The following is a 922746-nucleotide window of genomic DNA, read 5'->3' as shown; positions in this document are numbered from 1 at the left end:
CCTCGACAATGGTCTTAAGGTGCTGTTAATTCAAGATGAAAGCGTGCAAAAGTCAGCCGCTTCTCTGGCGGTAAACATTGGTCATTTTAACGATCCAAAGGGACGAGAGGGCTTGGCGCACTTCCTCGAACATATGTTATTTTTGGGTACGGATTCTTACCCTGTGGCTGGCGAATATCAAAATTTCATTAATCGTCATGGTGGCAGCAACAACGCATGGACAGGGACCGAACATACTAACTACTATTTCGATATTGAACATCAATGGTTCGATGAAGCATTAGACCGCTTTAGTCAATTTTTCATTTGCCCCTGTTTTAATCCCGATTTAGTGGAGCGAGAACGCCAGGCGGTAAATTCTGAATACCAGCTCAAACTCAAAGATGATGTACGTCGAATTTACCAAGTACACAAAGAAACGGTTAATCCAGCGCACCCCTTTAGTCAATTCTCGGTAGGTAACCTTGACACCTTAAGCGACAATGCCGAGTCTTCGATTCGCGATGATTTAATTAACTTTTATCAAAGCCACTATTCCGCCGATTTAATGACTCTTGCATTAATTAGCCCTCAAACTTTAGATACCCTGGAACTTTACGTAGAACAATTATTTAGTCCAATCCAACGCTTAAATGTCTCACCACTGAGCTTCCCCCCTTTATATTTGGCTGAACAACTCGGCATAGAAAGCCATATTCAAGCAGTCAAAGAAGTAAAAAAATTAAGCTTAAGTTTTGCTTTTAGCAATATGGATAAGTTCTATCGCACTAAACCGCTCACCTATATCGCCCATTTACTCGGCTATGAAGGACCTGGCAGCTTAGTGGCCTTATTACGTCACGCAGGCCTAATTAATTCGATGGCAGCAGGTGGGGGGATTAGCGGTCATAATTTTAAAGATTTTTCGATTAGCTATAGTCTGACCGATCAAGGTGTCGAATGTATTGATCAAATTATTGATGCCACTTTTAGTTATATAAAGCTCATCAACCAACAAGGTTTGCAAGCTTGGCGCTATCAAGAAAAACAACAAGTTTTTGAACGTGCTTTTTTATATCAAGAAAAATCGAGAGCAATCGACTTCGTCTCACATCTTGCAATTAATCTCCAGCACTACCCCGCAGAAGACGTGATATACGCAGACTATGCTATGGAGTCTTATGATCACGATTTAATCAAGCACTGCCTAAGTAAATTAGAACCACACAATATGCGGATCAATGTGGTATCCCCCAATCAACAATGTGACAAAGTAGCAAAATGGTACTTCACCCCTTATGCAGTCAAAAGCATCGAAGCTGAGCGTTTAGCGCGCTGGACTAGCCCAAAATTACTGAATGGTTTGCAACTCCCCAGCAGCAACCCTTTTCTCAGCTACAATAAGGCCCCACTCACCAAAGTTGATGGTCACGAAGCAAAACCACAACTGTTAATCGATCAAGCTGGTTTTCGTTTATGGTTCAGCAATGAACCCGAGTTTAAAGTGCCTAAGGGCCATCTCTATTTATCGGTTGACTCTAGTTATGCTGTCGCCTCGGTTCGAAATATTGTTTGTACTCGGCTGATGGTTGAGTTGATGCTCGATCATCTCAGCGAAATGACTTATCAAGCAGAGATAGCTGGAATGTCTTATCAGCTTTATGCTCATCAGGGGGGCTATACTTTACATTTATCCGGTTTCAGCGATAAACAAATTCTATTGCTTAAAATGATCTTAAATAATCGCAAGTTTGGTCACTTTGAACGCGCCCGTTTTGACATCATTAAACAGCAATTGCGTAAGCATTGGCAAAATCAAACTCAAATAAAACCAATCTCACAACTGTTCAGTCAGCTCACATCTTTACTACAACCAAACAATCCGCCACCCAGCGAATTATTAGCTGCACTCAACGACGTCGAGTTAGAACACTTGCCTGATTTTGTGAAAACGCTCTACCAAAACATTCATATCGAAATGCTTGCCTATGGAAATTGGCCGCAATCAGAAATCCTTGAGTTAGGCACATTTATCCTACAAGAGGTTTCTCCAAATACCATCCCCTCAAAAGAAACACCGCGAAAACTGATTAGTATTCAAGGTCAAGGTACACTGCTATATGAGGTTGATTGCCAACAAAGTGACTCTGCCTTAATGATTTATTACCAAAGTGATGATCTAAGCTCTGAAAATATCGCCCTATATACCCTCAGTAATCATATAATGACTTCTACCTTCTTCAACGAATTACGAACCAAACAGCAATTGGGCTACATCGTTGGCACCGGTAATCTTCCCCTAAATCGCCACCCTGGGATTATTTTTTATGTGCAATCCCCGCATGGCCGCCCACAAACCTTGCTTGATGCCATCAACGATTTTCTCGATAATTTCCCTGTACTGATGTTTGAACTAAGTGATGCCCAATGGCGTCATAGTAAACAGGGTTTAATTGCTCAAATACTAGAGCGGGAAAGTAACATGCGCACCCGCGCCCAGCGCTTTTGGGTCAGCATTGGTAATAAAGATCTCAGCTTTAATCAGCGCCAAGCAGCGGCCGCTTGTATTGAAAAACTAGAACGACGGGATCTAGTCCGCTTTATGATGAGCTTAAAGAGTAAAAAGCGTGACCGGGTGGTGGTTTATAGTCATGGTGGAGGAAATCAAAATCAGGATGCCCTGAATACCCATCGTTTAGAAACCGGTGATACAATTACCAGTCGGGTCAAATTTCAGCAAGCATCTAAGTTGTATAGTTATAACTAGGCGAAATCCAAACGCTGCAGAGCCCAAGCCTTCGCTTGGGCTCTGGACCGCTCTTTACGGATAATAGCGTAACTCTTGCTCTGCCATCTTCAGCAAAGACTCACAGGGCCTAAATCGTTCCCCATAGTTCGCTTCCATCGCTCTGAGCTGATCGACTAATCTTGTAATACCGATCTGGTCCATGGCGCGAAATGGCCCTCCTAAGAAAGGCGGAAATCCAATGCCAAATATGGCGCCTAAGTCACCGTCGCGAGCACTGCGGATCACTCCTTCGTCCAAACAGCGAGCCGCTTCATTTAACATCATATAAACACAACGCTCACTCACCTGTGAGGCTTCAATCGCCGGCTGTGGCGTCACCCCAAGCAGCTTATACACCGCGTGGTCGACCGGTTTCGCTTTGGATTTTTGATGCTTGCTGTATAAGTAAAAGCCACGGCCATTTTTCTTGCCTAAACGCTTATCTTCAATCAATTTTGCAAAAGCCTCAGGGGCTTTAAATCGAGCGCCAAATTCGGCTTCCAAGATCGGCGCAATCTTCGAGCCAACATCAATCCCAACTTCATCGAGCAAGCTCATCGGCCCCACAGGAAAACCATAATCAAGCATAGTCTTATCGATGTGTTCAACCGCTTGTCCCTCTAATAACAAGCGGGCCGCTTCATTGATATAAGGGGCCAAAATACGGTTCACATAAAAACCTGCCACATCTTTCACCACGATCGCCGTTTTCCCCTGCTGACGAGCAAACTGCAAGGTATCCACAATGGTTTGCTCGCTGGTGCCTTGATGCGGAATAATCTCGACCAAGGGCATTTTTTCTACCGGGCTGAAATAATGCAAACCAATCACCTGCGCTGGGCGAGCCGCATTTACCGCGATTTGAGCAATCGGTAAGGATGAAGTATTACTGGCAAAAATAGTCTTCGGCTGACAATGTTGCTCGATATCAGCAACCATCTGCTGCTTCAACGGCAAATCTTCAAATACCGCCTCAACAACCATTTGAGCATTGCTCATACCACTAAAATCAGTGGTTCCACTCAGCGCACTCATTTGTTTTTGCAATTGAGCATGACTAATGAAGCGACGTCGCCGCTTTTTATCGAGCAATCGATAGGCATAATTTAAAGCCCCCGCCACGCCTTTTTCACTGACATCTTTAATCCGAACCTGAGCCTTAGCTTTAGTGGCAGAGACAAAGGCAATTCCGGCTCCCATTAAGCCGCCGCCTAGCACCGCGACTCGCTCAACTGGATGGGGAGAAACCCCAGCAAACAGCTGCTCTTTCTTTAGCGCATTGGCGGCAAAAAATAAACGACGTAAAGCGGCCGATTCTGGGCTCATCACTAAACTTGCAAAACGTTCAGCTTCCTGTTGATAAGCCCGCTCAGCGCCTTGCTCAACACTCGATCGTACACAGGCGATAATCTGCGGCGGTGCCGGATAATTGCCCCGTGTTTTACTCAAGGTTTGTTTGCTCACTTGCGAGAATAACAATTGACGGCCCAAGGGATTACCTTCCAACAATCGTGATAACAAACTCAACTTAGCCTTCGGCCTCCGTTTTGGCTTGCCCACATACTTCTTGGCCGCTTCCAGCAAAATGCTCTGCGGCACAATTTCATCCACCAATCCACTTTTCAAGGCTTGTTTAGGGCGAAGCTGCTTACCGGTTAACATCATTTCCAAAGCCCGCTGTAAACCAATTAATTTAGGTAAACGCTGAGTACCACCACCACCAGGAAGCAAGCCTAGCTGTACTTCTGGTAGGCCAAGGTTAGTTTTTTCTGCGGTACTACAAACACGATAATCACAAGCAAGCGCCAGCTCTAAACCGCCTCCCAAACAAGGACCATGAATTGCCGCAATCACCGGAAAAGGTAAGCCAGCTAAACGTGCGAATACTTGATGGCCAGCCTGAGAGAGAGCCTGCGCGGCTTGCTCAGTCGCGCAGGCGTCAAGCATACTAATATCAGCGCCAGCAATGAAAGAATCCGGTTTTCCACTATAAATAACCAAAGCTCTTAACTGGCTTTGCCCTTCCAATTCAGCCAAGATGACATCTAACTGAGGGCCAAACTCAGCTTTAAGGGTATTCATGCTATCGCCTTGAACATCAATTTTTAACAGCCCAAGCTGCGCTTCGATGCTTAAACTAAAGTTTGCCGCTTCCATTATTCAACCTCCAATACCATTGCAAGCCCTAAACCACCCGCGGCGCAGGCAGTGGTTAAGCCTAACCCCCCCCCTCTGCGGCCCAATTCATTTAACATCTGGGTGATCATTCGAGCCCCTGTCGCTGCAAAGGGATGCCCATAGGCAATAGAGCTACCCAGTACATTAAATTTATCCATATCGATTTCACCTAAGGCTCTCTCACGGCCGATCGACTTGGCAAACTCATCGCTGGCAAACATTTTAATATTGGCCAGAGTTTGCGCCGCAAAAGCCTCATGCATTTCAATCAAGTCCAGATCTTGTAAGCTAATTCCTGCTCTATCTAAGGCGATAGGGGTTGCATAGGAGGGGCCCATCAACATGTCTTCATGGACGTCAATAGCAGAGAAGGCATAACTACGAATATATCCTAAAATAGGCAAACCCATTTGTTTGGCCTTATCTTCGCGCATCAACAGTACCGCCGCAGCGCCATCAGTCAGCGGACTGGCATTGGCCGCAGTAACGGAACCATGTTTACGGTCAAAGACCGGCTTTAACTGAGCCAATTTCTCCTCATTGGAATCACCACGCACATTATTATCCCGACTCAGAAAGCTACGATATGGCTCTGAATAGGCGGTCATCACCTCTCCATCAAGTTTGCCTTCTTGCCAAGCTTGATGGGCGAAACGATGGGAACGTACGGCTAATTGATCTTGAGCGGCACGTGCAATACCGTGTTTTTTGGCCATTTGTTCCGCCGTTTGCCCCATAGACATTCCAGTCGAGTACTCTGCGACGGCTGGCGGAACCGGCAACATGTCTTTAAAACGCAGCTTCTTTATAATACGCCAGCGCTGGGCAACGCTGCGAGCCTTCGACAAATCCAACAAACTTCTGGCCAGGGTTTTACTCACCCCTATGGGTAATACCGAGGAAGAATCAGCGCCCCCTGCAATGCCACAATCAATGGTTCCGGCCATAATCGATTCCGCCACATTAACCGCTGCCTGAAAGCTGGTGGCACAGGCGCGCGACACGCTATAAGCATCGGTTGAGACATCCAATTGAGTACCTAACACAATCTCACGAGCGATATTTGGTGCTTCGGGCATTTGCACCACCTGACCAAACACCAGCTGCTGGATCTGCTTCACATCCAGATCAACGCGTTTAATTAATTCATTCACCACCATTTTTCCTAGGTCAACTGCAGGAACACCATGGTAGGCTGTCGCTTGACGAGCAAAAGGGGTGCGCAAACCGGCGACTACGGCGATACGAGCGCCATTGGCCGTGCTTAAAGATTGTTGTTGGTGCATTCAAGTATCCTTCATCGATGAAGAGGTCAGACCTCACGACAGTATATTAACCTTTTATTTACAAATTTCAAACAAGCGCTTAAAACTGATATTAAATTACCAAATTTAAAGGAAATTTTTTGAGACCTAAGCAAGAGTGCTTTATTATCCGCAAGCGACAGACAATTTAGAGGATGCAATGAGCAATAACAATTTATCAGCCATTCGCGATTATCTTAATCAAAGCATTGTTGGCCAAACAGAGTTTATTGATCAACTACTTATCGCCCTACTCGCCGATGGTCACATACTGGTTGAAGGCCCTCCAGGACTGGCAAAGACCCGAGCTGTCAAAGCCTTATCGGAGTGTATTGAAGGTGACTTTCACCGGGTTCAATTTACTCCTGATTTATTACCCGCAGATTTAACTGGTACCGACATTTTTCATCCAGAAACCGCGAGCTTCAGTTTTCAAAAAGGGCCTATTTTCCATAATTTAGTGCTCGCCGATGAAATTAACCGCGCCCCTGCTAAGGTGCAATCGGCATTGTTAGAAGCCATGGCTGAACAACAAATCACCGTAGGCAGTAAAAGCTATGCGCTACCGAAGTTATTCATGGTGATGGCCACCCAAAACCCGATTGAGCAAGAAGGGACCTACCCGCTTCCCGAAGCGCAACTCGACCGTTTTATGTTTAAGTTATGCTTGAGCTATCCTGATGCAGAAACAGAATTGAAAATTTTGCAGCTCACCGAGCGTGAAGCCAAGCAGGTTCATCTGCGTCAACCAGAAGCACTCACCCAGCAAAAACTATTTGCCCTGCGTCGTGCTATTCTCGAAGTGCATATCGCCCCCTCCCTCACTCAATATATTGTTGACTTAGTGGTCGCAACTCGCCAACCAGAACGCTATACCGACGAATTTAGTCAATGGTTGGAATTTGGTGCCAGCCCGCGAGCCAGTATTGCCCTTGCCAGAGCAGCCAGAGCACGAGCTTGGTTACACGGAAGAGATTTTGTCAGCCCAGAAGATATCCAACAACTCGCCTACCCAGTGCTTAGACATCGCTTATTACTCAGCTATCAAGCACAGGCAAAAGGGATCCAAGCTGATACTGTCATTGCTCGTTTACTCGAATTGGTGGCCTTTGCTTAATGAATAAAATCAATCGTCAGTCACCGGTGACATTGGCAATTGAGCAGTTAATTGAGGCCCGCGCCCTGCATCTCAATCTGCCGCCATGGCGGCAGATTACCAGTCATCGCCATGGCAACCGCTTAAGCAAGGTTCGCGGACGAGGCATGGAGTTTGATGAAGTTCGGCATTATCAACCGGGCGATGATATTCGCTGTATCGACTGGCGAGTTACTGCACGAACGGGGAAGACTCATACCAAGCTGTTTAGGGAAGATCGAGAACATCCGGTGTTTATTTTCTTAGATCTATCGCATTCAATGTATTTTGGCAGCGGCAATAAATTAAAGTCAGTATTTGCCAGTGAACTGGCTGCCTGTTTGGGCTGGTATGCCCAAGGCCTAGGTGAGCGAGTAGCCATGATGTTGCATCTTGGGCAACACAGCCACAATGAAAAACCCGCCGCCAGTAAAAGCCACTGGTTGAATCAATTGCAAGTGATCTGCCAGCAACACAATCATCAATTTGAACAGCTCAATCACGCCCAATTAGCGCCGTCGGAACCGAATACGAGCCTAGACACCCTATGCCAGCTAGTTAAAACTGGTTATCAGGTGCATCTTATCAGCGACTTTTATCACTTTGACCAAGACGCCGCGCTGCAACTCCAACGTTTGTCTAACCACAATCAAGTATTTGCCTGGCAAATCAGCGATCCACTGGAGCAAGCCCTACCCAGCACATCTGGCGCTCAACAATTAAAAGTGAACCGAGGGCTTTCGAGTGCTTACCTGCAGCCGAATAACAAAGCCTTTCGGGAGCAATATCAACAGCGAGCGAGTCAACGCCAGCAACACATTCAAGCCATGTTACAGCAAGCTCGAATTCCTCATCAGCACTTTTCAACAGCCTTAGAGTGGCAAGACTATGCCTGAGCAAAACAATCCCCTCGCCGCACTCAAAGATATTATTTTGCCCAGCCAATTGGAAACCGGTTTACCCGCTGTTGGTTGGTGGTTGGTCGCAGGCTTAAGTCTGGTAGTTATTGCACTCCTATTATTCATTAGCTGGCGCTATTGGACACTCACCAGCACGCGCCGAACCGCGCTGCGTGAATTAAAAAGCTATCCCAGCATCGATTTGGTCCAGCTAAATATCCTAATGAAGCGGGTGGCCCTTAGTTATTTTCCACGACATCAGGTCGCCTCTCTCACAGGCCAGGCTTGGTTAGCTTTCTTAGATAGCAAACTCACCCGCGCCCCCGGTAAGTTTACCGCCTTAGAGGCTGAATGGCAGCGACAACTCTATACCGCAGAAACTATCGCTTTGGAACCTGCAACCCTGCACTTATGTGAGTACTGGTTAAAACACGTTGCTCCTCCGCTCAGTTGGGCAACTTTATTGACAGGTAAAATCTCACCCCCTTTGGGAATCACCAACCAAGCCAGTCGTAAAGAGGCGAGTAATGTTTGAATTCCTGTGGCCCTATGCCTTCCTATGTTTACCACTGTTATGGCTGATCGAGCGAAATCGACCAGCCCAGCAACAAGGTCAAGTGGAACAGTTGCTCAATACCAGCCTTCCATATGCCCAAACACAAGTAGTATTCCAGCCGCAAATCTCCCGCTTAAAGCGAGGCGTTAAATGGCTGGTATGGTGCTGCTTAGTGGTCGCCCTCGCCCGTCCGGTTTGGTTAGATGAACAAACGCAAGGGATTAACGAACAAGGTCGAGACCTACTATTGTCGGTAGACATGTCGGGAAGCATGCAAGTACAAGATATGCAATTACAGGGGCAAAGCGTAGACCGTTTAACGGTCGTAAAACACCTATTAAAAGAATTCATTGATCAGCGCCATGGTGACCGAATTGGCATGATTTTATTCGCAGACCACGCCTACCTCGCCTCCCCCTTAAGCTTCGATTTAGATTCCTTACTTACTCAAGTCGATGAGCTAGTTCATGGTTTAGTGGGTGATAGAACCGCCATCGGCGAGGGGATTGGTCAAGGCATCAAGCAACTCATGGATCATCCCGCGGAACAGCGGATATTAATTTTGCTAACCGATGGCCAAAATACTTCAGGCACCGTTGAGCCTATACAAGCGGCTGAAATTGCAGCAAAAAACAAAGTGGTGATTTATACCATTGGTATTGGTGCCGACGAACTCTACCAACAAACTTTGTTTGGAACACGTAAAGTCAATCCTTCGCATGACTTAGACGAAGCCACCCTGCAACAAATCGCCAAACTCACTGGCGGTAAATACTATCGCGCACGCAGCAGCGAAGATTTGGCGAAAATTTATCAAACCATTGGCGCACTCAATCCAATCTCTGAAGCTCAGCAATATTACCGGCCACAGTACGAGTTATATTATTGGCCGCTTGCCTTTGTGATCATCCTATTGTTGGCAATGCTGGCCCGTCCAATATTCAATCGCCGCTTTCACTTCAAGGAGCCAAATTAGTGTGGTCACTTAGCTTTTTACGCCCCGAGTGGTTACTGCTTAGTCCCATATTACTGGGATTGTTAATCAACAAACAACGTCGAGAATCATCGGCTTGGGGACAACTATTGAGCCCCGGTATGGCGAAATACTTACTCAGTAAACCCAGCCATACAAAACACTCACAATGGCATTTAGCGAGTCTATTGGGCTGCATTATTATCAGTCTCTCTGGACCCAGTATCGTGACAGATAATATCCCGCTCTATCGAGATGGCAGCGCCCGGGTATTAATTATGGATATGTCCTACTCGATGCGCGCCCGTGACGTAAAACCCGACCGGGTCGAACTAGCGAAGTTTAAAGCCCTCGATCTACTCAAACAATGGCGAGACGGCGAGACCGCTTTAATCGCCTACGCTGGCGATGCTTTTGTGCTGAGCCCCTTGAGTAGTGATAGCAATACCTTAGCCAACTTGGTGCCACATTTAAAACCAGAATTAATGCCAGTGCATGGCTCCATGCTGCCCCTTGCTTTAAGTAAAGCTGCCGAATTGATCCAGCAAGCGGGATATAACCAAGGTGATGTGGTGGTAATTGGCGATGGTCTAAGTGAACAGCAAATACAAAATAGTCTGAACATACTAAAAAAACAGCACTTGCGTTTTTCGATGTTGGCGGTAGGCACCGAACAAGGCGCCCCCATTCCCTTAGAAGACGGCAGCATGCTTAAGGATCAATACGGCAGCATTGTGATCCCAGAAATAAAGGCCGAAAACTTCCTCCCCTTATGCCAGCAAACTGGCGGTATTTGCCAATTTATCAGTGCCGATAATAGCGACATTGAAAATTTAGCATCCTTACGTCACCGAGAAGCGAACTCACAGCAAAGTGCTAACCAACAAACGCAAGGCCGCAAAGATATTGGCTATCTGCTATTGCCGTTAATCATGTTATTGCTGTTGCTCAACCTCCGGCGCGCAGACCTACTTTTGGTTTGTTTATTCATCACCTGCTTGGGCGTGCCCAAAACCAGTTTCGCCATCGATTTATGGCAAAATCAAGCTCAACAAGCACAACAGGCTTTCGAGCAAGGTGACTATCAGCAAGCCGCAGAACAATTTCGCGATCCACAATGGCAAGCTTCGGCACTCTACAAAGCCGGGAAATATCAGCAAGCCCAACAGCTATTTGCGCAAGACCATAGCGCCACAGGCTGGTTTAATCAAGGTAATGCGCTTGCCCAATTGGGTGATTATCAACAAGCCATTAACGCCTATCAGCAAGCCTTAAGTTTGCAGCCTAAATTCCCTGAAGCGGCCGAGAATAAGGCTTTAATCGAAAAATTAAAGCAACAGCAACAGCAACAGCAACAGCAACAGCAACAGCAACAGCAACAGCAACAGCAACAGCAACAGCAACAGCAACAGCAACAGCAAGATTCTGAGCAATCTAAACCGTCGCAACAGCAACAATCAGCACAACAGTCAGACCAGCAAGCTCAAGACTCAGAGCAGGCCCAGCAGCAGTCATCTGAACAAACGCCGCAACAGTCCTCGTCTTCCTCCGAGTCAGAATCGACCGAACAACAAACAGCCGCGCAACAAACAGAACAAGATCCACAACAGGCGGACCAAGACTCGCCCCAACAGTCAGCAGCAGAGCAACCAGCCAGTGAAGAACAACCAACAGAAACATCAACAGCGCAGCAGGCTCATCCGACAAATGCCCAAGACCAAGCAACGCTCGACCAAAAAGAGTTACAGCAATGGCTCAATACACTACCCAATGATCCCAGCTTGCTGCTACGAAACAAAATGTACCTCGAATATCAAAAACGTCGTCGCCAACCCAGCAACAATCAGGAGAATTGGTAAGTGAAAGCGCTCAGTTTACTATTCACTCTTTTACTTAGCTTTAGCAGTTATGCCACCACTAAAGTCACCGCCTCAGTCAGTCAAAACCCTGTGGCAGTAGGCCAAGCCTTTACTTTAGAGGTTGTTGCCGATGATACTCTGCCAGTTAACGAATTTGACCCGTCGGTCTTGCTAAGACAAAACTTTGTGGTAGGTAGCACCGCAACTGGCCGCCAACACACCAGTATTAACGGAAAGTCTTCCACCCAAACCCGCTGGACGACCACCCTGTTGGTGCGTGAAGAAGGTAGTTATTTGATCCCTTCCTTTACGATTGGCGGACAAGCGACCATTCCCATTAAATTAAAAGCTAAAGTTATCGACAAACTAGATCCCAGTAACGATCAAGTGCGCATGGAGGTCAGCATCGACCAGCACCAAGTCTACTTAGGACAACCGGTTCGCTATACCAGTAAAATTTGGGTCGCGAATAGTTTAGACCAAGCCAACATTATTGCCCCTAACATGCTAAACGCTAAAATAGACAAACTAGGGGATGACAAACAAGACTTAGAAATCGTCGATGGAAAACGCTATCGAACCTTGATCCGACAATGGCTGATCACCCCAGAAAAGGCAGGTCAATTTGACATCAAAGGGGCACATTTAAGCGGATTGGTTAATGATGGAAACTATCGTACCAGACCTATTGATATTGAAGCGCAAAACCTATCACTCAAGGTAAACCCACCGCCAGCTAACTTTCCTGGAACTTGGCTACCGTCCAGCGATTTGCTACTCAGCGAAGAAGTTCAGCCGCTACAAAGTGACTACCAACAAGGCCAGGCCTTTACTCGGATCATTAATCTCACCGTCGCTGGTATCACCGAAAAACAACTCCCAGAGATTGAACTCGATTATGGTGATAATTTTCGGGTATACCCCGAACCCTATCAAGATAGAACCATCGTTAAAGACGGCATCGTTTTTGCGCAGCGTACCCTGCACGTAGCGCTCATCCCCATCAATAGTGGCCAATTAACGCTACCCGCATGGAAGCTGCCGTGGTGGGACCTAAGTAAAGATAAGCTCGCCTATGCTGAAATTGAGAAACGAGAAATTAAAGTGAGTCCAGCACCAATGAGTAGCCAACTTAACTCGATGCCACCCGCAAGCACGACCAGCGCCATCACCACAGCACAGGGCGACGAGCGAGCGAGTAAGACGTCATTATGGACTTGGTTCTTTGCCTTGGCGTGGTTAAGCACCCTCGCTGCGCTCATTTTCATTTGGTGGCGTTATCAACCACAGAGTCATAAGCATAAGGTCTCTAAAGACCGACACACTCAAGCCAAAGAGCAGCCCTCAGACTCATGGTCAAGCTTTAGCTCATACTGCCAACAAAATCAAACACAACTAGCCGAACAGATGCTAAATCGCTGGGTAAGCCAACAACAGCTTACAAAACAGTTTTCGGATCTACAAGCAGAGCTGAGCGCGATCAACTGGGGCAAAGAGAATCAACCAGACTTAGATTTAAAGGACTACTATCAGCGTTGCTTAGCTATGAAAAACACGCTAGAAAATCAAGCAAAGCAAGCCCATCAATCACTTGCCTCGCTCAATCCATGAATCACAATTAGCGGTTTAAGCCTAATTGAAAAATTAGGCTTTCTGCCTGACAACAGAAGGTAAATGATGCATTAAGTTGAACACCACCTTCTATTTCTGTGAATTCACTCGTTATCTCACAAGGATCTGACTCTGCCTTACGCGCTTTTTCAATCAGCAGATTTAAACGACTTTCTGCCTGAGCTTTATCGGCGAATAATTCTTCTAACACAACACTACAGTCTTCACCATCAATCACTGCGCCAACATCGACACAACAGCAAGTTTTAGATTCTTCTAACTTAGTTTTCATCTATTTTCCTTTATTTTACGGTCAGCCTTAGTTATAACACTCCATCTACATGGAAACTGGAGCGACGATAACATGAGCCTCGGATGTTTTATTGTGAGTCATCATAACAGATTAGTAGGTAAGGTATTATCTAGGAATTTACATGCAAATTAATTTTTTTCGAAAGAAAAATCCTAGTGCCTCGGTCGTATCGGGTATGCAAACAAAACAAAAACGTTATGAAGCCCTCGTTCAGGCATACAATCGAGATGTATACCGTTACGCCTACTGGTTAGTTCGTGACAAACATATCGCTGAAGACATTGTGCAAGAGACTTTTCTCCGAGCATGGCGTTCGCTCGATAGTTTAAAGGATGAAAAGGCCGCTAAATCATGGTTGATCACTATATTGCGACGTGAAAATGCACGCCGATTTGAACGTAAGCAATTGAACTTAGTGGATATTGAAGACCATTCGGTCACTGATGCCCACTCACTTTCGAGTGAGCAACAAATTGAAAATGAGTGGTTAAGGCGACAAATTGATAAACTCGCACCGGAATATAAAGAGCCTTTGCTACTACAACTCATCGGCGGGTTTAATGGAGATGAAATCGCCGAGATGTTAGAGCTAAATAAGAACACCGTTATGACTCGCTTATTCCGTGCGCGTAATCAGTTAAAAGACGCCTTAGAAGATAACCAAAATCGAGGACAAAGTAATGGATGAGCTAGAATTCCGCCGCCAGCTGTATACCAATCCTCGTGAGCGTGATGAAGCGTTCATTCAGGAAGCCAATCAAACGGCTAAAAACAAAAAACTTTATGACGAAATGCAGCACTTCGAAAATAAACTGGAACAAGCTTTCAACGTGGAGGTTCCAGAAGGACTTGCTGAACGGCTCATTTTACGCCAGAGTTTTGACGATTCACAATCGCGTTACCGCCGTAAAACCCGCTTCCATATGGCAATGGCCGCCTCTGTCGCCTTTGTTCTGGGTTTAAGTTTTAGCTTGATAAACTGGCACACAACCGCTCCCGGAGACATTGGGCAAATAGCCCTGAACCATGTTTACGAAGAAATGCCCTTTATTAACGGGGTCGATGAGCAGCCATCCCTGCAAACCGTAAATGCCAAGCTTGAACGCTACGGAGCCAGTTTTAAACAACTGCCCGGTGAAGTGGTTTATGTGAATCATTGCTCCTATGGTGGCAGCCCAGCCTTTCATATGGTGATGAAAGGCAAGATGGGCTCGAACATTAATGTCTTTGTGGTTCCTCAATCCACAGAGTTAGCGATGGAAGAAAATTTTGCTGACAAAAAGATGCGCGGCACCGTCACCCGCTTACAAAACGCCAGCTTAGTCGTGGTTGGTGAGCGCAACGAACCAATAGAAAAATCGGTAGAAATTTTAACTCAAGACCTTAATCAATCGATTTAGTCATCAAGTTAAGCTGAGAACTCAGCTTAACTTACTATTTTATTAGAAGTATTTCTTTTATTGAGGCAAGCTCAAGCACTCCACATCGGCCAATATCATTATCAAACACTTGTTTAACTTTGTGCGTTAGCTCCAACTTTTAACATTCTCAATTAACATCAGCTTAACATTTTGTTCATTTTCTCTTAATCTGGTCAGAGGTCAGCTCACTAGAGGCCTGCTTATCTTTCGAGATTATTTGCAACTGTTTGTCAGCGCTTGATACAAAACAGAGCAAGTAGGGTCGAAGAATGCGACTTAAGCAAACAATCATTCACGGTGTTTGTTTGCTTTAAAAGTTCAGCTAAACCGTTTTTAGCCTGAAAAAATGGAGCAAAATAGATAAGCAAAGCTTAACCAAGACCCATAACGATAAACTTTTGCCGTATTAGAGAGGGAAACGATGAAGATAAGGATATTGCCACTCGCGCTTATCACCGCATCAAGTGCACTAACCGCAACACAGATACACGCGGCAGGTTTTCAGTTAGTTGAACACTCCGCAAGCGGTTTAGGCCGCGCTTTTGCCGGAGAAGCTGCAATCGCCGACAATGCTGCAGTTCTCGCTCGTAATCCAGCAGCCATGTCGATGTTTGACAGCATTGCCGTATCCGGAGCGCTCAGCTACATCTCGCCCGACGTTTATGTAAAAGGTAACAATGGCGTAGCTAGTCTTGATAATGCCTTAAGCAATCAAGATGTCGCTCCTAGTGCACTGGTCCCTGCTGGATATTTCATTCAACCCTTGAATGACAAGTGGGCTTGGGGAGTTGGCCTATTTACCAATTTTGGGCTTTCAACCGAATACCCCAGTGACTATGCTGCAGGTCAGATCGGTGGTAACACCGAACTGGTGACAATGAGCTTTAACCCAAATGTGTCTTATCGAATTAATTCCCAGCTTAGCATTGGCGCCGGCGTAAATGCTGTTTACGGTACCGCCAAGCTGATCCGTAACTTTGGCAGTAGTAGTAGTCCCTTTCCCGCGACGGGTACCGCAGCCTCAGTAGAGGGTGATGGTTGGGGGTATGGCTGGAACATTGGTGCAATGTGGGAAATTAATCAAGACCACCGTTTTGGAGTGAGTTATCGTTCTAAAGTCGACTTGGACTTTGACGGGGATTACTTTTCAGAGATCCCTGAAGGCTTAAGTAGTAACCCCTATGGTACTGGGGGACAAGTGATCCCGGGAGAGCTCACCCTGAACCTGCCCGACATTTTTGAATTCTCTGGATATCACCGATTAAATCAGGCCTTTGCAATTCATTACAGCTACTTATGGACCGGTTGGAGCACCTTTCAGGAGATCAGAGCAACCAACTCTGAAGGCACGACGATGTTGCAAAAAGACGAGAAGTTTAGTAACTCTTATCGACTTGCACTTGGTGGCACTTGGTACCTGAACCCACAATGGCAGTTACGCGCAGGAATGGCTTACGACCAAAGTCCTTCGCGCACTCATAAAACCATCAGCATCCCCGATAATGATCGCTACAATTACGGACTAGGATTTACCTATAGCTTAAGTGAGTACAGTAGCTTCGATACCGGGTTTACTTATATACAAGGTAAAGAAGGTGGCTTTAACGAAGAAGGTGTAGAATTTATCTCAAAAGGCGATGCTTACATCTTTGCGATGCAATATAACCATAGCTTCTAGACATTTAAATTTAGGTAGTCAGTTAAGTCTGGCTACCTTTTACTGAGGCTTGAGCAAGCCCGTTAATTCCCCTCGAAAAGTAACCGTTAACAGAGGAAACATGAGTCGTAGCTCAACATTATTTACCATAAGTGAACTTGCCAAAGAATTTGCCATTAGTACCCGCAGTATTCGTTATTATGAAGACCAAGGATTGCTTGAGCCACAGCGCCTTGGCAACAAACGTCTCTATAACAAACATGACAAATTAAGACTCAAACTCACTTTAAGAGGTAAACGTTTAGGATTTTCGCTAAGTGAAATCAGAGAATTATTTAATCTTTACGATGCCAAACTAAATAACAGTGATGAGGTATTGCAATTGATCGAAAAAATAAAATCGAGAAAACACAGCTTATTGCAGCAATTAGAAGATATTCAAGTTGTATTAATGGAACTTAAATCTGCTGAGCGCCGTTGCCACGACGCACTCTCTAAATGACCCACCAAAGATCAATAAGCCTTAATGCTCTCCCGCATTCCCTTGAATAAAATGCTTACGACATAAAGAGACATAACGCTCATTACCACCAATTTCGATCTGTTTACCTTCATGAACCACCTGTCCATTGAGATCTATTCTGGCGTTGAAATGCCCTTTGTTGCCGCACCAACAAATACTTTTCAGTTCCTCAAGTTTATCTGCCAAACATAACAGATGATAAGCCCCCTCAAACAACTCCCCTAAAAAGTCCGTTTTCAAACCATAAACCATGACTGGTATATTTAGCTCATCAACAACGTTTGCAAGTTGGTAGACTTGAGCGCGACTTAAAAACTGCCCTTCGTCAACTATCACCACATCTAAAGACTGTTGGCGCTGTTTAGTAAGTACTAATTCAAACAGATCTTGTTGTGTGCAAAAAGTTTCGGCACGCAGTGACAAGCCGACTCGAGCCTTGATGATCCCTTCACCATCTCTTGTATCCATTGCAGGAAGCAAAGCCAATGGGTTCATGCCTCGCTCCTGATAATTAAAATGAGCCTGAATTAATTGCGTCGATTTTCCCGAATTCATTGCCGCATATTTAAAATGTAATGAAGCCATCTACAACAAAGTCCCTAAAATTATTGTTCGATCTGCCTAGCCTTTAAGCTTTGACAGGTGTTTGCTGCAGATAATATAAACCCGCGGTGGAGATAGCAAATAAGCCTAGACCAATCGATAAGGCCGCCATCACATTTCCGGTGATTCCCATCACGATGTAACTAGCAATGCTGATCAATGCAACTAATAAAGCATAGGGAAGTTGAGTCGCCACATGGTCTAAATGATGACAGGCAGCACCTGTCGATGACAAAATAGTGGTATCCGAAATCGGCGAGCAATGATCACCAAAAACCGCCCCAGATAACACCGCCGACAACATCGGCAATATGAGACTCACATCACTGGCCACCGCCATGTCTGCAGCAATGGGCAGCATAATACCAAATGTCCCCCAGCTGGTACCCGTAGCAAAAGCCATCACACCAGCAAGAATAAACAGCAACACTGGTAACATGCTTGGATCTATCGAACCAGTGAGTCTCGAGGCCAAGTATTTACCCGTCTCAATATCACCAATCACACCACTAATTGACCAAGCAAACAACAGAATAGCAATCGCCGGGCTCATCGCTTTAATACCAAGCCAGAGAGCATTAATAATCTGCTGCAGGCTTAAACTCTGTTTGGCAGCAAAGCCCATACTTAGCAACAATGCGGCAGCACCTCCAATCACCAGCGATAAAGTAACATCTGTATTTTCCAATGCCAGTAACAGGCTAAAGGAGACTTGCGATTCAATAGTTGCAGCACCAGTTACAACAAAACAGCTAAAAGTGACCAACGTTAATATGATGATCGGTAATACCAAGCCTAAAGGTGAGCCATTACTCGCTTGAAAGTCATGGTTTATGCTGCCTGGTGGCGTGCCCTTGGCTGGGTCAAATAACTGCCCCGCCGCGGCCGCATCTTCATGTTGCTTCATGGGACCAATATTCAGATTAAAATAAGCGACAGTTAGGGCCATTAGCAAAGCAAATACTGCATAAAAATTTAAGGGAATCATGGTAGCAAAAGCCGCTAAGGGCGTAATATTGGTGATTCCATGACTGACTAACAAGCCTCCAACCAAAGCAATGATATAAGCGCCCCAACTCGATAAAGGCATCAATACACATACCGGCGCCGCAGTGGAATCCAATAAATAAGCAAGCTTGGCGCGCGAGACGCCCGCCTGATCGGTGAGCGGACGAGCGACACTGCCAACCGCCAAACTATGAAAGTAGTCATCCACAAATACCACAAAGCTTAATAAAGCAGTGGCGATGGTGGCATGGCGCTGAGTTTTAATTCTTCGTTTTGCCCATTCGGCAAAGGCTTGAGTGGAGCCAGCTGCACTCATTAAACTGGTCATCCCCCCCAGCAATAATAAAAACAGAATGATTTGCAAATTCCAGAAATTAGCTTCGCCCTCATCCCAAACCAAGCCTACAGCTAGTTGAGATAGATAAACAAAACTATCATTAATGGAGTAGTCACTGAGCAAATATGCACCACTTAAAATACCACAGCATAGGGCGGTAATAACGCGACGGGTTATTAGCGCCACTAATAAGGCAATAGTTGGCGGCAAAATTGACAATAAAGAATCTGAATAAGAAAGTGTTTGCATGGCTTCTCGGTCTATTATTTCTGAGAGCAAACCGAGCCCGCCGCACTTGATGCAGCTAAAAACCCTGTAGCTCTCCATAGTTTTTACTATGACAATGCAGCATCTATTAAATACTGCACCAGCAATCGGCGTTGATAGCACCTATTACTTCGGCACTGACCCCTTTTGTACAAAACCAATGGCATCACCCCATTTTGCACTACTTTTGGTCAGAGCACCTCTACATACTAGCGTTAGGAGCTGGATTTTACCCTTATATACAGAATTTTCAACCTAAACTTTAAAAGGAAAAAGCGACCTATTTAAATATTCATTTCATTATTTATAAAGACATAATTGACAAGCGCATAGATCTAATTAAAATTTAGATGTCGATTAAATAAAGCTAATTAATATAAGCGGGACAAACATGACCGATTTTATCAAAGTATTTTTAAATGCTAGAAGCCTGAAAGCGGCGACTAAAGAATTATCAATTGAACAGATAGAAGAAAGCTACAACAAGCTTAAATCTATTTTAGATGAACGTTACCAAGTTCGCGCTGAAGAAGAACAGCAACAACGAGAAAAACAAGAAAAATTAGAAAAATACAAAGCCTTACTAGAACAAGATGGCATCGATCCGAATGAATTATTATCGATGATTGAACAAGCTCCCGTTAAAGAAAGAAAAAAACGCGAGCCATTACCTGCAAAATATAAATTCGTAGACGAAAATGGCGAAGAGAAAACTTGGACCGGACAAGGCCGCACACCTTCACCGATTCAAAAAGCGATTAAAAATGAAGGCAAAACCAAAGCGGATTTCCTTATTTAAGTAATTGAAAAGCGAGCTTTAAAGCTCGCTTTTATTTATTATAGTTAAGCACTAAATCCTTGCGGATTTGCTTGCTGCCAGCGCCAAGAATCTTCAGCCATATTATCCAAGGTTAATTCTGCTTGCCAATCCAACTGTTGTTTGGCCAGACTCGGATCAGAGTAACACTTCGCAATATCTCCGGGACGACGAGCTGAAATTTGATAGTTGATCGTCACACCTGAGACTGCTTCAAAAGCTTTAATCATTTCCAGCACGCTATAGCCTTGTCCCGTGCCCAAATTATAGGTGACTAACCCAGGTTTAGTTGCTAACTTCGTAAGCGCCTTCAAGTGCCCCTTGGCCAAATCAACCACATGAATATAATCACGCACCCCAGTACCATCAACGGTATCATAATCATCACCAAAGACACTCAATTGTGCTAGGCGACCCACTGCAACCTGCGTAATATAAGGCACCAAATTATTAGGGATACCATTTGGATCCTCACCGATTAAACCCGATGGATGTGCACCAACTGGATTAAAATAGCGTAACAAAGCAATATTCCAACTATTGTCTGACGCATATAAATCCCCTAACATTTGCTCTACTATCAATTTAGAACGACCATAAGGATTTGTCGCACCAGTCGGAAAACTTTCTAAGATGGGAACCTCGTGTGGGTCGCCATATACCGTCGCAGAAGAACTAAATACTAAATTTTTAACCTGATACTTTGCCATCACTTCACATAAAGTTAAGGTTCCTGATACATTATTTTGATAATAATGCAAGGGTATCGTTGTCGATTCCCCCACTGCTTTTAAGCCTGCAAAATGAATAACCGCACTAATATCATGCTTACTAAAAACGGCATCTAATGCCGATTTATCCATAACATCAAGTTGATAGAAAATAGGTCTTTTTGTTGTTATTTGCTCCACTCGGTCGAGTGCGGCAAGATGTGAGTTACACAAATTATCGACCACAATAACCTCTTCACCTTGGGTCAATAACTCAACGACAGTATGACTGCCAATATATCCGGCACCACCAGTAACCAATATAGCCATAATAATCCTTAATTACGCTGAAATTTATTTAATTAGAAAGTAACAATAGACAGATTAATCTATTCCCAGATATTTATGGGTTTGTAATGACAAACGCCAGTTATTCTTAATACAAGTTTGAATGCATAATTGAGTGGCACGAGCTTGTTGGCTTATCGGTTGCAAACAAATCGTCAAATCTTTATCACCAGACACGCCAGACAACAATTCATGCAAATTCTCAATATCTTTTTCTCTGGCCACGGGATGCTTTATTTCATCAGCCCGCAACAAAGCTTGCTCAAGGATAGGCTTGCCTCCTTGCATCGCCACTTTGGGAGATACAGTGACCCAAGCCTTGCTACTAACTAAAATAGGGTAAGTGCCACTGGTTTCAACTTGCACCGTATAAGAACGTTGTAACAAGCGTTCACAAAGGTCTCTCAAATCATAAATACAGGGCTCACCACCAGTAAGCACCACATGCGTTGCCGAATACGTTTGTAATTGTGCCACTAAGTTCTCTACAGAAGCATTGGCCCAACGCGGCTTATCCCCAGACACACCGATAATCTCACCAAACTCGCACTGTTGTGAGGGTTCAAACCCCCAAGTATGCTTTGTATCGCACCACGAACAACCAACATCGCATCCTTGCAACCGAATAAATATAGCGGGAACGCCAGTGTAGTAACCTTCTCCTTGAATGGTTTCAAAAATTTCATTGATCGGTAAATAGCGTTGCGACATTTGTATCCTAATAGATAATAAGCGAGAATCTAACTCTGTATTAAAACACATTTTAAAGAGCAAACAATGAAAGAAAAAGCCGTTGTTATCTATTCTGGTGGAATGGATTCTTATACCGTGCTGCATAAAACTTTACAGCAAGGCTTACAAGCTTATGCCTTAAGCTTTAATTATGGACAACGCCATCTCAAAGAGCTCGACTTTGCCAAAAATGTTTGCTCAGACTTAGCAATTGACCATAAGATTGTCGATATTAGTAGTATCAATCAGTTACTTGCTGGCTCTTCGCTCACTTCAGACATCGATATACCGGAAGGCAATTATCAAGAAGAATCCATGAAATCGACAGTGGTCCCTAACCGCAACATGATTTTACTGTCGTTAGCAATAGCTTATGCCGTTTCAATCGGTGCGAAAAAAGTCTTTTACGGCGCGCATTCTGGAGACCATGCCATCTACCCTGACTGCCGTCCAGAATTCGTCAAAAAAATGAATGATGTTAGTCTTATCGCCAACTATCAGGCAGTTGAGGTAATAAGCCCCTACCTAGAACTATCCAAAGTAGAAATCCTAGCAGATGGCTTAGCGATGAAACTAGATTATAGCAAAACATGGACTTGCTATAATGGCAGAGAGCAAGCCTGCGGTAAGTGTGGCGCCTGTCAGGAAAGACTAGAAGCCTTTCACTTAAATCAAGTCACCGATCCGATAGACTATGAGATGGGATAATCCAATTGCGCGCTTTAACCCTGCAAACTATGGACTTTAATGTTTAAACTAATCCTAAAGCAACATTGGTTCTTATGGCTCATGTTAAGTGTTTCGTGGTTATTGTTACCCCATGCCGATACCGCCAGTTGGCAACGTAGCGCCATTTTAGGTGGTCACTATTGGCGCCTACTAAGTGGTAACTTTTGCCATAACAATTTTACCCATTGGCTGATGAATATTGCGGCCCTCATCCTCATTTATTTTTGTTACAATGATCGCCTCTCTAACCGGCAGTTTTTACAATTAAGTTTAATTATTTCTGGTTTAGGGGGCTATGCCCTACTTTATGGACCTTACAGCGAGTATGTTGGTTTGTCAGCTCTCATCCATGGCTTAATCGCCTATGCGGCCTGTATTGATATCATCAAGGGCAGAGCAAAAATTGGGATGGTTGTTGTGCTAGGCTTAGCGATGAAACTATTATTCGAACAAATCTATGGTGCTGACCCATGGATAAAACAAATGATAGGCATCGATATCGCTATTGATGCTCATCTCATCTATACCTTAATTGGCCTTAGCCTAGCACAACTATCATGGCTGCCTTTATGGCGAAACCGTTCAGTCCAATAGCTGCTGGTTAATTGACGACAACACTTGTGCCGGCGATTCTGCTTGAGTTATCGGTCGGCCAATTACTAAATAGTCGGAACCGACAGCCATCGCTTGCGAAGGTGTCATGATTCGTCGTTGATCGCCTGGAGCGCTCCCCTCTGGTCGAATACCAGGCGTAACCAGTGAAAAATCATTACCTAACATCGCCTTCAATGCAGCGGCTTCTTGCGCAGAACAGACCACCCCATCAAGACCACACTGCTTGGCTAAGGTCGCAAGGCGCTCAACTTGCTGCTGCGGATCTAAATCAATCCCTATCTCAGCTAAATCGGCTTGCTCCATACTGGTTAACACCGTAACCGCTATTAGCTTAGGTTTTTTGTCACCAAATGGCACTAATGCCGCTTTGGCTGCTTCCATCATTCTGCGGCCACCGCTAGCATGAACATTCACCATCCACACCCCGAGCTCAGCCGCTGCTGCAACAGCCTTAGCCACTGTATTGGGGATGTCATGAAATTTAAGGTCAAGAAACACCTCAAACCCTCGTTGATGAAGCTCTTTCACTAAATGCGGACCAAACAAGGTAAACATTTCTTTACCCACCTTGAGTCGACAAGAGCCGGGCTCTAATTGTTCAACAAAGGCCATACATTGCTTTAGATCGGCATAATCTAAGGCGACTAATACTTTCGGATCTTGCATTAACTCTATTCTCCATCTAACCCGACTATCGGTTTCACTGTGCCCCAGCTTTTACACGAGGGACAGTGCCAATAAATAGAATGCGACGAAAATCCACAACGTCGACATTGATAATGAGGTTTAATTTTTAACTGTTGGGTCACGAGGCTTCTTAGTACCTGTAAGCTCTGCTTGGCTTGGCCTTCTTCAGCAGAATCAAGATGAAGCCCCATTAAATGATGAAATCCTTTCATAGTAGGGTGGCGCTTTAATTCGTCAACCAAGAAATCTTGAGCTTGTTCAGCACCATTCATTTCTTGATATAACGCGGAAAGCTCAACGACCACACTAGCACTCCCTTTAATCGCAAGGCTATATTCCAAAAATTCTCGGTAATATTCAGGCTTTGCTAACTGCTCACTACATCGCTTATAAATGGCTAAAGCATCAGGAGCAAAATCAATATCTTGTTCTGGGATCTGATTAAGATATTTTAACGCAGTCTTATAATCCCCTTGGCTGGCTTGAATTTGCGCCAAATGGAGACTTGCACGAACACAATTTTTATCGCTAGATAAGGCTTTCTTAAGCAAGGCTAAACTCTTGGAGGTTTTGCCTGCCGTTTCATACTCTTGAGCTTGTTCACAATAAAAATGAGCGATTTGTTGCGCCACATCTGAAAGATCTTTAGGGCTAAGTTTCTTGGCAATATCGATGGCTTGCTGCCACTCTCGGGTTTGCTGGTAAATATTCAACAACTGCTTAAGTGCCAACTGCCGATAGTCAGGCTCGTCTTGCAATTCCAACAATAAGGCTTCTGCGCGGTCGAATAAACCTGCGGCAAGATAGTCTTTCGCAAGTTGTTGTAGGGCTAAGTTACGCTGTTCAATATCGATCCCTTCTCGGGCGATAAGATTCTGATGAATGCGAATAGCTCGGTCAACTTCTCCGCGTTGTCGAAAAAGGTTACCTAAGGCGAGGTGAGTATCGATGGTTTCGGCATCAACCTGAAGCAAGTCAATAAATAAATCGACCGCTTTGTCAGACTGATTGGCTAAGAGTAGATTTAAACCTTCAACATATTGTTTAGAAACATGATTGGCTTGTTGTTGTTGATTTTGTCGAACACTGCGCTGGCCCATATACCAGCCGTAGGCCGCAGCAACAGGTAATAGCAAAAACAACAAGCCAAGCATTAATTATCCTTGACCGTCTCGTTCTGCAACTTATTCAACTGTTTCTGCTGCTTAACTAAACGTCGCTTCAAGCTGACTTTTTCTATCCGAATACGGGTATAAAAAGCTAACAAGAACAACAAGCAACAAACGAAGCCACTAATAAAGAGGCCAGCCATTAACCATGATAGCCGTATACTTGATTCTGCAATAAGATAATTTACGCTCACGATCTGTTCGTTTTGAGCGCCAAGCGCTAAAGCAAGCACAAACAATACAACTAAAAGTAAGGTAGAAAATATCGCCTTCACACAACCTCCTAAGCCAAATAAAAGCTAGGGAAATTATGCAGTAATCACCTTAATTTAACCAGCCAAGATCGTCTATTTGTACAACAAACAATACTATAGACCTATATTTACTCGTTCTCTTAATTCTTTACCGGGTTTAAAGTGAGGCACGTGCTTTCCAGAGAGTTCGACTTTTTCACCCGTTTTAGGATTTCGCCCAACCCGTGGTGCTCTAAAATGCAGAGAAAAACTACCAAAACCACGGATCTCAATCCGATCGCCTTCCTGCAAAGAGCTAGTCATTTGCTCTAGAATTTCTTTAATCGCCGACTCAATTTCTTTACTGGTAAATTGAATATGTTTACTCGCGAGTATTTCAATCAAATCAGATTTAGTCATGGATTCTCCAAGCTATTGATAAAGGGAACTTATACCAGTGTAGATAAAGAACTTGGGGGGGACAAGTCCCCCCCAATATTCAATCAATTAAATCTATAAGATTTGTTGATTATTCGCCTTTAAGCGCTGATTTGAACGCGTCAGCCATTGCGTTACCAATCTGAGCATCTTCTTTCTTGTTCAGAGTAGCCATTGCTTCTTTCTCATCCGCTTCATCTTTAGCACGGATAGAAAGGCTGATTACGCGATTCTTACGGTCAACACCAACAAACTTGGCTTCAAGCTTGTCGCCAACAGAAAGAACCAGTGAAGCATCTTCAACACGGTCACGGCTTACATCACCAGCACGTAAGTAACCTTCAACACCACCAGCTAGTTCAACAGTTGCACCTTTCGCATCAACTTCAGTCACGGTACCGTTAACTAGAGCACCTTTCTTAAGATCTGCAAGGTAGTTGTTGAATGGGTCTTCAGCAAGCTGCTTAACACCTAGGCTAATACGCTCACGTTCTGCATCAACTTGTAGTACAACAGCTTCGATTTCGTCGCCTTTCTTAAAGTCGCGAACCGCTTCTTCACCTTGAGCATCCCAAGAGATGTCAGATAAGTGAACAAGGCCGTCAATACCGCCGTCAAGGCCGATGAAGATACCAAAGTCAGTGATAGACTTGATCTTACCTGAAACTTTGTCGTTTTTATCATGAGTGCTAGCGAATAGCTCCCATGGATTAACTTTACACTGTTTCAAACCAAGCGAGATACGACGACGTTCTTCGTCAATATCAAGTACCATAACTTCAACAAGGTCACCCACGTTAACAACTTTAGATGGGTGGATGTTTTTGTTAGTCCAATCCATTTCAGAAACGTGAACTAGACCTTCAACACCGTCTTCGATTTCAACGAAACAACCGTAGTCAGTTAAGTTAGTTACGCGACCTTCAAGACGAGCACCTTCTGGGTAACGGTTAGCAATTGCTACCCATGGATCTTCACCCAACTGTTTAAGACCTAGAGATACACGTGTGCGCTCACGGTCAAACTTAAGTACTTTAACGTTGATTTCATCACCAACATTAACAATTTCGCTTGGGTGCTTAACGCGTTTCCAAGCCATGTCAGTGATGTGTAGAAGACCGTCAACACCGCCAAGATCAACGAATGCACCGTAGTCAGTAAGGTTCTTAACGATACCTTTAACTTCTTGACCTTCTTGTAGGTTCTCAAGAAGTTGATCACGTTCAACACTGTTTTCAGTTTCGATAACAGCACGACGAGATACCACAACGTTGTTACGTTTCTGGTCAAGCTTGATAACTTTAAATTCAAGCTCTTTGCCTTCTAGGTGAGCGGTATCGCGAACTGGGCGAACGTCAACTAGTGAACCAGGCAAGAATGCACGGATGGTGTTAACTTCAACTGTAAAGCCGCCTTTAACTTTGCCATTGATGATACCAACAACCGTTGCTTGCTCTTCGTACGCACTCTCAAGTTGGATCCACGATTCATGACGTTTCGCTTTTTCGCGAGAAAGAACAGTTTCACCGAAACCATCTTCTACTGCGTCAAGGGCTACATCAACTTCCGCGCCGACTTCAATTTCTAATTCACCAGCAGCATTTTTAAACTGCTCGGCAGGAATTGCAGATTCTGACTTCAGGCCAGCGTCTACTAATACCATACCGTTTTCGATACCTACTACAGTACCTTTAACAATAGAACCAGAACGAAATTCCAAATTCTGTAGAGACTCTTCAAAGAGTTGAGCAAAAGATTCAGTCATTTTATAATTTACACATATAGAAACGGCCACTCAGCAATCCCGCTAAATGGGGTTAATAATAAACACCTATTTCATCCATGTTATAGGCGCACCAAGTCCCAGTGATTACTGGGTTAATTGTTTGTCGATAAAATCTATCGACATTGAAACGACGTCATCAATAGAAAGTGACGTAGAATCAATGACTAACGCATCTTGAGCAGGAACTAAAGGAGCAACCGAACGGTTTCTATCTCGTTGGTCTCGTTCTTCAATTTCGCTCAAAAGGTGGTCAAAACTAACATCAAAGCCTTTATCTTGCAACTGATTATAACGTCGTTGCGCGCGTTCTGCCGCACTAGCGTCCAAAAAAATCTTAGCGGGAGCATCAACAAATACCACTGTTCCCATATCGCGACCATCGGCAATCAAACCGGGTGCAGCTTTAAAGCCACGTTGACGCCGCAGCAACGCTTCCCTTACTCGCGGAAAAGCGGCCACTTTAGATGCTGCATTCCCCGCGGTTTCCTGGCGAATTTCCAAAGAGACATCTTCACCTTCTAAAATCACGATGGTTTGACCATCCTGCGCTTCAAAACGGACATCTAAATGTGCGGCTAATAAACTCAAGGCCTCTTCATTGTCTAATTCTACGTTATGATGAATGGCCGCAAGCGCCAATACCCGATAAATGGCACCGCTATCTAACAATTGCCATTGATAATGCTTCGCTAAACGTTGGCATAGAGTTCCCTTACCTGCCCCACTTGGACCATCGATAGTCACTACCGGAACGTTTTGAGTCATCAGTCCCCCTCAACATGAAACAACATGAGCCTAAAAGGCCCCAGCTAAAAATGCGCCTCATTGTACGTGAAATGGAAATATTTCGCTTCAGCTTTTTTGATAACAAGCACATTTTAATAAAAAGTTACGAGCCAGCCAGAATAAAAACCTTATACATCAATGATTTTGATTTAGATAACACGTAAAAACAAAAGAAACTATAAATTAAAAAGCTTATATAAAAATTCAATAAAGATGATTAATTTTCGATGAAAAATTTCCTTTGATCGCGACAGTTTTGTTACTTGTTTCACACCCCCCTTTCTGCCAATATTACCAGCACAGCCTCTGGCGGCAATGCGTGGCAGCAGGAGCAATTCGCAAGAGGTTCTGGTTTAACCAATCAATATCTTGTTAGTCAAAGTGGCAACATCACTATCAACAATGCCAATTGCTGTTGGTAACCCCGCAACCAGTCCACATATCTTTACACCTCAACGAGGGTCTGAGATGGCTTATCCTAGGGCGTTAATGACGATGAAAACTTTGACATACTATTTCAGGCGCTTGCCTCTGGCGATGAAGACGACTCGAAAGCCAGTACCTTCACCATCAACTTTTTCAATGATGAGAGCAATATCGGCCAAACGATGTTCACCACCGCTTCTTCAATATTGAGTTATTTATGGGTTTTATCAACGCCCCCTTCAACAAAATTCAAGTCAGAGAACAAGACGGCGCAACCCACAGCAACGAGTATTTCCAACTTTATACTCTCAGCATAGGCACAAGCTCAGTTCCTGAGCCACAAACAATCCTGCTTATGGCACTTGCTTTGATTTTCCTTGGCGGTTTTAGGCTTAAGCAAACAGCCTAGCGCATGCATGATGTTGGTGCTTAAGTCTTCAACCTACCAACACCGGTAGGCCGATGCACTTAAAGTTAAGCTGGCAACTCAATCCCCGAGTCTTTAATTCGAGCCAGTTTATAACGTAAGGTTCTTGGGCTAATTCCTAACTTTTCGGCCACATCTTTACGCTTTCCTTTGCAGGATTTTAGCGTCTCTAAAATAATCTGTTGCTCCTGCTGACGCAATTCATTACCTAAAGGCTCGCTATTGGCGGTTGATTCAGCCAGTACCGATTGTATTTGACTGGGTTCTAATTGGTTCTCGATCACCAAGCAGTCACTATCAATTATTTCGGCATTAGCCAAGATAAGCGCCCTTTGCATTACATTGTCCAGTTCTCGTACATTGCCCGGCCAGCTATGGTTTAATAACTTATGTTGGGCACTTAAACTCAGCTCACAGTGACGTTTACTATGACGAAACAGCAAATGCTGCGCCAGAGGTAATATGTCGCCGGGACGCTGATTCAGAGGCCGCCACGATAATGGAAACACGTTTAAACGATAATACAAGTCTTCTCTAAATCGTCCTTGACTAACAATCTCACGCATATCTCGGTTGCTGGTTGCGATAACACGTACATCAAGTTGGATCATCTTGCGGCTGCCTAAACGCTCTACTTCTTTCTCTTGCAACACCCGCAGTAACTTGGCTTGCAAAGCAAGATCCATCTCGCTGATTTCATCCAACAAAATAGTCCCGCCCTGCGCCTGCTCAAACTTGCCAGGACAGGCTTTAATCGCCCCGGTAAAAGCGCCTTTTTCATAACCAAATAACGTGGCTTCCAACATATTTTCCGGAATAGCCGCGCAGTTAATCGCGACAAAGGGCTGCTCGGCGCGTGCCGAGCTATCGTGAATATAACGTGACAGTACTTCTTTACCTGCACCACTAGGGCCACTAATCAAGACAGAGGCTTCTGATGCAGCCACCTTTTTGCTCAACTCTAATAAGGCTTCGGTAGATGGATCACCGTAGATAGGCTCCCGCTTTTCAACCTTAATTGATGGCGCGTAACGCCCAACCTGATTGAGTAAAACTTCAGGTGCAAAGGGCTTTGATAAGTAGTCGATCGCGCCATCACGCATCGCCGAAACCGCATCATCAATTTTTGCATAAGCAGTCATCAGCAATACTGGGAGTTGTGGCCATTTCTGTTTGATATTCTTTAATAAATTCAAACCATCCATACCGCCCATTTGCACATCACTAATCACCAGATCAATCGGTTCATTAGCGAGCGTGAGTAAGGCCGCCTCAGCACTATTCGCCTGTTCACATATATAACCCGCCAAAGACAGAGTATCCACCAAAGCTTCACGAAGTCCAGAATCATCTTCTACGATGAGAATTCTAGATTGACTCATATTATTGCCCTCCCACAGCAAGCTCATGATGATAAGGTTCAGCAAGTGGTAAGCTCACCAAAAAACGAGTCCCTAATGGAGTATCCTCTAAACAAATATCGCCTTGATGAGCCTTAACCACCGATTTCACAACGGCGAGGCCTAAACCTGTACCATTTTGCTTGGTCGTATAAAAGGGTTCAAAAATCTTATCCGCTTGGTCCATAGCTATCCCTCCGGCTTGATCTTCTACTGCAATCACCAACATATGCTCCCTCAATCCAGCCGAGACTCGGATCTCTTGACCTTCTTCACTAAGTTGCGCTGCATTTTCAATAAGATTCGCGAGCGCCGACACCAAAGCGTTCGCATTCACCAAAATATCGATCTCTTGCGGACAACAAACGATACTCAACTGTACTTTATATTGGCGAACACAAGCATCAGTTGCCGCCTGCAACTGCTCCAATAGTTGTTGAACGGACACCGTACTCACAACCATTTTTTGGCCGCTTTTAGCAAATAACAACATGTCATTGACCTGCGTTTCTAAATCATTTAAACGGGCCATCATTTTGATTTGAAAGCTTTCTCGAGACGCATCGGATAAGGTTTTATTAGAAAGATTTGAGCCATATAGCATTGCTGCGGAGAGTGGGGTTCGAATTTGATGGGCTAATGACGCAACCATATTGCCAAGTGCTGACATTCGCTGGAGCTTTGCAACATTCGCCTGCAATTGCCGAGTATGAGTCATATCAGTGAGAACAATGAGTTGGCCTTGCGTATCTTGTAATGGGGACAAGCTCAACTTAACTCGCCGCCCATCAACCAGAGATAACTCGTGACCATCATCGGCTTTCGGTGCAAATAATTTGGGAACGGCTTCTGCCCATCGCCGCTGCTCAATATCATCTCCCAGCAGTTGTTTAGCGACTGGATTAGCGCGAGAGACAAAACCTTTATTGTCTAGCAAGATCAAGCCAGAGGGCATTACATCAAAAATTTGAGCAAGATTATGCTCAGAAAGACTAGCTGGTTGCTGTTGTATAAGTACTGAAGGCATGACAATTGCTCCGCGTCATAAAACCGTTATCAGTACTTGTACAATCAAATATCATGCCACAAAAAAAGACTATTATTCAGTGCATTACATGGGAAATAACTCAACCGTCTTTATTTAAACCGTATTTTCGCATCTTTTCTACGAGGGTGGTTCGGCGCATCCCTAGTTGCTCGGCGGCGCGAGCCACAACCCCATCTTGCTGCTCAAGTGCTTGACGGATCAGGTCGACTTCCAATTCAGCCAATAACTCTTTCAAGTTGACACCTTCATCTGGTAATTGCTGCCCCCCTCCCCAGCCATCGTCCGCCAATTGGACCTCATCTTCGACCGGAAATAACAGTTCTGGGTTTGGCTCTGAAAATACCGAAGCATCTTCATCACTAAATATCGCGAGCAAGGCATCTCGTTCGGCTAACTCAGGACTATAATTGGGTTCGTAAACATCAGCCTCAATATGCCGATACTTAGGTGGTAAATCATTCACATCAACGATCTGATTTGGATGCAAAATCAACAAGCGTTCGACTAAATTCGATAGCTCACGAACATTACCCGGCCACTGATGTTGCATCAAGGACTCCACCGCTCGTTGCGTAAAACGCACTACGGCAGCATGTTCTTCCTCATGGCGATTGACTAATTCCTGCAATAATAGTGGAATATCATCTTGGCGTTCCCGTAACGAAGGCATTTCAATAGGAAAAACATTCAAACGATAATATAAGTCTTCTCGAAACTTCTCTTGCTCGATCATTCGTTCTAATTTACGGTGAGTAGCCGCCACGACTCTGACATTAGCGTGAATCTCTTTACTACCACCAACTCGCTCAAACTGGCGCTCCTGTAATACTCGCAGTAATTTAACCTGCATTGGCATTGGCATATCACCAATTTCATCGAGGAACAGCGTCCCCCCTTCGGCTAATTCAAAACGCCCCTTACGCATAGCAAAGGCGCCGGTAAATGCGCCTTTTTCATGCCCAAACAACTCACTTTCGAGCAGATCAGGAGGGATCGCCCCGCAATTAATTGGAACAAACGGACCACCACTACGCGGTGAATGGTCATGAATCGCCTTCGCAACCACCTCTTTACCGGTACCTGATTCACCAAGGATCAGTACATTGGCTTCTTTACTTGCTACCTGTTCAATTAGATGGCGGATCTCTTGAATAGCTATCCCTTTACCAATCAAGTTTTGCTTTAACCTTTCGCTTTTCGCTGGCGAGACTTTACCGGGTAAATGAGTCAGATAAGCATCGCAATGGTGTAATAGCTGAGTCAGCTGCTCATAACTGAAAGGACGGTCTAAATGGCCAATTAAGTTTGGTACTGTATCAATCGCGTCACCGTCACCAACACTAATAAAAGGGCACTGAGGAAACTGGCTGATAATATCAAATGCCTGAGGGGTCTCATTACTGATAACAATAACCGTTTCAATGCCGTTGAGTTGCTGCTCAATACTGCTACGCTCACAAATGCTAAACTGTTGACCAATAAAACCCAGCACCGTTTCAAGCTCTTTTGCTCGCGTCGGCTCTCCGTCCAACACTAAAACCATTTTGGATGCTTGCATCCCTAATCTCTGCATATAATCTCAGCTACCTTGCGACATCACATTTTCTATATCGATTGCAACTATTGTAAACAGGCGTCAAAAATTCGCAAGCCGCAAGCTGCAAAACCGACAAAAATATGACGCGCCTTTGATTTGCAAAGAAAAGCGCTCAAAAAAAGCGCTCAAAAAAAGCGCTCAAAAATATTCGCTAACATAAAAACCTAGCGATACACATCAAAAACACACTACCAAGTCAGTTTTATGTAGTAAAATGGAGCACTTATTGCTTATTGTTCAATTAAATGACCTTATCATTTTTCTAGAGCTTCTATTCGCTAGCGAACAAATGGAATCATTATGTTTGATAATAAATCTATCCTGATTACCGGTGGCACCGGTTCTTTTGGTAAAAAATACACAAAAACCATCTTAGAGCGATACAAACCAAAGCGTTTAATCATTTATTCGCGTGACGAGCTTAAACAGTACGAAATGCAACAGGTATTTAATGCTCCCTGCATGCGCTACTTTATCGGCGATGTTCGAGATAGAGAACGCTTAATCCAAGCAATGAATGATGTTGATTATGTGATTCATGCAGCCGCCCTCAAACAAGTTCCTGCCGCGGAATACAATCCTATGGAATGTATTAAGACCAATATTCATGGGGCCGAAAATGTAATAAAAGCGGCCATAGAAAACAACGTGGCCAAAGTAATTGCTTTATCTACAGATAAAGCGGCGGCTCCGATCAACCTCTATGGAGCCACAAAACTAGCCTCTGACAAGCTATTTGTAGCTGCTAATAACATGGTCGGTCAAGGTAACACGCGGTTTGCTGTTGTGAGATATGGCAACGTAGTCGGCTCTCGCGGTTCAGTTGTACCATTTTTCAAGCAATTAATCGCAAATGGAAGTGACCACTTACCCATTACACATCAAGATATGACTCGATTTTGGATTACCTTACAGCAAGGCGTGGACTTTGTTCTAAAAAACTTTAGCCGTATGTATGGCGGTGAAATTTTTATTCCCAAAATTCCTTCGGTGAAAATTGTCGACTTAGCCAAAACCTATGCTTCTGATTTGCCGATCAAGATTATCGGTATTCGACCCGGAGAAAAACTGCATGAGATTATGTGTCCCGGTGATGACTCTCATCTCACTTTGGAATTTGAAGACCATTTCGTAATTTGCCCCAGTATTAAATTTTATAATGATGACCACAACTATTCTCGAAATCTAATTGATGAGACAGGAACCCCTGTCCCGCAAGGCTTTGAATACCACTCACAAACTAATCCAAATTTTCTCGATTCAGAACAAATTTTAGCTTTCGATCAATTGGCAGAATCATGATTCCTTATGGTAAGCAGCAGATATCTCAGCAGGATATTGATGCCGTTGTAGATATATTGCGATCTGACTACCTAACCCAAGGACCTAAAGTTCCTGAATTTGAACAGGCCTTATGTGCTTATACCGGAGCAAAGTATGCACTAGCGGTTAACTCGGCAACCAGTGCTCTGCATCTGGCTTGCCGTGCCCTCGATATTAGTGTCGGTGACATAGTTTGGACCAGCCCAATTACCTTTGTCGCATCCGCCAATTGTGTTCTTTACTGCGGTGCTCAAGTAGATTTTGTTGACATTGACCCTAGGTCATTCAACATTTGCCCTAACAAGCTCAAAAATAAACTCGAGCAAGCGGCGCTAAATAATTGTTTGCCAAAAGCGCTTATTATCGTTCATATGTGTGGTCAACCTTGTGATATAAAGGCTATTCATCGTTTAAGTCTGCAATACAAATTCAAGATCATTGAAGATGCTTCACATGCCATTGGCGCTCGATATTTAAATCAGCCAATCGGTCGTTGTGAGTTTAGTGATATTACGGTGTTTAGTTTTCACCCTGTAAAAATAATCACCACCGGTGAAGGCGGTGCGACCTTAACAAACTCAGATACTTTAGCGCAAAAAATCGCGTTATTAAGAAGCCATGGGGTAACCCGTGACCCCAACAAAATGACCCAAGAACCCGACGGTCCCTGGTTTTATCAGCAATTGGACTTGGGCTTTAATTATCGAATGACTGAGCTACAAGGCGCTTTGGGCTTATCACAACTTCAACGTATTGATCAATGGGTCACACGGAGAAACGAACTAGCCAATCACTACGATAAACTGTTAATGCCACTCGCAGTCACAGCACCAAAACAACACCCTGATGGGATATCAGCCAGACACCTATACGTTATTCAACTACAGCAGCCAGAACAACGATTGTCTGTATATCTGGCGATGCAAGCCGCGAGGATTGGCGTGAACATACATTATATCCCAGTTCATACTCAACCCTATTATCAGGCACTAGGTCATCAATTGGGGGATTACCCAAATGCTGAAAAGTATTACCAAGCAGCCTTAAGTTTACCGCTTTTCCCAGCACTAACTAATCAACAACAAGATTTTATAGTCGCAACGCTAGCCAAGGCATTAACATGACAAATATTGCAATAATTCCAGCTCGCGGTGGAAGCAAACGGATCCCTAGGAAAAACATCAAGCTATTCCATGGTAAGCCAATAATTGCTTACAGTATAGAAGCAGCTCTAGCTAGTGGTTGCTTCGACAAAGTTATAATTTCGACAGATGATCACGAGATAGCAGAAGTGGCTCTAGAATACGGTGCAGAGGTACCATTCATCAGACCAGCAGACATTGCTAATGATTTTGCCACTACTGGCGATGTGCTCAAACATGCAATCTCTTGGTTTAATCAACCTATAGACTATGTTTGCTGCATTTATGCTACAGCCCCCTTCATTCAACCATCTAAAATACAACAGGCTTATCAGCTTATCAGTAGTAGTGAAAATGCCAACTATTGTTTCCCTGTTTGTGAATTTCCATTTCCAATACAGCGAGCAATAAAATTAACTCCAGACAATCGCGCAGAAATGTTTCAACCTGAAAATTTCAGCTGTCGTTCGCAAGATTTGGAGCCAGCATATCATGATGTAGGACAATTTTACTGGGGGCTTCCAGAAGCATTCCTTAGTGATATACCTATGTTTTCAAAATCTGCTATAACCTTCAAATTGCCTAGGAAATTCGTAGTAGACTTGGATACACCAGATGATTGGGAGCTAGCCAGCTTACTATACCAAGCCCAAATCAACACTTCGAAGCAATCTAAAAGCTAAACCAATGCCAAATTGCATAATTAGAGTTGACGCATCAATACAAATCGGCTCAGGGCACGTATATCGCTGTATAAGCCTAGCTAAAGCACTCCAAGAAACGGGGATAGAAGTAACATTTTTGTGTCGAGAGCTAATAGGTAACTTAAACTCGTTAATTACTCTGCAAGGGTTCGAACTGTTAGCTTTAACTTCAGTACAGCATCAGAGTTTAAATAACCACTGTAGTCACGCGAATTGGCTAGAATCAGGCTATACAGATGAAATAAAAGAATCCCAAAGTACCATCCAACAGTTTTTAATCGAAAAGAAAATAAAAACTCTTGATTGGCTAATCGTAGACCACTACGCTATAGAGCAGCAGTGGCACATATCATTGAGCCCATACTGTCACAAGTTAATTCAAATTGATGACTTAGCAGACCGAAAATTCAATTGCGACTTCCTTATAAACTCAAGTATATTTCCCGAACAACTAGCTTGTTACGATGGTTTAATTAACTCGAAATGTAAAACCTTATTGGGTCCACAATTTGCCTTCGTCAGAAAGTCATTTGCTGAGCAAAAAACGATGCTAAAGCCATTCAATGAGCGTATAAATAGAAAAACAATACTGATGTTTTTCGGTGGAGTAGATAGTAAAAACGAAACACTTAAAGCGCTAAAAGGAACAATAAAATTAATAAAAAGCAATAGGTTACATTGCACCGTCGTACTTGGAGTTAACAATCCGAATAAAAACAAGATAGAGCGCTACTGCCAAAGCCGAAGTGATATGCTGACGGCTAAAATTCAAGTAGATAACATGGAGCAGTTAATGTCTGAGGCTTTCTTATTTATTGGTGCTAACGGAAGTACCATCTGGGAATGTTGCACTCTAGGGCTGCCAGCAATTACCGCTAGTATAGCCAGCAACCAAGCTTTACTAGCCAAAACACTAGATAAAAAACACATAATACGCTGGCTCGGAGATTGTAATAATACTCAAGAAGCTAGCTACTCAAAAGCTCTAGAGCTAGCCATAAACGATAAGAAGGCTCTACATAAACAATCAAAGTTAATGTTGAATCTATTAGACGGACAAGGTCCTTACAACACTATTAGACACATTGAAGATATGAATCATGACTCCGACAATACTTATAACTAGCGCATCTAACAAAGTTCTGTTAGTAAAGTCATTAACACATTACGCAAATGTTTATGGCGTGAAGGTATTAACCAGCGATATTAGCGCCGATGCTGCAGCACTATACTTTTCACATAACCATATCTTACTTCCCAAACTAAACGACCCAGATTATCTATCGACACTAGTTGAACTTTGTCAAAAAGAATCTATTAACTATATACTCCCAACCAGAGATGGCGACTTAGAGTTTTTTGCTAAGCACTATGTTTTTTTAAAAGAAAAAAACATAGTGCTGTTAATGAGCCCACCAAAAACCATAGAAATATGCACAAATAAGCACTTGTTCCGGGAGTTTTGTGATCGTAACAATCTGCCGATTCCAGGAAAAATCACGGATATTCCACAATCGTTCCAGCCCTGCGTTGCTAAGCTAGCCAAAAGCTCCGCCTCTGCTGGCGTTTTCATAATTCAAAGCAAGCAGAACCTAGACACCCTACTATTACGCTACAGCACGTCAGAATTAACCTTTGAAGAACTTATTAGCGCCAAAGAATATTCCATTGATGCCTTTTACGACAATAAAGGTGACTTAGTCAGCGTTGTGACAAGAGAACGAATAAAAGTAATTAACGGAGAGTCCTCCATAAGCCAAGTAGTTGATGCCCCATTATTAAGCCAAATAGCAAAAAACCTCAGTAAACTTATACCCTTTTTCGGCCACATAACCATTCAAGCTTTTATGGACGCAAACAACGTATACATAATAGAAGTGAACCCTAGGTTTGGAGGAGCGTCGAATCTAAGCATTCAAGCTGGACTAGCATCAACTGAAAGACTTATGGCAAGCATAGTCGGGGACAACGAAACTTTGTATAGAGAAAACAAACTAAAAATTGGGCTGAAAATGCTACGCTATAGTGAAGACCTGTACCTAAATGCTTAATCTTAATCAAGTAGATGCCATCATTTTTGACCTCGATGACACCTTATATCTTGAGCAAGACTATGTGTTAAGTGGTTTCTATGCCATTGCTAAGGAGTTAGCAAGCTATGGTGTTTCAACAGATGAAAGCTACCAACACCTATGCAACTATTTTCACACTAAAGGCAGAGTAGGGTGTTTAGATAGCTTATTAGATACCTTGAAACACATTGAAGCAATGCCTAATATAGAAGAGTTGGTATTATTATATCGGTCTCACAAACCAACTATTCAATTATCAGAAATGGTCAAAGCAACACTGACTAAGATACAAGAGCAAGGTATAAAAACCGCTATAGTTACCGATGGGTTAGGTCAAATGCAAAAAAACAAAATCGCTGCGCTCGGGCTTAAAAGATACATTAATCATTTCATTTATTGCTGGGACTTAGATGCACCAAAGCCCTCTACTAAAGGCTTCGAGTTAGCATTAAGTAAGTTAAAATGCCCAGCAGAAAATTGCATATTAGTCGGAGACAATCCAGAACATGATATTAAACCAGCCAATAAGCTAGGGATTTACTCAATCCGTTTACTCCAAGGCCGTTTCAAAAACATCCCTGACAGCCAAAACTACCCAGCAAACCAGCACTGCCAATCAATGCACACTTTCTTCGAGACTTAATATGTACATAGTTATAAATGGAAAAAAAATTGGGCCAGATGAACCGCCTTATATCATCGCCGAAATGTCAGGCAATCATAATGGTGATATAAATAGGGCTATCTCTCTAATAAAAGCGGCAAAGGAGGCTGGAGCTGATGCCGTAAAATTACAAACTTACACTGCCGATACAATTACAATTGATCATGACGCTGAGGAATTTAAAATTCATGGAGGTCTCTGGGACGGCTATAAGCTTTATGAGTTATACCAAGAGGCACACACACCTTGGGAGTGGCATAAACAACTGTTTGAGGAAGCGAATAAATTAGGCATTACAATTTTTAGCTCACCTTTCGATCATTCCGCTGTTGATTTTCTTGAAGAGCTAAATACACCTGCCTATAAAATTGCGTCATTTGAACTTGTCGATTTACCTCTTATTGAGCGTGTAGCAAAGACTGGGAAGCCACTAATCATGTCGACGGGTAATGCTAGCCTATCTGAAATTGATGATGCACTTAACACCGCCAGACAGAACGGCTGTGATGAAATAGTATTATTGCATTGTATCAGTGGCTATCCCACTCCAGCAGAGGAATCAAACTTAGCAACTATTCCTGCTTTATCAAATATATTTAAGACACAAGTTGGCTTATCTGATCATAGCTTAGATATAGGCGTGTCCATTGCTGCCGTAGCCGTTGGAGCAACGGTAATTGAAAAACACTTTACCCTTTCAAGAAAAGATGGTGGGCCTGATTGTGGCTTTTCTTTAGAAGAAGATGAATTAAAAAGCTTAGTTAAAAACTGTAAGTTAGCTAAACAAGCTATAGGTTGCGTTAATTTTGAGCGCAATGGCTCCGAATCTAAGACAAAATGTCACAGACGTTCTTTGTACATAGTAAAAGACATAAAACAAGGAGAAACAATTACATCTGAACATGTTCGTTCAATACGGCCTTCGGCAGGTTTAAAACCCAAACATCTTAAAAAAGTAATAGGAAGCAAAGCTAAAAAAGATCTCTTTTTTGGCATGCCTTTAACTCATGAACATTACGAGTAACCAATGAATAATAAAATTAAAATAACAGGCCAATCATCAGACAGCGAACTAAATATACGCAAAGATTTTTTTGACTATTTTCATAAAAACCCATTACCTGATGCCGAGATACTAAATAATTTAGGCCTTTTCTTAAGTCGACAAAACCTATCCAGAATGCTCTTTATCAATGAAATGTACCAAAAGATGCTTCCAATACATGGTGTTATAATGGAGTTTGGGGTACGCTGGGGGCAAAATTTATCTTTACTTTCTTCTCTTAGAGGGATGTATGAACCTTTTAACTACTCCCGAAAACTCATTGGCTTTGATACATTTGATGGATTCCCTGAAGTTAGTCCTGAGGATGGAAATAATGATATCATCAGAAAAAACTCCTACAGCGTCTCACATGATTATGATAAATATTTAATGGGAATTCTTGATTATCACGAAAGCGAAAGTCCACTGTCTCACATCAAAAAATATGAACTAGTTAAAGGTGATGCAACAAACACTATACATAAGTATCTTGAAAACAATCCTGAAACGTTAATTTCATTCGCTTACTTTGATTTTGATATATATAAACCTACTGTTGAATGTTTGAAAGCAATCAAGCCCTATTTAGTTAAGGGAGCAATCATTGGATTTGATGAATTAAATTGCAAGACCTTTCCTGGAGAGACAATTGCTTTTCAAGAAGTTTTAGGGTCAAACAATTACAGCATAATTCGAAGCCCATACAACCCCCTTATGTCGTATATTATATTTAATTAGCCTTAGCAAGGAAATAATATGTACAAGTGGTCAACTAATATTGGCCACGATCTTAGAGTTTAACCAGAACAATCGTTCCGATTCATTGGGCGTCAGTCCGCCGTTATATTGATGTGGACGTTAATGAGTGTAGAAAACTCCATTTAAATTTGTGTCATTTTAGGGGACGTGGACAATTGCCTTTCACTGCCAGCAAGTAATCGGCTTCCTTGTTTGTTATCGTTTTCGCGATATCGGTTTGGCAACCCATGGCATCTATCGATATCAGCGCCCCCTTGAGCTCCAGTGCATTGAGTAGTTCGGGGATAGCGGTAATTTCATTGGATTTGGCATCGGTTTTTACTTGCACCATCACAACGCCATTAGCGGTGGCAAACGCACTGACCATGTGTATCGTAGACTTGCGGTCATCCCGTGTATAGGAGCTGCGGAGCACCTTGCCATCTACTGCGATTAGCTGCCCATTGGTTTACTCACTCACCGCTAGCATCCACTTGCTAAAGCTGTACTGGTCAACCCAAACTGGACACTTTTAGTTGAGAATTTTCAAACGCCACCGGTGATAAATCACCATTGGCCGAATGAAGCCGCTCTAAGTTGTAATACTTCATATAAGCAGCCACATCTTGCTTCATAAATTCTCGTGTTGGCTGATTAACTTTAAACAGCCAATCGTGTTTTAAACTTCCGAAGAATCGTTCAACAACAGCATTATCCCAACACGCTCCTACATCGCCCATACTGGCTCGAATATCAAAACCAACTAATAGCTTACGATATTGTTTACTGGTGTACTGTGAGCCTCTATCACTGTGAAAGACTAAGCCTTTAGGTGGTTGCCGTAAGTTGTAGGCTTTAATGAGTGCTTTGGAAATTAAGTCTGTAGTCATCCGTTTATCAATATGCCAGCCAACAATTCTGCGAGAGTATAAATCCATCACGACTGCTAAATACATCCAACCCTCGCCTGTTTTTAGGTAGGTTACATCACCAGCCCAAACCTGATTAGCAGCGCTTGGGTTAAAGTTCATATTTAGCAGGTTATCAGCGACTGCGTCAGAGTGTTTACGCTGCGTTGTCACTTTATAAGCTTGCCGTTGGGTCACTTTCAGCCGCAAGCGTTGCATCATTGTACGGACAGCATAGCGGCCTACTTGGTAGCCTTCCTTGCGCAATTTCTTCACCATCTCACGATTCCCTAGGCTACCTCGGCTTTTCTTGAATAACTGGCGAACACGGCGATAAAGCTTCAAAGTATCAAGGCCTATCACGTTCGCAGGGCGTTTAAGCCAATCGTAATAGCCTGATTTACTTACGTTCATGACTCGGCATAGCTGCGCAACAGGGAACTGATTTGAGTGTTTTTTTATGAAGCGACATTTTACTTCATTTCTTTCGCAAAGAAGGCGCTTGCCTTTTTTAGTATTTCTTTCTCCATGCGTAATTCTTTGTTTTCTTTGCGTAATCGCTTGAGTTCATCACGCTCAGACTCTTCTAGGGTGATGCCTTGCCGTTGGACTTCGTACCTTTCTTTCCACTTGTAAAGCAGGCTAGTGCCAACGGTAATTCCCCCGAAAATTAATCCCATGCAAAAGTAGAATTTTCTCGTATAGTAAATACAGGAGATTCAACATGAAAAAGTCACGTTACACGGACAGTCAGATCTTATCTATTCTCAAGCAGGCTGAGGCTGGTTCACCTGTTCCTGAGCTCTGTCGTGAGCATGGAATGAGCAACGCAACCTTTTACAAGTGGCGTTCGAAATACGGTGGTATGGACGCATCCCTTATGGCGCGGATGAAAGAACTCGAAGATGAAAATCGACGGCTTAAAAAGATGTATGCGGAAGAACGCCTTAAAGCAGAGGTGATCTCAGAAGCGATGGCAAAAAAGTGGTGAAGCCCTGTGAGCGTCGATTGATGGCTCAGCGTTCGGTGGCGAACTATCACATCAGCATTAAAAGTGCATGCTATTGGTTTGGGATCAGCGAGACCTGCTATCGCTATAAATCGAAGCTTCAACCTGAGAATGAGTTGATAGCTCAGGAGTTAGTAACGCTGTGCAACAGTGAAGACTGCTCTGACTGGGGCTTTGGCCTGTGTTTTCACCATTTGCGGAACGTTAAAGGGTATACATGGAACCATAAGCGGGTTTATCGGATCTACTGCGAATTGGCTCTAAACTTACGTATTAGGCCAAAACGACGCCTGAATCGCCATACGCCAGAGCCTCTTAAAGAGCCGATTAAAACAAACCAAGTTTGGTCCGTGGACTTTATGCATGATCAGCTATCTGATGGCCGGAAGTACCGTTTATTCAATGTGATAGATGATTACAAACGTGAAGGTCTGGCGTCAGAACCTGATTTTTCAATGCCCACAGTACGAGTCACTCGGATCTTAGAGCAGCTCATCGAACAACGAACCAAACCTGTTGCGATCCGCTGCGACAATGGTCCTGAGTTCATTAGCCATGCGTTTATTAAATGGGCCAACAACCACGACATTCGAATCGATTATATTCAGCCAGGGAACCCACAACAAAACGCCTATATAGAAAGGTTCAACCGTACTATGAGGTTTGGCTTAGTGAGTAAGTATTTGTTTGACACACTTGAAGAGGTTCAAGATCGGGCGACCCAATGGTTATGGTTCTACAATCATCAACGACCACACCTTGCAAATGGAGGGTTCCCACCACTAAAAACGGCAGCATGAATTCTACGAATAAATGCGGTTAATAATGGGAGGATTACCCAACCCCTAGAGATTTTGCAGCATCAGCAACACTGTAACCTTGCTCCAACACCATTAGTACCGCTTCATCTTTAAATTCTTGTGGATAACTCTTGTGTGATTTTTTCAAACTCATATAGACCTCTTAATTCATTAACATACTGTCTCAAAATTAAGTGTCCGATGGAATTAGACCAGAACAAGCACTGTTGGAACTGCGCGGGGTCGAGCCTTGAAATCAATCGGGCAATGGTATCGTGTACTGGTAGGCCTGAAGTAAACAGCCCCTTTTCACGTAACCAGTTGAAGTGGGCTTCGCCAAAGTCCTCTATATCCTCCCAGCCACTGGCTCCGCCAATAGTTGCGCATACGGTGAGGAACAGTACGTCGAACAACGGGTAACTTACTTTAGCGCTTTGACGAGGGTCTTTGATACAGCCGAAATGTTGGGTAAATACGTCGATAGTCATGGAGGGATTCCCGAAAAAGGGAGTATAAGATCACAGCTCGAACATCAGGTCAAATCGCTTACGCTTGCTTAAAAAACATTCGAGATCTCACCCTGCTGCACCTTGAACTTGGATTTTATCAACAAGGCCACGTTGAGCATTAAAATTCACCTCAACAGCAATTTCATATATTCGATTAAGCTTTCTTCATGTGTTTTACTTAATACGTGATAAACTTTACTTGGAAAAGCAAATGTCTTATCACCATCTTTAAAAAAAACTTGTGGTGGTTCACTATCAGTCTCTTCTACAAAAGTCCACTCTCCTTGCCTTTTTCTTTTATAAACCTCACCTAAATAAGCACCATAGATATACGATAAAGTGAACAAATCTTGATCTAATATATGTCCCTGTCCTATCTCTTGAATAATATCATCAACTAAACCAACACTATCAATAGAATAATCTAAATTAACAGAGAAATTATCAATTGAATATTTAAGTGCATCCTCTGCTGAAGATCTCATTAACTCTTGAACATCATTCATTACCATTACCGTCCATTCTAGCTTTCTGTTTCTTTAAAATTTCTAATGCAGGAAGAGAATCAAACCCCACACCAGGATAAGGCAGAGGCGTTCTATCAAACTCACCAAAATCGTTCATGACCTTATCTCTTGCGGCTGCTACATATTCTCGCCAGATATCCTTCCCTTCCTCGAACTTCTGCATACATAAAGCTTCATCATCAGAAAAATAAGCCAAATGTGTCAAATAGGTTAAACAAAAAGAACAACTTCCCCTTAGTAAGTAGTAAAATAAAGAGTGCACATCTAAAGAGGATTTCTTAACAAAATCAACCTGTTTATCTAGAAAGTCCAAAGCCTCTTCCCAACTTTCAACATCGGCGTCTATCAAACTCAAAAATTCATTACATTGACGCTCAAAATTATCAAACTTATAATGTTGGTCAAACTTATTTACGATTTTTTTTGTATCTGCATTATAAGCTTCAGCCTTAATATTCTGTATCATAGCTACCTTATCGATATTTTCGTTCAATAAAAGCACCTGATCTAACTGCAAAGCCGTAGTTCCTTCAATGAAGGCACCATTCGAAGTATTGTAAATCTCAGCGTCAGGAAACTCAGATATCGCCTTAGATAGTATCTCCGCTGAAAATTTAAATTCATGTTTCGTAAATACGTTATCAGCAAAATTTCCCCGAACCCTTATGCCAGTACCGTGTGCACTGTAATCATAAAGCTCCTTGCCTTTATCATTCGAATTAAAATAAGCAGAGTGCTTGCTATGATGGCACTTAGGGTCGACAAAACCAAGATCTACACCGAATAAATATACCTGTCTAAAGCCTAAAGCTAATACATATGATAGTGCACAATTAGACACTGTCGGATATGAATAAAGTAGACTAGAGAATTCTTTAACCTCATCCGAGATGGCAGAAAATGCACAAGCTCCAGCCTCGCCGGTTTTAAGACAAAACAACGGATCACCAAACATATCTACAACTTCAGGGTGCAGTCCATTAACACTAATTAGGTCAATACTCTTTAACCAATCGGGATCGGGGACTTGAGAAACCCAATGTAATGTCGCTCTAGTTTGTTCAACTTCAGCATGAAAATCAGGTTTAATACCTAAATTATAAAGTGCTTTTAAACTAGTACCAACAGACACGATAATGGCTTTATTTTTATATGACTTAATAACGTCTGCACTAGAATCTAAAGATGGACCATTACCAATGATAAACACCGGTGTAGCTTTCAGAATTTGGGACAAACCTTTTGGTTTGTATTTCAGCATATAAGGATGATTATGAGAAAAAGAGTCCTGTGTATGATTCAAATTATAAAATGCATGATCGAAAAACTCTCCAACGTTAAGCAATACTTTAAATTGTTCTCGAGTCAACAGCACATTTTCATGCATTTGATGATGATAGTAACTGACATAAAAAAAAGTATAAGAAAGAATATGTATTCCATACGATTGTAAACGTTGATGTATATCATCAAACATATGTGTACCATCGTCTCCAATATTCAGATAGAGCTTACTACCTCTCTCGTCAGCCTTTTCTAGTATAGAGTTCCAATCAATAGTGAATAATGAAGCTAGAAAAAATTCTACATTAGGTTCGTACAAGATAAAATTATCGATATCGTGTCTTTTAAACAGTAACTCCACCTGGTAGGCAAGACCACAGCCATACATAATAAAAGAAGGTAGCTTATAAGGCAGTTTAGTTTGAGTTTCTTTGTTATCAGGAACATCTCGAACTAAGGCCCTCAATGCCTTTGCCTTATCATAGTGTATAAAAGGGCTAGGTTTATGTAGTGGCTCTCGTGCATCCAAGGAGTCTATTCTTGGGTGTGCTGAATAGTGTTCAAAATATTGCGAACTGGCAACGTGTGGATCTTCTGAGCAAAACATCGATGCCCGCTCTAAATCAAATAAGTTAAACTGCTCCTTACCCGTACTCAGTAGCTGCCAACGAGACAGCTTATAATTAGACGAAAAATCGTAAATTTCAGGAAAATACTTCTTAAATGCGCATAAATTTTTATCAAAAATGGATGATAAACATTTCCGGTTATATGTTTCTACTACCTTAGCATTATCTTCATTGTGAATAAAATAATGCGCTAATGGTTGAGAAAATTCATAACTACTTTCTTTCTCTAATTCTTCAGAATATTTCAACAAAGACTCAGAAAATGGAGAACGCCCCGAAAGCGTGTCAAATTCAAAGCCATTAAACATCGAATAGTCATAATGGCGAAAAATATGAAACTTAGTGATTTCATGATGCTGCATCCACTCTTTAATCGCGAAGATAGAATCAGAACCTTTCCTACCTGAAATAATAGTAAAATTCACACCTGAATTTTTAACTTGAGCAAGCAGCTCACGCCATTGAGCACTCAGCAAAGAAACATGTAGCAAGTCCATTTCAGGCTCAACCAATAAGACTCTTTTCCATGCCGCAGTAGAAAGTAACGGTTTAATATGTAAACCTAAGCCACATCCTAAAATAACAAGGTTTTCACTACTCTTAGAAATTGGCTCATAATGCAATTTAGCGTGAGGTAATAGACTATTTAAGCTTATACCAGGAAAAGGCTCCACCTCATCCTGTAAGTGCTTTTTAGTCTGGTCAAATACCAGCGGGTTTTGACAGAAAACGTTAATTTGAAGGTCAACTTGTTTTTGCGGAATCGGGTTATAAAGCGCTCTCCCCTTGGAGATATTCAAAACGCTGACCCGTTTAAATTTTGTGATAAAAGGCGAAAACCTAAGTGAATGATGAGTAGCTAGCGCTTGAGCTAAACTTGGATCAAAGTACGCAAAGGCTTTTAGATTATTGTCCAGACGCCGCTGAATTAAAGGAGACAACTGGACTTCATTTTGTTTTTGCTCTTGTTCGTTGCTTGAAATCTGAAAATCAATATTCTTTAACATTTAGATACGCCAATAAGTAGTTATTTACCATATGCCTTATTAATTTTTTTCGAACGCTCTAAGGTACCTAACTGAGCTTGTAAGTGATTCTTCTCTGTACTTACCAAATCAAGCAATATCTTCATCTTGCCGACATACGCGAGAATAATCTTCTTATCATCGGCATTGAAATCATTGTTCAGGGTAAAATAGTCAGTAAATAATTTTTGATGCTCAGCCAAAAGCTCGTCAAGTATAATAATTTCAACATGCTCTGAGTTTAAACCCTGGTGAATTTTTTTGAGCAACGCTTCACCTTTATAGAGAACATGATTTAAAGAATCCAAAATTCACTCTACCTTAGCGCTGCTGGTAAGCTTGCTGTTTGGCTGAATCTGGGATCTGATCCCAAGCAGATTTTATCGGCAGGAAAATAGAAATGACTTCTGCTATTTTTTCGGCATCATTACTCATTGATGCTTCAGAGAGTAACTCTAGCATATAACTATATAAGTCATTTAAATTAGCAGATATTTCGCCACCTACTTCATGGTCAAGCGTATTGCGTAATGAAGTAATAATCGAAGTTGCTTTTGCTAAAGGCTTCGCTTTATTCACCACTTCGTTTCGTTCAATACAGCCCTTAGCAACGGATAGATTTTCTAATGCAGTTTGCATTAAAATTTGGGTTATTTTATGAGGATCGGCTGTGGCAATCTGATCTTTTATTCCAACTTGACGATACTGATTAATCCCATGCTTATACATACTTCACTTCCCATCATTGTTAGCCAAGCTGCGCAGCAATGTACGACATTTGGCTATTCAGCGTTCCCATTGTCTGGTCAAACGCTGTGTATTTTGCTCGAAGAGTTGACTCATATTCGGCCATTCGCTCTTTTAGCGCTAAGTCCGCATGGTCAAGGTCGCGTAATTGTGAACGGGTAGTGTCCTCTCGAGTCGCCAAAATACCTCCTGACTGCTCGAAACTATCAACAAAACCGTAAAATGTATCAACTACTCCCCCATCCCCTGCAAAAATTTCGCCAAGTTTATTCAAGTCACCATCAATCCACTTATTTAATTTAGACTCATCCAAAGTCAATTGGGCATCATTGCCCATTTCTATGCCCAAAGCATAAAAGGTGGTTACTCGATTGGCATCATTAGGATCAGAATAACCAGTAGTACTCATCCGGCCTAAACTGTATTTCATTGAGCGAAGCATGGCGTCACCACTCAATTCTTTACGCTCATTATCTTCACCTTCAAGCACTTCATCGGGCTTACTATATTTCTCGATTTCTTTAATAATTTTATTGTAAGCGTCAACAAAACGTTGGATACTGTCTACAGCAGCATTGTCATCAGGTTTGATTTCTAACTTGGTACTAGAAGTCGTCAAACTATTGGCAGTAAATGTCACTCCTGAAATAACATCACTAAAGGTATTGGTATCACTTACCACTTCAATACCATTGACTGACATCTTGGCATTTGAAGCACTTTGAGTCACATTTAAATCCGCTATAAAAGTATCAAGATCTGGATTGGCTGCACCTGTAGACGTAATGGTCAAATCATTGGGGTTTCCGTTGTTGGGATCGCCATCATCATCAGCGCCTGATACACTGGAGTCAAATAATAAGCGAGTACCACTCCCGGTGTTGACTAGATTAGCGGTAACGCCAAAATTACCACCGGCATTATTTACTGCATCACGTAAGTCTGATAAACGCATCCCAGCGGTAACCGCTACAGTGAAGCTTTCAGCCCCAGCCCCAAAGGTTAGCTCGCCATCAGCACTAGCAATAACAGCCGAGGAAGAAGCATATTCAGTTTGTCCGGTTAAGCGTGAGCCCTGCGCCAACGACAGAACTTCAACATCATAAGTACCATTTGCAGCACCTTCACCTAAAGCCACAGAATAGGCCCCGCTGTAATTTGAAGAACTACTTTCTTCATCTTCTGAAGAAGCTGCACTAGCCAATACGCCATCAACAAAGGCCGAACGGGGGAAAAAAGTATTTGGGTTACGAGCATCATCTAAAATATCTTTAAAGCTACTTAGAGCCGATTTTACCGCACCAACAGCAGACAAAGTCACATCTAAACTTTCACGCCGTTCAGCTAAGCGAGTTTCCTGTGGTACCCGCATCGCATCAATAGACACTTCAATTAAAGCTTCTAAGTCTAAGCCACTACCTATACCCGCTGCTGAAATTCCACTCATTTCGGTCACCTACATAATAAAAACTAAACTAACTTATCCACAAATAACCCGGTGGTCTCACCAATCGCATCCTGGAACTTTCGTAAGCGCTCAGACAACTGACGATATTCTTCACTAGGAATTTCTCTTATCAGTTCATCGGTAGAACGATTTAAAACTGACGTAAAAAATTGTCCGTCTCGCTCATCAACCACAAATTTTACATCGCGGTTATGAACTTCCAAAATTTGATTAATCGACTTAACTACATCTTCAACCGATGCTCTATCTTGGTCTTTTTCTACTCGTTCTTCTGCCTGCTGTTTAGCAACCTTATTTTCTTCTTGCAGCGATTTTCGTGCCAACTCAATTTTTTCGCTACGAGAAGTAGGCTCATTCGTTCCCTTGAGCTGTTCGCTTTGTTTCAGTTCAGGGCGTTCCGTCGCCGCTACAGTAGAAGCAGAAAACGCTGTAATACTATTTACATTGCCTTCCATATCTGACTCCTTAAATGAAGCAAGCCACACCTATTGAGTATAAGTGCGGCTGCGTGTTTCTACCTACTAAAATTTTAACTATACAAGAGTTAACGCAGCCTGTGGGCGTTGGTTTGCTTGAGCCAAAATAGAGGTGCTGGTTTGCTGTAAGATCTGCTGCTTGGTTAATTCAGCCGTTTCTTTTGCAAAATCAGTATCTTTAATCCGTGAACGTGCACCAGTCATATTCTCAGAAATATTCGATAAGTTACGGATAGTAGATTGGAAACGATTTTGCAGGGCACCCAAATCAGCACGCTCGGTATCAATGCTTTTTAATGCTGAATCAATTTTGGCCATTGCGCCAGAAGCCGCACCGGCAGTACCTACTGATAGGGCATTGATACTCAGCGCTGCAGTAGTAATAGTCGTGTCAATTTTAACAAGAATATTTTCGCCAGCATTAGCACCCACTAAAAAATTAGAACTATAAGCGCCATTAAGCAATTTAGTTCCACCAAAATTAGTAGTAGAACCTACACGACTAATTTCCGCTTTTAGCTGATTAACTTCCGCATTTAATGCGCTTCTATCACTAGCACTATTGACACCATCTTGAGACTGAACGGCTAGCACGCGCATGCGTTGTAGCATGTTAGTCACTTCGTCCATTGCGCCTTCAGCGGTTTGCGCTACAGAGATACCATCCTGTGCATTCATCACGGCACGATCCAAGCCTTGGATCTGTGAAGTCATGCGGTTTGAAATTTGTAGACCAGCTGCATCATCCTTGGCGCTATTGATACGAAAACCAGAGCTTAAACGCTGGTAAGCTGTATCAAGACCGTTGCCTGAATTATACAGTTGGCGTTGTGCGTTCAATGACGACACATTACTATTTACGACTAATGCCATAATTTGAGCCTCCTAAAATGTTAATTATCGGGCCTGAACTAATAACCTGATAATTTATAACCATCTAGTGATTGTTGAACCCTTGGTTTGAACCTAACCAAGACAACCTTTAAATGGACCAAAGTTTTAATAACTTCAATCTCTGTAGCGGCAGTAGCTAAAAAAGCTTTAGAAAATTTTAAGGAAAAGAGGAAAAAACTTGCCACTTGGGCGGCAAAGCCCGTCACTACAAGGCTTTAACAATGCAAAAAATAATTTAAGACTAGGCCTAGAAACTCTAGTTTTTAACGATTTCTAAGTAAAACAGCCGAGCACCCCGCCAACAATCGCTCAAAAAAAGAACTATAATTGGCACCATAAACACTAAGTCAAAAAAACACCGCAAAAGTTGGTGCATATATTGCTTAATTTAAAGAGCAGCCTGAACCGCTGCGAAAAAATGGCCAAGCGTGCTATCCACACACTTGACCATGTCGCTCGAAACGATAGGAGATGAGAGCGAAACTAGAGCGCATTTTTATAATAAAGGAATTGAGCCTCCTAAAATAATCATCGCGCTTACTGCAGTCTGAGGACGGTGGATTGAACCTCCACCGTCCTTTCTTTTTTATTATCCAAGGAGAGATAGCGCAGCCTGAGGACGTTGATTTGCTTGAGCCAAAATCGTAGTCGAGGTTTGTTGCAAGATCTGGTTCTTGGTCAGATTGGCTGTCTCAACCGCAAAATCAGTATCTTTAATCCGCGAACGCGCACCAGTCATATTCTCAGAAATATTAGACAGGTTACGAATAGTAGATTGAAAGCGATTTTGAATTGCACCTAAATCGGCCCGCTCGCTATCAATGCTTTTCAATGCTGAATCAATTTTGGCCATTGCGCCAGAAGCTGCGGCAGGATCGCCCACTGATATAGCGTTAATACTTAACGCGGCAGTAGTGATAGTTGTATCAATTTTGAGTAATATGTTTTCCCCCGCATTAGCCCCTACTAAGAAATTAGCACTGTAGTTTCCGTTAAGTAAGTTAATACCACCAAATTTTGTGGTTGTACCGACTCTTGATATTTCAGCTTTAAGTTGATTGACTTCCGCATTCAGAGCGCTACGGTCACTCGCGCTATTAACCCCGTCCTGAGACTGGATAGCAAGAACACGCATCCGTTGCAACATATTAGTAACTTCATCCATTGCACCCTCAGCGGTTTGCGCAACCGAAATACCATCTTGTGCGTTCATTACCGCACGGTCAAGACCTTGAATCTGTGTAGTCATACGATTTGATATCTGTAGACCTGCCGCATCATCTTTCGCACTATTAATGCGGAAACCAGATGACAAACGCTGGAATGCGGTATCTAAACCATTACCTGAGTTGTAAAGTTGTCGCTGTGCGTTTAAAGACGACACATTAGTATTAACATATAAAGCCATGGTATTTCTCCTATCTATATTTTAACCATTTATAGGTCTTATTAGTTGTCAGTTATTTTGTTTTTCTGACTTACCCTATATAACGGCAACCCTTCAATATTCTTTAGCGTTTATTTTTATCTTTTTATTTTTGAAAACAAAAAAACAAAAAACAAAAAAAAGGTTGCTTCAATATTGAAGCAACCTTTGTAACGGCCACAGCAGAGAAAACTTTACCTTATAATTAAAAAAGAATTGTGGGATAGTTAAACCGCCTAAATATTAACTCCCGCTTCAGCAGAGTTCACCAATCCAATAGTCATTCTTTATTATTGGTGATTTACGAAATCCTCGCAATAAATCTCATATCGGCAGAACTCCAATATTCTTTAGCTCATTTTTCTACATGAATTTGAAATAACTTTAAATCTATAAGTAATTAAATAGTGATAGCTGGCTAATTCGACTATATGAAGAGTAAGACGTATTCAGTGCTAGTTCGGCTTTCTGAAGGTCACTGACCGCCTCAGCGAAGTCCACTTCACTCAAGCTCGCACGTGAGGATTTGTTCACTATATCCATCGATTGAGCGGCCGATTTAACCGAATCCAGGGCATTACCACGCGCACCAATGGAGCCTAGTGTTAAACCCACCTTCTCCATGGCGTTATCAATACCAACTAAAAAATCATTTTGAGCTTCAGTGAAATCAATACTTTGCACAGTGGGATCTTCCAAGGCCCGTATGAAATCACCCACCATATTAAACACATTATTTTTGTTGGGTGCAGTAAGTTCAAAACTTTCAGTCGCACCTACCGCACCTGTTACTGTTATAGCTAAGCCATTAAAATTAATTTCCTGTCCATCCACATAATTTCCAGTAACTGGCGGTACTAACGAGGCCCCACCACTATCTAATATTTCATAAGTATCAGGAACACCAGCGCTAGTTTGCACCTGAAAACTATTATTAGCAGGTGTTATTGGATCATAGTTTTGATTATAAAAAGAATCAAACGCCTTTTGATCATTGACGACAGTTGAAATGTTCACGCTAGTATCATTAGTTTTATAGCGTTCAAAAACATCATCAAAAACGTCTTTCCCTGTATCATTGTTTTGAATATAAACAGAAGAAGAAACCTTTAATTCACTTTTACCTGAATCACCTTGATAAATATATTCACTTCCATCATAAATATAAGCTTTTTTATGAGTTTGAAAACCGGAAAACACATAACTACCATCAGCATTTTGGCTATTGGCAAAATCCAACAGTTGAGCTTGAATCTGCCGTAACTCCTGAGCTAAAGAGTCTCGCTCTGCTTGACCATTAATACCATCACCGCTTTGAACCCCCAATACTCTGGCTCGTTGCATAGCCGTAGTCATACCACCTAGTACTGACTCTTCAAAGTTCAATGCATTTTCAAGCAAGGTCCCATTCTTTAAATGCTGTTCAGTCAGAGTGATTTCGGTGCTCAAAAACATTGACTTACTCATATCTGAAGGGCCATCTGCAGAAGTCAGCAACTTTTTATTGGTGATTAAATGCTCATTCATTTTATCAACTTGTTGCTGAGAATTAAGCACGCCATTCAAAGAATTTTGATACAAGTTCATACTTGATACACGCATAATAAATTACCTCAATGAACTTAATAGTGTTTGAAAGGTTTCCTGGGCTGTACTGATGACACGTGCCGATGCAGCATAAGCTTGCTGAAAGCGGATCAAGTTAGATGCTTCTTCATCAAGGTTCACCCCCGAGATAGAGTTATGCCGCTGGGTACTCTGCTCCAACAAAGATGTAGCAGCTGACGCCGACACTCGAGCCTCACTGGTTTTACCACCAATAAAACTCACCAGGCTAGCATAGGCATCATTCATGGTCATTTTATTGTCACCAGTACTGGCTAAGCTTTTTCTAACCAAATCCATTTGCTGTAAATCAACTAAGCGTAAGGCATTATAATTGTCGTTGAAACCATCGGTGTTATAGTCAAAATTGAACACATCACCTTCTTGCACATCACCATCAATATTAATGTCATAACCCGGCGTTAAAGGCGGAACGGCATTAGCAAAAAGTTGCTGACCAGCGGTTGCCGCTGCGGCGGTTGCCAACAAAGTGCCGGCATCGTCATAAATTTCATAGTCACCCGCAGCATTCACCACCACTTGATGCGGCCCTGCAACATCGTAGCCCCCCGGAGCGATGAAAGCAGACGTTGTAGGGTCAGTATCATAAATCGAATTGATACTAATTGAAGCATTGCCGCGGTTCGCCAAATCACGCTCAACCCGCACAGGCGCGGCTAGCGCCAACTTCTCAGGTTGACTCATACTCACCGTCATTTGTGCGGCCACATCACGCGTCGGCTGAATTAAATGCTTATCACCTGCCGCAAAGGGCCCCGAAGAAAAATCCCACTCCATCCCGTCAAGCTCGAAGGCCGTTGGCGGAATAGACCCCGTAACCACTGCCCCCACCATACTATCACCATCATAACGTTGTACTTCAAAAGTGCTTGCCGAGAGAAAACTTATCCGATAATCGTAAGGCGTAACCTCGCTGCCTTTTCCTGAGATAAAAGAACCAGAGATTGAACCCGAGGCAGTATTTGTTGAAAATTCCTTTCCGGCAAAAGTGGGTAAGGTAAATATATCTGTTCCAATATCACCGTTTAGGTCCATACCCAATTTATTTTGGGCATTAAAAGCATCAGCCATCGAAATAGATAACTGACCAAGCTGGTTACGGCTCACATCCAACGTTGTTTTCCGGTACTCCATCAAGCCGCCAATCGTACTACCGATTTCTTCGCGGCCTATTATTCGACTCGAACCAGCAAGAGAAATAGTCATCTCTTTTTGGGTACTATCGGGGTCACCGTCAACCATGCTCAATGTGGTATAATCATCTTGCAACACCAAAGCCTGACCAGTGCGCATAAATACCAACGTTGAACCGTCATCTTGCACAATCGTATTAATATCAATCAATTCGGCTAAATCATTAATCGCTTGATCTCGTTTATCAGATAATACCGCTACATCACCATCTAACGGGTTTCCGCCAGATGCTACAATTTCTTTATTGATGTCGGCAATGTTCACAATCAAAGCATTCGATTCATTGGCTTTTTCGACCAAATCTTGACTAATATTTTTTTCTTGAAGCTGGTATTGCTCATTTAATGTTCGATAGCGTTCGGTGAGTGCGTCAAATTGAGCTAAGGCTAGTTCTCGGGTTGATAACGCAGTCGGATTATCGGTGGTCGCATGCAACTGAGTAAACATATCATCAAATTTCGAACTAAGAGATAAGGCATCATCACTCACAATGGCATCAATTTGACTCACCGAATCTAAATAGGCATTGCGGTTTGCCAAGGTTGAGGTATCGCGGAACATTTGTGCCTGAGCAAAACCATTGAGTACCCGAGAAGTATTTCCATCTCTCACGCCTCCCAAGGTATCGGCGGTAAAAAAAGTTCGCTGTAGGCTATAGCCTGGGGTATTCACATTGGCAATATTACTACCGGTGGTCATCAGCAAACGCTGATGGGCAGCAAGCCCAGACGAACCAATGGTGAGTAAGTCATTCATTGCCATGCTATCTACTCCCCTTCAACCAAGGTGTTACGATAATCATCAAAATGCTGACCATCCAAAATTTGACTAATTTTACTCGCATATTGAGGGTCGGTCGCATAACCGGCGGCTTGTAACTCACGCGCATACTGCTTAGCATCCATACCATTGGCTAAGGCTTGCTGATAACGAGGGCCATCGATAAAAGATAAATAATCTTTCACACTGGCTTCATAGGAATCATAAGCACGAAACGCAGCGCGCTCTTGTCTAGCTTGCCCATCCCTAAACTCCAAAGTGTTTACCATTGCCTTATCTCCCTGCCAGCGCCTATCTGCTTTAATTCCAAATAGGTTATAGCTACTTGTTCCATCATGATTGGTGATCACTTTTTTACCCCAGCCAGATTCTAAAGCCGCCTGTGCAACAATCGCCATTGGCTCCACCCCTTTATCCACAGCCAGTTTTTTAGCAAGCGGCAATAGGGTTTCAATAAATTCTTTCGGCGTGGCAAATGTTTGCCGTTCCGATGACTCCGAACCCGTTTGACTCGAGTCTATATCCAGATTAGCGTGAGTTTTCTCTAAAGTTTCACTACTTGCTGCCGTTACATGAGTCGATATAGCAATATCCTTGCCAAGTGCTGAAGGCTGCTCAAGCGAGCGAGTCGTTAAATCAATCTCCTGGCCCCCTCGTAATACCGAGGCAGGCGTAATATTTGCGGCCGAGGGGTTAAGTTGCGCAACGATAAGATCCGCTAAACCTAGAGCGCCAGAAGACGATAATTCCAAGGCCATTTGGCTATCATGCATGTCTCGGTAGGTTTGGGTATGTCGATTATTCAGTGGTGAATCGCTTTCAAACGCGGCATTACTTTTACGCATCTGTTTTAACAGCATCTGCATAAACAATGCTTCAAACTGGTTTGCAACCTGTTTTAAGGCCTTGTTCGGATCCTTCTGAGCTGCACTTCTGAGCTCATCCAAACTGGCCAAGTCATTGTAGTTTGCACTTTGTTTGACTGCGTCCATTGCCATGATTAAATCACCAATAACTCGCCTTGAATGGCACCAGCTTGCTTCAGCGCCTCCAGAATGGAGACCAAATCACCAGGCGCAACCCCCACCCGATTAACCGCTCGAACCAAATCATCTAATGATGCACCGGTGTCAAAGTTAAACATCCGAGAATCTTCTTGAGTCACCTCAATGTTACTCGCTGTCGTTTCTACCGTTTCGCCATCAGACAATGCATTTGGCTGCGAAATAACCGGGGTCTCAGATATTTTCACCGTCAGCCCACCATGAGTGATGGCAGCCGGTAATAAGCGCACATCTTTACCAATTACAATGGTACCAGTACGTGAATTGACAATAATTTTGGCTGACTCTGATGCGGGTTCAAAAGTAAGATTTTCTAAAGTTGATAAATAGGCGACTCGTTGCCCAGGATCTCGAGGCGCGAAAACCTGTACCGAAGATGCATCCATCGGTGTCGCCGTATTAGGCCCAACCAAACTATTAATGGTATCGGCAAGACGTTTCGCGCTAGTAAAATCAGAGCGTTTCAGATTAAAAGTGATGGTATCACCACTCATAAATGGCGAAGGCACTGCTCGTTCAACAATCGCACCATTGGGAATACGCCCAACCGTTGGAGTATTAGAGATCACCTTGGAGCCATCCGCACCTTCAGCGCCAAAACCACCAACAATAAGACTGCCTTGAGCCAAGGCATACACTTCACCATCGGCCCCCTTTAAAAAAGTCTGAATCAATGCGCCGCCACGTAAGCTCTTCGCTTCACCAATCGCAGATACCGTGATATCAATGGTCTGCCCCGGTTTCACAAAAGCGGGAAGCTCTGCATATACAGCAACTGGCGCGACATTTTTAATTTTTAAATTTGTGCCCGCAGGCAATACAATGCCAAAGTTGCGTAACATCGTCGCAAATGATTGCTTAGCAAATTCACTATTCTTTTCACCAGTGCCAGGTAAACCAACCACCAAGCCATAGCCCGTGAGTTGGTTGGCTCGCACACCTGCGACATCGGCGACATCTTTTAGTCGCGCAGCACTCACGGTGTTTGCCAACAAACACAAAGCGATACTGAACATCATAATGCTGCGTTTAAACATGGGACGACTCCTCGAGCTAACGACGCTTAAAACGGCCATACAGGACTATTAAAGAACTTAGACAACCAACCTTGTTCGGTCGTATTGGCAAAATCACCAGTACCACCATATTGAATTCTCGCATTGGCAATACGTAATGAAGGAATGGTATTGTCTGGTGACACATCATCGGAACGAATAATCCCGGTTAAGCGAATATATTCATTGCCATTATTAAGCATCAGCCACTTCTCACCACTAATGAGCATGTTGCCATTGGCCAATACTTTGACCACATTCACTGAGATATTACCCGCTAAACTGTTGCTCTGAGCGGCATCTGCTTCCCCAGTAAAGGCACTATTTTGAGTTAAGCCAAGCTCAATTGGGTTGCCACCAATGGTTGCCACCCCGCCCGGTACGGTAATTGGATTGAGATTGAAATTTTTATCTTTGGCTAAATCATTACTAGCCGACTTACTTGCTTGAGTTCGTTCTGCAAGGTTAACCACAATAATATCACCAACGCGATGGGCTTTTTTGTCTGCATATAGGTTATTTGCAACAGCTTCAGCGAATAACGAACCAGTCACGCGCGCTTCTATTGCAACTTCTTCTGGATAAACAGGTGCATAAGTCGGGTCATCGGGAACCACGGCATGATTGACGCTTGCACATCCCACCATCGTTATACTCATCAACGCTACGACTAATCTATACATCAGTCATCCCTCTCTCTGATCTGTGTTTACAATTGTTGAGTTGCAAAACTTAACATTTGATCGACGGTAGATATAACCTTTGAGTTCATCTCATAAACACGCTGTGCTTCAATCAAATTCACCAACTCTTCGGTAACATTAACATTGGATGTTTCTAAGGCTCCTTGGCGAATAGAACCAAGGCCATTTTCGGAAGCAATCCCATTTTGCGGTGCACCACTGGCACCAGTTTCTAAATATAAGTTCTGACCTTGAGGCTCTAAGCCCGAAGGATTCACAAAGTCACTCAGGGTAATTTGGCCAATTACCTGACTATCGGTTTGACCGGGCAAGCGAACACTCACTTCACCATCTTCACCCACCGTAAAACTTTGTGCATCGGCTGGTACTTGGATTTCGGGTTGCAGCGGATAACCAGATCCCGGAGTCACTATCGTGCCTTCGTCATTCAAACTAAATTGACCATTACGAGTGTAAGCAGTCGTGCCATCAGGCATTAATACTTCGAAAAAGCCACGACCGTCGATCATCATGTCAAAGGAATTGTCCGTGGTTTGCACATTACCTTGATCATGATTCTTTTGGGTGGCAATCACCTTTGCGCCAGCGCCAATCATTAGACCGGAAGGCATTTTGGTGTTTTGTGAAGAACGCCCGCCAGGCTGATTCACAGTTTGATAAAGTAAATCTTCAAACACCGCTCGGCTTTTTTTATAACCAATAGTACTGGCGTTAGCGAGGTTATTAGAAATAACCGATACATTGGTTTGCTGGGCATCTAAGCCAGTTTTACTGATCCATAATGCGGGATGCATAGTACACTCCTTATTGCTAGCTTAAGCGCAACAAACTGTTAGTCGCTTTTTCGTTTTCTTCAGCAGTTTTCATCATTTTTATTTGCATTTCGAATTGGCGTTGCATGCTAATCATATGAGTCATCTCTTGGACTGGATTTACATTACTGCCTTCTAATGCACCTTTAGTCAGTTCAACCGTAGCGTCTGGTTGGTATACAGCACCTGTGGTACTTCTAAATAAACCATCACCGCCTTTGCTTAAATCTCCAGCAAAAGGCTTACTCAATTTGATTCGGTTAACTTCTTCCAGGGCATCACCTGGCGCACCTTCAGGTCGTATTTCGATGGTGCCATCTTCGCTAATTTCAAGCTTTTCAACAGGTAAAGGGATAATAATCGGTGCATTTTGATTACCTAACACCGGCTGACCTTGCATGGTTTGTAGAACCCCTGCTGCCGAGATCGTAAAGTTGCCATTTCTAGACAATGCTTCTTGACCATCTTTATCTTGAACCGAAATCCAACCTTCTCCCTGAATCGCAACATCTAAATCACGACCCGTGGTTTTTAACATACCGTTGGCAAAATTTTGACTAGGGGTCTCAGTCATGGCAAATACTCGCGACGGTAAACCAGGGCCAAATGCCTGCATCGCTCGTGCGTTTTCTAGATCGGCTTTAAAGCCAGTCGTGTTCGCATTCGCTAGATTATTGCCTCGCACCGCGAGCGACTGCATATTTTGTTTTGCGCCGGTCATCGATATATAAAGTAATTGGTCCATCTTATTCCCTTCGTCAAATAGCTGACTCATGAGAAATAGAGCAATTATGGTGCCAAACAATAAAAACTTATAACAAAGCCAATAAAAAACCATATAAATCAAGTAAATAAAAAGGCAGCGAAGGCTGCCTTTTTATTATTATGTCATCCGATATGATTATCGAATTTGAATAATAGTTTGCTGTAGAGTTGAATTCACTTCCAGTGCTCGAGAGTTCGCTTGGAAGTTTCGTTGCGCACTAATTAAGTTAACTAACTGTTCAGTGAGGTTCACGTTGGCTTGTTCTAAGGAAGCCGAGTTAATTTTACCAAAAGTGCCAGAGTTACCTTCACCTGCAATCGCTTCACCACTTAATTGTGTTTGTTGCCAGGATGTATCACCGATTTGTGATAAGCCCTGATTGTTCGCAAACTTAGCCACTGAAACTTTAGCAATATTCGAAGTTTGACCATTACTATAAGACGCAACCACTAAACCGTCAGGCCCAATATCAATCCCAGTTAATTTACCAACTGTCGATCCATCCTGCGAAAGACTAGACACTTCGAAAGCTGCGTTATACTGAGTCGGTCCGTTCAAATTAAAGATAAGCGTTTGCGTAGAATCTACCGAACCCGTCGCCGCATCCCAAACCCCACCAGGGCCATTTGGTGGCGCAGTTCCTAAAGCGACCGTTTCAATAACCGCAGGCACTGTTGATGCTAAGGCCCCCGTACTATCAAATGTTAAAGTAGCCGAAGCCGGAATCGTCGCGTTGGTATTACCCGCGTTTGGCACATGAGCAGTGCCTCCACTCACGTCGGTCGGTTCACCATCAACATAGATCAACTTATGCCAAGTATTTGCCACAGAGGAATCTTTTACAAAGAAGGTTTCCGCAACATGAGACCCACCCTGAGAATCGTACACAGTCACCGAAGTTGCTGAGGTATAAGTATTACTATCAGAAGGATCGAAGTCACCAATATCATGAGTCGTGCCACTAGAGGGCAAGTTAAAGCTCATATTGACTTCACTGGTTTGGGTCGGTGTACCAACTTCAGCGCTGATCTGAATGGCGTTTGTCGCCGCCATACTCACTGCCGAAGGAGTACCACTGTTATTAACCGTATATCCCTGTAAATACTGGCCTTGCGAATTCACAATAAAGTTATCCGCATTTAATTTGAAGGCACCAGCACGCGTAAATTCGCGAGTCTGGGTAGTCAAATCAGCAGCCGTAACAAAAAAACCTTCTCCACTAATCGCTAAATCCAAAGCATTCTGGGTAAAGTTCAAACTTCCCTGGTGGAACTGCTGTGCAACATCCACCGTTTTGGTTCCGTTACCCACTGCAGTACGAGCATTTGAGAAAATCGATGTTGCATACACATCGGCAAACTCTGCCCGCGACTCTTTAAAACCAACGGTATTGACGTTCGCAATGTTATTCGCGGTTACGTCAAGATCCTTTTGCGAGGCATTGATGCCGCTCAACGCGATATTAAATGACATCTCTCAATCTCCTATCGTTTATATACTTTACTAGGCTTTGGCAACTTCAAGGACATCGCTCATCGCGATACCACCCAAACCTTCTAAATTGACGACTACGCCAGATGTACCACCAGCCAAACTTACACTACTTACATTCGCGAAAGTTGCGGTGGGTAAACTGATCTCTTTACCGCCCTGAACGCCATTTACTTTGACGTTATATTTTCCATCTGGCATTTGATTCCCGTTGGAATCAGTACCGTCCCAAGAGAAGTTCATATTGCCACTCCCCTCACCTAAATCGATAACTGTAACGACTTCTCCAGCTTCATTTTCAATCGTCACTTTAACATTGGTCGTTGCAGCGCCTGTCACCGCTACCCCTTCAAAACCACTGCCCGTATTGTGGGCATAGTCCAAGGGTACCAATACTTTTTGCCCCACTAGCGTTGAGGCTTGCAAAGCTGCAGACGAATTCATAATCGAGTTCATCGTGTCAAATTTGGTTCCCAGCTCGGCGATACCTTCAGAAGTCTGGAAGGAAGCCATTTGCGCGATCATTTCAGCGTTATCAACTGGCTTACTCGGATCTTGATATTGCAACTGGGTGGTCAATAGCGCGAAAAAGTCTTCCTGCCCTAATGACTGATTATTATTACTTTCCGGAACAATCGACTCAGGTTGCCAACGGTTACCTTGTAGTGGATCAATAGTAGACACGACCTACTCCTTAACTTTTACCCAGATTGAGAGTGCTATTTAGCATTTGCTTCGCAGCTTCAGTGACCTGCACATTCGCTTGATAGGAGCGCGAGGCACTCATCATATCGGCCATTTCTTCAATCACATTAACATTTGGTTTAAAGATATAACCATCTTCATTCGCCATGGGATGTTCTGGGTAATACTCTTTACGCAAAGGGGCATCCGACTCGACAATACCAGCAACTTTAACTTTTGCCGACTCGCCTTGAGCGTTACCCGCACGTTCTAACTCTGCAGCAAACACGGGCTTTCGAGCACGATAGGTTTGGTCAATACTAGAGCTGATGCTGTCAGCATTCGCCAAATTACTGGCGGTAGTATTCAATCTCACCGACTGGGCCTTCATCGCTGAAGCCGAGATATCAAACACGTTGAAGAAACTCATTATTGACCTCCTTTAATCGCATTACGTAAACCAGAAAATTTACTAGACAAAAAGCCGATACCAGCTTGGTATTCCAGACCATTTTGCATAAAATCTGCTTTTTCTTGCTGTATATCGACGGTGTTACCATCGCCCGTGTCGGGCTGGTTAGGGATGCGAAAACCTAATTCTGAAAATTGGCTGCTACCACCGCCCATATGACGATCATTGGTAAGTTGCATGCCACTGTGCTGTCCAGCCTTCGCGGCTGCAAAAGCCTTATTAAAGTCAATATCCTGTGCTTTATAATTAGGTGTATCGGCATTAGCGATATTACTCGCGAGAACCTCAGACCGCCGAGCTCTTACCCCAACCGTATACTGATGAACACCTAATGCTTTATCGAAAGTTATTGCCATACACACCTCTTCGCACAATTACAAATAGAAAAATGCAAAAGCTGTGCCAGTGTTTTTTTGACGTTGGGAATACAGAGTAAATAGGAAAGTAAAGCCTGAGTAAGGCGAAGCACTGAATACTTAAGGACCTTTAGCGGCAAAAAGCGGCAAGAGTTGCCTATTCTGCCGCTCTATCGTTGAAACTATTTCAGTTGATATACAATGCCGGGATTACATCGCAACATATTAAATCGATCGGTTAAACCAGTAATTGACTCGGAAGCGCCCAGCATCAAATAGCCATTAGGATTTAAAGCCTGAGCAAATTGATTCAAAATCTTAGATTTTACTTCAGCGTTAAAATAGATAAGCACATTTCGACAGAAAATAATGTCAAACTTACCCATTAATGAATAACTATCGAGTAAATTTAGGGGGCGAAAATTGACATTTTTTCTAACTTTGTCATTCACTCGAAAACGACCGTCACCGCTGGCTTCAAAAAATTGACGTTTACGTTCAGGCGATAAACCACGCGCTAAAGCTAAAGAATCGTATTCTCCACGCTTACAATGTTCCAGCATTGACGGCGAAATATCGGTCCCAACCACCTGAACACCCATCGATAAAGCACCAGGCTTTCTCGCTTGATACTCAAGAGCGGTCATCATGATTGAATAAGGTTCTTGTCCCGATGAACTAGCCGCCGACCAAATTTTAACTGGTCGAGTGAGTTTTTGGAATTCAGGAAGAAGCTTATCGCCCAATAACTGAAAAGGATAAGTATCGCGAAACCATAAGGTTTCGTTGGTTGTCATCGCATCGACCACCGAAGCACGGAGATCTCGCTCGCGTAAGCTCATCGCTTTTTGAACCAACTCGGTTAAACTTGCGATAGAGTACTGAGCCATTAGCGGAGACAGACGACTTTTCACTAAATACTGTTTGTTATCGCCTAATACAATTCCACATTGCTTCTCTAAAAAGCCACAGAACTGTTTATATACATCGTCAGTGATTGTTCTCACAAATGCGTCCACACTCTTCTATAACGATTGACGAACAGCCGCAGCCAACTCGTCAGGATTAAATTTAGCAACGAAGGCATTAGCACCAACTTTATTTACCATCGCCTGATTGAATACTCCACTGAGCGAAGTATGTAAGATTATATGTAAATTCTTTAAGTCTGGATGAGAGCGCACTTCAGCTGTCAGCGTGTAACCATCCATCTCTGGCATTTCGATATCAGAAATAACTAACGCTATTTGATCAGTAATCGGCCCATCTTTTGCCATATTCACCAATAATTCATAAGCTTCACGCCCATCTTGGCAAAGAAGTGCCTCAACCCCCAAAGATGTCACCGCTTTTTTCACCTGATTACGCGCCACCGATGAATCGTCAACCACTAATACTTTTTTATCATTTTTAACATTTTCGGTTGCTTCATCCACGATCGTCTGGCTAACCGTGGTGCTTACCGGAGAAATTTCGTCCAAGATTTTTTCGACATCCAAAATAGAAACTAACTCTTTTTCTACTTCGGTAACCGCGGTCAGATAGTTAAATTTACCAGCTCCTTTTGGTGGTGGCAGAATATCTTCCCAATTCATATTGACAATTCTTTCAACTGAGCCCACTAAAAAGCCTTGGACCGAACGGTTATACTCAGAAATAATAATAAAACACTTAGAAAGATCTTCGATAGGTCGGCCGCCAGTCGCTGAACTTAAGTCGATAACGGAAATGGTTTGACCTCGAATATGTGCCACACCGCGGATCACAGGATTAAGCTTAGGTAATGCCGTTAGCGGAGGACATTGTAATACCTCTTTGACTTTAAAAACATTAATACCGTAGCGCTGAGAACCATTTAACCTAAACAACAACAATTCTAGGCGATTTTGCCCAACCAACTGAGTCCGTTGGTTTACCGAATCTAAAATACCCGCCATACGTTTGTCACTCCTTAGACCTAGAAAAGGGCATTAACTTTGCTTACCCCTGTATACTAATACTTAATCTTACTTAATAGCCGTTTTTTTGACGCTGTTTAACCTAGTGCCAACTTGTTAAGCATAGACAAAAAAGCCAATTGTTACTTTGCTTTAATCGGTATCATATAAGAAATGCTAAAAAAATTTATCACCGCGTTACTATTAATTTTCTTTAGTCTTATAGCTCACACTAGCGAGTTACACCAGCAGCTGGAACAATCAGCTATCAATTTTGTCGACTCTCACATCACTCACCAGCCCGATCAAAAAATTGAGTTAACCGCTAATCAATTGGATGAACGCATCGCTATACCTAACTGCCCTAGTGGCTTTAGCTACAGCTTAGCAAACGGTGAGATAAGGCGTAACACTAGTGTTCTCGTCAGTTGCACAGACGAAACCAATTGGCGATTATACATCCCTGTCAGAAAACAAGTATTATTATTGGTTGTGATTGCCAACGGTCCTCTTCAACAAGGAGCCGTACTGACTAAACAACACTTAAGTCTATCTTATTTACCGGAAAATCGCTTACGCGGAAACTACTTTACCGAACTTAACTCGCTATTAGGTGCTAAGCTTAAACGGAGTTTAAGAAAAGACCAAATAATAAATGGGCGCGATATTTGCTTAATATGTAAAGGAGATGCTGTGATAATTTCTGCCGGTGCAGGCGGTTTAAGTGTTAGCACTCAGGGAACGGCTTTATCTAGTGGTAGTATCGGTGATACCATAAAAGTAAGAAACAATAAGTCACAACGCCTAGTCACTGGTCGGATAAAGGCCTTAGGTTTAGTTGAGATAAAACTTTAAATTTTTTCTCAAGTTTTGACATTGAAAGCCGATAGCTATATTGAATACGAAAATTGATTAACTGTGGGGCGCCATTATGGCTTTAAACATTAATAACTTAGGTGGAAGCCGTCCAAGTCAGCTTGACTCTAACCGAGTCACCGACAAAGGGACGAAAGAAAGCACTGAACAACGTTCAACTGCTAGCTCTGCTGCAGCCCAGGATTCAGTTATGCTTACCAACGAAGCACAACAACTCAACCGTATTCAGCAGAATTTGCTTAACGATTCTGACAGCAGAAGTTCTAAGTTAGAATCAATCAAGCAAGCTGTGACCGATGGTACTTATCAAATTGATGCCAATAAGGTAGCCCAAAAAATGGGTGACTTTGAAAGTGAGTTTAATAAAGCTTTTGGATAATTAGCCAATGATCGTAGCCCTACTGAATACTCAAGAGCAGCAACTTAATTTGCTGCTTTCTCTTTTGGAACAAGAAAAGCACGCCTTAGCTGGTGATGATACAATTGCCTTATACGCAATCGCGTCTCAAAAAGAACAAGCTTTAACTGCAATCACTCAAGCTGATCATGATTTAGAATCGTCGGAACAAACTCAACAATTAATTGACGTTCCTGAGTTAGCCGAGCAAGTTGAGCGGATCCAACAATTACTCAAGCAGTGCCAAGAGTTAAACACTATTAATGGCGAAATTATTCAAGCAAGCAACGAAAAAGTTCGCCAACTGAGCGCGGTAATTGACCAGCTACAAAACCAAAATGCCACAACTTACGATAAATTAGGCAAAAAACATAGCTCACAGCGTATGGGAAAAGGCTTTAAAGCCTAGCTGTAATTACTCGAACGACCATGTAATTAGACCCCTTACTCCCATAAGCGCCCCTAAATTAAACCGCTAGCTTAGCTTCATTGACTTCAAATCCCACAAATATACTCCGCCAATAGTAAAATGTACCAGAGGTTTTACGGCAAACAAATATCATCTGCCATTCCCTCTAATCCATAAGACCTAATTGTTCTACGATATATTATCTCTTCACCATGAGATCTCCATTCGCTGAATAAAATAGGAGATATCATCAAGTGTTACCGCCGATGTAAAAATGACCCACTAACGCCGACTGAAAATCGATCCACCTGAGGCACAATGTTCGTACGTTTAAATGATGAAGCGGCGGACTATGATTAATTAGCTTCACTACTTCAGATGCACTGCGAGCTTTGTCAGCGATAAACCAAAGTGTTCCGACAGCATCGATATAGTCCTTTATCCATTAATAGTTATGCCCCTTGATAACCATCAATGGTAAGCCACCATTGGTAGCAACTTAAGCGCTAGATTTTAATGCCGTTAAAAATAGGAGTATGACCATGATTATTCATTATTGATTATTCAAATCAAAAGCTGTCAGACGAACAGAACAGAGGGCAAATATATCGAAAGTCACCGCAAAAAGTATCACCCAGTAAAATGTAACATTCGCTCTATGAAGAGAGCTTCACTGACTGAATTTCATATTTCAGGCTTAGTTAAAACACTTTTTATATTGGACAAAAATCAATCGAGAAAGATAGGCAGACTTTAAAAACAAAAAACCGCACTGCAAGGTGCGGTTTTCCATGAATGTAATAGACGAGAAACGCTACCCCCGCTCCCCCATTGGAGCCATCGGTTTACTCGCAGCTTGTTTACGCGCTTCGATGATCATCACACCATCGCGCTTCACTGGAGTTGGCACTTTACTTTGGTAAACTTCATTGGGGATCCATTCTTGCGCCGATGCAACCACCACTTTAGATTGAGCACCAACAATTCTCGCGTTCACTAAGATCCCATCGTTAGACTTACTAAAAGTGCCCACTAACAGGTATTCTATTGGTAAACGTTTAGCTAACTCTTTCACATTTCGGCTGTAAACAAAATCACCTTCAGGCGTAATACGAATAAAGCCAGTGGTTTTATAGTCAATCACAGAAAAGCCACTTTGCTGCATCTCATACACAAAACTTTCGGCAATTTGCATACCAAACAGGTCGGTGGTACGTAGGTTATCAAGAGGCACAAATGAGGCAACCCCGATTGGTGTGTCTGCGTTTACAAATTGAGAGCTAGAAACCAAACGCTGTGACATCATATTGACATAATCGGTCAATGTTTTTTTAGCATCAGGGTCACTCTTCATAGTCTCTGGCGGATTTGCTAAGCGGCTCGGTGCACTGCTTAAAAACAGTTGGCCATCTTCATCCACCAGTCCCTCTAGATAACGCGCATTTTTAGCCGGACTTACGTTATTCGAAGGATCCACCACCATCACTTTCTGCATCGAAGAGCTATTGGAGCACCCCAACAACATCGAGGTGGTCATGGCAACCAGTATAATACCTTTCATGTCACGTCCTTAATCGTCCATTACGCTTAAGATATCGGCATGAAAGCGAAATTCTTTACTAAAATTGTATGGTTTTTTGACTCTCTAGGTGCCGAGTTGGAGCCATTGACATAGTAACCCGATATACCTCCCTAAAATCAAGTTGTAATTCGGTCACATACACATCATCAACAGCATAGGCATTAATCACCTTCGCACCTCGAATTACCCCAGCCACCGAAGCCGCTAAACGTTCATTGCCTAACACCAAATCACTCACAGTAGCGGTACTATCAATGTGTTGCCCATAAACTTGCTCGGATAATTCACGGTAAGCATCCAGCTTAGAGGCTTTCATCGCCCGTAATTGCTTGGTTGATTTATCGGTTCCCCTTTGTTGGCTAATTGGCGCATAACCAACCGCATTCACTACTGTAAAATCGCCAGGAGGCTGATAAGTCCATTCAACCTGCTTGACCTGAGTCGTCGGAGTACAAGATAGCAATAACAATAGTGCTAAGCTAAAAGACCATATTTTAAAGTACAGTTTGTTCATGGCGTTGTAAGCTCCCATTCATGCTTGTGACTCGAGGAGAGCTTGCTCCTGCGCTATTTGGAATAAATTGATAAGCGGCCGACACCACCTGTTGACTGGCTAAATTAACTAGCCGCAAATTCACATGCCGGCCAGAGGTTGTTCGTTGAAAACTACCAACCACCACATAGCTTATTTGCATTTGTTCGCGTAAAAGTTCTGCATCGCGCGATAAAGAAAATTCACCGTAGCCGGGGTCCATCTGTAAACGTCCGGTGAGTCTTGCCTCAACCGTATGGATCCCCTCTCGGGATAAAGCGGCAAACATTGCCTCTGCAATTTGCCGCCCAAATCCATCACTGGATTGCAAGTTGTCCAAATCAACCACTGAACTAATCGCGACCGTATCTGTAGCACTCAACTCTAAATCATCGGTTAACTGCTTAGAAAGATTATCGACATGTGCGTACAATACTGCATCTTGTTGTTCCCTTGGTTCAACATAAGGATAATTAGTAATATGGTGTAAGCTGGTATTGCATCCTTGTAACGCAAGCACCGCCAGTAGTAAAGTCGTATAACGCATAGTAATCTCCTCCGACTAAACACTATTAAGCAATAACCATTCCAGTCAAAAAAATAACGCTTTTTTTAGGTACAGTTATTGCTAGTTAGTGACGAGGAGGGCCTTATGAAACTATTAATTTTAATGATCGCAATGCTAGTTAGCATTCCCAGTCAAGCAGTGTGGTACGAGGCAAAAGGTCACGCGACCATCATCAGCCAAGATGTTGAGCAGGCACGCAGCAATGCCACCCAAGAAGCGGTCAAACAGCTACTTCTGTATTCCGGCGCCTCGGTAACCAGTATTAGTCAGGTGACCGAAGGCAGACTCACCCTTGATCAATTGGAAGTTGTCTCGAAAGGCTCGTTGCATAACTTAAAAGTATTAGATGAAGGCCGTCGGGGACAGCAGTACTTTGTGGTTTTACAGGCCGATGTTTTCCCGGCCACAGGCCAATGTAAAGCCAGTGGCTTTAGTAAAAACCTGTTGTTACTCCCTCCTTACTTAAAACAACAGAATCAAGTACGAGTAGGACAAATTCACGAAATATCACCCGCCGTGGAGCAACGGACCTATGATATTGCCCGCCAGTTAGGGAGTCAGTTTAATATTAAGCACCCTCCCAAATTACCATTAAACTACCATCAACCGGGAGTGCATGACTTTATTGCGATTAAAGATATTGCTCATCGTTATGGTGCCCAATACCTTTTAGGGATCGAGCTGGAAAATATTTCGCTAGATCAAGACTACGCTCCCAAACACTTTAACTTTAGTTACCCCCAACGCTATTTCATTATTAATGTGCGAGTCTATAACGCCATCGACCTAGAAGAGATTTACAACAAACGTTTTTCGGTGAATGCCCCTTGGGAATTTGACGCGCGTGAAATTGTCTCACCTCACTCGGCTAAATTTTGGCGCTCAGCCTATGGGCAAACGGTGAATGATACCCTGCAAACGGTGATTTCGGAGGTGGATGCATTACTCGCCTGCCAGCCTTTACAGGGGAGTATCGTGAAGGTTCTCGGACCGGACCGCTGGCAAATTAACCTAGGTCATGCCAATCAACTAAATCCGGGGATGTTATTAAGTCTGATCCATCAAAATTATCATTGGGGACAATGGGACATTCCCAGACAAGAACAACATATTGCCGATAGCATGGTACGCATTGAGCAGATTTACCAACAAAGTGCCATTGTGGTCGCCGTCGATCCAACCATGACTGCTAACATCCAACTTGGCGATTTGGTGAGTAAACAATAAAAGTTAGCTCTGTTTGTCTTTGATGATTGCCATACCAATCGCTTAAGATCCATTGAACAGAGGCTAAGCCACGAACGATGAAAAAATGACTTAACTAAATATTCGACCCGCTCCGAAGGAGCCAAAGATCCCGGTCCTTTTTCCTTGAAAGAAAGCTTGAGCGTACTTGGCTTATAAAACCAAGTGACATACTTGTAGTTCATCTTATGCTAATGCTCTGGGAAACGTAAAATCCCTAGCTTTTAACTTGGCGACGAAGTAATCAAACAGTTAGCCGAAGCTTTTCATACGTTTAAAGCTGGGTATAATGAACGCCGCAACACCAAGTACTGTAATATAGGGTTTGCAGAACCATCCCGTCCCCTTAGTTCAGTTGGATAGAACAAGGACCTCCTAAGTCTTAGACGTGAGTTCGAATCTCGCAGGGGACGCCATTTCGTTTTACTTTCCTCAAGATCTTCGGCGCAAACTAAAATTTTGCCAGACTCGTAGATGTATAACAACTTAGAAAATCAAAAACCTCGAACGACGTCGAGGTTTATGTTGAAAAACACCAAGTAAATGATAACAACGGCTCATCGCTAACCCTGCGCCAAATAGAGCAGTCAACGAATGAACAGCTATGACACGATAGTTCCCGCGCCCGTCATCGCTTTACACACGTAAATAGTTTCTTTTAAACCAGTTTGAACCTGATAATATTGCTCGACCGCTTGGCATACACCATCGACCAAAGACGGTGGCATAAGAGCAACAACGCAACCACCAAAGCCACCACCAGTCATTCTTACTCCGCCTTGCGCGCCAATTTGTTGCTTCACAATATCCACCAGCGCGTCCACCTCAGGCACGGTAATTTCAAAATCATCACGCATCGAGGCATGTGATTGCTCCATTAACACACTCAGCTTAGCCATATCATTGGCTTTTAGGGCCTCGGCTGCGGCCAAAGTACGGGCATTTTCAGTAATGACGTGTCTAGCTCGTTTGGCTACTATCGGCTCAAGCGTCGCTGCTTTCTCGTTAAATAAGGTTTCGCTCACATCCCGTAAAGCGCTTACCCCCAAACCGCGTGCCGCTGCTTCACACTGCTCGCGGCGAGTATTGTATTCACTGTCAACCAGGCCGCGTTTTTTATTGGAGTTAATAATCACCACCGCCATTTCTTCGGGCATGGCAACTGCGGTAGTCTCTAAAGAGCGGCAATCAATTAATAATGCATGATTGGCCTGCCCCTCTGCCGAAATCAGCTGATCCATAATGCCGCAATTACAACCGACGAAGTTATTCTCCGCAGCCTGACCAATTAAAGCGATTTCTTGCTGAGTAATAGCTAAATCAAATAGAGTCTTAAAGGTTTGTCCAATAACCACTTCTAAAGCAGCCGATGAACTTAAACCCGCGCCTTGTGGGACATTGCCACTCACGGCAATATCGGCACCACCCAATTGATAGCCTTTATTTAATAGACAGCTAATCACGCCTCTAACATAGTTCACCCACATACAGTTTTGGTCAAACTGCAAGGCCTGAGTAATATCAAACTCATTAATTTGATTATTATAATCTACCGATATCACTCGTACCATGCTATCACTACGCGGTGCTGCCGCGACGACGGCTTGATAATCAATGGCACAGGGCAATACAAAACCATCGTTATAATCGGTATGCTCACCAATTAGATTCACTCGCCCTGGCGCTTGAATAAAATAACTCGCAGAGGCCCCGGTCATTTCCATAAAAGCCGCGGAGACTTTGTCAATCAATCGTTGAGTGCGATTAGTCATGGTTAACCCCTTGTGGTTGATCTTGTTGTTTATAATGCACGTCACTTAGATCTCGTAAACGAGCGGCGGCTTGTTCCGCAGTCAAATCTCGTTGGCTTTCCGCCAACATTTCATAACCCACCATAAACTTGCGAACACTGGCAGAACGCAGCAAAGGTGGATAGAACAAAGCATGCAACTGCCAATGTTCTGTTGAGGTATCCCCGTCTTTAAAGAAAGGGGCGTAGTGCCAGCCCATCGAATATGGGAAGGAACACTGAAACAAATTGTCATAACGGCTGGTCAATTTTTTAATGGCAAGAGCCAAATCATCACGCTGTTCGTTCGACAACTCACTCATCCGGCGAATATGAGTTTTGGGTAACAACATGGTTTCAAATGGCCAAGCCGCCCAGTAAGGTACCAACGCTAACCAATGTTCAGTCTCAACCACGGTGCGGATCCCTTTGGCTTGCTCCTGAGTCACATAATCCAAGAGTAAATTGCGACCATGCTGCTGATAGTAGGCTCGCAAATGTTGATCTTTGCGCTCAATTTCATTGGGTAAAAAACTGTTCGCCCAAATTTGCCCATGCGGATGTGGTTGAGAACAACCCATAGTTTCGCCTTTATTTTCGAAGGCTTGTACCCATAAATAGTCCTTACCCAGCGCTTCAATCTGCTCATTCCATGTATCGATAACGCTACGGATCGCGCTCACTGGCAACTCAGGTAAGGTTTTACTGTGATCTGGCGAGAAACAAATCACTCGACTTAAACCCCGTGCTTGCTGACTCACAAACAAAGGGTTGTCTGATTTTGGAACATCAGGAGAATCGGTCATCAAAGCAGCGAAATCGTTACTAAAAACATAAGTGCCTTGGTAGTCTGGATTTTTGTCCCCAGAGATACGCGTATTAGTAGGGCACAAGAAGCACCCCGCATCATAACTGGCCAGTGCTTCCTTTGAGGGCGTTTCATCTTGACCGCTCCATGGGCGCTTAGCCCGATGCGGCGAAACTAAAATCCACTGGCCACTTAAGGGGTTATACCGACGATGCGGATGTTCAGTTGGGTCAAATACCTGATCTAACATAATTGTTCTCTACTCCGTTAAAGGCGTCGTTCTAGACGCACTCTAAATAAATGTTTATTGCTCATAACCATTAGGATTCTTCGATTGCCAGTGCCATGTGTCAGCACTCATCTGCTCAATACTTCGACTAGCTTTCCAGCCCAATAACTGTGCCGCCTTATCGGTCGCGGCCCAACATTCACTAATATCACCGCCGCGACGAGGGCAAATTTGATAGGGAATTGGATGTCCACAGGCTTCCTCAAAGGCTTTCACCATTTCCAAGACCGAACTTCCCTTTCCTGTGCCCAAATTGAAGATATGCAAGCCGGCCGTTTGAGCTACCGCCTTTAAGGTCGCGATATGCCCATCGGCTAAGTCCATCACATGAATGTAATCACGCACCCCGGTACCATCGGCGGTAAGGTAATCATCACCAAATATAGACAAACTTTCCCGGCGTCCTACCGCCACTTGCGCAATAAATGGCATTAAATTATTAGGGATCCCCTGAGGGTCTTCCCCGATTAAACCACTCGGATGAGCACCAACTGGATTAAAGTAACGTAGCAAGGCAATACTCAAATCAGGCGCGGCTTGCTGAATATCTCGCAAGCATTCTTCCACCATGTATTTACTTCGACCATAGGGATTTGTTACCGCGCCGGTCGTAAAACTTTCATCAATAGGCATGGTTTCTGGTTCACCATAAACCGTCGCAGAAGAGCTAAAAATCAAGCTTTTAACGCCAGACTGGCGCATCACATCCGCTAAAACTAACGAGCCATAAACATTGTTATCATAGTATTCAAACGGTTTTAGCACCGACTCTCCCACCGCCTTTAGTCCCGCAAAATGGATCACGGACTCAATTTGGTGTTCACTGAAAATTTGGTCTAATAAGCGACGATCGCGTACATCACCTTCGTAAAACATCGGTTTATGACCACTAAGACGGGCAATCCGTAGGAGTACTTCTGGCTTACTATTCGCTAGGTTGTCCAAGATGATCGGCGTAAAGCCAGCCTCTATCATCTGCACGCAAGTATGACTGCCAATGTAGCCCATACCGCCAGTCACCAAGATCTTTTTCATCACATACTCCATTTACAATGCGCTGCAGCTGAAGGTAGATCGACTCAACTTGAGTAGAATACATAACTCAGCTTACCAATTGCGTTATTGAAACACGAAAGGGTAAACGTTTCCACTCCATTCATTCAAGAGTTGAGATCTCGGTCATCCTTTCCTAAAAGTTGGAGATAATAATTAAAGATGGCGAAACATTTTTGCTACAACAAAGGGCATGTAATGATGAAGTTGTTACAAAGGGGCATTAAAGCGAGAACTATAGAGCTAGCTCATCAGGCATATTTAACACAACTAACTCTCTGCCACGCCCAATCCCAAAACAAAACAAACAAGCCCAGCAATGTTAACGTTTACCTTAAGTGCCTCATCTGTTGAAGAATCGTGAAACAAACTCACTCAACATATGCAGAGCATAGACTCAAAACAGTGATGGCATGTATTCACTAGTCACAAGACTGGGAGCAGGCTCTGTTTCGAAAAATTCGATTGAACAACTCTGTAAATTTAGCCCGTGAATGGATGGCGCTCGGAATAAGCCTCATCGCTCAAGCCCCCAAACTCAACTAAAATAGCGAAGCTTTTATGCTGCTATTTCACTAAATGAACTATTATTCCAAAATAACTTTAGCTTACACTTGTTCGCCGAACTAAATCTCACTAAAATGCAGCCACATTTTGGCAGTTAGCCTTCATCGATTTACAGGTAAGAACACATGCAACACATCGTTACCTTGCTCAGCCAGCAAGCGCAATTACAAGCGCAACAAGTCGCGCTCAAGATCTGGCGGGACCAAGCTTGGCAATGTTTTTCATGGAAAGATTTTTCTCAGCAATGGACTCAAATTGCCAAAGGTTTAATTCACTTAGGTCACCAGCAGGGTGAACGGGTGGCGATTATGTCGCCCAACATGCCAGAATGGACCATTGCGGATGTCGGTATTTTGGCGGCTGGCGGCTGCGTGGTACCCATCTACCCCACCAATACCCTAGAACAAAGCCAGTACATCTTAGCTGATGCCAATTGTAAGATCTTGTTTGTAGGGCAAGCCGAACAAGTTGAATCTGGCGTGGCGTTACTTGCCGCTGGACACATCGAAACCGTAATTTGTTTTGAAGACAGCGAATATACGGAACAGCCCAACATTCTTAGCTGGCAACAGCTACTAAGCCTAGCCAACAGCGCCGATGAACAACAGTTTAAGGCTCGCCAAAAAAACCTTCGAACAGATGATTTGGCAACGCTGATCTACACCTCTGGCACAACTGGCGATCCCAAAGGCGTGATGCTCGATCATGCAAATTTTTCCGCAGCCTTTGCCATGCATCAACAGCGGATCAAAGTTACCAGTAAAGATACCTCATTAAGTTTTTTACCGCTTAGTCATGTTTTTGAACGCGCCTGGACCTATTACGTTCTATCTCAAGGTGCAACCAACGTCTATTTGGAAGACCCTTCACAGGTACAACAAGCCTTACCAAGAACCCAACCCACACTGATGTGCAGCGTACCGCGTTTATACGAAAAAATTCACGCAGCTATTTTGCAAAAAGTCGCGACGGCATCCAAACCACGCCAAATCCTATTCTATTGGGCGATGTCGGTGGCACAAAGCCGCCTGCAGGCCAAGCAAAACCAAACTAAGCAGTCGCCTTGGTTAAGGCTTCGCTACCAAATCGCCGACCAATTAGTATTAAGCAAAATTCGCGGCTTCTTTGGACCCGCGCGGATCCTCCCCTGCTCGGGTGCGCGTTTGGCCGATGACATCAATCGGTTCTTTCAAAGCATAGAAGTTCCCATTGTTTATGGATATGGTATGACCGAATCCACCGCAACCATCGCCTGTTACACAGAAGGACATCAAAAGCTGGGCTCGATTGGCCAAGCACTCAAAGGCTTACAAGTTAAAATTTCCCAGCAAGGAGAAATTTTACTCAAAGGCCCCACCGTCATGCGCGGCTACTTTAATAAACCAGAAGCCACCGCCGAAACGATTGTTGGGGGTTGGTTGCATACTGGCGATGCGGGAACCATCGATGCGCAAGGTAATCTGGTATTGACCGAGCGAATCAAAGAATTGATGAAGACCTCGGGTGGTAAGTATATCGCACCGCAACGGGTAGAAGGCGCGCTGATCCGTGAACCCTTATTTGAACAAGTGGCAATTATTGCCGATGCACGACATTTTGTCTCGGCGCTAATCGTACCCGCGTTTGAAGCCTTGGAGTTACACGCCAAACAGCTCGGGATAAAATGGCAACATCGTAGCGAGTTATTAGAACATGCTGAAATCAAAGCCCTCATATCCAGCAAACTCAAGCAGGTACAAACCAACCTCGCTCGCTTTGAGCAAGTGAAACAATTTACCCTGTTACCTCGAGAATTCTGTATGAAGCAAGGTGAATTAACCCCTACCCTAAAACTACGCCGTGCCGTGATCGAGAATCGCTTTGCCGAACAAATTAATGCCATGTATGCAGAGCGGGCTCCAGCATAAATATACAAGCGATAAAAAAGACGCGAATGGCGTCTTTTTTATCAGTCGATTCATTTGTGAAGAATGAGATAAACTAGGCTTCCCATTGCTGACGCATTTTTTCAATGGTATCTAGACTCACGCCATGAATATTCGAATAATTTGCGGTGCAGCAAATAATCTTGAGCCTTGCGCCGTATTGTTTAGCCAACGCGCGATAAGGCGCCATTTCCCATTGCCGAACAAAGGTATTAGCCACTACCACATCCTTAGCTAAAGCTAAATAAGCCGCGGTTTGCTGCTGACACCACTGGTGGGCCTGTGCAATTTCTTCGCCCCGATAATGATAGTTTCCCAGCGCATCGACAAAGTACATATCGGCTTCGAGATGCACCGCTGCTAAGCTAGCAGCAAGGCTTGATTTTCCGCTACCGGGTAAGCCGCGGATCAATGTTAAAGTCTGCATATCAGAGAAACCTCAGGCTAGCTCGACCAACCTAGATAAAAACCGCCATGGTTCGCTCCCTTCATCTTAAACCATGCGCCCAAATAAACGAATTAGGTTCGATAAAGCACTTTAACCACGTGCCAGCCAAACTTGGTTTTCACCAAATGAGGCACCAATAGCTCGCCACTAAAACACACCTTATCAAACTGAGGCACCATTTGGCCGCGACGAAACTCACCTAAATCACCGCCCTTTTTCCCCGAAGGACAAGATGAATATTTCTTCGCTAAGCTCTGAAACTTTGCCCCTTTTTTTAGTTGCTGAATAATGTCTTCTGCTTGTTGTTTGTGCTTTACCAAAATATGTAAAGCAGCTGCGGTACTTGCCATCTATTTTCCTATCCACCACTTAGAATAATGAACGTCAACAAAGCGATAGTAATCACGTTGTTGACAGCTGTGAGCGAATACCAAACTTAAAGCTCTCAGCAAGATAAATTGGCTCACAATACCGAGATTGCAAACCAATTTAAGGCAAACAAAAGTTTAAAAGCAGTATTGGCGCTAAGGCTTATCCCAAGTTCAGTTATTACGATAAACTATCGACAAAGTTTAGCAGCTTGGCGATCAATAGTCCCGCGCTCCCCCTTACAACTCAAATCTGCCCCCAAGACCAACAAGCATTGCGTAAACAATCAACAAAATAACTAAAGAGTCAAGATAATCAGCAGCATACTCTTTTAGCGGCCGTCATCTAATGCTAAGCTAAGCCGATATTTACAGCCTTAGGCAATGGAAATGCGTTTAAGCAAATTATTAATTTCAGCCCTGTTTTCAAGCACCATGTTAGGGTGTACTCAAGACTATAAAAGTGGTCAAGAACTAGTCGATATCGCCATCAACGGCCTCCCTGAAGCGCAACTCACTGAACAACAACGTCTCGATTTGGGCTTCGCTGCCCTCTATATTAAATACGGCGAGCATCCTCGAACCTATATCGCCCTTGCCAAAGCCAATCAAGATGAAAGAGTTTGGGCGGCCACCGACGGGATAACCCTGGTAACTCGCAACGGACAAATCATTCGCAGTGACGGCCTCCCTTTTGCAAATAGCGGGGTACGCTACCAAGGGCAAAATCCATTCACTTTAGGATTAATCTCGGCAAGCAAACAAGCCACGTACTCAGCCACCCGAGATTTTATTTCTGAAGGTTTATTTAGCGTACCAAGTCGTTCCACGTTCACAGCACATGAAACCAGCACACAAATGATCGCGGGTAGCGAGCGAAGAGTACAACGGATCAGCGAACAATTAGCGGTGCCCAGCCTCAACTTTCACACCACGAATCAGTACTGGGTCGAACAAAGCAATCACAAACAAGTGGTTTGGCGCAGCGAACAACAGCTTGGCCCCGACCAACCAATCATATTTTTAGAAACGCTAATGCCTTATTACGATGATATTTAATTCGTCATTGCAGAGCTAACAAGGAAGAATTTTATGCGCTTATTGCGTAACCAAAGACAGGAGAGCAGCTCTCCAAATCTGGCTATTTCATCTCAACCAAAGGACTTACCGCTGAGCCGTCGGGTTTATAACAAAGCCTTTCAAGCCGCCAGCCAATTGCTTTATGTAGGCCTAGCCCTTGCCAGCCTTCATATAGTAACAAGCCACGCCGAAACTTTAAGCCAAGCGCCAACAAATGAGCAAACAGCCACATCGATGGTGGTTAGCGTTCAACAAGGCCAAGCAACTCAAGACTATACTCTCCCCGTTGACTCACGTTTAAGCCAAGTAATGATGCAAGTTGAACTCAGCGACAATGATTATTGGTATGCCATGGCTTGGCTACGTCCGACCAACCAAGCCATTTACCAAGATAAAAAAACGCAATTGTTGGCATTAATTGAGCAACAAATGGAGCAAGATAAATATGCCGAGCAATGGCGTCTAGTCAAACAACAAGTTTCGGTACTAACGCCCACGAGTCGTTATACGGTACCTGTGCACCCCGATCGCGTGTTTGCGGCACCAGAGCAAAACTACTTGCTTAAGGCGCATGACCAATTGGTCATTCCAACTCGGCCAAGCACTGTCCGCATGACTGGATTTATTCCAACACAACAACTGGCACACCAGCCCAAACAAGATATCACCAAGTACCTAAGTGCTTACCAGCCCTTCGATCTTGCAGACAATAGCTATGTTTGGCTGATTAAACCCGATAGCAGTATTCAACAACTGCCAATCGCTTATTGGAACAAACAGCAAAGCCAGCCAATTGCGCCAGGTAGCATCATTTATGTGCCAGCCAAATCTCAGCTGTTTTCAAAGCAATACCAACAAATCAACCAGCTCTACCTTGAGCTTTTACAGAACCAATACATAGGAAGCGCTCAAGGTGAATAAATTCAACCGTCCCAAAATAAACGCAATAGCAAGCAACAATACTATCTCCTTGGTCAGCATCGCCATCAGTTGTGCGCTCTGCAGCAATATTAGCTTGGCAGCCCCCAGCCAATCAGACTATGGTGGCGCAGGCCTGATGCAAATGCCGTCGGCAAGAATGAGTCCGGAGGGCGAGTTTGCGTTTAATATTAATTACGTTGACCCTTACATTCGGGGCGCCGTAGCAGTCACGCCAGTGCCTTGGTTCGAAGGGGTGATTCGCTACACCTCGGTAGAAAACCGTTTATATAGCCCCTACCCTGGTTATAGTGGCGATCAAAGTTATAAAGATAAGGGCTTCGATGCCAAGTTTAGGCTTTGGCAAGAATCCTATTATTTACCTGAAGTCGCCGTTGGATTTAGAGATCTCGGCGGTACAGGAAAGTTCTCAAGTGAATACTTGGTAGCTAATAAGCGTTGGGGTAAAGTTGATTTCACGCTCGGTATGGGATGGGGTTACCTAGCCAATGGCAGCAGCCTCAGCAATCCCTTCTGTAAGCTTAAAGAAGGGGCTTGTAATCGACCAGCCTGGACTGCTAATGATGATGACAGAGGAGGAAAAATAAGTTTTAATCACTTTTTCCGCGGTGAGCAAGTGGGCCTATTTGCTGGCCTAGAGTATCAAACGCCAATTCAAGGTTTAAGCCTCAAGCTCGAATATGACTCGAATGACTATCAAAATGAAGCTTTAGGTAACCAGTTTAGCCAAAGTTTACCGATCAATGTTGGCGCGGTATATTCTTGGGGAGACTATGTGAAGTTTAACCTCGGCTATGAGCGCGGCGATACTCTGATGGCAGGTTTTACACTACGTACCAATTATCAAACTGTCCCCAATCAAATTAAACTTGATGCACCACCAGAGCCGATTAAGGCCCAAACAGTGCCAAATAACACAATCACCGATTATGATGAACTGGTCGAGGCGCTTGCAGATAATGCGGGCCTACTAGCAAAACAAGTGGTCGTCACAGAAAAGCAAGCCGATATTACTGGGGAGCAAATAAAATATCGTGACCGTAGCGAAGCGGATCAGCGGATCGCCCGAGTACTCAGTAATCGACTGCCAGAGTCTGTCACTGAATTTAACATCATAGAAAATGCTCAAAATTTACCGCTTTATCAAACCACCATCCAGCGGGACAAATTTTTACAAGTGGCCAACAACCAACTCGATCCGCTACAAACATCAAAGTATGCCGAAACACAAGCGCTTGAAGATACGCATCAAGCGAACGACAAACGCTCTATCACCGAGGTCAAACATAAACCTTGGAATGTATCCTTATACCCCGGTTTAACCCAAAGCCTCGGTAGCCCCGAAACTTTCTACTTTTATGCCTTATCGCTACATTTAGCCGGTGAGTACCAACTGACTGATAAGCTTAAAGCTGACGGAGTCACCTCATGGACGGTTGCCGATAACTACGACAAATTCAATTACAAAGTTGATCAAAGCACTGGCGCAATCCCCCGCTCTCGCACCTATATTCGCGAATACCTCACCGACAGTGATGTAGGTTTATCTAACTTACAACTCACTTGGTTCGATAGTTATGGTAAAAACCTTTATGCCCAATATTATGGCGGTTACCTTGAATTTATGTATGGTGGAATTGGCGGTGAATGGCTGTATCGGCCCTATAATAGCGCTTTTGCCTTTGGGGTGGATATGAACCGAGTGAAACAGCGTGATTTTAACCGCGGTTTCGGCTTCAGAGATTACGAAGTAACCACAGGCCATGCGGCACTCTATTGGCAGACTCCCTGGTACAACATCCATACCGAGCTATCTGCGGGTCAATACCTCTCTGGAGATCGCGGTTTTACCGTTAATTTATCAAGAGAATTCGACAATGGCACCATCGCAGGTATATTTTTCACCAAAACAGATGTAAGCGCGAAAGACTATGGTGAAGGCAGCTTTAACAAAGGCTTTTACATTAAAATTCCTTTCGACATGATGCTTACTCGCTCCAGCACCAAGTATGCCGCCTTTAGCTGGGTCCCCTTAACGCGTGACGGTGGTCAAAAACTAATACGCAAATACAGCTTGTACGACCTCACCAAAGCCAAAGGAAGAAACAGCGTTGGGACTCACTTTGAATAACTGTGTACAAAGCCCGCAGCTACAAATAAGTAAGCGTTAATCACCTACTAAAAAAACGGCGCTAATTAGCGCCGTTTTTTTAGTTAAAACCAGTGTAGTTTGGCCGACTTAATGACGACTAAACTGATCGCCAGATTTACTATGCCGCTATAGTTTTACTATTTGAATTATTAGGTATATAACACTGCGTATACAACATAGTTTTATCGCAAGACAGAGCAGTTCACAGATTAAATCAGCTGCCATAGTTAACACTTTAACTGGCGTATACACCGTCATTCCACAGCTATTTCAGGAATAATAATGTGATCTAGTGACCGTTTTCGAACCGTCATCCACAAGCCCTTGCGTTGCAGCCAGAGCTGTTAACTAAGATTGGCTAGGGATATTCAGGTCACTGGTTGACCAACGATTTATCACCGGAGTCCGCGACTATCAAACCCAACAGCTCTGGCTCCTTAGTCAACTATATGAGGCTTTTTATTCTGAAATTAGCTGCGAAATGTCGGATACAACAATCACTTTTAACAAAAAACCCGCTTTCGCGGGCTTTCAGGACAAACCATTTGACTTAATGGAGCCAATAAGCGGCCTTGTTGGTCGATATTAGCATTTCAAGCGCCCCTTGCGAATATCTCAAATTAATACCTCGATGCTGAGGCTCCCCCACAATATACGGACTAGACCAAATAGCCAGTCCTTTAGCGCTCATCTTTTGAATATAATATTTTTCTTCAATATCATATTGATAGTTCTCAGGTACTTTTATTGCTGCAAACACATTTTGTTGCGAGCGAGAAGAAGGATCTATCGCAATATCTAACACGTTATCTAACAGCCTAACACGAGATACTTCAGTCAAGGTTTCATTGTTTATCTCATACACGATAAAAGTCGACGTTTGGTCATAAAACGTACCTTCATCAAAACACATCAGCTCCAGAGCATCATCATTATCATAATTAAACATTTCTACACGACGACAAGCCTGCTGTTGGCTACTTAAAAGCGTAATTACACCATTTTGTACTTTTAATAGCGATACATTCTCAGATAACCCCACAATCACATAGTTACCGTCATTTGAGCTATAACTAGTAATATCCTTGACGTATTGATCGAAACGATACGAACCCAGTATGGTTTGATTATCAATATCGATGACACGAATTGCAGAACCTTCGTCATAAATCAAATCATCTTTACCATCGCCATTAAGATCGCTGGCCTCAATAACTCCTATATCAGTGTCATAATCTCCAGCTAACTGCCAATGCACACTATTATCAAATAGCTGCAGCGCAGCAACACCTCCATAATAGGTTTCCGTAATTGGCACAAACATATCACCAAAGCCATCATGGTTAAAGTCGCTGGTAATGGCGTATTTACTCTTGTCCCAATTGGAAGATAGCTCGTCACTCACGGTTGTGTGACCTTGCTTATCCAGAGTAAATATTCGCCCTCCACCATAACCACTCTCAGAAGAAGGAACAAAGAAGACCGCCTTTTCGATATTATCAGTAATGGTTGACCACCCTGCAGTACTGTAGTTATCAAGCTGAACACGAGTACGGGGTTTAATAGTTGCAGCACCTTCAGTGAGGTCGGCGATTATAAAGAGGTCTTCTCCAGAGCTCCCTATATTTGCGGACCAGTGCATCTCTAACAGGCCATCGTTGTCAGAATCTCCCACGGCAAGAGACGCAATGCCATACCCTTGGCTTGACACCTGTGATAGAGCTAACAAACTAGCACCATCCCATTGAAGAACCTCTATATTTCCCCATTGGCATCCACCTAATATCACTTCATCAACACCATCTTTTGATACGTCAGCAGTGATTAAATCACAATAGCCATTACCCGAGTATTGATAGCGTTGTGATTTATCAATCGCAGAATAAATAGATAGATGATTGACCGTATCCCCGATAATTTCGGCGATTCCATCGCCATCAATATCACCAGCAGCAACCAAAGACCGGCCAAATCCATCACTATAAAACCATTGGTTTTCCCAGGTTTCGGTGTCATACACAAAACCGTTATTGGTGACTATTTCAAGCTGAGCATCACCATCAACATTGGCAAAAACAAACTGTTTTGCGCTTAACAAATCACGACTAAATAAAAGCGTATTAGGCTGTTCAATATTCACTACTTTAAGCACAACATGATCATAAGAATACTCGCTATTCGCTTCTAAATAGCCCAGTAACCAACCACTCTCTGTCTCAACAATACGGGCATGTTGCAAGTATTTATCACTATACAATAATAATGTTGCCATACTCGTTAAATCACTAATAAGGCTAATGCCATGGTCTGATACAACGATAATTTCTTGTTGGCCATCATTATCAATATCAGCAGATATCGCTTGTTTTATCTTGCCCGCTGCTGGCTGCTCAAAGGGATAAACCCACTTTTGCTGATAGCCCTCGTTAACGTATTCCATTAAATATACCGTTGAATTATGGCCAACGGTGAGAATTTCGTTACCTTCAAACTGATCAAAGTTCCCGATCCAAGTCGAATGGTCATGGTAAGGTACTTCTGTGCCAGTGCGTACAATGGGGAAATTATCGTTACTGTGCGCTTCTATAGTCACCAGCTCAACCTCATCAGAACCGGGCAAAGAGAAACTGAAAGTGTAATGTTGAACCGGAAAGAGTAGATTATCAGGAACTTGCCAATTTACTTCTCCTTGCTCATCCATTGTGGCCCCAGATGGGCCTGAAGCCATTACGACTGGGGCTTGCACTCCTTGCAAGTCAGGGTCAACCATATTTACAGAAAAACTAACCAACTCACCGCGAACAACGTTTTCTGGTAGATTAGAAATAGCCACCTGTACGGGAGAGTCGCTTAATTCAATGGTCAAGCGCGGCCCTTCAACACTATTGACGCCATCAAACACCACCATACTCACTTCCAACAGATCGCCATATATCGCTTGATAAGGAGCCAAAGTACTGCTGGTTTCAGCTAAACGTGTACCATTCACATACCAGTGATAGCTTATATTGAGCAGTTCATCGGAAGTATCGGGGTCTTCATAGTAGCCCTGCTCAACCGTAATTGGCGTTGTGGTGTAAATTTCATCTCCACCATACATATTCCAATAAGGTTCAGACACCAAAGGCGGAAGAGAAAGCTCAGAGAGGGCAACTAATTGCTTAGCACTCACATCACCAACGAGTAGCTCTTGCACGTTGCTAAAATAGGTACCCACGTCATAGAGCTTATCGCTGTTTATATCTTCAACGTAACGAATGTACTTATTATCAAACTGTAGTGCCGTGGCTTTGTCACCCACTAACAACAAGCTCCCCTCACCGAAATCAGATATGCTTCCAGAAAGCTCATCAGAGGAAAAGGCTACTTTTCCTTTGTCGGCGATAAACAGATCACCGCTGACCGACCAACTACCGCCACTGTCTTCGTTGTATGCAGAATGAAGCAATACTGGTGCATGGTCATTTGAGGAAAACAATAACCGTTGGCTTTGAGTTAATGAATCAGAATTCTCGACTTGTCGCGAGTAACCTGTTATCACGGTAAACAGTTCTGAACGCTGCCAGTTAAGGTTATCGTAATAAAGCACATAGTCGACTATATTTTCATTTAGCTGAACCATTCTAAAGGCTGCTTGCCCGTCTAACTGAGCCCCGGCGTCATCTATACAGGCATCGTAGTCAAGAGATATCGTGCCTTGGTAGTTCGAGTCCATATAACCTTTATAAGTTAGCGTTCCACCATTAGTACACTGCGCGATGGAATTAACCTCGCCTTTAGCTTCCACCACCTGCTCTATAAGCCGATAACTGAGTAAGCTGGGCAAGCTGGGCAAAGCATTTACCGAGTCTCCAAATAGGTTTGTGAACAGCTGTTGTGCGAGCGAAACATCCATTGGCGCATTAACCTGCGCCCCGGTATAACGCAAATCCACCAAGCTTTCTGCTGCTTGATTTAACTGCTTAACAGAGTAGGCCAATGGATTCTTAATCATATCGCTTGATGAAGTGTTAGCCGGTGGGGTGGTAGATTCCGAACCGCCCCCTCCACAGGCAACTATGTATACAGCGCTGCAGCTAAGCAGCAAAATTCGGCCAATGTGTTTCATAGTTCATCCGTGAATAAATAATAAAAAGATAGTAACAAAATACTAATGCTATTCCAGTGATCAATAACAAAATACAACGTAATGGCGACGCAGAAGTAAGAGTAAGAAAGGCTTAGACTAGTTAGTTTTATATGAGAGGGAGCCTAATTATCTTATTTTTTATTCAAAAATGGCTCGGCAGCTATTTGTAATAACCCAAAGAATTAAAAATACCGAGCCCTAATATTTTTTTAAGGTGGCACTAATCGCTACCAAACAAATCGCGGGTATAGACTTTATCGGCTACGTCTTTAATTTCATCCACCATCCGGTTGGCGATAATCACGTCGCAGCTTTGTTTAAACTGGTTTAGGTCACGTATAACCTTAGAGCGATAAAACTCATCTTGCGCCATTACTGGTTCATAAATCACCACTTCAATACCCTTCGCTTTAATTCGTTTCATAATGCCTTGAATACTCGAGGCCCGGAAATTATCAGAGCCCGACTTCATAATAAGGCGATACACCCCGACTCGTTGCGGATTACGCTTCACAATCGACTCAGCGATAAAATCTTTACGGGTAGTATTGGCATCCACGATTGCGCCAATAATATTATTAGGTACATTTTTATAGTTGGCCAATAGCTGTTTGGTATCTTTAGGCAAACAATAGCCCCCATAACCAAAAGAAGGATTGTTATAATGACTGCCAATACGTGGGTCTAGACCGACACCTTGTATAATATGACGACTACTCAGACCATGTGTTTCAGCATAGGTGTCTAACTCGTTAAAATAAGCCACGCGCAGTGCCAAATAAGTATTGGCAAATAGTTTAATCGCTTCTGCCTCAGTTGAGTCGGTCAATAATACGTCGATGTTTTCTTTTATTGCTCCTTCGACCAACAAGTTGGCAAAAGTTTCCGCGCGCTCCGAGACCTCGCCCACCACAATCCGAGAAGGATGCAAGTTGTCGTAAAGAGCCCGCCCTTCTCGTAAAAACTCAGGTGAGAAAATAATATTATCTACAGCAAATTTTTTGCGAACGGACTTGGTGTAACCAACTGGTACCGTTGATTTAATCACCATCACCGCTGAAGGGTTAATCTCAAGTACATCTTTAATCACCGCTTCAACCGACTGGGTATTAAAGTAATTAGTCTCGGGATCATAATCAGTCGGTGTAGAAATAATGACATAATCAGCGTCTTTATAGGCCTGTTGCTTATCTAACGAGGCGGTAAAATCCAACACTTTGTTAGCTAAAAAATCTTCAATTTCTGAATCAGCAATCGGTGATTGTCGACGATTAAGCATCTCAATTTTATCAGGAACAATATCAATCGCGACAACTTCGTTATATTGTGCCAATAACATTGAATTGGACAAACCCACATAACCAGTGCCTACTACTGCTATTTTCATGACAGAGCTTAATCCTATCGACAATGACAATAATTAATAAAATTTAACGTGACTCATATAGCTTGCAAGCCTAAACACCGTTGTTTAGAGCAATTAGCGTTCGTAATGAAGGATACTACTTTTTAAGGACACCTATCACTTCATTGTTTTCTGTCACCAATAGAGAAGTAATATTTCTTTTGGTCATAAACTCATATGCGTTTTGAATACTTGTATCTGGAGAGATACTCGCTGGATGTGTAGTTGCAATATCTTTAGCAATAAGATCAAAGACATCTTTCCCCTTAGCTTCCATTGCACGCCTTACGTCACCATCTGTCACAATAGCCCAATGATTATCAATTTTAGTTAACACTAATCCTAATTGGCCTTTTGAAATACCGTGAATAATTGTTTTAAAATCAGCACTAGCATCTACCCAAGGTAGACTATCAATCATCTCATCTTGTACTTTGGAGAGTAATCGTCGACCTAAACTACCCCCTGGGTGAAAACGTGCAAAATTCTCCGGCAAAAACTCCCTTTGCTCCATAAGAGCAACAGTGAGAGCATCTCCCATAACCAATGCTGCAGTGGTTGAACTTGTAGGAGCCAACTGATGAGGACACGCTTCTTTTGGTACAGCAACATCGAGGTGACAATGACAATTTTTAGCTAAAGTTGATGACTGCTTTCCCGTTATAGCAATAAGGTAATTCCCATTGTCACGTAAGAAGGGTAATAGCTTTAATACTTCATCTGTTTCGCCAGAGTTAGAAATTGCAATAAACACATCTTCTGGCTTTACCATCCCTAAATCACCGTGAAAGGCTTCCCCTGGATGCATAAAAAAACTTGGTGTTCCAGTGCTAGCGAAGGAAGCCGCTATTTTTTTCCCTATAATACCTGACTTCCCCATACCACAAATGATCGTGCGACCACTCGTTGTTAATATAGCATCAACAGCTTTATTGAATTCGTCTCCAAGGTTTGCAGCCATAAACTTTAAACCTTGAATTTCAACATCGATTACATTTTTCGCTGTAGAGATTACACTCATGTCTTAGATTCCATAATTTCTTTAATTAATTCATAGTCTTCGGGAGTGTCTACACCATGAGGTAACTCACCCAAGTAATGGCAAACGCCTATACTCATCCCATGAGACAACGCACGAAGTTGCTCCAACTTTTCATAGACTTCTAATGGAGCTTCTTTATATGAGCAAAATTTCTTAAGTGCGCTGACTGTATAGCCATAGATCCCAATATGTCGATAAGCCAATTCTAAACAAGTAATGTTATCTCGACTTAATGGAGCTGCAGCTCGTGTGAAGTAGAGCGCCTGATTCTGTTCACCTACAATAGCCTTTACAACATTTGAGTTATGAAAGCTATCTAGAGAATGTAAATGAGTAACCGCCGTGAACATAGAGAAACATGGGCGTTCTAAAGCAAACTTAACTAAATCTTTAATTAGTTTAACAGGTATTAAGGGTTCATCACCTTGAACATTAATGACCAAATCATCCGAATGCCACCTCTTAAGTGAAGCAACCTCGTTAATTCTATCGGTTCCACTTTCATGAGCACTTGATGTCATAACTACGGACAAATTCAACTCTTCGGCTTTTGCAAAAATACGAGAATCGTCAGTCGCAAGTACTACATCTTCTCGGGAGAATCCTGCCTCAATACACCTTTGATAAACATGCCATAATATGGGCTTACCATTAATTTCTAACAAAGGCTTTCCAGGTAACCTCGAAGAATTAAATCTAGCAGGTATCACGACTTTAACTAAGGTCATTGCTCAACACCTTTCAAAAAATCACGCTTAATGTTAATCAACAATGGTTGATATGCCTCTTTTAGTGACAACTCAAACTTGTTTACGACTAATAAATCCGCAAATTCACGCACCATTCCTTCCCCACCGTTAATGGGGATTACCCAATCAGCTTCATCTAAGGCTAATCGATGCGCGTCTTTTGGCGCCACGGATAAGCCAACATGCTCAAATACAGGTACATCCAGAATATCATCACCACAAAAAGCAATTTCATGAAGGCCTATGTGAAATTTTTCACATAGGGAAGCAAGCTGAGGAAGTTTATTTTTACAACCCGTAATAATCACATCGAAACCTAGTTGTTCACACCTTTTAGTTAATGCAGGACTAGCTTTTCCGGAAATAACACCTGTATAAAAACCGTGGCTTCGAAGAAATTCAACAGCTAAACCATCTTTTACATTAAATGACTTTACTATTTCCCCTTCACCAGTCATATATATAGTGCCATTGGTCATAACCCCATCCACATCAAATAAAACTAATTTGATATTTTTTGCTAATTGTAAGTTCATATTAGGAAAACTTTAATTCTATGTGAGGTCGGCGATTTACTACTTCATCAATTTCCAAAAGAGTCTCTAATAATTCTTCCATATGCTTTAACGGAAGCATATTGGGACCGTCACATAATGCATTATCCGGATCAGGGTGAGTCTCCATAAACAAACCATCAATACCTACAGCCACTGCCGCACGTGCGATAGCGGGCACATGATACCGATTACCACCGGTAGAACCATTTAAAGTACCAGGCATCTGTACACTATGAGTGGCATCCATGACGACCTTACATCCTGTTTCTTTCATAATAGTTAACCCAGGCATATAATTCACCAGTTGGCCAAACCCAAAACTAGTACCGCGGTCACAAAGCCAAATCTCCTCATTACCGACAGCGCGACACTTCTCAACTACAGGAGCCATATCAGCAGGATGCATCCACTGCCCTTTTTTTATATTTACAGGTTTCCCCATAGATGCGACACGTTGGATAAAACCAGTTTGCCGTGACAAAAAAGCCGGCGTTTGAAGTACATCGACCACTGCCGCAACCTCATCTAATGGCGTATCCTCATGAACATCAGTTAACACCTTTACACCTAACTGTTCTTTCGCCTTTTGCAGGATTTTTAAACCACCTTCAATACCTGGACCAGTAAAAGCATTAATTGATGAGCGATTAGCTTTAATAAAAGAAGATTTAGCTATATATTCTATACCTAGTTTTGTTGTTATCTCGTTTAGTTGAGCAAAGGTATCAATAACTAAACTTTCAGATTCGATCACACACGGACCCGCAATTATAAACATACATCTCCAAAATAAATTCAAGACAAATAAATACTCATCACATCCAAATTTCTTTTCTTATTTGAAAAGTTTTGCAACACATTATTTCTAGCATTATTAGAGAAACGCTTTAACTCATTTCTATCTAAATACAAACGCTTCATTGCTTCAAAAAGAATATCGTCATTGTTTGTTTCGAATAAAAGGCCATTAAAACCATCAGTGACTAAATCTCTATTTCCCGCAATATCAGAAACAACAGTAGGTAATCCGCAAGATTGAGCCTCTAGTATAGCCAACGGCATACCTTCCCACAAAGAAGGAAGAACAAATAGATCGTAACTATTCAGAAGGTTAAATACATCATCTTTCCATCCAACTATTTTAACATTTCTCGAGAGATTGTTATTTTCGATAAAAGAAAGCATTTCATGCCTAAGATCTCCATCTCCAACAAAGTCCAAAGTAATAGAACTATCGATTTCAACAACCTTCTTAAAAGCGCGCAACAAGCACATTGGGTTTTTTTGTTTCCATAGCCGACCAACCATAACAATACGGAATTCATTACTGGTTTTATCAGCTGGGGAGAATAAATCAACATCAACACCATTTGGAACTACTTTAACAGCTTTATTGTTATATCCCAATTTGTAAATCGCAATTTCTCGATCCGCATTATTTAAAACAATTAACTGATCTGTAAAAAATTTCGCTAACCATTCCATTATAAAAAAACATAATTTAGCAGAAAAGCTATTCGCTGCTGGAAATGAAAAACCATGAACTGTATGAATTATTTTCTTAGAGCCAGCCAATTTAGATGCAATGCGTCCGACGAAACCGGTCTTAGATGAATGAGTATGAACCACATCATATTTTTCACGTCGAACCAACTTATAAATATGATAGATGGAAACAATATCATTATAAGGCGATATCTCTCTTTTTAATGTTGGGATAACATGAGTAACAACGCCAATTTCATCGAGTTTCTTAGTCAAAGGGCCAAAAGAGCTACAAGCCATCTGATATTCAATATCATGAGAAAATTCTTGGAGAATCTCTTGAATTTCGTTCAAACTAACTCTTTGAACCCCACTCAATAGAGGAAGCAACTGTAAATGCAATATTTTCTTCATATAAATTCCATACGTATTTATCGAATCGACAATTTAAACTTTTTTATCCACTTTGAATGTCTAAATTTCAAGTAAATTCTTCTAATAAACCATTCGACATTTAGATTGAATTTTGAGTCCAACATATTTGCTAGACTAACGTTAATATGTTTAGTCAGCAATTCTTCATGTCTAGAAACGAAACTATTATTTTCAACAATATTAATGATATTTTCTGATATATTATGATCAGACAAATAGCCTTTTAAAAAATTTGATTGAATCAACATTCTTGTTTCATCAAATGATAAAAAACCAGATAACGAATCTTTAATTACATCTTTTGAAGAGAATAACCAACCTGTTTGAAAGAGCATTGGAGTATCTCTATAAACTAACAATGCGACAGACCTTTGTTGAAACATAGCTGTAATTGCAACACTACTTGGAGTAGTAATCACAGAAGAGTAATAACAAACTGTATTCTCAAATGACTTACTTATATCATTATGTAAAATAACATCAAATTTATCGCTAATCGCACGATACAAAGCAGTATCAAAAATACGTAATGAAAATTTTATTTCCTCACAAATCAATACATCAATCGCGTCAATAAGCAAATTTTTTAGCCTAATAAACTCGGAATTATTAAAGTAGGCAGTATTAGCTGTGGTGATCAACACCCGAGGTTCAGTGGGAATATTCATAATTTCTTTACTTGATAAAACTCTTCTAGGTAAATAATAACAAACCTTTGCCCGCCCATTCGAACTATTAAAATAATCTTTTTCACGACTTCCTATACATAGAAAAAAATCTTGAATGATAGGGTGGTACATCACACAATCGTACTTTTTTACCATTACATTTTCAATTGCATTCGCAAAATCAAACAAACCATCAGAACATAATATAGTTTTCTTCCCTAAGCGATTAAACTTCAGAGTTATAACTACATTATGTGGTAATGTATAAAAAGCGCAAACAAACGCCTCATATCGATTAAAAGAGACGAAGTCATTCTTATATAATCTAGCTCCATCAAATACAAAATCATAGTCAGCTACATTTTCAAGACCTAACTCACGATAATAAGACTCGTGCTCAGAAAACAAAATATATTTAGTCATCTATTTTAACAATTTCATCCAAAACCATTTTAATTTCATTTAAAAAATCTTTAACAGTCCGACTTGTCGACGCTTTCAAATCATTAGACTGATTAACGAAATTTAAAATTTCGTATCCATTTGAATCGACATTTTTATAATCTTTAAGCAACAACCCATTTTGAATATAACGGAAAACTTCTGTAACACCACATCTATCATAACCGATTGGTTTAACGCCAAAACTAGCAGCTTCCAAATAACTCAAACCATAAGACTCGTGGAGTTCTGACAACAAAATGTAAAAATCACAACCAGCAAAATAATATCCTAGCTTATGTCTTTCAATACGACCTAGTATTCTAATTTTGTCTCTGATGTTACTACCATGCACCAATCGAAATAACTCTTCGGCATAAGGACCATCTCCTATTATATCCCATTGAAAACTAAAACCTTGAGAATATAGGGAATTAAACACACTCAACATATGTGAGAACCCTTTGTCCTTATGAATTCTAGAGACGGTTACAAATTTAATGACATTATTTCTATCTGATTTACTACCGTCGAAAGACACATCTAAGACACCTGGATTTATAACCCTAGAACGTTCCATATTCACCGTGATTGCGTAATTTTTTGAATACATATTTCTTATATAACTTGATACCCAAATAACCTTAGCACAACCATTCAATGCTCTTCTGAAGAATTTACCAAATGTAATTATTGATGCGAAAGTATTCTTTTCATCTAGATACTTTTCTTCCCCATGAACCAGACAAATGACTTTTTGGAGCTGTTTATTATCTAAATATCGACCAGCATTATAAATAGATGCAGGATCGTTACATATAATAACATCTGCCATAGTTACGGATTTTTTAAACAAGCGAAAATAAGAAATAGGCCAAAAAACTGAAGGTAATTTAGTGCATTTAAGCTGACTGCTTTTATATATTTTAGAGCGAGGAGAAGTTAAGACTTCAACGTCCCAACTACTATCTAATTGAAAAAATCTATTTACTTCAAACGCTATAGTTCCAACACCACCTAAACAAGGTGGATACTCATGTGAAAAAATTAATAACCTGCGTCCCGAATCAATCATCTAATACCTAACATGAAATCAAATAAAATAAGTGAAATAATCAATAATTGGTGACATTAATATATTCCGTTCAGCCAATAACAGCCAGGGAACTGCAAAATCATTAATGTACACTCTATACAAGGATATTATTAATACAAACACACACGGAGTAAAAACATACAACCACTTTTTTATAGCCATATAGTTAAAACTAAATGGGATAACAATAAAAATGATAGGCAAACAATAATACAACGGAAAACCCAACCTAGTAGGAAGTATGGGTATATTAATAGTGGATAGAGTTAATAATGCGCTTGTAAAATAAATCGAAGCAACATTCTTTGCTACATAATCTAGCTTATTGCCCAAATAAAAATACAACAATAAAAATATCCAGATAACAAAGAGAAGAGCTAACTTATCGAACCCAGAATCCTCAAATATTCTCAAATAAAAAGTAATTTTTGGTTCTAAAAACGACGGAACTAAACTTCTATCAACCAAAAAATGGAAGAAGTCAACACTCAAAGTAAAGGATAATATTATGGAAATTAAAATCGGAAGAACAAAAAAAACATTCTGTTTAAATAGTCGATTGGCGCATAACAAGCCTAATATTGGAATTAACGCTGAAAAATGAGTAAAGAATGCCAATGTCCATATAAGATATCTATATCGAAGAAAAGAAATAGATAGTAAAATTAGGCTAAACGAAAGTAACTGTCTGGTCAAAAAAGGGGTTATCATTAGCAAATAATAAATTTGTGCCGTGATAAATACAAATAAGGCATTTTTAGGATTAACCCTAAATAGAGCAGTGAAAAGAATAAAGTTAGTCAAAACCAACACGAAATAATGTACAACTCTCTCATCACTCCCAATTATTTTGGTCAACAAATAAACTAACAAGTGAAATCCGAACTCCCCTCCTCTTACATCGAAATCAATGCCATTAGCAATTATATTCTGAATGATTAATCTATAATTATGAAAATCGCTAACATCTTGTATGCTATAAGAAATCAAAGAAAACAAAAGGCATAATAACAGACCAATAATGAAGGGAATAAAATAGCTTTTCATATCTGATGTCAACGCTATCACTAATCCGCCAAACCAACAGAATAAAATAAATAAAGATGGCATTGAAAATAAAAGCCAAAACATAACAGTAAGAATAGCAGCACCTATTCCATACGTAGGAGTAATAGTCAACAATATAAAAGCCTAAATATAATAATGAATCATTTGATAATGTTATTAAATCGTAAGAAGTCTATTATCATTTTTCTCTTACTCATATATAAGTATAGGTACTTACTTATAAAACCATACTTAAGTTTTATATTGAGAGTTTCGAAGTATCCTAAGCTTGTACCAGACACTCCTCCTCTTAAAAAATTAGCAATAACTCTATTTATAGATTTTGTTGAAATGCCTTTACTAATAGCTCTAATGAAAAAATCGTAATCGGATGCACTATTATACTTCAAACTATACCCACCAAGAGACTCATAAACAGTCTTCTTTATAAAAACTGACGGATGAGCTAAAGACTCTTTACTAATGTTTTCCGGATGATTGATATAAGTTTTAACTTCAACGTTATTTTGCCAAACACGCAACATTCCATAATATAAATCTTTATCTAAATAAAATTCATTATTTACTAACTCTAGGGCATTTAGCTCATACCAATCATCGCTATTTATAAAACCGACATAATGACCCTTCGCCAAATTTACACCTTTATTAAAAGCATCATAAATGCCATTATCTGATTCGGATACCCATTTTAATCTTCCACCAAATGCCCCTTCGTAGGACTTAATAATATCAATAGTTGAATCTGTTGAACCACCATCTATAATCAAGTACTCAAAATCAGTAAACGTCTGACTGAGAACTGATTGAATAGTTTTCTCTATTGTCTTTTCGCTATTGTAAGAGACAGTAACAACCGAAATCCTAGGGTTCATTTTATCCCCCCAAACATCTTATCAAATATCTTTTCAATGAGTAAATATTCAAACCCTCTAGTTTTTCGTAAGTATTTAAGTAACCAATTATTATTATTTGGAAGGTCAATATACTTAAAATACTCCTTGCCATATGCTTTCACCATTTCATCAACTAGCGGGTCCCAATAATAGCTTTGATTAATTACTGTTGACTTTAAATTAATTGCCAATTTTGAATAAGTAATGAACCAACTATCAGGAATGATATTTTTTTCAGAATCCCTTACTCGGTACATATGATTATATCGTCTAAAAATTGCAATGACCGATTTTTTAGGGTATTCACATCGCTCATAACACTGATACCAACGATGCTTACTCTGCATTCTTTTCCAGTCAGTATACATAAAATGCATCACAACAAAATCATGAATTTGTTGTTCTTTTGCATGTTTTGGAAAAGGAATGCGGATACTATGAATTTTACTACCAACATGTTCAGCACCATCATCCATATAAGCGAACGGCATCTTTGCTGTTTCGCCAGCCCAATACTTATCAAACGTATTAGTAATAAAGGGCCACTTAAATTTAAATACGGTGCCAGGCTCTGCATTAATCATTTCTTTCCAGTCAGCGCTTTCAAAAGCGTCTCCAGAAATAAATTCATCCGCATCTAATGCTACAAGTAATTTTTTACCCGGTATTTTTCTAGCTTCGGTAATCAATAACTTTTGACGTTCAGGTTCATTAAATTCTTTACTATTATTTTCAATATAAATAACTTTCTTATATTTTAATGCGATCTCTTTTGAACCATCGTCTGAATGCTGATCTGCAATTATGATATGATCAGCCCAAACACTAGCTGCAGCCAAGAATTTATCTAAGATCCATGCTTCATTTTTTATGGGCGTCATACATATAAGTTTAGCTTTGCTCATGTTCCCTAAATATCCTTCACTTTTATACATGGATTGCCAGCATATACACTATTTGGAACCAAAGTTTGACCCGCAGCAACACTACCAGCACCAACAACAACATTATTTGAAATAACGGTCCCTTTTAAAATAATTGAGTTAGCACCAATCAATACGTCATCACCAATCAACACTTTTTTCGATTTTGCGTCTTGAATTGATTTTTGCCTCCTCCTTGCGTTACCACAAATTGGGTGAAAGTCGGTATCATAAACGACTGAATTAACTCCCAACCCACTATGTTTACCTAATTCAATCGAGATAGCAGAAACCATTTTCGCTCCAGAAATACCTGAACCATTTTTCAATGTTATCGTTGCTCCATGAGCAATTGTTGCAATAATTGAGCGATTATTTACACCAGCGATATTCCCTTTTGTTTTGGATACCACCGTAACGTTATCTTCAATGATAATTGCCGAACCTTTTACCCTTGAAATAACCGGAAATCCGACCAAGCGACAATAACCATAGCTTGTTTCAACGCCATGACACCTCAAATAAAGATAATCAATAATTCGATGTCTTTCTCTATTGAGACAAAGTATCCACTGCTTCAAATATGATATCATGTCTTCTCCTGTTGGTTCCTGCTAAACAGAAAGTTATTCCTTTCACTGCGAATATATTGTAGAAGAACTAATAAAGTTAGCCCCCACACACACCCTCTGAATAAATAGCTATCTTTTATAAAAAAGAATAACATTGAAAAAGTGGACACGTAAGCAATGGAAAATATATAACACTTCATTTTCACAAGAGGGTATTTTAAAATAGAATTGTTAACATAATACATGCAAAAAAACATGGCGACATAAGTGACTAACGTGGTGATGGCGGCCCCCATTGAGCCATATCGAGGTATAAATATAAAATTCAAAACTATATTAAATATGGCACCAATAACTATTATGAACGAGTTTACAGCTGTCTTCTTTAAGAACATTTGCGTTTCTTGCTCATTTAGAATAAGCAACTGAAAATATGCAGCCACAACTATCCACGGTAAGATATTTGCGCTATTCCAAAAATCTTTAGCAGATAACAGCTGAACCAACTCTGGAGATATATATAGCATTAAAATAGTAACTAAACTAAATACACAAATAAACTGTTGATAAAGTTTAACAACAGGCTTTTTATCTTTAGCATCTAATTTTTCATAGACCCACGGATTAATAGCTTGCTTAACAGAAACGCCTAAAAGTAATAATAACATGCCGAGAGAATACGCAAAACTATACAAGCCAGTTTCTGAACTACCCATATATTCGTTAATCAGTATCCGGTCGAACTGACTATTTAAAATAAAGCTCAAACTCCCAAAAATAAACGGGATGGAATAAACTAGACCAAACTTCCAATAACTATAGTTAAAGAAAACCCGACCTTTGAAAATAAAGTAAGTAGTCAGCCCCACCCCTAAAATTAACTCAACAATAAACCCTCCTAAAATCCTCCCGTTTACTTTATTATCAGAAAAAACATATATAATTAACACTATTGAGAAAAGAACTGATAGCAATGCTCTCAAAAAATTAAGAATAGAAACCACTCGATAACGATACTGAAACTGGAATGCCCCTAAACCTATACTGATTAAAATAGACATCAACACTTGAACTACAAGCAAAAAAAACAATTCATCGGGAATTTTAGTGGCTATTAATATTTCCACTCTAAAAAAATAAAAAATTAATAGAGATAACAAAAAAAGTCCAAAAACCAACGAAACGATGCTAGATACATACTTCTCATAATTATCTTGATATTCAATTTTCGCACGAAATACACTTAGGTGTAATCCTAAGCCAATAAATGGTGTTAAAATGCCTATCCAAACCGTATATAATGAAACGACGCCGTAATCACCCGTTGTTAAAAGGTGGGTAAATATTGGAATGGACACAAAATTAAGGCTCAAGACCAATAACTTTGAAATTGTATACCACGATGTGGAACTTATTAGACTATAATTTTTCAAAATTGATCATCATAAATTAGCATAGTATTTCAGCCAGGAGTTTAATCTCTTTTTCAATATCATTCTGGTGGTTACCCACAAACAAGCCGTGGCCATCGAGATATTCCGCAGCGTCTAGACTACCAAAAACTTCATAGTTAAAATGTTTGAGAGCTTCTGTATTTTTCAAGAAGTTTCCTGTCACAATAGGTCGGCATTCAATACCATTTTCCATCAATAATTTAACAAGCTCAGCTCGATTGTATGGAGCATCTTGTTTGATAATCAATGAAAAGCCAAACCAGCTACTATGACCAGTCTCTCGTTGGATCCTCAGATGAGGGTGATTAATAAATAGCTTTTGGAACAATGTTGCATTTTTACGGCGAGTTTCAATAAAGCCAGGCAACTTTTTAAGTTGCTCAATACCTAACGCACCACTCATCTCTAAAGGGCGAGCATTATAACCGGGTAATATAAACTTAAATGACTCTTCAAACGCATCATCACTTTTTTTACCACTCACTTTATTGAATTTAGGTAAATTACGCGTCCAACCATGAGCCCTTATGCAAAGTAAAATATGATATAATTCTTCATCATTAGTAACAACACATCCACCTTCCATAGTTGCAATATGATGTGAAAAAAATGAGCTATATGTCCCCATTACGCCAAAAGTACCAGCTTGCTTACCATTAAGCGTTGCACCCATCGATTCGCAGTTATCTTCCAAGATAAAAATATTTCGTCCTGCGATAATTTTATTCATACGAACATAATCGTTAGGGTTACCTAGCAAGTTAACAGACAAAATAGCCCGAGTATCTTCTGTTATTGCGAGTTCTAACTTATCCAAATCTATATTCAATGTATCAAGGTCAACATCAACAAACTTAACTTTTAATCCATATTGTTGAAGTGGGAAATAAGTTGTAGACCATGAAACAGCCGGTACAATAATTTCGTCGCCACGTTTTAATTTTAATGATTTATTTTTGGTAAAAAATAGAGCTGCTATCATCAGTAAATTTGCAGTTGAACCAGAGCTAACCATTAACGCATATTTTGAACCAAAAAATTCAGCAAAATCTTGTTCATACTGAGCAACTTCTTTACCCATTGTAAACATATCAGAGTTAATAACTCGTTGAATAGCTGAATACTCATTTTCATCCCAGGTGCTACTTGCTAAAGCGTAATTAATCATTACAATACTCACTTAAATAAAATTCATAGGTTTTTTTGATGCCGATATCTAAGGTAGTTTTATAGCTCCAGCCAAACTCTTTGAGTTTCGAATTATCAATTAGTTTTTGGGTCATACCAACAGGCTTACTTAGGTCATGCGTAAACGTCCCCTTATAACCAACCACATCAGCTACAGCTTGGTAGTATTCATTGATAGTATAATCTTCACCCAAGCCTACATTCAAATTTTGTGGCATTGCGGAAAAGTTATCTAGAGCATAAAAAATAAAATCCGCTAAATCCGCTGCATACATAAATTCTCGTCGAGCCTCACCATCGCCCCATATATCAACCTGTGATAGTTGATTCTTTTTCGCTTCATCCAATTTACGAATAACAGCGGGAATCATATGTGAATGATTAGGTGAGAATTTATCAAACCGTCCATATAAGTTACACGGGATAATCGTTTTATATAAACGCTCAGGGTCCTCGTGAGAGATATATTCACAAAGGCGTGTACTTGTCACTTTAGCTAGAGCATAACCCTCGTTAGTAGGTTCAAGCTCTCCCTTAAGAATTAAATCTTCTGCCAGAGGGTTAATAGCATCTCTAGGGTACATACACGAACTTCCAAGATTTAAGAATTTTTTAATACCCGCATCTTTTACAGCAGTAAGAATATTAAGCCCCATTTGCATATTATCTACTAAATACTTAACAGGTTCAGCCATATTTGCTTGTATACCACCTACAACACCAGCTGCATGAATTACCATTTCGGGTTGATTTATCGCTATATACCGACGTACAGATGAAGCGTCTAACAAATTTAGTTCAACGCTCTTTGGTGCTAAAAACTCATGTGCATGGCCAGCGGCAACAGCAAGAATATTCTTGCCAACCATACCATTCGCTCCTGTTAACAAAATTTTCATTACTATTTACTCGACTGCAACTGATTTGTTATAACCATGAATTTTTAAAATTGCATGTTGCTTAGCTTTGCCTAAGTCGTGTTGAACCATTTCTGCACACATTTGTTCTACGGTAATTTGTGGGACCCACCCTAACTTGTCTTTAGCTTTGGAGGGATCGCCTAATAACGTTTCGACTTCTGCTGGTCGGAAGTAACGTGGATCAACGCGTACTATAACATCACCGACTTTTAACGCTGGGGCGTTATCACCGGTAATTAATTTAACCCTAGCGATTTCTTCTATACCCTCACCTGAGAATTCAAGTTCAATGCCAGCTTCTTTGGCCGCTAAGGAAACAAACTCACGTACACTAATTTGTTTACCTGTAGCGATAACAAAATCATCTGCGTTATCTTGTTGCAACATCATCCATTGCATACGCACATAGTCTTTTGCATGACCCCAGTCACGTAGCGCATCCATATTACCTAGGTACAAACATTTTTCTAAACCCTGAGCAATATTCGAGATGGCACGAGTAATCTTACGGGTCACAAATGTTTCACCACGGCGAGGCGATTCATGATTAAACAAAATGCCGTTACAGGCATACATACCGTAAGACTCGCGGTAGTTCACCACGATCCAGTAAGCATACATTTTGGCTACCGCATACGGTGAACGAGGATGAAAAGGCGTGGTTTCTTTTTGTGGGATTTCTTGAACTTCACCGTAAAGTTCTGAAGTCGAGGCTTGGTAAAATTTAGTTTTCTTTTCCAAGCCTAAAAAACGTATTGCTTCTAATAAACGCAATGTTCCCATGGCATCAACATCTGCAGTGTACTCTGGGCACTCAAACGAAACAGCAACATGTGACTGAGCACCTAAGTTATAGACTTCATCAGGCTGCACATCCTTGATAATACGCGTAAGGTTTGACGAATCAGTTAAATCACCATAATGCAAAAAGAACTTTTGATTCTGTTCATGATTATCTTGATAAATATGGTCAACACGCTCGGTATTCAGTGAGGATGCACGTCGCTTAATACCATGAACTTCATAGCCTTTTTCTAACAACAGCTCTGCTAAGTAAGAACCATCTTGACCGGTCACACCCGTAATTAAGGCAACTTTATTTTTAGACATTACTTAATTCCAACTCGACATTTTTAATCAATTAAACGTTAATAGTAGGTTTATAGAGACCTAATATTAGTTAAACTTCTTTGTACACACTCAATAGCTTGCTCAGCAGTAGCAGCCTCAGCATAACAGCGTAATTCTGGGGCATTGCCTGACGGGCGTAAATGCATAATAAGCTGATTGGTAAGCTCAATTCTCAAGCCGTCAGTAGTATCTACAGATACTACATCTAAGCCGACAAACCCCAACTGTTGTATTAATAACTGCGGATCTTTTACGCCATCTGCGACGATTTGTTGGCTTTTTGCTGTCGCAAAATTTTGGATCCGGTCACTATCGGTAAACCGCTGGGGTAATTCATCAACTAACACGCTGATATTGGTGTTCTGTGCTGCCACTAACAACATAATTGCCGGTAATACCGCGTCTCTTGTAGGTAAGGCTTTTAACATTCGTCCATTAACCTTGACATCACTACCTAACAAAAAACCACCGTTGGCTTCAAAGCCAGCGACGGATGTGTACAACTGACTCAATGGCTCGAATTCTGCGATAACATAGGGTGAACCAATTTTAGTCCGTTTCACACATTCGAATTTTTGACTCAACTCAATAGCAGTATTACAACTTACAGGGACAGCCAAAGCACTAACATTAAGCCCGTCCGCACAGAGTAAGCCCAAAATATCGCCGCGTAACCAATCACCATTCTCATCTGACACTAACGGTCTATCACCATCACCATCCGTAGAGAACACTAGATCAAGATTATACTGTTGCGCCCAGCCCTTTGCTTTACGCTTATCCTCTTGTGATACTGCCTCAGTATCAATAGGTACAAAACTGTCGCTACGTTCGATAGCCACCACCTCTGCACCTAAGGCTTCAAAAATTCGATAATATAAGTCTCTACCCGCACTCGAATGTTCGTAAACACCAATTCGCTTACCAGTTAGAAACGGTTCATGAAACAGCGAAGTATAACGTGTGATATATTCATCTGCAGCGCGGCTATTAACCTCCAGTTCTGGTAGGCACTCAAGCGGAGCAAAGGGTACAGCAGTGGCAATAATGGCCTGTTCGTCCGCTTTTGAGATCTCACCATCTGGGCGATAAAACTTAAGGCCATTTCTATCAAAAGGAATATGACTTCCTGTGACCATAATAGCTGGCATATTGTCTTCTTGCGCCACATACGCAAGCGCAGGTGTTGGCACCACCCCATAATAGACAAACTGGATACCTTGCTGCTTAAGGGCTACAACACAAGCCTGTGCCATGGCATAGCTGCTAGGGCGATTATCTATCGCTATGGCGACCATATCAAAGCTAAAATTAGCACGCATACTCTCGATAAACGCATGTGTAAATGCAGCACATACATTCGCTGTCAACTGCGTCACTAAGCCCCTTGCACCGCTAGTACCAAAGGCAACACCACTATCTTCAATTATTTTACTGCTGGTTAAATTGCTTACCGTTGACATGCTCGCTCCTTATACTCGGCCATACTTATCTTCGAAGCGAACAATGTCATCTTCTCCAAGATAACTACCAGTTTGCACTTCAATCATTTCTAAGGGGATCTTTCCTGGGTTTTCTAAGGCATGAACGGTACCCAAGGGAATATAAATAGATTGGTTTTCAGTCACCAATTGCGTTTCTTCGCCTCGCAGTACACTCGCAGTCCCCGATACCACAATCCAATGCTCTGCACGGTGATAGTGTTTTTGAATCGACAACTTGCCACCAGGCTTTACCGTAATACGTTTAACTTGATCGCGAGCACCAATACCAATAGAGTCATATTTTCCCCAAGGTCGGTAAACTTCACGATGGTTTTCAAATTCACTGCGTTTATCCAACTTTAGTCGTTCAACGATCGTTTTAACTTCTTGTACTCGGGATTTATCGGCTACTAGTAATGCGTCTTTAGTATCTATAACTACCATATCGTTTAGCCCAACGGTAGCTATAAGACGGTCACCGCCATGCACTAAGCAGTTGCTTGTATCATGAGTTATGATATCGCCAATGCAAACATTGCCATTGTCATCTTTTGCGTTCACTTCCCACAACGAAGACCACGACCCTATATCATTCCAACCTGCATCTAAAGGCATCACGACTGCATCTTTAGTCTGCTCCATCACCGCGTAATCAATAGATTCATCGGGGCACAAGGCAAATGCTTCGCTATCTAGGCGGGTAAAATCTTGGTCTTGCGAGGTATTATTCATAGCTTGAGTACAAGCTTGGGCAATATCGGGCCTAAACGCTGTAAGCACCTCCAAATAGCGACTAGCTTTAAATAAAAACATGCCACTGTTCCAATAGAACTCCCCACTACTCACATAATGAGTAGCCGTGTCTAAATCAGGTTTTTCAACGAATTTTTCGACCAAATATCCATTGCTATCCGCGATAGACTCCCCACGTTGAATGTAGCCATAACCCGTGTGCGCTTTATCGGCTACAATGCCAAAAGTGACCAACTTACCAGCTTCGGCTAAGGGAATAGCATTATTGATAGCCTCACGAAAAGCAACAGGGTCTTGAATAACGTGATCCGCGGCCAGTACCAATAGCAAGGGGTCATTATCACCTTCCACAGCCTTGGCAGCAATTGCAACTGCTGGCGCAGTATTTCGACCAACCGGTTCAAGAATTATTGATGCTGGCTGCTCCATCGCTCTTAATTGTTCTGCCACAATAAAGCGATGTTCTTCATTACAAATTATCAACGGCTTATTGGTCTCGACACCCGCCAGACGCACCAGCGTTTCTTGGAGCATCGAATGTTCACTGGTTAAGGTCAAAAACTGCTTTGGATATAGCGCACGACTTAATGGCCACAAGCGCGAACCAGTGCCGCCAGCCATAATCACTGGAGTAATCATAGAATAAACCTTATTCACTAAATTAATTCGTTTAAGTTCAACACAAACAACCGTGTCTACGCTAAATTCGTTACATAAAAAATTGATCGGCGCGTTTATCCGCTTGAAAATACCACTGGGTATGACGATGTACCAACTCATTGCTTAATAAGTCAGCTTCATCGAACCAATGATATTCGCAGTGCTGTTCGTCAGGTAAACCGGATAACGAGCCATGCACCACTATTTCGTAGGCGAGCACCACATAGTGAGTAGTAAAATCATCTGATGAAAAGTTATCATCATAAAAATGCTGGTAAACACCTTTAAAGCTTGAAGTCGCATTATCTAAGCCAAGCTCTTGCCTCATCAAGCGTGGGAATGCTGTATCCAAGGGCTCGTCTTTCAATACGCGACCGCCTGGCACAAACCAATAACCTTTGGCTGGGCGATTGTTGCGTTTACCTAATAGTATTTGACCGCTCGCATTACGCACAATAAGATCAATCGACACCAACGGTGTCGATTGAATAACGGTTTTAAATGTTTCTACTTCAAGCATTGCTGTACTATCTTATTAATCATATTTGATAAAGCAGACATAGCCTGCTTGCTTGCCACGGCACACTTTATTCGTTTTAAGGCAGGCTGTTTATTACCAGCCTTAGTAATGTTCTGATTTCTTCGAATTTAGGATTTTCGCCAGCAACAGCTGACCACCATATGCACTGTCTTTTTCTAAACGCTTTTGTGCTTATAACTTCTTGATAACTTGATTTGATTCACACGTCGCATTCGCCGAAATGCTTCTATTTTTCGAAATGCTTTTAGCAAACGCCAAATATAACGTAAAGCCGTCAAGTATCCCGCAAAAACCGCGAGAAACAACCCAAAAGAAAACCAGTCAGGTACGTTAAGATGATTGAGTAGCACGCCAAACATAGAAATAGTAAAACTTAAACTAGTAATACAAATAAGTGTTTGTTTGGAGTTAAAGCCTGCACGCATGAAAATGTGGTGAAGATGATCTCGGTCAGGCTTAAAAGGAGAGCAGCCTTTACGTTTACGACGGATCATCACTCCGGCCATATCCATCAGAGGAATCGCAATAACCCATAGTGAAGTCACTGGATTAAATGCCGCTGATTCACCTTGAGAGCCAATGGCAAGTAACCAAACCACACTCAGGCCTACAAACATTGAACCCGCGTCCCCCATGAAAATCTTTGTACGGTTGGGGTTATCGGCACGTGTGAGGTTAAAAATAAGATAAGGGATCAGCGATACCACCAAACACATTGCTATCCATGATTCAATCAAATAACCTTCTAATATAAACAGCAAAGACAACGACAACATACTGCTAAAAGTTACGCCCCCCACAAGACCATCGATACCATCCACCATGTTATAGGCATTAATCGCGCCCATAACCGCTAACAAAGTAAAGGGGATAGAAATCCATCCTAAATGAATATCACCAAAAGCAAGTAAGTTACCTAAATTTTCAATTCTATCTCCACTGGCAAACATCATGACACTAGCAGCCACGGCTTGACAAAACATCCGGAGGCGTACACTTAAATCGTATTTATCATCCAGCATTCCGACTAACAAGATCCCACCAGAAGCCAGTAAAAAATACTTGAAAGAAACATCATAGCCGTGAGCAATCACCATCAGTGACAATACAAAACCCACATATACCGCAATCCCACCAATCAGCGGAATGGCGCCTACGTGCAATTTTCGCTCATTTGGTTTATCCACGAGCTGGTGTTTCACCGCAATCGGTTTTAACAATTTAATCGCACTAAAAGTACCACCAAATGCTACAAATAAAGACAAAACGAAGATGCTCATCCCTGCCAACCTATGAAATTTAAGCTTAAAGCTATCAAGAGTATTTTACTCATTGTTTTCTGTACTTTGTTGTTCGCTTCGAGAAAAATGGCGAATAAGTACCAGCATCACACCAAGCATTCCACCCAACAAGGTCCCTAATACACAAATTAACGCTCGTTTAGGTTTTACTTTTTTTTCTGCAACAACAGGTGGATCAATCACTTTAAACACGAAGTCCTCATTGGCCTCGGCTAACATTAACGTTTTGGTCTGCTCTTCAATCAATTGATAGAAAACACTCTGCATCTGCGCAACCGACGTTTTTTCCAGCTGCTGTTTTAAATAATTAATATTTGCCATGGTTTCTAAACGAGCACGTTGTTTCATCACTTGGTTAATATCTTCAATCAACCAACTCACCCACTGTTGGGCAACCACTGGCGAAATATGCTCCGCTGCAAGAGTGATTAAACCGGTTTCTTTATCAGTAGAAACGCTCAGAATTTCCTTCAAAAAGAACTCATGGCTTTCTTGCATGGATGGTTCTGGCTGTTGCGGCGGTTTGGCCTCGCGCACCCAGGTCTTTGAGCCGGCGTCATACAATTCCGGATCTAAATCCAATTTCTCGCTAATTGGATCCCATGATAAGGCCGCCATCAACTGTGGTTTTATTTGGTATTTGTTAACAAATTCACTAAAGAACTGCCTGGATTTGAGTACTTCGATGGCCAGCGTTGTCTGATCGGTTCCGCCTCCACTGCCAAGGTTAATCCCCGCCAACGATGCCAAACCACCAAACTGCGAAGCCATACTATTGAGTTTGTTATTTTCTTGATTAGTCGCCGCCAACAAGGCGTTTGCACGGTAAATATTGGGTTGGCTAATTGCAAAAAAAACCGCTGCCACCGCAAAAAGTGTGGTACAGGCTAAAATTAGCCATTTACCACGCCAAATAACAGCAAATAACTCACGTAAGTCAATTTCATCCTCTTGCTGCTGAAACTGAGGCGGATAATCTTGAAACCGCTGCTGATGTTGCTGTGGCGTACTGCTGTTCATAGTTAAGTCAAATACCGATAAGTTAGATAAAGCAATAGCCTTAGCGCAAACCAAGGCCCGAAATAATGTACAGTTACTTAATAACGTTAACCGCAACACCTATTTGATACATAATTTGAGTTACCGCCGTCCACATACTTAGCGCATCACGGTAGTCGGTATCAATAGGGACTACAATTGTGTCACCCGGTTGTAAATCTTGAGAGTTGTTTTTAAACCAAAATCCTGATTCGGGTTTATAGACTGCTCCATTTGCTTTAACCACAAACACCCGATCTTCATCGGCTTGTTTTTTAGTCCCACCAGCAAAATTAATATAATCTTTATAGCTATACTTCTCGTCTAACAAATAAGATGTCGAGATTTGTACTTCACCCATAATCGTGACTGTATTGCGATATTGCGGCACATAAAGTAAATCTTGATCTTCCAACATAAAATCTTTGGAATCGTCATGTGCCAAAATAGCCGGTAAATCAACCACCATTCGCCCCAAAGCCTTGGTTGAACTCATCTCTTCAATTAGAGCCAACTGCTCGGAAGGCGATGCCGATGAAGAAAAACTGCCGGGTCCGGTTTGCCGTAAACTCTTCTTCGCCACCTCTTGGCGAATCGCCTCAGCATAGGAGTCAATCTGTTTTTGTTCTCGTAAACGCAACGCCTCACGCGTAAATACCGCACCGTCTTCGTGAGCGTAGTCGGTTAAGCCTCCCGCACGCTTAATCACTGCCCCCAAAGTCTCACCGCGTTTAATCACGTATGTTCCAGGAAAACGCACTTCCCCTTGTATATTCACGGTACGTTGTTTACGTAAATTAGGAACCGCCAATACATTGAGTCGGTCACGCGACTGCAACACCAAATTATCCGCCGGATTATTTTGCAAGGCATCATTAAGATTTAAACGCAATACGTTAACTTTCGCATGGCCATCCCGAACAACAGTGCGCGAAAGTTCGCTATGTTGCGCATAAGCACCATTATTTAATCCGCCAGCTGCCGTAATTAAGTCTTTAATGGTATTTTTATCCGTGATTGGATAAACGCCAGGAAATTTCACTTCACCAAATATTTCTACGAGATGGGCATCATCATGAATAGATGACTGAGCCTGCAGCAGCGTTAACACTGGTGCAAGTAACTTTTCTCGGGTGGATGAAAATGCTTTTTTAATTTGCTCCACGGGTATACGAGTTAACTGAGATGCACGCTCAAAGTCATAGCCGTCATCACCTTGGATGTTACCAACGGTTTTATTCTGCGCCTGTTCGGTCTCTTCTACCTTGGCATTAATTTCGGCAGCATCAACTGACAATACATCCTTTTCGTTAGTCGCGATGGAAAAAGCATCGTCAAACTTAGCGAGGTCATATTTAGTGAAGACTAATATTTCATCTTCGGCGTTTAATTCAATATTGCTTTGTGATTGTTTATTACTAATCGCCAGACCTAAATTGATTTGTAGAACTTGAATCGTTTGATCCGGTTTACGCCTCACAACCAAGGCATAATTGAGGTCACTACTTTGATACAAACTGCGATGAATGCTCGGAAACAGGTCTGACACTTTGATACCTGCTCGCCACTGAAAACGGCCTTCCCGAACCACGTTACCTTTCACTGAAACATAATTTTTTGTATGTTTAACGATAGCGTCTATAGTTAAAAAATCGCCATTATTCAGTCTTTTAGATAAATCTGTTTTGTTGTTTAAATCGAGGGTATTTAAATCAATTAAACCTTCTTTAGTAATCCGCTCAAAACTGACTGAATTTTTATAAGCTTTGGTTGTATATCCACCAGCCATAGAGACAAGGTCTTTTACCGTTTCATGGTCATTTAGCTCATAAATTGCAGGGCGGACAACTTCTCCATCTATGCTCGCAGTCGGTCCCAAAGGGGCAATGAAAATCACATCGCCAGAACGTAGCTGCAAGTCATCAGAAGTATCTCCATTAATCAGCAAATCATACACATCCAAACGATTCACTAACTTACCATCTCGAAGTAAACGAATATCTCTTAAACTGCCCTTACCATTAACCCCTCCACTGGCGTATAAGGCATGTGTCATCGTCGACAAAGAACTCACTAAATATTTACCCGGCTGATAGGCTTCGCCAAGCACAAAAACTTCGATGCTGCGCAGTTCACCCATGGTGATACTGCTGCGCACTCCAATTTTCTTCTCCGAAATCGTCTTAGTGAGTAACTCTTTTACTTCTGAAAAACTTAAGCCCGCGACATTAACCGGGCCCAATTCGGGAAAACTAATCGAGCCATAACGATTCACCCGAAATTCAAATTTACTGTTTTCTTTACCAAATAATTGAACAACTAAGGTATCACCAGGCCCTAGTCGATAATTATCGGTTACTGGCACATTGCTTAAGGGAGCAAAAGTTGCCGGTTGGGTCGCAAATACGTCTAAACCAAAGCGCTGTAGTTCTTCAACCTGCCCCGCACTATTCTTTTTTGCTATATTTTGCTCTTCGTCTTCCCGAGTATTGCGTTTTTCGGGAAGTTTTGGAGCAGCCAAAACTTCCTCCTGAGATGCATTTGACGAATTAAGTTGAGAAACATCCACGCCATATTGCTTCGCTAGTGCCGCCTGTTGCTCTGCGGGAAGCGCCTTAAGCATCTGCATCTGTTCTGGGCTTACATTTACAGCGAAAACATTCTGTGAACAAGCTACCAAGCAGATCGCGATAAGACTTTTTAGTCCAAATTTCATTCCGTTATATTCTCTTTCTCAAACTAGGTTGCGGAGTTTCAATCAAATTAAAACGTTAATAATAACTGGCTACATATTACTTCAACTACGTTGCTTACGTAAACTTACAAAGTGATTAATACGCTCATTTTCTAAGCAGATAAATTGATTTGTTGAAATATAGTACTTTAGATAGAACATCAAATTAAAAACGCTACCGCCCTTAGGTTTCGGCCCCCAATTCGCCATCCATGCTAGGTTATATTTTTGCAACATCAAATTAACAGGCGAGACAAATATCTCTATTGTTAACAACTAAGGACGCTTGCTGATTCAATAAACGAACCAAAATTACCGAGCGCTCTAAACCATCGGCTCGCTGATAAATTGCCTCAAGTGATTGAAAAGCACCTTGCTGAACAGCTACTTTCATCCCTGGCTGATATACCTGCTCAATCGTTGGCTGACTGTGGGCGTACTCACTACTTTTTATTTGAGCAATCATGCCATCAGCAACCACTTGATAGTTTCGGCCAACCTTAACAAAATCAATCACGCCTCGAGTTGAGCGTACAGCGTTAAAATTGCTTTCTTCATTCAGTTGCACAAACAAATAGTTAGGAAATAGCGCTTCTTGTTTGTGTCTAAGTTTTCCTTTATTAATTCGCTCTACACAGATATAAGGACAATAGGAAGCGTAAGCTTGATTAGCGAGGTGCAATTGTGCGCGAGCCTCTTGACCCGCTTTGCAATAAAGTAGGTACCAAGTAGCTTGTAGCTGATTCATATCGAAAGTTTAGAAACGGTACTGAAAGGCTAAGCTTAGCCCTGCGACCTTAGTTTTATCTTTATTCAAACTACTGAGGTACTCAATCGTCATCGCACGCGAAGAGTCAAACGCGTAATGCACGCCTAAGCCAAAACTGGTACCACTTTCGGTACTACTACCAACATTTTGCTGGTTTAGTTTAGCCGAGGAAGCACCCACCAGTGCATACATGGCCGTTTGCTCTGATACTGGCAGATTCGCTCTTACCAATATAGAAGCTAAACTATCGATTGATATACCATCAGAACGCCCAGTAGATAAACCATAACGACCTTCTAAGGCGATATAATCATTAAAAAATCGTCCAACTTGAGCTTGTAAAACAAACGGGTTACCGTCTGCATTCTCCGCCCCTGCTGAGGCAGTATATTCAGCCGAAGAATAACTCAATATCGCGCCGCCATAGTAGCTAGCATTTGCCATTGCGCTGCAAAAAAAGCTAACACTAACAACAACTAAACAAAGCGTTTTTTTAAAACACATCACAGAGAACGTTCCCTAAACTCAAATTGAAATCGCGGGAAGTATATCACACTGAATTGAGGGATAAAGTAAAGCAGACCGCCGATAAATATCAATAAAAGCTGAGCTAAAACCTAAAGAAAAAAAATATAGACAATTAAATCAAATAGTTATGGGGCCTCAGTGTTTTTAAAGGCAAACTTACTATTTACAAATTCATTAAATAAATTTAAGCCTCAAACTTATTTTTAGTGAATGTGTTAATAACAAACAAGTAATTCGCCTAATTATTCACCGCTTGAGCTAGCATAAAACTGTTCCGTCACGGTAAGTAAGGCCTCTATATTGTCAGCTGGTAAGCAATTAATACCCGCAGCGGCTTCTCTGCCACCACCTGTTTTAAATGTGCTACATATTTGACTTGCACCCTGTTTATTATTCTTGGGTGCTCGTAGGCTCACCATAAAATCACCGCTGCAGCTCAGACTCAGTACGATATGAGCCCGCTCAGGGTCACTGTTGGCCAAATCATTTCCTAACACACCACTTACCCGTCTCGCCCATGCTTGGTCAGGCAATTTAACGACTTTTAAGATATCGCTCTTATAATAAACTTCGGCGAGTTGTGCTTTTTGCATATCCTCAGCATAGGCAATTCTTAGACGATGATATGGCGAGCTTAGGTCAGCTATCGCATCAAAAGGAGAGTAATAAGCCAATAAAGCTTGATACAGCGCTGCTGGTGCAATATGCAAATCAGCAATAGAGTGCCCGTAACTATTATAATTAATCAGTACACCTAAGTCTTTTAATTGCGTTCTCTGTTGAAGACTTAAACCTTGGGCGACAGCCAAGCCCTCAGCCACCTCAAGTAAATTATCTCCATAGGCAGCAGTAATCGCCCACAAATGAAAACGACCATTGAGTTGCTTGTCGATTAATAATGCAGTACAGACATCAACGCTAGTATCTATTTGGGTGGTTAACAACTCATGCTCCGGAATATTTCCAGGGCGATGGTGGTCAACGTAATGTACTCTCGCACCGGCCTTAAGTGCACGATTAACCCCATCAATATTTTTTTCTAAAGATAAGTCAAGAACGGTGACCACATCCCCTTCTTCATATTGTGGTTTTACAGCTAACTGGTTATCTCGCTTCACCCCAGTGACTAACAAACTTTGCCGGGGTTCGGCTAAGCGCAATTGCAACAAAGCCAAAATACCATCGGCATCACCGTTAAAAATATCGATATATCGCACAACAACCTCTACTTGAGTCAGCACTTCGACACGCGAACAAAATATAGCTCATTAATTGCTTATTTGGAGTTCAAGCAAATTCAACGCCCTAGTCGATGATACCTGCTTTTAGCAAGGCTTGGATGACCACCGCGGCACATTCTTCAACCGTTTTACCCTCGGTTTTCACATGTACATCGGCTTGTTCCGGAGCCTCATAGGCAGAACTAATTCCGGTAAAGTTTTTTATCTCTCCTGCACGAGCCTTCTTATATAAACCTTTTGGATCACGCGTCTCACAGACTTCGATTGGTGTATCAATAAACACTTCAAAAAACTCACCTTCCGTTAGCTGCTTACGAACCATACTTCGGTCTGCTTTAAACGGCGAAATGAACGCAGTTGAAACCACCATCCCTGCATCGACAAAAAGCTTGGCAACTTCACCAATACGGCGAATATTTTCTACACGGTCTTTATCTGAAAACCCTAAGTCACCATTTAGTCCATGGCGAACATTATCACCATCGAGCACATAAGTATGAACACCTCGCTGATGTAATAAATAATCGACCTCATTTGCAACTGTAGATTTACCCGAGCCACTTAAACCGGTAAACCAAAGCACACAAGGCTTATGTCCCTTTTGAGTGATCCGTAAATCTCGGCTTACACTGTGATGATGCCAAACTACATTTTCACTTTTATTGTTCATAACAACCTCAAAAAATATTAAATAAAAATTCGAACTGTAAATAGCTCAAGTCAGCGATAGCTTGTAATTTGGATGACTTATTATCCACTAAAGTTCTTTGCACTCTTCTGCTAGTGTAAAGGAAACAATAATGGAACTAAGCCAATCACCACGACTGCGTATACAATCGCCACCGGTAAGCCCAGTTTTACAAAATCTTTTAAATTGTATCGCCCGGCGTTATATACCATGAGATTCGTTTGATAACCATAAGGGCTCACAAAGCTAGCGCTGGCGGCAAAGGCAACGGTCATAATAAAGGTCATTGGATTTGCACCAATTGCATTTGCTACACCATAGGCCACCGGAAACATCAAAGCAGCAGCTGCATTATTGGTGACTAATTCCGTAAACAACCAGGTTAATAAGTACATAATGATTAAGGTCACCATCACCCACTGAGGGCTTAAGATTTGACCAAAACTTTCGGTAAGTAAAGAGACCAGACCAACATTATATAAAGCTTGTGACAAAGTAAGCGCAGAAGCGACGATCAGCCAGATGTCTTTAGGAAAACGTCGAACTATCTCACTTGGGGTTAAGCAACGAAAAAACAATAAACCACCCAGCAGCAATACCATCGCCTTAAATAGGCTCAGTACACCAACTGCCGCGGAGATGACGGCGATAGCAAAGCCAGCAATCGCGATCAGCTCAGACCAACCATTAAGCCGTGTATCTGGTTCAACACCGCTAACTACAATAAAATTCTTAGTTAAGTTGCTCCGAGATTTAAAATCGTCTCCTACAGCAAGTACTAAAAAATCACCCGCTTGCAAGACTAACTCTCCAAGCTTTCCAGACACTTGTTCGCCGTCACGCTTGATTGCCACGACAGCTGCATCAAATAGCGCCCGAAACCCCATTCTTTTAAGGCTTTTACCCACTAAAATACTTTCAGGCCGAATCACGACTTCGGTTAAATTGGTCCCCAACAAACCATTTGAATCCGCGAAAGTTTGTAATCCCGAGAATTGATTTAATTGCATGACTTTGGTGACATCACCACTAAATATTAAACGATCATTTTGACTAAGCACTTCACTGGGAGAAACGGGGCTAATCAACTTCCCTTGACGGACGATTTCCACCAAAAATAATGATTCGAGGTGCCTTAAGCCGTTATCTTCGACACTTTTACCAATGAGACCCGAGTCCTGTTGGATCTTGGCATCGATAAAATAGCTTTGATAACTATCGACCTCACGCTGATGATCGGGTAAATAACGAGAGAAAAATGCCAAGGTAAGTCCGCAACAAACCACAGCCGCGAGGCCAATCAATGTAAAATCAAAAAATCCGAGTTCTTGGCCGGTGCTTTCAAGTAATAAGCTGTTCACGATTAAATTGGTAGAGGTACCGATGAGGGTCAAAGTTCCACCTAATATCGCCGCATAAGACAGAGGCAACAGCAACTTACTAGCGCTATGGTACGGGTTATTACGGATCGGCGCCAACAACGTAGCCACCACAGCAGTATTATTGAGCGCAGCCGACGACAGCACAGTGCTTGCAAAAAGACGCAACCAAGTTGCCCGCAACGAAGGCTTAATAATCGAGGCCGCTAATAAGCGTAATAAGCGGGTTTTTTCTAAGGCGATCGAACAAAGCATCAGCAATACCAGCGTCATCAATCCTTGATTTGCGATATTGGCCAATATTTGCTCAGAACTAACTAAGTTTAATATAAACAATATCAACATAACCCCGCCAAATATTTTAGCCGGATATTGCTGATACCGAATCAGAGCAGCAATAGTGCCAGTAAAAATAACTAGCACTAGAATTGCTTGTATCGACATTATTTTAACAATTCGCGAAGGTCTTTCGCATCCCAATGAGGGAAATGCTTACGAACCAGCGCATTAAGTTCGATTTCAAAAGCTGAAAACTCACTGTTTACCGTTTGTTCTTCAAGCTTGCCCTTGGCTTGGATCATCCCCGCGCCTACGGTCACATTGCTAATTCGGTCAATGATAATAAATGAACCAGTACCATGCGCGCGACTGTAAGCGTCAAATGCGACCTGCTGACTAAACTGCACTTGGCAAACACCGATCTCGTTTAAAGCTAAGCGCACTGCGGGTTTTTCTTCCAGTGTATTCACATCAATTTGGTGCTCAATTTGCGCAATTGAACCCGAGGTCGTTTTGCTTGCTAGTTTAAAATCATATTGCTTATTGGCAATTAAAGGATCGTCTGCCATCCAAACGATCATTGCTTCGGCACTGCTTGCAACCCATGGCTTGTTATTGCTATGAACCAGCATATTTCCACGGCTGGCATCAATTTCATCCTCTAAAGTGAGCGTTACCGCCATCGGCGCGTATGCTTCATCTAGCTCACCATCAAAGGTAACGATGCTCTTCACTTTGGAAACTTTCCCCGAAGGCAATGACGTAACTTCATCCCCCTTACGCACAACACCGGAACTAATGGTGCCGCAAAAGCCACGAAAATCTAAATTTGGCCGATTGACATATTGCACGGGAAAACGGAAATCGTCGAAATTTAAACCAGAGCTAATCGGCGCACTTTCTAGCATGCCCATTAAAGTTTCACCATGATACCAAGCACTTTGCTCGCTGCGCTCGACAACGTTGTCTCCATTGAGCGCCGAAATTGGCACAAACTTAATGTTCTCGATTTTTAGATTTTCAGCGAATTGTTGATACTCTGCTTTAATTTCTTCATATCGCTGTTCAGAAAAATCAACCAGATCCATTTTATTAATTGCAACAACAACCTGTTTAATACCTAAAGACGAAACGATAAAACTATGGCGCCGCGTTTGAACCTGCACGCCGTAGCGTGCGTCAATCATCACGATCGCCAATTCACAATTCGAGGCGCCAGTGGCCATATTGCGGGTATATTGTTCATGCCCTGGGGTATCGGCAATAATAAACTTACGTTTATCCGTTGAGAAATAACGATAGGCAACATCAATTGTAATGCCTTGCTCTCGCTCTGATTGCAAACCATCAACCAGTAGTGCTAAATCAAACTCTCCATCGGTGGTATTAAATCGTTTCGAGTCATTTTTAATACTGGCCAATTGATCTTCAAAAATCATTTTTGAATCATGTAACAAGCGCCCAATCAAGGTACTCTTACCGTCATCTACACTGCCGCAAGTTAATAAGCGTAGTAGTTGCTTTTGTTCATGTTGTTGTAAATATTCTTCAATATCTGAAGCAATTAAATCTGACTGGTGTGACATGGTTCCCTCACTTCGAGCTGTCAGCACGGGGCATCTTACAGCTCAAAAAAATATTTATATATTAACGGAATACTCTGATATTCGTCGTTCGATGCTCGCAAGCTACTGTTTGGTTTAGTTTTTCTATCACGCTTGGTTGGTCTCCAAGTGCTAAAAATAACCTTCCATCTTTTTCTTTTCCATTGAGCCCGCGCTGTCATGATCGATCACTCTGCCCTGACGCTCGGAAGTTTTAGTTAACAGCATCTCTTGAATCACATCTTGCAAGGTATCGGCCTCTGACTCTACTGCACCAGTTAAGGGGTAACAGCCTAGCGTTCTAAAACGCACCATCTTATGTTGAATATCACCCTCTTCGACAGGCATACGCTCATCATCAACCATAATCAGGGTACCGTCACGTTCCACTACCGGACGTTTAGCCGCTAAATAAAGCGGAACGATATCGATATTTTCGAGGTAGATATATTGCCAAATATCTAACTCTGTCCAGTTAGATAAAGGAAATACTCGAATACTCTCCCCTTTATTTACTTTTGAGTTATAGCTATTCCATAACTCGGGGCGTTGTGACTTAGGATCCCAACGGTGATTTTTATCGCGGAAAGAATAAACCCGCTCTTTTGCCCGAGATTTTTCTTCGTCGCGACGCGCACCACCAAAAGCGGCATCAAACTGATATTGATCTAAGGCTTTTTTAAGTCCCTGAGTTTTCATGATATCGGTATGAACCGCGCTGCCATGCACAAATGGGTTGATCCCCATTTCTAGCCCTTCGGGATTTTTGAAAACCAATAACTCAAAGCCATATTTTTTGGCCATTTGGTCTCTAAACTGGATCATTTCTTTGAATTTCCAGTTAGTATCGACATGTAATAAAGGAAAGGGAATTTTGCCTGGGAAGAAAGCTTTGCGCGCTAAATGAAGCATTACCGCAGAGTCTTTACCCACAGAATAAAGCATCACCGGCTTATCAAATTCAGCCGCGACTTCGCGAATGATATGGATGCTCTCAGCTTCTAATGCTTTTAGATGAGTTAAGTTATAATTTTCCATTTAGTCTTTAGCTCTTAGTTCGTTATATCGTTATAGAATATAAAACAGAATCAGACTAACTTATGTGACTAACAACTACTAGCAACGCTGCTATAACATTATGCTACTTTTAATAACTTCGAATTCTAAGCAATCGACAGGTTATTTTACATACTGTCGATTGCTTTTTAGTTTAGAGCAAATAAATACAATCGGTGGGGTTCTTTCTGGTTTATAGTGCCGCAATCGCTTAAAAATTAAGACTAAAACTGAGTATTGGTGACTGAAGCTAGAAATTCGTGATAGGAAGTGGCGATAAAGAAACCGAGTTAAGTGTGTTAGGTCTAACTCATTGATGAGCAACATATACGGTATTTACTCTCACCATAAAGCAAATACCATCACCGTAATAAATCAAATTTGTCTCTAACAGAAATTGCAAATGAGAGTTCCATTTCATTCAGAACTCTCGGTTCAATAAAGATAACTACAATGTCTTTAGCCAATCTTGAGCATTGAGATACCAATCAATGGTTAGATCGATTCCTTGTTCAAAAGAAACTTGAGGTACATAAGCTAATTCTTGTTGAGTTTTCTTAGCGTCGATAGCATAGCGCTGATCATGCCCTGCTCGGTCTTCAACAAAAGTAATTAAACTTTCTGCCTTGTTTGCGATGGCTGCCGTAGCCTGCGGATATTGAACAGCTAAATTTGGGTTTTGGCTAAATCGTTGATTTAACAATTGGCACACCAACTTCACGATCTCTATATTAGCCCATTCGTTGTGGCCCCCGATGTTATAGTTTTCGCCTACTCGCCCTTTGTTCAACACCAAATCGATACCTCTGGCATGATCTTCGACATACAACCAGTCACGGATCTGCTGGCCATCGCCATAAACAGGTAAAGGCTTATTGTTTAAGATATTGGTAATGATTAGCGGAATTAATTTCTCAGGGAAATGATAAGGGCCATAATTATTTGAGCAGTTTGAGGTGGTTACCTGTAAACCGTAAGTATGGTGATAAGCGCGTACCAAATGGTCGCTAGCTGCCTTACTGGCTGAATAAGGGGAATTTGGTGCGTATTGAGTCTCTTCAGTAAAAGCTGGATCGCTGGGCCCAAGAGTGCCATATACTTCATCAGTGCTGACATGGTGAAAACGATGTGGGATGGTCTCTAAACCTTGGCTTTTAGGCTCATCTATCCATACCTTTTTTGCGGCTTTAAGCAAACTATAACTGCCAATAATATTGGTTTCGATAAAGGCATCCGGCCCAGTAATTGAGCGATCGACGTGTGATTCAGCCGCAAAATGCACAATTGTATTTAATTGATGCTCTTTCAACAACGACTCAACCAATGCCGTATCGCAAATATCACCCTGTACAAAATTAAAATTCGGATCCGTTTCAACTGGTTTAAGGCTAGCGCGATTACCTGCATAGGTAAGTGCATCTAATACGACGATTTTGTCGCCAGGATGATTTACCAACCAATAATGCACAAAGTTAGCACCAATAAAACCAGCGCCACCCGTCACCAACATTTTTCTTGAATTCATAATATCCAACTGTAATCGTTTCTCTAAATCTATGATTAATACTTCTGATACTTAAACTAATTGATCCATCATGAGGCTTAATTGCTTACGCCAATGTATGGTCTCTATGCCTGAAGCCTGCTCGGCTGTGATTTTGTTGAGTACCGTAAATGAGGGGCGAACTGCAGGTAAAGGATAAGCACTGGCTGGGATCGCCTTAATGGGGATCGCCTGACTAAGCAAACCTTTTTCAAGCCCTAACTCCTGAATCGCGATCGCAAAATCATACCAAGACGCAAGCCCGGCATCAGTCCAATGAAAAGTAGAAACTTGCCCTTTAGCTGTACCCGCCAACTGATAAGCTCCAGCTGTGTTTTCATCTTTATTTAATTTCGCTACCATGGTCCATAACCACAAGGCAAGTCCCTTGGCCCAAGTTGGCGTGCAGACTTGATCGTAAATAATCCCTAGTTCTGACTTGCTTTCCATCAGCTTGAGCATGCCTTTCACAAAATTATTACCATGCACTGAGTACACCCATGCAGTGCGTACGATCAAGGCCTGATCCGCAAGCACCTCTGCCACCGCTAAATCACCCGCTAACTTAGATGCACCATATACATTAAGAGGTTTCGCCACCGCATCCACCGAGTAAGGCGTCGACTTATCACCCGAAAAAACAAAGTCGGTTGAAACATGTAGTAAATAAGCGTTTGTTTTCTTACAACTTTGGGCAATAAATCGAGGCCCCTGTTGGTTAACTGCGTAAGCAATATCTTGATGTGACTCGGCCAAGTCAACTGCGGTATAAGCCGCAGCATTGATCACAACATCAGGTTTAATTGTTGCGAATGCCAGTTCAACCGCAGACTGATCAGTAATGTCCAGCTCATCAATGCCAAGGCTAAATAACTCTACGCCTTCAGGCTTAGCTTGCTGTAATTCCCAAGCTAATTGGCCCCCCTTCCCGGTAACTAGTACTTTCATTGTTTACTCACAAAACGACATGTAAATTGATTTATAAACGAGGCGCATCGACAAATTGAATGGCCTGTTGGTCCTTCGCTGATAAAGATGGCGCTAAACCATTCACGAGGGGCCACTGTATACCAATATCTGGGTCATCCCAAGCCACTGACACTTCAGAGCTGGGATCATAATAATCAGTACATTTGTAAACAAACTCTGCTTCCGCACTCACCACGTAAAAACCGTGTGCAAATCCTTCGGGAACCCATAACTGGCGTTTATTCTCGGCGGATAATATCACGCCAATCCATTGACCAAGCGTAGCTGAATTAGCTCGCATATCAACGGCTACATCAAACACTTCACCGTTGACCACCCGCACTAACTTTCCTTGGGTATGTTCGGTTTGATAATGTAAACCCCGCAATATTCCTTGTTTAGATTTGGAGTGATTGTCTTGCACTAAAGCTTGCTGAGTACAAAATTCAGAAAAAAGCGTTTGACGAAAAGTTTCCATAAAAAAACCACGTTCATCACCAAATACACTTGGCTCTATAATTTTCACATCAGGGATTACTGTTTCAATAAATTTCATTTGACCATCTCTTGGCTACATGCTTAGTCGTTTGCTAGGTTCATCAAGTATTGCCCATAACCATTTTTTAACATCGGTTCGGCGAGCGCTTTTAATTGCTGAATATCAATAAAACCCTGCCGATAGGCTATTTCTTCAGGGCAGCAAACCTTTAATCCTTGGCGCTTTTCTAACACCGAAATGAACTGAGATGCTTCCAGTAAAGAGTCGTGTGTACCAGTATCTAACCAAGCACTGCCACGCCCCATTAATTCAACGCTCAACTCATTTCGTTGAAGATAGATATTATTTAAGTCGGTAATTTCTAGTTCGCCACGAGCAGAAGGCTGAATGGTCTTTGCCAACTCAACCACTTTCTCATCATAAAAATATAGGCCAGTGACCGCATAATTAGATTTAGGAGTGCTTGGTTTCTCTTCAATAGAAATCGCTTTCCCCGAATCATCGAACTCAACCACACCGTAACGCTCAGGATCGGTAACATGATAACCAAATACACTTGCACCAGTTTTATGCTGATTAGCTTTTCTCAAAGACTTAATTAAGTCATGCCCATAAAATATATTGTCACCCAGCACTAAACAAGCGGGAGCGCCATCGAGAAAATCTTCCGCTAAAATAAATGCTTGTGCCAAGCCATCCGGTGAAGGCTGCTCGACATATTCAAACCGCACGCCCCACTGACGACCACTACCCAGCAATTCTTTAAAGCGGGGTAACTCTTCCGGCGTTGAAATAATCAATATATCTCGTATCCCCGCAAGCAATAGTGTTGAGACCGGATAATAGATCATTGGTTTATCATAAACAGGCATTAATTGCTTACTAATCACTTTGGTAAGCGGGTGAAGTCGAGTTCCCGAGCCCCCCGCTAAGATAATACCTTTTCTGTTCATGCTACGCCTTTACCCTGATTCGTCTAAATGGCTGCAATACTACTGATTTTGACAGATTGAGTACAGCAACAAACAAAGAATAGCAGAAGCACATACTGAAATAGTGATGATAGCATGAAGGATGCCGGTTCGTTGTTATGACGTCTAATTAACCTCTTTCACAAGCAATGAATTCATTTATTTTGCCATGCCCTTAGAGACAGCATTTGCGCTGTAACCTTTCATTGGAAGCAAAATTATAGGCTAAATAAAAACTGAATCCTTGCCGAGAAGAGCAATACGACCGCATGGCGCGTTACAAAAGAGGAGATCAAGCAATTTGGGTTAGTTTCAATACTGGATGTTTCAAAAGACTATTTAACCGTCAAGCTCGGTCTAGATTGCGGTTCGAGCCCCCTTATAAGATCGTCCAAGGTAAATTAAGTCACCGGAAATAATTTTAAATTAATATGGTCTTCGGCTAGGTTTCTAAATCGTAGGCTAAACCCAATATCAGACAGCTTTGCCGCCCCTTCTTGATAATGCGCATCAACATTCAAGCCTAAAGCCAAACCTGGATGAGCAGCATCAAATGGCGAGGGGGCATCAAGTAGACCAGCATTAGCAAAGTGCACATTATCATGGGCGATAATGCCGTACAAGCAGCCCACAGAAGCTCTTAAATCGGCAGCTTTAATAATCTTATTTAAAGTACTTAATGCCATACTGGGTTGCAGAGCTGAGCGATCATTCACTAAGAAACGGTTCCACATATCTTGAAAGAAACCGTTAATAATGACTGCAGCAATAACCCCTTCGTCACCCAACAAACAAATATCTACCACTAAAAAACCAACATGATGTTGATCGATTTGCTTGATAAGCGGAAATAAAGTTTGTCCTTTTAGACGATAATGACAAAAGAAACCCACAATTTCTTGCGTGGTTTTGGGCAACATTTCTCTTAAAACCAAGCTTGCTTGCGCATCATTCGCCTTAAAATGTGCCTTATGCTCACTAAATTCAGCAAATTCCATTTGTGAATCTTGTTGCTCCAGCATCGATAAACTAGAAAGAATCGTATGCGTTAATTCTCTAAAGTCGATTAATGGTTTCACCAAAAAATCACTGGCACCGAGTTGTAATACTTTACGTAAATCGGCCATGCTACTTTTTCCAGAAATAACAATAATAATTCCCGGAAAACTATCAAGATGTTCCAACAACTCAAGCCCGTTCATCCTCGGCATTTGTAGATCCATCAATATCAGTTGATAAGACTGCTGAGCAATCGCTTGCAAGGCCTCATAACCATCTTCAACAGTGCATACTAAAGCACCCTGCTGAGTCAAGAAGGCAAGCAGTTGCTGACGAAACACAGGTTCGTCCTCTACAACTAATATAGAAATTCCATAAAGTGGATTCTCATCATGCTGAGGCATTAATCGACAACCTTTTCCTTATTTATTAATAAGTTAATAACGTGTTTTAAGGCTTAACAGCTTGACTATATAAGTAATAACTCGAGAACGCTAGCTTGCTTACAAAAAATAAAAACAACCAAAAACTAACTGAAACATAACCTTAAGCGAGGAGATTGAGGGTTTGCGATACAGCAGAACCGAGCTTTGCTTCAATAAGCATAGCTCAGTAAAATGAGAACTGTGACTCCATTAGGCATAATCATCGCGATTAATGTTATAGGTAAATTTATTTACCAGACTTTATTTTTATAGCAATAAAAGCTCTTATATCGCCCTAAATTGTGAGCAAAACGCTCACAATTCAGATCAAAATGAACCTAGACCAAGGGCCGAGCAAAGGCCATTCCAACAAAAATCCAATCGCGTTTAGTAACCTTCGATTTCATCTAAATAGCCTTCAAGGGCGGAATCGATATCCTGTTTCGACTGAGTCGGAGGCTTACCATTATAAAAACGATAAAGTCGGTATTGTAGATAAGCGTCTTTGATAAAGGTGTAACTATCAAGAGAGTTGTCTAGTAGCGGTTCTTGTTCAATCACTGAAGCCCGTTTATACAGTCCATCTAAACCCCATTTTACCGCCTGCTCCGCATAACTTAAGTTAGACAACGGAGAAGCAAAGGCATCAACCCAGTCCCCCACCTCTTTACGCACGGTCGTCGGTCCTAATACCGGTATCATGACAAATGGCCCTTCAGGGACGCCATAAAAGCCCATTACATCACCAAACTCTTCGATGTCTCGCTTGGCTCCTGAACGTCCCATCAGATCAAAAATTCCAAATATCCCAAAACTGGAATTAAACAAAAATCGAACTAAATTATTCGAGGCACGCTCAACTTTTCCTTGCAATAAATTGTTCGCAAAACTAGCGGGCTCTTCCAAATTTCGGATCACATTGTTTAAGACTTCACGCAAACCAAAGGGCACATAATCAGCATACACATGAGTGACCGGGCGATAGATGGGTTTATCTAGATAATTGTAGTTAAACTCCCACATGCTGCGATTAAACCCTTCAAAAGGATCAGAAAAACCGGTAACTGGCTCACCTTGTTCCGCTGCCGATAAAGCAGTTGAAAAAATCGCGGTAAACGTCAAAAACGCAAATACAACATGACGTAGCACTGAATGCTCCTTCCTTGGTAACGTTACAACTATAGAACTTAACAAACAAAATGCTCTTGTTTAACGCAATCCAATCATACAAAAATTAAAGCTGCCTTTCAGCAGCCATTTATTATGTCATTAAGTTCAATCGCTTAATAGCGCAAACTTTAAATACTGACAATACACCTACAAAACTACAAGGGAGTATTAATTAATAAAGAAATAGGTAAATCACTGCCTTGGGAAATCGTTGACGACTTCCCTTCCCAATCGCCAGTGGTTGTCTGTGCATTATTATCGTAAGACAATCTAGCGCTTATATAGAATTCAGCTTGTTGTGATAATTTCAAGCCTTCCATCATACTATCTTTATCTGAAAGTGTAACGGTTAATGGGAACTTAGGGTGGGCAATTCTCTTGGCGGCTAATGGCATTGGCGGCCCATTCACAGCCTTTGCGAACACAAATAAGAAACTCGATTCTGGTGCGACTAAACCATCTTGCAGGTTCACCGTCACGCTGTAGTTTGGCTCTGAGGTGGGAGTTTCTGTTGATAAAGATGATTGCTGTTGCTGTTGCGCTTGCGCCTGGCTCTGCTGAGCAATTTGCGCTTGGGCAAATTGAATATTTTTATTCAACATTTGAGCGCGTTCTGAACCAGAATCAACGAGGCTTAACATTTTTTGCCAACGCTCGATCGCCAATGAGTACTGTTGCTGCTCGACTGCTAAAAAAGAATATAATGACCACAATTCCAGTTGATTTGGCATTTTCTGTAAAGTCGCCACCAACAAACGCTCGGCGCGAGCCTTTGCCATCGCATCACCGCTATAAAACAATGACTGAAGATAAACGACTAACACATTGGGACTATCGGCATCTAGCGCGTAGGCTTTTTCAGCCGCATCGGTCATCACATCCAAACGATTCATTGCTTGGCCTACCTTCGCCAATAAAAACCAACCTCGGCTATCATTCGGATCTTGATAAAGCTTGGTTCGTAAACCCAAAGCAAAATCGGTAAGTTCCTGCTCACTAACCGGTCCACCTTGAGCTAACAACACCTTATTACTCAATTCTGGCATTTGCTGGATGATCGATTGCCAATGTTGAACTTGTTTCGCACTCCCCAAATAATAATAGAGTCCCACAGGAACTGTGGCAACGAAGACCAAACTGACTAACAATACCCAAGCTGAATAACGAGTTTCTGCTTTAAGCGAACTTTCAGGAATATCGTCTAACAGATTGTGTTGTAGCTCCGTCACCAGCTGTTCGCGATCATCCGCTAAGCCCTGCTGATTTTCTTGCTCGATTTCTAACAGCCGATCTTTATACAATGCTTTATTTAAATCGGTTTGGGTAAGTGATGCTTGCTGGCGGCGCAACCAGAGTGGTAAAACCACTGCGGCCAAGGCAAGTAAGGTTAAAGCCACTACAGCTAACCAAAAAACTATCATTCTGACTCTCGCTCCGTTTGTTTAATTAGCTCAGCTAATCGCTTTTGTTCTTGTTCATCTAAACCAACGACTGGGGCTGGTTTGCGCCTAGCCAAACGCCATATAGTGAAACAGCCAAAAATAATAATAAAAGCTGGTGCCAACCATAACAGCAGAACCGCGGGAGTCAACGGAGGATCATAACGCACAAAATTACCATAACGGGCCACCATATAATCCAAAACTTGTTGTTTAGAGCGACCCGCTTTGACCATCTGGTAGGTTTTCTCTCGCAGATCTTGCGCCAAGCCCGCATTTGAATCAGCAATATTGTTATTCTGACACTTTGGACAACGAAGCTCTTGAGTCAACTCTCTAAACAAGGTTTCTTGCTGTACAGAGTCAAACTCATGGACCTCAATCGCCGCCATCGCAAACTGCGGCAGTATTACCAATAATATAAGATAAAAGGCTTGCCTTAATCTCATCGTCATTACTCCAAGCGACTGTATATAGCGCCTAATTCCTGCTGCCAGTTACGAGCATTTACATCACCAACATGGCGATACCGAATGATACCTTGACTATCGATGAAATAAGTTTCGGGAGCCCCATATACGCCCAAATCTAAGGCAAGTAGTCCTTTTCCATCAAATAGATTAATTTGATAGGGGTTACCAAGCTGAGTTAACCAATCAATGGCTTTTTGTCGGTCATCTTTATAATTAAGACCTACGATTTTCACCCCTTGTTCGGATAAGCTATTCAGAAAAGCATGTTCAGCGCGACAAGTCGGACACCAAGTCGCCCACACATTGAGTAGCAACGGTTGTCCTTTAAAAATATCAGCACTATGCTGCTTATCTTGTTGATAAAGATCTTGTAGGGTAAAAACTGGCACTGGTTTCCCCACCAATACCGATTCCAATTTTGTTGCATCACTATATAAGCCACGATATAAAAATATGGCGACTAACAAAAAAAGTAACAAAGGCAGTAGAAAATAAAATAATCGCTTATTCATTTAAACACCTTCCACATAAGCTTTTGTTTCATGAGCAAGCGTATCTTTGTGGTGTGTTCGCTTCACCTTAAAACGATAACGTTTATCGCTTATGGCAAACAATCCACCGATCGCCATAATCAGCGCTCCAAACCATATCCAGCGAATAAATGGCTTATAGTATAAACGGACCGCCCAAGCGCCACCGGGTAACTGCTCGCCCATGGCTGCGTATAAATCACGCCATAAACCAGCGTCGATAGCTGCCTCGGTCATCATATTTCGCTGTACTCGATAAAAGCGTTTCTCGGCACGTAAGGTGGTACTCAAGTCAGCGCCTTTATAAACGTCAATAATTGCTACATGCCCCTGATAATTCGGCCCCTGTAAGGGTTCCACACGCTTGAAGTGAAAACGATAAGCGGCAAAAGTCACCGAGTCCCCTGCCTCTAAACGCAAATCTCGCTCAATACTGTAATGACTGGTCATCGAAATACCAATGATCGATACAGCTAAGCCTATATGTCCTAATACCATCGCCCAATGAGAGCGACTTAAGGTACTCAAGCCCTTAGAAAAACGATGACGATGGGTTGCCCGTAAATAGACTTCTAAAGCGGTACATGTGATGATCCAAATCGCCAGTACTAAGGCCATGTATGCCAGCGCATAGAACTGCGGTGCCATAATGAACATCAGTATGGCTGGCAATAACAGGCTCACCAGAGCAAGCCAAACTAAGGGCTTTTTTAATGACCGAGGATCTTGATGCTTCCAACGCAGCAATGGGCCAATCCCCAAAGCAACGGCAAAGGGAACGATCATCCAGCTAAACATTCGGTTAAAGAAAGCGGCACCAATCGAAATGCTTCCTAAGCCAATTTCCTTATGGATCAACGGCAATAAAGTGCCAAGTAACACGACAACCAAGCCAGCCACCAACAATACATTGTTGATCAGCAGAAAAGTTTCTCGCGAGAACAGACGATAAGATCCACGGCTCTTAACCTTTGAAGCACGCAGCGCGAACAGCAATAGCGAACCGCCCACAACCACCAGCAGAAAGGCTAAAATAAATAGTCCTCTGGCCGGATCGCTAGCAAAGGCATGTACCGACACCAATACACCGGAGCGAACCAGAAAGGTGCCCAGTAAACTTAAAGAAAAAGCTGAAATCGCTAATAGCACCGTCCACGCTTTAAACACCCCACGCTTTTCACTTGCCGCCAAAGAATGCAACAAAGCAGTTCCTACCAACCACGGCATAAAAGAAGCATTTTCAACTGGATCCCAGAACCACCAACCACCCCAACCTAACTCGTAATACGCCCACCAGCTACCGAGCGCAATACCGACAGTAAGAAATACCCAAGCAGCCATTGTCCAAGGACGAGACCAACGAGCCCAAGTTGAATCTAAACGTCCTGAGATTAAGGCCGCAATAGCGAAAGCAAAGGCCACCGAGAAGCCCACATACCCCATATACAATAGCGGGGGATGGAAGATTAATCCGACATCTTGCAACAATGGATTAAGATCGTGACCATCAACTGGGAAAAACGGCAGCGTGCGCTCGAAGGGATTTGAAGTAAGTAAAATAAATAAATAGAAACCGACCGATATCATCCCCATCACCGCGACCACTCGCGCCACAGCATCTAGCGGCAAGCTTCGACTAAATAATGCAACCGCTGCTCCCCAAGCAGATAAAATGAGCGCCCAAAGCAATAGGGAGCCTTCGTGAGCTCCCCAAACCGCAGATAAACGAAAATATAGAGGTAAATGGCTATTTGAGTTATTCGCGACATAAGCGACTGAAAAATCATTGACCGCGAAGGCATAACTCAAAATCGCAAACGACAATCCAACAAAAGCAAATTGGGCCAAAGCTAAAGGTCTTGCCGACTGCATCAGCAAAACACTATTTTTACTAGCCCCCCACAAAGGGTAAACACTTTGTAAAATGGCCAATGTGACCGCTAGGATCAACGCATAATGTCCAAGTTCTGGAATCATAATAGATATCTCTAGTGAGCAGAGCCCTGCAATTGGGCTTCAGTATATTCAGGTTTAAAATGTTCCATTCCAATCAAAGATTCGGCAACCTCGGGCGGCATGTATTCTTCATCATGTTTAGCCAATACTTCGAAGGCCGACACGGTGTTAGCGGCGGTCAATACGCCTTGCGCGACAATCCCCTGCCCCTCGCGAAATAGATCCGGCAAAATACCTTCGTAATTAACAATCGCAATCTCACCGCCGGCATCACTCAGTTTAAAGCTCACTTGTAAACTTGTTGCAGAACGCTCAACAGTGCCAGGCAATACCAAACCACCAATCCGCAATCGCTGACCCAGTTCCGGTTTAAGTGCCTGTGGACCTTTCCCCTTAACTAATTCTGTGGGGGTATAAAACAAGTCGATATTTTGCGCCAGTGCATAAAGCAACAAACCAATGGATGCCCCTAAACCCAACACAATAGAGATAACAATGGTTAAGCGTTTTTTACGTCTAGGATTCATAAGTGCTCGCTCATCTCTTTCGCTGCTTGTACCCGTTTTCGCCGCACCGAATAATGCGTCACCGATTTAATAATCGCTCTTCGTTTAATCAAACTATCGATGACCAACGCTCCCATGGCGAGAGCACTCACGCCATAGGCCAGCCATACGTAATACGCGTAACCACCCATCGCAAAAAAATCAGCGACTGAATCAAATTGCATCATATTAACCCTCCCGTTGATCTGGCTTGATAAGAAGTTGTTGTACCCAAGGGCGGCGGCGTTCTCGCCTTAACAGCTCGGTTCTAAAGCGAACCAAACTGACCGCAACCAAGAAAAACCCAAAAGCAAATATGTTCAGCAATAAGGGCCATAACATTTGAGAATCAATCGACGGTTTCGCGAACTTGGTAATCGTGGCCCCTTGATGTAGGGTATTCCACCATTCCACGGAATAGTGAATGATTGGCAAATTAATAACGCCCACTAGACTCAAGATCCCAGCGGCTCTGCCAGCCATAACTTTATCCGAAAATGCGTTGTATAGGGCGATGACACCTAAGTACAAAAACAACAAAATTAACTCAGAGGTTAAACGAGCGTCCCATACCCACCATGCCCCCCACATTGGTTTCCCCCAAGCAGCCCCAGTAAATAGAGCAACAAAGGTAAGGACAGCGCCAACAGGAGCGACTGCAGCCACATAAATATCAGCTTGTTTAATTTGCCACACCAAGCCGATAAAAGCGGCAATTGCCATCGACGAATAAGCCGCCATCGATAATATTGCCGAAGGAACATGAATATAAATAATTCTGAAACTATCGCCTTGCTGATAGTCGGCGGGCGCAAAGGCCAAGCCCCAAATTAAGCCCACCACAAAACTAATAAGGGCCAATACACTCAACCAAGGTACAAATTTTCCAGCAAGTTCATAGCTGGCTTGCGGTTTTGCATAAGGATGTAACCATTTCCACATTAGGGTAAGTACTCTCTGACAATAATTTATTATTATATTTAGTTAACGCTAACTCTTAATGCCGCGGCGGTAGCGAAGGGAGCCAAAGTGAGCGCCAATAAGCTAATCGCACCCATAATCGCTAAATGGCCCGTATAGGGCAAGTTTAATGATGCGGCTTCAATCGCAGAAGTCGCAAAAATCAATATAGGAATATACAAAGGTAAAACTAATAGGCTCAGCAATACACCACCTTTACGCAAGCCCACTGTTAAGGCTACGCCCACTGCACCAATTAAACTCAGTACAGGGGTTCCTAATAATAAGGTATAGAATGTAGCCTTAAAACTTTGCCATTCTAGGGATAACAAAACTGCAAGCAGCGGTGATAGCAGTAAAATTGGTAAGCCTGTAATCATCCAATGCGCCACTGTTTTTGCTAAAGCGATCAACGCTAAAGACGAGCCACTCAACAACATCTGTTCTAATGAGCCATCGGCATAATCATCTCGAAATAAGCGCTCTAAAGACAATAATGAGGAGAGTAAAGCCGCTACCCATAAAATTCCAGGCGCAATTTTCGCCAATAACTGCGGCTCTGGCCCAACGGCAATAGGAAACAAAGTTATCACAATCAAAATAAACCATAACGGATTGACAACTTCTGACTTTTGTCTAAATGCAGCTAACAACTCACGTTTAACAACACTCACAAAAACCCGCATTAAACAATTTCCTCATAAGCAGGCTCAATGTTTAACACGCGATAATGGGCACTATCGATATTTAAAGTTTGATGCGTCGTGAGCAATATCATTCCGCCGGCCTCTGCATGTTGCTTCAGTACGGCTTCTAAATAAGTAACACCTTGCTTATCGATTGCGGTAAAGGGCTCATCTAGGATCCATAATTGACGTTCCACAAGCCATAACCTAGCCAAGCCAACTCGGCGCTGCTGTCCAGCCGACAAGTGTGCTGTTGGTTCATCTTCCAAACCCGCTAAACCGACTCGAGCCAACAAGTCGTATAGCTGCCCCAATGACATGGACTGACCCGCCACCCCCAAATAAAACTGTAGGTTTTCTACGGCACTTAACTCTGCCTTTACCCCAACATGATGCCCCAGATACAGGCAGTGTTGATGAAAGCTATCAGAGATTTGATTAATGCTCTGCCCTTGCCAATGGATCTCTCCCTGCTCAGGACGAGACAAACCTGCAAGCAAACGTAATAAACTAGTTTTCCCCGCACCGTTGGGACCCGCTACCTGCAGGATATCGCCAGCGTTTAAGGTAAACGATAAATTGTCAAAAAGAACGCGCTCTTCTCTAACACAGCAAAGTCCAATAGCTTCCAGCATTCAAATGTGTCTTGATATAATAAGTGTCGGGATGGTATCACAGCTAGATCGTAAATCTAGGCAAGCAATTGAAATAACGAATATGTTAAGGAGATGTTCCATCAAAGTAAAGCCAAATCAAAATAGATATTCAGTCGGACCAGCAACGATGAAATAAACACCATTCCGCAAAATACAGAAGCAATCGAATATGGTCGGCCGTTCGTGTATAGGTCATGGCCGCCGACTAGAAGCTCGAGCGCATAAGGCTGTCATCAAGAACAACTGACAACTGACTCAGAAAATAGATGTAAAAGATAAGCAGATCGAGATAACAGTCCAAAATACAAAGAAAAACCAATCAAGCTAAAACAACTACAGCGGCCCCCCTACCGATTACAATAAGAACATATAAAATAGCAGATTCATGCAGCAACAACGCAGGACAATACAACAACCTTGCCCTGAACAATTAATTTAGCTGAATCAAATACCACTCAATTCAGTTCCGAAGACCTACCATTTAGTCTACTTTAAACGAGCATTGTAGCGACTCTGACTCAATCATGATAATAGGATTTTGTGGAACAAACAGCAAACGGGGCTTGGCAAGTGCAGTGGTTCAGAGAGAAGAGAAGGCAAGGCTAGCTTGCTTGCCCTTTCATTTTATTCCGTAGACTTAATAGAAGTTCAGCCTCGGCTTTAGGTAATTCACATTCGCGCATCACCTCTTCTAAATCAGCGCCTAACTCGACCAATTTGACGGCACGGGTGTACAACTTGCTGTCAGGATCTTGTGACTCAATTTGAGCGCTACGAATAAACGCTTGCTCGACTTGCTCAGCCTGACGTTCTAATTCTTGAACTAAAGAAGCATTGGCTACGTGTAACTCTTGCAGCTCTTTTTCAGCGGCTCGATGCTTACTTAACAAATTTTTAATAACCAGTTCCAAACTCGCCATTTTGGCTTCACTGTAATCTATATGTCGATTAGCCTTGTGTGTTAACCAGTAAACACCCACAAGGCCAAGCAACATAACCAATAACGCAACAAGATTAATCCAATCCATTTATATTGAGCTTACTTCATCCCACTCTTCATCAGAAAGCAGCTTATTGAGATCAACCAAAATTAATAACTGTCCATCCCGATTACTAACACCTTGAATGAACTTCGCGCTCTCTTCAGTACCCACGTTTGGTGCGGCATCTATTTCAGAAGAACGTAAGTAAACCACCTCAGCAACACTATCCACTAAAATCCCGATGACTTGTGATTCAGCTTCTATAATCACGATCCGTGAATTTTCGGTAATATCTGATGAAGGCAAACCAAACCGGGAACGCGTATCGATCACCGTGACCACATTACCACGCAAGTTGATAATGCCTAAAACATAGTTTGGCGCTCCTGGCACCGGCGCTATTTCTGTATAACGTAATACTTCTTGTACCTGCATCACGTTAATACCATAGGTCTCACTTTCCAACTGAAAAGTTACCCATTGTAGAACTTCATCCTCGGCAATATTTTCTGCGACGTTACGCTGCTCGCTCATCTGCATGTCCTTTTTATTCATGAGTCCAATTGGATCTCGCAACTCTTATCTATTCAAGTATATATCATAAGTTATAAAACTAAACGGCGGATTTACCTAGTCTTTCAATTAAACAGAGCTCGCTCTACCTCACAGTTCTAACATCCATCTATATTTACCCCCTGAGAAAGCATTCGTTGTAGCTCTTCAACATGCAATAAAGCACACATCCTTTGTTTGACCATTCCCGCTAACCAACGACGTTTACCGGGATCAACACGCCACTTTACATCATCTTTATTCAACCGCTCGGTACCAAATAGCTTCTCGCAGCTCAAACCCCAACTACTTTCACCAAGCATAACCAGGTATTTATAGTCAGGTTCAAAAGGCTGATTCGGCATCACCCACTTAGCGGTATCGACAACCGTTAACTTTTGTTCACGCTCGATCATAATGCCAGCGAACCAATCTGGCTTACCAAAGAGTGGGCTAACTTCACTAATACGATGAATTCCGCCCAACTCAGTCAAGGGCACTCCAAAAGTAACGCCTGCAACTTCAAAAAATAGAACCTGAAACTCATTATCGGTTTCGATATTGTGCCATTCTTCCGGTAAAGGCGCTTCAACAAGCTGCTCTTCTACTTGAATACTCGTTGCTGGCAAAGACTCATCAGCAGGCGCTATATGCTCGGGTTCAACTTTTGGTGCAGGCTGTTCTGGTAACTCTTTAATAGGGAGTAATACCGGCTTAGCCTCCGCAACAGCGGCAACTCGTTGCTCGGCTTCTGCGAACAAAGTCGCAAGCGGCTTCACTTGAGGTTCAGGGGCAAACGAAGACTGATTCAAGGTTTCACTAACAGGGCTGAGAGGCACACTTTCAGGTTCTTTCAATAAAGAATCAAAATAACTCCCTAAAGCCTGCTCCATCAAGGTATCGCTATTCATAATAGCCCCTGCTCATCGGTCATCTGCAGAAGATGAGCGAGTAAGGTTTGATAAGCAAATACCCCGCGGCAATTTTTTATATGATAGGAAGGTGGCGCATGCCGTAGGCTAGCATCTCTAAATTTGGTGTCGATGGGTATCACTGAATTCCAAATGTTGTTCGGATAAGTTTCTTGTAGTTCCTTTAAGGCCGCTAATGAAGCACGAGTTCGCTTGTCATACATCGTTGGAACAACTGTATAGCGTAAGCGGTTAGGACAAGAGCGTTGCATAATACTCAAGGTTTTAACCATGCGCTCCAAACCTTTAATGGCTAAAAACTCTGTTTGAACAGGCACTAATACTCGCTCACTCGCAGCTAAAGCATTAACCATCATCACCCCCAGAACTGGTGGGCAATCAACTAACACATAATCATACTTATGTTCAATACGCGCCAAAATGCGCTTTAAAATCAAGCCCATTCCCTCACGCTGCCCCAACACTTTATCCAAAGTAGCTAAAGCCATACTTGCAGGAATTAAATCTAAATTATCAAACGAAGTCGCTTGAATACTATGAGTCACCATCGCATCATCGAGTTGACTGTTTTGATAAAGTTCATAAAGAGTGCCCTGAACACTATCAACATCAAATCCCAAATAACTGGTGAGCGACGCATGGGGATCAGTGTCGAGTAATAGGACACGTTTTCCTTGTTGCGCTAGTAGACCAGCCAGAGATATCACCGTTGTAGTTTTACCGACACCGCCTTTTTGATTAGCAACCGTCCAAACTTTCACCTATTCTTCCTGCCTTGTCGTAAATCGCACCCCACCACCTTCCAATGGCACCGCTAACATTGTCTCACTATCTGGCTTAACAACTTTCTGCTCATCTCCCGCTGGCGCTTGTTCGACAACTGACGATTGGGCAATTGAAGAGTCCCAAATGTATTTAGAGAGTGCAATGACCACCCTTCGATTTTGTTTATCGCTTTGCAGTTTTCCGTTCACGGATAACGGGGCATATTGAGCGTAGGCTTCGATAGCCATTCGCTGCGGTTGAATCCCATCTGACTGCAATTCCCGAACAACTCTTGTGGCCCGAGCGGCTGACAACTCCCAATTGCTTGGATAGAGTTCACTATCAATACTTTGCTCGTCGGTATAACCACGCACTCGTATATAATTATCGACCATTTTAAGCTTTTCGGACAAACGTAAAACCAACTGTTCAGCAGGCTTAAGCAAGTAAGCACTACCACTAGCAAAAAAAAGTCGACTATCTAACTCAATGGTTAGCCAGTCTTCATCACTATTTATTACTATGTCGTCAGTTTTGAAAATATCTTTAAGTTCAATAGCCAATTGGCTTGCGAGTTCGGTTAGATTAGACTGAGCAACTGAGTTTGAAGTCGTTGGCGGCACGTTAGGCATGATAACTTGACCATCCAAAATCGAGTGACCATATTCCATCAGCAATTCCGTTGACGAGACCGTTTCATTCCGTTCAGCTTGCCCATCAGAAACTTCAAATAAGGCAATCGCCTGTTGTAAGCGTTGTTGCAATTCGGGGTAATCTTTTTCATTGGTAATCGCCATCGCGTAAAGTACTACAAACAACGCAAACATCAATGTCATATAATCAGCGTAGGAGACTAACCAACGCTCTGTGTTTGCATTTCGCTTAGCAGCTGCAGCATAGCGATGACGCATACTAGTCGATATCCACAACGAAGCTATGTAAGCGACGCTTTACTTCAATACTACTGGCACCTTCAGCGATTGAAACCAATCCAGCTAAAGTCATTTCCTGATAAATAGCGCGATCCCCCGCTTGCGAGCGAAGTTTATTGGCAAAAGGCAAGAAAATAAAATTGGCGAAACCAACACCATAAATGGTCGCGACAAATGCAACCGCAATTCCCTTTCCAAGTAACTCAGGACTGCTTAAAAAATCCATAGCCTGAATCAAACCAAGTACTGCACCAATAATACCCACCGTAGGGCAGTACCCCCCCATGGCTTCAAACACCCCCGCCTGACGTTCCAAACGACTTTGTTCTAAGTCGATGACATCTTCTAAGGATTGTTGTAATTGTTGAGCTTCGGCACCGTCTATCAGCATTTGTAAACCGCGTAAAGTAAACGAATCTGCATGTTTTTGCTGTTGTTCTAGGCCCAAATAACCATCTTTACGAACAATATGAGACCAATTCAATATCAATTGAATTTGGTTCTGTACATTATCTTGCGACTGAAACCAAACCTTCGGTATCACTTTCAGAGCTTGCACAAATTGTTTGCTCGGCGTTTGTAACATCACCGCGCCGATAGTCCCCCCCAATACAATTGTTAATGCATGTACATTGACTAAATCGTCTAACGACCCACCAGCAAAAACATGACCAAACCCAACAGCTGAGAACGCTAAAATAACGCCAAAGATGCTAAGTTTATCCATTACCAATTTCCATAACTATCGCTTCAGAAAAACGATCGAGAGGCATTTGATTGGAGGCGAGTCCAGCACTTGCGACGGCCTGTGGCATACCATAAACAACACAACTGGCTTCATCCTGAGCCCAGATCGTTGAGCCTTTATCTTTCAATAAACGGCAACCATCTCGCCCATCAGCCCCCATACCAGTCAAAATCATGGCTAAAACGTCGCCCTGATGACTTTTCGCCAAAGAAGCAAAAGTAATATCGACACAAGGTTTATAGTTGACTTTGTCATTGCCATCAATAATTCGTAAGCGACCATACTGACCGCGAGGCTCAACTAACATCTGTTTGCCACCGGGTGCGAGATAAGCACAACCCGGTCGCAATTCATCTCCATCCTCGGCCTGCTTCACATTAACCCGTGACAGTGTATTTAAGCGTTGAGCAAATGCAGCTGTAAATGTAGCTGGCATATGCTGAACTAATAAAATGGGCTTAGGAAACCCAGCCGGCAACTGCGTTAAAATTGTTTGCAAAGCCACCGGACCACCGGTAGAGGTCCCTATCGCGACTAATTTATAGCGTTTTCCTGAAGGTTTAAACACACCAGACGTACGAACCTTGCGCTCTACCGAAGGTTGGCTGCTTGCCGCGGTCGTCGGCCTTAGTGGCGTCCGGGCGCTTGGCGTCAAAGGTTTGTCGGCTCGGGGAGTCAGACTCGATGGCGCTCGACGCGCTATCACTCGGCGTCTGGCAATGGCCTTTACTCGTTGTTGTAACAAGCTGACGGCTTCTTCACGATCACGAGCAATGTCTTCAAATTTTTTGGGGATAAAATCAAGTGCACCAGCATCTAGAGCATCTAAGGTCGCTTTAGCACCATCGTGGGTTAACGATGAAAACATCAGCACTGGCGTGGGATGTTTGGCCATAATTTCTTTTACAGCCGTAATGCCATCCATAACTGGCATTTCAATATCCATGGTAATCACGTCAGGTTTTAAACTTGCAACCATTTCAATGGCCTCGCGGCCATTCTTAGCTGCACCTATCACCTCAAGGCTTGGGTCAGCGTTAATAATCTCGCTGACTCGACGTCTGAAAAAACTAGAATCATCAACAACTAATACTTTTATTGCCATACTCAATTCTTTTTAAGGGCTGTGCTCGGCGTTATAACTTACGAGCGTAGCGTTTTAGTAAACTAGGAATATCGAGTATGAGTGCGATACGACCATCACTGGTAATCGTCGCCCCGGCCATTCCAGGGGTACCTTGCAATAACTGGTCAAGCGCTTTTATCACAACTTCTTCCTGCCCAATGAGATTGTCAACGACAAATCCCACCTGTTGTTGGCCTATCTGTACGATAACCACATGTCCTTGAGAACTTCTCTGTCCAGATTGACTATTACGGATCAACCAATCTTGCAAATAAAATAGAGGTATAGCTTTATTACGGACAATAACGGTTTCCTGACCGTCAACAACATTGGTTTTGGTTAAATCCAGATGAAAGATTTCATTTACACTGGTGAGTGGTAAAGCAAAAGTCTGTTTACCTACATCAACCATCAAAGTGGGTAGAATAGCTAACGTTAATGGTACTTTGATTTGTAAAGTAGTACCGCCTCCGAGCTTAGAATCAATATCCACAGAACCGTTCAGCTGGGTGATACTGGTTTTGACCACGTCCATGCCAACACCACGCCCCGAAATATCAGAAATCTCAGTTTTTGTCGAAAAACCTGGTGCAAAAATCAAACTATAAGCATCTTTGTCTGGCATTCTTGCCGCCGCATCGGCATCTAAAACACCGCGCTCTATAGCGATAGATTTAAGCTTATCTGCATTCATTCCCGCGCCGTCATCTTCGATCATCAGCAAGATATGATCACCTTCTTGCGAGGCTGACAAACGAATGACACCAGTACGCGGTTTTCCTGCCGCTTCACGTTGGTCTGGCATTTCAATGCCGTGATCAACCGAGTTTCGCACTAAATGCACCAGTGGATCGGCTAACGCTTCCACTAGGTTTTTGTCTAAATCGGTATCTTCACCGACCAATTCCAAGTTAATATCTTTCTTCAAACTACGAGCTAAATCACGAACGACTCGAGGAAAACGACCGAACACCTTCTTAATAGGCTGCATTCGAGTTTTCATCACTGCACCCTGTAAATCAGCGGTCACAACGTCAAGGTTAGAGGTCGCCTTAGCCATATCCTCATCATTACTGGTTAAACCAAGACTAACCAAACGATTACGGACTAAAACTAATTCCCCAACCATATTCATGATTTCGTCGAGAGTTCGGGTATCGACGCGAACCGTCGTTTCCCCCTGAGGTGCTTGTTTGGGCGCTGCTTTTGCCGGCTCAGACTTGGCTGGAGCAGCAGCTTTCGGAGTAGCTGCAACTTTTGTTGGTGCAACTTTCTTCGGCTCGACCTTCGGGGTGACTTCGGGCTTAGCTGCCGCCTTAACCTCAGGCGCTTTACCGGCACCATGCAGCTGATCTAATAACTTTTCGAATTCATCATCGCCAATTTCGTCACTGTTCGTCACCGTTTCCACTGACGTAACAGCGGCAGGTTTAGCACTTGGTGCTTTAGAGCCATGCAGCTCGTCGAGTAGCTTTTCAAACTCATCATCAGAAATATCGCCACCACCCGCAGTTTCGCTAGGGGCTGCAGCACTTACCGGACTCGCTTGAGAAGCCGCTTTTGGGGCACCTGAGCCATGCAACTCATCGAGTAAGCTTTCAAATTCGTCATCAGAAATATCATCAATACCAGTGCCTGTAGCTGATTTACTCTCTGGAATTTGCTCGGGCTCGGGCTCAGGTTCCGGCTCAACCACCACCTGATCTTCTGAAGCAGGCCGAGATAATTGATGCAATCGCTCAATAAGCTCTGGCGAAGCTGGTGTTAAAGGTTCTCTTGCTTGCACCTTAGCAAACATATCATTCACGGAATCAAGTGCTTCAAGTATGACATCCATTAACTCTGATGACACCCCACGGCCACCGTTACGTAATGTGTCAAACACATTTTCCGCACCATGACAAACGTCAACGAGTTCAGTTAATGATAAGAAACCAGCACCACCTTTAACGGTATGAAAACCCCTAAATATAGCATTCAATAAGTTACTATCATCAGGACGTTTTTCTAGATCAACAAGCTGTTCAGAAAGCTGCTCTAGGATCTCTGCCGCTTCTACCAGAAAGTCTTGTAAGATGTCTTCATCTACATCAAACGACATGCGCTACTCCCTTAAAATCCTAAACTAGACAACAAGTCATCAACATCGTCTTGATCGTTAACAACGTCATCCCTTTGTTCTTTATTAATTATAGGGCCTTCTGCTTCAACACCCGATTTTTTATCATCTTGACCAGGAGCGACATCCACCATGTCAGTGCCAAACAAGGTGAGCATCTCAACTAAATTCTCTTCAACCTCCTGAACTAAAGTGATCACCTTTCGAATCATTTGCCCGGTAAGATCCTGAAAATCCTGTGCCATTAAAATTTCAGTAAGCATGTTACGTAGTTTATCGGCATCAGATGAAGAACTAGTCAGAAAAATATCGATTTGGTGACACAGCGCTTTAAATTGGCCTAACTCAATTTTCCGATCCATCAAATTTTGCCATACAGGCATAATATCATTGATATCATTGGTTAATTTATCAGCAATCGGCAAACCCGACTCGACTGCATCCATCGTTTTATTAGCAGCTTGGTCGGTCATTTCGATGACATAATTTAAACGTTCTTTGGCATCGGGGATTTCTTGGTTCGCGAGTTCATTGATCCGAATATCCAATTTGAAATCATTTAATGAATCGTGAAGTTGACGAGTGAGCTGGCCAACTTTATCAAACAGCAAGTTAGCTTTTGGAGCACATAGCTCACTGACTAGTTGGTTCGCCTCGGCGACCTTTCCCATTTCAAGTAGCATCACCAGTTGTTGCGCATCCGCTAATGAAATAATCGGAGTATCGGTGCTCACGCGTCTTCCTTTTATTGTAATCTTTCGAAAATCTTATCGAGCTTCTCTTTTAAAGTAGCTGCTGTAAAAGGTTTTACAATATAACCATTTACTCCGGCTTGTGCGGCTTCAATAATTTGTTCACGTTTCGCTTCCGCGGTGACCATCAATACAGGCAGGTGAGCTAAACTCTCATCGGCACGAATGTTTTTCAACAAATCGATACCTTCCATACCAGGCATATTCCAATCAGTCACTACAAACTCAAAATCGCCACCCTTAAGCATTGGTAGCGCGGTGTTACCGTCATCGGCCTCATGTGTATTGTTGAAACCTAAATCTCTCAACAAGTTCTTAATAATCCTTCTCATTGTTGAAAAATCATCAACAACCAGAATTTTCATATTTTTATCCAAGGTACGTCCCCCAGCTGGATGTTTTACTAGCCCACAAACGGGTCACAAATTTATGTAATACATTATTATGCCTTAATAAACACAATTTTAGTCCATCTTTTATAAGTTTTGTAAGGATGAATTTCTCTATTGTGTCCAATCTCGCATTCGAGTTTTCACTCTGGCAAGCGCTTGACTATGAATTTGACTCACTCTCGACTCACTAACGCTTAATACTTCACCAATTTCTTTAAGATTAAGCTCTTCATCGTAATAAAGCGATAATACTAAGGCTTCTCGTTCAGGTAGCCCTTTGATGCACTCCGCCAAAGATTGTTGAAATCGTTGATTTGCAAAACCTTCGAAAGGACGATTTTGCTCGCGACTTTCTTCGTTAGAAATGACATCCTCGTTTACCCCAAGGTCCTCAATGCCTAAGATTCGCCCGCAATTAACATCCGCTAACATCGTATGGTATTCGCGAAGAGAAACCCCGAGTTTTTCAGCAACTTCAGCGTCTTTAGCGTCACCATTTTTTTCTCTTTCAACAGCAGCTATAGCGTCACTAATCGCGCGACTATTTTTATGTACAGAACGCGGAACCCAATCACCACGGCGTATTTCATCAAGCATCGCGCCGCGAATTCGGATCCCTGCATAGGTTTCAAAGCTAGCACCTTTAGAGCCATCAAAATTACGAGCGGCTTCTATCAGCCCGATCATTCCAGATTGGATTAAATCATCCACAATAACACTGGCCGGTAGCCTAGCCATTAAGTGATGGGCAATCCGTTTAACCAAAATGGCGTGACGCTCCACTAACGCATTAGTGTCGTTAACGCTGGTATTGGCGTAGGCGGCAACTTTATTCACTAAGCTGCTCTCTATTCTTGCGTTGTCCAAATTCGAGAAGATTCTCGATGAAAAATTCTAAATGTCCTCCCGCTTGCTCAGGTATCGGCCAAGTAGCCGCTTTGCTGGCTAAAGAGCGAAATGCCAAAGACGCTGGTGACTTAGGATAGGCTTCAACCACAACACGTTGTTTGCGAACGGCCAATCGGACATTGTTATCATAGGGAATACAAGACACTAACTCGAGAGTGGCATCTAAAAACCGTTCCGTCACCCGAGTCAACTTGGTAAATAACTCCTGACCTTCTCTTAAACTACGAACCATATTGGCAACAACTTTAAATTTATACACCCCATGATTATTAGAGAGTAGTTTAATCAGGGCATAAGCATCGGTAATTGATGTTGGTTCGTCACACACGACGACTAAAATATCTTGCGACGCTTTTGCAAAACTCAACACCATATCAGAGATGCCCGCTGCGGTATCAACCAGCAAAACATCTATCGGTGTTTTCATACTACTAAAAGCACGAATTAAACCTGCATGTTCCGCAGGGCTTAATTCAACCATGGATTGAGTTCCTGAAGTTGCTGGCGCAATCAGAATCCCATTTGGTCCCTCAACTAATACTTCGTCAAGAGTGCACTCTCCCGATAGCACATGCGACAGATTTTTAGTCACGCGCAGCCCAAGTAGCACATCAACATTCGCCAAACCTAAGTCCGCATCAAGGACCATGACTCGCTTGCCTTGACCCGCCATTGCAATTCCCATGTTAAGCGTCACGTTGGTTTTACCAACCCCACCCTTTCCACCAGTCACTGCGATTACTTTCACATTATTTTTTTGTTGCATCATTCGTAAGCCGCTAGCTTGATCAAAATCATTATGTTTAGAATACATCCGAAACCTTCTGTTGTTCGGTTTCACTAAACCAAAAGTGTTGCTGAGAATGCTTATCTATCACCGACAAAGCTTGCTCAACTAATTCGCTAGGCACCGCCACTGCAATATCTTCTGGTACTTGCTGACCATGAGTAACGTAACTGATTGGTATAGCATGACGCAAGGTTACATTTAACACTTCACCTAACGCTAAACTTTCATCTAATTTAGTAAGTATGGTACCAGCCAAAGGAATTCGCTTAAATTGATTTACAGTTTCTTCAATTACCCGTCGCTGAGCATTGGCTGACATCACCAAATAATTACGGATATTAACTTGGCTATTTTTGACTAACTTGTCTAATTGTTCATGTAGACGGATATCTCTTTGGCTCATACCAGCGGTATCGATTAAGACTAACTTTTTATCTTTAAACTGGTATAAAAGCTGGGACAACTCAGCTTCATCATTCGCCACTCGAACTGCACAGCCCATAATTTTACCATAAGTTGCCAGTTGCTCATGAGCACCAATACGATAAGTATCTGTGGTAATCATCGCCACGCTATCAGGACCATGGCGCATAGCAAACTGCGCAGCTAATTTGGCGATAGTGGTTGTTTTACCGACCCCCGTCGGGCCCAATAAGGCAACCGCTCCACCTTTTAACAATATTTCATCTTGGCCGACAGGGAGCTGATTTGCCAGTAATTCCCGTAAATGCTGCCAGCCTTCTTGTACGCCTAGCTCTTCGGGGATATAACCAGCCACCTGATCGGCCATATCCTCATCAAAACCAACCAACTGTAACTGTTTGATTAACATCGCTCGAACAGGCTCTTGCCGCTCAACTTCCTGCCACATTAATCCCGACACTTGATGTTCCAACAACTTTCGCATCGCTGCCATTTCTTTCTTTAATTCACCCACTTCACTGTGATTCGCCTCTGCGCTTGGCGTTGCAATACGGCTTGCGGCAGGTTTGGCTGCTGAACCTTGCTGTATCCACCCTTGCTGCTGAGCCAAGGAGCGAGGAGCCTGAACGGTTCGAGGCCGTTGCGATTTATTTAAGCTGGATTGTTGCAAATTTTCTTGCTGACGCTTTTGATGGCGCTGCATAAAATTAGTCAAATTATCTTTGAGGCTCGCATTTTCGTCAAAATCATGACCAAGCTGTTGGTTTGTTGACGTTTTAGAACTGTGCTTAGGTTTGACGGACGATAAATTGACGCTATCATCGGCTAACTCTCGTGATGAGTTTTCTCCCTTAGCATTAGTCTTGGAAGGCTCCACCGCAGCAACAATCTCTATGCCTCCGGTCACCTTTTTGTTGGACATGATCACGGCATCACTACCAAGAGTCTCTTTCACCTCGGCTAACGCGGTCCGCATGTCTTTTGCAAAAAAGCGTTTCATTTTCACTGGTCACCTTCCTTTTGCTTACCCATTGGACCTATTGCCCAACTGAACTCACAATACGTATTTGTTTATCTTCCGGCACTTCTTGATACGACAGTACACGTAATGCAGGCATTGCTGTTTTAACGAACCTCGACATACTCGAACGCAATATACCGGATGTCAATAATATCGCTGGTTGGCCTGCTAATTCTTGATTTTGGCATGCTTCAGTTAAAGATACTTGCAGTTTTTCGGCCAAACCTGGTTCCATTCCTGCACCATCGTTACCACCTGCCTGCATAGATTGATGCAATATTTGCTCCAAGTCTGGTGACAAAGTAATGACCGGTAACTCTGCTTCACTACCAATTAGCTCTTGAACGATTAAACGTTTTAAAGAAATACGACAAGCTGCGGTCAGAATATCGGCATCCTGGCTCTTCGGTCCGTATTCCACCAAGGTCTGAACGATACTCCGTACATCCCTAATTGGCACCCCTTCACTCAGTAAATTTTGCAGCACTTTAACAACAGTAGATAAGTTCAGGGTATCTGGGATTAAACCTTCAACAAGCTTAGGTAAACTATTCCCTAACATGTCTAACAAATTTTGTACTTCTTCATGTCCCAATAAATTAGCTGCATTATTGGTTAACAATTGACTAAGGTGGGTGGCAACCACTGTCGCCGAATCAACAACCGTATAGCCAAGGGTTTGGGCGTGTTCACGCTGCTCGGTTGCAACCCAAGCCGCCTCTAAACCAAATGCAGGATCGGTGGTTGGCTGGCCTTCAATTTTACCAAATACTTGGCCCGGATTTATCGCCATTTCTCGATCATGGAATACTTCAGATTCACCATAAGTAACCCCCATCAAGGTAATTCGATATTGATTAGGGCCTAAATCCAGATTGTCACGAATATGCACCGCTGGCACCAAAAAACCTAAATCTTGAGATAACTTTTTACGTACACCTTTAATCCGAGCAAGCAATTCTCCGCCTTGAGTCTTATCAACTAGCGGGATTAATCGATAACCAACTTCCAGACCAATCACATCAACTGGTTGTACATCATCCCACCCCAACTCTTTGGGCTCATTACTATTACGAGGATGAGTGCTGGCTGGCTGTAAGGCTGTATCTGCAGCTTTTTTAACATCGGCTTTATGCCGTAACCACGCGGTCACCAAACACACCGCAGCACAACTTAAGAATGCCAAATGCGGCATTCCCGGAACAATCCCCATCACTAATAAAATAGAACCACAGATAATCATAACCCGTGGATCTTTAAACAGCTGCAAGCTAACTTGCTCGCCCATATCGGCTTCGGTATTTTGACGGGTCACGATCAGAGCAGCAGCGATAGATAGTAGTAACGATGGAATTTGCGCGACTAAACCATCACCGATGGTTAACAGAGTGTAAACTTCTGCCGCTTGCGAAAAACTCAGATCGTGTTGGGCCACACCAATAATGAAACCACCTAAAATATTAATAAAAAGAATCAGGATCCCAGCAATCGCATCGCCCTTTACAAATTTACTCGCGCCATCCATCGATCCATAAAAATCGGCTTCGCCAGTCACTTCACTACGACGAACACGTGCCTGCTCTTGGTCGATAATGCCAGCATTAAGATCCGCATCAATCGCCATTTGCTTACCCGGCATCGCATCCAAAGTAAAACGCGCGCTCACCTCGGCAATCCGACCCGCACCTTTGGTCACCACAACAAAGTTAATGATCATCAAGATAAGAAAGACCACCAAGCCGACAGCATAGTTTCCACCAATCACTACCGAACCAAAGGCTTCAATCACATTACCCGCAGCATTTCCGCCATTGTGTCCTTCCAAAAGGACCACTCGAGTAGATGCAACGTTTAGGGCTAAACGCAGTAAAGTGGCAACCAGCAGCACCGTAGGAAATACCGCAAAATCCAAGGGTCGCTTGGTATAGACTGCAACCAAAAGCACCACCAAGGCTAAGGAAATATTAAATGCAAACAAGATATCCAGTAGCCATGCCGCCATTGGCAGAACCACCATGCCAAGGGTAGCCAATACCACCATTGGCGTACCAAAACCTTTGATGAGACTGGCATCTATCTTTTTGAAGTCTTGAAGCTTCAAGCTAGTGAGACGATTAATTATTTCCATAAATGACGAAATACTGACTGTAGAGCAAGAGATAATCTAGAAAAGCAATAACTAAGCCAACAACAAAGGTACACCTAGAGAAATCATAGAATTGAGCTTAGTATCGTAATTCGTCGGGGATAGGTAAATCATCAGCCACAGGTTTAGGTCGTTGTCCTCGACCTTTACGGTACTGCTCCAACTGGAACACAAAGGCTAATACTTGAGCCACTGCGACATATAGCCCATCAGGAATATCCTGACCGAGCTTCGTGGTATGGTATAGAGAACGCGTTAAGGCTGGCGCTTCTAAAATAGGGACTTCGTAATGACGAGCGATCTCTCTGATTTTCATCGCCACCTCATCCACACCCTTAGCCACCACTTTCGGCGCACCACCCGCCTTGCTGTCATACTGAAGCGCCACCGAAAAATGAGTCGGGTTGGTGACAACCACATCCGCTTGCGGCACATCTGCCATCATACGACGAGCAGCCATTTCCATTTGCAAACGACGGATCCGCCCCTTAACTTCAGGGCTTCCTTCCATATTTTTGTGCTCGTCTTTCACTTCCTGCTTAGACATTTTGAGCTGGTTATTGTGATTCCATATCTGGTAAGGGACATCAATGATAACAATAATAATTAAACTACAAACCAGCGCTAACAACATCCATTGCAACATATCTAAAGCATTGACAATAGAGCCCGGAATTGACTGTAGGCTTAAAGACAAGATATCGGCAAATTTCCAGCGTAATACAATCCAAACAACACCAGCTATCACTATCACTTTGGCAACACTTTTAACAAACTCTACCAAAGCTTGTACGCCAACCATTCTTTTAAACCCTTGCAAGGGAGATAACTTATTCGCCTTGGGCATCGCAGCTTCCCAGCTAAACGATATACCACCTAATAAGGTATTTCCGAGCAGGGCTGCCAAAGCAATAAACCCCATGATCCACAACATCGGCTTAAACAACAGCCAAGCAATCGAGCCAATATTTTTAAACAATAGGTGAACATCGAATACTTGCTCACGACTCAGAGTAAAAGCAACTTCAAAGACTTTCACCATTGACTCGGCTAGCATGCCACCAAAAGCCATAATTGCGATTGCAGCCGTAATCAAAACTGCCGCAGTACCCAACTCCTTAGAGCGAGCAATTTGCCCCTTGTTACGAGCTTCATCAAGCTTTTTCGCCGTGGGTTCTTCGGTACGTTCTTGATCATCATCAGCCATCGTATCTTAGCCTTATTGGTCAACAACCAATACGAAGCATGGTACATGCCATGCTTCGGCCTACCTCCCACTGTCGTTGAAAATGAGCCAGGAAGCCACCAATGGTTAACCATAAAATAAATAAACCAAATAGCATGCTTACCGCAAAGCCAATACTAAAAATATTCAACTGCGGCGCAGCCCGAGTCATGATGCCAAAAGAGAAGTTGATCAACAACATTGCCACAACTGAAGAAATCGACAAGGCTAAAGCTGCAAGAAATAGTTGCGAATACCAGCCGGCCAGTTGCTGATAATCGATACTACTTAAACCATGCATACCGATCGGCAGCGTTTCGAAACTCATCGCAATTAAGCTAATTAACTGTAAATGACCGTCAATCGCCAAAAACAATAACGTTGCCAGCAATAGATAAAACTGTCCCACTACCGGAGTGCTCTGACCATTATTGGGGTCAACCATAGAAGCAAAACCCAAACTGGTTTGCATCGCAATAATTTGTCCGCCCACGACAAACGTTTGCATCAGTAATTGAGAAATAAAACCTATCGCGACCCCAATTAATATTTGCTGCAATACCACAATAAAAGATTGTAACGAGAATAACTCTATACCTTGCACATCGGGTAATACTGGTACCAAAGCAAAAGTAATCGCTAAAGCCAACAATATCCGGACTCGAGTTGGGACCGTCTTTCCGCCAAAACTGGCTAGCACCATCAACATCGCCGCAATACGCGTAAAGGCCCATAAATATTGTCCAATCCAAGCCATGATCAACTCGGCAGAAAATTCCATCAGCCAACAACCTGCGGGATCATATCAACCATGGTAAAAAATAATTCCATGAGCTTTTCTGTAAACCAATGACCCGCAAACATCAGCGATGCCAAAGTAACCAGTAAGCGAGGCAGAAAACTTAAGGTTTGTTCATTAATGGAGGTTGCCGCTTGAAAAATAGAGACCACTAAACCAACTAATAAGCTAGGGATAATCGCCGCTGAAACCAAAATAACCACCTGCCCAAGTGCCATCCGGAATACATCAACAAAGACTTCTGGTTGCATTACCTTACTCCTTGCTTATCTATCACACACCAAAGCTATTGGCGAGAGTGCCCATCACTAAGCTCCAACCGTCCACTAATACAAACAACATTAACTTAAAAGGCAAGGATACAATCATCGGCGATAACATCATCATTCCCATCGCCATCAAAATACTAGCGACAACCAAATCAATCACCAAAAAAGGAATAAATAACATAAAGCCAATTTGAAAAGCGGTTTTCAGTTCTGAAGTAATAAAGGCTGGTATAAGCACCGTCATCGGAACTTCTTCAGGAGAGCCGACTTCAATTTTTGAGATCCGGATAAAAGTATCTAAATCAGTCAAACGCGTTTGCGCCAACATAAACTCTTTCAGCGGCTGCTTGGCCTGCTCAAAAGCTTCGGTTGAACTTAGCTGCTCATTGAGATAGGGCTGTACCGCGTTCTCATTCACCTTATCAATCACGGGTGACATAATGAAAAAAGTCAAAAATAGCGCAATGCCAATGATGACTTGGTTCGACGGGCTTTGCTGCAACCCCATGGCTTGACGTAAGATAGACATCACCACGACGATACGGGTGAAAGAGGTCATCATAATCACCAAAGCTGGCAAAAATGACAATGCAGTCATTAAGGCTAAAACTTGTAGTGTGACTGAATACTCTTGCCCGCCATCGGGACTGGTCGTCATAGTAATCGCTGGCAGGATCCCATTCTGGGCGTAACTGGGTAAGCTAAAAACTAAACCAATACCCAAAAGCCATAACAGCCACTTACTTTTCATTTTTAAATAACATTCCTTGCAGCTGTTTTGCGAAGTTTCCGTTGGCAGAATTATTCTTGACCTCTAGAGGTTGTTCTAATTTATCCAACAGGTTAATTGATTGTGCAGTTACCCCTAACAGATATTGTTGCTGGCCAATCTCCACGACCATTACTCGCTCTCGTGTTCCCAGAGCCAAATTTGCGACAACCTTCGCTTGACCGCCAGCAAATTGACTCAAACGGGTTTTCTTTAAAACCCAAGCACAAACAAAAATAGTCACCAAGACCAAAGCAAAAGACATCAGCCAAGAGACCAATTCCACCTGACTGTTAGAGGTACTTGCCGTCGTCTGCTCTGCATATACAGGTAATACCATGCTACAAGCCAATAAATAAGCTAATTTGCGCAATTGCATCACTTGAGCTTTTTAATCCGTTCGGTTTGGCTAATCACATCGGTGAGACGGATACCAAACTTATCATTTACCACCACCACTTCGCCATGTGCGATTAAAGTACCATTCACTAATACATCGAGGGGTTCGCCTGCCACCCTATCCAGCTCAACCACCGAGCCTTGGTTAAGTTGTAACAAATTACGAATACTAATATTACTACGACCAACTTCCATGGAAATCGTGACCGGAATATCCATGATTGAATCGAGTTTACGTTGTTCTTCCTCTGAGATAGGCTTAGATTCATCGACAAACTCTTCTAACGGAGCTGGCTCTGCTTCGGCCATTGCTGCTGCCCACTCATCAGCCATATCATCTTGATCACTCATTGTTTTTCCTCATTTATCTCAATCATCGCTAGTAAGTCGACGGCTGCTACTGACGACCAATTCCAAATCACTCTTCACAGTGTCCGGACGTTTTAATTGAGTTTCAATTTTCAGTGCCATTTTCTCGTTGCTTTGGCCAATTTTGACTCGGTAACTTGGTAAGTCTTCTACAAATAACATTGCGGTTTCGGGCATCACGACCGGAATAACATCCCCCACTTTCAAATGCATCAACTGTCGTAAAGTGACATCGGTCTCTAATAACTTGGTGTGTAAACCAACCGGAACATCCATTATTTCGTCTCTAAGCGCCGAACTCCAGCGTTGATCGGTATCTTGTTTGTCACTTTGCACACCCGCGTCGAGTAGTTCACGAATCGGTTCCAACATCGAGTATGGCATGGCAATATGAAAATCTCCGCCACCGCCATCTAACTCAATATGAAATGAACTGACAACGATCACTTCGGTAGGGCTAACAATATTGGCCATCGCTGGATTCACTTCAGAATCCAGATAATCAAAGCCCACATCCATAACTGGCGCCCAAGCTTCAACATAATCTTCAAAAATTAACTTCAGCAGCATCTGGATGATGCGGCGCTCGGTGGGTGTAAATTCTCGACCTTCAATTTTGGCATGATAACGGCCATCACCGCCAAAAAAGTTTTCCACTAAAATAAACACCAAGCGAGCTTCCATGGTGATCAAGGCCGTCCCCTTCAATGGACGGAAACGAACCATATTCAAACTCGTAGGAACAAACAAGGTATGGACGTATTCACCAAACTTAATCATTTGTACGCCATTAATCGACACCTCTGCGGTGCGGCGCATCATGTTAAATAAACTAATCCGCATATGTCGAGCAAAGCGTTCATTCACCAACTCAAGCGTTGGCATCCGACCACGCACAATCCTATCTTGGGAAGAGAAGTCAAACTCAACCACACTGCCAGACATTTCTGGCTCAATAATGTCCTCTTCTATGTCATCGACACCATGTAACAGCGCATCAATTTCGTCTTGGCTTAATAAATCGCTCACGGTATTCCTTTATTGCATCACAAAACCGGTGAAGAGAATTTTCTCAACCACTACTTTACCAGTAATTTCTTTTAATGCTTTTTGTGTTTCAACGAGCGAATTCTCTCGCAAAGCATCTTTCCCTTGTTGCGTCGACAAATCGTCAACCGACGCGGAACTAAACACATTCAACAAGGTGCCTTCAATCAATGGGATATGTAGCTTCGCTAACTCTTCGTTGACCGTGCCTCTCACTAATAACTGCACCTTGATCTGTACCAAACGGTCCCGACTATCGCCGACAATATTAAATACAAATGGCCGAGGCATACCAACATATAAGGCACTATGGGTAACGCTCGACGTGGCTTCTTCTGAAGGCGTGGCTGCGGCTGGTGCTTCATCCCCACCGCCGCTCATTAACAGAAAGCCAACCACACCTCCGATCACCAATACGGCAACAATGGCAACAATGATGATTAGCTTCTTCTTACTCCCTGAGCCCTCTTCCTCTACTTTTAGTTCTGTTTCTTCAGCCATTTATGCTTCCATGAATTAATAACTAAAACTGATTTGATTATTACATAGTTAGGATGGACGACAACAGCCTTAGCAGCAAATAAACTATGCGTAGAAGTCGATTCCGTCACGACTTGATTGATTTATCTGCGAACTGTCTAGCTCTTGTTCAACACCGCCCTCAATACCGCGACGCAGACTCTCTGTCCCACCACCCGCTAAAGATTGACCTTGGCCTTGATTAGAAGAACTCCCTTGATGCTGCTGATTGACCGAACTTTGACCAAGCTCTATGCCTTGTTGTTGAAGCATTTCACGCAACCGAGGCATGGTTTGCTCTAAGGCTTCTCGTGCTTGCGGGTTTTGCACCTGAATATGTACCGATACTTGTTGCTCATGATTCATTTGCAAGCGCACATGCATACTACCTAGCTCTGCAGGATCTAAACGGATTTCAGCTTTATGCATGCCTTGGCTTAGCATATATTGCACGCGTTGATTTAATTCTGCAGGCGCTTGATATTGACTAGGATTTAAACGTTGATTCATCAGCCCATTTTTGTCATTGAGTTGATTCGCTTGTTGAGCTTGCTTCAGGCTTATCTCGCCATTTTGCTCAGTTCGATTAACGGACTCTGCTCCAGAGACACCATTAAAGTGATGATTCGTCTGCTGTGCTCTAGCCGATTCAGTTAAGCCAAGTTGAGCTGCCGTATGCTGTTGAGCCTGCCCTTGTTGTTGATGATCATCACTATGCTTACCTTCGCTCGTGGCACGCCCATCTGCAAACGCTGAACTTGCGAACTTATCAGCTTGGGCACCTGATTCAGCAGTCCCACTTTGAGTTTTATTCGCTGATTCTGCAACTTGACTAAAGCTCTGAACTTTTGCATCGACAACCCGATGTGGTGTTGGCTGCTGTTGCTCAGGCGTGATTTCTTTCGCTTGGCTAAGATTGGCGTTTAATTTAGTGTCGTTAGTCGTCCCACTCTGCTGCGCCGCAACCACTGTATTACCGCTAGACGTTGAGGTTTGATTCACAGAGCGGCGTTCGCCGCTTGTTGCGACAGCATTCAAATTCGACTCGACTTTTGAGGTCACAGTCGCAGCTTGCTGACCAGGATCGGCTTTCACCGTATCCGAACCTGCCGACTTATCAGCAATGCTGTTGGCTTGGGCTGATTGAGCTGATTGAGACTTGGCTAACTCGGCTTGTTCAAGCTTGCTATTCTGCGCCTTAGTTATATCGGTTTGTTCAAGCCTACCTGTCGCATGAGTTGACTGATTTTTTGCTAACTCAACTTGCTCGAGCTTACTATGACCACTGAGCGGCGTTGATTGGGCATTAACTGATTGTTTATCATCAGTTTTGTTCTCTGGCGGTGTACCACTGCTTGATGCTTCAGCCTTGCTCAAATCACTCGCTACTTTTTGCTGAGGACGTGATGCTTCAGCCTTGCTCAAATCACTCGCTACTTTTTGCTGAGGACGATCGCTGACCTGAGTAGTTACATCCTTAGCCGCGGCATCACCAACGACCGTGCTGACGGCTTGTTTGGGAACACTAGATCCCTCGGTGACATTTTGTTTTTCCAGCTGAGTTGGAGTTCCATTACTGAGTTTCGTGTTTGCAGTTTCAACACTTTCACTGTCAACTTGATCCGATGATTGCGACTTGCTCGAAGCCGTCACTTCTGCCAACGAGCTATCCTTAGTTAGCATCGCGATGAGATCGCTGTCGGGATCGGTCTCATCAGAGTCCGCAGCTGTTTTATCCTCAGTTACTTTTTCGTCGAGGTTCAACAATTCTTCACTGTCAGAGCTAGCCTTTGCATGAGCTTCAGCGGCGCTGTTCGAATCTTCAAGAGAAAGGTCCACGTCATCCGTTTCGATATCGAGCGGCAGATCCCTGCCGCTTGCCTTCACATCGGTATCCTCTTTCTCAGATAAAGTAGTTAAATCCGTAAGTTTAGCTGTCGACTGAGGCTGTTCAGATTCAGCCTCTCCTTCCACAGCACCAGTCTGATTTAAATCAACTACAACTTGTTTTGCGTCAGTCAACTGTTTCAGTAAATCTGAAGGGCTTTGCGACTCAAGCGATGACTGAGAGGCATTCTGCTCGGTTTGCGGTTTAACAAACTGCTCTTTAACTAAAGAACCAAGGGCATTTTCAGCCTTAGGTAAGTTATCCAACTCACTAACCATTTTTGCAAACTCGCCAGCTCCAGCAGAAGGGCTTAGCGAAGCGCTGCTTAAGGCCGAGAATTGATTAGCCCCGGCGGTATCTGTTAACAATAATTCCATATTGTTGCTTACCCTTAAAAATTATCTTTATTTACCATGCGAGCAAAGAAACACAGAGTCTCTATCGAGCAAAGCGGCAAAGCGATGGCACATATAAGTATTAGGCAAAAAATACGCCAATTATGCTTGACCACGTAAATGGGCATATAAAGCATATTCATCAAGCAACTTTTGCTCTTCGCGCATTTGCTGCTGTTGTTTCAATTTCAGCTGTTTATCAATCAGCAACTCCATCGCCTTTCTTTTAGCCTGCAGATCCAACCATTGCTTGCGTTTCAACAGCACATTTTTTTTAATTTGTTCAATGCTCTTACCTTGTTGAACACTCGCCTGTTCCAACTTTTGAATAAACAATTGATATTGATGGAAACTATCGGCGTGCAAACCATCAACTCCCTTCGCTAAAGCTTGCTCAAGATAAGAACGACGGTATTGCTGTAAGTGCGCCAGTTGAGTCTCAAATTCATTGAGTTGTTGTTGAGCTTGAGCCATTTCAGTCGCCGCATCTTGCTCTTGTTCCTGCAAACGCTCAACCATTAAATATAACGCTCGCCTCGCCATGGTACTCTCCTAGTCGGTTCTATTGGTAGCTAGTTGAGCGGACCTTGGGCGTTGATGTTAGCCATTTGCATGGTACGCTGCATCCGCGTCAGACTTTCGTCATAAGCTACAACTTCTTTCATTTCTTGTTGCAAGAACTGGTCCAAATGAGGCTTCATGGCAATGGCTAAATCAATTCGTTTATCGGCGCCTCGCTGATAGGCACCAATTGCGATAAGATCTTGATTTTGTTGGTAAGAAGAATTTAAGGACTTCAATTGGCGGGCCAATAATTGATGGTTATCACTGGTCACGGCTGGCATAACGCGACTAATCGATTTTTCTATATCGACCGCAGGATAGTGGCCAGCATCGGCGAGTTCACGCGACAAAACGATATGGCCATCTAAAATAGCACGGGCGGCATCAGCAATAGGATCTTGTAAGTCGTCCCCTTCGGTGAGTACCGTGAAAAATGCAGTAATCGACCCTTGGCCTTCCCCGCCATTACCTGCCCGCTCCACCAAACGTGGCAACTTGGCAAATACCGAAGGCGGATAGCCCTTGGTCGCTGGCGGCTCGCCAATGGCCAAAGCAATTTCGCGCTGCGCTTGAGCATAACGAGTCAATGAATCCATTAACAGTAAAACATTCAAACCCTGATCTCGAAAATACTCAGCAATAGTTAAGGTTGTATCACAGCCCTTCAATCGCATTAACGGCGAAGCATCGGCAGGGGCGGCGATGACAACCGCGCGTTGACGCCCTTCCTCTCCCAAGATTTCATCGATAAACTCTTTCACTTCTCGACCACGTTCACCAATCAAACCCACCACGACAACATCGGCCGTGGTGCCTCGAGTCATCATGCCCATCAAGACACTTTTACCGACCCCCGATCCGGCAAACAATCCCATTCGTTGACCCTGCCCCACGGTAAGCACCGCGTTTATTGAACGCACACCGACATCAAGTGGTTGCTTAATTGGCTTTCGTGCCATGGGATTTAAACGGACTGAACTTAAATTATCCACCTGCTTGCAATGAATTTCGCCTAAACCGTCGAGGGGTTTACCTACCCCGTCGATCACCCGACCTAATAGCTCCATACCAACCGGAATACCATGGTGTTCATGTAAAGGGATCACCCGAGCCCCTGGTAATACACCAGTTAACTGCTCACTAGGCATAAGAAATAGTTTATCGCCAGAAAAACCAACCACCTCGGCTTCTAAAAATCCATCTAAGGTCTCGACTGCACATAAAGATCCGAGCGGAGCACGGCAGCCAATGGCTTCAAGAGTCAGCCCTACCACACGAGTTAACTTACCCGCCACTGTAGGGTTATTGCGCACGTGGCTTGTTTGATAACGTTTAAGCCGTTGGATCAGAGTCATCATCTTGACCATTTTGACGAATAAATGAGCGTAAGCTCTGCTGAATCACTTCACTCATCTCTACAGTCACCGAAGATAAGTCATTTTCAATCAGGCAATCACCTTGAGTAAGGCTACCATCAGTCAATAGCTGCCAACCTTTCTTCTGTTGGGTTTCGGGAGGAAAGACCTGCTCAACAATAGCTAAATCTAGAGGGTGAAGGTGGATTTGAATACTCTGCTGTTGTAACGGTAAAGCGGCCACTGCTTGTTTCACTGTTTTAACAATAATCTCAGGGTTTGTCTGCAATTCCACTTGAACGATTTCTGCCGCTAACTTCATCGCAAGATCAACTATTTGTTGCTCAACCTCTGCATCTATTTGCGCCTTTGGCTGATGTAACTGCCCCACCAAACCAGCCCAATGGCCACTTAATTCATCGATCTGTTGTTGGCCTTCAGTTAAGCCTTGGCTTAAACCTTGTTGTTGTCCGGCCTCAAGCCCCTTTGCAAGCCCTTCTTCATGGCCACTAAGTAAACCGGCCTCATGGCCCGCCAATTTGCCTTCAGCAAAACCTTCATCGTAAGCCGATTGGCGAAGCGCTTCTAACTCTTCGATGGTCATCGGCTCGAACTGAATTTCAGGCTCTACTTCTGGTTCTGGCTGATCAACCCAAGACGGCTTAACACCATATGCGTTACTCGATTGCCCATGCTGGCGGTGCTCTGCGTCTGAAAAATTGGGCAAAGGCCAGACGATATCGTCAGGCTCAGGGCCGACGGAAGTATCTGCCAGAACATCATCAATCATCGCCTGTGATTCTTGGTCGGCAACTTCAACTGGTGAACCTTGAGTCTCAGCCAATAAAGCCGCAATCTCGTCATCATCCATAGATGATTGGCTGGCGTCTTGTTTTACTTCAGAGTCATGCTCGTCTGTTGATTCACTTTTATCTTGTTCTGTCATCGATTATAGGAACTCATCACCACCGCCACCACCAATCATAATTTCGCCAGCTTCGGATAAGCGGCGAGCAATACCAAGGATTTCTTTCTGCGCGGTTTCAACTTCACTGACTTTAATTGGGCCCATCGCTTCCAAATCATCTTTTAGCATTTCAGCGGCACGTTTCGACATGTTATTAAAGATTTTCTCTTTCAGCCCATCATCGGCACCTTTCAATGCTTTTTGTAGTAACTCACCAGGAACATCACGCAGCAAGGTTTGAATACCACGATCGTCGATATCGACCAAGTTCTCGAAAACAAACATCAGATCTTGTATTTGCTGCGCCATCTCTTCGTCGCTGTCGCGGATCGAATCCATGAGCATGCCTTCCATGTTGGTATCGAGGAAGTTCATAATATTGGCTGCCGCCTTCAAGCCGCCCATTTTGGCCGCTTGAGCTCCAGCTTGCCCTGCAAACTGTTTTTCCATGATTTCGTTTAATTCGGTTAAGGCAGCGGGTTGAACTTCTTCCAAGTTGGCAATCCGCATCATTAAATCAAGCCGTACTTTCTCGGCAAATTGCGACATAATCTCAGCCGACTGCTCAGCTTCAAGATAAGAGAGAACAATGGTTTGAATTTGTGGGTGTTCATTTTGAATGATATTCGCCACTTGACGCGCATCCATCCATTTCAGAGAGTCCAAGCCCTTAGCACCACTGCCCATAATAATTTGGTCAACCAGACTGGAGGCGCGATCTTCACCTAAGGCTGCCGTAAGCGCCTTACGTACAAAGTCTTGACTGCCAATTCCAATATTGGTGTATTTCTGAATGTCGTCGATAAATAAACGATGCACCGCAACCACTCGCTCATGGGAAAAATCCTCGAGCGATGCCATTGCCATCCCCAAACGTTGTACTTGTTTGGGTTCTAAATGGCGGAATATGGTCGCTGCGTCATCTTCATTTAAACTCAGCATCAGAATCGCGGCTCGCTCAATGCCGCTCATTCCTTCCAGAACGACTTCTGGATCCATATCATTTTCATTTTCATTTGGCATCGTTAATTACCCAGTCTTTGATTACCATCGCGGCTAAGTCAGGTTCATTCGCGACCAAGGCTCGCACCGCTTTTAACATGTCTTCATCTTTATGTAGGTCCGGTAGTTTAAGCTGTCCATCACGGATCCCAAAATCTGTTTCGGTATTGTCGGCCGAAATCAATTGTAAATCATCATCATTTTCATAAGCTGCAAGTGCCGCATCTAAATCAGTTTCAGCATGCTCACTCTCTTCACCGCTAGAAAGAATACGATTTAACATCGGACGAACCACGGCCACAATCAATACAATCAGAACTAATACACTGCCCGCAATCCGCATTGCGCGCCAAAACCATGCCTGCTCCCATAACGGCAAGTCAGCTTCGCTTAATATTTCAGGTCGAGTAAATGGTACGCTCACAACCTCGAGTGTATCACCACGGCTTAAATTGAAACCCACGCCACCTTGCAACAAACGGCGAATGCTAGCGAGCTGTTCTGCAGAACGTGGCTCACGTGTCGTTTCACCACTGTCAGAAACTTGACTATTATAGTCCAATGCCACCGAAACACTCACTCGCCTCACCACCCCCACTTGAGAACGGGTATGACTAATTGTTGTATCCAGTTCATAGTTACGCGTGGCCTCTTTGTGACTACTTCCAGACTGAGTTTGTGCATTTGCGCCACCTGCTTGTTCTGGGATCTGTGCAGCGACTGGAGGTTGATTGGTTAAGGCTCCAGGGATCCCTATCGCGCCAGCACCAACATTATTATTTTCAACCGTGAATTCACTACGAACTGCCGGTAAATCGGGGTTATAGCGCTTCTGCGTTTGCTCTACAGCAGTGAAGTCTAAGGTCACATCAACTTCAGCTGTATAATTACCTAAGCCTACAACGGGGATCAAAATAGCGTCAATCTTGTTTTTATATTCAGATTCTCGCTTACGCTCCATTTCAAATTCTTTACGAGTACGCGAAGATAACGGATCTTGACTGCCAGAATTTAACAAACGGCCATTATGATCGGTCACCGTCACTCGGCTTGGAATAAGACCCTGTACCGCTGAGGCGACAATATCAACAATCGAATCGATTTCTTCTTGCACCAGACCATTATTATTACGCAGGCTGAGAACCACGGTGGCAGAAGGTTTTTGCTCCTGACGGGCAAATACATTACTTTTGGGAATGGCCAATAGAACTTGAGCTTTATTCACCGACTTCATTTGTTCAATGGCTGTCGCCAACTGACGTTCGCGACTCAGTTTTAAACGCTCACCTTCTAAACGCTGACTGACACCAAAGCCCATATCATTGAGCAGAATTTGCTCTCCAGCTGGCGCAGCCTCACTCAACCCTGAGCGACGAAGTTTTAACTTAATATCTTGGTATTGTTCAGCATTGACTAATACCGAGTTACCTTCAATGGTATAAGGTATTTTTGCCTGATCGAGAAAATCAAGGGTCTCAACCAGTTCATTGGTGGTCATGGTCCCCAGTGGTCGCATCTCTGGTTCTTTCGCCCACATCAGCAAAAACACCGCCATTGCCAAACATATTGCGAGGGCCAAAATCATAATAATTTGGCGCAGAACATCACCGTTACTCAAAAATGATAGTGCAGAACTCTGTTGTTCCGTTGCTTCTAAATTATCACTATCGCTATCGGAGCCTAGTAGTGCTTGTTCTTGACTCATTGCGTTACTCCCTTCGCTCGCCACAATATACTCCTAGTCCCATTAAACGGGCATAGACATAATTTGTTTGTAAGCATCAACTAATTTATTTCTCACCTGCACCGTTGCGTCGAAAGCAATACTGGATTTTTGACTAGCAATCATCACATCACCAATACCAACGTTACGATCGCCTAAATCGAAACGGGTTCGTAAATCATTGGCATTCGACTGTAAGCCATTCACATTATTAATGGCGTCACTTAATAAACTGCCAAAGTCACTATTAACTTTTGAGAGGCCTAGCGGTGCGTTAGCTTGATTTATATCCTGAGCAATACCGCCAGTTTTCATTTCACCGGCCATTGATTGGAGTTCGCTAAATAGATTTGCTGACTCAACTCTCATGATTTCCCTCTCCCGCCAGATTAATGGCATTTATCGTTGTTACTCAAGGGAAAGCAAAAGGCGAGCCAAGATTAACTACCCACTAAACGAAGCGGCTCCTTCACGTGGGGTTTAGGTAAGTAATGTTGTACAAAATCAACCTCAGCTTGCGGTCTGGCAAAAAAGAAACCTTGGGCTTGCTCACAACCCATCACCGACGCAATATTGGCTTGATTCTGCGTTTCAATACCTTCGATTAATACTTGGAATTTCATGCTACGTGCAACCATAACCATCGCTTTAACAATATGTTGATCGGACAGGTTATCTTCCAAACCACTCACAAAGGCACGGTCAATTTTCAACAAGGTGACTGGTAGGTGTTTCAGATAGGCCATAGACGAGTAACCGGTCCCAAAATCGTCAATCGCAATTCCAAAACCCGCATCTCGCATTCGTTGAATGCTTGCCTTCGCTTCATCTGGTTGTTCCATCATGGCAGATTCAGTAATTTCAATACAGATCCGTTGCGGATTCACCTGCCATTGCTGGGCATAACTAATCGCGATTTTCTCCGCGTGACCTAAAGACACCGTTGCAGCGGAAAAGTTAACGGATAATTTGAAGTCTTTCGCCAATTGACTTGCGTAGCGCGCCATGAACCGCATCGCATTCTCAAACACCCATTTATCTAATTGCAGCACTAAGCCTGTTTCTTCAGCGACAGGCACAAATTCATCAGGAGAAATCGCCCCCCCATCGGTAAACCAGCGCAATAATACTTCAGCGCCGATCACTTGGTTCGAAAGCAAGCAATACTGAGGTTGATAAAATAACTCCAATTCATCATTGGCAATCGCTTTACGTAATTTAGATTCAAGGGTCAGTTTAACGAGGCTTGCCTGACTAAAGTCGGGATGATAACGGCAGATACTACTGCCATCTTTTACCGCATGATTTAAAGCGGTAAATGCATTTGCCAGTAAAGCATCGCTGTGGATCGCATCTCGACCAGGATGAAAACAGCTATAGCCAACATGACAGCGAGTTAACAACTGTAATTGCTCTAAACGCAACCAACCTCGACAGCTTTGAATGATCTGTTTGGCGATCGCAATGACTTCTTTATCACGATTCACCGTTGGTATCGCCACCACAAAATAATGATGATACCAATAACCGAGCTGAGCCTCCGGATAATGCCGACGCAAACTCTTCTGTACGCGCTTAGCATATGCTTCTCTAGTTACTTCTCCGAGATGTTGGCCAAAGTTCTCAAATACTTCGTTTTGCCGCGGAAAATCGAACATCAGCACCGACATAGGTAAAGCATCATCTAACCAATCGGCAATTAAGCGGGTCATATGTCTTCGATTTGGCAGGCCCGTTACCTCATCATGATTTTTCCAATAGTCTAATTGCTCACGTAACAGGGTGGCTTTGTATTTTAGGCGATGAAATTTTTGCTGGATGAATAGGAAACCAGCACCAATCACGATAAACAGTAGCAATAACCCGAGTCCCCACCAATAAGATACGGTGTTACTTGGCTGGGTCGTTGCGACAATCGATTGCCATCGGTGGTAACTCTGCTGGCTAAAATTTGGATCAAGGGAGTTCAGACCGCGGTTAAGCAAACTCACCAACATTGGCCAATCATCACGAACGGCGAATCGATGCTCTAGATCTTGGTCAAACTGAAAGGCTTGTTGCATATGCCATTGTGGCATTGCTCGAAGTTGTGCGGCGACCTCGTCATTTCCTGCGACGATCGCCACCACTTGTTGTTGTGCTAATGCCTGCATCGCATCGAACAAGCGAGTAAATGGCTGAAGACTTAGGTTGGGAAACTGTTTCGCGACAATTTCATGAGCACTACTGCCCATCACCACCGCCACCTTCTGGCCAGATAACTGTTCAACAGAACTAAAACGGGCATGATTTAAGTTTTGGTAGGCAACCAGAGTTTGCAGCTCGGTGGCTTGGGTATAATGAACAAAAGGACTTAGCCGATGATGACGAGGTGCGCTACTAAGCATATCTACCTGACCTTGCTGCAAAGCAAGCACTGCAGAGGAGATGCTAGAGTACACATGATAATCAAAAACTAAATGAGTTTGTGAAGCTAACTGGGCCAACATATCAACCGCATAACCCTGAGCTTGTCCCTGAGGGTCCGAAAATTCCAAAGGAAGTCGCTCAGCAACCACCGCAACTTTCACCTTTGGATGATCTTCGAGCCATTGATATTCACTGGAATTGACTATATAGGCATGAGCACCCAACGACCAACAACAAGCTACCACTAGCAACGTTAAAGATTTAACGAGGCACCACTGCAAACTATTTAGCTCCTAAAAATTCCCGCTGTCTCGGCATTCTATGCGCCAAGTACAAATATTCTCTATGCAGCTTACCAAAATAAATCAAATATTATTTGATTTATATGCAATAAAAACCAAGTAAAAACCCTATTAATGTTTGCTAACTCACAAATTCAATAAGCGAGCCAAAACTTCACACCACTATGACTAGGACTATCGTGAGGTTTCTTTTCACTATTTGCCGATTGGAGATCCTCGTTCCAACCACCATCAATGGTGATAGAAGTCGAAAGTAGAATCGATCATTACCGATAATCGTTTCAAGGTATTCTTTTATAAAAATGAAGCTGTTTTTTCATCAAGACCTAAACTTCATCTCATGCTGTTGGGCTTAACAAAGATTGAAACTCTTCGCTCCATAGCAGCGCTTGCAAGTTAAATTGTTCAATATCCAGATAATCGATCTCTAACTGCTGAGCCAAACTTTCGCTCAAGGCCCAATTGCCCTGTTCGTAGGATTTTATCGTGAGCAACATGATACCTAATACGGAAGACTGCCCACTACATAGTGCAGCCTTAATATCTTGATCCAATGGTAAAGCACCAAGAATTTCACTCAATGGCTTATCTAATATCGCATCTAATAAAGAAAATAAGCCACATAAAAAAGCACTGTCTCTATTGACCTGTGATAAACGGTTTGCAACCAACTCACAAAAACGAGCCCGATGTAATGACATTCTCATCAACTCTCTGGGCTTATGACTAACGGTCATTGCGTTAGCCAGTATCGCAACTAACTTACGTAATTGAGCATTTCCAACGTATACGACCGCTTGTTTGATCGATACGATGTTTCGCACAATTGGCTGGTGACTCGAATTCACATAACGCAATAACTTGTAAGCTAAACTAGTGTCTCGCTCGAAATAACCGACCACTTCATTCACATTAACCTCGTCTTTGCTGGTTGCATGAAATAGTCGAGAGATCACCTGATAACTGGCATCCAGTTCCTTAGATTGGCGCATTTCGGGCCGACAAAAATAAAAACCTTGGAAGAGGCTGAAACCTAAAGCTCTCGCCTGCTGATATTCTTGCTGAGTTTCGATCTTCTCCGCTAATAAATTGATACTTTTGTAGTTATTGATAACCGCAAAAAAAGACCCTAGTTGATTCAAGGGTGTTTTTCTTATATCTATCTTTATTAAACAGACCAGTTTAAAAAATGGTTCCCACTCAGGATGATAAATAAAATCATCTAAAGCTAAACGATAACCACTGCGAACCAAGTACTGACAACGCTTGTATAGCCTTTTACTGGGTTTTGCTGATTCCAGAATTTCAATCACAACCTGCTGTTTAGGCAGCAAACAGACAATATCTGAATAAAGGCTATCTTCTGAAAAGTTAATTAAGGCTGGTCTTCCTTGAGTGATTTCCTGTAAACCCTGATTTAACTGGGTACGAATAATCAACCTAGAAGTGGCTTCATGGGGGTCTATATTGGGAAATACATTCTCTGGCCCATCACGAAATAACAATTCATAGGCAGCCACTCGCTGACGACGATCCAAGATCGCCTGTCTAGCTGTATATACATTCATAGTATCCATTACCGTTTTTGCTGCATTTTAGTGTTGGCTTTTTGCCTATTTAATTATTAAACCCACCAAGGTGAGTCAAAATGCAGATATAAAAAAAGAGTCACAAAAAAGTGACCCCTTTAGACTAACTAAGTTGTAACAATTTAGCGACCTTTTTTACGAGCTAAGCTGTTGCAAACGTTCAAAATAGTCAGGGAAAGTTTTAGAAGTGCATTTCGGATCGTTAATCGTCACCGCGCTGTCACTCAGAGCCACCAGAGAGAAACACATCGCCATACGGTGGTCATCGTAGGTATCGATTGCTGCATGCTTGATTTTTGCCGGTGGCGTCACTTCAATAAAGTCTTCACCTTCGACAACCGTGGCACCCACTTTACGCAACTCAGTCGCCATTGCACTTAAGCGGTCTGTTTCTTTAACACGCCAGTTGTATACATTGCGAATACAAGTGGTACCGCGAGCAAATAACGCCGTCGTAGCGATCGTCATGGCAGCATCGGGAATATGATTCATATCCAGATCCACCGCCATTAGCTCACCCGGGCGCGCGATAATATAATCATCGCCCCATTCAATATCTGCGCCCATGGCCGACAATACATCGGCAAATAACACATCACCCTGCATCGATTTCTTGCCCACCCCTGTGACTTTTACCTGACCACCTTTAATCGCGCCGGCCGCTAAGAAATAGGAGGCAGAAGAGGCATCGCCTTCAACCAGAAACTCGCCGGCAGCACGATACACCTGCTGGCCTTTGACCACAAAACGCTGATAGTTATCATTTGCTACATCGACCCCAAAAGCGGCCATCATCTTCAAAGTGATATCAATATAAGGCTTGGACACCAAATCGCCAATAATGGTAATTTCAACGTCAGCTTGAGCATAGGGGGCGGCCATCAGGAATGCGGTTAGAAACTGGCTGGAAACCGAGCCATCGATGCTCACTTTGCCACCCTGCAAACCGGTACCATTGATCTTCAGCGGCGGGTAACCTTCACTCTTCAAGTAATCGATGTTGGCACCCACTTGGCGTAAAGCATCCACTAAGGCGCCAATCGGTCGCTCTTCCATGCGAGGCTCGCCAGTCAAGCTAAATTCCCCCTCACTGAGACATAAAGCGGCACACAGTGGGCGCATGGCTGTGCCGGCATTCCCAAGGAACAACTGCTCAGCCTGCTCCGTCTTAAAGGCACGTCCTAAACCCGTCACCGTGCAACGACGTCGATCGTCAGAAAGCTGATAAGACACTCCCAGGGTTTTCAGCGCGTTTAACATATGCCGAATATCATCGCTATCGAGTAAGTTGTTAAGAACCGTTTCACCTTCGGCGAGAGCAGCTAACAGCAATGCTCGGTTCGACACACTCTTGGAGCCTGGAAGGTTAATTTCACCGTCAACTTGTGAAATTGGCTGTAGGGTTAATTGTTCCATTTATCTATTATCTCTACTTCTTTAGTGCCAATAGACTGGCTTAATTGCTTGATAAAATTGCCAGTGTTTGGCTAGCCTTGCGGATGACGCTGTGCAAAATCGGCCATAAAGGCCACCAGCGCTTGCACCCCTTCAATGGGCATCGCGTTATAAATACTGGCGCGCATGCCACCCACAATGCGATGTCCTTTCAGAGTCATCAAACCTGCTTGTGCCGCTTCACTCAAAAACAGTGCATCCAACTCGGGATTATCCAGTTGAAAGGGAATATTCATCTTTGAACGATTCTCTGGCGCGACCGAGTTGTGGTAAAAGTCACTCGCATCAATAAATCGGTACAATAACTCGGCTTTAGCGGCATTTTTTTCAGCCATAGCGCTTAAGCCACCTTGCTGCTTCAACCACTTAAACACCAAGCCAGCCAAGTACCAGGAGTAAGTCGGTGGCGTATTAAACATCGAATCACTGGCCGCCAATACGCTGTAATTCATGATACCTGGGGTGAGTGAATGAGCTTTATCCAACAGATCTTCGCGCACGATGGCAATTGCCAAGCCCGAAGGCCCGATATTTTTTTGTGCGCCAGCATAGATCAGTCCATAGCGGCTAACATCGATAGGCTGAGACAAAATGGTAGAAGAAAAATCCCCCACTAAAATCATATCTCCCACATCTGGAGTCTCTTCGATGGCGATCCCTTCAATGGTTTCGTTGGGGCAGTAGTGAACATAGGCAGAATCTTTATCGTATTGCCATTGAGAGCTGTCTTGCACTGAAACCTGACCATGCTCATCCACAGCCAGTGCATCAAACACCTTGGCTGCCGCGTGTTTCTCACCTTCGACAACGGCACTTTTCGACCACTGTCCGGTGGTAATATAACTAATACTGGTTTTATCCCCAAGCAGGTTCAGAGGGGCAGCAGCAAATTGTCCACGCCCCCCTCCCTGGCAGAATAGAACTTTATAATTATCGGGAATCGCCAGTAAATCGCGGAGATCTTGTTCGGCCTCGGCAGCCATCGCGATATATTCTTTACCTCGATGACTCACTTCCATGACCGATACCCCTAAACCTTGCCAATCGCAAAACTCAGCTTGGGCTTGTTGCATCACAGCCTCTGGCAACATCGCCGGGCCTGCACAAAAATTGTAGATTTTTCTCATGCCTATCTCTTTGTTATGTTGTGTTCGACCACTGCAGTGGTTCATTTTATACCGCCTGTAATAGGCTATACCAATGGTTTGGCGGGTCTCTCAAACAAAAACGAGCGACCGAAGCCGCCCGTTTATGTTATAGCCGATGACTATTCGGCATCAGTCTCACTGGCCGCCGAATCATCTTCGGCAGCGGCTGAGTTATCGTTGTCGAGGGAAGCCTCAGCGTTTTGCTCCGCTACTTCACCATCGGCTAAGTCTTTAAACTCTGCCTCTTCGATTTCGTCAATCCGTTGTAGACCAACCACCTTTTCACCTTCGGTAGTACGAATTAACGTTACCCCCTGGGTATTGCGGCCAACCAACGAAACTTCATGGACCCGAGTACGAACCAAGGTACCACCGTCGGTAATCAGCATCATTTCTTGTAGTTCGGTCACCTGCACGGCCCCCACCACTAAGCCATTCCGCTCACTCACCTTAATCGATACCACACCTTTGGTCGCGCGGCTCTTCGCCGGATATTCATCTAAACGAGTTCGTTTACCATAGCCATTTTCGGTGGCGGTTAGAATGTCTCCGTCTCCATTTGGCACAATCAACGAGACTACTTTCTGACCGGCGTCAAGCGAAATCCCACGAACCCCGGCAGCGGTACGACCCATTGGACGTAAGGCCAACAGCTCTTCACCGGTTTCAAGATCGAGTTTCACCGCACCCGTCTCACTATCCCGTTGCTTCTCGTTAAAGCGCACCACTTTACCCGCATCAGAGAACAACATGATTTCGTTGTCACCATTGGTGATATCAACGCCAATCAGCTTATCGTCATCATGCAAGTTAATCGCGCGGATACCGCTGGATAATGGCCGCTTAAAGGCGGTTAACGGGGTTTTCTTAACAGTGCCATTCGCCGTTGCAAACAAGATGAATTTGTCTTCTTGATATTCACGAACGGGCAAAATCGCGGTAATTCGCTCATCATCACCCAATGGCAGTAAGTTGACAATCGGTTTACCACGCGCTTGACGACTCGCCAGCGGCAATTGATAAACTTTAATCCAGTACACTTTACCGACGGTTGAGAAACACAAGACCGTATCGTGGGTATTTGCCACCAGCAACTTCTCAATGAAGTCTTCGTCTTTCATCTTGGTGGCGGCTTTGCCTTTACCACCACGACGCTGTGACTCATATTCGCTCAAAGGTTGGTATTTAACGTAGCCTTCATGGGAAAGCGTCACCACCACGTCTTCTTCATTGATTAGATCTTCAATCGACAGATCGGAGCTATTCGCTGAAATTTCGGTGCGACGCTCATCACCAAATTGCTCGCGCACTTCAATCAACTCGTCGCGGATCACTTCCATCAAACGAGTCGGGGTATTCAAGATATGCAACAGTTCAGCAATCAGATCTAATAAGTCTTTGTATTCTGCAATGATCTTCTCATGCTCAAGACCGGTCAAACGATGCAAACGTAATTCGAGAATAGCTTGTGCCTGAGTCGGTGTGATGAAATATTTTCCGTCACGAATACCAAACTCGGGCTCTAGCCAATCAGGACGAGCCGCATCATCGCCTGCACGCTCGAGCATCGCCGCAACACCACCTAAATCCCAACCTTTAGCAAGTAAAGCCGTTTTTGCTTCGGCTGGAGTCGGAGAGGTTTTAATCAGCTCGATAATCTCATCGATATTGGCTAGCGCGATCGCTAGACCTTCGAGGATATGCGCACGATCACGGGCTTTACGTAATTCGAATACCGTACGGCGTGTCACCACCTCGCGGCGGTGACGAATGAAGCATTCGATCATCTCTTGAAGATTAAAAATCTTCGGTTGACCATTATCCAAGGCAACCATGTTCATGCCGAAGGACACTTGCATCTGGGTTTGTGAATATAAGTTGTTTAATACAACTTCGCCCACTGCATCGCGTTTCAATTCAACCACAATACGCATACCATCCTTATCGGATTCATCACGTAATGCAGATATACCTTCCAGTTTTTTATCTTTTACTAACTCGGCCATCTTCTCGATCAGTCGAGCCTTGTTCACCTGATAAGGGATCTCATGAACAATAATCGTTTCTTTGCCGGCCTTGTCGGTGACGACTTCCGCTTTCGCTCGGATCGACACTTTACCGCGACCAGTTCGATAGCCTTGAATAATGCCTGCGCGGCCATTAATAATACCCGCGGTAGGGAAATCCGGCGCAGGGATATATTCCATCAATTCGTCGATGGTGATCTCAGGATTTTCGATCATTGCCAAACAACCATTCACCACTTCGGTGAGGTTATGTGGTGGAATGTTGGTGGCCATGCCCACCGCAATGCCCGAAGCTCCGTTCACTAACAGGTTCGGGATCCGAGTCGGCAACACCGCAGGAATTTGCTCGGTACCATCGTAGTTGGGGACGTAATCAACGGTTTCTTTTTCTAAGTCAGCCAGTAAAGAGTGCGCCAACTTATCCATACGGATTTCGGTATAACGCATTGCTGCAGCTGAATCACCATCAACCGAACCAAAGTTACCTTGCCCGTCTACCAACATATAACGTAAGGAGAACGGCTGTGCCATCCGCACAATTGTATCGTAAACGGCACTATCACCATGGGGGTGATATTTACCAATAACATCACCGACCACACGGGCAGATTTTTTGTAAGGCTTATTCCAATCGTTACCTAGTACATTCATTGCGAACAACACCCGGCGATGCACAGGTTTTAAACCATCACGTACATCTGGTAAGGCGCGTCCAACAATCACGCTCATGGCATAATCAAGGTAGGAACTTTTCAGCTCATCCTCAATATTGACAGGCATGATCTCTTTTGCAAGATCGCTCATAGACGACAAAATCCTTCGTTTTTATTGCTTGTTACAATTACTCAGCGTAATCGAGAACTTTACCATAAAACCGACGCCTTAACAGGCCTGATGTCGCTCTTTTCTTTTAGAAAAATGAAAAACTACCGGAATTCAACAAAAGCTTGTGGCTAGGATGAACAAGTTCTTATAATACTTATAAATAATGACTTGGATAAAGAGACCAATGGAACAGCCAAATAACAGCCAAAATGTTGACCACCAAGAAATAGCACATTTTGCAGGCTTAGCCTCCCGTTGGTGGGATGAACAAGGGGATTTTAAAACCCTGCACCAGATCAATCCATTACGTCTCGACTATATTGAGCGGGGAGCCAAGGGACTATTTGGCAAGCAAGTCCTCGACATCGGTTGTGGTGGCGGAATATTAGCCGAGAGTATGGCCCTGCGAGGGGCTGATGTGACTGCGATCGATATGGGGCAAGAGCAAATTGAAGTCGCCAGATTGCACGCCTTAGAAACCGGGGCACAATTAACTTATCTGCAGACCACCGCCGAACAGCACGCCGAACAACAGCCTGCCCAATACGATGTGGTGACATGCATGGAAATGCTTGAGCATGTGCCCGATCCAAGCTCGGTAATTGCAGCATGCGCCAAATTGGTCAAACCCGGCGGTTACCTCTTTGTATCAACCATCAATCGTACCCCAAAAGCCTACCTGTTTATGATTCTGGCGGCAGAAAAACTGCTCAAGCTGGTTCCCAACGGAACCCATCAACATGATAAATTTATCCGTCCTTCAGAGTTGCTCAGCTGGGCTGATGAGCACGGCCTACAAAGTCAGGCCATTACCGGGGTACAATTTTACCCAGTGATTGAGCACTTTCGCTTAAGCCCTAATGTCGATGTGAATTACATGTTACAACTTGCCAAGCAGGATCAGGATGAACAATAAACTTGCGGTACTATTTGATTTAGATGGTACTTTATTAGACACCGCGCCTGATCTTGCAGCGGCCGCAAATCATGTACTAGCGCAGCACCAGCAACCACTCATTAGTTTAAGTGATGCTCGAACTTTAAGCTCCCATGGTGCCATGGGGCTACTGGGTTTTGGTTTTGGCGAAAGTTGGCATCAACAAGAGCAAACCAAACTGCGTCAACAATTACTCGACTTTTATCAGTCGAACATCTGCATCGACACTAATTTATTCCCTGGCATTCAGCAAACCTTAGCCTACTTAGACGCAACATCTACACCTTGGGGGATCGTGACAAACAAACCTGAAAGTTTAAGTCGGCAATTACTTGCTTACTTTACTGAGTTTGCGAGCTGTGCAACGCTAGTCGGAGGCGATACGGTTAGCCAGCGGAAACCGCATCCGGAACCCATGTTACATGCCTGCCAACAACTCAAAGTAGCAGCACAGCATTGTTTGTATGTTGGCGACGCTCTGCGTGACATCGAAGCTGGAAACAACACCCAGATGACGACTATTTTAGCCGAATGGGGCTATATTTCGGAAAATGACAATATCCACACTTGGCAAGCCGATTTACACTGTCAAAAAAGTGAGCAACTTGAACAGCTAATCGCCAAACATTTGGCTAAATTATAAACCGCTTCAAGTTTTCATAAAAATAAATAATTTTCTATTTTTATAGCAAAAAGAACTTGCATTAACGCCACGCTAACAAAGTCACATGGATAGCTAGTTAGTAAGCACTAACATATAGCGATTATCCGCATGTTATGCACAAGTTCTTCATTTTTCCAAGTCTTGCGAAATCGACAAAACCTCATTATCTTGTATCAAATAAATTTATAAACACTATATCTAGTAGTCAGGCAATATTTGCCATACTAGACAGCCAGTAGCACAAAATTAGGATATAGGCCCTCCATTCATGAATACAGATCTACTGATAACCAAACGTAGCGGTAAACAAGAAGCCATTAATTTGGATAAAATTCACCGAGTGATTACATGGGCCGCCGAGGGCCTTAAAAATGTATCCGTTTCACAGGTCGAACTAAAATCACATATTCAATTCTACGATGGTATGGCCACCAAAGATATCCATGAAACGATTATCAAGGCGGCTGCAGATCTAATTTCTCAAGAAACGCCCGATTACCAATTTTTAGCCGCTCGTTTAGCGGTTTTCCACTTACGAAAAAAAGCCTACGGTCAGTTTGAACCACCGAAGCTTTACGAACATGTGGTCAAACAATGTGAAGCTGGTCTTTATGACATGCATTTGCTGAAAGACTACACCGTGGAAGAATTTGCCCAAATGGATGAGTTTATCGATCACTGGCGCGATATGAACTTTTCCTATGCAGCAGTAAAACAGCTGGAAGGTAAATATCTAGTACAAAACCGCGTCACTGGCACGATCTACGAAAGTGCCCAATTTTTGTATATCCTAGTAGCAGCCTGTTTATTTGCCCATTATGACAAATCAGTTCGCTTGGATTACATTCGCCGTTTTTACGATGCGACCTCTTTATTTAAGATTTCCTTGCCAACACCGATCATGTCGGGAGTACGCACCCCAACCCGTCAATTCAGCTCCTGTGTATTGATTGAGTGTGGTGATAGCTTAGAGTCCATCAACGCCACCGCATCATCGATTGTAACTTACGTATCACAGCGTGCGGGCATTGGCATCAACGCTGGACGGATCCGCGCCTTGGGTAGTGAGATCCGTGGTGGAGAAGCCTTCCATACTGGATGTATCCCTTTCTATAAGTATTTTCAAACGGCGGTTAAATGCTGTTCACAAGGTGGTGTGCGTGGTGGCGCTGCAACTATCTTCTATCCATTCTGGCATCTCGAAGTCGAGTCACTATTAGTACTCAAGAACAACCGAGGCGTTGATGATAACCGGGTTCGTCATATGGACTACGGGGTGCAACTGAATCGGTTAATGTACCAACGTTTAGTGAAGGGTGAAAACATCACTTTATTTTCGCCCAGCGATGTACCGGGTTTATATGATGCATTTTTCGAAGATCAAGATACCTTCGAGCAGCTTTATCTAAAATACGAGCAAGACGCTAGTATCCGTAAACAGGCGATTAAAGCCGTTGATTTGTTCTCTTTATTGATGCAGGAACGTGCTTCTACCGGACGTATTTATATTCAAAACGTCGACCACTGTAATACCCATAGCCCATTTGATCCGGCTCAAGCACCAGTTCGTCAATCAAACCTTTGTTTAGAGATTGCACTGCCCACCAAACCGTTACAGCATGTGCATGATGAAAATGGTGAAATCGCCCTATGTACTCTATCGGCTTTCAATTTAGGTGCAATTGAAGATCTCAACGAATTGGAAGACTTGTCAGATCTTGCAGTTCGAGCCTTAGATAGCTTACTCGATTACCAAGACTACCCCATACTAGCAGCGAAAAAAGGGTCATTTGGCCGTCGCACCTTAGGGATTGGGGTCATTAACTATGCCTATTATTTGGCTAAGAATGGTTCCAAATACAGTGACGGTAGTGCCAACAATTTAACCCACCGCACCTTTGAGGCAATCCAGTACTGGCTGTTAAAAGCTTCGATGCGTCTTGCCAAGGAGCAAGGTGCCTGTCCGATGTTCAATGAGACCACCTATGCGCAAGGTATTCTACCCATCGATACCTATAAAAAATCGTTGGATCAATTAAGCAACGAGCCGCTGCATTACGATTGGGAAGAATTGCGCCAAGAAATCACCACTTACGGCTTACGTAACTCAACCTTATCGGCCTTGATGCCATCGGAAACCTCCAGCCAAATTTCCAACGCGACCAATGGCATTGAACCGCCACGCGGTTACGTCAGTGTAAAAGCCAGTAAAGACGGCATTCTAAAACAAGTGGTGCCTGACTTTGGAAACCTCAAAAATAGCTACGAGTTACTTTGGGATATTCCAAATAATGACGGTTATTTGCAATTAGTGGGTTTAATGCAAAAGTTTGTTGACCAAAGTATTTCGGCTAATACTAACTACGATCCATCACGCTTTGTGGGTAATCGAGTCCCCATGAAAATCTTGATTGCCGACCTGCTAACCGCCTATAAATATGGCGTAAAAACTCTGTATTATCATAATACTCGTGATGGAGCTAGCGACCAGCACGATAATATGAAACCCGAGCCAGAAGATGATGATTGCGCCGGCGGTGCATGTAAAATTTAAGCCAAGTTTACGCGCTTAGGCGCAAAAAATTGTTAGGAATAATGTAGATGAACTACTCAATTTTCACCCAAACAGCCAACGATTCCACCAAAGAACCCATGTTCTTTGGTCAGCCAGTAAACGTGGCTCGTTATGACCAACAACGTCATCCTATCTTTGAAAAATTAATTGAAAAGCAATTATCATTTTTCTGGCGTCCAGAAGAAGTGGATGTCAGCAGAGACCGCATCGATTATGCAAAATTGCCCGCACATGAGCAGCATATTTTCATTAGTAATTTAAAATACCAAACCTTGCTGGATAGTATTCAAGGACGATCTCCCAATGTCGCTCTATTGCCTTTGGTGAGCCTACCTGAACTCGAAACTTGGATAGAAACATGGGCTTTCAGTGAAACCATCCACTCGCGGTCGTATACCCATATTATTCGTAATGTGATGGGAAATCCCGGTGAAGTCTTTGATGACATCATGGAAAACGAAGAAATCATCAAGCGAGCCAATGACATTGCACTATATTACGACGATTTAATTCGAGCCTCTTCAATGTATCACCTCTATGGCGAAGGAGAGCATCTGCTCGATGGCAAGCCTTACACCGTCTCACTTCGTGAGTTGAAAAAGAAACTCTACCTTTGTTTAATGTCGGTTAATGTACTTGAAGCAATTCGCTTCTATGTAAGCTTTGCATGTTCTTTTGCCTTTGCTGAACGTGAACTCATGGAAGGCAATGCCAAAATCATTAAGCTCATTGCCCGTGACGAAGCTCTTCATCTCACAGGCACCCAGCACATGATTAATTTAATGCGCGAAGGGAAAGACGATCCTGAGATGGCCGAAATAGCGGCCGAATGTGAGGTAGACGCTTGGCGGATGTTTACCGATGCAGCTGAACAAGAAAAACAATGGGCCAAGTACCTATTTAAAGACGGTTCAATGATAGGTTTGAATGAAGAGATCCTCTGTCAATACGTTGAATATATAACCAATAACCGAATGCAAGCCGTGGGTTTACACCCTTGCTTTGAAGACCGCAGTAACCCGATCCCTTGGATAAATTCTTGGCTAGTTTCAGACAATGTACAGGTCGCACCACAAGAAGCTGAAATCAGTTCCTACCTCGTCGGACAAATTGACTCAACCATTGCAGTCGATGACTTTGAGGATTTTGAGCTGTAATGCCGCATCAAGAAGGCCGAGTGATCGCTGATGGTATTGAGGTGGTGGTTGATAGCCACCATCGCAGTATTCTAGAAGCCTTTGAGCAGGCAGGATTTAATCCTGAATATCATTGTCGAGAAGGTGTCTGCGGCGCTTGTAGAAACACCCTATTAAAGGGGGAAGTTGAATATTCCACGCCCCCTTTAGCCAATATTCCCCAAGGCCAAGTCCTCACCTGTTGTAGTAAACCCAAAGGAAGGATCGAATTAGCGACGCGACCTCCGGTCAAACAAAAAACCGCCTAAAATAACGAGCATAATATTTAAAGTTGGGGCATTCGCCCCAAGCAGTCAGCTAATTGTTAACGACGAAACGATGACTTTAAAATGAGAACCGAATCAATCGCCACGCGACGCGACGCGACGCGACGCGACGCGCAATGATTCATGCCGGCACTAGTTTTCTCAAACGCTGCTTTGCCTTAAATAATTAAACAACAAGTTTAAATAATCACCAAACGCACGCGGCCTTAGTCGGCCATAAGTTCACACTACAAGGTTGTAAAATTTGTCCTGTAAAGAACTTTAAATTGGCAATTCTGCTAGACAGCTTGTTGGCGTGCTAACACGACGTATGCGCCGAGTTTAAGCTAGCTAGAAAATTCACCGAGAAAAGAAGATCAAGCGCTGCCAAGTAAGACGCTATAATTCTAAATAGTCCTTTAGTTTTTTGAAAAACAACAGATAAACACACTATGGCTATTATTTTCTAGTTTACGAGGCAGTTATGATCATTCGACGGCAACCATTGATTGTTATGAGTAGCAGTATGTTAATACTCATGGTTGCATTAATTGCCTGGAAGGTATTTAACATCGAGCCATTAGGTGAAACCGCCATTTGTCGTGCCGCCATTGCAACTCACTATTTGCAGCGCCAACTGGGACAAGTTCAGGCATTACCCGATTATCCTCAACAATATGTTAGTGCCAACCAGATCGGTGATAAACCTAAGTCCGTGGATTGCCAAATTAGTGGTCGGCTGATTAGCTTAAGTGAACAACAGCACGCGATTGCCAACCTATATTTTGAGCAAAAGCGCGATCAACTGGCGATTATCGTCCCCCGGCATGCGGCCCCTAACCGAGTAAGAGTGTTTACTCGAGAACAATTCAACTTTCCCAAATTACGGCTGGCTAAACATGACTTAGCCACAGGGATCCATGAAATGTACGGCGAAGGTTTTGATATCAACCAAGTGATCCAACAAACCGTAGGCTTACTTAAAGCGAATCATATCTGCGGTCAACTAGAACGCCAGCAGCAATTGAAGCTGTCTCCTGTCCCTATTCGTGATAGTTATTTTAAACAAGCCCACAAGCTGACGCCTTACCTGATTAATTTAGTACAGCGTTCCCCCCTAAATGTGGAGCAAATACAAAAAACTAAACAACAAATCGTCGACTTAGAACAGGCATTTGCACAGAACACAAAATCCTTAGTCAATTGGCTACAACAAACTGAAAGCACAGCTCCCATAGACAAGCGTTTGTTAGAATATCATTTAAGCGATCTAAAACGGGCGAATCCGAGACTTTATCTACCCAATTCTTGTAATCAAGCCTATATTCAGTCTGCTGAGTTAACTCAGACCTTATAGAGCTAACATATTTGTTCACTGACATTTTTTTTAAGTCATATTTCGTTATACACTAAACAGATAAAGATAAAGTTGAAGAGGGAAACAGAACGATGGTAACTGATAGTGAAGGCTACGTTCAGCTAATTGGCTTCTTAAGTGACAATCTTGCGTTATTTGAACATACGCAGGCACAACAGAATCCGTTAACAATATGCGATTATGTCACTGAAAAGTTATCTGACAACGTGATGTTAGTGTGTCGCCAACACGAGCACCTCGATAGTGAACATCGCTTCACCGTTATTCGCGAAATGGACGCGGTGATGAATGACTTAGAACAAGTCTTATCTGGTGTTTGGATGAGCAGTCCAACCCAGCAGCAGCAACAGTTTATCGATGAATTTGTGGGCCTTATCAAGAATATGTTCGATAATCAATTGATTGCCATCGACCCCATCTAATAACTCAATAAAAGCCGTTTTAGACTATCGGTTTGATTCCCTCTAAATGGCTAAAGCAATGCTCGCGGGCAATGTCTAGAAAGGCTTCAATGTAGGCACTATCTTGATGACTTTGAGCTCGGGCTGCGTAAAGGTTTTGCCACAATGTTCCATCCCCTAAGGGGCGGGTCACGATATAACCTTTATTAACATATTCAGTTAATGCCCAATTGGGCAATACCGCAACTCCCCGGCCACTGGCAACCAACTGCATCATCATGATGGTCATATCAACTTTACGGATCGCCAAGGGCTCCACACCAGCGGGGTCCAAAAACAAATTAAAGAGGTCTAAACGATGACTATCCACAGGATAGGAAATTAGCACTTGCTTGGAAAAATCTTCCGGTTCGATGATCGGTTTATTCACCAAGGGATGATTAGGACTTAACGCTAATGTCGGTTGATAGGAGAACAATGGCCAATAACTAATCCCTTCCCACACTTGGGGATCAGAAGTAATCACTAAGTCCAACTGCCCCAACGCAAGTTCGGGTAAGGGTTCAAAACTAAATCCGCTGCTAAAGTCCAATTCCACATCTGGCCACAAGCCACGATAATGATCGATAGCGGGCATCAACCAATTAAAACAACTATGACACTCAATGGCGAGATGCAGCCGCCCAGCCTGACCGCCAACTAGACGGCTCAATTCACGCTCTGTATGCTGTACCTGTTCTATAACATTATCGGCCAAGTCTAATACTCTTAAACCCGCCATGGTAAAGCGTAATGGTTTGGTCTTTCGGACAAATAGTTTAGCGCCAATACGTGATTCAAGATCTTTGAGTTGATGAGATAAAGCGGACTGAGTTAAACATAAACGCTGAGCGGCAACCACCAAGGAGCCACTTTCTCGAAGCGCTTGTAAGGTTTTTAAATGCTTGAGTTCTAACATAGTCTCACAATGAAAAATCTACTATAAGTAGCAGTTTATCATCAACTCATCGCACAAAATCGCATCAGCCATAAAAAATTCTAAAAAAGTATAAATACTCATCGCAAAGGCTTGCAAGCAAGCTCAAAAAATAAGTTAATAAGCATATCCATCTAAGGCTGTAACTATCATGTATCAAATAGCGAAATCCCATAAACTCGACAATGTCTGTTATGACATACGAGGTCCTGTATTAAAGCAAGCCAAACGCCTTGAAGAAGAAGGTCACCGTGTACTGAAGTTAAATATTGGCAATACTGCAGAGTTTAATTTTGAAGCGCCTGAAGAAATTCTAGTCGATGTGATCCATAACCTGCCGACAGCTCAGGGTTACTGCGACTCCAAAGGTTTATTTTCGGCCCGTAAAGCAGTAATGCACCACTACCAGTTACAAGGACTACGTAGCACCACCCTCGAAGATATTTATCTCGGTAATGGCGTTAGTGAACTCATCGTGATGGCGATGCAGGCACTGCTAAATAACGGCGACGAAATGTTAGTCCCATCACCCGATTACCCGCTATGGACAGCTGCCGTAACCTTATCTGGCGGTAATCCAGTTCACTACGAATGTGATGAACAAGCAGGTTGGTTTCCCGATATAGACGATATCCGCAGTAAAATTACACCTCGTACCAAAGGCTTGGTGGTGATCAACCCAAATAACCCAACAGGAGCGGTATATAGCAAAGAAATTCTTCTCGAGCTGGTTGAATTGGCGCGTGAACATAATTTGATTCTATTTGCCGACGAGATCTATTCTAAAGTTATTTATGATGATGCCTTACACATCCCGATGTCGACATTATCTGACGACGTGCTCACCTTAACCTTTAACGGCTTATCCAAAGCTTATCGCGTATGTGGCTTCCGTTCTGGTTGGTTACTCGTTAGTGGTCCGAAACATCGCGCGACGGACTACATCGACGGTTTAGACATGCTGGCATCGATGCGCTTATGTGCCAATGTGCCCGTGCAACATGCAATTCAAACAGCACTCGGCGGCTATCAGAGTATCAATGAATTAATTGTTCCCGGGGGGCGTTTATATGAACAACGCAACCTTGCTTGGCAACTGCTGAACGATATCCCAGGAATTAGCTGCGTAAAACCCAAAGGCGCAATGTATCTATTTCCAAAACTTGATGTGGAAAAATTCAACATTAAGGACGACCAACAATTTGCCCTAGATTTATTGCAGCAGGAAAAGATATTAATTGTACAAGGTACTGGCTTTAACTGGTCCAAACCTGACCATTTTCGGATTGTTTTTTTACCTCGAGAAGAAGAGCTAAGGGAAGCAATAGGAAGAATTGCAAATTTTTTAGATGGCTATCGGCAAGTCGATTAAAGCTCTCGGCTGAAAATAGTAAGGCACCTTTGGTGCCTTTTTTTTGCTTAAAATTAAGCACATACTATTTTTACTAAAGGTAGTGTAAGGTAGTGAATGTGTAGTAGTGGGAGCCCACCAAATGAATGGACTGTTCGAACAAGATGGCACAGCAAGATTTGTTGAAGAACAAAATCAACGACGCAATGATCATCGCACTCCTTGGCAACGAGATCGAGCGAGGATCCTTCATTCTGCAGCGTTTCGTCGTTTACAAAACAAGACTCAGGTGCTCAGCATCGGCAGTAATGACTTTCACCGAACCCGCTTAACTCATTCGCTGGAAGTATCGCAGATTGGTACAGGCATTATCGGCCACATTCACTCCTTAAAGGACCTACCACATCACTTTTTACCCGAATTAAATCTCATTGAGAGTTTATGTCTCGCTCATGATATCGGCCACCCTCCCTTTGGCCATGGTGGAGAAGTCGCGCTGCACTATATGATGCGTCATCACGGGGGATTCGAAGGCAATGCCCAAACCTTTAGGATCTTAACTAAATTAGAGCCGTATACCGAGTCGAATGGCATGAACCTGACGCGACGAACTCTGTTAGGTATTATCAAATACCCATGTTTATTAAGTCACTTACAGCGCCAACCACTGCCTCAAGAAGCCAAAAGCTTCCGTCAGTTAAAGGTTGCAGATTGGACCCCTGCGAAAGGGATCTATGATGACGACCGTGAATTATATAACTGGGTCCTTGCCAGCTTTAGCTTAAACGATCGCCAACGTTTCGTACAAAGTCGCGAGGTGAGTAGCCAGCAACATCGTAAGAGCAGCTTTAAGTCTTTAGACTGCTCCATTATGGAACTAGCCGACGACATCGCCTATGGTGTGCACGACCTTGAAGATGCCATTGTCATGGGTATTGTCAGCCGCCACGATTGGCAAGAACAAGTCGCCTCGGCGATTGCCGATATCAAAGATTGCTGGTTAGCCGATGAAATTGGCGAGTTATCCGTAAAACTATTCAGCCAACATCACTATGATCAAAAAGATGCGATAGGCAGCTTAGTAAATGCCTTTATCACCTCTATCAGGCTTCGTCATCAACAACTGTTCGACGATCCATTATTGGACTTACAAGCCGCCATGGAGCCCCCCATGGCGCAAGCCTTAGACGTACTTAAGCGTTTCGTCTTACATTATGTCATTCAAACCCCTGAGATAGAAATGACCCGTTTCAAAGGCCAACAAGTCGTCATGGAGCTATTTCAAGCCTTTGCCAGCGACCCTGAGCGCTTGTTGCCACTAAATACCCGAACCCGTTGGCTACAAGCAGGCGAAAATGGAAGTAATCAAGCACGCGTGATTGCTGATTATATTGCGGGCATGACTGATGACTATGCCAATCGTCTCTATCACAAACTGTTTTAGCCATCATTCAGCAGAAATAAACGAGAACACTCGCGCAAATCGAGTGTTCATTGGCAGTTTTATCACGACTCACGGTAGGCAGACTTCATAGCCTACCGTTAAGCCCTGTTTCATAGGGAGCAAGTAAACAATGCTCAACCAAGCCCTTCGGCTTGCTCACCTATTCGCTGTTATTTCATGATGTATCTAGCGAACACCGCTTCCTACCATCGACCTCACTAAAGCCAATAACAAGCAGCCCCAAAAACCATCACCAAAGCTCGAACCAGCAACAAAGATCAGAAGTAAAACGAAGGGAATGAGCAGTAGATATTCATCAATTTAGCAAGATAATTCACGATATTTTCATCGCTTTTATAAGCAACACCACAAGTCTGTACCGCACCTTGAAAAAGCACAAAATTCGTTGATTTTTATCAACCCAAATTCACCGAGAACCTCTAGATTTAAAGAAGAGATGACAACCAGAGGTGCTCGTTATGATTAAAATTGCAGACATCATGACTACTACGCCACACACTTGCACTGAACAAACTACCTTAGAAGAAGCGATTAGTCTGTGTAAGGAATTCAAAATTCGCCACCTGCCCATCCTCGACAAGCAACAGCAACTGGTCGGTTTAGTCAGTGAACGAACCTTACTCGCCGCGCAAGAATCATCATTAACAAAAACCACTCCAGAACAAAGACGTGCCCATGAACAACAAATCATGCTAAAACATATCATGATTACCAAGTTACACACCGTATCCGCCGAAGCGAGTGTTGAGCAAGCCGCTAAACACATTGAAAGACATCGTATCGGCTGCCTCCCCGTCGTAGAAGGTAAACGGTTATTAGGCATAATTACTGATACAGATTTTGTTGGTGTAGCCATATCCTTGCTAGAAATGTTAGCGGAACAAGAACCGCAAAACACCGAAGATTAAGTATAATTACTACATAGTTCATTGTATTACTTTGGATTTTCACAAAAATGACTAAAAAAGAATAAAAATTAAGTAAAAAAATTACAATAAAAGTTGTTTTGTGATCTATATCACGGTATTCTTTATCACATAAATCGCGAGGTGCTTCCATCCTTTAGCGTCGTATTCAGTCGTTTCGAATAAGTCGATTTATGGGGCCGCTAATCGCCCCTGCTATTTAGCCTCCAGCAATAGCCCGTATTAGCCATTCCTTATGTTTTTTTCCAGCCTAGTGCTGGATTTTTTTTAGCTCGAGAAAGGCCTAAAGCTCTGTTAATCTGTCTTGTTTCAGCTTACGATATTTTGGCAACTCTGTAAGAAAGGCTAGCAATTGAGAAACATGAACTGACTTCACCAATCGCCGACCTCTCTCGCCACAAATCAAAAACTTCGGTCGCGAACCACCTTGACCGTAAACGCTATCTTCTTCAGCGATAAGGATTTCAGATGAATGAATTGACCCAACACGCCATTACGGTATTCCTCGGCTTCTTTGCCATTATGAATCCTATTGCAAATACCACAGTATTTATCGGATTAAGCGGTCAGTTAGCTGAAAGACAGCAAAAAGCCATCGCAATTAAAGCATTAATGGTCTCATTTTTTATCATCTTAGCCTTCGCATTATTAGGTAAAACCATTTTCCACATGTTTGGAATTACCCTCCCAGCACTCAGGATTACTGGTGGCATCTTAGTTTTTCTCATCGGCTACAATATGCTCCATGGAGAACATTCCGAAATGCATAAAACCTCAGAGGAAAGCGATACAGATATTGCAATATCGCCTTTAGCAGTACCTATTTTGGCTGGCCCAGGAACAATTGCCACCGCAATGAGTTTTTCAGCTTCAAATGCTTGGCAAGATATTGCGATAACCGTAAGCGCATTTGCTCTATTGTGCTTGATCACCTTCGTGTTCTTCATTTTTGGACAAAAGCTAGAAGCCTTGCTCGGAAAATCAGGGATCAATATTATTACTCGATTAATGGGTCTGATCTTAGCGGTTATTGGTTGCCAAATGCTCATTGAAGGGATCTATGGTGCTATCGATGCGTATCATTAATGAATAACACCACAGACATCAGTTTCACAAAATGAACTATCTCGCGCATTTCCACATTGCTCAACAAACGAAGAGTTCGATTCCTGGTGCATTTTTAGGTGACTTTGTCAAAGGTAAGGCCTGGAAAAATTATCCACTGTTTGAGCAACAAGGTATTTTACTGCATCGACATATCGACAGCTTCATTGACCAGATGGTGATCAAAACCGGTTTACAGCATTGTTTTCGACCCAAGCTACGCCGCTATGCTGGGATCGCTCTCGACGTATATTTCGACCATTTACTCAGTCAACATTGGCAAGATTTCTCGATACTAAACCGCAGCGATTTTATTCAGCACTGCTATCAGCAACTCGCTAACTTCCCCTTGCCAGCCCAGGCAAAGCTTACCGCGAAGCGGATGCAACAATACGATTGGTTACATCAATACCATCATCGGGCCAGCTTGGGCCGAACACTTGAAGCTATTAGCCAACGCCTACGCCGCCCGGCACCACTCGTGCTCATGGCCCATGATTTAGAACAACACGCCACTGATATTGACGCTGTCTGTTTGGATTTATATCGCCAAGTATTAGTTCAAGCTAACCACTATTTACAATCGACATAAATCAAACTCACATATACTCGGCGCCAAATGACTAACGCGAGTTAGTGATACTCAACTTGAACCTCACAGCGCTTCAATAAGAAAAGGCAGCCAAAAGGCTGCCAAATTAACGAACAACGTCAGTTAAACTGATCTTATTCTGTACAAATTTAGTCAATCGTTCGATTACTAACTAAATTGTTCTTCTTCGGTAGATCCTGTTAAGGCAGTCACCGAGGACTTACCGCCTTGAATGACGTTAGTCACTTGGTCAAAATAGCCTGTCCCTACTTCTTGCTGGTGGGCGACAAAGGTATAACCACGATCAGCAGCTTGAAATTCCTTTTCTTGCACCATATTAACGTAGTGTTTCATCCCCTCGCCCTGAGCGTAGTTATGAGCCAAATCGAACATGTTGTACCACATATTATGGATCCCAGCTAAGGTGATAAACTGGTATTTATATCCCATATCACTCAATTCCTGTTGGAATTTAGCGATCGTTTCGTCATCTAGATTTTTACGCCAATTAAACGAAGGCGAACAATTATAAGCAAGCAATTGCTCTGGGTATTTTTCATGAATAGCTTCGGCAAATTTACGTGCTTCTTCTAAACAAGGCGTTGCAGTTTCACACCAAATTAAGTCGGCATATTCTGCATAAGCTAAACCACGACTAATGGCCTGATCGATACCCGCTCTAACCTTGTAAAAACCTTCGCTGGTACGTTCACCCTCCAAAAACTCTGCATCGTAAGGGTCAACATCAGAAGTTAATAGATCGGCTGCATTTGCATCGGTACGAGCAATCACCAGAGTTGGAACATCGGCAACATCGGCCGCAAAACGGGCTGCGATCAACTTTTGTACCGCTTCTTGAGTGGGAACCAGCACCTTCCCTCCCATATGACCACACTTTTTCACCGAAGCGAGTTGGTCTTCAAAGTGCACACCTGCAGCGCCTGCTTTAATCATACTTTTCATCAGTTCAAAAGCATTCAAAACCCCACCAAATCCAGCTTCAGCGTCAGCCACAATGGGTAAAAAGTAATCTAAACCGCCATTTGCGGGAGAAAGTCCACTTGCCCATTGAATTTGGTCAGCTCGCTGGAAAGAATTATTGATCCGCTCTACCACTTTAGGCACCGAATCGACTGGATATAGCGACTGATCAGGATACATACTTGATGCAGAGTTATTATCAGCCGCTACCTGCCAACCCGACAAATAAATCGCCTCAATCCCTGCTTTAGCTTGCTGTACCGCTTGACCACCCGTGAGAGCCCCCAAGCAATTCACGTAACCTTTTTTAGCTTGGCCATTCACCAAAGACCATAATTTTTCAGCGCCACGACGAGCAATCGTATTCTCAGGGATGACCGAACCTCGCAACTTAACCACTTCTGCAGCGCTATAAGGACGCTTCACCCCTTTCCAACGAGGATTTTCGGCCCAATCTTTTTCTAATGCTTGAATTTGCTGTTCTCTTGTTAATGTCATGTTCAATCCCTCTTCGACTTTCATTCCTGAGTACAGCGAACTGTACTGCGTATTCACCTAGTTTGTTTTACACCGCTTATACTTGCGATTAGCCTCTCGGCAATCGGTCAATCGACCCAAATAATGCTGCGTCTTGATTTGTTATCGTTATCACCTAAACCCTTTATTTGACGACGAGGATGCATTATTAAGTATATTGTTACTATGTTCGCAATCTTTATATACGCATAACCGCATACCAAGTGAACATTCAACTTAATCAGCAATCATCAAGTTAGCCAAACACTTCAGTTAACAATAAAGCAACAAATCTCAAGTTATCGATAGGCTTTAAATCAAAGATAGTAATGTAATTATTACGTATCTGTAATTCAACTTACATCAAAAACCTATCACCGAATAGCCCCTTAAAACTAAAGTATAAAGCCACTGATAAATTAAACGACCGTTTTAATTAACCCTCAAGAGCCTGTTTTTTATATCACCAGATAAATTAAAAGCAAAGCATTATTTAAAGTTATCACTCTATAAAATGAATTTATCAGCGAGATAAAACTTACCACCAAGGTCTAATTATGAAACTTAATTACGTAATTTAATTATTTTTGTTTTTTAAGATACGAGATGAGATTGATTGATTTACGTTTACGTAAAGGTTAACGTTGCAAAAAGGTAAACAATGAAAACAAAATACATAATATAAGGTTTTAAAAAACATAATCTTAGATTGTTTTTTAAACGTTTAGCTTTTGCTGTGCGATTCAAATGTTTAAAACGGAGATTTTTCTATCGGTAGGAATACGTATAATAGCTTGTTATAAAACAAACCTTGCGGTCATAACAGCTCAGACCAGCAAGCTGTGAAAAATGTAATAATTGCTCAAAAATAATCAGCATCAACTGCAGTCGCAGCGTTATTGTTGAGAAATAGCAAATAAAAAAGCTGGCTTATTGCCAGCTTTTTAATAGAAAAACTCAGATTAAAGTAGTTTTTCGACTTCGTCTCCTGCCAAATGGCGAATATCTTTACCTCTCACAAAGTAAATGATGTACTCAGCGATATTTTGGCAACGATCTCCTACCCGTTCGATGGCGCGAGCAGCATTTAATGCATCGAGCACCTGTGGGATCGAGCGAGGATCTTCCATCATGTACGTCATCAATTCGCGGATGAGTCGTTCATATTCTTTATCCACTTTTTTATCTTCTTGATGGACTTGCCAAGCAATATCCACATCCATTCTAGCGAAACCATCTAACACGTCATGCAACATCTTCGCGGTGTGTTGCCCTAGGTGCTCTAAGCTAATCAATGAAGCCTTTAAAGGCTTATCCATATTCCGCTCAACCATACGACCGATGCTCGCCGCAGCATCACCTATTCGTTCTAAATCCGCGATAGTTTTAATAATGGCCATTACGACCCGCAAATCACTCGCGGCTGGTTGACGTTTAGCGATGATACGAGTGCACTCTTCGTCAATAGCAACTTCGTAAGAATTAACCTTACTATCGGTATTGATGACCTTTATCACTAACTCAGCGTTGGGGCGATTTAATAAACTTAAGGCATCTTTAAGCTGCTGCTCAACCAAACCTCCCATCGCCATAATTTGATTACGCACATGATCTAACTCAGCGTTAAACTGGCCAGAGATGTGTTTGTTCATATTCAACTTATCCATAATAATTCCTCAGTCACGGGGACTTAACCGTAACGGCCTGTAATGTAATCTTCGGTTTGTTTTTTCGCTGGCGTGGTAAATAAGGTATTAGTATCCGCATATTCCACCATGTCCCCCATATACATAAAGGCCGTTTGGTCGGAGACTCGGGCCGCCTGCTGCATGTTGTGAGTCACAATAACCACCGTATAACGACTCTTTAAATCATTAATCAATTCTTCAATGGTTAAAGTCGAGATAGGATCCAAGGCCGAAGTTGGTTCATCCAGTAACAACACTTCAGGCTCGATGGCAATCGCTCGCGCAATCACTAAACGTTGCTGCTGACCACCCGATAGACCAAAGGCATTATCGTGCAAACGGTCTTTCACCTCTTCCCAAATTGCCGCGCCACGCAATGAGCGTTCGACCGCTTCATCTAATACTCGACGATCCTTCATCCCTTGTAAACGTAAGCCATAAACGACATTCTCGTAGATAGACTTTGGAAATGGATTGGGGCGTTGAAAAACCATCCCTACATTGCGACGCAGCGAAGCAACATCGACACTCTTATCGTAAATGTTCTGGCCATGCAGCAATATTTCACCACTGATCTTACAAATATCGACTAAATCGTTCATCCGGTTAATACAACGTAATAAGGTTGATTTACCACAACCGGATGGACCAATGAAGGCGGTAACTTGTCCCTTAGGGATCTTCATCGATACATCAAACAAAGCCTGTTTATCCCCATAATAGAGGTCTAAATTTTTAACCTCTAATGCGGTTTGTTCAGCACTTAAGTTAGCCAAATCTAATTTTGTATCTCGACGAAGTTCTGTATTCAAAGAAATCATTTTTTTTCCTACAAATTTGCCGTTAGCTTATTGGTCTAACGTTTTAAACTTTTCACGTAAACGGTTACGGATTTGAATCGCAGCTAAGTTTAAGCCAATGATTACCGTGACCAATAAAAATGCGGTGGCATATACCAAAGGTCGTGCCGCCTCGACATTGGGGCTTTGGAAGCCAACATCATAAATATGGAAACCTAAGTGCATAAATTTACGTTCTAAATGAACAAAGGGGAAATTGCCGTCTACAGGTAAAGTTGGCGCAAGTTTCACCACCCCCACTAACATCAGTGGCGCAACCTCACCCGCAGCACGAGCAACCGCCAAAATCAGACCAGTCATAATTGCCGGGCTTGCCATGGGGATCACAATCCGCCATAAGGTTTCAGCTTTGGTTGCCCCTAAGGCCAGCGACCCTTGGCGTACTGCGCTAGGAATGCGCGATAAACCTTCTTCTGTAGAAACAATCACCACTGGCAAAGTTAAAATAGCTAAAGTTAAAGCTGACCAAATAACGCCCGGCGAACCAAAGGTTGGTGTCGGTAAGGATTCCGTATAAAACAAGGAATCAATACTGCCGCCTAACATATAAACAAAGAAACCTAAGCCAAATACCCCATAAACAATCGAGGGAACTCCCGCCAGGTTAATCACAGCAATCCGGATCAAGCGGGTGAAGCCATTATTTGCGGCATACTCGTGCAGGTAAATAGCCGCAACCACCCCTAACGGCGTCACAATCACTGCCATCAACATCACCATGAATACCGTACCAAAGATAGCCGGGAATACCCCGCCTTCGGTATTCGCTTCACGCGGTTCATCAACCACAAATTTACCAGCCTGATGCAGCCAATGTCCGAGCTTCTGAAAGCCGTTCATTTCATTCGGGAAAAACACATCTAGTACATTGTTCATCGGGATGGTGACCAATTCACCACGCATATCACGAATGATTAATTGGTCTCGTTTAGCCTCATCTCGATAAGCAAATAACTGCTTCTCTAAAACTTGATACTCTTCATGTAGCTGCTTAGTCTGCGCCTCAATATCCGCTAGATGTTCGGCAGTCAATGCATCATCCAATTCATATCGACGCTGTTTCAAACGTAAGCGCTCAAGTTGATAGTTCACCCCACCAATTTTGTGCCGCTGTAAAGCATCAGCTTGTTTAATGATCCCATTTGAGCGATCTAACAACTCGAATAATTGAGTATGTTGATTATCTTTTGCTGCCTCAATATGCACGCCATTTTTAATGATCCCTTCTACATAACCATAAAAGTTACCGTTAGTTCTACGCTCGACGACCGCGATGTTTTTAGGTGTGCGCTTGGACACGATTTCGTTTTCGCTTAACCAACGAAAATCTAAATTCACATATTCACGATTACCCGTTTTGATCAAAAAGCGCTCCACAAATGCACCATCCAAGCCTTCGGTATTCGCACCGGAAGCTTGTAAACGCTCAATTGGAACTAACTCGGTTTCATATAGCTCACCAATGACCGTTTGGTTTTTACCAAACTGGTGAACTTCCATTTCCATTACCGGACTCGGCCAAAAATAAACCAAACCTCGAGCCGCAATCAGTAACAACAAGCCGACAACTGCAACCAAACTAATGCTAACAGCCCCGGCGGTCATCCAAATCCACGGGTTACCTGATTTAAACCACTTATTCATCGGTTATTTCCCACTTCCCTATTACAGCGAGCTATATTTGTCGCGCAGACGTTGGCGCACAAATTCAGCAATGGTGTTAAATGCAAAGGTGAATACAAACAAGACAAAGGCCGCTAAGAACAACACCCGATAGTGTGAACTTCCCACTTCTGACTCAGGCATTTCTACCGCAATATTCGCCGCTAAGGTACGCATCCCCTGGAAAATACTCCAATCCATAACCGGAGTATTACCGGTGGCCATTAAGACAATCATTGTTTCACCGACCGCGCGACCTAGGCCCATCATCACAGCAGAAAAAATCCCCGGACTTGCGGTTAAAATAACCACTTTAACCAAGGTTTGCCAAGGTGTTGCACCGAGCGCTAATGAACCATTACTTAAGTGCTTCGGCACTGAAAAAATGGCGTCTTCGGCAATCGAGAAGATAGTGGGGATGACCGCAAATCCCATGGCAAGGCCCACCACCATAGAGTTACGCTGGTCAAAACTGATCCCCAATTCGTTGGTTAAGAATAAGCGAGCATCACCGTCAAACAACCATAGCTCCAACAACGGACTCACTTCAATGCAACCCCAGCCAATAAATATCACCACCGGGATCAACACCATCACGTCGTAGCCCTCTGGTAGCATTTGACGCAATTGTTTAGGCATTTTGCTCCAGGCAAAAGCGGTCACCAAAAATCCGATCGGCAGCAATATCATAATGGCAATCACCCCAGGCAAGTTATCCTCGATCAGCGGTGCTAACCAAAGACCGGCTAAAAAGCCTAAAATAACCGTGGGTAAGGCCTCCATAATTTCGACCGTCGGTTTAACCACCTTACGTAACGAAGAAGACATAAAGTAGGCGGTATAAATCGCGCCCGCCAAGGCAATTGGCGTTGCAAATAACATGGCATACAAAGCTGCCTTAATCGTACCAAATGAGATAGGTACCAGACTTAACTTAGGCTCAAAATCATCACTTGCGGAAGTTGACTGCCACACATACTGTGGCTCCGGATAACCTTCGTACCATACTTTATGCCATAGCGCCTGCCAGGTGACTTCAGGGTGTTCATTTTCGACATGATAGAAGGTTAGGCTTTGCTCATTTTCGGTCAGTAAACCACTCGCCCGAGGAGAAAATGCCAAGTTCAAGCTGGTGCCAAGTTTAGTATCCTCTCGAACCAAACGACCACCACCAGTGGTATGAAACAAAGAAATGGAGCCATCATCTGCGCCAACTGCAAAGCCTTTACGGAAATACTCAACCCCAATGTCATTAATGTTTGCGCCAGCATCAAACTCTCGGATCTGCGTGAGTTTACGCACACCATCTTTAGCAACATCAAACCACTGCGTAACAATTCCGTTATCATTGGCAACAATCAACGAGCTGGCCCCCGAAAGCAAGGCTAAGCGAGTTACATTCGCGCCTTTACTATTGATGAAATCCACTGAATTCAGACGGATATCATCGATATCGGAGATATTATAATTAGCTAGTTGATTGCCACTACGAATATACAAGCGGCGTAAATCAGGTGTTACCAACATTTGGTCAATATTTTGAGGCAAACTAGGAATATCGGCTCGAGAAGCGGTCCACTCCAGGGAATCACTGAACATGTTTTCCTCTGCGTCCAAAGCCACTAACAAACCTCGACCATCTTCGGTAATCGCAGCCACCATCGCCGACTCTTCTTGTCGCTCGAAAGCCAATTTAACGATAGCCTTACCCTGTTCATCAATTGACAAGGCCTGCTCACCCATGGGATAGCTTAGACTTGGCGTAATTAAACGCTTATCGTTAGGGTAGCTAACACTAAACTTAGGCGTCACGACCAATACTTCACCTTGAGCAGTACCGTAAGCGACTAAACCTTGATTCGGCACGGTACGGTCAGCTGAAGTAATATCAGCGTCAAGCTGATAACTAGGGTATTCGGTATTATTTTTAGTAAGATCAAAAAATTGCAAACTACCGTCCATATTAAAACGATAAGCAATTTCATTTTGTTCTTCGACACCAATGGCGACCGTAGCACTGCTATCATGCAATGGAATGGTCTTCAGTTTATCGAGACTGGCCCCATAAAAAATCGGTGCAACCACATACAATAAATAAAAGAAGATTAAAATTAATGCTAACAACACCACTATCCCGCCAGCACTTACACCGTAGCGGGTTAATCGGTCCTTAATCAGCCGTTGAGCACTGCTATTAAATGACACTGACTGCGTCATGTTTCCCTCACAATCTAATAGGTCTGGCGAAAGTATATGGCAGTTTTATGACAGTATTGTTACAGGATGCAAGAGTTAAAAAAAATATCAAATCAATGGGCGAATAGTGACCGCTCAGCTATCTTTAGCAAGAGATTATGACAATAATACGTGTTTATTGTTACCGAAAAATTATATTGTAGGTTTGGCTAATTTGTTCTCTATTTCAAGAGGATAAGACCTTCCCTAATCCATAAAAGCTATGCATACTTTAGGGCAATGCTTAGCATCTTAAACAAGGGAACCCATTTTCCCAGCGAAGCACTTTGTAGGAGTCAATTCATGAAACAACTGGTTGTCAGCGTCATTGGAAAAGACCGTCCGGGTATTGTCGATCAATTATCAACGCTAGTGGTCAAACACCATGGCAATTGGCTAGCCAGTCGCCTTACCGAACTGGCGGGGCAATTTACAGGAATTTTACATATTGAAGTCGATGATGCACATTTGTCCGCACTGTGTGATGACCTAAATAATCAGCATGGATTATTGGTCAATATCGCTGAAGGCGACCATAACGACCATGCCGAACAGACACAAATTAGCATCAATGTGACAGCCAATGATCGTGTTGGCATTGTTCAAGAAGTTACTCAAGCGCTAAATCAACTCGGCGTGAGTTTAAGTAAAATCACTACCAGTGTTAGCAGTGCGCCGAATTGGGGCGGATTGATTTTTACCGCGCAGTTACAAGTCCCCTGCGCAGATGAACAGCAACGTATCGCTATCCAACAATCTTTAGAATCGTTAGCTGATGATTTAATGGTTGATTTCTCCGACGAGCAATAAGTAACAAAGGTATAAAATGAGCGACAGTCTATATATAGAGAAAGAGTTAAGCTGGCTTTCGTTTAACCAACGAGTATTGCAAGAAGCACAAGATAATTCCGTTCCAATCATTGAACGAGTGCGATTTTTAGGGATTTTTTCAAACAATCAGGATGAATTTTTCAAGGTGCGGGTGGCCGCGCTAAAACGCCGTATTATCTTAAATGAACTAAAGCAAAAAGATGACGGTTCAATCCAGCTTCTTAACGACGTTCAAACTAAGTTGGCAGAACTTCAACAAGATTTTGATGATACTTACCGAGAAATCATTCTTACCTTGGCGCGACGAAATATTTTCTTGATCAACGAAGACCAACTCAGTGAAAACCATCAAAATTGGGTCAGAAAGTACTTTAAAGATAAGGTGTTACGCCACATTACGCCAATCGTATTGACCAAAAGGACCGATTTGGTTCGCTTCCTGAAAGATGAATATACCTATTTAGCCGTCGAAGTGAAAAATGCTAAGCAGGAAAACCATTTACTTATTGAAATTCCTACAGATAATTTACCACGCTTTGTGGTACTTCCTCCCGATGGAGGAAGAACCCGTAAAACAATGATTATTTTGGATAATATTATTCGTTTTTGTCTCGACGATTTATTACGTGGGTTTTACGAATACGATAGTGCCGCCGCCTACTCGATTAAGATGACCCGTGATGCCGAGTATGACTTAAATGATGAAGTGGACCAGAGTCTACTCGAAAAAATGTCGGAAGGGATCAAACAGCGCCTAACCGCAGAGCCGGTGCGCTTTGTCTATGATCGGGATATGCCGAGCAGCATGATTAAACGCTTAAGTAATATGCTACATATTTCTAAGCTAGACCACAGTGTCGGCGGCGGTCGTTACCACAATTTTAAAGACTTCATCGGCTTTCCTAACGTGGGGCGTAAGTACCTAGAAAACAAAAAGATGTCCGCGTTAAATTGTCGCGATTTCGACCAATTTGATACGGTATTCGACGCAATTACAGCGCGTGATATTTTACTCTATTACCCCTACCACAAGTTTCGTTACATTTCAGAATTTGTCCGCCAGGCATCTTTTGATCCTAAAGTGAGTAGTATCAAGATTAATATTTATCGAGTCGCCAAAAAGTCGCACTTGATGAACTCAATCATTGACGCAGCCAACAATGGTAAACGCGTCACCGTTGTCATTGAGCTACGGGCTCGTTTCGATGAGGGAGCAAACATTGAATGGGCTCAGCTACTGACCGATGCCGGGGTTAAGGTGGTTTTCGGAGTTCCTTCTCTGAAAGTACATTCCAAACTGTTGCTCATTACACGCAAAGAAGGCGACCAACGAGTCTATTATAGCCATATTGGTACCGGTAATTTTCATGAAAAAACTGCCAAAATATATACCGATTTCGCTCTTTTCACCAAAAACCAAGAGATTGGCCAAGAAATCGATAATGTTTTTCGGTTTATTCAACAGCCTTATCGACGTTTTAAGTTTCAGCATTTAATCGTATCGCCCAACGATACTCGGCGTCGGCTATTTAGCCTTATTGACTATGAGATCAACCAAGCCAATGCAGGAAACCCCGCCGCGATTACGATTAAGGTGAACAACCTCGTGGACAAAGGAATCATTACCCGGCTCTATGCGGCAAGTAAGGCTGGGGTTAAAATAAAGATGATTATTCGGGGCATGTGCTCTCTGGTTCCGGGATTAGAAGGCGTGAGTGAAAACATTCACATCATTAGTATCGTCGATCGTTTCCTAGAACATCCTCGGGTATTTAATTTCTACCATGGCGGGGAAAATCAAGTCTTCATTGCCTCCTTCGACTGGATGACTCGCAACATCGAAGAACGAGTCGAGGTCGGCGTCCCTATTTATGATGAAACACTCAAACAACGAGTCATCGACTTATTAGAACTACAATTTGCTGACACCACCAAAGCGCGCATCATCGACGCTCAACAGCTCAATAGTTATGTTCCCAGAGGAAATCGTCGTAAAATTCGTTCTCAATTATGGACTCTCGATTACTTCAAAGCGATTGAATCGAGGCCGCTTCGTCGGATAATTGATGAGGATAATGAGACCATCACTTAACTGGTTCAAAACCAACTTGCCTGCCTGAGTTATCGGCGGGCAAGTCATCACCAGCCTCTGTTCACCAACAACTGCCTCAATACCTGACAAAATGAACCAACACATGATGGCATGCCATACAAAAAACCTCATCAACTGCAGCGTTACCGCCTCGTCGCACCGCTGAATCAAACCGAGCAGAACCAATCAGTCCACATCGATAAGTAGTTCGGGGCAGCTAACAAACGCACCAAGCATTCAATTTGATGAATAAACGCTCGCTTTATCGCTCAAGCATGACCACTTGAATAAAGGCAACCACGGTAATCATTAATATCGATAAAACGGCTACCTCACTACAATCAATCAGCCACACCAGCAGACCCATCTGAAGCTTGAACATACATTTATCAGGCTTGTTTAACCGCGCAGAAGCTGAACTAGCACTACACGCCAAGTATGCACGGCTTGATAAGATTTTAAATCTCGCTCAACTAAAATTTCATAAGATCAAGCTGCATCAAGCAAAGCGTTTATCATTAGCTTTCATTTACCAACGAACCAACATTGATTTACGAGATATTCGCGCAATCATCAATCCCAGTAGAGCAATAACCAAAATACCAAATGAACTAGGCTCCATCACTTGTGTTGGATCTGCGGGGTCACGAGCCCATACATTCAGATGCGAAATAGCTTGTGTACTGTTACCTTGAGGATTCTCAAAATCATCGGTATCTAAAGACCCTGACAATTTGTAAGGCGTCTGGAAATTCAAACTTGAAGCCGGGTCATTAGCTAATTCTTGTTTAAAAATATCAATAAAATCGAAATCATAAATAATAAAGCCTTTTGCTACTTTGATCGAAAAAGCCAAGTGATCAAAGCTTGCCGCACCTAACAACTGGCTAACATCACCAATAATGCCAGGGTCGGTTTCGATAACCCAATTTACCGAGGTACACTCTCCACGACGACCAGCCACGCAGTTAAAAGTCATATTCAATAAGTCATCGATCGATAAAGACAAGCCTCCGGGGACGATGGGACCTGCTTGATCATAATTAACTTGCATATCAGCATTTACGCTCGCTAAGTGGATCCAGCCTGGGTCATCGGCAACACCTAAAGGCTGATTATCTAGATTTTGTAAATCCTCAGGCTCAATAAAGAACAAGTCGTTAGAGGCACCATAGCGAGTATTCAACAATCCATCATTTTTTTGACCAATATTTACTATAGGATCATTGGCATGACCATCATCATTACCAGCAAACACTAAGCATGAACTCGCCGAATGAGCACTTGAAAGCAGTTCTTCGCTTCCCCCTGATAACATCATGGAGCGAAGCACCACGTTATTGGTATTGCATGTTCCGGAAGGAACGTAGCTGGTCACCGGCGCAGCCGAACTCCAACTGGAATAACCAACAATAAGTATGACAAAAGCTAATTTTATTAATTTGATCAACATAATGCCCTCTATAATGAAATCAGTTACTCACTTATATAGTGCATCGCTAAATCAGTGAACAACATGATGCTTGCTTAGGGTTGTAAATGCATAAACCAAGCCAGTAACAATCAACCTCAAAAATCAACAGCTTGATAACACAAAGCGAAATGCAATAGCTTCGTCTGTAAAAATACCTGACACCATGTATCGCATTCATTACACTGATAAATTAACCTATAAATTAATCACTTATTAAATATGGTGTGATTACGGATAGTGAAAACATCATGTTAGACTGGATTCATCATTCCTTCATTTTTTATGACAATGAGCAGTAAAGTATACTATTTACAACAACTCAGCCTCAGCCAATTATCAGCTAAGCCGATGAACGAACATTTATCGGTACAAGAAATCATCGAACAGCAGGCACAAAAAAGTCGAGAATTTTATATTGCCGTGGGTCAAAACTGGCAATGGAACGACAAATTAGCTTGGTCTGAACAACAATGGCTTGATTACATCGAAAGTAATCAGCTACGCACCTTTGGGGCTTATATTAAGGGACTGTTAGCAGGTTATTTTGAACTACATAAACACTCAGACAACAGTGTTGAAATCGCATATTTTGGCTTAACTGCAGATTATTTAGGACAGGGGCTAGGCGGGGATTTACTCACCCGCTGTCTGCAAACTGCCTGGCAATGGCAGGCAAATAAAGTCTGGGTGCATACTTGTGATTTAGACCACCCCAGCGCTCTCGCAAATTATCAAGCGCGTGGGATGAGCCTATACCAGACGATACTAGAGCACTAAGTTAGAGCTTTAAGATCCTTAAGTCGAGAACTTGTTCATCAACCGGTGGGCACCAATAATAGCTGGTAGTGAGTGGGCGACTAAACTGAAATAAGCCATCCTCGATACCGTCTTCGCAGCCCAACATCCGTTTAAGTTGTGCTTCAAAAGGATAAAAGCTATTGGCAAAGCAAATAAAATTAAGCCCACACTGCTGACCCTGTATCCAAGGGAGACTGCGGCGTAACATAAATGCTTCTGGAGTAAAACTTTCTTGGGCTGTACGCCGAACATGAGCATAGCTTGGTGACTCAGGAAATTCGACATTATCATGCTTACGCCGGCCAATAATGTTGTCCTGATGCTCACTCGGTAGATGATGAAAGTGTTGTAGTTGATGTTGCCATTTTTGTACTGCAAGCATCGAGGAGCCTGCGATCCCCTTCTCTCCTGCTAAGGCAACAACATTCGGTGCCTGCTCTTGATCAGGGTTTTCGGTACCGTCTTCGTAACCGCTTAAGTCTCTTCCTCCATCATGGCGAAAGCCCTCCAACTGCTCATTAACCGCAAAAGTTGGTGTTAACACTGCCAGCCACTGGTTTACTCGTAACATCACTTGGCCTGGATCTTTGCCACTCACTCGCAGCCACAAATCATCTTGATTCGCAGGACTACTACGCCGTATTCCCTGAATACTAGCAACTGACTTCAAACCGGGAACATCTATATTTAGCAGTGCTAACAAAGGAGCACCTAGACCAACAAGGCTATCTTCCTTCGAATATACCTTGGCAATATTGCCCAGACAGGCTTTCAGCGACTGAGAGTCGACCAGGCTCAATCGCAAACAACTCGCATAACTAGGAATTGCTTCGAGAATTTGTGGTTGAATAGACAAAATGAATACTCTCATTAATAAAAAATTAGTGCATAGTATAAATAATTTATCAATGACGTTGTTTGATTCGGCTTAAAAATATGCAGTCTAGGAAGATAAAACAGAGGGAATATAAGCAGCTTAGGAGTAAAAATGGAAAATGCCCGATGCGTTTAAGCTATCAGGCATTTTAAAACATTTGACCCATGATTCAGTCTCGCTCAGTTGACTATCACTTCATCGCCTCAGGCGACAAGTTAAGTGCTAAGCCCACATGTTCAAATGTGAGGATTAACGGTGAATATTTTTTTCTTCCGTTGAGCTAAAACCATGGACTTTAGTGAAGTAGTAATTTGCGTATAAAGAACCAAAATAATCAAACATAATCTTTCTCCTAAATCTTAATAAAGTGTGACCCAAGTCACAGTTAAAATATAATGTGATACAGATCACATTGCAAGAAGTATTTTGAATTTTTGGAAATAAAAATGTTGGGGGGAAGCATCAGCGATTATTTTGGATTACGCATAAAAAATGCCTAAAAAACCAAAGTGATTTAGGCATTCGGGCTAGCTTGACTCATTCCATTTATCTCTGCTGTTGTTTAAATTGTCCAAGGTATCCGAAACAAACAATAGTTAACAATGCTGAACCAATAATCGGACGATAGTACATAGCGTTACCTACAAAATTGCTTAACGGTGAATGTCCTTGCGAGTTTCGCAATAGTAGTTAAAGTCATCAGCTTTCGTAAAGTAATACGATGAATAAAGTACACCAAAATAATCAAACATGGTCTTTCTCCTCAGGATTTAAAATACCTAGTGATTTAAGCGTATTTGTGACTCAAGTCACAATAACAATCTATAGTGATCTGGGTCACACATCAAGTGACAATTTAGTTAATCTGTATATTCGCCAAGATCCTCGGCTGAGAAGGATTTCAAGCTTAGCCATTCAGTATTTTAAACGCTTTGGAGCCAGTTCATCGCCGATCCAACTATCACTCATGGTCAAGCATCATGAGGAATAGCGACCATCTGAACTCAAGATACAGCTTGCGCCTTATGTTTCTTTCGAAGCTTAGGTTTTCTTGCTAACAAATGCTGTTATTTGCTCCTGACTTTGCTAGGAGTCTTAAATATGATGCGGCGGAGCTAAATACAAAGTTTGATGCTTACCCTGCAGCTAACGCTGATGGCTCCTCATGCAAGTTGATTGGTGCGGTGGTAAACCAAAGAGCAAGCGCTTAACAGAGCTATTGAACTGAGGGCTATCAGTCCTTGCCAAAATACATGAACGAGAACCAGTTACCCCGCTCAACTTAGTCATCAAAATGTTTGAAGGCCTAAACGTAAAAACCCCCGCCGAAGCGAGGGTCGCTTTAAGCTTTAATTATTAAAGCTTAATACCAACTTTTTCTAAATCAGATAACACAACTTTAGAAGGTAGTGGTACATAACCGTCTTTAGCAACAATCTGCTGTCCAGTTTTAGACAGAATCATTTTAAGGAACTCGCGCTCCATTGGGGCTAAAGGCTTGTTAGGGTGCTTGTTCACGTAAACGTATAAGAAACGAGACAATGGGTATTTACCAGTAGCTGCGTTGTCTAAGCTAGCGGCTATGTAATCAGTGCCTTTCTTAGCAAGTGCGACCGCTTTAACACCTGAAGTCTTGTAACCGATACCTGAATAACCAATGGCATTCAAAGATGAAGATACCGATTGAACCACAGAAGCAGAACCAGGTTGCTCGTTCACCGAGTTTTTGAAGTCACCTTTACATAAGGCTTTCTTCTTAAAGTAACCATAGGTACCCGACACTGAGTTACGACCAAATAATTGAATGTCTTTATCAGCCCACGAGCCATCTAGACCAACTTCGCCCCAGCGCTCAGCAGCACCATTTTCACCACATTTTAGGGTTGAAGAAAAAATAGCATCAACCTGCGCCAAACTTAAACCTTTAATCGGGTTATCTTTATGTACAAATACGGCGAGAGCATCGATTGCAACACGTACTTTAGTTGGCTTATAACCGTATTTCTTCTCAAACGCTTCAACTTCTTTGCTCTTCATTTGGCGACTCATCGGGCCAAACTGTGATGTACCTTCAGTCAGCGCAGGAGGAGCAGTAGAAGAACCCGCCGCTTGAATTTGTACATTTACATTTGGGTATTCACGCTTAAATTCTTCCGCCCATAGCGTCATCATGTTTGCTAAAGTATCAGAACCTACAGATGAAAGGTTACCAGAAATACCTGTCGTTTTATGGTATTCCGGAAGCGTGGCGTCCAGGCCAGCTGCAAGTACGCTAGTGGTTAACAACGAAGCAGAAATAGCTACTGCACTTACAAGTTTTTTCAATGTCATCTTTATCTCCATAAATGACGCGTTAAGTTATTTTCGTCATGTAGTATTGGTGAATTCGATGACGATTATATTTCGACTATGTGACATTTATATGTCAAAACAATTTTTTTATAAAATCCCCTGTTTAGCTATATTTAACGGGGTCTTAATCATCATTCCGGCGGACTGATATCGGCAAATATTCATCAATAATGGAGATCGATTAGGCAATTTAAACACTAACCAACGGTCGGCCTTGCCCACAATCAAATCAGCTCTCGCTAAATTAAAGAGGGAGCTCACCACACACACAGACGCTGTTATCATCGCTAATGAACAACAACACGCTACAATATTTTGGTCACCAAATAGCAGGAATGAGTTTTCCGTTTTTGATACCACGTTCATCAACTGCAGCGCTGCCTTTAAAATTGAACTTTTGATGAAACATCAGAAAAACCTTGTTCGCTAAGCCATTACTCGCGAAAAAACTATAGACGGTCGAGGTTCAAATACCGGATGCTTGCGTAACGACCGCGCCCGTCTCGCTTTTCTTTTACTTTGTTCTACCAACTTCAACTCAAAATGGCGCCGTTCAAGTACATTAATAGCATCATTTAATCTTTCACGGCTCTCACTGAAATGGTGTTTGAACAATTTTGGCTCCCAAGATTTAAACAGACCATCTATCTAAGGATCAGTTGACGATACGAATAACTTCGAATTTGGCTTAAGCAAGTCGCCAAACACAAGCCTGAGATGAAAAAATAATGGGGAAATTACAAATATCTTAGCACTCGTTATCGATGCAAGTTGCGACAGCATCAGTCGCTTTTGGGGCTTACTAAGGCCGAACATACCGCTCGGCCGAATCAATAACTAAGACTTTATAAAGAGTTTTCGCGGAATAATGAAACTAAAAGAGCTCCCCTGATTTAATCGGCTCTTGATGTTAAGTTCGCTATCATGATGTTGCAATGCATGCTTTACGATGGATAAACCAAGGCCTGCTCCGCCGGTATCTCTGGAGCGAGCTTTATCTACCCGATAAAATCGTTCGGTAAGACGCTGCAGGTGTTTTGGTGCAATACCAGGCCCTGAATCCTTCACTAAAAACAAAGCCCCCTGAGGCACCAAAGACAAGCTTACCTCTACCCGTCCCGGTTCAGTACAGTACTTAATGGCATTACCAAGTAAATTACCACAGGCGCTACGTAACTGTTCGCGTTCTCCTTTAATCTTAATATTAGCTTCAATATTAAAATTAAAATCCAGCTGTTTATCCTTAGCGAGACCACTGGCATCCATTTCTAAATTACGGACCATTTCGGAAAAGTTAATCGGTTCAAGACTATCCTCAACCGAGGCCGATTCGATTTTAGCTAAAGTCAGCAATTGATTGACCAGATTTTCCATCCGAGCGCTTTGGTCCAGCATCGTATTACGAGCTTTCCCCCATATCATAGGATCAACCTGCTCTTGATCGAGCATTTCCAAGTAACCCCGTAACACGGTGAGCGGAGTACGCAACTCATGGCTCACGTTAGAAACAAAACGCTTACGCATTTTTTCTAATTGACGCAGTTGACTAACATCCCGAACCACCAGCAATAACTGCTGCTGACTATAGGGCATCGCCCGAAACTCTAACCATACACCAGCCTGCACTGGGCTCACGATTTCTAAGGGTTGCTTAAAGCGACCTTTACGCAAGTAATTCACGAAACTCGGTGTTCTCACCAAATTCGTTAAATGCTGGCCTGCATCGGCAGGCCACTTTAGACCTAACATTCCTTGCGCTAATTGATTACACCACAAGATGGCGCCATCTTGATTGATCACGACAATCGCATCCGGCAAAGCTTCGGCACCGAGACGAAAATACTTCATCAACTGAGCAAGTTCCCGCTCGCGGCCTAAACGTCGCTTCAGCATATTATAAATGCCGTGAAAAACAGGCTCCCAGCTCCCTGAGCCATGAGGCGGGGACAGCTTGCGCTGATTGTACAACCAATCAAGCAACTTATGCTGCTGGCTATACATCCATATAATATGGATCACTGCCGATAACAAACACAGCTCTAAAATATACCCGGTGAGTATCCCCAAAACGAATAAAGGCGAGTACACCAACGCGACCCGCCACACTACTCGTTGCCAAGAAAAAGGCACAAACATTCGTATTATTTCACTCTAGTTGAAAAACGATACCCAGAACCTCGAACGGTTTGAATCAAACGATCATAGCCTTGTAGGCCTATAGCCTTACGTAAGCGACGAATATGCACATCAACCGTCCGATCTTCTACGTACACGTTAGTTCCCCACACATTATTTAGCAGTTGTTCTCTGCTATAAACACGCTCGGGGTGAGTCATAAAGAAGTGCAATAGCTTAAACTCTGTAGGCCCCATATCCAAGGGTTCATTTTCGACACTCACTCGATGTGAAACTGGATCTAAACGTAAACCTTGAACTTCAATGGTTTCTTCTAAAGATGTCGGTGAAATACGACGGATCACTGCCTTCACTCTCGCCATCAATTCTTTGGGAGAAAAAGGCTTGGTAAGATAGTCATCAGCGCCTGCTTCTAAACCTTGAACCTTATCTTCTTCTTCACCTTTCGCGGTTAACATAATCACGGGGATCTGACGCGTTAAGTCATGGCGACGCATATGTTTAATAATAGAAATCCCACTACCACCGGGTAACATCCAGTCCAGTAATACCAGCTCTGGATAAGGTTCAGTTAACTTTGCTATCGCTTGCTCATAGTCCGCAGCTTCAATAGGCTCATAACCGTGTTGCTCTAATACAAAACACAGCATTTCACGAATTGGAGCTTCATCTTCTACAACAAGTATCTTCCTTGGCATTACTTTTATCTCGATCTAAGAAACTGTGGCAATTATGCGACGTATTAATGACAGATTTATGACAGCAGTCAGTGTAAGTCAAACCACCCAACAAATATATATTCGCACCAATAAAGGGCTTCACCTAAATATTAGCAAAGCTTTGCACCAAAATAATGCAAAACAAATCTCAAGCTTCAGTGACTAAAGGGCATAATAAATCATGGTAAATTTATGATAATTAGAGGTTTTATCTATTGACTAAGGTAGCACTTAGCGACTGTGGCATTGCTCCTGCTTCTAATAAATAAATGTATCATTCATCGATATTGAGGCCATATGCCGTATTCAGCCAAACAACTATCTCCAGCAGAGTTGCAAATCAATGCAAGCAACCTGCTCGTGTTTACCGATTTAGATGGCACCTTACTCGACCACGATTCTTATAGCTTCGAACCCGCGCAGCCCAGCTTGAAACAACTCAAGCTACTGAACATTCCAGTGATTTTTAATACCAGTAAAACCTTAATGGAAGCCTTAGAACTTCAAAAGAAACTGGGAATTGAACAGCCCTTCGTGGTCGAAAATGGCTCTGCCATTTGTATCCCTTCGCACAGCCCTTTACAAATTGATGACTTAAGTCCCCTCAATGTAGGCAAGCAACAATGGAATATTAAAATATTTGGCCCTAGCTACCCCGACATTTGCCAATACTTAAGCGTACTTCGCCAACGTTGCCAATTTCGCTTTCAGGGCTTTAATGATATGAATGCAGAAGAGGTACAACTACACACTGGTCTCAATAAATACGAGGCGCAACTGGCCAAGCAACGCATGGCCTCTGAACCGGTATTATGGAATGACAGCCCAGAGCAACTTGAATTATTTATAAAAAAATTGGAAGCACACAATTTAGCGGTGATCAAAGGAGGACGCTTTTTACATATCAAGGCTCGCCTAGACAAAGCCGACGCGATGCGCTGGTTAAATCAACATTACCAACAGTACTACCAACATCGTTTCTTTAATCTCGCGCTCGGTGACAGCGAAAACGATCGCAGTATGTTAGAACAAGCCGACTTGGCTGTGATAATTCCACGCAAACACGCCCCCGCCCTTTATATAGACCATCCTAACTGCAGTTTAGCCCCACACCCAGGGCCCTATGGTTGGCACAAAATGATACAACAAGTTTTACATTCTTTTTTAACTGGAGCATAACCATGGCTGATTTTTATCAAAACGGTATTGTAACGACCTTACACAACTTAACTGACCGCCCACTAGAAGAGCTAGAACAAGAGTTGATGGCTTTTTCCAAGGTTCGGCCAATGAGTCTGGTACTCCCCTCTTTGTTTTCTGAATTAGAGCGACCAGCCCTCGCCACGATTGTGGCAGAGCTAGCGAAAGTACCCTACCTCAGCGAGATAATCATTGGCTTAGACTGCGCCACCGAAGAGCAATTTGCCTTTGCCAAGAACTACTTTGCTGAGCTGCCGCAACATGTACGTATCCTTTGGAACGACGGCCCGCGCCTGCGAGCCCTCGACTCGCAACTAGCCGAACTCAACTTAGCTCCAAAAGAGGCCGGAAAGGGACGGAATGTATGGTATTGCTTTGGCTACGCCCTAGCGTCGGGTAAGAGTAAAGCGATTGGTTTGCACGACTGTGACATTATTACCTACGATCGAAGCATGCTCGCACGACTCATGTATCCGGTTGCCAACCCGCTATTTAACTACGAATTCTGTAAAGGTTTTTATGCGCGTCATGCCGATGGAAAATTAAATGGTCGCGTTGCGCGTTTATTGGTCACGCCTTTATTGAAAGCGCTCAAAAAAATAGAAGGTTATGATGACTACTTAGAATATCTTGATAGCTTCCGTTACTCTCTGGCTGGAGAGTTCTCCATGCAATCAGATGTAATTAATGACATTCGTATTCCCTCCGACTGGGGTTTAGAAATTGGCGTATTATCGGAAGTCTTCCGTAATCATTCAACCAATCGCATTTGTCAGGTGGATATTGCCGATGTTTATGACCATAAGCACCAAGAACTCAGCATCGACAACCTAGATACGGGTCTTGCTAAGATGGCCACCGATATCAGTAAAGCGGTGATTAGAAAGCTCGCCACCCAAGGGCACACTTTTAGTCCTGGTAAGCTACGCACTTTAAAAGCGACTTATTATCGAATGGCCTTAGACTTTATCGAAAATTACCACAGCGATGCACTGATTAACGGTTTAACCCTTGACCGCCATGCTGAAGAAGACGCTGTAGAACTGTTTGCCAAGGCAATTATGGCAGCAGGAGAAACCTTCCTCGATAATCCCTCTGCGACACCATTCATCCCAAGTTGGAACCGTGTACAAAGCGCAGCGCCTGACTTTTTAGAACGCCTCTATGAAGCGGTTGAAGCAGACAACTGCTAAGCCGAATATCCAATTCTGAAATAAAAAACTCGGCATCAAGGCCGAGTTTTTTTATAAGGCGTAAACCAATATACTTAATCTGTCACTGGGCATAACCACAATACTTGATAAGGCTTCAGTTTATAGTCCACTAAGTTAAGCCGCTCTTCACTAAGTAAGTCTTCACATTCCCCTAAGTAGGCCTGTGGCAACTGAGCACAGTGATCAAGATGCTGCGGATATTTTGTGAGGTTAAAGACTGCTAATAGCGCTTCGTGTGACAAAGATACACCTCCATTTGGCGCTAAACCTCGTTGCAGCACAAATACAGCATCGCCACAATCATAAACGCGCTGAGCCGCTTGCGGGTTAAAGGCTGCGATCGACTTACGCAAAGCCAACAGATCGCGATAACGATGAAACACTTGAGCTTGCGCACTATGCCCTTGAGCTAATAAATCTTCAAACTCTTGACGCTGCCAACGATGACGATTAATCGAACGAGTGCGCCCAGTCTGCTCCACCAGTAAATGATCGTTAGCGGTCGCCGTTAAGCTATGAATATAAATCCCCGGGATCCCTTGTAAACTTAACAACACCATCTGACTACATAAAAACCGCTCAACCTGCCACTGATCGGAGCCCGTACGAGTTCCCTGCAAGGCATCAAATAAAGAAATATTTAGTTCATAGGGATTTTGAGTGCCATCACCATTAGATTTCATGCTGACAAAACCACCAAAGTTGTGCACCGACTCCGCCAAATCGGAAATTTCATGTTTCGGAATAATCTGTTCCACCGCCCGAACACCGATACCGTCATGAGAGGCGACAAAATTAAAATAACTACAGCCTTCTGGCAATGCCGCTAAATCACGAGCCCACGCCGTTAAATAGTGTCCGTTACCACGATTTAAAGCGTGTAACAGTAAAGGGGGTAAAGCAAATTGATAGACCAGATGAGCCTCATCTCCAGCACCAAAATAACTAATATTCTCTTGGTGAGGGACGTTAGTTTCGGTGATTAAGACTAAGTTTGGATCGAGTTGTTGCATCACCCAACGTAGCAACTTAACAATCGCGTGGGTCTGCGGGAGGTGAATGCAATTAGTACCGAGTTGTTTCCAAACAAAAGCCACCGCATCCAAACGGATAAACCGCCCACCTTTATTTAAGTAGTAAATAAAAATATCGATAAAAGCTAATAGCACCTTTGGATTTGAAAAATCTAAATCAATTTGATCATCACTAAAGGTGGCCCAAACATTCTTTAAGCCTTTTCTAGTATAAACATCAACAATTAAAGGATTAGTGCGCGGCCGAGTCACTTCACTATAATCCAGCGAGGGATCAGACTCGATAAAGTAATCTTTCCCTTCCCCCGAACCATTTACAAAATCATTAAACCAAAGGCTCTGTCTGGAACAGTGATTCATCACCAAATCAAACATCAACTCAAAGTCCTGATTGAGCGCCGCAACATCTTGCCAATCCCCCAGGCTATAGTTGACTTGATAATAATCAATCACCGAAAATCCATCGTCGGAGCTAAACGGAAAGAAAGGCAATATATGAACGGCGCTAATCAGTCCTTCTAAATAATCACCTAAAAACCGATGCAAACTTGACAAGGGTAATAGGCCTTCAGTCAACACACTGTCCCCATAACTGATCAAAATCAGATCTTGTTCCGACCATGATTGATAACGAGGAAAGGTGGATTTAGCCGCTTCTATCTTTAAGCCAATGTCATGGCCCAGCGACTCAGGTACAGAATCACCAAAAATTTGCTGTAATAGGTGTTCGAGTTTTTGCATAGACAGCCCTCAGTGATCAACATTGTACGTATTGGAATATAACTCTCCAAGTAACGTGCCAATCGTAAATAATCAATCCCGGTTAACTAAAACCGATGTAATACGTTGTTTCATATATAAAAAACAATCAATAAACAACCAACGACTATTAACATAAAAAATAATTATCTTTACTTAGTGCCCTTTGTCCCGTTTTAATGCATTATTTTGGTTCAGCCGATAAATATGCACTAAAGCAGTGCAATTGAATCTTTGGAAGCCTCTGGCCAAACCAAGTGAATTCATATAAAACAATTCTAAAACAAACGCTTAACGACCATGCGCAACGACACTGGCATCGCTCTTGCTGCGTTTACCTTAGATATTCAATAACACTAAGCTTAGGCTTGAAACGAGCCTCGTTGAAAGGATACAAGGAGTTGCTATGTCCATGATAAAGAAATGTCTATTTCCGGTAGCAGGCTATGGAACCCGCTTTTTACCGGCCACTAAATCAATGCCTAAAGAAATGCTTCCCATCGTTAACAAACCCCTGGTTCAATATGGCGTCGAAGAAGCCGTTGCTGCGGGTATGAGTGATATGGCATTTATCACAGGCCGAGGCAAGCGTGCCATCGCCGATCATTTCGACATCAGTTACGAGCTCGAAAATGAAATCGCCGGCACCAGTAAAGAAGCCTACCTCAAAGAAATTCGTCACCTAGTCGATAATGTTAATTGTACCTATACCCGCCAGAAAAAAATGATGGGCCTGGGACATGCCGTGTTATGTGGTGAGACTTTAATTGGTCAAGAACCCTTCGCCGTAGTGTTAGCCGATGATTTATGTTTTGGTGATGACGGTGGTGTTCTTGCGCAAATGGCAAAACTATATCAACAATTCCGCTGTTCGATTATCGCCGTTATGGAAGTACCAAAAGAAGAGGCCCATAAATATGGCGTGATCGAAGGCGAAGCCTTACGAGATGATTTATTTCGAGTGACGTCGATGGTCGAAAAACCACCATTGGGCGAGGAGCCATCCAATTTAGCGGTGATCGGTCGCTATATTCTCACCCCAGACATATTTCATTTATTACGCGATACCCCCGCCGGTAAAAATGGGGAAATTCAGTTAACCGACGCACTGTTAACTCAAGCCCAAAACGGCTGTGTCATGGCTTATAAATTTAAAGGCAAACGCTTTGATTGCGGCAGTGTCGAAGGTTTCGTTGACGCAACCAACTACTGCTTTGAAAATCTTTACGGCAAGTAAATTCGGCGAAATGCGATCAAGCGCCAGGACTTAAGCCCTGGCGCTCATTTTAGGGTAAGCTCCAAATCCCATATGTACCAAGGGATAGCCAGTATAACGCTCGGACCGGTAACGCAATACTTGAAAACGATGCCGTAAATAGAACTGATAAGCCGCTACGTTGTCGACAAACAAATGTAACTGAAGATGCGAACGAAGACGTTTTGCCAACGCCAGTAACTGAGAGCCAATTCCTTTGCCCTGCCAATGTGGGCTGACAAACAAAGCAATCAACTGATGCTGTACCAAAACTAAAAAACCACACACCTGCTGAGACACTTCGGCCACCCACACTTCCGATTCGTATTGATACAAACGTTGTAAGGCCTCTTGCCGCTCCCACCAATATCTACTCGGCAAAAAGTCATGCGCTCGTAAACTTGCCGCCAGCCAAATATCACTAATCTCATCGCTGTCGGAGGTTTTGGCTTGGCGTAAGCTTAAAGTCGAAGCAAACTTGGAAAATGTCATTTAGGCATTCATCAACTGAATAAGTGGATTTTGAGTATGGATAATCGTGCGCCATGCCGATGTGAGTCAGCTCCTATTTCATGTGCGAGATTTCGATTCAGATCACAAATCATTAACAAACTGTTCAAATCTGGATCCGCGACGACAACAAAATCAATCATTGCGTCTTGCAAGTCAAAGCTCAAACTAAAAAAACGAAAATGGCCACTGACAAGTGCGGTAGTTTTGTTAGAATAGCGCCCCTTATTTGACAAAGAGCCAATCCGTTATGTGGTTTAAAAATCTAATGTTGTTTCGAATCACCAAAGAACTGGAACTCGAACCAGAAAAGCTAGACGCTACCTTAGACGAGCTAAGCTTTAGCCCTTGCGGAAGCCAAGACCTAAGCAAGTTTGGTTGGGTAGCCCCCATGGGTAAATTCGGTCAAAGTTTGATTCATGTTGTCGGGAACGAATACTTGGTATGCGCCAAGAAAGAAGAGAAAATGCTCCCTGCTTCGGTGATCCGCGATACCTTACAAGATAAAATTGAACTTATTGAACAAGAGCAACAACGCCCGCTTAAAAAAGCCGAAAAAGATGCGTTGAAAGAAGAAATTATACTGAGCTTATTACCTCGAGCCTTTTCCAGAACCAATTTAACTTACGCTTGGATTAGTCCAGAAAACGACTTAATTGCGGTTGATGCGGGTAGCGTAAAGAAAGCCGAAGAAGTCGTCTCGCTGTTGCGAAAATCCTTAGGCAGCTTACCTGTGACACCAATTAAGTTAGCAAACCAAGCCGATGTCACCATGACCGACTGGTTAAACGAAAAGCTGGTTCCGGCTAATTTTGAATTGGGCGAAGAAGCCGAGTTACGTAGCGCCCTAGAAGGTGGTGGTATTATTCGCTGTAAAGAACAAGACTTATTCAGTGACGAAATTAAAGTGCATTTAGATGCCGATAAATTTGTAACTAAACTAGAACTAACTTGGGCTGAATCAATACGTTTTATCCTCAGTGAAGATATGAGTATCAAAGGTGTGAAGTTCACCGATACCATCACCGAACAAAATGAAGACATCGACAAAAGCGATGTAGCGGCACGCTTCGATGCCGACTTTGCCCTGACCAGCGGCGAACTCAGTAAAATGATCCCTGATCTCATTGCAGCCCTAGGCGGCGAATTAACCAGCTAAGTCCTCATTTAAACTTACCTATTTCACCAACCATTAACATACTTTCAAGTAGTTACTTAATGGTTGGTGATTTTTCATACAAAGCCATTGCAAGCCCCTTTAGCAAAGCGTAAAATGCGCGCCCTTATTGTGCTGCTCGCAGCCATTCTCAATGATTCGACTCAGACCCGGAGCTTTGATGTTCAAACCAGAATTACTGTCACCTGCTGGCACCCTAAAAAATATGCGTTACGCTTTTGCCTACGGCGCTGATGCTGTTTATGCAGGCCAACCTCGTTACTCATTACGCGTACGTAATAACGAATTTAATCATGAGAACCTTGAACTGGCGATTAACGAAGCACACCAGCAAGCTAAAAAGCTCTATGTGGTAAGTAACATCGCGCCGCATAACGCCAAACTAAAAACCTATTTACGTGACATTGAACCCGTCATCGCGATGCAACCCGATGCTCTCATTATGTCGGATCCTGGTATGATCATGATGGTGCGAGAAGCTTTTCCTGAACAAACCATCCATCTCTCGGTTCAGGCGAATGCGATCAACTGGGCAACGGTGAAGTTCTGGCAACAGCAAGGGGTTGAACGAGTAATTTTGTCCCGCGAGCTATCCTTAGACGAAATCGAAGAAATTCGGATGAAAGTTCCTGAGATGGAATTAGAAGTTTTTGTCCATGGTGCCCTCTGCATGGCTTACTCTGGCCGCTGCTTGTTATCAGGCTACATTAACAAACGCGACCCCAATCAAGGAACGTGCACCAACTCCTGCCGTTGGAAATATAACGCTCACGAAGCCAAAGAAAACGAAGTGGGTGACATTATCGCCGCTCAGCCGCAAATCGTAGAGCCAACCTTAGGCGCAGGCGCACCCAGCGACCAAGTCTTCTTACTCCAAGAGCAAGGGCGCCCCAACGAGTATATGCCCGCCTTTGAAGACGAGCATGGCACTTACATTATGAACTCGAAAGATTTACGGGCGATTCAACACGTCGAACGTTTAACAAAAATGGGGGTGCACTCACTTAAAATTGAAGGCCGAACCAAATCTTTCTACTACTGTGCTCGCACCGCTCAAGTCTATCGTCAGGCGATCAATGATGCGGTGGCTGGTAAGCCATTCGACCCAAATTTAATGGGCACCTTAGAAAACTTAGCCCATCGTGGTTACACCGAAGGCTTCTTGCGTCGTCATACTCACGACGAGTATCAAAATTACGACTACGGTTATTCAATCAGTGATAGCCAACAATTTGTTGGCGAAGTGGCCGGACGCAATCCGAATGGTTTGGCCGAAGTCACCGTAAAAAATAAATTCATCTTAGGTGATACGCTCGAGTTGATGACCCCTCAAGGGAACCTGAGTTTCAAACTGGAGCATCTTGAAAATAAAAAAGGTGAGCTCATCGATGATGCAAAAGGCAGCGGACATACCGTGTTTTTGCCAGTTCCCGAAAATGTAGACTTAGCGCATGCATTGTTGATGCGCAATCTACAATCAGGGCAAAATACCCGTAACCCTCATCAAACAGCAAGCGCCAAAGGTTAAGCATGGCGCTACAAATTAGCAAAAAATGCATCAACTGTGACATGTGTGAGCCAGAATGCCCGAATCAGGCCATCTCCTACGATGGCAGGATGACAGTCATTGATCCTGCGCGTTGTACCGAATGCAAAGGCCACTATGAACAGCCAACTTGCATCGCTGTTTGTCCTATCGACTGCATCAGCGTTAACCCAGCTTATGTCGAAAGCGAAGAGCAGTTGTACGATAAATTTGTCGCCTTACATGGCGACTTGCTGATTGCCAAATCGGCAAGCTAAGCCGACCCAACTAACCATAAATCACTTAAAGTCAGCATATCAAATTGCTGACTTTATTCTTTATAAAAGCATATTTCTCCCTTCAATATACTGCGACTAAGTCCACACAACTAAACAATAGAAAGTGATCCACAACACCTATTTAATGTTTTTATCAAAAACATTATTGCTATTTTTGTCATCTTATCTAAATGTAATAACTGCTCACAAAAGAAACAAATATTTACTTTTAATAAACCAGTATTTTGATAATAAATGGTTATTACTAAAATATTATCAAAAAAACGTAATCATTTAGAAAATACAGATCGGAGGCATCATCGAACCATCATAAATAAATAGATATAACAAAAATACCCTATACAAAAATTGAACGAATCAATTGACTAAAACTACATGATAAAGGACTAAATCAATGATTAGTAAAACCAACGTAGGCACTCTCAAGCCCTTGGGATACTTACTGTTATCGGTGCTAACACTCAACTCAAATGCACTGCTAGCCGCAGATAATCTAAGTATCGGAGCCGGATCCGATGGTAGTAGCAAGGCCAGTGGCACCAGCTATGGAAATGTTCGAGACGGTGATCTAAGCAGTTATTGGGCACCCAACGGCAGTAGTGGCAGAATTTCAATCAAATGGAGTAGCGAAGTTAGTGTTGCCTCTGTCGCCATTGTTGAAGCCACAAGCTATCAGGGAAATATCGGTTCATGGCAGCTCGTCAATAATGATGACGGCACGGTACTGGCCACTGGTTCTGGTGCTGGAACCATAAATTTCAACGCGATAAGCACCAAAAAGCTTAACTTCGAAATCCTCAGCGCTTCCGGTTTAGCCACCGTGGCTGAATTTGAAACCTATAGTAGTAGCGGTAACACAACACCGGAACAACCCTCTTTTGAATCATCATTATCAAGTTCGGTCAGCAACGACTCCGTATTACTCAATTGGAGTGTCAGCGGCATTGATCTTGCGAGTCAGCAAATTTATCGCGATACCGACGCCGATCCGTCTGGACGAGTGAGAATAGCCTCGGGAATAACCGCAAACACCTATACCGATAGCGGCCTAGCAAATGGGACTTACTACTACTGGATTAAATTCACCGACAGTGAAGGAAATAATTACAATACTGACGCCACTGCAGCGACCGTCAATGTATCGGATGACTCCGGCAATGTAGATCTTGATGCCGATTGTAATCAACTAGTCAACGACCCTTCAATCAACTGGTGGGAATCATCCTTACAAACAGAACAACAAATCGTCGAGTGTCTGGCTACATCGTTAGGTAAGCCTGTCGGCTTCGGTAGTCAAACCACCGGGGGCTACAACCCTGATGGCGGCAGTCACCTTGTTGTGATTACTAAAAACAGTAGTACTTCTGTTGAACAACAAATCCTCAACGCGATTAGTTCTCCTGCCTATAACTGGATAGTCTTCGATAAAGACGACTTCGCCACAGACACAACCGTTGCCATGTACCGCCTCGGTTGTAGCAATGGCGATGTACTCGATGCCTTAGATGGTGCCAGCGAAGCGGAATGTTTAAACCCACAACTTTGGTGTTCGAACCATGGTGTAGCAAGTGATGAGTGTGACGATACCTTCTTTAACGATAAGCTCAACGATAAGAGTCTAAATGCACTCAAAATTCCGATGATCGACTCCAATACCACCCTTGATGGACGCACCAGCAAAGTTACTTTTGAATTTAGTGGTTTCAAAATGGGTGCAGACAGCAGTGGTAGTAGCACCTATGTCACCGAAAATGTAATTGTCACCAACAACCGATTCATTGGTGTTGGCCACACCGAAGACCACAATCTTGATCCCGACATGCTGCGCTCTACCGGAGAGTCGCATAATATTTGGATCCACCAAAATACCTTCGAGCATACCGGTGACTCAGCCTTTGATGTGAAAGTGGGCGCTTACGATATTAGCGTATCCTTTAACAAATTGATCAATGTAAAACGTGCTGCCTTACATGGTTCTAGCGATAGCCGAACCGTGAACAACCAAATCACCACCACCATTCATAATAATTTGTTCATTACCACCGATGAGCATTTTGGTGACAGTGCCTACAATGGCCTGCGTCGAGTGCCACTAATGCGTCGAGGCCAATCACATATGTTTAACAACGTATTCTATGGCTATCGTAAAGACCTGCTGAGTGTACGCGTGGGTGGTCGAATTGCTTTTGAAGATAATATGTTCCTGAATAATATCAACAACAGCAAGGGTGATGACATGGATTACTGGCTTGAAACTTTATTACGTGACTATCGCGAAGGCGGCTTAGAGATCAGTGGAAGCTATGTTTGGTACGCCAATGCCAATTGCCAGCTTCAAGGCAATCCTGGCGATTTAAGTGCGTCTTATGGAACTACCCCAGATATGTTTTCCAGCTACGACAGCAGCAGTAAAAGCGTAATTAATAGTAATCGCTTCAGTGCTGGTGACGATTTGGCGCAATACAGTTTTGCCACAGCAGGTAAAGGCGGTTTAACACCCTATTTATCCCCTGCGGCTTTATCCACCCAACAAGTGATTGCGCAAGCCCCCTCTTCTTGCCAATAATGCTTCAATAAACTAAATACTGCCAGCTTCTAGCGAGGCTGGCTTTTTATCTTTCATACTAGTTCTTTCTCCGATAACCATCTGAAGCTATCGCGACAACCCATTCAAAGAGCTAACAGTTATCATTTCACCGAGACTTATAGCTTAATAAAGCGAGTCTCATCCACCCACGGCCACTAAAAATCGATCATATTTTGAATAAATTTATTGATGAAACAAATAATTAAAAATATAAAGTTGATAGCCGCTCCTCAAAAATTCAATTCTGCACCCCAAAGACTCAATCATTAAAATTTCGCGAGTAATTTAGTGACTTACCGCAAATATTGAATATTTTCATCATGGCTATATTTAAGGCTTTGTCGTTATAATGATTACACGCTAATTTTTTTGAACCGATGTTTCTTTTAAATTCGCTTGTTATTTTATTTTTGATAAATTTAACTATTTAGTTATACATAAATTTAGATCGAACATTATGTGGTTCTTTAAACCTCAGTAAAATATCAACCAAAAACAGTACGGTTATTCACAATAAGTAATCGTTCTCGCAGATAAAGTGTTTTGATAAATAAGGACTAGTATCATGATAAGCAAGGGTAAAACACTAACAATGAAGCCACTGGGCTACTTGTTATTGTTAGCTGTCACCTCCTGCGGGGGTTCCTCTGACGGTGGCACACCAAACAGCACGCCAAGTGCAACCGCCACTGGTAGCAGCCTCGCCAATGGCACCAGCTACGACAACGTTATTGACAATGACCTTAGCAGCTATTGGGCTCCAGCTGGCGCAACTGGTTCTGTTTCTATTACCTGGCCAGCGCAACAAAACATTAGCTCAGTCACCATCACTGAAGCCGCTAATTATCAAGGTCACATCGGCGCGTGGCAATTAATCAATCAAGATAGCTCAAACACTACGGTGGGTGTGAATGCCAAGGCAAGCAGTGATTCGGTGATCATGTCGGGTTCTGGTGCGGGCACCATCAACATCAGTACCATCAAGACCAATAGCCTCACCTTCGAAATTCTCAGCTCGACAGGAGTTGCAACGGTTGCAGATTTCAAAGTTTCCAGCAGTGGCTCGACGCCCTCCTCCGAACCAACTCTCACTTTCAGTGGTAAAACGGCTGGTCCCTCAGTCACTTTAAACTGGACGGCTCGAAGTATTGAGGTTACAAATCAGAAAGTTTACCGTGATACCGACGCCACCTTCGAGGGTAGCAGTGCGATTCAATCCAACATCGATAACGTCAGTTACAGCGATAAAAATCTCGCCGACGGCAGCTACTACTACTGGTTAGGTGTCACTGATAAGGCAGGGACTGAGCACCTCAGTACCGCGTATCACGCCACCATAGATTCAAGCACGATTAACGCTTGTCATGACTTGGTGACAAACGCTGATGTGAATTGGGACGAATCTTCATTAAGCGAACAAGAGAAGGTTGAGTGTTTATCCTCTAGCTTGGGTAAGCCGGTGGGTTACGGTAGCAAAGCCGTGGGCGGTTATGATGTAGGTGGTAATAGTAACTTGGTTGTCATCAAAAAGCCGACAGATGGCTCGCTGGTTGAAAAACAAATACTCAATGCAATTAGCAGCGATGCCTACAACTGGATTGTATTTGATAAGGATGATTTTAAAGCCGATACCAACATTGCGATGTACCGTTTAGCCTGTGAGGAGCCTGCAGTGCTCAGCGCTCTGGACAATGCGAGCAAAGCCGAATGTTTAGACGCTGAATTATGGTGTACCAATCACGATGTTTCCAGCAGCGACTGTGATAATACCTTCTTCAACATCAAACTAAACGTTGATAACAGCAATGTGAAGAGTGCGCTGGCAGTTCCAATGATCCACTCTAATACTACCATCGATGGACGTGGCGCGAACGCCAACTTTAAATACAGCGGTTTTGAAATTGGTAATGGCGACGATACCCCGTCCGAAAACGTAATCATTAGCAACGTGCATTTTGTTGGCGGTGGCCACACCGAGGACCATGAAGCCGATCCGGATATGATCCGTTCAACTGGTCAATCGCACGATATTTGGCTGCATCAAAACACCTTTGACCACACTGGCGATTCCGCCTTCGATGTGAAGCAAGGTGCTTATAACATCACCGTTTCATTTAACAAATTGAAAAACGTGAAACGCGCGGCTTTACATGGTTCAAGTGATAGCCGTCCGGTGAATGCCAATATTCGAACCACAATTCACAATAACTTATTTGTAACCGATGATGCTTCTTACGCTGCTTCGGAGTTTAACACCGGACGTCGAGTACCGCTGTTACGCTGGGGTCAGTCACACATGTTTAACAACGTGTTTTATGGTTATCGAAAAGATGTATTGAGTGTTCGTAAAGCAGGTAGCATCTTATTTGAAAATAATATGTTCTTAAACAACACCAATAACGCGAAAAAAGATGATATTGACTATTGGGTCAAAAGTATCATCGGCACAAAACTAGTCTACGACGATGGTTCTAGTCTTAAGGTCAGTGGCACCAAGGTTTACGAATCAAACGCAAATTGTCAGGCCCAGGGTTCTGGTAGCAGCCTCGATGGCTCATCCGTATTAATCGGTAACGTCCCTGATATGCTTGCCAAATATGATGCCGCGAGTCAAAGCACCATTAACGTAAACATGATGGCAACTAGCCAAGACCTGGCCGACTATGTTTATGCGACCGCTGGTAAAGGAGGTTTAAGCCCTTATGTTGCCAACGACGCTCTCAGCGCAGCTGAAATCATTAAATTAGCGCCAGATACTTGTCAATAAACGACCGCGTTTAAAGCGTCTGCTTGAATTAAAAACCAGCTTATCATGAAGCTGGTTTTTTATTTTTTCGTACTGCATTTTTATCGATGATATATCTCGAAGGCCACCACCCAGCGGGAGGCAGTTAACATTTGCTAAAAACTAAGCTTTTTGTAAATGGAATATTTGCTTTACAATGTTCGAATAATTATTAAACACCCAAACATAAACACAACACTTAGCAACAGGACGCCCCAGTGGAACAGAGTATTCCCAACACAACAACTTCCCCCGTGCAATCTTTACAAAAAATCATTCAGCTACTTGGACCCGGGATCTTAATGGCTACCGCCGCCATTGGCGGCAGCCATTTAGTTGCCTCCACCCAGGCGGGCGCCAAATTTGGCTGGCAGTTGGCCTTGTTAATCTTTCTGGTGAACGTATTTAAATACCCTTTCTTCCGAGCGAGTGTCAGTTATACCATCAGTACTCAGCAAACCCTGCAACAGGGTTATATGAGCATGGGCAAAGGCTACCTGCTGACAGCCTTTTTACTCAATTGTATCGCCGCCGTGGTGAACTCGGCAGCCTTACTCATGTTTGCCGCTAGTCTATTAGGTTATTTTGTGCCGGTAGCCTTACCCATGCCGGTGTTATGTGCCATCATTTTAACCGCAAGCTTAGTCATCTTAATTGCGGGTCACTTTTCGGCGCTGAACAACGTTGCCAAAATAATCATGGCGGCATTGGTGGTGGCAACGCTGAGTGCAACCGCCATGGCCTGGTATCAAGGGCCGGTCGCTCCGGCAGATTATCAGGCGCCCTCGCCTTGGAATATGGCCACCATTGGATTTTTAGTGGTCACTATGGGTTGGATGCCCGCCCCCATCGAAATTTCAGGCATTACCTCACTGTGGTTAAAGCAGCAGTGTCAAAATGAAAAAGTCACCGCCAAGTCAGCCTTATTTGACTTTAATCTCGGTTATATGACGACAATGTTATTGGCCTTAGTATTTTTAGCCTTAGGTGCATTAGTTCTCAATGGCAGCGGTGAAACCTTAGCTGCAGGAGGCATTGGTTTTTCTCACCAATTAGTGAGCTTGTATGCCAGTACCATTGGCGAGTGGTCACGCTACCTCATCGCAGTGATTGCTTTCTTGTGTATTTTTGGCTCGTCGATCACCGTATACGATGGTTATTCGCGAGCCCTCGCCGAAGGTTTTTCCTTATTGAAAGGCCAACCAGAGGCTTCCAATAGCCAATTTGTGCGCTGGTTGCTGGTGGTATCGGTGGTGAGCTTTGGGATTATATTATTTTTTAAATCGGCTTTATTAGCGATGTTAGGCTTTGCCATGACACTCGCCTTTATGACCACCCCCATGTTTGCTTGGCTCAACCACAAGTTAGTCAACACGGCGGCCATTAAAACGGAGCTGAAAGGTGGACTCGGATTACGGGTCGTCAGTTACCTTGGCCTGATTTATCTTTTCGGCTTCTTAGCCTTATTCATCATTTGGAAGTGGGTACTGTAGCGACGCGGAGCTGTCATATCCCAATTAAAATAAGGCGGCTTTAAAGCCGCCTTATTTACATGTTCATTATTTAGCGATCACCTCTTCGGCTATAGGCTGCTGTGAGCCTGCTTGTTGTGGACGTAAACTATAAATCAAAATTGCGCCAAATATTGCAGTTACCCCCATCACAATCTGAGGGGCCATCGGATTGCCAAATATAGGCTCCGCAAATTCACGAACCGGAGCGCCCAAAGCGCCCCCGAAGGCACCAAACATGTTCACAAAACCGATCCCTGCTGCTAAAGCACTACCGGAAAGTATCGCGCTTGGCATCGTCCAAAACATCGGCTGAACCGCAATAAAGCCGGAAGCTGCCAAAGACAAACAAAAGATAGAGGCAACCGGAGAAGCACTCAACACCGCAGAACCAATGACCCCAATCCCTGCAATTGTTAGTACCAAGGCGGCATAATGCGCTTCAGCAAATCGCTTCGCCGCATAACGAGGAATATAATAAGTTGCAAAACCTGCAACCACCCAAGGAATAGCTGCAACAAGGGTTGAAATAAAAGTAACATTAACGCTACTAATCAACTTAGCAACAGTTGAAGGCAAGTAAAATGCTAAACCATAAACCGACAGTTGGATCACCCCGTAAGCGATGGCGAGCGCCCACACCCGGGGAATTTTAATCGCATCAGAAATCCTCGATGCCACCGATTTTTGCTCTTCTTGACTCAGCTCGCGCATCAGGGCTTTTCTTTCACCATCATTTAAAAAGCGGGCGTGTTTAGGTTCACTATCTAAATAAAAGTAAACAAATACGCCGACTGCAGCAGCTAACAAACCTTCCACTAAGAACATCCAAAACCAACCAGGATGGCCTAACCAACCGTGTAAACCTTCGAGTAAGGCCCCAGAAAAAGGGGTACCCAGAGCCAAGGCAATACAGGGACCCACGTAAAACATACCAATAATGGTGCCGCGATTTTTTTGCGGGAACCATAAAGAGGTTAAGTAAATCATTCCTGGGAAGAATCCAGCCTCTGTAGCCCCTAGCAAGAAACGAGTGGTCACAAATTTAGTTTCGGTATCGGCAATCGCTAACGAACATGAAACCAAGCCCCATAGGATGGTGGTAAAGGCGATCCAACGTTTGGCACCGACTTTCTTCATTAACAAATTACATGGAGCCCCCAAGAAGGCGTAAGCTAAGAAGAAAATTGATGCCCCCGAGGCAAATGCGGCGCTACCAATTCCGGTATCAGCCATATACTGAACCTTCGCGACGCCGATGTTTGCTCGATCGAGAAAAGCTAAAATGTAGAGTAATAACATCAATGGAACGAGACGGACCATTGATTTATGGACAGCAGAATCTAACAATGATGAATTGTTCATAACAAGACCTTTTATTACTAGAGCGAACGCAGCGCGCCTGCTCTAGTCCTAATAATTAATGAGTATAAGGGCGAGTAAGACCGTCGCGATTTAGCTCAACACCAAATCCCGGCTTATCCAGTTGGTCTTTGTGAATGCGACCTCGCTCGGGAACCGGCTCATTAATCAAAATAGGGTCAAATTGTGGACGAGTATGATCCGCTTTGGGCGCGGTCATCAAAAACTCACTGAAAGGTGAGTTAGTAAAAGTAATCACCGCGTGATGAGAATAGACGGACGAGCCGTGCGGCACCACTAACTGGCCCCGAGATTTAGCCACTGCCGCAATTTCTACGAGCGTGGTTAATCCGCCACACCAGCCAACATCTGGTTGCATAATGTTGACCCCAGTTTCAGATAACTCTTGAAATGACTCAAGGGTGCCATGGTGCTCTCCAGTCGTGACCATCAACCCTGGTGGGGCTTTTGCTACTAGCTCACGATAAGCTTGATGTTGATTGGCGGGAAAACACTCTTCGATCCATTTCAAATTAACACCTGCTTGATGCATCGCCCAAGCGGTTTTAATTGCATAATTCGCATCCATACTCATCCAACAATCGGCCATTAACCAAAAGTCTTCGCCGCACAGTTCTCGCATGTCTTTAAACTGCTTCACGGTTTCACGGATCCCAGCATCACCTTCATGCGGACCAAAATGCGTGGGCATTTTGCCACCAATAAAGCCCATCTCTTTAGCGAGATCGGGTCGTGCCCCGGTGGCATAAAACTGCAATTCATCCCGCACAGCCCCACCAAGTAACTTAAATACCGGAAGCTGGGTGACTTTGCCAAATAGATCCCAAAGCGCCAAATCAACACAGCTAATGACATTCATGACCAGACCTGCGCCGCCGTTATAGTAAATTGACGCGCGGATCATCTGGTCGTGGATTAATTTTATGTCAGAGACACACTTGCCTTCGACAAAACGATTTAAGTGCTTCTCAACAATAAAACAACCGGGCTCACCAGCGGTCGAGACTGCAAATCCTGTGGTGCCATCGTCAGCTTCTACTTCAACGATCAGGGTACCAAGCACATTAATCCCAAAAGACTGTCGAGACTGTTCATATTCTTTATAGCGACTCATCGGGGTACAGATCTTGTCATCAATCCAATGCCCACCTTGTTGGTCATGATAGTCTGCACCACCATTGCCTTTTTTACCTGTCGCCCCGCCTATGTAATAGGCACGAATTTCTTTTATTTTAGGTAACGTCATTTTGTTATATACTCCCGATCGTTAATTGACCGTTAATTCGACTAGTGTGTTAATTAATATTGCCAAGCTCTGAACCTTGGCAGTCGTGTAGCTCGAGTCTGATTCGGTATGGGTTAATGGGGATTGACCCATATCGAATCCTCGAGCTTCCATTGCAATTCGATAGCCAAACGGAAAACGAATTGAGGACATCGCCATCATCGCTTCCATCGCTGCGAATTGAAGCTTTTTAGCCGCATCAAACTGACCGGCTTCAAATAAAGCGTTAATTTTCACCATCACTTCTGGCATCACCCCTGAAGTTGCGGTCATACAACCATCACCACCAAGCATCAACGAGCCATATAAGAACTCTTCGCGGCCAGTCATCACCCTAAATTCAGGATCAACCGCTTTACATAAGCTCAGCATTTTCATGAAATTAACTGAACAACCGCCAGAATCTTTAATTCCAACAACATTGGCTAAACGGGCTAGTTTTGCCGCCGTTTCGGCATTAATCGGATCCGCCATAAAAGGGATGTTATAAAGACAGATGGGGAGGTCTGTCGAGGCTGCAACTTTGCTTACAAAACTAATAATCGCGGCTTCATCGCAGGGATAAAAAGCCGGTGGCATTAACACCAATCCGGTGGCACCTTGTGACTTTGCAAAAGCCGCCAATTGAATACTCTCATCTGCGTTATTTGAAGGAATACCACTCCAAACAGGAACCCGCTCTTTCGCTTCGGCACAAACTGCTTCAATCACCGCACATTTTTGAGAAAAACTCATAATTCCGGCCTCTCCCACAGAAGAGATTGGGAAAATTCCGAGCAAACCTTGCTTAATTTGAAAATCGACAATTCGCCTGATTTCGGCCAAATTGGGGGACTGATCTTTCCATGGCGTTAATAAGGCACATAATACTTTTGGGGGTCTATTCATTAATTTACTTCTCCATTAAAACCTAGCTCTCTAGATATTGCGGTTGCTGTGTTTCGTACTTCTGAGGCGGCGTCTTCAAAGGTAAAATCATCACCAATGTGCATCACCGTACCCACCAAAGAAATCGCTGCGATAACGGCACCATGCTTATCGAAAATCGGTGCACTCACGCAGCGAATATTGGCGGCATCTTCTTCATCATCTTTCGCCCACCCAAGGCTTCGTATCCGCGTAAGCTCTTGCTCAAGCTCGGCCCGTGAACCAATGCTATTGGGGAGATGATCGACAAAACTGATTGATTTGATAATCTGTTGCTGCTTTGCTTTATCTAAATAGGCTAAAAGGCATTTGCCTAAAGACGAACGATAAATACAGAGTTGTTTGCCTTCCCAGGTTTTCACCTGGATGTGCGATAGGCTATCCACCCGAACTAAATAGATAGGTGTGTCATTGTCTAAAATCCCCAAATGACAAAGCATTTCAGTTTTGCTGGCAAGGGATTCCAAATGCTGATAGGCAACGTCTCTTAAATCTTGATGTGCAGAAACGGCCCCACCCCATTCGAGTAACTTCAAACCCAGCACATATTGGCCGGTTCTATCTTGATCGACAATCCGCTCACGCTTGAGTTGATTTAATAAGTTATACACCGAACTTTTCGGTAGGCCGAGGATGCGAATGATTTGATTGGCACTGAGATTTCCATGAGCGACCAATACGTCGATAATGCTGATTGTTCGACTCAAAGCCGGTATGTTAACTTCTTTTTCCAAAATGCTGGAGCCCTGTTTTGAATACTGGAAACAAGGTAGCACGAACTCATCGGTACTCAATCATTTGATGGAGAATTTATGAGCAAACTCACAGATATAGAGACTAGAAAATAACGAGAGAGTTTCCAAACAAGCGCAAACGGCTCAAAACAAAAAAGCCAGCTAGATATATTGCTGGCTTTGTTATAAAAACGGGCAGTTGCCCAACACTTCGCTGTTACGGTACTTTTCAACGCCTGAATAGGGAGCCAAACAAATTCACGGTGCTTGCCGCGTTCAATTCACAATCAGTCTTCCAACATTGAACAAAGGAGCCTGAAGATTCGGCGCAAGGTGTTTCGCTGCAATGGTGAGCTCCCAACGAACACCATGGCTCCGATTTACTCACCAAAGCTCAGCATACTCACCGCCGTTCAAAGCGGCAACTTTAAGCAAAAAAAAGCAACAACTAGCCTTCAATACTAGCAAAAAGCTTTAGATTTTTACCCGATAAGCGATAAGCAATCCATTCATCTTGTGGCTGAGCGCCAATACTATGATAAAAATCAATAGCGCTTTGATTCCAATCTAATACCGACCATTCAAAACGGCCACAATCTTTCGCCACCGCAAGCCGAGCTAAATACGCCATTAAAGCCTTACCCGCCCCTTGACCGCGTTGATCTTGAGACACATAAAGATCTTCCAAATAAAGGCCATATTGACCCAGCCAAGTAGAGTAGTTAAAGAAATACACCGCAAAACCAATCGCCACACCATCCTGTTCGCAGATGAGCGCATGGGCATGGATCTCTGAACCAAATAAACGTTGTTCTATTTGTGCAACACTATTCACTACCGCTTTCGGCTCCTTTTCATAATTTGCAAGTTGCTGAATAAAATTTAAAATTGTCGCAGCATCGACTTTTTCTGCGGGTCTAATATTTAAGGGCATTTGCTTATCCTGTTGACTCAAAGTAGGGAGAGTGTAAGCTCTATAGCTTCATGAATACAGTGCATTATATGCAGGCGACAAATGAAGAGTGTGCATGGATAAATTTCCTAATATTGATCTCAATCTACTGAAGCTATTTGCCAGTTTATATCAAACAGGTTCTGTAACCGTCACTGCCGAAACACTTAAGCTGAGTCAATCGGCCTGTAGTCATGCGCTCACTCGCCTACGAGAACGACTAGGCGATGAGCTGTTCGTTCGTATCGAAAACCGAATGCTACCCACAGCCTATGCCCAACGTTTGGCTGAACATGTGATGCCAGCACTCACCATGCTCAATCAGGGTTTTGAGTTATCTCAAGCCTTTTCGCCGACGCAAACCCACAACTTTAAAATCGCCACCACCGACTATAGCTCTTGGTGTATGCAAGCGTTTACCGCTCACTTAAGCCAAGGGTTTAAAGCAATTAATATTGAGTTTCTACAATTAGAACAACGCCTACCAGAAGCAGCGCTTAAATCGGGAGAGCTCGACTTGGCCTGTGGTTTCAGCCATCAGCCAGAGAGTAGCGAAAGTTTAATGCGCTTAACTTGGCTTGAAGACCACTATGTTAATGCTCGTTGTGCGCAGCGAGGAACCCCAGGCCCACTCAACTTACAACAATTTTTAGAACATAAACATATTCTAGTCACACCTTGGAACGAATCCCGCGGCATCGTAGATATTAGCTTGGCCAAAATAAGAAAAAAGAGACAGATTGCGATTAAAACTGCCAGTGTATTAGCGGCTCCCTATTTTGTGCAAAATACCGACTATTTACTCACCCTCCCCCATCGCTATGCTCAACAGATGCAACAACAACTTCGTTTAAGCATAAGTCCCTTGCCCTTTAAACTTCCTAACTACCAACTCAATTTATATTGGCATAAAACCCGCTATCAGGATCCGAAGCTCATCTGGTTTATCGAACAGTTTCAACAATTCATCGAACAAACAGATACACTGCCACACCAATAAAGGACAGTGCTGAGCTTCACCTAACTGACAAATCATGAACCAATCACCACCAGAGACTAGCTAAGCGCCGATAAAGCGCTGAAGCTGTCTCTGGTAAGCTTGATTTTGCTTCAACAAATCTTCATTTTGTTGCAACAAGTTAACCACCATGGCGACCGCCACCCAATCTATTTCTAAGTCTTGATGAAGCCGCACCGCTTTTTTGATCCAATGAAGACTCGTAGTATCGAATATCCAGCGCTCTATCCCTTCCCCCCTTAGTGGCTGAACAATGCCGTATTCCACCACATTAATCAGCACATCACGCTCTATTCCTGCAAGTTGGCAGAGTTCATTGAAGGATATATTGACGAAAGCTTCACTCATGCTCATTCCCTCCACGCTGCTCTGGGATTAAAGTGACTACTAGAGGCCAGCGCCTGCCATAACGCTTGTTGCTGTGGCGTCGCTTTATTTGGCATCACAATGCTGACCACCGCAAATAAGTCGCCAGTGACATTTTTACTTCTTAAGCCTTTACCCTTCACTCGCAATTTGCGCCCTGCTTGAGTATTCGCAGGGATCGATAAACTGATTTTCCCTTCAAGGGTGGGCAGTGTCACCTTGGTGCCTAAAGCGGCCTCCCATGGGGACAAGGGCAATGAGATATACAAATGATGTCCCTGCACATCAAACAGCGGATGCGGTACTAAACGAACATGCAAATAGAGATCGCCCGCAAAGCCACCACTGGAACTGGGGTGCCCTGGCCTGGCACTCGGATCCGTTCACCATCGCAACTTCCCATCGGCACTTTAATCTTCAATTGCTTGGTGACATGCTCAAGCCGCCCGTTACCAAACACCGGCAGCTGATACTCGATGGTTTTATGCGTTTGTTGAATGGTTTCTTCTAAAAATAGCGGCAGTTCAATCTCGATATCCTGACCGCGTTGCGGCGCAGTTGAAGCCCGCTGCCGAAATGTAGCCCGATGCTGACCAAAAATTGAATTAAAAAACTCAGAAAAATCACCTTCGAATTGCTCGCGATCAGGCTCTTCAGCGTAACTGGTACTTCGCCACCCCGGTGGTGGGCGAAAGCCGTGACTTGACTGCTGTCCATATTGGCGAAGTTGATCGTATTCAGCACGTCGTTTGGGATGTTTTAAAACTTTATACGCCTCAGCCAGTTCTTTAAACTTTGCTTCAGCTCGAGCATCAGAATTCATATCAGGATGGTATTTCAGCGCGAGCTTACGATAGGCCGCTTTGATCTCTTTGCTTCCCGCATCAGGCTTCACGCCAAGGATGTTGTAGTAATCTTTGAATTCCATACGCCTATCCTTCATTTCAAAGCCTCATTCAAGGCCTAGCAGGGTTTAGCGAGTTCCAGATCAACGCTTTTTCTCATGAGCGTAATAAGCACACCAAGAAGCAGGCAAAATCGAAGCCTCATGGATTCACTCTTCCTCGCTCTAAGTGTAGGAGTTTCGATCAAAAATGAGGTGTTAATCCAACCAAGAGATACACAATACGTCGATTGAGAATAAATTCTGGCAAAACAATTTTCAGTCATAAAATCAGGGCTCAACACCACAAAAAAATCGCTTTGCTTGAATCAGGATAGTTAGCTTCGAAAACGCAAAGGTTCACTGCTTTTAATCAATATTAGTCACGATTTAAGAGCCATCAGGCTATCTCAGACTAAGCCAAGAGGTCTCTTATGCCACGAGTTGATACTGGGTGAATACCAGATCCCCCACTATACTATGAGAACTTGATATGGTTTTTCGAAGCAAAATTTAAGTCTGAAGCAAACATGAATGGTCCACAAAATCTGGCTAAATTTTCATAGTCAAACCGTATCCAAATGTTTTCATACGAGCGTATCTTGAACAACTCAAGGCATAAGAGCTTATTTATGAAAGGCTGACATATAGATGAAACCAGTAAAATTTTTTGCCCTGTATCCAAATAAATCTACTGTAGATGCCCAGTCTCAAAAAATGAGCCACGATGAACAATCCCCAAAGACTAGCGAAATATTGAATAGGCTGAACAAACACTTTGCTCTGACATTGAAATCATTAACAAATATCTAAAAGCATATATATAAAGTGGGTTAATAAAATGCGTGACAAGCAAACCATTATGTTTTTAACAAAAATCTTTCAAAAAAAAATATATAAGCGGATATGTTATTTAGTCATTTCCATTTTAATACTGACAATATCTAATCAAAAAGTCGCTGCTGAAACTATTGTGCTAGCCGCAGCAGCTGACAGTATTCCCACTTCATACCTAGAAAATGGTAAACAAACGGGTATTTTAATTGATGTTATAAATGAAGCATTTTATCGCGCTGGGTATACCGTTGAAATTCAACTCATGCCTTGGGCCCGATGTTTAAAATCCGTCAAATCTGGTGATGTGGATGGTATATTCTCAGCATATTTAACCGATGAACGACAAGAGTTTATGAGCTATACCAGTGAAGTCCTGATCACTCAGGTACAAGCTTTTTTTGTTTCGAGTAATTCTACAGTTACCTATGACGGTGACCTCACAAAATTGGCTGATAAATCGATTGGCGTGATTAATCACACCAGCTATGGGCCAAAACTTGATGCTGCATTGGCTGAAGGACTATTCTCAAAAATAGATGTAGCTCAAAACTCTAAAAGTAATGTTCGAAAACTTTTAGCTGGCCGAGTAGATTTGATCCCTTCCTATCGGCATGTTGTTTTAAGCACCGCTAAATCGCTGGGAGAAATCAATAAAATAAGGCAATTATCCCCGAATCTGGAGGCGGTTCCAAGTTACCTCGCATTCACAAGAAAACGCGACTTCACCCAACTCATTGCAGATTACAACAAAGCTCTTGCATCGATGAAGGAAGACGGTACTTATGATATGATTTTCAACAAGTATCTTCAGTGATCCTTCGTTTAGCCGCGCCATCAACACGCGCGAAAAACCGAAAAACATACTCTCAACTAACCTTAAACAGGCTTACTTCGCTGATTTCGTGAATGACTGAACAACAATGAAATAACAATGTTCTTACCGAAGTTCTGAATCAACAACCACCAACAAAAGAGTTTCATTCAAATATGAATATCTCAAATTCATATTCCACCAACGCCTGTTTAACAATAACGTACACCGACTCAAGGTTGAAACCGCTAAATCGTACTTAGAAACTAACATGAGTGGACACTATAACTGAGGCTAATACTGTTACTAACAAGGCGACTTAGTATGTTTGACAGATACTTATTACATGATTATTGTCTCCCTGCAAAGCAATCAGACAAAAAGCCTTAGCCATCCTTATGGATGTTGATTACCAATCGCCTCCCACATCACGTTACATTCTTCTTTAGCAGCTGCGGTCAATAACTCAATTAAGGGGAATGCTCGATGCCCCAAACTCACTGGCGCTTCAATCAAATCGTCGGCTTCATCTTTGGCATCGCCAAGTTCCGGCGCTTTTTCCGCTAGATCTATCGCAGCTTTTAACTGAGCAAGTGCGGTTGCCACATCTGCAGCCAAAATTGCTCCGGGCACGTTGTCACTTTGGCCCATCATCTTCAACATTTGTAGGCCCACATCACCAAACATCGTAATATTTGCATAGGCTTTACAGCTAAATGTAATCAACATATTATAACTCTACTGTTTTAATTGTTATTAACAATACCACGTTTAGAACTCATCTTTCATCGCATGTGGCATCACACTGAATACAATAAACTACCTCGACCCACCATAGCATATTGCGATACCGCATAATTAATGAAATGTCACATCGCACCATTGAATCAACCAGCTAGCCTGCTCGTCGCAAGCTTCGCACCCACACGCTTTGGTTCAAGCGTTTTTGTCTACTTTAGTGCTACAGTCATGCTAATATTCAGTTCTTCCCAATAGAATAAGAAAGCAAAATAAATGAGTTCAGAGCATTTCAAGGGTCAATATGAAGTCGAACTAAAATTTAGATTGCCGTCAAAATCTGATTTTTTGCAAACCTTAGCTAAGATGCCTCATAAGGTAATGCTTCTAGATAACGTCGAATCGGATTGCTACTTCGATACATCCACTCAACAACTTCAAGCGCAAAATAAGAGTGTTTGTATCCGTGAGATGGAACCGTCGGGAATAAAATTATGGATAGTCAAAGGTCCAGAGTTTGATCGCTGCGAAGCGACGAATATCATCAATGCAAACTCAGCAAAAAGTATGTTGCAAACTATGGGCTATCAGGTCGCTTTACAAGCAAAAAAAATCCGTAGTATTTACTTCATCGGTCAGTACCATGTAACACTAGATTATCTCGAAGGAATTGGACACTTTGCTGAATTTGCGATTATGACCGATGAGCAGTCAATGCTAGCAAACTATAAAGTTGAACTCGAAAGCTTAGCCAGTCAATTTGGCTTAAGCACTCCAGACCTAGAGACAAAATCTTATCGTGAGTTATTCATCGAACAAGCGACACAATCCACTCACTGCTGATATGAGTTGTTTCTCCCCAACCGCCTAGATGTGACGCCATAAGAAAGCTAAGCCGAAAATTCATAAAACCAATCCATCGATGTAATCCAAATTTTTGAGAACTTAGCCAAGTGATATCCCTTCGTCTATACGCTTAAAGCCGCGTGAGATAACAAGGCTATGTATGATGCTATTCAACCAACCACTAAATCGGTTTAACTGCTACCCAATTTGCTAGCAAAACAGCAATCTTGTTTATACCAAGATAAGTAATGGTATGAGTTAATCCTGAAGTCGGCGGTGATTCAAGCCTAACAACAGACCTAGAAAAATACTGATCATTCCCCAATGAATATGCAAGTATTAAGCACTATACTCCGACGATTATAAGGCTCGAGGCCAAATTTTCGAGGCAACCATCAAGCAAGGTGCCAACTCCAGAATCAGTTATGTAGCTTGATTGATGAAACGTTTAATTAGCGATAAGTGATCTCTCCTTGAGCCGCGAAATCTGCCGCATTCAGCGGGCTATGCTGTTACATAAAGGCTTTTAGCACTTCAGCGTCCACGAAGCCAGTATCAACAAAACCCCGATGTTCGGTAATCTTAGGGTAACCATCGCCTCCTGCTGCATTGAAGTTTGGTACAGTAAAGCGGTAGATTTGAGCGCTGTCCAGCGACTGACCAGCAATCACCACATCGCTCACCTTGCCGTTACTCACGGTCATCTCAATCCCAGCAAACTGCGCATAGGCCCCGGTATCCACCGGCATGGTCGCCACAACCGATAAATACTCGAGCACTTCAGCACCGCTCATGTCCACATAGGTAATGGTATTGGAGAAGGGTTGTACCGTAAGAACATCTTTATAGCTCACATCACCGGGCTCAATCGAAGCACGCACTCCGCCAGAGTTCATCACCGCAAAGTCAGCATTCACCCGCTGCATATGCGCCGTTGCGATCATTCGACCGAGGTTGGTTTGAGCAAACCTCACCTTATTTCTATCCCCTTCCAGACGTCCCTTGAGCTGCGCAATATTCACCCCAAGTTGCGCCTGCCCCTGTTGCTGATAAGGACTCAACAAAGCTAAAGCTTGCGGATCGGCGGCAATTTCGTCGGCGACGAATACCCGCAGCTTTTTACCGTCAAGCAGTACTTTCTTCTTCAAATTTACTGGAATAAGGCGATAACTATCGAGGCTAAACTCACCATTTTTAAACGTATAATCGGCGCGTCCCAAATACTTCCCCCATTCGTGGGCTTGCACGATCCAGGTGCCATTTTGTTGGTCGGGTTGACACTCCGTGCCAGGCTTAAAATGAACATCGTAACGGTTTGGCTGCTCCATACACACTGGCTCTTGAGAGTGGCCACCAACGATTAAGTCTAACTCACCTGGTTTTAATGAACGCGCCAGACTCACATCACCCGGCGCATTAACTCCATGTTGCGCATTGGCGTAGTGCCCCATGTGGGTCACCGCAAATACTAAATCCGGTTGCTCTTGTTGATGCAGTTCTGCCAGTACCTTCTTCGCCTCGACTTTGGGATCCCGAAACTCGATATCAGCCACCGTATCGGGATGCACCAATTTATAGGTATCTTCCGTCGTAAAACCGATCACCGCCACTTTAACGCCCTGCAGGTCGAAAATTGTATAGGCCTGAAATTTACGCTGACCGGTGGATCGTTGATAAATATTGGCCGATAAGAAGGGAAATCCCGCCCACTCCTGCTGCTGCGCCAGCACCGCCAAGCTGTTATCAAACTCATGATTGCCTAAAGCCATCGCATCATAACCGAGTAACTTCATCCCCTTAAAGTCAGGCTCGGCATCCAGTAAATCTGACTCCGGAACACCAGTATTAATGTCCCCGCCAGACAACAGTAATACACTGCCCCCTGCAGCCGCGACCTCTTTACGGATCCCATCGATGAGGGTTTTACGCGCCGCCAATCCGTATTCGCCGTATTTATTCTGCCAAAAACGGCCATGATGATCGTTGGTATGTAACACGGTGATTTTATAGCTATGATCAGGCTGCCAACTATGACTGGGCTGGGTGCTGCAGCCCACTAACACACTCATGAGTAGCACAAAGGGTAATATTGCAAAACGATAACAGCGCTTCATCTTCATTCCTTGATGATCAGTTAATGAAGAATAATAATAGTTCAGTTACTTTCAACAAGAACAGAGTCTTACAGAGAAAATTCAAGTTATATTGGCAATTTGCTCAGATATCAGCCAAAGATGTTGTTCAACATTTAGCAGCGCAGACTTGGTCTAGATCAATGAAATGCAAACGATAATAATTTACATTTGCAATAAATACTTTGTGAAGCCAATCATGACTCAAGTAAATTCTCTGTCTTTGTCGTCCTTACCCGAAGCACTCACCGGCCAGGCAAGCCCTTCGCCTTTACAGTTTGCCTTCGCTAAAAAAACCACCGCCCATGCACAGCAAAATACCGGCGCACAGCTGTCAGGAGATACCGCATTCAACAAGCTCTTTGCACAACTCTCAGCTTCGCCAACCTCACAGCAAAAGCGTGCGATTTATATTCATATCCCCTTTTGTCGCGTGCGCTGTAGTTTCTGCAGCTTTTTTCAATATGCCAGTAGCCCGCAAATGATGGACCAATATTTCGCAGTTTTAGAACAGGAGCTCAAGGCCAAAGCAGCTTACCCTGGAGCAAGGCGCAGCCCTTCGACGCAGTCTACGTGGGCGGCGGCACCCCCACCGATTTAAACTCAGCCCAACTAAAGCAACTTGGTCAGCTGATCCAACATTACTTTCCTTTAAGCAGTGACTGCGAAATCACCTTAGAGGGTCGACTCAATCGATTTGACGATGACAAGTTTTCCGCCGCGCTCGCGGGCGGATTTAATCGCTTCTCTTTTGGAGTGCAAAGCTTTAACAGCCAGGTTCGTCGCAGCGCCAAACGACTCGACCAACGTGAGACCATTCTCCAACGGCTGCAACAATTAAGCGCTTCACAACAAGCGACTATTGCCATCGACTTGCTCTATGGTCTGCCCCATCAGACGACTGAAAACTGGCAGCAGGATCTACAAGATGTGCTGAGCAGCGGTGTCCATGGTGTCGATCTCTATCAACTGCTCACATTTGGCGGTACCGCATTACAACGAAATTCGGAGAAGGAGGGAGTTGCCCAACCTTTAAGCACCAGCGAAAAAGCACTGATGTACCGCCAAGGGCATCAGTTTTTCACCAAGCAGGGTTTAAAGCAGCTGAGTTATTGTCATTGGGCAAGCGATCCCCGAGAGCAAAGCCATTACAATCGCCTGGTCAAGCAGGGGGTCGATATTTTGCCCATTGGCGCCGGGGCTGGCGGAAAAATCAATGGCTTTAGCATGATGCAGTTTCGCGATATCGATACCTGGAAAAATGCAGTGCAAGAAAACAGCTGGGCTTTTCAAACCTTAACCCCACCGAGCCAAGATGCCACGCTACAAGCTGCCATTGTCAGTGGCTGTGACCAAGGAGAACTAAGCGCGGCTAAACTTCCTCAAGGCGCGCAGGTGTTTCGCCATTGTCAAACGCTGTTTGATGCTTGGCAAAAAAACGGCCTGGTCACACAGCACGGCCAACAGCTTAACTTAAGTTTAGCGGGACAGTTTTGGTCGGTAAATCTAGCAAATGCCCTGAAAAACTACCTGCGTCTTTATCCGCTCGCACAATAAGTGCCGAGCAGAAACGAAAAAAGCCATGCTTTAGCATGGCTTTTAAAAATGGCGGAGGAGGAGAGATTTGAACTCTCGAAGGGCTATTAACCCTTGCCGGTTTTCAAGACCGGTGCATTCGACCACTCTGCCACCCCTCCGCAGGGGTGTTGCTGCAATTAAAGTGTCATGTTCTGATTGATGACATGCCAAGTTAATATGGCGGAGGAGGAGAGATTTGAACTCTCGAAGGGCTATTAACCCTTGCCGGTTTTCAAGACCGGTGCATTCGACCACTCTGCCACCCCTCCGCAGCGGTGTGAATATTACGTTTATGATTTTAAAATGTAAAGGCTATTTCAGTTCAACCGCTCGCAATTCAGCCAATTGAGTCAAACTTTTTATGGATTGACGAATTCTTGTTCTACCCGGCATTCCCTAAGATGTTTGAACTAAGTTGTTTGAAATATCCGCCAGGCACTTAAGCACTATCACTGAGCTTACTGGCGGTTTTTCACGACTCCACCGAAGACAGTTTCAGTTTGGCGCTTTTGCCAAGGTAAAGCACGAATATAATTAGGCAGAACAAACTAAACAACTGCCAAACAAAACCCAAAGGATACAATAAAGCCGTGGCCAACGCGGCCATCAGCACTCGCTCCCAAATCTGTAGCTGTCGTTTATGCCAGCCCTGCATCACTAAAGTAAAGGCGTATAAGCCGGGCAAAGCAAAAGCAAACACGAGTATCGGCTCCCACCCCGCCCCCTGCACTAAAGGCGTATAGGCAAATAACAAGGGAATGATGTATAGACCCTTGGCGATTTTCCAGGAAGTAAAACCGGTCGCCATTGGTGGAGACTTGGCGATAGCGGCGGCAGTGAAGGTACATAAACAAACTGGCGGGGTTACGTTACTGTCTTGCGACAACCAGAAAATGATTAAATGAGCAGACAGCAACAACATCGCTATTTTGCCATCATCAAGCAACATTGGTTGCAGCAAGGCCATCATCTCATCAGGGATTTGACTGACTAAAGTTTGCGCCTCCACTAAGCTCAAACTGCCTTGCTCCGCACCCACCCCCAGCAGCATTAATACCGCATGCAGCTCGCTACTGATCTCTGTGGTGCTCAACACTCTCACCAACTCGGCGTTCGCCATTAATTGTAACAAGGCGGGTGCCGACAAGGTCGCCAGTACAATATATGAGGCAGTGACCGGTAAACCCATCCCCAAAACCAAAGAAGCGATAGCCACCAACAATAAGGCCAATAATAAGCTTCCGCCCGACCACTCGGTAATCATTAACGAGAAGGTATTACCAATCCCGGCGGTGGCGATCACATTCACAATCAGGCCTACAGAACAGAGCAATACCGCTGTCACCACCATATTTCGCGCCCCTAGAGCAAATGCATCGGCGATCGCTCGAAAACCCATCTTATTCGGGGTAAACCAGGAACTGATAATCACCGTGATAATCGCAATCACCGCCGCATAAGTCGGGGTATATCCCATCACCAGTAAACCAATCAATAAACTCACGGGCACAATAAAGGATAAACCTTCTCGCAACACCATCGGCAGTAAGGGCGCGCCTTTTTCCATGGTACGCGTTAAACCCATTTTGTAAGATTCCGTTCGCACGTAAAATACCAGTGAGGCAAAATACAATATCGCAGGAAAAATACTCACGATGACGATGGTGCTGTAGGGGATCTGAGTATAACTAGCCATCACAAAGGCACCAGCCCCCATAATCGGGGGAACAATTTGCCCTCCAGTTGACGCCGAAGCCTCAACGGCGGCAGCAAAACGTGCACTAAATCCAGCATTTTTCATCAGAGGAATCGTCACCACCCCAGTTGAGGCCGTATTGGCCACCGCGCTACCAGAAATAGTCCCGGTTAAACCTGAGGCGATAATCGCCACAATCCCAGGTCCGCCAACCAGTTTACTGGCGATGCTTTTTGACAAGTGGATCACAAAATCCCCTGCGCCCGAGCGTAATAAAAAGGCACCAAACAGGATAAACATAAACACAAAGCTCGCCGAAATTCGGGCAATGTTGCCAAAGATGGCATCGTCACCATAAATACTTCGAAACAACAGCGTCTCTAGACTTAAACCTTTGAATTGAAAAACGCCCGGCACATAATTGCCCCACCAGGCCAAATAGGAAATAGAGCTCACAATGAGCAATGGGATCACCCAACCTGTCGCCCGACGCGTCATATCAATCGCGCCGAGGATCACCACTATGCCGCAGATCCAATCGAGAGTGACTAAACGAACACCCCGTTGGTAAATCAAGTCTTCGGCAAACAGCAAATAAATCGCTGACAGCGTGATAGAAAATACCCATATACGATCCAACCAACTGGCCAAGTGATGCTTTGTCAGCGGCTTCAGCAAGCCACATAACAAGACAAAACCTGCAAAGTGGATAATATTTTGTTGCAAAACTGCAATATCTGCGAAAATATTGAAATAGACATGCACTAGACTAATCACGATCCCCAGCACATACACCAATGACAAGGAACGGGTTTCGTTGACTTCTTGACGGATACTATCGGGGACTGCATTCCATTGCATAGCAGAAGCTCCTTGAGTAACAATAATGCGCGGTGCATAAATAAAAGTGCATGCGAAGTGCACGTATGATGAGAATTGCTTCCATTAACAAGAGATGACCACGGGATCAATGCTCACGAGAGGCCTTCGCACTGAATATTTGAAGCCCTTTCTATCGGTGATTCGGCTTGGTCTTATGATATGAAGAGGCTTAACAAGCAAATTCACTGACTTGTTAAGCCAAAACAAGCGCTTATTTCGCCACCAAGTTATCGGGAATTTGAATCCCCTGTTCGCGATAGTAACGTGCCGCACCGGGATGAAGTGGAGCAGGCAAACCTGCCAGCGCTTTTTCTAACGACATGGCGAGGGTTGCTTTATGGATCGCCTGTAAAAAAGCCAAGTTTTCGTAAATCGTTTTGGTCAACAAATAAACAAATTCTTCATCCACGTCAGCATGTACCGCTAAAAAATTCGGTTGCGCAATGGTATTCCAGTCCTTTGCCTGATTCGGGTAGGTGCCAGCGGGTATCACATACCGAGTCCATAAACCTAGGCCCCCATTTGCCTGCTGCATTTGCTCATCGCTAATATCCAGCGGTACAAGATCTTTCGCCGCTGCGGCAAATAACTTAGTGATAGCCCCGGTAGGAGCCCCTGCCGGCGTGTTAATGCCGACTACTTGGCCATTTTGTAGCGCTTCCGCAGAGGGGCCATAACCTGCAGAAAAAAGTTTCATTTGGCTATCAATATCAACCCCAAGATGCCCCAGTAGAAAACGGTTCGAGCCAATAGTTCCGGAGTTTTTCTTACCCAAGGCGAGTGTCTTTCCAGTTAATGCTAGTAGGTCGCTAATATCCCCTGTTTTCGCGTATTGCTTTTGAATAACAAATTGCTCAACATTCTGCCATAACATAGTAATAGAGCGCAGATGAGTTTGCTTTCCTTGTTGTTCAAGAGGACCACTCCCATTAACCGCATAGGAACCATAGAGCCCCTGTAAGATGGCAAACTGAGCTTCTTTATCACGCAATAACTTAATGTTCTCCGCTGAACCAGCAGAATTAATCGCAGAAACACTCACTTTATGGGTCGGTTGAATCTTCACCTTAGTGAGGGTTGCCAATGCGACCCCCACCGGATAATAGGTTCCTCCGGTACTCGCAGTTGCCAACAAGTAGTTTTTAGCGGTGTCCGCTTGCGCTGTTACACCGAGCATTGTTGTCAGTAGTAATAAACTTTTTAGCCAATAAGCCATGATTTACTCTCCTTAGTAAAGGTTCTACGACCACGCGAACCCTTGATCCTGAATATCTAAACGATGAAAACTCAGCCCTAGCCTACAACTTGCTGATTTAAGCGTGCGTCATCAACGACTCAAAGCTCTCGACGCCTTAATCACGCCAACTATCAGCAGCTCTCGATGAATTTCTATGGCACCCGCCATCTTCAAGCGAGCGAATAATCATGCTAATGAACAAGTTACAAATTAACAAGTTATTAACACAAGCCTACGACTAAAGTCGAAACCAACCACAAGGCAACTACTTAAAATACTTTTGGTAGAGCTTTTGATAACTCGCAGAGCTGACGACTAACTGCAAGGCCCGTTGAAAGCGTCGTAATTCGGGCTCACTCACCGATGGATGAAAAGCATAACAGTATTCATTATCGAACAAATTATAGACTTGTTTGAAGCTTAGTTCATGTGGGTCGATGTGCTCCGAGACCAGGGCCAACAAATCAACTCGGCGTAGCGCTAATAATTTAAATGCTTGCTCAATCGTCTTAATCGCCACGATATTATGCTGTAGGCCAGCATCATTTAAATAAGCATGGATCGACTGACCGCTGAGTAATGCAACTTTATAATTCGCTAAATCCGCCAACGCCGTGATCTCAATTTTGCTGTCATTCAGTGCATATAAATTGGCCTGACCGATGTTAATTGGACAAGCCCATTTAAATTTTGACTCTCGCTGGGCAGTTTTAATAGTTGAAAATAACACCGTATAAGGCAGCTGCTGCAGTTTTGCGTATGCCCGTTTCCAAGGTAAAAACTGGATCTCTGGGAGCGGGCTACCCAATTGCTGAAATACCAAACTTAACAGTTCCACAGCAAAACCTTGCGGCTGTTGCTGTTCAACATAGTTGTAAGGGAAAAAGTCTTCACTCATGTAACTCAGCTCTTCCAATGTATGAGCTTGTAGCTGAATACTCGTGAATAGAGAACAAGCAATGAGTAACTTAATCCTGTATTTCATCCCAATCCCCAAATTTCTCATTTTCACGACTTGCCTAGTCAGCAAATTCAACCCGCAGCCAACATGGCAACGCTAGTCAGAAGACAAAACAACAAGTACACTGCAGCCTCAGCAATCTACCGAGCATTCACCTTTGAGTTTCATTCGACTATGCTTTTATGCCCTCCTTGGTGGCTATTGTTTTTCTATAATGGCTGCTACATGGCCAAACTCGACTCAGCACTTAGCAGGAAAACGCTCCATTAGTCAGGCTATAAAGGCCTACCATAACGATAGTCTAAAGCGTTTATTACCGCTATTTATCGCCGCTAAAGTCGATTACCCGCCGCAAAAAATCACCTTATTGGCGAGCAAACGTTCACGACGCTTAGAGCTATGGGCCGACAGTGGGGAGGGTTATCACTTTATTCATACTTATTGGATCCGACATGCGAGTGGCACGGCAGGGCCAAAGCTTCGAGAAGGGGACTTGCAAGTCCCCGAGGGGATCTATCAAATTGAGGCTCTAAACCCGAATAGTCAATTTCATCTTTCGATGAAACTAAACTACCCTAATAGTTTCGATCTTGCCAAAGCAAAGTTGGAACAACGCAAGCAACCCGGTTCAAACATTTTTATTCATGGCAAAGCGTCATCAATCGGCTGTTTAGCCATCGGCGATCAAAATATCGAAGATTTATTTATCTTGGTGGAACGTATTGGCCCCGGCAATAGTTCAGTGGTTATCGCCCCGCACGATCCAAGGCTATTGCCGCTGTTTCCAGTACCTGATCACTTACCCCCATGGACCACAGAACTTTATCAACAAATCCAACAACAATTTGAGAGATTTAAGCGATAGAAACCTGGCAGCGAATGATTTTTTATGTTCAGTTTTATTGAGATAAATGAATTTGAATCACCGCCAGCAGAAGCATACCAAGAGCAAACAGACCCGAATTGCCGTGTTTCCTAAGGAGAAATAAGCACAAGGATTCTGCTAGCTACTTTATAGTGACCATTTAAAAAGCACCAAATGGCTGGTTAAATCGCAAACCCTGTTACGCGCTATGATATTGCAGCACCATACCGGCACTTTTTTTCAAGCCTTCGCTAAGCCATGCGGGCAGGCTGTCAAAGTCTAAGTTGTCCAGTAAATTTTTAAGTTCTAAACCGAGCTCGGTATCACCTTCTATTTTTAAGCGGCGTTGAAAAAATAATGTATCTGGATCTTCTTGGCGTCCCATGAGCAATACAAATTCATTAAGCTGACCAGAAAAACTGACATCAATTTGAGGTGCATTCGCTTGAACCCGCAATTTTCCCTGTTGAAAAGTGACAAACCAGCTAGCATTTAGATCGGTCACTTCAAGCTTCAACCAACGTTGTAGCAAAAAATCAAGATCGCCTTCTTCAATTGCTTCCGCAAAAGCAAGGGCTAGCGCTTTCTCTAAAACCAAGCCTTGCACAGCAAAAGGACAGAACTTCACAGGAATGCTCAATATTTTGGGCATGTCTTTCACTAAAGATTGTTTCAAGCTATCCAGCACTTCATTTCCTCATATATAAACAATAGATCGAGCAGATAAGTGATTCAGTTTACTCAACTTTGCCAACATCAAACCTGCTCTGAGTCAATATCCTGAATAACTAAGACCAGTAAAATAACAAAAAATCTCTTGAGAGGGACCTATGGAATTACTTTGCCCTGCAGGCTCTTTACCTGCAGTTAAAGCGGCGGTGGATCACGGCGCCGACGCTATCTATATTGGCTTTAAAGACGCCACTAATGCTCGCCATTTTGCTGGTTTAAACTTTGAAGGAAAGAAGCTTGATAAAGCGGTCGACTACTTAAAGCAACATCGGCGTAAATTACATATTGCGATTAATACTTTTGCACATCCACAACAGCAACATCTTTGGTTCTCAGCCATTGACCGCGCCGTTGATATCGGCGCTGACGCCGTCATTCTAGCCGACATTTGTTTGCTCGAATATGCGAAGCAACAGCACCCAGACTTAGAAGTTCACCTCTCGGTGCAGGCCTCGGCAACCAATGCTTCGGCCATCGCTTTTTATCAACGTAACTTTGCGGTAAAACGTGTTGTGCTACCACGAGTATTATCCATCCATCAGGTCAAACAACTCTCGAGAGCTTGCCCAGATATGGAGCTGGAAGTATTTGCTTTTGGTAGCCTTTGTGTCATGGCAGAAGGTCGCTGTTATTTGTCCTCCTATTTAACCGGAGAATCGCCCAATACCGTTGGAGCCTGTTCACCCGCTTCTTATGTCCGTTGGCAAGAAACCGAACAGGGCTTAGAGTCTAGGCTAAACAACATTCTGATTGACCGCTATGCTCCGAATGAAACCGCCGGCTACCCCACCTTATGTAAGGGGCGTTTTGATGTAGACGGACAGCGTTATCATGCCTTAGAGGAACCCACCAGCCTCAATACCATTGAACTGATTCCGGAGTTATTCGCCGCCAATATAGCCGCTGTAAAAATAGAAGGGCGCCAACGTAGTCCCGCCTATGTCGCTCAAGTGACCCAAGTGTGGCGAGAAGCAATCGATAGCTTTAAAGCAAACCCAGAGAGTTTTTCCGCGAAAAGCCACTGGATGAGTCAATTAGCTAATTTATCTGAAGGCAGCCAAACCACGTTGGGTGCTTACCAAAAAGCTTGGCAATAAAGGATAGGTACCATATGAAATATGCACTAGGACCAATTCTATATTATTGGCCCAACCAACAAATTGAAGAGTTCTATCATCTAGCCAAGGCCAGCAGCGCCGACATTGTCTATCTCGGCGAAACCGTATGTAGCAAACGACGCAATATGAAGGTACAAGACTGGCTAGACTTAGCGAAACAACTCAGCTTCGCTGGCAAACAAGTTGTAATATCGACCATGGCTTTGTTAGAAGCACCTTCAGAGATTAAACAACTTCAAAAATTAGTCAGTAATGGCGATTTTTTAATCGAAGCAAATGACTTTAGTGCCATCGAAGAAGCACATAGAGCCAGTTTGCCTTTCGTCTGCGGTCCTGCGGTTAATATTTACAATGGCTATGCGCTGAAAGTATTGCTTGACCAAGGAATGCAACGCTGGGTAATGCCCGTTGAACTTTCTCGAGATTGGCTACAAAAACTTAGTAATGAATGTATTGAAATGGGGATCCGTGAACGCTTTGAGATAGAGGTCTTCGCTTACGGGCATTTACCACTGGCTTATTCAGCCCGTTGTTTTACCGCTCAGGCTGAGGGAAAAAGCAAAGACAACTGCGAAACCTGCTGCATTAATTACCCAAATGGACGCCGCGTCGATAGCCAAGAAGGCCAGCCACTATTTGTATTAAATGGTATTCAAACCATGTCGGGAGATTGTTACGACTTAATTAATGACCAACAAAGTATGCAGGGTTTGGTCGATATTGTGAGAATTAGTCCACTAGGTGAAGATAGTATCGAACACCTAGAAGCCTTTCGCCGCCGCAGCCAAACTACCGAACGATTTCCTACGCCGGATAGTGTCAATGGCTACTGGCATCAAATTGCTGGGATCCGCCACCAGCAAGACTAAAACAAGCTCAATGAGAGCCGGTTAGGGTTGGCTCTCATAGCGGTGCAACTCAAATAAAGCTAAACGATGTTCGACAAAATCATAAACGTTATTCGCTAAAGAGAGTTTGAAATAACTGCTGGCCAAGGTGTGATTCCCCGCCCGTTGTGCGAGCTTCGCCATATAGAAGTATGCTTCACAAAGCCGCTCCGCCAAAGCGCGATTATCCGTTTCGCCAGCCATCGTACTGGCCAAAAACTGCTGTTGATCGATTTGGCCAGCGTAGAGGCGAACAATCTGCCAACCCCAGTCATGTTCGCTAGAGTATTCAGCTAAAGCCGCTTGTAGCGTTGTTAATGCGTCTGTTTCACCCGCTTCTAATTGAATCAGATAACGCCATAATACGCGGTAAGGATCATTGGGAGCCTGAGCAGCATAGCGTTTAACATCAACCACTGCCAACTTTGGCTTATTTGCGTAATTCAGTGCTAAACCGCGATAAAAGTAAGCGAATGCATAATCTGGCTCAAGCTCCAAGGCCGAATCAAAGCTTTCAAAAGCACTGTCAAATTCTTCGGCTAAGGTAAAGTAAACCCCCAGAAAGTTATACGCTTCGACAAAGTCGGGCTTTAACTGAATGGCTCGATTAAAGTCGAAGCGGGCTAAGGCTCGTAGCCCAACACGATCAAATACAATGCCTCGTTCGTAATATAACTGCGCCATCTGTTGTTGATCATATTCACCAGAACTAAGCATTTGTCCCAAACGAGCCAGCGCAACTTCTGATTGATAATTCACCTGTAATGGCGTTGCAAGAACAACTGTATTCGGCGTCTGGCTTGAAGTGCTAGCACAAGCGCTTAGGTAACCCAAAGTCACGACCAAACAAGCGGTGCGCAAGGCTTTTTTTAACATATCACTTCCATTTTATCTGTTTAGCAAAGTCGCTAGACCTAGCGAATACGCCTAGCTTATTCAGTTTACCCTAACAAGAGAAAAAGCTCAGGGAAACTTAAAGTTACCATTAACGACAAATTTCTTATTTTGAGAGGGTATCTAAATTGTCGAAAGACTTCACCAAATCATCCAGCGCTTTAATTTGCTTAAGGAAAGGTTCTAGTTTCGATAAAGGCAAGGCACTTGGCCCATCACACAAAGCATGATCAGGATCAGGATGAGCCTCTAGAAACAGCCCCGCTAAACCCGTCGCCATGCCTGCCTTAGCCAAGTCTCCAACCTGTTCTCGACGCCCGCCCGAAGCCGAACCTAAAGGATCACGACACTGTAAGGCATGAGTCACATCCAAAATAACGGGTGCGCCTCGACTCACTTGCTTCATGATGCCAAACCCCAGCGTATCGACGACTAAATTGTCATAACCAAAGTTACTGCCCCGCTCACACAATATCACCTGATTATTGCCACATTCGGCAAATTTATCGACAATATTTCCCATCTGTGATGGGCTCAAAAATTGCGGTTTTTTAACGTTAATCACCGCCCCCGTGCGAGCCATCGCTTCCACTAAATCTGTTTGACGGGCCAAGAATGCCGGTAATTGAATCACGTCAGCGACCGCCGCCACAGGAGCCGCTTGCGCCACTTCGTGAACATCGGTGATCACTGGAATAGCAAACTGCTGTTTGATCTCTTCGAGTAAACGTAAACCTTGCTCCATTCCAGGGCCACGATAAGAATGAATAGAAGAGCGGTTCGCTTTATCAAATGAAGCTTTAAATACATAAGGAATACCAAGCTTGTCGGTTACTTCCACAAAATGCTCGGCGATGCGCATCGCCAATTCACGAGATTCTAGTACATTCATCCCAGCGAATAAGGTAAAGGGTGCATCGTTGGCGACTTTAATTTCGCCAATATTAATCGTTTGTTGCTGCATGCTATTCCTCTTAATGCAAAATTGCAGGCTGAGCGTCCATCGTGTTGATCTGCATCTTCAGTATCTTCGATAAGGGATCATCGGGACATTGCTCAATAAAATATTCAAAATCGTTAATTGCAACACTATTGCAATCCAATTGTTGGTAAATAAAACCGCGATCACGCATTTCGTGAGGATCACCAGGTTTTAAACGCAGCAAAACCTGAGAGGTCCGTAAGGCCATCTCAAATAGTTCTTCCCGTAAACAAGCCGCCTTCAGCTCAGCTAACCAGCGTAGCGTCATCTCTGCCGAAGAGAGTGGTTGCAGGTTTTCCTTGATTAAACTGGCCAAATTGCCCTTGTAACCACGGTGCATCACCGCTAACTGCGCCAAGCTTTTGGATTCTCCAGCAAAGGCATCAAAATATACCCCCTGCCCTTCAATGTTAAAGGCTAATATCGTTTGCGCAGGAAATACAATAGCCTGACATTCTAGCTCTAATTTACGAGCAAAATAATGAAATAACACGGACAAAGTCGTGCCATTTCCACTGCGCCGCTCTAGCACATCATGAATCAACAAATTGTTACTATGATAGTAACTTTGCCAATCACCACTAAAGCCTAAGTCTTGGTAGAACAGTTGCTTTAGTTGTTCAAAACGCGGAGCGGTGCCCTGCGCAACAGGGTTGACCTTAAGCCAATCTAACCACAGTCGATGCAAACTCTTGCGGACCTCCCCAAAAGATTGCCCAGCGATTTCTTCTTCAATACCTAAAATGCGAAAAATCACTCAATCCCTATCCTTTAGCTAATTGTTCAGTCACCCAACTGACGATGTTATGACCCGTCCAACTAAACGAGATAACAACCGCCACTGACTCTATCCATGCCACCATAGTCTTGCGCGGTAAATACTTGTACAAAACCTTCAGCAGTTAATCGTTGCTGAATGGCTTCTTTTTGATCGAAACCATGCTCTAACAGCAGCCACCCACCCGGCTTTAAATAAGCCTGAGCAGAACTAATGATATGCTGAATATCAGCCAAACCTCGAAGCTCAGCAGTAAGCGCAGAGCTTGGTTCAAAACGCACATCGCCTTGCTGTAAATGTGGATCTTGCGGATCAATATAGGGTGGATTACTCACAATTAAATTAAAGCGTTGCCCCTCAAACGGACCAAACCAAGAACCCTGCCTTATATCAACCCGTTCTAAATCTAAACCTTGAGCATTCTCACGCGCTAGTTCAACCGCATCTAAACGCACATCACAAGCATATACTTTGGCCAAGGGCAACTCACTGGCAATTGCTAAAGCGATCGCCCCCGTGCCTGTACCAAGGTCAACTATTTCTGTATCGGCTTGGTTAGTGACTTTCTTTAGGCTTAGTTCAACTAAAACTTCAGTGTCGGGACGTGGAATGAGCGTCGCCGCTGATACTTTTAAAGGTAAGGACCAAAATTCACGTAAACCAGTAATATAAGCCACTGGTTGTCCCCCTTGGCGCTTAAATACCCAATGTTGATAATCATCCCATTGAGCTTGCGTTAAGTGACGCTCAGGCCAAGTCATCAGGTATGCTGGTTCACATTGCAATACATATTGTAATAATACTCGAGCATCAATCTGCGGAGACTCACCACTAAATAGAGTCTGCTTCGCCCAATTTAAAGCCTCCGCGATGCTTGGTGGCTTAGGCGTCATTATCTGCCAAGGCCGCGAGTTGGTCTGCCTGAAATTCTTGTAAAATAGGGTCGAGTAAGGCTAATAAATCCCCTTCCATAATATCGTTTAAGCGATATAAAGTAAGGTTAATACGATGGTCACTCACGCGACCTTGTGGATAGTTATAGGTGCGGATCCGCTCGCTCCGATCGCCACTGGCAACCAACTCACGACGCATACTGGTTTCTTCTGCACGACGTTTATCATCTTCTGCAGCCTGTAAACGAGCCGACAATACTGACATCGCTTTGGCCCGGTTCTTATGCTGAGAACGCTCTTCCTGACATTCCACCACCACTCCACTGGGGATATGGGTAATACGAATCGCAGAGTCAGTCTTGTTCACGTGCTGCCCCCCCGCGCCAGAAGCTCGGAAGGTATCGATCCGTAAATCACCGGGATTAATTTCGATTTGTTCGGCTTCAGGGATCTCCGGCATCACTGCGACGGTACAAGCAGAGGTGTGGATCCGGCCTTGTGACTCAGTTTCAGGCACCCGTTGCACCCGGTGTCCGCCAGACTCGAATTTCATTAAACCATATACATCTTCACCGTCGATCTTTGCAATCAGCTCTTTATAACCGCCTTGCTCACTGTCGTTGCTTGATACAATCGACATCCGCCAGCCCTGATTTTCAGAAAACTTACTGTACATACGGAACAAATTGCCAGCAAAAATAGCCGCTTCATCACCACCCGCGCCAGCTCGGATCTCTAAAAATACGCTTCGTGAATCATTGGGATCCCGCGGCAACAATAATAACTGTAATTCGTCGGTTAAACGCGCCATCTCTTGCTTGGCATCGGCGATTTCTAACTCAGCCATTTCTCGCATTTCAGGATCGTCATCGTTCAACATTTCGTTGGCAGAATCAAAATTCTCTTGTGCCTGTTGGTAAGTGGTAAAACAGTTCACCACCTCTTCTAGCTGAGAGTATTCTTTGTTAAGGGCTCTAAAACGGTTCTGATCAGAAATAACTTCTAGCTCACCGAGCAATACTTGAACTTCTTGATACCGCTCTTGTAGGGTCTCAAGCTTAGATATAATGGACGCTTTCATGCTTTCTCTCTATAAATACAATACTTCGCCAACCATGATTAGCAACGAAGCATCGACAATAATCAGGTTATTTAGTTAGGCCTACGGCCTCTCGTATCACAGCCAATTCATCAAAGCGGCCATCACGTCCCGCCTTATTAATCGCCTCTGTTGGGGCGTGAATAAGCTTGTTAGTTAATTGGAAAGCTGTTTCACGGATCACTATTGCCGGATCTTTGCCATTGGCTAAAGACTCCAGTGCTTTTTCTACCGCAGCGTCGCGGACCCGCTCACTATGACTTCGATAATCACGAATGGTGGTTACCGATTCCAATGACCGTAACCAGCCCATAAATGTTTCGCTATGAGTCTCAACAATAAATTCAGCCTGTTCTGCTGCCTGAGCGCGTGATGCCATATTCTGCTCAACGATGCCTTCCAAATCATCAACACTATACAAATAGGCATCGCGTAACTCACCGACTTGCTCTTCAATATCTCGCGGGATCGCAATATCGACTAAAAACATCGGTTGATAACGACGTTTCTTCAAAGCACTCTCCACCATGCCTTTACCAATAATCGGTAAAGGACTCGCTGTAGAACTAATCACAATGTCAAAGTCAGCCAAGTGCAAAGGGATGTCATTTAAGGTTATCGCATCGGCTGAAAATCGCTCAGCTAACAATTTAGCGCGTGACACCGTTCGGTTTGCCACCATCAAATGCGTCACCCCTTTATCCACCAAGTGCTTTGCCACCAGTTCGATGGTTTCGCCCGCACCAACCAACAACACTTTAGATTCACTTAAATCATCAAAGATTTGCTTGGCTAAACTGACTGCAGCAAAGGCCACCGAGACTGCGTTCACGCCAATATCGGTATTGGTTCTAACCTCTTTCGCCACCGAAAATGCACGCTGAAAGCAGCGCTCTAATACACTGCCGACGGCACCGGCTTCACGTGATTCATTGTAGGCTTGTTTAATTTGCCCAAGAATTTGCGGTTCACCTAAAATCAGCGAATCTAAACCACTGGCAACTCGCATTAAATGAGCGACTGCCTGCTGATGCTGATGCTGATAGAAGCAAGAGATAATTTCTTGTTCGGGCAACTGTTTATAAGAAATTAACCAATTAATGACATCGGTACTATCAACTTCTCCTAAATGACAATAGAGTTCAGTACGATTGCAGGTTGATACGATCACCATTTCAACACCAAGCTCTGCAACTGCTTTACTCAAGGCTTGGTTGACTTGCTCTGGGCTAAACGCGACAAGTTCACGCAAACCAATGGGAGCAGATTTATGATTGATTCCTAAGACTAACAAGGTCATCGCTGTGGGGCTTTGTTGCGCCGTATCCTATGGGTAAAAAGAGAAATTGTACGGGAATAAGGGGCTAAATAAAAGAAACTCCATCGCAAAGCGCCGCCAGTTAGACTATTTTTATCGAGCTTTTACAACACATCTTTGCTTTTAGGTAATTTACAGTCACCTATGCAAACTTTTATACTGCAAAAAAAGACCGGAGCTATTGTGCGCCAATTTGCCTTATTTATCGTACTCGCGGTGTCACTCAGCGCCTGTACCATTCAGCCCCCAATTACAACTAAAAATAGTGAATGGGACCAACATCTCAGCCAACTCCAGCAACTTACAGCTTGGCAGCTCAGTGGCAAGATCGCCTTTATTGGCGAAACTTCGCGCCAAGCAGCAAATTTGTCTTGGCAACAGGATGGCGAGCAAAGCATTCTCAAACTCAATGGCCCTTTGGGAACCCAAGCCATCGAGTTACATTATCAGCCACACAAGGTGTGGGTAAAAACCAAAAACCAAGAGTATTTCGGTGACAATGCGCAGCAACTAATCATGCAACTAACCGGTTGGCAAGTCCCCATCGCCCAATTACCGAATTGGTTACTCGGGATCCCGACTCAAAATGATTATCAATTAAATCCGCAGCATCGTTTAGCCGCGTTCACCACTGCCGATAACTGGCAGGTGAATTACCTCAATTATGCTCAGTACGGACAGCTTGCTTTACCGCGCCAACTGGAAATTCGCTCAAAAAGCACTCTATTGAAACTCAATATTCATCAATGGCAAATTCATGACTAAACAAATAAACAGCGGCCCATGGCTCTCTCCCGCTAAACTCAATTTATTTTTATATGTAAATGGGCGTCTTCCTAACGGTTACCATGAACTGCAAACCCTGTTTCAATTCATTGACTATTGCGACCAACTGTATTTTGTCGCGAATCCACACGGCAGCATCTCGCTAACCAGCAAACTAGACTTCCCTGCCGATGACAATCTCGTCGTCAAAGCAGCCCGGCTACTTCAGCAACATTGTCAGATCACCCAAGGGGTCGACATCACTTTAGACAAGCATTTACCGATGGGTGGTGGCATTGGCGGTGGTTCCTCCAATGCTGCGACCACACTATTGGTATTAAATGAACTGTGGGGGTGTCAACTTGCTATTGAAGACTTAGCTCAACTCGGTTTGCAACTGGGCGCCGATGTGCCTATTTTTATTCATGGGCATAGTGCCTTCGCAGAAGGGGTTGGCGAAAAACTGCAAAACGTCGAAATTTCAGAGCCTTGGTATCTAGTGCTGCACCCTCAGGTGCATGTGGCGACAGAAAGTGTATTTGGCCATCCAGACTTACCCAGAAATACGCCCAAAAGAAGTTGGCAACAATTATCCAACGCAGATTGGCAAAATGATTGCCAAGAAATTGTGGCTAAAGTTTATCCGGAGGTTGCACAAGCTCTTCGCTGGTTGGTAGAATACGCGCCGTCGAAGATGACCGGAACGGGTAGTTGCGTTTTTGCCGCCTTCGACACGGAACATGAAGCCTTGTCAGTTTTGGCGAAATGTCCTAAGAATATTTCTGGCTTTGTGTGTAAGGCCTGTAATCAATCGCCGCTTCATCAGCAATTGAATCACAAAACAACACTCAACAACACAGTAGATACTTAAGGAACCGTCTTCTTAGGTATTAAACAACGTAACGCTCTTTTGACCCGATAAATCTGAGGTTTCCATCGTGCCAGACATGAAACTCTTCGCCGGTAACGCCACGCCCGAACTTGCCCAACGTATTGCTGATCGCCTATATACCACTCTTGGTGATATATCAGTAGGTCGATTCAGTGATGGCGAGATTAGTGTACAAATCAATGAAAATGTTCGTGGTGGAGACATCTTTGTTATCCAATCCACTTGTGCTCCAACCAACGACAACGTAATGGAGCTGATCGTGATGGTTGACGCTCTACGTCGCGCCTCTGCGGGTCGTATTACTGCGGTAATCCCCTACTTTGGTTACGCTCGTCAAGACCGTCGCCCACGCAGCGCACGGGTGCCAATTACAGCCAAAGTTGTGGCTGATTTTCTATCAAGTGTCGGCGTTGACCGAGTTCTAACCGTTGATCTTCACGCAGAACAAATTCAAGGCTTCTTCGACGTACCTGTCGACAATGCCTTTGGTAGCCCTGTGCTATTGCAAGACATGTTAGATAGAAACCTCGAGTCACCGGTTGTGGTATCACCCGATATCGGTGGCGTCGTCCGCGCCCGCGCCGTCGCGAAAATGCTTAATGACAGTGATTTAGCAATCATCGACAAACGTCGTCCGCGTGCAAATGTTGCTCAAGTCATGAACATTATTGGTGATGTCGATGGCCGTGATTGCATCATGGTTGATGATATGATCGATACTGGCGGTACGCTTTGCCAAGCAGCTGCAGCACTCAAAGCCAAAGGTGCTAAGCGGGTATTTGCCTATGCGACTCACCCAGTATTCTCGGGTAATGCCGCGAAAAACATTACCGATTCTGCACTCGATGAAGTCATTATTACTGACTCTATCCCATTAACAGATGAAATGCGTAATTTGGAAAAAGTACGTCAATTATCTTTAGCGCCAATGCTCGCAGAAGCGATTCGACGCGTCAGCAATGAAGAATCCATTTCTGCAATGTTCTGATCACAAGCGTATTAAAATATGATCTTGTAGTTGGCTCCATTAAATTAAATGTTTGACTTAATGGCCCCAATACGCAAAAAGCGAACCGCATGGTTCGTTTTTTTATTTGCGAGGTTTGTCTATATCGCTTTGGGAGAGAGACTTGTTATACCGATTGTGCTAAATATCTGATCTAATAGTTTATCGCTCATTCAAGTACTTATCCGCATACATACACATGATGAACTGAAACGACTCTTTAAAAAAACCTCAGATCCTAGATTAAAAATTTGCTTAATGGCTATCTACCACTTTAAGCGTGGCTACAACCGCACACAGATAGCGGAAGTGCTTGGGGTAGCCACAGGGCGGGAGCATACTTTGATGGATTTATAACCCAAAGAAGACTCGTGCCCGATAATCGTCGCTCCATCCCGCTTTCTTCAACTTCACTTTGTGGATAAGACTATGTAAGACTATGGACATCCATGATAAGAAACATGGAGACAGCAACACCAATTGTTAAAGTATTTCCACTGCTATTATTAATTGTCATGCCGATTAACGGCTAAATTTACCGTTTTAGTGAGTTCCCATTGTTCACTGAGCTACAAGACTATGGACATCCATGATAAGAAACATGGAGACAGCAACACCAATTGTTAAAGTAATTCCACTGCTATTATTAATTGTCATGCCGATTAACGGCTAAATTTACCGTTTTAGTGAGTTCCCATTGTTCACTGAGCTGATAACAAACTTCTCCCCGCAACTTACCCAACCAATACCACCTATAAGAGGCCAGCTCTCTAAACCAAGTATTACGGTATCCCGATCCGTCACTATCAGCGGTGTACACATTGGCTAGCTCGGATAGGAACTGATGATGATTACATGGTGCATTGTAATCGTTGAACTCGAAGGTGCGTTCATACAAGGTAATAGAGCAGCCTTTTATTGAGACAGAAGCGCGTAATGTCATCATTCGTCATTGCTCACGTACATCAGCCCAATCGACCAAGACCACAGGCATGGGATTAGCCCCGCAAATCTGCCGAGCATGCCATTGGTATATGGCTAAACATTCACGATTTAGAGGGTGATTACCGAGCAAGCGGTCCATACGTTTAATACAGTGTTTAAGTTCGGTTGTGCTATTGCGCCCGAGTTCAGTGAGAGACAATTTGTCGCAATCCAAGAGTGATGTAGGGGCAACCATCAGAGAGTTAAGGTGTTTTTTGTGAATATAAGGGCACAGCCCAATAAGCATTTAGTGTAGAATTTCAATTTCGCACATCCCGAAAGCCTCCGCGCAGGATTTGATAAAAAAGGTTTTTGGCGAAATCAATTTGCTTAAACAACGGGGGGCACGTCTACTTATATGAATTTCCAAGGGATTATCTAAATTGCGGTGTTAGGTGAATACAGAGAATTATCGAATGGAATTAAAGTGTCACTGTGGAAACGTTAGTTTAACATTAAGTTCGCTCCCTAAAGAAGTTGGCGAATGTAACTGTTCTATTTGTCGTCGTTATGCTGCGGCTTGGGCGTACTTTTCTCCAGAGCAAATTCAAATCAATATGAATGAGAAAACTGCTTTTTATTATTGGGGAGACAAAGAAGTAACAAGACTATGGACATCCATGATAAAAAACATGGAGACAGTAACACCAATTGTTAAAGTAATTCCACAAGACTATGGACATCCATGATACACACTGGCTAGCTCAGATAGGAACTGATGATGATTACATGGTGCATTGTAATCGTTGAACTCGAAGGTGCGTTCATACAAGGTAATAGAGCAGCCTTTTATTGAGACAGAAGCGCGTAATGTCATCATTCGTCATTGCTCACGTACATCAGCCCAATCGACCAAGACCACAGGCATGGGATTAGCCCCGCAAATCTGCCGAGCATGCCATTGGTATATGGCTAAACATTCACGATTTAGAGGGTGATTACCGAGCAAGCGGTCCATACGTTTAATACAGTGTTTAAGTTCGGTTGTGCTATTGCGCCCGAGTTCAGTGAGAGACAATTTGTCGCAATCCAAGAGTGATGTAGGGGCAACCATCAGAGAGTTAAGGTGTTTTTTGTGAATATAAGGGCACAGCCCAATAAGCATTTAGTGTAGAATTTCAATTTCGCACATCCCGAAAGCCTCCGCGCAGGATTTGATAAAAAAGGTTTTTGGCGAAATCAATTTGCTTAAACAACGGGGGGCACGTCTACTTATATGAATTTCCAAGGGATTATCTAAATTGCGGTGTTAGGTGAATACAGAGAATTATCGAATGGAATTAAAGTGTCACTGTGGAAACGTTAGTTTAACATTAAGTTCGCTCCCTAAAGAAGTTGGCGAATGTAACTGTTCTATTTGTCGTCGTTATGCTGCGGCTTGGGCGTACTTTTCTCCAGAGCAAATTCAAATCAATATGAATGAGAAAACTGCTTTTTATTGTTGGGGAGACAAAGAAGTAGAGTTTCATCGTTGCAACTCATGTGGCTGCCTGACGCATTACGTAACAACGCAGAAATGCTCCGAAAATATCTTGGCGGTCAATATGAGAATGGCTGAAAATGAAGTACTTTCAAATATTCCAGTTCGCAAGATCGATGGTGCATCATACTAACTCACCATACAAGGCGTTTAAAAAGAGCATGAAGAGCATAGACATCCATGATAAGAAACATGGAGACAGCAACACCAATTGTTAAAGTAATTCCACTGCTATTATTTAGTTCTCTGGCTATTGTCATGCCGATAAAAGAGCATAGACATCCATGATAAGAAACATGGAGACAGCAACACCAATTGTTAAAGTAATTCCACTGCTATTATTTAGTTCTCTGGCTATTGTCATGCCGATTAACGGCTAAATTCACAGTAGGTGACTCGGTTTGATGATTTCTGGGCCAATGCACGCCTCAGCAAGGTATCACCACCGATACAAGACTGATGATTGAGGGTGGTTCGAAAGTAAGCTCGCGCTTAAGCGCGATTTAGCAAACGTTTGCTGCAACTTAAACCGGCCGTTCGTTGATGTCCCATATGCTGATGGTATTCCCTGAGCAAGCGCTCTTGACCGACTGCCCCAGAAAAGTGTCGTTCAAACTCACCGCTTAAAGTCAGCCACTGCGCTTCATTTATCCCTAAGCGTTGGATGATGGAACTTTCTCCACTGTCGATGTAACCCCGTTTATCTTCTCTTACCATGCGTCCGGTCATATCGACTAACTCAAGGTAGTCTTTCAGCTCAAAGGGTAAGCCTTGGGGCATCGGCTCTCTTGGGTTACCCACAAAGGGAAACAGGTTTGTTGCCTGGGCTTGTTTTAGCTGAGCGGCTTTTGCTCGTCGCTGTACGCTGGTATGGGCCGAGTCCTCTGGTGTACTTGCCATCTTGGCTCTGATGGGGTTTAGGTCTACGTAAGCCATACACGCCATGAGTGCGGCTTCATCCAAAAGCGCTTGGGATTTAAAGCGTCCTTCCCAAAATCGACCGGTACATTGGTCTTCTTGATTGGCGGCTCGCGCAATGTGTTCGTTTAAATGGCGCATAAACCAGCTTAAATCATACAGGCGAGTCCGATACACTTCGGCGGTGGCGCGAATGGCTTGTAGTTGCACCTCACTCAACTGCGGACGTAATTCAAGGTTGAGATACATCTGAGTCAGTAAGGTGCCCTGATGCAAGCTATGCCAGCGTTCTAACACTTCATCCATTGACCAAGCTTCTGCTTGAGCCCTATCGATATGCAATACAACATGCGAGTGGTTACTCATGACAGCATAAGCACAAACATCAATCGCGAACACCGACGCTAATTTGAGCAGATAATCTTCGACCCACTGGCGGCGGTGCTCATAGCTTTTGCCGGTTTGTTGCTCTTCGCCACACAGAAACGCCCGCCGAACACAACGCGAAACACAATGATAGTAGGGTGTATCTGATAAGCTCACCTGCGAGCGTCTTGACCGAGGCATAATAATAACTCCCCAAATAAATAACTATTGATAGTTTAGACTGTAATAAATATTTCGTTAGTTTGGGTGTCTTGCTTTCTCTCTTGCTTTCTCTCGCTCAAGATAGTCGATGAGTTTTTTGATTTCGCATATTCATCCCAAAACACAACACTATGTGGCTATTCATGGTGATAAATCGTTAGTAAAATAACGTTTTGAAATTTAAGGATCCGTAAAAACACCATGATTATTATAAGAAATCACCAGAAAACAGATGCATCAGAAACGTGGAAACTGAAGTATCACACGATCCGAAATATAAACATCAATGATTATTCTCTAGAGCAGGTAACTGCCTAGGCTCCTGATAACTTAGACATGATTGTTTGGCAAAAGCGAGTGGATGATATGAATCCTTTTGTCGCAGAACTAAATGGGAAAATAGTCGGTTTCGCAGACTTGCAACAGGATGGATATATTGATCATTTTTTCTGTCATGCAGGATATCAAGGTATCGGCGTGGGTAGATTATTAATGGAGCGCTTATTTGCTAAAGGGCGCTCGGAAGGTATAAAGCGTTACTACTCACAGGTGAGTAAAACAGTCCGACCATTTTATGAACACTTTGGCTTCTGTGTCGTAAAAAAACAGAAAGTAGACATTAATGGACAGTTGTTAACTAACTTTGTAATGGAAAAAATTAACTAAAAGGTTACCGCATGCATTTTATCTGCATTGGCGTGCAAGTTATCGCAATTGATTTTTGAGTATGCTATGAACGTTGTCCTAAAGCTTTCATTGATAGCACCACTGAAAAGTAATGCTATTCTGCTTTTTGGGATACTAAAAAGCAGAAAGACAGATTTCATACAAGCAGCCAAACTCGTTTTGTACAAATACGTATTAGCTGAGTATCACTTTGAAACCTAAGGCGTAGAGCTAATCAAGTGTACAAAGCGTCATTTTGAGCTTATCAGTCACAATTTTAATTAAATACTAGTATCTAGATACTTTGAGTGTTCTTCAACCCTCTCACAAACTTAGTATAAAAATAAGGTGTTTTGAACGTCTTACACCGCCTAGAGTGGCCTCACAAACTTAATTCAATGGATACAGTAACAGATTAACCGTGCTTTTTTATTGGCTTTCAAAAAGCTCAATGGTAGAATGCCGCGCCTTTTGAATTGAAGTAATGACGTATGATGCATTCTTTCACTCATTCAATGAGGTACTGGTTAGGGTTTGGTCGCGAAACCTTAGCCTCATTTATTTATTTGGAGAAACACAATGTCTAATATCAAACTTGACGCTGAACTGCGTACTGACTTGGGGAAAGGTGCGAGCCGCCGCCTACGTCACGCAGATAAAGTTCCTGCTATCGTATACGGTGCAGGCCAAGAGCCTGTTTCAATTACGCTTGAGCAGCGCCATGTAATGAAAGCTCAAGAAGCGGAAGCTTTTTACTCAAGCATCATTACTGTAAACGTTGCTGGCACGGCCGTAGACGTGCTAGTAAAAGACATGCAGCGCCATGCTTACAAACCACGTATTCAACACATCGACTTCCAACGTGTTGATAATAGCCACTCCATTACTAAATCAGTACCACTGCACTTCTTAAACGAAGATTCAGCAGAAGCAGTGAAAAATGGCGGTAAAGTACACCACCTATCAACTGAGATCGAAGTAAGCTGTTTGGCTAAAGATCTACCTGAATACATTGAAGTAGACATCGCGAACCTAGAGTTAGGTGCTTCTATTCATGTTTCAGAAATCGCTCTTCCTGAAGGCGTCGTTTCTGTTGTTCTTGGTAAAGGTGAAAACCACGACCAAGCAGTAGTTTCTATCACAATGCCTAAAGGTATCTCTGAAGAAGACGCTGCTGATTCTGAAGAAGCAGCTACTGAAGAATAGTGATAAACGAAATTCGTTTACTCGTGGGCCTGGGTAATCCAGGCCCCGAATATGCCGCGACCCGCCATAACGCTGGTGCATGGTTAGTCTCTCAACTAGCCAACAATCATCACATCCAATTAAAACCAGACAGTAAACACTTCGGATTGACCGGCCGTATTCAGTTGGCAGACCAAGAACTGCGTTTATTGATCCCCACAACGTTTATGAATCTCAGCGGTAAAGCCGTTGCATCCTTAGCTAAATTTTATCGTATCGAGCTTGAGCAAATCATGGTTGCTCACGATGAGCTTGATTTACCCCCTGGTGTCGCCCGCTTTAAAAAAGGTGGCGGACATGGCGGACATAACGGTCTGCGCGATATCATCAGTAAATTTGGCAATAACAAGGATTTTTATCGTTTACGGATAGGAATTGGACACCCGGGTCATAAAGACCGCGTTTCAGGCTACGTTTTAGGAAAAGCTCCTAAAAGCGACCAACAACAGATTGATGATGCAATTGATGAAGCGGTGCGCAGTACCGATATTTTGCTTAAAGATGGTTTAAGCAAAGCAATGAATCGATTACATAGTTACAAAGCGGGCTAAGCCCCTAGACAATAGGTAATATTATGGGATTTAAATGTGGCATCGTTGGTTTACCAAATGTGGGTAAATCAACCCTTTTTAACGCTTTGACTCAAGCCGGCATTGAAGCTGCAAATTTTCCATTTTGTACTATTGAGCCAAACACCGGCGTCGTGCCAGTACCTGATGAACGCTTAGATGCCTTGGCTGAAATTGTAAACCCACAACGCATATTACCCACCACCATGGAATTTGTAGACATTGCAGGTTTGGTTGCGGGTGCATCTAAGGGAGAAGGTTTAGGTAACAAGTTTTTAGCAAACATCCGTGAAACGGATGCCATTGGGCATGTGGTTCGTTGCTTTGAAAATGACAATATCGTGCACGTATCAGGTAAAGTTGACCCCGCAGAAGACATCGACACAATTAACACCGAGCTAGCCTTGTCTGATTTAGATACCTGCGAAAAAGCTCAGATCCGGGTCGCTAAAAAAGCCAAAGGTGGCGACAAAGAGGCCAAATTTGAGTTAGAGGTATTGGTAAAAGTACAAGCCCACCTCGAAGCTGACTTAATGCTACGTAGCTTAGACTTAAGTAAAGAAGAAAAAGCAGCCATTGCTTACATGAACTTCTTAACCGCGAAACCAACCATGTACATTGCCAACGTGAACGATGATGGTTTCGAGAATAATCCTTACTTAGATAAAGTAAAAGAGATCGCCGCGAACGAAAATGCTGCCGTAGTGGCGGTTTGTGCCGAAATAGAAAGCGAAATCGCCGAACTAGACGCAGAAGAAAAAGCCGAGTTTATGGACGAAATGGGCTTGGAAGAGCCCGGACTCAACCGAGTGATTAGAGCAGGTTACGAGTTGCTCGACTTGCAGACCTATTTCACCGCAGGCGTGAAAGAAGTGCGAGCTTGGACCGTGCCTGTTGGCGCTACAGGGCCCCAGGCAGCAGGTAAGATTCATACCGACTTTGAAAAAGGTTATATTCGCGCGGAAGTGGTTGGTTATGACGACTACATCGAATACAAGGGTGAATCTGGCGCAAAGGTAGCTGGTAAATGGCGTCAAGAAGGGAAAACTTACGTGGTTAAAGATGGTGATGTGATTCACTTCTTATTTAACGTTTAAACCTTAGAACTTCACAAAAAGCCAACCTTAGGTTGGCTTTTTTATTGTTTAATGTACTCATTCACCTTACTTACCCATGGACATAGCACCTACTTTTTACCTCAATCAATGATATTTTCTAGGCTTAGCGACCTAAGGTTAATATTTAGCTCCATAGACAAGCCTTCGATGCCTTATACCAACCTCGCTCATTATTGGTTGATTGTTGCTGGCCTAAATCCGCGCTAACTGCGTGATGTATCTTGTAATTAGAGCCATGAGTTACGGCACTTCATGCCTCGTTATCGACAGATTTATGCAGCGCAATAAGTTGCTTATATAATGAATCAGATTAGTATTAAGCCGTAAGCTGTTTGCACTCATTACACACGCTTAAACCAATCACCCCATTCAGAACGCCGAGACCATTGATGAGTTCAAACATTCACTTCGCATTCATGCCAAGACACCATCACAAGTCATAAAAATTTGAAATAATACTGTGTTCAAAATTAGCGCATATACGGGCTAAAAGGACTAATTGGCCACAAAGCAAACAGTCAAGTTGTATAAACAAGCCTCATCGCGTACACAAACTGTTCAAACAGACTTTTTTGCAGTTTTTTGGAAAAAAAACGGTTGACGCTCCTAGGACAGATACGCATAATACGCGCCGTTAACAACGCAAAGCGTCGTTCACAAGGCTATGTAGCTCAGCTGGTTAGAGCACAGCACTCATAATGCTGGGGTCGCAGGTTCAAGTCCCGCCATAGCCACCATCGTTCTCACTACCAAGAGTCTGATGTAAAACAATTTGCGGGAGTGGCGGAATTGGTAGACGCGCTAGATTTAGGTTCTAGTATCGCAAGGTGTGAGAGTTCAAGTCTCTCCTTCCGCACCATCTTTCTTGAGAAAGATACAATTTGTAGGGATATCGCCAAGCGGTAAGGCAGCGGCTTTTGATGCCGCCATTCGTTGGTTCAAATCCAGCTATCCCTGCCACCTTTTAAAGCTTGAGTATTTATACTTGAGTTAAACAACAAGAACTAAGATTCTTGGTTGTTGGTCTACACTTTAGGGTGAAGATTATCGAAACATTGTTTCGAGTGTAAGTTTCTGCAGGGATATCGCCAAGCGGTAAGGCAGCGGCTTTTGATGCCGCCATTCGTTGGTTCAAATCCAGCTATCCCTGCCACTTTTATTGTCTTCAAGTTTATCACTTGAAAATGCAGTAACTGATTAGGGTAATTTACCCAGGTAAGACAGTAAGTACTATGTCGTAGACTAGCGTTTGCTTTCCCTGCCGATAAATTTGTAGTGTTGCCTAGCAATATTACAGATGGCTATGTAGCTCAGCTGGTTAGAGCACAGCACTCATAATGCTGGGGTCGCAGGTTCAAGTCCCGCCATAGCCACCATCATTCTCACTACCAAGAGTCTGATGTAAAACAATTTGCGGAAGTGGCGGAATTGGTAGACGCGCTAGATTTAGGTTCTAGTATCGCAAGGTGTGAGAGTTCAAGTCTCTCCTTCCGCACCATTCTTCTTTAGTGAAGAAGACAATTTAAAGAGTTTTGTAGGGATATCGCCAAGCGGTAAGGCAGCGGCTTTTGATGCCGCCATTCGTTGGTTCAAATCCAGCTATCCCTGCCACCTTAAAAGGCCTGCTTTCTAGCAGGCCTTTTTTCTTTGGTCAATTCACAGCGAATAAAAAAACCTGCATCGAGCAGGCTTTCACTTGTTTAACATTTCTATTGTCTGGTTATATATCACCCAGTGCATACTTCAAGGCCCAATCTTTGATGGGACCGCTCCCCTGCGCACCTTTGATCGCCAGTTGGCGTAACCGCTGAACGGGTGTTAGGGAATTCGAGAACAGCAAATAAAATAAATCCATCCCCGTTTGCATCATCAAGTTATCAGGACGACGCCGCACATTGAAACTGCGCAAGGCCTTGCTTTTATTCGCTAAACCATAATGCTCAATTTGCGCAAGCAAGCACTTCACATCACGGTAGCCAAGATTCACGCCCTGCCCAGCCAAGGGGTTAATGGTGTGTGCAGCATCACCAATCACCACCGCACTCTGTTTCAGATAACGATTCACATGCCGGCGAGTCAATGCAAAACTGCCACTATCTAAGATCTCAATCGATCCTGGAAGTCTCGGGAACTCTGCTTCAATGCGTTTTTTAAGTTGTAATTTGTTGAGTTGCTTTAATCCACGCACAGTATCTTTGGCATCATACCAAATGAGTGCAGCATGCTGATTGGCTAATGGTAGAAAAGCTCGAGGACCGCTAGGGAAAAATTGTTGCCATGTAGCCATTTGCTGCGGAGCATCAAGTTTAACGTTAATCGCAAAACAGTCGTGGCGATAGTCCCAAGCAGTGATGCCTAAGCCCAATTGTTGACGCATACTGGAGTTTGCACCATCAGCCACCGCCAGCAGTTTGGCTGTGATCTCAGAACCATCAACCGACAACACTACACCTTCACTAGTATTACTCACTAATTGGCTTTGCTTGGCTATTCGACAAACCACACCGGAGAGTTGATTTGCCTGCCAAAGTCCCAGTTGAATAATTCGATTTTCAACCATAAAACCTAACTCAGACAAATCAAGCTGGGCAGAATCAAAAATTAATTTATCTAGAGGATCTTCCCAGACTTGTAGCTGCTGATAGGGACATACACGCATCGCGCAAATGGCGGGCCAGGCTTGTAATTGCTTTAACAATTGTACACTGGCGTGACTAATCGCACTCACCCGCAAATCGAGTGCTTGGCTGGGTTGGTAAGCCTCCGGTACATAAGACTCAATCATTAATACGCGCAAACCTTGCAAGGCAAAACCTTGAGCACTGGCAGCACCGATCATGCCGCCACCCACAACCACTACATCAAATTTTTCCACTCGAACCACATTAGCCAAATCGTTTGCAGCAAGTTTAACCCGAAGCCTAGAGTTGAAGCTAATCTTGCCGACAATAATTCAATTCGATATCAATACTCAGCACTGCTAGACGTTTTTTACCTCTCCGGCTACGAAAGCATACAATTGACGCTGGTCAGAACCAATATAAACCAGTAAAATATGCGTCCTTTTTCAACGATGTAATAATGAGTAAAACGATGGGAAATAAGCTGCATATCAAAACTTGGGGCTGCCAAATGAACGAGTATGACTCCTCTAAAATGGCCGACCTACTAGATGCGACCCATGGTTTTCAGCTAACTGAAGAAGCCAATGAAGCCGATGTACTGTTATTGAATACTTGTTCTATTCGAGAGAAAGCTCAAGAGAAAGTATTCCACCAGCTTGGCCGTTGGAAAACTCTGAAACGAAAAAATCCTAATTTGGTGATTGGCGTAGGTGGTTGTGTGGCCTCACAAGAAGGTAAAGCTATCCGCGAACGCGCACCTTACGTAGACATTGTATTTGGCCCACAAACCCTACATCGCTTGCCTGAAATGATCAAACAAGTGAAAGGTGGCGAGAAATCGGTAGTAGACGTAAGCTTCCCTGAAATTGAAAAATTTGATCGTTTGCCTGAACCTCGTGCCGAAGGCGCTACTGCCTTTGTATCCATTATGGAAGGCTGTAGTAAGTATTGTACCTTCTGTGTAGTACCTTATACCCGTGGCGAAGAAGTCAGCCGCCCCTTAGATGATGTACTCTATGAAATCGCCTCACTGGCAGAACAGGGCGTTCGCGAAGTCAACTTGCTGGGACAAAATGTAAATGCTTTCCGTGGTCTCCAGCACGACGGCAGTATCTGTAGTTTCGCCGAATTACTACGTTACGTCGCCAGCATTAATGGCATTGACCGTATTCGTTTTACCACCAGTCATCCAATTGAGTTTACTGACGATATTATCGAAGTGTATGCTGATACACCTGAATTAGTCAGCTTCTTACACTTACCGGTACAAAGCGGCGCCGATCGGATCCTCAACTTGATGAAGCGTGGCCATACTGCAATCGAATATAAATCGATTATTCGCAAACTACGTAAGGCTCGCCCTGATATCGAAATCAGCTCCGACTTCATTGTTGGCTACCCAGGTGAATCTACCGAAGACTTTGCCAATACCATGAAACTAATCGAGCAGGTTAACTTCGACATGAGCTATAGCTTTGTCTATAGCGCCCGTCCAGGAACACCAGCGGCAGATCTACCAGACGATGTGAGCGAAGCCGAGAAGAAACAACGCCTGTATATCTTGCAAGAACGGATCAACCAGCAAGCCATGCAGGTGAGTCGTCGAATGCTGGATAGCGAACAGCGGATTTTAGTAGAAGGGCCCTCGAAGAAAAACCCAATGGAATTACGTGGACGTACCGAGAACAATCGGGTGGTCAACTTCGAAGGCGGTCACCAACTGGTTGGTCAATTTGTTGATGTAAAGATCGTCGACGTATTTGCTCATTCTTTACGTGGTGAATTACTCCGAACTGAGCAACAAATGCAGTTGCGAAATGACGTCGCTCCTGCCACTATTATCGACAAAACCGATGGGCAAGCAAACCACCTAGGCGTGGCAAGCTTTACCCCTTAGTTGCAGTCTATGCTAACCCCTTAAGGAGTAGCGGCAGGTTTCTTAAAACCTGCCCATAAAACAATTTGAGTAATAAAATCAATTCCATTGAAATTTATCTGGAGCCCGCTTCCAGCCCTCGTCTCGCTCAATTATGTGGCCCTCTCGATGACAACCTCAAACAGTTAGAAAAACGCTTAGGGGTTGAAATCAGCTATCGGAATAATCAATTTCAAATTACCGGTCGTCATGGCATCTGTCTAATTACGGCGAGTATTTTGCGCACTCTTTACGTAGAGACGGCACCTCTTAAAGGTGGAGATATACCGGAGTTAAGTCCTGAAAAAGTGCACCTCGCTATTCAAGAGAGCCAAGCCCTGGAGCAAGACGAAGAAGGGAGCCCTCACTACGGCAAGCAGTTAAACATTAAGACCAAACGGGGCGTCATCAAACCACGCACCCCAAATCAAGCCACTTATATTAGCAACATGCTTGGTCACGATGTCACTTTTGGTATTGGCCCTGCTGGTACGGGTAAAACTTACCTCGCGGTAGCATGTGCGGTTGATGCCTTAGAACGTCAGGAAGTGAGACGAATTTTGCTCACCCGCCCAGCCGTTGAGGCAGGTGAAAAATTGGGTTTCTTACCCGGCGATTTAAGCCAAAAGGTTGACCCATATTTACGTCCACTTTATGACGCACTATTTGAAATGCTTGGTTTTGAAAAGGTTGAACGACTCATCGAGCGCAATGTGATTGAAGTCGCACCACTAGCTTACATGCGTGGCCGAACCCTGAATGATGCCTACGTTATTTTAGACGAAAGTCAAAATACAACTGTAGAGCAGATGAAAATGTTTTTGACTCGAATTGGCTTTAACTCGCGCGCGGTGATCACCGGAGATATTACTCAAGTCGACTTACCTCGCCATCAAAAATCTGGCTTACGGCATGCCATCGAAGTACTGAGCGAAGTGGAAGCTTTAAGTTTTAACTTCTTCCAAGCCGCAGATGTGGTACGCCATCCAATTGTCGCCGCGATCGTCGAAGCCTACGAGCAACAAGATGAACGAGACCGTATTGCAACTGAAAAACAACAGCAACGCCGTGCCACTCAGCAGCTCAATCAAACGAGTGAGCAATAAAATGGCGATGGTTGATTTACAGATCGCCACAGGTGATAAACAAAACTTGCCTACCGTAAGCGCTTTTGAAGCTTGGCTAAATGCGACCCTAGTTGAACAAGCGCAAGATATCGAATTAACCATTCGCATCGTCGATGAAGCAGAAAGTCAGGCGCTCAATCACCAATACCGAAATAAGGATAAACCCACCAACGTATTATCCTTCCCCTTTCAGGCTCCTCCCGGAATACAATTGCCTTTATTGGGTGATTTAGTAATATGTCGACAAGTGGTTGAATACGAAGCCCAACAGCAGGGTAAAGCTGTTTTCGACCATTGGGCACACATGGTTGTACATGGTTGCCTTCATCTGCTAGGTTATGATCATATTGATGAGCAAGACGCAATAGAAATGGAAGCTTTAGAAGTTGCCGTGCTCACCAAACTGGGTATTAGCGACCCCTATTAAACAACTAGGTAAAAACAAGTATATGAGCGACGACAACCCTCACTCGAGCAACGGCTCAGCTAAAAAAGGTTGGCTAGACAAAATAGTTCAACTCATGCAAGGCGAGCCGAAGAGTAAAGAGGACTTGGTAGAAGTAATTCAAGACGCCAATCAACGCGAGCTGATCGACCAAAATACCCGCGAGATGATCGAAGGGGTGCTCGATGTATCGAGTCAACGAGTGAGAGACATTATGATCCCTCGCTCCCAGATGGTCACGTTAGACATCAGCCAAACCATCGCTGAAATTTTACCAACACTTACCGAAGCGCGACACTCGCGATTTCCGGTGATAAATGAAGACAAGGACCATATCGAAGGTATTTTGCTCGCCAAAGACCTACTCGGCTATGCGTTCAGTCAAGATGCTGCCAGCACACCACTGAGCCAAGTGATTCGCCCCGCGGTGGTGGTACCAGAAAGTAAACGCATCGATAAGTTATTAAAAGAATTCCGTAGCAAACGCTACCATATGGCCATTGTGGTGGATGAGTTTGGCGGCGTCTCTGGCCTTGTAACCATCGAGGACATTTTAGAAATCATCGTAGGCGATATTGAAGATGAATTCGCCAACGAAGAAAGTCTGCAAGATGACATTCGCCGAATTAATGACAAAACCTACTCAGTGAATGCCTTGACCGACATCGAAGATTTTAATCATTATTTTAAATCTAATTTTAGTGATGACGAAGTAGATACTATCGGCGGCTTGGTGACCCATGCCTTCGGCCATCTTCCTGGACGAGGTGAAAGTATTACCGTAGAAGGTTACCATTTCAAAATTCGCACCGCAGACCGCCGTCGCTTAGTCCAGCTACAGGTCAGCATTCCTGAAGAGAATGCCAATCAATTGAATATACAAGACTAATATGCCCTTATTGTTAAGCCCGCGGCTAAGTCTATTAGCCGCTTTAGTCAGTGGTTTAATCGCCCCTTTTGCCTTTGCTCCCTATGGTTATTGGCCACTCATGCCACTATCATTACTGGCTTTATTAGGACTACTCAAGCCCAGTCGTTCCGGTTTTAAGCTCGGTTTCTGTTATGGTTTAGGCTGGTTTGGTTACGGGGTTCACTGGGTCCATGTGAGCATGGCCGAATTTGGCGGAATGCCATTGATAGCCAGCCTCAGTTTAATGGCCTTATTAACCTGTTATTTAGCGCTTTATCCCGCCCTCGCTTGCTACTTAGCCAATCAATGGCGAGGAAAACGCCGTTGGGTATTTTACTTGGCTTGGTTTCCCGCTTGCTGGCTACTCAGCGAATGGTTAAGAAGTTGGGTTCTCACTGGTTTTCCTTGGTTACAACCTGGCTATAGCCAAATCGACTCTCCATTGGCGAGCATCGCCCCAATATTTGGCTTATACGGCGTCACTTGGTTAGTCTTGCTGTTGGCTGCTGCGAGTGCCCTGCTAATCACCATTCAAGGAAAAATGCGCTGGCTAGCCGCTGTTATAGTCGCGACTCCGCTACTTGTCGGCTGGTTATTTCAAGGCCACGCTTGGACCACCGCGCAGACACCAATTCAAGTCGCTTTAGTGCAAGGAGACGTACCATTAGACATCAAATGGTTACCCGAGAATCGTGCTGAGAGCTTGAGCATGTATCAACAACAAACCCTAAACATAGAACAAGCCGATGTGATTATTTGGCCAGAGTCGGCGATTGCAGCCATCGAATATCAAGTGATCGACTTTCTGCATGACTTAGATGGACAATTACTCCAGCGGCAACAAGCATTGATCACTGGCGTCATCGCTCATGACCTACAAAGCAATCGCTACTACAACGCGCTAATCACCCTAGGGCAGCAAACCGAGCAAGTTGCTGCCAGCGCCAGTTACTACTACGAAAACCCTAATCGTTATTATAAGAATCACTTATTACCGATCGGCGAGTTTGTTCCCTTCGAGGATTTGTTAAGACCTCTCGCGCCATATTTTAATTTGCCAATGTCTTCATTCGCCCGCGGTGAAGAAAACCAAAATAATTTACAGGTAAAAGGACATCACTGGCTTGCAGCCATTTGTTATGAGATCGCCTTTGGTGAGCTACTCAGGCCACAATTAACCGATACAACGGATGCCATTGTAACGGTGAGTAACGACGCTTGGTTTGGCCATTCCATTGGACCTCAGCAGCATTTAGAAATTGCTCGCATGCGCGCTCTCGAATTTGGCCGTCCAGTGCTACGGTCAACGAATACCGGGGTCACTGCAATTATTAATCGCTTTGGCAAGATCCAACAACGAGCGCCAGAATATCAACAGCTGACTCTCAGCGGTGCGGTCACGCCAGCTACTGGCGCGACGCCCTATCAACGCTTGGGTTTATGGCCAATCGCCTTGCTCATCCTATTCGGTTTTGCCACGGCTCTGCCCTACTGGCTAAAACGCCGCTCAGTCAAAGCTTAATCCTCCACATGGCTCATGGGGTGGCGATAGAAACGCTCCCCTTGGCATTTCGGACAAGCATCGATAATGGTGGGGTGCCATAGGGCGGTGTGCTCACCACATTGAGCACATTCAAGAACCCCCAAACCAATCAACTCTCCACGCTGGTAAATACCTTGATGTTGCAGATCACCAAGCAACTCATGCCATTCCACTTGGCTCGGGTCACTTAATTTGGCTAACCAATACCAAATACTCTGTTTAAGTATCTCCATCGACGGACTTTCCTCATAGGCGCGACGATAGTCATCCCGCCAGTCACTCAAGTCTCGTCGCACGTAGTTAGCAATCAGCTGCCATTCATCCTTACTTAAGTCACTCGCTGCATGCAAATACTCTTGAGTGGCATCAATGAGTTTAGATAACTCCTCACGACTCACTTCGCCACTTTGCTGAATACGCTGTTCTAAATCTTTAACAAAGGCCTGATAGGCTTTAATTCGTTTTGGCATACCCACCCACTCCTTAAGATTAGCTTCTTAGTTAAGCATAGCCTGTTTGCTTACCTATGAATGTGCGCTAAACACAGTTTATTCTGGAATACCAATCGACTGTAGACAGCATGCCATGGCGCTTTATCAAAAACTGACTTTCGTTTATCTTCGAGAAAATCCCTACTCATTTGTGATAAAAAACCAAGCACAACAAACCTCAACACAAAGATAAACAGGGCCTAGCTATTGTTGTCAGCAAGCGGACTCGGTATCCTATGCGGATCGAGTACGGTAGCATATGCTGCCATGTCCAAATTTTGGTTCATTCTGGAAGAATCCACAGATGCAAGAGCAATACAATCCACGTGAAATTGAAACCAAAGTGCAACAGCACTGGGAGCAAGCACAAACGTTTAAAGTCGTTGAACAGCCAGGAAAAGAAAAATTTTATTGTCTGTCGATGTTCCCCTACCCAAGTGGTCGTTTACACATGGGCCACGTGCGCAACTACACCATTGGTGATGTCGTATCACGCTACCAGCGCATGCAGGGTAAAAATGTGATGCAACCAATGGGTTGGGATGCTTTTGGTTTACCTGCCGAAAACGCTGCGATTAACAACAATACCGCACCAGCTAAATGGACTTACGAAAACATTGAGTACATGAAAACTCAGCTAAAACAGCTAGGCTTCGGTTACGACTGGGACCGCGAGCTGGCAACTTGTAAGCCAGATTACTATCGTTGGGAGCAGTGGTTTTTCACCAAGCTTTATGAGAAAGGTTTAGTTTACAAAAAAATGGCCACCGTGAATTGGGACCCGGTCGATCAAACCGTACTCGCCAATGAACAAGTGATCGACGGTCGCGGCTGGCGCTCTGGAGCTTTAGTTGAGCAAAAAGATATTCCGCAGTGGTTTATTAAGATCACCGCTTATGCGCAAGAGCTATTAGATGACTTAGACCAGCTAGATGACTGGCCAGAACAAGTTAAAACCATGCAACGAAACTGGATCGGCCGCTCCGAAGGCGTCGAAATGCAGTTTGGTTTAGAAAATAGCGACCAACAATTCTCAATTTACACGACCCGCCCTGACACCGTCATGGGGGTCACTTATGTGGGTATCGCAGCACAGCACCCACTCGCCCTAGAAGCTGCGAAAACCAACCCAGACTTAGCCGCTTTCATAGATGAATGTAAAAACAACAAAGTAGCCGAAGCCGATATGGCGACGATGGAGAAGAAAGGCATGGCCACCGGGCTAAATGCCGTTCATCCGCTAACTGGCAAGCTGGTGCCAATTTGGGTAGCTAACTTTGTATTAATGGGTTACGGCTCTGGAGCTGTCATGGCGGTTCCCGCCCACGACCAACGAGACTATGAATTTGCTCAAGCCTACGGCTTAGAAATTGTTGGTGTAATTAAACCAAGCGATGCGGCACTAGACCTATCAGAGCAAGCCTTTACCGAAAAAGGCGAGGTGTTCAACTCTGGTGAATTTGACGGCTTAGAATTTAAGGCCGCTTTTGATGCGGTAGCCGCCAAACTTGAATCGATTGGCAAAGGGAGCAAACAGGTTAACTTTCGCCTACGAGACTGGGGCGTTAGCCGACAACGCTATTGGGGTACCCCCATTCCAATGCTTAACCTTGCCAATGGTGATGTGGTTCCCGTCCCAGAAAACCAACTACCAGTTGTGCTACCAGAAGACGTAGTGATGAATGGCGTTACCTCGCCAATCAAAGCCGACCCGGAGTGGGCAAAAACTGAGTTTGAAGGGCAAGTAGCCTTCCATGAAACCGACACCTTCGATACCTTTATGGAATCCAGCTGGTATTACGCTCGTTACTGTAGCGCCAATAATCAGGATGTGATGCTCGACCCCGAGCAAGCCAACTACTGGCTACCAGTCGATCAATATATTGGCGGGATCGAACATGCCATCTTGCACTTATTATATGCTCGTTTCTTCCACAAATTATTACGCGATGCTGGTTTAGTCGAGTCAGACGAACCTTTCAAACGCTTATTAACTCAAGGAATGGTACTTGCCGATGCCTTCTACTATGAAGACGAAAAAGGCGGCAAAGTATGGGTTTCGCCTGTCGATGCAATTACCGAAAAAGACGAAAAAGGCCGAATTACTAGCGCCAAAACAGCCACTGGAAAAGTCTTGGTTTACGCTGGTATGAGCAAGATGTCGAAATCGAAAAATAACGGTATTGACCCGCAAGTGATGGTAGACAAATACGGGGCTGATACGGTTCGTTTGTTCATGATGTTTGCGGCTCCGGCAGAGCAAACACTTGAATGGCAAGATAGTGCTGTAGAAGGCTCGCTACGCTTTTTGCGTCGAATTTGGAAGTTCAGCTTTGAACATATTAACGCAGGCACAGCGGGCGCAGTCAATCTGGCAAGCCTCAGTACCCAGCAAAAAGATCTACGCCGTGAAGTACACAAAACCATTGCCAAAGTAAGTGATGACGTTGGCCGTCGTCAAACCTTTAATACAGCGATTGCTGCAATTATGGAATTGATGAACAAACTGACGAAAGCTGACCAGTCTGATGCAAATACTCGTGCGGTAACCCGCGAAGCAATCAACGCCGTGGTATTAATGCTATCGCCTATCACCCCTCATATTTGTGACCAACTTTGGACACTTTTGGGAAATCAGGGCGAGATTGATACTGCGGATTGGCCTATTGCCGACGAAGACGCCATGGTTGAAGATAGTAAACTCATCGTCATTCAAGTCAATGGCAAGCTACGAGCTAAACTCACCGTAGCCGCTGACGCGAATCAAGACACCGTTCAGGCCTTAGCCATGAGCGATGAAAATGTAAGCAAATTTGTTGATGGAAAAACTGTACGTAAAGTAATTTACGTTGCTGGTAAATTACTCAACATTGTTGCCAACTAAACCTTAGGCGGAGTCTGTTAGCAGATTCCGCCATTTTAAATACGAGCAAGTATGAATCTTAAAAACCTGCGCTATGGATTGCTAATCCTGAGTCTAAGTATACTCAGCGCTTGTGGCTTTGCCCCTCGTGGTAGCTATTTACTCGATGAAAAACTCACCCAAGTTTATTTGTCTTCTAGTGATGAATTTAGCCCCCTAATCCGTGAGCTAAAACGTCAGTTAGCACAAAACAATGTTCAGGTGATTAATTCCCCTCAAGAGGATATTCCCACTCTTCATATTGGTGGTGAAGAAATAAATAAGCGAACCTTGTCATTATTTGCCAATGGACAAGTCGCCGAATATGAGCTGAGTTACCGTGTTGCTGGCTACCTCCAGATTGCCGATGTTGGCAACTACCCACTAACGGTACAATTACACCGAGACTTCCAAGATAACCCCTTAGCCGCTTTAGCCAAGCAACGAGAGCGCGAGCTCCTATACACCGAGTTACGGGGAATGGCCGCCGACCAAATCATGCGTCAATTAGCGACGGTAAGCTGGTAGCATGCGGATCTTCGCCGATCGGCTTGTGCAGCAAGATATCGCGAGCACTCACTGTTTCTTGGTCGCGGGCGAAGAACCACTGATTAAAATCGAAGCCATCGACTATATTCGTCAGCAGCTACAGCAACACGGGCTAGCAGAAGAACGGATAAAATTCACCCAAGACACCGACTTTGAGTGGCCCAGCATTGTTGATGCTATGTCTGAATTATCACTGTTTAGTCAGTATCGGCTGATAGAGCTGCAACTCGATAAAGTTCCTGATAAATCCACACAAACTCAACTTGAGCAAGTGCTCAAATTGGTCAATCCAGAAACGCGATTATTACTCAGCCTGCCTAAACTCAGCAAAACCAGTGAAAAACAGGCTTGGTACCAACAGCTGGAAAAACACGGTTTAGTGGTGATGGTTTATACACCTGAAGGGAGCCAATTACAGGCTTGGATCCGGCAGCGCCTTCAACAACATCATTTAAACCCAAATCATGAGTTAATCGCCCTCTTGTTGCATTACTACGAGGGTAATTTACTGGCTCTGAATCAAGCAGTTGCTAATATCGCACTGCGTTGGGGACCACAACTCCCCAGCTTAAAAGAGATTGAATCAGGCTTATCACATGCCAATCACTTTTCAAGTTTTCAACTAGTAGATGCCTTACTTGCTGGGGAGTTTCAGCGCGGTTTACTGATCATCAAACAGCTCCGTCTAGAAGGCGAAGAACCCACCTTAATAAACTGGGCGCTGGATAAAGAATTTAAACTCTTAGAACGATTGCAACAACAGCCAAGCAACCACCATTCAAGTTTATTTAAACAACATGGGGTATGGAACAAGCGCCAAGGCTTAATCAGTCAGGCAGCTAAACGTTACAACGCGCAGCAAATCAATCGAGCTAGGCTACAAATTGCAGCCATCGACCAAGCGATTAAACAATTTGCTGGAGAGCAAGCTTGGCATCAATTAGAACGTTTAGTTTTCGAACTCGCGTCAGTACAACATGAGCCCGCTTAAATTATTTTTTGGCGGATCCTTTGATCCGATCCACCTTGGCCATTTACGCAGTGCCGAGCAACTACTCACGCAAACCAAGGCTTTAGATTTAACCCTACTCCCAAATGCCTTATCACCATTAAAAGCTCGCCAACATGCCTCTGCAGCCCAACGCAAGCAGCTGCTAGAGCTAGCCTTAATCAATCACCCGAAGTTACATATAGACTGGCGGGAAGTTGATCGAGGCGGCCATTCTTATACCAACGAAACCTTACAGCAATTGGCCACCGAATATCCCACTAACGCGATTGGTTTTGTCATGGGGCTAGACTCATTTAATCAACTCGATCGCTGGCATCATTGGCAAAATTTATGCGATCATGCTCATCTACTGGTCATCGCACGCCCCGGCTACCCCCTCAACATTTCTCAAGCGCTGGCCCAGTGGTTAGCCCCTAAGCACTGCCAGCAGCTACAACAACTCAATCAACAACGTGCAGGTAAGGTCTACTTTTGTGAATTAGAACCCATGGCAATTTCATCGACCCAAATTCGTCAGATGCTTTCTAAAGGGGCTAGCTTAGCGCAACTTGAAACGAAACTTTCTCCCGCCGTCGCTCATTATATTGTGCAACATAAGCTCTATGGCGCTTAACCTAGCTTGACCGAGCGTGGTATACTCACTTTTTAGTTCAAATTTGGGGTTGATTTGTTGCAAAACAAAAAACTAATCGATTTTGTGATCGATAAAATCGAAGATATGAAAGGTCGAGATATTCAAAGTCTAGACGTAAGCCAATTTTCCAGTGTGACCGATACTATGATCATCTGTAGTGGTAATTCTAAACGTCATGTGAAATCCATTGCTGATAATGTGATTGCCGAATCTAGACGCGCAGAATTTGAGGTTATCGGCTTAGAAGGTGTGGCAGAATCTGAATGGGTATTAGTTGATTTAGGCGATGTGGTATTACATATAATGCAAGACAGCGCTCGAGACTTTTATCAACTAGAAAAACTGTGGGCACCAAACCACGCAGAGTCTAAAGCTGGATGAAGATCCAACTAGTGGCGGTCGGCACCAAAATGCCCAGTTGGGTAGAAACCGCTTATCAAGAGTATGCTCGTCGCTTTCCTAAAGATATGCCGCTAGAGCTAGTCGAAGTCAATGCTGGAAAGCGCGGCAAAAATGCCGATATTAAACGCATCCTCGACAAAGAAGGGGAAGCCACCCTTGCGGTGATCCCCAAAGGCAACCGCGTGGTGACTCTGGAAGTAACGGGTAAGCCTTGGACGACCCCTCAGTTAGCACAGCAATTGGAACTCTGGAAAATGGATGGCAGAGATGTCAGCCTATTAATTGGTGGCCCCGAAGGCTTAGCGCCCAGTTGCATCGATATCGCTGAACAACGTTGGTCTCTATCGGCGCTGACGTTGCCTCATCCTATGGTAAGAGTGATCGTTGCTGAAACGCTCTATCGCGCTTGGAGCATTACCGCCAACCATCCTTACCATCGGGAATAGTTACTAAGATATGCCAAGACAACGCGTCGCAATGCGAGATCACTCGGCTGAATCACGATTATTTATTCGTCGTAGTTTGGTCTCGATTGTTGGTATTTTTCTGCTCATTTGTGTGCTTTTAGCAAACCTTTACTATCTGCAATTTGAACAGCATGAAACCTATACCACCCGCTCGGATGATAATCGAATTAAGGTTCTGCCGCTCGCCCCACCCCGAGGTTTAATTTATGACCGAAACGGGGTTCTACTGGCAGAAAATCGGCCCAACTTCAGCATAGAAATTATTCCTGAGAAGGTGAACGATCTCGAGACACTAATCCAGCAGCTCAGCCAGTTGCTAAACTTAAGCGAAACTGACGTTGAACGTTTTTACCAAACTAAACAACATACTCGTCGCTTTAAGCCGGTGGTACTAAAGTCACAGCTAAGCGAGCAACAAGTGGCGATGTTTAGTGCCCAACAACATAAATTTCCAGGCGCGAGTATCGAAGCGAGCCTAACTCGATATTATCCCTATGGCGATAGCCTGACTCATCTGCTCGGTTATGTAGCACGCATCAATGTCAAAGACTTACAGCGTTTAGAAAAAGAAAATAAACTTGCCGAATATGATGCAACTCGCACCATCGGTAAACAGGGCATTGAACGTTATTATGAAGAAATCTTACATGGAAACGTTGGCTATCAAGAAGTCGAAGTCAATAACCGGGGACGAATTATTCGCACCATGAAGATTGTCCCCCCGGTACCGGGCAAAGATCTCTACCTCAATGTCGATATTCGTCTTCAATTAAGAGCTCAAAGCCTGTTAGATGGACGCCGTGGCTCCATCATCTTACTTGATACAAAAACCAGTGGGGTACTGGCGATGATTTCTAGCCCAAGCTACGATCCCAATTTATTTGTCAACGGAATTAGCAGCAAGAACTACAACAAATTACTCAATTCAACTGACCGCCCCCTGATTAACCGCGCAACCAAAGGGGTTTACCCTCCTGCATCCACCGTCAAACCGGAGCTAGCGGTGATGGGATTGGAATTAGGCACGATTACTGAACAACAACGAATTTGGGATCCAGGTTGGTTTCAAATTCCGAATACCAAACGTCGCTTCCGCGACTGGAAGCGCTGGGGCCATGGTTGGGTCGATGTATACAAAGCTATCGAACAAAGTGTTGACACCTACTTCTACATGCTAGCCTACGAAACAGGCATCGACCAAATTCATAACTATATGAGTAAGTTTGGTTTTGGTGAATATACTGGCATCGATATCCACGAGGAAAGTCGAGGCAATATGCCGAGTCGGGAATGGAAGCGAGCCCGCTATCGCCAACCTTGGTGGCAAGGCGATACTATCTCGGTAGGGATTGGCCAAGGTTACTGGACCACAACCCCCTTACAACTCGTGCAAGCAACAAATATTTTAGTCAATCGCGGCAAGATCATCTCTCCGAGGATCTTAAAAAGTGTTGGAGACAGCCACTCGCATATTGGCCTTCCGCCACAAATTAAACCGCCAATCGACTTGAAAAACCAAAAGAATTGGCAAATAGCACTCGATGGTATGTATGGTGTAATTAACAAAAGTAACGGTACTGGGCGCCGAGCATTCAAAGGCACAGCCTATAAAGCGGCAGGGAAATCAGGAACCGCACAGGTGGTGAATATCGCCGAAGACCAAGAATATGATGCGGATAAGCTTAAAGAAAAACATCGCGACAATGCCATGTTTGTCGCCTTTGCACCTTTTGATGATCCCCAAGTTGTCACCGTTGTGGTCATCGAAAATGCCGGTGGCGGCAGTAGTAATGCCGCACCGCTCGCTCGTAGTATGTTTGATAGTTATTTTGAAACAAAAGGTAGTGTTCAATAATGGGGAACTTTAGCCAACAGCAAAACAACTCACTTTGGTGGCGGCTTCATTTAGATTGGCCACTATTACTCGGTTTACTCGCCCTCATAGGCTTAGGGCTATGTGTCCTATACAGTGCCAGTGGCCAAAGTGTTGCCATGCTGAATCGCCAATTAATTCGCCTCGCAGTAGCTGCGGTGGTGATGTTTGTGTTGGCACAAATACCCCCCGATGTTTATATGCGTTGGACCCCATTATTTTACTTCAGTGGCCTACTCATGCTACTGGCGGTATTGCTGGTTGGTGATGTTGGTAAAGGAGCGCAACGCTGGCTCGATTTAGGTGTGGTTCGCTTTCAACCTTCAGAAATCATGAAATTGGCAGTACCGTTGATGGTGGCACGCTACATTAGTCAACACTCTCTACCGCCGAGTTTAAAACACTTATTTATCGGAACTGCGCTCGCGGTAGCCCCCACCTTATTAATTGCTAAACAACCAGATTTGGGCACCTCGCTATTGGTGGCGACATCTGGCGTATTCGCTCTGTTTTTAGCAGGCATGAGTTGGCGTCTAGTCATCGCAGCCGCTGGTATAATTGCCGCCTTTATACCACTATTGTGGTTTTTCTTAATGCATGATTATCAACGCCAACGGGTATTAACCCTACTCAACCCCGAAAGTGACCCTTTAGGGGCGGGTTATCATATCATCCAATCCAAGATTGCCATCGGCTCTGGAGGTTTCTCTGGCAAAGGCTGGCTGCAAGGCACCCAATCCCAGTTAGATTTTTTACCCGAGCGACACACCGACTTTATTTTTGCCGTATACGCCGAAGAATTTGGCTTTATTGGCGTAATGTTATTACTTTGCCTATATTTTTACGTCATCGGCCGGGGACTATATATCGCAAGCCAAGCGCAAACCGCTTTTGGTCGCTTACTCGCGGGCAGTATTATTCTTACTTTCTTTGTTTACATATTTGTCAACATTGGTATGGTCAGCGGTTTACTACCTGTTGTTGGGGTTCCACTACCTTTAGTCAGCTATGGCGGTACTTCTATCGTGACTCTAATGGCTGGTTTTGGCATTCTAATGTCTGTTCATACCCATAAACGGCTTTATGCCCAATAAGGATTATTATGCGTTGGTGTTATTTGCTGCTTATTATTTGTCAATTGGGAATCAGTTCTGCCTTTGCAGCGAATCAACAGCAACGGCTAACCAGCTTAAGTCAGGAATTAAACATTCCCTTAAAAGATTTACAACAAGCCACTAAACAAGCCCAATTTCAGCAAGCGGTTATCGATGCTATCAGACGCCCTTGGGAAGCAAAACCTTGGTACCAATACCGTGATTTGTTCCTTACTAAAGAGCGTTTAGATGCTGGCCTAGCATTTTGGCAACAACATCAAAAAAGTTTAGCTAAAGCAGAGCAAGCGTTTCAAGTCCCCGCAGAAATCATCGTTGCGATCATTGGCGTGGAAACCTATTACGGTCGCCATAAAGGTACTTATTCAGTGCTCGATGCGCTGTATACGCTTGGCTTTCATTACCCCAAACGAGGCCAATTTTTCAGCAAAGAGTTTGGCTATTTTATCAAATTGGCGGAACAACAAGGCTGGGGCTTAGATGAGATTAAAGGCTCTTATGCTGGCGCCATGGGATTCGGACAATTCATTCCCTCAAGCTACTTGTATTATGGGGTCGACTTCGACCAAGACGGGCGTATCGACATGCTCAACAATCCCATCGATGCAATTGGCAGCGTCGCTAATTACTTTAGCCAACATCACTGGAAAATTAACCAACCCGTGGTCCATCCCGCGACAGCGAGTGCAGCCCAAGCCAAACCGTGGTTAAGTGAAGAATTAAAATTAATACATACTTGGCAACAACTCTCCCAAGCTGGCATTGCTAGTGACGACGACTTAAGCGCAGATAAAATGGTTAAGTTGCTACAATTAGAAGAAACTAATGGTTATAGCTATTGGCTCGCGGAACACAATTTTTATGTCATCACTCGTTATAACCGTAGTCCCCTCTATGCCATGGCGGTCTATCAATTTAGCCAACAACTCAAACAAGCAAAGGCGCAACTTGATGCGAATTAATCACACGATGATTAAGCTTTGCTTAAGCCTTGGTCTATTGAGCCTTCTTACGGCTTGTAGCTCATCTCCAAGCGACCAACGTTATGGGATCAGTCAAGATAAGGCCCCAGATAAGGCACCTGAGCTTGCCCACTTGGAAAACCCTGTGCCGCGGTTTGAGCCTTATAGCCGCCAAGGTAATCGAGACTATCGAGTACGTGGGAAAAACTATCAGGTTTGGCAGGATATTGAACAATATGAAGACACCGGTCTAGCATCTTGGTATGGTAAAAAATTTCATGGGCACCTCACCTCTAATGGTGAAATTTACGATATGTACAGTCTTTCCGCTGCCCACAAAAATCTTCCTCTACCAAGCTACGTGGAAGTCACCAACTTAAGCAACCAGCGCTCGGTAATTGTCCGGGTCAATGACCGTGGCCCCTTTTATGAACAGCGAATGATCGATCTCTCCTACGCAGCAGCCTACAAACTAGACATGCTCAAGGCGGGTACCGCCAAGGTAAAAATCAAGTTGCTTCGCTTCGATGATCAAAAAACCAGCCCCGAACCACAAAGCAGCCATCAAGCTCTGTATTTTATCCAACTATTGGCCAGTAAAAACAAACAACAAATCGAACAACATCAACGTCAACTCGACGGCCAAGGTGTAAGCACACAATTAATTTCTGAAAATGGTTGGCAAAAACTTAGAGCTGGACCTTACCAGGATGTCCTCAGCGCCGAGAAAAATTTAGCCCAAATTAAGCAAGGCCAATATAAAGACGCCTATATTATTCATCTAAAAGCAAACTAGTGGATTTAGCGTAGGAACTTACCAACAAGGCTTAAGTTTTGTTATAGTGATGTCCTTCCAAGTTTATTGACTAACAAGCCAAAGAGCCCAACATGATTAAAAATGTATTTCAGCGTGTTAGCTGCGCTTCCGCGCTTCTGATTGTCAGCAATGTGAGCCTTGCCGATGCTGCGCCACAAGTCATTCCAAATGCCCCTATCATTGCGGCAAAAGCTTATTATTTAGTCGACTTTGACTCAGGCACTGTACTCGCTGCCGAAAATGAGGAAAAAAGCCTCGCCCCAGCGAGCCTCACGAAAATAATGACCAGTTACATTATTGGTAAAGAAATAAAATCTGGAAAACTCGATCCGGATGGCATGGTAACCATCAGCGAAAAAGCTTGGTCAAAAAACTTCCCCGACTCTTCCAAAATGTTTATTGAAGTCGGCAAACAAGTTAAAGTCTCAGACCTCAATAAAGGCATTATTATCCAATCTGGAAACGATGCTTGTGTGGCAATGGCCGAGCATATTGCAGGTAGTGAAGACTCTTTCGCCAGCCTGATGAATTCTTGGGCCGCTCACCTAGGCATGGTAAATACTCACTACGTCAACAGCCATGGCCTAGATAACACCGAGCAATACTCTACCGCAAAAGATATTGCGATCCTTGCCAGCGCGGTAATCCGTGATACGCCGGATGAGTATGCAATTTATAAAGAAAAATCTTTTACCTACAACGGCATTACCCAACATAACCGCAATACCCTCCTCTGGGACAAGAGTATTAACGTTGATGGTATGAAAACTGGCCATACTTCGCACGCAGGCTATAGCTTAGTCTCTTCAGCGACCAATAACGGCATGCGCTTAGTCTCGGTTGTAATGGGAACTAATTCAGCAAAAGCCAGAGCCGCCGAAAGTAAAAAGTTACTCAATTGGGGATTCCGCTTCTTCGAAACGGTCAAACCTTACCAAGCGGGTGATAGTTTTGTAGAACAAACCGTATGGATGGCAGACCAAGACAGTGTTTCTTTGGGGGTTGACCAAAATATAGCATTAACGCTACCACGGGGTCAGGCGAGTAAACTACAAGCAAGTTTTGAACTAAAAGAAGAACTCAAAGCACCCTTAACAAAAGGGCAAAAAGTTGGGTCTGTATTTTTCCAAGTCGATGGTAAAGATGTCGCCGAATACCCCTTAGTGGTATTGCAAGACGTAGAACAGGGCGGTCTGTTTAAACGCCTAGTTGACTACATCAAACTATTTTTTGCTTCACTATTTTAATCATACAAGCGAAGGACTAGCTTGATAGAAGATAAAGCGATACGGAAATTTTAGGCAAACATCACAAAAACGCGTTAGAATAACGCGTTTTTATTTTAAGTTCGCTTCTTGAAAGCATCTAGAACGGTATCCTTAGGTCAGTTATGCAAACCAAATTTGATGAATATCTTGATTTTCCCTGCGATTTTACCTTTAAAATCATGGGAGTGAATAGCCACACATTAGAAGATGAAGTGCTTAGTGTGATTCAGAACTTAGCGCCTGGTGACTATAGCCCGCGAACTCGTCCAAGTAGCAAGGGAAACTACAAATCCATTACCTTAGTGGTAAAAGTCACGAGTAAGTTTCATATTGAAAGCCTTTACACCGAAATTGGTGCCATAGAAGACGTTCGACACGTATTATAAATGTCCAATCAGCAAATATTACAGGTTCGCCATTTAGGCCAGCAGGATTACCAAACGGTTTTCCAAGCCATGAAAGATTTCACCGAGCAACGTACTGAAGACTCGCTTGATCAGCTGTGGCTGGTAGAGCATGAGCCAGTGTTTACTCAAGGCCAAACCGGAAAACCCGAACACCTTTTAGCAAAGAGTGACATTCCAGTCATTCAAGCGGATCGCGGTGGACAAGTGACCTACCATGGGCCGGGTCAATTAGTTGCTTACCCCTTGCTGAATATTCGTCGTCGTAAACTTGGTGTACGCCAATTAGTTACCGCGATAGAACAAAGTATCATCGAAACCTTGGCTAGTTATCAAATCGAAGCTTATGCCAAGAAAGAGGCCCTGGGGTCTATGTTCAACAGAAAAAAATCGCGTCTTTGGGTCTGCGGATCCGTCGAGGTTGTTCATTTCATGGCCTAGCGCTGAATGTAAATATGGATTTAAGTCCATTTTTACTGATTAACCCCTGCGGTTACGCTGGATTGGAGATGACCCAGATTGCCGATTTTCAACACTCAGCCAGTGTCGAGCAAGTGGCTGAGAAAATCACCGAGATTTTGGCACAACAACTTGGCTATAGCCAAATAGAATATCAACGAGGACAGCTCCCATTATGAGTGCAAAAAAAGTGCGATTGGAAGCCGGAGTAAAACTTCGTGATGCCGACAAAATGGCATTTATTCCGGTAAAAGTGATCCCTTCAGAGAAGGAAACCATGTTACGCAAGCCGGACTGGATGCGTATTAAATTGCCTTCAGATAGTACCCGAATCAATGAAATTAAAAGTGCAATGCGCAAGCATGACTTGCACTCGGTATGTGAAGAGGCTTCCTGTCCTAACCTAGCCGAATGCTTTAACCATGGCACGGCTACGTTCATGATCATGGGTGACATCTGTACTCGTCGCTGTCCCTTCTGCGATGTTGGTCATGGAAAACCACTGGCTTTAGATCAAGAAGAACCAGTAAAATTAGCTGCGACCATCGCCGATATGAAACTTCGCTATGTGGTGATTACTTCAGTTGATCGCGACGACTTACGGGATGGCGGCGCGGGCCACTTTGCCGAATGTGTGAAAGAAATTCGCAGCCGTAGTCCAAAGATTCAGATTGAAACTCTAGTCCCTGATTTTAAAGGCCGTATGGATAAGGCTCTAGAAATTTTAGATGGCAATCCCCCGGATGTGTTTAACCACAATCTAGAAACGGCGCCAGGCCTATATAAACAGGTTCGCCCTGGCTCAGATTATCAGTGGTCATTAACCTTGCTAAAACGCTTTAAAGAGCTTCATCCGAATATCCCCACCAAATCCGGGTTAATGATGGGTTTGGGTGAAACCAATGAAGAAATTCTGCAAGTAATGCAAGATTTACGTGACCATGGCGTCACCATGCTCACACTGGGACAATACTTGCAACCAAGTCGACATCACTTGCCCGTAGCCCGCTATGTGCCACCAGAAGAGTTTGACGAGCTTCGCAAACAAGCTGAAGCGATGGGCTTTACTCATGCGGCCTGTGGTCCTCTGGTACGTTCTAGCTACCATGCTGACCTACAAGCGAAAGGCATCGAAGTTAAATAGTCACCACTAGATTCCCCCGGAGAGTCATACTCTCCGGATCCCACATGCTTGCAACCTCAAATATCTACCCTAGCTCGCGCTGCCACATTTAACCGCAAGCTCCGACCCCTTCCCCAAAATGCTCGGTAATCTTAGCTTGGTAAATCCCGTTCATTCAAGGGCAGTTTAAACCGACAAAACCATCAAATAGATAATCGATATATTTCATTCACTAACACGATTGTGATCAATGGTTGAAATAACGGTTCAATTAATTTAAATAAATTGACAAAAAATTGAATGCGTTATTAATCTAGGAACAACTCATGACTTGGTAATTAAACCGCGAATATGCGAACGCTCACCGTTTTATCGCTTTTACTACCTCTTATTGCGCAAGCTGGTACTCAATATAACAATCAAGATGCACGCCGTTTAGAGGCGGTGAAGAGCTATGTGAATAACGTATTAACCGAAGCAAGAAGTCATTCAAATCGCAGTCCACTGCTCGCCGATGGCGTGAACACCATCACTCGAAAACCAGTCGAATGGATCTACCCAGATAAACACCGTGTGACTATTTCAAACTTTGCGAGCCAACAAAACTTCATGCGAACTTTAAATGGTCTCAGCGTAGTGACTGGCGATGATAAGTACCACCAAGCCGCAGAAAAAACTGCGCGATATTTTCTAGAAAATTATAGTCATGAAAATGGATTATTCTTTTGGGGAGGTCATCGTTTTATTAATCTGGATAGCTTGGAATTAGAAGGCCCTCAGAATAAAAACCAAGTTCATGAATTAAAAAATCACTTTCCTTATTATAGTTTTCTGCATCAAGTGGATGCGAAGGCAACTGAGAAATATATAAAAGCTTTTTGGAACGCTCACCTAGATAATTGGAAGAGGATGGATATGGGGCGTCATGGTCGATATTCAAAATCTTATAATGATAAAGTTTTTCAACGCAAGCTATCCGATGATATTGTCGAACCATCAAAACTGCCCGAGTTACCTCTCAGTAAAGGTCTAAGCTTTATCAATGCCGGCTCAGACCTTATCTACGCGGCCTATAAACTGACAGAGTTAGCCGAACCGAAGATTGCTGAAGGTGCCAATCACTGGGCTAAATTTTTACTAAAACAATATGAACTCGCCAGTAACCCAAAAACTGGAGCCCCTGTTTATCAATTTACATCACCGCGCCAACGAGAATCATCTCCCCCATCCGATAATGACACCAATTCTAAATATGGTGACCGTGCCCAACGCCAATTTGGTCCAGAATATGGTGCGATAGCCAAAGAAGGCAATGTCCTGTTCAAAGGCAATGCTAATTCGATAGCCATCAGCAGTGCCTTGGTCAAGCTTTACATTGCCGAAATACATCAAGACAGCGAAATCTTAAGCTGGGCGGTGAAAGACCTAAAAGGTTTTTATCGAGTGGCTTACGATGCCGAAAGAGGCCAATTTAAAGCGGTATTCAATGATGGTACTGATATCATGGGGATCCCATTAGTACGCGACGGTTACTACGGAAAAAAAGGCCGCATATTTCAAGCTCAAGTCATCGACAGTGAAAAGTATTTATTTCCCTTATTAAAGGCTTATCGTTTATCTGGCGACCAAGCGTTATGGGCCCTAGCACGCAACATGACAAAACATCTTGGATGGGGAGATATTGGCGAACCAAAAACAAAACCGAGCCAATTAAACTTAAACCTTAATAATCAAGATCCTAGCGGTATTTTCAGTGCCCTCGAAATGTACAAGATATCCTCTGACCAGCAATATCTCGAATTGGCGCGAGCAATTGGCAACAACATTCTTAAACATCGCTTTATTCGTGGATACTTCCTAAATCATCACGCTTTGCTTAATGCCAGAATTGATGCACTAGAGCCGCTAGCGTTAGTGGCCTTAGATGCAACTTTAAAAGGACAACCGCAGCAAATCCCAGAGTTTATTTCTGAGGGTGGTTATATTCACGGAGAATATTTAGGAAAATCTAGCACTTACGATAAACGTGAGATTTACAATAAAAAAATATAACTAACATATGGAGATCGAAATGAAAAAAACATTTTTACTAATTAGTGCCCTACTATGCTCAAGCTCAGCCTTTGCTAATCTAGAAATTGTCGATGTGAAGGCCAATAGCCACGATAAAGCCCACGTTGCGAAAAACGTACTTGATTCCAGCAAAAAAACTCGCTGGGCAAATAAAGGCGAATCGTGGATCCAATTTGAATTCGCAGGTGAGCAAAAACTCTCAAAGCTAGACCTATCAGTCTTCAAAGGAGATGAACGAAAAGCCAGTTTTAACTTAGAAGTATCAAGCGATGGTCAAAACTGGCAGAAAGTTTTTGAAGCGGTAAGTAGCGGAACCACCCGAGATTACGAACGCTATAATTTCGCACCAGTGACGGCTAAATTTGCACGGATCAATGGTTTTGGTACCGATGTATCCCAGAGCTGGACCGCCTTTTATGATATCCGTTTCCAATCCGATGATTCAGCTGCTGTTGAGTTTACAAAATAGTCTAAACGCTTAACCGTAAGGCCTGCGCCAAATCTTAACTTGGCGCAGGCTTCAGCAGCTTTCATACGCAACACTGAGACCAGTATCATTAAGAATGAAGCCAAACATCGGCCTCACTTGAGCGCCTTGTCGCTCCTTTGATAAACAAATCATAATAAAAATAGGCTTAATCAAACCAGCCTAAACAAATATTTGCAAGGTAATACAGCGCAGGAGAGAACATTGTTTAATGTTGACCCTTTATCGAGTCAACTTGAACAAAAATCGTACCCGGCCTTGAAAAATGTACTTATTATTTGGAATAAAGGAATGAAGAAAATAGTCAATGTGATGGTTTTAGGCGCCTTGCTGGCATTCTCTGGTTCAAGCCTTGCAAATTACTATGTGGTGAAGGTGACTGCGAATAGTCATGACCAAAATCATATCGCAACTAATGTTATCGACGGAAACAACAAAACCCGCTGGGCAAACAAAGGCGAATCATGGATAGATTTTGAATTCAACGTTCCTCAGGAGATAAACTCTGTAGATGTCATGATTTATAAGGGGAATGAACGTAAACAAAAATTTGCTTTGGAAACCTCCATGGATGGTAAAAAATGGCGACGTATCTTTAAAACCTGGACCAGTGGTAAGGTCAAAGATTTTGAACGTTATAATTTTACGCCCATTACTGCCAAATATGCTCGAATTATAGGCTTTGGAACAAACGTAGCCAGAACTTGGACGGCCTTTAGTGAAATTAGCTTCCATTCGGACTACAAGGTTGCAGCTCTATTTGAGAAATAAGCGAATTGATCACATCTAGGGATAAGTCAGGCGCTGTTTATCCCTGTGCTCATTGCACGCTTGTTTCAAACCCCTCAGCTCATCGCCTATAAATACAAATCAATTCGTTGGTATAAGGGTTCAAGGCTTTGCCGCGAGCCGACGTTTGGGGGTATCAAACAGCACCAGGTTAGCACTACCTTCTGTCAATTCGGACCAAGCGCTGACATTACACTCTAGGATAGCAAGACTCGCCGTCGGAAATTTAGGCAACTGTTGCGCCGTTAGGTATTCCAGCAACTGTTCCAAAGCCGGATTATGCCCAATCAGCGCAACATGATGGTAACGATCGGCGAAAGCTTGGATATGTAACAGTAGATCCGCCCAGCGACTGGTATATAAACTTGCCTCAATTGTGACATGCAGGTCGATTTCGATATACCGGTCACAGTGCAACTGACGTTGGGTTAACCAATATTCACAGCTTTGTTGAGCGCGGATCGCTGGTGAGCATTGCAGCAATTCAAGTCGAGCAAATGGCAACGCATAGTCACATGCCATCAATGCCGCAGCGGCTCTTCCTCGAGCACTCAAGGGACGTTCCCGATCGTTTATCCAAGGCTGTTGCCAACTCGATTTGGCATGACGAATTAACCATAAGTGACGCGCCATGAACTTCCCTTGAATAAATAAGCTAGCCCTCAGACTAGCTTCAATTGCTCATATTTAAGGCCGGACCAACATATCGCCAATCCCGACCCACTTGTAGCTGGTCAGTTCTTCCAAGCCCATCGGACCACGGGCATGTAGTTTCTGGGTGGATACCGCAACTTCAGCACCTAAACCAAACTGAGCACCATCGGTGAATCGCGTCGAAGCATTCACATACACCGCCGCCGAACCCGCAGCATTCACAAACCGTTCTACCGACTGCAGATTGTTCGATAAAATAGCATCTGAATGACTCGCGTTGTGCTTTCGCATATGGGCGATAGCTTCATCCACATTGGCGACCACCTTCACGCCCAAGGTATAACTCAGCCATTCGGTGTCAAAATCACCCGCCTTGGCTAACTGTAAATCCTTGGCCGCAGCCAATCCGCTCATGGCATTGTCGGTGGCCACTAATTTCACCGAAGATTGGTTCATACACTCGGCTAATTGCGGCAATAACTCCGCGGCAATATTCTGATCCACCAATAAGGAATCTAAAGCATTACATGCTGATGGGCGCTGTACTTTGGCGTTTTCAATCACCTTGATCGCCGCAGCCAAGTCTACGCTGTTATCCACGTAAATATGACTAATACCAAAACCACCAATAATCACTGGGATCGTACTATTCTCTTGGCACATTTTATGAAGCCCTGCGCCACCTCGCGGAATAATCATGTCAACATATTCATCTAAACGAAGCAATTCGGCGACTAATTCACGGTCTGGCTGTTCAATATATTGTACCGCAGCAGCAGGTAAGCCACTTTGTTGCAAGGCCGATTGGATCACTGCAACCAAGGCCATATTCGAGTGAAAAGTTTCTTTACCACCGCGTAAAATACTGGCGTTCCCCGTTTTTAAACATAAGGCGGCAATATCGATGGTCACATTAGGCCGAGCTTCATAAATCACCCCTACCACACCCAGTGGCACCCGGCGACGAGATAAACGTAAACCATTTTCTAGAACCCGGCAGTCCATCTCGCTACCCACCGGATCATTTAAAGAAATCACATTTCGAACATCATTGGCGATCCCAGCTAACCGTTCGCTATTTAACATTAAGCGATCCAGTAGAGCCTCAGACAAGCCTGCTTGACGAGCGGCCTCTAGGTCTACATTGTTGGCGGCTAAAATGCTGGCTTGCTGCGCTTCGAGTTGGCTGGCAATAGCAGCCAGAGCCTGATTTTTTTGACGAGTCGTTAATGTCGCCAGTTCAAAGCTCGCTTGTTTAGCTCGCTGGCCTAATTGCTGTAAACTCATTTATTCATCCTATTTCAGTACTAGGTCGTCACGGTGAACCGCCACCGACCCATAACCATAACCCAGAGTCTTATCGATTTGCTCTGAATGTAAGCCTTTTATTTGTTGCATATCTTTTGCCTGATAACGACAGATACCACGCGCGATCTCTAAACCGTCTGTATTCACCAAACTTATCACATCGCCCCGGTTAAACTCGCCTTTAACGATTATAATGCCTTTAGGTAATAGACTAGATCCTCGCTCGACAACGGCTTTACATGCCCCTCCATCGAGCACTAACTCACCATGGGGCGGCGGTCCAGCCAAGATCCACTGTTTGCGATGCTCCAGGGGCGTTGATATTGCCAAGAATCGGGTGCCAACACTCTCCCCTTTACTCATCCGGGTGATCACATTTTCACTATGCCCGGCAGCAATCACCACTTCAATGCCTGCACGACCAGCAATTTCCGCCGCTTGTAACTTAGTCGTCATACCACCAGTGCCCAAACCACTGATGCTATCGCCAGCGAGGGCGCGAATTGAAGCATCAATTTCGTGGACTTCTTCGATCAATTTTGCCTGAGGATTATTACGAGGGTCTGCAGTAAATAAACCGGGTTGATCCGTCAACAGCAGCAATTTATTGGCTTCGCCGAGGATTGCCGCCAAGGCCGAGAGGTTATCGTTATCACCGACCTTGATTTCGGCTGTGGCAACCGCATCATTTTCATTAATAATGGGCACAATACCATGCGCTAATAAAGCCTTCAGCATATCCTTCGCATTGAGAAAGCGCTCCCGATCTTCTAAATCGGCACGTGTTAGCAGCATTTGTCCGACATGCAGGCCGTAAATACTGAATAAACTTTCCCACACTTGAATCAGACGGGTCTGACCAACTGCCGCTAACATTTGTTTATTGGCGATAGTTGGTGCGATATTAGAATGGGTCAACGATAGATGCTCGCGTCCTGCGGCTATCGCACCGGAGGTGACAACGATAAGCTGATGACCAGCCTTGCGTAACAGGGAAAACTGACGAACCAGCTCTATCATATGGGCTCGATCGAGTTTAGCAGTGCCACCAGTAAGCACACTGGTCCCCAACTTAACAACAATAGTTTGCTTCGACATGGTAATTAATGATCCCAACTCGGGTAAAACGCAAAGCTTGTATTCTACCTGATAAAAACCTGACGCACAGACTCTGTGCGCCAATTTTATATAACTTTCTCGTTTAAGCTGCCGGGAGAGTCAAGTTCGGGGATAAGGAAGGAGCAGCACTCAGGGTGATACTAAATTTGTCCAGTTGGGTAACTAATTTTTGGTAGAAAACGTCTAAAGACTGTTGCACCTCTTGCAGATTTTTTTGCGGGATCGACATTTTTTGCCATTCACCTTGTTTGTCGTAGAGACCATACCAATAATGATATTCAAAGCCACTATCAACCAGCCGCAACTCCAGCCACCAACCAAAAAACTCTCGTTCTTCAGCTGCTGGCTTAGCGCTAACACATGAGGCTAGGCAATCAAAAAAATACTGTTCCTTTACGCTATGTTCCTTCCGATAATAAGGACCCATAGCCGTAAATGTTGAGCTTAACTTTCCATGGCTTGGCCAAGTCACTTCCATGCGCTTAATCTCTCCATAGTGATTATTGTCTAAATTATTACCTTACCATAATGACCACAACATAATGAAGTCACAAATGCTTTTGTAACCATTGCGTGACCTCCGTAAAGATTTGATTGTAATTTTGTAAGTAATCATGCTCTTTCATCATACTAACCTGACTGCTTTGAGAGGCAGCACCGAGCAGCGTAATATCTGCTTGCGGTGAGATTGGGTCGTTCTCTCGTCCAACAATATACATCGGCAGTTTGGTTCTAGCGCCACCTAAAATTCCTTGGGTCTTCAGTGACAAAGGCAGACAACGATAGAATAAGTTATCGCGATTCGCCGAGTTACCACCACTGCGGTTCGCTAAACAATCTCGATACATTTGCGGCATCGACTGAAAACGGGTGACATCGGTAAATAGTCGGTCGACTGGCGCACCAATCGTGACCACAGCTCTTAGGCGGTTACTAGCAAGAAAAGCCAAACGCGCCGCAACATTTCCAGCAAAACGATAACCCAAGATCCCCACTCTATCTTGATCCACCCAAGGAATTTCTGGCAAGTAGTCCAATACAGCCAGATGAATTCGGCTACTATCTTGCTGTAAGCGCCACGGTGAACAGAAACCAGCGCCGGGTAAATCTATACTTAACATCGCAATACCTGCAGGCGCTAAAAACCGTTCAAATATGGGATAGAGCTCAGTTTGTATAGTATCAAGTCCACCACTAACTAATACCACCGGTTTTATCGAATCGGTATCGGGCAGATGCAGATAACAGGCGACTTTCTTACCTTCGATGGGAATCTGCATGGTCTTGCAAACATATTCACTTTGTTGCATCGCCGAAGCAAAGTTATTGTAAGCTAAAGCTTGAGCCGAAGTGGCCAGATCATCCCCTTTAAAATGTGGATAAGCGGCAATCGTCGCGCTATAGCTAGCATTTAAAAACTGCTGGTAAGCTAATGATTTATCACCACCTTGCTCGGCTTTCTTGGCTTCCGTTTGATGACGCACGGCACGTTGCATCCACTCAAAATTCCAATTTCCTGGTTGATAGCCCCCCACCGTATCGAGTAATGCACTGGTACGAGGTTTATCACTTATCGCTATGTCGGCAAATAAGCGTTCGGTTTCAATCGGGTCTAAACCTAACCAAGCCCAATATTCACGACGTAACAAACGATACCAGTTACGTCCTTCTTGTTGTCCTTCCGCTGTAGAATCCTTCGCCAAAGTATTAGAAATTGCCGATGTTTCGAGCACATTGATCCGTGGTTTAAACAGCACTTCAGAGAGATTCTCTTTCACATTCGCAGGCCTAAATATTGATTAATGAAGAAAATATAACATAAAAAAAAGCCATCACGTTGTGATGGCTTTTTATAAAAAATACAAAATGACTAGAAAAATGCAAACTTTAGCAAGAATACTAGCGCCAGAACCCATACGCTAAGGGGAACTTCTTTATGGCGTCCAGCCAGTAATTTAATCACTGCGTAAGAAATAAAACCAACCGCTATACCATCGGCAATCGAGAAGGACAAGGGCATCAAGATTGCCACAATTGCAGCGGGTGCAGCCTCGGTCAAATCAGTCCAATCAACATTGACGAGACCCGATAGCATCAAGATACAAACATAGAACAAGGCACCAGCAGTGGCATAGGCAGGAATCATCCCGGCCAGAGGAGAGAACAGCAATGCCAATACAAATAAGATCCCCACAACCACAGCAGTAAGACCAGTGCGTCCGCCAACTTCAACACCCGCTCCACTTTCAACGTAAGATGTGGTGCTTGACGTTCCCAATAGTGACCCGGTTACAGTGGCCGTTGAATCGGCCAACAACGCTTTTTTCAAATTAGGTAAGTGACCGTGTTCATCCAATAAGTTGCCACGCTGCGCAACCGCGGTAAGGGTTCCAGCTGTATCAAACAAGTCCACAAACAAAAATGCAAAAATAACACTGAGCATCGATATATCGAAGGCGCCCGCAATATCCAGTTGTAAGAAAGTAGGTGCTGGATTCGGTGGCATCGACATCACACCATGATACTGGCTATAACCCAGTACAATAGATAAAGCGGTAATCGCCAAAATGGAGATAAGTACACCACCTTTAACCTTGCGGTATTCTAAGCCAATAATCAGGAAGAAACCTAAAGCCGCTAAGATCATCTGATGCGGGTTTTGGTGACCTAAACTGATCAAAGTGGCTGAGTTATCCACCACGATGCCGGCATTTTGTAAGGCAATAAAACCGAGGAACAAACCAATACCCGCGGCAATACCAACCCGCAGTGTTTGTGGGATCGAGTTAATGATCCATTCACGAACTTTAAATAAGCTCAAACAAGTGAAAATACAACCCGAGAGAAATACCGCACCCAAGGCAACTTGCCAAGTGTGTCCCATACCAAGAACCACCCCGTAGGTGAAAAAGGCATTCAAGCCCATTCCCGGCGCTTGAGCAATCGGATAATTGGCATACAAGCCCATAATAAAGCAACCAATTGCGGCCGCTAAACAAGTCGCGACAAATACCGCTCCTTGATCCATCCCAGTGGCCGCTAACATGCTTGGGTTTACAAAGATAATGTAAGCCATTGTTAAAAAGGTAGTAATCCCAGCAATAACTTCAGTGCGCAGATCCGTACCATGCGCCTTTAATTTAAATAGTTTCTCTAACATCTCGATGTATGTTCCTTGGACAACAGGTATTTATTGGGCCGCTCCGTTGTGCTAGTAGCGGCAATCGCGGGGCATTATATTCATGGCTCCAGCAAGAAGCTACTGTATGTTCTCACCAAACTGAGCTAGATCAGTAAAAACCACCATTTTTTTCAACTTAGAACGTTAAGATAGCTGGATAAAATAGAAATACTTCGTTTATCTGCGTGATTTATCCCTTTTTAGTAGCGAGTTATCATGCTAACGGTCATCCAGATTCAACTTTTCTAGCCAATACGTATATATTCTAAACAAAAGCCAATAAGCAGACTTATATTAAAGTTTCCTTGCTGATAAAGTGAGTTAATTCTAAAAAAACAGATTTAAGGTAACATTGTGTCTACATTGTCTTCTCTATCACCCCAGCCGCTATGGCAGCACTTCGCAACAATTTGTTCTATTCCCCACCCCTCTAAACATGAACAAGCCATGATTGATTGGATACTTAGCTTAGCCCAGCAACACCAGCTAGAGCACTTCCAAGATGCCGTAGGGAATATCATTATCAAAAAACCAGCCACAGCAGGCATGGAAGATAGACAAGGAGTGATCCTACAAGCCCATCTAGACATGGTTCCCCAAGCGAACAATGATACCCAACACAACTTTGCCGAAGATCCGATTCAGCCCTATATCGATGGAGAATGGGTCACCGCCAAAGGCACCACATTAGGAGCAGATAATGGTATTGGTGGCGCCTCGATCTTAGCCATATTAACCAGTGACAAAATTGCCCACGGCCCCATTGAAGCTCTATTTACCATTGATGAAGAAGCGGGTATGACCGGCGCATTTGGCCTTGAGGCTGGCCTATTAGAAGGTTCGCTGCTCATTAATACTGACTCCGAGCAAGAGGGGGAAGTATATATGGGCTGTGCCGGTGGCGGTGATACCAACCTTACTTTTGCAGCAAACTATCAGCCAACCACCAACCAACAAGCCGCCATCGCGCTCAACATTAAAGGTTTAAAGGGAGGACACTCCGGTTGTGATATCGATAGCGGACGCGCTAACGCCAACAAACTGATGTTACGAGTGCTTGCGGCAATGCAACAACAAGGCTTAGAACCGATTTTATGCGATATTCAGGGCGGTAGTCTGCGTAACGCCATCCCACGCGAAGCCCGCTGTCAGCTGGTCTACGATGCGAGCCAAAAAACCGCCCTCATCGATTTAGTAGCACAACAGCGTCAAGCCATTGCCGATGAGTTTGGTAAAGTAGAAACCAATTTATGTATCGAACTCACCGAAATAACCACGCCACAACAAAGCTTTAGCGCGCGCCTATCAAGTCAAGTAATTGATAGCCTAAACGCCTGTAACAATGGTGTGGTGAGCATGAGCCAAGACATCGTCGGCGTAGTCGAAACCTCTCTGAACTTAGGTGTAATAAAACGCGATCAGCAAGGTAACATCGAGATCAAAATCTTAGTTCGCTCGCTCATCGACTCAAGCCGTCTCCAAGTGGAAGCCAGCATAGCCTCGTTGTTTAGCTTAACTGATGCCAAATTTAGCTTCTCTGGTGCTTATCCGGGTTGGAAACCAGAAACAGACTCGGTGCTCAAAACCGTTATTCAGGATAGCTACCAACAGCTATTTGGTGAATGCCCGAAAGTGATGGTTATCCATGCGGGCTTGGAATGTGGCTTATTCAAATCGGCCTACCCTCAGTGGGATATGGCCTCCTTTGGCCCCACCATTAAATTTCCGCATAGCCCCGATGAAAAAGTAGAAATTGCAGCGGTCGAAAAATACTGGCAATTACTGCTCAGCACCCTAAAAAATATTCCGGCCAAAGCCTAAATCATCTCCAAGCCAGCAAAGTATGCTGGCTTTGCCTCATCAAATTTATAAGCCCTAAATTAAATTGACAAAAAAGTCATTATTAGTATTTTAATTCTGTTATCATGCGCCCCGCAAAAATCCAAGTCAAAAACCGAGTAGAAGGAACTCATCATGTCTGACGATCTTGTCAAAAATAACGATGCAGCCAAAAGCGTGAAAAAAATAGCCAGTAAATTTGAATTTAATTACAAATTCATTGTGGGTCTGGTTGCACTGGCGGCTTTAATTTATACCCTCAGTAATTCGTTTTTCTACGCAGAGCCCGGCTATATCTATCATGTACGTACGGTCACCGGTAATGAAGCGGTTGTCACCGAGGTCGGTTATAAATTTTATCCCTTTGGTCGTTATAATTCCTGGAAGCGTTCAATGACGGTACAAGCGCTTACTGGTGCCTCGGCAAACCCAATCCGTGCAGAGAAAGATTCGGATAATTCCTCAGCTAGTTTACCGCCGATGAGCATCATGTTTCTTGACCAAGTAGACGCCCATGCTGAGGCGACAGTGCGCTTTTCAATTCCCTCTGACCATGACTCCTTTTTAAAACTAGCCCACGAATTTAGATCCCCTGAAAACCTGCTACGTACAGCGCTGATCCCGGCGTTTAAAGAAACTTTGCAGGCCAATGCTTCGCTGATGGCCGCAGAAGAATATTATGCTGGCGGACGAACCGAATTTAATTCTGAGTTTGAAAATCAAATGAGCAGTGGGATCTTATTGGTGAAGCGCGAAGAAATTACCATTCATTCTAAACAAGCCACCAGCGGCAGTGCTAATGCTGCGCTAGGCAAAGATCAGCAAGAATATGGCGATGACAGTAAAACAGTGTTTGTAGTAAATAAAGTTCTAGATAGCAACGGACAACCGCGCCGAAAATCGCAACGTTTCCTCGACTTTGGGGTCACCGTCGTATCCGCCTTGGTCACAGATATGCGTCCTAACGCCAAATTTATCGAACGAATGCAATTAAAACAAAAGGCTTCGGCAGACCGCGCGATTGCCAGAGAACAACGAGTGCAGGAAGAAGAGCAGCGCTTACTCGCAATTGCCCGAGGTGAGCGCGAAGTGGCAGAGCGTCAAGCCAAAGCGAAAGTAGAACAGATCCAAAAAACCACAGAAGCACAAACCGACAAACAACTTGCGATCACCAACGCTGAAAAAATGAAGGCGCAAGCCGAGATTTCCAAAGAAACCGCAGAAATTGACCTGGAAAAAGCCCGCATCGAAGCCGAAACTAAAAGAACGTTAGCGGAAGCAGAAGCCTACCAAAAACGGGTCATTCTGGAAGCTGATAACGCGCTTGCTCAAAAACTCGAAGCTGAAGTGAAAATTCAAAGCTTGTGGGCCGATGCTTTTGCCAAACGCAATGTACCCACCAACGTATTTGGCGCGGGGAGTGCGGCAACACCAGCAGGCAGCGATTCAGAAACTCGAGCATTTATGCAAATGCTCACCTTAGATGCAGCAAAACGCCTCAGCTACGACCGAGAAATCAACAAATAAGTTCTATCCTAAAAGCTCTCTAGTGATAACTTTTGCAAGCGTTTATTGTTAATTGATCCGATAAAATGTAGTTACCGACATAACTCATGGACCAAGCTCGAATCAATGAACAACCCGCACAGCTGAAGGGTTCGCCTAAGCCCCATTTAATTGCGCTGCATTTAAAGGGGTCTCCCTCGAATAAAAATCAATCATAGTTTTAGTTACAATTTGAAATTTTTTAATATGTCTCAAAATTTATCCATAGTTTGGTGGTGAATGGATGATCCCCGTTAAAGGATGTCTGCATTGAATCTTTTTCTAAGTTAGATAAGTTACCAAACAAGTGAAGAATTTTGACTCTTCTCGCTTTAAACTCGATGTGATTGAATTTTTATACCAATCTGATTCATTATATGAACAACTGATTACGCAACATAAATCTACCGATAATCAGGCATGACGCGCAGTAACTAGTAGCGCTGATTTAGATCAGCAAGAATGAACAGAGAATGAGTTAGATGGGTATTAGAGAGTCCAGCATAAAAAACAGAAGCCTTAAGTATTTGAAAACAACTCTAGTACCATGAAACTTAACAGCAAAGGCAGCCAAACGACTCATCAAAGTGCCAACTTCAAACTCCCCAAGCTTCGAGTTTGCTTAAGAGTAAAAAACAGCGAGCCAAATGGTTGGCCTATCGGCTGCAGTTTGACTGACTTTATGTTTAACATGGGCGGGGATATTAAAGTAATCCCCTTTATTTAAATGTTGCTCGTGACCGTCTTCAAATAACAAGCTGGCACTGCCTTCCAATACCATCACCCATTCGTGCTCGGCTTGATCGTACCAGCCTTGCTCGGGTGAACGATGACCAAAAGAAACGATCCGCTCGATACGTATATTGGGACGCTCTAGCAAATCACTAAACTGCTCTTGCTGAAAATCTTCAGCAATCCCTGAAAAAATATTAGCCATTTAACGATTCCTCTGTCAAAACAACATCATAACAATCCAGTAGCGCAAAATTAACCAAATCTTAGCTGGTGACCAATCCTTTTCGAACACGGATCCTGGCGTCAGCGATTGCGTCTTCAACTACCCAACGGATTAATAAACACACAACTTCCCTCGACTTTAGCGAGACAACTCTTTATAGTGCGCCCCCTTATACCGCTTATCTCAGCCTTCGTGGCCATCTTTCTAGGATTACCTTTTGATTTCTACCGCAAACATCACCATGCAATTTGGCGCCACGCCACTATTCGAAAATATTTCCGCTAAGTTTGGCAATGGTAACCGTTACGGCTTAATTGGCGCCAACGGCTGTGGTAAATCAACCTTTATGAAGATCCTTAGCGGAGAACTAGCCCCTAGCTCAGGCAATGTGTCAATCAGCCCCGGCGAAACGGTTGGAACCTTAAGCCAAGACCAATTCGCCTTCGAAGCTTTTAGTGTGGTAGATACTGTAATTATGGGCGATGCGGCCCTATGGAAAATCAAACAACAACGCGACCGTATTTATGCCTTACCCGAGATGTCAGAACAAGACGGAATGGACGTGGCTCACTTGGAAACTGAATTCGCTGAAATGGACGGATACAGTGCCGAAAGTCGCGCGGGTGAAATTCTATTAGAAGCAGGCATTGCCGAAGAGCTTCACTACGGGCTAATGGCACAAGTGGCACCGGGATGGAAGTTACGAGTCTTGCTTGCACAAGCTCTATTTGCAAACCCAGATATATTATTACTCGACGAACCCACCAATAACCTAGATATTCATACCATTGAGTGGTTAGCCAAAGTACTGAACCAACGTAAGTGCACGATGATCATCATTTCCCATGACCGCCACTTTCTCAACTCGGTCTGTACCCACATGGCCGATATTGATTACGGCGAACTGCGTATTTACCCCGGAAACTATGAGAAATTCATCGAAGCGTCTTCGCTGATCCGAGAGCAACTGCATAGCGAAAATTCGAAGAAAAGTGCCGAAATCGATGAACTACAGGCCTTTGTGAACCGTTTTTCAGCCAATGCTTCTAAAGCCAAGCAGGCTACCTCACGAGCCAAACGGATGGAAAAGATCACCCTCGACGAAGTTAAATCTTCCAGCCGTAGAACGCCCTCAATTAGCCTTAAGCAAGATAAAAAACTCCACCGTCAAGCACTCATCATTGAAGATCTAGCCCACGGTTTTGCCGGTGAGACGCTATTCAGCCAAGGTAATATTATTTTGGAAGCGGGGGCAAAGTTGGCGGTAATTGGCGAAAATGGAGCAGGAAAAACCACTTTTTTACGCTGTTTGATGAAACAAATTTCAGCCAACAATGGAGACATTAAGTGGTCTGAAAATGCCACCATTGGCTATTGTCCACAAGACAGCAGTAGCGATTTTGATTGTGAACTCTCGATCTTTGATTGGATGTCGCAATGGCGTAGTGCCAAACACGACGACTTAATGGTTCGCGGCCTATTAGGTCGACTATTGTTTAGTGCAGACGACTTCAATAAAAAATCAAAAGTATGTTCGGGGGGCGAAAAAAATCGCTTGTTGTTTGGCAAATTGATGCTACAAAACAATAATGTACTAGTGCTCGACGAACCCACCAACCACCTCGATATGGAAGCCATTGAAGCGCTTAATCAAGCTTTAGAGACTTACGATGGTACGGTCATTTTTGTGAGCCACGATCGCGAGTTTGTATCCTCGCTCGCTAGCCGAGTAATCGAAATAAAAGAGCAAAGCATTATCGATTTTCAAGGCAGCTATAATGAATACCTCGCCAGCCAAACAGAGCAATTAAGAGTCGCCAACGGCTAAACGTTCACGCCAAGATCACCTGCTTAATGAAAGGAAAAGAAGCGTAAGCCGGCTGCTTACGCTTTTACTTACGACCCGCTTATCTTTGATAGCAGGCTTAGTGACCAAAGCGTGTCAACGCAAAGCTGTTAAGTAATCGATGAATCAGGTAACACACCAACAAAGTAACAACCGTAGCAAACAAAATACTGCTTAGTCGATAAAGACCACTAAAAACCAAATCGTTACTCGGTGTAAGGTATTGCCCAAATAAGATCCCTAAAGTCGTGAGAGCACCAAACCCAACGCCTGAACCACCGCCCTCTTTCAAATGAACATAGCTAAACAACAACAGTCCAATCCACAATAGCGGAAGCACCAAGATCATTTGTCCAGACCAATGATATAAAACTAGCTGACAGACAAGGCCTGTACTCACTCCCAACATAGTGCCTATCGCCCTTTTTCTGGCATAACTTAAAGCACCATTCCAATGCATTGGAAACAGCAATAAAATGGTCGTCGCCTGAGCCGACATCGAATCTTGTAAGTCAAACACTTGAAATACCCAGAATGAAATAGTGGCAATTGACGCCCCCATCAACGCTTCATGCCGCATTCGGTGAGCTTGCTTTGCTAATACGGCTGGTTTGGGTCGAGGAGCTACATCGGGGATCAAGGCTGTCACCAAAAAAGCAATCAATACCGACAGCAGATTGGCTCCCATATTAGTGAAAATCAAATCATTCAAATCGGTACTGGGATAACTTGCAAAGTGCAGCATAATACTTAAGTTCAATAAACTTGTGGCTCCAAATAGAAACAAGCTACCTTTTGACATACAAGCGAACTTATATAGGAATAATACAAACACCAACATGCTCATTAAGATGGTATGACTGCCAAATAAGCCAGCGAGTAAGCCAACTTCAATCCCGCAAACCACTGCCGCTGCAATACATTGGCGAGCCACATGACCATTCATCACCGGAACCATTCCCAGCAATAAAATCGGGGTCACCACAAAAAAGACCCCGTTACTCAACTCAAAAAATTTACAAATGAGAAATCCAAGACAAGCACCGCAGGCTATTCGTAAAGCTTGGCGAAGATCATTCTCCGATAAGGGGCGATGCCACAAATTCATAGCTCAGCCTTAATAGATGTAATGCAGCATGCTCAGTAAACTGATTTGCGTTTTAGCGAGCCAGCGAAATAAACCATCTTCGGGTAATAGCTGTACCGTTGCCTGAGCACCAGAAGGTAAACCAGCGGTTTGAGCACCTTCTAGCGAAAAATGAATACGCATCCGTTGGGCATCTCTGACCCAACGGGTAGAAGTACTGGGTGTTGCTAAACGCCCATTAGCATCAAACTGCCCAACGCTCACACCAGCATCCATACCGATCACCGATGCCGAGTAAAGTTGCCCCGGATCGCCATCAAATGTGATGAGTGCTTTACTTCCCGTGACCGCCAAGCGAGAACTTTTTTCACGAAAATCGGCAATAACTTCCGCTTCCGTTGAAACCAAAGCTAATAAGGGCTGACCCACGGTTGCATATGCCCCAGCGGCCAGTTGCAGGTTGGCCACAATGCCCCCTCGCTCGGCTCTCACTTGGGTATAAGATAAATTGAGTTTTGCTTGACGAAGTTGGTTACGTGCAAGCCGAATATTAACATTATTATCATTCATCTCACCCCGACTGAACCGCAGTGCATTTAGCCGAGCTTGAGCGGCCTGCAAGTTAGCCTGTTCAGCCACCGATTCGCTTTGTGCATCATCTTTTTGCTGCTGAGAAATGCTGTGCTTGATAAATAACTCTGCCAGTCGTTGTGCATATTTTCGTTTCTGTTGCGCCACTATCCCTAGCGACACAACATCGGCTTTCGCCGCAGCTAAAGATGCATCCAACTGGTGGTTAGTTTGCTGGGCTAGCTCTAACGCTAACTCAGCCTTTTCCACTGCCAACTGGTAGGGCTTTGGATCGATAGTGAATAATAAATCGCCTTGCTTCACCAACTGATTATTCGCAATATGAATCGCAACAACATTACCATTAACTCGAGGCACTACCTGAGTCACCCCACGACTCACCATGGCCTGAGGTGTCAACGGAATTTTATAATCAGCAAATAAAAAGTAAGTAAATACCATGACAAACACCAGTATCGAAAACTTTATCCAACGGGCAAACTTTTGTTCTACGGTCATGTCACAGACTCCTCGATCTCAACATGATTGTCGTTTAATTGGTGTAAAGCATTATGGGTGATGGTCTCAAGCACAGTTTCAAACTGAGTAAGTGCCGCTTCATCAATGTTGGCCAGAATGTTCCGCCGCAGCGCTAAAATACGCCCCTCCACCTGAGTCATGAGCGCAATTCCATTTTCAGTAAAGCTAACAATACGCACCCGTTTATCACTCTCACAGCAATCACGAACGATCAGACCATGGCTTTCAAGTTGACTTAAAGTTCGCATTAACGAGGCCAATTCAATTTCCAATGCATTGGCGAGTGTTTTCTGACTCACATGGTCGTTTAAGGTTTTTAATTTCCATAATACCGTCCAACGCGAATGAGTCAGACCCAATGAAGTCAACTTACGATCGGCCACCGTCCGCCACAAACGGGCAACTCGACTGAGTTGCTCGGCCAACGACAATTGTTTAAACACTGCGATATCATCCATCATTTAATCCTCAGTTACTTAGCCTGCTAAGCATGATACATTACTTAGCAGGCTAAGCAAATAAATGTGATCAGGTTCTCATAAATTTTGAGCAATGGGATCTACGCCGATAAACGCATGAGGTGATGATTTGTAAAGTAATTGAAGTTTCAAAAAACAAGGGGGTAAGATTACACCAACAAGCCATTGAATAAGGTTCAAATGGCTTGTTGGGTGCTTTGCCGCAGTAAAATGACTAAAAAATAAAAGGCACAATCATCGGACATAAAATAGCGGTAAAGATCGCGCTAAGTACCAAAGCCAAAGCACTATAGGCACCTTGTTGATGTCCATCTTCCGAAATACGAGCCGTCCCCAAAGCATGACAAGCGGTGCCCATGGCAATGCCTTGTGCTTTAATGGAATGAATACCGAACAACCTTAATGTTGGTAAACCCGCAACCGCCCCCACCAAACCAGTGATTAGAACCGCAATCGCGGAGAGCGCAGGCTGACCTTGAACCTGTTCACTAATCAAAACGGCAATCGGAGTCGTTACTGATTTGGGCGATAAAGACGCGGCGATCACTGGTGTAGCGCCCACCAACAATGCCATCAACAAAGTTGAACTCACAGCAATAAGCACCGCCGCCAATACGGTCAACGCAATGCGCGGCAGTTCTCGCTTAATTTCATGTAATTGTTTGTATAAAGGCACACCTAAGGCGACAACCGCTGGCTGTAATAACTCACTTAACCAACCACTGTATTGGTTATAATCGCTGAACGCGATCCCAAAACTTAACAGTGCAATCACCAATACAGTCAGGCTAATCAGCACCGGATTTAACCATGGTGAGGGGTAACGTTGTTGCAGGCGTTTAGCAAAAATGTAGAGCGCGATGGTTAGCGGTAAATAAATCAGATTAATCATGACTGACGCTCCGCCTTCTGCTCCCAATACTGATAAATTTTACCCACCACAACTAACAAAATGAGGGTCGCTAATACACAGGTCATCATCATCGCAGGCAAAGCCTGAAATAAAGTTTCAAGATGGTCGACCAAACCAACACTAATAGGTACAAATAATAACGACATCCAACGTACAAATAGCATTGAACTTCGCTCCACCCAAGCCAGTTTAATCCATCTTAACTGCAACAGGATGGTCAGCAGTAACATCCCTAGAATACTTGCGGGGAGAAGGTTTCCGGTAAGGTAACTCAAACCTCGTCCGGCCCATAGGGCTGCATAAATAATGGCTAAACCCAGGCCAATTTCAAAGGCTATTGATTTCTGAAATTTTCTAATCACAATCGGTCGACATCCGTCATTCAATGAAGCTATTATGTAATAAAATTACATAACAAGCTATTACTAGCTAAGCTTTGTTTTTAGGAGAAGTCATGAAGATTAGTTTTTTTAGCGCGAAGCGCTACGACCGTCAACACTTTGATGCCCAAAATAAGTCTTCAGCATTTGCCATTGAATACTTTGATACCGCCCTCAGTACACAAACGGCTCGTTTAGCGCATGGCAGCGATGCAGTCTGTGCGTTCGTGAATGATGATTTATCGGCCCCCACCTTGCAGGCATTGCATCAACTGGGAATAAAGTTGGTACTGTTGCGCTGCGCAGGATTCAACAATTTAGATCTAGCCGAGGCGGAAGCTTTAGGTATCACCGTGTCACGAGTACCCGCCTACTCGCCAGAGGCGGTCGCCGAACATGCAATAGCCTTGATGATGACATTAAACCGCCGGATCCATAAAGCCTACCAACGCACTCGCGATGCCAATTTTTCGCTCGAAGGTTTAACTGGTATGAATATCTTTGGCAAAACCGCAGGCGTGATTGGCACCGGTAAAATTGGTTTAGCCACGGCCCGTATTTTAAAAGGGTTTGGCTGTCGAGTTTTAGCCTTCGACCCCTATCCCAACGACGCAGCGAAAGAGCTAGGTATTGAGTATGTCAGCATGCCCGAACTTTTATCACAGTCACGCATCATCACCCTACACTGCCCTTTAACTGTTGAAAATACTTACTTAATTGGTAAGTCTGCTTTCGCTCAGATGCAAAAAGGCACCTTATTAATCAATACCAGTCGTGGCAAACTGGTCGATTCCCTCGCCTGTATTGAAGCACTTAAAGATGGCACCTTAGGTGGTTTAGCCTTAGATGTGTACGAACATGAAAAAGAGCTATTCTTTGAAGACCTGTCGGCAGAAGTGATCCTCGATGATGTATTCCGCCGTTTATCCGCTTGCCACAATGTAATCTTTACTGGTCATCAGGCCTTCCTAACCGACGAAGCGTTACAAACCATCGCGAATACCACGCTCGCCAATGCCAGCGCCTTCCTCGACGGTAAACGCAGCGGTAACGAGGTAACCGCAGAAGCCATCGATAATAGTTAATAACAAGCCTTCTAAAGGCTGCATCCCAAAACTGAGCACTTAGCAATAAATGCTGTTTTTTTCGGCAACATAAAGCCAAGTCCGGGCTTAACTTAGATTTAGTGAGTTAAGCCCTGTTATTGAGCTGCGCTTTACCGTATGTTGAAGGGAGTAGATGGTAGACACAGCGAGACCTTGAGTGAAAAAATATAAACACGAAGCACAACTGTTAAAAAAGGCCATACAAATCGGCGAGGTTTATGCCTTACAACGTGGTTTTGCCAAATTTCCGCCAGGAATTTCTGAGAAAGATAAGGTGGAAGCCCTGTACATGTTATTGGCCGAAGACAAACGTCTTACCCCACTGCCCAAAGATAAACTGACCGGACCGGAAATGCGCCATAAATTAGTATTATGGTTAGCCAACCAACTCCCCAAAGACCACGAGTTATTGCAAGGCTAAAACCACTCAGCAAACAAGCAATGAGGAGAGCACAAAGCCTTCAGCCAAGCGAAATAAAATGCCGTTTGTTTTGCAGCTCTCCCGCATTGGCACTTCACCGTCGAATCAAACAGTGACAACACTTGCAGGCCATTGTTCAGGTTTAGCCCACCAGCTGTTTTGCGAACTGATGGTGTTGCGCTTTCAACTGATTTAATTGCGCCCGTGTTTGCTCTGCATCTTCAATCAGCCACTTGCCAGCCACCATTAACTTGCTCACCTGACTCGCGCCACACAAGATCAACGCGGCCAAAGGATCATGTGCCCCAGAAAAATTAAGTCCGTCTAATTGATACAAGCCCAAGTCAGCTTGTTTGCCTGGCGCAAGCACTCCAATATCATCTCGCCCTAGTACCGAAGCACTGCCTTGAGTTCCCCAGTTCAACACTTGTAGATGGGTGATTTGATCAGCACGATAACGTAAGCGCTGCTGCATCAATGAATGTCGCAGTTCTTGGATCATATTCGAACTATCGTTGGATGCCGAACCATCCACGGCCATCCCGATATGACATCCAGCGGCAGCTAAATCCAGTGTTGGGCAGATCCCCGAGGCGAGCACCATATTCGAGGTAGGACAGTAAGCAATACCGATTTGCGCTTCACCCAAACGTCGTATTTCACTGGGATCAAAATGAATGCCATGAGCCAGCCAAGTTTGTGGCCCCATCCAGCCGCAATGCTCTAAATAATCAACTGGACGCATGCCCAGTTTTTTCAGGCAAAAATCGTTCTCATCTATGGTTTCACCTAAATGGGTATGTAGCCGTACGCGATGACGTTTCGCTAACTGCGCGGTTTCACACATCAGTGACTGCGTCACCGAAAACGGCGAACAAGGTGCTAGGGCCAGTTGTAACATACTGCCGTCATCTGCGTCGTGATAACGTTTGATCAGCCGCTGGCTGTCCTCTAACATTTGCTGTTCACTCTGTACCACTGAATCCGGCGGCAGGCCGCCATCTTTTTGCGACAGACTCATGCTACCGCGCGTCAAGGTCGCCCGCACACCTAAACGCCCCACCACTTCGGCTTGAATATCGATGGCATCACTCAGTGCGTGATTAAACACATAATGATGATCGGCCACCGTGGTTGCACCGCTCAGCATTAGCTCCCAGCAAGCAATTTCGGTGGCAAGTTCGATGTGTTTAGCTGTTAAGCCACTCCAGATGGGGTAGAGAGTTTGCAACCACGGGAATAAAGGTTGATTAATCGCCGCGGGTAGACAGCGGGTCAGAGTTTGATAAAAATGATGATGGGTATTAATCAAGCCCGGCATCAGCACATAGCGATGTGCGTCAAAAATATCATCAATGGTGCCCGTCGGCCGTTGGCCAGCCGCCACACATTCAAGGATCGTCGACCCTTGTACCACTAATCCGCCCGCACAGTCACGTTCAGCATCAGGGCCGCTGATCGCCCCATTAAATACAGCTAACGGATCTTTAATCCATAATTTGGTGGCAGTTGGTGTCGCGACAGACATCGTTGGCATCTCACCCTTGTAAACAAAACATATGCTAACAGGGCAAGCAAAAAGCTGACCAAATAATCAAGTTCAATCTTTAACTAAGCCAATCCCTCGCAGCACAATATCAATCAGATTTTGTTCCGCAAGGTTAAACTCTTGCTGGTTTAGGGCTCGGCCTTTGATCAGTTTAATTTCGGTATCAAAGTCGGCGTAAAATTGGGTCGCGCCCCAAATCAAAAATAATAAGTTGAGTGGTTCGATAGGACGTATTTTACCTTGTGCAATCCAGGCTCGGATCAAGTCAGATTTACTGTTAGCCCAATCGATGACGGGTAATTGCAATTGATCCTTCACATTGGGTACACCTTGAATAATTTCCATGGCGAAAATACGTGAACTTTTCGGATGGCTGCGACTATAGCGCATTTTTGAGCGAATATAGGCGCTGATGGCTTCTACTGGATCATCTTCCACTGTGGTCTGCTCAAAAGCATTGTTCCACATGGCTAATATGTCTTGCAGCAAAGCCTTGTATAAACCCTGCTTAGACTTAAAATAATACAGTAAATTTGCCTTAGGTAATTCCGCACGGTCGGCAATCACTTGCAAAGATGTTCCTTGATAACCATGCTTTGCAAACTCATGAGTTGCAGCTTTCAAAATTACTTTTTCATTCTTCTTTCGAATGGTGCCGCCTTGCGTCACCGTCGTTTTTAGCATGCGCGTGAAGTCCCTTCTATATTCGCTGACCCGATTAATAAGTCAGGCATTATTAATGATAAAATATAAAATCACTAGTGCTAATCTGTCGCCACAGCGATAAGCTAGGTGCGCACCATAATGCTTCAAAACTGGCAAATTGCGCACCAATCAAGTACAACATATTTTAAACATTTATAACTTGTAAGCTACAACAATAAACTTGAACAAATGGTCAGATTTATGCATTAGCTGTGGCAAGCTGTTAAATATACACATTGAATGGACTCAGAATGAACCAACACGATTCATTGTTAGAACTTTGGCAAGTATCCAAACGCTACCCCGGCGTTATTGCCAACGACCAAGTTAGCATGCAACTAGAAAAGGGCGAGATTTTAGCCCTGTTGGGTGAGAATGGCGCGGGGAAATCCACCTTAGTAAAAATGATCTATGGTGTTGTTCAAGCCGATGAAGGTGGGATCCTGTGGAATGGGAAAGAAGTCAAAATCACGTCTCCTAACATGGCCCGGGCCATGGGGATTGGCATGGTGTTTCAACACTTCTCGGTCTTTGAAACGCTCACCGTGCAAGAAAACATTGAACTAAGCCTCGATGCTGGCGTGGTGAAAGACGCCGCCGCATTGCGAGCCAAAATTATCGAGTTAAGCGCCAACTATGAGTTGAAGGTCGACCCAGATCGTTACGTATATAATCTGAGCATCGGCGAGCGACAACGCTTAGAAATCTTACGTTGCCTGATCCAAGACGTAAAACTACTGATTTTGGATGAGCCCACTTCAGTATTAACGCCTCAGGAAGTCTCGGGCTTATTTAAAGTCTTGCGCACCCTTGCCAGTGAAGGCTGCAGCATTCTATTTATTAGCCACAAACTCAAAGAAGTCACTGCATTGTGTGACCGCGCAGTTATTTTACGCGGTGGTAAAGTCAGTGGCGAATGTGTGCCCGCCAACGAAACCCCCGATTCTATCGCCCGAATGATGGTAGGCAGCGATGCGGTGCTCTCGGAGCGTTACCATAAACGGATCGGCTCTGACGAAGTACTGGTGACCCGCGACTTAACAGTGCCCCCCACCAATCCTTTTGGAACGGGTTTAAACAAGGTTAATTTAAGTCTGCACCGCGGCGAAATTTTAGGCATTGCAGGGGTGGCAGGCAATGGTCAGGAAGATTTACTGGAAGCACTGAGCGGTGAAGATACCCGTGCCGAAGCCAGCAATATCGTGATGCATGAGCGCAACGTTGGCAAATTAAATGCCGGCGAGCGCCGCCTATTAGGGATGAGCTACGTACCCGCCGACCGCCTAGGACAAGGCGCCGTGCCCGAGATGAGCCTAGCCGACAATACCCTACTCACCAGTGCGCGTAAGGGGCTCACCAAACGAGGGCTGATTTTGCCGCATAAGGTAGTTGAGCTGGCCAAGGCAATTATTCATCACAACGATGTAAAGTGTCATAACGCCCATTCTCAAGCCAAAAGCTTGTCGGGCGGTAACTTGCAAAAATTCATTATTGGTCGTGAAGTAGACCAAGAACCCGACATTTTGATCTGTGCCCACCCAACTTGGGGAGTCGACATTGGTGCTGCTAGTGCGATTCATCGGCAACTGATTGAATTACGTGATAACGGTGCCGCTATCTTGGTGGTGTCGGAAGATATTGACGAGCTATTTATGATTTCAGACCGAATTGCCGCCTTATATGAGGGGCAACTGTCACAAGCCGTGCATACCGAACAAACCAATATTGAGCAAGTAGGCAAATGGATCGCGGGCGGCTTTATTAACCACGATGACCCCGAGGAGGGCCTGCGACGTGCTTAAAACCCAACCGCGTTTAGAATCATCAAAGTTAATGTCTTGGTTGTCACCGCTAATTGCGATCGTACTCACCATGCTGGTATCCAGCATGATGTTTTTAGCGCTGGATATTAACCCCGCAACGGCCTTTAAAGTGTTTATTATTGCGCCCTTGAGTGACAGTTATAACTTGGGCGAACTGATGGTTAAAACCACGCCCTTACTACTCTGTGCCACGGGCTTAGCCCTCTGTTATAAAGCCAATATCTGGAATATTGGCGCCGAAGGCCAGCTACTCGTTGGCGCCTTGGTGGGCAGCTATTTTGCCTTACAGGCCGGTGATGACAGCGGCTATAGCTGGTTAATCGTCACGCTCTTGGCTGGCACCTTAGCAGGCCTACTATGGGCTGCCATTCCAACCCTGCTGCACCAGTTATTTCATACCAATATTATCTTAACCACCATCATGCTGAACTACGTGGGTTTGTATTTGTTATTATGGGGGGTTCATGGCCCGCTAGTCGATCCCGCTGGTTTTGGCTTTCCTGAATCGGCTGTTTTTGCCGATTCGGTATTACTCCCCACCTTAAGTGAACAAGGTCGCGCCTCCATCAGTATTGTGATTGCAATATTGGCAGCCATTGGCTCGGGGATCATCCTGTATCGCACCCTGCCTGGATTTCAGCTGCGAGTATTTGGCTCCGACCAACCCGCAGCGCGTTACGCAGGCTACAGCAGCAAGTTTATTGTATGGAGTGTAATGCTTAGCGCTGGTGCGTTAGCTGGCTTTGCTGGAGTTGCCGAAGTAACCGGACCCATTGGCCAGCTAATCCCACAAGTTTCACCCGGTTATGGCTATGCGGCAATCATCGTCGCTTATTTAGGGCGATTGAATCCTTTTGGTATTATTTTCGCGGCATTTTTCATGGGCACCTTGTATATGGGCAGTGACCTGGCACAAATTGAACTGGGTATGCCTACCGCAATTACCGGGCTATTTCAGGGCATTCTATTGTTCTTCCTGCTGGCTTGTGACTTCTTGATCCACTACCGCATTGTTTTGCAGCCAAGTAAACCCAAAGCGAGCACCAGCCGCTCTTCTTCCGAACCAAAGCAAGGAACCGCTTAATGGATATCGAACTAATTCAACAAATTTTGGTTGCGGCAATTAAAACCGGAACCCCATTATTATTGGTCGCCCTTGGTGAGCTAATTTGCGAAAAATCCGGAGTGCTCAACTTAGGCCAAGAAGGCATGATGTTGATGGGTGCGATGGCTGGTTTTGCTGGTGCCTATTTTACTGGCAATCTTGCCTTAGGTTTATTATTAGCCGTCATTGCAGGCATGGCGATGGCTGCGATCTTCGGCATCTTATCGTTAAATTTAAATACCAATCAAGTGGCCACTGGCCTCGCCTTAACCATTTTTGGTGCCGGTTTAAGTGCCTTCTTAGGTGCCAGTTTAGTCGGCTCCACGGTGGTTGGCTTTAAAACCATGCCGATCCCACTGCTGAGCGAAATCCCTTTTATTGGCCCCTTGCTGTTTAACCACGATATTTTAGTTTATGCCAGCTTCGCCTTAACTGGTATTTGTTGGTGGGTCGTGAATAAAACCCGCGCAGGGCTAACCTTACGAGCGGTGGGCGAAAACCCATATTCGGCCAATGCTTTGGGAATCAAAGTGCTCAAGGTTCGCTACCTAGCGGTACTTACCGGAGGTGCCTTTGCTGGTTTAGCGGGTGCTTATATGTCGCTCTCTTATACCCCAATGTGGATGGAAAACATGACCGCGGGTCGTGGCTGGATTGCCCTCTCTTTAGTGGTATTTGCCTCTTGGCGAGTAGGCTATTTAGTCGTAGGCGCTTACCTGTTTGGTGCCGCTTCAATTTTACACTTGGTGATGCAAGGACTCGGGGTGACGATCTCGCCAAACCTGTTAGCCATGATGCCTTACGTGGCAACCATTGTGGTAATGGTCTTGATTAGCTCGAATCCAATTCGTCAAAAACTGGCCGCACCGATGAGCCTCGCTAAGCCCTTCGATGCTCGGATCCACTAACAAAAAACAGGGATTAAACCGCTTAGTTTAATCCCTGATACAACTCTAGAATGAGTTTTTTGTCAGTCCAGTGAGTAAAGCCTTCCGTTCAACACAATTTCACGTATCATGTTTTGTTCAGGCTTTGTTTATCTTTCGCGGCTCATCATTGTTGATCAATTAGTTTTCATCGCGACTCCGCTCAATGGTTACCAGCATCTGATCTCACTACAACTGCAATAACAATCTCATATACTTCAGGCCCTAGGAGAACTTCTTCGCTATGCCCTACTCGCTTTACTTAGCTCATATCAACGATACCCACTCTCATTTCGAAGCGTCCATGGTTCACTTCAAGATCAATATTCAAGGGGAAGATTATCGTTTAGAGGCTCAATGTGGCGGTTACGCCCGCATCGCCACGGCGGTAGCACAGCTCCGCCAAGAAGCTAAGCAACAGCGTTGCCCTTCATTATTTTTACATGCTGGCGATAGCTTTCAGGGAAGTTTGTACTTTAGCCAATTTAAGGGCTTAGCTAACGTTCGCCTACTCAATCGTTTAGCACCCGATGCCATGACCATTGGCAACCATGAGTTTGATTTAGGCAATGCACCAGTGGCGCAGTTTATCGAGCAAGCCAACTTTCCCTTGCTGGCTGGCAACATGGACTTAAGCCAAGAAGACCAAAACAAAGCCCACCCTCTGGCGCCACATAACAATCTTTATCGCTATGATAATTCTCGCAAAATAGCTCAGTACCTATTAAAGCCTTTAGCCGATAAACAGCTAGCGATTGTTGGGATCACTCATGATTTAATGCATCAGATTGGTTGTCCCGATAGCGATTGCAGTTTTCTGAATGCTATCGAAACCACCCGCGCCACCATTGAGCATTTACATCACCAAGATATTCAGCACATCATTATACTCAGCCATTTGGGTTATCAGGCTGATGTTGAACTCGCCAAAGCGGTTAACGGTATTAGTCTGATTGTGGGTGGGCACTCACATACCCTCACTGGCGATTTTAGCAGCTTAGGCCTTAATTCCTGTGAACAAGGGCCTGCTTGGGTGAATGATAGCCTGATCTTACAAGCGGGCAAACATGCCGAATCTATTGGTTTAGCAAAACTCGGGTTTAATCGCGAGGGTAAGGTCACCCATATGGATGGTGGCATATCCTTCTTACTCAGCGAAAATTGGCAAGCCTTTGTCAATGAACAACCAGTGACGCCTCCCCAACATCAAGCAATGCAACACTACCTAAGCGGGAGCCGATTTTTCAGCCACTATTCTGCCGAGCCCAAAATGCAGACACTCATCGATAGAGACTATCGACCAGCAGTTGAAAAGATGCATCAGCAAGTGATTACCACGGTGCCTCAATCGCTATTTCATACCCGAGCGCCCACCGTTGATTTTCCTCAAGGTAGCGAGGTTTCGCCACTGGTTTGTGCCGCTTTCTATTGGGTGGCAAACCAACACTCTCCCACCGACTTTGCCTTACATAATGCCGGAGGGGTAAGGGTTTCATTAAAAACAGGTCCACTCACCAAAGCCGAAATTTGCGGTCGGCTACTGCCCTTCGAGATTGCCATCGTAAGTTATTTAATCAAAGGTGCAGACTTAGCCATCGTGATCGAAGGGGCTATCGACAATGCCTATAGTAACGGCATTGTCGGCACTGGCGATGGCAGCTTTCCCTATTTTCATCGGCTGCGTTATCGCTATCAAGCTGAACTTCCTCAAGGCCAACGAGTGAGTGAAATAGAGTTATACCAAGGCGAGCAATGGCAAGCAATGGAGTCCGAAAAAGCCTATAGAGGGGTTTCTTCGGCCTATACCTTAGCCGGCAAAGAAGGTTATCACGGGCTACTCCAGACTTGGGATCATCAAGATCTAGGCATGAGCATGAGCGACAGTTTTGTAGCTTACGCCGAGCAAATAGATCAACTGAGTGCAGAGACAAGCCAAGCAAGCACTTGAGCCCTTTAAAATTCACACCGCTCAATTACTCGCCAAGTGGTTGAGCTCTCGTGAAACGCTTTACCAATTCATGCAACCCGATAATACACCCGCTCAGGTCGACCCACCGCGCCGTAGGCCACTTCAGGGCTCAGCTCGTTACAGCTGACCAAATACTCCAAGTAGCGCCGGGCCGTGGTGCGGGATTTAAAAGCGTAATCTTGGCTATCGAAAGTGTGAAAGGTTTTTGTTTTTAGAATGGGGGCTAGTTTATTATCCATCATCAGCCATGCTGAGACTATGGCTCGCCTAGCTTATAGTTAGGGCTAAGTTAATCCACGCAATTAAACTTATCTCTTTAAATTTCTTAGTTTTTTTGAGCTTTATCCTAGGTAAGTGTCGCGAGAAGGTGTTATTGCTGGTTTTGTTTTTAGAATGGGTGTCTAGTTTATTACAAACAGACTTCAACTTTGCTCCCTTGTTCATTTTCGCTACTCGGCGAAGATGATGGGATTTAAAGCGTAATCTTGGCTATCGAGAGTGTGAAAGATTTTTGCTTCAAAGTCTGTGTTAGCAACGGGGTAAAAGCTTTCGCCTACGGCAACGTCATTTTTCTTTGACGAGCAAAGAAAAACGAAGCAAAAAGAAAACTCGCCCTGCATCTTCTTAAACCCTGTGTTGCTCATTCTCAAGGGCGTTGAAGTAACTCGCTACGCTCAAACAGACTTCAACTTTGCTCCCTTGTTCATTTGCGCTACTCGGCGAAGATGATAGGATTTAAAAGCGTAATCTTGGCTATAGAGAGTATGAAAGGTTTTTGTTTTTAGAATGGGTGTCTAGTTTATTTTCCCTCTTTGGCCAAGTTACTCAACATTCCACGTCCCTACTTAGTCCCAATGATCCTGCTGTTTTCTATCACCGGGGTATATTTGGTGTCGTTCAATAGCATGGATATTTTGATTATGGTGGCGGTGTGTGTAGCCGCTTTAGGTTTACGCTTGTTGAACTTTCCAATGGCACCGATGTTACTCGGCTTTATTCTCGGCGGCATGCACGAAGATAACCTACGCCGCGGCCTGTTAATTGGTGATGGCGAACTCAGCTTTTTGTGGGAACGTCCTCTCACCCTCAGCTTCATTAGCATCGCCGCGCTGGTTCTGTTCAGTCCACTACTACGCCCCCTTTGGGAGCGCAGCAAGGCCGGACTCGACTACCAGGCCGCCAAACGTAAAGCGGCGGTTAAATCTTAGCGATTAGCGCTTAACGAAAAGGCCTTAAGATTGTGCTTAAGGCCTTTTTTATACGGTATTATTTGGAATCCTAGGATATCAAGGGAAATAGTGAAAAAATCTGCGCGTTTATACATGCACTAATTCAGATTATTCATTTTTATCAATCAGTTATATATTTACGATTTGAGATAATAGGTTTGAAAAACGCGCATGCGCTCTAATAAAGTTTTATATTTCAATGAATTAAGCTGCTAGCATAATGATTGATAAGCACTAATCATAGGTGTACTATTTCAGAGTCGAAACACGTAAGTGTCTCTCGTGGGTGGCCTCCTGAGACTGATGATGACAGGCTTGGTATTTTTAACAATCAACCCTAGTAGCTTTTGGGTTACTTTTGCATTGGCAGAAATTATCAGTTTATTATCGACGTTGACTATGGAGGATATGCATATGGTTATTAAGGTTCTTAGAGAAGTTAAGTCATTTGTATTAGCACTCTGCCAAGAGTTCATCGAAGTTTTGGAGTGCCACCTTCCTTACAGGTTTAACCTGCTGATGAGCTAGTGAAATCCTAGCGAAAAGCAAAAGTTCTGTAACCCCAATACAAATGCTGTGTTGGGGTTTTCTGTATCTGAAATATACAAATAGAATAGGTGTCGCGTAGCCGACACCTTATTCGGGTGTTGAACAAGCCCGATGCTTCTTTCTATAGTAAATAACGCTGTTGATGCTGGCGGGGCCAAGGCCTTGTTCGTTTTCCCAAGGCGAGTTTAGCTAAGACAGGTTGAACGGCGCGAACCCCTTACCCGTCTTGTGTGGTGCTAAGCTGTTAATTTTTATGTATTTTTGAAGTAACTCGCTACGCTCAAACAGACTTCAACTTTGCTCCCTTGTTCATTTGCGCTACTCGGCGAAGATGATGGGATTTAAAAGCGTAATCTTGGCTATCGAGAGTGTGAAAGATTTTTGTTTTTAGAATGGGTGTCTAGTATATTTCAATAAAGCGGCATTGGGCTCTTTATCTAAAAACGCCGTCTGCTGATAACCGCCATGGAGTGAGTTAAACGATCGCTTGTTAAGCAGATCTCCCCACTCTTTGTTTATAAGAAGTAGAACATGCACTTTCTCTTTTCTTTGCACTGCTGCATCATTTACGGTGGCCGTTAGATCACATGAGCTCAAAGTCTTGTGCCAACTAGCCTCCAGCCTACGCCTCATATGATGTTCTTGTTCATCAGCTCACCCTCTTTTTAGATAAAAAGGCGTCCGGCTTCCTTCAGACATTCCCTCACGGCAATGCCCTTGCCATTCGCTAGTCCTTAGCGTTTAATAATCAAAATGTTATTAACCGGTGACCTTCCTACAGAGGACTTTCACCTCATTAGTTGATGCCCATGTGGGCGTACACAATAAATTTAAGAGAGATTCACAACGCTTGGCGCTTTCACTTCTAGCCAGTTTAGTGTTTATGGCACAATGATTTAAGTAAGCTGTCTGCGTTGTTCACACCTTAGTTTGGCGTTATATGCCACCGGAGTTTGAGTGAAAAATACATTAATAGCACTGCTTCTCACTGGTGCCACTTGTTCATGTGACGATTTAGGTGTTGATAGCTGCTTGGATCGGGGCGGAAGTTTTGACTACGAAACTTGTCAGTGTGACTATGAAAACACTCATGAAGTGAAAAATAGCCATCAATGTTGAAATGTGTTGCAGTGTATTCAGTATGTGGTAGGCGTTATGGCTAGCTGAAATTCCAGTAATGAAGGAAGCTAAATGGCATATAACAAGCCGCTGTAATCGCTCACTGCGTTCGCTGGGACAAAAATATATAGGCTGCCCGCGCTTCGCTTGTCATTGTAGTCTATATATTTTTGCCCCTAAGCTGGGCGTTAGGCAACCCTATGTTTAGTTTCTTCAAGAAAGAAAAATTTGAACCAGAATTCCCAGTCATAGACTTGGACTCAATTCCAGATGAAGTCTTCAGCAAGCTGTCAGCTTTTTCATCAGTAGATATAAGAGAAGATTCGGATGAAAAAGATATAGATTATTCTTTTGTTGTTGAAAAAGGCGTGACGCGTATTCACGTCGGCTTTGCGAATGATAGGATTTCATATGTAAACTACCTCACAGAACAATTTAACGGCAGTGAGAAGAAAAAGGCAGAGAAGCTGAATTGGTTTTTGGAATATTACGGCAAAAAAGAAGAGTATGGTGAGCCAAATAATACTGGCTATATGATATTTTTTCACAACACTAAAAGGAATCTCTCAATCGTATACGGGTTACACATGGGGCCTATTCGTGTTAACAATCACGCAAATGCCTAACAAAAAGGGGAACCGCGAGGGATATGCGCAAAACTAAATTTGATATGAATTTAGCAATATGCCAAAAAGTATTAGAGGCTTTTTCTAATATTGGAAGCGAACAATTGGCTCCAATTATCGAGGGGTTTTCTAAATCTATTGATCAAATAAAAGGCTGGGTAAATGACAATAATTTTCCAGCACCAAAATCCGAAATCGCTAAGGGTTTAGAGCAAGGTATTAACGATCTGTCGTTGTTAATTGAGGACCTCGAACCAAATTTCCGTTCTAAAGCATTTAGCGCTTTTTACCAAGCTGTGAATTCGGTAAATCCAGATTACTTTGAAAAGCAAAATGCTAAAATTCAGCTAGTCATCAAACGCGGTAAAATCAAAACAGAAAGTGAGTTCTATCTCTTACGTAATCGTCTAGACCGCATTGAAGGTAATGGTTCGCACGAAGAAAAGATTATCAGTAAGTTAGTGGAGCTGTATGAAATTCAAGCATAATCGGGTAGCCGGAGGTATCTGGTCCCCAGCTAAGCTGTAGTAGCTCAGACCTGATCTGACAGTTACCCGATTTTTAGGGTGCCTTGTCAGCTTAGATTTGAGCTAAATTCTTCTCAGCCCAAACCGTTTTCCCATCGACTAATGTTTCAAGTGGTGTTCTGCCACAGCATATCTTTCCTTGATGGGTTCGTTCATTGTTGTAGTAATCCATCCACTCGTCCAGATCTTTTTGCAGCTCCTCTAGTGTTGAGTACAGTTTCTTCCTAAATGTGATTTGATAAAACTCGTTCAAGATCGTCTTATGAAATCGCTCGCAGATGCCGTTAGTTTGAGGCGACATTGCTTTAGTTTTGGTGTGGTCTATATCATTGATGGCTAGATAGAGCTGATAGTCATGCTGTTCTACTCGGCCGCAGTATTCTGTACCTCGGTCAGTCAATATACGAAGCATGGGCAAGCCCTTTGACTCAAAGTACGGCAGAACTTTGTCATTCAGCACATCAGCTGCTGTTATTGGCGTTTTGGTGGTATACAACTTAGCAAAAGCGACTTTGCTATAGGTATCAACAAAGGTTTGCTGATAGATGCGTCCAACGCCCTTCAGGTTGCCTACGTAAAACGTATCTTGTGAGCCTAGGTAGCCAGGGTGAGCGGTTTCAATTTCCCCACAAGCCTCATCATCGTATTTCTTTTTTTCAAGCGCAGCAACTTGCGCATCACTAAGTACAATGCCTTCGCTAGCCACTTTAGCTTCTAAGGCTTTTAAACGCTTTTTAAAGTTTTCGAGACTATGGCGTAACCAAATTGAGCGAACACCACTGCCAGAGACAAACACACCTTGTTTGCGTAGCTCGTTACTGGTTCTATGCTGGCCATGAGCGGGCTGCTCAATAGCATATTTAATGACGGTCTGTTCGGTTGCTTCATCGACTCTATTTTTAAGGTTAGGCGTTCGCCGAGTCCTGTTGATGAGGGCATCTAAGCCACCTTCCTCTGCAAGCTCTTGGTAGCGATAAAACGTATCCCTAGATACGCCCATGACTTTACAAGCTTTAGACACATTGCCAAGTTCTTCGGCAAGATTGAGTAAACCAGCTTTGTGTTTGATGATCGGGTTGTTAGTATGCAACATAGAGAGTTACCTTCCTTTTTGGATATTTTGATTAAAGATTCAACACCTTTATCAAAACGGGTAACTCTCTACTTTTCAAGAAGTAGTGTCAGATCTAGTCGGAACTAATACAGCTAAGCCGATAGGTTTTACTCACCGCATATAATGAACTGACTTTAAGCATGTCTATAACGCGAGTCTCAAACAGCTCTGTACGGAGACAATGAGCTGCACAGGCTCCTCATTGATTTTCAGGTTCAGACCTTCACCATGCACCATGTCCCAACCATTACGATGGGCGTTGGGCTACTATGCCGTCTGCTGACTTCTGCTTAATCACCGTTTGAGTTGCCCCAAATAGCGCTATCGTTGTTCATCGTATTTGCTCACTTGGTTTTATTCTTGTACTTTCTAGTAAAAAACACAGGGGCTAAAAACACATAATTGGCTCGCCGGGGGATCTAGCCTCCGGTTCCCACCAGCTTGAATATGCATAAACAATCTGAGCTGGCTCATACACCAGCACTTCAGCACTAATTTATATATTTAGCGTAACGTTGATAGTTGGCCGTTGTTATAAACGAATTGCCTGCCTCTAGCTCTAACAGAGATTGCTTACTGTAAGCCACCGAAAAACGGTCATATAAGACTTTGAGTAACAGTTCTGCTTGTTCATTCTGCTGGGTTTTCATTGACAGATGGAGCAACGCTAAGTATGCATCAGGTTGATAAGGCTGCTTAAGAATGCTGTCAACCAGCATGGTTTCCGCCAATTGAGACTCACCTAGAGCATCTTGTAAACTGGCCATTTCCACCTGAATTCGAACATCCTTAACCACTGGCTCAGGGTATGCGGCTAAACATGCCAAGGCAAGTTCGTACTTTTTTTGCTCGTAATAATACAAAAAGTAACGGGGGTGTATGGTCTTGTGTCTTGCCAAGGAACGACTCAAAGCAACCGGTAATTCTCGATTGGGTACACTATCGCGAACTCGTAGCAGAACCCCAAGTATCGAGTCTTGCTGCTGAAAGCGTTTTGGCATGAGATTATAAGTGCGTAGCATTTGATTATAGCGAGAGTCTTCTAGGTATTTAAAAAATAGACCTAAATTATCTAACTGTTTATGGGAATAAACATTAGTACGAGAACTCTCTTGTATGAAATCGAAACCACTAGAGATCCCCGCGCCTAAAGCTAAATTCACAACATCAACAATAACACCGTTCAACCATGTGAATTGATAATAAGCCAAAAGGTCATGATGAGCCGCGCGGTAATAACTAATAAAAGAGCCATTATTACCGGTTTGACTGCCGATATACATCCACTCCATATCTGGCGTTTGCTTCATCCCGGTAATCATGCCTTCACTCACCGTTGAAAACAATCTGTTTAAGTTCTCTTTAGCACTGGCGTTGAGATCCTTGGTGCCGATGAAATACTCAATCATTTTATCGTAATCTATTTTACTGGATAACGCGTCTTCGGTTTGTTGATTGAGCGCTGACTCAAAATTGAGAAAAAATTGCTCGCTATATAATTCAACTGGCTTTGCTGTGCGAGGTGCTGGTTCAGCCATCTGCCCCGTGCTCAACTCCAGCCCAGAGTTTCTCTGTTGTGTATTGGTTTGCTCGGCGTCGGTACTGGCACAGGCTTGCAGCAACACAAGCAAGAACCCGATAATCAAATGCTTCATGATCACTCTCCTTGCTCAGTGGCTTGCTTTTTATTTAATAAAAAATTAACCAATTGATTCATCGACTGATAAGCCGGATCAGAGGTGACATTGGTGATGCTATAACTAATATCTAATTGTTTTCTGGCCTCACGCATCAACTTGGCAAAGGCTCGCACACCTTTTGCATCAACTGCGGCTTGTTTATTTTGATAACGCTGTTGATAAATAAGCGTTCGATAATGGGAATCAAACGTGGCGCTAAATTTAAAATAATCATCTTCGAACAGCTGCTCATCGTTAAGCGCACTAAAATCAACATCATACGGCAAAATCAATTTTGATTGATGTGAAACGGTGATCGGCCCGCCAAGCGCATAAGCTTGGCGGCGGTCTATTTTTTTGGGAACCCTCAAGTAATAGTCCAAACTACTTGAATACAAACTGAACACCGCATCCGCTTGTTCCAATCTCCAAAAATCATCTAACACGTAGTGCTCTTTCACTTCAATGCGATTACTTATTTTGTCATCATTAATATCAATATCTTGCAGGGCTCTTAGCGCAGGATAATAGCGTTGGTAGTATTCCAAATAAGCCTGAGACAAACGTTTTATCGATTGATTCGCCATGTCATAACGAATGCGTTCCGCTTCGGTACCTGTAAAAACACTATTCACCGTCAATAGAACCGGCGATTGGTAATCGGCGGTGCGAAAGGTTTCGGATACATCCACTAAGTTATCACTAGCATTTAACTCAGGCATTGTCGTTAAGCCGGTATTTTCAGGAGCAATCACTAAAGCTTGGCCGAAGTTAGCAGGCACAATCGTTTGTAGCAGCGATGCTTGATAAGCATTCGTTGGATCAATCCAGTACTGCCGGTTTTGGTAGGTCATACGCACGATGGCATGATTAAAAGCGTTATAGCTGGGTAAGGAATCGCCAATAGTATTGCGTTTATAACTAGAGACTAAAACCGGGTAAGCTTCGACGCCAATGGCTCTTAAGGCGCGAACCAACAGTAAAGATTTGTCCTTACAGTCACCATAACGATTATCAAACACTTGCGAAGGTTGATGGGGGCGGTGAGAATTTTCGGCAATTTCAATCCCCAAATAACGGACCTCTTGCTGCGCAAAGGCAATCGCTTTTTCAATCGCTAATTGAGTGGGCTTTGTCTTTAAGTCGGCTAGCCACTTTGTAAATGCAGGAGAGTCATCTTCTGGCAAATTAAATAACTGCTCTGCCCAGTTAGACACTTCTTGCCATGTTTGAAAGCTAGTGACTTGCCAAAAAGGATAGACATTATCCCAACTGGGAGCCTGACCATCTTCATCATAAGCGGGAACATCTTCAAGATGAACCGAATAACGCAAAGCATTGGCCAACGACTCCACTTTAACCTTGGTATCCAAATTCACCACTTGGGTAGAGAGCGGTCGGGCCTTCGGACTGAGAACGCTAACCCAAACCTGGGCAACATTATCTCTCCAGCCCAAACCAAAAGTTTGGCTAAAGTTGCCTGCAAAGACTGGATTTTCGCCAATCACGCTAAAACTATAATCAATAATGTCACCTGCGCGAACGTCTTTTAGCCATAACTGTAACTGCTTTTCCCCAGAATAGAGTTTATTGTGTTGTTCCGTTTCCAAATCAATTAAACGAATATCTTTAGTAAACAAGCGATTGAGCTTGTGATGCTGACGATGAATTTCAATATGGTGTAATTCTATGCGTTGAAAATCAGGATTGAAGGTGATTTTAATATCCGAATTATCTTCTATTCCCCTAACATCATTCACTTGCAAACGAAGATGCCGATAAAAATGAACCTGCTTGGTTTTTAGATTCACTTGGGTATCGGTGACTAAAAAATTAGCCGACGGTAGCCTTTTATCTGAAACTTTACTGGCGACTGCCGGATGTTGTACCACCCACTGTGGCACAGTGCTCACTCGCCAAAATGGCGACTCGGCGGCCTGAGACGAATTAAGTACAACGAACTGAAATAAAAACAAAAATAAGATAATAATTGGTCGACAGGCTGGCACTGCAAATCCTTGCACATAGTGATAAGGCTCCATACTAGTAACAAAGAAGTAAAAATTAAAGTCGAGTTTCAAGGTAAAGTTAAAATCGAAGCGCTAGCCCCTGCAGATGACGACATCACTAGCAGACAAGTCTTTTTAACAAAACGCCAATCTTAAGCCACAGATGTAACGCAGCAAAACCAAACCTTCTATTTTGTTTAATCGTTTGCTATAAGTTGCCCATCGACACTTCACCGAACACCCAAGAATTATTTATTGCACAATTCTTGCTTATTTTGTTTTAATCTTCGTCTCATGCAATGAGCAATCAGCATCCCATTCAAAGACATCAACTGATTTGTCTTGATTGTTGGTCATACAACACGCAAGGAGTACCTTTTGGAATATATTCAGCTATTCAGCTTTATTGTCGTCACCAGTCTCTTGGTGATCTCCCCGGGCCCCAACGGTTTATTGTTAGCAAAAACGGTTCCTACATCCGGTAAAAAAGCTGGCTTTTTTAATATCGCTGGTTTTGTTGCAGCTTTCTATCTGCATGGATGTGTTTCCATTTTTGGACTTGCCGCGCTGCTATATCAATCTGCGACCGCGTTTATGCTGCTCAAAATTGTCGGCGCAATCTATCTCACTTGGATAGGGCTAAAGTCGCTATGGGCGGCCTATAAGCCAAAACCGTCATCATCTGAAGACGCAACTACACTCAGTTCCCCGCTCACAACACTAACTAAGCGCAGCGCATTTTGGGAAGGTTTTTTAACCAACGCTCTCAATCCCAAAGTTTCGATGTTCTATCTTGCGGCTTTTCCCCAATTTATTCCAAATCACCAGCAAGCCATTGTTTATGCCTTGTTACTGGTCACGGTGCATGCTTTGATCGCCCTACTTTGGTTCTCTTCACTAGTCGTATTGATGTCGAAACTCTCCAGCATGGTGAATAAAGGCTTGTTTCAAGGTCTACTCAAGAGCATCACTGGCTTAGTGTTTATTGGATTTGGCGCTAAGCTACTGATGTTAAATAATAAGTAGATACCGCACGCCAAAATTAATTTCGCGGTTGGGGCGAGTGTTATGCCATATAGGGGGCAACATGCGGACCCCACATCGCGTGAGCGCGAACCAGCGGCGCTTCCCAAAGCACGGTGGATCGAAGATACAGAAACATAGATATATCGGTTATTGAAGCCCAAATATACACTTCAACTATGAAATATTTCCGCTGATAAACTGAATCTATCGAGATAAAATACTACAAATAAGCTATAGTGCTTGGCTTGATTTTCTCATCAACAAAGTTGTTGGACGCTCGAGCCAGCAAAACTGGCTGATGAGCCTTGTGATTTGGCTAAGGTTAACAATTCATGATCCACACACCCGCTATTTTCTTTACCCGTCGTCCGGTTGTATTTGGCTTAGCCATTTTATGTACCCTACTTTGGGGCAGTGCCTATCCCGCCATTAAAACTGGCTACCAATTATTGGCCATCGCCCCCCATGACATCGCTTCACAAATGGTGTTTGCTGGTGAGCGCTTCCTGCTAGCCGGTATCTTATTACTGATACTCGCTCGCATCATGGGTAAACATCGTTTTGGGATGAGCATCAAGAAAATGCGACAAATTGCACTACTCGGTGTAAGTCAAACCAGTTTCCAATATGTTTTCTTCTATATTGGCCTCGCCTTTGCGAGCGGTGTAAAAGCGTCGATTTTGAATGCTACCGGGACCTTTTTTAGCGTGATTCTAGCGCACTTCATCTATAAAAATGATCGTTTAAGTCATCGCAAGTCTATTGGTTGCTTGGTTGGTTTTGCGGGGGTCTTTTTGGTTAATTTTAATGGGTCATTACTCAATTTTGAATTCAGCCTGGCGGGTGAAGGCTCCATTGTTTTGGCCGCGTTTATCCTCGCGGCGGCCTCTATCTATGGCAAAAAAATCTCTCAAGAGATCGACGCAATGCTGATGACAGCCTGGCAATTAGCAATTGGTGGCTTAGTATTACTCGCCTTGGGTTTCGCCTTTGGTGGAAAACTTGGCCAGTTTGACCTTGCTAGCAGTCTATTACTTTTTTATTTGGCCTTGTTATCTTCGGCTGCCTTTGCACTTTGGAGTACTTTACTCAAATACAATTCAGTAGCCATGATCACCGTGTTTAACTTTTTGATCCCAGTATTTGGCAGCATGCTTTCAGCATTATTTTTAAATGAATCGATTTTAGAATGGAAATATTTACTGGCTTTAGCGTTGGTCTGTTCAGGGATCTATCTGGTCACTCGCCTTCCCAGCACCGCGACCCGCAAACAGGCCATAGCGGAGGAAGTCCCTCAACCAGATAACTAGCCAAACAACAAGGGAGATGTCGACCAATACGTCATCTCCCCGAATGTTATAAAGTCTGTTGATTAAGACTTGATGCTCTAAATATACAGCAGTTAAGCCAGTATAGGCGCATCAAAATCGGCAGGTTCATCACTATAAGCACGTACCAGCGCATCTTCCACCAAGCCAGTTTCGGCCACACAATGGGTTTGAAAGAAATCTTGAATTTCCTGGCGCTCACAGTGCGCCTCAAAGCTGGCTTGATCGGCCCAAATTTCGTGAAAGGCTATTGGATAACCGTCGGCAGGCGCGAAAGGATTATCGATTTTCCGTGTCACCGTATACTGGATACAGCCATCTTCACGCGCAGCATTAGGTTCTAAAGCTTGCAGCACCTTAAATAACTCATTCTCTTTACCTGCTTTAGGTTTAAACATCGCAACGCAGTAGATTTTCTTAGACATTGAGCTTTCCTTATAAAATTGCGAGCCAAACTCGCGGTACATAGACAAATTACCGATAAATAATAAGGCTTTATACCGCCAAAAGCTGTAACTAATTACACTTTAATAAATAGCTAACACGCTCGATAACATTCCGTTTGTTGCGCCAATAAGCGTTGATAAGCAAGCGCTTGCCGAAGTGCTTGTGGGCCTTGGCACCAGTTGTAGTTAAGTTCTGCCCACAGCGGGTCGCTGCTCCGCAGGCCTAAAGCTTGCAGATACACCTCTTGAGCCAATACATACTGGGTTTTATAAGGCAGCAACACGCCACCCTGCGATACTTGCAAGTGTAGTGCTTCAGAATAAGAGGCACACCAGTGATTGAGCAAACTCAGGCAGGGTTTGGCATGCCAAAACTTACCCGCATCCTGGTGGCGGGTTAGGGATTGCTCACAACTGAGTATCAACTGGGCCTGCTGCCAGTCTTTAAATCCAGCTTGGCGCGCCAATAACAGCAAGGCATGTTTGAGTTGTGGCGGATTACCCCTGCTTAAGACTAATAGTGAGCGGTGTTCGGCAGTGTCCGGTGACTTTTTAAGCCAAAGCTTGGCGCGAATTTTTAGTTCTTCAGTCGCAGATAACATCTATATGTTTCCCAAATACTTAATTTGTTTCCCGCAGAACAATATTCAGAATGACATACAGTGTCGATATTGAGGTTTGTCTGTTGCGCTTTAGCCTATAGCGTCAACTTAACAGACAGGTTGGGGTGAGTTCCTCTTGGCGGGTAGGCGCCCCCTAGCACCTGCCCGCTATTCTGCCAAAACTATAATACTTTCTCAAGTACGAAAAATTCAACTCACCGCAGAACTCGGCTGCGATACAGCCTCCGAGGAAACAGTGCTTTGTTCTTCGGGTAATAACAGGCTTAAGAAAATCGCCATTAAGCCACCCGAAGTGACTGACGAGCCAAAAATATTTTGTACTAACTTAGGCGCATGCTGAAGTAAATTAGGTACTAGAATCACACCGAGCCCCACCCCGAAGGAGACCGCCATAATCAACAGCTTACGACGATTCAATTGATCGCTGGCCAAGATCTTAACACCGGCAGCCGCCACCGTTCCAAACATCACTAAAGTAGCCCCACCTAACACTGGTTTAGGTATGAGCTGTAGCACCGCCCCCAACATGGGGAACAAGCCCAAAATTACCAAGATAGCGGCAATGTAATAACCAATATAACGACTGGCGACACCCGTGAGCTGGATTACCCCATTATTCTGGCTAAAGGTGGTATTTGGAAAAGTATTGAAGGTTGCCGCTAACATTGAATTAAACCCATCGGCTAATACCCCTGACCGGATCCGCTTTAAGTAACCATCGCCTTTAATTGCTTGCTGCGAAATAATGCAGTTAGCAGTAATATCCCCTGCCGATTCAATAGCAGTAATGAAGTAAATCAAGGCTACTGGAAGAAAAGCGACCCAATCAAAGCTAAAACCATATTTAAAAGGCACCGGAATGCTAACCCAAGGCTGTGCGGTAATTGAACTGCCGTCCAATTTACCCATCGCCAAAGCAATCAAGGTCCCCACGACCAGTCCAATCACAATAGACGATAACCGTAACCAAGCGTTATTGGAGCGATTCAACATAATAATTGTGAGTAATACGATAGCGCCAAGGCTTAAATTTTGGAAACTCCCAAAGTCTGGCGCATTGAATCCACCCGCCAGATCGGTCATGCCCACTTTGATCAACGATATACCAATGATGGTAATGACAATACCAGTAACCAAAGGGGTGATGATTTTTTTCATTTTGATCAGCACTTGAGATAGGAAAATCTCGATAAATGCTCCCAAAAAGCAAACCCCAAAGATTAATGACAATATCTGCTCAGGCCCCCCGCCTTGGCTTTTAGCGATAAATCCCGCTGCCAATACCGAGCCCAAGAAGGCAAAGCTGGTGCCTTGCACGCAAATCATGCCCGCACCAACGGGACCAATTTTTTTCGCCTGAATAAAGGTGCCAACCCCAGATACCATCAGTGCCATACTAATCAAGTAAGGAATATGTGCACCGAGTCCAAGCACTCCTCCTATCACCAAAGTGGGGGTAATAATCCCCACAAAACAAGCCAGCACATGTTGCAGGCCCGCGAAAAATGCCTGACTCACTGGCGGACGATCGTCCAGTTCAAATAGTAACTCTTGTGAAGAGGTGTTTCCGTTTTCGCTAGTCATAACTAACTCCCTGTCAAAAAAACTCACGCGCATCAAAAAAGTTGACCACTAAGTCAGCTTATTAACGCAAGGAACCTGCCAACAAAGTAAGCTTGCAAACAAAAACCCACAAAAAAGCAACCTAAGGACTACAAAACCACCACAACTGACACATCCAACACAATTTTTTCACCTTAAGCCACAGCCATTCAAGGCTCTAACACTGCACCAAAGTAGTGCCCGCAAAACCATGCTCGCACCAAAACAAATCAATTTTTTCTGATGGAAATAACAACTCTCTAAAGGTATTTACAACAAAGCTTGTGTTAATCTACTTTTTTGACTTAAATCAAAAAACATGACCAAGTGGCCAGCTTTTTGCTATCGCTATTCGGTATTACAAATAGACAACCACAACCGTTGAATAATGAAATGGAGTTCTTCATGAAAATAAATAAATGGATGGCTGCTGCAGCATTGGCTTTCACCAGCATCCTATCATCAGCATCTAACGCGGCCGACGAACCACTCAAAGTGGGCTTTGTTTACGTAGGTCCGGTCGGAGACCATGGTTGGAGCTACGAGCATGACCAAGGCCGTATCGAAATGGAAAAACACTTTGCAGGTAAAGTAAAAACCACCTTTGTGGAAAACGTACCTGAAGGTGCTGATGCTGAACGAGTGATCACTCAATTGGCGAAATCGGGGCATAAACTGATCTTCACCACCTCATTTGGTTTCATGAACCCCACCCTGAAAGTCGCCAAACGATTCCCAAATGTACGCTTTGAACATGCAACAGGTTACAAGCGATCTAAAAACGTCTCGACCTATGTACTACGAACGTATGAAGGTCGCTATGTTTCTGGGGTTGCGGCAGGCATGACCACAAAATCCAATGTGATTGGGTACATTGCCTCCTTCCCGATTCCGGAAGTCATTCGCGATATTAACGCGGTTTATCTCGGCGCTAAAAGTGTTAACCCAGATGTTAAAATTAAAATCGTTTGGGCCAATACTTGGTATGATCCAGGTAAAGAGGCCGACGCAGCCAACGCATTAATGGATCAAGGCGTAGATGTTATTTTACAACACACCGACAGCCCTGCTCCGCTAATTGCAGCAGAAAAACGCGGCAAGAAAGGCATTGGCCAAGCATCAGACATGAGCCACTTTGCACCAACTGCTCACATGTTCTCAGTGCGTGACTACTGGGCGCCGCATTACATACGCACCGTTGAAGAAGTGATGAATGGCACTTGGAAGTCTGAAGATTACTGGGGCGGCTTTGCTGAAGACTTGCTACATATCACATCGGTTAATCCAAACTTACCGGAAGACGTAAAACAAGCGATTAGCGATACTCAAGAGAAGATCCGTTCCGGCGCCTTCCATCCTTTCACTGGACCAATCAAAGACAACCAAGGTAAAGAAGTGATCCCTGCAGGTAAATCACTGAACGACCAAGAGCTAGCGAGCGTGATGTGGTACGTCGAAGGGATCGACGCCAGCATTCCTAAATAGGAACAATATCCACACTGCAATATACCGCTGCCAAAGCAAAACCTTGGCAGCGGCTTAAACCTCAACCACAGCAATGGAACATGCCATGAGTCTAACCCTGCCCATCATCAACATCTCAGCCTTGGATAAGCCCAATCCTAAAGATTGGCAAACCGTGGCCGACGCCATAGATAAGGCCTGTCGTGATACTGGTTTTTTTTATGTGGTAGGTCACGGCATTCCAGCCGAACAATTCGCCAAAGTACAAGCCATGGCCGAGCAATTTTTTGCGCTGCCAGAGGCGATAAAACAGCAGATTAGTATCCAGCACTCCAGCAATCACCGCGGCTGGGGACAAGTTAGCGCCGAGCAGCTCGACCCCAACGGTCCAAAAGACTTTAAAGAGACCTTCGATATGGCGCTAGACTTAAGCCCTTATCATCCACAGGTAGCTCGTTGTCCTCAATTGTACGGCCCGAATCAATATCCGCATTTACAGGGTTTTATCCAATTGATGCAACAACAATACGAGCTCAGCTTACAGGTCGCTCTGAAGCTTTTGTCAGCCATGGCGCTGGCTTTAAAGTTGCCGCTGGATTTTTTCACGAAGAGTTTTACTTGCCCAATTAGTGTATTGCGCTTAATCCATTATCCCCCACAACAGGGCCAGCAAAATGGCGCAGGAGCGCATACCGATTACGGCTGCATTACCTTACTTTATCAAGATCAAATCGGTGGTTTGCAGGTTCAAGACCGACACGGCCAATGGATTGATGCCAGCCCTGTAGAAAACAGCTACGTGGTGAATATTGGTGACTTAATGCAACGCTGGACCAACGATTGCTATCAGTCGACACCTCATCGAGTAACCAGCCCTAGCCAACAAACCACCCGTTTTTCGATGCCATTTTTTGTTGAACCGAACTTCGATACCGAAGTAAGCACACTCGACTCATGTTTAGCCGAAGGCGAAAGCAGTCGCTATCCCACGGTCACCGCTGGGGAATGGATTTTATCCCGCTTTGCCGACACTTATGCTTATCGCAGTGAACCAACGCCAGAACAATAGATAGCGTACAAGAATAAAAAATTTGCTCAAAAAGTTGACCGATTGGACAACTAAATAGTTTTAATAGGCAGGAGAGATTATGTTACAGCTAATGATTAATGATCAACAGATTAGCTTAAGCCAACAAGCCGCAGACACCATGTTGCTAAACTTTCTGCGAGAGCGTCAAAACCTAGTGGGCAGCAAAGAAGGCTGTGCCAGTGGCGATTGTGGTGCCTGCACTGTGGTAATGGTAGAAATCGATCTCAGCGGCAAGCTCAGCTATAAACAAATCAACAGCTGTATTACGCCCCTACATTCATTACACGGCAAACAAGTGATTACCGTTGAGTATTTAAAGCAAGGCCAAAATTTGCACCCGGTACAACAGGCTATTGTTGACCACCATGGTAGCCAATGCGGCTTTTGTACCCCCGGTTTTGTGATGTCTTTATATGCCCTATCACGCCAATCGGTTGCCCCTGAGCATCCGGAAGAATTTCTTGCGGGCAATTTATGTCGCTGTACTGGTTATGGCCCACTCATTGAAGCTGCCAAACAAGTGGCAGCAACCGCGAACCAACATACCGATCATATTCGCCAACGAGAAACTGGCGTACAGCATTGGATGGCCGAATGCCCGAGCCTGACCAGTGATAATTATTGGCAACCGCGTTCGCGCCGAGAATTGGCCGAACTTCGCCAGCAACATCCGGACGCGAAGTGGATCGGCGGCGGCACCGATTTAGCCCTAGAAGTCACACAGCAAATGCAACGCATCGATGAGATTATTGACCTCACCTATTTGCCCGACCTCAAGGTTATCGAGCGTATCGAAGGCGGTTGGCGGATTGGCGCGGCAATGCCGCTAAGTCAGGTGCACGCCTTTATGCAACAGCATTACCCCACAGCCGATGAGATCTTTGCCCGCTTAGGCAGTTTAACCATTCGCCATCGCGCAACTTTGGGCGGCAGTCTGGGCAATGCCTCCCCAATTGGCGATATTGCGCCACTACTCATCAGCTTAAGTGGCAAAATTGAACTAGATGATGGCAACAATACTGAATTGTACGCGCCGGAAGATTACATCACCGGCTACCGACAAACCCAACTGCGTCCAGAGCAGTGGATTAGCGCCATTCATCTGCCCGATCTTGCGCCCAGCACCAAACATCAAATTTACAAAGTAAGTAAGCGTTTTGAAGATGATATCGCCACCGTGGTGCTAGCTGTCACCATGCAGTTTGACCAAGAAAATAGGGTCAGTCATTGCATTATCTCAGCCGGCGGAGTTGCGGCTAAATCGGTCCGTTTGAGCGAGCTGGAAGCTTGTTTGCTCGGTCACCCATTTAATCTGCAAAAACTGAAACAAGTACAACAACAAGTCCCGCTATATGTGAAGCCAATTGACGATGTTCGAGCCTGTGCCAGTTATCGGGTTTTACTGGTACAAAACCTATTAAAACGCTTCCATTTATACTGTAACCAACTCCCAACGAGGCTAGCGGCTTATGCGTAAACTCACCACTCAACAACTCCACCAAAGCGCACCCAGCCAAGTAATCGGTCAATCGATGGCTCATGAAAGCGCAGCCAAACAAGTCGCGGGCGAAGCCGCATTTGTCGATGATATGGCCACCCCATCGGGTTGCCTGCATGGTGCAGTAATTTGTAGTAGCATCGCCAAGGGAAAGGTCAGCGAACAACAGCTCGACACTTTAGCCCAACAGCCAGATGTGGTAGCGCTTATTCGTTGCGGCGATATTCCCGGCCACCAAGATATTGGCGCAATTTTCCCAGGTGATCCATTACTCAGCGAGACAGAGATCCGCTACTTTCAACAACCCATCGCCTTGGTATTAGCCCACAGCCATCGCCAAGCTTGGCACATCGCCAAGCAAGCCAGTGATAACTTGCTGCAATACCAAGCCGATGACCAACCGATTATCACTGCCGAACAAGCCCAAGTGGCGGGGAACCCGGAACCTACCGTGTTACCTAGCCACCAAATGGGCATTAACGTTAATCAAGCCGATCTCGCCACCAGCCCATTACAACTAAGTGGTGAGCTAAACGTTGGTGGCCAAGAACACTTCTATTTGGAGGGTCAGGTAAGTCTCGCGCTGCCCACCGAAGATCAAGGCATCATGGTGTATACCTCAAGCCAACATCCTTCAGAAGTACAAAAATTAATTGCCGAAGTCATCAACATTCCTTTTCATCGGGTGACCGTGGACATGCGTCGTATGGGCGGTGGTTTTGGCGGTAAAGAGACCCAGGCGGCACAATGGGCATGTTTGGCCAGCTTGGGCTGTTGGCAAACCGGTAAGCCGGTAAAAATCCGACTGCCTCGTAGCATTGATATGGCAGCAACCGGCAAACGCCATCCTTTCTACAACCGCTATCAACTGGGCTTAAGTAAACAAGGACTGATTGAAAGCGCCAAGATTGAAGTGAATGGCTTATGTGGTCATTCTCCAGATCTCTCGGATGCGATTGTCGACCGAGCTATGTTTCACACCGATAACGCTTATAGCTTAAATAAGGCCGAAGTTGTGGGACATCGTTTAAAAACCGATATGGTGTCACACACCGCATTTCGAGGTTTTGGTGGGCCTCAAGGGATGATCTTAATCGAGCAAGCGATGGAAGACATCGCCATCGCCACCCAACAAGATGCCTTGGATGTTCGCTACCTTAATTTATACCAGCAAGACAATTGCACCACCCACTACGGCATGCCAGTCGAGCAACATCAGGCAATGCGCCAACTGATGCAACAACTGGAAAAAAATTGTGATTACCGAGCCCGTCGCGAGCAGGTGAAACAATGGAATGAAAACAACCCAACCTTTAAAAAGGGGCTGGCTTTAAGCCCGGTTAAGTTTGGGATTTCTTTCACGGCGCAGCATCTCAATCAGGCCGGCGCCTTGGTGCACATATACACCGATGGCAGTGTTCAGGTAAACCACGGCGGCACCGAAATGGGCCAAGGCTTGCATACTAAGGTACAGCAAATTGTCGCCCAAACTTTAGGGATCCCAGCTAACTACGTGTTAATTACCGCAACTCGAACCGACAAGGTGCCGAATACTTCACCCACGGCGGCTTCTTCGGGGACCGACTTAAACGGCATGGCAGCACACAACGCGGCCAATGAACTCAAACAGCGGCTGCTGGACTTCGCCGAGCAACATTACCAAATTCCCGCCGAGCAGATCCACATCAGCGATGGCCAGGTACAAGTCGGCGAACAGCATTTAAGTTGGGCCGAATTAGTACAAATGGCCTACCTACAGCGTATTTCTTTGTCCACCACCGGCTTTTATAAAACGCCGAAAATCTGGTATGACCGAAACAAAGCCGAAGGCCGCCCCTTCTATTACTTCTCACTGGGAGCCTCTTGCAGCGAGGTTACCATCGACACCCTCACTGGCGAGATGAGTTTAGACAGAGTGGATATTTTGCATGATGTGGGCACCAGCATTAACCCTGCAATCGATATCGGCCAAATTGAAGGCGGATTTATTCAAGGCTTAGGTTGGTTAACCACCGAAGAATTGGTGTGGAACACTGCGGGGCGCTTACTGAGCCAAAGCCCAGCAAATTACAAAATTCCAACCATTGGCGACTACCCGAAACAAATGAATATTACCCTGTTCGACCAAGCTAACCCAGAACATAGTATCTTCCGCTCCAAAGCCGTAGGTGAGCCCCCTTTTATGCTGGCAATTAGTAGCTGGTGCGCCATTCGAGATGCGGTTGCAGCAATTAGTCAGCATCAACTAAGGCCTCAACTGGATGCCCCCGCCACCGGTGAACGTATTTTAATGGCTTGTCAGCAGCAATTTGCTTATCAAGAGGCGCAGCAAGATGCAGAACTGGTCAAATAGTTTATTGCCGAACAATTGGTTAGATGCCTGCCAATTATTAAAGCAGCAACAGCAGCCTTTTTGTATTGCGACGATCTTGGCCGAGGCTGGCTCGGTGCCACGATCCACGGGTAGTAAAATGGTCATTTCGAGCCAACAACAATTTGATACCCTCGGCGGTGGAAACTTAGAATTAAATGTGATTAAGCATGCTCGTCAACAACTCAAGTTGGACCAACAAGACAATCAAATTGAGCGCTTCTCACTGGCTGCCGACTTAGCGCAGTGCTGCGGCGGTGCGGTGCAGGTCTTATTTGAGTACTTTCTAGTTGAGCAAGCTCGGATCTACATCTTTGGTGCTGGCCATGTCAGCCATGCATTGTGCCAAATACTCAGCCAGCTGCCCTATCAAGTCACCGTGGTCGACAATCGCCAAGATTGGTTAGACTCAATCGCGGTCATTGGTGTAAGCACCCACTATCACCCACAACCTGAACAATATGTCGACTCATTACCCGCCAATAGTTATTTGGTGATTTTAAGCCAAGACCACAGCTTGGACTTCAAGCTCTGTTTGGCCGCCCTACAGCGCCAAGATTTTGCCTTTGTCGGGCTGATCGGTTCACAAACCAAGGCGCAGCGGTTTGCCCTAAAACTGCAAGAACAACTGAGCGACCCCAGCAGCCTGGCGCAACTTTGCTGTCCGATCGGCCTAAGCGAAGTCAGTGGAAAACTGCCGATGCAAGTGGCGGTATCGATCAGTGCCCAGCTCATCCAGCGACTCAATCTGCAGCCCTCAGAACAAGCCATGTCAAATCGTAAACAACAGCGTCAGCAGCAATGGCAATCGAGTAATCGTTTGCGCCAACAACTCCGTGGAGAAACTCAGCATGATTAAGCCAAGCTCAGCCTCAATCGCCGAGCGTTTAAGCTTGCTCAATCAACAAAATAGTCATCAATTTAAGAATGAAATGGCCAATGTTTGTACCAGCCGCCGCTGGCAAAACTTGCTAGAACAAGCTCGCCCCTTTCGAAGCAAAGCACATTTTATTGACAGCGCTCAACAAGCCTTTGCTCAACTAGCAGAGAGCGATTGGCTGGAGGCCTTTGCCGGTCACCCAATGATTGGCGATCTCGCCTCATTACAACAAAAGTACAGCCACGGCAAACACTTAAGTCAAGCCGAGCAAGCACAAGTCGGCGATGCTCAACGGCAGACGCTGCAAGCGTTACTGCAACTAAATCAACAATATTTAGCCCGTTATGGCTTTATTTTCATCGTTTGTGCCAGCGGAAAATCCGCCGAAACCATGTTAGCACTGTTGCAACAGCGTTTCGGCCGCAGTCGCGAACAGGAACTGCTCACCGCCGCCGAACAACAACAGCAAATCAGCCATATTAGAATGGAGAATTTATTTTGAGCACCTTGAGTTGTCATGTCTTAGATACCAGTCGCGGCCAACCAGCGACTCACATTCCAGTCCAACTACTTCGCTTTGGCGAAACCGACTGCTTGGCCGAAGGACTGACTAATGCCGATGGGCGTTTCAGCTTTGCCTCACTCGAATTAGAAGCTGGCCGTTATTGCCTGCGTTTTGTGACCGAAGATTATTGTCAACAACACTTTGGCCAATGCTTCTTTCCGCAAGCTGAGGTGGTCTTTATTAGCGAATCGTCGCAACCGCACTACCACATACCCTTGCTGCTCAGCGGCTTTAGCTACTCCACCTATCGAGGGAGTTAAGATGCAACCAAGCATTCACCGCGGAAAAATTTTGCATTTCCCCAAGTCAACCAGCAACCCTAACGATAATTACTGCTATCTCGAAGACGGTGTATTAGTGATCGAGCAAGGTCGGATCCTCTACCTCGGTGATGCCAAAGATTATTTAAAAAATCAGCCAGAGCTCGAAGTACAACAACATACAGGGTTACTCCTGCCCGGCCTTATCGACAGCCACGTGCACTACCCACAAATTGAAGTCATTGCGAGCTACGGCAAGCAGCTATTGGATTGGCTAAATACTTATACCTTTCCTGCCGAGCAGCAGTTTTCCAATGCCGTCTACGCTCGTGGTCAGGCCGACTTTTTCTTACAGCAACTCTTTGCCAACGGCACCACGACCGCTAGCGTCTATGCAACCGTGCACCCTCAATCGGTAAATAGCTTTTTTGAAGCCGCCGAGTCCTATAACGCGCGCATGATCTGTGGCAAGGTATTGATGGACAGACACTGCCCCGAGGCGCTCAGCGATACGCCTGAGTCGGGCTATCGCGATAGTAAAAAATTATTGGAGCGCTGGCATCATAATGGCCGCCAACTCTATGCCATTACTCCGCGTTTTGCCCCCACCAGCAGCGAACAACAATTGGCGAAGGCGGGTCAGTTAGCCAAGGAACATCCCGACAGTTTTATTCAAACCCATTTATCGGAAAATACCGCAGAGGTGCAATGGATTAATGAGCTGTTTCCCGAACATTCAGACTATTTATCGGTTTATCAGGCGCACGGACTGGTGAGAGAAAGAGCGTTATTTGGCCATGGTATCCACCTCACCGACCGCGAGTATCGGGCCTTAAGCGACACCGGAGCAACCATCAGCTTTTGTCCTTCCTCCAACCTGTTCTTAGGCAGCGGTCTGTTTAACTATCACCGCGCCCAGGAGAATGGTGTGTCGGTCGCCCTCGCCAGTGATGTGGGAGGGGGGACCAGCCTTAGTATGTTTGCCAATCAGGCCGATGCCTACAAGGTTTGCCAGATGCAACAGACCAGCTTAAGCGCCTTCGAGTCCTTGTATTTATGTACTCAAGGCGCCGCCCAAAGCATGGGCATTGAGCAGTGGGTCGGCAATTTAAACCCCGGCAGCGAAGCCGACTTTATCGAAATCGATTTGCACGCAACGCCCATCCTGAGTCAGCGGATCGCCCGCTGTAATCACTTGAGCGAACAATTATTTGCCATCAATATTTTAGGCGACGATCGACTGATTGCGGCAAGCTATATTGCGGGAAAAGAAGTTTATAACAAAAGGAATTAGTCTATGTGGCCACAGCTTTACGAATGGTTAGCTCTGTTTATTAAATGGTTTCATGTGATCGCTGGCATCGCCTGGATTGGCGCGAGTTTTTACTTTGTCTGGTTAGATAATAATCTCAGAACGCCACCGGAATGGAAATTAAAAAAAGGCATTAAAGGGGATTTGTGGGCGGTGCATGGTGGTGGCTTTTATGAGGTTGCCAAATACCAGGTGGGGCCAGAGAAAATGCCCGAGCATTTACACTGGTTTAAATGGGAAGCCTACAGTACGTGGCTGAGCGGCACCCTACTGTTATTTTGGATTTACTACTTGCGAGCCGAGGCGTATTTAATCGACCCTCAAGTGATGATGTTAAGTGCTGGCCAAGCAGTGAGCATTGGTATTGGTGGGATCGCTGGTGCTTGGTTACTGTATGAAGGCTTGCTGCGCTCGCCAATTGCCGAAAAACCGCTATTACTGAGCGTCATTTTAGTGGTCTTGGGGGCACTGTTTTGTTATGGCTTTAGCCAAGTGTTTAGTGGCCGCGGCGCCTTCATTCACATGGGCGCCCTTATCGGCACAATCATGGTTGCCAACGTGTGGGTAAAAATTATTCCCGGACAACGCAAGATGGTGGCCCAAGTTAGTGCCGGAGAGGCGGTTGATCCTGCCCCCGGTTTAGAGGCGAAACGCCGTTCGGTACATAATAACTACCTCACCTTGCCGGTGATTTTTTTGATGATCAGTAATCACTATCCGATGATTTACCAACATCACTATAGTTGGTTAATCCTCTGTGCCCTGATCGGGTTAAGTGCCTGGATCCGTCACTTCTTCAATCTGAAACATCAAGGCATTGATAAACCCAGCATCATCGTGAGTGGTGCTATCGGTTTACTACTGTTAGCTATATTCGTCAGCTGGACTGGCAGCAGATCGCAGTTAAACGCAGCAAGCACCGCCAGCTCGACGGTTAAGCAAAATGCCTTAACCAGTGCTCAACAACAGGCGAGTGCAATTATTCAGCAGCGCTGCAGCTCCTGTCATAGCCGCACCCCAAATGATGACATGTTTACCACAGCCCCCGGAGGAGTGATGCTGGACCATTGGCAAGACATTGATCGCTGGAAAGAACGTATTATTGCTCGAGCCACCGTAAGCAAAGACATGCCATTTTTAAATAAAACACAAATGACTGAGCAGCAACGCCAGCAACTACAACAATTGCTCAGCGCGGAATAAATCGAACAATCAGCGCTGAATACCAAAGTAGCCTGGTATTCAGCCTGCTCTCGTTTTCGGCTCGCCTCCGCCCCTGCCAAATTAAAACTCATAGCCTCGCTGTAGACGATTTAGATCAAATTTGTGTCGACTAATTGCAGACAAAACACTCAGCCCGTCAATCTTAATGCGCTTGAACTAAACTTAAAGCAACTTGCTAGGTTCATTTAACGCACCACTGATGGTTTTGGAGAACGGCAATGGATAAATTAACCCTTGAATACCGAAGATATGGCCCTTGGATGATGGAGGTAAAGGCGCTCATCGACATTCCACCGCAATTTGAGCACTACCAACAAGCGATCTTAGCCGCAAAATATTGCTTCAAAGTTCCGGTAGACCAAGCTCGGCGGGATCTAGAGCCAGGCATGCTGATGTATCAAAGTGTGGTGATTCTAGAGGCTAACAGGATCCGCGTACTTAGTTTCAACAAGGCTGCAGAATTACAAGAACAGGCTCTGGACTATGCCGACATCAACTATATAGTTCACAGCGGTGACTTACTGTCCTGTCATTTGCAGCTGTTTTCAAGGCACCACAGCATCCATATTGACTACAGCCTCGTGTCGGTAAACATTGCCGCCAAAGCACTTCACATCATCAGAGACGCGATGCATCAACATAGCCAGCCGTTAGCGCTGACTCAGCACGAACCCGTTAAGGGGGCTAAACTCCAGGTCTATCAATATTTTTTACAACGTGAAGCAATCACCGAACCCGTGAGTATATTAGCCTTTCAAGCCTCACGTTCCCTCGACGAAGAACTGACCAAAGGCTTCCAGCACTTATTAGCTCGGCTGTTTAGATACAAAATGCAAGACGTATTATTTATGAGTGATGGCCATGATCTAATGATCTCAAATTGGGGGACCGATATCATTCGAGAAAAACGTACCGATTATCATGTTGAGCATTTGTTCATCCCTTGGCGACTCATCAAAGGCATGTCTCTCGGTGAGCACCCTCGTTTCAGCTACCTAAAAACATTACAAGTACAAACTCAATTTAGAGACTTTACTTTTTCGGTAGAAGCAGACTTTTCTCTCGATCCGCTACTGGACTTCCAGCAAAAAATGCAAAACCTAACACTCGCCTAAAAAGTATCACTCACCGACAAAAACACTAAACTCAGTGATTTTTATCGGTGAGCATATTATCGAATCATCCAAACCGACCAGCGCAGTAACTATTCACGCCAAGCCAAAGGACAGAAATTTGAATTTAAATTGAATTGCATGCAGAATTCTATCGATGACCGATACCACAATTGATATCCAACTGCCTTCCTTAATCCGCCAAATCGGTGGCAACGAAGTCAAACTCGCCAAACAAGTCGCCTTAATTTATAGCTGTCAAATTAAACGTATTCGCCGCTCAAGAAACTGGCTAGTGACTGGCGAAGCACCGCAATTACAACAACTCTCGCAAGCCCTTAAACAGCAGCAACCATCAGCCAGTGCGTATCTGATTCACAAAATCGAACAAGGGCTTCAGAAATATGGCGCGCAATTAGAGCCCGTTGCTGTGAAACTACAACGATTAGTGCAAGAAAACCACAACATCACACTAGCCGAGCTCATGCATCTCACCGACTGCAGCATCGCCGAAGCGAGGAGCGCCAGATTTTCCGGCGACGAACTATAAAATGGGTCAGCGCACCATGCCAACTTGCGCATTGCCATTAAATCTTTAACAAACACATATATTCTAGGTTTGAATAAATCAAACAACGGTATCCAAAAAAGGCTGCCTCCGGCAACCTTTAGTGTTTTTACTTTCAGATTCATAGTCAATGAACTGAAAAATAAAACTCAGTGACTCTTTACGACCCTGCTAGTTGTCACCAGTCATTTTACTTCACGCTCAACGAGGACGATGAAAGTCTATCCAATCAAGCTATAACTGAGAAATTTTTTCTAACGAAACCGTTCTGGTTTCGATACCAAAAACAAGCAACAAAAAAGCGCATAAAATTAAAATAGCACCTAATACAACAAAAACCGTTTTTGAGCCATAATCGGTCAACAGCATCGCCACCCCATAAGGCGCAATAACAGCAACAAATCGGCCAACAGCATTCACAAGCCCAGATCCACGTAATCGCATATGCGTTGGCCATAACTCTGGAATATAAACTGCCGAAGAAAAGCATACATACATATAAAGGAAAAAAACCATCACAAGTCCGCATACAATAATTTTTAATTCACTCGTTTGAAGCGAATAATAATATCCCATAACCGCAATGATAATGAGTAAACTAGAGCCAAAAAGTTTTCGAGGGTATTTGTCAATTGTTAAAGTAGCGAAAAACACACCTGCAGGAGCGCCCAACATAATCATCGAAGTCATCACAATTGATTTTGTCACTTCAATGCCAGAATTAACAAAAATGGTTGGGATCCAAACCGTGATCGTATATAAAGATATATTCATCGCAACCAGAACGGTAATGGCAACTAATGTTCGCCTTAACATACTTCCTTTAAAAAGGCTCCAAAATGAATCACTTCCTCTAACGTTTTCTAAATAATAGTTATCCCGTTCACAATGGCTAAGTTTTATATTCTCTTTAATCTCTGTCCGTAACTCAATATTCCGTAAGTTATTTTCAGCTTGCTCTCCCCTGCCTTTTCCTTCCAACCATCGTGGCGATTCGATAAAATATTTCGCGGATAAATACCAAGCGATCAACATCAATACCCCACCCAACAAAAACATCAACCGCCAACTAAAATATGAAATCACAACTGCGCCAATCAACGCCGATATCACAGGTGACCAATTCCCTACGAAAGAAAGCCTAGCAGACCACTTTCCCCTTACGTTAGCGGGGATGAACTCAACAAAAGACGCATAACCAACCATGATCAGGGCACCCATACCGATCCCCATCAAACAGCGGAAAATAATCAACCAGTACATATCTGGAGAAAATGATGCCGCCATTGCTGATATACCAACGATGAGTAAGTTCATACGAAAAGCTTTGCGCCTTCCAAGCTTATCGCCAATAAACCCTCCGGCGACAGAGCCGATAAAGTAGCCCGCCATTAAGGCCGAGGTGAAGGCGGCATTCAGGTAATTATTCGACCAGCCATTACTCACCAGCTCAGCCAAAACGATATTTCCCGAATAACTTAAAAAGCCGGTAAATAACAAGCTCATACTAATAATACCAAATATCTCGTAATGAAAAACTGAGAAAGGGATACGGTCTAGCCGCGCCCCTATATGGCCAACATTATTCATATTACATACCTCTGTACGCTATTGACAAATATATTATTTATAGCCAATAGCAAGCATGATTACTGGCAACTTTATTATTAATAAAATTGCCAAACCAAATTACCATTATTCTATTTACAAATGGAAATCAAATCGCGGCTTTAATAAACTAATCATACTAAGACATATAACAATGTAGTCATTAAGGATAGGGCGCCTAAACAATCACATTAAAATATTAGCTTTATATTATTTTTGTCGCAAAACTCAATCCATTTATTCCCAGGAGATTTATCAGTCACAATATAATTTATATTGTCAAAGTTCACCAATTTAACAAAGGCCTTACGTTCAAACTTAGAGTGATCGACCAAAAGTACAACTTCAGATGCCTGTTTGATCATTGCTTTTTTAACATCTGCTTCCGCGGCCGTAGAATCGAGCGCACCACTTTGCATATCAAGCCCTTTACAACTCATCACCATAATATCGACATGATGTTTGCTAATAGCTTCTTTGGTCATGACACCCTGCATAGAAAGCGACGTTTTATTTAACTCACCACCAGTGGAAACAAGGTTTACCTCAGCGGTCGCTAATTCATGAATAGCTTCCGCTGAATTAGTCATGATTGTGATGTCACTTCTATCTCTTAAAAGTTTTAAAAACTCCATCACAGTGGTACTTGAGTCAGCCGCCAGTGTGGTTACATTTTCTAAGCAGGATTGTGCCTTTAATGCAATAGTCTGCTTTTCTTCATGGAGCGACTTGGTTCTTTTATAAAAATGAACATTATCAATAATGCCGTTCGCATTTAAAACTGCACCACCATAAGTACGCGTAATAAAACCTTGCATTTCAAGCTTTTCAAGGTCACGACGGATTGTTTCTTCGGTCACCTTAAAAATAGTACTCAAATTCACCACGGTAACTTTTTTATCGTTAGTGACCATTTGTTTAATAGACTGAATTCGATCTTTTGCTGACACTGGATTACCTCTGTTTCTTCCCATAAAACATACAAATAAGTATGCCATTCACTATATTTATTTGCAAAATATTGTATTTGAATCACAGAAAAACATGCGTGTTTACCAAAAAAACAGAGGTATTCGTGTTATCAACGATTACTGCCCGTCATCCAGCGCTTCAGCCATTTTCCGAATCAATAAGCTATCTTCTTTAGTCAGTTGAATAGACATTGCCTTCACATTTTCTTTGACCTGCTCTGGTGAAGTTGCACCGGTCAAAATCGAAATATTGTTACTTTGGGCCAATATCCACGCTAACGCGAGAGTTGGAATAGAACACTGATATTTCTCGCATAAAGGCTGCCATTGCTTCAGCATATTGATCACTTTGCCCATATTCTCTTTCTGAAACCATTTCTTATTGGCTCGCGCGCCTGTAGGAATATAGTCGGGCTCAATATCCCCCGTTAACAGGCCTTGCTCCAGCGGTGAATATACCTGTAAAACAATTCCGTGTTGCTCACATAAAGGAAGCAGTTTTTCTTCAACCTCTCTATCTAACAGACTATATTTGGCTTGAACAATATCAAGCTCACCATATTTGAGATAAGTTTCAATATGCTCGATGTCGACATTGGCTGCACCAATGGCTTTGATTTTCCCCTCTTTTTTAAGTTTATTTAACTCTTCCATTGTTTCAGATACAGGAGTAAAGAAAGGTGGAACCGACTGCCAATGCGTCATATAAATATCAACATAATCAACATTCAGACGCTTCAGACTGGTCTCAATTTCCTCGCGAATTGACTCTGGCGATAGATTTTTATAAAGCTGACGCTCACCAACTTTATTAAATAAACTGCCCTTACGTTCCCAGACGATGCCGCATTTAGTCTCAATCACAACATCCTCTCGATTGAGCTGAGCCAATGCTTTACCAACAATCACTTCGCTATTGCCAAAATTATAACCAGGTGCTGTATCGACAAGGTTAATACCGCATTTATGGGCTTCGACAATGGTATCAATACATACCTGATAATCGAGGTCACCATTCCATGCAGGGCCACCGCCTATCGCCCAAGTTCCAAGACCCATTTTAGAGATCTTCAATCCGCTGTTCCCCAACGGGGTCATTTTCATCATTACGCATACTCCTCGCACTCTTTGAGCAATTCTTCAACAATTTTTCTATGGGTAACACCCGTCGTGGCGCCAACGTACAGAACCGATATCGCAGCGGTTGCATTCGCGAAACGAGCACACTCAGCTAGCGGCATACCTTCCAAAATCCCAGATATAAAACCTGATGCAAAGTTGTCTCCCGCGCCGATGGTATCAATCGCTGTAATCCCCTGAACGGCAGGCACAAGCAATGTCTGAGCAGCATTTTTTATATAACATCCTTGCTTTCCGGTCTTAATCACAACCGTTTTTACACCACACGCTAAAAATGTATCCGCGATTCCCTCTAACTCACTTTCTCCAGTTAGTAATTTTGCTTCTTCAAAGTTTGGGAAAAGGTAATCAACATAAGCCAGAGCCTCACGGATATCCGCCAACGTCTCATTAAGCCTTGGTTTAATCATATCGGCGCAAATAGTTAACCCTTCCGCTTTTGCTGCAGAGAAAATCTGTACCAAAGCGTGTCCATTTAGTAATGGGCTATTAAAAATACTTGCAAGAGATAATAATTTGGCCTGTTTAAAACGTGAAAAATCTATATCCTTAAGATTAAGCTTCCACAAACTACCATTTCGATTGGTAACAAAAGTACGCTCCCCATCCTTTGTCACCAAACCGACATTAATTGAAGTATCAATATCCCCATCCACGACAAGATCTTCAATATCTATTCTTTCCCGATTACATGCTTCAAGAATAAAATTTCCTGGTGCATCATTACCTACTCGACTTATTAATGCAGTTTTATGCCCAAGACGAGAAATAATCGTTGCTTCATTGATTGCATCGCCACCAATAGTCATTGAAATTCGTTCTAAAGGATACGAATCAATATCGAACATATTCTTATCCACTGGCTGCAGAGGAATATCAACAATAGCTGCACCAACACAGATAACATCAATATTACTCATACAAGGGCTTCCGCTTTTCCATCTGAACCAAACAATGTAATTTTTTCTAAGGCACGCCCCATAATCGCTTTACGAACTTCACGCTCTAAATGTAAAAATGGTTGATTGCAATTCTTCTTCACCGCAACCATTGCCGCCTCACACAATTCTGTATGAATATTAATTTTTGAGATCCCTAGAGAAATCGCAGTGCTAATATCGTCATCACTAATTCCGGAGGCACCATGCAGAATAATTGGAACCGACACTGCATCACGAACTTTTTGTATAACATCAAAGTTTAATTTTGGCTCGGAAGTATATACGCCATGCTGATTACCAATGGCAACGGCCAACGAGTCGCATGCAGTACGCTCAACAAATTCAGCAGCCTGTGATGGATCGGTATAGTGATAGTTAGCAAGCGCCTCCTCGTATACCGTCTCACTGCCGACGTGCCCTAGCTCCGCTTCAATCGGGACACCTAGTGGGTGGAAAAAGTCGACCGCCTCTTTAGTTAGACGAATGTTTTCCTCGAAATCATATGCTGACGCATCTCGCATCAGTGAGTTCATGCCATGCGTCCAAGCATTATGAATAATCTCCATACTGCGCCCGTGGTCCCAATGAGTAATCACCGGAACGGTGGCCTTCTCAGCCATAGAGACCATCGTATGAGCAAAATCCTCGAATGAAGTATTCCCCACAAATCCGGTACCAAAAGAGATAATTACCGGCGATTTGGCCTCTTCAGCAGCATCCATGACCCCCATCAACATTTCAGCATTCCAAACATTGAAATGAGGAATTGCGTAATGCTCACGCTGTGCCTTTTCTTCCCAATACTTAACACTTGACAACATAATTAATTAACCCTTCTTATTTACACCATTGATTTTATTTATTGACACACCGACTCAAGCAATTAGCTTAATAACCCCCTTAATGATTTCTTTTTTATTATTCACCGACTCTTCAAAAGCTCTTTGAACATCTGCATATTCATAGATATGTGTCACCATTGATTTAACATTAAATTTTCCAGATGAGATGGCTTCAATCGTGACGGGATAGCGATTGGCATAGCGAAATACCGTTTGAATACTGACTTCCCGATTAATTTTTAAAAAGTTAATCGCAGAGTCACCCGGAACAGTACCGACGATCATGATTTTGCCACCACGCATAACCAGTTGAGGTGCTTGTTTAACTGTGATTTGCGACCCCGCAGTTTCAAAAACAATATCGGCGCCAAGTTCACCTAATACAGCTTGAGCACGTTCGACAGTATCTTCTGTTGCACCATTAATGATTGCGGCAGCACCGAGTTCATGCGCCATGACTAAACGCTTTTCTAAAACATCGACCACGACAATTTCAGATGCGCCCATACATAAACAAGCTTGCAATGTCATCAAACCAATACAACCTGCGCCCAAAATAACAATTTTTTTACCAGGCTTAACATCAGCCAACATAGCGGCATGAATGCCTACCGCCGCAGGTTCAACTAATGCGCCTTCCATGGTGTCCATATTATCTGGTAACTTGTAAGTGAAGCTTTCTGGATGACAAAGATAGTTTGCAAGCGCGCCACGGTAGTTGGGCTGCGTCGCCATAAAGTCAACATCAGGGCAAATGTTATATTTGCCTTCTAGACAAAAACGACACTTACCACATGGCACACCAGGCTCAATATTTACTCGGTCGCCAATTTTAAATTTAGTCACTTTATGACCGACTGCGGCCACTGTTCCTGCACATTCATGACCGAGACCTATCTCCTGATTCGGATCTTTGGGTGGGATAAATGGGCCTGATTCAAAACCATGTACATCAGAGCCACAAATTCCAACGTATTCGACCTTAATTAAAACTTCATCATCTTTAGGCACCGGAATTTCCGCTTGAATAAATTCCATAACGCCTGGGGTTTTTAATACTGCTTTTTTATTTTTCATATTTAACTCTCACAAAATTTATGATTCGCTGGTAACAGCATCCATACCTATATTTTCGACAGATTCCCCTTTAGTTTCGACGCCCATAATAGAAATGACGATGGCAACCAGCACAGATACGGACCCTAGTAAAATAAATACACTCGAGACACCATAATTTGTGAGTAACGTTGCAACTGCATAGGGCGCAATAATTCCGCTAATACGACCAACTGAATTTGTTAGTCCTGAGCCCCGTAATTTTGCTTCCGTAGGCCAAATCTCGGGAACATATACCGCTGACGCGTAACAAACGTACATATATACAAAGGTGATTAAAAAGAATCCAAACAATGTAATCATGAACATACTTGTTTGCAGAGAATATGCGTATCCAAGGGCTGCGATGATTAATAACAAACCAACGCCCATCGTTTTTCTTGAAATTTTATCCATGACTAGCATCGCAATAAAAATTCCGAATGGAGCGCCAAACATACTCATGGTATTTAAAACAATAGAGTCTTTTAAATTAATACCTTGCTCCATGAAAATGGTTGGTAACCAATTAATAAGCGTATACTGAACAACATTCATTGCGATAAGTACAAAGGAACCTAAGATCACCCTTTTCAATAAAACACCTTTTAATAAAGCTGAATAAGGCAACTCTTTTGATTTGCTTTGTACCGCTGTATTTATCTCTGGCTCAGCTAAAGGTTTTCCAGTTTGAAGCGTCACTTTTTCTTCAATATCCGTCATGATTGCTTCTGCTTCAGCGTAACGACCTTTGGACTCTAGCCAACGAGGAGACTCTGGAAATTTTTTATAGGCAATCCAAGTTGCAACGATAGATAGTAGAGCGGGGATTAATAATTGTACTCGCCAGTTCAGTTCAGCAGACAGTAATGGGGTTAATCCCATGGCGATCAGCGAACAAATCGGATAAGACCAATTACCTATAAAAGAGGCCCTGCTTGACCAAGTTCCTCGATTACGACCAGGCATATACTCTGTATATCCGGCAAACAACATGACCAATAATGAACCAAGGCCAAAACCCATTACAAAACGACAGGCGATAAGAAAATCCATGCTATATGCACATGCACCGACGATCATAGAAACAATATGAATCGCCTCAAAAAGCAAAAAGCTTTTCTTTCTTCCTATTCTGTCACCAATAATTCCGCCGATTAATGCGCCAGCGAACATGCCTGCCGTCGTAATAGAAGAAAATACTGCGCTAGAATTATTATCGGTCCAACCCAGTTCCCTTAAATGCGCTAATATCAGCCCACCAACAGCATTGCTCCAACAAACAAGTAATCCAAATGAGACCATAGCAAACATATTAAAATGCCATTGACTATCCGGTAGACGGTCTAATCTCGCCCCACAATGGGGAGGTAGCGTTTTTTCCATTTGTTTATTCCTTCCTATTTAAAAGAAACTAGCCTTATGTCACTCATCAAAGTCGTAGGTCATAATGACTTTAATCGCGGTTTTATCGACCATCGCATCAAACCCTTTTTCCCACTCAGATAGGCCAATACGATGAGTAATCATTGGTTTAACTTGGATAGCCCCCGAAGCCAGCAAACGGATAGCATTTCTCCAGGATGTGGAGTCATAAGCCATATGACCAATGATGCTTTTGTTCCAGGCCGTAATGTCATTAATGGAAAAATCTAAAGGCGCAAAACCCATCCCGACTCGTACCACTTCACCATTTGGCCGTAGCATCTCAATGGATTGTTTTAAGGCGATATTGGCACCTGAGCACTCAATCACTAAACCAAGATTATCTTTTCCACATATGGTCTGGCAGCGCTCGACAACATTCTCTCTCGACGCATTTACTACAGCGGTGGCACCCAGTTGTTTCGCGACCCCAAAGCGAACGGCGGCGTCTTCTTCAAGTCCCACAACAACGATATTAACGGCCCCCATAATGCGAGCCATCTGAACCGAAAATAAACCTAATGGCCCAGTTCCAATGACCACAATGTCCTGCCCAGGCAAAAACTTAGACTGCTGAGCAATCGACTTGTAAGCATTACAGATGGGGTCAAGAACACATGCTTCTTCGTATTCAACCCCTTCAGGAATTTCCCACAACGCATGACGATGAATGTTGAGGATCTCTCCGGGGACGAGACAATACTTTGAGAATCCTCCTCCCCATTTATTATTATCCAATCCCAAGTTCACTTTTTCTGTACAACACAGAAAATCACCTTGTTCACAAGCAGGACAAACACCACATACATGTCCGCTGTTATCGGATACCACTCGCTGACCGACCGCCCAACCTTGAACATTATTGCCAACTTCAACAATTTTACCGGCAAATTCATGGCCACGAACTGAGTTAAACTCATCAGAACCGCTATCAACTTTGTAATGTTTCATATCAGCACCGCAAATTGCTGCAGCTTTGATTTCAACAATTAAATCATCAGGACCACACACTGGAACTGGTGCGTCAATCATCTTATAACCACCGAATTTTTTACCAAAACGAGCTAATGCTTTCATTTAATACCCTCTCTCTAGTTGATTTATCTTTATTTTGTTTGCGCAATCTTTCTATATGGCGCGTTTTGTGTCAACACAAACACCTTTGAAACAAAGATTTTGTGTCAAAAACACAGATTTGATCACAAAATAATGTCCGAACAAAAGAATTGAACCAGTGTTTCAACTTTCTAGAGATAAAATAATGAAGTGACAACACACCCGCGAACCGAAGAAACGGACATAAGATGCGGTTATACAAAGGAAAATCAGCTGTTCACTGCCACTTTCAACTTCACTAACAACTAAACGGTGTATTGTTTATTTGTTAGTGAAGTTTCATAAAATGTCCTAACACGGCGAACCATTCACTCGTTATCGAGTCAGCCCGGGCTCAATGGAGCTTGTGTTGGATACTCGTTGCATAGCAAATTCTTGGAAACAAAGGAAAATAGCTTGAAGTGGTAACGAAGGCGTTAGCGACGCGCGAAGACGTGCATTTTCGCTGTTACTTTTAGCTTAAATCAATCTTTGGTGACAACTTTCAAAGCTGTCATCGCGCTCTTAAGTAAAAAACTACATTACACTGTCGCCCCTTTAAACAGGGCGCAAAAAAACATTTTAGAGGACAGTAATCCATAATACGTCTTCCCATTGACCCTAGTGACGATAGCCTCTAAGGTGAATACCATTTGACCCTCTAAAGCCTAAATCAAGCAATCATAGGAAGTTATAACAGATGACGAAGCCAGTACTCGGCCAATTTATAAGCAAACTCACGCAAGCACCACACAGTATTCGTTTTGCAGACAGCATGACGCTGATAGACACGCTTTACGATTTTACGCCAAGCGCTTTTAGCAATGGTCAACAACATAATGCGGCCGGGGAAAACTCTGGTTCATGTAAGATTTTTGCCTTTGCCAAACAGCAAGGTTTAGATGAGCAACAAAGCTTGGCACTTTTTGGTGAGTACTATCAAGATGTACTGAATACACCCGATGGCAACGATCACCAAAACATTCGTCAATTTATGACCAATGGTTGGTCTGGGATCGTGTTTTCGCAAGCTGCGCTGAGTGAGAAATAACGGCGCAAGAATAGCCTTATGCATACAGCCCTCTGTAAGCATAAGGTAACAGAGCTTAAGCTCAATAAAGTGCCAGTTTGTTTTGCGATTGTTCTGAGAGCCACAATTGCAGATGTTTATCAAACAAACGTTCGAAGACCTTAAACTCACTCAGCTGACTCAGATGCTGCTGCAAATGTAGCTTTAAACGCGGAGTATTGCATGCGGATTTTTTAGAAAAAGCAAAATACAGAGGTTCTACCGAGATCGGGCTTGGCAACGCGCTCACCTGTTGCTTTAACCCAGCCAACTCCAACAGGGCTAAACCTTGGTATAACTCGTACAAGAAATAATCAAACCGTTCAGCCATTAACATCTCAAAGGAACGCTCTGCGCTGCCGCTAGCATAAAGGCTTAGATGAGATTTTGCATATTGGTCGAAAGCTTGACCAAAGCTATTATTAGCTAAGGTACCACCACGCTTACCCAATAAATCTTGCCAACGATGAAAAGGAAAATCGTGACCTTTCTTCACCCACACCATACTTAATACATCGGTAAATTGGGGTTCAATGTAATCCAAATATTTTACACGCGCATTGGTTTTAAAAGCTCCCGCAATCATATCGACACTACCATGTTCAGCTTCTTTCAATGCTCGCCCCCATACACCTCGATCACGAGCGACAACTTTGATCCCGGTATCAATTAGCGCCAACTCTAATAGCTCGATAGCGATGCCATGCAATTTTCGATCATGAGATCGCCATAAGATCGGGGGATATTCGGCATTTCCAGTGACCACCAACTGAGAGCAAGAAGAGAAATCCTGACTCGCCGATGTGGGAGAGACAAGGGTGCCAAACATCAAACCGAAAAACAGATAAAGTTTTAATAAATGAGCAATCTGCATGGCACGCCTTGCTTTAAGAAAATATTTTGAGATTTAAACAAAGTTTGGATCTAAGTTAAGCACTGAGCAAATAGTTATTAATGAACTCAACATAATATAACCAGATGAAAAGAATAGAAAACTTTCAAATGAAAGACTGATGACATTGAACGTTCGCAAATCGTACCGACTCATTAAAGCATCCCAGGTGAATGCGAACGAATACCAATCTAATTAATTATACGATCAACTTATGGCGCAGAATAAATCTGCCGATAACCTGCAATAGCGAGAGGTTCTAGTGACAAGATACAACACGCAGTTAGCGATGATTTAGGCCAACAAGAATGAACAGTTAATGAGTTAGATTGGTATAACCACAGTCGATATTGTGTATGAGAGTGCAGCAGTGCTACAACAAATATGTAGCAATGCAGTAGCCATTTTGAATTCGCTGCGTCAAAGGAGAGATAACATGTAGTCGCTCAGACCTGGTCTGAGCGACTACATGTAAGAACTTGAATTTAATTACTTTTGTTGTGATCGTCATAAATCGCAAGTTGTTGATATAGCCAAATGCCAGCCTCCACTTGTTGCCCGTCGACAAATCGAATCAAATAGGGCTGACCACTGAATGAAGACCTGCTAGCCAATTTGTCGATAAACATTTCCGCGGTCCATTGCTCTTTATTTGGAGCAAACCAACTGTTTTGAGCACGATCTAGTTTCATTCTTAAATGAGCGACAGCTTGTTGCGAGTCATGCACCGTACCATTACGAATGAACACTAAATGGGTTCGATCCATTGCCTCAAATAAGCCTTCGATACGCGCACGTTGATAGTCCCAAGCTTTCAATTCAGATGCTCTGACAGACAAAATCAAACCGCTGACAATAACAATACTGATGTACCATATGCGATGGAAATGTTGCTTCACTCCCCCTCCCTACGCTATGCCTGTCACTGGTTTCGTCTTTTTTCATATGACTCATGACCGAGTGATGATTAAAACATCAACTTTCACTAAAACCCTTGAGTATATCTGCCCCCCACGCAACTAAGCGTGGATATTCTAATCAATAGTGTCTATGATTTTGTCATAAATATCTAACACCTAGCCAATGGAGCCACCAGCTAATGCACTATTTCTGGGTACCGTTTTTGCCCATCTTGGGAATTTTTGTTCCCCTACTCAGCGCAAGACTTAACCGAAGTGCTTGTGCACTTGCCACCGCGCTATTACCCGCTTTAGCCTTAACCCTGATTTTACTCGATTTACCCGCAGTATACGCGGAACATTTATTCACCCAGAGCATTGCTTGGATCCCTCAGCTTGGTTTGTCACTGTCCTTTCGTCTAGACGGCCTCGCGGTGTTATTTAGCCTATTGATTCTGGGGATTGGCTTATTGGTCATCCTATACGCACGTTATTACTTGTCAGAAAAAGATAGCATTGGCCGCTTTTATAGCTATTTGATCATGTTCATGAGCGCCATGCTCGGTATTGTGATGTCCAATAATATGCTGCAGCTATGGTTTTTTTGGGAGCTAACCAGCATTAGTTCATTCCTACTGATTGGTTTTTGGTCGCATAATAGTGATGCTCGAAAAGGCGCTCGTATGGCGTTGACCGTGACTGGCGCGGGCGGATTAGCCCTATTAGCAGGCATTATCTTACTTGGCCAAGTCGTAGGTAGCTACGAGCTAGAAGTGGTTTTAAACAGCGCCGAACTAGTACAACAACACCCTTATTACCTAACCATTTTACTGTTATTTTTACTCGGTGCATTTACCAAGTCGGCACAATTCCCCTTTCATTTTTGGTTACCTCACGCCATGGCCGCGCCAACACCTGTGAGTGCTTATTTGCATTCAGCAACCATGGTTAAAGCTGGTATCTTCTTATTAGCACGTTTTTATCCGGTGTTAGCTGGCACCGAAGTATGGTTTGCAGTGGTATCACTAACGGGGCTATTCACCCTGTTACTGGGGGCATATACCGCATTATTTAAACACGATTTAAAAGGTTTACTCGCCTACTCGACCATTAGCCACCTCGGTTTGATTGTATTATTGCTGGGACTCAACACTGAACTGGCGGCAATTGCAGCTGTATTTCATATTATCAACCATGCTATTTTTAAAGCGTCGTTGTTTATGGCCGCCGGCATTATTGACCATGAATCCGGCTCCCGAGACATGCGAAAACTCAATGGCTTATGGAAATATATGCCGATTACCGCCACCCTAGCGATGGTTGCATCAGCTTCAATGGCTGGAGTACCTTTACTCAACGGTTTTTTATCCAAAGAAATGTTTTTTACCGAGACCCTCGATCAAAGTATTTTGGGCTCGCTTTCTTGGTTAATTCCGGTGCTTGCGACAATTGGCGGAGCCTTCGCTGTCGCCTATTCATTACGCTTCATTCATGACGTATTTTTTAATGGTGAGCCGAAAGGGTTAAGTAAAACACCTCACGAACCGCCACGCTATATGCGAGTGCCAGTAGAAGTATTAGTGGCGCTATGCCTATTAGTTGGGATTTTCCCCGGTTACACCATCGAAAAACTACTCAACAGTGCCTCGTTTGCAGTCTTGCAGCATCCGCTGCCTACGTTTAGCTTAGCGATTTGGCATGGCTTCAACCTGCCATTATTGATGAGTGGCTTAGCAATTGTTGGCGGCGTATCGATTTATCTGAACCGCAAGCCTTTGTTTCGCTTTGACGGACTATTTCCAGAAATCGATGCTAAAGCCGTATTTGAAGGCATGATTCAGTCTTGCGTTCATTGGGCACAACGGCTTAACCGAGTATTGGAGTCCGGTTCGTTACAACGGTATGCTTTTTGTTTATGCTTTTTTGCCCTGTTACTCATCGGCCCACCGCTGCTTGAATTAGAGACCACTCGCGGTGGACAAGCTGAATACCCGCTAAATGGCTCATTCATTATTGCCGCCGTGCTATTAATAGCTGGCTCTTTGGCCACGGTGATATGGAGTCACTTACGCTTAATTGCCCTATTAATGTTGTCTTTGGTCGGTTTGGTGGTGTCAATTACCTTCGCTTATTTCTCCGCTCCCGACTTAGCCCTCACTCAATTGTCGGTAGAGATCGTCACCGTTATTTTACTTCTGCTAGGTTTATATTTTTTCCCACAACAAACCCCTACCAGCAAAAACCGTCCGAGTCACTTTGTTCGCGACCTAATACTGGCCTCATTACTCGGTTGTGTGATTGGTAGTATTTGCTTTGCTCTAATGACCCACCCTCTGGATAGCATCTCTCAATTCTTCCTTGATAATGCAAAAATAGGAGGAGGCGGAACCAACGTGGTGAACGTTATTTTGGTCGATTTCCGCGGCTTTGATACCTTCGGTGAAATTACCGTATTAGGCATTGCGGCCTTAGGGATCTATAAACTCATCGCGCGAATGCGACTCTCGATGCGTAGCAAAGACTACCAAGGTCGTGCTTGGGCCAGCGACCGCTACCCGCTGCTGCTCTCGGTGGTATCACAAAGTTTGCTACCGCTGTTTTTACTGATTTCCGCTTATATTTTTATGCGTGGACACAACCTACCCGGTGGTGGGTTCATCGCAGGTTTAATTACTTCAATAGCCCTCATTCAGCAATATCTTGCACACGGTGTAAATTGGATCAGTAAACGGGTCAGTTTAAACTACCATCTCCTGATTGCTGCCGGTTTAAGTATCGCCGCTCTCACTGGCTTTGGTAGCTGGTTATTTGGTCGCCCTTTCTTAACCTCTTGGTTTGACTATGTATCATTACCTTGGATAGGCAAATTTGAACTTACCAGCGCGATGATTTTTGACCTCGGTGTTTATCTCACCGTGATTGGTGCCACACTGATGATTTTGGCTAACCTTGGCAAACACACCACCAAAGAACGACTTACGGTAGGAGAACGATAATGGAAACTATCTATGCCGTTTGTGTCGGCTTTATTAGCGCTTGTGGTATCTTCTTAATGTTACGCGGCCACACATTCACTCTGGTAATTGGCTTAACCCTGCTCTCTTACGCCGTCAACCTATTCCTCTTCGCCAGCGGCGGCTTAACCATTGGCGCACCAGCAGTATTAAATGGGAGCACTCACTATGCTGACCCACTGCCACAAGCCTTGGTCTTAACCGCAATTGTGATCGGTTTTGCGATGACCGCATTTGCGGTCATTTTAGCCATGCGGGGACGCGCCGATTTAGGCAATGACCATGTCGATGGAACCGAACCTGTAGATCCACTCGCCCCAGAGGAAAAAGCGTAATGAGCCTATTTGATCACCTCGTTATTTTCCCGGTATTACTGCCCTTCACGATTGGCGTGATATTGCTATTTCCGGGCCTAAATAACTCCTTAGCTAAACAACGTTTGATTTCCATCGCTGCAAACCTGTTACTGGTCGTAGTCGCAATTTGTTTGTTAAGCAAAATACAAACCCAAGGCATTCAGGTTTATGCCTTAGGTGATTGGTCTGCCCCCTTTGGGATTGTATTAGTCGCCGATGCCTTCTCGGTATTGTTAGTCAGCCTAAGTGCCGTGTTAGGCCTCGCGGTGGTACTTTATGCCAGTGCCGGTGAAGATAGAAACGGCGCTTTTTTTCATGCACTAATCATGTTTCAGCTGATGGGGATCAACGGTGCTTTTCTCACCGGAGATGCCTTCAACTTATTCGTGTTTTTTGAAATATTATTGATCGCATCCTATTCGCTAATGATTCACGGTGGTGGCAAACAGCGTACTCAGGCAAACATTCACTATGTATTTTTAAACTTAATTGGCTCGTCTTTGTTTTTATTTGCTTTAGGCACCCTATATGGCACCTTAGGTACGCTTAATCTTGCAGATATGGCAGACAAACTATCCCAATTATCCGCCAATCAACTACTCATAACTAAAGCAGGCGCACTGTTACTATTAGCTGTATTTGGCCTAAAAGCGGCGATGCTACCGCTGCACTTTTGGTTGCCGAAGGCTTATGCCAACACCAGCGCACCAGTGGCAGCACTATTTGCCATTATGACTAAAGTGGGGATCTACAGTATTTGGCGTATCCACGGTGTGATGTTTGGCAATCAAGCCGGCGAATTGGCCAACATTGCCTTACCTTGGTTATGGCCGATCGCCTTAAGCACCATTGCGATTGGAGCGATAGCCGTATTAGCCAGCCAAAGCTTACGTGTGCTAAGCAGTAACCTGGTGATCCTATCTGTCGGAACTTTATTAGTCACTATCGCCTTAAACAGTGTACAAGCGAGCACCGCAGGAATTTACTACTTACTTCATAGTACCCTCGCAGGGGCCGCAATGTTTCTCCTAGCAGGACTGATTCAACAACAACGAGGCAAAGCCGAAGATCGCTTTGTGAGCGCTCGCGCAATGCCTCAATCTGCTAAGCTAGGCCTTATCTTTGTCCTGTTAGCCATAGCCCTGATTGGCATGCCGCCGCTCTCTGGGTTTGTCGGAAAAGCATTGATATTACAAGCAGCAAGTAGCACAAACCAAATGCTGTGGGTATGGCCGCTGATGTTGATCGCCGGACTAGTTACGCTAATCGCCTTATCACGAGCCGGCACCTCGCTATTTTGGCGAACCAATGGCGAGAACTCGACCGCTTTACCAGGCCACCCTTTACAATACCTCGCCATTGCCTTGTTAGTCGGACTACTTCCCTTGATGGTCATTTTTGGGAGCGCGGTGACGGATTATACCAAACTTGCTGCCGAGCAACTCAATGCAGGTTTAAGCCTTGAACAACTCAATGAGGTCGCCAAATAATGAATAACAAGCATCAATTCCTTTGGTTCCCCACCCCCTATCACAGTGTTTTGCTATGGCTGGTGTGGCAAATTTTACATGATTTTAGTCGTGGGCACATGGTACTCGGAGCAGTATTCGCGATTGTGATTCCTTGGGTCGTTGCGCCTTTAAGTGAAAAGGAGCCCGTCTCCAAAAAACCATTTAAAGTATTGCTTTATATACTGCGTTTGATTGGTGACATCATCGTCTCAAATTATGATGTTGCAAAACGTATTGTTCAAAGTAACCATCAATTGCAGCCTGCTTTTGTCGCAATCCCTCTCTCACTACGTGAACCTTTACCACTCACTATTTTAGCAAACAGTGTTTCGCTAACCCCTGGCACAGTGAGTCTAGAGTTATCCGAGGATAGGCAGTGGCTCTACGTACACGTATTGCATCTGGAAGACGAGCAGCAGCTAATTAAATTAATTAAACAACGTTATGAAGCCCCGTTGAAGGAGATTTTTGAATGTTAGCCTACGCCATCTTAATTGCTAGTGGCTTAATTTGCTGTGCCTTAGCACTCAATGCGTGGCGCCTGATTATTGGCCCATCCACACCTGATCGGATCATCGCTGTGGATACCATGTATATCAATAGTATTGCGCTGATTGTGTTACTCGGCCTATATCAAGGCTCTGCCAGCTATTATGAGGGAGCATTACTCATCGCACTCCTCGGTTTCGTGAGTACTTCAGCATTTTGCAAATATCTGCTGCGCGGCGATATTATCGAATAGGACATAAATATGACTATATTTCTAGAAATGATTATTAGTTTACTGGTGCTATTGGGCGCGATCGTTATGTTAATCGGCTCAATTGGTTTAGCCAAATTTCCTGATTTTTTTACTCGCTTACATGCCCCCACCAAAGCAAGTACACTAGGTGTCGGCTGTATTCTACTCGCTTCGTTATTATTCTTTTGGATTGAGCAGAGCTACCCGAGTTTTAAAGAACTGTTAATTTCTATGTTCTTATTAATCACCGCCCCCGTAGCCGCGCATATGCTCGCGAAAACAGGTTTGCATTACAAAGTTGCGATGAAAAACAATACTCAAAAGCAGAACTTAGCCAAACAAGCCTATTTACATAAGCATCCCAATGAACCGTAAACAACATCCAGCGACTTTTTTTAGCCAAGCGGCAGAGAACAACAAACAAGCCATATTGGCGCAACTATTACCATGGCTCAAGCACCATAATTCAATACTAGAGATTGGGTCTGGTACTGGCCAACATGCAGCCCACTTTGCTGCGGCCTGTCCTCACCTGATATGGCAGTGCTCGGATCTACAACCTAACCTTGCTGCCATTAACTACTGGCGGCAACATATGCAACTCACTCAACAACCCAAGCCACTAAGTTATCAAGTTGGTGAAGACTCTTGGCCCTGCGACGTGGATGCGGTATACACAGCCAATACTGCGCATATTATGACAGAACGTGTAGTTAAAACTATGTATCTGGCCATCGGGCAATACCTCCCCGAACAGGGCCACTTTTTTCATTATGGTCCTTTTAAACAAGCAGCAGAGTATTCTAGCGAAAGCAACCGAGCATTTGATCGCCAATTACTACAAGCGGGCTATGGAGGCTTGAGAGACTTAGAGCAACTGCAACAGTGGGCAAGTACCGTTGCGATGACTTTGCGACAAAAAATTGAAATGCCTAGCCATAACCTACTACTCATTTGGCAAAAAAAAACTAATCACCAACCAATTTAGGCATAAAAAAAGCCAATCATAAGATTGGCTTTTAGATTTTAAGTTGACTCACAGAATTAATCGGCGCTAGCTGCTTTATCTTCATTGCTGTAGATCAAAATCGGATCGCTTTCACCTTGGATCACCGTTTGATCAATCACTACCTTAGAGATATTATCAATCGAAGGTAAATCATACATAGTATTCAGCAATACGGCTTCAACAATGGAGCGCAGGCCACGAGCCCCTGTTTTACGTTCCATCGCTTTATTAGCGATAGCTCGTAACGCGTCTTCGCGAAACTCCAGCTCAACATCTTCCAACTTAAACAAAGCACCATACTGTTTAGTCAGTGCATTCTTCGGTTCGCTTAAGATCTGAATCAAAGCCTCTTGATCGAGCTCTGTCAAGGTAGCTACCACAGGTAAACGACCAATAAACTCGGGGATAAGACCATACTTGACTAAATCTTCAGGCTCAACTTTAGAGAAGGTTTCACTTAATGAGCGTTTATCGGCTTCGCCTTTAACTTCAGCTCCAAAACCAATTCCGGTACCCGTTGAAGCACGTTGTTCAATCACCTTATCTAAGCCAGCAAACGCACCACCACAAATAAACAAAATCTTAGAGGTGTCTACCTGCAAAAACTCTTGTTGTGGATGTTTTCGGCCACCTTGCGGAGGAACCGAAGCAACAGTGCCTTCGATCAACTTAAGCAAGGCTTGTTGTACACCTTCACCAGATACATCACGAGTAATTGATGGGTTATCCGACTTACGTGAAATCTTATCAATTTCATCAATGTACACTATCCCACGTTGCGCTTTTTCAACGTCGTAATCACATTTTTGCAGCAATTTTTGGATAATATTTTCAACATCTTCCCCAACATAACCGGCTTCGGTTAAGGTGGTTGCGTCAGCCATCGTAAATGGTACATCCAACAAACGAGCCAAAGTTTCCGCTAATAATGTTTTACCACTACCAGTTGGACCAATCAGCAAGATGTTGCTTTTACCAAGCTCAATACCGTCTGCGACATCACCATTACGTAAACGTTTGTAGTGATTATATACCGCCACCGCCAGTACTTTTTTCGCATGGTCTTGACCAATTACATAGTCGTCAAGATGAGCTCTAATTTCCTTAGGAACCGGTAGTGAATCACCCTCTTTCTTCGGCGATATCTCTTTTATTTCTTCTCGAATAATGTCATTACATAATTCAACACATTCGTCACAAATATAAACGGAAGGCCCGGCAATCAGCTTTCTCACTTCATGCTGGCTTTTACCGCAGAAGGAGCAATACAGTAGTTTACTACTATCTCCATCACCTTTGCGCTTATCTGTCATTCGCTAACCTCAAACTATTTAGCAGTTCAGCCCTTAATTACAGTGTAAATCAAACTGCTGAGAATGCTATTTTCACTATGTTCTTATCTAAACAGACCGAGAATTGACTATAGCCTATTCACGACGCGCAAAGATATCGTCGACGATACCATATTCTTTGGCTTGTTCTGCTGTCATATAGTTATCGCGATCGGTGTCTGCAGCGATAGTATCAAAACTTTGCCCAGTATGCTCGGCCAACAACTCATTCATACGACGTTTTGTTTTGATGATCTCATTTGCATGAATTTCAATATCCGAGGCCTGACCTTGATAACCACCAAGAGGTTGGTGGATCATCACCTTAGCATTCGGCAAACAATAACGCTTACCCTTGGCCCCTCCAGCCAACAAAAATGCTCCCATGCTGGCTGCCATCCCCATACACACGGTACTAATGTTAGGCTTAATAAACTGCATGGTATCGTAGATGGCCATACCTGCACTAATAGAACCACCAGGTGAATTAATATAAATGAAAATATCTTTTTCTGGACTTTCTGACTCGAGGAACAACAACTGTGCAACCACTAAATTGGCCATGTGATCTTCTACTTGGCCAGTTAAAAAGATCACGCGATCTTTTAATAAGCGAGAATAGATATCATAAGAACGCTCCCCTTTAGAGGTTTGCTCAATAACCATTGGCACCAAAGCTGCCATGGGGTCGAATGCAGACTGATTAACTTCTTTAGACATTGATGCGCTCTTCCTTTAAAAAAATGGCTCGTATGTAGTACATACGAGCCATTATATGCGAGATAAAGGTGCTTAAGTCAAATTAGAACTTAGTTTGCACCTTGTTTGTTCATGATTTCATCAAAAGCGACTTCATTTTCAGTTACTTTAGCTTGTTCAAGTACAAATTCAATCGCTTGCTCTTCTAATACTACATTACGAATGTTGTTCATTAACTCTTCGTTCTTAGCATAGTACTCTAAAACCTCTGTTGGATCTTCGTACGCAGAGGCAAAAGAAGCGATATGTGCTTTCACTTTTTCATCATCAGCTTTCAGTTCGTTAACCTTAATTAACTCACCTAATAACAGACCAGTACTCACTCGGCGTTGTGCTTGCTCTGTGAACAACTCATCCGGAAGCTCTGGCGCATTTTGTGCATTTTCACCAAAACGTTGCATGGCTTGCTTACGTAATTGCTCTACTTCTTGAGAAACCAGTGCAGCAGGCACTTCAATTGGGTTTTGCTCTAACAAACCAGAAATAACTTGCTCTTTCACACCCGTTTTAAGCGTTTGCTCTAGCTCGCGCTCCATGTTCTTACGGATCTCAGCTTTTAACGCATCCAGTTCACCAGACTCGATCCCGAACAACTTAACAAATTCTTCGTTGACTTCCGCAAGTTCAGGTTTTTCAACTTTATTTACTTTAATATCGAAAGTTGCAGCTTTTCCTTTCAGTTGTTCTGCATGGTAATCTTCAGGGAAGTTAACTTCGATAACAAACTCGTCACCAACTTTCTTACCTAAAACACCATCTTCAAAACCAGGAATCATACGGCCTGCGCCCATTTCAAGATCAAAAGCTTCTGCTTTGCCGCCTTCGAACTCTTCACCGTCGATCTTACCTAAAAAGTCTAGGTTTACACGAAACTCATTTTTAATCATGCCCTTGGTTTCTTTCCAAGCAGCTTGTTGCTTACGCAAAGTATCGATCATTGCATCAACGTCTTTATCGTTAACTTGTGCAACTTTCTTCTCAACTTCAATTGCGTCTAAGCCTTTAACTTCAACTTCTGGGAAAATTTCAAAAGTAGCAGTGAAGCTAAACTCACCATCAGTCGTCTCACCAGGTTGAAGAGCTGGCGCTCCAGCTGGGTTTAGTTTCTCTTGAATGATAGCTTCGTAGAATGAACGCTGCATTGCTTGACCAGTTACATCTTGACGTACGGCTGCACCGTAGCGTTTTTTGATGACACTCACTGGCACTTTACCAGGGCGGAAACCATCGATACGTGCGCGACGTGATTCTTCTTGAAGCGCTTGCTCAATTTGTTGTTCGATTTGTGCAGCGTCAATCGAAATCGTAACACGACGCTCCAAGCCCTGAGTTGTTTCTACTGAAACCTGCATTTTATTACCTCGGCTATAGTCAGCACCCTGCTGACAATTTACTTACGTAAACAATGGGTTGATAGCGGCCCGCAGTGGCGAGGCCGTTGTCCTCAATAATAAGGACCCATAATTTCAAAACGCCGCATTATAGCGGTGGTTTAGGCTTAGGTCGAGACTGATCGCTATATTATCCTTGATATCCACTAAATATTTGCAGCCGCGCACCTCTTAAGCCAATTTATGCAATGAAAAGCATCCATCTAATTTCGACGAGTGATGCTGAAAACAAACCTAAAGATACTAAAAAATCGGGCGGATATTCCCAAAGTAAACGCATAAGGTTCCATGCTCACAAGCTGGCCATAGCAAAATTCACCCATAATAATGACTTAAAAAGAACGATATCAGGGGTCGATACTAAAGAGCGGATGTTTTAATCGATAAAGCTTAGCCTGAGCAAGACCATTGGCAGGTACATCTTTTCCAGTTTCATCTTCTACATGTTGCAAACGAATCGAATAGTCTTTAAAAATAAGTGGCAGTTCTTGGTCGATATCAGCAGCCTGTTCCCGCTCAAGCCGACTGGAAAAATCTTCAATAGTGAGCAAAAATATATCCGCTTGATGAGGGATTAGTGTTGTCATATACGATGCATAGCGCTTTCGTATAGGCGAAGATAAAGCGGTTAACGCAGCCTTATCAAATACCATATGGACTTCCCCTAACAAGGCTTTTGTCAGCTTAAAGAAGTCGCCGCAAAAAATACTAATATTGTTACACTGCCAAAGGCTAAAGTCGCCGATATTTTTAATCTCGGGGCGCAATTGATGTTGTTTGAAGAAAGCTTTAACCGCGATAGGACTCAATTCTACCCCCACCACCTGATGACCACGCTGAGCTAGCCACAACATGTCTAAACTTTTTCCGCAACAAGGTACAAAGACTCGCAACAACTCAGGTTCAGGATAATCGGGCCAAAACCTAGTCAAGAAAGAATTGACCTGCCATTGATGGAATTGAATGTTTTTGTTTTTCCAGAGTTTCAACCATAAATGGTTGTCTGAACTAAACAAGTGTGGTCTCAGTTCCCACTCGCACGCATAACATAGAATAAAAGAAACGAGTCATGTAAGCCCTTATATATTATTGGTTTAACTGCAAAGAGCTCACATGCTAATACTGATTTTGACAGACGAGACTCTGAATCAGGTTGGGCTAATGTCATCCAACTAGCAAGCTTTAATTATGTCATTACACTTTCTGCTATTCCAAGTCCTTCACCAATATATACTTAAAACAACAGCGTCATCTTCAATTTACCAGTAGGCTCGGTAACCAGTCGTTCAATACAACACTTTTTAAACACTGATGATTGCTATGAAATAGCGATTAAATTGGAGGTCCTGAATTCAAAAACAAAAAAGCCTCGTCATTACGACGAGGCTTTATGTAGTGGTCGGTGATGAGAGATTCGAACTCCCGACCCTCTGGTCCCAAACCAGATGCGCTACCAAGCTGCGCTAATCACCGAATTTCTGGTAAATTTTAAGCGTTACCCACGCTGACACCAATAATGGTGCGGAAGGAGAGACTTGAACTCTCACACCTTGCGATACTAGAACCTAAATCTAGCGCGTCTACCAATTCCGCCACTTCCGCAAAACTATTTCGCAACACCACTGTGGTAATGTTGTCGAATAAATGGGGTGAGTAATGGGGTTTGAACCCACGACAACCGGAATCACAATCCGGGGCTCTACCAACTGAGCTATACCCACCACAAACTTTTATGCTAATTAAAGCATCTATATTGGCGCACCCTGTAGGACTCGAACCTACTACCTACGGCTTAGAAGGCCGTTGCTCTATCCAGATGAGCTAAGGGCGCATCTTTAGCGTCAATAAACCGAGTCATCTAACTAGGTTTTAAAATTTGGTCGGTGATGAGAGATTCGAACTCCCGACCCTCTGGTCCCAAACCAGATGCGCTACCAAGCTGCGCTAATCACCGATTACCTTGATATTATAGAGAATCTAACCCTCTGGTCCCACTCTTAACGAGCTTCGCGATGATACGCTACCAAGCTGCGCTAATCACCGATTACCTTGATATTATAGAGAATCTAATCCTCTGGCCCCACTCTTAACGAGCTTCGCGACGATACGCTACCAAGCTGCGCTAATCATCGATTCGATTCCAACACTGTTTGTGCCTTCAACGGAGGCGAATACTACCCACTTGAATGGTCAGCGTCAAACAGTTTTTTGGAGATATTTACCGTTTGGTTATAGCATAACCAAAATGGTTGCTATTCGGCAATATACCGCTGCTTAAATAGGCTATTTCTTCACAGGTAGGCACAAAGATTACTTCTCCGCCTTTACAAACTGTGAAGCGAAAGACACTTTTAAGCTAAGTGTTTCATGTCATAGTGATTTATTAATCCAAGTCAAAAGAAGTGACAAATTAAAGTTGTAGCCTTTTATCGTTATGTTAACAATTTTATCACGACTGCATGAAAGGAATCACATGAGCGAAGTAGCATTATCCATCTTGCTTTTATCAGCAGTTGCCGTGATTGGTCTCTGGTTTGGAGGCCTAAAAATACGCGGTATAGGCTTGGGCATCGGCGGTGTTTTATTCGGTGGGCTATTTGTCGGCCATTTCGTCAATCAGTTTGGTTGGCACTTAGACCCCCATGCGCTGCACTTTATTAAAGAATTTGGTCTAATTCTTTTTGTTTACACTATTGGTATCCAAGTTGGCCCCGGCTTCTTTGCTTCATTAAAAGCAAGCGGCTTAAAACTCAATTTGCTCGCAGCAGGAATTGTGCTCATTGGAGGGATAACCGCGGTATCCCTGCACTTTATTTTCAACTTACCACTCAATGTTTTTCTAGGCATTTATAGTGGTGCCGTCACCAATACGCCATCGCTAGCGGCTGGTCAGCAAATTTTGCAAGAATTGGGGATGAACGACCAGCAAACCACTCAGCTCGGTTTAGGTTATGCAATGGCTTATCCCTTTGGCATTTTGGGGATCCTGTTATCGATGTCGATCATCCGCTTGGTATTTCGAATTAATGTAGATAACGAAGCGGAACGTTTTGATAACGCCAAAGGCAAGAAGAAGAAAAGCTTACAAGACATCAACGTCATCATCCAAAATCCAAACCTTGATGGTTTGGCTTTCTCCCAACTCAATAAATTAATCGGCGACGAACTCATCTGTTCCCGGGTAAAAAGTAATGGCGAATTGAAAGTCCCTAGCCCTGATATGTTGATGCATAAAGGTGACTACTTACATCTCGTCGGACCAAATCGAACACAATTAGAACAAGCAACAATCATTATCGGTGAAGAAATTAACGAGTCATTATCGACCAAGGGCACATTGTTACGCAGTGAACGAGTCGTGGTGACAGAAGAACGCCTTCTGGGTAAAAAGCTTAGTGAACTCGACTTTAAGAATAATTTTAATGTGGTGGTTTCGCGCCTGCATCGCGCAGGTGTCGAACTGGTGGCCAACAAAGATTCTATCTTACAATTTGGCGATATTCTTAATATTGTCGGCCCTTCAGAAGATGTCGATAAGGTCGCCACGAGTTTAGGAAATCTGCGCAGTAAACTACAGCAAGTACAAATGTTACCCATTTTCATTGGCATCGGCTTAGGGGTGTTGCTAGGATCATTGCCATTAGCAATCCCTAGCCTCCCCGCACCATTAAAACTAGGTCTAGCTGGTGGTCCGCTCATTGTGGCAATAATTCTAGCGCGGATCGGCAGTATTGGGCGCCTATATTGGTTCATGCCTCCCAGTGCAAATTTAGCTCTAAGAGAAATTGGCATTGTATTATTTTTAGCCGTAGTTGGTATTAACTCTGGCGCTAACTTCATTGAAACCCTACTCGATGGTGACGGCCTCACTTGGATGTTTTATGGTGCCTTTATCACTTTAATTCCGCTACTAACCATTGGCCTGATTGGGCGCTATCTGGTAAAGCTCAATTATTTAAGCTTATGTGGCTTAATGGCTGGCTCTATGACCGATCCACCAGCACTCGCTTTTGCGAACTCAATTCATAGTACTTCAGGCGCCTCAGCCTTAGCCTATGCCACTGTCTACCCCTTAGTGATGTGTTTACGGATCTTATCGCCCCAAATCATCGCCGTATTACTCTGGGTTGCAGCCTAAGCCTTCCATAGCGCAACTTAGCCAGCTTTCACACTGGCTACTAAGTTGCCAATTCAATAACATTACTCTGGGTTGCAGCCTAAGCCTTCCATAGCGCAACTTGGCCAGCTTTCACACTGGCTAAGTTGCCAATTCAATTACAAAAGCCTCCGGCATTGAGCCTCGCCCCACGTTTAGCTTAAAAAACACTGACATTTATCTATCTAACATGCCAAAATAGCGCCATCTAGAATCGTCAATCACTAGTTAAAGAAGAATCGATGTCTGCACAAATAATTGATGGAAAAAAAATTGCCTTACAAGTTCAAGATCGGGTTGCGGAGCGAGTAAAGCAACGGATCAGTGAAGGAAAACGCCCGCCAGGTTTAGCGGTTATTTTGGTGGGCGACAATCCTGCTTCGCAAGTTTACGTCGGCAGTAAACGTCGGGTATGTGAAGCGGTTGGCTTTATATCAAAATCGATCGACCTCGACGATAATACGGACGAGCAAACCTTGCTCGCTGAAATCGACGCGCTCAACGAAGACCCTCTCATTGATGGCATTTTAGTTCAGTTACCATTACCAGAAGGTATCGAGGAAACAAAAGTAATTGAGCGGATCCGCCCCGATAAAGATGTTGATGGCTTCCACCCATACAACATTGGTCGATTGGCGCAACGAATTCCAGCACTACGCCCTTGTACTCCGAAAGGCATTATAACGTTGATTGAGTCCACAGGCGTTAGTCCCTATGGCTTAGAAGCGGTTGTTGTTGGGGCTTCTAATATCGTCGGACGGCCAATGACTCTTGAGCTACTATTAGCAGGCTGTACCACCACCACTTGCCACCGCTTTACCAAAGACTTAGAAGCCCATGTTCGTCGGGCTGACTTAGTCATCGTGGCGGTAGGTAAGCCACAGTTTATTCCTGGAGAATGGATTAAACCCGGTGCAATGGTGATCGATGTAGGCATTAATCGCTTAAACAACGGCAAACTTGCTGGTGACGTAGAATACGAAGTGGCTCGCCAACACGCAGCATTCATTACTCCTGTACCTGGAGGTGTTGGGCCAATGACCGTTGCAACTTTAATTGAGAATACTCTTGAGGCTTGTGAACAATTTCACGATCTGTAGTCGTTAAAGGCGAGTACTAACTCTCAGTATTCGCCTTTTTTTAGACGGTAACGACATACTTAAGCTAGTTTTATAAAGAGTAATCTTTGAGATAGTTTATGTTAGCCCGTTATTTAGTTGCACTTAGCTTGGCTCTCTCTCTTCACTGCCGCGCAGAGCCCATCTCCTTCGTAACGGAAAATCTGCGCCCATACAATTATGTAGAGAATGCCCATTTAACCGGGCTTTCAGTTGAGCTAATAAAACTCGTATGGCAAGAAATGGGACAAGCGCCTCAAGCTATCAAGCTACAAACTTGGGAAAAAGCCTATTATTTGCTTCAGCATCGACCCAATATGGCTTTATTCTTAACCATGCGTAGTCCTAGACGTGAAACTCTGTTTCATTGGGCATGTCCAATTACCCGCTCAAAAATCGAACTGGTCGCCTTAAGATCTCGGTCAATTAAAATCACTCACCTAGCGCCGCCCCCACCCTTATTATTTGGCGCGATGAAAGCCAGCGTAGGCGAGCAACTATTACTCAGTCAGGGGATCACGCCAGAACAAATTATATTTACTGCCGACTTTGAGAAATCGCTACGTCTGCTCATTCGTCGGCGCGTGGATGTAATCGCCTCGGAGCCAGAAGTCATCGCACAAACAGCCAAAGCATTGGGTTATGATGAGGAGTTATTTGAATCGATCTTTCAACTCGGTACGCTCGAAGGCTGTTATGCCTTCAGTCTCGGCACAGATCCGAGCTACTTAGAACGCTTTCAGCACGCTTTAACTCGAGTGACAGCAAGCCCCCAATACCAACAGTTATTGAAAAAATATAAGTTATAAAAAAGGCGGTCAAGCCGCCTTTTTAATGATAATCAATAAACTGTTCTACAACTAAGCTCTTCGCCACGTCGTCCCAGAAGCACCATCTTCAAGTACAATTCCCATCTCTGTGAGACGAGCGCGAGCGACATCTGCAGCCGCCCAGTCCTTATGATTACGAGCCTGATTACGCGCGACAATTAATGCCTCGATTTCAGCAACTTCGCTATCATGCTCACCCTGTAAAAAACTCTCTACGTCCTGGCCTAGAATACCCAACACGCCACTTAACTCGAGTAGCAAACTCGCATACTGTCCAGCCAACTCACTATCGCTGTCTTTTAAACGGTTCACATCTTTAGCCAATTCAAATAATACCGGAAGCGCTTCTGGCGTATTAAAGTCATCATCCATAGCCGCTTTAAACTGACTACGGTAAGCCTCTGCAAGTGCATCATCAATTGGCTTTAGCTCTACATGACGTAGCGCCGTATATAAACGCTCTAATGCGGAACGCGACTGCTTTAAGTTATCTTCCGAATAATTGAGCTGACTTCGATAGTGTCCAGACAATAAGAAATAACGCACGGTTTCTGGGTCGTAAACTTCAAGTACATCTTTAATAGTAAAGAAATTCCCCAAAGATTTAGACATTTTCTCTTTGTTGACCTGCACCATCCCTGAATGCATCCAGTAATTCACATAGTGGGTACCGTGAGCACAGCAGGACTGAGCGATTTCATTTTCATGATGAGGAAAGGCCAAATCGGAGCCGCCGCCATGAATATCAAAGACTTCGCCGAGATGCTTCATGTTCATCGCCGAACACTCGATATGCCAACCGGGGCGGCCTTTCCCCCACGGAGAATCCCACATCGGCTCACCAGGCTTAGCGCTCTTCCATAACACAAAATCAAGCGGGTTACGCTTATCTTCTCCCACTTCCACCCGTGCGCCGGCTTGTAACATATCCAAATTTTGTAGGCTCAACTTGCCATAATCTGCAAAGCTATTCACTTCAAACAGTACATCGCCACTCTCTGCCACATAGGCATGACCATTGGCAATTAACTTTTCAATAACATCGATAATCTCAGGCATATGCGTAGTTACCCGAGGTTCTACATCGGGACGCAGCATATTTAGTGCGTCAAAATCGGCATGCATGGCGGTCGTAAAACGTTCCGTTAGGGCTTCACAACTTTCGCCATTTTCCGCTGCGCGATTAATGATTTTGTCATCAACGTCAGTAATATTACGAACGAAATTAAGCTCGAAACCAGACCAGCGTAAATAACGAGCCACTGTATCGAAAGCCACAAAAGTACGCGCGTGTCCAATGTGACAATAATCGTAAATGGTAACGCCACAAACATACATACCAACCTTCCCTTCAATCAAAGGTTTGAAGGCCTGTTTTTTACGCGTCAAGGTATTGTATATCTGTAACATCTATATTATTTCCTGTTCCATTTACTAACTGTCGATAAAGAGTCACATTCTATCATTGCCGCCTAGGAAAAACAGCCGAATTAAGCGCGACGACTAGTCACTAAGCCAACGAAGGTTTAGAATCGGGGCACTAACGATAAAAAGGTAAAATAATGGTTACTTTACACACTAATTTTGGCGACATAGTCATTAAGCTATTCGAAAGTGAAGCCCCTAAAACCACGGCAAACTTTTTGGCCTATGCTAAAGAAGGTTTTTATAACGACACTATTTTTCACCGCGTCATCGATGGCTTTATGGCGCAAGGCGGTGGCTTCGCTTCAGGTATGGAAGAAAAAACCACTAAAGCGCCGATTAAAAATGAAGCGAACAATGGTTTATCCAACAAAACTGGCACCCTCGCGATGGCTCGAACCATGGAGCCTCATTCGGCATCAGCACAGTTTTTTATCAACGTAAATGACAATGCCTTCCTCGACTTTAAAAGCGAAACCAGCGAAGGTTGGGGTTACTGCGTATTTGCTGAAGTGATAGAAGGAATGGATGTTGTAAATAAAATCAAAGGCGTAGACACTGGCAACTTTGGTTATGTGCATGCCGATGTCCCCTTAGAAGAAGTGCTCATCACTTCGGTCAGCGTTGCGGAATAAGCGCTAAGTGCTCACCTATTTCATCTCTGATTTACATCTCAGTGAACAGCGGCCCGATATTATTCGGGCCTTTATTGAGTTTATTGAACAACAAGCCCCTCAAGCAGACGCCTTATATATTCTTGGCGATTTATTCGAGTTTTGGATTGGCGACGACGATCAAACACCGGTTGCTCTGCAAGTAGAGCAAGCACTGCTTGCTTTGGCAGAACAAGGCGTTCCGACTTACTTTATTCATGGCAACCGAGATTTTATGGTTGGCAAGGATTATGCGCGACGTTGTCGAATGATCCTACTTGAAGAAGAAGAAGTCATCGACTTATATGGTAAAAAGGTACTGATCCTGCATGGTGATACTTTGTGTACCGACGATCAGGGCTACCAAGAATATCGAGCGATCACCCAAAAGCGCTGGCTAAGACGTCTATTTTTGTTACTTCCGCTATTTATTCGGCAAATTCTTGCCAATAAAATTCGTAGCAAAAGTAAACAAGCCAACAAAAGTAAATCACTCGGTATCATGGATGTAAACCAAGGAGAAGTGGAGCAACGTTTTAAACAGCGTCAGATTGATTATATGATCCATGGGCATACCCACCGCCCAGACATCCATCAAATCAAGTTGGGCACCACCTCAACCATGTATCGCGTTGTATTAGGCGATTGGTACCAGCAGATGAGTGTATTACGAATCGACTCACATGGCTTGGATCTGAGTTCAGCGCAACAGCATCAGCAACTGAAACTAGACTAATATCTTGCCGCAATGCCACGCCTACCCACAAAGATTAAGTATCGCGCGAAACTTAATCTTTCACGGTCAATTTTAGTTTAAGCTAAACCCTTGTTATCACTACGATGCAGTGCGTGAACCACGCATAAACAGCGTCTTTCTCAAGCAACGCTTCAAATCTAATCTTTCACTCGTCTGTATAAATTTTTAGGTCATTCTCGTGAATTCAAATGCGGTTAGACAAATCGAATAACAAACGTCTGTCTGATTGATGATGTCATCCCCCCTGCATTAAGTGATTTGAAGCCTAGCGCACAAAAAAACTAAAGAACAATATTTATACAGAAAGAGATAATATGACTTGACGACTTCACAGACTTCGCGCATAACTTAATAGTAAATGTTGCAAACTTGTTAACTACCGAGGGTGAACATATGTTATTTAGTCATGTATGGGGCTTGGCTTCACATACCAAAGAAGAATGGCGAGACATCGACAAACACCATGAAGGAATTGGAGCCAGTTTATCTCATTTGCTATTGATGGCCCTCATTCCAGCAATCTGTGGCTACTTTTCCACGGTGCATATTGGTTGGAAAGTTGGCACAAATAGTTTTTCTCTAACCAGCGAAAGTGCCATCTTTATGTCCCTGGCGATGTATGCAGCCCTCGTGACGAGTGTCCTGTGCTTAGCTTTAGCTGCACAATGGATGGCAAAGACTTTTAATGCCGACACCACTTACCAGCAAACCTTAGAGTTATCGGCCTATGTCGCTACTCCTATTTTCATGGTGGGTTTCGCCGGCCTGTACCCTGAGCCATGGTTTGTGATGGTGGCAGGCTTAGTTGGCCTCACTTATTCGATCTACCTGCTTTACACTGGGGTTCCGATTATTATGCATATCCCAGAAGAGCGCGGATTTATCTATGCGAGTAGCTTGGTCACGGTTGGCTTAGTCGTTCTAGTATCGGTTCTCATCGCAACGGTCATTCTGTGGTCCACTGGCGCAGGGCCCGTTTTTGCAAATTAGAATCACAACTCATTGATAAACTACAGAACAAAAAAGCCCGCTCAGTGAGCGGGCTTTTTACTACTTCAAACGTCTACGTTTAGCCGCTTGACCTTGGGTTCTGGTGCGATGTTTACGAACCGACTTTCTGATACGTTGAGTACTGCGGACGCGATCAGCAACTTTAATCACGGTATTATCTTCTTTATTTAGTTGAACCAATTGACGTAAATAGTTCACTTGTTCTAATGGCATTTCTTGCCAGCCACTGCGTGGTAGTCCTTTCGGTAACGGCAATAAACCATAGCGAACTCGGATCAGGCGACTCACTTGTACACCTTGAGACTCCCACATCCGTCGCACTTCACGGTTACGACCTTCGCTTAGGGTGACCGAGTACCATTGGTTAATCCCCTCACCGCCTTGGCGCCTTACCGTGGTAAAAGTCGCCTTACCATCTTCCAGCTCAACGCCACTGCGCAAGCGATGGATCATCGCATCATCAACATCGCCAAATACCCGTACCGCATATTCTCGCTCAACTTCGAAACTCGGATGCATTAAACGATTCGCCAACTCTCCATCGGTCGTAAACAACAACAAACCAGAGGTATTAATATCCAAACGTCCCACCGCAATCCAACGGCCATTTTGTAGCCGCGGCAAACGTTCAAACACCGTTTCACGCCCCTCGGGATCATTTCTGGAACAGATTTCGCCTTCCGACTTGTGGTAGGCAAGCACACGACAAATGGTATCTTCAACCTTTTGAATCTGCACTGAGTGGCCATCAACTCGAACCTCTGCGCCTTCTTCAATGCGATCGCCTAACTTCGCCTTAACCCCGTTAACACTCACTCTGCCTGCATCAATAACAGCTTCCATCTCACGACGTGAGCCCAGACCGCTGCGAGCCAGGACTTTTTGAAGTTTTTCACTCATATTTCTTATCCGGATGGTAAAGTGCGCTAAGTCTGAAAGTCTTGCGGCAGTTTTTCAAGTAAAGATTGATCTAATTCTGGCAAATCAGTCAAATCTTTCAAACCAAAATAATCAAGAAAGGCGGTTGTAGTGGCCAGTAGACTAGGTCTGCCCGGAACTTCTTTGTGACCAACCACTCGGATCCAGCCTCTATCTTTGAGCACGCTAATAATATGGCTACTCACCGCAACCCCGCGTATGGCCTCAATCTCACCACGAGTCAAGGGCTGCCGATAAGCAATCAACGTCAAGGTTTCTAACAGTGCTCGGCTAAATTTAGGCGCTTTCTCCGCCCATAAATTAGCTAATTGAGGAGCAAATTCTTGGCGCGCACGAAACTGGTAACCACTAGCAGTTTCTATCAGCTCAATTCCCGAATCTTGATAACGCAAGCTCAATTCTTCCAAAATCATATTCACTTGAGCACGAGCAAGTCCCACATCAGCTAACACACTGGCTTGTAGTTCTTTAACACTCAATGGTCGAGCGGCAACAAATAATGCCGCTTCCACCAGTTTGACGAGATTTGGTTTTGCAGACATAGTTAATCACGCATCTCATTCACCAAAATAACTTGAATCGGCATTAAGGGCTGACTCTGCACACACTTGATGTAGCCTTCCTTAATGAGTTCTAAAATCGCTAAGAAGCTAACGACCAAGCCGCTACGACCTTCACTCTGGCTAAATAGCTGGGTAAATTCAACAAATTGATGCTGTTGCAAGCGCGCCAAAATATCACTCATTCGCTGCCGAGTAGATAGTTTTTCTCTTTTAATTTCATGATGCTCAAAATTACTAACTCGCTGTACAATGCGACGCATCGCTTCAATGAGCTCATCCATAGCCACTTCAGGATAAATTAACTTAACAGGCAACTCTGCAGGCTTAGCAACCGAGGCTAAAAAAATATCGCGCTGCTCACGTGGTAACTCATCCAGCCTGTCACTCGCATTTTTATACAACTCATATTCTTGTAAACGCCGGATCAATTCAGCTCTCGGATCATCTTCAGCTTGTTCATGTTCTTGCACTGGCAATAAGCAGCGAGACTTAATTTCCGTCAGTAAGGCCGCCATCACCAAGTATTCCGCTGCAAGCTCAAGTTTTAGCTGCCGCATTGCTTCCATATATTCCATGTATTGCTGCGTAATCGCGAGCACAGGAAGACGTTCGATATCTAATTTCTGCTTACGGATCAGGTATAATAGTAAGTCGAGGGGTCCTTCGAAATTCTCTAAAATAACCTCCATTGCATCTGGAGGTATAAATAAATCATTGGGAATATTTAACCAAGGCTCACCGTTCACGCTTGCTAAAGTTAATTGCTGAGTTGGAGAGGCCTTATCTAACATTACTCAAAAGGGGCGGTATCGCCCGAACCTCTGCGGATGATTTCCATACTATCTTCCGACAAATCAATCACTGTGGTCGGCTGCTCACCCAAATATCCACCATTAATAATAAGATCGACATGGTGTTCAAGCGTATCGCGAATTTGTTCAGGATCGGATTCGGTGTAATCGTTCCCAGGTAAAATAAGACTACAGGACATCAAGGGTTCGCCTAAGGCTTCTAGCATTGCAAGTGCGATCTTATCGTTAGGAACCCGAATACCGATGGTTTTGCGCTTAGGATTAAGCAAACGCCTTGGTACCTCCTTGGTTCCTTTAAAAATAAAGGTGTAGGCTCCCGGTGTATTATTGCGTAATAAACGATAGGCAAGATTCCCGACACGAGCATATTCAGATAATTCAGATAGGTCACGACACATCAAGGTAAAATGATGATTTTTATCCAGTTGACGGATCCTACATATTCGTTCTAATGCCGCTTTATCACCAATATGGCAACCAATGGCATATCCTGAATCGGTGGGGTAAATCACAACCCCCCCACTTTTGATCAACCCTGCAGCTTGGTTCATTAAACGCTGTTGTGGGTTATCCGGGTGAACATAGAAAAATTGACTCATAACTATTCCTGCGCTCTCGAGCGTCTTGAAGAATCATCGCTATTATATTCCTTCCAGCCACAGAGTGCAGGCTAAAGCTGTAAACAACTAAAAATAAACGCTTTAAGTAACGAGTGATTACAGTGAGTACTTCGTTCACGTCATTGTTTTCGCACATTTTACTTTTACTGAATGGCCGGAGTGGGAATTACTTTGTTTGCCAACGTAACCAAATCGGTTGACACTTCTCTGGTAAGTGTAACCCCCGAGCCAACTCACGCCAAGTAGAAGGATGATGAAAATCAGAGCCTTGAGAAGAACTTAAGTGATGTTGTTCAGCTAAGTCAGCCAACCATGCCATTTGATCTTTCGACATCTGTGGCATCGCCACTTCTATACCGTCCCCCTCCACATCGGCAAACTCAGCGATCAGTTTTCGGATCCACTTATTCGACAAATCATAATGGGTTGGATGCGCCAATACCGCGACGCCACCGGCTTGATGGATAAGTTGGACCGCCTCTGCAATACTCATCCAATTATTCGGTACATAACCGATATTTCCACGACGTAGATATTTGTCGAAGACCTTATTAAAATTACTCGCCAGTCCCCGCTCCACTAACACTCGAGCAAAATGAGATCGAGTAATTGGTGCCTTACCAGACAGCACTTTAGCTTGCTCATATACTTGCTCAATCCCCGCCTTTGCGAGGCGTTTCCCCATTTCAATTGCTCTAATTTCACGCTTTTCCCGCTGCACCAGCAACTGCTGTTGTAGAACAGGATTCGTAATATCGATATTCAAGCCAACAATATGAATATCGAAAGCATGCCAAGCAGTGGAAATTTCGGTTCCAGCGATCAGCTCTAAATGTTTGGCCTGAGCTTGGGCAGCAGCAATGCCATCAGTCGTATCGTGATCGGTGATCGCTAGCATTTCGACTTGCATGTTCTCGGCGCGCATCACCAACTCCTCTGGCGTTAAACCGCCATCAGAAGCTGTTGTGTGACTATGCAAATCAAATCTCATTTAATTTCCTAAATTTTTTCTTGACTTAGTAAGGTCATTTAAAGTTAACTAATCTTATCAGAATGACTAAGGATAAACATGACAACTTTTCTTCTAACCAACAAATCTTGGTGGTGGCGCACTCCGAATTAGACGGGTGTGAGTTGTTGTATTTCCAATACATTGAACAGAACAACAAAGCCCGCTTAAAGCGGGCTTTTTTTATATTTGCGCTACGGCTTCACTAGGAGTAACGAACTATGGCTACCCCACCTAGGGTACAACTAAAGAATATCCAGATCGATGCCAGCTATGTGCATGATCCACTTAGTCTTTATCAAGAATTGTGTAAAGAAAGCCAACAAAATGTATTGCTTGAATCGGCGGAAATAGACAGTAAGGAAAACCTCAAAAGTCTCATATTGGCCGATGCAGCAGTTAAAATTAGCTGCCATGGACGAGAAGTGACATTTGTTGCTATATCACCCAATGGCGAGTCGGTCTTAGCCGACGTTACCGCGAATTTAGAACCATCGCTAATTACCCAGCAAACCTCAAAACAACTCGTCGTAGACTATCCCCTTCCGACAGCCAATTTAGACGAAGACTCTCGCTTAAAAGCCAGCTCTCCAGTTGATGCGTTACGTTTATTAGTCACACTTTATGGCTCGCAAACAGACTTCAATGAAGGCTTATTTATCGGTGGAGTATTTGCTTACGACTTCATTGCCAGCTTTGAACAACTGCCAACAGTTGCCGATAGCACCAATGCCTGCCCTGACTTTCAATTCTATCTCGCCGAAAGCTTGCTATTAATCGACCATCAACAGCAAGTGACCCATATTATCGGTTCACTATTCAATGACCACGAGAGCTCACGAATCACTCAGCGTTTAAGCCACTTGGCTGAATTATGTGAAACGGAGAACCACCAGCAAGAGTCAACGGTACCAACTAATTATCAAGCTAAAATAAGCACCGACATTAGCGACGCCCATTATTGCGAACATGTTGAAACCTTAAAAGACTATATTCGTCAGGGTGATATTTTTCAGGTCGTTCCCTCGCGCAGCTTTCAACTGGCCTGTCCCGATAGTCTCGCCGCTTACCGAGAATTAAAATTAACCAACCCCAGCCCTTATATGTTCTATCTACAAGATAGTGAATTTGTATTGTTTGGTGCTTCTCCAGAGAGCGCGATTAAGTATTGTTCCAATAGCCGGGATGTCGAGATTTATCCGATAGCAGGGACCCGCAAACGTGGCTTTAACCCCGACGGTTCTATCAATCGAGATTTAGATGGACGCTTGGAGTTAGAACTCCGTTTAGATAAGAAAGAGACCGCCGAACATATCATGCTGGTAGATTTAGCCCGCAATGATGTCGCCCGCATTAGTGAGCCGGGTACTCGTCACGTTGCAGACCTGCTCAAAGTCGATCGCTATAGCCATGTGATGCACTTGGTTTCGCGAGTTATCGGCACCTTGCGCAAAGATTTGGACGCACTACATGCTTACCAAGCGTGCATGAATATGGGAACTCTGGTTGGAGCGCCTAAAATTCGCGCATCAGAGCTAATTAGACAAATCGAGCAACAGCGCCGTGGTAGTTATGGCGGTGCAGTTGGCTACCTCACGGGGAAGGGCGATATGGATACTTGTATTGTGATCCGATCGGCCTTTGTCAAAAACCAAGTCGCTCATGTGCAGGCGGGAGCTGGTATTGTCTATGATTCAGATCCTCAAGCGGAAGCCGACGAAACCCGTAATAAAGCCGCTGCCGTATTAAATGCCATCGCTCGCGCCCACGGCTCAACCTTAAAGGATGTCAGCCATGACTCATAGTGTATTTTTACTCGATAATTTTGACTCTTTTACTTACAACCTAGTTGACCAGTTTCGCAGTCAAGGCTTAGATGTTCATATATATCGTAATCATTTAAGCGCTTCCGAGATCAAACAGCACATTGATGCCTGTCCAGATCTTCCTGTGTTAGTACTATCACCGGGACCGGGCAATCCACAGCAAGCCGGCTGCATGTTAGAGCTCATTGACTTATGCAAAGGGCAAGTGCCAATTATTGGGATCTGCTTAGGTCATCAAGCGCTGGTTGAAAGTTACGGCGGCGAGGTCGGTAAAGCAGAAGAAATTGTGCATGGAAAATCATCATTGATTGAACATGATAATCAGCTAATGTTTGAAGGTTTAACCAATCCGCTTCCGGTGGCGCGTTATCACTCCTTAGTTGCCACCAAAATGCCGACAGGCTTGACAGTAAACGCCCACTACCAACAAATGCCGATGGCCATTATCAATCAACAAGATAAAGTCATTGGTTTTCAATTTCACCCAGAGTCCATATTAACCAGCGAAGGCGCAAGTTTATTAGCTCGTAGCCTTGATTGGGCCACACAAGCAAAGGAGCAAGCATAATGCAGGCAATCTTAGAGCAACTTTATCAAGGGCAAAGCCTCAGCAGCGAGCAAGCGCAACAGGTATTTAGCCAAGTGATTCAAGGTGAAGTCGAGCCGATTGTGTTGTCTTCACTGCTAACGGCCTTAAAAATTAAAGGCGAGACCCCAGAGGAAATTGCTGGTGCGGCGCGCGCGCTATTGGCAAACGCAGCGCCGTTCCCAACGCCCGACTACCCCTTTGCTGACATTGTTGGTACTGGTGGCGATGGCTACAACACCATTAATATCTCGACTACTTCGGCATTTGTGGCGGCAAGTCTTGGAGTTAAAGTTGCCAAACACGGCAACCGCAGCGTCTCCAGTAAATCGGGCTCATCAGATTTACTGGCTGCTTTAGGCATTAATATTCAAATGACACCTGCAACCGCTCGACGCTGCTTAGACGAATTAGGTCTGTGTTTCTTATTTGCACCGCAATACCATGCTGGTGTCCGCCATGCGATGCCGGTACGACAAACCCTGAAGACCCGAACCATTTTTAATGTACTCGGCCCCCTAATTAATCCGGCTCACCCAACCATGGAAGTGATGGGGGTTTATGATCCAGCCTTAATTTCGCCAATTGCTCATACCTTACAACAACTGGGTATGAAAAAAGCCATGGTAGTACACGGCGCAGGTCTAGATGAAGTAGCCATTCATGGTCCCACTCAAATTGCCGAAGTGGATGGTGAAAGCATCCGAGAATATACCCTCGACCCCAGCGACTTCGGAGTAAAACAAGCTGCGATAGAAGCCCTTGAAGGCGGAACCCCAGAACAAAACAAAACCATCACCTTAGCTTTATTACAAGGTAAGGCCACAGAGGCGCAGCAAGCAGCGGTTGCCGTAAATGTAGCTCTGTTATTAAAGCTCGCCGGCAAAGCCGACAATGTCGGTCAGGGCGTAAATATGGCCATTGAAGAAATGGCTTCAGGCCGCCCCTTAGCGTTAGCCCACAAATTAGCGGAGATGAGTCAGTGAGTCATAATCAAAATCAAGCGACCATCTTAGATGAAATTGTGGCAGATAAAGAAATCTGGTTAGCCGAGCGTATGCAACGTCAACCCTTAAACAGCTTTATCAACCAAGTGGAACCCAGTGACCGGAGCTTTTATCAGGCGCTATCAGGAACGCCTGCCAAGTTTATTCTGGAATGCAAAAAAGCATCCCCTTCGAAGGGATTGATCCGACCTGAGTTTGATTTAGATTTTATTGCTGGTGTTTACAAAAACTATGCGGCAGCTATCTCGGTATTAACCGATAGCAAGTACTTTCAAGGTGAGTTTGAATACGTCACTCAAGTGCGCGAACAGGTTTCACAGCCAGTATTATGCAAAGACTTCTTTATAGATGAATACCAAATTTACTTAGCCCGCTATCACCAAGCCGATGCCATTTTACTGATGCTGTCGGTGCTTGACGATAATGAATACAGCTTACTGGCAGACGTCGCGCATAAGCTTAAATTGGGTGTATTGACCGAGGTGAGTAATCAACAAGAACTAGAACGAGCAATTGCTTTAAATGCTAAAGTCATCGGCATTAATAACCGTAACTTGCGCGATCTATCGATCACTTTAGAACGGACTCCTGAGTTAGCCAAACAAATTCCAGAAGACCGGATCATCATTTCAGAATCAGGGATCTATAAACACCAGCAAGTAAGAGAACTAGCCAAATACGCCAACGGCTTTTTAGTCGGTAGTTCACTTATGAGCCAAGACGATGTCGATATGGCTTGCCGTAAACTGATCCTCGGTGAAAACAAGATTTGCGGTTTAAGCCGTGAACAAGACGTGATCGCCGCACATCAAGCTGGTGCTGTTTACGGTGGTTTAATTTTCGCCGAAAAATCACCGCGGCATATCAGCCTAGCCCAAGCTCGGCAATTAATTCAAGCCGCCCCACTCAATTTTGTGGGTGTGTTTGTCAATCATCCCCTCGAGGACGTTGCGGCCATTGCCAACCAACTACAACTGCATGCTGTACAACTCCATGGCAGCGAGGACGAACAGTACATTCACCAGCTAAAATCCCTATTGAATCACAGCTTAGTATGGAAAGCCCTCGCCGTTGCGACACAACTTCCCGAAGCCCCTAAAAATGCCGATAAGATCCTGTTTGATAGCAAAATCGCCGACCAATTTGGCGGCACAGGGCAAACCTTCGATTGGCAACTATTAGGTGAGCACAGTCAAGGTGCGATGTTAGCTGGAGGTATATCGCCAGACAACATACAGCAAGCGCTCACACTCGGTGCTGCGGGCTTAGATCTAAATTCTGGGGTAGAACAAAGCCCTGGCATAAAAGATGCCCACAAAATCGCCAGAGCGTTTCAACTAATTAGAGACTACTAAGGGAACCCCTTAGGTAATCATTCAACCCTTTAATGACGAATAAGAGCTAACAATGAGTAAATTAGATGCCTATTTTGGAGAATTTGGCGGGCAATTTGTCCCACAAATTCTAGTACCGGCGCTCGATCAACTCGAGCAAGCCTTTATCGATGCTCAGCAAGATCCTGAGTTTATCGCTGAGTTTAACCACCTGTTGAGTGAATATGCGGGTAGACCGACCCCACTCACCCTATGTCGTAACCTGACCAAGGGAACCAACACCAAGATCTACCTCAAACGTGAAGATTTATTGCACGGTGGTGCCCACAAGACCAATCAGGTACTGGGCCAAGCACTGCTTGCCAAACGTATGGGGAAACATGAAATTATCGCCGAAACGGGCGCTGGCCAGCATGGTGTCGCCACTGCGCTAGCCTGTGCCCTACTGGGACTCAAGTGTCGAGTATATATGGGCGCAAAAGACTGTGAGCGTCAAGAACCCAATGTATTCAGAATGAAATTAATGGGCGCGGAAGTCATTCCGGTACATAGCGGCTCATCCACCCTCAAAGATGCTTGCAATGAAGCATTACGAGACTGGGCAGCAAGCTATGACACCGCACACTACTTACTTGGCACGGCTGCTGGCCCACATCCTTTCCCTACCATTGTACGGGAATTCCAGAAAATGATCGGCGAAGAAGCCAAACAACAAATTCTAAAAGCCGAAGGCCGTTTGCCAGATGCAGTCATCGCCTGTGTCGGAGGCGGCTCGAATGCCATTGGCATTTTTGCTGATTTCATCGAAGAAAAAGGTGTACAGCTGATCGGCGTAGAGCCTGCGGGTAAAGGAATTGATACCGACCAACACGGCGCACCACTGAAGCACGGTCGTAAAGGTATGTTCTTTGGCATGCACTCTTTGCTAATGCAAGATCCTAACGGTCAGATTGAAGAGTCTTACTCCATTTCAGCGGGGTTAGATTTCCCATCAGTAGGGCCACAGCATGCCCACCTTAATTCAATCGGCCGAGCCAGCTATGAGTCAGCCACCGATGAAGAGGCCCTAGCAGCCTTCCAAACCTTGGCTGAAAGCGAGGGCATCATCCCAGCCTTAGAGTCGGCTCATGCTTTAGCATATGCTCTCAAGCTAGCGCAGCAAGATAAGAGCAAACAACAAATCTTGGTGGTCAATCTGTCGGGTCGTGGTGACAAAGATATCTATACTGTCGCAGATATCTTCGCTAAAAGAGGAGGCTTATAATGACACAACGTTACCAAAACCTATTTCAACGCCTAGCAGCCGATAAGCAAGGTGCCTTTGTCCCATTTGTAACTTTAGGTGACCCTGCCATGGAGCAATCACTCGCAATCATCGACGCCTTAATCGAAGGAGGTGCTGATGCCTTAGAACTCGGGATCCCGTTTTCCGATCCCGTCGCCGATGGCCCTACCATTCAAGGTGCTAACGTAAGAGCTTTACAAGCGGGCATAACCCCCCCCGATTGCCTAGCTATGCTCTGCCGAATTAGGGCCAAACATCCCGAGGTACCAATCGGTTTACTGCTCTATGCAAACCTCGTCTATTCAACTGGGATTGATAATTTCTATCAAAAGTTGGCCCAAGCAGGCGTAGATTCGGTACTGGTTGCCGATGTACCGATCCGTGAGTCGGCGCCTTTTAGAGCAGCCGCCAATAAACATGGCTTACAAAGCATTTTTATCGCACCGCCCAACGCAGATGATACGATCTTGAAAAAAGTTGCCGAATATAGCCAAGGCTACACCTATCTGGTTAGTCGAGCAGGCGTGACTGGCACCGAAACCAAAGCCGGTACGCCTGTGGGTAAACTACTCGACAAATTAAAACAGTACCAGGCACCACCGGCACTGCTTGGTTTTGGTATTTCAACGCCTCAACAAGTAACAGAAACAATTGCAGCTGGCGCTGCTGGAGCAATTTCTGGATCGGCAGTGGTGAAACTTATCGAGAATCATCTAGAGCAACCAACTCAAATGCTAACCGCGCTCAAAGACTTTGCCTCGCAAATGAAAGCCGCTACCGTTTAGGCGAAGAACTTGCTACTATCAAAAGCCGCTATGATTAGCGGCTTTTTATTTACCGCTAGCCCTGAGGAATTATGAAACAATTTTTCGAATTCATTCCATTGATCATTTTTTTCGCTGTATACAAAATGCAAGATATTTATGCAGCAACCTTCGCGTTAATCATTTCCACAGCGCTTCTCTTAGCAGCCTCTTACATAAAAAATAAAAAGATTGAGAAGATGCATTTAATCTCCTTTGTCTTGATCTTGGTTTTTGGTGGTCTCACGCTAATTCTACGCGATGATGACTTTATTAAGTGGAAACCCACAGTGATCAATTGGCTATTCGGTTTAATCTTATTAGTCAGCCAATTTGTTTTCAAAAGTCCCTTAATCAAAAAAATGCTTGGTAAGGAGATGACGCTTCCTGAATCCATATGGGGTAAAGTGAATGTTGCTTGGGCTCTTTTTTTTATGAGCTGTGGCACGCTTAACCTCTACATCGCTTTTAACTTTTCAGAAGACTTCTGGGTGAACTTTAAAGTATTTGGATTACTTGGGCTAACCTTGGTATTCACCGTTGCAACTGTTGCTTACCTGTATAAACATCTCCCTAAAGAACAGCAGCAATCGCTATCGGAAAAAGAGGATAATTAAGCATGTGGTATGTAATTTTTGCTGAAGACGTAGAAAATAGCCTAGAACAACGCAAACAAGCCAGACCCGCCCACTTAGCAAGACTGCAAGCACTGGTAAATGAAGGACGACTGCTGGTCGCAGGCCCAAACCCAGCGATTGATGCAGAGGATCCTGCTGAAGCTGGATTCACCGGTTCAACAGTTATCGCCGAATTTCAAAACTTGGAGCAAGCCGTCGCTTGGGCAAATGCCGATCCATATGTCGAAGCCGGCGTATACGCTAAGGTCATCGTGAAACCCTTCAAGAAAGCACTTCCTTAAAAGATCCCTAGGCAAAGTCTACTGCCTAGCTTTCTACTAGTAGTACATATCTAAATAGCCCAATTGAGTAATTTGTTATTTAACTATTTATTCTAAGGTTAACCATGGTTTAAGCACAAAAGGAGCAAACCATGAGATTGATCCAAAGACTAATTCTAATATTCTGTCTTGCTAGTATGAACTACGTTTATGCCCAAGAAACAAACCAAGTATTAAACCTAAATACCGCCAACTCCGAACAACTAGTGACACTCAAAGGCGTAGGTAAAAGTAAATCATTAGCTATCATTGAATATCGTCAAACCCATGGCAACTTTAAGAACATTGAACAAATTGTCTTAGTACCAGGGATCGGAGAAAAAATTTACTTGGATAATAAAGATAATCTATATGTCGAGTAAATTAATGATTTAGCCTTTCGATACAACACTCGCCCTTGACCCCGCTATCAAACAGCTATTCAAGGGCGAACTTCATCTTTAAGTTAATGTTCTCAAAGAAATTTTATTAATTCGTGTAAAGCCTCCCCATTTCTTAACAAACTCAATTTTAATTGTCATTTCTCCGTGCTAAAGTGCGCTGCATTATTCCTCCCTATTCAAGGAACTGAGTATGACTACATCAGTCAAAAAAGCGGTACTACCGGTAGCCGGTTTAGGCACCAGAATGTTGCCCGCCACTAAAGCCATCCCCAAAGAAATGCTGCCCATCGTCGATAAGCCATTGATCCAATATGTAGTCCAAGAAGCAATAGCGGCAGGCATTAAAGAAATAATTTTAGTCACTCATTCTAGTAAAAACTCTATTGAGAATCATTTTGATACCAGTTTTGAATTAGAAGCTACCTTAGAAAAAAGGGTGAAACGACAATTATTAGAAGAAGTTCGCTCTATTTGTCCAAAAGATGTCACCATCATGCATGTCCGCCAAGGTGTTGCTAAGGGCCTCGGGCACGCGATACTGTGTGCACATCCGCTGATTGGAGATAATCCTTTTGCGGTATTGTTACCTGACGTAATTCTAGATGACTCAACATCGAACTTAAAAACTGAAAACCTCGCTGACATGGTGAACAAATACAACCAAACGGGCTCTAGTCAAATCATGGTTGAAGCGGTTGCTAACGAAGATGTCAGCAAATTTGGGATTGTCGATATTAATGGCAATAATATCAAACCCGGTGAATCGGCTGATATGGTAGCCACCATTGAAAAACCAAACATCGCTGATGCGCCATCAAACCTTGCTGTCGTTGGACGTTATGTTTTATCTGCGCAGATATGGAAAGAGTTGGCCAAAACGCCACCCGGCGCCGGAGATGAAATCCAACTCACCGATGCAATTGCAAGCTTGATGGTAAAAGAAACAACCCAAGCTTATTATATGCTGGGCAAAAGCCACGACTGCGGTAGCAAGTTTGGTTACTTAAAAGCCATCGTAGAGTTTGCGCTACGTCACCCCGAACTCAAAGATCGCTTTCAAAACTACCTAAAGGAACTAAAATTATAAACGCAGATTCACTGGAAAATAATCGTAATCAGTGATAAATATGTAAGTAGATGTGGAAAGCATCTTAACTAAGTCATACAATGACATAGTTATACAATTTATACAGGGAAATTTCATGAAAAAATTAGTTTTAGTCGCAGCTGCCGCTTTGGCAATGTCTGGTAATGTATTTGCTGCTGAAGCAGCAGCTGGTGCAGCTGGTGCCGGTGGCGCTGCTGGCGGTGCTGCTGGTGTAACTGGCGCAGTTGTTGGTGGTGTTGTAGCTACTACCGCTGTAGTTGGTATCGCATCAAACCAAAGCAATGATAGTGTAACTGGTGGTACTTCTACCTCTACTAGCACTTCAACTGCTCAGTAATTATTAAGCAGTGAAATAAAGAACGAGCTTTAAGCTCGTTTTTTTATGTCTGTTGCCTCAATAAGCAGTTAACAATTACCCGAATAATCTCTAAGGGTTTTAATGTAAATTCTAAACTCTAGATATTCACCTTCATATGTAAGAACTCGAGGCTGCTGATTTAATAACAATTGCACTAACTATCTGATCTAATAGCTTATCGCTCATTCAAGTACTTATCCGCTTGCATACACCTGATGAACTGAAACGACTCTTTAAAAAAACCTCAGATCCTAGATTAAAAATTCGCTTCATGACTATCTACCCCTTTAAGCGTGGCTACAAGCGCACACAGATAGCGGAAGTGCTTGGGAAAGATGATGTGAGCGTCCAAATTCTTCCCGAACTTCCCTACGCAAGAGTCGAAGTCTAGAAAGCAAAAAGGCCTTTCATATCCTGAAAGGCTTTTTCATATAGTGAAAACTGCATTTATCTGATTTATCGCAGGATCAGACTTCAATTTTCGCAGCCCGCATCATCATGAACACCAGTTCATCTTGGCTGCCCTTGCTAAATCCCAGACATAAAAAAAGGTTCATCGCGGCTTTCCGGGGAAGGCCGCTTTTATCTTCATAAAGAAGTAATCCGTATCTCGATACCCATAGCCCATTCTTTTGATTAGCTTGATCTTATTATTAATCCCTTCCAGGGTGCATGTATTTAAGTGATATAAAGCCGAAGACACTATCCCATGAAGGTACGGTTTCAGCTTTCTAGCAAAGTTTATGAGTGGCTTTACTCCGCTTTCATGGACTTGTTGCCACCATATTCCCCAAAGGTCTTTGGCTTGTTTTTCCGAGTCGCAGTGCCAGAGTTCCTTGAGCTGAGCACCAAGTAAATGGGTCACCATTAAGTCACGGTTAACCGCGAGTATTTCATCCAGATAGCTTTGTTGCTTGGTATTTAAATTCTCTCTATTTTTCAGTAGTACCCAGCGTGAGCGCTTGACCCAACGCCGTGCACTTTTGTCATCTTTTAGTTGGTTGGCTTGATCTACACGAACTCTATCCATAACCTCTCGACCAAACTTAGCAACGACATGAAAGAGGTCATAGACAATACGAGCATTTGGACAATGAGCTTGAACCTCAAGGTCAAAAGCGGTGTTCATATCCATTGCCACAACTTCGATATTTTGAGCATGTTCTCCAAGCATCTCAAAGAAGGGACGTATGTCTTTGCGACTTCTACCTAGACCAATCCAAAGTACTTGATGTGTTTGTGCATCTGCGATAACAGTGGCGTAACGATGGCCCTTGAATATGGCAAACTCATCCATGACCAGTTGACGCAAACGCCCCCAAGGAACCTCAGGTACGACACGCTTGAGACGTTGCTTATCTATTTCTTTGATGGTGTGCCAGTGCACTCCAGTAAGCTCTGAAATGTGTTTGATGGGTAGCAATGGTAATAGATTATCAATGTAATCAATCAGCCGATTAGTGAGGCGAGAATATGGCTTAACCCAAGAAATAGACTCAGTCTTGATACCACAATTAGAACACTTGATGCGCCGAGTCTGAACGAGTAACTCAACGGGTGTACCTAGCATCATCGCATCCTTAAGCGTTCGCCACTGAGTGTCATGAATAGAGTCAGAAACTTGACCACAAGAACAGTATGCAGCGGTATTAGGAATTAAGGTGATAGAGATTAATGAGTCATTTTTATAAGACTTTACGATCTGAAAGCCTTCCCAGAATGACGATAGAAAAGTATTATTCGGCATGAAAACGGTAGTTTGTGAAAGGTTGTGTTTGGCGATGTAACCTTACCACTAACTACCGTTTTTGTTTTCAGTTCCCGCTAATCTGCAAAGAACCATAAAAAAGCCCTCGTCGTCAGACGAGGGCTTAGTATAGGCGCCTGGCAGTGACCTACTTTCACATGGGGAGACCCCACACTATCATCGGCGCAGTTGCGTTTCACTTCTGAGTTCGGCATGGGTTCAGGTGGTTCCACAACGCTATTGCCACCAGGCAAAAACTTGTTGTCTTTAACATTCGAAAAAACTGACATATCCCACGAGCCTAACAAGCACTCTTGGTTCTAAAATAAAGTATCTATAAGCAACACCCTTTAGGTGTTGTATGGTTAAGCCTCACGGGTAATTAGTACAAGTTAGCTCAATGCCTCACAGCACTTACACACCTTGCCTATCAACGTTGTAGTCTCCAACGGCCCTTCAGAGGACTTAAAGTCCTAGTGAGAATTAATCTCAAGGCCTGCTTCCCGCTTAGATGCTTTCAGCGGTTATCAGTTCCGAACGTAGCTACTGGGCAATGCTATTGGCATAACAACCCAAACACCAGCGGTTCGTCCACTCCGGTCCTCTCGTACTAGGAGCAGCTCCCTTCAATTCTCAAACGCCCACGGCAGATAGGGACCGAACTGTCTCACGACGTTCTAAACCCAGCTCGCGTACCACTTTAAATGGCGAACAGCCATACCCTTGGGACCGACTTCAGCCCCAGGATGTGATGAGCCGACATCGAGGTGCCAAACACCGCCGTCGATATGAACTCTTGGGCGGTATCAGCCTGTTATCCCCGGAGTACCTTTTATCCGTTGAGCGATGGCCCTTCCATACAGAACCACCGGATCACTATGACCTACTTTCGTACCTGCTCGACGTGTCTGTCTCGCAGTTAAGCTGGCTTATGCCATTGCACTAACCGTACGATGTCCGACCGTACTTAGCCAACCTTCGTGCTCCTCCGTTACTCTTTGGGAGGAGACCGCCCCAGTCAAACTACCCACCAGACACTGTCCGCATCCCGGATAACGGGACAACGTTAGAACATCAACACTACAAGGGTGGTATTTCAAGGTCGGCTCCACATCATCTAGCGACAACGCTTCAAAGCCTCCCACCTATCCTACACATGTAGGGTCAATGTTCAGTGTCAAGCTGTAGTAAAGGTTCACGGGGTCTTTCCGTCTAGCCGCGGGTACACCGCATCTTCACGGCAATTTCAATTTCACTGAGTCTCGGGTGGAGACAGCTTGGCCATCATTACGCCATTCGTGCAGGTCGGAACTTACCCGACAAGGAATTTCGCTACCTTAGGACCGTTATAGTTACGGCCGCCGTTTACCGGGGCTTCGATCAATAGCTTCGCTTGCGCTAACCACATCAATTAACCTTCCGGCACCGGGCAGGCGTCACACCGTATACGTCATCTTTCGATTTAGCACAGTGCTGTGTTTTTAATAAACAGTTGCAGCCAACTGGTATCTGCGACTGCCGTCAGCTTAGGGAGCAAGTCCCATCACCAACAGCAGCGTACCTTCTCCCGAAGTTACGGTACCATTTTGCCTAGTTCCTTCACCCGAGTTCTCTCAAGCGCCTTGGTATTCTCTACCCAACCACCTGTGTCGGTTTGGGGTACGGTTTCGTATAATCTGAAGCTTAGAGACTTTTCCTGGAAGCAGGGCATCAACCACTTCATCACCTTAGTGACTCGTCATCAATCCTCAGCCTTAGACACCCGGATTTTCCTAAGTGTCCAGCCTACAACCTTAAACGCGGACAACCAATCGCCGCGCTGGCCTAGCCTTCTCCGTCCTCCCATCGCAATTATACGAAGTACAGGAATATTAACCTGTTTCCCATCGACTACACTTTTCAGTCTCGCCTTAGGGGCCGACTCACCCTGCTCTGATTAACATTGAACAGGAAACCTTGGTCTTTCGGCGAGGGGGCTTTTCACCCCCTTTATCGTTACTCATGTCAACATTCGCACTTCTGATACCTCCAGCAAACCTTACGATTCACCTTCAACGGCTTACAGAACGCTCCTCTACCGCACTTGCAAAGCAAGTACCCGTAGCTTCGGTGCATAGCTTAGCCCCGTTACATCTTCCGCGCAGGCCGACTCGACCAGTGAGCTATTACGCTTTCTTTAAATGATGGCTGCTTCTAAGCCAACATCCTGGCTGTCTAAGCCTTCCCACATCGTTTCCCACTTAGCTATGACTTTGGGACCTTAGCTGACGGTCTGGGTTGTTTCCCTTTTCACGACGGACGTTAGCACCCGCCGTGTGTCTCCCGGATAGTACTTAGTGGTATTCGGAGTTTGCAAAGGGTTGGTAAGTCGGGATGACCCCCTAGCCTTAACAGTGCTCTACCCCCACTAGTATTCGTCCGAGGCGCTACCTAAATAGCTTTCGAGGAGAACCAGCTATCTCCCGGTTTGATTGGCCTTTCACCCCCAGCCACAAGTCATCCGCTAATTTTTCAACATTAGTCGGTTCGGTCCTCCAATTGGTGTTACCCAATCTTCAACCTGCCCATGGCTAGATCACCGGGTTTCGGGTCTAATCCCAGCAACTATGCGCGCAGTTAACACTCGGTTTCCCTACGGCTCCGCTATTCGCTTAACCTTGCTACTGAAATTAAGTCGTTGACCCATTATACAAAAGGTACGCAGTCACCCCTCAAAGAGGCTCCCACTGCTTGTACGTATACGGTTTCAGGTTCTATTTCACTCCCCTCACAGGGGTTCTTTTCGCCTTTCCCTCACGGTACTGGTTCACTATCGGTCAGTCAGGAGTATTTAGCCTTGGAGGATGGTCCCCCCATATTCAGACAACATATCACGTGTGCCGTCCTACTCGTTTTCACTTCAAATCACCTTTCGTGTACGGGGCTATCACCCGCTACGGCCAAACTTTCCAGCTTGTTCCACTAAATTATAAGAAGCTTAAGGGCTAATCCGGGTTCGCTCGCCGCTACTACCAGAATCTCGGTTGATTTCTTTTCCTCCGGGTACTTAGATGTTTCAGTTCCCCGGGTTCGCCTCGTAACGCTATGTATTCACGTTACGATACTGCATAAAATGCAGTGGGTTTCCCCATTCGGAAATCCATGTCTATTACGTCTTTTATCGACTCAACATGGCTTATCGCAGATTAACACGTCCTTCATCGCCTCTGACTGCCAAGGCATCCACCGTATACGCTTAGTCACTTAACCATACAACACCTAAATGTTGTCGCTTAAATCACTTGAATGGTCAGGCTGTATAAATCCTGCCACTCGAGTACGATCACCTTATTTTTTTGAATACCAAAAACACTTGTTATTTAACTCGTATTTTTGAGATATTTTTTATCAGCTTTTCCAAATTGTTAAAGAGCATTCGGCTTCTTAGAAACCAAAGCTAAGCACTGTATCAACATAATGCTTAGCTTTATTTTCTTAAACCAAGAGAGAAATGGTATCCCGTACGAGATTTGAACTCGTGTTACCGCCGTGAAAGGGCGGTGTCCTAGGCCTCTAGACGAACGGGACACTGCGTTAGCTGTTCTCGTTGGTTCTAAACCACACTAGAACTTCTCTCTTTATCTTCTATCAAGCAATCTGTGTGAACACGTCACAAAACATAAACGTTCATAATAAGGAGGTGATCCAGCCCCAGGTTCCCCTAGGGCTACCTTGTTACGACTTCACCCCAGTCATGAACCACAAAGTGGTGAGCGTCCTCCCGAAGGTTAAACTACCCACTTCTTTTGCAGCCCACTCCCATGGTGTGACGGGCGGTGTGTACAAGGCCCGGGAACGTATTCACCGTGGCATTCTGATCCACGATTACTAGCGATTCCGACTTCACGGAGTCGAGTTGCAGACTCCGATCCGGACTACGACATGCTTTCTGGGGTCCGCTTGCTCTCGCGAGTTCGCATCCCTCTGTACATGCCATTGTAGCACGTGTGTAGCCCTGCCCGTAAGGGCCATGATGACTTGACGTCGTCCCCACCTTCCTCCGGTTTATCACCGGCAGTCTCCCTAGAGTTCCCACCATCACGTGCTGGCAAATAAGGATAAGGGTTGCGCTCGTTGCGGGACTTAACCCAACATCTCACGACACGAGCTGACGACAGCCATGCAGCACCTGTATCTAAGCTCCCGAAGGCACCTATCCATCTCTGGAAAGTTCTTAGTATGTCAAGGGCAGGTAAGGTTCTTCGCGTTGCATCGAATTAAACCACATGCTCCACCGCTTGTGCGGGCCCCCGTCAATTCATTTGAGTTTTAACCTTGCGGCCGTACTCCCCAGGCGGTCTACTTAATGCGTTAGCTGCGTTACCCACGGGTTAAACCCACAGACAACTAGTAGACATCGTTTACGGCGTGGACTACCAGGGTATCTAATCCTGTTTGCTCCCCACGCTTTCGTACATGAGCGTCAGTTTTTGTCCAGGTGGCCGCCTTCGCCACTGGTATTCCTTCAGATCTCTACGCATTTCACCGCTACACCTGAAATTCTACCACCCTCTACAAAACTCTAGCTTCCCAGTTCCAAATGCCATTCCCAGGTTGAGCCCGGGGATTTCACATCTGGCTTAAAAAGCCGCCTGCGTACGCTTTACGCCCAGTAATTCCGATTAACGCTCGGACCCTCCGTATTACCGCGGCTGCTGGCACGGAGTTAGCCGGTCCTTCTTCTGTCGCTAACGTCAAACAATATACGTATTAAGCATATTGCCTTCCTCACAACTGAAAGTGCTTTACAACCCGAAGGCCTTCTTCACACACGCGGCATGGCTGCATCAGGCTTTCGCCCATTGTGCAATATTCCCCACTGCTGCCTCCCGTAGGAGTCTGGGCCGTGTCTCAGTCCCAGTGTGGCTGATCATCCTCTCAAACCAGCTAGGGATCGTCGCCTTGGTGAGCCATTACCCCACCAACTAGCTAATCCCACTTGGGCTAATCTCTACGCGAAAGGCTCCGAAGAGTCCCCTCCTTTGGTCCGAAGACATTATGCGGTATTAGCAGTCGTTTCCAACTGTTGTCCCCCACGTAAAGGCATATTCCCAAGCATTACTCACCCGTCCGCCGCTCGTCATCTTCTAGCAAGCTAGAAATGTTACCGCTCGACTTGCATGTGTTAAGCCTGCCGCCAGCGTTCAATCTGAGCCATGATCAAACTCTTCAATCAAAGTTCTTTCGCTCAAAGTAAATACTGAAATTATTACTGTTAAAACAGTGTGTCACTCCAGTCCACTTAAGCTAATTTTTTTCGCTTAGTGCTCTGTGAGTGCTCACACAGATTGCTTGATAAATTGTTAAAGAGCGTTGCTTCTTGCGAAGCGAGGTGCGCATTCTACGCCATCCTCGGTGACTGTCAACCGCTTTCTTCAATCTTTTCCGAAGAACTTTTCTAAGGAAAGTTTGAAGCGTTTAACCGCCGCTGATAAAGCCTCAGGCCTTACCAACCCTGACCGCTTGCTGCTGCGCTATTGCGTGCTGCCCGCCGTGTCAGTGGAGTCGCATTATAGGGATCCGCGCTTACGGTGCAAGCCTTTTTTGAAGAAAATCACAGTTTTTTGTTTAACTGCTCAGATATCGAACAATGCAAGCGTATCCGGCTAAAAAATGTCGATAAAACAAGCAAATTAAGTATTATCACGAGGAACGTTCACGGTAACCCTAATGCTTGTTAGCGTTCATCTTGCAGAATGATACTCACCGCTTCTTTCAATGATGATACTTGGCTGCTCGCTAACTGAAGTTCTTCAGCTTTCAGCGAATATTGTCCTTTCACCAATATACGGTTGCTTACTCCGGCATTTTTAGCGGCTAACAAATCAGAGCCTTTATCGCCAACCAGCCAGGAATTAGTCAAATCAATATCTAACTCTTTAGCAGCCTCAAGTAACATTCCCGGCTTTGGCTTGCGACAATTACAATCAATTCGGTAATCCTCACTACCATAATCTTTATGATGAGGACAAAAATAGATCCCATCCAAATCAACGCCTCTATCAGCAAGGGACCAATCCATCCATTCTGTTAAGCTTAAAAACTGTTGCTCAGAGAAATAGCCTCGCGCAATACCTGCTTGATTAGTCACCACCACCAATAACCACCCAGCTTTTTTGAGCTGTTGCATCGCCTCAATTGCACCCTCAATAAACTCAAAATCGTCAACCTTAGATACATAGCCATGGTCATGATTGATAACACCATCTCGGTCGAGGAAAACTGCAGCTTGTTTCATTAAATACACTTTATGTTAATAACTAGACTACCGATTCTACAACACTAAAAGGCGAATGGGTTATTTCAATTGTTCAGATAATTATTTATTTAATTGGCTAGACTAAGATCAATAAACGGCTTACATCACACAATCGTTAGCTAGGTTTTCGACTGAATAACCCTACCCGCGGAGGCATTCGTACCAAGCCATTGAGATAGACAGCCATATAGTACTTCTCGTTCACAGGGCTGCAGTAGCATTTCATCAATCCCTGATTCAATACTAACTTGTTTCATTTCATCATTTAGACCAGTGGTCAATCCAATTATTGGGATCCGTTGGGTATTACTCTCTAAGTTTCGAATCACCGAGCTTGCATGAAAGGCAGATTTATCCGCTATCTGGCAATTAATAAGGATCAAGGATAATTGTGTCCCCCAACCTTTAAACATTTCGATCGCTTCATGACCGTTATTCGCGAGAATCACTTTAAGCCCAAAACTATTCAAAACATGACTAACAATACGCTGCTTAACAATGTCACTTTCAATCAGTAAAACTTGCCCATATAGACGTTCCAATACAATCGTTCGCTTCACAGAATGCTGATCATAGCTATCAACACTAGAGAGCGGTAAATGAATCGAAACTTCAGTTCCTAAGCCAAGACGTGAGTGAATTTTTACATCGCCATTCATTAGGCTCGTAAGTCTCTGGCATATCATCAAGCCTAAACCTATGTCTGCAAAACAATGATGATTTAGATTTTCGCTCTTGGCAAAAGAGCGAAACATATCTTCTTGTGCTTCCTCAGAAATGCCGACGCCACTATCACTCACCGAGATTTCAACCATTTCTCCTAACGTAGGCTGCTCGGTAAGTTGAACACTAAGCGTAATATGTCCAACTTCAGTATGCCGCAGGGCATTACTGACTAAATTAATGAAAATTTGCTGGATCTTCCCTTGATCGCCTAAAAATGAGCTAGGCAATGAAGCAGGATAATCTAAACGCAGTTGAATGTGTTTCTCCTTTGCTTGCAAGGAAAACATCTTAACAACATCTGATAAGGTTAACTTCAGATTAAAGGTATTTAAACGCAGCGCCATAGTCTCCATTTCAACTTTTGAATAATCAAAAATATCATTTACCACGGCTAATAAGGCTTGACTCGACAAACGTATCGTATTGACATATTCCATCTGTTCTGAACTGAGTGGCGATGAACTCAATGACTCAGTCATATTGACGATACAGTCCATAGGTGTGCGAACTTCATGGCTCATCATCGCCAAAAAATCACTTTTGACTCGCGTAGAGACTTTAGCTTTTTGTTGTGTAAGTTTGAGTTGCTGTTGATTTTTCCAAGAAGATTGCAACTGGCTATTTAACCGTTCTGCTCGTTTATCAATCCCTGCCATCATTTGACTAATAGTACTCGCAAGCACCCCAACTTCATCATTAGATTGCTCTGGTAAAACGACTCGAAGATTCCGTTTACCATACAACAACATCGCATGCGTGATATAACGCAACGGCGACACAATGGTATGCGCAAAAAACCAGCCAAATAACACCATAAAACCCATAACGATTAAGGCCACGATCAAAGCCTGCTTGGCTGCCAATTTTGACCCAGCGATTGTGCGTTGGTAATCAGCCACCAGCACCAAATCTAAATATTCTTGCGAATTGTTAGGCATATACGCTAATCGCTGGATGCTCAGAAGGTACGAACCATATTTGATAACTTGTTCCGCGACATTTTTCACCGGAGAAGCCAGTAGCTGCTTAACCCTTTGATACTCTGCAGCTTGAAATTCATCATTCACAGCAATAACTTGTTCTTTACGCCATAATCGCTCTCCGTTAACGTCGAAAACTAACAAATCATCACCATTTGAATCACTCAAACCATGATCGGCTAAATAGCTTGGAGGCTCTTGTAATACCAAACTAAACACACTACTTTGTTGATATTGAAACACCCAGATAGCAGCAACTTTTCCATCGCCCTTCGTCACAGCCTTAGCCAAAGACCAGACATCATCATTATTTTCGCGGATAGCTTGAGCATGCACCACGCTAGGCTGCTGTGCGGCAAGCAATAGCAAGGATTTAGGTGAGTCAGGTGTCTTTCCTTTAGCCACCGATAGGTAATCAAATTGTTGACCTTGTGCCACAACAACTAAATGCACCGCTCGCAAAGCTGGCACCCTCGAAAATAACTTATTAACGTTGCTACGTAACCAAGGTTTCCAAAATAAGGGCTCTATATTTATAAAATTCCCTTCAATAAATTGTTGCTGGAAAAAACCAATTAAAACATCTCGCCTTGAAAATAAACTTATTTCGTCATAAGCGAGTTTGATACGACGATCCAAGTGCTCCACTTGAATAGAACTATGTAAACTTAGCTGCTGTTTTCGTTCATTTTCTAAACTTGACACAAAGGCAAAATAAAATATAAGTGAGGTGCTAGCCACGCCCATCACCACTAAACAAGCACTCAGCAAAGAGACATAACTACTAAGCGAATTTTTAACCCGTACAAACCAAGGATATTGTCGGTTCCGAGAACGTTCAAATAATCGGATCAAGCGAGATTCTCGGCGCAAAGTCCGAGTCCCGCCATTCAGCGGTGTAGCAGATTTAGCCTGTAAAAAAACGGCAGCAATCACGACCAAGTAACTAAAAAGTTTACTCAAAGCGATAACAAGTTGCATAAAGTTATCAGCTGCAAGTTGCGATGGTGCAGCCCAGAAATACAAAACGAACTGAATACAGGTGAAGATCAAGATACCATATTCAAGCGGCTCACTTAACCAGCGTAGCCGTACACCATAAGACACTATCAGCAAAACAAAAGTACAGCTCACTGCAAACTCTGCGGGTAACTGCAAATAACTTAATGAACTTTGCATAAAAGGCAAAGAGACGACATATAGAAAGGCAATACTAAGTAAAGCAAAACTAACACTAGCGATAATCAATACTGAAGGACTCATTTTACCGCCGTTCGCTAACCGATAGAGCCGATGCACTAACATCCCCGAGGTCAATAAAATAAAAGCTAAACACCCTCGGGAAATCAACCCCGCCCAAATCACTAAATGACTATGGCTAACAACAGAAAACGAAAAGAACAGTTGGTAACGAACCAGAAAAAAACAAAGTTCTATAGCGCTCAAGGTAAAGAAACCGAGACTAAATACCAGCATGAAGTAGCTATCGCTGCGGCGATAGTAATAGCGACATAATAAACTAATGAAAAACGATGATAGAAGAATACCAAGGTCAACTAAAATGACCCATCTAGGTGAAAGTTGCCAATTTTGGCTTTGGCTAAACCAGAGACAGCCCGCTAAACTGACAAGTATGGTCAGCAGTAGCAAACTATTGCGCCACGCTATGCTCGATTTAATCGGAAAACGCAGATTAGGTTTATACATTCCCCTTCCTCGGTAAACGCCAGACCCTTCAAGTTATTCATCACAAATAATTAGCATCAGCAAGTGCAACAAAGTGATGGTATAATAAACCTCAAATTATCAATAAGTACATCTCTAATCTCTCAAGCGATGACTCAGTTCAAGTTAAATAACTATTAGGAAGATTATGCGCCAATTATTTCTTGCCGCACTGGCCATAACGGCTACAGCTTGTAGCGGTAATTACTCTTTCAACAGCAATATCGACAAACAAAATTTCGATAACTATCTGCCCGCGGCCAATGTTACTATCTACGCCGAAGAACATATTGACCCTTTAAATTCAGAATACTTAGGTATTATAGAAGGTGTGAGTTGCCAAGAAAAAGTCAATCAAGCGCCACCTCAAATGGTCGATGCGCGTAATGATTTACGTGAACAAGCGGCCGCACTAGGCGCAAATGCTGTCGTCATTCAGCAGTGCTATCCCATTAATGAGCCTCCAGCATGCCTAGCGATGCTGAGTTGTTTCGGAAAAGCTTACAAGATTTAGAATTTATGAGCCTGACCATTGAGCCTTTAGGCTATATTCAGTCACCCTACGCTGAGAAATTTTCAGTCCCTCGGCAACCCGGTTTAGTCACTGCAACCTCGACTCAACTGATATTTACAGCACCTTTCAATGATCTCGACATGCTCGATGAAATTGAGCAGTTTAGTCACTTTTGGTTAATGTTTGCTTTCCATCAAAACATCTCAGCTGGTTGGAAAGCCAAAGTTCGTCCCCCACGTTTAGGCGGTAATAAAAAAGTCGGCGTATTGGCTTCTCGCTCAAGTTTTAGACCGAATCATCTTGGACTTTCACTGATGGAACTCAGCCATGTAGAACGCAATACAAGCGCCCCAGTGTTACATTTTAAAGGTGGGGATTTGGTTCACGGCACCCCAATATATGATGTTAAACCCTACCTTCCCTATAGTGACAGTGTTATCGACGCAAAAGCAGGCTATGCACAAAACCAACCCAGATCAGAATTATCTGTTGGCTGGACAGACGCCGCGAAACAACAAGCGCTGCAGCTTAATATAAACACCGAACAATCTTTAGTCATCGAGCAAGTCTTAGCGCAAGATCCGCGACCCGCTTATAAACGCCTTAAACTGGATGACAAAGTTTATGGCGTGAGACTCTACCAATTTAACCTTCGCTGGCAGGTATTCGGTTTACCTTCAGAAGCGCAGCAGTTACTTATTCTGTCGGTGCAGCATGCCTGTTAAGCCACCCGACTATCAGAGCCAACATAAGCAACGTTTGGCATGGATGCCCTGGTTATATTTTAAACTCAAAGCGAAACACCTAGAGTGGGCAACACCTTGGCAACAGCAACTACAACAACAACTAAGTGCTCTGGAAACCGTTGCTTTTGGAGAACATTGCTTCATCGCCCCCGACGCCCAACTATTTGCAGAACCGGGTCGAAACATTGAACTTGGCGCACGCACTTTCGTGGCCGCTCAATGCTTTTTGCATGGGCCTATTCAAATCGGAGAAGATGTTGCCATTAATCATGGCTGCTCAATTGATGGCGGGAAGAAGGGCGTAACCATTGGCAACCACAGCCGAATCGCCAATGGTGTTAAAATATACGCCTTTAATCATGGCATGCATCCTGACACCCCTGTTTGGCAACAAAACAATACCTCGAAAGGCATTCGTATCGGCCAAGATGTTTGGGTTGGTGCTAATTGTTGTATCATTGATGGTGTCACGATTGCAGACCATGCGGTCATTGGTATGGGCTCGGTGATCACCAAAGATATTCCCAAATGGGCGATTGTTGCCGGAAACCCTGCAAAAATCATCGGTGACCGACGTGACAAGGCCTGACAGACAATAGTTAGCCTGCTACAATCGCCGCAATTTACTACTAATAAAATGAAAGGACAGATATGCGTTCTAGCAAATATCTTCTGGCTACCCAGAAAGAAACGCCAAGTGATGCTGAGATTGTATCTCATCAATTGATGCTACGTGCAGGCATGGTTAGAAAGCTGGCCTCAGGTCTTTACACTTGGCTCCCTAATGGCTTGCGAGTGCTTTCTAAAGTTGAACAAATTGTTCGTGAAGAAATGAACGCCAGTGGTTCTGTTGAGATCCGTATGCCAGTTGTTCAACCCAGTGATTTATGGCATGAAACTGGTCGCTGGGACAAATTTGGTCCCGAGTTATTACGTTTTAAAGACCGCCATTCACGCGATTTTGTATTAGGCCCAACCCACGAAGAAGTGGTCACAGAACTAGTCCGAAAAGAGATTAATAGCTACAAGCAACTGCCGCTAAATCTTTATCAAATTCAAACCAAATTCCGTGATGAAGTCCGTCCTCGTTTTGGTGTGATGCGCTCGCGTGAATTCTTGATGAAAGATGCCTACTCTTTCCATTTGTCTGAAGAGTCCTTACAAGAGACTTATGATGAGATGCATGCAAGCTATTGTCGTATTTTTGAACGCCTAGGCTTAGAGTATCGCCCCGTATTAGCCGATACGGGTAGCATTGGTGGTAGTCATTCACACGAATTTCACGTACTTGCAGAGTCAGGCGAGGATGCAATTGTGTTCTCTGATGGCAGTGATTACGCCGCCAATATTGAAAAAGCCGAAGCGCTTCCTCCTAAAGGTGAGCGTGCGATGCCAAGTCAAGAGATGCGCGAAGTTGCGACCCCTAATGCAAAAACCATCGCTGAATTAGTAGAGCAATTTGAGCTTAAAATTGAACAAACAGTGAAGACCCTGATTGTTAAAGCAAGTGAAACATCAGAGCACCAACTTATCGCGCTAATTCTTCGAGGCGATCACGAGCTTAACGAAATTAAAGCCGAAAAACTTGAGCTAGTTGCAGCGCCTTTAGAGTTTGCCAGTGAAGAAGAGATTCGAGCAGTCATTGGTGCAGGTCCAGGCTCCCTCGGTCCAGTCAATTTAGCAATCCCAGTAATTGTCGATAGAAGTGCCGCACACTGCAGTGACTTTGGCGCGGGAGCAAACATCGATGATAAGCACTTCTTTGGTATTAACTGGGATCGCGATGTCGCCCTTGGAGAGGTTGCTGATTTACGCAATGTCATTGAAGGTGACCCCAGCCCTTGCGGTTCTGGTACACTTTCGATTAAACGAGGGATTGAAGTTGGCCATATTTTCCAACTAGGCGAAGCTTATGCCAAATCGATGAATGCTGCTGTTCTCAACGAGCAAGGAAAAAATCAAGTCCTTACCATGGGCTGTTACGGCATTGGCATATCGCGTATCGTTGCCGCAGCAATCGAGCAAAACAATGATAAATACGGCATTACTTGGCCGGAAGCCATCGCGCCGTTTACCCTTGCGATCGTTCCCATGAACATGCATAAATCTCATCGGGTTCAAGAAGTCGCCAACAAGCTTTATGAAGAAGCCAAACAGCGCGGAATCGAAGTATTATTTGATGATCGCAAAGAACGCCCAGGCGTGATGTTTGCCGACATTGAGTTAATTGGAATTCCACATGTAATTGTAATTGGTGATCGTAGTTTGGATAAAGGTGTAATTGAATACAAAAACCGACGCAGTGGTGAAAAGGTTGAAGTAACCATTGAGCAAGTTTTTGAACAATTTTAATCCGCAACCTGCAAACTTTAGAAGCTGGCTATAGCCAGCTTTTTTATTGTCGTTTGTCCTGATGCTCCAAACAAACGTTTATAAATGGCTGTGCTAACATATAATTATGGACCCAAAAGCTAATAACCACACCAATAAAAAAGTCGCTTTAGTACTCACAGGAGGAGGGGCTAGAGCTGCCTATCAAGTCGGGGTACTCAAGGCTATTGCCGAACAATATCCTCGTAATCACGCCAGTCCTTTTCAAATTATTTGTGGTACTTCAGCGGGTGCGATTAATGCAACCGCACTAGCGGTTTATGCATCTTGCTTTCGACTTGGCGTTAAAAAACTCGAATATATTTGGCGAAACTTTCATTGTAAACAAGTATTCAAAACTGACGGCCTCACGATTGCCAAACAATTGTCGTCTCTGCTTTGTAAAAGCTTACATGCCGATTATGGCCGTCAACATGGATTTTCACTGTTAAACAACGAACCCTTACAACAATTACTCAATAACTATCTCAACTACAAGCGAATAGACCAAAATATCGCAAGTAAACATTTACATGCCTTAGCGGTTACCGCTTCAAATTATCAAGACGGTAACTCACTATCATTCTTTCAAGCTGAAGAGGCTCAACAAAACTGGCAGCGAGCACGAAGATTAGGTCATAAGACCCAAATCCACACAACCCACTTGCTAGCATCTGCCGCTATTCCCTTAATCTTCCCTGCAGCAAAAGTAGGACAAGATTACTACGGCGATGGTTCGATTCATCAGCTTTGCCCCCTCAGCCCAGCCATCCACTTAGGCGCAGATAAAATAGTCACCATCCACTTAGAGCAACAACGTCGCTCATCATCAATGCTGACTCCCCTAGCGCCGAATAGCGCTGCAATTGCAGGTCATTTGTTGGATTCAATCTTTTCCGACACCTTAAACTCAGATCTAGAGCGGCTCGAACGAATTAATCGCACCATCGAACTTCTCAGCGAACAACAACAACAGCAATTAAACTTACGACCGATTACAAGCCTCAGCATTAAACCAAGCATTGATTTTGACCAACTCGCCCACAACTATTATCAGCACCTCCCTTTAAGCGTCAAGCTAATGCTAGCCACTCTTGGGATTAAACAAGCTAAACCCTCTTCAATTACCAGCTTTTTGATGTTTGAACAAACCTACACCACTTGCTTACTCAACCACGGCTATAAAGACGCATCAGCACAGATTGACAAGATTTTGACTTTTATTCAGGATTAATTGGCCCAAGATTTGCTTTATATCTAATAGAGCAGCGTTATTGACGCCGATTTAAAGATTTAACGATGAGTAAAGTCACTATGGATTCTCTACAATTAGCGCAAAATGAAGTAGTAAGTCACGGAAAAGTATCGCATTTTCCTAATGACGCGAAGCTAAATCCTATACAAAAACTGAGTATTATAGAGTCCCTACAAGAAAGCTTGCAGCTAGAGGAGCTACTGCAAAACTTTGCCGCTATGGCAACTCGCTTTGTGAATTTTTCTGCTTTGCGTCTAGTGAGTGACGATATCCAACAGCAAGTGAGCCTGTTTGAAGGACAACGCTATTATCGTAGCTTTAGCCTAAACCATAAACAAAATAGCTTAGCCATTGCGACCTTTACTCGTGACACTCCCTTTCAACAAGGCGAGATATCAAAACTCCGCCAACTAGTCCAGTTGCTTCAATTGCCATTAAAACATGCCTTACAAATTAATCGCTTACAAGAGCGAGTCAGAAATGACTATTTAACAGGTATTGGTAATCGAGCCCATTTCGACGAATCATTGAATACCTCAATTAAACAGCAAACGAGGCAAAACCAGCAACAAGATGCAGGTCTCGTATTAATGCTACTAGACCTAAATAAGTTCAAAGAAATTAACGATACACTTGGACATCCAGTGGGAGACCAAGTACTCATCAGCTTTGCGCAGGTGTTACAATCTGTCATCCGTAGCGGTGACCTAGCTTTTCGGATCGGCGGCGATGAATTTGCCATGCTACTCAGACCCGCGACCGAACAGTCGGCGCGAATGGTGATCAATCGTTTGAATCAAGAGCTACAAAATACTCCTTTATTAGCCCAATATAATGTTTCGGCCAGTATCGGTGTGAGTTCTTGGACACCAGGATTAGATAGTAAGCAATTAATCCAACAGGCCGATACTCAGCTCTATGCAGATAAGTCTGACACACAAAAAAATTAATAGCTTAGGGGATCGGATTTAGCAAGGCAGCTAGCGCTTGAAGCCTCATCATTGCGATTATTTATCACTAAAACAGTCTTGGGCCGAAATGAATGACAAGTGATATTTAAAAGAAATGCTTGGGCCCTTCGCTTCGCTCAGAAATGCCCATGGAACTAACATCTATCAAGCAGAGAGAAATACTGTAGCTTAATGACTCGCCTGCCACTTTAGCCTTATCCCTTCAGAACGCTCAGCTAGAAATGCTTTACTCGTGTAGAGATCGGCAATTGCGACCAAGTGCTCATCATAAAATACAAAAGGGATGCGATTACGCAACCAAGGTTTTAAATGCGCTTCTTGCAATAATTTTTTAATACTTCGATTCCCATGACGCTCTACAGAATTAAAACTATCGATGCTTAACTCATCACGAAAACGAATAGAGACTCGTTGTGCTGAACCAGGCGGTAATAAACGGCCACCTTTGTGCCAACTTAAACGACTTCCATTTTGTAACGCCAAACAGGGTTGCGCCTTCATATCCCAGACATCTACTTCTGACTGTTCAAATAGACTAGCTTTATCGACTAAATAAAGCCGACCTTTAAATCGGCGGATCTGACCCTGAGGCAACGAGATCGTCACCTTAGCATCAGCTTTAGCCTGACATTGCGCGACTACTTGTTGCAGCTGAGCCTGACTCGGATAAGACCAGCTCTGGGCATTCAGCCAAAATCGCAACACGTTCTTACAACGCGCCTCAGATAAAAGTAATAATTGAGCACAATCTATCGAGTCTGCAAGCGCACAATTTCGCATATCACTTGCGGCAAGTTCGTCAATTAGGTGTTTAGATTCTTGTAGATGGGTAACACTTCGCCGCACTGTCTGGAGTAGTTGAGGCCAACGCTGAGTGAGCTCGGGTAAGACTTGATGGCGTAAAAAATTACGGTCAAATTGCATCGATTGATTGCTCGGATCTTCAATCCAAGATAAGTCTGATTGTTGAGCATAACACTGTAAATCAGCGCGAGTTGAAACCAATAGAGGCCGAAATAGGTGTCCTTGGGCAAAACGGCGACAATCTGGCATTGCCGCTAAACCGCTTAAGCCCCCCCCCCTTTTTAAGGCAAGCATCAAAGTTTCAAACTGATCATCCGCATGATGTGCGGTTAATAACAAGCTCTCACTATCAACATGTTTTGCTAATGCCGCATAACGAGCAGTTCGCGCAGCAGCTTCAATACTTTCTCGGGGTTTTATTTGAAGCTCGACAGACTCCGCGACAAAAGGCACACCGAACAGTTCAGCTTGTTCTTGGCAATGTCGCTGCCATTGCTTCGCCTGTTGTTGTAAACCGTGATTCACATGAACCGCAACAAGTGCTATATGAGGGTGTTTAGTGAAAAGTTGCTGGCTAAGTTTAAGCAATACACTAGAGTCTAATCCACCACTATAAGCGACCACTACCTTGGTAAATGGAATATCCAGTTTAGTAAAAGACCGCTCAAAGTTGCGAAAAAGTGACACTGCTAATCCTAGAAAAACGGGCATTGAAGCCTTTAAGGCTCAATGCCAATAAACAGTTAACAGTAACCGTAGGACATCAAACGCTGGTAGCGTTGCTCAAGCAAGGTTTCAACGTCTAAAGCCGTTAACGTTTCCAAATCACTCAATAGCTTGATTTTCAGGTTATGCGCCATCATTGCCACATCACGATGTGCTCCGCCCAATGGTTCCACAACGATGTCATCAATTAGATCCAGCTCTTTAAGTCGTTCTGAAGTAATGCCCATTGCATCGGCAGCAACCGGAGCCTTATCGGCACTCTTCCATAAAATAGACGCGCAGCCTTCTGGAGAAATAACCGAATAAGTACTGTATTGCAACATATTGACTCGATCACCGACGCCAATCGCTAAAGCACCACCGGAACCGCCTTCACCAATCACGGTACAAATCGTGGGGACCTTAAGGCCAGACATCACCAATAAGTTTTTGGCAATCGCTTCACTTTGCCCACGCTCTTCTGCTCCTACACCAGGGTAAGCCCCTGGAGTATCAATAAAAGTGATAATGGGCATTTTAAAGCGCTCAGCCATTTCCATTAAACGAAGGGCTTTACGATAGCCTTCAGGCTTTGGCATACCAAAATTTCGTCGAATTTTCTCTTTGGTTTCGCGACCTTTTTGCTGACCAATCACCATCACTGGTTGGCCATCCAAACGCGCCATCCCGCCAATAATAGCTTCGTCGTTGGCATAAGCGCGATCACCGGCCAATTCATCAAAATCAGTGAATATATGCTCAATATAATCAAGCATATAAGGACGATTGGGATGACGCGCTAACTGCGCAACTTGCCAAGCACCTAAATCTGAAAATATTTTTTTTGTTAAATCGTTTTGTTTTTCCTGTAAACGAGAAATTTCATCTTGTAGATCAACATCTACAGAATCTTCATTCACAATACGTAACTCTTCGATTTGTGCTTGCAGCTCGGCAATCGGCTGCTCAAACTCTAGAAAATTGGGATTCATATAATCTTATTCTTAATTAAATTCTAGGGTGACTTGCTGTTGTCCCAATAGTTGGGTCAACGCCTCTATTAAATCTTCACTCGGCGTAATCCGCCAGTCGGTGCCTAAGCTTAACATGCCGCTGGCGCGATCGCCCTCATAACTTATCGTGACCGGACAAGTCCCCGCGCGATAAGGCTCTAAAATTGTGTAAAAACGTTGCCAAAAAACTTCACTAAGCTGCTCACAAGACAAGCTTAAATGTAAGTTCTTCATCCAACGCTCACGAGCCGTCGACAGATCCATGACTTCTCTAGCTGTCATTTTAATGCCTCCGGAGAAATCATCAACGCTGACCTGTCCCTGAATCACCAACATGCGATCTTTCTCGAGTAATTCTTGATAGGTTTCAAAAGCTTCGCTAAAGAACATAATATCTAAGCGGGCACTTTTATCATCCAGCTGAATCAGTCCCATCTTCGAGCCCCGCTTGGTCATCATCACTCGCGTGGATAATACCAAACCAGCCACCGTAGAAGTGGTATCTCGAGACGTTGGACGAATATCCACTAAGCGGCCAGAGGTATAATGTCGAAACTCTTTAATATAACGATTCACCGGATGGCCAGTAAGATACAAACCAAGGGTTTCTTTTTCTCCCTCCAACCAAACTTTTTCGCTCCACTTGGGCTGTTCCACAAAGCTAGGCCGAACATCATCTTCAACCGTCAACACCCCAAACAAATCTTCTTGACCTCGAGCCGTGTCTTGGGCTTGCTGGGCAGCGGCCTTCATTGCCGAGGGTAAGGTCGCCATCAGCGCAGCGCGGTGTGGGCCAAGTTTATCCAAGGCTCCAGCCATAATGAGCTTTTCAATGACTCGACGATTAATTTTTTTCAGGTCCAGTCGGCTGCAGAAATCGAACAAATCAATAAATGGTCGGTCTTGCCGAGCGGCCAAAATAGCCTCAATTGGACCTTCCCCAACCCCTTTAATCGCACCGATCCCGTAAACAATTTGTTCTTGCTCATTTACCGAAAACTTAAATAAGCCAGTATTTACATCGGGCGGCACTAACTGCAAGCCCATATTGCTACACTCGTCCACTAAGGTAACAATTTTGTCGGTATTATCCATATCCGCCGACATCACCGCAGCCATGAAATAAGCTGGATAATGGGTCTTCATCCATAGCGTTTGGTAGGAAACTAAAGCATAAGCTGCCGAGTGAGACTTATTGAAGCCATAACCAGCAAATTTTTCTACCAAATCAAAAATCTTCATGGCCAACTCGCCGTCGACATTATTTTTGATAGCGCCATCTTCAAATACCGCGCGCTGCTTTGCCATTTCCTCGGGTTTTTTCTTACCCATCGCACGACGCAACATATCTGCGCCGCCAAGCGTATAACCAGCCAGAACCTGAGCAATCTGCATCACTTGTTCTTGATATAAGATGATGCCATAGGTCGGTTCGAGGATCGGCTTCAAGCTTTCGTGCTGCCAAGTTTCATCGGGATAAGACACCACTTCGCGGCCATGTTTCCGCTCGATGAAGTTGTCCACCATGCCCGACTGCAGCGGTCCCGGACGAAATAAAGCCACCAGTGCAATCATATCTTCGAAGCAATCGGGTTTGAGCCGCTTGATCAAATCTTTCATCCCGCGAGATTCCAGCTGGAACACAGCGGTGGTTTGGCAGGCTTGCAAGACCTTAAACGACTTCGGATCGGTGGTGGAAATCGCTGCAATATCAATGGGCGGTTCACCCTTTGCCTGCAACACTGGATTCAACATATCCAGAGCCCACTGGATAATGGTTAAAGTTCTTAAGCCCAGAAAGTCAAACTTAACTAAACCAGCATATTCAACATCGTTCTTATCAAATTGGGTTACGGGATTCTTACCTTCCGCATCACAATAAAGCGGAGCGAAGTCGGTAATTGTGGTGGGTGAGATCACCACCCCCCCGGCGTGTTTACCAGCGTTTCGCGTGACGCCTTCAAGAACCCTAGCCATGTCGATAAGTTCACGAACTTCTTCGTCACTATCATACAGCTCTGGTAGCCGAGGTTCCGCTTCGAACGCTTTGGCCAAGGTCATTCCTGGATCAGGTGGAATAAGTTTAGAAATTCGATCCACAAAACCATAAGGGTGGCCAAGCACCCTCCCTACATCGCGAACCACCGCCTTAGCAGCCATGGTACCGAAAGTGATAATCTGTGATACCGCATCACGACCGTATAATTCAGCAACGTGGTCGATCACCTCGTCGCGTCGGTCCATACAGAAATCAACATCGAAATCAGGCATTGAAACCCGTTCGGGATTCAAAAAACGTTCGAATAATAGATCATATTCTAAGGGATCTAAATCAGTGATTTTTTGTGCATAAGCCACCAAAGAACCGGCACCAGAACCCCGCCCCGGCCCCACCGGAATATTGTTATCCTTACTCCATTGGATAAACTCCATTACGATAAGAAAGTAACCGGGAAATCCCATTTGATTAATTACGTCAAGTTCAATCTGTAAACGTTCGTCATACTCGGGGCGACGCTGTTTACGTACTTCGGGATCAGGAAATAAAAACTCAAGCCGCTCTTCCAAACCATCCCGCGACACCTGACAAAAATATTCATCGATGGGAAGACCGCCAGTCGGGAAATCAGGTAAGAAATACTCCCCTAAACGTATTGTCACGTTACAACGTTTAGCGATTTCTACCGAATTTTGCAGCGCCTCGGGAATATCAGCAAACAATGCCAACATATCTTGTTCACTACGCAAGTATTGCTGAGAGCTATATTTTTTAGGTCGACGGCTATCATCGATGGCAAAGCCATCATGGATAGCAACCCTCACTTCATGAGGTTGGAATTGCTCTTCTTCTAAAAAAACCACTTCATTGGTTGCGACAACTGGCAACTGACGTTGACTGGCTAGTTCAACCGCCATATGTAAATAATTTTCTTCGTCTGAGCGACCCGTTCGGATCAATTCAAGAAAGAAATTATCAGGGAATACTTGTTGGTAGAAGTTGATACAACTTTCTACCAGCGGCTGATTCCCCTTTAGCAAAGCTTTACCCACATCCCCTTGACGCCCACCAGAAAGAACAATAACACCAGGGGCATATTCGACAAGCCAGGCTTTATCAATCACTGGCTTCCCTTGAAACTGACCGCGCAAATATGCTCGAGAAATCAGCATCGTGATATTTTGATAGCCTTGGTTATCTTTAGCGAGTAATACCAAGCGAAATAAATCATCAGCAAAGTCATCGGATCTAACAAAAAAATCACAACCGATTATTGGCTTAATACCTTGGTTATGCGCTTCGCCATAAAACTTCACTAAACCACAAAAGTTTGTCTGATCGGTCAACGCAATCGCTGGCATATCCATTTCTGCCGCTTTCGCAACAATCGGTTTCACTTTTTTCAGGCCGTCAAGCATAGAAAAATCGGAGTGAACCCGCAGATGCACAAAAGCTGGTGATTTAACGCTATCTGACAACTAAAGATCTCCTAATACGTTTTTAACGGGTTTGAAACTACGACGGTGCTCTTCAATTGGGCCATATTCTTTTAATTTTGCCAAATGTACTGCCGTTGGATAGCCTTTATGTTTAGCAAATTGATACTGTGGGTACCTTAAATCTAACTGATTCATCTCTTCGTCCCGAACCACCTTAGCGATAATAGAAGCGGCGCTAATTTCAGCGACTAAACCATCCCCTTTGACAATCGCCTGACATGGTATGTTCAGCTGTGGCTCTCGATTCCCATCGATTAATGCAAATTCAGGCTGAACCGAGAGGGCTGCAACTGCCCGACTCATCGCGAGCATAGTCGCGTGAAGAATATTTAGTTGATCAATTTCTGCTGGTGATGCACGGCCAATAGCCCAACATATTGCATCTTGGCGGATCAGCTCGGCTAACTGCGTTCTTTTCTTCTCGGAAAGTTTTTTCGAGTCATTCAAGCCCATAATCGGTCTTTGCTTATCTAAGATAACCGCTGCGGTCACCACATCGCCCACTAAAGGGCCTCGACCCACTTCGTCAACGCCAGCAAAAACTGTAAAGCCTGAAGGATATACAAATTGTGTCATGAATACTCCAATGAAGGGCAACGCCAGAGTTTAGCTATTGATCACATCAATCACGGCTTTAGCTGCTTTTTGATCGGCACCGCACCGAATAATTTGATGTAACTGAGTAAACTTGGCCAATAATTGACGATTATCCCCACTTAACAAACGACTGAGTTCCGCAACAATATTGTCACTGGTACAATCATCTTGCACGAACTCTTGAACAATCATGTTATCCGCTAATAGATTAGGTAAAGCGGCAAATTTAGCTTTTACAATTAACTTGGCGATTCGATAAGTTAGCGCTTTAAATCGGTAAGCCACCACCATTGGACGCTTCACCAACATCGCTTCCAATGTTGCCGTCCCGGAGGCTAACAAAATCGCATCTGCGGCTATCATCGCCATCCGCGCTTGACCATCCAGCAACAAAATATCTAAGTCGGGGGCATGTTCCGCGATCAATAACTCAAACTGTTGACGCCTTCTCTGGTTGACCATCGGGGCGACAAGCTGCAAGCCGGGGAGCTCTGCCGACAAGCGTTTTGCTACATCTAAAAAAACCGGGCTGAGTAGTGCAATTTCGGCATTGCGGCTTCCCGGCAAAATTGCCAAAACTTGACGATGCGGGTCTAAACCCAATTGCTGAGTTGCCGGCAACTGAGGATTGTCCAATGGTATTTGGTCGGCCAAGGTATGACCGATGAACTCACAGGGAACATCAAAACGCTGATAAAAATCTTTTTCAAAGGGTAAAAATACCAAAATCTTATTGCAGCCTTGCTTAATTTTAAAGACTCGTTTCTGCTTCCATGCCCAAACCGAAGGACTCACGTAATGAACGGTCTTTATCCCTTGTTTATGTAATTTCAGTTCAACACCCAAATTAAAATCAGGTGCATCAATTCCAATATATACATCGGGAGGTGTTGCTAAATAATGCGAAATGAGTTGCTTACGTATTTTTAAGATCCGCGGCAAACGTCCTAATACTTCCACTAGGCCCATCACCGAGAGCTCTTCCATATCGAATAATGGCTCACAACCTTGTGCTTGCATCAATGGCCCTGCAATACCTGAAAAGCGAGCATTAGGATAATACTGCTTCAGCGCTGCAATTAAACCGGCCCCTAAAATATCACCGGAAACTTCGCCAACAACAATGGCAATGTGTAAATTATCTTTATTTATCATTACGTTATATTTTTAAGACTCGAACATTCACATATTGGGCTCATTGGCGAGCAAAATAAATAGTTTAGAACAGTAAGCAAATTAAGCCATCTAAACAGCCGCCAGCATAATACCACAAGCAAATAAAAATGCCTGAGCATATTCCGAGCAGCCCCTCGGCACATCGTCATCGATAGGCGCTTACTTGCTTCACTTCTGAGCAGACCCCACTCCTTTCATTAAAACCGTGTCGCAGCCTTTTGTTTAATTAGCAGCTAAAAACCCTTCTCTCTGAAGATCCGCAAACCGGTGCAACAAATAGGCGAATAAGGCCAATGCCGGGTCTTATATATAAGAAATGGAGAATAGAATTTAAAATGCCGTGCGGGAGGATGCTTTGATGCTCAAATTTGCTTTTGAGCGATACTCGTAGGACGTCATCATTATGGGCTTTGGCAAATCAAACCCCATAATGATCGGTTTAAATAGACCTCATTAGCGAACGATGCCACGACCGTTTTCTTTAAGGAAATCAGCTAGTAATTTCACCTCAGGAAATTGCTCAGCGGAAAGCTCTATCTGGGTCAAAGCTTGCTCTAGCGTATTACCACTACGGTACAACACCTTATACGCTTGGCGAATAGCCTTAATGGCATCCTTACTAAAACCGCGACGTAATAAGCCTTCGGTATTCACCGCAACTGGTCGCGCGTAGTTACCCACAGCCATCACGTAAGGAGGAATGTCTTTATTTACCGCAGCGCAGCCACCCACAAATGCGTAAGAACCAACTTTGCCAAACTGATGGATCGCAGCCTGCCCCCCAAAAATAACATTATCGCCAATCGTGACATGGCCAGCCAAGGTCGCGTTATTCGCAAAAATACAACCGTTACCAACCACACAATCATGAGCAACATGAGCGTTAATCATAAATAAGCAATTGTTACCGATTTTAGTGATACTTTTATCTTGGGCTGTACCACGGTGGATCGTAACACTTTCACGGATGGTATTATTATCGCCAATTTCAAGATAAGTATCTTCACCCGCATATTTCAGATCTTGGCAATCTTCTCCTACCGAGGCAAACTGAAAAATACGGTTATTTTTGCCAATTTTAGTGTGCCCTTTAATCACAATATGCGAGGCAATCTGACAGTTTTCACCAATTTCCACATCACCACGAATAATGGTAAAAGCGCCCACTTGGGTATTTGCCCCAATGTTTACATCACCCTCAATGATCGCGCTAGGATGGATGACTGCAGTACTGTCTATCATAACTTGTTCTACCTATTTGAAAGCGCGGCGAGCACACATAATTTCGGCACTACAGACCACTTCATCGTCGACTTTAGCGACACAATTAAACTTACCCACGCCTCGACGGTCACGTAACAATTCAACTTCCAAATGTAATACATCCCCTGGCCCGACAGGTCTTTTAAAACGCGCACCATCAATACCTGCAAAATAGTAAAGCTCGTTTTCTGCAGGTTTTGTGGTTGATTTAAAGGCCAGAATCCCAGTACATTGGGCTAAAGCTTCTAATATTAAAACACCGGGAAACACTGGTTGACTAGGAAAATGTCCAGTAAAAAACGGTTCATTATAAGTCACATTTTTAACCGCATGTAAGGTTTTTCCGGCTTCGAAATCAAGGACTCGATCAACTAACAGGAATGGATACCGATGCGGTAATAATTCCATAATATCTTGAATTTCTAAGCGATTTAATTTACTGGTCACAATCTATTCCTAAGTTTTTAATCTTGCTGTGCGTCTAATTTACGCTCTAAGCTCACAATACGTTTATGCATCTCGTCTATTTGAGTTAAACGAGCCATCGACTTCCGCCATTGTCGATTTGCTTGGATTGGCATGCCAGAAGAGAACATACCTGGCTCACTAATCGATTTAGTCACCATCGAATAACCTGTAACCGTAACATGATCACAAATACTAATATGGCCATTAATACCAACACCACCACCAATAATACAATAACGGCCAATATGAGTACTTCCGGCAATACCAGTGGTCCCCGCAATGGCGGTACCACAACCAATCGTCACATTATGTGCAATATGCACTTGGTTATCGATGATGACGTTGTCTTCGATAATCGTGTTGTCTAAAGCGCCTCGGTCGATCGATACGGAAGCGCCGATCTCAACTTTATCGCCAATCACAACGCTACCGGCTTGAGGGATCTTAAGCCATTGACCTTGCTTATTGGCATAACCAAAGCCATCGCTACCGATCACGGTGTTACTTTGGATCAGACAATCACGGCCTAATTCAACGCGGTGGTAAATACAACTATTTGGCCACAACTTAGTATTGGCTCCGATTTTTGCAGAACAGCCAATAAAACAACCGGCACCAACTTGTACACCATCACCAAGAATAACACCACTTTCGATGACCGCATTCGGGCCAATACTAACGTCTTTACCCAACTGAACGTCTTCACCAATCACGGCACTATCAGCAACACCGGTTGCACAGCGAGGGGTGTTATCAAATAGCTGAGCGAGTAAAGCGTAGCTCACATAAGGATCATCACTCAGTAATACATTGCCAGTGAAATCCGCTGCATCGCTCGGACTCAAGATTAAGGCACCAGCCTTACAACTGGCCAACAAAGGCTTGTATTTCGCATTAGTTAAAAAACTAATTTCTTGCTCACTGGCTATTTCAAAAGGCGCAATACGAGTAATAATTTGCTCTGCGTTCCCTTTTATAGATAAGCCAAGCTGCTCAGCAATTTGGCCAAGGCTCAAAGACATAGTTACTTGCTCTTACTCACTTGTTGAATAACTTGTTTAGTAATATCTAATGCATCAACTGAATAGGCTGTCGCATCTAACGGCAATACCAAGTCATAACCTTTAGATTTAGAAACGGCAACAACCGCATCTTGAACTTTAACCATCAGTTTTTGCTGCTCTTCGGCACCGCGACGACGCTGATCTTCTTCTAAGTTTTTACGCTTAATTTTATACTCAGCCTGCATGGTTTCTAATTGACGGGTTATTTTGGTCACCTCTTGCTGACCCAACAATTCACCATCTTTCTCACGCTTATCATACAAACGCTGCATTTCGGCTTCTAAAGAACGAACCGCTTGTACTCGCACTTCAAATTCGTCTTTCAAGCTTTTCTGTAATGCATCTCGCTGTGGTAACTGCTTAAACACCTCTGCGATATTGATCACAGCAATCTTGGTATCAGCAAGCACGCTAAAGCTAGGGATGCTGATCGTTGCAGCTAAGGCAACAGCAGTAATTAGTTTTTTCAAAAGATGACTCCTAAATCAAAATTAAAAAGTTTGGCCAATATTAAACGAGAACGTTTCTGAGCGATCGCCCTCATAACTCTTAATTGGTTTAGCTAATGAGAATACCAAGGGGCCCATCGGCGAGAGCCATTGAATCGATACCCCAACAGACGCTCGGATCCTATCGAGTGACGAGTAATCACCAAAGCGCTCACAATAGCTTGTACACTGCATTTGACTGTACTTATCATAATCAAATTCAGTATCCCATACCGTACCAACATCGACAAAAGCAGAGCTGCGCACTTGACGAATATAGGCTTCATCTAAAAACGGCGTCGGGAAAATTATTTCCGCGCTACCGACGGCAATCGCATTACCACCCACCGAATCTTCGGAAGCTGCGATTTGATTGCTACCACCAGCACCAACTACATATAGCGCTCGGGGACCGACAGAATTAGAACGGAAACCTCTAAGGCTTGAATAACCACCGGCATAGAAGTTTTCAAAAAATGGTAATATTTGGTCATTGCCGTCAACTTGCCCATAACCGTTACCATAGCCAACTTTGCCTCGCAGAGAGAAGGTCCAATCATGATTATCGGTAATCGGGAAAAAGTGACGGGTATCAAAACTCATTTTGAAATACTGAACATCTGAGCTCGGCACCGTTATTTTAGTATTAAAGGATTGAGACGAACCAGAAGTGGGCATCGAACCATTATTCAAGGTATTTCGCGTCCAACCCAGTGTTGTATCAAGACTCAGGAAAGTTAACGAGCCATCATCATTACGGTGATTGGAATAAATATTCCAGAACTGTTGAACCTGAGCATAAGCGTTCAATTGCGAAATTTTATTTTGCTCCAGTCCAAGGCTTAAACTTAAACGGTTATCTTCATTCACCGGAAAACCTAATGTGCCTCGCAAGCCAATTGTTTCGTTATTATAATCGACGATCCCTGCTTCTGAGGCCTCAAAATCGGTGTAGTAGAAACGACCACCAAAACTAACCCCGTCTTTGGTAAAATAGGGGTCGGTGAAATTCACATCGAAATTTTTCGAATACTTATTGGTACTAACATTAACCCCTGCTTTGTTACCCGTTCCCAAAAAGTTATCTTGCTGTACCCCAGCAGATAAACTCAGACCGGATTCTGTACCAAAACCGATCCCCGCGTTAAACGAGCCCGACGGCTGCTCTTTCACTGAGAAATTAACATCGACTTTATCATTGGTTCCTGGAACTTTTACCGTCTCAACTTCTACCGTTTCAAAAAAACCAAGACGACTTAAACGCGAGCGCGACTGTTCGACCAAACGACTGGATAACCAAGTGCCCTCAAATTGTCGCATCTCGCGACGTAGAACTTCATCTTTGGTAATGGTATTGCCACTAAAGTTAACCCGGCGTACATAAATACGATTCCCAGGGTCAACATTAATATTAAGGACTACCGTTTTATCTTCATCATTTATCACAGGAAAGACATTCACCTGTGGATAAGCATAACCATAACGACCTAAAAACTTAGACAACAAGTCTTCCGTTTTAGTCACTTCGGCCCCACTGTATGTATCGTCAGGCTTAATTGTCACTAAGCCATTCATCTCGTCACCTTTATCCAAAAGGTTACCAGAAAGCTCGACTTTTTCGACCTTATAGATCTCGCCCTCATCAACGTTGATGGTGATATAGATACCTTTTTTATCTGGCGTTAACGCAACTTGGGTCGAGTCCACCTTAAACCTGATATAACCCCGGTCATAATAGAAGCTATTGATCGTTTCTAAATCACCAGCCAATTTCTGTTTTTGGTATTTTTTATCGGCTAGAATATTCCACCAAGGGGCTCGGTCGGTCAGACTAATGCGCTTCAGTAACTCTCCTGAAGAAAATTTCTTATTGCCAATAATATTGATTTGTTGAATTTCAGCTGAAAGGCCTTCCTGAAAGTTAAATTTCAAATCAACCCTGTTGCGTGGAAGCGGCGTGACAATGGCCGTTACCCGAGCGCTGTATTTACCAACACTGTAATAAAAGTCTTCGAGGCTCTTTTCAATATTGCGTAAATTGGTCTTATCTAATGGTTCACCCACTTTGATCCCAGAAGAGCGCAACGACTCTTCCAACTGCTCAGTTTTAATATCTTTGTTACCTGAGTATTCAATATTACTCACAGTCGGTCTTTCTAAGACTTTAAAGATCAGGGTCTGGTCATCGCGAAAGACTTTAACATCTTCGAAATTACCACTGCCATATAAACGCTTAATGCTATCGCTGATTTGCCCACTATCAACGTCATCACCAATGCGTAGCGGAATCTGTAATAACGCGGCCCCCAACGAAACCCGTTGTAATCCTTCAATACGAATGTCTGCAACCGTAAACGCAGATTCACTTTCAGCAAAAGATGAACCAGTAATACAAGCCAGAATGAGTCCAACAACTAACTGCTTTTTGAACATAAGAAAAGAAAACGTCCTATTAAATTTGTTATAAGCGCATAACATCGTTAAAAATAGCCAGCCCCATAAGCGCCATGACTAATGCTGCACCGATCCTAAAACCTATCTCTTGTACACGCTCTGAAACCGGTTTACCTGTCACCGCTTCAATCGCAAAAAATACCAAATGACCACCATCAAGTACCGGCAATGGAAATAGATTAATAATGCCCAAATTGATACTGACCAAGGCTATAAACCCTAAAAAATAAACTAAACCATAATCAGCCGTTGCTCCCGCACCCTTAGCAATAGAGATTGGGCCGCTAAGGTTATCTAATGAAACAACCCCTGTCACTAATTTACCAATCATTACGATGGTCAATTTACTTAAATGCCAAGTTCGTTCCAAGGATTTACCAATTGATTCAAAAAAACCATAATGTAAATCAATACGATATTCTTCTGGGTAGTTCGCCACTTCTGGTGCTAAACCGACATATCCGGTGACAACACCTTGATACTCTCGACTCTCCGGAGAAATACTAATCAGTTGCTTTTGTCCATTCCTAGCCAACTCTAATTGTATTGTTTGTGAAGGCCTAGCCTGAACATATTTAACAAACTCTTGCCACTGGCTTAATCTTTGGCCATCAACAGCCACTAAGCGGTCACCCACTTGAATCCCCGCTAGGTCTGCAGGCTTACCATTCACCACCTGAGCCACCAGTAAAGAAACTTCTGGACTATATGGCCGTAGGCCTAAACTCAGGATGGGGCTCTGTTGCTGACTATCTAAGTGCCAATCCTGAGTATCCAAAATTATCGTAGATTCTCGGCTGGAGTCTGCTTGTCTCACTTTAAAGGCTAATGAGTCACTACCGAGGTGACTCACTAAAGCAAGGTTGACACTCTCCCAATCTAGGGTGCGCTGATCAGCAATAGCAATGATCTCCTGACCCGCACGTAAACCCGCTTGACTCGCCACACTATTGGCTTCGATATCGCCCAAAATTGGTTTAACCGCAGGAACACCAATCACAAACATCAACCAAAAAGCCAAAATTGCCAGAGCGAAGTTAGCTACAGGTCCAGCAGCAACGATTGCACTACGCTGAGTTAAACTCTTATTATTGAAAGCTTGCGAACGAAACTCTGCTGCGACTGGCGCGACACGTTCATCAAGCATTTTAACATAGCCACCTAAAGGAATGAGCGCAACCACATACTCGGTGCCATCCGTACCCGTTTTCCGCCAAAGAGCCTTCCCAAAACCGATCGAAAATCGTTCAACTTTTACCCCACAACGTCTAGCCACCCAAAAGTGACCAAATTCATGTACGGTAACCAAAATGCCCAAAGTAATAACAAAAAAGGAGGCATTCCAAATCACATCGTTCATCCACAGATCCTTTTTATCACTTTACCAGCGTGCATTCGTGCCCATTGGTCGACCTCAAGTAACACCGAAAGTTCCGAGTCTTGACCCATATACGATAAATCATCTAAACAAACGCTTACAACGTCAGCGATCTGTGTGAATTTTATTCGTTTCGCTAAAAAGGCACTCACGGCTTGCTCGTTGGCGGCATTCAAACAAGTGGTTGCTGTTTGACTGTCATAACAAGCATCGATCGCCAACTTCAAACAAGGATAACGGGAAAAGTCGGGAGGGGTAAAGGTTAACTCTCCAAGGCTAAAAAAATCTAAAGGCGCTACGCCCGAAACTTGGCGCTGTGGGTAAGCCATCACATGCGCAATTGGAGTCGCCATATCCGGCTGGCCCATTTGCGCCAATACCGAACCATCGCAGTACTGCACCATCGAGTGAATAATCGATTGGGGATGAATAATCACATCAATTTGTTTTGGTTGGGTATTAAATAATCGTTTCGCTTCAATATACTCCAAACCTTTATTCATCATCGTTGCAGAATCAACCGAAATTTTTTGGCCCATACTCCAATTGGGATGTGCGCAGGCTTGCCTTGGTGTAACGCTAGAAAGCATAGCAACATCAGAACGTAGAAATGGACCACCAGAACCAGTCAACAAAATTTTATTGATACCCTGTTGTTTTAAATCACAGTATCCCAGAGATTGCTGAACCGCTTCAGGCATACATTGATAGATGGCATTATGTTCACTATCAACGGGTAATACTTTCGCACCACTAGTACGCGCAGCATCCATAAAAATGGCACCACTCATCACCAAGGCTTCTTTGTTCGCCAATAAGACTGTTTTACCTGCCTGAACTGCTGCCAGAGTCGGTAACAAACCAGCAGCACCAACGATGGCCGCCATCACCATATCAACTTCAGGTTCTGCCGCTAACTGAACGATTGAGTCAGCATCACTAAGCACTTCGGTATCAAGCGCTAAATCTCTTAAAGCGATACGGAGCTGCTGGTTACCTTCGGCGTCAGCCATAACTGCAAATTTAGGCTGAAACTCAACACAAATAGCCAGCATTGCAGCAACATTCCAGCCCCCACTTACGCCAAACAGCTGGTAAGCGTTAGGATTTTCTCGCACAACTTTCAAGGTACTCGCACCAATAGAACCAGTCACACCCAAAATAACCAAGGTTTTAGTCATTAGCGCTTACATCCAATGTAGGAAGAAAAATGCAAATACCGGCATTGCAGCCGTTAAACTATCGATCCGGTCGAGCAAACCACCATGCCCAGGTAACAAGGTGCCACTATCCTTAATCCCTGCTTGACGTTTAAACATACTCTCAACCAAATCCCCAACAACAGAAGCTAACACCGTACATGCACTGGCGATAACCAACACCAATGTTTTACCTTCGGGAATATCTAAAAAGACCAAAGCTGCAATAGTGACAACACTTGCAAACAGTAAACCGCCAAGCAAACCCTCGATGGTCTTCTTAGGGCTCACATTTTTAGCCAGTTTTCGTTTACCAAAACGCTTGCCTACAAAATAGGCGCCGCTATCAGCCGCCCATACCAACGAAAACACATACACGACCCAAGCACCACCCACCAGTGGATTATCCACGTCGATAGAGCGTAAAAACAGTAACGACCAGAAGAACGGAACGAGTACTATCAAGCCAACCATGACTTTAAAGAAATGATTGTTATGCCAAAATTTTGCTCGATATGGAAATGAAGCCAATAAATAAACGCTAGCGGACCAAGCGATAACGGCGACCGCCAGCAATCCACTAAACCATATGGAGTGAGCGACCAAGCTTAACGGTATCTGCCAGAGACTAAGTCCAAATACCAAGCAAAAAATCAAAAAGAAGCTAAGGCGTTGATTGTTTTTATCGGAAACAACCCGCGACCATTCACGCGCGGCAAGTAAGATGACCAAGGCAAATACTAAGCCTAAACCGAAAAGCGGCAATTTAAAAATAGCGGCAAGCACTAGCGGTGCCAATACCAATGCGGTGATGATTCGTTGCTTAAGCAAAATGACCCTCATTAAACTGATTATTCTTAAGCTGCGCCTGTAACTGTTCACCAGTGCAACCAAATCGACGCTCGCGACTCACGAAGGCGGCAACAGCATCGCTAAATGCTCGCTCATCAAAGTCTGGCCATAAAACATCACAAAAATACAATTCAGCGTAGGCTACCTGCCACAACAAAAAGTTGCTGATACGGTGATCCCCACCAGTTCTAATCAACAAGTCGACATCGCCTGCAGTTTCTAGCCCCATCACTTCAGAAAAGCGTTGCTCGGTCATATCCTCGATATCCAACGAACCTTCTTGTACTTGCCTGGCCAACAACTGACTGGCATGTAATATATCCCATCGCCCACCGTAGTTGGCAGCAATATTCAGCACTAGACCATCGTTATCCGCAGTATCACTCTGCGCTTGAGCAATACGCTGTTGTAGTTTCTGACTAAAGCGAGAAGTATCGCCAATTATTCGTAGTTGTACATTATTGTTTTTAAGTTTTTTAACTTCACGTTGCAAAACAGTTAAAAACAAATTCATCAAACTTGACACTTCTTCTTCGGGACGGCGCCAGTTTTCGCTACTAAAAGCGAACAAGGTCAACGTTTGAATTTTTAATTGTGAAGCTAAACTAACAGCACGCCTTACCGACTTAACCCCAGCCTGATGGCCAAACATTCGCATTTTACCGCGTTGTTTCGCCCAGCGCCCATTGCCATCCATAATGATGGCCACATGTTTCGGCATGGCGTCTTTAATTGGTAATTGCTGTTCTTCGGATACCGTCATTATCACTACTCGTACTTACAAAAAAAAACCGTGTTCCAAGACACGGCTAATTTCCAATCCCAAAATGCTTAAACTTCCAGCAATTCAGCTTCTTTTGCAGCTAAAGCCTCGTCGACTAATTTTACCGCTGCATCAGTAATTTTTTGAATGTCGTCCTGCGCTCTACGATCATCATCTTCGCCGATTTCTTTCTCTTTCAGCAAGTCTTTAATGTCACCATTTGCGTCACGACGAATATTACGCACTGCTACCCGAGCCTGCTCTGCTTCCGCGCGAACAATTTTAATCAAATCACGACGACGTTCTTCGGTCAACATTGGCAACGGAATGCGAATCAAGGTACCCGCGGAAGACGGATTTAAGCCGAGATCTGAACTCATAATCGCTTTTTCTACCGCACTAATCAAACTCGCATCGAATACCGTTACGGTTAAGGTTCGCGAATCTTCGGTTGACACATTACCCACTTGTTTTAGAGGCGTATCAACACCGTAATAAGGAACCATAATGCCATCTAAAAGACTAGTATGAGCCCGTCCAGTTCTAACTTTCGACATCTGAGTTTTAAGCGATTCAATACTTTTGCTCATACGAACTTGAGCATCTTCTTTAATTGCGTTAATCACGATAACTATCCCTACTCTGTTTCAGCGTTCTTTGATATACGATGAATGGTGGTCCCTTCATCAGCGCCCATAACAACGTTTTTCAAACTACCTGGGGTATTCATATTAAAAACACGAATTGGTAGATTGTGGTCACGAGCCAACGTGAAGGCGGCCAAGTCCATCACTTTTAATTCTTTTTCTAAGACTTCGTTGTAGTCTAATTCTCGGTACAAGCTTGCACTCGGATCTTTAACTGGATCGGCAGTAAATACCCCATCCACCTTGGTTCCCTTTAGCACGGCTTCAGCTTCAATTTCAATGCCACGTAAACAAGCCGCAGAATCGGTGGTGAAGAAAGGATTACCAGTACCCGCAGAAAAAATAACCACCTTCCCCGCTTTAAGGTTACCAATAGCATCGGCCCAATTATATGAATCACACACGCCATTCAACTCAATTGCTGACATAAGGCGAGCATTCACAAAATTTCGATGAAGAGCGTCACGCATCGCTAGCCCGTTCATCACGGTGGCTAACATCCCCATGTGATCGCCAACAACCCGATTCATTCCTGCTTTGGCGAGGCCTTCACCTCTAAACAAGTTGCCACCACCAATAACCAGCCCGACTTGAACCCCTAGTTCCACCAGCTCTTTAATTTCAAGAGCCATCCGGTCTAATACTTTGGGATCAATGCCAAAACCCTCTTCACCCATTAAGGCTTCACCTGAAAGTTTTAAAAGAATACGACGATATGCAGGTTTAGGATTGGTACTCATAGTGATGATGTTCTCTCATTGATAAAGAATACAAGAAGGTTGCGGCATGATACCGCAACCTGAGCGACAACTAAAATTACTTTTTAGCTGCTGCGATTTGTGCCGCAACTTCAGCCGCAAAATCTTCTTCTTTTTTCTCGATGCCTTCGCCAACTTCTAGACGAATGAAACCAGCAACAGTCGCGCCTTTTTCTTTCAAAATGGCACCAACAGTTTTCTTTGGTTCCATAATAAATGCTTGACCGGTTAGAGAGATTTCGCCGGTGAATTTCTTCATACGGCCGGTTACCATTTTCTCAGCGATCTCTGCAGGCTTGCCTTCGTTCATGGCAATTTCGATTTGCAGTTTCTTCTCTTTTTCAACAACGTCAGCTGGGACGTCATCAGCAGAAAGATACTCAGGTTTAGAAGCAGCTACGTGCATCGCTACGTGCTTAAGCGTTTCGGCATCCGCTTCACCAGTAACAGCAACACCAATACGCTCACCGTGACGATATGAAGCAATTGGAGCACCATCTAAGTATTCAACACGGCGAATTGAAATATTTTCACCGATTTTAGCCACTAACTGAACGCGTTCTTCTTCAAAACTAGCTTTCAAAGTCTCGATGTCAGTTTTTTCTGCAGCTGCAGCTTCAGCTACCTTCTCAGCAAACGCTGTAAAGTTAGCATCTTTGGCTACGAAGTCAGTTTGACAGTTAACTTCTAACAAGGCCGCAAAACCGGCACCTTGTTTAATAATGATTGCGCCATCAGCAGCAATGTTACCCGCTTTTTTAGCAGCTTTAGCGGCACCGCTTTTACGCATATTATCAATCGCTAACTCGATGTCGCCATCAGTTTCAGTCAACGCTTTTTTACAATCCATCATGCCTGCGCCAGTACGGTCGCGCAGTTCTTTTACTTGGGCAGCAGTAATTGCCATTTGTTTGATCCTCGATTATTTATCGGATAAAACTCAGGGGGCAAGTTTGCCCCCTGCTAATCTTCAAGCTCACTCAGTATTAATGCTTAAGCATTAATTACTCAGCAGCTTCCTCAACGAAACCATCTTCTTCAGCTTGTACTACGATATCTTCTTGACGACCTTGAAGAACCGTATCCGCAGCTGCGCCTAGGTACAATTTAATTGCACGGATAGCATCGTCATTACCAGGAATGATGTAATCAACACCGTCTGGAGCAGAGTTAGTATCAACCACAGAGATTACTGGAATACCTAGGTTGTTTGCTTCACGAATCGCAATATGCTCGTGTTCAGCATCAATCACAAACAATACGTCAGGTAATCCGCCCATGTTTTTGATACCACCAAGACTTTTCTCAAGCTTTTCCATTTCGCGAGTACGCATAAGCGCCTCTTTCTTGGTGAGCTTCTCGAAAGTGCCGTCTTGGCTTTGAGCTTCAAGATCTTTAAGACGTTTGATTGATTGACGTACTGTTTTCCAGTTAGTCAACATACCACCTAACCAACGGTGGTTAACGTAGAATTGATCTGAACGAAGCGCTTCAGTTTTGATCACTTCGCCTGCAGCACGCTTGGTACCAACAAAAAGAACTTTACCTTTCTTAGATGCAACTTTCTTAAGAACAGACATTGCATCATTAAACATAGGTACAGTTTTTTCTAAGTTAATGATATGAACTTTGTTACGCGCACCAAAAATGAAAGGCTTCATTTTTGGATTCCAGTAACGAGTTTGGTGACCGAAGTGTACGCCTGCTTGAAGCATATCGCGCATTGAAACGTTTGCCATTATAATTTCCTCAAATGGGGTTAGGCCTCCACACATCCCATTTTACCGACCAAACATTACTGTTCAGCACCCCGGAAAACGTGTCGATGTGTGTGTGTGTTTAAAATATAAATATTCAATTAATGTTAGCATCCGCTCAAATTCGTAAATCTGAGTAATTACTTACGGCGCGCTTTATACCATAATTCGCCTTATGGATAAAGAAAAAGGCGAAGTTTTCGCTATTTTCCTCAGCTACTACAACTCCTCGTGCCCTTACGGTAAACTAACGCCATAACCTAGGTAAATACTCAACTATTAAACTCATGAGCATAGTAATAAAAACCCCAGAACAAATTGAAAAAATGCGCGTCGCTGGTCGTTTAGCGGCCGATGTACTCACCATGATAGCGCCCTACGTCAGGGTTGGCGTCAGCACTGAAGAACTGGACCAGCGTTGTCACGATTATATCGTCAATGAACAGGGCGCCATACCCGCCCCCTTAAACTACCACGGCTTTCCAAAGTCAATTTGTAGCTCGGTCAACGAAGTGGTTTGCCACGGGATCCCTTCTGCGTCGCATATTTTGCAAGATGGCGATGTGGTGAATCTGGACATCACCGTGATCAAAGACGGCTATCACGGAGATACCTCTCAAATGTTTTTGGTGGGAGAAACCAGCCCAGCCGATAAATTACTCTGCCGCGTCACCCAACAAGCCCTTTATCAAGCGATAAGAGTGGTGAAGCCAGGTAATAAAGTTTGCGACATCGGTAACGCAATTCAGAAATATTTGAAAAAAGGCAATTATCGTTATGGCATCGTGGATAATTTTTGTGGCCACGGCATCGGTGAGGGCTTTCATGAAGAGCCACAGATTATGCACTACCGCAATAATGACCGTACCGTGCTAAAACCGGGGATGTGTTTCACGATTGAACCGATGATCAACCAAGGTAAGAAAGGCAACTGGGTTGATGAAGAAGATGGCTGGACAGCAAGAACCAGCGACGGCAAAAATTCAGCCCAATGGGAGCATACCCTGCTGGTGACTAATGATGGCGTCGAAGTGCTGACTTTAAGAGACGAAGAAGACTTTCCTCGCATCATTAAGTATTAGTGTTAATTCATTTTAGTCACACAGGTTAAGTCATGGAAACGACGTTAGTATCCCCGCCCTTACCCAAGCCAGATGAGATATCGTTAAACAGCTGTAAGTCGTATCTTGACCAATTACAAGAATACCTAACAGACCAATTTGACCAAGGCGTACATGTTGTCGAATTGGTTCTGTTACGTTCGCGAAAGATGGACTCATTACTCACCCAATTGTGGCAGCACTTCGGCTTGGCCGATGAGTCGGCAATCTCTTTGCTTGCCGTAGGCGGATATGGCCGCGGAGAACTTCACCCGCGTTCTGATATTGATATATTAATCCTTAGCCAACAAGCTACGGCAAGTCAGATTGCAGACAAAATTAGCGCCTTTATTACCTTTCTTTGGGATATTCGGCTCGATGTTGGACAAAGTGTCCGTACGCTAGATGAATGCCTAGAGCTAGGCTTAAAAGACATCACCATCGCCACCAACTTACAAGAATCCAGATTGTTGTTTGGTGACAGAGCTCTTTATCAAAAACTTTGTTTAGCTGTATGCGCCGATAGTTTCTGGCCAAGTGATTCTTTTTTCCAAGCGAAGAAACAAGAACAGCTGACTCGACATCGCCAATACAAAGGCAATGCTTATTCTTTAGAACCCGATATTAAAGCCAATCCTGGCGGTTTACGTGACATTCAAACCATTTGTTGGGTTGCCGGCCGGCACTTTGGCAGTAGCGATTTAGAAGAGCTCACCAAACAAAACTTCTTAACTCAAGCAGAATGTAGAGAGTTACAGGACTGTCGTGATTTTCTGTGGCGAGTCCGTTTTGCTTTACATATTCACTTACCCAAGAGTGATGACCGACTACTGTTTGATCGGCAACTAGCTGTCGCAAAGTCACTGGGTTATAGCGGCCAACACAACGCTCCTGTAGAGCGGCTCATGAAGCATTTTTTCCAAACAATACGACGAATATCTGAGCTCAATGAAATGCTACTTCAACTATTTGATGAAGCAATCTTGGGTAATACCGCCATGGATGTGCGGGTCGTCGACCAACACTTTATGCTACGTGGCAATCTCATCGACAGTAACGATGCCCAGTTGTTTCTTCAACAACCCGAACAAATCATCATGATGTTCTTGCACATCGCTGAAAACCCCAAGATCACGGGGATTTACTCAGCGACCCTTCGCCAGCTCCGCGAGGCCAGACGCCGTTTAACCCATTGGCTTCAAGATGATGCTGAGTGTCGATATTATTTTAAACAACTAATCAAACATCCCAACGTCACTGGTTTACCGTTAAGTTTGATGCATCGCTACGGTGTGCTTTCGACCTATTTCCCGGCCTGGAGTCGAATTGTTGGACAGATGCAATTCGATTTATTTCATGCTTTTACCGTCGACGAGCATACCCATCGCCTGATTACCAAGATCCATTCCTTCAATGACACAGAGACTAAAACGATCCATCCGCTGTGTTGCGAAATTTACCCTCGACTAGAGCGCCCCGACTTATTGGTTCTGGCTGCAATATTCCATGACATTGCGAAAGGCCGTAAAGGTGATCATTCCATCTTAGGTGCCGTTGATGCAGAAGAATTTTGTTTAGCGCATGGTTTTAGTAAGCCCTCAGCAAGAACCGTTGCTTGGTTAGTCAAACACCATCTACTGATGTCTGTGACCGCACAACGACGTGATATTTATGATCCCGAAGTGATCGCTACATTTGCCAAAACCGTTCGCGATCAACGTCATTTAGATATGTTATTGTGCTTAACAGTTGCAGATATTTGTGCCACTAACGATGATACTTGGAATAGTTGGAAACGAACGCTATTACATGAACTTTACAGTGCCACTCAAAAAGCCTTGCGTCGTGGTTTAGAAAATCCTGTCGATATTCGTGGCGTAATCCGTGATAAGCAACAGAAAGCGATCGAACTGCTTGCCTTAAAAGGCTATTCCGAAGAACAAACTCGTATTCTATGGCAGCGTTTTAGGGCCGACTACTTTTTACGGCATACACCGCAGCAAATTACTTGGCATAGTGACCATTTGTGGGGCCACAGTGACGAGCAACCATTGGTTTTAGTGAGCCGCAGAGCGACCCGTGGCGGTACTGAGATTTTTATCCACTGCCCCGACATCCCTCACTTATTTGCATCGGTAGCTGCTGAACTCGATCAAAAAAACCTCAATATTCACGACGCTCAAATCATGTCGAGTCGCGACGGATTTGTATTAGATACCTTTATGGTGCTGGACCGAGAAGGCCAACCGTTATCAGTTGAACGTGGTATATTGTTACAACAAACACTCGCAACCAAATTACACGTTGCGGTGCCCATCGATCTAAAGCAACGTCGTGTCCCCAGACAAGTGCAACAGTTTTCTATTGCGCCTCGAGTTGAATTTTTACCCACAAAAGGGAACCGGACTTTAATTGAAATCATTGCTTTGGATAAGCCTGGCCTAGTGGCTCGGATCAGTGCAGTCTTTCAATCGTTTAATTACACCATTCATGCAGCTAAAATCACCACTATTGGTGAAAAAGCCGAAGATTTCTTTAGTATTAGTAATGCTGAACGGGAAAAACTTAGTCCAGAACAAAAGCAACAGCTTAAATCTATTCTGGAACAAGCACTCAAACAATAATATTTATGCAGACTCAAACAATAAATGGAGACAATCATGTCTAAAGACTTTTTTAGTTACGCCATTGGCGTTGGCAGTAAAAACGCAAATGGCCAATGGCTAGAAGTTTTTTACCCAAGCCCTGTATTACACCCAAGCAAAGCAGAAGTATGTGAATTGACCAAGGGGCTCAATTATACCTCGGGAAAACAAGTAATAGAGCTTGATGACGCAGCAATGACTAGCCTACTGAACAATGCTAAATCCTTGGGCCTAAACGCACAAGTGAGTGCCTTAGAAGCTTTAGCCAGTAGCCAGCAATCTCGTGTATTGTGTTTACTCGAGGAAGATAGTGCAGCCGAGTCCACTCCAGAAGCCTATCTAAAGCTGCATTTGCTGTCGCATCGTTTAGTCAAACCACATGGGACTGACTTAAGTGGTATCTTTGCTGTATTGCCAAATGTTGCATGGACTAATCAAGGCGCTATCGACTTAAGCGAGCTACCGGCTCGCCAATTGGAAGCACGAGCCAAAGGCGAATTACTGCAAGTTAGTTCAGTGGATAAGTTCCCTAAAATGACCGATTACGTTGTGCCGAATGGGGTACGTATCGCTGCGACCTCTCGGGTACGCTTGGGAGCCTATCTTGGTGAAGGCACAACCGTCATGCATGAGGGTTTCTGCAACTTTAATGCGGGAACCGCCGGCACCAGCATGATTGAAGGGCGGATATCTGCTGGTGTATTTGTTGGCAAAGGCTCCGACCTTGGTGGTGGTTGCTCAACTATGGGTACCCTCTCTGGCGGCGGTAACATGGTGATTGCGGTAGGAGAAGAATCACTAATTGGTGCGAATGCCGGAACAGGTATCCCCTTGGGTGACCGCTGTACCATCGAATCAGGCCTATATATTACAGCAGGAACCAAAGTCATCTTAATCGATGAAAACAAACAATCACTTGGAACCGTTAAGGCCCGTGAATTAGCAGGTAAATCAGACCTATTATTCCGCCGTAATAGTATCAGTGGTGCCATCGAGTGCCTAACCAATAAAACAGCAATTGCGCTAAATGAAGCGCTGCACGCCCATAACTAAGCCATCATGCAACCAAGCGGCGCTCAGCCATTTGGTTGCATCTAAATATTTCATCATCAAATTCAAAAAACCACTTATTTCAGATTCCTTCTGATCTCTAATGCGCTATGCTGCTAATAACAGGCTCTGCAGTATGTTGCGGTGGCAGCTGTTCCAGTCTTCAGTTTAGCGATTTGTTATGAAGGAAAATCTATGTACGACAATCTAAAAAGTATTGGCATCACCAACCCAGCAGATATAGAGCGTTACAGCCTTCGCCAAGAAGCGATGTCTGACACACTAAAAATATACTTCCATAAAGAAAAAGGTGATTTTTTAACACGCAGTGTTAAGTTTAAATACCCTCGCCAAAAGAAAACCGTATTAGTGGATGGTGGACGTGGTACCTATAAAGATGTCTCTGAAATCAACACCAACCTGCGCTTTATTGTTGAAGAATTAGACAAAATCACCCGCCGAGATCAACAGGAAAAAGATACCAAACAGCAAGTGCTGGCAGAGCTGCGACATCTGGAAAAAGTAGTGAGTAGCAAAATTGCTGAAATTGAAGCTAAGTTAGAAAGACTTTAAGCAATAAATATTAACTCCCCTAATATTATCGCTTGGCACTTATTTCAATATAAACGCTCGATGCACTTCCATCGGGCGTTTTGCATATTAGGCTGAAATAAAAATATTAACGAGTTTATCGACTAATACCAATCTAACTCATTATCTGTTCGTTGTTACTGCCCAAATCACCGCAAACTAGGTTATGCATCTTACAATTAGCGCTACTCATGGCTGCACTTCATGCCTCGTTATCAGCACAATTAGTTGCTCATATCATGAATCAGATTGGTATTAGCAGAGCTGCACCATTCGTCATGTCTACAACCAAGCTTAAATTCACTTCTCTAGTACTAAAGAATAAACCGATGATATCTAATAGCGATCGCTGGTATTCATAGCCGACGAACACACAATGAAGCCTAGTCTTTTAAGTTAGGGTCGTACCACCAACAAAACGTACTTTTTATTATCAAATAAAAAGGAGGCCTAAGCCTCCTTTTCTAGATATTTAAAAACTTATACCGTTTTTAAATAACTTTCCATGTCAGTTTTTAGGTTATCAGATTTAGTACCAAAAATGGCTTGAACACCTTGGCCCGCGATCACCACACCAGCAGCACCTAAGGATTTCAGTGCCGGCTGATTAACCGACTCAACCGATTTTACTTGAATACGTAAGCGAGTAATACATGCATCTAAGCTAACGATGTTGTCTTTACCGCCAAAAGCATCCACTAAACTTTGAGACATTTTATCTTCAGATATAACGCCAATCTCAGCGCTGTCTTCGTCTTCACGACCCGGAGTTTTCAGGTCAAATTTAGCGATCACAACACGGAATACAACATAGTAAAGAGCTGCATAGCAGATACCCACAACAGGGAATAACCAAAGTTTCTGAGCGTTACTTGATAACACGATGAAATCAATTAAACCATGTGAGAAAGAAGTACCATGAACCATGCCTAAGCTATTAGTAATAACAAAAGCAAAACCAGCTAACAGCGCGTGAATCGCATATAACAATGGCGCAACAAATAGGAATGCAAACTCAATTGGTTCGGTGATACCAGTTAGAAATGATGTCAATGCCGCAGACACCATAATACCACCAACTTTAGCGCGGTTTTCTGGTTTAGCAGCATGCCAAATCGCAATAGCCGCTGCAGGTAAACCGTACATTTTGAACAAGTAGCCACCCGCTAACTGACCAAAACCGTTACCAGCGACACGTGACGCTTCATCGGCCTGTAGGTAACAAGTCAATACACCGTGAGCAATCTCACCGGAAGCTGTCGTACAAGTTCCCGCTTCGAAGAAAAATGGAACGTTCCAAACATGGTGAAGACCGAATGGAATGAGTGAACGCTCAACGATGCCGTAAATGCCAAAGGCTAATGTTGGATTTTGTTCTGCCGCCCAATGAGAGAATACCGCAATGCCATTTCCAATAGGAGGCCAAATAAACGCAAGCGCAACACCTAAAAATATGGTTAGGAAACCAGTGATAATCGGCACACTACGTTTACCAGCAAAGAAGCCTAAATACGCTGGAAGCTGGAGTCGGAAGAAACGGTTAAAGGCCCAAGCTGCGACGCCACCTGATAGGATACCGCCGAGCACACCTGTATTAATAGAATCAACGCCCATAACCACTGCCATAACAGTTAGTGTTTTGGACATAATGTAAAAGCCAACAATAGATGCTAACGCAGCAACACCATCGTTATTGGTAAAACCAAGAGCAACACCCACAGCGAATAGCAACGCCATATTACCGAATACAGCATCACCTGCATTCATCATGAGTTGCGATATGATGTGAGGCATCCAGCTAAAGTCAGCTGCGCCAACCCCTAGCAAAATACCCGCAACCGGTAACACTGATACGGGTAGCATCAATGCTTTACCTACCTTTTGCGCTTGCGCAAACAAATTTTTAAACATAGTAAGCTCCTAAAGGGCTGTTTGTTGTACAAAATATAGCCTTGGTAATAAATTGACGATACGACCAACTTATTACCAGATTAAATATTTACTTCAAAGTCACCGCTAAATTGTTTATCGCGATTTCTGGGCGTAAGTGTAGGGGCATACGTTTCAAAAAAATGCGATTTAGAACAAGTTAAAGCCCTCATTTTGTAACAGTTTGTAACGACTTTATACCTTGTTGATAAATTAGCTTTTTTTGGTAACAAAGTACGATTATCAATGAGTTCTAAGGCACTACAGCTCGCCAGTAAAAACCTAAAAATTTAATATAAAAATCTATTTTAAATCAAAAATAAAAATTAAATGACCAAAAAAATTTGAATTTATCAGCACTGAAAGGATTTTCATATTATTTGTGTGAGCAAGATCTCAAGACAAATTTACAAACTACTGAGACAATGTATTTCGACATATTATTTTACAATGGATCAAAAATTCAGCGCAGGATGCTGGCGTGTCGTCATTAACTATTTAAAATACAAGGTCCACTCAATGAAGTTAAAAACACTATCTCTTGCTTTGGCAGCTGCAACAATATCCTCTCAAACCTTTGCGATTAATCCGGAGTTTCACGGTTATATGCGATCAGGCATTGGTGCAACTGGTTCCGGAGGCGATCAAATGTGCTTTCAAGCCGATGGCTCGCCCTACAAACACCGCTTAGGCAACGAATGCGAAACCTATGCAGAAATAGGTTTAAAAGCCAATGCTTGGGAAGAAGGTAACCAAAAGATGTCGGTGAATACTCTCTTCGCTTATTCAGTTGCCCAAGAAAAAGATTGGGAAGCTGAAGCCCCCGCGACTCGCGAAATGTATGTTGCCGGTGAAAATATGATCGAATCATTGGCTGGTGCAAACATCTGGGCCGGAAAACGTTATTACCAACGTCGAGACGTGCATCAAATCGATTACTACTACTTAGCAAATGCCGGAGCTGGTGGAGGGATAGAAAATATAGACCTTGGTTTTGCAAAACTTTCTGCCGCATGGATCCGCAATACAGAAGAAGCTTATTTCACCAACAAACAACAACCCATTGTAAATGATGAAGGATTAGAAAATTACTCAGGTAACAATATTGATTTACGTTTAGATGGTATTCAAACCAATCGAGATGGTTACTTAGGTATTGCTACAATTTACGGTGCATACAGCGACCAACAAGGTCAAGACTTCGCAGGTCAACAGCCCAACCATAATTTTGAAAACAGTGGACTCTTCATTCTTGCAGAACATACTCAAGAAAACTTCTTTGGTGGCTTTAATCAACTCTCTATCACCTATGCGACGGACGCAATGGCGAAAATTGGAGCTTTTGGTCAACTTAGCGGATTCAACTATAAAGAAACCAGCTCAAACCAAGCCAGCTATTACCGGATACTGAACCACGGTATGCTCAGCTTTTCTGAGCAGAATCTGGCCCTTACTTACGTGGTTAACTACGAGAACTACGATAAGGACGACCAACAGGGATCTTCATTATTCACGGTTGGTGTTCGCCCACAATACAACTGGAATAATCACTTATCGACTATCCTCGACGTGGGTTACGACGTCGTTGAATTCCAAGATGTGGCAAAAGCCAACGGTGAACAAGACAATAAACTCGCGAAGGTAACACTCGCGCAGCAATGGCAAGCAGGCCCAAGTGTATTTGCCCGCCCAGCGTTACGTGCATTTGCCACTTACGCTAAGTCTGATCAACGGATCTCCCGTGACACAAGCTCTAAAGATGAATTAACTTTTGGTCTACAAGCGGAAGCCTGGTGGTAAGCTAAACAGGAATTTTACTCACTCAAAATAAAGGCCACCATATATCGGTGGCCTTTAGCAATAAGCGAGATGAAAAGTTTCTTTGCGATAAACCGAGCTAGGCTCACTCACGATATCCACATAAATGAATATTATTAATTTTTAACTGCTTTAATAAAAGTATCACGAGCCGTCTGAGAGCCAGCATATTCGGCTTCTTCAACCAATTGTAAGGCCTTTTCAATATGACCGTCAGTCACCATTTTTTGGATCAACTGATTATAAAATAGTTCGGTTTCGGCCAACATTCCAGAATGGCGCTTACTGCGATGGTCACGAATAACTGGCTCACCAACCGCAGACTGACTAACAACCGCTTCCTGATTCGCTTGAACAGCCACTGCGGGAGTTGCATTTGAGCTGGAACTACTAAATAAAGGTCCAGATAACCAGTTAAGCGAATTTTCTGCGACATTAAACTGAACCTCAACCACACCTGTTGCTACATTGGGAAGCATCGGATCAGGGATCTGAGGGATATCATTGCCTCTTGCTTCTGCCTCCACCTTGGCTGGATGCGTGATCTGAGTTTTGCCCGTTTTTAAGGCATCCGTCGTATAAATAAGTAAGTATTCTTCCTTTTCTTGCGGGAGAGCCGCTCGGCGGATCGAAAAACTAGAGGTCAAGCGGTCGCGGCTAAAGCCTCTTGCTGGTTTATAAATAAAATTCTTTCCAGGAACCACGCGTGTGACTTCAAAATTACTATTTAATAGTACGACTTTTGGGGCAAATAACGATTCACGAATATAACTCGACACCGTAATTGGAAAGTCTGTGCTACTGTTTGGAATTTTATAAGCTAGAAAAAAACTTTTCCCACTATCGAAATTAAACGCAGGACTCCCTTTCCCAAGCACTTCATCAGCTAAATAATTAAAGTCTACAGTTTTATAATCAATATCCGCTAAGGAATTGCAACATAAAGCAGCAGAATCCAAAAGTTGATTTGAAACTTGAGGACTATAGTAATAGTCACCACTACCACCACTTACATTCAATCCTTTAAGTCCATTATTAGAGGAACATGCACTCAAGACCAATGCGGCCACTACTATCCAAAACCAATTATGTCGCACAAGAGACTCCCTTAAATAAACAAAAAGACCCTCAAAATAATATGTTTTTGAGGGTCTGGCTAGATAAAATATCAGTTTGTTTGAACTATAGTGTATCGGCTAAGCCTTACCACCAAGCTTCCACTTGTACACCGTATTCAAACTCGTTGTTTTTACCTTTAGCTAAGCTATCATTTTCATGGTCTTTCACATAAGAACCAAATAAGCGGATTTCAGGACGAGCCCAGAAACCAGGACCCGCGGAGATCGCTTGCGCTAAAGTCAACTTACTGTTTTTAGATTTACCCCATGAATCATCATCGGCATCATAGTAACCATACTCTAGAATAGTTTTGTGATAATCGCTCCATTTATAACTTGGGCGCACAACTGCATTCCAGTAATTATGGCTGCTGGCAAAATCATCGCGATCATAAGAAGCATAAACAGCCGCGTAAGCCAAATCTACAGACTTACCAAAGGTAACCACACCATGATCAATTACACGATATGCCTTACCACCATGACCACTGTTCTCAGAACCATACCAGTTACCACCACCAGTGTAACGAAGGGCATGTGCGTAACCTTCTGTACCATACTGAACCACAAATTTGTTAAAGCCGCCAGCAATACCAGTGGTCAACTGCGAGGTTAACATTACACCTGATTTTTCACCCTTATTTTCTGCGTCTTGCGCTTCAGTCGTATTGACATAAGCGTAAGTTACACCAAAGTCAAGGGTATTCGAACCACCGATCGACAAGCCTGTATAGCGAACATCAAACAAGTTTTGGTTACGAGCAGAACCTGTACCTTCTACATAATCACCGTTGCTATCATGACTTGCCTTAGTTACAAAGCCTTCTTGACGATCACTGCGAGTCCAGGCAAAACTCAGATTACCAGGGCCCACTGGGATATCTTCAATCCCTGCACCTGGACCTGAAACATCCCAGTAATAAAAGTCAAGAATATGAATATCGTTACGTTTATAGAAACGTTTACCCGCCCAGACAGAAGCGTCAGGAGCGAAAGGTAGAACGCCTTTTGCAACAACGTTCATTTCACGAATGGCGATATCTGTATCACCATCCTCATTATTACCAGTACCTGTCTTCGTCCCTTCCCAGTCATTATTTTGGTTAGATGTATAAGCAAGATTGCTACCAAAATCAAATTTAACTCCGCCTTTACTATATAGCTCTTGGCCTAGAATTAATTCTGCGTAGGTGTCACATTCATTACCTAAACGACCAACGTAAGTTTTGCTAACAGAACAGCTTTGGCCTCCATCGGCACCAAGGCCAATACCTGAACGCATATAACCGTGAAAATCAACTGCGAAGGCGCTTGAAGAAATTGTTGCGGCAGCGACTGCTACAGCAAGTGTTTTCAGTTTCATAATCTAATCCTTTTCCTTTTGTATACTCATCCCTTACCTTGAACGGTAAGCGCTAACGGCGCATTTGTAAGTGTGCTTATAACCGCTAACTGAGGAGGATTATAGGGAGCAGGATCCCTCGCAACCTTGAACTGGATCACAGTTTAATTTTTATGAAAATGGCTTGAAAACAAGGTATTTAGCGATAAATCTTGCGTTAGATCACGTTGAAGACTGTCAGCGACAAAACACTTGAAAATGTTTTCAAGCACATTGAAAACCCTTTCAGTAGTCAAATAACCAAATTTATAACTAAAAGTTAAAGTAAAACCCTAAAGGTGGTAATTTTATTACGCGACAATGAAAACCCTTTCATGGTTCAAAAAAGCTTTCCATTTTGTGATATGTATCACACATAATAATGGAACTAATTCCAAGACATCAGCTTAAATAGCTTAATCCAGCGCTCAGGAAGGGGACTCTCTATCAGAATATCTTTAGCAGAATAAGGATGCACAAAACCAATTTGCTTAGAAATCAACCAAAGCCCTGGGTGCCCTAAGCTTTTAAACAGTCGATTATGTCGCCCATCACCATAGGTGGTGTCACCAATAATATGGTGACTCAGGTGATGCATATGCCGACGCAGTTGGTGCTTTCTTCCTGTTCTAGGTTTCAAACTCAACAAACTATATCGTGATGTTGCAAATTTTCCACTCGGGTAAGGTAACTCGACCTGAGCTAAACCACGATAACAGGTAAAGGCCGACTGAGCTGGTTTATCCTGTTGGGCCCTTCCATCGACCATCTTGTCGTGCTTTTCTTTTAATGGGTAATCCAACTGATGCTCGCCTTCCACATAACCTCTAACCACCGCTAAGTACTCTTTATATACTCGGTGACTGGCGAACTGCTCTGCCAATTTTTTTGCTGCCTCCGAAGAGGTTGCCATCACCAAAACTCCACAGGTAGGACGGTCGAGTCGGTGTACCGGGTAAACATAATGACCCAATTGATCGCGTAAAATTTGCAGCGCAAATTGAGTGGCTTCTTTAGCTATCCAACTACGATGAACCAATAAGCCTGCTGGTTTATATATCGCAACATAGTGCTCATCTTGATATAACACGGTCAATTCACAAGGGATCGCTTCAACCAGCTCTGTGTTTAAATCTAGGTTTTCAGTCATCGTTAAAACTCTGATCAAATAGGCTCAAAAGCAACAACAAATCACGATTGTCCTTTGGAGAGTGTTTCAATGCCTCTTCGGCATAGGGCGTGATAGCAATGCGGCGAGGCAGCGGGCGACCTTCATCCAATAAAGTATGCAGCCGAGGCAGCAAAATAAACTGTAGCCACTGCTCTAAGTTGAGTGTATCTACACAAAATGGTTGAGTGCTTTGTAATAAATCGGGATGAGGCGGTAAATCTTGCCAACATTGATTTTTCTTTAAGCAGCGCTCAATGGCGAATAACTGCTCTCTGATCTTAAAACGCATACAATGTTAATCTTAAAAGCCGCGATTATAACATTGCTTACTGGTGAACGGCAGCTTAACGCTGCATAAGCTAAAGCTTCCCCAATAATTGCTCTCAAGAAGATAAATGTGGATACTGAGGCCAACTGCGTCAACTCAAAACAAAAACTAATCTTAAGTTATGAATAATACAAACACACTAAGTGACATCCTGTTGCTTTCCGGCAGTGAACTACGCGTCTATGAAATGGGCAGACAAATTCAGCAGATTGATAATCAAGATTTCCAAAAAGTTGAAACTAATGACTTACCCTACCCCGCGCCAATTCAACAGCAAGCTCGATTTGCTTTATGTTTTTGGCAAAAGCAGCAAGCCAATACCCCCTATATCTGGTTTTTACAATTCCCGGTTGATGAACAAGGTTTCATACAACTCGGGGCACGTGACCAGTTTATTCAATTGGTGATTGAAGCCTTGGGGCAACAGCTTGACCAACAACCCAATCAACAGCAACAACAAGCTTTAGCAAATAACCAGTACATTTTTAAGCCGATTGAAGAAAAATTGGCTTATTTTAATGCGCTCTATAAAAAGCATTGCGCACTGCCACCTTCCAAACATTACCCGTCAGTACGGGGCTACTTACAAGGCTCCGCTTGGGATAAATGGCCGCAGCTAGCTCTACAGGGGCTCGCCGATATTGTTGCTCGGCTCGATAGAGATGATAATAGTAAACTACTGGCAAAGGCTTTCCCTCACTTACCAATGGAAGTCGCAAACAAAACTCTAGAGTTACTGGAACACGCCAGTATCGATCAACAACTCAGTCACGTGATTGCACAACAGCACACTCTAACTTTGACAAGAGATGAGAATTTAGCGAGCCTTTACCTTCGAGCCTTAGCGGGTTGTACCGTTCCCAGCATAGTGAACAAAGCCCTCAACGCTCAGCTCGGAGCTGCCCAGTCAATCCATAGCTTTATTGCCATTGCTGGTCGCTTATGGCGTGTTTTAGAACAACCACACCAGCTCAGAATATTTCTTGAGGCTCTCGCAACACAACAAGATGACCAATTATTTCAGCAAATCTTTGCTGATCTGGTGTTTATTCCTTCGTTACGCAGCTTCGTTCTCGCCCAATTGAGGGATCCCAACAACAGCACCAATTTACAAGCAGCGATTCAACAGTTAGTGCGAAGTTACCAACCTGCTACCAGCCACTAAGGTCCATCAAGATGTCACAAAATATCGTTCTATTAGCTATCAAATCCCTGATTGACGAGAATAAGCAACCCAGCTTAGCGCTGATTAAAGCTCGGCTCAGTGTTCGCCAACCCATGCCAGTCGTTATCGCCGCATTGAATGCCTATAAACGAGATCCGACTATCATCAAGCAACTCACCATAGAGCAGCCCGTAACGACTAACAAAAGCGAGCGACAATCATTGGAGCAGCGTATCACGCATTTAGAATCGCAGCTTGCGCTGTTAGTCACTCGTATTAATCAACTTGAGTCAAAATCCTAAGATGTATCTCGCAATCATAGAGCTAGAATGCTTTGCTGATACCACCATTAGCCAAGCAGAAAAAGCAATTAACCAACTACTTGATTGCTGGCGCTATAACGGTCAGATCATTGGTCGAGAATTTCCAATAGTCTTAAAAGATGCCGTATTTAGTGTCCGAGTGCTTTGTCCAGAAGTCGATAGTCTACAAGAAAACTATCAGAGTCAGCAGGTCAAACACGCCAAACAGGCCCTAAGCGAAGCAAGTTTACTCAGCCCCAAAGTAAAAATATTAGGCCGCGACATTAATGCCGATGACAGCGACAATTGCCTTAGCCCCTCGTGGAAAATTCTCTATACCAATTATTTACAAACCTGTTCTCCGCTGCGTTGTGGAGAACACTTTACACCGATGCCCCTTTATCACTTTCCTGCCGTTGCAAATGGTGACCATCGACAGTTGATAAAATGGCAAGAAGACTGGTCTGCTTGCGACCAATTGCAAATGAATGGCAGTATATTGGAGTTCAGTGCTATACAAGAAATAAGTAGTACCCATAGCCGCTTATTTCAACGCGGCTCAGATTTATGCAAGCGCCTAGAATACTTAACGAAGACCCCGACCTACTTATATTTATATCGCGTCGGCGGCGACAGCTTATTAGCCGAAAGCCAACGTCACTGTCCCAGCTGCAACCAGCCATGGCGATTAACAGAAAACCTACACGATATTTTAGACTTTAAATGCGAACGCTGCCGCTTGGTATCGAATATCTCTTGGGATTTTAAATCTTAGTCCGCTAAGCTCAATTGCTCTAAAAACTCATCAAGCGTGCTCGCCAGCACGCGCTCAACCCCCTTACCTAACTGCTCAAGTAACACTTCACCGCTATTATTATCAATACTCACGATTTGCATTTCGTCATCAGTTGTCGCAATAAATACCGTTGGAGGCTGCTTTAAACGACGCTGCATGAGTAAATGACCTATCATATTTTCCAACAATAGCTCGAAATCTTGCTCATTCCACGGTTGAACTAATTCAATGCGATTATTTTGAAAATTAACTACCAGACTTGAGGCATAATAATCGCCATAAAAAGATTTAATACTTGGATGTAGTGTCAATTCTAAAGCCGTTTCGATACCACTAAAATCTGCAGCTATTTTCCGAACAACCGGGCGCCAATCGACTTGCTGTTGTTGAGGAGAGCTTAGAATACATGGTGAAAGCCATTGTTCATCATAATCGAGTTTAGGGTAGCTCGAATTTTGCCATTGCTGTTCAAACTTCGCATAAATAGAGGCCAGTGGTGAGGATATCGTACTGCTCATTGATGTGTTTCGTTTCGATTTAAGATAAACTAAGCCTAACCAATTCGATCGAATAAAACCATGACAAAACAGCCTGTAAACACCACTGAACAGCTAAAAAAGCGATTAAGTCTCGGTAAACCGACCGACTACATTAGTCATTATTCACCGCAACTGTTACAAGGCGTACCACGCCAATTAAATCGTCAACAATTAAATATTGTAGAAGCGCAAACACTGCCCTTTTCGGGATATGACTTATGGAACCTCTACGAACTCTCGTGGCTAAATGAGAATGGACTTCCAACCGTAGCCGTCGCTGAAGTGAAAATAATGGCTAGCTCTCGATGTTTGATCGAATCAAAATCATTCAAGTTATATCTCAATAGCTTTAACCAGAGCCACTTTGCCAACTTTTCTGCCGTTGAAAAAGTACTAAGACGCGATCTAGCGCAATGCGCCGAAGGTGAAGTAGAAGTAATACTGAGCAACATTGATAGCACCTTCGACACTCGCCCGATACCGGGTCTAAATATCGACCAGCAAGATGATATTAAAATTTTAAGTTATCAACTCGATCCTTCTTTACTTGAAGGTGCCGCAGATCCTAATCTTATCGTACATGAATCACTTAACAGCCACTTGCTCAAGTCTAACTGTTTGGTAACCAATCAACCAGATTGGGCAAGTTTATATATCGATTACCAAGGGCCTAAAATCAATCAGCAAGCCTTATTAAAATATCTAGTCTCATTCCGCCAACATAATGAATTTCATGAGCAATGTGTTGAAAGAATTTTCACCGACCTAAAACATTATTGCCAGCCCAAGACGCTCACAGTCTATGCCAGATATACGCGGCGTGGCGGCTTAGATATTAATCCAATGCGCAGCGATGATCCCCTAGCAAGCACAAAACTAGGAAATTGGCGCTTAATTCGCCAGTAATATAATGCCCAATTTCTCGCTAAAATCGTATTTATGGTTTGCCCTTGTATTACTCTGCGGGCCGTTTTCTACCAATAGCTGGGCCTATGAAAATGGCTTTATCAATGTTCCTAAAACATTAGAACCGTTACGCCAACAGCTGATAGCCAACCCTAGGAATTGCCTAGAACATTTAGCGAAAACACTGAACCAACAGGAGACGACCACTGAGCAAACGGTAACAACAGGTACAATCGACATACTCCGCTATCAAATTGCCGCTTTATGTGCCTACCGCACCAATAATCCACAACAAGCTCAGGTCTATATTCATCACGCCATTCGCTTAGCAAAACAACAGCCAACCCATTTAACTCAAGCCTATATTATTGCAGCACTCGCCATGAGTAGTGACCCCAAATGGGCAATACAGGCACAAGATTATATCGCTTTAGCACAAGCTGGTATCGAAAAACTAAAGATCTTCCCCTTATCTAACATGCGCTTTCAACTACAAAAAGTGCAAGCGCTTTACTACCAAAACCAAGGTAAAAATAACGAAGCCAAAAACCATCTATTAAAAGCGAAGGAAGAGGCTTATACCAGTAAATCACCGATACTCAGGGCGTGGTCTGAAGCCTTACTGGCAGATTATTATTTGTTAAATAAACAGCCTGAATTAGCGCTCAATCACCTAACAGAGGCGGAGTTAGATGATCAAGACATCCACAATAATGAAGCCTTGCTACTCAACAGCAAACTCAAAGCCAATATGGCACAGGTCTATTTGGAGCAAGGTGAGCTGGTTATCGCTCAGCAGTTTCAACAGGATGCCATCGATGATGCCGCAAGTCTCAATAATCTCGATCTACAGGCTGAAGAAATAACTAAACTAGCGGATATGACCAAGCTCGCCAAGGACAATGACGCAGCTCTGGTGCACTATCTAAATGCAAAAGAAATAGCAAAGGCCAATCATAACTTACCGCTATTGGCCGACATTGAACTGCGCCTAGGCAGCACCTATATGGAATTCACAGACTACACGCCAGCTTTAGTTCATCTACAAATCGCTAGACAATTATTTACTCGATTAAATCAACCCAGTAAATTGTTACATAGCTTACTACTGTTAGGCGAATTACATATCAACAACCATGAGAGTGGCTTAGCTATTTTACAACTAGAAAAAGCCGAAGCTTTAGCCAACACCATTGGCTTATCGAATAGCCATAGCAAAGTATACAAGTTACTCACCGAAGCCTACGAGCAAAATGGTAATTACGCCCTCGCCTTAGAAGAATTTAAAATTTACCACAGCTTAAACCAACAATATCAACAGATAAGTAACGAGCTAAAACGTGAACAATTTAAGCAACACTATCAGTATATTGAACAAGCCCAACAGTTATCCGATCTGACCAAAGAAAAAGCCTTAATACAGCAACAAAGTAGCTTTCAGCAACTGGTCTTAGTCTTAGTCTGCGTTTTTGCAGTGATGATATTATTTTTATTCTTAATCACTAGGCAGAAACTGTTATCAAGAAAAGCCTTAGTGAGGCATCTAAACCAACAGCTGAACCAGCATCCCATTACAGGTTGGCAACAACTAGCCAACAGCGATAGCCCCTTACAATATTTACGCAAGCAACATCTCTCATCAACGCAATCACCGCAAGTTCTGTTGCTGATATCTATTGAGCATCTCAGCACCGTTGGCCAACACAGCTTAGGGTTTAAACTTCGTAGGAAATTCAACAAAAATGTGATTGAAGCGCTGATAACTCAGTTTGATAAAGATTATCAGTTAGGACATATCAACGATCATCAGCTACTCATTTGCCTCTCTTTGAAGCAACTATCCGCTGAACAAATTTGCAGAATGGTGGTTGATGAAGCAGAAAGATATGCTATAAAGCAAAAGCTTAAGTTGATAATTTCGATTGGCACTTGTATTGCCCCATTTTTAACTAAAGCCGAAGATGCAATTGACGATAGCGGAATGACCGAAGTTTTATGGCTCGCTTTAGAGGGAGCTCAACAACTATCGGCTCACACGCAACAGAACCACTGGGTAGAGTTAACAGCAATGAAAGGTTCACATGCTGCATTTTTCTGTAGTGATATAAGACAAGATGTAAAACAGGCAATAAGCAAGGGCTTAGTAAAAGTGAATTCATCCACTGATAAGAGCATAATCAATTGGTAGGTATAGATGACTATTTGCCTTAACATTTGCAGACCCAACAACTATAGTTGTCGTAGATCTCGTGTTATGCTAATCGCAGTTATTAGGCATACTAGGATGTGTTGGTTTAAACGATGAGCGATATCATCACGATTAAGAAACGCCTCGCGTTGGTGAGAAACAATATAGAAAACTCCACCCAGAATGTTTTAGGCCAAGAGGCAAAGGTTAGAATGGAAAAGAAATCAATAAGCCAACTAATTTCAAGCCTTTCTAAAATTTGTTATGGCTTAGATGAACAACTTGATAATAAACTACAGCAACTAATCAAGGATGTTGAGAGTAATGACGACTTGTCAACTATTTCGCAATATCAAAACGAATTAGATGGCCTATTTAAACAACATAGTAAGACCTTAAAAACGGTCCTCGCTCACAACCAACGAATTATCAAAACGTCGGGGGAATCACTTAAACGAATTAATGGTTTACCTCCTCAATTACGCCGCAAACTGACTGATTTTTTAGAGCAGAGTCCAGCTTATTCTCACAGCGATAATCAGGCTCGTATCGAACAGTTACTCAATTATTATTATCAAGCGCTACTCAATAAACCTTCAATAGGCGGAGTTCACACCAGTAATGAAAATGTTACCGCTGTAAAGCCGAAAGAAAGTATTTTAGATAGTCGTTTACACACTCGCATTTGTGATGATTTACAACGTTTGATCACCGAACTAGATTATAGCGGTGAAGTCGGTGACAAACTGGCACAGATACGTTCTGACTTATTAGTAGGTATAGAACCTAGCGACTTGCCTAGCTTGTGTATCAATGTGATTCAACTCATCATCGAAGGTAGTCGTGAAGAACGTAAAGCCGCTCAAGAGTTTTTATACTCTTTAAACGAAAGTTTAGGCGGTGCCCACGATCAGTTTGTCGACTCGCTAAGTCAATCTAAGTCAATCCATCAAAATCAGCAGCAAAATAACAGCGTATTAAAAGACCGTATACTAGAGCTCGGTGCGGAAGTACGCTCTAGCAGTAACTTAGATAGTTTAAAGCATTCAATCCAAAATCGCTTAATTCAGATTACCGACGTATTCAAAGAAAAAGAACAACTAGAGCAACGAACGACTGAGTTATTGAACGAACTTGGTGAAGTTGAATTAAAGCTTCGTTTGGTTCGAGAAGAAACTCAAGAGTATAAAAAGCGACTCAATGCTCACAAACATAAATTGTTCATCGATAGTCTCACTCAAGTATACAACCGAGCAGCCTTAGACGAACGTTTAGAGCTCGAGTACAAACGCTGGAAGCGTTATGGTTATAATTTGGGCATGGCTATTATTGATATTGACCACTTTAAATCAATTAATGATCAGTTTGGCCATATGGCTGGTGATAAAGCACTCAAAGTGATCGCCAGAGCGTTGCAGAATAGCCTGCGAGATACCGACTTTTTAGCTCGTTTTGGCGGTGAAGAATTCGTTTTATTGATGCCGAATATCTCACCTGACGCAGTGATGGTGCCACTTGACAATATTCGCGAACAGATTAAGACCCTGCCCTTTCGATTTAAAGAAAAACAGGTTTCAATTACAGTTTCTATTGGTGCAACCCTTTTTAAAGATAGCGATAAACCGCTTGATGCATTCGAGCGTGCAGACCAAGCTTTATACGAGTCAAAAAGCAGTGGTCGTGACAAAGTCAACTTAATCAACTAGTTATTTATGAAGTAATACGAAATAAGTATCAGCTAACACCACTCCTCACGTTATACTGTTATGGTAAAGTAACCTGAAATAGACGTGAGGTGTTGATGATTACCCATATAAATCCTGTTGGTAGCATGAACTTGTTATCACAACTAGAAGTCGACCAACTTGCTTTAAGTGCCTCTAAAGATATTTATCTCCTATACCGAAACTGCAGCCTTGCGGTACTCAATTCGGGAAGTAAAACCGACAGCAGCCGTGAGATTTTAGAACGCTATCGAAACTTTGACATTAAAGTCCTTAGTAGGGAACGTGGCGTAAAACTCGAGTTAATCAATGCACCAGAAGAAGCATTTGTGGATGGCGAAATTATCCGCGGTATTCAAGAACACCTATTTAGCGTTTTACGTGATATTTTGTATGTTTCTAATGAAATCCAAAAACTCTCTTATTTAGATTTTAATCAATCACCACATATCACCCATTTAGTTTTTTCCATGCTACGTAATGCTCGAGTGATTCACCCTGGAATTGAACCAAACTTAGTCGTTTGCTGGGGCGGACATTCGATCAACGAAAACGAGTATCAATATACTCGAGAGATGGGAAGCCAATTGGGATTGCGAGAATTAAACATCTGCACTGGCTGTGGCCCTGGAGCAATGGAAGGTCCAATGAAAGGTGCCACTGTCGGACATGCCAAACAACGAGTAAACAACGGTCGTTACATTGGTTTAACGGAGCCCAGCATCATCGCAGCCGAACCACCAAACCCCATTGTTAATGAGCTTGTCATTCTACCCGATATAGAGAAACGCTTAGAAGCATTTGTTCGAATGGGCCACGCCATCGTTATCTTCCCCGGTGGTGCGGGAACCGCTGAAGAATTACTGTATATACTTGGCATTATGATGCATCCGGAAAATGCTCGTCAGCCCTTACCAATCGTCCTCACCGGACCTAGATCTAGTGAAGCTTATTTTAGAAGCATTGACAAATTCATCGGCAAAACTCTCGGTATCGAAGCACAGAAACACTATCAAATTATTATCGACGACCCTGCAAGTGCCGCGCAAGTCGTCAAATCATCGATGTCCAAGATTCAAGACTATCGACGTGCGATTGGTGATGCCTATTCCTTCAACTGGAGCCTAAAAATAGAAAGTAGCTTTCAACATCCTTTTCTTCCTGTTCATCAAAACGTAGAAAAGTTAAATTTGCACTACGATCAAGCCCCCCAAGAATTAGCTGCAAATTTACGACGAGCGTTCTCCGCCATCGTGAGTGGTAATGTAAAAGATGAAGGTATAAAACAAATCGAAGAGCATGGGCCATTCATTATCGATGGTGATCCTGAAATAATGAACATGCTAGATAAGCTACTGCAAGATTTTGTAAAACAGCAGCGGATGAAATTACCTGGTAGCAACTATGAGCCATGCTATAAAATCGCTAAAAATCAAATTAAACAAGACAGAGAACTGCCTCAATGAGTCAACACTTCGTCGTGATAGATGCTTTAAATTTAATCCGTAGAATTTATGCGGTTCAGCAGCAACGTAGCCCTCGCGACTCATTAAGTCAATCAACTCAGCAGGCGCTCTCGAGCGCCTGTAAACGAATAGTGTCAAGCCTTCAGCCTTCCCATATTGTCGCTGTATTCGATGGCGAACGTTCGGCTTGGCGAGAGCAGCTTTATCCACAATACAAACAAAACCGCTCTCCAATGCCCGAGCTATTAGCTGAACAATTGGAGACATTAAAAGACCAACTATTAGATATGGGGATCGATTCAATCTTTGCGGCTAACGAAGAGGCCGATGACATTTGTGCCACGCTCGCCAGTAAAGCAATTGCAGCTAACTACCCGGTAACCATTATTTCCACTGATCAAGGCTACTACTCATTACTCTCAGCTGGTGTCGGTTTATATGACTATTTTCGACGGGAGTATATTTCAATCGAGCAAGTCGAAGAGAAGTTTGGGATCGCGATCAAACAACTAAACGATTATTGGGCCTTGGTTGGCATCAATGGAGTGAATGTGGCAGGCGTACCCGGTATTGGTAAGAAAAGTGCGCAAACGCTACTTAAAAATTATCCTGATACCCAAGCGATTCTCGATGATAACAGCACCAATAACAAGCTTGCCTCAAAAGTTCAAGCGCACGCTAATGAGCTACAACTCGCGCATAAATTGCTCAGCTTAAGAACCGATTTAAAACTTGGTTTTTCATTGAAACTATTACGTTATAACCCCAAGGCCTGTTGATCGTCGATAATTATTTTCTTGCTAATCAAGACCAGCGTAAATTGTAGAGAATAGTCTGCGCTAAACTAAACTGTATTAAAACCAATCAAAACCTACCGAGATAAGATCTCTTCAGCATTCAAAATGTTGTTATTTGGGGCGAAATCTGACCTATAATCAGTGTTGGAAACTAAATATTTTTGAGTATTCAGTTAAAAAATTGTAAACTCATTGTTGCCCGAACCCATTCGCTCGGGTAATAACACGGAGTGTTACCTCCTCCCCTTATTTAGATAATAAAAATACCTACGAATTAGGAAGATATATGTCAACAAGACGAATCACCGTCATACCTGGAGATGGTATTGGACCAAGTATTATCGAAAGCGCCATCGCAATAATGGACAAAGCAGGTTGTGGTTTCGAGTATGATTATGCCAATGCGGGCCTCGCCGCATTAGAAAGTGATGGCAGCCTATTACCCGAAAAATCATTACAACTGATTGAACAAAATGGTATTGCCCTAAAAGGCCCATTAACCACGCCAGTCGGAACCGGCTTCACTTCAATTAATGTCTCTATGCGTAAGCACTTCGACCTATATGCGAATATTCGCCCAGTACGTTCATTTGTTGGGACTAAAGCACGTTACGAAAACATAGATATTATTACCGTACGTGAAAATACCGAAGGGATGTACTCAGGCCTGGGTCAAAAACGTAGCGAAGATGGCAACAGCGCCGAAGCCATGAGTATAGTGACTCGCGAAGGTGCCGAGCGCATCGTAAAATTTGCTTATGAACTAGCTCGCCGAGAAGGCCGCAAGAAAGTAACCACCATCCATAAAGCCAACATCATGAAATCCACCTCAGGCTTATTTCTAGAGGTTGCTCGAGAAATTTCTCGGCAGTATCCGGATATCGAATCGGAAGAGATGATTGTTGATGCCGCTTGTATGAACTTAGTGATGTACCCAGAGCGCTTCGACGTGATGGTCACAACCAATCTATTTGGCGATATCCTTTCAGACCTTTGTGCAGGTTTGGTTGGCGGCCTGGGCATGGCTCCAGGCGCAAATATCGGTGAACAAGCCGCAATTTTTGAAGCCGTTCATGGTAGCGCCCCAGATATTGCTGACCAAGACATTGCCAACCCCACCTCGGTTATTTTAGCGAGTATTCAGATGCTCGAATACTTGGGTATGGAAAAGCAGGCCACTGCCATTTTAAGCGCAGTAAAAGATGTGATTGCCAGCGGCGATAGAACCACTCGAGACTTGGGTGGTATTGCAGGCACGAAGGAATTCACTCAAGCTATCTTAGAGCGCCTATAAGCGACACAGAGCACCGATGAAAGGCAGCATAGACTGCCTTTATACCGCAATTAGATAGCTTATATTTACATTTCTGACGAGTCCCAATTCAGCTCAAATAATTCGAGCAAATACCGTGATCTCTTCTCTATCATGATATAACTGCTTAGCCCTCACCTCAGACTCAAATCCTAATTCGGCTAAACCTTCACGTAACATATTCAGATCTTGATTTACTTCAGCAAAACGTTGCTTCATTGGCAATTTTAAATTAAACATTGCATAACGGCACCAACCATTAGCGAGCCATTTCAACATCAACCTAGCCACCTTGGCTGGTCTCTCAACCATATCGCAGACTAACCAACTAGTATTGTTGCGTTCCGGCTGAAACTTAAAACCATCTTCACGAAAGTGCTGTACCTGACCCGTCTCCATCAAAGACGGCGCCATTGGCCCATTATCAACGGCTGCGACGAACATATTTCGTCTCACCAATTGATAGGTCCATCCACCGGGGCAGGCGCCTAAATCAACCGCATGCTGACCATTTTCTAAATATTGTTCTCGTTCTTGATCATTCAGCAAAACCATAAACGCTTCATCTAACTTCAAGGTCGAACGACTGGGTGCTTGGTTGGGAAACTTGAGTCGTAAGATACCATTCGCTTGCGGATTACCGTTACGGGTATCTGAATAACCCAACCAACAATGGGTTCCACTCGTAAAGAACAATTGCATCGCAGGCAACTTTAAGTTCTGCGTTTTACTTAACCACTGGTGTTTTATCAGCGCATGCTCTAAGGGACGTGTAAATTTCTTACAAAATGCGGATAAAGATTTTCCTTCATTGGTATCAGGATATTCCAAACGCAAGCTGCCACAAGGTGGTAACTTCTGATCAATCGCCAATATCGATGCAACCCGATTACGCTCATCTAATTCCAGTTCCAGTAAAGCCAAAAACCAGTGACGTGCAAAAATCAAATTTCGAAAATCAATCGCTTGGTAGAGGCTTATGGTGTGCTCATTTTGATAACAGCTAAACTCAACAAAACCAGACTCTGCAGCAGCCTTGGCATAACCAAAATATTCCAATTGTTCCGCATGAAACTGGATTTCTGCTGCACAATCACTCTCGAAACCAGTGCGACAATATAAAATGATACTATTTGTCATAACTCATATTCTTACTAGACCAAACCAAAGATAACCAACCAATAATCAATATCAGTCCACCTAGAGGCGTAATTGGCCCAAATACCTTAGAACCGAAAAAAGCTAAACAGTATAAGCTACCCGCGAACAACCAACCACCGACAACCCACAACAGAGCCGTTAATCGATGGCGCTGAACCACAGCCAATGCAGCCGCGAGGTGAACTAATTGATAAAACACGCCAGTATTTATCCATTGCAGCTGCTCTGCGCCCAAAAAACGACTAAAACCATGGGCGGCTCCTGCACCCATAATCACGCAAAAAGCACCAGACACGGCGACCAAGGCCCTAAATGGCCAAGTGAATTGCTTCATGACTAACCTTTCTTATATTTCCACCAAGCCTTCATTAACGAATTCTTGCTGCTCATGTTCCACTAACGAAATCATCCACTCACGAAAAGCAACTAATTTCCCTTGTTCTGCCTGACTAGGCTTACACACCATATAGTAGGCATTCTTACTCAACAAAACTTGTTCAAAAGGACATACTAAACGCCCAGCTTCTATTTCAGGCTTTGCCAACACACTATGCCCCAAGGCCACGCCTTGACCGTATACCGCAGCTTGCAACACCATAGTTGAGTGAGAAAATATCGGCCCATGATTCACATTCATTTGTCTTAGGCCGACTAACTTAAACCAGGCTTTCCAATCGTGACGAGCGGTATCATGTAACAAGGTATGAAATTGTAAGTCCTCTGGTTTAGTGAGCGCCTTATCTCCCACTAATAAACTTGGTGAACACACTGGCACTAAATACTCAGTATGCAACTTATCGGCTCGCAAGCCTGCCCAATTGCCTCGACCATAATAAATCGCCACATCAACGTCTTCACTCAAGGACCCCTCATAAAGATCAACAGCCTTGATCCGTACATCAATGTCTGGATGCATCTCACTAAATTGAGATAGACGCGGTACCAACCACTGGATCGCGAAACTCGGCTGGAGGCTGACTGTGATCGTCCCTTTGGCACCTCGCGCCAACAAGCGATCTGTCGCTTCAGTAAGCGAAATAAAAATATCTTTAATATCTAAGAAGTAACCTTGTCCTTCTTCTGTTAATAATAAGGCTCTATTTTTACGACGAAACAATTTGAGGCCGAGAAATTCTTCCAAAGCTTTAATTTGGTGACTCACAGCGGCTTGAGTCACAAATAGTTCTTCAGCTGCACGAGTAAAGCTTAGGTGCCTTGCGGCGGCCTCAAATGCTTTTAAAGCATTTAAAGGCGGCAAACGACGCGCCATATTTACACCCCATTAACGGATAAGTTTTTCTAATCTTTCTGCATTATAAATTATCTGTTGTTGTACGGCTAGTTGCAGACTACTATGCACACGCAATCAAGTGAAGGGGCCTGACATAGCGCCATAATACAGGGTGTTACGTCAGGCCCCTTTAAGTAAATACCGGATTTGTAGTTACTTTGATTGCTATGTTGTGTTTGCATTTGTCAGCCTTTTGCTGACTCCCTGTTTCTAATTTTGACCCTGTCTGTCAAAAAGAATTTTTAGCCACTGCTATTGCAGTGGCTTTTTTTATGCCCTAAATATGACTCAACAAAGTAAGGCGCGAACAACAAACAAACGAAATAAGCATTAAAAAAAATAATCTTAGAGCTGGGTCACGGAAAATAAGAAGGGCTTAAACAAGCCAATTAAAATAACCCATTATGTTGATAATGATAAGTACACATGCTCAGCTTGTCACAGCAACATACCATCAAGACATGCCCCAGCCAATCAACATGATTATATTCAAATCAAACGCAAAACGGTGTGTTGTGCTTGCTTATAACGATGCAGCGAACCATCTGTTTAGTTTCGAGCCCCCCTTCCGAGAGACGTAATCTATTACCAGTGCTTTTTACTAACCCTGCTCTGCGGGAAATTTTTCTCCATAGGGAAGAGGAAGCACCCCCACATATTATCCAGTGTCGTCGTGACCATGCTAATACAAGTCACGATAGCGATATCAAAGCCTTAGAGGATGAATTGAAGAACGTGTCAGCCGACTTTAATCAGTGTTGGAAACAACATGATGTTCATGCACTATGTGATGGTACTCGAAAGCTCAAGATAAACGGCGAGACAGCCACGTTTGAACACACTTCTCTGATAAACCACCATTTTCGCTTGGTGGTTGATGCGAAAAGTGAATAAGCTGAAACAGAGTTCCACTAATTATCGCTAGGCAATTCGCAGAGGCTACCAAGCCGACGATTGAAGAGTAAGAATCACCATAAAAAATGCCAGTCAGTATTACTGACTGGCATTTCATTGATTTATAAAGACCTAGTTAACTGTTTATAACTTAGTCTACTCCCACTCAATCGTCGCAGGCGGTTTACCCGAAATATCATAGACCACACGAGAAATACCATCTACTTCATTGATAATTCGGTTGCTCACATGACCAAGGAAGTCATAGGGTAAATGAGCCCAATGTGCTGTCATAAAATCGATAGTCTCAACAGCACGCAGCGATACAACCCAATCGTACTTACGTCCATCGCCCATCACACCGACTGAACGCACAGGTAAGAATACCGTGAAAGCCTGGCTTACCTTATTGTATAAATCATGTTTATGCAGTTCTTCGATGAAAATAGCATCGGCACGGCGCAATAGATCACAGTACTCTTTCTTCACCTCACCGAGTACCCGTACCCCTAAACCAGGCCCAGGGAATGGGTGGCGGTATAACATGTCGTAGGGTAAGCCTAGCTCCAGACCAATTTTGCGCACTTCGTCTTTAAATAGCTCTTTCAAAGGTTCAACCAAGCCCATTTCCATATCATCGGGTAAGCCACCGACGTTATGGTGAGATTTAATCACATGTGCCTTACCGGTTTTAGCACCCGCAGACTCGATCACATCCGGGTAAATCGTACCTTGGGCAAGCCACTTGGCATTTTTTAGTTTCTTCGACTCTTCATCAAAAACATCAATAAAAACATGGCCGATAATTTTGCGCTTCTTCTCTGGGTCACTTTCACCCGCCATCGCATCTAAGAAACGATCTTGTGCCTGCACATGAATAATGTTCAAACCAAAGTGATTGCCAAACATATCCATTACTTGTTGGCCTTCGTTCAAACGCAATAAACCGTTATCCACGAACACACAAGTAAGTTTATCGCCAATGGCTCGCTGAATAAGCATGGCAACAACCGAGGAATCAACGCCACCACTTAGCGCAAGAATAACTTCATCATCACCCACTTGCTGCTTAATTTTTGCGACCGCATTTTCAATGATCGATTCAGAAGTCCACAAAGCATCACAGCCACAGATATCTTTCACAAAATGTTCTAACATCCGTAAACCTTGGCGAGTGTGAGTCACCTCAGGGTGAAACTGAACGCCATAAAATTGCTTGTCTTGATTCATCATCGCGGCAAATTCACAGCTCGGTGTTTTCGCAATCGTGGTGAATCCTGCAGGAATAGCCGAAACTTTATCGCCATGGCTCATCCAAACATCTAACAAGGCATTACCATTATCGGCAACCGTGTCTTCAATCGCTTTAAATAAAGGTGATGGGCTAATAACCTCAACCTGAGCATAACCAAACTCCCGCTCACCTTCACCTTGAATCACCTTCCCGCCAAGCTGCTCAGACATTGTTTGCATGCCATAACAAATCCCTAATACAGGAACGCCAGCGCTAAACACATACTCGGGGGCTCGAGGCGAATCATGTTCTGTGACACTCTCTGGCCCACCCGCTAAGATGATACCGTTAGGTGCAAATTCTCTAATGTCGGCTTCTTCTACATCCCAGCCCCAAAGTTCACAGTAAACCCCTATTTCACGAATACGGCGGGCGATCAATTGGGTATATTGCGATCCAAAATCTAAAATTAGAATACGATGTTCGTGGATATCTCTGCTCATAATCACTTACTTCATTAGGCTGATAAAACTAAGCACCTACAGGTGCTTAGAGAGTAGTTATGCTATAAAAATCTACCCCATACGGTAGTTTGGTGCTTCTTTAGTAATGGTCACATCATGGACATGACTTTCGCCCATTCCGGCACTGGTCACCCGAACAAATTCGGCTTTGGTATTCAGTTCGGTGATAGTGGCGCAGCCAGTCAGCCCCATACAAGAGCGCAAACCACCCATTTGCTGGTGAATAATCGCTTTCACTGGACCTTTGTAAGCCACCCGACCTTCAATCCCTTCGGGCACCAATTTATCTGCCGCATTATCGGTTTGGAAATAACGGTCTGATGAACCCTGAGACATTGCACCTAAAGAGCCCATACCGCGGTAAGATTTAAACGAACGCCCCTGATAAAGTTCAATTTCTCCAGGCGCTTCTTCGGTGCCAGCAAACATACTACCCACCATCACACAAGATGCACCGGCGACCAGGGCTTTCGCAATATCACCAGAGAAACGAATACCACCATCGGCGATCACCGGAATATCACGACCTTTAAGCGCTTCCACCGCATCAGCTACCGCGGTAATTTGTGGGACACCCACACCAGTAACAATACGTGTTGTACAAATTGAACCTGGGCCAATCCCCACCTTTACTGCACTAACACCAGCATCCGCGAGGGCTATCGCACCAGCGGCAGTGGCAACGTTACCACCAACAATCTGTAAGTCAGGGTATTTATCATGAGTGGCCTTAATGCGATCAAGCACTCCTTGCGAATGCCCGTGAGATGAATCGATCAATAAGACATCGACCCCTGCTTCTACCAGCGCATCAACCCGCTCTTCGTTGCCAGCACCAGCGCCAACAGCAGCACCAACACGCAAGCGGCCAAAGCTGTCTTTACAAGCGTTCGGCTTACGCTCTGCTTTTTTAAAATCTTTTACGGTGATTAAACCTGTGAGTTTAAAGGCATCGTCAACCACCAACATTTTCTCAATACGGTGTTCGTGCATTAGCTTTTCAACCACTTCACGGGAAGTATCGGTAGTGGTTACCAAACGTTCTTTCGGGGTCATCACCTGCGAAACTGTTTTAGAAAAATCGGTTTCGAAACGTAAATCACGTCCTGTGACAATACCAACTAAGTCATTAGCTTCTGTCACCACGGGGAAGCCAGCAAAACCGTGAGTTTGGCGTAACTTCGCAATCTGCCCCAAAGTTAAGTCTGGCGTCACCGTAATCGGCTCAAGCACAATCCCAGCTTCGAATTTTTTCACGCGACGCACTTCATTGGCTTGTTGTTCGATACTCATATTTTTATGAATGAAGCCAATGCCACCTTCCTGAGCTAAAGCGATCGCAAAACTCGCCTCAGTAACAGTATCCATGGCCGCAGAAACCATCGGAATATTTAAATTGATATCTTTAGTTAGACGAGTGGCCAAACTGGCAGTGTTAGGGAGTACTTCAGAGTGTGCAGGAAGTAGTAGTACATCATCGAAGGTTAAGGCTTCTTTGGAAATTCTCAGCATAGCAACATTCGCCTAAATCAGTTAATAAACGGGAAAATATTGCGGACGGATTATAGGTATAAAGCTAGTCAAGGTAAATTGAAAAATGTTATTTTCTTACATTATTTTCAATTTACCCACGAGAGCGCTGATGCAAGCGAATCAAATCACCCAAAATGTCTTCAGCGTAAGTCAATTAAACCAGGAAGTTAGACGTTTACTAGAGCGTTGTTTGGGGACAGTTTGGTTGGAAGGTGAAATATCTAACTTTTCAGCGCCATTTTCAGGGCATTGGTACTTCAACCTGAAGGACTCACGGTCGCAGGTCCGTTGTGCCATGTTTAAAAATACCAATCGCAAAGTACTTTTTAAGCCCGAGTCTGGAATGCAGGTGCTAGTGAAAGCCAACATCACCATGTATGAGCCTCGAGGGGATTACCAGTTAATCATTGAAGCCATTCATCCCGCCGGGGATGGCGCCATCCAGCAAGCATTTGAGCAATTAAAGTATAAGCTCGCCGCCCAAGGCTTATTTGCCGAAGCAGCTAAACAAGCACTACCGGAGTATCCGTCAACGGTTGGAGTGGTAAGTTCCGCATCAGGGGCCGCCTTACAGGACATTTTGTCGGTACTGGCTCGACGAGCACCAGCCATCAAAGTCATCGTCTACCCAGCAGCAGTGCAAGGCGAACAAGCAGCCATTCAAATTTGCGCCATGATCGAACGAGCGAATCAACGTCAGGAAGTTGATTTGTTGATTGTTGGCCGTGGGGGTGGTTCTAAAGAAGATTTATCCGCCTTCAATGATGAACGGTTAGCCAATTGCATATTTAACTCTAACCTGCCCATCATTTCGGCGGTTGGCCACGAGATTGATCATAGTATCAGCGATCTAGTTGCCGATGTACGAGCGGCAACCCCTTCTGCTGCAGCGGAAATCGTCAGCCAACAGGCTAGCCACATCGAGCAAAGATTAAGCTATCTCAACCAACAGCTAAACAACCGCTATTCTCAGCTGCTGAAACAACAGCAATGGCAACTGACAAATTTACAACAGCGCATTTATGCACAATCCCCTGAGCACGTATTGCAACAACAACAACAACGGTTTGACCATCTATCACTACGCTTGGAGCGCGCGATGTCTAGCAGCTTAGCGCAGGCTAACTACCGATATAACAGAGTCAGTCGAGCCATTATCGAAAGCCAACTTCCTGCACAACTCACACAGCAAGCAAATCAATTCGATAACTTATTAAAAAATATGTCACAAATAATCACGCAGCAACAAGCCCGTTATCAACAACAACTCATCGCCAAAACTCGACAATTAGATGCCCTAAGCCCACTGCGGGTTTTAGAACGAGGTTTTACAATGGTAAGTCATAAACAACAACTCGTGCATCATGCCGCCGAATTACAAGTTGGAGACGAAGTCACGCTGCAATTTGTCGATGGACAACGAAAAGCAAACATCAGTTCTTAAACACAGCTAACCTCTTGTAGCAAATCATGTTCGTGGAGCGAGCTTACAACGCAACCAGAGATATTTCGCCAAGCAAACCCACTCAATAAAGAGTAAAATGCTTTAGCGAATCCTTTTTTTCAGCGCTTGTGACACTTGATGCTACAGGGTCTACTTTGTTTTAGAGAGGTACACTTTATATGAACAATTTACCCCACAAGTCACAAACCAATGAAAAAATAATCATTACAAATCAACAAACTCTAATCTTATCGACAATCTTTCGTACGCTTCACAACTTATGAGTGAAGCGTTAAATTTGATGTGTTTTTTTGTAAAACTATCTTAAAATTAAAGGGGCTAAACTAGACGCCGAAATTTTTGCTATAAATAAACTCAGCATCTAAACCCAAGAAGACGCAAAGTGTATGCCAATCGCATATAATCAATTAATTGTAATACAAGTAAATTAGCAGTAAAAATATGAAATCTCTGGATAGCACCAAGGAACTCGAGCTAACCTTCGTCGATAATCGGGAACAGTTAATCGGCATGATCTACCGAGCAGCGGCAGAACCCGAATATTGGCCAGACCTGCTTGAACAGCTGTATATGATGCCTGAGATTCAACGAACTCAAGTTGAAACTGAGCACGACAACTCATCAGCCAAATTAAGCCAAATGCTAAACGCCGTCTCTCCAACCCTATTGATGGAACAAACCCATCATTCAGAACGCAATCAGTTGCTACTAGAGCACTTCAACCAAGCGTTAAACATCGCCAAGCGCATCTATAAGCTGGAAGAAAAAAATCATTCATTAAATTCGCTGTTAGACCACATTCCTGTGGGTGTGATCTTAGTCAATGCCCAAAACGAAATATTATTAACCAATGAACTCGCCGAAGAGACTCTTCAGTTAAAGCAGGGGCTTTATCAACAAGGCAGAACCTTAACCACACAGCAAAGCAAATCAACAGCGTTACTGAAACAATATGTCACAGAGTTATCAAATTTGGGGCCAGGAGAGTCAAGTAGTCGCGGGCTACCGATCCAAATCGATAATCAAAGTACAGCTCAAACGATGGTGATCTTAAGTCCTGTCGATCATTTACAAAACCCTGCCTTGGAGCGCAATGCCAGTGTGGTGGTATTTATCTCGCCCTCACGGCCGGATATTGAGCTAGATTTACGCGCTTTTGCCGAAGGCTATAGCTTAAGTCCAAAAGAAGCACGGATTGTAAACTACATTGCCCAAGGAATGTCTCCATCCGATATTGCCGACAAAATTTACGTCAGCTATAACACCGTTCGAACTCAGCTAAAATCGGTTTTTAAAAAAACAGGGGTCAGTAGTCAAAGCGAGTTAGCCAGCTTGGTACTTACTGGACCTTGGGGAATGTTATCGCAAAATAGTAGAGCTTTACTCCCGTTAGACGAGCATAACTCTAGTAATCAAACCTTGTTTTTTACCCTGCCAGATCAACGCCGCTTATGTTATCAAGAATTTGGTAGCGACAAAGGGACACCGGTAATTTACTGCCATAGCATTCTAGGCAGTCGCTTAGAGAACTTCTTCGATGAACAAGACTTAGCAAAGCAGCTCGGGCTGCGTTTAATCACCATCGATCGACCTGGTTTTGGCGGCTCCGACTACCATCCAAATTATAGTTTTGTGCAATGGTCTGAAGATCTCTGTGCCTTGCTCGAATACCTAAATATTGATCAAGTTGAGTTACTTGGCTATGCCACCGGAGGAGTATACGCAGCCTGTTGCGCCGCCAAAATACCGAGTAAAATTAGCCATCTCACCATGGTGAGTTCTGGTGATGCACTAGTTTTAGATAGTGACTATCAAGCCACCGCCAAGCTATACCGAATGCATATGAAATTGGCGCGTGACTTTCCCAGCATGCACCGACTATTTACCAATATCTTAGAAAAAGGTTTACACAAAGATCCGAATAAGCTGTTTAAAGTATTAGCCAAAGATTTGGACGGAGCCGATGTCGAGTTATTTAATAGCCCGCAGTTTCGAGACAAATTTACGCGTTACCTCAAAGAAGCCAAAATACAGGGTGGCAGCGCATTTTCTGATGAAGTACAACGAGTCATGAAAGACTGGGGCTTTAATATTGCCGATATTCAAATTCCGACAAGCTTATGGCATGGCGAAGTTGATCGGCATATTCCTTTAGTTCTCGCCGAACGATTCGCAACATCGGTACCAAATGCTCAACTAAAAGTCATCCCTAAACAAGGGCATTTTATGATCTACCAACAATGGTCAAATATTTTACATAGCATCGCCAAACGCACCTCATAGCAAACATAGCGGGTATTTAACGATATAAAAAAGGCGGTAAAAACCGCCTTTCGTTTATTCACAGCGTTCAAAGCGCTGAATCATCGCCTTTTTGGACTTTAGTTCATTACAGTGCTTACAGAAATAATCCACCGCACCGCAAGCTTTCAGTATTTCCAATTCTGCATCACATTTATCGCAATGGACCCGTTGTAAATATCGGTGATGGCAAGCAACACATAACCAATGTTCATGTTCAGGGATTAACTCACCGTCACATTCAGGACAAGCGATTTCATGACTCATGACTCACTCCAGCTATTTTTTATATTTACTCACGCTTTGCATTTTTTTACGGCGACGCTCTTGTGCCAAAGTCAATTTTGACTTTTTATCAGAAAATGGATTTTCGCCTTCCTTAAATTCTACACGGATCGGCGTTCCCATAATCTCTAGCGCCTTACGATAATAATTCATTAAGTAACGTTTATAAGAATCAGGTAAGGAGTTCACTTGATTACCATGGACCACAATTCTTGGTGGGTTATATCCACCCGCATGCGCATAACGCAACTTAACTCGACGACCGCGAACCAATGGAGGTTGGTGATCATCTTGTGCCATCTGCATGATACGAGTCAGTAAAGAAGTTGAAACACGTTTGGTGGCGCTGCTATAAGCCTCTTGTACCGATTCATATAGGTGGCCGACGCCTGTTCCATGCAATGCAGAAATGAAGTGCACTCGAGCAAAGTCAATAAACCCTAATCGGCGATCTAATTCACTCTTAATTCGCTCCTTATGGTCGTTATCTAATCCATCCCATTTATTGACCGCTAAAACCAGCGCGCGCCCCGCATTAAGCACAAAACCTAGCAGACTTAAATCTTGATCAGAAATCCCCGATTGTGCGTCAATGACCAACATCACTACATTGGCATCTTCAATGGCTTTCAAGGTTTTAATCACCGAAAATTTTTCAACCGTCTCGGTCACCTTGCCACGCTTACGCACGCCAGCAGTATCGATCAAAATATAATCTTGGTCTTCACGTTGCATCGGGATATAGATGCTATCACGCGTAGTGCCCGGCATATCGTAAACGACGACCCGCTCTTCACCTAAAATTCGGTTGGTCAGTGTTGACTTACCGACGTTAGGTCGGCCGACAATCGCTAATTTAATAGGCATATCAGCAAACTGCTGAGCTAACTGATCGAGCTCAGTTTCACTCAATTCATTGTCTAAATCGAGTTCGGTATCTTCACCTTCTAGCGCTTGTTGCGCATGTTGTTCGGTCACAAAAGGACGCAAGGCTTCTTCCAGCAAGATATTAACCCCACGACCATGTGCCGCGGCAATATGATGCACGTCGCCCAAGGCTAAAGCATAAAATTCACCACAAGCCGTATCTGCATCGATACCGTCAGTTTTGTTGGCGACCAAAAATACTTTTTTATCTTGTCTACGCAAATGGTGAGCAATCGCTTCATCGGCGATTGTCATTCCAGCCCGAGCATCCACTAAAAACAGTACCGCATCAGCTTCTTCGATGGCCTGCAACGATTGCTGCGCCATCATCGCATCGATACCTTCTTCATCCCCATCAATACCACCAGTATCGATCACGATGAACTCTTGCTCAGCCACTTTTGCTTGGCCGTATTTACGGTCACGAGTCAACCCTGGGAAATCGGCAACCAGTGCATCCCTACTGCGTGTAAGGCGATTAAATAATGTAGATTTGCCGACGTTAGGACGTCCCACTAAGGCAACAACAGGAAGCATAAGGGCCTCTTTTTTAGAATAGATGAGATGACAAAGGCTCATGATGATTTCACCATGAGCCTTTTATACACAATTATAACAATTTAACTGCGATTTAGCGCAATTAGCTTACCATTTCGTGTTTGAACAATAATTTTATCGGAGGTTACCACAGGTGCGACGTATAAGCCGCTACTATCTAACAACTGCTTACTCATAAATTCACCAGTCTCACGATTTAACCAGTATAAATAACCTTCACTATCACCCACTAAGACTTGATCACCGTCTATCGCTGGTGCGGTAACAATACGGTACGCTAAACCCGATTGTGCCCAGTTTTCAACACCATTATTACGTTCTAAACTATAGACCGTATCGCTAGCATCCGTAACAAACAAGCTTAAACCAGCGGAGGCAATATTTTGATAAGCGGAGTAACTGCGTTTCCAGTGCTCTTCGCCACTACGTAAGTTCACCGAAACTAAATTACCGTTATAGGCCACAGCATAGAGCTGCGAATCAATCAATATCGGCTTACTACCAACATCAACAATGCGGTCGATTTCAGTGGAACCTTTTGGTTGAGCCAACTTCGTGTCAAAGATCAACTGCCCGTTTTCCAGTAAATATAAACCAACTTTACCATCACTCCGGCCAAGGATAATCGCACCACTGGAGATCAGCGGTGGGGCTTTACTACGCAATGACAAAGCGGGTTGATCTATCTTGGTGTCCCATTTTTGCTCACCGCTGTGTGCATCCAATGCAATCAAATGACCATTACTGGTCATCACCACCACAATACTATCCTCAACGGCTGGCTTCGCTAATACTTCACCAGCAACTTTAACTTGCCAAACTATCTCACCAGTCTGGGCATCTAAAGCCACCACGTCGGCGTTCTCGGTCCCCAGATAAATCCGCTGATAAGCGGCCGTTAAGCCTCCCGAAATACGGGCGTTAGGAGTATTACCAGAAAATTGATTATTACTTTCCAGCTTAGATAAGTCGATTTTCCATAGGGACTTGCCATTAAGATCAAAGGCATGCACTTCACCGTAGCGTGCAGCTGCAAAAACAGAGTCGTAGGCGACCACTGGCGATAAAGCAGAATAATACTCTGCAACACCACTACCGACTCGAACTTCCCATTGCTTTGTTACCTTAAACTGATTACTAAACTCAGGCACTGGTGACATTTGCACCACATCTTCTTCAGAATTAAACAAAGAACATGCAGACAACCCAAGTAACAACAAGGCCAAGCTAGCACCGCGCCATGCTTTAGCCATTCGCAGCCTCGGCTTGTGTTAAATCATTCAATTTCAAGTTGACACTAGGATCTTGTTCACTGGCACCAGCCGCAACTGCAGCTTGATAAGCTTGACGCGCCAATTCAGGTTCACCTTTCTGTAAATAGATATCCCCTTTAATTAACTCAACCGTTGCGCTTAAGGCTGGCTCATTAATTAAGGCGAGACTTGCAAGGGCATCATCGAAAGACTGTTGCTGAGCTTGCACCCGCGCCAACCGAGCATAAATCATCCCTTTTAACTCTTCTGGAGCTCCCGCTAAAGCCAATTTAAGCTGCTCTTCGGCCTGCGCAAAATCTTCTTTTGCGACCAACTCTTTGGCTAATAATAACGACGCAAACACCGCGTAGTTATTTCCTTTTTCATCGGCTACGTAACTCACTAATGAGCTAAGCTCATCGGAATTACTCGCCACTTGAGTAACAACTTGTTGATAAGCATCAGAGGCTGCGTCTTGTTGCGCGACTTGATAATCACCGTAGTAGCGCCAACCAAATACGGCAGCTAAGCCTAGAACGGAGCCACCAATGACTGATGTACCATTTTTCTTCCACCAGTCTTTGATGGCTTGAACTTGCTGTTCCTCAGTGGAGTATATTTCCACGGTATCTCCTTAACTATGCTAATACTGTGTTAAGCAAGGCTACCAGCTCGTCTTGAGCGATGCACTGCTGTTGAATATCTTGACGTAAATATTTCACGGTAACCTGATGATTAGCCAACTCATCATCACCGATGATCAGCGCCACTCTCGCCCCGGATTTATCTGCACGCTTAAACTGTTTCTTAAAGTTACCACCACCGCAGTGACTCATGACTCGCACTGAGGGTAACGCATCTCTTAATTGTTCAGCTAATGAAAATGCCGCACCAAGCGTTGCTTCTCCAGCATTGATCACATAAACATCAGCACTCGATGGTAAATCACCTAATAGATCTAAGGTTTCGAGCATCAATACCAATCGTTCTATGCCCATAGCAAAACCCACCGCGGGCGTCGGTTTACCACCTAATTGTTCAACCAGACCGTCGTAACGGCCCCCTGCACAAACAGTTCCTTGTGAACCAAGGCTATCAGTGACCCATTCAAATACGGTGCGATTATAATAATCTAAGCCACGGACCAAACGTGGATTCAATTGATAAGCAATACCTGCATTATCGAGCAAGGCACAAAGCTGTTGAAAATGAGCTTGGCTTTCAGGATCCAAATACTCAGCCAAACTTGGGGCATTGACTAAGGCCGCTTGTACCTGTGGATTTTTACTGTCCAATACCCTGAGCGGGTTATCGTACATACGCCGTTTTGCGTCTTCATCAAGCACTTCTTTATGCGCTTCCAAATAAGCAATTAAAGCATCGCGATAATTAGCACGAGCTTCATTTGAGCCCAAACTATTCAGCTGCAAACTAACATGCTTTTCTAGACCAAAAGCCTTCCAAAAACGAGCCGAAAGTAAAATAACTTCAGCATCGATATCCGCCGAAGCCATGCCAAAGGCTTCAACACCCGCTTGATGGAACTGACGATAACGACCTTTTTGTGGGCGTTCATGGCGGAACATTGGCCCCATATACCACAGCCGCTGTTCTTGGTTATATAATAAACCCGCTTGATTGCCGGCTCTGACGCAACAGGCTGTGCCTTCTGGGCGCAGTGTTAAACTATCACCATTGCGATCGTCAAAAGTATACATTTCCTTTTCAACGATATCGGTCACTTCACCGATGGAACGTTTGAACAGTTCAGTACTTTCAACAACTGGCATTCTAATTTCGTTATAACCATAAGCAGCCACCACCTCACGAATCACCGACTCTACTTTTTGCCAGGCGGGTGTGTCGCTAGGCAAGCAGTCATTCATGCCTCGTATTGCTTGTATTTGTTTAGCCACATTAATCTCGAATAAAACAGGTAATCACTACTAAAAGCCCTCGATTATAGGGGCTTTCGCTCAATAGGTAAATTTGTTTGCCGTTTAGCGACCGCTGATATCTTTGACGGGGATCCGAGCCCGAATTTTTGCTTCGAGCGCATCCACCAAATTATCATTGTCAAAACGCTCTTTTTGGCGAGTCCCATCTTGATAGAAGCCACTTTTTTTATGACCACCTGTAATACCAAGATCAGAAATAAGGGCTTCGCCGGGCCCATTCACCACACAGCCAATAATTGATACATCCATCGGCGTAACCACATCTTCTAAGCGTTGCTCTAATGCATTGACCGTAGCAATCACATCAAATTCTTGACGAGAACAACTAGGACAGGCAATAAAGTTAATACCACGAGAGCGGATCCGCAGCGATTTAAGAATATCAAAACCAACTTTAATCTCTTCAACTGGATCGGCAGCCAACGAGACCCGTAGCGTATCGCCAATCCCTTGCGCCAACAACATACCTAAGCCCACGGCCGACTTCACAGAGCCACTGCGCATACCACCAGCTTCGGTGATCCCTAAATGCAAAGGCTGATCAATGCGAGACGCTAAGCCTTGATAAGCGCCAACCGCAAGAAACACATCGGAGGCTTTGACACTCACCTTAAATTGATCGAAATTTAATCGGTCGAGAATATCCACATGGCGCATCGCCGATTCAACCAATGCTTCTGGTGTTGGCTCACCATATTTCTCTTGAATATCTTTTTCTAAGGAGCCGCCGTTCACACCGATCCGGATCGGAATTTTACGATCTTTAGCTACATCGACAACCGCCCGTATACGCTGCTCGTTACCAATGTTACCGGGGTTAATTCGTAAACAATCAACCCCATACTCAGCGACTTTAAGGGCAATTCTATAATCAAAATGAATATCGGCAACCAGTGGGACCGATACTCGCTGTTTAATCAACTTAAACGCTTCTGCAGCCTCCATAGTTGGTACCGAAACACGCACGATATCGGCACCTACCGCTGCAATACGATTAATTTGAGCAACCGTTGCATCAACATCAGTGGTGCGGGTATTAGTCATCGACTGAACCGAAATCGGGGCATCGCCACCGACCGGAACATTGCCCACCATAATCTGCGTTGATTTACGACGTTTTATTGGACTTGGCTGGTTCATAATACTCGAAGGTCTTTATTAATTATTGAGGGATATTCATACGCACGACTTTACCGCGCTTAAATGAAGAAAGGTCTATTTTGTCTTGTCCATAGTGAATGTTCACACCAGCAGCCGTCCCCAAAACAATACTGTAAGGTGCAACACCGCTAAGTTTCAAGCTATCACCCGGTTTCTTAATCGCAGCAACTAAACGTTTACCGTTTGCGTCCCGAACTTCCACCCAGCATTCATTTTCAAAATTCATGACTAAAGTCTTCAGCGGGGGGACTGGCACTGCCGGCACTTGCGCCTCTGAGCTAGGCTTAGCCGCTACCACCACATCCTCTTTTTCCGCGAGCTGATTGGTCTCGCTAAGTTTAGGGCTTGGTTCCGAGACTAACGTGTCTTGCTTAACAACCGTCACTGACGCATCAGCCCCTGACGGCTCACCGCTCTCTTCGGCTTGCGATTCCGATGGTGCTGGGATCTCTGATGTTCGCTCAGCATCAACGCTACTTGGCTCGATAGCGACATGATTTGATTCAGCTGGCTCAACGACGCTGGCACTTTCAGAACTCAATGAGCCAAACACCGGATCGAGTTGCTTTTCTTGTAGCCACCAAATGACCAACAGTGCAACAATCCCTAACGCCACTAAGTAGGTGAACTTCATTAATCGGCTATCATGGGTTTCCTGCTTAATTCGCTTAGAAAAACTTTGCATTTCGGTGCGTTGTTCTTGCGCAGCGTTTAAATGCTGATAGCTAGATAAGACAAGATCTTCAGATAAATTAACCAGCCGGGCATAGCCGCGTAAATAGCCTTTGATAAACGTTGTGGATAGACCGCTGTCAAAGCTATCCGCTTCAATATCAATCACCACTTGAATCCGTAATTTTAAACGATCCGCCACCTGTTGTTGGCTTAATTCGGCCACAACCCGCGCTTCCTGTAACATTTGGCCTGGGCTAAGCACTTCAATATCCTCGCTAAGCTCGGTAGGCTCTAATTCTGCTTTAGTAGTCATTAGCTATATATCGTTTTGTCTGTTCTGATTTCGGAAATTGTTGTTGCAAGGTAAGGCCCCAACGCGCTTCTTCGGCAAAGTTATCTGCGGCATTTTCGAGACGAACCCAAGCAAATGCACTTTCGGCAGTGGTTTCAGCCATACTATCATACCGTTGCAAATATATTCGCGCCTGCTCTGGTTTATTTTTTTGTAAGTAAATCTCAACCGTCCCTAATAAGGACGCTGGGCGACGAATATTATAGGCTAAGGCATTCGAGAAATACGCTAAGGCATCATCGATATGCCCCGCACTTAATGCGCACAAACCGGCATTTTCATTGGTGCCAGCCACTTGCACATACTCAGGATTTGCGAGTGCTTTTTTAAACAGTTTATCCGCTTCCACGTAGTCTTGCTGCTTACATAGCATCACACCGTAATTATTTAATACGTCTCCATTATTTGGGGCAATTGAGCGCGCTTTTTTATAGGCACTGATGGCCCGCTCCGGTTGGCGAACCTGCTGATAGAAGTGGGCTTGAGCCACATATACATCAACCGAATTAGGCGCGAGCTGTTGAGCTAACTCTAAATTTCTCTTAGCCTGTTCGGCATCACCCGCCTGCAAGTAACGTAACGCTAAACTAATACGAGTTTTAGCCGCGGCTTCTTTATCTAGCTGTCGATTGTCATTGTTAACTTCTTGGCCATTTACCCGTGTTTCAGTAACACAAGCAGTCACCGAAAACATTAGTATTAGCAAAAACAGCCAGCGTTTCATATTCATCCTTCGATAAGCTTAGTTATTGAATTGTGACTGAAATTTCTTGCTGTTGCATCCGTTTTCTCATGCTTCTTTTGGTTCTGTCGACAACATCACCCGCCAATTGCCCACAGGCAGCATCGATATCATCGCCGCGAGTCTTTCGCACGACCACGGTAGAGCCATATTCCATCAAGACTTTGCTAAACCGATCGACACGACTATTGCTCGGTTTAGTAAACGGTGAGCCCGGATAAGGGTTAAAAGGAATTAAATTAATTTTACAGGGTGTGTCGCGCAATAAGGCCGCTAATTCATGCGCTTGTTCCATTGAGTCATTCACTTGATTCAATAAAACATACTCCACTGTAACCTTGCCACGGTTGGCATTTGACTTACCGATATAGCGCTTAACACTCGCCAGAAATGCTTCAATATTATACTTATCATTGATCGGCATAATTTCACTGCGGAGCTTATCGTTAGGGGCATGCAAGGAAATGGCTAACGCAACATCAAGCTGATCACCTAGCTTATCTAAGGCAGGTACCACGCCAGAAGTACTCACTGTAACCCGACGTTTACTTAGGCCATAGCCGTTATCATCTAGCATTAATTCCAGCGCGGGAACTAGATTGGATAAATTTAACAATGGTTCGCCCATGCCCATCATCACTACATTAGTAATTGGCCGTTTCCCTTCAACACCTTTGTGTCCGATCACTTGCGCTGCTCGCCACACTTGACCAATAATATCAGAGACTTTTAAATTACGATTGAAACCTTGCTGTCCAGTGGAGCAAAAAGTACATTCTAAAGCACAACCTACTTGCGAAGATACACACAGCGTCGCTCTATCACCCTCAGGAATATAGACCGTTTCAATTTCTTGCCCTGCCACCAACATCGCCCATTTAATAGTGCCATCAGCGCTACGCTGTTCGGTACTAATTTCCGGCGCTTTTATCTCAGCAACTTTGTTTAGTTTTTCACGCAAAGTTTTATTGATATTGTTCATTTGGTCGAAGTTATCTACACCAAAGTGATAGATCCACTTCATTACTTGATCGGCACGAAATGGTTTTTCCCCTAATTCAGCGAAAAAACGACGCAGCCCTTCTCGGTTAAAATCAAGTAAATTTGTTTTTGTCTCACTCATCGCCTAACTCCACGACAGACCATTAAAAAAGCGCCGAATTGTACAAATAATGACAGCACATTACCAGCGAATATCGCTAATCCTTAAGCTTGGGGCATATTGATAAAACGCCCTGTAACATTCCATTAAAAAAGAGGCCTTAGCCTCTTTCGTTTTATCTTGGACAAATTTCGTTATCATCAAAGAAATAAGCGATTTCTCTTGCCGCCGATTCAGGTGAGTCGGAACCATGAGTTCCGTTTGGTGGCATGCCAGTCCCAAAATCGTGACGTAAAGTGCCCGCGGCAGCCTCAGCGGGATTGGTCGCACCCAATAACTCACGGTAGCCCTGCACTGCATTCTCTCCTTCTAGTACTTGTACCATGATGGGTCCGGATGTCATAAAATCAATGAGTGGTTGATAAAAAGGCCGTCCCTCATGTTCGGCATAAAAACCAGCCGCTTGCTGTTCAGTCAAATGCAACATTTTTGCAGCAACTAAACGCAAGCCTGCAGCTTCCATCCGCGCATAAACTGCACCAATCGCATTCTTCGCCACCACATCGGGTTTAAGTATAGAAAAAGTCCGTTCTAAGGCCATTTATCAGCTCCATTGCAAAATTTATTAATAGCACCTCTAGAGGCTGTTTATCTTTCGTCATCAACTTTCGCTTATTCATGTAGCGTTAGCTCATCATTAATGTCGATAGTTACAGTTCTTCGAGTCAATCTCATTTAAATGAAACGTCATCGCAAAAAAATCGCTTCGAAAGCTAAACAACTCCAATGATAATAAGTTAGCTCTACTCAGTTAACAAGCGTGCAATAGTACGGATCCCATGGCCTTTAGCACCAGTCGCCCATAGACTATTAGCCGATTTCTGATAACAACCAGATAGATCAAAGTGTAACCAATTCTGATCTGCATTCTTTACGAAATAGGCAAGAAAAGCTGCCGCAGTTGAAGCCCCAGCCATCCCTTCACCAGAAGAAACATTCGCGATATCAGCAAAAGATGAGCTTATTTGTTGCTTATGAAAATCTTCAAGTGGCAATGCCCAGGCCATTTCAGCTTCTGCCTTCGCCGCAACTAAGGCTTGCTCAACCAAGTTTTTATCAAAACCAAATACCGCATTATAATCACGCCCTAAGGCCATTTTAGCAGCACCAGTAAGGGTTGCGGCATCGATGATCTTACCAGGCTTCACTTCACTTGCAGCAATTAAACCATCTGCGAGAACTAAACGTCCCTCAGCATCAGTGTTTAAGACTTCAACACTCACACCATTTTTATAATTAATCACATCGCCTAATTTATAAGCTTTACTGGACACTAAGTTTTCAGCACAGCACAAAAATAGTTTGACTCGTTTATTCAAGCCCTGAGCAATAGCCAGCCCTAGGCCACCAGTTACGGTGGCAGCGCCTCCCATATCGCTCTTCATTACCGACATGCCATCGGAAGGCTTAATGCTGTAACCACCGGAATCGAAGGTGATACCTTTCCCCACCAAAGCAACCGCGACCGGTTCATCGTCATCGCCACTCGGATTGTAATCAAGCTGCAACATTGCCGGAGCCTGACAACTGCCCTTGCCTACAGTGTAAGTTCCAACCCAACCTTGCTCCAGCAAGTCTTCACCGGTAATGATCCGGTAGCTAATATGCTTCGGTGCCAACTCAGTTAAAAATGCAATCGCAGAATCACACAAACTTTGTGGGTAAATATCAGCGGGGCCAAGATTAATCACTGCACGCGTCCAATCAGCTGCTGCTTTTAAAGCTTCAAACTGATGTTGCGCTTGCTCACTTAGCACCGCGACACCTAATTGATTGTCCTGCTTAGCATTATAATAACCTTGATAGAATGCCCAGCATGCTTCCAGATCCCACGAGTCACCAATCAGTGCCAAGTGTTTTAAACCTTGGGCATCTAAGCGACGCGCGGCTTTTTGAATATCTTGAAGCCTTGTCGAGCCTTCTGAAACGACATGAACGATAACTTGATCTGCAGTGAAACTAATTAATGCTTTATTGCCCCATTGAGCAGGAGCGGCTTTCGCGCATAATACAACGTCCAACACGGTGGTCATCTATACTTCCTCATTTATTTATCTGACAACAAGCCATTGCGGTGATACAAATAGCAAACTAGACAAGACAATGATCAAATCATAGCTTCCGGAACATCGGGAGTAACAAAGCAGAAATTGAAGTAATTGCTGGTTCTAATTACAAAATTTATAAGGTCGTTATTATCGATTTTAACCCGCAAACAGATCAGAGATTGACCTCAAATAGGTATTAATCTAGCTCTTCCATCCAAGCTAAAATGATCGCTTCCAATATACGCTCGTTGCTATGTTGAGGCTCATCAGCAAAATCTTCTAGCTGACAAACCCACTGATGTAAATCGGTGAACCTCACTTGTTTCGGATCTTGCTCGGGAAAGCGTTCGGCTAGCGCTATCGCAATATCTTGCGTATCTATCCATCGTAATCCCATAAGCGACTCCTTAGTGTTGTTCAGATACCATATTAATGGTGTATTTAGGGATTTCAACCACAAGGTCTTCATCGGCCACAACGGCCTGACAACCGAGTCGAGATTCTGGCTCAAGACCCCATGCCTTATCCAGCATGTCATCTTCTAACTCGTCACTTTCGTCGAGAGAATCAAAACCTTCACGCACAATTACATGACAGGTAGTACAGGCGCAGGATTTCTCACAAGCATGCTCAATATCAATACCATCACGCAGCGCAACGTCTAATACCGTTTCACCTGACTTGGCTTCTACAACCGCCCCTTCTGGACACAAGTCCGGATTGGGCAAGAAAATTACTTTAGGCATACTAAATCCTGTCTACTTGCTGGCCAGTTAAGGCCTGTTTAATCGAATCATTCATACGTCTTGCAGCAAAATCTTGGCTAATACTGTCAAGCTGTTTAATTGCCTGTTCTATATTTGCAACATCTTCTTTTTGGGCCACGACTTGTAAGTGCTGCATCGCTACTTGTATTTGTTGTCGTTCATCATCATTCAACAAGCGCTCGCCGCTTTCGCTTAAAGCGGCACTCATATCTTCAATAAAACGAGCCGCTTCCACCTGTTGTTCTCGTAGCATACGCATCGATAAGTCATGTTTGGCATGACTCACAGAGTCTTTGAGCATTTTAACGACTTGTTCGTCTTCCAAGCCATAAGATGGTTTCACCTCCACCGAAGATTGAACCCCGGTCGATTTCTCCATCGCTGTAACGGATAACAGGCCATCGGCATCCACTTGAAAAGTCACCCGAATGTGTGCCGCACCAGCGGCTAAAGGCGGGATCCCTTTTAAGTTAAATTTAGCTAATGAACGGCAATCATCAACCAGTTCACGCTCGCCCTGCACAACATGTACTGCCATCGCAGTTTGGCCATCTTTAAAGGTAGTAAACTCCTGCGCTCGGGCAACCGGAATGGTGGTATTACGCGGAATAACTTTCTCCACTAAGCCCCCCATCGTTTCTATCCCTAAAGATAAAGGCGTTACGTCCAATAACAATAACTCGTCATCTTTTTTATTGCCCACCAAAGTGTCCGCCTGAATCGCAGCACCAATGGCAACGACTTGATCGGGATCGATATTGGTCAGGGGTGTTCTACCAAAGAAATTAGCCACCTCACCCCGTACTTTAGGGACTCGAGTGGAACCACCAACCATCACCACATTGCTGACCTCCTCAAGCTCAACCTCGGCGTCACGTAAGGCACGGCGACAGGCGCGAATGGTGCGTTTCACCAGCTCACTAATTAGATCATCAAATTGCTCACGGCGCAGTATTCCCTGCCAGTTGAGCCCTTCAATCTGCAAACAAACTTCTGCTTCCGACTGATCACTTAAAGTTATTTTTAGTTGATTGGCAATCCGTGATAATTCACGTTGCAGCTGCGCCGATCTAAGCTGAGTTATCCCAGCTTGGCTAGCGATCCATTCGACTAAGGCATCATCAAAATCATCCCCGCCAAGCGCTGAATCGCCTCCAGTCGCCAAGACCTGAAATACCCCTTGCGATAAACGTAAGATAGAAATATCAAAAGTACCGCCACCTAAATCATAGATCGCAATAATGCCTTCATCACCGCTATCCAAACCATAAGCAATTGCGGCGGCGGTGGGTTCATTCAATAAGCGCAGAACATGTAAACCGGCAAGCTGTGCAGCGTCTTTTGTGCCCTGACGCTGGGCATCATCAAAATAGGCTGGAACCGTAATCACCACCCCATCGGGTTCGCCTTGCAGCGATTCTCGTGCGCGTTGCGCCAGCGACTTCAAAATTTCCGCGGAGACTTGCACCGGATCAACCACACCAGCCACCGTTTGTAACTGGGGAGAACTAGACTCGGCAAAGTGATAAGGTAAAGCTTGTTGCTCTACCTCTGCCAAACTTTTACCTAATAAACGCTTAACTGAAGTAATGGTGTTATACGGGTCGGTGACGGCTTGAGCTTTTGCCAACTTACCCACCTCAACGCTACTCGTCAGATACCGCACTACCGAAGGTAATAAAATATCTCCGGCATGGTCGGCTAAAGTCAGCGCTTTACCACTGCGAACAGTTGCAACTAATGAGTTTGTGGTACCTAAGTCAATGCCTACGGCTAACTTATGTTGATGAGGAACAGCCGATTGCCCAGGCTCTGCAATTTGTAGTAATGCCATAGTGACTAATAATCTAGGATCTTTTCTTCGAGTTGTAGCAACTGTTGTTGCAAACGTGCAAAAAACTTAAGTTTACGTACCAGATCGGCCGCCAACTCAAAATTCTGCTCATTGTAGGCTTTTTCAAAGCTCAAGCTCAAGTCACTTCGCTTTTGTTTCAGTAACTTACTTAAATCTTCGATGGCTTTTTCGGGATCACTGACAGTTTCAATTTCAGCTAACTGCTCACGCAGTTCAATCTGACTCATCAAAAACTCAATGTCATTAATGGTTTGTTGCTCACCCGCTATTTCAACGCCCTGCAAACTCAACAAATATTGTGCCCGCAATAAAGGGTCTTTTAAGGTTTGATAAGCATCGTTAATTTGAGTCGCCCGTTGCATTGCAAGGGCTTGCGCTTCAGCGTCATCAACCACAAACTTATCGGGATGAAACTTCTGTTGTAGCTCTCTATAACAAGCAGCTAAACCTTGCAGGTCTAGCTGATTTGAAGGCTTTAGAGAGAATATTTCGAAATAATTCATAGCGTATTCCATTTAAACGCTAAAGCTCTCTCCGCAGCCACATTCTCCGGATATATTGGGATTATTAAATACAAAGCCTTCATTTAAGCCTTCTTTAACAAAATCCAATTCAGTGCCATCAATGTAAAGTAAGCTCTTTTCGTCAACAATCACATTCACGCCATGGCTTTGGAAAACTTTGTCGTCTTCAGCTAACTGGTCAACAAACTCCAAAATGTAAGCCATTCCTGAACATCCTGAGGTTTTCACGCCTAAGCGCACCCCTTTACCGACACCTCGATTACCCAAGAACTGACTCACGTGGCTTGCTGCAGCTTCGGTTAATGATACAGCCATACTGGCTCCTTTATCGATTAAGCGTTTTTCTTTTTATAATCGGCTATCGCCGCTTTGATAGCATCTTCCGCTAAAATAGAACAGTGGATTTTCACTGGCGGTAAGGCTAACTCTTCTGCGATATCAGTATTCTTCAGCGTTTCTGCTTCAGCTAAACTTTTGCCCTTTACCCACTCTGTTACCAATGAGCTTGACGCAATCGCTGAACCACAGCCATAAGTTTTGAAACGCGCGTCTTCAATAATACCACTATCACTCACTTTTAATTGTAGTTTCATCACGTCACCACAAGCAGGTGCCCCAACCATACCTGTACCGATATGATTGTCCTCTTTGTCTTCGAAAGCACCAACATTTCTTGGGTTTTCGTAATGATCGATTACCTTTTCACTATAAGCCATGATATTTCTCCAAATCCGTTAATGATTGTGCTTAGTGGTGTGCCCACTCGACCTGACTCAGGTCTACTCCGTCTTTAAACATGTCCCAAAGTGGAGACATATCGCGGAGACGCCCAATTCCTTCATTAATTACTTTCACTGCATAATCTATTTCTTCTTCGGTCGTGAAACGGCCAAAGGAAAAACGAATCGAGCTGTGGGCTAATTCATCATCAAGGCCTAGCGCTCGAAGTACATAAGAGGGCTCTAAGCTTGCTGAAGTACATGCTGAACCTGAAGATACCGCCAAATCTTTCAAGGCCATAATCAATGATTCGCCTTCTACATACGCAAAACTCACGTTTAAGTTACCAACCACTCGCTGCTCAAAATCACCGTTGATGTAGGTTTCTTCGATATCTTTAATACCAGCCCAGAAACGGTCTCTTAGTGCATGAAGATGTTCTTCATCTTTAGCCATTTCTCGTTTGGCAATCGCAAACGCTTCCCCCATACCGACTATTTGATGAGTTGGTAAGGTGCCTGAGCGCATACCACGTTCATGACCACCGCCATGCATTTGTGCTTCTAAGCGGATCCGTGGTTTACGTTGAACATACAAGGCACCAATGCCCTTTGGTCCATAAACCTTATGCGCCGAAAAAGACATCATATCCACTGGTAAAGCTTGCAGGTTAATGTCAATTTTACCCGCACTTTGGGCCGCATCAACATGGAATAAAATCTTACGAGAACGGCACAACTCACCAATGGCCTGAATGTCTTGAATAACACCGATTTCATTATTAACATGCATGATGCTGACTAATACCGTGTCATCACGCATCGCATCGTTTAACTTCGACAAATCAATAATGCCATTACTTTCTGGTTCTAGATAAGTAAGCTCAAAACCTTCTCGCTCTAGCTGACGACATGTATCTAGCACAGCCTTATGTTCTGTTTTACAGGTAATAACGTGCTTGCCCTTTTTACTATAGAAGTGTGCAGCACCTTTAATGGCAAGGTTATTTGATTCGGTCGCACCAGAGGTAAACACAATCTCACGAGGGTCGGCATTCACCAGTTCGGCGACTTGGTTACGCGCAATATCGACAGCCTCTTCAGCCTGCCAACCAAATCGATGGGAACGAGATGCGGGATTACCGTATACGCCATCGACACTTAGGTACTGCATCATCTTTTCAGCAACTCGAGGATCGACGGGAGTGGTTGCTGAATAATCAAGATAAATTGGCAATTTCATTAAAGTTCTCCATTACAACTCGGCGCAAGCCAAGCCTCATAAACTAATTTGTATGGTATTGGTATCAACATGTTTGGATTGGTCTTGACTAAGCGCCAGATTGGCGATTTGCCGTTCTCGCATTAATCCACCTAAACTGATGTTATCCAGAAAATCGGCGATACGCTCACTCAGATCATTCCAAAGCGAGTGGGTTAAACAGGGTTTCCCCCCTTTACAGTCAGCAGTGCCTAAACAACGAGTCGCATCAATCGACTCATCCACGGCATGGATCACCATCCCAACAGCAATGTCATCGGCATCCATCCCTAAACGATAACCACCGCCAGGACCCCGCACGCTGCTCACTAAACCTTGTTTGCGTAACTTTGAAAAAAGCTGTTCCAAATAAGACAAAGAAATCCCTTGCCTCTCAGAAATATCAGCCAAAGAAACCGGACCATCTTCCATATGCAGAGCAACGTCTAGCATCGCTGTAACAGCATATCGTCCCTTAGACGTTAAGCGCATAATCAACCTATTTATCGCGTGAACTTGCGCACAATCTTTTCATACCCTACTGTTTTAGTCAAGTATAAAACCCTATGCATTACTCAGGTTTATTTTTCAGACTTAGGGATATGTTTATCGAACGAAGTCAAAATGCCACGCATCACATTAAGCTCTTGTTTTTCCATGCGAATGCGGTTAAACATTCGACGCACTTTCTCCATAACCTTGCCGGGGTGAGGCTTAATAATGAATCCACTGTCGGCGATACTTTGCTCAAAATGTTGATAAAATCGCTCTAAGTCATCGGCATGCGGGTAGTCCACAACAACATCGCTCGAAGTATAGGTATTTTGTAATTCTAGATGAGCCATTCTTACTTCATAACTGAGTAATTGTACTGCCATCGCCAAATTCAAAGAACTGTATTCGGGATTGGCTGGGACACAAACATGAAAATGGCACTGCTGTAACTCAGTGTTATTTAAGCCACTACTTTCTCGACCAAATACAATTGCCACTTGACCTTGCTGTGCTTCTGTTGCCAATTTAACTCCGGCTTCTCGTCCATCGACCATTGGCCAATCTAAAGTCCGAGAACGAGCACTTGCGCCAATGACTAACTGACAATCGGCAACGGCATCCGCTAATTCATCAACGATAGTGGTACCGCCCAGAACATCTGAAGCCCCAGCGGATAAGGCCACCGACTTACCATCAATTTCGGCTTGCGGGGCCACTAAATATAACTGACTGATCCCCATGGTTTTCATAGCTCTAGCTGCAGAACCAATATTACCACTATGGCTGGTGCCTACTAAAACCACTCGAACATTTTCCAACATTATGATTACTTCACCCTAAATTTGATGCCGCCGATTGTAACATAGCCTCTGTGTGAGCAGCCAGTAGCGGCTCTGTTGGAAAAAGTTCACCAACACGGTCTATAATCGATTGAGTTTGTTTCAGTGATTCTCTATAATCCGGCGGTTATTTAATGTTCTTTCTACAAATTGGTGGTAATTCATGCATGCTATGCTAAATATTGCGATTCGCGCTGCGCGAAACGCAGGCAAAGTCGTAACTCAAGCTTACGCACAGTTAGACAAAATAGAAACAACAACTAAAGGTGCTAACGACTACGTTACGAATGTTGATAAAGCGGCCGAAAAAACGATTATCGACACGCTACGTAACGCTTTCCCTGATCATTCGATCATTGCGGAAGAAAGCGGCGTAAGTACAGGCAAGGATGATGAATACCAGTGGGTCATCGACCCATTGGATGGAACCACCAATTTTATCAAAGGAATTCCTCACTTTTCCATTTCTATTGCACTACGTGTCCGCGGTAAAACCGAACACGGCGTCGTATATGATCCCCTGCGAAATGAGTTATTCGCGGCCTCTCGTGGTAAAGGTGCTCAACTGAATGGCTACCGCTTGCGGGTAAACAAAGCAAAAGATCTTGAAAACACCCTCATAGCTACTGGCTTTCCGTTTAAGCGCAAACACTACATTGAAAGTTATCTGCCGATGTTCGCCGCAATTTTCGCCGAATGCAGCGATATTCGCCGCACGGGTTCGGCAGCGCTTGATCTTGCCTATGTGGCTGCTGGCCGCCACGATGGTTTCTTCGAATTAAACCTAAAACCTTGGGACATCGCCGCAGGAGAGTTAATCGCTCGTGAAGCTGGCGCAATAGTGACAGACTTTGTTGGTAATACTGAATTTTACCAAAGCGGTAATGTCGTTTGTGCAAGTCCCAAGGTACTCAAACATATGTTGGCTTGCATTCGTCCTCATTTAACCGATGCAATTAAAGCTTAAACACATATCCGAGCAATAAAAACCAGTTGTTAATCACAACTGGTTTTTTTATATCCTTCAAACCGTTCGACCCACTGCCAAATCGCTTAGCAGCATCAGTAGCACTAAGCTCCTCCTGGTTCTCCGGTGAACTTCACCAATACATCTTCATCGGTCACTATCGCCTGACACGCTAAGCGATACTTTGGTGGCATATCGCTCACAGATGCACGTTCAGCATCTTTTTCAGATAGTTTACCAATACTCTTAAGCCCCTCCCGTTCTTTATCTGTCAACATAGCACCTTTAATATGATCACCATCTAAATGGGTCACTTCCACCAAACATGAGCCACAACGCCCATCTTTACATTCGTGGGGAATTTTCACCCCATGATCTTCCGCTAAACCTAGCAACGCATCACGCTTACCTGCAACCGCCGTTACTTTCTTGTTCTTACGCATCACCGGCGAAGAAAAATACACAGTAGCCATACAACATTCCTTGTAAGTAATTAAAAGACTGCTCATTTGAGTCCAATTAGATGCCCCCAAGCGACCATCGTCACCAGTGATGAGCGGCCCCTTACCGGCTGAGAGTGAAAATATACCTAGACTCCCTTCCAGATAGAACACAGCGCGTCATCACGCGATCGACATACTAGATGACAGTCATTTACGACCACATCCAGCTCCAATTGCGATTAAGCTAAAACGCTTATCCAGCAGTACTCAGCCAAGTCATTCAGACACATAAACCAGGTACTCAAATAGCCCTTCGCTCATTGCAAATGCTAAGCCAGTGGCGAATTTCGCGCACAGTTCAAGTGGTGTTTCGTAAAAATATAGAATTTGTATTTAAAACAACATCATAAAAATGCCATCGATAGGATGCGGGTCCCCACCAAAAGGATATTGATTGAGGCTTAATGTGGGACTCGCAAGAGGATTAGCTTCAAACAGACAAAATGCTCTAAAAACGACAATCCAGATGAATATAAATTGACAATATTAAAGTCTCGATGTCGGTAATAAATGCTAAAGCAGGTATCGGTACAACATTGTAAAAATAAGCCAAGGGAGGCAGCAGTAACATAAGATAATAACTTGGTTAAGCCTTACCGAAGCGATTTAACCAAGGTTATTTAGCTGAAATGAAAGAAAAGTATTTCGCGCGTCTAATCAGCATCTAAATCAAAACTATCACTACCCATCTCAACACGCTCTAACTGCAGCTCCAAAAAAGCGATACGCTTAACAAACTCGCCCAGCAGTGCATCTTTGATTTCCAGTAGTTCCAAGAACGGTCATTGGCTCGCGCCAGTCCGGGTGTTCCACCGCTAACTCAGCTTTCGCATAAGCCTGGTTGGCTTCGCTTTGATCAAAGTAATAATGAGTCTGTTCTGCAACATCAAAGGCATAAATCATGGTCGTCGCAAGCGCTGACATCTTATGACTCCTCTAAGGGATAATTCGCTTCTCGCCAACCGCGGATCCCGCCGTCCATAGAGATGACTTGGGTATACCCCATTTTGACCAAATTATCGGCACTTAAGGCCGAACGAAAACCGCCCCCACAGTAAATGACAATCATACTATCTAACTCGGGAATCACTTGCTCAATATCACGTTCCAAAATCCCTCGCCCCATGTATTGAGCTCCCGGAATGCGGCTTTTCTGCCATTCGTCCTGTTCACGATTATCAATCAAATGAAAAGCCAAACCTTGGTCGAGCCACTGCTTTACCTGATGCACATCACATTCTTTGATACGACGACGACAGTCATCGACCAAAGCTAAAAACCGCGGATTGTGAGCCATTTTTTCTCCTTAAAAAAAACCCGCCAGCGGCGGGTTTATGTGACTACATGATGGGGTCTTGGTCGGCGCCTTCTTTTTCTTCCAGCTCCTTAGGCATAAAGTCTTCTTTCTTAATTCCTAAGTACAAGGCCAGCGTACTAGCGACGTATATCGACGAGTGGGTACCAATAAACACACCAAATAACAATGCAGTAGCAAAGTTATGAATTAACGAACCGCCCAATACGAACAACGATATTAATACCATAATCGTGGTTAAAGAAGTTACGATGGTCCGATTAAAGGTTTGAGTCAGCGAAACATCAATAATTTCAACTGGATCACCCTTACGCAATTTACGGAAGTTCTCACGGATCCGATCCGATACCACGATGGTATCGTTCAGTGAGTAACCCACCACGGTTAATAAGGCCGCGATCACGGTTAGGTCAAACTCCAACTGCAAGAAGGAGAACAAACCTAAAGTAGCAATCACATCGTGTCCCAGCGCGAGTACTGCCCCCACAGCCATACGCCATTCAAAGCGCATTGCCACATAAAGCAAAATACAAGCCAGCGCAGCAATAATCGCCAAACCGCCTTGCTCAGCTAACTCTTTACCAACCGTTGGGCCAACGAACTCAATTCGGCGCATTTGCACCTGAGCATCAACCTGATCGCGCAGCAATCCCATGATACTGTCGCCTAAGTGCTGACTATCTAGACCTTCACGAGGCATCATTCGCAACAACACTTGGGTTTGCGAACCAAAGTACTGTGCCACAATGTCTGGATATCCGTTCTTGCTCATCACATCACGAACTAAGGGTAGATCGGCAGGCTGTTGAAACTCAACTTCAATCAACGTACCACCGGTGAAATCTAGCCCCCAATTGATTTTATTAATGGCTAAACTGGCCACCGATGCCACCATTAACAAAATGGTAAACCAAATAAATGGTTTGCGGTGCGCCATAAAGGGCACCGTGCCTTTGGGCTTAAATAAATAAAACACGTTGTTGCTCCTAGATAGACAGCTTGTCTATTTTCTTACCGCCCCAAATCCAGTTAACCACCACACGGGTGCCAACAATAGCAGTAAACATTGAAGTCGCAATACCAATAGCAAGTGTCACCGCGAAGCCTTTCACTGCACCCGTACCAATCGCAAACAAAATGATTGCGGTAATGAAGGTGGTAATATTGGCGTCAGAAATGGTTGATAAGGCATTACTGTAGCCATGATGAATCGCTTGCTGAGGACTACGTCCATCGGCTAATTCTTCACGAATACGCTCGAAGATCAATACATTGGCATCCACGGCCATACCTACGGTTAATACAATACCGGCCATACCAGGTAAGGTTAAAGTTGCCCCTGGGATCATCGACATAAAGCCAATAATCATGCCCACGTTGGCAATCAACGCAAAGTTGGCAACCAAACCAAACTTACGGTAATACAACGGCATAAACACCAACAAGGATATCAAACCACAGACAATTGCTAAGAAGCCTTTATCAATATTGTCCTGACCAAGGCTTGGCCCAACAGTACGTTCTTCAACAATTTGGATCGGAGCAATCAAGGCGCCTGCTCGCAATAACAAGGCTAGATTTTTAGCTTCTGCTGGTGAGTCAATGCCGGTGATCCGGAAGCTACGTCCTAAACGAGATTGGATAGTTGCAACGTTAATCACTTCTTCCTGACGTTTCAGTATTGACTTACCCTCTTCATCTTTCTTGCCTGTCGGCTTGTACTCGATGAATAACGTTGCCATAGATTGACCCACATTATCTTTAGTAAATGCGGCCATCTTGCTGCCACCTTGACTATCGAGGCTAATATTCACCTGAGGTCGACTGTATTCATCAAAGCCTGACTGTGCGCCAACAATATGATCGCCGGTGAGGATTACTTGGTTTTTTAGCACCACAGGTGAACCATCAACTCGTTTCGCCAATTGCGATCCTGGTGGCACTCGACCGACCATCGCATCACGAACATCAGCGTCTACGTTGACCATTCTGAATTCTAAAGTCGCTGTCGCACCCAAAATTTCTTTTGCGCGAGCAGTATCTTGAACACCAGGTAGCTGCACCACAATCCGATCGGAACCTTGACGTTGAACTTGCGGTTCAGCAACACCTAACTCGTTTACCCGGTTACGGATAATCGTGATGTTTTGCTGCAGCGCATATTCTCGAGTTTCTTTCAACTTCTGCTCGGTCATTTTCGCACTCAAACGAAACTGTTCACCCTCACTAATATCAGAGATTTGATACTCTTTATATTTGCGATTTAAGAAGCTAACGGCTTTATCCAAAGTGGCTTGATCGCGGAAACTAACCACCACAGCCTCACCTTGTGAACGAACCCCAGAATAACGTAATTTTTCGCCGCGAAGATCGGTACGAAAATCTTGAATCATTCCCTCTTGCGCCTTGCTAATGGCCGCTTTCATGTCCACTTCCATCAAAAAGTGCACACCACCACGTAAATCCAGACCGAGTTTAAGCGGTCCTGCACCAATGGCATCTAGCCAACCGGGTGTTGCAGGGGCAAGGTTTAGGGCAACAACATAATCTTCACCAAGCAAATCATGTAATAAACTCTTTACCTTAAGCTGGTCAGCATCGTTGCGCAAACGCACCAAAGCGAGTCCATTTTCAAAGCCAACAGAGCGAAAATCGATGGACTGCTGCGTAAGGTAATTTCGAATCTCATCTAGTTGGGCTAACTCAACTTGAGCGCCCCGAGTGCCTGATACTTGTACGGCAGGATCCTCACCGTATAAGTTTGGCATGGCGTAAAGAAAACCGATGGCGATCAAAACGATCACCATCCAATTCTTCCACCACGGGTATTTGTTTAACAAAATAATATCCCTAGTGACAAATTTGTAACTACAGAGATTTCAACGTGCCTTTTGGCAGAACCGCTGAAACAAAGTCGCGCTTAATGGTGACTGTAGTGTCATCACTTAAGCTCAGTTGCAGATAATCCGCCTCATCAGAAATCTTGATGATTTTACCGACCAAACCACCGGTAGTTAACACCTCATCACCCTTAGATAAGGAAGACATTAGGTTTTTATGTTCTTTTACACGCTTGGACTGTGGACGATAAATCATGAAATAGAAAATCACCGCAAAGATGACCATCATGAAAATTAATTCCATGCCACCACCAGCTGGTGATATGGCGCCGCCTTCGGCATATGCTGGAGAAATAAATAAGCTCATTGTTACCCTCATTACTAATTAAAAAAACTAAGATACAAAACAACTATCTTATTAAATGGAGACTGACCAAGCAAAAACAAGGCTTTACTGGTCAATCGAGCATTAATCAGCCAAAGGCGGGACTTCTCGACCCAACTTGGCGTAAAACGCGGCTACAAAATCGTCTAACTTACCGTCGGCTATCGCCTCACGTAAACCTTGCATCAAACGTTGGTAGTGACGCAAGTTATGAATGGTATTCAAACGAGCGCCAAGGATTTCATTACACTTATCTAAATGATGCAAGTAGGAACGAGAATAATTTTGACAGGTATAACAATCACACTCTTTATCTAAGGTACTGGTATCGTCACGATGGCGTGCATTACGGATCTTCACCACCCCGTCACTGGTGAAAAGATGACCATTGCGCGCATTACGTGTCGGCATAACACAGTCAAACATATCCACGCCACGGCGTACACCTTCCACCAAATCTTCGGGTTTACCAACCCCCATTAAATAACGAGGCTTATCTTCAGGAACCTTAACCGCAACATAATCAAGAATGCGGTGCATATCTTCTTTCGGTTCACCGACAGCTAAGCCGCCAATGGCATAACCGTCAAAACCGATCTGAGTCAAACCTTCCAAAGAAACATCGCGTAGATGCTCATAAACTCCACCCTGAATGATCCCAAACAAAGCATTTTTGTTGCCTAACTCATCATGACGCTGACGTGAACGAGCAGCCCAGCGTAACGACATTAACATCGACTTTTCGGCTTCATCTTCAGTCGCAGGATAAGGTGTACATTCATCAAAAATCATCACGATATCGGAACCTAAATCGTTTTGAATTTCCATAGACGTTTCAGGACTCAAAAAGATCTTTGCACCATTGACCGGGTTTCGAAAATGTACCCCTTCTTCGGTAATTTTTCGAATATCACCCAGACTAAAGACTTGGAAACCGCCGGAATCGGTCAAAATTGGCCCCTGCCAATTCATAAAGTCATGCAAGTCGCCATGCGCGCGCATCACCTCTTGTCCCGGACGCAACCACAAGTGAAAAGTATTGCCTAATAGGATTTCAGCGCCACTTTGTGATACTTCTTCAGGGGTCATACCTTTTACGGTACCATAAGTCCCTACAGGCATGAATGCTGGTGTTTCAACACTCCCCCGTTCAAACACTAAACGGCCACGGCGAGCTTTGCCGTCTTTTGCTAATAGCTGGTATTTCATTACTTGCCTCAAGGTCAGATAAACAGTCCGACTGTCGTTAAATTATGCTTCTTTACTGGTAATGAACATCGCATCACCATAGCTAAAGAAGCGGTATTGGTTATCGATAGCCGTCTGATAAGCTCGGCTAACGTTATCTTTGCCAGCGAAGGCTGACACCAACATGATTAAGGTTGACTCGGGTAAATGGAAATTGGTCACCATCGCATCCACTAGCTCAAATTGATAACCGGGGAAAATAAAAATATCGGTTTCTGCAGCGTAGGCTTGCAGGGCCTGCCCTTTAAGCTTTGCATCTTTAGCTGCACTTTCTAGAGAGCGTACCGAAGTGGTACCAACTGCAATCACCCGCCCTCCTCTTGCTTTAGTCGCAACAATTTTATCCACCACCGCTTGGCTCACTTCGGCATATTCAGAGTGCATCACATGCTGATCGATAGATTCAACTTTCACCGGCTGAAAAGTACCAGCCCCCACATGTAAAGTCACAAAGGCAGTATCAGCTCCTTTGGCTTTAATCTGTGCGAGTAAGTCTTCATCAAAATGTAATCCGGCGGTGGGGGCCGCAACCGCGCCCGGCTTTTCGTTATAAACCGTTTGATAGCGTTCCTTATCGGCATCTTCGTCAGGACGATCGATATAGGGGGGAAGCGGCATATGACCATGCTGTTCAAGTAATTCTAAGACCGTCGCTGAGTCATCAAAACGCAGTTCAAATAAAGCGCCGTGACGGGCCAACATCGTCGCATCAAAAGCATCCGCTAAACGTATTTCGCTGCCCGGTTTCGGCGATTTGGAAGCACGAACATGGGCTAATACTCGATGTTCATCAAGCACACGCTCTATAAGTACTTCTAGTTTGCCACCCGTCGCTTTCTGGCCAAACAAACGGGCAGGGATCACTCGGGTATTATTAAACACCAATAGATCATCAGCTTGAATATGCTCCAACAAATCTGGAAATTGTTGGTGTTGCACCTCGCCCGTTTGACCATTGAGACAAAGTAAACGACTATCTCGGCGTTGCTGTTTTGGGTAACGAGCAATCAGCTCATCGGGAAGGTCAAAAGAAAAATCGGCAACGCGCATCACAGGTACAACTCTTTGGCATGAATAATAATTTACAAGCCAAGGATTTTAGTGATTGCAGTCAGTAATAGCAAGGTTTAGCGCCGTGAATTAGTACCTAATCGCCCCCTCCTGAATAGCCAAAGCGGTAAGCTCAACACCAGCAACCAAGCTGCAGCACCTCCACCGCTACTATCAGACGAGGCATTAGGTGCTATCTCGGCACAAGCGATAGTAATATTATCCTGTTGGCTGAGAATATCGCTAATCCAACCACAAACACGCCCAATATCCGTATAAACGCCAGGGAGCCCCTGACAAGCGAGACTCCCCCAACTCACGATCCCGAGTAAACGATAGTCTTCTCCTTGATTAACAAATACCGGACCACCGCTATCCCCTGCGCAAGCATCCTGATCGGTGCCGTAGGCGCAAAACATTCGATCGGTTAATTTTGAGCTTCCCCAATAATTAGCACATTGTTGAGGGCTGATTAAACGCAAGTTACCTTGCTGCAATACATCAGGATATACCGGATGAAAAGGATCGGAATTAATTCTGCCAAAACCAATCACCGTCATAAAACTTCCCAGCATGGAACTCTCACTAAGCATATTTAGATTAATGATCGGGAATTCACCTTGTTGAAACTCCGACAGCCTTAACAAACTGATATCATAATCAAAATTGGGGCCATCCATGGTGGGACTAATATACTGAGGATGCTGATAAATTTCACTCACCGTCACCGACTGCGCATCGAGGGGAGTGGTTCGTAGCAATCCGCCTAACACCACCGTAACCTGTTCTGGCGCAACCTGGGCGTTGGGAGCATAAGACCGATAGGTACAATGCGCAGCCGTCACCACCCATGACTCTGCAATTAATACCCCGCCACACCGCACATTCCCTAAAAAGACCTGCGCCATCCACGGGTAAACTTGGGGAGCATCATAACCACCAACAATATAGGGGGTCACAATAGGAATAGAAGGTGATTCAAGTTTCGCTTGAACAGAAAAACTCACGCTAAACAACAAGACAACAAGCAACTTTTTAAGCATTGCACTGGTCCTAAAGTTCGGGGGTTGAGTCACCTCCGCGTAAGTTTACTGGTTCTGGGTCACCTAAGAAGTGGGGCTGGGTGTTAAATATATGTAAATCTATTAGAGCCTTGGCTCTAGCCAATACTTCTCGTAAACGCACTCGCCAATGAAACTCAGAAGGCGCATCATCCACCACATAGCCATAGGCTTCAATACCGTATTGATTTGCTATGTATAAAGCCCGTTCGACATGAAACTGCTGAGAAACAATAATCAAGGCTTGTTGCCCGAATACTTGTTTTGCCCGCACAACTGAGTCAAAGGTTCGAAAGCCTGCATAGTCCAAAGCTATATTCTCGCGTGGCACATTTAACCGCAACACATCGTTTAACATGGTAATAGGTTCATTATAGTAGCGGGTGGCATTATCGCCACTGAGGATCAATGCGCGCACTTTGTGGGTATGGTAGAGTTTTGCTGCCGCTTCCACACGAAACTGATAGTAGGTATTAAGCCGTTTACCTACATACTTACTGGTCCCAAGCACCAGAGCCACAGGCTCCGCTGGGAGCTGTTCCATGTCACGAAACCACTGACCGGCGACTTGCTTTGAAATATAACGGTCGATGACAACGAGACTTAGCAACATCGCTACGATAACCAGCAGCAATACGCCAAGAAATTGTTTCAATGTACATCTCCGCCCATAATTACAAGGTCAACCATGCTAGCACATGCTCAAGCATCGAATAAACATAAGCTTTTTGCTTTCGTCATGTTCCATATAACAAACAAGCCGCTTGACTCCCAAGTATTAATTGTTTATTAAATCAACAAACCGTCTCAAGGAAAAATAACTAATGAAGATAAAAAATAGCTCGAGCCATTTTGGTATGATATCAAAGCTATTTCATTGGCTTATGGCCGCATTATTTATAGCTCAAATTGGCATTGCTTTATACATGGACGAAATGCAGAGAGGTCCTGATAAATGGGAGATGATCGGTTTGCATAAGGCCATCGGCGTATTGCTATTGTTATGTGTGTTAGCGCGAATAGTGTGGCATAGAATCAGCGCAGCGCCTGTCCCTCTGGGGATGGGGTTAATGCTCAGCCTCGCCAAATTAGGTCACCACGCCTTGTATTTACTCATGTTAATCATGCCAATATCCGGCGTAATCATGTCCGTTTCAGGTGGACATAACATCAACTTTTTCGACTTTTTTACCATTAGTGGTTGGGCCGAAAAATCACCGACCATCAACAGTATTAGTGGGACCATCCATGAGGTTGCGGCAACCGTTTTATACTTAGTATTAGCGGCACATATATTAGCCGCCTTGTATCACCATTTTGTGGTCAAAGACGAGACGCTTAAGCGCATCACCTCCGGTTAAGCGGTATACCAAGATTCCCCAGCTGATTGACTCGCTCAATCGGCTGTATTGCCTTGGAAGCATCGACTAGCGCTTCACAACAAGCAGCGAATAACATGAATAAACCCTAAGTCAACGCAACGCGTTTACTGGCTTTTTGGTAAAACACCCGCCAGCCAGCCCAACTCGGCAACTCCCAGCGTTTAGGACCATCTTTACGTCGCCCCGCTTGATAGTGAAGCGTCACTCGCTTAACGCGAACCTCATATTCGACCTGCACACGAAGATCGGCTAAGCGTAGACTTTGAGGAAAAGCTTGTTCAAATGCTGCACGTTGCCATTCGGGGATCCCCGGAAAAGTGAGATCCTTAGCATCAATAAGACAAAGATCTTCGGCGCTCTCCAGTCCAAGTTGCTGTAAGTGTTCACTTAGCCAAAGCTCGGCATCAATGGGCTCACCGGAGCCACCGCCATTTTTTTCACCGAGACTCACCCATAAATTCCAGGCATCAACATCTTGTTGTAGACTCAGCTCAGTAAAAGACAACTCTTGCCGAGCTAAGATCCGTTTGGCAAGTGAGCGGCGATATTGTGCTGCCGTTAGCGCCAAATATTCAGACCCAATGAATCGACCAGCATAATAGCGCCGCATCAACTGTTGGCCTTGTCCGTCCAACTCACCGCTGGGCTTCAACTCGCCTAACTGATGCCGCATTAATTGTTGAATACTTACTGGCAACAAGCATAGGCCAATATTTGTCAGTTGCTTAAGTCCACGTCCCGGCGTGCTGTATTGATCTAACACCAATGCAGCCACCTGCTCATCATCAAATAAGCTTTCTCTAGCCACCTGTAATTCAGCATAACCATTGCCCATCGCCTGATGACGCTTAGCTCGGCGCACATAAGCCAGTTCACTGGCACCGCTTAATAAAGCCTCAATAATCAGCTCTCGACGATAAGGCCGAGCCTGTTTCAATTTGGCAAACCCCATCACGCTGCGTAGTTGTTCTGCCATTTCCTTCGCTTGCTTTAAGGCTTCAAGGTTCAGCTGTAACGCCTCGGGCCAAGAATGGCCACGCAACAAACTGATGGTTGCAGTCATATCACAAGCCAGCGGTTGCCACTGCTGTAATTGTTTCAAACCATGTTCCGTCTTGGGTTTCTGCCACAAACGACGATTGATGGTTAAAGCGGCAGTCAAATCAAGCATTGCTTCCTGTTCTGCCCCGCGCGGCATTAAATTAACCAGATAAGAAAAATAACTATCAATTGGTAAATTCATTAGTCGTTTGCCCAGCGAACTCAATTGACTATCACTCGCCAAAGCCTGCATTTTGGCTAAATTTTGGCTCGCGATCCGTAACGATTTATCCGGTAAAGCTTCTAGAAATGCTAACTGCGTGAGCGCTTTGCCACAACTCGCAGCAAACAGCATCGGTTCCAGCAGTTCTTCACGCTGCATCTGTGGTGGAGTGACCGCTTCAAAAGGTGCGTATTCGCCCCACAAACGATAACAATGACCCGAGCGCACCCGGCCAGCTCGACCACGACGCTGTTCACTACTGGCTCGTGAAATCCGCTCTAAGCTAAGCACCGTACGCCCTGCCCGCTGCTTGGTTCGCCGCTCTAAACCTGAATCAATCACCGTGCTAATCGCTGGAATGGTTAAACTTGTTTCGGCCACATTGGTGGCTAAGATCACCCGGCGTGCTCGCTCCCCATCAATTGCCGTTAGCAAGTACTGACGCTCTGAGGCGCTAATGGTGGCGTGCAAAGGTAAGATTTCGGCATCGATTCCCGACAAGCTGGTTTGACAGGCTTGAATTTCTGCGCGCCCCGGTAAAAACACCAAAATATCGCCGTCATCTTTAAGCATGGCTTGTTCAACACAAGCGCTTACTCGTTCGGTCAAATGCTGTAAGTCGGGTAAATGATGGGCTTGTTTGGCGATATAACTGAGCGACACGGGGTATTCGCGTCCACGGGCCTGTATCGCTTTAGCTCCCAAATAATCACATAATTTCGCGCCTTCCAAAGTCGCCGACGTCACGACGATCCGTAATGGTAAATCTTTCACTAAGGCGAGTAATAAATCACTATCCCAACGACGCTCATGAAACTCATCGATCATGATCACTGCATAATTGGCTAAGTTATTTTCTGCCAACCAATGCAAGGCAATACCCGGTGTCACATAGGCAATGTCGGTGGTCGAGGTCAGCGTGGAAGCAAAGCGAATGGCATAGCCAACTTCGGTAGTTCCCTGTTCTACACGCTCTTGCTGCGCCACATAAGCCGCCAGAGCTTCGCAAGCAATTCGTCTGGGCTGCACTACCAAAACTTTACCAAACTGACTCGCCCAACGAGGTAAACGAGTTGACTTCCCTGAACCAGTAGCCGCTTCCACCACCACATGATTATCCGCTAAATCCGATAAAAATTTCGACTTAATACTATCAATCGGTAACGATCTTGTTTCTGCCCGAACCACCAAACGCCCACATCTATCTACAACAAATAATGGCCAAATATTAACCCTAGCTCAGCTGACATACTAGTCCTAGAAAAGTCACGCTGGTTTTATGGACCATTTTCAGCTCCGCAAGAGATGAAGCTTGTTCATTCAAGCCTCAATGCCCTCCCCATCTAGGGTTGCCAGGCGTTGGCAAGACAAACTTGCTTGAATAAAACCGGTAAAAAAGACAATAAAATAAAACCTTCTGATAACACTTGATTGCTTTATCCAAAGTTCAGACTATTTTAATCACCCTCTGATACGGTAATATAATATTTAAGTACTTAGTTGATGTAGGAACATCCATGAATTTTTCGAAGCTAGGAAGTAGCAATTTATCGGTATCGCGAGTTTGCCTAGGCAGTATGACTTGGGGTGTACAAAACAACCAACAAGACGCAAATCAACAAATTGAATATGCTATCAGTCAAGGCGTGAATTTCATCGATACAGCCGAAATGTACGCCATCCCTCCAACCGCAGAGACCTACGGAAAAACCGAACAGATCATCGGCCAATGGCTCAAAGAAAATCCAAACCAGCGTAAAGATTTGATTATCGCGAGTAAGATTGCTGGGCCAGGTATTGAGTGGGTTCGCGACGGTGGGCCAATTAATGCAAAAGCCATTGAGCTCGCAGTTGACGCCTCCTTACAACGGCTCAATACCGATTACATTGATCTATACCAATTACATTGGCCAAATCGCTTAATGCCTCACTTTGGAAAACACTGGCCAAATCAAATCCAATTTACTCAGTTAGACGCGGCCGATCATCAAGCCCAAATGCTCGATATTTTACAAGGATTACAGCGTTGTATTGACGCTGGTAAAATTCGCCATTGTGGTCTATCCGACGACAGCACTTGGGGAATTAATACCTACCTTAAGTTGAGCGAAAGCCATAATTTACCGAGAATGGTATCCATTCAAAATGAGTTTAGCCTGCTACAAACCAAGGATTGGCCATATTTGATCGAGAACTGTGTGCATGAACAAATCGCCTATCTTCCCTGGTCCCCACTTTGTACAGGCTTACTCACTGGCAAATATGCCAATGGGCAGCGCCCTGAAGGGAGTCGCTGGTCACTAACTCAACGTAAGGGTCTATTCCGTAATACCAAGCTCTGCCACGAAGCGGTTGCTGAATATGTAGAGATTGCCAAGCAACATGGCTACACCCCAGCGCAACTCGCCTTGGCTTGGTGTGACCAAGTAGATGGAGTCACCTCTACCATTATTGGCGCAACCAACATGCAGCAATTGGAAGAAGATATTTTGGCCTTTTCGAAACCACTTAGCTCTCGGGCCTTAAGCGATATAGGTAAAGTGCTAACTCGCTACCCAGCCCCCTTCTAAGCACCAGCTTAAAACATCGGATTTGGACACCCCATAGGCAACCGCCAATGATTTCAGCGACGGTTGCTTATCACTAGGGCACTCGGTGTTCTGGTCTAAAGTTAAAATCTGTATTCAGCCAAAGCGGCCTTCATCGGTAGATCCTGAATGGATTTTCGATTTACGCAAGGCCGCTTCAATCTGCTCATTATTTTCCGCCAGCGAAGCCATTTTCTTAGTCATGCCATATAACAGCCATCGGTGCCAAGGGGCAAAGAAATACCAATAAACCAAACCCCAAAATCCTGCGGGATGCCAGTATAAGCCCACCTCTATACGGCTACGCTGACTATCTAGCGGCTCAATAGTAATTTGCATCCCACCACCACCGGGCGCTTTCATTCCGAAACCAAGCACCAAACAACGATTTTCTTCGGCGCTTAAGATAGTCCACGAGTCGACCCGCTCACCAACATTCAGATTTAAGTAATCAGTTCGGCCATGTTCTCTTCCGGGGCCGCCAAATATATAGTCGAACCACTCGCGTAAAGCCCACAGGCTATTCAAATAAAAATAGCGATGCTTACCGCCAAGTAGATTCACCACTTGCCAAATAGCTGACGGACTGGCGGCGGCAACAACCTGCTGTTTGGCTGACTTTGCGTAAAAACCATGCAAGGGAGAAAACTTTCGAAAAGTTGGCACACCATCTCGCCAACGACTTGGATAACAGAGCACCCGCTCTTCTTGAAGTACCTGAGCAATTGCCTGATCAACAGACAATAAATGTTGCGGGATTAAGCGCCGTAACTCATCGGGTTTCGCTTGCAACGGCTCAGCAAGCCCAGCAATCAGAGCCGTTGCCAATTCGCGCGATACCGAGGTAATCAAGCCTAAAGCCAGGCAAGCCAAACGGATCGGCAAGCCCGGTACAGCAATAATCTTGATCCGCGCCGCCAAAGCCTTGGCAATTTTTAACATTAACTGTCGATAAGTGAGCCATTCTGGACCCGCCGCATCCAGCACCTTACCTGCGGTCTCTGGCAACTCCGCCAAAGCTAATAAATAGTGTAATAAGTTACTCAAGGCAATCGGCGGCGTTAAGGTCTCAATCGCCCGAGGGACAAGCGCCACAGGCATATGTCCCACTAAATCCCGCATCACTTCAAAAGCCGCGGATCCTGGCGCAATAATGATCCCCGCTCGCAACTCAGTCACCGCAAGACCAGTGGACGCTAAGGCTTGGCCAGTCGCAATCCGCGCTAGCATGTGCTCTGATTTTGGTTTAGCCGATATTAAGCTACCCAAATAAATAATTCGCTTGACGCTAGCTTCTGAGGCCGCCTGGGCTAAATGCCTTGCCGCGCGAATCTCTCGATCGCTGTGACTTTGCCCATCACTCATGCCATGCATTAAGTAATAGACTAACTCGATGTCAAGCAAGGCCGAAGGCAAGCTATTGGCTTGTAGTAAATCTAAGGTGACGCGCTGACAGCTCAAATCAGACCAAGGCCAAGGTTTATTGGCATCACGAGAACTCACCCTCAGCTGGTGCCCCGCAGCAACTAAAGCCGGAACTAACTGGCGACCAACAGTACCAAAAGCACCAATCACTAAGATCCGCATCGTGATAACTCTCCATTAAACGACGACTGAGATATTGCCCTAATGCTTATCATAGCGCATTCAAACAACAGCGGATTGCACAAAATAGCGACGGGTCGGTTCCCCCTAGCCAAACCAGAAAGACTTAGAGTGAGAGCCAACGCTTACTTTCACAAAAACTGCGCTGGTAAATATAAATATATTGATTTAAATCAGTACTTTGAATAAAACAGCTATTCACAATCGCAACACCATTTTTAGCCAATAGAGTAATTGAATGACTTCTCATCCCCGTTTATTACTCAGCCCTTGCTGCCTTTGCTTACTCCTCAGTGCGATTCATTTTTATCAAGCACAGCAACTGATTTATGTATTGCTATGCGTATTGAGCTTATGCAGCGTCTTAGTAAAACATCCTATTTGCCTAAGGCTCAATCAGGCGGGCATGTTGCTATTGTGTGGCGAGTGGATCAACCGCGTCGTCCAAATCTACATTCAACGAGAAGACCTGCCTCAAGCATGGTTACAAATAGCGATTGTTGTTGGGGCTATCGGCCTCCTTCATTTCGTTTCAGCCTTATTATTTCAACATCACCGGATCCGACGTTACTTTGGTTATCCTCGACTTTATTTATTTCGCTAAGTCGATTTTGTGAACATAGTGCTTGGATTTAAGCTCGGTTATACTCGCCCCTTGATTGAATAACGTAGAGCCGCGTGTCGTGAACCGTTTCTTAAAATTGTATGCTGAGCGCAAAGCCGCAGCCACCACCCAATTTGTGGGCCGTGGTGCCCGCCGAGCCCGCTGTGCTATTTGCCAGCTGCCACAAACACATTGCTTCTGCGCACAAGCCAGATTACAGGCGAGCCAAAGTGGCTTCGCTCTGCTAATGCATAATAAAGAAGTGCTTCGGCCGAGCAATACTGGGCGATTTATCGCCGATGTGATCCCTGATACTTACGCTTTTATTTGGCAACGAACCGAAGCCTGTCAAGAGCTACTCACTCTTTGCCAACAAGTGCAATGGCAGCCCTATGTGGTTTTTCCTGCTCATTTTTGCCCACCAGAGCGAGTCAATTACCAACTCAGCTTGCCTCAAGGGGTAAAACCGCTGTTCATTATGCTCGATGGTAGCTGGCGAGAAGCACGGAAAATGTTTCACCAAAGTCCTTGGTTGGAACAATTTCCAGTGATATCGATTCATCCCAGTACAGCCTCAAACTATGGATTACGTTCTAGTTCAATCACAACACAATGGGCAACTGCGGAAGTGGCAGCTCAATTACTCGCCTTAAATGATGAAAGAGAAAACGCACAATATTTGGAACAGCGTTTTATTAAATTCACACAATTAACTTTGGCCGGAAGAAACCATTAGTTGAATGATTTCACTAACTTACTAAGAGTACATTTCAGTAAAAAACGCTCTAACATCCGCCCTAAAACGAGAAAATAGCCGAACGTTTCGTGAACTAGTTCACGCATTGAAAACGTTATCAAGCAAAACTTGATTTGCGGCAATTTGTCACTAGGCTTAGCCGCATTATTGTGTGTTATGATGACAGCGCTTATTTAGGTAGAGCATAAAATATACAAATTACAAGCCCTAATAATACTAAGCAAAATAAAAAATAGAGTATTATTTCAATTGTTTCAGGAGACACGATGTCTAAAAGCACTGGTACCGTTAAGTGGTTTAACGAAAAAAAAGGATTTGGTTTTATTTCCCAAGAATCTGGAGCTGATGTGTTCGTTCACTTCCGCGCGATTCTAGGAACAGGTTTTAAATCACTTGAAGAAGGCCAGAAAGTCGCATTTGACGTTGAAGACGGTCAAAAAGGCCCACAAGCGGCCAATGTTGAAGTTGTTTAAACAACTCTCAAGCGAAGCATAATCGTTGATTCGATTATGCTTTTTATTTACCGAATCAACTTACCTTTGACAAGCAACGCAATTTAACTCATTGAGTCAATATGGCTCCTTTCCTGAGTACCGCTTTATACCCCATCATGCGCTGTTTATACCAATCTGATTCATTACGTGATCAACTTATTGCATAGAATAAATTTGCCGGTAATCAGGTATGAAGTACCGTAACTAGAGGCTCTAATTACAAAATACATAACCCCGTTAGCGGTGATTTAAGCCAGCCACAATGAACAAATAATGAGTTAGATCGCTATGAGGCTCTAAACCTCAACGATCCCCCCCTAAGGCGCCGTTGCTTCGGCTCACCCAATGACACAGAATATATTTTAGCCACCGCATCAGTCGCATTGCTGGCACTGACTTGCTTCGCTAAAGACTGCTCACAACATCAGCGACTAAAGAAAAACCATCCTGCTAGACAAAACCAGCGCAAAACGTCTATATTTGTGTATTCATTCAAATAAGGACAAATCATTCGTGACTTTCTGATTATCGTCCCAGAAGGTGGAATGCTATTTGAATCCACCGGGATCGCCGATCTCTTGCAATGGGCAAATAGATTTCTCACCGATAGTGGCGGCGATATCGCTTATCAAGTCACAATCGCCACCACCCAGTCTCATCATGTTGTGCATGGTTATTCTGGACTCAAGCTACTCGCGAACACACGGCTAATTGACTTAGACCCGACCATCAAGCGCCATACAATTATGGTGACAGGGCGTGGGGGAATTGAACAAGAGCGTAGCATTATTGCCGATTGGTTAAGTCTTGCCGCTCCTAATGCCATACGCACCGCCTCTATTTGCGGAGGAGCGCTACTGCTTGCTCAAGCTGGACTCTTGGAGCATAGAAAGGCGACCACCCACTGGCGCCTAATTAATTTACTGGCAGAACAATACCCCAACGTCAGCGTAGAACGCGGACCAATGTTTGTTCAAGATGGTCCAGTCTGGACCTCGGCCGGAGTGACCGCTGGCTTTGATTTGACCCTAGCAATGATAGAACAAGATTGTGGCTACCACTTGGCAAGAGATGTTGCGCAAGAAATGGTGATGTTTTTACGCTGCCCCGGTGGGCAAGCCCAATTTAGTCGCTATCGCTTACCTGAGACACCCGAGCTTGGTCCAATCCGAGATCTACAAATTTGGATCCAGGAACACCTCAATCATGATCTATCGATAGAACGATTGGCTGACCGAGTCTCGATGAGTCCGCGTAACTTCGCCCGAGTATTTAGCAAGCAAACGGGCATCACCCCCGCAAAATACATTGAAGAAATCCGCTTGAACGCAGCCCGAGACAAACTTGAACAAAGCATGGATAGATTAGAGCGTATCGCCCAAGATACCGGATTGGGTAATAGCCTTAACTTACGACGGGTATTTGAACGGCATCTACAGGTTACGCCAAAAGCCTATCGTGAACGCTTCGCGATCCGCCAACCTTCAGCAGAGAATCTGTCTTAAATTGATTGTTTGTTGTCATTTATGACATCCGCATCCATATTAAAATTTTCCTCAATAACACTGATGAGGAAATAGTTATGCTAAAAGTGGGCATTAACGGCTTTGGCCGTATTGGACGCAATGTTCTTCGCGCAACCTTAAACAATGATCGGATTCAAGTCGTCGCAATTAACGATTTAACCGATAGCCATACCTTGGTACATCTACTTAAATACGACTCTTTAATGGGAGTACTTGCGGCCGATGTTGAAAACAACGATGAAACAATTTGGGTCAATGGCCAAGCCATTCGTGTATTCAATGAACGCGAGCCCGCGCAGATCCCCTGGGAGCGCTGTGACGTAGACATTGTGATTGAAGCCACAGGTTTATTCACTGACAAGTCGCAAGCCGAAAAGCATATTCAATTTGGTAAAGCCAAACGAGTGATTATTTCAGCCCCATCCAAAAATGATGCACTCACCGTTGTGATGGGCATTAACCACCAGTTGTATGATCCAAGTCAGCATTTTGTGGTAAGTAACGGGAGTTGTACCACTAATGGATTAGCCCCTGCAGCTCAGGTTCTGCATCAAACCTTTGGAATTGAACACGGTTTAATGAATACCACTCACGCTTATACTGCGAGCCAAGCGCTGCATGATCAGCCCGAAAAAGATCTACGTGGCGCACGGGCGGCGGCGTTATCCATTGTGCCCTATTCAAGCGGCGCAGCGAAAGCGATTGGCCGGGTTATTCCAGAATTAGACGGTAAACTTAATGGTTACTCACTTCGCGTGCCAGTTCCAGTCGTTTCCATCGTCGACTTGTCGGTAACATTAAAAACCGAGGTCACAGTAGAACAAGTTAATACCGCATTTAAACAGGCAGCGCAAAACAGGCCGCTAAAAGGGATCCTCGGTTATAGTGAAGAGCCTTTAGTCTCAAGTGACTATCAAGGTGATCCTCGATCTTCAATTATCGATGGCCTCTCAACTTTAGTGATTGGTGGCAATTTAGTTAAGATCCTCGCTTGGTATGATAATGAGTGGGGATTCTCTAATCGCCTTGTTGACTTGGCTCTTTGGATGGAAAAACGAGGCTTATAAGCCTTCATACAATAGCAATGCAGCACCATCATGCGCTGCATTGCCGCTTAAAAAGCGGTAGGTATTGGGTTGATTGAATGCCGCAGCATAAGCCCACATATTTTATCATTCAGTTGACTCTAGAATGATATAGGTGAAAATAGGCTCAATCAGCACAATGTTCAGGAGCAAGTATCACGTGAGTGGCAGCGTTCGTCATATCGAACAGCAGTTTTGGTGCAGTCAACAGCTTCCTCATCTCGAGGTAAGAACAACCTACAACAGCACGCAAGGCTACAAAGCCCATAGCCATTCAGCATTGTCTATTGGCTTGATTGAAGTCGGAACCACTTGCCTATCGATAAAAGATAAAAAAATATTTTTAAATCAAGGTGATATGGTTCTGATTCAACCACATGCGGTTCACGCTTGTAACCCTGTCAATGGCAACGCTCGTAGCTACCACATGCTCTATGTCGATGAAAGCTGGTGCTGTGAAGCACTCTCGGCATTATACCAGCGTCAAGTTGATCAAATCACATGTACCCATATTCGACTCACTGATCTGAAAATCGCAAACGAGCTTTCTTTTTTAATAAATACTTTATTAAAAAAGACCAATAAAACCAAAAACAACGCTTCGCATATAGATTCACTATTATTTGATATTCTAAATCTCTACTGTGCGCCTATATTCAATAAAACTGACAACAACTTGGCACTTCAAATTAAGCAACATTTACTAAATAACATGGTTTCTCCGCCTTCGAACCACGATATATCTCAACAACTAGGCTGTTCAACAGAGTCTGTCATTCGCAACTTCAAGCGCTGCTTCGGTATTACGCCAAAATCGTTTCTCAATAATAGTCGGATTGAGAAGGCCAAATACCTCTTAAAATCAGGAGTAAATATTATCGATGTCGCAAGCGAAGTGGGCTATTCGGATCAAAGCCAACTGCATCGAGCTTTTGTGAACTACACCGCTTCCACACCACGCCAATATCAGCAGTTAAAGTCATTTTTCGACAATAAATCCTGACTCAATCAACCTATAGTTCGATGATTCATTAGCTATAGGTCACTTTTATCATGTTAAGTACTCTTTTACCGACCGCTTTTCCTGCGCTGGCTCTTGCCCATTTCGTTGCCTTGTTAAGCCCGGGGCAAGATTTCTTTCTGATTATTGGTCACTCCGTGAGACATAAACTGAAAGGAAGTAAATACATCTGTGTCGGTGTCGCGGCTGGAAACGCAATTTACATTGCAATCGCCATCATCGGATGGACCAGCATCCGAGACTCCCCTCAAATTTTTTCTGTTGTCGAAACCCTCGGCGCTATCTATCTATTGTGGATAGGATCCAAACTGCTCCGCAGTCAAAAAAGTGATGCCGTTCTCAAAACCAAGGAACAGAGCCTTCCTACGGTTAGTAAACAATTAGTGCTAGGGATTAACTCGGCGCTGTTAAACCCCAAAAACGCGCTATTTTATATGAGCTTAATGACGGTTATTCTGGGCAGCGAGGTCACCCTGACCCAGCAAATCTGCTCCGGTATCTGGATGGTTTTCGCGGTGTTTATCTGGGATCTTTTAGTTGCCTCAATGATAGGTCAACAGAGAGTCCAAACTTATTTAAAACGAAGCATTCACATTATAGAAAGATTCGCTGGCGGCATTCTGATCGTATTTGGAATTGCTCTGTTCATCTGAACCTTCTGAGTTCGAGAGGATCAAACGGATAGCTCCTACAAAGTAAACCGGCAATGGACAGCAATTTGATGACCTGTCATCGGGTCACCAAATGAAGGGCGATACTCACTTTCCCCTAAACCATAACGGCCAGTTGAGGCGATATCCACCACAATTAACAGGTCTTAAATAAGCGAGCCATAGCTTCACTTATATGAAAATGAATACACATAATATTTCGATTGATGAGTTAAATTAAGGTCAACCAAAGAGCGGTTGACCATTGCGCGGCGAAAATACATCAGGAAATGCGACAATCATGGACCGAGACTGAATCCGCGACACAAGCGGTGTTTACTCGCGCAACCTTTTTCACAAGATCGCAGTACGGCTGCTGATACACCAATGAAATATCTGGTACATAGCCTATGACTATTGGGAAAGCTTTGCTGCAGAAAAATTTGATACGATGGCGGATTCACAATAGGCCTACTCAGCTTGCATCAATTGATTCAAGGCCCCCTCAATATATCAAAACGATATGATTTATTTTTTCAACGGGGGAGCTTCAACGGTATCTGCTACATATCAAGTATCTAGCCGCTAATTTTTCTACCAGAGTTGTTCTCAAACCACGACTTCGTTCGCACCTTCACTGGAAAGTGTGAGTACATAACAGCCTCCATTAATGCTTGTTAGATGTAAGGCAGAGCGATTATCGAGACATTAATAGCGCTAAAATTTAGCCCTTATCGAAGCCTCCTCAATCAAGCCCTAGTGCATAAATAGCCATATCAAACGGCTAACCGCTGCAGCTCTAGGGCCAATCCTACAAATCCAGAAACCCACGTGACGATGCAAATAACATGGGTAAAGGATTGCCCCCGAGTTAAGGGCGAACAGGTTCAGAGTTTAAGTCAATTCGATAAATTGCAAAACCTGCCATCGCATCAACAGCGCTAAGTTTTTCCATCTTACGTTGCTGATTTTCGGCCACAAATTGGTCAGCGAGTTCACTATCTTGAGTCTCAAAACGCACATCTAAGGTGACATCCGTCGTAATGGTTTTAAAATCCCAATTGTAATCCGCTGTTGGATCAACCATGCCGTTGTAAGTACCGGAGGCATTAGGCTGTGACTGCTCAGAAATATAAGCGGCTAATACTTCACGATTAGTATCTGGTAACTCTAATACGACATGTTCAGAACCGGTTCCCGCAAAAACGCCAGCAAACGCTCGATAGTTATTAGATGCAACTAAAAATTCTTTGTTGGCAAGTGCTTGACCAGTAATCACCACACCTTTTTCATCGGTATAGCTTAACTCGACAATCCGGCTGGCCGTCGCATTGACCAGTGCACAGTGCACAGTGACTGTCAAACTTGCTCGGTTGCGTGACATCAATTTTATATCTTAAGCCATCAATAACATCGAAATTATAAGTCGGGTGGCCCTCACGATTAATCAGGTTTTGCGGTGTGCTAATAGTTGGGTCGATTTGATTAAATTGATTGGCACTGCACTCCAGCCAGTCTTTTAACTCCGCCCCTGTGGCTTTAAGTACCACCATGGTATTGGGATATACATACAAGTCAGCCGCATTACTATAAGAAAGTGGCCCTTTAGGGACCATAACAAACTGACTCGCATCCCCTTCTTGGTAGCGACCACCTGCTTTAAATGGTGCAGCGGCAGACAAAATAGGCAGCCCACTAAGCTCATCAGGCAACTTGGCTTTTACACCCGCAATTTGCGCTAACGACACAATCTGCACCGATGGGTCGTCTTGCACCAAGCTTAAAAAGCTAAACATATTTGAAGCCGCCACACCAATCGGCTGGCTCACAAAATCGATTGTGGCTTGGTGCTCTACCGCCACCGCATCCCGAATACTCTGTTCACCACGAACTAACGCAACCTTATTGGCATTATCATAAACGGGACGAGCCTCAGCTTGCGATTCAGAATGATGAATCAGCCACTTACCATTTTGCTTGGTGAGCTTTAAATCGACAATCCCAATGTTATCGCCCCAGCGCCCCGGCATAACTGCCGGAATACCGTTCAATAAACCTCTCTCAATATCGGTATTTGGCAGGTCACGATAGCGTTCGGCTGGAAATACCGAATGACTGTGTCCAAACATAATCGCGTCAATCCCTGCCACTGAGGTTAAGGCAAAGGTTGCATTTTCAGCCTGTGGATCACCAGGGTTTTCGCTAGAACCGATACCGGAATGAGGGATTGCAATAATTAAGTCTGCCCCCGCCGCTTGCATTGCTGGCACAAACTGTTTAGCCGCTTGAGTAATACCAAGTACTGCTATTTCGCCACTTAAATTGGTTTTGTCCCATTGCAGAATTTGTGGTGGTACAAAGCCAATATAACCAATATTCACAGTGTGCAGATTACCTTGGGTATCGCGTACCGAAGTCTGCTGAATGAGATAGGGATTAAACAGATTTTCGCCAAATTCAACATTTCCCCAACAGCCATTTTTATTCGCACAAATAACGTTTGCGTTAATATAAGGAAAATTGGCACCCGCGATGGCCTTCTCTAAAAATGATAAACCATAGTTGAACTCGTGATTACCAATATTGCCCACCACATAATTTAATGTATTCATCGCCTTATATGCGGGATGTGTATCGCTTAAACCAACGCTGGCAATGTAATCCCCCATTGGACTACCTTGCAATAAATCCCCATTATCGACCAACACCGCATTGCTTACTTCTTGGCGTGCCGCACTAATTAAACTCGCCGCACGCGCTAAACCAATGCTTGGATCCTGTTTATGAGTGTAGTAATTAAAATCCATAATATTGGTATGTAAATCTGTGGTTTCTATAATTCTCAAGTCCACATTAACCGCAGAGGTGTGACTGTCGTCGCTGGAGCTACATCCGCATAAGCCAAGAGAAACTGCTATCGCAACAATTATTCGTTTATTATTCAGCACATTTAATCCTTTAAATCTTTGACTCATGAGTACCACTAATACTAAGAGCATCAACAAGGTAAGTATATAAATTAAAAGTCAAAACATTAAAAATATCAGAGTATAAGATCCCAAACTCAATTCGATTTACCAGCACTCGTTGCCACTAACGCCAAGCGGCGCTTAACTCTCCGAATAAAAACTACCAAACACCCACTAAAAGATGTATTTTAAATGCATCTTTATATATCTCAAATTTTGGGTGCGTAGCATGCAAATCACTCGCTATACCGACTACTCCCTTCGCCTACTCATTTACTTAGCGGTCAATAAAGATCGACTCTGTACCATCCAAGAAATCGCCCAAAGCTACGACATTTCCAAGAACCATCTGATGAAGATTGTTCAGCAACTGAATGCTAAAGGTCACTTATTGGCCGTCCGCGGAAAAAATGGCGGTCTTAAATTAAATCGTCAAACGAATCAAATTGGCATCGGTAGCCTAGTTCGGGAAATGGAAGATAACAGCAAGCTGGTCGAATGTTTTGGCGAAAATAATCGTTGTGTCATTACTCCGAGTTGCCAATTGAAGAATATTTTTGCCGAAGCTCAAGAGAATTTTTTCAAAACCTTGGATGCATATACCTTAGCGGATTTACTTGGCGTCAATAACCAATATCAACTGACGACGCTTTTAAATCGAGATTCTAGAACCAGTTAAATCTTTCACTAATCATATACCCAATCGATCTTCAATTGAGAGCCTAACGATGATCATGATTTCAGATCCCAAAAATAACAAGCCAAGGCAAGCACAAACAGGGGCGTTTTTAGAACTTGCGTTTCGCCCATTTTTCCTCCTCGCCTCCCTGTTCAGTATCCTCAGTTTACTGCTATGGAACGGATTCTTCACTGGCGATGTGACATTACATGTTTATGGCGGTCCCTTATGGTGGCATATGCATGAAATGCTATTCGGTTTTGTGGCTGCAATTATTATTGGTTTTTTATTAACGGCGGTTCAAACCTGGACCAAAATACGCAGTTTAAATAGCACCGGATTGCTACTTTTAGTTGCGGTTTGGATGATTGCCAGGGGGTTATTTTTGCTGCCAAATAGTGTACCACATTGGCTGATTGCACTGCTTGATATTGCTTTTTTACCGTTAGCCACAGCTGCACTGGCTTACCCAATTATAAAAGCTAGATTGTGGCGTAATTTGATATTTATCCCCATATTATTGCTGATGAGCATTGCCAATATCAGCATGCATAGCAAAGTCATCACACCACTTGAGCCATTCATCGATAATTCCAGCACGCTGATGGTGTTATTAGTCACCTTAGTGATGAGCATTATGGGCGGACGCGTATTCCCTATGTTCACTGCAAACGGCACCCAAACAGCGCGCGTGGAGCCAATTGCTTACTTAGAAAAAGTGGTTATTGGCAGCACCTTGTTAGCCTTAATCAGCAGCCTACCATTTATCAAACTCCCTTCGACATTGAGCGCTTCAATATTTTTTATCGCCAGCGCTGCACATGCAGTGCGGGTATTTCGCTGGAAAATATGGGTAACCATCAAAACGCCATTAGTTTGGAGTTTACACATCAGTTACTGGTGCATTGCGCTCGGCTTATTCATCTACGGTTTATCAGAAGTGTCTACCATGGTAAATCATTCCCAAGCGATCCACACCTTAACCGTTGGCGCGATGGCCACCATGATCCTATCCATGATTTCGCGTGTTTCTTTAGGCCATACGGGTAGAAAAATTGAGGTTGGAAGAATCATGACGTTCGGATTGATCGCAATCATTCTATGCTTTGTGACTCGCGTCTTTTTGGGGTACTTTTTAAGTGATTATCGGTATGTCATTTCCATCGCGGTTGGCTTTTGGGTGATTGGCTATGGTTGTTTCGTCACACTTTACTTCCCTATTTTAAGCAAACCTCGGCAGGCGTAAGTCTCGACGAAAACAGCGGCCATAAGGATTGAATTAAGCGACTATTATGATACAACTTCAGGCTCATGATAAACGTAAATATCCCCAGTGCTGTATTAATAGCCATCCCAAAATTTCACAATGAGAATCGGCGAAGATTTATCACAGGCGGTGTCAGAGGATCACCATACCAGTCTGTAAGTAACGGTTCGCAGGGATATGTTACCAACAAAATTGCTCTCAAATTGACCTGTTGAATACAGGGCTCATAAGCGCGCATTCATCGCTATTCCAAATACAAATTATTTGCTGATGGATGCGATTTAAATCTTCAAATTAAAAATTTCAAAACTATATTTCAAGCACAAGCCAGATAAATAAATCGCCCTTCAACAAAATATCAGTTACAAAGCAATGTAGTTCAATAAATTATAGATGAAAAATCTAAAGACATCAGGATTTGGAAACAACCATATATTCACTCGCTGATTCCCATTGAACAAGCGGCTATGTTATTCAAAAATTGGCGCTATAATGCTGCCATTAAGCAGTATAAGGTTTGGTAAAAGTGAGAAATCCAAAAGCAGCAACTTGGATAAGTTTATATTTTTCAGGTTTATTTTTCGTATGGGGGATCTTTTTACCATTCTGGGCCTTATGGTTAGAAGGTGAAGGCTTAAACCCTAGTGAAATTGGGCTGTTGATTGGATTTAGCATGGTCGCCCGCTTTGTTGGCAACGTGGTACTGATGCCACGCATAAAATCGGCTAATCACCTACTACCAGGGATCCGTTGGATCAGCTTTGCCAGCATTTTAGTGGTCACTTGCCTGTTTTATTTAAAGGGCTATATTTGGCTCACAATACTCACCTTGGCCGCTAACTTTTTCATTGCTACCTTAATCCCGCTTGGAGATGCAGCCGCAACCAAATGGGTCAATCAGCTCAAGCTTGACTATGGTCGGGTTCGCGTATTCGGTTCCATTGCTTTTGTTATCTCGTCCACCATCATCGGCAACGCACTTGGTTATTTTTCTCATTCCTTAATTTTATATGCCACCGCAGGCTCACTGTTGGTGCTGTGGGGGATCTCACTATTATCTCCTGCCGAAAAACTGTTAGAACCAGCAACCAGTAGCAACCCCCATGCAGGGCGTTTATGGCCCGTATTGAAACAAAAACATGCCTTACGATTTATCGCTGTGACCACTTTGATTCAAAGCTCCCATGCCGCCTACTATGCCTATGGAACGCTATATTGGAAAAGCATTGATTATTCAGAATCAACCATCGGTTACCTCTGGTCGATTGGTGTCATTTTTGAAATGAGCATTCTCATCTTTGGTAGCCGCTGGTTTCGCCGTTGGGATGCAAGAAGCATGTTGTTATTTGCTGCAATAGGCGGCGTTATCCGTTGGGGCTTATTGGGCAGCGCAGAATTACTACCGATGATGATGTTATCGCAAACGATGCATGCATTAACCTTTGCCTTAACTCAACTAGCAGCAATTAAATACATCGGGAGTGAAGCCCCCAAAGAACAAGCGATCCCCTTACAGGCACTATATTCGGCGATAGCCTTAAATATGGGGACCGCGTTGCTAATTTTCTTATGCAGCGCCTTATACGCTCCCTTAGGAAGTGGCATATTCTTGATTATGGCGAGTTTAACTGCACTGGCAATCCCCATCCTGTTGGTCAAAGTCAAAGCCAGCCCATCAGCACACTAAGCTTGCAAAATGTGGCGCTTATCCGCCACAACATGAACAAAATTTAATCCATCTCTGCACCAACTTTTGCTAGATTGAATCACAGTCACATGGTTTAGCCAATGGGCGTGGCTTCAAGCGACAACTTGAAAAAGCCGCATATGCCCCGATATATTGAATAAGTTGAGTGTGTTTTGCGAGATCCCTTGACTAAAAAACAATCTCTCGTACTTTGGTTAACAGAAGCACTTGGGATGTATTGGCTTAGTCGATTAAGCTTCACTGCTGTTGTTCAAGTAAACGCTTTAGGCATAAACCTGACAAATAAGCTAAGCCGAATATTCGCCCATGAACGGTTGCCACTAAATTTATGAATCATTCTCGATTATCGAACATCAAAACCAAAGCCGACGACTTAGCCAAGCTCAGTATGGATAAACACTTACGACTTGCCGTCACGGGCCTCAGTGGTGCCGGTAAAACAGCATTTATTACTTCTTTGGTAAACCAATTATTATTAGGGGCAGAAAATCATCAACTGCCACTATGGAAACTGGCTCGTGAACATGGTTTTTTAGGCGCAAAACGCAGCCCTCAGCCACATCTCCACTTAGCAAGTTTCGACTATCAAGGTGGCTTAGCTGCGCTGCAAAGCCAACCCCCGAGCTGGCCCAAACCAACTCATGGCGTGAGTGAAATTCGTCTAAAATTACGCTATAAACCGCAATCCGTCATTTGGCGAAAATTGAGTCACACCGCCAATCTAACACTAGACATTGTCGACTATCCCGGCGAGTGGCTACTTGATTTACCACTGCTCAATATGAACTATCAGCAGTGGTGCGAACATATAAATACAGGCTTACAAGACTCACGTAAGGCTAAGCTCGCCGAGCACTGGCAACAACAGGCGGCCCACTTAGATGTAAACGCCACAGCTAACGAAACACAAGTCGCAGATATCGCTGCGGCCTATACCCAATATTTACATGACTGCAAAAGCCAATTGGGGATGCACCACATTCAACCCGGCCGTTTCGTATTGCCCGCCGAGCTCGCGGGCGCGCCAGTCTTAGCTTTTTTCCCCATTCAGCCTGATTTAGCGAGTACAAAGGTGCAAGTTAAAAACAGTAACTTGGCTTTACTAACGGAACGCTTTGAGTACTACAAAGAACATGTGGTGAAACGGTTCTACCAACAGCATTTTATTAAGTTTGATCGGCAAATTGTATTGGTGGATTGTCTCAGCCCACTTAACAACGGTCACGATAGCTTCTGCGACATGCAGTTAGCCATTAATCAAATACTGCACAGTTTTAATTACGGCCAATCAAGCCTGTTACGCCGCTTATTTTCACCGAAGATCGACAAACTGTTGTTTGCTGCCAGCAAGGCAGACCATGTCACACCAGAGCAACATACTCGTTTAGTGAGCTTGCTTAGCGAAGTAGTTGCCGACGGGAAACGCCATGTTAAATTTGAGGGGATCGACACCGAAACGATGGCCTTAGCCTCAATTAAAGCGACTCAGGCTGGTACTGCCAAGCTCAATGGTGTCAACATTGCGGCAATTAAAGGGATCTTACAAAGCGATCAAACGACTCAAAAAACTACCATGCTATTTCCCGGTGAAGTCCCCAACCGTTTACCGAAACAACAGTTTTGGCAAAACCAAGGATTTGAGTTTAGTCCCTTTCAACCTCCGGCCTGTTCACCTTACACGGCACTGCCGCATATTCGACTCGACCAAGCCATTGAATTTCTATTAGGAGACAAGTTTCGATGAATCCGTCAATCAAACCCCGACAGGTGCTCGATGCCGAGTCCCAGGCCAAAATACTAGACCCTTTAGCCAAGCAAGACAGTAATGAGCAACTGGCAGCAAAACAAGTTATCGACAACCAACAACAATGGCAGGAAGCCCCAGATCTGGAGCCCATAAAATTGGAACTACAGAGTAAAAAGAGCAATGGTTGGCTAAAATATGGGGTGGGTGCCGCCTTGGCAATGGGCATCGGCGAACTAACATTAAGTTTATTCGAACTGTGGCAAAGCTCTCCGATCCGAGCAGGGATCTATTCAGCAATCAGCGGCACCATTGTGCTTGCACTGCTATCATTGTTCATCAAAGAACTGGCAAATTTAAGACGACTTAAAAAATACCAAAAACAACACCAACAAGGGGAACTGCTACTGCAGGGGCAAGGCCGTGGCAACGCCCAGCTTTACTGTGAAAAACTGGCAAAACTACAGGGCTTAAACGACAGCCAAGAGTACCTCACTTGGCAAAACTGGCTAAATGAAAACCACAGTGATGCCGAGGTTGTCAGCCTATATAGTGAAACGGTATTAAAACCACTCGATGACCGCGCTAAACAAGCGATTAGCCAATGGTCTGGTGAAGCCGCGGTATTGGTGGCCATTAGTCCACTGGCAATGGTCGACATGTTGATTATTTTTTGGCGAAACATCAAAATGATTGAAGCTGTCGCAAAAATTTACGGTGTAGAACTTGGCTATTTTAGCCGCATCAAACTCATCAAATCGGTATTTGTAAACATGATTTACGCGGCAACCAGTGAAGTCATCACCGACCTCGGTAGCGACCTATTGGGTGCAGAACTCACCGCCAAGTTATCCAGCAAAGCCGCTCAAGGCATTGGCGCCGGGCTACTCACGGCTCGTCTGGGTTTTAAAACCATGGAACAATGTCGGCCGGTGCCATGGACGCTGAACAATAAACCTAAAACCAAACAACTCAAAAACCTACTGCTCAGCAAATTACGCAACAAACTGTCAATCTAAACCCCCTAGATAAGCAATTGTTTTACCGTCGATTCGGGTTCAAGATAAAAACATACTTATTGCTACAAGCACGCTGAAACTGCTGATACAAATCAAATTTCCCAGCATTTGATCTGCTACAATATTCGCCAGAAATCAAAGATAAACAGCTATAAATTACAGATAGTTAAGCAAGTTAAACCGAGATTACTCTTGCCTTAAGAAGACGAACTATGATACTCATTGCTTCATGTTTAGACATGACTAATATAGTTTTCGGCTTGTTGGTTGTGTTATCAGCTCGCCACAAAACGGCGTGAGAGAGCCAAGGATAACACGCTGCGAATCATGCATTAAATCAGTCTAAGCGTCTCAATAATTTTATTGAGAGATTAGGATATTAATCAATCAAGTGATCACTTGTAAGTAGTTGACATACTCTGCAGCAGTTTGACTTAAAGGTCACTCTATCTTCAAAAAGGAATTGTGCTGGCCAAGGAGTAACAGGGAGAAACAATGGAATATTCTTGGTTATTAATCGCCTCGTTCTTAGTCTTTATCATGCAAGCTGGTTTTTTATGTTTAGAGACAGGAAAAATCCGCAGTAAAAACAGCATTAACGTCGCCGCCAAAAACATTGCTGATTTCATCATCGCCTCCCTAATTTACTGGATCTTCGGCTTTGCACTGATGTTTGGCGACACTAGCTATGGCCTACTCGGCAGTAGTGAGTTTTTCTTTGGCGACACCCAAAGCCCCTACCAAATCAGTTTCTTTCTTTTTCAAACCATGTTCTGTGGTACCGCCGCAACGCTACTCTCCGGTGCGGTGGCCGAACGAATGTCTTTTATTGGCTACTTATCTATTTCGGTGGTACTCAGCGCGGTGATCTATCCCATCGCCGGACATTGGGCTTGGTCTTCGGCCTATATAGCCGGAAACCAAGGTTGGCTAGAACAAATTGGATTTGTCGACTTTGCAGGCTCCACTGTGGTGCATTCAGTAGGCGGCTACGTTGCACTCGCAGCCATTATTATCATTGGCCCACGCCTCGGCCGCTTCGATTCTAATCAAACAATGCCTGTTGGAAATAACCTGCCGATGTCGGTTCTGGGCACCTTACTACTGTGGCTTGGCTGGTTTGGTTTCAATGGCGGTAGCACTTTGATAATGAACGAACATGTCCCCAAAATCATTCTAAATACCTGTTTAGCTGCCGTAGGCGGCGGCTTAGTCAGTTCGCTATGCCATTATCGCGCTCAACGCTTCTTCGATGTAGGCTTTATTATGAATGGCGTAATTGCTGGCTTAGTATCGATTACAGCCGGTTGTCATGTGATGTCTAGCAAGTCGGCGATGTTGATCGGGATTGTTGCTGGCTTGATTTTATATTTCGGCACAATTTGGCTAGAAAAAATGAAAATCGACGATGCGCTAGGGGTTGTTCCCGCGCATTTATTTGCCGGTATTTGGGGAACCTTAGCGGTTGCGCTATTCGGGGACTTACAACTGATAGGCACCGAACTCAGCCGCTCACAGCAACTGTTCGCGCAACTCGTTGGCGTGATCAGCATTGGAGTCTACAGCTTAGGACTTAGTTTTATACTACTGCTGTTAGTCAATCGTTTTCTACCACTACGAGTTTCGGCTAAAGATGAATTGCAAGGCATGAACGTCTCTGAACACCGCGCCTCTACCGAGCTAATCGACCTACTCAATTCTATGGAACGACAGCAGCAGCAAGGTATGTTTTCCACGCCAGTCCCCGTTGAACCTTTTACCGAGGTGGGGCAAATTGCCAATCAATACAATCGAGTGATTGAGCGAGTCAGCGCCGAAATCAACAAGCGTGATGACGCCATTAACAGTTTTAAAGCCAGTGAAAAACGCAAGAGCGCCATCCTCGACTCCTCTATGGACAGTATCGTGACGGTTGATCTAAGTGGCAAAATCATCGAGTTTAATCCCGCAGCCGAAAGGACCTTTGGCTTTTTAAAACCACAAGTCGTGCATAAAAACTTCATCAATTTATTCGTGCTACCAAAGAATCAAGACGAAGTAAGAAAAAGCTTAGCCCATCGCTTCTCAAGCTCACAGGGCTTGCTACGCCATCGTCGAAATTCGCTTACTTTAACCCGCAACTCAGATCATGAGTTTCCAGCAGAAATATCCATCACTGGAGCCAACTTTAATAGCAATACCGAGAATGAATTTACGCTACATATTCGCGATGTCACTCGGCAACTCAAGTTGCAAGACAAGCTACGTCAACTGGCCTATAGCGATCCTCTCACCGGCTTATATAATCGGACCTATTTAATGGAGTCACTGGTTCAAGCCGCTCAGCGCCACGAGCACCAGCCAAGCCAGGTGGTACTATTTTTCATGGATCTGGACCGCTTTAAAAAAATTAACGATACCCTCGGCCACAAAGCTGGCGACCAATTACTCTGTGAAGTTGCAAAACGTCTGATTGATGTCACCCGCACCTCTGATGTCATTGCCCGCTGGGGGGGAGATGAATTTGTGGTCTTATTCACCGATTCCGTCACCATGGAATTGGCACACACTAAAGCCAACGCCATTCTTAGCTTAATGCGTCAACCAGTGAAGTTAGATGGACGGGTGATTAACATTGCCACCAGCATTGGTATCGCACAGGCCAATTTAACAACCACCAGCGCAGAACAACTCATCCAACATGCCGACATCGCCATGTACTACGCCAAACAACGAGGCCGCGACAACTACCAAGTCTTTGAGGCCGAGATGGCGAGTAAAACCGCCCGTAATTTCGATTATGAACAAGAGATGAAAAAAGGTCTGAAGGCTGGAGAACAATTTCGCATCGTTTATCAACCAAAGGTCACCGCTGATAAGCAAATCGTGGGCTTAGAGGCACTAATGCGCTGGTCTCATCCGCAAGAAGGTCAAATCTCACCTAGCGAATTTATCCCATTGGCTGAGGATTCAGAGCTCGTGATCACCCTCGGTGAATTTGCCATCGCCAAGGTATGCCAGCAACTACAAGCTTGGCGCACTGCTGGCTTCGCAACAGTGCCGGTATCGGTGAATATATCAGGTAGACATTTGGTCTCTGGCCGCTTAGAAGCGTATGCCAGCCATGCCCTTCAACAACATGGCCTCGATGGTTCTGCCTTAGAATTTGAAATCACCGAGGGGGTACTTCTCACCGATATAGAACGTTGTATCGAAGTAATGTCGGCTTTGAAAAAACTGAACATTCAAATTTCTGTCGACGATTTTGGCACTGGTTATTCTTCGCTCAACTACCTGAAACGACTGCCCATTGATGTACTCAAAATTGATCGTTCCTTTGTCGACGAATGCGCCAGCACCGTTGAAGATGGACAAATCTGCTCGACCATTATCAACTTGGCCAACAACCTAGACTTAAGTACCGTGGCAGAAGGCGTGGAAACCGAATCACAACTGGCGTTCTTACACAGTCATGGCTGCGATGTGTACCAAGGCTTTTATTTTTATCACCCGATGCCTGGCGAGGAACTCGACAACTTACTAGAGAAGAATGGCGCAAGCAACAATTCCTCAAGCAAAAAACCAGCTCACTTGGTCTAGCTCAGCAAAAAAGAACGCTAAACATCCTTCAGCTTTAGGCCAAGCAGTTGTAATCATCCTGGTTCTTTGGTTTTTCGAAACAAGCATCACTTGGGCTCGGTGACTCAACACCTAGCGCGCAGCCAATTAATCATTGTTGGCTTTGGCTGATAAGACAAAAACAACGCTTGCACACTCAAGCTATGTCACAAGGCGTGATCCCTCTGCCTGTACTCTCTCGTAGGCCAAGCATAGCCACCAAGCACCAAGGTCGATTTAGCTCATCGCTAATACTTGATTCACCAGTTTGGCAATCCCAAGCTCGGCTTCGACAAGATTTTGAGCCAACATATAGGCCGGTGTACTCACCAACTTGCGCGAGTGATCAACCACTATATCAGCCACCGCACATTCAATATGCTCGCCACCAAGCGCGCTAATAACTGCAATTGTATCGGTGTCATTGCCGATGGTAAATTGAGCCCCCGGACCATAGACCAATGGGATCATCACTGGAGCAATACACATATAAGCAGCAGGTTTATTGGCTTCGGCAAAGGCTTTACAAGCCTTAAGCACATCTCCTTGTACACTTGCCTCGGCACCATTTACAGCAAAGTCAGATAAATTTTTGGCCGCCCCAAAACCACCAGGGATAATAAGTGCGTCAAAGTCTTCGGCCACTAACTCAGTAACCGCCTTCACATCACCGCGAGCCACTCTCGCCGATTCAAGCAATACATTGCGAGTTTGCTGTTGCTCTTCACCCGTGAGGTGATTAATAGTATGTCGTTGCATCACATCCGGTGCGAAGCACTGATAACTGGCTCCCGCCTTGGTAATGTGTAACAACGTTAGTATCGATTCACCCAACTCTGCGCCATCAAAAACTCCACAGCCCGAGAGTATCACCGCCACTTTTTTCATAATATAAGTCCTTGTATTCCATGCAATTCAGCCTGAGTATATACCTTATCTCTATCACTGCTCGCGGCAATGCAAAAGCTCGTCACGTGATTTCTCAGCGCGATGCTAAATGAATATCCATCATATGCTGCTTGGTCATTTGCCCGTCGCCAGTCAAACAGACATATCGTATGAATACTTCGACGCAGTGCTCCTTAAACCAGCCCGCTTTAATGTAAGCTAGCTAACCTCGCCGCAAATCCCATGAAAAATAGCCCTAACACGCTATTCCCCATTTTAGCTAAGCCTTGATTATTGCGAAAATACTGAGTCAAGCGACAGCCTAATACAATCAACAAACTCAAATAAGTTAAACTACACAACTCCAAAATGCTTGCTAATATGGAATAGGAAATCCAAGTGCTATGGTAGCTATAGTCAATAAACTGGATAAAAAACGACACATAAAACAGTAACGCTTTGGGGTTGGTTAAACTCAAGCTGAGCGATTTCCGAAAAACTTTTTCTGTTTTGGGTTTAGCTGAAGAGAGCCGTTCTTTAGGCGCGAACCAATTACTGTAGATCAACGTTACGCCAAGATACAGCAAGTATGCAGCCCCTAAATAACGGATCGCAGTAAACAAAACCGGAGAGGTTTGCACCAAAGAAGCAACCCCAAGATAGGAGAGTAGGATTAGAATTGCATCGCCCAGTAAGACTCCTGCAGCGGCTCTATATCCACAGGCAATCCCGTAACTCGCTCCGGTTTTTAACACGTACAAAGAATTTGGACCTGGAGCCAAAATAATAAACACCAGCCCTGCAACATAAGTCCATATATTAATCACACCGTAACTTTCAAACATACTAGCTCCTTGCCATCACAGAATAACTTAATACGACAAGATTCTCATCTCGTCTAGGGTTTAAAATAAATCCAAGGACGTCTCACGAGGGAAACGAGCCAAACATGCTTTCTAATTCACGGATGATCCTGCGAGTGGCTCTCATTTGGCTGCTTTGCCGAGAAGTAAGCATCCATACCTCACGCTGCAAGGGCTCAGACAAAGGAAGCTGCAATAAATTGCTGCCAACTAGACAACAGCTGGGTAATAAAGCAATACCATAACCATGTTCGGCCGCGATACGCTGGCTGGTAAGCGAATTAGTCTGCAATCTGATCGCCGCGACACCAAAGCGTCTCAACAAATATTCCGCCTCAGGTAAATGGCTTAAACTTGGGCCATAACTAATAACATTCACCGGTTCGGCTTGTTTCAGTTTATCCAACCATTGAGCGTTACCGCATAAACAATAATTCAGCATTCCAATCTTCTTACAGAGATAATCGCCACTCTCAGGAAGGCTTAAACGCAGCGCAATGTCAGCCTCTTTTTTAGGAATGCTCACATTACGATTGGATAACTCAATTTCCAGTTTTAAATCTGGAAATTGACCCTGTAACTGGCTTAAGTGAGGCAGAACAAGGTATTCGGCTAGAGCGGGCACCATCGATAAAACAATGCTCTTTTGCTGCTGGGCTGCCACACCAAAGTGCGGCGCTAGGCTGTCGATGTCGTCACGGATCTGGCAACTTTTTTGATAAAGTAATTGGCCTTCTACGGTTGCAATAAATCCCTCTTGACGACGCTCAAACAGACGCTGCTGCAAGGCATCTTCAAGGCGTTCAATACGCCGCGACACCGTCGCATAATTCACCTGCAAACGCTTCGCAGCCGCCGTCGCGGTGCCACATTCAACCAAAGCCGTGAAGAATCGTAAATCGTCCCAGTTCATTCCATTCATATTTATTCTACCGCCACGACTTGAGTATGCGGTACTCGAGTTCATCAACTTGGAAAGCCTACAAAATTAAGGGCTGCAAGTATGCTTACGCCATACCCTTTTGAGGTTCAAGCCAAGTGTACAAAGCAATCGAGCGCAATTGCAAGCCCACCGCCCACTAGAAATGCTTTAAAGCCTATCTTGCTTGCGCAACCTGACTCCCCTCCACTTAACATTCGATAAATACGCTCATGCTAGACCCTGCTTCAAGTCAACGATTAATTTTGCATAGGCCTTGAGCAGAATTGCTCGCTTACCTCTCAACCTACTTCGCTTAAGCTAAAGCCCTACTCACCCATCACTAAAGAGATTCGCATGCCAAAACCGACCACTCTACTCTCCATCGCAGGTGCGACACCCACGCCATTTGATCGTTCACAAAGCGCGTTGCTGCTCATCGATTTTCAACAGGAATATATCACCGGTAAGTTAGCGCTAGGCGGTGCTGGACAAGCGGCGATTTCTCAAGCGACCAAGTTACTCAATTATGCGCGGCAACAGGCAATGCCGATCTTTCATGTACTGCATCACGCCACCGTCAATGCAGCAGTCTTTAACCCCCTAAGTGAACAAGCGGCGGTGATCCACTCGCTGCGTCCGCTCGCGGGCGAAACCGTGATCATCAAAAGCCTACCCAATAGTTTTTATCACACAGAACTACAAGCACAGCTAAAGCAAAACGGACGTAACCAACTGATTATCGCGGGCTTGATGAGCCATATGTGCGTCACGGCTACAACCATTGCCGCGCTAGAACTCGGCTACAGTAACTTTATTTGTGCCGATGCCTGTGCCTCCCGAGCCTTAAGTGCTGCAGATGGGCAAAGCTTACCCGCAAACATGGTCCACCAAGTGGCGATGGCAGCCCTAGGCGACCGTTATGCCAAAATACAAAGCTTACAGCAGCTGATGCAGGCTGCGGAATAAAGTCATCACTTGGTCGAGCTCTGCCTACGCGAGGACTTAAAACCCTGAGTTCAAGTCCTCGCACGGGCGGCTATTTAACTAAATATCATTTGAATATAAACATTTGACTACAGCCACCGCCCCCTCATCTAGAGGCAATACAAACTAAGACATCATCCACCATTTTGTGTAGAATTGCCCCCTCCTAGACAGTATTAGCCCTTAGCTATGCAAGCTGTCTGTCGATTACACTCACTAAAGGTCTGCCGAAATATGATTAAACTTATCGCCCTAGATATGGATGGCACGCTTCTCAATGACGAGAAAAAAATCACCCCACGTACTTATCAGGCGATTCAAGCTGCCAAACAAGCAGGCGCTAAAGTTGTTTTAGCCTCTGGACGTCCTCTAGCAGGGATCCAGCCCTACTTAGAGCAACTTGGCTTAACCAGCAACGAAGACTTTGTGATTTCATACAACGGTTCTTTAGTTCAGAGAGTAGGCAATGGTGAGGTTCTGCACACCACATCATTAACAGGGAGTGATGCAAAAGCGCTCACCGCGATTGCTCAAAAACTCGGTGTATTCATGCATGCTTTCTCTACTCGCCAAGGATTAATCACCCCACAGCACAATCCATGGACCAATCTTGAATCGTCAATTAATGGTATCGAAGTGAACCAGGTCGACTTTGCAGACTTAATCGATGACGAAGCCTTAACCAAGATCATGTTTGTGGCAGAGCAAACGGTTCTAGACCAAGCCATTGCAAATTTGCCTTCCGAATTACGTCAGCAATACACTGTGGTTCGTAGCGCCCCACATTTTCTTGAGTTTTTACACCGAGACAGTAACAAAGGGGTCGGGGTGGCTCATCTCGCAACACTACTCGATCTAGATGCGAAGCAAGTCATGTGCGCCGGAGACGCTGATAACGATCGTCACATGCTGCAATTTGCCGGATTAGCCGTTGCCATGGGCAATGCCGATGACGATATCAAAGCCATTGCCGACTACATCGCGCCCAGCAATTTAAACGATGGTGTTGCGGTGGCCATCGAGCAACATGTACTCACCGCGCAGAGTCTAAGCGCCTAAGACCGCGATTAGCTGTATTCAAAATGAGCTGGGCAGGTAGCCACTAGTGCATACCTGCCCAAGGTTTGTTAGAGCGTTGAAAGCTTGTATCATGATTCACTATCTTTACGAGGTTTTCACCAATAAAGAAAAACACCAAAGCGGCTCGCCAACCATGAGATGCAATATGATTGCAATGCCTTGTGGCCACGATTCATCCACCTTCATAGTACTTAGCAATCAATTTAGGGGCTATCTTGCTGAGACACCTATAATGCAGAGTGAAGGTATTCAGCAACGAAGAGCTGAAAAACAGCCTAGTTGTAATACGGGAATAGCCTCATCAGGCAGTTATTCGCGCGATTCAAAGTACTCCTTAAGCATGAAAATAATAATTAAAGAATTTGTTTCAATTTTTAATGCGTTTTAATCTCAAACCTGACGCAATAGCGCAGCATTTGGGCTCGATATTTATAAGAAATGCCGCCCGCCGAAATATCCACAGATGAAGAGAATGCCCTTGCCATTCAAGACTCCTTAGCGTTTAATTCTCAAACTGAGAGCAAGCGGTGAACGTCCTAAAAAGGACTTTCCGCTCATTTCTTCATGCCATACCGGGCGTACAATAGTTTATCAATCGATCCCTTTTTGCTGCGCTGCGTTTTGCCACTTGACTGCAAAACAGCACTGCGCAAAAAAAACAGATGACGGGTAAGATCTTATACGGAGACACAAATAGTTATGAATGTTGAAGCTTTTTTGGTTAACGCCTTTACGGCCAATGGACGCGGAGGAAATCCTGCCGGCGTAGTATTGCACGCCGATAAACTGTCGAATCAAGAAAAGCTAGAAATAGCGCAAGCCGTTGGCTATTCAGAAACGGCCTTTGTTTCTCAAGATGACGAAGTCGACTTTGAATTGTCTTTTTTCACTATAACGGGTGAAGTTGATTTCTGTGGACACGCAACTTTAGCTGCATTCTCAATCATGCATCAAAAAGGAGTCATCACTGAGGGGCAATATGTTCAGAGGACAAAAGCAGGCTTACTCACGGTGACAATAGAATCGAATGGTCATATAGTGATGGAGCAGAAGCTACCTGAATATCGCGAGGAATTTGCTTATCAGGAGGTCTCAGAGTTGATTGGAATTGACGTAAACATTCTAGAAACAACTCAACTACCCATCGAGGTCGTTTCAACCGGCTTACACGATCTTATCGTTCCTGTGCCATTGGGATATCTAGATAGAATTCAGGTCAATCAACATTTACTCAGTGAGTTCTGTAAAAAATATGATCTCGTTGGTCTGCATGCTTTTGAACTGTGCGAAAAAGCAAGCAAACTAACGGCGAGTTGTCGTAATTTTGCGCCTTTATTTGGGATACCAGAAGAATCCGCCACGGGCAGTGCTAGTGGTGCATTAGCCTGTTACTTAACCAAACATCTTCGCGATGAACATAGCGATCACTTTACTTTTGAACAAGGTAGAGTCATGAACTGTGTTTCAATCATTACGGCTTCAATCGAGCGCCAGCAATTAGATATCTCTAAAGTGATGGTGGGTGGTTTTGCGCAACAGATTGGACAACAGCAAATCTCCGTATAATCGAGTAACCGAAGGTATTTAGCCTCCGCCTCCACAATACTCTGTTGCAACTCAGTAGCGTCAATAGGGGCCAGCAAAGCGATAGGCCCAGGCTTAGTATTTTCGGTTTGATTTCATTTTGGGCTTGCGGTGCAAGGGCTTAGTTTGAAAAGCCGCGGCCTCCCCCCAGCAAAGCGATGTCACACATTAGAATGAGGATATTGGTTGCTGAACGAAAGCGGGGATTCAGCTTGATGACCGCTCTGGCATTGGCCTTCAGCTCGCGGCAAACACCGCGCAATCATTGACATCTCAGGCATCCATTGATGGGATCGGTTTTAGATTTCCGCCATTCCCGCCACACTTTGTTTACAAAGCATGTCCCCCTACTCTTTACAAGACGGCTATCGCCACCTTCGCAACGCATTGATGTTTTTTTAGTCACTCAATTGCCATAAATACGTCACCCAAGTGACATGTCTAGATAAGCTAACTGTCACATTTTTTGATTAAATTATGCTCAAACCAACTACGAGATTGTGTCATGAGCAAACAAGTCATCGCCGTAAAACAGCTCCATAAGCACTTTGCGACGAATCATGCTTTGCAAAATATTAACCTGAGTGTTGAGCAAGGTGAAATGGTCGCCCTGCTTGGTCCCTCTGGCTCAGGGAAATCGACATTACTACGTCACCTCAATGGCTTAATCACCAGCGATAAAAATAGTCAGGGTTACATCGAAGTTCTAGGCACCCCAGTGCAACGGAATGGTAAATTTTGTAAAACCGTACGGCAAAGCCGTAGCCAAACTGGTTACATCTTTCAGCAGTTTAATCTGGTCTCTCGCCTAAGTGTATTACACAACGTATTAATTGGAGCGCTTAGTGCGACCCCACTTTGGCGCAGCCTCAGCGGGCGTTTTACCACGTCACAAAAGCAACAGGCTTTAGTCGCGCTAAAACGTGTCGGTCTGGAGCAGTTTGCCCAACAACGTGTTTCGACGCTTTCTGGTGGTCAGCAACAGCGAGTGGCAATTGCCCGCGCCTTGATGCAGCAAGCCAAGATTATTTTGGCCGATGAGCCCATCGCCTCATTAGACCCAGAATCATCACGAATCGTGATGGAAATCCTCACCGATATTAACCAACAGGAAGGCATCGCGGTGGTGGTGACCTTACACCAGGTTGACTACGCCAAACGCTATTGCCCGAGAGTTGTCGCCTTAAAACGTGGCGAAATTTTTTACGACGGCCCAAGCCAAAATTTAACAGAAGCCAGCTTGGCAGCCTTGTATGGCTCAAGCTTGGATCCCAGCAATACCGAAGCACAAGATCTCGCAGTACCACAACCATGGCCACAGATGGCCTAATCCATAAATGAAGGAGATAGATGGCATGTTACAGTTTATTAAGCAGACCGCCTTTGCAAGCGCAATGCTCGCAGCAACGTTCGGTTCCCCCCTCGTGTCAGCGGCTGACAAAGCGCAGGACACTATCAATTTTGGGATCATTTCTACCGAATCTCAGCAAAATTTAAAAACTACATGGACCCCGTTTCTAGAGGCCATGGAGCAACAAACTGGCTATAAAATAAAGGCATTTTTTGCGCCTGATTACGCTGGTATCATTCAAGGTATGCGGTTTGATAAAGTCGACGTAGCCTGGTACGGCAATAAATCAGCCATGGAAGCGGTAGACCGTGCCGGTGGTGAAATTTTTGCGCAAACCGTCGACGTGACCGGCAACCCTGGTTACTGGAGTGTCTTAGTCACTCATAAAGACAGCCCCTTGAATAACTTAGAAGATGTGATTGCTCATCGTAGTGAACTCACCTTCGGCAACGGCGATCCCAATTCCACCTCTGGCTTCTTAGTCCCCTCCTACTACGTCTTTGCCGAACACAACATTTCGGTCGCAGATTTTAAACGCAGCATGAATTCGGGCCACGAAGCCAACGCTTTAGCTGCCGCCGCAAAACAAGTTGACGTTGCCACCGGAAATACCGAAAACATGGACCGCTTGAAGGTCACCGCTCCCGACAAGTTTGCCCAATTAAAAGTGATTTGGAAATCACCACTGATCCCATCAGACCCCATCGTTTGGCGAAAAAACCTTCCCGAAAGCGTTAAAGATAAAGTTTACAGCTTCTTCATGAACTACGGCAAATCGGGTGATGCTAAACAACTCGCGGTACTCAGATCATTACAGTGGGCTCCTTTCAAAGCCTCTAGCGACTTGCAACTATTACCCATCCGCCAATTGGTGTTGTTCAAAAACCGCCTCAAGCTTGAGCATGACAGCAAATTGTCAAAAGCTGAAAAATCCGCCGAACTATCGGTGATCGACGCCCAACTCGCCGATTTAAGTCGCCAGCAAAACGCGATTACCGCAATGGCGCAATAGGCTCTTGTAAGCTGAGCTTCGGCTCAGCTTCTCTTTCAGCAACTTATCTAGACATCTTGAGAAAGCTTATGAAACTCAATGCGATGCTCACCGATCAATCCGCGCGCCCGTCTTGGCTTACCTTGTCAATTTGGGCCCTACTGCTGGCAGGCCTCAGCTGGAGCTGGCAAGGTGCTGAAATTGCACCAATGAAGCTATATAACGACGCGGGCAATATGGCCGAGCTAGCCAGTGACTTCTTTCCGCCCGATTTTAGTGACCTCAGCTACTACCTCGAAGAAATGCTGATTACCCTACATATCGCCATTTGGGGCACCCTGTTCTCAATCATTTTAGCAGTGCCCTTCGGTTTAATGTGCGCCGAAAACATGGTCCCAACATCGGTTTGTCTAGCCATGCGTCGGCTAATGGATGCCGCCCGAGCGATTAACGAAATGGTTTTTGCCATGTTGTTTGTGGTGACTGTGGGCTTGGGCCCCTTTGCTGGCGTAATGGCATTATTCATTCACACCACCGGCGTGTTAGCCAAGCTGTTCTCGGAAGCCGTTGAAGCGATTGATCCAGGCCAAGTAGAAGGGGTGCGCGCCACTGGTGCCAATAAACTCGAAGAAATTGTTTATGGCGTGATCCCACAAGTGCTCCCACTATGGATCTCCTTCTCCTTGTATCGCTTCGAGTCTAATGTGCGATCGGCCACAGTCGTGGGCATGGTGGGTGCGGGCGGCATCGGTGTGATCTTATGGGAGAGCATTCGTGGCTTTATGTTTCCTCAAACCTGCGCGGTAATGCTGATCATCGTGGTCACAGTAAGCCTGTTGGATTTTGTTTCCCAACGGATCCGTAAACTGTTTATTTAGTCGAGTCTGCTCATGCCGCGCTATCAAGAAATTGCTCTCAGCCTCGAAAAAGAAATTAGCAGTGCTTATCAGGCAGGCCAATACCTTCCCCCCGAGCAACGCTTAGCGGAACGCTATCAAGTCAATCGGCATACACTGCGCCGCGCCATTGACCAATTGGTGCTAAAAGGTTGGTTGCTGCGCCAACAGGGCAAAGGCGTGCTGGTACTCAGTCAGCCAGTGCGTTATCCGCTGCATTCGGGGGCAAAATTCACCGATAACCTGCTCAATGCCGGAGCAAAGCCCAATAGTCGGCTGCTTAGTTGCATCCGTAGTAACGCTAACCAACAGGTGGCAAATAATTTAGAGATTGCGCTAGCCAGCCCGATAATTCAACTCAAAACCTTGCGCTTTATCGACCAGATCCCAATCAGTATCGTATTTCATCACCTGCGTTTGGGTGAACACGAAAGCCAACTCGGCCGCTACCAACAGGGTTCATTACATCACTTTTTGGCCCAGCACTGCGCCATCAATTTACGCCGTAAACACACGGTGATTGGCGCGCAACTTCCTAATAATGAAGACTGCGCCTGCCTACAAATTGATCCCAGTAAACCGCTACTCCGCTTACAAACCGTCAATATCGACCAACAACAGCAACCCTTCGAGTTTTCAATTTCCCACATTAGAGCCGAGTTAGTTGAACTCAGCTTGGAGCATGCATCATGAGTCACACCACGCCTTCCCCACAACAAACTGCTCGCCAACACTGGATGGCAATACTCGCTAACGCCCCCTTTTCCGAGCTAGAACAACGCTGGAGAAAACTCAAACTAGACCCGCCCTGTGAAGTGATCCGACAACCCGAAATTGGCTTGGCAAAGATTCAAGGTCGAGTGGGAGGCAATGGCGAGCGTTTCAATTTGGCAGAGACCACCATTACTCGGGCAGCGGTGCGTTTAGTCGATGGCACCACCGGTTATAGCTACTTACGGGGACGCGCGAAACAACATGCGCTGCTATCGGCGCTAATCGATGCACTGTTACAGCAAGCATCCACCGCACCGGTATTACAAGAAGCGATTATTCAACCTCTCGCAGAGCTACAACAGTTGGCGAGGCAACAAGTCGCCGAACAAGCGGCTCAATCGAAGGTCGATTTTTTCACTGTCGTTCGGGGAGAAGACTAATGCTGCAAATAGAAACTGGTTTTGCGCAACCCGTCCACCATGCTCAACACTGTTTTCGGCAAATCCTTAAAGCTTTCAGTGAACCGGGTAGCCGGGGCTCGCTTGATAAACACCGCGGTTTTGCGCCACTAAATCCTGCCGCCAGCCAAGTCATTATGAGCCTGTGTGATCAACATACTGGCCTATACCTCAGTCCCGAATTAGCCAAACCGACTGACTTAGCACACGCGGTGGCAAACTTGGCGTTTCATAACGGTGTTCAAAGAACGACTCTCCAGCAAGCCGATTTTGTGGTCATCAACAGCACCCAAACCATTGATCTGATGCAGTGCAAAGCCGGCAGTGACATGAGTCCGGAGCACAGTGCAATGCTGCTGGTGCAAACTGAAGATTTAGACAGCGGTCCACGCTTTCGCTTAAGTGGACCGGGCATTCAGCACCCCATCATCCGACAGTTTGGCGAGCTTGGAGCAAGCCTGCTTGACTACCTATCCAAACCCAGCCACCACTACCCACTCGGCTTGGAGTTTGTCTTCTGTCATCAACAATCCTTGCTGGCTATCAGCCGCACTACCCAACTGGAGCGTATCTAATGTATGTCGCAGTAAAAGGAGGCGAAAAAGCCATTGCCGCAGCACATCGGCTACAAGCGCAACGTCGCCGAGGTCATACGGACGTTGCCGAGCTAAGCGTCGCCCAAATCAGCCAACAATTGAGTCTAGCGGTCGAGCGAGTCATGACCGAAGGAGGGGTGTTTGATCCAGAGCTGGCCGCGCTGGCGATTAAGCAAGCCAGCGGCGATCAAATTGAAGCCATCTTCCTGCTACGCGCCTACCGAACCACCCTTCCCTCATTAGCGATATGTGAGCCCTTAGATACTGACCAAATGCGGGTTCAGCGGCGGATCTCAGCCAGCTATAAAGATCTGCCCGGCGGGCAGCAACTCGGACCAAGCTATGACTATAGTCATCGCCTACTCGACTTTAGTCTGCTCGCCGAAGGACACCCGCCGAGCCCCCCCGAGTCAGGCACCGATAAGCCCGCACCAAAAACTGCTGAGCAGCAGAATTTACAGCAAGACTCCCCCCCAGCAGAAGCTCAAAACTTTAGCCGAGTATTTGCCTTACTGGAACAACAAGGTCTGGCAATACCAGAAGTCGACCGCGGAGAAGAGCCCGCCGACCTCAGCCAACAAGCGATAAGCTATCCCTGTTCTCGTGCTGCGCGCCTACAACAATTGAGCCGCGGTGATGAGGGCTTCTTATTATCACTGGCCTACTCGACCCAACGAGGATACGGCCGTAACCACCCGTTTGCCGGAGAAATTCGCAGCGGTGAGGTAAATCTGCAGATCTGTCCAGAAGAGCTAGGGTTTAACATTGATATTGGCAGTATCGTCCTGACCGAATGCGAGATGATCAATGGCTTTGTGGCTGAGCAGGCGCAAGGTCCTCATTTCACTCGCGGCTACGGCTTAGCTTTTGGTTTTAGTGAACGCAAAGCCATGGCTGTCGCCTTACTTGACCGCGCCCTGCAAGCACAACGCTATGACGAACCAGTGACCAGTCCGGCGCAAGATGAAGAGTTTGTACTGGCCCACGCCGACAACGTGGAAGCGGCAGGCTTTGTCTCTCATTTAAAACTACCTCACTACGTCGATTTTCAGTCTGAATTAGAATTGTTACGTAAAATGCGCCAGCAACAGGAGAGCCAGTATGACCCGCTTTAGTCAACACACCGCGGCTATCACTGACGATGACCAGCAATATAACTTTGCCTATTTAGACGAACAAACCAAACGGATGATCCGCCGAGCCATCCTCAAAGGAGTTGCTATCCCCGGTTATCAAGTACCTTTTGGTGGCCGAGAAATGCCGATGCCCTATGGTTGGGGAACCGGAGGAATCATGCTTAGTGCATCAATTTTGGGCCAGACAGATGTGCTCAAGGTGATTGACCAAGGCGCCGATGACACCACTAACGCGGTTTCAATCCGGCAGTTTTTTGCCAAGGTGTGTGGCATAACCACCACCGAACAAACCGAGCAAGCCAGCGTAATCCAAACCCGGCATCGCATTCCCGAACAAACCCTCAGTAATGCACAAATTTTGGTGTTTCAGGTGCCGATCCCCGAACCCTTGCGGTTTATCGAACCGCGCGAAACCGAAACCAAAAAAATGCACGCTCTCGAAGAATACGGGTCAATGCAAGTCAAGCTCTACGAAGATATTGTGAACTATGGCTACATAGCCACCAGCTACGCTTACCCGGTCATGGTCCATGACCGCTACTTAATGGATCCCTCACCGATCCCTAAGTTTGATAACCCAAAACTCAATCTGTCGCCAGCGTTAATGATTTTTGGGGCCGGGCGAGAAAAACGTATTTACTGCATTCCACCCTACACCAAAGTGCGTAGCCTCGACTTCGAAGATCATCCCTTTTCCATTCAACATTGGGAGCAACCCTGCAGCATCTGTGGGAATAGCAATACCTTTCTAGACGAAGTATTGGTTGATGACCAAGGCCAGCGAGTATTTATTTGCTCCGACACCGACTTCTGCCAAAAACAACAAGCGGCTAGCGAAGGAGCCCAAGATGAATAAATTAGCCAGCCAGTTGGAGCAACATTGGCAGCCTCAATCGGCACCAACAGCCCCACAAAACTCGCTTCAGAGCGAAGTCAGCCCATTACTCACCGCTCATAACTTAAGCATGCTCTACGCCCCAGAGAAGGGCTTTGAGGCGCTCGATTTAGAACTGTATCCGGGCGAAGTATTAGCGATTGTCGGCGAATCAGGCTCCGGTAAAACGACCCTACTCAAGAGCCTGTCGGGTCGTTTAACGCCCCAAAGTGGTCAGGTCAATTATCGCAACAATACCCAACAGTGGGCCAGCTTATATCATATTAGCGAAGCCGAACGCCGGCGTTTAATCCGCGCCAATTTTGGCATTGTGCACCAACACCCTATGGATGGCTTGCGGCCACGAGTCTCCGCAGGCGGAAACATTGGTGAGCGTCTAATGGAGGTCGGCTGGCGTAACTATGCACAGATCCGCGAGAAAGCCATTTGCTGGCTCAAAGCAGTAGAGATCGATCCCAGCCGTATTGACGACCAACCGCTAACGTTTTCTGGCGGCATGCAGCAACGGCTGCAAATAGCCCGTAACTTAGTGACCCATCCTAAATTAGTGTTTATGGATGAACCCACCGGCGGCTTAGATGTTTCGGTGCAAGCCCGCTTGCTCGATTTAATTCGCAACTTAGTCACCGAACTGCAGCTAGCGGTGGTGATTGTCACCCATGATTTAGCAGTGGCCCGCTTATTAGCCCATCGGATCATGGTGATGAAGCAAGGTCAAGTGGTGGAAAGTGGCTTAAGCGATCGAGTACTGGATGATCCACGCCATCCATATACCCAATTGTTAGTGTCTTCGGTTCTTCAACAATAATACGCGCCATTGAGGAGTCACCATGCAAGCGCTTATGATAGCCAAAAACATCGATAAAACCTTTGTGTTACATAACCAAGGTGCGGCTCGCCTACCGGTACTATGCCAGCAAAATCTGGAAATATATGGCGGTGAATGTTTAGTTCTTAACGGTAGCTCTGGCTCAGGAAAATCCAGTCTGCTGCGTTCGCTATACGGCAACTATCAGGTTGACCAAGGCCAATTACTGATCCGCCAGGGTGAACACTGGTTAGATATGGCGCAAGCCCAACCGCGCCAAATCATCGAATTGCGCCGCCATACCATTGGCTGGGTCAGTCAATTTTTACGGGTGATCCCTCGCCTCTCGGCTCTGAATATCGTCATGCAGCCCATGCTCGAGAATGGCATCAGTGAATCATTGGCCCGCTCCAAGGCACAAACCCTATTAAGCCAATTGAATGTCCCCGAACGACTATGGCACTTAGCCCCAGCAACGTTCTCTGGCGGTGAACAGCAGCGGGTCAATATTGCCCGCGGCTTTGCCCTCGACTATCCAATTTTATTACTCGATGAACCCACCGCCTCGCTAGATAAAGTGAATGCCCAACAAGTGGTGACATTGATCTTAGCCGCCAAACAACGTGGGGCAGCCATCGTTGGTATCTTTCACGACAACTGGGTTCGCGACCTCGTCGCCGACCGCCTACACCCAATGCAAACCAGCCCTTCGTTAGCAGGATAATAAAATGATCATTACCAACGTAAATATGATTTTGGAACATGAAGTCGTGAAGGGCTCGCTAGAAGTAAAAGATGGCCGGATCATCGCACTCAGTGACACGCGAAGCCAACACTGCAGTGCGATTGACGGCGACGGCGCCTATCTTTTGCCGGGTTTAATCGAATTACATACCGACAATCTGGAAAAATTTTTTACGCCGCGACCGAAGGTGAATTGGCCTGCAGGTTCAGCCATGGCAAGTCACGATGCCCTGATGGTTTCCAGTGGTATCACCACAGTACTTGACGCGATTGCATTGGGCTATATTAACGACCACGGCACCCGCTTAGCGAATCTAGAGCGCATGCTGCATACCATTGTCGATTCTCAACAACGCGGTGAAAATCGAGCCGAACATTTTCTGCATTTGCGCTGTGAACTCCCCAATGCCGATACCGCCAACATTTTCGAAACCTTGGTTGAGCAAGGGCCGGTCGCCATGGTCTCGTTGATGGATCATACGCCCGGACAACGCCAATTTATCGATAGCGAAAAATATCGTACCTATTACATGGGTAAATATGGCTTAAACGAACCAGCCATGGCGCGCTTTGAAGCAGAGCAAACAGAAGCCTCATTGCGCTGGTCCGATGCCAACCGCAAACACATCGCAGCCGCAGCACGCGAGCGCGGTATTACTTTAGCCAGCCATGACGATGCCACCGTAGAGCATGTGCTGGAATCAGCCGCCTTAGGCTGTGCAATCGCCGAATTTCCAACCACCGTTGCCGCAGCGCAGGCCTCACGTCAAGCGGGTTTACAAGTGATGATGGGCGCGCCGAATATCGTGCGAGGCGGTTCACACTCAGGTAATGTGGCGGCGGCCGAATTAGCCAGTGAAGGCGTATTAAATATCCTATCCTCGGACTACTACCCTGCCAGTATGTTGGATGCAGCCTATCAGGTTGCGAAGATGGACAACAACCACTATAACCTATGTGAAGCCATTCAAATGGTGAGCCTTAAGCCTGCACAAACCCTCGGTATGGATGACCGAGGAAGTATTCATGAAAATAAACGTGCAGATCTGGTCTTAGCCAAGCCCAGCCAAGACCGCTTACGCGTCCTACAAGTATGGCGTGAAGGAGAGCGAGTATTTTGATATCTAATAGCTCATTAAGTAATGAAGTCATCGTCGGTGAAGCCAAGTTGTTTTATTTAGTTGGCCCCTCTGGTTCAGGTAAAGACAGCATCATAGATGGTTTGCGGGAGCAATTAAAAGCCGATAGTAACTTACTGATTGCTCACCGCTACATCACCCGAGCAGCAGATAGCGGCGGTGAAAACCACATCGCCTTAAGTTTACCGGAATATACCCACCGCAAACGTAGCGGCTTATTTGCCATGGACTGGCAAGCCAATGGCTGCCATTACGCCGTGGGAAACGAAGTAAACACCTGGCTCAGTATGGGGTTTTCGGTATTATTCAATGGCTCACGTCAACAAATAGACCTCGCCAGAGACTTATTCGGAGAACGTTTAAGAGTGATTGTCCTAGAGGTAGAACAAGATGTATTAGCCGAACGTTTACGCAAACGGGGCCGAGAACAAGAACATTCAATTACTGCTCGGCTGCGGCGTAACCAGCAATATCAAACCAATCTACAACAAGAATTCTGGCGACTAGATAACAACCGCAGTTTAGCCGTCACCGTGAAGAAATTACTCAAGTATATCGATACCCAAACTAGCGAGTTATATATCACATGAAACTCACCTTATTAGGCACTGGCAACGTCCAAGCGGCGCCACTTTACGGCTGTGATTGTATCGCCTGTAAGCGCGCTCAAAAAAATCCCAGCTTAAGCCGTCAACTCAGTTCAGCGGTATTAGAAGTCAATGGTAAGTGTTTACTCATCGATGCCAATCATCCACAACTACAAAGCCGTTTTCCCGCTAACTCTATCGATGCCATTCTCCTGACCCACTATCATATGGATCATGTGCAAGCGCTGTTTGATTTACGCTGGGGAATTGCCGACCCCATCCCAATTTATCAACCGAACGACCCCAATGGTTGCGATGATTTATTCAAACACCCAGGCATCCTCGATTTTCAGCAAGCGAACAAAGCTTATTCTCGATTTCAGTTGGCTGACATCGAGATTATGCCGCTCAGCCTTAACCATTCAAAACCAACCTTGGGCTATTTGTTTAGCAGTGCTCAAGGACAGATTGCCTATCTAACCGATACCGCAGGGATCCCCGATCCAAGCTGGCAACAACTGCTGCGACATCAGCCCGATTATGTCGTGATCGATTGTAGCTATTCACCACTGCAACACTCCCCCAACCACAATAATCTCTACGATGTATTTGAGTTCGCCCACGCCATGCCCGACACTCAGTGGGTGCTTAGTCATATCGGACACGAATTAGACAGTTTTCTACACCAATACAGCGGCGAGTTGCCCAGCAATGTCCAAGTGGGTCACGACGATATGCAGCTAACACTGGAGTAAGCGGCTTATCGATCAACCTGGAGGGGCATCTTGCTCCAAGTGATCGCTTCAGCGCCTTCTCCCATATTGCTGAAAGCGCTAATCACTGTGATAGAAATGCTTGAGGCAAATCGTTAAGCGTATATGTTCGACCAAGTGTTTACGAAGCATCTGCTGTTTCACGCATACTGCGAAGCAGACCAAATGCTCACGCTTGACACTCCCCTTACCAATGCCACATCAGCCTGCTTGCAGATCAATCGCAACATGTCGCAAATATTCAATAAACATTGAAAGCTATCGGTTATTTTCAACACTCAACATGGAGAAAAAACGATGACTAAGCGATTAAACTATTTTTCAAGCTCACCTCAGGCAATGCAGATATTGCTCGAACAAGAAAACTATCTTCACCAGCAATTTAGTCACTCCAATTCGGTGAATATCACCACTTGGGAATTGCTGAAACTAAGGGTTTCACAAATCAACCAATGTGCCTTCTGTATTGATATGCATAGCAAAGACGCCCTTAAATTGGGAGAACGCCCAGAGCGGATATATGGCTTAAGTGCCTGGATGGATATGCCCTTATATTCCGAACTTGAACGTGCGGCATTACAATGGGCGGAATTGATCACATCAAATCGACCCGTCACAGAAGCCGCCTATAAACAGGCTCTAGCAATGTTTGGCGAACAAAGTTTGGTTGATTTGACAATCGCGGTGAATGCGATTAATAGTTGGAATCGGATCTCCAAAACCTTTAAACCCGAGGTAGGGAATTATCAACCAAACTAATCAAGCGCTCCGATCTGCTGAGTCTCCCTTTGATTTCAGGTTGTTTCAACCAAAAGGGAGCTTAGCGCACTATGTTCAAGGGATCTGGTCAGCCTCGGTTCCGGCCACTCCAGGGAAGAACATGACAAAGTGGCTACAAGCTGATGCTTGTAGCGGCATCATGTTTATTTTAGCTGGAAGTGTTGAATTTGATGGCATTCCATATTCGGCACAGGCGCTGCTGCTACCGATAAGCAAACAAGCACACACCATAATGCTCTCTTCGGGGACTCAAGTCGCGGGAGTTCGTTTTCAGCCTGGTATTAGTGTCGATATATTACGCACTCAATTCGAGCAATCGGTAGCACAGCAAGATAATAAACAGCAACGCTGGCTGCAGCGAATGGCAAACCGCCTGCAGTATACGCCTCATCACCAAGCTCGAATTACAGCACTCTATAAATGGTTGAATAATACCGTTGATATTTGCCAATGCATTCCAGCCTCAGTATTGCGCTGTTTGCAGGTGATTCAGAACGCCAACAATAACCAGCTCTCGAAGAGTGGTATGCCACTGAGTCAGCGTCAAATCGAGCGTCAATTTCAAAAATGGGTAGGTATAAGCCCCAAACAATGCCAAAGAATATTGCGGGTCAAAAAAACCATCGAACATCTCAAACACAAACCTAATAGCAACTTAGTCACATTGGCATTGGATTATGGATTTTCAGATCAATCTCATATGACCAGAGAATTTGCACAAATCGCTAAAATCACACCCAAACGTTACTGTAAACAGATCGCGAGCAAATGATGTTTAACAGCGAGGAGTAAAATATTGTCAGTTCTCTAAGTGGTTAAAGTGTATGGCTTTTATAGGCGCTCGGGCTTTGACCAGTAATGCATTTAAACTTGGTACTGAAGTAATTACTATCGTTATAACCCACCCGATAAGCAACATCAGTAATTGAAAGACCCGTTTCGATTAAAGTCATCGCTTTTCTAATTCGTAATTGGTTCAAAAACTTATTGGTCGAAGAGCCTGTAAGCTGCGATATCTTATTGCTTAAGGCTCGTGAACTGACCTGAAAAGAATCACAGATCTGCTGCACCGAAAGATCCTGTTCTCTATAATTATTAATCAGAAAAACAATGGCATTCATTAAGGGGGAATTATCAATCTGAGTCATGTTCAAACGATCTATCGTCAACAACAACTGCTCAAACATTAACGACACCATCACCTCAGAATGTTTATACTCGCGTTGCTGCTCAATACGCATATTATCCGCTATTGCCAAAATAGGCTCAAATGAGTCTTCGGTGATTAATAGATTGGTCGCACCATCCTCTAAATGTTTAATCACATTCACTGCTTTAGGACTTAGATTGAGCTGATGTTTGTTATAGAGAATATTGACCAAGGTGACATCACGATTATCCACGTACTGATGGTAATCATTGTCGCTGACGCAAGCCAAAGTATTTGGCAACACCACTTTCTGCAAGCCATTTACAATATGTACACCACTACCAGCACTGACTAAAATAAGCTCAGAAAAGTCGTGACAGTGTTCTGGGTAATCAAATTGAGGGTCACGATTCAACACCTTAATACTAGATTTTGTTCCAACAAATTCTTCTGATTTTAGATGTAACATTCGCTTCCCCCGTCATTTTGAATGATTATCAGACAATCCCAATTAAAAAGCTGAGAGCAGGCTCTCAGCCCAACTATCTATAAGGATTGTTGATATAAGGCCACCACTTGCTCCCGAGTCATCGGCTGTGGATTCCCGCCCGCACAAGGATCTGCCAGTGCATCGTCAACCCATGCGAGGGTATCTTGCGCACTCACTCCCAGTTCAGCAAATCCACTCGGGATCCCAACTCTGCGATTCAAGTCTTTAAGCCCTTGAATTGCAGCAAAACTGGCTTGTTCGGGGCTGAGTTCAGAAGTATCCAACCCTAAGGCTTGAGCTATTTTTGCGAATTTTTCAACCCGATACGGGCGGTTGAATTCGCTAACAATTGGCAACAATATGGCGTTACAAACACCATGGGGGAGATCTTTCTGCGCACCTGCAGGGTGAGCCATAGCATGCACCATCCCCAATCCCGCACTATTAAAAGATAAACCTGCAATAAACTGCCCATAGGCCATCATTTCTCGGGCTTCTATACGACTGCCATCATCGACTGCTTGTGGCAGATATTCAGCAATGGTTTTAATCGCTTCTAGTGAAATGTAGTCGGTTAGCTTATGCGCCCCCTGCGACACATAAGATTCAATGGCATGGGTCAAGGCATCGATACCCGTTGCAGCAGTAATGGCGCTAGGGATCCCCAACATCACCGAGGGATCATTCACCGAAACATCAGGAATGATTTTATCCGAGATAAGAACATGCTTCACATGTGTCTCGGTATCGGTAATCACCGCATTACTGGTCACTTCAGCGGCGGTGCCTGCAGTGGTATTTATGGCATATAGTGGCACACCTAACTGAGCAACTTGTTCGACCCCATTATATTTAGCAATAGGCCCAGGGTTAGCCGACAAAATTCTTACCGCTTTGGCGGTGTCGATAGCACTACCGCCCCCAAAACCAATTAAGTATTTGGCACCGCTGCTAACGAACAGATCAAAAGCGCTATTCACCGTATTGGTGTCGGGATTCGGCCGCACCGCTGAGAACAACGTCAAGTTGAGTTCACTAAGTAATAGCTTATTGCTAAAACCGAGCTTGACCATTGCCGGGTCGCAAATTAACAGGCCTGCGTCGCCTTGGTGCTCAAGCAATAAACGTTCAATTAATGCTTCAATGGCACCAACGCCAGAAAAGTTAATCTTAGGAAACGCGAGTTTAAATACAGACATCATGACCTCACAAATTAAATTCTCGTTTTAAAATATCCATGTTTTCTTGGCTGACGCCATCCGGCTCATAACCAGAGGCAAGACACATCAGATACAGCTTGGCTCCCTTATTCGCGACATCGATAGAATCAAAAGCCTGTAATACATCTCCGCCCGAGGCGGTTGCGCCGTGTTTTTCCCAAATCGCGACATCGTGCGTCATTAATACATCGGAGGTTTTATCGGCCATCTCCTCAGACGATGGCAGGCAATAAGGCACTACACCAATCCCCCGTGGTACAAAGGCGCGCACTTCGGGTAACATTTTCCAACAGGTGTGAGTGAATAATTCACTGCTTTGAGCAATTTTGGGATGATGAGACAAAGCAATCAACTCCAAAGGATGGGTATGTACAACGGCTCGATGTGGCACCTTGGCGTTTCGCTGAGCCAGCAAAATTTTAATGTGGCTAATAAACTCAGAAGTGGGCGCAAAATCTTCGCTCGCCTTCCCCCCCCAAAGAATTTGGTAAGCATTAGCGTCGGCATTAATCCGCAATATGCAGCCAGCGTATGCCGCGTCGCGTAATTCTCGAATTCGTTGGCCTGTCCCCTTTACATAATAAATACGATTGGCGCTGGCTAAAGGGAGTTGAACCGGTAACGGTTTAATCGGTGCATCACACACCACGTCATCCATCAACTCACTTAGATCAACGGAAATATTACCGCCATTGCGCTCTGCCCACTCGCGCTGCCAAAGGTATTGCGATACTTCCGTTACCTTGGCAATCTCAGTTTTAACAGCATCATTTAATGAAATCATTGTAGATAAAAAACCTCTTTGAGTGATTTTGAAACCGGTGAGTTGTTTGGATTTGAAGGCATTACATCCTTCATATAAACCCACCATTTTTTACATATCTCGGTATCAGCAATCGCATCCCACTGCGCATCACTCTCCACTTCGGCATAAGCAAACAATAAATTTTGCTCGGCCAGTAAATGGATAGAATAATTGTGTACCCCATGAGAACTGAGCAGCGTTTTCATCTCTGGCCAAATTTCATCATGCCGTTTTTGATATTCGTCGTGGCAAGCTGGGTTAACGTACATCACAAATGTTTTTCTTTTCATGATTCCACTCCTTAAGCCGCCATACCTAAACCAACCACGTTCGCTGCGGCAGTAATGACCAATAAACCAAGGATTAAGATCCGTACTGGACGAGTACCAACGCCTTTCCATTCGGCCATCACTAAACCAATCACACCGCCAAACAGAACATAGCCCGACATGTGTAACATCCAATTGATGTAGCTAAGGTGCTCTGGCACTGAAGCTTCGCCCCACCCATAGAAAAAGAACTGCAGGTACCACATGATCCCGCCCATCGCGGTAAATAATAGGTTGCGGAGCATCAAACCTTTCCCTAGCGACATGTCGGCTCGTACTGAAATGTCTTTATTGGTAATGATGTGATACAAACAAAAGCCGAAGTTAACGATCGCGCCACCGCCCATGATGAAGCCGAAAGCGGGCATCGCCACATACAAGTAATTAATCCCTAAAGCCGCTGACTGAGCTTTAATCGGTGCAGCCGCTTCTAAACCGAAGGCAAATCCGGCAGAAAAAATGCCGCAAATAATCGCTAAGGTCACCCCTTTCTTGAGGTTAAATTCTTCCGCTTTCTCGCCCAGCGCCTTCTCTTTCTCATTTCCGGCATAAGCGACAATGGCAATACCAATTAACGCAATGAAAATACCAACAAAAGTTAGACTGCCCCCATCGGAGTGGACCAAAGTCATCAGTTCGCCGCGAATAATCGGTGGGAGAAGTGTTCCAACCGCAAGGTTCAAACCAATCGCAATACCAATCCCCATGGAGAGACCAAGATAGCGCATAGTTAAACCATAGGTGATGTTACCGATCCCCCACATCGCGCCACAAAACATCATCATCACGAAGGTCGACATCGGGATCTGCGAGTAAAATTCGCTGAAGTTAGGCACCAACATCGACGTCACTAACCACGGCATTAATACCCAAGAAAATAGCCCGCCAATCGACCACATCAATTCCCACGACCAGCCCTTCACTTTTTTATAGGGCGCGTAAAAGGCCGCCGCGGATGCCGCTCCAACCAAGTGCCAGCCAATACCTGCTACTACAGACATATTTTTATTCCTTTTAAATTATTTTGTAGAGTAAGAGTTTGTTGGCTCGCCGCGATTATCACAGTTTCGGCAAGCCGTTACTGTGAAGCTATCTCGCCAATAAAGCGGTCGCTTCGTAATCTTTTACTTGGTGGATCCAATCAAAGCCGACTGGCACACCACTCTGTAAGCAGTGGTAATCCCATACCGCTTGCCAAGGCAGTGAATGCGCCTCTTCGATAAGGCCGAAGCGAGAGGTATAATCGTAACTCTGCTCAGCCGCTTTTAATTTTGAGACCGGCTCTAGTAGCGCTTTGAGCAAGGCTTTTTGCGCGTTACGGGTTCCAATGACCCAGGCGGCAATGCGGTTAATCGAAGCATCAAAGAAATCAAGGCCGATTGAGACTCGGTCATTTAAATTGTTACGTACGATTTCGCGCATAATGGCTTGAGTTTCATCGTCAAATGACACCACGTGATCCGAATCCCAACGGATCGGACGGGTCACATGCAGTAACAAATCGCGGATATAGATGGAGCAGGCACTGATCTTATCACTAATACATTCAGTGGGATGGAAATGGCCGGCATCAAGGCAAAGTGCAATATTACGGGTAGCGGCATAGCCAAGATAGAACTCATTACTGCCCACGGTGTAAGCCTCGGCACCGATGCCAAACAGCTTACTTTCTACCGCATCCTTATGATATTGCTCGTCAATTTTTTCAACCAAAGCTAAATCTAAGGATTCAGCCAAGCGCTGACGAGGCGATAAACGATCAATCGGTTGATCTTTCATGCCATCGGGGATCCAAATATTCATCACCGAAGGACTGCCTAACTCCCGGCCAAAGTATTCAGAAATTTTGCGACAAGCCTTCACATGGTCAATCCAAAAATCCCGTACCGCCTTATCTGGGTGCGACAAAGTAAAGCCATCATCCGCCTTTGGATGAGAGAACAGAGTAGGATTAAAATCCAAGCCTAAATGTTGCTGTTTTGCCCACTCAACCCAAGTCGCAAAATGTTCAGGTTTAAGTTGATCTCGCTCTACCTTCTGGTCGGTATCTAAATAAATCGCATGTAAGTTCACCCGTTTTTTACCCGGAATGAGAGAAAATGCTTGCTCCATATCGGCGCGCAGCTCGGCGGGCGTTTTTGCGGCACCCGGATAGTTTCCGGTCGCCTGTATCCCGCCACTAAGCGCAACATCAGGCGATTCAAAACCGCGCACATCATCCCCCTGCCAACAGTGGATGGAGATCGCAGTTTCATTCAGAGCTTGCAAAGCATGCTCGGTATCGACCCCATGTTTTTCAAATACTTCTTTGGCATAGTGATAAGCGCTAATAACTTGTTCTTTACTCATTTCAGTACCTACTTAATGATTTGTTTATATTGATTTTTAATTGCTTGAAGTGAAGCGATAGGCTGTGGTTCAAAGATTTTCACTTCAGAAGAGTGGTGCACCAGCTGGCGCGCCTGTTCAAGATTGGCTATGACACCCAGAGCGATAAATTGATTCACCACGTTGCCAAGTGCCGAGGCTTCGGTCGGTTCGGTCGAAACCTTGATCTCACAAACATCGGCACACAGTTGATTCAAGAATTGATCTTGCGTTCCTCCGCCAACAATACGCAGCTCCTGCAGGTTTCGACCCGAAACTTCAGCTAACTGACCCAACACGCTGGCGTAGGCCAAGGCTAAGCTGTCATAAATGCAGCGCACCACTTGAGCAAGCGTTTCGGGAGAGGGTTGTGAGCGCTGCTTAAACCACGCTTTAATCGCGCTAGTCATCGACGCGGGGTTTAAAAAGGCATCGTCATTGGGGTTGATGATAAATTCGAAAGGCTTGGCCATCTTTGCCAGCGCCGCAATATCACTAAAAGCTAAAGATGGATTCTCCGCTTTAATCTGCTGGATCAGCCACAAACCCATAATGTTCTTCAGAACCCGGTAACGCCCATTCACCCCACCTTCATTGGTTAAGTTATAAGCGAAAGCTTTATTACAGGTATAAGCTTGCTCACTTTCAATGCCCAACAAGGACCAGGTACCAGAACTTAAATAAGCGCAATGCTGGTCAAAAATAGGCGTGGCCGCGACCGCAGAGGCTGTATCATGGCTAGCAACGGAACAAACTGGGATGCTGATGTTTCCCAAATGATATTGGCCAATCATACGATTTGGCAGGCTTGGCGGTAAAAACCAGTCGAGCTTTGCCCCACAGGCTTCGACTAAAGCAGGCGACCACGACTGATCATCACAAGCCAATAACTGGCTGGTAGACGCATTGGTGTATTCACAATGCTTCACTCCGCAAAGCTTGTAATTAAGGTAATCTGGTATAAACAGCAAGCTATCCACTTGCTCTAACCACTCTGGCTGGCTATCGGTAATCGCTTTTAACTGATTAATGCTATTAAACGGCAAAAATTGAATGCCGGTTATCCCGTAGATATCCTGTCGGCTAATGCCACTCTCACGAATTAATTTTTCTTGGATCCCTTGAGTACGCTGATCTCGATAGCTGACAAACTCCCCCAGATGACGACCAAATTGGTCGAGTAATACAAAATCAACGCCCCAAGTATCAATCGCGAGCGAGGCAACATGAATGTTTTTATCCAATACCTTATTAATGCCAATTTTGATTTCTTCTAAAATCGAATAAAGGTCCCAGCAAAGCTGCTGGTTCACTTTAACTTGATGATTTTTAAAACGATGGAGTTCTTCTAAAGTAAGCTTTCCTTCGCTTAAATATCCAACCATGACACGTCCACTAGACGCACCGAGGTCAACCGCAATCACTGACTTCATTGTTTTAATTCCCCTTTCTTGATGGGGCTATTAAAACGATTATCGACACACAATAACTTCACGTTTTGTAAGGAATAGAAATTAATCGTGTATTTTTTTAAAGATAAACCTGCTCAGATTCAAATTTACAAAAGTTTATGAGGGGGCTTGTATTGAACACAGAGCCCGTAGGAAAAATCACTCTCAATGACAACTCAATGTTTTTACAACCGTGGCAAGATAGCGACACCAAGAATGTTGAGCTTGCGAAAGCAACATGCTGCTTCAAGCGGATAAGCGAGAGAAAGGCGAGCAAACGACTTCACAGCCATGACTAAAGAGCAAATCACCAGCCTTTGCTCATATTGCGAACGAAGGGCTATAAAAATCGCTCAAACACTCATAGAAGTGAGACCTGAACAACGACTCGGCGAATATCACTCCCCATCATTAACGTTCTAAGCGCGTCGAACCGCTTTGCTAGCAGGGAGAACATCTAATCCAAGCAAGGCTTAACAAAGTAGGCCAAGCACTCACTTCGCATCCCATATGCTTAGTGAACCCATAGCGAGAACTTTGGCAAGCATCGGCAACTACCGGCAACCGCCAGCCCCTTAAGCCATCAACGATGCCAAGATGCTTAACCAGACTTTGATGTTTTTTTGCTAGGTTTGTTGATCGAACGGATGTTGATCGCGGCTATGTCGTGTAAAATGGGCGCATCTTTGCAGATATCAACACCCTAAACAGCATCACTTGTCTCTTTGAAATGCATAAACCAAGCAAATCGTGCTAGATTTATACATGTTAATCTATCAAGGGAAGTGGATGCCTATCACTGGCGAGTGTTTCTGCGGGGAAATCAAATATTGTATTAATGGCGTATTACGAGATGCTCGTTCCTGTCATTGTTCCCAATGCCGCAAGGCATTCAGTTCGCAAGCCTCGGCTTATGCTTTAGTTGATGCAAATGAATTCAAATGGGTGTCTGGTGAAACCTTACTGACTTCTTATGTGGGTAAACATGGATTTGGCCTGCAGTTTTGTAGTCAATGCGGTTCAACACTTTGTGGCCTCTATAATGGTAGAGTCCATGGGGTAACTTTAGGTTGTATTAACGAAGATCCTCACATTGAACTGGGAAGACATATTTACGTGGGCTCTAAAGCAAATTGGGAAACTATCGCAGATGGTGTTCCGCAATATCAAGAAAATGTACCCGAAGATGCCATAACCTAGCGCTTCATGTGATACAACAAAATGGCCTATCTTGATAGGTGAAATAAGCCAAGCGGGCAACAAACCTGAGCTTGGCGTTAACTTTCGAGGAATTACTTTTTAATGCTGGATAAAATAATCATCATCCGAGATTACCTGAACAATATTAAGACTCGCTGCACCTACAATGCGGCAGCTAAAGCCATTGGTGTTAAGCCAACCGAATTTAAAAAACTGCTAGGTGATCGTAAACCAGAAAACTCTTGGTTTGTTAATACTGGTGCTGGAGAACCCGTTGGCTACGCCGACGATGAAAAACATCCAGAGCTTTATCGGACAAAACGAATTATTACATCCGCAGAAGTTTTAACTCGAAATCTAGACCTGTGAGAAAGTGAACCACCGCTTCAACATGGTTAGAGCCAGCAGCAGTGTCATTTCCCCGCGACTCGCTCGATTCAAACAGCACTAACTTCCAATAGCTAAGCTAATTTGTATAAACTTCGGGTTAAGCGCTCACTTAGGTTTATCGAGCAGGTGTCAGCATAATCGCTGGCACGCTTGGCTAGCCTAAAACGTCATATTATAGCAAACTGATTCATTATATGATCCACAGATTGCGCAGCATAAATCTGCCGATAACCAAGCATGATCTACAGTCACCAGTGGCTCTAATGACCAAATACAGAACCCAGTTAGTGGTAATTTAGGCCCGCAACAATCAACAGAGAATGAGTTAGATGGGTATTAATCTTACGGCTTATCATCCTGCTAAGGCCACTTCATACCTCACCTAATCGCTTACAATTACAATCGTCTATAAGCATCCGCATATAATCATCCATATATGGCCCATCACTAAACATGTGCTCGCTCTTGCTGGCGAAAATCACAACTATCGGAGTGACTTAAAAAATTTAGGGGATTCCGGAGTGCATTTAACTATTTTGATGGCACATTCACTAAATTCGACCACAATAGTTATTACGGTTAGCTTGAGCAAGGGTTAGCTAATATAAAAGCATACAACGCAAACCAAACTATAAATTGAAACTTCATACGTGAATAACAAAATACTTACCCACATAAACCGGAGAAGAATATGACTACCAAACTAGATGCACAGGCTCTAAACCAGCTGTTTACAGAAGCCCGAACATTTAATGCTTTCTTAGATAAAGCGGTACCCGATGAATTGATTAAAGAACTTTATGAATTAATGAAATGGGCGCCAACATCCATGAACTGCCAACCCGGTTATTATGTGGTCGTTAAAAGTGCCGACGCAAAAGAAAAGTTAAATAAAGCCTTAGCGCCTGGGAATCAGCAAAAGAGCCTCGCGGCACCAGCCTCGGTCATCATAGCCTCTGACGAGCAGTTTTATAATCATCTACCAGAGCAATTCCCCGCTTATCCAACAGCCAAAGACATGTTTGCAAATGATGCAAGTTTCCGCGATGCAACCGCTTTTAGAAATTCAAGTTTGCAGGGCGCCTATTTCATCATGGCTGCTCGCAGCCTGGGTTTAGATTGCGGCCCAATGAGTGGCTTTGATAACAAACTGGTCGATGACAGCTTCTTCCCTGAGGGGCGTTATAAGTCTAACTTCATCATCAATTTTGGCTATGGGGATGCAGCACAAAACTATCCAAGAGGACCTCGTCTCGCATTTGAAGACGTCGTTAAAATACTTTAGTGATTTGCGCCAAGCCGCTATTCGCCTTTTAGCAAGCAAGGCAATCGCGTGTTTGGCTGCTCTGCTAGCAAAACACAGCATGGCGATGTCGTCGTGTTTAACAATCGCGATGATCTTATACGCAGGCCAAACCAGCTCATTTCCCCATGCAGTCCAAAATACCTTCAACACTGAACCCGCGATGAAGTCTTCACAGGCCATCTCTTAAGCTAAATTTTAGCTTCATTTAAGGCTATTCGAACCGCCTTGTGTTCGTTATGCTTAAGGCCTATCCAAACACGGTCCTATGACTATGACCATCAAGAGATTTTTAATTAGGAGACTAACTCGATGACTAATCTTGATATTGTAAAAAGTACCTATGAAGGTAAAACCTCGGAAGAAAACGGCAAAAACCTCAAACGTTACCTAAGCGCTGACACTCAATGGACCGAAGCGGCTGGCTTTCCTTATGCGGGAACTTACCAAGGATTTGACGAAATTGAAAAAAATGTTTTTGCGCGTTTAGCCAGCGAATGGGATGGCTATAATTTTGCAGTTGAAGACTATGTTGCGTCAGGTGACAAGGTTTTTGCTTATGGTACTTATAGTGGAACCTATAAGACAACCGGCAAGCATTTCAAAGCCAGAGTTGCCCACTTATGGACACTAAAAGATAGTAAGATAGTAAGTTTCGAACAATTTGTTGATAGTAAAACCGTTTGCGACGTCATGTAAGCCAACATTGAGAGCCCTCAATCTCGACTCCAACTCATGATTGTTGTCCAGCCAAATCTGAACAGCTCTTGCCTGGCACCTTAATCCCTCTTCATTCGCTGAGTATTTAAACGGGACTAGCTTCTCTGTTTTATTTTTTGCCATGATAAAACTAATTCGATAGCCTGTGATTCAAAACCTGAGAGCTAACCACAGGGTTGGCTTTTACATCGCAATAAATAGCAAGTAAGTCGTTTTGTGGAGTTCGAACATTGAATGAAAAATTAACGGTACTCATCATTGAAGATGAACCAGCAATTGCTGAAAATCTCATTCATGTATTAGCAATGGATGGCTATTGCCCTCAGTGGGTTGCAACGGCAGGTGAAGGCTTAGCGTTTTTGAAAGAGAACGCCGTTGCTTTGTTAGTGTTGGATGTCGGCTTACCCGATGGGAATGGTTTTGAACTGTGCAAAACCATTCGCGAGTTTTCTGATCTACCGATCATCTTTCTGACCGCGAGAAACGAAGAGATAGATCGAGTGGTTGGTTTGGAAATAGGCGCAGATGACTACGTAACCAAACCGTTTAGCCCCAGAGAAATGTTAGCAAGAATCAAGCTCCGCATTAAATCTCGAACAATGACGCCAGCGCTTGCAGCACTTCAGCCAATACCAACCAAGCAATTAATCGCTGATAATTTTGACTATTGTGTCAACGATCAGAAACTCGGTCTCACCGCAGTAGAGTTTAAGATCCTCAACAAACTGATTTCGGTATCCTCCAATGTATTGAGCCGCGAACAATTGATGATAGCTGCCGATATGGCGCCAGAGGCTGCTTACGAGCGTAATGTTGATACCCACATTAAAGCTATCCGTAACAAGCTGAAGCCGTTTGCCATGCATCAACGCATTCGTACCAAGCGAGGTTTTGGTTATTTTTATAGTCTAAAGGGGCAGTCATGAGCCGCTGGCCGAAGATACCGTTAGGATTTAGACTGTTCTTGCTCTATTTTATCCTGCTTGGAATTACTGCCTACATGGTAAGCAAAACCGTAATTTTGGAGCTCAAGCCTACCGTACGCCAAACCACGGAAGAAACACTGGTCGATATGGCAAACTTGCTTGCCGTATTGGCGGAGCAAGATGTCGCCAATGGCAACATGTCAGAGAGTCGATTTGCGAAATTATTAAGCGCTTATGGCCAGCGAGATCCACTATCTCACATTTGGGGCGTCGGCGAAAAAGCAAGTAATCACCGCATCTATATTACCGATCAACAAGGCATCGTCATTGCCGATTCCTGGCAACAAGATGTAGGCAAAGATTACTCACAATGGAATGATGTATTCCTCACACTACGCGGCCAATACGGTGCGCGCAGTTCCACCGAGGATCCCAACGATCCACTATCAACGGTCATGCATATTGCTGCGCCAATTTACCACCACGGAGAAATCATCGGCAGCTTAACGGTTGCCAAATCCAATCGCTCCGTTCAACCCTTTATTGACCGCTCCAAACGCAATGTTTTGTTTTGGATGATTTGGATGAGTGGCTTGGTGCTTATTGCTGGGGCGTTGTTCGCCTGGCGTATTCATTCGGCACTCAACAGACTCGAAGATTACGCAAAAAAATTGGGGCAAGGAGAGAAAGTCACCAAACCAGTTTTTCGCATTTCCTATGAGTACCAAGCCCTCGGAGATGCCTTGCAGAAAATGCGCAATAAACTTGATGGCAAGCAATACGTGGAAAAGTATGTGCAGACTCTCACCCATGAGTTAAAAAGCCCACTTTCAGCCATCAAAGGTGCCAGCGAAATTTTACAAATGCCTTTGCCTGAAGAAAAAATAGCTCGTTTCGCAAATAACATCGAACGAGAAAGTGACCGAATGCTGTCCCTGATAAATAATCTACTCGAACTAACGCGCCTTGAACAACGACCTCAGTTAGAAACCTTAGAGAAAATATCAATCGCAGCAGCACTGGATGATGTTGTGCTGGCGGCAGATGCTCGCTTAAGTGCCAAAGCAGCGACTTGCAATATAAAATGCGACCGAAATAGCGTGGTGCTTGGCGAGTCTTTCTTACTCAAACAAGCACTGTATAATTTGATGGATAATGCTTTAGATTTTGTTGAGCAAGATGGCTTGATTGAATGGCAGCTTGCTGTCTCTAAGGACACGGTCAATCTATCTATTTATAATTCAGGTCCGCATATCCCCGACTATGCGATGCCGCGATTGACCGAGCGATTTTATTCTCTGCCACGCGAAAACGGAGTGAAAAGTAGCGGGCTGGGACTCAACTTTGTAGACCAGGTCATGAAACTGCACAAAGGTAGCCTTCAGATTAAAAATGTAAGCTTGGGCGTAAAAGTAACGTTAAACCTAGCAACTACATAAAAACTCTACACAAGCTCCATCGATTCTCCAAACTACTGTTTTAAATTGAAAACATCAGTTAAGGAGAATGAAAAATGAAACAAATCCTCAATCATCAACTCGGCATGAAATTCGGATTCGTGCTGTTTTTACTTATATTGCTTCAAATTCCCGTTTCTATGCTCAGTGGACTAATCTCTGAGCGTTCAGTTAACCAGGAACAAGTCATCAACGACATCGCTCGCAGCAGTAGCAGCGAGCAACATATTATCGGTCCTTTTATCATGGTGAACTACACGGTTCCAGACCTTCGCAATGGCATAACTTACCGATTGGCGAACCGAAAATTTATCTTACCCAAAACTTTTGACATGAGCGCTCAACTGGACAGCTTTGAAAAATATCGGGGTATTTATCGTGCTCGACTATACAAAGCACAGACCACATTAAGAGGAACTTTTGAACTTGCAGCGTTAGATGCACTACGTCAATACGAGATAACCCAAATAAGTATGGTTGTAGGGGTTCGAGATAGCCGGGGCTTAATCAGACTTGATGAGATGGCCCTAGCGGGAAAGACCTTTGAAGTCTTTCCCGGGACAGGACTAAGCCAGTTTCCCCAAGGGTTTCATAGCAATTTAGAACTCCAACAAATCGATTTAACTAAACCTTTGGCTTTCGACCTAAATTTTCTACTGCAAGGCACAGGCACATTACAAGTTGCACCAATCGGTGATCGCTCCACTGTCGAACTCTCTTCTGCGTGGCCACATCCGAGCTTTATTGGTGACTATTTACCAGTCTCGTCCAGCATCTCCGAATCCGGCTTTAAAGCCCAGTGGTCCAGCAATAACTTCTCAACCAATATCGCTCAATGGTTTGAAAGTTGTTTGTCGAGCGTGGACTCCTGCGCCGACTTAGAACAACGGCAAATGGGAGTAAGCCTAATTGATCCTGTAGACCACTATCTGAAATCACATCGCGCGGTAAACTATTCGCTTTTGGTTATGACCCTGGTATTTGTCAGCTTCTTTTTATTGGAACTGTTTCAAGCGCGACCGATCCACCCCGTGCAATATGGCTTTGTTGGTTTGGCACTTGCACTATTTTATCTACTATTAATTTCAATGAGCGAACATATGGGCTTTAACTGGGCGTATACATTGTCTGCTGTTGCATCAACCAGTTTATTGAGTATCTATGTTGGCGGCATCTTAAATAGCATCAAACATGGCATGGTGTTTGGGATGAGCTTATTAATTCTCTATGGCATTCTATTTGGATTACTTCAGGCAGAAAATTACGCATTACTCATGGGGACCTTGTTGTGCTTCGTCGTTTTAAGTTTCGTGATGTTATTAACCCGCAAGGTAGATTGGTACCAACGCAGCAACCCAGTATCTGAGCTCACAACCGAGACTAATCGTGACCCCACAGAAGCTTAAACATGCAAATAAAAACAACAGCCGTGATGGTGGCTTTGGTTCAAGGTCACGGCTGCGCTTTTCGCTGCCCCATGCATTAAAGAGTCTATTGTGGCTAATCGTGTTGATAGTGATTGCTTGCTATGTGCGAGATGATTTTATTCGACCGACCTTGGGAGATGTATTCGTGGTGGTGTGGCTGCACTATTTACTTGCCAGTATTGTGAATGTTTCGTCTAAAATAACGGCTGCTGCGGCAGTCCTTATCGCATATTTAATAGAGATGGGACAGTACCTGCAAATCAACCAATGGCTGAACATTGCCCCTTCATCGGTATTACATATTATTTTGGGAGCGACCTTCGACGGAATGGATTTGCTGGCTTATCTTATCGGCGGTATGTTGTGCTTATTGATCGACATCGAGCAAAGTTAAAAGATCTGCGCTTCCACACTAGAAAGTAAAAATCGCGACAGGATCGATATGTAGAGCAAATCATGGTTGCTTATCAAACGATGCCTTTCGCGTACCTTGCAATATTGAGTTGACTCATAAATATCTAAATCAACACCATGAATTCACATGATTGGCATGTCTCTTCATAAAACCCTGTAAGTTCACAAAATACATCCTGTTATTTGACATCCAGTCATTCTCCCTTAAACAATTCGCAAAACGGAGTGTTTCCACTTGAGAGCGGAAAAATCAAAGTGTAATATCAACCACTTAGATTAATGTTTATTTAAATAATAGCTTTGATAAGTGTGCGGGCTAGTTTATGCCGACAAGCGAGTAAGGCAGAGAAAGCTCAACACTTTGATGATGGCAATGTAATTGTCGCGAGAATGCTCCATATTGGTCATGGCTTTAACGAAAACTTGCGCCAAACTAGCGATTAATGTTTAAGGTATGCTGTTGAAATGAAGCGAAGACTCGTTTCAATTTTTTATTGTAAAAAGGATGCTGAATGTACCAATTTTTACTCGCAGATGTGAATACCAGCTTTAGCTTGGCCTTAGCCTTTGTGCTTGGGCTGGCTCTTATAGAAATATTAGGCTTATTAGTGGGCGTGAGTCTACTCAACATGCTGGATGACATTCTCCCCATAGATCTTAACGTGGATATGGACGCCAATGTAGATAGTGGCGCGCTTTCTGGGCTGCTCGGTTGGTTATATTTAAATCAATTACCGTTGCTGGTTTGGATCATTCTATTCTTAAGCAGCTTTGGCCTTGCTGGGCTCAGCCTCAATTACTTAAGCCTTTCCAGTGGCAATGGTTTACTCCCCTCGGCTATGACTCACTTGGGAGCATTATTGTTTGCCATTTTAAGCGCACGCTTTTTAGGAAGAACTATCGCCAGAGTATTTCCCAAAAGCCAATCTAGCGCCATTTCTAAGCATGACTTTAAAGGTTTACAGGCCAGAATAACGGTAGGCACAGCAACCGTGGGCAGCCCAGCGGAAGCGGTATGCACCGACCAATACGGGCAAAAACATTACTTAATGGTGCAACCTTTAGAAGACCAAGACACGTTCCCAACGGGAACAATTATTGTATTGCTTGAACGGCACCGGAAATACTGGACCGCCAGCAAACTCGACCAATTATTAAACGAACATTAAGGATAAATAGTGGATTTATTAGTTAACAGTAACAGCATTGCTTTTTACTTAATTTGGGTCGGTATTGGGTTTATTGCCCTATTCACCATTGGTTTAATTTTAGCCAAGCTGTATATCCGAGCCACCAAAGAAACAGCCTTTGTCAGAACCGGTTTAGGCGGAGAGAAGGTGGTGAAAGATGGCGGCGCGATAGTCTTGCCAGTGGTGCATGAAACCATTCCAGTAAATATGAATACCCTGCGTATCGAAGTCGAGAAAACCCAAAAAGACGCATTGATTACCAAAGACCGGATGCGGGTTGATGTTAAGGCCGACTTTTACTTGCGAGTTGCACCGAATAGCGAAGGTATTTCGATGGCCGCCCAAACCTTGGGAACTCGCACCATGCGTGTGGAAGAGTTGAAAAAACTGATGGAGTCCAAATTTGTCGATGTGCTACGTTCGGTGGCCGCAGAAATGTCGATGACCGAAATGCACGAACAACGTTCAGACTTTGTACAAAAAGTGCAACAAAACGTGATGAACGATTTAGAGAAAAACGGCTTAGAACTCGAGTCTGTTTCGTTAACTGGCTTTGACCAAACTGACTTACAATTTTTTAATGAAAACAATGCATTTGATGCCGAAGGTCGTGCTCGATTAACTAAAATAATTGAAGAAAAACGTAAAGAAACCAACGATATTCAGCAAGAAAACCGCATTAAGATCGAACAGCGCAACCTAGAAGCAGAAAAACAATCGCTTGAAGTGAGTAAGCAAGAACAAGAAGCCAAACTCACCCAAGAACAAGTGCTGGCGTTTAAACGAGCCGAACAAAAAGCCGAAATTTCAAAAAACCGTGAAATGAAAGAGCAAGAAGAGCGGGAAGCCGAAATTGCCAAAGAGCGCGCCTTAGAAGCGGCTGAAATTGAAAAATCTCGTGATATTGAAACTCGTGAAATTGAAAAAAGTAAAACCTTAGAACAAGCCAGTATTCAACGCCAACGTGATTTAGAAGTTGCCGAACAAGATAAACAAATCGCGATTGCCCAAAAATCAGAAGAAGAATCGGCGGCTCAAGCAAAAGCCGCTGAAGCAGAAAAAGTCAAAGTTGAGAAAAGTGAAGCGGTGATTACCGCGCGCCAAATTGCCGAAGCGAATCGTCGTAAAGAGATTGAGGTGATTGATGCGCTAAAAGAAGCCGAACGTGATGCGGTTGGTATCACCGTGCAAGCCGATGCCGAAAAGAAAGTGGCGCAAGATAAAGCATCTGCCATTTTGATTGAAGCGAAAGCCGAAGCCGATGCAAAAAAACTCCAAGCCGAAGCCGATGAGAAAGTGTATGCCGTAGAAGCCGCCGGTAAACAAGCAATGTACGAAGCTGAAAACACCTTGCGCGATGAACAGGTCGAGCTGCAAAAATCATTGGCGATCCTAAAAATATTACCTGAGTTGGTTGCCAGCGCCGTGAAGCCTTTAGAGAACATTGAAGGCATCAAAATTCTCCAAGGCTATGGCGCGGGTCATGGCAGCTCGCTAAATGGAGAATCCAACAGTCAACAAGGTGGTCTTGCCGAACAGGTCACAGAAGCGGCCTTAGGATATCGCGCAAATGCCCCCTTAGTTGATGCCATGTTAAAAGAGGTTGGCTTGGTGGATAAAAACAATGGCTGTTTGGAAGATTTGCTCACCGGCCAGTCAAGTCTCATTGAAGATGCTTTAGCAGTTACCAAGCAAGCTGAATCGGCAGCTAACTCATAACAAATTGAACCAACTAGAAAATCTTAGAAAGGGGCTTAAAGCAGCCCCTTTAGTTTGACTTAGCTGTATCGTTCATATGCTACCAGACACATCTTAATACACAATCTAAGCTGACAGTTGAGAGTGTGCGTATCTAACGCGCTCTTGCCCCGTTCTGTGTTAGCAACGGGGGGAAAAGCTTTCGCCTACGGCGACGTCATTAAGCTTCAACGAGCAAAGCTTAGCTAAGCAAAAAGAAAACTCGCCCTGCATCTTCTTAAACCCTGCGTTGCTTATTCTCAAGGGCGTTGAAGTAAACACTACGCTCAAACAGACTTCAACTTTGATCCCTTGTTGATTTGCGCTACTCGGCGAAGATGATGGGATTTAAAAGCGTAATCTTGGCTATCGAGAGTGTGAAAGGTTTTTGTTTTTAGAATGGGGGTCTAGTTTATTCTAGTTTATTTTTTTGAGCGTCATTTTTTACGATCAAAAATAGCTCATACAAAATCCTTTCTAACTCAGTTTTACCCCATTCTGTCATTCTGTGTTAGCAACGGGGGAAAAGCTTTCGCCTACGGCGACGTCATTAAGCTTCAACGAGCAAAGCTTAGCGAAGCAAAAAGAAAGCTCGCCCTGCATCTTCTTAAACCCTGTGTTGCTCATTCTCAAGGGCGTTGAACTAACTCGCTACGCTCAAACAGACTTCAACTTTGCTCCCTTGTTCATTTGCGCTACTCGGCGAAGATGATGGGATTTAAAAGCGTAATCTTGGCTATCGAGAGTGTGAAAGATTTTTGTTTTTAGAATGGGGGTCTAGTTTATTTTTTTGAGCGTCATTTTTTACGATCAAAAATAGCTCATACAAAATCCTTTCTAACTCAGTTTTTCCCCATTCTGTCATTCTGTCATTCTGTGTCAGCAACGGGGTAAAAGCTTTCGCCTACGTCGACGTCATTTTTCTTTGGCGAGCAAATAAAAACGAAGCAAAAAGAAAGCTCGCCCTGCATCTTCTTAAACCCTGTGTTGCTCATTCTCAAGGGCGTTGAAGTAACTCGCTACGCTCAAACAGACTTCAACTTTGCTCCCTTGTTCATTTGCGCTACTCGGCGAAGATGATGGGATTTAAAAGCGTAATCTTGGCTATCGAGAGTGTGAAAGGTTTTTTTTAAATTGGTGTCTAGTTTCTTGTTGAATAAAATAAAGCGCTATATCCATGCTAAATCCCTTCGAATTGTTGTTTCTCTAAAGCGTGTTAAGCGCATTTTTACCTCGATAAACGCGAGATATGCTGGGCTCATATGTCGATCTTTTCACTGTAATTATACGGCTCTTCACCGAATGTAGTGGAAACACTTTCAACAAACATTAATGAGCGAGATAATAAGTAAACGTTCATGAATACCTCGCGACCATGCAAGACACGACGCTTTATCAATCCATTCTTGGATTAACTCATCCTTGGGCTGTTTCATCTGTTGAACTCAATGAGTCAACCCAAACCATCACCGTACGCGTTGACTATGACCGAGCTTCATTAACGGCTTGCCCCTCTTGCGGTAAGGCTGTTCGTCGACACGATACTCGGCGGCGGGTTTGGCGACATTTAGATACCTGTCAGTTTGAAACACGTATTGAGGCTGAAGTCCCTCGAGCTGATTGCCCAGAGCATGGAGTGCAAACACTTCAAGTGCCTTGGGCGACAAGTAACAGTCGCTACACAGAGCTGTTTGAGGCTCGCGTTATAGAGATGCTTAAAGTCAGTTCCTTATACGCGGTGAGTAAAACCTATCGGCTTAGCTGGGGAGCCATCGACCGTATTATGGCACGAGCCGTTCAACGCGGTCTGACAGCCAGAACCACCATCAACTACCAAGACCTGTTGGTCGATGAAACGGCATTTAAGAAAGGCCATGACTATGTCACGGTATTATCCAATCGTGATGGTCAGGTGATATCGGTTGAAGACGGTCGAACAGGCCTGAGCTTATCAGCTTGCTTTAAGGCATTGCCCCCTGAGTCAACAATGGTTACACGTTCCATATCGATGGACATGAGCAGAGCATATATAAACGCAGCATATGACTACTTCGGTGAGCGGGCTAAGCAAATGATAGCCATAGACCATTTTCATATCGCAAAGGTGCTCACTAAAGCGGTGAATGAAGTGAGAAAAAGCGAACTCATGGCGTTGCCCCAGCATTTAAAAAGAGAGTGCCACCAAACACGGTATGGATGGTTAAAACGAAACAGCCACCTACATGGGACATTGAGAGAAAGAGTGAATGCGCTGGCCAAAATGATGCAAAATACTGGCTTGAGCTGGATATTCAAAGAGCAAGCAAGAGCCATTTGGTATGGCGATGCAGCTAACGCCAAAGCGGCTTGGAATGATTGGTTGGCACTCATAAAGGTCAGTCAAATCAGGCCGATGATGACAGCAGCAGAAACCGTGAAAACGCACTTAAAGGGCATCATCAATGCGATGCGTTATAAGGTATCAAATGGCTTAGCGGAAGCGATAAATGGAAACATTCAGCGCCTAAAAATACGTTCGATGGGTTTTAGAAATAAAGAACGCTTTAAGCGAGCTATTTTATTTCACTTTGGAGGGCTTGATATGACTTTCCACCAAGAACGGTGAAGAGCCAATTATACACAGTTAAGTGGGTTCCCATCTTTCTGCAAATACATGACCATCTTTCACGCATGGTCAAAATGGTGATTCACTGATATGCTGTTGATAAAATTGAATATTAAAGGCTGTGTGAATTTCTGTGCTGCGTGATAGGTGGTAACTTCGCATGCGTGAAAGATGGGAATTTGCATATTAATATACCTATTAGGAAAGTATGAAGAAGCTCATAGCATCAGTAATTAGTTTATTTGCATCAAGCGCCAACGCTTCTGATGATTGGATTGATTTTGTCACTATTGCTCATAATTCTCTGTCAGAAAAGCAAGATGCGATTATGGCTGAGTATAAAATCGGAGAACATGAGAGGTTCGATTGGGATCAAGAAAATGGAACATTAGTATTTTCTAACGATGATAAACCCGTGGTTATAGCGAAAGTTCAATTTGTAGGCTCAGTTTCTACTAAGTCCGACACTTGGCTTTGGTCTTGGGCAAATCAGACAATTTTAGATAATGTAAAAGACCAAATGTATAAAGTGAAAGAATTTGGGGTATCTAAAAACTATGAGGCGCTAATCAATGAAAAATGGTCTGCTGATGAGGTGGATGGCTGGGAAATGACTTCAATTACAAGTTACATCTTAAATGCTAAGGGCGCATACAGAACTACTGATAATACAGGTTTTACTTACATGGTAATTACTGATATTCATTGGGTAAAATAGGTATAATCGGGTAGCCGGAGGAATCTAACCTCCAGCCCGCACAACACCCTGCATGCGGCTCCGCACAGGGCGTTTCCTGAAAACGGTTAAAATACAACGGCCGATTAGCTCCTTTGCATTCCAATGATGGCTTCTGTTTTTTTTTCGCCACCGTTCCTAAGTCCGGTCGGATATAGAACGAGTGAGCTGCACAGGCTCCTCATTGATTTTCAGGTTCAGGCCTTCACCATGTCCCAACCATTACACAATAGAACGGCATTGGGACTTTTTATCTAAAAAAAGCCGTCTGCTTAAATCGCCATAGCGTGAGTTAAACGATCGCTTGTTAAGCAGATCTCCCCACTCTTTGTTTATAAGAAGTAGAACATGCACTTTCTCTTTTCTCTGCACTGCTGCATCATTTACGGTGGCCGTTAGATCACATGGCTTCGTTGTCTTGTGCCAACTCGCCTCCAGCCTACGCCTCATATGATGTTCTTGTTCATCAGCTCGCAGATTTGCGTCCGGCTTCCTTCAGACATTCCCTCGCAGTTATGCCCTTGCCATTCGCTAGTCCTTAGCGTTTAATCATCAGAATGTTATTAAACGGTGACCTTCCTACAGAGGACTTTCACCTCATTAGTTCATGCCCATGCTGGGCGTACACAAGCAATTTAACAGGACTAAAAACAGTGGTCACTCGTTCGTGCCTCACTCATTTTAGCCCACTTTTTTTAGCCAGTTAATATGGGCGTTATGTGCCTCACTACAGATCGCAATATAGTAATAAATAGGGAAGTAAATATACAGTGAAGATAAATTCAGAGGGCATCTTGATTGATGAGTATAGCGCCAACTTAGAGCGTGTTTGTAAAGAACCTGAATGTAGAAAGGTGTATCGAATTGTAGAGTATTACGAATCGAATAACTCCTATTTTTATCGACCTTATAACTATGTAAAAGGGTGCTCAGACTTCTGTTTAGAGTGCTGGTTAGATGTATCAGAGTTTGTCGAGAAGTCTCCTACTACTGAGCCGAGCTACCAACTCGATCTTGAGCTTCCACAAGACCACTCTCACTGGTATGACGAAAATCATCTTCAAAGAATTGATATGGGCGATTTAGAGTTGGCTTATCAGGAATACGTAAGTGATGGCTGCCATGTTGTTTTGATGCCTTTATCTAGGTTTGTTACTGATAAGTCTTTATTTCTCCCGAATGGTGTAATGATTTTTCCAGAAGGGCGAGTGGATTTGTCGCAAATAGTGAATTCAAAGCTAGGAAACAAGCTTGCAATAATTCAAACAACTGCGTCAGGAGTATCATTAGATGAATATGAAACCCAACCATTAATCGCCCTACCGATAAAAATTAATTGGGAGGGTCTGATAAATGCTACCCATTCACAGCATATGGAGTTGATTAGGGCAATTTCTGAAACCATTGATGCTCTCTGTATGAATTTTATTTGTTATAAAAATTGTGAGTTAACTTATCTTCCAGATGAAGGCTTACCAAATTCAGCTGGGCAACTATCTTCGAATTCAATGATGTCCTCTGCACTATTTTTGAGATCGGGGGGGAATGAATCAAAATTGATTGCTGGGGCGGCGTTTAGTCATACAATTACCAGAGGAGTTGGACTGGTTGCTAGGCAACCTGAGTGGATTGAATTCCCTGTAGGCGGGGAAGTAGGCAATATAGCACAAAGAGGCATGTCATTATATTCGCAGCTTATCAAGCTAGAGTCGGCGACTTCCCGCTTTGTCCATGCTCTTAGCCTACTAGAGTTCTTAGCCTTTCCATATGAATTTGAACAGTATAAAAAAGTTAAAAAAATTGTGTCTAGGTACGTATCATCTGACTCTATGGAGAGGGCAAGGATTCATGAACGGTTTGAGTTTCTTACGGGTAAGAAAGATTCACTAACAAAAGAAGAAATTGGGCTCAGAACTAGAATTGTTCACATTGGAGCTCGATTTGAAGACTTGGTGCCTTCCAACGTTGAACGTAATGAGATATTCCGAGAGTTGGATTTCTATATAAGAAACATGATGGACCACATGATTGAGCACTCTCACCTGTCATTTGAAGATTACAAAGTAATCAGAGACAAGGATGTATAGAGGCACATAATCGGGTAGCCGGAGGTATCTAACCTCCAGCCCCCACAACACCCTGCATGCGGCTCAGCACAGGGCGTTTCCTGAAAACGGTTAAAATACAACGGCCGATTAGCTCCTTTGCATTCCAATGATGGCTTCTGTTTTTGCGCCATGACTCCTCAGTCCGGTCGGATACGGAGACAATGAGCTGCACAGGCTCCTCATTGATTTTCAGGTTCAGGCCTTCACCATGTCCCAACCATTACACAATAGAACGGCATTGGGACTTTTTATCTAAAAAAAAGCCGTCTGCTTAAATCGCCATAGCGTGAGTTTAACGATCGCTTGTTAAGCAGAGCTCCCCACTCTTTGTTTATAAGAAGTAGAACATGCACTTTCTCTTTTCTCTGCACTGCTGCATCATTTACGGTGGCCGTTAGATCACATGGCTTCGTTGTCTTGTGCCAACTCGCCTCCAGCCTACGCCTCATATGATGTTTTTGTTCATCAGCTCGCAGATTTGCGTCCGGCTTCCTTCAGACATTCCCTCACGGTAACGCCCTTGCCATTCGCTAGTAGTTAGCGTTTAATAATCAAAGTGTTATTAAACGGTGACCTTCCTACAGAGGACTTTCACCTCATTAGTTCATGCCCATGCTGGGCGTACACAAGCTGTTCAACCGGACGCATAACGGTTGTCATCGTTTTTGCAAAAGAAAAGACGCAAAAACAAAGCCAACCTACGCGCCAGTTAACAAGGGCGTTAGGGCTCAGTATTAGTTTGGTCGAAAATAATATGATTAATGATAAGTATAGGTGTAATCAGAATTGGTCGGAATGGCCTCGTTGTGTCACCAACATAAATGACATTGAGTTAGATTGGCGTTGGGTTTCATTTTACCGTGAAGGGAAATCACACAAAGGAATCAGTTCATTTTCACAACAAATTACACGTTTGTCAGCCAAGCAGGTAAACGTTGAATTCCTTAGTGAAATAGCAGAACTGCAAAACTTAGAATATTTGGAAATTGAGAGGCTATCTTCAGACACTCTACTTCCATTGATTAATTTGAATAAGTTGGAAGCGCTTAAAATTTCGGGAGTCAGCAAGGCTGAAAACTTTGAGGTTTTAACAAGCCTACCTAATTTGCGCTATCTATTTATAGAGGGTGCGAAAAAACTAAACAATTTAGAATGCCTATCAGGTTTTACAGAGCTTATAAGTTTAGGTGTTGAAGGTACGATGTATACAAATCAAAAGGTCTTATCTTTGCAGCCAATCAGTACATTGCCAAATTTAGAAGCATTGTTTTTAACGTCAGTGAGCCTAACGGATAAATCAATACTGTGCTTAGCCGATTTACCTAAAATACGTGTATTGTCTTGCGCTAGGTTTACAACGAAAGAGCACTTCTCTTCTTTAAAGAGCAAAAAGCCAAACATTAAATGTCGTTGGTTTGAGGCTTACGAAATTTAGCCCTAATCGGGTAGCCGGAGGTATCTAACCTCCAGCCCCCACAACACCCTGCATGCGGCTCCGCACAGGGCGTTTCCTGAAAACGGTTAAAATACAACGGCCGATTAGCTCCTTTGCATTCCAATGATGGCTTCTGTTTTTTGCGCCATGACTCCTCAGTCCGGTCGGATACGGAGACAATGAGCTGCACAGGCTCCTCATTGATTTTCAGGTTCAGGCCTTCACCATGTCCCAACCATTACGATGGGCGTTGGGCTACTATGCCGTCTGCTGACTTCTGCTTAATCACCGTTTGAGTTACCCCAAATAGCGCTATCGTTGTTCATCGTATTTGCTCACTTAAGTTGATGAGAATTAAGTGCCAGGCCTGTTGAACTAGCGGCCAAGCTAGTGAGTTTAACGATCGCCTGTTAAGCAGACCTCCCCAGATAAGAACATGCACTGTCTCTGCACTGCTGCATCATTTACGGTGGCCGTTAGATCACATGGCTTCGTTGTCTTGTGCCAACTCGCCTCCAGCCTACGCCTCATATGATGTTCTTGTTCATCAGCTCGCAGATTTGCGTCCGGCTTCCTTCAGACATTCCCTCGCGGCAATGCCCTTGCCATTCGCTAGTAGTTAGCGTTTAATAATCAGAATGTTATTAAACGGTGACCTTCCTACAGAGGACTTTCACCTCATTAGTTCATGCCCATGCTGGGCGTACACAAACCGCTGCACACCGACACATACTGCTACGCTCGTTTTTGTGTGTCTCTACGCGCCACTTTACACAAAAACGCTCTCCGCAGTATGTGCGGGTGAGCGGGGCGTTAACCCATAGAAATTTTTATCCGAAACAGACGCTTTAGAGTTAAGGCTTTAACTCGGAAATGTCCAGTTACGATATCCGCAGGCCGACTGTACGATCTTGCCAAGCTCTATCCGCAACCGTGAAAGCTCATCTATGAGCGAGTACAACTTAAGGCAAGATTTTCCACCAAGGCTGCAATCGCTTGTTTGGCGTGTTCAATAGACAATTGATGCCGGTCATCAGCAAACTCATGGTACTCAGCCCCGATTTCATAAACACGATCGGCCCCTAAATATTTTGCTAATTGTTTAATATGTGGACTCAGGTGGTTCAAGTTCTCTCGTACTCCACCAGGCCCAAAACCAAATTCGCCACAGGAGGTCAGTAGCACCAATATCTTTCCTCTCATTAAAGGTTCTATTGGAAAATCGCCTCGCGCAAGATCAAAACTAAAGGTTTTATTCACCCGCATAATTTGATCAAACCATGCCTTCAATACCGCAGGCATACCGTAGTTATACATCGGTGAAGTGATCACGATAACATCTGCATTGCTCATCTGTTCAAGGTAAGCCTCTGATTGAGCCAGAACCAAATGCTGCTGCTCAGTTCGATCGGTTTCCGGGCGAAACGCCGCGGCAATCCAGTCTTGGCAAATAAACGCTGGTGGATGAAGGCTAATATCTTGATAAACCACCTTTGTTTGATGATTTTTTCTCATCCATAGTTCGATGAAGCGACGACCCAGAGCCTTAGAGATCGAATTGTAGCTTGCGGTATCATGATCAGTACCACGAACACTAGAATCGATATGTAAAATATTGTTCATTGTTTGCTACCTTTTTTGCATAATTAGTAGCCCTAGTCTCTTCCAAGTAAGTTGGTTAGACAAATGCTCATATTTTCCTTATAAAGTAATTTATCTCACCTATAGGGCTTGTATATGTTTCAGAAACTTCCCCCCTTAAATGCCATTCGTGCCTTTGAAGCTGCGGCGCGACTTAATAGCTTTAAAGATGCGGCCAATGAATTAAACGTTACGCCGACCGCCATTTCACACCAAATAAGAGGTCTTGAAGACAAACTTAAGATCCGTTTATTTGAACGAAAAACTCGGTCAGTAGTTTTGACTCACGAAGGAGAATTACTGGCAGCCACTGCCAATAAATCGTTGCATGATTTACTGCATACGGTAAACCAGCTAACTTCCTCACCCAACACCCTCACCATCAGCACCACGAACTCATTTGCAGCCATGTGGTTGGTCCCTCATCTCTCCGATTTCCAACAACAACACCAAGAGATTGAGATCATCATTAGAGCGGAGGAATCATTAATCGATATTGAATATGATCGACGGGTTGATATGGTGATCCGCTATGGGGAGCCACCACATGCTCAAGCTGGTACAGAGGTACTTATTCAAGAAAAACTAGCCTGCTTTGCCACAGCAGAATATTGGGAAAAGCATTATAAAAATCCTTCTGATTCTGTTTTTTACTGCACCCAGTGGAAGAATCAAAATTTACCGAGTTTGGCAATAGAAACACTTTTACCAAGTCTTCTCAGCAGCGTCAGCTCACCAGCAATACGTTACTTTAACGATGAAAACCAAACCGTCCAAGCAGCCCTTTCGGGACAGGGCATTGGAGTAATGAGTCAACTCGCTGTTGAAACATCTGTCACAAATGGCTGGCTAGTACCAGGAAAACTCGACATGGCCAAAGAATTCTCCGGGCTGCATTACTATCTGGTGATCCCAACAAGGCAGCAAACTAATCCAGCCGTGGTTCAATTTAAAAATTGGCTTTTACAAGCATTAGCGAAGTGCTAACCCTAGTCATTTAAGCCAGCGGCTTTAGCGCATCTTGCAGCGCTTGGCTGAGGTGTTTGGGATGAACATTCACAAGCGAGACTGAATCACACTGTTGGAAAGACCGGAATTTTTCAATAGCCTCTACAAAAGCGCTTATCATGAGTTCTTGATTGAAAGCTTGTTGCTCTAAATACAACGATTTAATTTCTAAAAGGCGTGTTTTCCGGTGCGCTTTGCAATCCATTCGACCGATGAATTGATCCTGAAAAAGCAACGGCAAACAAAAATAACCATATTGGCGCTTCGCTTGTGGCACGTAACACTCGATCTGGTAATCATATTGAAACAGGCTTTTCAGTCGTTCACGCTGAATGACACAGTTATCAAATGGCGACAAAATTAATAAGCGTTTATTCAAACTTGGAAGACGGCCATCGAGAACGCCATTTTCAATGGCCTTGCTTTTGATTAGAAAAACTTCACCACTGGCAATTTTCACCTGTTCTAAAATGCCCTGCGCCAAGCCTTCGTTCACCAGTTTTTTGACCGCACTGCGTAATTTAGAATCACGGCGTAAATAGGTTAGTCCTTTCAAAGAAACTAAACCATGACAGCGCAACTGCTGCTCAACCAAATGGCTCGCAAACGCTTCCATACTCGGCATGCTCGAATCAACATGGGCAGGCAATACTCGCTCGGTTAAATCGTAAGTTTTCTGAAATCCCTCACGATGACTCACCATCAAATCGCCTTGCATGTAGAGCTGTTCTAGCGCTTTCTTCGCCGGCTTCCAATCCCACCAGCCAGCACGCTTTATCGAGCTTGTTTCCAGATCTCGGGAGCGCAACGGACCCTCGGCACGAATCCGCGCCAACAATTCAAGCATCAGCTTTTTATCGGTATTTTTATACCAGTGCGTTTGACCACTCTTAATTGCCTGCTTGTAGGGCAAGGAAAAACGAAAATCATCGATGGGTAGCAATGCTGCCGCATGTGACCAATACTCAAAAAGATCACCATTTAACAACAGTTGATTGCTCATCGCAGGCTCGAACTTCGGCACTCTAGAATGGAGTACATGATGATGCGCCCGCTCCACCACCGATATGGTATCGAGCTGAACATAACCTAAGTGATGAATCGCCTTACGCGCCCCCGCCAGGCCACGCCCAAACGGCTGAGCCTGCAACAAACATTGAGACGCCAAAGCAAAACGGCGAAGACGAGATAAGTCTTTAGGATGTTTCAATTCAATCATCGTTGGATGAGACCTTATTTAGCGTCAAAGCGCAGGTGAATAGTAAGTCTAGTGCCGTGAAGAGCTCGCCTGCAGGATCGGTATGAGCGCCTACATTCACAATGGGGGCTTCAAAGAGAAATCCAACTGGTATTCATTGATTCGCTCAATCCGATCATTTGCCAGTTCATGAGCGATTTGTACCGTGAACTGAAAACCAAGCTTTTTAAGTACTGCACCGCTCGCACTGTTCCATGGCTGTGTCCCTGCCCACAACAAATTCTGAAACCCGCTCGCTTTTAGCTGGTGAATCAATGCCTGACAAGCTTCTGTCGCGAGACCTGCCCCCCAATACAATGGATCGATCCAATACGCTAAAGCAAAGCCAGCTCCTCTTCGTGACAATGAGAGTTGACCAATAACTAACTGAGTATATTTATGGCGAATGCTCCATACATAACATGAACCACTTTCCCAGTCTTTTACTCGGCTTTCATGCCAAGCAATGATCTGCGCTTTAGTTTTAAGCCGTGCAAGTGGTAGCTGTCTGGGGAATTTTTCGCAATGAAGCGCGGTTTGCATGGCTTGCCAATCACTCACTTTAATTGGCCGAAATTGTAATCTATCTGATTTAAACTCTGTATTAATTTCCATCCCCGGTGCGATGTGCAAATGTTTCAAGCACTTCCCCTTATTGATTCGAGTTTTACTTCAACTCAATTTCTACAAATGAAAACGGATAATCATTGGCATTCACTGCGTGATGCTCTACACCAATAGAACGATAACAAGACTGCTCCGCTTTTAGTTCAGCGATGCCTGGACCTTCACAGGTTTCAAGAAGCAACTCACCTTTCACATTTAGGACAACAATATAATCATATCGATGCTTATGCCAGCCAGTTTCCGCACCGACAGCAAAGCTGTCACTCAGTCATCATGAAATGTAAACACAACTTGATTCGACCGTTTCTGCTGTACAACTTCCATTTGGGCCCGACTCTAATTCAATATTCTCGGGTAGCTAAAAACCAATTAAATGGCACATCGCACCAATAAGTCAACAAATTGTAAACCGCAATACCTCCGCTGCTGCGTTCACTGCAATTTATTGTTCAGTATTGATTCGAAAAATATATCGTTATCAGCCCCAACAGAAGCCTTATAGATTCTCTATGCGCATTAACCACTGGGCGATATAGGCAGCATATACCCGAGCCTCTCTTCGCCAAGTATGACTGCAAGGGCGAAATCATGTTCGAGGAAACCCGCGATGACCTTCTGCTGGCCCACGGTCAATGATAAGTGTGATGTTATTGAATGATGTCAACATAAAGCCGACAAAAATGAGTGCGAAGTAAGCGATGATTAAGCCTTACGGAACCAGGCGGCGACATCAGCGATGCGATTAGTAACCCCTTGGCAGGAGTAAGCACCAACTCACTTCATTCACTGTCACTTCGAATAGAAGTGAATTTACGCCTAGCACCTGAAGCCCAAACAATACTAGCTTCGCATTAACTCCGCCATTTCAAGCAGTGATTGCTCTATATAAGCTTGCATCTGCTCAAGTTTGTCCTGCATTGCCGTTCTACTGGTCATATTGAAACAAATGGAATCATGTTGCTTAAAATAACGGATCCCAAAGCCGTCATCGACAATCGGTCCATAACCTGCCAACTCAACGCCGTATTCTGATGTGGTACTGGTACACACAATGCTGTGTGTCAGTGCTTGATAACCCACGTCGCTAAATATTTGCGGAAGATTCTCAATACCAAGCGCATCCCCCACGCTGGTATAACGATATTTTAAGGCCAGTAAATGCGCATGAACGCCTTGACCAAAACGACACTCCTTGGCTCGTGCCACGTGCTTGCGAGTCGCTTGAATCAGCGCCGATTTTTTGGCCTCTGTAGAACAATTGGCCGCACCTATACTTTCGATAAACAGCATCGATTCAGGAGAAACCGTATACAAAACATCGATACGCCCACCGAGAAAGGTTCGAGTCATCACAGCTTCGTAGGCGCTGAAGCACTTGCCATAGAGTTTATATTCAGCCAACTGCAGCGCAAGCTGCACGAACGCATCAGGGCTGACGCCAAATTGTTTAATTTGATTTTTACCAAACTGAGTAAAATTCAAAACTCTGGTTTGAGTATTGGCAACATGCAGAGCGAACCAATCCTCCGCAGAGCAAAGCGTTTGTTTCAAATCATCGTTTAAATCAAACTCAATTTCTTCAACGAGAGGAACAGCCGCTTGATTTCTCTTCGCAGAAACTTTCGCTTGAGGCAAACAACACTGATCAATCGTGTCATAAATATGAGCGATTAAACGAAGCATGACCGAACCATCCACGCCTGAGTGCTCAAAATTGATCCCCGTTTTACCATTCTTGAAAACAATAAACTGCAGTGATTTGTCAAAGAAGCGATCCTGTCCAGAACCGTGAAGTAACTGTTTTGAGATCTCGGTGAGTGCTTCCGGGCAATCTTCATCAAGGCTCACGACAAAAGCAGCATCTTCGATAATGCGCATTCGCTCGCCATTTCTCGCCGATATGTCAAGTAAATCGGCTCTACTTTTTGCCCAGTTATCGCGTGGCAAAGTACTGAGTAAACCAAAGTTTTGTCCTTTCTCTGAACCAGAAAGAATTTCATCAAACGCAGCTTTAAGTGCAGATAGGGCGTAAATATTACCGTATTCATCCAAGACATTGAGCTGATAGATCCGCTGATGATGCATGATTACAATATGCTTTCTAGACGACCCGACTTTCAGATCATCAGTGCCTTGCTGCGGTATTCTGGTTGCAGAAAAAATATTTTGATACTGTTCCATGCAAAGTGGCAGATCTTTTTGCATGTCAGCCTTCAAGGTTTTGTTATCAATCAAAGCGATAAACTGGTAAACACTCACAATCAGCGCAGCAGCAATAGTTGCCTGTGAGTTTGTTTTTTCATCAAGCTTACTTTTCAGGTAGTAAAATACGTTACTGTGGATCACCAGCGATTTGGGACATGCTAAGTAAAAGTCACGCCAAACAGGGGCGAACCAGTTAGAAATTGCGGGGGCTTGAGCCCATTCAATCAGCTCATGCTGTAGCCTTTCTCCCTCCCCCCCGGGCTGAAGAAACCGCGTAATAAGCGCTCGAGTTTGACCTCGCTCTTGTTCCGTCAATAATGGCGCAGCCCATTCCATGAATTTACCGCAGGTTTCATTTAGCTCTGGCACCGGCATAATAGGTAGCTCTTTTTGACAACTAAATGTGTTATCCATGGACCTTTCACTCCTCAAACAAACAAGTGTTTCCTTCTCATCAGTCACCAACGAACATCCAAAAAACTAGCGTAATTTAGTCCTAAGATATAAACCCTTTATCGAGTTTGAAGCATCCCCTTTTATCATCATTTACCCAGCCAACGACCTGTAACATCGGAACGAATGTCAGTAGAGTTTATTTTAAAAGGTGAGCGTTATTTGCACTCTGCGACCATTTGATGAGAACCACGCCCGTCAGGGCTGTGCGTTCATCAGTACAGCTATAAAATGATTACAATTCAAATTGTTTTAGCTGTAATTATATCTTTTATTGATCTGAACATGACTAGCGTTATATTAATTAGTACATTTAAAACAATGTGTTATCTAATTGAGTATAAATTTACAATTCAGTAAATACTTATTCACCACTTGATAATTAGAGCTCTAATCATTAGGATCGTAATCAAATAAACACCCAGCTGATTGTTTTTTAAACGAAGCTTAGGCTTATCTATGCCAAATCACTCGGTATAACATATCTAATTACAGCCGCACTTTTGATGTCGCGCTGATACAACAACTTAAAAATACAGGCAACTCTGCAGCGGTATGAAAACGAGAACTAAAGCAGTAATTGGCCAGTATGGAGAAACCTTGATGCCATCGTTAGTCGTTTATCAAAACTATGTTCATGGTCAATATATATCTAATGGTACGGGTGAAACATTTGAAGTCATTAACCCGGCAACTGGTCGCGTCAGCTACCTGGTTGAAACGGCCAATCAAGCGATTCAAGAAGCGGCCATAAAGAGTGCTCAATCTGGGTTTCGCGCATGGTCAAAAATGCTCCCAATCGAACGCAGTCGTATTTTGTTAAAAGCCGTGGCTTTATTGCGCGAATACAACGATGAACTCGCTGCGCTTGAAGTCCTAGATACCGGCAAACCATGGCAAGAAGCATCGGTGGTTGATGTCGTGACGGGTGCCGATTCAATTGAATTTTTTGCAGGCTTAGCGCCGAGTATTGAAGGAAGTCAGCAGCCGATTGGCGATGATTTTTATTATACCCGCCGTGAGCCTCTTGGAATTTGTGCGGGAATTGGCGCTTGGAACTATCCTCTGCAAATTGCTTGCTGGAAAGCGGCCCCTGCACTGGCCTGTGGCAATGCCATGATTTTTAAACCCTCAGAGGAAACCCCGCGCGGCGCAATGCGCTTAGCTGAAATTTTGACTCAGGCAGGTCTTCCCGATGGCGTGTTTAATGTGGTTCAAGGCGATGCTCAAGTTGGCGCTTGGTTAACAGGGCACCAAGATATTGCCAAAGTGTCTTTTACTGGTGAAGTAGGCACTGGCAAAAAAGTGATGCAAGCTTCTGCTAGCTCATTAAAACAAGTCACCATGGAGTTAGGCGGTAAATCACCGCTGATCATCTTTAATGATGCAGATCTAGACAATGCTGTTTCTGCGGCCATGTTAGGTAATTTTTATACTCAGGGTGAAATCTGTACCAATGGCACTCGAGTGTTTGTGCAACAAGATATTTACCCTCGTTTTATCGAGCGTTTAATCGCGCGCACCGAACAAAACATTGTTTGCGGCGATCCGATGGATCCAAACACCAATTTTGGTGCGCTGATATCAAAAGCACATCAACAGAAAGTCCTCGATTACATCGAAATTGGCAAAGCTGAAGGGGCGACACTACTCACTGGTGGTTGCGCCTTACAACCAGAAAATGCACCCGATGGTTTCTTTGTTGCGCCAACAATTTTCACGGATTGCACCGACGATATGACTTTGTCAAAAGAAGAAATATTTGGCCCGGTGATGTCGATACTAACGTTTAGCGAAGAAGACGAAGTGATTGAGCGGGCAAATCATACCCAACTAGGTTTAGCCGCTGGCGTATTTACTCAAGATATTAACCGTGCACATCGAGTGATACATCAGTTGCAAGCTGGAATTTGCTGGATCAATGCCTATGGTGCTTCACCAGCTGAAATGCCAGTGGGTGGCTATAAAATGTCTGGTATTGGCCGAGAAAATGGCAGCGAAACATTAAAAGCGTATACCCAAACTAAAGCGGTCTATGTGGGCATGCAGCCACTTGAAAGCCCATTTTAAGGAATAAATATGAGCAACGCTCAGCAAGATTACATCATTGTAGGCGCGGGTAGTGCTGGCTGTGTGCTGGCCAATCGTTTATCAGCAGATCCGAGCAATCGGGTATTGCTATTAGAAACTGGAGGCAGTGACAAAAGTATTTTTATTCAAATGCCAACCGCATTATCCATTCCGATGAATACTAAAAAATATGCCTGGCAGTTTGAAACCGAAGCAGAACCATTTTTAGACAAGCGCCGTATGCATTGTCCTCGAGGAAAAGTACTGGGCGGCTCGTCATCGATAAATGGCATGGTCTATGTGCGAGGTCATGCGCGCGATTTTGACGAATGGCAGCAACATGGGGCAAAGAATTGGGATTATGCGCATTGTTTGCCCTATTTCAAGAAAGCCGAAACTTGGTCATTTGGCGGTAATCAATACCGAGGAGATACGGGGCCACTTGCGGTCAATAACGGCAATCAAATGAAGAACCCCTTGTATCAAGCATTTGTAAATGCAGGGGTAGACGCCGGCTATTTGGCGACTGCAGACTATAATGGCGGGCAACAAGAAGGTTTTGGCCCGATGCATATGACGGTAAAAAATGGTGTTCGTTGGTCGACCGCAAATGCCTACCTCCGCCCCGCTATGCAGCGTGATAACCTAACAGTGATTACCCATGCCTTGGTGCACAAAGTATTATTTGAAGGTAAAACCGCGGTCGGCGTGCGCTACGAGCGTAAAGGACAAGTCATTGATGTATTTAGTGATAAAGAAGTCTTGTTATCTGCTGGTTCCATCGGTTCTCCACATATATTACAGCTTTCGGGCATTGGTGAAGCGAGTACTTTAGCCAAAGCTGGCATAGAACAAATTCACCAGCTACCCGGTGTGGGCGAAAACCTGCAAGATCACCTCGAGTTCTATTTTCAATTTAAGTGTTTAAAACCAATATCTCTTAATGGAAAGCTGGACCCTTGGAACAAAATGTTAATTGGAACCCGTTGGATCCTGAATAAGTCGGGTTTAGGTGCAACCAACCATTTTGAGTCATGTGGCTTTATTCGTTCCAAAGCAAACTTAGAGTGGCCCGATCTACAATATCACTTTCTACCGGCAGCGATGCGCTACGATGGAAAAGAAGCCTTTGCCGGCCACGGTTTTCAGGTGCATATCGGTCATAACAAACCCAAGAGTCGAGGTTTTGTGAAAGTGGTTTCTAGCGACCCACATACAGCACCGAAAATTCAATTTAATTATTTATCTCATCAAGACGACATCGAAGGTTTTCGAGCCTGTGTTCGTTTAACCCGAGAAATCATTAATCAACCAGGCTTAGACGAATATCGCGGTGAAGAAATTCAGCCTGGATTAACCGTACAAAGCGATGAGGAAATTGACCGCTTTGTCAGAAATTCGGTAGAGAGTGCTTATCATCCGTCTTGTTCCTGCAAAATGGGTGAAGATGAGATGTCAGTGGTGAACTCAGAAACAAAGGTTCATGGGATTGAGGGCCTTAGGGTGATTGATTCTTCAATTTTTCCAACCATCCCGAATGGCAACTTGAATTCACCCACCATTATGCTGGCCGAGCGCGCCGCAGATATGGTTTTAGGTGTAGCAACTCTGGCGCCTAGCACTGCTGAAGTCGTGGTTGCAGAAGACTGGCAAAATAATCAGCGCTTACGGGCTGCAAAACGGCCGGCCAGCTAATCAGCCATCGCTATCATTTTATTGTAATAAGTGGGGGTTCGCCTCGCTTATCACAAATATGCGGTAACGGACCAACCGACGCGATTTCGCAAATGGTCCCTTAGCTAAGTTCAATTTATCAGGTTTTAACTATCGTCCGCACGATACTTAAGGTCTGATGGCAAAAGCCTTTATTAAAAATTGAGACCTGGCAGTTAAAACATAAAATAAGGAATTAATTATGTTTGCTAGTTATATACCTTCGGAGGCCAAATGATGACGACTTGGCTATCTATCGGCATTTTATTTACCTTCGTTGCCATTGCATTTATCATTTACCGTTGGGGAAACATCCAGTGTATTGGGGTCACTCCGGTGCGTAAGTTTACCTTTATCGCCATCCTATTTACCTCGGGATTAGATGTCGGGCTTATCATGTTCCCACTCACCGAGTTTTCTGGATACGCGGATTTAGTGACCAACCCTGAATACGCCTTCAGTAATCCATTAGCGATAGAATTTGGTTTTTGGGGTTTCTTTATTTGGGCATTCTATTTCTTAACCTGCTTCTACTTTTGTGTGATAGAGCCCAGAGTTAAGTTTTTCGAAATCCCGTTGATTAAACTCATCAACAACATTGTCATCATTGGTACCTGCGCCTTTACTGCTTACTTATTACTGGTGAATCTACCCTGGTATTTACCAGAGTTGGGTGATGGCGAGACCATCGTAGGCAGTTTTTATCTAATCGTATTATTGGTGATTGCCACGGCGGTATATTCGAGTACCAACATTCGCTACGTAAGAGTTTTAAGCTTGGCGAGCAGCTGGCTGTTTTTAGCTTTAATCGGCTTAATGTGGGCTGGCGCATTCCTTGCCGATGGTTCGGGTCTTGGTGAATTCTTCTCAACCTTTGCGCTAATTGGGGATTATTTTGCCAATCTACATCACTTTGTCTTACCGATTAACGACTACCATGAATTTTACTTATTTTGGTGGTTTGCTTGGAGCATTATGATTGGTCAGTTTACCGCACGTTTTGTCGGCGGATTTAGAACTTATCAAGTGTTAATTGCGATGATGGTATTCCCATCGATCCCTATCGCCATTTGGTTCACGGTACTATATTACTATAGTGTCAATGCAATTCCTGTAGCGGGATTTTACAATTTAGCAATGGTATTTGTTGGGGTAACATTTGTGATCAATTCGCTTGATTCATTGGTGCGCTTGTATACTGATAACCTAAATTTAACCGTACAGCGCTTTGGCAAAACAAGCTATATTATCGGTAATATTGCCGTACTCAGTGGGCTCACACTATTATTCAAACTAGATTTTCTACAAATCCAGTGGGTTGGCGCATTAGCGATAGGACTCATCTTAGGCTGCTTTGGCTATATTTTACTGACCCACTATCGCCAAGTCGTCAAAATAAAATGTTCACCAAAAGGGAATACCATCGACTATAACAAGATTGAACTATCTAATTAGATAAGGTCAATTCAGCGCGTGGTTTGCGCGATAGCGAAAGCCACGCTGCTCGATAGCTAAATCAAGCAGAATAGCGTCCCAGCTGACTCAGCTTGATTTGGCGACTACACAACAAAACCTAAAGCGTGAAAATCTCTAAATACGCCCACTCAGCTTTCAGCTTATCTAGCATTTTATATTGCACCGCGTTTGTTAAAGCCCCTTAATATCAAGCGAATGAGTAATCAGATCAACTTATTGCACAGAATAAATCTGCCAATAACCAGAGATAGAGTGCGCTAACGAGTGGCTCCAATGACAAAAAAATAATGCAGTAAGCGCTGATTTATAGCTGCGAGAATGAACCGACAATGAGTTAGATGAGTATAAGACTTTAGCCGCCAATAAGTTCTTGCTATCCTCCTCTCAGGCTTAAGTCATTGACAAGATGTTGAGTCTATTAAACTCGTAAAGATCAGCTTTGTAAGCATCTAACAATCAAATCCTATCAAATACCATGATCAATGCCGTCAAACCAAGTGGAGCAAACATCGCTACGATTATTGGAGAGAGTTATATTGAGCAGTGACCAAACAGCCTTAAATAACATCAGGAGCGCATATGTCGTTAATTGCCGAGACACCAGCACCACCTTATTACGCCGTCATTTTTACCTCTCTTCGCACGGCAGGTGATCAGGGCTATGCTGAAATGGCCGAAAAAATGTTTACACTTGCTTCCAAGCAAGCTGGCTTTATTGGCATTGAGTCTGCCAGAGAAGAACTAGGGATTACGGTTTCATACTGGTCCGATCTTGACTCAATCAAACATTGGAAAGCCAATATAGAACATCAGCAAGCTCAAAAAATGGGTCGAGAGCATTGGTATTCATCATTTAAAACTAGAATCGCTAAGGTTGAACGCGACTATTAGCTCTACAATGAAAAAGGAAAAAGGAAAAAGGAAAAAGGAAAAAGATGCTTACTCTTAGGCCAATGAAACAAAATGAGTACCCCGCATATTGTGAGTATTTCATTGATGATTACAGCCGTGAAATTGCAGAAAATTATGGTCACCCGATAGACCTTGCAATCGAGATGGCACAAAAAGCATTACAGCTTAGCTTTCCAAATGGTCTAGATACCAAACAACACGCCTTATTATGTCTTGAAATCAGCATAGACAGTCAATCAAATGTGGTGGGCTATTTATGGCATGCCATTAACACAGAGGACCAGGCAACATTCATCTATGACTTTTATGTTAACGAAACCTATCGAGGTCGAGGTTATGCTAAGCAAGCGATTGCGCTTCTAGAAGCTCAGCTTCAGCAGCAGAGTATAAAACAGATCAAGCTTAGAGTTGCTTACCAGAATAAACGCGCGCTCAAACTCTACCAAGCACTAGGCTTTAGTATTTCAGGCTTCAATATGTCTAAAATTCTGGAAGGGCCATCTAAGAGCTGATGACAAACAACTGATAACGAATATATACCTTGTGAATCAATTTAGATTCACAAGGTATATGGTGCGGCTCAGCAGAGATGATGACTTGGCTTAGGCATCACGCTTGGTTAACCAGCGCAACAGTGCGTTTCACCAATTCACTCACGCTATCCCAGTCAGATTGTTGAATGAGTTGCTTATCAACCATCCATGAGCCACCACAGGCAACAACCGCATCGATAGCAAGATAATCATTAATGTTACCTTCCGAAATCCCGCCTGTCGGCATAATATTCAACATAGAATAAGGACCAAGTAAGGCTTTAAGCATGGGGATCCCGCCAGAGGCCTCCGCCGGGAAATACTTCACGAGATGAATGCCATAATTCAAGGCCAATTCAACATCTGAAGGGCGACTAATGCCTGGAATAATCGGAATGTTATGGTGGATACATGCCTCAATGGTTTTAGGATTAATGCCTGGTGAAACAATAAAATCTGCTCCCGCATTTTTGGCCGATATCACCTGCGCTTCATTCAACACTGTGCCTGCACCAATCAACATCTTAGGCTGTGACTCGCGCAATGCCTTAATTGCATTTTCAGCGGCGAATGAGCGATAGGTTATTTCTGCTACGGGTAAATGGTTATCAACAAGTATTTTGCCTAAAGGCAATATATCCTGAGCATGCTCAACAACAATCACTGGGACAACTTTAAGCTTCGAAAGCTTGTTCAATAAATCAGACATACTTACCTCACAATAAAACAGTCACAATTTCAGGGAAAGTGAGCAGCAAAGCTAATACGGCTATCTGCATACAAATAAACGGCCAGACGGATTTGAATATATCAGTGAGTTCGATACCAGCCGGGGCTACACTCTTGAGGTAAAATGCCGCTGGACCAAATGGTGGGCTTAAGAATGAGACCTGCATGTTGACGCAGAATAGAACCCCAAACCAGACCGGGTCGTAACCTAATGCGATAATGATGGGAACAAATATGGGCATGGTTAGCATAGCAACGCCAATCCAATCGAGGAACATACCCAGTACCAACAAAACGCCCATCATGATTAGAATGGTAAAAATTGGCGGCGCATCTAAACCAATAAATAGATCTGCAATGTATTTATCTCCCCCCATCAGGTTATATACCCCAATGATCATCGTGGCACCAATACCAACCCAGATAATCATCCCGACGGTTTTTAGGGTATGTTTTAAGGCGTCAAAAATGATATTCAAGTTAAGCTCATTACGGTACCAAGCCGCAATCGCGACCCCGACGACCCCAACACAGGCTGATTCAGTAACCGACGCAATTCCCCCGTAAATGCTGCCTAATATCCATCCGGCAATCGCAACTGGTATCGCAATATCCTTCGCAATTTTCTTTTTATCTTCTCGACTTAAACCTTCTAATTCGCTTGCATCCATCGCCGGACCATAGCTTGGGTTAATATGACATAGGATCAAGATATACAACATGTAAAGACTAGAAAGTAATACCGCTGCGGGGACTGAGGCCAAAAATAGATCACCAATAGACACATTGGCGGTCATGCCATAAATAATCAGTACAATACTTGGCGGAACCATCGTGCCTAAAGCACCGCCGGCAACGACAGTACCAATCGCCAAGTTCTGGTTATAGCCCAAGCGTAACATTTGCGGTAAAGCAAGCATCCCTAGGAGCACCGTTTCTCCGCCAATAATACCGGACATCGATGCCAGCAATACAGCCACCATCATACTCTGTAGGGCCACTCCACCTTTTATTCTGCCCGCCAAAACTCGCATCGCATTGTATAGATCTCTGGCAATGCCAGTTTTATCGAGCATGGTAGCCATTAACACAAACATCGGCACAGCTACAAAAGTATACGATGAAGTAAAGTCGGTGACCCGAGACGATACCATTTGCATAATGACCGTCGTATCAAACCAAAGATATGAAAAGGAAAGAGCAACAAGCCCCGTAAGAAATCCGAGAGGCATCCCTATGAATAAAAGAAAAATCATTGCAGCGAAAATAATCGCTGTCCCCATTCCAATACCAACCACACTAAGCATTGTGATTCCCCAAATTTAATCGATCATTTCGTTTAACAATATGGCGGTAAATATGAGTGACACAAAGCAGTAGCATCACCAGACATGAAAGGAAAAAGAATCCTTTGTTTAATGCAGGAAATGGAGTATCGATAACACTCCCAGAAGTCTGCATTTTAAATTTACCGAAAGGAGAAAAGAACGCATCTTTAGTTGCACAAAAAGATCCGTAAGTTAGCATCAACATAAAAACAAAGGTTAATAGTTCAACAAGTAATTCCATCCACCACTGTGTTTTTCTTCTAAATCTTTGACGAATAAAGTCCATACAGATATGTTTATTACTTGCATAACAAGATACACCTCCATAAATAAGTGAGATACTCACTAAAAATGTAGTCGTTTCATGAACCCAATTCGTTGGACTGTTAAATACGTAACGCATAACAACTTCAAAAAAACCAATTACCACAACAACAATAAACAGGATTGAAACCCATTCCCCAGCACTAACACAAAGATGATCTATTTTTTCAGAAAAAGACCTTTTCATATAAACCTTCCATTTTAAAATTAATGGCAGGACTCGCCTGCCATTAATAACTTACAATATTATGTTTTATAGCATACCTTGAGAATCAAGATATTTAATAAGAACATCGTAATACATCTTCCCTATTTCTGAGTTATCTGCAGTTTCTTTCCAAATCGCTTTTGCGTAAGCTCTAACCTTATCAATTTCTTTTTGTTCCCAAGCTATCGGCGTCACCCCTTCTTTAATTGCTTCACCATAAGCAATCCGGTCTTCATAGTGAGCCTGTAATAGTGATTCGAGGGCCATACCTTTAAAATGCTCGACGAGGAAGCTTTGATCATCTTCTGGTAAAGCATTCCACTTTTTCAGATTCATAATAACGTGTACAGTGGGTGAAGAATGTATACCGGGGTAGATTGGGTACTTCGCTATATCGTGAACCCCTTGCTTTTGGTTGTTTGCAAAGGTAGAGAAATCGGCGGCATCGATGATCCCTTTTTCAAGTGCGGTATATATCTCAGAACCCGGTAAACCAACTGGAGCGGCCCCCATCCTAGCAAAGAGTTTTTGGATCGGTCCTGAAGGCGCTCGCATTTTAACCCCTTTAAAGTCTTCAACCTTTTCCAACTTAACTTTTGAAGGCAAGGATTCAGAGCCAGTCACAGAAACACCAATTAACTTCGCACCATAAGCTTGAAAAATCTTATCTACCACCTCCAGACCTCCGCCGTAGTAGTAGAACTTGAGAATATCTTCATCACTATTCCAAGCTGAAATAGTATCGCCAATTAAGCCAAATCCTGGGTCCTCTCCAGAATACATTGCAGCGGTTGCAATTGCGCCATCAATAATGCCATTGCGAACACCAGTTAACATATCTGATGATTTTAATACTGAATCTAAGGGTAGCAAATCAATATGAATACGACCGTTAGATGATTTCTCTACAGTATCCGTCCATTTCTTTTGAACCGTATAAACCTGTTCTCCTGTAAAATTAGAACTTTGAAAGTTCAAGCTAATATCAGCAGCCAAAGCTGAACCCGCCAATAGAATTGACGATATAGTTAAAGCAAATTGTTTTATTTTCATTTTATTACCTTCACGTTTTAATTAGGTTATTATTTTAATCACTACACAGCGGCGAGCATCCCACCATCAACAAACAATAGATGCCCATTAACAAAATCAGAAGCTGCCGACGACAAATATACAGCAGCACCAATTAGTTCTTCAGGTTTACCCCAACGATCTGCCGGAGTTCTTTTACAAAGCCAATCCGTAAACTCTTTATTTTCAACCAAGGGTTTGGTTAGCTCTGTAATAAAATATCCTGGAGCAATACCATTCACTTGAATATTATGTCTTGCTAATTCAACGCACCCACCACGAGTCAGCATTTTCACTGCACCTTTAGATGCGGCATAAGGAGTAATGGTATCTCGGCCTAATTCACTTTGCATGGAACCGATATTTATTATTTTTCCACACTGTCGCTCAACCATATATTTGCCAACTTCTTGCATCATCAAAAAGACGGCCTTTTGGTTAACTTGAATCACGTCATCCCAGTCTTGTTCAGGAAACTCAAGAAAAGGATGTCTTCGCTGAATACCGGCGTTATTGATTAAAATACCAATTTCACCAATTTCCATTTCGATTCTTTTAATGGAATCAACAATTTCTTGCTTATTCGTAACATCAAATGCAATGCCATATGCAAGAAACCCCAAATCAACCAATTCCTTGGCTGCATTTTCTGCTCTTTCTTGAGTAATATCGTTAATCACAATGGTGGCACCGTGTTCAGCCAAACCTTTGGCTAAAAGATTACCAATGCCCTGTGCAGCACCCGTAATCAGTGCTATTTTTCCGCTCAAATCAAATAAATTTTTCATCTTGTCTCTCAAATGATAATTGAACTTTCATTGCCGAAGTTTTATCTTCAGCCAGCTTTAAAGCGTCAATTATTTGGGTAAATGGAAATACTCGTGTAAGCAGTGGAAGTGGATTGACTTTCCCTTTCTCAAGCCATCTCACTGCAGTTTCAAATTCGCTTACAAATCGAAAAGTCCCGCGAATGTTGATTTCTTTAGCCAGACATTTTGTTAATGGGAAATCCACCATGCCGGGTCGCATCCCAACCAGAACTAATGCTCCCTTCGCGCGAGTCATATCAATGCAGCCATGAAAAGCCTGCACAGCAGCAGAAGCTTCGAAAGACACATCAAAATAGCCTTTATCGGCAGTGTATTCTGTCGGCAAGCTTTCTAATGGGGAGTAAACTTTGTCGGCCCCCATCTCAAGAGCAATATCTCTACAGCGCTCGCTCAAATCAGTACCAATGATTTCACTTGCGCCAGCAGCTTGGCAGGCTGCAATAATGAGACAACCAATGGGGCCACATCCGGTCACCAAAACCCTTTTCCCCAACACACCACCGGCCTGATTGATGGCATGGATCGCAACCGAAAGTGGCTCGGAAAAAGCCATCACATCGTCACTAATAGTGTCGTCATAGGGAACAAGCTGCTGTTTGCTAACGCTCAAATATTCCGAAAATCCGCCATCTACATGGGGGTTACGCATCGCACTACCAAAGAACTCCATATTCACACATTGGTTAGAATTACCGCTTTCACAATAAAAACACTTACCACATGCTTTACTTGGATTGACAGCAACCGTCTGTCCGCTTTGATGAATACGACCGATGACTTCATGTCCAAGAGTCATCGGGTGGCACAAACTAAAATCGCCTATCCCGCCATGTTGATAGTAATGAATATCGGAACCACATATTCCGCCTCGAGTCACTCGTACAAGCGTTTCATCCGCGGTAACCGCAAATGAGGTTTCTTCAAGGCCAACCTCTCCTTTACCAAAAACTTTTATCGATTTAACTTTCATATTATTACCTATTGACATTTGCTTCCTCATCTCAAAACAAAACAAGGCAACCGCTTGCCATGTTAGATATCGATCAGCTATATTGGAAGGGTTACTTTTAAAAAGTGTGAGGTGAGACAAATTGATGAAAAAGAAAATACTCTTTATAATGGGTGTTTCCGGATCTGGTAAAAGCACCGTGGCAGAGTCAATATCTAGTTTATTATCATATATTTATATTGATGCAGACGATTATCATCCTGAAGCTAATATCGCAAAAATGAAACATAACATCCCACTTAATGATGTGGATAGGCAACCTTGGTTGGATGCCTTAAATACAATGGCAACCGCATGCATTGATTCAAATGAAAACCTCGTAATCGCTTGCTCATGTTTAAAGCCTGAGTATCGAAAAATACTTCAGGCTGGGATCCAAGAAAGTTGCTTATTTGTCTACCTAAAAGGTTCATTCGAAGTGATTAGCGAAAGGATGAAAAAACGTGGCGAGCACTATTTCAATGGTGACTCTATGCTCAGAAGCCAATTTGATACCTTGATTGAACCGAGTACCAATGAACCCATCGATTATATTGAGGTTTCAATCCTAGAAAATGACATAAATGCAGTCGTAGAACTCACTGTAAAAAATTTAAGAGAACTTAATTATGTGTAATAAGCTATTAGCAAAGATCACCGAGAATCTCGAACAGCGTAGTATTTCTTCCCGAACTCAATACCTTAGCCGATTAAAAAATCTGAAAGAAAACCAACTGTCAACCCACTCCATCGAACCCAGCAATGCAGCACATGTGTTTGCCGCACTTGATGAGCAACGACGAACAATTATTCGTCAAAAATCAAGTTATACCTTAGGGATCATCAGCTCATATAACGAAGTGGTTTCGGCACATGCGCCCTACCGTCATTACCCCGAAAAAATAAAATCAATCAGTGCCAAGCTTGGACACAGTGCGATATTTGTTGGGGGCGTACCTGCAATATGTGATGGCGTAGTACAAGGTTATCAAGGAATGGAACTATCCTTGATGAGCCGAGACGTCATCGCCATGGCAACCGCGATACCTTTATCTTGTGCCACTGCAGACCGAGCTGTTTTACTTGGCACTTGCGATAAAATTGTTCCTGGCATGCTAATTGGCGCCCTATCAAGGGGTCATATCCCAAGTGCTTTTTTACCCGCAGGCCCTATGTCCACTGGAATCAGCAATGCTGAAAAATCGAAAGCGAGACAAGATTTTCATCGTGGGGAAATCGATTTGGAACAACTCACCGACACGGAGTGTAAATGTTATCACAGTGAAGGGACCTGCACTTTTTATGGAACCGCAAATACCAATCAAGTCATGTTGGAAGCACTTGGGTTACAACCCATCGATAGTGGTTTATCCAAAGCTTGTATGGATAAATCCTCGGTGATTAACGAAGTGGTTTCCGGGCTGCTGGATAATACTGCATTACCCTTGTACCAAGTGATTACAGAAAAATCGTTAATCAATGCTTGTGTTGTCTGGTTAGCGACCGGAGGGTCCACCAACCATACTTTGCATCTGGTCGCGATTGCGAGAGCGGCGGGTATAGACTTACGCTGGGAAGACATTGATCAACTCTCTGATATTGTACCCTTGCTTGCTAAAATTTACCCAAATGGACCAGCAGACGTCAATCAATTTCATGATGCTGGTGGGGTCTCGGCAATCATGGCCGAATTATTAAGCGCTGGACTATTACACCCCGATGCACTGTGTTTTAACAATCAGCCCATTTCAAAACAAATCCTCACAGCAGAACGAAAAGTGAGCGATCGAGCTATCATTGCAGACGTTGAGCATCCCTTCAGCCCAAGCGGTGGTATAAAATTACTCCAAGGTAACTTGGGACAAGGGATCATGAAAGTTTCTGCGGTTAGCGAAGCGAAACGGATCGTAAAAGCACCTGCGCGAGTGTTCGAAAGCCAACTGGCGGTTCACCAAGCGTTCCAAAACGATGAGCTATGGCAAGATGTGGTCGTCGTGGTTAAAAACCAGGGCCCAACCGCAAACGGTATGCCTGAACTTCACAAGCTAATTCCTTTACTGGGGATTATTTATGATAAAGGCTATCAAGTTGCATTAGTGACTGACGGACGTTTATCTGGCGCTTCAGGAAAGGTGCCCGCCGTCGTTCATATCACTCCCGAAGCCAAAAAAGGAGGCAGCATAGATTTAATTAAAGATGGCCAAATCATAGAGGTGGACGGGATCCATGGAATATTAAATGATATTGAACTTACTTACACTAATGAGATAGCATACGAGCCTCAAGGCTGGGCCAGCAAGGATCTATTCGATGGACTCCGGCTGGCTTTAGGTCATCCTAATAATGGCGCGATGAGCTAAGTTACAACGATATTAAATGCGATTTGAATGCATCCGATAAATGGGTGTGTTCAACACTTGGATAATAATAAATGAATAAAAGAACCACCATCGCAGATGTTGCTGAATATTTAGGCGTAAACAAGTCGACAATTTCTAGAGCATTAAATAACCCGAATCGGGTATCTGCCGACGTTCACTCGAAGGTGATTGAGGCATGTAAAGTTCTCAATTATATTCCAAATGTAGCGGCAAAAACGCTTGCGTTATCTTCCAGCAAATCAATTGTTTTAATCATTCCAAGTTTCACAAACTCGGTTTTTGCCGAGATTATTAGCGCGGCAAAGATTAGTTGTGAAAGCCTTGGCTATAACTTACTCATTGGTGATTCATCTTATACAACACTTGGGGAAGAAAAAGTCGTAGAAAATTTTCTTTCAAGAAATGTTGATGGTTTTATTTTTACTGAAACGGAGCACTCTCTCGCCACCCAAACCATGATCAAGAATAGCAATATTCCAGCCGTTGAAATTATGGATATCCTTGATAAGCCAACCTTCGATGCTAACTTTGGTGTCAACCAGTCAGATGCTGCCACAGAGCTAACCGAATACTTGATCTCTAAAGAACGAAAAAATATTGCGTTTTGCTCAACATGGCTAGATAGACGGGCAATGTTGAGAAAAACAGCATGGGAACTGGTCATGGAAAAACATGGCTTAGATTATCATCGATTCATTAATACCAAAGAACGAACCTCTTTTCATAATGGCGCAAATGCCATTTCGGAAATTTTGAATCAATGGCCAGAAACCGATGCAATATTTTTTGTCAATGACGATATGGCTGCCGGAGCCATCATGCAATGTCAGCGCTACGATATAAAAGTTGGCAAAGATATTGATATTGTAGGGTTTAATGACCTCGATTTCGCCGAAGTAATTAACCCTAGGCTCACCACCATCCGCATCCCTAGAGTCGAAATGGCCGAACTAGCTGTCACCACGATTATTTCATTGATAGAGCAGAAAGGTGTAGCCAATTTGCATCAAACACTCCCTTATGAACTGATGATTAGAGAAAGCGCATAACAATAGCACCATTAGCCAAAGCGAGGACTTTTGGGGCTAATGGTGCTCGCTTCTAAATGGCGCGATGATGTGAAACAAGCCAGCGATAAAGCGATGGTATAGGGTGCCTCAAAAATGCTTTCGACAACAGCAGAGTCCCTTGGTAATTAGCGATTACGACAAAGTCGCTTGGTGTTAACAGTGATTACGTGAATTAGTCTAAATGCTATCTGTCAGTTTCGTTACCTCGATGTGACTAGATATCACAGATTGCCCTAAATTGGTTCAGCCCCAAAATGAGTTAGCTTATTTTGGGGATCTATTAGTGAGGGTTTCGCCCTGACGGCGATATACTTTTCTTTGCTCGTCAAAGAAAAGTATATCGAATGCAATAAACTAGACACCCATTCTAAAAACAAAAACCTTTCATACTCTCGATAGCCAAGGTTACGCTTTTAAATCCCATCATCTTCGCCGAGTCGCGCAAATGAACAAGGGAGCAAAGTTGAAGTCTGTTTGTTGAGCGTAGTGTTTACTTCAACGCCCTTGAGAATGAGCCACGCAGGGTTTAAGAAGATGCAGGGCGAGCTTTCTTTTTGCTTCGCTAAGCTTTGCTCGTTGAAGCTTAATGACGTCGCCGTAGGCGAAAGCTTCTACCCCGTTGCTAACACAGAACGGGACAAAAGCGCGTTAGATACGCACACTCTCAACTGTCAGCTTAGATTGCGAGCTGTATTAAGATGTGTCTGATCGCATATGAACAATACAGCTAATTCACACTAATCCACGTAATCACACCTTACAACAGCGCTATACGCGGAACTGTTTCACCTGCCCGTCTAAGTCCTCTGAAAGCACACTTAAACCGGCACTACTTTTACTAATTTCTTTAACACCATCTAAAGTCTTCTCCCCATAATCAGAAATTGTCACGATACCGCGGTTGATTTCTTCAATCGCAACTTTCTGTTCATCTGAAGCATTAGCAATTTGTGCGTTCATATCACTAATGGTGGATATCGCTTCCGCAATTTTAATTAACGATGTTCCTACATTACGCGCAATATCAGCACTCTTACCACCATTAGCTTTACTAGACGCCATTGCATCAACAGCTCGAACCGTATCTTTTTGTAAACGTTCGATCATGGCTTGGATTTCTTCGGTACTGTCTTGAGTTTTCTTAGCCAAAGTACGAACTTCATCTGCAACGACCGCGAAGCCTCGCCCATGCTCTCCTGCTCGGGCTGATTCAATTGCAGCATTGAGTGCCAAGAGATTGGTTTGTTCTGCAATTCCACGGATCACGTCCAGAATGGTCACAATGCTGCCAACATTCCCCTCCAATTCACTAATGACTTCTGAAGATTGGTCAATTTCTGCAGAAAGATTCTCAATCGAAGTAATCGCCTCTTGAACAACCGTTTGCACATGCTGCCCCTCAACATCTGCCGATTGTGCAACCCCTGCCGCGTTTAAGGCATTACCTGCAACCTCCTGTGCCGAAGCCGCCATTTGGTTGATAGCGGTCACCACCATTTCCATTTCGCGTTGTTGTGCGTTTGCCGCTTGACTGCCCTCTTCCACAATCCTATTCATATCGCCAACGGTTGTAGCCAAGGTGCCCACCGAACCTCGAATGCCTTGAACCACTCGCTGGATCTTAGCCACAAATTGGTTAAAGCCACTGGCAAGCTCGCCGAGCTCATCTTTACGTTGTTCGTTCAAACGTTGGGTTAAATCACCGTCACCCTCGGCAATATCCAGCAAGGAATGGCTGGTTTCTCGGATCGGCCGGACAATGGTCCTGGTAATGATGTAACCGGCAACACCGCCTAACACAATCACTAACAGCGCAGTCAAGCTTGCATAAAGCAAAATCAATCGCTGTATTTCAGAAAGCTTCGAGGTCACTTCATTCATGTCGATTTCATTAAGGATCGCCCAACGCTTACCCATAACTTCGATGGGAGCGTAAGCCGATAAAGCTTTTTCTCCTCGGTAATTTTGATTAACCAGCGAGCCGGAATCTCCACTTAAAGCACGACGGATAGCTTCCGATTGAACGGTTTGAAAACCAACATTGGTTTTGGCAGCGACTATCTCGTCCAATTCTGTTTGATTCACGCCTAACTGGGTCATCAAAGAGTTAAAGCTTTGCGGTTCTTCTAACAATAAACGGCTGGCACTTCTGGGTTTGTTATCAAGCCCAACCAAATAAGTTTCCCCAGTTTTCCCCAAGCCAGAGGCTTGCCAACTATAACCATAGGTCATCAATGCCGTTAATTTTTCGGAAGGAAGTGCAAACACCACGACCCCAACCGCTTCCGTTTTGTTATACACTGGTGCAGCTATAAATCCAGTAGGTAAACCTAAACTTCCAGGGTAAGCAGCATAGTCAATAAACGCATAACTCTGTCCATCCCCTTTAAGTTTCGAGGCTTGGCTAAACGCCTCAGCTAATCCAGATTGAGCGAGCATGGGATTAGTCACCGACATTCCGAAATCAATATGCTTTTTCACCGAATAAATTACACTGCCATTGGTGTCTAACAGCAAAATATCTTGCAGGCCAAAACGTTTTAAAAAGGCCCTGAAATAAGGGTGATAACGCTGGTGATTTGTCGTATAAGAAGTTTTGTCTGATGAAGCAAGCATTTCATCTTTATTGTCAATATCACTCGGGTTGTTCACAATATATTGCGCTTGCAAGGCGATCGCCGGTTCGCTCATCTGGTTAATCAAGGTGGTTACATCAAGCGCCTTCCCTGCATGAAGACTTTTATATTGCCCAGCAATATTGGCCTGATAATAACTCGCAAGTTGATCTTTTTGCCCCTGACGATCATTTCGTCCAACAAAAAACGAGAACGGCTTATAAGACGATGATAAATTACGCGTTGCATCAATCAGCGCTTGTTGTTGCGAAACATTCAGCAACTGACTTTCCAATGACCCAAAATACTGTTTCACTATTTCGGATGCGACATTGCGTAAGGAAATCATTTGATCTCGACGCGCTTCCAGCAGTATTTCTTCTGTTTTATAGGACGAAAACGAAGCGATCACAGCCGCCGTACTCACCACCGCTAAAGCGGCGATAGTAACAATACTGAGAATAAATTTTGAACTGATTTTCATCGTTGACTGTACTCTCTGTTCATATAAATAAAGCGGTACCGAATACCTTAGGAGTCAACCTAAGTATTCAAGGTTCTTTCAATCACATGAACCTAGTTATACCAACGGACAACCATAAGTATCCCCGATAACCATAGTCGATATTGTGTCCAAACCTATAATTTTGAACAGGTCATTCTCTACTATTTTTAAGCTTCTCAAAAATATATCAACCCGACTTGTCTTCATATCGATATCAACCATACTTATTTGCGAAGTAATAAATGAATAAATTTAATCACTGAGCAAACTTGAGTCATTCATATTCGAATGATTTCTTATTTCAAGTAAGTGCATCCATCTAAGGTGTAGCGTCTGCTGCTTAACAACAAGACCGGAGAAAGATATGAACAAGTTTATTACATTACTCGGAGTGACTTCGTGCCTGATAGTTAACGGTATCGTGTCTGCTGCGGACAAGCCCATTGTTGGGCTCATCACCAAAACCGATACCAATCCATTTTTTGTAAAAATGCAAGAAGGCGCGAAGAGTAAAGCCGATGAATTAGGTTTAGAACTCATGACGTTTTCTGGTAATTTTGATGGTGACAATCAAACTCAAATACAAGCGGTGGAAAATCTAGTGGTTTCGGGCGCAAAAGGGATCCTAATTACCCCGAGTGATCCGGTCGCTATTGTGCCGGTTTTAGAAATGGCCCGCTCAGCTGGCGTATTAGTAATCGCGTTAGATACACCATTGAATCCTGCGAGTGCGGCAGACGCCACTTTTGCTACCGATAATTTTACCGCAGGAGATTTGATTGGACAGTGGGCGAAGAAGCAAATGGGTGACGGCGCCTCATCTGCCAAAATTGCTTTACTTGATCTCAACGAAAATAAAATCAGTGTTGATGTCGCTCGAAATCAAGGCTTCCTCAATGGCTTTGGAATTGATTTGAAAGATCCCCAAAATATGGGGGATGAAGATGATCCGCGCATTGTTGGTAACGAAGTGACGCAAGGCTCTCAAGATGGTGGGCGAACCGCCATCGAAAATCTACTTCCCAAAGATACTGGCATTAATCTGGTGTACACCATTAATGAACCGGCTGCCGCTGGTGCATATGAAGCGCTCTCTGCATTCGGCAAACAAGATGCGCTGATCGTTTCAGTCGATGGTGGTTGCGCTGGAGTTGAGAATGTTAAAGCTGGGGTCATTGGGGCGACTTCGATGCAATTTCCTCTTCGAATGGCGTCAATGGGAGTTGAAGCCGTTTATGAATTTATTCAAAGTGGTAAAAAACCACAAAATACCGCTGGGTTGGACTTCGTAAACACAGGCGTTGAGTTGATCACCGATAAACCAGTTGATGGCATTCCTTCTAAATCATCAGCCGAAGGTTTAACTTTATGTTGGTAAGTTAACTCGTTTTGTTACTTCCAGGCTGTGTGTCTTCAACGACTGCAGCCTATATCTTTATTCGAAACACCTCGACTAAACCAATCGCTCCCTGAGGATTAAATATCTGCTGATACGAGTAAATTGAACCAAGGAAAACCATCAGCCTGCCACGAACAGAAGTAACATACCCTCCCAAAAAACCATTATTCAGCGTTAATTCCATCGCTGACGATGGCAGCCAATAACCCATATGCACTCGCGCCTTGGACTCTGTATAATCTGCGAAAAAATCGGTAAGGATGACCATGATTGATGTTTCTATACTGCCACTATTTTTAGTGAGCATCGGATTTTTAGCTATATCTCCAGGCCCAGATATGCTGCTTATCTCCACTTATTCATCAATCACAGGCTTCAAGGCAGGGCTAATAATATCACTCGGTATTTTTTTGGCAGGTTTAATTCAAACTGGATTAGTAGCATTCGGTTTAGGCCAATTAATGCAGGCTCTACCACCGCTGGTTATTGCAATTAAGGTTGTAGGTGCGATCTATTTATCATGGCTCGGTATTAAATTATTGCGAGGCTGGTTACAAGATCACAATCATTCCAGCTCTCCCAAAATACTGCGCTTAAATAATAAGCAACTGCTATCAAGAGGTTTATTCAATAATTTAATGAATCCAAAGGCATTGCTTTTCTTTAGCATGTTCTTACCTCAATTTACCCATCCACAACAAAATTTGACCACACAAATCCTGCTACTAGGCGTCTTACTTAGCAGCGTCGTGTTACTAATCAACATCGTTTTTTCTCTGTCATTCAGTAAATTAGGAAAATTATTCGCCAATGGTTTAAAATTTGGCCGGCATGCCGATGGCCTTTTGGGATTCATTTTCTTGGGTTTAGCTGCTCGTTTAATCAGCAGCAAATAATCAAAACGTCAAGGAGAGCAGTTTAATTGACGGCAAAAGTAAACCATGCCTAAGTAAATCAGCCGTTAGGGTTATCACATGAACATTCGTGTCTATAACCCTTATCCATTGAGTTCCGCTTAAAACTTAACTGCAAGCCCTAGGTAGGCACCATTATTCTTGGTGCTGTAACGACGAGTCGAAATATCTTCATATAGGTAACCCGCAGACAGGTCGATAGTGCTCACCGCCAAATCTAATAATTCATAGCTTACACCCGCTCTAAAACGATTCGCTTGGTAATCATCGTCTACAAGCGACAATTTTAGATCGCTTTCAAGGCCAAAACCGGTTCCCACAAAATGCCAGGCAACGCGGCCGACACCATACATCTGCTCACCATTGTCAGTTCCCGATAATAAGCTGTTTGCACTATCCCAACGCTCATATCCAGCACCTAAGTCGATGTAAAAACCTGCCGTGTCTAAAAGATTGTAATATAACTCCGCTTGATAGCTTGAACCATCCGCAGCATCACCTTGCTTTCTTTTATTCATACCAATCGCGACATTAGGAATCAACGGAACAAAATGCTTCAACCTTAACTCCATATCACCCTGCCAAGCCGACGAGGCTTTAGGCTCGCTATCGGTTTGGGAAATATGACTGGCAAAAGTAAGACCAAGCAAGTCAGCCTGAACTGGCAAAGCTGGCAGCGAGGCCAATACAGCGACACCTAGTGCGAAACGAAATTTCATGATGAGTCCTTCAACTAAAATAAGATCAACAAATAAATGAACATTCTGCCATATAGCCCCCCTAACACCAACATAAATGACCAATATATTATTTACCATTGGTTGATTTGACTACGCGAGACTATTCGTAATGTCAAAAAAAGCATAACTGACAATGCGCAGCACATGACGATGTCTTCAATTAAAGATTACACTTGTTGACGCGTCGCTCAATCGGCAAGTCAATTGACACATATTACAAATTAATCCACTATCGTTTATTAAACGCCCAAGCAAACGACTCACACCAATGTAAATGATGTGGTTTATGACAGTTCTTAATTTGCAAAGTAAACATATATGGTTAAAACCAACAGCTTATCTCAAGTATTAACACTGCCTAGCCAAGCCCATCATCACAGCCACAACTTTTATCAAGTGGTAATAGGGTTACAAGGACAGACCGAGTTTGATATTGAAGGCGTGGGTAACTTGGTTGGGCCGGGTCAAGGCTGCTTGGTATCCGCCGACAACAAACATGCATTTACTGGCTTGGGGCGTAACCAAATTTTAGTCGTCAACCTACCGCTAGAACAAACCCATGAGATGCAAGACAAAGTTGAGCAGCTATTCGAGCGCCAAGCTTATTTTCAGCTAGGTAACCAAGCGCAGGTGCTTATCGGAGCGTTATGCCACGAAATACTTAGCCAGCCACAAGATCAGTTGCTCGGGCAAGCTTGCGCCCATACCCTGGTCTGTGTTTTACAAAACCAATTAGCCCAAACCCAGCTTCGGCAACGCCCGCTCGTCCGCTTACAGATGGATGTGATTGACAGCTACATTCAATTACATCTACATCAGAAGATCACGGTTGCGCAGTTGGCTGGTTGTGTCTATTTAGCTGAAAGCCAATTTCATCTATTATTTCGCCAGCAAAATGGCATCACCCCTCACCAGTATCTGCTACGCAAACGTTTTGAGTTAGCCAAACAATTGTTAGACGATGCTACACTGACACTATCTCAGATTTCCGATAGCTGTGGTTTCGCCAGCCAAAGCAGTTTTACCAGTGCATTTTCCAATTATTTTGGCGTATCTCCGGCCCGCTACCAACGTCAATTTCGCTGAACCAGCAATTAGCTTTAGCCACTTTTTCTTCAATGCAAATCCGTTAAAACGACATCAGCTCAAGCCAGTGAAACATTTGTAACACAAAATAGAATGATGAAACAAATGTTAGCAAATCCTTAAATTCGTGTTAGTTACCAGAGTATTTCTAAAAAACAGCGTAGCATTTCTTAATACAGGGCGAAAAAAGCCCCTTACAATCGATTGAGCAATAACAAAGCAATAACATTCTTGACCCCTCAGCAAGAATCGCAATCAAGGAAGTCGCATGCTGAAACACTTAAATTTTGATGCTCAGGCAATCGTTAATCCAGCCTATATTGAGCAGTCACCTGAACAAATATGGCCCACCATTTCGCCACTGTACTGTGTTGACGAAGATCAATTGTTAGAGCAACTATTACCGCTCGCTCAGCCCTCAGACCAAGAGCTCACGGCAAGCACCGTATTTGCCACCCAGCTTATCGAAAGGGTCAGAGCTGATAAAAAAGCGGTACAAATGATCGATGCCCTACTGCTGGAGTACAGCCTGGATACCCGTGAAGGGATCTTGTTAATGTGTTTAGCCGAAGCCTTGATGCGGGTTCCTGACGCCGCGACTGCCGATGCGCTGATCCGCGATAAAATGGGTGCTGCCGATTGGAAATCTCACCTGAAAAACTCAGACTCTCTGTTTGTCAACGCATCGACTTGGGGTTTAATGCTCACCGGAAAGGTGGTCAATCTCGACAATGCAGAGTCAGCTCAACCAAATAAAGTCATCAACAAATTAGTGAATAAATTCTCTGAGCCAGTGATCCGCCAAGCGATGAACCAGGCAATGAAAATAATGGGCTATCAATTTGTATTAGGTCAGAGTATTCATGAAGCGCTAAAAAATGCCGAAAAAAGCCGCATCCAAGGCTATGGCTACTCGTTTGATATGTTGGGCGAGTCCGCCCTTACCATGCAGGATGCCAACCGATACCTGCAAGATTACCACCAAGCCGTCACCCAACTCGCTAATAATAGCAATAGTGCTCAGGCTTTAGGCGCCACTCCTTCGATGTCGATCAAGCTATCGGCGATCCATCCTCGTTACGAAGCGGCTAATCGTGAACGCGTTTTAGATGAAATGTTTGCCAGTATCCTCAAGCTATTGATCCATGCACGACAACACGATGTTGCTATTACCATCGACGCCGAAGAAGCCGACCGTTTAGAAATATCTTTAGAGCTGTTTGCTAAACTCTATCAGGATCCTGCGGTTCGAGGTTGGGGAAAGTTTGGCTTAGTGATCCAGGCATACTCAAAACGTGCCCTACCCGTGATTGCCTGGCTAGGCGCTTTAGCTAAACAACAGGGTGATTTGATTCCAATGCGCCTGGTGAAAGGTGCTTATTGGGACGCAGAAATTAAGTTGGCCCAGCAGCATGGTCATCATGGTTATTCGGTGTTTACTCGCAAAGAGTCTTCTGATGTGAGTTATCTGGCCTGCGCCCGACTACTGCTCAGCGAACATTTCCGCGGATTAATTTACCCGCAATTCGCCAGCCACAATGCGCATACCGTGGCCGCGGTTGCGGCAATGGCTCAGCATAAAGATTACGAATTTCAACGTTTACACGGTATGGGCGATGCTCTATATCATCACGCTCGAGAGCTCATCAATAGCGATGTAAGAATTTATGCGCCGGTTGGCAGTCATAAAGATTTACTCCCTTATTTGGTGCGCAGACTACTGGAAAATGGTGCCAATAGTTCTTTTGTTCACCGCCTCGTCGATGCCAACTGTCCGGTCACCGATCTCACCGTTCATCCGGCTCAAGTGTTACGTTCACGTCCAACATTAGCCAACCCACGCATCGTTAAGCCGCCACAACTATTCGGTGAAGCGCGCAACAACTCATTAGGAGTTGCCTGCGATATTGCCAGTGAATGGCAACCTTTTGAGCAACAGGTTCATCAGTTCATGGAACCATACCAATGGCATAAATCCAGCATTATAAATGGTCAGGCACTGAGTGGGACTGCGCGCCCCATTGATGCGCCCTACGAACGGCAACAACAGGTGGGTTCTGTCGCATGGGCCAAGCCACAACAGGCCGCCGAAGCCATTGAATTTGCCGAGCAAGCTTATCCCCAATGGCGCGATACCTCCGTTGAGCAACGCGGCGCGTACCTATTAAGCCTCGCCGACAAATTAGAGCAACATATGCCCGAGTTAGTTGCATTATGTCACCGGGAAGCTGGTAAAACGGTACTGGATAGTATCGATGAAATTCGAGAAGCGGTTGATTTCTTGCGCTATTACCCACAACAGGCCAGCGCAAACTTTAGCCAGCCGTTAACTCTGGACAACTTCAAGGGCGAGACGCAAAACTATCGCTATCAGGGCCGCGGCGTGTTTGTTTGCATTAGCCCTTGGAACTTCCCTCTGGCGATCTTCATTGGCCAGGTTTGCGCCGCCTTAGTGAGCGGTAATACTGTCGTCGCCAAACCTGCCGAACAGAGCTCGTTGATTGCCGCTCGCTGTATTGAATTACTCCTGGAAACGATGATCCCCTCAGGGGTAATTCAGTTAGTCATTGGTAGTGGTGCCGAGCTGGGTGAATGTTTAAGCGCCGATCCACGAATCGCTGGCGTGGCCTTTACCGGCTCCACTCCAACCGCTCAAACCATTAATCGTCAGCTCAGTCGACGCAATGCCATGCCTGTACCCTTCATCGCCGAAACCGGTGGGCAAAATGCAATGCTGGTAGATAGCACCGCACTACCAGAGCAGGTGGTTCGAGACGTGATTCGTTCCGCTTTTGCTTCTGCAGGACAACGTTGCTCGGCGCTGCGCGTCTTGTATATCCAGCAAGACATTGCCGAGCGAGTCATTGGCCTAATTCAGGGGGCAATGGCGGAACTCTGCGTGGGCAACCCGGCACAATTGAAAACCGACGTGGGTCCGGTCATCGACGAAGCTGCGCAGGCAAAATTACTTGCACATATTGCTTGGTTACAACAAAATGCTCGTCCCATTTATCAGCTAAACCTAGACAAGCATTGCCAACAAGGCAGCTTTGTTGCCCCCTGCGCCTTTGAGATAGACAGTATTGAACAGCTCAGCCAAGAACACTTCGGCCCCATCCTTCACGTGATAAAATACAAAGCAAATCAACTTGATAAGGTGATTGATCAAATCAATGGCAGTGGTTTTGGTTTAACCTTAGGGGTGCATAGTCGTAACGAAGCCACCTATCAGCATATCGAGCGACGGGCGCGGGTAGGTAATTGCTACATTAACCGTGACCAGGTTGGTGCGGTGGTGGGCGTTCAACCCTTTGGCGGACAAGGACTCTCTGGTACCGGCCCCAAAGCAGGTGGCCCTCATTATCTTTACCGCTTTTCAAAAGCAGTGGTAAGTAACTAAGACTGAATATTGAAATTAGCGCGTGGAGAATAATAATGAGTGATGTAAGCAAAATATTAAAGCAAAGCCAGGCGGTATTCGAAGCTTGGCAGCAACAAAGCGTGGCGGAGCGTGCCGCACTATTAGAGCTCTGGGCTCAGCTATTAAGCCGACGTTCTGACGCTCACAATAAGAGCGCCGCGATGATTCGTTTTCAATGCCAACAGGCATTAGGACTAATTGCCGAAGAACAGGAGCTCGAGGGCCCCACAGGTGAGAGTAATCATTTATATTGTGTTGGTCGCGGTAGCATGCTGGTACTGGGCGACGAAACCGCCAACGAAGTCGCCATGGTTGGTCAAATCAGCGCCGCTCTGGTTGCCGGCAATACTGTGATATGCAGTATCAACCCTCAGGCTGAATGTGACTTAGATCTGCTACTTTCAGACCTGCTCAAAGCTGGTTGTCCAAACCGAGTGGCCATTTCGTTACCGCCGGAACAAAACCAGGCCATGGCAGAACAGCCTGCGATTGCCGCTGTCGTCATCAGCGGTACCGAACAGAACTGTAAGCACTACGCCCAGTTGCTGGCTCAACGCGAAGGACAACTGGCTCAAATCATATGCGAAACCGACATGTTTGAATTGAAGCAATTGAGCGAGCCGCATTACTTATTACGCTTTATTACCGAGCGTACCCGAACCATCAATATTACCGCCATCGGTGGTAACGCCAAGCTGCTGGAATTAGGTAGCGGCGAATAATAGTCAAGCCTCTCCTTATCAATTGGTTCAGCGGGTGTCGCTGAATCGGGGCATCACGACTGATGTGCAAATATAGCTCATCAATCGCTTGCTCTGATTCACCGCCCGCTGTCTAAATTGAGCAGTTGAGTTGATCGGTTTGATATAGGGAAAACACAACATTTTTGTACACAAAAAGGAAATAGAATGATTGAAAATAGCTTTGCTATCAGTGCCACATTTATAGCCTATCTCATTGTTATGCTATCAATTGGCATTTATGCATACAAACGAACGTCTAACTCCGAGGATTACTTTTTAGGTGGTCGCTCATTGGGTCCCTGGCCAGCAGCCTTGTCAGCTGGAGCCTCCGACATGAGCGGCTGGTTATTGCTCGGTTTGCCTGGTTACGCTTATGCAGCTGGCATCGAATCGTTTTGGCTAGCCGGAGGTCTCTTAGTGGGAACCTGGCTCAATTGGCTGTTGTGCGCCAAAAGATTGCGCACTTACTCCATCGTTGTGAATAACGCCCTGACCATTCCTGAGTTTTTTGCCCAACGCTTCGAAGATAAATCGAAACTACTGCAAACTATTTCAGCCTTATTCATCTTATTGTTTTTCTTGTTCTACACCAGCTCAGGCTTAGTCGCAGGCGGAAAACTATTTGAGACCGTATTTGGCTTAAATTACACCACGGCTGTGATCGTCGGCACCATCTGTGTGGTATCTTACACCTTATTTGGTGGCTTTTTAGCGGTCTCCTGGACCGACTTAGTGCAGGGTTTGTTGATGTCTGCTGCCCTGGTGATTGTACCTATCGCCGCTTTTGAAGGCTCGTTTGGCGATTTAAATATGGCCTTACATGCCAAAAACCCAGAACTACTCAGTTTATGGAATGATGCGAAGGGTCAACCTTTATCGGCTGTTGCAATCATCTCATTAATTGCATGGGGCTTAGGTTACTTTGGTCAGCCACATATTCTGGCTCGATTTAAGGCCACCCGGAGTAATAAAGATATTACCACTGCACGTCGTATTGCAGTGAGCTGGACAGCCCTTTCAATGGCCGGTGCCTTACTGATTGGTATGGTGGGCATTGTTTATGTCGATGCTCATATGGGAGGAAGCATTAAAGATGGCGAAACAATCTTTATGCTATTGGTTAACGCTATCTTCCATCCAGTGGTTGCGGGGATCCTATTAGCGGCAATTTTAGCCGCCATTATGAGTACCGCCGATTCTCAGCTATTGGTTTCTTCTTCAGCCTTAGCCGAAGATTTCTACAAGCAAGTGCTTCGCCCGAACGCCAGTCCAAAAGAAGTGGTTCAAGTGGGCCGTCTTGCGGTTGTTGGTCTTTCCATAATTGCCTTGATGCTGGCCATGAACCCAGAAAGCTCGGTATTAGGCTTAGTCTCTTATGCCTGGGCTGGATTTGGTGCAGCCTTTGGTCCGGCGATTTTACTCAGCTTATTCTGGAAAGATATGAATCGTAATGGTGCCTTAGCCGGTGTCGTTATCGGTGGAGTAACCGTGGTGCTTTGGAAACAGCTAGAGGGCGGAATTTTCGATCTCTATGAAATTGTCCCCGGCTTCATCCTAGCCTCAGCCGCGATTATCTTAGTCAGTAAGTTCACTGGCGGGGCCAGCGAGTCAATACTCAAAACTCACCTAGAATATCAACGCCAACTGGACAGCATGGATTAATCATTGTTGCCAAGGAACCAGCCAACCCTCAGTGGTTGGCTTTTTTTTGCCTGTATCTGTTGTCTAACAAGGCGCCGTTCTCAAGCAAAAACCTTGCTCTCTTCACTCCTCACACCTCAAAATAAAAAATCATTCAAGCGTTTCGATTCTATATTTTCAACGATGCTTTAAGCTTCAGGCGTAAGTTGACTTACTGTTGAAGTTTTTTCTTAGCCTCTTCAACTTTTGACAAATCTAGCCCTAATTCTGCAACAGCTTCTTTAATCAAAGCAGGGTTCTGCATCACCTGTCCCATCAACAACTGGAGCTTGTCTTGCGGTAGACCGAGTTGACTGACCGTGGCCATAGCCGCCAGAGGATTTTCGGTGAGCGCCTGAAAAAGCTCACTAATTTTCTGGTCGCTAATATTATGCTCTTTTAACATCCCAAGGATCGGGTTCATCACATTACCTTTTAAACACTCAATGAAATAGAAACGCAGTCTAACATTTGGCTCAGCTTAGTTAAAATACAACGCAAATATTGAAATGAAACATGAAACGAAAAATGCGAAGTGGTGGCGGCTAAACATAAGTTTCCGTGAAACGAGGACCATGCCAGAAATGCAAGGCATCGCTTTCTCTTCTTTACGACTACGCTCATCTAGCACTTCAGATCCGCGACTCAATCAACTGGTATTAAGCTTGCAGTTCAAACTTAAATTAGCATCAACCAGAGACCGTCTAAAGGAGCCAAAAAGATGAAAGATAATGTAGACAACTGCGACCGTTACGTGTCGTTTGTTGGGATCAGCTGTGACCTGAATGCTGATAAGCTAATCGCTATCTTAAAAAAGAAGCTAAGTCAGCAACAAGGCGCTCCAGAATGGCATGACTACTTTAAACAAAAACTTCAACAACAGACCAAAGCCGGTCACGACAACCTGCATTTTATTGGCAATCAAACCAATACCTTGTATGAGTATTTTGAGCAATGCCAAGATCAGCAAGCGCTAGCATTACTGTATCGAATCGAACAAGAATGTTGTTAACTTTATTACAATTTCGAGCAATAGCGAGGTAGTTCTTGAGCCATAAAATTAAGCGCTCAAGATGCTCTCCCATTTAGCGCCGCCAATATGGCCTAACAAATCATCAATGCTAGCGGTGCTTAATCAAGCTTATCTGGATGCTTTTGCCGATACATCTGTTGGTCGGCCAACCTTAATGCACTATCAACGCTAAGCGCTTGAGAAAAATCAACATAAGTAATGCCGTAGCTAAATTCCAAGGCATAAGCCAGCCCCAAATGTTCAGCCGTTTGCTTTAAGTCATCGGCAAAACGCTGTAATACCTCTTCGGCCTGCGCTAGAGTGCTGTCTGTAAACAACACCGCAAATTCATCGCCGCCTAGTCGGCCAAATAAATCAGATTGGCGTAAAGAGAGTTGCATTTGCTGGGCCACCAGCTGTAAGGCGCGATCCCCCTCAACATGACCATATTGATCATTAATCGGCTTAAATTGATTCAGGTCTAAATAAGCGAGAACCAACGGCAGTTGCTGGCGTTTACACATCGCAAAGGCATATTCTGCCAACTTCATAAAACCACGTCGATTAGAGATTTGAGTGAGTTCATCGGTACTGGCAAGTAACAACGCAGCCAACTCCTGCTCAACCATCGCCGCTAAATCAACCAAGGCTTGCAGATCGTCGTCAGTAAAGTGCCTTGAACGACTATCGATAATGCACAAAGTACCCAGCTTTTCACCAGAAGTTGCACTTAAAGGATGTCCTGCATAAAAACGAATATGGGGATTATCGGTCACCAGTGGATTATCGGCAAAACGAGGGTCTTGGGTCGCATCGCCAATGATAAAAGTTCGCTCACCGAGAATAGCGTGTCCACAAAAAGAAATGTCCCGCCCAGTTTCGCAGACGTCCAGTCCAAAGCATGACTTAAACCACTGCCGATTTTCATCAACCAAACTCACCAAAGCTATCGGTACATCAAATAGTCGTTTAGCCATTCGAGTTATCCGGTCAAAACGCTCTTCTGGCTGAGTATCTAAGACATTCAGCTGGCATAAAGCTTTCAGACGACTCGCTTCGTTATCAGGTGTTTTAGGGGCTTGCATTCCAGACCCATTGATTATCTCTTACAATAAGATAACTATAGTCAAATAAATCAGATATATATAAAGAATAATTCAGGCGGCTGTAAGCAATAGGTTCCGTGACCCCAGCCGCTCTGATGAACCCAAAATAGCCGTTGTAAATTCGTAATACCACGGCCACAAACTCGTCGCTGTTTATTGGGTGCAATTGTCGTAAAAGGTGACGGTTGCAGGCCAATCAGAAAAGACCCCAATAACACCAAGTTGCTGCTTAAGTACATCTAATACCGCTAATTCAGGATAGCTTGTATAGTGCCGCTCTAAACTCCAGGTAATTAAATCTAAACCTTGTGCCTTAAGTTCTTTTGCATAATCGGTGGCCTGCAATTCACCATTTTGTTCTTCCACTAACAGCGTATAGATCGGGGCAACAATCTTGATCCCCTTCGCTGCGATCTCACTGGGGCTGGGTACATCTGCAGGTTTACTCACCAAAAATACCCCTTGCTGCCCATAATCAGAATTATTCGCCAACCAATATTCCAGATCATCAATCAAAAATGACTGTGGGTAGACTTCACTCGGCTCAACGCCTGCTTCGGTATATTCATCAATCATTTTTTGCGCAAACTGCTGTTGAGTCATTCCGGCTGCTGCGAGATCTTGTGCACTTGGTGTTTTAAGTTCGGGCGTCATTTTCACACCGAGTTGCCTAAATAAAGCAATGCTTTCTTTATGCGACATCAAAGTACCTGTATTAGCGTACAAATCGGTACGCCAATTAGGCGTCGCTTGCATGTACTCTTGCACCGATGTTGCATTGGCATTACTCGAGTCCATTTTACCTTGTAAGGATTTGTATTCCGCTAAGGTAAAATCTGAGGTACGACACTCGGCATTCGCTTTAAGACCATTGACCGGATCCGCTGGGGTAAAGGGCTGAGAACACTTGGCAGCCAGCTCGGGGACGGCTAATACATTGGTGGTGGTATGTAAATCGGCATGGGAATGACGGCAAACCAACTCCCCATCCTTGGTTAGCGCAACATCACATTCAATCACTCCAGCTCCCATGCTCGCAGCAGCGATATAGCCTTCGCGGGTATGCTCTGGAAACATTAACGGTGCACCGCGATGCCCAATTGACAAGTAACTCGATTGATAACTGCTTTTGCTCTCGAGGCAAGCGCTCAGGGTATCCTTTAAGGTCCCTGCTGCAAGTTGATTCACCAAATAGCCGGGACGAGGACCTAACTGTACCTTACTGGTAGGGCCGGAAGCCGATTTTGCTTGAACAATATCATCATCATTACAAGCACCAAGCAATAACACCGGACACAATACAAAAGCCAACTGAGTTAATTTCATTAAGAAAGTCCTTTTAAACAAAATGAATAGAGGACGTTTAGTTGAGCTTAACCCGATGACAAGGAGATGAACAATTGATGTTGTATTTGTGTATTCACAAGGTTATGCAGGGTTACAGCTCACCAGAGTGCGGCAGAGAACAACGAAACAAGCCTCAGAAGGGACAGCTCAGGCAAACACCAAGGTGCTTAATACAAATTAAGCACCTTTAGACTAAAAATTTATTACAGTGCAATCGCTCAACGCGCTAAAAATTTCAGCTTATAAGCGCCTAAATCTTGATATTCAACTTCGGTCTCACATGCAAAATTAAGCTCAACAATACCCGCATAAGAGCCGGTAATGATCGCTTGTCCGGCATTAAAGCTTACGCCACGTTTACTCATGTAATTAATTAACCAATAGATAGGACTCACCGGATTTTGATTCGGATGCTCTCCAGCCAACTGTTGAGTTTGTTCACCTTGAGTAAAACTGATCTCAATATTACTGGCAGAAAAAGCCGCCGCTTTGTCAATTTCGGGACCAAGGAATAAACCTTGGTTGACTAAACCATCGGCTAATACTTCAAAGAAGGCTGCATTCTCGGTATCTGCAAAACGCCCTTGGATCAGCTCGAGAGCCATATGACAACGACCAATAGCCTGATCAATTTCCGCCTCACTATAATCTTTATCACGAGCGGGTAAATCTTGGCTTAATACAAAGGCAATCTCAGGCTCAACTCTTGCCACTCCGCCATCGGCGTAAAGTGAACAAGACTCCCCCCGTTGTACGAGATCGGCAAAGATAGGTGCAACAACTAACTTATCTTCAGCGAGGGGCAACAAACATTTCCAGCCGCCAATGCCATCTTCACGTAATTCGGTCATTTGCGCTTGAATGGCTAGCGCATCGTCAATAGATTGCGGGCGAAGTGTCGGCGCCAAACGTTTCGCCTTGATCGATGTATTCCGGTTGTTGAGCAAAGTTTGCGCGGCTTCAACGACATCCAATTCAATAATCATACAATACCACTATTAAAAAACATAAAAGCGGATAATACTCAGATATGTGCTTCACCGCCATGCGTGAATTAACAAAAACAGAACAAAAGCTAACAATTTTGTGGTGCTAAGGAGGCAACAAAGTCATTCAGCTCCTTACCCGGACTATAAGCAAAACTACGTTGGCAATGATTCAGATGAGTAATTCGATCGACTCGAAAATTGCGAAAGCCCTGTCGAAGCTCACACCAAGCGAGCAGCGTCCAACTTCCTCGCCAAAAATAAATCGCTAATGGGCGCACTTCTCGTTCACTCAGCTGCTGCTTTGCGTCTTGATAGAGCAGTTGTAGATACTCTCGTTCACGGGTCGCAGCACGTAGCGGATCCAAAAATCTAAATTCTTGCTGATCGATGTAAAAATCTGGCGCAAACATTAATGATTGATAGGCTTGTAAGCGCTCTGGCAATACGGCCTCAACCTTAATCATCACTTGTTTCGCCGCCGCAGCTAGCTCTTTCCCCGCCCAAGTCTGCGCCATCCGCATCCCAATCTGTATCGCTTCCAATTCTTGTTCATTAAACATTAATGGCGGCACATTAACCTCTTGCCGCAATATGTAGCCGACTCCCGCCTCACCTTCTATGGGAATACCACTGAGACACAAATCTTGCACATCGCGATAAATGGTGCGGGTAGAAACCTCCAAACGTTCGGCTAACTGCTGCGCAGTGGTCAAACGACGTAAACGTAAAATCTGCACCAACTGAAAGAGTCTGTCTGCCCGTCTCATATCCCTCTCTTCTCATCCACCGAAATGACAACTCGCCCAGAAAACCAAACGAGCTGTCAAGGAACCGCGATTACTGCTGTTTAGCCCATAGGCCGACTTTATTCCCCTCGCTATCCACAAACAAGCTAATATAGCCCTTTTCCCCGCCTTTAATTGGTGTCAGTGGTAACAATATTTGTACTCCAGCGCGACTCATGGTTTCCAATAAAGGATTCAGTTTATCCGTCACATGGAGGTACACAGTTGCGCCCTCAAGACTTGGTATCATTAACGGATGTTTACATAGGGCCACATTTGCACCATCCAATACTTCGGTTTCGATAATAGCCATTTCCATCATATCCATCACTTCACGATGAAAACTCAAGTTAAAATGTTGCTGGTAAAATGCGACGGCGCGCTCCATATCGGTGACTGCGATTTCGCCCCAAACTAAAGGTGCTACTGCTAACATGTGATTCTCCTTAACATAATTGAATGCCAATAAGATAGAGCCCTCTCTACCTTGCGATTGACAAAGCAACCATAAGCCCTCCCTACTGACAGCCTCCTGTCAGTAGACTTTAGACTTTGCAAGAAACCATCTATCTTAAGTGTAATATTGGCAGCAAGCGCTTAGTGCGCGCGCAGCTCAAAACTCCCCCTACAACACAAGGAATCGTAGAATGCCAAATAAATAAACCTCAAATACAGTGTCAAGGTATTAACTAGAAATCATTAACTTCCGCTCGGTGAAACCAAGATTGAACTGTACAGATTTGTTTCACGAAACGACTTCGTCTCGTTGGAAGCCGGTTTATTACAAACAAAATCGTCCTACCCCCCAATAATACTTAGCGGATTTTTGTAAATGAACAATTCTGTACAAAACTTGGGGGGCCAATTAGGCTATGATGACGATCTTAAATTGCTAACAAGGAGGTGAATGAAATGTCAAAAGAACAAGCACATTATCAGTTTGCCGATGAACTTGGTGGCATCGAAATTCTGCAGGCACGCTATGAGAAACAAAACTTTTCTCGGCATAGCCATGAAGGTTTTACGGTTGGCATTATAGAGACTGGCGCACAGCGCTTTTATCGCACTGGCGGGGATCATATCGCGCCCAGCAATAGTATCATTTTAGTCAACGCCGATGAGATCCATAACGGCTGTTCCGCAAGCGAAGGGGGCTGGTCTTATCAAGCCATATATCCAACCCCCGAGCAGTTTGCCGAAGTCAACCAAGCTCAGGGTCTAAGTGATAACTTTGCTCCCTACTTTACCCAAGCCGTGGTACAAGATGCAGCACTAGCGCAATTACTGCGAAATACCATCCACAGTTTAAACTACTCAAGCAATCGACTATTACGTGAGAGCTTGGTCTACGCTTGCCTAAGTCAACTAATGGCGAGCCATGGCAAAAGTGTGCCACCACAATACTCACTCAAACCGGCCAGCAAGGCACTAATACTGGTAAAGCAGTGCTTAGACGAGCAGCCTGCCGCAAATGTATCTTTAAGTGAACTAGCCAGACTGGTACATCTCAGTCCTTGCCACTTGGCGAAGCAATTTGTGAAACGTTATGGTATGCCACCCCACGCTTATCAGATCCAAGCTCGGCTCAGGCAAGCGAAACAATTACTGCGCCAAGGTCAACCCTTGCTTAAAGTAGCCTTAGATTGTGGGTTCCATGATCAAAGCCACTTTCACCGCCATTTTAAGCGTGCGCTAGGCGTCAGTCCTGGCCGCTATGCTAAAGAAGTTCAGCTTTAATATAGGATCCCTGTGACAACTATCGGCTACATTCAACATTCCCGCTGGTCAAATAAAATCAGCGCATTTTTAAAGGGTACTTTGGCGGTATTACCACTGACGATTGCGGTGATCCCTTGGGGAATTCTAGCAGGCTCGTATGCCTTAGAATCAGGTTTAAGTCCCCTACAAAGCCAAGCCATGTCAGCCATTTTATTTGCCGGTTCGGCACAACTAGTGGCCACAGGCATGTTTAAACTTGGAGCCAGCCTGCTCAGTATGCTGCTCACCACGCTACTCATCACCTCGCGCCATTTGCTCTATAGCATGGCGATGCGCCCTCAGGTAAGCCAACTACCGCTCAAGTGGCGCTTTGTTTTAGGTTATTTACTCACCGATGAGTTATTTGCGATTGCCAATAAAGGCGTCGATAAACCCTTTGATCCTTGGTTTGCCCTCGGCGGCGGCCTAAGCTTCTATTTGGCTTGGAATATCGCCTCGGCAGTGGGCATTATTGCTGGCAGCAACATCGCAAATCTCGACAGCTGGGGACTCGATTTTGCCATCGCCGCCACCTTTATCGCGATAGTCGTGCCCAGTATCAAACAAGCCTCGGGCTTACTGTGTGTTTTGATTGCCTTGGTGAGCTCCGTCACTTGTGAATTATTTGCGATACCGGGTGGATTATTAATCTCGGCCATTTTAGCGATGAGTTTGGCCACCGCTTACGCGCGGTGGCGTGAGGAGACCCTATGATTTGGTTAAGCATTATTGCTATGGCAGGGATTGTTTTTGCCAGTCGCTATTTATTTTTAGAACCGCGTATTCCGCTACGTTTAGGCAAAGGTGCACTACAATTTCTAAGTTACTCTGCACCTGCGGTGCTCACTGCTATTTTTGCCCCCATCGTTTTTGTTCGGGATGGACAGTTAAGCCTTGGATTCGATAACCCCTATCTAGTCTGTGCGGTACTCGCCACCTTACTGGCAATATTTACCCGCAATGCGCTCATTACCGCAGTCCTTAGCATGGCGATTTTCTTCTTGATTCACTAGCCAGCAAAAGGCCGACACATCTGTTATAATACGCCGAATAATGCACATGTAAGTGAAGTATTATTCCAAGAAGAATAGTATTAACGTGTTTTTTCGGCTGTTTACTCCGCGTAACTCAATATTACGCACAAGCTTACCCCCACGTTCTGGCTTCCTCGTGGTGTGATAGCAGTCATCATATTTCTGTCTTATGGCAGACCTGCCTAACAAGAGTTTTTAATGCGCTTAACTAAAAAAATAAATGCTCCGGTATTTTATTCATCCTTAATTATCACCTTATCGATCGCAATTTTTTCAGCCTTACGCCCCAAATATACAGGGACAAGCTTTAACCTGATTCAATCTTGGTTGGCGACGAATGTCAGCTGGATTTATGTTTTATCGGTTGCGATATTTCTTATTTTTGTCGTGTTCATTATGGTCAGCCGCTTAGGCGACATTAAATTGGGTCCCGACCATTCGGAACCCGACTACAGCAATATCTCTTGGTTTTCGATGTTATTCTCGGCCGGAATGGGCATTGGCCTGATGTTTTTTGGTGTAGCAGAGCCAGTAATGCACTATTTGTCACCGCCAGTGGGCGATCCTGCTAGCATTGCTGCCGCCAAAGAAGCGATGCGGATTACCTTTTTCCATTGGGGACTGCATGCCTGGGGGATTTATGCGGTAGTGGGGCTATCACTCGCCTACTTCAGCTATCGACATAAGCTGCCTTTATTACCCCGCTCATCTTTATACCCACTGATTGGTGATCGTATTTATGGGCCGATTGGCCATGCCACCGACACCTTTGCAGTGGTCGGGACAATTTTTGGTGTCGCCACCTCTTTGGGATTTGGCGTTCAACAGCTCAACGCTGGTTTAAGTTACTTATTTGATGTTCCACAAAACGAATGGGTACAGCTTGGCCTAATTGTTGTGGTGATTGGTTTGGCTACCGTGTCTGTGGTTTTAGGCTTAGATGGCGGAATTAAGCGCTTATCCAATCTGAATATGTTTTTAGCCTTGTTGCTACTCATTGCCATGTTATTGCTTGGTCCCAGCGAGTTGCTCTTAAAATCATACGTACAAAACACTGGCACCTATATGAGTGAGCTGGTCAGTAGTACCTTTAATTTATACGCTTACGATCGCAAAGAAGACTGGATTGGCGGTTGGACCATGCTGTATTGGGGATGGTGGGTTTCCTGGTCACCTTTTGTTGGGATATTTATTGCACGGGTTTCTCGTGGCCGAACTATTCGTGAATTTATTATTGGCGTGTTGTTTATCCCTTCAGGATTCACTTTCTTGTGGATGACCGTGTTTGGCAATACCGCCATTCATTTGATTGCTGGCGATGCGATGAGCGAATTAGCTTTAGCAGTCAATCACGATGTTGCCACTGCAATATTTGTGTTTTTTGAACAACTTCCTTTCTCGTCTCTGCTATCTGGTATTGCGGTATTGTTAGTGACCACTTTCTTTATCACCTCAGCTGACTCTGGCGCTTTGGTGATTGACACCTTAACTGCAGGCGGCGAAACCAATACCCCATTATGGCAACGAATTTTTTGGACCTTGTTAATTGGCTTTATTGCTGCAGCCTTATTATTTGCAGGCGGCTTAGCAGCCTTGCAAACTTTAACCATCGCTTCGGCGTTTCCGTTTATGTTTGTCTTACTGTGTTTTTGCTATGCCTTGTTAAAAGCACTAAAACACGACTACATGCTACAAAACAGCGTACAAACCCATAATACTTCGGTGCAATTTTCCAAGGCAAATATTTCATGGAAAGACCGCTTAGACTCACTGTTAGTTCACCCCTTAAGGCCCGAAGCACAAGGATTTGTGAGCCAAGTGGTACGCCCGGCATTTATGCAATTGGTCGAACACTTCAGTGCCAATGGGCTAAACGCCAAGTTAATTGAAGATAGTGAGAAAATCCGCTTAACCATTTATAAGGAAGAAGCTGAAAACTTCGCCTATGGGATCCGCTTACGTCACTTTGTGATGCCCAGCTATGCCGACGAAAAGCATAATGACTATTACCGAGCCGAAGTATTTCTATTACAAGGCGGCCAGCAATACGATGTATTTGGTTATACCGAAGACCAAATTATTGTTGATGTGATCAGCCAATACGAACGTCATTTGCACTTCTTATATTTAGCCAGCTCTGAAATATTAGAGGAAGAGGAAAGCCCGATGCAACAAGCAAGTCATGAGCAAATTTAATGATTAGTGATTAGTGGCTAGTGACTAAAAAATAAGGCCAGAGACTTTGCTCTGGCCTTATTTTTCATGGTTTGTCACGACCGTTTATTGCTCCAACCACACTAAGGCAGTTTGTTCATTCTCAAAAATTTGCACTTCACCACTGACAAACCAGCGCCCCACCTTGGATGCCCATTCCAACCATTGCTTCTGACTTAAAATAGCTATTTTATCAAAATCTTGGCCGTATTTAAGACCGAGTCTAAAATCGTCCCAAGCGGCTCTAAGCTCCCAGCCTTCAAGTTCTGTGGCATCAAAAAAAACCCGAACCGGCGCATGCTTCACTTCAACTAAAGCCGCCTCAAGCAACGGAGTCACTTGTTGATAGTCCTGATGAGTCAAGGTGCCACAAGCTTTCATCGACAGCAATAAACGAGTTTCTAAGCGTTCAATTCCGATAGTAATGCCATGTCTGAGAATAGTCATGCCTTGCTCCCATGTAAATAATCCGCTACGGCGTTCCTTACAGTATGGTAGAGATTGAAGCGCTCATCGTGAATTGTCTGGTGATTAATTCAAGCCTTTGATCTAAAACAATTCAACTACATTAACTCAGACCACAATCGCTGCACTTGCGTCATAATATCGGCATAGGGTTGTTGCTCACAACGCGCAAAGCCCGGCAACGCTTTAATTTTCAAACGAGTAAATAAAGGCACATGAATACCCGCCAAAAAACGACAAGCTAAGGTTTGGCTAAATGCCCCATCGGCTTTACTGTGTATATGGTGTTGCAAGCCTTGTAAGTCACTCAATAACTGACTTTGATTAGGCACCATCGGAATTTGTGAATGACTCAAGCGAGCCACCTTTCCTCGACATACACTACAGTGACCACAACGCTGCGGTGCCTGCCGATCATCAAAGTATCCCGCGAGTTGGTAACTCAAACAGCTATCTAACTCAAAAAAACCGACTAACTTGGCAATTCGTTGAATTTCTTTGGTTTCTTTATCACAAAAATAATGATGCAAGTTAGCGGCGAGAGTCGGCTCTGCCAACGCGCTTAAATTGAGTTGATAGACCTCGGTAATCTTTTTAGTTTCTAGCTCTATCAAACCTTGCTCATGTAGGTACTCTAGAGCGGCCACCACCCTTGAGCGTTCCGCACGATAACTTTGATATAAGCTGTCGAAGTTTAAGCTACCCCATATTTTCTTCATTTGGGTATGCTCAAAAATGGCCGCAATAAATTGCTGTCGCTCGCCCTTGAACATCGCCAACAACGCTGCCTTGTCTTGAATAAACTTGTAGCGGAAGTCGGCATAGTAGGCATACAAGGGCTTGATCAGCCCCTGCATCTCCATCTGCACCAGCAGGGTCTTTAGCGGTAACTGGCGAATATTTGCAGCACTCGACAAACGATTTAACTGCAACTCCCACTGTTCACCTTGGCCCTCTTGACGAATGTTTTCCAAAACATATTCAATCGCGTTCAGCTCCGGTGTATCACCATAGACAAAGTTTTCCACGGTGCTTAAACCGTCCAGATTGGCCAGTGTCACACACTGCGATGGCAAGCCATCGCGCCCTGCGCGACCAATTTCCTGGCTATAATTTTCAATCGATTTGGGCAAGTCATAATGCACCACAAAACGGATATTGGCTTTATCAACCCCCATGCCAAAAGCAATGGTGGCCACCACGACTTGCAGCTTATCTTGCATGAAATCGTTTTGCGTTTGCTGACGTTGCTCGCTACTAAAACCCGCATGATAGGCTTGGGCGTTAACCTGATGGGCTCGTAAGTAATTGGCTACTTGCTCGGCGGTATGTTGCAGCGTCACATAAACAATACCCGCGCCCTGTTGTTGACTGATCAGCTGCAACAAAGCCTGATCTTTTGCTTGCGAGGTCACCGCCGTCACCGTTAAATCAAGATTACTACGATAGAAGCCAGTCTGTATAATGGCTTGTTCACTGATCGCAAAACGCCGCGCCATATCTAATTTGACTTGCTTGGTGGCAGTTGCTGTTAACAGCAACACCAAGGGAATATTCAGTTGTTCCCGGTAAGTTGGCAATTTCAAATAGTCGGGTCGAAAGTTATGCCCCCATTCCGAGATACAGTGCGCTTCGTCCACCACTAGCATCGATAAAGGCACCGCTTGAATAAATTGGCGGAAGCGCTCATTTTTAAATCGTTCCACCGAAACCATCAGGATCTTGGTTTGGCCACTGCGCACCTCGCTCATCACTTGCTGATTTTGCGCCGGGCTCAAGCTTGAATCAAGGCTAGCCGCCGCAATACCCTTGGCATGTAAAAACTCTAATTGATCTTTAATTAAGGCCAATAAAGGTGAAACTACCAAAGTTAAATGCGGGAGCTGCAAGGCACTAAACTGATAACACAAAGACTTGCCCGAGCCCGTTGGAAAAATGGCTAGGGTCGATTGGCCCGCCAGCAACTGACGAACCGCCTGTTGTTGGCCTGGGCGAAAGGAATCGAAGCCAAAACTGGCCTGAAGTTGCTGCTCTAGGGAAGCGCTCATGAAAAACCTTATGCGGGGTTAACAAGGAACGAGAAGACCATTAGTATACCGACTATCTCTTAAGCTGTATGCGCCTTAAGCCTTTAATGAGAAACATCTATACGATAAAACGTTGCTTGTACGTAGTCGTCTGGCTCACCCGACTTATTTTGATTGTATACCCCTGCCTTAAAGTACATATATTGACCGCCTTGATCATAACCACTGTACGACATATCGAGCTGTTGCACGATATCCTCATCGCCCGCTTTTTTCAGCGTAACCGTCAGCAAGTTGCCTCTCACCGCAATGCGGTAAGTAAAACGCTCATTCAGCGCAATCCCGTTTTCCGGTTCCGGGGCTGAGCTAGACTTGCTGCCAATCATTTCAATCCACTGATTTTTTCGACCAATGCGGTCATGTGCAAAATAAATAGAACCTTTTTGATGTTGTGGCAGTTTACGATAATAGAGCCGAATTGGTTCATCGTGGTTGGCATGGATTTGCCCGATCACCACTCGCCCCACCTGACGTTTATCACCCGTAGTCGTGACATGATTAACCGCAAGCTCGGCTTCCATCACCCCGTCAACCGCGCCCGCTAAACGTTGATCTTGCTCCGGTGCTGAAGAAAACACCCAATTATTGCGCGTCACCCCTTGGCTTTTGATCTGCTTATCGCCCGCGCGCAGCATTTCGCGTAACTCCGAACGTGTATAGCTGGTATTCGATGAAGTTTTTGGCCCCTGAACGGGCGAGCGAAATACCAAGCGGTCGGCTTTCACTTCAAAATAAGGTGAATACGCAAAGCCCGCAACCAACTCGCGCTCTTTAATATTATCGGCTCGGCCATTGTGCGTCTCATCAACCGGAATACTTAGCATCCAACGCTGTAGGTCAATAACCGCCTGAGCATTAGAAGCCCAAAACATAAGTAACAGAGTCATATTAAAGACGGAGACTATTTTCAATTAAGTTTTCACCAAACCGGAATTAAGACTTTGCTTAGTCTAACGAAAAAGCGTAGACGATGATTTGACAACGCTCGATTTATCATACAATTCAAGAAAAACACTTTAAACTATACTCGATGCCTTTGGCCTGCGCGCAACAAAAAAACTGGCCATACAGCCGCTATTTTCCGATCAAAGCCTTTACCGCCAAACCGACAAATACGCTAATCGCAACACTTAACAAAGTTCCCAGCATCACGTATTCCGTGAGTTTGCGATCACTGTTCCCGGTTAAATCACCGAAGCGAAAAATCGACTTCGCCGCCACAATAAAGCCGATGGCGGCAAACTGGTTTATCAGTACGCAAGTGAGCACTAAGCTGCGCTCGACCATACCAATTGTCTGACCCGCCGAATCGAGGGTCGGTTGACTCGACGGAACACTGGGGGTCCAGCGTTTTAATAACAATGCCAGCAACCATGAACTGGGTTTAAGAACCAACAGGTAAGCCAGCACCACCAGCAGGCCACCCGCATCGACCAGTTGCAGCAACTTTTGGGTAAAGCCTTCCCAATGGTTGGTTAAATCAACCAATAACACCATTAATACGGCCAAATGAATAATTTGTTGTCCGAATAAATAGGCGGCACTCAAAGGTAAGTAAGCGCCAACTAAAGGAATAATGAGGCTTGCAAAGAACAAGGTGATACAAGCCAGTGCTAACTGTATCGAAACGCCGATAAACAAGCTGGTAATGCCCGCAAATAACAGCGTGATAAATAAAGCGCGTATATACAAGGCTGCAGCGCGTAACTTAGTCTGTTGGATCTGCTCGGGCCAACGTCGAGGACTGAGATAAAATTCAAATACAACATAAGCGCAGCCCACACTAGTGAGCATCAATAGTAAGGGTTCCATTAAAAAATTCTTCCGTAAGTTGCCTAAATAGTTGGCGGTATTCGTCGAGAAGCAAATACTGTGATTGATTCAATAATTTGGTGGCATTGACTCGGGAGCTATTCAAACACTTGGCTAAGGCCGCATGGCTTGGCTCGCTGAGCTGCCAATAAGTGGCTAAGGCGTGGGCTTGTTTGACTGTAAGCTCTTGGATCTGCAAATCAACAAACTTGGTGAGTAAGTCAATCCCACGTAAAAACTGCGGATTGTCGGCAAAAATGGCTAAATACTGGCGCTTTAAGCTATCTAAACCGCGCCCCGATAACACAAAGGCTTGACCACTAGAACGCGACACATATTCATCTAAAGGGTCGATTTGGCCAATCCCGATGCCAATGCGAGCATCAAAACCTTGCCGTTTCGAACCAAAAGATTTTAAGGCTAAGCGGATGGTTAAAGCGCAGTCGATAGCGCAACTAGGCTGATTCACCACCAGTTGGAAAGCATCACCACGGAACATTTCATAACGCGCATCATAACGCTCACAAAGTAAGCTTAAGCTTTGGTTTAAGCACTCAATCAGTTCAGCAAAAATGTCCGCTGGTAAGTCGCTGGAGCCCACAATATCTCCACTTAACACTGCAACATCGGCCATAAACATCCTTTAATTGGAGGGTCCCCTCAATGAATAGTAACTCAAATAGATTACATTGTAAAAAGTAACCTTATTTAGTTACTTTTTGCAATGTAAACGATTTTAAAGCGAGGATCACTGTTACCAAAACTTTGGCAAGTTTGATAGTGATTGCTTGCAAGCTGCTCCAGTGGCGTGTTTTGCCAACCATTAGGGGTTCCCCGGAATTCCCATTCTGCCTGAGCAGAAAGAGAAGCGGTTAACAGCCCCAGTAAAACTACCTTGTTCATGATATTTCCTTAATTCGAATGTATCTGTTAGCCAAGCTCTAATGACTCTTTCGGTCATTTCCAGACTGACCATAATCGACTCTTCTGAAAAAGTGCGCATGAAAACAAACAAACTGAGGCTTCAGTCAAATAAACATCTCCAATTTGTGATTGAAAAGGATTTCATTTTATTGTTATACAAATGGCAGTGTTTATATCCTGAATGGTAAATTCATTGAGGATGATTTTGCTATGATCAACTAGCGGGAGTGATGAAACTTATCGCACCAGCCTGCTAAACAAACAACAGTCTGGGCAATAGAAATCGCTAAGCTCGATATAAATAAAAAGGCCCTAGGCCAGTACGACCTAGGGCAAACTCTTAAAAAATGCTACTTAGTTCCTCTGACATGCTACTCACTTTGAGTACGCAGCATCACGATTCAGCCAAGTTAAAGCATTTAATGAGAGGCTACTCGTTTATAGTTATAAAATCGCTGGCCACAACCCCTTCAGCTAAGGCAAGCGCCCCCGGAGTGGTCTCACTAATCACAATCTCATGATTAACCGAGAAGGTAAGCGGTGCTACATTTGAGACATCTGATGATGGTGAAACATAAACACGATAGGTACCGGGTTCAACAATCCATTGATGATGTTCAGCATCAAAACTAGCCAAAGTCTCCGCCGAGATGTTAAAGCTTAAAGTTTGTGATTCACCCGCATTTAAAAGTTTAGTTTTAGCAAATGCTTTTAGCTCAATAGTTGGTTTTTTCAACTTAACTTCGGGTGCTGAAACATACACCTGAGCCGCTTCTTTTCCTGCCACATTGCCTACATTGCTAATCGTTGCGGTCACGGTGACTTGGCCAGACGCACCATCGGAAGCAAAAGTGTTTACACTGATGCCAGTATCGCTATAACTAAAGTCGGTATACGACAAACCATAACCAAATGGGTAGGCGACACTCTTATCAAACGAGGTGTAGTATCGATAACCAACATAAATGCCCTCGTTATAATACGACTTATCCGCCAGCCCATCGGCATCAACATCGACACCGGGGAAAGTTGTTGCCGATGGTACATCAGCATAAGAAGCAGGTATGGTTTGCGCCAATTTACCACTCGGATTGACCTCACCCGAGATAATATCAGCAACCGCGACCCCAGTTTCTTGCCCCCCCATATAGGCGAGAAGAATGGCATCAACTTTACTTCCCCACTGCGAAGTATCGACTAAGCCGTTAACATTCAGTACCACGGTGACCGTTTTACCCTTGGCGTGGAAGGCACTGGATACTGCGTCAATGATTTCCAATTCTTCATCCGTTAACAGATAGTCTCCTTGAGTATTGGTGCGGTCTTCACCTTCACCCGCCTGACGCCCCAAGGTAATGATTGCTGCATCGTTTGATTCAGCCGCTTCTGCGATCAGCGTTGGTAAGTTTGCGTTATCAGAAACCGAAGGTTCATCGGCAAAAAGATAGCTGCCAAGCAAGGCTTGTTTGCTGTAACTGTTTTCGTTGAAGTAATCCGTATAAAAAGTTTTCAAGTCAGCATTTAAGGTGTAGTACTGTGCCAAACCACTGGCAATATCAACGGTATAAGCCGCATTCACATCGCCGCTACCGGTGCCGCCTTTTAAGGTATTAATTTGCACAGTCCCAAATGAGGCTAAGCTTTTACCTTTACTCAACGGTAAGGCTGAAGCATTATTTTGCAAAAGAATCATCCCTTCTGCAGCCGCTTCTCGCGCAAGCGCCGCGTGACTATTTAAGTCTGGATTGTTTGAATAGTCATACTGTTTATAAGACGGTGTTTTTTGTACTTGGGTTAAAATCGCCACCACACTGGTATCGACTTGTTCCTCTGTTAACACACCCTTTTCAAGCGCAGCTTCTAAATCACCTTTCAAATTACCAGGCTCAATTAAATTATTGCCAGCCGCGATTTGTTTGCCAGCTGAGTCTTCATCCCGTCCAACCATGCCGGAAAAGTCAGTTGAAAATCCTGCAACATTGCCAGCAAACCAATCTGACATGACCAAGCCGGTGTAATCCCATTCGTTGCGTAGAATATCGGTAAGTATATCTGCGCGTTGATTGACATAAGTGCCATTAATCAAATTGTAAGGACTCATGATTGCCCACGGCTTCGATTGCTCAACCGCGATTTTAAAACCTCTTAAGTAAATTTCTCGAAGTGTTCTGGGATCGGCAACTGAATCAAGAAAGAAGCGATTGGTCTCGGCATTATTTGCGAAGAAGTGTTTAAGAGTTGCGCCGATGCCATTAGACTGAAGACCGTTCACCATAGCCGAAGCGATCATCCCCGACAAAACCGGATCTTCAGAGTAATACTCAAAATTTCGACCCGATAAAGGGTTACGTTGAATATTCATGCCGGGACCTAACAGTATATCCACGCCATATTCTAAAACTTCATTCCCTTGAGCCTGGCCTACTTGCTCAACTAGCTCGGTATTCCAGGTGGAAGCAAGTAAGGTCCCGATAGGCCAAGCCGTTGCATAGTAAGTACCACCAAGCCCTTCTCTGGTTGGGGATATACGTAAACCAGCGGGGCCATCGGCTAATTTAACCGCCGGGATACTTAAACTATCACTGCTTACCCCGTTAATATAGCCCGCGACACCGTCTACTTGTTTCTCTTCAGGTAGGTTAATTGGATCGATCCCAGCATAAGTGCTTAAATCCATCCCAGGGCCCGCAACAATATCGAGCTTCTCACTGATGCTCAAATCTTTAAGCATAGATTCTGCGAGTGTTTTATAATAAGTGTCACTGGTTCTGTCTACTGTGACTTCGTCATCATCGTTACACCCAGCAATCATGCCACTCAAAGTAATGGTCACGGCCAATGCAACAAGACCTACTTTGGGTTTTAGCTCTAACATATCCTTCACTCCTTGATCTAATTTTATTAGTTTTTATACGGTAAAATTGCTGGTGACATGAATATGGAAGCGCATCCAAAGAATTTCTCTCAATGACGATATCGCGCATATTTTTTCAACACACAGCTAATCTACAACCATTTGATTCTATAGAGTAAAGACCACCATAAGCTTTACCCAGAGGAGCAAAATTTACCTTTGAGGGGCTAAAACTTTGTTTTAAGAGGTGCTAGGGAAAATTACAATTGGTTACAAATTGTCACATATAGCAAGGAATGATTGACCCGTTTAATTTTGACACTTGATATGTTCCAGATAAAAGCTTACTAGGCGCAGCCAGCAGTGTGCCGTAAAGTGAAGCGAGCAAAGACACTCAAGCCTTTCTTTTAAAAATTGGCAGAGGTTCGCCATGAACCACTCCAATAACTGGGTAATATAAATTTTCGTTAATAAATAAGCGGATAAGGAGTGACCGAAGACACCTCAACAGCGAAACCTTTAAACACAACTTATTTTAAAAGGGATCCGTGTAGCAGCTTAGATTGGTTGTTTAAGGGAGGGGAATTAGTTATCACCATCATTGACACTATAGAGGCGTCAATGATGGTCGAAGCCACCTATTATCCGGCGGCCTGCTTGCTTGAGTTTTGCCAAATAGTATCGAATTGCAGGATCCCTTCGGGAATGTCTATAGCGTCAAGGTATTCAGAATTCAGGACAATCCGACTTTCAATTTTATCTGACGCAACAAGAAGTGATTCAAGCATAGTAATTCTCTCTGGCGGTTCAATCCCAGACATGATGAAATCTTTATCGTGAGCTGACAAACAGCGAACCAAGAACTGCCCTTCCGAGGTGCATGCGGGATTCCTGCGCTTAAGGGCTTGGGCAAGCGGCGCAGGAATATTATCTTCGATCAAAACGCCTACCAAGACCCTGTAAATAATTCTGTGTAACTGCTTTGGGTTACAAGTAATCAGTAAGTCGGTCTTCAAACATAATCATAAAGCGATTGAGAGCCTGTCGCCAGTTTCTTATTGGTATCGACCAGCGTTTCGATGCATCCATAATTGCAAGATAGACAACTTTCCTCGCTGATTCATCCGTGGGGAATAGCTTACGCTTCTTTGTCGCTTTGCGTATCACACTGTTCAAGGACTCTATCGCATTCGTCGTGTAAATGGCTTTACGAATGTCCTGAGGGTAGCTGAACAATGTATTTAAATTATCCCAATGCGCTGTCCAAGAGCGGCTTATCTGTGGGTATTTATCATCCCACTGGTCACCAAATTGTTCGAGGGCCAGAAGCGCTTCTTCCTCGGTATTCGACTGGTAAATACCTTTGAGATCTGCCGTTACAGCCTTGTAGTCTTTCCAAGGGACATACTTCATTGAATTGCGCACCATGTGGACGATACAGAGCTGTATTTGGGTTTTTGGGAATACGGCATTAATAGCATCTGGAAAGCCCTTCAAGCCATCAACACAAGCGATAAGAATGTCGTTGATACCTCGAGTCTGGAGTTCAGTGAGAACGCTGAGCCAGAACTTCGCACCTTCCGTTTCAGATATCCACATCCCTAAAAGTTCTTTCTGACCTTCGATATTTACGCCCAGAGCCAAGTAAATCGCCTTATTGACGAGCTGTTTGTTTTGGCGGATTTTCACCACGATGCAATCAAGGTAGACGATGGGATAGACTGCATCGGTAATTCCCCCGAAAATTAATCCCATGCAAAAGTAGAATTTTCTCGTATAGTAAATACAGGAGATTCAACATGAAAAAGTCACGTTACACGGACAGTCAGATCTTATCTATTCTCAAGCAGGCTGAGGCTGGTTCACCTGTTCCTGAGCTCTGTCGTGAGCATGGAATGAGCAACGCAACCTTTTACAAGTGGCGTTCGAAATACGGTGGTATGGACGCATCCCTTATGGCGCGGATGAAAGAACTCGAAGATGAAAATCGACGGCTTAAAAAGATGTATGCGGAAGAACGCCTTAAAGCAGAGGTGATCTCAGAAGCGATGGCAAAAAAGTGGTGAAGCCCTGTGAGCGTCGATTGATGGCTCAGCGTTCGGTGGCGAACTATCACATCAGCATTAAAAGTGCATGCTATTGGTTTGGGATCAGCGAGACCTGCTATCGCTATAAATCGAAGCTTCAACCTGAGAATGAGTTGATAGCTCAGGAGTTAGTAACGCTGTGCAACAGTGAAGACTGCTCTGACTGGGGCTTTGGCCTGTGTTTTCACCATTTGCGGAACGTTAAAGGGTATACATGGAACCATAAGCGGGTTTATCGGATCTACTGCGAATTGGCTCTAAACTTACGTATTAGGCCAAAACGACGCCTGAATCGCCATACGCCAGAGCCTCTTAAAGAGCCGATTAAAACAAACCAAGTTTGGTCCGTGGACTTTATGCATGATCAGCTATCTGATGGCCGGAAGTACCGTTTATTCAATGTGATAGATGATTACAAACGTGAAGGTCTGGCGTCAGAACCTGATTTTTCAATGCCCACAGTACGAGTCACTCGGATCTTAGAGCAGCTCATCGAACAACGAACCAAACCTGTTGCGATCCGCTGCGACAATGGTCCTGAGTTCATTAGCCCCGATTTCAGATAATAACTGCGACATTCATGGAAAGGTGTAGAAGAGGAAGCCAACTGCCGAAAGTGGTACGCTCTTCTCGCCAAAGAAACAAGCAGTACTACCATGAATTATCAGCAGTTGACCGAGGGGAGAAGATATCAGATTTCAGCCCTTTTGGAACAGGGGATTTCAGTACCAGAAATTGCCAATACAGTTAAATGCCACCGCTCAACTATTTATCGAGAGTTGAAGCGATGTGGTAAGAAGGAGCAGTATCTGCCAGATAGAGCCCATCAATTAGCGGTAGTGAAACGAAGGCAAGCTCGTAAGTATCGAATATCTCAGTCACGCATAGGTTTTGTAGAATTGTTGCTGACTATTGATTGGAGTCCAGAGCAAATATCTAATGTCTTAACCCGCGCTGGAGCTAACGTGAGTCATGAGTGGATTTACCGTTTTGTTGCTCGTAATAAGCGACAGGGTGGCAAACTCTTTCGACACTTACGCCAAGGCCACAAACGGTATCGACGAGGTAAGAAAGAGAAAGCGCCTGCTATCAAAAATGCTGTTTCGATAGATGAACGGCCAGAAGTTGTTGAGAGCCGCGAACGTTTTGGTGACTGGGAAATTGATACGGTTTTAGGTAAACACGGGACAGGAGCTGTCATCACCATTTTAGAGCGTAAAACACGTTTCTATCTGACAAAAAAAGTTCCCTCAAAGTCGGCAAAAGATGTGACGAAAGCAACCATTGATATGCTAATGCCTTACAAAGAATTCGTTCATACAATTACAGCTGACAATGGTCGCGAATTTGCTGGCCATGAAGAAATAGCAGAGGCATTGGAGGCCGAGGTTTACTTTGCTCATCCCTATAGCTCTTGGGAACGAGGAGCTAATGAAAACGCTAATGGCTTATTGAGACAATACGTTAAAAAAGGAACAGACCTAAGAACTGTCAGTGATGAGGATATTGAGAGGGCTCAGCGAAGGATAAATTATCGTCCGAAAAAATGTTTAGGATTCAAGCAACCCGCCGTCATTTTCAAAGAAATAATGGAAGCGGCTTGAGAATTAAGAATGTCGCAGTTCGGAGTTGAATTCGGGGCCATGCGTTTATTAAATGGGCCAACAACCACGACATTCGAATCGATTATATTCAGCCAGGGAACCCACAACAAAACGCCTATATAGAAAGGTTCAACCGTACTATGAGGTTTGGCTTAGTGAGTAAGTATTTGTTTGACACACTTGAAGAGGTTCAAGATCGGGCGACCCAATGGTTATGGTTCTACAATCATCAACGACCACACCTTGCAAATGGAGGGTTCCCACCACTAAAAACGGCAGCATGAATTCTACGAATAAATGCGGTTAATAATGGGAGGATTACCCATCCAGTGGCCGTGATTGCCATTCAACAACCTGCTCTAGAACTGAGTCGGTAACTTTAGATATGAGGCTTGCAGAGACATCAGCATCGTACATTTCTTTGAACGTAGCGACGATTTCACGAGTTGTCATGCCTTTGGCGTAAAGGCTTAATATCTTGTCATCCATCGATTGAAATCGAGTTTGATGCTTACGAACAAGCTTCGGTTCAAACGAGGCATCTCGGTCTCGAGGTACATCCAGTTCAATCTCACCATCGTCGGTGATCAAGGTCTTGGATGAATAACCATTACGACTATTCTTATCGGGCTTTTCAGCGTGTGTTCTGATAACCGAGGTGGTCATCAAGCTCAGCATTTAACGCTGTCTCAACAGTCACCTTGGTTAACATTTTACGAAAGTCATCTAGATCTGAAGGGGTCTTGATTGACTTAGCGGCTTCACGAGCAAATGCTTCGAGAGCTTTCTTATCCATGTTGCTTATCCTTAGCCTGTTCAGGCCTAATTATAAGCAATTACACAATTTAATTTACAGGCTCCCTACCAACAAAAGTCCCTCCCATCCATCGGCCTGACCAAGAGCCTTGCCTTGAAAAATCGGTTTAAACTCTGAATTGCAGACTTCAATCCAGTCTTTCCATTGCGCAACACACGCTTCAATCTCACTTTTATTGAAGGGCTTTTGTGCTTGGCGGCTTTCGGTTCGCCAATAAAAAAACATCAAGATAATGATAGCCAACAAGGCAATGACAACTGCAATGCCCATACGCATATCCTTTAAGAAGAAAGTTAATCTTAATAACAAAAAATACTATATTTTCTATGAGTATATCGGTGAAATAGTGAGCAAAGAGATCGTTATCTCATCACCCTTTGTTATGACGCATGTAGTAGAATCAAGCGTGATAAGGCACCAATAATAAATTAGTGCAGTAAACTCTCACAGTTTAGTCATTTAGGCTTGGTATACGCTTCATTTCATGCCTGCGCCAACGGTTGCTCTTACAGGTATATCTTTGGGCTCAAAATCATCCAGGCAAAACACATTGATCCCAAGATAATCAGGCGTCACCCGCTTTCGATGAAACGGGTAAATACCGCAGATTTTACAGAAAAAATGTTTCGCGGTATGGCTATGGAATTGATACTCGCTCAACGATGACTCACCGGTAAGTAGAGTAAACTCAGTTTCATGAACCTTCACCATTAAAGCGTTTTTACGTCGACAAATAGAACAATCACAGGTCGTTAGTTCACTAAAGTCACTGTTTATTTTGAACTTAACTGAACCACAGTGGCAACTGCCAATGTATTCCTTCGCTGGTTTCATCACTATCCCTTGATATTTAAGCCATCTACCCTAAATGGATAAATAGCATTACCATTGCACAGCACCGAATTCAACCTCTGTATCGAGTGATGTCGAAAGTTTACGATAACTATCAACCACAACGATCAATACATCAAAGCGCTTACCCAAATAAAGCATTTAGCCAAGACACAATAAATCTATCGTTAACCACAATCACACTTCATCGCTTGGCCGGTAAGGCTCTTCTTGCGGTAAATGGCTCACCAACAACTTAAGATAAAACATCGGTAAAAACCATTCGAGACCTAAGGCTGCGGGTAATACATAGAGCGAAATCAACAAGGCTCCAGAATACAAGGCCATCGCCATAGGCCTTTGCAAATATAAAACTGTCGTTAAAATCAGCCAAGCCGCACCCATCATATAAAGCCCAGCAATACCAATCCAGACAAAATCAAAATCTAAGAAACACCACGAAATCAAACTCAATTGGAGAAAATGCAGCGCAATAAAATTCAGGTGTTGTTTGCGTCCCTGCCCCACTCGGTGATACCAGCGCTTTGCACTAGAAGTAGCATTGGTAATAATTCCACCCATCACATCAAATGCAATCAAGGCCGCCACTATGTTTTGCCACCAAGTCCACTCAGCACCAAGTTGCCAAGCGTTCAGTAAAGCGGCAATTGCAGCAACAGCTGGAATGATGGTTTGCAAGCCCCACTCAGCCCGAGTAGCTCCAGGGCCAATAAATTTATCGATCGCGCCAGCAAGACCGCGGCGAGGTTGGGGATAACGCCAATTAATAAACATCATATAATTCCTTTCGAGCTTATCTGTGAGCCAATATTCAGAGGTCTAAAATCGAAATAAGCAGCAATAGCATGATATACAGCAGTTCATGATCTGGGATTGTACTTAAGCACTTGGCATTTTAGACCAACTGGACTATAAAATATCAGCTTGCGACTGATTTGCCAAAGACTTATAGTCCAAACGGACTATAAAAGGACAGGTTATGCCCAAAATTGTCGATCGCCAGCAGTACCAACAAAAGCTTGCCACGCAAGCTGCACAGCTGTTCTTAAAGCACGGTTACTCACAACTTGGCATGCGCCAACTGGCTCTAGAATTAGGCTTGTCGAAAAGCGCGCTATACCATTACTTTCCTAGTAAAGAGAGTTTATTTTCTGCAAGTCTCGAGGCCATCACTCTGCAAGGCATGCAATTATCGCAGCTCTGCTTAACCGCGCCTTTAACTGAACGAGTTGATGCGCTGCTATCACTGATGCAACAAATTGAACAACGGTTTGCTAATGAAATAGGGTTAGTACTCGACTACATTCGAGGCATGAATAGCCAGCAAGTTCGTGCTGATCAGCATATGCAACTCGCCGAAAAAAAGTACCTTGAACTCATTGCTCAATATGTCGGAGAGCAATCAGCAAAAAAAACCTACCACATTTTGATGGGAGTGATGTTGGGCCGTTTAATGGATGGGCAAACAACCACTTGGGATGAAGCTAAAATTTGGCTGTTAAGTGCGCTCAATACGCCTTAGCACTGCTCCAGTAGATTTAAAAAGTCTGTTCTGTCACAAGTTCAAACGACAGCCATTAATAGAGTCACTTCGGCAATCTCACCGATAGTGCTCTAAACGGATGCTTTGCCTAGACTAAATACTAGTCATAGGGCGAAGCAGCAGCCGAAACAAATCATAATGTCGTGCGAACCCGATTCATATCAAGCGATACAATAAAAACCAAGACTTAATGCTCAGCCCCAATCACAAGGTCATATTCCTCAGGACTCGGTGTTTCAAAGTAACTATCGAACAAACTCACATCCTTTTCTTCTATTTTAAAAGAATGGGGATCAGAGCCCGCATTGCGTAGGCGGTTTCGCGCCAGGCGCTCTTCATCGGTCAGCGAAAAGTAAATCATGCTAACCACCATACCTTGCGCTTCAAAAAAACGCTTCGCTTGTACGCGTGCGGCTCGGCTCCAAAAACCCCAATCGATGTAAACATCGATCCCCAAATTTAATAACTTTAAGGCTAAGTTCTGTTGGTAAGCACAACAACTATCATAGCTATCGTCAATTTGCTCTCGAGTTGGCTCTGGGCCAAAAATACTAAGATGTAACTCGTCTAACGACAACAAAATAGCCCTCCCTTGCTGAACCTGTTTTCTGGCATAGGTGGTCTTGCCACTCGCAACTTTTCCGCATAACAGGTAAACCCGCCCCACTTGCTTCATTAAGTTTTCTCCTAAATTCGTTTCGAGACCGAGAATCATGGCTTGCAATTTAAAGGACGAAGAATAACTCTTTAGTCTCGCAAGAGAGACTAAATCTTCCCCCCTATACTTGTAAAGCACTCTCCTTTTGGCGATGGAAAGCGAATCATAAACTGCAACAAACAAATGAGGCGCTCCTTCACCACGGAACGGATTAAACAAGGACCCATTTTTAATGGTGGCACGCCGGAATCAGCTTAGCTTGCGATGCGACAAAATGTCTTGAATATGCTCTTCGAGCCAATCCGCCAAACCCACCACATGCACCGCAACTTCGGCACCCAAGGGCGTTAAACTATACTCCACATGAGGTGGTACAACCTGAAAATCAGTACGCTGTACAAAACCATCTTGTTCCAGCATTTTTAAGGTTTGTGCCAACATTTTTTCACTCACCCCCTGTATAAGACGGCGTAACTCACTAAATCGATAAGCTGGTCCTTGGTTCAGTTTAAGGGCTATCAGCACCAAGCCGCCCCACCGATTGGTGATATGTTTTAAGACTTCGCGTGAGGGGCATTGAGCAGAAAAAACATCACCACGGGTGAAACGCTCTGAAAACCCTACTTTTGGCTGCTGGCCATATTCTTCATCCACTCTTTTCATACTTACCTTTTGGTGCGTACTTACTATATGTTAGCGAGTCGTTTATTCTACGCCTCAACGCGAGAAAATTAATAGGAGAAAATATGATTTTAATTACAGGTGCCACTGGTCAACTTGGACGTTTAGTAATTGACGCTCTATTAAAAAGAACCGATGCCAGTCAAATTGTTGCTGCCGTGCGCAACCTTGACAACGCAAAAGACTTCGCTGAAAAAGGGATCCAGCTCCGACTTGCTGACTACGATCAACCAGAAACACTGAACACAGCATTTAAAGGTATCACTAAGTTATTATTGATTTCTTCAAGTGATATGCAGAATCGACAATCTCAGCATCACAATGTCATTACCGCCGCCAAACTTGCGGGCATCCCTTTTATTGCCTATACCAGCCTATTAAACGCGGATAGCTCCCCCTTAGCACTGGCAGCAGATCATATTGCAACGGAAAAACTATTAGCAGAATCAGGGATCCCTCACGCCCTATTGCGCAACGGCTGGTATACCGAAAACTACACAATGAATATTCCTATGGCCCTAACCCACGGTGTGATATGTGGTAGTTCAGCTGACGGTAAATATTCAACCGCTCCCCGCCTCGATTATGCAGAAGCCGCAGCGGTAGTGCTCACCAGCGATAAACAAGCAGGTAAGGTTTACGAATTAGCCGGCGATAAAGCATTTACACTTAGTGAATACGCGGCAGCAGTTAGCAAAGCAGCTGGCCAAGTCATTGCTTATAAAGATATGCCAGAAGCAGAGTTTGCTCAGTTATTACTTGGCGCGGGCTTACCAGAAGGATTTGCCACTCTTTTGGCTAATTCAGAGGTTGGTGCAGCCAAAGGTGGACTCTATAGTGAAAGCCGCGACCTGTCACGCCTCATTGGTCGTCCAACCATTGCCCTTGAAGATACCATCAAAGCCACGCTTGAAGGCATTTGATGACAAATGGTCTGCGTCCACGATAACATTGTAAATGGGGTAAACTTCGGCGTTCTCGCTCAAGTTTGCCCTCAGCGATGAGTCGAAATTCTAGTACAAATATTTAGACCGCCATTCTAATTGGCGGGTTGTTCAATTGAAGCCCTAAGGTGGGGCTGTCTTGAATATCTCTTTGAATATCTTTTGAATATCGTCCTTCTACTTATATGAATACCCTAAGGATTACGAGGGAGCTCGCTAGAGTGCAGCGTTATGTGAGCCTCAATTTTATGGCATTTATATTATGAACAACTTATTTACATATGTATCGATAATCACCAACTCACTCGAAAATCAATTGATTGTTGAGCGAAATATTGTAAATGAGTTAGTTGAAGATGATGGGGTAGTTACTCAATATTCAGAGCAAATAGTTAAGTTTAGAAATGGTGTAACGATAAAGCAGAGTATTGAGAAGGACGTTGAATCTTCGAATACAGAAGTGGCTTGTGAAGAATCCTTTATCAATTATGAAGTTTTATTTGAGCCTGAAGATTATGACATTAACCCAAAGCGTAAAAATTTTATTAATCATTGCCAAGAAGCATTTTGGGTAAAAATAAGTACAGTACAAAACGCAAAAACATGATCACGTAGCCGCAGGTATCTAACCTCCAGCCTCTCCCCCTGTATACAGCTCCGCACTGGGCGTATCCTGAAAATGTTTAAAATACAATGGCCGATTAACGCCTTTGTATTCCAATGACATCTCCTGATTGAGCGCCATCATTCTAAGAAAACGATAAAAAAGGTAATGGCATATTTGTCAGGTTTCTCATTTGTTAGCTCAAGTTCTTTTTGGCAGCCGAGTGTCAATCACCAATGTGAGTCGATTTGAAGAAAGACTAATTGAGTTACAGCAAACATTAAATTAGGCACCAAACGATACCCTCCCTTCTCAGCACTTAGCATCGCTTCACACCCAACAAGAATACGAACACATACCATTTACACCCTTATTTAATTGATATTTTACAAGTATTTACATTGACTGACGTTGCCATACATTCAAATCGCTATCCTTTAAATAACTAAACAAGAGGGGATACATGATGAACAGCAAATTAACTATTTCAGCAATTGCCGCCTTAGGTCTTGTTCTTAGCCTCGGAGCTTATGCCACAGGTAAAGGCAATAACAACAGTAGTCAGCGCCAACAAATGCCAACCTACACAACAATGGATACCAATCAGGACCAACGGATTAGTGCAGACGAGTTTCATGCCTTTAAGGCCCAGCGTATCGCACAACAAACCGAAGCCGGTCGCAATTTAAAAAACATAGCCAACTCGCCGACCTTTGAAAGCCTAGATAGTAATGGCGATCAATTCCTCGACCAGAATGAATTAAATCACCAACGAGGAATGCGACAAGGTGGCCAAGGAGAAGGTGGCCAAGGAGAAGGTGGCCAAGGAGAAGGTGGCCAAGGAAAAGGACGAGCCTTCTAATCGAAGCTAAGCCACTGCTTACCCAGTGGCTTCTTTATTTAGAGCTTTAAATACAACTTTTAAAACACAAAAAAACACGTATTACATGTGATTGTCCAAGGAGAGCGACATGTCCCACTTCAGCTGGAAGCAGAGACTCGTGATTATTCCCCCCCTGATACTTGGTGGCCTGTTCCTTGCCTTTGCTTCAAGTATGAAAGCAGAGCCGCCAGCGGCCTCTCAAGCGCCTCCCAAAAAGGTGGTGCGAGTCCTTAAAGTGCTGCCACGTAAAATTCAGCCAATGGTACAAGGTTATGGTTACACCGAACCCGAGCAACAGTGGCAAGCGCAAGCGGAATTAGAAGGGACAGTTATTTGGGTCCATCAAGATTTTGACGATGGCGGAGTGATCCAGCAGGGGGCGGTGATTCTCAAGCTCGATCCATCCACTTATCAGCTGGAAGTCGCAAAATTGAATGCCGAGATTGCAGTGGCCCAGCTTAAAGACCGCACGATTAGCGAATCGCTGAACATTGCCGTGCAAGAATATGAGCTGCAAAAATCCGAGTATCAGCGGATTCTAAAATTAAGCAGCACCGGGCACATTTCAAAAACTGAAAAAGACAACGCAAGCCACCAACTGCTCAGTAGCCAACAGCAACTGCAAACCCTAAAAAACAGTCTGGTGATCAATCAGGCGGAGCAGCAGGTTTTACAAATACAGTTGGCTCAGGCCGAGCGAGACCTCATCAATACCAGCATTGTTGCCCCCTTTGCTCTGCGCATTACCGAGACCTTGGTCGATAAGGCAGAATACGTTAGCAAGGGACAAGCATTGCTTCGTGCCGATGGGATCAGTGCGGTTGAGGTTAAGGCTCAGTTTCCCTTAGGCAAAATGCGCCCGCTACATCAGGCCAGTGTACTTGCGCCCATGGAAGATACTGCGCATAACAATTTAAGTGCGCTGGTCTCACTCAAGGTGGGCGAACAGCTGGTCCATTGGCAGGCACAGGTCAGTCGCTCCGGAGGGCAAATTGATGCGCAAACCCAGAGTCAAAGCATTGTGGTTCACATCGATAATCCTTATCAGCAAGCCAAACCCGGTGAAAAACCGCCGTTGATCCGCGATACCTTCGTGCAAGTCACGCTCAAAGCACCGCTATTAAACGAGCAGCTGCTAGTCCCTGCCAATGCCGTTCACAACGATCAGGTTTATCTGGTCGATCAAGAAGGCAAACTGGTGATTCAGCCAGTTAAGGTCGCCTTTATTCAACAGCAAATTGCGGTGATTCAATCGGGTCTGCAGTCCAATGATAAGGTGGTCTTAAGTCAGCTTTCACCGGCAGTTACAGGCATGCAACTAAAACCGCAGGCCGATCCTAAAATTCAAGCATGGCTGGATAAAACCACCGGGTTTAAAGCGTCGAAGCCGCAAAGTATGGAGGGTCAATGATGATTGCCTTATTTGCTCGCCATGCCACCGGTGCCAATGTATTGATGCTAGCGCTACTGTTACTCGGTGCCTTGGCGCTTCCCAAATTACAGAAAGATACCTTTCCTCTCACCCCGACTAAAGATGTTGAAATTCGGGTTAATTATCCCGGCGCTTCTCCCTACGAGGTACTCGAAGAAATTTGCCTACCACTGGAAGATGCCATCGACAAACTCAATGGGATTAAAGAGCTCAGCTGTGATGCCAGAGAAAACTTAGCCATCGCCAATGCCGAAATTAATTCTGGCGAAGACATCGACATCATCACCGCCGACGTTCAGCAGCAGGTGAATGCCATTCACGATTTTCCGGCCCGGGTTGAACAAATCAGCGTCAGTAAATTGGACCGGGTTGCCACGGTTGCCAGTGTGGCGATTCGTGGCGATATGTCGGCGCGTGATCTTTACCTGTTTGCGCAAGCAGTGAAGCAGCGTTTAAAAGCCAATCCGATGATTGCTCAGGTCAGTGTCGGCGGATTTTCCGAACAAGAAATTGAAATTCGAGTGTCTGACTGGACGCTCAAACAATATGGCCTGAGTATTGCCGATCTCTCGGCGGTGGTTGAGCAACAAAACCTGAATGCGCCAGCCGGAGTGTTTCGCAGCGACTTGGCTGAGACCAGCGTGCGCCTGGTACAACAGAGTAACAGTGTCGACGAAATAAAAAACATCATCATTAAAAGTAGTGAATTGGGCTCCCAACTGCGACTCGGCGATATTGCAGAGGTGGAGCAAAAATTTGCGCTCGATGAAGATAAAATATTATTCGAAGGCCAGCGCGCGGCGATCTTACAGATCTCAAAAAGCAACGCTCAAGACTCGCTCAAGGTCAAAGCGGCATTAGAGAGCTTAGTGGCGAAAGAGCAAGCCATGGCACCGCAGGGGGTCAGTTTCGATATCACTCAAGACCTTAGTGTCAACATCAAAGAACGCTTACGCATTCTTAGCAGCAATGGCATTCAAGGTTTGCTATTGGCCTTCCTGATGTTATGGGCCTTCTTTAATATTCGCTTTAGTTTTTGGGTCGCGATGGGCTTACCGGTGTCCTTTCTGGGTTCAATTTTTGTGATGCACGTGCTCGGTTATACCATTAACATGATGACCATGGTCGGCCTGATCGTCGCCATTGGTTTATTGATGGATGATTCTTTAATTATTGCCGAGAACATTGCCGCGAAACGCCAAGCAGGGATGCCGCCGATTGAAGCGGCCATTGTTGGCAGCAAACAGGTTTTCCCCGGCGTGCTGGCCTCCTTTGCTACGACTCTGATGGTGATTGGTCCGTTGATGTTTTTAAGCGGGAAAATGGGCGACGTACTGCGCTATATACCGATTATTTTGCTCATCACCCTGTTAGTGAGCTTAGTCGAAGCGCTGCTGATCCTCCCCTCGCACCTTGCCCACAGTGACTTGCAGGCGAAACCGAATCCAGTGCGCGCGCGTTTTATTGCCGGCTTTGAAAAATTAAGAGATGGCCTGTTTGTCCCGCTGTCGATGAAAGCGATGCGCGCACCTTATTTCACCTTAGGTTTATTGTTCATGGCGGTGCTTGTGTCCAGTGCAACCTTCTCTGCTGGTTGGTTGAAGTTTAAGGCCATGCCCGCCCTGGAGAGTGATACCTTGCAGGCTCGTATTCTGCTTCCACAAGGCAGTTTACTTAGCCAAACTGAAACGGTCGTTGAAAAAGTATCGGCGGCTTTAGTGCAACTGAATCAGGATTACGCCGAGGCTTTTCCTCGGTCCGAAGCGCTGATTAATAGCACGACCATCACTTACAACAGTAATCTAGACGCCAATGAATCGGGGCCACATATGGCGACGGTGAGTGCCGATCTGCTGCCCGCGCAATTTCGCCAACAGAGTATTAAGAGCTTGATCCAAAGCTGGAAAGAGAAAGTGGGGCCAGTCGCCGATGTGGTGTCGCTCAAGTTCACCGATAAGGAAAGAGGGATTGCCGGCAATGGTATTGATATTCGAGTGCAAGGCGCTTCCTTAGATGACCTGGATCAGGTGAGCCGCTCACTGATTAAATGGCTGAAAGGTTTCGATGGCGTGTTTAACTTGTCCAGCGATCTGCGCAAAGGCAGAACTGAGATCCTGGTGAGCCTAAAAGATCAAGCGGGAGTGATGGGCGTGAACGCCGCGCAAATTGCCCAAACTCTCAGCGGTGCGGTCAAAGGCAGTACCGAGCTCACGGTGTTTCAACAGGCCGAAACCCTAGACATTACGGTGCGCCTCGCTGATTTCACCAGCCAGGCTAGCTTGCAAGGGCTAAAAGACTTAGCCGTGACCGCCAGTAATGGGCGTTTGGTGCCACTCTCCAGCGTAGCTGAATTTAGCGAGCAACAGGCTTACTCACGAATCAACCGGATCAATGGCAATAACACCGTCACGGTGGAGGGTAACATTAATACCAATGTGGCCAATGCCAGAGAAATCATGCAGCAGTTTTATCGAGAGTTTGTCCCCAATGTGCAGCAGAAGTTTCCCGAACTTAGTTTTGTCTCGCAAGGGCAAGATAAAGAAAGTGCCGACACCGGTCGCTCGTTATTAAGCTTTTTTATCTTGGGAGTGATAGGTATCTACTTGATCCTCACCTTCCTGTTTCAAAGCTACAGCCAACCTCTGGCGGTATTGCTGGCCATCCCCATGGCTTGGATAGGAGTCGTCTGGGGTCACCTTGGTATGGGGCTCGACTTAACCATTCCCAGTCTGGTTGGCTTTGCCACCCTTGCCGGGATCGTGGTGAACGATAATATTCTGCTGGTGAACTTTGTGAAACAAAATATCGCTCAAGGGGGAAGTTTGATGGAGGCTTGTCAGGCCGCAGTTCACGACCGTTTTCGGGCGATTTTTATCACCTCTTTAACCACCTTTGCCGGCTTATTGCCCTTATTAACGGAAACCAGCACTCAGGCACAATTTCTGATCCCGCTGATTGCCAGTATCGCCTTTGGTTTGATCTCGGCCACCCTGTTGGCTTCGATCATCGTGCCTTGCGTGCTGTTAATACTGGATGATTTGAACTGGAGCAAGTTTAATCAAGTGCCATCACCAGCAAATATCCAACCACCGATGACAACGGAGTAAAAGAAAACTGACAACAAGCCATTGCTGCAGCCCATCTTAGGCAAAGTGTCGGCGCACAAGTCCGTCGCTCACTGTCAAGATGGGTGATCTGCGCGAAACCCAATGATAGTGTGCTGCGCAACGGCTCATGAACAAAAGCTCAATAAAGAATTCTTAGCACCTCATCTGCCTTTATTCAGCGACAGAATCAAGCCAAAAATCAGCACTCAAAAACTGTTTTTCCTTTAGATAAAGGTATAAGGGTAATCCAAAGGAAACACCGATGATTAAAGTTTCCACCATGGCGAAGCTTCAAGCTTTCACCTGACGCCTTTGCCCAACAACCACAATAAAACCTAATAAAGTTACAGCTGCGATAACCACATCGAGCCAATTTTCATTCAAAATCAGGTTTCGGCTGCAAAACGAATCAAACTAGAATTTATTACGCGAATGTCAAACATCGCATAGATTAAATCGCGATGAATCTCCTGAATCAAAGCATACCTTCAAGCAAAAATGTCCCATGCTTTGGCTTAAAATAGAAACTAAAAAGGCCGCATACAGCGGCCTCAATCCAAACTCGAGTCTCAAGGTACTCAGTGAGTCCATCAAACTACCGCGCAGAACGGCACTAGCGAGAACCAAGTTGGTCGGCGGTTAACATTGCCGCTAATACTAACTCTGGCGTGACTTCAAAAGGCATGTTGTGAATGGTTTCCCCTTCAGCACAAGACGCTTCTGCAACCTCGAGTAATTTATCACGGTTAATCTTAGTCACCCCCATGGCTTGAAAGTTAGTCGGCAGACCCACCGAGCGGCAGAACTCAATGACTTCGTCGATTTCAGCCAGCGGCGCATTCTCTAGTACCAACTGAGTCAAGGTCCCAAACGTCACCTTCTCACCATGATAGAGATGATGGCATTCTTCAAGCTTGGTTAAACCATTATGGATGGCATGCGCGGCGGCTAAACCAGAACTTTCAAAACCGATCCCAGAAAGATAAGTATTCGCCTCAATAATATTTTCCAAAGCAGTATTCGATAAATTTTGATCGCAGGCTATTTTAGCCTTTAAGCCATCAGCAAGCAGGGTGTCATAACACAATTTAGCCAGCGCTTGTGCGGCTCGAGTTGGTGCGCCACCCGCCATTGTCGCCTTGTTAGAAATGCTGTTTGCTCTCGCTTCAAAGTGAGTCGATAAAGCATCACCCATCCCCGACACCAATAAACGGGTTGGCGCAGCGGCAATAATAGCGGTGTCCATGATCACCATATCTGGGGTACGTGGATAAACCAGATACTCGCTAAACTCCCCTTCAGGCGTATAAATAACCGACAAGGCGCTCGTTGGTGCATCGGTCGAAGCAATCGTTGGCACAATCACCACCGGTAGCTTGCTGTAAAAGGCCACCGCTTTGGCAGTATCTAAGGTTTTTCCGCCGCCAATTCCAACAATCGCTTGGCTTCCTTGTTGTTCAGCAATCGCAGTTAAGCGCTCAATTTCGGGTCGACTACATTCGCCAGTAAATTCAAGCATGCTCAACTCAACTTGCGATTGTTGACAACTGTTCGCTACCGTCGCGCCCACCAGTTCGGTGACAAAACCATCGGCAATTACCATCACCTTATGAGCTAAGGGTTTAAGATAGTCGCCGATGCTCGCCATAACCTTGGAACCTTGAATATATTTACTTGGGGAAATAATGATCTTGTCCATGTTAAGCCTCACTAATTGTTATCGATAAAAGTGGCTATAAAACGCCATCGTTGCTTTGCTTAACTTATTGTAAAGAGCCAAGCATGGACAAATTGTGCGCTACGGTTCATTTTGTCAGAGAAGACAAATTATTATGATGGGTAGACAAGATAGTGATACCCTGCGGCCAGCCTATTGTGGAAGAACAATGATTGATCGAGCAAGGCATCATGTTTGATCGTATGGGGACTCATTAGCTTGCAAACGCTCACTAAAATGATAATCAAATTTAAATACTTTTAAGCTGATTTTTGAGCAAAATGAATAAGTAGTTTTAAGCTGACTGTCTTGAAAATTCGTGTCTAAAAACACAAAAAATATTAATTATCTTATAGTTGCGACTCAAGCCTTGTTCGATAAGGACAGCCATTTCAAGCTTCTATTTCACTAGTTGAAGAGAATCGCTTTATAACGTGATTAGTTATTCTCTAATTACGATGGATGTCTTATTTATTTTGTTTTAGTAATTTGACTTGTGAGGTTTATTCCCCTTTGGGCCGTACCGATTTATGCTTCACTGATTCTCGATATGCACTCCAGTCAGGGGTAAATCCGCGATAATATTTAAAGAAAGCTCGGTATCAATAACGTCTCCCATTCCAACTATCATCCATCACTTGCTTAGTTGCAACATTACTTTCTTGAGCAAATACCCAATTCAATTTATTTTCTCCGAAACATATAGCAAAAAAGATGAACATCAGTAAAAAATCTTCGCAACATACACTCTAAAGCTAACAGCTTAATGTAATGCAAACACCCATCTTTTAGGCACATGCAGTTAGCATGTATCACACATAGATTGTTTCACATTCAAAGTAATTCTATATAAATCAATAGAGTATCAGTAAGGTTTTGAAATAAAAATATTAAACACAGCGTTTCATGTCAAATCGATGGTAACGACCTAGCTTGTATATGTATGGTTGCCGACACCAACAGGCGAAACGTTGCCTGCTACTTCGCTGAGAGCACCGAAAATGAAGAATCTTATTGTTGAGCAAAGGCTTGGTTTAAGGCTAGAGCGTGATAAAAAGAGGCCGTATTGGCACGCGAGAAACTCAGCTGGTCCACCTTCATGTAATGACTGTGTAGCGCTTGGTAATTGGCTCTTTGTGCAGGCGGGGTGGGATTTTTATTCATCGGTCCCGTTTGATAAATATAATAATCGGGGGCGGCAAACAGCACGCTCTCGAAATTAAACTTAGCAATCTTTCGTTGCGAGGGCGCAAATAACTCTCCCCCAGCCGCTTCAATAATACTATTCACAATATTGCCCTTCCCCGCAATCATGAAGGGATGCTCGGTCACTTCATAAACCACCTTTGGTTTAAGCTTTAAAGGCTTAATTTCGGCGCGTAACAGGGTGAGTTTATCGATTAATGCTTTGGCCTGCGACTGGTGATCGCTTAACTCGCCTAGCTGCTGTACTTGCACCAGAATGTCATCCAAGGTTAAGGGATTATACAGCAGCGTTTGTGCGTCAATTAAAGCGGCCATTTGCTGAGAGAAAAAACGATTGGAACTAATAATTAATAAATCAGGCTTAAGTCTCTTAATCAACTCAACATTAGGTTTGATATGCGAGCCTATTTTAGTGGCATTGGGAAAATCAAAGTTATTGCGAGTCACCCCAACTACCTTATCTGCCGCACCGAGCTGGATCAGGATGTCGCCAGCGGCGGGCGCAAGCAGAACAATTCGCTGATAAGCAAAAGCGTTAGGGATTAAAACAAAAGCTAGTATCGCTGCGAGTAACCGACACATCATACACCTCAGAAAGCAGTGCAGGGCTTAACTGTTGTTGCACTACATCGTACAACAGCTTGCCCTGCTTTAAGAAAAGAAAACGATCGAAATAACGATGCGCTAAGTTGATATCGTGAACCGAACTAATGATAGTTTGCGGCAAACTATATAGATGCTCAAAGATCTGCAAGGTATGGCGAATATCTAGGCTGGCGTTGGGTTCATCCAAATAGACAATTGGTGCATCTTGATTAAGCACCCGAGCCAACATCACCCGACGCTGCTCGCCACCAGACAGCTCGGTATAACTTTTACTTTGATAGCGTTGAATATCCAATAGCGACAGCAGCGCTTGGGTTTTGTCTCTGTCTTGCTGCGAAAAAGACTGGCCGTTGGAGCAGGCAAATCGGCCCAGCTGCACCACCTCAAAGACACTAAACGGAAAAGAAATATCAGAAAACTGCGACAGCAAGGCAAACTGTTTAGCCCGTGCTAAATGGGGCGTATCTCGAAGATCAAACCCATCATAAAATACACTATTTGGCGGCGGTTCAATCAGACCAGTTAGCAGATTGATCAGGGTACTTTTACCACAACCGTTCTCCCCCATTAAGGCCACTTTCTCACCCTCGGAAATGGTGAGAGAATCCAGCTCAAGTTGGAAGTCACCACGCTGATAACAGAGCGCATTAATGCTAATTTTAGCCATTCCAGAAGCGCCCTCTGCGAGTACGTAACAAGTAAAAGAAAAATAGGCCACCTAAAATGGCCGTGATAATCCCCACAGGCAGCTCTGCACCACCAGGGATAATCACCCGGGAAAGGGTGTCCGATAGCATTAACAAAAAACTACCCAACAGGCTGGAATAAAAAATATTCAGTTTCATGTCACTGCCAAACAAGCTACGTGCAACATGCGGAACAATCAGCCCAACAAAACCGATAATGCCAGAAAAGCTCACCGCCACTGACACCAAAATAGTTGATAACACAAAAGCGACCGAGCGTAAGCGGTGCACGTTTAGCCCCAAGCTTTGTGCCGATTGTTCATCCAAAGCTAAGATGTTGAGTTTTAAGGCTTGTCGCTGCAAATAGAAGTAAACGCCAGTCAAGATCAGGGCGCACAACGCGAGCTTCTCCCAACTGACTAGAAATATGCCGCCCATTAACCAGTACACAATTGAGTTCAAAGAGTCTTCAAAATAGTATTTCGAGAAACTAATCATGGCCGACGCTACAATATTCATCACCACGCCAGCCAAAATCATGGTGATAGGATTGATCCGCCCCTGAGTTAAAGACATCCGATAGACCAAGATTAAACCACTAAGCCCAGTGACAAAGGCAAACACCGAGACCAAGTATACTGGTACGCCGATCGCTATCGCCAGTACAGCACCAAGCGCCGACGATGAAGCCGCACCCGTGGTAAAGCTATCGGCCAGCGGGTTCTTTAAGGTCAGTTGGTAGATACTGCCACTAAGGCCCAACATGGCACCGATGACAGCGGCAAATAATACCCGCGGAAAGCGTAACTCCAGCAGAATACTTTGCTCAACACTGGTCATCGCCAAAGGATTAATCCAGTGCGGGCCGACCATGGTGGAGAGCAACGCCGAAACGATAAATAAGCTGACCAACAGCGGCTTCATGTTTCAACTCGCTGAACAATGTAGTGAGCAATCCACAGCAATAATGAATTAAGCAGCAACAAAATCCCAAGAGACTGAAAACTAAAAGTCCCTTGATTTAGCAAAGCCGAACGGAGCAGCTCAGCGCTGTATGTCAGCGGTGAAAATGCCGCCACCACCTGAATAATGCTTGGCATTTGATCAACCGGGAAAAAAGTCCCCGAGAGAAACATCATGGGAGTAATAATAAAGGCGTTCATGGTGGCTTGGTCACGATGATTTTTCATCTTTAATGCCACAATAAAACCAATCAAGGAAAACGCCGCTAAGTGCAAGACTAATGAGGCAAAAAACAGTATTGAAAAGTGCAGTTTTACGCCACATAACACACTATAAACAGCAATAATCACCACAGGGATCAAGCCTTTGGTCATACCGTATAACACTTCACCCGCAACAATTTGCCAACGCTGATTGGGTGCCAACAAAAACTCTTCGAAAATCTTTAAGTAGAAACGGCTAATATTAATTTCTGAGGCAATATTGTAGCTTTGATTCATACTCGACATAGCCAGCAAACCAGGCAATAAGAAGGTGAGATAATCGATTCCCCCCACCTGAGTTTCTTTACCAACCCCAAAGCCAAAGGCCATCAAATATAAAAAAGGAGGAACCGCTCCGGCCAACACCGTACGCACTAATTTTTTACGTAAAATGGTGCACTCTCGATAGTAAATGCCATAAATCCCATCAAGCATGTTTGATTAGCCTCTTGCCGGTGAGCGTTAGAAACACATCTTCGAGCGTGGTTTCTCGAATGCTGACTGGTGCATCGGTAATATTCGCTAAACGACTCAGTGCATCTTGGCGCTGTTCAAAAAACTCTTGCTCTAAGTTTTCACCTTGAATGTCGAGTACAAACTGGCCAACCTTGGTTTTTAATTGTTCGGGCGTGCCCTCGGCAATCAGTTTGCCTTGCTCAATAAAAATCACCCGCTGCGCCAAACGCTCGGCTTCTTCAATGTAGTGAGTGGTTAAAAATATGGTGCACTGTTGCTGCTGGTTAATCCGACTCAGAAATTGCCACATTTGCCGGCGACTATGTGGGTCGAGTCCCACCGTTGGCTCATCTAAAAATAAGATCTTTGGCTGATGCATTAAGGCGCGGGCGATCACCAACTTGCGTTTCATACCACCAGAGAGTTTTTCTGCGGGTTTATTTCGATGCTCGTACAAATCAGTAAATTGCAAACTTTGCTCAATTTGCTGCTCCAGCGCCTTACCTCGTAAATGGTATAACATACCATGCACCCGCAGATTCTGGACCAGGCTCAATTCTCGGTCCAAGTTATTGTGTTGCGGAACCACTCCGATCAACTTCTTCAAATTTAAACGGCGAGGATGGAAATGTTCACCTTCATATAAAATTTCCCCAGAACTTGCCTCAAGTAGCCCAGTTAACATTTTTATAATGGTGGTTTTACCCGCGCCATTGGGACCAAGGAAGGCACAAATCTCCCCCCGGTTCAGAGAAAAATCAACCTTATCGACAGCTATGGTGCGATCAAAACAACGGCTTAATTGCCTTGCTTCAATAATGACCTTTGAGCTTTGGTTCAGCGCTTTGTGCAAATGAATGGTCTACCTAATGAAGAGAACATACGGAACTTAGCGAGTTTTTCGCCCAGCTCCGTTAACTGATTATTTCAAAGTAATGTTGGCATCTTTTGCCGCATCGCGAAGGTGTTGCAAATACAGTTGTTGGATCTTGTCGTTGCTGCCTAGACCTTCGAGGATAGGAGTAACCGCAATCCCATTTTGGCTCAGCATTACTTTCCAAGAATCATCTTCATCGCCAGCCATATCATTATTTGCATGGTCACCCGCAACGACCATCAGTGGTTTAATCATGACGGTTTGGATCCGGTCATTTTTTAGCTTTTGCAATAAGGCAGCAAAATTAGGATGGCCTTCAACCAAACCAACATAGATCTGTAGGTCAGGATAAAGCTGATTTAACTGCTCTTCTAACTCGTAATACAAACCGGTCGAGAGATGATCATTACCGTGTCCCATATAAACTAAGGCGCTGTGCTGAGCTTTCGCTTGCTCAACATCGTCGACTAAAGATGTCGCCAATTTTTCTATATCCTCAGAATAAGAGTACTGTTTCCCCCAAGTTCCCATTAAGGGGCGACCCAAGGCGATCTGCTTAAAGGGCTTCCATTCCGGCTTGATGGTTTCAATAGAGTTGAGTGCATCCACATAAGCTTTTAAGTCGATAAACTCTTCGCCATGAGACAATAAAGTGGTTTGCACAACAATCTGGTTGTAGCCTTCATTCTGTAAATCGGCCAATGTTCCCAATACATTTTTCACTTGATAAAAAGACGCGGGAATTTCTGGGTGGTCTTGCTGATATTGCTGATCACTTTGTCTTTTATGCCATTTTTTGCGAATTATATTCGAGGTAAAAGCGTAACGTACCGGTGTATTCGGGTAGGCTTTTTCGACGCTTCGTTTAATCGCCAACAGCGATTCGACGGCAGAATCATATGTGGTACCAAAAGCGGCTAATACAATCGCGGATGTATGCGGTTCATTTTTATTCATTAAATCAGATGCCATGGATGAGTTTGTTGTAAATGCGAAACCAATGAGGATCAGGCATAAATACTGGATAGACCGAGTTAATACTGTCGAAATTTGCATATATTCACCGATAAATAGATTGGTGCCTATAAACTCAAATTTTTGCTGCTTGTAAGCGAGTCTATAAGCGATTGATTAATGAAACGCAGCATCCAAGATGATTGCGATCTTGATAGCCTCGAAGGCGACCACAAACATCGGTAGCTGATTACACCTCATCAACGCCCCCTCATCTTCTCAAAAATAAATCAATCGTCATTTGAGCAAGATCAGGCTAGGCCTGATGATCATTTCCTGTTATTGATTTTTCCTTGCAAACAAGGTAATTCATCTACAAAAAACATTGTAACTAGCTCACTGTAAACAAGTTGTGGATTGCTTTTTAATTTGAATGACTCAGTAAAATATTGTTACAAGTCGACAATATTTTTCTATCTTTGGCGATCCAGAGTACGCAAATCTCTGGCGATAAATTGAGCTTAATTCAAGCAGCTAACAGCATTTGAATTTGCCCTAAGCGCCTAGGATTGATTGAATTCGGGTGATTATTCTTACAGCCGTGAGTCACTGACTAAAACAATAAAATACATCTGAAATGTTGCCATCTACGCCAGTGTAGATCATCGGCTAACGCAGTTTAGTGAAACGCAAACCTTACCCAAAGTTTACTTAAAAAATGTATCTCGCGAGCGCTCAATAAACGCTAACAGCGGCGTAGTAAACCGTCGCGAATTTGCAGCAAGGACTGTTTTAGTTGTGTCATACTGCGACACCCCATGAGACTAATTCGCACCGCTGGCTGCTGATTAGTGACCACCGCAAAGTGATAGTCGGCGCTCACTCGAATATGCTGTTTAGCCATCAACTCGGTAAACACTTGGCTGCTCCAACCTTGAGGCAGTAATAACCAAATATGGAATGCATGATGCTTTGGCAATTGCTGATCAACAAAATCAAATTGCGCAAAGATTTGTTTCGCCAATTGCTGACGCTGCCCTGCCTGCTGCTTTTGCCACTGACTAATTCGATCGACGTCACCACTGCGAATCATTCGACAGGCCAACTCTTGTAATATTGGAGAAGGGAGCCATAGGGTTGTTCGCAACAAATGAATATAATCGTCTCGCTGAGCTTTAGGCACAACCAATAGGCCCAATCGCAAGCTAGGCGAAACACTTTTCGATAAGCTACTCAAGTAAATGGTTTGACTCGGTGCAAATGAATAAAATGGTTTGATTTCATCCTCGCTGAGAAAACCATAGATATCGTCATCGATTACTTGTATGTCACACTCTTTCACTAACTCAGCAAGCACCTCACGGCGATTATTTGGCATCACACTACCCGTGGGGTTTTGACAAGACGCAACCAATACCAAGGCTCGAATCGATTGCTGAGAATGCTGTTCACGTAAAGATTGTGGGCAAAGCCCCTGTTCATCTAATGACACAGCCACAGGTACACGACCAGTTTGGCGCAATACTGCTAAGATCCCTGGATAACAGAGAGACTCAACCGCCACCCGATCCCCCACCTGAGTACAAGCAAGAATCGCAAGCAGCAAACCATGCTGGGCGCCATGACAAGGGATCACTTGCTCAGACTCACAAACAACACCTTGGCGCTGCAACCATTGACTAAAAGTGGCGAGATGTTGCGGATTACCTGCACCATCTTCATAACCGCAATAACGTTCCAGATCTGCATCACTAAATTGCTTTAGATGTCGTTGCAATGGCCCGAGCAAAGGACTAACTAAAGGGGCAACCAAGGACAGATTCACCTCTCCATCGGTGCGCCCTTTGATACCATCACTCATATTACCGTTAAATATTACGAAAGTGCCCCTGCCCACCCCCGCGCTCAGCAAGCCTTTGGCTTCCAATGCTTGATAAGCTTGACGAACGGTGACCGCGCTACTCCCAATGTAAGCCGCTAACTGACGATGAGCTGGTAATTTGTCCTGAAAGGTAAGCTGTTTCTTAAGAATGGCGTTCTCAATACATCGCGCAATTTCTAAGTAAAGCGGTCGAGCCTGAGGATTAAAGCCAATTAATAAATGCTGCATCGTTTCATCTTGATAGACGTTATTGGAATAGCCGCAACTATAACAACTTTGCCCACAACAACAATCATCCCTGCAATTCAACAAGCAATAACAACAAAGAAAAATGAAGTGCTCAATTCAACCGAACAACTGTGCTTCTGCTCAAAGTAAGCCATCAGACGTCCTTATTAATTACATTGGATTTAAGGTAAATCATGACAAAAATGCTAAACCTCACTCTATCGGTTTCAGCTGAGCCTCTTTTGCATATACTCCCGCGTACTTAATCAGCAACGATTTGACCCATACCGGATAGTCATCGCTTTGCATCTGTTTTTCAATTTCAGGCAATAGATACAAATAGGGGGACTTTTTAGACATAGAGATATACAAATTGCCAGTGAAGATGGAAGTGGGTAAGTCAACGATGTCATCCTTAATCCCAAAGGCTTGCAACATCGCTAAACCAGAAAATCGCCCTACCGGAATAAAATCAACCCGTTGATGGAACAATTTATGAAAATTCTGCCGATAAGTTGTCACTCGCTCAATATTGGTATTGTCTTTTAGATATCGATCAAAACGCTGCCCAATACTTACACCAAGTACCATTCCTGCTTTCTTACCTGCTAAATCTTGCCAATTTTGGAAGGCAAAAGAGGCACTTTTGTTCACAAATACAGCTTGCTCATTAAACCCCATTGGGGTGGCAATAAACGTTGAATAGCTTTTTCTGGTTTCATTAATAAACGAGCATATATTGATATCAACCCGCCCCGTTTCAATATAACTTTGGCAACGCTTCCACGGGCCCACATAGGTCAAATCAACATCCACCCCCAGATTTGCAAACAAAGTTTTAGTGACTTCTGCACACGCGCCTTTAATTTCCGAGCCACTGGTCCAGTTCCAAGGCGGATAATCATGATGGCCACAGGCCGACAGTTTAATTGAACTATCTTCAGCAAATGCCTCTATAGGCTCCGCCAAAAAGCAACACACCATTAAAAAAAGTGGGGTTACGGCTCTTTTTTTCATGATGTAGATATCTCCAATACAATTTGAAGAACGAAACAGAAATCACCCTCGCTACATCTTACTCTTACAAAATAGAGCCGATATTGATCCAGACGCTCTATAATAGTAGCCAGCCCCTTCAATTATAAATGAGTAAATAGCCGAACTGTTAAATCTGTCGGCGTTATTCATCACCGCTCACGCTTGTAAAAAATGCTGACCACATACGCAACCCACGCAGTTCATCCTCAATCACCTAAGGCTCTCTGCGATGAAATACTATCCTTCCTAACAAAATCCTGTTCCACAGTCATGGAGGTCTCATGATTGACTCAGCTAAATAAGTCAATTTTCAAGTAATAAGATAAAAACATGCTCATCATTTGAAATTGAACTAGTTCAATGCAACTATCATTGCAATAAATCTTAAGCCATCTAACTACAGAGGGAGATTACCAATGGATACATCTCAAACCAGCAGCGTTGCATTTATCGGTTTAGGCACAATGGGTTACCCCATGGCAGGCCACTTAAGTAAACAAGGATTTAAGGTAGTCATTTATAACCGCAGCGACGCCAAGGCGAAGGCTTGGTTGAGTGAGTATCAGGGGACTCAAGCTGCCACACCGGGGGATGCCGCAGCTCAAGCCGATATTATACTCACTTGTGTTGGTAACGATGAAGACGTGAGACAAGTTTATTGCGGCGAAAATGGCATTTTCGCCAAAGCGAAGGCCAATAGCATCTTAGTTGACCATACCACCGCCTCGGCAGGCCTAGCGAGAGAACTCTACGCCCAAGCCCAACAGCGGCAACTGCAATTTTTAGACGCCCCAGTGTCTGGTGGTGAGGCCGGAGCAATCAACGGTGCCTTAACTGTGATGGTAGGCGGAGAACAAGCCGCCTTAGATAAAGTACAAGCGGTACTTAACAGCTACGCCAAAGCGGTTAATCTTGTCGGAGGTGCAGGCTATGGGCAACGCTGTAAAATGGTCAATCAGCTGTGTATTGCTGGGGTCTTGCAAGGCCTATCGGAAGCACTACAATTAGCAAAAGCGGCCGACTTGGACATCAATACGGTGGTCAATGTTCTTCAGCACGGTGCCGCCGGCAGTTGGCAGTTAGCAAATCGGGCAAACAGTATGGCTGACGACAAGTTTGATTTTGGTTTCGCGATCGATTGGATGCGCAAAGACTTAGCCATTTGTTTCGATGAAGCTGAAAATCTAGGAATTGATTTACCCCTTGCTAAACAAGTTGATGCGGAGTATGCGAAACTGCAACAGCGCGGTTACTCACGTAGCGATACCTCGGTACTGATTAAACAGTTTGATAAATAACCGATAAAAATACAAAAAAAACCTAAGGCCACAGGCCTTAGGTCAGTCACACGCGAGAACGTGAGTATTAGTTCAAAAGTTAAAAAACATTAGAAGTAAAACACATTGAGTACAATACAGCGGCACTAGAGGACTGATAACAAAGAGACAACTCTTGCCTTCATCCATGTATGGCACGTAGTGACTCGGAACTAGCAGCGTTGGCTCAAACTTATTCAAGCCCCTAAAACTGGCCTAAATACTGCTAACCACTGTATAATAGCTCAATTAATGACCAAGACAGTGAATGAAATTTAAACAACTGTAAGGATAACGGTACAGCGATTCATAAGCGGATTCCGCTCAATGATTACAACAGAGCATCAAGCTTTCACTTGCACCGCTTCCAAAGCTAGACTAAGCTCGCGGCCAATCGCAGTAGCGACATACATTTTCCTGGCGAAATCACGCCACATTTATCAGATATAGGTAAGTCAATGACTATTATTGCCGTTCCCGAATTAGCTAAACCAGAAATTAGAAATCATCACAAACTACGCCACCTTAAAAAGATGGCGATAGGTCCTTTTGCTCAAACCTGTGCCGAAATTCGTTTCGTCACCGATATTGAAAAATTTGACGAAATTGAAGCAGCGCTAGTGCAAGCCCAACAGCAGCAAACTTGGGAATTATTTATTGCCTACTTTAATCAACAATATCATGTGGCAATCACCTTTTTGACTGAACAAACTCCGCTCGAAGAAGTATTAACCACCGCCACCGAAGTGATTACCGAACTTGCTGGTCCAGTTGAACTAGATATTTTAGCGGGTGATGCAAACTATGGAGACTGGGACAGCTGCTACGCAAACTAGTACGACTTAAACCATCACGCCGATTCAGTCCGGCGTGAACATCGCCCATCAACTCAGTTATTTACCCTGCTCGACCAATGTTCTAATCTTGAATGCCTTCTCAAAATGATCGAGTTTATGTTCAAGGATCCACCAGCTTGCAGCTTCCATCAGCAATTGTGGATCATCATTTTTATTGGCAAAAAATGCGTAAAAAGACAAACCAACACTCTCGCCCTTCTGCTGGATCTTTTGCTCACATACCGTAATAATTTTATCGCGTAAAGTTTGACGCATCTTTAACTGCCCATCGTTCGTTAAATAACATAGCGCTCATCAACTAAAATCGCCCTGCCAGCCTGGCGCAATCGCCAAACCCGACACGCCTGCTAATACCGAGCTGTCCTGCAAAGCTAATTGATATTCAGCGCCATTCAAAACATGCTCAGCCGAGCAATCAACATTCCATTGTCTTAATAGATATCCGGCCAATGCCGCACGCACAACTAAGCTTAAACAGCCATCTTGCATCGCATAATCAAGCTCAATCGCTAATGAGTTTTTAATACGGGGATGCGGCACCAAATTTAACTCAAGCATTTGATTCCATTGCTTATCATATTGTCGACCTTCCACAGTGGAGATGGAAGCATCGAGTAAGGCAAGCTGAGTAAAACGAGTACACACAAAATCTCTAAAACTCTGGCTCTGCCGATCAAAGGCGCGAACATGCCAACGATGACCGTTATTCACTAAACTATGCGGCACAATTTCGCGGCGAGTCTCCCCAGAAGAAACCGAAACATAAGCACAACTTAATGCCACTCGATGATGAATAGCGCGCATGATAGCAGCAATAAATTCTGCTTTAGGATGAATCAGACGAACCGCATCAAAGCAGCTATCGCTTGGTTCTAAAGGAAAAGATAAACCATCGCCAAATCCCTGCGACAACCCCGTTAATATCGCTTCTGGATTATGCGAAAACAACGGTTCAAATTGGTTTCTACGCAGGTAACGTCGGGCTTTATGGTCCAGCACCGCATTTGTCGGTGCGAGCTGTTTATAGGCGGCTAAATCACGAGTCGCTGCCGCTAATCCAGTCTGAAATCGACTAATCAGATCGCTACGACTCACTTCTCCAAAGTATTCCAAACTAAAATCAATAAAGGCCAAGCGAGTTCGTTGTCCATGATTTAATTGCTTCAATTCCATCTCAAAAATCTCCATCTTCAACAATGGAAATACTATCAACAGCATACGCCATAGGCAATCATTATGATTAGGGGTATTGAAGCATAAAGCGGCAAAGCCACTAAGTCCGACATCTGTCGCTTTACTAGGGGCCCCATTGAAGTGAATCACCGAATAAATGCGAAAAGACACATCAGAGAGCAGTCAATGGGCTGACATTTAGGCATTCAAACCCACCATCCCCTCAGGCGGATAACGATCGCCTGACAAAGGCATCTTTTCAATCTGCTGCTCTAAGGCGCTTTGTTCTTGCGCGGATAAAACGATATCGTGACTCGCGCAATTCTCTTCTAAAAAGGACAAGCGACGCGTTCCAGGAATCGGCACAATGTCTTCTCCCTTAGACAATAGCCAAGCCAAACAAAGTTGCGCTGGGCTGCATTGTTTTTGCTGCGCCATATCTGCGATAAGAGACGCAATGGGTTGATTCTCGGCCATCGCCTGCGCGGAAAAGCGTGGCAACATAGCCCGAAAGTCGCCTTGCTCAAAAGCTTGGTGTTGCCGAAACAAACCCGAGAGAAATCCACGCCCCAGCGGTGAATAAGGCACAAAGCCAATGCCTAATTCTCGGCAAGTTGGTAAGACTTGCTGTTCAACCTCCCTTGACCACAAAGAATACTCGGTTTGCACCGCTGTAATTGGATACACTGCATGCGCTCTTCGCAAGGTACTGGCATTTACTTCGCACAAACCGATATGAGCAATTTTACCAGCTTTCACCAAGTCAACTAAACCCGCCATGGTTTCTTCAATGGGTTGCTCAACATCAATTCGATGCACATAATACAAATCAATTTGCTCGACACCTAAGCGACGTAATGATGCTTCGCATGCTTGTCGTGCATAACTTGGATGATTATTAATACGACGAGCATATTCTCCGGGTTCACGCACAATGCCAAACTTAGTGGCAATTTTTATATCGGCAGAACTTTGCGCAAGAAAACGACCAAGCAGCTGTTCATTATGATGAGAACCATACATATCTGCACTATCAAAAAAATTGACACCAAGCTCTACCGCGCGGGCTAATACCTTCATCGACTGCTCGTCATTCTTAGGGCCATAAAACTCACTCATGCCCATACACCCTAAGCCCATAGATGACACCATCAAGGATTGCCCTAGTTGTCTTTGTTTCATATTCATTTCTCAGCTTATTGATCCAAAGCAAACATCATGTCATATTCCAAAAATGAAATATTTAGACAAAACTAGCAATCAATCTTCCAAAATTGAAAAAAGCATCGTTACACAACTGGTTTGGGATGATGCACGCTGCTTTCTGGCGCTCGCCAGAAATGGCACTTTGACAGCGTCAGCGCAAACCATGGGCATCGGTATCGCCACCTTGTCCCGACGAATAGAAAGGTTGGAGAAGGCTCTGGGGCTTCCTCTATTTATACGCCAACAAACTGGTTACCTGCTCAGCGAAGAAGGAAAGGCGCTATTAAATAAAGCAGAACAAATGGAGGCAGCAAGCCAAGCATTTATCTCGGATGCAGAATGTAATCAAAGCTTATCGGGTAAAATTCGCCTCGCCACTGCGGAGAATTTAGCGAGCCATTTGATCCTGCCTGCGTTGCCTGCGTTTTATCAACAATACCCACAACTCAAATTAGAAATCCTCACCGGGATCCATACCAGTAACCTACACCGCAACGATGCCGATCTTGCATTACGAATGGTAAGGCCAAGCAGCGGTCACGTTAGTTTTAAACGCATCGGCCAACTCGGTTACGGGCTATACGCCAGCCTCGGATTTCTAGAACAGCAGCAATTAACGCCAAGCCATTCCGTAAACGAAAACGATGCATTCATTAGCTGGAATGACTCGGAAAGTCACCTACCTGCAGCGCAATGGGTGCAACAAATACTCAAAGGTTGTGAGCCAATACTAACCACAAGCTCTGTCGCTTCACAGCTCTCAGCTTGTTGCTCCGGTCTTGGTTTTGCGGTGCTACCTAACCTTCTTGCGGTCAAACAAGGTTTAGTACGTATCGATACAGATGTCGCCATAGATCAAGCTATTTATTTGGTGATCCAAGCCGATCTCTGCCATTCGCCAAGGATCAGAGCCATGGCAGACTTCTTAAGCGATTTAGTGAAGTCCAATCAACATCAACTGGAATGACCCGCAAATACCAATTAGATTGATGGACTTAAAGCCCCAGTCGGTGCTCTTTATACCACCTAAATATCGGGGACCGTGAAAGTGGTCAAGTGAATCTAGACACCATTTTATAATTGAGTCCGTACTTTCTCTATGACTCAATTTGGCTCAATTTTTTTAGGAATTGAAGCGACCATCACACTCGCAAAAATAATGCAGCCGCCTAAAACTTGTAACGCGGATAAGGATTCATTTAGCCAAATCACCGCAAAAATAGCACCAAACATCGGTTCACTGCCCATTAATAGTGAAACCTTGGTCGGGGATAACTTTCTCACCGCATGATTTTGCACAAAAAAAGCAAACAAGGTACAGCACACAACCAAATATCCCATGATCAACCAAAATTCGACATTCGTTGGAAATGTCATATTCAAACCCGAATTATATAAAATAACACCACCAGCACTGGCCGCGACAACTAAAGATTGAATGCAGGTAAGCGTTACGTTGGTAATGACCTTATCTTGAGTGATTCGCTTAGTCGTTGTCACCATCATCGCTCGAAGTAATGCCGCCGATAAAATAAAATAGTCACCTCGACTTAATGTTAATTCCAAGCCACTAGAATCGGTTAACAAGAAAACCCCGACAACGCTTGAGACCGCAAGAAAAAACATGCCCCTGCTGATAGCGTTTTTGTTAATGAAGACTTCAACAAACGAAGTAAATATGACCGACAAACTGATCAAAAATGCAGCTTTACTCGCAGAGGTTTGAAATACTCCTGTCACTTCAAAAAAGAAAATTGCAGCCAAAATAGATCCCGTTGGAAAAGCAACTTTCCAATCTTTACTACGCCCCATGTAGATATCTCGAAGTGCCATCGGCAACAACGATAAAAAAGCAACCGAAAAACGGAGCATAATAAACACCATCACTGAGCTATAAATGAGCGCCTGTTTCGTTAAGCCATAACTGGTTCCCCAAAAAATAGCTACCGACAGAAGCGCAATTTCTAAGACGGGAACATAAAGTTTCCGGTGATTCTTTTTAGTCACTTTTACTTCGAGTTGTATGCTGTCATTCATAGTCGCTCCTTAAATTCAGATTAGCGGTAAGTCGTTTGACACCAACAGTATCAATGAGTAACTTAAACGGAACAATACAGCTAATATGCAAAGGATAATTGCCCTGTGGACACAAATAGAATCATGAGTTTGATGCCCGAAATGGTCACCTTTGTGACAGTGATTGAACAAGGGAGCTTTTCTAAAGCGGCAGTCAAACTAGGCGTGATGCCCTCGTCTGTTAGCCGTTCAATCAGTAAACTTGAAAAGATGCTGGAACAAAAACTGATTGAAAGAACCACTCGAAGCTTACGTCTAACGAGTATTGGTGAAGACGTATTTCAACTTTGTCTTGATATGCTTAAATTTGCTAAACAAGCCGTTGATGCTGCGCAAGTCAATCAAAATACAGTGTCAGGAGACCTGACGGTTGCCGCGCCGAAAGCTTTAGCTCGTCAAGTTCTGATGCCAATAGTTTTAGCTTTTATTCGGATCTATCCCAATGTCTCGTTAAAATGGAAAATCGCTGATCATTATATTGACCCAATTGGGGGAGAAGTGGATCTCGTGATTCATATTACCGATAATCCTGTTGAAGGTTTAATTGCAAAAAAAATGGGCCGAGTGAAACGTATTGCTTGCGCTAATCTCAATTATATCCAACAACATGGCTTACCAACGCATCCAAATGATCTCATGGAGCATCAATGCATCGGTTATGGCGAAACGGCTGCTGATAATTCATGGACATTAAGTCATCACAATAAAAAACATACTATTAAAATTAAGGGACCTCTGGCGGTTAATCATAGTGAAATAAGAAGAGAAGCTGTATTGCAAGGTTTGGGGATTTCGATTTTCCCAGACTTTACCGTATCTAAATACCTCGACTCTGGGCAACTTATTCAAGTATTACCCGAATGGCATATCAAAGGAGATTACCAAGGAAATGTTGTTGCGCAGTACCCGCAATCAAAATACATTCCGAATCAACTTAAAGCCTTCATTGACTTTCTGACTGAACGCTATGACCATTCTAACTCATGACTCCCTTTACTCCATTCCAAGCGCTGAATGTAGCTCTGTTCTATGCTTATCCCGTAAGCTAAGGAGCAGGCACAACCAGTCTGGTCATTTTTGCTTATCGCTCAGATCGTAAAAAGGTCGAATAGGAGAACCTACAAACCTTGAGATACAAACTATTGAGTCTAACGACGAGACACCAAACAGCAGCGCCTATGGGCATCTTCCCATCTGCGAATACCAATCAGATTCATTATATGAGCAACTGATTACCCAGCATAAATCTGTCGATAACCAGCCATGAAGAGCAGTAACTCGTGGCTCTAATGACTGATACATCACGCAATTAGCGGTGATTTAAGCCCGCGACAATCAACAGACAATGAGTTAGATTGGTATCTAACACCTAGGAAAGTTTTATGAATTCATTTCGGCACTCAAATCATGAGTGAAGTCGTCACGCTGCTGGCCAATTGTGCTCAACTGGCAGAATGCCCACGCTGGGATCCAGAGCGCCGGCTTCTATATTGGGTTGATATTGAGGCAGGCCGATTACACGCATTTGATCCCAAAACAGGACAAGATGATTTTTTGCAATTAGATGAAGAAATTGCTTGTTTCGCTATTCGGGAGAAAGGCGGCTTTGTTGCTGGCCTAAGATCAGGCTTGGTCACCATCGATTCTTTGCAAGGTGGTATCACGCCCATTGTCGATCCGGAGCAAGACAAACCACAACAACGCTTTAATGACGGCCGCTGTGATCCTGCTGGGCGTTTTATTGCTGGTACGTTGAATCCAAACAAAGATGCCTATAGTGGCCATTTCTATACGCTAGACATCGATCATTCAGTGCGTCAGATCGTAGGGGAAAATTGGACCTCGAACGGCCTAGCATTTAGTCCCGATGGTAAAACCCTTTATTACTCGGACACGCCACGTCATGTGATATTTGCCTGTGATTATAATGTCGATACAGGGACAGTGAGTAAGCAACGTGAATTTATCCGTTTTCCTTATGGTTTTGGACGTCCCGATGGCGCAGCCGTTGATAGCGAAGGTTATTACTGGAGCGCGCTTTACGATGGAGGTCGAATTGTACGTATCAGTCCAGCGGGAAAAATAGTTGCAACGATTACTGTGCCAGCCAAAAAGCCAACAATGGTGGCGTTTGGTGGTGATTCGCTAAATACCTTATTTATTACCAGCGCTGATACAGATGACCCAGCAGAGAAGGCTCAGTATCCATTGTCTGGTAGCATATTTGCGATAAACTTAGCAGTGACAGGCTTGCTTGAACCGAAGTTTAAAGGCTAAAAGCTCAAGTATGGTGGGCATGAGATGACTCACAGGCAAATAGTCATCCCCCAGAAAATTAACGGCTTATATGGCGATTCAGCTCAGAATAACCCGTCACCAAAGCCGCTATGAGTCATATAACGCGAATAACTGCACCCCGCGATAAAGCAATGCAAACCTATAATCATGATGTAAATTGATGCATCATCGATCTTCCGGTTTTAGATGTTTAGCGCTTGCCGAAAATTCTTTCAGTTCTTCGATACTATATTTGCTATGCACTCTTTCAACTGAAGCAGGCTGGTGGCCAATACTTACGCCAGTGCGCCTCGCCATTTTAGGGCGAATAGGACGAGAGACAAAGCCACCACCACAATTTGGACATACATTTTCTAATATCTCACTTACACATGCGACACAGAAAGTGCATTCGTATGTACAAATCATTGCCTCTGTAGAATCTGGCGCTAAATCTTTATCACAGCACTCACAATTAGGTCTAATTTGCAGCATATACTAACGCCAAGTTGATAAGCATGAAGCTTCTGTATGCGCCGCATAAAAATAGAAGCAAAGCCACATGAAAAAACGTCATCGAGCCCACAATTGATAGATACTTTATTCAGGACGCTCTGCAAATTGAGGTAAGTCATCGTGAATATCATCCCATGAGGCTTTACTGGCCACAAAAATATGACTCGCCTTTTCGACAGCGATGTCATCATCCAAAGTACCCACTCGAAGCCGCAAAATTTCCGGTATAGACATACGCTGACTATATATTGGCGAACCACAAGTGTCACAGAAAAAACGCTTCGCATCGTCTGACGAAGCATAGCTCCGTAAAAGGTGCTCTCCTGCCAGAAAATTAAAATCAAGCGACTTAACCGGAGCATTTAATGCGAAGGCAGAACCATTAGACTTTCGACATTTGCTACAGTGACAAAACATGGCTGGATTTAGTTCTCCATTAATCTCGTAGCGGATCCCACCGCATAGACAACTGCCTTTCAAACTCATATTAGTTTCTCTCTTTACAAATCAACAACAGTAACCAGACTAACAGTAATCAGACAGCCATCCTAACAACCGAATTTTCCACTGTCGAGAACCGGATAAGCATGGTTCAAAGCAAGCTAAATCGGTAAGCCTAGTCTTAAAAAATCTATGGGCTATTTACGATCGAGAGGAGTATCCAATTGATTTAAAAACAGAATAGGCATCGACTACGAAAATTCTATGTCTAATGTATGCCGCGCATATTTATACCTGAACTATCTATGGGGCGCACAGGCATATCGCCTGCCAATATAGCCCTGTTAAAATCACCAGTCACCATATAATATTCAAACCTCAGTGAAGGTTTCAGGCGCCGCTCTTTGTTGGCTTCTAAAGCAAACCATCAAAGTATCAACCAACCCTCGTTGACACTTTGAGCCAAATAAATCGTGATAAACTTATCAAGCCTCGATGAGCCAAAATCTGCTTATAAATTGCCGACGCCTCCGTCGATCAACAATTCAGATCCGAGCATATAAGCTGACTCATCCGAGGCCATAAATACTGCAGCTTGTGCTAATTCCCACGGTGAGCCCATTCTTTTTAAGGGGACCAATGCTTTTACCTCTTCAATCAGAGCCTCGCGTTTTTCTTTCGACAAGCCAAATTTATTAAAAGCATCCGTTTGCGTTGGACCAGGGCTAATACTATTGACTCGGATCCCTCGCTCTTTGAGTTCGCCGGATAAGGTTCTCGCCAAAGAGATCAGCCCCGCTTTGCTGGCTGCGTAAACACTGCTTTGCGCTAAACCTATTTGAGCGGAAACACTACCACAGAGAATAATTGATGCAGAGTCGGATAATAGTGGTAACAGAGATTGAATCAGAAAAAATGGGCCTTTTAAGTTCGTATTCATCACTTGATCAAAACTAGTTTCATCCCAGTCTTCCAGGGGCTTATGGGTCACATCGCCAGCATTGATATAGACAATATCCAGCTTGGGAAATTCATCCATTAAACGCTGTGCTAATTCTGCTTGCTGCTCAACATTACAAGCATCACTTTTTAGAACTAAGGCCTGATTTCCCAACAGCGCTTGAGCATCAACTAAACCTGTTTCATTGCGACCAGTCACTGCGATAGTGGCACCTTCCAGCTGAAACTGTTTGGCCGTTTCTAAACCAATCCCGGCAGTACCACCAGTAATGAGTGCATATTTATTATGGAGTCGTTTTGTCATGAGCTTTACCTTCACAAGTTGCCTGAGGGGGAGGCACATATTATTATCCGACTTGTATCATTTAGATAGTAGGTACCAAATGGATACTAAAGAGATAATGAATATGAGAGACCAAAAACTTCAAAAAAACTCACGCTGCCCCATGGTAGATTTTGTCAATATCGTGTCCGGAAAATGGGCCATCCCAATTCTATACCGATTAATCATCACCGATGACGTGATTCGCTTCGGGGCTTTACAAAGAGCGATCGGTACGATTACTCAGAAAGAGCTGACCAAACAACTCAGAGCATTTGAAGTTTTAGGGATCGTATCAAGGCATGTATATCCAGAAATGCCACCTCGTGTCGAATATCAAATTACCGAGCTGGGTAAAACCTTAAAACCGACCCTCGATTTACTGGCACTCTGGATGAACGAACATCGGGAGGAGCTATTAACAAATATGCTAATTCAATCTGATAATACTTAAGCTCAAATACCGAAGAATTGAGTGGATGCTCATAGGATAATGAGCATCAGAGAGAAGACCTTGTTGTCGTCGAAAATCTAAGCTGGCCTCAACCCATTTACTCTTGAGTTGAGTCGTCTTTATTTAACACGATGCCGGTTTTGCTAATGGTAATTAAACCGTCTTTATATAAACGGCCAATGGCTTTTTTGAAGGTACCTTTACTCACCCCAAAAATGGCTGAAATCGCTTGTGGTGAACTTTTATCGCTGAGCGCCAAATAGCCCTGCTCTTCTTTTAACTTAGCTAAAATAGTATCGCCAATATCAATCGCTTTTTGAATACCGATGGGCTCTAAGCTCAAGTCGAGTTTTCGGTCATCACGTACTTTTTGAATATAACCACGGCAGGCATAGCCAGCACGGATCCGCTTAAACACTTGGTCATAATACAATACGCCCCAATGCTGATGGTTAACCACCACTTTGTAGCCTAACTCCGTACGCCCAGCGACTAACAAATCCACTTTATCACCATCTTTGTAGTGATGGTCTGACTTATCAATATAACGATCTAATTTATTGCTCGCTGCGATACGTTGTTCATTATCGAGGTAAACATAGACCACATAATGACGGTCGACTTCCATCGGTTGCTGCTGCTCTGCAAAAGGCAAGAACAGATCTTTATCTAGACCCCAATCGAGAAAAATACCGACATCATTGATATCTTTCACTCGCAAGTTAGCGCACTGGCCCACTTGCACCTGCGGATGCTGTAAAGTGGCGATGAGGTTACGCTCACTATCACGATAAACAAATACCGATAAGCTATCTCCAAGCGCCAGCTCGGGCTGCACTTCTTTGGATGGTAATAATACATCGCCAAACTCGCCACCATCTAGGTAGGCACCTAAGTCAGCCATTTCAATCACGGCTAATTGATTAAGGCGTCCAATTTCCAACATGCTCACTCTCTTGTTACGTTCAACCGACTCCTGCTGAGCCAAGATGTCAGTATAACATGCTAAAAACGAATTCTAACTAATGCCCTCACTTTAATACAAAGGCTTCGCTAAGCGGGTTTAAGAGTGTTCACAATGGTTAAAACCTGCAAACTAACATCCGATTCAATTTTGGTAGCGAGCTGATAGGCCGATTCCACTTGAGCTTTCACAGTGTTCATTTTACTGCTGAAACTTCCCATGTGTTGACTCTGCTCACGAATGAATTGGCCTGCTTGATGCGCCACTTTTACCGAAGTTTGTGCCTGCTCCCTTACTTGATAAGTAGTTTCCATCAACTTAGAGGATATTTGTTGTTGATGTTCACTGGCCTGTTCAATCCCGCCAATATTCACCTCTAGCTCAGATGACGAGCGCTTAAGATGCTGTAAAATGGCGGTGATTTCTTCCAGCGACGTTTGGGTCCGCATCGATAAACTTCTCACCTCTTCGGCCACAACCGAGAAACCACGGCCGTGCTCTCCGGCCCGCGCCGCTTCGATTGCCGCGTTTAGAGCCAACAAGTTAGTTTGGTCTGCAATATTGCGGATCACATCCAAAATGGCACTTACATCACTGACCGCTCCCACCAAACTGGCTAAAGAAGCGCGACCCTGAACAACCGCAGTACTGGTTCGCTGATTGGCATCAATCACTTGAGCGACATCTTGCTGGGATTCATTCATCGCATGTTCGGTCGCGTTTGCATTATGCTCCACATCACTGGAAATTTGATTTAACTGCTCGGTCAATTTCCCTAGTTGCACCATCAACAGTTGCGACTCAGAGACCTGATGATCAGTTTGCTCAGAAGTTAAATAGACTTGGCGCACCTGTTCAGAAACAGCGTCAAGTGAATTGGAAACCACCGACAACTGTTGATTTTTAAGTTTCTCTAACTGCTCTTGTTTGGCCAGCAACTGGTTAAAGAAAGTCGCGATTTCACCTATTTCAGTGTTATCACGTCTCACTCTTAAGCGTTCGATCAGGCCATTTTGTACCAACATAGCAAAGCCATTACGTAACTCGCGCAAAGGTGTTAGCACCGTGCGCTTCATAACCCATTGCATCACCACCGCAATCAATAAAATCAAGCCCGCCACACTATAAAGAGTCGCTGCCACTCGCTGCATCACCGCATCTCGCTGTTCGAGCACTTGCAGCTCAGCTTGGTCAATCTGTTGAGTCAACTGGTTTATATCAGCAAGCAATGCCTCACGCATGATGTTTCGCTGCTGAATTAGCTCAGCAGAAGAGTTGAGCTCTTTCGGATAACGTTGGATCAAGCTACCTAGCTCCGCTTTAATTTCTTCCCCTAAATCGACTGCTTCATCAGGCTCACCGAGCGCAAACTCATCCACTTCCACTTCACTCATCACTCCCAGCAAGGGCTGTTTATCAATTAACTCAAATTGTTGGCGGAGCTGCTTCAAGGCATCATCATAAGCCAGCTTGCTTTGCTCTGAAGCATTTGCGAAGTAGCGATTACGCTGCATCGACAAAGACGCCACCGAATTCAGCAATTCGCTGCCACCGGTGATATAGGCCTTGGCTGAATCGTCATATTTTGCCGCTAAACCGTAATCAATAAAACTATCGGCCCAGCCTCGCATCTCTCGCTCAGCATTAATCAATAAACCCTGCTCATTGCCGCTTAATTTACCGAGAGCCAAGTAGCGAGTATGCAAAGACTCAAGCAGTTCATTCAACTGCTGAGATAACTGACTAAGTTTCAACCCTTCAGTACGAGCCACTAAATCTTCTAGTAAACTCTCTGCATCACTCAATTCGATGGCATTACCAGTGCTTAAATAGCGATTCACCTTTGCCACTAAGTGCTGATTAAATTGTGACTTGAGCGACTGATAGTGCTGCAACTGTTGGTTTGATACATTCAACTTCGCTAAAGAAAAATACAGCGCCACAATCAGTATCGAGCTCACTGCCAGTAAGGAAAAAGCAGATAAGCTTGAAAACTTTGAAACTCGCATAAAAACTCCTAATACAACTAACGAAGCGCTAAAGCCGCTCTGGCATTCGAGGGGTCATTGACCTTTCGAATTTAACTTTCGCTCAATTTTAAGGTTTCTTGAGCTCTGTGCAGGTCAGCGGTGTTCAACAAGTAACGAGCAACAAAGCAGCAAAACGTTTGGCAAAACCCTCCAAGCAATGCTGATAATGAACGCCGTCAGCAAGCACGACTAAGCCATCCAAAACAATCACAAATCGTCGACCGATGTTCATGTTATTGGCAGCTATTAGGCTCCAAATTAAGTGGCGATATTATGAAGGAATTATGACAAATTAATGACAGCAAAAACGAGGCGAAGAGATGACACAAAGATCCAACTAAACGCTAACATCGGCTCAATCATATTGCTCATTTAGAGGGTGATAGGCACACAAAGCTGTAACTCAAAGCGTTCTTCAGGATCAATAAACTGACATTGTTTATAACGAACAAAGGCCGGAATATTACCCATACGATAACCGCTATTCGGTAACCATTGCATATAAAACTGATGCAGCATTGGCAGTAACTCTCCATATTGTCCAGCCACTTCCAGAGTTGCATGCATGCCGCCCGGAATCGTTAAACAACTTACAGGGCCACGGCGAATAAACGGTGTGTCCACAGCAAGACAAGCAACATAGTGGCATAAGGGGGCAGGCACGATATCGGGATTAGAATGGTATAAGCCCAAAAGCTTGTCCTGACTCCAATCAATCTTCTGACTATCGGCCCAAACCTGAAGCTTTTCGTAGGCTTGGCGAATGCTGCGATCGTAGCCTTGATGGCGCACATAAGCCACGGTTTGCGCCTCTAAACGCCGAACACTTACCACTGGTAAACTAAGCGTTTGTGCCTGTCGCATCCGTTGCTGTAATTCTTCACTCCAACTTTGCTGATAGTTTGCTTGACTATAAACACTGTAGCCTCCTTCGCGCCATTGCCGAGGAGATTGCCCAAAATGTTTCTTAAAAGCCTGAGAAAAAGAGGCTGGAGATTGAAAACCGCAACTTAGAGCTGCATCTTGCACCGTCAAATGAGGTGAAAAAATCAGTAAGTTAGCACAACGCTCTAAACGCGTACGCCGAATATAATCGTTCACACTTTCCCCGGTGAGTTGTTTAAAACAACGATGAAAATGAAACGGCGAATAAGCGGCGATTGCAGCTAAGGCTTTGGCATTCAGCGGCTCGGCAATGGTTTGATGAATATAATAAAGCACGTCATTGATCCGGCTTTGTCTATTTACATCGGTATTCAATGACATAGCACTTCCTAAAAGTATTCGCTCAACACATTTATCCAAAAATAGCACAAATGGACAAGAGTTTGCACATAAATACTAATGCCTTATTGGGCTGAGATCTGTAATGATGTGCCCCTGTAAACGCAACCTAACAACCATAATAGAGCAGCTCATGATAGAACAAAGCAATCGGGTAAAGCAGACCAAAGAGTCTTACATCCGTAATATCCTAAAAGTAATCCAGCAACCTGGTATGCTTTCGCTGGCTGGCGGTTTGCCAGACGCCAGCCGTTTTCCGCAAGCTATCTTGGCGCAAGCAGCCGCCGAGCTTGCCGAACAACCAAGCATTTATCAATACGGTGCCACCGAAGGACTAAGCGAACTACGCAATTGGTTACTTGAACATGTCGCGCTGGCCGATGACGTAATGGTCACCAGCGGTTCACAACAGGCTCTGGACTTAATTGCGCGCTGTTACTTAAACCCTGGCGACCAAGTCCTTTGCGAAGCGCCCAGTTATTTAGGCGCATTACAAATATTCGACCTTGCCGAAGCACAAACGCTAACGGTAAAGAGTGAATCAGATGGCCCCAACTTGGCAGAGCTGGAACAGCTATTAGCAAGCCAGAAAATCAAGTTATTCTATGCCGTTCCCGATTTTCAAAACCCAAGCAGCTGCTGCTGGAGCCTAGCCAAGCGCCAAGCAGTGGCCGAACTGCTCGCCAAGTACAAGGTTGCCTTTATTGAAGACGCCCCATACCGAGAGTTACGTTTTGAAGGCGCAAGCTTACCGACCGTCACCGAGCTCTGTGATGGGGATGCTTTTTACCTAGGCTCATTTTCTAAAATCGCCACCCCAAGTATGCGGGTAGGTTATGTAATGACCTCCAAAGAATTGCTCGCGCCACTGAAGAAAGTAAAACAAGCCAGTGATTTACACTCTGCGCTACCAATGCAAAAAATGTTGTTATCGACCATTTGCCACCCTGATTTTAAGCAGCATCTGGAACAATTAACCCAGCATTATCGCAGCCGAAGAGACGCGCTGGTAAACGCCCTCAACACGCATCTCAGTGACTATGTTGAATTTACGATACCTGAAGGCGGAATGTTTGTCTGGTGCCACCTAAAACGACACCAAGCCCATCAGATAGCCGCCGCAGCTCTAAAAGAAAAAGTCGCGGTGGTTCCGGGTGATGAGTTTTGGCCAGCCAATAGCGAAATTCACGACCAAGCAATCCGCTTGAACTATACTGCCCTCGACGCTCCGCAGTTAGAGCAAGCAGTCATCCGCTTAGCAAGAGTCATGCAACAAAGCGATATCACCGCGGAGTAAGATAAACTCAATAGTCTTTACTTCTTAAATATAACCCAAAGAAGTAAAGACCTATTGCGCTTCGAATGGCTTGATATGGACACCAACTACAAGCTGAATAAAGCCCTCAGAATAAATCGAACACAGTTGTTTAAACAGCCGCTTCAACCATAAGGTGACTCTCGATATAGCGGGCGCGCTTCTTATCTTTTAGCTGGGTTAAATCAACCAAGACCAAACCATCAATACATTGGTTAAAATCAGGGTCAACATTAAAGTCGATAAATTGTACACCGCCTCGATGACATAATTCCGTATATTGCTTAAACAGAGTGGGTACAGCGGTTCCCATACTGGCAAGCGCACTTTTTAACTGGGCAAAGTCGGCCTTATAATCCTCGCCAGAAAACGAAATATGAATATTATTCTTGATCTGTTTCGCCCGCTGGTAAGGCTGACGCGAACGGGCAAATACCTGTGTTGCCGGAAAATAAGTTTGGTAGAAATAAATGAGTAAGTCTCGACCCGCTTCCGGCATGGCCGCACTTATGCTGACTGGGCCAAACAAATAACGATACTGTGGATGACGGGCCAAGAACGCACCAATCCCTAACCATAAGTAATCTAAACTTCGCTTTCCCCAGTACTTTGGCTGAACAAAGCTTCGCCCAAGCTCTATACCTGATTCAAGAAAACCACAGCTGTTAAGATCATATTCAAAGAGTGAATGGCTATACAGAGCCTCTACCCCCAGTTGCTTTATTTGACGTTGACTATCGGCAAAACGATAAGCACCGGCAATTTCTAACTCTTCGGTATCCCAGAGGATCAAGTGCATATAGTGGGCATCATATTTGTCGGTATCGTTACGCCGTCCCGTTCCCTCACCCACAGCCCTGAAAGCCAATTCACGTAAACGACCTAACTCCGACAAAATCACTGGTTGTGTATTCCCATAACAAATATAAATCCCCTTTCCATCGGGAGTCTCTCCGATTTTTTCGAGTTGCTTAATCGCTTGTTTGAGAGGAAGGCGTTGTTCAGGGTGGGCTATTGCTGCTTCTGTTTGAAATAGACCTTTTTTATGATTGCCAATTCGATAGAGGTGCTTTTTTAATAACTGAGCCTGAGTCGAACGCTCTAAGCCACTCAAACCAAAACTTTTAACTGGGATCTGCTCACCAACCACCATCGAAAAAACCTTATTTCGATGGAAAAAAAGCTCTTTCACCAATAACAGCGTCGACAAGGGACGATAGATTAAGGAGCTAATATAGAACAACCAGCTATTTTTAGCTTTTACACAGATGGGGAGCAAAGGTGTATTGGTTTTCTTCGCAATACTCACAAAACCTTTAGTCCACTTACCATCGAGCACCTTAATGCCCTTGAGTCGCGATACTTCCCCCGCAGGAAAAATGATCACAGCGCCTTCATCATCGAGTAATGTTCTAATCGCATTTAATTGCTTACGTTGGCTATTGCCTCGCATATTATCTACGGGTAACAACAAATCAGCCAAAGGCTCAATCGCAGAAAGAATTTCGTTAGCCACAATTTTAACATCATGGCGCACTTGGCTTACCAGATGTAATAGCGCCAAACCATCGATGGAACCAATAGGATGATTGGCAATAATGATGATCCGACCTTCACTAGGGATCCGCTCATGCTCATTCTGGTTAACTCGGTAACTTATATTTAATTCAGTAAACACTTGCTCAATAAATGCAACTCCCTTTAAATGGGGATGTTTATCGGCAAACGCTTGAAATTCATCTTCAAACAGTATTTTTGAAAAGAACCACTTCGCTAAGCGATGGCGACGCGGGTGCTGAACTAAGCTAGGAAAATGTTGATTGAGTACTTGTTGCGCAGAAATCATGATTCTCTCCCTGTATTCGTCGCTAGGCTAGAAGCCAAACATGACAAACAAGCAACAGAAAAATGGCAATTATATGACAAGCAATAAGCAACAAGAGGAATCACAGGGGGAGAGGGAATGCCAAAACTAGCGGCGAAAAACAAGCTTTTTATCGGCTGCGAACAAGCCCATACGGTTTTATATCTGCACAGCAGTTTGCCAAACTTACCGGAAAATTTTGAGCAACTTGATTCCGCTATATTGACTCAGCAACTACTGCTCAACAACAATAACAATTGGCGAAAAATATTAACGATCTATGCCAAGCTAACAGCACCAGATGATAACTGGAGGGAATACCTACAACAGGGCTTACTGGCAGAGCAACAAATCAACTTTGGCGACAAAATAGTCAGCAAAGCAAAACAACACATCATTGCAGGTAAAAACAATTGGCAACGATTTGACCATATCGTGCAACCCAAAGATGTTATAAGTCATAAAAAATTACAATTTATCGCCGCGAATATTTTACTCTGTCCCTACCCCGATTACCGCCAGTTCCCCAATATTTTAGTCGCCGAATACCGACACTGGCAAGATGAAGCTAAGAGGGAATATTTCTAGGTTACTGAAACATATACAAGTTTACAAAATTCATATCTAGCTAAAAAAAACAACCCCCTTACTGATAAAACTAACAAAAACAACAGCATAGCTGATCCTTGACAAATTAGCTAGCTGTCATATTTGACAGTTTAAATTATCAACAAGCTGAATTGTACTCATAGCATCATCATAAGGAGATGCTCATGAACTACGTTAACGGCCTTGCCGAACAATTACCAGCAACCACCATGAATCACTTAAATCATTATCGGCATCAAGTCTTCGTTGAAATGCTTGGCTGGGAACTGAATACCCCAAAAGGCATCGAGCAAGACCAATTTGACCGCGACGATACTGTCTATGTTATCGCTAAAAATGAGAAAAATAACATCAGTGGCTGCGCACGCCTGCTTCCGACAACTCAACCTTACTTATTAGAAGAAGTCTTTCCCGAACTACTCAATGGCCTGCCTTGTCCAAAACAAGATGACATTTGGGAACTATCTCGCTTTGCCGCTGTAGATTTTGACAATGATAACGAAGCGCCAACTCAACTGATGTCTAGTCAAGCACTCGGCTTACTCACAGCAGCCATCGAGTGTGCCAAACAGCATGGTGCCAAACGGCTTATTTCAGTGTCACCTTTAGGCATCGAACGGATGCTCCGTCATGCTGGATTTCGTCATCACCGAGCCGGCCCTCCAAAAATTCTCAACGGTTACGCTCTATTTGCCTGTTACATCGATATTAACTAACGCAACTTCATTGGAGACTCACGGTAACGCTTACTGATCGCCTCCGCGGTAATCTTTTGCCATGGTAAAAGATTGATTACGGTTATCAATAGCTCATCATTTCGACGAGGGCTCACATCAAGCCCTTGTTCTAATAACTGAATATTACTTCGCGGTAAGGCTTTCACACAACACGTCATTTGGCCGTCACGCCATAACCAATGCCAATCCCAACCGAGGGTGATCGCGCACCTATTTTCAAATAACCATTCGGTGTACCCCGAAAATGAGGCTCGTTCACTTTCAAAATCTACCGCGCTAACACTATCTAAACCCGATATTATATGCTCAAATGTCAATGCTGATAGCTGCTCTACAGTCAAACGAACTAAACCATCAGCGCAAGGCGTGACTAAATAATCAATAGCTTTGACAACAATTTGTCTACTTTCCCGTATTTTCATTATTTATTTTTAGTTATATGAAGCTTAGCTCATAAAAACACGCGCAAAATTTCGCTTCAATTGTCAACATTAACAGTTGCGCTATACTCAATTTTAAACAGGTTTATATTTATGCGTCATATTTGCATAGTTACAGGAAGATAAAGGATTCATGGAAGCTTGGTTAGAAGAACAATTCTGTTTACTAGAGCTGCAAGGCTCAAGTAGCGATTTTTTTGCTGAACTATCAAAAGTCACCAATGCATTAGGCTTTGATTTTTGCGCCTATGGTCTACGGATCCCCTATCCATTATCTGCGCCTCGCACCGAAATGCTCAATAATTACCCGACAATATGGCAGCAAACCTATAAAGAAAATAACTATCTGGAGATTGATCCCACAGTACATCACGGCATGACCTCGCAACTCCCTATCGTTTGGAGTGACCAGTTATTTGCTCAAACACCAGATTTAATGGAAGACGCTCGAGCCGTAGGTTTAGAATATGGCTGGGCTCAATCATCAAGACAAGCCAACGGCACAGTCGGAATGTTAACACTGGCAAGATCAACAGAAATGCTATCACCCGCAGAGTTAGTTCGCTATCGCTACCAACTGCTCTGGTTAACTCAGGTTACCCATCACGGTTTATCCGCGAGAATCACTGCCGAAAAACTTCAGATCCCGGTACTTAGTCAGCGAGAACTAGAAATGCTGAAGTGGACAGCAGATGGCAAGACATCAGAAGAAATTGCAACGATTTTAAGCATCACTGCTCGCACCGTGAATTTTCATATAAGCCAAGCAATGCGTAAACTCGAAGTCGTCAACAAAACTGCGGCAACGGTTAAGGCTGCGGTCATGGGGCTGATTTAATCCAGTAAAAACATTAGCAGTCAAAATAAATTGTAGGCAACTCTGTTTCATGAACCATGATGAGTTGAGATAACAAGAGTTGAACCTCGATGCGAAGAGTGCCGAGTGAACAAATTTAATAACGATCCGACTTCCTAGCCAAAAATAAAAGCCGACATACCTTCACTTCAGTAAACCTTCAAGTTTGCACTATTACTTCATTCATTCCATATCTGCTCATGATGCTATAAATTAGAATTTTTCAGCAAATCCAGCTTCATCGAAATAAACCTTAATCAACAGCCAAAATATTCACAAAATTCTAACTGCCGCTAAAGTTCATCAGCAACTATAATCGTTACACTTTCTTTTATTGTATTTGTGAATCATGATCTTAGATTTTAATTCAGCCTTATATCAATTCGGCTTAATCGCAGTGTTTGTGTTTGCCTTAACTGGCGCTTTAGCGGCCGCCAAACGCGAATTGGATATACTTGCCTTTATTTTTGTGGGTATCGTCACGGGCATTGGCGGTGGAACGATTCGCGATCTCTTACTACAAACCGAAAAAATATTTTGGATTGCTGATCCTAGTTATCTAAGCGTATGTATTACCGCATCGGTCATGACTTATTTCTTCGCCCATTGGGTGATTAGAATTGACCGGTTTTTATTGTGGCTAGATGCTGCGGGTATCGCCTTGTTTGCGGTACTCGGCACCAGCAAAGCACTGAGTTATGAAGCAACGCCTCTGGTCGCCATACTCATGGGGGTGATTAGCTCTACGCTTGGCTCAGCGATTCGCGACTTAATGTTACAGACAAAACTCGTGATTTTTGAACCAGAAATCTACGTAACTGTTTGTCTACTTGGCAGTACCAGCTATGTACTATTAGGCCTATTAGGCGTCAACGAAGTCCATAATATTTTGTTATCAAGCAGCGCTGCGTTCTTACTTCGTGTATTAGCGCTCCACTTTGAGCTTCGCTTTCCCGGCTTCAAACTATCTAAGTTACAAAACCGGGAAATCAGAAAACAACAAAACAAGCCTTAGGCATGCTCGCCAATAGCGTTCACATGAAATACGTGATCGATAGCCGCGATCGCATCTAACATCTGCTGAGTTGCAGGAATATCAATATCCATCAGCGTATAAGCGATATCGTTACGGCTTTTATTCAGCATATCGACCACATTAATATTCATATCCGATAATAACGCTAATACCTGGCTTAATATTTTGGGCACGTTGTCATTGGCAAAAGCAATTCGGTAGCCTTCACTGCGACTTAATTTAATACTGGGAAAATTCACCGAGTTGTGAATATTGCCATTCTCCAAAAAGTCGATGAGTTGACGAGCCGCCATAACCGCGCAATTTTGTTCCGCCTCTTGAGTGCTCGCGCCCAAATGTGGCAGCATTAAAATTTTCGAGTGCTTCATTAAATTCACACTGGGAAAATCAGTTACATAGAGAGATAAGTGCTGCTGGTCCAAGGCCGTTAAGAGTGCATCTTCCTCAACGATGCTACCACGAGCAAAATTAAGTAATATGGCACCTCGTTTGAATTCACCGGTATTATCTCCATTAATCAGGCCTTGCGTATGTTGATTGGCAGGCACATGAAGGGTGACATAATCACTAGCATTTAATAACTGCTTCAGTTCTTCGGCACATTCAATCTCTGAAGATAGGCGCCATGCTGCTTGAATACTTAAGGCGGGATCAAAACCCACCACTTTCATCCCCAAAGCTAAAGCGGCGTGAGCAACGGCCGCACCAATCGCTCCGAGCCCGATGACGCCTAAAGTTTTCCCTGCTAATTCAGAGCCCACAAAACGCTTCTTTTCTTGCTCGACACTCAGCGCAAGCGCCTTCGCATCCATGGTGGGTAATAAAGAGTCAATAAACTGCCAACCAGAGACCACGTTACGAGCACTGATTAACATCCCGCCTAATACTAATTCTTTAACCGCATTGGCATTAGCCCCTGGTGTATTAAATACAACAACCCCTTGCTTGGTACAACGTTCAATCGGAATGTTATTCACACCGGCACCACAACGTGCGATAGCTTTGACCGCTTTGGGAATATCAAAGTCATGCAAATTGGCGCTGCGTAACATAATGGCATCCGCTGTCGCTAACTCTGCTGCGACTTGATAGTCACTTGAAAAACAAGCCAGCCCTTGCGGATGAATATGATTGATAGTACGAATACTCGGCATACAGTTTCTCCCTAAACAACCTAAATGATGTTTCCGTGACAAACTGCAGCACGAAAGAATAACTAAATAGTTTCCTTAAAACTTAAAGGCACACCTGAGCATAAGCCCACTTTAACCATGGCATCAACGCTTGCAAATCTTGTTGTTCTACAGTGGCGCCACACCAAATACGCAGTCCCGCAGGAGCGTCTCTATAGGCTCCGATATCGAAAGCAACCTGCTCTTGCTCAAGCAAGCTCATGATCTCTTTTACTTGTTCAGGGCTGGCATCGAGAGTCAAACAGACACTGGTATTAGAGAGTGTGTTCTCTTGTTGAGCGAGAAAATGGATCCAATCATTTTCAGCGACAAATTGCTTTAAGACTTGGAGGTTTTGCTGCGATTTATTAATACTTTCGGCAACTCCGCCCATCGATTCAACCCACTGGAGTGCATCGACATAGTCTGCCACACATAACATCGACGGCGTGTTAATCGTTTCGCCTTTGAAGATACCTTCAATGAGTTTTCCTCCTTGAGTTAAACGAAAAATTTTGGGCATAGGCCAGCTAGGTTGATAACTTTCTAAACGTTCAACAGCCCGTGGACTAAGAATAAGCACCCCATGAGCCCCTTCTCCACCGAGTACTTTTTGCCAACTAAATGTAACCACATCTAGTTTTTCCCAAGGGAGGGGCATCGCAAATACCGCCGAAGTAGCATCACAAATGGTGAGCCCTTCACGTTGACTATCAATCCAATCTCCATTCGGTACTGCGACACCAGAAGTGGTGCCGTTCCAAGTGAAAATACAATCATGTTCCGAGTTTGCTTGATGCAGATCTGGTAGCAAACCGTAATCACAGCTGTAATGCTGGACCTGCTCTAACTTAAGTTGCTTAATCACATCGGTAAACCAACCTTTACCAAATGACTCCCAACTGAAAATATCCACCGCTCTGGGGCCTAGCAAAGACCACATAGCCATCTCCATGGCGCCCGTATCAGACCCTGGAACAATCCCCACCCGATATCCTTCGGGTAACAACAGTAACTGTTGAGTGAGTTCAATTGCTTGGGAAAGAGTCGCTTTGCCTATTTTACTTCGATGGGAGCGTCCAAGTGTCTCAATATTCAACTCAGCTAATTGATAGCCAGGCCTTTTGGCACAAGGGCCTGAAGAAAAATTGGGGCAATTTGGTTTCAACTGGGGTTTCATTATTGATCCTTGTAAACAAGAGCATTGAAGGAAATAGAAATAAACTGAGGCAGTATATGTCAGACCCAAGACGCATAAAATGATTTAGAGCCAATTTTGTTTGCGAGGTAAAACTTCAAGATAATCAATGGCCTTAAAACAGCAAACCATTACAATCAAGCGTATAAACGGCAAATAAACGCTGAGTGCGCTATGTTTAACTAGTTACTTGCTATTTACTACTAGCGACTGCCCCAATCTCCTTTGCAAACCCTGTATATATCGTTACCATTCATCCATAAACCGTTAAATAGCGATAAAATGTGAATCGATTTATTCCCCAATACTGCCCTCAATGTGGTCAAGCGAAGCTACAGAAAATCGATGTTAAACAGTGGTCTTGCAACAGCTGCCAATTTGTATATTTTCACAATATGGCCTCAACCGCGGGGGCTATATTACTCTACCAACAACAAGTACTGCTGGTTTCCAGAGCGGTTAAACCGCAAAAAGGCGATTGGGATCTACCAGGCGGCTTCGTTGAATATGGGGAAAGTTTAGAGCAAGGTTTACAACGCGAATTATATGAAGAATTACAACTATCGGTAGAACTACAATCGCTGCAATATTTTGGATCTTTCGCCAATCGTTACCATTATAAACAGGTGCTTTATCATACTTGCGACAGTTTTTTCAGCTGTAAGCTGAATCAGCAGCCCAATCTAAAAGCCTTAGATGATGTCGCAACTTGGCAGTGGCATCCTATTGCAGCACTTCCCTTTCATAAAATAGCCTTCAGCTCTGTACATCAAGCCCTGCTGCAATTGCAGACTCAAGTTCAAACGGTCTGATGACCGGCTCAGTATAAACGGCATCTTCTTAATACCTTGCTTTGGATGAATGAAGCGAGTCTTTCGGCTTGTAACTTAAGCACTAACTGTCAAGTATAATGCGTGAAATATATCGGATAAAACCAGATGCTTACAGCACTCACTATTTGAGTTCAAGTGCCCTAAACTTTCAACAAAATCACATCTACACTGCACTCATTCTAATCACACCAATCACCAGCGCATACGCCCTTCGCTTTACTCATCCGACCAGATATGTTAAACAGATGTAAACAGTTTGAGTGTGAGATTTACTATGAATTTATATTTTCGTTTATTCAGTCTGCTATTTCGTCACTGGTTCAGCTCAAAATCAGCAGCGTCAGTCAGCGAAGACTTTGTTATCTCCCTACGGGCTCTACCCTTTGACTGTGATGCCAATATGCACCTAACCAACTCCCGCTATCTCGCCTTCGGAGACTTGGGGCGGATCGACATGATGCTAAAAACAGGATTGGCTGCCGCGAGTCTTAAACAACGTTGGTTAGGCGTAGTGAATGCTCAGTCGATCACTTATATCAGACCCATTAAACCACTCAGCAAACTCGAGTTGCATAGTAAATTACTCGGTTGGGATGAAAAATATTGGTACTTTGAACATCGTTTCATTGGTCAAGATACCTTGTATGCCAGTATCTTGGTTCGAGGGGTATTTATTCGAGGAAAATCTGTCATAACGATGACCGATTTACTTCATCTAATCGGCGATACACAGCCATCACCAGAGCTCCCCTTAAGGGTGATACACTGGAAGCAGCTGCTCTCCACCAAAAAGCAAGAATCAGCGGTGGTACTGCAACAATAGCTTGAACACATACGCTAAACCCAAATTCCATTACAGGCCTAAGCGTATTCAATTTTTCAAAATAACGCTTACTGACTAAGCCGTTTGCTCATGGTACTCGCCATGCTAAGTAGCCCCCAAAAGAGCCACTGGTCTTAGAGATTTCTTTAAAAATGGAGCGCTGTCCACCATACTCAAGTTTAAAGCTAATCATTCGTAGCCTTATGAAAACATTCCAACTGCAACTCAACACGATTTTTACAGTGCTATGCATCTATGTTTTCGGTAATCACCTCGCACAGGCGAAACAAATATCACTTGCGATGAGCAGATCGATCCCGCCTTATATCATTGAACAACCTCAGTCGGGTATACAACTAGATATCATTAAGCAAGCTTTCCTAATTGCAGGGCATCAAGTAAAGCAAGTGGTTTTTACTTCAAATTTACGAGCTGAACGATTAATGGAAAAACTTACAGTCGATGCCATCGTTAATGCCCCTATTACCAATAAAAATTTTTACCTATCTGAACCCGTAATATTTTACCTAAATACAGCTATCACCCTTAAAGCGAGGGCATTGCCGCTAAACCATGTGGCCCAACTCAGCCAGTATAAAGTGATGGCTTTTAAGAATGCGATAAACTCTCTTGGCGAAGACTACACTAAAGCGATTAGCAGAAGTGAACTGTACACCGAAGTGGCTAATCAACATGCTCAACTAGAACGCCTCTACCGCGGCCAAGTGGACGTGATCATCATTGATAAACGTATCTTTGCCTACCTTAACCAAACCCGAATGCCCGCAGGTCAACAACTCCCAGAAGTAAGCTTTCACGATATATTACCCATTTCACCTCGTTTACTTGGATTTCACAACGAACAGCTTAGAAATCAATTTAACCACGGATTAAAGAAATTAAAAAACCAACAGCCTCAACTTTTCAAATAAAAATTGAATGATTATTTGAACTTGAAGAAAGAGATTACCAATCAACTAATTAATATATATAATTTAGTATTACAAATAACAAAATGTTTAATAACCCATTCTAAAAACGATAAAATAAAACCGCTTAATGATAGAAAAGATACTAAAGTTCTGATATAAAAAAGAGAATAATCGCTAGTAAAGACTTTTTATCAGAGCAAGCTGTTATTTTTATTTAATATAAACCTCAAAATAAATAAATGTGTCATGTATAGACGTTACATTTACTTTGAAAAGGTTATCATGGGCTATCTAATCTCGTTGTAAGGAAACATTGGAGATGTCTGAAAACCGTTATTCTCATACTTCCAGTAACCGCCTCGTCAGGCGTACAGTTGCCCTTGTCTTGGCTGGAGGCAAAGGCACTCGGCTAAAGCAATTAACCAGTAGAGTCGCAAAACCAGCGGTATCATTCGGAGGAAAATATCGAATTATCGATTTCACGCTATCGAATTGTATAAACTCTGGCGTGCGTAATATCGGTGTATTAACCCAATACATGGCCCACGACCTGATTATGCACCTGCAATCGGGCTGGCAAATTCAAAACCCGGCACTCAATGAGCGAGTGTCAATTATTCCCGCACAACAGCGCACTGGAGAAAACTGGTATCGAGGAACTGCCGATGCCGTGTATCAAAACCTAGATATTATTGATCATGAGCGTTACGACCGAGTGCTAATCCTCGGCGGCGACCATATTTACAAGATGGATTATTCTCGAATGATAAACTTTCATGCAGAGAATGATGCCGATGTTACTGTCGCTTGCATTCGTAAACCAATTTCTCAGGCCTCTTCTTTCGGCGTCATGGGCTTGGATGAAGAGGGGCGAATCGTTGATTTTGAAGAAAAGCCCGAAAATCCTAAGTCTGACCCAGGTAATCCAGAACAAGCCTTAGTTTCAATGGGGCTCTATATATTTAACATGGATGTACTGGATCATGAGCTACGTGAAGGACTAATAAAACCCGGTTACTCACATGACTTTGGCCACAATGTGATCCCAAATATCCTAAAAGACCGGAAAGTATATGGTTATATTTTTGCCGCAAAAGGTCATCCAGGACGCATCGCTTATTGGCGAGATGTGGGAGATATCGATGAGTACTTTGCTGCAAATATGGACTTAGTCGCCCCAGATCCAGAGCTAGACCTTTATGATCGAGAGTGGCCCATCATTACCGATCAAAAACAACGGCCCGGAGCCAAATTTATTTTTAACGAAGCCCAACGTCGCGGTTATGCAACCGATTCATTACTTTCTGCTGGGGTAATCGTATCGGGAGCCAAAGTTCACCGTTCGTTATTGTCATTGGATGTGAGAGTGGAAGAACATACTGAACTTGACCAAGTGATCGCTTTAAACGGATCAAGTATTGGTAAGAACTGTAAGATAAGACGCGCGATAATTACCGAAGACTGCATCATTCCCGATAACACAATCATCGGCTATGACAAAACTGAAGACCATCGTCGATTTACCGTTTCTGCAGATGGTGTAATCGTTGTTTCCAGTGACATGCTACGTTAACAATAGAGGCCATTGACCTTTTGAGGTCAATGGTCGTTTAACAAGCACTCTACCTTACAAATAAAAAATTCCGACAGGCGGTGATTACTCTACAAACAAAGTATCATCTTGCACCTTACAATCGACCAGCAATATCAAGTCTTTCGCTAAATATGTACTAAAAGTTTTACACATTTCTTGGCTGCTGGAATCGCGGTAAATCTTAGATAAAATCAGTTGCTGAGGTTTAATCGAATCTAAAGCCACTAAGGCATGGAAATAAGGACGAAAGCTCCAATTTGCACCAACCAGTCGATCATCTTCAACGATGTCCTGTTCAGTCACATCGTAATTCGGAGAGACTTGCGTGCCATCCACCTTACATAGAAAATAACGGAGGATCCCCACTTCAGCGAGTTGTTGACTCATTCGAGGTATCGATTGCACATTTTGCAGATGATGTTTTAACGCCAAAACCTGTGATTTAACATTCACATTATGCTTCACTGTCTGCTGAGTCCGTAGACTTTTACGCTGCAGATAACTGGCTAATAATTGCTGAACCTTGGCATGACTCAATTGAGCGGATAAAAAATCATCACTGGCCTTGAAAAATAGCCACCCTTGCATGTAACGCGCCCCACACTCCACTCCAAAATGAAACTCTTGCTCTGATTCCACACCTTCACAGATTAACTCACACCCTGCACGCTGCACCAACTCAGAAATCGATAACACCACATCCGCAGGCAAGCCGCCTTTAGCTGCGTCCTTAAACAAACGCATATCCAATTTAATAATGTCGGGTTCAAGCGCGATAATTCGATCAACTTGCGAGGCTCCTACACCAAAATCATCAATCGCCACCCTTAAACCTGCACGATGGTAATCTTTGACAACTCGTTGTAGATTATCGATATTACCGCTAGCTTCAGTGATTTCAATGACAACTTTTGAGGGATCAATATTCAGTTCATCGATCATAGAAATCGTGGGAGTGCAGATATTTTTGCTCAACATATCGACCCAATCAGGCACAATATTAAGCGTAATGAAGCCTTGTTGTGATGACTGAGCAAAATGCTCTAACGCCTGTCTACGCACATTGCGATCCACCTGACGACGATTGTTCAAGGTATATTCCTGATTAGAAAATATTCCTCCGGCGCTTAACACCTCTCCCAGTTTATTTTGGGTACGAGCCAAGGCTTCATAACCGGCAATTTGCCCCGTAGGAAGAAAAACTATCGGTTGAAAATGCGGAAAGTAATGCAGCGGATTTAACACCCGCTGCTTAGTCACCTGCGTCGCAGAATTAATGTTGACTATCTTTCGACCGCTCAAACCCGATCCCATACTATCCGTTTACCCAATATTTTATAATTAACCTGAAAGAGGTCACTTAGCAAGCACAAAACACGCCAATATAATTTATTTCGCAGTTAATAACTCTGTAAATAAATCCTCGATCCGTTGCTCAATGTTTCACTTTTACCATCAAATAATCTTTAAACGCGCTGTTAAGCATTTCAATAAAGCTTTGTTCATCGTCATGATAGAGCGAGGGTATAGCGACCATCTCAACCAAATAAGAGAGCTGCTGGAAGCATTCTATCTTCGAACATTGATTTCCCTTTGAGAAGAAAACTATCTCATTACAATAAGATGGGTGTCGAAAAGTGGGGGCAAACGCCAAAGAAATCCTTCTTCGGCGCACTTGTGGCTCATGATCACCTTCCACAATCATCCTCGCATTTTGGTTTGGCCTTTAGCTCACACTTTATCCAACTGCTACAAGACACCCTTAAGACTGCTTTACTGGCTCTAGGAATAAACCAACCCTGCTCTATACTTCGCTCTCAGTCTGTTTCAAAAATCCTGTTTGCAGCCAAACATCAAAAGTCACGCACTAAATTGGTGCAAAACATCCCAAGCTTGGGTGACTCAAAGCGCGAAAACCATAATCAGTTTCATCAGATTCACTATCGGATCTTTTTACTTTTGTAAAATTAAAATCAAATCCAAAGACTCATGACTCAATCACCTCCAGCACTCACCCTATCAAATGATAATAATTACTTGCAAGCTTTCAAATGTTAAATAGAATCACCCCTTCGGTTAAAAAGTAAATTCAAAGCTCTATATTTACCACATAGAGTGCGACACAACTCATGGAAGAATTAACATAAACAGAACATTTTTTAAACACCTAATGATTTCAGCATGGCTATTTTGCTGGTTGCTGCTTTCATTAATGCCTGCCATCAATGCACATAGTCGCGCAGCTGGTGTTTGGCTGTCGGTTTGCACCCTCAGCGGTTTTAAATGGGTACAAATTGATGAAGGAAGCGAACAACCCGCAGATACTGTTCATTCAAAGCAGTGCTTATTCTGTCATTATTTTCCATTTCACAACGTCCTTTTAGCTACATCAGTTTTTCAACGACTGTTCATAATGTCTAACGATGATAACTATATTTTTATGGTTCGCTTCCATCGTTACCTCATCCAAACACCGCGCTCTCCACCAGCATTTAGTCACGCCTGATCATTATTTAATATGAAGCCATACCCCTTAGCCATACCGGAGTCGCGCGACTTAGGTATCACTACGGGGGCTTATGCTTGTGCCTAAAACATAAAGGATGAATGAAATGTTGCGCAGCACCTCTACAGAACGGACGAACACCGAAAAACAAACAGCAACCAAGACCAAACGCTACTATATGATTGCCTGGCGTTGGCACTTTTATGCGGGACTATTTGTGGTTCCCTTCCTACTGATGCTATCGATTACTGGCTTAGTCATGCTCTACGACGACGCCATCGAGCAAGCCCAGTTTGCAGATATTATTCAGGTAAAACCATACCCCACGACCGTATCCCCGGCCGCACAGCTTGCAGCAGTTCAAGCAAGCTACCCACAAGCCACAATACAACAATACATCACGCCAGCGAGCGCCACTCAAGCTAGTCGGTTTGCTGTCAAGGCAGCAGGAGAATCCTTATTCATAACCGTAGATCCCTATACTGGTAAAGTTCTCGGGCAGATCAATCGAGACCAAAGCTGGTATAACTTAGCCAATAGCATTCACGGCAGCTTATTGCTCGGCGATATTGGAGATCGACTGATAGAAATGGCCGCCAGCCTTAGCATCGTGCTATTGATTACCGGAATTTACCTATGGTGGCCACGCGATAAAATCAGTAAGTCAGGATTGTTCAAAATTAGATTCAACAACAGTACAAGAATAATGTGGCGTGATTTACACGCTAACGTAGGCTTAGTAACCTCAGTATTTTTATTATTATTCTTAATCTCAGGACTCTCATGGACCGGTATATGGGGGGCTAAATACGTGCAAGCATGGAATAGCTTCCCCGCACAAAAATGGGATGCGGTGCCACTTTCAACACTCAAGCACGCCAGTATGAATCATAGCCAAACCAAAGAGGTTCCTTGGAATCTTGAACAAACGCGACTACCTAGCTCAGACGATACTGGCCAACCAGCCAAACAGCACACCAATCTCAATAGCATCGTCAACTTTGCCCAACAACATGGATTCACTCGATTTAGGATCAACTTACCCAACTCAGCTACCGCAGTATATACCGTCTCAGCCAACACCATGAGCGGTGATATAAGTGATGCCACTCAAGACAGAACTGCACACCTAGATCAATATTCGGGACAATTATTAGCCGAAGCGGCATGGTCTGATTACAGCCTAATGGCTAAATTCATGGCTGTAGGCATTGCTCTGCATCAAGGAGAGATGGGCTGGTTAAATGTCCTGATCGATACGCTTCTCTGCGCAGCATTTATTTTGATTGCGATTTCGGGTGTGGTGATGTGGTGGCTACGCCGCCCTAAAGGGGTATTAAAACTCGCTGCGCCTCCCTTACCCACCAACATGCCACTTTGGAAAAGCGCGGCGCTAGTGATGTTCGCCGTATCGTTGATGTTTCCAATGGCAGGACTGTGTTTACTAAGCATCTTACTATTAGATTTTGTTATATTGTCGCGGATCCCACGACTAAAAAGCTTTATAAGCTGAGAGTCTTAAAATACTGAATCGGCAAACGTCCGGCTAGAGCACAATTTACGGTGCTCTAGCCGAACAAGCTCCGGCTTCACCAACTTAGCCTGCGCGTAGCGCCAGGATAGCCTGAATATTCAGGGCTTGAGGATAAGCTTTAAAGCCTGTCTGCTTTTCGGCAATGGCATGGATCGACATGCGGTCAGCCAACTCGTTGCCTTCAACTCCAACGTGACCATTCACATGTAACACCTGAATTTTATCTTTTAGTGTCTGATAGCGCTCAAACATCTCTTGGATCAGCGCGAGATTTTTAATTTCCCCTCCGGCCTTCTTCCAGCCTTTTTTCTGCCAAGCTACCGCCCATTGCGTCACACATTGGATGGCGTATTTGGAATCGCAAAAGATTGCCACTCGCTGCCCCAAAGCGACTTCTTGAGCCGCCATAATCAAGGCCTGATTGAAGGCATTCAGCTCTGCGGTATTATTAGTTCCCATCGGGTTATATAAGCCATACCATAACTCGGCAAGCTGTTTATCTCGATAGAGCGCTAAACCAGAACCCGCTTTCCCCGGATTCGGCTCACAGCCACCATCGGTAAAAATCTTCACCTCTGCGGCGAGTTTATCAATTTCAGCCGCAGTATAGGTTTTTACCGTTTGAGCGCTATATCGCTTAGCCGCAGGCCCTGCGCCCGCGGCTTTGATAGCAGAGCTGGCGCGACCACCAAAAGCAGCCTCGGCCTCAGCCAGACTAGCAAACGACTTATAACGTGCCCCGGCAAACTTATCGATTTGCTTTTTACAAGTCGCCCAATCGCTAAAAATGCCAGTTTCCCGACCCTGCCATACCACGTAATACTTTTTTGCCATGTTGAAGTCTCTTAAGTTAGCTGCTGGCTAATATTACCAGCAAAGCCACAATGCTGAAGCCTTAAAGCCAATATGCCAGGCCAAGCGTTGTTTTACTGTCCAGAAATTAGTTTTTTATCCATCTGAGCCATGTATTGGCGTGCACTTATTGGTCTGGAGGGTTTACCGGGATAACCTGACATGTTTAACAACTCGCCGCTGGGCTTGTCACAACAAAGCGATAATGCGCCACCGATTGCTGAGCGAGCATACGCCGCCTAAGACTTTACTTAAGCGTAGAAGCGTGGCGAATATTTCACGACAATCATGGATGTCTATATAATTTTTTTGTTAGCAATTTACTGTTGCAACTCCTTGATTTTGTCCAAGGTACGCGAAAGAGATGCTATGAATTGGTTTCTAATAGAGTGCTGGTGCCTTGGTTTTGAAGCAATATTTTCAGGAACTTCCTCATGAATATAACTTTCAACCATATGTAAGAAAGGCTCTCCATGAAAATCACCTAACTCATCGAGAGTGAAATGATTTTTCAAACCAAAATGAGAAATATATTCATCAATACTATTTCTTGAATACTTATTATTTGAAGAAAAAATCACTGGGACATCTATAGATGAATTAATTTTTCTATTTAATGTCAAAATATCATCTCTTAAGTCATTTATAGATTCTAATACGAAATCTTCTTTGCTTACCTCTTTAGAGTCAATTGCAGCTACTTTAAACTCACCAAAATGACCTAAAAAAGTTGTGTAATTATCTTTTTTAGCTGCCTCAAATGTTGCACTCACCTTAGATTTTAGAGTTTTCTTGAATAATTTTATTGAGGCATAGTGCAAATCCCTTGGGTATTCTAAATGTTCAATAGGAGAAGTATCAAAGGAGTAGTTAGTTTCAGTGTCTTTGATAATTATCGTTGGCTTATCAAAGGCAAGACGCATACCTAGCTCAAACATTACATTAGGGTTCTTCCCACTGACATCACATATTACCATTTCGTTATCGTAAATATTTTGTACTATTCTTTTTTGAATGATCCCTACATCACTCGCATCACTTACTATTTTTACTGCAAAGTCAGTATCCTCTAGAGCTTCTTTTATTATCTCTTGGACTTCACTCCAATGCTCCATTGAGCAACCATCAATTGCTGATATTGGCATAATTAAGCCACAATTAAACTTCTTTTCCATGAGATTTAAAGCTCCTAAGTTAATATTTACACTGATTGCTAACACCCGCAACACCGGACAAATTGGAGCGCAGTGGAAATTTGTTCCGCGTGCTTGCGCTTGTGTACGCCCAGCATGGGCATGAACTAATGAGGTGAAAGTCCTCTGTAGGAAGGTCACCGTTTAATAATATTTTGATTATTAAACGCTAACTACTAGCGAATGGCAAGGGCATTGCCGCGAGGGAATGTCTGAAGGAAGCCGGATGCCTTTTTATCTAAAGAGAGGGCGAGCTGATGAACAAGAACATCATATGAGGCGTAGGCTGGAGGCGAGTTGGCACAAGACTTTGAGCTCATGTGATCTAACGGCCACCGTAAATGATGCAGCAGTGCAGAGAAAAGAGAAAGTGCATGTTCTACTTCTTATAAACAAAGAGTGGGAGATCTGCTTAACAGGCGATTGTTTAACTCACGCTATGGCGATTTAAGCAGACGGCTTTTTTTAGATAAAAAGTCCCAATGCCGTTCTATTGTGTAATGGTTGGGACATGGTGAAGGCCTGAACCTGAAAATCAATGAGGAGCCTGTGCAGCTCATTGTCTCCGTATCCGACCGGACTGAGGAGTCATGGCGCAAAAAACAGAAGCCATCATTGGAATGCAAAGGAGCTAATCGGCCGTTGTATTTTAACCGTTTTCAGGAAACGCCCTGTGCGGAGCCGCATGCAGGGTGTTGTGGGGGCTGGAGGTTAGACACCTCCGGCTACCCGATTAAATTCTATATGGCAGCAAATGGGATAACGCATTCTTTACTCGTTGTCAGTGATACCATTTGATAGAGAAATTGCCTAGGTGAAAGACTGACAAACTCGCTAACGAGAGGGCGCAATTCACCTTCTAATAATGACTTCACTTCTAAGGGGCGATATCTAGCCGCGCTACCTAGGTAGAACATTGCCAATAAACTGTATGATAATTGAGGTAGGTCGCCGGGACGCAAATCCACATAATACCGGTAACCTTGCTTCGTCAGGATAGGAACAATATCTAGCTTTTTATACTCGCTCAGAATGTTTTTGTATATCCGATGAATATTATCTTGAGTGTATGATTTTCGCCTTACCGCTCTGTACACAATTTTTCTATCTCTTGGGTAACCTTCCTTCAAGTATTTCTTTCGCTCCCCTTTTAGAAATTTGGCTACCTCGACTTTAGCTTCTTGCTCTTTTTGATAAATAATTTCTGTAAATAGCTTATCTCTCGCTTCATTTACTTGAAACTCAATATCAATAGGTAGGAGCTTTCTTTTTGATAAATGACCCAAGCTGGTATAAATACTGTGTACTTCTGGGACATGTGATATGGCTTGCTCAAATCTTACGTCATGACCTGATGAAACAGGCTTTCCAAGTAAGCGAGTGAATTCATAAAAGATGTTTACTGCATCTTTCATCTTTGTTTTAACTTCGACAGTCTGCTCTTTGCCTATTGGTAGCACCAAGCCATGATGCTCATGAGTTGACTCCAATAGAACATCGTTAAGACTTAAATAGCATTTAACTAAATCGAGCATCCCGTAGTATAAAAGCGCTCCCTTTGCAGGGAGAGGACTAGATTCTGCTGCTCTGTAAAAGTCCTCAGCCAATCCCGAGTAATAGATAGCTCGCTCAATTTTCGTTTTATTGTTTCCTCGAGTATTGTTTAGACGCACCTGAAGGTGTGAACTGAGAAATGACCAAGGATCATTCGTAAGAACTTGTTGCTCACCAGCATCCAGTTCAACAAAGGAGTAACGAACTTTATTGTACTTATATAGAGCTAATTCGCCTTTTTCTATCTGCCTTGGCACAATATCTCCTTTTGGAATTGTCGTGGTAGAACGGCCAGTTACCTGCCCGCCCCCACACAGATCCGGACGTACGGAACTACCGCATCCGACTCCTCAATTATATATTTGCTCGTGTAAAACACGCCCTAATACCAGTCCACTGCGATAGCTCGCTTGCTAACGTGTAACGTCTCAATATTGAAAACACTTTAACACCTGCTTCAGACTTTTCCAATTGTAGCTTCGGCGTCCGCTCCTACGGTTTAACCATTTGAAAAGCCTATGAAGTACATGGCCATAAACCCGATTCAGGCTCCGGCTTTTGTCCGGCAAATAAACTAGACACCTATTCTAAAAACAAAACCAGCAATAACACCTTTTCGCGACACTTAACCTAGGCTAAAGCTCAAAAAAAGCCTAAGCAATTTAACGAGATAAGTTTAAGAATAAACTAGACACCCATTCTAAAAACAAAACCAAAAATAACATCTTTCGCGACACTTAACCTAGGCTAAAGCTCAAAAAACTAAGCAATTTAACGAGATAAGTTTAAGTGCGTGGATGAACTTAGCCCTCACCATAAGCTAGGCGAGCCAAAGTCTCAACATGGCTGATGATTAGATAAAAAAACCAATGAAGGAAATTAAGCGCTGTTTAGCAAGCAGCGACTTCGAGCTAAACCCGTTGTGCGCTTATGGCCGAGGTGTTGATGGTATTTCCGTAATCGGCGCTCTTTACCCACTGCTCCTGAAAAGTGCTGTTCAAACTCGCAACTTAGACTCAGCCATTGCTCTGCGGCTATGCCTAAGCGTTGCATAATCGGGCTGGCCTCTAACTTGAGGTGGCCTCGTTTATCTTCTCGAACCATACGACCAGTGCTATCAACCAATTCCAAATAATGGTGCAGTTGAAAAGGTAAGCCCTGCGGCATGTTGTTTCTTGGGTTGCCCACAAAGGGAAACAGCGCTTTCGGTTGGGCTTTGTGTTGTTGTACTGCTTTAGCTCTTAACTTAACACTGGTGTGTTGAGAGGATTCGGGCGTTTGTTCCATGTTCGCCCTGACTGGGTTTAAATCGACATAAGCCATACAGGCCATGAGCGCAGCTTCATCCAGCAAGGCTTGAGATTTAAAACGTCCCTCCCAGAACCTGCCCGTGCACTGGTCTTCTTTATTGGCTTCTCTAGCAATATGTTCATTGAGCTGGCGCATAAACCAACTTAAGTCATAGAGACGTTGGCGGTATACTTCTGCGGTATCGTGAATGCATTGCAGCTGGCTTGCATCTAGTTGACGACGCCGTTCTAAGTTTAAATACATTTGAGTCAGTAAAGTGCCCTTGTGCAAGCGATGCCAGCGCTCAAGCACCTCTTGTATTGACCAAACCTCAGCTTGTTGTTGATTCACATGCAGTACGATATGCGTGTGATTGCTCATCACCGCATAGGCGCACACATCAATGGCGAACACCTCCGCCAACTTTAGCAAATAGTCTTCTACCCATTGGCGACGATGGTCATAACTGTTGCCTGTTTGCTTATCCTCACCACACAAATAAGCCCGACGTACACAGCGGGAAACACAGTGGTAATAAGGCGTATCATCCAAGCTTACTTGCGATTTTCTAGGCTGAGGCATAACAACAACTCGACGCGAAGGCTTTACTTAAGCGTAGAAGCGTGGCGAATATTTCGCCACAATCATGGGTGTCTTATATATTTTTTAAAACAGACTGGGTAATTCCCCCGAAAATTAATCCCATGCAAAAGTAGAATTTTCTCGTATAGTAAATACAGGAGATTCAACATGAAAAAGTCACGTTACACGGACAGTCAGATCTTATCTATTCTCAAGCAGGCTGAGGCTGGTTCACCTGTTCCTGAGCTCTGTCGTGAGCATGGAATGAGCAACGCAACCTTTTACAAGTGGCGTTCGAAATACGGTGGTATGGACGCATCCCTTATGGCGCGGATGAAAGAACTCGAAGATGAAAATCGACGGCTTAAAAAGATGTATGCGGAAGAACGCCTTAAAGCAGAGGTGATCTCAGAAGCGATGGCAAAAAAGTGGTGAAGCCCTGTGAGCGTCGATTGATGGCTCAGCGTTCGGTGGCGAACTATCACATCAGCATTAAAAGTGCATGCTATTGGTTTGGGATCAGCGAGACCTGCTATCGCTATAAATCGAAGCTTCAACCTGAGAATGAGTTGATAGCTCAGGAGTTAGTAACGCTGTGCAACAGTGAAGACTGCTCTGACTGGGGCTTTGGCCTGTGTTTTCACCATTTGCGGAACGTTAAAGGGTATACATGGAACCATAAGCGGGTTTATCGGATCTACTGCGAATTGGCTCTAAACTTACGTATTAGGCCAAAACGACGCCTGAATCGCCATACGCCAGAGCCTCTTAAAGAGCCGATTAAAACAAACCAAGTTTGGTCCGTGGACTTTATGCATGATCAGCTATCTGATGGCCGGAAGTACCGTTTATTCAATGTGATAGATGATTACAAACGTGAAGGTCTGGCGTCAGAACCTGATTTTTCAATGCCCACAGTACGAGTCACTCGGATCTTAGAGCAGCTCATCGAACAACGAACCAAACCTGTTGCGATCCGCTGCGACAATGGTCCTGAGTTCATTAGCCATGCGTTTATTAAATGGGCCAACAACCACGACATTCGAATCGATTATATTCAGCCAGGGAACCCACAACAAAACGCCTATATAGAAAGGTTCAACCGTACTATGAGGTTTGGCTTAGTGAGTAAGTATTTGTTTGACACACTTGAAGAGGTTCAAGATCGGGCGACCCAATGGTTATGGTTCTACAATCATCAACGACCACACCTTGCAAATGGAGGGTTCCCACCACTAAAAACGGCAGCATGAATTCTACGAATAAATGCGGTTAATAATGGGAGGATTACCACTGGGGCTATATTTGAAAAATCACCAATGTTTGAAAATAAAGTGGTGGTAGATGGGCGTTTGATTACCGGTCAGAACCCCGCTTCAGCGAAAGCGTTGGGAGAGGCTGTGATTCAGGCGTTGCAAGCGAAGGCCAACTAACGTGTTGTGGTAGCGGGCGTCGGGTCGCGAAGTTGAATTAAAAATGGCGAGGCAACAATTTGGGGGCCTCGCTTATTTAAAGCATCAGCAAACCGATCTTCAATCAGGAGTTGCAAAACACCGGGCGTCCATATATGCCTCATCTCATCTAAAGAAAAGCCGCTCAGAAGAGCGACAAAGAAGATAGAAGCTGGTTATCTAGTAAGGTGGGGCAACTCTAATAGATTACCTTTTGTTAGCTTTAAGCCGTTAGAAATAAGCTTAAAGTCTAGTAAACCAACTCTGCTGTATGGCAGGTGTGTAATATATTGCCCAGCGTTAAAAGTTACTTGGACATAATACTCAGATCCAGATGAACAAACTTTACCTAGATTGGAAGGCCAAACTTCTGCTGTTCTGTCTCCCCATAGGGTATCAACGTAAAGCTGCTTCTTTCGATTCAACTTCTCACGCTCTTGGTGGCAAGAGTACTTATCAACAGAAGTAATATTATTAAGCATGTCTTGATCTGAATATATCGGTTCATCCTTTAATGCCAATCTATTTTTAACATAGGCTAACCACCTATCTTTTTCGGTTGTAATTGGCTCATAGCTTTTTATTGTTTTGTCATCCTTCAGAATTAAAAGATAATGATAGCCCAGCTTGAAATTGGGTCTAATATCGCAATCCATATCAACTTTGGTAGAGCCTCTTTCTGATTCAACCCAAAAATCAATACTGTTGTGAGATTGATATTCGTTAAGATAGCCCTTGAGTGAAGAATCTACATCCAATATAAGCTCTGCGGGCACACTACCTTTCAGAGACTTGAGCACCTGAAAAGTATATGAGTTAACCTCTGTGCTTGATTTCGCTTGTTTTAACTCGACCATATATATATTCTCAGCGCTATCCACTAATTTGCTTAAGTCCTTTGGATAGGCGGAGCTATTCGCAACACAAGCAGCTGCATTAACGGGGATAATTATGGTCATTAGAATGGAAATAAAGAGTCTCATTTAAATACCTTGTGAGTGTGGATCTCTAGGTAACTCATTAAAGTTCCTAGACATAAAATCATTTGTTGCATTAATCACCGCCGGATGATCGTTGCTAAACATATTGAAACTGCCGACGGTTCCATGAAAGACTTCATGTACAATTATCCTCTCTAAGGATAACTTCATTGTCATACTTTCAAACGCATCCATTTGTTCCCAGTAATCATCTGCATCAACGTTGACATATTTATCGGCATCTAAAGCTGATGTATGAACAGGGACTTGTAATCCCACCTGAGCAAGATCGATACTTATTCCGCCTTTCAGGCTTTTAGAGCCTCCAATATTACGACCAATTTGATAATCCAATTTCCCATAATATTTTAAGGTCTCAGCTTCCATTTGTCTAAATTGCTCAATTTTGCGAAGCCCCTTTAAAGCATTGTTAACTACCTCTTGTGCAACACTCGCTTGAACAGCAATATCCGTCGAAACTTTCTTTTGCTGTTCCTCACTCAGTGTTTCAGAACCCTCTGAGTTACCTTGTGTATCATTTTTATCCTGACCACGAGCTTCATCTGCAACTTCATAATGTGAACCGCCAGGGTTTGCACTTTTATCTACACTCTCCTCAGAAAACCCAGTGGGGTCAGTATACTTCAGCGGATTGTTTTTTACATATGCATAGCGATTGTAGCTTAAGGCATTTAATGGGTCCGGGACCGTCGGGTCTGCGGATAAGAAACGTTTGAGCTGCGGGTCATATATCCGTCCACGCATATGCACCAAACCAAACTCTTCAATCGAAAGCTGATTCGTAAATCCACGTTCATAAATAGGAAACTGAGATAACGGATGCTCATCAAATTCAGGGACATAAGAACGCTCACCAAAAGGTGTATAGTGCAGCTTCTGAATAACCACACCCATCACATCTGCTATCATATCAACTGAACCCAGAGGGTCAGCATACAAATAGTTAATATCGATAAGCTGATTGTTTTCGCTTTTCACAACAGCCTGAGACTCTCCATAGGCCGAAATGTATACTTCTGATGTCCAATTTTGACCGTTGTAGTCAATCTTAAAATCATCACCAAAGAAGTAAGCGGTCTCACCATTGCTACTACGTGAAATATAGTTCCCATTGACATCATAGCTAAATCGCAAATCAGCACTGCCATCGTTTATTCTAACAGGGCGATTGTACTTACCATATTCAACCTGATGACTTCCGTAGCGGGTAATGTTACCTATAGCGTCATAGCTATAACTGTTGCTCTTAAACTGTGACACTTTATAAGGATTATCATTAGCATAGCTATAATCGCGATGCTTCATATTATTGAATTCATCGTAATAGTAATACTTGCTAGTGTAATATGAGCCATCTAAACCTTCGCGCTGCACATGCTTAAGTCGATCATTAGCGTCATAACCAAATCTTTCACGTAAATTAGCTTGTTCATCAACACGTAAGGTCATGTTATTGAGCTTATCGTATCGGTACTCTTGGTCTCGGTAGACAAAGGCACCACTCGTAACGATATTCTCCAATTGGCTCGTCACTGGGTTGTAGTGTTTGAAAGTACTGAGTGAGTTTCCGTGAGCAATCGACATCACGCGATTGTGGGCATCCACCTCTCCTAGGCTCCAGATAACGTAGCGGTCGCCGGAATCAACAATATGCTGCAAAGGCGTAGAGGTATAACGCTGTTGGTGAGCGCTGTTATTTTCCCTTAATATGCGCGTTTCAAGTGCTTCGAGCTCCATAAGCACATCCTGATAGTACCCTCCCCGCTCATGCAGATTATATATCTCGTCATGAACACCAATGGTCAGCTCAGCGAGCTCTTGACGAGCTTCGAGTGTCAGTGTACTGTCCATCCAATAGAAGAAAATTTCTTGAATGCGCGGCTCTATTTCAGGCTCTTCACCTGCTTCACCATTCCCATTGTCAGTGTCATAACCTGATACTCGCTCCACATCACCAACATACACGGGCTCATCTATTTGGCTTGCATGGATAGTCGAACCATCGTGTAAAACAAGAAGAGGATCGGACACCGGCTTCATATAGAAAACCTTTATGCGCTCGCTGGAGCAGCCGGCCCTATCTGAGCTAGACCGATAACATTGATAATCACCATCATAAATTCTCTGATACCACTGACCATTATCTCCTTCGAGATAAATTTCCCCATCGACACCGACATATGCGTCCGTATGAACGTCATACTGCTCAAGGTTATCAGCCACAGTTTGCCGATAGTTTTCTTGAGCCAACCTCTCCATTTCGCTTTTCAAGGTATCAAGAATGGCATTGTTTCGCTCAATAGAGGCTTCTGCTTCGCGTTTTAATTCTTCAATTTCATTCAGCGCATTGCTGTATTGGCCACTGCTCGGTTTTGCCAAGTCAGTACCATTAAGGTATTCAGCAATAAGGTAATGGCTCTGCGAATACTCTTTATATATCCTAACGCTGTCGGGGTAGATGATTGAATCCAATAGCGGGCCACTGTAGAGGTATTGTTTTACAAAACGCTGTCCGTCTATTGCTAGAGTTTCAGTACTTAGCCGGGCATGAGTATCGTAGCTATAGAGTTTGGTGTATTTTTCACTGGTTTCTTTTGCAAGTTGTCCAATGCCATTACTGGCTGTATCCCATACCATTGTATCGCTAGTCACGCGACCATCTGGTTGTATATATGTTGTTCTGACAAGACGATTTATCAAATCATAAACATATTTTGTCAGCCTTCCATTGGCTTCTTTTTTCCATACAAGATTGTTATCACCATCATAGCGATAAAGTGTTGTTCCCTTTACCGGATCATGGCTTTCTAACAAGTTACCTCGCGAGTCATAAACTGAGCGGGTAATTTGCCCACTGTTATTAACGCTGATAACCTGTCCATCAAAATTGTAGCTAAACTCGACATCCGTATTGCCGCGAATAACGCGCGTTATATTATTACTAGAATCAAAATAACTGGTTTCCTGATGCCCTTCAGCATTGGTTTTCACCACCTTATTTTGGTCGTAATCAAAGTAAGTGACGCCAAATGTATTCGTTATTTTTGAATCGCGATTAAAAATATCTCGCGAAGTCACCTCGGTGTATTTGGGGTCGCCTTCAAAATATTCTTTTGATTCGGTATAGCTGTACTTATACGTTTTGTGATCTGTATAAGCTAATCTTCCATCAACAGATTCTCGTATAGAGGTTATTAATTCATCAAATGGGCTGTATCCTTCCGAAGTCGCAGGCTCCGTATTACTAGAGTGGCGCACTTGGTAATAAGAGTGGTCTCCTCCATAGCTATAGTCATAATGCTCTTCAGTGCCATCAGAGTGAGCGATATCGCTGATGCGGCAAAATGCATCATAAGTATAACTTATCGACGTATCATCAATGTTTTCAACACGAGAAGGGTTGGGACACGAAGCGTGTGGGATATAGCGGGTCGTTTGTGTTAAGGGGTTGGTCTTAGACGTTCGAGTATATCCCTCATACGTATATTCCGTATTGTAGACTCGGGGGGCAGTAGAAGAAACCACACCATTTGCATTAACAACAGGTGTATAGCTACGCGTTTCAGCGTTCAACAACAAGCCTAATTCATTATAAGTATTAGTGAGGAGTTTACTGTTACCGTCTTCAAAACGGTCTGTTTTAGTTTTAACGTGATGATTTTCATAGGCAAACGAGGTCGTTAATTGACCTTCACTATCACCATGATGATAGCTAATACTTTCTACTCGCCCAGGAAGTACGCCATTACCAAAGTCATCATAGCTGGTCACTTTTTGAAAATCGTCAATACCGGTAATATGGTCAGTGTAAGTTTCTGTTCGTTTTGTGACACGTTGCTCTGAATCATAGTCGAATGTTACCGCTTCTTGGCTAGCGCTTTGGCCATTCACGTAATGAGTGACCGACTCAAATGTTTTTAGAACACGATGAAGATGGTCGCCATTATAGTGCCCATAACGATATACTGATGGCGTAATGTCAGGCGTATCATAGCCATGCTCGGTTAAAATGTAGCCATTTTCACCGCTTTCTTGAATAGAACTTATTTCACCGTAAAGAGGATACTCGTGATGATAAGACTTCGTTATCGTGTATGACTGACCGCCTCCTTCAGTATGCTTCTCGGTTATTTTCTCAAAGCCCCAGAAGCGGTCCCTATCTTCTTCATCGATAGGGAAACCTGTAGGATCGTCAACCCAGCCCTTATCAGCGATAATAGGATTGTGGTACTCAAATGTGAGGATTTTCCCTTCACTAAGGCTCTTAATTTCGGTCAGTAGGTACCCCTGTACTGCTAAATCTTCAGGGGCCGGATTCTCCATTTGTAGGGGCCGATCCAACGAAGCGACCCCCTTAGTGAAAGTAAACTCTATCGTAGACTGGCTGGTATGATTAACGACAAACGAGTTGTACCGTGATGAAATCTGCCGCGAGAGATGCCTTAAATCTTCGGTGTCATAGCCAGCATCACCCGATGAAACCCAATCATGGCGCTGATATTCAAAAGTGATAGGGTCAACACACTTTTGACCTGCACACAAATCAACTTTATTTAGATTATGATAACCGTCAATGCTTAACTTATAGCTGTGTTTTAGGGCATTTTTATAGTAAACATCTATAGAGCTTACTAAGCCATTCCAAGAACTAAACGTTATTTTACTATCAATAAATTCGACGTCCTTGACGACTTTGGTATTATTGAAGTAGCTGATACGCAGGCTGTTTCCGTATTCATCTTCTTTATATACAGCTAACCAAGCATCTCTTTCCTCTTGGTCTACTTTTATACGCTGCTTTTTCAAATAAGTGCGATATCCGTTAGCCTTGCTCTCTAAAACATAGAAGTTACCACTCAATTGCTCGCCAGAGTAAGTTAGCGCATTACTCTGCATATGTACTATCAAGTCAGGCAATCCATCAACTAAATACCCATCATCTGTTTCAAATATCTTATGGCCGTTAAGAAAATATTCTTTATTGAACACTTCTGGACTGGGCTCTGGTCCAAGCTCTAAACGCTTTTCTTCAATAGAATCGACACCGTATAACGACCACCCTCGGCCATAAGCCGTGCTTTCACCTTCTAAGGAGCTAAACCTTAATCCAAACTCCACTTGCAAAATGGCGTTGTTATCATAAGTTTGTATCGGTATGTCGTACTCAATATTCCCTTGTTTAAAGGTGTAGTCTGAGTCGATCTTTCCCCAATACTCTTGTGCATTCAGCAACAAAGAGAACATGGTCAGCAATAGTGCCAATGTTAGTTTATTCGTTATTTTCACTGTTAAATCCTTTTACTCTTTCTATTAGCTTTTTCGACTCGCTGTAGTCATATTCCATGCTGTGCAGCTTATGACTGAGATGCTGAATACTTTCATCCACCTCTATCACTTGTGACGACAATGCCGCTGATACTTGTGGCTCTGCCTCTTGCGAGGGAACCGCTTCCTTGTGTCTATGGCCTAGACAGTAGAAGGCGATGGCAGCGATGATGACACCACCCAACAACCCAAATGAGTACTTTTTCACCAAAAATCCCTTTGCTGTCAAATATATCTAAAACAATAAAAATATATAAAACAATAACTTAAACAAGAAAGTCAAGTATTTTTAAAAATAAGTGGGTATTAATGGAGCGGTTATGAATTTCTGGCAAACTCGCATCTAGTCACTATGTGAGGAGCGTTTGGAGAGGTTTAATTAGTTGACCATTTGTTCAACTAATTGAAATATACATAAAAAAAAGGATTTTACAAGAAAGATTTAAAGCAAGTTTTATCGCAGAGCCAGTAAGGAGATTTGGCAAATTGTTCCAATATTAAATCGGGAGTGCCAATCCTATCCGGGCGGGACGCGGCCATGAACGTGCTTATAGTGCCGTTTTTGGAACTTAAGAAGCCTGCGAGCATGATGATTAATATCGTACGATACTCCCCAATCTCGAGCCAATTGGTCTCGAGCTTGAAAGGTTTTCCCTCTATTTGTGCTTTTAGCTCTAAGCGCTGTACACACATCGCGCAATTTAGACTTTTGATTCGCTTCAACGCACGAATAACGCATGAGTTTGTCGACAAGGTAGCCTGCTTGATGGAGGTATTCTTTTGGGATGGTTGTGAAGTTGGGAACAAACCTTTCATACCAAATAGCTAAAGCTAGTATTTTCACATCTGCATATTCAGATTTTCTTAAATCACCTGTGGCCAAACGAATAAATGCAGATTGAACTAAGCCCTTAGGGTAACAAGCGCTCATTTACAAACCTCTTAAAAAAATAGCCGTTACTAATAACTATTGTTGATTGCCATATCATGTCTTATCTTCTTCTAAAGCGTTATCCCCTTTCAGATGAGACAATAGGCTTTTCAATGTTATTTTCTAAGCATTCTGACACCTCCCCTGTTTGACTTAGGCGCTGGAAAATAGTCTTATCCCTAGTTTTAAGGGGCAAATAACAAGTCTATAAAGAGGTTTCGGGAAGCACCTTTTGTTGAATGCTCCCCCTGAGAAATTCATTGAGGTCAAGCTTATTTTATTATTATGGTTTAAAAGGCACCTTAGACTTATCAATACCAAAACTTTCATCTGGAAGCTCTTGGCTTTCGTCAAACATGACAATACTTCTGCGATGCTCCTTTAGCGCGGAAAGAGCAACTTTAAAACAGCCTTCACATAAATCTAGGTGATAGCAGGTACCATCTTCTTTAGAACCGAATCCCCATTGAGCATTGAGTTTTCCTGCTTCTTCAATTTTATGGCCATTTACGTCTACCATTAGGCTTTCACCACAAACGTCGCGGACACTATCTATTATAGTCTCAACATATTGTTTTCCATAAATTTTCATATACATACTCTTGGTTAGTATTATTAATTAACGTTAGCAATACTTATGAACTTAAGCCAACGGTGACTTGTTATGCCTTTGAACAATATGATTGATGTTTTTAATGTCTGCTCTTCTATCCAAAGCACAACATCATATCCAGTGCCGTGGTCATCATTTCCGAGATCATGGTCTAAGCTAATTTCTGTTACTTCACCTGTTTTCAGCAATTCTATGGCTTCCTCCGACCAATATACTCTTACTCACCCTTCAGGTGTCTCTTGATGCTTCTTGGGGGCTACAGTTTTGGGGTAAAAATTTGCCTGTCAGCTCGTTTTTGCAAAAGGTACTCAATTTTGCAACAAGCTGTTGCAAAATTGAGTACTAGAATTTGCCTCTATCGAAACGCATTTCGGGCATTTTTAATATAGAAATGGCAGCAAGCCTATATGATTGCTGCCATTTTGGTATGAAACCTTAATACTTAGTATGAATCTTTATTACTTGGTATGAGACTTTATTCCTCTCCCACAAGCTTGAACCATCACCAGTGAGTCGCTATTCCACAGTGACCGACTTGGCCAGGTTACGTGGCTGGTCAACATCGGTGCCCTTAATCAGCGCAACATGGTAGGACAAGAGTTGCAAGGGAATGGTATAAACAATCGGCGCGATTAACTCATCCACATGCGGCACGTTAATCACCCGCATGGTTTCATCACTCTCAAACTTGGCTTCTTTGTCGGCGAATACATATAAAATACCCCCCCGAGCCCGCACCTCTTCAACGTTAGACTTAAGTTTCTCCAACAGTTCATTATTTGGCGCAACCACAATAATCGGCATGTCGGTATCAATCAGGGCTAGCGGCCCGTGTTTTAATTCACCTGCGGCGTAGGCTTCGGCGTGAATGTAGGAAATTTCTTTTAGTTTCAGCGCGCCTTCCATGGCAATCGGATACTGAGTACCACGGCCTAAGAACAAACTATGCTGTTTGTCGGCAAAGTCTTCGGCCAATTCTTCGATGGCACCATCCAAGGTGAGGGCTTGCTCAATCTTGGCCGGCAGCGCCAGCAGTGCGCCAACGATTTGTTGCTCGACCTCTTCGCTTAAACCTTTCCTGCGACCAATTGCCGCCACCAACATTAATAAACCCGCCAACTGCACGGTAAAGGCTTTAGTGGAAGCTACTCCTATTTCGGCACCCGCTTTCATCATATAAGCCATGTCAGATTCACGTACCAATGATGAGCCTTCCACGTTACAAATGGTTAAGCTGGCAGTGTAGCCTTGCTCTTTCGCCGAAAAATAAACTAGACACCCATTCTAAAAACAAAAACCTTTCACACTCTCGATAGCCAAGATTACGCTTTTAAATCCCATCATCTTCGCCGAGTCGCGCAAATGAACAAGGGAGCAAAGTTGAAGTCTGTTTGAGCGTAGTGTTTACTTCAACGCCCTTGAGAATAAGCAACGCAGGGTTTAAGAAGATGCAGGGCGAGCTTTCTTTTTGCTTCGCTAAGCTTTGCTCGTTGAAGCTTAACGACGTCGCCGTAGGCGAAAGCTTTTACCCCGTTGCTAACACAGAACGGGGCAGAAACAAGTTAAGGGTGTAGCTGGAATATTTTGAGAGACAACAAGGTAAAAACCATCAAATCGCTCGCTTAGGTATCACCAGATACCACATTAAGCATGATAGGTTTGTAAGCTCATTTTTTTAAACGATTACTCTCGATTGTAAATAATTACACTGTAAGCAAAACCTACACACACTGAAAAATCTTCAGCGCTTTCTCTTGCACAGTAGAAACATATGATTTATCGTATATGCGTTTATTCATATGTATTGTGGCACTGATGTTAAGTCTGTTATTTTTGTGTACCGCCAATGCGGCTCGTTCGCAACTCGCCGAAGCGCTGGTCAACCAGCGTTACGCTGAGCATTTTATTGCCTTTAGCGCCGGTACCCAGCCCAAGGGGGTCGACCCGCGAAGCATACAACTACTTAAACAGCAGAACTTATCGGCCAGCAAGTTATACAGTAAAACCATCGACCAATTGGTTAGTCAACGCTTAGCAACACAAGCCCGTGATAGCCAAGCCGAAACCCAGTTTGATTTCATTATTACCCTGTGTGATAGCGCAAAACAACAATGTGTTAACTTGCCAAGCAGCAAAGCCATGATGCATTGGAATTTAGCCGATCCTGCCGCCAGTGCCGGAATGGACAAGTTTGCCGAGGTATTTACTCAACTGGAACAGTTAATTTCAGAGTTTGTTCGCTTTAACCAACCCATCACTGAGCAACTGCAACTGAGCCCCATCGATGTTTTTAAGCAGTTGAGCGACAATACCCGACTCCAAATACTGATGCTGATTGAAGATGAACAATGCCTCAGTGTGAACCAGTTAAGCCACGCCTTGGCAGAGAGTCAACCGAAGGTTTCGCGGCATCTGGCACTGCTGCGCGACTGCCAACTGGTGGCGACTACCCGCCAGGGTCAACAAATTTTTTATCATCTTCATCCCTGCTTGCCTGCCTGGGTCACACAAACGCTGGCCACTACCCGGCTCGCCAACCCCAGTTACATTAATCTGCCCTTGTTTCGGCTCAGAGCCTTGCAACTCGAAGCGCCAGCCGAAATCAAGCAAACGACAAAGCCCATGAGTCATCCATTATTAGTCAATCCACAATAAGGTAAGTTATGTCTTCACATCCTATTTATGCCGTCGACCTGAGCGACCACGCGCAATTGCTACTCACTCCCTGCCCCGGCACCCAAGGCGTCGACCTGTCAACTTCGCTGCAGCAGCTTTGTTACAAAAACAGCCCAGCACTACTAACGATGATGACCAAACAAGAGCTCGCCGATATGCAAGTCCGTGATTTACCAAAACACGCGGTCACCTACGACATGCAATGGTTTCACCTTCCCATCGAAGATGACACTGTCCCCGACCAAGCTTGGGAAGAGCACTTTCAAAGCGTGCTCCCCCGCTTCCTCCAGCTGATCAATAATGGCATGAGTTTGTCACTGCATTGCAAGGGCGGTAGCGGCCGCACTGGTTTAGTCGCCGCGCGGATCATGTTGGCGCTGGGTTTTGAATTAGAGGACTGCATCGCTAAAATTAGGGCGGTTCGGCCAAATGCCTTCAGTGTGCCCGCTCAGCTGGAATACATTCAACAATTCGCCAAATCAGCATAATTAGACAAAGGAAATCAGCATGACCATACGAGTAGGAATTAATGGCTTTGGGCGTATCGGCCGCCTTGCGCTGCGCGCCGCTTACCACTGGCCAGAGTTAGAGTTTGTCTGTATCAACGATGTGGCCGGCAATGCCGAAACCTTAGCCCACCTGCTCGAATTTGATTCAGTGCAAGGACGTTGGTCAAACTCTGTTCGTCATAATGCGCAGGGCATCGTCATTGAAGGCCATACCATCCCTTGTTTTCAGCAAGAGGCGCTTGAGCTGGTTGATTGGTCAGGCTGCGATGTGGTGCTAGATGCTACTGGCGTGCATCGGGCGAAAGATTTACTGACGCCGTATTTAGCCCAAGGCGTGAAGCGCGTGGTGGTGTCGGCACCTGTCAAAGCCGCGGACATCGCCAATATTGTGATGGGAGTGAACGACGCCATCTTCGATCCGGCTCAACACCAAATTGTTACCGCGGCCTCCTGTACCACCAACTGTTTAGCACCAGTGATCCAAGTGATTCAGCAGCATATTGGCATCGAGTCGGGCTGCATGACCACCATCCACGATTTAACCAATACCCAAACCATTTTAGACGCCCCGCACAAAGATCTTCGTCGTGCTCGCGCCTGCGGTATGTCGTTAATCCCCACCACCACTGGCAGCGCCAAAGCGATTTGTGAAATTTTCCCGGAGCTGGAAGGCAAGCTCAATGGACATGCGGTGCGAGTTCCCCTGGCCAATGCCTCGTTGACTGACATGGTCTTTACCCTTGAGCGTGATAGTACGGCTGCTGAAGTAAACCAGTTATTTAAGCAGGCCAGCGAAGGCGAGCTGAAAGGCATTTTGGGCTATGAAGAAAAACCGCTGGTCTCCATCGACTATAAAGGCGACCAACGCTCCAGCATTATTGATGCCCCCTCAACCATGATGATTGGTAAACGAATGCTTAAAGTTTATGCCTGGTACGACAACGAAATGGGTTATGCCACCCGCACCAGCGAACTCATTCGTAAAGTGGGCTTAGCCGACCAATGAGCAACCCGCTGCCGCAGGCCCTTAAACAGTATCTGTTAGTAACCTTTAACTACTGGAATTTCACCATCACCGACGGTGCGCTACGCATGTTGGTAGTGTTGTACTTTCATCAGCTTGGTTATTCGGCCATTGCAATTGCCATGCTGTTTTTGTTTTATGAGTTTTTCGGGGTAGTCACTAACCTCGTTGGCGGCTGGTTAGGTGCGCGTATTGGCCTCAATAACACCATGAATATTGGCCTTGGCTTGCAAGTGATCGCCTTACTGGCGCTTGCCTTACCAAACCAGTATTTATCGGTGCCACTGGTCATGGCGGCTCAAGCGCTCTCGGGCATTGCTAAAGATTTAAATAAAATGAGCGCCAAAAGCAGCATCAAAACGCTGGTGAAAAGCCAACAACAACAGCGTTTATTTAAATGGGTCGCCATCCTGACGGGTTCTAAAAACGCCTTAAAAGGCTTTGGATTTTTCCTCGGCGGCGCGCTGCTTCACTGGATTGGATTTCAATATTCGATGTTGGCAATGGCTGCGGTGTTGTTACTCGTGCTCTCACTAAGTAGCAGACTATTAGCCAAAGATTTAGGTAAAGCGAAACATAAGGCAAAGTTTTCCCAGCTGTTTTCCAAAAGCCCGCAAATTAATACGCTGGCGGCAGCCCGACTATTTTTGTTTGCTGCTCGCGACGTGTGGTTTGTAGTCGCGCTGCCAGTATTTTTGGGCGCGAATTTAGGCTGGTCGCAACTGGAAATTGGCAGTTTTATGGCAAGTTGGGTGATCGCTTACGGGCTGGTTCAAGGCTTGGCGCCACGTCTCATCGGTAATAGCGACGGCAACATGCCGGGGCGCGCAGCCGCAGTCACCTGGGTCGCTTTACTCTGTATCGTGACCGCGCTGCTGGCTTCTCTACTGCAACTAGCTTGGCAGCAACAACTTAGCATCGTTATCGGACTCATCTTATTTGGTGCGGTGTTTGCGGTAAACTCATCCTTGCATTCGTTCTTGGTCGTCAGTTACGCCAGCGAGGATGGGGTGTCGATGGATGTGGGCTTCTATTACATGGCCAATGCCATGGGACGTCTGCTGGGGACGCTGTTATCGGGTGCGGTGTATCAGCTCGCGGGGCTTTCTGCCTGTTTATGGATTTCCCTGGCGATGCTAGTGCTGACCTGCGTGATCAGCTTAAAGTTGCCTCAAACTAGTCCCAATCAACTTGGCGATTAAATTGTAAATCTTCGCCTCTTAAGAGCACCGTAGCTATAGTCAATAATGACATTTAACGTATTAATTTCACGGTAAAAATAGGACTAAAGTATCTGCACAACTACATATTATTAACTATCTTTATTTAATAATAATCAAGAAAGAGTCACTGAATGAAAGACATTAAAGCATTTGCAATTTTAATGACCGTAATGTTACTAGGGTTTATCTCAGTTGGTGTTACCGGCTTTTACACTTTCAAAGAAAGTCTGATTGAAGCCAAAAAACAAGAAATTGAATTGGTACTGAATATTGCACGGCAACAATCTGCCATTTACATAGAGCAGTATCATCAAGGGCTACTTAGCAAAGCTGAAACCGACCAAAAAATTATAAAGTTTCTTTCAGGGATGCGATATGGCGCCTCTTATTTATGGGCCAATGATAACAATGCCATCGCCAGAGTCCATATCAGAGAGCGAGTGATTGGCCAAATTCAAAAATCTTATGTGCGACACATGGAAAACTTAGCCCATGAAGATATTCTTTATGTGGTTGAAACAAATATCAAACCCTCAAACAATACCAGAACATGGAAAATTAATGGTGTCACTGAAATCCCCGAATGGAAGTGGGTTATCGGAATGGGAATTTATTTAGATGATGTGGATAACACTCTGTTTACATACATTAGCAAGTTTCTCATTTCAATTGTCATTTCAATGGTGGTCATCATTATGACATTTATTTACTCTATACGAAGATCTCGTGCTAAGTTTTAACAATCCCAAACATATCGGGGCAGATTCATAAACAAAGCAAGCGCTTTTGATTTGCACCAAGCGCATACGACCATTAGGCAGCAAGAATGTTGAACCCGATTTTATTTAGTGCATCTCACTCACAATATGGATTAACCAAACCTTCGACAATCAATATTGTGTTACTTACAAGCTTGATTGTATTCATCCTCAGTCTAATCATCCATGCCATTATCATGTCAATTAGCTTAGACACGCTTCGCTCTTATAGCTTCATCAATTTCACTCGTGCAGAACAAGTCGCTTTTCATCTGCAAACTGGCTTAAACCTCGCTCAAACGCCTTTGGGCGAGCCATGTAGCGAACCAGACCTAAGCCAGTTAAATGAAATTAAACAGACCTACTTCTTCATTGGCGATTTAGGCAGGATCAAGCAAGGTAAAATAATCTGCACCGCACAACAAGGTATTCTTTCCCACCCTTATGATCTGTCTTTAGCGGATGCCATCACTGCCGATGGGACGCATTACTGGAATTCTCAAACCGACTTATTTAGAACCCAAGAAGACCAACCCATCATTGGCTTAAACAGTACAGTGGCGTTTATTTCCACGCCTTTTTTAATATTAACCAGGCAAGGCTACTTCAACATACGTGGAATGGGGGGGGTTATTTATGCCGAAGCAGAACAGCGATATATTTATAGTTATTACGGTGAGCTATTACCACGAACCATCGAGCCAACCATTACCCATAAAAACTCATGGGTAGATTGGTTACCTTTGCCTGGTCATTTTATTACTTATACCCATTGTAACCAACTGTACAATCTCTGTGTAACATCAGTAGATATGCGGCTCGGTTTATACAAATTTCCCATCGGCCAGTTTTTAATTATTTCTGCAATCATTATTCTGCTGAGTATTTCCGTCGCCATCATGATCGAATCTTTTCGGGTTGGGCCTCGCGCCTTTGTGCGTCGACTCAAAAAACAGATCTGCAGGGATCATATTTATCCGGTCTATCAACCACAGATAGACTTAGAAACCAAAACCGTGATTGGCGTAGAATCCTTAGCCCGCTGGAATGACCCCAAATTAGGCATGGTATCACCGGAAGTATTTATCCGAGTAGCCGAAAGTTCTGGACTCATCGAGACCTTAACCAAGAAAATGGTTAGCTATGTATTTCGAGAAATGAGCACTACTTTAGAAAAGTTCCCTTCATTAACCGTAAGCCTTAATGTTTCCGCAGAATTACTCAGCAACGATTCCTTTATTACCTTTCTCAACCATCAAACCGCAAAATATAATTTCCAACGCAAACAAATTGTCTTAGAAATTACCGAAACCACCACCAATAACAATGACAAAATGTCGCGTTTTTCTAAAGAACTCAAACAACAAGGCTATCTCGTCTCAATTGATGATTTTGGTACTGGCTTATCAAACCTTTCTTGGCTATCGACGTTAGAGCCCACCGAACTAAAGGTCGACAAAATTTTCACTCAGGCCATCCATACCGAAACCGTTAACAGTATTTCCATGGAAGGGATCTTTAGTATGTTAGATCATCTACAAGTACAGGTGGTTTTTGAGGGTATCGAAACCGAACAACAATTGGCCTATATCTATGACCGAGTACCAGATGCAATTGGTCAAGGATGGTTATTCGCCAAACCCATGAGAATCAATGAGCTGAAAAAATTCTTAAAAAATTAATATGATGAGCAAGCACAAACCACTCTACAATCGCAGAGTAAACCGCCTCCCTCATCGATTTTTTGCTGGTGACACCGCAACCACCAGCAAAAGCGGGACCCGACCAAGCGTTGCTCCTCGGACAGAACCTTATGTAGTTTCAGCTTAATACGCTACAAATGTTAGCGTCTTAACATAGCAAGCCGGTTTAATCATTCTACCGATCCAAGCAAATCTTGATGCCAATGGCGATAATTCAAACTAGCTAAATGTTGGTGATCCCATTGCCAAGCGTTTTGCGATGAAATGTTCATCCCGCCAAGCTGATAATCCACGCCCAGCCACTTTGTTCGAGCTTGCAGGCAACTGAAGCCTTCGGTGTTTATCGTTAAGCTCGCCGAACTAAATGCTTCCCCAGCAAGCCGATGAATATCAATTAAAGGGGCTTCCCCTTGGCTTAAGGGTTTAATCAGCGCCCAGAACATGAGGTCACCTAAAAAGGGCAAAGACTCTCGTTGCTGGTAGGCGTGAAACAAGGCGCGAAAAATTAGCCCTTGTTCCCCCGCTTCCGCTAACAATTGCAGCGCTATACGCTGGGTAAGTGAAAGACCATTTGTCATATGCGGTAGCTCTTGCAAGTAACGCATTAATACAGGCTTGATTTGCTTAAAAGAATGATCGATATCGCTGTTGAGAATCGCCACAATGGCCTCAGGATTATCTTGACACAAGGCATGCCAAACCCTGCTGGCCCACCCCTGCATCTTTGTGGTCGCGCTTTGGCGACTTTGCCAAACGCTCCTTAAGGCTTGCGCTGGGAGTTGTCCTAAACCCACATAACGGCTGGTTCCGGGAAACTGGTTCACTTCGATGATCTTGGTTTTACTCAATAAAGCTGGAGTCATAATGGCTAACAGATAAATCATCATCAACTGGTCGTAATTATCATGCTCCAGCCACAGCACAATTTGCTGGTATTGTGGATCATTAAGTTGTGCACGCTTGGCTCGTTCACCAGCGATCACGGCATCAATATCGGCGTCCTGCGGCGTCAGTTCCGATAGGTAATGTTGAACCACAAATTCGGCCCTTACTCTTAATAGGGTCGCTTCATCAAGATTTAACGGCCCAAGACAATAAGGGTCTATCCAGGCCAAAAAGTCCCCTTTAAATCCAGCCCTTGGTAATAAGTGCTGTAAATCATGGCCGCAGCGAATATGCAGGGTATTGAGCTCAGCATCCAGAGGGGCGGCGTCAGAGCTTATGGCTTGAAGGTGCTGGTTTTGCTGCTCGATATGTACTTTCAAGGCCGCCCAGGAAGCAAGGCCAAGCTCACGCGCAATCACCAACTGAATATCAGCTAACTTAATACCTTCTAGGTGATGAGCTTGCGGATGATAACGGCGAAAAATCTGATATTGCTCGGCATTGCCCGATTTGATTAGCTTCAGACGGCGTTTGGCTTGAGCTTTGAGGTAACTTAAATTTAATACAAATGCATTTCGACTGGACATAAATTCACCATTCTCTATTGTTCTGTACTCGCAACCAGAAAAGAAGGTAAATAAACTGATTGTTGGCCACGACTATTGGTGGCGACCTTGTCAATCCCTTGGTGATTCACACCTTTCCGCGAGCTGGCGGCTTAGAGCAAGCCTCGGTGAACATGTTAGCAATATCTTCATATCACAGTAAATGGCTATTTTTACCACCAGAAGACAAATCGGCCCTGACATAATCTTGATTTATTTCAGTACAAACTCACGTAAACTAGGCAACACGATTTCTATTGAACGAATAATCATGGATTACTTAGCCTTAAATAAAGCCGCTTGGGATAAACGTACCGCTTTACATGTTGATTCCGAGTTTTATGATGTGGCTGGTTTCTTAGCCGGAAACAGCTCACTAAAATCAATTGAACGTGATTTAATCGGTGACGTCAGCGCCAAAAAACTATTACATCTGCAGTGCCACTTTGGTTTAGATAGCCTATCCTGGGCGCGTTTAGGTGCCGAAGTCACCGCGGTGGACTTATCGAGCGAAGCCATTCAACAGGCAAAAGCGCTTGCCGAGCAAACTCAGCAAACGGTCGAATTTATCTGTGATGATGTTTACCATTACGGCGAAGTGACCCGTCCTATTCATGACTGGGTATTTGTCTCTTATGGCGCGCTGTGCTGGCTACCCGATATCGAGCGGTGGGCACAGGTGGTTGCAGCAAGTTTAAAAACGGGTGGCAAGCTGTGTCTGGCAGAGTTTCATCCAGTGCATGACCTGATCAGTGGCTATGGATATTTTCACCGCGAACAAGCTGATCTTGATGAAGAAGGCAGCTATACCGAGAATGACGATGGTGAAGTCAGCCCCATGCTAACTTGGGGTCACCCAATCTCCGATGTTGTGAATGCCTTAATCAAAGCCGGCTTAATCATTGAGCAATTGAAAGAATATGACTACAGCCCCTATAACTGCTTCGAAGATCTGGTAGAGCGCGAACCCGGTCAATTTTATTATGAACACGAGCATTACGAATCGCCGCTGGTCTATAGCATCGTGGCTCGAAAAAGCGCATAACTTACCAAGTGGGTTTCATCGAAACTCACTGCTCAACTCTGTTTCGATACCTTAAAACACTACAGCGGAACAAAGATAAAACTCAATACATCATTTTGATAATCTTCGGTCGTTTTATACTCCCGGTAGCCTTTTGAAGCGGCCATCCCAACAATGTAGGGCTTTGCCATATAATCGATGATTGTTGCATGCTTACCTCCCGGAATCAGTTCAAACAAGCCGTCATCCAATGCCAGATACTCCCCTTGCCGTTGCGGAGCTTGAGCGCTTGCAGAGATGATCATTTTACTATGACGCTCAACAAACAAAGCAAAACTTCCCACACTCACGCTACCCACTTCATTTTTAGGTAGCGCATCGTTTAACATCGCTTCAAATTGGGGTTGGCTATCAAATACGATACCAATCCCTCCTATCACTTCCCAATCCGCATCCAAACGACTCACCGCAGCATTATAAATATAGGTATATTGCTGCGCATACAAATCGCTTGCCATAAAAGGAGAGACACTATATTGCTGAGAGTTTTGTAGCGATAAGGCTTGCTTCGCCCCACTTTGGTCGCTCACTGACTGGCCAATAAAATGTCGTTGCTGAGGATTAGAAACCGCGATAATAATCTGATTTTTATCAAATAAATAAAGATTAGTGTAGACCGTGTAGAGCTCATTAATATAACTTAAAACTTGCTCCATATAAGTCAGATCTTCATCACTGATGACTGGTTTCGCTAAGATCCGCCGAAAATCTGAAGTCAGCGCCCACCAACGGCAATCATTTGCTCGTTCGTATAAGTTACGGTCCATAATATCGACCGCCAATGTCGCCATAAACTGAAGATCGTTCATTTTTGATGACACAACCGTAGCTTGAAGATTGCGGATAGATGCAGAAAAGATACTCGCCGTATTTTCGCCGATTTGTTTAATCTCTTCCAATACTGGTACAAACTCAACCGCATTCTGGCGTGCTGCGGTTATTTTTCCATTGAGAACGACCAGACTGAGATCTTCGTTCACATCATTGGAAGCTGTATAAATTTCCTTTAGTACACTAGAAAACAAGCGAGTTGAATTAATCACGTCTTGATTGTCCAGTTCGATGTCGGCCTCACGCTCTATTTTAAAGGCTTGCTCAATCGGTGTGAGCACCTGAGCCCACCACCCCAAACCAAAGAACCCCTGATAACCGTGAGTCTGAGTCGAATTAACAAGATAGTGTTTCCCCTGAAAATGAAGCATACGTGGCCGATTTTGGTACTGAAATGAACTACCAACAGCGACGAACTGAGGATCACTGCTCGCGATCACACAACCTTCCTTATCCACTAGCTGTATTTCACTATCGCTGTCAGCCAATAAACCACCAACAATACCATCGACCTCATCATCAAAACGAAAGCATAAACACAACACCCCCAATAGCTCGGAATGAGGATCATTAGTTCGCGTGATCTTACACGAATAAATTAACGATTGGCGTCGCTTGGGTTGTAAGTCACTATAACCAAATGTTTCGAGATAATCGTCATGACTACCTAAGGTCGCCGCTATCGAAGGATCGTGACAATGCGTAATTGGATTAGCGGGATCTAAATGCGCGCATACCAGGCCATTGGTATCCAGCAGGATAATCTCATCATATACAGAGTATTTTTCGACATATTCTTGCAAGCGCTGCTGCATAAAAGCCTGATGACTTTGAGTCTTTTCACGCTGTTCAAGAAAAATTCGAATATCTTGGTCTGTCGCCAAAAAGCCAACATCGGCAGTGCGTTCAAACAGGTTACGAATTAAAATGTCGATGGCAACCTGTGACTTGGAAGTATTATCTACAACCAGCTTTTGTAGATGCTCCAAAAGTAAATTGTCAATTAACTTGCCATGCAATTCTCCAAACTTTTCCTTGGTATTTTGCATATCATCTAAAATCGTGGCGGCAAGGTTGTAACTATTTATTTTGCCCACTAATGTGATTTTATCCCACCAAGCGTTTAACGCATCCAGCTTTGCTTCATATTGTTTTACTTGAGGCATTACCGACATCAGCCGAGTTTGATGCGCTTCAACTAATGATTCCATTCCTTGAAAACTCCTTAAAAAATCCATTTACGCAGGCAGCGCTTATATAGCTCATTGATGTCCCGTACCCAGATGACTCATCAAAATTGCTACATTTCACAGCATCACTTCACCGAAATGAGCGACAAATAGTCACAATAGCGACAAACACGACAACCAAAGACCAACAGCCCCTAAAGCGAAACAAAATATAGCCTTGCTATAAAATACAAGTATTTACCCCTATCAAATATTGGCAAGCCAGTGTATTTATCTCAATTTTTTGAGTGTGTCACATCAAATCACTAATACTGAGCACTGATGACTAAGCAATCTTTATACCAGCCACTGATAAGCCAATTACATAGATTTGATCTTTTAGAAATTGTCGCAAAACCGACAGCTCACAATCATTGTCATATTTGAAACACACCATTAATTAACATAAAAATCAGTAACTTAATTTGAAACCAGAAACCTTTATATTGATAAATAGCTAACTTTGATTACCAGTACAGCGAAAAAAATTACAAGCGACAATCGACAACACCCCTAGGCATTAACAAATACAAAACATTCATTTAACAATAATTTTGTCATTACGTAATATTTGAACAAGCTCATATTTTTGAGTGTTCACTTAGTATGTTCTGGTCAATAACATGGACGTTTCAGCTAGATGCACTGTGTTAATTTGCAATAGTGCTATACCCTTTTCATCGTCATTAAAAACAAGTAGTTAAGATGATGATTCAAAGCTGGTATTGATGAAAAAGGGAATGAAAATGTTAATAAACAAAGTAACTTCGAGTAATACAGGCAATCATCCGTTAAAACGGCTTCTACCTGCAATTTTGGCTATTGCCCTGCCGCTAGCCTCAGGCGTGACAATTGCTGAAACCTATGGTTTTTCACAAATCGGGTCGGAAAGTGGTTGGCGAACTTCGGAAACTGAATCCATTAAAGCCGAGGCCAAACGCCAAGGCATCGATTTAAAGTTTTCCGATGCCCAACAAAAACAAGAGAACCAAATTAAGGCCGTTCGCTCTTATATTGCTCAAGGGGTCGATGGAATTTTACTCGCACCAGTGGTTGAAACCGGCTGGGATCAGGTATTAAAAGAAGCCAAGCGCGCCAAAATTCCGGTGGTATTAATTGACCGTGGCGTGAATGCCGATCCATCGCTATATCTAACCAAAATAGCCTCCGATTTTACCGAAGAAGGTTCTTTAGCGGCAGCTTGGTTAGCGGCGAAAACTTCAGGTAACTGTGACATCGTAGAATTGCAAGGCACCGTTGGTTCTTCTGCGGCCATCGATAGAAAAACTGGTTTTGAAACGGTCATTAAAAGCTTTCCAAATATGAAAATTATTCGTTCACAATCCGGTAACTTTACCCGCGCAGGCGGTAAAGAAGTGATGGAGAGTTTCTTGAAAGCCGAAAACGGTGGCAAAGATATCTGTGCCGTCTACTCACATAACGATGATATGGCCTTAGGCGCAATTCTAGCGATTAAAGAAGCAGGTCTTAAACCCAGCAAAGATTTGTTAGTCGTTTCCATTGATGCTGTTCCAGATATCTTTAAAGCAATGTCAGAGGGTGAAGCAAACGCCACTATCGAACTTAATCCACATTTAGGTGGCCCAGCGTTTGAAGCCATTCGACAAGCGGCTGCTGGCAAAGAGGTTCCTAAATGGATTAAGGCCAACGGTCCACTTTACTTACCTGATACAGCTGCCACCGAATACCAAAAACGTAAGTAATACTCACCAAGTCGCTTTGGTAAGCACCAATGGACGGTGCTTACCAAGCCATGTTAGTTAGGAGCTTAGCGATGAATCAAGCTGTTGCAGTCCCCCCGCCGCTACTATCGACGAAAGACATTACAATTTCCTTTGGTGGGATTAAAGCCTTAGATAAGGTGAGTCTTCAGGTAGAAGCAGGGCATATTCATGCCTTACTCGGTGAGAATGGTGCTGGAAAATCCACTTTTATTAAAGTACTTACCGGTGTTTACCAGCGAGACTCTGGTGAATTATATTTAAATGGTAAAAAAATTAATAACAAAAGCGTGGGAGATTCTCAACGCACCGGGATCAGCACCGTTTTTCAAGAAGTAAATTTAGTTCCCAGCATGACTGTGATGGAGAATTTAACCCTACAATCTCAACCTCGAAAATGGGGCCTAATTGACACCCACAAAGCCAAAAGACGCGCTCAAGAGATGCTCAAAGTGGTGGGTTTAAGCATCGACCCCAATCGTTTACTCGGTAGTTTTTCAGTCGCAATTCAACAAATGATTGCCATCGCCAGAGCCTTATCTTTTGAAGCCAAATTGCTGATCCTCGATGAGCCTACCGCGAGCCTGGATAAAGAAGAAATAACTCGACTATTTGCCTTAATGACCCAACTAAAACAAAAGGGCATCGGCATTATCTTTGTCACCCATTTCTTAGATCAAGTTTATCAAGTCTGCGATAGGATTAGCGTATTACGCAATGGCAAACATGTCGGCAGTTTTGAGACCAAAAACTTGCCCCGTGAAGCCCTCATACAACATATGGTTGGTCATGAACTCGGTGATTTAAATCGGAATCATGAGCATCATGATAACTGTCCTAAAATATTTCCTAAATATATAGAAATTGAAGGCTTAGCCAAACACAATGTCTTGTCCCCTGTGGACTTAAAAGTTGGCCGAGGAGAGGTGGTGACTCTCGCCGGTTTACTCGGTTCGGGACGCACTGAACTGGTGGAATTAGTCTACGGCGTAAACCATGCGGATAGTGGGAAAATTACGCTTAATAATCAAGCCGTCACCATCAATACTCCCAAACAGGCAATGCAGCAACGCTTTGGACTATGCCCAGAAGATCGCAAGCATTCAGGTTTAATCGCCGAACTCAGCGTGCGCGAAAACATCATTATCGCTCTGCAGTCCCGCCAAGGCTGGTTAAAACAAATCACTAAAGCGAAGCAAAATCAACTGGTCGATGAAATGGTCAAGGGCCTACATATTGCGACTCACGATGTCGAGCGGCCAGTGGCTGAACTCAGCGGCGGAAATCAACAAAAAGTGATCCTAGCACGTTGGTTAATCACCGAGCCTAATCTTTTGATCCTGGATGAGCCCACTCGCGGGATCGACGTAGGTGCTCACCATGACATCATTTTGCTGATCCGCAAGCTCTGTGAAAAAGGCATGAGCATGTTGGTCGTTTCCTCCGAGCTAGAAGAATTAGTGGTATTTGCCGATCGCGTATTAGTAATGCGAGATAGGGAAATGGTCGCAGAACTTAGCGGCGAAGAGATCAATCGCAGCGCAATTATTGAGGCAATCGCACAATGAAATCCAGCAACTCCGCCAAAATAATCGAACATCCGGTCAAACTACAACTCAGCGCCAATGACAAAGTAGAACAAACCATGCCTAAGCAAAAACGGCTCAATCTTAAAACAATGAGCCCAATCATCGCCTTGGTGTTAATCCTCGTGGCAACGGCGATTCTTTCACCAGGTTTCTTACAACTCAAAATGGTTGATGGCCACCTCTATGGGAGCCTAATCGACATTATTCATCGCGGTATGCCAACGGCTTTAGTCGCCCTCGGCATGGCTGTGGTGATCGGAACTGGTGGCATCGACCTCTCGGTAGGTGCCATCACCGCGATTGCTGGTGCAGTGATGGCGGTCTTACTGAGCACAAGCGACTTATCCCCCATCTACATATTGCTGATCGCGCTTGCCAGTGGGTTAGCCTTTGGTTTATGGAATGGACTGCTCGTTGCTTATGTCGGAATGCAACCGATCGTTGCCACCCTTATTCTCATGGTGGCTGGACGTGGTATTGCACAGATGATTACCGGTGGCCAAATTGTCACCTTCCATTCCGACTTCTTCAACTTGCTCGGCAACGAGTTCATTTGGCTACTTCCTACGCGAGTTTGGATCTTGCTCGGCGTTGCCTTATTAGTGGCAATAGTGATCCGCAAAACCGCCTTAGGATTATTCCTGGAAGCGGTCGGAGCCAACCCGACCAGCTCACGCTTAGTTGGGATCGAGTCGAAAAAAATCATCACGCTCGCCTATGTGTTTTCAGGCCTTTGCTCTGCCCTCGCAGGGGTAATACTCGCGGCTGACATTCGCGGTGCCGATGCCAACAATGCTGGCTTATGGTTAGAGCTTGATGCCATTTTAGCGGTGGTCATTGCCGGTGCTTCCTTAGCTGGCGGACGGATCTATTTAGGCCTCACCCTGATTGGGGTACTCATTATTCAAACGCTAACCACCGCCATCTTAACCAGTGGTATTCCAGCACAATACAATCTCATCGTGAAGGCGACTATTATCCTACTGGTTCTGCTCATCCAATCGTCCACCACTCAGGATAAGTTCAAGCAGTTATTTAAAAAGAATAAGGAGTCAGCGTAATGTTAAATGAGCGAACCCTCCCGTTACTCGCCACCATTGTCGTATTCGTGACTCTGTACGCTTATGGCATGGTGGAATATGCCGGATTTAGAGATACTTTGGTGTTCACCAATCTATTAACCGATAACGCCTTCGTGATTACCACCGCCATCGGCATGACCTTTGTGATCCTTGCTGGTGGTATCGATCTTTCGGTAGGCTCGATGATCGCCTTCATTGGTGTATTTTTTGCGCACCTGGTGACCACCTTAGGACTTCACCCTCTCTTCGCTATCGGCTTGGCGCTAATTATTGGTAGCCTTTATGGCTGCATTGTTGGCTACATTATTTACACCTTTAAAATTCAAGCCTTTATCGTTACCCTGGCGGGCATGTTTTTCTTACGTGGTTTAGCCTTCCTGATCAATCTTGATTCGGTGGCAATTAGTCATCCATTTATCACTGCCCTCTCCGACTTCTATCTTGAAATACCAGGACGCGGCGGCCTCACCTTCATTGCTTTGGTGATGCTACTCTCCTTAGCGGTTGGTATTGTGGTGTCTCGCAAAACACGTTTCGGTATGAATGTATACGCCTATGGTGGCGATATCGTCTCGGCGCAATTACTTGGGGTACCCATCAAAAAAACCACCATTAAGATCTACGCCTTGAGTGGTTTTTTTAGCGCCTTAGCGGGAATTGTATTTGCCATTTATACTGGTTCTGGTTATCCCCTAGCAGCAGTTGGCGTGGAGTTAGATGCGATCGCCGCCGTGGTGATTGGCGGCACCTTGCTTAGTGGTGGGGTCGGCTTTGTGCTTGGCACCTTCTTTGGCGGAATGATCCAAGGAGTCATTCAAACCCTCATCGCTTTCGATGGCAGCTTAAACAGTTGGTGGACCAAGATAGCCATTGGAGCCTTATTGTTTTTCTTTATTGTATTGCAAAAACTAATTGTGATTGTCGTGGATCGCTACTCAGGCTATTGGCAAAACCGAGCAGCCTCGCCCTCCGAACAATAAGTGACTCGCCCAGCAATCCAGTATTTCATTGTAAAACTGGATTGCTCAACGCAAATTAGAGATGCTAAATCGCAGACTTAATATGAACAAGGAGATGTTTAAGCTTAGTTTGTAAGGCAAAGATGCTAAGCCAATGTACACCAAAAAATTTTGCGGTGATAATAGCCAAGCTTAAGCTCTAGATGAAGCTGGAAAGGTAAACAAAACGATTTATTTCGAGATAAAATGAGCCGTAATTTGGCTAATGCTACCATCATTCATCATCTCAGACAGCGTCTGATTCAACGTCACCATAACCTCAGATTTGCGGTCATACTTGGCAGCTTTAGAGACTATCAAATAGGCTTCTCGAGGTTGAATAACCGGTTTGGGTAAGGCAACAATCTGTTCACTCAAACCCATCTGTTTGATGGTATAAAGAGCCACATACTCATTTTCAATAAAAGCGTCGATCCGTCCTTTAATCAGTTTTTTTATATTCTGCTCGGTATTGACCACCGCTTCTACATGAATCTGTCCGCGCTGCACAGCCTGATCAAATGTGCTACTGATTGTAAAATTGCGAACTAAGCCAATATTGCGCTGATATAAATCTTCAAGCTGATTAAAAACAAATTGATGGTCTTTTCTTACAAAAACTTTAAATGTACTCACATGAAGCGGAGTATTGCTAAAAAATGCATAACGCTCTCGCGTTTCAGTTTTAAATGCTGAAAATGCACCATCAGAAACTCCATACTGGACATTCTCTAAGGCCCTCGCCCAAGGGTAGCAGCGAATCTTGAAAGTGAAGCCTGTTCGTCGCGCTAACTCCCTAATAATTTCCACGTCAATCCCTTGCGCCCCAGCACCATTGCACCAAACGAAGGGTTTAAAATCATCTAAAGTTGCTAAATTCAAGTGGGTCGAATAGATAAACTGGGAATAAAAAAAACCTATGAAAAGAACCACTAAGCGACTAGCTTTCCTTATCGTCACAAACCGGATCCTCGTGGTCACAGTGAAGCTTAAATCAAGCGTAAAGAATAACATCAAGTAAGGATATTAAAAACATCAACAACTAAAAGAAAACGGAGGCCTATATTAATGACCAACCGAGTAGTCGTAACTGGCATGGCTGGCATCACAGCTTTAGGGACTGAGCAAGAACAGGTGTGGCAAGGCTTACGAGCCAAAAAAAATGCGGTTATACGCATCGACGAATGGGATAAGTATGATGGCTTAAATACCCGCTTAGCGGCCCCGATCCTAGAGTTTGAATTACCCAAACACTACACCCGAAAAAAAATTCGCTCCATGGGTCGAGTTGCAAAATTATCGACTCGCAGCAGCGAACTAGCGTTGATCCAATCCGGGCTAATTGACGAGCCAGCGCTCACCGATGGCCGCACCGGCATCGCGTTTGGCTCGTCAACCGGAAGCACCGGACCAGTGTCCGCCTTTGCGACCATGTTGCTCGAGCATAGTACCCGTAATATTAACGCCAATACCTATGTAGCGATGATGCCACATACCACCGCGGTCAACACCGGATTGTTTTTCGGTTTACGCGGTCGGGTGATACCAACCTCCACCGCTTGTACCTCGGGCAGTCAAGGGATTGGTTATGCTTACGAAGCCATAAAGTACGGCATGCAAACCGCGATGGTCGCTGGTGGTGCCGAAGAGCTATGTCCCACCGAAGCGGCGGTGTTTGATACCTTATTTGCCACCAGCCTAAAAAATGATACTCCCGAACTTAGCCCTCGCCCCTATGATCGAGATCGAGATGGCTTAGTCATTGGTGAAGGGGCTGGTACGCTGATTTTAGAAAATGCCGAATTTGCCAAGGCTCGGGGGGCCACAGCCATTGCTGAACTAGTTGGTTTTGCGAGCAACTGTGACGCTGCGCATGTCACCCAACCACGCGCTGAAACCATGCAGATTTGCATGGAAATGGCGCTCAAAGATGCAGGTTTATCTCCGGCAGATATTAGCTACGTGAATGGCCATGGGACCGCAACCGAGCTAGGCGACATCGCTGAAACTACTGCCACTCATCGTTTATTTGGCTCACAAACACCGCTATCCAGTTTGAAGAGTTATTTCGGCCACACCTTAGGTGCCTGTGGAGCCATCGAAGCATGGTTAAGCTTATGCATGTTACAACGCAATTGGTATGCTCCCACTCTCAACCTAGATAACATCGATAGTCGCTGTGGCGAGCTTGACTATATTCGAGGCGAAGGGCGAGTACTGGATTGCGAATTTGTGATGTCGAATAACTTCGCCTTTGGCGGCATTAATACTTCGATGATTTTCAAAAAATTATAATGATTCGCGATGCAGCAAACGGCTTGTTGCATCGCACTGTTTTAACTTAACGACGGGTACCACTGGGATCTAACAGCAATTGTTGTGCGCTTAGCTCGCCACCTTTAAGAAACCGACCGGCCACCCACAACACCCCCGTTAACGCACTCACGCTAGCGAATACGATCCCAGACCATCCCCAAACACTAAAGAAGGGCTGTAACAACACCCCACCACAAGCAGCCCCCAAATAATAACTAATAGTATATAAGGCCGAAGCACTAGCCTTGGCTTGCGTCGCATGCTGATTAACCCAAGCACTGGCTTGCGCATGGCAAAAGAAGAAGCCCATAGAAGAAACAACCATTGCCAAAAGCAATAGCCACAATTGCCCAAATAAGCTCAACAGGCTGGCTAAAGCCATTAAACTAAGCCCTGCCATGATACAACGTTTACCACCAATTTTATCGGCAATCCGTCCAGCGGAAGAAGCTGTGAAGGTGCCTCCGAGATAACTTAAAAACAATAACGAACTTAAGCTACTCGGCAAGGAATAAGGTGCGTCAGCCAAAATGAAAGTTAGATAAGAGAACTGATTAATAAATACTCCAAAACCAACGCCCCCGACTAAGTAAGCAGCCACTAACTGAGAATTCCCCAAATGTTGCTTATAGTTGACTAAACTTTGCCGCAAGCGCCAAGGACTTGCGGCTGTGGGGGCTTCCATCGGTAGTAAAAAGCACACTACTATCCCCATGCTTAAACTGAGCAGTGCAACCAAGACAAAGGCCATCGACCAAGAACCAAGTAGTTCCGCTCCCCAGCCCCCCAACAAACGCCCACCGATCCCGCCCAATGAATTGGCAGCAATAAAGATCCCCACCGATTTAATCAAGGCATTAGCATCCAACTGCTCGGCTAGGTAAGCAATCGCGACTGCGGGAACTCCGGCTAAAAATAGCCCCTGAAAGAACCGCAATACAACGATGTAATGAAACGATGGCGCAGGTACTAAACCGATCAACAAACTAATACAGGGCACCAGAATAATCGAACTTAATAGAATTTTGCGTCGCCCAATCGCATCGGATAAAGACGCCAATAATAATAGACCTAGCGCCATCCCCAACATGGCTGCCGACAAGACACTGTTGGCTGTTAGGGGAGATATTTGGTAGTCACGAGCAAAGATTGGCAGCAAAGGCTGCACTAAATACAGATTAAAAAAAGTAACTAAGGAAGCTGCCGACACGGCAGCGGTGACTCGCCAAAAACCTTTGCTATTTTGTGAATACTTCATGACTGCTTTCTCGAAGTGGGATATCTCATACTAAGCCTCCATATTGAATAAATAAAATATATTAGTATTATCGTAGTTATAAATTTTATTTATAGATGAGAGTCATGGACCTTCGACAACTCAAACAATTTGTCGCAGTGGTGCAATTAGGGAGCTTTACTGCCGCCGCAAAGCAGCTTGGCATCGCACAACCAGCGATTAGTGCAACCATCAAAAAACTGGAGCAACAGCTATCACTGCAACTGTTACAGCGAAATGAACGAAAAGTTAGCTTAAGCACCGAGGGTAAGGTGCTCTATCAACATGCCATTCAATTGCTAAAACAAGCCGAAGACACCGAACAAGCCATGCAATCGCTGCGCGGCCTAGAAAGTGGCACCGTCACCATTGGCATCCCCAGCATGATGGGCTCATACTTCTTCCCACCACTACTAATGGCCTTTAAAAGCCAATACCCGCAGCTTAATTTGTCGGTGGTGGATGCGGGTACCGAATTGGTCAGACAAAAACTACTCAGCGAAGAGTTAGACTTAGGGATTGTGGTCACTCAAAATATGCCTGCCGAATTGGTTTGTGAGCCAATTTATCGTGGAGAGCTACTGGCCTGTTGCAGTCAAGATAACCCACTGAGCCAACAGAACCAGATCAGCCATCGAGAGTTTTTAAGCCATGAACTAGTACTATTTCGCGAAGGGTATTTTCATCATCGGGTAATTGAACAAATTAGTCGTGAACAACAGATGCTGCCTCAAGTGTCTTTTCAAACGAATTTGATCCCGCTAATTAAGTCAATTGTGGCGCGAGACTTTGGGATCACTACGCTGCTGAGCATGGTAGTGCAACCGGGAGATGCTCTACACTTTTTAAGTTTTGATCCGCCGTTTTATCTGGAACTGGGGCTAGCTTGGCGACGCGATGCTTACCTATCGCGCGCCAACCAACGTTTTAAAGACTTTGTGTTAGCTCATTGTAAGGCGAACTAACAGGGCGGGCTTATACCAAAGAGGCAAGTTGCTGCTGGGCTGCTTGCATTTGCTGTTGTACTTGATCTTCACCCATGGCAAGGCCTTCCGCATAGACCACTTCAACGTCACTAATGCCAATAAAGCCCAATACTAATTTTAAGTAAGGGATCTGTAAATCGGTTGCACCATCTTTATGCATACCGCCACGAGTCGTCACGATAATGGCTTTCGTGCCCTCTACTAAGCCCTCTGGACCATTTTCGGTATAACGAAAGGTTACGCCAGCACGCGCAACCAAATCTAACCAATTTTTTAATTGAGTCGGAATAGAGAAATTATACATGGGTGCCGCAACTACCAATACATCGGTGCTTTTCAACTCTGCGATTAAACTATCTGATAACTCAAGCGCTTGTTGTTGAACAGCATTTAAGTCTGGCGCGCCGCGTAAGGCCAGTGCAATTTCACCAGTCAGTACCGGTAATGCTTCACTGACTAAATCACGGCTCACCAACTCAGCTCCCTGTTCAAGGTAGCGAGCGTTCAGTTGGTCAATCAGGGCCGATGAACTAGAATGTTCACCAAGAATACTAGATTTAAGGGTAAGAATTTTTGTCATAGATTAAGTCTCCAAGTGTTGATAATAAGACTTTATCATCAAAATATTAGAATATAAACAACAAAAAATAGCAATAAAATATCTATTTTATAGAATGATTAATCATTCCATCAATGAGAAATCGGTATCCATCTCAACCCTGATTCGTCCACTCATTTCGCATCACCTGAGCAGAGACTGCGGTGACTTCTATTCCGCGTATTTGTCGATATACTAAGAGCAATGAAATAGGCAAAGGATCGACTTGTGGCACTAAAGAGTCCCCATCGTAGCAGTTTTAAAACCAAGCTTTACGACATCATTTTTGGTTATGAGAGTCCTGCGGGAAAATTGTTCGACTTACTGTTAGTCACCGCAATATTTGCCAGCGTCAGTGTGGTTATCTTAGGCTCAGTCAGCCGAATAGAAAACATGTATGATCAGTGGTTTATTAGTATTGAAGTGGTGTTTACAGTATTTTTCACCATTGAATATCTGGCTCGCTTATATTGCTCCCCAGCCCCTAAAGAATATGCCAAAAGCTTCTATGGGGTGGTCGATTTGCTGGCGATCTTGCCCACTTACCTTGCCTTACTCTATCCGCCCGCTCAAGTGATGCTGCTGTTCCGGCTACTTCGGATCTTACGTATTTTACGAGTGCTCAAACTGGTTCGTTATGTCAGCGAAGCCAATGTATTACTACGATCGCTATTATTAGCACGTCGTAAAATATTGGTCTTCTTATTTTGTATTTGCCTCATGACCACTATCTACGGCGCATTAATGTATGCCATAGAAGGCCCAGAAAATGGTTTTACCAGTATCCCCAAGGGAATTTATTGGGCTATCGTCACCATTACCACCGTCGGCTATGGCGATATTTCGCCAGTAACGCCCTTAGGTCAAGCCCTAGCTGCATTAGTGATGATTACTGGTTTTTCGATTATCACGGTGCCGACTGGCATCATTGGCGCTGAATTAGTCAACGAAATGCGTAAAGAGCATCAATCAGTCAGCTGCCTACATTGTGAACGTAGTGGCCATGACCAAGATGCCGATTACTGTAAATATTGTGGCGCAAGCCTAAGCAACGAATAAGGGGATAAATGATGTTAATCATCGCAGGACACCGTGGTGCGAAAGGCAGCACCCCAGAAAACACCTTAGCAGGTTTAGATCGAGCCGCCGAACTTGGCTTAGCATGGGTGGAATTTGACTGTTTTTTGACGAAAGACCATCAACCGGTGGTCTTTCACGACGAACATCTGGAGCGTTGTAGTAACGGCCGAGGGAAGGTCGCCGACTACAGCTTAGCCCAATTACAGCACTTAGATGCGGGTTCATGGTTTGACCCACGCTTCACTGGAGAGCATATTCCCAGCCTAAGACAATACCTATTACACGCTAAACAACTTGGTTTAAAACTCAATCTGGAACTGAAATATCACCAACAGCCACGCCAACAGTTGGTTGAGGCGGTGCTCTCTGAAATTGAGCATTGTGACTTTCCCTTAAGTGATCTATTAATATCTAGTTTCGACCATCAATTGATGTTGTTCATTCATCACCACGCCCCAGAGGTCGATCTTGCTCAATTATACGAAGATATTCCGGAAAACTGGCAGTTACAGCTGCAAGACATGAATGCCGTGGCCTGCCATTGTGACTATCGTCGGCTCACACCAGAACTAGCAAAACAAATCAAACTGGCAGGTTATCGTTTGTCTACTTACACTGTAAATGAGCCCACCGAAATCACCGCATTACTGCCTTGGCTAGATATGCTTATTAGTGACTTTCCTGAGCGATTTATATGAATCATTGAGTGAGAATCGAGTTGCTGCAGGAAGCGGAACATGAATCAGGTCAGTTTATCAGCCCAACAACAACTGAAACAAATGATCCTCGATCAAGTATTAGAGTTCCTGCTGAAAGGCGACTGGCAACAACTAGAGATGAGTCATATCGCCAATCATTGCCATATAACCGAAGTAGAACTCAATGACTGCTTTCCCAATCTGCAATCGGTGACCGCAGCAATCAACAGTCGCCTCACCCGTAATTTTATTCAGCATTTAGACCTCAGTAGTCGTGAAAACCTAAGGCTCAGTTGGCTAAATAGTCTCGAATCGCCACGATTTCGAGCCATCGTGCGTTTATTCATTGATGCTTCACAGCAAAATAATATCGCTTGGCGACTAGCCAATGTAGGTTGGAGTCAATTCACCAATCATGTGGCGAGCCAACTAGGCTATCAAGCGGTCAATCAAGACTTACCTTGGTTACTGGGCAAATCGATGCTCAGTTTCATTAATCAGCGTGGTCATATTCGTCTCAAAAGTATCGACAACTAAATAGAAGTCAACAAATCACCAGGGATCAACGAATAAATTGCGGCATGTACTGGTTTACCGTAGTCAATCACTCGTGAGCGAGCTAGGCATTCAAATTGCGCATTGGCCTTTTCTGCGACCCGACGGCTGGCCCAGTTCTGCTCAGCAATCACCAACTCCAAGCGGTTGAGTTGTAAGGCATGAAAAGCATAATCAGCCATTAATTGAACCGCTTCGGTGGCGAAGCCTGAGCCACTAGCGCTAGCGCGGATCCAATAACCTAGATTGCCCGATCGGTAATTCCATTCCAGCCGATTAATGGCAATAGCCCCCACAAAACGGCCTCCTTTGTTCTCAAAGATCCCCATGTCAAAAGCAATGTTTTTAGCCAGCGCTGCTTGGCTTAAGGCCAGCCATGAACGACTCTCAGAATCAGGATAATCTTCATCCATCCAGTTAAGCCAGCGCTGACCTGACTCAGCGGTTTCACGAACAGCCTCGGCATGAGCCAGCGCATCTTCTGGCAAATAGGGTCGGATCAGTAATCGCTTACCTAGCATTCTATCCTCCTATTGGCCAACGCCACTCAATACATACCCAGCAAAGCCTAACCATGACGCAGCAAGCAATAACCAAGGCAACCATCGCCCCTCAGCTCTTGGTTTGCCGTTGTCGAGACTAGGTGATTCCTCTTGCTGCGGCGCAACATTGGCTAGTTGCTTTTTACGCAGTTTGTCGGCTTCACGCATTTTAGTCTTATGTTGCTTTTTATACTGCTCGATCCCCTTTTGGATCCCCTGCGAAATGAGCTTAGTTTGCTCTTTGGTTTGCCCAGGGCGTTGAGTTGCTTTTGCGATGCTATCTGCGGTTGCGATAGTTTCAGTAGATACTTTTACTTTACTTGGTTTTGCCACAATGCCTCCCTTTGTTTCAATTACTTTGAACCAAACTTCTCAGCAAGTCCAAACTTTCCCATCATCCTATATATTTTTTTAGCCAGTATCATCGCGATCATTTTTTTAGTCGTGACATCAGCGTACACTGAGGCACTTTTAACTCAGGGAGAAAAACGAATGAACACCCCACTGTTGGGGGCTCAAATGCTACTTGTTGCATTTGGTGCTACCACCTTAGTTCCACTTCTAACCGGTATTAGTCCAAACCTCGCCTTATTAGGTGCTGGTATTGGTACCTTAATTTTCCAACTGTGTACTCGCCGACAAATACCGATTTTTTTAGGGAGCTCATTCGCTTTCATTGGCCCCATTATTTTAGGCATCCAACAGTTTGGCCTGCCAGCCACCCTAAGCGGTTTAATGGCCGCTGGTGTGATGTTTATTATCATTAGCGCCGTAGTCAAAGTACGCGGCGTAAAAATCATCGAACGCTTCTTACCCCCAGTGGTGGTTGGTCCGGTGATTATGGTGATTGGCTTAGGCCTAGCTCCAGTTGCGGTAAATATGGCCTTAGGGAAAACCGGTGATGGCAGTGCAGTATTAGTTGATCAAGATATTGCCCTACTCATTTCTTTAGCCGCTCTATTTACCACCATCGCTGTCTCCATTTTTGCCAAAGGCATGCTCAAATTAATGCCAATTATCTGTGGTGTGGTGGTGGGTTATGTTCTGAGCTTGTTTTTTGGCCTGGTCGACTTTAGCGCGGTTGCCAGCGCTGCGTGGTTTGCCCTGCCTGAATTTGTGACTCCCGAGTTTAATTGGCAAGCCATCCTGTTTATTGCGCCAATTGGCCTGATTGTGACCATTGAACACTTCGGCGATATTCTGGCAATCTCCAACGTGACCGGGAAGAACTTCGTCGAAAACCCGGGCATTCACCGTTCATTGCTCGGTGATGGTCTTGCGACAATGACTGCCGCCAGCTTTGGTGCGCCGCCAGTGGTGAGCTACGGCGAGGTCACCGGCGCTGTGAGCCTACTCAAAACCTACAATCCGGTGATCATGACCTGGGCCGCAGTATTTGCAATCGCCTTAGCCTTTATTGGCAAAACCGGTGCACTATTACTGTCGATCCCCGTTCCGGTGATGGGCGGCATTATGTGTTTGTTATTTGGTGCAATCGCAGCCATTGGTTTAAACACCCTGATCAGCAAACAAGTTGACCTCAGCATTCCTCGCAACCTAGTGATTGTATCGGTGACTCTGGTGTTTGGGATTGGCGGGATGGCAGTAGGCCTCGGCGAGTTCACCCTAAAAGGGGTTGGTTTGTGCGGTATTGTGGCGATTATTCTGAATCTGATACTGCCACAAGAGCCAAAAACAAGCGACAAATAAACTGAAAAACGAGCTTATTAAAATGAGCTCGTTTTTAAAAAACCTCTCGATCGACTCCAAACTCAAATCAGAAATCGCAAACAGAGAGCAGATAAATGTCTAAAATGAGCTTTAACACCCTCACTATTTGATTCTTAACCCCTGAAAAAACCATAGAAAACAATATAATCAATAAAAATTAAATCACATATGGATTATATTAATTATGAAAATTAAATCATTAGTCATTACTGCTACAACTTACAGTTTATTGTTATCTTGTAATGCGATGGCAGGCCAAATAAATTTTGATGACATCATAGGCAGAGGCGTCGCGTGGGAAGCGGACCGATACTTAAATGACGAAGTTTATTTTGCCAGCGATCAAATGTATGCATGGCAAGATCCCTCACCACAATATGGGGGGCAAAATTTAGCCACTAGTGGGTTAACTTATATATATGCCGGCGCAACCAGTAGCGCCACGGGTGCCTTTAGTATTCAATTTTTTAAAAACGGGGACCTCAATAATCCAGGTGCAACAGACAACATTCAGTTTGATGTCATTGATTATATCCAAGAGCAGACGGCTAGCTGGGGATATGAAGCTTTTGATATACAGGGCAACAGCTTATTATCGGGTCTTGGTACAGGCTCTTCGGAGACTGTCAATATCAATCTCGATATCCCCATTATTCATAGCGTAACCTTTACGCCTTCAACTGATACAGATGGAATGGATAGCTTAGTATTCGGAGATGTTGTTTCAGTATCAAATAATCAAGTACCGGAACCTGCGACATTAGCTCTTTTCACTTTGGGTTTAACAGGAATTGTGTTCAGAAGAAAAAGGCCTGTAAAATGGCAATAAATATATAGTTGGCCTCTTGTAATAGTTATCCTAAAACATGCTCATTTATTGAGTGAAATCATCCCAATTTGGGTGAACAACATTCAACCGTTCGCCCTGCCTTGATTCGGATTAATCCCAATAAACATTAATGTTTACAATAGCAAAAGAGCACTGTAATTAAATGGCAAACACAATCCATTTTTCATGTTTAAACCCATAACAACACCACACAAGCGGCAGTTAAACATGACATAGTCAGATTAAAGCGTTGCCTGGCAAGCGGCGCGTTCAGCCAACGCGCGATCAGTTTCCCAAAGCTTATCCAAACCGTGGCTGTAATCGGGTTAATCATGAAAAATGATAGGATCAAGGCAGCAATTGATGGCCAGTATTGCTCCCCGGGCAGGGCAAAACTGGCAACTGCTGAAGAACTCATCATCCAGGCCTTTGGATTGAGGTACTGAAACCCCAGCGACTCAAAAAAACTCAGTGGTCTACTCATCTGCTGCTGCGCTAACTTCGTTTGCCCCAAGATCCGATAGGCCAAATACAACAGATAGACACTCCCCACAATTTTAAGCCCCCACTGCAAGGGCGGATAATGTTGAAACACCCAACTCAAACCCAGCGCCATTAATATCAACATCGTGGCAAGACCAACCGGGATCCCGGCCATTTGCGGTAGCGTGCGTTTAAAACCAAAATTAGCCCCGGAAAACGTTAATAACATATTATTGGGCCCCGGCGTCCCAGCCATGACCAACGCAAATAACAACATTGAAGTAAAAATTGCAATATCCATAAACTAGCCCCAAAAAATTGAATCGATACAATTTGTGTTTTTTGTAAAAAATATACCCACACCATTGTATTTTCACGCTAACCTAGGGTTGAAAATCAGTCAAAAGGTTTATTGTTATGATGACAATTTGGAAAAAGCTCGCGAGCGAAGGTAATAAAGCGACTCAAATCGTAGAACAAGTGAGACAATTAATTGCCGAAGGCAGCTTGGCGCAAGGTGAAAAACTCCCCCCGCAGCGACATCTGGCAGAGTGGCTTCAAGTCACGGTAGGAACCATTAGTCGCGCTTACGCTCAGGCCGAGCAACAGGGCTTAATCCAATCCAAAATGGGCAGCGGCAGCTATGTCAAACAGCCAAACGATTTTCGTCGGCAGTGGGGCAGCCTGCAGAGCAGTCATCAGCATATTGGCATGTGGCAAAATACTGCCTTTAAGCAGGCCCGGGCTAAATCGCTTTGCCAGCTGATGGAAAACTACAGCCACGCAGGTGAACAGCTGGACCAACTGTTAGATAGCGATGGCAGTCAAAATCTACTTAGCCAACGAGAAGCGCTGTGTCACTGGACCGAGCAGCAAAGTTTTCACTTTCAAGCGGAACAATTGTTCTTTAGCTATGGGGCACAGCATGGCTTGCAACTATGTCTGATTGCCATGGATTTAGTGGGCGAACGACTACTCTGCGAGTCACTATGTTATCCGGGTTTAATCACGCTGGCCAAGCAACTCAAAATCGATTTGATAGGTCTGGAACTGGATGAACAGGGGATCTGTCCAGACAGTTTGTTACAGCACATCGAGAAGTATCATCCCAGAGCACTATACCTGACGCCGACCCTGCAAAACCCTAGCGCCGCCATCATGTCTGAGCAGCGCCGCCTAGAAATTATCGAGATTTGTCAGCAACATCAGCTCATGATCATCGAAGATGACGTTTGTGGCTTGCTCCCGGAACAGCGTCCGCGCGCCATGGTTGAGCTGGCTCCCGAGCAGGTTATCTATCTGAATAGCTTTTCCAAAGGTGCTTTTAAAGGCTTGCGTTTTGCCTACTTACACGCCCCCGTGGCATTGCTCAGTGCATTCAATAGCGCGATCCGCGGCAGTTGCTGGAATATCAGCCCCTTATTGGTGGATATTGCAATTCAATGGATCCAGGCGGGTCACGCCGATCGGGCTCTGCAACAGCAAGCAAGAATGATGAATCAGCGCGCACAACTACTCCATCATCATTTGACTGGCATGGACTATACCTACCACACAGGGGGCCTGCATTGCTGGCTGCGTTTACCGCCGGGCTGGCACTGTAACACCTTTGTGCAGGCAGCCCGCCAGGCAGGCGTAGAAGTGGCCTCCGCCGAACATTTTGTGGTGGATAACCGGTCGATCCCCAATGCGGTGCGTCTATCGATAGGCCAGGCGGAGTCGAATCGGCACCTGAATCAGGCGCTGGCAGTTTTAGTGGACTTGCTCAAAACCGCCCCTTCCCCGCCACAACAGATCATTTAGCCTTGTTAACCTTGCATCTGCTCGGGTCTGTACCTAGACTAGCGCATTATCATCGGCTTTCGCCGATGCCCTTTTTATGTAAAGCCGAGACTACACTTTGTTAAGCTATCGCCACTCCTACCACGCGGGTAATTTTGCCGATGTACTGAAACACTTAGTACAACAACGGATCATTGCCTATCTCACCCAGAAAGATAAACCACTGTGCTACATCGACACTCATGCGGGTGCCGGCGCCTATAGCTTAAATAGTCCAGAGGCCAACAAAAGAAGTGAATTCGAAAATGGCATCGGCAAGTTATGGGATGCCGACGACTTGCCGGAGTTGTTAAAAAGCTATCTGAAACTGGTGAATCAATTACATCCCGAGAAAACCCGTCAGTATTATCCGGGCTCGCCGTGGATTGCCAAAATGATGCTCCGCCGCGATGATCGTTTGTTTCTGCACGAACTACACCCCAGCGAACAGGCACCACTGCACAGCCTGTTTCAACGAGATCGTCGCTGTAAGATCCGTCAAGAGAATGGCCACCAAGCTTGTATTGCTTTGATGCCACCAAAAGAACGTCGCGGCCTGGTATTGATCGATCCTTCTTACGAAGTTAAAGATGAATATCAAACGGTGGTCAAAACCCTGATTGAATCGCACAAACGCTTTGCCTCGGGTAGCTATGCACTATGGTATCCGGTGGTCGAACGCTTTCGCATCGACAAACTGGAAAAAGCGCTGCTCAACAGCGGGATCCGGAATATCCAGTTATTTGAATTAGGCATTCAACACGACAGCGACGAGTTTGGCATGACCGCCAGTGGCATGATCGTGATTAATCCGCCCTGGACCTTAATGAAAGAGATGCAACAAGTACTGCCCTACCTGGCCGACACCTTAGGCGAAAACGGCGAAGGCAACTGGCGCGCCGAAATCTTAGCCGAAGAGTAAACGACAAGGCTCCAAGAACAGCCAGCACTTGGCTGCTCTTGGATACAGCGTGAGTAAAAGCTTATTCGTCGGTGAGCTGTGAACATGAACTGCTTAGCTTGGCGCTAACTTCAAGCAAATATTTAACACCAATCCTCAGCTAAGCGCTCACTGTCATCAGCCATGCTTGGCTGCGCTCGGCAAGTAACGGCAACTCTGGCTGATATTGCCAATACCAAGCCAAGTCTAACAGCGCCACTGCATTCACTAACAAATCAAACTGAGCGCCGCTTAAACCAGAGAGCTGTTGTAACTGTTGTCGTTGCAGGAGATCGACCGGACAACGCTGAGCAACACTGGCGGCATCCCAGCCTGCCATCGAGCAAGCCGCATATTCCCAGTCCAGCACCAACAAACGCTGCTCTGGAGTCAGCAACAGATTATCTAGATGCAGATCGTGATGATTAAAGGCTACGCCACTAGGCCATTGTTGTCGCTCGAGCCATGCTAGAGCTTTAGCCCGCCAGCCTTGTGCCGGTTTGGCCTTCACATCACTAACGTAAGCCTGTAAATACTTCGGCATATCGAAAAAAGGCAGGCCCCGACCTCGCGCTGGTAATTGCTCAAGGATCGCGAGCACTTGTTGCCATAAGGTCGGTTGCTGCCACTGCTGCGCACTAACCACCTCACCAACTTGATAGTAATACAGCAAAAATTGATGACGATAACTTAAAGAATGTAAACTGATTACCCACGGAAGCCCCTCAAGCTGTTGTAATACTTCCCTTTCGCGTTGATAATCCAAGCCGTAACAAGGCTGTTGTTGATTTAAGCGTAAGACAAGCCGTTCGGTTTCCGTTTCCAGTAACCACGAGTGCTGATGACCGCCGGCCAAACGCTCAATTTTTAACAAAGGGGCGAGGTGTCGCTGCAGGTACCCGTAAATTGACGGGGGCAGCGCATTATCTAACAAATCAACATCCAACAATGGTCCAAGCGCAATCAATAATCAAGGAGTGTAAGATGAAAAAACTGCTATGGCTAGCCTGCTGTGCAATCAGCCTTGTCGGCTTTAATAGCCAAGCTAAAACACCGCTAACAGTCTATACCTACCAGAGCTTTGTCTCTGAATGGGGGCCAGGACCGGCGCTCACCAAAGCCTTTGAAAAGCAATGCGACTGTAGCATTAACTGGGTCGGCTTAGATGATGGGGTTGCCATCTTGAATCGTCTTAAATTAGAAGGCGGACGCAACCAAGCCGACGTAATTTTAGGTTTAGATACCAATCTTATTCCTGAAACAAAGGCACTAAATGCGGTGCAAGCCCACCAACTCGACTTACCTAAACTTGCCATCGATTGGCAAGATAAAGATTTTATCCCCTTCGATTACGGCTATTTTGCTTTCATCTACGATAATCAAAAACTCAAACAGCCACCGACATCGATGGATCAACTGATCAACAACTTCGATGGTACGATTTTGTATCAAGACCCTCGCACCAGTACACCGGGTCAGGGTTTAATGTTATGGGTTAAAGCCCTATATGGCGACAAGGCCAGCTCAGCCTGGCAAAAGTTACAGGCAAAAACTGTCACTGTGACCAAAGGCTGGAGTGAAGCCTATGGCATGTTTTTAAAAGGCGAAGCTGATTTAGTACTGAGCTACACCACCTCACCGGCCTACCATATAATCGTCGAACAAGAAAATCGTTACCATGCGGCAGAGTTTAGTGAAGGACATATGCGCCAAATTGAAGTGGCTGCCATTAGCGCCACTAGCAAACAACCACAGCTAGCCAAGCAGTTTTTAAGCTTCTTGTTAAGCAAAGCCGCGCAACAAACTATTGCCACCAGCAACTGGATGTTACCGGTGACAAACGACCTTGAATTACCCGAAGCCTTCGGTACATTAATCAGCCCCAAAAACCTAACGCTCGACCCACAAACTGTGAGTCAACAGCGTCAACAATGGACTAAAGAATGGCGTAATGCAGTAAGTCAATAAACGAACCTCGGTGTCTAAACTTCCCGCCCTTCTCGGCTACAGCGCGACCACGGTGATCTGTTTGATCGTGGTCGCCGCGTTCTATGGCTTAGCCGAACAAGCAACAGCGCTAAGTTGGTCAGCCTTTCACGCCCCCTACCTTTGGCGAGTGCTACGCTTTAGCCTATGGCAAGCCTTACTCTCGGCATTACTATCCTGTGTTGGCGGGGTATTAGTCGCCCGAGCCTGGTTTTATCTACCCAGCAAAACCATCCCATGGCAATTACGTTTAGCCAATTTGTGTTTTGTCAGTCCAGTGATTTTAGTGGTACTAGGATGTGTCGGAAGTTTTGGACATAATGGATTTTTGCAACACTTGAGCCCATTTTCGTGGAATATATACGGTTTACCCGGTATTTTATTGGCTCATTGTTTTCTCAATATGCCCTTAGTCGCCCGCTATTGCTACCTGCAACTAAACGATGTCCCCGCCAGCTATTGGCGCCAAGCGAAACAGCTAGGTTTTAGTGACTGGCAACGCTGGTGCAATATCGAATGGCCGTTGCTACGCTCCCGCCTCAACGGCTTGTTTGGCCTAGTTTTTCTACTTTGTTTTGGCAGCTTCACCATCGTATTAGCGTTGGGAGGAGGCCCTAAAAGTACCACGCTTGAGGTGGCGATTTATCAAGCCTTACGCTACGACTTTGACCCGCTCTTTGCACTGCAATGCGCATTGTTACAATTACTGATTGCTGCCAGTCTTGGCTGGCTCTTGCTCGGGCGAGAACAAAATGATGCGCTCCGCTTGCAGCAGTCCTACCTGGAACCAATGCCTACAAGCGCCCGACAACGCAGTAGCTATCGCCTACTGATTGCGTTCTACTATTTATTTATTCTATCAGTCATTATCGGCATTTTTAGTCCGCTGCAGCAGTTAAACTGGCAGCAACTCCCTTGGCAGCTGTGGCTCAATAGCACCTACTGGTCGCTCAATATTGCTCTGCAAAGCTGCCTATGGGTGCTACTATTAGGCACCGCTTTACTCGTCCAATATGCAAATAACCAACAGCAACAACGCCGGCAACATACCAGTAAATTGCAGGAACTACTGGCATCAATTATGTTGTTAACACCAGCGATGGTGATTACCACTGGGCTATTTTTCCTACTTATCAGCCGCGCTAACATCGACCATTACACCCAATACTTAGTCGCCCTGATTAACGCCTTAATGAGCTTGCCATTTTTTATTCGTAGCATGAAACCAGCACTCAACGATATGCTAAATCAGTATCGTAAGTTGAGTCTAAGCTTAGCACTGCCCTTCACCAGTCAGGTGCGCTACCTCGCGTGGCCCCTGCTGCGTAAACCGCTAAGCATGGCTTTAGGTTTATGCATGGTATTGTCGCTGGGAGATATGGGGGTAATCGCATTGATTGGGAATGTTGATGTGGTCAGCTTGCCGCTGTTACTCTACCAACAACTCGGCAGCTATCAGTATGCCTTAGCCAGTGCCACCGCTTTGATCCTATTACTCCTTTGCGGCGCTATATTTTTATTACTCGATATCAGTTTAGGGCGCAAGCATGTTAAAAATTGAACAACTCACTTGCCTTCGGCAACAGCAACCGTTCACTTATCAATTAACCGTTGAAGCGGGTGAAGTAGTCGCGCTACTAGGTGCCAGTGGCAGTGGTAAAAGTACGTTATTGGAGCTGATCGCTGGCTTTGTCAAGCCGAGTGCAGGCCAACTCACTTGGCAAGAGCAAGACTTGTTAAGCCTAGCAATCGCGCAGCGCCCTGTCACCTCGTTGTTCCAGCAACATAATTTGTTTCATCATCTGAGCTTAGAACAAAACATCGCCTTGGGCATTAGCCCTGCACTCAAGCTCACCCAACTGCAACAGCAACAGCTACATGAAGTTGCCTCCAGCTTAGGCATTACGAGTCTGCTCGACAAACGCCCCGACCAAGTCTCTGGTGGGCAACAACAACGCGCGGCCTTAGCGCGTTGCTTATTGCGCCAGCAACCAATTTTATTACTCGATGAGCCCTTTAGTGCCCTCGACCCTGTGCTACGCCTAGAATGCTTAGATTTAGTGAAAGATTTAGCCAAGCAATGGCAATTTGCAGTGCTCATGGTCACTCACCAATGGCAAGATGCGCAGCGCGTCGCCAAGCGAGTAGCATTTATAGAACAAGGTCAGACTCGTCAATTCGCCGCAACCGAGCACTTAGCAGCGCATCCAGCTAATGCGCACATTGCTCATTACTTAGCCTGCAGCTAATAATCCTAAAGATGAATGACAATTGGCCGATAAATTAGCGGATCAATAAAGTATCTAATTCATCGGCAAGGTCGCTCTCTATGCAAGTTAATTACAATTTACAAGCTGCCTCATTCGAATCCGTCTATAAAGCTCGAGAACGAATAGAAAATACGGCGCCTCGGCAAACCTTAACCGAATATACGGCACGGCGACAAATGAGCAACCCCGGCTCCGCTGTATTTGGCAATAACGATGTAAAACCCGGTTTAACCGCAACCCAGCTGCGTGATAGCGATGATGCAAAACAAGCCAATCGTAAACAGATCCGCGAGGCCATGGGCGCCAGTGTCGACCAATCGGCAACCCATATTCGCCTGTATTATCAATACATGGAAGAAAAAGGCACTCGTGGTCCACAACTGCTAGCAAGAGCCTGAAGAGTCAAGGCTCCTGTAAACATACACCGCTCTTTTACCAATAAAAATGATATCGAAAGCGCCAACTAAAACTGGGCAATCTGCTCGCAAACTACGGCCATATGCAGACATAACGCAGGTCGAGTACCGTAGATCATAAAGTAAAAGTTCAAATTCAGTTCTTAAAACAATCATCCCGACTTTCACTTGATAATGATTTGTTTTTAAAGCAAATTACCCCTATTCAATTGCCAACAACAGATCTATTCAAGGAAATAACGCCCCATGTCGGTTCACGTTTTAGATTGCCCAGCGAATCAACTCGGAGAAAGTCCGCTTTGGGACGCAAGCCGCAACCGGTTAATCTGGGCAGATATCAAAGCCAAAAAAGTATGCTTCTATGACTTCACCATCCAGCAGTATTCCGAAGTATTTTTGTTTGAAGAGGTTGGTTGTCTCACCTTACATCAATCTGGCGCAATTTTGCTCGCACTAGAAAATCAGCTCGGTTATTTAAGCCCCAACAACCATAACTACGTCAAGCTACAGGAGCTTGAAGCCGACCAAACCAATAATCGCTTTAATGAATCTTGCTGCGACAACTTGGGTCGATGGTGGTTTGGCAGTCAGTCACTTGATGGCCGAGCATCGATTTACAGAATGGACTTAGATGGCTCAGTCAGCCAACAGGTGTCCTCGCTATATACCGTTAACGGAATGGCCTTCGCTCCCGATGGGAAAACCCTCATGTATTCGGATTCGTTCCCGACAGAACAGCAAATATGGCAATGTGCATATGACCAACAAACTGGCCAGATCCTTGATCATCGCAAGTTCTTAAATACCACTGATTTGGATTTTAGGCCCGATGGGGCAATGTTTGATTCCCAAGCTGGCTATTGGTTGGCTGGTATTGATTCCGGTAAACTACTCAGATTCGATCTGGAACAACGACGAATTGTTGATAGTTATCAACTTCCCAGTAAGTTAGTTAGCAAATGCTGCTTTATTGGACCTCAACTTAGCACGATTGCAGTGACCTCCATTCAAGATAAGCAACGACAATCATCGGGCCATGTCTACTATTTTGACTCAAAATACACGGGCAGAGCAGCAACTTTATGCCAAGTTAAACTACCGATTTAGGCCACAAGTACCCACTCAAAATCTGAGCTAAACAGATATTAATTAGAAGCTGAGCTGCTGCTTAATATCTAAACGATGCGCTAACAAGGTATCAGCGTTATCACCATGTTCTGGGTAGTATGCCCAACCCAGCTGGAAGCTATCCAACGACACGCCTTGTAGCTGTTGCTGTAACTGCGAGCTGAGTTTTTCAGCGATGGCGGCGGCAGCGGTTTGACTGGCACCGTAAAGCAAGGCGATTAACTCGCCATCACTAAACTGAGCAATACTGTCTGAACGGCGTAATTGCTGCTGTAATACCTTGGCAACGATGGCACATACCAAAGCGGCATCATCACTTAAATAATGCAGGGTGAGAATGGCGAAAGGCTCTTGATTACGATGACTTAAGCGCATCGCCTGAATCAACAGTTCGCGGAATAAAGACGCCGACAGTAAGCCACTTTGCGGATCACGTAACTTCGCTTCATCATTAATTAAAGGGATCGTTAGCGGGAGTACACTCGCCAGTAAGACTTGCTTCCCTTGGATCGCCATTGGCACGCCATGAATACGCAGCCACTCGTCTTCAGTGTGGCAGTAATGGCAAGTAAAGGCGGTATTCGCCGATAAGCTAGCGTACAAGGCTTGTTGAAAAGCACTCCGGCAACGAGAGTCAACCCGTTTTAACCATTGCTCTACCGGTAAGCTTTCCAAATCTTGACCTTGCCAAGGGTATTTTACACTGACTAAACCCTCCGCCGCTTGGAATAACCAATAACCGCTATCATCTTCAACCACCTGATGAAAAAAACCTACTAAATCAATTTCCACCACAACCCATCCTTAATAAGCGGCTAGTAGCTAGAAGTATAGCAAAAGGGATATTTAGACTTATACAGCCCAAAAAAAGCCGAGCATGCTCGGCTTAGGGAAAGCGAAGGCGACTAAATTAATTCGAGTGCTTGCATCGCTTGGCGAATACGATTTTTAGTACTCTCGGATAAAGCCGTCACCGGTAAACGACATTCTTCTTGACACTTGTTTAGCAATGAAATCGCATATTTCGCACCCGCCGGGCTCGGTTCAATAAACATTGCTTGATGCAAGGGCAGCAATTTATCTTGAATTTGACTGGCTTTCGCATAATCCCCGTCTAAGGTGGCTTGTTGCATTTGCGCGCACAGTTTAGGAGCCACGTTGGCCGTCACCGAAATGCAGCCTTGTCCACCACTCACATTATAAGAAACAGCGGTCGCATCTTCACCACTTAACCAACAGAAATCATCGGCGATTAACTGACGCTCAAACAAAGGGCGAGACAAATCGCCAGTGGCATCTTTCACGCCAACAATCCGCGGCAACTGTGCCAGTTTAGCCATGGTAACAGGGCTCAGGTCAACCACCGCTCGTGGTGGAATATTGTATAAAACAATCGGAATATCGGTAGCATCGTGGAGCATTTTAAAATGCTGATACAAACCGTCTTGGTTCGGCCGATTATAGTAACCCGCCACGTGCAAGGTGGCATCAGCGCCGGCTAGCTGTGCAGCTTTGGTATATTCAATCGCCTCAAGTGGGTTATTCGACCCCGCACCAGCAATCACTGGAACCCGCCCTTTCGCCTGCTCAACCACTGTTTTCACCACAGCGATGTGCTCATCGTGGCTTAAGGTTGGGCTCTCGCCGGTGGTTCCGACCGGAACAATACCATGGGTACCTTGATTAATATGCCATTCAACTAACTCGCGAATCGCCGCATAATCTACTTTGCCTTCAATAAAGGGCGTCACCAACGCTACAATCGATCCTCTAAACATGCCCGCTCCATCACTTACATCAAAAATAAAAAAACCCGGTCACAGTGGCCGGGTTCAAAAAAGTTGTTACGTTTTACTCACACCCAGCCATTAACCACCCGCGTTTAATTGCGGGCCGTTTATACTTTTTAAACTCTATAACATATGGCAACAGGAAGTATCCTTAATAAAACGAATAGCTGCTAGCTAGTTTGCTTAGCTTGTATAAAAAGTCAAGTAACCTGAAAAATAAATCCGCAGAAGCCGTGATGAGATAGCCTTTTTCGGCAAAAGTTTCTATTATTGCGGCCACAAAACTGAGTAACCAAAGCCAAACTATGAACAGCTCACTGCACCCAACTAGTCAAGTACTAGCCCGTCATCAAGATTTATTTGTACAACAACATTTAGTGGTTGCAGGCCAACTCTACGATAACTACCCCAAAGAGCTGTTAGAACAAGTTGCCTCATTGCAACTATGTTGCAGCCATTATGGCCAATTTAGCTATTTTCAATCGATCGCAGATCCCAAAATAAACAGTCAGTTTTCGGCGACTCCAAAGTTAGCGACCCATAGTGACGCACTATTGTTTTACATGCCCAAGTCGAAACAGGAAGCGGCTTACTTATTCGCTTGCTTACTGCCACAGCTAAAAGTAGGTGCCGATATTTTTGTGATAGGAGAAAACCGAACTGGCGTAAAAAGCTGTGAAAAAATGTTGGCTGAATTTGGAGTGAGGCTGAATAAGATAGATAGTGCCCGACGTTGTGGCCTGTATTACGGACAACTGCAGCAAGTCGCCCTGGTTTTCTGCCCGAGCATTGGGATAGCACATTTGAAGTTCAATTAGGTGAAACGCGATTGAAAGTCAGTTCACTACCTGGCGTATTTAATCACGGTAAACTCGATGATGGCAGTCAACTTTTGCTCGAGCATTTGCCGCCACTTCACGGTAAGGTGCTCGATTTCGGTTGTGGCGCGGGCATTATTGGTGCAAGCCAAGCACTATTGTATGAAATCGATATCAGCCTGCTCGATGTAAGTGCATACGCTATCGCCAGTAGCCAAGCGACCTTAATGATAAATAACTTAAATGGAACGGTAATTGCTTCTGATGGTTTAATGGAAGTGAAACAATGCTTTGATTTTATAGTGAGTAATCCGCCTTTTCATGCAGGCATCGATACCCAGTATGAAACCACCGAAAGGTTTCTAGCGCAAGCCAAGCAACACTTAAATACACAGGGTGAGCTATGGATTGTGGCCAATAGTTTTCTAAAATACGAAACCTTAATTAAGCAGCATTTCACCTCCTATGAAAGCGTATTTGACAACAAAAAATTCAAAATTTTACGATGTTGTCACTAAAAAAATATTAATTGCTCACGGATTAATTAAAACGCAGAGTCTGCTATTTACTTTAAAGTAAATATCTGCAAACTAAACCTAGGCACAATGAAAACGATTTCAAAATACATATAAATTAAGGGACAAGGTCTAATGGCTGGAATACTTACGATGATCCTCGCTGGCGGCGAAGGCACTCGCCTCTACCCACTTACCGAAAGTCGAACCAAACCAGCGGTACCTTTTGGAGGAAGTTACCGACTCATAGACTTCGCTTTAAACAATTTTGTAAACTCTGACTTTCTAAAAATCTACGTTCTCACCCAGTTCAAATCACAATCACTCAACATTCACTTACGCCAAGCTTGGCACTTATCTGGAATTACCGATCGCTTCATCGATGCCGTACCTGCACAAATGAGAGTTGGTAAACGTTGGTATGACGGTACCGCAGATGCGATTTACCAAAATGCCCGATTTATCGAAATCAACGAACCGGAACACGTCTGTATTTTTGGCAGTGACCATATCTATAAGATGGACGTTCGACAAATGGTCGATGAACATCGTCGCAAAGAAGCGGCTTTAAGCGTCGCGGCAATTAAAGTTCCGAAAGCACAAGCAGATCAGTTCGGTATTATTGAAGTTGACGAAGAAGGTCGGATGATCGGCTTCGAAGAAAAACCCAAACAGAATCCTAAGACCATCCCCGGTGACCCCGATCATGTACTGGCATCGATGGGAAACTATGTGTTTGAAAGAAAAGTACTGCTTGAAGCCCTCTATGAAGACGCAGTCGATCCCAATTCTAGCCATGATTTCGGCAACGACATTATTCCAAAACTGTATCCTCTGGGTAAAGTTTTTGCTTATGACTTTACTCAAAATGATATCCCTGGCGAAACCACCAGCGGCTATTGGCGTGATGTAGGAACTCTCGACGCATACTGGGCTGCCCATATGGATTTGCTTGAAGAAGAGCCCCCCTTCTCGTTATATAATCCCCAGTTCCCGTTACACACTTATTACCCGCCGCTTCCGCCTGCCACCTTTAAAGATGTCGGTGATAAAAAAGTAAGTATTAGCCAATCCCTAGTGTCAGCAGGAAGTTTTGTCTTAGGCTCCGAAGTCAATCGTAGCGTACTCGGCTTTAGAAGCCATGTTCGCCCCGGCTCAGTGATCAGTGAATCGGTGTTAATTGCCAACTGTCGGATTGGTGAAGGTTGTCATATTCGTCGCGCAATTATCGACAAAAATGCAGAAATTGCCCCCGGAACAGTCATCGGAGAAAACTTAGAGGAAGACCGCAAACGTTTCACTGTATCACCAGAAGGTATTGTTGTTGTTCCGAAAAGTGCCAAGGTTGGATTTTAATCCATCGATTTGCCTTGAAAACAACCAAGCATTTACTCTAGAATCGTCACTTATGAGGAACCATTTGGTGCCTCACTAGTAAAGGAGCGACCTGTGACAGCCCATCCTGTCAGGATACTATTCTTAGCCTCTGAAGTAGAAAGCCTAGCCAAAACTGGTGGTCTTGCCGATGTAGCTAAAGCCTTACCACTTGCCTTCAAAGAGCATGGACAAGACGTAAGAATCATCATGCCTTTTTATAAAACTTTGAAACGACATGATGAGGCTGAAAAACTGCTCGACTTGCGACTACATACCGCCAATCATATAGACGATATAGAATATTCGGTATATCGTTTAATGTTAGAAGATGTGCCTGTTTATCTCATTAAACAACCAGCCTACTTCGATCGAGATCAACTTTATAGTGAAGGTGAATTTGCTTACGACGATAACGGCGAGCGTTTTTCTTTTTTCTCTCGAGCCGTTTTTCAAGTTGCCAAAGCCCTAGACTTTAAACCCGATATTTTTCATTGCAACGATTGGCATACCGCTTTAGTCCCCTACCTTCTGAAGCAAAAATACGCCCATCACCCTTTTTTCTGCAATAGTAAATCGGTGTTAACCATTCACAATGCGGCTTTTCAAGGTATCTTTGAAAAACACCAGTTCCATCTATTAGAAGGCTTAGCCGATGGCTTAGTAGATCAAATTTTAGATGGTTATAATTGTATTAATTTACTCAAAGCGGGGATCCGCTTTGCCGACAAAATCAATGCCGTTAGCGCAAATTACGCACAGGAATTACTGACCCGTTTAGGATCTCATGGATTATGTGACTACTTTGAACAACGTCGTGCCGATTTGGTTGGTATTCTCAATGGCTGCGATTATTCAGATTGGGATCCAAAAACCGATCAACTGATTCCAAGCAACTACTCTCAAAGTGATCTCAGTGGTAAAGCCGTATGTCGGCAAGCCCTGCAACTAAATGCCGACTTGCCACAAACCAATGCGCCGATCTTTGGCATGGTATGTCGCTTAACCGAGCAAAAAGGCTTTTATTTACTACTTCCAGCCTTAGAACAATTTTTACGCCACAACGTGCAGGTGATTATTGTCGGAACTGGGGATAGTGGGATCGTTGCCAAGCTACAGACTTTAGAGCAGCAATGGCCAAATAAATTGCGCTTTATTCATGCTTTTAGCAACGAGCTCGCCCACTTAGTTGAAGCTGGCGCGGATTTTTTCCTCATGCCATCTCTGTTTGAGCCATGCGGTCTCAACCAAATGTATAGCTTAGCCTATGGCACCCTCCCCATCGTTCGTGGGGTTGGTGGTTTAAAAGATACCGTGACCGACTTTGATGAAGATCCCTTGAAAGCCACAGGGCATATCTTTTATGATCCCGAACCCGCTGATTTGCTCAATACCTTGCGCCGAGCTTTACTGCTTTATTTAGAAGATTATGAAGCATTCAAAGCCATGCGTCACCGAGCAATGGAATCGCTGTTCCATTGGCAGCAATCAGTTTGGCAATATGAAGCCTTGTATAATGAAGCCCTAAATGTGGAGCCAGTTCAACATCAATAATAATATATCGTCAGGGAGTGGCGACCCTGACTATTATTATCTAACCTGAACATAAGGACTTAATTTAAGGGAATTTTTATGCGTATATCAGAGGAAGTTCATAATTTCACTGAGTTTCTCTTAGGCGAACAATTGATCGCTTTAGATGTCGAGAATCGTTGTGATCCAGAGCGTTTGCAGGATTTATGTTGCTTGGTATTAAACCGTCTTCCCCCTCGCTATATCCGCCATAATGTGGATGTGCTTAGCGCGATAAGCGATGAGGAACGGGCTCAGTTAATAGAGAAAACCAAGTTAGCGATTGAAGAAGGCTTAATATACTTGAAGCAAGACCGCCGCCAAGGTTCTCGCGACTAACGGTAGAAACTCAACAGATCTCCAGTTCAATATGAGTGCAGTCCTTAGCACAATAAATACCAGAGGCTTGGGTCTGCGATTGGCTCGGTAAAACTAGATATAAAGGCTGCCGACACTGCTCACAAGTTTTTGCCTTGCCAGCTAACACTTGTTTGATCAGCTGACGCTGCTGCTGATAAGAATTTGCACTACGTTTGTTAAGCTCTTTAAATCCAGACATTCTTTACTTCTCTTTGCGATACCCCCCAACCTTAGAGATAAGCAGAGTTCGATGCAAACGCTTTTTTGATAGCCGTACTTTATTGCTTGAGACTTGAGCCATCACACTGGTTGAATCACTGAGTTTATCTAGCTTTGCTTTTAATCAGCCCCAGAAACGATCAGTTATCTTCTCTTCCCTCTGGGTATTGTGGCAAGTCATCACTAATCTGACTCCAGTTCGCTTTATAAGCCGTATAAATATGTGCATCTGGTGCTTCATCAATATCACTATCAAGCGTACCGAGACTAAACTCGACTAATTTGCCGTTATCGTTAGCCGGAGCAAACGTAAGGCTCGAGCCGCAACGCCCACAAAACTGCCGGGTGGTCCCATTATCCGCTTTAAATTGGCGCAATAGATCTTGGCCGCTGAGCCAATGAAAATGTTCTTGTTTTGCTTCACCATAAGTGGCGTAAGCTGCGCCGTGAAACTTACGACACATACCACAATGGCAATGCCCCATTTGGGGCTCAATTTGATCCACTTGATAACGGATACCACCACACAAACATTGACCGAGATACGGACTCATCACTTACTCCTTCATTTATCATTGATATTAACCAAAACACATAGCAAGCATCTGCTCAGTTGGACTCACTCATAGAATGTGTAACCATTAGTCAGTAAACTATTACTTTTTCACAAGCCTTGCGTACGACGGCATAAGGGTAAATTTTAGATGTTAAAAATAGTTAATGGGCAAGATTTTGCCAACTTTAGCGAACAAGCTAAAGCAGCACCACGCCAACGCAGTCATCATAACTTGCACCCGTCTCATGATGCCATGGTACAACGCTTATTTATCGCAACTGAACCCAATACCTATATGCGTCCTCATCGGCATAGTGAAGCCCATAAGTGGGAACTATTCTTGGTTTTACAAGGCCAACTCGATTTACTCATCTTTAATGAGCAAGGCAAATTGACCGAACGCCATAGCTTATCTCCTGCAACCAATCGCGCTATTGAAATTCCACCACTCACCTGGCACGGCTATGCTTGCATGCAAACAGGGACTATTGGACTGGAAATCAAAGAAGGAGCCTATCAACCAACTCCCGATGAAGATTTCGCCCCTTGGTCTCCCGCAGAAAGTGATCCCAAAGCCAGTCACTATCGAGATTGGATGCGTACCGCTCAAGTCGAATAAATATCAGCTTTATATTACCTAATTATCGGCATTAAAATTAAACACTTGGTGCTGAATTATGGTTGATATACAGGCATAGGATGAATGATAAATGCCAGTTATGAGAGCGCGGGAAATCAGATAAATCCAGAAAATAACTATCGTATTGTCATCGGTTTAAACTTTTACTCTCTGATTGTACCTAGAAAAACAATGCAAGCAGCAAAACCAAAAAACGCCCTCAATGAGGGCGTTTTCACATGACATTAGCTCGCTTTAAACTTAACTCGCCAAGCATGTAATAAGGGCTCAGTATAGCCACTGGGTTGCTCGCAGCCTTTAAAGACTAGATCAAGCGCAGCCAAATAGGCACAACTGCTGGTCAAGCGACCGATCATGGGAAGATACGCAGGATCATCACTATTTTGCTGATCGACTAAAGCAGCAATAGCTTCAAAGCGTTGCATCACCAAATTTTCACTTACAACGCCATGTTTCAACCAGTTCGCCACATGCTGGCTGGATATACGCAAGGTAGCCCGGTCTTCCATTAAACCCACGCCATTAATGTCGGGGACCTTAGAACAACCTACACCTTGCTCAACCCAGCGCACCACATAACCTAAAATACCCTGAATATTATTATCCAGTTCATCCACTAGCTGCTGTTCAGTCCAATCGCTATTCACCGCCAAAGGCGGCGTTAATAACCCAGCCAAACGCGGCTCACAATGCTCACTCAATTGCTCGAGCAATTGCTGTTGGATCCCAAACACTTCCACTTGATGATAATGGATCGCATGTAAAGTTGCGGCGGTTGGAGAAGGAACCCATGCGGTACTCGCACCACTTTTAGGGTGAGCGACTTTTGCCTGCATCATATCGGCCATCATTTCTGGCATCGCCCACATTCCCTTACCGATTTGCGCCTTACCTTTTAAGCCACAACTTAAACCAGTTTCAACATTGCTCAGCTCGTAATCCTTGATCCACTGGCTTTCTTTAATCTCCCCTTTTGGCACCATCACACCTGCGCACATACTGGTGTGGATCTCATCACCAGTTCGGTCCAAGAAGCCTGTATTAATAAACACAACTCGTTGCTTCGCTTCAGCAATACAAGCCTTTAAATTCACACTGGTACGGCGTTCTTCATCCATAATACCAAGTTTAATAGTATTCTCTGCGAGGCCGAGTAATTCTTCTACAGCGGCAAATAACTGATTGCTAAAGGCAACTTCTTCAGGGCCATGCATCTTCGGTTTGACGATATAAATCGACCCTTCTCTGGAATTTCGATAAGGGCTATTGCCGAGTAAGTCGTGCTTGGCAATTAAGCTGGTAAATACCGCATCTAGCAAACCTTCAGGCACTTGATTGCCTTCGCTATCGAGTATCAGGTCACTATTCATTAAGTGCCCAACATTACGCACAAACATCAGGGAGCGACCACTCAGGCTAAAACCATGTCCCTGCGGATTAAGGTAATGACGATTTGCATTCAATGAGCGAGTAATCGTTTCCCCGTTTTTAACCAGTTGCTCACTCAAGCTACCTTGCATTAAACCTAACCAATTACGGTACACCGCAACTTTATCTTCTGCGTCAACCGCAGCAATCGAGTCTTCACAGTCCATAATAGTGGTTAAAGCCGCTTCTAATACAATATCTTTGATTGACGCATTATCGCTAGAACCAATCAAATGCTCGCCATCAAACTGAATTTCAAGATGCAAACCGTGGTGTTTAAGCAAGATCGCACTAGGGGCTTCGGCCTCGCCTTGATAGCCAGCCAATTGAGCGGCTTCAGCTAAGGTGGTATTTGAACCATCACTTAATCTTACCAACAATCCACCCGCTAACACGCTGTATTTACAAGCGTTGGCATGACTACCGTGCGTTAAGGGGCAAAACTTATCGAGCAAGGCGCGACCATAGGCAATAACCGCCGCCCCCCGTTCTGGATTATATTGCTGAGTCGGCGCTAATGTTCCCTCTTGTGAAATCACATCGGTCCCATATAAAGCGTCGTATAAACTGCCCCAGCGAGCATTCGCCGCATTCAAGGCGTAACGTGCATTCATCACCGGAACCACTAACTGCGGGCCAGCTAATACCGCCAACTCGGGATCCACTTTGTTGGTATCCAAGCTCACCGCTTGAGGGACTTCAACCAAATAACCGATATCTTTAAGGAACTGCTGATAAGACTCGGCATCAATGGGCGCGGGATGTTGCTGATGCCACTGATCAATCTGGGATTGTAAATGCTCACGCTTGCTCAGTAACTGCCGATTACGAGGAATGAACTGCTGTAAATATTGTTCGAGTTTAGGCCAAAAATCTGCTTGTTCGACTCCCGTCCCGGGCAATACTTGCTGATTGATAAATTGGTAAAGTAAATTCGATACTTTGAAATGTTCGAGCGGAAGGTAGTTCGATTCCTTGTTGATTTGCGTATCCATCAAATGCTCCCTTAAATTTATAGTTATAATTTATTTCGCGTTAGCTCATGCTTCGCGTTTAGTTATTGTGACCTTGTTCAACCTTGCTTCTATCTCATAGCAAATTTACATATTCGAATAAGTATCATCCCATAAAAAGAAACAACATAACAATCAGCCAAATGTCGTATGCACCATAATACAGCGTTTCACCAATCTTTTTCAAACACTCGTTTAAATCAACTCGCTATGAGCTGTTTACAATACTAAACAACAAATACTAATAATATGATTTTATTAAGTAAAAACATCTTTAGTGCAATAAGTAACGACTCGACATTCCATCACCGCGACCCGGTTTAACTCAAAGCCCAGCGTAACCTTATCTGCTCAGCCACACCGCTGGGTAAGCATCTCTTAGTCATGTGAGGGATACTTATGGCACATCATTGTAGTAAACGAATTGTAGCAGCGGACTGCGCTTTGCCAGCTCACGAATGTGGCAAACTTTATGAGTCAATGTGGCATGGCCATTTGGCAATGACAACTGCACCTGAATTTGCTCGTGAATACCCAATACTCTACCATCTTAATTATTTACCAATACGCTTCAGCTTTCTGCGACTTGGCTTGGTTTACCAAAGCTGGATTGAAGTATGGTTCACCAAGCCCAAGCTGCTAACCATCATTATGTCAGTAATTTTGTGCTCACTTCGCTTAATTGAAAGAGATTGGAGCAAGCATCCAAATAGACACTTCACGAGGAAATCACCCAATACCATCTCAACCGATAATTATTGGCGCTCAACGCTTACTTTCGATACAACAGGCAAGACACCACAAAACTAGCATGATGCAGCTGCCTGTCAAAACCGATGGCTCACTCACTGCGGATGGCTCTTTGTAGGGAGCGAACATTGGGTATATACGGGAAGCCTACAACTATCGAGCTGTTTATTGCCAGGATTGGTCAAGCTGACTTACCGCCTCGGCTCAGCTGAGCTAAGCTAAGCTAAATTAGGTTCTGCTGTTTGTGAGAAGCAAAATGAATACCGTCAAACCCTTAAGTAAACCAGCAATCATAGTGGGATTAAAAAACCTGCCCAATTGGCAATATAAAGAAGGTTTTATTAGCAAAGACTATCAATTTAAAAATTTTATTGAAGCATTTGAGTTTATGAGCCGAGTGGCCAATTACGCAGAACAACAACAGCATCATCCCAACTGGAGCAATACCTACAACCGAGTCAATATTCGCCTCACAACCCACGAATGTAAAGGGGTCAGTGATCGTGATTTCAAGTTAGCCAAACTCATTGAACAACTATTCACCCAGTATTATTGAGTCAAGTGAGGTTGTTTGAGGATGATATTCCATCATCGCTAAATATCCTGCGAACCGCTTGTTGAAGCTCTGGGAGCAAACGCTGTTCAAACCATGGGTTGTTGCGCAACCAATGCCGATTACGCGGAGAAGGATGAGGTAAAGGCCAATAACCCTTCATGCTATGCTCAGAATAGTTCGCCACATTCTCGGTTAAATTTGATTGGGTTGATCTGACTAAATAGCGAGCCTGGGCATAGCGCCCCACCAACAAGGTCATTTCAACTTTAGTTAAGCTCGCCATGATGGCGGTATGCCATTGTTCATAACAAACCACTGGCGGTGGCAAGTCGCCTTGTGTTCCTTTACCGGGATAACAAAACGCACAAGGTACAATTGCAACGCAATGCGGATCATAAAATATTTGCTCACTAATACCCAGCCACTGCCGCAATCGCTTGCCACTCGCATCATCCCAAGGAACCCCAGTTTGATGGACTTTGCTCCCCGGTGCTTGACCAATGATCAGCAATCGCGCATCTACACTCGCTTGGATCACTGGCCGAGGTACCAATTGAGCTTGGCACAAACGGCATGCTCGAATATCACTTAACAATTTTGTTAGAGATTGAGTCTGATGATCAGCAGTCATTGATCTGAGCACCTAAGGACAAGGGATCCGATATTCATCCCCTAAATACTGCAAGCGCGCCTCAAGTTCTTCGGAGATCACCAGTTCAACACTCATTAAGTTCTCTTTAAGTTGCTCCAGTGAGGTAGCCCCAATAATATTCGAGCCAACAAAACTCCGCTGATTCACAAAGGCTAGCGCAAGCTGCACAGGGCTAAGTGCAAACTCTTGCGCCAAATCAACATAAGCTTGAATCGCCTTATGCGCAACTTCGGAACCATAACGAGCAAAACGTTTATATAAGGTTAAACGAGCGCCTTCCGGCCATTGATTGTTTAGATACTTGCCTGACAAGGCCCCAAAGGCCAAAGGCGAGTACGCCAATAAAGGGACATTTTCCCGATGAGAGATCTCGGCCAAGCCCACTTCATAGCTTCGATTTAATAAATTGTAAGGATTTTGGATTGATATAATCTTTGGTAAGTTGTGTTTCTCGGCCAATTGCAAATAACGCATCATCCCCCAAGGTGTTTCATTAGAGATGCCGATATAACGAACTTTTCCTGATTTGACTAAATCGGCCAATGCCTCAAGCGTTTCAATAATCGGCGTTTGTGGCATTCCTTCTTGATGTTGGTAATTAAGCTGACCAAAGAAGTTACTTGCTCTATCCGGCCAATGTACTTGGTACAGATCCAAATAATCAGTTTGCAAACGACTTAACGAATCCTCAACCGCCTGATGGATACTATTCCAGTTCAAGGACATATCCGAGCGAATATACCCCCCGCGATCAGACTTAGAGGGCGCAGCCACTTTCGAGGCTAACACCACCTCATCACGATTATCACGCAATTTCAGATAGTTTCCGATGATGGTTTCGGTATCTCCCTGGCTATTTTCTCGAGGAGGTACTGGATACATCTCGGCGGTATCGATAAAATTAACGCCCTTACCAAGCGCATAGTCCAACTGAGCAAAGGCTTCGGCCTGAGTATTTTGTTCGCCCCAAGTCATCGTTCCTAAACAAATTTCACTCACCTCTAAATGAGAACTACCCAAACGCCGATATCTCATATTTATATCCTCAAACCCGTCACCTCAAAATACCATGTTAACGCCAATCCCAGCGAAGAGTAAAATATGACTGATTAATCAATAGTTGTGAATCATTTGTTGAGCTAAATCTATTTTTCTATAAATATTAAGATCATATTGGTGATCTATCGGATACTTCCATATTAATTTTTTAGTTATTATAAAACGGTACGACTTAAAACAAGTTCATGGAGTAATTGTGAAGAAAGGATCCCTACTCATTGCACTATTGTGGAGTATAAGTGCCGCAGCCAGCGCAGCTGATGTAACCATACATTATAAGAGTATCAGCAATAATTACGACGGATGGGGCCTGCATATCTGGGCTGGTAAAGAAATGGTTAATGGCAAAATTGTACCAGCCAAAACCGATTTTCGACTACGCCAAGGAACCTCGCCAAACCAGCCACTCATGCCGGATAAATTCGACAATTTTGGTGTCGTATTTACGATCCCAGTTAAAAGCGATGCCAAACAGTTCTCCTATACTGTCACCAATGGTAAATCCCATCATATGGGGATTACAGAATGGAAGTGGATTAAAAACAAACAGGGATTCAACATATGGTTGGTCGAAAACGATCCTAAAGTTTATCGTTCCCTACCGGAGCAATATGATAATGTCGCGACTGTTAGCCCCAGTAGAAAAGTAAAATCGGTGGCCGCAAGCCCTCAGCTGATGCTTCCCGTCCCCCAAGCGATGGTTAATTCTGCGGAAGTGAAGACCAACAAAACCACAGTCGCCAAAAACATCGTCACAACAGCGACCGCTGAAAATGCCTCAGAAAAATCCGATATTCAGCATTCTTTAACGATATTAAAAGACAATATTAATAAGAAAAACAAAACCATTAGCAAATTACAATCGGCTCTCAATAGCAGCCAAAATATCAATCAGCGTTTGCAAAATAATCTCAATCAAAAACTTCTAGATTATCAAAAATTACTGCAACTCAATGACAAAATAAGCAATGAAAACAGAACATTAACCGCTTCAAATCAAGGCTTACTTCGACAAACGAAAACTCGCGAAAACAACCCAGCAGAGCAGCAACTAATTAAACGTAATCAACAATTGGAACAACAATTAAGCGAGTTAAATAAGCAATTACTAGGATTACAAAACGATCTCAATCAAAATAATAGTGATGCTCAACTGCTGCAAAATTTACAGCAACAACTCCCTCAGTTACAAAGCGAACGAGATGAATTGCAACAACAAAACGCGAAGCTCAGCTCTCATATTGTAGAATTAATTCAAAATTCAGATAGCCCAATACCAAATCAGGCCAATGAAAGCACTTGGTGGTTATTTGCAGCCATCGTTGCCACCTTAACCATTACCATCACCTTTATTTTCCTCAGTATGAGCAAACGTTACAAAGAGCAACAATTAAAAATGGAAGAACGCTTAAAGCTTAAAGAAGACGAAATTAAAACCGAAAAAATCTACGCAGCAGCAGCCAACGAAAAACTACGCAAAGTGCTGCACGCCGAAGCGAAACAACAAACTTGGGCCCCTCTGCCCGACGGCTTACCTCACAACTTAAGAAAAGATAGCGCTTAAAACATTTAGGCCAGCTTGCTGGCCTTTTCTTCACCCAATAGTAGAAAGACTTGGAACAAGCGAAGCACAGGCTCTATGATTAGCTCTCAACCCTTACATCATGAGAGTGGAATGGAACTGCATATATTCGATCTAGATGAAACTTTGATTGCAGGCGATAGTGGCATGTTATGGCATCAATTTTTAGTCAATTCAGAAATCGTCACAGACAAGGACTTCTTAAGCAAAGATATCGCGATGATGCAGCTATATGCCAAAGGGGAATTAAAACTTGAACAGTATATTGCCTTTAGTCTAAAGCCTATCCAGAGACTCCATCACCAAGATGTCGAAACATTAGTCAAAATATTCGTGAAACAGTACATTCCACAAATTATTTACCCCGAAGCCAAACGACTGATTAGTGACTTAAGCCATCGCCAACAAACGATATTACTCATCTCTGCCACATTAAGCTTTATCGTGAAAGAAATAGCACAACAACTACACATCAAATATCATCTCGGTGTCGATCTTGAACAAGTCAACCAGTGTTATACTCCAAGCATAAAAGGAGTCGCCAGCTTCCGAGAAGGGAAAATAACACGTTTACAACAGTGGCTACAAACCCGAACCGAAAAATATCGAACGCTACACTTCTACTCCGACTCAATCAATGATCAAGCCTTATTAGAGTACGTAGATAAGCCTTATGTAGTCAATCCTTGTCCTAAGCTTCAGGCCGTAGCCAAAAGTAAAGGCTGGCCGGAAATCAACTGGCAAATCAGCCATCAATAAAACGAATGAAGGATAAATTTTCGTGCTTTCGAGATTCTGAGTTTAAGTTAAAAACGAAAGCTAGGCTTTCGTTTTTGTTCTGATGCGGGCTTTTAAAGTTGACTCTGAATATAATTTTCAAGGCCAATTTTCTTAATAAGACCCAATTGTTGTTCCAACCAATAAGCATGATCCATTTCGGTATCATCGATCAGGGCTTGTAGCATATTACGCGTCACATAGTCTTTTTTAAGCTCACATAAGGCCATGGTTTCTTTGAGCATCGCATCGACTTCATATTCCACTTTAAGGTCGTTTTCTAGCATGCTTGGGACATCTTTCCCTACTCGTAATGGTTCGCGTTGACTTAAATCAGGCGTCCCCTCTAGAAACAAAATACGTTGAATCAATAAAGAAGCATGTCCTTTTTCATCATCATATTCGTGGTCAATGCGTTCGAACAGTTTATTAATTCCCCAATCTTCATACATCCTAGAATGAATAAAATATTGGTCCATCGCAGTCAGCTCATTCATTAATAAACGATTTAGAGCATCAATTACGTCACTATCACCCTTCATTAGTCGTCTCCTTCGCTAATTTGCGCCGCCAAATAATTCTCGAGGCCCATCTTTTCAATTTGATATTGTTGCGTTTCGATCCAATCAATATGATCTTCTTCGAAATTCAAAATCTCTTCCAATAAATCACGGCTTACGTAGTCTTTCGCCAGCTCACATTGGCTAATCGCATCTTTAAGGATCGGCAACTGCTCCAGCTGAAAATCTATATCGCATTGCAGCATTTCTTCAACGGCTTCGCCAATGCGTAAACTACCCAACATATGTGCATGCGGTAAGCCTTCGAGAAACAAAATTCGTTCCATCAACTTATCCGCCTGCTTCATGTCTTTAATAGACTTCTTATAATTGCGCTGATTGAGCAACTCGAAGCCCCAGTTCCGGTACATTCGAGCATGCAAAAAATACTGATTAATCGAGGTTAGCTCCGAAACTAGCACCTTGTTTAACAAGGCAATTATCTTAGGATCTGACTTCATAAAGGCCTTCCATACTTAGATATTCATTAGCCATTGAGTATATACCTTGAACCAAGAATTCGCACATTATTTTTTACATTTCATTAACTTACAGTCGATTAATAAGAATGATTACTGTTTGTAATTGCATTCGTATAGTTCAATATTTGTTCGCCGTGAAACGGCCAAAACGTTTCATGCACTGGAGGTAAAACGCAAAGGCCTAGCACCCAAAGTCTGGAATGACATCAATTTGAAGATAACTGTAGATAATGGCTGCCAAGTTGCCGCATTTGTTGACTAATCCACTTCACTCGCTGGTTTATATAAGCGGTTCTTGGCCATAGGTGATAACGATAAGGGCTGGGTAAAAGCGCCGCTAAGCTAGCCGACTGTTCCACGGTTAAATCGGCTGCAGAGCGTTTAAAGTACTGTTGACTCGCGGCTTCGACACCATAGATCCCTGGGCCGAATTCAACAATATTCAAATAAATCTCCAGGATCCTGGTCTTACTTAAATTGGCCTCCAGTAACAGACTCAGTCCCGCTTCTATAGCCTTGCGCCAATAACTCTGAGTCGGCCATAAATATAAATTCTTAGCCGTTTGCTGGGTAATTGTGCTCGCCCCACGTAGACTCTGCCCCCGATGATTATCTTGATAAGCTTGCCAGATCGCGGCAAAGTCTAAACCCCAATGCAACGGGAAACGCTGATCTTCCGCTGCGACCACCGCTAAGCTCATATAAGGAGAGATACGATTGATCGGTGACCACTGATGAGCAACTTTCTGTGGGTAACTCACGGGGGGATAAATACTACGATGGATCCGCCATGCCCATATCGGCGGATCAATCCAGCGTAAACCGAGAACCATCAGCTCCAGCATCATTGTTAGAACCAACAATAAGCCCAAGAGCTTTGCACCAATGCGACCTAGCATCACATTCCTTAGCGATCAGCTTAAAACAACCACTTTAGATAAATTTACTCGCAAAATGAAGGACTCATTCATTAGACAATGATATCACTCCCTGCAGTGAATCGATGCAAAGCCCTCATATGCCTTCACCTTATTTAGTGGCTGTGTTTAGGTCTTTGCTGTCTTTTAGACCAGTACTCGGCTAAATAATGAACCAATAAACCAAGGCTTAAACCCCAAAACGCACTGCCAATCCCCAACAAATTAATCCCCGAAGTAGTGACTAAAAAAGTCATCATCGCGGCCTCTCGACCACGCACATCCACTAGCGCGGCAAGCAAACTATTTGCCACCGTACTTAATAAGGCGAGCCCAGCAATCGCAGCGACTAAGGCTTGAGGAAAGGCCGAAAATAGACTTACCACAGTCGCGCCCATCAAACCAATCAAAATATAAAAACAACCCGCCCATATAGAAGCCCAATAACGTTTACTCGGATCAACATCAGCTTCCTTTCCCATACAAATAGCTGCCGTAATCGCCGCTAGATTAAAGGCAAATCCGCCAAAAGGTGCCAACAATAACCCAGTGAAACCCGTCCAGCTAATCAACGGTGAAACTGGAGGCCGATAACCATTGCCATGCAGCGCTGCGATCCCCGGCATATTTTGCGACGCCATAGTGACAATAAATAAAGGAAGCCCCACACCAACAAGTGCCTGCATTGAAAATTCGGGCGTCACCCATTGTGGACTTGCCAATTGAAAACTCACCGAACCCAGTTCAAGTAAGCCTAGGCTATAAGCGCTCAGGCAACCCGCTGTTAAGGTCAATAACATCACATAACGAGCCACCAAGTGACGACCGATGAGATAACAAACAAGCATACTTGCGACCAACAAGTTTTGGCTTTGCAAAGCGCTGAATAATCGTAAACAAAAAGGTAGTAAGACACCGGCTAACATGGCCGCAGCTAAAGACTGAGGGATCCAACGGATGAGTTTATCAATCAAGCCACTGATACCACATAGGCTAATCAACAAAGAGCTAAACAAGAATGCACCAACGGCTTGTTGCATCGACAAACCAGACAAACTAGTCACCAGTAAGGCGGCTCCCGGAGTAGACCAAGCAGTAAGGATCGGTTGCTTATAATAGAAAGATAAACCAATGCTACTTAAGCCCATCCCCAAGCCAAGAGCCCATAACCAAGAACTAATTTGCTGCTCACTCGCCCCCACCGCAGCAGCAGCTTGAAAAATAATCACCGCCGAACTGGTATATCCAACTAACACCGCGATAAATCCCGCAGAAATCCGTGATACCTTAAATACTTCATTCATCTCATATCACTCCCTAAACATGAGTTTTGTGCGTTATAACATACAACATAGACGAACCTAACATTTGTGCGTTATAACGTACAACATAGACAAGCCTAACATTTGTGCGCTATAACATACAATAATAAATTTGCGTTAATGAAGGGACTAATTTGCAAGCCGTCAATCAGTATTTAGCGGAAGTACTCAAGCACAAGCGTCAACAGAAAAATTGGAGTTTAACTCAGGCAGCTCAAAAAACCGGCGTCAGTAAAGCGATGCTGGGTCAGATTGAGCGGGGCGAGTCTAGCCCTACGGTTGCGACTCTCTGGAAAATCGCCAGTGGATTTTCTACCTCACTCTCCAGCTTCTTAGAACCCAACTTAAACGAAGCTCAGGGCACTATCGTAAGAATTGCAGAACAACTCCGCCAACAACCTGCAACCGACGATATGCTGGTCGCGACCTTATTTCCTTTTGAACAACGGTTTGGTTTTGAAATGTTTGAACTCACACTATTGCCCGGTTATCAACGAGTTTCTGAGCCACATGAAGCAGGCGTCAGCGAGCATTTGATCGTAATTCGTGGGGAAATGGATGTGTTAGTCGAGGGACAATGGATAACCCTACCAGAGGGACAAGCGCTGCGCTTTGCTGGTGATAAAGAACACGGCTATCGCAATTTGAATCCACAGCCAGCGGTATTCCACAATTTAATCCATTACTCGCAGAGCTAAGACTACTTTAAAGCGAGGCTCTCAAACGAAAAAAGCCTGCTAAAAGCAGGCTTTTTAAAAGGTGGTGCCCGGAGGCGGAATCGAACCACCGACACGAGGATTTTCAATCCTCTGCTCTACCGACTGAGCTATCCGGGCAACGGCGGCTATTAAACGTTTTTAGCATAAACAAGTCAACCGCTTTTTCTCAAATTGGTGCTGAGTGCCTACAAAGCGAACAAAGCTAGCAAAAAATCAGCAATTTTCCCCAGCGAGATGAAACAGGTTTGCGTCAGTTCTACCAAGGAAGCTGATATCTAATGACCAAATCATACTGCCAAAGATTTACACGTAGTGCTTTACTCTCGCAATAGTCGCTTGCTAACGGCCCCGACTCACTTAACCCTCGAGTTATTTATAATGAGAAATAGAGCTTAATTCCAGACAAAATATTGGTGACCGCAACAGATGCTAATATGAGGCCCATTACACGACTAACAATGCTCGCGCCACTATTTCCAATCAAACGATGGATCGGGCTTGCCGCAAGCATCAATAACAAAGCGACCAGTAATACACACAACATACTGGTCGCTGTTTGAACTTGTTCAAAGAAATTATAGCGGCTGTTTTCGGTTAACAATACAGCAGCGAGCATTGCTCCAGGGCTTGCGATTGAAGGGACCGCGAGAGGAAAAACTGCAGTTTCAGTAATTTTATTAACCAGTTTAAGTTCTTCTTCTGGTTTACTCTCTCCAAATATCATTGAAAGCGCGAATAAGAAAAGCACAATCCCACCAGCAACTTGAAACGCAGGTAGAGGAATTTCAATCGCCGTGAGAATGATTTCCCCCGCAACCACAAAAAACAGCAAAATCAGTGCAGAGATAAAAATGGCCCTTATAGCGATTTTTCGTTTATCTTGTTCTGCATAAGGGCTGGTCACCGAAATAAAAACCGGTACGGTCCCGATCGGGTCGATTACAGCAAAAAAGAAAATAAACGTCGCGATAAACTCTTGCATAATCCTTTCTCCTAAGCAGATGGCTCTTGGGTGGTGAACAGTTGCTAAATCAGGGAATTTGAATCGTGGGCCAGTCCATCGATTGGTAAAAACTTATAAATGCTGTAAAACCGACTTCACAAACGGTGATTTCAATTTACCATAAGCCTCTTGTTCAGAGATTCCGGTAGCAATAATCGCCTGTTTTGACTGTTCATACTCATATCGCGCTAATGGATTAGCAAGCATATATTGTTTGTATTTTAGCTGCTTGTGATGCTCCTCTGAGCCATCTTCAATTACATGTACATGAACAAAGTATTTGTGGCCTTTATAGACTACGGCCCCATCCTTCCGAGGACGCTCAACTGGAAATGGCTTAGCACTGACCTGGTCTTGAAAACCGAGTAATTTCAGGTGTTCAACAGCAATGCTTAATTTGCCAACCGGATAAAGAACGGAAAGATCGATGATTCCTTTTCCACCGACCTTCGCTGATGTAGAACCAATATGTATTACGTCTAACTGCTCAGTGCGTATCAAACTAATCAGTGACTCGGCAATCAATAAGTAAGTTTCTGTCCAAGGCTTAAATTCAGCTTTAATTTTTTCATACTTTAAAATATTCATCGCGGTGAACTTATCAAACATATTGGGAAGTCAAATGCACCACTATGCACAAGTTCCTGATTCAAAACAAGAGTGCACAGAAGCCACAACAGAAGTGTATTCGCCAATACTTTACAGATACAGTCTAAGAACTAAATTGAGCCATCAAGCCTCGCGACAACAATAGTTATCGGGTGACAGGTTTAGCGCTAACTATTTTCTATAGAAGCAACTATCACTCGATTTCGCCCAGAGGATTTTGCTTGATAAAGCGCCTTATCTGCGCTCGCCACCAATTGTTCTGCAGATTGGCTTTCTTGTGATGCCGCAACCCCCATGCTTGCAGTCACTTTGTATTGATGAGAAAAATCAAGTTCCTCAATAGCAACTCTTAACTTCTCAGCCAATATTTTAGCACCATCAAGCTTGGTCGAAGGGCTAATGACTAAAAATTCTTCTCCCCCCCATCGACCAACATAATCAACCTTTCTAGTCACCATTTTCAGCGTTTGTGACACTTTCACCAAAGTTTCATCTCCTGCCTGATGTCCCCAGGTATCATTGATCGACTTAAAATGGTCGAGGTCAATGATTACCACCGAAAATACTTCGTCGTATCGATAAAAACGCTCCAGCTCCTTAACTAACACTTGATTCAATTTGTGTCGATTAAAAAGCTGAGTCAGTGGGTCAGTGACCGATAAACGCTCCAGTACTTTTTCAGACGTAATATCTTGGGCGACTTGGGCATAACCAATTAATTTCTGGTCCTCATCGTACTCAGGCATAATCTTACTATTCAGCCAATATTCTTCACCAGTTTTTTTACAATCACGAAGCTCGCCATGCCACTCCTCACCTTTGGTTATCGTTCCCCATAACTCTGTATGTACTTGAGAACTCACCGCGGGATGCTTCAACATACTGTGAGTCTTCCCAAGCAATTCCTCCTTACTGTACTCAGAGATACAACACATCCGTTCACTCACCTTTGTAATGATGCCTTCCACATCGGTGTGGCTGGTAATCACATGCTTATCCAACAGCTGATCAGAACGCAACAAGGCTTCCAATGTTTGAGACAAGCGTTTTTGTAAACGAGCAGGAAATAGAGCCACCAGCCAAGACAGCGGAAAAGAAATAAGCAACACAATCCCTGCGATGACTAAAGCCGTATATCGATTGTTACTATGCATCGCATCGAGTAAGGATTGTTGAGGAAGCATAACGAGTTTTAAGCCTTCATTATTATTAATAATGGCTTCAATATTCATTTCATATATGCCGTTATTAAATGTTGAATAAAGTTCATCAAATGACTTTCGCCCTGGAATATAGGCACTCCAAGCAAGCGCTGCATTTGGGTGATAGAGAATTTCCCCCTCTTTGTCTACAACAAAAATTGTAAACTCACTAGAATTTGTCAAGGTTTGTAATACCTCAGAAAAATCAACATTGATAATAAGCATTCCAAAAAACTCCCCTTCTTGATAGAGCGGTGTCGCTGCTCGTATCGTTGGACGATAGGGTAATTCAACTTGCTCATTTTCCATGTTTAAGTCCACTCTAGAATACCAGTGTTGATTCTGGCTAAGCTTGCTGACTTCTTGAAAATAGTATCGCTGTGATTTGTTTTGTAATTGAGAATGAGGAGTGAAAGAGATCTTGCCAAGGTCATCTTGATTGAGGCGAACGACTTCCACCCCATTATGATCAAGCAAGCGGAGCTGCATGAATATTGGTTTGGAAGCGATAATCCCCAGGAGAAATTCTTCAAGTGCAGTCATATTTACCACACTTTGCTCAACCATATATCTTTGGGTGATAGGATTGGAAGCAATCGATGACAAACTCGCATCAAACCCTGCTAAGAACTCTTCTAACACATGAGTTTTAGAAGCTTTCTCATTTTTAAAGCCAAGCGCAAGTGCATTATCAATATTGACCACTTGCATACGGTAATTAACTAAGGACGTAAATAACGCAACCAAAATACCGAAAAATAAAAAGCAAAACGTAAAAAATAGATAAATTTTCCGGCTCATCAGTCGCATGAGACCAAATTTTAAGCTGGTTTTTTTCAAGAGCATCGACGAGCGCCTTAAATTCCCTTACCAGATACTAATTGTATACCTTAAAAACACTCAGCTAACATTTATAGGTGATTTATTTGTGGTATTTATCAATTTAGCTTTTAGCCGTAAACTTGAACCCATCAAGCTTACCGGAAAGAAGCTCATGAACTTAAGTTCAATTCATTTTAGCCAAAACACTCAATAGACTAACAACCCGCACCCAAATAAATAACATATCGAATAAAAAATCAGGCGACTGCTTTTGAAAGCGCCTGATGGCTTGCCAAAAAAGCCTCATTGTTATAATGTAACGTTCAATTTTTACAGTTAGCCCCGACTTGGGTACAACTGATACTTTCCCTTGAATGGTTCAGTGATGTCTACAGCAAATTATTTACAACATGTCAGTGACTACTGTAAACAGCTTAAGCTTAACTTCACCCCCAACCGTTCTGTCGTATTGGCGATATTACATCGCAGTAAAAATCCACTCAGTGCCTACGATATTTTGGCTGAGCTACAACAGCTACAACCCAAAGCTAAACCGCCCACGGTTTATCGAGCACTCGAGTTTTTGCTTCAACATCACTTTATCCAGCATATCGAGTCAAGCAGCCGCTATCTGGTGAGCCAACAACTCGCACCATTTAGTCCCAAACCATTATTAATTTGTAGTAATTGCCAGCAAGTAGCTCAACCGAGTTTATCGAGCTCTCTAAGAAGTGAACTCCAGCACTTTGCCGACCAGCAAGGCTTTCACTTGCATCCACAAAGCTACGAATTTCATGGTTTATGTCTTCACTGCCAACAAAAGGCAACCTTATGATTGCTTTGCTCACATCCACTCACTTGACTCGAATAATAACAACAGCTGTATCAAAACAGCATGTAACAGGTAATAGATTTCATGTTTAACAACAAAGCCCCCATTTTTCGTCGACCAAGCAGACTGCCCAGTAAACACTGGCAGCTTATCCTTGCTTGTGGCGCGGTGATAACCATCGCCAGCATTTGGCCAAATACTCAACCACTCACCAGCCAATCTCGCCAACTCATTGAGTTGCCAGAAAATGAGTTTAGCAGTGAGCATCAGGGTCCTGTATTTACCTTATCTCACAACTCGCGTGATGCGATTAGTTTACTAAAACAAGATGCCCGTTCAGAACCCAGCGCCGAACAATTTAAGCCAACAGATACAACAACCGATACCCAAACGAGCTCACTCTCGGAAGGTAAAGCACCCCAGCAACAGACTAAATCAGCCGAAGTTGGCGGCATTCAGAGTTACAGCTATACCATTAAAGAAGGTGATACCTTAGGCAAGATCTTTAACCGTTTCAAAATAGATCAAACGACTATGTACCAAGTGCTTGAAGCTGATGTTTCGGTACTGGCATTGGATACCTTAAGCCCAGGGCATAAACTCACCTTTACCATCGACCATGACACCCAACAGCTACAGTCCTTGCGTTTAGCCTTTAACCCAGCACAACAAATTATATTTACCCGAGTCGATGCGACTAACTTTGAGTACCAAACGATTAGTATTGATGGTCAATGGCAAAAACAGGCAATTACAGGCACGATTCAAGGTAGCTTTTATTTATCAGCTCGCAAAGTAGGACTAACGCCTAGCGAAATCGAGCAAGTTGCACAGATGTTTCAAGATAAGATCCGCTTTGAAAGAGACTTTAGAGCCGGGGATGTGTTTCAAGTGGTAAGAAATCGCCAGTTTATCGATGATGCTCTCACTGGCCAAAGTGAAATTAGTGCGGTACGGATCTTTAATCGTGGAAAACAATATAGTGCTTATTTATTTAACAATGGTAACTATTACGACCAAGCAGGCGAAAGCCTTGCTCGGGCTTTTATGCGGGTGCCACTCAAACATAATCAACGCGTTAGTTCGCCATTTAATCCACGCCGCAAACATCCAGTAACCGGCAGAATTTCGCCTCATAATGGGACCGACTTTTCGGTGGCCATTGGCACCCCTGTGCTGGCCGCTGGGGATGGCGTGGTGATGCGAGTCGAAAATCACCCCTATGCGGGAAAATACATCGTCATCCAACACGGCGGTAAGTATCGTTCACGCTATTTGCACCTCAACAAATTTAAGGTGAAAAAAGGCCAACGGGTGACCCGAGGTCAAGTGATTGCCGAGTCCGGAAATACCGGACGCACAACGGGTCCTCACCTACACTATGAATTCCATATAAACGGTCGAGCAGTCAATCCAATGACCGCAAAAATTCCATTGGCTTCATCCATCGACAAACAAGAGCGTCCAGCCTTTAAACAGTTAGTCAATCAAATGAACCAACTGATCCAAGCAGGGTAATGCACGATATACCCGATAAAAAAACGGACGAGATAGTCCGTTTTTTTATCGGCGAAGAACATCGAGTCAGCTTGAAAAATACACGCTGACTCGACATGATGGCTCAGCGGCGAAGCCTAAGATGAAACCAAGTTGTCACTCGCGCATTCATCACAACAAGGATTGATGATCCGCTCCGCACAGTTGTAAGGCTCGATATGAACAATAACATCAACCACCTCATCTAACTCTTTCATCAAGTGTTCTTTAAACTCTTCACTAATATCATGCGCCTTTTCGACGCTCATCAGCGGATCAACCAACAAGTGAAAATCCACTAGAATAGCGCTTCCCACTCGACGGTTGCGAATTTCATGCACTTCTTGAATATCTACATTTAAGCTGGCGTGATGTTGAATCCGTTGTTCTAAATCTTCATCGGCTTGTTTTTCACTGATCTCTTGAATCGCTGGCCAGACAATTTCCCAAGCAGCTTTTAAAATCATAGCCGTCACCAACAAAGCCGCTATTTGATCCAAATAGGAGAGATAGGGGAAGAAATAGTTCGCCACCACAGCGACTGCAACAGGCATCGAGCTCAGGGCATCACTACGATGATGCCAAGCATTGGCATGTAAAGCCCGGCTATTAACTTTCTTTGCCTGAATCACAGTCCAACGATACAACGCTTCTTTCACCACGATTGACAAGATAGCAGCCCACAAAGCTAACACCCCAGGATTGGGATTCGCCTCAGCATTAAAGGAGTTAATTGAATCCCAAGCGATCCCTAAGCCCACAACCACCAACAAGCCACCAATAAAAATATTGGTGAGCGTTTCGAAACGACCATGGCCATAGGGGTGTTCTTTGTCGGCTGGTGCCGCCCAATACCGCGAGCCGAGTAAAATAGCAGCATCAGTGACCAAATCAGAAAAACTGTGCACACCATCAGCCACCAAGGCTTGGCTACCAGTTAACTTACCCACACCAATTTTCAATACCGCTAAAAATACGTTAGCAATTGAGCCTATCCATGTTGCTTTGCGAACCGTGTTCAGCACTTGCTGTTGCATAACCTATCCGATAATGACCAAGAGTAAGGCGTTATTGTACCCAGTTCAATCGATAAAAACGAGTCGAAGCTGGCGATAAAAACACAGCTAAGTTATTGAAAATAATTCGTATTTACCTTTTAAGGATTCAAGTCGATCGTTCATCACATCGTGCTGACTAAGTATTTGTTTTAAGCAACAATAAAACCGTTTAAGCATAGCGCTTGCTGTCACTACCCCCTATGCTATAGCGACCAACAGATTACTTGTAAAAAGGATAGCTTGATGATCACCTTATATGGAACCCCACGCTCTCGCTCACTACGTGTGTCTTGGCTGCTCGAAGAATTAAACCTCGAATGGCACTACCACTACATTGATTTTCAAGCGGGCGAGCATCATGGCGAAGAGTATCTCGCAATTAATCCCTGTGGCAAAGTACCCGCCCTAAAAGACGATCAGCTTGTCATCAGTGAATCGGCAGCAATATGCCTCTATCTTGCTGAAAAATATGGTCCGCAGCTGTTGCCACAACCAGCGACTGCCGCCGCCGCTCTCCACCATCGCTGGCTAAGTTTCATTATCAGTGAATTAGAGCAAGGCCTATGGAGCATTGGTAAACATCGCTTTGCCCTGCCAGAAGCGCAACGTATTCCAGAAATGGTAGAAGTGGCAACTTGGGAGTTTGCAAAAGCCGCCGCCATTGCCGAGCAATGGCTTCCCGAACAAGACTATCTATTAGGGGAGCAATTTAGTGTGGCTGATATTCTACTTTGTCATACGCTCAACTGGGCAATGAGCTTCCAACAAACCTTACCGACTAAATTAATGGCCTACCGCAAGCGAGTCAGCCAACGACCCGCCTTAAACCGAGGTTTGGAAAAAGAAATCAATGGCAAAGCGATGAGTCACCTTTAAGCTGCAGAATTGCTTGCGGCAGTACCGACAATTGACCATCTCGCCGCTTGCTTAACGAATAAAGCCAGACTCTACTTGGTGATGCCTAAGATGACGACTATAATGCGCGGCATTACAGACTAGGATATACATCATGAGCGGTATCATTACTCTTAAAGCAAAACGTGACAAGGCTTTGTTACGTCGCCACCCTTGGATTTTTTCCAACGGTATTCATAAAGTTTCAGGTAAGCCTTTATCCGGTGAAACCGTGGAAATTTACAGCGCTGAGGGAAAATATTTAGCCACTGCCGCTTATTCTCCTGAATCCCAGATCCGCGCCCGAGTATGGAGTTTCCAGCAAACTCAGCTCATCGATAAAGCTTTCTTTGTTAAGCGCTTGCAAGATGCCGCAGCGGCTCGAGACATTCTGAGCCAATTTAGCGCCACCAATGCTTATCGTTTAGTGGCTGGCGAAAATGATGGCCTTCCCGGCATTACTATCGACCGCTACGCCAATGTATTAGTGATTCAGCTATTAAGCGCTGGTGCCGAATTTCAACGAGCTAACTTAATTGAAGCACTCAAGCAATGCTTTCCCAACGATGCAATATACGAGCGCTCAGATGTCGATGTGCGTAAAAAAGAAGGTTTAGAACCGGTACAAGGTTTACTCCATGGCGAGCTTCCCGCTCAGCCGATGGAGATTGAAGAGAATGGTTTACGCCTACTGATTAATATCGAAACTGGCCATAAAACCGGTTACTACCTCGACCAACGCAATAATCGCAAGTTAGTGGGTCAACTGGCCAAAGATAAGAAAATGCTAAATTGCTTCTGTTACACAGGTGGCTTTGGCACCTACGCCCTAGCTGGCGGCGCCAAAAAGGTCATCAACGTCGATGTCTCCGACGCAGCCCTTGAAATAGCCGCCCAAAATGTCCAGTTAAACAATCTAGACCCGAGCAAAATCACCCAACTCAACGCCGACGTTTTCAAGCAGTTACGGGTATACCGAGATTGCAATGAACAATTTGATATGATCGTGCTTGATCCACCAAAATTTGTCGACAGCAAGGCGAGTTTAAACCGCGCCAGTAGAGGTTATAAAGATATTAATATGCTGGCCATGCAAATGCTTCGCCCAGGCGGCCTGTTACTCACTTATTCCTGCTCAGGACTCATGCCAAGCAGTCTCTTTCAAAAGATTGTTGCCGATGCAGCCATTGATGCCAAACGTGAGCTGCAGTTTTTAAAGAGTCTGGAACAGGCTGAAGACCATCCTGTGGGTGGCCCCTACCCCGAAGGCCATTACCTCAAAGGCTTCTTATGCCGAGTCAAATAACAGCGGAAGGTATCAACTAAAGACATTTATTTAACAAAAAGCTAAAAAGAGCGTCACTGAAGAACTCCGTTGACGCCCTTTTTTAACTCATTCTAAGATAGTAATCTCGCCTCTGGTGGATCTCATTGTTCAAATTAATTGAACTCAATCACGCCTTTAATCAAGTCTCTGTTGTCGACCACATTTTGCTGATAGTTTTCGCCAAGTTGATCAAAATTGAAACGGTGGGTAAGCATCATGTTAGCGGTAAGTTTACCTGCCTTCATGAGTCCCTGTACCTTGGCAAAATCTTCTTGAGTAGCATTACGACTGGCAAATAAGCTGGTTTCTTTTTTATGGAAATCAGGATCACTTATCTCAAGATTTCCTTTAAACAAGCCAACAAAGACAATCTTACCACCGTGACGGATGTTATTCACCGCGCCATTCATCGCATGTCGATTACCTGTCGCATCAATAATGGTTTGCGCCAGTGAACCGTCAAAAGCTTCTGTCAATGCCGCCTGAAAGCCTTCGTCTAAGGGGTCAAGCGTTGCTAAGTTAAGCTCTTTTGCGACATGTTGCCGTCTTTCCAATTGGGTATCTGCCACAATCACATGCGCACCATCGGCAGCAGCTATCGCCGCAGCGCCTAAACCAATCGGTCCTGCGCCAACGACTAACACCGCTTCACCAGGCTCGAGCTGCGCACGACGCACCGCATGGGCACTAATGGCAAAAGGTTCGATCAATGCCGCAGTATTATTATCCACCCCGTTCACTTTCAAAATATTGGTTTTAGGCGCCGCAAGATATTCGCTAAAACCACCATCTCGGTGAACGCCAATAACCGAAATATTTTCACAACAGTTGGTTTTTCCGCTGCGACAAGAGGCACATTGATAACAGGCTACATAAGGGATCAATGCGACCTTGTCGCCAACTTCAAACTCAGTCCCCACCTCACTTCCGAGTTGGCAAATATCGCCACACAATTCGTGACCTAATACTCTGGGATAACTAAAGAAAGGTTGATTACCAGTATAGGCATGTATATCGGTGCCACATATCCCTACTGAAGATATTTTTATTAATACCTCATCTGGCTTCACTGAGGGGATGTCTAGCTCAACATATTGTAATTCGTAGGGCTTTTCACAAATTAATGACTTCATAAGCTTTCTCTAATTGATGATTTCCCTCTATTTTATTAGTCTTGCTTTTTATTATTTTTATCGCAACAAAGTTTGTGACGCAGCGCCATTTAATCTGCTTTTAAATGGTATTTAATGGCTTCGGAGGTAAAAAATGGCTAGAAATAAGAATTTGAGGGAAGGCACCGCAAACCAATTACTGGACGCGATCAGTTTGGGACATATCGAATCGCCTTTGCCTTCACAATCTTCACTCTCAGAACTTTTTAGTGTGAGTCGCACAACGGTACGTTATGTGCTGCAAGATCTTTGTGACAAAGGTGTATTAGAGTTTGAATCTGGTGAGTATTTAATTGCTCGAGCGCCGATGGAAGAAGATAGCTTTCTACGTTTTCTGTCGTCTAAAGATTTACAATCGATTGAATTTGAAAATTTCTTTAGTAATGCTATCCAAAAAAGATACATTCTCCCAGGACAAGAATTTACCGAGTTAGAACTCTCGAAACAGTCGAAGTGTTCCACCACGATTGTACGTGAATTTTTAATTCATTTTTCTCGATTTAGCTTAATTGAAAATATTGAGCGAGGTCGTTGGCGAATGGTGAAATTTGAAAAAAGCTATGCAGCAAGTTTATTTGAACTGAGAGAGATGTTGGAATGTCATGCCTTAAGTCGGTTTATGAATCTGCCTCGCAGTGATCCGCGCTGGCAAGAAGCACAATATTTATTGCATTCACATCGAGAGCTTCGAGATGTTGTGGTTGATGAATATCAAGCCTTTTCCGATTTGGATCATAAGTTTCATACTTTAATCCTATCGGCTGCAAACAATCCTTTTATGGACCAGTTCTGTGACATTATTTCCGTCATTTTTCACTACCACTATCAATGGGACAATAGTGATTTACGGAAAAGAAATATGATCGCTATTTCAGAACATATGGCAATACTAACTAAAATTCTCAGTGGCGATGATATTGGTGCAGTCGGAGAGTTACGTCATCATTTAGATTCAGCTAAAAAGTCCATGGAGAATAGTTTAATTATGGATAATCTATAAGGCAGTTAAAATCCCAAGCTATATTTTATGACGTAGTCAAATAAACAATTCAATATCCATTTTCTAATTATATTGATGCGCTCACTACCATAGAAAATAGCGAGAGTGTTCAGTTGTTGAATTCGACTGATTAATCAGCTGTAGCATTTTGTCACCCAGCCCCCTAGCCTCGATTAATCTTTCGACCTCACAATCATCGAAGTGACATATCACTCTTGGGATCTGCAGAATATCTGGTGCCTCATCAGTCTGTTGCTGCGTAACACTAACATCTGGAGCAAATAGCAGCGCTTGCGAAATACCATTTTCAATCCCTTCGGCTGGATAATATTCTAGCGTGGTTAAGCCCTTTTCACGACTGACTTCAATCATACTTGGCTGATTAAGCGAAATCACCAGAGGGAGCGCTGCAGTTTGACAAAATTTTACCAGTTGTGGATTAGGCGCGGTGCTAACAATGAAATGGGCTCCCGCTTGTTTTATGGATAACACTTGCTGCAGCGTCGACAAGCCGCCGACACCGATCAACATCTCGGGTAGGCGCTCTCTTAATAACTTAATTGCATCAATCGATAGCTCACAACAACCATCAATTTCGGTGGCAACAAAGCCATGTTCAATCAGCATCTTGGCAAAAGGAATGACCTGCTGTGCATTCTCAATCGCAATCACAGGAATAATTTTTAAAGCCTTGAGCCGTTGAATCATCGGACTCATCGTTAATCCTATTCATTAAGATGGTAATTTTGCTAAAGATCTTAAATAAAACAAGATCTTAAGATAGGTGAAGTTTACTTCAAAACTATTTTTCAGCTGCTTTACGAGTGGATTTTAGGCTGAATCTATACACTATAAATATCCAATAATGACAGCGTTCAACCACACCAACACAAGCCGCAAGCTTCTTCATCACTTCGTTATTTCGTTATTTCGTTATTTCGTTATTTACATATCGTGATCGGGTCTCCTCAACGAATGCAATAGCAGCTACAGTTCAAGTTAAACGTAGCAACTATTGCAGACCCATCAGCCAATGCTTAACCAAACACCAAATTAGGTAAAGCGATAGAAATCATTGGGATATATGTAATAAATACCAAAGCAACGAGTAATAACAGCCAGAACGGTAAGACTTCTTTCACAAAGTCTTCGATAGCCACCTTGGTGATGGAACAGGTAGTAAACATCACCGTACCTAAAGGCGGCGTAATGGTACCAATTGCACTATTGAAGATAAAAATGATGCCAAAATGAACCGGGTCGATGCCATAACTTTTTGCCACCGGTGCCAACAGGGGAGCCAGTACGATCATCACTGCATTACCTTCCAAAAACATCCCCACTATCAGTAAGAACACATTCACTAACAACAAGAAGGTAAAAGGACTTTCAACCGAGCTCGTTAACCAAGCGGCTAAACTTTGGGGAATTTGCTCCCAAGTGAGGAACTTAGAAAAACCAACCGCAACGCATATAATCAGTAATACGTTAGCCGCAGATAAAACGGATTCTTTGGTAGCCTCCCACAACAACTTGGTATTCATTTCCTTATAAATAAACATACCAAGTACCAATGCGTACAACACTGCCGCAGCCCCTGCTTCGGTTGGCGTAAACACACCAAAACGAATCCCCCCGATAATCACGACCGGAAGCAATAAAGCTAAGAAGGCATCTTTTGCTGATACAGCGATCTCTTTAGTTGAGGCTCGTTTTTCTCTGATTGGCGCGTAATTTCGTTTATGGGAAATCGCCGACACCAATGCCATCATCATCAAACACAGTAATAAGCCAGGCATTAAACCTGCCAAAAATAACTTACCAATGGAAACGTTATTCACATAACCATAGATAATCAAAGCAATACCCGGTGGAATAATCGGGGTGATTAATGAAGACGCGGCAGTTACCGCAGAAGAAAACGAGGCGCTATAGCCACGGGCAACCATTTGTGGAACCAGTAACTTCGAGCCCATCGCAGCATCAGCAATATTAGAGCCGGACAAGCCCCCCATTAAAGTGCTTAATACCACATTGACCTGAGCAAGACCGCCATTCAAATGGCCAGTCAATACTTCTGCAAATTTGAGTAAGCGATTACTAATGCCCGAATGATTCATAAACACACCGGCCATCACAAAAAATGGAATTGCCAACAGCGTCACCGATTCAAGACCGCCAGCTAAACGCTGTACCAGCATCATCATCGGTAAATGATCGTTCAGTAAAAAGTAAGATAAGGTTGCAATAAATATACAAAAAGCGACTGGAATACCAATGGCAAATAGCAATAACAATGCAGAAATAGGCAATATGACAGACATAACTAGTCTTCCCTATTGTGAGAAATTAAAGACGAATAGAGCTGACAAAGTTGGTGATAAAGCATGAGACAAGCACTAACGGGGACAGCTGCATAAATATAAATGTACGGGATCTTCAAGGCTGGGGTAAAACGCACTTGTGAAAAAGGTAATAACTTAAAACCCCAGTAAATCATAAAGCCGATAGCAATGATCATCAGGATCGGCCTAAATATATTGTCGATAAAATAAGCCACTGGCTGAGGACATTTTCGAACTAGAAAGTCGATTCGAACCAATTCATCGCTTCTCATCAATGCACTGGCTCCCATAAACGTCATCCAAACAAAAAGGCTGAGGCAAACTTCTTCCACCCATGAACTAGGCGCATTAAATACATATCGGGTAATCACTCCATAACCCATAAGTAAAACGATAATCGCAAGAAAAACAGCGGCCACTACAGTATCGACACGACTAATTTTGTCGATTATTTTAGCTATTTTCATACTGCTAAAAGCCTTTGAATTACTTAAAGAAAGTTGTGTGTGCATGACACTCTCCGGTTTCACATATTGAGGGGCCAAGAGTGGCCCCTCAATCAATTACATCTCAGCTAACTTAGCTTGTACATCTTGATAAAGGTTTGGAGACCATTCAGGGAATTCGCTTTGTACCACCTTACGAGCAGACGCTTCAAATGCCTTGATGTCTACTTCATTTACAGTAACACCCTCAGCTTTCAACTGATCAATAGCTTCTTTTTCGGCCTTGTTGATCAGCTCAGCGTCGTAACGAACCATATCTCGGCTGGTATCCAGAATGATTTTCTGTTGAGTTTTGCTTAAGCTATTCCAGAAATCAGTACCGGCAACAAATGGTGACATATGCTTGGTGTGCGCCGTTAAATTAAGATTCTTCACGACTTCATAAAATTTACCGCCCAACAAAACAACCGCTGGGTTTTCGACACCATCAATCACACCTTGAGATAGACCAGGATAAACATCAGAAAGAGACATCGGTGCGGGTACCCCACCCATTGCTTTCACGGTTGCCACAAATAATCTAGAGTGTTGAACGCGAACTTTTTCGCCTTTGAGGTCAGCAGGAGAGAAAACCGCTTTTCTAGACAACAAATGGCGAGTCCCATACACCACATCGGGAACGACAATTTTTAGCCCTTTTTCACTCAGTTGATTACTTAAGCCCTCAAACCACTCACTATGAAGTAATTTTGATTTTTTCTCAAAGGACTGTGAAAGATAGGGCGCATTGATAATCCCCAGATCTGGCACCGTATCCATTAAATAACCATAAGAGCTGATTGAAATAATATTTGCACCAAATTTAGCTTGCTCTAAAAGCTCAGTTTCACCGCCCAACTGACTTGATGGAAATAATTTGAACTCGATATCACCATTTGATTTTTTGGCGACTTGCTCAGCCCAATAGTGCATCGCTTTATCAATCGGTTCACCCGGTTGGTTACCATAAGCAATCATTACTTTAGTAGTAGCATGCGCGCAAACACTCATCGCCAAGCTTACGCCAATCACGGCAGCGACTTTTTTTAAGTTTCTTTTTATGATGTTCATATACGTCCCTTATGTAGTTATCTATTACTTCACGTGAATAAGTATTAAAGTTGCGATAGTGCTTCTTTAACGCCCAATGTTTTTATATTGCTAAAGGATTCGGTAACCAGTGATTGCACATTGGCTAAACGAGTGAGGTCAACACCCCAGTGTTCTGCCATCGATAAAAACCCTTCTATATTTGAAGCATGGTTATCTGATTTTTTACGCCAAACACTAAATTTATCTAATAAGTCTTGATTATCGGAAAGTGGAATATCTTCATCATTTCTTTTCCCTAAATAAAAGCAATACAATGCAGCCAAACTAAAACAAAGATGTTTAGGCGCAGAGCCATTTTGCTGAACATAGCTAATAAGCTGAGGCAATAAGCGAGTCTTAAATTTAGTTAAAGAGTTAAGTGCAATCGAAGTTAAGTAGTGTTTGATAAATGGGTTTTTGAATCGGCTAATAACACTTACTTTAAACTCATCAAGCTCTTGTTTATCCATGTTAAGAACAGGAATAATTTCGTCATCAAGTAAGCACTCTAGGAACTCGGCAATTTGAGGATCATTTACCGACTCGCTCACCGTATCTAAACCAGCAAGATAAGCAACTGGTACCATCGCCGTATGTGCACCATTTAAGATACCGACTTTTCTTTCTTTATAAGGCTTAATATCTGAAACAATCTTTATATTCAGTGGGCACTGCTCTAAACGAAGTTTTTCATTCAGCCAACTTGGCCCTTGAATCACAAATAAATAAAAATGTTCCGCAGCGACTAGAAAATCATCATGATAACCAAGTTCAATGTCGAGTTGATTAATTTCATCTTTTGGAAAGCCAGTCACAATCCTATCTACCAGCGTAGAACAAAAAGTATTGGCCGTATTAACCCAAGCAATAAACGCTTCTGATAACTGCCATTGCTGGGCGTATTTTATCACGAACTCTTGTAGCTTTTCCCCATTATAATCAATTAGTTCACAGGGTAAAAAAATCAAACCTTTATCTTCGCTGCCGTTAAAATGAACGAAGCGATGATGCAAAAATTTTGTCACCTTCGCGGGAAAAGATGTCGGTGGGTAATCAGTCAGTTGGTCATTTTCATTGAAGCTAATCCCAGCTTCAGTGGTATTTGAGACTACCCATTCAAGCTCTGGGTTCTGTGCAATAGCCATCACCTGGTCAAACTCACCATATGCCAACAGCTCTCGATTGACAGAGCTAATCACTCTAGGCTGAGAGATACTTTCGCCGACTTCATTAATTCCTCGAATCAATGCCGTGTACAAACCGCCTTGCTGGTCTAACTTAGGGTGTCCGGCATCAATTGGCCGAACAATGGTAATACCTGCATTAAAATCGGTATGTTCGTTCAATAGATCAAATTGCCAATCTATAAATGCGCGTAAGAAGTTACCTTCGCCAAACTGAATTATTTTCTCAGGCCGGGGCGGAAAAACTGCGCTATCTCTGGTTAATCGTTGTTCCATTACTTTATTCCTATGCGATAGGGAAGCTGTTTGTCGGACAGGTGTTATCGAATGTGTTTGAAGTGTATTTGTTAAAAATAAGCTTTTATTAAACAAAGTAAGCAAACGTGTCATCGATCATTGTTATCTGTTTTTTATCTGTTCTTTATGATTTTAATAGCTAGCGAATGAGCAAATAAGGCATTCAATTTACCTATATCTCCCAGAAACTAAGCATTAAGGAATTTTTATCGGTTTTTTATTGATTTAAATACAGCGATGGGAATAAACTGATTACGTCGGACAGGGTAACTTGCATAAAGGTGCCCATGAAACAGTATATTCAACTCCATCCTCAAGATAATGTTCTAGTTTGTTTAGAGCCTTTAAACAAACAGCAACAATTAGTCATTGGCAATAAAACCATCGAACTCAGCAGCGATCTGGATCGAGGCAGTAAAGTTGCACTCAGCGACATTGCCGCAGGTTGTAACATTATTAAGTATGGTTCGGCGATCGGTCATGCCAGTGTCGATATCCGCCAAGGTGAATGGGTACATACCCATAACATTAAAACCAATCTTGCCGATACCCATCAATATCACTATCAACCCATCACTTGTCCGCCGGCGGATATAAAACAGGCTGAACGCTCCTTTAACGGTTATCAACGCCCTAATGGTGATGTTGCCATTCGCAATGAAATATGGGTGATCCCAACGGTTGGCTGCGTAAACGGCATCGCTCAACAAGCGATCACTCTATTCCGAAGCAAATACCCAGACTTAGACTGCGATGGTGTTTATTTATTTCCCCATAATTATGGCTGCTCCCAGCTCGGTGATGATCACGAGAATACCCGCCAAATATTAGCCAATATGGTGAAACACCCAAATGCAGGCGGAGTTTTAGTGATGGGGCTAGGCTGTGAAAATAATCAAGTGGATGCCTTTAAACAATTAGTCGGAGACGTTGACCACGAACGCGTGAAGTACATGGAAGCGCAGCGAGAAAACAATGAAATCACTGCGGCGGTTGCGCAACTAGAGAAAATTTATGCGGTGGTGAAACAGGATCGACGCACCCCAATGAGTATCGGCAAACTTAAAGTAGGTCTCGAATGCGGGGGCTCTGATGGTCTATCCGGTATTACTGCTAATCCCTTACTTGGCCGATTCTCTGATTACCTCATCAGCCTTGGTGGCACTTCAGTTTTAACCGAAGTACCTGAAATGTTTGGCGCAGAACATCTATTATTTGAACGTTGTATCGACGAACCCACTTTCAGCGCTGCCGTAGAAATGATTAATAGCTTCAAGCAATATTTTATCGACCACAAGCAGCCGATTTACGAAAATCCATCTCCCGGTAATAAAAAAGGTGGTATTTCAACCCTTGAAGATAAATCGATGGGCTGCACTCAAAAAGCTGGCTCTAGCGCGGTCATGGGCGTATTAAAATATACCGACAGGCTCACGATTCCGGGGCTTAATTTACTGAGTGCTCCAGGTAATGATGCCGTAGCAACCTCGGCATTGGCCGCCAGTGGCTGCCATATCGTATTATTTTCTACCGGTCGAGGAACACCTTACGGCGGCTTTGTTCCCACCTTAAAACTTGCAACAAATTCAGAGCTTGCCAATAAAAAACCACATTGGATCGATTTTAACGCCGGGGCCTTAATTGACGGCCAAACAATGGAACAGCTATTAGAAGGTTTTATTGATTTAGTCTGTGATATTGCCAATGGAGCGCCAACTAAAAATGAAGTGAACGGCATTCGTGAACTGGCTATTTTTAAATCGGGGGTCACTCTGTAACGCGAACGCCGATAAATCCCACCAACTCATTGACCTAGCCGTTCATTCTCGGTTAGGTCGACTACACCTTCGGTTTGAGCCGCTCGCAAATTCCATAATTTCACGCAGTAAAATATCGGCATGTGATCGCGAATACTGATCGCCTTATCCCCTTGCAATTGCTTAATGTTGTCTAACCATTGCTGCACCGATTCACGCACATGCTGATTTATGTCAGGAAGCTTCATGCTTAAGGCTTTGCGCCGACTTTCCTGAGTTTTAATGGTATCCCAAATCAGTTGCTTGTATTCTTCAGCGGTTTTTTCTGGTCGTTGAAAACGCAACTGTTGATCTGCTTGAATATAAATCAACTCACCTAAATCATGATAACAAAAATGCAACGCAGGTAGATTGGGCGGCAGCATCGGGATGGGATCTTTCGCATGCTCCACACGCCATACAGGCCTACCTTTAAGCAAATCCGTAAAAGCTTGATTGCCAACCCGCGGCGCACCAAAAATATATAAGCCAGTGGCTTGTTTCACTTTAGCAAAACACAAGCTAGCCAGAGCGCCCCCCAAGCTATGACCCGTCATCCAAATAGCACGATCTGGATTTTCAGCAATACGCTGTTGAATAAACCTTTGTAATCCTTCGGAGCCCCCCCATATTTCATCTAAGGCTTTAGAAAACCCAGTATGCACTTTGCCACCTTGCGAAAATGAGCTTGGAATAGCCTGAAGATTAGTACTCATCTCATACAGCATAGAGAGCGATTTAAGCTCGGTGCCGCGAAAACTAATCAGCAAACAACACTCATTCCAAGCGGCCATGCATTCGGTGCCAGTTCCTTTAAAAAAATGAAAATGTTCAAAGCCTGCCAACTTAAACGCCAAACGCGCAAACCCGGGATGGGCGTAAACTAATAAGGCACAGTCGGCTAACCAACTTGCATTCACTAAAGAAAAGCTTTGATTATGTGCCTCAAATGGAGATGTCTCTGCCTCATCAAAGTAACAGTAATCCATATCTGGCGGTACAATCGGGTAGGTTTTTGGGTCGGGCAACGGTTTTATCAATGTCGCAACTCATGATGAATCAAAGCCAAATTATAGCGCTTTCAACGGCCAACTTTAAAGTAAGCCCATCAACTCATTCGAGTTTAATATCAACACCGCGAAAGCCGCAGCAATAAATAAGCAATATCCCTTTTAAAATCACGACAAAGCACACCGAAACCATCACATATCAAGGATTAAAGAGGACTCATCGTAGCGAATACTGTCCATTGCACGAGGTTCATTTCTGAATGGAGAGCAATTCAGATATGACTGATTCGTTGCTTAGACGTAAAAAAAAACACTCCAGACAGAGCAGTTTAAATGACTATAAATGTGGCTGACCTGACTATCTCTTGTGTCTAATCCAATTAGACAGATAACACCCATAACCAGAAGCAAATACCAACAAAATGGACAATCTGAATAGCACTGCTTTTTTCAAAATGCTTCCTGCTTTACATGCCCGAATTGCCCCTTAAAACTCTTTTGTGTTTTTCATGATATAAATCCCGATTATTTAGTATTAATCGATCGGTACTTCCTTCGAAATGTAGCCCAATAATGTATCGAGATTGAAAACACTGATTCATCATATTCCTTGTAAAGAGAACTGCTTATGAAAAGTAACAGCGCCTTGTTACAGCAAGGGAATCACTAGCCATTGGCATATACCAAGCTAAAAACTAACGGATGATGGCTGGACAACGATGTTCTTTTCATGATTGCGAAGCACTGCTTTGCATCATTTTCTCAACCAAGTAGTCGACAAATACACGAACCCTCGCAGGGATATTTTGACCACCGATGAAAACAGCATGAATGGATTCTCGGTCTTGGGGATTAAAATCTTCTAATAAAGGCACTAACTGTCCATCGGCCAAAAGCTGTTCAATATGAAAATTACCTACCCGAGTAATTCCAATTCCTTGTAGCGCGAGTTCAACGAGAGTTTCACCGTTATTTGCGATGATATTACCGCTTACCGGTAGCATAAAATCCTGACCATTTTCTCGAAACGGCCAGCCGGGTTCTAAGCGTCGAAAACTAAAATCCAAACAATTATGATATTTTAAGTCCGCTGGTGTTTGTGGAATACCTGCATCAGCAAGATACTCGGGTGAAGCGACCACGGTTCGGCCGGTCTCTCCCAAGCGACGGGCATGCAGTCCACTGTCTGGTAATGGACCAAAACGGATAGCAATATCGGTATCGCCTGCACTCACATTACTGATTTGATCGCTGACATCCATCTCGACCACAATATTGGGATAGCGTTGCAGAAATTCCTTAAACAAAGGCACGATGCTTAGCCGACTATGTGCCGTCGCAGTGCTGACTTTGATGATCCCACTGGGGCGTCCACGGTTAGCGAGCGCTGATTCTGTATCGTCTAAATCTTTTAAGATCCTGCGGGCTGCAAGTGCGTAAGATTCACCTTCACTGGTAAGATGAAGGCTGCGTGTACTGCGCACAATCAGACGAATACCGAGTCGTTTTTCAATTCGAGTCATGATACGGCTAACTGCTGATGGGCTGAGCCCTAATTCTCTCGCTGCACCACTTAAGCTGCCAGTACACGCTACCGACAGAAAGGTTTCCATTTCTGCGGTTCTATCTGTTTTGCCCTGTTTCATTTGTGATTCCAATGCAAAGCTGTGTGACCATTCAACAGGATATTCATAGGCTAGCGATTTAGCTATATTCCTTTACATCATAAATTAACGAGATTTTATATGAAATTCAATGCTCCTTTGTTCGCACTTGCCATTGGTGCTTTTGGTATTGGTGTGACCGAGTTTTCCCCGATGGGGATGTTACCGGTTATTGCCCACGATTTAGCGGTTTCGATTCCTACAGCCGGGTTGCTAATTAGTGCATATGCCTTTGGGGTTTTAATTGGGGCCCCAGTCATGACGTTGGCGTTTGCCAATATGTCACGCCGACGTTTACTGCTGCTGTCGATGGGTATTTTTACCTTAGGTAATTTGGTGTCCGCGATGGCCGATAGCTATACCACATTAATGATTGGACGAATCGTCACGTCATTCAATCATGGTGCTTTCTTTGGGGTTGGTGCTGTCGTCGCAACCAGCATAGTTCCAATAGAAAAGCGTGCGGGTGCCGTGGCGGCGATGTTTTCAGGACTCACCCTTGCAACCATTGGTGGCGTTCCTTTGGCATCATTTATCGGTGAAACCATTGGTTGGCGTCCCGCTTTTTTCGCCATTGCTGCAATTGGCTTAGTGACCATGTTCGCCTTGAGGATTTCATTACCACCACTTGCTAATGAGCGTAAAGTGAACATGCGTGATGAACTTCGGGTATTAACCAAAGGCCCCGTACTGGCGGCGTTACTATTAACTGTCGTCAGCGCCAGTTCAATGTTCACCGTATTTACTTATATTGTGCCAATTTTGCAAGATGAAACGCATGCCTCAACGGCTTTTGTCACTGCGATGTTGATGTTGTATGGCTTAGGTCTCGCCATCGGAAATATTCTCGGTGGTCGCTACGCGGATCGCTCGCTGGATTTAACGCTGATCGTCTCTTTGGTTTCAGTGATTGTCTTACTCGCGATTTTTTCAGTAAGCACATCATCTCAGATACTCGCGGCACCCTTGATCTTCCTCTGGGGCATTGCCAGCTTTGCTATGGTTCCACCATTGCAGTCATTGGTTGTGCAGGAGGCCAAAGAAGCGCCCAATCTGGCATCTGCAATGAATATTGGTGCCTTTAATCTTGGTAATGCGCTTGGCGCAGTGCTCGGTGGGGCAGTGATTAGTGCGGAGCTAGGATTGTCTTCGGTTCCTTTAGCTGGTTCTGGCACCGCAGTGCTTGGCTTGATTATGGTTTTGTACTTCAGACGTGGGCGTCTTCATCAAAAAAAATCTAGCTTAGCAGACGCTTACTAGCCCTTATTTATCACCACAGAATGCCATCAGATATTGGCTAAACGTTGGTAATCTTCGTCATTTTGAGGGTGATAAATATTTAATCGACCGCTAGTCGTATCGCCACTAAAGCTCCACCATATTTGTTTTTTAAGCGAGAGCAAACCTAGTTCGGCATGTACAAAATCAAACTGAAACTGTTCCGGCTGTAGCACGGTATTGCGCGCCCATGCTTCAGTAAAAATAGCTGAGGTATTCTGAAAATGACAGACCCGTTTTTTTAAGATCAGATCATTGGAACGTGAGGCGCTTGCACTGCGTAAAAAGCCAGCCATCCGGGTCAGTTGCTCTGCCAGAATATGCTTATCGTTGATCTGTAAAAACTGCTGCCATTTGCTGTGAGTCATGGTGAGATAGATATAATTTCGCTCTTCTTCCGGAAGAGCATTCACATCAAACCCACACAATCGATTAAATGATTGATTACATTCAATAATGTCGAAATAGTCATTCACCAGCAAGGCCGGAAGCGGATTCAACTGTGTTAAAAGCCGCTGCGTTTCTCGAGTGATATACATACACGGATCTTTGACCTCGGTTTGCCCAGATAAGGCAAGCGTCTTGAGGTATTGTTCTTCTGATAAGCTTAAACGCAGTGTCTGACAGAGCGCTGCGAGTACTTCAGGAGAAATACCTGCAGCCTTTCCTCGTTCGATTTTGCTATACCACACGGTACTTATCCCTGCGATAGCGGCCACGTCTTCGCGTCTCAACCCGGGCGTTCGAGTGCGAGCTGGTTTGGGGAGCCCTATCATCTCTGGCGCTAAATTCTCTCGTTTACGACGTAAAAAATCGCCGATAACTTGCAAGTTATTACCGAGCATCTTCTATCCTGATATCAATTATACGTGTCTAAGTAGTTTCTTGTACGACTCTAAATTCCACTCATAATAGCGCGACATTATGATTTGAAATACGTTTCAGGGACCTTTTATGAACCTTAAGCATCAATCGCTTTCAATATTTGCTCTTTTGCTATTGGTCATGGGGCAACTTTTACCACAGATCGATTTTTCTATTGTGAACGTCTCACTTGATGTGATGGGGCAAACCCTAGTCACGGATGAAACAGGACTAATGTTAATTGTTGCGGTGTATGCGCTTAGTTTTGCAACGCTGATTGCGACGGGCGGACGCCTAGGCGAGCGTTATGGTCGAAAGCGTCTATTTATGCTTGGTATCGTTGGGTTTTGTGTTGCTTCTGCAGTATGTGGGCTTGCGACAAATATTATTACGATGTTGGCTGGTCGTCTTTTACAGGGCGTATTTGCCGCCTTATTGATGCCGCAAATTCTTGCTACGATCCATGCAACCTTAGCGGGTGAGCGTCATAGTCGTGCGGTTGGGCTCTATACGGCAATCGCTGGGCTTTCGGTCGCGATTGGGCAAGTGCTTGGAGGATGGCTTGTTTCCGCTGATTTATTTGGCTTAAGCTGGCGGGTTGCATTTTTTGTTAATATTCCAGTGTGCCTGCTGATTTTAGCTGTAGGTTATTTCATTATTCCTGAAACCCGTGCAGCGCATAAACCGGAAATGGATTTGGCTGGCATCACCTTATTCGCACTGTTGTTACTCTGTTTATTACTACCAGTGACGTTGGGCGAACGATGGCCAACGCTATGGTGCTTATTGCTTGGTCTATTCCCTATCGGCTGTGGCTTATGGGGCATAGAAAAACGCAAAGAAATCCGCGGTCAACAACCACTCTTCCCTCCTTCATTATTTAAAACGCCAATGGTGATGAGCGGTTTCATGGCGGAAGCAACTGTTACCTTTACCTATCCTGGGTATCTGTTTGTAACCGCGCTGTGCTTGCAAACAGAGCTTCATTTTACGCCACTTCAATCAGGTAATAGCTTTATTGCCTTGGGAATCATGTTCTTTGTCGGCTCATTACTCAGTCGACCGATAACACAGCGCATCGGTCACTATTGGAGCTTTGTCCTTGGCGTGGTTTTATCTTTTCTCGGTTTCTTACTTACGCTTGGTTTGTTCTGGTTATTTGGGAGTACGCTACAGGTGTGGCATCTTGTTAGCGCAACTGGTTTAGTCGGAATAGGGAACGCCTTGATGCTTACCTCCGCTTTTCGAATTGCCCTTTCTCATGTTGGAAAACAGCATGCTAGTGAAGCAAGTAGTGCATTAATCACCGTACAGCAAGCATGCTTTGCTCTCGGAACCGCTTTTTTTGGCGCAATTTACGCAGTCATGTTATCGCATGGTTATCTGGTCGCGATGGCAACAACAACCGGATTGCTTTGTACATGGCTATTCATCATTGGCACGCTCATATTTTTTCAAAGTCCAAAACTAAGCTCTGTGCAGTCAAATGGTTCAACTAAAATTACGGCCGATGTCGGTACTGGTTTCATGCCATCGGATACCTAATGATGAGACCGAATAGACCAAAACAGCCATTCGAACCTTCCGCTCGTTAGCCGCGGTGTCTTGATTGTTGGTAAAAAACCAGGCGCAGCCTGGTTTTTATGACTTGGCAATAAAGCTATGATTGCCATGGTATTTCACGAACTTCAAGCGAAGTGTTTGGCGTGAAACAGCAGGTGAGACTCAATAAAGCTGGCGATAAAAAAATAGCTATGGTCGTAACCAGTATGCATATTGAGGCGTAAGGGATAAGCGCTTTGCTTCGCCGCTGCCGTTAATGCTTCTGGTTTTAGTTGCTCTGCTAAAAATTGGTCTGCCTCTCCCTGATCAACCAACGCAGGAACAAACTGCTTCGCTTCACTCATGAGCAGGCTAGCGTCGTATTCTGCCCAGTGTTGCGGATCACTGCCTAAGTAAGCGGTAAAGGCTTTTTTACCCCACGGCACCGCACTAGGATTACAAATAGGGCTAAATGCCGATACCGAACTAAAACGTTGCGGATTGCGCAAAGCAATGGTTAAGGCGCCATGTCCCCCCATCGAGTGTCCAGCAATTGCCCGCTTGCTACTGACCGGAAAACAGGACTCAATTAATGCAGGCAGTTCACTCACAATGTAGTCGTACATGTGGTAATGCTGCTTCCATGGGGCTTGGCTGGCATTTAGGTAAAACCCCGCGCCCTGGCCTAGGTCGTAAGCTTCATCATCGGCCACCTCGTCACCACGAGGGCTGGTATCGGGCGCAACAATGGCAATGCCTAACTCGGCAGCCATACGCTGTGCACCAGCTTTCTGCATAAAGTTTTCGTCGTTACAAGTTAGCCCTGACAGCCAGTACAAGACCGGTACTGGCTGCTTAGCGCTAGCCTGTGGCGGCAAAAAAATCGCAAACTGCGCGAGCCCATTTAAACTGCTCGCGCGGTGGCTGTAGCGTTTGTGCCAGCCCCCAAAGCTTTTATTGGCACTGATAAGTTCAATGTCGTGCATTTAGCTTATCCTTATTGGTCAAAGTGAATAAAATAACAGTGCCAATACGCTTGGTTTAATGCATTAGCACACTGTTTTGCATGTGGTTTATTCATTATTTATCGAAATGAATAACACTACGAATACTCTTCCCTTGGTGCATCAAGTCAAAAGCTTCGTTAACTTTATCTAAGGCCATGGTGTGGGTAATAAAATCGTCTAGCTTAAACTCTCCAGCCATGTAACGTTCTACATACTCAGGTAACTCGGAGCGACCTTTTACACCACCAAATGCCGAGCCTCTCCATACACGCCCTGTGACCAACTGGAATGGTCGAGTTGATATTTCTTGGCCGGCACCGGCAACACCAATAATCACCGACTCGCCCCAACCTTTATGGCAACACTCTAAAGCGCTACGCATCAGGTGAACGTTACCCACACATTCAAACGAGAAGTCGACACCACCATCGGTCATATCGACAATCACTTCTTGAATTGGCTTGTCGAAATTTTTTGGATTAACACAATCGGTCGCACCAAGCTTTTGGGCTAATTCAAATTTCGATTGGTTAATGTCGATAGCAATAATGCGGCCCGCTTTGGCCATCTGAGCGCCAATAATGGCGGATAAACCAATGCCACCCAAACCAAATACTGCCACAGTATCGCCCGCTTGAACGTTGGCGGTGTTGGCGACCGCGCCCATCCCAGTGGTCACGCCGCAACCTAACAAACAGACTTCTTCGAGAGGTGCCTCTTGGTTGATTTTGGCGAGTGAGATTTCCGGTAATACCGTATATTCACTAAACGTCGAGCACCCCATGTAATGAAAAATCGGCTGACCGTTGATAGAGAAGCGAGTGGTTCCGTCGGGCATTAGCCCCTTGCCTTGAGTTTCGCGGATCTTTTGACAAAGGTTGGTTTTACCCGATTTACAAAACTTACATTCGCCACACTCTGGTGTATAAAGCGGGATCACGTGATCGCCCACCTTAACGCTGCTTACCCCTTCACCAATCGATTCGACAATGCCGCCGCCTTCATGGCCCAGAATCGCCGGGAATATCCCTTCCGGATCATCGCCCGATAAGGTAAATGCATCCGTGTGGCATACACCTGAGGCAATAATTTTTACCCGCACTTCACCCGCTTTAGGGGGGGCTACATCAACAATTTCCATTTTTAATGGTTGGCCAGCAGCCCATGCTACGGCAGCTTTTGATTGAATGGTTTTGGCAGTCATCGCGCTTCCTCACTATGTATTCGTTGTCGCCTAAAAGGCGTATTCATCACAATATTATATTTGTTTCTTAATTGGTGATAATCTAGCAATTCATTAATTCACTTTTACTGTGTAGTAACAATATCGGCCAAATCATTGCTTGATGATGGCTGGTAATGTTTAAGCAATCAGTATCTGCAACGAGGTTGGCCGCTATGTTCCAGTGGGACGGTATTAACGAGTTTGTTTCGGTCGTTGAAACCGAAAGTTTCACTGCTGCCGCACAACGTTTAGGTATTTCTACCGCCCAGGTGAGTCGTCAAATTTCTCAACTAGAAATACGTTTAGCCACTAAATTGTTTTATCGCACCACTCGGCGAGTATCGGCTACCGACAGTGGCCTGTTGTTTTATCAACAGTGTAGGCCATTGATCGAGGGTTTGCTTGACGCCGAGCGCAGCTTAAACAACTTACAGAATACGCCTCGTGGTAAGTTACGTATGACCGCACCGGTGACCTTTGGTGAACAACATATTGCACCAGCGGTGAATGATTTTTGCCTGCAATACCCAGAGTTGGAGGTATCACTCCAACTCAGTAACCAAAAGATTGATTTAGTGGATCAAGCCATAGATTTGGCGATTAGACTGGGCGAACTGCCCGACTCGAGTATGATGGCGAAGCGCCTCGCCCAGCGCAGCTTGCATGTTTGCGCTTCCCCAGCCTACTTGGCGCAACATGGCTCACCGCATGTGGTGAGCGAGTTGGCTCAGCATAACTGTTTACAAGGAACTATCGAGTACTGGCGGTTTGTGGAACGGGGAAAAGCGATGGCGCTTAAAATAAGCGGGCGGCTGCAGTGTAACAATGGTTATGCCTTGCTGGATGCCGCACTAAAAGGTTTGGGCATTGTGCAATTGCCCGACAGTTACGTTAAAAAGCATTTACAAAGTGGAGCTCTGATTGAGCTATTAATACCTTATCAAAAAGGCCCCGAAGGCATTTGGGCTTTATACCCACAAAATCGACATCTATCTAATAAAGTGAGTTTAATGTTATCTCATCTACAACAACGCTTGGCTGAGGTTTAATCTGGCTTTGCGAGACCAGTATGAATCGTCGGGGGCTGTTGACTCATTGCTGGTAGCTACCATGGCAAATAATGATGGCTAAGCCTTGGTTCAACAAGCTTAGCCATGACTCTGACCATCTTACGGCGTAGCAAAACCTGTATCGCCGCAAGTCTCGATATCACACCACAAATCTGCAAGGCCTTACAGGTTCTTAATTTTCTGCCAAATTTGCGAGTGAATTTCGATGCCACCCTGCTGTTGGTGTTTATCAATATAGGCTTGAATCTCTGAACCACCGATCTTAAGCCGCCCGACCTCGGCAGGCTCAGCACTCATGACATAATCGCGGATCCGCTGCATCTCTTGAGCAAAACGATGACTCTCCATGGTTTTACTCAGATCGATGGCGATCAAGAATTGCGATACCCCATACTCTTCAGTTTGATCTTCCGTTAAGGCTGGTACCGATAAGCCGCCACTAATCGCGGTGATCATCATATCTAATACGATAGACATCGACGACCCCTTCCAGAACCCCATCGGCAACACCCGTTTATTGTTCATCAATACTTGCGGATCTTTGGTCAAATTGCCCTCGTCATCGAAGCCGCCATCCACCGGCAAGGGCTTATCGGCGAGATGATGATTTTGAATTTGACCATAAGAAAACTGGCTCATCGCACAATCGAGTAAAACCGGCGGATCGCCTGCAATCGCCATGATCAATGGATTATTTCCGATGCGACAATCTTTCCCTCCCCAAGGCGGCATAATCGCCACGGTGTTGGTCGCGGCAATCGCAGCAAAGCCCTGACGAGCCATCTTCAAAGGGTAAGCGCCACCACGCATCCAATGATTTGAATTGCGCATACCCACCATGCCAATCCCAAACTGCTTGGCCAGTACCATGGCACGATCAGCACAAATATGACCATTCAATACACCAGGACCGAGATGACAATCCCACTGCTCCAGTGCGCCCATGCTGGCAACACATTCCGGCTCTGCATTTAGCTTGATTTGACCTTTATCCACTTGCGAGATAAACACCGGGAAGCGATTAATGCCATGCGAGTAGACCCCCTCATTGGCCATATCCACAAAGCCGGTCGCCAATTGCTCAGCCCGGTCGGGATTCATATCTCGCGCTAATAAAACGCGTAAATATTCACTGTGTAGTTGTTCAATTGTTACTAGGGCCACCGCTTATTTCCTCTTCGCGAATACCATGTTAGAACGCTCAATCATCCCAAACTTGTCTCGAAAAAACTGGGAAGAACAAGACATAAATTTGACTAGGTGTTGATTTTACTAAAAAATCCCTTAGTACTTCGAGCACAATGTTGTTCAGCCAGCATTATCGCTCCTCGCCAAGCCTTAAACCACGGCCTGCCTTTAATAGTCATCCCAATAAGGACACTCTCCATAATACTCGCTGATGAAATCAACAAAACTGCGAACCTTACTACTTAAAAACTTACGATGGGCATAAACCACATAGAGTCCCAGTGGATCGGGGGCATAGTCGGGTAATATTTCCTGCAACTCCCCCTGGCTGATAGCTTTACCAGCGATAAATGAGGGCTGAATAGCAATTCCTCCGCCATGGATCGCCGCATTTACCAATAAATCGCCATTATTGGAGATCAAGGTCGAGTTTAACTTGTTGTAACCCAGTACCTGTTCAAACTTAGCAAATAAACTTGCGCTATCGGCATAGCTATAACTCAGATAACGATGATCCATTAATTGTTGGGAATTTTTGGGGATACCATATTGCTGCAGGTACTTGGGGGCGGCACATACCACGATTCGAATATCGGTGATTTTTTTAGCGATCAATGAAGAACTCTGCAATTTACCAATCCGTAATGCGATATCGTAGCCATCTTCAACAATATCGATTTTTTTATCGCTGAGTTGCAAGTCGATATCCACCTGCGGGTAGCGCTGCTGATAATCAACGACTAACTTCGGTAAGTGATGCATGCCAAAGGACATAGGTGCGGTAATTCGAAGTTTTCCTGAAGGCTGTCCTTGCTCATGGGCAAGCGCATTGTCCATCTCCTCAAGGTCAATTAATAACTGAGTGCAACGTTCAAAATAAAAACGTCCGGCCTCGGTCAAACTCAATTTACGCGTAGTTCGGTTCAGTAATCGCGACTGTAGATTGTCTTCCAAATGGGAGACATATTTACTCACCAACTGAGGAGACAAACTTAAGTGTTCAGCCGCTTTCGCAAATGAGCCCTGCTTTACCACACTCACAAAGGCTCTCATGGTTTGTAGCTTATCCATATTAACAACCATACATTGATAATCACTCAACAAATATAGCATTTATCAATGAAATACCAAGCATTATAGTTAGCACAACTTAGTTAATTAAATTCCCAGTGAAGGACATACCATGAATACTCAACTCTTAAACAAACTTGTTGCTAGCAAAGCCAGCTTTGCTCCTCTAATTCTGCGCCTACCTTTAGGTTTGATACTGGTTGCCCACGGCTCGCAAAAACTGTTTAGCTGGTTTGGTGGTTATGGCCTTGAAGGCACCGGCCAATGGATGGAAAGCGTAGGGTTTGCACCCGGCTACCTCATGGCTTTAATGGCTGGCAGCGCCGAGTTTTTTGGCGGTATTGCTTTACTACTTGGCTTACTAACCCGCCCTGCTGCCCTGGTACTTGCATTTACTATGCTGATGGCGATGACAGTACATATTGGTAATGGCCTGTTTTTAGCCGCAAATGGTTATGAGTATGCATTAACCCTGTTAGCGGTCACTTTGTTTTTAGCTGTTCAAGGCGCTGGGCGCTTTGCTTTAGACAATAAAATCCATGCGCTGCTTAGTGCTAATAAATAACCCTAAACTTAACCCATATTGAGGACTTGATTATGTTAGTCGAAGGCGTTTGGACAGAAAACTGGCAACCAGTACAGGCAAAAGATGAGCAAGGGCGCTTTGTACGCCAAACCTCTAGCTTTAGGCATTGGATCACCAAAGATGGCGCCGCTGGCCCCACAGGTGATGCCGGCTTTAAAGCAGAGAAAGGTCGTTACCATCTATATGTTGCGTATATCTGTCCTTGGGCTTCCAGAACCTTGATGCTTCGGGAACTCAAACAACTTCAAGACTATATTTCGATTAGCATCGTCAATCCGGTGATGACCGATCAAGGCTGGCAATTTGATGGTTATGCCGATGCGACTGCCGACCATTTAAATGGCTATCAATTTGCTCACCAGCTGTACACTCACGCCGATCCTAAATTCACCGGCAGAGCGACGGTTCCGGTACTGTGGGATAAACACAATAATGTGATTGTAAACAATGAATCCGCAGACATCATTCGCATGTTAAACAGTGCCTTTGATCACCTCACCGGCTCAAAATTGGATTTATATCCTGCTGAGCTGGCCGAGCAGATTGATACACTGAACGAAGAGATTTATCACCTGCTCAATAATGGCGTGTATAAAGCGGGCTTCGCCAGCTCGCAGTTTGCGTACGAAGAAGCTTACCAAGGCGTGTTTAACACTTTAGATAAACTAGAAGCCAAATTAGCAGATGGTCGTTCATTTTTATTCGGTGAACAACTCACCGAAACCGACATCAGAAGCTTTGTAACCTTGATCCGTTTTGATGCTGCCTATTATGGTTTATTCAAATGTAATCGAAATCTGATTGCCCAAATGCCCTATTTATCCAAATATGTGCAGCGAATTTTGGCGCTTGAGGGCATTAGAAATACAGTTAATATTGAACATATTAAACAAGGCTATTATTCACTAAAAGCACTCAACTCAGCAGGTATCGTGCCTAAGGGTCCGGAGAATATTGCATGAATCAGGTCAGCAAACAGCCAGCTCTGTTTATTTCCCATGGCTCACCGATGATGGGCATTGAGAATAGCGCAACTAGCGCTTTTCTCAAAAACTTGGGTCGGCAATTACACAAACCGGATGCTATTGTGGTTTTTTCTGCTCACTTTGATGCTACTGCAGATATCATCATTAACAGTGCAACAAAACCAAAAACCATTCACGATTTCTATGGTTTTCCCGAGCAACTTTATCAACTGCAATATCCGGCGCCGGGTGCGCCAGACTTGGCAAAACAAGTCGCAGAGCGCTTACAAAGTCAGGGGTATCAGCCAATACTGGACGAACAGCAGGGCTGGGATCATGGCGTATGGATCCCGCTGCGTTTAATCTACCCGCAAGCGGATATTCCAGTGCTACAAATCTCTATCAACAGTCGCTTAAGTAGTCAGCATAACTACCAGCTAGGTCAAGCCTTAAGCTACTTATCTGAGCAAAATATTTTACTGCTTGGCTCTGGAGGGATTAGCCACAACCTGCGAGAAGTGTTTGCTAGTATTCCTGATCCACAGCGGGTTGAAAAAGTGACGGCGTTTACTCAATGGGTAAAAGAGAAACTGTTAGCGAAAGATATCCCAGCTTTGTTGGATTATCAAAATCAGGCACCTTTTAGTCGCTTTAATCATCCAAGCGTTGAACACTTTGTCCCGCTGCTCTCGATTTTGGGGGCTTGGAACGAAGGCGATAAAGTTCACCAGATCCATCAAGACGTCGAACTTGAAATTTTGGCCTTGGATGCTTACGCCTTTAGCTAAGCATCTAACTTTAAAATAATACCAATCACAATAAATAAGTGCTCTTGTATTCGCGCAGCGAAGATCTTGATTTGCAGCTCATAACTTTCACCCGCAAACATAGAGCCAAACTTAATCGAGTTGGAATAACATCCTACTTAAACTGATTTGCCTTCTGCTATCGCTTCCTCCCTGTAGCGATAGCAACTTTTTAACTTTGTTTGGTAACTGATCAGCATCACCAATATTCAAGCCAATCGCCCCTCACAAACAGCGCTCAATCTGTCACCGAGCACTAAAACATGTAAATTCTAGTTAACACCTTCATCAATAATGCTTGATTAGACAATGGCAAGCTTACTCGATACTGTTAAACTGGCTAGAAGCGTTTTAATGTTGAAGCTTTACTCTTACTCAATTTAAACAATCCTGAGAACGAGCCCTTCGCTTAGTCTTCTCAATAAGGAATAAACAATCATAAATTTAATTGAATTCTAGAGCAGTATTGATCCCACATTAACCGCTGATTCATGCCGATGGTGACATAACATTTGATCTGCTTTGTTTAAGAATCACTAAACAACGGCAACAGCATGAATAGGTCAACCCCCTTAAATACTCACTGAAAAAGGATAATCAGATGATTCGTCGTTTATTGAGCTTCGCTTTATTGATATCGACTCATTGTATGGCTCAGAGCCAAAGCAGCGATGCTTACGCCCCCGAACTTGCCAGCGGTTCGAGCCAAAAAACCGCGTTTATCGCCCATAAATTTATGGTCTCAGCCGCCAATCCGCTAGCCGCTGAGGCTGGCTATGAGATACTAAAAGCGGGTGGAAGTGCCGTAGATGCGATGATTGCAGTACAAACCGTTCTGGGTTTAGTCGAACCCCAATCTTCTGGTATTGGTGGCGGAGCATTTGTACTGTATTACGATGCTACAAAGCAACAAATCACCAGTTTTGATGCTCGTGAGAAGGCTCCAGCCAAGGCTTCGCCTTCCTTATTTTTAGATGACAATGGCAAGCCATTAAAATTTTATGATGCCGTTGTGGGGGGGCGATCCGTTGGGGTGCCGGGGGTGGTAGCCCTATTTGAAACCCTGCATCAACGCTATGGAAAAACCGAGTGGCCTCAATTATTTTCACCCGCCATCGGCTTAGCACAACAGGGATTTAGAGTTAGTCCTCGCTTAGCCACACTGATTGCCGGTGATACTCACCGACTCGACCGCTATCCTGGTGCTCGAAACTACTTTTATGATGCCCAAGGTAAACCCTTAGCGGTCGGCCACCTACTCAAAAATCCAGCCTATGCCTCGACCTTAAATTTAATCGCCAAACAAGGGGCGAAAGGCTTCTATCAAGGCGTAACCGCAAAAGCAATGGTCGCAGCGGTACAACAGGCAGCAGCTAATCCGGGGCTGCTCAGTGAAAGCGACTTAGCCGCTTATCAAGTCAAACAACGCCCCGCTTTATGTAGCCCTTACCTACAATATTCGGTCTGCGGCATGGGGCCACCAAGTTCTGGCGCAAGCACCGTCGGTCAAATCCTTGGAATTTCCGCTCACTACCCACTTGATAAATGGGGCCCCAATAATATTCAAAGCTGGCGGATCCTCGGCGATGCTTCAAGACTCGCCTTTGCCGACAGAGCGAAATACCTTGCCGATAGTGACTTTGTAAGCGTACCAAGTACCGCCCTACTCGCCCCCCAATATTTGGCGAAACGCGCTCAATTATTAAAAGGTGATAAGGCCCTTAGCAGCGTGTCTGCTGGAGATGTGGCAGCTTTATCCGCCCAAGCATCAAACTTCAGTATCGAACTTCCCTCCACCAGCCATATCAGTATCGTCGATCGTGAAGGTAATGTATTATCGATGACCACTAGCATCGAAAATGCCTTTGGCTCACGGCTGTTCGTTAATGGCTTCCTATTAAACAACCAACTCACTGACTTTTCTTTTATTGCCGAAAAAGATGGCCAAGCAGTGGCCAATCGAGTTGAAGCCAATAAACGCCCACGTTCATCGATGTCTCCAACTATCGTACTGCAAAACAACCAGCCGATCGTGGCTATCGGCTCGCCCGGCGGCAGCAGTATTATTGGTTACGTAGCTCAAACCTTAGTGAGTCATTTAAACTGGGGCATGAGCTTACAGCAAGCCATTGAGCAAGCGCACATCAACAACCGTTTCGGCGTATATGAATTGGAAGCCAATAGCGCTGCGGTGGATAAACAAGCGGCATTAGAAGCCTTAGGTTACCAAACCAAAATAAAAGCCATGACCTCGGGTCTACAAGGGATCAGGATTTACCCAGATAGGTTGGTTGGCGCAGCCGATCCTCGCCGTGAAGGTATCGCAAAAGGGGACTAAAAATACATAAACAAAAACAGCGCTGTAAAGCGCTGTTTTAAATATCGCATCATGCCTAGCACGCGCTTTAAATAATCCGATGTTCATCTAACATCGCTTGGCGCGCTTTTTGTTTCTGTTCGACTAAAGCCATCTTGGCTTTTCGTTTATCGCAAGGCTCAGGACAATCACAAACCTTTTCAATTCCAAGCGATGCGATACCACCGCAACTCCCGCTAATGGTTTTCTTCTGAAAAATATAGCCCACAGCCATCGCGGTAATCACCACAACAAAAAACACAAATGTCACAAGAAAATAAGCCATTCCGACAGTACTCCTTCGTTTATTGTTGGATGATAAAGGGAATAAAAGCTGAACTAAGGTGTTCAACAAACTCATCCCCTTGCTTATCGATAATATAAATCGCCAATTGATGCTTTTCGGCAAAAGCTAAGGCTTGATCCACCCCCATAACCGTAAGCGCCGTCGCGTAGCCGTCTGCCATCATACTGGTAGCAGCGATCACTGTGACCGATACAATATGATTGGCAATCGGCTGACCCGTTTTAGGATTAATGGTATGCGAGTAACGAATACCATCTTGCTCAAAGTAATTACGATAATCACCCGAGGTTGCAACACCGTTATCTCCGGGCGCTATAATTTTTTGTACTGCGCGTTGCTCTACCACTGGTTTTTCTACCGCGATCCGCCAGCTCAGAGCCTTGTCATTATGACCCTTTAAGCGTAGCTCACCACCAATATCCACCATGAAATTATGAAAGCCTTCACTCTCGATCAATTCAGCAACACGGTCAACACCATGGCCTTTAGCAATCGCGGAAAGGTCGACGTATAAACTCGCTAAATCTTTACTCAGTAATTGGCCATTTAAAGCAAGGTGATGATAACCAATGCGCTCTCTGGCTTGTTTCAGCGCTTGCTCATCGGGACGTTTGTTGGGACGACCTTCTGGACCAAAGCCCCATAAATTAACCAAAGGACCCACCGTGACATCGAAAGCGCCAGCTGACTGTTCTGAGATCTGTAATGACGCTGCCATCACTTTAGCTAAATTTGCCGAAATGTGTTTCGGTTCTCCACTTTGAAATTGATTAAACAAAGACAATTCAGAGTTCGGTAAATAGGTTGACATTTCTAGATTAACTTGGCGTAGCAACTTATCAATTTTTTGCTGTAACGCTGCGCCTTTCGGTAACTGATCTCGAGGTTCAACCACTTTAATTTGATAGTAAGTTCCCATAGTGCGCCCCTCAATTTGTAAGGTATACAAATTGTTTTGCTCACTACAGCCACTAACGAAAAAAGCTAGCCCAATAAGGGCTAGCCAAAACTTAATCATTCTCACCAATTAACCACCAAAGTCATCAAGTAGAATGTTTTCATCTTCAACACCGAGCTCTTTAAGCATGTTAATCACCGCAGCATTCATCACCGGAGGACCACACATATAGTATTCGCAGTCTTCAGGCGCATCGTGGTCTCGTAGATAGTTTTCAAACAAGACATTATGAATAAAGCCAGTTTTACCTTCCCAGTCATCTCCCGGTTGTGGGTCAGACAAGGCTACATGCCACTCGAAGTTTTCATTCTCGCGAGCTAGCATATCAAAATCTTCTTCATAGAAAATCTCTCGACGAGAACGAGCCCCGTACCAGAAGCTAATCTTACGCTTAGAGCTAAGACGCTTAAGCTGATCGAAGATATGCGAACGCATTGGCGCCATACCTGCACCACCGCCAATAAACACCATTTCTGCTTCGGTATCTTTGGCAAAGAACTCACCAAATGGCCCAGAAATTGTGACTTTATCACCCGCTTTTAAGTTAAAGATAAACGACGACATTTTACCACAAGGTAGGCTCATGTTGTTTGGCGGCGGCGTTGCAATCCGCACGTTCAACATAATAATACCTTCTTCCTCTGGGTAGTTGGCCATTGAGTAAGCTCGAATGGTCTCGTCATCTACTTTTGATTCTAAATTAAAGAAGCCAAAGTGTTCCCAATCGCCACGATACTGCTCTTCAATATCAAAATCTGAATATTTTACATGGTGGGCCGGCGCTTCAATTTGAATATAACCACCCGCACGAAACGGAACTGACTCACCATCAGGGATCTGCAACTTCAACTCTTTAATGAAAGTAGCTTTGTTGTCATTAGAGATAACTTCGCAAGCCCATTTTTTCACCCCAAAAATTTCTTCGGGTAAAGAGATCTTCATGTCTTGCTTGACGTTCACCTGACAAGCTAAACGCATGCCATCTGCCGCATCTCGCTTACTGATATGATCAAGCTCGGTGGGTAAAATATCACCACCACCTTCATGAATATGCACGTGACACTGGCCACATGAGCCACCACCGCCACAAGCCGATGATACAAAAATGCCTGAATTACCCAGTACACCCAGCAATTTATTACCCGCCTGAGTAGTAATTGCCTTGGCTGGATCATCATTAATAAGAATTTGTATGTCACCAGAACTTACCAGCTTCGACTTAGCAAACAAAATGATTGTCACTAAAGCCAAGACAAGCAAGGTAAACATGGTTACGCCGAGAATAATTTCCATCGACTAATTTTCCTTGTAGTTATTGGCCGTCTTAAAGCTGAACGCCCGAGAACGACATAAACGCCATCGCCATCAAACCCGCGGTAATAAAGGTAATCCCTAAACCACGTAAGCCATCAGGCACATCTGAATACTTCATTTTTTCACGAATACCCGCTAAAGCAACAATCGCTAACATCCAGCCAATACCACTACCGATACCATACACAGCGGACTCAGCTAAGCTGTACTCACGTTGCACCATAAATGAAACACCACCAAAGATGGCACAGTTCACGGTAATCAGTGGTAGGAAAATACCCAAGGCTTGATACAGTGCAGGAAAGTACTTATCCAATACCATCTCAAGAATTTGTACTAACGCAGCAATTACCCCAATAAAGGTAATGAAGCCAAGGAAGCTTAGATCGGCATCGGGTAAACCAGCCCAATCCAGCGCGCCAGGTGCTAACAAATTGAAATAGATAATTTGGTTTACCGGTACCGAAATACCCAGAACCACGGTGACCGCAACCCCTAAACCAAAGGCTGTTTTAACTTTCTTTGAGACGGCTAGGAAAGTACACATCCCTAACAAGAAAGCCAGCGCCATATTTTCAATAAAAATAGAGCGCACTAACAAACTAATATAATGTTCCACGCGCCTACTCCTTCGGCTCTACTTGTTCTGGATAAATGCTACGCAATCCCCAGATTAATAAACCAATCACAAAGAATGCTGATGCGGGCAGTAATAATAAGCCGTTAGGTTGATACCAACCGCCGTTATTAATCAACGGTAAGATTTCAATCCCAAATAACGAACCAGAACCGAATAATTCTCGAATCACACCGACCGACATCAATACCGCACCGTAACCCAGACCATTACCAATACCATCGAGAAAAGACTTCAATGGTGGCTCTTTCATGGCAAATGCTTCAGCACGCCCCATTACAATACAGTTGGTAATAATCAAGCCAACAAATACCGAAAGTTGTTTGGAGATATCATAAACCACAGCCTTCAATACTTGGTCAACCACAATCACCAAGGAGGCAATAATTGCCATTTGCACGATAATCCGCACACTGCTTGGAATATGATTCCGAATCATCGAAATAAACAGGTTAGAAAAGGCTGTTACCAGCATAACCGCAATGGTCATTACAAATGCCGTTTCTAATTTGCTGGTCACTGCTAACGCTGAACAAACACCCAACACTTGCAATGCGATGGGGTTATTGGCGATAACTGGGCCAAATAAAACTTTTTTGGTTTCCTTAGCATCAGCCATTGATTAGCTCTCCTTGTTGCAATTTGGTCAGGAACTTACCGAAGCCTTTGTCGCTTAACCAAAATTTAAAGGTGTTATCGACCCCCTTACTCGTAAGGGTCGCACCTGATAAACCATCGACCTCAGAGGGTGAGTCTGCAGGAGCAGTCCCTTTAATCACGGTAATCGCTGCTTGACCGCCAGCATCATATAGCTTCTTGCCAACAAATTTGGCTTGCCAACGTGGATTAGCCACCTCACCACCAAGTCCCGGTGTCTCACCCTGGTCATAATAAACCAGCGCATCGACCGTATTACCGTCTGGCTGTACCGCCAAGAAGGCATACATCGTTGACCACAAGCCACGACCATGCAAGGGTAAAATCACTCGGTCAATGGTTCCAGAAGACGTTTTTACTAAGTAAACACTGGCAAAATTAGAACGACGTATAATACCTGCAATGTCTTCATCGCCCGGCATCCGAATACTGGTACTCGGATCTTTAGCAGCCTTGCGTTGTTCAAAGGTATTTGGATTGACCTTATCTTTAGCGACGAAGCTTCCGGTATCTAAATCAATCACGCGCGGTTCAATGACTTCAGCATAAACGTCTGCCACCTTACGACCATCGAGGGCCACCCCAGATACCGCTAAAATATTCTTCTGCTTATCTTCCAATGCGTTTTGCTGCTGCATGCCACGCAAACCTACAGCTGCCAGCGAGACCACAATAGAACACACTAAACTAACGCCAATAACAACCTTAATGGTTTTGGCTAAGGAATCATTACTGGCCATCGCGAGCAAGCCTCCGTTTGATATTGGCTTGAACTACAAAGTAGTCGAAGATTGGAGCAAATAAATTGGCGAACAAAATAGCTAACATCATACCTTCGGGGAAAGCTGGGTTCACGACTCGAATAAGCACCACCATCAAGCCGATAAGCCCGCCATACCACCACTTACCTTTATTAGTAAACGATGCCGATACTGGATCTGTGGCCATAAAGAACATACCTAAGGCAAAACCACCAAGTACCAAATGCCAATGCGGGGGTAATTGGAACATCATATTGCTATCTGAACCAATAACATTCAACAACAAGCTGGTTGCGACCATTCCCGCCAATACACCCGCTACAATTCGCCACGAAGCGATACGAGTGAAAATGAGGAACAATCCGCCCAAGGCCAGTAAGAAAGTTGAAGTTTCACCACTAGAACCTTGAATAAAGCCAAAAAATGCATCGCTCCAAGAAATGCCTTGCGCTGCTAAACCGTCGATACCTTGAGCGGCAACCACACTGAGTGGTGTCGCGCCAGAATAACCATCCACAGCGGTCCAAACTGCATCTCCAGATATCGCGGTTGGATATGCAAAGAACAAGAACGCACGCCCCGCTAAAGCAGGATTAAGGAAGTTCTTTCCGGTGCCACCAAACACTTCTTTCGCAACAACGACGCCAAAAGTAACCCCCAGTGCCACCTGCCATAAAGGCATCGTCACTGGCAAAGTTAAGGCAAACAAAATAGAGGTCACAAAAAAACCTTCGTTAACCTCATGGCCGCGTACCGAGGCAAATAAAACTTCCCAGAATCCACCCACCACAAATGCGGTTAAGTAAATCGGTAGGAAGAATACCGCGCCATAGAGCATCGATGCTATCCAACCGGCATCTGCGCCCATCGGCACGCCGAGCAAACCAAGTAACGCAATATGCCAGTCGTCAGGAGCCGAGTAACCCGCAATAATGGCTTCATTCGCTTGCATTCCGGCATTATACATACCAAAAAACATAGCGGGCATTAGTGCCGCCCACACAAAAATCATGATCCGTTTTAAATCAATTGCATCACGAACGTGGGTATTTTTGTTGGTCACTAAACCCGGTGAATATAAAAAGGTGGCGGTGGCTTCATAAAGCGCGAACCACTTTTCATGTTTACCGCCTGGTAGAAACTGAGGTTCGATTTTTTCAATAAAATGCTTAAGACTCATGCTTAACCTTCCTTCTCAATCTTGGTCAAACAATCACGCAACACGCTACCGTATTCGTATTTGCCGGGACATACAAAGGTACATAGCGCTAAATCTTCTTCATCAAGCTCTAAGCAACCAAGTTGTTGCGCACTATCACTATCATTTGACAATAGGTCTCGAAGTAACAATGTTGGCAAAATATCTAAGGGCATCACCCGCTCATATTGACCAATCGGCACCATGGCACGGGCGCTACCGCCAGTCGTCGTGGTGAACGAGAACAACTTACTTTTATTCAGACCAGAGACGAATATACGCGCTAAGGAGAATTTATTGGTGCCGGGTACAGCCCAACCCATAAACTCTTTCTCATAACCTTCTTCTAAAGCCACAACCTGTTGATGGTAACGGCCTAGGAAACAATGCGGACCAACCGCATGATTGCCCAGCAATACACTGCCAGAAATCACTCGGTGCTCACCATCGACTAGTTCGCCATCAATCAATTGACTAATCTCGGCACCGAGTTCGGTGCGCAACAAGCGTGGTTCTTTGACCACCGGACCCGCTAAGGCAATCACTCGCTGATTATAAATTTTACCACTTTGCAGCAAATGCCCTATCGCAATCACGTCTTGATAAGAGACCGACCAAACGGTACGTTGTGCGCTTGCTGGTTTTAGCATGTGAATGTGAGTCCCCGCTAAACCTGCTGGATGCGGGCCTGCAAATACATGCTCTTCGACCCGAGCAGCATCCGACTTCGGCAAACTCACATTAGCCTTACAAACGAATATCTCTCCATCAGTTAAACGAGATAACACCCGTAATCCGGTAAGATAAGCACTTTCGTTCTGCGCAATCACAACCGTCGGATCCGCGGCTAAAGGATTGGTATCAATCGCGGTCACAAAAATTGCGGAAGGTGTTGAATCTATCGCTGGCACTTTACTAAATGGACGCGTTCTAAAACCGACCCATTGGCCAGAATTTACGAGTTTATCCACAAGTTCAGATCGCGCTACGCTATCAATTTCGGCATCGCTTAAAGCACCAAAATCAATACTGTCACCTGCCTGTTTCTCAATCACGACAGATTGTAATACCCGCTGCGCGCCGCGGTTAATATCTTGAATGGTTCCAGCGCAAGGAGCCGTAAATACAACGCCGGGGTTCTTCTTATCTTCGAACAACGTCTGACCTTGGCTTACCACATCACCCACTCGTACTTTCATTGTTGGACGCATGCCAACATAATCTTCGCCGAGTACAGCCACTCTGGTAACAATAGACGCGTCTACTATTTGCTGTTTGGGATCGCCTTTAATAGGCAGATCAAGTCCTTTATTTATTGTAATCATACTCTCTTACACATGTGTTGGGTCGGAAGACGAGCAATAACGCCTGTGTGAATTTTGCACTTAAATTTAAGTAATTAGCTAACAAGTCTTCGACAATTAACTAACAAGCCACAGAAAACGACTGTATTCTAGCACCAATCAACCCCAATTCTCCAAAGAAAAAGCCCAAAAATATAACCTATTCGACTTAAGTGTTACAAGCTTGTTATCAACCTTAAACAATGGGTTAGCTAATAACTTAACAAGAATCTTTTTAATAATTTGCGATAAGCACCTTAAATTTGCTTAACTTACGTTTATTCTAAACTGGTCGGAGCCAGTTTTAATTGATTATTTTTACTTACGCCAAATTGAAACCGTCGGTAACTGTTAAGCACCTTTGCAAAAGACGGGTCTTTGTTCGCAAGTTGTTCTATAACCGTCAAACTATAGTCTTTTAATTGCGCCAATACTTGTGGTGGGAACGGAACAATATCCACACCATGCTCATTAGCCAATATGGTTAATGCCTCCACATTGTAGACCACATACTCACTCAAAGTTTCTTGATTTACGACCTTGGTCGCATTCTCAATAATTCTTTTTAGATCATCGGGTAGTGTAGCAAAGGCTTCCTTATTGATAATAAATTCAAGGGTAGTGCTTGGCTCATGCCACCCCGGATAGTAGTAATACTTGGCAACTTTATGAAAGCCAAACGCCAAGTCATTATATGGGCCGACCCACTCCACCGCATCAATATCGCCGTCACGCAGCGCTTGATAAAGTTGATCCGCAGGTAAAGCCAAGGGCAAACCTCCAGCCATTTCCAGCACCTTGGCCCCTAATCCGGGAAGACGCATTTTCAACTGCTTGAAATCATCCATCGTGTTTATTTTTTTATTAAACCAGCCTCCCATCTGCGCATCGGTGTTTCCTCCGGGATAAGGCAGCAAATTATATGGCGCATAGAGTTCTCGCCATAGCGCCAAACCGCCGCCAAGGTACAACCAAGCATTCAGATCTTTAGCTGCCATCCCAAAAGGCAGCGCGCTAAAAAAAACAGCAGCTGGCAATCGGTCTTGCCAATAATAGGCCGCACTGTGGCCCATCTCGACCTTACCTTGAGCAACAACATCAAATACATCTAAGGCTGGATAAAGCTCCCCTGCACCATAGACACTTATTTGCATTCGCCCACCACTCATTGCATAGACTTCTTCAGCAAAACGTTCCGATGTCACCCCAAGTCCCGGTAAATTTTTAGGCCATGAAGTTACCAAAGTCCATTTATATTGAGTTCGCTGCGCTGATTGACTATCACTCTGGTCACCATTACAAGCACTCAACAAAAAACCTAGAAATAGGCATTTAATATACACCCGCATAAAACAATCCTTATTTTAATGCTCATGTGTTTAAGCAACGCTTCGTGCAGAACGATTAACCACCACGACAGTTTGGTGATACTGGCACTTGCTGTTGTTTATCCCATCGTTCGGGGGTAAATACGTGGATTGCTAAAGCATGAATATCTTGCTTTAGTTCCTCAGCAAGAACTTTATTAACCTCTCGGTGACACTGAATACGAGTTTTTTCTTGAAATAGTTCACTAACAATCGTGACTTTGAAATGACTTTCAGAGCCTGCGGGCACATTGTGCATATGGCTCTCGTTAACCACCGCTAAGTACTCAGGTGAAAAATGCTGCTTTAATTTCTCGCTAACTTGTGTTTCAACCCGCATCTTCTATTCCTTCATAGATTCTATTGTTGGCATTGTATAACGAAAGGTTAAATTGATCCTCGGCTGTTTTACTTTAAGCGCTTTTGGCAAACTATGTTGCCACTGCTGTTGAGACAAACCATTCATCAATAATAAATCACCAGATCCAAGCAGATACTGCAGCTTAGATCTGGTGGATTTGTCACGGAAAACAAAACGCCGGGACGCGCCTAAGCTTAATGAAGCGATAATCGGTCGTAGACCTAATTGGGCTTCATTATCACTATGCCAGCCCATATAGTCGTGACCGTCACGGTATAAATTCACCAAAGCACTATTAAAACGCTGCCCTGTATGCTGCTGCAATGCAGCCTTTATTGGTATTAAAAATTCAGGCCAAGTCAAAGGTTGTCGCCATTCTCCAGAATAGCGATACGCCGCCTCCGCATCACCTAACCAAACCGACAATCGGGGCTCCAAACAAGTCTTCCCAAATAAACGAATTTGATGCTGTTGCCAGGGCAATTCTGCAAGCAAAGATTGGAACAATCTATCCACATTTGCCGGACTTAACCAATGCTTATAAAGAATAATCTCATCTGACAACTGATTCACGACCTTTTCTGCGCCTTTCGTTTAGCCATTAACTTAGATACACTGCTGGCACGATTCAAGGCCAGCACGCTACCATTCCAATATGCATCAACAACTCATCATCGCTCCCGTAGAGTTAAACTTAGCTCGTTACCCAAAACAGTCTGCTGATGAGCTACGCGCTTGGAACGCTGCTGACGAATTATTGTTAGAGTATGCCTTTGAGCTTAGTACAAACCTTCAACATATTTTGCTGCTCAACGATGAATTTGGCGGCCTAGCCTGCGCACTCTTGGCTCACCCTAATTTACGCCATTGCCAAATCACTTGGTTGAGTGACTCCTTTATCGCCCAGCAAGCTTTAGCGCAAAATATTCAAGCTAATCAGCTTAATGGGGAAAGCATAAATATAATTAGTAGCATCGATGTCATGCCTCAAGCTGACTTAGTCCTAATGCGTTTACCCAAGAGCTTAAACTATCTGGAACACCAGCTCATTGCACTACAAAATGCCATGAATAACGCAAGCTTACTGGTTTGTGGCGTGATGCTCAAAGGATTGCCCAAATCGGTGTTTAATCTGTTTGAAAAACATCTCGGTGAAGTGAACACCTCGTTAGCGAAAAAGAAGGCCCGCCTCCTATTTAGTCACTATCAAGGTAAGTGCTCGAGCTCTCGCTATCCCAAAGCTTGGACGATAGAGGAATACCTGTGGCAACTGAATGATCACGCCAACGTATTTTGTTTCGCCAAATTCGACATTGGTACCCGCTTCATGCTACAACATTTGCCGCGAGGTGAGTTTGCCAGCGTTGTCGATTTAGGCTGTGGAAATGGTCTACTCGGCTTAAGAGCCCTAGAACTCTACCCCGAGGCCTCGGTCACCTTTGCCGACGAATCACTGATGGCTTTGGCCTCAGCAAAAAATAACGTACAACTGAATCATCCTCAGGCGCTTAATCGATGTGAGTTTATTCATGATAACGCTTTAGAACATCAAGCCGACAACTCTGCGGATCTGGTATTATGTAATCCGCCCTTCCATCAACAAAACACCATTTCTACTCATATTGCTCGGCAAATGTTTCGCGACGCCAAACGCTGTTTACGTAGCAATGGCATGCTCGCCGTCGTCGCAAATCGCCATTTGAGCTACCAAGCACTATTAAAATCTTACTTTGGTGGCTATAAGTTGCTGGCGAGCAATAACAAATTTGTTATCCTCGGTTGCACGAAACGTTAATTAACCAGAAAAGGTGAACCACTTGAAGAATCTATTTACATTGGTGATATTACTATTCGGCTTAAGCGCTTGTAGTAGTCGACCACAACAAGTGCAGTTAAATCCACAGGTACAACTGAGCGATGTCACCCAGCATTCCATTATTGCGGCGATTCATTCCCAAGATTTACGCCCAAATCGATTTTTAATCAGCATTCATCACGGTGATCAAGAGCAAGCCGAACTAATTGCCAGTGGCAGCAATTTACGTTCGTCCATTGAGCAGCAGCTTAGCGCAGCTTGGCAGCAACAAGGCCTGGGGTTTGTCCCCGCCTCACCCAACACAATCCGGGTAGATATTAACGAACTCGCCTCTCGTGTTGAGCAAGGGAGCGTAAAATACAGTGCCAGCACGACCATACGCATCAAAGTGACCGTAGACACCCCGACTAAAACTTTAGATAAGGAATTTCGCTCAATTCATACCAATGAAGGCGCCTTTAAAGTAGATGTAAATAAACAAGCCGAGGCAATGAATCAACAACTTTCTGAGTTATTAGCTGAAATCGCAAGTGACCCACAACTAATAGAAGTAATGGAGTATCAACCATGAATTGGCGTTTTTTCCGCAATACCCTGTTCACCATCAGTCTGGCACTTTTCAGCGTCGCCAGCTGGGCGCAAACAGTAAAGTTTGTGACTAATCTCGGTGAATTCCAATTACAGCTCAAACCACAACAAGCCCCAAAAACCGTGGCCAACTTTTTACGTTATGTCGAAGACGGTAGCTATAAAGGCACTTTGTTTCACCGCACCATTCCCGGCTTTATGGTACAAGCAGGCGGCTACTCTATTAATTATGAAGAAGTCGATAGCTACAAACCCATCGAAAATGAATCTAAAAATGGCTTAAACAACAAGCGTGGCACCGTAGCGATGGCACGAACCAATGATCCCAATAGCGCAACCCGCCAGTTTTTTGTCAATGTTGTTGATAACCCCTACCTCGATGGCAGCCCTAAAAAATTCGGTTATGCGGTATTTGCCGAAGTCATTTCTGGCATGGATGTCATCGATAAGATAGTCAATCAACCCACAAAAACTGGTCCCGTCCCAGGGATGCGTAACGTACCAGTCCAGAAAGTGATCATCGAAGACGTGGTATTAATAGACCCATCTCAACCTTAATAATTCTGTTACAACACAACTGAGCAGTAAATGAACTCATCGCCAACTTGGTCACAGACCTTTCGTTCTTATTTAGATAAACGACTGCTATGGGTATTTATGCTCGGTTGTGCCAGCGGTTTTCCTTGGGTCCTGATTGGCTCAAACATGTCTGGCTGGCTGACTGATGCAGGACTCACCCGTTCTGCCATCGGCTACTTTGGCTCGGTGTTCATTGTTTATGCCATTAACTTTCTATGGGCGCCCTTAGTCGACCGAGTTAAATTGCCACTATTTCATCGCTGGCTTGGCCAACGCCGAAGTTGGATTTTTTGCTGTCAAGCTATCGTCTTGATATGCACCTTTGCTATTGCAAAGTTTAACCCAGCCAATAGTTTAATGGTCACATCGATGCTAGCCCTGTGTATCGCCACGGCTTCTGCTACCCAAGACATCGCTATCGATGCCTTTCGCATCGATAGTTTTAGCAAGGCCGATTCGCATCGCTTGCCCCAAGCCTCGGCCATGGCGGTCATCGGTTGGTGGACAGGATATTCACTTCCCGGATACTTAGCGTTTATTAACGCCGATGCTATTGGTTGGAATGGTGTCTATTTAGGGATGTGTGGCATTGTAGCGTTGCTCATGTTATTTACCCTGTTGGTTAAAGAACCCATCACCGATCGGGATGCTCTGCAACAACAAGCAGAACAACGGCACGCCCAGTATCTTGGTACCCATTCACCGATTGTCGCGTGGCTCACGGTGACCGTGGCCGAACCGTTTATCGACTTCTTTCGTCGCAACGGCGTGCGAGTTGCGATCACCCTACTGATGTTTGTTTTTCTATTTAAAATTGGCGAAGCGTTTTTAGGGCGCATGTCGATCCCCTTCTATCGGGAAATTGGCTTTAGTAATGAGCAAATTGGTCATTACTCTAAACTCATTGGTTGGGGGGCAACGGTATTATTTACTTTAGTCGGTAGTGCCTTCAACGTGCGTTTTGGCGTGATAAAAGGACTCATGTTAGGCGGCGTTGCGATGGCAAGCAGCAACTTAATGTTTGCCTGGATAGCCTCTACGGGTCCAGACGAGCAGTTGTTTTTGGCCACCATCATCGTCGACAACTTTACCAGTGCCTTTGCCACCGTCGCCTTTGTCTCGTTTTTAACCACATTAACTGGCCAAGCTTTTTCAGCCACTCAATATGCGCTGCTCGCCTCTTTAGGTAACCTAGGCCGAACCACCCTCGCCTCCTTCAGTGGCTCGCTGGCCGATATGCTCAACTCTTGGCCACTGTTCTTTGTTCTCACAGCTATAATGGTCGTGCCGAGCCTCATCATGCTGATTAGCCTACGCGGTTATTTTGGACGGATATTGCAAGATAATCACGACAGCAAACACTAATACCAATCTGATAAATAATATGATCAGCTTATTACGCCGAATAAATCTGCCAAGAACCAAGTATGAAGTACAGTAACTAGTGGCTCTAATTACAAGATACATAACACAGTTCGTGCTGATTTAGGCCAGTAAGAATCAACAGATGATGAGTTAGCTTGGTATGGGCATCCCCATAAGGACTACCGACTAGATCCTATAATAAGATGCGCCCCAAATTGCGTCGATGGTATCCAACCCAAAAGCGGTAGGCGGGCTAGCTCCAAGATGAGAAAGTGTTGATCTTTAGTGGCGAATGTAAATTTAAGACAAAGCGGAATGTTGCACCAAAACGCAAGCCGACCGATGGAAGCAAAGACTCACTCACCATCGGTTCTAGCTCGGGAAATTATAGGGCTAAATCAACCTGCACAGGACAATGATCGGAGCCCATCACCTCATTAAGAATATCGGCATCACTCACCTTATCAGCAAAAGCCTCAGAGACTAAAAAGTAGTCAATTCTCCAGCCAATGTTACGGCCACGAGCACCAGCTCGATAGCTCCACCAACTGTATTTAACTTCATCTTGCTTCTTCAGGCGGAAGGTATCGACAAAACCAGCGGCAGTTAAATTATCAATGCCATCGATCTCGGCCTGCATATAACCAGCACTTTTATTGTAATTTGGCTTGGGCCGAGCCAAATCGATGTCTTTGTGGGCCACATTTAAGTCACCGCAAACTAACACGGGCTTACGCGCTTCGAGGCTCTTCAAGTAGCTTAAAAAGTCCGCATCCCACTGTTGGCGATAATCTAAACGCTTTAATTCGCTGCCCGAATTGGGTGTATATACAGTAACCAGAATGAACTCTTGGTATTCGGCTGCAATCACCCGACCTTCTTGGTCGTGTTCTTCAATCCCCATGTCGTATTCAACAGCAAGCGGTTTTTCTTTACTCAGAATCGCAGTACCAGAGTAGCCTTTTTTCACCGCCGAGTTACTGTAAATATGGTAGCCTTGCAAGGCTTCCAGAGCGGCCAATACTTGATCGTCTTGGGCCTTGGTTTCTTGTAAACACAAGACATCGGTTTGCATCGCCTCGAAAAAGGACATAAAGTCCTTTTTCATCACCGCCCTGATCCCATTCACATTCCACGAAACTAAGCGCATTCGCCCTTCCTTTAGATAATTAAAAGTGGTTTTCAACAACGCCTACAGGCGACACTGAATCAAATAAGAGCTTTATTGTAGCAGGCTTAACTCAGGCTAAAAAACCTTAAAATAAACACGGCTTAGGTACATATAAAAGCCGTGCAGAGGTTTGGCTTGGCTAATCAACTCACCAAGCAGGCGTGCTTGCAATGCGCGCCTCAATTTATAAAATAATATGCGGCAGATAACGACTCATGTCTTGGGTAACTAAGCTGCTATCTTCTCGGATCGACATGCCTGCAGCCTGATCATCTACCAGCCAACTACCAATTAAAGTGTAATTCTCAGCAAATTTAGGTAACTGGTGCAGCGCCTGATAAATATAACCCTCTTCCCCATAGGGACCTGGCGTATGCTCTATTTCAGCGTCGCCATGCAAGATGGATATATTTGAGCCTTCACGGGAAAAAATTGGTTTTTTCACCATGCCCTTACTGAAATTCGCCTGTTTCACTTCATCTTCAAAAAAAGCCGGGAGTAGATTGGGGTGGTCGGGGAACATCTTCCACAACATCGGCAACAGGGCTTTATTCGACAGAATGCTTTTCCAAGGCGGTTCCAACCAACGAATATTTTGTTGCCCGAGATGCTCACCAAATTGCTCATCTAACATAAATTCCCAAGGATAGAGCTTAAACATCCAGCTGATTACCTCATCATCAAGATTAGTAAAGCGCTGCTCCCTATCCATGCCAATATCTTCGACAAATACAAACTTGGTATCAAGGCCTGCGGCAATGGCGCAGTCTTCTAAATATTGCACCGTGCCTCGATCTTCATCAGTGTCTTTACAACAGGAAAAATGCAATACCCGATCGGGCGTTAAGTATTGTAAATCACTAAAGCGGTTAACCAACTTTTCCTGAAGGCTATTAAACTGATCACTATTTGGGTTCAATTGCCCATGATCAACCTTGTCTTTAAGCCACAACCATTGCCAAAAGCCAGTCTCGTATACCGAGGTTGGCGTGTCGGCATTGTTCTCGTATAACTTCGCATCGCCTTTACCGTCGTAGCAAAAATCTAGTCGCGAATATAAACAGGGATCGCCTTTTAACCAGGATTGTCGAACGAAATCCCAGTGCTTTTCAGGTATACAAAAACGCCGCATTAACTGTTCATCGTGAACCACCTTCGCGACGACTTCAAGGCACATTTGATGGATAGCTTCGGTGGGCGCTTCGATACCACGCTCAACTTGCTCAAGGGTGAATTGGTAATAGGCCGACTCATCCCAATACTTGTCACCATACATGGTGTGGTAGTTAAAGCCATATTCTTTGGCTTGTTGCTGCCAATGCGGTCGTTCACCGGTGGGAACGCGTAGCACCCTTAACCACCCCAGCTCGATTTAGAGCCCCCCCAAGAAGACTTCGCCGAGGCCTTCGCCCCGAAGCCGCCACGAGAGACGGTTTTGGTTACAGTCGGTTTACTCTTATAAGCCGACTGTCCTACTTTATAGTTTCTCTGGCCAGCTTTACCAATCACCGAACCATCGGCAGTGATAATCGAATCGCGATAGGATGACCCCGGCTGATTATATTTATACACCGAGGATGGGCGGCTGGGATCCATCATCCGGCCAAATAAATAGCCGTACATCAACGGCATGAAGAAACCGCTACTGCTAGCTCGACAACCGTCATAACCAAAGCTTTCTTCACAGTCTTGGCGGCTACTATACTTAGGTGCAGTTCGCTCGGCTTCTAACTCCGCATTACGATAGACCGCTGCACATTGTTGCTCGTTAAAGGTCGTTTTAGTGACACAATCATCGATGGACTCAATCACAATCGCATCTTCTTGAGGCTCGGAACAGGCACTCAACATGGCTGCCGACACCGCCACGACTAGAGGTTTCACTAAAAATGAAGGAGCGCTAACAGGGAGTTTGCGCATTGCCGATAAGTTAATAAACTTAGAACGTTTCATAGCGCCTCCTAGTAGGTCATGCAGGCTGCATTTAATAATCCTACCGACACACTGGTCGCGGCTAACATGATCCCAGCACTGACTTCGTTGGCTTCTATTCGCGACACAATGCCAGGGATAAATACAAAACGCACAATCACAAAAGCGGCAATTTGTGCCACTAAGGCAATGAGTCCCCACAGCGCATAATCAACAAAAGAAATAGAGTTACTGGCAGCGCCTGCTAAAGCTAAAGCAAAACCTAAAACAGCCCCACCAAAGGCGATGGCAGCACTGGTATTTTTGCCCTCCTTAATCAGCGCCCACTCGTCATGCGGCGTTACACGCACATAAATCACCTTAAATAACATCAAGAAAACAATAGATGCGATAAAGTAAATCGCAAAATTTGCGACGGCGAGTAATAGTTCCGATGATTCCATGTTCTGGTCCTTTATCCGTGAATAGTAATTTGGGTTGGTGAAATCGTCATGCCGGTGCTAATCACCAGGCAGCGTTCCAGAGCGTTATTGTTAAGCACCTCTTCGGCCGATAGAAACAGCGATTCCATTTCACCGCTAGGCAATTCACGCTCAAATAGCATGGTAAACTGGTCGGTGCTGGAAAAGTCCATATTATCCTGATAGGTCTTCTCTTCCATATGTACCGGATTATGATAATCGGTGGTCGAGGTCCATACCCGATGATATGTATGTCCTTCCAGCTGATAAGTGTTTGCGCCAATTTCCTGCTTCAGCAAACGATCCCATTCGCTTTGATTAGCCACATCGAGGGTATCGTAGTAATGGAACATTTTCACATCCACCACATTTTCCTCACCTTCACCATTGGCTACCACTTGCAAGAAACCTTCATCATCGGTGTAAAAACGATAGATGGTCGTATCATCTAAGTCGACAATGCCTGCCGATTGAATAATTTGAGTGGGAGCGACCTGACTCACCACCATATCGGCCATCACTAACTTCAGTGCCAGCGCGTCCAGTTCAAAACTGCCACCCAACTTAAGCCCCATAATGGCGGGGGTCCCTGCATATTTGTCAGGTTCAGGCTTATGTCGACTAAACAAAGACTTAAACATAGCAACTATCCTATCTTCGGTGAATTAAAACACTCATCAGAGTTTAAGCGCCGCGCCGCAATATAATACAAGGCATCTCCTTGGTTAAGCGTGGTATCCAAACTCGGGTTCAGTTGTAAGTGCTGACTACCAGCCACTTTTAAACCAATAATGGTGGCCTGTAAGTTTTCTTTAAAATGCTGGAAAACATCGGAAAATGGCAGCGAAGATGAGTCCATATAGTGCACAGCATATTGGGTCATTCCGTGGGTAGTATCAAGTAACTGTTGATGAACCTGAGCCGAACCGGGATCCATCGCCGAGCGGGCTAACATTTCCACAGTAACCGATGGGATCACTTCAACCCGAGGGCAATGGCTGAGCAATAGTTCAGCAATGGTAGGGTCTTGTAAGTAGGCCGTCTTGTGACACTGCGGATTGAGCTTGGCACAATAGAGCGCGCAGGTCAGCGTCACATCGTCTTGCTCAGTATCAATAATAATTCTGCTCGCCTGGGCAAGATTAGTACGAGCCATGGTCTCAGCATGAGAAAAAGAGTCAACCTGAACAAACTCAATCTTACCGGGCAAAGGGTTCTCTATATCGCTGTCGACACAGAGCAACACGGTCTCTGTAGAATCATTGGTAGCAGCAGTGAGTAGCTCGACTAGGCGCAATGTTCTGGCGCCATTCCAGCCAATAATCACGGTATGATTGGAGAGTTTCAACATGCGTTTCCCTCGTGCCCCTCTAGTGTAAATATCATTGATCACAAAACCGACTTTGGTAATCACCACCGCAAAGATACTGATCCCAATTGGAATAACCCACAAGCTGACAATTAAACGTCCCAGTGGCGTACTGGGCCCAAAATCGCCGTAGCCAACGGTCGATGCGGTCACCACTATCCAATATAGAAAGGTTTCACTATGAACTAAGGCGCGTTCGCCTACCAGCATTAAGCTGTAATAAGAAATGAAAACATACAATAGCACTGAGATGGCTATTGCGGTGCCGTTAGCACGAAAAAAAAGCGCCGAAAATAATCGGCGCACTTTATATAGCAGCACTTATTTTGCCTTTTTTTGGGCCAATATCTGCTTGAGTTTATCACTACCGGTGGATTGACCGCCAGGTTCAATGCCCGCTTGTTTGAGTCGCTCGTCTAAGTTACTACCACTATCTTCGGCGGCCAGCTCCTCAGCGGCAGAAAGCTCGGCACTGCGCAGCGCTTGTTTCTCTTTTATCCGCTCTAAACTGTCAAGTGCAGTTTTCACTTTAGAATTCGCACCCACATGATGTGAAGATCCCGCAACTTGAGCTTTTTGTAAAGACTCGGTCGCCTTCACCTGATCAATTTGGATCCCCAAACGTTTCACGCTGGCCTTGGCTTTAGCGATATTGCTCTTGAGCGACGTTTCGGTATTCAGGTAACTATTATAGATCTCTTGTTCAGTGGCTAATTGCACTTCCAAATTAGACACCCGCTCGGCACACTCAAGCGCCAAGGTTTCATCACCTTTTTCACTCGCCGCAACCGCATGGTTGGTATAAGTATCGATATCTGCGCTTAGACTTTCAACCTTGGTTTGGGCTAACTTACGTTTCGCCATAATGGTGGTGAGGTTGCGATCGCAGGCTTCAAGCTCCGATTTAGCATCGCGTAACTCTTGGTCCAAAATCCGCATTGATTGGCTATCTGCGACAGCCTCTAAGCTTTCATTGGTCGCACCGCGAATGGCATTCCAAATACGTTTTAAGCTCATACTGATATCTCCTGCTGGGTAAACTCACTATACAATTCGATAAACTCACTCACATTCGAATAGAGGGTTTCTATTTCTTCAATGACGACAGCATCAACGCTTTGGGTTGATAAGGCACCAAATGCGGTGTAGTAATCTTTATCACCGATGCGTTTAATGCCAACGGCCGACAAGGGTAACAGGTGATGCGTGCGTAAAATCAAATCATTCAATTTCACACTATCGGTCACCGAATCGCAGCTAAACAAAACAACTTCAATTAGCATTTGTTGCTCACCAATGTAAGCAAAGGCATCGATACCTTCATCATTACTAATGCACAAACAACCACCTTCGCTATCAACACTCCAATCTGGATGTGCTTTAGCGAGTAATTCAAGTGATGCTGAATCCCACGACATAATCTTTCCTTATGTGTTAGTTATAGCTAACAAATATAGCAAGTTTGACTCTTGTGTCAACGTTTACTAACATTCGTTGCAGATAAATAAAAATAGAATGAGTTACCAAACGCGATGAACCCAGAACAGAGTATTAGAAATCGACAAGCCTTGCAGCCTTATAAAGATAGTATTAAGCGTTATATTCGTGCAGCGATGCAGTTAAAAGGCGTGCAATATAAATATTTATCCGATGAGCTGGCTAAGCGCGATATAGAAATGAAGGAAGGAAACCTGCGTAGTAAGGTATATGCGGGCACCCTACCAACCGATTTATTTATCGTCTTAGTGGAAATTCTCGAAATGCCCGACCACGCACTCCGCGATATTATTAGTCACAAAGATAGAAGTTTAGACGAGTGATCAAAGGCGCGCTCTGGCCTCGCAACATGAGCGGATTATATCGCTTGGCAAACCAGACGTTACCAGTTATTAATGAACTACACCACCAAACAAGCAAACACAAAAACGAATAGAACAAGGCAAGCATAGCAAGCGCACTCGCTGTCACGAAGGGCTTAACATTGGCACAGCCCAATCTAGGTTGAACCTGTATTATCCACCTTAACCACAGTCAGCAAAGTGGGGCGAGTTGCAAAAGCAGTCATCGTGAGTTCTGACTGAGCCCAAACATGAAGGCCGCCAGCCAGTAGCACCCAACATTCAACTCAGATCATAAATCCACTTTATAGAACAACGCCAACTAGATTTTTAAGTTCGTCGCAATAGTTTATTAGATATAAATAAGCGTTATTGAGGGATGAATAGCAATCTGATTCGTTATACGATCAATGTATTGCGCAGCATAAATCTGCCGATAACGAGGTATGAAGAGCAGTCACTAGTGGCTCTAATTACTCGATACATCAAGCAGTTTACGGTGATGGAGTCCAGTGAGAATGAACCGATAATGACTTAGATTGGTATAACTAAATCTACGGTTAAAACAATCAACACCTCGCTTTAACCTAATTGCAATCATTGTTGGTAATACTAGCGACATGAGTGCACTGTGAGTTATCCCCATGTTGAGTATTTGCCGCGCAGATCCCTTCAGTTCCGAGAGTCAAACCTTGATTAGCGCGCTTGCCGATTCGCTGCTTAAATTAAGCGGTAACCAAGCTGTTGAACAGTTCGATGAAACTGAATTTAATCACCACACAGGCGTCTTCTTACTGGTAAAAAACCAGGAGCAAGCCATTGCTTGCGGTGGATTTAGATATTTACAACCGGGCGTATGTGAAATTAAACGCCTGTTCTCTAATCAAGCGGGTGCAGGGACACTCGTGTTACAAGCGCTAGAACAGCTCGCTGTAGAGCGAGGGTATCAACAAATTAATTTGGCAACCCGCAAAGTTAATCATCAAGCGATACAATTTTATCAAAAGCATGGCTACCAAACGACTGCACCCTTTGGTCCTTATACGCGACATCAGCACTACCTCAGCTTGGCCAAATCATCTCAGCTTTTAGCACAGGCTGCCGTTCCCAAAAAAGCGCAGTGGCACTACCGCAACTGCGCTTAAACAAATCAAACAGAAATTAAGAAATCCGGTTAATCAGCTTTTTTAACTGATTCATTGGTGTCGGCTCATCATCGAAGAAATTCTGCATCCGTAATAAGGTTAAGCCATCGTATCCAGGCGAGCGAGTCAGTGCGCGCGCGATTTGTTTCCAGCCTTGTTCACCGTACAGTTCACCAGCCAAGGCATTTTCCCCCATCAAGGAAACCTGACATTCAGTCGCCGCATCAGCCATCCAATCCACCAGATCGGCAGCGCGAGAATAGCCTTCGTAATCCTTGTTGATCATTTCCAAACAGGTGAAATGGATCGCGGCTCGATTCTGCTTACCTTCCGGTAGCAAGGCCTTCAGCAAACCTAAATATTCTTGCTGGTTGTGACGACTTAAGGTGGGGTGCACTGCAATCAGGCCTGCTGTAATTTCGGCGGCACGAGGTAACTTGGGATCACTCACCACCCAGTGGATCCCTGGGATCTTAATCCCCACAGGCACCTGGCCAAAAGAATCGTCTGCAAATACCGCCAAGGCAGTCTCAAAAATGCGACGACCATGAGCAACTAAAGCACGATGATACCAAGTTAAAAACTCCCGCGCCCAAGCATTATGAATATAACGCTTATGGCTAAACAGCCAATCTGCATCAGGAATAGTCGCCTCATCAAAACGCTCCAGAGTAAAACCAAAACTGGCATTTAAAGCCGAAATACTATGAAATTTTTGCTTCAAGTAACCCAGCCAATCTTGTTTTGCTAAGCGACTATAACATTGCAAGGTTCCACGATTTGGGTAATTCCCCCAGTCATGGGCGTTATAGCTGGGATAGCGTAACTCCCCAGCGGGGCCTAAGCTGATGTTGATTTCATCCATCAAACCCGCTTTGTTGATGTAATTCTGCTTAAACGCTTCCATAAATCGCTGATAATAGGGCATCACAAATTCATCAGCCCAAAGCGATACATATTCCATCGAAGCATCACCGGTTTCAGACACATACTGTAAGTCTTGCACCGAATTAAGTTGATCATGACTCTCTAACAAACGCCCCCATAACCACAGCGGGATTGCTTGCATAAAATCATCATTAACATTCCCACCCGCTTGGTGGAAAGACAAAATAGGCACCCACTGCAAACCTAAACGTTTTAACAGCGCAACCACCCGATCGTAGTAACTCCAATCAAATTTACCCGGTTTATCACCTTCAACTAAGCCCCACCAAATATCGGTGGAAATAGCAGTCACGCCAATACTGCGCAGTTGACGGAGTTGCGCCTCAAACTGTTGCCAGTTTTCTTCTTCAAGCATCTGCTTTTGATTGGCAACTTTTAGGTGCAAGGGTCCCATCACTCGAAATTGCTTTTTACCAAGCTGCTTAGTTTCGGCCTCTTGATACTTAAACTTGTTAAGCTGTGACAAACGTCCTTTCACAATTGCCTGTTGGTTAAGCTGAGACATATCATTGAATAACCAACCCACAAAGCTGTTGCCATGCAATACTGAATGGTACAGCTGATCCCACCCCGGATGGCTGGCCAACGCTTGCGGTTGACTATTTTGCACCAACGCTGGAATAGCTAGGCTACGAATTGCCACAAGCAAAGTTTGATTGACTCGTGTGGCATGACTCGACTCTGCGCCACTCACCATCAATAACAGCCGCCCTTTGGCCTGTTTCTGCCAACGGCCTAGCTGTTCCGTTTGATAATCTACTAACTGCTGTCGCTCTTGCCAAGGCGAGGGATTTAAACCACTTAAGCAACTCAGCCAAGGATGATCGCTCGCGCTTAACTCAAGCATGGGGAGCGTTAAACTCAACTGACAAGTCGCCCAAGCTTGATTGAAGACAAGCTCCGCTTGCCCCAGCATCTTCGCCACATAGGCTTGCCAACGCGAAGCGTACCAAAGATTAAATTCTCTAAAACAAGTATTGTTAGTTTTACTTTGGTAACTTCGAATTAATTTATCACTGAGTTGCGACGGCCAATCTTGTGCTTCATTTAATTCCCACAAACTCAGCCACGATTGTTGCTCGCCATATTGTTGTTGCATATCTGCAGCTAGTGCCGCCAAAGCCGTTGGGCTAAAACTTTGATATACAGGTTGGCCATCACGCTCACTCCTCGGTAAACAGGCCTCCCCATTCGGTCCTAGCCCCAGCAAAATCGCCTGACAATGGGGGGCAAATTCCCTCATATGTTTAGCAAAACATTGCATCCACTTGGCAAACATTTCGAGCAAACCTTCGCCAGCCCATAAACTGGGACTTTGGGTATTATCACGACCATATTGGTTCACATATTTAATTGCATCAGCACTCAGTTCCGTGGGCAACAGGTCCAACATCGAACCCCAAAACCAATCGGGGAGACGCTGCTCGGTATCTTGCTGGATATCCGAAGAGAAAAACAATTGATACTGCAGTTTAAAGCCATGGGATAACAAATGTTTCGACAGGCGCTGTAAGGCTTGCCAAGAGTCAGCCTGATACAACTGTTGTTCACTAAAGGGGGCGATGTAACGCCAGTGAACAGGAACAACCAAAGCGTCAATTCCATTTTGGCGCAAAGAGCAAAGTTGTGGAGAAAGGTTCTGAAGCTGAACCTCGGAACAAGAAGCCGCATACTCAGCCAAAGGTAAAGATCCCTTTACCCAAGCTTTGCGCGCTGTAATTGGATTAGCCATTGTTAGCTTACTCTAAAAAAACTTTGCTAGTTATCCCTAGTCAGCGGCTGAACAGCAAGTCTGCAAAGCTTTTCAGCTGAAAAAAAAGAGATCCAGATCACATTTTCAATATTCATCAGTGTAAACCAATCTTGCAAATTGCCAAGTGATTCACCCGGCATAAGCGACAACAAACGGTTTTATTAAGGCCTTAAAGCTACAACCAACGGCGAACCTTACGGCAATATTGTTGATATTGCTCACCAAAATGTGAGTCGAGAACAGCCTCCTCCGGTTTGATCTGCAATTCATTAATCAAGTATACGAATACCAAAATACTCAGCAAACTCAGCAAAGCCTGCAAATGAAAACACCAGGCAGTTAATAACAGCAACAAGCTAAGGTACATCGGATTGCGACTGTATCGATATAATCCATCTATAATTAACTGCCGGCTGCGTTCCGGATGGTGCGGATTAATCGTCGTCCGTTTTTTCATAAAAGGAAGCAAACTCACTGCCCCCACCACGCAGGCTAAAAGCACCACAGGCCACAGTAAACTATTTAGCCAGTATGGTAAGCGAGCAACAAGCCAATAGGTATTTAAATACGCCAAACCATAAGCAAGCGAAGCAGCGATAGCCAACAAGACTGGTGGCGGTATGAGTAGCTGAAAACGTTTCATCATCGACCCTTTAGACATGTATCCATTTTGTAATTTTACAGCAAAAAAAGCGTATCGTATTTATCCTCATTAAAACTCTAGGATACCCGACAGTAAATCATAGTGGTTATGCTTAGCCGCAAAGCTATCGGGTGCATTCAAGTTGCTTTTCGGATCTTGTATTACTTATATGATCCTTACTGCTACAACAAAAAAGCAACAAAGTAAGTGTCTGCTAACAGCTGCGCCTTAGGAATATCGATCATGAGTCGCGACTGCTAAACGGCCGCTCTAGATGTCACATCAACATATTTGGATAAACTTATACACATAAGCTCAAGCTATTAACATTTATCTAAACTAGGTAACTAAAATTCCAATTAAGTCGAAAATAGTCTGCTATCAAACCAATTGATGAAACTCCAAACTTCAATAAGAATTAGGCATCGAAAGTGAATCTTGTGACAACAATCAAACATGGGAGCTAAGCACTTCACTCTCGATGAACAGCCGATAAAAAACATAATGCAAAGCACAAGGCATGCTAAAAAAGAACTTTAATATCAATAATTTAACAGTAAATTAAAAATTATTTGTTCCTAAGATAAAGATTTACCACGGAGAATAACCGTCAATAAATATTCAATTTTGGTATTTTTTTTGACTAACGTAAAAATGTCAACGATGATTGACAAAGAAGCATCAAAAAAGAATTTTTTACTAATTTTAAGTGACAATCTTGACGCAAAAAGTCAATTGGCTACAAGCCACGTTCTCTATAGCGTGTAGAATTTTATCCACAGCTTTGTGCACTGTTTTTGTGGGAAAATCTGTTTGGTAAAAAGCTGTAAATACAGTGGAATATATCGCTTTTTGTCCCCAATCCAGCTGTAACTATCTCGAGGGCCAAAAAATTCAACAAAGGCTTCTACATTTATTTGTTAGAACTCTGTCATCGTCCACAAAAAAATTAATTTGCCGTAAATACGGGGCAGCTAGCTTGATCAATAACGGATCACGACCACATCATTGAGATCCTTCTTACTCACCTCAATCCGTCACAATAATTTCACATAAACTTGAAAATAACTAGTCGCGTAAAGTATCTGCCACAGTTCTATAGGAGAGCAACAAGAATCCATTTCGCTGCCAACAGTGAAACGTTACACTAAGCCATCGTTTTATAGCGCTCATTAAGGCCAACTGTTGTTTAATCCCTCACCCATTCAGTCACTTCGCTTCAATGACCATAACTTTTATCTCAAACGTGATGATTTACTTCATCCACAGTTTTCAGGTAATAAAGCTCGCAAGTTCTACCATTTTTTAGTTAACGATCTACCTGGTATCACTTACCTCGTGGGCAGCGGTTCGGCGCAGGCAAATTCTTTATATTCATTAGCAGCCTTAGCCCAGCTCAAAGACTTACAATGCGATTTTTACGTCGATCATATTCCTTCACAGCTTCGCCAAAACCCCTGTGGTAATTATCAAGCGGCACTGGCGCTCGGTGTGAATATTATCGATGTCAGCGAAATTACCGGACAACAACAACGTAATTTAGACGCATTTATGCAACGACAAATAAAGCCAACATTATTAAATCATCAACTATTGATCCCCGAAGGAGGCCGTTGCCACTATGCGCGAGAAGGTGTACAACTGCTCGGCCAAGAAATAGAGCAATGGCAGATTCAGCGAGACATTAGCCATTTAAACATTATGCTACCAGCGGGCACTGGCACCACCGCCTTATATTTGAGTGAGTATTTTCACCAACGCCAACGTAAAGTCAAAGTATTGAGCTGTGCCTGTGTTGGGAACGAGGCTTACCTAAGCCAGCAATTTAGCCTACTCAACCCGGACAGCAACTGTCATCCGCAGATTTTACCACGCCGAAAGAATTACCATTTTGGTAAGTTGTATCGTCAACTCTACCAGTTATGGCTAACCTTGATACAGCAAAGCCAAGTTGAATTTGATTTGCTCTACGATCCCATCGGCTGGCAGTGCTTAATTGATTTTCTCGATAAACAAGAAGAAACAACGCCAACCCTGTACATCCACCAAGGAGGTTTACTGGGTAATCAAAGCATGCTGCCAAGATACCAGCGAAAATATCCCGACTTAACGCCAATTTAGCCAATGTTGGTACTCGAAAGGCTCAGCTAAATCTACCGTTTGCCTAAATCCAATACTGGGAAAGTTGAGGCAGGTCGCCTCTTTATACTCCGGTTCCGCCCAACCGCTACGCTCATCTAAAAACTCGCGCTGATAACCCCAGCGCCCACAGGACAATATACTGTCATAACCTACGTCTCGTTGGCATACCACGCAGGTTTCAAAATCAACCTCAATATTCTGACCGAGTTTACCCAACGCATCGGAGACAAAAGGGGTATCGTAAATCGCAAGCGTTGAGGCCCGTTTAGGTCGGCCTTGCCAAGGTTTATCGAAGTGATCTTGTGGTGTTGCATGCACCCCATAACCGTACTCAAGAGGCTCGGTATCATAGAAAGGCTCTAACAACTGAGCAGGAGCATCGACCTGAGAGCCAAGTTCATCGGCGAGTAAACGCCGATTCGTGGTTCGCACTTGCAACATCCGATAACGAGAACAATTCGCCTGATTTTCTAGCTCGAGTTCTCCTGAACGGTTGGTGAAAAGATGGATCTCTACCCCCACGCCAGTGGCATTATCACGGGCGACATAAGAAGCCTGCTGTCGGCCACTATGATACCAAGCTTGAGAAACACCAATATCCCCAAAGCTTGCTGCTGATAGCTTACCGGACAGACTTTACCAACCAGCAAATCGTCAGTTGAACTATCGCCACTAAATAAACCACAGCAAAAGCCTATCCAGTATGTGAGTACTCGCTTCATGCTGAGTCCTATTTTTCCCTCACGTCATTCAAGTGTAGTTCAAAGCTCGCGCCCTTAAATTGAACCACGCTCAAAGGTAAACAAGCATCCACAATTAGCTTTCGCAAAGTTAGCTCAAACATGAGATTTCTAAGCGAAATCTTGGCAAACTACAAGCAGACCAATCGCCATCACGGATCGACTCGATGCCTTATATTACCCTGCAGAGCTTACGCCAAGCAGCAAAAGCCAACATTATTAGCCTTCAACAAGCCGAAGCCCTATTTCAATTTTTACAGCAACAAGAAAATAGTCGTCCGCGCTTTAATCTCACACATTTGCTGTATTACTTTGGTGGACTAATCGCGATTGGCGCGATGACCGTGTTTATGAATCTAGGCTGGGAAAGTTTTGGCGGATGGGGCTTGGTGGGCATCAGTTTAAGCTATGCGGTGCTGGCTATATTTCTTTGCCAACATTTTAAAAAACAGGGTCATCTCATCCCCGCGGGGCTAACGGCCAGCTTGGTGATTTGCCTCACCCCACTAGCAGTCTATGGTTTACAACAAGCCATGGGGTGGTGGCCTTCAAAAAGTCACTATCAAGATTACCATCGTTATGTGCAATGGCAATGGCTGTATATGGAGTTGGCCACTTTAGCGGTGGGCCTGCTACTCAGCTGGATATATCGCTTTCCCTTCATGCTATTTCCGATTTCGGTGACCCTCTGGTATCTAAGCATGGATGTTGCCGTGATGCTGACTGGTGAACGTCCTGACTACCAATTCAGAGCCTTGGTGTCGATGTACTTTGGTTTAATGATGTGTTTGATTGCCTTCTGGGTCGACATTCGCAGCCGACATTCTGCCGACTATGCTTTTTGGCTCTATCTATTCGGCGTATTAAGCTTTTGGGGTGGTTTAAGCATGCAACAATCGGATAGTGAGTTAGCCAAATTGGTTTACTGCCTCATCAATCTCGGCTTAATGCTATGTGGAGTGATCTTGGTGCGTCGCGTATTTGTGATTTTTGGCTCACTCGGCTGCTGTTATTACTTGTACCACTTGTCTTATAGCGTTTTCAAAGATAGCTGGTTATTCCCCATATCCTTAAGTTTGCTTGGTTTAGCACTTGTTTATTTGGGGATCCTTTGGCAAAAAAAACAACACAATCTAAGCCAACGCTTACGCAGTTACTTACCACTAGCGCTACAGCAATTACTCGAGAACAAACAACACTAATATGAGCAAGCTTTGACTTTAAAATCCATCTTCAACAACAAAGCTAGCGAGAATAGTAGCGATTACTGTTTGATTTCATGACCAAAATACGATGTTTTTTGGGGGAATAGTGGCCATTTACAGCATCGTTAGTATACTTTTCTCATGGATGATAATGAATTAGCATTGGTTTTAGCAGGTCCTATACTCCGCCGTATTGAACGCAAGCAGGTGACCATTTGGTTTGCCACTTCACAAGCGGTATCGATCAGCCTCAAGCTCTATCCTGAGCAGCAATCGGCGATTGAGCTCACCCAAACGCAGCTGGCCGACAGCCTATGTAGTATCGTTGCTGGTGAGAAGCTCTACTACCACTTACTCGACATTAAACTGCCTCGTACCCTGCCACTGGAGACCTGGATTGGCTACGATTTAAAGCTGTATTTAGCGCAACAAACACAAGCTTTAAGTTGGCAAGATTGGGCACCGGATCTCGTATATCCACCACGTAAACTCCCAGGGTTTAAGGTCCCGCAGCAGATCAATCGTTTGTTCCATGGTTCATGCCGCAAGCCTCATTTTGCGAGCGCCGACGGCTTAGTCATGGCCGACCGTTACCTAGCTGAACACCCTCACGCGCAATGGCCTAGCTTGCTCATGATGAGCGGAGATCAAATTTACGCAGACGACGTGGCCACCCCCATGTTGGTCGCGATCCACCAACTAATCGAACAGCTGGCCATCGCCGAGGAAAGCTTTACTGCCGCGCAAATTCAAAACAGCCAACAATTACATCGGCAACAAGCCCATTATATGGCTCGACAACAGTTACTTCCTGTAGAGCAACAACAAGGTGGAGTCGCTAAAGCTCTATTTGGCGGCGTGAAAAAGCCCATATTCACCTCTGACAGCGCGCAAAATCACTTGATTTCACTGGCTGAAGTATTAGCCATGTATCTGTTAGTGTGGTCGCCCAGTGTATGGAAAAATATTGATTTAACGCCCCCGGAAGCACTCAAACCCGAGCAACTCGCGCACTATCAGCAACAACGAGAAGTGATCACTCGCTTCGCTGCTGACCTCACTCAGGTACAGCGTATACTGGCTCACTTACCGAGTGCTATGATGTTTGACGATCACGATATAACCGACGATTGGAACCTATCCGCCGCATGGGAGCAAAGTGCCTATTCACATGCTTTTTCCAAACGAATTATCGGCAATGCCTTGTGTGGCTATTTACTTTGTCAGGCCTGGGGAAACAATCCTCAACAGTTTTCTGCAAATATGCTTAACGACTTACAAGCAGCCTTACAGCAACCCGGCTGCGAAGCCCATTTAAGCTTAATTGATCAGCTGCTCAGCTTTGCTGACTGGCATTACCAGTGGAAGACTCAGCCGCCCTTAATTGTGCTTGATACTCGCACCCACCGCTGGCGTTCCGAGCGCAAGCTAAGCGCCCCTTCGGGACTCATGGATTGGCAAGCATTAACCGATCTACAGCAGCAGTTACTCGGCCTCGATGCGGTCATCATGGTATCACCTGCCCCCATTTTTGGGGTGAAACTAATTGAAGCGATTCAACGACTATTTACTTGGTTGGGTAAACCGTTGTTAGTTGATGCCGAAAACTGGATGGCGCACCCCGGTTCGGCAAACGCGCTGTTAAACTTATTTCGACACCCCAACACTCCCCGTCATTTTGTGATCCTATCAGGAGATGTACATTACTCCTTTGCCTATCGCATTGAACTACGAGGACAAAACGCTGGCCCAGATATTTGGCAGATCACCAGTAGCGGTATTAAAAATCAATTCCCCAGCCGTTTACTCGATTGGCTAGACAGAGCCAATCGCTGGCTCTATTCGCCTGTTTCACCACTTAACTGGTTCACCAAACGTCGGCGAATGAAGATTATCCCTCATCGACCAGAACAAGCCGCACGAGGTGAGCGTTTACTAAATGCTTCGGGTATTGGTTTAGTGAGCTTGAATGCCGATGGCTCGCCAAGCACAGTGACACAGCTAGTGGACAAAGGCCGTTCCATCGCCTTTGAGTTAGAAGAACAAGCCGCTCACTGGGAGTAATAACGGCTTGTATCTCATTCAATCATTACAATTTGAGAGTTGCGGTTAAGCTGGTCACGGCATTACCAATCAAACTAACCCGGCACTTGCCAAGCCGTTCAAGTTGAACAAAACCGCCCCGCTGTGAAGCTTGGTAAGCCTTGAGATAAGTACGAGACAATTTATCGCCCCAATAGGCCGCTAAGGCACAATGTGCAGAGCCTGTCACCGGATCCTCATTCACTCCAACCCAAGGCGCAAAGTAACGAGAAATACAATCCAAATCATCGCGAGAAGCATGGCAAGTAACCAATACGCCACGTCCCTCCAACTGTTTTAAGGCCTCAAAATTGGGCTGTAGCGCTAAAAGCTGTTGCTCGCTCTCAATTTCGATTAACAGCTTGTCATCAAAGCTTGCCATCCCCAAAATTTGCTCCCCCCTAATCCCTAAGTACTCAAGAAACTGAGTTTCAACGGTCGGGGACATTTCGAGCACAGGCTCTGGGAAGTCCATGGCAATATGTTGAGGCTGAATGTTGGCCAACAAAGTTCCAGATAAAGTGGAAAAGGCGAGCTGTTGGCCTATCTCCGCGACACCGCTCTGCTGCAGAATATGCGCCACAGCAAGGGTACCATGACCACACAGTTTCACTTCAACTTTGGGCGTGAACCAACGCAAGTTCATATCATTGAGCGATAGAAAAGCTGTTTCCGATATAGCCATCTCCGTAGCAATCGAAAACATTAATGATTCATCCAAGGGTTTATCAGTGATACATACCCCAGCAGGATTCCCTTTAAATAGTTCTTGTGTAAAAGAATCCACTTGATATATCTGTAATTCCATTCAACCGCCCTGCACCTAAAACCAACACCAAAGTCGATAAATACAACCCATCTAGTAAAGAATTGCAAGCTAAAAATGAGTGCCCAATATGTCATCAATTCAACCTCTATGGGTACTAAGTCGCATTAGCATTGATTCATTTAGCCAAGCCTCATAAACTCTAGCTTACAAAGGTAAACTGCAAAATCAGGCAAAGTAGCAGCTCGAGACAATTGCTCGCCGATTGTTCGGTCTTATATTTTGGAGGCAAGATGGCAAATCCTCGGCTCTTAAAAGCACAAATTGTAGATGTCGAATGCGGCGAGAACGTTACCATTATTGAGCCTTCCAATGTGTATGGTTGTTCACTCGCGAATGATGTATTTATCGGCCCTTTTGTAGAAATACAAAACAACACCTCGATTGGCCCTCGAACTAAAATTCAGTCTCATAGCTTTATTTGCGAATTTGTCACCCTTGGCGCAGATTGTTTTATCGGACACGGCGTCATGTTTGCCAACGATTTATTTAAAGATGGTAAGCCAAACGCAGACCCTGATTCTTGGGGCAGAACCCAAATTGGGGACCAAGTCACGATTGGCTCGAATGCAACCATTTTAGCTGTAACTATTTGTGACCAAACGGTGATTGGTGCCGGTAGCGTCGTCACCAAAGATATTACCACACCGGGTATTTATGCTGGTAATCCCGCTCGATTATTACGGCGCTGCTAATCCGCGCAAGCCAATAAACAACTTACATCGATAGTACTTGATGCTTCAGGAGAATATGTCAGTGCAAGGTTTTCAGATCAGTACCGATCCAAATGACTTAGATTTTGAGTTTATTTATCACTTTATATCTCAAAGCTATTGGGCAAATGGGATCCCTAGAGAAACCCTCAAAAAAGCGATTTTGAATTCACTCTGTTTTGGGGTATTCGAAACAGTTGGACAACAAGTTGGCTTTGCACGCCTAATTACGGATAGGGCCACTTTTGCCTACTTAGCCGACGTATTCATCGTTGAATCGCACCGCGGAAAAGGCTTGAGTAAATGGCTGCTTGAAAAGATTATTTCTCATCCTGAATTACAAGGCTTAAGGCGTATGTTATTAGCAACCAGAGATGCACACGAGTTGTATGCTCAATACGGATTTACAGCCATTGAAAACCCAGAAAGCTTAATGCAAATATGGCAACCTAAGGTTTATCAATAACACGACAATGAACAACTAATCATAGCTTTCCCCCATGGGCTAATACCTAAGTAAACCAATAATAGTTTTCTCCAGCGCAGCCCTAGAAAGAGCTAGAACATGTCATCAATCAGAATTCAAATACCTTAAAGCTTAACGCTCATGATCGATGTTCCAAGCGACTAATTAGGTCCCATAAGCGATTTGCGACGGGGCCCAATACTTGGCTTTTAAGCTTCATCACGTAACTTTTAACTTCAATTTCCACCGGGGTATCAATCAGTTCAATCGGAGTTAATCTTTTCATTTGAATATCTTCTTTTACCATTAAATATGGTAAACGCCCCCAACCAATACCGCTTAAACACAAGGTGCGCTTACTATGAAAATCATTCACATACCATTTTCGCTGGCCTTGCTGTACATCTAACTCAACATCCTTGGTCAAACTGCCGGAGTCCTGAACAATAATTTGATATTCGTCTTTTAATTGAGAAGACTCGGTTAGATGCGGATACCTAGAAAGCATCTTTGGCGCAGCAACATTAACGATACTTTGGGTATGAATATGCTGAGTTACCAATTTAAAACTATTGAGAAAATCAGCTTCTGAAGCAGAAATCGCAAGCTGAGCATTTCGCTGAACCACCGAGTCAATTCCACCCGTAACAAATTCTTGCTTCAATATAATTTGGGTTTGCGGAAACTCATTTTGAATTTGTTCAAAGATGGGCACCAGGGTTGCCAAATCAAACATGGCATCCACCGCAATCACCACCTTAGGTTCATAACCTGTTTTATAATGTTTCGCCATTTCATTGAGTTGTTCACTCTGCTCAAGCAACATCAATGCCTTTTGATAGATCTGCTCTCCTTGCTGAGTCAACTTCAATTTATATCCAGAGCGATCAAGTAGACTAATGCCTAAAGCGCTTTCCAACTGCTGTAAACCTTTACTTATCCCCGGTTGCGTTTTAAACAGTCGATGACTGGCGGCCTGTAATGAACCCTCTTGTATCACGGCTTGTAGCATTCTTAATTGCTCTAATGTCATGCTGTCATCTTCCTTTATTGTAGCCGCCGCCCAAAATCATAACCTAAAGTTATACTCTTGATGAAATACAATCAATTTTAATTAATTAGCTTAAGCCTATACTGACGAAAATTAACTCAACAACTTCAATAGGTGACCTATGAATAAATTTAAACAGTATGGCCTTTGGGTCATCCTTGCTCTCACGGCTTTGGCTTTTCTTGCTGGCGGCATTGGTAAATTAATGGGCGTTGAAATGCTGCATAAATCATTTGCCACTCTCGGCCTCCCAGTTTTTTTTGGCTACTTCATTGGCTTATGTGAAATTGCTGGTGCGATTGGCATTTTCATCAAAAAACTCAGTTCACTCGCGGCCGTAGGCCTAGCTCTGATCATGCTTGGAGCTATCTACTACCACTTTCAGTACGATCCTCAAGGACTGCCCGCTGCTGCCTTGCTATTGGTCTTTTCGATCATCATTTTCTTTGCTCGTAAAAAAGACAGTCTGCTGTTTGCTAAAAAAACAACACCAAGTGCTGAGCTTTCCTCATAAGATCGAAACGTTCAATAAGAGACCACCAATTTGGGTGGTCTTTCTATATCAAGCTATCACAGTAAGTTAAATAACAACTGGTCTATATAGGTATTTTCATGCTCGCGACTCATCAGCATATTGGGCACAAGGAATTGATGCCGATTTTATATTTACCGCACGGTGGTGGCCCCATGCCACTTTTAGATGAACCCGGCCATCAAGATCTCACTGCTTTTTTAAAAAGCGTGCATAAACAACTGCCGACACCCAAAGCAATTTTAATGATTAGCGCTCATTGGGAGAGTCATATTGCGGCCATTTCATCTGCTCTTCAGCCACAAATGATCTATGACTACGGTGGCTTTCCAGCGGCATGTTATAAATACCAATATCCTGCGCCGGGAGAGCCAAGCCTCGCTCAAAACGTAGCCGATTTATTACGGGCTCACGATATCCACTGCAATTTGGATCAACATCGAGGTTATGATCACGGTACTTTCGTGCCCTTAATGCTGATGTATCCTGAGGCCAACATTCCAGTTGTACAGTTATCTTTATTACATTCCTTAGACCCTGCTAAACATATCGCTTTAGGGCAAGCAATCGCCTCCTTACGGGAGCAAGGCATATTGATCATTGGATCGGGGATGTCGTTCCACGAACGTAACGGAAGCTTCGAACACAGCGCGGCGTTTGATGATTGGCTCACCGAGACACTCGTAGCAACACCAATCGAAGAAACCATAAATAGATTACTAAATTGGGAGCTTGCGCCATCGGCGCGAGATTGCCATCGTAGAGAAGATCACTTATTACCGATGCATATCTGCTTTGGAGCTGCGATGAAACGCACCGAGTCCGCCGAAAAAATCTATTCCGGACTCTTATTCGGCAAACGTATTTCTGGCTTTTTATGGCGTTAACAGCAGATCTTTCATGCCACATAGTTTTCGTTTACAAGACCACAAACAAAGGTACAGATTATGAGTCATCAACAACATTCTCAGACTAGAGTTTGCAAACAAGAGCCTGGTGTTATTGTGCCGGTGATTAATCGCAACAAGTGCGAGGGAAAAGGTGAATGCGCAGTCGTTTGCCCAAAAAATGTATTCTTCATCGATGTATTACCCGCAGCGGAACGCAGCAAGCTTTCCTTACTAGGAAAACTTAAAGGCTTGGCACATGGCTGGCAGCAAGCTTTAATGCCCAACATTGAGGCCTGTGAAGGTTGTGGCTTATGTGTTGCGGCATGCCCAGAAAAGGCAATTACGCTTAACAGGCGCGAAGGGGCGAGATAACGAAGCCCCGCTGCCCATACAACAAGCCATGACTCACGATGGCCTTACTTGATGCCACTGACTTGACTAACGAGCCTGTTTGGCCAAATAAGGCTTTAAATAATCGATGAGTAAACGCAACTTTTTAGACCTTGTGGCCCCCTTGGGATAAACCCCGTACACATCAATGTCATCCAGCTGATAATCTTCCATAAGCACTTCTAACAAACCCAGTTTTATCCGAGGTTGAGCATCATATAACGGTACTCGGCCTAGGCCATGGCCCCCTTCAATGAAGGCTGTACGAGCTGCTGCGTTATTGGTGCTAATCCCGCCTTTGGTGCGAATACTAAAAGAGCGGTGCCCTTTACGCAGGTTTAAAGTATTCGAACCCGTGGTATAAATCACCCATTGATGAGCATCTAAGTCCGCAGGCAAACGAGGACGACCATACTGATTTAAATACTGTGGCGAGGCACATAAACAAGTATTCAGCGTAATCAGTTTGCTGGCTTGCAAGCCTGAATCTTCTAATACAGCGCCACGGATCGCTAAATCAAAACCCTCTTGAATGACATTTACCACCTCATCACTCAACACTAAATCGATATTGATTTTGGGGTACAAGCTTCGAAACAAATTAAGCGCAGGCACAATAATCCGTAAACCAACATTCACCGGACAAGAAATTTTCAATGAACCTTCCGGTTCCTGTTTGATATTTTCCATTTGCATGTTGGCAGCCTTAGCTTGCTCGGCAATATTATGGCAGCGCTGATAATACTGTTCTCCCGCCTCAGTCAGATGCAAACTGCGAGTGGAGCGATTAAGCAAACTCACGCCTAAGTTAGACTCAAGTTTTTTAACGTGATAGCTCACTACTGCACGGGTAATCCCGATGTGTTTGGCCGCAGCACTAAAACTGCCTTGTTCAACCACTTGAGCAAATACCACCATACTTTTTAACTGCTCAAAAGACATACTCATGGGACCAGTCCCCTAGTGAATTAGCTATCTGGCTACAATTGTATCAAAAATTAAACCAATAATGTCTATTTAATCTGCATTGTCGCATTGTTTATAGAGGACTACACTGCTGGTCATTGGCGTGATGCCCACGCCCTAAACAAATAAATTCAATAAGGTATCGCGATATGAGCAACGCAAAAAAAATCTTAATGGTTCTAACCTCACACGATGAACTAGGCAACACCGGCCACAAAACTGGTTTTTGGGTAGAAGAGTTTGCAGCCCCTTATTACGTATTCTTAGATTCTGGCGCAACGATTAGCCTTGCATCTCCTAAGGGCGGCCAACCACCAATCGATCCAAACAGTGAACTAGCCGATTTTCAAACCGACGCCACTCGTCGCTTCGACCAAGATGAAACAGCTCAGAAACATCTTGCCAATACACTAAAACTTGCTGATGTGAATGCCAGTGACTACGATGCAGTCTTCTATCCTGGCGGTCATGGCCCACTTTGGGACTTAAGCGATAACCCCCAATCAATTGGCTTATTGGAAAGCTTTATCCAACAACACAAGCCTGTGGCTGCCGTTTGTCACGCCACTGCTGCACTGCTCAACGTGAAGCAAAGCAATGGTGATTTATTAGTCAAAGGTAAAAGCGTTACTGGCTTTAGCAATAGTGAAGAAGATGCAGTGCAGTTAAGCGAGGTAGTTCCGTTTTTACTAGAAGATGAACTCAAAACCCGCGGTGCAGACTACCAAAGTATCGCCGACTGGAATCCCTATGCTGTACAAGATGGCTTAATGATTACCGGTCAAAACCCAGCCTCATCTGAGATGACCGCCGAGAAACTCTTACAACAACTCGCTTAAGTTTAAGACCTGTTGATACTGTGCTGAAGAATGCTGCTTTGTTTCATTGACAAAGCGGCATCACTCAACAGCCTTGAGCCGAAAAAACAAACTATGAAGGAATTAAGATGTTAAATTTTTCTTTTCAAAACACCACCCAAATTCATTTTGGTGAAGGTCAAATCGCCAATATACAACAACAGCTACCTGCCGATGCGCGGGTATTACTCACCTATGGCGGCGGCTCGATTAAAAATAATGGCGTCTATCAGCAAGTCACCGAAGCCTTGGCAGGCCATCACTGGGTTGAGTTTTCTGGGATCGAGCCAAATCCGCAGTACAAGACCTTGATCAAAGCCGTTGAATTAATCAAAACAGAACAGCTTGACTACATTCTCGCCGTTGGCGGTGGATCGGTCATCGATGGCAGTAAATTCATCGCCGCAGCGGCGCTTTATCAAGGTGATGATCCTTGGAACATCATTGCTAAACGCCATCCGGTAGACAGCGCCCTCCCTTTAGGTGCAGTGCTCACTTTGCCAGCCACCGGATCTGAAACCAATGCAGGTGCGGTCGTGACCCGTGATGGGAACAAATTGCCATTCATGGCGGCAGCTGTACGGCCGCAATTTGCTATCCTCGATCCCAGTGTCACGTTGAGTTTATCGCCGCGCCAAGTTAGTAACGGCGTAGTAGATGCCTTTGTTCATGTGATGGAGCAATACCTCACCTATCCTGTGAATGGCAAAATTCAAGACCGCTTCGCCGAAGGGATCTTACTCACCCTCATCGAAGAAGGGCCAAAAGCCCTAGCCGCCGAAACCAAAGATAACATTGAGGTTCGCGCCAATATTATGTGGGCCGCCAGCATGGCTTTAAACGGATTAATTGGTGCCGGGGTACCACAGGATTGGGCGAGTCATATGCTTGGCCACGAACTCACGGCCGCGTTTGGTGTGGATCACGCCCGCAGTTTATCGATCACTCTCCCCGCAGTAATGAAAATCCGTAGAGAGACCAAAGCCGCCAAGTTATTACAATATGCCGAGCGGATCTGGGGCATCACCGAAGGTGATGAACCGCAACGGATCGAGCAAGCAATTGCCGCCACCGAAGCATTTTTTAAAGCGATGCTGGTGCCAACCCGTTTATCGGAAATAGACTTGGGCGACCAAGATGTCGAATTATTATTAGCCAAGCTTGAACAACACCAAATGCTAGCACTCGGCGAAGACCAACAAATCAACCTAGATCTTAGCCGTCAAATCTACCAAGCGGCGCTATAAGCCAAACAGCGGCGCTTCATTACATCTTGAAGCGCCATTCAACATCTCCAAGGAAAACTCATGATTACTGTGCACCATCTACAAAAGTCTCGTTCCAAGCGCGTTTTGTGGTTACTCGAAGAACTCACCATGCCTTATCAAGTCGTCGTTCATCAACGCGATCCGGTGAGTAATTTAGCGCCACCAAGTTTGAAAAAAATCCATCCTCTGGGAAAAGCGCCGATTATTGTTGATGAGCAGCGAACTCTATGTGAATCGGGAGCAGTCATGGAATATCTGTTAGACAAAAGCGAGCAACAAGCGCTTCGCCCCGCAAAAGACAGCCCAAACTATTACAGTTACGTGGAATGGCTGCATTTTGCAGAAGGCTCGCTCGCCTTACCGGTGATCACTCACCTGCTGTTAGGTTTAGAACAACGCGATGCAAGTCAGCCTTTAGACTATTACATTGGCAAAGAACTCGCCGTTGATTTTACTTATATTGAACAACATTTAAGCCAGCAGCCCTACTTTGCAGGCCAGCAGTTCAGTGCTGCCGACATTATGATGACAATTGTATTAGAAATTGCCGACAGCCAAGGCTTACTGCAAGAGCGAAGCCATACCCAAGCTTACCTTGCCAAAGTTCAGCTACGCCCCGCTTATTTAAAAGCAGCAAAACAAGGATAATTGACTGGAGCGCGGCCCAACAAGCTTAAGAGCCTGAGAGGCCCAATGAGGCCGATTTATGGCTTGTAGCCACTGGCGCAGAACGCTGTAAATTTACTTTCGGGCGAGACTTTGTCCGCTGCCAAAAAAAACGGTAAGCCTCCCGTTGGGCCTGCACTCGGCTTACCCCAATGTCAGCCAACTGATCATCACTCAACTTTGCCAAGGCCCGACGGCTACGTGCGAGCATTTGATAAGCAGCGAGTGTTTGCTGTAAACGGTGAGCCAATAAACGAGCTTGAAATATGGGTCTCATTGCATCTCTCCTGTACTTTGATGATGACACTTTCAGTATAAAATTCAGTCACCAAGCATGACAGATTCAGATAATTTTTATCTTTACATGACAGAACCACAAAATGGCCATCTGTAATGCTTTTCATCCATCTATCTGTCATGCTCTTCTACTTATTTTGCTAATCTGTACTTAGACATGTTATTACTGAGCCCTGCAGAGGAGGAGGTAGGATGACCTTATATCAACAATTTGCCCACGAACTACAAATACAGATCATGCAAGACTATTACCCGATTGGGCAAAAGCTGCCGTCAATCCGCGAAATGAGTCAACGACGCGGCGTGAGTATTTCAACCGTTCAAGAGGCTTACCGCCTGTTAGAAGACGCTGGTTTTGTGCATAGCAAATATAAGTCCGGTTACTACGTTAGTCCGCGCCAACAAGAGCAACCCTTACCTTCGCTGAGTCAACCCGAACAGCGCCCAGTGCTAATTGATAACTGGCAGCAGGTATTAGATCTCACCATGACCGAAAGTAACGACCACTTTCTGGCGCTTGGTCGAGGCTCACCGGATACCACCGCAACAACCCTTAAGCCCTTAAAACGCTTGATGACCGAGCAAATTAAAAACAACAGCAAACAAATATTTAGCTGTGACAAAGGAAATGGCCTGTATAAACTTCGGGTACAGATCGCACGCTTAATGCAAAACTCAGGCTGCCATATCCACCCCGATAACATTCAAATTACCGCTGGCTGCCAAGAAGCCTTGTCCTTAAGCCTAAAAGCTCTCACCCAACCCGGTGACATTGTTGCGATAGACTCTCCTAACTTCTACGGCTCGATGCAGGCCATTCAGTCAAATCAGCTCAAAGTTTTAGAAATTCCGACCCACCCCGAAACGGGAATTAGTCTGCCCGCTCTCGAGCTTGCGCTAGAGCAATGGCCAATTAAGGTACTACAGCTGATCCCTAGCTCAAATAACCCGCTGGGTTATCAGATGCCCGAAAAAAATAAACTCAAACTCCTTCGCTTGGCAGAAAAGTATGACTTCGCCATTATTGAAGATGACATCCTCGGGGATACGGTGTATCAACACCCTCGGCCACGCAGCCTTAAATCTTACGATAGTAACGAGCGAGTGCTGTTTTGTTCTTCATTCTCAAAAACCATCGCCCCCGGTTTACGAGTGGGCTGGGTTGCCCCCGGACGTTTCGGTAAAATGCTCACCCACTTAAAATTTGTAAGTTCCTTAGGCGCCAATAGCCTACCGTTATTGGCAGTGGCCGATTTTATTGAACAAGGGTATTACGAAAAACACCTCCGCCTGGCCAAACAACAGTACCAAAGCAATCGAGACCTGATGCTACAGTGGCTCAAGCGCTACTTCCCCAAAGGAACCAAAATCAGTCGTCCGCAAGGCGGGTTCTTCTTGTGGGTCGAACTACCAGAACAAATCAATGCCGAACAACTGAATGAACGCTTAAAACCATTACGCATTGGTATCGCTCCGGGAAACTTGTTTTCGGCAGCCAATAAGTATCAGCACTGTTTACGCCTCAATTATGCCAACCTTCCCAACCAGCGAATAGAGCGAGCCATCGAAACTATTGGTAAACAAGTTCAATTGATGTTGCAGCAAGCCTAAACTTGCGCAGGATCTGCGCTCCCTCACCAATCAAAATTGGCGCAACTTTATCAATTGCGGTCACCAGCACGAAGAGGCAAAAAGTTGCTCGAGTCCACATGATTCAAATAATCAGTAGCATTTCATGCCCGAGCCAATTCTCTGATGCTAAGATATTACAAATAAAAAGAGCCTGCGAAATAGCTGTAATCCGTAAGCTCTCGATTAATTTAAGCATCCTGTTATTTGATTGTTATTAGCCGAAGCGATAACTCGTATATACGCCATAGATAGCAGCTAACGATCAAACAACAGAGGCCAACTGTAATCCTTATCAACGGACTAGGTATAAATAGAGGGATTTAAACATGTTACGTACCGTATTCATCAGCTTATTATTATTTGGCTGCGGCTCTTCAAGTATTGCAGTACTCGCGGCAAATTGTGGCAGTGGCGGCGGTGCCAGTGTTTGTTTAGCGGCCAGCCCCAGTGCCGGAGCAATCGCTCTTAATTGGACCATTGAAGGAACCGTAAGCAATCTTCAGCTTTATCGCGATACCGACGCCGACCCCAGTGGCCGAACGCGCATAGCCACCCTAAATACTACAACCACCAGCTATAGCGATAACACCATACAACTCGCCAGCCCTTATTATTACTGGCTCAAATTCACCGCCAATGGTCAGCAGTATAATTCAGCCGTAGCCAGTGCCACCACTTACAATACAGTCTGTGGCGAATACCTGTGCTTAAATGCCAGAGCCAACAACGCAACCATTGATTTAAATTGGTCGAAGGCTGGAGAGGTATCAAGTATCCAACTGTATCGCGATACAGATGCCGATCCCAGTGGCCGAGTGCGGATCGCTAGTCTTAGCAATAGCGCACAGACTTATGTCGATCAGGATACCAGCGCGGGAACCACCTATTACTATTGGATCAAATATGGTTTAGCGGGCAGCCAATATAACTCGAATACCGCACAAGCGACGGCTAGCGGGGCAGCCAGCTGTGCAGGGGAAACCAGCGGCGTTATCGCCAATCATATTTACTACGTATCCCCCACAGGAACCAGCTGGGCCAATGGCGACAGCTTCAACTCAGCCTTAGATTTTAACAGTGCACTGAACTTAGTCGGTGCAGGCGAAATGATCCTGTTGCAAGCTGGCAGCTACAACATTCCTTATACCAGCGGTGTTGCCAATACCATCACTCTCGCCAAATCGGGACAGGCTGGCGCACCAATCAGTGTGGTGGCAGCCAATTGTGGCCGTGCGATTATCGATTTCTCTTTCCCCGAACAGCAATGGGTACAAAACTCCTATGGCTTTGCCTTAAATGGTGATTATTGGTATTTCAAAGGCATTGAAGTGACTCGTGCTGGCTATCAAGGGGTTTATGTAAAGGGTAAACATAATACTTTTGAAAACTGCGCTTTCCACCACAATCGCAATACTGGTTTAGAAATTAATAAAGGGGGGGCCTATACCACGGTGATTAACTCCGATGCTTATCGTAATTACGACCCTAAAAAGGATGGTAGCATGGCCGATGGCTTTGGCCCTAAGCAAACCCAAGGGCCGGGCAATAAGTTTATTGGTTGTCGCGCTTGGGAAAATTCCGACGATGGCTTTGATACCTACGACAGTGATGAAGTGGTGATTATCGAAAATAGCTGGGCTTTTCGTAATGGCGTTGACGTATGGGGCTATGGCGGCTTCTCCGGCAACGGTAATGGATTTAAATTAGGCGGAAATTTTAAGGCGGCCAATAATCGGATCAGCAACTCCGTCGCTTTTGGGAATCCGCTGAAAGGTTTTGACCAAAACAACAATGCTGGCGGAATCACACTGCTCAATAACACCGCCTATGATAACGGCATTAATTTTGGCTTTGGTAATTCCCTCAACGATGGCGAGACGCACATCTTCCGCAACAATATATCCTTATCTAGCAGTGAGAATATTAGCAATGCCGACCAGCTGGCGAATTCATGGAATGGCGGTGTATCGCTCAGCGCGGCAGATTTTCTCAGCCTGGATCTTTCTTTAGCTACCATGGAAAGAAATATCGATGGCAGCTTAGCCGATAACGATTTATTCAAACTGAAATCAGACAGCGACTTAATCGATGCTGGCGTTGACGTAGGTTTACCCAGCTTAGGCCTTGCACCAGATTTAGGTGCTTTTGAGAAGCAATAAACATCTCGGTGGATGTGGCGAATAGGCCGCATCTGCCGAACAAAGTCACTCGGCTAGCCCCTATTCAATCCCTCCCTTACGACCAACAGCCCCTTCATCCCAGTTAACAAAAATGCTCGAGCTTTATTATCGTTCGATATGACCTGTTTGGATCGATAGTTAGTCAACATTTACACGCCTTCAGGCCGATGTTTCATCGGTGAAAAATCACTTCCCTTAGATGCTTTGGCAAACCGTATTTGGAATATGAGATCATAGATTGCGATCCATTACTGGTTGAATTTTTATGCGGAATACTATTTTTTCCATCAAGCTGCGCCTGTTATTTCTGATGTTCGTATCCTTGTCAGCCCTCTTCATTACAAACTTCGTGCATTATTCTACAAACATTCAAAATAACTATTTAATCGTCACTCTTGGACTTTGTTCGATTGCCATTATTCTGGCCTTTATTCGATTTTATCTAAGCTTGGTCGCCCAGATCAGACAAGTCCGTCAACAGCTAGAAGAAATGAATCTCGGCAACTTTTCTGTAAAGAGTGAACCTTTCGAAAAGGGAGAATTCGCTAAAATCACCCAAAGCGTAGCCTTGCTCAGAGAAACGATTCGACAAATTTTGTGTGACTCAATGGCTTTACTAGATCAAGCGCATCACGATGGAGAAACATTTCACACACTAGGAAATAGTTGTAGTGCGCAAATTCAATCACAACAAGAACAAATGGAGCTACTCGGCTCTGCGATGACTCAAATGTCGGCGACCATTGTGCAAATCGCATCAAATGCCGAAGTGGCCGCCAATAAAACTCAAAACGTAAGTGCCAGCGCTCAAAACGGTAGCCTTATTATGCAAAAAATGGCCGAAGGAACCAAAGCGGACGCGACGCATATTCATTCATCCAGTCAACATGTTGATGAACTTAACAGCGGTGTGATTCAGATTAATGAGATGACTAAGATGATTGAAGATATTTCCGAACAGACTAACTTGTTAGCCCTCAATGCGGCCATCGAAGCGGCAAGAGCAGGAGCCCATGGAAGAGGTTTTTCTGTGGTCGCAGATGAAGTACGAAACCTAGCTAGCCGCACTCAACAATCGACGCATCAAATTCAAAATACCATCCAAAGCCTAAACTCGAAGGCTAAACACTCGCTAGATGCGATGCATATTATTGCCAGTAATGTAGAACAAGCCGTTAACGCTATTAATAATCAAGCGACTGAAATAAAATCCATTTTTTCTGATGTGGTTGAGGCTAGTGACATGGTCACGCAGATTGCCACCGCAGCAGAGCAACAGACAACCGTCACCGAAGAAATCAATACAAACGTTGTGATGATCAACAACTCATTAGCCGAGATTGGCAACGCAGTACTAAAATTAGCGAACCAGAGCACAAGCCAACGAGATGAGTCTCTACAATTAAGAACGCGTTTGGCTCGTTTCAGTCTTAATGTTCAAAAAACCACATGAGGGTAGTTGCTTTGTAATTCACAGAATTAAGGCAGCTTGAGTATCAACTAAACGATTTTAGTGAGGCTAAAATCGTTTAGTTGTATCCGACCAAAACTGGTTAACTTGATGCGACTTCCCCTTGGCTGGTGTATCGAGTTTTAAACTAATTAGACTAAACTAATTAGACAGCCATTCTAACTATCCAATAAACTAATTAGACAGCCATACTAACTATCCAATGAGCATCTGTCGATGTCATCAACTCAAATCAACTTTGAAGAGCTAACTTGTTCTTAAAAACCTTACATACTGGGGCGTTAATCAAAGCTTTAGTCAATGCGAAGCGATTCATGAGGGCGAAAAATAACTAATTAGACAGCCATTCTAACTATCCAATGAGCATCCGTCGATGTCATCAACTCAAATCAATTTTGAAGAGCCAACTTGTTCTTGAAAACGCTAAATATTGGGGCTTTAGTCAATGCGAAGCGATTCACGAGGGCGAAAGACATAGTGATTCGAGATATGCTAAATACCTACTCAGTCGACAAAAAATCAGACTATAAATAAATTACTTACCCAGCATCAAGCCAGCGTTTAACCGCTGCCATGCCTTTGATGCGAAGTTGATTGTGCTCACGCTTGTAGCGCTCTAGCGAGTGACCCGCTCCCACCACACTGGCGAAGTGATGCTCTAAACCCGTGCTCAAGGCTAACCAGCTTTCTTCATCGATTTGTAAGCGCTGTAAAATGGGCGCTTGTGCATCATCGATATACCCACGTTTATCTTCTCTGATAACGCGGCCGGTGAGCTCCACCAGTTGCAGGTAGTCTTGTAGCTCAAAGGGTAAACCTTTAGGCATGGTTTCTCTGGGGTTACCGACAAAAGGCATTAGCGGCTTGGGTTGCTGACCTTGTTTGGCTTGCTGAATGCGCTGTTTGATACTGGTGTGGTCTGAGGTTTCAGGCGTGCTCGCTATATTTGAGCGAACCGGGTTTAAATCCACATAGGCCATACAAGCTGCTAGGGCTGCTTCATCTAATAGGGCTTGAGATTTAAAACGCCCCTCCCAAAAACGACCGGTACATTGGTCTTCTTTATTGGCAGCTCGAGCAATGTATTCATTCAAATGGCGCATAAACCAGCTTAAATCAAAAAGGCGAGTCCGATAGACTTCAGCTGTGGCGTGAATGGCCTGTAGTTGCACCTCACTTAACTTTGGACGTAACTCAGAATTGAGATACATTTGAGTCAGTAAGGTGCCCTGATGCAGAATATGCCAGCGTTCTAACACTTCATCCATGGACCAGGCTTCGGCTTTGGCCTTATCGATGTGCAATACCACATGGGTATGATTACTCATCACTGCATAAGCACAGACATCAATGGCAAAAACCGCAGTAAGTTGCAGCAAATAATCTTCCACCCACTGGCGGCGGTGCTCATAGCTTTTACCTGTGTGTTGGTCTTTACCGCACAAAAAAGCCCGGCGTACACAGCGGGAAACACAGTGATAATAAGGTGTATCCGATAAGCTCACTTGCGACTGTCTTGACCGAGGCATGGCAATAACTCCCAAAAATCAACTATTGACAGTTTAGATTATTACAGGAATTTGGCTAGTTAGAATGGCTGTCTAAATATTTGCTTGGTCTAAATATTTGCTGTCTATTTGCTCTTTAGGTAAAAAGGTGTCTGGCTTCTTTCAGACATATCCTCACGGTCATGCCCTTGCCTTTCACTAGACCTTAGCGTTTAATCATCAGATAGTTACTGGATAGTCGGCCCCTATAGTGGGCTTTCAGCGCATTTATCCTTACTCATTCAGGCGAATGTCAGACAGTTTTCCGCTAACGCTCAACATAGCCCCATAACTTGGCCTAGAGTGCCCCAATCAAGAGTTTACAATCGTATGAAAATTTCATTAACACCGATGAATGATGAGTCATTCTCGAAGTATCAAAATATAATGATCCCTGCTTATGCAAATGAAAATGTTCAATCTGGCCGTTGGGATAAATCAGGAGCATTAGAGAGGTCTAAAAACGAGTGTTTTAATCTTTTACCCGAGGGATTAAAGAGCAAAAATAATTACTTATTTGATGTGATAGAAAACACAAGTGGTGATCATGCTGGCTATATTTGGGTTAAAGTTGAAGATCAAGCGAGTAGCAAATCTGCTTTTATATATGACGTTGGTATATATGAAAATTATCGTAGAAAAGGTTACGCAAAATCTGCACTTCATTTAATTGAAAAAGTCGTCGCAGAGCAGGGAGTCACGAGCATAGGGCTGCATGTTTTTAATCAAAACACTGGTGCCCAATATTTATACAATAGCATCGGTTATCAAATGGTTAGTCACAACATGCGTAAAATCATCAAGCCATAATTGGGTTGCCAAAGGTAGCTTGCCCCCTAAATGCGGATCTGAAATAAAAGGGGTCACTGTCTGAGCGGCTAGAATCATTAACAATTTTACATTTAAAAACAATCACTTAAAAAATCATCTTTTACGATCAGCTTCCATAGAGAGTAGTTTTGCTTTGCGCTGTCCCCCCCAACGATAGCCTCCGAGCTGACCATCTCCGCGTAGTACTCGGTGACAGGGGATCAATATTGCAATATTGTTAGCACCACAGGCGTTAGCCACCGCACGAAACGATTTTGGTGCATTGATACCTTCTGCGACTTGTTTATACGATACCTGTTGTCCGTCTTCGACACTCATTAAAAATTTCCAGACGCTTATTTGAAACGCGGTACCGCGCAGGTGTAGCGGTAAGTCGGGCTTTGGTCCTTTGCCGGCAAGGTGACTCTCCAGGGCTTCAATCCACAAGTCCAACTCATGAGACATATCTTCAGGGCTTGCTACCAGCTGCGCATTGGGAAACTCACGGTGCAATGTTTGTAGAAGATGCGTTGCGTCGTCGGCTAAGTGCACAAAGCATACTCCTCGCTCGGTGGCGGCCATCATTAACTGACCGAAGAAGGTGGTCCTTAAGGCAAATGAGATGGTGAGGTTTTTGCCCCCGTCACGATAAGCAGAAGGTGTCATTCCTAGCTTTCGGTTGACTTGCTCATAGACTCGGCTGGTTGAACCAAAACCCGCTTCAAATATCGCATCGGTGATACCGCCCCCTTTCTTAAGTGATTGCTTTAATCGATTGATGCGGATGGCATTCTGAAAAATCTTGGGCGACACGCCAAACGTGGCCTTGAACTTACGTTGTAAGTAGCAAGGACTAATCGCTGCTTGCCTAGCCAATTCTTCAAGATTAAGCGCTTCGTCGGCATCGGTTTCGATTCTCTGAGCAACCTGCACTATACGTGCATCTGTATCGGCCATGATTCTATATCCAAGGGAGCTGTTTGCCCTCATCATATCCCATGGTCTATTTCGCAGCCATCCGATTCTTGCGCTTTCAAGTGCGCAAGAATCGGAGCGTATAACTTAATTTTTCCTCGTAAACTGTTCATCAATACATTGATTACAAGGAATAATTTATGGCGCTTATTACACCAATACGTCCCGACTTTTTATTGAAAGCGCGAAATGCAGGGCTCGACGATCAAAACCAAGCGGTCGTATTTAAAATTGCTGAAGGCGGTGAGCCATGTCGAGATATTTTACGCAGGGCCCGTGCTGGGGAAAAAATTATTCTTGCTAGTTATTGTCCGTTCGGCGCTCCCGGTCCCTACAAAGAATATGGGCCAATTTTTATTCGTGCTCAAGCAAGCGATGAACAACCAGATCTGACTCAACTCCCATTGCCAAGCGGCAAAGATACCGACTACTTGGGGCAAAACTTTGTACTAAGAGCCTACAATCGCGGCGAAGAAATTGTAGATGCCGAACTGGTTAGCCCAAGTAACGCTCAGCTCGTGCTGGATAATTTTTTATCCAATCCTGTTGTCGAGTTTGTACTGCTAAGATTTGCGGCATATGGATGCTACGCCCTTAGAATTGAACGAGATTGACAGTACCAAGAGAAACCTAGCATCAAAAGTAAGTCATCGATAGCATCGAAATATGGAACCTAGATTTGAGCCCCATCTTAAAAAAGCTTTATGATGGGAGCTTGATAATTTTGAAAGTTTTATGGCCTATAGATGTATGACAAAAAAAGCAAAAGCCTCATAAATTGAGGGTACCTGGGTAGCCATTAAGCCCCAGCCCCAACTGGTTTAATTGCTGGCTGGCATCTCGGTTGCTAACCACGCCATAAATACTTTTAAACGAGCTAATTTGGAAGAGTGCGGGTCATAGACCATATAACGCTTCACGGGGTAAGGATGAGCAAGTTTAAAAGGAATCACTAGCTCGCCAGAATCAAGCTGACGCTGGCATAAATAAGGCACTGCTAGCGTAACACCATGACCATTTACAACTGCGTTTAACGCCATATCGGTGCTTGTTACCTTGGTCCATTGCTTATGCTGTTCATACTCAGTAATACCGATGTGATTAAACCAGCTTTTCCAATCATAAGCGCCGGGGCTTTCCAAAGTGACAAGCCAAGTAGAAAGCAGATCGATAGGAGAGTTTAACGGCAGTTTTTTCGCTAATTGTGCAGAACATATTGGATATACGTCTGTTTGCCCCAAATAATCACACGCAAGACTATCTGGCGTATATTCAGCGACTTTACTGCCAAAACGTATAGCCAAGTCAATATGTGCTTGTTTCAAGTCTTCAAAATGAGGAGAAGACACAACGCGAATTTGTATATCTGGATACTGCTCAGAAAAACACTGCAATCGTGGCATAAGCCACAGCGAAGTAAAGGCTTGGGTTGAGCTAATCGTAAGTTCACCAGCGATGACTTCTTGGCGAACTTGGCTTAAACCTTGATTGATAATCCCGAGTGCTTTTTGAGTATGTTCGAATAATAACTGTCCTTGTTGACTTAACACCATCTGTCTGCGTTTACGGATAAACATGCGCCCGCCTAGCGCCTGCTCCAGTTGTCGCATTTGTTGGCTAACAGCCGCTTGAGAAATACACAGCTCAGTCGAAGCTAAACTATAGCTTTTATGTCTGGCTGCACATTCAAATGTAACTAACAGATTGATATTTTTAAACAAAATAGATAAACCTAGGGTTAACTGCAGCAGATATTATAAGCATGACTTATATTACAAGTCGATTCATATCATTGGTACACATTCTCATTTTTCTGAATAATCACTACAACAGCATCACGATAGCGACCACCAATAGAGGATATGTAAGATGCAAGAATTTAAACTTCTGCACCAACAAGCGCAGCCACTTTTCATCGCAAATGTGTGGGATGCAATCAGCGCAAAATGTGCACAAAATGCAGGGTATCAAGCTTTGGGAACGTCCAGTGCCGCAATCGCTGGCCTGCTGGGCTACGAAGATGGTGAAGAAATTCCTTTTAAAGAATTACGATACATTGTCTCGCGTATTAAAGCAGCGAGTTGTCTTCCGTTAACAGTGGATATTGAAGCGGGATTTAGCCGAGATCCTAAAATCATTGTCGACAATATTCAGCAATTGCTTGAGCTTGGTGTTGTCGGTATCAATATTGAAGACAGTCGAGTCGGCGCAGACAGAACCTTGGTTGATACCAGTGAATTTACCAAGCTACTCGCTGCTATTTGTTATCAATTACAGCAACGTGAGATAGATGTATTTATTAATGTACGATGTGATGTCTTTTTACTGGGCGTAGATAATGCCGTTGCAGAAGCAGTTAAACGGATAACATCTTATCAAAGGACTGGGATTCATGGACTATTCTTTCCTTGCCTGAGCCAAATTGATGATATCAAAACAATCGTCAAAGCTGCGTCACTCCCGATCAATGTAATGACAATACCTGAATTACCTGACTTCGAGATATTAGCAAGTTTAGGAGTGAAACGTATCAGCATGGGTAACTTTGCCCATCAAGCTATGCATAAAAGGCTACAACACCAATTACTTGAGATAACAGAAACAGGAAACTGGCAGTCTTTATTTTCTCAAGAAAAACAGCTGTCGATGGGACTTTAGCTATACCATTTTGTTTAAGGGGCAGACACCGTGCAACAGATCAATATTCAGTATTTTAAACATCCTTATGCGGAGTTTCTTCTCGGTTCGTATCAAGGTCAGCTTTGTTTGTGCGACTTTCGATATCGCAAAATGAGAGCGTCTGTTGATAAACGCATTCAGCGTGGTCTGAATGCATCATTTACAGAACAAAACGACGATATTTTGGAATCGACCAAGACTCAGCTTGAACAATACTTTCTTGGTGAACGTCGCGTTTTTGATATTCCCCTATTGCTGGTAGGTACAGATTTTCAAAAGTCGGTATGGGGCGCATTAGAAAAGGTGGAATACGGTCACACTGCCACTTATCAAGATTTAGCTCGTTCAATTGGAAATGAAGCGGCAGTGAGAGCTGTCGGTAATGCAAATGGCGCAAATAGTTTAGCGATTATCATTCCTTGTCACCGTATTATTGGTTCTCAAGGTACGCTGGTAGGTTATGCTGGCGGATTGTCATTAAAAAAACGTCTTTTATCGTTAGAGCAAAATCTCTTCATTTAGCTTAAAACGCTACGAATAACAAAGCCTCTGTTTACATAAAAAGCAGCCGGCTTGCTTGATCCCCCGCCACCGTAGTGTCCTTGCCATTCGCTAGTCGCCAGCGTTTAATCATCAAAGTTTTATTAAACGGTGACCTTCCTACAGAGAACTTTCAAATAAAGGGGGCTGATACATTTCATCTGTTTGAGCGGGATGTTTACGCCCCGCTGCTCTGCGACCGCGAATACCTTGATACCCTTCGCCCGGTGATCATTTCCATTTCCTGTTTATAGATATAAGCCCTTTTATTCTAAATTGCTCACCACCGAACGAAGCAGGAAAAGATCATGAAGCCACTTAAATTTCTTGCCGTATTTTCTACTTCCGTTTTATACCAGCCTTAAAACCTGTTGCTCGATCCCCCAAGCAGTGGTCTCGCCAATACGGTTTCCATCGTATCAAGCCGCGATCTCATCACCAAACAGTCATTCCACAGCCGAAGCAAGCTGTGTTAGCATCGCCCTATAGATCCAAACAAGGAATAATCAATGGCGAATGAAACACTTAAAGTGATTGTAGGCTCACTTAATCCGGTAAAGATTGCCGCGGTTAAAGAGGCCTTGGCGCTTTATTACCCGGAGCCGCAGATTGATTGCCAGGGCATGCATGCCCCTTCTCTGGTTGCAGAACAGCCCATGACCAGCCAAGAAACTCGCGATGGAGCAGTGAACCGCCTTCGCTATTGTCAGCAACAACAAGATGCTGATTTTTATGCAGCCATCGAGGGCGGTGTCGATTTGTTTGAAGATGGTCCAGCTACCTTTGCTTATGCGGTGATTGCCGATCGACAACAGATGTCGGTCGGACGTGGGGCCAATATGCCCTTGCCTGTGTCGGTTTATCAAGCTCTTGCTCAAGGTGACGAACTCGGCCCCTTGATGGACAAGCTTTTTAATACCACCAACATTAAGCAAAAAGGGGGGGCTATTGGCCTGCTCACCAACGGATTAGCGACCCGCCAAGGTAATTATGCTCACGCGCTGATCCTCGCCTTAGTGACCTTTGCTCATCGTGAATTATTTAGCAACGAATAAAGTGAAGCTGCCTACCCTCGCGCTAACAGAGTGAATGACGGTAGGCAACCACTTAGGCGTTTAGCTAGCTTTTTGCTGGACGCCGAGTAAAGCCAAGGCCGATGAGGCCCGCCGCCATTAACCAAGCACTGGTAGGCTCGGGTACCGTGCTGGCAGGTTTGAAGTCGACTAAGTACATCATATCGTCATAATCATCATCGCCTAATACGCCAGCTGATTGAAACTCATAGGGAAGGTCTTCCCAACCAATCAAAAAAGCATTGCTAAAACTATATTCCAGCACTTGGCCTCCAATTTCTAAGAACTTAGTGATGCCGTTAAGCTCCGGCAGGGCAAAGGTCATCATATGATCCCAACCGCCATTAAGCTGATTTTCTGAATAGTAAGTGGTTTGGTTATAGGGCCCACCTTGCTCTAAATACCACGCAAACTCGCCAACCAGATCAAACGCTGCACCGCTAAAAGGATTGAGTGAAGAGCCATCACCAGTAAAAGCAAACTGAGGATCGGAAGGCAATAAGGCGAGCTTATCTTGGCCTTTTCCCTTGTCGGTATAAACCCCCAGAGTATTGTAGTTCCCTGCCGTTAAGCCGATTAAGGCAATGTTATGCTTCCCCTGACCAATAAACACTTGATCATCGGCAACAAAGCGTGCGTCGAGGTCGGCATTACTAGTATAAGAGGTACCCAGCAATACATTTGCGGCATCAAATAGATCTGGCACACCATCGTTATGATCGTTCGCGGTGGGGATCCCATTGGCCTGACCATTATAGTGGTCATTTAGCACATGATCGGTAAATGGCATCGCCTGAGCACCAAAGTGCAGCAGCGACAAGCTGATTAATATTTTTTTCATAAAATTCCCGGATGTATTCTTTATATTTTTTATTGAACTGTTAGCGCTGGTGACAATAACGTCACTAATTTTTAAGTGCCACAAGCAAGTGTTCGATTTGTGAACACAGGCTGGCTTGAGATTTGAAAGCCGCAAAGCGAAACAATAGGTTGACAATTTTCTACAAGTGTATAGAGTGGCAAACATTAGAAAATCAGTCTATTTTTTGAACTCTGCTTTGGTTGCCTTCATTTAACCTTCGTTCCGTCGTTTTAAATCCCAGCTTGTTTTTCCAATTGAGAGCATCGACTCTGCAACATGGTTTGTCACCAAAACGTCATACAAACCACTTATAAGTCAATGCGCAACCACTCTTGCTCGCCAGCCTAATTTTACTCGGCGTAACAGCCGCAAGAGACCATTTGAGCGACTCGCAACGCGAGCGCATTTAGCCAAAAAACCTTGAGAGTTATATCTGAACTGCATCAATAGAACATTTCATCTAGTGCAAGGTTATTGGCCCCGAATTAAAGAGAGCAATAACGATGAGTCAAGACTCAAACTCAGCAACTAGCAAATCAGCGCAGCAATATGCGAATCCTATCCCTGATCGCGACGCGATCATCGCCCTACTCGACCAACACGGTGAAGCCCTCACTCGCGAAAAAATCGCCAGTGCATTAGGGCTCAGTACCGAGGATGACTTAGAAGCACTGCGCCGTCGCTTAATCGCGATGAGCCGTGATGGCCAGCTTCACAGTGATCGTCGCCGAGCCTATTGGCCAGTGGACGATAGCGAACTCGTCACCGGTACAGTGATTGGTCATAGAGAAGGCTTTGGCTTTCTAAAATGCCCTGGGCGCGACACTGATTTTGTGCTGCATAGTAGCCAAATGGCCAAGGTATTTGATGGCGATGTGGTGCAAGCTTTACCCAATGGCTTTAATAACCGAGGTCGCGAAGAAGCTCGTATCATCAAGATCCTCGAGCAAAATACGCACCGCATTATCGGCTGTTTAAAATCGCAAGATGGCCAACACTATATTGAACCAGAAAATCAGCGGATCACTCATCGTATTGAAGTGCCTGTCGCTCAACTCGCCGGTGCGAAGCTGGGTCAATATGTGATGGCCGAGCTTATTAGCTATCCCTACAAGCGTAATAACGCCATGGCAAAAATTACCGAAGTAATCGGTGACCCTATGGCACCCGGTATGGAAATTAACGTGGCGATCCGTAGCCATGAGATCCCGCATATCTGGCCACAAGCGGCGCTAGAGCAAGCAAAAAAAATGGCCAGTGAAGTGAGTGAACAAGATAAGCGCCACCGTGTCGATCTACGTACCACCCCCTTTGTAACCATTGATGGGGAAGACGCCAAAGACTTTGATGACGCCGTATTTTGCGAACCCGCTGCCAAAGGTAGCTGGCGTTTATTAGTGGCCATTGCCGATGTATCGCATTACATCCACCCAAACAGCCCCTTAGACGAAGAAGCACAAAAACGCGGCACCTCGGTGTATTTTCCGGGGCATGTGGTTCCGATGTTGCCAGAAGCCATCTCCAACGGTCTGTGCTCATTAAATCCGCATGTGGATCGCCTCGTCATGGTCTGTGAGATGAATATTGACGCCACTGGCCAACTAGCTAACTATCAATTTTTTGAAGCGGTGATTCACTCTCACGCTCGGCTCACTTATAGCCAAGTGGCTTGTATCTTAGAACGCAGTGACAGCCGCAAAGGTATCCGTTTAAGCGAGCACTATCGTGCGGTACTGCCACAGCTACACGACTTACACAGCTTGTACGCAGTGCTACGTGAGGCTCGAAATGAGCGCGGTGCCATTGACTTTGAAACCCAGGAAACCAGCTTCAAATTTGATCAACAACGAAAAATAGAACAGATCGTACCGGTGGTTCGCAACGACGCTCACAAAATAATTGAAGAATGTATGCTGTGCGCCAACGTCGCCACTGCTCGCTTCTTAGAGCAACTCAAACTGCCAGCCTTATACCGGGTTCACCAAGGCCCTAAAGAGAAGAAGCTCACCAGCTTGCGGGCTTTTCTTGGCCAACAAGGATTACAATTGGGCGGTGGCGAAGCCCCCACTCCTGCAGATTATAATCGCTTACTAAGCAGCACCAGTGAGCGCGCCGATGCGCAAGTGATCCAAACCATTCTGCTACGCTCAATGAGTCAGGCAATATATAGCCCCGAAAACCAAGGTCACTTTGGCCTAAACTTTGACGCCTATGCGCACTTTACGTCGCCCATTCGTCGCTATCCCGACCTATTGGTCCACCGTGCGATCCGCTCGGTGATCCGAGCCAAAGAGAGCGGCGGTTTACTACGCCGCGCCTTAAAAAGCATGAGTGGTAAAGGCTTAGATCCCGTTCGCCGTATTGCTGGCGCACCTAGTTCGGCACCAAAGGTCAACTATCCCTATCAAACGGAGCAAATGTTGATCTTAGCCGAGCATTGCTCGCAAGTCGCTCGTCGTGCCGATGCCGCCAGCTGGGACGTAGATGCCTGGTTAAAATGCGAATATATGCAAGACCGTGTGGGCGAATGCTTTACCGGTATGATCAGTGGCCTGAACAACTTTGGTTTATATATCGAGCTGCAAGACAGCGGTGTCGAAGGTGCGCTGCATGTTTCTGCGCTACAAGGTGATTTCTATCATTTTGATGCCGCTAAACAGCGTTTAACCGGAGAGAATAGCCGTAAAAGCTATGCCATCGGCCAACAAATCCAAGTGAAAATAGCTCGAGTCGACATGGAGCAACGTAAGATTGAACTGGTGCTTGCCGAACAACAAGGCCAAAGTAACAAGCGTAAGTCGAAGGCCAAATCGAAGGCAAAAACCAAGTCGATAAAAGCAGCCTAAGGCGCTGCTTTTCTGCATATTTTGGGGTTACGCTGATCAAATTAAGCGTTCCCCCAGTCCTCTGACGCGAGTCATTATCGCGTTTAGCCGTGGGCGCATGGCACCGGAATCTTGCGCCTCACTGAAAAAAGTATTCAAATGCAGTCGAGATACGCATTTGAAAACCAGAATTTAATGATTAAATTTTGACTTGAGAGCTTAAGCCAAACAATCATACAAGCGCATTAATTTCGTTTTTCTTCTGTCTGTGGATGACTCGTAAGCCAATTGTTATCCGCATTTGCTTCAATCAATTCCTTAATTTCGATCGTTTTATAATACCCGTAATGTACAAATGGATCTTGATTTACAAGCGCCGTTGCCTCTTCAATGTTCTGCACCATTAAAATTTGAATGGCTGAATCATTGTCGGTAAAAGGTCCGCATAAATGAAGCTTGCCTGATGCATCAACTTGCTGTAAGTGCTTGATATGTGCAAGCAACAATTGCTCACTAAAAAGGTCTTTATTTTTATCTGAAAGGAACGCCACAAATTTACGCAATTGTTATTCTCCGACCTGTGGTTAAAAATTGAGGTATTGCCAGCCCTTATCAGCGAAATAGTTTGCCTCGCCAATCCATCCACTCTAGACACTTGTATGAAGCATCGCTGCGAATTGGAATATGAGCCAGTGTATTATTTTAAAACTATCCCCATCAACCCAAAACAAAAAGAGCAACACCGATGCTGGTTCAGAGACTGTCGTATAAATATAAATTAATTCTGTAGTTACATTTACAGTATGGAAATGATTCATCGTTGTCGATTCGAAATTGTAATTTTATTCAGAACCGTACAATGGGTTTTCCCATTGATTTAACGAGTCAGCGGGTGAATCGCCAGTAAAAAATAACACCCAGTATCTAAAATCATCCCCTAATCCCACGTATTAGCTAATTTTGGGGCCATGATACTGCATTAGAAAAACTACTAGCCGATAATTTCAATATCTTGCGCGGCGCACCATTCCCGCAAGGCTAATTCAGTATGCTCTGCTTCAAATTGATACCATGCTTCAATTTTTTCGGCGTGTTCCAGCAACGCTTTGAACCTTGAATAGGCGCCTTTATGTCGAAAAATCGAACGGATATGGTCATACTCTGACGGCAAATATTGCTGCACAAAGTCAAAAACCAGCTCGGAACCTAAAGCTAGGTCATTTTTATCAGGAATCGCTAGATATTTCTCATCATCAATATCATCGGGCAACGCCTCTTCGTTATCGCCAAATTCAGAGTGAAAATAGCTTTTACCAGATACTTTGCAAATATATCCTTGATGTTCGAATGGCGAGCCAAAGTTGACCAACTCAAACAAATCCAAGATATCACTGAACTTAATCGCCATTCTGTTCACCTCCTGTTTTCTATTGAGCAGCTAAGGCCTTTACGAGGATAACATAGCTTTTATCGCGAAACAGAGGGTGCTGCGCAAAAATCATACAAGAAGTATCCAACCACGTTTGCAGAAACTGGCTTTAGCGACGCTTATCCTTGTTTCTCTGTGCGAAGCGCGTCAAAACCTGAGCAAATGCTATGCGCTGACTAAAAGTGGTCCACTTAGGAATATCACCATTTCAAGCCACAACACCATTCCCGCCCCTTATTCTGGGAACAGTACTGTGGATACGATCGAAAGTGTTTGATTAGAGCTCAGGCCAATTACTTATTGGCCCACGCCAATTTTCGTAAGCCTTCGCCAATGCAATTACTGTTAGGTCTTCAAACCGTGGGGCCACAATCTGTAAGCCAATCGGCATCCCACTGTTAGAGAAACCACAATTGATCGAGGCGGCGGGTTGCTCTCCCATATTCCATGGCACGGTAAACGCGATATGCTCAAACGGTTGCTGAGGATCGTTGGTTGGTGACGCCCATTCTGCCGGATAAGAAACATTGGGATTCACCGGAGAAAGCACTGCGTCAACTTCGGTGAAGACCTCCGCACAGCGGTCTCGCATTGCCAAAGTAGCATCGAAGCCTTTCACTACATCCAGCGGACTGGCGTCTCCCCCCGTTTTTGCCCATTCATAAATATAAGGAAGTATCGATTGGCGCTTCTCATTGCTCAGTTCTAGCATGCTTCCCCAGAAACGGCTGCGCCAAAATACGTCTAAGCCATCTAGCCATTCCCTTTTTAGAACCGGATCTATTTCAACGATTTCGGCCCCCTCGCTGGCAAATCGTTGAGCCGCTTCAAGCACTGCGGCTTTCACTTCTGGCTCCGCTTCAATGCCGCAACCCGCATCTAAGAGCAAACCGATTTTCATCCCGCGAACATCTGCAGGCGGAACATTCCAATCCAAGGCTTCGAACTTAAGCGAAGTGGCATCTCGCCAATCTGGTTTTGCTAAAGTTGGCATGACCATCACCGCATCATCAACTGTTTTGGTCATTGGGCCTGCTGAACGCCCCGTATAATAGGGATAAATTGGAATTCGCCCAAGGCTTGGCTTAAAGCCAAACAGTCCGGTCCAGCCAGCAGGAAGGCGGACTGAACCACCGATATCGGTCCCAATATGCAATGGCCCGAAACCTGCTGCTCCCGCCGATGCGGCCCCGGCCGAAGAGCCTCCTGGGTTTTGAGTTAAGTCCCACGGATTACGGCTCAAATGGTGAAAGGTTGACAAACCAGACGATAACATGCCGTAGTCCGGGCAAGTGGTCTTGGCAAAGATGATCGCACCGTCTTCTTTTAGACGTGCAGCGATTGGGGCGTCTTCGCTTGCTGGGGCTTTATCTGATGCTGCCGTCCCCATCGGGATTGGATCGCCTTGGGTGGCAATCAACTCTTTCACGGTAACAGGTACGCCGTCGAGCGGACCAAGCGTTTCCCCCTTAAGCCAACGCAGAGTCGACGCTTCCGCCTGTTGCATGGCTTGTTCAGGCTTGTAAGCATAAAGTGCGCAAACCTGTGGCTCTATTTTTTCAACCCGCTCAATCAGCCAGCGCATATATTCGGAAGGCGTGGTATCGCCATTGGCATAAGCCTGCAAGAGGGCGCGGGTGTTTAACTTTGAAAAATCGATCATCTTACGAAATCCATCTAATATTAATAGCTTAAGTCGAAAGGTCTTGGCTGCTAAGCGCTCAGAGAGCCATTGGATCTTGCCGACACTTTTTTCGACCAATCTGTTTAAGCGTGGGTTCGGCATACAGCAGTCGTTTGGTATACGCTTCACGAGGATTATCGAGGACCTGCCGAACCGGGCCGATCTCGACCAACTGGCCGGATTGCATTACAACAACGCTATCGCAAATTTCATCAACAACGCCGATATTGTGAGTAATAAACAGCACCGATATACCGTGCTTATCGCGCATGCTCACAAGCAACTTTAGGATCTGAGCTTGCACCGTCAGATCGAGGGCAGAAGTAGCTTCGTCTGCGACGATTAACTTAGGCTTGGTGATCAGTGCCCGCGCAATGGCGATGCGTTGTCGTTGACCACCAGAAAACTCATGTGGATATTTGTCCATGTCGTCAGCGCTTAGACCCACCTCTTCAAGCAGCGCTGCGATACGCGCCCTAAGCGCGTTACCTTTTGGGGCGTTTTCTTCTAGATGAAGAGGTTCAGCGATGATCCGAGCTATTTTATGCCGCGGGTCCAAGGACCCATAAGGATCCTGAAATATCATTTGAAAATCGGCTCGCAGGCGGCGTAACTTGGCTGAGGTAAGCGCAAAAATATCTTGGTCTTCAAACAGCACATTGCCATCGCTAGGCTTATCCAAGGCCATCACGATACGAGCAAGGGTTGACTTGCCTGAGCCACTTTCACCAACCACCCCAAGTATTTGTCCCTTTTCAAGTGATAGCGATACATTGTTAAGTGCTTTCACGCTAGTATCAGCAAGCTTGAACTCACGTGTCAGGCCAATAATTTCAAGAATTTTTTTGCTCATGCCTTACCTTCTGAATTTGGCGTGGTGATTTCAAGCCCCATTCGCACCCGTTGTGGCAAGGCAGAGAGAAGCTTAACGGTATACTCATGGCTCGGCTCTCGTAACACCCGTTCAGTTTCCCCTTGCTCCATTTCATTGCCGCGATACATCACCAACGTTCGGTCGGCGATACGAGCAATCACCCCAAGATCATGAGAAATCAAGATCAAGGCAATCCCCAACTCACTCACTAGATCGTCAAGAATGTCCAAGATCTCAGCCTGCACGGTGACATCGAGGGCGGTTGTTGGTTCGTCTGCAATCAACAGATCCGGTTTAAGTGCGAGCGCAATCGCAATCCCAACACGCTGGCGCTGCCCGCCAGACATTTCGTGAGGATAACAATGCATTTTCCGCTTAGCATCGGGGATCCGCACCATCTCCAGTAGGCGAAGCGCTTCCGCACTTGCTTCTCTACGACTGAGATGACGGTGCAACCTTAGGCCTTCGGCAATCTGACTTCCTACTTTCATCGCAGGGTTGAGCGCGGTCATTGGTTCCTGAAAAATCATTCCAATTCGAGAACCACGCAATGCACACAGCTGCCGCTCGGTCATCCTTAAAATATCTTCGCCCTTGAAAAGGATCTCGCCAGAAGCCTTTGCAGTCTTAGGAAGCAGGCCAATTGTGGCCAACGACAATACTGATTTTCCGGAGCCGCTCTCTCCAACAATTCCCAGCGTTTCACCTTTGTTGAGCGACAGATTGATGCCATGCACTACTTCATTTTCTTGGCCATCGCCATTTTGAAAGCTCACCCGAAGGTCTTTAATATCGAGCATCATGTTGATTGCCCCCTTCTCGGATCCGTAAGATCGCGTAGCCCGTCACCCAACAAATTAAGACCCAGTACCGCGGTACAAATCGCCAAACCAGGCACCAACACCAGATGAGGGGCGATAGAAAGATAAGTCTGCGCATCTGCCAACATGCGTCCCCAACTCGGCGTGGGAGGCGCGATGCCGAGGCCAAGAAATGACAAGCCAGCCTCGGTCAAAATGCCAAGGCCCGTTTGAATTGCCACTTGAACAATAATTTGCGCCGCAATATTCGGAATCACGTGTTCAATGGTGATCCCGGTATTGGTTTTACCAGCCATACGCGCTGCAAGAATGTAGTCTCGAGCCCAGATTTGTAAGGCTGCACCACGGGTCACACGCGTAAACACCGGGATCATAAACAGTGCGATGGCAACAATCGTGGTGGTCGGTCCCCCACCAAGAATTGCTGCCAGCAAAATCGCAGAGAGAACAGGCGGAAAAGCAAATAACACATCATTCACGCGCATCACCAGCGATTCAAATCGGCCTCGTTTACAGGCCGCTGCCACACCAAGCACTGTGCCAATCAACCCGCCGATAGTAATCGCCGAAAAAGCGATCCCGAGAGACACCCAGGCTCCAGCCATAATCATCGACAGTTCGTCACGCCCAAAATGGTCAGCGCCGAGCAAACCACCCACTCCCGGTCCTTTCAAACGATTCATGATGTTGATCGCCGTAGGATCGAATGGTGTCCAAAATTGACTAAGGATGGCTGCAATCACAAGCACCGTGGTAATCGAGCCACCAATGATCAGCGACCAAGGAAGACGTTTCATCGGCGAGTCCTCAGTCTTGGGTCAAGTACGGTATACAAGGCATCAACAATAAAGTTAATAATCATCACAATGGCGGCAAAGAATAACACCACATTTTGAATTACAATCAGGTCACGTTGTGCCAGCGCTTGGTAAGCCAGCGTGCCCATCCCCGGTAGACTAAACACATTCTCTACGAGTACAGCTCCAGCGATTAAAACCGAGATTTGCATCCCCAACATGGTCACAATAGGGATCAGGGCATTGGGCATGATATGCCGCCAAAGCGCTTGGTTTGGCGTTGCGCCTTTGGCTCGAGCGGTGCGCACAAAATCCTCATTGGTCACCTCTATCACGGCAGCCCGAGTGACTCGTGTGAGTACCGCCGCCTGCGGAATTGCCAATGCAATGGAAGGGAGAATTAGCGCCTGAAGCGCAGCCCAAAAACCCGCCTCCCAGCCAGGAAAACCACCCGCGGGAAACCAACCAAAACTGAGTGAGATGCCAAGGATCAGTAATAGGCCGATCCAGAAATTGGGAACTGCTATGCCAATTTGCGAGAATAAGGAAGCGAAGATATCAACTATACCGTTGGGTTTTGCGGCAGCAATCACCCCCAAAGGCAGTGAAATCAGCACCGAAAGAAACACCGCCAGCCCAGTCAGCGGCAGTGTCACAGTGAGTCGCTCACCAATCAGCTGCGCCACCGATGTAGAATAAGTATAAGAGTTTCCCAAATCTCCATGTAATAAACCGACCAGCCAGTTTACATAGCGAACCAGAAATGATTGATCTAATCCCAACTGGCTTCGGAGTGCTTCTAATGTATCGGGCGCTGCAGACATACCGAGTATGATTTCAGCAGGATCCCCTGGCACAGCTTCCATCACTAAAAAAATGACAAAAGAGACCACCAGCAGGGTGACGATTAACCCTACCAGCGATTGCATAATATGGCGCATTGGCTCTCACCTTTGAATGTATGTTGCTCGCTGTTGACTGCGTTTACTTTTGGAACTCGGCACGCTTATTCGCGCCAGTAAGCAGCGCTAACATCGTTCGATGGAACTGGCTCATTGCGCCACATCCCTTGAAGATCTTTTTTCCATATACCGATCTTAGGTGCGGCGTAAAGGAACAACGCCGGCACGTCTTGGGCGAGAATTTGCTGGGCGCGCTGGTATCCCGCAATCCGTTCAGCTTCGCTTGTTGCATCAGAGATGGCCGCCATCACTCCATCAAACTCAGGATTTTGATAATTGAAGTAGTACGGATGGCGTGCATAAATCCCAATATCAAGAGGCTCTGCATGACCAATCACCGTCATATCGTAGTTGGTGTCTTTAAAAACATCCTGAACCCACTTCGCAGGAAACTCGGAGGTTTCGATATTCATGGTCACGCCTATCATAGAAAAGTAGGCCTGCATGATCTCAGCTGCGCGTTCAGCATAGGTTCGGGTCGGCATTTTCATGGTAAAACTGAAGCCATTCGGATAGCCCGCTTTGGCGAGTAGTTGCTTGGCCTTCACTGGATCATAGGGCCATACCCCCGTCAGATTTTCATAACCCGCATCGGACGGGGAAAAATGACTACCAATTGGCGTACCAAAACCTTCGTTGGTGGCATCAATAATGGCTTGACGATCCGTCGCCATCATCAGTGCCTGACGCACCCGAACATCATTAAATGGCTTTTTAGCACTGTTCATACCAGCAACCACTTCCATACTGGTGGTTCCGATAACGGTGCTAAAGGCTTGATTGCGTTTGAACTGACTCACCAACTCTGGTGCGTTAAATTCTGGGATCGCATCAATCCCACCGGAGTTAAGTGCCGCGGCTTGTGCCTGTGGATCGCTAATGAAACGAAAAGTGACTTTATCCAGTAGTGCTGCTTGGCCCCAATAATTGTTGTTTTTGACCAACGTCACCTGATTACCTTTCTTCCAATGAAGAAATTGAAACGGGCCCGTCCCAATTGGATGGGTAGCATTTGTTGCTTCACTTGAGGGCTCAACCATGACTGCAGCAGGAAAACCTAACCAATAAAGCAAATCTGCAGATGGTTTCGACAGTTTGAGAACCAAGGTATCCGCATTGGGCGCCTCAACACTTTTAATCGGCTTATAGAGCACTTTTTGTGGATTAACCGAATCATTGGCAAGTAGTCGATCAAGGGTATATTTCGCGGTCTCCGCATTGAACAATTTACCATTTTGGAAAGCGACTCCATCACGCATATCAAAGGTGTAAGTCAAACCATCATCAGAAATCTGCCAGCTTTCGGCAAGCTGAGGCTCAATGTTGCCGTTTTGGTCAATTGCAACCAAACCTTCAAAAAGGTTTTGCCAAACCACTTGTCCAATGGCCACTGGCGCAGCAACTGTCGGGTCAAGACCAGAAGGCTCTAAGCTCATGCCTAAAATAAGGTCACTGCGTGGCTGAGCAATCACACTGCCCGTCGCAAACAATCCAATGGCTGCTGTCGCAATCAAGAGAGAACGAAAATTACGTATCATAAAACGGAAACCTCTGATAGTGGTTTTAGAAACCCTTTCTGTTCGTTATGCCTTTACCTTGCCCGAGAACGTAGTGTAAATGCAATAAGATTTATTAGCGCACAGTGCAACTAAAACCGTTGCACTGTTTCTAAAGCTTAAGCAATTTTATCGCGGCTTGACCCGTTTAGTCGATGAAAGATCCTTCTAAACAAATCAGCAAGTTCGCTGGCTTGATGGCGAGCCGCGTCAGCCCTAAGTCAACAATTTTTCAGTGAATGCGTAACTCATATACTATACCTCTAGCCCCCACTCATTTAACGATTGGCTCGCTGCATCGATTGCGCTTGCTCTGGCAAAAATTCTTCTAGAAAATCGGCTAATTTAGCAGCGGCAAAGCTTGGCGCTGTCGTCATCGCTCGTCCAAGCTGCAGCGCGGTTACGATTTCGGATGCCTCAACAAAAGGGCGAACCACAAGCTCTGCGGCCTTAATTTCACGAATAACCGACATCGCAGGTAAAATCAGCACCGCTGCGCCGCGCAGGGCGAGTTCCTTTTGTAATTCAAGAGACGAGGTTGTAAACACCGCCTCCACTGGCACAAAACCAGCAGAACGTTGGCGCTGGTCAAAATTACGCCGGATCCCAAATGAGTGGTCTGGCATCGCAATCGGATGTTGGCGGATCAGCTCTAAGGAAATCTGCTTAAACTTAGCGAGCGGGTGATGAGCTGCCATTATCGCTTCATGGTGAATCGGCAGCTTAAAGCGCACATCCATTTTTGAGTCGGGAGAGGAGAACATCGTGACAGCCATATCGGTGTCACCATTAATCACCGCATTCTTGGCTTCTTGTGCCGATGAAACCGTCACCACAATCGATATCCCTGGATACAGCTTATAAAATTCCGACAACGCAGGAGCCAAGATGGCATTAATTGCTGCGCCGTTAATATGGATCGACACATGACCACGCTTAAGACCTCGCAGATCATCGATCACTTGGCGGGCATTATCGAGATCACGCATCATACTTTTAGAACGAGTCGCTAGCAGCTCCCCTGCTGCGGTTAACATAATACCTCGCGCACCTCGGGTCACTAAGGGCGCACCAAAATAGTGTTCCAAGTTTTCCAGCTGACGACTAATCGCGGTCGGAGAAACCCCTAAAGTTTCCGATGCCTGTCGAATCGAACGTGAACGAACCAGCTCATTGAAATAAGTAATAGCCTGAAGCTTCATATCATTCTCTGAAATGAGTTATGCGCTCATTCAATCGAAGTGGTTTGCCTCAGGCAAGTCTTTTTTACATGATGGGAAGTACATTCAATGCGTGCTCGCTTAGCCTATCCCAGCTAGAGCGTGCGCTTCAGAGCACAAATCACGATGCTTGAGCCACTATCGATTGGCGCAGGTTTCTGATCGACCCCGCTATCAAGGGGAATTGGAAAACTCAGTTTGGGGCTTAAAAATCGAGAAATACCCCTTAATACTTCACTAGATATCCCATTCCAATAACGCCAAGTATGCCCGCCTTTAGTGGTGTGGCAACTAAACCCGCCAAGATACGCCCCGCCACCTGAGTGCTGCCAGAGCAAGTAACACAGCCATAACTCCACTGCCACTGGTAGGCGCCGCTAATCTGCCGTTGCTAGACTAAGAATACCTCCTGTAAGCTCTATTGGCGGCATTGATTGACTGCGCTTGAATGCGGCCTCAAATACCATCGGCTAGCGTTCAGTTGCATTGTTGCTGGCTGACGGAAAGAGCGGCTTGATACGACGACCACTGCCATGACCGTCGGCAGCATCAGTGGAAGAAATCACTTGCCAAATCCCCGCATAATTAGCACAAATAGGTGCACGGTCTTGGGTCTGCTCAAGCATGCCCACAGTGCGGGTACAGGCTCTCAATAACGCCAACACAAGCATCGCTAAAAACACGCAAACAGATTGAATTTACCAACCTTTTAAGAATCATCCACACGGGTAAAACATCACTCTAAAGCAAACGCCTCTCGGCTTATTGATTCAAGAAACAATAAACCGTTGTAAGGCTATTCATTTGACGAAACTGATCCCCCTATTCTTAGCCCCTCAAAGCTAGATATCGAGCGGATGAGTGGGCCTGTATCCAACGGTATTTTCCCTCCTTCGGGCACCAAGCTTATCTTCACCTCGATTACTTTGCTGATTATTAATTAGCCAACTAGGGTTAGTAAAATAACCAAGGAGATAGCAACAATGGAAAACCTACTAATATTCAACTTTGATGGTACAGATAACGAACCTGCAGATGCAATGCAAGACAAGCGAGACAGTGGTGTTGTTGAAGATGACAGCATCACCAATATCCTCAAGCTACATTTACTACTTGGCGGCAATTTAAAAGATCACAATGGGAAAAGCGACTTAGGTAAGCACTGTGTCAGCTTTTATTACAAAGGCGTGGGAACCTATGGAAATTACTTTGAACGTAAATTTAATGCCGGCTTAGCCTTAGAAAATTCAGATGTAAAAACCATCTTAGCCTCTGCCAAGCAAGACTTTGCCAAACACTATCAGCTGCATCCCCCCGAACAAGTTCTAATTACTGGTTTCAGTCGCGGGGCTGCACTAGCACGACGTTTTGCCTCAATTATTTCACGTGATTATCCCAAGGCCAGTTTCAAGATCATCGAAGTGGTATTTGATACCGTCGCCTCCATTGGACTGCCCAACTTGAAAAAATCCGAACGCCCCAGCACTGACGTTGTTTTTGAATATGGTCATACTCTCCCAAACAAAGTTTGCCATGCACTGCATATGCTATCACTTGATGATAAACGGGCCGCTTTTCAACCGACCTTAATGAATATCGATAAACGAGTAACCGAAATATGGTTTGCAGGCGCCCATTCCGACGTAGGTGGTGGGTATAATTATGATGGCTTATCCGATACCAGTTTACGCTTTGCCATGGATTGGCTGGAGAACCTCGACGACTTAAACATTCAATTTAACAGCCCCTCCACCATCGATTACTTAAGTATTTTTCCCGATAACTCGCGCTTAAACATTAGTATCGATGACATGTTAATTGAACCCTATTGCTACGGGGTGAATCATCAACAACAACGCGGCGTTTTAGCAACACTTTTCACCGTTGATGACCGCTTGTGCTGCGCCTTAGAAAATGACCAAGTATCACCCAATATCAAACCGAAGGTTCACATTTCCGTCGCTTTACGTATCGCTGGGGATCGTAATTATCGCCCCAAATCGCTAAAAAATGTCTCACACCAAATCATGTATGACCCTTGGCGCACCGCACCAGAACCATCTCAAGGGACCGCCGTTCATGAACTCGGCTTATTAAACAACTATCAACTGGCCGAACAGCCCATCACAAGCAAAGTATTAGCGCATCGAAAATACAATCATACTGGGATCATCTTAGTGAAAGGCAAACAATATTTAATTGAGAATACCCATCAAGCACGTTGGAAAGACGGCAATTTGCAAGAGGTTGATGGTGAGGGCTGGGATCGCAGTGATGTGAAACTGGGTCTAGGCGAGCTTCCCATACAAATTAGTGAGGCATATCGGCGGGTGCCAGATGCCGATTGGTTTAGTTTATGCGCCACTATTGATGACAGTGATGAAGACGCCTTCTATGTGGGGAATCGGATCCAGTTCACGGCCACCAAGACTGGAGAGTTATGTTTATTTGCCAACGACTTAAATAGCTACTACGGCAACAATACTGGCCATCTGCGGGTTCAAGTGCAACGTCTATAAATCAAACAAATAATACGACCTTCGCGCGACTTAGGGCTCGCGCTTATCAATAATTTTATTTATAATACGATAGTACTTGCTGTTTGGAAATGACTCATTGATTACAACAACCCCTAATCCTATCTACGTGGCGAAGCCCGAACGCTACCATAAGATGCAATATCAGCGTTGTGGACAGAGTGGTGTACAACTTCCCCGACTTGCGCTTGGCTTATGGCAAAACTTTGGCTCAAGCGATCCACTGGCAAATGCTCGAAACCTATTGCGAACCGCCTTCGACTTAGGCATTAATCACTTTGATTTAGCTAATAACTATGGTCCTAGTTACGGGGCAGCAGAACAAACCTTCGGCAAAATCATGCAACAAGACTTGGCTGGCTACCGCGATGAACTATTTATTTCCAGTAAGGCTGGCTACGATATGTGGCCAGGCCCTTATGGCAGTGGCGGCTCGCGTAAATACTTAGTATCGAGCTGTGATCAAAGCCTAAAACGCACAGGATTAGATTATTTTGATGTGTTTTATCACCACCGACCGGATCCCGAGACTCCGCTAGAAGAGACCATGCAGGCTCTCGATTATTTAGTGCGCTCGGGTCGCGCCCTATATATCGGAATTTCCAACTATTCTGCCGAACAGACCGAACAAGCAGCGGCTATTTTAAAACAGCTCGGCACACCGCTGCTGATTCACCAACCACGTTACAATCTGTTTGACCGCTGGATAGAAGATGGCTTGTGCCATGTCTTAAAACAACAGGGTATTGGCAGCATTGTTTTCTCGCCACTGGCACAGGGGGTTTTAACGGATAAGTACTTAAATGGGATCCCTGAAAACTCACGAGCATCGCGCAACGAGATCATTCATCTAAAACAAAGCGATATTTCTGCAGAAAAAATAGCCAAAGTGGCAGCGTTAAATCAACTTGCGGAAGCTCGTCAACAAAGCCTTGCGCAAATGGCCATCGCCTGGACCCTGAGTAATGATGCAGTCACGACCTGCCTAATCGGGGCGAGTCGCACCGAACAACTCTACGATTCGGTGAAAGCCCTTGATAAGCTAGACTTTAGCACTGAAGAATTATCAAGCATTGAATATATACTGGCGGGGACTGCACTTTGAAAGAGAATTATGCTCTCAATATTAAATCCAGCTCAAGTCACATTATTGACAAATAAGCCATAAAATACCTTAATTCTGGACTGCATATATTTTTTATTTAGTTAGAATAAAATTAAAGTCATTTTACATAATTACAACAACAATAAGTACTAAACGCTTAAATCGATTAGGGGCCTCGGCCCCTTTTATTTGCGCTGTGGAAAGCTTTTGAAGCTTAACCGACCTGGCTTAATAAAGCTCTGCGATATTCAACGATATCCTCAATCGTCAATACAGGCATACCATGTTGCTGGGCAAACTGAACGATTTCAGGTAATCGCGCCATTGTGCCATCCGCTAGGGTGACTTCACACAAGACGCCCGCCGGTTTAAGCCCTGCTAAAATCATCAAATCGACCGTACCTTCGGTATGTCCTCGGCGAGTAAATACTCCGCCAGGTTGGGCTCTCAGTGGATATACATGACCAGGGCGAGCTAAATCACTCGGCTTGGCATCATCAGCAATCGCAGTTTGTATGGTGGTCAGTCGATCGACCGCAGACACTCCGGTCGTCACCCCTTGTTTTGCTTCGATGCTCACAGTAAAAGCGGTACCAAACTGGCTAGAGTTATCGCTCACCATGGGCGGTAAATCGAGAGCCTTGATTTTATCATCGTTTAAACACAAGCAGACGATGCCACTACATTCACGAATTAACATCGCCATTTGTGGCTGAGTTAACGACTCGGCGGAAAATATTAGGTCGCCTTCATTTTCACGGTCTTCATCATCGACCACCAGTACGCCTTGGCCTTTGCGAAGCGCGTCAAGCGCAGCATCAACACGTTGATTAGAATTGCCATATTGGGCAAGTAAAGACTGATTCATGGTTAAAATCCTTTAATAACAACATTAGGTTTTCCAGAATCAGGGCACGCAGGAATTGAAACATAAAGTGACACTTTATGCTTTTTTATCTAAAGCAGCACCAATCCAACAACACAGCAATAAGCTTACGCTTAGTTGCCGTACTGCAAATACTACTTGTTGATTCTCTTCCATCCGGACTGATTACAGCACAGCTGTAAATTACCGTCGGCTCTGGATTTCGCTTGGGTCATGGACTCAATCGGCACCAGATCTGCTGACCCCAGAATAAACTGAGCGCTCGCGGGCTTTTAAGAAAACTTAACTACCGCCGGTGGGGAATTTCACCCCGCCCTGAGAATGTTCTGGCACAGCGATACCGTGCCAGACGTAATGGTGCACCTAAATTGGCCCAAAAACAAGTAAGGGCCCTAAGGCCCTTACTGATCATGATGAAGAAATTTTTCTACTATACCCGGCGGTAAGGCAGATAAATCGGCTCCCACATATGATCGGCAATTTCACGCTCTATATCTTTGCCACTAAGGCAGCCATCTGGATCGGTCTCTTTAATTTGTTTCAAAATTGCTTTAGCCACAAAACTAGAGACTTCTTTTAACTCTCGCATTCTTGGGAATACACAACCACTGTCTAGATCTTCTTGCGAAACATACTCAGCTAACGCAAACGATGCGGTGGTAAACATTTCCATGGTGATTTTTTTCACCCCAGAAACAATGGTTGCTAAGCCCACAGCAGGGAAAATGAATACGTTGTTTCCCTGACCAATTCGGTAGCGCTGACCATTGTGTTCTACATCATCAAAGGGGCTTCCGGTTGCGACAATGGCTTGGCCATCGGTCCAACGGTAGACTTCTTCGGGCAAGACTTCACAGTTGCTGGTCGGGTTAGACAAAGGAAACACCATTGGCCGCGAAGTATAATCGAGCATTTTCTTCACATGACTTTCTTTAAATGCCCCGCCGACACCACTACAGCCAAGTAACACGGTCACCGCAACGTTATCGATCAGTTCACTTAAACTGGCCTTTCCGGCTTCGGCCAAAGGCCAATCCTCGGCAAAACCAATTGGTTTGGCGTAACGCTTTTTATAATCATCTAAACCTTCGCGGTTATCAAACACCACGCCGCGAGAGTCTAAAATATAAATTCGGTCACGCGCATCTTGATGACTTAAGCCTTCTTTGAGTAAACCCGCAAAAATTTGATCGGCAACGCCGACCCCACCAGCGCCTGCGCCATAAACCGCATACACCTGGTCAGCCAAGGTTTCACCCTTAATTTTGGTTGCACCAATCACCCCAGCCAATACCACCGATCCGGTGCCTTGAATATCGTCATTAAATGAAGGTAATACATCTTCATATTTTGAAAGATTATCGAAGGCATTCGATTTACTAAAATCTTCCCATTGCAAAACGGCTTTAGGAAAATGTAACTTAGTTTGCGCTACAAACTTTTCGATGAAATTCTGGTATTCCTCTCCTCGCATCCGCTTCTTCGGCATCCCCAAGTACATAGGGTCTGCCAATAGATCTTGATTATCCGTTCCCACATCAAGAGCCACCGGTAAACAATGTGCAGGATGAATGCCAGCCCCTAAGGTATACAAAGACAACTTGCCAATGGGGATCCCCATACCACCGATGCCTAAATCACCCAAACCGAGGATCCCTTGACTGTCGGTCACGACAATAATTTTAATTTCTTTGCCGGCAAAATGGCGTGCCATTTCTCCCATGTGATCGATGTTATCTGCGGTCACATATAAACCACGGGCTTTTTGATAGCGATGACTAAATTCTTGACAGGCTTTACCCACGGTCGGGGTATAAATAATCGGCGTCATTTCTTCAACATGGCGTGAAATTAAGGCATAAAACAGGGTTTCGTTGCGATCTTGCAGAGCCCGTAGATATTGATATTTTTCAATATCACTACAAGCACTTAAAAAGCCTTGATAGACTCGCTGCAACTGATCATCGAAAGTTTGTGGCTTGGGAGGTAACAGACCATTTAAGTTAAAGGCTTCTCGCTCTTCGTAGCTAAAGGCGGTACTTTTATTCAAAGTGCGATCGTTCAGTAGTGCGGTTCCAGAAATTGAAACTGGGCGAAATTCGTTACCATTTTCGTCTTTCCAGCGTAAATATTTACCTGTAGGCATGTTGTCCTCCGAGACAGCGCGTAAGAAAAGATAGAACAAAGTTAAATAGTAAATGATCCCACTACATCTGTACGCTATTTCATTCAAAAATCGTCTAAATTTAATCAACTAACAAATAATTTACCGTCCGCGCAGTCCTTTTTGAGATGATTCGCAAGATCAGCGGATGAATATTGAAACAAGGCAGCACTTAGCGGCTAAAATCACCTTCAAAGGAAATCAAACTCGATTTAATTAGCCAGTGCTATACACCAATGTGTGCCGACTGATATACAATTAGCCATCTCCACTTTTTAGCAAGCCCCACATTGAAACAATCTCTGTTTGAAGTAAAAAGAAACTTCATTATTAAACTTGGCAAAGCTCTGCATAAATATGGCACCCCAGCCTTTCGTTTAGAGTCTCATCTACGAAATGTTGCGGAAACTCTTGGCTTGGACGGCTACTTTTTGGTCACGCCGACCTCACTCACCTTTGTACTTTGGGCGCCCGATGATACCCAAGAATACAATTACGTGATGCGTGTCAAGCCCGGTGAAATCGATTTGGGAATGCTCGCCAGAACCAACCAACTAGTGGAAAAGGTCAGTAACCAACAAATCACGCTCGGCGAAGCGATGGATAGCCTCAACAAATGGGCGCAATTTCCCGAACCCTATCCGCCAATGATCATGCTTGGAGCCTACGCGATTACTGGCGGCGGCTTTGCGATGTTAATGGCTGCCGATTGGCTCACCATTTTATGTGCCAGCCTATTAAGCATTGTCTGTTATTACTTAGCCCGACAGGCAGAACGCTCAGACGATTTTTCAGAAGCCTTAGAACCCGTTGCCGCCTTGGTCTGTTCCTTTGTCGCGGTGTCGCTAGGCCAATTTTTGCCCGAGCTTGATATTGGCATTGTTATCTTATCTTCCATCATCATCCTGATCCCCGGCTTATCGCTTACACTTGGGCTCACCGAGCTAGCCGCTCGTGAATTAATGTCGGGAACTGCGCGAGTAATGGATGGCGGCATGGTGTTATTTAAACTGTATTTTGGTGCCGTATTAGGGATGGCGATTGGTTCTCTGGTCTGGGGACAAGTAGATTTACATCAATACGCCACCAGCACCTGGTGGATTAAATGGTTGGGAGTTTTACTGCTCTCTCTTGGCCTAAGCATTGTGTTTAAGATGCGCAATAAAGATATGATTTGGAGCTTATTGTCGGGAGCTATCGCCTATGCATCCGCATTACTTGGCAGTGTCTATTTAGGCGACGCCTTAGGCCCCTTCGTGGGTGCTTTCGTGGTGACGCTATACGCCAACTTATTTGCCAAACTCACCAAATCCCCCGCATCAGTGGTACTGCTACAAGGGATTGTGTTGTTAGTCCCAGGCAGCAAAGCCTACCTTAGTTTAAACTCTATGGTATTTGGCGAATCATTGGTCAGTATTCCCAACATCGGCTCACAAACCTTCTTAATTTTCATGTCGATTGTTGGGGGGATCTTATTTGCAAATGTGGCAATTCCGCCACGCAGTTCTTTGTAGCCACACCTTTTAAAACATCACAGAGAGAGGCGTACCACGCCTCTCTCTGATTGAGTCCAGTCTTGTTGCATCAAACAAGCTTTAATTTCCCCAAATTTCAGCAATATACTCAGGATGATCGACAAACGGATTACGGTTCCCCTGAAAAATAAATGCGGCGTCGTTTCGGTCTCGCTCTTTCTGACTCACCGGATCGGCGTTATTCCAATCTTTCAACATTTGCAGTGTCCAAGCTTCAAAGACCTGCTCACTAGAGCCATCTAATACCGCGTTGCCATAACGACTATTGTTTTCCCAGTTGGCAATTAGGTTTTGATAGCGAGTCGCCATATAAAAGTAAGCGCGAGCGATATCACCTTTAAACTCATCAATCGGTTCAAATACCATTCCCGAATAACCGAGGCCGGATGCCGCAGAGCCGAGCTTGGAGCCATTTTTACTAGTATAAGTCGCGGTTCCAACTTCCCCATAGGGATAGCTGCTACGGTAAGCGTTCACTTTACCATCGGTAGGGAAAACATGATGGATGTCGGTATTCATCGGAGCAACAGCGCCACCAAACCAGCTTCGGGGAAAAGAATGCTCACGGTTATAACAATCTCCTTCGCCAGTGTAGGAACCACATTGGTCACTGCTTGGCGTAAAGAGATAGGGATCACGAGCATTCGGACGCTCGGAGTAAATATCAACAATGCTAGCATCGTTTTCATAATACTGATCTTGCTCATAAGTGCTGTAAAACGACCACAAAGCACTATAGCTTTGCGAGCGGTGCTCTTTAATGAGCTTATAAAGAGCAGTTTTAAGTGCATCACCGCTTAGGCCCCCAGTCGCCGCATAATAGCTATCAGTATGACTCGAAGAATGACCACTGCCAGCAGAGCTGTCAGAACTAAAGCTAAAGTTGGTACTTTCAGAGCTGGTGAATTCGCCGCCGCTAGCTAAGCTTGAACCGTTTGCAGTGAGACTATAACTGCCACTCCCATAACCGCAACAGATCCCATCATTGTAACTATCGTCGATAATAAAGCTGTAATCACCATCCTCAAGACATAGGGTCTCGGTGTACTGTTTATTGTTACTATAATCACTGCCACTGGCGACTAAAGTACGACCTCTCAATACTTTCCAGCTTGTTTCTGAAGCGTAATTATCAGTCAATAACGACAGATTCAGGCGATGAGCACTGCATGTATCTGCGGCGAACGCTGCTTGCGAAGAAAAAAGTAGTGCGAACAGCAAAGCTCCCCATAAGCGTAATTTTTTCATCTGTTCATCCAATTCCTTGGTTATACCCATCTCACTCATTACCGGTTCATCTTGCTGACCTAAATCAGCGCGAACTGCGTTACATATGTTGTAATTAGAACCACTAGTTACTGTACTTCACGCCTGATTATCGGCAGATTTATTCTGCGCAATAAGTTGCTCATATAATGAATCAGATTGGTATTATTCGAGCCAAGCATTCATACACATTTTAACTGATATTTAATCGTTAAAGCTGGCCCTCGCCACCCCGCAATAGTTTACAAATTGAGTGCGCAAAACTGAGCATGACTTAATGCAATAAGTTTAACGGCGAACCTTTGCAAGCGCGTTTCTGAACAGTGATTGATTCAGTCTGTATATTGACCACTCAAAATTTGAGCATAGCAGCCACCAGAACCTGACCAATCGGTTGACAATTTATTTGCCATGCTCATCACATTTAATTGAGCTTTGGTTGATATCTAGCAGCTATTTTGTAGCGTTTAACAACAAGCTGGCGGTAGCGATACAGACAAGCAATCCGCACATTGCCTAAATCTGCTCGAAGCTCTCTCCTCACCTCGGGATTCTTCACCTTAGGATAAGCCCAGAGCAAACATATCAACAAAAACCAATGGAAAAATCAGCCAGAGTATTTGATCATTCGCGAGAGTTCCGGATAATAATCAACTCTCTCGCCTAATCTGTTGTCAATATGCGCCTTGATAAATTTATTTGTAAAAGTACCAACTTAACAAAAATCGAAGCAAGCCAACGGATTCATTTAGGCGAAGTGCGGGTAAATGGCGATATCGCAAACAATGAAGCGACTCAAGTTCATGAAAACAACATCATCCTGTTGAATGGCAACCCGCTCAAAACACGACCTTTTCGTTACATCATGATGCATAAACCCGCGGGAACCATTTGTTCCAACATCGATGAAGTTTATCCATCATTGTTCAACTATTTAGATCTTGAAAACGTCGCCGAACTGCATATTGCGGGACGTTTAGATGTCGATACCACAGGGATGGTTTTAATCAGCGATGATGGACGTTGGTCATTTAATATCACGCGGCCAAGCCAACACTGCAGTAAAGTGTATCGGGTGGGTTTATCAAAAAAAATAACGGAAGACGCCCGCTCTCTGTTTAAAAGAGGCATTCAATTACAAGGGGAACCACAACTCACCCTGCCTGCTCACTTAGAATTAATTACGCCAACCGAGGTGCTGTTAAGCCTCACCGAAGGTAAATTCCATCAGGTAAAACGGATGTTCGCGGCCGTGGGTAACCGAGTGTTGTCTTTACATCGAGAAAAAATTGGCGAAGTTAGCCTAGATATTAAGACTGGGCAATGGCGTGATTTAACAAACGATGAGATCCAATCATTCACCAAGTAAACCCGCCATTTCAAATTACTTCCCAATGCGCCAAGTGCTTAAAATTACTGTTTTAAATCAACGAAATATAGAGTGACAAATCATAAAATAAAGCCTAAACCGCTCACCTATTGTTATACACTCTGATCCACACGCTTCGCTACGCTTGCCTGCCAATCGACGTTGCATTGACACAACATTCACACTTAGGATTTATATGAACGCTCATTATGATGAAAAATATCAAGCCGTTTTGCGATATCACGATATTCCTGGTGAAAAGCTGCCCATTCTATTTATCCATGGCTTAGGCTGCGCTTCATCAAGTGACTACCCCGCCGTGGTTGCGGATCAAAGTCTACTTGGACACCGCTGTATTATGGTTGATTTATTTGGTGCCGGATTTAGCGATCACCCACCAACATTTGCCTACTCTGTCGAGGCGCATGCCAAAGTGCTACTAGGGCTCATCAAGGCAATAAAATTAACTAAATTTGTGATTTTTGGACATAGTGCTGGCGGGGCAATCGCGGTAACGCTAGCGTCTCTGTGCCAAGAACGCGTTGAAAAAATTATACTCTCAGAGCCAAATTTAGATACTGGCGGTGGTTTTTTTAGTCAAGGCATCGCTAATCAACCCTTAGCCGATTATTGCGAGCATGGTCATCAGCAACAAATTCAAGATTGTATCTCAAATGACAACCATGTTTGGGCAGGAACAATGCAGGTTGCCAACCCTCGCGCGGTGCATCAATTATCGAGTTCTCTGATGACGGGTTCGATTCCGTCATGGCGACAACAATTGATCGCGTTTCCATGCCCCAAAATGGTACTCTTTGGGGAATACTCATTGCCCGATGATGACTATACCAAGCTTCCTAAAGTGGGCGTTCAAGTGGACGTCATTCCCGAGTCTGGTCACTCCATGTTGTGGGAAAACCCAAGCGCGGTCGCCAAAACAATTGCAAATTTTATTCTTTAAAAACAGTCTTATCCGATACGCTGACGCACTCGAAGCGTCAGCTTAAACCCTCACATCCCAGTTGATCACGCTTTGCGAAACTACTGCAACGTTCACCAGACCAATGCGCAACCAATCTGATTGATTATGTGAGCAACTTATTACGCAACATAAATCTACCGATAACAAGGCATGAAGAGCAGTAACGAGTGACTCTAATTACAAGATACATTACGCAGTTAACGATGATTTAGGCCTGCAAAAATGAACAAATAATGAGTTAGATTAGTATGAGTTGAAGAATGATTACTAACCAATAGTGTTTGTCGAGTTATCGCAACACTCACGTGCTTTTGCCCCAAAACGAGTTAACTTATTTTTTTGGGGAGCTGTTAGTCTCGTTTTTATCATTTAGTTTTGGAGCGATCTGTTCGTGAGGGTTTCGCCCTGACGGCGATATACTTTTCTTTGCTGGCCAAAGAAAAGTATACAAAAGAAAGGCCAGCCAGCACCTTCTTAGATCCTGCGTTGCTCACTCACAAGGGCGTTGAAGTAACTTGCTACGCTCAAACAGACTTCAACTTTGCTCCCTTGTTCATTTGCGCTACTCGGCGAAGATGATGGGATTTAAAAGCGTAATCTTGGCTATCGAGAGTGTGAAAGGTTTTTGTTTTTAGAATGGGTGTCTAGTTTATTCTACCAGACCAATGCGCAACCAATTTGATTGATTATGTGAGCAACTTATTACGCAGCATAAATCTACCGATAACAAGGTATGAAGAGCAACAACGAGAGGCTCTGATTACAAGATACATTACGCAGTTAACGATGATTTAGGCCTGCAAGAATGAACAAATAATGAGTTAGATTAGTATGAGTTGAAGAATGATTACTAACCAATAGTGTTTGTCGAGTTATCGCAACACTCACGTGCTTTTGCCCCATTCCGTGTTAGCAACGGGGTCAAAGCTTTCGCCTACGGCGACGTCATTAAGCTTTAACGAGCAAAGCTTAGCTAAGCAAAAATAAAGCTCGCCCTGCATCTTCTTAGATCCTGCGTTGCTTATTTTCAAGGGCGTTGAACTAACTCGCTACGCTCAAACAGACTTCAACTTTGCTCCCTTGTTCATTTGCGCTACTCGGCGAAGATGATGGGATTTAAAGCGTAATCTTGGCTATCGAGAGTGTAAAAGGTTTTTGTTTTTAGAATGGGTGTCTAGTTTATTTATTAAGCGGTGAACAGCGCTTCATACGACTTCACGTCGCACGCCCCATTGTGTGTTAGTAACGGGGTAAAAGCTTTCGCCTACGGCGACGTCATTAAGCTTCAACGAGCAAAGCTTAGCTAAGCAAAAAGAAAGCTCGCCCTGCATCTTCTTAGATCCTGCGTTGCTTATTCTCAAGGGCGTTGAAGTAAACACTACGCTCAAACAGACTTCAACTTTGCTCCCTTGTTCATTTGCGCGACTCGGCGAAGATGATGGGATTTAAAAGCGTAATCTTGGCTATCGAGAGTGTAAAAGTTTTTTTTTAAATTAGTGTCTAGTTTCTTGTTGAATAAAATAAAGCGCTATATCCATGCTAAATCCCTTCGAATTGTTGTTTCTCTAAAGCGTTTTTGCGCATTTTTACCTCGATAAACGCGAGATATGCTGGGCTCATATGTCGATCTTTTCACTGTAATTATACGGCTCTTCACCGTTCTTGGTGGAAAGTCATATCAAGCCCTCCAAAGTGAAATAAAATAGCTCGCTTAAAGCGTTCTTTATTTCTAAAACCCATCGAACGTATTTTTAGGCGCTGAATGTTTCCATTTATCGCTTCCGCTAAGCCATTTGATACCTTATAACGCATCGCATTGATGATGCCCTTTAAGTGCGTTTTCACGGTTTCTGCTGCTGTCATCATCGGCCTGATTTGACTGACCTTTATGAGTGCCAACCAATCATTCCAAGCCGCTTTGGCGTTAGCTGCATCGCCATACCAAATGGCTCTTGCTTGCTCTTTGAATATCCAGCTCAAGCCAGTATTTTGCATCATTTTGGCCAGCGCATTCACTCTTTCTCTCAATGTCCCATGTAGGTGGCTGTTTCGTTTTAACCATCCATACCGTGTTTGGTGGCACTCTCTTTTTAAATGCTGGGGCAACGCCATGAGTTCGCTTTTTCTCACTTCATTCACCGCTTTAGTGAGCACCTTTGCGATATGAAAATGGTCTATGGCTATCATTTGCTTAGCCCGCTCACCGAAGTAGTCATATGCTGCGTTTATATATGCTCTGCTCATGTCCATCGATATGGAACGTGTAACCATTGTTGACTCAGGGGGCAATGCCTTAAAGCAAGCTGATAAGCTCAGGCCTGTTCGACCGTCTTCAACCGATATCACCTGACCATCACGATTGGATAATACCGTGACATAGTCATGGCCTTTCTTAAATGCCGTTTCATCGACCAACAGGTCTTGGTAGTTGATGGTGGTTCTGGCTGTCAGACCGCGTTGAACGGCTCGTGCCATAATACGGTCGATGGCTCCCCAGCTAAGCCGATAGGTTTTACTCACCGCGTATAAGGAACTGACTTTAAGCATCTCTATAACGCGAGCCTCAAACAGCTCTGTGTAGCGACTGTTACTTGTCGCCCAAGGCACTTGAAGTGTTTGCACTCCATGCTCTGGGCAATCAGCTCGAGGGACTTCAGCCTCAATACGTGTTTCAAACTGACAGGTATCTAAATGTCGCCAAACCCGCCGCCGAGTATCGTGTCGACGAACAGCCTTACCGCAAGAGGGGCAAGCCGTTAATGAAGCTCGGTCATAGTCAACGCGTACGGTGATGGTTTGGGTTGACTCATTGAGTTCAACAGATGAAACAGCCCAAGGATGAGTTAATCCAAGAATGGATTGATAAAGCGTCGTGTCTTGCATGGTCGCGAGGTATTCATGAACGTTTACTTATTATCTCGCTCATTAATGTTTGTTGAAAGTGTTTCCACTACATTCGGTGAAGAGCCAATTATACACAGTTAAGTGGGTTCCCATCTTTCTGCAAATACATGACCATCTTTCACGCATGGTCAAAATGGTGATTCACTGATATGCTGTTGATAAAGTTGAATATTAAAGGCTGTGTGAATTTCTGTGCTGCGTGATAGGTGGTAACTTCGCATGCGTGAAAGATGGGAATTTGCATATTAATATACTGTTAGGTGATGTCAGATGAAAAGTATGATGCTTCAAGTGGCTTTATTTTTCGTTATCCTTCCGTTGACTGCATGTGGTAATTTTGCAGTGATTGAATTAGCTGATAGCAACGGTATTACTGATAGCGCCATTGAAAATTTTTGCAGTGATAATGGCTTGGTTCAGGATAAAAAGCCTTGGATACGAAGTTATAACCGCTGGGCTAACAGCCCTCGTAACGAGTTGTTGAGATCTTGGAGTGGTGAGTATGAGGGGAGGCCGTCATGCTTGTCGAACTTAAGAGAGATGGGAAATATATCTTAGTTGTTGATGTCCAATATGCGCACGAGCGGCCAAATGAGGTCGCGAATCATATCGTAGGTCGATTAAAGCAAGCGGGAGTTAAGTACGATATCGTGATTGAGTATAAGAGTTTTCTACGGCTGTCATAAATGAATCACCTAACAAGCGGTTGTTATCGCCCCGTTGGGGCTGGGACGGCCTTTCCGCTGCTTCGCAGCTCCAAGTCCGCCCCAAAACCGGGCGTTAAATGTCACGAATAGTAAGGAGTATAACTTGATTGGTCCAAATCCAAATAATAAAGAGCCGATGAAAGGATTTCCACAAGTTGGATATCTTAAAAATTATATAAAAAGTGAAAATATTTTAGTCGGTGATTATACATATTATGATGATCCTGACGGTCCTGAAAATTTCGAAAGTAACGTGCTGTACCACTTTCCATTTATTGGAGATAAATTAATTATTGGAAAGTTTTGCGCTATTGCAAAAGGTGTGAAATTTATAATGAATGGTGCTAATCATAAAGACTCTGGTTTCTCTACTTATCCATTTTATATATTTGGGAATGGCTGGGAAAAAGCTATGCCTAAAGAAGGTGAGCTACCATTTAAAGGTGACACGGAAATTGGTAGCGATGTTTGGATTGGTTATGAAGCAACAATAATGCCTGGTGTTAAAATTGGACACGGTGCTGTAATTGCGAGTAAATCTGTAGTTACTAAAGATGTCCCTGCTTATACAGTGGTCGGGGGGAATCCTGCACAAATAATAAGAAATCGCTTTGAACAACCTATTATTGATAAGTTACTTCAACTAGCATGGTGGGATTGGTCTGCAGAAAAGATAACCTTGAATCTTGAAGCAATTATAGGTGCAGACATTTCAAAGCTTGATTGTGCCAAGTGACATTTAACACATATGAGCCTCCGGGTAGTCAATAGGCGAGCCTAACTTATTTGACTGCTCTTGCAGTCAAATTAAAATCAATCAACAAATGCATCTACTTCGTCTGTCAGTTAGCTGTCAAATCATCGTTTACAGCAAACACATATAGAGGCTCTCTTAGTGCGATCTTATCGCTGCCTGAGGCTATCCGGTCCTTCGGAATGTCAGGGGCACTAGACATTTATCGGTTAACCCTAAGATGGCACTATTCAAGTCACAGGGGCTTTATGCACAGTTAGTGTCAGGCTCATTTAAGGTGTAAACGATTTTGTTGATTGTACTTAATGCGCGCCAATCAAGTCGGCGTAGCTTAAATAGCCTTTGGCATAGTGATGATGGTGATGAGTTATTGCTTCATTAGCCACATCATTCACGGTCATGCTCGCTTCTCTTTTTAAGAGTATCTAGTTAGACGTTCAGCTCACCTTATTGCGCGACTTACCCTTTCAAGAATCGCTGTTCATCAAACACCGTTTTGTTCTTCAACATGAAATAGACACAACGGCCAAGTTTATGTGCCAGTGCCGATAATGCTTTAGCTTTGCTCATCCTTTTTTGTAATTGATTAAGGTAGTTTCGGGCTTTGTCATTGCCACGCAGGTAAAGCACAGCCGCTTCTGAGAATGCCCATTTCAAATGAGCATTACCGATTTTGTTGCCGTTAGTGCCGTAGGTTTTACCAGCAGACTGAGCTTTGCACTTCACTAACCGAGAGTAAGAGGCAAACTTTTGTACTGATTCAAATCGGGCGATATCACCAATTTCATACAAGATGGTCAGGGATAAAATTTTGCCAATCCCAGGTACGGTCTTTAGCAATTCTAAATAAACGGGGTTATGGTTTTTGGCCTGTTTTTCAATGAACCATTCCACTTGGGCAAGTTCTTTGGCGTAGAAATCCAGTATTGCCATATCCATGTCGATATTACGCTGCACGATAGGGTCTTGGTATTGCTCGCGTAGTTGTTGTCTTGCAGACATGTTTTTAAGGTTTAAGTCAGTGGCAGGCAGATTGTATTGACTGTTGGTGTTAACCACATGGCCTTTGAGCATGGCACCGTGACGGACAATCTTCATTCTTCGGCGTAACAAGTCTCGCGTAGCACGCATTTCGCGAGGGTAATTGTAAGCAATAGGGAAATGACCACCACGAAGTAGTGTGGCAATTTTAAAGGAGTCTACTTTATCATTTTTGGTTTTACCGCCATGGATAGCTTTCATGTAAAGGGCATGACCTAGAATGAAATCGATGCCCAGTTCAGCACACCAATCAGAGACCCAATACCAGCAATGCATGCACTCAACCCCGACAATGACATTGCCGATATAGGGTTCGAGTATGAGTAACAAGTCATTTTTATCAGCCCCAATCTTTTTGTGGACGACAACTTCCCCTTTAGAATCAATGATGCAGACATAAAGTAAGGGTGCATGTAAATCAATGCCACAGTAGTATGGATGTGAGTTATTATAAAATCTCATTGAGCTTTCTGCTGTTGGTTTGGTCACCTTAAGCATACCGCTGATACGGTTTGCTAGGGAGGAGGCTCAATGATTATCAAGCTAATCAACTGGACGCATAACGGTTGTCATCGTTTTTGCAAAAGAAAAACATGGCAAAAACAACGCCAACCTACACGCCAGTTATTAGGGCGTTAGGATATTAAGGATGAAAATGGATATTATGGATGAGATTATCTTTCCAAACATTCAGTTAAGTCATATTGAATTATACGTTCAAGACCTAGCTAAGATGGAAGACTTTTACAAAAGTAAGTTAGGCTTTGTTGTCACTGATAGAGGTGAAGGACAAAATGGTATGGTTTTTTTAAGTCGGAACCCAGAAGAGCACCATCAAATTGTTTTAAGTCCAGTGCAATCGCATAGGGCTCTTGAAAGTCCAGTTGATCATATCTCTTTTAGAGTTAAAAATATTGATGAATTGAAAGCCTTCAATTCATCATTAAAGTCAGTTTCTGAAATAAGTTTGCAAACAGTATCTCATGGCACAACTTGGTCTATATATTTTCGTGATCCTGAAAACAATAGGTTTGAAATTTTCACAGATACTCCCTGGCATGTGAATCAACCGTGTAAGTTTGCTGTAAATTTAGAGTTATCTCATGAAGAGTTGATCAAATTTACAGAGAATGAGATTAGAAATATGCCTGGATTTTCTCCAAATAGTGATTGGGAAATAGTTCATAAGAATAGTTTAGGTGTGCTTGGTTAGCCATATCCTAATCGGGTAGCCGGAGGTATCTAACCTCCAGCCCCCACAACACCCTGCATGCGGCTCCGCACAGGGCGTTTCCTGAAAACGGTTAAAATACAACGGCCGATTCGCTCCTTTGCATTCCAATGATGGCTTCTGTTTTTGCGCCATGACTCCTCAGTCCGGTCGGATACGGAGACAATGAGCTGCACAGGCTCCTCATTGATTTTCAGGTTCAGGCCTTCACCGTGTCCCAACCATTACACAATAGAACGGCATTGGGACTTTTTATCTGAAAAAAAAAGCCGTCTGCTTAAATCGCCATGGCGTGAGTTAAACGATCAGCTTGTTAAGCAGATCTCCCCACTCTTTGTTTATAAGAAGTAGAACATGCACTTTCTCTTTTCTCTGCACTGCTGCATCATTTACGGTGGCCGTTAGATCACATGGCTTCGTTGTCTTGTGCCAACTCGCCTCCAGCCTACGCCTCATATGATGTTTTTGTTCATCAGCTCGCCCTCTCTTTAGATAAAAAGGCGTCCGGCTTCCTTCAGACATTCCCTCACGGTAACGCCCTTGCCATTTGCTAGTAAGTTCATGCCCATGGGCGTACACAAACATAGGCAGCATCGCCCTACGGGCTGGATGCGCTAACGCGCGCCGCTGCTTTCGGCGTTATCTCCGTCTCAGCCATACTGAATCTAATCCAGCATACCTTTGAACAAACAATCAGCGTAACTCACTTTTGTCCAAAAGTGTGTTTGGCCGGCGGCAAACATACGAAATGCACTATGCCATACTATGGTTCCATTTTATGTCAAACTGTGGTTCAAATTTTGGATTTGCATTAGATGTAACGCAGGTCCTTATGTCACTTTATAGTTCCAGCGACACTAGAGTTTCTGGGTCATGGCAGTAAAATTAGTGAGGTATTAAGCAATGTTTCAACTCGACCACATGATTTTAACAACAATGATGAGTCGGCATCATACAACAAGCTTTAAATATCCAACGGCGGGCGTAACAGCACAAAATATGTAAATCATCAGCGATAATTGGCAAACTATTGAGGATTTACAATTGTTAGCGCATGTACTCGAGAACTCAGCATTGCGAAACGAGCGGCAACCCGATGCTATGGACGGTTTTACACCCGAGAGTAAAATATATGAAAAGAGTGCTTTGCGTATTGCGGACCATTTACCAACGATCAAACTGATGCCAATTGTCGCCTTATGACTCGGACAATTGTATGCCTTGGAGCAAACCGCGAGCGACATACTCTGCAATGGCTTAAAATTTATGGTTCAAGCTTTATATCTTGAGAAAACCATCCGCAAAGCATATAAAAAGGCGCTTAAGCTAGCACGGGCTTAAGCGCTGGAAAACTATCTCAACTGGAGCCGCAGCATAACTAGACCATTGTTTTCGCCAGCCTCAGCAAGATAGAAACCTAAAAAGGATTACTTCGCGATAAACTAAAATGGAAAACTATTCAGCGACCTCACTATTTTCAGAAATTTCGTTATTTTCAGCCGTTTCATAATTTTCAACGACCGCCTTATCTTCAGATACTTGGAGATTGTCAGCAGGGGCATCATTTTCAGACGACTCGATATCTTTAGGCATCGCCTGATTCACAACGACGTCGCTATTTTCAGACACTTCGCCATTTGCAGCTTGATCTGCTTCGGCCGACAATTGCAAGTTGTTCAATTCATTCTGGGTAGACTCAGCAGCTTGTTCTTGATTCCCCACCAACTCTTGGTTCGGATCTAAGCCCTTATATATAGCAAAACTGGCTACCAGCACGGCTAAGACGAGAAAGCCATATTTCAATTTCATGATAAAACTCCGTAAATAATATGCCCATCAACATAGGCGTAGCGTCTTGACCTTAAAAAAGGCGCTTAAGCGAGCACAAGCTTAAGCGCTGGAAACTACCTTAGATGAAGCGGCATCATCACTAGACCAAATGTATCTACCGCCGTAAGTCCAGATAGCAACCAAAAAGGATTACTTCGCGATAACTAGAGCAGAAGTTATTCAGACACCTCACTATTTTCAGCCTTTGCTGGATCAGTAGATAAATCTAGGTTATTAAACTCAGTTTGGCTTAATACCCCATCTTTATCGGTATCTAAACTCGCCCAAACTTCAGCTAAAATAGGCAAATCAGCCGCTTCTTCTTGACTCACAACCATGTCTTGGTTGGTATCTAAGCCTTTAAAAATATCATCATTGGCAGACGCCAAACTCGCAACAAACACGGCTAGTACTGGAAAAGTATATTTTAATTTCATGATATAACTCCTGTGATAATGAACACTCTTAAAATATGCTGCTCTAACAAAGCAGCGAGGCAACAAGCTAATAGCAAGGCTTAGGCCATAAGTTAAAAGCAATTAAATAACAATGACTTAACTATAAATTAGAGGTGTAAAGTAAGCGAAGGTGTTGTTGATTAACGACGCAATAAAATGCTATGAGTGATGACGCCTGTACAGGCCTACCGCAAGGCTGTCGCCGATCGGCGTCAATAGCTTAGAACTCGACTTTCGAATATCAGCTTAATAAGCTTTAAAGGTGAATATCTCTGCCCATCCGAGGGGCAGATAAGCTTAAAGGAATGCTTAGCTCTTACTATTGAATCAAATAAACAGCACCAGCCGAGCTAATATCAGCGATGGGAAAGCAGAATCCTTGAGTGCGTAGCACCAGCTCAAAATACCCTCTAGAAAGGAGTCTGATTTTACTTCAAAGGGAAAGTGACGCTTGACGACTTACCTCTCGAAATAACATACAACTCAACACAATTTAGTCCTTTTTGCATCGAACAAAAGTGAATCCACAACTTGTCGTTACTCCTAACAACACCGCCTCATCGTCCACAAATAAGCAGATAATGCCTTATATTTTTCAGAATAAGCTCACAGGATAAGCCCCCCCCCTCATATCATTGACGCCACTCTTGATAAAACACCTCATATTCTGCCATGATTAAACTCAAGCTTGATCCTGAATGGTAAGAATATTAATGAAGTTTCAGTTTGCTAAACAACCTATTGTAGATGCTACCAATCAAATCGTTGCTTACGAGCTATTGTTTCGCGGCGCAGACAGTATTCGTAACCAATCCGACCAAGTAGACAGAGCAACCGACCATATTATCAGTGGTAATTTTATCTTAGGGGTGCTGAATCAGTTGGGCAGTGAACATCGTAGTTTTATTAATTTTACCGAACAAGATTTACTCGAAGAAAAGGCAACCTTACTGCCAAAAAAAAGTGTCGTCATAGAGATTTTAGAACACTGTCAGCCCACCGAAGCCTTGTTAAAAGCCATCAAAAACCTGCGTGAATTAGGTTATACCATTGCCCTAGATGACTTTGAATTAAGTAGCCCTTGGCTCGAATACGCCCATTATGCAGATATAATTAAGGTGGATGTCCTCGTCGCCCCAGAGGAGGATGTAAAAGCCATTGCCACTCGATTTAAGCCACTTAACCTGACCCTATTAGCCGAAAAAGTCGAAACCGAATCACAATTTCATCGCTATTTAGAATATGGCTACCAGCTTTTTCAAGGGTTTCACTTTTATAAGCCGAGCATGTCGAAGCTACGAGTGCTGACCCCCAGAAAACTCTACCTCTTGGAACTACTGAATAAAATTGGCCAAAGCAATGTGTCGGTGGAAGACATTAGCGATAATATCGCCAACGATGCGGCGTTAATGGCGATACTACTCAGCAAAGCCAACGACAACTGTCGTATGGTAAGCAAACCAATTCTCAGTATTAAGCATGCTGTGAGCTATGTGGGAATGGCTGAACTCAAAAAATTAATCCATATTGTGATCACCTCAGAACTGGCAGTGAATCGACCACAGATCCTCTATGCAAATGCCTTAAAACGAGCTCAAACCTTAGCTTTCATGACAAAGCAGTATCCGCTAAGCTGTGATCCAGATATTGCGTATAGCGTCGGTCTATTATCCCTGTTTGATGCCATCCTTGCGGTAGAGATGACAGCTATATGTCAACAGTTAAAACTGCCGGAAGATATTAGCCAGGCTCTCACCTCAAGAGTCGGTCGTTGGGGGCAAATGCTGCAACTGATCGATGCCATTGAACTTGGTCAATGGCAACGGCTCGAAACCAATGCCGAAGCCTTAAAAGTCAATGTAGATACATTACTTGAGTTTTATAATCTCTTGTAAAATAAATTATTTATTAAGAACAGCTGCTCTTTGGTGATGCTTTGCGGCTATTGATGCTTGATTCAAGCCAGACCCGTCATATGCAAGATTGCCTTCGGCTAAAATTATAAAACACCAAGATCCACGCTTCCTGTCACAATGACAACGCTTATGGCACTGGAGAGCAAAGATCAGCTGCGGCTGGAATAAACAATCCAAACCACCGCTATACTGAAATATAGTGAATAGTTCTTGCTTAACTGCCGCAAATATTAGAACAATAACCACCTTAGCGTTTTGTAAACCAATGGAGTGATTTTTGAGTCGAGTAAAAAAACTGAGTATATGGCAACGTTTAAGGCGTGACTTATTGATGGTAAAAGAAGCCTTAGCTCAAGAAAAACAAGAAACCAAAGAAATGCTAAGTACTTATCGACGTTACACCCAGAAGCAGGCCAGTGCCGAAGAGTTACGCAAGGCGAATAAACAATTTGCCGATGTACTCAAGAGCTTAGGATTAAGTATGTTTGCCGTTTTACCTTTCGCGCCCATTACCATTCCCCTGATCGTCAAGTTAGGGAAGATATTAGGCGTGGATGTATTACCAAGCTCCTTCAATGCCACACCGGACGAGCTCAAGCAACAACGTAAGCATCGCTAGTCAAGCTATAACGGGTGGCTAAGCCACTAAAACATTAGTTTCCAACTCCCGCCTCACCATAGGCCCTTTTACTGCAAAAAATGACACTATAGGCGCTCAGCGGTTTATACTATACTGCTGCTTTATTGATCATAATTGTTCCAATGACAGAAAATAGCTTAACGATTCGAGCCTATAGCAAGCAACGTTGCAGTCACTGGCATCACCATCATCAGTTGGTGTTACCGATCCAAGGCGCGATCCATATCGCATTGGCTGATTATCAAGGCAGAGTGGCTGTAGGTGAGTGTGTGGTGGTCCCCTCACGACAGCGACATCATTTCCATGCCGATGAAGCAGCCCGTTTTGTGGTCGCAGATATGCAGGACTTACCTGCTAATTTGGCACCAACAAAGGCCATGATTTTCTCGGTGACGCCACCGCTACTCAGCTACCTTTCCTTCATCGAAACTCAGTTAGAATACCAACTCCAACCGGAGATAGAGAAGTCTATCTTCCAGCTGTTCTACACTCTGTTAAAACAGCAAGGAGAATACCAAGCGATGGATCCTCGGATCCGGCGAATTCAGGCCTTTATCCACGAACATCTGAATATTGATCTAAGCATCAATCAGCTCGCCGAGCGAGCATGCCTCAGCCCGACTCAATTTAAGAAATTATTCAAAACTGCGCTAGGGCTGAGCGTCCATCAATTTATTACTCAACAACGTATGGAGAAAGCCAAAGCGCTGCTTACTCATACCGACTTGCCAGTACAATTAGTTGCCGAACGTGTCGGTTACAAGGACCTATCGGCCTTTAGCCGTCGATTTTCCATCCACTTTGGGCTCTCTCCTCGAGAGTGTACTCGCTAGCGATTAAAAAACGCCTATCGAAACAAAGATTGCGTCCGTTTAGCAAACTAATTCTATTTCATTCTGTTTATCCTAAAGCCAACATGCCGTGCAGCTAGTCAAGCGATTAACGGCCACAAGCAAGGATCGTCAAGCAGATGAAATTCACCACCAACAATCACTCAACTCAACAACAAGCCAGTCTTGCAATACTATTTGCCTCATTGTTATGGGGTACCACTGGCACTGCTGCAAGCTTTGCCCCAGAAGTAGACCCTCTAGCCATCGGCGCATTTGCCATGGGTTTTGGTGGGCTAATGCAAGCGATAATAGCAAGGCATCGACTCAAATCTGACCTTCAACAACTACGAACATTGAAGAAAGAGCTCGTTCTCGGAGCCTTCGCTGTGGCACTCTATCCTTTGGCTTTCTATAGCTCAATGCGACTCGCAGGTGTCGCAATTGGAACGGTGATTTCGATCGCGACCGCCCCCTTTGCAACGGTATTATTGGAATGTCTATTAAGCAAAAAAAATAATATCACCAAACAGTGGTTATTCAGCTTCTCTTTAGGTACTTTAGGAATTGCACTATTGACCTATGCCGCATCATCCAGCACAGAGTTTAAACAAGCCAACACCGCTAAATTACTCGGGATCTTACTCGGCTTACTCGCGGGCTTAAGCTACGCTATCTACGCTTGGCTTGCCAAATCTCTGATCGACAAGGGTGTCCAATCAGAATCTGCAATCGGTAGCTTATTTGGACTCGCATCTCTGTTGTTGCTGCCCTCACTACTGGTCACTGGAGAACAGTTATTCTCCAGCATACAAAATACCGCTCTGGCCTGCTATATGGCATTGGTCCCAATGTTTCTTGGCTATCTCGCCTTTGGTTTCGGGCTGCGAACTCTGCATGCCAGCCGAGCGACTCTGTTAACCCTATTCGAACCGGTGGTTGCAGCCGTTTTAGCGGTATTGGTTGTTGGAGAGCAGCTCTCGCTGAGTGCTTGGACAGGCATGTTATTGATTAGCGTTTGCTTAGTGCTCCAGAGCCAAAGCAATGCCCCTAACCGTGGCAATCAACAACCGTAAACCAATTGACCTCTCGAGAGGTCTAACAATTGCGCAATGCTTGCAGCGAACAAAAGACTCATCGCATTGAAAAATAGTGACCTTATCGTCCGATAAGGACATTGCTAGCATGATTAATTTAAGCAAATACGACTGTAGCGAGCTTGGTGCCAAAACAACCGAAGGTTGATTTATCATGCCATTCCCGTGAGTGACAGCCCCACATCAAGCGAGGCAAAAACCTATTCCCCCTGGTGACTTCTGCTAGCCGATAGTGGTCTCATAGAATCGGCGGAGGAGTCTACGCTTGGTTCAATTCAACCCATTGGGCTCGCCATTCAGGGGCTGGGAAATCTTCTGGCCAGTACTCCACTTGTTTCGCGACTAGCCCATCCTTAACGGTGTGAAAGGTAATCGCTCTGGCGTGTAACACCCCATCACTGATCGATACATCACTAACCACTTGATTGCCCTCGGCAAGCAATGAGTTCACTTGGAAGGTCCAGCGTCCCTCAGCCGGATATTGCTGATTAATTTCTGCAAAGTTATTTCGCCCGATGATCCGCTCAGCGGATTGCGGCCAGAAACCTTCAAAATCCTCAGCCAGCCATGCCGCAGCAGCGTAAAAATCATTCGTTCTCATTGCCTCCCAAAATGACCGAACCACTTGTTTCGGCGCAACAAAATGATGCGTTTGAGCCGATGTCATATCATTTTCTTCCTTCATTTATTTGTAAATAACTTTCCCACTCAAAGACCACGTAACATGCCAAGCCGAAAGCTTAAACCCGGCTGAAGCCTAACGCTCAGTGAATGCCAGTTTAATCCCCAATAAAGCAAAACTACCGGCAAAACAGCGCTGTATACATTTACTCAACTTTTGAGAATGAGAAATATACTGGCGAATACGGCTGGCCAACAAGCCATACAAGATAAACACAAACAAGGTGATCAGCATAAATCTCGCGCCTAACCACAGCATTTGCGAGCTATCCACAGCATTGTTTGGCAAAAATTGAGGCAGGAATGCAACAAAGAAAATTGTGAGTTTGGGGTTTAAAATATTGATTAAAAAACCCTTCAGCGCCACCGCCATCATTCCCCGCTGAGCACTCGGTTGATGCAACGACAACGCCCCACTAGAGCGCCACATCAACCATGCCAAATAAAATAAATAAACTAGTCCAACATATTTCAGTACCTGAAATGCAAGTGCACTGCTATGCATAATCACTGACAAACCCAAGATGCTCGCCAACAAGGAAGGTACAATTCCCAAAGTACAACCCACTGCAGCAACGGCGCTCGCCCTCGCGCTAATAAACAAACCCGCAGAAATAGTATATAACACCCCTGTTCCAGGGATTAATACCACCACCAGCGAGGTAAGCAAAAACTCAATACTAATCATCTCTGCATTTTCCTTGAGAATAAACAATCAGCCTGCAAGTCATAGCAGCTTATAAGGATTAAGCGATCATGATGCGTATCGCTAGAATCACAAGCAACTCTTTTCAAGCGCTAAGACCAACACTCATCGTCGATGTTATACAATCACAAATCGCTTGCCAACTCAAAAATTCGGCCTCCAAATCACGCTAATGACAGGAAAATCCAAACAAAACTGAATCCTAAAGATGTCATCGATGACGGCTTCATCAGCCAACTATTGTTAGCAATTATTATTGCGATCACAGTTAACGGATTGAATTGAAATATAATAAACCGATGTTTCTTAATTAAAGAATTACCGTTTCACCATAGGGATAGAATATGAAAAACTACTTGGGTCGAAGCATTGGCATTGGCGCCATGCTGTATGCCTCATCGGCATTTTCTTTACCGTTATACGATGTCGTCGTCGCCTTGGATGGCTCCGCCGATTTTAAGTCGGTACAGCAGGCCATCGATAGTGCTCCATCCGATGGTTCGCCCTATGTGGTTTATATCCGGAATGGGGTTTATCAGGAAAAACTTCAGGTCAAACGCGATAATGTTTACCTGATCGGCGAAGATCGCGATAAAACCATCATTACCGCGACCACCGCCAATAGCATGTTAAAACCCAATGGGAAAAAGTTTGGCACCACAGGTAGCCGTACCGTCAACGTTGATGCAAAAGACTTTAGCGCCCGCTCTCTCACCATCGAAAACGGCTTTGATTTTCCAGCAAACCAAGCCAAAAGCGCCGATGACCCAACTCGCCAACGCGGAACCCAAGCGGTTGCTCTATATGTGGGAAAAAAGGGCGAGCGAGTACAGTTTAAAGATGTGAATCTGCGCAGCTATCAAGACACCCTTTATCTACGTGGCGGACACAGTTATTTCGACCAATCACAAATTAGCGGTACTGTTGATTTTATCTTCGGTCACGGCACGGGATTATTTGAAAACAGCAATATTGTTGCTCGCAATCGCAACGATGTGAAAACTGGTGATGCCTATGGTTATATGACAGCGCCTGCCACCAATATTGACCACGAATATGGCTTGGTCTTTAAAAATTGTCATTTGAGCAAAGAAGCTGGGGTTCCCGCCAATAGTTATGGCTTAGGTCGCCCTTGGCATCCCACCACTAGATTTGCTGACGGACGCTATGCTGATCCCGATGCGATTGGCCACAGCGCTTATCTCAACTGTGAAATGGACGACCATATCTACGGCTGGGATAAAATGAGTGGTAAAGATATCAACAAGAACAAGATCTGGTTCCATCCTGAAGACTCACGTTTTTGGGAGTACGCCTCGCGCGGTGCAGGTGCCAAAACCAATCTAGAAAAACGCCCACAGCTGAGCCAACAGCAGGCTTCAAAATACACCACAAGTCACATCTTAGCGGGTTGGCAACCCAGTATAAGTTTAGGCGATAACAGCCTGCTCAAGGGCGAAGTCTTACATCGTAGCATGCAATTTCCAGCCAGTATTTTGGTCAAAGACAGCTTAGGTAAGACACTCACCAGCAACACCGATGCTCAGGGTCGCTACCAACTGTCGATTACCGGTATGACCCCACCACTGCTGGTATCAGCCAATGACAATAGTGGTGAGTCTTGCTTGCGCAGCGAAACCCAACGCTCGCTCTGCGCCAGTGCGCTAGTGGTTGAGGTGAATAATCAAGGGGAAACCTTAGGCAATGTAAATCCATTTTCGGACTTAATCGTTTCCAGCCTTGCCAAGACAGAAGGGATCAACGGCCCGCAACTTTTAGTCAGCGCCGACAAGCTCCCCGCTTTCTCCCACAAAGCCTGGCAGACCGCCACTAAAAATTTCCAACAAACCTTTGCTGAACTTGCCGCGCAACAGGGTATCAGTCAGTCTTTCGACCCAGTGAGCTACGATGCCAAGTTACACCCTCTCATGACAAGCATCAGCCAGCAAGTGGTGCATAATCGCGCCTATAAAACCTCGACCGGTTTGGCGGCTCAAACTACGCTCACCGACTTAAGCTTTAAACCGATCATCAATTTAGCCAGCATCCCAGAATATACCATCGATGGGATCCAGTTAGCCGAAAGCCAACAAGCGTTAAAATCAGCCGCAACGCGTTTATTTATTGTTGGTGATTCAACTGCTTCTAACTACGAAGCCGATGTTTATCCGCGCATGGGCTGGGGCCAGGCTTTAGACCAATTGCTCGCTGACAATCCTAAACTGATGGTGGTGAATGCAGCACGTTCCGGACGCAGTTCGCGTGATTATATTAATGGACGTTGGTTTAGCGAAATGGGCTCCTTAGTGCAAGCCGGCGATTACCTATTCATCCAATTTAGTCATAACGATGAAAAATGTAATGGCGCGAAGAAAAAACGCGGCCCAATTGATGTCGCCAACCTATGTACTTACCCCAATACACCAGAAGGTCAACCGCAGTTCCCACAAGGTAAGTCAGAATACTCTTTCCAACATTCTTTAGAGCGCTACCTGGCTTTTGCCAAAGAGAAACAATTACACCCGGTGCTACTCACCTCGGTGCCTCGCGCCAAGACCGCCAAAAAGAAACTTGGTGTGCCGCTTAATCCTGTTCAGCATGTCACCAAGAAACGTTCTGACGGTGGCTACCAATTCTATGGCAGCTACACCCAAACCGTGAAAGACACAGCTAAAGCAAATCACGTCCCTTTACTCGATATGCAAAGTAAGGTGATTGCAGCCGCTAACCAAAAAGGTGAAGACGTATGGAAAACCTATTGGTTAGCCGTTGACCCCGCCGAGTATCCTTTCTATAAAAACCGGACTGGGCGCTTGGATAAGCCCGATACGACTCACTTCCAACAAACCGGAGCCGAAGTGGTCGCCAAGTTAGTGCTGAAAGAAATCAAGTCCAACCGAGACTTAAGCGCTCTGGCCGAAAAACTGTAAACTCACCACGAGTCTCGAGCCTCTCCCACCCATTGGTAGGAGGGGCTTTTTTTTGCGCTTGAGATGCGCCCCCAATCGCTACAGCAAAAGTTGAACTGCGAATGAATATTGGCCAGCACCCAAGCAGCAAAATTTGTACTTTATTTTTCTGAGCAGTAGACTACAATACAAACTTAAGTTTGCAAAACGGACATTTGTTTGTGACAAATAGAGAGCAACAAATTCTCACGATACTGCGCGATAACCCAATGATCGCCCAGCAAGAACTGGCCAGCCAACTGGGCATTAGCCGCAGTGCGGTGGCCGGTCATATCATGAATTTAACCAATAAAGGTCTGATTAAAGGCAAGGGATATATTATTGCCTCCCAACGTAGTGCGGTGGTGATTGGCGGCGCCAATATGGATTTATGCGGCAAAGCCAGCGGCACTTTAATTGCTGGCGATTCCAACCTAGGCACCCTGCACAATAGCCCCGGCGGCGTAGCCCGTAATATCGCCGATAACCTTGCGCGACTGGGCAGTAAAGTAGACTTAGTTTCCAATATCGGTAAAGACCAATGGGGAGAGCAACTGATTGCAGCCTGCCAAGAAGCAGGTATTGGCGTGAGCCACTTATTACGTAGTCAAACCAGTCATACCGCCACTTACCTTTCAATCCATGATGCCTCGGGTGAGATGCAACTGGCACTCAACGACATGCGGATCTTAGAAGAACTAGATTCAAGTCAGTTAGTGAAACACAAGTCATTGCTAAGTTATGCAGACCTTCTGATCCTCGATGCCAACCTATCCGAAGATGCGCTGGCCTACTTATTTGATTGTATTGAAACACCATCAATCTTCGTTGATCCAGTGTCCACTAATAAGGCCCATAAACTAAGGCCTTATCTGGGACAAATAGAGCTGCTAAAACCAAATTTAATCGAAGCCGAGCTGCTCAGCGGCGTCACCATTAATAGTGACGATGATTTGCCACGGGTTTGCGAAGCCTTACATCAGGCTGGTGTGAACAAACTGCTACTGAGTCTAGGGGCGCGCGGGATCTACGCCAGTGATCAGCAGCAAGTGATCCGCTTAAGCAATGTAAACCCGCAAGTCATCAATGTCACCGGTGCCGGAGATGCGATGATGGCAGGCATGAGCCACGCAAGCTTACAAAACTGGTCCTGGCAAGACAGTGTCGAATTTGCCTTCGCCTGCGCGCAAATTGCCACCCAATCCGAACACACGATCAATCCACTTATTTCTGAACGAGCGGTACGCCGCCATATGGAGAGTCACCATGCTTAATTCTTTTCTCGACATTCATCCCGAAGTCGCCGCAGCCCTCGCAGCCAACCAAGCAGTTGTCGCGCTGGAATCAACCATTATTTCTCATGGTATGCCTTACCCGAAAAATGTTGAAACGGCCCTGCAGGTTTCGGCGACCGTGCGCGAAGAAGGCGCAATTCCAGCGACCATCGCGATTATTAATGGACGACTCAAAGTTGGTTTAGAAAAGGACGAAATTGAACTACTAGGTAAAGCCGGACTGTCGGTCACTAAAGTCAGCCGTCGTGACATTCCCTTTGTGGTTGCAGCGGGTCAACATGGCGCAACCACAGTAGCGGCAACCATGATCTTAGCCGCCATGGCTGGTGTGAAAATCTTTGCCACTGGCGGAATTGGTGGGGTGCATCGCGGTGCTCAACAAAGTTTCGATATTTCTGCGGATTTAGAAGAGTTATCGCAAACCAATGTCGCGGTGGTTTGCGCCGGTGCCAAATCGATTCTCGACCTAGGCTTAACCTTAGAGTATTTAGAAACCAATGGTGTTCCGGTCATCGGCTACCAAACCGACAGCCTCCCCGCCTTCTACACTCGTGAAAGCGACTTTAAAGTAGATTATCGCTTAGATTCAGCCCAGCAAATAGCTGACGTTTTAAAAGCTAAACAACAGTTAGCATTGCAAGGTGGGGCGGTCATTGCCAACCCCATTCCAGAGCAATATGCAATGCCTAAGGCCAGCATTGATGCTGCCATTGAGCAAGCCTTACAAGAAGCCGAACAGCAAGGGATTAGTGGTAAGCAATCAACCCCCTTCCTACTGGCCCGCGTGTGTGAGCTGACAGGTGGGGATAGCTTAGAGAGTAATATTCAGCTGGTGCTGAACAATGCACGCCTTGGCGCGGCGATTGCCATCGCCTACTGCGCCTAAGTCATATACAGCTAAGCAAGTAATCGACAGATTACTTGCCTGTTTAAAATCGGTAGCTTAAACATTTCGAACTAAGCTACCGTTTGATAACAGTCCTTCAACTAATAAATATCGTAACGTAAATCGATACCAATGGTTCGACCAACATTAGCCTGAGCATAATTTGAGCTACCACTGCTATAGGCATAAGTTCGGTAACGACGGTTAAATACATTATTGGCATACACCGAAAGATTAAACTTGTCATTTGCCTGCCATCCAAGCCGAAGATCAGTGAGTGCATAGCTGGCTTGTCGAAGCTGGTTATCACCATCAAAATAATGCGGCCCTACAACATTCAAAGCCACGCGAGGCGTCAACATGCCATAGGCCCCATCAATGGCTCCATTCAAACTCGTCGACCCGCTAAACTCAGGAACAAAAGGCACCTTGTTTCCAGCATATAAAAGACTGTCATCGGTAAATTCAGCATGTACTGCAGTCCCATCAATATCCCAAGTCCAAATAGGGTTAAATTGCCAACTAGAGCTCAATTCGATCCCCGTCGCATCTGCTGTTCCCGCATTCGATAGTGTTTGCCCACCCAAAGGACCAAAATACAACTGCATATCTTTGGTATGGGTATGAAAAATTGCACTCTGAATTTGCAGCGGCCCCGCCTGATAACGTGAACCCAGCTCATAGTTGATAGACGTTTCTTGCTCATATGGCTCCGCTGATGAGCTCGCGGTAGGAATAATATTGAATCCCGCCGCTTTGTAGCCTTGGGCTATTCTTGAATATAAGTACCATGCTTGATTGAGCTGATAGCCAGAGGATAACTGCCCAAGTAAGTGATTATCTTGCAAACTATTTTGAGCATTATAAGGGGTCCCCATTTGCGAAATAGCATAACTAGTTTTAGCCCGCTCATGCGAGAAACGCAGACCACCTCCAAGATTAAATCGCTCACTAACATGCCATGTTAAATCACTGTAGGCAGCGATCGTTTGCATTGTGGTTTGAGCATCACTAGTTTGATAATTGGGACCTGATAACAAATCATAAGAAAGATTAAGTTGCTGTTTTGTATATTGACGATAGAGCCCGAAAACAGCGTCTATTGTACGTTTAGCTCCGCGGGTAGCGAGCCGAATTTCTTGTACATTTTGCTGCCAATCTTCAGGCATATTGGCAATTACCGAACCATTTGGGAAAAGCCGTTGATAATCTTGTTGTTGAAAAGCCGTAAGCATCATTAATTCCCAATCGGCCGCCGTATAAGTTCCAGCAAGCGATTGGCTATTGGAGCAACGTTTCAAATAGGGATCTGGCGATCCGTCAAGAAGACTTAAGGTTTTATTGTCAATATCATCGTAATCGATATAGGTATCTTGACTCGCTTCGGTACAACTATGACTGATCTTTAAATTGGCTTCCCAAGGATGGTCATCGGGCGCCAAACGAAATGCCATGCTGCCCAACTCACTTGCTGCCCCACCCAAGTCATCACTGCCGGTGGCAGGGTTAGTGAAGTCACCATTATCATCTTGTCTCGATAAAGTCACACTCGCATACAACAGGCCTTTTTGTATCGGCGCGCTTACGTGTATCTTGCCATGATTACTGTGACGGCTTGCCCAACCTCCAGCGACAAAAGCTTGGGTTCGATTGCCTGGTTTCGCTGTCACAATATTGATGATCCCACCCTGCGCACTTTGCCCATATAGCGTTCCCTGAGGACCACGTAACATTTCAACGCTTTGAACATTATTTAAAACTTGTAACATGTCGGTGGCGAGCAGTGGAACACCATCCACATAGATACTCACCGAAGGGTGATAAAAATCTTGCGCCGACGACACCCCCCGCAAAGAAACGATAGGAAACAATAAACTACCACTCTTTTCAATTTTCAAACCTGGTAATACTCGGCTTAAATCTTCAACCTGAGTGACTCTGGCATCTTCAAGCTGATATTTATCCACAACACTCGAAGACACATTAATTGATGATGCCGCGTGAGCGGATTGTTTACTCGCCGTCACGACCATGGTGCCTAAGGCCCCAGCCTCATCGGGACTTGGTTCCGCACCAACTACCGGAGCACTTAACGTACTGATAAAGACCAATAGATAAAAGCCATTAAGGTTCATGTTGTTTCCTTGTCATCCTTTAGTGTTGCAAATGATAATCATTTGCAACACTAAAGACTACCCGAAAAGGTTTTTCTTATGCCCGTTTCGGTATCCATAACATCTTTTAGAAACTACGTTTATAAGTTGAAGGGTTCACCCCAAATTGTTTATAGAAGGCGCTAGAGAAATGGCTCGCATTCACATAGCCAAGATCGGAAGCAACGGTTAAAACTTGTACATTCCCTGCTGACAAGCGCTTTTTTGCTTCTTTCATTCGTTCCACTTGAAATAATCCATAAACACTATTCTCGAATAGTAAGCGAAATCCACGTTTTATCTTCAGCACACTTAAACCCGTTTCGGAGGCCAAACTAGAAATACTAGGTGCCTTAGTTAAATCGGCGAGCAGCAACTCTTTTGCAAGTTGTAGCTTTTGTTGCTCTTGTTGAGTCAGCTTGAAGCCCGTAACCGTTTGTTGCTGATACTGTTCCAACATCAAGCTAACAAAGATGATGCTATGTCCCAACAACCACAACGAAGATGCACTTCGCTGGCTTGGAGGGTATGCAGCCATTTTTAGTAATTTATGTTTTAATAAAGCTGCGGTGGTTTGAATTTCGCGATGATAAGGACTTTGTAGGAAACAACATTGAGCCTTCAACTGAGCTTGAATAACCGCCCCTGGATCAATCCCCCATTGCTCCAAAATACGTGGCTGCACTGCGACAACCAAACTCTCAAATTGCCCTTGATATAAGGCAGTGCCGTGGCAACCAGGGGTGAAGCTAATACAATTAGCCCCCTCAGAAACCTGATATCTTCGACGCGCCTTTTCATGCTTAAGAGAAAATTCTGACTGACCATTTAATGCACAAGTGAAATTTATCATCCCCAAATCATCGTAAGCCCTGAGTTTAAATGGCTCTACCAGCTGACTTTGCCAGATAAATAAATCAATGCCTGGTTGTAACTTGCAACGTAATAATCGGCATTGATTTTGTATTGAAGTATCTTGCATTGGTGTATCTAACAATAATTGGGTGAGCGAAATTTCCGCTTGAAGATTTAACGGTGAAACCATAAAAACGCATCCTTAACTAACATACATCCCTCGATGAATCACTGACTCAAGATGAGCAGTAAACCCTCAATTTAAGCGAGATGGGTTTCGCTTACCGCATTAAAAGGTCTGGCTAATAACAAACCACGTAATTTAAAAATCGCAAAGCCACTGGCTAAAATAGCTAAGCCATAATGAACCGCATAACCAAATTGAGAGATTAACCAGCCGCAAATGACCGCCATGAGGATCCCCACAACCATATCCATAGATTGGAATAGAGAAAAGTCGACTCCCGCCTGCTCACCGTATGACCAGTCCATCATTAAGGTATATAAAGCAACAAATTTAGCTGAACCAACAATTGCGTTCAGGGTAAATAGCACCACCAAGCCCTGGCTTTGAGTCAAAAACGTTGCGGCATAGAAGAAAAATCCAATGTACAACAATAATTCAAGGCATAAACATCCCAACAATAACTTACCAGCGCTGCTGTGCTTGATCAGCCAAGCACTCAAGCCAACACCAATAAATCCGGTCAAGGCACTACCTCCAGCCACCAGCAAACCTAAACTTTCAAGCTGGATCCCTTGGTCATATAAAAAAGGCATCATCATCGCTAACACACTTCGGGTTCCAAACTGACAAAGAAAAACCACGACTAAACCTTGTCGCACTTGGTGCTTGACCAAGGCATTTCTAAGCGAAGGTCGAGTCTTACTTTTAACAGCAGACACAACGACTTTGCTGGTGAATAATTTCAGCGAAGGTAAGGACATCAATCCAACCAATACTATCAACAACAGCAGTGCGGTTTTCCAATCAAAAATGCCATTCAAATAAATGAACACGCCCCCCCCAAAAATAGCCCCCAGATACCCTCCGCCCACTTGCATCACATTCCCAATGTGGCGCTGATGGGGCGCAAGCTGATCCACCGCTAAACCATCGGTCGTAATATCAGCAAAAGTCGACAACAAGGCTAATAAAAATATACCGGAAAACAACAACCAGAGCTGTGTAAGTGCTATTTTTGTCGCAAAGAACAGCAGCAACAAAATGATCAATAATTGAGCACCTAAAATTAGATACCCATGATGGCTAAAATTCGCACCTCGCTTACGTATTTCTTCCACTGTGGGCGACCAAATAAATTTTAACGCCCATGGCAACATCGCGATGTAAAACAGGCCAATATGGGAAGTCGATACACCTTCGGAGCGCAAGATGGCGGGAAGTCCCTGTAAGGTGAACATGCCAATAATGCTTTGGATGGTATACACCCCCGCCATAATGCTCAGCAGAGATCCCAAACCCAATTTCGAAGATAATGGTGTTGCCGTTTGCATCCGATAACCTCAATTAATGACTCAATATTTAGTAATGATTCGTACTTATTCTACAAGGGCAGCTGAGCGGTGGTTAAATGCCTACCGCGGTTTCATAACCCGAACAATTCGCTTTCCATAGCTGTTGATAGCTTGAACTAGAACACAACAACGCTTCATGCTGGCCAACATGACTAATCTGGCCCTTTTCTAATAAGTAAATCCGATCTGAATCAAGCACCGTATCTAGACGGTGAGCAACCGTAATCACCGTTTTTTGGATACTCAATTGCTTTAAAGCCGCCATAACTTGCGCTTGTGTATTAATGTCTAAAGCTGAGCTAATCTCATCTAAAAGCAGGATCGGTGCATCGTGCAAAATCGCTCGAGCAATACTAATCCGTTGCCGCTCTCCTTGTGAAAACTGATTACCATTTTCACCAACCTCACTCTCCAGCCCCTTTGGTAAGCGCTGTAACATCGGTGCCAAACCTGCCGCAACAATGGCTTGCTGCATGCTTTGTTCAGAAGCATCAGGAGCGGCAATCAATAGGTTATCTTTCAGGCTTCCGGCAAATAATTGAACGTCTTGAGTTACATATGCAATATTGCGATAGAGGTGTTCGGTACCTGATTGTTCGAGACTTAAACCGCCGATTCGGATGGTCCCCTGGCTGGGCATATGAAAAGCCGCAATCAGATCTAATAGACTAGACTTTCCCGCTCCGCTTGGACCAACAATAGCGACATGCTCACCAGCCGCAACTTTCATAGAAATAGCATCTAATATTGTTTGTTGATTTAAATGCAAACTGACGGCGTCTAATTCAAGCCCATAACTGGTGAGCGCTTGACCATGTTGCTGCTGAAGGGGGGTATTCGCCAAAGCATACAAACGAAATACAGCATTCACAAAGTAACGTAACATCGCTGAGAAAAAAGCCATGCGAGTTAAGGGCTTGATACAGGCGATCGTGGCGGCAACAGCGACCAACCATTGGGTTGCGGTGAGCGTCCCAATATCGACCATACGAGCCCCCTGCCACATAACCAAGGGTAAGGCTAGCTCAAGTAAGATACAGGCCGCCCTCAACCCCTTTCCTCCGGTAGCCTCTAGCGCTAGTCCTGATTTTCGGACTTGTTCAATTTCATCATTTAGGGGGATCGCCAACTTTCTTGCATTGCCAAAACTCTTAAGCATTGGAAGACAAGCAATATACTCGAGTAGTTTATCGGCGGTCTGGTTACTATGTAGGTGATAATGTTGCGCGGTTTGGTTAAAACGTTTCTCTAGTAACAGCAACACGGTCGATGCCAAAACAATCATCACGACCAGCAATACTGCGAGTATCGGAGAAATCCAACTCAGCATAATCAACATCGCAAAGGGCGCCACGCCTGCGGCTAAAAAATCAGCCACCAAGTGACTAAGAATATCCTCAAACAACTTAAGATCGGTGGTAATTTGTTTCATTCGCTCGCCAAGTCCTTTGCCAACGAGGCAAGCCAGCGGCTGCTTTCGAAGATCATTTAACAGCCGCTCTCGCAATTGATGCGTAATATGATAGGCGCCAATAAAACTTTTTTTTGCCGTTTGCCCTATCACAAATTGCAACGCAATTAAGCCAATCGCAAACAAGAATAAGGCATACAGTGGCAGCGTCATACCTTGGAGTAAAAAGATAAATAGCAGACTCCAAAGCACAACTGGCACTAGTTCGGCCAACATTTTTCCGATAATCCCGAGCCAAAATTGGCGACAACTGGCGCCACTATATTGAAGTAAGAAGCGAAACTTAGTCATGGTATTCCTCTACTATCGCGCTATCACACAATCGCCAACGACGATTCGCAGTACTGACTTGATTCGGCTTGTGAGTAATAATAATTTGAATTTGATGCGGCGAATAACCACGTAGCGCCTCAAGAACCTCTAACTCAGTTTGAGCATCAAGGTGGGCTGTAGACTCATCTAACACTAAGATAGGCGTATCCGCTAGCATCGCTCTAGCTATGGCAAGGCGCTGCATTTCGCCACCACTAAAACTACGTCGAGTTTCATCCATTTGGGTATCTAGTTGATGTGGTAACTGCTCAACCATATCGCTCAAGCGCATTAAATTCAGAACGGTCCAAATCACCTCATCCTTAATATTTGAGTCGCTAATCAGTAAGTTAGCTCTGAGCGAAGCTTTAAAAAATATCGCTTGTTGACCAACCAAGGCGATTAAACCTGCACGTTGTTGATCATTTAACTGACTCACCGGTATATCGTTGATGTACCAATCACCTTGATCAGCCTTTAATGAGCCACTTAGAATTCCGATAAGAGAGCTTTTACCCGAGCCAGATGCACCATAAATAAGTACACGTTCACCCGGTAATATGGTGCCCTCAGCTTGCTTGAGTATCGTTTGCTGCCCCTGATATAAGCAGACATCACGGCATGTCACTGCTTTAACGGGCTCGCTCCAGCGCTGTTGTTGCTGTATTTTTTGGCCAAATAGCGGAATGATTCGGTCTAATGAGAGAAGTGAAGATTGCATTTGACCCACCACCTGGGTTAAGTCTAACCACGGTTTTAACAAACCAGCAGTAATCACTGCAACCATCACCAAGTCGGGTTTGGTCATCGAACCATCAATCACAAAAGCAATCGCAAATGGAACAACCAGCATAAATGAGCACTGGGCAATCGTGACAAAACTAATCCAGCCACGGATCATTTGTTGGGTATAACTAATCACAAGGCGATGGTGGCGTCGCATTGCCTGATATAACTGCTGATAAGCTTTCGCATCCACCGAAAATAGTTTCATCACGCCAACACTGCGTAAAAACTCCAGCTGAGCGGCATGCATTCGAGCTAAAACATCATGGTACTTATGGAGCCTGCCTGAAAATCCACGCATAAATAAAAATTGAATACTTGCTGCAATGGGCAAGGGAATAAAAGCTATTAGGCCAATTCGCCAATCGATATAAAAAAGCAAACCAGCCAACAAAATAGGCATCAAGATCCCATTGATGATGTCAGTACTGTGGTGAGCAATTAGAGGCTCCAAGGCCTGACAATCTTCTGAGATTCGTTTCTCAAGATCTGCCCTGTGCCAAGTTTTTAATCGCTCAACGGGCATTTCAGCCAAGGATAAAATAATATGTTGGCGTAGTTTCGAAATTACATGGTAGGCCACAAGGTGAGCTTGCCACAATGCGCAAGAGTGAAGCAGATAGCGAATAATTAGCGCTCCACTCAACAACAAAACATAATCACCAATTGGCTGCTGAGCAAGCATGGATTGAGCACCGAGATAAACACATAACCATGGAATGAGCTCAATGATAGAAGCTAGAACTGCACACACGATTGATGTAATGACGCGTAAATGTGTCTCCTTTAGTATTGAAAGAAAAGCCTGCTTTCTGGACATCGACTGATTAACTAACATCTGCCACCAATGCAAATAAGAATCATTGTTATATGAGTGGTAAAAGTCTGCTGTCACTTTCAGGAAATGAAAAGGTAAATTTAGGAATTTATCTTTCGAAACTCAGAGGGAGTAAGTCCGATATGACGTTTGAAAACTTTGGCAAAATAACTACTAGTTTGAAATCCAAGTGAGAATGCAACATCTGTCACAGGCTTTAATCCCGATTTAAGCTGATGTTGAGCTTGCTGAATACGGTATTGCTGGATCCAGGATGCAACCCCAATGCCATACTCTTGATGAAAAGCTTGCTTCAAATAACATTCATTCGTTGCCAGGGCCTTTGCTAAACTAGCAATGGTCCAGTTCAAATCAATTTGTTGTCGAACCAAAGTTGTTGCTTTTTCAGCTAACGATTGAGGTCTCGACTGGGATATAGCTAAAGCTAAGATTTCATACATCTTGCCGAGCATCCACATCCTTCGCGCTTCTCCTGACAGCCGACAATTCCATACTGAATTGACCACATAACGCAACTCCCCTAATAACTGAAACTGCCATCCGGCCTGGTACAACTGCAATGGCACAAAAAAATCATCCACACTATCCTTCATCAATAACTGACAAGGTGGTTGCTCTTGAGGAAAATGGATCCGGATCGCCTGAATTTGCGCATTGGTTGGGAGAACTAGTGTGTCATGCCACCTCGATTCGGGTAACACTGTCACCATAAAACGATGTACAAATGCAGATGCTGGATAGTCAGGGAAGTCAGGATTGTAAGCACCATTATTTCCCATAATAGTAAGATAACCACCCGCGTTGACAGGATCATTTAATATGGTGGTTCGGGATGCTTGAACATTGATGATATCGACTCTTAATCGACCATCAAGGTACACCGTATCTAAACAACCAATAAGCGATTGTGCTTGTTTTATTTGAGTAACCAAATCATCCATATGGTTTCACTGTTATGCTTATTAATCACTCATTTAAATAATAATGATTATCATTTAAATGGCAATCAATAGATCTCTAATTGTTTTGGCTAAGATGGGCAATTTTTGACTTAAGATGATATAGGAGACTTATGGAACAATGTCGAAGTAGAGGAAGATGAATATTGCGATAGGATACGAGGAATAAGCTCAATTGCGTCACGAGTCGATAAACGACAAGCAGATAAGGCCATGTCCCTGGCAATACTGAGCAAGCAAATAGGAGTGCACTGCTCCGTGCTAAAAATAAATTACGAAAGACTGATAAACGTCAAACAAAGCCTGTCTCAATCAATTGCTGATTAGCAATGGCGATTTTTCGACCCCAAATAAAATTAACTAAATAAGCTTACAAGGCCAAACCACCAATAAAACAATGTTTAACTACCTTTCGTTAGTTCACCCAACTTAAAGTGAGCAATAATTGAATAGTAGCTGTCACTGCAAACATAGTTACCAAAGTAGCGATGTCAGTTAGAGTTTTGTGCAACTTGCCATTACTGCTTGATTTTTTTGTGTTGTTTACGTCAAATTCTGTAGTTACTGATGAGTTCATGTTGTTTTCTCCGAATGATTACCTAATCCACATCACAATTCTCTACCTATATGTGACATAGATCAACTTGTATTTGTAATTATTTTACCTTTCTGACAAAAAAGAACATTTATTAAGATTTAAGCTTATCTCTGAGGAAGCCTGAGCACTTTCGTTAAGCAAGCAACCAGCTATTGCTAATGTATGTCCTACTAAGGGGCAGCTATCACAGCCAACGAGGCGCTGCGACTCCTTTGAGCTCGCACAATCAACAATGAGTAATGCCTAAGCTTAGACTCCCACTAAAACCGGCAGACTGTATCCATGAAAATCTAGGAAATACCAAGTGAGTGAAGAACCGGGACTAGTGCAATAACCAATGGAAATAGAGGATGGGATCTTGAGGAAATGAAACAAGCTGAAACAATCTCATAAACTGCGACTGTTTCAGCGAGAGGGATACAAGTTACTTCAGGGTGAAATAACTCACCGATTTATTCAACTCATTGGCCAATTCATCCAATGCAGCTACCGTATCGCGACATTGTTCAATTGAATCCGCAGTGCCTTGCACCATTCCTGAAATATTTTCGACGTGCATAGTGAGTTCGTTTGAGGCTTGCTCCTGCTCGGAGGTCGCACTTGATACTTCACGGATCATATTCAAGGTATCGGTTGAACTGGTTTGCACGTCACCAAGCATTTGAGTCACCTCAACTGAGCTAGAAACGCTATCTTGAACTTTCGGAAGGATAGACTCTAAAGCCTTCGCCACTACGTCAGTATCATTCTGAATCACGTTGATAGTCTCTGTAATTTCAGCGGTTGCGGTTGCGGTACGTGAAGCTAAGGTTCGCACCTCGTCGGCGACCACTGCAAAACCACGACCTTGCTCACCCGCTCTAGCCGCCTCAATTGCCGCATTCAGTGCTAACAAGTTGGTTTGGTCGGCAATGTCTCGAATCACTTTCACAATACTGCCGATTTGATTAGAGCGATCTTGTAGGTTTTTAAAGTCGGACATTGAAGTGCTAATTTGCTCAGAAATTTGATTAATCACATCACTCGAGCGCTGCACCAATAATTCACCATTTTTACAGACCTCGTAAGAGTGCTCTGAATTTTTCTCAGTTTTTTCTGAACTAGAAGATATTTCTTTGATACAACTGGACATCTCAAAGATCGATGCGGCGGTAGAAATCGATGCGTCTGAAGCGCCCTTTGAAGTATTGGTAATCATCGCTACCTGCTCATGTAAAGCTGCGGTCGCTTCCGTCAGATGATTTGAACCTTTAAGAATATCAGCAACCATTGTCTTCAATGAGTTTTGCATGAAAGCAATTGAACCAAGCAAGCTATCATCGGAAAACTTACCTTCAATTTTTTCCGACAAGTCTCCTTTAGCGATGCGACTGGTCACCTCAACCGCGTAATTTGGCTCTCCGCCTAACTTAGACAAAATGAGTTTCAACATAAATATCGTTAAACCAACCACCACAATAATGATTGCAGCCGCGATTAACAAAAACTTAAAAGCAAAATCCCAGTAAGTTTGCTCAACATCATCCATATAGACGCCGTAACCCACTACCCAATTCCACCCTGGAAGTTTAGTCATCCCATTTACCTTAATCACTTTAGTGTTGGTATTGGGTTTAAGGTTACTTCCCACAGAGAAGGCAAAGTCTTTATTCTGGAGCTTCTCCATATGCTCCTGATAAGACTTCTGAAAAATGCCCATCTTCTCGGGACGAATATGTACCCTAGACATGCCCTTGTTATCATTCGACCATACATAGGAAGCACCAAACCGGATCCCCGATAGAACTTCAACGACTTTTGCTTCTGCCTCTTCGCGCGTAATTAGTCCCTTTTTGTTTTGATCAATATAAAGTTGAGACTGAGTACGGGCAAAAGTTAATATTGACTGAATTTCATGTTTACGGCTCTCGATCAAACTAGACTTTAACTCCGTTAATCCAAAAATACCCAGTGAAATAAATCCCAAAATAACAACGATCATTAAGTAAGTTAGTTGTCTTGAAAGCTTCATATGCAATTCCATTTATCCATAGTTTTATTATCCATCACTTAGCCAAGCGAATAAGTACATTATGGAATGCCTCCTTCACTCTAGCCAATTTAATCGCGTTTTTTTTACAAATTTTTAGCACTAAAACAAAGCCTAGTACTTGATTATCTTCAAGCAGATAAGACGTTCATCAAGCAATCACTCCCCTTCACCACAACGATGGCTCACGTTCAGCAAGCCAAAGGCGCTTATTCTGCATAGCAAGTGGATCACAAATCAATATAAAACGTATCCAACCTAAAAAATGAAACGGTATTTTATTTTATAATGAACAGCGGCCTATCAGAAGAATAGGGAATCGACAGATATAGCGTGAATGGCAAGAATCATTTACAAAGTCACCAGAACAAGCCTATCGTTTACATACATTCAAGAAATAAAATCGGTATTCCGTTCTGTGCCACGGTCTAATCAGACCTAATGTTTCAGCTTGCACTGCATCAATGGCGGAGAGCCTTCACTTTGGTTCTCGCCGCAAAATAGGTCGAGTCGTCACACTAATTTAAAACATAAAAAAAGCGGCACGAAATGTTGTGCCGCTCTAGTCTAATTAGACCTAATGTTTCAGCTTGCGCTGCATCAATGGCGGAGAGCCTCCACTTTGGTTCTCGCCGCAAAATAGGTCGAGTCGTCACACTAATTTAAAACATAAAAAAAGCGGCACGAAATGTTGTGCCGCTCTAGTCTAATTAGACTTAATGTTTCAGCTTGCGCTGCATCAATGGCGGAGAGCCTTCACTTTGGTTCTCACCGCAAAATGGAGCGGGTCGTCATACTGATTTTAAACATAAAAAAAGCGGCACGAAATGTTGTGCCGCTCTAGTCCAATTAGACCTAATGTTTCAGCTTGCGCTGCATCAATGGCGGAGAGCCTCCACTTTGGTTCTCGCCGCAAAATAGGTCGAGTCGTCACACTAATTTAAAACATAAAAAAAGCGGCACGAAATGTTGTGCCGCTCTAGTCCAATTAGACCTAATGTTTCAGCTTGCGCTGCATCAATGGCGGAGAGCCTCCACTTTGGTTCTCGCCGCAAAATAGGTCGAGTCGTCACACTAATTTAAAACATAAAAAAAGCGGCACGAAATGTTGTGCCGCTCTAGTCTAATTAGACTTAATGTTTCAGCTTGCGCTGCATCAATGGCGGAGAGCCTTCACTTTGGTTCTCACCGCAAAATGGAGCGGGTCGTCATACTGATTTTAAACATAAAAAAAGCGGCACGAAATGTTGTGCCGCTCTAGTCCAATTAGACCTAATGTTTCAGCTTGCGCTGCATCAATGGCGGAGAGCCTCCACTTTGGTTCTCGCCGCAAAATAGGTCGAGTCGTCACACTAATTTAAAACATAAAAAAAGCGGCACGAAATGTTGTGCCGCTCTAGTCCAATTAGACCTAATGTTTCAGCTTGCGCTGCATCAATGGCGGAGAGCCTCCACTTTGGTTCTCGCCGCAAAATAGGTCGAGTCGTCACACTAATTTAAAACATAAAAAAAGCGGCACGAAATGTTGTGCCGCTCTAGTCTAATTAGACCTAATGTTTCAGCTTGCGCTGAGTGTGGAGAGAGTACTTACGTACAGGGGCAGCTATACCCCGGGTGTAAACCACGAGCCCTTAAGCTCGCTTTTTGTGCCCTTCCTTCAAGTGCACAAAATCGACATCGTCATAACCTTTAATATCAAAAGCTTGACCAAATCCTTTTACATAACGTCCGTTAATCGGCGTTAAACGAAATAACTTAAAATCACTTAACTGACGAAGATTTTCGACAATATCGCCATGGCGTTTGGCTAATAAGTCCAGCACTTGCTCTCTGGGCTCAGCATCGACTTGTTGCGCAATCACTTCATAGCTCAAGCGTTTACGGGCATAAATTTGCTGAGAGCTCGTCTCATCTTCAATCAACATTAGCGCGGCTTTTTCATGCGCACGTAAATAGTGAGCATGTTTGGAGATGTCGCTAATAAAAACAAAAAATTCTGCCTGATAAAAAACAAACGGCGAATACGAATTGTGAGGGAAACCATCTTCCCCCTGAGAAGCCAGTATTAAACTCTGCTGTTGTTCGATAAACTCTGCGATTTCAGGCCCTAAACGCGAGGCCAAACGCTGCTGTTTCTCACTCTTGTCACTGCTCACTAGCAATCCTCTACTTCTTTCACAGCCATTTTTTGCTTTAATAACTCAAAACGTTCCACTTGATTGGCGAATAAGACTCGCTTACGGTCACGCCCCAAGTACACCTTAAAAATGGTGTCTCCCCTATCATCAAAAAATTGGAAGCAATAACTTTCTGTACCGCGCAAAGGTTTACTCACTAAGGCCACCTGAGCGATGTTTTCTAACTTAAGATGACCATGTAAGTGGCTTTGCTTGTCCATTAAATTGTAATAACCATGACCCAATTTCCCCGCAGGAAAACTATCCTTAATTTCAAAAACTGAACCCGCAATCTGAATAATTGTGGTTAATGGTCCCCAACTCGGCAAATCATAGAGTAACCATTGTAATTGTTCAGTGACTAACCAACATGCCATATGTTCAGGCAAATGGGCGACAACTTCTGCTTCACTAGATTGAGCTTTCTGGGCTAATTGAGCCACACTTAAATCTGGATACTGCTCAAGCACGTCTACTACAGATAGCGTCATTTAACTCTCCTATCGACCACTGACTAAGCAAACGCGACCGTCCGCTTAACAACAATATAACCACCTTAACCCAATCATCAATCGAATGCAAATCATTATCATTTGTATTTACTTGAATTTGTTTTATCGATATTCTGTTGCTTAATTGAGGGCAATAGCGGAATAAAAATAGATGGGAAAGTTAACTATCGCGATCGCGCTATCCGCTGCTATCCACGCCTATTTTATATTACTTAAACCTTCACCAAGCCCTCTGCAACTAAATAGTAGTGGCGACATTGTGGCATCGAAGGTCGATGGAATCAGTATTAGTACCAAAATATTGAATGCGCCAGAGCAAGCTGAAGCTCCTTTTATAGGCGAGCCAGATGTCGCCCAAGCTCTGGTCGAACATCCTCCTCAGTCGGTGATGCAGAGCGAGTTATCTCCGCCCCCCGCTCAAAAACCAAAGCGCAAGCCTAAACCCCAAACGACACCAACTAAATCGATAGGAATCGTTGAGCATGAAAAACAGCCCCCAACAGACGCACTGCTTCACGCCGTCCGCCAAACCCAAGCAGCGCAACCGCAACAAACTAAAAAGACGCCTCTGCCCACAACTCACCCCAAAGCAAAGCCAGTTAATCAGCAGCGCACTAACCCTAACAAATTAATACCAGAGGCTGAGCAATTAACTCAAACCACCTCAGGAATACCGCAACAATCGAGCCGCTCGAAACCGAGTCCGCAACAAGGTCTAGCACAACTACCAAGACTCAATAGCCAGCCACAATTTGCCCATCCACCGAAAGCCCCGGTCTATCCACGCTTGGCAAAAAAACGCGGACAGCAGGGCAAAGTGATAGTGGAAGTTTGGTTAGACCCTAAAGGACGGCAAATCAAGCGGGAAATAAGCACTAGCTCAGGCATTAGTAGCCTCGACCAAGCCGCATTAAACGCCGTTCAACAATGGCCCTTTAAGCCACTAGTGATTGACGGTCAAGCGCAAATGTCTCGCGTATTTATTCCGATTAAATTTAAATTAAGTTGACCCTATGCAAATATTCTCTATGGATAAACTAACGGCTTTTAGCCAAATCATCACCGCAGACCAGCTCGGCGACTTACGTTGGCCAATCATCGCCTGTTCAATACTCGCCTGCGCAATCATTGCCGAACGAGTGATCAGCTTAGCCACGGTGCAACTCAGTAACTATCAACGAAATTGGTTACAATTAGCCACTCACCTGCTGGTCAATAATCAAACGTCCTGCCAGCCAGGAGCTCGCTGTTTTTCCCAATCTCGTAGCCTCGCCCGCAAAGCAATTTGCCTATTGCTGGTTCATCGTCATCAAAGCAAGACACTTCGTGAGGAAATAGCAGCCGTTTGGTTACGCCAACAGCAACAAAAACTCTCTCGAGGTCTCAAAGCCTTACACATTCTAGCGCTAATTAGTCCCTTACTCGGCTTACTCGGCACCGTGCTTGGCTTAATTGAGATGTTCGATGTTCTGGCCAGTACCGAGCAAGCAATTAACCCAGCAATGCTAGCACAAGGCCTTGGGACAGCGATGTATACCACCGCAGCAGGCTTAATGGTGACGGTTCCCGCACTTGCCTTTGCGCATGCTTTGAGTTTGTGGAAGGATCAAATCGTGCACCAACTGGAAACAATGATCAATCAAGCCAACTTGATGATTGAAGGTGTCGATACCCTTGCCGACGATGCAAAAACCCTTGCGGCCTTTCAACCCGAACTTCAGAGCCCCGCATGATCCGTATAGAACAAAAAAATAGTGGCTTCAGCATGATGCCGGACCTAACAGCCCTATTAGACATTATCTTCATTGTATTGGTGTTTCTGCTGCTCACGGCAAACTCTCGGGTTTATCAGATGAAGATGAACCTGCCACAAACCGAACAAGCACAGCCCCAAGCTGCAAAGCAACCCGCCGAGCTACAGTTGAGTCTATTTGCGGAATCACCTAAATGGGGGCTTGGACAACAACGTTATCAAAACTTTCAAACCTTTGCCGCTGCCTTAAAACAGCAGAGCCAACAACAACCTTTGGCTCATACCAGCCTCGCCAGCGAGCGCCAAGTTCCAGTCGAACAATTGCTCAAATTGCTTGAATTATTACAACAACTCAAGATAGAGACCACTCAAATTTTAATGGAAAAAAAACATGATTAAGCATCAACCTTTGCGCTTTCTTTCACCGCTATTCTGCCTAACTATCGCGAGCCTATTCTACTCGTCAATCAGCGTTGCAGAGTCGCCACTAAAACACGTGGTGAGTGCTGGTGCTAACATTACCGAAATAGTGATAGCCCTTGGCGCTGAGAAACAACTGGTAGCAGTAGATTCAACCAGTGACCTGCCACCTCGGCTTAAGCTACCGGTGGTTGGTTATCATCGCCAACTCAGCGCCGAAGCCTTACTCGCTTTAGGTCTAGATGGTTTAATTGGCAGTGATGAAATGGGGCCCGAAAGTAGCTTGCTTCAATTGCAGCAAGCTGGAATTGCAGTACATCGTTTAAATAGTGAAGCGACTATCGCTGGCCTCGAGCAACGGATAGTCCAACTCGCAGAATTATTAGGCCATCCGCAACAAGGGCAACAGCTACAAGCCAAACTAAAACAACAAATTAGCCACTTAAAACAACAAGCTAAAACTGCTCGCCAACTCAATAGCTTATTTTTCATCAGCCACGATGGCAAAAAACTAATGGCGGCGGGAGATCACACAGCCGCCAATAGCATCATCGAACTGGCTGGTGCAGTAAACCTTGCAAAACCGCATATTAACAGCTACAAACCGCTCTCGAACGAAGCCATTTTAGCCTTGCAACCAGAACTGTTATTATTTAGCCAACGAAGTTTAGACGCCCTCGGTGGGCCACAAGGTGTAATTGATAGTTTTCCGGTATTAGCGGCGACGCCCGCTGGACAACAGCTCGCAATTTATGCGATTGATGGACATGCACTAATTGGTGGCTTAGGTTTAGCAAGCTTAGAACAAGCAACACGGCTAAGCCAACGCCTACAATAAGCCCAATAATATAAACAGAGCTGAATGTATAAGCTCAATTACTCGCTATTTAACCTTTACAAGGTTGTATTAATGTCGCTATTTTCGCCAAAGTCGGTCTCCCCCAAAATCAGCTTGTCTCGCTGGTTTATGTTGGCCTCCTTACTGTTACTCATTGCCGCAGGCTTGTTGTCTGTCACTCAAGGGCCGATGAGCATTCCCGTGGCAGACGCTTTAAGAGCTTTAGTGCCTTTTTCTCTGCATTCAGATGCTCCAGCTCACTACCAACTAGTGATCACCGGTATCCGCCTACCGCGCACCCTGTTATGCATCGCCGTGGGAGCTATTTTAGCCATGTGCGGCGCGGTCATGCAGGGCTTATTTCGTAATCCTTTAGCCGACCCCGGTATTATTGGCGTCTCAAGCGGCAGTGCTGCTGGCGCTGCCATAGCCATTGTGCTGCTGAGTCTATTAGATTGGCAGCTCCCAAACGTGGTGAGTAGTCTGGCAATACCACTGTTTGCCTTTGTCGGCGGCTTTATCACCACTATCTTGGTTTATCGCTTGGGGACAACAGCCAATGGGACTTCGGTGGTCATGATGTTATTAGCGGGCATCGCCATTGGTGCGCTTTCTGGTGCTGGGATCGGCCTATTAAGCTATTTGGCTAACGATCAAATGCTACGCGACTTGAGCCTGTGGCAAATGGGATCACTGGCGGGAGCCAGCTGGAATAATATCTTATTGGCTTTTATTACCTTGACCATACTCACGGTAGTGTTTTGCCGCAAAGCCAAGGCCTTAAACGCACTATTATTAGGCGAAGCAGAAGCTGGCCACCTAGGCATCGATGTACAAAAACTCAAGAGTCAACTGATCTTCTTTACCGCGCTGGGAGTGGGGATTGCAGTGTCGGTATCCGGCTTAATTGGTTTTGTCGGCTTAGTGGTTCCCCATTTAGTGAGAATGTTACTTGGGCCCAACCACCAACAACTCATTCCTTTTAGCGGCTTACTCGGCGCAGCACTATTGTTAATGGCGGATCTTATTTCACGGATGATCATTAGTCCTGCTGAGCTCCCCGTAGGCATCGTGACCGCACTGGTTGGCGCGCCCTTCTTCATATTCTTGCTGTTACAACAGCGGCAACGCATTGCCTAGGACGACTATGACTCTTTCAACTACCGTACAGCTCAGCAACATCGGTCTCACTCTGGGTAAAAAGCAACTCTTTAAAGACCTATCACTGGCGTTTTATCCAGCCCAACATACCGCCTTGTTGGGCTCTAATGGGGCAGGTAAAAGCTCACTACTCAAGCTCATTTCTGGCGATCTTGAAGCCCCCACCGGCATACTCAGTATTTTACAACGCCAACGCAAACACTGGCGACGCACAGAATTAAGCCGCCATCTCGCGGTACTCCCGCAAAGTTCAGCCTTAAGCTTTGCCTTTAGCGTTAGCGAGGTAGTTAGTCTCGGCTTAATCAACAGTAAATTAAGCCACCAGCAGCAGCTACAAATCGTTGAACAACAACTGGAATTGATGGACATTTGGCACTATCGCGATACGCCCTACCCGCAACTATCGGGCGGTGAAAAACAGCGGGTTCACTATGCTCGCGTCACAGCGCAACTCGCCGACACCCCAATAGAACAACAAATCTTACTCTTAGACGAGCCCACCAGCGCCTTAGATTTAAACCACCAGCAAGCCTTGATGCAACATGCCTCAAAACTAAGCCAGCAAGGTGCCACGGTGATCAGTGTGGTGCACGATCTCAACCTTGCCTCACGTTACTGCGAGCGAATCGTATTATTAAAGCAAGGTGAAATATGTGGCGATGGCTCTCCTGAGCAAGTGCTCACCGAGCAACAAATTGGCACGGTATTTAATTATCAGCCACAAATTATGCGCCACCCCAAATATGGCTTTCCGGTGATCATTTAAACTGTAGTCGCTCAGACTATCGGTCATCCTCCTCTGTGTACTTCCTCAGCAGGCTTGCAATAAGCCTGTTCCCCCTTAACTAAGCGAAGCGTTCACTGCCCTGCGACTGATATTCAAAACATCAATCACGGGTAACACACAGAAATAAAAGATATTTATCTAATTTTAGCAATCTGGACCGCAATAAAAATAGCAGTATCATGGACGATTCATTGACCACCTAATTCAGGTTAAGCATTTATTGTTTTGACGCCAATTATCCAAGCCATAAATAGCACCAAAATGATGCTGAATCAGCCTCAGTCTAGGATAAATGTGCTAAATTTATATGTATAAACGTGTTGAACTTAGAGCATGGTGCTTTACAGCTAACAGGAGACTTTTGTCTGACTGGCCTATAACAAACACAGGACTTGAGGAGCATGATGTTCAGGCTTTACTAGCAAGCTGGACTCCCCCTGAAAGTGAGCGCCGCCGGGAGAAAGGCCCCTCTTTTGTAGAACGTTGTAACGTTGCTCAAAGGAGAACTTATGAAACGAGTATCCATTCTGCTTTTATCTGTTTGCCTCATATTCGGATTTAGCAGTATATTCAGCGATGGCTCAGCCAAGACTATCGTTATGTATCCAAATATTGATGGACTTGAGGAAGCCAGCTTTGGCTATCAAATGATGGCCTTAGCGCTCAAGAACAGTGGAAAACCATATCAACTGCAACTCTATCCCTTAGCAGTCAACACAGAGCGGGCTTTTAGCCTGTTGAGCGAGGGTAAACTCTCTGCCGCAGACAACGCGGCCGATAGTTCGCTGGAAGAACAGTTCAACATGGTTCCCATTCCCCTCGATGGCGGACTGCTGGGGTGGCGACTGTTTATTATCCACCAAAATCAAGTTGAAGATTTTGCCAAGATTAAAACTTTACAACAACTTCACAGCAAAACTGCGGGTCAGGGAAGAGCTTGGCCGGATGTGGTCATTTTAAAAAGCGCAGGTTTGCAGGTAATAACCTCGTCCAAGATCGAGAACTTACTTAAAATGCTTGATAGAGAACGGTTTGATTTCTTTCCATTAGGGGCGGGAGAAATCTACGGATTCCTCCGGTTCTACAAAGCAAAACTGCCAAATCTGGTGATTGAGAATAGCCTGGTGCTGGTCTATCCATCGGGGCATTTCTTTTATGTCAATAAAGAAAACACCGAACTCTATGCCGACATCATCAAGGGCTTAGAAAACGCCTACTCGCAAGGGAGTTATCAGCGACTAATGAGCAACCATCCATTTATGAAGGAGGGTCTCGGCAAAGCTCAGCTTGCAACGCGAACCGCCATCCATATTAAAAACCCATTGAACAGTGAGAAATTCAATGCGATTGATGCAAAATGGTTCTATCGTCTTGAGTAAGCGAACGCTGCTCACAACTTATACCAATCTGATTTATTATATGAGCAACTTATGACGCAGAATAAATTTGCCGATAACCAGACATCAAGCGCAGTGACTCGTGGCTCTCCTGAGCAAGTGCTCACCGAGCAACAAATTGGCTCGGTATTTAATTATCAGCCACAAATTATGCGTCCCCCCCAGTACAGATTCCCGGTCGTTATTTAAGTCTAAGAAACCAAAACCGTTGGCTCGATAAACATTAAACCTTCCTGGTTCACAATCGATTTGCTCAGTTACCTAAGCTTAGGTAAAGCGTCAGTCCAAAGTGATTGACGCTTTACTTGGGACGGTTAATTGACACAGTGGATGCGCAACAAGCATCAGAATTTTTAGGACGTGATTACCAGTGATATTTAAAATCTAGAGCACTAAATCTGCAAATTGGTCCGCTAACGCAACAATCTCTAGATAAGTGACTAATTTAGAAAAATTTGATTTGAATGAGTAAGTTAATAAGGAAACAACCAGCTTGGAATTGACCATCCTGATTATTGCTTCACGAAGGATAGCGGTTTTCACAGCGATACTTTGACCTACTTTTAGCAAATAATCAATTCAATTGCTGCGCCCTGTGGGGCTTTAGATAAGCGATGCATAAGCAATCCAACGAACATAGTAAGCTATTTGGACTTCCCCAGATTTACGATACACTTCTAGCTCAGTCGCATAATGTACTCACCATAGATTTTAATCAGGAGTGAATTGAACAATGAAAATCAGGCGCTTGGAACGATCAGATAATACCGATTTATTTGATATCTATAGCTTTTCATCGGTTTCTGAAAATACCTCTCAGTTACCTTTTCTTAGCTCTGATATTGTGGCTAATTTATTTGATAATCTAGAGCAATACACCTTAGTAGCTGAGAGTAACGGCAAAGTTGTAGGCCACATAACGCTTTTCTTAACCAACAAAATTCGAGATAGACACTGTGCAGGGATTGCAATTGCAGTACACCCCGACGCTCACGGCAAAGGTATTGGCAAAGCACTATTACAAGAAGCGATAAACCAAGCTGATAATTGGCTTAACCTCGTTCGTTTAGAGTTGGAAGTACATATTGACAACTCAGCGGCGATATCACTTTATAAACGGGTCGGCTTTGAAATAGAAGGAACAAAAAGGCTAAGTACCTTTAAATCGGGTCGCTATATCGATATGCACATCATGTCCAGAATACGACCAGACCATGGTTTCATTGCCAGCTAAGGCGTGATGACGATTCACGACCCGGCCCTGCAATGTTGCCTGCAAGCAGCATAACTGTTCAACAGATCGCCACGCTAAGTCAGACTTTCCAAATATTCACATTAATCACAATATGGATAGCAATGAATCCCTTGCAAGCGACAGCTGCGCTTATAGGAAGCCACCAACATGGATAAATTGGGCTGCTCTCTTGTGCGAGCGACGATAAGCCAAGGGACGATACCCAGTAAAGCTTTTAAAACGAGCACTAAAGTGAGCCTGAGAAGAAAATCCGAGCTGGTAAGCAAGCTCGACCAGACTAAGCTGACTAACTGGTGTAAGCTTAGTTGGAAGCTAGTTTTGTTCGATGAAATCTTGGCAACGCTGCAACGGAAATGGAGCTAAACCACCGCTGCTTGGTAAGTCAGTAAAACGCCTATCGACATAGTTTTTCGGCAAATAGCCAAGTAATAGTAGGCTTACTGATTCGAAGGCCAGTTGCGCACTGCCGTCTTGCCAGTTTAACTTCAAAGCCCAGTGTTGCAGTAGGCTGCTGATGGCCAGTTCGTCGATAAAAGTTAAATCTTGTAGGCTAACTTGTGCCGCACTTTTATCCCAAGTCTGCTCGATACAGCGACTGAGATCATCATCTGAAAAGTACAGATGTACAAAACGCAAGGGGCCATCAACCTGCCAATGTGATTCATGCCCTGCAGGCATGATGCATAACTTGCCCAGTGCTCCACCGCCAATCGACTGCGCTCCAAGCACCCGTTTGGTTTGATATCCGCCAGACAGATAGAGACTGAGGGTGTGGTGTTCTGGCTTCTGATAGGAAGTCACATCATCCTGATTAGACCACAGCGCAAAACCTAACTGCCGATTCAAATTGACACGGTTATGCAGCACTGCCCGAGCGTTGCTCAGCCGTTCGAAAACATGAACTCGTTGATTTTGTTGATATAAATGTGAATAATTCATCACGCCACCAGCGCATGGCTGCTTGCTCAGGGAGATTCGTCCATCATAAGTACGAATTAAGATTAAGCAAGCGTATCAGAAGCAAAGATGGCTTGTTTTAATTGAATACTTTCAATAGAATCCACGGCAAAATGATAAGCACGGTCGATAGACTTACGACAAAGCTTGTTCGGCTGTGGCATCCCTCCTAGTAACATCCGGATGTAACTCTTCGCTCAATAGCAAGGTGGCTTTAACGCCCCTAAAAATATTCACTGTAATCACCGAAAGAAGGATCTCATGACTAAGCTTCAGTGGCTGAAAGCAAGCCTATTTATCGCTTTCTATTCCCCCTTCTTCGCCGAGGCTGTCGTCGAAGATAACTTCGATTCTGAAGAGAAACCCTATTTTCCTATGGGGGCAGAGCAGGCAAAACAGCGCAACCAAAGCTTGCCGAAACCCTATGGCTTCAGCCTAAATTATCTGGGAATGTCGCAATCTTTAACGAGCGATAACATTTCTTTCTCAGGCTTAGGAGCACTAGAGCCCTTAATTGATATTGAAACCAGTGATGCAGTGCAAGATTCCGAAACATTGAGTTTTAAAGCCGATCTGTGGCTCAGCCCCTTTTTAAATGTTTACGGGCTACTCGGCTATACCAAAGGTAGCAGCATTAGCGACGCACAAATCAACTTCGCAGGTCAGCCTTTATTAAGTCCTTTTCAAATAGACCTCGAGTTTAAAGGCCTTACCTATGGCGTCGGCAGTACCCTTGTCGCGGGAATTGGCAACTGGTTTAGTGTATTCGACATTAACTATAGCCGCACCGATCTCGATATTCTGAATGGTGAAGTCAATACGCTCGTCATTAGCCCTCGCCTTGGCTATCGCTGGGAAGTCAGCGGCCACAGCATTCAACTGTGGGGGGGAATGATGTACCAAAACTTAGAGCAAAGTTTTCATGGTGATATATCCGAACTCGGGATCGCTCTCCCTCCGCAATTTCCGAGTAATACGAGGTTTGATGTAAATCAGCGATTAAAAACACAATGGAATGCACTATTAGGCGCTCAAGTCTCTCTCAACGACCGACTGGCGGCACTACTAGAACTAGGAATGGGCCAACGTACCAGCCTTATGTTAAACCTAGGCTACCGTTTTTAATTTAGCTGGAATCTTCACTTAAATCATTCACCTTAAAAAGCTGAGTCGTTCAAGTTTAGCCCCCCCCAAAAAAATCAATTTACGTTTCTGTAAGAGGGATGGTGAAAATGCTTTTGATTGTCATCTCCATCAGGTTTTTAGGATAGCTGAACCACAACCAGTAAATTTTACGCAGAGGAAGGCTTTGCATTTGCTAGAATGAATTTATACACTTCGCCATCGCCGTTGTAATGGAGCGCATTGATGAAGCCAGCAGAAAACACCACCCGTATTCGCACCCGAGTCCCCTTTCAAGTTGGACGCCGCAGCGATATTCCTGCCGAAATGCTGTCATTTAGAGATCTGAGTAGTGATAAAGAACATGTCGCACTGGTCTTCAAAAATGCCGACAGCCAACAACAAAACCCTCTAGTGAGGATCCATTCTGAATGCTTAACCGGCGATGTATTTGGTTCTTCACGGTGTGATTGCGGTGAACAGCTCAATGAAGCCATCGAAAAAATGGCCGAGCAAGGTGGCATTATCCTGTATATGCGCCAAGAAGGCCGTGGGATCGGTTTATACAACAAGCTGGATGCCTATCAGCTGCAAATTAAGGGTATCGACACCTATAGCGCTAATAATCAATTGGGCTTTGATGACGACTTGCGAGACTTTGGCGAAGCAGCTCAAATGCTTAAAGCGATGGGAGTGAACCAGCTGAAGCTACTCAGCAACAACCCACGTAAACAAACTGCCCTCGAAGAAAATGGCATTATCGTCAGCGAAATGGAAAGCACAGGGGTCTATCGTAAAGTCGACAACCATTATTACCTAGTAACCAAAGCCACCCGCGGTAAACATCGACTCAAACTCAGTAAAGATCTGCTGTCTTCTGAGTAAACCACTCAGTCCCTACCGAGTAACGAACAAAACAGTCCAAGCGAAGAGTGCCCTGAGCGGCACTTCACCGCCACAATACAAACCGCGAGGCGGCTGCTCTTTTTGTAAAATGCGCAAGATTCGATAAAAACACCTAAAATTGCGCAAAGATCTGTAATCATCGGCCTGACGACTCCAGCATAATAGAACTCTTTAATTGGGTATCGATGGCCGCGCAAGGAAAGCTTAAATGATTGCTCTTATTTATGTAGCAACCGTAGGGATCTGGGGGACAACTTGGTTAGCGATAGCCTATCAAATTGGCGATGTGCCCATCGCTAATTCCATCATGTATCGATTTGCTATCGCCGCGTTAATATTAATGATTTTTTTACGCCTCAGCGGACGCTTACAAAAGCTCAACCCAAAACAACACTTCAGTTGCTTACTATTAGGCCTGTGCCTATTTAGCTGTAATTTCATGCTGTTTTATCATGCCGCACAATACATCCCCAGTGGACTGATCTCGATTATATTTTCCATCGCCACCATCATGAATATGGGCAACAGTTGGCTGTTCTATAAACAACGTCCGAGTCTAAGGCTATTAGTGGGCGGAGCCATTGGGATTAGTGGTATCGTGTTATTGTTTTACCCTAATCTACAACAAAGTGAAGGCTTGGGTAAGCAAGTGCTTGGGCTTTTGATGGCATTGGCGGGCACTTACTGCTTCTCTTTAGGCAATGTGCTTTCAGCAAAACAGCAAAAGCAAGGCTTGCCGGTGTTGTCAGTCAATGCCTATGGCATGGCCTATGGCGCAAGCTTCCTGCTATTGTGGTGCCTGCTCAGCGGCCAAGGTTTTCATCTCACTAGCTCTGTGAAGTATTTGAGTAGCTTATTCTACCTTGCCTTAGTGGGGTCGGTGTTAGGTTTTAGCTTCTACCTGATCTTGGTGGGACGCTTAGGCCCACAAAAAGCCGCCTACACTACGGTGCTGTTTCCTGTGGTTGCCTTAGGCCTATCGACCCTGTTCGAAAGCTACCAATGGACACCACTAGCCTTGCTGGGAGTCGCCACCGTATTCATTGGGAATCTGATTGTATTTACCAAGGGCAATCCGCTTCGCCGTCGTGCTCAACCACCGCTCGCCAACTAGCAATACAGCGCTTAGCCACGACAAAGCACTGTGACTTAGGGTAAGGCGATCAGATTAAGGTGGTTATCCCATTGCAGCGGGCTTTGTGCCCGCCAATCTTCCCCAGAGCCTCGTTGCCCGAGTAATTGGCCTTGCCCAGTGCTTGCTACCCAAGTCGTTTCGCCACCAGCCAAACCACAAACATCATCCATTTGCACTAAGTGACTCAACTCGCCTTGCGCCTCCGACCACACTCCCAATTTGGCCCCCCGAGGAGAACTGGCTAAAACTTCTCCCTGACTACAGGCAATACTGCCAACATAGCGATCGAATAAGCCCCAATAATCAGCATCGGGATCCAGAGCCACCAGCGGCCCCTCACCATGATGAGAGTACACAAGAGAACTAATTTCAGCCTCCGGATCTTGCCCCTGACAAGCCAACCATAGGGTATCGCTATGCGCTGAGTAAGCCAAATGACGAATACTAAGCCGATGATCAGCGAGGCTTCGACGCATTAACTGCTCACCATTAAGGCTGTTGAGATAAATCAAGGACGGACGCATCGTCGCAAGGTTAAGCTTTTCACGGCCTCGAGTATGGATCCCCCCCACAGCCACCACTAAACGTTGCCCAGGTAATACCAATAACTGATGGGGACCCAAGCCGCCAAGCGGCCAACGGGCACTTAGCTGCCAAGCCGTTGCCGAGTCGGAGCGTGAATAAACCAGCACATAACCTTCACTGCTATCCTGCTCGCCCGCGGTAACAAACATGCGCAAAGCATCTTCAGAGAAACTCGCATGCCCATAAAAATGCATGCCCATAGGTGGCTGCAGAGTATCGAGAATTTCACCGTGACGAGGATTAAATAGCACGATGAATTTCCCCGGGCGGCGCGCGACACAAGCCGCCAAATCAAACTCCGGTTTTGCCACGGCCACCTCATGGCCTCGCGCGGCCAAAGGGATTTGATATTGCACTGCCCCATCAAGCGTTACCGCGCTCAATTGATACTCCAGCTCTTGCTTGGAGCAGCCCAAGAGCAACATGTTGCTCGCTTGAGCATCGTCTGCTTCAAGTAATAATTTAGCCGCAAGCCCGGGACGAAACCAACCACACCCCAGGCTTAAACAACCGAGCCGCACCAATAATTGACGGCGATTTAATTTAGTCGCCATCATTATTATTAAACCCTAAATCAATCGACAAGGCTTGCGGGATCTGTTCCATAAACAAACTATCCAAGCGTGCCAGTTGTGGTTCAGCCTGCTGCCAAGCACTTAAATCGCTTTGCTCTGCTAACGGCTCTTGTTGAGGCATGCTGGCCAACACCGCCGCAAACTGTTGCGAAACCTGCTTGGCAAGCGTGGGCTCAAGCTGTTGCAGATAAACTGCCAAATATTTCGTATAACGTTGCTGTAATAAAGCGAGTTGTTGGTTGAGTAAGTGCAGGCTGATATTAGCGCGCCACGCTTCTCCTTGATAAGGTCGCAAGCGTTGATGTTTCTCGGAATAAAGCGCACGGTACTTGCGCAGCATAATACTACTTTGTAAACGATAGCTGTTCAGTAGATCGCTGCTTAACTGTGGAAAGAGCGGCGCTTGGTCTTGATGTATTGCAAGGCTTTGCAGGCCTTTACTCACGAGCGTCACCACGGGTAAATACCGACTGAACTGGGACGATAAGACATCGCAACGCTGTTTGGCCGTCAATTCACTAAATAATAAATACGCTTGGCTGCGCAAATTACTATGCGTGGTACTGAGCTTGGGTTCGGCCACACTTAATGCTGCCTTTACCTTGCGTCCCGTGGTGTCTTTTTTATCTGGCCAGTAACTAATCGCCCAATTTAATTTTAAGTCCAGCAGCGGCCCTAAGGCACTGGCCTGCAGGGGTAAATAAGCCTGATAATTAGCTTGCCAAGCTTGCTGACTGGCGGCTAAAGCAGCGGCACTAGGCGCAGCACAATAGCTTGCAACTTGCTGTTGATAAGCCTGCGCAGCCTCAAGTAACTGCCCCCCTAAACCGCTGATATACTGTTGCTCCTGCTTCAACCAAAGGCTTCGTGGGTTATTATCCGCCTGCACCGACGTCAACCCCAGCAATCCCAATAGGCTAAACGTCAGTACTCGTAAAAAATAAATATTCATGACAACTTCCTATAAGGAATTAACAAAAGCGACCAGAGCCTCTCGTTCGCTTTGACTTAAACCAGCAAAGGCCTGTCGAGCAGGTTTGGCTTCTCCGCCATGCCAAATAATCGCTTCGGTAACATTGCGCGCCCGACCATCATGCAGAAATTGACTATGACCATTCACCACCTTGGTTAAACCGATCCCCCACAATGGCGGCGTACGCCATTGCTGGCCATTGGCTAAATATTCCGGCCGACCATCAGCTAACTCACTGCCCATATCATGCAGCAACATATCAGTATAAGGATAAATTCGCTGCTCACTTAAAGCCGGTAAATGCGGGCGTTTAGCCGTAGTATAGCTGCGTCGATGACAACTATCACAAGCCAATTGAGTAAACAATTGATCACCCTGTTTCACCTGCGGATCGTTATAATCACGGCGTCGAGGAACACCAAGGTGACGCGAATAAAATTCAACAAAACCAAGCAGCTTATCACTCACCTCCGAACCATCGGGATCGACCCCAGAAGTCGCCGCTAAACAAGCCGTTTGAGGCCCGGTACAGTGATCTTTGCTAAATAACAAACTGGTAATGCCAATATCACCATTAAAGGCCGCCGCATTCTGCTGCATTAAGCTAGGTTGCCCGGCCTTCCAACCAAAACGCCCCAAAGTGAATTGCTGTGTTTGTTGATCCCATACTCGATTCGCCAGTCCACGGATCCCATCATGATCGCGGTCATCTGGATCAGCATTAGCCAAAATATCTTGCTCGCTAATACTTTCCAGCAAACCAAGGCCGATCATCGGCGAAGCCACCCGTGGCGAAAACATGGTATCGGGGTGCATCGGTCCATAACCGAGTTGATCCACCTGCAAGTGCGGCTCTCGCAGCGTCAACTGGCTCCCATCGGCAAACTGAAACGGTTTATCGGTATAACGAAAACGCACCCGGGCTTCGGGCGCGACACCCGCAATCGCTTGATCTTGAATTTGCCCCCCATAAGTCGGTTCCGGTACCACGCCGTCATGCTGTTGTTGGGCCTTTTGTTGCTCGCTCACCGCCGGAATACTGATCCGCACCAGCATCGATACCGCATTGTCGTCGCCAACTTCAGCGGGATGTCCACGACCATCTTTTAGGTGACAGTTTTGGCAAGCATTAGTATTAAACAAGGGGCCGAGGCCATCTCTGGCAATCGTGGTTGCTGGTGCAACTACCCACGGATTACGAAAGAAACTATTCCCGGTACTGAAATTTAAGCGACCTTCAAAATCTAAATTGGCTGCTGGCAAGGAAAAAGCATTCTCGTCCACTCGCCCCACGGTGGTCCCCCCACCCGGTTTTTTATCATTGGCCCAACTTGCGTTGCTTAACAGCAACGCTACAGCCATCAACTTTATCATCGTGACTTTCACGCTGACTCTCTCCCAAGATGAATAATTATTTTTGAAAGCACAAAAGGGAGCTATAGCTCCCTCATATGGTTTACCTGTTATTTTTAGAATTCGTGATCAGCGGTATCAGGATTCAAGTTTTCGATACCGAGCACTTTGGCACTGGCTTCAATGGCTCGGGTTTGCTCGACTAAAGCCATAATGGCACCATTAATCAGAGCATGACCTTGCAGATTGTCAGCCGCAATGAGTTGGTCAAAGTGAACCCCATTAGTTTCGGCACTTTCTACTAACTTAGCCGTTTGCGCCATTGATTGAGCAAATGAGTAACGGTTATGCTCGGCAACTTTCGGGGCTTGTTGCGCCACCAATTGCGCCAAACTGGCACCGCTAAAGCGCGAACCATCTAAACGCTGAAACTCAGCGAAATAGACATTGCTGATGCCACGGTTATTGTAGTAATGAGAGTTATGGGTATTGTCACTAAAACAATCGTGCTCATCTTCGGTGGAATTGGCTTCTAAAGCGACTTTCATCCGCTCGCCAGCAAGCTCGCCCAAAGATAAGCTACCCATGCCAAACATCATTCGGCGCAAGGCCTGTTCACTCGGTTCGGCCATGAGTTGCGTTTGGTAATCACCGCCTTTAGCCCACTGCTGACTCATCCAAGCTAAATCGCTCACCAGTAATTCACTCACCGCCGCTAGATAATCGCCCCTGCGTTCACAGTGACCATGAGTACAAGCTTCACCCTTGACATAATCAGTATAAGATCGCTCTCCTGCGCCGGGCTCTGTACCATGCAAATCTTGCCCCCATAATAAGAATTCAATCGCATGATAACCAGTTGCGACATTCGCTTCGGAGCCAGCAAGCTCATTCAGTGAAGCCAATAATTCAGGGGTAATATTCGATAAATCAATTGCTTGCTCGCCTACCTGAAGAGTGGTATTGGCAATAATATTTGCAGTCGCACCAGGATTACCCAGTTCATATTGGTAATCACTCGCCACATAATCGATCAGGCCTTCATCCAAGGGCCAAGCATTTAATTGGCCTTCCCAATCATCAACGATTGGATTACCAAAACGAAACACTTCACTTTGCTGATAAAAACGACGGGCGACTTTCCAAGCTTGCTTCGCGGCCAGTAAATGCTGAGCTGAAGGTGCTTGGATAAGAGCCTGAGTAGTCTCTTGCAGCCTTAAAGCACTGCTATGTGCATCACTATATACAGCATGCGCCAATGCCGCATAATCTGCGACAACCTCTGTTTGTGTCACTTGAGCATACACACTGGTGGTCAGCAAGGCCGCTGACCCTAAGGCAATTTTAAATACGTGCATCGTCATCCCTTTCGATAATCTATATGATAATTGTTATCATTATCTTTGAGGCATGCTTTTAAGTAAACAAAAACTTGACCTTTTGTAACAAGAACACAACAGGAAACCTAATGCACTGACATTTAATAACTTACAAAATGTCATTTGCCTGTCACATAATTTTTGTTAAATGCTCGCCGTCAGTTTGTTTTACAACTCACTTGAGGATTAAATCATGCTTAGCACCGTAAATGGAAAACAGTTTTGGAAGGCTTTACGCAAAAAGGGGATACCGCCATCGGTATTCGCAATGAAGGCCAATTGTTCATTAAATAGTGTATATAACTTAAAAGAACGTAGCTATATACCCGTTAAATTTGCGCAAGTATTAGACAGTATTCAGTAAGCAATATCAGCCTTGGAAAGGTGCAACAACCAGCCGCCTTATTCGCACATCAAGTATTTACTGCCTTAGACAGCTGCCGTGACCGACATCTCAACTAAAATTTCTTGTCGAGCCATATGTGCTTGCACGCAAGCCCGAGCGGGCGGCGTCACATCACTAACCCATGCATCCCACACTTTGTTCATTTCTACAAAATCATCCATGCTGCGCAAATAAATAGTCACGCTTAATAGCTTCGACTTATCGGAACCAACGCTTGCCAGCAGTTGTTCCACTTTTTCAATCGTGGTACGCGTTTGCTCGGCAATACCATGGGCTGTGTCTTTAGCCACTTGGCCACATAAGTATACGGTATTATTGTGAACCACAGCTCGGCTCATTCGGGCTTTACTTTCAAAGTGTTGAATAGACATGTTAGGGCCTTAATAAATAGACTCGCAGTGCGAGTAAGCAAACAATAGATGATGTTAACGCGCTAACGATAGCGGGTAATGACGTTGCCCAGCCAATTGCTCAGCCAATTCCAGCACCTGCTGATAGGCGATACCTTGAGTGCTTTGTAATTCATTCATCACCGCATTGGAGGCCTCGGCATTGAGTAAACCTAACTCACAAATATTCTTAATGATTTGCTCCGCGGCACTTAAGGCAGAAGAAAACTTAACAATTTCGGTTCGTGCGTAATGTGTCTTATCAAAAGATACACTGGCTGCACGTAGGCTTGGATCACTCCCCGGGATTTGCTGTGCCCCAAACAGTGGCCGACCCGCCACAGCAGCATCTTTAAAACTAGGTAGGTAACGGGACATATGTTTGACAGCCTCTGCGGTGCGTAGCTCAACCTCTTCGCTTTGCCAGCCTTGAGTGAGCTTACGAGTCAGTAAAGGACTCAACTCGGGCTGAGCGCTATGCTCGCTAGATTTAACCAAACCGCCTTTAAACAAGGTAATGGTATCGGTCATCCCATGCAGTTGAAATAAGCCATCGGGATAAGGGGTTAATTGCGCCATACCATTAGGGGTGCCGCGCTCACCATGCACGATCAACTCAGGCCAACGGCCATTTTGACTCGGCCAATTGGCTAAGTAAGCGGCTTTAAACTCGACCATACGACTGCGGCTTAACTTAGCCATATCATCCAACTCGCCGCTACGATAACCACAGGCGTTAATCAGATAGTCTACTTCGATACTTTGGCGACCCTGCTGATCTTGATAATCAACGCGCCAACGCGGTGAGCCGCCTTGCAACAGTTCGATATGCTGCACCTTGGTTGAGGTAAGCACTGAACAATCGGCTAAACGCTGCGTCGCCAAGGCCACCGTAGCGGCAACCCGCAACAAACTTAAGCCATATTCTTGCACCTGCACAAAAGGGTATTTGAAAGCCGATAAATCCAAGTATTTAGCCACCGGGATCATCCAATCATCCATGCTACGAGGTTGCTGTAGCGGCTCACGTTTAGCCAGCGCTTCCAGTTGTTCTCGACTATATAAACGATAGTAATCTTCTGCGGCACCAAGTTTTTGATTTTGCGGATCTTGTTGAATTAAATCTGCATAGTGCGCCTGCAACTTTCGCAACCGAGGCAGCAGCGCTTCAGGTTCACCGGGATCATTCATGGGGACGCTAATCACCGTAGGACGAAGATTGACCGCATGCGGAAAGACCCGCAAGGTATTAATCGACTGCTCTAACAGCTTAAGGCACTGTGCATCGGATATTTCTCGATATAGGTTCCCTCCCGCATGCAAATGGCAGGCTGGCGGGCCGTTCACCAAACTTGGACCTTGTTCAAATAAACTAACCTTCGCGCCCAGCTCGGCAAGTTTTAAAGCAACTGCGGAACCGGCAATACCACCACCCACGATGGCAATCTGCGGAGAAAAGTCTGAATCTGTCCTCACTGGGGGAGTATTTGTCACTACACTGTCATCCACTGCTGAAAATATTCACTAGGCTCATCATTCTAACCGCCTCAATAGTGCAATGAAATACGCAACTGACAGATAGATCGATCGTAATATGAAGAAAACTAGAAGAAAAATTCAGAAATGAAAAAAGCCAGCTTATCAGCTGGCCTTTAAAATATTGGCAGGGGCGGAGAGATTCGAACTCCCAACATTCGGATTTGGAATCCGACGTTCTGCCATTGGAACTACGCCCCTGCAACGGAAACGAATTATACATAAGCCAGTTTAAAGGTAAAGCGTTTATCTCTCGGCTTTGTTTAAGCGAACAAAGAACCAGCAATTCAGCTAAAAAATCAACATTCTAGCCACATCAATTCAGCTGATTGCGCCAAGATAAGATAAGGTCTGCGAAACACTTTGCTTAAGCAGCATCAACAAACGAGGCTAAACGTTTTGCGCGCTAATCTTTGCCTTTAAAAAATCACTATGACTTAGATAGATCAAATCGGAGATTTGACGGATCAGTGCTTCTTCAAATGGATCTAAGGTTCCATCCACATAAGCAACCTTCCATAAGGCTTCGGTAAATTGATAACGTAATTGGTAATCGAGCTGCTTCACATGGCGAGTAAAATCGAAAACCGAAATCGCTTGTTGGGCCTGAGTTTGCGCTTGCAACAACAAATTCTCCGCCTCAACCTCGGTCAACTCGAATAAACGCTTCATCTTGGTCAAAATTATCGCGTTTTCACTATTTGTTTGTTGGTTATCACTCTGACTCAGTTGCACTAGCAAAGTAGCGGCCGCTAGTTCGACACTAAGATGTTGCTGTTCTGTTGAGCCAGTTGTGGCCTGAAATAGTTCTTTAAGCGCCTTGAGCATCGCATATCCTAAAAACAAGCAGGGAGGATTGAGCAGGATAAACCAGCTGATTTTAAAAACCAAATCTACCAGCCGAATCAACATTAAAAATGAAAAAGCCCCGTCGTATGACGGGGCTTTAAAAAGAATGGTGCCGATTGCCGGAGTCGAACTGGCGACCTACTGATTACAAGTCAGTTGCTCTACCAACTGAGCTAAATCGGCACACTGTTGGTACACGTTGATATCTGCTATCAACGGGGCGCTATTAAACGGATTTTCGGTGAGTTTGTCAACGCTGAAAAGCAAAAAAAAGAGCATCAATGATTCAAGTGCTAATTTATTCGCCAATCAAGCTACTTTATCCTCGTGCTTTAACAACTCAGGCTCCAATAATGCCACCGAATCAACCAGCACGGTGGTCTCCAAGCGATCGTCCCAGCGATGTAATTCTAATTGTCCATCCATGGTTTCACACAATAGGGTGCAGTTTTCAATCCAATCGCCATCGTTGGCATAAATCAATCCTTGCTGCTGACTCAACTCTGGGTGATGGATATGGCCACAAACAACAACATCAACCTGCTGACGAAGCCCTTCATTCACGACTGCTCTACGATAGCTAGCAATCGCCTGAGTCGCTTTCGCTATTTTCAACTTGATGTATCCCGCCAAAGACCAATAGGGATAACCCAATAGATGCCGAACTTTTCCAACACTACGATTTAAAAACAACAGCAAATCATAGAGGTGGTCACCCAATTTGGCATAAAAACGACCAAAACAAACTTCTTCATCAAACTGATCACCATGCAACATCAGTATTCGATGACCGCTGAGGCTGGTATATAGATACTGCTTAGCAACCACGATACTCCCTATATGCATGCCTTGATAGGCCTTGAATAGTTGGTCGTGATTACCAGGAATATAGACCACCTCACAGCCATTCTTATTCAAGTTCATGAGATGTAATAACACTTGATTATGCGATTCAGGCCAATATACCCGGCGTTTTAAAGCCCAAATATCAACGATATCGCCAACCAAAAATACCCGCTTGGCCTTGGTTTGCTGTAGCAATTGCAACAGCATCTCTGCCTTGCAATCTTTACACCCTAAATGAATATCTGATAGCCATAAGCTTTGATAAAGTTGTGTATTCGCCATACATTAGCCCAAACTTTCCCTGTTAAGGCTAATTTAAGAGACCGTCTTGATCAAAAAGTGACAATTTTATTACCAGAGTATGACAACGCTAACAAAGCACGGCTCTGGTTGCATTGCTTGGTGAACTAAACTCAATTAGTCTATTGTTTAGCAATGCGCGTGATAAATCTTCTCGGAGTACCATAACTCGTGACATCCCCTCCACCTAAAAAGCTACTTTCTATCGCTACTATTGGCGGCGGCAGTGGCCACTTTGTTTTATTGTCAGCCTTAAGAGATAACCAACAACTCGCAATTAGCGCCATCGTATCAATGACCGATAGTGGCGGTAGCACGGGCCGATTACGTGATGAACTGGGTATACTCCCTCCTGGCGATATTCTCAAATGCGTGTTAGCGCTCTCACCCTATCGAGAGCTGGCTCGAAAACTATTGCTAAAACGCTTTACCAAGGGGAAACGACTGACAGGCCATAGCGCAGGGAATATGTTGCTCACCATGCTGTCACAATATAGCGGCTCGTTTTCTGAAGGGATCCAAGGCTTGGCACAAATGCTCGATGTTGAAGGAGAGATACTGCCGGTGACGGTAGACAAATCAACTTTAGTGGCCGAATTGACCAGTGGTGAGCGCGTCTTCGGTGAAAGCGCCATCGATTTACCACGCGGAGACCAGCGAGAAAAAATCGCCAATGTTTTCTTGGTTCCGCACCACGCCGAGCAAGTCCGCGTTTACCCACCCGTAATTGAGCGGATCAATAGCGTGAAGGCGATTATCCTCGGCCCTGGTGATCTTTATACCAGTATCATTCCTAATTTATTAGTCCCAGGAGTGAAGCAAGCGATGATGAGTAGTCAGGCAAAACTGATTTACGTCAGTAATATTATGACTAAATTTGGCGAGACCGACGGCTACAATCTGGAACAGTTTATCGACGAACTAGAGCACTACCTAGGGCGATCTCTCGACGTGGTGGTGGTAAACCAGCACATCCCAAATCCAAACATGATCGCCAGCTACAATCTAGAGCGCGCTCAAGTCGTAGCGGTTGATAACCTTGAAGCACTTCAGCAACGCTACCAAGTGATTTACACAGATTTAATTGATGACGATAGTACTATTGTCCGCCATGACTCTGAAAAACTCGCGAACGCTCTTAGTCCTTACTTAAGCGATTTACATCTGCAGCAAGACGCCCTTGAGGTACTAGTAGATCCGCAGATCAAGGTGGGAGCCTCCGGCTAGGGCTGAAGCAGGTATCTGCTGAACCAAATCATCTAAGTGGGCAAATATGGGTTTAAGTGAAGGCTCATATTTGTTTTGCCAACGCCACTGAAAACGCTTGTTCCCTTCGGTCCATAACATCATTTTCTGTGGGCGATGCTGCTCGTTATACACCGAGGCTAATTGTTTTGGCACCTGCTGTAATAAACGATAAACCTCAACACAAATGCTTGAGGACAAATGCTGTACCGATTCACGACTACTACGATGGTCAACAAAATTTTCATGTACTGAATAACGATAATGCTCACAATCAAGCGTTAAACGAGTTTCTCCAAACGAACTTTGGGCAATAAAGCTTAACTGGAACTGTGGTACCGCCTTGTTAAATAAAATGACCCCTGCGCTAACGATACCTGCGATCAGCATCATCATCGCCAGCATGATCCAGTTTCTATTATTGCTCAGATTTGGCATATCATGGTTCACCTTGGGTTCTATTGTATTCAAGCTGGTTAACAATTATTTGTTTCCCTGCACATGACGAATGGCAAGTAACTTGTTACATCATTTAAAGGTAGGGGAGAAAGTCGCACTTGCAAAGCTTGTTAATGATAATAAAGATATTAGCGGAAAGGTTAGCGATTTGAATAAAAGGGAATACTCAAATGAAATGAATTACTTAGTTAATTGGCCCAATTTAGGCCTAGAATAATCCCCGTAAAATAAATTTATAAAGAAATTTTATACTGATATTACCACCTCGGCCTTAATTTTTGTTAGAATCGCCGGTCGCCAACAGCCTAGCTAAGTGAACTTATAGAAATGAATGTAAGCCAATATTTTAGTCAGAATAATCAACAATTTGTGTTTAGTCGCCAACAAGCTTGCAACTTTGCAAAAGGTGTTGCAAATGACTTTAACGCAATCCACGACGCTGATTCTTCTCGATTTTGTGTTCCCGGTGACTTACTTTTCTCGGTCATGCTCAGCCAACTTGGGCTAAGCCAAAATATGCAATTTACTTTCGCTGGCATGGTCACCGACGGTGTTCCTTTAAGCATCCTGCAAACCGAGCAACACTGTCAGTTAGTGGATCAAAGCGGTAAGGAATATTTAACAGTAGAGCGCAGTGGTGAAAAAATTAAAGATGATCAGATCATCGGCGACATCATTCAAGACTACGTTCGTTTCTCGGGTCGTAACTTCCCACATATTTTAGTACCTCTGTTAAAAGAACAAGGACTGATGCTCAACCGCAAACGTCCCTTAGTCATATACGAAAACATGAGTTTGCACTTAGACCGCCTCCCTAGTGCTTCTCCGCATTTAGAATTTGCCGGTGGCGAATATATTCCGAATGGCAAGCGTGGTGTAGCGCTATTGAGATTTACCATTTCAGAAAATGGCCAAGCAATAGGGACTGGTCAGAAGCGGATGGTTTTGGGGAGCTTATTACCTTACCAGCAATCTGAAAGTGATCTTTTAATCGCCAACTATGAAGGCTGTCGTCAGGCCTTTCTTGAGCGACAGCAATCAAGTAACAACTCAATTACTTAATGTGGGACAGGGGCAAGGCTGTATGGCTAAACACTTGCTGCAATACGAAGCTTGAACGTACCCCTGTAACTCCTTCGATACGGGTTAACTTCCCCAGTAAAAGTGCCTGATAGTGTTCCATATCAGGCACCACTACTTTTAACTGATAATCAGCGTCTGTGCCTGTCACCAGCACGCACTCCATCACTTCTTCATAAGCACTAATAATGTTCTGAAAATTCTCAAAGCGCTCAGGGGTGTGTCGGTCCATAGAAATATGAATATATGCCGTTAAATTCAAATTGAGTTTTTTCTTATTCAGTAGAGTCACATGCTTGGCGATTAAACCTGCATCTTCCAAAGCTTTCACTCTGCGAGAGCATGGAGAAGGCGATAAACCAATGAGCTCAGCAAGTTCCAAATTGCTGATACGCCCATTTTTTTGCATTAAGTCCAAAATCTTTTTATCTGTCCGATCTAAGCGCATACGCTACCCATTATTGTATGTTTATTCATCCTTAGCACATTTCACCCTAATTACACTAAACCATCAACAGTCATTGCAAAATAACACCCAATTAAAACAATATTAGCAAGCACTCTCCCGTAAATTTTAAATACACTATTTACAGTGAAAAATACAAGGTAACAGCAATTAGTTTACCCACTGATTGTCGTCATAGCATTTATCCAGTGCAACGACGCCCCTCTTAAGGCATCAATCAAGTGCCCACTAAGAGCCAAAGCAAATACCCTTTGCAAAAGTATCGAAACTGACTAAAGGTGGCCTTGGCCACCTTTTTGTTTATTCTTTTAGCAGTTGTTGTATGGCATTTAGTCGATCGCCATTTATTTCATTTTTTTTACCAAATTCGGTTGACTTAAACCGGTAAAATTCGTTTAATAGCGCCCGTCGCCCGGATAGCTCAGTCGGTAGAGCAGAGGATTGAAAATCCTCGTGTCGGTGGTTCGATTCCGCCTCCGGGCACCACCTTTAAAAGGCCTGCATTGATGCAGGCCTTTTTCGTTTCTAAACAAGCTGATTGCTGCCAGTCTCCCTCACATTGACTTTAAAAGCAGCAGTGCTCAGCATTGGCTGGAATTAGCCCAGCGGTTTACTTGAAAAGTGCTTCATAGACTCCCCCCGATAAGCTGCTGCTCATTCCACAGCCGAAAGAAGATGTTGACTTTTTGTTAACAAAAAGCTCTACTGGTAAGACCTCTTTAGTTAGGAGTCATTATGCTTCCCAGTGTCCGCAAAGCCAACACAACCCTTCGCTTATTTGGGATCTTTAAAGTGCCACTCATCTGGTACTGCCGCCCTAAAATTCTAGCGATAGATGAACAGCAAGTCGTTGTTAAAATCCCCTTAAAACGGCGCACTAAAAATCATCTCAATAGCATGTATTTTGGTAGTTTAGCGGTCGGTGCCGATGTTGCGGGAGGCTTCTTGGCTATTGCCAAAGCAGAGCAGTATGGCAAACGGGTTTCCTTGGCATTTAAGACCGTTGAGGCGCAATTTCTTAAACGGCCAGAGGCAGACGTTATTTTCACCTGTCGAGATGGTGCACTGATCGACCAGATGCTTCAACACACCATGAACAGTGGAGAGAGAGTCAATCAAGCGGTCACTATCATCGCCACCTGCCCTTCTATTAGTGGGGATGAGGTTGTGGCACAGTTTTCATTAACCCTATCGCTCAAGGCGCTTGTATAAGCGGTATTTGGCATCATGTGCATGGCAAGCTGGCTGCAATGCCTCGCCAATGCATTTCTCTGGCTATAGAGCGATATTGGGGGGCATGGAATAAGACCATAGAGCGTATTCCTCCTCCCCCAATCTGATGAATGATATGAGTAACTAATTGCGCAGAATAAATCTGCCGATCGTCAGGCATGAAGCGCAGTAACTCGTGGCTCCAATTAAAAGATACATAGCGCAGTTAGCGGTGATTTAAGCTGGCAACAATCAACAGATAATGAGTGAGTTTGCTATGAATGAACGTTGCTCAATAGCAGTGTGATGCGCTAACGTTCGCAATGCTAAACCCGCTATACCCCGCTCATTTATACCCACAAGCGCCACGCTGCACTTGACTCATGAATCTAGTCGTGATGTTCTGTTTAGCTTATTTTTATGAATATGTTGGTCCAGTATCAAATCATCACTGAAATGAAGTGAAGCGATTCATTGCCACCGAAGAAAGAGCTTCGCCGCGAGTACCCAGAATTTGATGCTTGGTCGGCCCCAATCACTGCAACCAAAAGGGTGTATTGCAGGTCAAAATGAGCCGCGAAAGATAGCCGTTCTTAAACTTAAAAATGACCTCATAGCAGAACAAGGAAACAAGGTAATGCCATTCAAAGATTTGTTGTTAGCACTGACCGTTGTTTTAGTCTGGGGCTTAAACTTTGTGGTAATCAAAGTCGCATTGTATGAACTGCCACCGATGCTATTGGCAGGCCTGCGCTTTAGCTTGGTCGCATTTCCCGCGGTCTTTCTAGTGAAACCACCTAAAACGCCGTTCAAATATTTATTGATGTATGGAATGGCGATTTGTTTTGGACAGTTTTTACTATTATTTTTAGCCATTCACTTGGGTATGCCTGCAGGCCTTGCTTCGTTGGTTCTACAAATGCAGGCCTTCTTTACTATTATGCTCGGGGTGTGGTTATTATCGGAAAAATTAAGATGGAATCATATTGTTGGTATCATCACCGCAAGCCTTGGGATGGCCTTACTTGCTGATGCAAGTTTAGGCACTGCAAACTCAAGCGGGATCCCTCTAATTGCTATCGTACTTACGCTCGGAGCCGCTCTGTCTTGGGCTTTGGGAAATATTAGCAATAAGCTGATCATGCGCGATGCAAATGTGTCGATGTTATCTTTGGTGATTTGGAGTGCCTTAGTCCCTATTGTGCCTTTTTTCCTTTGTTCTTTTATATTTGAAGCGCCGCAGATCAACGCTATTCAACTAACGAAAATTAGTAGCAAAACCATCTTTGCTTTGATCTATCTTGCTTTCATTGCCACGATCATCGGCTACGCCATTTGGGGAAGACTACTGAGTCAATATGAAACCTGGCGGATCGCCCCTTTAAGCTTATTGGTTCCAGTTGTAGGCATTCTAAGTGCAGCATTATTGTTAGGAGAAACACTCAGCGCGGGGCAACTCTTAGGCGCGCTCATCATTATCTTCGGCTTGCTGCTAAACATATTTGGCGGCTACATTAAGGGGGTACGACGGCTTAGCCCCAAATAAGCCTCAAGCTCAACAAATTCCTCCAGCAGATCCTTCTACAAGCTTGACTTTTTACAGCGATTTAAATTGGTGGTCTTAGATTACGACTCACGATAATTCAAGTAAAATGTGAGCCTCCCAATCCCCCCTTGCCTCAGCGCAGACATAAAAATAGTGATTCTATCTCGCTCCCTGATCGTTTGTCTGCGCTCTTATTCTCATGTTGTCTCCAGCAAAGCCAAAGTTTTAGGACGACAGTAAAGAACAACCCATTAAATACAAATGATTTTAATTCGCATTCGTATTGTGTATAGTAAGCCTTCTTAATTTGTTCCACAGGATATGGATAGAGCCTGACACTATGAAAATACTCAATCGCACTCTTATTGCCAACGCCGTATTACTCAGCTTAAGCCCCGCAGCTTATGCTGAAACCGCCAGTACTGTTTTCGATGAAGTCGTGGTATCGGCCACTCGAACCGAACAGAGCATTAAAGATATTTCTTCTAGTGTGAGCGCGGTTGGCTCTGAGCAACTAGAGCAACAAATGGCGAACAACCTAAAAGATAGCGTGCGTTACGAGCCTGGGGTGAGCACCACAGGCCAGGGACGCTATGGTACGACCGGATTTAACATTCGAGGGATGGAAGGAAGCCGTGTAAAACTCATGGTAGACGGCATTGAACAACCAACCCCCTATAATCCTGGTGGGGAAGTTATGAACAAGGGCCCTAATAGCTACGAAATTGACACCCTCACCTCTCTAGAAATTAACAAAGGGCCAGCCTCAAGCCTTTATGGGAGTGATGCACTGGGTGGTGTTGTGCTACTAAGGACCAAAAACCCTGAGGATGTCCTTGAGCCTGGCAATACCAATCATGTAGCACTGAAAGGTGCTTATAGCAGCGCCGACGAAGCCTACAAAACCACCATAGAAATCGCCAAACGATACGATAAATGGGAAGGTTTAGCTATTTACACCTATCGCGATGGCAGTGAGTACCAAAGCCATTCTTCTGGTGCTGATATAAATGGTCGTGACCGCGGTCAGGCGGATCCCTACAGCTTTGATTCACATAACTTATTGGCAAAAATAAATTTTCAGGCGAATCAAGCGCATAAATTTGGCTTAGTTGCAGAACTATATCAACGTCAAGCTGAGGGCAGGATCCTCAGCAATGAAGGCTATGGCATGTCGCCAAGCTTTACCTATACCAATGTGAGATCTGATGACCAAGATACTCGGCTGCGTCTGGGCATAAACCATACCTGGTTAAGTGAAAACGTCGCCTTCGATAAACTATTTTGGCAACTCAGTCATCAGCAAAGTAAAACCGAACACAATACTTTTGATACGACGGGGATCTACGGCAATCGTAACCGCGAACGGAATGGCGAAGACAGTAGCCTTCAGTTTGATGCTCAGTTCGATAAAGAATTGGTATTTGAGTATGGAAGCCACCAACTCAGCTATGGCTTAAGTGCTATCAATAGTGATTTTGAGCTCGACTATCGCACTCACTTATTCGATTCCGGCACCGTTAGCCCGGGAGAACCAGAAGTGCCAAATGCCGAGTCAGAAAAATACGGCGTATTTGTTCAGGATAATATTTATTTACTCAATGAATCACTGATCATTAGTGCTGGCCTGCGTTACGACGACTACACTGCAAAACCCAATGAGACGAGTGGTTTGATAGAGCATAACAGCGATGCACTGACCGCTCGATTAGGCGCAGTGTATCATTGGAACCAGAACTTCAGTTCCTTTGTTCAATATAGTGAAGGCTTTAGAGCGCCCTCTATCAAGGAACTATATTACGATTTTGACAATGCAAGCTACGGCTACGCCATGGTTTCTAATCCGGAACTAAAACCTGAACAAAGCCAAAGTTATGAACTAGGTTTGCGAGCGAATAATGCCGTCTCAACCATCGAACTAGTTGGCTTCTACAACGACTACACCGACTTCATTAATGCTTCGGTAGACTATAGCAACCCAAGCTATCCTGCAGGGATCACAACGAACGAAAATATTGATGAAGCTGAAATATACGGCGTAGAATTCAAGGGTAACTATTGGTTAGATGAAGCTTGGGGTGCTCCAGAAGGCAGTTATAGTCGAATTAGTGTTGCCTATGCACAAGGGAAGAATAAGCAAGATGGTAGCGCACTGGACACGGTTGCACCGCTGACTATCGTTTGGGGTTTAGGCTACGATCAACCACAAGACCTTTGGGGCAGCGAACTGAACCTAACCATGGTCGCCGCGAAGCAAGGGGATGATTGGTCAAATGAAGATAATGCCAACGCGCCAGGTTATGCCTTAGTTGATTTAACCGCTTACTACCAACCTCTCGAAAAGCTCACGTTACGTGCGGGCTTATTTAATGCCTTTGATCAAAAATATTGGCATTATTCTGACCTCGACGGCCAAGATAACGACGCCCAAGGACTGGATCGTTATAGCCAGGCAGGCCGAAATTGGGGAGTTGATGTCGCTTATCAATTTTAAAACCCCTAGCTGATGATTACAGGCTGTGTTCCAATATGAACATAGCCTGTATCCATTAGGCATTCAGAGTCTCTGTTACCGCGTTCAATACATCTTCCAACTGTTGCTCTTCAATATTCAAGAAGACTAACAAAGCATCATAAATGTCTTGCCATACGGCTTCTTCACTACTAACGCCCAACTTTCGATAAGCGCAGATACGAGCTATTTTCAAAATGGCTAACATCACCAGTGAGGATTTACCCAACTCCTGTGAACTAAACAGACCATCACTATCATGTTGGTAATAAATGGCTTCCACTATAACCTTTGGTAAATTCCATTGCTGCGCGATCAGAGCCGCTACCGTGGCGTGGGATGTTCCATATTGCTGACGCTCGGCATTCGCAAAATTAGCCCAGCCCATATCATTCGCCTGAACCAACAAAGCTTCGTAGTCCGCAAAAGAATGCAATAAGGCAGGTACGCCCGCTTGATGAAATAATCCCAACATATAAGCATTGTCTTTCGCACTTTCGAACCCTAACTCTTCAGCAGCGGCCGCAGCGCTAGTCGCTAATAAATTAGCCTCAAGCCAAAATGCATCTAAAGCTTTAGACTGTGGCATCGCCCCCTTAAGCGCCACCGCTTTCACAATAGGAAAAACCCGATTAATTCCCAAGGTCATCACGGCTTGATGGATCGACTTAATTTCGTGGCTACGACGAAATGCAGCTGAATTAACAATTTGTAGTACCGCCCCCGAGATCGCAACATCACTCGCAATGGCGTCGGCGATAGTTGCAACATGAGGTTCTGATTTTTTTGTTTCTTGAGTAATCGTTAACAATACCTGGGGGCGAGGCGGAATAGTTAAATCGGCTAAAATCGCTTTCTCAGCGGCTGTAATGGTTAATGACATACCGTCTCCGGACTTATACGATGGGTCTCGTTGCTGTGGGTTTTCTATAAAAGATCTAAACAAACTTAGTTCATTTACAGTTATATAAAATCTGCTTCAGCGCTTCAAGACCAAGTTGCTGAGTCAATTTAATATTGGTCTCGGGGATCCCTTCAGGATCAGGATGTAAACGGCTTAAACGGGTAATGGTTTGCTCTCGGATTAAATGCAGCATCGGATAAGGAGAACGATTAGTATAGTTACTGGGATCGTCTTTGGACGCATTCGCAAAACAATAATCAGGGTGAAAGCTCGCCACCTGGTATACACCGTTATAACCTTGCTCACCCAACAAACCTTCGGACCAATCAACGAAGTCCAAATAATCATAAAAATCACTTAACTGAGGGATAATAAATAAAGTGGTCTCTATTTCAGGCTGAGTATCCAGGATTTGACACTCCTCCAACAATGTCGCTAATTGCGCCTCAATATCGTCGCTATCGACAATTTTGTAACGAATAGAACCACGTTCAACTTCACGCTTCGCAAAGGGGCAAATATTGTATTTCACCACAAAAGATTGCAACCATTGATGCGTCTGCTGCTGTATCGCTGACACGAGTTGCGAACCGCCGCTAATCGTAGAACCTGACATGCCGTTTCCTTAATCTTGGCAAATAAGCACGCATGAAGTTATATCTAAATCACCCTTGTTACAACTCTAAAAAAGCCAAATACAGCTAAATTAAAAAATTAAATAGGGTGAGATTTGGCGTAGTCAACTAACCAGTCGGCCAACATGAGTACTCGTTTAGCTCGAAAACGGGCCGGGGGAAAGACCATCCAAAGAGGCTGACTATCGGCTTGCCAATCTTCTAATACCGCTTCTAAACGTCCGCTCTGTATCGCATCACGCAAGTACATCTCATGGCTGCGGATTAAACCGAAGCCCTGTAAAGCAGCTTGCTTTAATACATGCCCATTGGCACACGCAAAGGCCCCATTTACACTCACCGAGATCCGCTGTTGGCCCTGAACAAAAGGCCAATGCGTGAGACTTCCACACAAGCATTGATGCGACTTTAACTGCTCAGGATGCTGAGGGCGTCCATGTCGACGCAAATAGGCTGGACTCGCCACAACATGGCTCGCTAAATGCGCTAACACTCGAACCGGTAACCCCGAGTCTGGCAATGCCCCCATCCGAATAACAATATCAAAAGGCGCGGCCAGCAAATCTTCGCGTTGCGAAGATAAATCCAACTCCAGCTCAATATTGGGATATCGCTGACCAAAAGCTAACAAAGCGCCCGCTAACCACTGTTCGGCAAAAATGCCACCGACGGAGTTAATCACCACCTTTCCCTGCAACTGCTCCTGAGATTGCTGCGCGACCAACGCCCCTTGTTCCAGCTGTTCAAGGGCTAGCCGACAACTATGATAATAGCTTTGTCCGGCTTCTGTAAGACGCAGTTTACGGGTTGAACGAAACAGTAATTGCACGCCTAAACGTGCTTCGAGATCACTGATTCGCTGGCTTACACTCGCTTTAGAGCGACTTAGCTTTTCAGCCGCGGCGGTAAAACTGCCCGCGTCCACTACGGCCACAAAATCAAGCACGCCAGCAAACATATTACCCCCATTTAATGAACAATATTTCTGAATATTAGTAAAATATATAATAACAAAAGCACGGTAAACTCAAGCCACGCAACCCCATTATGAGAGCAACGACATGCATAGCAGAATTCTTGGAAAAAGTAGCTTAACATTAACTGAGTTAGGCCTGGGATGTTGGCAATTAGGTGGCGATTTTGGCCCAGTGAGTGAATCGCAGGCCCAGCAAATTCTGGATCAAGCATACGCCAGTGGGGTGCGCTTTTATGACACCGCCGACGTTTATGGCTCGGGGCGAAGTGAGCGATTACTCGGCCAGTTTGCCAAGCAACACCAAGACGTCATCATCGCCACTAAAATTGGCAGGGACGCCGCTCTATTTCCCGATAAATATCATAAGCAAGGCCTACAAAAAGGCATTGAAGCAAGCCTCAAGCGTTTGACAGTCGACCAGCTTGATCTGGTCCAACTACACTGTATTCCGCTGCCAGTACTACAAGATGGTGAAGTCTTTAGTTGGTTACAAGACTTTAAACAGCAAGGTTTAATTCGCCATTATGGAGCCAGTATCGAGTCTATGACTGAAGCTAAACTATGTCTTGCCGATCCTCAGCTTACCAGCCTTCAGGTGATTATTAACCTGTTTCGCCAAGAGGCGCTAGTTGAGCTACTTGAGCAAGCAGAACAGCAACAAGTCGGTATCATCGCTCGACTCCCCTATGCCAGCGGGCTGCTCAGCGGAGCCGTCACTGCGCAACGACAATTTGCCGAGAGTGACCATCGAAATTACAACCGAAATGGAGAGGCTTTTCATGTAGGAGAAACCTTTGCAGGCTTACCACTGGATAAAGCCTTAACGCTGGTCGCCCAACTACAACAGTTGCTACCGATCAATATTAGCTTAGCCGAAGCCGCAATCCGCTGGCTGCTCGATCAGCCCCAAATCACCAGCGTGATTACCGGTGCAAGTAAACCACAGCAAATCGCGCAAAATGTAAGTTATGCAAATCGGGCACCATTGCCAAACGAGTTACACCAAGATCTCGCAACATTCTATAAGACTGAAGTGAGTCCTTGGGTACGCGGAAACCGTTAACCGAAACAGACTCCGCAAAGTAGCGCACAAGCAAATCAGCTTCGCAGTGACTAATTCACCGCGAGGCTCAGCTGTAATACTTTTTACGCTCAAGCAACAGTAAGTCTGTAAATCTTTTTATCACAGCCAATCATCAGGCAACTAGCCTAATCAAACATGAGGACCTTATAAACAAGCCCGATCACTCGCTCTATAACAGTCTGTTCAGTGACTACATTTAGATACAGGCTCCTGAAAAAAGAAAAAATTTTCTTACCACTAATCTTGACACTTGAGACAAGAAAAACTAAGGGCTGTCATCTTTTAGTAAAAAAACCATGTTATAGCTGCTTAGCGGATAAGGAAATGGGAGTAAATCAGCTTATGCAACAGGACTTACAGCTAGAATTTAATCGGATTGTTGATGAAGGAGAAATAACAACCGTTTTCCAAGTGATTTGGGACCAGAATAATAATCGAATCCTAGGTTATGAAGCACTCACTCGCGGTCCAAAACATAGCTATTTCCGACATCCAGTGATTCTTTTTGAATATGCTCGACAATTTGATCGCTTACAAGAACTGGAGCTAGATTGTGCAATTTTAGCCAAACAACAATTCAGTAGGATGCGGTTAAAAGGCGCCTTATTCATTAACTTTTCTCCTGATACCTTATTGGCTATCTACCATCGACAGGGAACTTCAGCATTTGAAGCCCTGCGTAGTGACGACTTAAAGCTAGTTATCGAATTAACCGAACATCACCCCATTAATGTAGACCAAACCTTATTAGCCTGCATCACCGAATTAAGGAACCTCGGTATCAAGTTTGCCCTTGATGACTTTGGAGCGGGTTACGCTGGCCTCAAAACTTGGCTACAAATAGCACCTGAGTACTTAAAACTCGACCAATTTTTCTGTAATGAATTATTACATGACAATAATATCCCACTCGCTATATCCAGCATATTAGAAATAGCCAAACAAATAGGTAGCGAGGTCATTGCCGAGAATATCGAAAATGCAGAACAATACCAACAACTAAGCAACTTGGGACTCGGTTATATGCAGGGCTTCCATATTTCGCGACCAAGTGGTCGCCCTAAGGAGCAACAAACCGCCCCAGAGCGACCCAACCACAATGAACTCTTAACAGCCTTCTCATTGGCAAAAACGGTCACCGTTGTCTCTCCAGATATGTCGGCAAAAGAGCTACTCAACACCATGCTCGAGGATAAACAAATGACCAGCTTACCGGTGGTCGATCAGCAGTTACGGGTATTAGGCTTAATCAAAAAAGAAGAGCTTTTATCCCGTTATTCCAGCCCCTATGGACATTCGCTGAATTACCGTAAATCAGTAGCCGACTTAATGGATGCCAAACCCCTTATCATTGAGAGTGATACCAGCCTTAGCGAAATCGGTAGAAGATTAACCCAACATACTGCAAATGGCTTAGATGCCGCTTTTATTATTACTCAACAAGATAAGTACCTTGGACTTGGTCTCGCGGTTGATGTGATGCGCAAATTATCTGAATACAAATTGCAACTTGCCAGATATGCAAATCCACTCACCTTGCTACCTGGGAATGTGCCCTTACAGCGCAGCCTAAAAAACTTAATTCAGATCGGCAAGCCCTTCGATTTAGCCTACTTTGATCTGAATAATTTTAAGCCTTTCAATGACTGTTGTGGTTATGAACGTGGCGACCAAATGATAAAACTAGTCGCTGAATTGCTAAGGACTCATCTAAGTAGCAAAGCTCATTTTATTGGCCACCTAGGCGGAGATGATTTCATTGTCATTTTCATAGAAAATAACTGGCAGACAGCAGTAAGGCAACTCTTGGCAACTTTCGAACAACGCAGCAAAACACTCTATCGCCAAAAAGATCTTGACGCACAAGGGATCATTTCAAAAAACCGTGAAGGCCATGAATGTTTCTTTCCGTTAATCGGCTTAGCCGTTGGAGTGACAAGTTGGTTAGCTGAATATAAACTAAGCATAGAAGCACTCAGCGAAGCCGCGAGTCGCGCGAAAAAAGCGGCCAAACAAAATAACAGGTCCAGCCTATATATCGATCAAGCGGTAAGTTTAACAAGTAATTACGGCTAAAGCCTAAAGGCATTCTAGAGCAAACTATACGCGGTTAAGCAGAAAACTAACAACCTTATTATAGGCAATAAAAAAGCCCTACTCTTAAGAGCAGGGCTTGGTTATTTGGTGCCTAGCAGTGACCTACTTTCACATGGGGAGACCCCACACTATCATCGGCGCAGTTGCGTTTCACTTCTGAGTTCGGCATGGGTTCAGGTGGTGCCACAACGCTATTGCCACTAGGCAAAACTTAACTCTGAACAAAAAGGTCTAAGCCAAATAGCGTTAATTCAGAGTAAAAAACCCAGCACATAGCTGGGTTTTTAAAATAGGCGCCTGGCAGTGACCTACTTTCACATGGGGAGACCCCACACTATCATCGGCGCAGTTGCGTTTCACTTCTGAGTTCGGCATGGGTTCAGGTGGTTCCACAACGCTATTGCCACCAGGCAAAAACTTGTTGTCTTTAACATTCGAAAAAACTGACATATCCCACGAGCCTAACAAGCACTCTTGGTTCTAAAATAAAGTATCTATAAGCAACACCCTTTAGGTGTTGTATGGTTAAGCCTCACGGGTAATTAGTACAAGTTAGCTCAATGCCTCACAGCACTTACACACCTTGCCTATCAACGTTGTAGTCTCCAACGGCCCTTCAGAGGACTTAAAGTCCTAGTGAGAATTAATCTCAAGGCCTGCTTCCCGCTTAGATGCTTTCAGCGGTTATCAGTTCCGAACGTAGCTACTGGGCAATGCTATTGGCATAACAACCCAAACACCAGCGGTTCGTCCACTCCGGTCCTCTCGTACTAGGAGCAGCTCCCTTCAATTCTCAAACGCCCACGGCAGATAGGGACCGAACTGTCTCACGACGTTCTAAACCCAGCTCGCGTACCACTTTAAATGGCGAACAGCCATACCCTTGGGACCGACTTCAGCCCCAGGATGTGATGAGCCGACATCGAGGTGCCAAACACCGCCGTCGATATGAACTCTTGGGCGGTATCAGCCTGTTATCCCCGGAGTACCTTTTATCCGTTGAGCGATGGCCCTTCCATACAGAACCACCGGATCACTATGACCTACTTTCGTACCTGCTCGACGTGTCTGTCTCGCAGTTAAGCTGGCTTATGCCATTGCACTAACCGTACGATGTCCGACCGTACTTAGCCAACCTTCGTGCTCCTCCGTTACTCTTTGGGAGGAGACCGCCCCAGTCAAACTACCCACCAGACACTGTCCGCATCCCGGATAACGGGACAACGTTAGAACATCAACACTACAAGGGTGGTATTTCAAGGTCGGCTCCACATCATCTAGCGACAACGCTTCAAAGCCTCCCACCTATCCTACACATGTAGGGTCAATGTTCAGTGTCAAGCTGTAGTAAAGGTTCACGGGGTCTTTCCGTCTAGCCGCGGGTACACCGCATCTTCACGGCAATTTCAATTTCACTGAGTCTCGGGTGGAGACAGCTTGGCCATCATTACGCCATTCGTGCAGGTCGGAACTTACCCGACAAGGAATTTCGCTACCTTAGGACCGTTATAGTTACGGCCGCCGTTTACCGGGGCTTCGATCAATAGCTTCGCTTGCGCTAACCACATCAATTAACCTTCCGGCACCGGGCAGGCGTCACACCGTATACGTCATCTTTCGATTTAGCACAGTGCTGTGTTTTTAATAAACAGTTGCAGCCAACTGGTATCTGCGACTGCCGTCAGCTTAGGGAGCAAGTCCCATCACCAACAGCAGCGTACCTTCTCCCGAAGTTACGGTACCATTTTGCCTAGTTCCTTCACCCGAGTTCTCTCAAGCGCCTTGGTATTCTCTACCCAACCACCTGTGTCGGTTTGGGGTACGGTTTCGTATAATCTGAAGCTTAGAGACTTTTCCTGGAAGCAGGGCATCAACCACTTCATCACCTTAGTGACTCGTCATCAATCCTCAGCCTTAGACACCCGGATTTTCCTAAGTGTCCAGCCTACAACCTTAAACGCGGACAACCAATCGCCGCGCTGGCCTAGCCTTCTCCGTCCTCCCATCGCAATTATACGAAGTACAGGAATATTAACCTGTTTCCCATCGACTACACTTTTCAGTCTCGCCTTAGGGGCCGACTCACCCTGCTCTGATTAACATTGAACAGGAAACCTTGGTCTTTCGGCGAGGGGGCTTTTCACCCCCTTTATCGTTACTCATGTCAACATTCGCACTTCTGATACCTCCAGCAAACCTTACGATTCACCTTCAACGGCTTACAGAACGCTCCTCTACCGCACTTGCAAAGCAAGTACCCGTAGCTTCGGTGCATAGCTTAGCCCCGTTACATCTTCCGCGCAGGCCGACTCGACCAGTGAGCTATTACGCTTTCTTTAAATGATGGCTGCTTCTAAGCCAACATCCTGGCTGTCTAAGCCTTCCCACATCGTTTCCCACTTAGCTATGACTTTGGGACCTTAGCTGACGGTCTGGGTTGTTTCCCTTTTCACGACGGACGTTAGCACCCGCCGTGTGTCTCCCGGATAGTACTTAGTGGTATTCGGAGTTTGCAAAGGGTTGGTAAGTCGGGATGACCCCCTAGCCTTAACAGTGCTCTACCCCCACTAGTATTCGTCCGAGGCGCTACCTAAATAGCTTTCGAGGAGAACCAGCTATCTCCCGGTTTGATTGGCCTTTCACCCCCAGCCACAAGTCATCCGCTAATTTTTCAACATTAGTCGGTTCGGTCCTCCAATTGGTGTTACCCAATCTTCAACCTGCCCATGGCTAGATCACCGGGTTTCGGGTCTAATCCCAGCAACTATGCGCGCAGTTAACACTCGGTTTCCCTACGGCTCCGCTATTCGCTTAACCTTGCTACTGAAATTAAGTCGTTGACCCATTATACAAAAGGTACGCAGTCACCCCTCAAAGAGGCTCCCACTGCTTGTACGTATACGGTTTCAGGTTCTATTTCACTCCCCTCA

820 protein-coding genes, 20 tRNA genes, 6 rRNA genes, 1 other RNA gene, 15 pseudogenes and 2 riboswitches (2 of these 864 running past the window's edge) are annotated in these 922746 nt (G+C 44.3%); of the genes and pseudogenes, 383 read left to right on the top strand and 479 right to left on the bottom strand.

All coding sequences use genetic code 11. The annotated features are described in order from the left end of the window. Positions 1-2746, top strand: partial view of an insulinase family protein gene (locus tag ACRRSW_RS09345; RefSeq protein ID WP_432459190.1) — the 3' portion only. 44 nt of this gene lie to the left of the window's left edge; 2746 of the gene's 2790 nt are visible here — the last part of the coding sequence; the start codon falls outside the window, past its left edge; its stop codon occupies positions 2744-2746. Positions 2747-2800: 54 nt separating this feature from the next. Here ACRRSW_RS09345 and fadJ read toward each other — a convergent pair whose 3' ends face one another. Next, on the bottom strand, positions 2801-4924 hold the full coding sequence (gene fadJ / locus ACRRSW_RS09340) for a fatty acid oxidation complex subunit alpha FadJ (protein ID WP_432459189.1): 2124 nt from the start codon (positions 4922-4924) through the stop codon (positions 2801-2803). Next, on the bottom strand, positions 4924-6231 hold the full coding sequence (gene fadI / locus ACRRSW_RS09335) for an acetyl-CoA C-acyltransferase FadI (RefSeq protein WP_432459188.1): 1308 nt from the start codon (positions 6229-6231) through the stop codon (positions 4924-4926). Before fadI ends, fadJ begins: the two co-directional genes overlap by 1 nt. Before the next feature lie 178 nt (positions 6232-6409). Here fadI and ACRRSW_RS09330 point away from each other — a divergent pair, with 178 nt between their 5' ends. Genes ACRRSW_RS09330 through ACRRSW_RS09305 form a run of 6 tightly spaced genes read left to right on the top strand, consistent with a single transcriptional unit; the run spans position 6410 to position 13282 of the window. Beyond that, positions 6410-7366 (top strand): AAA family ATPase, encoded by a 957-nt coding sequence (locus ACRRSW_RS09330; RefSeq protein ID WP_432453481.1) that lies wholly within the window; start codon positions 6410-6412, stop codon positions 7364-7366. Continuing rightward, entirely contained in the window at positions 7366-8280 is a 915-nt protein-coding gene (locus ACRRSW_RS09325) for a DUF58 domain-containing protein (RefSeq protein ID WP_432459187.1), read from the top strand. The genes ACRRSW_RS09330 and ACRRSW_RS09325 overlap by 1 nt, the downstream gene beginning before the upstream one ends. Then, complete coding sequence (locus ACRRSW_RS09320) at positions 8273-8818, top strand: DUF4381 domain-containing protein (RefSeq protein ID WP_432459186.1); 546 nt, start codon at positions 8273-8275, stop codon at positions 8816-8818. Before ACRRSW_RS09325 ends, ACRRSW_RS09320 begins: the two co-directional genes overlap by 8 nt. Continuing rightward, on the top strand, positions 8811-9815 hold the full coding sequence (locus ACRRSW_RS09315; protein ID WP_432453484.1) for a VWA domain-containing protein: 1005 nt from the start codon (positions 8811-8813) through the stop codon (positions 9813-9815). Before ACRRSW_RS09320 ends, ACRRSW_RS09315 begins: the two co-directional genes overlap by 8 nt. Next, complete coding sequence (locus tag ACRRSW_RS09310) at positions 9815-11671, top strand: vWA domain-containing protein (RefSeq protein WP_432459185.1); 1857 nt, start codon at positions 9815-9817, stop codon at positions 11669-11671. The genes ACRRSW_RS09315 and ACRRSW_RS09310 overlap by 1 nt, the downstream gene beginning before the upstream one ends. Further along, a complete protein-coding gene (locus ACRRSW_RS09305; protein WP_432453486.1) occupies positions 11672-13282 on the top strand; it encodes a BatD family protein in 1611 nt (536 codons plus the stop codon). It begins immediately after the preceding gene. A 7-nt stretch (positions 13283-13289) separates the two neighbouring features. Here the strand turns inward: ACRRSW_RS09305 and ACRRSW_RS09300 are convergent, their stop codons facing one another. Beyond that, on the bottom strand, positions 13290-13574 hold the full coding sequence (locus tag ACRRSW_RS09300) for a YfcZ/YiiS family protein (RefSeq protein WP_432453487.1): 285 nt from the start codon (positions 13572-13574) through the stop codon (positions 13290-13292). A 142-nt stretch (positions 13575-13716) separates the two neighbouring features. Here ACRRSW_RS09300 and ACRRSW_RS09295 point away from each other — a divergent pair, with 142 nt between their 5' ends. The 4 genes from ACRRSW_RS09295 (at position 13717) to ACRRSW_RS09280 (ending at position 17175) form a co-directional block, all read left to right on the top strand. Then, on the top strand, positions 13717-14283 hold the full coding sequence (locus tag ACRRSW_RS09295) for a sigma-70 family RNA polymerase sigma factor (RefSeq protein WP_432459184.1): 567 nt from the start codon (positions 13717-13719) through the stop codon (positions 14281-14283). After that, positions 14276-14995 (top strand): DUF3379 domain-containing protein, encoded by a 720-nt coding sequence (locus ACRRSW_RS09290; protein WP_432453489.1) that lies wholly within the window; start codon positions 14276-14278, stop codon positions 14993-14995. Before ACRRSW_RS09295 ends, ACRRSW_RS09290 begins: the two co-directional genes overlap by 8 nt. A gap of 442 nt (positions 14996-15437) precedes the next feature. Then, the gene (locus tag ACRRSW_RS09285; RefSeq protein WP_432453490.1) at positions 15438-16694 is read left to right on the top strand and encodes an outer membrane protein transport protein; all 1257 of its coding nucleotides are present in this window, start codon (positions 15438-15440) and stop codon (positions 16692-16694) included. A 100-nt stretch (positions 16695-16794) separates the two neighbouring features. Continuing rightward, positions 16795-17175 (top strand): MerR family transcriptional regulator, encoded by a 381-nt coding sequence (locus tag ACRRSW_RS09280; protein ID WP_432453491.1) that lies wholly within the window; start codon positions 16795-16797, stop codon positions 17173-17175. 21 nt (positions 17176-17196) lie between these two features. Here ACRRSW_RS09280 and ACRRSW_RS09275 read toward each other — a convergent pair whose 3' ends face one another. After that, entirely contained in the window at positions 17197-17781 is a 585-nt protein-coding gene (locus tag ACRRSW_RS09275; protein ID WP_432453492.1) for a thymidine kinase, read from the bottom strand. Between the two features lie 43 nt (positions 17782-17824). Continuing rightward, on the bottom strand, positions 17825-19393 hold the full coding sequence (locus ACRRSW_RS09270) for a Na+/H+ antiporter NhaC family protein (protein ID WP_432459183.1): 1569 nt from the start codon (positions 19391-19393) through the stop codon (positions 17825-17827). Positions 19394-19452: 59 nt separating this feature from the next. Beyond that, a riboswitch (Lysine riboswitch) is annotated at positions 19453-19624 on the bottom strand. 178 nt (positions 19625-19802) lie between these two features. On the opposite strand from ACRRSW_RS09270, the gene ACRRSW_RS09265 reads away from it, so the two are divergent. Continuing rightward, positions 19803-20210 (top strand): H-NS family histone-like protein, encoded by a 408-nt coding sequence (locus ACRRSW_RS09265; protein ID WP_432453494.1) that lies wholly within the window; start codon positions 19803-19805, stop codon positions 20208-20210. A gap of 44 nt (positions 20211-20254) precedes the next feature. Here the strand turns inward: ACRRSW_RS09265 and galE (ACRRSW_RS09260) are convergent, their stop codons facing one another. Next, positions 20255-21268: a UDP-glucose 4-epimerase GalE gene (gene galE, locus ACRRSW_RS09260; protein ID WP_432453495.1), complete on the bottom strand. Its 1014-nt coding sequence runs from the start codon at positions 21266-21268 to the stop codon at positions 20255-20257. A 54-nt stretch (positions 21269-21322) separates the two neighbouring features. Continuing rightward, complete coding sequence (queE, locus tag ACRRSW_RS09255) at positions 21323-21997, bottom strand: 7-carboxy-7-deazaguanine synthase QueE (RefSeq protein ID WP_432459182.1); 675 nt, start codon at positions 21995-21997, stop codon at positions 21323-21325. Positions 21998-22063: 66 nt separating this feature from the next. On the opposite strand from queE, the gene queC reads away from it, so the two are divergent. Beyond that, positions 22064-22726: a 7-cyano-7-deazaguanine synthase QueC gene (gene queC, locus ACRRSW_RS09250; RefSeq protein ID WP_432459180.1), complete on the top strand. Its 663-nt coding sequence runs from the start codon at positions 22064-22066 to the stop codon at positions 22724-22726. Positions 22727-22765: 39 nt separating this feature from the next. Further along, complete coding sequence (rrtA, locus tag ACRRSW_RS09245) at positions 22766-23341, top strand: rhombosortase (protein WP_432459179.1); 576 nt, start codon at positions 22766-22768, stop codon at positions 23339-23341. On the opposite strand, the gene pyrF is transcribed toward rrtA, so the two are convergent. The 6 genes from pyrF to cmk all read right to left on the bottom strand — a co-directional run bounded on the left by pyrF (position 23330) and on the right by cmk (position 28440). After that, the gene (gene pyrF, locus ACRRSW_RS09240; RefSeq protein ID WP_432459178.1) at positions 23330-24028 is read right to left on the bottom strand and encodes an orotidine-5'-phosphate decarboxylase; all 699 of its coding nucleotides are present in this window, start codon (positions 24026-24028) and stop codon (positions 23330-23332) included. The genes rrtA and pyrF overlap by 12 nt on opposite strands. A gap of 5 nt (positions 24029-24033) precedes the next feature. Further along, positions 24034-25203 (bottom strand): lipopolysaccharide assembly protein LapB, encoded by a 1170-nt coding sequence (gene lapB / locus ACRRSW_RS09235; RefSeq protein WP_432453500.1) that lies wholly within the window; start codon positions 25201-25203, stop codon positions 24034-24036. Then, positions 25203-25493, bottom strand: a complete 291-nt coding sequence (locus tag ACRRSW_RS09230; protein ID WP_432453501.1) for a LapA family protein — start codon at positions 25491-25493, stop codon at positions 25203-25205. Before ACRRSW_RS09230 ends, lapB begins: the two co-directional genes overlap by 1 nt. 93 nt (positions 25494-25586) lie before the next feature. After that, the gene (locus tag ACRRSW_RS09225) at positions 25587-25871 is read right to left on the bottom strand and encodes an integration host factor subunit beta (protein WP_432453502.1); all 285 of its coding nucleotides are present in this window, start codon (positions 25869-25871) and stop codon (positions 25587-25589) included. A gap of 109 nt (positions 25872-25980) precedes the next feature. After that, on the bottom strand, positions 25981-27654 hold the full coding sequence (gene rpsA, locus ACRRSW_RS09220; protein ID WP_432456190.1) for a 30S ribosomal protein S1: 1674 nt from the start codon (positions 27652-27654) through the stop codon (positions 25981-25983). Between the two features lie 105 nt (positions 27655-27759). Next, entirely contained in the window at positions 27760-28440 is a 681-nt protein-coding gene (gene cmk, locus ACRRSW_RS09215) for a (d)CMP kinase (protein ID WP_432459177.1), read from the bottom strand. A 664-nt stretch (positions 28441-29104) separates the two neighbouring features. Between cmk and ACRRSW_RS09210 the strand changes: the two genes are divergently transcribed. Next, positions 29105-29296, top strand: coding sequence for a PEP-CTERM sorting domain-containing protein (locus ACRRSW_RS09210; protein ID WP_432453504.1), 192 nt, complete (start codon positions 29105-29107; stop codon positions 29294-29296). A gap of 65 nt (positions 29297-29361) precedes the next feature. Here ACRRSW_RS09210 and ACRRSW_RS09205 read toward each other — a convergent pair whose 3' ends face one another. From ACRRSW_RS09205 to ACRRSW_RS09195, 3 genes are all read right to left on the bottom strand, one after another. Beyond that, positions 29362-30696, bottom strand: coding sequence for a sigma-54-dependent transcriptional regulator (locus ACRRSW_RS09205; protein WP_432459176.1), 1335 nt, complete (start codon positions 30694-30696; stop codon positions 29362-29364). Between the two features lies 1 nt (position 30697). After that, a complete protein-coding gene (locus ACRRSW_RS09200) occupies positions 30698-31741 on the bottom strand; it encodes a sensor histidine kinase (protein ID WP_432459175.1) in 1044 nt (347 codons plus the stop codon). 100 nt (positions 31742-31841) lie between these two features. Further along, positions 31842-33320 (bottom strand): sigma-54 dependent transcriptional regulator, encoded by a 1479-nt coding sequence (locus ACRRSW_RS09195; RefSeq protein ID WP_432459174.1) that lies wholly within the window; start codon positions 33318-33320, stop codon positions 31842-31844. A gap of 339 nt (positions 33321-33659) precedes the next feature. Here ACRRSW_RS09195 and pseB point away from each other — a divergent pair, with 339 nt between their 5' ends. The 8 genes from pseB to ACRRSW_RS09155 are packed head-to-tail and all read left to right on the top strand — an operon-like array spanning position 33660 to position 41047. Then, positions 33660-34661 carry a UDP-N-acetylglucosamine 4,6-dehydratase (inverting) gene (gene pseB, locus ACRRSW_RS09190; RefSeq protein WP_432453508.1) on the top strand — a complete coding sequence of 334 codons (1002 nt, stop codon included), beginning with the start codon at positions 33660-33662 and terminating at the stop codon, positions 34659-34661. After that, positions 34658-35806, top strand: a complete 1149-nt coding sequence (gene pseC / locus ACRRSW_RS09185) for a UDP-4-amino-4,6-dideoxy-N-acetyl-beta-L-altrosamine transaminase (RefSeq protein WP_432459173.1) — start codon at positions 34658-34660, stop codon at positions 35804-35806. The genes pseB and pseC overlap by 4 nt, the downstream gene beginning before the upstream one ends. Then, a complete protein-coding gene (gene pseF, locus ACRRSW_RS09180) occupies positions 35803-36507 on the top strand; it encodes a pseudaminic acid cytidylyltransferase (protein ID WP_432453510.1) in 705 nt (234 codons plus the stop codon). The genes pseC and pseF overlap by 4 nt, the downstream gene beginning before the upstream one ends. 4 nt (positions 36508-36511) lie before the next feature. Beyond that, positions 36512-37654, top strand: a complete 1143-nt coding sequence (gene pseG, locus ACRRSW_RS09175; RefSeq protein ID WP_432453511.1) for a UDP-2,4-diacetamido-2,4,6-trideoxy-beta-L-altropyranose hydrolase — start codon at positions 36512-36514, stop codon at positions 37652-37654. Beyond that, positions 37629-38579 (top strand): ATP-grasp domain-containing protein, encoded by a 951-nt coding sequence (locus ACRRSW_RS09170; protein ID WP_432453512.1) that lies wholly within the window; start codon positions 37629-37631, stop codon positions 38577-38579. The genes pseG and ACRRSW_RS09170 overlap by 26 nt, the downstream gene beginning before the upstream one ends. Continuing rightward, the gene (locus ACRRSW_RS09165) at positions 38572-39243 is read left to right on the top strand and encodes an HAD family hydrolase (RefSeq protein WP_432453513.1); all 672 of its coding nucleotides are present in this window, start codon (positions 38572-38574) and stop codon (positions 39241-39243) included. Before ACRRSW_RS09170 ends, ACRRSW_RS09165 begins: the two co-directional genes overlap by 8 nt. Position 39244: 1 nt before the next feature. Then, entirely contained in the window at positions 39245-40288 is a 1044-nt protein-coding gene (gene pseI, locus ACRRSW_RS09160; RefSeq protein ID WP_432453514.1) for a pseudaminic acid synthase, read from the top strand. A gap of 3 nt (positions 40289-40291) precedes the next feature. Beyond that, complete coding sequence (locus ACRRSW_RS09155; RefSeq protein ID WP_432459171.1) at positions 40292-41047, top strand: hypothetical protein; 756 nt, start codon at positions 40292-40294, stop codon at positions 41045-41047. A 175-nt stretch (positions 41048-41222) separates the two neighbouring features. Here ACRRSW_RS09155 and ACRRSW_RS09150 read toward each other — a convergent pair. Both ACRRSW_RS09150 and ACRRSW_RS09145 read right to left on the bottom strand, forming a co-directional pair. Next, positions 41223-41516 (bottom strand): annotated as a pseudogene (locus tag ACRRSW_RS09150) (ISAs1 family transposase); the annotation flags it as partial. A 43-nt stretch (positions 41517-41559) separates the two neighbouring features. After that, positions 41560-42608, bottom strand: a pseudogene (locus ACRRSW_RS09145) (IS3 family transposase); the annotation flags it as partial. Positions 42609-42679: 71 nt separating this feature from the next. Here ACRRSW_RS09145 and ACRRSW_RS09140 point away from each other — a divergent pair. Continuing rightward, positions 42680-43764, top strand: a protein-coding gene (locus ACRRSW_RS09140) for an IS3 family transposase (protein ID WP_432458895.1) whose coding sequence is annotated in 2 segments (ribosomal slippage) — positions 42680-42929 and positions 42929-43764 — 1086 coding nt in all. Because the reading frame shifts where the segments join, the coding sequence is not laid out codon by codon here. Between the two features lie 40 nt (positions 43765-43804). Here ACRRSW_RS09140 and ACRRSW_RS09135 read toward each other — a convergent pair. The 23 genes and pseudogenes from ACRRSW_RS09135 to ACRRSW_RS09025 form a co-directional block, all read right to left on the bottom strand. Next, positions 43805-43918: pseudogene (locus ACRRSW_RS09135) on the bottom strand (transposase); the annotation flags it as partial. Positions 43919-43964: 46 nt separating this feature from the next. After that, a pseudogene (locus ACRRSW_RS09130) lies at positions 43965-44252 on the bottom strand (ISAs1 family transposase); the annotation flags it as partial. A 146-nt stretch (positions 44253-44398) separates the two neighbouring features. Further along, positions 44399-44779: a hypothetical protein gene (locus tag ACRRSW_RS09125; RefSeq protein WP_432453517.1), complete on the bottom strand. Its 381-nt coding sequence runs from the start codon at positions 44777-44779 to the stop codon at positions 44399-44401. Then, positions 44772-47720 carry a motility associated factor glycosyltransferase family protein gene (locus tag ACRRSW_RS09120; protein ID WP_432459169.1) on the bottom strand — a complete coding sequence of 983 codons (2949 nt, stop codon included), beginning with the start codon at positions 47718-47720 and terminating at the stop codon, positions 44772-44774. Before ACRRSW_RS09120 ends, ACRRSW_RS09125 begins: the two co-directional genes overlap by 8 nt. Before the next feature lie 20 nt (positions 47721-47740). Further along, positions 47741-48046: a hypothetical protein gene (locus tag ACRRSW_RS09115; RefSeq protein WP_432453519.1), complete on the bottom strand. Its 306-nt coding sequence runs from the start codon at positions 48044-48046 to the stop codon at positions 47741-47743. Between the two features lie 13 nt (positions 48047-48059). Next, complete coding sequence (gene fliS, locus ACRRSW_RS09110) at positions 48060-48467, bottom strand: flagellar export chaperone FliS (protein WP_432453520.1); 408 nt, start codon at positions 48465-48467, stop codon at positions 48060-48062. A gap of 19 nt (positions 48468-48486) precedes the next feature. Continuing rightward, positions 48487-49932, bottom strand: coding sequence for a flagellar filament capping protein FliD (gene fliD, locus ACRRSW_RS09105; RefSeq protein ID WP_432453521.1), 1446 nt, complete (start codon positions 49930-49932; stop codon positions 48487-48489). A 23-nt stretch (positions 49933-49955) separates the two neighbouring features. Beyond that, entirely contained in the window at positions 49956-50408 is a 453-nt protein-coding gene (locus ACRRSW_RS09100; protein ID WP_432453522.1) for a flagellar protein FlaG, read from the bottom strand. A 78-nt stretch (positions 50409-50486) separates the two neighbouring features. Further along, a complete protein-coding gene (locus ACRRSW_RS09095; RefSeq protein WP_432453523.1) occupies positions 50487-51302 on the bottom strand; it encodes a flagellin N-terminal helical domain-containing protein in 816 nt (271 codons plus the stop codon). A 610-nt stretch (positions 51303-51912) separates the two neighbouring features. After that, positions 51913-52731: a flagellin N-terminal helical domain-containing protein gene (locus ACRRSW_RS09090; protein WP_432453524.1), complete on the bottom strand. Its 819-nt coding sequence runs from the start codon at positions 52729-52731 to the stop codon at positions 51913-51915. Between the two features lie 408 nt (positions 52732-53139). After that, positions 53140-54351, bottom strand: coding sequence for a flagellar hook-associated protein FlgL (flgL, locus tag ACRRSW_RS09085; RefSeq protein ID WP_432453525.1), 1212 nt, complete (start codon positions 54349-54351; stop codon positions 53140-53142). 6 nt (positions 54352-54357) lie between these two features. Next, on the bottom strand, positions 54358-56331 hold the full coding sequence (gene flgK / locus ACRRSW_RS09080; RefSeq protein ID WP_432459168.1) for a flagellar hook-associated protein FlgK: 1974 nt from the start codon (positions 56329-56331) through the stop codon (positions 54358-54360). Between the two features lie 5 nt (positions 56332-56336). Then, entirely contained in the window at positions 56337-57347 is a 1011-nt protein-coding gene (gene flgJ, locus ACRRSW_RS09075; protein WP_432453527.1) for a flagellar assembly peptidoglycan hydrolase FlgJ, read from the bottom strand. A gap of 2 nt (positions 57348-57349) precedes the next feature. Then, on the bottom strand, positions 57350-58450 hold the full coding sequence (locus ACRRSW_RS09070; RefSeq protein ID WP_432453528.1) for a flagellar basal body P-ring protein FlgI: 1101 nt from the start codon (positions 58448-58450) through the stop codon (positions 57350-57352). A 26-nt stretch (positions 58451-58476) separates the two neighbouring features. Then, a complete protein-coding gene (gene flgH, locus ACRRSW_RS09065) occupies positions 58477-59151 on the bottom strand; it encodes a flagellar basal body L-ring protein FlgH (RefSeq protein WP_432453529.1) in 675 nt (224 codons plus the stop codon). Between the two features lie 26 nt (positions 59152-59177). After that, on the bottom strand, positions 59178-59966 hold the full coding sequence (flgG, locus tag ACRRSW_RS09060; protein WP_432453530.1) for a flagellar basal-body rod protein FlgG: 789 nt from the start codon (positions 59964-59966) through the stop codon (positions 59178-59180). Between the two features lie 16 nt (positions 59967-59982). Continuing rightward, positions 59983-60729 carry a flagellar basal-body rod protein FlgF gene (gene flgF, locus ACRRSW_RS09055; RefSeq protein ID WP_432453531.1) on the bottom strand — a complete coding sequence of 249 codons (747 nt, stop codon included), beginning with the start codon at positions 60727-60729 and terminating at the stop codon, positions 59983-59985. 156 nt (positions 60730-60885) lie between these two features. Further along, a complete protein-coding gene (flgE, locus tag ACRRSW_RS09050; protein WP_432453532.1) occupies positions 60886-62223 on the bottom strand; it encodes a flagellar hook protein FlgE in 1338 nt (445 codons plus the stop codon). A gap of 30 nt (positions 62224-62253) precedes the next feature. After that, a complete protein-coding gene (locus ACRRSW_RS09045) occupies positions 62254-62925 on the bottom strand; it encodes a flagellar hook assembly protein FlgD (protein WP_432453533.1) in 672 nt (223 codons plus the stop codon). A gap of 10 nt (positions 62926-62935) precedes the next feature. Further along, positions 62936-63355, bottom strand: coding sequence for a flagellar basal body rod protein FlgC (gene flgC / locus ACRRSW_RS09040; RefSeq protein ID WP_432453534.1), 420 nt, complete (start codon positions 63353-63355; stop codon positions 62936-62938). Next, positions 63355-63753 (bottom strand): flagellar basal body rod protein FlgB, encoded by a 399-nt coding sequence (gene flgB / locus ACRRSW_RS09035; RefSeq protein WP_432453535.1) that lies wholly within the window; start codon positions 63751-63753, stop codon positions 63355-63357. The genes flgC and flgB overlap by 1 nt, the downstream gene beginning before the upstream one ends. A gap of 182 nt (positions 63754-63935) precedes the next feature. Continuing rightward, positions 63936-64760, bottom strand: coding sequence for a CheR family methyltransferase (locus tag ACRRSW_RS09030; protein ID WP_432459167.1), 825 nt, complete (start codon positions 64758-64760; stop codon positions 63936-63938). A gap of 18 nt (positions 64761-64778) precedes the next feature. After that, positions 64779-65690: a chemotaxis protein CheV gene (locus ACRRSW_RS09025; protein WP_432453537.1), complete on the bottom strand. Its 912-nt coding sequence runs from the start codon at positions 65688-65690 to the stop codon at positions 64779-64781. A gap of 174 nt (positions 65691-65864) precedes the next feature. On the opposite strand from ACRRSW_RS09025, the gene flgA reads away from it, so the two are divergent. The 3 genes from flgA to flgN all read left to right on the top strand — a co-directional run bounded on the left by flgA (position 65865) and on the right by flgN (position 67372). Next, entirely contained in the window at positions 65865-66545 is a 681-nt protein-coding gene (gene flgA / locus ACRRSW_RS09020; RefSeq protein WP_432453538.1) for a flagellar basal body P-ring formation chaperone FlgA, read from the top strand. 76 nt (positions 66546-66621) lie between these two features. Beyond that, entirely contained in the window at positions 66622-66945 is a 324-nt protein-coding gene (flgM, locus tag ACRRSW_RS09015) for a flagellar biosynthesis anti-sigma factor FlgM (protein ID WP_432453539.1), read from the top strand. 7 nt (positions 66946-66952) lie between these two features. After that, positions 66953-67372 (top strand): flagellar export chaperone FlgN, encoded by a 420-nt coding sequence (gene flgN / locus ACRRSW_RS09010; protein ID WP_432453540.1) that lies wholly within the window; start codon positions 66953-66955, stop codon positions 67370-67372. A gap of 814 nt (positions 67373-68186) precedes the next feature. Here the strand turns inward: flgN and ACRRSW_RS09005 are convergent. From ACRRSW_RS09005 to ACRRSW_RS08995, 3 genes are read right to left on the bottom strand one after another with little or no spacing between them, the layout of a single operon-like run. After that, positions 68187-68933, bottom strand: a complete 747-nt coding sequence (locus ACRRSW_RS09005) for a FlgO family outer membrane protein (protein WP_432453541.1) — start codon at positions 68931-68933, stop codon at positions 68187-68189. A 58-nt stretch (positions 68934-68991) separates the two neighbouring features. After that, a complete protein-coding gene (locus tag ACRRSW_RS09000) occupies positions 68992-69468 on the bottom strand; it encodes an LPP20 family lipoprotein (protein ID WP_432459166.1) in 477 nt (158 codons plus the stop codon). Next, positions 69449-70033, bottom strand: coding sequence for a FlgO family outer membrane protein (locus ACRRSW_RS08995; protein WP_432453543.1), 585 nt, complete (start codon positions 70031-70033; stop codon positions 69449-69451). Before ACRRSW_RS08995 ends, ACRRSW_RS09000 begins: the two co-directional genes overlap by 20 nt. Positions 70034-70138: 105 nt before the next feature. Here ACRRSW_RS08995 and ACRRSW_RS08990 point away from each other — a divergent pair, with 105 nt between their 5' ends. Next, entirely contained in the window at positions 70139-71281 is a 1143-nt protein-coding gene (locus ACRRSW_RS08990) for a flagellar assembly protein T N-terminal domain-containing protein (protein ID WP_432453544.1), read from the top strand. Positions 71282-71639: 358 nt separating this feature from the next. Continuing rightward, positions 71640-71715 (top strand) — tRNA-Arg (locus ACRRSW_RS08985). Between the two features lie 186 nt (positions 71716-71901). Here the strand turns inward: ACRRSW_RS08985 and galK are convergent. Genes galK through galE (ACRRSW_RS08970) form a run of 3 tightly spaced genes read right to left on the bottom strand, consistent with a single transcriptional unit; the run spans position 71902 to position 75220 of the window. Further along, positions 71902-73071 carry a galactokinase gene (gene galK, locus ACRRSW_RS08980; protein WP_432459165.1) on the bottom strand — a complete coding sequence of 390 codons (1170 nt, stop codon included), beginning with the start codon at positions 73069-73071 and terminating at the stop codon, positions 71902-71904. Further along, a complete protein-coding gene (locus tag ACRRSW_RS08975) occupies positions 73064-74146 on the bottom strand; it encodes a UDP-glucose--hexose-1-phosphate uridylyltransferase (RefSeq protein WP_432459164.1) in 1083 nt (360 codons plus the stop codon). Before ACRRSW_RS08975 ends, galK begins: the two co-directional genes overlap by 8 nt. 54 nt (positions 74147-74200) lie before the next feature. After that, positions 74201-75220: a UDP-glucose 4-epimerase GalE gene (gene galE / locus ACRRSW_RS08970; RefSeq protein WP_432459163.1), complete on the bottom strand. Its 1020-nt coding sequence runs from the start codon at positions 75218-75220 to the stop codon at positions 74201-74203. 710 nt (positions 75221-75930) lie between these two features. Between galE (ACRRSW_RS08970) and ACRRSW_RS08965 the strand changes: the two genes are divergently transcribed. Next, positions 75931-77712: an AMP-dependent synthetase/ligase gene (locus tag ACRRSW_RS08965; RefSeq protein WP_432459162.1), complete on the top strand. Its 1782-nt coding sequence runs from the start codon at positions 75931-75933 to the stop codon at positions 77710-77712. A gap of 73 nt (positions 77713-77785) precedes the next feature. Here ACRRSW_RS08965 and ACRRSW_RS08960 read toward each other — a convergent pair whose 3' ends face one another. Together ACRRSW_RS08960 and ppiC are read right to left on the bottom strand one after the other, a co-directional pair. Next, positions 77786-78157, bottom strand: a complete 372-nt coding sequence (locus ACRRSW_RS08960; protein ID WP_432459161.1) for an ATP-binding protein — start codon at positions 78155-78157, stop codon at positions 77786-77788. A gap of 92 nt (positions 78158-78249) precedes the next feature. Next, positions 78250-78528, bottom strand: coding sequence for a peptidylprolyl isomerase PpiC (gene ppiC, locus ACRRSW_RS08955; RefSeq protein WP_432453550.1), 279 nt, complete (start codon positions 78526-78528; stop codon positions 78250-78252). 408 nt (positions 78529-78936) lie between these two features. Between ppiC and ACRRSW_RS08950 the strand changes: the two genes are divergently transcribed. The 3 genes from ACRRSW_RS08950 to ACRRSW_RS08940 are packed head-to-tail and all read left to right on the top strand — an operon-like array spanning position 78937 to position 82696. After that, entirely contained in the window at positions 78937-79605 is a 669-nt protein-coding gene (locus tag ACRRSW_RS08950) for a YjbF family lipoprotein (protein WP_432459160.1), read from the top strand. Between the two features lie 33 nt (positions 79606-79638). Further along, positions 79639-80547 (top strand): capsule biosynthesis GfcC family protein, encoded by a 909-nt coding sequence (locus ACRRSW_RS08945; RefSeq protein ID WP_432459159.1) that lies wholly within the window; start codon positions 79639-79641, stop codon positions 80545-80547. Continuing rightward, positions 80540-82696, top strand: coding sequence for a YjbH domain-containing protein (locus tag ACRRSW_RS08940; protein WP_432459158.1), 2157 nt, complete (start codon positions 80540-80542; stop codon positions 82694-82696). Before ACRRSW_RS08945 ends, ACRRSW_RS08940 begins: the two co-directional genes overlap by 8 nt. A 571-nt stretch (positions 82697-83267) precedes the next feature. On the opposite strand, the gene ACRRSW_RS08935 is transcribed toward ACRRSW_RS08940, so the two are convergent. From ACRRSW_RS08935 to gyrA, 79 genes are all read right to left on the bottom strand, one after another. Next, the gene (locus ACRRSW_RS08935; RefSeq protein ID WP_432459157.1) at positions 83268-86825 is read right to left on the bottom strand and encodes a hypothetical protein; all 3558 of its coding nucleotides are present in this window, start codon (positions 86823-86825) and stop codon (positions 83268-83270) included. 241 nt (positions 86826-87066) lie between these two features. Then, on the bottom strand, positions 87067-88233 hold the full coding sequence (locus ACRRSW_RS08930) for a nucleotide sugar dehydrogenase (RefSeq protein WP_432459156.1): 1167 nt from the start codon (positions 88231-88233) through the stop codon (positions 87067-87069). Positions 88234-88348: 115 nt separating this feature from the next. Continuing rightward, on the bottom strand, positions 88349-89272 hold the full coding sequence (locus ACRRSW_RS08925; RefSeq protein WP_432459155.1) for a KpsF/GutQ family sugar-phosphate isomerase: 924 nt from the start codon (positions 89270-89272) through the stop codon (positions 88349-88351). After that, complete coding sequence (gene kdsB / locus ACRRSW_RS08920) at positions 89269-90021, bottom strand: 3-deoxy-manno-octulosonate cytidylyltransferase (protein ID WP_432459154.1); 753 nt, start codon at positions 90019-90021, stop codon at positions 89269-89271. Before kdsB ends, ACRRSW_RS08925 begins: the two co-directional genes overlap by 4 nt. After that, the gene (locus tag ACRRSW_RS08915) at positions 90018-90578 is read right to left on the bottom strand and encodes a KdsC family phosphatase (protein ID WP_432459153.1); all 561 of its coding nucleotides are present in this window, start codon (positions 90576-90578) and stop codon (positions 90018-90020) included. Before ACRRSW_RS08915 ends, kdsB begins: the two co-directional genes overlap by 4 nt. 1 nt (position 90579) lies before the next feature. After that, positions 90580-91377 (bottom strand): 3-deoxy-8-phosphooctulonate synthase, encoded by a 798-nt coding sequence (gene kdsA, locus ACRRSW_RS08910; RefSeq protein WP_432459152.1) that lies wholly within the window; start codon positions 91375-91377, stop codon positions 90580-90582. 17 nt (positions 91378-91394) lie between these two features. Then, complete coding sequence (locus tag ACRRSW_RS08905) at positions 91395-92498, bottom strand: glycosyltransferase family 4 protein (RefSeq protein ID WP_432459151.1); 1104 nt, start codon at positions 92496-92498, stop codon at positions 91395-91397. A 17-nt stretch (positions 92499-92515) separates the two neighbouring features. Next, on the bottom strand, positions 92516-93610 hold the full coding sequence (locus ACRRSW_RS08900) for a hypothetical protein (RefSeq protein ID WP_432459150.1): 1095 nt from the start codon (positions 93608-93610) through the stop codon (positions 92516-92518). After that, positions 93603-94703, bottom strand: a complete 1101-nt coding sequence (locus tag ACRRSW_RS08895; RefSeq protein WP_432459149.1) for a glycosyltransferase family 4 protein — start codon at positions 94701-94703, stop codon at positions 93603-93605. The genes ACRRSW_RS08900 and ACRRSW_RS08895 overlap by 8 nt, the downstream gene beginning before the upstream one ends. Positions 94704-94721: 18 nt before the next feature. Next, positions 94722-95771, bottom strand: coding sequence for an EpsG family protein (locus ACRRSW_RS08890; RefSeq protein WP_432461107.1), 1050 nt, complete (start codon positions 95769-95771; stop codon positions 94722-94724). A 161-nt stretch (positions 95772-95932) separates the two neighbouring features. Continuing rightward, a complete protein-coding gene (locus ACRRSW_RS08885; RefSeq protein WP_432459148.1) occupies positions 95933-96667 on the bottom strand; it encodes a glycosyltransferase family 2 protein in 735 nt (244 codons plus the stop codon). Beyond that, a complete protein-coding gene (locus ACRRSW_RS08880; protein WP_432459147.1) occupies positions 96664-97593 on the bottom strand; it encodes a glycosyltransferase family 2 protein in 930 nt (309 codons plus the stop codon). The genes ACRRSW_RS08885 and ACRRSW_RS08880 overlap by 4 nt, the downstream gene beginning before the upstream one ends. A gap of 5 nt (positions 97594-97598) precedes the next feature. Then, complete coding sequence (locus tag ACRRSW_RS08875) at positions 97599-98204, bottom strand: acyltransferase (protein ID WP_432459146.1); 606 nt, start codon at positions 98202-98204, stop codon at positions 97599-97601. Continuing rightward, entirely contained in the window at positions 98201-99556 is a 1356-nt protein-coding gene (locus ACRRSW_RS08870) for an oligosaccharide flippase family protein (RefSeq protein ID WP_439037771.1), read from the bottom strand. The genes ACRRSW_RS08875 and ACRRSW_RS08870 overlap by 4 nt, the downstream gene beginning before the upstream one ends. A 76-nt stretch (positions 99557-99632) precedes the next feature. Further along, entirely contained in the window at positions 99633-100805 is a 1173-nt protein-coding gene (locus ACRRSW_RS08865; RefSeq protein WP_432459143.1) for a DegT/DnrJ/EryC1/StrS family aminotransferase, read from the bottom strand. After that, positions 100798-101724, bottom strand: coding sequence for a GDP-L-fucose synthase family protein (locus ACRRSW_RS08860; RefSeq protein ID WP_432459142.1), 927 nt, complete (start codon positions 101722-101724; stop codon positions 100798-100800). The genes ACRRSW_RS08865 and ACRRSW_RS08860 overlap by 8 nt, the downstream gene beginning before the upstream one ends. Before the next feature lie 6 nt (positions 101725-101730). Beyond that, entirely contained in the window at positions 101731-102855 is a 1125-nt protein-coding gene (gmd, locus tag ACRRSW_RS08855) for a GDP-mannose 4,6-dehydratase (protein WP_432459141.1), read from the bottom strand. A 50-nt stretch (positions 102856-102905) separates the two neighbouring features. After that, entirely contained in the window at positions 102906-104339 is a 1434-nt protein-coding gene (locus ACRRSW_RS08850) for a phosphomannomutase (protein ID WP_432459140.1), read from the bottom strand. A gap of 9 nt (positions 104340-104348) precedes the next feature. Continuing rightward, positions 104349-105752 (bottom strand): mannose-1-phosphate guanylyltransferase/mannose-6-phosphate isomerase, encoded by a 1404-nt coding sequence (locus tag ACRRSW_RS08845; protein ID WP_432459139.1) that lies wholly within the window; start codon positions 105750-105752, stop codon positions 104349-104351. A 70-nt stretch (positions 105753-105822) separates the two neighbouring features. After that, complete coding sequence (locus ACRRSW_RS08840; protein WP_432459138.1) at positions 105823-106293, bottom strand: GDP-mannose mannosyl hydrolase; 471 nt, start codon at positions 106291-106293, stop codon at positions 105823-105825. 176 nt (positions 106294-106469) lie between these two features. After that, positions 106470-107594, bottom strand: coding sequence for a UDP-N-acetylglucosamine--undecaprenyl-phosphate N-acetylglucosaminephosphotransferase (gene wecA, locus ACRRSW_RS08835; protein WP_432459137.1), 1125 nt, complete (start codon positions 107592-107594; stop codon positions 106470-106472). Positions 107595-107639: 45 nt separating this feature from the next. After that, positions 107640-108635, bottom strand: a complete 996-nt coding sequence (locus tag ACRRSW_RS08830; protein WP_432453574.1) for a Wzz/FepE/Etk N-terminal domain-containing protein — start codon at positions 108633-108635, stop codon at positions 107640-107642. Between the two features lie 73 nt (positions 108636-108708). Next, positions 108709-111369 carry an SLBB domain-containing protein gene (locus tag ACRRSW_RS08825; RefSeq protein ID WP_432459136.1) on the bottom strand — a complete coding sequence of 887 codons (2661 nt, stop codon included), beginning with the start codon at positions 111367-111369 and terminating at the stop codon, positions 108709-108711. 259 nt (positions 111370-111628) lie between these two features. Continuing rightward, positions 111629-112135, bottom strand: coding sequence for a transcription/translation regulatory transformer protein RfaH (gene rfaH, locus ACRRSW_RS08820; protein ID WP_432459135.1), 507 nt, complete (start codon positions 112133-112135; stop codon positions 111629-111631). 9 nt (positions 112136-112144) lie between these two features. After that, positions 112145-112600 carry an outer membrane beta-barrel protein gene (locus ACRRSW_RS08815; protein ID WP_432453577.1) on the bottom strand — a complete coding sequence of 152 codons (456 nt, stop codon included), beginning with the start codon at positions 112598-112600 and terminating at the stop codon, positions 112145-112147. 326 nt (positions 112601-112926) lie between these two features. Continuing rightward, entirely contained in the window at positions 112927-113901 is a 975-nt protein-coding gene (locus ACRRSW_RS08810; protein WP_432459134.1) for a DHH family phosphoesterase, read from the bottom strand. A gap of 88 nt (positions 113902-113989) precedes the next feature. Beyond that, the gene (cysC, locus tag ACRRSW_RS08805; RefSeq protein WP_432453579.1) at positions 113990-114595 is read right to left on the bottom strand and encodes an adenylyl-sulfate kinase; all 606 of its coding nucleotides are present in this window, start codon (positions 114593-114595) and stop codon (positions 113990-113992) included. Between the two features lie 110 nt (positions 114596-114705). Further along, positions 114706-116436, bottom strand: a complete 1731-nt coding sequence (locus tag ACRRSW_RS08800) for an SLC13 family permease (protein ID WP_432453580.1) — start codon at positions 116434-116436, stop codon at positions 114706-114708. Continuing rightward, positions 116436-117857 (bottom strand): sulfate adenylyltransferase subunit CysN, encoded by a 1422-nt coding sequence (gene cysN, locus ACRRSW_RS08795; protein ID WP_432453581.1) that lies wholly within the window; start codon positions 117855-117857, stop codon positions 116436-116438. Before cysN ends, ACRRSW_RS08800 begins: the two co-directional genes overlap by 1 nt. Before the next feature lie 150 nt (positions 117858-118007). After that, a complete protein-coding gene (gene cysD, locus ACRRSW_RS08790; protein ID WP_432453582.1) occupies positions 118008-118913 on the bottom strand; it encodes a sulfate adenylyltransferase subunit CysD in 906 nt (301 codons plus the stop codon). A gap of 466 nt (positions 118914-119379) precedes the next feature. Continuing rightward, positions 119380-120456 carry a dTDP-glucose 4,6-dehydratase gene (gene rfbB, locus ACRRSW_RS08785; protein ID WP_432459133.1) on the bottom strand — a complete coding sequence of 359 codons (1077 nt, stop codon included), beginning with the start codon at positions 120454-120456 and terminating at the stop codon, positions 119380-119382. Positions 120457-120507: 51 nt separating this feature from the next. Next, a complete protein-coding gene (gene rfbD / locus ACRRSW_RS08780) occupies positions 120508-121422 on the bottom strand; it encodes a dTDP-4-dehydrorhamnose reductase (RefSeq protein ID WP_432459132.1) in 915 nt (304 codons plus the stop codon). 31 nt (positions 121423-121453) lie between these two features. Further along, positions 121454-121999 (bottom strand): dTDP-4-dehydrorhamnose 3,5-epimerase, encoded by a 546-nt coding sequence (gene rfbC / locus ACRRSW_RS08775; protein WP_432459131.1) that lies wholly within the window; start codon positions 121997-121999, stop codon positions 121454-121456. Positions 122000-122022: 23 nt separating this feature from the next. Beyond that, complete coding sequence (gene rfbA, locus ACRRSW_RS08770; protein WP_432459130.1) at positions 122023-122895, bottom strand: glucose-1-phosphate thymidylyltransferase RfbA; 873 nt, start codon at positions 122893-122895, stop codon at positions 122023-122025. 419 nt (positions 122896-123314) lie between these two features. Next, on the bottom strand, positions 123315-124316 hold the full coding sequence (locus ACRRSW_RS08765) for a response regulator (RefSeq protein WP_432453587.1): 1002 nt from the start codon (positions 124314-124316) through the stop codon (positions 123315-123317). A 408-nt stretch (positions 124317-124724) separates the two neighbouring features. Next, positions 124725-125486: an MlaA family lipoprotein gene (locus ACRRSW_RS08760; RefSeq protein WP_432453588.1), complete on the bottom strand. Its 762-nt coding sequence runs from the start codon at positions 125484-125486 to the stop codon at positions 124725-124727. Between the two features lie 176 nt (positions 125487-125662). Continuing rightward, positions 125663-126928, bottom strand: a complete 1266-nt coding sequence (gene ccmI, locus ACRRSW_RS08755) for a c-type cytochrome biogenesis protein CcmI (RefSeq protein WP_432459129.1) — start codon at positions 126926-126928, stop codon at positions 125663-125665. Continuing rightward, a complete protein-coding gene (locus tag ACRRSW_RS08750) occupies positions 126925-127395 on the bottom strand; it encodes a cytochrome c-type biogenesis protein (RefSeq protein ID WP_432453590.1) in 471 nt (156 codons plus the stop codon). The genes ccmI and ACRRSW_RS08750 overlap by 4 nt, the downstream gene beginning before the upstream one ends. Positions 127396-127400: 5 nt before the next feature. Beyond that, the gene (locus ACRRSW_RS08745) at positions 127401-127931 is read right to left on the bottom strand and encodes a DsbE family thiol:disulfide interchange protein (RefSeq protein WP_432453591.1); all 531 of its coding nucleotides are present in this window, start codon (positions 127929-127931) and stop codon (positions 127401-127403) included. Further along, the gene (locus ACRRSW_RS08740) at positions 127932-129926 is read right to left on the bottom strand and encodes a heme lyase CcmF/NrfE family subunit (protein WP_432459128.1); all 1995 of its coding nucleotides are present in this window, start codon (positions 129924-129926) and stop codon (positions 127932-127934) included. It lies immediately after the preceding gene. 11 nt (positions 129927-129937) lie between these two features. Then, positions 129938-130432 (bottom strand): cytochrome c maturation protein CcmE, encoded by a 495-nt coding sequence (ccmE, locus tag ACRRSW_RS08735; RefSeq protein ID WP_432459127.1) that lies wholly within the window; start codon positions 130430-130432, stop codon positions 129938-129940. Then, positions 130429-130638 (bottom strand): heme exporter protein CcmD, encoded by a 210-nt coding sequence (gene ccmD, locus ACRRSW_RS08730; RefSeq protein WP_432453594.1) that lies wholly within the window; start codon positions 130636-130638, stop codon positions 130429-130431. Before ccmD ends, ccmE begins: the two co-directional genes overlap by 4 nt. Before the next feature lies 1 nt (position 130639). Continuing rightward, positions 130640-131392, bottom strand: coding sequence for a heme ABC transporter permease (locus tag ACRRSW_RS08725; RefSeq protein WP_432453595.1), 753 nt, complete (start codon positions 131390-131392; stop codon positions 130640-130642). Positions 131393-131430: 38 nt separating this feature from the next. Beyond that, positions 131431-132096 carry a heme exporter protein CcmB gene (gene ccmB / locus ACRRSW_RS08720; protein ID WP_432453596.1) on the bottom strand — a complete coding sequence of 222 codons (666 nt, stop codon included), beginning with the start codon at positions 132094-132096 and terminating at the stop codon, positions 131431-131433. After that, positions 132096-132731, bottom strand: coding sequence for a cytochrome c biogenesis heme-transporting ATPase CcmA (ccmA, locus tag ACRRSW_RS08715; RefSeq protein WP_432459125.1), 636 nt, complete (start codon positions 132729-132731; stop codon positions 132096-132098). Before ccmA ends, ccmB begins: the two co-directional genes overlap by 1 nt. Before the next feature lie 623 nt (positions 132732-133354). Beyond that, positions 133355-133780, bottom strand: a complete 426-nt coding sequence (locus tag ACRRSW_RS08710; RefSeq protein ID WP_432459124.1) for a DUF2802 domain-containing protein — start codon at positions 133778-133780, stop codon at positions 133355-133357. Further along, the gene (locus tag ACRRSW_RS08705; RefSeq protein ID WP_432453599.1) at positions 133781-134269 is read right to left on the bottom strand and encodes a chemotaxis protein CheW; all 489 of its coding nucleotides are present in this window, start codon (positions 134267-134269) and stop codon (positions 133781-133783) included. It lies immediately after the preceding gene. 137 nt (positions 134270-134406) lie between these two features. Then, positions 134407-135198 (bottom strand): chemotaxis protein CheW, encoded by a 792-nt coding sequence (locus tag ACRRSW_RS08700; protein ID WP_432453600.1) that lies wholly within the window; start codon positions 135196-135198, stop codon positions 134407-134409. Further along, positions 135195-135980, bottom strand: a complete 786-nt coding sequence (locus tag ACRRSW_RS08695) for a ParA family protein (RefSeq protein WP_432453601.1) — start codon at positions 135978-135980, stop codon at positions 135195-135197. The genes ACRRSW_RS08700 and ACRRSW_RS08695 overlap by 4 nt, the downstream gene beginning before the upstream one ends. Then, positions 135981-136895, bottom strand: coding sequence for a flagellar motor protein MotB (locus ACRRSW_RS08690; protein ID WP_432459123.1), 915 nt, complete (start codon positions 136893-136895; stop codon positions 135981-135983). Position 136896: 1 nt separating this feature from the next. Beyond that, on the bottom strand, positions 136897-137643 hold the full coding sequence (locus ACRRSW_RS08685) for a flagellar motor protein (RefSeq protein WP_432453603.1): 747 nt from the start codon (positions 137641-137643) through the stop codon (positions 136897-136899). Then, positions 137636-138769, bottom strand: coding sequence for a protein-glutamate methylesterase/protein-glutamine glutaminase (locus ACRRSW_RS08680; RefSeq protein WP_432453604.1), 1134 nt, complete (start codon positions 138767-138769; stop codon positions 137636-137638). Before ACRRSW_RS08680 ends, ACRRSW_RS08685 begins: the two co-directional genes overlap by 8 nt. A 31-nt stretch (positions 138770-138800) precedes the next feature. After that, positions 138801-140891: a chemotaxis protein CheW gene (locus ACRRSW_RS08675; protein ID WP_432459122.1), complete on the bottom strand. Its 2091-nt coding sequence runs from the start codon at positions 140889-140891 to the stop codon at positions 138801-138803. Positions 140892-140902: 11 nt separating this feature from the next. Beyond that, a complete protein-coding gene (locus ACRRSW_RS08670; RefSeq protein ID WP_432453606.1) occupies positions 140903-141643 on the bottom strand; it encodes a protein phosphatase CheZ in 741 nt (246 codons plus the stop codon). A gap of 11 nt (positions 141644-141654) precedes the next feature. Continuing rightward, the gene (cheY, locus tag ACRRSW_RS08665; RefSeq protein ID WP_055734955.1) at positions 141655-142038 is read right to left on the bottom strand and encodes a chemotaxis response regulator CheY; all 384 of its coding nucleotides are present in this window, start codon (positions 142036-142038) and stop codon (positions 141655-141657) included. Positions 142039-142164: 126 nt separating this feature from the next. Then, positions 142165-142890, bottom strand: a complete 726-nt coding sequence (locus ACRRSW_RS08660) for an RNA polymerase sigma factor FliA (RefSeq protein ID WP_432453607.1) — start codon at positions 142888-142890, stop codon at positions 142165-142167. After that, entirely contained in the window at positions 142883-143776 is an 894-nt protein-coding gene (locus ACRRSW_RS08655) for a MinD/ParA family protein (RefSeq protein ID WP_432453608.1), read from the bottom strand. Before ACRRSW_RS08655 ends, ACRRSW_RS08660 begins: the two co-directional genes overlap by 8 nt. Continuing rightward, a complete protein-coding gene (flhF, locus tag ACRRSW_RS08650; protein WP_432459121.1) occupies positions 143766-145181 on the bottom strand; it encodes a flagellar biosynthesis protein FlhF in 1416 nt (471 codons plus the stop codon). The genes ACRRSW_RS08655 and flhF overlap by 11 nt, the downstream gene beginning before the upstream one ends. 31 nt (positions 145182-145212) lie before the next feature. Then, positions 145213-147324 carry a flagellar biosynthesis protein FlhA gene (gene flhA, locus ACRRSW_RS08645; protein ID WP_432459120.1) on the bottom strand — a complete coding sequence of 704 codons (2112 nt, stop codon included), beginning with the start codon at positions 147322-147324 and terminating at the stop codon, positions 145213-145215. 97 nt (positions 147325-147421) lie between these two features. Next, the gene (flhB, locus tag ACRRSW_RS08640; protein WP_432453611.1) at positions 147422-148549 is read right to left on the bottom strand and encodes a flagellar biosynthesis protein FlhB; all 1128 of its coding nucleotides are present in this window, start codon (positions 148547-148549) and stop codon (positions 147422-147424) included. Between the two features lie 19 nt (positions 148550-148568). Beyond that, the gene (fliR, locus tag ACRRSW_RS08635) at positions 148569-149348 is read right to left on the bottom strand and encodes a flagellar biosynthetic protein FliR (protein ID WP_432453612.1); all 780 of its coding nucleotides are present in this window, start codon (positions 149346-149348) and stop codon (positions 148569-148571) included. Next, complete coding sequence (fliQ, locus tag ACRRSW_RS08630; protein ID WP_432453613.1) at positions 149348-149617, bottom strand: flagellar biosynthesis protein FliQ; 270 nt, start codon at positions 149615-149617, stop codon at positions 149348-149350. Before fliQ ends, fliR begins: the two co-directional genes overlap by 1 nt. A gap of 22 nt (positions 149618-149639) precedes the next feature. Further along, entirely contained in the window at positions 149640-150386 is a 747-nt protein-coding gene (fliP, locus tag ACRRSW_RS08625; protein ID WP_432453614.1) for a flagellar type III secretion system pore protein FliP, read from the bottom strand. After that, complete coding sequence (fliO, locus tag ACRRSW_RS08620; RefSeq protein WP_432453615.1) at positions 150376-150783, bottom strand: flagellar biosynthetic protein FliO; 408 nt, start codon at positions 150781-150783, stop codon at positions 150376-150378. Before fliO ends, fliP begins: the two co-directional genes overlap by 11 nt. Continuing rightward, positions 150783-151154 carry a flagellar motor switch protein FliN gene (gene fliN, locus ACRRSW_RS08615; RefSeq protein WP_432453616.1) on the bottom strand — a complete coding sequence of 124 codons (372 nt, stop codon included), beginning with the start codon at positions 151152-151154 and terminating at the stop codon, positions 150783-150785. The genes fliO and fliN overlap by 1 nt, the downstream gene beginning before the upstream one ends. Positions 151155-151172: 18 nt before the next feature. Then, positions 151173-152201 carry a flagellar motor switch protein FliM gene (gene fliM / locus ACRRSW_RS08610; RefSeq protein WP_432453617.1) on the bottom strand — a complete coding sequence of 343 codons (1029 nt, stop codon included), beginning with the start codon at positions 152199-152201 and terminating at the stop codon, positions 151173-151175. 9 nt (positions 152202-152210) lie between these two features. Further along, positions 152211-152720, bottom strand: coding sequence for a flagellar basal body-associated protein FliL (fliL, locus tag ACRRSW_RS08605; protein ID WP_432453618.1), 510 nt, complete (start codon positions 152718-152720; stop codon positions 152211-152213). 84 nt (positions 152721-152804) lie between these two features. Then, complete coding sequence (locus ACRRSW_RS08600) at positions 152805-155003, bottom strand: flagellar hook-length control protein FliK (RefSeq protein WP_432459118.1); 2199 nt, start codon at positions 155001-155003, stop codon at positions 152805-152807. Between the two features lie 120 nt (positions 155004-155123). Then, positions 155124-155564, bottom strand: coding sequence for a flagellar export protein FliJ (fliJ, locus tag ACRRSW_RS08595; protein WP_432459117.1), 441 nt, complete (start codon positions 155562-155564; stop codon positions 155124-155126). A gap of 29 nt (positions 155565-155593) precedes the next feature. Continuing rightward, positions 155594-156943: a flagellar protein export ATPase FliI gene (fliI, locus tag ACRRSW_RS08590; RefSeq protein WP_432459115.1), complete on the bottom strand. Its 1350-nt coding sequence runs from the start codon at positions 156941-156943 to the stop codon at positions 155594-155596. Then, positions 156918-157886 carry a flagellar assembly protein FliH gene (locus ACRRSW_RS08585; protein WP_432459113.1) on the bottom strand — a complete coding sequence of 323 codons (969 nt, stop codon included), beginning with the start codon at positions 157884-157886 and terminating at the stop codon, positions 156918-156920. The genes fliI and ACRRSW_RS08585 overlap by 26 nt, the downstream gene beginning before the upstream one ends. A gap of 3 nt (positions 157887-157889) precedes the next feature. After that, positions 157890-158930 carry a flagellar motor switch protein FliG gene (gene fliG / locus ACRRSW_RS08580; RefSeq protein WP_432453623.1) on the bottom strand — a complete coding sequence of 347 codons (1041 nt, stop codon included), beginning with the start codon at positions 158928-158930 and terminating at the stop codon, positions 157890-157892. Then, positions 158920-160614 carry a flagellar basal-body MS-ring/collar protein FliF gene (gene fliF, locus ACRRSW_RS08575; RefSeq protein WP_432453624.1) on the bottom strand — a complete coding sequence of 565 codons (1695 nt, stop codon included), beginning with the start codon at positions 160612-160614 and terminating at the stop codon, positions 158920-158922. Before fliF ends, fliG begins: the two co-directional genes overlap by 11 nt. A 42-nt stretch (positions 160615-160656) precedes the next feature. Then, a complete protein-coding gene (gene fliE, locus ACRRSW_RS08570; protein WP_432453625.1) occupies positions 160657-161001 on the bottom strand; it encodes a flagellar hook-basal body complex protein FliE in 345 nt (114 codons plus the stop codon). A gap of 71 nt (positions 161002-161072) precedes the next feature. Then, positions 161073-163322, bottom strand: a complete 2250-nt coding sequence (locus tag ACRRSW_RS08565) for a putative bifunctional diguanylate cyclase/phosphodiesterase (protein ID WP_432459112.1) — start codon at positions 163320-163322, stop codon at positions 161073-161075. 359 nt (positions 163323-163681) lie between these two features. Beyond that, complete coding sequence (locus tag ACRRSW_RS08560; RefSeq protein WP_432453627.1) at positions 163682-164911, bottom strand: EAL and HDOD domain-containing protein; 1230 nt, start codon at positions 164909-164911, stop codon at positions 163682-163684. A gap of 156 nt (positions 164912-165067) precedes the next feature. Continuing rightward, a complete protein-coding gene (gene aroA / locus ACRRSW_RS08555; RefSeq protein ID WP_432459111.1) occupies positions 165068-166348 on the bottom strand; it encodes a 3-phosphoshikimate 1-carboxyvinyltransferase in 1281 nt (426 codons plus the stop codon). 71 nt (positions 166349-166419) lie between these two features. After that, on the bottom strand, positions 166420-167514 hold the full coding sequence (gene serC, locus ACRRSW_RS08550) for a 3-phosphoserine/phosphohydroxythreonine transaminase (RefSeq protein WP_432453629.1): 1095 nt from the start codon (positions 167512-167514) through the stop codon (positions 166420-166422). A gap of 140 nt (positions 167515-167654) precedes the next feature. Then, the gene (gene gyrA / locus ACRRSW_RS08545; RefSeq protein WP_432459110.1) at positions 167655-170366 is read right to left on the bottom strand and encodes a DNA topoisomerase (ATP-hydrolyzing) subunit A; all 2712 of its coding nucleotides are present in this window, start codon (positions 170364-170366) and stop codon (positions 167655-167657) included. Positions 170367-170571: 205 nt separating this feature from the next. Between gyrA and ubiG the strand changes: the two genes are divergently transcribed. From ubiG to ACRRSW_RS08510, 7 genes are all read left to right on the top strand, one after another. Further along, positions 170572-171303: a bifunctional 2-polyprenyl-6-hydroxyphenol methylase/3-demethylubiquinol 3-O-methyltransferase UbiG gene (ubiG, locus tag ACRRSW_RS08540; protein ID WP_432459109.1), complete on the top strand. Its 732-nt coding sequence runs from the start codon at positions 170572-170574 to the stop codon at positions 171301-171303. After that, on the top strand, positions 171293-171967 hold the full coding sequence (locus tag ACRRSW_RS08535) for an HAD family hydrolase (protein ID WP_432453632.1): 675 nt from the start codon (positions 171293-171295) through the stop codon (positions 171965-171967). Before ubiG ends, ACRRSW_RS08535 begins: the two co-directional genes overlap by 11 nt. A 289-nt stretch (positions 171968-172256) precedes the next feature. Further along, on the top strand, positions 172257-174542 hold the full coding sequence (gene nrdA, locus ACRRSW_RS08530) for a class 1a ribonucleoside-diphosphate reductase subunit alpha (RefSeq protein ID WP_432453633.1): 2286 nt from the start codon (positions 172257-172259) through the stop codon (positions 174540-174542). 47 nt (positions 174543-174589) lie between these two features. Then, positions 174590-175720, top strand: a complete 1131-nt coding sequence (gene nrdB, locus ACRRSW_RS08525) for a class Ia ribonucleoside-diphosphate reductase subunit beta (RefSeq protein WP_432459108.1) — start codon at positions 174590-174592, stop codon at positions 175718-175720. Then, positions 175720-176007 carry a class I ribonucleotide reductase maintenance protein YfaE gene (gene yfaE / locus ACRRSW_RS08520; protein ID WP_432453635.1) on the top strand — a complete coding sequence of 96 codons (288 nt, stop codon included), beginning with the start codon at positions 175720-175722 and terminating at the stop codon, positions 176005-176007. Before nrdB ends, yfaE begins: the two co-directional genes overlap by 1 nt. Positions 176008-176530: 523 nt before the next feature. Continuing rightward, complete coding sequence (locus ACRRSW_RS08515) at positions 176531-177361, top strand: hypothetical protein (RefSeq protein ID WP_432459107.1); 831 nt, start codon at positions 176531-176533, stop codon at positions 177359-177361. Between the two features lie 92 nt (positions 177362-177453). Next, complete coding sequence (locus ACRRSW_RS08510; protein WP_432453637.1) at positions 177454-177804, top strand: DUF3802 family protein; 351 nt, start codon at positions 177454-177456, stop codon at positions 177802-177804. Between the two features lie 19 nt (positions 177805-177823). Here the strand turns inward: ACRRSW_RS08510 and ACRRSW_RS08505 are convergent, their stop codons facing one another. Then, positions 177824-178741 carry a LysR family transcriptional regulator gene (locus ACRRSW_RS08505; RefSeq protein ID WP_432453638.1) on the bottom strand — a complete coding sequence of 306 codons (918 nt, stop codon included), beginning with the start codon at positions 178739-178741 and terminating at the stop codon, positions 177824-177826. Between the two features lie 169 nt (positions 178742-178910). On the opposite strand from ACRRSW_RS08505, the gene ACRRSW_RS08500 reads away from it, so the two are divergent. The 5 genes from ACRRSW_RS08500 (at position 178911) to ACRRSW_RS08480 (ending at position 184197) form a co-directional block, all read left to right on the top strand. After that, positions 178911-180131, top strand: a complete 1221-nt coding sequence (locus ACRRSW_RS08500) for a pyridoxal phosphate-dependent aminotransferase (RefSeq protein WP_432453639.1) — start codon at positions 178911-178913, stop codon at positions 180129-180131. Between the two features lie 121 nt (positions 180132-180252). After that, the gene (locus ACRRSW_RS08495) at positions 180253-181554 is read left to right on the top strand and encodes an anti-phage deoxyguanosine triphosphatase (RefSeq protein WP_432459106.1); all 1302 of its coding nucleotides are present in this window, start codon (positions 180253-180255) and stop codon (positions 181552-181554) included. 479 nt (positions 181555-182033) lie between these two features. Then, complete coding sequence (locus ACRRSW_RS08490) at positions 182034-182483, top strand: CBS domain-containing protein (RefSeq protein WP_432453641.1); 450 nt, start codon at positions 182034-182036, stop codon at positions 182481-182483. A 486-nt stretch (positions 182484-182969) separates the two neighbouring features. Beyond that, the gene (locus ACRRSW_RS08485) at positions 182970-183587 is read left to right on the top strand and encodes a MarC family protein (RefSeq protein ID WP_432459105.1); all 618 of its coding nucleotides are present in this window, start codon (positions 182970-182972) and stop codon (positions 183585-183587) included. Between the two features lie 31 nt (positions 183588-183618). Then, on the top strand, positions 183619-184197 hold the full coding sequence (locus ACRRSW_RS08480; protein ID WP_432459104.1) for an ACP phosphodiesterase: 579 nt from the start codon (positions 183619-183621) through the stop codon (positions 184195-184197). Positions 184198-184365: 168 nt separating this feature from the next. On the opposite strand, the gene aceA is transcribed toward ACRRSW_RS08480, so the two are convergent. The 5 genes from aceA to ACRRSW_RS08455 all read right to left on the bottom strand — a co-directional run bounded on the left by aceA (position 184366) and on the right by ACRRSW_RS08455 (position 192121). Further along, positions 184366-185676 carry an isocitrate lyase gene (gene aceA, locus ACRRSW_RS08475; protein ID WP_432453644.1) on the bottom strand — a complete coding sequence of 437 codons (1311 nt, stop codon included), beginning with the start codon at positions 185674-185676 and terminating at the stop codon, positions 184366-184368. A 980-nt stretch (positions 185677-186656) separates the two neighbouring features. Next, positions 186657-187361: a phosphate signaling complex protein PhoU gene (gene phoU, locus ACRRSW_RS08470; RefSeq protein WP_432453645.1), complete on the bottom strand. Its 705-nt coding sequence runs from the start codon at positions 187359-187361 to the stop codon at positions 186657-186659. Positions 187362-187384: 23 nt separating this feature from the next. Continuing rightward, positions 187385-188203: a phosphate ABC transporter ATP-binding protein PstB gene (gene pstB, locus ACRRSW_RS08465; protein ID WP_432459103.1), complete on the bottom strand. Its 819-nt coding sequence runs from the start codon at positions 188201-188203 to the stop codon at positions 187385-187387. A gap of 27 nt (positions 188204-188230) precedes the next feature. Then, positions 188231-189886: a phosphate ABC transporter permease PstA gene (gene pstA, locus ACRRSW_RS08460; protein ID WP_432453647.1), complete on the bottom strand. Its 1656-nt coding sequence runs from the start codon at positions 189884-189886 to the stop codon at positions 188231-188233. Positions 189887-189907: 21 nt separating this feature from the next. Further along, positions 189908-192121 (bottom strand): ABC transporter permease subunit, encoded by a 2214-nt coding sequence (locus tag ACRRSW_RS08455; protein WP_432453648.1) that lies wholly within the window; start codon positions 192119-192121, stop codon positions 189908-189910. 321 nt (positions 192122-192442) lie between these two features. On the opposite strand from ACRRSW_RS08455, the gene ACRRSW_RS08450 reads away from it, so the two are divergent. Both ACRRSW_RS08450 and ppk1 read left to right on the top strand, forming a co-directional pair. Further along, on the top strand, positions 192443-192949 hold the full coding sequence (locus tag ACRRSW_RS08450) for a glycine cleavage system protein R (protein WP_432453649.1): 507 nt from the start codon (positions 192443-192445) through the stop codon (positions 192947-192949). Positions 192950-192965: 16 nt separating this feature from the next. Beyond that, positions 192966-195062 carry a polyphosphate kinase 1 gene (gene ppk1, locus ACRRSW_RS08445; RefSeq protein WP_432459102.1) on the top strand — a complete coding sequence of 699 codons (2097 nt, stop codon included), beginning with the start codon at positions 192966-192968 and terminating at the stop codon, positions 195060-195062. A gap of 529 nt (positions 195063-195591) precedes the next feature. Here ppk1 and ACRRSW_RS08440 read toward each other — a convergent pair. Continuing rightward, positions 195592-196515 (bottom strand): hypothetical protein, encoded by a 924-nt coding sequence (locus tag ACRRSW_RS08440; protein ID WP_432459101.1) that lies wholly within the window; start codon positions 196513-196515, stop codon positions 195592-195594. Positions 196516-196824: 309 nt separating this feature from the next. On the opposite strand from ACRRSW_RS08440, the gene ACRRSW_RS08435 reads away from it, so the two are divergent. Further along, a complete protein-coding gene (locus tag ACRRSW_RS08435; protein ID WP_432453652.1) occupies positions 196825-197313 on the top strand; it encodes a GNAT family N-acetyltransferase in 489 nt (162 codons plus the stop codon). A gap of 1 nt (position 197314) precedes the next feature. Here the strand turns inward: ACRRSW_RS08435 and ACRRSW_RS08430 are convergent, their stop codons facing one another. After that, complete coding sequence (locus tag ACRRSW_RS08430) at positions 197315-198190, bottom strand: Dyp-type peroxidase (RefSeq protein WP_432453653.1); 876 nt, start codon at positions 198188-198190, stop codon at positions 197315-197317. Between the two features lie 742 nt (positions 198191-198932). On the opposite strand from ACRRSW_RS08430, the gene ACRRSW_RS08425 reads away from it, so the two are divergent. Then, entirely contained in the window at positions 198933-199202 is a 270-nt protein-coding gene (locus tag ACRRSW_RS08425; protein ID WP_432459100.1) for a hypothetical protein, read from the top strand. Positions 199203-199567: 365 nt separating this feature from the next. On the opposite strand, the gene ACRRSW_RS08420 is transcribed toward ACRRSW_RS08425, so the two are convergent. The 3 genes from ACRRSW_RS08420 to phoB form a co-directional block, all read right to left on the bottom strand. Continuing rightward, entirely contained in the window at positions 199568-200542 is a 975-nt protein-coding gene (locus ACRRSW_RS08420) for a PstS family phosphate ABC transporter substrate-binding protein (RefSeq protein WP_432453654.1), read from the bottom strand. 858 nt (positions 200543-201400) lie between these two features. Next, positions 201401-202699: a phosphate regulon sensor histidine kinase PhoR gene (gene phoR / locus ACRRSW_RS08415; protein ID WP_432459099.1), complete on the bottom strand. Its 1299-nt coding sequence runs from the start codon at positions 202697-202699 to the stop codon at positions 201401-201403. A gap of 5 nt (positions 202700-202704) precedes the next feature. Then, positions 202705-203397, bottom strand: coding sequence for a phosphate regulon transcriptional regulator PhoB (phoB, locus tag ACRRSW_RS08410; RefSeq protein WP_432459098.1), 693 nt, complete (start codon positions 203395-203397; stop codon positions 202705-202707). Between the two features lie 318 nt (positions 203398-203715). Between phoB and ACRRSW_RS08405 the strand changes: the two genes are divergently transcribed. Continuing rightward, the gene (locus ACRRSW_RS08405; protein ID WP_432459097.1) at positions 203716-204597 is read left to right on the top strand and encodes an HAD-IIB family hydrolase; all 882 of its coding nucleotides are present in this window, start codon (positions 203716-203718) and stop codon (positions 204595-204597) included. A 2-nt stretch (positions 204598-204599) separates the two neighbouring features. After that, entirely contained in the window at positions 204600-205811 is a 1212-nt protein-coding gene (locus ACRRSW_RS08400) for a glycosyl transferase (RefSeq protein ID WP_432453658.1), read from the top strand. Positions 205812-205885: 74 nt separating this feature from the next. Here the strand turns inward: ACRRSW_RS08400 and ACRRSW_RS08395 are convergent, their stop codons facing one another. Beyond that, on the bottom strand, positions 205886-207607 hold the full coding sequence (locus ACRRSW_RS08395; RefSeq protein WP_432459096.1) for a sugar phosphorylase: 1722 nt from the start codon (positions 207605-207607) through the stop codon (positions 205886-205888). A 430-nt stretch (positions 207608-208037) separates the two neighbouring features. Between ACRRSW_RS08395 and galU (ACRRSW_RS08390) the strand changes: the two genes are divergently transcribed. Next, complete coding sequence (gene galU / locus ACRRSW_RS08390) at positions 208038-208862, top strand: UTP--glucose-1-phosphate uridylyltransferase GalU (RefSeq protein ID WP_432453660.1); 825 nt, start codon at positions 208038-208040, stop codon at positions 208860-208862. 30 nt (positions 208863-208892) lie between these two features. On the opposite strand, the gene ACRRSW_RS08385 is transcribed toward galU (ACRRSW_RS08390), so the two are convergent. Further along, a complete protein-coding gene (locus tag ACRRSW_RS08385) occupies positions 208893-209372 on the bottom strand; it encodes a GNAT family N-acetyltransferase (RefSeq protein WP_432453661.1) in 480 nt (159 codons plus the stop codon). Between the two features lie 268 nt (positions 209373-209640). On the opposite strand from ACRRSW_RS08385, the gene rdgC reads away from it, so the two are divergent. The 6 genes from rdgC (at position 209641) to ACRRSW_RS08355 (ending at position 219256) form a co-directional block, all read left to right on the top strand. After that, positions 209641-210549 carry a recombination-associated protein RdgC gene (gene rdgC, locus ACRRSW_RS08380; protein ID WP_432453662.1) on the top strand — a complete coding sequence of 303 codons (909 nt, stop codon included), beginning with the start codon at positions 209641-209643 and terminating at the stop codon, positions 210547-210549. A 178-nt stretch (positions 210550-210727) separates the two neighbouring features. Next, positions 210728-212095, top strand: a complete 1368-nt coding sequence (gene trhP, locus ACRRSW_RS08375) for a prephenate-dependent tRNA uridine(34) hydroxylase TrhP (protein ID WP_432453663.1) — start codon at positions 210728-210730, stop codon at positions 212093-212095. A gap of 2 nt (positions 212096-212097) precedes the next feature. Beyond that, complete coding sequence (locus ACRRSW_RS08370) at positions 212098-212370, top strand: YfhL family 4Fe-4S dicluster ferredoxin (RefSeq protein WP_432453664.1); 273 nt, start codon at positions 212098-212100, stop codon at positions 212368-212370. A gap of 415 nt (positions 212371-212785) precedes the next feature. Then, complete coding sequence (locus tag ACRRSW_RS08365; protein ID WP_432459095.1) at positions 212786-214957, top strand: pectate lyase family protein; 2172 nt, start codon at positions 212786-212788, stop codon at positions 214955-214957. A gap of 586 nt (positions 214958-215543) precedes the next feature. After that, entirely contained in the window at positions 215544-217745 is a 2202-nt protein-coding gene (locus ACRRSW_RS08360; protein WP_432459094.1) for a pectate lyase family protein, read from the top strand. A gap of 320 nt (positions 217746-218065) precedes the next feature. After that, positions 218066-219256, top strand: coding sequence for an NRAMP family divalent metal transporter (locus tag ACRRSW_RS08355; RefSeq protein ID WP_432461105.1), 1191 nt, complete (start codon positions 218066-218068; stop codon positions 219254-219256). Positions 219257-219322: 66 nt separating this feature from the next. Here the strand turns inward: ACRRSW_RS08355 and ACRRSW_RS08350 are convergent, their stop codons facing one another. The 5 genes from ACRRSW_RS08350 to ACRRSW_RS08330 all read right to left on the bottom strand — a co-directional run bounded on the left by ACRRSW_RS08350 (position 219323) and on the right by ACRRSW_RS08330 (position 224537). After that, positions 219323-220639, bottom strand: a complete 1317-nt coding sequence (locus ACRRSW_RS08350) for an MFS transporter (RefSeq protein ID WP_432459093.1) — start codon at positions 220637-220639, stop codon at positions 219323-219325. Between the two features lie 55 nt (positions 220640-220694). Continuing rightward, positions 220695-221903, bottom strand: coding sequence for an L-rhamnonate dehydratase (gene rhmD, locus ACRRSW_RS08345; protein ID WP_432459092.1), 1209 nt, complete (start codon positions 221901-221903; stop codon positions 220695-220697). A 21-nt stretch (positions 221904-221924) separates the two neighbouring features. Then, positions 221925-222830 carry a dihydrodipicolinate synthase family protein gene (locus ACRRSW_RS08340; RefSeq protein ID WP_432459091.1) on the bottom strand — a complete coding sequence of 302 codons (906 nt, stop codon included), beginning with the start codon at positions 222828-222830 and terminating at the stop codon, positions 221925-221927. Next, positions 222830-223603 carry an IclR family transcriptional regulator gene (locus tag ACRRSW_RS08335; protein WP_432459090.1) on the bottom strand — a complete coding sequence of 258 codons (774 nt, stop codon included), beginning with the start codon at positions 223601-223603 and terminating at the stop codon, positions 222830-222832. The genes ACRRSW_RS08340 and ACRRSW_RS08335 overlap by 1 nt, the downstream gene beginning before the upstream one ends. Before the next feature lie 448 nt (positions 223604-224051). Continuing rightward, complete coding sequence (locus ACRRSW_RS08330) at positions 224052-224537, bottom strand: GNAT family N-acetyltransferase (protein WP_432453671.1); 486 nt, start codon at positions 224535-224537, stop codon at positions 224052-224054. Between the two features lie 94 nt (positions 224538-224631). On the opposite strand from ACRRSW_RS08330, the gene ACRRSW_RS08325 reads away from it, so the two are divergent. After that, complete coding sequence (locus ACRRSW_RS08325) at positions 224632-225555, top strand: LysR family transcriptional regulator (protein ID WP_432459089.1); 924 nt, start codon at positions 224632-224634, stop codon at positions 225553-225555. Positions 225556-225615: 60 nt separating this feature from the next. On the opposite strand, the gene ACRRSW_RS08320 is transcribed toward ACRRSW_RS08325, so the two are convergent. The 3 genes from ACRRSW_RS08320 to ACRRSW_RS08310 are packed head-to-tail and all read right to left on the bottom strand — an operon-like array spanning position 225616 to position 226867. After that, positions 225616-225921 carry a chaperone modulator CbpM gene (locus ACRRSW_RS08320; RefSeq protein ID WP_432459088.1) on the bottom strand — a complete coding sequence of 102 codons (306 nt, stop codon included), beginning with the start codon at positions 225919-225921 and terminating at the stop codon, positions 225616-225618. Positions 225922-225923: 2 nt separating this feature from the next. Beyond that, positions 225924-226259 (bottom strand): DnaJ C-terminal domain-containing protein, encoded by a 336-nt coding sequence (locus tag ACRRSW_RS08315; protein WP_432459087.1) that lies wholly within the window; start codon positions 226257-226259, stop codon positions 225924-225926. After that, on the bottom strand, positions 226244-226867 hold the full coding sequence (locus tag ACRRSW_RS08310; protein WP_432459086.1) for a DnaJ domain-containing protein: 624 nt from the start codon (positions 226865-226867) through the stop codon (positions 226244-226246). Before ACRRSW_RS08310 ends, ACRRSW_RS08315 begins: the two co-directional genes overlap by 16 nt. A gap of 796 nt (positions 226868-227663) precedes the next feature. Between ACRRSW_RS08310 and ACRRSW_RS08305 the strand changes: the two genes are divergently transcribed. Beyond that, positions 227664-228473 (top strand): substrate-binding periplasmic protein, encoded by an 810-nt coding sequence (locus ACRRSW_RS08305; protein WP_432459085.1) that lies wholly within the window; start codon positions 227664-227666, stop codon positions 228471-228473. 393 nt (positions 228474-228866) lie between these two features. Here the strand turns inward: ACRRSW_RS08305 and ACRRSW_RS08300 are convergent, their stop codons facing one another. Then, entirely contained in the window at positions 228867-229199 is a 333-nt protein-coding gene (locus ACRRSW_RS08300; RefSeq protein WP_432459084.1) for a DUF1840 domain-containing protein, read from the bottom strand. Positions 229200-229484: 285 nt separating this feature from the next. Here ACRRSW_RS08300 and cyaB point away from each other — a divergent pair, with 285 nt between their 5' ends. Continuing rightward, positions 229485-230051, top strand: coding sequence for a class IV adenylate cyclase (gene cyaB, locus ACRRSW_RS08295; protein ID WP_432459083.1), 567 nt, complete (start codon positions 229485-229487; stop codon positions 230049-230051). A gap of 515 nt (positions 230052-230566) precedes the next feature. Here the strand turns inward: cyaB and ushA are convergent. Then, positions 230567-232168 (bottom strand): bifunctional UDP-sugar hydrolase/5'-nucleotidase UshA, encoded by a 1602-nt coding sequence (ushA, locus tag ACRRSW_RS08290; protein WP_432459082.1) that lies wholly within the window; start codon positions 232166-232168, stop codon positions 230567-230569. 217 nt (positions 232169-232385) lie between these two features. Here ushA and ACRRSW_RS08285 point away from each other — a divergent pair, with 217 nt between their 5' ends. Further along, positions 232386-232787 carry a hypothetical protein gene (locus ACRRSW_RS08285; protein WP_432459081.1) on the top strand — a complete coding sequence of 134 codons (402 nt, stop codon included), beginning with the start codon at positions 232386-232388 and terminating at the stop codon, positions 232785-232787. Further along, positions 232760-233743, top strand: a complete 984-nt coding sequence (gene hutW, locus ACRRSW_RS08280; protein WP_432459080.1) for a heme anaerobic degradation radical SAM methyltransferase ChuW/HutW — start codon at positions 232760-232762, stop codon at positions 233741-233743. Before ACRRSW_RS08285 ends, hutW begins: the two co-directional genes overlap by 28 nt. A gap of 49 nt (positions 233744-233792) precedes the next feature. On the opposite strand, the gene ACRRSW_RS08275 is transcribed toward hutW, so the two are convergent. The 5 genes from ACRRSW_RS08275 to ACRRSW_RS08255 all read right to left on the bottom strand — a co-directional run bounded on the left by ACRRSW_RS08275 (position 233793) and on the right by ACRRSW_RS08255 (position 238564). After that, positions 233793-233883 (bottom strand) — tRNA-Ser (locus ACRRSW_RS08275). Positions 233884-233942: 59 nt separating this feature from the next. Then, positions 233943-234033, bottom strand: a tRNA-Ser gene (locus ACRRSW_RS08270). 203 nt (positions 234034-234236) lie between these two features. Continuing rightward, entirely contained in the window at positions 234237-236321 is a 2085-nt protein-coding gene (locus tag ACRRSW_RS08265; RefSeq protein WP_432459079.1) for a TRAP transporter permease, read from the bottom strand. Between the two features lie 232 nt (positions 236322-236553). Then, positions 236554-237558: a TAXI family TRAP transporter solute-binding subunit gene (locus tag ACRRSW_RS08260; RefSeq protein ID WP_432459078.1), complete on the bottom strand. Its 1005-nt coding sequence runs from the start codon at positions 237556-237558 to the stop codon at positions 236554-236556. A gap of 286 nt (positions 237559-237844) precedes the next feature. Continuing rightward, positions 237845-238564: a substrate-binding periplasmic protein gene (locus ACRRSW_RS08255; RefSeq protein ID WP_432459077.1), complete on the bottom strand. Its 720-nt coding sequence runs from the start codon at positions 238562-238564 to the stop codon at positions 237845-237847. Positions 238565-238754: 190 nt separating this feature from the next. Here ACRRSW_RS08255 and ACRRSW_RS08250 point away from each other — a divergent pair, with 190 nt between their 5' ends. Continuing rightward, on the top strand, positions 238755-239405 hold the full coding sequence (locus ACRRSW_RS08250) for a L,D-transpeptidase family protein (protein WP_432459076.1): 651 nt from the start codon (positions 238755-238757) through the stop codon (positions 239403-239405). A 199-nt stretch (positions 239406-239604) separates the two neighbouring features. On the opposite strand, the gene ubiT is transcribed toward ACRRSW_RS08250, so the two are convergent. After that, on the bottom strand, positions 239605-240093 hold the full coding sequence (gene ubiT / locus ACRRSW_RS08245; protein WP_432453684.1) for a ubiquinone anaerobic biosynthesis accessory factor UbiT: 489 nt from the start codon (positions 240091-240093) through the stop codon (positions 239605-239607). A 142-nt stretch (positions 240094-240235) separates the two neighbouring features. On the opposite strand from ubiT, the gene ubiU reads away from it, so the two are divergent. Then, positions 240236-241234 (top strand): ubiquinone anaerobic biosynthesis protein UbiU, encoded by a 999-nt coding sequence (gene ubiU, locus ACRRSW_RS08240; protein WP_432459075.1) that lies wholly within the window; start codon positions 240236-240238, stop codon positions 241232-241234. Between the two features lie 14 nt (positions 241235-241248). Beyond that, positions 241249-242124: a U32 family peptidase gene (locus ACRRSW_RS08235; protein WP_432453686.1), complete on the top strand. Its 876-nt coding sequence runs from the start codon at positions 241249-241251 to the stop codon at positions 242122-242124. A gap of 21 nt (positions 242125-242145) precedes the next feature. Here the strand turns inward: ACRRSW_RS08235 and nlpI are convergent, their stop codons facing one another. From nlpI to hemA, 6 genes are all read right to left on the bottom strand, one after another. Next, complete coding sequence (gene nlpI / locus ACRRSW_RS08230; protein ID WP_432459074.1) at positions 242146-243018, bottom strand: lipoprotein NlpI; 873 nt, start codon at positions 243016-243018, stop codon at positions 242146-242148. A gap of 124 nt (positions 243019-243142) precedes the next feature. Next, on the bottom strand, positions 243143-244000 hold the full coding sequence (gene kdsA / locus ACRRSW_RS08225; RefSeq protein ID WP_432459072.1) for a 3-deoxy-8-phosphooctulonate synthase: 858 nt from the start codon (positions 243998-244000) through the stop codon (positions 243143-243145). Positions 244001-244010: 10 nt separating this feature from the next. Then, positions 244011-244775 carry a SirB1 family protein gene (locus ACRRSW_RS08220; RefSeq protein WP_432459071.1) on the bottom strand — a complete coding sequence of 255 codons (765 nt, stop codon included), beginning with the start codon at positions 244773-244775 and terminating at the stop codon, positions 244011-244013. A 62-nt stretch (positions 244776-244837) separates the two neighbouring features. Next, positions 244838-245689 (bottom strand): peptide chain release factor N(5)-glutamine methyltransferase, encoded by an 852-nt coding sequence (gene prmC, locus ACRRSW_RS08215; protein ID WP_432459070.1) that lies wholly within the window; start codon positions 245687-245689, stop codon positions 244838-244840. Next, positions 245679-246770 carry a peptide chain release factor 1 gene (gene prfA, locus ACRRSW_RS08210; protein WP_432453691.1) on the bottom strand — a complete coding sequence of 364 codons (1092 nt, stop codon included), beginning with the start codon at positions 246768-246770 and terminating at the stop codon, positions 245679-245681. Before prfA ends, prmC begins: the two co-directional genes overlap by 11 nt. 67 nt (positions 246771-246837) lie before the next feature. Further along, positions 246838-248088, bottom strand: a complete 1251-nt coding sequence (hemA, locus tag ACRRSW_RS08205; protein ID WP_432453692.1) for a glutamyl-tRNA reductase — start codon at positions 248086-248088, stop codon at positions 246838-246840. A 162-nt stretch (positions 248089-248250) separates the two neighbouring features. On the opposite strand from hemA, the gene lolB reads away from it, so the two are divergent. The 3 genes from lolB to ACRRSW_RS08190 all read left to right on the top strand — a co-directional run bounded on the left by lolB (position 248251) and on the right by ACRRSW_RS08190 (position 250751). Continuing rightward, complete coding sequence (gene lolB, locus ACRRSW_RS08200; RefSeq protein WP_432453693.1) at positions 248251-248871, top strand: lipoprotein insertase outer membrane protein LolB; 621 nt, start codon at positions 248251-248253, stop codon at positions 248869-248871. Next, positions 248864-249742, top strand: coding sequence for a 4-(cytidine 5'-diphospho)-2-C-methyl-D-erythritol kinase (gene ispE / locus ACRRSW_RS08195; protein ID WP_432459068.1), 879 nt, complete (start codon positions 248864-248866; stop codon positions 249740-249742). The genes lolB and ispE overlap by 8 nt, the downstream gene beginning before the upstream one ends. A 67-nt stretch (positions 249743-249809) precedes the next feature. After that, positions 249810-250751 (top strand): ribose-phosphate pyrophosphokinase, encoded by a 942-nt coding sequence (locus ACRRSW_RS08190; protein WP_432453695.1) that lies wholly within the window; start codon positions 249810-249812, stop codon positions 250749-250751. A 694-nt stretch (positions 250752-251445) separates the two neighbouring features. On the opposite strand, the pseudogene ACRRSW_RS08185 reads toward ACRRSW_RS08190, so the two are convergent. Continuing rightward, a pseudogene (locus ACRRSW_RS08185) lies at positions 251446-252000 on the bottom strand (IS4 family transposase); the annotation flags it as partial. Between the two features lie 169 nt (positions 252001-252169). On the opposite strand from ACRRSW_RS08185, the gene ACRRSW_RS08180 reads away from it, so the two are divergent. Next, positions 252170-252442 carry a GFA family protein gene (locus ACRRSW_RS08180; protein ID WP_432459067.1) on the top strand — a complete coding sequence of 91 codons (273 nt, stop codon included), beginning with the start codon at positions 252170-252172 and terminating at the stop codon, positions 252440-252442. Here ACRRSW_RS08180 and ACRRSW_RS08175 read toward each other — a convergent pair. Next, positions 252433-252858: pseudogene (locus tag ACRRSW_RS08175) on the bottom strand (IS4 family transposase); the annotation flags it as partial. The gene ACRRSW_RS08180 and the pseudogene ACRRSW_RS08175 overlap by 10 nt on opposite strands. 169 nt (positions 252859-253027) lie before the next feature. Here ACRRSW_RS08175 and ACRRSW_RS08170 point away from each other — a divergent pair. Further along, a complete protein-coding gene (locus ACRRSW_RS08170) occupies positions 253028-253366 on the top strand; it encodes a GFA family protein (protein ID WP_432459066.1) in 339 nt (112 codons plus the stop codon). A gap of 359 nt (positions 253367-253725) precedes the next feature. Here ACRRSW_RS08170 and ACRRSW_RS08165 read toward each other — a convergent pair whose 3' ends face one another. After that, on the bottom strand, positions 253726-254718 hold the full coding sequence (locus ACRRSW_RS08165) for a transposase (protein WP_432459065.1): 993 nt from the start codon (positions 254716-254718) through the stop codon (positions 253726-253728). 387 nt (positions 254719-255105) lie between these two features. Between ACRRSW_RS08165 and ACRRSW_RS08160 the strand changes: the two genes are divergently transcribed. The 11 genes from ACRRSW_RS08160 (at position 255106) to ACRRSW_RS08110 (ending at position 259948) form a co-directional block, all read left to right on the top strand. Further along, positions 255106-255405, top strand: coding sequence for a GNAT family N-acetyltransferase (locus ACRRSW_RS08160; RefSeq protein ID WP_439037774.1), 300 nt, complete (start codon positions 255106-255108; stop codon positions 255403-255405). Between the two features lie 579 nt (positions 255406-255984). Then, positions 255985-256611: a 50S ribosomal protein L25/general stress protein Ctc gene (locus ACRRSW_RS08155; protein WP_432459062.1), complete on the top strand. Its 627-nt coding sequence runs from the start codon at positions 255985-255987 to the stop codon at positions 256609-256611. Further along, on the top strand, positions 256611-257201 hold the full coding sequence (gene pth, locus ACRRSW_RS08150) for an aminoacyl-tRNA hydrolase (RefSeq protein ID WP_432453701.1): 591 nt from the start codon (positions 256611-256613) through the stop codon (positions 257199-257201). The genes ACRRSW_RS08155 and pth overlap by 1 nt, the downstream gene beginning before the upstream one ends. Positions 257202-257224: 23 nt before the next feature. Further along, on the top strand, positions 257225-258316 hold the full coding sequence (gene ychF / locus ACRRSW_RS08145; RefSeq protein ID WP_432459061.1) for a redox-regulated ATPase YchF: 1092 nt from the start codon (positions 257225-257227) through the stop codon (positions 258314-258316). 681 nt (positions 258317-258997) lie between these two features. Further along, positions 258998-259074 (top strand) — tRNA-Met (locus ACRRSW_RS08140). Between the two features lie 37 nt (positions 259075-259111). Next, positions 259112-259196 (top strand) — tRNA-Leu (locus tag ACRRSW_RS08135). Positions 259197-259222: 26 nt separating this feature from the next. Then, positions 259223-259297 (top strand) — tRNA-Gln (locus tag ACRRSW_RS08130). Positions 259298-259415: 118 nt separating this feature from the next. Then, positions 259416-259490, top strand: a tRNA-Gln gene (locus ACRRSW_RS08125). Positions 259491-259636: 146 nt separating this feature from the next. Beyond that, positions 259637-259713 (top strand) — tRNA-Met (locus ACRRSW_RS08120). A 37-nt stretch (positions 259714-259750) separates the two neighbouring features. Continuing rightward, a tRNA-Leu gene (locus ACRRSW_RS08115) sits at positions 259751-259835 on the top strand. A gap of 38 nt (positions 259836-259873) precedes the next feature. Beyond that, positions 259874-259948: transfer RNA gene (locus ACRRSW_RS08110), tRNA-Gln, on the top strand. A gap of 109 nt (positions 259949-260057) precedes the next feature. Here ACRRSW_RS08110 and ACRRSW_RS08105 read toward each other — a convergent pair. Next, positions 260058-261212 carry an FAD-dependent monooxygenase gene (locus ACRRSW_RS08105; RefSeq protein ID WP_432459060.1) on the bottom strand — a complete coding sequence of 385 codons (1155 nt, stop codon included), beginning with the start codon at positions 261210-261212 and terminating at the stop codon, positions 260058-260060. Between the two features lie 218 nt (positions 261213-261430). Here ACRRSW_RS08105 and miaB point away from each other — a divergent pair, with 218 nt between their 5' ends. From miaB to lnt, 5 genes are all read left to right on the top strand, one after another. After that, a complete protein-coding gene (miaB, locus tag ACRRSW_RS08100) occupies positions 261431-262858 on the top strand; it encodes a tRNA (N6-isopentenyl adenosine(37)-C2)-methylthiotransferase MiaB (RefSeq protein ID WP_432461104.1) in 1428 nt (475 codons plus the stop codon). Between the two features lie 65 nt (positions 262859-262923). Beyond that, on the top strand, positions 262924-263982 hold the full coding sequence (locus ACRRSW_RS08095) for a PhoH family protein (protein ID WP_432453704.1): 1059 nt from the start codon (positions 262924-262926) through the stop codon (positions 263980-263982). A gap of 1 nt (position 263983) precedes the next feature. Next, the gene (ybeY, locus tag ACRRSW_RS08090) at positions 263984-264430 is read left to right on the top strand and encodes an rRNA maturation RNase YbeY (protein WP_432453705.1); all 447 of its coding nucleotides are present in this window, start codon (positions 263984-263986) and stop codon (positions 264428-264430) included. 22 nt (positions 264431-264452) lie between these two features. Further along, entirely contained in the window at positions 264453-265337 is an 885-nt protein-coding gene (gene corC, locus ACRRSW_RS08085; RefSeq protein WP_432453706.1) for a CNNM family magnesium/cobalt transport protein CorC, read from the top strand. A gap of 1 nt (position 265338) precedes the next feature. Continuing rightward, positions 265339-266880 (top strand): apolipoprotein N-acyltransferase, encoded by a 1542-nt coding sequence (gene lnt / locus ACRRSW_RS08080; protein WP_432453707.1) that lies wholly within the window; start codon positions 265339-265341, stop codon positions 266878-266880. Here the strand turns inward: lnt and ACRRSW_RS08075 are convergent. Then, positions 266877-267371, bottom strand: a complete 495-nt coding sequence (locus tag ACRRSW_RS08075) for a zinc ribbon-containing protein (protein WP_432459059.1) — start codon at positions 267369-267371, stop codon at positions 266877-266879. The two genes, lnt and ACRRSW_RS08075, sit on opposite strands and share 4 nt — an antisense overlap. 325 nt (positions 267372-267696) lie before the next feature. Between ACRRSW_RS08075 and leuS the strand changes: the two genes are divergently transcribed. From leuS to ACRRSW_RS07990, 17 genes and pseudogenes are all read left to right on the top strand, one after another. Then, entirely contained in the window at positions 267697-270276 is a 2580-nt protein-coding gene (gene leuS / locus ACRRSW_RS08070; protein ID WP_432459058.1) for a leucine--tRNA ligase, read from the top strand. A gap of 51 nt (positions 270277-270327) precedes the next feature. Beyond that, positions 270328-270822, top strand: coding sequence for an LPS assembly lipoprotein LptE (locus ACRRSW_RS08065; protein WP_432459057.1), 495 nt, complete (start codon positions 270328-270330; stop codon positions 270820-270822). 1 nt (position 270823) lies between these two features. Beyond that, a complete protein-coding gene (gene holA / locus ACRRSW_RS08060; protein WP_432459056.1) occupies positions 270824-271834 on the top strand; it encodes a DNA polymerase III subunit delta in 1011 nt (336 codons plus the stop codon). Next, positions 271821-272468, top strand: a complete 648-nt coding sequence (gene nadD, locus ACRRSW_RS08055; RefSeq protein WP_432459055.1) for a nicotinate-nucleotide adenylyltransferase — start codon at positions 271821-271823, stop codon at positions 272466-272468. The genes holA and nadD overlap by 14 nt, the downstream gene beginning before the upstream one ends. Before the next feature lie 57 nt (positions 272469-272525). Continuing rightward, positions 272526-272870 carry a ribosome silencing factor gene (gene rsfS, locus ACRRSW_RS08050; RefSeq protein WP_432453713.1) on the top strand — a complete coding sequence of 115 codons (345 nt, stop codon included), beginning with the start codon at positions 272526-272528 and terminating at the stop codon, positions 272868-272870. Further along, a complete protein-coding gene (gene rlmH / locus ACRRSW_RS08045; RefSeq protein WP_432453714.1) occupies positions 272867-273337 on the top strand; it encodes a 23S rRNA (pseudouridine(1915)-N(3))-methyltransferase RlmH in 471 nt (156 codons plus the stop codon). Before rsfS ends, rlmH begins: the two co-directional genes overlap by 4 nt. Before the next feature lie 10 nt (positions 273338-273347). Then, on the top strand, positions 273348-275213 hold the full coding sequence (gene mrdA / locus ACRRSW_RS08040; protein WP_432459054.1) for a penicillin-binding protein 2: 1866 nt from the start codon (positions 273348-273350) through the stop codon (positions 275211-275213). Continuing rightward, positions 275213-276325: a rod shape-determining protein RodA gene (gene rodA, locus ACRRSW_RS08035; protein WP_432459053.1), complete on the top strand. Its 1113-nt coding sequence runs from the start codon at positions 275213-275215 to the stop codon at positions 276323-276325. Before mrdA ends, rodA begins: the two co-directional genes overlap by 1 nt. 8 nt (positions 276326-276333) lie before the next feature. Then, a complete protein-coding gene (mltB, locus tag ACRRSW_RS08030; RefSeq protein ID WP_432459052.1) occupies positions 276334-277305 on the top strand; it encodes a lytic murein transglycosylase B in 972 nt (323 codons plus the stop codon). Next, complete coding sequence (locus ACRRSW_RS08025; protein WP_432453718.1) at positions 277295-278101, top strand: septal ring lytic transglycosylase RlpA family protein; 807 nt, start codon at positions 277295-277297, stop codon at positions 278099-278101. The genes mltB and ACRRSW_RS08025 overlap by 11 nt, the downstream gene beginning before the upstream one ends. Positions 278102-278193: 92 nt before the next feature. Further along, positions 278194-279369 carry a serine hydrolase gene (locus ACRRSW_RS08020; RefSeq protein WP_432453719.1) on the top strand — a complete coding sequence of 392 codons (1176 nt, stop codon included), beginning with the start codon at positions 278194-278196 and terminating at the stop codon, positions 279367-279369. Between the two features lie 143 nt (positions 279370-279512). Beyond that, positions 279513-279776, top strand: a complete 264-nt coding sequence (gene ybeD / locus ACRRSW_RS08015; RefSeq protein ID WP_432453720.1) for a DUF493 family protein YbeD — start codon at positions 279513-279515, stop codon at positions 279774-279776. Then, positions 279777-280432 (top strand): annotated as a pseudogene (lipB, locus tag ACRRSW_RS08010) (lipoyl(octanoyl) transferase LipB). Then, on the top strand, positions 280429-281397 hold the full coding sequence (lipA, locus tag ACRRSW_RS08005; protein ID WP_432453722.1) for a lipoyl synthase: 969 nt from the start codon (positions 280429-280431) through the stop codon (positions 281395-281397). Before lipB ends, lipA begins: the two are co-directional and overlap by 4 nt. A gap of 330 nt (positions 281398-281727) precedes the next feature. Then, entirely contained in the window at positions 281728-283428 is a 1701-nt protein-coding gene (locus ACRRSW_RS08000) for a hypothetical protein (protein ID WP_432459051.1), read from the top strand. Between the two features lie 19 nt (positions 283429-283447). Continuing rightward, positions 283448-283918, top strand: a complete 471-nt coding sequence (locus ACRRSW_RS07995; protein WP_432453724.1) for a discoidin domain-containing protein — start codon at positions 283448-283450, stop codon at positions 283916-283918. Between the two features lie 222 nt (positions 283919-284140). Next, the gene (locus tag ACRRSW_RS07990) at positions 284141-284707 is read left to right on the top strand and encodes a discoidin domain-containing protein (RefSeq protein WP_432459050.1); all 567 of its coding nucleotides are present in this window, start codon (positions 284141-284143) and stop codon (positions 284705-284707) included. 120 nt (positions 284708-284827) lie between these two features. Here ACRRSW_RS07990 and ACRRSW_RS07985 read toward each other — a convergent pair whose 3' ends face one another. The 6 genes from ACRRSW_RS07985 to ACRRSW_RS07960 all read right to left on the bottom strand — a co-directional run bounded on the left by ACRRSW_RS07985 (position 284828) and on the right by ACRRSW_RS07960 (position 290966). Further along, entirely contained in the window at positions 284828-285358 is a 531-nt protein-coding gene (locus ACRRSW_RS07985) for a SixA phosphatase family protein (RefSeq protein WP_432453726.1), read from the bottom strand. A 54-nt stretch (positions 285359-285412) separates the two neighbouring features. Then, on the bottom strand, positions 285413-286666 hold the full coding sequence (locus tag ACRRSW_RS07980) for a glutamate-5-semialdehyde dehydrogenase (RefSeq protein ID WP_432453727.1): 1254 nt from the start codon (positions 286664-286666) through the stop codon (positions 285413-285415). A gap of 9 nt (positions 286667-286675) precedes the next feature. Continuing rightward, positions 286676-287785, bottom strand: a complete 1110-nt coding sequence (gene proB / locus ACRRSW_RS07975; RefSeq protein ID WP_432453728.1) for a glutamate 5-kinase — start codon at positions 287783-287785, stop codon at positions 286676-286678. Positions 287786-287888: 103 nt separating this feature from the next. Then, a complete protein-coding gene (gene crl, locus ACRRSW_RS07970) occupies positions 287889-288284 on the bottom strand; it encodes a sigma factor-binding protein Crl (protein WP_432459049.1) in 396 nt (131 codons plus the stop codon). 70 nt (positions 288285-288354) lie between these two features. Further along, positions 288355-289584 carry an alpha/beta hydrolase gene (locus ACRRSW_RS07965; protein ID WP_432453730.1) on the bottom strand — a complete coding sequence of 410 codons (1230 nt, stop codon included), beginning with the start codon at positions 289582-289584 and terminating at the stop codon, positions 288355-288357. A gap of 92 nt (positions 289585-289676) precedes the next feature. Beyond that, on the bottom strand, positions 289677-290966 hold the full coding sequence (locus tag ACRRSW_RS07960; protein ID WP_432453731.1) for an NCS2 family permease: 1290 nt from the start codon (positions 290964-290966) through the stop codon (positions 289677-289679). Positions 290967-291341: 375 nt separating this feature from the next. Here ACRRSW_RS07960 and ACRRSW_RS07955 point away from each other — a divergent pair, with 375 nt between their 5' ends. Then, positions 291342-292808 carry an aminoacyl-histidine dipeptidase gene (locus ACRRSW_RS07955; RefSeq protein ID WP_432459048.1) on the top strand — a complete coding sequence of 489 codons (1467 nt, stop codon included), beginning with the start codon at positions 291342-291344 and terminating at the stop codon, positions 292806-292808. Positions 292809-292961: 153 nt separating this feature from the next. Further along, positions 292962-294353 carry an SPFH domain-containing protein gene (locus ACRRSW_RS07950; RefSeq protein ID WP_432453733.1) on the top strand — a complete coding sequence of 464 codons (1392 nt, stop codon included), beginning with the start codon at positions 292962-292964 and terminating at the stop codon, positions 294351-294353. Positions 294354-294993: 640 nt separating this feature from the next. On the opposite strand, the gene ACRRSW_RS07945 is transcribed toward ACRRSW_RS07950, so the two are convergent. Continuing rightward, complete coding sequence (locus ACRRSW_RS07945) at positions 294994-295308, bottom strand: cupin domain-containing protein (protein WP_432453734.1); 315 nt, start codon at positions 295306-295308, stop codon at positions 294994-294996. A gap of 238 nt (positions 295309-295546) precedes the next feature. Between ACRRSW_RS07945 and ACRRSW_RS07940 the strand changes: the two genes are divergently transcribed. Next, entirely contained in the window at positions 295547-297157 is a 1611-nt protein-coding gene (locus ACRRSW_RS07940) for an ABC-F family ATPase (RefSeq protein WP_432459047.1), read from the top strand. Positions 297158-297254: 97 nt separating this feature from the next. Here ACRRSW_RS07940 and ACRRSW_RS07935 read toward each other — a convergent pair whose 3' ends face one another. The 5 genes from ACRRSW_RS07935 to ACRRSW_RS07915 all read right to left on the bottom strand — a co-directional run bounded on the left by ACRRSW_RS07935 (position 297255) and on the right by ACRRSW_RS07915 (position 301126). Then, positions 297255-298283: a DUF2955 domain-containing protein gene (locus tag ACRRSW_RS07935; RefSeq protein WP_432453736.1), complete on the bottom strand. Its 1029-nt coding sequence runs from the start codon at positions 298281-298283 to the stop codon at positions 297255-297257. 9 nt (positions 298284-298292) lie between these two features. Continuing rightward, entirely contained in the window at positions 298293-299351 is a 1059-nt protein-coding gene (locus ACRRSW_RS07930; RefSeq protein ID WP_432459046.1) for an HlyD family secretion protein, read from the bottom strand. Next, positions 299348-299833 carry a MarR family transcriptional regulator gene (locus ACRRSW_RS07925; protein WP_432453738.1) on the bottom strand — a complete coding sequence of 162 codons (486 nt, stop codon included), beginning with the start codon at positions 299831-299833 and terminating at the stop codon, positions 299348-299350. The genes ACRRSW_RS07930 and ACRRSW_RS07925 overlap by 4 nt, the downstream gene beginning before the upstream one ends. Positions 299834-300065: 232 nt before the next feature. Continuing rightward, on the bottom strand, positions 300066-300743 hold the full coding sequence (locus ACRRSW_RS07920; protein WP_432453739.1) for an LrgB family protein: 678 nt from the start codon (positions 300741-300743) through the stop codon (positions 300066-300068). Beyond that, positions 300740-301126 carry a CidA/LrgA family protein gene (locus ACRRSW_RS07915; protein ID WP_432453740.1) on the bottom strand — a complete coding sequence of 129 codons (387 nt, stop codon included), beginning with the start codon at positions 301124-301126 and terminating at the stop codon, positions 300740-300742. Before ACRRSW_RS07915 ends, ACRRSW_RS07920 begins: the two co-directional genes overlap by 4 nt. 92 nt (positions 301127-301218) lie before the next feature. On the opposite strand from ACRRSW_RS07915, the gene ACRRSW_RS07910 reads away from it, so the two are divergent. Together ACRRSW_RS07910 and ACRRSW_RS07905 are read left to right on the top strand one after the other, a co-directional pair. After that, positions 301219-302229 (top strand): 2-hydroxyacid dehydrogenase, encoded by a 1011-nt coding sequence (locus ACRRSW_RS07910; RefSeq protein WP_432453741.1) that lies wholly within the window; start codon positions 301219-301221, stop codon positions 302227-302229. Positions 302230-302407: 178 nt separating this feature from the next. After that, a complete protein-coding gene (locus ACRRSW_RS07905) occupies positions 302408-302671 on the top strand; it encodes a DUF5062 family protein (RefSeq protein WP_432453742.1) in 264 nt (87 codons plus the stop codon). A gap of 142 nt (positions 302672-302813) precedes the next feature. Here ACRRSW_RS07905 and ACRRSW_RS07900 read toward each other — a convergent pair whose 3' ends face one another. Both ACRRSW_RS07900 and ACRRSW_RS07895 read right to left on the bottom strand, forming a co-directional pair. Continuing rightward, the gene (locus tag ACRRSW_RS07900; RefSeq protein WP_432459045.1) at positions 302814-304199 is read right to left on the bottom strand and encodes an 8-oxoguanine deaminase; all 1386 of its coding nucleotides are present in this window, start codon (positions 304197-304199) and stop codon (positions 302814-302816) included. Between the two features lie 72 nt (positions 304200-304271). Further along, positions 304272-304904, bottom strand: coding sequence for a TetR/AcrR family transcriptional regulator (locus tag ACRRSW_RS07895; protein ID WP_432459044.1), 633 nt, complete (start codon positions 304902-304904; stop codon positions 304272-304274). 272 nt (positions 304905-305176) lie between these two features. Between ACRRSW_RS07895 and ACRRSW_RS07890 the strand changes: the two genes are divergently transcribed. From ACRRSW_RS07890 to ACRRSW_RS07875, 4 genes are all read left to right on the top strand, one after another. Further along, positions 305177-306727, top strand: a complete 1551-nt coding sequence (locus ACRRSW_RS07890; RefSeq protein WP_432459043.1) for an ABC transporter ATP-binding protein — start codon at positions 305177-305179, stop codon at positions 306725-306727. Then, positions 306720-307832: an ABC transporter permease gene (locus ACRRSW_RS07885; RefSeq protein ID WP_432459042.1), complete on the top strand. Its 1113-nt coding sequence runs from the start codon at positions 306720-306722 to the stop codon at positions 307830-307832. The genes ACRRSW_RS07890 and ACRRSW_RS07885 overlap by 8 nt, the downstream gene beginning before the upstream one ends. Then, on the top strand, positions 307832-308761 hold the full coding sequence (locus ACRRSW_RS07880; protein ID WP_432459041.1) for an ABC transporter permease: 930 nt from the start codon (positions 307832-307834) through the stop codon (positions 308759-308761). The genes ACRRSW_RS07885 and ACRRSW_RS07880 overlap by 1 nt, the downstream gene beginning before the upstream one ends. Before the next feature lie 262 nt (positions 308762-309023). Then, on the top strand, positions 309024-310727 hold the full coding sequence (locus ACRRSW_RS07875) for a bifunctional metallophosphatase/5'-nucleotidase (protein ID WP_432459040.1): 1704 nt from the start codon (positions 309024-309026) through the stop codon (positions 310725-310727). 68 nt (positions 310728-310795) lie between these two features. Here the strand turns inward: ACRRSW_RS07875 and ACRRSW_RS07870 are convergent. Then, positions 310796-310912: pseudogene (locus ACRRSW_RS07870) on the bottom strand (two-component system response regulator); the annotation flags it as partial. 648 nt (positions 310913-311560) lie between these two features. On the opposite strand from ACRRSW_RS07870, the gene ACRRSW_RS07865 reads away from it, so the two are divergent. From ACRRSW_RS07865 to ACRRSW_RS07850, 4 genes are all read left to right on the top strand, one after another. Then, positions 311561-311956, top strand: a complete 396-nt coding sequence (locus ACRRSW_RS07865) for a tripartite tricarboxylate transporter permease (RefSeq protein WP_439037770.1) — start codon at positions 311561-311563, stop codon at positions 311954-311956. 279 nt (positions 311957-312235) lie between these two features. Then, positions 312236-312296, top strand: an RNA gene (locus ACRRSW_RS07860) — hammerhead ribozyme type II. Positions 312297-313845: 1549 nt separating this feature from the next. Continuing rightward, positions 313846-314271, top strand: coding sequence for a hypothetical protein (locus ACRRSW_RS07855; protein ID WP_432459039.1), 426 nt, complete (start codon positions 313846-313848; stop codon positions 314269-314271). Between the two features lie 23 nt (positions 314272-314294). Continuing rightward, complete coding sequence (locus ACRRSW_RS07850; RefSeq protein ID WP_432459038.1) at positions 314295-314759, top strand: hypothetical protein; 465 nt, start codon at positions 314295-314297, stop codon at positions 314757-314759. A 91-nt stretch (positions 314760-314850) separates the two neighbouring features. Here ACRRSW_RS07850 and ACRRSW_RS07845 read toward each other — a convergent pair whose 3' ends face one another. The 3 genes from ACRRSW_RS07845 to ACRRSW_RS07835 all read right to left on the bottom strand — a co-directional run bounded on the left by ACRRSW_RS07845 (position 314851) and on the right by ACRRSW_RS07835 (position 319600). After that, positions 314851-315891 (bottom strand): IS481 family transposase, encoded by a 1041-nt coding sequence (locus ACRRSW_RS07845; RefSeq protein ID WP_432459037.1) that lies wholly within the window; start codon positions 315889-315891, stop codon positions 314851-314853. A gap of 512 nt (positions 315892-316403) precedes the next feature. Further along, a complete protein-coding gene (locus ACRRSW_RS07840; protein WP_432459036.1) occupies positions 316404-317567 on the bottom strand; it encodes a hypothetical protein in 1164 nt (387 codons plus the stop codon). A gap of 2 nt (positions 317568-317569) precedes the next feature. Then, positions 317570-319600, bottom strand: a complete 2031-nt coding sequence (locus tag ACRRSW_RS07835) for a DUF3857 domain-containing transglutaminase family protein (protein WP_432459035.1) — start codon at positions 319598-319600, stop codon at positions 317570-317572. A gap of 378 nt (positions 319601-319978) precedes the next feature. Here ACRRSW_RS07835 and ACRRSW_RS07830 point away from each other — a divergent pair, with 378 nt between their 5' ends. Next, positions 319979-320626: a LysE family translocator gene (locus tag ACRRSW_RS07830; RefSeq protein WP_432459034.1), complete on the top strand. Its 648-nt coding sequence runs from the start codon at positions 319979-319981 to the stop codon at positions 320624-320626. Between the two features lie 332 nt (positions 320627-320958). Beyond that, positions 320959-321936: a DMT family transporter gene (locus ACRRSW_RS07825; protein WP_432459033.1), complete on the top strand. Its 978-nt coding sequence runs from the start codon at positions 320959-320961 to the stop codon at positions 321934-321936. Between the two features lie 92 nt (positions 321937-322028). On the opposite strand, the gene ACRRSW_RS07820 is transcribed toward ACRRSW_RS07825, so the two are convergent. The 3 genes from ACRRSW_RS07820 to ACRRSW_RS07810 form a co-directional block, all read right to left on the bottom strand. Then, positions 322029-322379, bottom strand: coding sequence for a putative quinol monooxygenase (locus tag ACRRSW_RS07820; protein WP_432459032.1), 351 nt, complete (start codon positions 322377-322379; stop codon positions 322029-322031). A 113-nt stretch (positions 322380-322492) separates the two neighbouring features. Then, complete coding sequence (locus tag ACRRSW_RS07815; protein ID WP_432459031.1) at positions 322493-323002, bottom strand: hypothetical protein; 510 nt, start codon at positions 323000-323002, stop codon at positions 322493-322495. A gap of 210 nt (positions 323003-323212) precedes the next feature. Continuing rightward, positions 323213-324607: a uracil-xanthine permease family protein gene (locus tag ACRRSW_RS07810; protein WP_432459030.1), complete on the bottom strand. Its 1395-nt coding sequence runs from the start codon at positions 324605-324607 to the stop codon at positions 323213-323215. 423 nt (positions 324608-325030) lie between these two features. Here ACRRSW_RS07810 and ACRRSW_RS07805 point away from each other — a divergent pair, with 423 nt between their 5' ends. The 11 genes from ACRRSW_RS07805 (at position 325031) to ACRRSW_RS07755 (ending at position 336951) form a co-directional block, all read left to right on the top strand. Continuing rightward, positions 325031-326110, top strand: coding sequence for a BMP family ABC transporter substrate-binding protein (locus ACRRSW_RS07805; RefSeq protein WP_432453770.1), 1080 nt, complete (start codon positions 325031-325033; stop codon positions 326108-326110). An 85-nt stretch (positions 326111-326195) separates the two neighbouring features. Beyond that, positions 326196-327158: an isopenicillin N synthase family dioxygenase gene (locus ACRRSW_RS07800; RefSeq protein ID WP_432453771.1), complete on the top strand. Its 963-nt coding sequence runs from the start codon at positions 326196-326198 to the stop codon at positions 327156-327158. A gap of 79 nt (positions 327159-327237) precedes the next feature. Continuing rightward, the gene (gene xdhA, locus ACRRSW_RS07795) at positions 327238-328656 is read left to right on the top strand and encodes a xanthine dehydrogenase small subunit (protein ID WP_432459029.1); all 1419 of its coding nucleotides are present in this window, start codon (positions 327238-327240) and stop codon (positions 328654-328656) included. Then, positions 328649-331030 (top strand): xanthine dehydrogenase molybdopterin binding subunit, encoded by a 2382-nt coding sequence (gene xdhB / locus ACRRSW_RS07790; protein WP_432453773.1) that lies wholly within the window; start codon positions 328649-328651, stop codon positions 331028-331030. Before xdhA ends, xdhB begins: the two co-directional genes overlap by 8 nt. Continuing rightward, positions 331011-331907, top strand: a complete 897-nt coding sequence (gene xdhC / locus ACRRSW_RS07785) for a xanthine dehydrogenase accessory protein XdhC (protein WP_432459028.1) — start codon at positions 331011-331013, stop codon at positions 331905-331907. Before xdhB ends, xdhC begins: the two co-directional genes overlap by 20 nt. Then, a complete protein-coding gene (gene uraD, locus ACRRSW_RS07780; protein ID WP_432453775.1) occupies positions 331900-332430 on the top strand; it encodes a 2-oxo-4-hydroxy-4-carboxy-5-ureidoimidazoline decarboxylase in 531 nt (176 codons plus the stop codon). The genes xdhC and uraD overlap by 8 nt, the downstream gene beginning before the upstream one ends. Beyond that, positions 332427-332753 (top strand): hydroxyisourate hydrolase, encoded by a 327-nt coding sequence (uraH, locus tag ACRRSW_RS07775; protein ID WP_432459027.1) that lies wholly within the window; start codon positions 332427-332429, stop codon positions 332751-332753. Before uraD ends, uraH begins: the two co-directional genes overlap by 4 nt. A 1-nt stretch (position 332754) precedes the next feature. After that, positions 332755-334047 (top strand): guanine deaminase, encoded by a 1293-nt coding sequence (gene guaD / locus ACRRSW_RS07770; protein WP_432453777.1) that lies wholly within the window; start codon positions 332755-332757, stop codon positions 334045-334047. A gap of 3 nt (positions 334048-334050) precedes the next feature. Next, positions 334051-335268: a urate hydroxylase PuuD gene (locus ACRRSW_RS07765; RefSeq protein ID WP_432459026.1), complete on the top strand. Its 1218-nt coding sequence runs from the start codon at positions 334051-334053 to the stop codon at positions 335266-335268. Between the two features lie 239 nt (positions 335269-335507). Further along, positions 335508-336404 (top strand): hypothetical protein, encoded by an 897-nt coding sequence (locus ACRRSW_RS07760; RefSeq protein WP_432459025.1) that lies wholly within the window; start codon positions 335508-335510, stop codon positions 336402-336404. Positions 336405-336558: 154 nt separating this feature from the next. Further along, on the top strand, positions 336559-336951 hold the full coding sequence (locus tag ACRRSW_RS07755; protein WP_432453780.1) for a ribosome recycling factor family protein: 393 nt from the start codon (positions 336559-336561) through the stop codon (positions 336949-336951). A 252-nt stretch (positions 336952-337203) separates the two neighbouring features. Here ACRRSW_RS07755 and ACRRSW_RS07750 read toward each other — a convergent pair whose 3' ends face one another. From ACRRSW_RS07750 to ACRRSW_RS07715, 8 genes are all read right to left on the bottom strand, one after another. Further along, a complete protein-coding gene (locus tag ACRRSW_RS07750; protein ID WP_432453781.1) occupies positions 337204-338559 on the bottom strand; it encodes an MFS transporter in 1356 nt (451 codons plus the stop codon). 209 nt (positions 338560-338768) lie between these two features. After that, positions 338769-339527: a DeoR/GlpR family DNA-binding transcription regulator gene (locus ACRRSW_RS07745; RefSeq protein WP_432453782.1), complete on the bottom strand. Its 759-nt coding sequence runs from the start codon at positions 339525-339527 to the stop codon at positions 338769-338771. Between the two features lie 138 nt (positions 339528-339665). Beyond that, on the bottom strand, positions 339666-340655 hold the full coding sequence (gene ydjG / locus ACRRSW_RS07740; RefSeq protein ID WP_432453783.1) for an NADH-dependent methylglyoxal reductase: 990 nt from the start codon (positions 340653-340655) through the stop codon (positions 339666-339668). After that, entirely contained in the window at positions 340655-341608 is a 954-nt protein-coding gene (locus ACRRSW_RS07735; RefSeq protein ID WP_432453784.1) for a carbohydrate kinase family protein, read from the bottom strand. Before ACRRSW_RS07735 ends, ydjG begins: the two co-directional genes overlap by 1 nt. Continuing rightward, positions 341605-342450 carry a ketose-bisphosphate aldolase gene (locus ACRRSW_RS07730; RefSeq protein ID WP_432453786.1) on the bottom strand — a complete coding sequence of 282 codons (846 nt, stop codon included), beginning with the start codon at positions 342448-342450 and terminating at the stop codon, positions 341605-341607. The genes ACRRSW_RS07735 and ACRRSW_RS07730 overlap by 4 nt, the downstream gene beginning before the upstream one ends. A 54-nt stretch (positions 342451-342504) precedes the next feature. Then, positions 342505-343548 (bottom strand): NAD(P)-dependent alcohol dehydrogenase, encoded by a 1044-nt coding sequence (locus ACRRSW_RS07725; protein ID WP_432459024.1) that lies wholly within the window; start codon positions 343546-343548, stop codon positions 342505-342507. Positions 343549-343566: 18 nt separating this feature from the next. After that, positions 343567-344952: an MFS transporter gene (locus ACRRSW_RS07720; RefSeq protein ID WP_432453788.1), complete on the bottom strand. Its 1386-nt coding sequence runs from the start codon at positions 344950-344952 to the stop codon at positions 343567-343569. A 39-nt stretch (positions 344953-344991) separates the two neighbouring features. After that, positions 344992-346068: a zinc-binding dehydrogenase gene (locus ACRRSW_RS07715; RefSeq protein ID WP_432453789.1), complete on the bottom strand. Its 1077-nt coding sequence runs from the start codon at positions 346066-346068 to the stop codon at positions 344992-344994. Between the two features lie 718 nt (positions 346069-346786). Between ACRRSW_RS07715 and ACRRSW_RS07710 the strand changes: the two genes are divergently transcribed. After that, positions 346787-347137 (top strand): HopJ type III effector protein, encoded by a 351-nt coding sequence (locus ACRRSW_RS07710; protein WP_432453790.1) that lies wholly within the window; start codon positions 346787-346789, stop codon positions 347135-347137. A 61-nt stretch (positions 347138-347198) separates the two neighbouring features. Here the strand turns inward: ACRRSW_RS07710 and ACRRSW_RS07705 are convergent, their stop codons facing one another. After that, entirely contained in the window at positions 347199-348029 is an 831-nt protein-coding gene (locus ACRRSW_RS07705; protein ID WP_432459023.1) for a substrate-binding periplasmic protein, read from the bottom strand. Between the two features lie 503 nt (positions 348030-348532). Beyond that, positions 348533-348946: a DUF5329 family protein gene (locus ACRRSW_RS07700; protein ID WP_432459022.1), complete on the bottom strand. Its 414-nt coding sequence runs from the start codon at positions 348944-348946 to the stop codon at positions 348533-348535. A 200-nt stretch (positions 348947-349146) separates the two neighbouring features. On the opposite strand from ACRRSW_RS07700, the gene ACRRSW_RS07695 reads away from it, so the two are divergent. Genes ACRRSW_RS07695 through ACRRSW_RS07665 form a run of 7 tightly spaced genes read left to right on the top strand, consistent with a single transcriptional unit; the run spans position 349147 to position 355557 of the window. Continuing rightward, entirely contained in the window at positions 349147-351942 is a 2796-nt protein-coding gene (locus ACRRSW_RS07695; protein ID WP_432453794.1) for a monovalent cation/H+ antiporter subunit A, read from the top strand. Further along, positions 351942-352295: a Na+/H+ antiporter subunit C gene (locus tag ACRRSW_RS07690; protein ID WP_432453795.1), complete on the top strand. Its 354-nt coding sequence runs from the start codon at positions 351942-351944 to the stop codon at positions 352293-352295. Before ACRRSW_RS07695 ends, ACRRSW_RS07690 begins: the two co-directional genes overlap by 1 nt. Further along, on the top strand, positions 352295-353806 hold the full coding sequence (locus tag ACRRSW_RS07685) for a monovalent cation/H+ antiporter subunit D (RefSeq protein ID WP_432459021.1): 1512 nt from the start codon (positions 352295-352297) through the stop codon (positions 353804-353806). Before ACRRSW_RS07690 ends, ACRRSW_RS07685 begins: the two co-directional genes overlap by 1 nt. Further along, positions 353806-354306, top strand: a complete 501-nt coding sequence (locus ACRRSW_RS07680; RefSeq protein ID WP_432453797.1) for a Na+/H+ antiporter subunit E — start codon at positions 353806-353808, stop codon at positions 354304-354306. The genes ACRRSW_RS07685 and ACRRSW_RS07680 overlap by 1 nt, the downstream gene beginning before the upstream one ends. Further along, complete coding sequence (locus ACRRSW_RS07675; protein ID WP_432453798.1) at positions 354300-354569, top strand: K+/H+ antiporter subunit F; 270 nt, start codon at positions 354300-354302, stop codon at positions 354567-354569. The genes ACRRSW_RS07680 and ACRRSW_RS07675 overlap by 7 nt, the downstream gene beginning before the upstream one ends. Positions 354570-354578: 9 nt before the next feature. After that, entirely contained in the window at positions 354579-354944 is a 366-nt protein-coding gene (locus tag ACRRSW_RS07670; RefSeq protein ID WP_432453799.1) for a Na+/H+ antiporter subunit G, read from the top strand. Then, positions 354934-355557, top strand: coding sequence for a DUF938 domain-containing protein (locus ACRRSW_RS07665; protein ID WP_432453800.1), 624 nt, complete (start codon positions 354934-354936; stop codon positions 355555-355557). Before ACRRSW_RS07670 ends, ACRRSW_RS07665 begins: the two co-directional genes overlap by 11 nt. 56 nt (positions 355558-355613) lie before the next feature. Here ACRRSW_RS07665 and clpX read toward each other — a convergent pair whose 3' ends face one another. From clpX to ACRRSW_RS07620, 9 genes are all read right to left on the bottom strand, one after another. Beyond that, a complete protein-coding gene (gene clpX / locus ACRRSW_RS07660; protein WP_432453801.1) occupies positions 355614-356891 on the bottom strand; it encodes an ATP-dependent protease ATP-binding subunit ClpX in 1278 nt (425 codons plus the stop codon). A gap of 114 nt (positions 356892-357005) precedes the next feature. Continuing rightward, entirely contained in the window at positions 357006-357629 is a 624-nt protein-coding gene (gene clpP / locus ACRRSW_RS07655) for an ATP-dependent Clp endopeptidase proteolytic subunit ClpP (RefSeq protein WP_432453802.1), read from the bottom strand. 89 nt (positions 357630-357718) lie between these two features. Then, on the bottom strand, positions 357719-359020 hold the full coding sequence (gene tig, locus ACRRSW_RS07650) for a trigger factor (protein WP_432453803.1): 1302 nt from the start codon (positions 359018-359020) through the stop codon (positions 357719-357721). A gap of 386 nt (positions 359021-359406) precedes the next feature. Then, on the bottom strand, positions 359407-360048 hold the full coding sequence (locus tag ACRRSW_RS07645; RefSeq protein WP_432461103.1) for a thiopurine S-methyltransferase: 642 nt from the start codon (positions 360046-360048) through the stop codon (positions 359407-359409). 407 nt (positions 360049-360455) lie between these two features. Further along, positions 360456-360532, bottom strand: a tRNA-Pro gene (locus ACRRSW_RS07640). Between the two features lie 44 nt (positions 360533-360576). Next, positions 360577-360661: transfer RNA gene (locus tag ACRRSW_RS07635), tRNA-Leu, on the bottom strand. Positions 360662-360704: 43 nt separating this feature from the next. Continuing rightward, a tRNA-His gene (locus ACRRSW_RS07630) sits at positions 360705-360780 on the bottom strand. Positions 360781-360813: 33 nt separating this feature from the next. Then, positions 360814-360890 (bottom strand) — tRNA-Arg (locus ACRRSW_RS07625). Positions 360891-360936: 46 nt separating this feature from the next. Then, a tRNA-Pro gene (locus ACRRSW_RS07620) sits at positions 360937-361013 on the bottom strand. Positions 361014-361532: 519 nt separating this feature from the next. Here ACRRSW_RS07620 and ACRRSW_RS07615 point away from each other — a divergent pair. From ACRRSW_RS07615 to ACRRSW_RS07605, 3 genes are all read left to right on the top strand, one after another. After that, positions 361533-363197, top strand: coding sequence for a putative transporter (locus tag ACRRSW_RS07615; RefSeq protein ID WP_432453805.1), 1665 nt, complete (start codon positions 361533-361535; stop codon positions 363195-363197). Positions 363198-363457: 260 nt separating this feature from the next. Continuing rightward, positions 363458-364315, top strand: a complete 858-nt coding sequence (gene folD / locus ACRRSW_RS07610; RefSeq protein ID WP_432453806.1) for a bifunctional methylenetetrahydrofolate dehydrogenase/methenyltetrahydrofolate cyclohydrolase FolD — start codon at positions 363458-363460, stop codon at positions 364313-364315. A gap of 98 nt (positions 364316-364413) precedes the next feature. Further along, the gene (locus ACRRSW_RS07605; RefSeq protein WP_432453807.1) at positions 364414-365142 is read left to right on the top strand and encodes a substrate-binding periplasmic protein; all 729 of its coding nucleotides are present in this window, start codon (positions 364414-364416) and stop codon (positions 365140-365142) included. A 51-nt stretch (positions 365143-365193) separates the two neighbouring features. Here the strand turns inward: ACRRSW_RS07605 and cysS are convergent, their stop codons facing one another. After that, positions 365194-366573 carry a cysteine--tRNA ligase gene (cysS, locus tag ACRRSW_RS07600; RefSeq protein ID WP_432453808.1) on the bottom strand — a complete coding sequence of 460 codons (1380 nt, stop codon included), beginning with the start codon at positions 366571-366573 and terminating at the stop codon, positions 365194-365196. A gap of 152 nt (positions 366574-366725) precedes the next feature. Between cysS and ACRRSW_RS07595 the strand changes: the two genes are divergently transcribed. The 3 genes from ACRRSW_RS07595 (at position 366726) to ACRRSW_RS07585 (ending at position 368988) form a co-directional block, all read left to right on the top strand. Then, positions 366726-367223, top strand: coding sequence for a peptidylprolyl isomerase (locus ACRRSW_RS07595; RefSeq protein WP_432459020.1), 498 nt, complete (start codon positions 366726-366728; stop codon positions 367221-367223). A gap of 7 nt (positions 367224-367230) precedes the next feature. After that, entirely contained in the window at positions 367231-367977 is a 747-nt protein-coding gene (gene lpxH / locus ACRRSW_RS07590) for a UDP-2,3-diacylglucosamine diphosphatase (RefSeq protein ID WP_432453810.1), read from the top strand. Positions 367978-368391: 414 nt separating this feature from the next. After that, on the top strand, positions 368392-368988 hold the full coding sequence (locus ACRRSW_RS07585) for a Yip1 family protein (protein WP_432453811.1): 597 nt from the start codon (positions 368392-368394) through the stop codon (positions 368986-368988). Positions 368989-369048: 60 nt separating this feature from the next. Here ACRRSW_RS07585 and rluB read toward each other — a convergent pair whose 3' ends face one another. The 5 genes from rluB to rnm all read right to left on the bottom strand — a co-directional run bounded on the left by rluB (position 369049) and on the right by rnm (position 372934). Continuing rightward, on the bottom strand, positions 369049-369909 hold the full coding sequence (rluB, locus tag ACRRSW_RS07580; RefSeq protein ID WP_432453812.1) for a 23S rRNA pseudouridine(2605) synthase RluB: 861 nt from the start codon (positions 369907-369909) through the stop codon (positions 369049-369051). 26 nt (positions 369910-369935) lie between these two features. Continuing rightward, positions 369936-370490 carry an SMC-Scp complex subunit ScpB gene (gene scpB, locus ACRRSW_RS07575; RefSeq protein WP_432453813.1) on the bottom strand — a complete coding sequence of 185 codons (555 nt, stop codon included), beginning with the start codon at positions 370488-370490 and terminating at the stop codon, positions 369936-369938. A 2-nt stretch (positions 370491-370492) separates the two neighbouring features. Continuing rightward, the gene (locus ACRRSW_RS07570; RefSeq protein WP_432453814.1) at positions 370493-371302 is read right to left on the bottom strand and encodes a segregation and condensation protein A; all 810 of its coding nucleotides are present in this window, start codon (positions 371300-371302) and stop codon (positions 370493-370495) included. Next, complete coding sequence (locus tag ACRRSW_RS07565; RefSeq protein ID WP_432453815.1) at positions 371302-371922, bottom strand: L-threonylcarbamoyladenylate synthase; 621 nt, start codon at positions 371920-371922, stop codon at positions 371302-371304. The genes ACRRSW_RS07570 and ACRRSW_RS07565 overlap by 1 nt, the downstream gene beginning before the upstream one ends. Positions 371923-372109: 187 nt before the next feature. Continuing rightward, positions 372110-372934, bottom strand: coding sequence for an RNase RNM (gene rnm / locus ACRRSW_RS07560; protein ID WP_432453816.1), 825 nt, complete (start codon positions 372932-372934; stop codon positions 372110-372112). A gap of 239 nt (positions 372935-373173) precedes the next feature. Here rnm and ACRRSW_RS07555 point away from each other — a divergent pair, with 239 nt between their 5' ends. From ACRRSW_RS07555 to ACRRSW_RS07505, 11 genes are all read left to right on the top strand, one after another. Further along, a complete protein-coding gene (locus ACRRSW_RS07555) occupies positions 373174-374757 on the top strand; it encodes an anthranilate synthase component 1 (RefSeq protein ID WP_432453817.1) in 1584 nt (527 codons plus the stop codon). Continuing rightward, positions 374747-375346, top strand: a complete 600-nt coding sequence (locus ACRRSW_RS07550) for an aminodeoxychorismate/anthranilate synthase component II (protein ID WP_432453818.1) — start codon at positions 374747-374749, stop codon at positions 375344-375346. The genes ACRRSW_RS07555 and ACRRSW_RS07550 overlap by 11 nt, the downstream gene beginning before the upstream one ends. Then, entirely contained in the window at positions 375346-376350 is a 1005-nt protein-coding gene (gene trpD, locus ACRRSW_RS07545) for an anthranilate phosphoribosyltransferase (protein ID WP_432459019.1), read from the top strand. The genes ACRRSW_RS07550 and trpD overlap by 1 nt, the downstream gene beginning before the upstream one ends. Then, entirely contained in the window at positions 376347-377726 is a 1380-nt protein-coding gene (gene trpCF, locus ACRRSW_RS07540; protein ID WP_432453820.1) for a bifunctional indole-3-glycerol-phosphate synthase TrpC/phosphoribosylanthranilate isomerase TrpF, read from the top strand. The genes trpD and trpCF overlap by 4 nt, the downstream gene beginning before the upstream one ends. A gap of 52 nt (positions 377727-377778) precedes the next feature. Continuing rightward, the gene (gene trpB, locus ACRRSW_RS07535) at positions 377779-378969 is read left to right on the top strand and encodes a tryptophan synthase subunit beta (RefSeq protein WP_432453821.1); all 1191 of its coding nucleotides are present in this window, start codon (positions 377779-377781) and stop codon (positions 378967-378969) included. Next, on the top strand, positions 378969-379775 hold the full coding sequence (trpA, locus tag ACRRSW_RS07530; RefSeq protein WP_432459018.1) for a tryptophan synthase subunit alpha: 807 nt from the start codon (positions 378969-378971) through the stop codon (positions 379773-379775). The genes trpB and trpA overlap by 1 nt, the downstream gene beginning before the upstream one ends. 71 nt (positions 379776-379846) lie before the next feature. Next, positions 379847-380410 (top strand): septation protein A, encoded by a 564-nt coding sequence (locus ACRRSW_RS07525; RefSeq protein ID WP_432459017.1) that lies wholly within the window; start codon positions 379847-379849, stop codon positions 380408-380410. Between the two features lie 2 nt (positions 380411-380412). Beyond that, positions 380413-380712 (top strand): YciI family protein, encoded by a 300-nt coding sequence (locus tag ACRRSW_RS07520; RefSeq protein ID WP_432453824.1) that lies wholly within the window; start codon positions 380413-380415, stop codon positions 380710-380712. A gap of 131 nt (positions 380713-380843) precedes the next feature. After that, a complete protein-coding gene (locus tag ACRRSW_RS07515) occupies positions 380844-381113 on the top strand; it encodes a ComEA family DNA-binding protein (RefSeq protein ID WP_432453825.1) in 270 nt (89 codons plus the stop codon). 211 nt (positions 381114-381324) lie between these two features. Beyond that, positions 381325-382221 (top strand): UTP--glucose-1-phosphate uridylyltransferase GalU, encoded by an 897-nt coding sequence (gene galU / locus ACRRSW_RS07510; RefSeq protein ID WP_432459016.1) that lies wholly within the window; start codon positions 381325-381327, stop codon positions 382219-382221. A 115-nt stretch (positions 382222-382336) separates the two neighbouring features. After that, positions 382337-382579, top strand: a complete 243-nt coding sequence (locus ACRRSW_RS07505) for a hypothetical protein (protein WP_432453827.1) — start codon at positions 382337-382339, stop codon at positions 382577-382579. Positions 382580-383153: 574 nt separating this feature from the next. On the opposite strand, the gene ACRRSW_RS07500 is transcribed toward ACRRSW_RS07505, so the two are convergent. From ACRRSW_RS07500 to ACRRSW_RS07470, 7 genes are all read right to left on the bottom strand, one after another. Then, the gene (locus ACRRSW_RS07500) at positions 383154-384347 is read right to left on the bottom strand and encodes an ISL3 family transposase (RefSeq protein ID WP_432459015.1); all 1194 of its coding nucleotides are present in this window, start codon (positions 384345-384347) and stop codon (positions 383154-383156) included. 135 nt (positions 384348-384482) lie between these two features. After that, positions 384483-384598, bottom strand: a 5S ribosomal RNA gene (gene rrf, locus ACRRSW_RS07495). A 110-nt stretch (positions 384599-384708) separates the two neighbouring features. Continuing rightward, positions 384709-387596, bottom strand: a 23S ribosomal RNA gene (locus ACRRSW_RS07490). A 242-nt stretch (positions 387597-387838) separates the two neighbouring features. After that, positions 387839-387914: transfer RNA gene (locus ACRRSW_RS07485), tRNA-Glu, on the bottom strand. 105 nt (positions 387915-388019) lie between these two features. Beyond that, a 16S ribosomal RNA gene (locus ACRRSW_RS07480) occupies positions 388020-389562 on the bottom strand. Together the 16S, 23S and 5S rRNA genes with 1 tRNA gene alongside form the textbook arrangement of a ribosomal RNA operon. A 501-nt stretch (positions 389563-390063) precedes the next feature. After that, positions 390064-390624: a D-glycero-beta-D-manno-heptose 1,7-bisphosphate 7-phosphatase gene (gmhB, locus tag ACRRSW_RS07475; protein ID WP_432459014.1), complete on the bottom strand. Its 561-nt coding sequence runs from the start codon at positions 390622-390624 to the stop codon at positions 390064-390066. A 140-nt stretch (positions 390625-390764) separates the two neighbouring features. Further along, complete coding sequence (locus ACRRSW_RS07470; protein WP_432459013.1) at positions 390765-394058, bottom strand: ATP-binding protein; 3294 nt, start codon at positions 394056-394058, stop codon at positions 390765-390767. A 166-nt stretch (positions 394059-394224) separates the two neighbouring features. Here ACRRSW_RS07470 and rcsF point away from each other — a divergent pair, with 166 nt between their 5' ends. The 6 genes from rcsF to ACRRSW_RS07440 all read left to right on the top strand — a co-directional run bounded on the left by rcsF (position 394225) and on the right by ACRRSW_RS07440 (position 399911). After that, complete coding sequence (rcsF, locus tag ACRRSW_RS07465) at positions 394225-394590, top strand: Rcs stress response system protein RcsF (protein WP_432453830.1); 366 nt, start codon at positions 394225-394227, stop codon at positions 394588-394590. Further along, positions 394545-395315 (top strand): tRNA (N6-threonylcarbamoyladenosine(37)-N6)-methyltransferase TrmO, encoded by a 771-nt coding sequence (gene tsaA, locus ACRRSW_RS07460; protein WP_432459012.1) that lies wholly within the window; start codon positions 394545-394547, stop codon positions 395313-395315. The genes rcsF and tsaA overlap by 46 nt, the downstream gene beginning before the upstream one ends. Then, the gene (locus ACRRSW_RS07455; protein WP_432453832.1) at positions 395305-395925 is read left to right on the top strand and encodes an acyltransferase; all 621 of its coding nucleotides are present in this window, start codon (positions 395305-395307) and stop codon (positions 395923-395925) included. The genes tsaA and ACRRSW_RS07455 overlap by 11 nt, the downstream gene beginning before the upstream one ends. 62 nt (positions 395926-395987) lie before the next feature. Continuing rightward, a complete protein-coding gene (locus tag ACRRSW_RS07450) occupies positions 395988-397688 on the top strand; it encodes a proline--tRNA ligase (protein WP_432453833.1) in 1701 nt (566 codons plus the stop codon). A 106-nt stretch (positions 397689-397794) separates the two neighbouring features. After that, on the top strand, positions 397795-398940 hold the full coding sequence (locus ACRRSW_RS07445; protein ID WP_432459011.1) for a patatin-like phospholipase family protein: 1146 nt from the start codon (positions 397795-397797) through the stop codon (positions 398938-398940). Positions 398941-399005: 65 nt separating this feature from the next. After that, positions 399006-399911, top strand: a complete 906-nt coding sequence (locus ACRRSW_RS07440) for a GGDEF domain-containing protein (RefSeq protein ID WP_432459010.1) — start codon at positions 399006-399008, stop codon at positions 399909-399911. A 189-nt stretch (positions 399912-400100) separates the two neighbouring features. Here ACRRSW_RS07440 and tilS read toward each other — a convergent pair whose 3' ends face one another. The 18 genes from tilS to rpsB form a co-directional block, all read right to left on the bottom strand. Further along, on the bottom strand, positions 400101-401423 hold the full coding sequence (tilS, locus tag ACRRSW_RS07435; RefSeq protein ID WP_432459009.1) for a tRNA lysidine(34) synthetase TilS: 1323 nt from the start codon (positions 401421-401423) through the stop codon (positions 400101-400103). Between the two features lie 56 nt (positions 401424-401479). Continuing rightward, on the bottom strand, positions 401480-402433 hold the full coding sequence (gene accA, locus ACRRSW_RS07430) for an acetyl-CoA carboxylase carboxyl transferase subunit alpha (protein ID WP_432453837.1): 954 nt from the start codon (positions 402431-402433) through the stop codon (positions 401480-401482). A gap of 12 nt (positions 402434-402445) precedes the next feature. After that, complete coding sequence (dnaE, locus tag ACRRSW_RS07425; protein WP_432461102.1) at positions 402446-405871, bottom strand: DNA polymerase III subunit alpha; 3426 nt, start codon at positions 405869-405871, stop codon at positions 402446-402448. A 60-nt stretch (positions 405872-405931) separates the two neighbouring features. Continuing rightward, the gene (rnhB, locus tag ACRRSW_RS07420) at positions 405932-406528 is read right to left on the bottom strand and encodes a ribonuclease HII (protein WP_432453838.1); all 597 of its coding nucleotides are present in this window, start codon (positions 406526-406528) and stop codon (positions 405932-405934) included. A gap of 30 nt (positions 406529-406558) precedes the next feature. Beyond that, on the bottom strand, positions 406559-407704 hold the full coding sequence (lpxB, locus tag ACRRSW_RS07415) for a lipid-A-disaccharide synthase (RefSeq protein ID WP_432459008.1): 1146 nt from the start codon (positions 407702-407704) through the stop codon (positions 406559-406561). 474 nt (positions 407705-408178) lie between these two features. Next, entirely contained in the window at positions 408179-408967 is a 789-nt protein-coding gene (gene lpxA / locus ACRRSW_RS07410) for an acyl-ACP--UDP-N-acetylglucosamine O-acyltransferase (RefSeq protein ID WP_432459007.1), read from the bottom strand. Between the two features lie 12 nt (positions 408968-408979). After that, on the bottom strand, positions 408980-409435 hold the full coding sequence (gene fabZ / locus ACRRSW_RS07405) for a 3-hydroxyacyl-ACP dehydratase FabZ (RefSeq protein ID WP_432459006.1): 456 nt from the start codon (positions 409433-409435) through the stop codon (positions 408980-408982). A gap of 17 nt (positions 409436-409452) precedes the next feature. Next, entirely contained in the window at positions 409453-410478 is a 1026-nt protein-coding gene (gene lpxD / locus ACRRSW_RS07400) for a UDP-3-O-(3-hydroxymyristoyl)glucosamine N-acyltransferase (RefSeq protein WP_432453842.1), read from the bottom strand. 2 nt (positions 410479-410480) lie between these two features. Next, entirely contained in the window at positions 410481-410990 is a 510-nt protein-coding gene (locus ACRRSW_RS07395; protein WP_432453843.1) for an OmpH family outer membrane protein, read from the bottom strand. 21 nt (positions 410991-411011) lie between these two features. After that, positions 411012-413441: an outer membrane protein assembly factor BamA gene (gene bamA / locus ACRRSW_RS07390; RefSeq protein WP_432453844.1), complete on the bottom strand. Its 2430-nt coding sequence runs from the start codon at positions 413439-413441 to the stop codon at positions 411012-411014. Positions 413442-413469: 28 nt separating this feature from the next. Beyond that, on the bottom strand, positions 413470-414822 hold the full coding sequence (gene rseP / locus ACRRSW_RS07385) for a sigma E protease regulator RseP (protein WP_432459005.1): 1353 nt from the start codon (positions 414820-414822) through the stop codon (positions 413470-413472). Further along, a complete protein-coding gene (ispC, locus tag ACRRSW_RS07380; protein WP_432459004.1) occupies positions 414819-416021 on the bottom strand; it encodes a 1-deoxy-D-xylulose-5-phosphate reductoisomerase in 1203 nt (400 codons plus the stop codon). The genes rseP and ispC overlap by 4 nt, the downstream gene beginning before the upstream one ends. A gap of 6 nt (positions 416022-416027) precedes the next feature. After that, the gene (locus ACRRSW_RS07375) at positions 416028-416870 is read right to left on the bottom strand and encodes a phosphatidate cytidylyltransferase (protein ID WP_432459003.1); all 843 of its coding nucleotides are present in this window, start codon (positions 416868-416870) and stop codon (positions 416028-416030) included. Next, a complete protein-coding gene (gene uppS, locus ACRRSW_RS07370; protein ID WP_432453848.1) occupies positions 416863-417654 on the bottom strand; it encodes a polyprenyl diphosphate synthase in 792 nt (263 codons plus the stop codon). Before uppS ends, ACRRSW_RS07375 begins: the two co-directional genes overlap by 8 nt. A gap of 68 nt (positions 417655-417722) precedes the next feature. Then, positions 417723-418280 (bottom strand): ribosome recycling factor, encoded by a 558-nt coding sequence (gene frr / locus ACRRSW_RS07365; protein ID WP_432453849.1) that lies wholly within the window; start codon positions 418278-418280, stop codon positions 417723-417725. A gap of 11 nt (positions 418281-418291) precedes the next feature. Continuing rightward, a complete protein-coding gene (pyrH, locus tag ACRRSW_RS07360; protein ID WP_432453850.1) occupies positions 418292-419041 on the bottom strand; it encodes a UMP kinase in 750 nt (249 codons plus the stop codon). A gap of 76 nt (positions 419042-419117) precedes the next feature. Further along, positions 419118-419966 carry a translation elongation factor Ts gene (gene tsf, locus ACRRSW_RS07355; protein ID WP_432459002.1) on the bottom strand — a complete coding sequence of 283 codons (849 nt, stop codon included), beginning with the start codon at positions 419964-419966 and terminating at the stop codon, positions 419118-419120. 97 nt (positions 419967-420063) lie between these two features. After that, positions 420064-420798, bottom strand: a complete 735-nt coding sequence (gene rpsB / locus ACRRSW_RS07350) for a 30S ribosomal protein S2 (RefSeq protein WP_432453852.1) — start codon at positions 420796-420798, stop codon at positions 420064-420066. Positions 420799-421103: 305 nt separating this feature from the next. Here rpsB and map point away from each other — a divergent pair, with 305 nt between their 5' ends. The 4 genes from map to ACRRSW_RS07330 all read left to right on the top strand — a co-directional run bounded on the left by map (position 421104) and on the right by ACRRSW_RS07330 (position 426184). Next, positions 421104-421898 (top strand): type I methionyl aminopeptidase, encoded by a 795-nt coding sequence (gene map, locus ACRRSW_RS07345; RefSeq protein ID WP_432453853.1) that lies wholly within the window; start codon positions 421104-421106, stop codon positions 421896-421898. A 32-nt stretch (positions 421899-421930) separates the two neighbouring features. Beyond that, positions 421931-424540 carry a bifunctional uridylyltransferase/uridylyl-removing protein GlnD gene (gene glnD / locus ACRRSW_RS07340; RefSeq protein WP_432459001.1) on the top strand — a complete coding sequence of 870 codons (2610 nt, stop codon included), beginning with the start codon at positions 421931-421933 and terminating at the stop codon, positions 424538-424540. Between the two features lie 36 nt (positions 424541-424576). After that, positions 424577-425614 (top strand): 2,3,4,5-tetrahydropyridine-2,6-dicarboxylate N-succinyltransferase, encoded by a 1038-nt coding sequence (gene dapD, locus ACRRSW_RS07335; protein ID WP_432459000.1) that lies wholly within the window; start codon positions 424577-424579, stop codon positions 425612-425614. Between the two features lie 192 nt (positions 425615-425806). After that, the gene (locus tag ACRRSW_RS07330; protein WP_432453856.1) at positions 425807-426184 is read left to right on the top strand and encodes a DUF3461 family protein; all 378 of its coding nucleotides are present in this window, start codon (positions 425807-425809) and stop codon (positions 426182-426184) included. Positions 426185-426682: 498 nt separating this feature from the next. Here the strand turns inward: ACRRSW_RS07330 and ptsG are convergent, their stop codons facing one another. After that, positions 426683-428113, bottom strand: a complete 1431-nt coding sequence (gene ptsG, locus ACRRSW_RS07325; RefSeq protein ID WP_432453857.1) for a PTS glucose transporter subunit IIBC — start codon at positions 428111-428113, stop codon at positions 426683-426685. A gap of 537 nt (positions 428114-428650) precedes the next feature. Here ptsG and lamB point away from each other — a divergent pair. Next, on the top strand, positions 428651-429931 hold the full coding sequence (gene lamB, locus ACRRSW_RS07320; protein WP_432453858.1) for a maltoporin LamB: 1281 nt from the start codon (positions 428651-428653) through the stop codon (positions 429929-429931). A 134-nt stretch (positions 429932-430065) separates the two neighbouring features. Here the strand turns inward: lamB and ACRRSW_RS07315 are convergent, their stop codons facing one another. The 4 genes from ACRRSW_RS07315 to ACRRSW_RS07300 all read right to left on the bottom strand — a co-directional run bounded on the left by ACRRSW_RS07315 (position 430066) and on the right by ACRRSW_RS07300 (position 433908). Next, the gene (locus tag ACRRSW_RS07315) at positions 430066-431046 is read right to left on the bottom strand and encodes a MalM family protein (protein WP_432453859.1); all 981 of its coding nucleotides are present in this window, start codon (positions 431044-431046) and stop codon (positions 430066-430068) included. Between the two features lie 106 nt (positions 431047-431152). Beyond that, positions 431153-432430 (bottom strand): maltoporin, encoded by a 1278-nt coding sequence (locus ACRRSW_RS07310; protein ID WP_432453860.1) that lies wholly within the window; start codon positions 432428-432430, stop codon positions 431153-431155. Positions 432431-432836: 406 nt separating this feature from the next. Continuing rightward, a complete protein-coding gene (truC, locus tag ACRRSW_RS07305; protein ID WP_432458999.1) occupies positions 432837-433598 on the bottom strand; it encodes a tRNA pseudouridine(65) synthase TruC in 762 nt (253 codons plus the stop codon). After that, the gene (locus ACRRSW_RS07300; RefSeq protein WP_432458998.1) at positions 433591-433908 is read right to left on the bottom strand and encodes a YqcC family protein; all 318 of its coding nucleotides are present in this window, start codon (positions 433906-433908) and stop codon (positions 433591-433593) included. Before ACRRSW_RS07300 ends, truC begins: the two co-directional genes overlap by 8 nt. A 160-nt stretch (positions 433909-434068) precedes the next feature. On the opposite strand from ACRRSW_RS07300, the gene ACRRSW_RS07295 reads away from it, so the two are divergent. The 3 genes from ACRRSW_RS07295 to ACRRSW_RS07285 are packed head-to-tail and all read left to right on the top strand — an operon-like array spanning position 434069 to position 436189. Beyond that, positions 434069-435112, top strand: coding sequence for a DUF3549 family protein (locus ACRRSW_RS07295; protein ID WP_432458997.1), 1044 nt, complete (start codon positions 434069-434071; stop codon positions 435110-435112). An 11-nt stretch (positions 435113-435123) separates the two neighbouring features. Further along, on the top strand, positions 435124-435414 hold the full coding sequence (locus tag ACRRSW_RS07290; protein ID WP_432453864.1) for a hypothetical protein: 291 nt from the start codon (positions 435124-435126) through the stop codon (positions 435412-435414). Position 435415: 1 nt separating this feature from the next. After that, the gene (locus ACRRSW_RS07285) at positions 435416-436189 is read left to right on the top strand and encodes a Zn-ribbon-containing protein (protein WP_432458996.1); all 774 of its coding nucleotides are present in this window, start codon (positions 435416-435418) and stop codon (positions 436187-436189) included. Here the strand turns inward: ACRRSW_RS07285 and syd are convergent. After that, entirely contained in the window at positions 436186-436728 is a 543-nt protein-coding gene (gene syd, locus ACRRSW_RS07280; RefSeq protein WP_432458995.1) for a SecY-interacting protein, read from the bottom strand. The two genes, ACRRSW_RS07285 and syd, sit on opposite strands and share 4 nt — an antisense overlap. Positions 436729-436788: 60 nt before the next feature. Here syd and queF point away from each other — a divergent pair, with 60 nt between their 5' ends. The 6 genes from queF (at position 436789) to ACRRSW_RS07250 (ending at position 445124) form a co-directional block, all read left to right on the top strand. Beyond that, positions 436789-437655 carry an NADPH-dependent 7-cyano-7-deazaguanine reductase QueF gene (gene queF / locus ACRRSW_RS07275; RefSeq protein ID WP_432458994.1) on the top strand — a complete coding sequence of 289 codons (867 nt, stop codon included), beginning with the start codon at positions 436789-436791 and terminating at the stop codon, positions 437653-437655. Between the two features lie 4 nt (positions 437656-437659). Then, complete coding sequence (locus ACRRSW_RS07270) at positions 437660-439843, top strand: tetratricopeptide repeat protein (RefSeq protein ID WP_432458993.1); 2184 nt, start codon at positions 437660-437662, stop codon at positions 439841-439843. 113 nt (positions 439844-439956) lie between these two features. Beyond that, positions 439957-441549: a GGDEF domain-containing protein gene (locus ACRRSW_RS07265; RefSeq protein WP_432458992.1), complete on the top strand. Its 1593-nt coding sequence runs from the start codon at positions 439957-439959 to the stop codon at positions 441547-441549. A gap of 95 nt (positions 441550-441644) precedes the next feature. Continuing rightward, entirely contained in the window at positions 441645-443033 is a 1389-nt protein-coding gene (gene ppnN, locus ACRRSW_RS07260) for a nucleotide 5'-monophosphate nucleosidase PpnN (RefSeq protein ID WP_432458991.1), read from the top strand. Then, positions 443030-443812 (top strand): flap endonuclease Xni, encoded by a 783-nt coding sequence (gene xni, locus ACRRSW_RS07255; RefSeq protein WP_432453871.1) that lies wholly within the window; start codon positions 443030-443032, stop codon positions 443810-443812. Before ppnN ends, xni begins: the two co-directional genes overlap by 4 nt. Positions 443813-444116: 304 nt before the next feature. Further along, complete coding sequence (locus tag ACRRSW_RS07250) at positions 444117-445124, top strand: isocitrate dehydrogenase (protein WP_432458990.1); 1008 nt, start codon at positions 444117-444119, stop codon at positions 445122-445124. Positions 445125-445217: 93 nt separating this feature from the next. On the opposite strand, the gene rlmM is transcribed toward ACRRSW_RS07250, so the two are convergent. From rlmM to ACRRSW_RS07235, 3 genes are read right to left on the bottom strand one after another with little or no spacing between them, the layout of a single operon-like run. After that, positions 445218-446282, bottom strand: coding sequence for a 23S rRNA (cytidine(2498)-2'-O)-methyltransferase RlmM (rlmM, locus tag ACRRSW_RS07245; protein WP_432458989.1), 1065 nt, complete (start codon positions 446280-446282; stop codon positions 445218-445220). Further along, positions 446272-446637 carry a DUF423 domain-containing protein gene (locus ACRRSW_RS07240; RefSeq protein WP_432453874.1) on the bottom strand — a complete coding sequence of 122 codons (366 nt, stop codon included), beginning with the start codon at positions 446635-446637 and terminating at the stop codon, positions 446272-446274. The genes rlmM and ACRRSW_RS07240 overlap by 11 nt, the downstream gene beginning before the upstream one ends. Before the next feature lie 12 nt (positions 446638-446649). Next, the gene (locus ACRRSW_RS07235; RefSeq protein WP_432453875.1) at positions 446650-447573 is read right to left on the bottom strand and encodes a transcriptional regulator GcvA; all 924 of its coding nucleotides are present in this window, start codon (positions 447571-447573) and stop codon (positions 446650-446652) included. 552 nt (positions 447574-448125) lie between these two features. Here ACRRSW_RS07235 and ACRRSW_RS07230 point away from each other — a divergent pair. Beyond that, positions 448126-448488, top strand: coding sequence for an MmyB family transcriptional regulator (locus ACRRSW_RS07230; RefSeq protein ID WP_432458988.1), 363 nt, complete (start codon positions 448126-448128; stop codon positions 448486-448488). Between the two features lie 156 nt (positions 448489-448644). On the opposite strand, the gene guaA is transcribed toward ACRRSW_RS07230, so the two are convergent. Both guaA and guaB read right to left on the bottom strand, forming a co-directional pair. Continuing rightward, positions 448645-450225, bottom strand: a complete 1581-nt coding sequence (gene guaA / locus ACRRSW_RS07225; protein ID WP_432458987.1) for a glutamine-hydrolyzing GMP synthase — start codon at positions 450223-450225, stop codon at positions 448645-448647. 72 nt (positions 450226-450297) lie between these two features. After that, on the bottom strand, positions 450298-451758 hold the full coding sequence (guaB, locus tag ACRRSW_RS07220) for an IMP dehydrogenase (protein WP_432453878.1): 1461 nt from the start codon (positions 451756-451758) through the stop codon (positions 450298-450300). An 85-nt stretch (positions 451759-451843) separates the two neighbouring features. On the opposite strand from guaB, the gene xseA reads away from it, so the two are divergent. Together xseA and ACRRSW_RS07210 are read left to right on the top strand one after the other, a co-directional pair. Next, positions 451844-453223, top strand: a complete 1380-nt coding sequence (gene xseA, locus ACRRSW_RS07215) for an exodeoxyribonuclease VII large subunit (protein ID WP_432453879.1) — start codon at positions 451844-451846, stop codon at positions 453221-453223. Between the two features lie 462 nt (positions 453224-453685). Further along, the gene (locus tag ACRRSW_RS07210; protein WP_432453880.1) at positions 453686-455527 is read left to right on the top strand and encodes an alpha/beta fold hydrolase; all 1842 of its coding nucleotides are present in this window, start codon (positions 453686-453688) and stop codon (positions 455525-455527) included. 54 nt (positions 455528-455581) lie between these two features. On the opposite strand, the gene ACRRSW_RS07205 is transcribed toward ACRRSW_RS07210, so the two are convergent. The 20 genes from ACRRSW_RS07205 to trmJ form a co-directional block, all read right to left on the bottom strand. Continuing rightward, on the bottom strand, positions 455582-455812 hold the full coding sequence (locus tag ACRRSW_RS07205; protein WP_432453881.1) for a zinc ribbon domain-containing protein: 231 nt from the start codon (positions 455810-455812) through the stop codon (positions 455582-455584). Positions 455813-455824: 12 nt separating this feature from the next. After that, a complete protein-coding gene (der, locus tag ACRRSW_RS07200) occupies positions 455825-457294 on the bottom strand; it encodes a ribosome biogenesis GTPase Der (protein WP_432453882.1) in 1470 nt (489 codons plus the stop codon). An 83-nt stretch (positions 457295-457377) separates the two neighbouring features. After that, positions 457378-458568 carry an outer membrane protein assembly factor BamB gene (gene bamB, locus ACRRSW_RS07195; protein WP_432453883.1) on the bottom strand — a complete coding sequence of 397 codons (1191 nt, stop codon included), beginning with the start codon at positions 458566-458568 and terminating at the stop codon, positions 457378-457380. Beyond that, positions 458561-459193, bottom strand: a complete 633-nt coding sequence (locus ACRRSW_RS07190) for a YfgM family protein (RefSeq protein ID WP_432453884.1) — start codon at positions 459191-459193, stop codon at positions 458561-458563. Before ACRRSW_RS07190 ends, bamB begins: the two co-directional genes overlap by 8 nt. Before the next feature lie 13 nt (positions 459194-459206). Next, a complete protein-coding gene (hisS, locus tag ACRRSW_RS07185) occupies positions 459207-460484 on the bottom strand; it encodes a histidine--tRNA ligase (RefSeq protein WP_432453885.1) in 1278 nt (425 codons plus the stop codon). Between the two features lie 84 nt (positions 460485-460568). Then, entirely contained in the window at positions 460569-461666 is a 1098-nt protein-coding gene (gene ispG / locus ACRRSW_RS07180) for a flavodoxin-dependent (E)-4-hydroxy-3-methylbut-2-enyl-diphosphate synthase (RefSeq protein WP_432453886.1), read from the bottom strand. A 22-nt stretch (positions 461667-461688) separates the two neighbouring features. After that, the gene (rodZ, locus tag ACRRSW_RS07175) at positions 461689-462675 is read right to left on the bottom strand and encodes a cytoskeleton protein RodZ (protein ID WP_432458986.1); all 987 of its coding nucleotides are present in this window, start codon (positions 462673-462675) and stop codon (positions 461689-461691) included. Continuing rightward, positions 462665-463438, bottom strand: a complete 774-nt coding sequence (gene pilW, locus ACRRSW_RS07170) for a type IV pilus biogenesis/stability protein PilW (protein ID WP_432453888.1) — start codon at positions 463436-463438, stop codon at positions 462665-462667. The genes rodZ and pilW overlap by 11 nt, the downstream gene beginning before the upstream one ends. A 22-nt stretch (positions 463439-463460) precedes the next feature. After that, positions 463461-464579 (bottom strand): bifunctional tRNA (adenosine(37)-C2)-methyltransferase TrmG/ribosomal RNA large subunit methyltransferase RlmN, encoded by a 1119-nt coding sequence (locus ACRRSW_RS07165; RefSeq protein ID WP_432453889.1) that lies wholly within the window; start codon positions 464577-464579, stop codon positions 463461-463463. A 154-nt stretch (positions 464580-464733) separates the two neighbouring features. Continuing rightward, entirely contained in the window at positions 464734-465159 is a 426-nt protein-coding gene (ndk, locus tag ACRRSW_RS07160) for a nucleoside-diphosphate kinase (protein ID WP_432453890.1), read from the bottom strand. A 202-nt stretch (positions 465160-465361) separates the two neighbouring features. Then, on the bottom strand, positions 465362-466651 hold the full coding sequence (gene pepB, locus ACRRSW_RS07155; protein WP_432458985.1) for an aminopeptidase PepB: 1290 nt from the start codon (positions 466649-466651) through the stop codon (positions 465362-465364). Positions 466652-466862: 211 nt separating this feature from the next. Continuing rightward, entirely contained in the window at positions 466863-467063 is a 201-nt protein-coding gene (gene iscX, locus ACRRSW_RS07150; RefSeq protein ID WP_432453892.1) for a Fe-S cluster assembly protein IscX, read from the bottom strand. Between the two features lie 10 nt (positions 467064-467073). Further along, positions 467074-467412: an ISC system 2Fe-2S type ferredoxin gene (fdx, locus tag ACRRSW_RS07145; RefSeq protein WP_432453893.1), complete on the bottom strand. Its 339-nt coding sequence runs from the start codon at positions 467410-467412 to the stop codon at positions 467074-467076. Between the two features lies 1 nt (position 467413). After that, entirely contained in the window at positions 467414-469267 is a 1854-nt protein-coding gene (hscA, locus tag ACRRSW_RS07140) for a Fe-S protein assembly chaperone HscA (RefSeq protein ID WP_432453894.1), read from the bottom strand. A gap of 5 nt (positions 469268-469272) precedes the next feature. Beyond that, positions 469273-469791 carry a co-chaperone HscB gene (gene hscB, locus ACRRSW_RS07135; RefSeq protein WP_432458984.1) on the bottom strand — a complete coding sequence of 173 codons (519 nt, stop codon included), beginning with the start codon at positions 469789-469791 and terminating at the stop codon, positions 469273-469275. 12 nt (positions 469792-469803) lie between these two features. Then, on the bottom strand, positions 469804-470127 hold the full coding sequence (gene iscA, locus ACRRSW_RS07130; RefSeq protein WP_432453896.1) for an iron-sulfur cluster assembly protein IscA: 324 nt from the start codon (positions 470125-470127) through the stop codon (positions 469804-469806). A gap of 17 nt (positions 470128-470144) precedes the next feature. Next, entirely contained in the window at positions 470145-470528 is a 384-nt protein-coding gene (gene iscU, locus ACRRSW_RS07125) for a Fe-S cluster assembly scaffold IscU (RefSeq protein ID WP_432453897.1), read from the bottom strand. 31 nt (positions 470529-470559) lie between these two features. After that, entirely contained in the window at positions 470560-471774 is a 1215-nt protein-coding gene (locus ACRRSW_RS07120; protein ID WP_432453898.1) for an IscS subfamily cysteine desulfurase, read from the bottom strand. A 36-nt stretch (positions 471775-471810) separates the two neighbouring features. Continuing rightward, positions 471811-472284: a Fe-S cluster assembly transcriptional regulator IscR gene (gene iscR, locus ACRRSW_RS07115; RefSeq protein ID WP_432453899.1), complete on the bottom strand. Its 474-nt coding sequence runs from the start codon at positions 472282-472284 to the stop codon at positions 471811-471813. A gap of 89 nt (positions 472285-472373) precedes the next feature. Continuing rightward, positions 472374-473108, bottom strand: a complete 735-nt coding sequence (gene trmJ / locus ACRRSW_RS07110; RefSeq protein ID WP_432458983.1) for a tRNA (cytosine(32)/uridine(32)-2'-O)-methyltransferase TrmJ — start codon at positions 473106-473108, stop codon at positions 472374-472376. 181 nt (positions 473109-473289) lie between these two features. Between trmJ and suhB the strand changes: the two genes are divergently transcribed. Continuing rightward, positions 473290-474093, top strand: a complete 804-nt coding sequence (gene suhB / locus ACRRSW_RS07105; protein WP_432453901.1) for an inositol-1-monophosphatase — start codon at positions 473290-473292, stop codon at positions 474091-474093. Between the two features lie 104 nt (positions 474094-474197). Here the strand turns inward: suhB and ACRRSW_RS07100 are convergent, their stop codons facing one another. The 10 genes from ACRRSW_RS07100 to ACRRSW_RS07055 form a co-directional block, all read right to left on the bottom strand. After that, positions 474198-474566: a 2Fe-2S iron-sulfur cluster-binding protein gene (locus ACRRSW_RS07100; RefSeq protein ID WP_432453902.1), complete on the bottom strand. Its 369-nt coding sequence runs from the start codon at positions 474564-474566 to the stop codon at positions 474198-474200. A 759-nt stretch (positions 474567-475325) separates the two neighbouring features. Next, positions 475326-475520: a hypothetical protein gene (locus tag ACRRSW_RS07095; protein WP_432458982.1), complete on the bottom strand. Its 195-nt coding sequence runs from the start codon at positions 475518-475520 to the stop codon at positions 475326-475328. Position 475521: 1 nt separating this feature from the next. Beyond that, positions 475522-475893 (bottom strand): rhodanese-like domain-containing protein, encoded by a 372-nt coding sequence (locus tag ACRRSW_RS07090; RefSeq protein WP_432453904.1) that lies wholly within the window; start codon positions 475891-475893, stop codon positions 475522-475524. 43 nt (positions 475894-475936) lie between these two features. After that, positions 475937-476887 (bottom strand): protein translocase subunit SecF, encoded by a 951-nt coding sequence (gene secF / locus ACRRSW_RS07085; RefSeq protein WP_432453905.1) that lies wholly within the window; start codon positions 476885-476887, stop codon positions 475937-475939. A 10-nt stretch (positions 476888-476897) separates the two neighbouring features. Continuing rightward, positions 476898-478751, bottom strand: a complete 1854-nt coding sequence (gene secD, locus ACRRSW_RS07080; RefSeq protein WP_432458981.1) for a protein translocase subunit SecD — start codon at positions 478749-478751, stop codon at positions 476898-476900. 28 nt (positions 478752-478779) lie between these two features. Beyond that, positions 478780-479118 (bottom strand): preprotein translocase subunit YajC, encoded by a 339-nt coding sequence (gene yajC, locus ACRRSW_RS07075; protein ID WP_432453907.1) that lies wholly within the window; start codon positions 479116-479118, stop codon positions 478780-478782. Positions 479119-479220: 102 nt separating this feature from the next. After that, positions 479221-480345 (bottom strand): tRNA guanosine(34) transglycosylase Tgt, encoded by a 1125-nt coding sequence (gene tgt, locus ACRRSW_RS07070; protein ID WP_432453908.1) that lies wholly within the window; start codon positions 480343-480345, stop codon positions 479221-479223. Between the two features lie 42 nt (positions 480346-480387). Beyond that, a complete protein-coding gene (gene queA, locus ACRRSW_RS07065; RefSeq protein WP_432456194.1) occupies positions 480388-481434 on the bottom strand; it encodes a tRNA preQ1(34) S-adenosylmethionine ribosyltransferase-isomerase QueA in 1047 nt (348 codons plus the stop codon). A gap of 77 nt (positions 481435-481511) precedes the next feature. Further along, complete coding sequence (locus ACRRSW_RS07060) at positions 481512-482477, bottom strand: serine protease (RefSeq protein ID WP_432458980.1); 966 nt, start codon at positions 482475-482477, stop codon at positions 481512-481514. Positions 482478-482487: 10 nt separating this feature from the next. Continuing rightward, a complete protein-coding gene (locus ACRRSW_RS07055; RefSeq protein ID WP_432453910.1) occupies positions 482488-483150 on the bottom strand; it encodes a SanA/YdcF family protein in 663 nt (220 codons plus the stop codon). Positions 483151-483319: 169 nt separating this feature from the next. Between ACRRSW_RS07055 and ACRRSW_RS07050 the strand changes: the two genes are divergently transcribed. Continuing rightward, positions 483320-483856 carry a cytochrome b gene (locus tag ACRRSW_RS07050; protein ID WP_432453911.1) on the top strand — a complete coding sequence of 179 codons (537 nt, stop codon included), beginning with the start codon at positions 483320-483322 and terminating at the stop codon, positions 483854-483856. A gap of 106 nt (positions 483857-483962) precedes the next feature. Here ACRRSW_RS07050 and ACRRSW_RS07045 read toward each other — a convergent pair whose 3' ends face one another. Further along, positions 483963-486329, bottom strand: coding sequence for a helicase-related protein (locus ACRRSW_RS07045; protein WP_432453912.1), 2367 nt, complete (start codon positions 486327-486329; stop codon positions 483963-483965). 329 nt (positions 486330-486658) lie between these two features. Here ACRRSW_RS07045 and ACRRSW_RS07040 point away from each other — a divergent pair, with 329 nt between their 5' ends. Continuing rightward, positions 486659-487711, top strand: coding sequence for an aldo/keto reductase (locus ACRRSW_RS07040; RefSeq protein WP_432453913.1), 1053 nt, complete (start codon positions 486659-486661; stop codon positions 487709-487711). Positions 487712-487825: 114 nt separating this feature from the next. On the opposite strand, the gene ACRRSW_RS07035 is transcribed toward ACRRSW_RS07040, so the two are convergent. Beyond that, positions 487826-489316 (bottom strand): DUF2867 domain-containing protein, encoded by a 1491-nt coding sequence (locus ACRRSW_RS07035; protein WP_432453914.1) that lies wholly within the window; start codon positions 489314-489316, stop codon positions 487826-487828. 256 nt (positions 489317-489572) lie between these two features. Here ACRRSW_RS07035 and ACRRSW_RS07030 point away from each other — a divergent pair, with 256 nt between their 5' ends. The 7 genes from ACRRSW_RS07030 (at position 489573) to ACRRSW_RS07000 (ending at position 495474) form a co-directional block, all read left to right on the top strand. Next, positions 489573-489938, top strand: a complete 366-nt coding sequence (locus ACRRSW_RS07030; RefSeq protein ID WP_432453915.1) for a hypothetical protein — start codon at positions 489573-489575, stop codon at positions 489936-489938. Between the two features lie 79 nt (positions 489939-490017). Next, entirely contained in the window at positions 490018-490674 is a 657-nt protein-coding gene (locus ACRRSW_RS07025; RefSeq protein WP_432453916.1) for a tRNA-uridine aminocarboxypropyltransferase, read from the top strand. A 287-nt stretch (positions 490675-490961) separates the two neighbouring features. After that, the gene (locus ACRRSW_RS07020; protein WP_432453917.1) at positions 490962-491168 is read left to right on the top strand and encodes a cold-shock protein; all 207 of its coding nucleotides are present in this window, start codon (positions 490962-490964) and stop codon (positions 491166-491168) included. 566 nt (positions 491169-491734) lie between these two features. Next, the gene (locus ACRRSW_RS07015) at positions 491735-492694 is read left to right on the top strand and encodes a GlxA family transcriptional regulator (protein WP_432458979.1); all 960 of its coding nucleotides are present in this window, start codon (positions 491735-491737) and stop codon (positions 492692-492694) included. Positions 492695-492771: 77 nt separating this feature from the next. Then, a complete protein-coding gene (gene gap, locus ACRRSW_RS07010) occupies positions 492772-493782 on the top strand; it encodes a type I glyceraldehyde-3-phosphate dehydrogenase (protein WP_432453919.1) in 1011 nt (336 codons plus the stop codon). 178 nt (positions 493783-493960) lie between these two features. Then, complete coding sequence (locus ACRRSW_RS07005; protein WP_432453920.1) at positions 493961-494803, top strand: AraC family transcriptional regulator; 843 nt, start codon at positions 493961-493963, stop codon at positions 494801-494803. 50 nt (positions 494804-494853) lie between these two features. Then, positions 494854-495474 carry a LysE family translocator gene (locus ACRRSW_RS07000; protein ID WP_432453921.1) on the top strand — a complete coding sequence of 207 codons (621 nt, stop codon included), beginning with the start codon at positions 494854-494856 and terminating at the stop codon, positions 495472-495474. 868 nt (positions 495475-496342) lie between these two features. Here the strand turns inward: ACRRSW_RS07000 and ACRRSW_RS06995 are convergent. Then, positions 496343-498419: pseudogene (locus ACRRSW_RS06995) on the bottom strand (bifunctional 2',3'-cyclic-nucleotide 2'-phosphodiesterase/3'-nucleotidase). Positions 498420-498669: 250 nt separating this feature from the next. Between ACRRSW_RS06995 and ACRRSW_RS06990 the strand changes: the two are divergent. From ACRRSW_RS06990 to amt, 6 genes are all read left to right on the top strand, one after another. Beyond that, positions 498670-499119 (top strand): RrF2 family transcriptional regulator, encoded by a 450-nt coding sequence (locus tag ACRRSW_RS06990; RefSeq protein WP_432453923.1) that lies wholly within the window; start codon positions 498670-498672, stop codon positions 499117-499119. 49 nt (positions 499120-499168) lie between these two features. Beyond that, entirely contained in the window at positions 499169-500365 is a 1197-nt protein-coding gene (locus tag ACRRSW_RS06985; protein ID WP_432458978.1) for an NnrS family protein, read from the top strand. A gap of 547 nt (positions 500366-500912) precedes the next feature. Beyond that, positions 500913-502073: a 3-phenylpropionate MFS transporter gene (locus ACRRSW_RS06980; RefSeq protein ID WP_432453925.1), complete on the top strand. Its 1161-nt coding sequence runs from the start codon at positions 500913-500915 to the stop codon at positions 502071-502073. Positions 502074-502422: 349 nt separating this feature from the next. Next, the gene (locus ACRRSW_RS06975) at positions 502423-503838 is read left to right on the top strand and encodes a YcjX family protein (RefSeq protein ID WP_432458977.1); all 1416 of its coding nucleotides are present in this window, start codon (positions 502423-502425) and stop codon (positions 503836-503838) included. Next, positions 503835-504857, top strand: a complete 1023-nt coding sequence (locus tag ACRRSW_RS06970) for a YcjF family protein (protein WP_432458976.1) — start codon at positions 503835-503837, stop codon at positions 504855-504857. The genes ACRRSW_RS06975 and ACRRSW_RS06970 overlap by 4 nt, the downstream gene beginning before the upstream one ends. A 495-nt stretch (positions 504858-505352) precedes the next feature. Next, positions 505353-508436 (top strand): ammonium transporter, encoded by a 3084-nt coding sequence (gene amt / locus ACRRSW_RS06965; RefSeq protein WP_432458975.1) that lies wholly within the window; start codon positions 505353-505355, stop codon positions 508434-508436. Positions 508437-508691: 255 nt separating this feature from the next. Here amt and elbB read toward each other — a convergent pair whose 3' ends face one another. The 3 genes from elbB to ACRRSW_RS06950 form a co-directional block, all read right to left on the bottom strand. Further along, positions 508692-509342, bottom strand: a complete 651-nt coding sequence (gene elbB / locus ACRRSW_RS06960; RefSeq protein ID WP_432458974.1) for an isoprenoid biosynthesis glyoxalase ElbB — start codon at positions 509340-509342, stop codon at positions 508692-508694. 209 nt (positions 509343-509551) lie between these two features. After that, a complete protein-coding gene (gene leuE, locus ACRRSW_RS06955) occupies positions 509552-510187 on the bottom strand; it encodes a leucine efflux protein LeuE (protein ID WP_432453930.1) in 636 nt (211 codons plus the stop codon). A gap of 82 nt (positions 510188-510269) precedes the next feature. After that, positions 510270-511127 (bottom strand): LysR family transcriptional regulator, encoded by an 858-nt coding sequence (locus ACRRSW_RS06950; protein WP_432453931.1) that lies wholly within the window; start codon positions 511125-511127, stop codon positions 510270-510272. A 354-nt stretch (positions 511128-511481) separates the two neighbouring features. On the opposite strand from ACRRSW_RS06950, the gene ACRRSW_RS06945 reads away from it, so the two are divergent. The 18 genes from ACRRSW_RS06945 (at position 511482) to ACRRSW_RS06860 (ending at position 527415) form a co-directional block, all read left to right on the top strand. Next, positions 511482-512093, top strand: coding sequence for a cysteine hydrolase family protein (locus ACRRSW_RS06945; protein ID WP_432458973.1), 612 nt, complete (start codon positions 511482-511484; stop codon positions 512091-512093). 252 nt (positions 512094-512345) lie between these two features. Then, the gene (gene yidA / locus ACRRSW_RS06940; RefSeq protein ID WP_432453933.1) at positions 512346-513170 is read left to right on the top strand and encodes a sugar-phosphatase; all 825 of its coding nucleotides are present in this window, start codon (positions 512346-512348) and stop codon (positions 513168-513170) included. 720 nt (positions 513171-513890) lie between these two features. After that, the gene (locus tag ACRRSW_RS06935; protein ID WP_432458972.1) at positions 513891-514757 is read left to right on the top strand and encodes a PhzF family phenazine biosynthesis protein; all 867 of its coding nucleotides are present in this window, start codon (positions 513891-513893) and stop codon (positions 514755-514757) included. Positions 514758-515280: 523 nt separating this feature from the next. Next, positions 515281-516105, top strand: coding sequence for a phosphonate ABC transporter ATP-binding protein (phnC, locus tag ACRRSW_RS06930; RefSeq protein WP_432458971.1), 825 nt, complete (start codon positions 515281-515283; stop codon positions 516103-516105). A 25-nt stretch (positions 516106-516130) separates the two neighbouring features. Next, complete coding sequence (gene phnD, locus ACRRSW_RS06925) at positions 516131-517138, top strand: phosphonate ABC transporter substrate-binding protein (protein ID WP_432458970.1); 1008 nt, start codon at positions 516131-516133, stop codon at positions 517136-517138. Positions 517139-517206: 68 nt separating this feature from the next. Further along, the gene (gene phnE, locus ACRRSW_RS06920; RefSeq protein WP_432458969.1) at positions 517207-517995 is read left to right on the top strand and encodes a phosphonate ABC transporter, permease protein PhnE; all 789 of its coding nucleotides are present in this window, start codon (positions 517207-517209) and stop codon (positions 517993-517995) included. A gap of 12 nt (positions 517996-518007) precedes the next feature. Then, positions 518008-518706, top strand: a complete 699-nt coding sequence (gene phnF / locus ACRRSW_RS06915; protein ID WP_432458968.1) for a phosphonate metabolism transcriptional regulator PhnF — start codon at positions 518008-518010, stop codon at positions 518704-518706. Continuing rightward, positions 518703-519167 (top strand): phosphonate C-P lyase system protein PhnG, encoded by a 465-nt coding sequence (phnG, locus tag ACRRSW_RS06910; RefSeq protein ID WP_432458967.1) that lies wholly within the window; start codon positions 518703-518705, stop codon positions 519165-519167. Before phnF ends, phnG begins: the two co-directional genes overlap by 4 nt. Further along, positions 519167-519760: a phosphonate C-P lyase system protein PhnH gene (gene phnH / locus ACRRSW_RS06905; RefSeq protein WP_432458966.1), complete on the top strand. Its 594-nt coding sequence runs from the start codon at positions 519167-519169 to the stop codon at positions 519758-519760. The genes phnG and phnH overlap by 1 nt, the downstream gene beginning before the upstream one ends. Continuing rightward, the gene (locus tag ACRRSW_RS06900; RefSeq protein ID WP_432458965.1) at positions 519760-520896 is read left to right on the top strand and encodes a carbon-phosphorus lyase complex subunit PhnI; all 1137 of its coding nucleotides are present in this window, start codon (positions 519760-519762) and stop codon (positions 520894-520896) included. The genes phnH and ACRRSW_RS06900 overlap by 1 nt, the downstream gene beginning before the upstream one ends. Continuing rightward, on the top strand, positions 520883-521773 hold the full coding sequence (locus ACRRSW_RS06895; RefSeq protein ID WP_432453942.1) for an alpha-D-ribose 1-methylphosphonate 5-phosphate C-P-lyase PhnJ: 891 nt from the start codon (positions 520883-520885) through the stop codon (positions 521771-521773). The genes ACRRSW_RS06900 and ACRRSW_RS06895 overlap by 14 nt, the downstream gene beginning before the upstream one ends. Continuing rightward, complete coding sequence (gene phnK, locus ACRRSW_RS06890) at positions 521766-522620, top strand: phosphonate C-P lyase system protein PhnK (RefSeq protein ID WP_432458964.1); 855 nt, start codon at positions 521766-521768, stop codon at positions 522618-522620. Before ACRRSW_RS06895 ends, phnK begins: the two co-directional genes overlap by 8 nt. A gap of 22 nt (positions 522621-522642) precedes the next feature. Further along, on the top strand, positions 522643-523344 hold the full coding sequence (gene phnL / locus ACRRSW_RS06885; protein ID WP_432458963.1) for a phosphonate C-P lyase system protein PhnL: 702 nt from the start codon (positions 522643-522645) through the stop codon (positions 523342-523344). Between the two features lie 4 nt (positions 523345-523348). Then, the gene (gene phnM, locus ACRRSW_RS06880; protein ID WP_432458962.1) at positions 523349-524485 is read left to right on the top strand and encodes an alpha-D-ribose 1-methylphosphonate 5-triphosphate diphosphatase; all 1137 of its coding nucleotides are present in this window, start codon (positions 523349-523351) and stop codon (positions 524483-524485) included. Continuing rightward, the gene (gene phnN, locus ACRRSW_RS06875; protein WP_432453946.1) at positions 524482-525093 is read left to right on the top strand and encodes a ribose 1,5-bisphosphokinase; all 612 of its coding nucleotides are present in this window, start codon (positions 524482-524484) and stop codon (positions 525091-525093) included. The genes phnM and phnN overlap by 4 nt, the downstream gene beginning before the upstream one ends. Then, positions 525090-525845, top strand: a complete 756-nt coding sequence (phnP, locus tag ACRRSW_RS06870) for a phosphonate metabolism protein PhnP (protein ID WP_432458961.1) — start codon at positions 525090-525092, stop codon at positions 525843-525845. Before phnN ends, phnP begins: the two co-directional genes overlap by 4 nt. Positions 525846-526160: 315 nt before the next feature. Continuing rightward, on the top strand, positions 526161-526622 hold the full coding sequence (locus tag ACRRSW_RS06865) for a carboxymuconolactone decarboxylase family protein (protein ID WP_432453948.1): 462 nt from the start codon (positions 526161-526163) through the stop codon (positions 526620-526622). A gap of 40 nt (positions 526623-526662) precedes the next feature. Beyond that, a complete protein-coding gene (locus ACRRSW_RS06860; protein ID WP_432458960.1) occupies positions 526663-527415 on the top strand; it encodes a helix-turn-helix domain-containing protein in 753 nt (250 codons plus the stop codon). A gap of 43 nt (positions 527416-527458) precedes the next feature. Here ACRRSW_RS06860 and ACRRSW_RS06855 read toward each other — a convergent pair whose 3' ends face one another. The 7 genes from ACRRSW_RS06855 to rhaB all read right to left on the bottom strand — a co-directional run bounded on the left by ACRRSW_RS06855 (position 527459) and on the right by rhaB (position 534437). After that, a complete protein-coding gene (locus ACRRSW_RS06855) occupies positions 527459-528262 on the bottom strand; it encodes a helix-turn-helix domain-containing protein (protein ID WP_432453950.1) in 804 nt (267 codons plus the stop codon). Between the two features lie 77 nt (positions 528263-528339). Beyond that, positions 528340-529485, bottom strand: a complete 1146-nt coding sequence (locus ACRRSW_RS06850) for an iron-containing alcohol dehydrogenase (RefSeq protein WP_432453951.1) — start codon at positions 529483-529485, stop codon at positions 528340-528342. 4 nt (positions 529486-529489) lie between these two features. Beyond that, the gene (gene rhaD / locus ACRRSW_RS06845; RefSeq protein WP_432453952.1) at positions 529490-530287 is read right to left on the bottom strand and encodes a rhamnulose-1-phosphate aldolase; all 798 of its coding nucleotides are present in this window, start codon (positions 530285-530287) and stop codon (positions 529490-529492) included. Beyond that, positions 530284-530598 (bottom strand): L-rhamnose mutarotase, encoded by a 315-nt coding sequence (gene rhaM / locus ACRRSW_RS06840; RefSeq protein ID WP_432458959.1) that lies wholly within the window; start codon positions 530596-530598, stop codon positions 530284-530286. Before rhaM ends, rhaD begins: the two co-directional genes overlap by 4 nt. An 11-nt stretch (positions 530599-530609) precedes the next feature. Continuing rightward, positions 530610-531638: an L-rhamnose/proton symporter RhaT gene (locus ACRRSW_RS06835; protein WP_432453954.1), complete on the bottom strand. Its 1029-nt coding sequence runs from the start codon at positions 531636-531638 to the stop codon at positions 530610-530612. A gap of 88 nt (positions 531639-531726) precedes the next feature. After that, entirely contained in the window at positions 531727-532986 is a 1260-nt protein-coding gene (locus ACRRSW_RS06830; RefSeq protein WP_432453955.1) for an L-rhamnose isomerase, read from the bottom strand. A gap of 8 nt (positions 532987-532994) precedes the next feature. After that, positions 532995-534437, bottom strand: coding sequence for a rhamnulokinase (rhaB, locus tag ACRRSW_RS06825; RefSeq protein WP_432453956.1), 1443 nt, complete (start codon positions 534435-534437; stop codon positions 532995-532997). A 783-nt stretch (positions 534438-535220) separates the two neighbouring features. On the opposite strand from rhaB, the gene ACRRSW_RS06820 reads away from it, so the two are divergent. From ACRRSW_RS06820 to ACRRSW_RS06755, 14 genes are all read left to right on the top strand, one after another. Beyond that, positions 535221-535655 carry a GFA family protein gene (locus ACRRSW_RS06820; protein WP_432458958.1) on the top strand — a complete coding sequence of 145 codons (435 nt, stop codon included), beginning with the start codon at positions 535221-535223 and terminating at the stop codon, positions 535653-535655. A 102-nt stretch (positions 535656-535757) separates the two neighbouring features. Further along, positions 535758-536024 (top strand): hypothetical protein, encoded by a 267-nt coding sequence (locus ACRRSW_RS06815; RefSeq protein ID WP_432453958.1) that lies wholly within the window; start codon positions 535758-535760, stop codon positions 536022-536024. A 712-nt stretch (positions 536025-536736) separates the two neighbouring features. Continuing rightward, positions 536737-537330 (top strand): malonic semialdehyde reductase, encoded by a 594-nt coding sequence (locus tag ACRRSW_RS06810; RefSeq protein WP_432453959.1) that lies wholly within the window; start codon positions 536737-536739, stop codon positions 537328-537330. A 330-nt stretch (positions 537331-537660) separates the two neighbouring features. Next, positions 537661-538047, top strand: coding sequence for a nuclear transport factor 2 family protein (locus tag ACRRSW_RS06805; protein ID WP_432453960.1), 387 nt, complete (start codon positions 537661-537663; stop codon positions 538045-538047). Positions 538048-538298: 251 nt separating this feature from the next. Beyond that, positions 538299-538994, top strand: coding sequence for a response regulator (locus tag ACRRSW_RS06800; RefSeq protein ID WP_432458957.1), 696 nt, complete (start codon positions 538299-538301; stop codon positions 538992-538994). Further along, positions 538991-540433 carry a two-component system sensor histidine kinase CreC gene (gene creC / locus ACRRSW_RS06795; RefSeq protein ID WP_432458956.1) on the top strand — a complete coding sequence of 481 codons (1443 nt, stop codon included), beginning with the start codon at positions 538991-538993 and terminating at the stop codon, positions 540431-540433. The genes ACRRSW_RS06800 and creC overlap by 4 nt, the downstream gene beginning before the upstream one ends. A 74-nt stretch (positions 540434-540507) precedes the next feature. Further along, on the top strand, positions 540508-541857 hold the full coding sequence (creD, locus tag ACRRSW_RS06790) for a cell envelope integrity protein CreD (RefSeq protein WP_432458955.1): 1350 nt from the start codon (positions 540508-540510) through the stop codon (positions 541855-541857). Further along, positions 541838-542272 (top strand): DUF2809 domain-containing protein, encoded by a 435-nt coding sequence (locus tag ACRRSW_RS06785; RefSeq protein ID WP_432458954.1) that lies wholly within the window; start codon positions 541838-541840, stop codon positions 542270-542272. The genes creD and ACRRSW_RS06785 overlap by 20 nt, the downstream gene beginning before the upstream one ends. 532 nt (positions 542273-542804) lie before the next feature. Beyond that, positions 542805-543461, top strand: a complete 657-nt coding sequence (locus ACRRSW_RS06780; RefSeq protein WP_432458953.1) for an OB-fold-containig protein — start codon at positions 542805-542807, stop codon at positions 543459-543461. A gap of 36 nt (positions 543462-543497) precedes the next feature. Further along, positions 543498-545201 (top strand): flotillin family protein, encoded by a 1704-nt coding sequence (locus tag ACRRSW_RS06775; protein WP_432461101.1) that lies wholly within the window; start codon positions 543498-543500, stop codon positions 545199-545201. A 1393-nt stretch (positions 545202-546594) separates the two neighbouring features. Next, positions 546595-547824 carry an ISL3 family transposase gene (locus ACRRSW_RS06770; RefSeq protein WP_432458952.1) on the top strand — a complete coding sequence of 410 codons (1230 nt, stop codon included), beginning with the start codon at positions 546595-546597 and terminating at the stop codon, positions 547822-547824. A 208-nt stretch (positions 547825-548032) separates the two neighbouring features. Next, complete coding sequence (locus ACRRSW_RS06765; protein ID WP_432458951.1) at positions 548033-548542, top strand: DUF6882 domain-containing protein; 510 nt, start codon at positions 548033-548035, stop codon at positions 548540-548542. A gap of 788 nt (positions 548543-549330) precedes the next feature. After that, on the top strand, positions 549331-550647 hold the full coding sequence (locus tag ACRRSW_RS06760; protein ID WP_432458950.1) for a hypothetical protein: 1317 nt from the start codon (positions 549331-549333) through the stop codon (positions 550645-550647). Positions 550648-551422: 775 nt separating this feature from the next. Beyond that, positions 551423-552103 carry a hypothetical protein gene (locus ACRRSW_RS06755; RefSeq protein ID WP_432458949.1) on the top strand — a complete coding sequence of 227 codons (681 nt, stop codon included), beginning with the start codon at positions 551423-551425 and terminating at the stop codon, positions 552101-552103. A 945-nt stretch (positions 552104-553048) separates the two neighbouring features. Here the strand turns inward: ACRRSW_RS06755 and ACRRSW_RS06750 are convergent. Beyond that, entirely contained in the window at positions 553049-553726 is a 678-nt protein-coding gene (locus ACRRSW_RS06750; RefSeq protein WP_432458948.1) for an FMN-dependent NADH-azoreductase, read from the bottom strand. 114 nt (positions 553727-553840) lie between these two features. Between ACRRSW_RS06750 and ACRRSW_RS06745 the strand changes: the two genes are divergently transcribed. Then, a complete protein-coding gene (locus ACRRSW_RS06745; RefSeq protein WP_432458947.1) occupies positions 553841-554731 on the top strand; it encodes a LysR substrate-binding domain-containing protein in 891 nt (296 codons plus the stop codon). Between the two features lie 10 nt (positions 554732-554741). Here the strand turns inward: ACRRSW_RS06745 and ACRRSW_RS06740 are convergent, their stop codons facing one another. The 4 genes from ACRRSW_RS06740 to ACRRSW_RS06725 form a co-directional block, all read right to left on the bottom strand. Beyond that, the gene (locus ACRRSW_RS06740; RefSeq protein ID WP_432453973.1) at positions 554742-555971 is read right to left on the bottom strand and encodes a winged helix-turn-helix domain-containing protein; all 1230 of its coding nucleotides are present in this window, start codon (positions 555969-555971) and stop codon (positions 554742-554744) included. 96 nt (positions 555972-556067) lie between these two features. Continuing rightward, complete coding sequence (locus tag ACRRSW_RS06735; RefSeq protein WP_432458946.1) at positions 556068-556631, bottom strand: GNAT family N-acetyltransferase; 564 nt, start codon at positions 556629-556631, stop codon at positions 556068-556070. A gap of 25 nt (positions 556632-556656) precedes the next feature. Further along, positions 556657-556809 carry a hypothetical protein gene (locus ACRRSW_RS06730; RefSeq protein WP_432458945.1) on the bottom strand — a complete coding sequence of 51 codons (153 nt, stop codon included), beginning with the start codon at positions 556807-556809 and terminating at the stop codon, positions 556657-556659. Positions 556810-557456: 647 nt separating this feature from the next. After that, positions 557457-559235, bottom strand: coding sequence for a choline/carnitine O-acyltransferase (locus tag ACRRSW_RS06725; protein ID WP_432458944.1), 1779 nt, complete (start codon positions 559233-559235; stop codon positions 557457-557459). A gap of 642 nt (positions 559236-559877) precedes the next feature. Between ACRRSW_RS06725 and betB the strand changes: the two genes are divergently transcribed. The 5 genes from betB (at position 559878) to ACRRSW_RS06700 (ending at position 565957) form a co-directional block, all read left to right on the top strand. Further along, complete coding sequence (gene betB / locus ACRRSW_RS06720) at positions 559878-561344, top strand: betaine-aldehyde dehydrogenase (protein WP_432458943.1); 1467 nt, start codon at positions 559878-559880, stop codon at positions 561342-561344. Positions 561345-561353: 9 nt separating this feature from the next. Continuing rightward, positions 561354-563039, top strand: coding sequence for a choline dehydrogenase (gene betA, locus ACRRSW_RS06715; protein WP_432458942.1), 1686 nt, complete (start codon positions 561354-561356; stop codon positions 563037-563039). Positions 563040-563294: 255 nt separating this feature from the next. Then, positions 563295-564512, top strand: a complete 1218-nt coding sequence (locus tag ACRRSW_RS06710) for a BCCT family transporter (RefSeq protein ID WP_432461100.1) — start codon at positions 563295-563297, stop codon at positions 564510-564512. Positions 564513-565112: 600 nt separating this feature from the next. After that, on the top strand, positions 565113-565424 hold the full coding sequence (locus ACRRSW_RS06705; protein WP_432458941.1) for an antibiotic biosynthesis monooxygenase family protein: 312 nt from the start codon (positions 565113-565115) through the stop codon (positions 565422-565424). A 44-nt stretch (positions 565425-565468) separates the two neighbouring features. After that, complete coding sequence (locus ACRRSW_RS06700) at positions 565469-565957, top strand: GNAT family N-acetyltransferase (RefSeq protein ID WP_432458940.1); 489 nt, start codon at positions 565469-565471, stop codon at positions 565955-565957. Between the two features lie 97 nt (positions 565958-566054). On the opposite strand, the gene ACRRSW_RS06695 is transcribed toward ACRRSW_RS06700, so the two are convergent. The 6 genes from ACRRSW_RS06695 to ACRRSW_RS06670 all read right to left on the bottom strand — a co-directional run bounded on the left by ACRRSW_RS06695 (position 566055) and on the right by ACRRSW_RS06670 (position 571483). Beyond that, positions 566055-566687: a bifunctional 4-hydroxy-2-oxoglutarate aldolase/2-dehydro-3-deoxy-phosphogluconate aldolase gene (locus tag ACRRSW_RS06695; protein ID WP_432458939.1), complete on the bottom strand. Its 633-nt coding sequence runs from the start codon at positions 566685-566687 to the stop codon at positions 566055-566057. A gap of 7 nt (positions 566688-566694) precedes the next feature. After that, a complete protein-coding gene (locus ACRRSW_RS06690; protein ID WP_432453980.1) occupies positions 566695-568014 on the bottom strand; it encodes a TRAP transporter large permease in 1320 nt (439 codons plus the stop codon). Then, positions 568007-568546 (bottom strand): TRAP transporter small permease subunit, encoded by a 540-nt coding sequence (locus tag ACRRSW_RS06685; RefSeq protein WP_432453981.1) that lies wholly within the window; start codon positions 568544-568546, stop codon positions 568007-568009. Before ACRRSW_RS06685 ends, ACRRSW_RS06690 begins: the two co-directional genes overlap by 8 nt. A 66-nt stretch (positions 568547-568612) precedes the next feature. Continuing rightward, positions 568613-569620 carry a TRAP transporter substrate-binding protein gene (locus ACRRSW_RS06680; protein ID WP_432453982.1) on the bottom strand — a complete coding sequence of 336 codons (1008 nt, stop codon included), beginning with the start codon at positions 569618-569620 and terminating at the stop codon, positions 568613-568615. A gap of 41 nt (positions 569621-569661) precedes the next feature. Next, positions 569662-570426, bottom strand: a complete 765-nt coding sequence (idnO, locus tag ACRRSW_RS06675) for a gluconate 5-dehydrogenase (protein WP_432453983.1) — start codon at positions 570424-570426, stop codon at positions 569662-569664. Continuing rightward, on the bottom strand, positions 570410-571483 hold the full coding sequence (locus ACRRSW_RS06670; protein ID WP_432453984.1) for a zinc-binding dehydrogenase: 1074 nt from the start codon (positions 571481-571483) through the stop codon (positions 570410-570412). Before ACRRSW_RS06670 ends, idnO begins: the two co-directional genes overlap by 17 nt. A gap of 79 nt (positions 571484-571562) precedes the next feature. Here ACRRSW_RS06670 and ACRRSW_RS06665 point away from each other — a divergent pair, with 79 nt between their 5' ends. The 3 genes from ACRRSW_RS06665 (at position 571563) to ACRRSW_RS06655 (ending at position 574886) form a co-directional block, all read left to right on the top strand. Further along, positions 571563-572093 (top strand): gluconokinase, encoded by a 531-nt coding sequence (locus tag ACRRSW_RS06665; protein WP_432453985.1) that lies wholly within the window; start codon positions 571563-571565, stop codon positions 572091-572093. Beyond that, positions 572086-573816, top strand: a complete 1731-nt coding sequence (locus tag ACRRSW_RS06660) for a dihydroxy-acid dehydratase domain-containing protein (protein WP_432453986.1) — start codon at positions 572086-572088, stop codon at positions 573814-573816. The genes ACRRSW_RS06665 and ACRRSW_RS06660 overlap by 8 nt, the downstream gene beginning before the upstream one ends. Positions 573817-573887: 71 nt before the next feature. Next, positions 573888-574886, top strand: a complete 999-nt coding sequence (locus ACRRSW_RS06655) for a LacI family DNA-binding transcriptional regulator (protein WP_432453987.1) — start codon at positions 573888-573890, stop codon at positions 574884-574886. Between the two features lie 789 nt (positions 574887-575675). Here the strand turns inward: ACRRSW_RS06655 and ACRRSW_RS06650 are convergent. Continuing rightward, a complete protein-coding gene (locus ACRRSW_RS06650) occupies positions 575676-578006 on the bottom strand; it encodes a methyl-accepting chemotaxis protein (protein ID WP_432453988.1) in 2331 nt (776 codons plus the stop codon). Between the two features lie 385 nt (positions 578007-578391). Between ACRRSW_RS06650 and ACRRSW_RS06645 the strand changes: the two genes are divergently transcribed. Both ACRRSW_RS06645 and ACRRSW_RS06640 read left to right on the top strand, forming a co-directional pair. Beyond that, positions 578392-579405, top strand: a complete 1014-nt coding sequence (locus ACRRSW_RS06645; RefSeq protein WP_432453989.1) for a sugar ABC transporter substrate-binding protein — start codon at positions 578392-578394, stop codon at positions 579403-579405. Between the two features lie 287 nt (positions 579406-579692). Beyond that, positions 579693-580322 (top strand): LysE family translocator, encoded by a 630-nt coding sequence (locus ACRRSW_RS06640; RefSeq protein WP_432453990.1) that lies wholly within the window; start codon positions 579693-579695, stop codon positions 580320-580322. 119 nt (positions 580323-580441) lie between these two features. Here the strand turns inward: ACRRSW_RS06640 and ACRRSW_RS06635 are convergent, their stop codons facing one another. After that, positions 580442-581059, bottom strand: a complete 618-nt coding sequence (locus ACRRSW_RS06635; protein WP_432453991.1) for a hypothetical protein — start codon at positions 581057-581059, stop codon at positions 580442-580444. A 339-nt stretch (positions 581060-581398) separates the two neighbouring features. On the opposite strand from ACRRSW_RS06635, the gene ACRRSW_RS06630 reads away from it, so the two are divergent. The 4 genes from ACRRSW_RS06630 to putP all read left to right on the top strand — a co-directional run bounded on the left by ACRRSW_RS06630 (position 581399) and on the right by putP (position 587992). Then, positions 581399-582166, top strand: coding sequence for a helix-turn-helix domain-containing protein (locus ACRRSW_RS06630; protein ID WP_432453992.1), 768 nt, complete (start codon positions 581399-581401; stop codon positions 582164-582166). Between the two features lie 268 nt (positions 582167-582434). Next, the gene (gene putA / locus ACRRSW_RS06625; RefSeq protein WP_432453993.1) at positions 582435-585566 is read left to right on the top strand and encodes a bifunctional proline dehydrogenase/L-glutamate gamma-semialdehyde dehydrogenase PutA; all 3132 of its coding nucleotides are present in this window, start codon (positions 582435-582437) and stop codon (positions 585564-585566) included. 35 nt (positions 585567-585601) lie between these two features. Further along, positions 585602-586309 carry a hypothetical protein gene (locus tag ACRRSW_RS06620; RefSeq protein WP_432453994.1) on the top strand — a complete coding sequence of 236 codons (708 nt, stop codon included), beginning with the start codon at positions 585602-585604 and terminating at the stop codon, positions 586307-586309. Positions 586310-586495: 186 nt separating this feature from the next. Then, a complete protein-coding gene (putP, locus tag ACRRSW_RS06615) occupies positions 586496-587992 on the top strand; it encodes a sodium/proline symporter PutP (protein ID WP_432453995.1) in 1497 nt (498 codons plus the stop codon). A gap of 190 nt (positions 587993-588182) precedes the next feature. Here the strand turns inward: putP and ACRRSW_RS06610 are convergent, their stop codons facing one another. Beyond that, positions 588183-588434 carry a DUF2999 family protein gene (locus ACRRSW_RS06610; protein ID WP_432453996.1) on the bottom strand — a complete coding sequence of 84 codons (252 nt, stop codon included), beginning with the start codon at positions 588432-588434 and terminating at the stop codon, positions 588183-588185. A gap of 297 nt (positions 588435-588731) precedes the next feature. Here ACRRSW_RS06610 and cowN point away from each other — a divergent pair, with 297 nt between their 5' ends. After that, positions 588732-589022 (top strand): N(2)-fixation sustaining protein CowN, encoded by a 291-nt coding sequence (cowN, locus tag ACRRSW_RS06605; protein ID WP_432453997.1) that lies wholly within the window; start codon positions 588732-588734, stop codon positions 589020-589022. A 119-nt stretch (positions 589023-589141) separates the two neighbouring features. Here cowN and ACRRSW_RS06600 read toward each other — a convergent pair whose 3' ends face one another. The 5 genes from ACRRSW_RS06600 to ACRRSW_RS06580 all read right to left on the bottom strand — a co-directional run bounded on the left by ACRRSW_RS06600 (position 589142) and on the right by ACRRSW_RS06580 (position 593685). After that, a complete protein-coding gene (locus tag ACRRSW_RS06600) occupies positions 589142-590107 on the bottom strand; it encodes a sensor domain-containing diguanylate cyclase (RefSeq protein ID WP_432453998.1) in 966 nt (321 codons plus the stop codon). Between the two features lie 174 nt (positions 590108-590281). Continuing rightward, positions 590282-591454: a glycerophosphodiester phosphodiesterase family protein gene (locus ACRRSW_RS06595; protein WP_432458938.1), complete on the bottom strand. Its 1173-nt coding sequence runs from the start codon at positions 591452-591454 to the stop codon at positions 590282-590284. Between the two features lie 239 nt (positions 591455-591693). Continuing rightward, positions 591694-592461 carry a hydratase gene (locus tag ACRRSW_RS06590; RefSeq protein WP_432454000.1) on the bottom strand — a complete coding sequence of 256 codons (768 nt, stop codon included), beginning with the start codon at positions 592459-592461 and terminating at the stop codon, positions 591694-591696. An 89-nt stretch (positions 592462-592550) separates the two neighbouring features. Further along, entirely contained in the window at positions 592551-593231 is a 681-nt protein-coding gene (locus ACRRSW_RS06585; protein ID WP_432454001.1) for a helix-turn-helix transcriptional regulator, read from the bottom strand. Between the two features lie 70 nt (positions 593232-593301). Beyond that, positions 593302-593685 carry a VOC family protein gene (locus ACRRSW_RS06580; protein ID WP_432454002.1) on the bottom strand — a complete coding sequence of 128 codons (384 nt, stop codon included), beginning with the start codon at positions 593683-593685 and terminating at the stop codon, positions 593302-593304. A gap of 476 nt (positions 593686-594161) precedes the next feature. On the opposite strand from ACRRSW_RS06580, the gene ACRRSW_RS06575 reads away from it, so the two are divergent. From ACRRSW_RS06575 to ACRRSW_RS06560, 4 genes are all read left to right on the top strand, one after another. Then, the gene (locus ACRRSW_RS06575) at positions 594162-594986 is read left to right on the top strand and encodes an AraC family transcriptional regulator (RefSeq protein ID WP_432454003.1); all 825 of its coding nucleotides are present in this window, start codon (positions 594162-594164) and stop codon (positions 594984-594986) included. Between the two features lie 6 nt (positions 594987-594992). Beyond that, positions 594993-595721, top strand: coding sequence for an AzlC family ABC transporter permease (locus tag ACRRSW_RS06570; protein ID WP_432461099.1), 729 nt, complete (start codon positions 594993-594995; stop codon positions 595719-595721). After that, positions 595718-596020 (top strand): AzlD domain-containing protein, encoded by a 303-nt coding sequence (locus ACRRSW_RS06565; RefSeq protein WP_432454004.1) that lies wholly within the window; start codon positions 595718-595720, stop codon positions 596018-596020. The genes ACRRSW_RS06570 and ACRRSW_RS06565 overlap by 4 nt, the downstream gene beginning before the upstream one ends. Before the next feature lie 219 nt (positions 596021-596239). Further along, the gene (locus tag ACRRSW_RS06560) at positions 596240-598237 is read left to right on the top strand and encodes a BCCT family transporter (RefSeq protein ID WP_432454005.1); all 1998 of its coding nucleotides are present in this window, start codon (positions 596240-596242) and stop codon (positions 598235-598237) included. A gap of 84 nt (positions 598238-598321) precedes the next feature. Here the strand turns inward: ACRRSW_RS06560 and ACRRSW_RS06555 are convergent, their stop codons facing one another. From ACRRSW_RS06555 to ACRRSW_RS06515, 9 genes and pseudogenes are all read right to left on the bottom strand, one after another. Then, the gene (locus ACRRSW_RS06555; RefSeq protein WP_432454006.1) at positions 598322-598702 is read right to left on the bottom strand and encodes an STAS/SEC14 domain-containing protein; all 381 of its coding nucleotides are present in this window, start codon (positions 598700-598702) and stop codon (positions 598322-598324) included. A 116-nt stretch (positions 598703-598818) separates the two neighbouring features. Further along, complete coding sequence (locus ACRRSW_RS06550; RefSeq protein WP_432454007.1) at positions 598819-600768, bottom strand: RecQ family ATP-dependent DNA helicase; 1950 nt, start codon at positions 600766-600768, stop codon at positions 598819-598821. An 83-nt stretch (positions 600769-600851) separates the two neighbouring features. Further along, positions 600852-601679 (bottom strand): polysaccharide lyase family 7 protein, encoded by an 828-nt coding sequence (locus tag ACRRSW_RS06545; RefSeq protein WP_432454008.1) that lies wholly within the window; start codon positions 601677-601679, stop codon positions 600852-600854. A 202-nt stretch (positions 601680-601881) separates the two neighbouring features. Further along, on the bottom strand, positions 601882-602619 hold the full coding sequence (locus tag ACRRSW_RS06540) for a DUF3307 domain-containing protein (protein ID WP_432454009.1): 738 nt from the start codon (positions 602617-602619) through the stop codon (positions 601882-601884). Next, entirely contained in the window at positions 602591-603253 is a 663-nt protein-coding gene (locus ACRRSW_RS06535) for a hypothetical protein (protein ID WP_432454010.1), read from the bottom strand. Before ACRRSW_RS06535 ends, ACRRSW_RS06540 begins: the two co-directional genes overlap by 29 nt. Before the next feature lie 74 nt (positions 603254-603327). Next, positions 603328-603522, bottom strand: coding sequence for a hypothetical protein (locus ACRRSW_RS06530; protein ID WP_432454011.1), 195 nt, complete (start codon positions 603520-603522; stop codon positions 603328-603330). Between the two features lie 451 nt (positions 603523-603973). Beyond that, positions 603974-606418, bottom strand: coding sequence for a beta-glucosidase (locus tag ACRRSW_RS06525; RefSeq protein WP_432454012.1), 2445 nt, complete (start codon positions 606416-606418; stop codon positions 603974-603976). Between the two features lie 620 nt (positions 606419-607038). Then, positions 607039-607338 (bottom strand): hypothetical protein, encoded by a 300-nt coding sequence (locus ACRRSW_RS06520; RefSeq protein WP_432458937.1) that lies wholly within the window; start codon positions 607336-607338, stop codon positions 607039-607041. Between the two features lie 46 nt (positions 607339-607384). Continuing rightward, positions 607385-608125, bottom strand: a pseudogene (locus ACRRSW_RS06515) (IS256 family transposase); the annotation flags it as partial. A 71-nt stretch (positions 608126-608196) separates the two neighbouring features. Between ACRRSW_RS06515 and ACRRSW_RS06510 the strand changes: the two are divergent. From ACRRSW_RS06510 to ACRRSW_RS06500, 3 genes and pseudogenes are all read left to right on the top strand, one after another. Then, positions 608197-609035, top strand: a pseudogene (locus tag ACRRSW_RS06510) (IS3 family transposase); the annotation flags it as partial. A 105-nt stretch (positions 609036-609140) separates the two neighbouring features. Further along, a complete protein-coding gene (locus ACRRSW_RS06505; RefSeq protein WP_432458936.1) occupies positions 609141-610088 on the top strand; it encodes an IS30 family transposase in 948 nt (315 codons plus the stop codon). Between the two features lie 38 nt (positions 610089-610126). After that, positions 610127-610372, top strand: a pseudogene (locus ACRRSW_RS06500) (integrase core domain-containing protein); the annotation flags it as partial. Positions 610373-610412: 40 nt separating this feature from the next. On the opposite strand, the pseudogene ACRRSW_RS06495 reads toward ACRRSW_RS06500, so the two are convergent. From ACRRSW_RS06495 to ACRRSW_RS06480, 4 genes and pseudogenes are all read right to left on the bottom strand, one after another. After that, a pseudogene (locus ACRRSW_RS06495) lies at positions 610413-610884 on the bottom strand (transposase); the annotation flags it as partial. Positions 610885-610938: 54 nt separating this feature from the next. Next, positions 610939-611175 carry a hypothetical protein gene (locus tag ACRRSW_RS06490; RefSeq protein ID WP_432458935.1) on the bottom strand — a complete coding sequence of 79 codons (237 nt, stop codon included), beginning with the start codon at positions 611173-611175 and terminating at the stop codon, positions 610939-610941. Between the two features lie 207 nt (positions 611176-611382). Continuing rightward, positions 611383-611739 carry a GFA family protein gene (locus ACRRSW_RS06485; RefSeq protein ID WP_432454014.1) on the bottom strand — a complete coding sequence of 119 codons (357 nt, stop codon included), beginning with the start codon at positions 611737-611739 and terminating at the stop codon, positions 611383-611385. A gap of 195 nt (positions 611740-611934) precedes the next feature. After that, positions 611935-612534 carry a hypothetical protein gene (locus ACRRSW_RS06480; protein ID WP_432454015.1) on the bottom strand — a complete coding sequence of 200 codons (600 nt, stop codon included), beginning with the start codon at positions 612532-612534 and terminating at the stop codon, positions 611935-611937. Positions 612535-612736: 202 nt separating this feature from the next. On the opposite strand from ACRRSW_RS06480, the gene ACRRSW_RS06475 reads away from it, so the two are divergent. Continuing rightward, positions 612737-613279, top strand: a complete 543-nt coding sequence (locus ACRRSW_RS06475; RefSeq protein ID WP_432454016.1) for a TetR/AcrR family transcriptional regulator — start codon at positions 612737-612739, stop codon at positions 613277-613279. A 208-nt stretch (positions 613280-613487) separates the two neighbouring features. Here the strand turns inward: ACRRSW_RS06475 and ACRRSW_RS06470 are convergent, their stop codons facing one another. Further along, positions 613488-613976, bottom strand: coding sequence for an AAA family ATPase (locus ACRRSW_RS06470; protein ID WP_432458934.1), 489 nt, complete (start codon positions 613974-613976; stop codon positions 613488-613490). Between the two features lie 231 nt (positions 613977-614207). Next, complete coding sequence (locus ACRRSW_RS06465; protein WP_432454018.1) at positions 614208-614621, bottom strand: winged helix-turn-helix transcriptional regulator; 414 nt, start codon at positions 614619-614621, stop codon at positions 614208-614210. An 83-nt stretch (positions 614622-614704) separates the two neighbouring features. Between ACRRSW_RS06465 and ACRRSW_RS06460 the strand changes: the two genes are divergently transcribed. The 5 genes from ACRRSW_RS06460 (at position 614705) to ACRRSW_RS06440 (ending at position 621609) form a co-directional block, all read left to right on the top strand. Further along, positions 614705-615562: an SDR family oxidoreductase gene (locus ACRRSW_RS06460; protein ID WP_432454019.1), complete on the top strand. Its 858-nt coding sequence runs from the start codon at positions 614705-614707 to the stop codon at positions 615560-615562. Positions 615563-615845: 283 nt separating this feature from the next. Next, complete coding sequence (locus tag ACRRSW_RS06455; protein ID WP_432458933.1) at positions 615846-616190, top strand: hypothetical protein; 345 nt, start codon at positions 615846-615848, stop codon at positions 616188-616190. A gap of 460 nt (positions 616191-616650) precedes the next feature. Continuing rightward, on the top strand, positions 616651-617049 hold the full coding sequence (locus ACRRSW_RS06450; protein ID WP_432458932.1) for a hypothetical protein: 399 nt from the start codon (positions 616651-616653) through the stop codon (positions 617047-617049). Between the two features lie 109 nt (positions 617050-617158). Further along, positions 617159-618481 carry an efflux RND transporter periplasmic adaptor subunit gene (locus ACRRSW_RS06445; RefSeq protein WP_432458931.1) on the top strand — a complete coding sequence of 441 codons (1323 nt, stop codon included), beginning with the start codon at positions 617159-617161 and terminating at the stop codon, positions 618479-618481. Beyond that, on the top strand, positions 618478-621609 hold the full coding sequence (locus ACRRSW_RS06440; RefSeq protein WP_432458930.1) for an efflux RND transporter permease subunit: 3132 nt from the start codon (positions 618478-618480) through the stop codon (positions 621607-621609). Before ACRRSW_RS06445 ends, ACRRSW_RS06440 begins: the two co-directional genes overlap by 4 nt. A gap of 171 nt (positions 621610-621780) precedes the next feature. Here the strand turns inward: ACRRSW_RS06440 and ACRRSW_RS06435 are convergent, their stop codons facing one another. The 10 genes from ACRRSW_RS06435 to ACRRSW_RS06390 form a co-directional block, all read right to left on the bottom strand. Beyond that, positions 621781-621891, bottom strand: coding sequence for a DUF2834 domain-containing protein (locus ACRRSW_RS06435; RefSeq protein ID WP_432458929.1), 111 nt, complete (start codon positions 621889-621891; stop codon positions 621781-621783). Positions 621892-622222: 331 nt separating this feature from the next. After that, a complete protein-coding gene (locus ACRRSW_RS06430; protein WP_432458928.1) occupies positions 622223-623308 on the bottom strand; it encodes a glycerol dehydrogenase in 1086 nt (361 codons plus the stop codon). A 1029-nt stretch (positions 623309-624337) separates the two neighbouring features. Continuing rightward, positions 624338-625117, bottom strand: a complete 780-nt coding sequence (locus tag ACRRSW_RS06425) for an ABC transporter substrate-binding protein (RefSeq protein WP_432454025.1) — start codon at positions 625115-625117, stop codon at positions 624338-624340. Beyond that, positions 625068-625805, bottom strand: coding sequence for an ABC transporter ATP-binding protein (locus tag ACRRSW_RS06420; protein ID WP_432454026.1), 738 nt, complete (start codon positions 625803-625805; stop codon positions 625068-625070). Before ACRRSW_RS06420 ends, ACRRSW_RS06425 begins: the two co-directional genes overlap by 50 nt. Further along, entirely contained in the window at positions 625798-626748 is a 951-nt protein-coding gene (locus ACRRSW_RS06415) for a FecCD family ABC transporter permease (RefSeq protein WP_432458927.1), read from the bottom strand. The genes ACRRSW_RS06420 and ACRRSW_RS06415 overlap by 8 nt, the downstream gene beginning before the upstream one ends. After that, positions 626745-627485, bottom strand: a complete 741-nt coding sequence (locus ACRRSW_RS06410) for an ABC transporter permease (RefSeq protein ID WP_432454028.1) — start codon at positions 627483-627485, stop codon at positions 626745-626747. The genes ACRRSW_RS06415 and ACRRSW_RS06410 overlap by 4 nt, the downstream gene beginning before the upstream one ends. After that, positions 627478-628359: an ABC transporter ATP-binding protein gene (locus ACRRSW_RS06405; protein WP_432454029.1), complete on the bottom strand. Its 882-nt coding sequence runs from the start codon at positions 628357-628359 to the stop codon at positions 627478-627480. The genes ACRRSW_RS06410 and ACRRSW_RS06405 overlap by 8 nt, the downstream gene beginning before the upstream one ends. Before the next feature lie 69 nt (positions 628360-628428). After that, entirely contained in the window at positions 628429-629340 is a 912-nt protein-coding gene (locus ACRRSW_RS06400) for a sirohydrochlorin cobaltochelatase (protein WP_432458926.1), read from the bottom strand. Positions 629341-630082: 742 nt separating this feature from the next. Further along, positions 630083-631447, bottom strand: a complete 1365-nt coding sequence (locus ACRRSW_RS06395; RefSeq protein WP_432458925.1) for a PLP-dependent aminotransferase family protein — start codon at positions 631445-631447, stop codon at positions 630083-630085. 213 nt (positions 631448-631660) lie between these two features. Next, positions 631661-632464: a substrate-binding periplasmic protein gene (locus ACRRSW_RS06390; RefSeq protein WP_432458924.1), complete on the bottom strand. Its 804-nt coding sequence runs from the start codon at positions 632462-632464 to the stop codon at positions 631661-631663. A gap of 437 nt (positions 632465-632901) precedes the next feature. On the opposite strand from ACRRSW_RS06390, the gene ACRRSW_RS06385 reads away from it, so the two are divergent. After that, complete coding sequence (locus ACRRSW_RS06385) at positions 632902-633783, top strand: NAD(P)-dependent oxidoreductase (protein WP_432454033.1); 882 nt, start codon at positions 632902-632904, stop codon at positions 633781-633783. A 476-nt stretch (positions 633784-634259) separates the two neighbouring features. After that, a complete protein-coding gene (locus tag ACRRSW_RS06380) occupies positions 634260-634637 on the top strand; it encodes a hypothetical protein (RefSeq protein WP_432458923.1) in 378 nt (125 codons plus the stop codon). Positions 634638-634694: 57 nt separating this feature from the next. Here the strand turns inward: ACRRSW_RS06380 and ACRRSW_RS06375 are convergent, their stop codons facing one another. The 3 genes from ACRRSW_RS06375 to ACRRSW_RS06365 form a co-directional block, all read right to left on the bottom strand. Then, a complete protein-coding gene (locus ACRRSW_RS06375; protein WP_432458922.1) occupies positions 634695-634913 on the bottom strand; it encodes a DUF6500 family protein in 219 nt (72 codons plus the stop codon). Positions 634914-634952: 39 nt separating this feature from the next. Next, a complete protein-coding gene (locus ACRRSW_RS06370; RefSeq protein ID WP_432458921.1) occupies positions 634953-635831 on the bottom strand; it encodes a WYL domain-containing protein in 879 nt (292 codons plus the stop codon). A gap of 198 nt (positions 635832-636029) precedes the next feature. Next, positions 636030-637013 carry an aldo/keto reductase gene (locus ACRRSW_RS06365; RefSeq protein ID WP_432458920.1) on the bottom strand — a complete coding sequence of 328 codons (984 nt, stop codon included), beginning with the start codon at positions 637011-637013 and terminating at the stop codon, positions 636030-636032. A gap of 52 nt (positions 637014-637065) precedes the next feature. On the opposite strand from ACRRSW_RS06365, the gene ACRRSW_RS06360 reads away from it, so the two are divergent. After that, on the top strand, positions 637066-638004 hold the full coding sequence (locus ACRRSW_RS06360; protein ID WP_432458919.1) for a LysR family transcriptional regulator: 939 nt from the start codon (positions 637066-637068) through the stop codon (positions 638002-638004). Between the two features lie 137 nt (positions 638005-638141). Here the strand turns inward: ACRRSW_RS06360 and ACRRSW_RS06355 are convergent, their stop codons facing one another. Beyond that, positions 638142-639074 (bottom strand): DMT family transporter, encoded by a 933-nt coding sequence (locus tag ACRRSW_RS06355; RefSeq protein ID WP_432458918.1) that lies wholly within the window; start codon positions 639072-639074, stop codon positions 638142-638144. Between the two features lie 105 nt (positions 639075-639179). Between ACRRSW_RS06355 and ACRRSW_RS06350 the strand changes: the two genes are divergently transcribed. After that, complete coding sequence (locus ACRRSW_RS06350) at positions 639180-640100, top strand: LysR family transcriptional regulator (protein WP_432458917.1); 921 nt, start codon at positions 639180-639182, stop codon at positions 640098-640100. A gap of 420 nt (positions 640101-640520) precedes the next feature. Further along, positions 640521-641390 (top strand): SMP-30/gluconolactonase/LRE family protein, encoded by an 870-nt coding sequence (locus tag ACRRSW_RS06345; protein WP_432458916.1) that lies wholly within the window; start codon positions 640521-640523, stop codon positions 641388-641390. Positions 641391-641576: 186 nt separating this feature from the next. Here the strand turns inward: ACRRSW_RS06345 and ACRRSW_RS06340 are convergent, their stop codons facing one another. The 3 genes from ACRRSW_RS06340 to ACRRSW_RS06330 form a co-directional block, all read right to left on the bottom strand. Beyond that, positions 641577-641885, bottom strand: coding sequence for a DUF1272 domain-containing protein (locus ACRRSW_RS06340; protein ID WP_432458915.1), 309 nt, complete (start codon positions 641883-641885; stop codon positions 641577-641579). A gap of 105 nt (positions 641886-641990) precedes the next feature. Then, a complete protein-coding gene (locus ACRRSW_RS06335) occupies positions 641991-642392 on the bottom strand; it encodes a GFA family protein (protein WP_432458914.1) in 402 nt (133 codons plus the stop codon). 466 nt (positions 642393-642858) lie between these two features. Further along, positions 642859-643611 carry an SDR family oxidoreductase gene (locus ACRRSW_RS06330; RefSeq protein WP_432458913.1) on the bottom strand — a complete coding sequence of 251 codons (753 nt, stop codon included), beginning with the start codon at positions 643609-643611 and terminating at the stop codon, positions 642859-642861. A 79-nt stretch (positions 643612-643690) separates the two neighbouring features. Here ACRRSW_RS06330 and ACRRSW_RS06325 point away from each other — a divergent pair, with 79 nt between their 5' ends. After that, on the top strand, positions 643691-644083 hold the full coding sequence (locus ACRRSW_RS06325; protein WP_432458912.1) for a winged helix-turn-helix transcriptional regulator: 393 nt from the start codon (positions 643691-643693) through the stop codon (positions 644081-644083). 97 nt (positions 644084-644180) lie between these two features. Here the strand turns inward: ACRRSW_RS06325 and ACRRSW_RS06320 are convergent, their stop codons facing one another. The 3 genes from ACRRSW_RS06320 to ACRRSW_RS06310 form a co-directional block, all read right to left on the bottom strand. Continuing rightward, entirely contained in the window at positions 644181-645029 is an 849-nt protein-coding gene (locus ACRRSW_RS06320; RefSeq protein ID WP_432458911.1) for a CvfB family protein, read from the bottom strand. 107 nt (positions 645030-645136) lie between these two features. Continuing rightward, entirely contained in the window at positions 645137-647056 is a 1920-nt protein-coding gene (locus ACRRSW_RS06315; RefSeq protein ID WP_432458910.1) for a methyl-accepting chemotaxis protein, read from the bottom strand. A gap of 393 nt (positions 647057-647449) precedes the next feature. Then, a complete protein-coding gene (locus ACRRSW_RS06310) occupies positions 647450-648343 on the bottom strand; it encodes an AraC family transcriptional regulator (protein WP_432458909.1) in 894 nt (297 codons plus the stop codon). A 151-nt stretch (positions 648344-648494) separates the two neighbouring features. On the opposite strand from ACRRSW_RS06310, the gene ACRRSW_RS06305 reads away from it, so the two are divergent. Next, complete coding sequence (locus tag ACRRSW_RS06305; RefSeq protein WP_432458908.1) at positions 648495-649658, top strand: PLP-dependent aminotransferase family protein; 1164 nt, start codon at positions 648495-648497, stop codon at positions 649656-649658. Positions 649659-649788: 130 nt separating this feature from the next. Here ACRRSW_RS06305 and ACRRSW_RS06300 read toward each other — a convergent pair whose 3' ends face one another. Continuing rightward, positions 649789-651522, bottom strand: a complete 1734-nt coding sequence (locus ACRRSW_RS06300) for a GNAT family N-acyltransferase (RefSeq protein WP_432458907.1) — start codon at positions 651520-651522, stop codon at positions 649789-649791. A 117-nt stretch (positions 651523-651639) separates the two neighbouring features. On the opposite strand from ACRRSW_RS06300, the gene ACRRSW_RS06295 reads away from it, so the two are divergent. Then, a complete protein-coding gene (locus tag ACRRSW_RS06295) occupies positions 651640-652128 on the top strand; it encodes a DUF6942 family protein (protein ID WP_432458906.1) in 489 nt (162 codons plus the stop codon). 185 nt (positions 652129-652313) lie between these two features. After that, a complete protein-coding gene (locus tag ACRRSW_RS06290) occupies positions 652314-652865 on the top strand; it encodes an acyl-homoserine-lactone synthase (protein ID WP_432454052.1) in 552 nt (183 codons plus the stop codon). Here the strand turns inward: ACRRSW_RS06290 and ACRRSW_RS06285 are convergent. Beyond that, entirely contained in the window at positions 652862-653308 is a 447-nt protein-coding gene (locus tag ACRRSW_RS06285) for a DUF4902 domain-containing protein (protein WP_432458905.1), read from the bottom strand. The genes ACRRSW_RS06290 and ACRRSW_RS06285 overlap by 4 nt on opposite strands. A 151-nt stretch (positions 653309-653459) precedes the next feature. Between ACRRSW_RS06285 and ACRRSW_RS06280 the strand changes: the two genes are divergently transcribed. Continuing rightward, positions 653460-654164: an autoinducer binding domain-containing protein gene (locus tag ACRRSW_RS06280; protein WP_432458904.1), complete on the top strand. Its 705-nt coding sequence runs from the start codon at positions 653460-653462 to the stop codon at positions 654162-654164. 367 nt (positions 654165-654531) lie between these two features. Then, on the top strand, positions 654532-655197 hold the full coding sequence (locus ACRRSW_RS06275) for a trimeric intracellular cation channel family protein (protein ID WP_432458903.1): 666 nt from the start codon (positions 654532-654534) through the stop codon (positions 655195-655197). Here ACRRSW_RS06275 and ACRRSW_RS06270 read toward each other — a convergent pair. Together ACRRSW_RS06270 and ACRRSW_RS06265 are read right to left on the bottom strand one after the other, a co-directional pair. Then, positions 655194-656372: a 3-phosphoglycerate dehydrogenase family protein gene (locus tag ACRRSW_RS06270; protein WP_432454056.1), complete on the bottom strand. Its 1179-nt coding sequence runs from the start codon at positions 656370-656372 to the stop codon at positions 655194-655196. The two genes, ACRRSW_RS06275 and ACRRSW_RS06270, sit on opposite strands and share 4 nt — an antisense overlap. An 82-nt stretch (positions 656373-656454) precedes the next feature. Then, a complete protein-coding gene (locus ACRRSW_RS06265) occupies positions 656455-657570 on the bottom strand; it encodes a phosphoserine transaminase (RefSeq protein WP_432458902.1) in 1116 nt (371 codons plus the stop codon). Between the two features lie 302 nt (positions 657571-657872). On the opposite strand from ACRRSW_RS06265, the gene ACRRSW_RS06260 reads away from it, so the two are divergent. The 4 genes from ACRRSW_RS06260 to glgC (ACRRSW_RS06245) all read left to right on the top strand — a co-directional run bounded on the left by ACRRSW_RS06260 (position 657873) and on the right by glgC (ACRRSW_RS06245) (position 661749). Next, positions 657873-658400, top strand: a complete 528-nt coding sequence (locus tag ACRRSW_RS06260; RefSeq protein WP_432458901.1) for an NUDIX hydrolase — start codon at positions 657873-657875, stop codon at positions 658398-658400. A gap of 295 nt (positions 658401-658695) precedes the next feature. Then, positions 658696-659244: an acyl-CoA thioesterase gene (locus ACRRSW_RS06255; protein WP_432454059.1), complete on the top strand. Its 549-nt coding sequence runs from the start codon at positions 658696-658698 to the stop codon at positions 659242-659244. A 302-nt stretch (positions 659245-659546) separates the two neighbouring features. Next, the gene (locus ACRRSW_RS06250) at positions 659547-660176 is read left to right on the top strand and encodes a hypothetical protein (RefSeq protein ID WP_432458900.1); all 630 of its coding nucleotides are present in this window, start codon (positions 659547-659549) and stop codon (positions 660174-660176) included. A gap of 319 nt (positions 660177-660495) precedes the next feature. After that, the gene (gene glgC / locus ACRRSW_RS06245) at positions 660496-661749 is read left to right on the top strand and encodes a glucose-1-phosphate adenylyltransferase (protein ID WP_432454061.1); all 1254 of its coding nucleotides are present in this window, start codon (positions 660496-660498) and stop codon (positions 661747-661749) included. A gap of 84 nt (positions 661750-661833) precedes the next feature. On the opposite strand, the gene ACRRSW_RS06240 is transcribed toward glgC (ACRRSW_RS06245), so the two are convergent. Then, positions 661834-663072: an EAL domain-containing protein gene (locus ACRRSW_RS06240; RefSeq protein WP_432454062.1), complete on the bottom strand. Its 1239-nt coding sequence runs from the start codon at positions 663070-663072 to the stop codon at positions 661834-661836. 1310 nt (positions 663073-664382) lie between these two features. Between ACRRSW_RS06240 and ACRRSW_RS06235 the strand changes: the two genes are divergently transcribed. Further along, complete coding sequence (locus ACRRSW_RS06235) at positions 664383-665789, top strand: PepSY-associated TM helix domain-containing protein (protein WP_432458899.1); 1407 nt, start codon at positions 664383-664385, stop codon at positions 665787-665789. 84 nt (positions 665790-665873) lie between these two features. Here ACRRSW_RS06235 and ACRRSW_RS06230 read toward each other — a convergent pair whose 3' ends face one another. The 4 genes from ACRRSW_RS06230 to ACRRSW_RS06215 all read right to left on the bottom strand — a co-directional run bounded on the left by ACRRSW_RS06230 (position 665874) and on the right by ACRRSW_RS06215 (position 671281). Next, positions 665874-666644 carry a ribonuclease H1 domain-containing protein gene (locus tag ACRRSW_RS06230; RefSeq protein ID WP_432454064.1) on the bottom strand — a complete coding sequence of 257 codons (771 nt, stop codon included), beginning with the start codon at positions 666642-666644 and terminating at the stop codon, positions 665874-665876. A 338-nt stretch (positions 666645-666982) separates the two neighbouring features. Continuing rightward, on the bottom strand, positions 666983-667837 hold the full coding sequence (locus ACRRSW_RS06225; protein ID WP_432458898.1) for a hypothetical protein: 855 nt from the start codon (positions 667835-667837) through the stop codon (positions 666983-666985). Positions 667838-668595: 758 nt separating this feature from the next. Beyond that, positions 668596-669666, bottom strand: a complete 1071-nt coding sequence (locus ACRRSW_RS06220; RefSeq protein ID WP_432458897.1) for a YaaC family protein — start codon at positions 669664-669666, stop codon at positions 668596-668598. Positions 669667-670288: 622 nt separating this feature from the next. Beyond that, positions 670289-671281, bottom strand: a complete 993-nt coding sequence (locus tag ACRRSW_RS06215; RefSeq protein ID WP_432458896.1) for a transposase — start codon at positions 671279-671281, stop codon at positions 670289-670291. 168 nt (positions 671282-671449) lie between these two features. On the opposite strand from ACRRSW_RS06215, the gene ACRRSW_RS06210 reads away from it, so the two are divergent. Continuing rightward, positions 671450-672534, top strand: a protein-coding gene (locus ACRRSW_RS06210) for an IS3 family transposase (RefSeq protein ID WP_432458895.1) whose coding sequence is annotated in 2 segments (ribosomal slippage) — positions 671450-671699 and positions 671699-672534 — 1086 coding nt in all. Because the reading frame shifts where the segments join, the coding sequence is not laid out codon by codon here. Positions 672535-672908: 374 nt separating this feature from the next. Here ACRRSW_RS06210 and ACRRSW_RS06205 read toward each other — a convergent pair. The 6 genes and pseudogenes from ACRRSW_RS06205 to ACRRSW_RS06180 form a co-directional block, all read right to left on the bottom strand. Further along, positions 672909-673715: a hypothetical protein gene (locus ACRRSW_RS06205; RefSeq protein ID WP_432458894.1), complete on the bottom strand. Its 807-nt coding sequence runs from the start codon at positions 673713-673715 to the stop codon at positions 672909-672911. Further along, complete coding sequence (locus ACRRSW_RS06200) at positions 673716-679019, bottom strand: RHS repeat domain-containing protein (RefSeq protein ID WP_432458893.1); 5304 nt, start codon at positions 679017-679019, stop codon at positions 673716-673718. It lies immediately after the preceding gene. Then, positions 679003-679266: a hypothetical protein gene (locus ACRRSW_RS06195; protein WP_432458892.1), complete on the bottom strand. Its 264-nt coding sequence runs from the start codon at positions 679264-679266 to the stop codon at positions 679003-679005. The genes ACRRSW_RS06200 and ACRRSW_RS06195 overlap by 17 nt, the downstream gene beginning before the upstream one ends. Before the next feature lie 1006 nt (positions 679267-680272). After that, entirely contained in the window at positions 680273-680581 is a 309-nt protein-coding gene (locus ACRRSW_RS06190) for a hypothetical protein (protein ID WP_432458891.1), read from the bottom strand. Between the two features lie 23 nt (positions 680582-680604). Then, positions 680605-680790: a cyclic-phosphate processing receiver domain-containing protein gene (locus ACRRSW_RS06185; RefSeq protein WP_439037769.1), complete on the bottom strand. Its 186-nt coding sequence runs from the start codon at positions 680788-680790 to the stop codon at positions 680605-680607. A gap of 328 nt (positions 680791-681118) precedes the next feature. Further along, positions 681119-681862: pseudogene (locus tag ACRRSW_RS06180) on the bottom strand (SIS domain-containing protein); the annotation flags it as partial. A 525-nt stretch (positions 681863-682387) separates the two neighbouring features. Here ACRRSW_RS06180 and ACRRSW_RS06175 point away from each other — a divergent pair. From ACRRSW_RS06175 to ACRRSW_RS06150, 6 genes are all read left to right on the top strand, one after another. Beyond that, entirely contained in the window at positions 682388-683257 is an 870-nt protein-coding gene (locus ACRRSW_RS06175) for a metalloregulator ArsR/SmtB family transcription factor (protein WP_432458890.1), read from the top strand. Positions 683258-683265: 8 nt separating this feature from the next. After that, positions 683266-683766 (top strand): phosphatase domain-containing putative toxin, encoded by a 501-nt coding sequence (locus tag ACRRSW_RS06170; RefSeq protein ID WP_432458889.1) that lies wholly within the window; start codon positions 683266-683268, stop codon positions 683764-683766. Between the two features lie 19 nt (positions 683767-683785). Further along, the gene (locus ACRRSW_RS06165; protein WP_432458888.1) at positions 683786-684793 is read left to right on the top strand and encodes an ArsJ-associated glyceraldehyde-3-phosphate dehydrogenase; all 1008 of its coding nucleotides are present in this window, start codon (positions 683786-683788) and stop codon (positions 684791-684793) included. Next, positions 684790-686013, top strand: a complete 1224-nt coding sequence (arsJ, locus tag ACRRSW_RS06160) for an organoarsenical effux MFS transporter ArsJ (RefSeq protein WP_432458887.1) — start codon at positions 684790-684792, stop codon at positions 686011-686013. The genes ACRRSW_RS06165 and arsJ overlap by 4 nt, the downstream gene beginning before the upstream one ends. Before the next feature lie 152 nt (positions 686014-686165). Then, positions 686166-686774 carry a cache domain-containing protein gene (locus ACRRSW_RS06155; RefSeq protein WP_432458886.1) on the top strand — a complete coding sequence of 203 codons (609 nt, stop codon included), beginning with the start codon at positions 686166-686168 and terminating at the stop codon, positions 686772-686774. A gap of 86 nt (positions 686775-686860) precedes the next feature. Continuing rightward, positions 686861-688474, top strand: coding sequence for an EAL domain-containing protein (locus tag ACRRSW_RS06150; protein ID WP_432458885.1), 1614 nt, complete (start codon positions 686861-686863; stop codon positions 688472-688474). Positions 688475-688665: 191 nt separating this feature from the next. On the opposite strand, the gene ACRRSW_RS06145 is transcribed toward ACRRSW_RS06150, so the two are convergent. Next, complete coding sequence (locus ACRRSW_RS06145) at positions 688666-689967, bottom strand: DUF1835 domain-containing protein (RefSeq protein ID WP_432458884.1); 1302 nt, start codon at positions 689965-689967, stop codon at positions 688666-688668. A gap of 59 nt (positions 689968-690026) precedes the next feature. Between ACRRSW_RS06145 and ACRRSW_RS06140 the strand changes: the two genes are divergently transcribed. Together ACRRSW_RS06140 and ACRRSW_RS06135 are read left to right on the top strand one after the other, a co-directional pair. Continuing rightward, entirely contained in the window at positions 690027-690191 is a 165-nt protein-coding gene (locus ACRRSW_RS06140; RefSeq protein WP_432458883.1) for a hypothetical protein, read from the top strand. A gap of 65 nt (positions 690192-690256) precedes the next feature. Then, positions 690257-691030: a class I SAM-dependent methyltransferase gene (locus tag ACRRSW_RS06135; protein ID WP_432458882.1), complete on the top strand. Its 774-nt coding sequence runs from the start codon at positions 690257-690259 to the stop codon at positions 691028-691030. A gap of 59 nt (positions 691031-691089) precedes the next feature. Here ACRRSW_RS06135 and ACRRSW_RS06130 read toward each other — a convergent pair whose 3' ends face one another. Next, positions 691090-693111 carry a hypothetical protein gene (locus tag ACRRSW_RS06130; RefSeq protein ID WP_432458881.1) on the bottom strand — a complete coding sequence of 674 codons (2022 nt, stop codon included), beginning with the start codon at positions 693109-693111 and terminating at the stop codon, positions 691090-691092. A 764-nt stretch (positions 693112-693875) separates the two neighbouring features. On the opposite strand from ACRRSW_RS06130, the gene ACRRSW_RS06125 reads away from it, so the two are divergent. From ACRRSW_RS06125 to yjfF, 4 genes are all read left to right on the top strand, one after another. Continuing rightward, positions 693876-694853, top strand: coding sequence for an ABC transporter substrate-binding protein (locus ACRRSW_RS06125; RefSeq protein ID WP_432454078.1), 978 nt, complete (start codon positions 693876-693878; stop codon positions 694851-694853). Positions 694854-694924: 71 nt separating this feature from the next. After that, positions 694925-696439: a sugar ABC transporter ATP-binding protein gene (locus ACRRSW_RS06120; protein ID WP_432454079.1), complete on the top strand. Its 1515-nt coding sequence runs from the start codon at positions 694925-694927 to the stop codon at positions 696437-696439. Next, positions 696436-697521, top strand: coding sequence for an ABC transporter permease (locus ACRRSW_RS06115; RefSeq protein WP_432454080.1), 1086 nt, complete (start codon positions 696436-696438; stop codon positions 697519-697521). The genes ACRRSW_RS06120 and ACRRSW_RS06115 overlap by 4 nt, the downstream gene beginning before the upstream one ends. After that, entirely contained in the window at positions 697521-698522 is a 1002-nt protein-coding gene (gene yjfF / locus ACRRSW_RS06110) for a galactofuranose ABC transporter, permease protein YjfF (RefSeq protein ID WP_432458880.1), read from the top strand. Before ACRRSW_RS06115 ends, yjfF begins: the two co-directional genes overlap by 1 nt. A 210-nt stretch (positions 698523-698732) precedes the next feature. Here yjfF and ACRRSW_RS06105 read toward each other — a convergent pair whose 3' ends face one another. Beyond that, entirely contained in the window at positions 698733-699500 is a 768-nt protein-coding gene (locus ACRRSW_RS06105) for a substrate-binding periplasmic protein (protein WP_432454082.1), read from the bottom strand. Between the two features lie 108 nt (positions 699501-699608). On the opposite strand from ACRRSW_RS06105, the gene ACRRSW_RS06100 reads away from it, so the two are divergent. Beyond that, positions 699609-700835, top strand: a complete 1227-nt coding sequence (locus ACRRSW_RS06100) for a beta-ketoacyl-ACP synthase (protein WP_432454083.1) — start codon at positions 699609-699611, stop codon at positions 700833-700835. 46 nt (positions 700836-700881) lie between these two features. Here the strand turns inward: ACRRSW_RS06100 and ACRRSW_RS06095 are convergent, their stop codons facing one another. Continuing rightward, a complete protein-coding gene (locus tag ACRRSW_RS06095; protein ID WP_432454084.1) occupies positions 700882-702114 on the bottom strand; it encodes an MFS transporter in 1233 nt (410 codons plus the stop codon). 104 nt (positions 702115-702218) lie between these two features. Here ACRRSW_RS06095 and ACRRSW_RS06090 point away from each other — a divergent pair, with 104 nt between their 5' ends. Further along, positions 702219-703097, top strand: a complete 879-nt coding sequence (locus ACRRSW_RS06090) for a LysR family transcriptional regulator (RefSeq protein ID WP_432454085.1) — start codon at positions 702219-702221, stop codon at positions 703095-703097. 10 nt (positions 703098-703107) lie between these two features. Here ACRRSW_RS06090 and ACRRSW_RS06085 read toward each other — a convergent pair whose 3' ends face one another. Further along, on the bottom strand, positions 703108-703698 hold the full coding sequence (locus ACRRSW_RS06085) for an FMN-dependent NADH-azoreductase (RefSeq protein WP_432458879.1): 591 nt from the start codon (positions 703696-703698) through the stop codon (positions 703108-703110). 246 nt (positions 703699-703944) lie between these two features. Between ACRRSW_RS06085 and ACRRSW_RS06080 the strand changes: the two genes are divergently transcribed. From ACRRSW_RS06080 to ACRRSW_RS06070, 3 genes are read left to right on the top strand one after another with little or no spacing between them, the layout of a single operon-like run. Further along, the gene (locus ACRRSW_RS06080; protein WP_432454087.1) at positions 703945-704775 is read left to right on the top strand and encodes an ion transporter; all 831 of its coding nucleotides are present in this window, start codon (positions 703945-703947) and stop codon (positions 704773-704775) included. A gap of 8 nt (positions 704776-704783) precedes the next feature. Continuing rightward, entirely contained in the window at positions 704784-705494 is a 711-nt protein-coding gene (locus tag ACRRSW_RS06075) for a glycerophosphodiester phosphodiesterase family protein (RefSeq protein ID WP_432454088.1), read from the top strand. A 39-nt stretch (positions 705495-705533) separates the two neighbouring features. Beyond that, complete coding sequence (locus ACRRSW_RS06070; RefSeq protein ID WP_432454089.1) at positions 705534-706031, top strand: hypothetical protein; 498 nt, start codon at positions 705534-705536, stop codon at positions 706029-706031. On the opposite strand, the gene ACRRSW_RS06065 is transcribed toward ACRRSW_RS06070, so the two are convergent. Next, positions 706028-706570 carry a GNAT family N-acetyltransferase gene (locus ACRRSW_RS06065; protein ID WP_432454090.1) on the bottom strand — a complete coding sequence of 181 codons (543 nt, stop codon included), beginning with the start codon at positions 706568-706570 and terminating at the stop codon, positions 706028-706030. The two genes, ACRRSW_RS06070 and ACRRSW_RS06065, sit on opposite strands and share 4 nt — an antisense overlap. Positions 706571-706579: 9 nt before the next feature. After that, the gene (locus ACRRSW_RS06060) at positions 706580-706924 is read right to left on the bottom strand and encodes a DUF2956 domain-containing protein (protein WP_432454091.1); all 345 of its coding nucleotides are present in this window, start codon (positions 706922-706924) and stop codon (positions 706580-706582) included. A gap of 159 nt (positions 706925-707083) precedes the next feature. Here ACRRSW_RS06060 and ACRRSW_RS06055 point away from each other — a divergent pair, with 159 nt between their 5' ends. After that, on the top strand, positions 707084-708301 hold the full coding sequence (locus ACRRSW_RS06055) for a uracil-xanthine permease family protein (RefSeq protein ID WP_432454092.1): 1218 nt from the start codon (positions 707084-707086) through the stop codon (positions 708299-708301). 205 nt (positions 708302-708506) lie between these two features. Continuing rightward, the gene (locus tag ACRRSW_RS06050; protein ID WP_432454093.1) at positions 708507-709151 is read left to right on the top strand and encodes a PEP-CTERM sorting domain-containing protein; all 645 of its coding nucleotides are present in this window, start codon (positions 708507-708509) and stop codon (positions 709149-709151) included. A gap of 190 nt (positions 709152-709341) precedes the next feature. On the opposite strand, the gene ACRRSW_RS06045 is transcribed toward ACRRSW_RS06050, so the two are convergent. Continuing rightward, positions 709342-709935 (bottom strand): LysE family translocator, encoded by a 594-nt coding sequence (locus tag ACRRSW_RS06045; protein ID WP_432454094.1) that lies wholly within the window; start codon positions 709933-709935, stop codon positions 709342-709344. A gap of 116 nt (positions 709936-710051) precedes the next feature. Between ACRRSW_RS06045 and ACRRSW_RS06040 the strand changes: the two genes are divergently transcribed. Continuing rightward, on the top strand, positions 710052-711437 hold the full coding sequence (locus tag ACRRSW_RS06040; RefSeq protein ID WP_432458878.1) for a PLP-dependent aminotransferase family protein: 1386 nt from the start codon (positions 710052-710054) through the stop codon (positions 711435-711437). A gap of 97 nt (positions 711438-711534) precedes the next feature. Then, on the top strand, positions 711535-712377 hold the full coding sequence (locus tag ACRRSW_RS06035) for a 23S rRNA (adenine(2030)-N(6))-methyltransferase RlmJ (RefSeq protein WP_432454096.1): 843 nt from the start codon (positions 711535-711537) through the stop codon (positions 712375-712377). A 139-nt stretch (positions 712378-712516) separates the two neighbouring features. On the opposite strand, the gene ACRRSW_RS06030 is transcribed toward ACRRSW_RS06035, so the two are convergent. Continuing rightward, positions 712517-713329 carry a phosphotransferase gene (locus ACRRSW_RS06030; RefSeq protein ID WP_432454097.1) on the bottom strand — a complete coding sequence of 271 codons (813 nt, stop codon included), beginning with the start codon at positions 713327-713329 and terminating at the stop codon, positions 712517-712519. 50 nt (positions 713330-713379) lie between these two features. Here ACRRSW_RS06030 and thiB point away from each other — a divergent pair, with 50 nt between their 5' ends. The 5 genes from thiB to ACRRSW_RS06005 all read left to right on the top strand — a co-directional run bounded on the left by thiB (position 713380) and on the right by ACRRSW_RS06005 (position 718174). Next, positions 713380-714363 carry a thiamine ABC transporter substrate binding subunit gene (thiB, locus tag ACRRSW_RS06025; protein ID WP_432454098.1) on the top strand — a complete coding sequence of 328 codons (984 nt, stop codon included), beginning with the start codon at positions 713380-713382 and terminating at the stop codon, positions 714361-714363. Positions 714364-714373: 10 nt separating this feature from the next. Further along, entirely contained in the window at positions 714374-715942 is a 1569-nt protein-coding gene (locus ACRRSW_RS06020; RefSeq protein ID WP_432454099.1) for an ABC transporter permease subunit, read from the top strand. Then, positions 715929-716630, top strand: a complete 702-nt coding sequence (gene thiQ / locus ACRRSW_RS06015) for a thiamine ABC transporter ATP-binding protein (protein WP_432454100.1) — start codon at positions 715929-715931, stop codon at positions 716628-716630. Before ACRRSW_RS06020 ends, thiQ begins: the two co-directional genes overlap by 14 nt. Before the next feature lie 80 nt (positions 716631-716710). Continuing rightward, positions 716711-717049 (top strand): hypothetical protein, encoded by a 339-nt coding sequence (locus ACRRSW_RS06010; protein ID WP_432454101.1) that lies wholly within the window; start codon positions 716711-716713, stop codon positions 717047-717049. Between the two features lie 264 nt (positions 717050-717313). Continuing rightward, the gene (locus ACRRSW_RS06005; RefSeq protein ID WP_432458877.1) at positions 717314-718174 is read left to right on the top strand and encodes an SMP-30/gluconolactonase/LRE family protein; all 861 of its coding nucleotides are present in this window, start codon (positions 717314-717316) and stop codon (positions 718172-718174) included. Between the two features lie 42 nt (positions 718175-718216). Here the strand turns inward: ACRRSW_RS06005 and ACRRSW_RS06000 are convergent, their stop codons facing one another. Together ACRRSW_RS06000 and dapA are read right to left on the bottom strand one after the other, a co-directional pair. Beyond that, positions 718217-718990 carry a diguanylate cyclase domain-containing protein gene (locus tag ACRRSW_RS06000; RefSeq protein ID WP_432464525.1) on the bottom strand — a complete coding sequence of 258 codons (774 nt, stop codon included), beginning with the start codon at positions 718988-718990 and terminating at the stop codon, positions 718217-718219. Between the two features lie 110 nt (positions 718991-719100). Continuing rightward, positions 719101-719973 carry a 4-hydroxy-tetrahydrodipicolinate synthase gene (gene dapA / locus ACRRSW_RS05995; protein WP_432454104.1) on the bottom strand — a complete coding sequence of 291 codons (873 nt, stop codon included), beginning with the start codon at positions 719971-719973 and terminating at the stop codon, positions 719101-719103. 317 nt (positions 719974-720290) lie between these two features. Here dapA and ACRRSW_RS05990 point away from each other — a divergent pair, with 317 nt between their 5' ends. The 5 genes from ACRRSW_RS05990 to ACRRSW_RS05970 all read left to right on the top strand — a co-directional run bounded on the left by ACRRSW_RS05990 (position 720291) and on the right by ACRRSW_RS05970 (position 724603). Continuing rightward, positions 720291-720803: a hypothetical protein gene (locus ACRRSW_RS05990; RefSeq protein ID WP_432458876.1), complete on the top strand. Its 513-nt coding sequence runs from the start codon at positions 720291-720293 to the stop codon at positions 720801-720803. A gap of 11 nt (positions 720804-720814) precedes the next feature. Then, a complete protein-coding gene (locus tag ACRRSW_RS05985) occupies positions 720815-721321 on the top strand; it encodes a class I SAM-dependent methyltransferase (RefSeq protein WP_432458875.1) in 507 nt (168 codons plus the stop codon). Between the two features lie 132 nt (positions 721322-721453). Next, the gene (glgC, locus tag ACRRSW_RS05980) at positions 721454-722674 is read left to right on the top strand and encodes a glucose-1-phosphate adenylyltransferase (protein WP_432454106.1); all 1221 of its coding nucleotides are present in this window, start codon (positions 721454-721456) and stop codon (positions 722672-722674) included. 93 nt (positions 722675-722767) lie between these two features. Beyond that, positions 722768-724246: a glycogen synthase GlgA gene (gene glgA, locus ACRRSW_RS05975; protein WP_432458874.1), complete on the top strand. Its 1479-nt coding sequence runs from the start codon at positions 722768-722770 to the stop codon at positions 724244-724246. Positions 724247-724324: 78 nt separating this feature from the next. Continuing rightward, the gene (locus ACRRSW_RS05970) at positions 724325-724603 is read left to right on the top strand and encodes a late competence development ComFB family protein (RefSeq protein WP_432454108.1); all 279 of its coding nucleotides are present in this window, start codon (positions 724325-724327) and stop codon (positions 724601-724603) included. Between the two features lie 10 nt (positions 724604-724613). Here ACRRSW_RS05970 and ACRRSW_RS05965 read toward each other — a convergent pair whose 3' ends face one another. Both ACRRSW_RS05965 and ACRRSW_RS05960 read right to left on the bottom strand, forming a co-directional pair. Next, a complete protein-coding gene (locus tag ACRRSW_RS05965; protein ID WP_432454109.1) occupies positions 724614-724823 on the bottom strand; it encodes a hypothetical protein in 210 nt (69 codons plus the stop codon). 160 nt (positions 724824-724983) lie between these two features. Then, positions 724984-725397, bottom strand: a complete 414-nt coding sequence (locus ACRRSW_RS05960) for a GFA family protein (RefSeq protein ID WP_432454110.1) — start codon at positions 725395-725397, stop codon at positions 724984-724986. 150 nt (positions 725398-725547) lie between these two features. Between ACRRSW_RS05960 and ACRRSW_RS05955 the strand changes: the two genes are divergently transcribed. Continuing rightward, positions 725548-726018 carry a WbuC family cupin fold metalloprotein gene (locus tag ACRRSW_RS05955; RefSeq protein WP_432454111.1) on the top strand — a complete coding sequence of 157 codons (471 nt, stop codon included), beginning with the start codon at positions 725548-725550 and terminating at the stop codon, positions 726016-726018. A 245-nt stretch (positions 726019-726263) separates the two neighbouring features. On the opposite strand, the gene ACRRSW_RS05950 is transcribed toward ACRRSW_RS05955, so the two are convergent. Beyond that, positions 726264-728462, bottom strand: coding sequence for a malate synthase G (locus tag ACRRSW_RS05950; RefSeq protein WP_432458873.1), 2199 nt, complete (start codon positions 728460-728462; stop codon positions 726264-726266). Between the two features lie 1024 nt (positions 728463-729486). Between ACRRSW_RS05950 and ACRRSW_RS05945 the strand changes: the two genes are divergently transcribed. Then, entirely contained in the window at positions 729487-729786 is a 300-nt protein-coding gene (locus ACRRSW_RS05945; RefSeq protein WP_432458872.1) for a 4a-hydroxytetrahydrobiopterin dehydratase, read from the top strand. 1 nt (position 729787) lies between these two features. Here the strand turns inward: ACRRSW_RS05945 and ACRRSW_RS05940 are convergent, their stop codons facing one another. Together ACRRSW_RS05940 and ACRRSW_RS05935 are read right to left on the bottom strand one after the other, a co-directional pair. Further along, complete coding sequence (locus ACRRSW_RS05940; RefSeq protein WP_432458871.1) at positions 729788-730417, bottom strand: uracil-DNA glycosylase family protein; 630 nt, start codon at positions 730415-730417, stop codon at positions 729788-729790. Positions 730418-730429: 12 nt separating this feature from the next. Next, entirely contained in the window at positions 730430-731473 is a 1044-nt protein-coding gene (locus ACRRSW_RS05935; protein ID WP_432458870.1) for an NADP(H)-dependent aldo-keto reductase, read from the bottom strand. A gap of 220 nt (positions 731474-731693) precedes the next feature. Between ACRRSW_RS05935 and ACRRSW_RS05930 the strand changes: the two genes are divergently transcribed. Both ACRRSW_RS05930 and ACRRSW_RS05925 read left to right on the top strand, forming a co-directional pair. After that, entirely contained in the window at positions 731694-733061 is a 1368-nt protein-coding gene (locus ACRRSW_RS05930) for a pullulanase-associated domain-containing protein (RefSeq protein WP_432458869.1), read from the top strand. Positions 733062-733172: 111 nt separating this feature from the next. Beyond that, positions 733173-733838, top strand: coding sequence for an HAD family hydrolase (locus tag ACRRSW_RS05925; protein WP_432458868.1), 666 nt, complete (start codon positions 733173-733175; stop codon positions 733836-733838). 92 nt (positions 733839-733930) lie between these two features. Here the strand turns inward: ACRRSW_RS05925 and bfr (ACRRSW_RS05920) are convergent, their stop codons facing one another. From bfr (ACRRSW_RS05920) to ACRRSW_RS05905, 4 genes are all read right to left on the bottom strand, one after another. After that, the gene (bfr, locus tag ACRRSW_RS05920; RefSeq protein WP_432454118.1) at positions 733931-734398 is read right to left on the bottom strand and encodes a bacterioferritin; all 468 of its coding nucleotides are present in this window, start codon (positions 734396-734398) and stop codon (positions 733931-733933) included. Continuing rightward, complete coding sequence (gene bfr / locus ACRRSW_RS05915; protein ID WP_432454119.1) at positions 734398-734877, bottom strand: bacterioferritin; 480 nt, start codon at positions 734875-734877, stop codon at positions 734398-734400. The genes bfr (ACRRSW_RS05920) and bfr (ACRRSW_RS05915) overlap by 1 nt, the downstream gene beginning before the upstream one ends. A gap of 227 nt (positions 734878-735104) precedes the next feature. Continuing rightward, on the bottom strand, positions 735105-735797 hold the full coding sequence (gene mtgA / locus ACRRSW_RS05910; protein ID WP_432458867.1) for a monofunctional biosynthetic peptidoglycan transglycosylase: 693 nt from the start codon (positions 735795-735797) through the stop codon (positions 735105-735107). Between the two features lie 134 nt (positions 735798-735931). Then, complete coding sequence (locus ACRRSW_RS05905; RefSeq protein WP_432458866.1) at positions 735932-737119, bottom strand: benzoate/H(+) symporter BenE family transporter; 1188 nt, start codon at positions 737117-737119, stop codon at positions 735932-735934. Positions 737120-737271: 152 nt separating this feature from the next. On the opposite strand from ACRRSW_RS05905, the gene ACRRSW_RS05900 reads away from it, so the two are divergent. After that, positions 737272-737835, top strand: coding sequence for a helix-turn-helix domain-containing protein (locus ACRRSW_RS05900; RefSeq protein ID WP_432454122.1), 564 nt, complete (start codon positions 737272-737274; stop codon positions 737833-737835). Positions 737836-737897: 62 nt separating this feature from the next. Here ACRRSW_RS05900 and ACRRSW_RS05895 read toward each other — a convergent pair. The 4 genes from ACRRSW_RS05895 to ACRRSW_RS05880 form a co-directional block, all read right to left on the bottom strand. Next, positions 737898-737973: transfer RNA gene (locus tag ACRRSW_RS05895), tRNA-Phe, on the bottom strand. 256 nt (positions 737974-738229) lie between these two features. After that, entirely contained in the window at positions 738230-738838 is a 609-nt protein-coding gene (locus ACRRSW_RS05890; RefSeq protein WP_432454123.1) for a MarC family protein, read from the bottom strand. 93 nt (positions 738839-738931) lie between these two features. After that, positions 738932-739468 carry a GrpB family protein gene (locus ACRRSW_RS05885; protein ID WP_432458865.1) on the bottom strand — a complete coding sequence of 179 codons (537 nt, stop codon included), beginning with the start codon at positions 739466-739468 and terminating at the stop codon, positions 738932-738934. 167 nt (positions 739469-739635) lie between these two features. Next, the gene (locus ACRRSW_RS05880; protein ID WP_432458864.1) at positions 739636-741516 is read right to left on the bottom strand and encodes a sensor domain-containing diguanylate cyclase; all 1881 of its coding nucleotides are present in this window, start codon (positions 741514-741516) and stop codon (positions 739636-739638) included. Positions 741517-741877: 361 nt separating this feature from the next. Between ACRRSW_RS05880 and ACRRSW_RS05875 the strand changes: the two genes are divergently transcribed. Both ACRRSW_RS05875 and ACRRSW_RS05870 read left to right on the top strand, forming a co-directional pair. Next, positions 741878-742327, top strand: coding sequence for a Fur family transcriptional regulator (locus ACRRSW_RS05875; protein WP_432454126.1), 450 nt, complete (start codon positions 741878-741880; stop codon positions 742325-742327). Between the two features lie 81 nt (positions 742328-742408). Beyond that, on the top strand, positions 742409-743842 hold the full coding sequence (locus ACRRSW_RS05870) for a peptidoglycan DD-metalloendopeptidase family protein (RefSeq protein WP_432454127.1): 1434 nt from the start codon (positions 742409-742411) through the stop codon (positions 743840-743842). A gap of 116 nt (positions 743843-743958) precedes the next feature. Here the strand turns inward: ACRRSW_RS05870 and ACRRSW_RS05865 are convergent, their stop codons facing one another. Next, positions 743959-744897, bottom strand: coding sequence for a cation diffusion facilitator family transporter (locus tag ACRRSW_RS05865; RefSeq protein WP_432454128.1), 939 nt, complete (start codon positions 744895-744897; stop codon positions 743959-743961). 264 nt (positions 744898-745161) lie between these two features. Between ACRRSW_RS05865 and ACRRSW_RS05860 the strand changes: the two genes are divergently transcribed. Together ACRRSW_RS05860 and ACRRSW_RS05855 are read left to right on the top strand one after the other, a co-directional pair. Then, the gene (locus tag ACRRSW_RS05860; protein WP_432454129.1) at positions 745162-745794 is read left to right on the top strand and encodes a glutathione S-transferase family protein; all 633 of its coding nucleotides are present in this window, start codon (positions 745162-745164) and stop codon (positions 745792-745794) included. A 133-nt stretch (positions 745795-745927) separates the two neighbouring features. Next, entirely contained in the window at positions 745928-747118 is a 1191-nt protein-coding gene (locus tag ACRRSW_RS05855; RefSeq protein ID WP_432454130.1) for a class I SAM-dependent methyltransferase, read from the top strand. Positions 747119-747252: 134 nt separating this feature from the next. Here ACRRSW_RS05855 and ACRRSW_RS05850 read toward each other — a convergent pair whose 3' ends face one another. Beyond that, on the bottom strand, positions 747253-748272 hold the full coding sequence (locus tag ACRRSW_RS05850) for a zinc-binding alcohol dehydrogenase family protein (protein ID WP_432454131.1): 1020 nt from the start codon (positions 748270-748272) through the stop codon (positions 747253-747255). A gap of 133 nt (positions 748273-748405) precedes the next feature. On the opposite strand from ACRRSW_RS05850, the gene ACRRSW_RS05845 reads away from it, so the two are divergent. Beyond that, the gene (locus tag ACRRSW_RS05845; protein WP_432458863.1) at positions 748406-749311 is read left to right on the top strand and encodes a GntR family transcriptional regulator; all 906 of its coding nucleotides are present in this window, start codon (positions 748406-748408) and stop codon (positions 749309-749311) included. Positions 749312-749395: 84 nt separating this feature from the next. Here the strand turns inward: ACRRSW_RS05845 and ACRRSW_RS05840 are convergent, their stop codons facing one another. From ACRRSW_RS05840 to ACRRSW_RS05820, 5 genes are all read right to left on the bottom strand, one after another. After that, positions 749396-750028, bottom strand: a complete 633-nt coding sequence (locus tag ACRRSW_RS05840; protein ID WP_432454133.1) for a bifunctional 4-hydroxy-2-oxoglutarate aldolase/2-dehydro-3-deoxy-phosphogluconate aldolase — start codon at positions 750026-750028, stop codon at positions 749396-749398. 320 nt (positions 750029-750348) lie between these two features. Then, on the bottom strand, positions 750349-751635 hold the full coding sequence (locus ACRRSW_RS05835) for a TRAP transporter large permease (protein WP_432454134.1): 1287 nt from the start codon (positions 751633-751635) through the stop codon (positions 750349-750351). Between the two features lie 2 nt (positions 751636-751637). Beyond that, complete coding sequence (locus ACRRSW_RS05830) at positions 751638-752123, bottom strand: TRAP transporter small permease (protein WP_432454135.1); 486 nt, start codon at positions 752121-752123, stop codon at positions 751638-751640. 96 nt (positions 752124-752219) lie between these two features. Then, positions 752220-753212, bottom strand: coding sequence for a C4-dicarboxylate TRAP transporter substrate-binding protein (locus ACRRSW_RS05825; protein WP_432454136.1), 993 nt, complete (start codon positions 753210-753212; stop codon positions 752220-752222). Between the two features lie 44 nt (positions 753213-753256). Beyond that, positions 753257-754693, bottom strand: coding sequence for a tagaturonate reductase (locus ACRRSW_RS05820; RefSeq protein WP_432458862.1), 1437 nt, complete (start codon positions 754691-754693; stop codon positions 753257-753259). Between the two features lie 308 nt (positions 754694-755001). Between ACRRSW_RS05820 and ACRRSW_RS05815 the strand changes: the two genes are divergently transcribed. Further along, complete coding sequence (locus ACRRSW_RS05815; protein WP_432454138.1) at positions 755002-756492, top strand: UxaA family hydrolase; 1491 nt, start codon at positions 755002-755004, stop codon at positions 756490-756492. Between the two features lie 26 nt (positions 756493-756518). On the opposite strand, the gene ACRRSW_RS05810 is transcribed toward ACRRSW_RS05815, so the two are convergent. After that, positions 756519-757538 carry a lipase family protein gene (locus ACRRSW_RS05810; protein ID WP_432458861.1) on the bottom strand — a complete coding sequence of 340 codons (1020 nt, stop codon included), beginning with the start codon at positions 757536-757538 and terminating at the stop codon, positions 756519-756521. 710 nt (positions 757539-758248) lie between these two features. Beyond that, positions 758249-759166: a LysR family transcriptional regulator gene (locus ACRRSW_RS05805; RefSeq protein ID WP_432454140.1), complete on the bottom strand. Its 918-nt coding sequence runs from the start codon at positions 759164-759166 to the stop codon at positions 758249-758251. Between the two features lie 99 nt (positions 759167-759265). Between ACRRSW_RS05805 and ACRRSW_RS05800 the strand changes: the two genes are divergently transcribed. After that, positions 759266-760444, top strand: a complete 1179-nt coding sequence (locus ACRRSW_RS05800; protein WP_432454141.1) for an MFS transporter — start codon at positions 759266-759268, stop codon at positions 760442-760444. Positions 760445-760470: 26 nt separating this feature from the next. Here ACRRSW_RS05800 and ACRRSW_RS05795 read toward each other — a convergent pair whose 3' ends face one another. Next, the gene (locus ACRRSW_RS05795) at positions 760471-761307 is read right to left on the bottom strand and encodes a helix-turn-helix domain-containing protein (RefSeq protein ID WP_432458860.1); all 837 of its coding nucleotides are present in this window, start codon (positions 761305-761307) and stop codon (positions 760471-760473) included. A 109-nt stretch (positions 761308-761416) separates the two neighbouring features. On the opposite strand from ACRRSW_RS05795, the gene ACRRSW_RS05790 reads away from it, so the two are divergent. Beyond that, positions 761417-762871: an MFS transporter gene (locus tag ACRRSW_RS05790; protein WP_432458859.1), complete on the top strand. Its 1455-nt coding sequence runs from the start codon at positions 761417-761419 to the stop codon at positions 762869-762871. Positions 762872-763014: 143 nt separating this feature from the next. Here ACRRSW_RS05790 and fghA read toward each other — a convergent pair whose 3' ends face one another. Beyond that, positions 763015-763854, bottom strand: a complete 840-nt coding sequence (fghA, locus tag ACRRSW_RS05785) for an S-formylglutathione hydrolase (protein WP_432454144.1) — start codon at positions 763852-763854, stop codon at positions 763015-763017. A 94-nt stretch (positions 763855-763948) separates the two neighbouring features. Next, the gene (locus ACRRSW_RS05780) at positions 763949-765079 is read right to left on the bottom strand and encodes an S-(hydroxymethyl)glutathione dehydrogenase/class III alcohol dehydrogenase (protein WP_432458858.1); all 1131 of its coding nucleotides are present in this window, start codon (positions 765077-765079) and stop codon (positions 763949-763951) included. Positions 765080-765273: 194 nt separating this feature from the next. On the opposite strand from ACRRSW_RS05780, the gene ACRRSW_RS05775 reads away from it, so the two are divergent. Beyond that, positions 765274-766149, top strand: coding sequence for a LysR substrate-binding domain-containing protein (locus tag ACRRSW_RS05775; protein WP_432461097.1), 876 nt, complete (start codon positions 765274-765276; stop codon positions 766147-766149). Between the two features lie 183 nt (positions 766150-766332). Here the strand turns inward: ACRRSW_RS05775 and yiaK are convergent, their stop codons facing one another. After that, positions 766333-767334, bottom strand: coding sequence for a 3-dehydro-L-gulonate 2-dehydrogenase (yiaK, locus tag ACRRSW_RS05770; protein ID WP_432458857.1), 1002 nt, complete (start codon positions 767332-767334; stop codon positions 766333-766335). 192 nt (positions 767335-767526) lie between these two features. Beyond that, on the bottom strand, positions 767527-768429 hold the full coding sequence (locus ACRRSW_RS05765) for a LysR substrate-binding domain-containing protein (protein WP_432454147.1): 903 nt from the start codon (positions 768427-768429) through the stop codon (positions 767527-767529). Between the two features lie 112 nt (positions 768430-768541). On the opposite strand from ACRRSW_RS05765, the gene ACRRSW_RS05760 reads away from it, so the two are divergent. From ACRRSW_RS05760 to ggt, 4 genes are all read left to right on the top strand, one after another. Next, entirely contained in the window at positions 768542-768994 is a 453-nt protein-coding gene (locus ACRRSW_RS05760; RefSeq protein WP_432454148.1) for a DoxX family protein, read from the top strand. 32 nt (positions 768995-769026) lie between these two features. Beyond that, entirely contained in the window at positions 769027-769977 is a 951-nt protein-coding gene (locus ACRRSW_RS05755) for a glutathione S-transferase family protein (RefSeq protein WP_432458856.1), read from the top strand. After that, positions 769974-770768: a DODA-type extradiol aromatic ring-opening family dioxygenase gene (locus ACRRSW_RS05750; RefSeq protein ID WP_432458855.1), complete on the top strand. Its 795-nt coding sequence runs from the start codon at positions 769974-769976 to the stop codon at positions 770766-770768. The genes ACRRSW_RS05755 and ACRRSW_RS05750 overlap by 4 nt, the downstream gene beginning before the upstream one ends. A gap of 619 nt (positions 770769-771387) precedes the next feature. Then, on the top strand, positions 771388-773124 hold the full coding sequence (gene ggt, locus ACRRSW_RS05745; protein WP_432458854.1) for a gamma-glutamyltransferase: 1737 nt from the start codon (positions 771388-771390) through the stop codon (positions 773122-773124). Positions 773125-773191: 67 nt separating this feature from the next. On the opposite strand, the gene nqrM is transcribed toward ggt, so the two are convergent. The 11 genes from nqrM to ACRRSW_RS05690 form a co-directional block, all read right to left on the bottom strand. After that, positions 773192-773428: a (Na+)-NQR maturation NqrM gene (gene nqrM, locus ACRRSW_RS05740; RefSeq protein ID WP_432454152.1), complete on the bottom strand. Its 237-nt coding sequence runs from the start codon at positions 773426-773428 to the stop codon at positions 773192-773194. A 19-nt stretch (positions 773429-773447) separates the two neighbouring features. Continuing rightward, positions 773448-774368, bottom strand: a complete 921-nt coding sequence (locus tag ACRRSW_RS05735; protein ID WP_432458853.1) for an FAD:protein FMN transferase — start codon at positions 774366-774368, stop codon at positions 773448-773450. A 108-nt stretch (positions 774369-774476) separates the two neighbouring features. Further along, on the bottom strand, positions 774477-775700 hold the full coding sequence (gene nqrF, locus ACRRSW_RS05730; RefSeq protein WP_432454154.1) for an NADH:ubiquinone reductase (Na(+)-transporting) subunit F: 1224 nt from the start codon (positions 775698-775700) through the stop codon (positions 774477-774479). Between the two features lie 31 nt (positions 775701-775731). Beyond that, positions 775732-776340: an NADH:ubiquinone reductase (Na(+)-transporting) subunit E gene (nqrE, locus tag ACRRSW_RS05725; RefSeq protein WP_432454155.1), complete on the bottom strand. Its 609-nt coding sequence runs from the start codon at positions 776338-776340 to the stop codon at positions 775732-775734. A gap of 4 nt (positions 776341-776344) precedes the next feature. After that, positions 776345-776977 carry an NADH:ubiquinone reductase (Na(+)-transporting) subunit D gene (locus tag ACRRSW_RS05720; RefSeq protein WP_432454156.1) on the bottom strand — a complete coding sequence of 211 codons (633 nt, stop codon included), beginning with the start codon at positions 776975-776977 and terminating at the stop codon, positions 776345-776347. Beyond that, positions 776970-777755, bottom strand: a complete 786-nt coding sequence (locus ACRRSW_RS05715; RefSeq protein ID WP_432454157.1) for a Na(+)-translocating NADH-quinone reductase subunit C — start codon at positions 777753-777755, stop codon at positions 776970-776972. The genes ACRRSW_RS05720 and ACRRSW_RS05715 overlap by 8 nt, the downstream gene beginning before the upstream one ends. After that, the gene (locus ACRRSW_RS05710) at positions 777745-778956 is read right to left on the bottom strand and encodes an NADH:ubiquinone reductase (Na(+)-transporting) subunit B (protein ID WP_432454158.1); all 1212 of its coding nucleotides are present in this window, start codon (positions 778954-778956) and stop codon (positions 777745-777747) included. The genes ACRRSW_RS05715 and ACRRSW_RS05710 overlap by 11 nt, the downstream gene beginning before the upstream one ends. Positions 778957-778958: 2 nt before the next feature. Then, a complete protein-coding gene (locus ACRRSW_RS05705) occupies positions 778959-780299 on the bottom strand; it encodes a Na(+)-translocating NADH-quinone reductase subunit A (RefSeq protein WP_432454159.1) in 1341 nt (446 codons plus the stop codon). A gap of 296 nt (positions 780300-780595) precedes the next feature. Then, positions 780596-781666 (bottom strand): TRAP transporter substrate-binding protein, encoded by a 1071-nt coding sequence (locus ACRRSW_RS05700; RefSeq protein ID WP_432454160.1) that lies wholly within the window; start codon positions 781664-781666, stop codon positions 780596-780598. Between the two features lie 55 nt (positions 781667-781721). After that, positions 781722-782024, bottom strand: a complete 303-nt coding sequence (locus tag ACRRSW_RS05695) for a BolA family protein (RefSeq protein ID WP_432454161.1) — start codon at positions 782022-782024, stop codon at positions 781722-781724. Positions 782025-782027: 3 nt separating this feature from the next. Continuing rightward, positions 782028-782618, bottom strand: a complete 591-nt coding sequence (locus ACRRSW_RS05690; protein WP_432454162.1) for an alpha-ketoglutarate-dependent dioxygenase AlkB family protein — start codon at positions 782616-782618, stop codon at positions 782028-782030. A gap of 82 nt (positions 782619-782700) precedes the next feature. Here ACRRSW_RS05690 and ACRRSW_RS05685 point away from each other — a divergent pair, with 82 nt between their 5' ends. The 4 genes from ACRRSW_RS05685 to ACRRSW_RS05670 are packed head-to-tail and all read left to right on the top strand — an operon-like array spanning position 782701 to position 786393. Further along, on the top strand, positions 782701-783840 hold the full coding sequence (locus tag ACRRSW_RS05685; protein ID WP_432458852.1) for a methyltransferase: 1140 nt from the start codon (positions 782701-782703) through the stop codon (positions 783838-783840). A 22-nt stretch (positions 783841-783862) separates the two neighbouring features. Then, positions 783863-784432, top strand: coding sequence for a YajG family lipoprotein (locus ACRRSW_RS05680; protein ID WP_432454164.1), 570 nt, complete (start codon positions 783863-783865; stop codon positions 784430-784432). After that, the gene (locus ACRRSW_RS05675; protein WP_432454165.1) at positions 784429-785007 is read left to right on the top strand and encodes a peptidylprolyl isomerase; all 579 of its coding nucleotides are present in this window, start codon (positions 784429-784431) and stop codon (positions 785005-785007) included. Before ACRRSW_RS05680 ends, ACRRSW_RS05675 begins: the two co-directional genes overlap by 4 nt. 30 nt (positions 785008-785037) lie before the next feature. Beyond that, positions 785038-786393: an AmpG family muropeptide MFS transporter gene (locus ACRRSW_RS05670; RefSeq protein WP_432454166.1), complete on the top strand. Its 1356-nt coding sequence runs from the start codon at positions 785038-785040 to the stop codon at positions 786391-786393. A 385-nt stretch (positions 786394-786778) separates the two neighbouring features. On the opposite strand, the gene ACRRSW_RS05665 is transcribed toward ACRRSW_RS05670, so the two are convergent. The 8 genes from ACRRSW_RS05665 to ACRRSW_RS05630 all read right to left on the bottom strand — a co-directional run bounded on the left by ACRRSW_RS05665 (position 786779) and on the right by ACRRSW_RS05630 (position 792744). Next, positions 786779-787543 (bottom strand): exodeoxyribonuclease III, encoded by a 765-nt coding sequence (locus ACRRSW_RS05665; protein ID WP_432458851.1) that lies wholly within the window; start codon positions 787541-787543, stop codon positions 786779-786781. A 205-nt stretch (positions 787544-787748) separates the two neighbouring features. Further along, positions 787749-788915 (bottom strand): glutathionylspermidine synthase family protein, encoded by a 1167-nt coding sequence (locus ACRRSW_RS05660; protein WP_432458850.1) that lies wholly within the window; start codon positions 788913-788915, stop codon positions 787749-787751. A gap of 2 nt (positions 788916-788917) precedes the next feature. After that, a complete protein-coding gene (locus ACRRSW_RS05655) occupies positions 788918-789517 on the bottom strand; it encodes a DUF1190 domain-containing protein (protein WP_432458849.1) in 600 nt (199 codons plus the stop codon). Between the two features lie 8 nt (positions 789518-789525). Next, positions 789526-789939: a DUF350 domain-containing protein gene (locus ACRRSW_RS05650; protein ID WP_432454170.1), complete on the bottom strand. Its 414-nt coding sequence runs from the start codon at positions 789937-789939 to the stop codon at positions 789526-789528. Positions 789940-789950: 11 nt separating this feature from the next. After that, positions 789951-790598, bottom strand: coding sequence for a YjfK family protein (locus tag ACRRSW_RS05645; protein WP_432454171.1), 648 nt, complete (start codon positions 790596-790598; stop codon positions 789951-789953). Between the two features lie 5 nt (positions 790599-790603). After that, a complete protein-coding gene (locus tag ACRRSW_RS05640) occupies positions 790604-791647 on the bottom strand; it encodes an ion channel (RefSeq protein WP_432458848.1) in 1044 nt (347 codons plus the stop codon). Further along, positions 791648-792343, bottom strand: coding sequence for a PspA/IM30 family protein (locus ACRRSW_RS05635; RefSeq protein WP_432454173.1), 696 nt, complete (start codon positions 792341-792343; stop codon positions 791648-791650). Beyond that, positions 792340-792744, bottom strand: a complete 405-nt coding sequence (locus tag ACRRSW_RS05630; protein ID WP_432454174.1) for a DUF2170 family protein — start codon at positions 792742-792744, stop codon at positions 792340-792342. Before ACRRSW_RS05630 ends, ACRRSW_RS05635 begins: the two co-directional genes overlap by 4 nt. Positions 792745-792858: 114 nt before the next feature. Here ACRRSW_RS05630 and ACRRSW_RS05625 point away from each other — a divergent pair, with 114 nt between their 5' ends. After that, positions 792859-793146 carry a DUF6471 domain-containing protein gene (locus ACRRSW_RS05625; RefSeq protein WP_432458847.1) on the top strand — a complete coding sequence of 96 codons (288 nt, stop codon included), beginning with the start codon at positions 792859-792861 and terminating at the stop codon, positions 793144-793146. A 662-nt stretch (positions 793147-793808) separates the two neighbouring features. Next, positions 793809-794309, top strand: coding sequence for a GNAT family N-acetyltransferase (locus ACRRSW_RS05620; protein WP_432458846.1), 501 nt, complete (start codon positions 793809-793811; stop codon positions 794307-794309). A 16-nt stretch (positions 794310-794325) separates the two neighbouring features. Here ACRRSW_RS05620 and ACRRSW_RS05615 read toward each other — a convergent pair whose 3' ends face one another. Next, positions 794326-796989, bottom strand: coding sequence for a family 14 glycosylhydrolase (locus ACRRSW_RS05615; protein WP_432458845.1), 2664 nt, complete (start codon positions 796987-796989; stop codon positions 794326-794328). A 196-nt stretch (positions 796990-797185) separates the two neighbouring features. Continuing rightward, complete coding sequence (locus ACRRSW_RS05610; protein ID WP_432458844.1) at positions 797186-797671, bottom strand: methyltransferase family protein; 486 nt, start codon at positions 797669-797671, stop codon at positions 797186-797188. A 1167-nt stretch (positions 797672-798838) separates the two neighbouring features. On the opposite strand from ACRRSW_RS05610, the gene ACRRSW_RS05605 reads away from it, so the two are divergent. Continuing rightward, a complete protein-coding gene (locus ACRRSW_RS05605; protein ID WP_432458843.1) occupies positions 798839-799774 on the top strand; it encodes a pyridoxal-phosphate dependent enzyme in 936 nt (311 codons plus the stop codon). Here the strand turns inward: ACRRSW_RS05605 and ACRRSW_RS05600 are convergent. Together ACRRSW_RS05600 and ACRRSW_RS05595 are read right to left on the bottom strand one after the other, a co-directional pair. Further along, a complete protein-coding gene (locus tag ACRRSW_RS05600; protein ID WP_432458842.1) occupies positions 799760-800227 on the bottom strand; it encodes a hypothetical protein in 468 nt (155 codons plus the stop codon). The genes ACRRSW_RS05605 and ACRRSW_RS05600 overlap by 15 nt on opposite strands. Positions 800228-800307: 80 nt before the next feature. Next, complete coding sequence (locus tag ACRRSW_RS05595) at positions 800308-800517, bottom strand: hypothetical protein (protein WP_432458841.1); 210 nt, start codon at positions 800515-800517, stop codon at positions 800308-800310. A 185-nt stretch (positions 800518-800702) separates the two neighbouring features. Between ACRRSW_RS05595 and ACRRSW_RS05590 the strand changes: the two genes are divergently transcribed. Beyond that, positions 800703-801737: a DUF2157 domain-containing protein gene (locus ACRRSW_RS05590; protein WP_432458840.1), complete on the top strand. Its 1035-nt coding sequence runs from the start codon at positions 800703-800705 to the stop codon at positions 801735-801737. Between the two features lie 144 nt (positions 801738-801881). Further along, positions 801882-803804, top strand: coding sequence for an alkaline phosphatase D family protein (locus ACRRSW_RS05585; RefSeq protein ID WP_432458839.1), 1923 nt, complete (start codon positions 801882-801884; stop codon positions 803802-803804). A 25-nt stretch (positions 803805-803829) separates the two neighbouring features. Here the strand turns inward: ACRRSW_RS05585 and ACRRSW_RS05580 are convergent, their stop codons facing one another. Next, complete coding sequence (locus ACRRSW_RS05580) at positions 803830-804630, bottom strand: PhzF family phenazine biosynthesis protein (protein WP_432458838.1); 801 nt, start codon at positions 804628-804630, stop codon at positions 803830-803832. 251 nt (positions 804631-804881) lie between these two features. Between ACRRSW_RS05580 and ACRRSW_RS05575 the strand changes: the two genes are divergently transcribed. Beyond that, entirely contained in the window at positions 804882-805343 is a 462-nt protein-coding gene (locus ACRRSW_RS05575) for an acyltransferase (protein WP_432458837.1), read from the top strand. Between the two features lie 55 nt (positions 805344-805398). Continuing rightward, complete coding sequence (locus ACRRSW_RS05570) at positions 805399-805827, top strand: GNAT family N-acetyltransferase (protein ID WP_432458836.1); 429 nt, start codon at positions 805399-805401, stop codon at positions 805825-805827. 139 nt (positions 805828-805966) lie between these two features. Here the strand turns inward: ACRRSW_RS05570 and ACRRSW_RS05565 are convergent, their stop codons facing one another. After that, positions 805967-806860, bottom strand: coding sequence for a LysR family transcriptional regulator (locus tag ACRRSW_RS05565; RefSeq protein ID WP_432458835.1), 894 nt, complete (start codon positions 806858-806860; stop codon positions 805967-805969). Between the two features lie 139 nt (positions 806861-806999). On the opposite strand from ACRRSW_RS05565, the gene ACRRSW_RS05560 reads away from it, so the two are divergent. From ACRRSW_RS05560 to ACRRSW_RS05550, 3 genes are all read left to right on the top strand, one after another. Next, positions 807000-807392: a DoxX family protein gene (locus tag ACRRSW_RS05560; protein ID WP_432454187.1), complete on the top strand. Its 393-nt coding sequence runs from the start codon at positions 807000-807002 to the stop codon at positions 807390-807392. A gap of 137 nt (positions 807393-807529) precedes the next feature. After that, positions 807530-808297, top strand: a complete 768-nt coding sequence (locus ACRRSW_RS05555; protein ID WP_432458834.1) for a DODA-type extradiol aromatic ring-opening family dioxygenase — start codon at positions 807530-807532, stop codon at positions 808295-808297. Positions 808298-808357: 60 nt separating this feature from the next. Beyond that, positions 808358-808672, top strand: coding sequence for a 4Fe-4S binding protein (locus ACRRSW_RS05550; RefSeq protein WP_432458833.1), 315 nt, complete (start codon positions 808358-808360; stop codon positions 808670-808672). Between the two features lie 66 nt (positions 808673-808738). On the opposite strand, the gene ACRRSW_RS05545 is transcribed toward ACRRSW_RS05550, so the two are convergent. Then, positions 808739-809638, bottom strand: coding sequence for a LysR family transcriptional regulator (locus ACRRSW_RS05545; RefSeq protein ID WP_432454190.1), 900 nt, complete (start codon positions 809636-809638; stop codon positions 808739-808741). A 167-nt stretch (positions 809639-809805) separates the two neighbouring features. Between ACRRSW_RS05545 and ACRRSW_RS05540 the strand changes: the two genes are divergently transcribed. From ACRRSW_RS05540 to ACRRSW_RS05530, 3 genes are all read left to right on the top strand, one after another. Next, positions 809806-810495 (top strand): type 1 glutamine amidotransferase domain-containing protein, encoded by a 690-nt coding sequence (locus ACRRSW_RS05540; RefSeq protein ID WP_432454191.1) that lies wholly within the window; start codon positions 809806-809808, stop codon positions 810493-810495. Between the two features lie 107 nt (positions 810496-810602). Further along, positions 810603-811760 carry an iron-containing alcohol dehydrogenase gene (locus ACRRSW_RS05535; RefSeq protein ID WP_432454192.1) on the top strand — a complete coding sequence of 386 codons (1158 nt, stop codon included), beginning with the start codon at positions 810603-810605 and terminating at the stop codon, positions 811758-811760. 60 nt (positions 811761-811820) lie between these two features. Beyond that, positions 811821-812429, top strand: a complete 609-nt coding sequence (locus tag ACRRSW_RS05530) for a glutathione S-transferase family protein (protein WP_432458832.1) — start codon at positions 811821-811823, stop codon at positions 812427-812429. A gap of 25 nt (positions 812430-812454) precedes the next feature. Here ACRRSW_RS05530 and ACRRSW_RS05525 read toward each other — a convergent pair whose 3' ends face one another. Further along, the gene (locus tag ACRRSW_RS05525) at positions 812455-812724 is read right to left on the bottom strand and encodes a DUF1127 domain-containing protein (protein ID WP_432454194.1); all 270 of its coding nucleotides are present in this window, start codon (positions 812722-812724) and stop codon (positions 812455-812457) included. Between the two features lie 212 nt (positions 812725-812936). Here ACRRSW_RS05525 and ACRRSW_RS05520 point away from each other — a divergent pair, with 212 nt between their 5' ends. The 3 genes from ACRRSW_RS05520 (at position 812937) to ACRRSW_RS05510 (ending at position 818009) form a co-directional block, all read left to right on the top strand. Then, positions 812937-814355, top strand: coding sequence for a PLP-dependent aminotransferase family protein (locus ACRRSW_RS05520; RefSeq protein WP_432454195.1), 1419 nt, complete (start codon positions 812937-812939; stop codon positions 814353-814355). A 347-nt stretch (positions 814356-814702) separates the two neighbouring features. Continuing rightward, positions 814703-816535, top strand: coding sequence for a right-handed parallel beta-helix repeat-containing protein (locus ACRRSW_RS05515; RefSeq protein WP_432458831.1), 1833 nt, complete (start codon positions 814703-814705; stop codon positions 816533-816535). A gap of 286 nt (positions 816536-816821) precedes the next feature. Then, on the top strand, positions 816822-818009 hold the full coding sequence (locus tag ACRRSW_RS05510; RefSeq protein ID WP_432458830.1) for a methyl-accepting chemotaxis protein: 1188 nt from the start codon (positions 816822-816824) through the stop codon (positions 818007-818009). A 557-nt stretch (positions 818010-818566) separates the two neighbouring features. On the opposite strand, the gene ACRRSW_RS05505 is transcribed toward ACRRSW_RS05510, so the two are convergent. Then, complete coding sequence (locus ACRRSW_RS05505; protein ID WP_432458829.1) at positions 818567-819556, bottom strand: transposase; 990 nt, start codon at positions 819554-819556, stop codon at positions 818567-818569. Between the two features lie 348 nt (positions 819557-819904). Here ACRRSW_RS05505 and ACRRSW_RS05500 point away from each other — a divergent pair, with 348 nt between their 5' ends. Further along, positions 819905-820384 carry a GNAT family N-acetyltransferase gene (locus ACRRSW_RS05500; protein ID WP_432458828.1) on the top strand — a complete coding sequence of 160 codons (480 nt, stop codon included), beginning with the start codon at positions 819905-819907 and terminating at the stop codon, positions 820382-820384. Between the two features lie 114 nt (positions 820385-820498). On the opposite strand, the gene ACRRSW_RS05495 is transcribed toward ACRRSW_RS05500, so the two are convergent. Beyond that, positions 820499-821341: a methylated-DNA--[protein]-cysteine S-methyltransferase gene (locus ACRRSW_RS05495; protein WP_432458827.1), complete on the bottom strand. Its 843-nt coding sequence runs from the start codon at positions 821339-821341 to the stop codon at positions 820499-820501. A 158-nt stretch (positions 821342-821499) separates the two neighbouring features. On the opposite strand from ACRRSW_RS05495, the gene ACRRSW_RS05490 reads away from it, so the two are divergent. Beyond that, complete coding sequence (locus tag ACRRSW_RS05490) at positions 821500-821973, top strand: DUF1203 domain-containing protein (protein WP_432458826.1); 474 nt, start codon at positions 821500-821502, stop codon at positions 821971-821973. A 207-nt stretch (positions 821974-822180) separates the two neighbouring features. Here ACRRSW_RS05490 and ACRRSW_RS05485 read toward each other — a convergent pair whose 3' ends face one another. Next, entirely contained in the window at positions 822181-823080 is a 900-nt protein-coding gene (locus ACRRSW_RS05485) for a LysR substrate-binding domain-containing protein (protein ID WP_432458825.1), read from the bottom strand. A gap of 148 nt (positions 823081-823228) precedes the next feature. Between ACRRSW_RS05485 and ACRRSW_RS05480 the strand changes: the two genes are divergently transcribed. From ACRRSW_RS05480 to yjjX, 3 genes are all read left to right on the top strand, one after another. Next, positions 823229-824017 carry an isocitrate lyase/PEP mutase family protein gene (locus ACRRSW_RS05480; protein WP_432458824.1) on the top strand — a complete coding sequence of 263 codons (789 nt, stop codon included), beginning with the start codon at positions 823229-823231 and terminating at the stop codon, positions 824015-824017. A 30-nt stretch (positions 824018-824047) separates the two neighbouring features. Further along, positions 824048-824560, top strand: coding sequence for a methylated-DNA--[protein]-cysteine S-methyltransferase (locus ACRRSW_RS05475; protein WP_432458823.1), 513 nt, complete (start codon positions 824048-824050; stop codon positions 824558-824560). A gap of 527 nt (positions 824561-825087) precedes the next feature. Further along, positions 825088-825633: an inosine/xanthosine triphosphatase gene (gene yjjX, locus ACRRSW_RS05470; protein WP_432458822.1), complete on the top strand. Its 546-nt coding sequence runs from the start codon at positions 825088-825090 to the stop codon at positions 825631-825633. Positions 825634-825697: 64 nt separating this feature from the next. Here the strand turns inward: yjjX and ACRRSW_RS05465 are convergent, their stop codons facing one another. After that, positions 825698-826492: a PEP-CTERM sorting domain-containing protein gene (locus ACRRSW_RS05465; protein ID WP_432458821.1), complete on the bottom strand. Its 795-nt coding sequence runs from the start codon at positions 826490-826492 to the stop codon at positions 825698-825700. Positions 826493-827016: 524 nt separating this feature from the next. Here ACRRSW_RS05465 and rnr point away from each other — a divergent pair. Further along, positions 827017-829359 carry a ribonuclease R gene (gene rnr / locus ACRRSW_RS05460; RefSeq protein WP_432458820.1) on the top strand — a complete coding sequence of 781 codons (2343 nt, stop codon included), beginning with the start codon at positions 827017-827019 and terminating at the stop codon, positions 829357-829359. A 224-nt stretch (positions 829360-829583) separates the two neighbouring features. Here the strand turns inward: rnr and ACRRSW_RS05455 are convergent, their stop codons facing one another. The 10 genes from ACRRSW_RS05455 to ACRRSW_RS05410 all read right to left on the bottom strand — a co-directional run bounded on the left by ACRRSW_RS05455 (position 829584) and on the right by ACRRSW_RS05410 (position 839343). Continuing rightward, positions 829584-829901, bottom strand: a complete 318-nt coding sequence (locus tag ACRRSW_RS05455; protein WP_432458819.1) for a YciI family protein — start codon at positions 829899-829901, stop codon at positions 829584-829586. A 428-nt stretch (positions 829902-830329) separates the two neighbouring features. Further along, a complete protein-coding gene (locus tag ACRRSW_RS05450; RefSeq protein ID WP_432458818.1) occupies positions 830330-830722 on the bottom strand; it encodes a UPF0158 family protein in 393 nt (130 codons plus the stop codon). Between the two features lie 322 nt (positions 830723-831044). Further along, positions 831045-832553, bottom strand: coding sequence for an amidase (locus tag ACRRSW_RS05445; RefSeq protein ID WP_432468254.1), 1509 nt, complete (start codon positions 832551-832553; stop codon positions 831045-831047). Then, a complete protein-coding gene (locus tag ACRRSW_RS05440) occupies positions 832489-833304 on the bottom strand; it encodes an ATP-binding cassette domain-containing protein (RefSeq protein ID WP_432458816.1) in 816 nt (271 codons plus the stop codon). The genes ACRRSW_RS05445 and ACRRSW_RS05440 overlap by 65 nt, the downstream gene beginning before the upstream one ends. Continuing rightward, a complete protein-coding gene (locus ACRRSW_RS05435) occupies positions 833301-834128 on the bottom strand; it encodes an ATP-binding cassette domain-containing protein (RefSeq protein WP_432458815.1) in 828 nt (275 codons plus the stop codon). The genes ACRRSW_RS05440 and ACRRSW_RS05435 overlap by 4 nt, the downstream gene beginning before the upstream one ends. Continuing rightward, the gene (locus ACRRSW_RS05430; protein ID WP_432454215.1) at positions 834125-834943 is read right to left on the bottom strand and encodes an ABC transporter permease; all 819 of its coding nucleotides are present in this window, start codon (positions 834941-834943) and stop codon (positions 834125-834127) included. The genes ACRRSW_RS05435 and ACRRSW_RS05430 overlap by 4 nt, the downstream gene beginning before the upstream one ends. Continuing rightward, the gene (locus tag ACRRSW_RS05425) at positions 834940-835884 is read right to left on the bottom strand and encodes an ABC transporter permease (RefSeq protein WP_432454216.1); all 945 of its coding nucleotides are present in this window, start codon (positions 835882-835884) and stop codon (positions 834940-834942) included. Before ACRRSW_RS05425 ends, ACRRSW_RS05430 begins: the two co-directional genes overlap by 4 nt. 65 nt (positions 835885-835949) lie before the next feature. Further along, on the bottom strand, positions 835950-837443 hold the full coding sequence (locus ACRRSW_RS05420) for an ABC transporter substrate-binding protein (protein WP_432458814.1): 1494 nt from the start codon (positions 837441-837443) through the stop codon (positions 835950-835952). A 296-nt stretch (positions 837444-837739) separates the two neighbouring features. Continuing rightward, positions 837740-838663, bottom strand: coding sequence for a LysR family transcriptional regulator (locus tag ACRRSW_RS05415; protein ID WP_432458813.1), 924 nt, complete (start codon positions 838661-838663; stop codon positions 837740-837742). Between the two features lie 488 nt (positions 838664-839151). Continuing rightward, positions 839152-839343 (bottom strand): hypothetical protein, encoded by a 192-nt coding sequence (locus ACRRSW_RS05410; RefSeq protein ID WP_432458812.1) that lies wholly within the window; start codon positions 839341-839343, stop codon positions 839152-839154. Between the two features lie 321 nt (positions 839344-839664). On the opposite strand from ACRRSW_RS05410, the gene ACRRSW_RS05405 reads away from it, so the two are divergent. Beyond that, complete coding sequence (locus ACRRSW_RS05405) at positions 839665-841200, top strand: phospholipase effector Tle1 domain-containing protein (protein ID WP_432461079.1); 1536 nt, start codon at positions 839665-839667, stop codon at positions 841198-841200. A gap of 97 nt (positions 841201-841297) precedes the next feature. Next, a complete protein-coding gene (gene mgrA, locus ACRRSW_RS05400) occupies positions 841298-842323 on the top strand; it encodes an L-glyceraldehyde 3-phosphate reductase (protein WP_432454220.1) in 1026 nt (341 codons plus the stop codon). A gap of 214 nt (positions 842324-842537) precedes the next feature. Here mgrA and ribB read toward each other — a convergent pair whose 3' ends face one another. After that, positions 842538-843191, bottom strand: a complete 654-nt coding sequence (gene ribB / locus ACRRSW_RS05395) for a 3,4-dihydroxy-2-butanone-4-phosphate synthase (protein WP_432461078.1) — start codon at positions 843189-843191, stop codon at positions 842538-842540. A gap of 158 nt (positions 843192-843349) precedes the next feature. Beyond that, positions 843350-843536, bottom strand: a riboswitch (FMN riboswitch). 103 nt (positions 843537-843639) lie between these two features. Continuing rightward, on the bottom strand, positions 843640-845355 hold the full coding sequence (locus tag ACRRSW_RS05390) for an NAD-dependent malic enzyme (RefSeq protein WP_432454222.1): 1716 nt from the start codon (positions 845353-845355) through the stop codon (positions 843640-843642). Between the two features lie 308 nt (positions 845356-845663). On the opposite strand from ACRRSW_RS05390, the gene ACRRSW_RS05385 reads away from it, so the two are divergent. Further along, a complete protein-coding gene (locus ACRRSW_RS05385) occupies positions 845664-846887 on the top strand; it encodes a threonine/serine ThrE exporter family protein (RefSeq protein WP_432461077.1) in 1224 nt (407 codons plus the stop codon). Between the two features lie 81 nt (positions 846888-846968). On the opposite strand, the pseudogene ACRRSW_RS05380 reads toward ACRRSW_RS05385, so the two are convergent. Further along, positions 846969-848081: pseudogene (locus ACRRSW_RS05380) on the bottom strand (HNH endonuclease signature motif containing protein); the annotation flags it as partial. A gap of 772 nt (positions 848082-848853) precedes the next feature. Between ACRRSW_RS05380 and ACRRSW_RS05375 the strand changes: the two are divergent. Then, the gene (locus ACRRSW_RS05375; protein ID WP_432461076.1) at positions 848854-849543 is read left to right on the top strand and encodes a pseudouridine synthase; all 690 of its coding nucleotides are present in this window, start codon (positions 848854-848856) and stop codon (positions 849541-849543) included. A 196-nt stretch (positions 849544-849739) separates the two neighbouring features. Further along, positions 849740-850504 carry an alpha/beta fold hydrolase gene (locus ACRRSW_RS05370; protein WP_432461075.1) on the top strand — a complete coding sequence of 255 codons (765 nt, stop codon included), beginning with the start codon at positions 849740-849742 and terminating at the stop codon, positions 850502-850504. 1674 nt (positions 850505-852178) lie between these two features. Here the strand turns inward: ACRRSW_RS05370 and ACRRSW_RS05365 are convergent. Beyond that, positions 852179-853408 (bottom strand): ISL3 family transposase, encoded by a 1230-nt coding sequence (locus ACRRSW_RS05365; RefSeq protein ID WP_432458952.1) that lies wholly within the window; start codon positions 853406-853408, stop codon positions 852179-852181. 291 nt (positions 853409-853699) lie between these two features. On the opposite strand from ACRRSW_RS05365, the gene ACRRSW_RS05360 reads away from it, so the two are divergent. Together ACRRSW_RS05360 and ACRRSW_RS05355 are read left to right on the top strand one after the other, a co-directional pair. After that, on the top strand, positions 853700-853987 hold the full coding sequence (locus ACRRSW_RS05360; protein WP_432461074.1) for a hypothetical protein: 288 nt from the start codon (positions 853700-853702) through the stop codon (positions 853985-853987). A 285-nt stretch (positions 853988-854272) separates the two neighbouring features. Continuing rightward, positions 854273-854872, top strand: a complete 600-nt coding sequence (locus tag ACRRSW_RS05355; RefSeq protein ID WP_432469377.1) for a Vat family streptogramin A O-acetyltransferase — start codon at positions 854273-854275, stop codon at positions 854870-854872. A gap of 477 nt (positions 854873-855349) precedes the next feature. Here the strand turns inward: ACRRSW_RS05355 and ACRRSW_RS05350 are convergent, their stop codons facing one another. After that, positions 855350-856393 (bottom strand): IS110 family transposase, encoded by a 1044-nt coding sequence (locus tag ACRRSW_RS05350; protein ID WP_432459284.1) that lies wholly within the window; start codon positions 856391-856393, stop codon positions 855350-855352. Between the two features lie 187 nt (positions 856394-856580). On the opposite strand from ACRRSW_RS05350, the gene ACRRSW_RS05345 reads away from it, so the two are divergent. Continuing rightward, positions 856581-857144 (top strand): VOC family protein, encoded by a 564-nt coding sequence (locus ACRRSW_RS05345; protein ID WP_432454227.1) that lies wholly within the window; start codon positions 856581-856583, stop codon positions 857142-857144. Between the two features lie 1473 nt (positions 857145-858617). Here the strand turns inward: ACRRSW_RS05345 and ACRRSW_RS05340 are convergent. Together ACRRSW_RS05340 and ACRRSW_RS05335 are read right to left on the bottom strand one after the other, a co-directional pair. After that, on the bottom strand, positions 858618-858971 hold the full coding sequence (locus ACRRSW_RS05340; protein ID WP_432461073.1) for a hypothetical protein: 354 nt from the start codon (positions 858969-858971) through the stop codon (positions 858618-858620). 197 nt (positions 858972-859168) lie between these two features. Next, the gene (locus ACRRSW_RS05335; protein WP_432454229.1) at positions 859169-859429 is read right to left on the bottom strand and encodes a hypothetical protein; all 261 of its coding nucleotides are present in this window, start codon (positions 859427-859429) and stop codon (positions 859169-859171) included. Positions 859430-860163: 734 nt separating this feature from the next. Between ACRRSW_RS05335 and ACRRSW_RS05330 the strand changes: the two genes are divergently transcribed. From ACRRSW_RS05330 to ACRRSW_RS05315, 4 genes are all read left to right on the top strand, one after another. After that, positions 860164-861345, top strand: a complete 1182-nt coding sequence (locus ACRRSW_RS05330) for an EAL and HDOD domain-containing protein (protein WP_432454230.1) — start codon at positions 860164-860166, stop codon at positions 861343-861345. 352 nt (positions 861346-861697) lie between these two features. Further along, entirely contained in the window at positions 861698-861985 is a 288-nt protein-coding gene (locus ACRRSW_RS05325) for a hypothetical protein (protein WP_432461096.1), read from the top strand. Positions 861986-862128: 143 nt separating this feature from the next. After that, positions 862129-862839, top strand: coding sequence for a helix-turn-helix domain-containing protein (locus tag ACRRSW_RS05320; protein WP_432454231.1), 711 nt, complete (start codon positions 862129-862131; stop codon positions 862837-862839). A 137-nt stretch (positions 862840-862976) separates the two neighbouring features. Next, a complete protein-coding gene (locus ACRRSW_RS05315) occupies positions 862977-863912 on the top strand; it encodes a DMT family transporter (protein WP_432461072.1) in 936 nt (311 codons plus the stop codon). A gap of 280 nt (positions 863913-864192) precedes the next feature. Here ACRRSW_RS05315 and ACRRSW_RS05310 read toward each other — a convergent pair whose 3' ends face one another. Both ACRRSW_RS05310 and ACRRSW_RS05305 read right to left on the bottom strand, forming a co-directional pair. Beyond that, positions 864193-864600 carry a nuclear transport factor 2 family protein gene (locus ACRRSW_RS05310; protein WP_432461071.1) on the bottom strand — a complete coding sequence of 136 codons (408 nt, stop codon included), beginning with the start codon at positions 864598-864600 and terminating at the stop codon, positions 864193-864195. Positions 864601-864690: 90 nt separating this feature from the next. Then, a complete protein-coding gene (locus tag ACRRSW_RS05305; RefSeq protein ID WP_432461070.1) occupies positions 864691-865302 on the bottom strand; it encodes a LysE family translocator in 612 nt (203 codons plus the stop codon). Between the two features lie 362 nt (positions 865303-865664). Here ACRRSW_RS05305 and ACRRSW_RS05300 point away from each other — a divergent pair, with 362 nt between their 5' ends. From ACRRSW_RS05300 to ACRRSW_RS05290, 3 genes are all read left to right on the top strand, one after another. Next, a complete protein-coding gene (locus ACRRSW_RS05300) occupies positions 865665-868250 on the top strand; it encodes a pectinesterase family protein (RefSeq protein ID WP_432461069.1) in 2586 nt (861 codons plus the stop codon). Positions 868251-868450: 200 nt separating this feature from the next. Next, the gene (locus ACRRSW_RS05295; protein ID WP_432454236.1) at positions 868451-869542 is read left to right on the top strand and encodes a PfkB family carbohydrate kinase; all 1092 of its coding nucleotides are present in this window, start codon (positions 868451-868453) and stop codon (positions 869540-869542) included. Next, the gene (locus tag ACRRSW_RS05290) at positions 869535-870449 is read left to right on the top strand and encodes a pseudouridine-5'-phosphate glycosidase (RefSeq protein WP_432454237.1); all 915 of its coding nucleotides are present in this window, start codon (positions 869535-869537) and stop codon (positions 870447-870449) included. The genes ACRRSW_RS05295 and ACRRSW_RS05290 overlap by 8 nt, the downstream gene beginning before the upstream one ends. A 101-nt stretch (positions 870450-870550) precedes the next feature. Here ACRRSW_RS05290 and ACRRSW_RS05285 read toward each other — a convergent pair whose 3' ends face one another. The 9 genes from ACRRSW_RS05285 to hutX form a co-directional block, all read right to left on the bottom strand. Continuing rightward, entirely contained in the window at positions 870551-872584 is a 2034-nt protein-coding gene (locus ACRRSW_RS05285) for a TonB-dependent siderophore receptor (RefSeq protein ID WP_432454238.1), read from the bottom strand. Between the two features lie 106 nt (positions 872585-872690). Then, complete coding sequence (locus ACRRSW_RS05280) at positions 872691-873647, bottom strand: helix-turn-helix domain-containing protein (protein WP_432461068.1); 957 nt, start codon at positions 873645-873647, stop codon at positions 872691-872693. Positions 873648-873718: 71 nt separating this feature from the next. After that, positions 873719-874975, bottom strand: coding sequence for an MFS transporter (locus ACRRSW_RS05275; protein WP_432461067.1), 1257 nt, complete (start codon positions 874973-874975; stop codon positions 873719-873721). Positions 874976-875048: 73 nt separating this feature from the next. Further along, positions 875049-876758, bottom strand: a complete 1710-nt coding sequence (locus ACRRSW_RS05270) for an ABC transporter ATP-binding protein (protein ID WP_432461066.1) — start codon at positions 876756-876758, stop codon at positions 875049-875051. Then, positions 876751-878385 (bottom strand): ABC transporter ATP-binding protein, encoded by a 1635-nt coding sequence (locus ACRRSW_RS05265; RefSeq protein WP_432461095.1) that lies wholly within the window; start codon positions 878383-878385, stop codon positions 876751-876753. The genes ACRRSW_RS05270 and ACRRSW_RS05265 overlap by 8 nt, the downstream gene beginning before the upstream one ends. Before the next feature lie 98 nt (positions 878386-878483). Further along, on the bottom strand, positions 878484-879344 hold the full coding sequence (locus ACRRSW_RS05260) for a helix-turn-helix transcriptional regulator (RefSeq protein ID WP_432461065.1): 861 nt from the start codon (positions 879342-879344) through the stop codon (positions 878484-878486). Positions 879345-880384: 1040 nt separating this feature from the next. Beyond that, positions 880385-881971: a methyl-accepting chemotaxis protein gene (locus ACRRSW_RS05255; protein WP_432461064.1), complete on the bottom strand. Its 1587-nt coding sequence runs from the start codon at positions 881969-881971 to the stop codon at positions 880385-880387. Between the two features lie 1649 nt (positions 881972-883620). Next, entirely contained in the window at positions 883621-884145 is a 525-nt protein-coding gene (locus ACRRSW_RS05250) for a pyridoxamine 5'-phosphate oxidase family protein (protein ID WP_432461063.1), read from the bottom strand. Continuing rightward, positions 884145-884657 carry a heme utilization cystosolic carrier protein HutX gene (gene hutX, locus ACRRSW_RS05245; protein WP_432461062.1) on the bottom strand — a complete coding sequence of 171 codons (513 nt, stop codon included), beginning with the start codon at positions 884655-884657 and terminating at the stop codon, positions 884145-884147. Before hutX ends, ACRRSW_RS05250 begins: the two co-directional genes overlap by 1 nt. A 172-nt stretch (positions 884658-884829) precedes the next feature. Between hutX and ACRRSW_RS05240 the strand changes: the two genes are divergently transcribed. From ACRRSW_RS05240 to ACRRSW_RS05200, 9 genes are all read left to right on the top strand, one after another. Beyond that, positions 884830-885687, top strand: coding sequence for a TonB family protein (locus ACRRSW_RS05240; RefSeq protein ID WP_432454247.1), 858 nt, complete (start codon positions 884830-884832; stop codon positions 885685-885687). A 4-nt stretch (positions 885688-885691) separates the two neighbouring features. Further along, entirely contained in the window at positions 885692-886411 is a 720-nt protein-coding gene (locus ACRRSW_RS05235) for a MotA/TolQ/ExbB proton channel family protein (protein ID WP_432454248.1), read from the top strand. Next, complete coding sequence (locus tag ACRRSW_RS05230) at positions 886408-886830, top strand: ExbD/TolR family protein (protein ID WP_432454249.1); 423 nt, start codon at positions 886408-886410, stop codon at positions 886828-886830. Before ACRRSW_RS05235 ends, ACRRSW_RS05230 begins: the two co-directional genes overlap by 4 nt. Then, positions 886823-887689, top strand: coding sequence for a heme/hemin ABC transporter substrate-binding protein (locus ACRRSW_RS05225; protein ID WP_432454250.1), 867 nt, complete (start codon positions 886823-886825; stop codon positions 887687-887689). The genes ACRRSW_RS05230 and ACRRSW_RS05225 overlap by 8 nt, the downstream gene beginning before the upstream one ends. 72 nt (positions 887690-887761) lie before the next feature. After that, on the top strand, positions 887762-888829 hold the full coding sequence (locus ACRRSW_RS05220) for a FecCD family ABC transporter permease (protein ID WP_432454251.1): 1068 nt from the start codon (positions 887762-887764) through the stop codon (positions 888827-888829). A gap of 7 nt (positions 888830-888836) precedes the next feature. Beyond that, on the top strand, positions 888837-889616 hold the full coding sequence (locus ACRRSW_RS05215; RefSeq protein WP_432454252.1) for a heme ABC transporter ATP-binding protein: 780 nt from the start codon (positions 888837-888839) through the stop codon (positions 889614-889616). Positions 889617-890146: 530 nt separating this feature from the next. After that, entirely contained in the window at positions 890147-891016 is an 870-nt protein-coding gene (locus ACRRSW_RS05210; RefSeq protein ID WP_432454253.1) for a hypothetical protein, read from the top strand. Between the two features lie 51 nt (positions 891017-891067). Further along, a complete protein-coding gene (locus tag ACRRSW_RS05205) occupies positions 891068-891223 on the top strand; it encodes a hypothetical protein (protein WP_432454254.1) in 156 nt (51 codons plus the stop codon). A 544-nt stretch (positions 891224-891767) separates the two neighbouring features. Next, entirely contained in the window at positions 891768-892268 is a 501-nt protein-coding gene (locus ACRRSW_RS05200) for a GNAT family N-acetyltransferase (protein ID WP_432454255.1), read from the top strand. A 150-nt stretch (positions 892269-892418) separates the two neighbouring features. On the opposite strand, the gene ACRRSW_RS05195 is transcribed toward ACRRSW_RS05200, so the two are convergent. Both ACRRSW_RS05195 and ACRRSW_RS05190 read right to left on the bottom strand, forming a co-directional pair. After that, the gene (locus ACRRSW_RS05195; protein WP_432456094.1) at positions 892419-892565 is read right to left on the bottom strand and encodes an AraC family transcriptional regulator; all 147 of its coding nucleotides are present in this window, start codon (positions 892563-892565) and stop codon (positions 892419-892421) included. A 36-nt stretch (positions 892566-892601) separates the two neighbouring features. Beyond that, on the bottom strand, positions 892602-893228 hold the full coding sequence (locus tag ACRRSW_RS05190; RefSeq protein WP_432461061.1) for a hypothetical protein: 627 nt from the start codon (positions 893226-893228) through the stop codon (positions 892602-892604). Between the two features lie 279 nt (positions 893229-893507). On the opposite strand from ACRRSW_RS05190, the gene ACRRSW_RS05185 reads away from it, so the two are divergent. The 3 genes from ACRRSW_RS05185 to ACRRSW_RS05175 all read left to right on the top strand — a co-directional run bounded on the left by ACRRSW_RS05185 (position 893508) and on the right by ACRRSW_RS05175 (position 896388). Beyond that, complete coding sequence (locus ACRRSW_RS05185) at positions 893508-894371, top strand: virulence protein (RefSeq protein WP_432454257.1); 864 nt, start codon at positions 893508-893510, stop codon at positions 894369-894371. 243 nt (positions 894372-894614) lie between these two features. Next, positions 894615-895253, top strand: coding sequence for a GTP cyclohydrolase II (locus tag ACRRSW_RS05180; protein ID WP_432454258.1), 639 nt, complete (start codon positions 894615-894617; stop codon positions 895251-895253). 229 nt (positions 895254-895482) lie between these two features. Beyond that, positions 895483-896388: a DMT family transporter gene (locus ACRRSW_RS05175; protein ID WP_432454259.1), complete on the top strand. Its 906-nt coding sequence runs from the start codon at positions 895483-895485 to the stop codon at positions 896386-896388. 35 nt (positions 896389-896423) lie between these two features. On the opposite strand, the gene ACRRSW_RS05170 is transcribed toward ACRRSW_RS05175, so the two are convergent. The 4 genes from ACRRSW_RS05170 to ACRRSW_RS05155 form a co-directional block, all read right to left on the bottom strand. Further along, positions 896424-897551: a DUF1513 domain-containing protein gene (locus ACRRSW_RS05170; protein WP_432461060.1), complete on the bottom strand. Its 1128-nt coding sequence runs from the start codon at positions 897549-897551 to the stop codon at positions 896424-896426. Then, positions 897538-898521 (bottom strand): imelysin family protein, encoded by a 984-nt coding sequence (locus ACRRSW_RS05165; RefSeq protein WP_432461059.1) that lies wholly within the window; start codon positions 898519-898521, stop codon positions 897538-897540. Before ACRRSW_RS05165 ends, ACRRSW_RS05170 begins: the two co-directional genes overlap by 14 nt. A 9-nt stretch (positions 898522-898530) precedes the next feature. Continuing rightward, positions 898531-899928, bottom strand: coding sequence for a di-heme oxidoredictase family protein (locus tag ACRRSW_RS05160; RefSeq protein WP_432454262.1), 1398 nt, complete (start codon positions 899926-899928; stop codon positions 898531-898533). Between the two features lie 83 nt (positions 899929-900011). Further along, entirely contained in the window at positions 900012-901253 is a 1242-nt protein-coding gene (locus ACRRSW_RS05155; RefSeq protein WP_432454263.1) for an imelysin family protein, read from the bottom strand. 214 nt (positions 901254-901467) lie between these two features. Between ACRRSW_RS05155 and ACRRSW_RS05150 the strand changes: the two genes are divergently transcribed. Beyond that, on the top strand, positions 901468-901638 hold the full coding sequence (locus ACRRSW_RS05150) for a hypothetical protein (RefSeq protein WP_432454264.1): 171 nt from the start codon (positions 901468-901470) through the stop codon (positions 901636-901638). 65 nt (positions 901639-901703) lie between these two features. Here the strand turns inward: ACRRSW_RS05150 and ACRRSW_RS05145 are convergent, their stop codons facing one another. From ACRRSW_RS05145 to ACRRSW_RS05120, 6 genes are all read right to left on the bottom strand, one after another. Continuing rightward, the gene (locus tag ACRRSW_RS05145; RefSeq protein ID WP_432454265.1) at positions 901704-902051 is read right to left on the bottom strand and encodes a RidA family protein; all 348 of its coding nucleotides are present in this window, start codon (positions 902049-902051) and stop codon (positions 901704-901706) included. Positions 902052-902105: 54 nt separating this feature from the next. Further along, positions 902106-903563: an FAD-dependent oxidoreductase gene (locus ACRRSW_RS05140; RefSeq protein WP_432454266.1), complete on the bottom strand. Its 1458-nt coding sequence runs from the start codon at positions 903561-903563 to the stop codon at positions 902106-902108. A 167-nt stretch (positions 903564-903730) separates the two neighbouring features. Further along, positions 903731-903806: transfer RNA gene (locus ACRRSW_RS05135), tRNA-Trp, on the bottom strand. Between the two features lie 189 nt (positions 903807-903995). Further along, positions 903996-904433, bottom strand: coding sequence for a TerB family tellurite resistance protein (locus ACRRSW_RS05130; protein ID WP_432454267.1), 438 nt, complete (start codon positions 904431-904433; stop codon positions 903996-903998). A 128-nt stretch (positions 904434-904561) separates the two neighbouring features. Then, positions 904562-904637 (bottom strand) — tRNA-Thr (locus ACRRSW_RS05125). Positions 904638-904763: 126 nt separating this feature from the next. Then, positions 904764-905582 (bottom strand): UDP-2,3-diacylglucosamine diphosphatase, encoded by an 819-nt coding sequence (locus ACRRSW_RS05120; RefSeq protein ID WP_432461058.1) that lies wholly within the window; start codon positions 905580-905582, stop codon positions 904764-904766. Positions 905583-905771: 189 nt separating this feature from the next. Between ACRRSW_RS05120 and ACRRSW_RS05115 the strand changes: the two genes are divergently transcribed. Beyond that, positions 905772-906827 (top strand): gluconeogenesis factor YvcK family protein, encoded by a 1056-nt coding sequence (locus tag ACRRSW_RS05115; protein ID WP_432461057.1) that lies wholly within the window; start codon positions 905772-905774, stop codon positions 906825-906827. Here the strand turns inward: ACRRSW_RS05115 and ACRRSW_RS05110 are convergent. Next, positions 906789-907283, bottom strand: coding sequence for a hypothetical protein (locus tag ACRRSW_RS05110; RefSeq protein ID WP_432461056.1), 495 nt, complete (start codon positions 907281-907283; stop codon positions 906789-906791). The two genes, ACRRSW_RS05115 and ACRRSW_RS05110, sit on opposite strands and share 39 nt — an antisense overlap. Before the next feature lie 348 nt (positions 907284-907631). Between ACRRSW_RS05110 and ACRRSW_RS05105 the strand changes: the two genes are divergently transcribed. Then, complete coding sequence (locus ACRRSW_RS05105) at positions 907632-908366, top strand: DUF3581 family protein (protein ID WP_432461055.1); 735 nt, start codon at positions 907632-907634, stop codon at positions 908364-908366. Here the strand turns inward: ACRRSW_RS05105 and ACRRSW_RS05100 are convergent. Then, positions 908359-908832: an Lrp/AsnC family transcriptional regulator gene (locus ACRRSW_RS05100; RefSeq protein ID WP_432454272.1), complete on the bottom strand. Its 474-nt coding sequence runs from the start codon at positions 908830-908832 to the stop codon at positions 908359-908361. The genes ACRRSW_RS05105 and ACRRSW_RS05100 overlap by 8 nt on opposite strands. A 428-nt stretch (positions 908833-909260) precedes the next feature. Between ACRRSW_RS05100 and ACRRSW_RS05095 the strand changes: the two genes are divergently transcribed. The 4 genes from ACRRSW_RS05095 to ACRRSW_RS05080 all read left to right on the top strand — a co-directional run bounded on the left by ACRRSW_RS05095 (position 909261) and on the right by ACRRSW_RS05080 (position 914102). Then, positions 909261-909336 (top strand) — tRNA-Phe (locus tag ACRRSW_RS05095). Between the two features lie 249 nt (positions 909337-909585). Then, positions 909586-910062: a PaaI family thioesterase gene (locus ACRRSW_RS05090; RefSeq protein ID WP_432461054.1), complete on the top strand. Its 477-nt coding sequence runs from the start codon at positions 909586-909588 to the stop codon at positions 910060-910062. A gap of 637 nt (positions 910063-910699) precedes the next feature. Continuing rightward, positions 910700-911608 (top strand): EamA family transporter, encoded by a 909-nt coding sequence (locus ACRRSW_RS05085; protein WP_432461053.1) that lies wholly within the window; start codon positions 910700-910702, stop codon positions 911606-911608. A gap of 340 nt (positions 911609-911948) precedes the next feature. Further along, positions 911949-914102, top strand: a complete 2154-nt coding sequence (locus ACRRSW_RS05080) for a TonB-dependent hemoglobin/transferrin/lactoferrin family receptor (RefSeq protein ID WP_432454275.1) — start codon at positions 911949-911951, stop codon at positions 914100-914102. 55 nt (positions 914103-914157) lie between these two features. On the opposite strand, the gene ACRRSW_RS05075 is transcribed toward ACRRSW_RS05080, so the two are convergent. The 3 genes from ACRRSW_RS05075 to ACRRSW_RS05065 all read right to left on the bottom strand — a co-directional run bounded on the left by ACRRSW_RS05075 (position 914158) and on the right by ACRRSW_RS05065 (position 916617). Next, positions 914158-915003: an HDOD domain-containing protein gene (locus ACRRSW_RS05075; protein ID WP_432461052.1), complete on the bottom strand. Its 846-nt coding sequence runs from the start codon at positions 915001-915003 to the stop codon at positions 914158-914160. Between the two features lie 70 nt (positions 915004-915073). Beyond that, on the bottom strand, positions 915074-915640 hold the full coding sequence (locus ACRRSW_RS05070) for a DUF1415 domain-containing protein (RefSeq protein WP_432454277.1): 567 nt from the start codon (positions 915638-915640) through the stop codon (positions 915074-915076). A gap of 98 nt (positions 915641-915738) precedes the next feature. Further along, on the bottom strand, positions 915739-916617 hold the full coding sequence (locus tag ACRRSW_RS05065) for a LysR substrate-binding domain-containing protein (protein ID WP_432454278.1): 879 nt from the start codon (positions 916615-916617) through the stop codon (positions 915739-915741). Positions 916618-916720: 103 nt separating this feature from the next. Between ACRRSW_RS05065 and ACRRSW_RS05060 the strand changes: the two genes are divergently transcribed. Both ACRRSW_RS05060 and ACRRSW_RS05055 read left to right on the top strand, forming a co-directional pair. After that, positions 916721-917698 carry an aldo/keto reductase gene (locus ACRRSW_RS05060; RefSeq protein ID WP_432454279.1) on the top strand — a complete coding sequence of 326 codons (978 nt, stop codon included), beginning with the start codon at positions 916721-916723 and terminating at the stop codon, positions 917696-917698. 363 nt (positions 917699-918061) lie between these two features. Further along, entirely contained in the window at positions 918062-919795 is a 1734-nt protein-coding gene (locus ACRRSW_RS05055; RefSeq protein ID WP_432461051.1) for an EAL domain-containing protein, read from the top strand. A 110-nt stretch (positions 919796-919905) separates the two neighbouring features. Here the strand turns inward: ACRRSW_RS05055 and rrf (ACRRSW_RS05050) are convergent. The 3 genes from rrf (ACRRSW_RS05050) to ACRRSW_RS05040 all read right to left on the bottom strand — a co-directional run. After that, a 5S ribosomal RNA gene (gene rrf, locus ACRRSW_RS05050) occupies positions 919906-920021 on the bottom strand. A gap of 90 nt (positions 920022-920111) precedes the next feature. Continuing rightward, positions 920112-920227 (bottom strand): 5S ribosomal RNA (rrf, locus tag ACRRSW_RS05045). Between the two features lie 110 nt (positions 920228-920337). After that, positions 920338-922746 (bottom strand): 23S ribosomal RNA (locus ACRRSW_RS05040); it runs 479 nt beyond the window's last position.

It is taken from the genome of Agarivorans sp. QJM3NY_25, from assembly GCF_050870875.2.
In the GTDB taxonomy this organism is placed as follows: Bacteria; Pseudomonadota; Gammaproteobacteria; order Enterobacterales; family Celerinatantimonadaceae; genus Agarivorans.
The sequence above is the reverse complement of the archived record's forward strand: the minus strand, read 5'-3'. Positions and strand labels throughout refer to the sequence as shown.

What these genes read in the sequence shown, in the direction of transcription:
- fadJ (WP_432459189.1), bottom strand. Translation starts at nt 4,924, where the DNA reads ATGGAAGCGGCAAACTTTAGTTTAAGCATCGAAGCGCAGCTTGGGCTG.
- fadI (WP_432459188.1), bottom strand. Translation starts at nt 6,231, where the DNA reads ATGCACCAACAACAATCTTTAAGCACGGCCAATGGCGCTCGTATCGCC.
- ACRRSW_RS09330 (WP_432453481.1), top strand. Translation starts at nt 6,410, where the DNA reads ATGAGCAATAACAATTTATCAGCCATTCGCGATTATCTTAATCAAAGC.
- ACRRSW_RS09325 (WP_432459187.1), top strand. Translation starts at nt 7,366, where the DNA reads ATGAATAAAATCAATCGTCAGTCACCGGTGACATTGGCAATTGAGCAG.
- ACRRSW_RS09320 (WP_432459186.1), top strand. Translation starts at nt 8,273, where the DNA reads ATGCCTGAGCAAAACAATCCCCTCGCCGCACTCAAAGATATTATTTTG.
- ACRRSW_RS09315 (WP_432453484.1), top strand. Translation starts at nt 8,811, where the DNA reads ATGTTTGAATTCCTGTGGCCCTATGCCTTCCTATGTTTACCACTGTTA.
- ACRRSW_RS09300 (WP_432453487.1), bottom strand. Translation starts at nt 13,574, where the DNA reads ATGAAAACTAAGTTAGAAGAATCTAAAACTTGCTGTTGTGTCGATGTT.
- ACRRSW_RS09295 (WP_432459184.1), top strand. Translation starts at nt 13,717, where the DNA reads ATGCAAATTAATTTTTTTCGAAAGAAAAATCCTAGTGCCTCGGTCGTA.
- ACRRSW_RS09290 (WP_432453489.1), top strand. Translation starts at nt 14,276, where the DNA reads ATGGATGAGCTAGAATTCCGCCGCCAGCTGTATACCAATCCTCGTGAG.
- ACRRSW_RS09285 (WP_432453490.1), top strand. Translation starts at nt 15,438, where the DNA reads ATGAAGATAAGGATATTGCCACTCGCGCTTATCACCGCATCAAGTGCA.
- ACRRSW_RS09280 (WP_432453491.1), top strand. Translation starts at nt 16,795, where the DNA reads ATGAGTCGTAGCTCAACATTATTTACCATAAGTGAACTTGCCAAAGAA.
- ACRRSW_RS09275 (WP_432453492.1), bottom strand. Translation starts at nt 17,781, where the DNA reads ATGGCTTCATTACATTTTAAATATGCGGCAATGAATTCGGGAAAATCG.
- ACRRSW_RS09270 (WP_432459183.1), bottom strand. Translation starts at nt 19,393, where the DNA reads ATGCAAACACTTTCTTATTCAGATTCTTTATTGTCAATTTTGCCGCCA.
- ACRRSW_RS09265 (WP_432453494.1), top strand. Translation starts at nt 19,803, where the DNA reads ATGACCGATTTTATCAAAGTATTTTTAAATGCTAGAAGCCTGAAAGCG.
- galE (WP_432453495.1), bottom strand. Translation starts at nt 21,268, where the DNA reads ATGGCTATATTGGTTACTGGTGGTGCCGGATATATTGGCAGTCATACT.
- queE (WP_432459182.1), bottom strand. Translation starts at nt 21,997, where the DNA reads ATGTCGCAACGCTATTTACCGATCAATGAAATTTTTGAAACCATTCAA.
- queC (WP_432459180.1), top strand. Translation starts at nt 22,064, where the DNA reads ATGAAAGAAAAAGCCGTTGTTATCTATTCTGGTGGAATGGATTCTTAT.
- rrtA (WP_432459179.1), top strand. Translation starts at nt 22,766, where the DNA reads ATGTTTAAACTAATCCTAAAGCAACATTGGTTCTTATGGCTCATGTTA.
- pyrF (WP_432459178.1), bottom strand. Translation starts at nt 24,028, where the DNA reads ATGCAAGATCCGAAAGTATTAGTCGCCTTAGATTATGCCGATCTAAAG.
- lapB (WP_432453500.1), bottom strand. Translation starts at nt 25,203, where the DNA reads ATGCTTGGCTTGTTGTTTTTGCTATTACCTGTTGCTGCGGCCTACGGC.
- ACRRSW_RS09225 (WP_432453502.1), bottom strand. Translation starts at nt 25,871, where the DNA reads ATGACTAAATCTGATTTGATTGAAATACTCGCGAGTAAACATATTCAA.
- rpsA (WP_432456190.1), bottom strand. Translation starts at nt 27,654, where the DNA reads ATGACTGAATCTTTTGCTCAACTCTTTGAAGAGTCTCTACAGAATTTG.
- cmk (WP_432459177.1), bottom strand. Translation starts at nt 28,440, where the DNA reads ATGACTCAAAACGTTCCGGTAGTGACTATCGATGGTCCAAGTGGGGCA.
- ACRRSW_RS09210 (WP_432453504.1), top strand. Translation starts at nt 29,105, where the DNA reads ATGGGTTTTATCAACGCCCCCTTCAACAAAATTCAAGTCAGAGAACAA.
- ACRRSW_RS09205 (WP_432459176.1), bottom strand. Translation starts at nt 30,696, where the DNA reads ATGAGTCAATCTAGAATTCTCATCGTAGAAGATGATTCTGGACTTCGT.
- ACRRSW_RS09200 (WP_432459175.1), bottom strand. Translation starts at nt 31,741, where the DNA reads ATGCCTTCAGTACTTATACAACAGCAACCAGCTAGTCTTTCTGAGCAT.
- ACRRSW_RS09195 (WP_432459174.1), bottom strand. Translation starts at nt 33,320, where the DNA reads ATGCAAGCATCCAAAATGGTTTTAGTGTTGGACGGAGAGCCGACGCGA.
- pseB (WP_432453508.1), top strand. Translation starts at nt 33,660, where the DNA reads ATGTTTGATAATAAATCTATCCTGATTACCGGTGGCACCGGTTCTTTT.
- pseC (WP_432459173.1), top strand. Translation starts at nt 34,658, where the DNA reads ATGATTCCTTATGGTAAGCAGCAGATATCTCAGCAGGATATTGATGCC.
- pseF (WP_432453510.1), top strand. Translation starts at nt 35,803, where the DNA reads ATGACAAATATTGCAATAATTCCAGCTCGCGGTGGAAGCAAACGGATC.
- pseG (WP_432453511.1), top strand. Translation starts at nt 36,512, where the DNA reads ATGCCAAATTGCATAATTAGAGTTGACGCATCAATACAAATCGGCTCA.
- ACRRSW_RS09170 (WP_432453512.1), top strand. Translation starts at nt 37,629, where the DNA reads ATGACTCCGACAATACTTATAACTAGCGCATCTAACAAAGTTCTGTTA.
- ACRRSW_RS09165 (WP_432453513.1), top strand. Translation starts at nt 38,572, where the DNA reads ATGCTTAATCTTAATCAAGTAGATGCCATCATTTTTGACCTCGATGAC.
- pseI (WP_432453514.1), top strand. Translation starts at nt 39,245, where the DNA reads ATGTACATAGTTATAAATGGAAAAAAAATTGGGCCAGATGAACCGCCT.
- ACRRSW_RS09155 (WP_432459171.1), top strand. Translation starts at nt 40,292, where the DNA reads ATGAATAATAAAATTAAAATAACAGGCCAATCATCAGACAGCGAACTA.
- ACRRSW_RS09125 (WP_432453517.1), bottom strand. Translation starts at nt 44,779, where the DNA reads ATGAATGATGTTCAAGAGTTAATGAGATCTTCAGCAGAGGATGCACTT.
- ACRRSW_RS09120 (WP_432459169.1), bottom strand. Translation starts at nt 47,720, where the DNA reads ATGTTAAAGAATATTGATTTTCAGATTTCAAGCAACGAACAAGAGCAA.
- fliS (WP_432453520.1), bottom strand. Translation starts at nt 48,467, where the DNA reads ATGTATAAGCATGGGATTAATCAGTATCGTCAAGTTGGAATAAAAGAT.
- fliD (WP_432453521.1), bottom strand. Translation starts at nt 49,932, where the DNA reads ATGAGTGGAATTTCAGCAGCGGGTATAGGTAGTGGCTTAGACTTAGAA.
- ACRRSW_RS09100 (WP_432453522.1), bottom strand. Translation starts at nt 50,408, where the DNA reads ATGGAAGGCAATGTAAATAGTATTACAGCGTTTTCTGCTTCTACTGTA.
- ACRRSW_RS09095 (WP_432453523.1), bottom strand. Translation starts at nt 51,302, where the DNA reads ATGGCATTAGTCGTAAATAGTAATGTGTCGTCATTGAACGCACAACGC.
- ACRRSW_RS09090 (WP_432453524.1), bottom strand. Translation starts at nt 52,731, where the DNA reads ATGGCTTTATATGTTAATACTAATGTGTCGTCTTTAAACGCACAGCGA.
- flgL (WP_432453525.1), bottom strand. Translation starts at nt 54,351, where the DNA reads ATGCGTGTATCAAGTATGAACTTGTATCAAAATTCTTTGAATGGCGTG.
- flgK (WP_432459168.1), bottom strand. Translation starts at nt 56,331, where the DNA reads ATGGCAATGAATGACTTACTCACCATTGGTTCGTCTGGGCTTGCTGCC.
- flgJ (WP_432453527.1), bottom strand. Translation starts at nt 57,347, where the DNA reads ATGGCAATGGACGCAGTCAAACAAAGTGCAAACTACAATGACTTGGCC.
- ACRRSW_RS09070 (WP_432453528.1), bottom strand. Translation starts at nt 58,450, where the DNA reads ATGTTTAAACGCAGCATTATGATGTTCAGTATCGCTTTGTGTTTGTTG.
- flgH (WP_432453529.1), bottom strand. Translation starts at nt 59,151, where the DNA reads ATGTATAGATTAGTCGTAGCGTTGATGAGTATAACGATGGTGGGATGT.
- flgG (WP_432453530.1), bottom strand. Translation starts at nt 59,966, where the DNA reads ATGCATCCCGCATTATGGATCAGTAAAACTGGCTTAGATGCCCAGCAA.
- flgF (WP_432453531.1), bottom strand. Translation starts at nt 60,729, where the DNA reads ATGGACCAATTACTTTATATATCGATGACCGGCGCAAAACAAAATATG.
- flgE (WP_432453532.1), bottom strand. Translation starts at nt 62,223, where the DNA reads ATGTCATTTAATATCGCGTTGAGCGGCATCAATGCCTCGCAAAAGGAT.
- flgC (WP_432453534.1), bottom strand. Translation starts at nt 63,355, where the DNA reads ATGAGTTTCTTCAACGTGTTTGATATCTCGGCTTCAGCGATGAAGGCC.
- flgB (WP_432453535.1), bottom strand. Translation starts at nt 63,753, where the DNA reads ATGGCAATAACTTTCGATAAAGCATTAGGTGTTCATCAGTATACGGTT.
- ACRRSW_RS09025 (WP_432453537.1), bottom strand. Translation starts at nt 65,690, where the DNA reads ATGGCGGGTATTTTAGATTCGGTAAACCAACGGACTCAGTTGGTTGGG.
- flgA (WP_432453538.1), top strand. Translation starts at nt 65,865, where the DNA reads ATGCTAAAAAAATTTATCACCGCGTTACTATTAATTTTCTTTAGTCTT.
- flgM (WP_432453539.1), top strand. Translation starts at nt 66,622, where the DNA reads ATGGCTTTAAACATTAATAACTTAGGTGGAAGCCGTCCAAGTCAGCTT.
- flgN (WP_432453540.1), top strand. Translation starts at nt 66,953, where the DNA reads ATGATCGTAGCCCTACTGAATACTCAAGAGCAGCAACTTAATTTGCTG.
- ACRRSW_RS09005 (WP_432453541.1), bottom strand. Translation starts at nt 68,933, where the DNA reads ATGAAAGGTATTATACTGGTTGCCATGACCACCTCGATGTTGTTGGGG.
- ACRRSW_RS09000 (WP_432459166.1), bottom strand. Translation starts at nt 69,468, where the DNA reads ATGAACAAACTGTACTTTAAAATATGGTCTTTTAGCTTAGCACTATTG.
- ACRRSW_RS08995 (WP_432453543.1), bottom strand. Translation starts at nt 70,033, where the DNA reads ATGCGTTATACGACTTTACTACTGGCGGTGCTTGCGTTACAAGGATGC.
- ACRRSW_RS08990 (WP_432453544.1), top strand. Translation starts at nt 70,139, where the DNA reads ATGAAACTATTAATTTTAATGATCGCAATGCTAGTTAGCATTCCCAGT.
- galK (WP_432459165.1), bottom strand. Translation starts at nt 73,071, where the DNA reads ATGACTAATCGCACTCAACGATTGATTGACAAAGTCTCCGCGGCTTTT.
- ACRRSW_RS08975 (WP_432459164.1), bottom strand. Translation starts at nt 74,146, where the DNA reads ATGTTAGATCAGGTATTTGACCCAACTGAACATCCGCATCGTCGGTAT.
- galE (WP_432459163.1), bottom strand. Translation starts at nt 75,220, where the DNA reads ATGAAAAAGATCTTGGTGACTGGCGGTATGGGCTACATTGGCAGTCAT.
- ACRRSW_RS08965 (WP_432459162.1), top strand. Translation starts at nt 75,931, where the DNA reads ATGCAACACATCGTTACCTTGCTCAGCCAGCAAGCGCAATTACAAGCG.
- ACRRSW_RS08960 (WP_432459161.1), bottom strand. Translation starts at nt 78,157, where the DNA reads ATGCAGACTTTAACATTGATCCGCGGCTTACCCGGTAGCGGAAAATCA.
- ppiC (WP_432453550.1), bottom strand. Translation starts at nt 78,528, where the DNA reads ATGGCAAGTACCGCAGCTGCTTTACATATTTTGGTAAAGCACAAACAA.
- ACRRSW_RS08950 (WP_432459160.1), top strand. Translation starts at nt 78,937, where the DNA reads ATGCGTTTAAGCAAATTATTAATTTCAGCCCTGTTTTCAAGCACCATG.
- ACRRSW_RS08945 (WP_432459159.1), top strand. Translation starts at nt 79,639, where the DNA reads ATGCGCTTATTGCGTAACCAAAGACAGGAGAGCAGCTCTCCAAATCTG.
- ACRRSW_RS08935 (WP_432459157.1), bottom strand. Translation starts at nt 86,825, where the DNA reads ATGAAACACATTGGCCGAATTTTGCTGCTTAGCTGCAGCGCTGTATAC.
- ACRRSW_RS08930 (WP_432459156.1), bottom strand. Translation starts at nt 88,233, where the DNA reads ATGAAAATAGCAGTAGTAGGCACTGGTTATGTGGGTTTGTCCAATTCA.
- ACRRSW_RS08925 (WP_432459155.1), bottom strand. Translation starts at nt 89,272, where the DNA reads ATGAGTGTAATCTCTACAGCGAAAAATGTAATCGATGTTGAAATTCAA.
- kdsB (WP_432459154.1), bottom strand. Translation starts at nt 90,021, where the DNA reads ATGACCTTAGTTAAAGTCGTGATACCTGCTAGATTTAATTCTTCGAGG.
- ACRRSW_RS08915 (WP_432459153.1), bottom strand. Translation starts at nt 90,578, where the DNA reads ATGAACTTACAATTAGCAAAAAATATCAAATTAGTTTTATTTGATGTG.
- kdsA (WP_432459152.1), bottom strand. Translation starts at nt 91,377, where the DNA reads ATGTTTATAATTGCGGGTCCGTGTGTGATCGAATCTGAAAGTTTAGTT.
- ACRRSW_RS08905 (WP_432459151.1), bottom strand. Translation starts at nt 92,498, where the DNA reads ATGAAGAAAATATTGCATTTACAGTTGCTTCCTCTATTGAGTGGGGTT.
- ACRRSW_RS08900 (WP_432459150.1), bottom strand. Translation starts at nt 93,610, where the DNA reads ATGACTAAATATATTTTGTTTTCTGAGCACGAGTCTTATTATCGTGAG.
- ACRRSW_RS08895 (WP_432459149.1), bottom strand. Translation starts at nt 94,703, where the DNA reads ATGATTGATTCGGGACGCAGGTTATTAATTTTTTCACATGAGTATCCA.
- ACRRSW_RS08890 (WP_432461107.1), bottom strand. Translation starts at nt 95,771, where the DNA reads ATGAAAAGCTATTTTATTCCCTTCATTATTGGTCTGTTATTATGCCTT.
- ACRRSW_RS08885 (WP_432459148.1), bottom strand. Translation starts at nt 96,667, where the DNA reads ATGAACCCTAGGATTTCGGTTGTTACTGTCTCTTACAATAGCGAAAAG.
- ACRRSW_RS08880 (WP_432459147.1), bottom strand. Translation starts at nt 97,593, where the DNA reads ATGAGCAAAGCTAAACTTATATGTATGACGCCCATAAAAAATGAAGCA.
- ACRRSW_RS08875 (WP_432459146.1), bottom strand. Translation starts at nt 98,204, where the DNA reads ATGATATCATATTTGAAGCAGTGGATACTTTGTCTCAATAGAGAAAGA.
- ACRRSW_RS08865 (WP_432459143.1), bottom strand. Translation starts at nt 100,805, where the DNA reads ATGATTAATTACGCTTTAGCAAGTAGCACCTGGGATGAAAATGAGTAT.
- ACRRSW_RS08860 (WP_432459142.1), bottom strand. Translation starts at nt 101,724, where the DNA reads ATGAAAATTTTGTTAACAGGAGCGAATGGTATGGTTGGCAAGAATATT.
- gmd (WP_432459141.1), bottom strand. Translation starts at nt 102,855, where the DNA reads ATGTCTAAAAATAAAGTTGCCTTAATTACGGGTGTGACCGGTCAAGAT.
- ACRRSW_RS08850 (WP_432459140.1), bottom strand. Translation starts at nt 104,339, where the DNA reads ATGTCAACGGTAAGCAATTTAACCAGCAGTAAAATAATTGAAGATAGT.
- ACRRSW_RS08845 (WP_432459139.1), bottom strand. Translation starts at nt 105,752, where the DNA reads ATGATTACTCCAGTGATTATGGCTGGCGGCACTGGTTCGCGCTTGTGG.
- ACRRSW_RS08840 (WP_432459138.1), bottom strand. Translation starts at nt 106,293, where the DNA reads ATGCTTGAAGTAGAAACATTTAAAACCGTTATTCAATCGACACCGTTG.
- wecA (WP_432459137.1), bottom strand. Translation starts at nt 107,594, where the DNA reads ATGAGCATCTTCGTTTTGTCTTTATTTGTAGCATTTGGTGGTACTTTT.
- ACRRSW_RS08830 (WP_432453574.1), bottom strand. Translation starts at nt 108,635, where the DNA reads ATGAACAGCAGTACGCCACAGCAACATCAGCAGCGGTTTCAAGATTAT.
- ACRRSW_RS08825 (WP_432459136.1), bottom strand. Translation starts at nt 111,369, where the DNA reads ATGAAATTTGGACTAAAAAGTCTTATCGCGATCTGCTTGGTAGCTTGT.
- rfaH (WP_432459135.1), bottom strand. Translation starts at nt 112,135, where the DNA reads ATGAATCAGCTACAAGCTACTTGGTACCTACTTTATTGCAAAGCGGGT.
- ACRRSW_RS08815 (WP_432453577.1), bottom strand. Translation starts at nt 112,600, where the DNA reads ATGGCAAATGCTAGCTACTATGGCGGCGCGATATTGAGTTATTCTTCG.
- cysC (WP_432453579.1), bottom strand. Translation starts at nt 114,595, where the DNA reads ATGAACAATAAAAGTGAAAATGTAGTTTGGCATCATCACAGTGTAAGC.
- ACRRSW_RS08800 (WP_432453580.1), bottom strand. Translation starts at nt 116,436, where the DNA reads ATGTCGATACAAGCAATTCTAGTGCTAGTTATTTTTACTGGCACTATT.
- cysN (WP_432453581.1), bottom strand. Translation starts at nt 117,857, where the DNA reads ATGTCACACCAGTCAGATTTAATTGCTTCAGATATTGAAGAATATTTA.
- cysD (WP_432453582.1), bottom strand. Translation starts at nt 118,913, where the DNA reads ATGGAAAATTATAACTTAACTCATCTAAAAGCATTAGAAGCTGAGAGC.
- rfbB (WP_432459133.1), bottom strand. Translation starts at nt 120,456, where the DNA reads ATGAATTCAAGAAAAATGTTGGTGACGGGTGGCGCTGGTTTTATTGGT.
- rfbD (WP_432459132.1), bottom strand. Translation starts at nt 121,422, where the DNA reads ATGAAAGTACTAGTTACCGGGAAGGGGGGCCAATTAGCTTGGGAATTA.
- rfbC (WP_432459131.1), bottom strand. Translation starts at nt 121,999, where the DNA reads ATGAAATTTATTGAAACAGTAATCCCTGATGTGAAAATTATAGAGCCA.
- rfbA (WP_432459130.1), bottom strand. Translation starts at nt 122,895, where the DNA reads ATGAACAGAAAAGGTATTATCTTAGCGGGGGGCTCGGGAACTCGACTT.
- ACRRSW_RS08765 (WP_432453587.1), bottom strand. Translation starts at nt 124,316, where the DNA reads ATGCCTCAGCATGATGAGAATCCACTTTATGGAATTTCTATATTAGTT.
- ccmI (WP_432459129.1), bottom strand. Translation starts at nt 126,928, where the DNA reads ATGATAGTTTTTTGGTTAGCTGTAGTGGCTTTAACCTTACTTGCCTTG.
- ACRRSW_RS08750 (WP_432453590.1), bottom strand. Translation starts at nt 127,395, where the DNA reads ATGAGATTAAGGCAAGCCTTTTATCTTATATTATTGGTAATACTGCCG.
- ACRRSW_RS08745 (WP_432453591.1), bottom strand. Translation starts at nt 127,931, where the DNA reads ATGAATAAGCGATTATTTTATTTTCTACTGCCTTTGTTACTTTTTTTG.
- ACRRSW_RS08740 (WP_432459128.1), bottom strand. Translation starts at nt 129,926, where the DNA reads ATGATTCCAGAACTTGGACATTATGCGTTGATCCTAGCGGTCACATTG.
- ccmE (WP_432459127.1), bottom strand. Translation starts at nt 130,432, where the DNA reads ATGAATCCTAGACGTAAAAAACGCTTAACCATTGTTATCTCTATTGTG.
- ccmD (WP_432453594.1), bottom strand. Translation starts at nt 130,638, where the DNA reads ATGATGCAATTTGATTCAGTCGCTGATTTTTTTGCGATGGGTGGTTAC.
- ACRRSW_RS08725 (WP_432453595.1), bottom strand. Translation starts at nt 131,392, where the DNA reads ATGTGGAAATGGTTACATCCTTATGCAAAACCGCAAGCCAGCTATGAA.
- ccmB (WP_432453596.1), bottom strand. Translation starts at nt 132,096, where the DNA reads ATGCGGGTTTTTGTGAGTGTTGTTAAACGTGAGTTGTTAGCTGCATTT.
- ccmA (WP_432459125.1), bottom strand. Translation starts at nt 132,731, where the DNA reads ATGCTGGAAGCTATTGGACTTTGCTGTGTTAGAGAAGAGCGCGTTCTT.
- ACRRSW_RS08710 (WP_432459124.1), bottom strand. Translation starts at nt 133,780, where the DNA reads ATGGATTGGATTAATCTTGTTGCGTTATTGGTTATGTTGCTTGGCCTT.
- ACRRSW_RS08705 (WP_432453599.1), bottom strand. Translation starts at nt 134,269, where the DNA reads ATGAGCGAGCAGCGTAACGTCGCAGAAAATATTGCCGAGGATGAAGTT.
- ACRRSW_RS08700 (WP_432453600.1), bottom strand. Translation starts at nt 135,198, where the DNA reads ATGAATAGCGATACCTTGATGGAGCAGGCTTTAGGGAGTTATTTTGAT.
- ACRRSW_RS08690 (WP_432459123.1), bottom strand. Translation starts at nt 136,895, where the DNA reads ATGCGTCATCGCTATGCTGCAGCTGCTAAGCGAAATGCAAACACAGAG.
- ACRRSW_RS08685 (WP_432453603.1), bottom strand. Translation starts at nt 137,643, where the DNA reads ATGGATAAACTTAGCATCTTTGGCGTTATTTTAGCGTTCTCAGCTGTT.
- ACRRSW_RS08680 (WP_432453604.1), bottom strand. Translation starts at nt 138,769, where the DNA reads ATGGCAATAAAAGTATTAGTTGTTGATGATTCTAGTTTTTTCAGACGT.
- ACRRSW_RS08675 (WP_432459122.1), bottom strand. Translation starts at nt 140,891, where the DNA reads ATGTCGTTTGATGTAGATGAAGACATCTTACAAGACTTTCTGGTAGAA.
- ACRRSW_RS08655 (WP_432453608.1), bottom strand. Translation starts at nt 143,776, where the DNA reads ATGTATTCTAAACATAATGATTTTGATCAAGCTAGCGGCTTACGAATG.
- flhA (WP_432459120.1), bottom strand. Translation starts at nt 147,324, where the DNA reads ATGGAAATAATTAATCGTCTCACTAGCTTGAAGCTTCAAGACTTCAAA.
- flhB (WP_432453611.1), bottom strand. Translation starts at nt 148,549, where the DNA reads ATGGCTGATGATGATCAAGAACGTACCGAAGAACCCACGGCGAAAAAG.
- fliR (WP_432453612.1), bottom strand. Translation starts at nt 149,348, where the DNA reads ATGGAATTTTCTGCCGAGTTGATCATGGCTTGGATTGGACAATATTTA.
- fliQ (WP_432453613.1), bottom strand. Translation starts at nt 149,617, where the DNA reads ATGCAACCAGAAGTCTTTGTTGATGTATTCCGGATGGCACTTGGGCAG.
- fliP (WP_432453614.1), bottom strand. Translation starts at nt 150,386, where the DNA reads ATGAAAAGTAAGTGGCTGTTATGGCTTTTGGGTATTGGTTTAGTTTTT.
- fliO (WP_432453615.1), bottom strand. Translation starts at nt 150,783, where the DNA reads ATGCAATTGCGCAAATTAGCTTATTTATTGGCTTGTAGCATGGTATTA.
- fliN (WP_432453616.1), bottom strand. Translation starts at nt 151,154, where the DNA reads ATGAGTGATCAAGATGATATGGCTGATGAGTGGGCAGCAGCAATGGCC.
- fliL (WP_432453618.1), bottom strand. Translation starts at nt 152,720, where the DNA reads ATGGCTGAAGAAACAGAACTAAAAGTAGAGGAAGAGGGCTCAGGGAGT.
- ACRRSW_RS08600 (WP_432459118.1), bottom strand. Translation starts at nt 155,003, where the DNA reads ATGGAATTATTGTTAACAGATACCGCCGGGGCTAATCAATTCTCGGCC.
- fliJ (WP_432459117.1), bottom strand. Translation starts at nt 155,564, where the DNA reads ATGGCGAGGCGAGCGTTATATTTAATGGTTGAGCGTTTGCAGGAACAA.
- fliI (WP_432459115.1), bottom strand. Translation starts at nt 156,943, where the DNA reads ATGATGACTCTGATCCAACGGCTTAAACGTTATCAAACAAGCCACGTG.
- ACRRSW_RS08585 (WP_432459113.1), bottom strand. Translation starts at nt 157,886, where the DNA reads ATGACAGAACAAGATAAAAGTGAATCAACAGACGAGCATGACTCTGAA.
- fliG (WP_432453623.1), bottom strand. Translation starts at nt 158,930, where the DNA reads ATGCCAAATGAAAATGAAAATGATATGGATCCAGAAGTCGTTCTGGAA.
- fliF (WP_432453624.1), bottom strand. Translation starts at nt 160,614, where the DNA reads ATGAGTCAAGAACAAGCACTACTAGGCTCCGATAGCGATAGTGATAAT.
- fliE (WP_432453625.1), bottom strand. Translation starts at nt 161,001, where the DNA reads ATGAGAGTTGAGTCAGCAAATCTATTTAGCGAACTCCAATCAATGGCC.
- ACRRSW_RS08560 (WP_432453627.1), bottom strand. Translation starts at nt 164,911, where the DNA reads ATGAATGTATATACAGCTAGACAGGCGATCTTGGATCGTCGTCAGCGA.
- aroA (WP_432459111.1), bottom strand. Translation starts at nt 166,348, where the DNA reads ATGGAACAATTAACCCTACAGCCAATTTCACAAGTTGACGGTGAAATT.
- serC (WP_432453629.1), bottom strand. Translation starts at nt 167,514, where the DNA reads ATGAGAAAAATCTACAATTTTTGTGCAGGCCCGGCGATGTTGCCAGAG.
- gyrA (WP_432459110.1), bottom strand. Translation starts at nt 170,366, where the DNA reads ATGAGCGATCTTGCAAAAGAGATCATGCCTGTCAATATTGAGGATGAG.
- ubiG (WP_432459109.1), top strand. Translation starts at nt 170,572, where the DNA reads ATGGAACAGCCAAATAACAGCCAAAATGTTGACCACCAAGAAATAGCA.
- ACRRSW_RS08535 (WP_432453632.1), top strand. Translation starts at nt 171,293, where the DNA reads ATGAACAATAAACTTGCGGTACTATTTGATTTAGATGGTACTTTATTA.
- nrdA (WP_432453633.1), top strand. Translation starts at nt 172,257, where the DNA reads ATGAATACAGATCTACTGATAACCAAACGTAGCGGTAAACAAGAAGCC.
- nrdB (WP_432459108.1), top strand. Translation starts at nt 174,590, where the DNA reads ATGAACTACTCAATTTTCACCCAAACAGCCAACGATTCCACCAAAGAA.
- yfaE (WP_432453635.1), top strand. Translation starts at nt 175,720, where the DNA reads ATGCCGCATCAAGAAGGCCGAGTGATCGCTGATGGTATTGAGGTGGTG.
- ACRRSW_RS08515 (WP_432459107.1), top strand. Translation starts at nt 176,531, where the DNA reads ATGTTAATACTCATGGTTGCATTAATTGCCTGGAAGGTATTTAACATC.
- ACRRSW_RS08510 (WP_432453637.1), top strand. Translation starts at nt 177,454, where the DNA reads ATGGTAACTGATAGTGAAGGCTACGTTCAGCTAATTGGCTTCTTAAGT.
- ACRRSW_RS08505 (WP_432453638.1), bottom strand. Translation starts at nt 178,741, where the DNA reads ATGTTAGAACTCAAGCATTTAAAAACCTTACAAGCGCTTCGAGAAAGT.
- ACRRSW_RS08500 (WP_432453639.1), top strand. Translation starts at nt 178,911, where the DNA reads ATGTATCAAATAGCGAAATCCCATAAACTCGACAATGTCTGTTATGAC.
- ACRRSW_RS08495 (WP_432459106.1), top strand. Translation starts at nt 180,253, where the DNA reads ATGAATGGACTGTTCGAACAAGATGGCACAGCAAGATTTGTTGAAGAA.
- ACRRSW_RS08490 (WP_432453641.1), top strand. Translation starts at nt 182,034, where the DNA reads ATGATTAAAATTGCAGACATCATGACTACTACGCCACACACTTGCACT.
- ACRRSW_RS08485 (WP_432459105.1), top strand. Translation starts at nt 182,970, where the DNA reads ATGAATGAATTGACCCAACACGCCATTACGGTATTCCTCGGCTTCTTT.
- ACRRSW_RS08480 (WP_432459104.1), top strand. Translation starts at nt 183,619, where the DNA reads ATGAACTATCTCGCGCATTTCCACATTGCTCAACAAACGAAGAGTTCG.
- aceA (WP_432453644.1), bottom strand. Translation starts at nt 185,676, where the DNA reads ATGACATTAACAAGAGAACAGCAAATTCAAGCATTAGAAAAAGATTGG.
- phoU (WP_432453645.1), bottom strand. Translation starts at nt 187,361, where the DNA reads ATGGATAAGTTGAATATGAACAAACACATCTCTGGCCAGTTTAACGCT.
- pstB (WP_432459103.1), bottom strand. Translation starts at nt 188,203, where the DNA reads ATGATTTCTTTGAATACAGAACTTCGTCGAGATACAAAATTAGATTTG.
- pstA (WP_432453647.1), bottom strand. Translation starts at nt 189,886, where the DNA reads ATGAATAAGTGGTTTAAATCAGGTAACCCGTGGATTTGGATGACCGCC.
- ACRRSW_RS08455 (WP_432453648.1), bottom strand. Translation starts at nt 192,121, where the DNA reads ATGACGCAGTCAGTGTCATTTAATAGCAGTGCTCAACGGCTGATTAAG.
- ACRRSW_RS08450 (WP_432453649.1), top strand. Translation starts at nt 192,443, where the DNA reads ATGAAACAACTGGTTGTCAGCGTCATTGGAAAAGACCGTCCGGGTATT.
- ppk1 (WP_432459102.1), top strand. Translation starts at nt 192,966, where the DNA reads ATGAGCGACAGTCTATATATAGAGAAAGAGTTAAGCTGGCTTTCGTTT.
- ACRRSW_RS08440 (WP_432459101.1), bottom strand. Translation starts at nt 196,515, where the DNA reads ATGTTGATCAAATTAATAAAATTAGCTTTTGTCATACTTATTGTTGGT.
- ACRRSW_RS08435 (WP_432453652.1), top strand. Translation starts at nt 196,825, where the DNA reads ATGAGCAGTAAAGTATACTATTTACAACAACTCAGCCTCAGCCAATTA.
- ACRRSW_RS08425 (WP_432459100.1), top strand. Translation starts at nt 198,933, where the DNA reads ATGAATAAAGTACACCAAAATAATCAAACATGGTCTTTCTCCTCAGGA.
- ACRRSW_RS08420 (WP_432453654.1), bottom strand. Translation starts at nt 200,542, where the DNA reads ATGACATTGAAAAAACTTGTAAGTGCAGTAGCTATTTCTGCTTCGTTG.
- phoR (WP_432459099.1), bottom strand. Translation starts at nt 202,699, where the DNA reads ATGTTTGTGCCTTTTTCTTGGCAACGAGTAGTGTGGCGGGTCGCGTTG.
- phoB (WP_432459098.1), bottom strand. Translation starts at nt 203,397, where the DNA reads ATGCCAAGGAAGATACTTGTTGTAGAAGATGAAGCTCCAATTCGTGAA.
- ACRRSW_RS08405 (WP_432459097.1), top strand. Translation starts at nt 203,716, where the DNA reads ATGCCGTATTCAGCCAAACAACTATCTCCAGCAGAGTTGCAAATCAAT.
- ACRRSW_RS08400 (WP_432453658.1), top strand. Translation starts at nt 204,600, where the DNA reads ATGGCTGATTTTTATCAAAACGGTATTGTAACGACCTTACACAACTTA.
- ACRRSW_RS08395 (WP_432459096.1), bottom strand. Translation starts at nt 207,607, where the DNA reads ATGCAAAAACTCGAACACCTATTACAGCAAATTTTTGGTGATTCTGTA.
- galU (WP_432453660.1), top strand. Translation starts at nt 208,038, where the DNA reads ATGATAAAGAAATGTCTATTTCCGGTAGCAGGCTATGGAACCCGCTTT.
- ACRRSW_RS08385 (WP_432453661.1), bottom strand. Translation starts at nt 209,372, where the DNA reads ATGACATTTTCCAAGTTTGCTTCGACTTTAAGCTTACGCCAAGCCAAA.
- rdgC (WP_432453662.1), top strand. Translation starts at nt 209,641, where the DNA reads ATGTGGTTTAAAAATCTAATGTTGTTTCGAATCACCAAAGAACTGGAA.
- trhP (WP_432453663.1), top strand. Translation starts at nt 210,728, where the DNA reads ATGTTCAAACCAGAATTACTGTCACCTGCTGGCACCCTAAAAAATATG.
- ACRRSW_RS08370 (WP_432453664.1), top strand. Translation starts at nt 212,098, where the DNA reads ATGGCGCTACAAATTAGCAAAAAATGCATCAACTGTGACATGTGTGAG.
- ACRRSW_RS08365 (WP_432459095.1), top strand. Translation starts at nt 212,786, where the DNA reads ATGATTAGTAAAACCAACGTAGGCACTCTCAAGCCCTTGGGATACTTA.
- ACRRSW_RS08360 (WP_432459094.1), top strand. Translation starts at nt 215,544, where the DNA reads ATGATAAGCAAGGGTAAAACACTAACAATGAAGCCACTGGGCTACTTG.
- ACRRSW_RS08355 (WP_432461105.1), top strand. Translation starts at nt 218,066, where the DNA reads ATGGCTACCGCCGCCATTGGCGGCAGCCATTTAGTTGCCTCCACCCAG.
- ACRRSW_RS08350 (WP_432459093.1), bottom strand. Translation starts at nt 220,639, where the DNA reads ATGAACAATTCATCATTGTTAGATTCTGCTGTCCATAAATCAATGGTC.
- rhmD (WP_432459092.1), bottom strand. Translation starts at nt 221,903, where the DNA reads ATGACGTTACCTAAAATAAAAGAAATTCGTGCCTATTACATAGGCGGG.
- ACRRSW_RS08340 (WP_432459091.1), bottom strand. Translation starts at nt 222,830, where the DNA reads ATGAATAGACCCCCAAAAGTATTATGTGCCTTATTAACGCCATGGAAA.
- ACRRSW_RS08330 (WP_432453671.1), bottom strand. Translation starts at nt 224,537, where the DNA reads ATGCCCTTAAATATTAGACCCGCAGAAAAAGTCGATGCTGCGACAATT.
- ACRRSW_RS08325 (WP_432459089.1), top strand. Translation starts at nt 224,632, where the DNA reads ATGGATAAATTTCCTAATATTGATCTCAATCTACTGAAGCTATTTGCC.
- ACRRSW_RS08320 (WP_432459088.1), bottom strand. Translation starts at nt 225,921, where the DNA reads ATGAGTGAAGCTTTCGTCAATATATCCTTCAATGAACTCTGCCAACTT.
- ACRRSW_RS08310 (WP_432459086.1), bottom strand. Translation starts at nt 226,867, where the DNA reads ATGGAATTCAAAGATTACTACAACATCCTTGGCGTGAAGCCTGATGCG.
- ACRRSW_RS08305 (WP_432459085.1), top strand. Translation starts at nt 227,664, where the DNA reads ATGCGTGACAAGCAAACCATTATGTTTTTAACAAAAATCTTTCAAAAA.
- ACRRSW_RS08300 (WP_432459084.1), bottom strand. Translation starts at nt 229,199, where the DNA reads ATGTTGATTACATTTAGCTGTAAAGCCTATGCAAATATTACGATGTTT.
- cyaB (WP_432459083.1), top strand. Translation starts at nt 229,485, where the DNA reads ATGAGTTCAGAGCATTTCAAGGGTCAATATGAAGTCGAACTAAAATTT.
- ushA (WP_432459082.1), bottom strand. Translation starts at nt 232,168, where the DNA reads ATGAAGCGCTGTTATCGTTTTGCAATATTACCCTTTGTGCTACTCATG.
- ACRRSW_RS08285 (WP_432459081.1), top strand. Translation starts at nt 232,386, where the DNA reads ATGACTCAAGTAAATTCTCTGTCTTTGTCGTCCTTACCCGAAGCACTC.
- ACRRSW_RS08265 (WP_432459079.1), bottom strand. Translation starts at nt 236,321, where the DNA reads ATGCAATGGAATGCAGTCCCCGATAGTATCCGTCAAGAAGTCAACGAA.
- ACRRSW_RS08260 (WP_432459078.1), bottom strand. Translation starts at nt 237,558, where the DNA reads ATGGCTTATTGGCTAAAAAGTTTATTACTACTGACAACAATGCTCGGT.
- ACRRSW_RS08255 (WP_432459077.1), bottom strand. Translation starts at nt 238,564, where the DNA reads ATGAAATACAGGATTAAGTTACTCATTGCTTGTTCTCTATTCACGAGT.
- ACRRSW_RS08250 (WP_432459076.1), top strand. Translation starts at nt 238,755, where the DNA reads ATGGCTGCTACATGGCCAAACTCGACTCAGCACTTAGCAGGAAAACGC.
- ubiU (WP_432459075.1), top strand. Translation starts at nt 240,236, where the DNA reads ATGGAATTACTTTGCCCTGCAGGCTCTTTACCTGCAGTTAAAGCGGCG.
- ACRRSW_RS08235 (WP_432453686.1), top strand. Translation starts at nt 241,249, where the DNA reads ATGAAATATGCACTAGGACCAATTCTATATTATTGGCCCAACCAACAA.
- nlpI (WP_432459074.1), bottom strand. Translation starts at nt 243,018, where the DNA reads ATGTTAAAAAAAGCCTTGCGCACCGCTTGTTTGGTCGTGACTTTGGGT.
- kdsA (WP_432459072.1), bottom strand. Translation starts at nt 244,000, where the DNA reads ATGCAGCAACAAACGATTAATATTGGCGAAATTAAAGTCGCCAACGAT.
- prmC (WP_432459070.1), bottom strand. Translation starts at nt 245,689, where the DNA reads ATGACGCCTAAGCCACCAAGCATCGCGGAGGCTTTAAATTGGGCGAAG.
- prfA (WP_432453691.1), bottom strand. Translation starts at nt 246,770, where the DNA reads ATGAAAGCGTCCATTATATCTAAGCTTGAGACCCTACAAGAGCGGTAT.
- hemA (WP_432453692.1), bottom strand. Translation starts at nt 248,088, where the DNA reads ATGACCTTGTTAGTCTTAGGAATCAATCATAAATCTGCTCCCATTGGT.
- lolB (WP_432453693.1), top strand. Translation starts at nt 248,251, where the DNA reads ATGCAAACTTTTATACTGCAAAAAAAGACCGGAGCTATTGTGCGCCAA.
- ispE (WP_432459068.1), top strand. Translation starts at nt 248,864, where the DNA reads ATGACTAAACAAATAAACAGCGGCCCATGGCTCTCTCCCGCTAAACTC.
- ACRRSW_RS08180 (WP_432459067.1), top strand. Translation starts at nt 252,170, where the DNA reads ATGGAATTAAAGTGTCACTGTGGAAACGTTAGTTTAACATTAAGTTCG.
- ACRRSW_RS08170 (WP_432459066.1), top strand. Translation starts at nt 253,028, where the DNA reads ATGGAATTAAAGTGTCACTGTGGAAACGTTAGTTTAACATTAAGTTCG.
- ACRRSW_RS08165 (WP_432459065.1), bottom strand. Translation starts at nt 254,718, where the DNA reads ATGCCTCGGTCAAGACGCTCGCAGGTGAGCTTATCAGATACACCCTAC.
- ACRRSW_RS08160 (WP_439037774.1), top strand. Translation starts at nt 255,106, where the DNA reads ATGAATCCTTTTGTCGCAGAACTAAATGGGAAAATAGTCGGTTTCGCA.
- ACRRSW_RS08155 (WP_432459062.1), top strand. Translation starts at nt 255,985, where the DNA reads ATGTCTAATATCAAACTTGACGCTGAACTGCGTACTGACTTGGGGAAA.
- ychF (WP_432459061.1), top strand. Translation starts at nt 257,225, where the DNA reads ATGGGATTTAAATGTGGCATCGTTGGTTTACCAAATGTGGGTAAATCA.
- miaB (WP_432461104.1), top strand. Translation starts at nt 261,431, where the DNA reads ATGGGAAATAAGCTGCATATCAAAACTTGGGGCTGCCAAATGAACGAG.
- ybeY (WP_432453705.1), top strand. Translation starts at nt 263,984, where the DNA reads ATGGCGATGGTTGATTTACAGATCGCCACAGGTGATAAACAAAACTTG.
- corC (WP_432453706.1), top strand. Translation starts at nt 264,453, where the DNA reads ATGAGCGACGACAACCCTCACTCGAGCAACGGCTCAGCTAAAAAAGGT.
- lnt (WP_432453707.1), top strand. Translation starts at nt 265,339, where the DNA reads ATGCCCTTATTGTTAAGCCCGCGGCTAAGTCTATTAGCCGCTTTAGTC.
- ACRRSW_RS08075 (WP_432459059.1), bottom strand. Translation starts at nt 267,371, where the DNA reads ATGCCAAAACGAATTAAAGCCTATCAGGCCTTTGTTAAAGATTTAGAA.
- leuS (WP_432459058.1), top strand. Translation starts at nt 267,697, where the DNA reads ATGCAAGAGCAATACAATCCACGTGAAATTGAAACCAAAGTGCAACAG.
- ACRRSW_RS08065 (WP_432459057.1), top strand. Translation starts at nt 270,328, where the DNA reads ATGAATCTTAAAAACCTGCGCTATGGATTGCTAATCCTGAGTCTAAGT.
- holA (WP_432459056.1), top strand. Translation starts at nt 270,824, where the DNA reads ATGCGGATCTTCGCCGATCGGCTTGTGCAGCAAGATATCGCGAGCACT.
- nadD (WP_432459055.1), top strand. Translation starts at nt 271,821, where the DNA reads ATGAGCCCGCTTAAATTATTTTTTGGCGGATCCTTTGATCCGATCCAC.
- rlmH (WP_432453714.1), top strand. Translation starts at nt 272,867, where the DNA reads ATGAAGATCCAACTAGTGGCGGTCGGCACCAAAATGCCCAGTTGGGTA.
- mrdA (WP_432459054.1), top strand. Translation starts at nt 273,348, where the DNA reads ATGCCAAGACAACGCGTCGCAATGCGAGATCACTCGGCTGAATCACGA.
- rodA (WP_432459053.1), top strand. Translation starts at nt 275,213, where the DNA reads ATGGGGAACTTTAGCCAACAGCAAAACAACTCACTTTGGTGGCGGCTT.
- mltB (WP_432459052.1), top strand. Translation starts at nt 276,334, where the DNA reads ATGCGTTGGTGTTATTTGCTGCTTATTATTTGTCAATTGGGAATCAGT.
- ACRRSW_RS08025 (WP_432453718.1), top strand. Translation starts at nt 277,295, where the DNA reads ATGCGAATTAATCACACGATGATTAAGCTTTGCTTAAGCCTTGGTCTA.
- ACRRSW_RS08020 (WP_432453719.1), top strand. Translation starts at nt 278,194, where the DNA reads ATGATTAAAAATGTATTTCAGCGTGTTAGCTGCGCTTCCGCGCTTCTG.
- ybeD (WP_432453720.1), top strand. Translation starts at nt 279,513, where the DNA reads ATGCAAACCAAATTTGATGAATATCTTGATTTTCCCTGCGATTTTACC.
- lipA (WP_432453722.1), top strand. Translation starts at nt 280,429, where the DNA reads ATGAGTGCAAAAAAAGTGCGATTGGAAGCCGGAGTAAAACTTCGTGAT.
- ACRRSW_RS08000 (WP_432459051.1), top strand. Translation starts at nt 281,728, where the DNA reads ATGCGAACGCTCACCGTTTTATCGCTTTTACTACCTCTTATTGCGCAA.
- ACRRSW_RS07995 (WP_432453724.1), top strand. Translation starts at nt 283,448, where the DNA reads ATGAAAAAAACATTTTTACTAATTAGTGCCCTACTATGCTCAAGCTCA.
- ACRRSW_RS07985 (WP_432453726.1), bottom strand. Translation starts at nt 285,358, where the DNA reads ATGGCGCGTCACTTATGGTTAATTCGTCATGCCAAATCGAGTTGGCAA.
- ACRRSW_RS07980 (WP_432453727.1), bottom strand. Translation starts at nt 286,666, where the DNA reads ATGAGTTTACAGCAATTAGGCCAGCGAGCTAAACAAGCGAGCTTTGAA.
- proB (WP_432453728.1), bottom strand. Translation starts at nt 287,785, where the DNA reads ATGTCGAAGCAAACTATTGTTGTTAAGTTGGGGACCAGTGTGCTTACT.
- crl (WP_432459049.1), bottom strand. Translation starts at nt 288,284, where the DNA reads ATGGAAGTGACTTGGCCAAGCCATGGAAAGTTAAGCTCAACATTTACG.
- ACRRSW_RS07960 (WP_432453731.1), bottom strand. Translation starts at nt 290,966, where the DNA reads ATGTTAGAGAAACTATTTAAATTAAAGGCGCATGGTACGGATCTGCGC.
- ACRRSW_RS07950 (WP_432453733.1), top strand. Translation starts at nt 292,962, where the DNA reads ATGTCTGACGATCTTGTCAAAAATAACGATGCAGCCAAAAGCGTGAAA.
- ACRRSW_RS07945 (WP_432453734.1), bottom strand. Translation starts at nt 295,308, where the DNA reads ATGGCTAATATTTTTTCAGGGATTGCTGAAGATTTTCAGCAAGAGCAG.
- ACRRSW_RS07935 (WP_432453736.1), bottom strand. Translation starts at nt 298,283, where the DNA reads ATGAATTTGTGGCATCGCCCCTTATCGGAGAATGATCTTCGCCAAGCT.
- ACRRSW_RS07930 (WP_432459046.1), bottom strand. Translation starts at nt 299,351, where the DNA reads ATGACCGTAGAACAAAAGTTTGCCCGTTGGATAAAGTTTTCGATACTG.
- ACRRSW_RS07925 (WP_432453738.1), bottom strand. Translation starts at nt 299,833, where the DNA reads ATGATGGATGATATCGCAGTGTTTAAACAATTGTCGTTGGCCGAGCAA.
- ACRRSW_RS07920 (WP_432453739.1), bottom strand. Translation starts at nt 300,743, where the DNA reads ATGATTAATCTGATTTATTTACCGCTAACCATCGCGCTCTACATTTTT.
- ACRRSW_RS07910 (WP_432453741.1), top strand. Translation starts at nt 301,219, where the DNA reads ATGAAGATTAGTTTTTTTAGCGCGAAGCGCTACGACCGTCAACACTTT.
- ACRRSW_RS07900 (WP_432459045.1), bottom strand. Translation starts at nt 304,199, where the DNA reads ATGTCTGTCGCGACACCAACTGCCACCAAATTATGGATTAAAGATCCG.
- ACRRSW_RS07895 (WP_432459044.1), bottom strand. Translation starts at nt 304,904, where the DNA reads ATGCTAAAAACGACGGTGACGCAAGGCGGCACCATTCGAAAGAAGAAT.
- ACRRSW_RS07890 (WP_432459043.1), top strand. Translation starts at nt 305,177, where the DNA reads ATGAACCAACACGATTCATTGTTAGAACTTTGGCAAGTATCCAAACGC.
- ACRRSW_RS07880 (WP_432459041.1), top strand. Translation starts at nt 307,832, where the DNA reads ATGGATATCGAACTAATTCAACAAATTTTGGTTGCGGCAATTAAAACC.
- ACRRSW_RS07875 (WP_432459040.1), top strand. Translation starts at nt 309,024, where the DNA reads ATGCCCTACTCGCTTTACTTAGCTCATATCAACGATACCCACTCTCAT.
- ACRRSW_RS07855 (WP_432459039.1), top strand. Translation starts at nt 313,846, where the DNA reads ATGTTTAGTTTCTTCAAGAAAGAAAAATTTGAACCAGAATTCCCAGTC.
- ACRRSW_RS07850 (WP_432459038.1), top strand. Translation starts at nt 314,295, where the DNA reads ATGCGCAAAACTAAATTTGATATGAATTTAGCAATATGCCAAAAAGTA.
- ACRRSW_RS07845 (WP_432459037.1), bottom strand. Translation starts at nt 315,891, where the DNA reads ATGTTGCATACTAACAACCCGATCATCAAACACAAAGCTGGTTTACTC.
- ACRRSW_RS07840 (WP_432459036.1), bottom strand. Translation starts at nt 317,567, where the DNA reads ATGAAGCATTTGATTATCGGGTTCTTGCTTGTGTTGCTGCAAGCCTGT.
- ACRRSW_RS07825 (WP_432459033.1), top strand. Translation starts at nt 320,959, where the DNA reads ATGATCCACACACCCGCTATTTTCTTTACCCGTCGTCCGGTTGTATTT.
- ACRRSW_RS07820 (WP_432459032.1), bottom strand. Translation starts at nt 322,379, where the DNA reads ATGTCTAAGAAAATCTACTGCGTTGCGATGTTTAAACCTAAAGCAGGT.
- ACRRSW_RS07815 (WP_432459031.1), bottom strand. Translation starts at nt 323,002, where the DNA reads ATGTTATCTGCGACTGAAGAACTAAAAATTCGCGCCAAGCTTTGGCTT.
- ACRRSW_RS07810 (WP_432459030.1), bottom strand. Translation starts at nt 324,607, where the DNA reads ATGACTAGCGAAAACGGAAACACCTCTTCACAAGAGTTACTATTTGAA.
- ACRRSW_RS07805 (WP_432453770.1), top strand. Translation starts at nt 325,031, where the DNA reads ATGAAAATAAATAAATGGATGGCTGCTGCAGCATTGGCTTTCACCAGC.
- ACRRSW_RS07800 (WP_432453771.1), top strand. Translation starts at nt 326,196, where the DNA reads ATGAGTCTAACCCTGCCCATCATCAACATCTCAGCCTTGGATAAGCCC.
- xdhA (WP_432459029.1), top strand. Translation starts at nt 327,238, where the DNA reads ATGTTACAGCTAATGATTAATGATCAACAGATTAGCTTAAGCCAACAA.
- xdhB (WP_432453773.1), top strand. Translation starts at nt 328,649, where the DNA reads ATGCGTAAACTCACCACTCAACAACTCCACCAAAGCGCACCCAGCCAA.
- xdhC (WP_432459028.1), top strand. Translation starts at nt 331,011, where the DNA reads ATGCAGAACTGGTCAAATAGTTTATTGCCGAACAATTGGTTAGATGCC.
- uraD (WP_432453775.1), top strand. Translation starts at nt 331,900, where the DNA reads ATGATTAAGCCAAGCTCAGCCTCAATCGCCGAGCGTTTAAGCTTGCTC.
- guaD (WP_432453777.1), top strand. Translation starts at nt 332,755, where the DNA reads ATGCAACCAAGCATTCACCGCGGAAAAATTTTGCATTTCCCCAAGTCA.
- ACRRSW_RS07765 (WP_432459026.1), top strand. Translation starts at nt 334,051, where the DNA reads ATGTGGCCACAGCTTTACGAATGGTTAGCTCTGTTTATTAAATGGTTT.
- ACRRSW_RS07760 (WP_432459025.1), top strand. Translation starts at nt 335,508, where the DNA reads ATGGATAAATTAACCCTTGAATACCGAAGATATGGCCCTTGGATGATG.
- ACRRSW_RS07755 (WP_432453780.1), top strand. Translation starts at nt 336,559, where the DNA reads ATGACCGATACCACAATTGATATCCAACTGCCTTCCTTAATCCGCCAA.
- ACRRSW_RS07750 (WP_432453781.1), bottom strand. Translation starts at nt 338,559, where the DNA reads ATGAATAATGTTGGCCATATAGGGGCGCGGCTAGACCGTATCCCTTTC.
- ydjG (WP_432453783.1), bottom strand. Translation starts at nt 340,655, where the DNA reads ATGATGAAAATGACCCCGTTGGGGAACAGCGGATTGAAGATCTCTAAA.
- ACRRSW_RS07735 (WP_432453784.1), bottom strand. Translation starts at nt 341,608, where the DNA reads ATGAGTAATATTGATGTTATCTGTGTTGGTGCAGCTATTGTTGATATT.
- ACRRSW_RS07730 (WP_432453786.1), bottom strand. Translation starts at nt 342,450, where the DNA reads ATGTTGTCAAGTGTTAAGTATTGGGAAGAAAAGGCACAGCGTGAGCAT.
- ACRRSW_RS07725 (WP_432459024.1), bottom strand. Translation starts at nt 343,548, where the DNA reads ATGAAAAATAAAAAAGCAGTATTAAAAACCCCAGGCGTTATGGAATTT.
- ACRRSW_RS07720 (WP_432453788.1), bottom strand. Translation starts at nt 344,952, where the DNA reads ATGGAAAAAACGCTACCTCCCCATTGTGGGGCGAGATTAGACCGTCTA.
- ACRRSW_RS07715 (WP_432453789.1), bottom strand. Translation starts at nt 346,068, where the DNA reads ATGAAAGCATTAGCTCGTTTTGGTAAAAAATTCGGTGGTTATAAGATG.
- ACRRSW_RS07710 (WP_432453790.1), top strand. Translation starts at nt 346,787, where the DNA reads ATGACGAAGCCAGTACTCGGCCAATTTATAAGCAAACTCACGCAAGCA.
- ACRRSW_RS07705 (WP_432459023.1), bottom strand. Translation starts at nt 348,029, where the DNA reads ATGCAGATTGCTCATTTATTAAAACTTTATCTGTTTTTCGGTTTGATG.
- ACRRSW_RS07695 (WP_432453794.1), top strand. Translation starts at nt 349,147, where the DNA reads ATGCACTATTTCTGGGTACCGTTTTTGCCCATCTTGGGAATTTTTGTT.
- ACRRSW_RS07690 (WP_432453795.1), top strand. Translation starts at nt 351,942, where the DNA reads ATGGAAACTATCTATGCCGTTTGTGTCGGCTTTATTAGCGCTTGTGGT.
- ACRRSW_RS07685 (WP_432459021.1), top strand. Translation starts at nt 352,295, where the DNA reads ATGAGCCTATTTGATCACCTCGTTATTTTCCCGGTATTACTGCCCTTC.
- ACRRSW_RS07680 (WP_432453797.1), top strand. Translation starts at nt 353,806, where the DNA reads ATGAATAACAAGCATCAATTCCTTTGGTTCCCCACCCCCTATCACAGT.
- ACRRSW_RS07675 (WP_432453798.1), top strand. Translation starts at nt 354,300, where the DNA reads ATGTTAGCCTACGCCATCTTAATTGCTAGTGGCTTAATTTGCTGTGCC.
- ACRRSW_RS07670 (WP_432453799.1), top strand. Translation starts at nt 354,579, where the DNA reads ATGACTATATTTCTAGAAATGATTATTAGTTTACTGGTGCTATTGGGC.
- ACRRSW_RS07665 (WP_432453800.1), top strand. Translation starts at nt 354,934, where the DNA reads ATGAACCGTAAACAACATCCAGCGACTTTTTTTAGCCAAGCGGCAGAG.
- clpX (WP_432453801.1), bottom strand. Translation starts at nt 356,891, where the DNA reads ATGACAGATAAGCGCAAAGGTGATGGAGATAGTAGTAAACTACTGTAT.
- clpP (WP_432453802.1), bottom strand. Translation starts at nt 357,629, where the DNA reads ATGTCTAAAGAAGTTAATCAGTCTGCATTCGACCCCATGGCAGCTTTG.
- tig (WP_432453803.1), bottom strand. Translation starts at nt 359,020, where the DNA reads ATGCAGGTTTCAGTAGAAACAACTCAGGGCTTGGAGCGTCGTGTTACG.
- ACRRSW_RS07615 (WP_432453805.1), top strand. Translation starts at nt 361,533, where the DNA reads ATGAGCGAAGTAGCATTATCCATCTTGCTTTTATCAGCAGTTGCCGTG.
- folD (WP_432453806.1), top strand. Translation starts at nt 363,458, where the DNA reads ATGTCTGCACAAATAATTGATGGAAAAAAAATTGCCTTACAAGTTCAA.
- ACRRSW_RS07605 (WP_432453807.1), top strand. Translation starts at nt 364,414, where the DNA reads ATGTTAGCCCGTTATTTAGTTGCACTTAGCTTGGCTCTCTCTCTTCAC.
- cysS (WP_432453808.1), bottom strand. Translation starts at nt 366,573, where the DNA reads ATGTTACAGATATACAATACCTTGACGCGTAAAAAACAGGCCTTCAAA.
- ACRRSW_RS07595 (WP_432459020.1), top strand. Translation starts at nt 366,726, where the DNA reads ATGGTTACTTTACACACTAATTTTGGCGACATAGTCATTAAGCTATTC.
- ACRRSW_RS07585 (WP_432453811.1), top strand. Translation starts at nt 368,392, where the DNA reads ATGTTATTTAGTCATGTATGGGGCTTGGCTTCACATACCAAAGAAGAA.
- rluB (WP_432453812.1), bottom strand. Translation starts at nt 369,909, where the DNA reads ATGAGTGAAAAACTTCAAAAAGTCCTGGCTCGCAGCGGTCTGGGCTCA.
- scpB (WP_432453813.1), bottom strand. Translation starts at nt 370,490, where the DNA reads ATGTCTGCAAAACCAAATCTCGTCAAACTGGTGGAAGCGGCATTATTT.
- ACRRSW_RS07570 (WP_432453814.1), bottom strand. Translation starts at nt 371,302, where the DNA reads ATGTTAGATAAGGCCTCTCCAACTCAGCAATTAACTTTAGCAAGCGTG.
- ACRRSW_RS07565 (WP_432453815.1), bottom strand. Translation starts at nt 371,922, where the DNA reads ATGAGTCAATTTTTCTATGTTCACCCGGATAACCCACAACAGCGTTTA.
- rnm (WP_432453816.1), bottom strand. Translation starts at nt 372,934, where the DNA reads ATGAGATTTGATTTGCATAGTCACACAACAGCTTCTGATGGCGGTTTA.
- ACRRSW_RS07555 (WP_432453817.1), top strand. Translation starts at nt 373,174, where the DNA reads ATGGCTACCCCACCTAGGGTACAACTAAAGAATATCCAGATCGATGCC.
- ACRRSW_RS07550 (WP_432453818.1), top strand. Translation starts at nt 374,747, where the DNA reads ATGACTCATAGTGTATTTTTACTCGATAATTTTGACTCTTTTACTTAC.
- trpD (WP_432459019.1), top strand. Translation starts at nt 375,346, where the DNA reads ATGCAGGCAATCTTAGAGCAACTTTATCAAGGGCAAAGCCTCAGCAGC.
- trpB (WP_432453821.1), top strand. Translation starts at nt 377,779, where the DNA reads ATGAGTAAATTAGATGCCTATTTTGGAGAATTTGGCGGGCAATTTGTC.
- trpA (WP_432459018.1), top strand. Translation starts at nt 378,969, where the DNA reads ATGACACAACGTTACCAAAACCTATTTCAACGCCTAGCAGCCGATAAG.
- ACRRSW_RS07525 (WP_432459017.1), top strand. Translation starts at nt 379,847, where the DNA reads ATGAAACAATTTTTCGAATTCATTCCATTGATCATTTTTTTCGCTGTA.
- ACRRSW_RS07520 (WP_432453824.1), top strand. Translation starts at nt 380,413, where the DNA reads ATGTGGTATGTAATTTTTGCTGAAGACGTAGAAAATAGCCTAGAACAA.
- ACRRSW_RS07515 (WP_432453825.1), top strand. Translation starts at nt 380,844, where the DNA reads ATGAGATTGATCCAAAGACTAATTCTAATATTCTGTCTTGCTAGTATG.
- galU (WP_432459016.1), top strand. Translation starts at nt 381,325, where the DNA reads ATGACTACATCAGTCAAAAAAGCGGTACTACCGGTAGCCGGTTTAGGC.
- ACRRSW_RS07505 (WP_432453827.1), top strand. Translation starts at nt 382,337, where the DNA reads ATGAAAAAATTAGTTTTAGTCGCAGCTGCCGCTTTGGCAATGTCTGGT.
- ACRRSW_RS07500 (WP_432459015.1), bottom strand. Translation starts at nt 384,347, where the DNA reads ATGCCGAATAATACTTTTCTATCGTCATTCTGGGAAGGCTTTCAGATC.
- gmhB (WP_432459014.1), bottom strand. Translation starts at nt 390,624, where the DNA reads ATGAAACAAGCTGCAGTTTTCCTCGACCGAGATGGTGTTATCAATCAT.
- ACRRSW_RS07470 (WP_432459013.1), bottom strand. Translation starts at nt 394,058, where the DNA reads ATGTATAAACCTAATCTGCGTTTTCCGATTAAATCGAGCATAGCGTGG.
- rcsF (WP_432453830.1), top strand. Translation starts at nt 394,225, where the DNA reads ATGCGCCAATTATTTCTTGCCGCACTGGCCATAACGGCTACAGCTTGT.
- tsaA (WP_432459012.1), top strand. Translation starts at nt 394,545, where the DNA reads ATGCCTAGCGATGCTGAGTTGTTTCGGAAAAGCTTACAAGATTTAGAA.
- ACRRSW_RS07455 (WP_432453832.1), top strand. Translation starts at nt 395,305, where the DNA reads ATGCCTGTTAAGCCACCCGACTATCAGAGCCAACATAAGCAACGTTTG.
- ACRRSW_RS07450 (WP_432453833.1), top strand. Translation starts at nt 395,988, where the DNA reads ATGCGTTCTAGCAAATATCTTCTGGCTACCCAGAAAGAAACGCCAAGT.
- ACRRSW_RS07445 (WP_432459011.1), top strand. Translation starts at nt 397,795, where the DNA reads ATGGACCCAAAAGCTAATAACCACACCAATAAAAAAGTCGCTTTAGTA.
- ACRRSW_RS07440 (WP_432459010.1), top strand. Translation starts at nt 399,006, where the DNA reads ATGAGTAAAGTCACTATGGATTCTCTACAATTAGCGCAAAATGAAGTA.
- accA (WP_432453837.1), bottom strand. Translation starts at nt 402,433, where the DNA reads ATGAATCCCAATTTTCTAGAGTTTGAGCAGCCGATTGCCGAGCTGCAA.
- dnaE (WP_432461102.1), bottom strand. Translation starts at nt 405,871, where the DNA reads ATGCTTGACGGCCTGAAAAAAGTGAAACCGATTGTTGCGAAAGCGGCA.
- rnhB (WP_432453838.1), bottom strand. Translation starts at nt 406,528, where the DNA reads ATGACACAATTTGTATATCCTTCAGGCTTTACAGTTTTTGCTGGCGTT.
- lpxB (WP_432459008.1), bottom strand. Translation starts at nt 407,704, where the DNA reads ATGATAAATAAAGATAATTTACACATTGCCATTGTTGTTGGCGAAGTT.
- lpxA (WP_432459007.1), bottom strand. Translation starts at nt 408,967, where the DNA reads ATGATAGACAGTACTGCAGTCATCCATCCTAGCGCGATCATTGAGGGT.
- lpxD (WP_432453842.1), bottom strand. Translation starts at nt 410,478, where the DNA reads ATGTCTTTGAGCCTTGGCCAAATTGCTGAGCAGCTTGGCTTATCTATA.
- bamA (WP_432453844.1), bottom strand. Translation starts at nt 413,441, where the DNA reads ATGTTCAAAAAGCAGTTAGTTGTTGGACTCATTCTGGCTTGTATTACT.
- rseP (WP_432459005.1), bottom strand. Translation starts at nt 414,822, where the DNA reads ATGAACGATGTGATTTGGAATGCCTCCTTTTTTGTTATTACTTTGGGC.
- ispC (WP_432459004.1), bottom strand. Translation starts at nt 416,021, where the DNA reads ATGACTAAAACCTTGGTTATTTTGGGTGTGACTGGTTCTATTGGTGCG.
- uppS (WP_432453848.1), bottom strand. Translation starts at nt 417,654, where the DNA reads ATGACGGTATCCGAAGAACAGCAATTACCAATTAAAGACGCCATGCCG.
- pyrH (WP_432453850.1), bottom strand. Translation starts at nt 419,041, where the DNA reads ATGAGTACCAATCCTAAACCTGCATATCGTCGTATTCTTTTAAAACTT.
- tsf (WP_432459002.1), bottom strand. Translation starts at nt 419,966, where the DNA reads ATGGCAATTACTGCTGCCCAAGTAAAAGAACTGCGCGACCGTACTGGC.
- rpsB (WP_432453852.1), bottom strand. Translation starts at nt 420,798, where the DNA reads ATGGCAAACGTTTCAATGCGCGATATGCTTCAAGCAGGCGTACACTTC.
- map (WP_432453853.1), top strand. Translation starts at nt 421,104, where the DNA reads ATGAGCATAGTAATAAAAACCCCAGAACAAATTGAAAAAATGCGCGTC.
- glnD (WP_432459001.1), top strand. Translation starts at nt 421,931, where the DNA reads ATGGAAACGACGTTAGTATCCCCGCCCTTACCCAAGCCAGATGAGATA.
- dapD (WP_432459000.1), top strand. Translation starts at nt 424,577, where the DNA reads ATGTCTAAAGACTTTTTTAGTTACGCCATTGGCGTTGGCAGTAAAAAC.
- ACRRSW_RS07330 (WP_432453856.1), top strand. Translation starts at nt 425,807, where the DNA reads ATGTACGACAATCTAAAAAGTATTGGCATCACCAACCCAGCAGATATA.
- ptsG (WP_432453857.1), bottom strand. Translation starts at nt 428,113, where the DNA reads ATGTTTAAAAATTTGTTTGCGCAAGCGCAAAAGGTAGGTAAAGCATTG.
- lamB (WP_432453858.1), top strand. Translation starts at nt 428,651, where the DNA reads ATGAAGTTAAAAACACTATCTCTTGCTTTGGCAGCTGCAACAATATCC.
- ACRRSW_RS07310 (WP_432453860.1), bottom strand. Translation starts at nt 432,430, where the DNA reads ATGAAACTGAAAACACTTGCTGTAGCAGTCGCTGCCGCAACAATTTCT.
- truC (WP_432458999.1), bottom strand. Translation starts at nt 433,598, where the DNA reads ATGACTGAAAACCTAGATTTAAACACAGAGCTGGTTGAAGCGATCCCT.
- ACRRSW_RS07300 (WP_432458998.1), bottom strand. Translation starts at nt 433,908, where the DNA reads ATGCGTTTTAAGATCAGAGAGCAGTTATTCGCCATTGAGCGCTGCTTA.
- ACRRSW_RS07295 (WP_432458997.1), top strand. Translation starts at nt 434,069, where the DNA reads ATGAATAATACAAACACACTAAGTGACATCCTGTTGCTTTCCGGCAGT.
- ACRRSW_RS07290 (WP_432453864.1), top strand. Translation starts at nt 435,124, where the DNA reads ATGTCACAAAATATCGTTCTATTAGCTATCAAATCCCTGATTGACGAG.
- ACRRSW_RS07285 (WP_432458996.1), top strand. Translation starts at nt 435,416, where the DNA reads ATGTATCTCGCAATCATAGAGCTAGAATGCTTTGCTGATACCACCATT.
- syd (WP_432458995.1), bottom strand. Translation starts at nt 436,728, where the DNA reads ATGAGCAGTACGATATCCTCACCACTGGCCTCTATTTATGCGAAGTTT.
- queF (WP_432458994.1), top strand. Translation starts at nt 436,789, where the DNA reads ATGACAAAACAGCCTGTAAACACCACTGAACAGCTAAAAAAGCGATTA.
- ACRRSW_RS07270 (WP_432458993.1), top strand. Translation starts at nt 437,660, where the DNA reads ATGCCCAATTTCTCGCTAAAATCGTATTTATGGTTTGCCCTTGTATTA.
- ACRRSW_RS07265 (WP_432458992.1), top strand. Translation starts at nt 439,957, where the DNA reads ATGAGCGATATCATCACGATTAAGAAACGCCTCGCGTTGGTGAGAAAC.
- ppnN (WP_432458991.1), top strand. Translation starts at nt 441,645, where the DNA reads ATGATTACCCATATAAATCCTGTTGGTAGCATGAACTTGTTATCACAA.
- xni (WP_432453871.1), top strand. Translation starts at nt 443,030, where the DNA reads ATGAGTCAACACTTCGTCGTGATAGATGCTTTAAATTTAATCCGTAGA.
- ACRRSW_RS07250 (WP_432458990.1), top strand. Translation starts at nt 444,117, where the DNA reads ATGTCAACAAGACGAATCACCGTCATACCTGGAGATGGTATTGGACCA.
- rlmM (WP_432458989.1), bottom strand. Translation starts at nt 446,282, where the DNA reads ATGACAAATAGTATCATTTTATATTGTCGCACTGGTTTCGAGAGTGAT.
- ACRRSW_RS07240 (WP_432453874.1), bottom strand. Translation starts at nt 446,637, where the DNA reads ATGAAGCAATTCACTTGGCCATTTAGGGCCTTGGTCGCCGTGTCTGGT.
- ACRRSW_RS07235 (WP_432453875.1), bottom strand. Translation starts at nt 447,573, where the DNA reads ATGGCGCGTCGTTTGCCGCCTTTAAATGCTTTAAAAGCATTTGAGGCC.
- ACRRSW_RS07230 (WP_432458988.1), top strand. Translation starts at nt 448,126, where the DNA reads ATGCAGCGAACCATCTGTTTAGTTTCGAGCCCCCCTTCCGAGAGACGT.
- guaA (WP_432458987.1), bottom strand. Translation starts at nt 450,225, where the DNA reads ATGAGCAGAGATATCCACGAACATCGTATTCTAATTTTAGATTTTGGA.
- guaB (WP_432453878.1), bottom strand. Translation starts at nt 451,758, where the DNA reads ATGCTGAGAATTTCCAAAGAAGCCTTAACCTTCGATGATGTACTACTA.
- xseA (WP_432453879.1), top strand. Translation starts at nt 451,844, where the DNA reads ATGTTATTTTCTTACATTATTTTCAATTTACCCACGAGAGCGCTGATG.
- ACRRSW_RS07210 (WP_432453880.1), top strand. Translation starts at nt 453,686, where the DNA reads ATGAAATCTCTGGATAGCACCAAGGAACTCGAGCTAACCTTCGTCGAT.
- ACRRSW_RS07205 (WP_432453881.1), bottom strand. Translation starts at nt 455,812, where the DNA reads ATGAGTCATGAAATCGCTTGTCCTGAATGTGACGGTGAGTTAATCCCT.
- der (WP_432453882.1), bottom strand. Translation starts at nt 457,294, where the DNA reads ATGCTTCCTGTTGTTGCCTTAGTGGGACGTCCTAACGTCGGCAAATCT.
- bamB (WP_432453883.1), bottom strand. Translation starts at nt 458,568, where the DNA reads ATGGCTAAAGCATGGCGCGGTGCTAGCTTGGCCTTGTTGTTACTTGGG.
- ispG (WP_432453886.1), bottom strand. Translation starts at nt 461,666, where the DNA reads ATGAACCAGCCAAGTCCAATAAAACGTCGTAAATCAACGCAGATTATG.
- rodZ (WP_432458986.1), bottom strand. Translation starts at nt 462,675, where the DNA reads ATGACTACTAAAGCAGAATTAGAGCCTACCGAGCTTAGCGAGGATATT.
- pilW (WP_432453888.1), bottom strand. Translation starts at nt 463,438, where the DNA reads ATGAAACGCTGGCTGTTTTTGCTAATACTAATGTTTTCGGTGACTGCT.
- ACRRSW_RS07165 (WP_432453889.1), bottom strand. Translation starts at nt 464,579, where the DNA reads ATGAGTGAGACAAAAACAAATTTACTTGATTTTAACCGAGAAGGGCTG.
- ndk (WP_432453890.1), bottom strand. Translation starts at nt 465,159, where the DNA reads ATGGCCTTAGAACGGACTTTTTCTATACTTAAACCCGATGTGGTGGCG.
- pepB (WP_432458985.1), bottom strand. Translation starts at nt 466,651, where the DNA reads ATGACCACCGTGTTGGACGTTGTATTATGCGCGAAAGCCGCTCCTGCT.
- iscX (WP_432453892.1), bottom strand. Translation starts at nt 467,063, where the DNA reads ATGGGATTACGATGGATAGATACGCAAGATATTGCGATAGCGCTAGCC.
- fdx (WP_432453893.1), bottom strand. Translation starts at nt 467,412, where the DNA reads ATGCCTAAAGTAATTTTCTTGCCCAATCCGGACTTGTGTCCAGAAGGG.
- hscA (WP_432453894.1), bottom strand. Translation starts at nt 469,267, where the DNA reads ATGGCATTACTACAAATTGCAGAGCCTGGGCAATCGGCTGTTCCTCAT.
- hscB (WP_432458984.1), bottom strand. Translation starts at nt 469,791, where the DNA reads ATGAATTATTTCGAAATATTCTCTCTAAAGCCTTCAAATCAGCTAGAC.
- iscA (WP_432453896.1), bottom strand. Translation starts at nt 470,127, where the DNA reads ATGGCTGTATCATTAACCGAAGCTGCAGCAAGCCACGTGAGTCAGTTC.
- iscU (WP_432453897.1), bottom strand. Translation starts at nt 470,528, where the DNA reads ATGGCTTATAGTGAAAAGGTAATCGATCATTACGAAAACCCAAGAAAT.
- ACRRSW_RS07120 (WP_432453898.1), bottom strand. Translation starts at nt 471,774, where the DNA reads ATGAAATTGCCAATTTATCTTGATTATTCAGCAACCACTCCCGTCGAT.
- iscR (WP_432453899.1), bottom strand. Translation starts at nt 472,284, where the DNA reads ATGCGCTTAACGTCTAAGGGACGATATGCTGTTACAGCGATGCTAGAC.
- trmJ (WP_432458983.1), bottom strand. Translation starts at nt 473,108, where the DNA reads ATGTTGGAAAATGTTCGAGTGGTTTTAGTAGGCACCAGCCATAGTGGT.
- suhB (WP_432453901.1), top strand. Translation starts at nt 473,290, where the DNA reads ATGCATGCTATGCTAAATATTGCGATTCGCGCTGCGCGAAACGCAGGC.
- ACRRSW_RS07100 (WP_432453902.1), bottom strand. Translation starts at nt 474,566, where the DNA reads ATGGCTACTGTGTATTTTTCTTCGCCGGTGATGCGTAAGAACAAGAAA.
- ACRRSW_RS07095 (WP_432458982.1), bottom strand. Translation starts at nt 475,520, where the DNA reads ATGTCAGCGCTTGCGACGACCATGATTTATGCCTTTGATGTTGCAGAA.
- ACRRSW_RS07090 (WP_432453904.1), bottom strand. Translation starts at nt 475,893, where the DNA reads ATGGCTCACAATCCGCGGTTTTTAGCTTTGGTCGATGACTGTCGTCGT.
- yajC (WP_432453907.1), bottom strand. Translation starts at nt 479,118, where the DNA reads ATGAGCTTATTTATTTCTCCAGCATATGCCGAAGGCGGCGCCATATCA.
- tgt (WP_432453908.1), bottom strand. Translation starts at nt 480,345, where the DNA reads ATGAAATACCAGCTATTAGCAAAAGACGGCAAAGCTCGCCGTGGCCGT.
- queA (WP_432456194.1), bottom strand. Translation starts at nt 481,434, where the DNA reads ATGCGCGTTGCCGATTTTTCTTTTGACCTTCCCGATGAGCTGATTGCT.
- ACRRSW_RS07060 (WP_432458980.1), bottom strand. Translation starts at nt 482,477, where the DNA reads ATGCTTAAAAAGTTGCTTGTTGTCTTGTTGTTTAGCGTGAGTTTTTCT.
- ACRRSW_RS07050 (WP_432453911.1), top strand. Translation starts at nt 483,320, where the DNA reads ATGAAGATAAAAAATAGCTCGAGCCATTTTGGTATGATATCAAAGCTA.
- ACRRSW_RS07040 (WP_432453913.1), top strand. Translation starts at nt 486,659, where the DNA reads ATGAATTTTTCGAAGCTAGGAAGTAGCAATTTATCGGTATCGCGAGTT.
- ACRRSW_RS07035 (WP_432453914.1), bottom strand. Translation starts at nt 489,316, where the DNA reads ATGCGGATCTTAGTGATTGGTGCTTTTGGTACTGTTGGTCGCCAGTTA.
- ACRRSW_RS07030 (WP_432453915.1), top strand. Translation starts at nt 489,573, where the DNA reads ATGACTTCTCATCCCCGTTTATTACTCAGCCCTTGCTGCCTTTGCTTA.
- ACRRSW_RS07020 (WP_432453917.1), top strand. Translation starts at nt 490,962, where the DNA reads ATGTCTAAAAGCACTGGTACCGTTAAGTGGTTTAACGAAAAAAAAGGA.
- ACRRSW_RS07015 (WP_432458979.1), top strand. Translation starts at nt 491,735, where the DNA reads ATGCTATTTGAATCCACCGGGATCGCCGATCTCTTGCAATGGGCAAAT.
- gap (WP_432453919.1), top strand. Translation starts at nt 492,772, where the DNA reads ATGCTAAAAGTGGGCATTAACGGCTTTGGCCGTATTGGACGCAATGTT.
- ACRRSW_RS07000 (WP_432453921.1), top strand. Translation starts at nt 494,854, where the DNA reads ATGTTAAGTACTCTTTTACCGACCGCTTTTCCTGCGCTGGCTCTTGCC.
- ACRRSW_RS06990 (WP_432453923.1), top strand. Translation starts at nt 498,670, where the DNA reads ATGCAAATCACTCGCTATACCGACTACTCCCTTCGCCTACTCATTTAC.
- ACRRSW_RS06985 (WP_432458978.1), top strand. Translation starts at nt 499,169, where the DNA reads ATGATCATGATTTCAGATCCCAAAAATAACAAGCCAAGGCAAGCACAA.
- ACRRSW_RS06975 (WP_432458977.1), top strand. Translation starts at nt 502,423, where the DNA reads ATGAATCATTCTCGATTATCGAACATCAAAACCAAAGCCGACGACTTA.
- ACRRSW_RS06970 (WP_432458976.1), top strand. Translation starts at nt 503,835, where the DNA reads ATGAATCCGTCAATCAAACCCCGACAGGTGCTCGATGCCGAGTCCCAG.
- amt (WP_432458975.1), top strand. Translation starts at nt 505,353, where the DNA reads ATGGAATATTCTTGGTTATTAATCGCCTCGTTCTTAGTCTTTATCATG.
- elbB (WP_432458974.1), bottom strand. Translation starts at nt 509,342, where the DNA reads ATGAAAAAAGTGGCGGTGATACTCTCGGGCTGTGGAGTTTTTGATGGC.
- leuE (WP_432453930.1), bottom strand. Translation starts at nt 510,187, where the DNA reads ATGTTTGAAAGTTACGGTGTGATTAATATATGGACTTATGTTGCAGGG.
- ACRRSW_RS06950 (WP_432453931.1), bottom strand. Translation starts at nt 511,127, where the DNA reads ATGAATGGAATGAACTGGGACGATTTACGATTCTTCACGGCTTTGGTT.
- ACRRSW_RS06945 (WP_432458973.1), top strand. Translation starts at nt 511,482, where the DNA reads ATGCCAAAACCGACCACTCTACTCTCCATCGCAGGTGCGACACCCACG.
- yidA (WP_432453933.1), top strand. Translation starts at nt 512,346, where the DNA reads ATGATTAAACTTATCGCCCTAGATATGGATGGCACGCTTCTCAATGAC.
- ACRRSW_RS06935 (WP_432458972.1), top strand. Translation starts at nt 513,891, where the DNA reads ATGAATGTTGAAGCTTTTTTGGTTAACGCCTTTACGGCCAATGGACGC.
- phnC (WP_432458971.1), top strand. Translation starts at nt 515,281, where the DNA reads ATGAGCAAACAAGTCATCGCCGTAAAACAGCTCCATAAGCACTTTGCG.
- phnD (WP_432458970.1), top strand. Translation starts at nt 516,131, where the DNA reads ATGTTACAGTTTATTAAGCAGACCGCCTTTGCAAGCGCAATGCTCGCA.
- phnE (WP_432458969.1), top strand. Translation starts at nt 517,207, where the DNA reads ATGAAACTCAATGCGATGCTCACCGATCAATCCGCGCGCCCGTCTTGG.
- phnF (WP_432458968.1), top strand. Translation starts at nt 518,008, where the DNA reads ATGCCGCGCTATCAAGAAATTGCTCTCAGCCTCGAAAAAGAAATTAGC.
- phnG (WP_432458967.1), top strand. Translation starts at nt 518,703, where the DNA reads ATGAGTCACACCACGCCTTCCCCACAACAAACTGCTCGCCAACACTGG.
- phnH (WP_432458966.1), top strand. Translation starts at nt 519,167, where the DNA reads ATGCTGCAAATAGAAACTGGTTTTGCGCAACCCGTCCACCATGCTCAA.
- ACRRSW_RS06900 (WP_432458965.1), top strand. Translation starts at nt 519,760, where the DNA reads ATGTATGTCGCAGTAAAAGGAGGCGAAAAAGCCATTGCCGCAGCACAT.
- ACRRSW_RS06895 (WP_432453942.1), top strand. Translation starts at nt 520,883, where the DNA reads ATGACCCGCTTTAGTCAACACACCGCGGCTATCACTGACGATGACCAG.
- phnK (WP_432458964.1), top strand. Translation starts at nt 521,766, where the DNA reads ATGAATAAATTAGCCAGCCAGTTGGAGCAACATTGGCAGCCTCAATCG.
- phnL (WP_432458963.1), top strand. Translation starts at nt 522,643, where the DNA reads ATGCAAGCGCTTATGATAGCCAAAAACATCGATAAAACCTTTGTGTTA.
- phnM (WP_432458962.1), top strand. Translation starts at nt 523,349, where the DNA reads ATGATCATTACCAACGTAAATATGATTTTGGAACATGAAGTCGTGAAG.
- phnP (WP_432458961.1), top strand. Translation starts at nt 525,090, where the DNA reads ATGAAACTCACCTTATTAGGCACTGGCAACGTCCAAGCGGCGCCACTT.
- ACRRSW_RS06865 (WP_432453948.1), top strand. Translation starts at nt 526,161, where the DNA reads ATGACTAAGCGATTAAACTATTTTTCAAGCTCACCTCAGGCAATGCAG.
- ACRRSW_RS06855 (WP_432453950.1), bottom strand. Translation starts at nt 528,262, where the DNA reads ATGTTACATCTAAAATCAGAAGAATTTGTTGGAACAAAATCTAGTATT.
- ACRRSW_RS06850 (WP_432453951.1), bottom strand. Translation starts at nt 529,485, where the DNA reads ATGATGTCTGTATTTAAACTCGCGTTTCCTAAGATTAACTTTTCTGGC.
- rhaD (WP_432453952.1), bottom strand. Translation starts at nt 530,287, where the DNA reads ATGATTTCATTAAATGATGCTGTTAAAACTGAGATTGCCAAGGTAACG.
- rhaM (WP_432458959.1), bottom strand. Translation starts at nt 530,598, where the DNA reads ATGAAAAGAAAAACATTTGTGATGTACGTTAACCCAGCTTGCCACGAC.
- ACRRSW_RS06835 (WP_432453954.1), bottom strand. Translation starts at nt 531,638, where the DNA reads ATGTCTGTAGTAGCAGGTATTGGCTGGCACTTGGTTGGAGCGGCATCC.
- ACRRSW_RS06830 (WP_432453955.1), bottom strand. Translation starts at nt 532,986, where the DNA reads ATGAGTAAAGAACAAGTTATTAGCGCTTATCACTATGCCAAAGAAGTA.
- rhaB (WP_432453956.1), bottom strand. Translation starts at nt 534,437, where the DNA reads ATGAAGTCAGTGATTGCGGTTGACCTCGGTGCGTCTAGTGGACGTGTC.
- ACRRSW_RS06820 (WP_432458958.1), top strand. Translation starts at nt 535,221, where the DNA reads ATGTTAATCTATCAAGGGAAGTGGATGCCTATCACTGGCGAGTGTTTC.
- ACRRSW_RS06815 (WP_432453958.1), top strand. Translation starts at nt 535,758, where the DNA reads ATGCTGGATAAAATAATCATCATCCGAGATTACCTGAACAATATTAAG.
- ACRRSW_RS06810 (WP_432453959.1), top strand. Translation starts at nt 536,737, where the DNA reads ATGACTACCAAACTAGATGCACAGGCTCTAAACCAGCTGTTTACAGAA.
- ACRRSW_RS06805 (WP_432453960.1), top strand. Translation starts at nt 537,661, where the DNA reads ATGACTAATCTTGATATTGTAAAAAGTACCTATGAAGGTAAAACCTCG.
- creC (WP_432458956.1), top strand. Translation starts at nt 538,991, where the DNA reads ATGAGCCGCTGGCCGAAGATACCGTTAGGATTTAGACTGTTCTTGCTC.
- creD (WP_432458955.1), top strand. Translation starts at nt 540,508, where the DNA reads ATGAAACAAATCCTCAATCATCAACTCGGCATGAAATTCGGATTCGTG.
- ACRRSW_RS06780 (WP_432458953.1), top strand. Translation starts at nt 542,805, where the DNA reads ATGTACCAATTTTTACTCGCAGATGTGAATACCAGCTTTAGCTTGGCC.
- ACRRSW_RS06770 (WP_432458952.1), top strand. Translation starts at nt 546,595, where the DNA reads ATGCAAGACACGACGCTTTATCAATCCATTCTTGGATTAACTCATCCT.
- ACRRSW_RS06765 (WP_432458951.1), top strand. Translation starts at nt 548,033, where the DNA reads ATGAAGAAGCTCATAGCATCAGTAATTAGTTTATTTGCATCAAGCGCC.
- ACRRSW_RS06755 (WP_432458949.1), top strand. Translation starts at nt 551,423, where the DNA reads ATGATTAATGATAAGTATAGGTGTAATCAGAATTGGTCGGAATGGCCT.
- ACRRSW_RS06750 (WP_432458948.1), bottom strand. Translation starts at nt 553,726, where the DNA reads ATGAACAATATTTTACATATCGATTCTAGTGTTCGTGGTACTGATCAT.
- ACRRSW_RS06745 (WP_432458947.1), top strand. Translation starts at nt 553,841, where the DNA reads ATGTTTCAGAAACTTCCCCCCTTAAATGCCATTCGTGCCTTTGAAGCT.
- ACRRSW_RS06740 (WP_432453973.1), bottom strand. Translation starts at nt 555,971, where the DNA reads ATGATTGAATTGAAACATCCTAAAGACTTATCTCGTCTTCGCCGTTTT.
- ACRRSW_RS06725 (WP_432458944.1), bottom strand. Translation starts at nt 559,235, where the DNA reads ATGGATAACACATTTAGTTGTCAAAAAGAGCTACCTATTATGCCGGTG.
- betB (WP_432458943.1), top strand. Translation starts at nt 559,878, where the DNA reads ATGCCATCGTTAGTCGTTTATCAAAACTATGTTCATGGTCAATATATA.
- betA (WP_432458942.1), top strand. Translation starts at nt 561,354, where the DNA reads ATGAGCAACGCTCAGCAAGATTACATCATTGTAGGCGCGGGTAGTGCT.
- ACRRSW_RS06710 (WP_432461100.1), top strand. Translation starts at nt 563,295, where the DNA reads ATGACGACTTGGCTATCTATCGGCATTTTATTTACCTTCGTTGCCATT.
- ACRRSW_RS06705 (WP_432458941.1), top strand. Translation starts at nt 565,113, where the DNA reads ATGTCGTTAATTGCCGAGACACCAGCACCACCTTATTACGCCGTCATT.
- ACRRSW_RS06700 (WP_432458940.1), top strand. Translation starts at nt 565,469, where the DNA reads ATGCTTACTCTTAGGCCAATGAAACAAAATGAGTACCCCGCATATTGT.
- ACRRSW_RS06695 (WP_432458939.1), bottom strand. Translation starts at nt 566,687, where the DNA reads ATGTCTGATTTATTGAACAAGCTTTCGAAGCTTAAAGTTGTCCCAGTG.
- ACRRSW_RS06690 (WP_432453980.1), bottom strand. Translation starts at nt 568,014, where the DNA reads ATGCTTAGTGTGGTTGGTATTGGAATGGGGACAGCGATTATTTTCGCT.
- ACRRSW_RS06685 (WP_432453981.1), bottom strand. Translation starts at nt 568,546, where the DNA reads ATGAAAAGGTCTTTTTCTGAAAAAATAGATCATCTTTGTGTTAGTGCT.
- ACRRSW_RS06680 (WP_432453982.1), bottom strand. Translation starts at nt 569,620, where the DNA reads ATGAAAATAAAACAATTTGCTTTAACTATATCGTCAATTCTATTGGCG.
- idnO (WP_432453983.1), bottom strand. Translation starts at nt 570,426, where the DNA reads ATGAAAAATTTATTTGATTTGAGCGGAAAAATAGCACTGATTACGGGT.
- ACRRSW_RS06665 (WP_432453985.1), top strand. Translation starts at nt 571,563, where the DNA reads ATGAAAAAGAAAATACTCTTTATAATGGGTGTTTCCGGATCTGGTAAA.
- ACRRSW_RS06660 (WP_432453986.1), top strand. Translation starts at nt 572,086, where the DNA reads ATGTGTAATAAGCTATTAGCAAAGATCACCGAGAATCTCGAACAGCGT.
- ACRRSW_RS06655 (WP_432453987.1), top strand. Translation starts at nt 573,888, where the DNA reads ATGAATAAAAGAACCACCATCGCAGATGTTGCTGAATATTTAGGCGTA.
- ACRRSW_RS06650 (WP_432453988.1), bottom strand. Translation starts at nt 578,006, where the DNA reads ATGAAAATCAGTTCAAAATTTATTCTCAGTATTGTTACTATCGCCGCT.
- ACRRSW_RS06645 (WP_432453989.1), top strand. Translation starts at nt 578,392, where the DNA reads ATGAACAAGTTTATTACATTACTCGGAGTGACTTCGTGCCTGATAGTT.
- ACRRSW_RS06640 (WP_432453990.1), top strand. Translation starts at nt 579,693, where the DNA reads ATGATTGATGTTTCTATACTGCCACTATTTTTAGTGAGCATCGGATTT.
- ACRRSW_RS06635 (WP_432453991.1), bottom strand. Translation starts at nt 581,059, where the DNA reads ATGAAATTTCGTTTCGCACTAGGTGTCGCTGTATTGGCCTCGCTGCCA.
- ACRRSW_RS06630 (WP_432453992.1), top strand. Translation starts at nt 581,399, where the DNA reads ATGGTTAAAACCAACAGCTTATCTCAAGTATTAACACTGCCTAGCCAA.
- putA (WP_432453993.1), top strand. Translation starts at nt 582,435, where the DNA reads ATGCTGAAACACTTAAATTTTGATGCTCAGGCAATCGTTAATCCAGCC.
- ACRRSW_RS06620 (WP_432453994.1), top strand. Translation starts at nt 585,602, where the DNA reads ATGAGTGATGTAAGCAAAATATTAAAGCAAAGCCAGGCGGTATTCGAA.
- putP (WP_432453995.1), top strand. Translation starts at nt 586,496, where the DNA reads ATGATTGAAAATAGCTTTGCTATCAGTGCCACATTTATAGCCTATCTC.
- ACRRSW_RS06610 (WP_432453996.1), bottom strand. Translation starts at nt 588,434, where the DNA reads ATGAACCCGATCCTTGGGATGTTAAAAGAGCATAATATTAGCGACCAG.
- cowN (WP_432453997.1), top strand. Translation starts at nt 588,732, where the DNA reads ATGAAAGATAATGTAGACAACTGCGACCGTTACGTGTCGTTTGTTGGG.
- ACRRSW_RS06600 (WP_432453998.1), bottom strand. Translation starts at nt 590,107, where the DNA reads ATGCAAGCCCCTAAAACACCTGATAACGAAGCGAGTCGTCTGAAAGCT.
- ACRRSW_RS06595 (WP_432458938.1), bottom strand. Translation starts at nt 591,454, where the DNA reads ATGAAATTAACTCAGTTGGCTTTTGTATTGTGTCCGGTGTTATTGCTT.
- ACRRSW_RS06590 (WP_432454000.1), bottom strand. Translation starts at nt 592,461, where the DNA reads ATGATTATTGAATTGGATGTCGTTGAAGCCGCGCAAACTTTGCTCAAC.
- ACRRSW_RS06585 (WP_432454001.1), bottom strand. Translation starts at nt 593,231, where the DNA reads ATGAGACGGGCAGACAGACTCTTTCAGTTGGTGCAGATTTTACGTTTA.
- ACRRSW_RS06580 (WP_432454002.1), bottom strand. Translation starts at nt 593,685, where the DNA reads ATGTTAGCAGTAGCACCTTTAGTTTGGGGCGAAATCGCAGTCACCGAT.
- ACRRSW_RS06575 (WP_432454003.1), top strand. Translation starts at nt 594,162, where the DNA reads ATGTCAAAAGAACAAGCACATTATCAGTTTGCCGATGAACTTGGTGGC.
- ACRRSW_RS06565 (WP_432454004.1), top strand. Translation starts at nt 595,718, where the DNA reads ATGATTTGGTTAAGCATTATTGCTATGGCAGGGATTGTTTTTGCCAGT.
- ACRRSW_RS06560 (WP_432454005.1), top strand. Translation starts at nt 596,240, where the DNA reads ATGCGCTTAACTAAAAAAATAAATGCTCCGGTATTTTATTCATCCTTA.
- ACRRSW_RS06555 (WP_432454006.1), bottom strand. Translation starts at nt 598,702, where the DNA reads ATGACTATTCTCAGACATGGCATTACTATCGGAATTGAACGCTTAGAA.
- ACRRSW_RS06550 (WP_432454007.1), bottom strand. Translation starts at nt 600,768, where the DNA reads ATGAGCGCTTCCCTAGAGCAGCAACTTCAGGCCAGTTTTGGCTTCGAT.
- ACRRSW_RS06545 (WP_432454008.1), bottom strand. Translation starts at nt 601,679, where the DNA reads ATGTTTTGGGCTTCTAATGCTCAGGCGGTTATTGACCTACAGCGTTGG.
- ACRRSW_RS06540 (WP_432454009.1), bottom strand. Translation starts at nt 602,619, where the DNA reads ATGGAACCCTTACTATTGATGCTCACTAGTGTGGGCTGCGCTTATGTT.
- ACRRSW_RS06535 (WP_432454010.1), bottom strand. Translation starts at nt 603,253, where the DNA reads ATGGCCGATGTTGCAGTGTTAAGTGGAGATATTGTGGGCTCCAGCGAC.
- ACRRSW_RS06530 (WP_432454011.1), bottom strand. Translation starts at nt 603,522, where the DNA reads ATGAACAAGGTAGTTTTACTGGGGCTGTTAACCGCTTCTCTTTCTGCT.
- ACRRSW_RS06525 (WP_432454012.1), bottom strand. Translation starts at nt 606,418, where the DNA reads ATGTTAGAGCTAAAACCCAAAGTAGGTCTTGTTGCATTGGCCGTGACC.
- ACRRSW_RS06505 (WP_432458936.1), top strand. Translation starts at nt 609,141, where the DNA reads ATGAATTATCAGCAGTTGACCGAGGGGAGAAGATATCAGATTTCAGCC.
- ACRRSW_RS06490 (WP_432458935.1), bottom strand. Translation starts at nt 611,175, where the DNA reads ATGGGCATTGCAGTTGTCATTGCCTTGTTGGCTATCATTATCTTGATG.
- ACRRSW_RS06485 (WP_432454014.1), bottom strand. Translation starts at nt 611,739, where the DNA reads ATGAAACCAGCGAAGGAATACATTGGCAGTTGCCACTGTGGTTCAGTT.
- ACRRSW_RS06480 (WP_432454015.1), bottom strand. Translation starts at nt 612,534, where the DNA reads ATGATGTTTATTAATTGGCGTTATCCCCAACCTCGCCGCGGTCTTGCT.
- ACRRSW_RS06475 (WP_432454016.1), top strand. Translation starts at nt 612,737, where the DNA reads ATGCCCAAAATTGTCGATCGCCAGCAGTACCAACAAAAGCTTGCCACG.
- ACRRSW_RS06470 (WP_432458934.1), bottom strand. Translation starts at nt 613,976, where the DNA reads ATGAAGCAAGTGGGGCGGGTTTACCTGTTATGCGGAAAAGTTGCGAGT.
- ACRRSW_RS06465 (WP_432454018.1), bottom strand. Translation starts at nt 614,621, where the DNA reads ATGAAAAGAGTGGATGAAGAATATGGCCAGCAGCCAAAAGTAGGGTTT.
- ACRRSW_RS06460 (WP_432454019.1), top strand. Translation starts at nt 614,705, where the DNA reads ATGATTTTAATTACAGGTGCCACTGGTCAACTTGGACGTTTAGTAATT.
- ACRRSW_RS06455 (WP_432458933.1), top strand. Translation starts at nt 615,846, where the DNA reads ATGAACAACTTATTTACATATGTATCGATAATCACCAACTCACTCGAA.
- ACRRSW_RS06450 (WP_432458932.1), top strand. Translation starts at nt 616,651, where the DNA reads ATGATGAACAGCAAATTAACTATTTCAGCAATTGCCGCCTTAGGTCTT.
- ACRRSW_RS06445 (WP_432458931.1), top strand. Translation starts at nt 617,159, where the DNA reads ATGTCCCACTTCAGCTGGAAGCAGAGACTCGTGATTATTCCCCCCCTG.
- ACRRSW_RS06440 (WP_432458930.1), top strand. Translation starts at nt 618,478, where the DNA reads ATGATGATTGCCTTATTTGCTCGCCATGCCACCGGTGCCAATGTATTG.
- ACRRSW_RS06435 (WP_432458929.1), bottom strand. Translation starts at nt 621,891, where the DNA reads ATGGTGGAAACTTTAATCATCGGTGTTTCCTTTGGATTACCCTTATAC.
- ACRRSW_RS06430 (WP_432458928.1), bottom strand. Translation starts at nt 623,308, where the DNA reads ATGGACAAGATCATTATTTCCCCAAGTAAATATATTCAAGGTTCCAAG.
- ACRRSW_RS06425 (WP_432454025.1), bottom strand. Translation starts at nt 625,117, where the DNA reads ATGATGTGTCGGTTACTCGCAGCGATACTAGCTTTTGTTTTAATCCCT.
- ACRRSW_RS06420 (WP_432454026.1), bottom strand. Translation starts at nt 625,805, where the DNA reads ATGGCTAAAATTAGCATTAATGCGCTCTGTTATCAGCGTGGTGACTTC.
- ACRRSW_RS06415 (WP_432458927.1), bottom strand. Translation starts at nt 626,748, where the DNA reads ATGAAGCCGCTGTTGGTCAGCTTATTTATCGTTTCGGCGTTGCTCTCC.
- ACRRSW_RS06410 (WP_432454028.1), bottom strand. Translation starts at nt 627,485, where the DNA reads ATGCTTGATGGGATTTATGGCATTTACTATCGAGAGTGCACCATTTTA.
- ACRRSW_RS06400 (WP_432458926.1), bottom strand. Translation starts at nt 629,340, where the DNA reads ATGAATAAAAATGAACCGCATACATCCGCGATTGTATTAGCCGCTTTT.
- ACRRSW_RS06395 (WP_432458925.1), bottom strand. Translation starts at nt 631,447, where the DNA reads ATGCAGCATTTATTAATTGGCTTTAATCCTCAGGCTCGACCGCTTTAC.
- ACRRSW_RS06390 (WP_432458924.1), bottom strand. Translation starts at nt 632,464, where the DNA reads ATGAAAAAAAGAGCCGTAACCCCACTTTTTTTAATGGTGTGTTGCTTT.
- ACRRSW_RS06385 (WP_432454033.1), top strand. Translation starts at nt 632,902, where the DNA reads ATGGATACATCTCAAACCAGCAGCGTTGCATTTATCGGTTTAGGCACA.
- ACRRSW_RS06380 (WP_432458923.1), top strand. Translation starts at nt 634,260, where the DNA reads ATGACTATTATTGCCGTTCCCGAATTAGCTAAACCAGAAATTAGAAAT.
- ACRRSW_RS06375 (WP_432458922.1), bottom strand. Translation starts at nt 634,913, where the DNA reads ATGCGTCAAACTTTACGCGATAAAATTATTACGGTATGTGAGCAAAAG.
- ACRRSW_RS06370 (WP_432458921.1), bottom strand. Translation starts at nt 635,831, where the DNA reads ATGGAATTGAAGCAATTAAATCATGGACAACGAACTCGCTTGGCCTTT.
- ACRRSW_RS06365 (WP_432458920.1), bottom strand. Translation starts at nt 637,013, where the DNA reads ATGAAACAAAGACAACTAGGGCAATCCTTGATGGTGTCATCTATGGGC.
- ACRRSW_RS06360 (WP_432458919.1), top strand. Translation starts at nt 637,066, where the DNA reads ATGAAATATTTAGACAAAACTAGCAATCAATCTTCCAAAATTGAAAAA.
- ACRRSW_RS06355 (WP_432458918.1), bottom strand. Translation starts at nt 639,074, where the DNA reads ATGAATGACAGCATACAACTCGAAGTAAAAGTGACTAAAAAGAATCAC.
- ACRRSW_RS06345 (WP_432458916.1), top strand. Translation starts at nt 640,521, where the DNA reads ATGAGTGAAGTCGTCACGCTGCTGGCCAATTGTGCTCAACTGGCAGAA.
- ACRRSW_RS06340 (WP_432458915.1), bottom strand. Translation starts at nt 641,885, where the DNA reads ATGCTGCAAATTAGACCTAATTGTGAGTGCTGTGATAAAGATTTAGCG.
- ACRRSW_RS06335 (WP_432458914.1), bottom strand. Translation starts at nt 642,392, where the DNA reads ATGAGTTTGAAAGGCAGTTGTCTATGCGGTGGGATCCGCTACGAGATT.
- ACRRSW_RS06330 (WP_432458913.1), bottom strand. Translation starts at nt 643,611, where the DNA reads ATGACAAAACGACTCCATAATAAATATGCACTCATTACTGGTGGTACT.
- ACRRSW_RS06325 (WP_432458912.1), top strand. Translation starts at nt 643,691, where the DNA reads ATGGATACTAAAGAGATAATGAATATGAGAGACCAAAAACTTCAAAAA.
- ACRRSW_RS06320 (WP_432458911.1), bottom strand. Translation starts at nt 645,029, where the DNA reads ATGTTGGAAATTGGACGCCTTAATCAATTAGCCGTGATTGAAATGGCT.
- ACRRSW_RS06315 (WP_432458910.1), bottom strand. Translation starts at nt 647,056, where the DNA reads ATGCGAGTTTCAAAGTTTTCAAGCTTATCTGCTTTTTCCTTACTGGCA.
- ACRRSW_RS06310 (WP_432458909.1), bottom strand. Translation starts at nt 648,343, where the DNA reads ATGTCATTGAATACCGATGTAAATAGACAAAGCCGGATCAATGACGTG.
- ACRRSW_RS06305 (WP_432458908.1), top strand. Translation starts at nt 648,495, where the DNA reads ATGATAGAACAAAGCAATCGGGTAAAGCAGACCAAAGAGTCTTACATC.
- ACRRSW_RS06300 (WP_432458907.1), bottom strand. Translation starts at nt 651,522, where the DNA reads ATGATTTCTGCGCAACAAGTACTCAATCAACATTTTCCTAGCTTAGTT.
- ACRRSW_RS06295 (WP_432458906.1), top strand. Translation starts at nt 651,640, where the DNA reads ATGCCAAAACTAGCGGCGAAAAACAAGCTTTTTATCGGCTGCGAACAA.
- ACRRSW_RS06290 (WP_432454052.1), top strand. Translation starts at nt 652,314, where the DNA reads ATGAACTACGTTAACGGCCTTGCCGAACAATTACCAGCAACCACCATG.
- ACRRSW_RS06285 (WP_432458905.1), bottom strand. Translation starts at nt 653,308, where the DNA reads ATGAAAATACGGGAAAGTAGACAAATTGTTGTCAAAGCTATTGATTAT.
- ACRRSW_RS06280 (WP_432458904.1), top strand. Translation starts at nt 653,460, where the DNA reads ATGGAAGCTTGGTTAGAAGAACAATTCTGTTTACTAGAGCTGCAAGGC.
- ACRRSW_RS06275 (WP_432458903.1), top strand. Translation starts at nt 654,532, where the DNA reads ATGATCTTAGATTTTAATTCAGCCTTATATCAATTCGGCTTAATCGCA.
- ACRRSW_RS06270 (WP_432454056.1), bottom strand. Translation starts at nt 656,372, where the DNA reads ATGCCGAGTATTCGTACTATCAATCATATTCATCCGCAAGGGCTGGCT.
- ACRRSW_RS06265 (WP_432458902.1), bottom strand. Translation starts at nt 657,570, where the DNA reads ATGAAACCCCAGTTGAAACCAAATTGCCCCAATTTTTCTTCAGGCCCT.
- ACRRSW_RS06255 (WP_432454059.1), top strand. Translation starts at nt 658,696, where the DNA reads ATGAATTTATATTTTCGTTTATTCAGTCTGCTATTTCGTCACTGGTTC.
- ACRRSW_RS06250 (WP_432458900.1), top strand. Translation starts at nt 659,547, where the DNA reads ATGAGCAGATCGATCCCGCCTTATATCATTGAACAACCTCAGTCGGGT.
- glgC (WP_432454061.1), top strand. Translation starts at nt 660,496, where the DNA reads ATGTCTGAAAACCGTTATTCTCATACTTCCAGTAACCGCCTCGTCAGG.
- ACRRSW_RS06235 (WP_432458899.1), top strand. Translation starts at nt 664,383, where the DNA reads ATGTTGCGCAGCACCTCTACAGAACGGACGAACACCGAAAAACAAACA.
- ACRRSW_RS06230 (WP_432454064.1), bottom strand. Translation starts at nt 666,644, where the DNA reads ATGGCAAAAAAGTATTACGTGGTATGGCAGGGTCGGGAAACTGGCATT.
- ACRRSW_RS06225 (WP_432458898.1), bottom strand. Translation starts at nt 667,837, where the DNA reads ATGGAAAAGAAGTTTAATTGTGGCTTAATTATGCCAATATCAGCAATT.
- ACRRSW_RS06215 (WP_432458896.1), bottom strand. Translation starts at nt 671,281, where the DNA reads ATGCCTCAGCCTAGAAAATCGCAAGTAAGCTTGGATGATACGCCTTAT.
- ACRRSW_RS06205 (WP_432458894.1), bottom strand. Translation starts at nt 673,715, where the DNA reads ATGAGACTCTTTATTTCCATTCTAATGACCATAATTATCCCCGTTAAT.
- ACRRSW_RS06190 (WP_432458891.1), bottom strand. Translation starts at nt 680,581, where the DNA reads ATGAAAATTTATGGAAAACAATATGTTGAGACTATAATAGATAGTGTC.
- ACRRSW_RS06175 (WP_432458890.1), top strand. Translation starts at nt 682,388, where the DNA reads ATGCGTTTATTCATATGTATTGTGGCACTGATGTTAAGTCTGTTATTT.
- ACRRSW_RS06170 (WP_432458889.1), top strand. Translation starts at nt 683,266, where the DNA reads ATGTCTTCACATCCTATTTATGCCGTCGACCTGAGCGACCACGCGCAA.
- ACRRSW_RS06165 (WP_432458888.1), top strand. Translation starts at nt 683,786, where the DNA reads ATGACCATACGAGTAGGAATTAATGGCTTTGGGCGTATCGGCCGCCTT.
- arsJ (WP_432458887.1), top strand. Translation starts at nt 684,790, where the DNA reads ATGAGCAACCCGCTGCCGCAGGCCCTTAAACAGTATCTGTTAGTAACC.
- ACRRSW_RS06155 (WP_432458886.1), top strand. Translation starts at nt 686,166, where the DNA reads ATGAAAGACATTAAAGCATTTGCAATTTTAATGACCGTAATGTTACTA.
- ACRRSW_RS06150 (WP_432458885.1), top strand. Translation starts at nt 686,861, where the DNA reads ATGTTGAACCCGATTTTATTTAGTGCATCTCACTCACAATATGGATTA.
- ACRRSW_RS06145 (WP_432458884.1), bottom strand. Translation starts at nt 689,967, where the DNA reads ATGTCCAGTCGAAATGCATTTGTATTAAATTTAAGTTACCTCAAAGCT.
- ACRRSW_RS06135 (WP_432458882.1), top strand. Translation starts at nt 690,257, where the DNA reads ATGGATTACTTAGCCTTAAATAAAGCCGCTTGGGATAAACGTACCGCT.
- ACRRSW_RS06130 (WP_432458881.1), bottom strand. Translation starts at nt 693,111, where the DNA reads ATGGAATCATTAGTTGAAGCGCATCAAACTCGGCTGATGTCGGTAATG.
- ACRRSW_RS06125 (WP_432454078.1), top strand. Translation starts at nt 693,876, where the DNA reads ATGTTAATAAACAAAGTAACTTCGAGTAATACAGGCAATCATCCGTTA.
- ACRRSW_RS06120 (WP_432454079.1), top strand. Translation starts at nt 694,925, where the DNA reads ATGAATCAAGCTGTTGCAGTCCCCCCGCCGCTACTATCGACGAAAGAC.
- ACRRSW_RS06115 (WP_432454080.1), top strand. Translation starts at nt 696,436, where the DNA reads ATGAAATCCAGCAACTCCGCCAAAATAATCGAACATCCGGTCAAACTA.
- yjfF (WP_432458880.1), top strand. Translation starts at nt 697,521, where the DNA reads ATGTTAAATGAGCGAACCCTCCCGTTACTCGCCACCATTGTCGTATTC.
- ACRRSW_RS06100 (WP_432454083.1), top strand. Translation starts at nt 699,609, where the DNA reads ATGACCAACCGAGTAGTCGTAACTGGCATGGCTGGCATCACAGCTTTA.
- ACRRSW_RS06095 (WP_432454084.1), bottom strand. Translation starts at nt 702,114, where the DNA reads ATGAAGTATTCACAAAATAGCAAAGGTTTTTGGCGAGTCACCGCTGCC.
- ACRRSW_RS06090 (WP_432454085.1), top strand. Translation starts at nt 702,219, where the DNA reads ATGGACCTTCGACAACTCAAACAATTTGTCGCAGTGGTGCAATTAGGG.
- ACRRSW_RS06085 (WP_432458879.1), bottom strand. Translation starts at nt 703,698, where the DNA reads ATGACAAAAATTCTTACCCTTAAATCTAGTATTCTTGGTGAACATTCT.
- ACRRSW_RS06075 (WP_432454088.1), top strand. Translation starts at nt 704,784, where the DNA reads ATGATGTTAATCATCGCAGGACACCGTGGTGCGAAAGGCAGCACCCCA.
- ACRRSW_RS06070 (WP_432454089.1), top strand. Translation starts at nt 705,534, where the DNA reads ATGAATCAGGTCAGTTTATCAGCCCAACAACAACTGAAACAAATGATC.
- ACRRSW_RS06065 (WP_432454090.1), bottom strand. Translation starts at nt 706,570, where the DNA reads ATGCTAGGTAAGCGATTACTGATCCGACCCTATTTGCCAGAAGATGCG.
- ACRRSW_RS06055 (WP_432454092.1), top strand. Translation starts at nt 707,084, where the DNA reads ATGAACACCCCACTGTTGGGGGCTCAAATGCTACTTGTTGCATTTGGT.
- ACRRSW_RS06050 (WP_432454093.1), top strand. Translation starts at nt 708,507, where the DNA reads ATGAAAATTAAATCATTAGTCATTACTGCTACAACTTACAGTTTATTG.
- ACRRSW_RS06045 (WP_432454094.1), bottom strand. Translation starts at nt 709,935, where the DNA reads ATGGATATTGCAATTTTTACTTCAATGTTGTTATTTGCGTTGGTCATG.
- ACRRSW_RS06040 (WP_432458878.1), top strand. Translation starts at nt 710,052, where the DNA reads ATGATGACAATTTGGAAAAAGCTCGCGAGCGAAGGTAATAAAGCGACT.
- thiB (WP_432454098.1), top strand. Translation starts at nt 713,380, where the DNA reads ATGAAAAAACTGCTATGGCTAGCCTGCTGTGCAATCAGCCTTGTCGGC.
- thiQ (WP_432454100.1), top strand. Translation starts at nt 715,929, where the DNA reads ATGTTAAAAATTGAACAACTCACTTGCCTTCGGCAACAGCAACCGTTC.
- ACRRSW_RS06010 (WP_432454101.1), top strand. Translation starts at nt 716,711, where the DNA reads ATGCAAGTTAATTACAATTTACAAGCTGCCTCATTCGAATCCGTCTAT.
- ACRRSW_RS06005 (WP_432458877.1), top strand. Translation starts at nt 717,314, where the DNA reads ATGTCGGTTCACGTTTTAGATTGCCCAGCGAATCAACTCGGAGAAAGT.
- dapA (WP_432454104.1), bottom strand. Translation starts at nt 719,973, where the DNA reads ATGTTTAGAGGATCGATTGTAGCGTTGGTGACGCCCTTTATTGAAGGC.
- ACRRSW_RS05990 (WP_432458876.1), top strand. Translation starts at nt 720,291, where the DNA reads ATGAACAGCTCACTGCACCCAACTAGTCAAGTACTAGCCCGTCATCAA.
- glgC (WP_432454106.1), top strand. Translation starts at nt 721,454, where the DNA reads ATGGCTGGAATACTTACGATGATCCTCGCTGGCGGCGAAGGCACTCGC.
- ACRRSW_RS05970 (WP_432454108.1), top strand. Translation starts at nt 724,325, where the DNA reads ATGCGTATATCAGAGGAAGTTCATAATTTCACTGAGTTTCTCTTAGGC.
- ACRRSW_RS05965 (WP_432454109.1), bottom strand. Translation starts at nt 724,823, where the DNA reads ATGTCTGGATTTAAAGAGCTTAACAAACGTAGTGCAAATTCTTATCAG.
- ACRRSW_RS05960 (WP_432454110.1), bottom strand. Translation starts at nt 725,397, where the DNA reads ATGAGTCCGTATCTCGGTCAATGTTTGTGTGGTGGTATCCGTTATCAA.
- ACRRSW_RS05955 (WP_432454111.1), top strand. Translation starts at nt 725,548, where the DNA reads ATGTTAAAAATAGTTAATGGGCAAGATTTTGCCAACTTTAGCGAACAA.
- ACRRSW_RS05950 (WP_432458873.1), bottom strand. Translation starts at nt 728,462, where the DNA reads ATGGATACGCAAATCAACAAGGAATCGAACTACCTTCCGCTCGAACAT.
- ACRRSW_RS05945 (WP_432458872.1), top strand. Translation starts at nt 729,487, where the DNA reads ATGAATACCGTCAAACCCTTAAGTAAACCAGCAATCATAGTGGGATTA.
- ACRRSW_RS05940 (WP_432458871.1), bottom strand. Translation starts at nt 730,417, where the DNA reads ATGACTGCTGATCATCAGACTCAATCTCTAACAAAATTGTTAAGTGAT.
- ACRRSW_RS05935 (WP_432458870.1), bottom strand. Translation starts at nt 731,473, where the DNA reads ATGAGATATCGGCGTTTGGGTAGTTCTCATTTAGAGGTGAGTGAAATT.
- ACRRSW_RS05925 (WP_432458868.1), top strand. Translation starts at nt 733,173, where the DNA reads ATGGAACTGCATATATTCGATCTAGATGAAACTTTGATTGCAGGCGAT.
- bfr (WP_432454118.1), bottom strand. Translation starts at nt 734,398, where the DNA reads ATGAAGGGTGATAGTGACGTAATTGATGCTCTAAATCGTTTATTAATG.
- bfr (WP_432454119.1), bottom strand. Translation starts at nt 734,877, where the DNA reads ATGAAGTCAGATCCTAAGATAATTGCCTTGTTAAACAAGGTGCTAGTT.
- mtgA (WP_432458867.1), bottom strand. Translation starts at nt 735,797, where the DNA reads ATGCTAGGTCGCATTGGTGCAAAGCTCTTGGGCTTATTGTTGGTTCTA.
- ACRRSW_RS05905 (WP_432458866.1), bottom strand. Translation starts at nt 737,119, where the DNA reads ATGAATGAAGTATTTAAGGTATCACGGATTTCTGCGGGATTTATCGCG.
- ACRRSW_RS05890 (WP_432454123.1), bottom strand. Translation starts at nt 738,838, where the DNA reads ATGCAAGAGTTTATCGCGACGTTTATTTTCTTTTTTGCTGTAATCGAC.
- ACRRSW_RS05885 (WP_432458865.1), bottom strand. Translation starts at nt 739,468, where the DNA reads ATGTTTGATAAGTTCACCGCGATGAATATTTTAAAGTATGAAAAAATT.
- ACRRSW_RS05880 (WP_432458864.1), bottom strand. Translation starts at nt 741,516, where the DNA reads ATGCTCTTGAAAAAAACCAGCTTAAAATTTGGTCTCATGCGACTGATG.
- ACRRSW_RS05875 (WP_432454126.1), top strand. Translation starts at nt 741,878, where the DNA reads ATGTCTACAGCAAATTATTTACAACATGTCAGTGACTACTGTAAACAG.
- ACRRSW_RS05870 (WP_432454127.1), top strand. Translation starts at nt 742,409, where the DNA reads ATGTTTAACAACAAAGCCCCCATTTTTCGTCGACCAAGCAGACTGCCC.
- ACRRSW_RS05865 (WP_432454128.1), bottom strand. Translation starts at nt 744,897, where the DNA reads ATGCAACAGCAAGTGCTGAACACGGTTCGCAAAGCAACATGGATAGGC.
- ACRRSW_RS05860 (WP_432454129.1), top strand. Translation starts at nt 745,162, where the DNA reads ATGATCACCTTATATGGAACCCCACGCTCTCGCTCACTACGTGTGTCT.
- ACRRSW_RS05855 (WP_432454130.1), top strand. Translation starts at nt 745,928, where the DNA reads ATGAGCGGTATCATTACTCTTAAAGCAAAACGTGACAAGGCTTTGTTA.
- ACRRSW_RS05850 (WP_432454131.1), bottom strand. Translation starts at nt 748,272, where the DNA reads ATGAAGTCATTAATTTGTGAAAAGCCCTACGAATTACAATATGTTGAG.
- ACRRSW_RS05845 (WP_432458863.1), top strand. Translation starts at nt 748,406, where the DNA reads ATGGCTAGAAATAAGAATTTGAGGGAAGGCACCGCAAACCAATTACTG.
- ACRRSW_RS05840 (WP_432454133.1), bottom strand. Translation starts at nt 750,028, where the DNA reads ATGAGTCCGATGATTCAACGGCTCAAGGCTTTAAAAATTATTCCTGTG.
- ACRRSW_RS05835 (WP_432454134.1), bottom strand. Translation starts at nt 751,635, where the DNA reads ATGTCTGTCATATTGCCTATTTCTGCATTGTTATTGCTATTTGCCATT.
- ACRRSW_RS05830 (WP_432454135.1), bottom strand. Translation starts at nt 752,123, where the DNA reads ATGAAAATAGCTAAAATAATCGACAAAATTAGTCGTGTCGATACTGTA.
- ACRRSW_RS05825 (WP_432454136.1), bottom strand. Translation starts at nt 753,212, where the DNA reads ATGAACATCATAAAAAGAAACTTAAAAAAAGTCGCTGCCGTGATTGGC.
- ACRRSW_RS05820 (WP_432458862.1), bottom strand. Translation starts at nt 754,693, where the DNA reads ATGGAACAACGATTAACCAGAGATAGCGCAGTTTTTCCGCCCCGGCCT.
- ACRRSW_RS05815 (WP_432454138.1), top strand. Translation starts at nt 755,002, where the DNA reads ATGAAACAGTATATTCAACTCCATCCTCAAGATAATGTTCTAGTTTGT.
- ACRRSW_RS05805 (WP_432454140.1), bottom strand. Translation starts at nt 759,166, where the DNA reads ATGAAACAGGGCAAAACAGATAGAACCGCAGAAATGGAAACCTTTCTG.
- ACRRSW_RS05800 (WP_432454141.1), top strand. Translation starts at nt 759,266, where the DNA reads ATGAAATTCAATGCTCCTTTGTTCGCACTTGCCATTGGTGCTTTTGGT.
- ACRRSW_RS05795 (WP_432458860.1), bottom strand. Translation starts at nt 761,307, where the DNA reads ATGCTCGGTAATAACTTGCAAGTTATCGGCGATTTTTTACGTCGTAAA.
- ACRRSW_RS05790 (WP_432458859.1), top strand. Translation starts at nt 761,417, where the DNA reads ATGAACCTTAAGCATCAATCGCTTTCAATATTTGCTCTTTTGCTATTG.
- fghA (WP_432454144.1), bottom strand. Translation starts at nt 763,854, where the DNA reads ATGCACGACATTGAACTTATCAGTGCCAATAAAAGCTTTGGGGGCTGG.
- ACRRSW_RS05780 (WP_432458858.1), bottom strand. Translation starts at nt 765,079, where the DNA reads ATGACTGCCAAAACCATTCAATCAAAAGCTGCCGTAGCATGGGCTGCT.
- ACRRSW_RS05775 (WP_432461097.1), top strand. Translation starts at nt 765,274, where the DNA reads ATGTTCCAGTGGGACGGTATTAACGAGTTTGTTTCGGTCGTTGAAACC.
- ACRRSW_RS05765 (WP_432454147.1), bottom strand. Translation starts at nt 768,429, where the DNA reads ATGGATAAGCTACAAACCATGAGAGCCTTTGTGAGTGTGGTAAAGCAG.
- ACRRSW_RS05760 (WP_432454148.1), top strand. Translation starts at nt 768,542, where the DNA reads ATGAATACTCAACTCTTAAACAAACTTGTTGCTAGCAAAGCCAGCTTT.
- ACRRSW_RS05755 (WP_432458856.1), top strand. Translation starts at nt 769,027, where the DNA reads ATGTTAGTCGAAGGCGTTTGGACAGAAAACTGGCAACCAGTACAGGCA.
- ACRRSW_RS05750 (WP_432458855.1), top strand. Translation starts at nt 769,974, where the DNA reads ATGAATCAGGTCAGCAAACAGCCAGCTCTGTTTATTTCCCATGGCTCA.
- ggt (WP_432458854.1), top strand. Translation starts at nt 771,388, where the DNA reads ATGATTCGTCGTTTATTGAGCTTCGCTTTATTGATATCGACTCATTGT.
- nqrM (WP_432454152.1), bottom strand. Translation starts at nt 773,428, where the DNA reads ATGGCTTATTTTCTTGTGACATTTGTGTTTTTTGTTGTGGTGATTACC.
- ACRRSW_RS05735 (WP_432458853.1), bottom strand. Translation starts at nt 774,368, where the DNA reads ATGGGAACTTACTATCAAATTAAAGTGGTTGAACCTCGAGATCAGTTA.
- nqrF (WP_432454154.1), bottom strand. Translation starts at nt 775,700, where the DNA reads ATGGAAATTATTCTCGGCGTAACCATGTTTACCTTGCTTGTCTTGGCT.
- ACRRSW_RS05720 (WP_432454156.1), bottom strand. Translation starts at nt 776,977, where the DNA reads ATGGCTGATGCTAAGGAAACCAAAAAAGTTTTATTTGGCCCAGTTATC.
- ACRRSW_RS05715 (WP_432454157.1), bottom strand. Translation starts at nt 777,755, where the DNA reads ATGGCCAGTAATGATTCCTTAGCCAAAACCATTAAGGTTGTTATTGGC.
- ACRRSW_RS05710 (WP_432454158.1), bottom strand. Translation starts at nt 778,956, where the DNA reads ATGAGTCTTAAGCATTTTATTGAAAAAATCGAACCTCAGTTTCTACCA.
- ACRRSW_RS05705 (WP_432454159.1), bottom strand. Translation starts at nt 780,299, where the DNA reads ATGATTACAATAAATAAAGGACTTGATCTGCCTATTAAAGGCGATCCC.
- ACRRSW_RS05700 (WP_432454160.1), bottom strand. Translation starts at nt 781,666, where the DNA reads ATGCGGGTGTATATTAAATGCCTATTTCTAGGTTTTTTGTTGAGTGCT.
- ACRRSW_RS05695 (WP_432454161.1), bottom strand. Translation starts at nt 782,024, where the DNA reads ATGCGGGTTGAAACACAAGTTAGCGAGAAATTAAAGCAGCATTTTTCA.
- ACRRSW_RS05685 (WP_432458852.1), top strand. Translation starts at nt 782,701, where the DNA reads ATGCATCAACAACTCATCATCGCTCCCGTAGAGTTAAACTTAGCTCGT.
- ACRRSW_RS05675 (WP_432454165.1), top strand. Translation starts at nt 784,429, where the DNA reads ATGAATTGGCGTTTTTTCCGCAATACCCTGTTCACCATCAGTCTGGCA.
- ACRRSW_RS05670 (WP_432454166.1), top strand. Translation starts at nt 785,038, where the DNA reads ATGAACTCATCGCCAACTTGGTCACAGACCTTTCGTTCTTATTTAGAT.
- ACRRSW_RS05665 (WP_432458851.1), bottom strand. Translation starts at nt 787,543, where the DNA reads ATGCGCTTAGTTTCGTGGAATGTGAATGGGATCAGGGCGGTGATGAAA.
- ACRRSW_RS05655 (WP_432458849.1), bottom strand. Translation starts at nt 789,517, where the DNA reads ATGAAACGTTCTAAGTTTATTAACTTATCGGCAATGCGCAAACTCCCT.
- ACRRSW_RS05650 (WP_432454170.1), bottom strand. Translation starts at nt 789,939, where the DNA reads ATGGAATCATCGGAACTATTACTCGCCGTCGCAAATTTTGCGATTTAC.
- ACRRSW_RS05645 (WP_432454171.1), bottom strand. Translation starts at nt 790,598, where the DNA reads ATGTTTAAGTCTTTGTTTAGTCGACATAAGCCTGAACCTGACAAATAT.
- ACRRSW_RS05635 (WP_432454173.1), bottom strand. Translation starts at nt 792,343, where the DNA reads ATGAGCTTAAAACGTATTTGGAATGCCATTCGCGGTGCGACCAATGAA.
- ACRRSW_RS05630 (WP_432454174.1), bottom strand. Translation starts at nt 792,744, where the DNA reads ATGTCGTGGGATTCAGCATCACTTGAATTACTCGCTAAAGCACATCCA.
- ACRRSW_RS05625 (WP_432458847.1), top strand. Translation starts at nt 792,859, where the DNA reads ATGAACCCAGAACAGAGTATTAGAAATCGACAAGCCTTGCAGCCTTAT.
- ACRRSW_RS05620 (WP_432458846.1), top strand. Translation starts at nt 793,809, where the DNA reads ATGTTGAGTATTTGCCGCGCAGATCCCTTCAGTTCCGAGAGTCAAACC.
- ACRRSW_RS05615 (WP_432458845.1), bottom strand. Translation starts at nt 796,989, where the DNA reads ATGGCTAATCCAATTACAGCGCGCAAAGCTTGGGTAAAGGGATCTTTA.
- ACRRSW_RS05610 (WP_432458844.1), bottom strand. Translation starts at nt 797,671, where the DNA reads ATGTCTAAAGGGTCGATGATGAAACGTTTTCAGCTACTCATACCGCCA.
- ACRRSW_RS05595 (WP_432458841.1), bottom strand. Translation starts at nt 800,517, where the DNA reads ATGAAGCGAGTACTCACATACTGGATAGGCTTTTGCTGTGGTTTATTT.
- ACRRSW_RS05590 (WP_432458840.1), top strand. Translation starts at nt 800,703, where the DNA reads ATGCCTTATATTACCCTGCAGAGCTTACGCCAAGCAGCAAAAGCCAAC.
- ACRRSW_RS05585 (WP_432458839.1), top strand. Translation starts at nt 801,882, where the DNA reads ATGGATGATAATGAATTAGCATTGGTTTTAGCAGGTCCTATACTCCGC.
- ACRRSW_RS05580 (WP_432458838.1), bottom strand. Translation starts at nt 804,630, where the DNA reads ATGGAATTACAGATATATCAAGTGGATTCTTTTACACAAGAACTATTT.
- ACRRSW_RS05575 (WP_432458837.1), top strand. Translation starts at nt 804,882, where the DNA reads ATGGCAAATCCTCGGCTCTTAAAAGCACAAATTGTAGATGTCGAATGC.
- ACRRSW_RS05570 (WP_432458836.1), top strand. Translation starts at nt 805,399, where the DNA reads ATGTCAGTGCAAGGTTTTCAGATCAGTACCGATCCAAATGACTTAGAT.
- ACRRSW_RS05565 (WP_432458835.1), bottom strand. Translation starts at nt 806,860, where the DNA reads ATGACATTAGAGCAATTAAGAATGCTACAAGCCGTGATACAAGAGGGT.
- ACRRSW_RS05560 (WP_432454187.1), top strand. Translation starts at nt 807,000, where the DNA reads ATGAATAAATTTAAACAGTATGGCCTTTGGGTCATCCTTGCTCTCACG.
- ACRRSW_RS05555 (WP_432458834.1), top strand. Translation starts at nt 807,530, where the DNA reads ATGCCGATTTTATATTTACCGCACGGTGGTGGCCCCATGCCACTTTTA.
- ACRRSW_RS05550 (WP_432458833.1), top strand. Translation starts at nt 808,358, where the DNA reads ATGAGTCATCAACAACATTCTCAGACTAGAGTTTGCAAACAAGAGCCT.
- ACRRSW_RS05545 (WP_432454190.1), bottom strand. Translation starts at nt 809,638, where the DNA reads ATGAGTATGTCTTTTGAGCAGTTAAAAAGTATGGTGGTATTTGCTCAA.
- ACRRSW_RS05540 (WP_432454191.1), top strand. Translation starts at nt 809,806, where the DNA reads ATGAGCAACGCAAAAAAAATCTTAATGGTTCTAACCTCACACGATGAA.
- ACRRSW_RS05535 (WP_432454192.1), top strand. Translation starts at nt 810,603, where the DNA reads ATGTTAAATTTTTCTTTTCAAAACACCACCCAAATTCATTTTGGTGAA.
- ACRRSW_RS05530 (WP_432458832.1), top strand. Translation starts at nt 811,821, where the DNA reads ATGATTACTGTGCACCATCTACAAAAGTCTCGTTCCAAGCGCGTTTTG.
- ACRRSW_RS05525 (WP_432454194.1), bottom strand. Translation starts at nt 812,724, where the DNA reads ATGAGACCCATATTTCAAGCTCGTTTATTGGCTCACCGTTTACAGCAA.
- ACRRSW_RS05520 (WP_432454195.1), top strand. Translation starts at nt 812,937, where the DNA reads ATGACCTTATATCAACAATTTGCCCACGAACTACAAATACAGATCATG.
- ACRRSW_RS05515 (WP_432458831.1), top strand. Translation starts at nt 814,703, where the DNA reads ATGTTACGTACCGTATTCATCAGCTTATTATTATTTGGCTGCGGCTCT.
- ACRRSW_RS05510 (WP_432458830.1), top strand. Translation starts at nt 816,822, where the DNA reads ATGCGGAATACTATTTTTTCCATCAAGCTGCGCCTGTTATTTCTGATG.
- ACRRSW_RS05505 (WP_432458829.1), bottom strand. Translation starts at nt 819,556, where the DNA reads ATGCCTCGGTCAAGACAGTCGCAAGTGAGCTTATCGGATACACCTTAT.
- ACRRSW_RS05500 (WP_432458828.1), top strand. Translation starts at nt 819,905, where the DNA reads ATGAAAATTTCATTAACACCGATGAATGATGAGTCATTCTCGAAGTAT.
- ACRRSW_RS05495 (WP_432458827.1), bottom strand. Translation starts at nt 821,341, where the DNA reads ATGGCCGATACAGATGCACGTATAGTGCAGGTTGCTCAGAGAATCGAA.
- ACRRSW_RS05490 (WP_432458826.1), top strand. Translation starts at nt 821,500, where the DNA reads ATGGCGCTTATTACACCAATACGTCCCGACTTTTTATTGAAAGCGCGA.
- ACRRSW_RS05480 (WP_432458824.1), top strand. Translation starts at nt 823,229, where the DNA reads ATGCAAGAATTTAAACTTCTGCACCAACAAGCGCAGCCACTTTTCATC.
- yjjX (WP_432458822.1), top strand. Translation starts at nt 825,088, where the DNA reads ATGGCGAATGAAACACTTAAAGTGATTGTAGGCTCACTTAATCCGGTA.
- ACRRSW_RS05465 (WP_432458821.1), bottom strand. Translation starts at nt 826,492, where the DNA reads ATGAAAAAAATATTAATCAGCTTGTCGCTGCTGCACTTTGGTGCTCAG.
- rnr (WP_432458820.1), top strand. Translation starts at nt 827,017, where the DNA reads ATGAGTCAAGACTCAAACTCAGCAACTAGCAAATCAGCGCAGCAATAT.
- ACRRSW_RS05445 (WP_432468254.1), bottom strand. Translation starts at nt 832,553, where the DNA reads ATGCCGAACCCACGCTTAAACAGATTGGTCGAAAAAAGTGTCGGCAAG.
- ACRRSW_RS05440 (WP_432458816.1), bottom strand. Translation starts at nt 833,304, where the DNA reads ATGAGCAAAAAAATTCTTGAAATTATTGGCCTGACACGTGAGTTCAAG.
- ACRRSW_RS05435 (WP_432458815.1), bottom strand. Translation starts at nt 834,128, where the DNA reads ATGATGCTCGATATTAAAGACCTTCGGGTGAGCTTTCAAAATGGCGAT.
- ACRRSW_RS05430 (WP_432454215.1), bottom strand. Translation starts at nt 834,943, where the DNA reads ATGAAACGTCTTCCTTGGTCGCTGATCATTGGTGGCTCGATTACCACG.
- ACRRSW_RS05425 (WP_432454216.1), bottom strand. Translation starts at nt 835,884, where the DNA reads ATGCGCCATATTATGCAATCGCTGGTAGGGTTAATCGTCACCCTGCTG.
- ACRRSW_RS05420 (WP_432458814.1), bottom strand. Translation starts at nt 837,443, where the DNA reads ATGATACGTAATTTTCGTTCTCTCTTGATTGCGACAGCAGCCATTGGA.
- ACRRSW_RS05415 (WP_432458813.1), bottom strand. Translation starts at nt 838,663, where the DNA reads ATGAAGCTTCAGGCTATTACTTATTTCAATGAGCTGGTTCGTTCACGT.
- ACRRSW_RS05405 (WP_432461079.1), top strand. Translation starts at nt 839,665, where the DNA reads ATGGAAAACCTACTAATATTCAACTTTGATGGTACAGATAACGAACCT.
- ribB (WP_432461078.1), bottom strand. Translation starts at nt 843,191, where the DNA reads ATGAATCAGTCTTTACTTGCCCAATATGGCAATTCTAATCAACGTGTT.
- ACRRSW_RS05390 (WP_432454222.1), bottom strand. Translation starts at nt 845,355, where the DNA reads ATGCCTACAGGTAAATATTTACGCTGGAAAGACGAAAATGGTAACGAA.
- ACRRSW_RS05375 (WP_432461076.1), top strand. Translation starts at nt 848,854, where the DNA reads ATGCGCCTTGATAAATTTATTTGTAAAAGTACCAACTTAACAAAAATC.
- ACRRSW_RS05370 (WP_432461075.1), top strand. Translation starts at nt 849,740, where the DNA reads ATGAACGCTCATTATGATGAAAAATATCAAGCCGTTTTGCGATATCAC.
- ACRRSW_RS05365 (WP_432458952.1), bottom strand. Translation starts at nt 853,408, where the DNA reads ATGCAAGACACGACGCTTTATCAATCCATTCTTGGATTAACTCATCCT.
- ACRRSW_RS05360 (WP_432461074.1), top strand. Translation starts at nt 853,700, where the DNA reads ATGAAAAGTATGATGCTTCAAGTGGCTTTATTTTTCGTTATCCTTCCG.
- ACRRSW_RS05355 (WP_432469377.1), top strand. Translation starts at nt 854,273, where the DNA reads ATGAAAGGATTTCCACAAGTTGGATATCTTAAAAATTATATAAAAAGT.
- ACRRSW_RS05350 (WP_432459284.1), bottom strand. Translation starts at nt 856,393, where the DNA reads ATGAGATTTTATAATAACTCACATCCATACTACTGTGGCATTGATTTA.
- ACRRSW_RS05345 (WP_432454227.1), top strand. Translation starts at nt 856,581, where the DNA reads ATGAAAATGGATATTATGGATGAGATTATCTTTCCAAACATTCAGTTA.
- ACRRSW_RS05340 (WP_432461073.1), bottom strand. Translation starts at nt 858,971, where the DNA reads ATGAAATTGAAATATGGCTTTCTCGTCTTAGCCGTGCTGGTAGCCAGT.
- ACRRSW_RS05335 (WP_432454229.1), bottom strand. Translation starts at nt 859,429, where the DNA reads ATGAAATTAAAATATACTTTTCCAGTACTAGCCGTGTTTGTTGCGAGT.
- ACRRSW_RS05330 (WP_432454230.1), top strand. Translation starts at nt 860,164, where the DNA reads ATGAAGTTTCAGTTTGCTAAACAACCTATTGTAGATGCTACCAATCAA.
- ACRRSW_RS05325 (WP_432461096.1), top strand. Translation starts at nt 861,698, where the DNA reads ATGGTAAAAGAAGCCTTAGCTCAAGAAAAACAAGAAACCAAAGAAATG.
- ACRRSW_RS05320 (WP_432454231.1), top strand. Translation starts at nt 862,129, where the DNA reads ATGACAGAAAATAGCTTAACGATTCGAGCCTATAGCAAGCAACGTTGC.
- ACRRSW_RS05315 (WP_432461072.1), top strand. Translation starts at nt 862,977, where the DNA reads ATGAAATTCACCACCAACAATCACTCAACTCAACAACAAGCCAGTCTT.
- ACRRSW_RS05310 (WP_432461071.1), bottom strand. Translation starts at nt 864,600, where the DNA reads ATGACATCGGCTCAAACGCATCATTTTGTTGCGCCGAAACAAGTGGTT.
- ACRRSW_RS05305 (WP_432461070.1), bottom strand. Translation starts at nt 865,302, where the DNA reads ATGATTAGTATTGAGTTTTTGCTTACCTCGCTGGTGGTGGTATTAATC.
- ACRRSW_RS05300 (WP_432461069.1), top strand. Translation starts at nt 865,665, where the DNA reads ATGAAAAACTACTTGGGTCGAAGCATTGGCATTGGCGCCATGCTGTAT.
- ACRRSW_RS05290 (WP_432454237.1), top strand. Translation starts at nt 869,535, where the DNA reads ATGCTTAATTCTTTTCTCGACATTCATCCCGAAGTCGCCGCAGCCCTC.
- ACRRSW_RS05285 (WP_432454238.1), bottom strand. Translation starts at nt 872,584, where the DNA reads ATGAACCTTAATGGCTTTTATCTATTGGTCTTTATCAGTACGTTAAGT.
- ACRRSW_RS05280 (WP_432461068.1), bottom strand. Translation starts at nt 873,647, where the DNA reads ATGGTTTCACCGTTAAATCTTCAAGCGGAAATTTCGCTCACCCAATTA.
- ACRRSW_RS05275 (WP_432461067.1), bottom strand. Translation starts at nt 874,975, where the DNA reads ATGCAAACGGCAACACCATTATCTTCGAAATTGGGTTTGGGATCTCTG.
- ACRRSW_RS05270 (WP_432461066.1), bottom strand. Translation starts at nt 876,758, where the DNA reads ATGACTAAGTTTCGCTTCTTACTTCAATATAGTGGCGCCAGTTGTCGC.
- ACRRSW_RS05265 (WP_432461095.1), bottom strand. Translation starts at nt 878,385, where the DNA reads ATGTCCAGAAAGCAGGCTTTTCTTTCAATACTAAAGGAGACACATTTA.
- ACRRSW_RS05260 (WP_432461065.1), bottom strand. Translation starts at nt 879,344, where the DNA reads ATGGATGATTTGGTTACTCAAATAAAACAAGCACAATCGCTTATTGGT.
- ACRRSW_RS05255 (WP_432461064.1), bottom strand. Translation starts at nt 881,971, where the DNA reads ATGAAGCTTTCAAGACAACTAACTTACTTAATGATCGTTGTTATTTTG.
- hutX (WP_432461062.1), bottom strand. Translation starts at nt 884,657, where the DNA reads ATGACGCTATCTGTAGTAGACGTGCTTGAGCAGTATCCAGATTTAAGT.
- ACRRSW_RS05240 (WP_432454247.1), top strand. Translation starts at nt 884,830, where the DNA reads ATGGGAAAGTTAACTATCGCGATCGCGCTATCCGCTGCTATCCACGCC.
- ACRRSW_RS05235 (WP_432454248.1), top strand. Translation starts at nt 885,692, where the DNA reads ATGCAAATATTCTCTATGGATAAACTAACGGCTTTTAGCCAAATCATC.
- ACRRSW_RS05230 (WP_432454249.1), top strand. Translation starts at nt 886,408, where the DNA reads ATGATCCGTATAGAACAAAAAAATAGTGGCTTCAGCATGATGCCGGAC.
- ACRRSW_RS05225 (WP_432454250.1), top strand. Translation starts at nt 886,823, where the DNA reads ATGATTAAGCATCAACCTTTGCGCTTTCTTTCACCGCTATTCTGCCTA.
- ACRRSW_RS05220 (WP_432454251.1), top strand. Translation starts at nt 887,762, where the DNA reads ATGTCGCTATTTTCGCCAAAGTCGGTCTCCCCCAAAATCAGCTTGTCT.
- ACRRSW_RS05215 (WP_432454252.1), top strand. Translation starts at nt 888,837, where the DNA reads ATGACTCTTTCAACTACCGTACAGCTCAGCAACATCGGTCTCACTCTG.
- ACRRSW_RS05210 (WP_432454253.1), top strand. Translation starts at nt 890,147, where the DNA reads ATGAAACGAGTATCCATTCTGCTTTTATCTGTTTGCCTCATATTCGGA.
- ACRRSW_RS05205 (WP_432454254.1), top strand. Translation starts at nt 891,068, where the DNA reads ATGACGCAGAATAAATTTGCCGATAACCAGACATCAAGCGCAGTGACT.
- ACRRSW_RS05200 (WP_432454255.1), top strand. Translation starts at nt 891,768, where the DNA reads ATGAAAATCAGGCGCTTGGAACGATCAGATAATACCGATTTATTTGAT.
- ACRRSW_RS05190 (WP_432461061.1), bottom strand. Translation starts at nt 893,228, where the DNA reads ATGAATTATTCACATTTATATCAACAAAATCAACGAGTTCATGTTTTC.
- ACRRSW_RS05185 (WP_432454257.1), top strand. Translation starts at nt 893,508, where the DNA reads ATGACTAAGCTTCAGTGGCTGAAAGCAAGCCTATTTATCGCTTTCTAT.
- ACRRSW_RS05180 (WP_432454258.1), top strand. Translation starts at nt 894,615, where the DNA reads ATGAAGCCAGCAGAAAACACCACCCGTATTCGCACCCGAGTCCCCTTT.
- ACRRSW_RS05175 (WP_432454259.1), top strand. Translation starts at nt 895,483, where the DNA reads ATGATTGCTCTTATTTATGTAGCAACCGTAGGGATCTGGGGGACAACT.
- ACRRSW_RS05170 (WP_432461060.1), bottom strand. Translation starts at nt 897,551, where the DNA reads ATGATGGCGACTAAATTAAATCGCCGTCAATTATTGGTGCGGCTCGGT.
- ACRRSW_RS05165 (WP_432461059.1), bottom strand. Translation starts at nt 898,521, where the DNA reads ATGAATATTTATTTTTTACGAGTACTGACGTTTAGCCTATTGGGATTG.
- ACRRSW_RS05155 (WP_432454263.1), bottom strand. Translation starts at nt 901,253, where the DNA reads ATGCACGTATTTAAAATTGCCTTAGGGTCAGCGGCCTTGCTGACCACC.
- ACRRSW_RS05150 (WP_432454264.1), top strand. Translation starts at nt 901,468, where the DNA reads ATGCTTAGCACCGTAAATGGAAAACAGTTTTGGAAGGCTTTACGCAAA.
- ACRRSW_RS05145 (WP_432454265.1), bottom strand. Translation starts at nt 902,051, where the DNA reads ATGTCTATTCAACACTTTGAAAGTAAAGCCCGAATGAGCCGAGCTGTG.
- ACRRSW_RS05130 (WP_432454267.1), bottom strand. Translation starts at nt 904,433, where the DNA reads ATGCTCAAGGCGCTTAAAGAACTATTTCAGGCCACAACTGGCTCAACA.
- ACRRSW_RS05120 (WP_432461058.1), bottom strand. Translation starts at nt 905,582, where the DNA reads ATGGCGAATACACAACTTTATCAAAGCTTATGGCTATCAGATATTCAT.
- ACRRSW_RS05110 (WP_432461056.1), bottom strand. Translation starts at nt 907,283, where the DNA reads ATGCCAAATCTGAGCAATAATAGAAACTGGATCATGCTGGCGATGATG.
- ACRRSW_RS05105 (WP_432461055.1), top strand. Translation starts at nt 907,632, where the DNA reads ATGAATGTAAGCCAATATTTTAGTCAGAATAATCAACAATTTGTGTTT.
- ACRRSW_RS05100 (WP_432454272.1), bottom strand. Translation starts at nt 908,832, where the DNA reads ATGCGCTTAGATCGGACAGATAAAAAGATTTTGGACTTAATGCAAAAA.
- ACRRSW_RS05090 (WP_432461054.1), top strand. Translation starts at nt 909,586, where the DNA reads ATGCTTCCCAGTGTCCGCAAAGCCAACACAACCCTTCGCTTATTTGGG.
- ACRRSW_RS05085 (WP_432461053.1), top strand. Translation starts at nt 910,700, where the DNA reads ATGCCATTCAAAGATTTGTTGTTAGCACTGACCGTTGTTTTAGTCTGG.
- ACRRSW_RS05080 (WP_432454275.1), top strand. Translation starts at nt 911,949, where the DNA reads ATGAAAATACTCAATCGCACTCTTATTGCCAACGCCGTATTACTCAGC.
- ACRRSW_RS05075 (WP_432461052.1), bottom strand. Translation starts at nt 915,003, where the DNA reads ATGTCATTAACCATTACAGCCGCTGAGAAAGCGATTTTAGCCGATTTA.
- ACRRSW_RS05070 (WP_432454277.1), bottom strand. Translation starts at nt 915,640, where the DNA reads ATGTCAGGTTCTACGATTAGCGGCGGTTCGCAACTCGTGTCAGCGATA.
- ACRRSW_RS05065 (WP_432454278.1), bottom strand. Translation starts at nt 916,617, where the DNA reads ATGTTTGCTGGCGTGCTTGATTTTGTGGCCGTAGTGGACGCGGGCAGT.
- ACRRSW_RS05060 (WP_432454279.1), top strand. Translation starts at nt 916,721, where the DNA reads ATGCATAGCAGAATTCTTGGAAAAAGTAGCTTAACATTAACTGAGTTA.
- ACRRSW_RS05055 (WP_432461051.1), top strand. Translation starts at nt 918,062, where the DNA reads ATGCAACAGGACTTACAGCTAGAATTTAATCGGATTGTTGATGAAGGA.